The 806,628-nt window shown below is 61.7% G+C and carries 694 protein-coding genes, 12 tRNA genes, 1 other RNA gene, 75 pseudogenes and 3 riboswitches (1 of these 785 running past the window's edge); of the genes and pseudogenes, 346 read left to right on the top strand and 436 right to left on the bottom strand.

All coding sequences use genetic code 11. The features are described 5' to 3' along the window. Positions 1 to 57, top strand: partial view of a hypothetical protein gene (locus tag RBRH_RS08460; RefSeq protein ID WP_041753694.1) — the end only. The gene continues 2,331 nt to the left of window position 1, outside the view; only the last 57 of its 2,388 coding nucleotides appear in the window; its start codon lies off the left edge, out of view; its stop codon occupies positions 55 to 57. A 24-nt stretch (positions 58 to 81) separates the two neighbouring features. Here the strand turns inward: RBRH_RS08460 and RBRH_RS08465 are convergent. Both RBRH_RS08465 and RBRH_RS08470 read right to left on the bottom strand, forming a co-directional pair. Further along, a tRNA-Arg gene (locus RBRH_RS08465) sits at positions 82 to 158 on the bottom strand. Positions 159 to 336: 178 nt separating this feature from the next. Continuing rightward, entirely contained in the window at positions 337 to 1,185 is an 849-nt protein-coding gene (locus tag RBRH_RS08470; RefSeq protein WP_013435760.1) for an undecaprenyl-diphosphate phosphatase, read from the bottom strand. 579 nt (positions 1,186 to 1,764) lie between these two features. On the opposite strand from RBRH_RS08470, the gene RBRH_RS08475 reads away from it, so the two are divergent. Both RBRH_RS08475 and RBRH_RS08480 read left to right on the top strand, forming a co-directional pair. Next, positions 1,765 to 2,673 carry an aldose epimerase family protein gene (locus RBRH_RS08475; protein ID WP_041753695.1) on the top strand — a complete coding sequence of 303 codons (909 nt, stop codon included), beginning with the start codon at positions 1,765 to 1,767 and terminating at the stop codon, positions 2,671 to 2,673. A gap of 111 nt (positions 2,674 to 2,784) precedes the next feature. After that, positions 2,785 to 3,483: a peptidoglycan DD-metalloendopeptidase family protein gene (locus RBRH_RS08480; RefSeq protein WP_049786403.1), complete on the top strand. Its 699-nt coding sequence runs from the start codon at positions 2,785 to 2,787 to the stop codon at positions 3,481 to 3,483. A 58-nt stretch (positions 3,484 to 3,541) separates the two neighbouring features. On the opposite strand, the gene RBRH_RS08485 is transcribed toward RBRH_RS08480, so the two are convergent. Both RBRH_RS08485 and RBRH_RS08490 read right to left on the bottom strand, forming a co-directional pair. After that, the gene (locus RBRH_RS08485; RefSeq protein WP_013435764.1) at positions 3,542 to 4,360 is read right to left on the bottom strand and encodes a GNAT family N-acetyltransferase; all 819 of its coding nucleotides are present in this window, start codon (positions 4,358 to 4,360) and stop codon (positions 3,542 to 3,544) included. 126 nt (positions 4,361 to 4,486) lie between these two features. Further along, entirely contained in the window at positions 4,487 to 4,654 is a 168-nt protein-coding gene (locus RBRH_RS08490; RefSeq protein ID WP_157864407.1) for a hypothetical protein, read from the bottom strand. 231 nt (positions 4,655 to 4,885) lie between these two features. On the opposite strand from RBRH_RS08490, the gene RBRH_RS08495 reads away from it, so the two are divergent. Continuing rightward, positions 4,886 to 4,962: transfer RNA gene (locus RBRH_RS08495), tRNA-Pro, on the top strand. A 213-nt stretch (positions 4,963 to 5,175) separates the two neighbouring features. On the opposite strand, the pseudogene RBRH_RS08500 reads toward RBRH_RS08495, so the two are convergent. The 3 genes and pseudogenes from RBRH_RS08500 to RBRH_RS17305 all read right to left on the bottom strand — a co-directional run. Further along, positions 5,176 to 5,907: pseudogene (locus tag RBRH_RS08500) on the bottom strand (lytic polysaccharide monooxygenase); the annotation flags it as partial. A gap of 538 nt (positions 5,908 to 6,445) precedes the next feature. Continuing rightward, a pseudogene (locus tag RBRH_RS18945) lies at positions 6,446 to 6,754 on the bottom strand (transposase); the annotation flags it as partial. Positions 6,755 to 7,293: 539 nt separating this feature from the next. Further along, positions 7,294 to 7,752, bottom strand: a complete 459-nt coding sequence (locus RBRH_RS17305; RefSeq protein ID WP_013435769.1) for a copper chaperone PCu(A)C — start codon at positions 7,750 to 7,752, stop codon at positions 7,294 to 7,296. Positions 7,753 to 8,920: 1,168 nt separating this feature from the next. Between RBRH_RS17305 and RBRH_RS08510 the strand changes: the two genes are divergently transcribed. From RBRH_RS08510 to RBRH_RS08520, 3 genes are all read left to right on the top strand, one after another. After that, the gene (locus tag RBRH_RS08510) at positions 8,921 to 9,223 is read left to right on the top strand and encodes an ElaB/YgaM/YqjD family protein (protein WP_041754360.1); all 303 of its coding nucleotides are present in this window, start codon (positions 8,921 to 8,923) and stop codon (positions 9,221 to 9,223) included. Positions 9,224 to 9,344: 121 nt separating this feature from the next. Beyond that, complete coding sequence (locus tag RBRH_RS08515; protein WP_013435774.1) at positions 9,345 to 9,737, top strand: phage holin family protein; 393 nt, start codon at positions 9,345 to 9,347, stop codon at positions 9,735 to 9,737. Further along, a complete protein-coding gene (locus tag RBRH_RS08520; RefSeq protein ID WP_013435775.1) occupies positions 9,734 to 10,213 on the top strand; it encodes a DUF3318 domain-containing protein in 480 nt (159 codons plus the stop codon). The genes RBRH_RS08515 and RBRH_RS08520 overlap by 4 nt, the downstream gene beginning before the upstream one ends. Positions 10,214 to 10,295: 82 nt before the next feature. Here the strand turns inward: RBRH_RS08520 and RBRH_RS20250 are convergent, their stop codons facing one another. The 6 genes from RBRH_RS20250 to glyA form a co-directional block, all read right to left on the bottom strand. Next, positions 10,296 to 11,321 carry a prepilin-type N-terminal cleavage/methylation domain-containing protein gene (locus RBRH_RS20250; RefSeq protein WP_232509285.1) on the bottom strand — a complete coding sequence of 342 codons (1,026 nt, stop codon included), beginning with the start codon at positions 11,319 to 11,321 and terminating at the stop codon, positions 10,296 to 10,298. Between the two features lie 11 nt (positions 11,322 to 11,332). Beyond that, positions 11,333 to 12,181 carry a PilW family protein gene (locus tag RBRH_RS16270; RefSeq protein WP_049786405.1) on the bottom strand — a complete coding sequence of 283 codons (849 nt, stop codon included), beginning with the start codon at positions 12,179 to 12,181 and terminating at the stop codon, positions 11,333 to 11,335. Next, the gene (locus tag RBRH_RS16275; RefSeq protein WP_013435778.1) at positions 12,178 to 12,675 is read right to left on the bottom strand and encodes a hypothetical protein; all 498 of its coding nucleotides are present in this window, start codon (positions 12,673 to 12,675) and stop codon (positions 12,178 to 12,180) included. The genes RBRH_RS16270 and RBRH_RS16275 overlap by 4 nt, the downstream gene beginning before the upstream one ends. Beyond that, positions 12,672 to 13,217 (bottom strand): GspH/FimT family pseudopilin, encoded by a 546-nt coding sequence (locus tag RBRH_RS08540; RefSeq protein ID WP_157864409.1) that lies wholly within the window; start codon positions 13,215 to 13,217, stop codon positions 12,672 to 12,674. Before RBRH_RS08540 ends, RBRH_RS16275 begins: the two co-directional genes overlap by 4 nt. 244 nt (positions 13,218 to 13,461) lie before the next feature. Beyond that, complete coding sequence (nrdR, locus tag RBRH_RS08545; protein ID WP_013435780.1) at positions 13,462 to 13,956, bottom strand: transcriptional regulator NrdR; 495 nt, start codon at positions 13,954 to 13,956, stop codon at positions 13,462 to 13,464. An 18-nt stretch (positions 13,957 to 13,974) separates the two neighbouring features. Beyond that, positions 13,975 to 15,222, bottom strand: coding sequence for a serine hydroxymethyltransferase (glyA, locus tag RBRH_RS08550; protein WP_013435781.1), 1,248 nt, complete (start codon positions 15,220 to 15,222; stop codon positions 13,975 to 13,977). 152 nt (positions 15,223 to 15,374) lie between these two features. After that, positions 15,375 to 15,473: riboswitch (ZMP/ZTP riboswitch) on the bottom strand. A gap of 151 nt (positions 15,474 to 15,624) precedes the next feature. On the opposite strand from glyA, the gene ybgC reads away from it, so the two are divergent. The 10 genes from ybgC to RBRH_RS08600 all read left to right on the top strand — a co-directional run bounded on the left by ybgC (position 15,625) and on the right by RBRH_RS08600 (position 22,373). After that, entirely contained in the window at positions 15,625 to 16,098 is a 474-nt protein-coding gene (gene ybgC / locus RBRH_RS08555; RefSeq protein WP_041753696.1) for a tol-pal system-associated acyl-CoA thioesterase, read from the top strand. Positions 16,099 to 16,153: 55 nt separating this feature from the next. Beyond that, entirely contained in the window at positions 16,154 to 16,831 is a 678-nt protein-coding gene (tolQ, locus tag RBRH_RS08560) for a protein TolQ (RefSeq protein WP_013435784.1), read from the top strand. An 11-nt stretch (positions 16,832 to 16,842) separates the two neighbouring features. Then, the gene (tolR, locus tag RBRH_RS08565; RefSeq protein ID WP_013435785.1) at positions 16,843 to 17,295 is read left to right on the top strand and encodes a protein TolR; all 453 of its coding nucleotides are present in this window, start codon (positions 16,843 to 16,845) and stop codon (positions 17,293 to 17,295) included. Further along, positions 17,292 to 18,254 (top strand): cell envelope integrity protein TolA, encoded by a 963-nt coding sequence (gene tolA, locus RBRH_RS08570; RefSeq protein WP_013435786.1) that lies wholly within the window; start codon positions 17,292 to 17,294, stop codon positions 18,252 to 18,254. The genes tolR and tolA overlap by 4 nt, the downstream gene beginning before the upstream one ends. Positions 18,255 to 18,396: 142 nt before the next feature. Then, positions 18,397 to 19,689: a Tol-Pal system beta propeller repeat protein TolB gene (gene tolB, locus RBRH_RS08575; RefSeq protein ID WP_013435787.1), complete on the top strand. Its 1,293-nt coding sequence runs from the start codon at positions 18,397 to 18,399 to the stop codon at positions 19,687 to 19,689. A gap of 18 nt (positions 19,690 to 19,707) precedes the next feature. Then, entirely contained in the window at positions 19,708 to 20,217 is a 510-nt protein-coding gene (pal, locus tag RBRH_RS08580; RefSeq protein WP_013435788.1) for a peptidoglycan-associated lipoprotein Pal, read from the top strand. Positions 20,218 to 20,234: 17 nt separating this feature from the next. Then, positions 20,235 to 20,984: a tol-pal system protein YbgF gene (gene ybgF / locus RBRH_RS08585; RefSeq protein ID WP_013435789.1), complete on the top strand. Its 750-nt coding sequence runs from the start codon at positions 20,235 to 20,237 to the stop codon at positions 20,982 to 20,984. A gap of 79 nt (positions 20,985 to 21,063) precedes the next feature. After that, positions 21,064 to 21,139 (top strand) — tRNA-Lys (locus RBRH_RS08590). Positions 21,140 to 21,720: 581 nt separating this feature from the next. Next, positions 21,721 to 22,017 (top strand): type II toxin-antitoxin system RelE/ParE family toxin, encoded by a 297-nt coding sequence (locus RBRH_RS08595; RefSeq protein WP_041753697.1) that lies wholly within the window; start codon positions 21,721 to 21,723, stop codon positions 22,015 to 22,017. Positions 22,018 to 22,019: 2 nt separating this feature from the next. After that, a complete protein-coding gene (locus RBRH_RS08600; RefSeq protein ID WP_013435791.1) occupies positions 22,020 to 22,373 on the top strand; it encodes an addiction module antidote protein in 354 nt (117 codons plus the stop codon). A 56-nt stretch (positions 22,374 to 22,429) separates the two neighbouring features. Here the strand turns inward: RBRH_RS08600 and RBRH_RS08605 are convergent. From RBRH_RS08605 to RBRH_RS08625, 5 genes and pseudogenes are all read right to left on the bottom strand, one after another. Next, a pseudogene (locus tag RBRH_RS08605) lies at positions 22,430 to 22,896 on the bottom strand (phage portal family protein); the annotation flags it as partial. A gap of 521 nt (positions 22,897 to 23,417) precedes the next feature. After that, the gene (locus RBRH_RS08610) at positions 23,418 to 24,269 is read right to left on the bottom strand and encodes an F-box protein (protein ID WP_013435795.1); all 852 of its coding nucleotides are present in this window, start codon (positions 24,267 to 24,269) and stop codon (positions 23,418 to 23,420) included. Positions 24,270 to 24,689: 420 nt separating this feature from the next. Continuing rightward, a pseudogene (locus tag RBRH_RS08615) lies at positions 24,690 to 25,487 on the bottom strand (GNAT family N-acetyltransferase); the annotation flags it as partial. A gap of 504 nt (positions 25,488 to 25,991) precedes the next feature. Beyond that, complete coding sequence (locus RBRH_RS08620) at positions 25,992 to 26,843, bottom strand: dienelactone hydrolase family protein (protein WP_041754369.1); 852 nt, start codon at positions 26,841 to 26,843, stop codon at positions 25,992 to 25,994. A gap of 17 nt (positions 26,844 to 26,860) precedes the next feature. After that, a complete protein-coding gene (locus tag RBRH_RS08625) occupies positions 26,861 to 27,151 on the bottom strand; it encodes a muconolactone Delta-isomerase family protein (protein ID WP_199180528.1) in 291 nt (96 codons plus the stop codon). Positions 27,152 to 28,389: 1,238 nt separating this feature from the next. Between RBRH_RS08625 and RBRH_RS17310 the strand changes: the two are divergent. The 6 genes and pseudogenes from RBRH_RS17310 to RBRH_RS08655 all read left to right on the top strand — a co-directional run bounded on the left by RBRH_RS17310 (position 28,390) and on the right by RBRH_RS08655 (position 51,609). After that, a pseudogene (locus RBRH_RS17310) lies at positions 28,390 to 28,600 on the top strand (MbtH family protein). A gap of 81 nt (positions 28,601 to 28,681) precedes the next feature. Beyond that, positions 28,682 to 30,373 carry a carbamoyltransferase family protein gene (locus tag RBRH_RS08635; RefSeq protein WP_013435801.1) on the top strand — a complete coding sequence of 564 codons (1,692 nt, stop codon included), beginning with the start codon at positions 28,682 to 28,684 and terminating at the stop codon, positions 30,371 to 30,373. 50 nt (positions 30,374 to 30,423) lie between these two features. Next, positions 30,424 to 31,404, top strand: a complete 981-nt coding sequence (locus RBRH_RS16280; protein WP_013435803.1) for a methyltransferase — start codon at positions 30,424 to 30,426, stop codon at positions 31,402 to 31,404. A 111-nt stretch (positions 31,405 to 31,515) separates the two neighbouring features. Continuing rightward, positions 31,516 to 33,210, top strand: a complete 1,695-nt coding sequence (locus RBRH_RS08645; RefSeq protein ID WP_041753700.1) for a cyclic peptide export ABC transporter — start codon at positions 31,516 to 31,518, stop codon at positions 33,208 to 33,210. Positions 33,211 to 33,302: 92 nt separating this feature from the next. After that, complete coding sequence (locus tag RBRH_RS08650; protein WP_013435805.1) at positions 33,303 to 50,678, top strand: non-ribosomal peptide synthase/polyketide synthase; 17,376 nt, start codon at positions 33,303 to 33,305, stop codon at positions 50,676 to 50,678. A gap of 169 nt (positions 50,679 to 50,847) precedes the next feature. Continuing rightward, positions 50,848 to 51,609, top strand: coding sequence for an aspartate/glutamate racemase family protein (locus tag RBRH_RS08655; protein WP_013435806.1), 762 nt, complete (start codon positions 50,848 to 50,850; stop codon positions 51,607 to 51,609). Positions 51,610 to 51,800: 191 nt separating this feature from the next. Here the strand turns inward: RBRH_RS08655 and RBRH_RS21095 are convergent, their stop codons facing one another. From RBRH_RS21095 to RBRH_RS08700, 9 genes and pseudogenes are all read right to left on the bottom strand, one after another. Continuing rightward, positions 51,801 to 55,157: a non-ribosomal peptide synthetase gene (locus tag RBRH_RS21095; RefSeq protein WP_332415385.1), complete on the bottom strand. Its 3,357-nt coding sequence runs from the start codon at positions 55,155 to 55,157 to the stop codon at positions 51,801 to 51,803. After that, positions 55,039 to 68,400 carry a non-ribosomal peptide synthetase gene (locus RBRH_RS08665; RefSeq protein WP_049786408.1) on the bottom strand — a complete coding sequence of 4,454 codons (13,362 nt, stop codon included), beginning with the start codon at positions 68,398 to 68,400 and terminating at the stop codon, positions 55,039 to 55,041. The genes RBRH_RS21095 and RBRH_RS08665 overlap by 119 nt, the downstream gene beginning before the upstream one ends. Positions 68,401 to 68,865: 465 nt before the next feature. After that, positions 68,866 to 70,081 (bottom strand): annotated as a pseudogene (locus RBRH_RS18950) (IS3 family transposase). A 104-nt stretch (positions 70,082 to 70,185) separates the two neighbouring features. Beyond that, positions 70,186 to 70,329: a hypothetical protein gene (locus RBRH_RS18955; RefSeq protein ID WP_013435812.1), complete on the bottom strand. Its 144-nt coding sequence runs from the start codon at positions 70,327 to 70,329 to the stop codon at positions 70,186 to 70,188. A gap of 3 nt (positions 70,330 to 70,332) precedes the next feature. Beyond that, the gene (gene dmpG, locus RBRH_RS08680; protein WP_041753701.1) at positions 70,333 to 71,343 is read right to left on the bottom strand and encodes a 4-hydroxy-2-oxovalerate aldolase; all 1,011 of its coding nucleotides are present in this window, start codon (positions 71,341 to 71,343) and stop codon (positions 70,333 to 70,335) included. Then, a complete protein-coding gene (locus RBRH_RS08685; protein WP_013435814.1) occupies positions 71,340 to 72,302 on the bottom strand; it encodes an acetaldehyde dehydrogenase (acetylating) in 963 nt (320 codons plus the stop codon). The genes dmpG and RBRH_RS08685 overlap by 4 nt, the downstream gene beginning before the upstream one ends. A gap of 60 nt (positions 72,303 to 72,362) precedes the next feature. Beyond that, a complete protein-coding gene (locus RBRH_RS08690) occupies positions 72,363 to 73,130 on the bottom strand; it encodes a 2-keto-4-pentenoate hydratase (protein WP_013435815.1) in 768 nt (255 codons plus the stop codon). Beyond that, positions 73,127 to 73,933, bottom strand: coding sequence for a 2-keto-4-pentenoate hydratase (locus RBRH_RS08695; protein ID WP_041753702.1), 807 nt, complete (start codon positions 73,931 to 73,933; stop codon positions 73,127 to 73,129). The genes RBRH_RS08690 and RBRH_RS08695 overlap by 4 nt, the downstream gene beginning before the upstream one ends. A gap of 1 nt (position 73,934) precedes the next feature. Beyond that, positions 73,935 to 74,144, bottom strand: a complete 210-nt coding sequence (locus tag RBRH_RS08700; protein ID WP_041753703.1) for a tautomerase family protein — start codon at positions 74,142 to 74,144, stop codon at positions 73,935 to 73,937. Between the two features lie 141 nt (positions 74,145 to 74,285). On the opposite strand from RBRH_RS08700, the gene RBRH_RS08705 reads away from it, so the two are divergent. From RBRH_RS08705 to RBRH_RS08725, 5 genes are all read left to right on the top strand, one after another. Next, positions 74,286 to 75,182 (top strand): LysR family transcriptional regulator, encoded by an 897-nt coding sequence (locus RBRH_RS08705; protein ID WP_013435818.1) that lies wholly within the window; start codon positions 74,286 to 74,288, stop codon positions 75,180 to 75,182. A gap of 70 nt (positions 75,183 to 75,252) precedes the next feature. Then, positions 75,253 to 76,770, top strand: coding sequence for a hypothetical protein (locus tag RBRH_RS08710; RefSeq protein WP_232509286.1), 1,518 nt, complete (start codon positions 75,253 to 75,255; stop codon positions 76,768 to 76,770). 317 nt (positions 76,771 to 77,087) lie between these two features. Next, positions 77,088 to 78,815, top strand: a complete 1,728-nt coding sequence (gene leuA, locus RBRH_RS08715; RefSeq protein WP_041753704.1) for a 2-isopropylmalate synthase — start codon at positions 77,088 to 77,090, stop codon at positions 78,813 to 78,815. 310 nt (positions 78,816 to 79,125) lie between these two features. Next, complete coding sequence (locus tag RBRH_RS08720; RefSeq protein WP_041754378.1) at positions 79,126 to 79,377, top strand: hypothetical protein; 252 nt, start codon at positions 79,126 to 79,128, stop codon at positions 79,375 to 79,377. Positions 79,378 to 79,532: 155 nt separating this feature from the next. Then, positions 79,533 to 79,847, top strand: coding sequence for a hypothetical protein (locus RBRH_RS08725; protein ID WP_157864411.1), 315 nt, complete (start codon positions 79,533 to 79,535; stop codon positions 79,845 to 79,847). Here the strand turns inward: RBRH_RS08725 and RBRH_RS08730 are convergent. The 24 genes and pseudogenes from RBRH_RS08730 to RBRH_RS08840 all read right to left on the bottom strand — a co-directional run bounded on the left by RBRH_RS08730 (position 79,812) and on the right by RBRH_RS08840 (position 104,112). After that, the gene (locus tag RBRH_RS08730) at positions 79,812 to 81,032 is read right to left on the bottom strand and encodes an O-succinylhomoserine sulfhydrylase (RefSeq protein WP_049786409.1); all 1,221 of its coding nucleotides are present in this window, start codon (positions 81,030 to 81,032) and stop codon (positions 79,812 to 79,814) included. The genes RBRH_RS08725 and RBRH_RS08730 overlap by 36 nt on opposite strands. A gap of 28 nt (positions 81,033 to 81,060) precedes the next feature. Then, positions 81,061 to 82,596: an amidophosphoribosyltransferase gene (gene purF, locus RBRH_RS08735; protein WP_013435825.1), complete on the bottom strand. Its 1,536-nt coding sequence runs from the start codon at positions 82,594 to 82,596 to the stop codon at positions 81,061 to 81,063. 36 nt (positions 82,597 to 82,632) lie between these two features. Further along, positions 82,633 to 83,124 (bottom strand): CvpA family protein, encoded by a 492-nt coding sequence (locus RBRH_RS08740; RefSeq protein ID WP_041754381.1) that lies wholly within the window; start codon positions 83,122 to 83,124, stop codon positions 82,633 to 82,635. 30 nt (positions 83,125 to 83,154) lie between these two features. Next, positions 83,155 to 83,871, bottom strand: coding sequence for an SPOR domain-containing protein (locus tag RBRH_RS08745; protein WP_041754382.1), 717 nt, complete (start codon positions 83,869 to 83,871; stop codon positions 83,155 to 83,157). A 56-nt stretch (positions 83,872 to 83,927) separates the two neighbouring features. After that, a complete protein-coding gene (folC, locus tag RBRH_RS08750; protein WP_041753706.1) occupies positions 83,928 to 85,253 on the bottom strand; it encodes a bifunctional tetrahydrofolate synthase/dihydrofolate synthase in 1,326 nt (441 codons plus the stop codon). A gap of 28 nt (positions 85,254 to 85,281) precedes the next feature. Next, entirely contained in the window at positions 85,282 to 86,154 is an 873-nt protein-coding gene (gene accD / locus RBRH_RS08755; RefSeq protein ID WP_013435829.1) for an acetyl-CoA carboxylase, carboxyltransferase subunit beta, read from the bottom strand. Between the two features lie 44 nt (positions 86,155 to 86,198). After that, positions 86,199 to 87,002, bottom strand: a complete 804-nt coding sequence (trpA, locus tag RBRH_RS08760) for a tryptophan synthase subunit alpha (RefSeq protein WP_013435830.1) — start codon at positions 87,000 to 87,002, stop codon at positions 86,199 to 86,201. Further along, a complete protein-coding gene (locus RBRH_RS08765) occupies positions 86,989 to 87,897 on the bottom strand; it encodes a DNA-methyltransferase (RefSeq protein WP_041754383.1) in 909 nt (302 codons plus the stop codon). The genes trpA and RBRH_RS08765 overlap by 14 nt, the downstream gene beginning before the upstream one ends. Before the next feature lie 29 nt (positions 87,898 to 87,926). Next, complete coding sequence (gene trpB / locus RBRH_RS08770) at positions 87,927 to 89,120, bottom strand: tryptophan synthase subunit beta (RefSeq protein ID WP_041754384.1); 1,194 nt, start codon at positions 89,118 to 89,120, stop codon at positions 87,927 to 87,929. 48 nt (positions 89,121 to 89,168) lie between these two features. Beyond that, positions 89,169 to 89,888 carry a phosphoribosylanthranilate isomerase gene (locus RBRH_RS08775; RefSeq protein ID WP_013435833.1) on the bottom strand — a complete coding sequence of 240 codons (720 nt, stop codon included), beginning with the start codon at positions 89,886 to 89,888 and terminating at the stop codon, positions 89,169 to 89,171. Further along, positions 89,881 to 90,681, bottom strand: coding sequence for a tRNA pseudouridine(38-40) synthase TruA (gene truA, locus RBRH_RS08780; RefSeq protein ID WP_041753707.1), 801 nt, complete (start codon positions 90,679 to 90,681; stop codon positions 89,881 to 89,883). The genes RBRH_RS08775 and truA overlap by 8 nt, the downstream gene beginning before the upstream one ends. An 11-nt stretch (positions 90,682 to 90,692) precedes the next feature. Continuing rightward, the gene (locus RBRH_RS08785; RefSeq protein WP_013435835.1) at positions 90,693 to 92,639 is read right to left on the bottom strand and encodes a hypothetical protein; all 1,947 of its coding nucleotides are present in this window, start codon (positions 92,637 to 92,639) and stop codon (positions 90,693 to 90,695) included. A 186-nt stretch (positions 92,640 to 92,825) separates the two neighbouring features. Further along, positions 92,826 to 93,947 (bottom strand): aspartate-semialdehyde dehydrogenase, encoded by a 1,122-nt coding sequence (asd, locus tag RBRH_RS08790; RefSeq protein WP_013435837.1) that lies wholly within the window; start codon positions 93,945 to 93,947, stop codon positions 92,826 to 92,828. 357 nt (positions 93,948 to 94,304) lie between these two features. Then, a complete protein-coding gene (gene leuB / locus RBRH_RS08795) occupies positions 94,305 to 95,378 on the bottom strand; it encodes a 3-isopropylmalate dehydrogenase (protein WP_041753708.1) in 1,074 nt (357 codons plus the stop codon). 58 nt (positions 95,379 to 95,436) lie between these two features. Further along, positions 95,437 to 96,090, bottom strand: coding sequence for a 3-isopropylmalate dehydratase small subunit (leuD, locus tag RBRH_RS08800; protein ID WP_041754385.1), 654 nt, complete (start codon positions 96,088 to 96,090; stop codon positions 95,437 to 95,439). A 94-nt stretch (positions 96,091 to 96,184) separates the two neighbouring features. After that, positions 96,185 to 96,325: an entericidin A/B family lipoprotein gene (locus tag RBRH_RS17320; RefSeq protein ID WP_013435840.1), complete on the bottom strand. Its 141-nt coding sequence runs from the start codon at positions 96,323 to 96,325 to the stop codon at positions 96,185 to 96,187. Positions 96,326 to 96,346: 21 nt separating this feature from the next. Further along, positions 96,347 to 97,756: a 3-isopropylmalate dehydratase large subunit gene (gene leuC, locus RBRH_RS08805; protein WP_041753709.1), complete on the bottom strand. Its 1,410-nt coding sequence runs from the start codon at positions 97,754 to 97,756 to the stop codon at positions 96,347 to 96,349. Between the two features lie 438 nt (positions 97,757 to 98,194). Further along, complete coding sequence (gltA, locus tag RBRH_RS08810; RefSeq protein WP_013435842.1) at positions 98,195 to 99,496, bottom strand: citrate synthase; 1,302 nt, start codon at positions 99,494 to 99,496, stop codon at positions 98,195 to 98,197. Positions 99,497 to 99,547: 51 nt separating this feature from the next. Then, the gene (locus tag RBRH_RS08815) at positions 99,548 to 99,817 is read right to left on the bottom strand and encodes an FAD assembly factor SdhE (RefSeq protein WP_013435843.1); all 270 of its coding nucleotides are present in this window, start codon (positions 99,815 to 99,817) and stop codon (positions 99,548 to 99,550) included. Positions 99,818 to 99,824: 7 nt separating this feature from the next. Next, a pseudogene (locus RBRH_RS08820) lies at positions 99,825 to 100,455 on the bottom strand (succinate dehydrogenase iron-sulfur subunit). A 105-nt stretch (positions 100,456 to 100,560) separates the two neighbouring features. After that, positions 100,561 to 102,336 carry a succinate dehydrogenase flavoprotein subunit gene (sdhA, locus tag RBRH_RS08825; protein WP_013435846.1) on the bottom strand — a complete coding sequence of 592 codons (1,776 nt, stop codon included), beginning with the start codon at positions 102,334 to 102,336 and terminating at the stop codon, positions 100,561 to 100,563. A 4-nt stretch (positions 102,337 to 102,340) separates the two neighbouring features. After that, entirely contained in the window at positions 102,341 to 102,709 is a 369-nt protein-coding gene (gene sdhD / locus RBRH_RS08830; RefSeq protein WP_013435847.1) for a succinate dehydrogenase, hydrophobic membrane anchor protein, read from the bottom strand. Next, entirely contained in the window at positions 102,710 to 103,120 is a 411-nt protein-coding gene (gene sdhC, locus RBRH_RS08835; RefSeq protein WP_041753710.1) for a succinate dehydrogenase, cytochrome b556 subunit, read from the bottom strand. A gap of 203 nt (positions 103,121 to 103,323) precedes the next feature. Beyond that, positions 103,324 to 104,112 carry a GntR family transcriptional regulator gene (locus tag RBRH_RS08840; RefSeq protein WP_013435849.1) on the bottom strand — a complete coding sequence of 263 codons (789 nt, stop codon included), beginning with the start codon at positions 104,110 to 104,112 and terminating at the stop codon, positions 103,324 to 103,326. A 400-nt stretch (positions 104,113 to 104,512) separates the two neighbouring features. Between RBRH_RS08840 and RBRH_RS08845 the strand changes: the two genes are divergently transcribed. From RBRH_RS08845 to RBRH_RS17325, 6 genes and pseudogenes are all read left to right on the top strand, one after another. After that, positions 104,513 to 105,496 (top strand): malate dehydrogenase, encoded by a 984-nt coding sequence (locus RBRH_RS08845; protein ID WP_041753711.1) that lies wholly within the window; start codon positions 104,513 to 104,515, stop codon positions 105,494 to 105,496. A gap of 25 nt (positions 105,497 to 105,521) precedes the next feature. Beyond that, positions 105,522 to 106,598 (top strand): HpcH/HpaI aldolase/citrate lyase family protein, encoded by a 1,077-nt coding sequence (locus tag RBRH_RS08850; protein WP_049786470.1) that lies wholly within the window; start codon positions 105,522 to 105,524, stop codon positions 106,596 to 106,598. 66 nt (positions 106,599 to 106,664) lie between these two features. Beyond that, a complete protein-coding gene (locus tag RBRH_RS08855; protein WP_013435853.1) occupies positions 106,665 to 107,237 on the top strand; it encodes a hypothetical protein in 573 nt (190 codons plus the stop codon). A gap of 32 nt (positions 107,238 to 107,269) precedes the next feature. Continuing rightward, complete coding sequence (locus RBRH_RS18960; RefSeq protein ID WP_013435854.1) at positions 107,270 to 107,440, top strand: 2-methylcitrate dehydratase; 171 nt, start codon at positions 107,270 to 107,272, stop codon at positions 107,438 to 107,440. 39 nt (positions 107,441 to 107,479) lie between these two features. After that, positions 107,480 to 110,194: an aconitate hydratase AcnA gene (gene acnA / locus RBRH_RS08860; protein ID WP_013435855.1), complete on the top strand. Its 2,715-nt coding sequence runs from the start codon at positions 107,480 to 107,482 to the stop codon at positions 110,192 to 110,194. A gap of 85 nt (positions 110,195 to 110,279) precedes the next feature. Next, positions 110,280 to 110,680 (top strand): annotated as a pseudogene (locus RBRH_RS17325) (IS66 family transposase); the annotation flags it as partial. A gap of 103 nt (positions 110,681 to 110,783) precedes the next feature. Here the strand turns inward: RBRH_RS17325 and RBRH_RS18965 are convergent. Both RBRH_RS18965 and RBRH_RS21565 read right to left on the bottom strand, forming a co-directional pair. Then, positions 110,784 to 110,957 carry a hypothetical protein gene (locus tag RBRH_RS18965; protein WP_157864412.1) on the bottom strand — a complete coding sequence of 58 codons (174 nt, stop codon included), beginning with the start codon at positions 110,955 to 110,957 and terminating at the stop codon, positions 110,784 to 110,786. 300 nt (positions 110,958 to 111,257) lie between these two features. Continuing rightward, positions 111,258 to 111,365: pseudogene (locus RBRH_RS21565) on the bottom strand (IS6 family transposase); the annotation flags it as partial. A 38-nt stretch (positions 111,366 to 111,403) separates the two neighbouring features. Here RBRH_RS21565 and RBRH_RS19925 point away from each other — a divergent pair. Continuing rightward, positions 111,404 to 111,540, top strand: a pseudogene (locus RBRH_RS19925) (ATP-binding protein); the annotation flags it as partial. Positions 111,541 to 111,692: 152 nt separating this feature from the next. Beyond that, positions 111,693 to 113,522, top strand: coding sequence for a cholesterol oxidase substrate-binding domain-containing protein (locus RBRH_RS08875; RefSeq protein ID WP_013435859.1), 1,830 nt, complete (start codon positions 111,693 to 111,695; stop codon positions 113,520 to 113,522). Positions 113,523 to 113,686: 164 nt separating this feature from the next. Here RBRH_RS08875 and RBRH_RS08880 read toward each other — a convergent pair whose 3' ends face one another. Then, positions 113,687 to 114,751 (bottom strand): 2,3-butanediol dehydrogenase, encoded by a 1,065-nt coding sequence (locus tag RBRH_RS08880; protein WP_041753713.1) that lies wholly within the window; start codon positions 114,749 to 114,751, stop codon positions 113,687 to 113,689. A gap of 806 nt (positions 114,752 to 115,557) precedes the next feature. Between RBRH_RS08880 and RBRH_RS08885 the strand changes: the two genes are divergently transcribed. The 4 genes from RBRH_RS08885 to RBRH_RS08900 all read left to right on the top strand — a co-directional run bounded on the left by RBRH_RS08885 (position 115,558) and on the right by RBRH_RS08900 (position 119,376). Further along, on the top strand, positions 115,558 to 116,775 hold the full coding sequence (locus RBRH_RS08885) for a DUF2863 family protein (protein ID WP_041753714.1): 1,218 nt from the start codon (positions 115,558 to 115,560) through the stop codon (positions 116,773 to 116,775). 193 nt (positions 116,776 to 116,968) lie between these two features. Next, positions 116,969 to 117,823, top strand: coding sequence for a response regulator transcription factor (locus RBRH_RS08890; protein ID WP_041753715.1), 855 nt, complete (start codon positions 116,969 to 116,971; stop codon positions 117,821 to 117,823). Positions 117,824 to 117,891: 68 nt separating this feature from the next. Next, positions 117,892 to 118,584, top strand: coding sequence for an energy-coupling factor ABC transporter permease (locus RBRH_RS08895; protein ID WP_013435864.1), 693 nt, complete (start codon positions 117,892 to 117,894; stop codon positions 118,582 to 118,584). 219 nt (positions 118,585 to 118,803) lie between these two features. Continuing rightward, positions 118,804 to 119,376 (top strand): BspC domain-containing protein, encoded by a 573-nt coding sequence (locus RBRH_RS08900; protein WP_013435865.1) that lies wholly within the window; start codon positions 118,804 to 118,806, stop codon positions 119,374 to 119,376. Between the two features lie 100 nt (positions 119,377 to 119,476). Here RBRH_RS08900 and RBRH_RS08905 read toward each other — a convergent pair whose 3' ends face one another. Both RBRH_RS08905 and yaaA read right to left on the bottom strand, forming a co-directional pair. Next, the gene (locus RBRH_RS08905; protein WP_041753716.1) at positions 119,477 to 120,619 is read right to left on the bottom strand and encodes a M14 family metallopeptidase; all 1,143 of its coding nucleotides are present in this window, start codon (positions 120,617 to 120,619) and stop codon (positions 119,477 to 119,479) included. A 24-nt stretch (positions 120,620 to 120,643) separates the two neighbouring features. After that, positions 120,644 to 121,426 carry a peroxide stress protein YaaA gene (gene yaaA, locus RBRH_RS08910; protein WP_041753717.1) on the bottom strand — a complete coding sequence of 261 codons (783 nt, stop codon included), beginning with the start codon at positions 121,424 to 121,426 and terminating at the stop codon, positions 120,644 to 120,646. 151 nt (positions 121,427 to 121,577) lie between these two features. On the opposite strand from yaaA, the gene RBRH_RS08915 reads away from it, so the two are divergent. The 5 genes and pseudogenes from RBRH_RS08915 to RBRH_RS08935 all read left to right on the top strand — a co-directional run bounded on the left by RBRH_RS08915 (position 121,578) and on the right by RBRH_RS08935 (position 125,595). Next, positions 121,578 to 122,123, top strand: a complete 546-nt coding sequence (locus tag RBRH_RS08915; RefSeq protein WP_041753718.1) for a PIN domain-containing protein — start codon at positions 121,578 to 121,580, stop codon at positions 122,121 to 122,123. Positions 122,124 to 122,182: 59 nt separating this feature from the next. Then, a complete protein-coding gene (locus RBRH_RS08920; RefSeq protein ID WP_013435869.1) occupies positions 122,183 to 123,367 on the top strand; it encodes a pyridoxal phosphate-dependent aminotransferase in 1,185 nt (394 codons plus the stop codon). A 34-nt stretch (positions 123,368 to 123,401) separates the two neighbouring features. Continuing rightward, a pseudogene (locus tag RBRH_RS20255) lies at positions 123,402 to 123,700 on the top strand (3-hydroxyacyl-CoA dehydrogenase family protein); the annotation flags it as partial. A gap of 17 nt (positions 123,701 to 123,717) precedes the next feature. Beyond that, positions 123,718 to 124,497, top strand: coding sequence for an oxepin-CoA hydrolase, alternative type (locus tag RBRH_RS08930; RefSeq protein WP_013435871.1), 780 nt, complete (start codon positions 123,718 to 123,720; stop codon positions 124,495 to 124,497). Between the two features lie 405 nt (positions 124,498 to 124,902). Continuing rightward, entirely contained in the window at positions 124,903 to 125,595 is a 693-nt protein-coding gene (locus tag RBRH_RS08935; RefSeq protein ID WP_041754390.1) for a glutathione binding-like protein, read from the top strand. A 198-nt stretch (positions 125,596 to 125,793) separates the two neighbouring features. On the opposite strand, the gene RBRH_RS08940 is transcribed toward RBRH_RS08935, so the two are convergent. Next, positions 125,794 to 126,249, bottom strand: coding sequence for a DUF1178 family protein (locus RBRH_RS08940; protein WP_041754391.1), 456 nt, complete (start codon positions 126,247 to 126,249; stop codon positions 125,794 to 125,796). 120 nt (positions 126,250 to 126,369) lie between these two features. Then, positions 126,370 to 126,531 carry a hypothetical protein gene (locus tag RBRH_RS19840; RefSeq protein ID WP_191287742.1) on the bottom strand — a complete coding sequence of 54 codons (162 nt, stop codon included), beginning with the start codon at positions 126,529 to 126,531 and terminating at the stop codon, positions 126,370 to 126,372. Positions 126,532 to 127,095: 564 nt separating this feature from the next. Between RBRH_RS19840 and ribA the strand changes: the two genes are divergently transcribed. Continuing rightward, on the top strand, positions 127,096 to 127,746 hold the full coding sequence (gene ribA / locus RBRH_RS08950; RefSeq protein WP_041753720.1) for a GTP cyclohydrolase II: 651 nt from the start codon (positions 127,096 to 127,098) through the stop codon (positions 127,744 to 127,746). Between the two features lie 102 nt (positions 127,747 to 127,848). On the opposite strand, the gene RBRH_RS08955 is transcribed toward ribA, so the two are convergent. From RBRH_RS08955 to cofC, 4 genes are all read right to left on the bottom strand, one after another. After that, a complete protein-coding gene (locus tag RBRH_RS08955) occupies positions 127,849 to 129,672 on the bottom strand; it encodes an ABCB family ABC transporter ATP-binding protein/permease (RefSeq protein ID WP_013435879.1) in 1,824 nt (607 codons plus the stop codon). Positions 129,673 to 129,798: 126 nt separating this feature from the next. Then, complete coding sequence (cofD, locus tag RBRH_RS08960; protein WP_013435881.1) at positions 129,799 to 130,785, bottom strand: 2-phospho-L-lactate transferase; 987 nt, start codon at positions 130,783 to 130,785, stop codon at positions 129,799 to 129,801. Positions 130,786 to 131,006: 221 nt separating this feature from the next. Next, positions 131,007 to 133,499 (bottom strand): 5-amino-6-(D-ribitylamino)uracil--L-tyrosine 4-hydroxyphenyl transferase CofH, encoded by a 2,493-nt coding sequence (gene cofH / locus RBRH_RS08965; protein ID WP_013435882.1) that lies wholly within the window; start codon positions 133,497 to 133,499, stop codon positions 131,007 to 131,009. Then, positions 133,487 to 134,152, bottom strand: a complete 666-nt coding sequence (gene cofC / locus RBRH_RS08970; protein ID WP_013435883.1) for a 2-phospho-L-lactate guanylyltransferase — start codon at positions 134,150 to 134,152, stop codon at positions 133,487 to 133,489. Before cofC ends, cofH begins: the two co-directional genes overlap by 13 nt. A gap of 267 nt (positions 134,153 to 134,419) precedes the next feature. Between cofC and cofE the strand changes: the two genes are divergently transcribed. Together cofE and RBRH_RS08980 are read left to right on the top strand one after the other, a co-directional pair. Then, entirely contained in the window at positions 134,420 to 135,232 is an 813-nt protein-coding gene (gene cofE, locus RBRH_RS08975) for a coenzyme F420-0:L-glutamate ligase (RefSeq protein ID WP_013435884.1), read from the top strand. Between the two features lie 218 nt (positions 135,233 to 135,450). Next, positions 135,451 to 136,578: a hypothetical protein gene (locus RBRH_RS08980; RefSeq protein ID WP_013435886.1), complete on the top strand. Its 1,128-nt coding sequence runs from the start codon at positions 135,451 to 135,453 to the stop codon at positions 136,576 to 136,578. Between the two features lie 33 nt (positions 136,579 to 136,611). Here the strand turns inward: RBRH_RS08980 and RBRH_RS21355 are convergent, their stop codons facing one another. From RBRH_RS21355 to RBRH_RS08995, 4 genes are all read right to left on the bottom strand, one after another. After that, positions 136,612 to 136,701: an AAA family ATPase gene (locus RBRH_RS21355; protein WP_157864413.1), complete on the bottom strand. Its 90-nt coding sequence runs from the start codon at positions 136,699 to 136,701 to the stop codon at positions 136,612 to 136,614. 7 nt (positions 136,702 to 136,708) lie between these two features. Further along, on the bottom strand, positions 136,709 to 137,065 hold the full coding sequence (locus RBRH_RS08985; protein ID WP_013435887.1) for a hypothetical protein: 357 nt from the start codon (positions 137,063 to 137,065) through the stop codon (positions 136,709 to 136,711). 25 nt (positions 137,066 to 137,090) lie between these two features. Further along, entirely contained in the window at positions 137,091 to 138,050 is a 960-nt protein-coding gene (locus RBRH_RS08990) for an esterase/lipase family protein (protein ID WP_157864414.1), read from the bottom strand. Positions 138,051 to 138,185: 135 nt separating this feature from the next. After that, the gene (locus RBRH_RS08995; protein WP_013435889.1) at positions 138,186 to 138,650 is read right to left on the bottom strand and encodes a contractile injection system tape measure protein; all 465 of its coding nucleotides are present in this window, start codon (positions 138,648 to 138,650) and stop codon (positions 138,186 to 138,188) included. Positions 138,651 to 138,772: 122 nt separating this feature from the next. Here RBRH_RS08995 and RBRH_RS21360 point away from each other — a divergent pair. Next, a pseudogene (locus tag RBRH_RS21360) lies at positions 138,773 to 139,149 on the top strand (IS3 family transposase); the annotation flags it as partial. Positions 139,150 to 139,237: 88 nt separating this feature from the next. Here the strand turns inward: RBRH_RS21360 and RBRH_RS09005 are convergent. The 23 genes from RBRH_RS09005 to RBRH_RS09115 form a co-directional block, all read right to left on the bottom strand. Continuing rightward, positions 139,238 to 139,828: an NUDIX domain-containing protein gene (locus RBRH_RS09005; protein WP_013435893.1), complete on the bottom strand. Its 591-nt coding sequence runs from the start codon at positions 139,826 to 139,828 to the stop codon at positions 139,238 to 139,240. 27 nt (positions 139,829 to 139,855) lie between these two features. Continuing rightward, positions 139,856 to 140,170 (bottom strand): DUF2818 family protein, encoded by a 315-nt coding sequence (locus tag RBRH_RS09010; protein WP_013435894.1) that lies wholly within the window; start codon positions 140,168 to 140,170, stop codon positions 139,856 to 139,858. 14 nt (positions 140,171 to 140,184) lie between these two features. Then, on the bottom strand, positions 140,185 to 141,657 hold the full coding sequence (gene nuoN / locus RBRH_RS09015) for an NADH-quinone oxidoreductase subunit NuoN (RefSeq protein WP_013435895.1): 1,473 nt from the start codon (positions 141,655 to 141,657) through the stop codon (positions 140,185 to 140,187). Positions 141,658 to 141,675: 18 nt separating this feature from the next. Beyond that, a complete protein-coding gene (locus tag RBRH_RS09020; RefSeq protein WP_013435896.1) occupies positions 141,676 to 143,172 on the bottom strand; it encodes an NADH-quinone oxidoreductase subunit M in 1,497 nt (498 codons plus the stop codon). A 13-nt stretch (positions 143,173 to 143,185) separates the two neighbouring features. Further along, positions 143,186 to 145,219 carry an NADH-quinone oxidoreductase subunit L gene (gene nuoL, locus RBRH_RS09025; RefSeq protein WP_013435897.1) on the bottom strand — a complete coding sequence of 678 codons (2,034 nt, stop codon included), beginning with the start codon at positions 145,217 to 145,219 and terminating at the stop codon, positions 143,186 to 143,188. A 20-nt stretch (positions 145,220 to 145,239) separates the two neighbouring features. After that, positions 145,240 to 145,545: an NADH-quinone oxidoreductase subunit NuoK gene (gene nuoK, locus RBRH_RS09030; protein WP_041753724.1), complete on the bottom strand. Its 306-nt coding sequence runs from the start codon at positions 145,543 to 145,545 to the stop codon at positions 145,240 to 145,242. 22 nt (positions 145,546 to 145,567) lie between these two features. Further along, on the bottom strand, positions 145,568 to 146,260 hold the full coding sequence (locus RBRH_RS09035; protein WP_041753725.1) for an NADH-quinone oxidoreductase subunit J: 693 nt from the start codon (positions 146,258 to 146,260) through the stop codon (positions 145,568 to 145,570). Between the two features lie 67 nt (positions 146,261 to 146,327). Next, the gene (nuoI, locus tag RBRH_RS18985) at positions 146,328 to 146,816 is read right to left on the bottom strand and encodes an NADH-quinone oxidoreductase subunit NuoI (RefSeq protein ID WP_013435900.1); all 489 of its coding nucleotides are present in this window, start codon (positions 146,814 to 146,816) and stop codon (positions 146,328 to 146,330) included. A 9-nt stretch (positions 146,817 to 146,825) separates the two neighbouring features. Next, positions 146,826 to 147,890 (bottom strand): NADH-quinone oxidoreductase subunit NuoH, encoded by a 1,065-nt coding sequence (nuoH, locus tag RBRH_RS09045; RefSeq protein ID WP_013435901.1) that lies wholly within the window; start codon positions 147,888 to 147,890, stop codon positions 146,826 to 146,828. Further along, positions 147,891 to 150,221, bottom strand: coding sequence for an NADH-quinone oxidoreductase subunit NuoG (gene nuoG / locus RBRH_RS09050; RefSeq protein WP_013435902.1), 2,331 nt, complete (start codon positions 150,219 to 150,221; stop codon positions 147,891 to 147,893). 71 nt (positions 150,222 to 150,292) lie between these two features. Next, positions 150,293 to 151,618, bottom strand: coding sequence for an NADH-quinone oxidoreductase subunit NuoF (gene nuoF, locus RBRH_RS09055; RefSeq protein ID WP_013435903.1), 1,326 nt, complete (start codon positions 151,616 to 151,618; stop codon positions 150,293 to 150,295). Next, entirely contained in the window at positions 151,615 to 152,091 is a 477-nt protein-coding gene (gene nuoE, locus RBRH_RS09060) for an NADH-quinone oxidoreductase subunit NuoE (protein ID WP_041753726.1), read from the bottom strand. Before nuoE ends, nuoF begins: the two co-directional genes overlap by 4 nt. Positions 152,092 to 152,212: 121 nt before the next feature. After that, entirely contained in the window at positions 152,213 to 153,466 is a 1,254-nt protein-coding gene (locus RBRH_RS09065; protein WP_013435906.1) for an NADH-quinone oxidoreductase subunit D, read from the bottom strand. 83 nt (positions 153,467 to 153,549) lie between these two features. Next, positions 153,550 to 154,152, bottom strand: coding sequence for an NADH-quinone oxidoreductase subunit C (locus tag RBRH_RS09070; protein WP_013435907.1), 603 nt, complete (start codon positions 154,150 to 154,152; stop codon positions 153,550 to 153,552). Positions 154,153 to 154,168: 16 nt separating this feature from the next. Next, positions 154,169 to 154,648 carry a NuoB/complex I 20 kDa subunit family protein gene (locus tag RBRH_RS09075; protein WP_006052903.1) on the bottom strand — a complete coding sequence of 160 codons (480 nt, stop codon included), beginning with the start codon at positions 154,646 to 154,648 and terminating at the stop codon, positions 154,169 to 154,171. A 59-nt stretch (positions 154,649 to 154,707) separates the two neighbouring features. Next, the gene (locus tag RBRH_RS09080) at positions 154,708 to 155,067 is read right to left on the bottom strand and encodes an NADH-quinone oxidoreductase subunit A (protein WP_013435909.1); all 360 of its coding nucleotides are present in this window, start codon (positions 155,065 to 155,067) and stop codon (positions 154,708 to 154,710) included. Positions 155,068 to 155,232: 165 nt separating this feature from the next. Then, positions 155,233 to 155,317, bottom strand: a tRNA-Leu gene (locus RBRH_RS09085). A 164-nt stretch (positions 155,318 to 155,481) separates the two neighbouring features. Further along, the gene (gene secG / locus RBRH_RS09090) at positions 155,482 to 155,874 is read right to left on the bottom strand and encodes a preprotein translocase subunit SecG (protein ID WP_041754396.1); all 393 of its coding nucleotides are present in this window, start codon (positions 155,872 to 155,874) and stop codon (positions 155,482 to 155,484) included. 5 nt (positions 155,875 to 155,879) lie between these two features. Continuing rightward, positions 155,880 to 156,671, bottom strand: a complete 792-nt coding sequence (gene tpiA / locus RBRH_RS09095) for a triose-phosphate isomerase (RefSeq protein ID WP_041753727.1) — start codon at positions 156,669 to 156,671, stop codon at positions 155,880 to 155,882. A gap of 104 nt (positions 156,672 to 156,775) precedes the next feature. Then, positions 156,776 to 157,780: an NAD(P)H-quinone oxidoreductase gene (locus RBRH_RS09100; RefSeq protein ID WP_041753728.1), complete on the bottom strand. Its 1,005-nt coding sequence runs from the start codon at positions 157,778 to 157,780 to the stop codon at positions 156,776 to 156,778. 157 nt (positions 157,781 to 157,937) lie between these two features. Next, entirely contained in the window at positions 157,938 to 160,112 is a 2,175-nt protein-coding gene (gene pnp, locus RBRH_RS09105; RefSeq protein WP_049786472.1) for a polyribonucleotide nucleotidyltransferase, read from the bottom strand. Positions 160,113 to 160,396: 284 nt separating this feature from the next. Continuing rightward, positions 160,397 to 160,666, bottom strand: coding sequence for a 30S ribosomal protein S15 (rpsO, locus tag RBRH_RS09110; RefSeq protein ID WP_013435914.1), 270 nt, complete (start codon positions 160,664 to 160,666; stop codon positions 160,397 to 160,399). 98 nt (positions 160,667 to 160,764) lie between these two features. After that, positions 160,765 to 162,072 (bottom strand): branched-chain amino acid ABC transporter substrate-binding protein, encoded by a 1,308-nt coding sequence (locus RBRH_RS09115; protein ID WP_173362433.1) that lies wholly within the window; start codon positions 162,070 to 162,072, stop codon positions 160,765 to 160,767. Between the two features lie 359 nt (positions 162,073 to 162,431). Here RBRH_RS09115 and RBRH_RS09120 point away from each other — a divergent pair, with 359 nt between their 5' ends. Then, complete coding sequence (locus RBRH_RS09120) at positions 162,432 to 162,899, top strand: hypothetical protein (RefSeq protein ID WP_173362434.1); 468 nt, start codon at positions 162,432 to 162,434, stop codon at positions 162,897 to 162,899. Positions 162,900 to 163,101: 202 nt separating this feature from the next. Here the strand turns inward: RBRH_RS09120 and RBRH_RS09125 are convergent, their stop codons facing one another. The 6 genes and pseudogenes from RBRH_RS09125 to RBRH_RS09150 all read right to left on the bottom strand — a co-directional run bounded on the left by RBRH_RS09125 (position 163,102) and on the right by RBRH_RS09150 (position 170,236). Continuing rightward, positions 163,102 to 164,646 carry a 2-isopropylmalate synthase gene (locus RBRH_RS09125; protein WP_041754403.1) on the bottom strand — a complete coding sequence of 515 codons (1,545 nt, stop codon included), beginning with the start codon at positions 164,644 to 164,646 and terminating at the stop codon, positions 163,102 to 163,104. Between the two features lie 427 nt (positions 164,647 to 165,073). Next, positions 165,074 to 165,925, bottom strand: a pseudogene (gene pssA / locus RBRH_RS09130) (CDP-diacylglycerol--serine O-phosphatidyltransferase); the annotation flags it as partial. A 19-nt stretch (positions 165,926 to 165,944) separates the two neighbouring features. Beyond that, complete coding sequence (locus RBRH_RS09135) at positions 165,945 to 166,583, bottom strand: phosphatidylserine decarboxylase (RefSeq protein WP_041753730.1); 639 nt, start codon at positions 166,581 to 166,583, stop codon at positions 165,945 to 165,947. A 156-nt stretch (positions 166,584 to 166,739) separates the two neighbouring features. Then, positions 166,740 to 167,756 carry a ketol-acid reductoisomerase gene (gene ilvC / locus RBRH_RS09140; protein WP_013435921.1) on the bottom strand — a complete coding sequence of 339 codons (1,017 nt, stop codon included), beginning with the start codon at positions 167,754 to 167,756 and terminating at the stop codon, positions 166,740 to 166,742. Positions 167,757 to 167,845: 89 nt separating this feature from the next. Continuing rightward, positions 167,846 to 168,337, bottom strand: a complete 492-nt coding sequence (ilvN, locus tag RBRH_RS09145; RefSeq protein WP_013435922.1) for an acetolactate synthase small subunit — start codon at positions 168,335 to 168,337, stop codon at positions 167,846 to 167,848. Between the two features lie 129 nt (positions 168,338 to 168,466). Beyond that, positions 168,467 to 170,236, bottom strand: a complete 1,770-nt coding sequence (locus tag RBRH_RS09150; RefSeq protein ID WP_013435923.1) for an acetolactate synthase 3 catalytic subunit — start codon at positions 170,234 to 170,236, stop codon at positions 168,467 to 168,469. 323 nt (positions 170,237 to 170,559) lie between these two features. Here RBRH_RS09150 and RBRH_RS09155 point away from each other — a divergent pair, with 323 nt between their 5' ends. The 6 genes from RBRH_RS09155 (at position 170,560) to RBRH_RS09185 (ending at position 174,569) form a co-directional block, all read left to right on the top strand. After that, on the top strand, positions 170,560 to 171,123 hold the full coding sequence (locus RBRH_RS09155) for an RNA polymerase sigma factor (RefSeq protein WP_041753731.1): 564 nt from the start codon (positions 170,560 to 170,562) through the stop codon (positions 171,121 to 171,123). Beyond that, positions 171,120 to 171,545 carry a DUF3619 family protein gene (locus RBRH_RS09160; RefSeq protein WP_013435925.1) on the top strand — a complete coding sequence of 142 codons (426 nt, stop codon included), beginning with the start codon at positions 171,120 to 171,122 and terminating at the stop codon, positions 171,543 to 171,545. Before RBRH_RS09155 ends, RBRH_RS09160 begins: the two co-directional genes overlap by 4 nt. Positions 171,546 to 171,569: 24 nt before the next feature. Continuing rightward, entirely contained in the window at positions 171,570 to 172,379 is an 810-nt protein-coding gene (locus tag RBRH_RS09165; RefSeq protein ID WP_013435926.1) for a DUF3106 domain-containing protein, read from the top strand. Next, positions 172,376 to 172,879: an RDD family protein gene (locus tag RBRH_RS09170; protein WP_041753732.1), complete on the top strand. Its 504-nt coding sequence runs from the start codon at positions 172,376 to 172,378 to the stop codon at positions 172,877 to 172,879. Before RBRH_RS09165 ends, RBRH_RS09170 begins: the two co-directional genes overlap by 4 nt. Positions 172,880 to 173,229: 350 nt before the next feature. Then, on the top strand, positions 173,230 to 173,985 hold the full coding sequence (locus tag RBRH_RS09180) for a TetR/AcrR family transcriptional regulator (protein WP_041753734.1): 756 nt from the start codon (positions 173,230 to 173,232) through the stop codon (positions 173,983 to 173,985). After that, entirely contained in the window at positions 173,985 to 174,569 is a 585-nt protein-coding gene (locus RBRH_RS09185) for an LOG family protein (RefSeq protein ID WP_041753735.1), read from the top strand. Before RBRH_RS09180 ends, RBRH_RS09185 begins: the two co-directional genes overlap by 1 nt. 8 nt (positions 174,570 to 174,577) lie before the next feature. On the opposite strand, the pseudogene RBRH_RS20260 reads toward RBRH_RS09185, so the two are convergent. From RBRH_RS20260 to RBRH_RS09210, 5 genes and pseudogenes are all read right to left on the bottom strand, one after another. Then, positions 174,578 to 174,876: pseudogene (locus RBRH_RS20260) on the bottom strand (ABC transporter permease); the annotation flags it as partial. Beyond that, a complete protein-coding gene (locus RBRH_RS09195; protein WP_049786474.1) occupies positions 174,849 to 175,484 on the bottom strand; it encodes a DUF4126 domain-containing protein in 636 nt (211 codons plus the stop codon). The pseudogene RBRH_RS20260 and the gene RBRH_RS09195, both read right to left, overlap by 28 nt. A 123-nt stretch (positions 175,485 to 175,607) precedes the next feature. After that, a complete protein-coding gene (locus RBRH_RS09200) occupies positions 175,608 to 175,928 on the bottom strand; it encodes a DMT family transporter (RefSeq protein WP_013435932.1) in 321 nt (106 codons plus the stop codon). A gap of 152 nt (positions 175,929 to 176,080) precedes the next feature. After that, on the bottom strand, positions 176,081 to 176,779 hold the full coding sequence (gene kdpE / locus RBRH_RS09205) for a two-component system response regulator KdpE (protein WP_013435933.1): 699 nt from the start codon (positions 176,777 to 176,779) through the stop codon (positions 176,081 to 176,083). Then, on the bottom strand, positions 176,776 to 179,592 hold the full coding sequence (locus tag RBRH_RS09210; protein ID WP_013435934.1) for a DUF4118 domain-containing protein: 2,817 nt from the start codon (positions 179,590 to 179,592) through the stop codon (positions 176,776 to 176,778). Before RBRH_RS09210 ends, kdpE begins: the two co-directional genes overlap by 4 nt. A gap of 428 nt (positions 179,593 to 180,020) precedes the next feature. On the opposite strand from RBRH_RS09210, the gene RBRH_RS09215 reads away from it, so the two are divergent. Then, entirely contained in the window at positions 180,021 to 181,292 is a 1,272-nt protein-coding gene (locus RBRH_RS09215; RefSeq protein ID WP_370645084.1) for an F-box protein, read from the top strand. On the opposite strand, the pseudogene RBRH_RS20265 reads toward RBRH_RS09215, so the two are convergent. Together RBRH_RS20265 and RBRH_RS09220 are read right to left on the bottom strand one after the other, a co-directional pair. Continuing rightward, a pseudogene (locus tag RBRH_RS20265) lies at positions 181,284 to 181,414 on the bottom strand (methylglyoxal synthase); the annotation flags it as partial. The gene RBRH_RS09215 and the pseudogene RBRH_RS20265 sit on opposite strands and share 9 nt — an antisense overlap. A 51-nt stretch (positions 181,415 to 181,465) precedes the next feature. Beyond that, positions 181,466 to 182,245 carry an SDR family oxidoreductase gene (locus RBRH_RS09220; protein WP_041754407.1) on the bottom strand — a complete coding sequence of 260 codons (780 nt, stop codon included), beginning with the start codon at positions 182,243 to 182,245 and terminating at the stop codon, positions 181,466 to 181,468. Between the two features lie 251 nt (positions 182,246 to 182,496). Here RBRH_RS09220 and upp point away from each other — a divergent pair, with 251 nt between their 5' ends. The 11 genes from upp to RBRH_RS09270 all read left to right on the top strand — a co-directional run bounded on the left by upp (position 182,497) and on the right by RBRH_RS09270 (position 191,056). Then, positions 182,497 to 183,147 (top strand): uracil phosphoribosyltransferase, encoded by a 651-nt coding sequence (gene upp / locus RBRH_RS09225; protein ID WP_013435937.1) that lies wholly within the window; start codon positions 182,497 to 182,499, stop codon positions 183,145 to 183,147. Positions 183,148 to 183,509: 362 nt separating this feature from the next. Further along, positions 183,510 to 184,238 (top strand): YebC/PmpR family DNA-binding transcriptional regulator, encoded by a 729-nt coding sequence (locus RBRH_RS09230; RefSeq protein ID WP_041754408.1) that lies wholly within the window; start codon positions 183,510 to 183,512, stop codon positions 184,236 to 184,238. A gap of 41 nt (positions 184,239 to 184,279) precedes the next feature. Next, entirely contained in the window at positions 184,280 to 185,554 is a 1,275-nt protein-coding gene (gene purD / locus RBRH_RS09235; RefSeq protein ID WP_041753737.1) for a phosphoribosylamine--glycine ligase, read from the top strand. A gap of 6 nt (positions 185,555 to 185,560) precedes the next feature. Then, positions 185,561 to 186,556 (top strand): oxygen-dependent coproporphyrinogen oxidase, encoded by a 996-nt coding sequence (gene hemF / locus RBRH_RS09240; RefSeq protein ID WP_013435941.1) that lies wholly within the window; start codon positions 185,561 to 185,563, stop codon positions 186,554 to 186,556. After that, positions 186,472 to 187,320: a nicotinate-nucleotide adenylyltransferase gene (locus tag RBRH_RS09245; RefSeq protein WP_013435942.1), complete on the top strand. Its 849-nt coding sequence runs from the start codon at positions 186,472 to 186,474 to the stop codon at positions 187,318 to 187,320. The genes hemF and RBRH_RS09245 overlap by 85 nt, the downstream gene beginning before the upstream one ends. 2 nt (positions 187,321 to 187,322) lie before the next feature. Beyond that, positions 187,323 to 187,718, top strand: coding sequence for a ribosome silencing factor (gene rsfS / locus RBRH_RS09250; protein ID WP_013435943.1), 396 nt, complete (start codon positions 187,323 to 187,325; stop codon positions 187,716 to 187,718). A 37-nt stretch (positions 187,719 to 187,755) separates the two neighbouring features. Then, complete coding sequence (gene rlmH / locus RBRH_RS09255) at positions 187,756 to 188,226, top strand: 23S rRNA (pseudouridine(1915)-N(3))-methyltransferase RlmH (RefSeq protein WP_013435944.1); 471 nt, start codon at positions 187,756 to 187,758, stop codon at positions 188,224 to 188,226. Between the two features lie 70 nt (positions 188,227 to 188,296). Continuing rightward, on the top strand, positions 188,297 to 189,010 hold the full coding sequence (locus RBRH_RS09260) for a Maf family protein (RefSeq protein ID WP_083813518.1): 714 nt from the start codon (positions 188,297 to 188,299) through the stop codon (positions 189,008 to 189,010). A 3-nt stretch (positions 189,011 to 189,013) separates the two neighbouring features. Then, a complete protein-coding gene (gene rng / locus RBRH_RS09265) occupies positions 189,014 to 190,483 on the top strand; it encodes a ribonuclease G (protein ID WP_013435946.1) in 1,470 nt (489 codons plus the stop codon). A 99-nt stretch (positions 190,484 to 190,582) separates the two neighbouring features. After that, positions 190,583 to 190,834 (top strand): cysteine-rich CWC family protein, encoded by a 252-nt coding sequence (locus RBRH_RS17350; RefSeq protein WP_013435947.1) that lies wholly within the window; start codon positions 190,583 to 190,585, stop codon positions 190,832 to 190,834. Positions 190,835 to 190,979: 145 nt separating this feature from the next. Then, a tRNA-Met gene (locus RBRH_RS09270) sits at positions 190,980 to 191,056 on the top strand. Positions 191,057 to 191,310: 254 nt separating this feature from the next. On the opposite strand, the gene RBRH_RS18995 is transcribed toward RBRH_RS09270, so the two are convergent. Beyond that, positions 191,311 to 191,718, bottom strand: a complete 408-nt coding sequence (locus tag RBRH_RS18995) for a transposase (protein WP_162145554.1) — start codon at positions 191,716 to 191,718, stop codon at positions 191,311 to 191,313. Positions 191,719 to 191,826: 108 nt separating this feature from the next. On the opposite strand from RBRH_RS18995, the pseudogene RBRH_RS09280 reads away from it, so the two are divergent. Further along, a pseudogene (locus tag RBRH_RS09280) lies at positions 191,827 to 192,056 on the top strand (transposase); the annotation flags it as partial. Between the two features lie 84 nt (positions 192,057 to 192,140). After that, a complete protein-coding gene (locus tag RBRH_RS09285; protein ID WP_013435951.1) occupies positions 192,141 to 193,406 on the top strand; it encodes an IS256 family transposase in 1,266 nt (421 codons plus the stop codon). A 152-nt stretch (positions 193,407 to 193,558) separates the two neighbouring features. Here the strand turns inward: RBRH_RS09285 and RBRH_RS09290 are convergent, their stop codons facing one another. The 3 genes from RBRH_RS09290 to RBRH_RS19000 form a co-directional block, all read right to left on the bottom strand. Next, entirely contained in the window at positions 193,559 to 193,816 is a 258-nt protein-coding gene (locus RBRH_RS09290; RefSeq protein ID WP_013435952.1) for a type II toxin-antitoxin system RelE/ParE family toxin, read from the bottom strand. 26 nt (positions 193,817 to 193,842) lie between these two features. Beyond that, positions 193,843 to 194,130 (bottom strand): CopG family ribbon-helix-helix protein, encoded by a 288-nt coding sequence (locus tag RBRH_RS09295; protein WP_013435953.1) that lies wholly within the window; start codon positions 194,128 to 194,130, stop codon positions 193,843 to 193,845. Between the two features lie 156 nt (positions 194,131 to 194,286). Next, entirely contained in the window at positions 194,287 to 194,442 is a 156-nt protein-coding gene (locus tag RBRH_RS19000) for a hypothetical protein (protein ID WP_157864417.1), read from the bottom strand. A 181-nt stretch (positions 194,443 to 194,623) separates the two neighbouring features. On the opposite strand from RBRH_RS19000, the gene abiEi reads away from it, so the two are divergent. Further along, positions 194,624 to 195,172 (top strand): type IV toxin-antitoxin system AbiEi family antitoxin, encoded by a 549-nt coding sequence (abiEi, locus tag RBRH_RS09300; protein WP_013435956.1) that lies wholly within the window; start codon positions 194,624 to 194,626, stop codon positions 195,170 to 195,172. Next, on the top strand, positions 195,150 to 196,061 hold the full coding sequence (locus tag RBRH_RS09305; protein WP_157864489.1) for a nucleotidyl transferase AbiEii/AbiGii toxin family protein: 912 nt from the start codon (positions 195,150 to 195,152) through the stop codon (positions 196,059 to 196,061). Before abiEi ends, RBRH_RS09305 begins: the two co-directional genes overlap by 23 nt. Before the next feature lie 231 nt (positions 196,062 to 196,292). Here RBRH_RS09305 and msbA read toward each other — a convergent pair whose 3' ends face one another. Then, on the bottom strand, positions 196,293 to 198,167 hold the full coding sequence (msbA, locus tag RBRH_RS09310; RefSeq protein ID WP_013435958.1) for a lipid A export permease/ATP-binding protein MsbA: 1,875 nt from the start codon (positions 198,165 to 198,167) through the stop codon (positions 196,293 to 196,295). Beyond that, the gene (gene dnaE, locus RBRH_RS09315) at positions 198,097 to 201,693 is read right to left on the bottom strand and encodes a DNA polymerase III subunit alpha (RefSeq protein ID WP_013435959.1); all 3,597 of its coding nucleotides are present in this window, start codon (positions 201,691 to 201,693) and stop codon (positions 198,097 to 198,099) included. The genes msbA and dnaE overlap by 71 nt, the downstream gene beginning before the upstream one ends. 319 nt (positions 201,694 to 202,012) lie before the next feature. Here dnaE and RBRH_RS09320 point away from each other — a divergent pair, with 319 nt between their 5' ends. Together RBRH_RS09320 and gluQRS are read left to right on the top strand one after the other, a co-directional pair. Continuing rightward, on the top strand, positions 202,013 to 202,894 hold the full coding sequence (locus tag RBRH_RS09320) for a sulfurtransferase (protein WP_013435961.1): 882 nt from the start codon (positions 202,013 to 202,015) through the stop codon (positions 202,892 to 202,894). A gap of 67 nt (positions 202,895 to 202,961) precedes the next feature. Beyond that, positions 202,962 to 203,876, top strand: a complete 915-nt coding sequence (gluQRS, locus tag RBRH_RS09325; protein ID WP_013435962.1) for a tRNA glutamyl-Q(34) synthetase GluQRS — start codon at positions 202,962 to 202,964, stop codon at positions 203,874 to 203,876. A 5-nt stretch (positions 203,877 to 203,881) separates the two neighbouring features. On the opposite strand, the gene RBRH_RS09330 is transcribed toward gluQRS, so the two are convergent. Together RBRH_RS09330 and purT are read right to left on the bottom strand one after the other, a co-directional pair. Then, entirely contained in the window at positions 203,882 to 205,390 is a 1,509-nt protein-coding gene (locus RBRH_RS09330) for a DEAD/DEAH box helicase (RefSeq protein ID WP_083813519.1), read from the bottom strand. 351 nt (positions 205,391 to 205,741) lie between these two features. Further along, positions 205,742 to 206,974 (bottom strand): formate-dependent phosphoribosylglycinamide formyltransferase, encoded by a 1,233-nt coding sequence (gene purT / locus RBRH_RS09335; protein WP_013435965.1) that lies wholly within the window; start codon positions 206,972 to 206,974, stop codon positions 205,742 to 205,744. 1,982 nt (positions 206,975 to 208,956) lie between these two features. Here purT and RBRH_RS21570 point away from each other — a divergent pair. Then, positions 208,957 to 210,594, top strand: a pseudogene (locus tag RBRH_RS21570) (DNA translocase FtsK); the annotation flags it as partial. A gap of 68 nt (positions 210,595 to 210,662) precedes the next feature. Here the strand turns inward: RBRH_RS21570 and RBRH_RS09345 are convergent. Continuing rightward, a pseudogene (locus RBRH_RS09345) lies at positions 210,663 to 211,225 on the bottom strand (beta-propeller fold lactonase family protein); the annotation flags it as partial. Positions 211,226 to 211,498: 273 nt separating this feature from the next. Between RBRH_RS09345 and RBRH_RS09350 the strand changes: the two are divergent. Continuing rightward, positions 211,499 to 212,761: a polyhydroxyalkanoate depolymerase gene (locus tag RBRH_RS09350; RefSeq protein ID WP_041753740.1), complete on the top strand. Its 1,263-nt coding sequence runs from the start codon at positions 211,499 to 211,501 to the stop codon at positions 212,759 to 212,761. Between the two features lie 232 nt (positions 212,762 to 212,993). Here the strand turns inward: RBRH_RS09350 and RBRH_RS09355 are convergent, their stop codons facing one another. Together RBRH_RS09355 and RBRH_RS09365 are read right to left on the bottom strand one after the other, a co-directional pair. Next, positions 212,994 to 213,476 carry a hypothetical protein gene (locus RBRH_RS09355; protein ID WP_041753741.1) on the bottom strand — a complete coding sequence of 161 codons (483 nt, stop codon included), beginning with the start codon at positions 213,474 to 213,476 and terminating at the stop codon, positions 212,994 to 212,996. A 2,310-nt stretch (positions 213,477 to 215,786) separates the two neighbouring features. After that, entirely contained in the window at positions 215,787 to 216,419 is a 633-nt protein-coding gene (locus RBRH_RS09365; RefSeq protein WP_013435972.1) for a TetR/AcrR family transcriptional regulator, read from the bottom strand. A gap of 223 nt (positions 216,420 to 216,642) precedes the next feature. On the opposite strand from RBRH_RS09365, the gene rsxB reads away from it, so the two are divergent. From rsxB to RBRH_RS09380, 3 genes are all read left to right on the top strand, one after another. Continuing rightward, positions 216,643 to 217,614, top strand: a complete 972-nt coding sequence (gene rsxB, locus RBRH_RS09370) for an electron transport complex subunit RsxB (RefSeq protein WP_049786476.1) — start codon at positions 216,643 to 216,645, stop codon at positions 217,612 to 217,614. Between the two features lie 43 nt (positions 217,615 to 217,657). Continuing rightward, a complete protein-coding gene (gene nth, locus RBRH_RS09375) occupies positions 217,658 to 218,302 on the top strand; it encodes an endonuclease III (RefSeq protein ID WP_041753743.1) in 645 nt (214 codons plus the stop codon). A 180-nt stretch (positions 218,303 to 218,482) separates the two neighbouring features. Next, positions 218,483 to 218,914 (top strand): DUF1841 family protein, encoded by a 432-nt coding sequence (locus RBRH_RS09380; RefSeq protein ID WP_041753744.1) that lies wholly within the window; start codon positions 218,483 to 218,485, stop codon positions 218,912 to 218,914. 142 nt (positions 218,915 to 219,056) lie between these two features. Here the strand turns inward: RBRH_RS09380 and RBRH_RS09385 are convergent, their stop codons facing one another. Then, positions 219,057 to 219,434: a c-type cytochrome gene (locus RBRH_RS09385; RefSeq protein WP_041753745.1), complete on the bottom strand. Its 378-nt coding sequence runs from the start codon at positions 219,432 to 219,434 to the stop codon at positions 219,057 to 219,059. Between the two features lie 40 nt (positions 219,435 to 219,474). Further along, the gene (locus tag RBRH_RS09390) at positions 219,475 to 219,828 is read right to left on the bottom strand and encodes a c-type cytochrome (RefSeq protein WP_041753746.1); all 354 of its coding nucleotides are present in this window, start codon (positions 219,826 to 219,828) and stop codon (positions 219,475 to 219,477) included. Positions 219,829 to 220,209: 381 nt separating this feature from the next. Here RBRH_RS09390 and RBRH_RS09395 point away from each other — a divergent pair. The 6 genes and pseudogenes from RBRH_RS09395 to RBRH_RS09420 form a co-directional block, all read left to right on the top strand. Beyond that, positions 220,210 to 220,362, top strand: a pseudogene (locus RBRH_RS09395) (AAA family ATPase); the annotation flags it as partial. After that, positions 220,343 to 220,972: pseudogene (locus RBRH_RS09400) on the top strand (hypothetical protein); the annotation flags it as partial. The pseudogenes RBRH_RS09395 and RBRH_RS09400, both read left to right, overlap by 20 nt. Before the next feature lie 12 nt (positions 220,973 to 220,984). Continuing rightward, positions 220,985 to 222,202 (top strand): benzoate/H(+) symporter BenE family transporter, encoded by a 1,218-nt coding sequence (locus RBRH_RS09405; protein WP_013435980.1) that lies wholly within the window; start codon positions 220,985 to 220,987, stop codon positions 222,200 to 222,202. Positions 222,203 to 222,359: 157 nt separating this feature from the next. After that, positions 222,360 to 223,313: a transaldolase gene (gene tal / locus RBRH_RS09410; protein ID WP_013435982.1), complete on the top strand. Its 954-nt coding sequence runs from the start codon at positions 222,360 to 222,362 to the stop codon at positions 223,311 to 223,313. Positions 223,314 to 223,357: 44 nt separating this feature from the next. Beyond that, a complete protein-coding gene (locus tag RBRH_RS09415; protein ID WP_013435983.1) occupies positions 223,358 to 223,600 on the top strand; it encodes a VOC family protein in 243 nt (80 codons plus the stop codon). A 79-nt stretch (positions 223,601 to 223,679) separates the two neighbouring features. Continuing rightward, entirely contained in the window at positions 223,680 to 224,285 is a 606-nt protein-coding gene (locus RBRH_RS09420) for a DNA-3-methyladenine glycosylase I (RefSeq protein ID WP_041753747.1), read from the top strand. Between the two features lie 317 nt (positions 224,286 to 224,602). Here RBRH_RS09420 and RBRH_RS21365 read toward each other — a convergent pair. Both RBRH_RS21365 and RBRH_RS09430 read right to left on the bottom strand, forming a co-directional pair. Beyond that, positions 224,603 to 224,827 (bottom strand): annotated as a pseudogene (locus RBRH_RS21365) (transposase); the annotation flags it as partial. 187 nt (positions 224,828 to 225,014) lie between these two features. Then, positions 225,015 to 226,229: an RNA-guided endonuclease InsQ/TnpB family protein gene (locus RBRH_RS09430; protein ID WP_041753748.1), complete on the bottom strand. Its 1,215-nt coding sequence runs from the start codon at positions 226,227 to 226,229 to the stop codon at positions 225,015 to 225,017. Positions 226,230 to 226,715: 486 nt separating this feature from the next. Between RBRH_RS09430 and RBRH_RS09440 the strand changes: the two genes are divergently transcribed. From RBRH_RS09440 to RBRH_RS09465, 7 genes are all read left to right on the top strand, one after another. After that, entirely contained in the window at positions 226,716 to 227,045 is a 330-nt protein-coding gene (locus tag RBRH_RS09440; RefSeq protein ID WP_041753750.1) for a transposase family protein, read from the top strand. A 197-nt stretch (positions 227,046 to 227,242) separates the two neighbouring features. Further along, a complete protein-coding gene (locus RBRH_RS09445; protein WP_041753751.1) occupies positions 227,243 to 227,584 on the top strand; it encodes a nucleotidyltransferase family protein in 342 nt (113 codons plus the stop codon). Further along, a complete protein-coding gene (locus tag RBRH_RS19930; protein WP_013435990.1) occupies positions 227,581 to 227,799 on the top strand; it encodes a HEPN domain-containing protein in 219 nt (72 codons plus the stop codon). Before RBRH_RS09445 ends, RBRH_RS19930 begins: the two co-directional genes overlap by 4 nt. A gap of 11 nt (positions 227,800 to 227,810) precedes the next feature. Beyond that, on the top strand, positions 227,811 to 228,005 hold the full coding sequence (locus RBRH_RS19935; RefSeq protein ID WP_232509288.1) for a hypothetical protein: 195 nt from the start codon (positions 227,811 to 227,813) through the stop codon (positions 228,003 to 228,005). A gap of 546 nt (positions 228,006 to 228,551) precedes the next feature. Continuing rightward, complete coding sequence (locus RBRH_RS09455) at positions 228,552 to 229,928, top strand: hypothetical protein (protein ID WP_013435992.1); 1,377 nt, start codon at positions 228,552 to 228,554, stop codon at positions 229,926 to 229,928. 160 nt (positions 229,929 to 230,088) lie between these two features. After that, the gene (locus RBRH_RS09460) at positions 230,089 to 230,985 is read left to right on the top strand and encodes a hypothetical protein (RefSeq protein WP_013435993.1); all 897 of its coding nucleotides are present in this window, start codon (positions 230,089 to 230,091) and stop codon (positions 230,983 to 230,985) included. Beyond that, complete coding sequence (locus RBRH_RS09465; RefSeq protein WP_157864419.1) at positions 230,958 to 231,203, top strand: hypothetical protein; 246 nt, start codon at positions 230,958 to 230,960, stop codon at positions 231,201 to 231,203. The genes RBRH_RS09460 and RBRH_RS09465 overlap by 28 nt, the downstream gene beginning before the upstream one ends. A gap of 222 nt (positions 231,204 to 231,425) precedes the next feature. Here the strand turns inward: RBRH_RS09465 and RBRH_RS17370 are convergent. Then, a pseudogene (locus RBRH_RS17370) lies at positions 231,426 to 232,679 on the bottom strand (helix-hairpin-helix domain-containing protein); the annotation flags it as partial. A gap of 94 nt (positions 232,680 to 232,773) precedes the next feature. Between RBRH_RS17370 and RBRH_RS09475 the strand changes: the two are divergent. The 3 genes from RBRH_RS09475 (at position 232,774) to RBRH_RS09485 (ending at position 235,157) form a co-directional block, all read left to right on the top strand. Continuing rightward, a complete protein-coding gene (locus RBRH_RS09475; RefSeq protein ID WP_013435998.1) occupies positions 232,774 to 233,076 on the top strand; it encodes a type II toxin-antitoxin system MqsR family toxin in 303 nt (100 codons plus the stop codon). A gap of 2 nt (positions 233,077 to 233,078) precedes the next feature. Next, positions 233,079 to 233,480 (top strand): type II toxin-antitoxin system MqsA family antitoxin, encoded by a 402-nt coding sequence (locus RBRH_RS09480; protein WP_041753754.1) that lies wholly within the window; start codon positions 233,079 to 233,081, stop codon positions 233,478 to 233,480. Between the two features lie 303 nt (positions 233,481 to 233,783). Beyond that, complete coding sequence (locus RBRH_RS09485; RefSeq protein WP_013436000.1) at positions 233,784 to 235,157, top strand: hypothetical protein; 1,374 nt, start codon at positions 233,784 to 233,786, stop codon at positions 235,155 to 235,157. 570 nt (positions 235,158 to 235,727) lie between these two features. Here RBRH_RS09485 and RBRH_RS09495 read toward each other — a convergent pair. Further along, positions 235,728 to 236,672, bottom strand: coding sequence for a class I SAM-dependent methyltransferase (locus tag RBRH_RS09495; protein ID WP_049786412.1), 945 nt, complete (start codon positions 236,670 to 236,672; stop codon positions 235,728 to 235,730). Positions 236,673 to 236,777: 105 nt separating this feature from the next. On the opposite strand from RBRH_RS09495, the pseudogene RBRH_RS21100 reads away from it, so the two are divergent. Further along, positions 236,778 to 236,894 (top strand): annotated as a pseudogene (locus RBRH_RS21100) (YlcI/YnfO family protein); the annotation flags it as partial. A 54-nt stretch (positions 236,895 to 236,948) separates the two neighbouring features. Here the strand turns inward: RBRH_RS21100 and RBRH_RS09500 are convergent. From RBRH_RS09500 to RBRH_RS19010, 4 genes and pseudogenes are all read right to left on the bottom strand, one after another. Next, positions 236,949 to 237,425, bottom strand: a complete 477-nt coding sequence (locus RBRH_RS09500) for a DNA-deoxyinosine glycosylase (protein WP_013436002.1) — start codon at positions 237,423 to 237,425, stop codon at positions 236,949 to 236,951. Between the two features lie 25 nt (positions 237,426 to 237,450). Next, positions 237,451 to 238,014: pseudogene (locus tag RBRH_RS09505) on the bottom strand (chorismate--pyruvate lyase family protein); the annotation flags it as partial. Continuing rightward, positions 238,011 to 239,909, bottom strand: coding sequence for a molecular chaperone HtpG (htpG, locus tag RBRH_RS09510; RefSeq protein WP_013436004.1), 1,899 nt, complete (start codon positions 239,907 to 239,909; stop codon positions 238,011 to 238,013). The gene htpG and the pseudogene RBRH_RS09505, both read right to left, overlap by 4 nt. 87 nt (positions 239,910 to 239,996) lie before the next feature. After that, on the bottom strand, positions 239,997 to 240,164 hold the full coding sequence (locus tag RBRH_RS19010; RefSeq protein ID WP_157864420.1) for a hypothetical protein: 168 nt from the start codon (positions 240,162 to 240,164) through the stop codon (positions 239,997 to 239,999). Positions 240,165 to 240,349: 185 nt separating this feature from the next. On the opposite strand from RBRH_RS19010, the gene RBRH_RS09515 reads away from it, so the two are divergent. The 3 genes from RBRH_RS09515 to RBRH_RS09525 all read left to right on the top strand — a co-directional run bounded on the left by RBRH_RS09515 (position 240,350) and on the right by RBRH_RS09525 (position 244,940). Then, positions 240,350 to 240,808 (top strand): RidA family protein, encoded by a 459-nt coding sequence (locus RBRH_RS09515; protein WP_013436006.1) that lies wholly within the window; start codon positions 240,350 to 240,352, stop codon positions 240,806 to 240,808. A 474-nt stretch (positions 240,809 to 241,282) separates the two neighbouring features. Then, the gene (locus RBRH_RS09520; protein ID WP_013436007.1) at positions 241,283 to 243,631 is read left to right on the top strand and encodes a bifunctional diguanylate cyclase/phosphodiesterase; all 2,349 of its coding nucleotides are present in this window, start codon (positions 241,283 to 241,285) and stop codon (positions 243,629 to 243,631) included. Further along, positions 243,540 to 244,940, top strand: coding sequence for a chromate transporter (locus RBRH_RS09525; protein ID WP_013436008.1), 1,401 nt, complete (start codon positions 243,540 to 243,542; stop codon positions 244,938 to 244,940). The genes RBRH_RS09520 and RBRH_RS09525 overlap by 92 nt, the downstream gene beginning before the upstream one ends. Before the next feature lie 9 nt (positions 244,941 to 244,949). Here RBRH_RS09525 and RBRH_RS09530 read toward each other — a convergent pair whose 3' ends face one another. From RBRH_RS09530 to RBRH_RS09545, 4 genes are all read right to left on the bottom strand, one after another. Then, positions 244,950 to 245,405 (bottom strand): CopD family protein, encoded by a 456-nt coding sequence (locus RBRH_RS09530; protein WP_013436009.1) that lies wholly within the window; start codon positions 245,403 to 245,405, stop codon positions 244,950 to 244,952. 19 nt (positions 245,406 to 245,424) lie between these two features. Beyond that, positions 245,425 to 247,761 (bottom strand): DNA topoisomerase IV subunit A, encoded by a 2,337-nt coding sequence (gene parC / locus RBRH_RS09535; protein ID WP_013436010.1) that lies wholly within the window; start codon positions 247,759 to 247,761, stop codon positions 245,425 to 245,427. An 80-nt stretch (positions 247,762 to 247,841) separates the two neighbouring features. Then, positions 247,842 to 249,830 carry a DNA topoisomerase IV subunit B gene (gene parE / locus RBRH_RS09540; protein ID WP_041753757.1) on the bottom strand — a complete coding sequence of 663 codons (1,989 nt, stop codon included), beginning with the start codon at positions 249,828 to 249,830 and terminating at the stop codon, positions 247,842 to 247,844. A gap of 150 nt (positions 249,831 to 249,980) precedes the next feature. Then, positions 249,981 to 251,954: an ATP-binding cassette domain-containing protein gene (locus tag RBRH_RS09545; RefSeq protein ID WP_041753758.1), complete on the bottom strand. Its 1,974-nt coding sequence runs from the start codon at positions 251,952 to 251,954 to the stop codon at positions 249,981 to 249,983. A gap of 157 nt (positions 251,955 to 252,111) precedes the next feature. Between RBRH_RS09545 and RBRH_RS09550 the strand changes: the two genes are divergently transcribed. The 8 genes and pseudogenes from RBRH_RS09550 (at position 252,112) to RBRH_RS09585 (ending at position 257,225) form a co-directional block, all read left to right on the top strand. After that, on the top strand, positions 252,112 to 252,294 hold the full coding sequence (locus RBRH_RS09550; RefSeq protein ID WP_041754427.1) for a rubredoxin: 183 nt from the start codon (positions 252,112 to 252,114) through the stop codon (positions 252,292 to 252,294). 155 nt (positions 252,295 to 252,449) lie between these two features. Next, positions 252,450 to 252,524 (top strand) — tRNA-Arg (locus RBRH_RS09555). Between the two features lie 141 nt (positions 252,525 to 252,665). Continuing rightward, positions 252,666 to 253,403, top strand: a pseudogene (locus tag RBRH_RS21370) (glycosyltransferase family 2 protein); the annotation flags it as partial. A gap of 189 nt (positions 253,404 to 253,592) precedes the next feature. Continuing rightward, a pseudogene (locus RBRH_RS21375) lies at positions 253,593 to 254,606 on the top strand (glycosyltransferase family 4 protein); the annotation flags it as partial. Positions 254,607 to 254,775: 169 nt separating this feature from the next. After that, positions 254,776 to 255,279 carry a YbhB/YbcL family Raf kinase inhibitor-like protein gene (locus RBRH_RS09570; RefSeq protein ID WP_013436016.1) on the top strand — a complete coding sequence of 168 codons (504 nt, stop codon included), beginning with the start codon at positions 254,776 to 254,778 and terminating at the stop codon, positions 255,277 to 255,279. Between the two features lie 416 nt (positions 255,280 to 255,695). Continuing rightward, positions 255,696 to 255,998 carry a DUF1488 family protein gene (locus RBRH_RS09575; RefSeq protein ID WP_013436017.1) on the top strand — a complete coding sequence of 101 codons (303 nt, stop codon included), beginning with the start codon at positions 255,696 to 255,698 and terminating at the stop codon, positions 255,996 to 255,998. A 43-nt stretch (positions 255,999 to 256,041) separates the two neighbouring features. Beyond that, positions 256,042 to 256,641, top strand: a complete 600-nt coding sequence (locus tag RBRH_RS09580) for a glycine zipper domain-containing protein (RefSeq protein WP_041753759.1) — start codon at positions 256,042 to 256,044, stop codon at positions 256,639 to 256,641. Positions 256,642 to 256,781: 140 nt separating this feature from the next. Further along, positions 256,782 to 257,225 (top strand): PA2169 family four-helix-bundle protein, encoded by a 444-nt coding sequence (locus RBRH_RS09585; RefSeq protein WP_013436019.1) that lies wholly within the window; start codon positions 256,782 to 256,784, stop codon positions 257,223 to 257,225. A 189-nt stretch (positions 257,226 to 257,414) separates the two neighbouring features. Here the strand turns inward: RBRH_RS09585 and RBRH_RS09590 are convergent, their stop codons facing one another. The 6 genes from RBRH_RS09590 to RBRH_RS09615 form a co-directional block, all read right to left on the bottom strand. Continuing rightward, positions 257,415 to 257,762 carry a BON domain-containing protein gene (locus RBRH_RS09590; protein WP_013436021.1) on the bottom strand — a complete coding sequence of 116 codons (348 nt, stop codon included), beginning with the start codon at positions 257,760 to 257,762 and terminating at the stop codon, positions 257,415 to 257,417. A gap of 52 nt (positions 257,763 to 257,814) precedes the next feature. Next, complete coding sequence (locus RBRH_RS09595; protein ID WP_232509289.1) at positions 257,815 to 258,705, bottom strand: YihY/virulence factor BrkB family protein; 891 nt, start codon at positions 258,703 to 258,705, stop codon at positions 257,815 to 257,817. Positions 258,706 to 258,844: 139 nt separating this feature from the next. After that, a complete protein-coding gene (gene otsA / locus RBRH_RS09600) occupies positions 258,845 to 260,311 on the bottom strand; it encodes an alpha,alpha-trehalose-phosphate synthase (UDP-forming) (protein ID WP_041753760.1) in 1,467 nt (488 codons plus the stop codon). A gap of 154 nt (positions 260,312 to 260,465) precedes the next feature. Further along, positions 260,466 to 260,675 (bottom strand): hypothetical protein, encoded by a 210-nt coding sequence (locus tag RBRH_RS09605; protein ID WP_049786413.1) that lies wholly within the window; start codon positions 260,673 to 260,675, stop codon positions 260,466 to 260,468. Between the two features lie 231 nt (positions 260,676 to 260,906). Then, positions 260,907 to 261,128: a hypothetical protein gene (locus RBRH_RS09610; protein ID WP_041753761.1), complete on the bottom strand. Its 222-nt coding sequence runs from the start codon at positions 261,126 to 261,128 to the stop codon at positions 260,907 to 260,909. 139 nt (positions 261,129 to 261,267) lie between these two features. After that, positions 261,268 to 262,689: a sigma-54-dependent transcriptional regulator gene (locus RBRH_RS09615; RefSeq protein WP_013436026.1), complete on the bottom strand. Its 1,422-nt coding sequence runs from the start codon at positions 262,687 to 262,689 to the stop codon at positions 261,268 to 261,270. A gap of 352 nt (positions 262,690 to 263,041) precedes the next feature. On the opposite strand from RBRH_RS09615, the gene RBRH_RS09620 reads away from it, so the two are divergent. Both RBRH_RS09620 and RBRH_RS19015 read left to right on the top strand, forming a co-directional pair. Beyond that, on the top strand, positions 263,042 to 264,097 hold the full coding sequence (locus RBRH_RS09620) for a sigma-54 interaction domain-containing protein (protein ID WP_041753762.1): 1,056 nt from the start codon (positions 263,042 to 263,044) through the stop codon (positions 264,095 to 264,097). Positions 264,098 to 264,197: 100 nt separating this feature from the next. Beyond that, entirely contained in the window at positions 264,198 to 264,356 is a 159-nt protein-coding gene (locus RBRH_RS19015) for a hypothetical protein (RefSeq protein ID WP_157864421.1), read from the top strand. A 360-nt stretch (positions 264,357 to 264,716) separates the two neighbouring features. Here the strand turns inward: RBRH_RS19015 and RBRH_RS09630 are convergent, their stop codons facing one another. Together RBRH_RS09630 and RBRH_RS09635 are read right to left on the bottom strand one after the other, a co-directional pair. After that, positions 264,717 to 266,063, bottom strand: coding sequence for an ABC transporter ATP-binding protein (locus RBRH_RS09630; RefSeq protein WP_041754432.1), 1,347 nt, complete (start codon positions 266,061 to 266,063; stop codon positions 264,717 to 264,719). 17 nt (positions 266,064 to 266,080) lie between these two features. Then, a pseudogene (locus RBRH_RS09635) lies at positions 266,081 to 267,849 on the bottom strand (ABC transporter permease). 292 nt (positions 267,850 to 268,141) lie between these two features. Between RBRH_RS09635 and RBRH_RS09640 the strand changes: the two are divergent. After that, positions 268,142 to 268,408, top strand: coding sequence for a double-stranded DNA-specific endonuclease (locus tag RBRH_RS09640; RefSeq protein WP_041753763.1), 267 nt, complete (start codon positions 268,142 to 268,144; stop codon positions 268,406 to 268,408). A gap of 42 nt (positions 268,409 to 268,450) precedes the next feature. Here the strand turns inward: RBRH_RS09640 and RBRH_RS09645 are convergent, their stop codons facing one another. Both RBRH_RS09645 and RBRH_RS09650 read right to left on the bottom strand, forming a co-directional pair. Further along, positions 268,451 to 269,749: an ATP-binding protein gene (locus RBRH_RS09645; RefSeq protein WP_041753764.1), complete on the bottom strand. Its 1,299-nt coding sequence runs from the start codon at positions 269,747 to 269,749 to the stop codon at positions 268,451 to 268,453. Continuing rightward, positions 269,733 to 270,455 (bottom strand): response regulator, encoded by a 723-nt coding sequence (locus tag RBRH_RS09650; protein ID WP_013436036.1) that lies wholly within the window; start codon positions 270,453 to 270,455, stop codon positions 269,733 to 269,735. Before RBRH_RS09650 ends, RBRH_RS09645 begins: the two co-directional genes overlap by 17 nt. Positions 270,456 to 271,039: 584 nt before the next feature. Here RBRH_RS09650 and RBRH_RS09655 point away from each other — a divergent pair. From RBRH_RS09655 to RBRH_RS09665, 3 genes and pseudogenes are all read left to right on the top strand, one after another. Beyond that, positions 271,040 to 271,729, top strand: a complete 690-nt coding sequence (locus RBRH_RS09655) for an ABC transporter permease (RefSeq protein WP_013436039.1) — start codon at positions 271,040 to 271,042, stop codon at positions 271,727 to 271,729. Between the two features lie 15 nt (positions 271,730 to 271,744). Next, positions 271,745 to 272,459, top strand: a pseudogene (locus tag RBRH_RS09660) (ABC transporter permease). A 28-nt stretch (positions 272,460 to 272,487) separates the two neighbouring features. Beyond that, entirely contained in the window at positions 272,488 to 273,267 is a 780-nt protein-coding gene (locus RBRH_RS09665; protein WP_013436041.1) for an ABC transporter ATP-binding protein, read from the top strand. Positions 273,268 to 273,390: 123 nt separating this feature from the next. Here RBRH_RS09665 and RBRH_RS09670 read toward each other — a convergent pair whose 3' ends face one another. From RBRH_RS09670 to zwf, 3 genes are all read right to left on the bottom strand, one after another. After that, the gene (locus RBRH_RS09670) at positions 273,391 to 275,310 is read right to left on the bottom strand and encodes a bifunctional transcriptional regulator/glucokinase (RefSeq protein ID WP_041753765.1); all 1,920 of its coding nucleotides are present in this window, start codon (positions 275,308 to 275,310) and stop codon (positions 273,391 to 273,393) included. Next, entirely contained in the window at positions 275,291 to 275,977 is a 687-nt protein-coding gene (pgl, locus tag RBRH_RS09675; RefSeq protein ID WP_041754434.1) for a 6-phosphogluconolactonase, read from the bottom strand. Before pgl ends, RBRH_RS09670 begins: the two co-directional genes overlap by 20 nt. Positions 275,978 to 276,059: 82 nt before the next feature. Beyond that, a complete protein-coding gene (gene zwf / locus RBRH_RS09680; RefSeq protein ID WP_041754435.1) occupies positions 276,060 to 277,517 on the bottom strand; it encodes a glucose-6-phosphate dehydrogenase in 1,458 nt (485 codons plus the stop codon). Positions 277,518 to 278,097: 580 nt separating this feature from the next. On the opposite strand from zwf, the gene hpaR reads away from it, so the two are divergent. Further along, on the top strand, positions 278,098 to 278,604 hold the full coding sequence (hpaR, locus tag RBRH_RS09685) for a homoprotocatechuate degradation operon regulator HpaR (protein ID WP_013436044.1): 507 nt from the start codon (positions 278,098 to 278,100) through the stop codon (positions 278,602 to 278,604). An 88-nt stretch (positions 278,605 to 278,692) separates the two neighbouring features. Here hpaR and RBRH_RS09690 read toward each other — a convergent pair whose 3' ends face one another. After that, positions 278,693 to 279,910 (bottom strand): Bcr/CflA family multidrug efflux MFS transporter, encoded by a 1,218-nt coding sequence (locus RBRH_RS09690; protein WP_041753766.1) that lies wholly within the window; start codon positions 279,908 to 279,910, stop codon positions 278,693 to 278,695. A gap of 125 nt (positions 279,911 to 280,035) precedes the next feature. On the opposite strand from RBRH_RS09690, the gene hemL reads away from it, so the two are divergent. From hemL to RBRH_RS09705, 3 genes are read left to right on the top strand one after another with little or no spacing between them, the layout of a single operon-like run. After that, positions 280,036 to 281,319: a glutamate-1-semialdehyde 2,1-aminomutase gene (hemL, locus tag RBRH_RS09695; protein ID WP_041754437.1), complete on the top strand. Its 1,284-nt coding sequence runs from the start codon at positions 280,036 to 280,038 to the stop codon at positions 281,317 to 281,319. Between the two features lie 14 nt (positions 281,320 to 281,333). Further along, a complete protein-coding gene (ribD, locus tag RBRH_RS09700; RefSeq protein ID WP_013436047.1) occupies positions 281,334 to 282,482 on the top strand; it encodes a bifunctional diaminohydroxyphosphoribosylaminopyrimidine deaminase/5-amino-6-(5-phosphoribosylamino)uracil reductase RibD in 1,149 nt (382 codons plus the stop codon). A 12-nt stretch (positions 282,483 to 282,494) separates the two neighbouring features. Then, on the top strand, positions 282,495 to 283,130 hold the full coding sequence (locus tag RBRH_RS09705) for a riboflavin synthase (protein ID WP_013436048.1): 636 nt from the start codon (positions 282,495 to 282,497) through the stop codon (positions 283,128 to 283,130). On the opposite strand, the gene RBRH_RS19020 is transcribed toward RBRH_RS09705, so the two are convergent. Next, positions 283,112 to 283,249 (bottom strand): hypothetical protein, encoded by a 138-nt coding sequence (locus RBRH_RS19020; protein ID WP_013436049.1) that lies wholly within the window; start codon positions 283,247 to 283,249, stop codon positions 283,112 to 283,114. The two genes, RBRH_RS09705 and RBRH_RS19020, sit on opposite strands and share 19 nt — an antisense overlap. Before the next feature lie 192 nt (positions 283,250 to 283,441). Here RBRH_RS19020 and RBRH_RS21380 point away from each other — a divergent pair, with 192 nt between their 5' ends. From RBRH_RS21380 to RBRH_RS09735, 6 genes and pseudogenes are all read left to right on the top strand, one after another. Beyond that, complete coding sequence (locus RBRH_RS21380) at positions 283,442 to 283,630, top strand: flavin reductase family protein (RefSeq protein ID WP_370645085.1); 189 nt, start codon at positions 283,442 to 283,444, stop codon at positions 283,628 to 283,630. Between the two features lie 16 nt (positions 283,631 to 283,646). Further along, complete coding sequence (locus RBRH_RS09715) at positions 283,647 to 284,159, top strand: SLOG cluster 4 domain-containing protein (protein ID WP_041753767.1); 513 nt, start codon at positions 283,647 to 283,649, stop codon at positions 284,157 to 284,159. A gap of 66 nt (positions 284,160 to 284,225) precedes the next feature. After that, a complete protein-coding gene (ribBA, locus tag RBRH_RS09720) occupies positions 284,226 to 285,377 on the top strand; it encodes a bifunctional 3,4-dihydroxy-2-butanone-4-phosphate synthase/GTP cyclohydrolase II (protein ID WP_041753768.1) in 1,152 nt (383 codons plus the stop codon). Between the two features lie 84 nt (positions 285,378 to 285,461). After that, on the top strand, positions 285,462 to 285,980 hold the full coding sequence (gene ribH, locus RBRH_RS09725) for a 6,7-dimethyl-8-ribityllumazine synthase (protein ID WP_041753769.1): 519 nt from the start codon (positions 285,462 to 285,464) through the stop codon (positions 285,978 to 285,980). Then, a pseudogene (gene nusB / locus RBRH_RS09730) lies at positions 285,977 to 286,412 on the top strand (transcription antitermination factor NusB). Before ribH ends, nusB begins: the two are co-directional and overlap by 4 nt. A gap of 32 nt (positions 286,413 to 286,444) precedes the next feature. Next, positions 286,445 to 287,674, top strand: coding sequence for a pyridoxal phosphate-dependent aminotransferase (locus RBRH_RS09735; protein ID WP_013436057.1), 1,230 nt, complete (start codon positions 286,445 to 286,447; stop codon positions 287,672 to 287,674). Positions 287,675 to 287,728: 54 nt separating this feature from the next. Here RBRH_RS09735 and RBRH_RS09740 read toward each other — a convergent pair whose 3' ends face one another. After that, complete coding sequence (locus RBRH_RS09740) at positions 287,729 to 288,895, bottom strand: lytic transglycosylase domain-containing protein (protein ID WP_013436058.1); 1,167 nt, start codon at positions 288,893 to 288,895, stop codon at positions 287,729 to 287,731. Between the two features lie 578 nt (positions 288,896 to 289,473). Between RBRH_RS09740 and RBRH_RS09745 the strand changes: the two genes are divergently transcribed. After that, positions 289,474 to 291,048: a UbiD family decarboxylase gene (locus tag RBRH_RS09745; RefSeq protein ID WP_041753770.1), complete on the top strand. Its 1,575-nt coding sequence runs from the start codon at positions 289,474 to 289,476 to the stop codon at positions 291,046 to 291,048. Between the two features lie 66 nt (positions 291,049 to 291,114). Here RBRH_RS09745 and RBRH_RS09750 read toward each other — a convergent pair whose 3' ends face one another. Beyond that, positions 291,115 to 291,438 carry a hypothetical protein gene (locus RBRH_RS09750; protein WP_041753771.1) on the bottom strand — a complete coding sequence of 108 codons (324 nt, stop codon included), beginning with the start codon at positions 291,436 to 291,438 and terminating at the stop codon, positions 291,115 to 291,117. A gap of 402 nt (positions 291,439 to 291,840) precedes the next feature. Here RBRH_RS09750 and RBRH_RS19665 point away from each other — a divergent pair, with 402 nt between their 5' ends. The 4 genes from RBRH_RS19665 to RBRH_RS09770 all read left to right on the top strand — a co-directional run bounded on the left by RBRH_RS19665 (position 291,841) and on the right by RBRH_RS09770 (position 294,469). Then, positions 291,841 to 292,200, top strand: a complete 360-nt coding sequence (locus RBRH_RS19665; RefSeq protein ID WP_162145539.1) for a hypothetical protein — start codon at positions 291,841 to 291,843, stop codon at positions 292,198 to 292,200. 188 nt (positions 292,201 to 292,388) lie between these two features. Further along, positions 292,389 to 293,348, top strand: a complete 960-nt coding sequence (locus tag RBRH_RS09760; protein ID WP_013436063.1) for a Rossmann-like and DUF2520 domain-containing protein — start codon at positions 292,389 to 292,391, stop codon at positions 293,346 to 293,348. A 56-nt stretch (positions 293,349 to 293,404) separates the two neighbouring features. After that, positions 293,405 to 293,968, top strand: a complete 564-nt coding sequence (locus RBRH_RS09765; RefSeq protein WP_041753773.1) for a YggT family protein — start codon at positions 293,405 to 293,407, stop codon at positions 293,966 to 293,968. A gap of 426 nt (positions 293,969 to 294,394) precedes the next feature. Then, positions 294,395 to 294,469, top strand: a tRNA-Gly gene (locus RBRH_RS09770). Between the two features lie 391 nt (positions 294,470 to 294,860). Here the strand turns inward: RBRH_RS09770 and RBRH_RS09775 are convergent. Further along, entirely contained in the window at positions 294,861 to 295,124 is a 264-nt protein-coding gene (locus tag RBRH_RS09775) for a hypothetical protein (protein ID WP_013436065.1), read from the bottom strand. A 298-nt stretch (positions 295,125 to 295,422) separates the two neighbouring features. On the opposite strand from RBRH_RS09775, the gene trmB reads away from it, so the two are divergent. Next, positions 295,423 to 296,211: a tRNA (guanosine(46)-N7)-methyltransferase TrmB gene (trmB, locus tag RBRH_RS09780; protein WP_041754443.1), complete on the top strand. Its 789-nt coding sequence runs from the start codon at positions 295,423 to 295,425 to the stop codon at positions 296,209 to 296,211. 10 nt (positions 296,212 to 296,221) lie between these two features. Here the strand turns inward: trmB and RBRH_RS09785 are convergent, their stop codons facing one another. The 4 genes and pseudogenes from RBRH_RS09785 to RBRH_RS20295 all read right to left on the bottom strand — a co-directional run bounded on the left by RBRH_RS09785 (position 296,222) and on the right by RBRH_RS20295 (position 298,373). Then, on the bottom strand, positions 296,222 to 297,064 hold the full coding sequence (locus tag RBRH_RS09785; RefSeq protein WP_013436067.1) for an undecaprenyl-diphosphate phosphatase: 843 nt from the start codon (positions 297,062 to 297,064) through the stop codon (positions 296,222 to 296,224). Between the two features lie 53 nt (positions 297,065 to 297,117). Further along, positions 297,118 to 297,720, bottom strand: coding sequence for a DUF1439 domain-containing protein (locus RBRH_RS09790; protein WP_041753774.1), 603 nt, complete (start codon positions 297,718 to 297,720; stop codon positions 297,118 to 297,120). Next, positions 297,717 to 297,989 (bottom strand): annotated as a pseudogene (locus RBRH_RS19030) (DUF6691 family protein); the annotation flags it as partial. The gene RBRH_RS09790 and the pseudogene RBRH_RS19030, both read right to left, overlap by 4 nt. Positions 297,990 to 298,112: 123 nt before the next feature. Then, positions 298,113 to 298,373: a YkgJ family cysteine cluster protein gene (locus RBRH_RS20295; protein ID WP_013436069.1), complete on the bottom strand. Its 261-nt coding sequence runs from the start codon at positions 298,371 to 298,373 to the stop codon at positions 298,113 to 298,115. Positions 298,374 to 298,599: 226 nt separating this feature from the next. Between RBRH_RS20295 and RBRH_RS09805 the strand changes: the two genes are divergently transcribed. Further along, the gene (locus tag RBRH_RS09805) at positions 298,600 to 299,253 is read left to right on the top strand and encodes a protein-L-isoaspartate O-methyltransferase family protein (protein ID WP_013436071.1); all 654 of its coding nucleotides are present in this window, start codon (positions 298,600 to 298,602) and stop codon (positions 299,251 to 299,253) included. A gap of 3 nt (positions 299,254 to 299,256) precedes the next feature. Then, positions 299,257 to 299,580 carry a rhodanese-like domain-containing protein gene (locus RBRH_RS09810; RefSeq protein ID WP_013436072.1) on the top strand — a complete coding sequence of 108 codons (324 nt, stop codon included), beginning with the start codon at positions 299,257 to 299,259 and terminating at the stop codon, positions 299,578 to 299,580. 123 nt (positions 299,581 to 299,703) lie between these two features. Here the strand turns inward: RBRH_RS09810 and RBRH_RS09815 are convergent, their stop codons facing one another. The 5 genes from RBRH_RS09815 to RBRH_RS09835 all read right to left on the bottom strand — a co-directional run bounded on the left by RBRH_RS09815 (position 299,704) and on the right by RBRH_RS09835 (position 306,331). Continuing rightward, entirely contained in the window at positions 299,704 to 300,807 is a 1,104-nt protein-coding gene (locus RBRH_RS09815) for a hypothetical protein (protein ID WP_157864424.1), read from the bottom strand. Positions 300,808 to 301,489: 682 nt separating this feature from the next. Further along, on the bottom strand, positions 301,490 to 302,806 hold the full coding sequence (gene waaA, locus RBRH_RS09820; protein WP_013436078.1) for a lipid IV(A) 3-deoxy-D-manno-octulosonic acid transferase: 1,317 nt from the start codon (positions 302,804 to 302,806) through the stop codon (positions 301,490 to 301,492). An 18-nt stretch (positions 302,807 to 302,824) separates the two neighbouring features. Next, the gene (locus RBRH_RS09825; protein ID WP_041754447.1) at positions 302,825 to 303,709 is read right to left on the bottom strand and encodes a Kdo hydroxylase family protein; all 885 of its coding nucleotides are present in this window, start codon (positions 303,707 to 303,709) and stop codon (positions 302,825 to 302,827) included. 10 nt (positions 303,710 to 303,719) lie between these two features. Further along, a complete protein-coding gene (waaC, locus tag RBRH_RS09830) occupies positions 303,720 to 304,739 on the bottom strand; it encodes a lipopolysaccharide heptosyltransferase I (RefSeq protein ID WP_013436080.1) in 1,020 nt (339 codons plus the stop codon). A 209-nt stretch (positions 304,740 to 304,948) separates the two neighbouring features. After that, positions 304,949 to 306,331 (bottom strand): phosphomannomutase/phosphoglucomutase, encoded by a 1,383-nt coding sequence (locus RBRH_RS09835; RefSeq protein ID WP_013436081.1) that lies wholly within the window; start codon positions 306,329 to 306,331, stop codon positions 304,949 to 304,951. A gap of 236 nt (positions 306,332 to 306,567) precedes the next feature. Here RBRH_RS09835 and RBRH_RS09840 point away from each other — a divergent pair, with 236 nt between their 5' ends. From RBRH_RS09840 to RBRH_RS09865, 6 genes are all read left to right on the top strand, one after another. Then, positions 306,568 to 307,824, top strand: a complete 1,257-nt coding sequence (locus tag RBRH_RS09840) for an oligosaccharide flippase family protein (RefSeq protein WP_013436082.1) — start codon at positions 306,568 to 306,570, stop codon at positions 307,822 to 307,824. After that, entirely contained in the window at positions 307,821 to 308,645 is an 825-nt protein-coding gene (locus RBRH_RS09845; RefSeq protein ID WP_013436083.1) for a glycosyltransferase, read from the top strand. Before RBRH_RS09840 ends, RBRH_RS09845 begins: the two co-directional genes overlap by 4 nt. 8 nt (positions 308,646 to 308,653) lie before the next feature. After that, the gene (gene galE / locus RBRH_RS09850; RefSeq protein ID WP_013436084.1) at positions 308,654 to 309,676 is read left to right on the top strand and encodes a UDP-glucose 4-epimerase GalE; all 1,023 of its coding nucleotides are present in this window, start codon (positions 308,654 to 308,656) and stop codon (positions 309,674 to 309,676) included. 24 nt (positions 309,677 to 309,700) lie between these two features. Beyond that, positions 309,701 to 310,801, top strand: a complete 1,101-nt coding sequence (locus tag RBRH_RS09855; RefSeq protein ID WP_013436085.1) for an MraY family glycosyltransferase — start codon at positions 309,701 to 309,703, stop codon at positions 310,799 to 310,801. Between the two features lie 231 nt (positions 310,802 to 311,032). Beyond that, positions 311,033 to 311,401: a response regulator transcription factor gene (locus tag RBRH_RS16310; protein WP_013436086.1), complete on the top strand. Its 369-nt coding sequence runs from the start codon at positions 311,033 to 311,035 to the stop codon at positions 311,399 to 311,401. A gap of 604 nt (positions 311,402 to 312,005) precedes the next feature. Then, entirely contained in the window at positions 312,006 to 313,058 is a 1,053-nt protein-coding gene (locus RBRH_RS09865; RefSeq protein WP_157864425.1) for an O-antigen ligase family protein, read from the top strand. Positions 313,059 to 313,076: 18 nt separating this feature from the next. Here RBRH_RS09865 and RBRH_RS09870 read toward each other — a convergent pair whose 3' ends face one another. Genes RBRH_RS09870 through RBRH_RS09885 form a run of 4 tightly spaced genes read right to left on the bottom strand, consistent with a single transcriptional unit; the run spans position 313,077 to position 317,785 of the window. Further along, positions 313,077 to 314,966: a polysaccharide biosynthesis protein gene (locus tag RBRH_RS09870; RefSeq protein WP_013436088.1), complete on the bottom strand. Its 1,890-nt coding sequence runs from the start codon at positions 314,964 to 314,966 to the stop codon at positions 313,077 to 313,079. After that, positions 314,953 to 315,996, bottom strand: a complete 1,044-nt coding sequence (locus RBRH_RS09875; protein WP_013436089.1) for an MraY family glycosyltransferase — start codon at positions 315,994 to 315,996, stop codon at positions 314,953 to 314,955. Before RBRH_RS09875 ends, RBRH_RS09870 begins: the two co-directional genes overlap by 14 nt. A 14-nt stretch (positions 315,997 to 316,010) precedes the next feature. Then, positions 316,011 to 316,967 carry a UDP-glucose 4-epimerase family protein gene (locus RBRH_RS09880; RefSeq protein ID WP_013436090.1) on the bottom strand — a complete coding sequence of 319 codons (957 nt, stop codon included), beginning with the start codon at positions 316,965 to 316,967 and terminating at the stop codon, positions 316,011 to 316,013. Further along, positions 316,964 to 317,785, bottom strand: a complete 822-nt coding sequence (locus tag RBRH_RS09885; RefSeq protein WP_013436091.1) for a glycosyltransferase family 2 protein — start codon at positions 317,783 to 317,785, stop codon at positions 316,964 to 316,966. The genes RBRH_RS09880 and RBRH_RS09885 overlap by 4 nt, the downstream gene beginning before the upstream one ends. A gap of 197 nt (positions 317,786 to 317,982) precedes the next feature. On the opposite strand from RBRH_RS09885, the pseudogene RBRH_RS20300 reads away from it, so the two are divergent. From RBRH_RS20300 to RBRH_RS09915, 7 genes and pseudogenes are all read left to right on the top strand, one after another. Next, positions 317,983 to 318,604, top strand: a pseudogene (locus tag RBRH_RS20300) (transposase); the annotation flags it as partial. Continuing rightward, positions 318,593 to 319,583, top strand: a pseudogene (locus RBRH_RS21575) (IS110 family transposase). The pseudogenes RBRH_RS20300 and RBRH_RS21575, both read left to right, overlap by 12 nt. Before the next feature lie 12 nt (positions 319,584 to 319,595). Next, a pseudogene (locus RBRH_RS17390) lies at positions 319,596 to 319,817 on the top strand (IS3 family transposase); the annotation flags it as partial. Between the two features lie 161 nt (positions 319,818 to 319,978). Next, positions 319,979 to 321,130 carry a UDP-galactopyranose mutase gene (gene glf / locus RBRH_RS09900; RefSeq protein ID WP_013436095.1) on the top strand — a complete coding sequence of 384 codons (1,152 nt, stop codon included), beginning with the start codon at positions 319,979 to 319,981 and terminating at the stop codon, positions 321,128 to 321,130. Beyond that, the gene (locus RBRH_RS09905) at positions 321,127 to 321,981 is read left to right on the top strand and encodes a glycosyltransferase (protein WP_013436096.1); all 855 of its coding nucleotides are present in this window, start codon (positions 321,127 to 321,129) and stop codon (positions 321,979 to 321,981) included. The genes glf and RBRH_RS09905 overlap by 4 nt, the downstream gene beginning before the upstream one ends. Before the next feature lie 520 nt (positions 321,982 to 322,501). Then, a complete protein-coding gene (locus RBRH_RS09910) occupies positions 322,502 to 323,218 on the top strand; it encodes an ABC transporter permease (RefSeq protein WP_065757422.1) in 717 nt (238 codons plus the stop codon). Positions 323,219 to 323,232: 14 nt separating this feature from the next. Continuing rightward, complete coding sequence (locus RBRH_RS09915) at positions 323,233 to 323,940, top strand: ABC transporter ATP-binding protein (RefSeq protein WP_013436098.1); 708 nt, start codon at positions 323,233 to 323,235, stop codon at positions 323,938 to 323,940. A 262-nt stretch (positions 323,941 to 324,202) separates the two neighbouring features. On the opposite strand, the gene RBRH_RS20945 is transcribed toward RBRH_RS09915, so the two are convergent. Then, entirely contained in the window at positions 324,203 to 324,331 is a 129-nt protein-coding gene (locus RBRH_RS20945; RefSeq protein WP_013436099.1) for a hypothetical protein, read from the bottom strand. Positions 324,332 to 324,471: 140 nt separating this feature from the next. Between RBRH_RS20945 and RBRH_RS09925 the strand changes: the two genes are divergently transcribed. Next, positions 324,472 to 324,867, top strand: a complete 396-nt coding sequence (locus RBRH_RS09925) for a hypothetical protein (protein ID WP_013436100.1) — start codon at positions 324,472 to 324,474, stop codon at positions 324,865 to 324,867. A gap of 40 nt (positions 324,868 to 324,907) precedes the next feature. Here the strand turns inward: RBRH_RS09925 and RBRH_RS19035 are convergent, their stop codons facing one another. The 7 genes from RBRH_RS19035 to RBRH_RS09955 form a co-directional block, all read right to left on the bottom strand. Further along, a complete protein-coding gene (locus tag RBRH_RS19035) occupies positions 324,908 to 325,378 on the bottom strand; it encodes a hypothetical protein (RefSeq protein ID WP_013436101.1) in 471 nt (156 codons plus the stop codon). A gap of 72 nt (positions 325,379 to 325,450) precedes the next feature. Continuing rightward, complete coding sequence (locus tag RBRH_RS09930; protein WP_013436102.1) at positions 325,451 to 327,280, bottom strand: glycosyltransferase family 2 protein; 1,830 nt, start codon at positions 327,278 to 327,280, stop codon at positions 325,451 to 325,453. A 470-nt stretch (positions 327,281 to 327,750) separates the two neighbouring features. Next, a complete protein-coding gene (gene rfbD / locus RBRH_RS09935) occupies positions 327,751 to 328,689 on the bottom strand; it encodes a dTDP-4-dehydrorhamnose reductase (protein WP_013436103.1) in 939 nt (312 codons plus the stop codon). After that, positions 328,686 to 329,237 (bottom strand): dTDP-4-dehydrorhamnose 3,5-epimerase, encoded by a 552-nt coding sequence (gene rfbC, locus RBRH_RS09940; protein WP_013436104.1) that lies wholly within the window; start codon positions 329,235 to 329,237, stop codon positions 328,686 to 328,688. Before rfbC ends, rfbD begins: the two co-directional genes overlap by 4 nt. Continuing rightward, complete coding sequence (rfbA, locus tag RBRH_RS09945) at positions 329,222 to 330,124, bottom strand: glucose-1-phosphate thymidylyltransferase RfbA (RefSeq protein ID WP_013436105.1); 903 nt, start codon at positions 330,122 to 330,124, stop codon at positions 329,222 to 329,224. Before rfbA ends, rfbC begins: the two co-directional genes overlap by 16 nt. Positions 330,125 to 330,126: 2 nt before the next feature. Beyond that, the gene (gene rfbB, locus RBRH_RS09950) at positions 330,127 to 331,206 is read right to left on the bottom strand and encodes a dTDP-glucose 4,6-dehydratase (protein WP_013436106.1); all 1,080 of its coding nucleotides are present in this window, start codon (positions 331,204 to 331,206) and stop codon (positions 330,127 to 330,129) included. Between the two features lie 239 nt (positions 331,207 to 331,445). After that, positions 331,446 to 331,757, bottom strand: coding sequence for a hypothetical protein (locus tag RBRH_RS09955; protein WP_157864426.1), 312 nt, complete (start codon positions 331,755 to 331,757; stop codon positions 331,446 to 331,448). Positions 331,758 to 332,267: 510 nt separating this feature from the next. Here RBRH_RS09955 and RBRH_RS09965 point away from each other — a divergent pair. Further along, positions 332,268 to 333,134: a symmetrical bis(5'-nucleosyl)-tetraphosphatase gene (locus RBRH_RS09965; RefSeq protein WP_049786479.1), complete on the top strand. Its 867-nt coding sequence runs from the start codon at positions 332,268 to 332,270 to the stop codon at positions 333,132 to 333,134. Between the two features lie 5 nt (positions 333,135 to 333,139). On the opposite strand, the gene RBRH_RS09970 is transcribed toward RBRH_RS09965, so the two are convergent. From RBRH_RS09970 to RBRH_RS10005, 9 genes are all read right to left on the bottom strand, one after another. Next, complete coding sequence (locus tag RBRH_RS09970) at positions 333,140 to 334,021, bottom strand: lysophospholipid acyltransferase family protein (protein WP_013436109.1); 882 nt, start codon at positions 334,019 to 334,021, stop codon at positions 333,140 to 333,142. Continuing rightward, positions 334,018 to 335,307: a dihydroorotase gene (locus tag RBRH_RS09975; RefSeq protein ID WP_041753783.1), complete on the bottom strand. Its 1,290-nt coding sequence runs from the start codon at positions 335,305 to 335,307 to the stop codon at positions 334,018 to 334,020. Before RBRH_RS09975 ends, RBRH_RS09970 begins: the two co-directional genes overlap by 4 nt. Before the next feature lie 46 nt (positions 335,308 to 335,353). Continuing rightward, entirely contained in the window at positions 335,354 to 336,418 is a 1,065-nt protein-coding gene (locus tag RBRH_RS09980; protein WP_013436111.1) for an aspartate carbamoyltransferase catalytic subunit, read from the bottom strand. A 112-nt stretch (positions 336,419 to 336,530) separates the two neighbouring features. Beyond that, a complete protein-coding gene (pyrR, locus tag RBRH_RS09985; protein ID WP_041754449.1) occupies positions 336,531 to 337,043 on the bottom strand; it encodes a bifunctional pyr operon transcriptional regulator/uracil phosphoribosyltransferase PyrR in 513 nt (170 codons plus the stop codon). Further along, positions 337,030 to 337,470, bottom strand: coding sequence for a Holliday junction resolvase RuvX (gene ruvX / locus RBRH_RS09990; protein ID WP_013436114.1), 441 nt, complete (start codon positions 337,468 to 337,470; stop codon positions 337,030 to 337,032). Before ruvX ends, pyrR begins: the two co-directional genes overlap by 14 nt. Then, entirely contained in the window at positions 337,467 to 338,045 is a 579-nt protein-coding gene (locus RBRH_RS09995) for a YqgE/AlgH family protein (RefSeq protein WP_013436115.1), read from the bottom strand. Before RBRH_RS09995 ends, ruvX begins: the two co-directional genes overlap by 4 nt. A 31-nt stretch (positions 338,046 to 338,076) precedes the next feature. Next, a complete protein-coding gene (locus RBRH_RS10000; RefSeq protein WP_157864427.1) occupies positions 338,077 to 338,316 on the bottom strand; it encodes a hypothetical protein in 240 nt (79 codons plus the stop codon). A gap of 134 nt (positions 338,317 to 338,450) precedes the next feature. Further along, positions 338,451 to 338,576, bottom strand: coding sequence for a hypothetical protein (locus RBRH_RS20950; protein WP_269764284.1), 126 nt, complete (start codon positions 338,574 to 338,576; stop codon positions 338,451 to 338,453). A gap of 196 nt (positions 338,577 to 338,772) precedes the next feature. Continuing rightward, positions 338,773 to 338,943, bottom strand: coding sequence for a rubredoxin (locus tag RBRH_RS10005; protein WP_013436118.1), 171 nt, complete (start codon positions 338,941 to 338,943; stop codon positions 338,773 to 338,775). 163 nt (positions 338,944 to 339,106) lie between these two features. Between RBRH_RS10005 and thiD the strand changes: the two genes are divergently transcribed. Beyond that, positions 339,107 to 339,970, top strand: coding sequence for a bifunctional hydroxymethylpyrimidine kinase/phosphomethylpyrimidine kinase (thiD, locus tag RBRH_RS10010; protein WP_013436119.1), 864 nt, complete (start codon positions 339,107 to 339,109; stop codon positions 339,968 to 339,970). Positions 339,971 to 340,151: 181 nt separating this feature from the next. Here thiD and groL read toward each other — a convergent pair whose 3' ends face one another. From groL to RBRH_RS20320, 6 genes are all read right to left on the bottom strand, one after another. Beyond that, positions 340,152 to 341,795, bottom strand: coding sequence for a chaperonin GroEL (gene groL / locus RBRH_RS10015; protein ID WP_013436120.1), 1,644 nt, complete (start codon positions 341,793 to 341,795; stop codon positions 340,152 to 340,154). Between the two features lie 42 nt (positions 341,796 to 341,837). Beyond that, the gene (groES, locus tag RBRH_RS10020; protein WP_013436121.1) at positions 341,838 to 342,128 is read right to left on the bottom strand and encodes a co-chaperone GroES; all 291 of its coding nucleotides are present in this window, start codon (positions 342,126 to 342,128) and stop codon (positions 341,838 to 341,840) included. Positions 342,129 to 342,301: 173 nt separating this feature from the next. Continuing rightward, a complete protein-coding gene (locus tag RBRH_RS10025) occupies positions 342,302 to 344,431 on the bottom strand; it encodes a TonB-dependent receptor (protein WP_013436123.1) in 2,130 nt (709 codons plus the stop codon). A 246-nt stretch (positions 344,432 to 344,677) separates the two neighbouring features. Next, positions 344,678 to 345,031 carry a hypothetical protein gene (locus RBRH_RS10030; RefSeq protein WP_041753784.1) on the bottom strand — a complete coding sequence of 118 codons (354 nt, stop codon included), beginning with the start codon at positions 345,029 to 345,031 and terminating at the stop codon, positions 344,678 to 344,680. Between the two features lie 287 nt (positions 345,032 to 345,318). Further along, positions 345,319 to 346,233, bottom strand: coding sequence for a glutaminase (locus tag RBRH_RS10035; protein WP_041753785.1), 915 nt, complete (start codon positions 346,231 to 346,233; stop codon positions 345,319 to 345,321). Positions 346,234 to 346,596: 363 nt separating this feature from the next. Then, positions 346,597 to 347,070, bottom strand: a complete 474-nt coding sequence (locus RBRH_RS20320) for a hypothetical protein (protein ID WP_041753787.1) — start codon at positions 347,068 to 347,070, stop codon at positions 346,597 to 346,599. A 19-nt stretch (positions 347,071 to 347,089) separates the two neighbouring features. Between RBRH_RS20320 and RBRH_RS10045 the strand changes: the two genes are divergently transcribed. Together RBRH_RS10045 and RBRH_RS20325 are read left to right on the top strand one after the other, a co-directional pair. Then, positions 347,090 to 347,854: a L,D-transpeptidase gene (locus tag RBRH_RS10045; protein WP_232509290.1), complete on the top strand. Its 765-nt coding sequence runs from the start codon at positions 347,090 to 347,092 to the stop codon at positions 347,852 to 347,854. Positions 347,855 to 348,175: 321 nt separating this feature from the next. After that, positions 348,176 to 348,388 (top strand): annotated as a pseudogene (locus tag RBRH_RS20325) (MFS transporter); the annotation flags it as partial. Here the strand turns inward: RBRH_RS20325 and RBRH_RS19040 are convergent. Continuing rightward, positions 348,385 to 348,702: a hypothetical protein gene (locus tag RBRH_RS19040; RefSeq protein WP_157864428.1), complete on the bottom strand. Its 318-nt coding sequence runs from the start codon at positions 348,700 to 348,702 to the stop codon at positions 348,385 to 348,387. The pseudogene RBRH_RS20325 and the gene RBRH_RS19040 overlap by 4 nt on opposite strands. A 405-nt stretch (positions 348,703 to 349,107) precedes the next feature. Between RBRH_RS19040 and RBRH_RS10050 the strand changes: the two genes are divergently transcribed. Continuing rightward, entirely contained in the window at positions 349,108 to 350,229 is a 1,122-nt protein-coding gene (locus tag RBRH_RS10050; protein ID WP_013436129.1) for a LysR family transcriptional regulator, read from the top strand. A 54-nt stretch (positions 350,230 to 350,283) separates the two neighbouring features. Here the strand turns inward: RBRH_RS10050 and RBRH_RS19045 are convergent, their stop codons facing one another. Then, positions 350,284 to 350,481, bottom strand: coding sequence for a hypothetical protein (locus tag RBRH_RS19045; protein WP_013436131.1), 198 nt, complete (start codon positions 350,479 to 350,481; stop codon positions 350,284 to 350,286). Between the two features lie 248 nt (positions 350,482 to 350,729). Here RBRH_RS19045 and RBRH_RS10055 point away from each other — a divergent pair, with 248 nt between their 5' ends. From RBRH_RS10055 to RBRH_RS10065, 3 genes are all read left to right on the top strand, one after another. Further along, positions 350,730 to 351,059: a hypothetical protein gene (locus RBRH_RS10055; protein ID WP_041753788.1), complete on the top strand. Its 330-nt coding sequence runs from the start codon at positions 350,730 to 350,732 to the stop codon at positions 351,057 to 351,059. A gap of 159 nt (positions 351,060 to 351,218) precedes the next feature. After that, complete coding sequence (locus RBRH_RS10060) at positions 351,219 to 352,385, top strand: MFS transporter (RefSeq protein WP_041753790.1); 1,167 nt, start codon at positions 351,219 to 351,221, stop codon at positions 352,383 to 352,385. Between the two features lie 100 nt (positions 352,386 to 352,485). Further along, complete coding sequence (locus tag RBRH_RS10065) at positions 352,486 to 353,646, top strand: MFS transporter (protein ID WP_013436135.1); 1,161 nt, start codon at positions 352,486 to 352,488, stop codon at positions 353,644 to 353,646. 224 nt (positions 353,647 to 353,870) lie between these two features. Here the strand turns inward: RBRH_RS10065 and RBRH_RS20330 are convergent. After that, positions 353,871 to 354,364, bottom strand: a pseudogene (locus RBRH_RS20330) (FAD-dependent monooxygenase); the annotation flags it as partial. A gap of 185 nt (positions 354,365 to 354,549) precedes the next feature. Between RBRH_RS20330 and RBRH_RS10075 the strand changes: the two are divergent. Then, positions 354,550 to 355,371 carry an EAL domain-containing protein gene (locus RBRH_RS10075; RefSeq protein WP_041753793.1) on the top strand — a complete coding sequence of 274 codons (822 nt, stop codon included), beginning with the start codon at positions 354,550 to 354,552 and terminating at the stop codon, positions 355,369 to 355,371. Between the two features lie 19 nt (positions 355,372 to 355,390). Here the strand turns inward: RBRH_RS10075 and RBRH_RS16760 are convergent, their stop codons facing one another. Then, a complete protein-coding gene (locus RBRH_RS16760) occupies positions 355,391 to 355,573 on the bottom strand; it encodes a hypothetical protein (protein WP_013436139.1) in 183 nt (60 codons plus the stop codon). Between the two features lie 246 nt (positions 355,574 to 355,819). Here RBRH_RS16760 and RBRH_RS10085 point away from each other — a divergent pair, with 246 nt between their 5' ends. Together RBRH_RS10085 and RBRH_RS19050 are read left to right on the top strand one after the other, a co-directional pair. After that, the gene (locus tag RBRH_RS10085; RefSeq protein WP_041753796.1) at positions 355,820 to 357,652 is read left to right on the top strand and encodes a glycoside hydrolase family 15 protein; all 1,833 of its coding nucleotides are present in this window, start codon (positions 355,820 to 355,822) and stop codon (positions 357,650 to 357,652) included. Positions 357,653 to 357,706: 54 nt separating this feature from the next. Beyond that, positions 357,707 to 357,862: a hypothetical protein gene (locus RBRH_RS19050; RefSeq protein WP_157864429.1), complete on the top strand. Its 156-nt coding sequence runs from the start codon at positions 357,707 to 357,709 to the stop codon at positions 357,860 to 357,862. Here RBRH_RS19050 and RBRH_RS10090 read toward each other — a convergent pair. Together RBRH_RS10090 and RBRH_RS10095 are read right to left on the bottom strand one after the other, a co-directional pair. After that, the gene (locus RBRH_RS10090; protein ID WP_041753798.1) at positions 357,834 to 358,595 is read right to left on the bottom strand and encodes an ABC transporter permease; all 762 of its coding nucleotides are present in this window, start codon (positions 358,593 to 358,595) and stop codon (positions 357,834 to 357,836) included. The genes RBRH_RS19050 and RBRH_RS10090 overlap by 29 nt on opposite strands. After that, positions 358,595 to 359,545 carry an ABC transporter ATP-binding protein gene (locus RBRH_RS10095; protein ID WP_041753799.1) on the bottom strand — a complete coding sequence of 317 codons (951 nt, stop codon included), beginning with the start codon at positions 359,543 to 359,545 and terminating at the stop codon, positions 358,595 to 358,597. The genes RBRH_RS10090 and RBRH_RS10095 overlap by 1 nt, the downstream gene beginning before the upstream one ends. Positions 359,546 to 359,699: 154 nt before the next feature. On the opposite strand from RBRH_RS10095, the gene RBRH_RS10100 reads away from it, so the two are divergent. The 4 genes from RBRH_RS10100 to RBRH_RS21385 are packed head-to-tail and all read left to right on the top strand — an operon-like array spanning position 359,700 to position 362,540. Continuing rightward, on the top strand, positions 359,700 to 360,716 hold the full coding sequence (locus RBRH_RS10100; protein ID WP_013436144.1) for a metal ABC transporter solute-binding protein: 1,017 nt from the start codon (positions 359,700 to 359,702) through the stop codon (positions 360,714 to 360,716). Beyond that, entirely contained in the window at positions 360,713 to 361,606 is an 894-nt protein-coding gene (locus RBRH_RS10105) for a metal ABC transporter ATP-binding protein (protein ID WP_041753803.1), read from the top strand. The genes RBRH_RS10100 and RBRH_RS10105 overlap by 4 nt, the downstream gene beginning before the upstream one ends. After that, positions 361,599 to 362,393, top strand: coding sequence for a metal ABC transporter permease (locus tag RBRH_RS10110; protein ID WP_013436146.1), 795 nt, complete (start codon positions 361,599 to 361,601; stop codon positions 362,391 to 362,393). The genes RBRH_RS10105 and RBRH_RS10110 overlap by 8 nt, the downstream gene beginning before the upstream one ends. 27 nt (positions 362,394 to 362,420) lie before the next feature. Next, the gene (locus RBRH_RS21385) at positions 362,421 to 362,540 is read left to right on the top strand and encodes a hypothetical protein (RefSeq protein ID WP_157864430.1); all 120 of its coding nucleotides are present in this window, start codon (positions 362,421 to 362,423) and stop codon (positions 362,538 to 362,540) included. Between the two features lie 31 nt (positions 362,541 to 362,571). On the opposite strand, the gene RBRH_RS10115 is transcribed toward RBRH_RS21385, so the two are convergent. From RBRH_RS10115 to RBRH_RS10130, 4 genes are all read right to left on the bottom strand, one after another. After that, positions 362,572 to 364,011: a DHA2 family efflux MFS transporter permease subunit gene (locus tag RBRH_RS10115; RefSeq protein WP_013436148.1), complete on the bottom strand. Its 1,440-nt coding sequence runs from the start codon at positions 364,009 to 364,011 to the stop codon at positions 362,572 to 362,574. A gap of 243 nt (positions 364,012 to 364,254) precedes the next feature. Beyond that, positions 364,255 to 365,775 carry an efflux transporter outer membrane subunit gene (locus tag RBRH_RS10120; RefSeq protein ID WP_370645086.1) on the bottom strand — a complete coding sequence of 507 codons (1,521 nt, stop codon included), beginning with the start codon at positions 365,773 to 365,775 and terminating at the stop codon, positions 364,255 to 364,257. 1 nt (position 365,776) lies between these two features. After that, positions 365,777 to 368,950: an efflux RND transporter permease subunit gene (locus RBRH_RS10125; RefSeq protein WP_013436150.1), complete on the bottom strand. Its 3,174-nt coding sequence runs from the start codon at positions 368,948 to 368,950 to the stop codon at positions 365,777 to 365,779. Positions 368,951 to 368,968: 18 nt separating this feature from the next. Further along, a complete protein-coding gene (locus tag RBRH_RS10130; RefSeq protein WP_041753804.1) occupies positions 368,969 to 370,246 on the bottom strand; it encodes an efflux RND transporter periplasmic adaptor subunit in 1,278 nt (425 codons plus the stop codon). A gap of 409 nt (positions 370,247 to 370,655) precedes the next feature. Here RBRH_RS10130 and RBRH_RS10135 point away from each other — a divergent pair, with 409 nt between their 5' ends. Next, a complete protein-coding gene (locus RBRH_RS10135; protein ID WP_041754455.1) occupies positions 370,656 to 371,300 on the top strand; it encodes a TetR family transcriptional regulator in 645 nt (214 codons plus the stop codon). Positions 371,301 to 371,358: 58 nt separating this feature from the next. Here the strand turns inward: RBRH_RS10135 and RBRH_RS10140 are convergent, their stop codons facing one another. From RBRH_RS10140 to RBRH_RS10155, 4 genes are all read right to left on the bottom strand, one after another. Then, positions 371,359 to 371,721: a DUF427 domain-containing protein gene (locus RBRH_RS10140; protein WP_041753805.1), complete on the bottom strand. Its 363-nt coding sequence runs from the start codon at positions 371,719 to 371,721 to the stop codon at positions 371,359 to 371,361. A gap of 109 nt (positions 371,722 to 371,830) precedes the next feature. Further along, entirely contained in the window at positions 371,831 to 372,262 is a 432-nt protein-coding gene (locus RBRH_RS10145) for a carboxypeptidase-like regulatory domain-containing protein (protein WP_041753806.1), read from the bottom strand. A 146-nt stretch (positions 372,263 to 372,408) separates the two neighbouring features. Further along, positions 372,409 to 373,773: an ATP-binding protein gene (locus RBRH_RS10150; RefSeq protein WP_013436155.1), complete on the bottom strand. Its 1,365-nt coding sequence runs from the start codon at positions 373,771 to 373,773 to the stop codon at positions 372,409 to 372,411. A gap of 9 nt (positions 373,774 to 373,782) precedes the next feature. Then, entirely contained in the window at positions 373,783 to 374,442 is a 660-nt protein-coding gene (locus tag RBRH_RS10155) for a response regulator (protein WP_041753807.1), read from the bottom strand. 403 nt (positions 374,443 to 374,845) lie between these two features. On the opposite strand from RBRH_RS10155, the gene dacB reads away from it, so the two are divergent. Next, positions 374,846 to 376,453, top strand: a complete 1,608-nt coding sequence (gene dacB / locus RBRH_RS10160; RefSeq protein ID WP_157864491.1) for a D-alanyl-D-alanine carboxypeptidase/D-alanyl-D-alanine endopeptidase — start codon at positions 374,846 to 374,848, stop codon at positions 376,451 to 376,453. Between the two features lie 424 nt (positions 376,454 to 376,877). Then, positions 376,878 to 377,969, top strand: a complete 1,092-nt coding sequence (locus RBRH_RS10165; protein ID WP_013436159.1) for an SGNH/GDSL hydrolase family protein — start codon at positions 376,878 to 376,880, stop codon at positions 377,967 to 377,969. Positions 377,970 to 378,043: 74 nt separating this feature from the next. Here RBRH_RS10165 and RBRH_RS10170 read toward each other — a convergent pair whose 3' ends face one another. From RBRH_RS10170 to RBRH_RS10210, 10 genes are all read right to left on the bottom strand, one after another. After that, positions 378,044 to 379,087, bottom strand: a complete 1,044-nt coding sequence (locus RBRH_RS10170; RefSeq protein ID WP_013436160.1) for an L-threonylcarbamoyladenylate synthase — start codon at positions 379,085 to 379,087, stop codon at positions 378,044 to 378,046. 44 nt (positions 379,088 to 379,131) lie between these two features. Then, a complete protein-coding gene (locus RBRH_RS10175) occupies positions 379,132 to 380,286 on the bottom strand; it encodes a 5-(carboxyamino)imidazole ribonucleotide synthase (RefSeq protein ID WP_041754460.1) in 1,155 nt (384 codons plus the stop codon). 191 nt (positions 380,287 to 380,477) lie between these two features. Beyond that, positions 380,478 to 380,966, bottom strand: a complete 489-nt coding sequence (gene purE / locus RBRH_RS10180) for a 5-(carboxyamino)imidazole ribonucleotide mutase (RefSeq protein WP_370645087.1) — start codon at positions 380,964 to 380,966, stop codon at positions 380,478 to 380,480. Between the two features lie 97 nt (positions 380,967 to 381,063). After that, positions 381,064 to 381,960: a phosphoribosylaminoimidazolesuccinocarboxamide synthase gene (locus RBRH_RS10185; RefSeq protein ID WP_041753809.1), complete on the bottom strand. Its 897-nt coding sequence runs from the start codon at positions 381,958 to 381,960 to the stop codon at positions 381,064 to 381,066. Positions 381,961 to 382,086: 126 nt separating this feature from the next. Continuing rightward, entirely contained in the window at positions 382,087 to 383,151 is a 1,065-nt protein-coding gene (gene fba, locus RBRH_RS10190) for a class II fructose-bisphosphate aldolase (protein WP_013436164.1), read from the bottom strand. A gap of 164 nt (positions 383,152 to 383,315) precedes the next feature. Then, the gene (pyk, locus tag RBRH_RS10195; RefSeq protein WP_041753810.1) at positions 383,316 to 384,752 is read right to left on the bottom strand and encodes a pyruvate kinase; all 1,437 of its coding nucleotides are present in this window, start codon (positions 384,750 to 384,752) and stop codon (positions 383,316 to 383,318) included. A gap of 175 nt (positions 384,753 to 384,927) precedes the next feature. Next, entirely contained in the window at positions 384,928 to 386,142 is a 1,215-nt protein-coding gene (locus RBRH_RS10200; protein ID WP_041753811.1) for a phosphoglycerate kinase, read from the bottom strand. A gap of 145 nt (positions 386,143 to 386,287) precedes the next feature. Continuing rightward, positions 386,288 to 386,455, bottom strand: a complete 168-nt coding sequence (locus RBRH_RS19060) for a hypothetical protein (RefSeq protein ID WP_157864432.1) — start codon at positions 386,453 to 386,455, stop codon at positions 386,288 to 386,290. Positions 386,456 to 386,518: 63 nt separating this feature from the next. Then, on the bottom strand, positions 386,519 to 386,845 hold the full coding sequence (locus RBRH_RS10205; RefSeq protein WP_013436167.1) for an AzlD domain-containing protein: 327 nt from the start codon (positions 386,843 to 386,845) through the stop codon (positions 386,519 to 386,521). After that, a complete protein-coding gene (locus RBRH_RS10210; RefSeq protein WP_083813465.1) occupies positions 386,842 to 387,597 on the bottom strand; it encodes an AzlC family ABC transporter permease in 756 nt (251 codons plus the stop codon). Before RBRH_RS10210 ends, RBRH_RS10205 begins: the two co-directional genes overlap by 4 nt. A 310-nt stretch (positions 387,598 to 387,907) precedes the next feature. Here RBRH_RS10210 and RBRH_RS10215 point away from each other — a divergent pair, with 310 nt between their 5' ends. From RBRH_RS10215 to RBRH_RS10240, 6 genes are all read left to right on the top strand, one after another. Further along, positions 387,908 to 388,828, top strand: a complete 921-nt coding sequence (locus tag RBRH_RS10215; RefSeq protein ID WP_041753812.1) for a branched-chain amino acid transaminase — start codon at positions 387,908 to 387,910, stop codon at positions 388,826 to 388,828. 31 nt (positions 388,829 to 388,859) lie between these two features. Further along, a complete protein-coding gene (locus RBRH_RS10220; RefSeq protein WP_013436171.1) occupies positions 388,860 to 389,054 on the top strand; it encodes a zinc-finger domain-containing protein in 195 nt (64 codons plus the stop codon). A gap of 165 nt (positions 389,055 to 389,219) precedes the next feature. Further along, positions 389,220 to 390,245, top strand: coding sequence for a lipopolysaccharide heptosyltransferase II (waaF, locus tag RBRH_RS10225; protein WP_041753813.1), 1,026 nt, complete (start codon positions 389,220 to 389,222; stop codon positions 390,243 to 390,245). A 71-nt stretch (positions 390,246 to 390,316) separates the two neighbouring features. Further along, complete coding sequence (locus tag RBRH_RS10230) at positions 390,317 to 390,763, top strand: nuclear transport factor 2 family protein (RefSeq protein ID WP_013436173.1); 447 nt, start codon at positions 390,317 to 390,319, stop codon at positions 390,761 to 390,763. Further along, positions 390,741 to 391,754, top strand: a complete 1,014-nt coding sequence (locus tag RBRH_RS10235; RefSeq protein WP_041753814.1) for a hydrolase — start codon at positions 390,741 to 390,743, stop codon at positions 391,752 to 391,754. Before RBRH_RS10230 ends, RBRH_RS10235 begins: the two co-directional genes overlap by 23 nt. 6 nt (positions 391,755 to 391,760) lie before the next feature. Beyond that, entirely contained in the window at positions 391,761 to 392,384 is a 624-nt protein-coding gene (locus tag RBRH_RS10240; RefSeq protein ID WP_013436175.1) for a DUF2946 family protein, read from the top strand. A gap of 31 nt (positions 392,385 to 392,415) precedes the next feature. On the opposite strand, the gene RBRH_RS10245 is transcribed toward RBRH_RS10240, so the two are convergent. Next, positions 392,416 to 394,128: a M48 family metalloprotease gene (locus RBRH_RS10245; RefSeq protein WP_232509291.1), complete on the bottom strand. Its 1,713-nt coding sequence runs from the start codon at positions 394,126 to 394,128 to the stop codon at positions 392,416 to 392,418. Between the two features lie 288 nt (positions 394,129 to 394,416). Between RBRH_RS10245 and moaC the strand changes: the two genes are divergently transcribed. Further along, positions 394,417 to 394,896, top strand: coding sequence for a cyclic pyranopterin monophosphate synthase MoaC (moaC, locus tag RBRH_RS10250; RefSeq protein ID WP_041754463.1), 480 nt, complete (start codon positions 394,417 to 394,419; stop codon positions 394,894 to 394,896). 64 nt (positions 394,897 to 394,960) lie between these two features. On the opposite strand, the gene RBRH_RS10255 is transcribed toward moaC, so the two are convergent. Next, the gene (locus tag RBRH_RS10255; protein ID WP_041753815.1) at positions 394,961 to 396,766 is read right to left on the bottom strand and encodes a PglL family O-oligosaccharyltransferase; all 1,806 of its coding nucleotides are present in this window, start codon (positions 396,764 to 396,766) and stop codon (positions 394,961 to 394,963) included. A 160-nt stretch (positions 396,767 to 396,926) separates the two neighbouring features. Here RBRH_RS10255 and RBRH_RS10260 point away from each other — a divergent pair, with 160 nt between their 5' ends. Further along, positions 396,927 to 397,505 carry a pilin gene (locus tag RBRH_RS10260; RefSeq protein ID WP_013436179.1) on the top strand — a complete coding sequence of 193 codons (579 nt, stop codon included), beginning with the start codon at positions 396,927 to 396,929 and terminating at the stop codon, positions 397,503 to 397,505. A gap of 251 nt (positions 397,506 to 397,756) precedes the next feature. Here the strand turns inward: RBRH_RS10260 and RBRH_RS10265 are convergent, their stop codons facing one another. The 6 genes and pseudogenes from RBRH_RS10265 to recA all read right to left on the bottom strand — a co-directional run bounded on the left by RBRH_RS10265 (position 397,757) and on the right by recA (position 402,813). Next, positions 397,757 to 398,251 (bottom strand): YjbE family putative metal transport protein, encoded by a 495-nt coding sequence (locus RBRH_RS10265; RefSeq protein ID WP_083813466.1) that lies wholly within the window; start codon positions 398,249 to 398,251, stop codon positions 397,757 to 397,759. 60 nt (positions 398,252 to 398,311) lie between these two features. Next, a complete protein-coding gene (gene sucD, locus RBRH_RS10270; RefSeq protein WP_041754466.1) occupies positions 398,312 to 399,193 on the bottom strand; it encodes a succinate--CoA ligase subunit alpha in 882 nt (293 codons plus the stop codon). A gap of 87 nt (positions 399,194 to 399,280) precedes the next feature. Then, positions 399,281 to 400,446: pseudogene (gene sucC / locus RBRH_RS10275) on the bottom strand (ADP-forming succinate--CoA ligase subunit beta). After that, a pseudogene (locus RBRH_RS10280) lies at positions 400,443 to 401,107 on the bottom strand (DUF2889 domain-containing protein). The pseudogenes sucC and RBRH_RS10280 overlap by 4 nt, the downstream one beginning before the upstream one ends. Before the next feature lie 158 nt (positions 401,108 to 401,265). Next, positions 401,266 to 401,742: a recombination regulator RecX gene (recX, locus tag RBRH_RS10285; protein ID WP_013436186.1), complete on the bottom strand. Its 477-nt coding sequence runs from the start codon at positions 401,740 to 401,742 to the stop codon at positions 401,266 to 401,268. Between the two features lie 6 nt (positions 401,743 to 401,748). Further along, positions 401,749 to 402,813: a recombinase RecA gene (gene recA / locus RBRH_RS10290; protein WP_041754468.1), complete on the bottom strand. Its 1,065-nt coding sequence runs from the start codon at positions 402,811 to 402,813 to the stop codon at positions 401,749 to 401,751. 321 nt (positions 402,814 to 403,134) lie between these two features. Here recA and RBRH_RS20335 point away from each other — a divergent pair. Next, positions 403,135 to 403,315, top strand: a pseudogene (locus RBRH_RS20335) (response regulator); the annotation flags it as partial. Between the two features lie 1,089 nt (positions 403,316 to 404,404). Next, a tRNA-Met gene (locus RBRH_RS10300) sits at positions 404,405 to 404,481 on the top strand. Between the two features lie 309 nt (positions 404,482 to 404,790). On the opposite strand, the gene RBRH_RS10305 is transcribed toward RBRH_RS10300, so the two are convergent. The 3 genes and pseudogenes from RBRH_RS10305 to RBRH_RS17405 all read right to left on the bottom strand — a co-directional run. Next, positions 404,791 to 405,216: a type II toxin-antitoxin system VapC family toxin gene (locus RBRH_RS10305; protein ID WP_013436190.1), complete on the bottom strand. Its 426-nt coding sequence runs from the start codon at positions 405,214 to 405,216 to the stop codon at positions 404,791 to 404,793. After that, a complete protein-coding gene (locus RBRH_RS10310; RefSeq protein ID WP_041753817.1) occupies positions 405,216 to 405,461 on the bottom strand; it encodes an AbrB/MazE/SpoVT family DNA-binding domain-containing protein in 246 nt (81 codons plus the stop codon). Before RBRH_RS10310 ends, RBRH_RS10305 begins: the two co-directional genes overlap by 1 nt. Before the next feature lie 34 nt (positions 405,462 to 405,495). Then, positions 405,496 to 405,729 (bottom strand): annotated as a pseudogene (locus tag RBRH_RS17405) (preprotein translocase); the annotation flags it as partial. Between the two features lie 133 nt (positions 405,730 to 405,862). On the opposite strand from RBRH_RS17405, the gene RBRH_RS19070 reads away from it, so the two are divergent. Together RBRH_RS19070 and ydiK are read left to right on the top strand one after the other, a co-directional pair. Next, the gene (locus tag RBRH_RS19070; RefSeq protein ID WP_157864433.1) at positions 405,863 to 406,204 is read left to right on the top strand and encodes a hypothetical protein; all 342 of its coding nucleotides are present in this window, start codon (positions 405,863 to 405,865) and stop codon (positions 406,202 to 406,204) included. Between the two features lie 150 nt (positions 406,205 to 406,354). Continuing rightward, entirely contained in the window at positions 406,355 to 407,446 is a 1,092-nt protein-coding gene (gene ydiK, locus RBRH_RS10320) for an AI-2E family transporter YdiK (RefSeq protein WP_013436194.1), read from the top strand. 221 nt (positions 407,447 to 407,667) lie between these two features. On the opposite strand, the gene RBRH_RS10325 is transcribed toward ydiK, so the two are convergent. Together RBRH_RS10325 and RBRH_RS10330 are read right to left on the bottom strand one after the other, a co-directional pair. Next, a complete protein-coding gene (locus tag RBRH_RS10325; protein ID WP_041754470.1) occupies positions 407,668 to 408,945 on the bottom strand; it encodes an Nramp family divalent metal transporter in 1,278 nt (425 codons plus the stop codon). Between the two features lie 62 nt (positions 408,946 to 409,007). Beyond that, on the bottom strand, positions 409,008 to 409,211 hold the full coding sequence (locus RBRH_RS10330; protein WP_232509368.1) for a DUF6723 family protein: 204 nt from the start codon (positions 409,209 to 409,211) through the stop codon (positions 409,008 to 409,010). Positions 409,212 to 409,752: 541 nt separating this feature from the next. Here RBRH_RS10330 and RBRH_RS10335 point away from each other — a divergent pair. Together RBRH_RS10335 and RBRH_RS10340 are read left to right on the top strand one after the other, a co-directional pair. Further along, positions 409,753 to 410,622 carry a manganese catalase family protein gene (locus RBRH_RS10335; protein ID WP_041754472.1) on the top strand — a complete coding sequence of 290 codons (870 nt, stop codon included), beginning with the start codon at positions 409,753 to 409,755 and terminating at the stop codon, positions 410,620 to 410,622. A gap of 170 nt (positions 410,623 to 410,792) precedes the next feature. Further along, a complete protein-coding gene (locus tag RBRH_RS10340; protein WP_013436198.1) occupies positions 410,793 to 411,455 on the top strand; it encodes a phosphoribosyltransferase in 663 nt (220 codons plus the stop codon). 281 nt (positions 411,456 to 411,736) lie between these two features. Here the strand turns inward: RBRH_RS10340 and RBRH_RS16320 are convergent, their stop codons facing one another. After that, on the bottom strand, positions 411,737 to 413,155 hold the full coding sequence (locus tag RBRH_RS16320; protein WP_013436200.1) for an F-box protein: 1,419 nt from the start codon (positions 413,153 to 413,155) through the stop codon (positions 411,737 to 411,739). Positions 413,156 to 413,532: 377 nt separating this feature from the next. Between RBRH_RS16320 and RBRH_RS10360 the strand changes: the two genes are divergently transcribed. From RBRH_RS10360 to RBRH_RS10370, 3 genes are all read left to right on the top strand, one after another. Continuing rightward, complete coding sequence (locus tag RBRH_RS10360) at positions 413,533 to 414,288, top strand: c-type cytochrome (protein WP_041753823.1); 756 nt, start codon at positions 413,533 to 413,535, stop codon at positions 414,286 to 414,288. Continuing rightward, complete coding sequence (locus RBRH_RS10365; RefSeq protein ID WP_041753824.1) at positions 414,285 to 415,583, top strand: c-type cytochrome; 1,299 nt, start codon at positions 414,285 to 414,287, stop codon at positions 415,581 to 415,583. Before RBRH_RS10360 ends, RBRH_RS10365 begins: the two co-directional genes overlap by 4 nt. A 189-nt stretch (positions 415,584 to 415,772) precedes the next feature. Continuing rightward, positions 415,773 to 417,422 (top strand): DEAD/DEAH box helicase, encoded by a 1,650-nt coding sequence (locus tag RBRH_RS10370; RefSeq protein ID WP_041753825.1) that lies wholly within the window; start codon positions 415,773 to 415,775, stop codon positions 417,420 to 417,422. On the opposite strand, the gene RBRH_RS10375 is transcribed toward RBRH_RS10370, so the two are convergent. After that, the gene (locus RBRH_RS10375; RefSeq protein ID WP_041753826.1) at positions 417,419 to 417,916 is read right to left on the bottom strand and encodes a hypothetical protein; all 498 of its coding nucleotides are present in this window, start codon (positions 417,914 to 417,916) and stop codon (positions 417,419 to 417,421) included. The two genes, RBRH_RS10370 and RBRH_RS10375, sit on opposite strands and share 4 nt — an antisense overlap. A gap of 77 nt (positions 417,917 to 417,993) precedes the next feature. Beyond that, positions 417,994 to 418,821 carry a ferritin-like domain-containing protein gene (locus RBRH_RS10380; RefSeq protein ID WP_041754473.1) on the bottom strand — a complete coding sequence of 276 codons (828 nt, stop codon included), beginning with the start codon at positions 418,819 to 418,821 and terminating at the stop codon, positions 417,994 to 417,996. Positions 418,822 to 419,086: 265 nt separating this feature from the next. Here RBRH_RS10380 and RBRH_RS10385 point away from each other — a divergent pair, with 265 nt between their 5' ends. From RBRH_RS10385 to ribB, 5 genes and pseudogenes are all read left to right on the top strand, one after another. Beyond that, entirely contained in the window at positions 419,087 to 419,866 is a 780-nt protein-coding gene (locus RBRH_RS10385) for a DeoR/GlpR family DNA-binding transcription regulator (RefSeq protein ID WP_041753827.1), read from the top strand. A 254-nt stretch (positions 419,867 to 420,120) separates the two neighbouring features. After that, positions 420,121 to 420,591, top strand: a pseudogene (locus RBRH_RS10390) (TonB-dependent receptor plug domain-containing protein); the annotation flags it as partial. Between the two features lie 515 nt (positions 420,592 to 421,106). After that, positions 421,107 to 422,666 carry a glycerol-3-phosphate dehydrogenase gene (glpD, locus tag RBRH_RS10400; RefSeq protein WP_041754475.1) on the top strand — a complete coding sequence of 520 codons (1,560 nt, stop codon included), beginning with the start codon at positions 421,107 to 421,109 and terminating at the stop codon, positions 422,664 to 422,666. Between the two features lie 51 nt (positions 422,667 to 422,717). After that, on the top strand, positions 422,718 to 424,220 hold the full coding sequence (glpK, locus tag RBRH_RS10405) for a glycerol kinase GlpK (protein WP_013436210.1): 1,503 nt from the start codon (positions 422,718 to 422,720) through the stop codon (positions 424,218 to 424,220). A 145-nt stretch (positions 424,221 to 424,365) separates the two neighbouring features. Next, a riboswitch (FMN riboswitch) is annotated at positions 424,366 to 424,540 on the top strand. A 132-nt stretch (positions 424,541 to 424,672) separates the two neighbouring features. Then, positions 424,673 to 425,416: a 3,4-dihydroxy-2-butanone-4-phosphate synthase gene (gene ribB, locus RBRH_RS10410; RefSeq protein WP_083813467.1), complete on the top strand. Its 744-nt coding sequence runs from the start codon at positions 424,673 to 424,675 to the stop codon at positions 425,414 to 425,416. Here the strand turns inward: ribB and RBRH_RS19075 are convergent. Further along, positions 425,413 to 425,746: pseudogene (locus tag RBRH_RS19075) on the bottom strand (MFS transporter); the annotation flags it as partial. The gene ribB and the pseudogene RBRH_RS19075 overlap by 4 nt on opposite strands. Positions 425,747 to 426,045: 299 nt before the next feature. Here RBRH_RS19075 and miaB point away from each other — a divergent pair. From miaB to RBRH_RS10510, 17 genes and pseudogenes are all read left to right on the top strand, one after another. After that, a pseudogene (gene miaB, locus RBRH_RS10420) lies at positions 426,046 to 427,408 on the top strand (tRNA (N6-isopentenyl adenosine(37)-C2)-methylthiotransferase MiaB). Positions 427,409 to 427,430: 22 nt separating this feature from the next. Next, positions 427,431 to 428,579 (top strand): PhoH family protein, encoded by a 1,149-nt coding sequence (locus RBRH_RS10425; RefSeq protein WP_013436216.1) that lies wholly within the window; start codon positions 427,431 to 427,433, stop codon positions 428,577 to 428,579. Then, positions 428,576 to 429,049: an rRNA maturation RNase YbeY gene (gene ybeY / locus RBRH_RS10430; protein ID WP_013436217.1), complete on the top strand. Its 474-nt coding sequence runs from the start codon at positions 428,576 to 428,578 to the stop codon at positions 429,047 to 429,049. Before RBRH_RS10425 ends, ybeY begins: the two co-directional genes overlap by 4 nt. Positions 429,050 to 429,070: 21 nt before the next feature. Continuing rightward, positions 429,071 to 429,865 carry a gamma-glutamylcyclotransferase gene (locus tag RBRH_RS10435; RefSeq protein WP_013436218.1) on the top strand — a complete coding sequence of 265 codons (795 nt, stop codon included), beginning with the start codon at positions 429,071 to 429,073 and terminating at the stop codon, positions 429,863 to 429,865. Positions 429,866 to 429,917: 52 nt separating this feature from the next. Continuing rightward, positions 429,918 to 430,808, top strand: a complete 891-nt coding sequence (locus RBRH_RS10440; RefSeq protein ID WP_041753829.1) for an HlyC/CorC family transporter — start codon at positions 429,918 to 429,920, stop codon at positions 430,806 to 430,808. Positions 430,809 to 430,864: 56 nt separating this feature from the next. Beyond that, the gene (gene lnt / locus RBRH_RS10445) at positions 430,865 to 432,496 is read left to right on the top strand and encodes an apolipoprotein N-acyltransferase (protein WP_370645088.1); all 1,632 of its coding nucleotides are present in this window, start codon (positions 430,865 to 430,867) and stop codon (positions 432,494 to 432,496) included. 232 nt (positions 432,497 to 432,728) lie between these two features. Continuing rightward, entirely contained in the window at positions 432,729 to 433,742 is a 1,014-nt protein-coding gene (gene glyQ, locus RBRH_RS10450) for a glycine--tRNA ligase subunit alpha (protein WP_083813469.1), read from the top strand. 24 nt (positions 433,743 to 433,766) lie between these two features. Then, the gene (glyS, locus tag RBRH_RS10455) at positions 433,767 to 435,869 is read left to right on the top strand and encodes a glycine--tRNA ligase subunit beta (RefSeq protein WP_013436222.1); all 2,103 of its coding nucleotides are present in this window, start codon (positions 433,767 to 433,769) and stop codon (positions 435,867 to 435,869) included. A gap of 42 nt (positions 435,870 to 435,911) precedes the next feature. Continuing rightward, positions 435,912 to 436,465: pseudogene (gmhB, locus tag RBRH_RS10460) on the top strand (D-glycero-beta-D-manno-heptose 1,7-bisphosphate 7-phosphatase). A gap of 43 nt (positions 436,466 to 436,508) precedes the next feature. Continuing rightward, entirely contained in the window at positions 436,509 to 437,288 is a 780-nt protein-coding gene (locus RBRH_RS10465; RefSeq protein WP_041753830.1) for a lysophospholipid acyltransferase family protein, read from the top strand. A gap of 60 nt (positions 437,289 to 437,348) precedes the next feature. Next, entirely contained in the window at positions 437,349 to 438,452 is a 1,104-nt protein-coding gene (locus tag RBRH_RS10470; RefSeq protein WP_013436226.1) for a M48 family metallopeptidase, read from the top strand. 140 nt (positions 438,453 to 438,592) lie between these two features. Beyond that, the gene (gene gloA / locus RBRH_RS10475; RefSeq protein WP_041754482.1) at positions 438,593 to 438,982 is read left to right on the top strand and encodes a lactoylglutathione lyase; all 390 of its coding nucleotides are present in this window, start codon (positions 438,593 to 438,595) and stop codon (positions 438,980 to 438,982) included. A 5-nt stretch (positions 438,983 to 438,987) separates the two neighbouring features. Then, a complete protein-coding gene (locus RBRH_RS10480) occupies positions 438,988 to 439,293 on the top strand; it encodes a hypothetical protein (RefSeq protein ID WP_013436228.1) in 306 nt (101 codons plus the stop codon). A gap of 157 nt (positions 439,294 to 439,450) precedes the next feature. Beyond that, positions 439,451 to 439,702, top strand: a complete 252-nt coding sequence (locus RBRH_RS10485; RefSeq protein ID WP_013436229.1) for a type II toxin-antitoxin system Phd/YefM family antitoxin — start codon at positions 439,451 to 439,453, stop codon at positions 439,700 to 439,702. Beyond that, entirely contained in the window at positions 439,699 to 440,085 is a 387-nt protein-coding gene (locus RBRH_RS10490) for a type II toxin-antitoxin system VapC family toxin (protein WP_013436230.1), read from the top strand. Before RBRH_RS10485 ends, RBRH_RS10490 begins: the two co-directional genes overlap by 4 nt. A 175-nt stretch (positions 440,086 to 440,260) precedes the next feature. Beyond that, positions 440,261 to 441,381 (top strand): IS3 family transposase gene (locus tag RBRH_RS10500; RefSeq protein WP_157864434.1). Its coding sequence is split into 2 segments (ribosomal slippage): positions 440,261 to 440,510 and positions 440,510 to 441,381, totalling 1,122 coding nucleotides; the frame shifts between segments, so codons are not numbered across the junction. A 114-nt stretch (positions 441,382 to 441,495) separates the two neighbouring features. After that, positions 441,496 to 442,694 (top strand): annotated as a pseudogene (locus RBRH_RS10510) (IS3 family transposase). 139 nt (positions 442,695 to 442,833) lie between these two features. Here the strand turns inward: RBRH_RS10510 and RBRH_RS19080 are convergent. The 25 genes and pseudogenes from RBRH_RS19080 to RBRH_RS10625 form a co-directional block, all read right to left on the bottom strand. Beyond that, positions 442,834 to 443,727 (bottom strand): hypothetical protein, encoded by an 894-nt coding sequence (locus tag RBRH_RS19080; protein WP_013436237.1) that lies wholly within the window; start codon positions 443,725 to 443,727, stop codon positions 442,834 to 442,836. A gap of 372 nt (positions 443,728 to 444,099) precedes the next feature. Next, positions 444,100 to 445,011 (bottom strand): Pvc16 family protein, encoded by a 912-nt coding sequence (locus RBRH_RS10515; protein ID WP_232509292.1) that lies wholly within the window; start codon positions 445,009 to 445,011, stop codon positions 444,100 to 444,102. 47 nt (positions 445,012 to 445,058) lie between these two features. Further along, positions 445,059 to 447,239: an ATP-binding protein gene (locus RBRH_RS10520; protein WP_232509293.1), complete on the bottom strand. Its 2,181-nt coding sequence runs from the start codon at positions 447,237 to 447,239 to the stop codon at positions 445,059 to 445,061. Beyond that, complete coding sequence (locus RBRH_RS19675) at positions 447,236 to 448,906, bottom strand: contractile injection system tape measure protein (protein ID WP_041753833.1); 1,671 nt, start codon at positions 448,904 to 448,906, stop codon at positions 447,236 to 447,238. Before RBRH_RS19675 ends, RBRH_RS10520 begins: the two co-directional genes overlap by 4 nt. Before the next feature lie 968 nt (positions 448,907 to 449,874). Then, positions 449,875 to 451,560, bottom strand: coding sequence for a hypothetical protein (locus tag RBRH_RS10530; protein WP_041753834.1), 1,686 nt, complete (start codon positions 451,558 to 451,560; stop codon positions 449,875 to 449,877). Between the two features lie 75 nt (positions 451,561 to 451,635). After that, positions 451,636 to 452,169: a hypothetical protein gene (locus tag RBRH_RS10535; protein WP_013436245.1), complete on the bottom strand. Its 534-nt coding sequence runs from the start codon at positions 452,167 to 452,169 to the stop codon at positions 451,636 to 451,638. Between the two features lie 58 nt (positions 452,170 to 452,227). Continuing rightward, a complete protein-coding gene (locus RBRH_RS10540; protein WP_041753835.1) occupies positions 452,228 to 455,320 on the bottom strand; it encodes a hypothetical protein in 3,093 nt (1,030 codons plus the stop codon). Between the two features lie 8 nt (positions 455,321 to 455,328). After that, positions 455,329 to 459,054, bottom strand: a complete 3,726-nt coding sequence (locus RBRH_RS10545; RefSeq protein ID WP_041753836.1) for a baseplate J/gp47 family protein — start codon at positions 459,052 to 459,054, stop codon at positions 455,329 to 455,331. Positions 459,055 to 459,095: 41 nt separating this feature from the next. After that, entirely contained in the window at positions 459,096 to 459,527 is a 432-nt protein-coding gene (locus tag RBRH_RS10550) for a hypothetical protein (RefSeq protein ID WP_013436248.1), read from the bottom strand. Beyond that, positions 459,527 to 459,970: a GPW/gp25 family protein gene (locus RBRH_RS10555; protein ID WP_041753837.1), complete on the bottom strand. Its 444-nt coding sequence runs from the start codon at positions 459,968 to 459,970 to the stop codon at positions 459,527 to 459,529. The genes RBRH_RS10550 and RBRH_RS10555 overlap by 1 nt, the downstream gene beginning before the upstream one ends. 33 nt (positions 459,971 to 460,003) lie before the next feature. Next, positions 460,004 to 462,280, bottom strand: coding sequence for a contractile injection system protein, VgrG/Pvc8 family (locus RBRH_RS16325; RefSeq protein ID WP_013436250.1), 2,277 nt, complete (start codon positions 462,278 to 462,280; stop codon positions 460,004 to 460,006). Positions 462,281 to 462,352: 72 nt separating this feature from the next. Further along, positions 462,353 to 462,991, bottom strand: a complete 639-nt coding sequence (locus RBRH_RS10565; protein WP_013436251.1) for a CIS tube protein — start codon at positions 462,989 to 462,991, stop codon at positions 462,353 to 462,355. Between the two features lie 30 nt (positions 462,992 to 463,021). Then, entirely contained in the window at positions 463,022 to 463,189 is a 168-nt protein-coding gene (locus RBRH_RS19085) for a DUF5908 family protein (protein ID WP_157864435.1), read from the bottom strand. Further along, positions 463,186 to 463,656 (bottom strand): phage tail protein, encoded by a 471-nt coding sequence (locus RBRH_RS10570; protein ID WP_013436253.1) that lies wholly within the window; start codon positions 463,654 to 463,656, stop codon positions 463,186 to 463,188. The genes RBRH_RS19085 and RBRH_RS10570 overlap by 4 nt, the downstream gene beginning before the upstream one ends. Beyond that, positions 463,653 to 463,994: a tail sheath protein gp18 gene (locus RBRH_RS10575; RefSeq protein WP_013436254.1), complete on the bottom strand. Its 342-nt coding sequence runs from the start codon at positions 463,992 to 463,994 to the stop codon at positions 463,653 to 463,655. Before RBRH_RS10575 ends, RBRH_RS10570 begins: the two co-directional genes overlap by 4 nt. After that, entirely contained in the window at positions 463,991 to 464,971 is a 981-nt protein-coding gene (locus RBRH_RS10580) for a hypothetical protein (protein ID WP_041753839.1), read from the bottom strand. The genes RBRH_RS10575 and RBRH_RS10580 overlap by 4 nt, the downstream gene beginning before the upstream one ends. Positions 464,972 to 465,224: 253 nt before the next feature. Continuing rightward, positions 465,225 to 466,895: a phage tail sheath family protein gene (locus RBRH_RS20340; RefSeq protein WP_013436256.1), complete on the bottom strand. Its 1,671-nt coding sequence runs from the start codon at positions 466,893 to 466,895 to the stop codon at positions 465,225 to 465,227. 71 nt (positions 466,896 to 466,966) lie between these two features. Next, positions 466,967 to 468,220, bottom strand: a complete 1,254-nt coding sequence (locus RBRH_RS10590; RefSeq protein ID WP_013436257.1) for a phage tail sheath family protein — start codon at positions 468,218 to 468,220, stop codon at positions 466,967 to 466,969. Between the two features lie 35 nt (positions 468,221 to 468,255). Further along, complete coding sequence (locus RBRH_RS10595) at positions 468,256 to 468,705, bottom strand: phage tail protein (protein WP_013436258.1); 450 nt, start codon at positions 468,703 to 468,705, stop codon at positions 468,256 to 468,258. A gap of 141 nt (positions 468,706 to 468,846) precedes the next feature. Next, positions 468,847 to 469,056: a hypothetical protein gene (locus RBRH_RS10600; RefSeq protein WP_041753840.1), complete on the bottom strand. Its 210-nt coding sequence runs from the start codon at positions 469,054 to 469,056 to the stop codon at positions 468,847 to 468,849. A 218-nt stretch (positions 469,057 to 469,274) separates the two neighbouring features. Then, on the bottom strand, positions 469,275 to 469,679 hold the full coding sequence (locus RBRH_RS10605) for a transposase (protein WP_157864436.1): 405 nt from the start codon (positions 469,677 to 469,679) through the stop codon (positions 469,275 to 469,277). 545 nt (positions 469,680 to 470,224) lie between these two features. Then, positions 470,225 to 471,085, bottom strand: coding sequence for a 16S rRNA (adenine(1518)-N(6)/adenine(1519)-N(6))-dimethyltransferase RsmA (rsmA, locus tag RBRH_RS10610; protein ID WP_013436261.1), 861 nt, complete (start codon positions 471,083 to 471,085; stop codon positions 470,225 to 470,227). A gap of 96 nt (positions 471,086 to 471,181) precedes the next feature. Further along, positions 471,182 to 472,190: pseudogene (gene pdxA, locus RBRH_RS10615) on the bottom strand (4-hydroxythreonine-4-phosphate dehydrogenase PdxA). A 17-nt stretch (positions 472,191 to 472,207) separates the two neighbouring features. Continuing rightward, a complete protein-coding gene (locus RBRH_RS10620) occupies positions 472,208 to 473,566 on the bottom strand; it encodes a peptidylprolyl isomerase (protein WP_041753842.1) in 1,359 nt (452 codons plus the stop codon). 70 nt (positions 473,567 to 473,636) lie between these two features. Beyond that, positions 473,637 to 476,012: an LPS-assembly protein LptD gene (locus RBRH_RS10625; RefSeq protein WP_041754487.1), complete on the bottom strand. Its 2,376-nt coding sequence runs from the start codon at positions 476,010 to 476,012 to the stop codon at positions 473,637 to 473,639. Positions 476,013 to 476,400: 388 nt separating this feature from the next. Here RBRH_RS10625 and RBRH_RS17410 point away from each other — a divergent pair. The 10 genes and pseudogenes from RBRH_RS17410 to RBRH_RS20345 form a co-directional block, all read left to right on the top strand. Further along, a pseudogene (locus tag RBRH_RS17410) lies at positions 476,401 to 476,610 on the top strand (aminoglycoside phosphotransferase); the annotation flags it as partial. A 69-nt stretch (positions 476,611 to 476,679) separates the two neighbouring features. Next, entirely contained in the window at positions 476,680 to 478,170 is a 1,491-nt protein-coding gene (locus RBRH_RS10635; protein ID WP_232509294.1) for an aminopeptidase P N-terminal domain-containing protein, read from the top strand. 39 nt (positions 478,171 to 478,209) lie between these two features. Then, positions 478,210 to 479,490 carry a UbiH/UbiF/VisC/COQ6 family ubiquinone biosynthesis hydroxylase gene (locus RBRH_RS10640; protein ID WP_013436268.1) on the top strand — a complete coding sequence of 427 codons (1,281 nt, stop codon included), beginning with the start codon at positions 478,210 to 478,212 and terminating at the stop codon, positions 479,488 to 479,490. Between the two features lie 147 nt (positions 479,491 to 479,637). Beyond that, positions 479,638 to 480,702, top strand: a complete 1,065-nt coding sequence (dusB, locus tag RBRH_RS10645) for a tRNA dihydrouridine synthase DusB (RefSeq protein WP_041753844.1) — start codon at positions 479,638 to 479,640, stop codon at positions 480,700 to 480,702. After that, positions 480,699 to 480,932 carry a Fis family transcriptional regulator gene (locus tag RBRH_RS10650; protein WP_013436270.1) on the top strand — a complete coding sequence of 78 codons (234 nt, stop codon included), beginning with the start codon at positions 480,699 to 480,701 and terminating at the stop codon, positions 480,930 to 480,932. The genes dusB and RBRH_RS10650 overlap by 4 nt, the downstream gene beginning before the upstream one ends. Before the next feature lie 69 nt (positions 480,933 to 481,001). Then, positions 481,002 to 482,567 (top strand): bifunctional phosphoribosylaminoimidazolecarboxamide formyltransferase/IMP cyclohydrolase, encoded by a 1,566-nt coding sequence (gene purH, locus RBRH_RS10655; protein WP_013436271.1) that lies wholly within the window; start codon positions 481,002 to 481,004, stop codon positions 482,565 to 482,567. A gap of 102 nt (positions 482,568 to 482,669) precedes the next feature. Then, on the top strand, positions 482,670 to 483,212 hold the full coding sequence (ruvC, locus tag RBRH_RS10660; protein WP_041754489.1) for a crossover junction endodeoxyribonuclease RuvC: 543 nt from the start codon (positions 482,670 to 482,672) through the stop codon (positions 483,210 to 483,212). Between the two features lie 62 nt (positions 483,213 to 483,274). Beyond that, positions 483,275 to 483,856, top strand: coding sequence for a Holliday junction branch migration protein RuvA (ruvA, locus tag RBRH_RS10665; RefSeq protein ID WP_013436273.1), 582 nt, complete (start codon positions 483,275 to 483,277; stop codon positions 483,854 to 483,856). Positions 483,857 to 483,920: 64 nt separating this feature from the next. Beyond that, entirely contained in the window at positions 483,921 to 484,982 is a 1,062-nt protein-coding gene (gene ruvB, locus RBRH_RS10670; RefSeq protein ID WP_041754490.1) for a Holliday junction branch migration DNA helicase RuvB, read from the top strand. Next, positions 484,979 to 485,276, top strand: a pseudogene (locus RBRH_RS20345) (hypothetical protein); the annotation flags it as partial. The gene ruvB and the pseudogene RBRH_RS20345, both read left to right, overlap by 4 nt. Here the strand turns inward: RBRH_RS20345 and dtd are convergent. Both dtd and tyrS read right to left on the bottom strand, forming a co-directional pair. Further along, positions 485,276 to 485,737 (bottom strand): D-aminoacyl-tRNA deacylase, encoded by a 462-nt coding sequence (gene dtd / locus RBRH_RS10675; protein ID WP_013436276.1) that lies wholly within the window; start codon positions 485,735 to 485,737, stop codon positions 485,276 to 485,278. The pseudogene RBRH_RS20345 and the gene dtd overlap by 1 nt on opposite strands. Positions 485,738 to 485,783: 46 nt before the next feature. After that, complete coding sequence (tyrS, locus tag RBRH_RS10680; protein WP_041753845.1) at positions 485,784 to 487,028, bottom strand: tyrosine--tRNA ligase; 1,245 nt, start codon at positions 487,026 to 487,028, stop codon at positions 485,784 to 485,786. 138 nt (positions 487,029 to 487,166) lie between these two features. Here tyrS and RBRH_RS16335 point away from each other — a divergent pair, with 138 nt between their 5' ends. Both RBRH_RS16335 and RBRH_RS10690 read left to right on the top strand, forming a co-directional pair. Then, entirely contained in the window at positions 487,167 to 488,420 is a 1,254-nt protein-coding gene (locus tag RBRH_RS16335) for a M23 family metallopeptidase (protein ID WP_049786418.1), read from the top strand. Between the two features lie 36 nt (positions 488,421 to 488,456). Beyond that, positions 488,457 to 489,184, top strand: a pseudogene (locus RBRH_RS10690) (anhydro-N-acetylmuramic acid kinase); the annotation flags it as partial. A gap of 156 nt (positions 489,185 to 489,340) precedes the next feature. On the opposite strand, the gene erpA reads toward RBRH_RS10690, so the two are convergent. From erpA to rplM, 3 genes are all read right to left on the bottom strand, one after another. Continuing rightward, complete coding sequence (erpA, locus tag RBRH_RS10695) at positions 489,341 to 489,706, bottom strand: iron-sulfur cluster insertion protein ErpA (protein WP_041753846.1); 366 nt, start codon at positions 489,704 to 489,706, stop codon at positions 489,341 to 489,343. A gap of 206 nt (positions 489,707 to 489,912) precedes the next feature. Further along, positions 489,913 to 490,305 (bottom strand): 30S ribosomal protein S9, encoded by a 393-nt coding sequence (gene rpsI, locus RBRH_RS10700; RefSeq protein WP_013436282.1) that lies wholly within the window; start codon positions 490,303 to 490,305, stop codon positions 489,913 to 489,915. A 12-nt stretch (positions 490,306 to 490,317) separates the two neighbouring features. Beyond that, positions 490,318 to 490,746: a 50S ribosomal protein L13 gene (gene rplM, locus RBRH_RS10705; RefSeq protein ID WP_013436283.1), complete on the bottom strand. Its 429-nt coding sequence runs from the start codon at positions 490,744 to 490,746 to the stop codon at positions 490,318 to 490,320. 634 nt (positions 490,747 to 491,380) lie between these two features. Here rplM and RBRH_RS10710 point away from each other — a divergent pair. Beyond that, positions 491,381 to 491,803, top strand: coding sequence for an OsmC family protein (locus tag RBRH_RS10710; protein WP_013436284.1), 423 nt, complete (start codon positions 491,381 to 491,383; stop codon positions 491,801 to 491,803). Positions 491,804 to 491,819: 16 nt separating this feature from the next. On the opposite strand, the gene rnpB is transcribed toward RBRH_RS10710, so the two are convergent. The 3 genes from rnpB to pyrC form a co-directional block, all read right to left on the bottom strand. Beyond that, positions 491,820 to 492,227, bottom strand: an RNA gene (rnpB, locus tag RBRH_RS16350) — RNase P RNA component class A. Between the two features lie 14 nt (positions 492,228 to 492,241). Beyond that, complete coding sequence (locus RBRH_RS10715; protein WP_013436285.1) at positions 492,242 to 493,150, bottom strand: DUF3025 domain-containing protein; 909 nt, start codon at positions 493,148 to 493,150, stop codon at positions 492,242 to 492,244. A 7-nt stretch (positions 493,151 to 493,157) separates the two neighbouring features. Further along, positions 493,158 to 494,264 carry a dihydroorotase gene (gene pyrC / locus RBRH_RS10720; RefSeq protein WP_049786484.1) on the bottom strand — a complete coding sequence of 369 codons (1,107 nt, stop codon included), beginning with the start codon at positions 494,262 to 494,264 and terminating at the stop codon, positions 493,158 to 493,160. A 184-nt stretch (positions 494,265 to 494,448) separates the two neighbouring features. Between pyrC and RBRH_RS20955 the strand changes: the two genes are divergently transcribed. Further along, positions 494,449 to 494,778, top strand: coding sequence for a class II glutamine amidotransferase (locus RBRH_RS20955; protein WP_255743501.1), 330 nt, complete (start codon positions 494,449 to 494,451; stop codon positions 494,776 to 494,778). Positions 494,779 to 495,086: 308 nt separating this feature from the next. Here RBRH_RS20955 and RBRH_RS10730 read toward each other — a convergent pair whose 3' ends face one another. From RBRH_RS10730 to RBRH_RS10755, 6 genes are all read right to left on the bottom strand, one after another. Then, positions 495,087 to 495,812, bottom strand: a complete 726-nt coding sequence (locus RBRH_RS10730; protein WP_041753848.1) for an amino acid ABC transporter ATP-binding protein — start codon at positions 495,810 to 495,812, stop codon at positions 495,087 to 495,089. Beyond that, complete coding sequence (gltK, locus tag RBRH_RS10735; protein ID WP_041754494.1) at positions 495,809 to 496,486, bottom strand: glutamate/aspartate ABC transporter permease GltK; 678 nt, start codon at positions 496,484 to 496,486, stop codon at positions 495,809 to 495,811. Before gltK ends, RBRH_RS10730 begins: the two co-directional genes overlap by 4 nt. After that, the gene (locus tag RBRH_RS10740) at positions 496,486 to 497,226 is read right to left on the bottom strand and encodes an amino acid ABC transporter permease (RefSeq protein ID WP_013436290.1); all 741 of its coding nucleotides are present in this window, start codon (positions 497,224 to 497,226) and stop codon (positions 496,486 to 496,488) included. The genes gltK and RBRH_RS10740 overlap by 1 nt, the downstream gene beginning before the upstream one ends. A gap of 93 nt (positions 497,227 to 497,319) precedes the next feature. After that, positions 497,320 to 498,213 carry a glutamate/aspartate ABC transporter substrate-binding protein gene (locus tag RBRH_RS10745; protein ID WP_013436291.1) on the bottom strand — a complete coding sequence of 298 codons (894 nt, stop codon included), beginning with the start codon at positions 498,211 to 498,213 and terminating at the stop codon, positions 497,320 to 497,322. Positions 498,214 to 498,463: 250 nt separating this feature from the next. Further along, positions 498,464 to 499,783, bottom strand: coding sequence for a Glu/Leu/Phe/Val family dehydrogenase (locus RBRH_RS10750; RefSeq protein WP_049786485.1), 1,320 nt, complete (start codon positions 499,781 to 499,783; stop codon positions 498,464 to 498,466). 170 nt (positions 499,784 to 499,953) lie between these two features. Beyond that, positions 499,954 to 500,904, bottom strand: a complete 951-nt coding sequence (locus RBRH_RS10755) for a LysR family transcriptional regulator (RefSeq protein WP_013436293.1) — start codon at positions 500,902 to 500,904, stop codon at positions 499,954 to 499,956. A 532-nt stretch (positions 500,905 to 501,436) separates the two neighbouring features. Between RBRH_RS10755 and RBRH_RS10765 the strand changes: the two genes are divergently transcribed. Next, positions 501,437 to 501,838, top strand: coding sequence for an acyl-CoA thioesterase (locus RBRH_RS10765; protein ID WP_013436295.1), 402 nt, complete (start codon positions 501,437 to 501,439; stop codon positions 501,836 to 501,838). Here RBRH_RS10765 and RBRH_RS20350 read toward each other — a convergent pair. Beyond that, entirely contained in the window at positions 501,784 to 502,110 is a 327-nt protein-coding gene (locus tag RBRH_RS20350; protein ID WP_041753849.1) for a hypothetical protein, read from the bottom strand. The genes RBRH_RS10765 and RBRH_RS20350 overlap by 55 nt on opposite strands. Positions 502,111 to 502,340: 230 nt before the next feature. Beyond that, entirely contained in the window at positions 502,341 to 502,814 is a 474-nt protein-coding gene (locus RBRH_RS10775; protein WP_041754496.1) for a nitrate reductase associated protein, read from the bottom strand. A gap of 138 nt (positions 502,815 to 502,952) precedes the next feature. Between RBRH_RS10775 and fdhD the strand changes: the two genes are divergently transcribed. Continuing rightward, positions 502,953 to 503,948, top strand: a complete 996-nt coding sequence (gene fdhD / locus RBRH_RS10780; protein ID WP_013436298.1) for a formate dehydrogenase accessory sulfurtransferase FdhD — start codon at positions 502,953 to 502,955, stop codon at positions 503,946 to 503,948. A gap of 67 nt (positions 503,949 to 504,015) precedes the next feature. On the opposite strand, the gene RBRH_RS10785 is transcribed toward fdhD, so the two are convergent. The 19 genes and pseudogenes from RBRH_RS10785 to RBRH_RS10875 form a co-directional block, all read right to left on the bottom strand. Continuing rightward, the gene (locus RBRH_RS10785) at positions 504,016 to 504,780 is read right to left on the bottom strand and encodes an enoyl-CoA hydratase (RefSeq protein WP_041753850.1); all 765 of its coding nucleotides are present in this window, start codon (positions 504,778 to 504,780) and stop codon (positions 504,016 to 504,018) included. Between the two features lie 158 nt (positions 504,781 to 504,938). Continuing rightward, entirely contained in the window at positions 504,939 to 506,138 is a 1,200-nt protein-coding gene (locus RBRH_RS10790) for an acetyl-CoA C-acyltransferase (RefSeq protein WP_013436300.1), read from the bottom strand. Between the two features lie 24 nt (positions 506,139 to 506,162). Next, a pseudogene (locus RBRH_RS10795) lies at positions 506,163 to 508,599 on the bottom strand (3-hydroxyacyl-CoA dehydrogenase/enoyl-CoA hydratase family protein). A gap of 32 nt (positions 508,600 to 508,631) precedes the next feature. Then, entirely contained in the window at positions 508,632 to 510,419 is a 1,788-nt protein-coding gene (locus tag RBRH_RS10800; protein ID WP_013436303.1) for an acyl-CoA dehydrogenase C-terminal domain-containing protein, read from the bottom strand. Between the two features lie 54 nt (positions 510,420 to 510,473). Then, entirely contained in the window at positions 510,474 to 511,076 is a 603-nt protein-coding gene (locus RBRH_RS10805) for a TetR/AcrR family transcriptional regulator (protein WP_041754497.1), read from the bottom strand. A gap of 371 nt (positions 511,077 to 511,447) precedes the next feature. Next, complete coding sequence (locus RBRH_RS10810) at positions 511,448 to 512,788, bottom strand: phospholipase D-like domain-containing protein (protein WP_013436305.1); 1,341 nt, start codon at positions 512,786 to 512,788, stop codon at positions 511,448 to 511,450. A gap of 13 nt (positions 512,789 to 512,801) precedes the next feature. Beyond that, positions 512,802 to 513,272: a dihydroneopterin triphosphate diphosphatase gene (nudB, locus tag RBRH_RS10815; RefSeq protein WP_041753851.1), complete on the bottom strand. Its 471-nt coding sequence runs from the start codon at positions 513,270 to 513,272 to the stop codon at positions 512,802 to 512,804. 24 nt (positions 513,273 to 513,296) lie between these two features. Continuing rightward, positions 513,297 to 515,099 (bottom strand): aspartate--tRNA ligase, encoded by a 1,803-nt coding sequence (aspS, locus tag RBRH_RS10820; protein WP_041754498.1) that lies wholly within the window; start codon positions 515,097 to 515,099, stop codon positions 513,297 to 513,299. An 81-nt stretch (positions 515,100 to 515,180) separates the two neighbouring features. Then, positions 515,181 to 515,849, bottom strand: coding sequence for a DUF502 domain-containing protein (locus RBRH_RS10825; RefSeq protein ID WP_013436308.1), 669 nt, complete (start codon positions 515,847 to 515,849; stop codon positions 515,181 to 515,183). Between the two features lie 10 nt (positions 515,850 to 515,859). Then, a complete protein-coding gene (locus RBRH_RS10830; RefSeq protein WP_041753852.1) occupies positions 515,860 to 516,225 on the bottom strand; it encodes an FmdB family zinc ribbon protein in 366 nt (121 codons plus the stop codon). A gap of 61 nt (positions 516,226 to 516,286) precedes the next feature. Next, positions 516,287 to 516,562 (bottom strand): annotated as a pseudogene (locus tag RBRH_RS10835) (class I SAM-dependent methyltransferase); the annotation flags it as partial. A 59-nt stretch (positions 516,563 to 516,621) separates the two neighbouring features. Further along, positions 516,622 to 518,199: a ubiquinone biosynthesis regulatory protein kinase UbiB gene (ubiB, locus tag RBRH_RS10840; protein ID WP_013436311.1), complete on the bottom strand. Its 1,578-nt coding sequence runs from the start codon at positions 518,197 to 518,199 to the stop codon at positions 516,622 to 516,624. Between the two features lie 11 nt (positions 518,200 to 518,210). After that, complete coding sequence (locus RBRH_RS10845) at positions 518,211 to 518,975, bottom strand: ubiquinone biosynthesis accessory factor UbiJ (RefSeq protein ID WP_013436312.1); 765 nt, start codon at positions 518,973 to 518,975, stop codon at positions 518,211 to 518,213. Between the two features lie 103 nt (positions 518,976 to 519,078). Continuing rightward, positions 519,079 to 520,050: a Tim44 domain-containing protein gene (locus RBRH_RS10850; RefSeq protein WP_041753853.1), complete on the bottom strand. Its 972-nt coding sequence runs from the start codon at positions 520,048 to 520,050 to the stop codon at positions 519,079 to 519,081. A gap of 94 nt (positions 520,051 to 520,144) precedes the next feature. Beyond that, positions 520,145 to 520,876, bottom strand: coding sequence for a bifunctional demethylmenaquinone methyltransferase/2-methoxy-6-polyprenyl-1,4-benzoquinol methylase UbiE (gene ubiE / locus RBRH_RS10855; protein WP_041754501.1), 732 nt, complete (start codon positions 520,874 to 520,876; stop codon positions 520,145 to 520,147). A 59-nt stretch (positions 520,877 to 520,935) separates the two neighbouring features. Beyond that, complete coding sequence (locus RBRH_RS10860) at positions 520,936 to 521,352, bottom strand: gamma-butyrobetaine hydroxylase family protein (RefSeq protein ID WP_013436315.1); 417 nt, start codon at positions 521,350 to 521,352, stop codon at positions 520,936 to 520,938. A gap of 18 nt (positions 521,353 to 521,370) precedes the next feature. Next, entirely contained in the window at positions 521,371 to 521,850 is a 480-nt protein-coding gene (locus RBRH_RS10865; protein ID WP_013436316.1) for an HIT family protein, read from the bottom strand. Further along, the gene (locus RBRH_RS10870) at positions 521,847 to 525,920 is read right to left on the bottom strand and encodes a DUF3683 domain-containing protein (protein ID WP_041753854.1); all 4,074 of its coding nucleotides are present in this window, start codon (positions 525,918 to 525,920) and stop codon (positions 521,847 to 521,849) included. The genes RBRH_RS10865 and RBRH_RS10870 overlap by 4 nt, the downstream gene beginning before the upstream one ends. A gap of 367 nt (positions 525,921 to 526,287) precedes the next feature. Then, positions 526,288 to 527,745 carry a beta-1,3-glucanase family protein gene (locus tag RBRH_RS10875; RefSeq protein ID WP_157864437.1) on the bottom strand — a complete coding sequence of 486 codons (1,458 nt, stop codon included), beginning with the start codon at positions 527,743 to 527,745 and terminating at the stop codon, positions 526,288 to 526,290. A gap of 376 nt (positions 527,746 to 528,121) precedes the next feature. On the opposite strand from RBRH_RS10875, the gene ilvA reads away from it, so the two are divergent. The 3 genes from ilvA to RBRH_RS10890 all read left to right on the top strand — a co-directional run bounded on the left by ilvA (position 528,122) and on the right by RBRH_RS10890 (position 531,123). Then, positions 528,122 to 529,645: a threonine ammonia-lyase, biosynthetic gene (gene ilvA / locus RBRH_RS10880; RefSeq protein WP_041753856.1), complete on the top strand. Its 1,524-nt coding sequence runs from the start codon at positions 528,122 to 528,124 to the stop codon at positions 529,643 to 529,645. Between the two features lie 14 nt (positions 529,646 to 529,659). After that, complete coding sequence (queF, locus tag RBRH_RS10885) at positions 529,660 to 530,484, top strand: NADPH-dependent 7-cyano-7-deazaguanine reductase QueF (RefSeq protein WP_041753857.1); 825 nt, start codon at positions 529,660 to 529,662, stop codon at positions 530,482 to 530,484. 93 nt (positions 530,485 to 530,577) lie between these two features. Further along, on the top strand, positions 530,578 to 531,123 hold the full coding sequence (locus tag RBRH_RS10890) for a YaeQ family protein (protein WP_013436323.1): 546 nt from the start codon (positions 530,578 to 530,580) through the stop codon (positions 531,121 to 531,123). Between the two features lie 100 nt (positions 531,124 to 531,223). Here the strand turns inward: RBRH_RS10890 and RBRH_RS10895 are convergent, their stop codons facing one another. Genes RBRH_RS10895 through RBRH_RS10905 form a run of 3 tightly spaced genes read right to left on the bottom strand, consistent with a single transcriptional unit; the run spans position 531,224 to position 534,024 of the window. Next, positions 531,224 to 531,610 (bottom strand): RidA family protein, encoded by a 387-nt coding sequence (locus RBRH_RS10895; RefSeq protein ID WP_013436325.1) that lies wholly within the window; start codon positions 531,608 to 531,610, stop codon positions 531,224 to 531,226. A 47-nt stretch (positions 531,611 to 531,657) separates the two neighbouring features. Continuing rightward, on the bottom strand, positions 531,658 to 533,136 hold the full coding sequence (locus RBRH_RS10900) for an N-acyl-D-amino-acid deacylase family protein (RefSeq protein WP_013436326.1): 1,479 nt from the start codon (positions 533,134 to 533,136) through the stop codon (positions 531,658 to 531,660). Between the two features lie 3 nt (positions 533,137 to 533,139). After that, positions 533,140 to 534,024, bottom strand: a complete 885-nt coding sequence (locus RBRH_RS10905; RefSeq protein ID WP_013436327.1) for a MurR/RpiR family transcriptional regulator — start codon at positions 534,022 to 534,024, stop codon at positions 533,140 to 533,142. Positions 534,025 to 534,160: 136 nt separating this feature from the next. On the opposite strand from RBRH_RS10905, the gene RBRH_RS10910 reads away from it, so the two are divergent. Then, positions 534,161 to 535,444, top strand: a complete 1,284-nt coding sequence (locus RBRH_RS10910) for an amino acid deaminase (RefSeq protein WP_013436328.1) — start codon at positions 534,161 to 534,163, stop codon at positions 535,442 to 535,444. On the opposite strand, the pseudogene RBRH_RS17420 reads toward RBRH_RS10910, so the two are convergent. Next, a pseudogene (locus tag RBRH_RS17420) lies at positions 535,445 to 535,973 on the bottom strand (MarR family winged helix-turn-helix transcriptional regulator). A 3-nt stretch (positions 535,974 to 535,976) separates the two neighbouring features. Continuing rightward, positions 535,977 to 537,575, bottom strand: a complete 1,599-nt coding sequence (locus tag RBRH_RS10920) for an MDR family MFS transporter (protein ID WP_013436331.1) — start codon at positions 537,573 to 537,575, stop codon at positions 535,977 to 535,979. A 127-nt stretch (positions 537,576 to 537,702) separates the two neighbouring features. Between RBRH_RS10920 and RBRH_RS10925 the strand changes: the two genes are divergently transcribed. Beyond that, a complete protein-coding gene (locus tag RBRH_RS10925) occupies positions 537,703 to 538,620 on the top strand; it encodes an EcsC family protein (RefSeq protein ID WP_041754503.1) in 918 nt (305 codons plus the stop codon). 20 nt (positions 538,621 to 538,640) lie between these two features. Here the strand turns inward: RBRH_RS10925 and RBRH_RS10930 are convergent, their stop codons facing one another. The 5 genes from RBRH_RS10930 to RBRH_RS10950 form a co-directional block, all read right to left on the bottom strand. Continuing rightward, on the bottom strand, positions 538,641 to 539,555 hold the full coding sequence (locus RBRH_RS10930) for an alpha/beta hydrolase (RefSeq protein WP_013436333.1): 915 nt from the start codon (positions 539,553 to 539,555) through the stop codon (positions 538,641 to 538,643). 151 nt (positions 539,556 to 539,706) lie between these two features. Continuing rightward, on the bottom strand, positions 539,707 to 540,069 hold the full coding sequence (locus RBRH_RS10935; protein WP_041753858.1) for a surface-adhesin E family protein: 363 nt from the start codon (positions 540,067 to 540,069) through the stop codon (positions 539,707 to 539,709). A 213-nt stretch (positions 540,070 to 540,282) separates the two neighbouring features. Continuing rightward, complete coding sequence (ltrA, locus tag RBRH_RS10940) at positions 540,283 to 541,677, bottom strand: group II intron reverse transcriptase/maturase (protein ID WP_013436335.1); 1,395 nt, start codon at positions 541,675 to 541,677, stop codon at positions 540,283 to 540,285. A gap of 474 nt (positions 541,678 to 542,151) precedes the next feature. Further along, positions 542,152 to 542,694: a single-stranded DNA-binding protein gene (locus RBRH_RS10945; protein ID WP_013436336.1), complete on the bottom strand. Its 543-nt coding sequence runs from the start codon at positions 542,692 to 542,694 to the stop codon at positions 542,152 to 542,154. 54 nt (positions 542,695 to 542,748) lie between these two features. Further along, positions 542,749 to 543,924, bottom strand: coding sequence for an MFS transporter (locus tag RBRH_RS10950; protein WP_041753859.1), 1,176 nt, complete (start codon positions 543,922 to 543,924; stop codon positions 542,749 to 542,751). Between RBRH_RS10950 and RBRH_RS20355 the strand changes: the two genes are divergently transcribed. From RBRH_RS20355 to RBRH_RS10960, 3 genes are read left to right on the top strand one after another with little or no spacing between them, the layout of a single operon-like run. Continuing rightward, entirely contained in the window at positions 543,851 to 544,045 is a 195-nt protein-coding gene (locus RBRH_RS20355) for a hypothetical protein (RefSeq protein ID WP_232509380.1), read from the top strand. The two genes, RBRH_RS10950 and RBRH_RS20355, sit on opposite strands and share 74 nt — an antisense overlap. Before the next feature lie 45 nt (positions 544,046 to 544,090). After that, positions 544,091 to 546,964 (top strand): excinuclease ABC subunit UvrA, encoded by a 2,874-nt coding sequence (gene uvrA, locus RBRH_RS10955; RefSeq protein ID WP_013436338.1) that lies wholly within the window; start codon positions 544,091 to 544,093, stop codon positions 546,962 to 546,964. 43 nt (positions 546,965 to 547,007) lie between these two features. Next, positions 547,008 to 548,138 carry an AI-2E family transporter gene (locus RBRH_RS10960; protein ID WP_013436339.1) on the top strand — a complete coding sequence of 377 codons (1,131 nt, stop codon included), beginning with the start codon at positions 547,008 to 547,010 and terminating at the stop codon, positions 548,136 to 548,138. A 117-nt stretch (positions 548,139 to 548,255) separates the two neighbouring features. On the opposite strand, the gene purU is transcribed toward RBRH_RS10960, so the two are convergent. The 5 genes and pseudogenes from purU to RBRH_RS10985 form a co-directional block, all read right to left on the bottom strand. After that, positions 548,256 to 549,125 carry a formyltetrahydrofolate deformylase gene (purU, locus tag RBRH_RS10965; protein WP_013436340.1) on the bottom strand — a complete coding sequence of 290 codons (870 nt, stop codon included), beginning with the start codon at positions 549,123 to 549,125 and terminating at the stop codon, positions 548,256 to 548,258. Positions 549,126 to 549,202: 77 nt separating this feature from the next. After that, positions 549,203 to 550,111 carry an NUDIX hydrolase gene (locus RBRH_RS10970; RefSeq protein WP_013436341.1) on the bottom strand — a complete coding sequence of 303 codons (909 nt, stop codon included), beginning with the start codon at positions 550,109 to 550,111 and terminating at the stop codon, positions 549,203 to 549,205. Between the two features lie 64 nt (positions 550,112 to 550,175). Next, positions 550,176 to 550,304 (bottom strand): annotated as a pseudogene (locus RBRH_RS20360) (LysE family translocator); the annotation flags it as partial. A 33-nt stretch (positions 550,305 to 550,337) separates the two neighbouring features. Further along, positions 550,338 to 550,904, bottom strand: coding sequence for an adenine phosphoribosyltransferase (locus RBRH_RS10980; protein WP_013436344.1), 567 nt, complete (start codon positions 550,902 to 550,904; stop codon positions 550,338 to 550,340). A gap of 80 nt (positions 550,905 to 550,984) precedes the next feature. After that, a complete protein-coding gene (locus RBRH_RS10985) occupies positions 550,985 to 552,988 on the bottom strand; it encodes a monovalent cation:proton antiporter family protein (RefSeq protein ID WP_041753861.1) in 2,004 nt (667 codons plus the stop codon). 154 nt (positions 552,989 to 553,142) lie between these two features. Here RBRH_RS10985 and RBRH_RS10990 point away from each other — a divergent pair, with 154 nt between their 5' ends. The 11 genes from RBRH_RS10990 (at position 553,143) to RBRH_RS11040 (ending at position 562,407) form a co-directional block, all read left to right on the top strand. Further along, positions 553,143 to 554,126, top strand: a complete 984-nt coding sequence (locus tag RBRH_RS10990) for a KpsF/GutQ family sugar-phosphate isomerase (RefSeq protein ID WP_041753862.1) — start codon at positions 553,143 to 553,145, stop codon at positions 554,124 to 554,126. 7 nt (positions 554,127 to 554,133) lie between these two features. Continuing rightward, the gene (locus RBRH_RS10995) at positions 554,134 to 554,664 is read left to right on the top strand and encodes a KdsC family phosphatase (protein WP_013436347.1); all 531 of its coding nucleotides are present in this window, start codon (positions 554,134 to 554,136) and stop codon (positions 554,662 to 554,664) included. A 3-nt stretch (positions 554,665 to 554,667) separates the two neighbouring features. Further along, complete coding sequence (gene lptC / locus RBRH_RS11000; protein WP_013436348.1) at positions 554,668 to 555,273, top strand: LPS export ABC transporter periplasmic protein LptC; 606 nt, start codon at positions 554,668 to 554,670, stop codon at positions 555,271 to 555,273. Between the two features lie 27 nt (positions 555,274 to 555,300). Next, positions 555,301 to 555,999, top strand: a complete 699-nt coding sequence (gene lptA / locus RBRH_RS11005) for a lipopolysaccharide transport periplasmic protein LptA (protein ID WP_013436349.1) — start codon at positions 555,301 to 555,303, stop codon at positions 555,997 to 555,999. Further along, positions 555,996 to 556,775: an LPS export ABC transporter ATP-binding protein gene (lptB, locus tag RBRH_RS11010; RefSeq protein WP_013436350.1), complete on the top strand. Its 780-nt coding sequence runs from the start codon at positions 555,996 to 555,998 to the stop codon at positions 556,773 to 556,775. Before lptA ends, lptB begins: the two co-directional genes overlap by 4 nt. Before the next feature lie 170 nt (positions 556,776 to 556,945). Further along, positions 556,946 to 558,460 (top strand): RNA polymerase factor sigma-54, encoded by a 1,515-nt coding sequence (locus tag RBRH_RS11015; RefSeq protein ID WP_013436351.1) that lies wholly within the window; start codon positions 556,946 to 556,948, stop codon positions 558,458 to 558,460. 186 nt (positions 558,461 to 558,646) lie between these two features. Continuing rightward, complete coding sequence (hpf, locus tag RBRH_RS11020; protein ID WP_041753863.1) at positions 558,647 to 558,997, top strand: ribosome hibernation-promoting factor, HPF/YfiA family; 351 nt, start codon at positions 558,647 to 558,649, stop codon at positions 558,995 to 558,997. Positions 558,998 to 559,253: 256 nt separating this feature from the next. After that, on the top strand, positions 559,254 to 559,709 hold the full coding sequence (gene ptsN, locus RBRH_RS11025) for a PTS IIA-like nitrogen regulatory protein PtsN (RefSeq protein WP_013436353.1): 456 nt from the start codon (positions 559,254 to 559,256) through the stop codon (positions 559,707 to 559,709). 97 nt (positions 559,710 to 559,806) lie between these two features. Then, positions 559,807 to 560,775, top strand: a complete 969-nt coding sequence (hprK, locus tag RBRH_RS11030; RefSeq protein WP_041754506.1) for an HPr(Ser) kinase/phosphatase — start codon at positions 559,807 to 559,809, stop codon at positions 560,773 to 560,775. Between the two features lie 54 nt (positions 560,776 to 560,829). After that, positions 560,830 to 561,744: an RNase adapter RapZ gene (gene rapZ, locus RBRH_RS11035; RefSeq protein ID WP_049786488.1), complete on the top strand. Its 915-nt coding sequence runs from the start codon at positions 560,830 to 560,832 to the stop codon at positions 561,742 to 561,744. Between the two features lie 24 nt (positions 561,745 to 561,768). Continuing rightward, the gene (locus RBRH_RS11040) at positions 561,769 to 562,407 is read left to right on the top strand and encodes an LON peptidase substrate-binding domain-containing protein (RefSeq protein WP_013436356.1); all 639 of its coding nucleotides are present in this window, start codon (positions 561,769 to 561,771) and stop codon (positions 562,405 to 562,407) included. Positions 562,408 to 562,413: 6 nt separating this feature from the next. Here the strand turns inward: RBRH_RS11040 and RBRH_RS11045 are convergent, their stop codons facing one another. Both RBRH_RS11045 and mutM read right to left on the bottom strand, forming a co-directional pair. Beyond that, positions 562,414 to 563,490, bottom strand: coding sequence for an A/G-specific adenine glycosylase (locus tag RBRH_RS11045; RefSeq protein WP_013436357.1), 1,077 nt, complete (start codon positions 563,488 to 563,490; stop codon positions 562,414 to 562,416). 85 nt (positions 563,491 to 563,575) lie between these two features. Beyond that, positions 563,576 to 564,406, bottom strand: coding sequence for a bifunctional DNA-formamidopyrimidine glycosylase/DNA-(apurinic or apyrimidinic site) lyase (gene mutM / locus RBRH_RS11050; protein ID WP_041753864.1), 831 nt, complete (start codon positions 564,404 to 564,406; stop codon positions 563,576 to 563,578). A 91-nt stretch (positions 564,407 to 564,497) separates the two neighbouring features. Between mutM and RBRH_RS11055 the strand changes: the two genes are divergently transcribed. The 7 genes and pseudogenes from RBRH_RS11055 (at position 564,498) to pth (ending at position 570,660) form a co-directional block, all read left to right on the top strand. After that, positions 564,498 to 566,279 carry a tetratricopeptide repeat protein gene (locus RBRH_RS11055; RefSeq protein ID WP_013436359.1) on the top strand — a complete coding sequence of 594 codons (1,782 nt, stop codon included), beginning with the start codon at positions 564,498 to 564,500 and terminating at the stop codon, positions 566,277 to 566,279. Positions 566,280 to 566,350: 71 nt separating this feature from the next. Beyond that, positions 566,351 to 566,978, top strand: a pseudogene (lolB, locus tag RBRH_RS11060) (lipoprotein insertase outer membrane protein LolB). Positions 566,979 to 567,014: 36 nt separating this feature from the next. After that, a complete protein-coding gene (ispE, locus tag RBRH_RS11065) occupies positions 567,015 to 567,917 on the top strand; it encodes a 4-(cytidine 5'-diphospho)-2-C-methyl-D-erythritol kinase (RefSeq protein WP_013436361.1) in 903 nt (300 codons plus the stop codon). 52 nt (positions 567,918 to 567,969) lie between these two features. Then, positions 567,970 to 568,046: transfer RNA gene (locus RBRH_RS11070), tRNA-Gln, on the top strand. Positions 568,047 to 568,127: 81 nt separating this feature from the next. Continuing rightward, positions 568,128 to 569,081, top strand: a complete 954-nt coding sequence (locus RBRH_RS11075; RefSeq protein ID WP_041753865.1) for a ribose-phosphate pyrophosphokinase — start codon at positions 568,128 to 568,130, stop codon at positions 569,079 to 569,081. Positions 569,082 to 569,268: 187 nt separating this feature from the next. Continuing rightward, a complete protein-coding gene (locus tag RBRH_RS11080; RefSeq protein WP_013436363.1) occupies positions 569,269 to 569,886 on the top strand; it encodes a 50S ribosomal protein L25/general stress protein Ctc in 618 nt (205 codons plus the stop codon). A 174-nt stretch (positions 569,887 to 570,060) separates the two neighbouring features. Further along, positions 570,061 to 570,660, top strand: a complete 600-nt coding sequence (gene pth / locus RBRH_RS11085; RefSeq protein ID WP_013436364.1) for an aminoacyl-tRNA hydrolase — start codon at positions 570,061 to 570,063, stop codon at positions 570,658 to 570,660. Positions 570,661 to 570,716: 56 nt separating this feature from the next. Here the strand turns inward: pth and RBRH_RS11090 are convergent, their stop codons facing one another. From RBRH_RS11090 to rsmD, 3 genes are all read right to left on the bottom strand, one after another. Continuing rightward, positions 570,717 to 570,989 carry a YfhL family 4Fe-4S dicluster ferredoxin gene (locus RBRH_RS11090; protein WP_013436365.1) on the bottom strand — a complete coding sequence of 91 codons (273 nt, stop codon included), beginning with the start codon at positions 570,987 to 570,989 and terminating at the stop codon, positions 570,717 to 570,719. Positions 570,990 to 571,197: 208 nt separating this feature from the next. Next, entirely contained in the window at positions 571,198 to 571,701 is a 504-nt protein-coding gene (gene coaD / locus RBRH_RS11095) for a pantetheine-phosphate adenylyltransferase (RefSeq protein ID WP_041753866.1), read from the bottom strand. A 150-nt stretch (positions 571,702 to 571,851) separates the two neighbouring features. After that, positions 571,852 to 572,565 (bottom strand): 16S rRNA (guanine(966)-N(2))-methyltransferase RsmD, encoded by a 714-nt coding sequence (gene rsmD, locus RBRH_RS11100; RefSeq protein ID WP_013436367.1) that lies wholly within the window; start codon positions 572,563 to 572,565, stop codon positions 571,852 to 571,854. A 482-nt stretch (positions 572,566 to 573,047) separates the two neighbouring features. Here rsmD and ftsY point away from each other — a divergent pair, with 482 nt between their 5' ends. Beyond that, on the top strand, positions 573,048 to 574,415 hold the full coding sequence (gene ftsY / locus RBRH_RS17430) for a signal recognition particle-docking protein FtsY (protein WP_255743508.1): 1,368 nt from the start codon (positions 573,048 to 573,050) through the stop codon (positions 574,413 to 574,415). Positions 574,416 to 574,444: 29 nt separating this feature from the next. Here the strand turns inward: ftsY and RBRH_RS11110 are convergent, their stop codons facing one another. From RBRH_RS11110 to RBRH_RS11120, 3 genes and pseudogenes are all read right to left on the bottom strand, one after another. Then, a complete protein-coding gene (locus RBRH_RS11110) occupies positions 574,445 to 575,083 on the bottom strand; it encodes a LysE/ArgO family amino acid transporter (protein ID WP_013436369.1) in 639 nt (212 codons plus the stop codon). Then, positions 575,080 to 575,361: pseudogene (locus RBRH_RS11115) on the bottom strand (glutathione S-transferase family protein); the annotation flags it as partial. The gene RBRH_RS11110 and the pseudogene RBRH_RS11115, both read right to left, overlap by 4 nt. A 17-nt stretch (positions 575,362 to 575,378) precedes the next feature. After that, positions 575,379 to 576,074 (bottom strand): fumarylacetoacetate hydrolase family protein, encoded by a 696-nt coding sequence (locus RBRH_RS11120; protein ID WP_041753867.1) that lies wholly within the window; start codon positions 576,072 to 576,074, stop codon positions 575,379 to 575,381. A 382-nt stretch (positions 576,075 to 576,456) separates the two neighbouring features. On the opposite strand from RBRH_RS11120, the pseudogene ybiB reads away from it, so the two are divergent. Continuing rightward, positions 576,457 to 577,468, top strand: a pseudogene (ybiB, locus tag RBRH_RS11125) (DNA-binding protein YbiB). A 205-nt stretch (positions 577,469 to 577,673) separates the two neighbouring features. Here ybiB and RBRH_RS20960 read toward each other — a convergent pair. From RBRH_RS20960 to RBRH_RS11135, 3 genes are all read right to left on the bottom strand, one after another. Further along, complete coding sequence (locus tag RBRH_RS20960; protein ID WP_255743505.1) at positions 577,674 to 577,796, bottom strand: hypothetical protein; 123 nt, start codon at positions 577,794 to 577,796, stop codon at positions 577,674 to 577,676. Positions 577,797 to 578,617: 821 nt separating this feature from the next. Then, complete coding sequence (locus tag RBRH_RS11130) at positions 578,618 to 578,896, bottom strand: DUF4440 domain-containing protein (RefSeq protein ID WP_370645091.1); 279 nt, start codon at positions 578,894 to 578,896, stop codon at positions 578,618 to 578,620. 60 nt (positions 578,897 to 578,956) lie between these two features. Further along, positions 578,957 to 579,535 carry an acyloxyacyl hydrolase gene (locus tag RBRH_RS11135; protein ID WP_041753868.1) on the bottom strand — a complete coding sequence of 193 codons (579 nt, stop codon included), beginning with the start codon at positions 579,533 to 579,535 and terminating at the stop codon, positions 578,957 to 578,959. Between the two features lie 327 nt (positions 579,536 to 579,862). Between RBRH_RS11135 and rpoH the strand changes: the two genes are divergently transcribed. The 5 genes from rpoH to cydX all read left to right on the top strand — a co-directional run bounded on the left by rpoH (position 579,863) and on the right by cydX (position 584,220). After that, positions 579,863 to 580,789 (top strand): RNA polymerase sigma factor RpoH, encoded by a 927-nt coding sequence (gene rpoH / locus RBRH_RS11140; RefSeq protein ID WP_041754512.1) that lies wholly within the window; start codon positions 579,863 to 579,865, stop codon positions 580,787 to 580,789. A 204-nt stretch (positions 580,790 to 580,993) separates the two neighbouring features. Beyond that, positions 580,994 to 581,272: a cytochrome oxidase putative small subunit CydP gene (gene cydP / locus RBRH_RS11145; RefSeq protein WP_041753869.1), complete on the top strand. Its 279-nt coding sequence runs from the start codon at positions 580,994 to 580,996 to the stop codon at positions 581,270 to 581,272. After that, positions 581,262 to 582,878, top strand: a complete 1,617-nt coding sequence (locus RBRH_RS11150) for a cytochrome ubiquinol oxidase subunit I (RefSeq protein ID WP_041753870.1) — start codon at positions 581,262 to 581,264, stop codon at positions 582,876 to 582,878. The genes cydP and RBRH_RS11150 overlap by 11 nt, the downstream gene beginning before the upstream one ends. Before the next feature lie 39 nt (positions 582,879 to 582,917). Next, positions 582,918 to 584,057, top strand: a complete 1,140-nt coding sequence (gene cydB / locus RBRH_RS11155) for a cytochrome d ubiquinol oxidase subunit II (protein ID WP_041753871.1) — start codon at positions 582,918 to 582,920, stop codon at positions 584,055 to 584,057. 40 nt (positions 584,058 to 584,097) lie between these two features. Beyond that, complete coding sequence (gene cydX, locus RBRH_RS17435) at positions 584,098 to 584,220, top strand: cytochrome bd-I oxidase subunit CydX (protein WP_083813475.1); 123 nt, start codon at positions 584,098 to 584,100, stop codon at positions 584,218 to 584,220. Between the two features lie 450 nt (positions 584,221 to 584,670). Here cydX and RBRH_RS11165 read toward each other — a convergent pair. The 7 genes and pseudogenes from RBRH_RS11165 to RBRH_RS11195 all read right to left on the bottom strand — a co-directional run. Continuing rightward, a pseudogene (locus tag RBRH_RS11165) lies at positions 584,671 to 585,158 on the bottom strand (N-acetylglucosamine-6-phosphate deacetylase); the annotation flags it as partial. A 323-nt stretch (positions 585,159 to 585,481) separates the two neighbouring features. Continuing rightward, positions 585,482 to 586,285 carry a MetQ/NlpA family ABC transporter substrate-binding protein gene (locus RBRH_RS11170; RefSeq protein WP_041753873.1) on the bottom strand — a complete coding sequence of 268 codons (804 nt, stop codon included), beginning with the start codon at positions 586,283 to 586,285 and terminating at the stop codon, positions 585,482 to 585,484. 128 nt (positions 586,286 to 586,413) lie between these two features. Next, positions 586,414 to 587,082 (bottom strand): SCO family protein, encoded by a 669-nt coding sequence (locus RBRH_RS11175; protein ID WP_083813522.1) that lies wholly within the window; start codon positions 587,080 to 587,082, stop codon positions 586,414 to 586,416. Then, positions 587,082 to 587,987: a heme o synthase gene (gene cyoE, locus RBRH_RS11180; protein ID WP_041753874.1), complete on the bottom strand. Its 906-nt coding sequence runs from the start codon at positions 587,985 to 587,987 to the stop codon at positions 587,082 to 587,084. Before cyoE ends, RBRH_RS11175 begins: the two co-directional genes overlap by 1 nt. A 7-nt stretch (positions 587,988 to 587,994) precedes the next feature. Further along, on the bottom strand, positions 587,995 to 589,104 hold the full coding sequence (locus RBRH_RS11185) for a COX15/CtaA family protein (protein ID WP_013436390.1): 1,110 nt from the start codon (positions 589,102 to 589,104) through the stop codon (positions 587,995 to 587,997). Positions 589,105 to 589,145: 41 nt separating this feature from the next. After that, positions 589,146 to 589,763 (bottom strand): SCO family protein, encoded by a 618-nt coding sequence (locus RBRH_RS11190; protein WP_041753875.1) that lies wholly within the window; start codon positions 589,761 to 589,763, stop codon positions 589,146 to 589,148. Positions 589,764 to 589,961: 198 nt separating this feature from the next. Next, positions 589,962 to 590,675: an SURF1 family protein gene (locus RBRH_RS11195; RefSeq protein WP_041754514.1), complete on the bottom strand. Its 714-nt coding sequence runs from the start codon at positions 590,673 to 590,675 to the stop codon at positions 589,962 to 589,964. Between the two features lie 72 nt (positions 590,676 to 590,747). Here RBRH_RS11195 and RBRH_RS11200 point away from each other — a divergent pair, with 72 nt between their 5' ends. Next, entirely contained in the window at positions 590,748 to 590,957 is a 210-nt protein-coding gene (locus RBRH_RS11200; RefSeq protein WP_041753876.1) for a twin transmembrane helix small protein, read from the top strand. A 68-nt stretch (positions 590,958 to 591,025) separates the two neighbouring features. Here the strand turns inward: RBRH_RS11200 and RBRH_RS11205 are convergent, their stop codons facing one another. From RBRH_RS11205 to RBRH_RS11230, 6 genes and pseudogenes are all read right to left on the bottom strand, one after another. After that, positions 591,026 to 591,883 carry a cytochrome c oxidase subunit 3 gene (locus RBRH_RS11205; protein ID WP_013436394.1) on the bottom strand — a complete coding sequence of 286 codons (858 nt, stop codon included), beginning with the start codon at positions 591,881 to 591,883 and terminating at the stop codon, positions 591,026 to 591,028. A gap of 87 nt (positions 591,884 to 591,970) precedes the next feature. Next, on the bottom strand, positions 591,971 to 592,192 hold the full coding sequence (locus RBRH_RS11210) for a DUF2970 domain-containing protein (RefSeq protein WP_041753877.1): 222 nt from the start codon (positions 592,190 to 592,192) through the stop codon (positions 591,971 to 591,973). A gap of 224 nt (positions 592,193 to 592,416) precedes the next feature. Then, on the bottom strand, positions 592,417 to 594,027 hold the full coding sequence (gene ctaD, locus RBRH_RS11215) for a cytochrome c oxidase subunit I (RefSeq protein ID WP_013436397.1): 1,611 nt from the start codon (positions 594,025 to 594,027) through the stop codon (positions 592,417 to 592,419). A gap of 60 nt (positions 594,028 to 594,087) precedes the next feature. Continuing rightward, positions 594,088 to 595,296, bottom strand: a pseudogene (coxB, locus tag RBRH_RS11220) (cytochrome c oxidase subunit II); the annotation flags it as partial. Then, positions 595,290 to 595,811, bottom strand: a complete 522-nt coding sequence (locus tag RBRH_RS11225) for a DUF2244 domain-containing protein (RefSeq protein ID WP_049786419.1) — start codon at positions 595,809 to 595,811, stop codon at positions 595,290 to 595,292. The pseudogene coxB and the gene RBRH_RS11225, both read right to left, overlap by 7 nt. Before the next feature lie 231 nt (positions 595,812 to 596,042). Further along, positions 596,043 to 597,101, bottom strand: a complete 1,059-nt coding sequence (locus RBRH_RS11230; RefSeq protein ID WP_370645090.1) for a methyltransferase domain-containing protein — start codon at positions 597,099 to 597,101, stop codon at positions 596,043 to 596,045. A 67-nt stretch (positions 597,102 to 597,168) separates the two neighbouring features. Between RBRH_RS11230 and RBRH_RS11235 the strand changes: the two genes are divergently transcribed. After that, positions 597,169 to 598,047 carry a ComF family protein gene (locus tag RBRH_RS11235; RefSeq protein ID WP_083813477.1) on the top strand — a complete coding sequence of 293 codons (879 nt, stop codon included), beginning with the start codon at positions 597,169 to 597,171 and terminating at the stop codon, positions 598,045 to 598,047. A gap of 76 nt (positions 598,048 to 598,123) precedes the next feature. Then, positions 598,124 to 598,594: a tRNA (uridine(34)/cytosine(34)/5-carboxymethylaminomethyluridine(34)-2'-O)-methyltransferase TrmL gene (gene trmL / locus RBRH_RS11240; protein ID WP_041753878.1), complete on the top strand. Its 471-nt coding sequence runs from the start codon at positions 598,124 to 598,126 to the stop codon at positions 598,592 to 598,594. Positions 598,595 to 598,726: 132 nt separating this feature from the next. Here the strand turns inward: trmL and RBRH_RS11245 are convergent, their stop codons facing one another. The 4 genes from RBRH_RS11245 to RBRH_RS11260 form a co-directional block, all read right to left on the bottom strand. Then, entirely contained in the window at positions 598,727 to 599,731 is a 1,005-nt protein-coding gene (locus tag RBRH_RS11245; RefSeq protein WP_041753879.1) for an NAD(P)H-dependent glycerol-3-phosphate dehydrogenase, read from the bottom strand. Positions 599,732 to 599,822: 91 nt separating this feature from the next. Next, entirely contained in the window at positions 599,823 to 600,308 is a 486-nt protein-coding gene (gene secB, locus RBRH_RS11250; protein ID WP_041754521.1) for a protein-export chaperone SecB, read from the bottom strand. Between the two features lie 149 nt (positions 600,309 to 600,457). Beyond that, on the bottom strand, positions 600,458 to 600,718 hold the full coding sequence (gene grxC / locus RBRH_RS11255; RefSeq protein WP_041754523.1) for a glutaredoxin 3: 261 nt from the start codon (positions 600,716 to 600,718) through the stop codon (positions 600,458 to 600,460). A gap of 11 nt (positions 600,719 to 600,729) precedes the next feature. Beyond that, positions 600,730 to 601,152, bottom strand: a complete 423-nt coding sequence (locus RBRH_RS11260) for a rhodanese-like domain-containing protein (protein ID WP_041753880.1) — start codon at positions 601,150 to 601,152, stop codon at positions 600,730 to 600,732. Between the two features lie 123 nt (positions 601,153 to 601,275). On the opposite strand from RBRH_RS11260, the gene gpmA reads away from it, so the two are divergent. The 3 genes and pseudogenes from gpmA to RBRH_RS11275 all read left to right on the top strand — a co-directional run bounded on the left by gpmA (position 601,276) and on the right by RBRH_RS11275 (position 604,599). After that, positions 601,276 to 602,022: a 2,3-diphosphoglycerate-dependent phosphoglycerate mutase gene (gene gpmA, locus RBRH_RS11265; RefSeq protein ID WP_041754525.1), complete on the top strand. Its 747-nt coding sequence runs from the start codon at positions 601,276 to 601,278 to the stop codon at positions 602,020 to 602,022. A gap of 115 nt (positions 602,023 to 602,137) precedes the next feature. Further along, a pseudogene (locus RBRH_RS11270) lies at positions 602,138 to 603,713 on the top strand (S41 family peptidase). A 112-nt stretch (positions 603,714 to 603,825) separates the two neighbouring features. Continuing rightward, entirely contained in the window at positions 603,826 to 604,599 is a 774-nt protein-coding gene (locus RBRH_RS11275) for a HesA/MoeB/ThiF family protein (RefSeq protein ID WP_041753881.1), read from the top strand. A gap of 12 nt (positions 604,600 to 604,611) precedes the next feature. Here the strand turns inward: RBRH_RS11275 and ptsP are convergent, their stop codons facing one another. The 7 genes from ptsP to glnK all read right to left on the bottom strand — a co-directional run bounded on the left by ptsP (position 604,612) and on the right by glnK (position 612,082). Next, a complete protein-coding gene (ptsP, locus tag RBRH_RS11280; protein ID WP_041753882.1) occupies positions 604,612 to 606,357 on the bottom strand; it encodes a phosphoenolpyruvate--protein phosphotransferase in 1,746 nt (581 codons plus the stop codon). Between the two features lie 246 nt (positions 606,358 to 606,603). Further along, positions 606,604 to 606,873: an HPr family phosphocarrier protein gene (locus RBRH_RS11290; protein ID WP_013436413.1), complete on the bottom strand. Its 270-nt coding sequence runs from the start codon at positions 606,871 to 606,873 to the stop codon at positions 606,604 to 606,606. Between the two features lie 75 nt (positions 606,874 to 606,948). Further along, positions 606,949 to 607,467 (bottom strand): PTS sugar transporter subunit IIA, encoded by a 519-nt coding sequence (locus RBRH_RS11295; RefSeq protein ID WP_041754526.1) that lies wholly within the window; start codon positions 607,465 to 607,467, stop codon positions 606,949 to 606,951. 71 nt (positions 607,468 to 607,538) lie between these two features. Next, complete coding sequence (gene gshB, locus RBRH_RS11300) at positions 607,539 to 608,489, bottom strand: glutathione synthase (protein WP_013436415.1); 951 nt, start codon at positions 608,487 to 608,489, stop codon at positions 607,539 to 607,541. 71 nt (positions 608,490 to 608,560) lie between these two features. Next, positions 608,561 to 609,850: a glutamate--cysteine ligase gene (gshA, locus tag RBRH_RS11305; protein WP_013436416.1), complete on the bottom strand. Its 1,290-nt coding sequence runs from the start codon at positions 609,848 to 609,850 to the stop codon at positions 608,561 to 608,563. Between the two features lie 319 nt (positions 609,851 to 610,169). Next, positions 610,170 to 611,672, bottom strand: a complete 1,503-nt coding sequence (locus tag RBRH_RS11310) for an ammonium transporter (RefSeq protein WP_041753884.1) — start codon at positions 611,670 to 611,672, stop codon at positions 610,170 to 610,172. 71 nt (positions 611,673 to 611,743) lie between these two features. Then, entirely contained in the window at positions 611,744 to 612,082 is a 339-nt protein-coding gene (gene glnK / locus RBRH_RS11315) for a P-II family nitrogen regulator (protein ID WP_013436418.1), read from the bottom strand. A 387-nt stretch (positions 612,083 to 612,469) separates the two neighbouring features. On the opposite strand from glnK, the gene RBRH_RS11325 reads away from it, so the two are divergent. Both RBRH_RS11325 and RBRH_RS11330 read left to right on the top strand, forming a co-directional pair. Next, positions 612,470 to 612,727, top strand: a complete 258-nt coding sequence (locus RBRH_RS11325) for an accessory factor UbiK family protein (RefSeq protein ID WP_041754527.1) — start codon at positions 612,470 to 612,472, stop codon at positions 612,725 to 612,727. 54 nt (positions 612,728 to 612,781) lie between these two features. Beyond that, positions 612,782 to 614,314: a YifB family Mg chelatase-like AAA ATPase gene (locus tag RBRH_RS11330; RefSeq protein WP_041753885.1), complete on the top strand. Its 1,533-nt coding sequence runs from the start codon at positions 612,782 to 612,784 to the stop codon at positions 614,312 to 614,314. Positions 614,315 to 614,746: 432 nt separating this feature from the next. On the opposite strand, the gene RBRH_RS11335 is transcribed toward RBRH_RS11330, so the two are convergent. Continuing rightward, the gene (locus RBRH_RS11335) at positions 614,747 to 615,307 is read right to left on the bottom strand and encodes a hypothetical protein (RefSeq protein WP_232509295.1); all 561 of its coding nucleotides are present in this window, start codon (positions 615,305 to 615,307) and stop codon (positions 614,747 to 614,749) included. A gap of 184 nt (positions 615,308 to 615,491) precedes the next feature. Between RBRH_RS11335 and RBRH_RS11340 the strand changes: the two genes are divergently transcribed. Then, a complete protein-coding gene (locus tag RBRH_RS11340) occupies positions 615,492 to 616,007 on the top strand; it encodes a TlpA disulfide reductase family protein (RefSeq protein ID WP_041754530.1) in 516 nt (171 codons plus the stop codon). A 229-nt stretch (positions 616,008 to 616,236) separates the two neighbouring features. Here the strand turns inward: RBRH_RS11340 and lipA are convergent, their stop codons facing one another. The 3 genes and pseudogenes from lipA to RBRH_RS11355 form a co-directional block, all read right to left on the bottom strand. Next, on the bottom strand, positions 616,237 to 617,253 hold the full coding sequence (gene lipA / locus RBRH_RS11345) for a lipoyl synthase (protein ID WP_041754532.1): 1,017 nt from the start codon (positions 617,251 to 617,253) through the stop codon (positions 616,237 to 616,239). Positions 617,254 to 617,287: 34 nt separating this feature from the next. Next, a pseudogene (lipB, locus tag RBRH_RS11350) lies at positions 617,288 to 617,990 on the bottom strand (lipoyl(octanoyl) transferase LipB). 98 nt (positions 617,991 to 618,088) lie between these two features. Next, a complete protein-coding gene (locus tag RBRH_RS11355; RefSeq protein WP_041753886.1) occupies positions 618,089 to 618,415 on the bottom strand; it encodes a DUF2917 domain-containing protein in 327 nt (108 codons plus the stop codon). Positions 618,416 to 618,571: 156 nt separating this feature from the next. Here RBRH_RS11355 and RBRH_RS11360 point away from each other — a divergent pair, with 156 nt between their 5' ends. Next, entirely contained in the window at positions 618,572 to 619,513 is a 942-nt protein-coding gene (locus RBRH_RS11360) for a transcriptional regulator GcvA (protein ID WP_013436429.1), read from the top strand. A gap of 145 nt (positions 619,514 to 619,658) precedes the next feature. Here the strand turns inward: RBRH_RS11360 and RBRH_RS11365 are convergent, their stop codons facing one another. From RBRH_RS11365 to RBRH_RS11400, 8 genes are all read right to left on the bottom strand, one after another. Next, positions 619,659 to 619,928 carry an HP0495 family protein gene (locus RBRH_RS11365; RefSeq protein ID WP_041753887.1) on the bottom strand — a complete coding sequence of 90 codons (270 nt, stop codon included), beginning with the start codon at positions 619,926 to 619,928 and terminating at the stop codon, positions 619,659 to 619,661. Between the two features lie 105 nt (positions 619,929 to 620,033). Next, positions 620,034 to 621,245, bottom strand: coding sequence for a D-alanyl-D-alanine carboxypeptidase family protein (locus RBRH_RS11370; protein ID WP_013436431.1), 1,212 nt, complete (start codon positions 621,243 to 621,245; stop codon positions 620,034 to 620,036). A 177-nt stretch (positions 621,246 to 621,422) separates the two neighbouring features. After that, positions 621,423 to 622,067 (bottom strand): alpha/beta hydrolase, encoded by a 645-nt coding sequence (locus RBRH_RS11375; RefSeq protein WP_041754533.1) that lies wholly within the window; start codon positions 622,065 to 622,067, stop codon positions 621,423 to 621,425. Positions 622,068 to 622,071: 4 nt separating this feature from the next. Continuing rightward, on the bottom strand, positions 622,072 to 622,407 hold the full coding sequence (locus RBRH_RS11380; protein ID WP_013436434.1) for a (2Fe-2S) ferredoxin domain-containing protein: 336 nt from the start codon (positions 622,405 to 622,407) through the stop codon (positions 622,072 to 622,074). A 33-nt stretch (positions 622,408 to 622,440) separates the two neighbouring features. Next, positions 622,441 to 623,136, bottom strand: coding sequence for an ABC-type transport auxiliary lipoprotein family protein (locus RBRH_RS11385; RefSeq protein ID WP_083813478.1), 696 nt, complete (start codon positions 623,134 to 623,136; stop codon positions 622,441 to 622,443). Between the two features lie 53 nt (positions 623,137 to 623,189). Continuing rightward, positions 623,190 to 624,149, bottom strand: coding sequence for an MlaD family protein (locus RBRH_RS11390; protein WP_041753888.1), 960 nt, complete (start codon positions 624,147 to 624,149; stop codon positions 623,190 to 623,192). A gap of 1 nt (position 624,150) precedes the next feature. Further along, positions 624,151 to 625,107, bottom strand: a complete 957-nt coding sequence (locus tag RBRH_RS11395) for an ABC transporter ATP-binding protein (protein ID WP_013436438.1) — start codon at positions 625,105 to 625,107, stop codon at positions 624,151 to 624,153. Positions 625,108 to 625,114: 7 nt separating this feature from the next. Next, the gene (locus RBRH_RS11400) at positions 625,115 to 626,278 is read right to left on the bottom strand and encodes an MlaE family ABC transporter permease (RefSeq protein WP_041753889.1); all 1,164 of its coding nucleotides are present in this window, start codon (positions 626,276 to 626,278) and stop codon (positions 625,115 to 625,117) included. A 73-nt stretch (positions 626,279 to 626,351) separates the two neighbouring features. Between RBRH_RS11400 and RBRH_RS11405 the strand changes: the two genes are divergently transcribed. After that, positions 626,352 to 627,344, top strand: a complete 993-nt coding sequence (locus RBRH_RS11405) for a biotin--[acetyl-CoA-carboxylase] ligase (protein ID WP_013436440.1) — start codon at positions 626,352 to 626,354, stop codon at positions 627,342 to 627,344. A gap of 6 nt (positions 627,345 to 627,350) precedes the next feature. Next, positions 627,351 to 628,211 carry a type III pantothenate kinase gene (locus tag RBRH_RS11410; RefSeq protein WP_013436441.1) on the top strand — a complete coding sequence of 287 codons (861 nt, stop codon included), beginning with the start codon at positions 627,351 to 627,353 and terminating at the stop codon, positions 628,209 to 628,211. Between the two features lie 140 nt (positions 628,212 to 628,351). Here RBRH_RS11410 and rfaE2 read toward each other — a convergent pair whose 3' ends face one another. From rfaE2 to RBRH_RS11440, 7 genes are all read right to left on the bottom strand, one after another. Then, the gene (rfaE2, locus tag RBRH_RS11415; protein ID WP_013436442.1) at positions 628,352 to 628,831 is read right to left on the bottom strand and encodes a D-glycero-beta-D-manno-heptose 1-phosphate adenylyltransferase; all 480 of its coding nucleotides are present in this window, start codon (positions 628,829 to 628,831) and stop codon (positions 628,352 to 628,354) included. 4 nt (positions 628,832 to 628,835) lie between these two features. Then, positions 628,836 to 629,714, bottom strand: a complete 879-nt coding sequence (locus RBRH_RS11420; RefSeq protein ID WP_013436443.1) for a ferritin family protein — start codon at positions 629,712 to 629,714, stop codon at positions 628,836 to 628,838. Between the two features lie 257 nt (positions 629,715 to 629,971). Next, on the bottom strand, positions 629,972 to 630,961 hold the full coding sequence (locus tag RBRH_RS11425; RefSeq protein ID WP_049786422.1) for a MerR family transcriptional regulator: 990 nt from the start codon (positions 630,959 to 630,961) through the stop codon (positions 629,972 to 629,974). 431 nt (positions 630,962 to 631,392) lie between these two features. Next, the gene (locus tag RBRH_RS19100) at positions 631,393 to 631,542 is read right to left on the bottom strand and encodes a hypothetical protein (protein WP_157864439.1); all 150 of its coding nucleotides are present in this window, start codon (positions 631,540 to 631,542) and stop codon (positions 631,393 to 631,395) included. Positions 631,543 to 631,613: 71 nt separating this feature from the next. Next, positions 631,614 to 633,065, bottom strand: a complete 1,452-nt coding sequence (locus tag RBRH_RS19105) for a PhaM family polyhydroxyalkanoate granule multifunctional regulatory protein (protein WP_013436446.1) — start codon at positions 633,063 to 633,065, stop codon at positions 631,614 to 631,616. A 45-nt stretch (positions 633,066 to 633,110) separates the two neighbouring features. Continuing rightward, on the bottom strand, positions 633,111 to 633,947 hold the full coding sequence (locus RBRH_RS11435) for an enoyl-CoA hydratase/isomerase family protein (RefSeq protein ID WP_013436447.1): 837 nt from the start codon (positions 633,945 to 633,947) through the stop codon (positions 633,111 to 633,113). Between the two features lie 172 nt (positions 633,948 to 634,119). Next, on the bottom strand, positions 634,120 to 635,109 hold the full coding sequence (locus tag RBRH_RS11440) for a fumarylacetoacetate hydrolase family protein (RefSeq protein WP_041753890.1): 990 nt from the start codon (positions 635,107 to 635,109) through the stop codon (positions 634,120 to 634,122). A 55-nt stretch (positions 635,110 to 635,164) separates the two neighbouring features. Between RBRH_RS11440 and RBRH_RS19680 the strand changes: the two are divergent. The 5 genes and pseudogenes from RBRH_RS19680 to metH form a co-directional block, all read left to right on the top strand. Beyond that, positions 635,165 to 635,364: pseudogene (locus RBRH_RS19680) on the top strand (IclR family transcriptional regulator); the annotation flags it as partial. A gap of 59 nt (positions 635,365 to 635,423) precedes the next feature. Next, positions 635,424 to 636,986, top strand: a complete 1,563-nt coding sequence (locus RBRH_RS11445) for a DUF3108 domain-containing protein (RefSeq protein ID WP_049786423.1) — start codon at positions 635,424 to 635,426, stop codon at positions 636,984 to 636,986. A gap of 221 nt (positions 636,987 to 637,207) precedes the next feature. Further along, on the top strand, positions 637,208 to 637,465 hold the full coding sequence (locus RBRH_RS11450; protein WP_041753891.1) for a BTH_I0359 family protein: 258 nt from the start codon (positions 637,208 to 637,210) through the stop codon (positions 637,463 to 637,465). Positions 637,466 to 637,629: 164 nt separating this feature from the next. Beyond that, positions 637,630 to 638,679, top strand: a complete 1,050-nt coding sequence (locus RBRH_RS17450; RefSeq protein ID WP_083813523.1) for a homocysteine S-methyltransferase family protein — start codon at positions 637,630 to 637,632, stop codon at positions 638,677 to 638,679. After that, on the top strand, positions 638,676 to 641,393 hold the full coding sequence (metH, locus tag RBRH_RS11455) for a methionine synthase (RefSeq protein WP_173362424.1): 2,718 nt from the start codon (positions 638,676 to 638,678) through the stop codon (positions 641,391 to 641,393). The genes RBRH_RS17450 and metH overlap by 4 nt, the downstream gene beginning before the upstream one ends. A 98-nt stretch (positions 641,394 to 641,491) precedes the next feature. On the opposite strand, the gene RBRH_RS11460 is transcribed toward metH, so the two are convergent. Continuing rightward, positions 641,492 to 641,818, bottom strand: coding sequence for a DUF1840 domain-containing protein (locus tag RBRH_RS11460; RefSeq protein WP_041753892.1), 327 nt, complete (start codon positions 641,816 to 641,818; stop codon positions 641,492 to 641,494). A gap of 194 nt (positions 641,819 to 642,012) precedes the next feature. Here RBRH_RS11460 and argS point away from each other — a divergent pair, with 194 nt between their 5' ends. From argS to RBRH_RS11495, 7 genes are all read left to right on the top strand, one after another. After that, the gene (gene argS, locus RBRH_RS11465; protein ID WP_041753893.1) at positions 642,013 to 643,821 is read left to right on the top strand and encodes an arginine--tRNA ligase; all 1,809 of its coding nucleotides are present in this window, start codon (positions 642,013 to 642,015) and stop codon (positions 643,819 to 643,821) included. 127 nt (positions 643,822 to 643,948) lie between these two features. Then, a complete protein-coding gene (locus RBRH_RS11470) occupies positions 643,949 to 644,701 on the top strand; it encodes an SPOR domain-containing protein (protein ID WP_013436456.1) in 753 nt (250 codons plus the stop codon). Positions 644,702 to 644,823: 122 nt separating this feature from the next. Then, positions 644,824 to 645,471, top strand: a complete 648-nt coding sequence (locus RBRH_RS11475) for a thiol:disulfide interchange protein DsbA/DsbL (RefSeq protein WP_041753894.1) — start codon at positions 644,824 to 644,826, stop codon at positions 645,469 to 645,471. A 35-nt stretch (positions 645,472 to 645,506) separates the two neighbouring features. Further along, on the top strand, positions 645,507 to 646,295 hold the full coding sequence (locus RBRH_RS11480) for an SDR family oxidoreductase (RefSeq protein WP_041754546.1): 789 nt from the start codon (positions 645,507 to 645,509) through the stop codon (positions 646,293 to 646,295). 190 nt (positions 646,296 to 646,485) lie between these two features. Then, complete coding sequence (locus RBRH_RS11485; protein WP_041754547.1) at positions 646,486 to 648,045, top strand: ABC transporter substrate-binding protein; 1,560 nt, start codon at positions 646,486 to 646,488, stop codon at positions 648,043 to 648,045. 86 nt (positions 648,046 to 648,131) lie between these two features. Further along, on the top strand, positions 648,132 to 648,641 hold the full coding sequence (locus tag RBRH_RS11490; RefSeq protein ID WP_013436460.1) for a glycosyltransferase: 510 nt from the start codon (positions 648,132 to 648,134) through the stop codon (positions 648,639 to 648,641). Position 648,642: 1 nt separating this feature from the next. Next, the gene (locus tag RBRH_RS11495; RefSeq protein WP_041754549.1) at positions 648,643 to 649,038 is read left to right on the top strand and encodes a GtrA family protein; all 396 of its coding nucleotides are present in this window, start codon (positions 648,643 to 648,645) and stop codon (positions 649,036 to 649,038) included. Between the two features lie 162 nt (positions 649,039 to 649,200). On the opposite strand, the gene RBRH_RS11500 is transcribed toward RBRH_RS11495, so the two are convergent. After that, positions 649,201 to 650,283: an MBL fold metallo-hydrolase gene (locus RBRH_RS11500; RefSeq protein WP_041753895.1), complete on the bottom strand. Its 1,083-nt coding sequence runs from the start codon at positions 650,281 to 650,283 to the stop codon at positions 649,201 to 649,203. A 109-nt stretch (positions 650,284 to 650,392) separates the two neighbouring features. On the opposite strand from RBRH_RS11500, the gene RBRH_RS11505 reads away from it, so the two are divergent. The 10 genes and pseudogenes from RBRH_RS11505 (at position 650,393) to bioB (ending at position 658,497) form a co-directional block, all read left to right on the top strand. Next, entirely contained in the window at positions 650,393 to 650,821 is a 429-nt protein-coding gene (locus RBRH_RS11505; RefSeq protein ID WP_049786491.1) for a MerR family transcriptional regulator, read from the top strand. A 160-nt stretch (positions 650,822 to 650,981) separates the two neighbouring features. Further along, a pseudogene (locus tag RBRH_RS11510) lies at positions 650,982 to 651,771 on the top strand (isocitrate dehydrogenase kinase/phosphatase AceK regulatory subunit); the annotation flags it as partial. 53 nt (positions 651,772 to 651,824) lie between these two features. Next, the gene (gene can, locus RBRH_RS11515) at positions 651,825 to 652,622 is read left to right on the top strand and encodes a carbonate dehydratase (RefSeq protein WP_157864440.1); all 798 of its coding nucleotides are present in this window, start codon (positions 651,825 to 651,827) and stop codon (positions 652,620 to 652,622) included. 42 nt (positions 652,623 to 652,664) lie between these two features. After that, a pseudogene (locus RBRH_RS11520) lies at positions 652,665 to 653,197 on the top strand (thiolase family protein). A gap of 41 nt (positions 653,198 to 653,238) precedes the next feature. Continuing rightward, the gene (locus RBRH_RS11525) at positions 653,239 to 653,664 is read left to right on the top strand and encodes a YchJ family metal-binding protein (RefSeq protein ID WP_049786492.1); all 426 of its coding nucleotides are present in this window, start codon (positions 653,239 to 653,241) and stop codon (positions 653,662 to 653,664) included. Between the two features lie 249 nt (positions 653,665 to 653,913). Next, on the top strand, positions 653,914 to 655,392 hold the full coding sequence (locus RBRH_RS11530; RefSeq protein WP_013436470.1) for a dienelactone hydrolase family protein: 1,479 nt from the start codon (positions 653,914 to 653,916) through the stop codon (positions 655,390 to 655,392). Positions 655,393 to 655,424: 32 nt separating this feature from the next. Next, complete coding sequence (bioA, locus tag RBRH_RS11535) at positions 655,425 to 656,813, top strand: adenosylmethionine--8-amino-7-oxononanoate transaminase (RefSeq protein WP_013436471.1); 1,389 nt, start codon at positions 655,425 to 655,427, stop codon at positions 656,811 to 656,813. A gap of 82 nt (positions 656,814 to 656,895) precedes the next feature. Further along, a pseudogene (bioD, locus tag RBRH_RS21110) lies at positions 656,896 to 657,090 on the top strand (ATP-dependent dethiobiotin synthetase BioD); the annotation flags it as partial. Next, positions 657,062 to 657,271, top strand: a complete 210-nt coding sequence (locus RBRH_RS21115; RefSeq protein ID WP_332415419.1) for a hypothetical protein — start codon at positions 657,062 to 657,064, stop codon at positions 657,269 to 657,271. The pseudogene bioD and the gene RBRH_RS21115, both read left to right, overlap by 29 nt. A gap of 296 nt (positions 657,272 to 657,567) precedes the next feature. Further along, positions 657,568 to 658,497, top strand: a complete 930-nt coding sequence (gene bioB / locus RBRH_RS11540; RefSeq protein ID WP_232509373.1) for a biotin synthase BioB — start codon at positions 657,568 to 657,570, stop codon at positions 658,495 to 658,497. Positions 658,498 to 658,587: 90 nt separating this feature from the next. On the opposite strand, the pseudogene RBRH_RS11545 reads toward bioB, so the two are convergent. Next, positions 658,588 to 659,608, bottom strand: a pseudogene (locus RBRH_RS11545) (sulfate ABC transporter substrate-binding protein). 278 nt (positions 659,609 to 659,886) lie between these two features. On the opposite strand from RBRH_RS11545, the gene hemN reads away from it, so the two are divergent. Then, the gene (gene hemN / locus RBRH_RS11550; protein ID WP_041754558.1) at positions 659,887 to 661,278 is read left to right on the top strand and encodes an oxygen-independent coproporphyrinogen III oxidase; all 1,392 of its coding nucleotides are present in this window, start codon (positions 659,887 to 659,889) and stop codon (positions 661,276 to 661,278) included. Between the two features lie 134 nt (positions 661,279 to 661,412). Here the strand turns inward: hemN and RBRH_RS11555 are convergent, their stop codons facing one another. Beyond that, the gene (locus tag RBRH_RS11555) at positions 661,413 to 665,042 is read right to left on the bottom strand and encodes an indolepyruvate ferredoxin oxidoreductase family protein (RefSeq protein ID WP_013436476.1); all 3,630 of its coding nucleotides are present in this window, start codon (positions 665,040 to 665,042) and stop codon (positions 661,413 to 661,415) included. 196 nt (positions 665,043 to 665,238) lie between these two features. Beyond that, the gene (locus RBRH_RS19110; RefSeq protein ID WP_013436477.1) at positions 665,239 to 665,382 is read right to left on the bottom strand and encodes a lipid A-myristate beta-hydroxylase; all 144 of its coding nucleotides are present in this window, start codon (positions 665,380 to 665,382) and stop codon (positions 665,239 to 665,241) included. Between the two features lie 392 nt (positions 665,383 to 665,774). On the opposite strand from RBRH_RS19110, the gene RBRH_RS11565 reads away from it, so the two are divergent. Beyond that, complete coding sequence (locus RBRH_RS11565; RefSeq protein ID WP_013436480.1) at positions 665,775 to 667,529, top strand: peptidoglycan D,D-transpeptidase FtsI family protein; 1,755 nt, start codon at positions 665,775 to 665,777, stop codon at positions 667,527 to 667,529. A gap of 643 nt (positions 667,530 to 668,172) precedes the next feature. Here the strand turns inward: RBRH_RS11565 and RBRH_RS11575 are convergent. Then, positions 668,173 to 669,186, bottom strand: a complete 1,014-nt coding sequence (locus RBRH_RS11575) for a bile acid:sodium symporter family protein (protein WP_049786494.1) — start codon at positions 669,184 to 669,186, stop codon at positions 668,173 to 668,175. Positions 669,187 to 669,451: 265 nt separating this feature from the next. On the opposite strand from RBRH_RS11575, the gene RBRH_RS11580 reads away from it, so the two are divergent. Together RBRH_RS11580 and RBRH_RS11585 are read left to right on the top strand one after the other, a co-directional pair. Further along, a complete protein-coding gene (locus tag RBRH_RS11580) occupies positions 669,452 to 669,859 on the top strand; it encodes a hypothetical protein (RefSeq protein ID WP_157864442.1) in 408 nt (135 codons plus the stop codon). 93 nt (positions 669,860 to 669,952) lie between these two features. Then, positions 669,953 to 670,987, top strand: a complete 1,035-nt coding sequence (locus RBRH_RS11585) for a LysR family transcriptional regulator (RefSeq protein ID WP_041753896.1) — start codon at positions 669,953 to 669,955, stop codon at positions 670,985 to 670,987. Here RBRH_RS11585 and RBRH_RS11590 read toward each other — a convergent pair. Continuing rightward, positions 670,944 to 671,903: an NAD(P)H-dependent flavin oxidoreductase gene (locus RBRH_RS11590; protein WP_041753897.1), complete on the bottom strand. Its 960-nt coding sequence runs from the start codon at positions 671,901 to 671,903 to the stop codon at positions 670,944 to 670,946. The genes RBRH_RS11585 and RBRH_RS11590 overlap by 44 nt on opposite strands. A gap of 281 nt (positions 671,904 to 672,184) precedes the next feature. Between RBRH_RS11590 and RBRH_RS19770 the strand changes: the two are divergent. Next, a pseudogene (locus RBRH_RS19770) lies at positions 672,185 to 672,310 on the top strand (alpha/beta hydrolase); the annotation flags it as partial. A gap of 287 nt (positions 672,311 to 672,597) precedes the next feature. Here RBRH_RS19770 and RBRH_RS19115 read toward each other — a convergent pair. Next, positions 672,598 to 672,774: pseudogene (locus RBRH_RS19115) on the bottom strand (YbaK/EbsC family protein); the annotation flags it as partial. A 344-nt stretch (positions 672,775 to 673,118) separates the two neighbouring features. Here RBRH_RS19115 and RBRH_RS11595 point away from each other — a divergent pair. Further along, positions 673,119 to 673,364 (top strand): hypothetical protein, encoded by a 246-nt coding sequence (locus RBRH_RS11595; protein WP_232509296.1) that lies wholly within the window; start codon positions 673,119 to 673,121, stop codon positions 673,362 to 673,364. A gap of 37 nt (positions 673,365 to 673,401) precedes the next feature. Next, positions 673,402 to 674,160, top strand: coding sequence for a Mut7-C RNAse domain-containing protein (locus RBRH_RS11600; RefSeq protein ID WP_013436492.1), 759 nt, complete (start codon positions 673,402 to 673,404; stop codon positions 674,158 to 674,160). Here RBRH_RS11600 and RBRH_RS11605 read toward each other — a convergent pair. Together RBRH_RS11605 and RBRH_RS11610 are read right to left on the bottom strand one after the other, a co-directional pair. Further along, complete coding sequence (locus tag RBRH_RS11605) at positions 674,135 to 676,033, bottom strand: ATP-binding cassette domain-containing protein (RefSeq protein ID WP_013436493.1); 1,899 nt, start codon at positions 676,031 to 676,033, stop codon at positions 674,135 to 674,137. The genes RBRH_RS11600 and RBRH_RS11605 overlap by 26 nt on opposite strands. Continuing rightward, a complete protein-coding gene (locus RBRH_RS11610; protein ID WP_041754564.1) occupies positions 676,030 to 676,875 on the bottom strand; it encodes an extracellular solute-binding protein in 846 nt (281 codons plus the stop codon). Before RBRH_RS11610 ends, RBRH_RS11605 begins: the two co-directional genes overlap by 4 nt. A gap of 515 nt (positions 676,876 to 677,390) precedes the next feature. On the opposite strand from RBRH_RS11610, the gene RBRH_RS11615 reads away from it, so the two are divergent. Then, entirely contained in the window at positions 677,391 to 678,257 is an 867-nt protein-coding gene (locus RBRH_RS11615; RefSeq protein WP_013436496.1) for an SDR family oxidoreductase, read from the top strand. Positions 678,258 to 678,291: 34 nt separating this feature from the next. Here RBRH_RS11615 and RBRH_RS11620 read toward each other — a convergent pair whose 3' ends face one another. Beyond that, positions 678,292 to 678,696, bottom strand: a complete 405-nt coding sequence (locus RBRH_RS11620) for a DUF72 domain-containing protein (protein ID WP_332414973.1) — start codon at positions 678,694 to 678,696, stop codon at positions 678,292 to 678,294. A gap of 230 nt (positions 678,697 to 678,926) precedes the next feature. Continuing rightward, on the bottom strand, positions 678,927 to 679,436 hold the full coding sequence (locus tag RBRH_RS11625) for a hemerythrin domain-containing protein (protein WP_041753898.1): 510 nt from the start codon (positions 679,434 to 679,436) through the stop codon (positions 678,927 to 678,929). A gap of 366 nt (positions 679,437 to 679,802) precedes the next feature. Between RBRH_RS11625 and RBRH_RS11630 the strand changes: the two genes are divergently transcribed. The 4 genes from RBRH_RS11630 (at position 679,803) to RBRH_RS11640 (ending at position 681,903) form a co-directional block, all read left to right on the top strand. Then, the gene (locus tag RBRH_RS11630) at positions 679,803 to 680,321 is read left to right on the top strand and encodes a DUF6496 domain-containing protein (RefSeq protein WP_041753899.1); all 519 of its coding nucleotides are present in this window, start codon (positions 679,803 to 679,805) and stop codon (positions 680,319 to 680,321) included. Positions 680,322 to 680,722: 401 nt separating this feature from the next. Next, on the top strand, positions 680,723 to 680,908 hold the full coding sequence (locus RBRH_RS21390; protein ID WP_415878030.1) for a plasmid mobilization protein: 186 nt from the start codon (positions 680,723 to 680,725) through the stop codon (positions 680,906 to 680,908). Between the two features lie 216 nt (positions 680,909 to 681,124). Continuing rightward, on the top strand, positions 681,125 to 681,415 hold the full coding sequence (locus tag RBRH_RS11635; RefSeq protein WP_041753900.1) for a type II toxin-antitoxin system TacA family antitoxin: 291 nt from the start codon (positions 681,125 to 681,127) through the stop codon (positions 681,413 to 681,415). Beyond that, complete coding sequence (locus RBRH_RS11640) at positions 681,412 to 681,903, top strand: GNAT family N-acetyltransferase (RefSeq protein WP_041753901.1); 492 nt, start codon at positions 681,412 to 681,414, stop codon at positions 681,901 to 681,903. The genes RBRH_RS11635 and RBRH_RS11640 overlap by 4 nt, the downstream gene beginning before the upstream one ends. A 365-nt stretch (positions 681,904 to 682,268) precedes the next feature. Here the strand turns inward: RBRH_RS11640 and RBRH_RS11645 are convergent. The 5 genes from RBRH_RS11645 to RBRH_RS11665 all read right to left on the bottom strand — a co-directional run bounded on the left by RBRH_RS11645 (position 682,269) and on the right by RBRH_RS11665 (position 684,739). Continuing rightward, a tRNA-Ala gene (locus tag RBRH_RS11645) sits at positions 682,269 to 682,344 on the bottom strand. A 56-nt stretch (positions 682,345 to 682,400) separates the two neighbouring features. Next, positions 682,401 to 682,814: a c-type cytochrome gene (locus tag RBRH_RS11650; RefSeq protein WP_013436502.1), complete on the bottom strand. Its 414-nt coding sequence runs from the start codon at positions 682,812 to 682,814 to the stop codon at positions 682,401 to 682,403. Then, positions 682,811 to 683,596 (bottom strand): BON domain-containing protein, encoded by a 786-nt coding sequence (locus tag RBRH_RS11655; RefSeq protein ID WP_041753902.1) that lies wholly within the window; start codon positions 683,594 to 683,596, stop codon positions 682,811 to 682,813. Before RBRH_RS11655 ends, RBRH_RS11650 begins: the two co-directional genes overlap by 4 nt. Positions 683,597 to 683,618: 22 nt before the next feature. Continuing rightward, the gene (locus RBRH_RS11660) at positions 683,619 to 684,206 is read right to left on the bottom strand and encodes an SIS domain-containing protein (RefSeq protein ID WP_041753903.1); all 588 of its coding nucleotides are present in this window, start codon (positions 684,204 to 684,206) and stop codon (positions 683,619 to 683,621) included. Between the two features lie 32 nt (positions 684,207 to 684,238). Next, positions 684,239 to 684,739: a YraN family protein gene (locus tag RBRH_RS11665; protein WP_013436505.1), complete on the bottom strand. Its 501-nt coding sequence runs from the start codon at positions 684,737 to 684,739 to the stop codon at positions 684,239 to 684,241. Positions 684,740 to 684,762: 23 nt separating this feature from the next. On the opposite strand from RBRH_RS11665, the gene rsmI reads away from it, so the two are divergent. Beyond that, positions 684,763 to 685,647 (top strand): 16S rRNA (cytidine(1402)-2'-O)-methyltransferase, encoded by an 885-nt coding sequence (rsmI, locus tag RBRH_RS11670; protein ID WP_041754569.1) that lies wholly within the window; start codon positions 684,763 to 684,765, stop codon positions 685,645 to 685,647. Positions 685,648 to 685,708: 61 nt separating this feature from the next. Here rsmI and RBRH_RS11675 read toward each other — a convergent pair whose 3' ends face one another. Next, on the bottom strand, positions 685,709 to 686,254 hold the full coding sequence (locus tag RBRH_RS11675) for a septal ring lytic transglycosylase RlpA family protein (protein WP_415878031.1): 546 nt from the start codon (positions 686,252 to 686,254) through the stop codon (positions 685,709 to 685,711). Positions 686,255 to 686,939: 685 nt separating this feature from the next. Between RBRH_RS11675 and RBRH_RS11685 the strand changes: the two genes are divergently transcribed. Beyond that, on the top strand, positions 686,940 to 687,587 hold the full coding sequence (locus RBRH_RS11685) for an MBL fold metallo-hydrolase (protein WP_041753906.1): 648 nt from the start codon (positions 686,940 to 686,942) through the stop codon (positions 687,585 to 687,587). A gap of 11 nt (positions 687,588 to 687,598) precedes the next feature. Next, complete coding sequence (locus RBRH_RS11690) at positions 687,599 to 688,279, top strand: 3'-5' exonuclease family protein (RefSeq protein ID WP_157864443.1); 681 nt, start codon at positions 687,599 to 687,601, stop codon at positions 688,277 to 688,279. A 35-nt stretch (positions 688,280 to 688,314) separates the two neighbouring features. Here RBRH_RS11690 and RBRH_RS11695 read toward each other — a convergent pair whose 3' ends face one another. Continuing rightward, a complete protein-coding gene (locus RBRH_RS11695; RefSeq protein ID WP_013436510.1) occupies positions 688,315 to 689,448 on the bottom strand; it encodes a glycosyltransferase family 4 protein in 1,134 nt (377 codons plus the stop codon). Positions 689,449 to 689,689: 241 nt separating this feature from the next. Between RBRH_RS11695 and RBRH_RS11700 the strand changes: the two genes are divergently transcribed. Next, positions 689,690 to 690,148 carry an Lrp/AsnC family transcriptional regulator gene (locus RBRH_RS11700; RefSeq protein WP_013436512.1) on the top strand — a complete coding sequence of 153 codons (459 nt, stop codon included), beginning with the start codon at positions 689,690 to 689,692 and terminating at the stop codon, positions 690,146 to 690,148. 45 nt (positions 690,149 to 690,193) lie between these two features. Here RBRH_RS11700 and RBRH_RS11705 read toward each other — a convergent pair whose 3' ends face one another. From RBRH_RS11705 to RBRH_RS11715, 3 genes are all read right to left on the bottom strand, one after another. Then, on the bottom strand, positions 690,194 to 691,360 hold the full coding sequence (locus RBRH_RS11705) for a cation diffusion facilitator family transporter (protein ID WP_013436513.1): 1,167 nt from the start codon (positions 691,358 to 691,360) through the stop codon (positions 690,194 to 690,196). A gap of 402 nt (positions 691,361 to 691,762) precedes the next feature. Then, positions 691,763 to 692,062, bottom strand: a complete 300-nt coding sequence (locus tag RBRH_RS11710) for an H-NS histone family protein (protein WP_041753907.1) — start codon at positions 692,060 to 692,062, stop codon at positions 691,763 to 691,765. Between the two features lie 352 nt (positions 692,063 to 692,414). Then, on the bottom strand, positions 692,415 to 693,074 hold the full coding sequence (locus RBRH_RS11715) for a HugZ family pyridoxamine 5'-phosphate oxidase (protein WP_013436516.1): 660 nt from the start codon (positions 693,072 to 693,074) through the stop codon (positions 692,415 to 692,417). Between the two features lie 382 nt (positions 693,075 to 693,456). On the opposite strand from RBRH_RS11715, the gene RBRH_RS11720 reads away from it, so the two are divergent. Next, entirely contained in the window at positions 693,457 to 694,659 is a 1,203-nt protein-coding gene (locus RBRH_RS11720; RefSeq protein ID WP_041753908.1) for an MFS transporter, read from the top strand. 108 nt (positions 694,660 to 694,767) lie between these two features. Here RBRH_RS11720 and RBRH_RS11725 read toward each other — a convergent pair whose 3' ends face one another. Continuing rightward, a complete protein-coding gene (locus RBRH_RS11725) occupies positions 694,768 to 695,913 on the bottom strand; it encodes a branched-chain amino acid ABC transporter substrate-binding protein (protein ID WP_041753909.1) in 1,146 nt (381 codons plus the stop codon). Between the two features lie 440 nt (positions 695,914 to 696,353). On the opposite strand from RBRH_RS11725, the gene RBRH_RS11730 reads away from it, so the two are divergent. After that, positions 696,354 to 697,052 (top strand): dienelactone hydrolase family protein, encoded by a 699-nt coding sequence (locus tag RBRH_RS11730; RefSeq protein ID WP_041754570.1) that lies wholly within the window; start codon positions 696,354 to 696,356, stop codon positions 697,050 to 697,052. A gap of 37 nt (positions 697,053 to 697,089) precedes the next feature. On the opposite strand, the gene RBRH_RS11735 is transcribed toward RBRH_RS11730, so the two are convergent. The 4 genes from RBRH_RS11735 to RBRH_RS11740 are packed head-to-tail and all read right to left on the bottom strand — an operon-like array spanning position 697,090 to position 700,687. After that, the gene (locus RBRH_RS11735) at positions 697,090 to 698,334 is read right to left on the bottom strand and encodes a multifunctional CCA addition/repair protein (protein ID WP_013436521.1); all 1,245 of its coding nucleotides are present in this window, start codon (positions 698,332 to 698,334) and stop codon (positions 697,090 to 697,092) included. Positions 698,335 to 698,341: 7 nt separating this feature from the next. Further along, on the bottom strand, positions 698,342 to 698,491 hold the full coding sequence (locus RBRH_RS19120) for a hypothetical protein (protein ID WP_013436522.1): 150 nt from the start codon (positions 698,489 to 698,491) through the stop codon (positions 698,342 to 698,344). Next, complete coding sequence (locus tag RBRH_RS19125) at positions 698,488 to 698,655, bottom strand: NAD-dependent epimerase/dehydratase family protein (RefSeq protein ID WP_157864444.1); 168 nt, start codon at positions 698,653 to 698,655, stop codon at positions 698,488 to 698,490. The genes RBRH_RS19120 and RBRH_RS19125 overlap by 4 nt, the downstream gene beginning before the upstream one ends. Before the next feature lie 58 nt (positions 698,656 to 698,713). After that, complete coding sequence (locus RBRH_RS11740; RefSeq protein ID WP_049786496.1) at positions 698,714 to 700,687, bottom strand: lytic transglycosylase domain-containing protein; 1,974 nt, start codon at positions 700,685 to 700,687, stop codon at positions 698,714 to 698,716. Between the two features lie 33 nt (positions 700,688 to 700,720). Here RBRH_RS11740 and RBRH_RS11745 point away from each other — a divergent pair, with 33 nt between their 5' ends. Beyond that, positions 700,721 to 701,344 (top strand): 5-formyltetrahydrofolate cyclo-ligase, encoded by a 624-nt coding sequence (locus tag RBRH_RS11745; RefSeq protein ID WP_041753910.1) that lies wholly within the window; start codon positions 700,721 to 700,723, stop codon positions 701,342 to 701,344. Positions 701,345 to 701,360: 16 nt separating this feature from the next. Here RBRH_RS11745 and RBRH_RS11750 read toward each other — a convergent pair whose 3' ends face one another. Beyond that, on the bottom strand, positions 701,361 to 701,873 hold the full coding sequence (locus RBRH_RS11750) for a winged helix DNA-binding protein (protein WP_013436526.1): 513 nt from the start codon (positions 701,871 to 701,873) through the stop codon (positions 701,361 to 701,363). 189 nt (positions 701,874 to 702,062) lie between these two features. On the opposite strand from RBRH_RS11750, the gene pxpB reads away from it, so the two are divergent. From pxpB to RBRH_RS11775, 5 genes are all read left to right on the top strand, one after another. Next, a complete protein-coding gene (gene pxpB / locus RBRH_RS11755; protein ID WP_041754572.1) occupies positions 702,063 to 702,716 on the top strand; it encodes a 5-oxoprolinase subunit PxpB in 654 nt (217 codons plus the stop codon). 67 nt (positions 702,717 to 702,783) lie between these two features. Beyond that, entirely contained in the window at positions 702,784 to 703,812 is a 1,029-nt protein-coding gene (locus RBRH_RS11760; RefSeq protein WP_013436528.1) for a 5-oxoprolinase subunit C family protein, read from the top strand. 16 nt (positions 703,813 to 703,828) lie between these two features. Beyond that, entirely contained in the window at positions 703,829 to 704,605 is a 777-nt protein-coding gene (gene pxpA / locus RBRH_RS11765) for a 5-oxoprolinase subunit PxpA (protein WP_041753911.1), read from the top strand. 74 nt (positions 704,606 to 704,679) lie between these two features. Further along, positions 704,680 to 705,420, top strand: coding sequence for a DUF969 domain-containing protein (locus RBRH_RS11770; protein ID WP_041753912.1), 741 nt, complete (start codon positions 704,680 to 704,682; stop codon positions 705,418 to 705,420). After that, positions 705,420 to 706,376 carry a DUF979 domain-containing protein gene (locus RBRH_RS11775; protein WP_013436531.1) on the top strand — a complete coding sequence of 319 codons (957 nt, stop codon included), beginning with the start codon at positions 705,420 to 705,422 and terminating at the stop codon, positions 706,374 to 706,376. The genes RBRH_RS11770 and RBRH_RS11775 overlap by 1 nt, the downstream gene beginning before the upstream one ends. Here RBRH_RS11775 and RBRH_RS11780 read toward each other — a convergent pair. Beyond that, on the bottom strand, positions 706,297 to 709,113 hold the full coding sequence (locus RBRH_RS11780; RefSeq protein ID WP_041753913.1) for a hypothetical protein: 2,817 nt from the start codon (positions 709,111 to 709,113) through the stop codon (positions 706,297 to 706,299). The genes RBRH_RS11775 and RBRH_RS11780 overlap by 80 nt on opposite strands. Before the next feature lie 209 nt (positions 709,114 to 709,322). Between RBRH_RS11780 and pcp the strand changes: the two genes are divergently transcribed. Beyond that, positions 709,323 to 709,982 carry a pyroglutamyl-peptidase I gene (gene pcp, locus RBRH_RS11785; RefSeq protein WP_041754574.1) on the top strand — a complete coding sequence of 220 codons (660 nt, stop codon included), beginning with the start codon at positions 709,323 to 709,325 and terminating at the stop codon, positions 709,980 to 709,982. Between the two features lie 145 nt (positions 709,983 to 710,127). Here pcp and RBRH_RS11790 read toward each other — a convergent pair whose 3' ends face one another. From RBRH_RS11790 to RBRH_RS11840, 11 genes are all read right to left on the bottom strand, one after another. Next, positions 710,128 to 711,237 carry a TraB/GumN family protein gene (locus RBRH_RS11790; RefSeq protein ID WP_157864445.1) on the bottom strand — a complete coding sequence of 370 codons (1,110 nt, stop codon included), beginning with the start codon at positions 711,235 to 711,237 and terminating at the stop codon, positions 710,128 to 710,130. Beyond that, positions 711,230 to 712,237: a peptide ABC transporter ATP-binding protein gene (locus tag RBRH_RS11795; protein ID WP_013436535.1), complete on the bottom strand. Its 1,008-nt coding sequence runs from the start codon at positions 712,235 to 712,237 to the stop codon at positions 711,230 to 711,232. Before RBRH_RS11795 ends, RBRH_RS11790 begins: the two co-directional genes overlap by 8 nt. Beyond that, a complete protein-coding gene (locus RBRH_RS11800; RefSeq protein WP_013436536.1) occupies positions 712,234 to 713,403 on the bottom strand; it encodes an ABC transporter ATP-binding protein in 1,170 nt (389 codons plus the stop codon). The genes RBRH_RS11795 and RBRH_RS11800 overlap by 4 nt, the downstream gene beginning before the upstream one ends. Beyond that, positions 713,400 to 714,329: an ABC transporter permease subunit gene (locus RBRH_RS11805; protein ID WP_013436537.1), complete on the bottom strand. Its 930-nt coding sequence runs from the start codon at positions 714,327 to 714,329 to the stop codon at positions 713,400 to 713,402. Before RBRH_RS11805 ends, RBRH_RS11800 begins: the two co-directional genes overlap by 4 nt. A gap of 2 nt (positions 714,330 to 714,331) precedes the next feature. After that, complete coding sequence (locus RBRH_RS11810) at positions 714,332 to 715,342, bottom strand: ABC transporter permease subunit (RefSeq protein WP_013436538.1); 1,011 nt, start codon at positions 715,340 to 715,342, stop codon at positions 714,332 to 714,334. Between the two features lie 128 nt (positions 715,343 to 715,470). Continuing rightward, positions 715,471 to 717,114: an ABC transporter substrate-binding protein gene (locus RBRH_RS11815; RefSeq protein ID WP_083813483.1), complete on the bottom strand. Its 1,644-nt coding sequence runs from the start codon at positions 717,112 to 717,114 to the stop codon at positions 715,471 to 715,473. Positions 717,115 to 717,255: 141 nt separating this feature from the next. Continuing rightward, positions 717,256 to 718,086 carry a methylenetetrahydrofolate reductase [NAD(P)H] gene (metF, locus tag RBRH_RS11820; RefSeq protein ID WP_041753914.1) on the bottom strand — a complete coding sequence of 277 codons (831 nt, stop codon included), beginning with the start codon at positions 718,084 to 718,086 and terminating at the stop codon, positions 717,256 to 717,258. Positions 718,087 to 718,127: 41 nt separating this feature from the next. Further along, positions 718,128 to 718,493: a phage holin family protein gene (locus tag RBRH_RS11825; RefSeq protein ID WP_013436541.1), complete on the bottom strand. Its 366-nt coding sequence runs from the start codon at positions 718,491 to 718,493 to the stop codon at positions 718,128 to 718,130. Between the two features lie 76 nt (positions 718,494 to 718,569). Then, complete coding sequence (gene ahcY / locus RBRH_RS11830) at positions 718,570 to 719,991, bottom strand: adenosylhomocysteinase (protein WP_041753915.1); 1,422 nt, start codon at positions 719,989 to 719,991, stop codon at positions 718,570 to 718,572. A gap of 29 nt (positions 719,992 to 720,020) precedes the next feature. Continuing rightward, positions 720,021 to 720,135, bottom strand: a riboswitch (S-adenosyl-L-homocysteine riboswitch). Between the two features lie 32 nt (positions 720,136 to 720,167). After that, complete coding sequence (locus RBRH_RS11835; RefSeq protein WP_013436543.1) at positions 720,168 to 720,890, bottom strand: LrgB family protein; 723 nt, start codon at positions 720,888 to 720,890, stop codon at positions 720,168 to 720,170. An 11-nt stretch (positions 720,891 to 720,901) separates the two neighbouring features. After that, positions 720,902 to 721,360, bottom strand: coding sequence for a CidA/LrgA family protein (locus tag RBRH_RS11840; RefSeq protein WP_370645092.1), 459 nt, complete (start codon positions 721,358 to 721,360; stop codon positions 720,902 to 720,904). Positions 721,361 to 721,501: 141 nt separating this feature from the next. Between RBRH_RS11840 and RBRH_RS11845 the strand changes: the two genes are divergently transcribed. Next, a complete protein-coding gene (locus RBRH_RS11845; protein ID WP_013436546.1) occupies positions 721,502 to 722,419 on the top strand; it encodes a LysR family transcriptional regulator in 918 nt (305 codons plus the stop codon). Between the two features lie 140 nt (positions 722,420 to 722,559). Here the strand turns inward: RBRH_RS11845 and RBRH_RS11850 are convergent, their stop codons facing one another. The 5 genes from RBRH_RS11850 to RBRH_RS11870 form a co-directional block, all read right to left on the bottom strand. Then, positions 722,560 to 723,285: a PepSY-associated TM helix domain-containing protein gene (locus tag RBRH_RS11850; protein ID WP_157864498.1), complete on the bottom strand. Its 726-nt coding sequence runs from the start codon at positions 723,283 to 723,285 to the stop codon at positions 722,560 to 722,562. A 20-nt stretch (positions 723,286 to 723,305) separates the two neighbouring features. Further along, positions 723,306 to 723,992 (bottom strand): Fe2+-dependent dioxygenase, encoded by a 687-nt coding sequence (locus RBRH_RS11855; protein WP_041753917.1) that lies wholly within the window; start codon positions 723,990 to 723,992, stop codon positions 723,306 to 723,308. 28 nt (positions 723,993 to 724,020) lie between these two features. Further along, a complete protein-coding gene (locus RBRH_RS11860) occupies positions 724,021 to 726,216 on the bottom strand; it encodes a TonB-dependent receptor (protein ID WP_041754580.1) in 2,196 nt (731 codons plus the stop codon). Between the two features lie 270 nt (positions 726,217 to 726,486). Continuing rightward, positions 726,487 to 727,527 carry a serine/threonine protein kinase gene (locus RBRH_RS11865; protein ID WP_041753918.1) on the bottom strand — a complete coding sequence of 347 codons (1,041 nt, stop codon included), beginning with the start codon at positions 727,525 to 727,527 and terminating at the stop codon, positions 726,487 to 726,489. Between the two features lie 229 nt (positions 727,528 to 727,756). After that, positions 727,757 to 727,969, bottom strand: a complete 213-nt coding sequence (locus RBRH_RS11870; RefSeq protein WP_041754581.1) for a hypothetical protein — start codon at positions 727,967 to 727,969, stop codon at positions 727,757 to 727,759. 411 nt (positions 727,970 to 728,380) lie between these two features. Between RBRH_RS11870 and RBRH_RS11875 the strand changes: the two are divergent. Next, a pseudogene (locus RBRH_RS11875) lies at positions 728,381 to 729,789 on the top strand (amino acid permease). Between the two features lie 150 nt (positions 729,790 to 729,939). Continuing rightward, positions 729,940 to 730,707 carry a BPSS1780 family membrane protein gene (locus tag RBRH_RS11880; protein ID WP_013436554.1) on the top strand — a complete coding sequence of 256 codons (768 nt, stop codon included), beginning with the start codon at positions 729,940 to 729,942 and terminating at the stop codon, positions 730,705 to 730,707. A 127-nt stretch (positions 730,708 to 730,834) separates the two neighbouring features. Here RBRH_RS11880 and metK read toward each other — a convergent pair whose 3' ends face one another. Next, positions 730,835 to 732,022 (bottom strand): methionine adenosyltransferase, encoded by a 1,188-nt coding sequence (gene metK, locus RBRH_RS11885; protein ID WP_013436555.1) that lies wholly within the window; start codon positions 732,020 to 732,022, stop codon positions 730,835 to 730,837. A 251-nt stretch (positions 732,023 to 732,273) separates the two neighbouring features. On the opposite strand from metK, the gene RBRH_RS11890 reads away from it, so the two are divergent. The 9 genes from RBRH_RS11890 to hslU all read left to right on the top strand — a co-directional run bounded on the left by RBRH_RS11890 (position 732,274) and on the right by hslU (position 741,614). Further along, on the top strand, positions 732,274 to 733,158 hold the full coding sequence (locus RBRH_RS11890; RefSeq protein WP_013436557.1) for a lipid A biosynthesis lauroyl acyltransferase: 885 nt from the start codon (positions 732,274 to 732,276) through the stop codon (positions 733,156 to 733,158). 22 nt (positions 733,159 to 733,180) lie between these two features. Further along, positions 733,181 to 734,059 carry a diaminopimelate epimerase gene (gene dapF, locus RBRH_RS11895; RefSeq protein WP_041753919.1) on the top strand — a complete coding sequence of 293 codons (879 nt, stop codon included), beginning with the start codon at positions 733,181 to 733,183 and terminating at the stop codon, positions 734,057 to 734,059. Between the two features lie 138 nt (positions 734,060 to 734,197). Then, entirely contained in the window at positions 734,198 to 735,001 is an 804-nt protein-coding gene (locus RBRH_RS11900; RefSeq protein WP_041753920.1) for a DUF484 family protein, read from the top strand. A 29-nt stretch (positions 735,002 to 735,030) separates the two neighbouring features. After that, the gene (xerC, locus tag RBRH_RS11905; RefSeq protein WP_013436560.1) at positions 735,031 to 735,969 is read left to right on the top strand and encodes a tyrosine recombinase XerC; all 939 of its coding nucleotides are present in this window, start codon (positions 735,031 to 735,033) and stop codon (positions 735,967 to 735,969) included. A gap of 73 nt (positions 735,970 to 736,042) precedes the next feature. Further along, positions 736,043 to 737,254 (top strand): class I SAM-dependent rRNA methyltransferase, encoded by a 1,212-nt coding sequence (locus RBRH_RS11910; RefSeq protein WP_041753921.1) that lies wholly within the window; start codon positions 736,043 to 736,045, stop codon positions 737,252 to 737,254. 208 nt (positions 737,255 to 737,462) lie between these two features. Further along, positions 737,463 to 738,521: a CobW family GTP-binding protein gene (locus tag RBRH_RS11915; protein WP_013436562.1), complete on the top strand. Its 1,059-nt coding sequence runs from the start codon at positions 737,463 to 737,465 to the stop codon at positions 738,519 to 738,521. Positions 738,522 to 738,946: 425 nt separating this feature from the next. Further along, entirely contained in the window at positions 738,947 to 739,366 is a 420-nt protein-coding gene (gene dksA, locus RBRH_RS11920; RefSeq protein WP_041754583.1) for an RNA polymerase-binding protein DksA, read from the top strand. A gap of 272 nt (positions 739,367 to 739,638) precedes the next feature. After that, entirely contained in the window at positions 739,639 to 740,175 is a 537-nt protein-coding gene (gene hslV / locus RBRH_RS11925; RefSeq protein WP_013436566.1) for an ATP-dependent protease subunit HslV, read from the top strand. Between the two features lie 101 nt (positions 740,176 to 740,276). Then, positions 740,277 to 741,614 carry an ATP-dependent protease ATPase subunit HslU gene (hslU, locus tag RBRH_RS11930; protein WP_041754584.1) on the top strand — a complete coding sequence of 446 codons (1,338 nt, stop codon included), beginning with the start codon at positions 740,277 to 740,279 and terminating at the stop codon, positions 741,612 to 741,614. 42 nt (positions 741,615 to 741,656) lie between these two features. Here the strand turns inward: hslU and RBRH_RS11935 are convergent, their stop codons facing one another. Next, positions 741,657 to 742,199 carry a response regulator transcription factor gene (locus RBRH_RS11935; RefSeq protein WP_013436568.1) on the bottom strand — a complete coding sequence of 181 codons (543 nt, stop codon included), beginning with the start codon at positions 742,197 to 742,199 and terminating at the stop codon, positions 741,657 to 741,659. Beyond that, positions 742,196 to 743,464 (bottom strand): ATP-binding protein, encoded by a 1,269-nt coding sequence (locus RBRH_RS11940; protein WP_013436569.1) that lies wholly within the window; start codon positions 743,462 to 743,464, stop codon positions 742,196 to 742,198. The genes RBRH_RS11935 and RBRH_RS11940 overlap by 4 nt, the downstream gene beginning before the upstream one ends. Before the next feature lie 588 nt (positions 743,465 to 744,052). Here RBRH_RS11940 and mdtD point away from each other — a divergent pair. The 8 genes and pseudogenes from mdtD to RBRH_RS11980 all read left to right on the top strand — a co-directional run bounded on the left by mdtD (position 744,053) and on the right by RBRH_RS11980 (position 753,253). Next, the gene (gene mdtD, locus RBRH_RS11945; protein ID WP_013436571.1) at positions 744,053 to 745,483 is read left to right on the top strand and encodes a multidrug transporter subunit MdtD; all 1,431 of its coding nucleotides are present in this window, start codon (positions 744,053 to 744,055) and stop codon (positions 745,481 to 745,483) included. A 179-nt stretch (positions 745,484 to 745,662) separates the two neighbouring features. Then, the gene (locus tag RBRH_RS11950; protein ID WP_013436573.1) at positions 745,663 to 747,129 is read left to right on the top strand and encodes an F-box protein; all 1,467 of its coding nucleotides are present in this window, start codon (positions 745,663 to 745,665) and stop codon (positions 747,127 to 747,129) included. A 149-nt stretch (positions 747,130 to 747,278) separates the two neighbouring features. After that, positions 747,279 to 748,178 (top strand): acetylglutamate kinase, encoded by a 900-nt coding sequence (gene argB / locus RBRH_RS11955; RefSeq protein WP_041753922.1) that lies wholly within the window; start codon positions 747,279 to 747,281, stop codon positions 748,176 to 748,178. 2 nt (positions 748,179 to 748,180) lie between these two features. Then, the gene (locus RBRH_RS11960; protein ID WP_013436575.1) at positions 748,181 to 748,909 is read left to right on the top strand and encodes a pyrimidine 5'-nucleotidase; all 729 of its coding nucleotides are present in this window, start codon (positions 748,181 to 748,183) and stop codon (positions 748,907 to 748,909) included. A 329-nt stretch (positions 748,910 to 749,238) separates the two neighbouring features. Then, a pseudogene (gene metX / locus RBRH_RS11965) lies at positions 749,239 to 750,385 on the top strand (homoserine O-succinyltransferase MetX). Beyond that, positions 750,382 to 750,990, top strand: coding sequence for a methionine biosynthesis protein MetW (gene metW / locus RBRH_RS11970; protein ID WP_013436579.1), 609 nt, complete (start codon positions 750,382 to 750,384; stop codon positions 750,988 to 750,990). Before metX ends, metW begins: the two are co-directional and overlap by 4 nt. A gap of 26 nt (positions 750,991 to 751,016) precedes the next feature. Then, the gene (locus tag RBRH_RS11975; protein WP_041753923.1) at positions 751,017 to 752,300 is read left to right on the top strand and encodes an AmpG family muropeptide MFS transporter; all 1,284 of its coding nucleotides are present in this window, start codon (positions 751,017 to 751,019) and stop codon (positions 752,298 to 752,300) included. 68 nt (positions 752,301 to 752,368) lie between these two features. After that, positions 752,369 to 753,253 (top strand): M48 family metallopeptidase, encoded by an 885-nt coding sequence (locus RBRH_RS11980; RefSeq protein ID WP_232509299.1) that lies wholly within the window; start codon positions 752,369 to 752,371, stop codon positions 753,251 to 753,253. Between the two features lie 37 nt (positions 753,254 to 753,290). On the opposite strand, the gene RBRH_RS11985 is transcribed toward RBRH_RS11980, so the two are convergent. The 5 genes from RBRH_RS11985 to gatC are packed head-to-tail and all read right to left on the bottom strand — an operon-like array spanning position 753,291 to position 757,692. Then, positions 753,291 to 754,067 (bottom strand): exodeoxyribonuclease III, encoded by a 777-nt coding sequence (locus RBRH_RS11985; RefSeq protein ID WP_232509376.1) that lies wholly within the window; start codon positions 754,065 to 754,067, stop codon positions 753,291 to 753,293. Beyond that, entirely contained in the window at positions 753,952 to 754,392 is a 441-nt protein-coding gene (locus tag RBRH_RS20370) for a polyphosphate kinase 2 family protein (RefSeq protein ID WP_232509300.1), read from the bottom strand. Before RBRH_RS20370 ends, RBRH_RS11985 begins: the two co-directional genes overlap by 116 nt. 12 nt (positions 754,393 to 754,404) lie before the next feature. Beyond that, positions 754,405 to 755,874 (bottom strand): Asp-tRNA(Asn)/Glu-tRNA(Gln) amidotransferase subunit GatB, encoded by a 1,470-nt coding sequence (gatB, locus tag RBRH_RS11990; protein WP_041753924.1) that lies wholly within the window; start codon positions 755,872 to 755,874, stop codon positions 754,405 to 754,407. A gap of 2 nt (positions 755,875 to 755,876) precedes the next feature. Then, positions 755,877 to 757,370, bottom strand: a complete 1,494-nt coding sequence (gatA, locus tag RBRH_RS11995; RefSeq protein ID WP_013436584.1) for an Asp-tRNA(Asn)/Glu-tRNA(Gln) amidotransferase subunit GatA — start codon at positions 757,368 to 757,370, stop codon at positions 755,877 to 755,879. Positions 757,371 to 757,392: 22 nt separating this feature from the next. Next, complete coding sequence (gene gatC, locus RBRH_RS12000; protein ID WP_013436585.1) at positions 757,393 to 757,692, bottom strand: Asp-tRNA(Asn)/Glu-tRNA(Gln) amidotransferase subunit GatC; 300 nt, start codon at positions 757,690 to 757,692, stop codon at positions 757,393 to 757,395. 333 nt (positions 757,693 to 758,025) lie between these two features. On the opposite strand from gatC, the pseudogene RBRH_RS12005 reads away from it, so the two are divergent. The 5 genes and pseudogenes from RBRH_RS12005 (at position 758,026) to rodA (ending at position 763,916) form a co-directional block, all read left to right on the top strand. Then, positions 758,026 to 759,070 (top strand): annotated as a pseudogene (locus RBRH_RS12005) (rod shape-determining protein). Between the two features lie 35 nt (positions 759,071 to 759,105). Continuing rightward, positions 759,106 to 760,101 carry a rod shape-determining protein MreC gene (gene mreC / locus RBRH_RS12010; RefSeq protein ID WP_013436588.1) on the top strand — a complete coding sequence of 332 codons (996 nt, stop codon included), beginning with the start codon at positions 759,106 to 759,108 and terminating at the stop codon, positions 760,099 to 760,101. Then, a complete protein-coding gene (gene mreD, locus RBRH_RS12015) occupies positions 760,098 to 760,610 on the top strand; it encodes a rod shape-determining protein MreD (protein ID WP_013436589.1) in 513 nt (170 codons plus the stop codon). The genes mreC and mreD overlap by 4 nt, the downstream gene beginning before the upstream one ends. A gap of 16 nt (positions 760,611 to 760,626) precedes the next feature. Continuing rightward, positions 760,627 to 762,759, top strand: coding sequence for a penicillin-binding protein 2 (gene mrdA, locus RBRH_RS12020; RefSeq protein ID WP_157864447.1), 2,133 nt, complete (start codon positions 760,627 to 760,629; stop codon positions 762,757 to 762,759). 8 nt (positions 762,760 to 762,767) lie between these two features. Continuing rightward, a complete protein-coding gene (gene rodA, locus RBRH_RS12025; protein ID WP_013436591.1) occupies positions 762,768 to 763,916 on the top strand; it encodes a rod shape-determining protein RodA in 1,149 nt (382 codons plus the stop codon). A 56-nt stretch (positions 763,917 to 763,972) separates the two neighbouring features. Here the strand turns inward: rodA and RBRH_RS20375 are convergent. The 5 genes and pseudogenes from RBRH_RS20375 to RBRH_RS12045 all read right to left on the bottom strand — a co-directional run. Next, positions 763,973 to 764,059: pseudogene (locus RBRH_RS20375) on the bottom strand (tetratricopeptide repeat protein); the annotation flags it as partial. Between the two features lie 165 nt (positions 764,060 to 764,224). Next, entirely contained in the window at positions 764,225 to 764,671 is a 447-nt protein-coding gene (queD, locus tag RBRH_RS12030; protein WP_013436592.1) for a 6-carboxytetrahydropterin synthase QueD, read from the bottom strand. Positions 764,672 to 764,689: 18 nt separating this feature from the next. Next, positions 764,690 to 765,331 (bottom strand): 7-carboxy-7-deazaguanine synthase, encoded by a 642-nt coding sequence (gene queE, locus RBRH_RS12035; protein ID WP_041753925.1) that lies wholly within the window; start codon positions 765,329 to 765,331, stop codon positions 764,690 to 764,692. A 22-nt stretch (positions 765,332 to 765,353) separates the two neighbouring features. Beyond that, positions 765,354 to 766,088 carry a 7-cyano-7-deazaguanine synthase QueC gene (gene queC / locus RBRH_RS12040; RefSeq protein WP_013436594.1) on the bottom strand — a complete coding sequence of 245 codons (735 nt, stop codon included), beginning with the start codon at positions 766,086 to 766,088 and terminating at the stop codon, positions 765,354 to 765,356. A gap of 122 nt (positions 766,089 to 766,210) precedes the next feature. After that, on the bottom strand, positions 766,211 to 767,479 hold the full coding sequence (locus tag RBRH_RS12045; protein ID WP_232509301.1) for a glycosyltransferase: 1,269 nt from the start codon (positions 767,477 to 767,479) through the stop codon (positions 766,211 to 766,213). A 656-nt stretch (positions 767,480 to 768,135) separates the two neighbouring features. Between RBRH_RS12045 and RBRH_RS12050 the strand changes: the two genes are divergently transcribed. Beyond that, positions 768,136 to 769,479 (top strand): hypothetical protein, encoded by a 1,344-nt coding sequence (locus RBRH_RS12050; protein ID WP_157864448.1) that lies wholly within the window; start codon positions 768,136 to 768,138, stop codon positions 769,477 to 769,479. A 136-nt stretch (positions 769,480 to 769,615) separates the two neighbouring features. After that, on the top strand, positions 769,616 to 770,308 hold the full coding sequence (locus RBRH_RS17485) for a hypothetical protein (RefSeq protein ID WP_013436597.1): 693 nt from the start codon (positions 769,616 to 769,618) through the stop codon (positions 770,306 to 770,308). 561 nt (positions 770,309 to 770,869) lie between these two features. Here RBRH_RS17485 and RBRH_RS12060 read toward each other — a convergent pair. The 3 genes and pseudogenes from RBRH_RS12060 to RBRH_RS12070 form a co-directional block, all read right to left on the bottom strand. Then, positions 770,870 to 771,373: pseudogene (locus RBRH_RS12060) on the bottom strand (IS5/IS1182 family transposase); the annotation flags it as partial. Between the two features lie 109 nt (positions 771,374 to 771,482). Continuing rightward, positions 771,483 to 772,955 (bottom strand): group II intron reverse transcriptase/maturase, encoded by a 1,473-nt coding sequence (gene ltrA, locus RBRH_RS12065; protein ID WP_013428635.1) that lies wholly within the window; start codon positions 772,953 to 772,955, stop codon positions 771,483 to 771,485. A 609-nt stretch (positions 772,956 to 773,564) separates the two neighbouring features. Next, positions 773,565 to 774,396: pseudogene (locus RBRH_RS12070) on the bottom strand (IS5 family transposase); the annotation flags it as partial. A gap of 934 nt (positions 774,397 to 775,330) precedes the next feature. On the opposite strand from RBRH_RS12070, the pseudogene RBRH_RS21395 reads away from it, so the two are divergent. Then, positions 775,331 to 775,588 (top strand): annotated as a pseudogene (locus RBRH_RS21395) (tyrosine-type recombinase/integrase); the annotation flags it as partial. 245 nt (positions 775,589 to 775,833) lie between these two features. Here the strand turns inward: RBRH_RS21395 and RBRH_RS12075 are convergent. The 9 genes and pseudogenes from RBRH_RS12075 to def form a co-directional block, all read right to left on the bottom strand. Continuing rightward, positions 775,834 to 775,910: transfer RNA gene (locus tag RBRH_RS12075), tRNA-Phe, on the bottom strand. A gap of 106 nt (positions 775,911 to 776,016) precedes the next feature. Further along, positions 776,017 to 776,703 carry a response regulator transcription factor EsaR gene (esaR, locus tag RBRH_RS12080; protein ID WP_013436601.1) on the bottom strand — a complete coding sequence of 229 codons (687 nt, stop codon included), beginning with the start codon at positions 776,701 to 776,703 and terminating at the stop codon, positions 776,017 to 776,019. Beyond that, positions 776,704 to 779,148 carry a sensor histidine kinase gene (locus tag RBRH_RS12085; protein ID WP_013436602.1) on the bottom strand — a complete coding sequence of 815 codons (2,445 nt, stop codon included), beginning with the start codon at positions 779,146 to 779,148 and terminating at the stop codon, positions 776,704 to 776,706. Next, positions 779,138 to 779,731, bottom strand: a complete 594-nt coding sequence (locus RBRH_RS12090; RefSeq protein WP_013436603.1) for a DUF4390 domain-containing protein — start codon at positions 779,729 to 779,731, stop codon at positions 779,138 to 779,140. Before RBRH_RS12090 ends, RBRH_RS12085 begins: the two co-directional genes overlap by 11 nt. Further along, a complete protein-coding gene (rsmB, locus tag RBRH_RS12095; RefSeq protein WP_013436604.1) occupies positions 779,728 to 781,110 on the bottom strand; it encodes a 16S rRNA (cytosine(967)-C(5))-methyltransferase RsmB in 1,383 nt (460 codons plus the stop codon). The genes RBRH_RS12090 and rsmB overlap by 4 nt, the downstream gene beginning before the upstream one ends. Then, a complete protein-coding gene (gene htpX, locus RBRH_RS12100; RefSeq protein WP_041753928.1) occupies positions 781,111 to 781,968 on the bottom strand; it encodes a zinc metalloprotease HtpX in 858 nt (285 codons plus the stop codon). Between the two features lie 83 nt (positions 781,969 to 782,051). Then, positions 782,052 to 782,183, bottom strand: a pseudogene (locus tag RBRH_RS20380) (LysE family translocator); the annotation flags it as partial. Positions 782,184 to 782,199: 16 nt separating this feature from the next. Beyond that, the gene (fmt, locus tag RBRH_RS12105) at positions 782,200 to 783,213 is read right to left on the bottom strand and encodes a methionyl-tRNA formyltransferase (RefSeq protein WP_041753929.1); all 1,014 of its coding nucleotides are present in this window, start codon (positions 783,211 to 783,213) and stop codon (positions 782,200 to 782,202) included. 34 nt (positions 783,214 to 783,247) lie between these two features. Then, on the bottom strand, positions 783,248 to 783,751 hold the full coding sequence (gene def / locus RBRH_RS12110; protein ID WP_041753930.1) for a peptide deformylase: 504 nt from the start codon (positions 783,749 to 783,751) through the stop codon (positions 783,248 to 783,250). Between the two features lie 250 nt (positions 783,752 to 784,001). Between def and dprA the strand changes: the two genes are divergently transcribed. From dprA to RBRH_RS12130, 3 genes are all read left to right on the top strand, one after another. Then, complete coding sequence (gene dprA / locus RBRH_RS20385) at positions 784,002 to 785,627, top strand: DNA-processing protein DprA (RefSeq protein ID WP_041753931.1); 1,626 nt, start codon at positions 784,002 to 784,004, stop codon at positions 785,625 to 785,627. Between the two features lie 151 nt (positions 785,628 to 785,778). Further along, positions 785,779 to 786,156 carry a thioredoxin family protein gene (locus RBRH_RS12120; protein WP_041753932.1) on the top strand — a complete coding sequence of 126 codons (378 nt, stop codon included), beginning with the start codon at positions 785,779 to 785,781 and terminating at the stop codon, positions 786,154 to 786,156. A 217-nt stretch (positions 786,157 to 786,373) separates the two neighbouring features. Next, entirely contained in the window at positions 786,374 to 789,052 is a 2,679-nt protein-coding gene (locus tag RBRH_RS12130) for a DNA topoisomerase III (protein WP_041753934.1), read from the top strand. Between the two features lie 254 nt (positions 789,053 to 789,306). Here RBRH_RS12130 and RBRH_RS12135 read toward each other — a convergent pair whose 3' ends face one another. After that, complete coding sequence (locus tag RBRH_RS12135) at positions 789,307 to 790,464, bottom strand: LysR family transcriptional regulator (RefSeq protein WP_049786429.1); 1,158 nt, start codon at positions 790,462 to 790,464, stop codon at positions 789,307 to 789,309. Between the two features lie 220 nt (positions 790,465 to 790,684). Next, on the bottom strand, positions 790,685 to 792,547 hold the full coding sequence (locus RBRH_RS12140; RefSeq protein ID WP_041753935.1) for a phosphoenolpyruvate carboxykinase (GTP): 1,863 nt from the start codon (positions 792,545 to 792,547) through the stop codon (positions 790,685 to 790,687). A 351-nt stretch (positions 792,548 to 792,898) separates the two neighbouring features. Between RBRH_RS12140 and RBRH_RS12145 the strand changes: the two genes are divergently transcribed. Beyond that, positions 792,899 to 793,912 carry a D-2-hydroxyacid dehydrogenase family protein gene (locus RBRH_RS12145; RefSeq protein WP_013436615.1) on the top strand — a complete coding sequence of 338 codons (1,014 nt, stop codon included), beginning with the start codon at positions 792,899 to 792,901 and terminating at the stop codon, positions 793,910 to 793,912. Positions 793,913 to 794,049: 137 nt separating this feature from the next. On the opposite strand, the gene RBRH_RS12150 is transcribed toward RBRH_RS12145, so the two are convergent. Continuing rightward, positions 794,050 to 795,039 carry a DMT family transporter gene (locus RBRH_RS12150; RefSeq protein ID WP_162145557.1) on the bottom strand — a complete coding sequence of 330 codons (990 nt, stop codon included), beginning with the start codon at positions 795,037 to 795,039 and terminating at the stop codon, positions 794,050 to 794,052. A 189-nt stretch (positions 795,040 to 795,228) separates the two neighbouring features. On the opposite strand from RBRH_RS12150, the pseudogene RBRH_RS19135 reads away from it, so the two are divergent. Both RBRH_RS19135 and RBRH_RS12155 read left to right on the top strand, forming a co-directional pair. Further along, positions 795,229 to 795,318 (top strand): annotated as a pseudogene (locus RBRH_RS19135) (IS6 family transposase); the annotation flags it as partial. Between the two features lie 452 nt (positions 795,319 to 795,770). Next, positions 795,771 to 795,846 (top strand) — tRNA-Lys (locus RBRH_RS12155). A 454-nt stretch (positions 795,847 to 796,300) separates the two neighbouring features. Here the strand turns inward: RBRH_RS12155 and RBRH_RS12160 are convergent. From RBRH_RS12160 to RBRH_RS12170, 3 genes are read right to left on the bottom strand one after another with little or no spacing between them, the layout of a single operon-like run. Then, complete coding sequence (locus tag RBRH_RS12160) at positions 796,301 to 796,984, bottom strand: DUF799 domain-containing protein (RefSeq protein ID WP_013436619.1); 684 nt, start codon at positions 796,982 to 796,984, stop codon at positions 796,301 to 796,303. Between the two features lie 13 nt (positions 796,985 to 796,997). Further along, on the bottom strand, positions 796,998 to 797,366 hold the full coding sequence (locus tag RBRH_RS12165; RefSeq protein ID WP_013436620.1) for a DUF4810 domain-containing protein: 369 nt from the start codon (positions 797,364 to 797,366) through the stop codon (positions 796,998 to 797,000). A gap of 40 nt (positions 797,367 to 797,406) precedes the next feature. After that, complete coding sequence (locus RBRH_RS12170) at positions 797,407 to 798,087, bottom strand: CsgG/HfaB family protein (RefSeq protein ID WP_013436621.1); 681 nt, start codon at positions 798,085 to 798,087, stop codon at positions 797,407 to 797,409. Between the two features lie 349 nt (positions 798,088 to 798,436). On the opposite strand from RBRH_RS12170, the gene RBRH_RS12175 reads away from it, so the two are divergent. After that, positions 798,437 to 798,634, top strand: coding sequence for a hypothetical protein (locus RBRH_RS12175; RefSeq protein WP_157864449.1), 198 nt, complete (start codon positions 798,437 to 798,439; stop codon positions 798,632 to 798,634). On the opposite strand, the gene sap1 is transcribed toward RBRH_RS12175, so the two are convergent. After that, positions 798,624 to 798,974: a surface attachment protein Sap1 gene (gene sap1, locus RBRH_RS12180; protein WP_041753936.1), complete on the bottom strand. Its 351-nt coding sequence runs from the start codon at positions 798,972 to 798,974 to the stop codon at positions 798,624 to 798,626. The genes RBRH_RS12175 and sap1 overlap by 11 nt on opposite strands. A gap of 658 nt (positions 798,975 to 799,632) precedes the next feature. On the opposite strand from sap1, the gene RBRH_RS16345 reads away from it, so the two are divergent. Continuing rightward, positions 799,633 to 799,881, top strand: coding sequence for a hypothetical protein (locus RBRH_RS16345; protein WP_013436626.1), 249 nt, complete (start codon positions 799,633 to 799,635; stop codon positions 799,879 to 799,881). Here the strand turns inward: RBRH_RS16345 and RBRH_RS19140 are convergent. The 8 genes from RBRH_RS19140 to rpmH form a co-directional block, all read right to left on the bottom strand. Beyond that, positions 799,875 to 800,048 (bottom strand): hypothetical protein, encoded by a 174-nt coding sequence (locus RBRH_RS19140; protein ID WP_013436627.1) that lies wholly within the window; start codon positions 800,046 to 800,048, stop codon positions 799,875 to 799,877. The genes RBRH_RS16345 and RBRH_RS19140 overlap by 7 nt on opposite strands. A 35-nt stretch (positions 800,049 to 800,083) precedes the next feature. Further along, the gene (locus tag RBRH_RS12190) at positions 800,084 to 800,428 is read right to left on the bottom strand and encodes a hypothetical protein (protein ID WP_232509302.1); all 345 of its coding nucleotides are present in this window, start codon (positions 800,426 to 800,428) and stop codon (positions 800,084 to 800,086) included. A gap of 354 nt (positions 800,429 to 800,782) precedes the next feature. Next, the gene (locus tag RBRH_RS12195) at positions 800,783 to 801,118 is read right to left on the bottom strand and encodes a DUF4148 domain-containing protein (RefSeq protein WP_013436630.1); all 336 of its coding nucleotides are present in this window, start codon (positions 801,116 to 801,118) and stop codon (positions 800,783 to 800,785) included. A 501-nt stretch (positions 801,119 to 801,619) separates the two neighbouring features. Next, positions 801,620 to 803,008 carry a tRNA uridine-5-carboxymethylaminomethyl(34) synthesis GTPase MnmE gene (gene mnmE, locus RBRH_RS12205; protein ID WP_041754597.1) on the bottom strand — a complete coding sequence of 463 codons (1,389 nt, stop codon included), beginning with the start codon at positions 803,006 to 803,008 and terminating at the stop codon, positions 801,620 to 801,622. Positions 803,009 to 803,514: 506 nt separating this feature from the next. After that, positions 803,515 to 805,179, bottom strand: a complete 1,665-nt coding sequence (gene yidC / locus RBRH_RS12215; protein ID WP_013436635.1) for a membrane protein insertase YidC — start codon at positions 805,177 to 805,179, stop codon at positions 803,515 to 803,517. 30 nt (positions 805,180 to 805,209) lie between these two features. Then, positions 805,210 to 805,440, bottom strand: a complete 231-nt coding sequence (gene yidD, locus RBRH_RS12220) for a membrane protein insertion efficiency factor YidD (protein WP_041753937.1) — start codon at positions 805,438 to 805,440, stop codon at positions 805,210 to 805,212. Position 805,441: 1 nt separating this feature from the next. Next, positions 805,442 to 806,011: a ribonuclease P protein component gene (rnpA, locus tag RBRH_RS12225; protein WP_083813487.1), complete on the bottom strand. Its 570-nt coding sequence runs from the start codon at positions 806,009 to 806,011 to the stop codon at positions 805,442 to 805,444. A 97-nt stretch (positions 806,012 to 806,108) separates the two neighbouring features. Beyond that, entirely contained in the window at positions 806,109 to 806,243 is a 135-nt protein-coding gene (gene rpmH / locus RBRH_RS12230; RefSeq protein ID WP_006998755.1) for a 50S ribosomal protein L34, read from the bottom strand. Positions 806,244 to 806,628 lie beyond the last annotated feature (385 nt).

Below are 806,628 nucleotides of genomic sequence, written 5' to 3' on the forward strand. Positions count from 1 at the left end.
TTGCGCCAGCCACGACACGCATTTCCAGACTTAAGGCAGCATCACGCGGTTTCCTGATGCCGTTTAATTTTTTGATTTTGTTGGCCCGCCCTGCAGGATTCGAACCTGCGGCCTACGGCTTAGAAGGCCGTTGCTCTATCCAACTGAGCTAAGGGCGGTCAAGGGAGTGATGATTGTACTGCGTATCACCCGTTCGCTGCTCCATCGGGGCTCGCGCGTCGGCTTAGAAGACCGATGCGCTATCCCAACTGAGCGATAGACAAACAGGTGCTCAATTATAGCTGAACAACGCAGCCGGCTCCGATTGCCGGCTCGCTCTACGCGATAACGTAACGTCTACGCCAACGATTGGGGATGGAAAAAGAACCAGCCCAGACAAGCCAAGCCGGCTATCACGCAATAAAGGCCGAATGAAGCCAACCGCCCCCGGCCTTCGTAATAGCGCATCAGAAAACGCACGCTCAGATATGCCGCGATGCCGGTCAGCACGCCTCCTAGCGCCGCGTCAGCCAATTGCGCCGGTGCGTGAAACAGCTTAGGCACCTCGAGCAGGCCCGCCCCAAAAATAATCGGCGTACCGAGCAGGAACGCGAACTCCGCCGACTTTTCCGCGGACATGCCAGCACCCACGCCGGCAATCATTGTCAAGCCGCTGCGCGAGAAACCCGGAATCAGCGCACCGATCTGCGCGATGCCGACCAGCGCGGCCTGCCTGAACGTTAGCGCCTCAGGTACACGCGCCTCGGGTGCACGCGCCGCGCGCGCGCGCTGCAACCGGTCGCCGATCCACAGCAAAATACCGTTGATCACCAGTGCCAATGCCACGATACGCAAGTCATGAAAGACATGCTCGATCCGCTTTTCCAGCAGAACGCCGACGATGCCTGCCGGAATCGTGCCGATCAGCAACGCCCAGGCTAAATGTCCGTCCTCGGTACGGCGGCCGCCCAGCGAGCCGAACAAGCCTTGGATGATCGCGATCCACCGCGTGCGGAAATACCACAGCAGCGCAAAAGCAGTGCCCAAATGCAGCGCTACCAGAAAGGGCAACAGTTGCGGCGCATGTTTGTTGATGTGCATGTCGAACAGTGCCGGCACGAGCAGCGTATGCCCGAGGCTGCTGACCGGGAACAACTCGGTCACACCCTGCAAGACACTCAGGAAGATCAGAAACACAAGGCTCACGAAAGAAAGTCCTCCATGTAAATGACAGCATCAGCGCGGGCTCCTTTTTGGCATGCCGGCATAGGCTTGTCCGTGCGGCAGGTCGCACACGCTGGCCGCCGCTGATGAGTATCGTGGTTGTACATTTATTGCGCGTGGACTCGGACTTCGATAGGCCATGACAATCTTGTCGGTCGCCGATACGACCTCACACAACACGCCTGTGCTGTAGTGGCGCGATGCCGCGGCATGGACCGCGGCAGTGGCAGCACAAAGGCGACAGACCAGTTATTTAACCAGCTTATAGAAAAAGAGGAACGTGCCGCCAGTAAACATGCCAAAAAGCGCACATCCCATCGCCATGGCCAAGTCCATGATCATCTCCTCTCCGATACGGTATGGTCTGAGTGATTATCGACAGCGATCTGCCGGCGAACAACCAGAGAGAACCCGCATAGCCGACATCCGGCGACACACCGATATCATGGAAAACCCGCCCGTCGGCAGGCCGTGCGCCTGACGGCGACACGGCATTCGACAACCCCGGGGCAGGCACCGTCGGCAGCAGGGGCGCCCCACTTTTTCTGCTTCGATTACAAGATGCGTTTCCAGAACCAGGATGTCATTGAACTCAAACGTGAGCGCGCCAGCTTGCTGGTCGCGCCGCAATCAGGAGGCCGTCTATTGCGCTGGCGCGTGGGCGGCCACGACGTCATTGGATGGCCGGACAACGCGAATTGGAACGAGCCCGCCCGGGTGCGCGGCGGCAATCCGCTGCTGTTCCCCTTCCTCGGCCGGCATCGCGTTGATGGCACAATCGGTCGATGGCGCGATCACGCCGGCGTTGTACGGGCGTTGCCGATGCACGGATTCGCCCGCGATCTGCCGTTCGAGCCGACGATCGACGTGGCTAACGCCCGCATCGACATGACGCTGACGGACAGCGACGCGACCCGCACCGGCTATCCATTCGGTTTCCGGTTCGATGCGATCTATCATCTCATCGACGGCTACACCCTTGACGCGACCCTCACGACAACGAACACCGGCGACACGCCGCTGCCGTACTATGCGGGTCATCACTTTTATTTCTCGCTGCCTCACGGGCTGCGGAGCGAATCCCGGCTCTCGTTACCGCCGGCGCGGCTGCTGTACCAGCGCGACGACGGTGCGATCGCCGAAGCGGCTGCCGCGGCACGCGAGTACCGTCTCGACGACGCGCGTATCGTCGACCGTTTTCATGCACTAGACCCGTTGTCAGGCGGGGCGCGGGTCACGCTGCACACACCGTCACTGGGCCGCACGATCACGCTAGCACTCGAGCGCCCCGGCTCGATCCCGTGGTATGCCGTCACGACGTGGACCGAGAAACCTGATTCCGATTTCTATTGCATCGAACCCTGGCTTGGTTTGCCAGATGCCATTCACAACGGACTTGGGTTACGTTGGCTTGCGCCCGGGGCGAGCGAGCGCGCGGTGCTGCGAATCCGCGTAGAGCTTGACGAATGACGTAAAATGAATCGTTTTATGCCCCGCCCGCATGGCCCGGCCAGCGCCTTGCGGGCGTCGCGAGGTTCGATGCAGAGAATAAAAAGTGGTTTTTCCGAGAGGCGCAGCACGATGTTTCAACGCGTGTGCGCCCTCGGTTCGGTGCAGTGCGTGACGGTATGCTGCGGTATCGCGTTGTTGCTGTCCGCGTGCAGTTCCGCCCCGGTCGGTTCTGGCTTCTATCGCGTCGCGCGGGGCGACACGCTTTCGCGGATCGCCCAACGAAACGGCCAAAGCGTCGCTGCGATCGCGCGGTGGAATAATCTGTCCAATCCGGACGTGATCGAAGTTGGCCAGCTGCTGCGCGTCGCGCCCCCGACACGTCCGGCGCCGTCGCGCAGCGCGGCGGCTGCGCCGAACACCACTGCTACGGCCAAGGTCAGGCCTTCGTTGGCGCCCGCCACGACGATCCGCTTGATCTGGCCTGCCCGAGGCGACGTCATACGCCGTTTCAACGGCATGGATTCCAAAGGCGTGGACATCGCGAATGCGCCCGGCACACCCGTGGTCGCCGCCGCAACCGGAACCGTCGTCTATGCCGGCAATGGTTTGCGCGGTTACGGCAACTTGCTGATCATTAAGCACAATGCCAATTTTTTGACCGCCTATGCACACAACCGCGCCCTGCTGGTCAAGGAAGGACAGAACGTCACGCAAGGACAGACCATCGCCGAAATGGGTGATAGCGACAGCAACCGGGTCGCACTGCACTTCGAGCTGCGATACGATGGCAAGTCGATCGACCCGGCCCGCTATTTGCCACCGCAATAACGGCAAGCGCACGCCCCGCGTCGGACGACAATGCTTGTCACCGTTCCCATCCCGCGGATCAACTTAATTTAAGCTCGCCCAGGAAGTGGCGCGCGTAGCGCTTGTTGATATCGGCGAGGCGGAACAGCGTGAGGAAATCTGCGACGTTGAAATCCGGATCCCATGCGGGTGCGCCGCATATCCTCGCGCCTAGGCGTAAATAGCCCTTGATCAGCGGCGGTGGGGATACCGCAGAGCCGGTGGCAAGGTCGTCCGTCGGCAGCGGGGTATGGGGGAAGGCCCGGTACTCTGGCGCAGTCATCGACGCGTCCCGCAGCGACGCGAACAAGTTGGCCGCGTAATGCCCGCCGTCCGCCATCGGGACACTCGCACAGCCAAGCATCGTCTCATAGCCGTTTTGCAGCATGTATTCAGCCAGTCCCGCCCATAGCGATATGATCACCGAGCCGCTACGGTAGTCCGAGTGCACGCACGAGCGCCCGACTTCGACCATCTTGGCGCGCAGATGCGTAAGGCGCGAAATGTCAAATTCACTTTCTGCATACAGCTTGCCGATGCGTGCCGCCTGGTACGGTGGCAGCACACGATAGGTCCCAACGACCTGCAGCGAGTTCAGGTCGCGCACTAGCAGATGATCGCAGTACGCGTCGAATTCGTCGACGTCCTGGCCCTTGGGGCCTTTGAGTTGCGCTCCCATTTCTTCTGCAAAGACACGATAACGCAGCCCTTGTGCTTCGCGAAGCTCTTCTTCCGTCCGTGCCCAGGCCACGCCGAGATGATGTTGTCCAGCAACCGTTTCTTGCGGCCGAGGAAGACTCCTGCGTGAATCGAGGGGAATGGACGCAAGCGGCAAGGTAGGATTCGGCAACTCTCGCATTGGCGTGTCCTGTCAAAATTACAGAAAGGTTGCGTGCAATGTAGAAATCAGCGGTGACGTGTGGTGGCAAACAGGATGATTCGGTGACAACATACGCAATCGACACGAATCACACAAGGTCCGGATTCACGACGGCGCGCAGCACAGCCTGCGCTTGTTCGTCGCGGCGGCGGTTGGATGTCCACCAGATCCCGCCTTTTTGAGGCCCCAGTTCGCTTCGTCACCAAACAGCAGATCGGTTTTACGTTCGGGAAGGTATTCGGCGTCGGCATGACGCCACAGAATTAGATTCATTGTCGTTACGATGCCCGTGCACAGCATTGACTGTTGCACCGAATTCAGTCGCGAGGACAGCTCCGATTGCAGTTCGACAGTGTGCACGGCGGCGATGACGCGCGCATGTCCGGCGCACTGATGCGCCCACTACGGGAGCGGGCACAGTACACGATACATCGATACAGCACAGTGCACTGCACCGAAAAAATTGACGTCGCACCAATCGTTCAACTATAATCAGCAATTCGGCGGAGCGTAGCGCAGCCTGGTAGCGCATCTGATTTGGGATCAGAGGGTCGTAGGTTCGAATCCTATCGCTCCGACCAATATTTTTACAAAGATTCGGCGACCCTGACGGTCGCCGTCTTCAAATTATTCTCCCTATTCTCTTCAAAAATTTTCTGCTTTCGAATGCTTAAGCGGCACTCGATTTCAGAATATGAAGGTATATTCCACTGAGTGGGACATGCCGCAAAGCACAGAGCTGGACGCTCAGAGAGCGCCAGCTCAGCCCACTTCAACGCTGGTGTGCTTGCTTACTCACGCACGATCGTTACGTCACTGCAATTGAAAAAGCCCTCGTTGCCTGCATCTATACGCTGCCAGTAGCTGTAAAGAATCGCATCGCCTACCCGGTTTTCCGGAATAGGAACGTTCAGTTTATAAAATGACTGGACATTCGGCAAATGGCCTGCGCCATTAGCTGGCACCGGGACCGGGGCGGGTGCATCGTAAATCAGGTCAAGGTCAGACCAGCTTAGGGGCCGAGTCGGATCATATGAGGGCTTGGAGATAAACACACGCATGCGTGAAGGATTATGCGCTGTCGTATTTTCCCAGGTCAGCTCTATCGCACCATTTTTGGGGGTAATTTTGGTTTTACGCCAAAGGGTCGTTGGTGCGCGGTCTAGTCCCTGCTTACGCGGATCACCTCCCGCGCACAGTAGCCCGTCGGGCACGGCGCGTTTGACCTCGTCAAAATCCTCGGGATTCCTTGGATTGGCGGAAAGCTCGTTCCACTGCACAAACGGATAAGCACTGTTGTCACCTGCGCGATAGGCAGCCAGGCAATCCGCGTTCGGAATACCGGAGCCGTCAGGTGACGACCAATAGCCTCCGTCCAAATGGCATTGATACTGTCGGGCGATTGGAAAGCCTACCGCGCCATGCGCGCTCACTTCCTGCACCATGCCGCTTAAGCTTGCCATCCCCGCTAACCATAGCCAGGTCGCACGCCAGCCCCGGCTAGAACGCCCCAAATTTCGTCTCATCGCTTTCTCCTTGAGATAAAAATTCAGCTTGCACCACACCAGCTCCCAAATAGTTAGGCGATAACTACAGCGCCCAACACCACTGCAACAGCCAACCGACGTACCTACCGGATACGCCGATTCACTCCTTGCCCGCTTGCCGCCGGCTCCACGCAAGCTGACTTAAACACGCTGAGTGATGCAAGCCACTCGATGCGTGGCTCCAGTCGCACTTCTCCGTGCGGCTCACTTTTTCGTGCTCAATATCAGCCTCGTGGTGCTTTGCGATTTTTCAGCCCTTAACCCGTTTTTCTTCTAGTTGACTACGCACCAAAGCGTCTCCTCAGATCACGTCTCTAAATATCGTAAGTTTCTGACTTGCTTTCGAACTCACTGTAGACCAGGTGTATTGCTTTCGCAAGAAATTTTCATGAGCCAGCAAACACGCACGGGCCGTGCACATACGAGGGCGGGCTTCGCGTGGTGAAGGGCACGCAAAACTCGCCAAACAGTTACGATTAACTTAAGACGAAGCCAACGAGTACTACGGGTCCAATCCTCGCCAGCGCGTCAAACTCGACAAACCGATCGGAGGCTTTGTCTGCAAGTATGTCTGGCCGGTAAACAGTTGCCAATACGGGTTTTCCATCCATTGCCAGACGACTCCTTGTCTGACAGAGCAAAGGCGTGCTGCAAGTACAGTAGCGTGGCCATCCAATGGGGCGAGTTCGCCGGCCGACCCCGCTGCGAGACGAAGCTTACACTCATCCGCCTACTCAACCGATCCCAATCGAACAGATCGGCCGATTGCACCAACAGATGCTTCAAGTTGATCTGCGCGCGCAGCGGCGGGTGCCCCCTCTGGCACCGGCGTCTTCGACCTCCTCCAAACCCCGTCGAAATTTGCAGCAAACTCATACTAATATGCTTGCGTCTTGCCATTCCCCAACACCATTTCATTGCTGCATAAGCCTGGGTAGATTGTTCAGCGCCGAGTATTTAGCTTCACGTCGCGACACAGGGTTATCACTATCAGGCACTGGTCAATGCACCAATCGAAAAAACAAACAGAAACACGCGCATTATGCGCTGCTTTTGCTTTTGCTTTTACGCACAACGCGACTCATACAAGATCCGCAAGGGTAATACGCCCGCCGTCTTTACAAGGTTTCTAGTTTTGTTCGACCCATCTAAAAATTAGGGCCATTATTTCGCAAAGAAGGCATAGCCTTGCCGATGACCGAGCAGAACGCTGCATTCAAGGCGCATCATCGGCGTGCCGTCTTGCTGCGTTCTAGCACTGTGCCAAGCTGGCTTGCGGGAGGCACACACTGATTTTAAGTGTGCGCCTCCCTGAGGACACGTATTGCATCATGACTGACTGTGCAATATCTAGCCACTCATTTTTTAATAAAGTTCTGGCGACGTACGCACTGGCATTTTTACTTTAAAAACCTTGCCATCCGAAAGAAAGAAAATAACTCTAGCATCGTTGCCCGGCGTAATCAAATGAGTTGGTTTTTCAAACATTAAGTGGTATTTACCCGGAACCAGCGCAAATTCTCCTTTTGCCGGGATGGTAAATTTATCCAATTTAACCATTTTACTAGATTCTGCATCGTTTACAGTTTGATAGATCGCAATATTTTGGTAATCTGGACTTTTGATCTTCGTGACATCAACTGGCTGTTCAGAACTGTTTTTCAAGGTGATATAGCCAGCAGCAGGCAGTGCATTAGGTAGCCAGCGTATCCATACTGACTTTTCCACTGATGTGATGTCAGACGACACGGGCAGTTTGGCAGATGCCGAGATAGGGGAAAGCCAAGTCAATACACCAGTTAACAGCAGAGCAAGCAATTTCATGATTTTTCCTATTTAGATGAATGATTAAAAGTGCCGCTTAAATCGAAATTCCACTTGGAGATTGAATTTGAGCCTTAACCTATTTCTCGCACCTCCTTTTTGGGTTCAATATATACAAGTACCTAAATGGCTAAACGTTACATAGCAGCGTAACCATCGAAGTCAAATTGCACAAATAGATAATTTTGATTGTGTGGTACTTAGCCAACACTTCTAGCTTGACCAAGATGCGGCCACCCCACGATCAAGTGCGCTCGTGTTAGATTTACTGGTTTAGGTGGTTTCACTTGAAAGCGATCCGCGTGCTTCTTGCGGTCATCGCACCGCGCCTGAGCATGACTTCCGTTGTGCACAGCCCGCGACGATATCACACCATTTAGCGGCTTCCGAATTTGATCGTTGACTATTGAATTTTCAGTCGTTCTCAACACAGTAAGGTTCAGTGCATGCCGTAATTCGTAATAAATGTAGCGCTTGCCAACCAAATCAACCTGAATAAAGCAATCGGCGTATTTCTAGATGCGATCTGCATATTGACTGGGCTTGAACGCGTCAATCCGCTCAGGGCCGCGATTAGCGGCACGTCCATGCCGCTGTACTTCGAGCGCCATTTGTAAAACGTTGTCATGCTGCTGCCTAGTTCCGGCACAACTGCGGTACCGCCAGCCCCACCGCCGCGCGCTTGAGCGCATCCATGATCTAGTTGTCCTCAAATCTCGGCTTCTTTATTCGGTGAAACGCCATCATCGAGAAATTTTACTTTTGGTCCCGGCGGGTTTTTAGGGGAGATTACCCGGCGCAAGACCGACCAAAGACCACTCGTTGGTTCGTTATCGACGCTAGCGGGTCCGAATTCTGCTTTCTCTTGAAAGCGCAGCCACGCAGGTATTTCGATGGCACGACGGTACGCTTAACATTGTGCTTGCCCTCGCCGCATGCCGTTGATCGTCCAGTGTCCGGCTCGCAACGAAATTTGACTGAATCAGGTAGGCGTGCGCATTATCCGATGCGGCAAAGGATAATCTTCTGTCCGGCGTTGGCATAGCCCAGGCAGCTTTTACATGGCCGGAAGGTCCTTCCCGTCAGGACAGAATTGGCTAGCACGCTCGCCATGGCAGCACAGTTCCGTTACGATATTGATGACGGCAAGTTTGTCGCAGGAGCAGTCATGACGGAAGTTAACAAGGAGAATTTAATGTCGGATATCAAAACCGTCCTGTCGGACGCCGAGGACCTGCTCAAGCAAGCAGCAAGCACGACGGGCGAACGCGCGACCGAATTGCGCGAAAAGGCCCTTGCGCGCCTGAAGCAAGCAAAGGAAAAGGCGGCCGATGTTCAAGTGGTGGTCGTCGAAAAAGGCAAGAAGGCGGCTCGTGCCACGGACGATTACGTCCACGATCATCCATGGACATCCATCGGTGTCGCCGCCGGGGTCGGCATATTGATTGGACTGCTGATCAACCGCAAGTAGGGCTGGGTGCGACGACGCCTGCGCGTCGCGCCTGCCAGTACCTGGTGTTACCGCGTCCCGCCTGCGCGCGACGCGGTGGCTAATTGAACGTCCCGCCTGCCGCGCCCTGCGCAATCTGCTAATGAGCCACGACACTCAATCGTCACCGCCGAATCACGGCCCACTGCGACGCCTGATCGGATCGGTCTTTTCCCTGCTCCAAACGCGCCTGGAGTTGATCGGTATCGAACTCGCGGAAGAAAAGGAGCGGCTGCTCGGTGCATTGTTCGCTGGCCTCGCGGCCATGATGTTTGCAACAATGGCGCTGATCACCCTAACCGTCCTGATCGCCGCGGCGTTCTGGGAAACGTATCGATGGCAGGCGTTGGCTGGACTCACCGCGCTATACGTTATCGCGGCACTCGCCTGCGTGCACAAGGCGCGTTCGAGCGTGCGGCGCGCACCTTTGATTTTCGAGGAAACGCTAGCCGAATTCGACAAGGACCGTGCCATTTTCCGCAAGCCATCGCCATGAACCATCCCTATTCCAACAGCCGTCTTGCCCAACCAGCCTCAGTGCGCGGGTCGGGCGATCCCAAGGTGCGAGCGATCCGTAAGGAGCTCTTGCTGGCGCGCGCCGATCTCGACCGGCTGGACATCGCTCAAGCCGGCCAAGAACTGCGCCAAGGCGTCACAAAGTTCAGTTGGCTTGGCCGGCTGATGCCCGGCATCAGTCGGTTCCGCTCATTGCGCCGGCTTCCGGCCATCGGCGCATTGTTGGGTCAGCATCCGGTGCTCGGCTCGATCGCGTCGGCCGCGTTCTCCGGCCCCGTGCGTCGCATGGTGATGCGCAACGCCAAACCGTTGCTGAAATGGACCGTGGTGGGCACCATCGCGTGGCGCGGCTACAAGCTGTGGAAGGCGGTACGCCCACAACGCAGCATGCCAGCCGCCGCCGCAAGGCACACCGGCCCAACCGCGCACTCGCGTGATGCCCATAGGGACGCTTAGGACGTTCACGCTACGCGCGACTGCCACTCGTTGACGCGCTGGCATGCCGTAGTGACATCCCGCGCCGGCGTGGTTGCGCGCATCATCGAGTCCAGCAATACGCATGCTCGTGCCATCGTGAAAGGATGCCCGCTGGGTTCGACGGGCTGGCAGCGCCGCCGGCGGCCCCGGCAGCGCCGGCATTGCTTCGCTGCCCAGTGGCATCGAGCCGGAATGCACCGCACAGGTGATCGTCGGCCATCGGACCATCTTGCAGCGGCTCAGCTATCACAGAGTACCCGCCATTGGACCGCGTCGCGCCGGTAACCCGCAGCGCATAGGCGGCGCGCGCACCCGGCGGCACGCGCACCAATTCCGCTGGAAGGACAATGGGATCCGTGGCGACGCCAGCCCCGCCGAGCGCCGGCGCACGCTGTATGTGTTGGATCTCGACATGGTGAGCGGCGCGGTAAACGGCGCTGACGGCAGCTACCCGCATGCCGCGACGCATTTGCTCACGATACACCGGCAACGCATACGTTGCGAGAATAGCAACAAGCGCCAATGCCACCGCCAGTTCGACCAGCGTCATGCCCCGGCGTCGCACCGTGCTCAAAACGGCCTGCGGGCCACGAACCGCCATCCAGTACGCACCGTCCGTCTGCGTCTCGCCACCCCACATAATCGCCTGCAACCATATCTCGCTCTCTTCATCGACCGCGAAGCCGCGCGCGGTCAGCAGATAAGCGACCGCGCCAGCCTCCGAAACATTCACCGCCTCGATCAGGCACTGCGGTGCCCGCCCGCCGGCACGCCAACGACGCACCGGTTGTATCGCGCTATCGGCCTCCTCGTCGAATAGCGCGCGCTGATGCCATCCGGGCGCGGCCTGCATCGGGTCGGGTGTGGCACCATGGATCGGTGTGCCGATGTCATACGCATGCGTCACGTAACGTTCGCACCATCGCAGCGCTGAATCCGCCGCATGAAATGCTTCGATATGCGCGATGAATCCACGCTCCATGCGCGCCGTCGAGCGCAACGCGTCTAATGATGATCCGAGCAATGCGGTCAACGCGGCGGCGAATATCAACACGAACGGCAGCGCGCTGCCACGCTGCCTGAACATCACACGCGTCATCACGCGCCGCCCGCAACGACGTTGCGAATCGCCACGCGGCGCATCCAGACGGTACGGACCCGTCGATCGGCCGGCGTCACCCGATTGCCGTCGCAGTCGAGGTAGGCCGTCGGACGCATGGCCACCGGTCCGCGCGACACGACGCAGACATCGATGGCTACGATACGACGCCAGTCCGACTCGGATAACGACGACGCGCGAACCGCGGCGTGAGCGCCGGCAAGCCAATAGGACAACCGTAACTGTTCGATACCCTCGACCAACGGCTGTGCCGCCACGTCGTGGCCATTGCCCCGGCAATAAAGCTCCGGTTGCTCGGGCGTACTCGCCTGCACGTAGAAACGCACCGCAATCGTATCGCCCGTCACGTTCTGGCCCAGGCAATCAGTGGGCCAGTTGTCTTTCGATGGCCAGGTCGCCACGGGGTCAGCCGCATACCGAAAAACCACGCCGTCCGAATCGTGCATGACCGCGCGGCACCGCCCAGCTTGCTCGCGCTCGGGTATGCCGCGCTCACAACCGAAGATCGGCGGGTCTCGGATCGTCTCATCCCCAACGGGTACATCGGATGCTTCGGCGGCCTGCGTCGCCGTTGAAGTCGTTGAGGCACGCCATGTCTGTGGGAAAGCTCGCGGCATTCCGGCAAGCCTTGCATGCGCCACAATGATCTCCAGCGCCTGTAGGCCGGCGGCCGCGGCTCGGCGGGTCTCGTCGACATGACCGAGCACCCCACTGAGCGTACCGTAGGACCCGGCTAGCAAGAGCATGAGCATTAAGCCAATGGTCGATGAAAGGAGCAATTCCACCAGCGTATGCCCCTCATCGCGCCTGCATGACGTGCTGATCATTCGAGAAAGCCCAGCAATAGGCAGCGGCGCACATATCCGTCGGGCGGCACGATCGTCCCGCGGCACGCCGCCGCCCGCTGCGACGCGTCGGTGGCCAGTTCCGACCATTCGAGCATGAGCACGTTGGCACCGTCCGGATCGCGTTCCACCGTCACGGTACCGTCAAGCAGTTGGCGTGACGCATCCCGACTCGCATGCGCGAGCGCCACGGATTGCGGGTGTCCGGCGCGCATCAACTCGAGCGCGGCGTCCGCGATCAACGCCGCTCGCATGCGATTCGACAAAGCTTGATCCGAGCGCACCATCGCCTGCCACGCCGCGCCCACACCAACGATGGTCACCGCAGCCAATGCAGTGGCCATCGCGGCCTCGATCATCGTGGCACCGGTCACGCCCAGCCGCGGTACACGTAGCGCGCGCCATGGCGCCCGAGCCATGGGCGGAATCACGCCGGCCTTGCACAGCCGGCTCGGCAAGCCGCGCACAAAACTCATTTGCGATACGCATCGGCACGGATCAACGCACGGCCACCTGCCGCAAGGCGGACATGCAACGCCGCAATACGCGGTGACGCGCGCGCTGCGCGCACCGCAAAGCCACGAAAGGTGCCAACAGATAAGCCAGCAGGCGGCAGGAACCTCATCTCCGTCGTACTGCCAGTGATCGTTACCTCGCTCACAGCCGGTTGTGCGTGTAGCACGACCGGCCGCGCGCCGACGCCAGGCTGCCGGGCCTGCACCAGCCAGCCGCAGGACCAGTCCAGCGCGCCCGTGGCGCACGGTCGGCCGGGTAAGATGCACCGGCCCGCACCATCCGAGCGACAGACCGTCACCGGCGCCTGCCGCGCTACGGCCTCGCTGCGAGCCAACGACAACGTGCGCGCCAGTGCACGCGCCGCCACCCGAATTTGCTCACGCGAACGCCATTCGTCGAGCGACGGAATGACCCATGCCGCTAACGCCAATGAAATCGCCATGACCGTGCAGATCTCGGTCAGCATGAATCCGCGCCGCCGCGCGGCTCGATATCGTTCCACCGTCACGTCTCCTGGATGCCCGCGACACGCAACGCCCGATGCGTTGCCATTGACGAACACTGTAAGACGGCGTGCGGCGCGCAACAATTGACCGAATGGCCGACGGTGCCGGACCACAGGCTTGTGCCCGCTTCGCGTCGCGGATTCTGAGCCGCAGCACGTCGAACTACACGCCGTGCGGCTCAATGGTGGGGTGGAACAGCGATATATAGAATGAGAAACGCGATGACGCCGTCAGAGGCGCCTACGATTGCCGCTTGCGCGAGGCAGGGCCGGGCGTGCCGGCTGCAGATCGACCAAACTCATCGATCAGATTCTTGAACTCGGACACGTCCTCAAAGCGCTTATACACCGACGCGAAACGCACGTAGGCGATCTTGTCGAGCTTGCGCAACGCGTCCATGACCAACTCGCCGAGCCGTTCGCTGCGCACCTCGCGCTCGCCGGATGCCAGCAACTGGTATTCGACACGCGCAACCGCTTCGTCGATCGCCTCGGCGGCCACGGGCCGCTTGCGTAACGCAAGCTGCATGCTGGACAAAATCTTGCGACGGTCAAATTCGACTCGCGTGCCATCCTTCTTGACGACCGTCGGCAGCGCAAGCTCGACCCGCTCGTATGTCGTGAAACGCTTGTCGCAAGCTGGGCAGCGGCGGCGGCGACGGATCGCTGCGCCGTCCTCCGACACGCGCGAATCCACCACCTGGGTGTCGTCGTGCCGGCAAAACGGGCAGCGCATAACGATTCGTCCCGCGGCTTACTTGTACACCGGAAACCGGCGCGTGAGTTCGGCGACCTGGCCGCGCACCCGCTCAATCGTCGCTGCGTCGTCCGGCTTGTCCAGCACATCGGCAATCAGATTGCCGACCTGCTCGGCCTGGGCGGGACCGAAACCGCGCGTGGTCATGGCCGGCGAGCCGAGCCGGATGCCGCTAGTCACAAATGGCTTTTCCGGATCGTTCGGGATCGCATTCTTGTTCACGGTGATGTGCGCGGCGCCCAACGCGGCTTCCGCAGCCTTGCCCGTGATCTGCTTCGCACGCAGGTCGACCAGCATCACATGGCTTTCGGTGCGGCCGGACACGATCCGCAAGCCGCGCTTGACCAGCGTTTCGGCGAGCACGCGCGCATTGTCCACGACCTGCTGCTGGTAGGTCTTGAACTGCGGCGCGAGCGCTTCCTTGAACGCAACGGCCTTCGCTGCGATCACGTGCATCAACGGACCGCCCTGGATGCCCGGGAAAATCGCTGAATTGACCGCCTTCTCGTACTCGGCCTTCATCAGGATCACACCGCCACGCGGACCGCGCAAGCTCTTGTGCGTAGTCGTCGTCACGAAATCGGCATGCGGCACCGGGTTCGGATAGACGCCGGCGGCAATCAGCCCCGCATAGTGCGCCATGTCCACCATGAAATAGGCGCCGACCGACTTCGCGATCCGTGCCAGGCGCTCGAAGTCGATGCGCAACGAGAACGCCGACGCGCCCGCGACGAGCAGCTTCGGCTTGTGCTGCTGCGCGAGCTGCTCGGCTGCGTCATAGTTGATGTCCTCGTTCTCGTTCAGCCCGTAGCTGACGACATTGAACCACTTGCCGGACAGGTTGACCGGCGAGCCGTGCGTCAGGTGGCCGCCGTGCGCGAGGCTCATGCCCATAATCGTATCGCCCGGCTTGAGCACCGCGAAAAACACCCCCTGATTAGCCTGCGAACCCGAATTGGGTTGTACGTTCGCCGCCTCCGCGCCAAACAGCTGCTTGACCCGTTCGATCGCCAGCTGCTCGACCACATCGACATATTCACAACCGCCGTAGTAGCGCTTGCCAGGATACCCTTCGGCGTACTTGTTGGTCAGTTGAGAGCCCTGGGCCGCCATCACCGCCGGGCTCGTATAGTTTTCCGACGCGATCAATTCGATATGGTCTTCTTGCCGGCGGTTCTCGTTCTGAATCGCCTGCCAGACCTGCGGATCGACGTTCGCAATGGTTTGCTCGGCTTTGTCAAACATGCGTCAATTCCCTTCAATGTTCAAACGGTTGACCGAATCGGTGCACTGTCGCGCCCACGGCAGAGATACGGTCCTGGAACGGCTTAGCGGAAAAAGACTTCCGATGACGCAAGGACAGGACAGCCCGGGTGACGCAACGACTGCGACCGGATCACGGCTGCCCAGGCGAACGGCAAGACTGCACCCCGCGCTTCACGGTGGTCGTTCCACCTTCGACTTGAAAGTCGCTATCGCCAGTTACGCAGGGTTAGGCGCGTTAGTGTATTGGAAGGATACTGAATAGGCAACTAAGCGTGGCATTTAAAAACGAGCATTCATTTTTCCATCATTGCGACGTCGCGACTGCCTGGACGCAGCGCAACACCGTTCACTACCCGAGACTGCCACACGCGTTCCGGTAGAATCCCGCGGATGAACATGATCTCGCCTGAACCAGCAGCCCAGCCCGGCTTTACGTGGCCAGTACGCGTATATTTCGAGGACACCGACGCCGGCGGCATTGTCTTCTACGCCAATTACCTGAAGTTCTTCGAGCGGGCCCGCACCGAGTGGCTGCGCGCATGTGGCATCGACCAGCGACGGCTGGCCGACACCCAGCAGATCATGTTCGTCGTGCGCAGCACCGCGGTCGATTACCGCGCCCCGGCGCGCCTGGACGATGTGCTCATCATCGACAGTCGCATCGAGCGGCTCGGCCCCGCCTCAGTCGATTTTTACCAACAGGCAAGCTGCAACGGCAAGGTGCTGTCCACCAGCACAATCCGCGTGGCCTGCGTCCAGCGCGCGACAATCCGGCCCGTGCCACTGCCTGACGCTGTACGCCAAGCGCTGCTGAGCGGCCCGCGCGACGCGGGGCTGTCAACGCTCGCACGCTGACATGCGTTGACACTGTACAGAACGTGAGCCGATCCGCTCCACCCAACGAATCCTCATGAATAACGCACAAGACCTTTCGATCATTGCGCTTGTATTGAACGCAAGCCTGCTGGCGCAAGCCGTCATGGCACTGCTGCTGTTGCTGTCGCTCATGTCCTGGACTTTCATCTTCCGCAAATGGTTCTCGATCCGTCGCGCCCGCGCGCAGACGGAATTGTTCGAGCGCGATTTCTGGTCAGGTGGAGAGCTGCAGTCGCTTTACCAGAGCGCGGCGAACAATCGTCATACGATTGGCGCCCTCGAGCGGATCTTCGAGTCAGGCATGCGTGAATTCCTAAAAGCCAAGGAAAAACGCGTCGCCGACCCCGGTGCGATACTGGATGGTGCACGTCGCGCGATGCGTGCCGCGTTCCAGCGCGAAATGGATGCGCTCGAAGCCAATCTAGCGTTTCTTGCGTCGGTCGGCTCGGTGAGCCCGTACATCGGCCTGTTCGGCACGGTCTGGGGCATCATGAACGCGTTTCGCGGGCTTGCGAACGTGCAGCAGGCGACGCTGGCCAGCGTCGCGCCCGGCATCGCGGAGGCGTTGGTCGCCACCGCCATTGGCCTGTTCGCGGCCATCCCGGCGGTGGTCGCCTATAATCGCTACGCACACGACATCGACCGCCTGTCGATCCGCTTCGAGACCTTCATCGAAGAATTCTCAAACATCCTGCAACGGCAGACTCACTGACGGAGAACCCGATGGCCGGCACTCCGATCCGCTCCAGTCTGCGCGGCGGCCGTTCGCGCCGCGCGATGTCCGACATTAACGTCGTTCCATACATCGACGTGATGCTCGTGCTGCTCGTCATTTTCATGGTGACCGCTCCGCTTGTCGCGCCGTCAATCATCAACCTGCCCACGGTCGGCCATACTGCGCCACAGGAGCAGACGCCGCCCGTTATCGTCAATCTCAAGCCTGACGGCACCATGAGTGTTAAATACAAGAACGACGCGTCGGGCGCCACGCAGGAATTGCCGATGACGCTGGTCGACCTGAACCACTTTGTCGCCGACCGGGCGCAGACCCACCCCGACCAGCCGGTCGTGATCGGCGCGGACAAGTCGGTCAAATACGAAATCGTGATGAATGTCATGTCAGAGCTGAAAGCAAACGGCGTGAAGCGTGTCGGGCTGCTCGTCAAGCCGAAATGAAGCCGAAAGCAGGATATCCGTTTGAACCGCCACGGGAACGCGGCACGCTGCGCGCACTCGCGCTCGCCGCGTTGATGCACGTGCTGCTCGCGCTCTTTCTGTACCACGGGATGAAATGGCAAAACAGCACGCCTGCCGGCGTTGAAGCAGAAATCTGGACGCAGGTGCCGAGCACGCCGGCCCCGCTCCCCTCTGCTCCCGCGCCGGCGCAACTCGCACCGCCGCCAGCCCAGCGCGAGGAAGCAGACATCGCATTGCAACAGGAAAAGCGGCGCAAGCAACAAGAGGCGCAACGCCAAGCGCAGCTGGCCGAACAGGAGCACGTGCGCAGGCAGGCCGAGCAACAAGCCGACGCGCACCGCCAGCAACTCGCTGCGCAAAAAGCAGCGGCCGAGAAACTCAAGCAGCAGCTCGCGGAGCAGCAACGGCAAGAGGCGCTGAAAAAGCAGCAAGCGTTGAAGGCGCAGCAGTTGAAAGAGCAGCAGGAAAAGCTTGCGCTGGCCCAGGCGAAAAAACAGCAGGAGCAACAAGCGGCCAAGGCCAAGCAGGCGGCCGAGCAGGCCGCGCGCCAAAAGCTCGACCAGGCGCGTCGGGCGCGGCTGGCGCAGTTGCAGGGCTTGGCCGGCGATGCGCCCGGGGGTAACGGACTGGCCAAGAGCGGCACAGGCACGGGAAGTGGCGGAACCGCAACGTCGGCTGGCTATGCGGACAAGGTGCAGCGCCGTGTGCGGCCCAATGTCATCTGGTCCGGGCCCACTGAAGGGCTGGACACGCTGATTGCCGTACGCTGCGCACCCGACGGTGCACTGCTCGACGCACGCATCGCGCGCAGCAGTGGTAACGCGCAGTGGGACGACGCAGCGCTGCGCGCGGTCCAGCGCTCCGATCCGATGCCGCTAGACACTCATGGCAAGGCGCCGGCAGGCTTCAATATCCGGATGCGGCCTGCCAGCGGATGATCGACCGTTGACTAAGGCGCATCCGCATGCACGCTTGTGAAGCTCGCAGCACGATGGCGCCAAGGGAACGATCGCCCCGTTTCACGGTCTGTGCCGTGTTGCGGAATCGTCAATAACGTAGTCAGGGAAACGTAGGAAAAGCATGAGTTTGATCAAAAAACTGGGGCTAAAAACGCTAGTTGCGTCATTACTCGTCACCGCCGGCGTATCGGCGCGCGCCGACCTGACGGTGCTCGTCACGGGTGTCGGTTCAACCCAGTTCCCGATTGCGGTGGCAAGCTTTACAAACGAGGCCAGTTCGCCGCAGCAGATCGCGGCGATCGTGCGGGCCAACCTGGCCCGCAGCGGCAAGTTCAGCAACATCGACGCGGGTAGCGCGCCGGTGTCCGAGTCCGACTCAGTCGATCTCGGCGGCTGGAAGGCCAAGGGGGCAAACGCGTTCGTCGGCGGCAGCGTCACGCGGCTCGCGAACGGCCAGTATGAAGTCCGATTCCGCCTGTACGATACGATCAAGCAGCAAAGCTTGGGCGGGCTCTCACTCGTGAGCCCGGAAAGCGGGCTGCGTATGAGCGCGCATAAGGCCGCCGATTACATCTATCAGAAGCTCCTTGGCTCGCGCGGGATGTTCGCCACGCGGCTGTCGTATGTGACGCGTCACGGCGGACGTTATCAACTCAAGATCTCCGACTCGGACGGCCAGAACGAGCATATCGCGCTGACGAGTCCAGAGCCGATCATCTCTCCAACGTGGTCGCCGGACGGCACGAAGCTCGCCTATGTATCGTTCGAAAGAAAGAAACCGATCGTGTACATCCACGACTTGCCAACCGGCCGGCGCGTGATGGTATCCGACCAAAAGGGCAACAACAGTGCACCGGCGTGGTCGCCGGACGGCACGAAGCTCGCGGTAGCGCTGTCGCTGACCGGCAATACGCAGATCTTTATCGTCAACGCCGATGGCTCCGGCTTGCGCCGCCTCACCCGCGGCCATTCGATCGATACCGAGCCGGCCTTCTCGCCGGACGGCCAGTCGATCTACTTCACCAGCGACCGCGGCGGCCAGCCTCAAATCTACAAGATGCCCGCACAAGGCGAATCGGCGAGCGCCGCGCAGCGCGTGACGTTCAACGGCAGCTACAACACCAGTGCACGCGTCTCGCCAGACGGCAAGGAGCTTGCGTATATTTCGCGCGTCGGGGGTGCATTCAGGCTGTATCTGCAAGACCTGTCGACGGGGTCCGCGACGGCGCTCACCGATACGACGCGCGACGAATCACCGAGTTTCGCTGCGAATGGCCAATACCTACTCTACGCGACCCAGGTCAATGGCCGTCAGGTGCTGGCCGCGGTTTCAACGGACGGCAGCATACGGCAGGTGTTGTCGATCCCGGGCGGCGGCGTGCGCGAGCCGTCCTGGGGCCCTTTCATGCAATAATCACAAGGAGAGCTTCAAATGATGTCCAAACTGCGTATTGTTTTTGCAGCGCTGCTGGTGGGCGCATTGGCGGCGTGTCACTCGGGTGTCAAGCTCGACGAAGGCGCTAACGCCAAGGGGGGCGCCGTGAGCACGCAACCGCAGCCGACCGACGTGCAGCAAGTCAATGTTGACGAGCTCAACCACCCGAACAGCCCGCTCGCCAAACGCAGCATCTACTTCGATTTTGATAGCTACACCGTCAGCAATGAATATCAGCCGCTGCTGCAAGCCCACGCGCAATACCTGAAGGGCCATCCGCAACGCCACGTGCTGATCCAAGGCAACACCGACGAGCGCGGTACCAGCGAATACAATCTGGCATTGGGCCAAAAGCGTGCCGAGTCGGTGCGTCGCACGCTGGCACTGCTCGGGGTAAACGACAGTCAGATGGAAGCGGTAAGCCTGGGCAAGGAAAAACCGGCTGCGACGGGCCACGATGAAGCATCGTGGGCACAGAATCGCCGCGCCGATCTCGTTTATCAATAACCGACGGTGACTGACGCATGAAAGTCTGTTTCAGGGGGCTGCGCGTCGCTGCAGCCGTAGCTGCGACGGGCGCCGCGCTTGCCGCGTCGCCCGCGCACGCTGGTCTGTTCGACGATAACGAGGCACGGCAGGCAGTGCTAGATCTGCGCGCGAAAACCGACTCGTTGTCAAACCAGATGAGCGCGGCACAGCGCACAATACTCGATCAATCGAACCGCCTTGAACAACTGAACCAGCAGGTGGCAACGTTGCGCGGACAGAACGAAGACTTGGCCAATCAAGTCGCCGCGCTGCAAAAGCAACAGCGTGACTACTACGCCGATCTGGACGCCCGACTAAAGAAGTTCGAACCCCAGCAACAGACGATCGATGGCGTCCAGGGCGAGGTACAGCCAGGCGAAACGGACGCGTTCAACGCGGCGCTGCAGCTATTCAAGAACGGTGATTTCAAGGGCGCGACGTCGGGATTCAAAGCGTTCGTGTCGAAGTATCCGAACAGCCCCTATCAACCGACGGCACAATACTGGCTCGGCAATGCATTGTACGCGCAGCGTGACTACAAGGCGTCGACGACGGTATGGCAGGGTGTCGTGACGAAGTACCCCACACACCCGCGCGCGCCCGAGGCGTTGCTCGCCATCGCGAACAACCAGTTGGAGCAAGGACAGAAGGTATCCGCGAAGCGAACACTGGGACAAGTGCTCGCGCAGTACAGCGGATCAAACGCCGCGCATGCGGCACAAAGCCGATTGTCGCAGATCCGATAGGGCTAGTACCGGTCGGCGGCTCGCCGCAAGTCGCTCGCTTGACCAATCGTTCTTTTATCGATATACTTTTCTGCTCTTTGGGTCGCTAGCTCAGCTGGTAGAGCAGCGGACTTTTAATCCGTTGGTCACTGGTTCGAATCCAGTACGGCCTACCAAAGAAATCAAGGGCTTGCACGTGAGTGCGGGCCCTTTTCCATTGGGCGATGCGTTTGTTATTAGATAGCGTCTAATACCGAGCGGTCCCGTGTTCATTGCTGCGTGTAGTTTTCGTTTTCAGACCGCTGGCTTCGGCGCAAGCCGTTCCTGTCAGTCAAGCAAATTTTTTACGCCCATAGGTTTTGCGCTGTCATCGCTACGATGGTCGCTTGCTTATGGTCGGGTGGCACGCAGCTATACAGGACCTGAAAGGGAAAATCTGCGGGCGGCCCTACGACCGTGTTCGAATGCCCGGCCGCCTCTCTGGACAGGGGGCGAAATTGAACGATTCGTAGGGGGCTAACATGGCCGCATGCCCCCCTTCTCTTCAACCCTTTCAATGGGGTGAAATAAGTCTTTCCCAGATTGTCCGCATGGGGCACGCGAGCGTGCCGTGCCGAATATCATGAAAACCGGTGCCACGATCATGCACTGCTGACGGCCGCCGCAGGCGCCGCGGCCCGCGCCCATCAACGCTCGGAACGGGAACGAGCGCGAGCAAGCAGTCGTCATGATGTCCCCCATAGGTTACAATAGCGTCATGTTCAAAATTCTGACCACCCCTCAATTCGATGAGTGGCTCGACGAGGTTCGCGCCCCGGTCGCGAGCGCGGCGATTAACGTTCGCATCGAGCGCGCAAAGCTCGACAATCTTGGGTATTGGCGTGCTGTGGGCGAAGGCGTCTGCGAGATGAAGATCGACGTTGGTCTAGGCTACCGCGCCTACTTCGTGCGGCGGGGCAAAATCATTGTCGTGCTGCTGTGCGGTGGCGACAAATCAACGCAGAAAAAGAACATCAAACTGGCGAAAAAGCTCGCCGGCGAACTGGAGGATTAAGTATGAAAATCAGCGAATTGACTGAATTCGACGGCTCGAAGTACCTAAAGGACGAGGAAACGGTTCGTCACTACCTGGCGCAAGCGTTCGAGGATGGCGATCCGCGCCTGATTCAAGCCGCGCTCGGGAACGTCGCGAAGGCGCGCGGCATGACCGCGCTCGCGCGCGAGTCCGGTGTGAAGCGAGAAGCGCTCTATCGGGCTCTGTCGGAAGGTGGGAACGCGGAGTTCGCAACGGTCATGAAGGTAGTGCGCGCGTTGGGACTGCATCTGACCATCATTGCATCGCCCGTGCATGCGGCGGAACCCGCGCCGGCGCCAACTCGGGCGCGCGCGCGTACCGCCGCGCACGCGTAACGTCATTGGCGGCTAAACGCGATCGGTGTCGCTGGCGCAATGGCGTTTGGACCGAGGCGCGCCTGCCGCGGCTGGATTGCGTGGCGCCCGAATACGCGTGCGGCAGTGTCCGACATGCCAAACCCGCCCGCGTTGCTTGGCACGATGCTGAGCAGTTGCAGTGGCACGCGATGCGCAGCAAGCAAATCGTCGCGTGTCACGTTCTTGATATTGAAGAGCTCGTCTTTGGCGGCCACTTCCGACACCGGAATCAGCTGGATCCCGTCCTTCTTGCCATGGGGCGCGTAGTAAAAAAGGTTACGGAATTGCCCGGCCCCTTCGCGCTTTTGAGCGCCGCGCGCATCTCGTCGATATCGTCCTGATTCTGTGCCGGATCGGTCACGTACAGAATAAAGCCGGCATGGCTGCCGTTCTCGTAGTAGCGACGGCGAAACAGTGTTGACGACTCGTTGAGCCACGCCGCGTGCAGCGCGACGAGGTACTCGGACAAGCCGTACACCTCATTCACGTCCGGCTCGACCAAATGGTGAATTGTGCCGGGCGTGAACTCTTTACCAAAATCGCCGACATCCTGGGGTTTGTTAAAAAGAAGGGACAAAGCGATGAAAACCGATTCGGCGATTTGACCCGCGCAATCGAAACCATTGCCGAGCACGGCCGCAATCAAGCCGAACAAATTGAGGTCTTGCATGCCCGGCTTGAGCAGCTTAACGCCGATGTCACCCGCGAGCACAACGCGCATGCATTAACCACATCTACAACAGGTTTGCTAACAAGCCATAGATGCAAGGCTTCGCGGCGCCCAACCTTGCCAGCACCGATGTGCGCACACAACTAGTGCTTAAACTCGCCGCGGTGACGGCGATACGAGCCTCTGGACGACGTGGGCTTTCTCCTCTTGATGAAGGCCCAACAAGCGTATCACTTTGCCATAGTCTTCCGGCCCAGCTTCAGGGCTCCACGCTCATGCGCGAAGTGGCCCAGATTTCAGTTGCGCTTAACAGCACGGCGTGCAGCACAATGCTATGTGGTCGTTCTCCCAAATTAAGTACCTGCTTGGCGTTGCTTTAACTGGTATCGGGCTTGGCGATGCAGACTTACCACGTCCCAAGGACTTGTAACGCGATGCCGCAATATCACTTCTTCAACCGCCACGCCCTGGATGATGTCCAACATCGCGTTATGATGCGCTGACAAGCCGCTAGCCGACTGGACGTCAAACTCACGGTATCCTGGATCCCTATGTATGGCGCTCACCACGGCGTCCAGCAAAGCAGGACGGGGCGCCGGCACCCGTTCAGCAACGCGTAACCAAGCTTTGCCAGCTTCTAGCCGATGTTTGGGTGAAAGCAAAGTGTGCATTTGCCCACCCAATTCAGCAACGGGCTCGCTTTGACGATGAGCAGGAAGTCGCTCGATGCGTTCGAGCAAGCTGATGAAGCCTTGGAAATTCTTTACGCGCGGGATTGATTCCAATATCCACTGAACTTCCCGCGTTATCTCCAGTTGCGGGGCGGCTTCATAGTGCAAACGCCTAGATGCTTGAGATACAGTCGCAAGCGTTTTGGCGTCCATATGCTGAAAAATTTCTTGCAACGTCTCATTAGGCAGTGTCTCGAGGCGACTTGGAGACGAAGTTGGCACTTGCTTGTGGAAAATAGGGTTGTCCGCTACCTTCTTATTGGCCGTTTTTTCGTACATGCCGGCGGCCGATCGTCGCGCTGGTTTTTTTAACTTAGACAGCACATTGTGCGTTGGCTTCTGGCTCGGCACGCCGTGCTCAGCCGGATTGGCGGCGTTGCTCGTGCTTGGCTGATCGGTATTTTGTCGCCGGCGCCCCATCGAAAGAACATTTAGGCTAGATAAGCATCCGCGCATCCATTTCTCCTTAATCAAAAAAGCTTAGGTGGCTTACACTGCTCTGGCGTGTTAGCCACCTGCGGAAATCGAATTGAGTCTAGCCGACCTGGCGGCGAGGCTGCCGCGTACGAGCGCAATACAGTCGGATTGACATCGTGTGTCGACCGAAAAAACACTCGCTCCTATTCAATAGGGCGATAGGTGACACGGCGTACGATGGCGGCCGACATGCTTGTCCTATTAGGATGGCGCTTGGCGACGCACGTGCCGCAGCGTGCGCGAAGTCAAGTCCGCCCCAGCGAACGGTAGTCTACGATGCATGAGCGGGTCCCGGACGCTTTATCGCGCTGCGCCTATCGCAGCCCCTCTGCGCAGGCCATGCCGTGGCGACGCTATTCGATGTCCTTGCGATATTGAATGAAGCCAGCATACGTCGCGAGGTTGTCATACAGTGCGCGACGCGGCAAGCGGCCGGACGGTCACCGGCGCACCGGCACGCCGAGTTGCCGCCTGCTGTGCGCGGATCGCCGTGAGGCAAAGGCGCTGCGCGCATTGCGCATCGAAGTTCTGTGGCGACAGCCATGCATCAAACGCCGCGGCAAGCGCGCTCCATTCGCTATCGATGATCGAAAACCACGCCGTGTCGCGGGAGCGTTCCTTATAGACGACGGCTTGCCGGAACGTGCCCTCGTAGCGAAAGCCGAGTCGAACAGCCGCCTTGCGTGATGGCGCGTTCAGGTTGTCGCACTTCCACTCGTAGCGACGGTATCCTAGCGTGTCGAACACGTACTTCATTAGCAGGTACTGTGCTTCGGTCGATGCCGGTGTGCGCTGCAGCTCCGGCGAGAATGCTACCGAGCCCACCTCGATGACACCGTTTGTCGGATCGATGCGCATCAAGGCGAGCGTGCCGACCGCCAGGCCGCTTGCCAGATTGATCACCGCAAAATGCAATGGATCTGTGCTCGCAGCGGCACTTTCGGCGTGGCGACGATAACTGATCTCATCGTCAAAAGGTCCGACCGCCAGATACGTCCAGTCCCGGTCGTCGGGCGCTTTTGCGTACGCGCCGTACAGCGCTGATGCATGCCGGTCTGGCTGCAACGGTTCGAGCCGGCAATAGCGTCCGTGCAGCGTCACGCGCTGCGGGTATGCGCGCGCGGACCAATCGGCGAGCGGCCGCCCGATCGGCTGGCCAAATCTGTTCGTCGGAGCGGACAAGGTCGTTCTCTCATCGGTGACGGCCGGCGTCATGCCGGTTGGGTTTGACGCACATCTTAGTCATCCAGCGATACCGTGAGAAGAGCCAAGATCGGTGGTTTTCATCGTGCCAGCCGCAGTGGATGGCGCAACGGGCGCGCCCGGCGTGCGAAAAAATCGACGGCAACGCTGCCCATTAGATCGTCGCGGTCCGTTGCCGCTTCATCGAGATGGTTGCACGAGCCCGCACCTTCACTGTTGACGGGTACGCCGGATCGGCCACTCACAGCTGTTGATCAGGCCTGCATAGGCACGACTGACCAGCAGCACGTCGCCGTGCCCGTGCAGGTGGATGCGCAGCCGAACCAGTAGGTCTTGCTCGATGGCCGTAGGCGGCGATCGCCCCGCGCTGCACCTGTAAGAAGCGTGCAGGATCGAGCCACTAGCGCAACGCGCTGAGCGGGATGCGGATGGCGTGCTGTTCCGGTCATCCGTGCGCCCATGCCAAGCGATCAAAAGAGCCACGTCACAATGGCCTGCACGATGCTACCAAGCACGTCACGCAACACCGTGCAAGCGCAACCACGTCAAGCACTCACCCCATGCCTGCGCAGCGTCGGCTGGCTGGTAGCTCGCCCGATAGTCGGCAAAAAATGCATGTCCGGCGTGCGGATAGACATTAATACGCGATGTTCTGGCAGCGGGACTACCCTGCTCCAATCCGGCGCGCATCGCGCTTAGATGCGCCACCGGCACAATCGGGTCTTGTCCGCCATACAAGCCCAGTACGGGCGCGTACAGTCGGGAGACTACGCTGACCGGATGGGCGGGCGTGCAGTCCGTCACGTCGCCATCGAGCCGACCGTACCATGCCACGCCCGCCTTGACGCCCGCGTTATGCGCCGCATAGAGCCATGTGATACGGCCACCCCAGCAAAAACCTGTGACACCCAGCCGGCCGACGTCCCCGCCCAGCACACCGACATGCGCTGCGACCGCGTCGAGGTCGGCAATCACCTGGGTATCGGCGGTTTGGGACACCACCTCGCGCATCAGTTCAGGCAGTGTCTGGTACGCTGAAGCATCGCCACGGCGCGCAAATAGGTCTGGTGCAAGCGCCAGGTAGCCCAGCTTAGCAAAGCGCCGACATACGTCCGCGATGTGCGCATGCACGCCGAATACTTCCGACACAACCAGCAACACCGGATGCAAGCCGCCGCCCGAACCGGGCTTCGCAAAATAGACCGGAACCTCGAAGCCGACCGACGATACGCTCGTTTCGCCCACCACCAGTCCTTGCGCGTCGGTATGGATCGTGGTGCCTTGCACCGGCGCGGCCGCCGCCGATACGCGCTCGTGCGCGCCCATCGCGGTGCGCGCACTGTTCGACTTGAGCTTCGGGTCGTCCATTCGACTGTCCTTCATGCTCAGCGCGGACCAAATCCGCGATACGGCAGTAGCGGCACCAAGTGCTCGAGTTCGAGCATCCCGGCTTTGACCAGCGGCAACGACTCGATCATCGCGCGGGCCGCCGGCTCGGAATCGGCTTCGAGAATCGAGCAGGCCCCGCGCTTGTCGCCGCGATACCAGATCTGGCGCACCGAACCCTCGATGTACAGCGTGCGGGCACGCTGGGCCTCGTCCTCGAGCAACGGGGCAAAGTCCTCATCCGAATAACGATCCGTGCGCAAACGCGACAGGGCAAGAAATTGCATCATGCGACTCCATGATTCAGCGTGCGTCGAGTGTAGCGGCACGGCGATGTGCCGACAATGCACGCAATGCCCGCATGTCGTTGACTTCAGGGCAACGCTTGCGCGGGTGACCATGCTCCTGCACGCACTGCCGGTGGGGATCGAGGCCACGTTGCGGGAAATGCGCGAAGAATCAGCCGGGCCCGACCATGGGTTCATCCAACGGATTGCGCCTGAGCACATGCCGGAACTGCCCCGTTTGACACGAAACGGTTGTGGGCCAGGGTCAACGCTCGTGGATAGTGAGCAGAGTGCTGGATCGACGGCGACGTCGAAAATCGAATATAGACGATTACCGTATTTAAAAGTCTGCAGCATCTACGTTTTGAGTCATGGCGCCTTCCGTCTTTACATCTATCAAATATAAGCAGACAATGCGTTTTCTAGCGCCGCATGCATGTTATAGCATCGTATGCGCGTTACCACAGGCCGCTGCATGTTGTGTACGCAACAACTAGAAAAATTATTTGCTCACACATTCGCTCCTCGAATGAAGCGCTCTCGCCTGTCATCGCTGTTTGAAGAACAACGATTATTCACAATAATGAACATAAACATAAATCAATGCAGCATTACACCCAACAAATTGCAACTTTGTGCATGTCGATTCGAAATTTGTCGGTTTAAATTAGGTCTGCGCGCTTGGCTTTTTTGAATAGCTTCTCTATAGTTGAACTACTTTATAGTTAGACAAGCATGACAGTTGGTACTGGGTACCGTTAACCTCCGTACATATCCGCTGTTTATGAAGCCATGGGGTGATTCGCTAGCAGGACAGGTGCATCTCAAAAAAGGTTCGGTTTTACGAAAGTAATGTCTGGAGCGAATGGAAATGACGAAGTGCTTCTTGCTGTACCTATCCATCCTGTCTGCGTTCCTCCCCTCTCGACGCTGTATTTAATTTAGATACTGTGAGGCGCTTACGCTGCACGTAGCACATTTACATCACCATTATTTTGGCGTCTTGCATGCAAGCTTGATCCGTACTCGTCAGTTTCGCTACGGTAACTATTTTTGAAGTCATGCTGAGGCAGGCATCCATCGCCCCCCTCAGGGGTAGTTGCACGCTTGTCGTATGCTGTAAAGCTGAGTGTTTTGAACGTCTGAATGTTTTAAGCGTATATGCAGTGCAGTCAGAAATTCATTTTCCTTCTTTTAGGCACTACCACCATATCAACCAGCGGAAGTAAAGGAGTTAATGTATGACCAATCCCTTTGATGACCCAAATGGAAGCTTCTTAGTACTGGTTAACTCCGAGAATCAGCATTCATTGTGGCCAAATTTTGCCGAGGTGCCTGCAGGCTGGCAAGCTGGTGCACGGACCCGATACACGCCAAGCTTGTCTTGATTATGTCAACACGCATTGGACTGACATGCGGCCCAAAAGCCTAATTGAAGCCAAGGATGATTGAGCCAAAGCGCCGGCGCGGCTGATCCGCTTACATGATAAGCGAAGTTACTTTTTTGTCACTTTTTGACTGAACCATATTGATATGAAAATCCTTGGCATCAACTCCGCCTATCATGAATCCTCCGCGTCGATTGTCATCGACGGCAAGATCGTAGCGGCAGTCGAAGAAGAGCGATTCACCCGAATCAAGCATGCGAAAGAAGCTTGTGTAAGTGGCCCGGCTGAGCTACCGAAAAACAGCATACAGTTTTGCCTTTCTCATGCAGGATTAAAAGCCACGGATTTGGATGGGATCGCCTACTCGTTTGATCCCGCCCTCAGAAAGCGTGAATTCAAGCTCGATTCGCTCAGCCTACCGGGTGATTGGGGAAGTGCGGAGGGAGAGGAAATTTTCCTTGCCAAGCTCCAGCAAGTTCCCGGTGCAATCGATGCGCTGTTAGACCACCAGTTTGGCAGCAAATTAGTCTTTGTTCCGCATCATATCGCTCATGCCGCTTCGACTTTCTATCCGTCTGGTTTCGCTCAGGCTGCGATCCTTGTCGTCGACGGGATCGGCGAATCAGGCTGTACTTTGCTGGCGCGTGGGGACGGCAATAAAATAACGACACTGGATCAGGTGCCCTATCCGCACTCGCTTGGGTTCCTGTGGGAAAAGCTGAGCAAATATTTGGGCTTTTCTGAATATGATGCTTGCAAGCTGATGGGGCTGGCCGCTTATGGTGATCCCGCTGTCTTCAGAGAGACATTCAAGCAGCTTCTGAATTCAGAATCAGGCCGATATACGATCGATCCGGACGTGGCCCATTTCCGTCTGCCGGACTTCGAGCGGATTGAGGCATTGTTTGGTCCGGCACGAGCCGATAAAGAACCGATCCTCGATCATCACCGCCATGTTGCCGCCGCCCTTCAAGAAGCCACAGATCACGCGCTGATGGGATTGGTGCGCGAGCTGCGTGAGCGCGCCGCCTCCGATAAATTGTGCTATGCAGGCGGTGTCGCGCTAAATTGCGTCAGCAATTCCGTCATCAAGGAAAGCGGCTTGTTCTCTCAAATGTATGTCCCCACCGCGCCCCATGACGCAGGCACGGCGGTTGGCGCGGCGCTGCATCTTTATTATTCGCTTTCCGGCCAACGTCCATCGCAGGCCGATGACAACCCGTACCTGGGCCCGGCGTTTTCCGATGCGGCGATCGATGCCGCATTCCGTGACGCCGGTCTGTCGCCCCGACACAGCGCCGATCCCGCGCGCGATGCGGCCACGCTGATCGCCGACGGCAAGATCGTAGCCTGGTTTCAAGACCGCATGGAATTTGGTCCCCGCGCGCTGGGTAACCGTTCACTACTGGCCGATCCCCGCAGCGCGTCGATGCGCGAGGTGCTCAATGTGAAGGTCAAGCACCGCGAAGAATTTCGCCCTCTTGCACCCAGCGTACTGGCTGAAGAAGCGGCCAACTGGTTCGAGCTGGGCCAAGCGTCGATGAGCCACCAATCGATGCTGTTCGCCTGCCCGGCCAAACAAGATCGTCAAGCATCGATCCCAGCAGTCCTGCATAAGGATCATTCCGCCCGTGTGCAGATGGTCAGTCGAGAGCGCAACCCTAAATTCCACGCGCTGATCCAGCATTTCTTTGAAATGACCGGTGTACCCGTGGTGCTCAACACCTCATTCAACGATAGCGAACCCATCGTCTGCACGCCATCGGATGCCATCAAGACGTTCCAGGGAACGGCCATTGATGCTTTGTTTATTGGCGATCGGTTTGTCGTCAGATAAACCAGTGTTTGATCGCTAGATCAACAACAGAATGATACGGGAACATCGCGATGCACCACACAAACGAAGAAAAATGTATTTTTTTCATCACGAAAAACCATGGCCAGACGGCAAGCCATCATCAAATAGCTGACTGCTTGCCGATAGCCCAGTGGAATTCAATGCATCATGGCTTGAATGGTCAACATGACGAGAAAAATAATTTATTGTCGTCACCCTATCCCATCAAGGTCGTGACGGATGCCTTTCACTATCCTCATGCTGATCAGGTTCTTCCTATACAGCCGGAACAGTTATTTTTCATGGACTACACGTCCGCAGAAGATTTGAAACAGGCTAGCGTCCTAGACATCGGCGTTGGCTCGGGCGTATTGAGCATTTTTTGCCTACTCAATGGTGCCACTTCTTGTGTTGGATTGGATGTCAACCCAAGAGCGAAAATATTGGCCGGACACAACGCCATCCTCAACCATATCGATAAGAATTTCGATATTCGGGATGGCAGCACTTCGGATATTTTTGCATCTGTCAAGGATAAGCAATTCGATTTTATTTGTTCTAACCCGCCGTTCGAGCCTACGCCACCCGGAATCGATTACTACGTCAATTCCGCAGCCGGCATTTACGGGATGGATTTTGCTGAAAAGATATTGTCCAATATCAACCCGCACTTAACAGATGATGGCATGCTCCAGGTGGTCACGATGGCGCCGGGAGATGCGAAGAAGCCATTCAAACTATATGAAATTCTCGAGAATCATTTGCCAGGCCAAGCGGTGGAGATTATTCTAGACCGGCAGCCCATTTCCTATGATGATTTTGTCGGCAGATTCAACACTATTTTTGGATACGGCGAAGATGTCGTTTCCCAAATGAAAAAGACTGCTCGCGATGACGGCGTCACGCATCTCCATATGCTGATAATGAAATATAAAAAAGGACGACAAGGCAGCATCACGGAAAAGGTGGCCGATAAAATTTACGAAAACTGGACGACCCCCCTTGGGGCGCAGGATTCCTGTTATATGTGACAAGCACACTAACCGTGATCACGGGTAGGTCATCGAAGGCGGACGTAGTCGGAGGTCTATCGCGCAAAATTTGTAACAGTGCAACGCCGCCTGCGAAAAAGGAAGATATTGATGTTGATGGTTCAATACCTGAAGCGGTATTTCCGGCCCTTATTCGCCACAGCGATCCTTTCGTCTGCCGGTGCAATGCTGACGATCGGCCTGCTCGCCTATATCAATCGATTGGCAACGCAAGGATTGCCACAACCCAATTGGGTTTGCCTTGTGACGGCACTGGGATGGTTCGGTGCGCTGTGTCTAGTCAATGGTGTTTCACAAATCATTCTGGCAAAGCTCAGTAGCGGATTGGTGGGCCAATTACGTAAAGATTTATCCAAACAATTCATCGATGTTGATTATTGCAAATTGGTTGGCCATAAATCGACCGTATTTGGCGTTTTGATCGAGGATATCACCCGTATTAGTCCACTGGTCATACTTGCACCCCATCTCGCTTATAACGTTATCTTGGTGCTAGTCTGTTCAATCTATTTAATCACGCTGTCGTTTCAGCTCTTTCTTGTCTTGCTGGTAGGACTGGCTATTCCGCTTGCAATCTCAGCATTCTTGCTCAAATCCACTCGCAAACCACTTGACGCAATGCGGCGCAGCGAAGAGGCATTGTTTGAACATTTTCACGCGATTGCAGATGGCAAAAAGGAAATGTTGTTAAGTCGAGCACGTGCCAACCATTTTTATGACGTGCTATTGCTGCCCGCGATTGAGCAAGCGCAAAGGTTGATGAGACAGGTTCATCTGCGCTGGAACCTCAATGAGGCGTGGTCGTCCGGTTCGGCATACGGTACCGTGTTTGTGGTGGTCTACCTGGGCTATGCCGCATTTGCGCTTCCGTCCGATGTGATTGTGCGCTTTGTCATCGGTGCGCTGTTTATCGTAGGGCCCTTAAATTTTTTAATTCATTCTGGCCAGCCTGTCAGCACCGGTTTGAGCAGCTTGCGTCATCTTGAACGCGTCGGGCTGGATCTGCGCTCGCAGGACGTCACGGCTGATGAGCATACGACGTCGCACACCGATACGAAATGGCAGTCTATCCATGCACAAGATCTTTGCTATCGCTATCCTGAAAGCAAGGTAGGTGAAGGCATTGGACCATTTAATTTAAGTATTCGCCGCGGTGAAATGGTATTTATTGTGGGCGATAACGGCAGCGGCAAATCCACATTGATACACTTGCTGTGTGGCCTGTTGCCGCCCAGCTCGGGGCGACTTTGCTTGGACGAACAACCCGTTCCCTATGGATCGAGCGCATATAGGGAGCGTTTTTCCAGCGTTTTTGGTGATTTCTTTCTGTTCTCTGATGTGCTTGACGCGAAAGGTGATGCGTTGCCTGATGCGCAAATCCGTGCGCTGTTGCGCGATTTGGAATTAGACGAACAACTCTCAGTGGATCAGGGAAAGCTTTCAAAGACCAGTCTCTCAACAGGGCAACGAAAAAGGCTGGCATTGTTGCAATGTTATGCCGAAGATCGGGAAGTGTGCCTTTTTGACGAATGGGCTGCAGATCAGGATCCTCGTTTTCGCCAACATTTTTATTTAACATTGCTGCCACAACTCAAGCAGCAAGGCAAGACGTTGATCGTCATTAGCCACGATGACCGTTTTTTTCATTTGGCGGACCGTCTCATTGTGCTCAAAGGCGGGCGCGTGATGTCCGATTCAGCCACCGACACACTGGCAGATGGCGCCGATACGCGCCTAACTAGCCTCTCCGTTGCCAACAGCATGGCTGCCAATTCGGCAGCATGACTTGCTTTATTTCGATCGGCTACCGAATGCCAAAGAAAGCGGCAGGTTGTCTGTTTACCCCATATTCTTCCCTTTGCACGTAGAGCATCGATATGAACGATCAAACGGCTAAACTCGACTCTCTTATCGAGAACGACGCGAATCATCCATCTCTGCTCGACGATCAAGGTAACACTGGGGGAGCGCCAGACATTCGCAAGGCGCTCGCATCCAGTGAATCGTTCTGGCAGGAGCGACTAGCTCGCCTGCAGCCTTTGCCACTGCCCTTTGAACAAGGTGAGCGTGCGCTTGAGCCCAAATGGGCGATCAGCGCATGGCGCCCGCCATTGCTGGGAAAAAGCGAGCCGAAGCGGTCACTGACGGTGTTGCTGAGCGTGCTGGCGATCTATCTAGCCCGTTTGACCGAGCAAGCGCAGTTTCAGATTGGTTGGCGCGTCAGCGAAACCAACGACAAACCAGAGACGCTTGCCGATCTATCGCCTGTTGTGCCAATGGAAATCGCGGTGGATGTCAATCAGCCTTTTGCTTCGGTTTGTCACGCCATCGAAGCAGAATACGCACGGCTTGAACAGCACCATACATTCGTGCGCGATTTGGTCGTCCGACATCCTGCTTTACGTAGCCTACCCGCGCTGCATGCAGCCCGTCCTTGGCAGGTAGCAGTGTCCGTGCTATCCGATGAAGCACCATCACAGCTTGCCTGCGACACGCAGGCCAGTGGCGCCTTACTGACGCTCCAGGTCAAAGGCGATGGCGCTTTTCGCTGGATCTATGATACCCATCGTATGGATGCACGCCGCGTTCAATGCATCAGCGAACATTTACAAGCATTATGCGACGCAGCATCAAACAACGCCGAGACGCCCGTTTGCAAGTTGAATCTGTTGCCGCCGGCCGAACGCGAAACATTGCTTAACACCTGGAACGCCACAGCGACACCGTATCCGGCACATCAATGTATTCATCAAGTCTTTGAAGAGCAAGTCAAGCGTACACCGGATGCCATTGCGTTAGTTGACGAAGACCAGGCACTCACTTACGCCAAGCTGAATGCGCGAGCCAACCGCCTCGCGCACCGGCTGATTGAACTAAGGGTTCAGCCGGACACGCGCGTAGCCTTGTGCGTGGCACGCTCACCAGCGATGGTCGTGGGGCTGCTCGCGATTTTGAAAGCAGGGGGCGCCTATGTGCCACTCGATCCAGCGTATCCGTCTGAGCGCCTGACGCATATTTTGGCCGATTCGGCACCCAAACTTGTGATCGCCGATGCAGCAGGTCAGGCCGCACTAGGTCAAGCGGCTCTCGCATCACGGACTATACTCGATCCTAATGTGTTGCCAGAACGCGCAGCGACCAATCCGCATGTGCGTGAACTCCTTTCCAGTCATCTGGCTTACGTGATCTATACGTCCGGCTCGACCGGCACCCCCAAGGGCGTGATGGTCGAACATCGGAGTGTCGTCAACCTTGTTCAGGCTCAGATCGATTGTTTTGGCATTGGCCCATTCAGTCGGATCTTGCAGTTTGCTTCGCTCGGTTTCGACGTCAATACGTCTGAGACGTTCATCGCATTGAATAGTGGGGCAAGCCTGTATTTGCCGCCCGATACAGCGCGCCATGATCGCAATGAACTGTGGCGTTATTTAGAAAAGCACGCGATCACGTACGCGGACATTCCGCCCGCACTGCTGCAAGCAGGCGACGATTTACCTTATTTGAGCACCCCTGTGACGCTGATTTTAGGCGGCGAAGCCCCCAGTGCGACACTGCTTCGAAATTTGGTTCGTCAAGGCGCGGTGGTATTCAACGCTTACGGTCCCACCGAAACGACCATCTGCTCAACCGTTTGGTGTGGCTTGCAAGGTTTCAACGGCGAATGGGTCCCGATTGGCCGGCCACTAGCCAACACGCGAATTTATCTACTGGATGCGCACGGTCAACCGGTGCCACTGGGTGCAGTAGGCGAGTTGTATATTGGCGGGGCGGGTGTGGCACGTGGCTATCTGAATCGCCCTGAGTTGACCACCGAGCGTTTCGTCACGGATCCATTCTGCGATGTCGAAAACGCCCGCATGTACAAAACCGGCGACCTAGCTCGCTATTTACCTGATGGCAATCTGGTGTTTCTCGGACGCAATGACCACCAGATCAAGATCCGCGGCTTTCGAATTGAACCAGGCGAAATCGAGACGCGTCTGCGCGAACATCCGCAAGTCCGTGATGCTGCCGTGCTAACGTTGGGCGACGGCGGTGACAAGCGGCTCGTTGCTTATGTCATAGCCGAGTCCGGTGAACAGCTTGCCAACACGCTGCGCGCGCATCTGCTGACCTGCCTACCCGAGTACATGGTCCCCGCCGCGTTCGTACGGCTGGATGCGTTCCCGCTGACCCAGAGCGGCAAGCTCGACCGCCGTGCGTTGCCTGCGCCGCACGCCGATGCCTTTGCTCGTCAAGCGTATGAAGCCCCGCAGGGCGAAGCTGAAACGGTGCTGGCAACGATTTGGGCTGAATTATTAGGCCTATCGCACATCGGTCGGCACGACAGCTTCTTTGCACTCGGCGGAAATTCGCTGCTTGCCGTGCAGATGATCGACCGCTTGCGCCGCGTTGGCCTGACGCTCTCCGTACGCGCACTATTTGAAGCCTCCACCCTAAGTGTATTGGCGCACGCTCTGGGTCAGCACCGGGAAGTGGGCGTGCCACCCAATCGCATCACGCCCGACACCACGACGCTGACACCAGCGCTACTGCCGCTCATCGATCTCACTCAGGCTGACATCGACCGGATCGTCGAACAGGTGCCAGGAGGCGTGGCAAATATCCAGGATATTTATGCATTGTCGCCATTGCAGGATGGCATGCTGTTTCACCATTTGCTTGCGGCTAACAGTGATCCGTATCTGTTGACCACCCAAATGGCTTTTGCCAACCGGCAAGTACTGGATCGCTATCTGGAGGCGGTCCAGCAGGTCGTCAATCGCCACGATATTTTGCGCACCGCTTTCGTCTGGGAAGGACTGTCCGTCCCCGCTCAAGTGGTTTGGCGTCGTGCATCGCTGGCCGTTACCGAACTTGAGTTAAATCCGGACGATGGACCAGTCATCGAGCAACTGTTACAACGCCTCGATTCTAGCCAATATCGGATCGATTTAACCCAAGCCCCACTCCTGCATTTCATCATCGCTCAAGATGGCGATGGCCGCTGGCTGTTGCTCGAGTTGCTGCATCATCTCATCGGTGATCATGCGACGCAGGAGATCATGCAAACCGAAGTCCAGGCTTTTCTCGAAGGACGAGGCGACGCGTTGCCGCCCGCGCGACCCTTTCGTAATCTCGTGGCGCAAGCGCGCCTGGGCATCAGCGAAAGTGAGCACAAGCGCTTCTTTACCGACATGCTTGCCGATGTAGACGAGCCCACGTTGCCGTTCGGGTTAACCGACGTGCATCGCGACGGCACGCATGTGACCGAATCGCACCGGATGCTGCCACAGGACCTGAGTGATCGGCTGCGCACACAAGCCAAGCAGCTGGGCGTGAGTCTGGCCAGCTTATGTCATCTGGCTTGGGCGCAGGTGCTCGCGCGGGCAACGGGCCAGCAGCGAGTGGTATTCGGCACCGTGTTGTTCGGGCGCATGCACGCCGGCGACGGCGCTGACAGCGCAATGGGATTGTTCATCAATACGCTGCCGCTTCGCGTGGATGTGGATGACAGCGTTCAAGACGGTGTACGTCACACACATGCCCGCCTGGCCACACTGCTTGAACATGAACATGCATCACTGGGACTCGCGCAACGCTGTAGTAGCGTGCCCGCCGGTACACCACTATTCAGCGCGCTGCTGAACTATGTGCACGAAGGGGTGTTACCCAGCGAGATTCAGTCCACGCCCGGCATCGAATTCCTGGGCACCCAAGAGCGTGACAACTATCCACTCGGATTGTCAGTGGAAGATCGCGGCCACGCGCTGAGGCTGACTGCCCAGGCCGTGCAGCCACTCGATCCCGATCGGATAGGTGGCTATATGCAACAGGCGTTGGAAAGCCTGGCCTCGGCACTCGAGCACACACCCCATCTGCCCGTCCAGCAGCTGAACGTGCTGCCAGCTGACGAGCGCACACTGTTGCTCGAGACGTGGAACGCGACGCCCTTGTCCCCGGCACACGATGGCGCTATCGGCGATGCGCAAGCTCAAATGCTGCACCAGTTATTTGAGGTACAGGCTGATAAAACGCCGCACGGCGTGGCGATTGTTTTCGAGCAACAGCAGTGTAGCTATCGCGAACTCAACACCCGCGCGAACCAGTTGGCGCACTATCTACGTACACTCGGTGTTGGCCCCGAAGTAGTCGTCGGCGTGTACATTGAGCGCTCTATCGACATGCTGGTCGGCGTGTTGGGCATATTGAAGGCAGGCGGGGCCTATTTGCCACTCGATCCGAATTACCCTGCCGAGCGAATCGCCTATATGCTGGGCAATGCGAGCGTCCCGGTACTCATCACACAATCGCATCTTGAAGCGCAACTACCCGACATGCGGGCGCAGCGAGTGTGCATGGATACCGACTGGGGGCGCATTGCCGCCCACCCACAACATGCGCCGCAAAGCGGCGCCCGCCCGCATCATCTGGCCTACGTGATCTACACCTCCGGCTCCACTGGCCGGCCCAAAGGTGTCATGGTTGATCATCACGCTGTGTCGAGCCGTCTGCATGCGGGACAACAGCTACTGTCATTGCGATCGAGCGATCGCTGTCTGCAGCAAATCTCGCTGAGTTTTGACGCGTCCATAGAAGAAATATTTATCCCGTTGATGACGGGTGCCGCCCTGGTGATGGCCGATCCGACCATACAGATGGACGCAAGCCGTCTTGTCACTTTGATGGCACGGCAACGTATCAGCGTGATCGACATTGCTCCAGCGATGCTCGAACAGCTTTGCGCCACTGAAGGTGTGGCCGACTGCCGACATCTCAGGCTCATCCTATGCGGCGCTGAAGCGCTATCGAGCGCCGTGTTGCACGCATGTCAGACAACCTTCCCGAACGCCACGCTTTATAACTTATATGGCCCGACTGAAGGTGTCATTAATGCGCTGGCTTGGCCCGCGACCCAGCTAGCCGCGTCTGAGACACCGCCGCTGGGCAGACCGATCGCCAATACGTGCGTCTATGTGCTCGATCGCGCATTACAGCCGGTACCCATTGGCGTCACCGGCGAGCTTTATATTGGTGGACCGGCATTGGCACGGGCTTATTTGGGCCGGCCTGATCTGACGGCAGAACGCTTCGTTGCCAATCCATTTGAACAAGGAACTCGACTTTACCGAACAGGTGACCTCGTGCGTTGGCGCGCGGATGGTCAATTAGAATACCTGGGTCGTGCTGATCATCAAATCAAGCTTAGAGGCTTCCGTATTGAGCTTAGCGAGATCGAATCCGTGCTGGCCAAGTATCCGGGTATTGCCCAAGCCACGCTGAGCTTGCGCGAAGACCGTCCGGGGAATAAACAGCTCGTCGCCTATTGGGTCACGGCAGCCGGCCACACGGTCACACCCGTCGAACTGAAATCCCATCTAGGCCAAATACTGCCTAGCTATATGATGCCGGCCGCATTCGTCGAACTCGATGCGCTGCCGCTGACGGCGAACGGCAAAATCGATCGCCAGGCGTTGCCGGCCCCCGACTTCAGCTCAAACAACGCTCAGGCGCCACGCACCGTGGCAGAAACGCTGCTGGCTGACCTGTTCGCTGAGGTATTGGGCTTGGATACCGTCGGCATCGACGACAACTTCTTTGATCTGGGCGGGCATTCGCTACTGGCGATGCGTTTGATCAGCCGCATTCGCGCTGCATTGGACATCGATATCGCCATTCGCACGTTGTTTGAAGCCCCGACGGTCGCCGACTTGGCGCAGCGCCTCACGCCCAACGCGTTCGCCCGGCCGCCTCTGCGTCCACAGCCCCGTCCCGCCACACTACCGTTGTCCTTCGCGCAGCGCCGCTTATGGTTTACTCACCAATTCGAGGGACCCAGCGCCACCTATAACATGCCGTTGCCGTTACGCCTGTTTGGCACAGTGGACACACACGCTTTGCAGGCCGCGTTGAATGACCTGCTAGCCCGGCATGAAAGCTTACGCACGGTCTTCAGGGAGATCGACGGTGCCGCCACGCAACAGATCATCGCTGCCGAAGCCGCCTCGCTCACCTTGGAGACAGTTCAGGTGACAGAAAAAGCGCTGTCACAAAGGCTGGCCCAAGCAGCCGTTCACCCTTTCGACCTGTCACGCGAAATCCCGCTGCGCGCCTGGCTGTTTCAGCTCGATGCGCAAGAGCATGTGCTGTTGCTACTGTTGCACCACATCGCTGGCGATGGCTGGTCAATGGCGCCCCTCGCCCGCGACTTGGGCCGCGCCTATGCAGCCCGGCTCCAAGGCCGGGCGCCAGACTGGACGCCGTTGCCTGTGCAATATGCCGACTATACGCTGTGGCAACAGGCGTTATTCGGTAACGAGCATGATCCGGACAGCATGATTGGCCGCCAATTCGCGTACTGGGAGCGAACATTGGCCGGTCTACCAGAACGATTGGAGCTGCCGTTTGACCGGGCACGACCGCCTGTGGCCAGTTACCACGGCGACTATGTGGCCATGCGCATCGATGCCACGCTGCACAGCAAGTTGCAAGCCCTTGCCCGAGCGCACGAAGCCAGCTTGTTCATGGTATTGCAAGCCGCATTGGCGGCGTTACTGACCCGTCTGGGCGCAGGCAACGACATCCCAATCGGCACCGCCATTGCTGGACGTACCGATGAAGCGCTAGACGAGCTCATCGGCTTTTTCGTCAATACCTTGGTACTGCGCACCAACACGTCAGGTAACCCGAGCTTCAATGCACTGCTGAAGCGCGTGCGCGAAACTTGCCTGGCTGCTTATGCCCATCAGGACGCACCGTTTGAACAGCTGGTTGAACGGCTCAACCCAACCCGCTCGACCGCGCATCACCCCCTCTTTCAAGTTTCATTGGTATTACAAAACACAGCTGTGCAGCCATTTGACCTGCCTGGCCTGCGTTTGGTCCCCGAACCCATTGATACTTTTACCGCTAAATTTGACTTATTTTTCAGCTTTGATGAAGTAACGAGTCCAGATGGCAGCGCGCACGGGCTGGAAGGCTTGATCGAGTATGCGACTGATCTATTCGATCGTGACACGGTGGACAGATTGGCCCGCCGCTTCATCCGCTTGTTGGAAGCCATCGCCGACGCGCCTGCGCAACCGATCGGTCAACTCGATCTTTTGGAGACGGCTGAACGGCAGCAACTTCTCAACGGCTGGAACGACACGGCGCAACCAATCTGCGAAGCCACGCTGCCCGCGCTATTCGAGACGCAAGTGGCCAAAGCGCCTGATGCCATCGCGCTGGTCTTCGAGGATCGACACGTCAGCTACGCTGAACTCAATGCCCAAGCCAACCGCCTTGCGCATTATTTAATTGCCGAGGGCATTGGCCCAGAGGATATTGTCGCCGTCGCGCTACCCCGCTCGCCGCAGATGATCAGCGCGTTGCTGGGTATCTTGAAAGCGGGCGCCGCCTATCTGCCGCTCGACCCGGACTATCCGTGTGAACGACTGGCTTTCATGCTAACGGACGCGCAGCCCAAACGCGTCCTCACCGATGCGTCGAGCGCTAAGCGCTTACCCAACGAGTACACCGCGGTTCTCCATTTGGATGATCCGGCTATCTGCGCCGCGCTGACGCAACGATCCGAGTCCAACCCGAGCGACACCCATCGTCGCCGACCACTCGTTCCCCGCCATCCCGCGTATGTCATCTACACGTCCGGCTCAACCGGGAAACCGAAGGGCGTTGTGGTCACGCATGCTGGCAGCCATAATTTAACGACCACCCAAATCGAGCGCTTCTCGCTGAGCCCGCACAGCCGTGTCCTACAGTTCGCGTCATTGAGCTTTGATGCTGCTTTCTGGGAAATGTGCATGTCGCTGCTGTCAGGCGCCACGTTGGTCCTGGGGCGATCGGAACAGTTGTTGCCAGGAGACGCGCTGGCCAAGCTCGCCTCGGACCAAGCGATCACCCACGCCACTTTGCCGCCCAGCGCGTTGGCCGCCCTGCCCGCCGACAGCTTGTCCACCTGCTCGCACTTGATTGTGGCTGGCGAGGCCTGCCCACCGCACCTTGTCGAACAATGGTCGCAAGCGCGGCACATGACCAATGCGTATGGGCCGACCGAGGCAACGGTGTGCGTGGCGATGCGACGTTTTTCACCTGATGAGGCTGTCACCGAAGTCGCGTCATCAATTGGCCGGCCGATTGGCAACACTCAGTTGTACGTCTTAGACGAGCATCTACAGCCGGTGCCAGTCGGCGTATCGGGCGAACTTTATATTGGTGGCATCGGGCTCGCGCGCGGTTATCTCAATCGTGCCGCATTAACGGCTGAACGCTTCATTGCCGCACCGTTTGGCCCGGCAGGCGCGCGCTTGTACCGCACCGGCGATCTGGCTCGCTGGCGAGCGGACGGTACACTGGATTTCCTCGGCCGTGCCGATCATCAAGTCAAGTTGCGCGGCTTCCGGATCGAGCCTGGCGAAATCGAGGCCGTACTGTGTCGCCACCCAGCCGTCGCCCAGGCCGCAGTGATTGCCCGCGAAGACCGCCCAGGCCACGCGCAACTGGTTGGCTATGTCACGCTCGACAAAACGACTGCCGAGCGTAATGCCGCCACTGAAGAGCGCCAAGTCGGTGAATGGCAAACGATCTACGACACCCACTACGGCAGCCACTCATCCAGTGCTTTTGGCGAAAATTTCGTCGGCTGGGACAGCAGTTATGATGGGCGCCCGATCCCATTGCCCGACATGCAGGCATGGCGAACAGCCACAGTCGCACGGATTCAAGCGCTCAAACCTCGACGGCTATTGGAAATCGGTGTGGGCAGCGGCCTGCTGCTTGCCCATCTGGCACCGCATTGCGAAGCTTATTGGGGCACGGACTTCTCGATGCCCACCATCGAGGCACTCCGAGAGCAACTGACGCACTATCCAGAATTAGCCTCGCGCGTGGAACTACGTACGCAGGCGGCCCATGTCACTGAAGGACTGCCGTCAGGCTATTTCGACACCATCGTGATCAACTCGGTGGTGCAGTACTTTCCCAATGCCAATTATCTGCAAGACGTACTGCACCAAGCGATGACACTGCTTGCACCCGGTGGTGTGCTTTTTGTCGGCGACGTGCGCAACTTCAGCCTACTGAATTGCTTTGTCAGCGCCGTACAGCTGCACCAAGCCAACCCTGCCGTCGACGACGTCTCCACCGTACGCCGACGTATCGAGCAGGCATTACTCGCGGAAAAAGAACTGCTACTCGCACCAGCGTTCTTTAGTTCGCTGCCGCATACGATTGACACCATCGCCGCGGTCGATATTCAACTCAAGCGAGGCCCGTATGAAAATGAACTGAGCCGCTACCGCTACGAAGTGGTGTGCATAAACAGGCGGCAGAGCCTTATTCGAACGCTTTCGCTCGCTCAAGCGCCGCAGTTGTACTGGGGCCAGCAGCTCGCCGATCTCGACACGTTGGAAGATCACCTGAACACGCAACGTCCCGCACGCTTGCGTATCGTAGGCGTGCCCAACGCACGCCTGGAACGAGAGATCGAGGCGATGCACGCGCTCGAGCGCGGCTGCGATATTGCCACTGTCCAGCACCAACTCAAAGCCAGTGGCACGCCGGCAGAGGGGCTAACGCCCGACGACTTCCATGCGTTGGGCCAGACGTGCGGCTATTGGGTTGCCGCGACTTGGTCAAGCGACGCGCAAGCGTGCATGGATATCTTGCTCGTTCAAGCCAGCGAAGCGGCTCACGCCACGCTCACCGACCTGTACTTACCCTCCCCCGCGCTGGCTAACCAGGCGCCTGGCGCCCATGCGAATAACCCCGCTAAGCTCGATCAGCTTGCAGACATTCGTCGCTACGCGGCCTCCGAGTTGCCTGCCTACATGGTGCCAGCCGCCATGGTGCTGCTAGACAACTTGCCGCTCACGCCCAACGGCAAACTCGACCGCAAAGCGCTACCGGCGCCGGATTTTGCCTCTGAGCACTACCGAGCTGCACGCTCGCCGCAAGAACAAACGTTGGCCGAGCTGTTCGCCGAAGTGCTCGGTCTGCCACGCGTGGGCATCGATGACCGATTCTTCGACTTGGGTGGGCATTCGCTGCTGGCGACCCGCCTGATCAGCCGCATCCGCGCCACGTTAGGCGTTGAGATCCCGATACGCACGTTGTTCGAGGCTGCAAGCGTGGCGGAGTTGGCCCCTCGCATCGCGGCGATGCAGCAAAACCATGACGTGTCCATCCCCGCGCTGACGGCTCAGCCTAGGCCCGATGCACTGCCTTTGTCTTTCGCGCAAGAGCGTCTATGGTTCCTGGATCAGCTAGGGCAAGGCAATGCGTATCAAATACCGATGGCGACCCGTTTGACGGGGCCATTGGACGTACAAGCCTTGAGCGCTGCACTCAGCGAAATCGTGCGGCGCCATGAAGCGTTGCGCACGCGGTTTGAAGCGCGCAATGGCGTTGGCGTGCAAATGATCGATGCACCATGGACGGTGACACTGGCACCACGCGATCTGGATGAGCAAGCGCTTGTCCCTTATCTGCAAGCGACTGCTCAACAGCCGTTTGATCTGGCTACCGGCCCACTGGCGCGATTCGAACTACTGCGGCTTGCCCCCCATGTTCATGTGCTGAGCATCATATTGCACCACATCATCTCTGATGGCTGGTCAATCGGCGTGCTCACACGGGAATTAAATGAACTGTACAGCGCGTTTATCCAGGGCCAGCGCTCCCCACTACCACCGTTGCCTATCCAATATGCCGACTATGCGATTTGGCAGCGTGCATGGCTTAAGGACGAGGCGCTGGAGCGGGAGCTGAATTACTGGCGCCAAAAATTGGCGGGCATCCCTGTCGCGCTGGAACTGCCGACCGACCGGCCTCGACCCGCCGTGTTAAGCGGCCAGGGTCACGGCCTTGCAGTGAACGTGCCGGCCGCACTCGCCACGCAACTTAAAGCGCTGGCGCAGCGTGAAGGCGCCACGCTATATATGACCCTGCTCGCCGCGTTCCAAGTCGTGCTCAGTCGCTGGAGCGGACAGGATGACATCGTCGTGGGCTCACCGATCGCAGGACGCACGCAGGTTCAAGCCGAGCAATTGATTGGCTTCTTCATTAATACCCTGCCTTTGCGTGCCGACTTGTCAGGCAATCCTCGCTTCAGCGAATTGCTGGCCCAGATGCGTGAGACAGCGTTAGAAGCTTATGCGTACCAGGCCGTGCCATTTGAAAAGCTGGTGGAAGTCTTGCAACCCGCACGAGACCTGTCACGCGCGCCAATTGTACAAGTCATGGTCAATGGCCTGAATCTGTCGGCATCCAACTTGGCTTTGCCCAGACTCATCGCCGAGCCGGTTCACTTCGACACATTCGGCACGAAATTCGACCTAACACTGTACTTTGGCGAGACATCGGACGGCATTGAAGGCTGGCTGCAATATGCAACTGACCTGTTTGACGCCGAGACGATCCTGCGGTTGGGGCAGCATTGGGTCAATGTGCTCGAGGCGGTGGTTGCCGACCCGACGCAGCGCCTGTCCGAACTGCCGCTGCTCAGCACCACAGAACGCCACCAACTGCTCACAGCGTGGAATGACACGGCCGCTGACTTCGCCTCTGCGACCACCCTGCACCAGCTATTCGAAGCCCAGGTGCAACGCACGCCGAACGCAGTCGCTGCGGTGTTCGAAACGCAGCAGATGACTTACGCCGAGTTGGACAGCCGGGCCAACCAGCTTGCGCATCGTCTTCGTGCCATCGGCGTAGGACCCGAGGCTGTCGTGGCCCTCTGTGCCGAGCGCTCGCTACAGATGCTCGTGGGCTTATTGGGTATCTTAAAAGCAGGGGGCGCCTATTTACCCCTGGATCCAAGTTATCCGACTGAGCGCATCGCTTATATGTTGGAGGATGCACAAGTCGCAGCAGTGGTGCTGCAGCCCCATCTTGGGCCACTGTTGCCCGCCACCCAGGCTCAGACCGTGATGCTGGAGACAAGCTGGGCTCAGATCGCCACGCAGCCCTCAACACGGCCAATCAGCGTCGTGAGACCGCACAATCTGGCCTATATCACCTACACGTCAGGCTCAACGGGTAAGCCTAAAGGTGTGATGTCCCAGCACCGCGGTGCGGTCAATTACTTGAACTTCCTGGTGCGCCACTACCGCCTCACTGAGGCCGATGTCGTGCTCAACGTAGCTAGCCTCGCCTTTGACGCGTCGGTGCGCGATCTACTCGGCCCGCTCGTGGCAGGCGCGCGGACCGTGCTGATCCCGACAGCGCAAGCCAAAGAGCCACATCAATACGTGCGCGCGATCAACGCGCACGGCGTCACGAAGTTGCTCAGCATCACGCCCAGCTTGCTGCGCAGCGTCTGCCAAATGGCTGACGGCCCGCAAACGACCCCGACGCTGCACACGATCTTGACAAGCGGCGAAGCACTTGAGGCGGACTTATGCACGCAAGTGCACCAGACGCTGGGCGAGCAGATCCATGTGGTCAATCAGTATGGTCCGACCGAATGCACGATGACCTCCACGTGGTTTGCAGCCGTGCGTCAGGCAAGCGGTATCGTGCCAATCGGCCGGCCTTTGTCCAACGCGCGCGTGTATCTGCTTGATCGGTATTTGCAGCCGGTGCCCTGTGGTGTAGCCGGCGAGTTGTACATCGCGGGGGCGGGTCTGACACGAGGCTATGTCAACCAACCCGCGCTGAGCGCCGAGCGCTTTATCGCTAACCCCTTTGGCCAAGGCGAGCGGCTATATCGAACCGGGGACTTGGCCAAGTGGCGAGCAGACGGCCAGCTCGAGTATCTCGGCCGCACCGACCATCAAGTCAAAATCCGCGGCTTTCGTGTCGAGTTGGGAGAAATTGAAACGCAGTTGCTTGCCTACCCCGATGTCAAACAAGCCGTTGTGGTGGCACGAGAGGACGAGCCAGGTCAAAAACGGTTGGTTGCCTATCTCGTCAGTGATGACGCAATCGATACTGCCGCGCTACGCGCACACCTCAAAGGCAGCTTGCCCGACTACATGACGCCATCGGCATTTGTGAAGCTAGAAGCCATGCCGATGACGCCTAACGGCAAACTGGATCGAAAGGCTCTACCCGCGCCGAACTTTGTATCTGAGCGCTACCGTGCTGCACGTTCGCCTCAGGAGCAAACGCTGACCGAGTTGTTTGCCGAAGTGCTCGGCTTGCCACGCGTGGGCATCGACGACAATTTCTTCGAACTGGGCGGCCATTCATTGTTGGCGATGCGCGTGGCAGCTCGCGTCAGGCAGGCGTTGGGAGTCGAATTACCGGTGCGTCTTTTGCTCGAAGCGCCCACTATCGCTGAGCTCACGCCTCATCTCGACGCATTGCGGCAAAGCAGTGACCTCAACATCCCAGCACTGACCACGCAAACGCGTCCTGCCACCCTGCCTCTATCGTTTGCGCAAGAGCGCTTGTGGTTTCTAAACCAGCTAGGGCAGGACGCTGCGTATCAGATACCAATCGCGATGCGCTTGACAGGCAAGCTCAATATCGCTGCGCTAGAAGCCGCGCTCAGCGAAATCGTGCGGCGCCATGAAACGTTGCGTACTCGGTTCGAGACCGTTGAGGGGACCGGCGTGCAGGTCGTCCATTCGCCATGGGCGGTGGAGTTGGTACCACAAGAGGTGACTGAACAAGACGTCATGCGTCATCTGCTAGCCATCGCTGGACAGCCGTTTGATCTGACTACGGGGCCGCTGGCGCGCTTTGCCTTGCTGCGGCTTGCGCCCGATAGCTATGTGCTAAGCGCGACACTGCATCACATTATTTCAGATGGTTGGTCAATGGGCGTGCTGATGCAGGAACTCGAAGCGCTGTACACCGCCTTCAGCCAAAAGCAAGATTCGCCCCTATCCGAGCTGCCCGTGCAGTATGCCGACTATGCGCTCTGGCAGCGGTCCTGGTTCAAGGACCAAGCACTCGAGCAGGAATTGGATTACTGGCGCGCGCAACTGTCGGGCGCGCCCGCCGCGCTCGAGCTGCCGACTGACCGGCCGCGGCCTGCCGTGCCAAGTGGACAGGGCCATGGCGTGTTAGTGCATGTGCCGGCCGCGCTCGCCACGCAACTTAAAGCGCTGGCGCAGCGTGAAGGCGCCACGCTATATATGACCCTGCTCGCCGCGTTCCAAGTCGTGCTCAGTCGCTGGAGCGGACAGGATGACATCGTCGTGGGCTCACCGATCGCAGGACGCACGCAGGTTCAAGCCGAGCAATTGATTGGCTTCTTCATTAATACGTTGGCGCTGCGTACCGATCTGTCAGGCGATCCTCGCTTTGACGCGTTGCTGGCACGCGTGCGTGAAACCACGCTGGGCGCCTATGCGCACCAGACGGTGCCTTTTGAGAAGTTGGTGGAGGTGCTGCAGCCGGTACGCGACCTTTCTCGCCAACCGATCTTTCAGGTCATGGTCAATGGATTCAATATACCCGTGTCGAATTTTGCCCTACCGGGACTGACCGTTGAGAAGATCGACCTGGAACGTCTTAGTACCAAATTCGACCTAACACTGTACTTTGGCGAGACATCGGACGGCATTGAAGGCTGGCTGCAATATGCAACTGACCTGTTTGACGCCGAGACGATCCTGCGGCTGGGACAGCATTGGGTCAACGTGCTCGAGGCGGTGGTTGCCGACCCGACGCAGCGCCTGTCCGAACTGCCGCTGCTCAGCACCACAGAACGCCACCAACTGCTCACAGCGTGGAATGACACGGCCGCTGACTTCGCCTCTGCGACCACCCTGCACCAGCTATTCGAAGCCCAGGTGCAACGCACGCCGAACGCAGTCGCTGCGGTGTTCGAAACGCAGCAGATGACTTACGCCGAGTTGGACAGCCGGGCCAACCAGCTTGCGCATCGTCTTCGTGCCATCGGCGTAGGACCCGAGGCTGTCGTGGCCCTCTGTGCCGAGCGCTCGCTACAGATGCTCGTGGGCTTATTGGGTATCTTAAAAGCAGGGGGCGCCTATTTACCCCTGGATCCAAGTTATCCGACTGAGCGCATCGCTTATATGTTGGAGGATGCACAAGTCGCAGCAGTGGTGCTGCAGCCCCATCTTGGGCCACTGTTGCCCGCCACCCAGGCTCAGACCGTGATGCTGGAGACAAGCTGGGCTCAGATCGCCACGCAGCCCTCAACACGGCCAATCAGCGTCGTGAGACCGCACAATCTGGCCTATATCACCTACACGTCAGGCTCAACGGGTAAGCCTAAAGGTGTGATGTCCCAGCACCGCGGTGCGGTCAATTACTTGAACTTCCTGGTGCGCCACTACCGCCTCACTGAGGCCGATGTCGTGCTCAACGTAGCTAGCCTCGCCTTTGACGCGTCGGTGCGCGATCTACTCGGCCCGCTCGTGGCAGGCGCGCGGACCGTGCTGATCCCGACAGCGCAAGCCAAAGAGCCACATCAATACGTGCGCGCGATCAACGCGCACGGCGTCACGAAGTTGCTCAGCATCACGCCCAGCTTGCTGCGCAGCGTCTGCCAAATGGCTGACGGCCCGCAAACGACCCCGACGCTGCACACGATCTTGACAAGCGGCGAAGCACTTGAGGCGGACTTATGCACGCAAGTGCACCAGACGCTGGGCGAGCAGATCCATGTGGTCAATCAGTATGGTCCGACCGAATGCACGATGACCTCCACGTGGTTTGCAGCCGTGCGTCAGGCAAGCGGTATCGTGCCAATCGGCCGGCCTTTGTCCAACGCGCGCGTGTATCTGCTTGATCGGTATTTGCAGCCGGTGCCCTGTGGTGTAGCCGGCGAGTTGTACATCGCGGGGGCGGGTCTGACACGAGGCTATGTCAACCAACCCGCGCTGAGCGCCGAGCGCTTTATCGCTAACCCCTTTGGCCAAGGCGAGCGGCTATATCGAACCGGGGACTTGGCCAAGTGGCGAGCAGACGGCCAGCTCGAGTATCTCGGCCGCACCGACCATCAAGTCAAAATCCGCGGCTTTCGTGTCGAGTTGGAAGAAATTAGCGCGGCGCTGGCTAGTCACCCCAGTGTGGCACAAGCGACGGTCATCGCACGGGAGGACGAGCGATCAGCAGACAAACGCTTGGTCGCCTATTTAGTAGCATCAGCAAACTGTACGATTACGCCCGCTACACTGAGACAGTACCTGAGTCAGAAGCTGCCGGACTATATGATCCCGGCCGTATTCGTCGTGCTTGATGCCTTGCCGCTTACACCAAACGGTAAGGTCGATCGCAAAGCACTGCCAGCGCCGGAAATGACGGTGACGGCAACAGCACGCATGCCGCGCACCCCTGAAGAGCAGGTGCTTTGCGAAATATTTGCCGAGGTGCTGGGCGTCGCACGCGTCGGTATCGATGACAACTTCTTTGAACTAGGAGGCCATTCGTTGCTGGCTGCACGGTTGATCAACCGTGTCCGCACCACGCTCGGCTTGGAGCTGTCCATTCGAAACTTGTTTGAAACGCCCACCGTAGCAGGTCTCAGCCAGCAGCCAGACAAGCCGACCGACCTCGACTCATTATTCCAAGTCGTATTGCCGCTCAGATCTCACGGAGATCGCCCCCCGTTGTTCTGTATCCATCCGGCGGGAGAACTGGGTTGGTGCTATGCCGGACTTTTGCGATATATCGATCGACAGTATCCCCTTTACAGTTTGCAGGCACGCTGTCTTTCGACCTCAGGGCCGCCTCCGGAAACGATTGAAGAAATGGCTTTGGATTACGTTGAGCAAATCCGCCGTATTCAACCTAGCGGTCCTTATCAACTGGTAGGCTGGTCCTTGGGGGGACTGATTGCCTTTGAAATGGCTTGCCTTCTGCAAAAGAAAGGCGAGCACGTCGCCTTACTGACACTTTTGGATAGCTACGTTAGGACAGGAGACAAGCCCATGCGACGGATTGCCAGACAGGACATGATTGCCGATCTGCTTGCCGAGGTCGGATACGATTCAGCCAGTTCAGAAAAAACGCCCCTCGATTTCGACGAGCGTCGGGAGATTCTTCGCCAAGGAGGTAGCCTCTATGCCGCATTAGATGAGCGTCAATTTGATAGCATTTTGGATTTCTTTGAAAAAACACCTCAAATGATCGAGCGTTATGTTCCTCGCTCTTCGTTCGAAGGGGATGTGCTGCATATCAAAGCAGCATTGGAGAAACCAGGCTTTCGGCCAGAGCCGGAAACATGGCAGGCTTACGTAAAAGGCCATGTTGAGATGCATTCCATCGACTGCGAGCATGGCGCGATGATGCAACCGGAACCGTTAGCCCAAATTGGCCCCATCATTGCGCAGAAACTAAGCACAGTGAGTTAAACACTGATCCGTACGCGTACGAGGTGGTACCGGAGCTAAACGCTATAGCTTTTTAAAGTTAGATGCCGGTACGCCGAGCACGAACGCTCATTTTTTTGCAAGAGGTTTGGGGGCGTCAGGATAAAGACTGTCGTCAAGCGTCACGGCGTCGACATTTAAGGATGGGTAGATGAGGACGGATGCTTCGTTTGGAAAAGATCGCCTTGGCATTTTAGGAGGTATGGGCAGCGAGGCGACCGCATACTTTTTGCGGCTACTGGCTCAACGTGCGGGTGCGCAGGTCGATCAAGACCATGTCCCCTTTCTACTGCTTTCCTGTCCAGAAATTCCGGACCGCTCCACTGCAATCGAGAACGGCGACACGATTGTCCCGACAATGATCCATGCGCGTCTTGCGCAATTAGCGCGCGCGGGATGCGGCGCCGTCGCCATTGCGTGCAACACCGCTCACTACTGGTGCGATGAATTCGCAGCGGCTTTGCGGATTCCGTTCATTGATATGATCTCCGCGACCGCGCGGCAAACTGCGCTCTCAGGAGCAGGGAGCGCAATCGTGCTAGGCACGCGCTCCACGATCCGTTATCGATTGTACGATCACGCATTGAATGATGCCGGCGTGCATCTCATCGAACCTGACGATGAGATCGTCGAGCTAACAAGTGCCGCCATCTCCCTGAGCAAAGCAGGCGATCTTCCCGGCGCGTCGGCTCAACTGGCCCGCTCACTTGCGGCATGCGGTGCGTTGCACGCCGACGCTGTGATTCTAGGTTGCACCGAGCTGCCAATGGTGGTGCCTGCGGGAATCCGAGGCATTCATTTGATCGATTCGGTATCCTGCCTAGCTGAAGCTTGCGTGCAGTGGTGGCGGGCTCAATCGATGCCTGATCAGGAGGTAGAGACACGCCTTAGGCTACGATTTAGAATGGGTTGATCTGGCGTACCATCGAGCGGCCAATAAGCCCACCGCCTACCGACAATATGCCTACTCATTTTCTAACTTGTCCGTGGGAGCGCAAGGGAACTGTCCCCTTGCGCCACCCAATCAGGCCCATACTGGCAGTAGCCATGCTCAGCCCAATTCACGCACTGACTCGACCGGCAGGTCCAGAGCGGCAGTGTTAATCATGCCGCCTGTAGCACATTCAGTTTATGTCTTAGAATGCAACCAATCTGTGCAGTAGGCGCGGGCAACTCCATGTCGTAATGTTGGCAGGCAATGTCGTAAACCTCAATATTACCCATTACGTAAGGCTGCCATACCTCCGGTGAAATGGGTTGAGTCAATGCATCTCGTGCCATTGTCGCCCTGAAAAACAACATATCGCCACTGTAAATACGTGGCGAAAAACGTTGAACAAGCTGCATATTATTTTGCAGCACTGCACGGGTTTTCTCCCACAAATAGCGGCCGGCTTCCGACAGACTGCCTGCAGCGTGGCGTACAAACAGATGATAAAAATCGTCTTCGTTGATCTCTGGCTTATTATCCCATTGCACATAATCTGGCGTCGCATCGAGCACCGCTAGCAACGCAACCCGCTCACCCTGTTGTTCAAGCTGCGTTGCCATGCTATGGACCACTTTTCCGCCAAATGACCAACCTAGCAGGTAGTAAGGCCCGCATGGTTGAATACGGCGGATTTGCTGAATATAGTCTATCGCCATCGCTTCGATCGTGACGGCAGGCAACGAGCCACCGTCGAGTCCACGAGCTTGTAGACCATAGATCGGTTGATCTGCCTCCAAATGACTCACCAGGCCTCGATAGTGCCAACTTAGCCCAGTGACAGGATGGACACAGAAAAGCGCAGGTCGGGCGCCATGAGGTTGAATCGGCAGTAGCACAGCAAAGGACTCATCCTGCACGTTCTCTTGTGCCGATACACGCTGCGCTAGCACGGCAAGGGTCGGTGCTTCGAACAGGACAGGCATCGGAATGGAGATACCCAAAGCGGTGCGGCTCCGACTGATCATCTGCACCGCGAGCAGCGAATGTCCCCCCAGTGCGAAGAAATTATCGTGTCGGCTCACTTGCTCCACGCCGAGCAGCTCGGACCAAATCTCGGCCAGCGTGGTCTCGCACTCGCCCTGCGGCGCCTCGTACGCCTGGTGCGCAAACGCCTGCGCGTCCGGTGCCGGCAACGCGCGCCGATCTAGCTTGCCATTGGGCGTGAGCGGCAACGCATCGAGCCGCACAAACGCGCTAGGCACCATGTACTCAGGCAGCGTTGCCGCTACATGCGTACGAAAGGTGCCCGCTAACGCCTCATCGGGCTCGGCCACCACATACGCTACCAAGCGTTTATCTTGGCCCTCGCCCATGGCCAGCACCACCGCCTCGTGCACCTGCGGCTGCTGAACCAGGCGCGCCTCGATCTCGCCCAATTCAATCCGAAAGCCCCGGATCTTCACCTGATGGTCATTGCGGCCCAGAAACTCTAAATTGCCATCGGGTAAATAACGCGCCAAATCGCCCGTCTTGTACATCCGCGCGTTGGGATCTCGAGAGAACGGATCGTGCACAAAGCGCTCGGCGGTCAGTTCCGGGCGGTTCAGGTAGCCACGCGCCACACCCGCACCCCCAATATACAATTCACCCACCGCGCCCAACGGTACCGGCTGACCGTAGCTATCCAATAGATAAATCTGCGTGTTTGCGATCGGACGACCGATGCAGCGCCAGTGATCACTATCACCTACTATTTCATATATCGTAACGATAATCGTTGTTTCAGTCGGACCATAAGTATTCAATAAGCGCGCCTGATGGCCTCCTGCTAACCATGCACTTTGTGCCGATACGCTTAATGTGTCTCCGCCAATGAGAATCGCACGTACGCTGTTTGCAACAGCAACTTTTTCCTGAATTAATTGTGCCCAGAACTGAGTGGGTAGGTCTACCAAGCTTACGCGGTTTGCTTCGCAAAAATCCCAAAATTGCTTGGCGTCTGCCAGCCAAGCATCCGTTCTCAAAACTAACGTTGCGCCATAGCATAAAGTGCAAAAAATTTCTTCGACTGATGCATCGAAAGATAACGAAGAAAATTGCAAAAGGCGATCTCGCGAACTCAGTTCAAGTCGCTGCGCCACCACTATTCCATGGTTGACTACACTACTGTGCTGGACCAAAACACCTTTTGGTATGCCAGTGGAACCGGATGTATAGATCACGTACGCAAGATGACAGGACGTCAGCGCAGGCAACGAGGGGTTCGTGTCCGCCTGCTTCGGCAGCGTGTTTGGGTCCAGCACCGTGCGATGAGCCAAGGCCGCCTCACCCAGCGCCGCCCGGCCCGCCGCATCGGCCAGCACAATGTCCGGTGCCGCATCCGTGAGAATATGCGCGAGCCGCGCACCTGGATACGCCGGATCCAGCGGCACGTACGCTCCGCCCGCTTTCAAAATCGCCAATAGCCCCACCACCATCGCGGGACTGCGCTCCACACAGATCGCCACTCGTGCATCGGGCACAACACCCAGCTCAATCAACTGATGTGCCAAGCGATTCGCTTGCGCATTCAACTGAGCGTAGCTGAGCGTCTGCTCCTCATAGACCAGTGCTGTCGCCTGTGGCGTGCGCTCCACTTGCGCTTCAAATAGCTGGTGAATACATTGGTGTGACGGATAGTCTTGCTGCGTCGCGTTCCACGTCTCGAGCAATAACGTACGCTCAGCCGACGTCAGCAACTGAACACGCGTGACCGGATGCTGGTCGTCAGCGGCCATCGACTGCAACATCGTCTGCAAATACCCGACGTGTCGCTCGATCGTCGCGCGATCGAACAGCGCCGTCGCATAATTCAGCCAGCCGACAACCTCCCCATCTGCTTCATATAGGTGCAGGTCCAGATCGAACTTGGCCACGCCATCAGCCAAGTCCGCTGGCGTGACTTCCAGCTCCGGCAGATCCCACACGGCACGCTCGTTGTTTTGCCACGCGAACATCACCTGAAACAGCGGCGTATGCTCGAGCCGACGCGGCGGCTGCACAATCTCCACCACCTGCTCAAATGGCAAGTCCTGATGCGCTTGCGCCTCCAACGTCGTGCGCCGTACCCGCTCGAGCAACTGCGCCGGGCTCGGCGCACCCGACACATCCACACGCAGCGCCAGCGTGTTCACAAAGAAGCCAATCAGCGGCTCAATCTGAGGATGGTGACGATTGGCGCTCGGCGTGCCAATGACCAGATCGTCTTGCCCCGACAGGCGTGCGAGCACCGCGCTCCACGCCGCCAGCACCGTCATAAATAGCGTCGCGCCCTGGGCTTGGCTTAAACGCTTCAAGGCTCGCGTGATGGGTGCATCAATCCGAATCGGCACCCGTGCCCCCGCAAACGATTGCTGCGCCGGGCGTGGCCGGTCAGTGGGCAGCGCCAGCAGCACCGGTGCATCGGCCAGCGCCGTGTGCCAGTATTCGCTTTGCGCTTGTAGCCGCTCGCCCGAGAGCCACTGTCGCTGCCAGGCCGCATAATCGGGGATATTGGATCGTCAGCGCCGGTAATGGATCGGCCGGCTCACCGCAGGCGGCGCGATACAACGTATTCAATTCGCGCACCATCACGCTGATTGACCAACCATCCGACACGATATGGTGCTGCACGAGCAGCATTACGTATTCGTCGTCAGCCAACTGCATCCCGCACGCACGCATGAGCGGGCCACGGGCCAGGTCGAACGGCGCTTGGGACGCCTCAGCGCTCAGGCGCACCAACTGCGCCTGCGCATCCGGCACGCCGCGCAGATCATGCCAGGCCATCGGCACCCCCACCTCGGCGGGCAACAGTTGCACCTGCGGCTGACCGTCAACGCTGACGAACACCGAGCGCAGCGCTTCGTGACGCACAAACAGCGCATCCAGCGCTTGCTGCCACGCAGTGACATTAAGCGTGCCGTGCAGGCGCAATGCCATCGACATATGATACGAGTCGCTCGCGCCGTCGAGTTGCGCGAGGAACCACAGCCGTTGCTGCGCGAACGACAGTGGCAACGCACCGTCACGCGACACCGGCGTGATCACTGGCAGCACGGCGCTGTCCGTACGTTGCGCATCCAATGCCGCGGCTAACCCGGCCAGCGTCGGCGCAGCAAACAGCGTCGCCAGCGGCAATGCGATGCCCAGCACGGCCATCCGGTTCATCAAGCGCACCGCGAGCAATGAATGCCCCCCGAGCGCGAAGAAATTATCGTGCCGGCCGATCGGATTGACCCCAAGCAATTCGGACCAAATCTGAGCCAACGCAGTTTCGAGCTCGCCCTGTGGCGCCTCATACACTTGCAGCGCAAAAGCCGCGCCATCCGGCGCCGGCAGCGCACGCGGGTTCAGCTTGCCGCTCAATGTCAAAGGCAACGTTTTAAGCTGCACGAACGCGACCGGCACCATGTAATCCGGAAGCGTTTGGCTGAGATAGGCTTTGAGTTCGACCGGTGTCATCGCTCCACCATCAACCGCAACCCAATAGGCCACCAAGCGTCTGTCACCCGGATGATCCTCGCGTGACACCACCGCTGACTGCGCGATGCTCGGATGCTTGACCAATGCCGCTTCGATTTCGCTAAGCTCAATACGAAAGCCCCGAATCTTGATCTGCTGATCTACGCGGCCGATATATTCCAACTGCCCATCCAAGCGCCATCTTGCCACGTCGCCCGTTCGGTATAGCCGTTCGCCGGGTCCAAATGGGCTCGGTATAAAGCGTTCGGCACTCAGTTCAGGTTGGTTGATATAGCCACGCGCCACCCCCACGCCCGCAATATACAACTCGCCCTTCACGCCTAGCGGCATGAGCTCCAAATGCTGCCCCAGCACATAAACTCGCACATTGGGCACAGGTTGACCGATCGGCACCCTTCCTTCCTGCTGGGCGTCGGCCTTGAACCACGTTGACGCCATCGTGCATTCGCTTGGACCGTATTGATTGACCACTGTTACTTGAAGGCCAAACGCCTTATGCACCTGTTCACATACACTCGCCTCTAGCGGCTCACCAGAGGTCAAGATAGTGTTCAACGAGGATGCAATGGGACCCTTCGGTACACTTTCACAAAGACTACGCAAAAGGCTTGGCGTGATACTCAACAGTTTCGTCACGGACCTTTCGCGAATCACCGATATATATTGGCCTGGCTCTTTCGCCTGCTCATTGGGCACGATGATCACGCGCGCGCCTGCTGTCAACGGACCAAACAAGTCGCGCACACAGGGGTCAAAGGCAAGACCCGTAATATTTAAAATAGTATCCGCACACGTGATGGCGTAATGGCGAGTCAGAAAACTTAAATAATTGACAACGCCACGATGCGAATGCATCACCCCTTTAGGCTGCCCTGTCGAACCTGAGGTATAGATAATGTAAGCAAGATGCTCGGCGGTGACTCCACTGTCCAGTCGTGTCTTGGGACACGCGGCAATCTTGGCCCAATCCATATCCAGATCAATACGTCGTGCCTGGATTTCAGGCAGCCTCGCTTCAAGATGGGATTGCGTCACCAAGACCGCGACGCTCGCCTGGCGCAACATAGACGTTAAGCGCTCGGCAGGATGGCTTGGATCCAGCGGCAAATATGCACCGCCCGCTTTCAGAATGCCTAATAGGCCAATGACTGCCTCAAGCGAGCGCTCGGCGCATAGTCCCACCACGACTTCCGGACCCACATCTAAGGTACGGAGGTAATGCGCCAGTTGGTTTGCCCTCTCGTTTAATTGCGCATAGCTAAGCGTCTGATCCTCATAGACCAATGCCGTCACATCCGGCGTGCGCTCCACCTGCGCTTCGAACAACTGGTGAATACATTGGTGCGCCGGATAGTCCCGCTGCGTCGCGTTCCACGTCTGCAGTAACAACGTGCGCTCGGCCGGCGACAGCAATTCGACGCGCGTCACCGGGTGCGATGTGTCAGCGGCCATCGCCTGCAACATCGTTTGCAGATAGCCGACGTGCCGCTCGATCGTCGCGTGATCGAACAACGCCGTCGCATAGTGCAGAACGCCGATCATCTCTCCACCGGCTTCATGCATGTGCAGGTTCAAATCGAACTTGGCCACCTCGTGATCCCGGCCAGCGGACGTGACCTCCAGCCCCGGCAAGGCCCACGTGCCGCGCTCGTTGCTCTGCCACACGAACATCACCTGAAACAGCGGCGTATGATCAAGCCGCCTCGGCGGCTGCACAATCTCCACCACCTGCTCGAACGGCAAGTCCTGATGCGCTTGCGCCTCCAGTGCCGTGCGCCGCACCCGCTCAAGCAGCTGTGTGGCGCTCGGCTCGCCCGACACATCCAGGCGCAACGCCAGCGTGTTCACAAAAAAGCCAATCAATGGCTCAATCTGAGGATGGTGACGATTGGCACTGGCCGTGCCAATGACCAGATCGTCTTGCCCCGACAACCGCGCGAGCACCGCGCTCCACGCGGCCAGCACCGTCATGAATAGCGTCGCGCCTTGCGCTTGGCTCCAACGCTTGAGCTCACGGGTTGTCTGCGCATCGATCCGAATTGGCACATGCGCGCCGGCAAACGATTGCTGCGCCGGGCGCGGTCGGTCGGTCGGCAACGTCAGCAGCACCGGTGCATCGGCCAGCTGCGTGCGCCAGTACTCACTTTGCGCCTTAAGCCGCTCACCCGAGAGCCACTGACGCTGCCACGCCGCATAATCCGGATATTGGATCGTCAGTGCCGGCAGCGGATCCGTCTGTCCGTCACAGGCCGCGCGATACAACGTATTCAATTCGCGCACCAGCACCCCGACCGACCAGCCATCCGACACGATATGGTGCTGCACGAGTAGCATCACGTATTCGTCATCGGCCACTTGAATGCCGCACGCGCGCATCAGCGGGCCACAGGCCAGGTCGAACGGCGCTTGGGCGGCCTCGGCGCTGAGTTGGACAAGCTGAGTAGCCGCGTCAGACACGCCGCGCAGGTCATGCCAGGTCATCGGCATCCCCGTCTCGGCGGGCAACAGCTGCACCTGCGGCTGACCGTCAACGCTGACGAACACCGAGCGCAGCGCTTCGTGACGCGCCCATAGCGCATCCAGTGCTTGTTGCCACGCGATGGGGTTCAATGTACCGCGCAGGCGCAATGCCATCGGCATATGATACGTATCGCTCGCACTATCGAGCTGCGCAAAAAACCACAGCCGTTGCTGCGCGAACGACAGCGGCAGTGCACCGTCACGCGAGACCGGCGTGATCGCGGGTAGCACCGCACCGTCTGACGCGCGTTGCGCCTCGAGTACCGCAGCCAAGCCGGCCAATGTGGGTGCAGCAAACAACGTCGCTAGCGGCAATGCGATGCCCAGCGCAGCTACCCGATTCATTAAGCGCACCGCGAGCAGCGAATGGCCACCGAGCGCGAAGAAATTGTCATGCCGACCGACCGGCTCCACACCGAGCAATTCGGACCAAATCTGAGCCAGCGTGATCTCGAGCTCGCCCTGCGGTGCCTCATACGCCTGGTGCGCAAACGCGTCAGCGCTGGGTGCTGGCAACGCTCGCCGATCCAGCTTGCCGTTCGGTGTCAGCGGCAATGCATCGAGTCGCACGAATGCACTGGGCACCATGTACTCAGGCAACGCGGCCGCCACATGCGTGCGCAACGTGCCCGCTAACGCGTCATCGGGATCGGCCACCACATACGCGACTAGCCGTTTATCTTGGCCTTCGCCTGTTGCCAATACCACCGCGTCGCGCACCAGCGTATGCTGAGCCAAGCATGTCTCGATCTCACCGAGCTCAATGCGAAAGGCCCGGATCTTGACTTGATGATCATTGCGGCCCAGGAATTCCAAGTTACCGTCCGGTAAATACCGCGCCAGGTCCCCTGTCTTGTACATCCGCGCATAGGGTTCAGAGGCGAACGGATCGTGCACAAAACGCTCGGCCGTCAATTCGGGGCGATTTAAATAGCCGCGTGCCACCCCGGCGCCACCAATATACAGCTCCCCCACCGCGCCCAGCGGCACCGGCTGACCGTAGCGGTCGAGCAGGTAAATGCGCGTGTTCGCGATCGGCCGGCCAATAGGAATGCTGACGATGCCTTCCCGAATAGCGTTAATTCTATACGTCGTTGTAAACGTCGTACTTTCGGTTGGGCCATACCCGTTAATCAGTTGCTGAGGTGGCATACCCTTTAACACTTTCGCCACCACGCTGGCATCCAGTGCATCCCCTCCTACAATCAACGCCTTGAGTTGCGGAAAAACCGGCCCTAGTTCTATAAACAACTGATTAAACAGCCCAACGGTGAGCCACAAGATGCTAATGCGCTGTTCCTGCAAGGTTTGAGCAAAAGCAGCGGGATTGAGCACCGTGTCGCGACTGATAACGACAGCCGTGGCACCGTTGAGTAGCGGAGCCCAGATTTCAAAAGTACTCGCGTCAAATGCTGGGTTGGCTGCAAGCGCCACACGATCAGCAGCCCCAACATCGAGATAACCATTGTTGATGACCAGTCGGGCAATGGAGCGATGCTCGACCATCACGCCCTTGGGCATACCCGTGGAACCGGACGTATAGATCACATACGCAAGATGGCGGGACGTCAGTGCCGGTACCGACGGATTAGTCTCCCGCTGCGCCGGGAGCCTGTTCGGATCGAGCACCGTGCGATGAGCCAAGGCCGCCTCACCCAGCGCCGCCTGGCCCGCTGCATCGGCCAACACAATGTCCGGCGCCGCATCGGCGAGAATATGCGCGAGCCGCGCGCCTGGATACGCTGGATCGAGTGGTACATACGCACCACCCGCCTTCAGAATCGCCAGCAGCCCCACCACCATCGCCGGGCTGCGCTGCACGCAGATCACCACCCGGGCATCCGGCACAACACCCAGTTCAATGAGCTGATGTGCCAAGCGATTCGCCCGCGCATTGAGCTCCGTGTAGCTTAATGCTTGGTCTTCGTACACCAATGCTATGGCTTCAGGCATGCGCTCGGCCTGCGCTTCGAACAACTGGTGAATGCATTGGTGCGCCGGATAGTCCCGCTGCGTCGCGTTCCACGTCTGCAGCAGCAACGTACGCTCGGCCGGCGATAGCAATTCAACGCGCGTCACCGGATACGCTGCGTCAGCAGCCATCGCCTGCAGCATCGTCTGCAAATACCCGACGTGTCGCTCAATCGTCGCTCGATCGAACAGCGCCGTCGCATAATTCAGCCCGCCGACAATCTCCCCACCTGCTTCATATAGGTGCAGGTCTAAATCGAATTTGGCTACATCATAAGCCAAGTCCGCTGGCGTGACTTCTAACGCCGGCAGATCCCACACGGCACGCTCGTTGTTCTGCCACGCGAACATCACCTGGAACAGCGGCGTATGCTCGAGCCGCCTCGGTGGCTGCACAATCTCCACCACTTGCTCAAACGGCATATCCTGATGCGCTTGCGCCTCCAGCGTCGTGCGCCGCACCCGCTCGAGCAACTGCGCCGCGCTCGGCTCGCCGGACACATCCAGGCGCAACGCCAGCGTATTCACAAAGAAGCCAATCAATGGCTCAATCTGAGGATGGTGGCGATTGGCGCTGGGCGTGCCAATGACCAGATCCTCTTGTCCCGACAGCCGCGCGAGCACCGCACTCCATGCCGCGAGCACTGTCATGAATAGCGTCGCACCTTGCGCTTGGCTCAAACGCTTGAGCTCATGGGTTGTCTGCGCATCGATCCGAATCGGTACACAGGCCCCCGCAAACGATTGCTGCGCCGGACGCGGCCGGTCAGTCGGTAGCGCCAGCAACACCGGGGCACCGGCCAGCTGCGTGCGCCAGTACGCGCTTTGCGCCTCAAGCCGCTCACCCGTGAGCCACTGCCGCTGCCACACCGCATAATCCTGATATTGGATCGTCAGCGCCGGCAATGGATCGGCCGACTCACCACAGGCGGCGCGATACAACGTATTCAATTCACGCACCAGCACCCCGACCGACCAGCCATCCGACACGATATGGTGCTGCACGAGCAGCATCACGTACTCGTCATCGGCCAACTGCATCCCGCACGCACGCGCGAGCGGGCCACGGGCCAGATCGAACGGCGCTTGGGCCGCCTCGGCGTTCAGTCGCACCAACTGCGCCTGCGCATCAGACACGCCGCGCAGGTCATGCCAGGCCATCGGCACGCCCGTCTCGGCGGGCAACAGCTGCACCTGCGGCTGACCGTCAACGCTAACGAACACCGAGCGCAGCGCTTCGTGACGCGCAAATAGCGCATCCAGTGCCAGCTGCCACGCGGTGACGTTAAGCGTGCCGCGCAGCCGCAGTGCCAGCGAGATATGATACGAGTCGCTCGCACCATCGAGCTGTGCAAGGAACCACAGCCGTTGCTGCGCGAACGACAACGGCAGTGCACCGTCACGCGACACCGGCGTGATCACGGGCAGCACGGCACGGTCCGTGCGGTGCGCATTCAATGCCGCGGCTAACCCGGCCAGCGTCGGCGCAGCAAACAACGTGGCCAGCGGCAATACGATGCCCAGCATGGCCACTCGGTTCATCAAGCGCACTGCCAGCAGCGAATGGCCGCCCAACGCGAAGAAGCTGTCGTGTCGGCTGATTCTCTCCACGCCCAACAGCTCGGACCAGATTGCTGCTAACGTGGTCTCCAATTCATCCTGCGGCGCCTCGTACGCTTGATGCGCGAACGCTTGTGCATCGGGCGCCGGCAATGCCCGCCGATCCAGCTTGCCGTTCGGTGTCAGAGGGAATGCGTCAAGCTGAACGAACGCACTGGGCACCATGTAATCAGGCAACGCTGCCGCCACATGCGTGCGCAAGATACCTGCTAACGCGTCATCGGGATTGGCCACCACATACGCGACCAGCCGTTTATCTTGGCCTTCGCCTGTTGCCAATACCACCGCGTCGCGCACCAGCGTATGCTGAGCCAAGCATGCCTCGATCTCACCGGGCTCAATGCGAAAGCCGCGGATCTTGATTTGATGGTCGTTGCGACCGAGGAATTCCAAGTTTCCATCGGGCAAATACCGCGCCAAATCCCCGGTCTTGTACATCCGTGCATTGGGCTCGTCCGAGAACGGGTCGCGCACAAAGCGCTCGGCCGTCAGCTCGGGACGATTCAGATAGCCACGCGCGACCCCCGCGCCGCCAATATACAGCTCACCCACTGCGCCCAGTGGCACCGGCTGACCGTAGCGGTCGAGCAGGTAAATGCGCGTGTTCGCAATCGGTCGGCCAATTGGGATACTGACGATGTCTTCCCGAATAGCGTTAATTCTATACGTCGTTGCAAACGTCGTACTTTCGGTCGGGCCATACCCGTTAATCAGTTGCCGCGGTGGCGTACCCTTTAGCACTTGCGCCACCACGCTGGCATCCAGTGCATCCCCTCCTACAATCAACGCCTTGAGTTGAGGGAAAATCGGCCCTAGCTCTATAAACGACTGATTAAACAGCCCAACGGTGAGCCACAAGATGCTAATGCGCTGTTCCTGCAAGGTTTGAGCAAAAGCAGCGGGATTGAGCACCGTATCGCGATTGATAACGACAGCCGTGGCACCGTTGAGTAGCGGAGCCCAGATTTCAAAAGTACTCGCGTCAAATGCTGGGTTGGCTGCAAGCGCCACACGATCAGCAGCCCCGACATCGAGATAACCATTGTTGATGACCAGTCGGGCAATGGAGCGATGCTCGACCATCACGCCCTTGGGCATACCCGTGGAACCGGACGTATAGATCACATACGCGAGATGGCGGGACGTCAGTGCCAGCACCGACGGATTGGTGTCCGCCCGCGCCGGCAATACATTCGGATCGAGCACCGTGCGCGACGCGAGCGTCGCCTCACCGAGAGCGGCCCGACCCACCGCATCGGCCAACACAATGTCCGGCGCCGCATCCGTGAGGATATGCGCGAGCCGCTCGCCCGGATAGCTTGGGTCGAGCGGCACATACGCCCCACCCGCCTTCAGAATCGCCAACAGCCCCACCACCATCGCCGGGCTGCGTTCGACACAGATCGCCACGCGCGCATCGGGCTTAACGCCCAACTCGATCAACTGATGCGCCAAGCGATTCGCCTGTGCATTGAGCTGCGCGTAGCTCAGCGTCCGCTCTTCAACCACCAACGCCGGCGCCAGGGGCGTGCGCTCGACCTGCGCTTCGAACAATTGATGAATGCATTGATGCGCCGGATAGTCCTGCTGCGTCGCGTTCCACGTCTCAAACAGTAAGGTGCGCTCCTCTTTAGGTAGCACCTCCAACTGCTCGACCGGCCACTCGGGTGTCGTCTCCAGTGCCTCAGCCAGACTCTCTAGCACCTGCTGCATATACCCGCACACCTGATCCGGGTCTAGCGACGTCACCACCTGCGCCGTCAGTCCCAGCGCTTGACCGAAATCTTCGACCGACAGTGTCAATGGGTAATTGGTGCGCTCCTGCTCGCTCAAGAGTTCAACGCCCGGCAGCCTGCCGCTCTCACCGGTGCTAACCGCATTGTGCCGATAATTGAGCAGCGCACTGAACAGGAGCGTGCCCGCCGGCACCCCGCTACAGCGCTGTGCCAGCGCCAATGACGCATGCTCATGCTCGAGCAGCGCCGCCAGCCGCGCATGCGTCGCACGCACCGCTGCCTCCACACTGCTATCGAGGTCTACCCGCAGCGGCAGCGTATTGATAAACAGGCCCATCGCGCTGTCGGCGCCCTCCCCCGCTTGCATCCGCCCGAATAGCACCGTGCCGAACACCACGCGCTGTTGGCCACTGGCGCGTGCAAGCACCTGCGCCCACGCCAGATGGCACAGGCTGGCCAAACTTACGCTTAACCGCTTGGCGTGCGCGCGCAGCCGATCGTTCAGTGCTTGGGGCAGCATCCAGTACGCTTCGGCAACCTGTACGCCGTCTCGATGCACGTCCGTGAGCCCAAATGGCAGCGTCGGCTCCTCAATATCCGCAAGTTGCTCGGTGAAGAAACGCTCATGCCCAGTTTGACTGACACCCAGGCGCGCCTGCGCCACCAGGTTACGGAACGGTTGTGCTGCTGACAGCGTTTCACCTTCACCTTCGATAAACGCACGCACCTCCGCGTGCATCACCTCCAGCGTCGAGTGATCGCCAATTAAGTGATGCAGCAGCTGGACCGCTAACCACCGGCCATCGGTATCTTGTGCAATCGCAAAACGCAGCAGCGGCGCTTGCGTCAGGTCCAGCTGCGTATGACGCGAATCGAAGCGTCGCGCCAACTGCTCGGCAATCGGCCCCTCCTTCGCCTCCAGCGCAAGTTTGGTCACCGAAAGCGGCGCCTGCCGCCACACCACTTGCGCGGGCGTGGACAGCCCTTCCCACACAAACGCGGTGCGCAGAATGTCGTGCCGGTTGATGACCTGCTGAACGGCAGCCAGATACTGATCAAGCCGCTCGCGCGTGTCAAAAGCCAGCTGCGCAATCGCCAGGTACGGATCCCCGTCAGTGGCCAACAGATGGTGAAACAGGATGCCGTCTTGCAATGGTGACAACGCATAGATATCCTGGATGTTCGCGACACCATCGGGCACCTGTTGAACGATCCGGTCAATCTCGGCCTGCGTCAGCTCGATCAGCGGCAGCAAGTCTGGTGTGAGCGCCGTCGTCTCACGCGTGATGCGATTCGCTGGCACCGCCACGTCGCGATGCTGACCCAACGACTGGGCCAGAACGCTGAGCACCGGTGTATCGAACAACGTGCGCACCGATAACTCAAAATCAACACGCCGCAATCGCTCGATTAACCGTATTGCGAGCAGCGAATGACCACCCAACGCGAAGAAATTATCGTGCCGACCGACTCGTTTGACACCCAGCAACTCGCTCCAGATCGCCGCTAGCGTGGTCTCGAGCTCACCTTGTGGCGCTTCATACACTTGCAGCGCAAAAGCCGCGCCATCCGGCGCCGGCAGCGCACGCTGGTTCAGCTTGCCACTCAGTGTCAAAGGCAACGTTTTAAGCTGCACGAACGCGACCGGCACCATGTAATCCGGCAGCGTTTGGCTAAGATAGGCTTTGAGTTCGACCGGTGTCATCGCACCATCGTCAGCCGCGACCCAATAGGCCACCAAACGTCTGTCACCCGGATGATCCTCGCGCGACACCACCACTGACTGCGCGATGCTCGGATGCTTGACCAATGCCGCTTCGATTTCGCCGGGTTCGATGCGAAAGCCCCGAATCTTGATTTGCTGATCCACGCGGCCCATATATTCCAACTGCCCATCCGAGCGCCATCTTGCCAGGTCACCTGTCCGGTATAGCCGTTCGCCGGAGCTAAATGGGCTCGGTATAAAGCGTTCGGCACTCAGTTCAGGTTGGTTGATATAGCCGCGCGCCACCCCCGCGCCCGCAATATACAACTCGCCCGTCACTCCTGGTGGCATAAGCTCCAAATGCTGCCCCAGCACATAAACTCGCACATTGGGCACCGGCCGACCGATCGGCACCCTTCCTTCCTGCTGGGCGTCGGCCTTGAACCACGTTGACGCCATCGTGCATTCGCTGGGACCGTATTGATTGACCACCGTTACTTGACGGCCAAACGCCTTGTGTACCTGTTCACATACACTTGCCTCTAGCGGCTCACCAGAGGTCAGGATAGTATTCAACGACGATGCAATGGGGCCCTTCGGTACGGTTTCACAAAGACTATGCAAAAAGCTTGGTGTGATACTCAGCAGTTTCGTCACCGACCTTTCGCGAATCGCTGATAGATAACAGCCTGGCTCTTTCGCCTGCTCATTGGGCACGATGATCACGCGCGCGCCTGCTGCCAACGGACCAAACAAGTCGCGCACACAGGGGTCAAAGGCAAGACCCGTAATATTTAAAATAGTATCCGCACACGTGATGGCGTAATGGCGAGTCAGAAAACTTAAATAATTGACAACGCCACGATGCGAATGCATCACCCCTTTAGGCTGCCCTGTCGAACCTGAGGTATAGATAATGTAAGCAAGATGCTCGGCGGTGACTCCACTGTCCAGTCGTGTCTTGGGACACGCGGCAATCTTGGCCCAGTCCATATCCAGATCAATACGTCGTGCCTGGATTTCAGGCAGCCTCGCTTCAAGGTGGGATTGCGTCACCAACACCGCGACGCTCGCCTGGCGCAACATAGATGCTAAGCGCTCGGCCGGATGGCTGGGATCCAGCGGCAAATACGCGCCGCCCGCCTTCAGAATGCCTAATAGGCCAATGATTGCCTCAAGCGAGCGCTCGGCGCATAGTCCCACCACGACTTCCGGACCTACATCTAAGGCACGCAGGTAATGCGCCAGCTGGTTTGTCTTATCGTTTAATTGCGCATAGCTCAGCGTCTGATCCTCATAGACCAATGCCGTTGCATCCGGCGTGCGCTCGACCTGCGCTTCGAACAATTGGTGAATACACCAGTGCGATGGATAATCCTGTTGCGTCGCGTTCCACTCCACCAGCAGCCGATGCCGCTCTTCAGCATCGAGCAGATCGATCCGGCCAATCGGTTGCGTTGCATTCGCAGCCAGCGCGTGCACGAACCGAACGAACCGACGCTGATGCGCGTCGAGCTCTTTCACCGTATAGCATGCGGGATTCGCGTTAAAGTCGATCCGTAATTGACTACTGTCCGGGACCCAATAGACATCGAGCACCAGATCGTCAACTGGACCATTGAGCAGATTATGGTTCGTCGACGGGTAACCATCGAACGACATATCGTAGTCGAACGGCATCACATTAACCGTGGCACCGAATAGCGCTTGTCCTGGAGGCAGCCCCAATCGGCACCGTAGCGCCTCGCTCGGGTAGCTTTGATATCGGAAGCCGCGCTGGATCTGCTGCGCGGCTTGCTGCAGCAATGATGACAAGTTCATTCCCGACTGGATTGTGAACTGCAGCGGGATATCATGCGCCAGCGTGCCGGGGATGTACCGATCCGCGCCCAAGCGAGCCGTCACTGGCAAGCCCAGCACCACGTCCTGCACGCCGGTCATCCGATGCAAATACACGGCCAGCGCAACTGTAAGAATTTGGGCTAACCGACCTGTATCTGACATAAAGTCCCCCAGCGCCTGAGTCGGCAGGTAAGCTGTTTGGCGCAGCCGGTGCTGCGAGAGTGGTGCGGCACGACTCACCAGCATCGTGGGCTCTGCCCAATCGGCGCATTGCTTGAGCCAATACGCTTCGTCTCGTTCTCGCTGAGCGGCCGCCTGCTGCGTATCGCTGTCCAACAGCTGCAGACCCAAGCCAAACGCACACGGCTCAGGCTTCTTGCCTGCGCGCATTGCGCTGTACACCTGCGCGACGCGTTGCGCGATGAGCACAGCGCCATAGCCATCTATGATGATATGGCAGTAACGCTGATACCAAATCCATTGTTCAGAAGCGACTTTCAGTAACGCATAGCAAAAGAGCGGGCCTTGCACGAGATCCACCGGCTGCTCATAATCGGCGCGCATCCAGGCTTGCGCGCTTGTGTGAGGATTAGCCTCTGTATTAAGATCCAACATCGGCATCGACCATCCGGGTAATCCAATTGCCTGCCGCAGCCCCTCGCTACTATCGACAAATTGCAAGCGCAGGTTGTCCACCTCTCCGATGACTTGGCACAATGCGGCTTCAAACACAGCCGGATCAATCGCGCCTTTGATCACTGTGTATTGGGCAATGTTGTCGGCTGGAACGTCTGGATGAAGCTGCTGCGCGAGCCAAATTTCCTTTTGCTCAGAAGAAAGCGAATACGTCGCAAGGGGTGTCGCGCTAACAGCCATCAATTTATCTCCAATTTAGATAAAAGATTTATTTGATTTAAGATACGTGGTTCGCCCCTCCCCCACGTATTGAGGTACCGTCAAGGTTCGGGGCATATTGTACGTCAGCGGCCTGTAATGTAACCTTTACCCGGCTTACCTTGGCGCAAAATTGCTTATCAGGTGCAACTTCGGCCAGGGCTGCATCTTTTAGCTGCTTGGTTCAATTCATTGTGCACCGCAGTTATCGTAATGCAATGGACTCCACCCACCCCAACCACAGCAGCATAATCCGTCTAGCCGGGTAGCGAGCGGCGTTAAACCAATATGAGACAAGGAATCCTTATGGATTGCGTAGCTACCGTGATCGATCTGGATATTTCATAGGATGTATTCGTTGACGCGATAATCAGGGGCGTGAGGCGTTCAGGAAGAAGCTCTCCCGACATCTGAACCGACCCCGCAAAGTTGGACAGTTTCGGAAAGCTAGGGCTGTCTGGGCTGGGTCCTGTATTGCACAGGACCCAGCCCTTTTAGTTTGAGTTTGATGCGATCGTGGTTGTAGTCGTGGATGTAGCGTGCCAGACTGAACTGCAGTTCATCTAGGTTGCGCAAGCGCTCAAGATGGAAGAGCTCGGACTTGAGCGTGCCGCGTCAATCACGCCAGCGCCTTTTTGAGCATCGTGCTCACCATCTCGAACGCCGCACGGCGGCTGGTCTCGTCAGCGACGATCTCGCCGTTGTACAAGTCCAGCACCGGCGAAAGGTCAAGCTTGTGCCCGCCCACATTGAATTCGGTGACGTCGGTCGCCCACTTTTCGTTTGGACGCTGAGCATGGAACTGACGCTGCAAGACATGAGGCGCAACGCGACTAACGCTGCCCTGGTAGGAACGGTATTTCTTGACGCGCACTAGAGATTTTAGCCGCAGTTCATGCATCAGACGCTGAACGGTCTTGTGGTTGATGACTTGCCCAAGGTTGCGCAGCGCGAGCGTGATACGCCGATAGCCATAGCGGCCCTTGTGCTGCTCGAACAGTGTAAGGATCTTGGTCTTCAACTCAGCGTACTTGTCGGCGGTGCTCAGCGCCTTTTGCTGGTAATAAAACGTGCTGCGCACCAAGCCGGCGAGCTTTAGCAAGCCTTCCAGAGGGTACTGCTGCCTTAGCTCGAGCACGATTTGCGCTTTTTGCGTTGCGCTGCTTGTTGCTGCGCTTGAGCCAAAGCTTCGAGCTTTTTTAGATACGCGTTCTCCATGCGCAAGTAATTCAACTCATCGAGTAACTCCTAACGAGTGCGTGTGTCGCCATCGGGCGAAGGGGGCGCTGTGGTCGGCTGTTCGGGCATCTTCTTGGAGCATGCTGGCGGGCGTTGCGACAATGCATCTACGTCCCCCTCATCATACTGACGTTTCCTCAGGCCGATGACGGTACGGTTGCGAATATCGAACCGCGCAGCCGCTTTGCGATCTGATAGGCCTTCGCTACGGATTTGCTGCAGAACAAGCAGCTTGAGCTTTCGGCTATAGCGCTCGTACTTGCGCTTGACGCTGACGGCGCCATGCACCCGGTACCCCGTGTACCCACTTGCGTATCGTCGCTTCATCTACGCCATGCCGACGAGCCATGTCGCGCAGTCCTGCTTGGCCAGATTCATACTCCTCGATGATCGATAACTTGAACTGCTCCGTGTACTTCGCCATGAAGACACCCCAAAGGTTGGATTGGCGTCCAACTTTTGAGGTGCAGTTCACATCAAGTACTGGCTTTTTTCGCAAGAGTGAGGCAGGCTGAGGTGTTAAGCTGTTCAGCGCCGCGGCAACGCAAGCACCTCGTGCAACACATCGGAAATTTGCGCGTCAAACTGAAATCCGAAATGACTGGACATCAATTCCCAGGCTTGGCTCGGCGTGACGTTGTGCAACGTCGGGCCGTCGGTATTCGGGTGCACGGCCTAGCGAAGATCAAGCGCGACGTCGACGATCATGTCTTCCTGGCCGCCCACCATCTTGCGGCGGCCAAGTTCAACCAGAATGTCAACGGTCTTCAGGCCGTACTTCTGAGCGGCCACCTCAGCATGACGCAGAAAACTCGAATACACGCCGGCATAGCCAAGCGCAAGCGTTTCGCGATCGACGCGCACCGGACGGTCTTGCAACGGCCGCACCAGGTCATCGGCTGCGTCCATCAGCTGGTACAGGTCGCAACCGTGGTTCCAGCCCTGCTTGTCAGCAGCCGCAATGAATACCTCGAGCGGCGCATTGCCCGCCCCGGCACCCATTCCGGCTAGGCTCGCATCGATGCGGTCACATCCTTCTTCGAGCGCAACCAGCGAATTGGCCACGCCAAGACTCAGGTTATGGTGCGCGTGGATGCCGGTCTGCGTATCGGCACGCAACACCTCCTTCAGCGCGCGGAACCGGTCACGCACGTCGTTCATGCCGAGCGCGCCACCGGAGTCGACCACATAGATACAGCTCGCGCCATAGCTTTCCATCAGCAGCGCTTGCTCGGCCAGCTTCTGCGGCGTGGTCATGTGGCTCATCATCAGGAAACCGACCGGGTCCATGCCCAGTTCCCGGGCGTACTCCAGGTGTTGTCGCGAGACATCGGCCTCGGTACAGTGCGTCGCCACGCGCACGATACGTGCGCCGGCGTCGTACGCATTGCGCAGGTCGTGGATCGTGCCGATGCCAGGCAACAGCAGCGTGGCGATTTGGGCCCTCGTCACGCTTTGCGCGGCGGCCTCGATCCATTCAACGTCGCTGTGCGCGCCAAATCCATAGTTGAAGCTAGAGCCTTGCAGCCCGTCGCCATGCGCGACCTCAATGCTGTCCACGCCGGCACGGTCCAGCGCGGCCGCGATCGCGCGCACGTTCTCCACGCTGTACTGGTGCCGTATGGCGTGACTGCCGTCGCGCAACGTCACGTCGGAGATATACAGTTTCTTGCCGGTGTGGCTCATTGTGCGGTCTCCCGATGGCCGCGCGCCATGCCCGTGTCGAGGCGGCGGCGCGCGATCAAATCGCCGCATGCAAGCGCGGCCGATGTCATGATGTCTAGATTGCCGGCATACGACGGCAAATAGTGCGCCGCGCCTTCGACCTCCAGGAACACGGACGTCTTCAGACCATGCGCGAGTCCGATGCCGGGCACGTTCAGTGGACGCTGCGGCACAATCTCATCAAATTGGACCTTCTGTTTGAGCCGGTATCCCGGCACGTAGGCTTGTACGCTTTGCACCATTTGCTCGATGCTTTGCTCGACCCGCTGCGTATCGACGTGCTCGGACAGCACAAACACCGTATCGCGCATGATCAGCGGCGGCTCCGCCGGATTGAGGACAATGATTGCCTTGCCGCGCGTGGCACCGCCCAACGACTCGATCGCGCGGCGCGTGGTCTCGGTGAATTCGTCGATGTTCGCGCGCGTGCCGGGTCCCGCGGACTTGCTGGCGATCGACGCAACAATTTCCGCATAGTGAACCTTAGCTACGCGCGAGACCGCCGCCACGATCGGTATTGTCGCCTGGCCGCCGCACGTGACCATATTGATGTTCGACGCGGTCTCGGCCTGCAGGTTAATCGCCGGAATCACGAATGGCCCAATCGCGGCTGGCGTCAGGTCGATCACCTGCACGCCATGGGCCTGCAGGATCTCATTGTGCCGCGCATGCGCGGCGGCAGACGTCGCGTCGAACACGATGTCGACGTCGTCAAACACATCCAGCTCGAGCAATCCATCGATGCCCCGCGCAGTTGTCGCTACGCCGAGCCGCGCAGCCCGCGCCAACCCGTCGGACTGCGGATCGACGCCCACCATCGCACCCATCTGTAGGTGCTTGCCGTTGCGCATCACCTTGATCATCAGGTCGGTGCCGATATTGCCCGAGCCGATAATGGCGACCTTCACCTTTTGCGTCATGCTTGTGCCCCAATCGTACGGTTTCTTGCTAAGTGGCGCGCGCTGCGAAGCATGCGCCGCTTAGTCGGCCACGTGGAATCCGGCGCTGCCCAGCCGCTCGATGTCGATCGACACATACTGACCCGGCGCGATGTACTCGGCCGAAGTCGCGCCACCCGCCATCACGATCCAACCGGCTTGCAGCGGCTCGCCGGCCTGCGCGGACAAGCGCGCGGCCGCCACCAGCGAACGCAACGGGTGGCCGAGCAATGCCGCGCTCGAGCCGACTTGCTTGACCTGTCCGTCAATGTTCAGTGTCAAGCCCAGGTTCGAGAAGTCGATGTGCGGATCACACCACGCGCCAATCACAAAGCCACTGGACGAGGCGTTGTCAGCAATCACCTCGGGCAACGTGAACTTGAAGTTCTTGTAGCGCGAATCGATAACCTCGATCGCCGGCGCGATCGCCTCCACGGCGGCCAACGCCGCAGGGGCCGTCACATCTGCGGCCAGCGGCCGCTTGAGCAGAAATGCGATTTCCGGCTCCACGCGCGGATGCACGAAGCGCCTGAACGACACCGATGCGCCTTCCTCGAGCTGCATGGCGCAGGTCAGCCTGCCCCAGATCACGTCGGACAATCCCATCTGAAGCATCTTCGCGCGACTCGTAAAACCCATCTTCACGCCCACCCTGCGCTCGCCGCGCTCGAGCCGCCGCGCAATTGACGCGGCCTGAATCGCGTAGGCGTCCTCCAACGACAGACGAGCGTCGAGATCGAACTGCTCGACCTCGTGCGCGTCGCGCGCCGCCGTATCGAGCAGTGTGGCGTATTCAGTAATGAAGCTCATCGATGGGCCTCGTTCGAATCACGTTCAAAAACTGCCCGCACGGAACCAACATTATTGATGCGAGCTTGGACAACGTCGCCGGGCACGATCGGGACCATCGGCCCGAGCGCACCGGACAACACTAGGTCGCCGGCCTTGAGCGGCGTGCCCAAGGCCGCCATCGTGCGGGCGAGCCACACGAGTGCGTTGACGGGGCTGCCCAGGCATGCGGCGCCTGCGCCGACCGACACCGGCTCGCCGCGGCGCTCCATCACCATGCCGCACAACCGCATATCGAACGCGGCAACGCTTACCGGCGTATTGCCTAGCACAAAAGCCCCCGACGACGCGTTGTCGGCAATCGTATCGGTGATTCGGATATTCCAATTCGCGATGCGGCTGCCGACGATCTCAATCGCCGGCAACGCATAGTAGATGGCGCGCAGCACGTCCACATGACTGGGACGAACCGCCTCAATATCCTTACCGATGATGAACGCGATTTCGGCCTCGGCCTTCGGTTGCGCGAGCACCGACGTGGGAATCGGCTCGCCGTCGCCAAAAGCCATGTCATCGAACAGCATGCCGAAGTCGGGCTGGTCCACGCCGAGTTGCTGCTGCACCGCGACCGACGTGAGGCCGATCTTGCAGCCGATCACGCGCTGCCCGCGCGCGATACGCCACTCAGTGTTCTCACGTTGGATTGCGTAGGCCGAATCGATCGACAACGACGGCCAGGTGTCACGAAGTGGTGCAATGTACTCGCCGCTGCTGGCCGCCATGCGCAGCGCCGCGGCCGCCTGCTGGATCTGTTGGGGCGTCATGTCAGGCCCTCCGCTCCGGCTGCGCAGCCGCTTCGTCCTTCGTGTGCGCACCGATCGCCCAGTGCACGGCCGGCACTTGGGTTGCATACACACGAATGCTCTGCAGCGGTGCGCCAAGCGTCTCGTGCACCGTGACGGCGACCGCCTTGACGCAAGCCTTGACCGCTGCTTCACTGCGGCCCTCGACCAGCGAGATATGTACGATTGGCATCGAACTTCCCTTGAAATACTGAGCCCACCAGGCGCGGACGCGCCAACACGGTAACGATCTTGCCAACCGCCGGACATACCGTCCAATACTGTTTTTTTACGTTACGATACCAAAACGGTATGACATAACGGGATGCGAACGATGGATCTGAAGCAAATGCGGTACTTCCTCGCAGTCGCACAGGAACGCAATTTCGGACGCGCCGCCCAGCGTCTGCATATTGCGCAGCCACCATTGACGCGACATATCCATGCCCTGGAGGCGCAGCTGGGCGTCACGCTGTTCGTGCGCAGTGCGCGCGGCGCGGAGTTGACTGAGGCGGGACGCACGCTGCTCGCCGAAGTGCCCAACATCCTGGCGCTAGCCCAAAGAGCTACCGAGCAGACGCAACTCGCCGGCCAGGGGCTGATCGGACGACTGGACGTGGGCATCTTCAGCTCCGGCGTCCTGCAGGTGATTCCGCAGTTGCTCGCCACCTTTCATACCGAACGGCCACGGATTAAGATAGGACTGCACAATCTGACCAAGGCCCAGCAGCTCGATGCGCTGCGCGAGCGCCGGATCACGATCGGCTTCAACCGGCTGGTGCCACACGATGACGACATTGCCGTCGAGAAAGTACTCGAGGAGCCGTACCTCGTCGCGCTGTACGATGGTCATCCGCTATGCAGGAAGGAGCGAATACGACTGCGCGACCTGGACGGCGAGCCGATGATCCTATACCCGAACGCGCCCGTGCATGGGCTCGCCCAAGAAATCGCGGCCGCCTTTAAGCAAGCACGTGTGACGTTGCGGGTGGAACAGGAGGTGGAGGATGTGGTGACCTGCATCGCGCTGGTGGCCAGCCGGTTCGGCGTCTGCATCACCACGGCTTCTGCCGCCAACCTGCGCTTGCCGGGCGTCACCTACCGGCCGTTGCAGTCGCGACGCATGCGCCACATCGAACTCAGTTGCCTGTATCGGCGCGACGACGATACGCCGATTCTGCATGCATTCCTGGACGTGATCCGGCGACGCCGCCATGCCGGCAAGCACTAGGGGTCGTTAACACACAATCAATGTGTTTCCATTTTGATTCTCAACGGGAATCAGGATGGTGCGCAGACTGATGAGTGACACGCAATGGGCGAAGATCGACTATCTGTTCGCTTTCGACTATTTTATGGTGCAGCATCGCTTCGCGTTGCATGTATCTGACCTCTTACCGAGCTTGCTAATGGACTTTGATCTAAACGCCGCTTTAAACAACCAGCAAACCTATCTGTGCGCGTTGGCAGCCTGCCCGGCACCCGCCGACTCGACGCCGCCGCCATTGACGCCGTCAAGCGGTGCCCTGGCTGGCAGGTCGGCCACCGGGCCCACCACCTATCAGGACCTACCGCCCGAAGTGATTCAGCGGATCGGTGACTACGTGCCCATTCAAGACATAGGACATTTCTCGGCAATCGATCGCCATACGTATCGTTCAATGTATGACCGGCGGCTTGTCTGGCACTATTGGCAACGTGCTAATCAAGCCACGAGCTTGGCGTCAGTCAACCAGCTGCTCGATGAGATGGAGCGCACGCTCCACCAGCCAACGCAGCAGGTCGGGCCCATTGAGTCGCTGCGCCGGCGTCTGCGCACATTGCCGCAGGCCGAGCGCGTCGACGCGTTTAAGCGAGTGTTCTCGGCCGCGAACCGCCTTCCAGAATACGGCGTGCGGATACAAAAGGTAATGCTGCTCACGTTACGTCATCTTTTCGATAACCGTGCATTGTCTGGGCACGAGTTTCAGGAGTTGTTCGACTTTGTTCACGCAATGGCAGCGCAGCGCGGGCCCGAACAAGAAAATTTCTGGCCAGAACTGGCATACGCATTAGCGACTAGCTGGACTTGCCCATTCGACGCGTTTCTTGGGTATTATCAGGCGCTTTTCTCTCGGTTGCCATCGTTAAGCATACCTGAGCAAGCGGCCTTGATTCCGGTATTGTGCAAAGCATTATTTTATTTTAAACCTAGAGAATGGCGCGTGAACATTCCTGAACTGCATGCGGCTTTACGCGAACGGGCCCGGCAGCTGCCACCGTCTCATCAAGGCACATCAGTCGGCGCGTTGGCGAGTAAAATTTGGAGATTGCCGCCAGCGGAGCAATTCACGATCTACGCAGAGCTGCGCGATTGGGCCTTATCGCTGCCCGACGATCAGTGGGGAGCCGCCCTATCGCTGCCAGACGAGGAGTGGGGATCTCCGCAGTGTTTCCTAAAAGGACTCTATAGGTTGCCGCCCGAACTACGTGCGCAGGAGTTCGCGCTAATTGAGCCCCAGCTGGCGCGCGTACCCGCGGCACAGCGTGAGCAGGTGGCGCTTGGATTGCTTTTCGATATCCATCTCCATAATTTGGATAATGCGCTGGCGCAGCGGGTGTGGCAGCAGGCGTTAAGTCTGCTCAATGGCGTGGATGCGGCAACGTTCTCGCGCTTTCTTTGCAAGCTTCGGGAGAACGCTCCAATAGCTCCGCACTTTCACCAATGGCCATTGGTTAAGGCTGAGATTATCCGCTTTATACAAACCAATCAATTCTCTGAGGCGGCGCGGACACAAATCAGGAACAGTATGCCATGGCTCAAAAGTGAGTTGCCTTAACAGCAGCTTCGGCACGCACAACTTGGCCGGCTGCAACGTCAGGCTGACGCTAGGCCAGCCATCATTGACATTGCCGCAATACTGTGATTCCATTGTCCACATGAACCGCGCACCGATCCGTCTATCGCTACGACTACTAGCCTGCTTGTTCGGGCTAGGTCTGTTGGCGCGCGTTTCATGGCAGCTTCATTAACGAAGCCTCCCTGAATCCCCTGATTTGACTACCTGGCCCCGGTAACCGACCGGCGGTCTTGTTCGTCCATGCCTTCCGGTCGCCATGCCGGCCCGATGTTTTTCGACCCTTGGCGAGACGAACCATGCTGAAAGACCCTTCAATTAAATACCGTCCTTTTACGCCGATCAAGCTGCCGGATCGTGTCTGGCCCACGCGCACGATCACCCGCGCGCCAATCTGGATGAGCACCGATTTGCGCGACGGCAACCAGGCGCTGTTCGATCCGATGGACGCCAAGCGTAAGATGCGTCTGTTCAAGACGCTGGTCGCCATTGGTTTTAAAGAGATCGAAGTCGCATTCCCCTCCGCCTCCGAAACGGATTTCAACTTCGTGCGTGAGCTGATCGAAGGCGGCCACATCCCCGATGATGTGACAATCGAAGTGCTCACACAGGCGCGCGAAGACTTGATCGAGCGTACGTTCGCGTCGCTGTACGGGGTCCCGCGTGCGATCGTCCACCTGTACAACGCCACGGCGCCGGCATTTCGCCGCATCGTATTCGGCACTGACCGCCATGGCGTACGACAACTGACGGAGCGGGCCGCCCGCTTGATCAAGCAACTCGCGGACGCGGCGCCTCAAACGCAGTTCACGCTGCAATACAGTCCGGAGACTTTTACCGCGACCGAGTTGGACTTCGCCAAGGAAGTCTGCGATGCGGTGTTCGACATCTGGCAGCCAAGCCCCGAGCACAAAGCCATCGTCAACCTGCCCGCCACCGTCGAGATTGGGACACCGAATTTCTACGCGGACCAGATCGAATGGATGCATCGTCACCTGGCGCGGCGGGACTCGCTGATCCTGTCCGTGCATCCGCATAACGACCGCGGCACGGCCGTCGCCGCAGCAGAACTCGCGGTCATGGCCGGCGCGGACCGGATTGAAGGATGCCTGTTCGGCAACGGCGAGCGCACGGGTAACGTCGATCTCGTGACACTCGCGCTGAACCTGTATACGCAGGGCGTCGATCCGGGCCTGGACTTTTCGCAGATCAACGAGATCGCGCGCACCGCCGAAGCCTGTACCCAACTGCCTGTGCATCCACGCCACCCATACGCTGGTGACCTGGTGTTCACCGCGTTCTCGGGCTCCCACCAGGATGCAATCAAGAAAGGCTTCGCCGCGCAGCAGGCCAATACCGTCTGGGAAGTCCCTTACCTGCCCGTCGATCCGGGCGACCTGGGCCGCACCTATGACTCGATCATCCGCGTCAACAGTCAATCCGGTAAGGGCGGTATCGCCTACCTGCTCGAACAGGGCTATGGCATCGCGCTGCCACGGCGATTGCAAGTCGATTTCAGTGCCGCGGTACAGCGGCACACCGACGACAGCGGCCAGGAGGTCAGCGCCGCACAAATCTGGACGCTGTTCCAGCAGGAATATGCGCGCAACGATGCGCCGCTGCGCTACATCGGCCATGAATTGTCCAAGCACGAGGGCGGCGAATTCATCGCCGTCACGGTCCAGATTCATGACCTCCAACAGATTCTGACGGGCACGGGCAACGGTCCGCTCGATGCACTGATGCACGCGCTGCGCACGCCGCTGCACATCCAGCATTATGAGGAACGCGCGTTAACGCAGGGCGCTGACGCGCAGGCCATCGCGATCGCCGAACTGGCCGGCCCCGGCGTATGCGGCAGCGCGTTTGGCGTCGGCATCGATGCGAACCTGACGACTGCGTCGATCCGCGCAGTCGTGAATGGCGTGAATCGAGCGTATGCGCGCTGTGACGCCACAGGGCAACGCACGTTCTTCGATGCCGCACAGCGGGCATCGGCCAACGCCGGCATCAGCCGGGCTGCGTAACACCCCGGCTCAACGCATGGACGAGCGCCCAGCAACGCGATACACCGAGTTGCGCTCCGAGTATCGCCTTCGCATTAAGTGCCGCTTTCGCGCTGCGTATTGCGACAGGTGCAGTCTCGTTGCGGCACCCGTCGCGCAGCGCGCGGCACGCATCGTGTCCAACGCGGCGCAATGCCGCAATGAACAGAAACAATCGTCACGGAACGGTAGCCCGATACCCGTGGTCCAACCTCCATCATTTGGCATCGCCGCCCGGCGGCATTCCCTTGCCGGCAGCCAGCATTGCAAAAACCTTGCAGACACCCAGCGCATGAACGCCGATACCGTCAATACGCCGTCACCGCGCAAGCCATTGTTGCGCCGACTGTTGAGCCACCATGAGATAGCCACGCTGTTGCTGTTGCTACACGCGCCAGCCGGCGCGCTCGCTGCCAAGCCGGATGTCGCCACGCTGGCGGAGGCCGGCCTAGTGCGCATCGTCGATTCGTCGGAGAGCGGATCGCACGTCGAGCTCACTGCCGAAGGCAATGCGGTACTGCGCACGTTGACTGCATCGCGCTGACCGCGCCATCAGCGTCCTGGACATCACGGGGACGTCGCAGCGGATCTGGCCACGCGCCGCCGCGATGCCAACCCGCCGCCGCCGAGTTGGCACACGAGCAGCCTGACCAGCCTCAATGCGTAGCCGCCGAGTTTTATCATAAGGGTTCGGATGTCATGCAGGTGGTCGATCAGCAACGCCAGCAACTGATCGATTTCATTGCGCGCGTGCTTGCGCAGCAAACCGACAAGCGCAACGCGACACGCATGGCGCGCCATTGCATGCTGCTGCTCGACGGGGCGATCGTCGCGACGCAGACGAGGGGCGGACCGGCGCCACAATGGAAGCGTGGGACATTGCCCGGCAATGGTTGTCGGCAACCGACGCGTCGCGCAAGCTCGCCTGAGCGGGCGCACAACGTGGGCGCGGCGACGCGGGCCTGTCGGTGGCGACGCTCAGCCGTTCAGGCCACGCTCCAGGTCGCGCTTTAGGTCATCGACTCCTTCAAGACCGACCGACATCCGAATCAAACCTTCGGTGATACCGGCAGCCGCTCGGGCTTGCGGCGTAATCCGCGCATGCGTGGTGGTCGCTGGATGGGTCAGCGTGGTGCGCGTATCGCCAAGGTTACCCGTGATCGAGCAGATCCTCGTGCCGTCGATCACGCGCCATGCATTGGCGCGCAGCTGCTCGGGTGAATCACCCTTAAGCTCAAACGATACGATCGCGCCGCCGGCACGCTGCTGACGCCGTGCAAGCACGTGCTGCGGATGCGACTGGAGCCCCGGATAGAAGACCCGGTTCACCGCGGGATGCGCCTCGAGCCAACGCGCTAGCTCGAGTGCGTTGGCGCACTGCCGCTCGAGTCGCACGTGCAGCGTCTCCATGCCCTTAAGCAGCACCCATGCGTTGAACGCAGATAGCGTCGGGCCGGCACTGCGCACAAACGGGAACACCTTTTCCATCAACAGCTGGCGCGGCCCGACCAGCGCGCCGCCGAGCACACGACCTTGGCCGTCCAGGTACTTGGTGGCCGAGTGCATCACCACATCTGCCCCGAGCTTCAGCGGCTGCTGCAACGCCGGGCTGCAGAAGCAGTTGTCAACGACGAACAACGCCCCTGCCTGCTTCGCGATCCGGCTCACCGCTTCGATGTCCGACACTTCGGTGAGCGGATTAGACGGCGTCTCCACGAAAAACATCCGCGTGGCGGGCGTCACCGCGTCGCGCCAGGCCTGCAGGTCGGACGGGTCGACGAACGTCGTCGTGATGCCCAGCCGCGGCAGCATCTGGGCGAACATACCGAGCGTCGAGCCGAATAGGCTCCGGGAACTGACAATGTGTTCTCCGGCCTGCAGCACCGACAATACGATTGACAGGATAGCGCTCATGCCGGAAGCGGTCGCGATGCAAGCCTCGCCGCCTTCGAGCGCCGCCAGACGGTCCTGAAACATCGATACCGTCGGATTTGTGAAGCGCGAATAAGTGAAGCTGTTTTCGGAGTCGGCAAAGCGCTCGGCGGCCTGCGCCGCGCTGTCGAAACAAAAGCTCGAAGTCAGCAGCAACGCTTCAGAGTGCTCGTTGAACGGCGTGCGCCGCGTACCGGCACGCACCGCCAGCGTATCGCTGGACAATCCTTGCAGATCCCCGTCGTGCGGATGGAGAAAATCGTTCATGGATAACGTTCGCCGATGGGTTGCGTGCTCATTCAACCGCCAAATGCAGGTGCAGTTGTGAGCGGTCGTTGCCTTCGCCGGCCGCATCACGGTCCGACTGTGACGCCAGATTGAGCCGCACCCGTTCGATCTTGCTCAGATATTCGGTCGTCACGTCGCCGGTGATGTAGTGGCCGTCGAAGCACGATGCCTCGAAATTTTGCAGTTGCGGATTCGTGTCACGCACCGCCTGCTTCATGTCCTCGACGTCCTGGTAGACGAGCGCATCGGCGCCGATGATCTGCGCCACTTCCTGGTCGGTCCGACCGTGCGCCACCAATTCAGCCCGGGTCGGCATATCGATGCCATACACATTCGGGAACCGCACTGGCGGTGCCGCCGAAGCAAAGATCACCTTGTTCGCGCCGGCGTCGCGCGCCATTTGCACGATCTCCTGTGACGTGGTGCCGCGCACGATCGAGTCGTCGACGATCAACACGTTACGGCCCTTGAACTCGACCGCCATCGCGTTGAGCTTTTGACGCACCGACTTCTTGCGCACTGCCTGGCCAGGCATGATGAAGGTGCGGCCAACATAGCGGTTCTTGAAGAACCCCTCGCGATATTCGATGTTGAGCTTCTTGGCGACCTGCATCGCCGCCGGCCGCGACGAATCAGGAATCGGCATCACGACATCAATTTGCACGCCGGGCAGCGTGCGCTTGATCTTCTCGGCCAAGTAATCGCCCATGCGCAGCCGCGCGTCGTAGACGGGCACGCCATCGAGCACCGAGTCGGGCCGCGCCAGGTAGACCAGTTCGAAGATACACGGGTTTAGGCTAGGATACTGCGCACATTGCTTGGCGTGCAACGTGCCATCCATACCGATGAACACGGCTTCGCCGGGCGCCACGTCCCGTACAAATTCGAAACCGATGCCCTCGAGCGCGACCGATTCGGACGCGATTATCCATTCGGTGCCCTGCGCGGTGTCGTGCTTGCCGATGGCCAGTGGCCGAATTCCATGCGGATCGCGAAACGCCAGCAATCCGTATCCGGCAATCAACGCGACAATCGCATAAGAGCCCTTTACGCGCCGATGCACCCCGGACACCGCCTTGAAAATCGCGTCGGGCTCCAGCGAGAATCCGGTCGTGGCCAACTGCAACTCGTGTGCGAGCACGTTAAGCAGCACCTCGGAATCGGAACTCGTGTTGATGTGCCGGCGGTCGATGCGGAACATTTCGTCCTTGAGTTGTTCCCAGTTCGTTACGTTGCCGTTGTGCGCGAGGATGACGCCGAACGGTGCATTCACGTAGAACGGCTGGGCCTCCTCCGCACTGCTCGCCGAGCCGGCGGTCGGGTAGCGGACTTGGCCGATCCCGCAGTTGCCGGGCAGCGAGCGCATGTTGCGCGTACGGAACACGTCGCGCACCATGCCGTTTGCCTTATGCATGTGGAACGTGCTGCCGTTGGCCGTCGCAATGCCGGCCGCATCCTGGCCGCGATGCTGCAACAGTAGCAGGCTGTCATAGATTAGCTGATTGACGGGAGACTGGGAAATTACGCCTACGATGCCGCACATGGCATGTCCTTCAAAGAAATTGAATCCGGGTGCCGCTCAGAAATGCACGTACGCTGCGATCGCGGCCGGCAGGAACGGTTTCAGTTCGCGCACACCATGCTCGGCGTAAGGCCTGAACATCGCGTTGCGCCAAAAATCTTGTCGCGGCAGCTCGGTCAATCCGGCGACCGCCACCAATACGAGTACCAGCAGCACGCCTCGTATCAGCCCAAATAGTATGCCCAACGTGCGATCGACGCCGCGCAGCCCGCCGGCGTCGGCAAGCCGGGTAAGCAGCGCACCGATCACGCCAGAGACAACCAGTACAGCCGCCGCCAAGCCGAAGAACACAACCCAGTACTGCGTCAGCACGCCGCCAGGCCAGTTCGCCGGCACATAGCCCGCCAGTGCGGGTGCATAGATCGCGGCGACAATGAACGCGACGATCCACCCAACCAGGCCGAATACCTCCGCCAGCAGCCCCCGCCACATTCCGCGCAGCGCCGACAGGCCAATGAGCGCGACCACGGCGTAGTCGAAAGCGGTCAACGTCGCGTCCGTCACTTCGTCAGCCGCCCTCTACTGCGTACGCTTGCTACCGCCGCCCGCGGTCAGTCCGGCCTCGCGCACCTTCGCCACCGCGGCGGCAGCGGCCGAACGATCGGCGAAGGGCCCGGCGCGCAACAGGATGCGCTCACTGCCGTCGGACTGGCGCCGGCGCTCGACATAGGCCGGCACGCCGAGCGCCTTCAACCGGCCCACCCAATCCCGTGCAGCGGCATCGCTGCCCAGCGTGCCCAGTTGCACCACGTAGCGATTGCCAGCTGGCACATTCGGCGTGCCGCCGGGACTCGACGCGTCCAATGACGCAGCCGCGCTGCTTTGTGCTCGAGCGCGCCTAGATTCCATCGCGGTCTTGCCGCGCGGCGGCGTCGCGGTGGGCGGCGTGTCCGGCGCGGCGGCAGGCATCACATCGTCTTCATACGCATGCGACGATGCCAGCGCCCATTCCGGCCGCGCCGGAATCTGGATGGCGATGTCGTCGGTAAAGGGCTTTGGGTGGGAGTCGAGAATCATCGGCAGCGCAACCACGGCCGCCATGACCAGCGCGATCGCACCAACCAGACGCCGACGCGCGCGTTGTTTCTCAGGCAGCGTCGGATCAAGCAACATCGCATCCGGATCCGTGCGGCGCTCGGCACGCCGCTCACCGCGGCTCGTGCGGCCGGCGCGGCTCCCCGCGGTGGTCCGGGACGGGCCCGCGTCGTCTTTGCTGCCGAAGGAAAACAATCCCATATGTGGCTCGTGGCGGCGCCGGCAGGCCGGTCTGCCCGGCTCGCGCGCCGCGCGGATCAATGATGCTGCATCTTACGATAGGCCATCACGCCGGCTACCGTATAGAAACTGCCGAAAACCACGATTCTATCATTTTCGGACGCCCGGCTGAGGGCATCCTGATAGGCAAGCTGCGGATTCGCGAACTGCCGGATCGACGCGTCCGAGGGCGCGTCGGGGTCGCCGCGCGCCACACCTAGCGTCTCTAATGTCTGTTCGATGTCGAGCGCACGGGCCGCGCGCGTCGTGGGCAATTCAGTCACGCACCAATGATCGACCTCGCCTTTCAAGCGTGCGAGCACGCCGGCGATATCCTTGTCGGCCATCGCGCCGAACACCGCATAGGTGTACGGGAAATAACCCATGTTGCCCAGATTCTGTGCCAACACCGCGGCCGCGTGAGGATTGTGCGCGACATCCAGCACGATCGCCGGTTTGCCGGGCAGCACCTGGAAGCGCCCGGGCAGCTCGACGTTGGCCAGCCCGAGCCGGATATCCTGCGCGCTGACCGGCAGACGCTCGCGCAGCGCCTCGAGTGCAGCGAGCGCCGCCGCGGTATTGAGCAACTGGTTTGCGCCGCGCAGCGCCGGATAGGCCAGCGCCGCGCGTTTTAGCGTGCGGCCGCGGTAGCTCCATTGCTGCCGCTCGCTGCCGGCATGACCCTCGTAATGAAAGTCGCGGTTGAACAGCCACAGGTCGGCGCCGATCGCCTCGGCATGCTCGACCACGCTATGCGGCGGCAGCGGATCGCCGACGATCGCCGGCTTGCCGGGACGAAAGATCCCCGCCTTCTCGCGGCCGATCTGCTCCCGCGTGTCGCCCAGGTAATGCTGGTGGTCCAGATCGACGCTGGTGATAACCGCACAATCGGCATCGATGATATTCACCGCGTCGAGCCGGCCGCCCAGGCCGACCTCCAAAATCACCGCATCAAGCTGGAGGGATACGAACAAGCGCATGATCGCCAGCGTCGTGAACTCGAAGTAGGTCAGCGACACCGGCTCGGGCAACGACAACCGTGCAGCCTCGACCGCTTCGAAATGCGGCAGCAGTTCGTCATCGGGCGCATTGCGGCCGTCCACGCGCGCACGTTCGTTGAACTCGAGCAGGTGTGGCGACGTGTGGCACCCGACGTGATAGCCGGCACGCAGCAGAATCGCTTCCAGAATCGCGCACGTCGATCCCTTGCCGTTGGTGCCGCCCACCGTGATCACCGGGCAGTTGAACTGCAGGCCGAGCGCCGCCTTCACGCGTCCAATGCGCGCCAACCCCATGTCGATGCCAACCGGATGGGCGGTTTCTAGATGCGCGAGCCAATCCTGAAGCGTTGCGAAAACAGTCATGACAGCCCCAGTGCCGAGCACCGCCGCTTCACGCGACCGCGTCCGCCGGCTGGTGCGTCAACAGCGCGATCAGCCGGGCGATTTCCTCGCGCATCTTGCGCCGATCCACGATCATGTCGATCGCACCTTTTTGCAGCAGGAATTCCGAACGCTGAAAGCCCTCCGGCAGTTTTTCGCGCACGGTCTGCTCGATCACGCGCGGACCGGCAAAGCCGATCAGCGCGCGGGGCTCGGCAATCACGACGTCGCCCAAGAACGCGAAGCTGGCCGACACGCCGCCCATCGTCGGGTCAGTCAGCACCGAGATGAACGGCAGCTTGGCCTCGGAAAGCTTTGTGAGCATCGCCGTGGTCTTGGCCATCTGCATCAGCGATAGCACGCTTTCTTGCATCCGCGCGCCGCCCGATGCGGCAAAGCAAATAAACGGGACTTGCTGCTCGAGCGCGTTCTTCGCCCCGCGCACGAAGCGCTCGCCAACGACCGAGCCCATCGAGCCGCCCATGAACGCGAACTCGAAGCAGGCGACCACCACCGGCAACGTGTGAATCGCACCGCCCATCACGACCATCGCGTCGGTCTCGCCGGTATCGTCCATCGCGTCCTTGAGCCGATCCGGGTATTTACGGCTGTCCTTGAACTTCAGCGCGTCGACCGGCACGATCTCCTGGCCGATTTCATAGCGGCCCTCCGGATCGAGCAACACGTCCAAGCGCTCGCGCGCACCAATCCGCATATGGTGATCGCACTTCGGACACACGTGCAGGTTGGCCTGCACATCATTGCGGTAAAGCACCGCCTCGCAGTTCGGGCACTTGACCCACAGTCCTTCCGGAATGCTCTTGCGGCTGCGCGGATCCGTTTGCTTGATCTTCGGCGGCAGCAGTTTATCCAGCCAACTCATGAAAGCTCCTCGATGGGTAGGTTCGTCGCGGCATACCGCCGGGCTCAGACCGCGTGGTCCAGCGCGTGCCGCACCTCGGCAACAAACGCCTTGAGCACGTGCGCGGCGTCCTGCCCGGGCGTCTGCTCGAGCAGTTGGACAATGCGGCTGCCGATCACGACCGCGTCGCTGACCTCGGCGATTGCACGGGCCGTGGCGGCATCGCGAATACCAAAGCCGACTCCAATCGGCAAAGGCACTCGCGCCTTGATGGCTGGCATTTTACCTGCGATGCTGGAAACGTCGAGATTTGCCGCACCGGTCACGCCCCTGAGCGACACATAATAGACATAGCCGCTCGCCACGCGTCCCACCGCGGCAATGCGCTCGTCGGTGGACGTCGGCGCGAGCAGGAAGATCGGATCGATGCCGTAGCCACGCATGGTATCGGCGAATTCAGCCGCTTCCTCGGGCGGGTAGTCAACCACCAGCACACCATCGACACCGGCCTCGCGCGCCGCGGCGCCGAACGCCTCGCGCCCCATCCGCTCGATCGGGTTCGCGTATCCCATCAGCACCACGGGTGTGTCACGGTCGCGCTCGCGAAACACGCGCACGTCGTCGAGCACGCGCCGCAGCGTGATGCCGCGCGCCAGTGCCCGCTCGGACGAGCGCTGAATCACGGGGCCATCGGCCATCGGGTCCGAGAATGGCACACCCAGCTCGATCACGTCGGCGCCGCCAGCGGCCAGCGCGTGCATGAACTCGACGGTGCGCGCCGGATCCGGGTCGCCCGCGGTCATGAATGGAATCAGGCCCTTGCGTCGATCGCGGGTCAGCGCCGCAAACTTCGTTTTAATTCGGGACATGGGGTAAAGTCTCGTCTAAAGTCGCACGGCCTGCCTCGAGCGCAGCCAATCGCCGGCGAGCAAGCGCGCAGTATTCAGGGTTAATCTCGTAGCCGACAAAGCGACGCTGGTGCCGCGCGCAGGCCACCGCGGTGGTGCCGCTGCCCATGAACGGATCGAGCACCAGACCGCCCGGCGGGCAACTGGACAGCACCATTCGCTCGATGATCTCCAGCGGCTTTTGCGTCGGATGCGCAACGCGCTCGGCATGCTGGCGGTGCAAGCGCGACACCGACCAGACGTCCTTCGGGTTGTAGCCGAGCTCGAGCCATTTGCTGCCTTCGAAAATGCGCCGCGAGCGGGCCTTCTTCGTGACAGGATCGTACGGAATACGCACCGGGTCCAGGTCGAAGTAATAGTCCTTCGACACCGCGAAAAAACCAATGTTGTCGTGCACCGACGTGAACCGGCGCGTCGTGCCACCCATGCTCGGCACGCGCCGGTCCCAGATAATCTCGTTGATCATCGTGAGCCGGCGCTTCAAGAAGCAGAAGATCTCCGGCGCGTATTGCCACGTGCAGAATACATACAGCGAGCCGCTCGGCTTGAGCTTCGGAATTGCCAATTCGAGCCAGCGGCAGGTCCACGCGATGAAATCCTGGCCGTTGCGCTTGTCCGAATCGTTGCCATAGTCCTTGCCCAGCCCGTATGGCGGGTCGGCCAGAATCAGGTCGATCGACTGGTCAGCCAGGCTGCCCACGTCGGTGAGGAAATCGCAATTGCGCAACGCTATCCCCGGCGGGATGGCGCGCGGCTGCAGCGCGTCGAGCGCCAGCGCGAAGTCGCACCCGCCGCCGGCCAGCGCGCCGCAATCATCGTCGGGTCCGGCTCGTTCGCTGAGTTCGTCGTCGCGCATCGTGATCGGTGTCGTATCGAGCGGCGCGCTCAAAACGCGATACCGGCGCGCTCGGCCACCGTATGCATATCTTTGTCGCCACGGCCCGACAGGTTCACCAGCAGCAGCTTGTCGCGCGCCAGGCTCGGTGCAAGCTTCGCTGCATACGCAAGCGCGTGGCTGGACTCGAGCGCGGGAATGATGCCCTCGATGCGGCAGCAGTCATGAAACGCCTTCAGCGCCTCATCATCGGTAATCCCGACGTACTGTGCGCGGCCAGTATCGCGCAGCCACGCATGCTCCGGCCCGACCCCTGGATAGTCCAGCCCCGCCGAGACCGAATGCGTATCGATGATCTGCCCGTTCTCGTCTTGCAATAGATAGGTGCGGTTGCCATGCAGTACGCCGGGCGTGCCGCCGATCAGCGATGCCGCGTGCCGGCCGGTGTCCAGTCCATCGCCGGCCGCCTCCACGCCGATTAATTGCACCGCCGTGTCGTCGATGTAGGGATAGAAAATGCCCATCGCATTCGAGCCGCCCCCCACGCACGCAATCACCGCATCCGGCTGGCGGCCGACTAGCTCGGGCATCTGCACCCGACACTCGTCGCCGATCACGCGCTGAAAGTCACGCACCATCAGCGGATATGGATGGGGACCGGCCACGGTGCCGATGATATAGAACGTGTTCTCGACATTCGTGACCCAGTCGCGCATCGCTTCGTTGAGCGCGTCCTTCAGCGTGCGCGAGCCCGAGTCGACCGGCACGACGCTCGCCCCCAGCAGCTTCATCCGATAAACGTTCGCCGCCTGCCGGCGCACATCCTCGGCGCCCATGTACACCACACATTCCATGCCAAGGCGCGCGGCGATTGTCGCCGTGGCCACGCCGTGCTGGCCGGCGCCCGTCTCCGCGATGACGCGCGGCTTGCCCATGCGGCGCGCCAGCAACGCCTGACCGATCACGTTGTTGACCTTGTGCGCGCCAGTGTGATTCAAGTCCTCGCGCTTCAAGTAGATCTGCGCGCCGCCGAGCAGCTCGCTCCAACGCCGTGCGTGGTAGATCGGCGACGGACGGCCGACGAAATGCTTAAGCTCGCGCGCATATTCGGCGACGAACTCGGGATCCTGCCGGTATTGGTCGTACGCGTCGCGCAGCTCGGCGAGCGCATGAACTAGGGTTTCGGCGACGAACACGCCACCATAAGGGCCGAAGTGGCCACGTTCATCAGGCAAATTGTACATTGCGTCACTCTCGTCAGACAGGGCCCGCACGCCACGCGAGCCCACTGGTCACCGGGCGTCCATCGCCGCCGCTGCCGCATCCGCGGCCTGCACGGCATTGACGAACGCCGCCATTCGGGCGTGATCCTTCACGCCCTTTGCACCCGGCACTTCGATGCCGCTGGACACATCCACGGCATACGGGCGCACCCGGTGAATGGCGTCAGTGACGTTTTGCGCGCTCAACCCACCACTCAAAACGGCCTGACGCGCGATGTCTGCTGGAATAAGTGACCAATCGAAAACCTTTCCGCCTCCGCCATAGCCGGCGACCAGCGAATCGAGCAGCAAGCCCGTTGCACAAGCATAGTTGATAGATGATTCTACCAAATCAGCCGGCCGGGTATCCGGTCCGACACGTAGGGCGCGCAGCCAGCGCAGGCCCGCGCGCCCTGCCAATATGGCGCAGCGCTGCGGCGTCTCGTCGCCGTGAAATTGCACCATGCCGAGTGGCACCGCGTCGAGCACCTGTTCGAACAGCGCGTCGTCGGCATTGACGAACAGCCCCACCACGGTCACGAACGGCGGAACACGGCGCGCCAGCGCGGCGGCAAGCTCGATGCTCACACAGCGCGGGCTGGGCGGATAGAAGACCAGTCCAATCGCATCGGCGCCCAGTGCGACCGCGCAATCGACGTCTTGCTCAGTGGACAGGCCACACAGCTTCACGCGCGTTCGCTGCGCGCGGTAGGCCGGCGCGGCGGCCTGGGTGGGTGCGGGCTCAGTCATGATTCCATACCTCGCTGAATGGCAAACTGGCGAGATTGGGCGGCGGCACGCCGAAGCCGTCGGGATAGCCCACCTGCGCCAGATACAGGCCGTCCGGCATGAACGTCGGTGCCGCGTGCTTGCGCTCGCGAGCAGCCAGCACTTCGGCCATCCAACAGGCCGGGTGCCTGTGCCGTCCCACTGACACCAGGCAGCCCATGATGTTGCGCACCATGTGGTGTAGAAACGCATTCGCCCGAAAGCGCAAATGCACGAACGGCCCGTGCTCAACGATATCGATCGCGTACAAGTGCTTGACGGGCGTCTTCGCCTGGCAATCGGACGAGCGAAACGACGAAAAATCGTGCTCGCCGATCAAATACCCGGCGGCCTCGCGCATCGCCTCGACGTCCAGCGGCGTATGAACCCACCCGGCGCGCCTCGCGAGCATCGGCGAGCGCACCGGATGCACATACAGCACATAGAAATACGTGCGCTCGAACGCCGCAAAGCGCGCGTGAAAAGTCGGCGGCACCGGCTTGGCCCACTGCACCGAGACACTGGGCGGCAAGAACGCGTTGACTCCGCGAACCCACGAAAATGCCGCCCGGTCAAGCAATGTATCGAAATGCACGACTTGACCGAGTGCATGTACGCCCGTGTCGGTCCGGCCGGCGACGACAGTGGGCAGCGGCACTTGCGCGAACTGCTCCAGCGCACGCTCAAGCACGTTCTGGACCGTATTGCCGTGCGGCTGCGCCTGCCAACCGCAGAACGCGGCGCCGTCATACTGGAGTCCCAGCGCGATGCGCATCGCCACCCTGCTCAAAGCGGCGCAAGCGCGGCGTGCAGCGCCCGCGCCTTTTCCAGCGTCGTCGGATCGTTCGACGCGATGACTTCGCTGACCAATGCGCGTGCACCCGCCGTATCGCCCAACTTCATGGATTCGACGGCCAGATTGAGCTTGTGTCGGGCGATCGCGGCGAGTTCGTCCGGCGCCAGCGCGACGGACGGTTGCGCGGCCAGCGGCGGCAAATCAAGGTCAAAATCGAGGTTCAATGCGCCGAAATGGGCGGCACCGAAGCGGGGCGGCGGCGCAACGGAGGGTGGCGGGGCCATCGGCGCGTCGCGCTCGACGGCGGCGATCTGCGCATCGGCAATCGCCGCATCGTACACGCTCGACGTCGTGGACGGCAGCGGCGGCAGCGATAGCTCCAGCGATGCCAGCGCGGCAGCGGCGTGTGCCGGAAAGTCGGGCGCCAGCGGCGTGTGCCGCTCGCCGGCGTGCGTTGCGGTGACGGCCGGCGATTCGGCTGCGAAGGCGTCTAAAACAGCATGCGATGACGGCGACGCAGCGTCCGGATCGTGCTCGACCATGTCGCCGCGCGACAATGCGTCGTGCGCTCCGGCGGTCGAAACGGTCCCGGACCGCAGACCGGCTTCGCCAGCCTCAACGGTCGGGCCTTCACGCGCCGTGTCGGCGGCATGCGTCTGTCCGGCGTCCAGACGATCGGATGCCTGTGCCTTGTCGCCCCCACGGTGACTGGCCAGCAGCGATTCGTCGTCGCGCTCCCCCACGTCCTCGTGTGCGACGGGCACGACGTGCGCCCGCTCCTGCGCCCGCTCGCTGTCAATGGCGTCCGACGAGCGGCTAACCACCGGCGGCTCAGCATCCGACGTGGCATCCCCCCCCCGACCGGCATCGCGCGTCACCGCGGCAGCCACCGCCGTCGCCGCGACGCCCATGGCCGCCACGGCGACACCCGTAGCCGCCGTGCCGACGACGGCAGCTTGCAACGCCTCATCGCCGGCATGGGGTACCGTACCGTCAGACGATTTAGACCCGGTTCGCATTGCAGAGGCACGATGCGGCAAGCCGCCATCCGGCGCACGAGCCGCGCCCGCTCGAGTCTCCTCGCGTGGGCCAACGCCCTGTGCACCACCCATATTGCCAGTAGCTGCCGCGCGCTGCCGTCGTCGCACCAGCGCGATCAGCAATCCCACCAGCAGGAACGCTAGTGCAGCGGCACCCGCCGCGATCGTTGGCGACAGACGTGGCGAAGCCCCCGTGCGGGCCGACGCGCGAGCCGTACCCTGGCTCGCCGCCACAGCAGTTGTCGAGACCACCCACGCCGCGGACGCGGACGGCGACGCCAATGCAACCGAGCCTGACTCCGGCACAATGGCTGCCACGCCCGCGGTCGCCGGCGTGCTCGCTTGATGTACCGGCACCCCCTCGGCTTGCGGCGCAGACGGCGTGGACGCGCCAGAGGTGACACCCAAGGTGACGCCAACGGAGGCACCCGAGGACGCGACGCCACCCGACGTGGCAATGCCCGGCGCGGCACTGTCCAGCGCCGCGGCGTGGGACGCGAGCGTCGGCAATGGTGCGCCGCTCATCCCCGTCGCAGTATTCGAAGGTTGCGGCGCGCGCTGGATCGCGCCGTCGGGTACCTGGATCACCGCACCGATCTTCAAGCGGTCCGGATCGCGCCCCATAAACGCGCCGGGATTGGCCTTGAACAGCAGTGCCACCATCCTGTCACGCATCGCCCGGTCGTTGGACTGGATCACCGCACTGGCTATGTCGTTTAGCGATTGGCCGGGCTTGACGACAAAACGATTGGAGCCTGCGCTATCGGCAACCGATGCGCCGGCCGTGCCGGCCGCGCCGGTATTCGTTCCGGCTGCCGCCGCGCCCGGCGACGACACCGTAATCATTGCCGTCACCGCCACGGCGCCCACGCGCGCGCCCCATGCTCGAACCCTCATTAATACTCCTACATCGCCACGATGCGTGCTAACCTGGGCGCCGCCGTTGGCCTGTGCCGCACGCCGGCGCCGATTCTAGTTGGCTTTCGATCACAAAAGCCGCATCTTAAAACGAAAAAGGCGCCACGCAGCGCGCAACGCCCTTGTCTTTCGCGCGCACGGGCGCGCGCGTTGCCCGCTGGCAGATCAATGTTCAAGCAAAATGCGCAACATCCGGCGCAGCGGTTCGGCAGCGCCCCACAGCAACTGGTCGCCGACCGTGAATGCCGATAGGTATTCGCCGCCCATCGCGAGCTTGCGCAACCGGCCGACCGGCACCGACAGCGTGCCGGTCACGTTGGCCGGCGATAGCGCGTGCATCGACGCGTCGCGCGCGTTCGGCACAACCTTCACCCAATCGTTCGCCGTCGCCAGCATCTGATGGATCTCGTCGAGCGGCACGTCCTGCTTCAGCTTGATCGTCAATGCCTGCGAATGGCAACGCATTGCACCGATGCGCACGCACAATCCGTCGACCGGGATCGACCCCGGCTCGCCGACGGCTGGACGGCCGAGGATCTTGTTCGTCTCGGCACCGCCCTTCCATTCTTCCTTCGACATGCCGTTGCCCAGGTCCTTGTCGATCCATGGAATCAGCGAACCGGCCAGCGGCACGCCGAAATGCTGCGTCGGCATCGCGTCACTGTTCATTGCGGACAACACGCGGCGGTCGATGTCTAGGATGGACGACGCGGGATCGGTCAGTTGCGGCTCAACCGCGCCATGTAGCGTCCCCATCTGCGACAAAAGCTCGCGCATGTTTTGTGCGCCGGCCCCGGACGCGGCCTGATACGTCATCGCGGTCAGCCAGTCAACCAGGTCGTGCTGGAACAATCCGCCCAGCGCCATGAGCATCAAGCTCACGGTGCAATTCCCGCCGATGAAATCGCGCCCGCCACGCACCAGCGAATCACGGATCACGTCGAGATTGACCGGATCCAGGATGATCACCGCATCGTCCTTCATCCGCAGCGCGGAGGCCGCGTCGATCCAGTAGCCCTCCCAGCCGGCTGCGCGCAGCTTCGGATAGACGTCGTTCGTATAATCACCACCCTGGCACGTGATGATCGCGTCGCAGCGCTTTAGCTCGTCGATAGCGAACGCGTCCTTGAGCTTCGTGTCCGTGTTCGCGAATGCCGGCGCCGCACCGCCCGCATTGCTGGTACTAAAGAAGACCGGTTCTATCAGGTCGAAATCGCGCTCCTGTTGCATGCGCTGCATCAGGACGCTGCCGACCATGCCGCGCCAACCAACGAGACCTACGTTCATGACTTACCTTTGGGATCGGTTCTTCCCCGCATCTGTCCCCAGTGTGGCCGCGCGGGGAAGATGAGGCGGACACGACTGGACACGATCAAGTTTTGATCGTTTTGCGGGTACGAATCATCGTCGTGCCAATAGGCGGCGTGCGATGCGCCGCGAGAACGCGCACGGCCGTCCATTTCCGCTCGCGCGAACGCGCGCCGCGATCGTCACCGACAATCGCAGCAACCAGGCTCGTGGAACGGGGGGCTTGCATCATGTTGCGCAGTGTACACGAAATCGTAGCGCGATGGCGCCAAACCGACTCAAAAAGCGAACCGATTCAGCCACTTGCACCCCCTCGGACAAATCGCCTGGGCGGCGTCAGCGTGCCAGCGCCGCGATGACCGCATCACCCATTTCGCGCGTGCCGACTTGCTTGCAGCCCGGCGTAACGATGTCCGGCGTGCGATAGCCTTGCGCGAGCACACGCTTGACCGCGTTCTCGATCCGGTCCGCCTGTTCGGCGCGTCCAAGCGAGTAGCGCAACATCATCGCAGCCGATAGAATCGTCGCGAGCGGATTAGCCACGCCCTTACCCGCGATATCCGGCGCCGAGCCGTGCGACGGCTCATACAGGCCCTTGTTGTTCACGTCGAGCGACGCGGAGGGCAGCATCCCGATCGAGCCAGTCAGCATCGCCGCTTCGTCGGATAGGATATCGCCGAACATGTTGCCCGTGACGACCACGTCAAATGCTTTGGGCGCCTTCACCAGTTGCATCGCCGCGTTGTCGACATACATATGCGATAGTTCGACATCCGGATAGTCGCGCGCCACGTCGATTATGACGTCCTTCCACAGTTGCGACGTTTCCAGTACGTTGGCTTTATCGACCGAAGTCAACCGCTTCGCGCGCTTTTGCGCGGCTTGGAAGGCCACGTGCGCGATCCGTCGCACCTCCGGCTCCGCATAGCGCATCGTGTCGAAACCCTCGCGGCTACCGTGGAACGGGCCGTCCGGCGCGTCGCGCAAGCCGCGCGGCTGGCCGAAGTAGATGTCGCCGTTCAGTTCGCGCACGATCAGGATGTCCAGTCCGGACACGATCTCCGGCTTCAGCGATGACGCGCCGGTCAACTCTGGATAGCAGATCGCCGGGCGAAAGTTCGCAAACAACTGCAAGTGCTTACGCAAGCCAAGGATCGCCTGCTCCGGGCGCAACGCGCGCTCGAGCTGGTCGTATTTCCAATCGCCGACCGCGCCGAATAAAATCGCGTCTGCGTGCCTGGCCAGCGCCAGCGTGGCGTCCGGCAACGGATGCCCGCTTGCCTCGTAGCCGGCGCCCCCGACCGGTGCCTGCTCCAGTTCAAAGCGCTCGTCGAGCGCATTCAGGACTTTTACCGCCTCGGTGACGATTTCCGGGCCAATCCCGTCGCCCGGCAACACGGCAATCTTCATACGTTCCATTCCAAAAACATTGAATCGAAAGGCGCGACGCGCGGCAATGCGCGCCGCCTCAACCGACGAGACGATTGTTCAGCCACGGTTGACGGGCCAGCCGCTCGGCCTCGAACTGACGAATCCGCTCGGCATGGCGCAACGTCAGACCGATGTCGTCGAACCCGTTGAGCAGACAGTATTTGCGAAACGGCGCGATGTCGAATTCGAACGCGTGGGCGCCATCCACGGTGCGCACCTGCTGCTGCTCCAGGTCGATCGTCAGCTGGAAGCCGTTGAATGCGGCCGTGTCGTTGAACAGTCGGTGCACATCGGCGCCGCGCAACACGATCGGCAGCAAGCCGTTCTTGAAGCAGTTGTTGAAGAAGATGTCTGCAAAGCTGGGCGCGATGATCGCCCGGAAGCCATACTGCTGCAATGCCCACGGCGCATGCTCGCGTGAGCTACCGCAGCCGAAGTTCTGGCGGGCAAGCAGGATCGAGGCGCCCTGGTAGCGCGGCTGGTTCAGCACGAAATCCGGGTTCAGCGGCCGCGTCGAGCAATCCTGGCCCGGCTCCCCATGGTCCAGGTAGCGCCACTCGTCAAACAGATTGGGTCCGAAGCCCGTACGCTTGATTGACTTCAGGAACTGCTTCGGAATGATGGCATCGGTGTCGACATTCTCGCGATCGAGCGGTGCGACGATACCGGTATGAACGACAAATTTTTCCATGACTTCCTCGAACGTGATCGAGTCCTGATCGGACCCGGTCGGGCCCGCCGTCGCGGGCCGTGTGCGCAACCCGTGACCTGCAGCGAGACCCGCGTTACTGCGCGGCCTTCTTGATCGCCGCACCGGCCTCGCGCATGTCCTGCCCGAAACCCGACACGGTGTTGCATCCGGCGATCGCGGCACAGCCCAGCACCACCGCGGTCACTGCGAGCCACCCGATGAATACGCGCTTCATTCTTATGCTTGCCCCGTCGCGTCAGGCCAAACGACGTACGTCGACAAAATGACCTTCGATGGCCGCCGCAGCCGCCATCGCCGGGCTGACCAGGTGCGTGCGTCCACCGTTGCCCTGTCGCCCCTCGAAATTGCGATTCGACGTCGATGCGCAGCGCTCGCCCGGCTCGAGCCGGTCCGCGTTCATCGCCAGGCACATCGAGCACCCCGGCTCGCGCCATTCGAACCCGGCGTCCTTGAATACCTTGTCGAGCCCCTCGCGTTCGGCCTGCGCCTTCACGAGCCCGGAGCCCGGCACGACCAGTGCCAGCCGGATGTTTGGCGCAATGCGCCGCCCGAGCTGGCGCACCATGTGCGCGGCCGCGCGCAGATCCTCGATCCGCGCATTCGTGCAGGAGCCGATGAAGACCTTGTCGGGCTGGATCGCCTGAATCGGCGTATCGGGCTCCAACGCCATGTACTGGAGCGCACGCTCCATCGCATCGCGCTTGACCGGATCCTTCTCACGCCCCGGGTCCGGCACCCGTGCGTCGATCGAGGTGACCATCTCCGGCGACGTACCCCATGTCACTTGCGGCACGATCTGCGCGGCATCCAGTTCGACGACGCGCTCGAAGTACGCGCCTTCATCGGAGCGGAACGTGCGCCAATACTGCGCGGCCTGCTCGAACTCGGCCCCCTTCGGCGAGAACGGCCGCTCGCGCAGATAGTCGATTGTTGTGTCATCGACCGCCACCATCCCAGCACGCGCGCCGGCCTCGATGGCCATGTTGCACACGGTCATGCGACCTTCCATCGACAGCGCACGGATCGTCGAGCCGCCAAATTCAATCGCGTAACCAGTGCCGCCCGCCGTGCCGATGCGCCCGATGATCGCAAGTACGATGTCTTTGGCCGTGCATCCGCGCGGCAACACGCCATCGACTTGGATCAACATGTTCTTGCTTTTTTTCTGCAACAACGTCTGCGTGGCGAGCACGTGCTCGACCTCGGACGTGCCGATGCCGTGCGCGAGCGCGCCAAACGCGCCGTGCGTCGACGTGTGGGAATCGCCGCACACGATCGTCATGCCGGGCAACGTCGCGCCCTGCTCCGGGCCAATGATGTGAACGATGCCCTGCCGCTGGTCGTTCATCTTAAATTGCGTGATGCCATAGGCGTCACAGTTGGCGTCCAGCGTATCGACCTGCAGCTTGGACACTGGATCGACGATGCCGTGGCTGCGGTCGGTGGTCGGCACGTTGTGGTCCGACACCGCCAGGTTCGCGCTGATGCGCCACACCGGTCGCTGCGCGAGCTTTAGGCCTTCGAATGCCTGTGGCGAAGTCACCTCGTGCAACAGGTGCCGGTCGATATAGAGCAGCGTGGTGCCGTCTTCCTCGGTATGGACGACGTGCGAATCCCACAGTTTGTCATACAGGGTCTGGGGCATGGCGTTCAGTCTCGGGTCAGTGCTGGACCGTGGTATTGAAGGGACACCGTAGGTCGATGTTGCGTTGGTCCACGCACCGATTATGCCAGCAGCACGGGGCGATTCGCTACCCAATTGATAAAAAACTCTATTAAAAACATAGAGTTATGGTGGTATTCGCAATACCTGGATAAATACTGCCAGCATCATTGGCACACCCGAACAGCGTGTCTCGTGCGCTGTCCCGTGCGCCCAGCGCGGGAAAAGCATACGGGCCAGAGACGCCTGCCCGGCATCTCTGGCCCGCTCTGTCCTTGGCCTAATCGACGTTGACGGTCGGTTCACGCAGACCGGTAGTTCCGCAAACTGCCGATTCACACCAGACTGCTGGTTCATACAGACCGCCGGCGGCGCGCCGCGTGCCGCCGACTCTGACGGACGCAACGCACAGATCTGCTCTTACCGTTTGTCGATCGGCTTGGCCTCGCGCGGCGTATGACCGATGAACAATTGACGCGGACGACCGATTTTTTGCTCCGGCTCCGAGATCATCTCGCTCCACTGCGCGATCCAGCCTACCGTGCGGGCCATCGCGAAAACACATGTGAACATCGACGTCGGAATACCGAGCGCGCGCTGCACGATGCCGGAATAGAAGTCCACGTTCGGATACAGCTTGCGCGAGACGAAATACTCGTCCTCGAGTGCGATTTTCTCCAGCTCCATTGCCAACTTAAACAGCGGATCGTCGTGCAAACCAAGCTCGTTGAGCACTTCGTGGCACGTCTCGCGCATTAGCTTCGCGCGCGGATCGTAGTTCTTGTACACGCGATGGCCAAACCCCATCAGCTTGACGCCGGAGTTCTTATCCTTGACTTGCTTGATGAACTCGGGAATCCTATCCGACGAGCCGATTTCCTCGAGCATGTTCAGCGCCGCCTCATTGGCGCCGCCGTGTGCCGGCCCCCACAGACACGCAATACCGGCGGCGATACACGCGAACGGGTTCGCGCCGGACGAGCCGGCCAGCCGCACGGTCGACGTCGATGCGTTTTGCTCATGGTCCGCGTGCAGGATTAGAATGCGGTCGAGCGCGCGCACCAGCACGTCGTTGATCACATATTCCTCGCACGGGTTCGCGAACATCATGCGCATGAAGTTCGCGCTGTACGACAGGTCATTACGCGGATAGACGAACGGCTGACCGATGCTGTACTTGTAGGCCATCGCAACGAGCGTCGGCAGCTTCGCGATCATCCGGATCGCCGATACGTCACGATGACGCGGATCGTTGATGTTCAGCGAATCGTGGTAGAACGCCGACAGCGCACCAACCGCCGCCGTCAGGATAGCCATCGGATGCGCATCACGGCGAAAGCCTCGGAAGAAGAACTGCATCTGCTCGTGGACCATCGTGTGCTTGGCCACGGTGTCGACAAATTCCTTCTTCTGCTGTTTGTTCGGCAAATCGCCCTTGAGCAGCACATAACAAGTCTCGAGGAAGTCTGCATTCTGCGCCAGCTCGTCGATCGGATAGCCGCGGTACAGCAGCTCACCCTTGTCGCCATCGATGTAGGTGATCGAGGAGTTGCACGACGCAGTGGACATGAACCCCGGGTCATACGTGAATTTGCCGGTCTGGCCGTACAGCTTGCGGATGTCGATCGCATCGGGCCCCATCGTGCCCTTGTAGATCGGCAGTTCGACACTCGGCGAATTGTCGCTGAACGATAGCGTGGCTTTAACGTCTGACGGGGTCATGGCACATCCTCAATCGTGGTATAGGAAACAATTTGCGATATGACGCACGAATCACACCGTGCGCAGCCAACCCAGTACGCGCGCCACATCGGGTGTCGCAAGGGGTGCAGCGGGTTCGCTGCGCGAGAGCAATAGGTCCATCAGCTCGTTGTCGGATAGCTCCAGCAGTTGCGTAAGCGCGCCAACGTCCGCATCGCTGAGTTCATGTTCATATCGGCTGAAAAAACGCTCGAAAATCAGATCGTTTTCCAGCAGGCCGCGTCGCGCGCGCCAGCGCAGCCGCGCGCGACGAGTAGGGTCGGACTGATGAGAGGATGACACGTCAGCCTCAAACCGCCCGGCGCACCATCAGTTCCTTGATCTTGCCGATCGCCTTCGTCGGATTGAGCCCCTTCGGGCACACATCGACGCAGTTCATGATCGTGTGGCAACGGAACAGACGATACGGGTCTTCCAGGTTGTCTAGCCGCTCGCCGGTCGCCTGATCACGACTATCGGCGATGAATCGGTACGCTTGCAACAAGCCCGCCGGGCCGACGAACTTGTCCGGGTTCCACCAAAAGCTGGGGCAAGACGTCGAGCAGCTCGCGCACAGGATGCACTCGTACAGGCCGTCAAGCTCGTCACGCTCCTCAGGCGACTGCAACCGCTCCTTCTCCGGCGGCGGCGTGTCGTTGATTCAGGTACGGCTTGATCGAGTGATACTGGTTGAAGAACTGCGTGAAGTCGCAAATCAGGTCGCGCACCACCGGCAGCCCCGGCAACGGACGCAGCACGATCTTATGCGGCAGATCGTTCAGGTTCGTCAGGCACGCCAGCCCGTTCTTGCCGTTGATGTTCATCGCATCCGAACCACACACGCCTTCGCGACACGAGCGGCGGAACGAGATCGTCTCGTCGACGGCCTTGAGCTTGACCAGCGCGTCGAGCAGCATCCGGTCATGCGAGTCGAGCTCGATCTCGTACGTCTGCATGCGCGGCGCGGCGTCCTTATCCGGATCGTAGCGGTAAATTTCAAAAATACGTTTTGCCATGTTCGTTTCCTTTGACTTGCTGCGCGTCGCTCAAAAGGTCCGCGGCTTCGGGGGGACCGGGTCGACCGTCAACGGCTTCATGTGGACCGGCTTGTAGTCCAGACGGTCGCCTTCGCTGAACCACAGCGTATGGCGCAGCCAGTTTTCATCGTCGCGGTGCTCGTAGTCACTCTGCGCGTGCGCGCCGCGGCTTTCCTTGCGCGCCTCAGCCGACACCATCGTCGCACGGGCAACTTCGGTCAGGTTGGCCAACTCAAGCGCTTCGACGCGCGCAGTATTGAACACTTTCGACTTGTCCTTCAGATGCACGTCGCCAGCGCGCGCGCACACTTCACGGATCTTCACGACACCTTCAGCAAGCAGCTTGGACGTGCGGAACACACCCGCATGCGCCTGCATCGTCTTGCGGATGTCCGCCGCCACCGCCTGCGTGTACTCGCCCGACGTGGACGCATCGAGCTTGGCCAGCCGCGACAACGCAAAATCGGCCGCATCGGCCGGCAGCGGCTTATGCTCCTTCACGTCCTTCACGTGCTGGATGATGTGATTGCCCGCTGCGCGGCCGAACACCACGAGGTCCAGCAACGAGTTCGTGCCGAGCCGGTTCGCGCCGTGGACCGATACGCACGAGCATTCGCCGACCGCATAGAAGCCGTTGACCGGCTCCTTGTGGCCCTTCGGCGTGCCAACGACCTGGCCATGGAGATTGGTCGGGATACCGCCCATCTGGTAATGGATCGTCGGCACCACCGGAATCGGCTCCTTGATCGCATCGACGTTCGCGAACTTCAGCGCGATCTCGCGAATCGACGGCAGGCGCTTCATGATCGTTTCCGCGCCGATATGCGACAGGTCCAGCAGCACGTAGTCCTTGTTCGGACCACAGCCGCGTCCTTCCTTGATTTCCTGATCCATCGAGCGCGACACAAAATCGCGGGGCGCCAGGTCCTTCAGCGTCGGCGCGTAGCGCTCCATGAAGCGCTCACCGTTTGCGTTGCGCAGAATGCCGCCCTCGCCGCGCACCCCTTCGGTGATCAGCACGCCGGCGCCCGCAACGCCGGTCGGGTGGAACTGCCAGAATTCCATGTCCTGCAGCGCGATGCCCGCGCGCGCGGCCATCCCAAGACCGTCGCCGGTATTGATGAACGCGTTCGTCGACGCATTGAAGATGCGCCCGGCCCCGCCGGTCGCGAACAGCGTGCACTTGCCCTCGAGAATGTAGACGTCACCGGTTTCCATCTCGAGCGCAGTCACGCCGAGCACGTCGCCTTCGGCATCGCGGATCAGGTCCAGCGCCATCCATTCGACGAAGAAGTGTGTCTTGGCCTTCACATTCTGCTGGTACAACGTATGCAGCAGCGCGTGGCCGGTGCGGTCCGCAGCCGCGCAAGCGCGCTGCACCGGCTTCTCGCCATAGTTCGCGGTATGGCCACCGAATGGGCGCTGATAAATCGTGCCGTCCGGATTGCGGTCGAACGGCATGCCAAAGTGCTCAAGCTCGTAGACCGCGTTCGTCGCCTCGCGGCACATGAACTCGATCGCGTCCTGGTCGCCAAGCCAGTCCGAGCCCTTGATCGTGTCATAGAAGTGGTAGTGCCAGTTGTCCTCGCTCATGTTGCCCAGCGATGCGCCGATGCCGCCTTGCGCGGCCACCGTGTGCGAGCGGGTCGGGAACACTTTGGAGAGCACGGCCACCGACAGGCCAGCCTTCGCCAGTTGCAGCGACGCGCGCATCCCGGAGCCGCCCGCGCCGACGATCACCACGTCGAACTTGCGACGCGGCAGCGAATTCTTGATTGCAACCATGCTTTTAAACTCTCCAGAGAATCTGTGCGGCGTAGCCCGTGCACGCGACGAGCCAGACAATCGTCAGCACCTGCAGCACGAGCCGCACGCCGACCGGCTTCACGTAGTCCATCCAGATGTCGCGCACGCCGACCCAGGCGTGATAAAAGAGCGCGAGCAGCGTGACGAACGTCGCGAGCTTCATCCATTGGATCGAAAAGATCGCCGCCCAGCCGTCATACGAGAAGTTGCCGGCCAAGAAGAACCAAACGAGCAGGATGACCGTGTAGATCGCCATGATCATTGCGGTTGCGCGCTGCGCGATCCAGTCGCGCAGCCCATAGTGAGCGCCGACGACCAAGCGCTTCGAACCAATGCGGTGATTCGCTGCCATTTAAAACACTCCGAACAGTTTGAGCGCGACGGCAATCGTGAGCACCGACGACACCACGAACACGACGATCGACGTTTGCTTGCCGCCCTGCTTCGTGACCGCACGGTGCGTGTCCAGCAGCAGGTGGCGCAGCCCAGCACAGAAGTGGAACAGGTACGCCCACGACAGCACGAGCACAATCAGTTTGACCAGAGGATAGGAAAAGAAGGCTTTCAGGGACGCAAAGCTGAGCTCCGAAGTCAAGCTCTGCTCAAGCAGGTACAGCGAGAAAGGCAGCAGCAGGAACAGCAGCGCACCGCTGACACGATGCAAGATGGATACACGGCCCGCGAGCGGTAGCCGGTATCTCAGTATCTGGCCGATACTGATGTTCCGGTACTCCGGTCTTGGTTTTTTTACGGCTTCAGCCATTGCTAGACCCCAAGTTGAGACACTAACCCATAATTTTAACGCCTTTTCTTTTCGCGATGCATTGCAACAATGTTGCCCCGGTGTTGCCCCGGGCGCCAGCGTTGCAAGATTGCTTTGCCAGATGCGCAACAATAGGCATTGCGCCACGTATGCGGCGGGCGCTAGACCGGGCGGCCGCGCGTCGATGCCATCGTCTTTTTCTGTCAGCTCAAATCGTTTTGGTAATGGTATCCGGCCGTCACGTACCAGCCCCGCCGCACCTCGACCGGTCGATCACCGTACGTGTACGACACGCGATCGACCGACAGCAGCGGATAATCGGGCGCGACCCTCAGCAGCGTGGCCACTGCCGCGTCGGCGGCCACCGCGCGGATCTTTTCGGAAGCGCGGATCATCCGCGTGCCGAACTCCGTCTCGAACATCGCATACAGCGGCCCCTTGTATTCGGACAGCCGCTCCAGCGTGAGCCCGCGAAACATCGCACCGGGCAGCCAGATCTCATCGAGCACCGTCGGCTTGGCCTCGAACTCGAGCACGCGCTTGACCAGCACCACCGAGTCCGCGGGCTTAAGTTCCAGCTGCCGTGCGATCTCCGCCGGTGCGCGCAAGCGACGTACCTCCAACAGGCGGCTTTCGTGCGGCTGCAGCTCGCCCTGGTCGGGCAGCAGCCGCAGGAACCGGAACTGCACGCGGTCCTCGTTATGGGTCGCCACGAACGTGCCCTTACCCTGGCGGCGCACCAGCAGGTTGTCGGCGGCCAGCTCGTCGATCGCCTTGCGCACGGTGCCCTGGCTAACCCTGTAGCGCGCGGCCAGCTCCACCTCACTCGGAATCATCTCGCCTGGCTTCCACTCGCCCGACTCCAGGCTCTGCGTGATCAGCGCCTTGATCTGTTGATAAAGCGGGCTGAACGTGGGCGACGGCACACCCGCGGCCGGGCCGCGCTCGGTGCCGTTCGTCGTGTTGCCCGGGCTCGCGTGGTTCGAATTCATGGCGCTATTTCATCATGAAGGTCGCCGCACCGTCCATCTTTTTTCACCCTATTCATCTGTCTTATATAAGACATAAGATATGGTTGACTTTACCCCCTTCGGCTCCTAAACTGCTTTGCTATGCAATGCTTCGCGGCGTTGCCTTGCTGCGTGGCGTATCGCGTGTCGATCTAGCGTGATATGCCACGCAATGCTGAACGACCGAAATTTACCGGCACGCCCCGTTTAGCCGCGTGCGCGAGTACCGCATCCCCTCAGGTGACTCGCCCATGCGGCCAAACGAGACCGCGCTTCACCGACGCGCGACGAATGTCAGCTCGAGCATGCTGCAAAGAGCCACGCGGCGCGCTTAAAATGGCGTTCTTTGTTGCGTTCAACGTCTCGTCCTGGAGATTTATCAATGGCTAAGCCCGCTCAGCGCGTTGCCGTCACCGGCGCCGCAGGTCAAATTGGTTATTCGCTGCTATTTCGCATCGCCAATGGCGATCTACTTGGCAAGGACCAACCCGTCATCCTGCAACTGCTCGACCTGCCGCAGGCACAAGCCGCCGTCAAGGGCGTGGTGATGGAGCTTGAGGACTGCGCTTTCCCGCTGCTGTCCGGCGTGGTCGTCACTGACGATCCGAAAGTGGCATTCAAGGATGCCGACGTTGCGCTGCTGGTCGGTGCCCGCCCCCGCTCCAAGGGCATGGAGCGCAAGGACCTGCTGTCGGCCAACGCCGAAATCTTCACGGTGCAGGGCCGCGCGCTTAATGAGGTCGCCAGCCGCGACGTGAAGGTGCTGGTGGTCGGCAACCCAGCCAACACTAACGCCTATATCGCGATGAAGTCGGCGCCGGACTTGCCCAAGAAGAACTTCACCTCGATGCTGCGCTTGGATCACAACCGCGCGCTGTCGCAACTGGCCGCCAAGGCCGGCAAGCCGGTCGCCTCGATCGAGAAGCTCGTGGTATGGGGCAACCACTCGCCGACGATGTACCCGGATTTCCGCTTCGCGACGGCTGAGGGCCAGTCACTGACCCAGCTGATCAACGATGACGAATGGAACCGCAACGTGTTCATCCCGACGGTGGGCAAGCGCGGCGCGGCGATTATCGAGGCCCGCGGACTGTCGTCAGCCGCGTCCGCGGCCAATGCGGCAATCGATCACGTGCACGACTGGGTGCTCGGCTCCAACGGCAAGTGGGTCACGATGGGCGTGCCGTCCGACGGCTCGTACGGCATCCCGGAAGACATCATCTATGGCGTGCCGGTGATCACCGAGAACGGCGGGTACAAGCGCGTCGAGGGTCTGGAGATCGATGCTTTCTCGCGCGAGAAGATGGACGCCACGCTCAACGAGTTGCTTGAGGAGCGTGACGGCGTGCAGCACCTGCTCGGCTGAGCCCGGCACGCGCTTCACGCCGACGATGCACGCCTTGACGCCTGCCGATGTCCTGTTCGACGGCGAAACGCCGCCTGCCCTGCTGCCCGCGTGCGATCACTACGCGGGCAGCGAGAAGCTGATGCGCAAGTCGCTCGAGCTGCAGCAACGGCTCGGGCCGGTGTTCGACATCACGCTCGATTGTGAGGACGGCGCGCAGGTCGGGCGCGAGGCCGAACACGCGGCGCTGGTCGCCTCGCTATTGCACGGCGAGGGCAACCGCTTTGGCCGCGTTGGCGTGCGCATCCATGCGTACGATCATCCGCATTGGCGCGACGACGTGCGCATCGTGCTGCATGCGCCACGGTGCCCGCCCGCGTACATCATGTTGCCGAAGGTGCGTGGGCTGCACGAGGCGGCCGAGCAGTGCGCATTCATCGACGCGGTGCGCCGTGAGACCGGTCTGCACGCCCCCATCCCGGTTCATTTGCTCATCGAGACGCATGCCGCGCTCGACTCGGTATTTTCACTGGCCGCGCTGCCCGCCGTGCAATCGCTGTCGTTTGGCCTGATGGATTTCGTCTCCGCACATCACGGCGCGATTGCTGACGCCGCGATGCGCTCGCCGGGGCAATTCGACCATCCGCTGGTGCGCCGCGCCAAACTCGAGATCGCCGCGGCCTGCCATGCGCACGGCAAGGTGCCGTCGCATAACGTGACGACCGACGTGCGCGACGTGCAACGCGTCGCGCACGATGCCGCGCGGGCCCGCGACGAGTTCGGGTACACGCGGATGTGGAGCATCCATCCGGCGCAAATCGAGCCGATCGTCGCCGCCTTCGCCCCGCGCGACGACGAATTGGCGCTGGCCACCGACATCCTGCTTGCCGCACAGCAGGCGCAATGGGGGCCCATTCGCCACCGCGACACGCTGCACGACCGCGCGAGCTACCGCTATTACTGGTGCGTGCTTCGCCGTGCGAAGGCGGTCGGTCGGCCGCTTGCGCGCGACGTCGCCGTCTGGTTCACGCCTGCTGAGAACACTGGGTCGGACGCCACCGCGGCGAATCGCGCCGTAACGACAAACCCGATGTCGGTCCCATTGTTGAATAGGCGAGAATAGCGTCCGCCCCACGGCGCGCGCCGCCCGCGCGCCCGGTCGCCGCTTATTTTCAAGGTATTGATACAGATGAAGACACTCGCTATCGCCGCCGCCATCGGCGTGCTCTGCGCCACGCTATTCGTGACTGCCGACGCGTGCGCCGCCACGGCCGCCGCAACCGGCACCAGCTCCGCATCCGCCCAATCCAGCACAAGATCTGGCGCCCAATCCGGCACACAATCCGGAGCAAAGAAACCCGAGCCGAGCCATCGACTATCTAAGAAGCGCACCGCCAAGAAAGCCGCTGCGAAAACGATAGCCGACTTGGTGCCGGAAGGCGCAACAAAATGGCGCTGCGCAGACAACAACGCGTTTTTCCTGAGTGGCGACATGAAGCGCGACCAGATTGTCACCGTGCATTGGGCCGGCAAGAATTACAAGCTGCCGCGTGAGCAGACGACCACCGGCGCCGATCGCTTCCACGACGCGGCCACGGGACTCGATCTGATCGTCATCCCGACTAAGGCGATGCTGTTCTCCGATAAGAACAGCTCTCGACTGGCCGACGAATGTAAGACGCCCGAAATGGTCGCTGGCGCGCCGGCGCCGATCCAGACCGAGGCGCTCAAGCAGCGTCCGAGCCTGTTGCAAGGTCACTGAACGACGCCAGGCAGCATATCAGGGCCCCCGCCATGTCCCCGCCGATCTCAAACGTGCGACCTGAACCGGATGCTGGGCTGGTCGACATCGTCGACTACGTGCAACACTACCGCATCGACAGTGCGCTCGCGCTGGAGACGGCGCGCTGGATCCGGCCCGCCTCGAGGCGATGCCCGTCAACGAGTATGTCGATTTGTACGTGATTTGACTGAACCCACGCGTATCAACCCAAGGGAAACACCATGGCCCACAATCTCCACAAAACGCTCAAGGAATTCGATAGCGGCTCAGGCAAGGGTAAGTACTACTCGTTGCCGCAGCTCGGCAAGGCCCTCGGCATCAAGATCGACCGCCTGCCCGTGTCGATTCGTATCGTGCTCGAATCCGTGCTGCGCAATTACGATGGCAAGAAGATCAGCGAGGAGCACGTCAAGCAGTTGGCAAAGTGGCAACCCAACGCCGCGCGCACCGACGAGATTCCATTTGTCGTGTCGCGCGTCGTGTTGCAGGACTTCACCGGCGTGCCGCTGCTGGCCGACATCGCGGCAATGCGCGGCGTCGCGCAGCGCGCCGGCAAGAATCCGAAGCGCATCGAGCCGTTGGTGCCAGTCGACCTGGTTGTGGACCACTCAGTGCAAATCGACTACTTCCGGCAAAAGGATGCGCTGGACCTGAACATGAAGCTGGAGTTCGAGCGCAATAAGGAGCGCTACCAATTCATGAAATGGGGCATGCAGGCATTCGACACGTTCAAGGTCGTGCCACCGGGCGTGGGCATCGTGCACCAGGTGAACCTGGAATACCTGGCGCGTGGCGTGCACAAAAAGAGCGTGGACGGCGACACGGTCTATTATCCCGACACGCTGGTGGGCACTGACAGCCATACAACGATGATCAACGGCATCGGCGTGGTCGGCTGGGGCGTGGGCGGCATTGAGGCTGAGGCGGGCATGCTCGGCCAGCCGGTGTACTTCCTGACGCCTGACGTGGTCGGCGTTGAACTCAAAGGCCGGCTGCGCGAAGGCGTGACCGCGACGGACCTGGTGCTGACGATCACCGAGATGCTGCGCAAGGAGAAGGTGGTCGGCAAGTTCGTCGAATTCTTTGGCGAAGGTACCGCGTCGCTGACGCTGCCAGACCGCGCCACGATCGGCAACATGGCGCCGGAATATGGCGCGACGATGGGCTTCTTCCCGGTTGACAACAAGACGATCGACTACTTCAAGGGCACGGGCCGCACGAAGGAAGAAATCGCCGCGTTCGAGAACTACTTCAAGGCGCAGGAGCTGTATGGCATCCCAAGCGCCGGCCAAATCGACTACACGAAGACGCTGACGCTAGACCTGAGCACGGTCGCGCCATCGCTTGCCGGTCCCAAGCGTCCACAGGACCGGATCGAGATCGGCAACGTGAAGAGCACGTTCGCCGACCTGTTCTCGCTGCCGGTCGCGCAAAACGGTTTCGCGAAGAAAGCCGACGACCTGGGCAAGGTATACAAGACCACCGATGGCGTCGAGTTGAAGAACGGCGACGTGCTGATCGCCGCGATCACCTCGTGCACCAACACATCGAACCCGAGCGTGCTAATCGCCGCCGGCCTGCTCGCGAAAAAGGCCGTCGACGCGGGCCTCACGGTAGCCCCGCACATCAAGACGTCGCTCGCGCCGGGATCGCGGATCGTCACGGAGTATTTGAGCGCCACCGGTCTGCTGCCCTACCTAGAAAAGCTCGGCTTCACGGTCGCGGCGTACGGCTGCACGACCTGTATCGGCAACGCCGGTGACCTAACCGCGCCGCTCAACGAGGCAATCGTCAAGCATGATGTGGTCGCCGCCGCGGTGCTCTCGGGCAACCGTAACTTTGAGGCGCGGATCCATCCGAACATCCGCGCGAACTTCCTCGCCTCGCCGCCGCTGGTGGTCGCGTACGCAATCGCCGGCACGATCACACGCGATCTGATGACCGAGCCGGTCGGCAAGGGTAAGGGCGACCGCGACATCTACCTGGGCGACATCTGGCCGTCCAGCGATGAAGTGAACCAACTGCTCAAGTACGCGTTGGACGCGAAGAAGTTCAAGGAGGATTACTCGCAGTTGACCAAGAATGGCGATCTGTGGAGTCAGATCGAGGGCGCCGAGGGCCAAGTCTATAACTGGCCGAAGTCGACCTATATTGCCGAGCCGCCGTTCTTCGGCGAGCACTTCTCGATGCAACCGGCCAAATCGATCACGCCGGTCAAGAACGCCCGGGCACTCGGCATCTTCGGCGACTCGGTCACAACCGACCACATCAGTCCGGCCGGATCGATCAAGGAAGACTCGCCAGCTGGCCGCTGGTTGAAGGAGAACGGCGTGCAGAAGGCCGACTTCAACAGCTACGGCTCGCGGCGCGGCAACCACGATGTGATGATGCGCGGCACGTTCGCCAACGTGCGGATCAAGAACCTGATGATTCCGGCCAAGCCAGACGGCTCGCGGGTGGAAGGCGGCCTGACCATTCACCAGCCGAGCGGCGAACAGACGTCGATCTATGACGCCGCGATAAAGTACATCGCCGAAGGCACGCCGACCATCGTATTTGCCGGCGAAGAGTATGGTACCGGCTCATCGCGCGACTGGGCGGCCAAGGGCACGTACTTGCTCGGCGTGAAGGCGGTCGTGGCGCGCAGCTTCGAGCGCATCCACCGTTCGAACCTGGTGGGCATGGGCGTGCTGCCGCTGCAATTCGAGAATGAGGACAGCGTGCAGTCGCTCGGCATCACCGGCGAAGAGATCTACGACATTGAAGGTCTCACGGACGACTTCAAGCCACAACAGGAAGTCACGCTGGTCATCCGCGGCAAGAACGGCGTGAAGAAGGTGCCGGTGCTGCTGCGTATCGATACGCCGATCGAAGTGGACTACTACAAGCACGGCGGAATCCTGCCGTTCGTGCTGCGCCAGTTGCTCGCCGCCTGATGTGAGCTGCTGCCGGTGCCGCACCGCGCGGCACCGGCCCAACGAGAAATCGAGATGGTGACGCACCTATACTGCCCGAGCATCTCGTGTACTCGAAGCAGCTTGTTGGGCTCATGCAAGACAACAGCGCTACGCGTTCCACATCGCACGGCCGAATGCCTTCAATACCGAGGCACTCGAGCGAATCGGTGCGCTCTATCAAGTCGAAGCAGTCATCCGCGGCAAGCCTGCCGACGAGCGCGGCGCCTATCGCCAGTTGCACGCTAAGTCTTTGCTCGATCAGCTTCATACTTGGCTGAGCCAGATGCTTGCCACGCTCTCGCGTCAATCGGATACAAGCCGCGCCATTCTCTATGCGCTCAACCGCTGGAAGACGCTGACGCGCTACTGCGATGACGAACGACTTGAGATCGATAACCTGCCCGTTGAGCGCGCCCTGCGCGGCGTGGCTACCGGCCGGCGCACTACCTTTTCGCGAGTACCGATGTTTTAAAGTGGCAACCCTGTCTTCGCAGAGCGAATAGGGCGCCCGCCCTGATGACCGTGGAGCAGGCCACAACCCTTTCTCGCGCCAAGCGTTCGTCCAGTTCTAAACGGTCTTCTTGCTCACCTCTAACTGGGCCGCGATCTCGTGCACCCGTTGACCTGCGTCGAGCAGCAACAAGCCCTGCCCTCTGATCCGGAAGTCTTCATACGGATGCCGCAGCGCAAGCTCTCGCAAGGCTCGTTTCTCCACCTCGTTCAGTTCGCTGGTGCACTTCATCGGCAATGTCAGCTCGTTCTTCAGGTCACTGGCATCTGACTCTCATGCGAGTGCCGCAGATCGATCATCGCATCCAAGCGGCTACGAAAAAATCCGGTGTCCTACAAGAACTTGTCTGGCTCGCGCTCATCGGTGATATTTAAAACTCCTAGGAATTGCCCTTTTGGACTATCTTTCCGGCTATTGCACAAACCCTCGTTTGACTTCTGCGCCTGACCGCAACAGCATTTCAAACTCTTTTCAAGCTCGACTATTTAGCAACTGACTCAACATTTTTTCGTTATCGCGACACAATCTAGCGAGCTGCGGTATTTGCGCCTTGGCCGCTGCATAGCTGCCCAACTGGCCAGTGACAAACTTGCGTGGCGTCGGCTAAGCACGCAAGATCCGTCGGTTCTCACGTCTCGCCTCTGATGACAAGCAATTTGCGTGATGGATAGCAAGATCAGAATTGGGGTGCTTACCTCAGCGGCAGCACAAAATGAGTACCACGATCCCGGACCGGCTCATGCATCACTGCTCTCTGCTCGAGTTAGATGGGCATAGTTACCGACTCAAAGGGGCTAACAAAACCCTTGCATAAAAAACCAAAGAGCGTTAAATAACAACCTCATCCCGTTCCACAATGTAGAGGAATTTGCGCGACCGAACGTGGAAGGGTTTTTAACTGGCCGTCCGGACGGCCTCTTTCCTTCATTTATTCATTTTTTACTATTTAACAAATAGGAGTTAAAAATGAAAAAGGATTTTAAAAAGAAGGGTTTTACGAGTTCCCGCCGGAAGTTTATTTCTGATATGGCCATGTTATCTGCTTCGGGCATCGTTACTGGAGGGTGGTCGCCAATTTTTCAAATATCAGCCAACGCAAGTGAAATGTTGGTAAATTTCCCGATTGGGATACCAATTTATCAGCAGGCTTACGAGAACTGGAGCGGGGAAATATTTGTAGATAAAGTATGGACAGCGGCGCCTAAAACACCTAGCGACATCGTTTCCATTGTAAACTGGGCGAGATCAAATGATTATAAGATTCGTCCACGTGGATATATGCATAACTGGTCTCCGTTAATAATGAACTCGGATAGCAAGGCTTCTTCAGTCGTTTTACTTGACATGACGAAGAACCTGAATGCCGTATCAATTGACACGGCATCAAAACCAGCTCGAGTAACCGCGCAAACAGGCGTATCGATGGAGACCTTACTCGAAAAACTGGAAGCAGAAGGCCTAGGAATGACAGCCGTACCTGCTCCCGGCGACATTACGTTGGGAGGTGCACTAGCGATTGGTGCGCATGGCACTGCTGTGCCAGCCAAAGGAGAGAAATTATTATCAGGACATACCTATGGCTCTTTAAGCAACCTTATTCTATCGTTAAGTGCGGTAGTGTATGATGAAGCAAAGAGAGAATATATATTGAGGACGTTTTCCCGTGAAGAGGCAGATATTAGTGCATTCCTCACGCATATCGGACGAGCTTGCATTGTCGAGGTAACGATGCAAGTCGGGAAAAATCAGCGTTTACGCTGTCGGAGCTACGTTAATATTCCTGCCGATGAATTATTTGCAAAACCTATAATATCCAAGAGAACAACTGGATCGTTTCGCGATAAGATTTCTGCCAGGGAATTGTTTACAAAAACCGGAACATCCAAAAGAACAATTGAATCGTTTCTTGATAAATCTGGCAGAATAGAGATAATCTGGTTCCCATTTACAAGCAATCCATGGCTAAAAGTCTGGAGTATAAAACCAAATAAGCCATTATTCTCGCGCACTGTCACGAAGGCGAACAATTATCCATTTTCAGACTGGATTCCCACAGAATTATCTGATTTAATCAAGCGCATTGTCATTGACAACGAGGTAACTATTACTCCACATTTTGGCCAAAAGCAGTTGGCAATTACCACTGCAGGCTTGATTACCACGCATAGCCTGGATATCTGGGGATGGTCAAGAAACGTACTACAATACATTCGACCCAGCACACTGCGCGTTACTGCAAATGGCTATGCAGTCGTTACCAGTCGGGCTAACGTCCAGCGCGTCATTAGCGAGTTCGTCGAGAACTATCAGGAGCGCATTAATGCGTATCAGGAGCAAAGCCAATACCCAATCAATGGCCCGCTCGAAATTCGGGTGTCAGGGCTAGATAACCCGAATGATGTGAGCCCTAATAGTGTCACTGCTGCCCTGTCTATGCTTAAGCCACGCTTGGATAGACCCGATTGGAATATTGCGGTTTGGTTCGACATTTTGACTTTGCCTGGGACACCTCACGCGAATAAATTTTATCGCGAAACCGAACAGTGGATGCTTTCAAATTATGCAGGCTCCTATGCAACAATGCGACCAGAATGGTCTAAGGGTTGGGCATATACAGATTCGTCAGCCTGGGAGGATTACACGACGATTAGCACAACGATCCCGAATATTTATAGGGAGGGCCAAATCGATCAGGAGAAAGATTGGGATAAAGCTATCAGGACACTCAATAAATACGATCCTAACCGTATCTTCTCGTCGGCGTTGCTCGATAAGCTATTGCCTTCAGGAGTATAAATGATAGAGTTTCTGGAAATATAATGGGTGTTTTTGCAATAAGGTCGAAAGCTCGAAGCGAGCCGCAGACGTCGCACAGGACCGGCGAAACCGGTGTGGCTGTACCGGTGCGGCAATGGAAAGGCCCGATGCCACGACGTCGGGCTTTTTTGACTTCGCGCGCCTCAGGCGGCAACTGGCGACACGAGGATCTTGACATTCGTGTCCTTATTGTTGACCAACTCCTCGAACCCTTTGCTGACGATGTCAGACAGCGCGATGCGACCGGTAATCAGCGGCTGCACGTCGATGCACCCATCCGCAACATAGCGGATCACGTCGGCGAATTCGCCGTTGTAGGCTAGCGAGCCGATGACTGCCTTCTCGGTCGAGACGATCTCACAGAAGTTGAACTCGCTCGGCTCCTCAAAGATACCGACCATCACGCATTTGCCGGCCTTGCGGATGACGTCGATCGCCAGCTTGGCCGTGGTGCGATGGCCAATGCATTCGAACGACACGTCCGCGCCATAGCCACCAGTCAACGCGCGCACCTGTTCAATCGCGTCACCCTGACTTGGATCGATCACCGTCGTGGCGCCGACCTCCAGCGCCTTCTTCTTGCGCGCGGTGGACATTTCAAGCGCGATGACACGGCCGGCACCAGCGGTCTTAGCGGACATGATCGTGCACAATCCGATAGTGCCGGCGCCCACCACCACCACGGTCTGCCCGGCAATGCTGCCAGCCTTCTTCACCGCGTGCAGCCCAACGGCGAGCGGCTCGATCAGCGCACCGGCCTCGATCGGAAAATCATCCGGCAGTTTATAGAGCAATTCCGCCGGCACATTCACGTACTCGGCGAACGCCCCGTTGTTCATCAGGCCGGTGAACGCCAGGTTCTCGCAAATGTTGTACAGGCCCTGCTTGCAGTAGTAGCACGTGCCGCAGTGCTGGCACGCATCCGCCGTGACCCGCTCGCCGACGCGCCAACCGCTTACGCCGGCGCCGATCTCAGCGATCTCGCCACTGAATTCATGCCCGAGGATGCATTGGCCCTTCAGCCCGGTCAGCGGGTGAGGACGCTCGACCGGGATGAATACCGGTCCCGCCACATATTCATGCAGGTCGGAGCCGCAGATACCGCACCAGTGCACCCGAATCTTGACCCACCCTGGCGGGGGCGCGTCGGGAACCCGCACCTGCTCGACGCGGATATCCTTGCGGCCGCGCCAAACGGCGGCTTTCATGCTGGGTTGCTGTACGGGAGTTGTGTCGTTCACGATTGTGCCTCCATCCTAGTTGGGCGACGCTAAATCAACGAATGGGCCGGCTGGGCGCCACGCGTGCCGTATGCCGTATGCCGTATGCCGCATGCCGCATGCCGCATGCCGCATGCCGTGTGCCGTGTGCCGTGTGCCGTGTGCCGTGTGCCGTGTGCCGTGTGCCGTGTGCCGTGTGCCGTGTGCCGTGTGCCGTGTGCCGTGTGCCGCATGCCGTGTGCCTGCGTGCTATGTGCGCTACGCCTGCGTGCTGAGGTCTTAGCGCGCCGCGTCCGTTATGCCCGCATGCTTGCGCGACGGCCGTTACTTGTGCGCTAGTACGCCAATGCAGGAAAGGTGCCAGCCGGCGGACCTACGGCAGGCTCTTCCACGAGCGGCATGATGTGGCAGCACAACAGGCCCGCAAAAGGCGGTGTATCAAAGCAATTCGAAATCTGCCATGGCCGCGATGCTGCATCGCGCAATGCCGTCCAGCAGGACGCGGCAGGCCGCCGGCGGCCTGCGCCGAGACGCGGCGTCGCAGCGCACATGAGACCGTCGTCTCTGTCGTTTTTCCGTGCTTGTTTGGCCTTCCTCGCGACCGAAACCCATGGCAACGCGCTCAAGAGACGTGTGTATCAGGCAAGCGGCGCGGCATCGGCACGACGCGGGCCTGCTGCAGCATCGCAGAGGCGCCATGGCGCGAAAGCCCGCCTCCATGGACGACGGAAAATGTGCCGTCAGCCCCGATCGGGACTAAAATACAAGGTTCTCCGCACCTGAATTGGCACACCATGCGCTCGCGTATCGCTAAACGTCTCCCACCCGACGCCGACAAGCTGGTCGGACTGTCGCTCGCGCTTTTTGCGTCCGGCAGCCGCATCGAAGACCACTTCTGGGAAGCAAAGCTCGATGCGCTCATCGAAAAAATCATCCGCAATGGCAACCAGACGACACTAGATGCCGCTCTAGACCATCTGCAGCAAAACCATGCGGACGCCTATGGCGCCCTCGCTGACATGGCCGAGACCCATAGCGAATCGTTCCGCATCGAGCACGACGGTCAACCGTACGACGTGCTGTTGATCGCGGCGCCGGTGCTCACCTGGACGCGTTACATGATCCCGTCCGGCCCGCTGAAAGGCGACATCGTCGATGCGCTGCGTGCACAGTTGCAAGCGCACATCTTCGCGGCACGGGCGCGCATCGCGTTGGCGCCGTACCTGTACAGCATCGACCAATTACCGCGTCATCATGTCGAGACGTTCCGGCTCGCGCAGCAACTTGGCCAAGCGGCGCTGAGCGGCGGCACGATCAAGATGAATCTCGGCGACCTTCCGGAAACGTCGCCGATCCTCGCCGATCCACGCTTTCTGCTATCCGTGGTCGCCGCGCCGGCCGGCGAGCCACTGTTTCGCTGGCAGGAGGAGGAGAACGGCGCACGTGTCGAGCGCGGGCAATGCCTGGAACAATGGCGTGCACAAGGCGGCCCAAACCTATCGGGCGTGCTGCCCGGCTGCGAATTCGACTGCCTGCTGCCGGACGCGTATTACTCAGCTTGCCGCGACGCGGACGAGCAAATCCGCCCGCATACCGTGCGCACCGCAGTCAGGTATTTGGGCGATACGATCGGCGCTAAACCGGATGAATTGCGTGCGGTTGTCGCCGGCTTCGGCGAACGGCGCGTAGACGAATATCGAATCGCCTTCACCCGGCGCGGCAGCAACGACGTGATCTACGGCGTGGTATGGCCACTGTACGGCCGCGAGAACGGCGATCTCGGCCCGGATGACGACGTGCCGCCTGACGAGGATCCGGCCGGCGGCATGCTCGACGATGTCATCGGATTGCTTAAGGAAATCGGTGTCACCGATATCCGCCGTCACGCGGCACGATTTGAACCGGAGTACTGCGACGATTGTGGCGTGCCACTGTATGCCGACCCACTCGGCGAGATCGTGCATGCCGAAATGCCTGAGGATGCCGAACCAGCGCAACCTCACTTCCACTAAGAACTAAGACCCTCGTTTCTCCCGCCCGCCACGTGCGTCGCGTTATCGGCCGAAGCGCCGTCGCGACGCAGCCCGACTGGCCTTTTGGCTAATGCCGGCCGAAGGCTGTTCTTGCCATCATTGATCTCTGACGCCCGCCGCGCTGGCCAACGCGGCGGCGCGGTTGTGTGGACTCAGTCAGGGAGAAGTGGTCATGAAAGTCTGCTTGCTGAATGAGCAAGCCGAGAGGCGCGAAGGGCTGAAAACATTGCTGCGCCAGATCAATCGACATGCATCATTCTACGATGCACGTGACTGGCGGCAAGCGCAGCGCATACTGCAACATGCCTGCCCGGACATGCTCGTCATCGACTGGCAAGACGGGATGAACGTGCAGGATATCTTTGATCTCCGGCGCCATTATCCTAACCTGCCGATCGCGGCGTTAGTCGATGATGACAGCCCAACGCGGGTCAAATCGCTAGTCGACGCTGGCGTGCTCGGCGTCGTGCCGCGGCGCCTCAATCCGCGTCTCATCGTTCGCGCGTTTGAGATCGTGCTGCTGGGCGGGCACTACGTGCCGCCCAGTGGGCTGAATCTGCACACGCCCACCGTCGTGCCGATCAATGCATACGAGGACAGCTCGCTGAACCGAGCGGCCTGCCGGCGCCAAAGTGCGTCGCCCGGCCTACTGTCGCCGCGCCAGGAGCAAATCCTACGGCTCGTGCACATGGGTGCGACCAACAAAAGCATTGCACGCGCGCTGGGCATCAGCGAAGGAACGGTCAAGATCCATCTCGGCGCGATCTTCGAGAAGCTCGGCGCGACCAACCGCGCGGCTGCGGTGGCGATCTACAACGGCTGGCAGACTAGCGCGCTGGAAGTGCTGCGCGATGCGACCCAGCAGGCGCGGCAGCCGGTCTACGGCGAGGCCGGGCCGACGCCGCTGCGCGCGGCCACCCGCGAGCATCGGCGGCGCGACGCAGCCAATGGGCGCGACCACACAGTACTGCAAGCCGCGGAGCCGGACGGCGTGCCCTACAAGGTGATTCCACGCAAGCGTCGCTGAATCGCAACGCCGCGTGCAGATGTGCGATCTGCTTCCACCGGGAGCCGTGCAGCGAGTAATATGTCTATATGGGATTCCTCTATACGTCGTTACCTTTGTGGTTAGCGATAGGCGGCAACCTTGCCGCCGTGGTCCTGCTTGCGCTCGCGGCGCGGAAGAAGTCCTTCGCGCGGTTGCACGACGACACGCTGCAGCATCTGTGGCTTGGCATGACCGTGGCGATCGCGGTCATGTGGGCCACAAACGCATGGCTGAACGATGGCCCGGTAATGCATTTGCTTGGCGCAACACTGATGGTCACGCTGTTTGACTGGTCGCTTGCGCTGGTGTCGATGGCGGCCATATGCGCGCTCGTGGCGGCGATCCTCGGCACACCATGGCATGGCGTGGGTCTGACCTTTGTCATATTCGGGGCGGTGCCGGTCTTCGTCTCGACAATGCTACAGCGGGCCATTGCCGCATGGTTACCGCGAACCTTGTTGGTGTTCATCTTCGGCCACGGCTTCGTGACCGCCGCGCTGGCGCTGGGCGCCGCCTGTGCCGGCGCACTGGGCCTGCAGCTGATGCTAGCCCACGGCGACACGGCCGTGATCCCGCCCAGCTACGGGATAGCCGTCGTCGTGCTCGCCTCCGGCGAAGCGTGGTTCTGCGGCATGTTGACCGCGCTGTTTGCCGTCTATCGCCCGGCGTGGGTCACCACGTACGATGTGCGCCGCTACCGGTTCGATCGCAGCCACGTGGACCGGGGCCCGCGCGCCTGACTCAGCGGCCTGTCGATCCGCTATATCGTGTGCAACAGTTACCGTGCTATGCCGCCGGCCACGGTACGCCCTCTGTTTTGCGTTAAGATGGCACTCCAGCCCAACCGCGGGCATCTGAGCGTATCCAAGTCCGGACCCGACACCGCGTGCGAATCCATTGGCCGCACGCGCGCTCACATCGACCGCGGCTTTTTTATGGCACCTAGCAACCAGAATTAGATGGATCATCACTCTACGTCGCGCCCGATGCAGCGACTGATCGGCGCCATCGCGTCATGCGCGCTCGCAGCCATGGCAATCGCCATTCCCACGATGGCCCGCGCCGACCAAGTCGAACACCACAACGAACTGGTCTACCAATTCATCACCCAAATGAGAGCCAATCCGCTGGTCGCGGACTGCGCGGCGCACGGCGACTTTGTCGTCGGCACGTCGAGCGCGTTCGACCACGTCGAGTTTCCACGCAGCTCGTTCGATCCCGCGCACGCCGGGGTCAAGCCATGGAATGGCTCGTTCGACCGGGGCAAGCAACGGATCAAGGTCGACTCGATCGTCACCGTCGAAGGGGTCGGCGTGCGCAAGGATGGTTCGACGATGCCCAACGCGCTAAAATTCCGCTGCGGCTACGTCGACGCGAAAATGCTCGCGTTCAGTTGGAACGATCCGGTCGCGCCGTTCAAGCGCGCTGCGCCGAGCCGCCAGGCCGGCAAGACCAAAAAGGCGCTGCGCGGCTCGGGCCGCAAGAGTCCAGCGAAGGCGGCGGGCAAAGGCAAGAAAAGCCGGCGGCGCTGAGCCCGCCATGCACGCACCCGGGTGTGACGAACGCTGCGCTCACGATGCCGCGGCGCGTCACATCACGTCGTTGCGTCACGTGATATGACGTCACATCGCGTCATATCGCGTCGAGTTGCCAGCCGATGGCCTGCAGCATCGCCGCGCCCAGCGACGCACTGCGCGCCCCGTTCCAGCCGACGCGCGGATCGGGCAGGTTCGCATCGTCCTTGAATGGCATTTCAAGCGTGAGTGACAGGCACTTGAAGGTGTGGCCGACATACTTGGAGGCGAGCTTGAGCGCATCCTGCTGGTAACGCCCGGGCTTGTATCCGTGCTCATCCTGGAAATGCGCGCTAGCGCGCTTGAAATGGCCGATGAATTCGTCTTGCACGCGGCGTTGCGCGTCAGAGAAATCGGGCAGCATTTCCGAGCCAGCGACGAAGACGTATGGCAGCGCTTCATCGCCATGGATATCGAAGAACATGTCGCAACCGCTCGCATGGATGGCATCGCGTACGGCCAGCACCTCGGGGCTGCGGCGCGGGTCCGGCTGCAACCATTCCCGGTTCAGGTCCGCGCCGGCGGCGTTGGTACGCAAGTTACCCAGTGCGCTGCCATCCGGATTCATGTTCGGTACCACGTGAAAAACCGCGTGTTCGAGCACGATGCGGCCCAGCGGGTCACCCCGCCAATCGCCAAGGCCGCACAAGCGCTTGAGCAGACCCTCAACGAACCACTGCGCCATCGTCTCGCCCGGATGCTGCCTCGCAATGATCCAGATGTTGCGCTTGTGCGGCGCCGGCTCGCCAACGGTCAGCAAATCTAGCGCACGGGCCTGCACGGTGCGGGTCAGTTCGGTCAGGCGCACGCCGGGCTGCTGGACCAGCGTGTCAACCCACTGCGCATGTCGCGCATACGGATACGGCTCGAAATACGCGTAATAGATCCGGTCGCGCGCCGGCCGATGACAGATGCGCAGCACTTGACCGTCATACGTGGTAGGCACCCGGAACCAGTCGATGCCATCATGGCTCGCGACAGCCTGATAACCGTGCCATCCGTTTGGAAATGCACTATGCGATGCGTTCTCGAACGTCATTGTGCAGTCCACGTCCTTCGCACCGCTCAGCGAGAAATAGAACCACTGCGCAAACGCTGCCTGCGTGTCGGCGCGCAACCGCAACCGGATGTCGTCCGCGCGCTCGCACGATACGACATCGATTGCCCCTGAATCGAATTGACTGCTGATGTGAACGCTCATGGGTCGGATCCGCAACGAATGAAGTCAGCCAGCCTGCTTGCGACGAAACACGTAGGTTGAATCGTTCGATGCGTTCGCATCAAACCGGTAGCCGTCGGCGTCGAACGCGACTAGCCTGGCCGGCTCATCGATCCGGTTCACGACTGCGAAGCGGGCGAACCTACCGCGCGCGCGCTTGGCATAAAAACTGATGACTTTGTATTGACCGTTTTTCCAGTCCTCGAACACCGGCGTGATTACAGGTGCGTCGAGCTGGCGCAGCCTGACCGAGCGAAAATACTCGTCCGACGCGCAATTGATCAATACCCGCGCGCCATGCGCGCGCTTGAGCTGCGCGTTCAGCGCCGCGGTGATCTTGTCGCCCCAGAACGCATACAGGTCCTTGCCGCGCGGGTTGGCGAGCCGCGTGCCCATTTCGAGCCGGTACGGCAGCATCAGATCGAGCGGACGCAGCACTCCATACAAGCCGGAAAGCACGCGTATATGACATTGTGCATACTCTAGGTCGGCGACGGACAAGGACCGCGCGTCGAACCCGTCGTAGACATCGCCATCGAACGCAAGCATTGCCTGCTTGGCATGCGGTGGCGTAAACCGCGCGGGGGACCAGTCGCCGTACCGCGTGTAGTTCAACCGCGCGAGCGGATCAGAAAGACGCATCAATGTGCCGATTTGCTGTGGCGAGAACGTACGCAACTGCGCGATTAACTCGGCCGAGTCGTCAAGGAACGCCGGCAGCGTATGCTTGCGCAGATGGGACGGGGTGTCATAGTCCAATGACTTGGCGGGCGACAAAACGATTATCATGGAAGGCCGACTAAAAAAGCATCGCGCGGCGTGACCGGCCGCGAGCGTTGCCATTGTATCGAGAATGACGCCATCCCGTTTCGCTCCGCCGCCGCCGATGGACTCTGTCGCCCCATCGAGCGCCCCTGCGTCTGCCTTCGTCCGTCCACGCGTGGTGCTCGACACGAACGTGTGGATCGACATCCTGGTATTCGACGATCCCGCGACCCGCTCGATTGCAACCGCGTTGCAGAACGGCGGCCTCGACGCCGTGCAGGACGAGCGCTGCCTCAACGAGTTGCAGCGCGTGCTCGACTACCCGCAGTTCGTGCGCTACGCGATTGACAAGTCGGCGGCACTCGCGCGGCTCGCTCGGCTCTGCACGCGCGTCGCGCCGGCGCGACACGCGGAGGGGGGTGCCGCAACGCCCGTGCCGAAAACAGGGACGAATGCGGGCGCCAGTGCGCACGCCGCCCGCGCCACGCCGCGTGCACTGCCGCTGTGCCGCGACCGCGACGACCAGAAATTCCTCGAATTGGCGCATGCCACAGCCGCACAGTGGCTGGTCACCAAGGACAAGGCGTTGTTGAAGATGGCGCGCCGAATGGCGCGCGATTTTGACTTGCGCATTGTGCAGCCGGCCCACTTTGTTGCGGCCACAGGCCTTGCCCAGCCGGCATCGGCAGGCGATGCGATGCGCGAGCCTACCGTACAATAAGCTTACTGGAGCCGACCATCCGGTCGGACGGCCCCCTCTATCCAAACGACGCTTACGCCATGAACGCCTCGCATCGCCCGACCGATACGTCGCCCCGCGTCCCCCCCTTCCCTTCGCGGCTGCCGCAAGTCGGCACCACGATCTTCACGGTGATGAGCACGCTCGCGTCCGAGGCCGGCGCCGTCAACCTGGGTCAGGGGTTTCCAGATTTTGACTGCGACCCGGCGATCATCGATGCGGTCGCACAAGCGATGCGCGACGGCTTCAACCAGTATCCGCCGATGGCCGGTCTTGCGTCGTTGCGCGATGCGATTGCCGCGAAGATTGAGCAGCTGTACGGGCATCGTTACGATGCGGCCAGCGAAATCACGATCACCGCGGGCGCGACGCAGGCGCTGCTCACCGCCGTGCTGTGTTGCGTGCAGCCGGGCGATGAGGTGATCGTAATCGAGCCTTGCTACGACAGCTACTTGCCGGCAATTGAACTGGCCGGTGGCAAACCCGTGTTCGTGACGCTGGACGCACCCGATTATCGGATTGCGTTCGACCAACTCGCCGCGGCGATCACGCCGAAGACACGGCTGATCATCGTGAACACGCCGCACAACCCGACCGGCACGGTCTGGCGCGACAGCGACATGCGGGCATTGCAGGACATCGTGCGAGGTACAGACATCCTGGTACTGTCCGACGAGGTCTATGAGCATATGGTGTTTGACGGCGCCCGCCACGAGAGCGTTGCACGCTATCCGGAGCTTGCGGCGCACAGCTTCGTCGTATCGAGCTTCGGCAAAACCTATCACGTGACCGGCTGGAAGCTCGGCTACGTTGCCGCGCCGCGTGAATTGAGCGCCGAGTTCCGCAAGGTCCACCAGTTCACCGTGTTCACGGTGCATTCGGCCACCCAGGCAGGCGTCGCCGCGTACATGGCTGATCCAGCGCCCTACCTGACGTTGCCGGCGTTCTACCAGGCCAAGCGCGACTTCTTTCGTGCCGGCCTGGAACGCACGCGTTTTAAGCTATTGCCATGTGAAGGCACATATTTCCAGTGCGTCGATTATTCGGCGATCTCAGCATTGCCAGAGGCGGAGTTTGCCAGGTGGTTGACCGTCGAGATCGGTGTTGCGGCAATTCCCATGTCCGCGTTCTATCATCAGGCGCACGACGCCGGCGTCGTGCGCTTTTGCTTCGCCAAACGCGAAGCGACGCTGGCGAGCGCGCTCGAGCGCCTCGCCGCGCTGTAGCAATGCGGCGCGCGCCCTATCCGAGCTGCACCCGCGCGGCTCAACCGGCTTTGTCGCGCAGCGCATCGTCGCCACGATCATCCATATCGCGTGCAACATCGTCCAACAGCAGATCGCCACGCCACAGCACATCGATTTGGCCGTGATGCTGGGCTTCGGCTATCCGACAGGGCCGCTGGCGCTCAGCGATGTGTTGGGTGCGACGCGCATCCTCACGGTTCTGCGCCTTTCTGCGCCACACTGAACGGTCCACGCTACCGGCCGTCGCCTTGGCTGGCACGCCGCACGCAACTGAGCTTGTCGCTGCTGCATGTCAAAAGCGACGCCCCTTAACATGAAGGAGTCCACCGATGACCGCCGAATTGCTCGCCACCCGCCGGGATGCAACGCTCGTGCTCACCCTATCCAATCCAGGCGCACGCAACGCGTTGCACCCGGACATATACGCCGCCGGCATCGAGGCGGTCGATTCGGCCGAGCGCGACCCGGAGATCCGGGCCGTCGTGCTAACCGGCGCCGACGGTTTTTTCTGCGCGGGTGGCAACCTGAACCGGCTGCTGGAGGACCGGGCGAAGGATCCATCAGTGCAGGCCGATAGCATCGACCTACTCGGCGCGTGGATCAGCGCGATCCGCGCCTCGCGCAAGCCGGTGATTGCCGCGGTCGAAGGGGCGGCGGCCGGCGCGGGTTTCTCGCTCGCGCTCGCCTGCGACCTGCTGGTGGCGGCGGACAACGCAAAATTCGTGATGTCGTATGCGCGCGTCGGACTCACGCCCGATGGCGGCGGCTCATGGTTCCTGTCCCAGGCACTGCCGCGCGCACTGGCCACCGAGATCATTCTGGAAGGCAAGCCGGTGCCGGCGCCGCGCCTGGCCGCGCTGGGCGTAGTGAACCGGCTCAGCGCGGCAGGCGCGGCGTTGGAGACCGCGCTCGCATGGGCCGAAGAGCTGGCGCGGCTGTCGCCAAACGCGGTGGCCCGGATCAAGACGCTCGTCGAGGATGCCTCCAGACAACCACTGGCCGAGCATCTGGTCGCCGAACGGGACCATTTCGTCGCGTCGCTGCATCATCGCGATAGTCTCGAAGGGATCAACGCGTTCCTGGAAAAACGCGAAGCCCGCTACAAATGATCTCTGGTGTAATGCGCGGCCCGGCTCGTGCCGCGCATCGGCGCCGCCACCCCAACGGAGCGCGCGCGTGAACCCTCCCGCTTATTGCCCGTCCATCGCAGGATGCACCATGGCGACGTAACGCACTACGATGACTCAGGCCGTGCGACCGATCCGGACGCGCCGAAGCACTGGCCGCAGTCGCGCGTGTCGTATCTGGAAGACGCAGACGGTGCGTCCCACGTGTGAGCCTGAACCGTGACGCTGCAACCTAGCTGGTTCTATGCTTAAATGGCGTGCATCTCGCAGCCGACAGCGCTCGATGCGCTGCCGGCGTCATGCAAACATTCAACTTTCTACAGGACGGGGCGCCGAAAGCGCGCGCGGGCCGGACCCGCGCACGGGGGACGCGCCTCGATAAGCGACATGATCGATGTTTACAGCTGGGCCACGCCGAATGGCCACAAGGTCCACATTATGCTTGAGGAGCTGGCACTGCCCTACACCGTCCACGCAGTCGATATCGGCGCGGGCGACCAGTTCAAGCCCGAATTCCTGGCAATCAGCCCGAACAACAAGGTCCCGGCGATCGTCGATCACGAGGGGCCCGGTGGCAAGCCGATCGCGCTGTTCGAATCGGGCGCGATCCTGATCTATCTCGCGGAGAAGACTGGGAAATTCCTACCTGCCGATCCGGCCCAACGTTATGCGACATTGCAGTGGCTGATGTTCCAGATGGGCGGACTCGGCCCGATGCTCGGACAGGCGCACCACTTCCGGATCTATGCACCGGAGCAGATCGAATATGCGGTCAATCGCTACACGAACGAAGCGCGGCGGCTGTATGGCGTGATGGAGAAACAGCTCGGCAAGCATCCCTATCTGGCCGGTGATGACTACACGATCGCGGATATCGCGGCGTTCCCGTGGACGCGCTCTTGGAAGAACCAGGGAATCGATCTCGACAGCTTCCCGAACGTGAGCGCATGGCAGCAACGCATCCATGCGCGGCCCGCGGTGCAGCGGGGCGTCGAAGTGCTGGTATCCGCGCGCAAGGCGCTGACCGACGACAAGGCGCGCGAAGTCCTGTTCGGCGCCACGCAGTACGCGCAGCGCTGAAAAGGCCAGATTGGCAGGCCGCGGTCCGGCGCGTGCCAGCCGCTCAAAACGGCTAGCCGAACGTGACAGCCAGCCTCGTATGGCCCGCTACCCAACTGTGCCACACCACCACATCGATCGCCTGCCCGTGGGCGCCGCGATGATGGCATGCGCTCGTCTCGCCGCGTGCGGGGGCGCGCCGCCGAAGCGCCACCCGGCTCATTGAAGCGGCTCTTTTAACAACGCTGGCAACGGCAGCGGCGTCACGTCGATGCCTTCGTCCAATAGGGCCCGCGCGTCGTCGGGCGTCGTGACCCCGCGGATGCCGCGGGCCGGCGCCTCGTCATAGTGGATTCGCCGCGCTTCCTGCGCAAACTGCTCACCGACGTCTTCCGTGTGTTCGATCACCTGCCGCATCATCCGCAGCCACCGCGCCTGCAACTCGCTCACATTCAGCGGCTGCCCGCCGGCACCCGGCGCACCATCGCGTGGCACCGGCGCGGTCGCGCCCGACAGGTTCAATCGGGGCGCCGATGGCACGCGATGCACCGTCTTCGACCCGCACATCGGACACTCGACAAGGTGCCGCTCCAGTTGCGACTCGAAGTCCTCAGCCGACTGGAACCAGCCTTCGAACCGGTGCGCGTGCTCGCAGGTTAAATCGAGAACTTTCATGCCCATGACAACGTACGATCCAATGTAGCGCAATCCGCGCAATTTGTGCACGATCGCTCGAAATTAATCGGACCGTGACCGACCATTCTAGCGCGTTTGCGCAAGGTGAGTCTCACCCGTTCACCGCCCGCCACGCCGCGCGTTGCGGCGGATCCACGCGACTGCGCGCGCCGGGCCGGGCCGGTTGCGCAGCGTCAGGTCGACTGCACGGTATTCTCCGGCCACGCCGAACAAGATCTTCTTCAGCCAGAACGCGCCGAGAATCATCTTTGCGTCACTCACCTCACCGCGCCGGATCCACTCATGCAATATGGCCGGTTCGACGGCGATCGGTGACGACCACCGAACGATGACATCATTGGCCGTCCCGTTTACTCCGATGCACCACCCCGGGATCGTCCCCTATAACACCGCTCATTGGGGGACGTTGCAACGACCCGGTTGAATCCGCCCACGCGTTATCGCGCCGAACGAAACAACAGAGCAACAATTACGGCAATCTGCTATCGAATAAATACTTTCTGATTCGTAAAGAAACTCGCGCGCGTATCACTTGCCGCCCGTATAGCACACGCTTCCGCAACCGGCCATATCACATGCAACTTCCTATTGCTATTTTCATACAAGTATGCAATCCTGCTCAGCGACATAGCCTAAAAACAACATTGCGCTCTGCTCTGCTAGAGTATCCGACATGACATAGTGATCATTAAGTAAACAAATCCATTTGGCATGTTGGATTTCACTTATTAAGTGGAGCAATGCTGAATAAAGTTTAGGTTTTGACTGATACAGTTAATTTTGTGTATTGCAGCAGTACCAATTCAGCCTCCCGGGGGTGATCCGATGCTACTACAATGCCATGCTGGAAGCAGCGAGTACGTGACACATGTCGGCAAAGCAGCGATGCCAACTCGTTACGGAAATTTTGTTGCCCATGCATTTCGTTCGACAAGCGATAACAATGAGTATCTCGCGCTGGTGATGGGTGACGTTTGCCAACGTGAATCAGTACTGACGCGACTGCACTCCGAGTGCCTCACCGGTGATGTACTAGGATCACTGCGCTGCGATTGTGGTGAACAATTGGACGCCGCATTACGCCATATCGCATCTGAAGGCGTTGGCGCGCTATTGTATTTGCGAGGCCATGAAGGACGCGGCATTGGCTTGTGTAACAAAATTCTTGCATACGGACTCCAAGAACAAGGACTTGACACCGTCGATGCCAATCGCGACCTGGGTTTGCCGGATGACGCGCGCGAGTATGACTGCGCGGCGAGCATCGTGCGCCAACTCGGCATCCTGTCGGTACGGCTGATGAGCAACAATCCGGATAAGTTTGAAGCGCTGCAGCGCCATGGCATTCCAGTATGTGAGCGCGTTGACCTCGCAATTGCATTACGCGAGGAAAATGAGCGTTATATCTGGACTAAGCGCAATCGTTTCGGGCATTATTTTGACGAGAGTGAGCTTCAGTGCCCGTTGTCATTGTAGTTAGTTCGGCGCTCACTGCAATATACTCATCGTTTTACGTGGTGAGCGCCAATTAAGGACGTGGAATCGCCAATTAAGGCAATCCTTTTTATTTATACGCTTTTATTCAGGCTGCTTGTGTTGCAATGCCCACATTTGCGCATATAGGCCACCTGCATTCAGCAATGTTCTGTGGGTGCCACACTCAACGATACGACCTTGATCCATAACAAGAATCTGTTGCGCATGCGTAATGGTCGACAGACGATGCGCAATGATTAGTGTTGTACGATGACGCGCAAGCTGTTTCAACTCGCGCTGAATCGCACGCTCGGCACGTGAATCGAGTGCTGAAGTCGCTTCATCAAAAATGAGAATAGGCGGCTTTTTTAGCAAGGTACGGGCAATTGCGATGCGCTGTTTTTCACCGCCAGATAATTTCAAACCACGCTCACCCACTATAGTGGAATAGCCAGCGGGCAAGCTTTCAATAAAAGCATGAATATGAGCGGCGCGCGCAGCCGCTATCACTTCTTCTGGCGACGCAGACAACCGTCCGTACGCAATATTGTAATAGATCGTGTCACGGAAAAGCACCGTATCTTGCGGCACAATGCCAACGGCCGCGCGTAGCGAGTCTTGCGTCACAGCCCGAATGTCTTGGCCATCAATCAAAATACGACCAGCGCCATGCTCTACATCATAAAAGCGAAGCAACAGCCGTGCGAGTGTCGACTTACCTGAGCCGCTATGTCCGACAATTGCGGTCGTCGTACCCGCTGCAATCGTAAAGGTGACATCCCGCAAAATTTGCCGTTGCGGTTCATATGAAAAACTGACATGCTCAAAGCGTACTTCAGCGCTTCTTACAGCAAGCGGAGATGAACCTTGAATATCGTCAACTTCACGTCTGAGCCTTAACAAAGAAAACATCTGATCCATATCGGTCAGACTTTGCTTCAAAGTTCGATACATATTCCCCAAAAAACTCAGCGGAATATATATCTGCAACATAAATGTATTGATTAACACAAAGTCGCCCAATGTCAATTGCTTATCCACAACCTGCTGCGTCGCCCTCCATAAAACGGCAATCATGCAGATTGCAATAATCGACTGCTGGCCAAGATTCATGAACGAAAGCGATTTCTGCGATCGAACTGCCGCATCATGATAAAGCATCATGCTTTCATCATAGCGCTGTACTTCGTGTTGCTCGTTACCAAAGTTCTTGACTGTCTCGTAATTAATAAGCGAATCAACCATTAGCGTATTGGAGCGTGAATCAAGCTTATTCATCTCCTGCCTTAAACGCGTACGCCATTCTGTCACCATCACGGTAAACGTGATGTAAGCCGCAAGCACGGATAGCGTGACGACCGTATAATAGATGTCGTAACGAATAGCAAAAAAAATGAGTACCAATATGACTTCAACACATATTGGCAGGATATTATAGAGCGAATATGAAACAAGCGTCTTGACGCCACGCGTGCCTCGCTCAATATCGCGCGATAGGCCACCTGTTTGCCGCTCAAGGTGAAAACACAACGACAACGTGTGCAGATGCCGGAATACTGCGAGTGCCACTTGTCGCGCAGCGTTGTAAGCCACTTTTCCAAAGATAATTTCACGCAGCTCAGCAAAAAGCGAGCTTGATAAACGCACGACCGCATAAGCGACAATAAGAAAACTCACGCCGTGGAACAAGGAAAATGACGATTCCTGCGTTGCCAACCGGTCAATTTCTGATAATTGGTCGACAATCGCTTTCATCACCACCGGAACCCCTAGATTAGCGAGTTTTGCGGCAACCAGACAGGCAAGTGCGAAGGCGACGCGCCCTTTATAAACCATCAAATAGGGAAATAGCGCAGCGATTGTCTGCCAGTCGCCGCGCCAATTCGAAGATGACAAGGGAGAAACAAAAGCCCAAAGGCGGCGCATGCGSTAGTGGATAGTGCATTCTTCGTGAGTGGTTCAGCAAGCGTTTGCCGTACCGCATGCCATTGATCATTTTTTATTTCTGTATAGCCATCAACCTAATTAATAAAAAATTATAGTCAATGTGATTTATGCGGTGCTGTGCTGCACAACGTGAGCTGTCTGTCGATTGTTTCGGTGATGTTCAACGCAAGCCAGCACGTGTCGCGCAAGCGCGATACGCTCATCAGGTGTTGTCATGAGCGTCTTGACTTTATTGACTGCCACACGATCCTTACGCAAAAGATCATGATCGCATTCATCCAACGGATCAATCACCAGCAGATCAAGGAAATCAGCATAAAGCGAAGCAATCTCGCCAACCGAAACACTCATGCCCAGTTCATGCATCATCTTAGTCAACGGGCCTTTGACTGCTTCACCACCGACAAGCGGCGCAACAGCTAAAACAGGCACATTACACGCATGCAGCCTGTCACGCACGCCCGGTAATGCCAGAATCGGTCCAATGCTGACAAAAGGATTCGAAGGGCATAAGATTACGCCAGCCAGGTCAGGCGTACTCAACGCTGCTTCAAATGGCGACGATAAACGTGCTAGCGAAGCCCCTTCAAAGCGGAACCCCGACACGCGTGGCTCACATCGCCGTTTAACGAAATACGTCTGGAAAGGCAAATCGCCTTCGTCTGTCTCAACGATGGTTCTGACCGGATCATCAGACATTGGGACGATTGAATGCTTGACACCTAACGCTTTCGCAATGGTCTCGGTTACATCACACAAGCTGGCACCACCGTCAAGCAAGCTGCGCCGATAAAGATGCAGCGCAAGGTCCTTGTCACCCAGCTGGAACCAAACCGGTCCGCCCAAACGAGCGAGCGCTTCTTGCGAAGACCAGCTCTCGTTCGCCCGCCCCCATCCTTTTTTTGCATCTGCCACATCGGCCAGCGTATAGACAACCGTGTCCAGGTCTGGACAGATGAGCAAGCCAAGATGCTCAAAATCGTCGCCCGTGTTCACAACGATCGTCAACTCGTCGGCAGAAAGCACCTGCGCTAGACCATAGGCCAGCTTAGCGCCGCCCACCCCGCCGCACAACGCAACATACTTTGCCATTATCTTCCTGCGTAAAGATCAAGCATTTCTCTGACCCAAACCGATCACCCTTCCGATCGTGTCAAACCGAATAGCGTCTGTCTAATTTAATAGGGTAATTAAGCACCTTGGTGAATCCATGATGGGAAGCGCTGCGTGAGAGCCATCACAACATCGATTTGAGGCTGCCAACATGCAAGCCACACCATGAATCCACCTATGATCCACCTATGCAGGTCCAATCATTGTTCCGCTTCACTCAAGACCTGATGGCCGTGCCCACGCACCAAGCGTCCGGCCTTAGTGAATCGCACAGGCACCAGCGCAGGAGCAGCATGCGAAGCTTGCTGCCGCTCAGGACTGACGTTACGATAAAGCGGGGTACGCTGCATCGCATTGCGCCCGAGTCTGGCGGCCAGGGCTTCCATGGCGGCAGGCGGCATTTCCTGTCCGTGGGCTGCACCGGCTGCGCGGCTAATCGATTCATTCATTAGGGTACCGCCCAAATCGTTAGCCCCCGCCTGCAAGCAAAGCTGTGCGCCGTGCTCACCCATTTTCACCCAAGACGTTTGAATATTGTCAATCAAGCCATGAAACGCCAGACGCCCGACGGCATGCATCAAAATGGCTTCTCGTAAAGTCGGCCCCTGACGCGCACCTTTCTTTTTAAATAATGGCGCTTCCTCATGGACAAAAGGCAATGGAACAAACTCAGTCAGCCCGCCTGTATCACGTTGCAGCTCGGCAAGCCTGAGGATATGTCGCGCCCAATGCTTATACGATTCGACATGACCGAACATGATCGTGCAAGTGGTCCGCAATCCCAACTCATGTGCCGATCGCACGACGGTCAACCATTCTTGCGTATTCAACTTATCCGGACAGATTTGTCGCCGCACTTCGTCGTCCAGGATCTCGGCTGCGGTCCCAGGCAACGTACTTAATCCAGCGCTTTTCAAATCAGACAAAAAAGCGCTGATTGACGTCCCCAGGGTCGTGGCACCATGCAGCACCTCAAGGGGCGAAAAGGCGTGAATGTGCATGTCTGGACATTCTGTTTTAGCCGCTTCGCAGATGTCAAGATAAGTACGTCCCGTATAGTCGGGATGAATGCCCCCTTGCAAGCAGACCTCCGTCGCCCCTCGATCCCACGCTTCTTTGACGCGGCGACGGATTTCGTTGAGGTCAACGATATAGGGCTTTTCGCGCAAGTCTTCTTGTATCGGTCCTCGTGAAAAAGCACAAAAATTGCAATGGTATTGGCAGACGTTGGTGTAGTTGATGTTCCGATTGACAACGTAAGTGATCGTGTCGCCCTTTGTCTGCCTGCGCAAACGGTCCGCCGTGTGCGTCACATGCGTAAAATCATGGCCGCGTGCGTTAAATAAATGTACAAGCTCGGCTTCTTCGAGGCGCTCACCCGCCACGCATTTCTCGACGATATCGATCGTCTGCGAACCAACACGATCAACCTGGGAAGCCGTGGGAGTGACTGCCAGGCAAGCGATATCCCCTATCGTCGTGGAGCCGGCTTTCCAGATATCGCTTGTTGCCAATCCACTGCAATCTGAATGGCGTAGCACATCAGCATGCAAGCCCGGGTCGATCCAACGATCACGTTCCTCGATATAGGCAGGATAGACGGTTATCCGCTCGGTCAACGTCTTCCCGCCCCTGTCTGTATCCTCACTTAAGCGGTCAAGGTGCGGCCACGGCGCTTCTGGATTAACGTGATCAGGCGTGACCGGCGATACGCCGCCCCAATCATTGATTCCCGCGCGAATCAAATCGGTCAAGTCACCGTCGAAAAGATTAGGCGGCACCTGGATGCTCATTGCGGAACCCAGGACCAACCGGGCGACCGCTGTTGTCCAACACAATTCGTCCATTGACGGCTCAGGCGCGTTAACCATTTTGGTGCCGGGTTTCGCGCGAAAGTTCTGAATAATGACCTCCTGCACATGACCATAGCGATCATGCAAATCCCGCAGCGCAAAGAGCGATTCAAGCCGCTCGCGGCGTGTCTCCCCGATACCAATCAATATGCCTGAGGTGATCGGTATATGCGCTTCGCCGGCAAGGCGAAGCGTTTCAAGCCGCGCTGCCGGGTGCTTATCGGGAGAGCCGTAATGCGGCCCACCACGCTCGGAAAGACGTTCAGAAGCCGTCTCTAGCATCAACCCGAAGGAAGGGGCATGGGGCCGCAGCATCTGGTATTCTGCCGCGCTTAGCACGCCCATATTAAAGTGGGGCAGCAGCCCGGTTTCAGCTCGTACGCGTTGCGCGACCTCAGCGACATAGTCGGCTGTCGTAGCATGACCCAGTTGCTGCAGCGCATCGCGTGCAGCGGCATAACGCGCTTCGGGCCGATCTCCGAGCGTAAACAAAGCCTCACGACAGCCAACTGCAGCACCCGCCCGCGCAATGTCCAGCGCTTGGTCCACGGTAAGAAATGCTTGGCCAATCACCCGTGGCGCTTTGGCAAAGGTGCAGTAGTGGCAAACATCTCGACAAAGATGGGTGAGCGGAATAAAAACCTTGCGCGAATAGGTGATGACGTTGCCCCAACCGATATCGCGCCATGCCGATGCCAGACCCGCCAACTCACGCCAATCTTGCACCGCTTCAAGCTCATACGCCAAAGCCTTGTCATCTAGCCTTGGCTGACTGCCCTTAGCGGAACGTTCGACCTCTTGGATCATTTTGTAAATAGGATTGCTTACTAGATTTGGCATAGCACCCTCCTCTTGGCGTCTTTGATGGAAGACTCGAATTCCTCAAGGTCGGCAGGCAAGTCTACATCCAACGCCCACTCTCTTGAACGGACAATCCAAACATCAATTCCGGCGCACCGAGCGGCGTTTTGATGAGCGGAAAAGCTTGGCCCGCTGAAAAACAACGGAATAGCGCCAGGTCGGCAAATCAGCCCATTCGTGCCATGACCGTCCCGGTTTGGCGCCATGCCAATCGCATCGACCGGTGCACGGCTCAACATGTCGATGGCCGCCCCATCCAACAGGGGCAAATCACCGGGGACAAACATCACACGCTCTCCGCCTGCTGCCGCAATATGAGCCATCGCTCGCGAACAGGCATTCGCCATGCCTTCGTCCGGTGGTCCCCACAAGATCTCAGCACCGGCTGCCCGGGCCATTTCCGCCGTACTTTCCGACGGCGTCACCACCAATAGGGAAGCAATCCGAGGCGATGCGCGTAACGTACCAATGACATGACTGGCCATGGAAAAAAACAACGCTTGGCGCGCAGCATGGCTTAAAACGCCAGACAACCGGGTTTTGGCACACTCAGGCGCTTTCAACGGCACGACCGCCCAGATGCCCGTATTGCGCTGGGCGACAGAAACAGGAGACATACCATTGCATCTCATATTGTTTCACTTCCCGGAGAATCAGGACAACTGTGTCGAATTCAAATCAATCGAAACAATTACCCGGCTTAGGTACCTATTGCACAACGAATTGGTACATCTGCTTCCTTCGTGAGTGCCGCTAGCTTGCGTACAAGCACTGCATTGCCATAGTTCGACGACATGCTGGCATAGTAGCAAGCCAATTGTCTAGTCACTTGTTATTGACTGTGCCCATTTTTTCTGAGAATCTTTTCACCACTAAAGGGAAGGTGAGGAGCTGAGAGGATGAGCCACACTACACAAACAGCAAGAAGCATGACTGTATCCGCCATCGGTGGCATTCCCTTAATACAAACAGGGGATGATCTTGGCCAGATTATTAAGGAGGCGATCCACAAAAACGGTATCGCTCTAGAAAATGGCGACGTGTTAGTGCTTGCGCAAAAGATCGTTTCAAAGTCCGAAGGACGATGGGCTGCACTATCTTCTGTCACGCCCGGCAAACAAGCTATCGATTTGGCGCAGAAAGTGGATAAAGATCCACGGCTCGTTGAACTGATCCTATCGGAGTCGGCAGAAATCGTTGCACACAGGCAAGACGGTGTACTGATCACCGCTCACCGTCTCGGATGCGTGATGGCGAATGCCGGTATCGATCATTCCAATGTTGGTGATGAAGACAGTGTGCTTCTGCTTCCGAAAGACCCGGATCACAGTGCACGCGAATTAAAAAAACAGTTTCATCGCTTGTGCGGCGTCGATGTCCACATCATCATCAACGATAGTTTTGGCAGAGTGTGGCGCCATGGCACGGCAGGATGCGCAATCGGTGTAGCGGGCTTTTCCCCGCTTAAAAATTATATTGGGAAGCCGGATCTGTTTGGGCARCTCTTACGAACAACCCAAGTGGCAGTGGCCGATGAACTCGCCGCAGCAGCGTCTTTCTTAATGGGACAAGCCGATGAAGGATCGCCTGTTGTGCTGATCCGCGGCGCGAATTTGCCCCCCGCTGATGGAACGGTCCAGCAGCTTATTCGCCCCAAAGAGGAAGATTTATTTCGTGAAACCTCCTCCACACTGGCGGTGGAAATGGCCTAAGCGTGAAATGAGAGGTGGCCGCGCGAAGCCAGTTCACGGCGAACGCGTTCACCGAGACCGTGCTGGATCGAGGCATCAGACTGTCGATGGACGGCAAAAGAAGCTGGCGTGATAACGTGTTTGTTTAACGCGTGTGGCGCAGCGTCAAGTATAAAGAGGTCTACCTGAAGGGGGTACGAGTCGGTCAGTAGGCGAGGTCAATACACGCGGGAGGTGGTATGTGGGCAGCCAAATTGGGAAAAGCAGCGGTTAAAGTGGGGGGTGGTCTTGTCGGAGGTGCAATAATTGACCGCATGTCCAAAACTAACGAAACCGCTAACGAAGCGGAGAAGGTCCATGCGCCAGGCCCGTCAAGGGTTCCCAACTCTCTACTAAGAACAGGTAACCAGCGCCTTAATGATATCAGCCAGCGTATCGCTCCCTCGGAAAATGCCAATCCTGTCACTGAGGGTATTGTTAATCAATATAATAAACGCGTGAATTTGCTGGAAAAATGTCGAACTGTGATAACGCAACCGTCTCAGTCAATGCAAAACGTTCAAACAGCCCTCCACKATTTGGCAGATGATGCTAGAACGTTGCAAGGCGCAGCCAATATTGCACGTGGAAACGCCTCGATTACACCGCAAGAAGCAACTAAAATTACTCATGCAGTCGCCACCGATTCAGTCGAAGGAACGTACAAAACAGTTAAGGCAGCAGCGAGTGCCGCCATCGCCAGCGTCACCACCACGCCAGAAGGTGTCCAGCAAGTCGCGGATGCAATGAGTAGCCGTATTTCGCATGATACGACTGCGGCCGCAGCCGGTTTAGGCGCTGCCAATGCTGCTGCGGCGGCAATCGGCATGATTCCCCATCCAGCCGCCAAAGTTGCATCTGCCGTCCTTAAAATTGGCGGAACGGCCGCAACGGGTGCGCAGCTTTCAGAAAAGATGCGTGAAGCATCGGGTAAGACAAGTGACAGCGCGACCGGAAAAGTGCTTGGGGAAGTGCTGCGCGAGAAAGCGACTAACAAGGCGCACAGCAATGCGGCGCCGGTGCCATCGACTTCGCTGAATACCGCGACTCAACCGACGTCAATGGATTCGCATAGAGCAGCACTGTGTCATGCGATACAGGCACAGTCAACGACGCGACCGAAATTACCGGCAAGCGTGACGCAGTCCGTAGAAAAATGGATGACTGAAAATTGGGCACCCGCTGAAACGCAAACTTCTGATAAAAACCAGTCTTTACAGGTCATACTGGAAGATCCGCTTGCAGAAGCTTCGTCAGATGACGAAGAGACGACAGAAACGTTACAGGCGACGCACCAGCACAGTGTCGCGATGGAGCCAGGCATATGACGTTGCGTGCGCTGTAGGCCAAGCGCGGGCCGCTCAGGATGTCCCGAGCGTGCTAGCCAACACTTTGGCAGCCAGCGTCTTGCCGGTGCCCGAGGCGCCGTAAAAGAGCGCACTGATGCCCATGGCAGTGCTAAGCTTGCGTGCAAAGCCGCGCTAGCACCGCCTCCCGATGGCGAATCGCGGCCCCCACTTCGCGTAGCTGGCGCTGCACGTCGTCGCCTACCATCAGATCGTCCCAGTCTCGGCTGGGCGTAATGCGCTGCGCGAGGAAGCCGAACGCGCGTTGCGCGCGCAGCCCAAACGCCCGACTTAAGTCCGATGCTTCAAGCACCGTATCGGCGCCGCGTTGCTGGCGGTAACTATCGGCCTCCTGCAAGGCGGGTGCCACTGCCTCCGGCGCCAGCCGAAAACGCTGCACGAGTGTCTCGAGTTCAAGTGGGATGGCCGCCGGGCTGCACGAAACCAGTTGATCGTGCAACCATGCCACGTCCTGCGCTGTCCATTGGCCAGCCTTACAACCGTGTCGCTTGGGTTATCGCGGTAAGCAGCCCTAAAACGGCTTTCGAATGGAGTTCGCTATGGGTGGCGTCCGCCACATGAAGCTCGGTATCGGCCAACGAATTTTTTATCTTAGCCTTATTTAACCCCATTTTTTGGAAGAAATTGTCTTTAAATGGCGTGACAAAATCTAGGCCGCCTTTGGGGGCAACGGTATCTTTGCCACCTGAAATATGAATATAATGTTCTACCGTTTCCCTGAGCTTCTCTGTCGGCGGTAAATGATCACCTCGGATGGGTGTGCCTAAGGTGACCAGTTGTTCAATATGACCTTGCGTCAGCTTAATCGCTTCAAAAGCGACATTGCCACCATGGCTATGGGCAATGACATTCGTGATGATACCGGCCCGTGTGTTTTCATCGATTTTCCTTGCAAGGGTTTGCGCCGCCTCAATGCGGGCAAGCCGATGATTTTTGCCACTCCATTGTAAAGCACTTACTTTCCCGCCAAATTTTTCCCGGACAATATCGGCGTATTTTCCATTCGGACTGGTCCACCCTACTTCAGCCGCGGTGGCGTTGAACGTGCCATGAACCAAAATGGTTTCAATGCCATTGTTTGATTGCTCGGACGACCCGATAAAATTGGGTGGGCGATTAAGATAGGGCATTTTGCGCAAGAAATTCAATAAGCCATAAGTCATTTGCTCCTGTGTGGCTTCCGAGACGGCTTCTTTTTTGTCCTTGGGAATACTTTTATCGTGGCCTATCTCAAGATTGGTGGTATGAATCTCTTGCGATCCATTGTACAAGCGTTTCGAAATGGCTTCCGCTCCTTTGAATGGCCTCTCTGGATCGATATCCAGCCAGCTGACCAGTCTGGCAGATGAATCCAGCTCATCTTGGCTGGGTTCAACCTGCGCTCGCCTTGCCTTTCTCTGTTGGCCGGACTGGATCTCATAAGCCTTTCTCATCATCCACCTCGTCAATGCAATGATTTTGCGCTAGATTGACGTAGCAACACATCACATAACAGCTGTATATCATCGGTTCGCCTCTGACACAATACCGATTTGTCGTGCACGAGATCGCTTCAAGTCTCTGCGCATCTAGTAGTGGGGCGTCGGGAGCAAGTGCAGCTGCGTGTCCGCTTCATCGACGATCAGTGCGTAGCCGGCAAGCGTCGCGCTTGATGTCCAGTGCTGTAGGATTGCGCGGATGCAAATATTGTCGTCTGCCGTCACCACGCCCGAGAGCGTCACTCGCAAATGCTGCCAGGGCCACTGCATCAGCAGCCAGTCGCTGGCGTCGCGGGCTAGCTCGAGCTGCCAGGTGCTGCGCTCGCACCGCAATACGCCTGTGCGTTGCAAGAACAGCGTGCGCACGTCCGTGATGCTTAAGTGCTGCCAACCAGGCAAACGAGCGGGTAAGGCCGCCAGCCACGTGGCGACTGTCGCCTGTTGCGGTGACGTGAGTCCGGGCGCTGCTACACGAGGGAGTACCCCGGGCGGCAACGCGCACAGCAGCCACAGCAGCCACGAGTCGAGCACCAGGTCGGCGTCTTCCCCAATCAATGTTTACAAGGCTAACACCGCCTGGTAACCGCTTGCCGGCTCGCGCGAGCGCAACTCGATACCCTGTTGTTCCAGCAGGCTGGGCAGCAACGGCCAAAGTAAAACGATCCCGTCATTGGGAATCGGCCACGGCGCGGCCGAGCGAGCCACTGGTAGAGCTGAAGGCGCTGCATGCCAACACCGGCCAGTTGACCCTGGAAATGATTTTTTAAAAGGCGCGCTCACCAAGGCGGGATGGCTGAGTGCAAAGCGATGATCGAGCGTGCGCATGCACTGCCGGTTTCGCAGCAGACCCGGCTCGTCGGCATTGCGAGATCGAGCGCGTCTTACCGGCCGCGGCCGACGCGCAAGGCCGATCAGTTGCTGATGCGACGGATCGACGAACTGCACATGGCGTTTCCGTTTGCCAGAGCACGCCTGCGCGCGCCGCGAGGGACATGAGATCGGCCGTCAGCGCGTGCGCACGCTGATGGGGTGCATGGGCGTCGAGGCGCTGTACTGGGCATTGGCCATGGCGGATCATTCTAGCGCGATTGCACGTACCTTCCATGGCCAACTCGGCGCGGCTTCGACCAGCCACGCCGGCATCAGACTACCTGCGCGGTATTTGCCGACCAAACACCAGACAAGATTTTCTCAAGCCAGAACGCGCCAATAATCGTCTTGACGTCGCTCACCTCCCCGCGCCGAATCCACTCGTGCAAGATGGCCGGTTCGACGACGATCGTCTCCAGAAACTCACCATCGTCCAGCGCACGCTCACCTTCAGTCAGACCACGCGCCAAATACAGGTCGATAAATTCGGTCGAATACGAAATGACCGGGTGGATACGAGTCAGGTAGACAAACTCGTTCGCACGATAGCCAGTTTCCTCGCGCAACTCGCGTTGAGCGCACGCGAGCGCCCCTTCCTGTGGATCGAGCTTGCCGGCCGGGAACTCAACCATCACACGGCCAACCGGGTAACGATACTGGCGCTCCATCAGCACGCGACCGTCATCGAGCAGCGGCAATACCATCACCGCACCGGGATGCTCGACAAACTCGCGCGTGGCCGTCTTGCCGTCTGGCAGTCGTACGGTGTCACGCTTGAGCGTCAGGAAATGGCCGTCATATAGGGTCTGGCCGTCGAGCCGGGTCTCGACCAGATGGGCGTCGTCGCTTGGAATGCGTGTCATGTCGCGCCTTTTTGAGCGGTCGCCGATTCACGCGGCGCGCCGCTTGACGAGATACTGGTAAACGAAGCCGGGAAACGCAAGCACCACAAACAGGCTAAACGTCACCGCGTAAAACTGCCACCCTTGCTCGAAGCGATTGCCGGCCCGTGCCTCGAGCGCAAAACCGAGCAGCCCCGTGGCAAAGTAAAGCGCGATCAACTCGGCGATCCGCCACCAGGCGCTCTTGCGTGCGCCCGGCGCGGCACCGGGTACCGGCAGTATTGCCAGTAACCGCTGGTTGACGAACGGCAGGTTCGCGCCGAGCAGCGCGACCAGGACGATAAACCAGCCAGCGGGCGACATCGTGACAGCCGTCGTTACAGCGACAGCGTCTGGCGCACCGCCTGCAGGCAGCTCGACATCAGCGGTCCGGGAACGATGCCCAGCAGCAGCACCGCGAGACCGTTAAGCGCGAGCAGTGCGCGATTGCCACCATAGGTAGTGATCGGCGTCGCGTCAACTGGCTCGTCGAAGTACATCAGTTTGACGATGCGCAGATAGTAGAACGCCCCGAACAGCGACGTGACGACCGCGAGCACCGCCAGCCACGTCAGGTTCGCATTCACCGCGGCCTCGAGTACCGCGAATTTCGCATAAAAGCCGACCGTCGGCGGGATGCCCGCCAACGAGAACATCATCAACAACATCACGAACGCGAACACTGGACTGCGCTTGTTCAAGCCCTTGAAGTCATCCAGCGTGTCGGCCTCGAAATCGCGGCGCGCAAGCAGCATCACGATACCGAACGAGCCCAGTGTCGTCAGCAGATACGTGATGCTGTAAAACACCGCGGATCCGTATGCGCTCGCCGCACCACTCGCCTTGCCATCGACAACGCCGGACAGCAGGCCGAGCAGCACGAAGCCCATATTCGAGATCGCCGAGTAAGCGAGCATCCGCTTCACGTTGCGTTGCACGATACCGGTGATATTGCCCACGATCAACGACAGCGCGGCCAGAATCACCAGCATCGTCTGCCAATCGACCGCCAGCGGCAACATCCCCATCACCAAGAAGCGCAGCCCCCACGCGAAGGCCGCGACTTTCGGGCCGCCGCCAGTGAGCAACGTCATCGCGGTCGGCGCGCCATGATAAACGTCAGGTACCCACATGTGGAACGGCACGGCCCCCATCTTAAACGCGATGCCGGCAACGATAAAAATCACACCGAACAGCAACACGGCATAGTTGATGCGACCCGACGCGATCGCGGTGAACACGTCATGCAGCTCGAGCGAGCCGGTCGCGCCGTACATCATCGAGATGCCGTATAGCAGGAAGCCAGACGCCAGCGCCCCGAGCACGTAGTACTTCATCGCCGCTTCGTTGGACTGCGGCACGTCACGACGCAGCGCGATGATCGCGTACAACGATAGGGACATCAGTTCCAATCCCAGATACAGCGTCAGAAAATTGTTGCCTGACACCATCACCAGCTGTCCAAGCAGCGAGAACAGCGCCAGCAGATAGAAGTCGCCGCGGAACAGGTCACGTTCCTCGAGGTACTTGCGCGAATAGATCAGCGACACCGCAAAGCCAAGCGAGATGAACGACTTCATCAGGCTCGCGAACGGGTCGACCACATACATGTTCGAGAAGTAGTAGTGCGAATGCGGATCGTTCGCGATCACCGCATACCAAAGCGCGGCGATCAAGCCGGACGCGACCGCGATCACATAGGTCAGGCCACGGCCCTTCTTGCCGGTGATGATGTCGTTTAGCCATGCGACGACAGTGACGATCATCAGGAATGCGTCGGGCAACAGGGCACTGAGAGGAGCGTTTTGCATAGTGTTGTCAATCCTCCCTTACTGCGGCAACGCCGGCAGCTTCGACTGCGCGACATGGGAGAGCAGGTTAATCACCGATTCGTGCATCACGTTCGTGAACGGCTTCGGGTAGATGCCCATATACAGCACGAGCAACGCCAGCACCATCAACATCCAGAACTCGCGGCGACTCACATCGACGAGCTTCGCGACATGGTCGTTCGCGACCGCGCCAAAATAGACGCGCTTGACCATCCACAACGTGTACGCGGCGCCCAGGATCAGCGTAATCGCCGCGAGCAATCCGATCCAGAAATTGAACTTCACGGCCGCCAGGATCACCATGAATTCGCCGACGAACCCGGATGTGCCCGGCAATCCACAATTGGCCATCGAGAACAGTATCGCGAGCGCCGCAAACTTAGGCATCGTGTTGACGACGCCACCGTAGTCAGCGATCTGGCGCGAGTGCATGCGGTCATACAGCACGCCGATGCACAGGAACATCGCACCCGACACGAAACCGTGCGAGATCATCTGTACGATGGCACCTTCGACGCCGAGCTGGCTGAACAGAAAGAAGCCGAGCGTGACAAAACCCATGTGCGTGATCGACGAATACGCGACCAGCTTTTTCATGTCGGCCTGCACCAGGGCGACGAAGCCGATATAGATCACGGCGACGAGCGACAGCGTGATGACGGCCGGCGCCAGCATGTGGCTCGCATCCGGCGCGATCGGCAGCGAGAAGCGCAGGAAGCCGTACGCGCCCAGCTTCAGCATGATCGCCGCCAACACGACCGAGCCGCCAGTCGGCGCCTCGACGTGCGCGTCGGGCAACCATGTGTGCACCGGCCACATCGGCACCTTCACCGCAAACGCGAGGAAGAACGCGACGAACAACAGCACCTGCGGCGTCATGCCGAGCGGCAGCGCGTGCCAAGCTGACAACTCGAACGATTGCGACTGCGTGTACAAGTAAATCAATGCGACCAGCATCAGCAACGAGCCGGCCAGCGTGTACAGGAAGAACTTGAACGCCGCATACACGCGGTTCGGGCCGCCCCAGACACCGATAATCAGGTACATCGGGATCAGCGTCGCCTCAAAGAACACATAGAACAGCATTCCGTCGGCCGCCGAGAACACGCCCACCATCAAGCCCGACAGGATGAGGAACGCGGCCATGTACTGCGCCACGCGGTCCGTAATCACCTCCCATCCGGCAATCACAACGATGACCGTGATGAATGCGGTCAGCACGACGAACCACATCGACAGCCCGTCGACGCCGAGGTGATACGTGATATTGAAACGTTCGATCCACGGCGCGACTTCAACGAACTGCAGCGCCGAGGTGCTTGCGTCGAAGCCGCTGATCAACGGCAGCGTGACGATGAAGCTAATCACCGCGCCGATCAGCGCAGTCCAGCGCGCGACACCGGGTGTCTTGTCTGAGCCGACTGCAAGAACGGCAATACCGAACGCGATCGGCAACCAGATCGCGAAAGTCAAAACGGGGAAATGAGCGTGCATACCTGTCCTCGCGTTATTTGCTCAGCGTAACGAACAGGGTCAGCAACCCCAACATGCCGATAATCATGGCGAACGCGTAGTGGTAAATGTAACCAGTTTGCAGGAAGCGGATCACGCCGGCAAACTTCGCGACCGCGCGCGCGCTGCCGTTGACCAAACCGTCGATCACGACGACATCGCCCTCCTTCCAAAGTCCTTTGCCGAACGTCACCGCGCCCTTAGCGAACACGACCTCGTTGATCTTGTCCATGTAGTACTTATTGTCTAGCAGCGTATAGATGCCCGAGAAGCGCTGGCGGATCGCCGCCGGGAGGTCTGGCCGCTTCAGGTACAGGAACCAGGCGACGATGACACCGACCAACGCGAGCCAGATCGGCAAACTGGATAGCGAGTGCAGCGCCATCGGCATCCAGCCGTGAAACTCCCCGGCCATCTCCCGCAACGCGTCGTGGTGCTCACTGATGTAGACAACCTTATCGAACACGACGCCGTGCGAGAAGAAGTCGCCGAAAATCATCGGGCCCACCGCGATCGCACCGATCACAACGGACGGGATCGCGAGCAGCACCAGCGGCAGCGTGACCACCCACGGCGTCTCGTGCGGCTCGTGCGCGCCATGCCCATGATGGCCGTGCCCATCGTCGTCATGACGCACGTTGCGGAAGCGCTCCGGACCGTGGAACACCATGAAAACCATCCGGAATGCGTACAGCGCAGTCACGAACACGCTGGCGGTCACCGCGAAGTACGCGAATCCCGAGCCCGGCAAATGCGACAACTTGACCGCCTCGATAATCGAGTCCTTCGAATAAAAGCCAGAGAAGAACGGCGTGCCGATCAGCGCAAGCGAGCCGACCAACGACGTTATCCACGTGATCGGCATGTACTTGCGCAGCCCGCCCATGTTGCGCATATCCTGGTCGTGATGCATGCCGATGATCACTGAACCGGCACCCAGGAACAGCAGTGCCTTAAAGAACGCGTGCGTCATCAGGTGGAATACCGCGACCGAGTATGCGGAGGCGCCGAGCGCTACGGTCATGTAACCGAGCTGGGACAGCGTCGAGTACGCGACGACCCGCTTGATATCGTTCTGCACGATACCGAGGAAGCCCATGAACAGTGCAGTGATCGCGCCAATCACCATCACGAACGACAGCGCGGCGTCGGACAACTCGAACAGCGGCGACATCCGCGTGACCATGAAGATGCCCGCGGTCACCATCGTGGCGGCGTGGATCAGCGCGGAGATCGGCGTCGGGCCTTCCATCGAGTCAGGTAGCCAGACGTGCAGCGGGAACTGCGCGGACTTGCCCATCGCGCCGATGAACAGGCAGATGCAAGTCACCGTAATCAGCTGCCAGTGCGTGCCGGGCAGCATGCCTGCGCTGGTCAGCGCGTCGCGATGCGCGAAGACGTCGCCATAGTTCAACGAGCCGACATACGCGAGCACCAGACCGATGCCGAGCAAAAAGCCAAAGTCACCGACGCGGTTCACGAGGAACGCCTTCAGGTTCGCGTAGATCGCAGTCGGACGCGTGTACCAAAAGCCGATCAGCAAGTAGGACACCAGCCCGACCGCTTCCCACCCGAAGAACAGTTGCAGGAAGTTGTTGCTCATCACGAGCATCAGCATCGAGAACGTGAACAGCGAGATGTACGAGAAGAAGCGCTGATAGCCCGGGTCCTCCTGCATGTAGCCGATCGTGTAGATATGCACCATCAGCGACACGAAGGTGACCACGCACATCATCATCGCAGTCAGCGAGTCGACCAGGAAGCCGATTTCGAGCTTCAAGCTGTCCTGTCCCGGCACGATGCTCGGCAGCGTCGCCCATTCGTAGATCGTGCCGTTGAAACTGGCGCCATCGAGCACATCGAGGAACACCAGCGCGGAGATCACGAATGCGATTGCTACGCCGAGGATCGTCACGCGATGCGCGTTGTGGCGGCCGATGGTCTTGCCGAACAGGCCGGCGATCAGCGAGCCGGCCAGGGGCGCCAGCGGGACTGCCAGCAGTAGGTTGGGATTGAGTATCGTTGCCATAACAGTCAGGGCCTTTTTCCTTAACCCTTGAGCCGGTCGAGATCCTCGACGTTGATCGTGTCGAGGCTGCGGAACAATGTGACCAGGATCGCGAGGCCGATCGCCGCTTCGGCCGCGGCCACGGTCAGCACAAAGAACACGAAGATCTGGCCGTGCGCGTCGCCGAGATAGTGCGAGAACGCGACGAAATTGGTGTTCACCGCGAGCAGCATCAACTCGATCGCCATCAAGATGATGATCACGTTGCGGCGGTTCAGGAAGATCCCAACGATCGAGATCGCAAATAGGATTGCGCCGAGCACGAGGTAATGAGCGAGGCTCAACATGGTTCTTTTCTCCTTGTCTCGATCAGCGAGTGTCGCCAACCGCGCCAGCACCGGTGTTGCCCGGCGTCGCCGGTTGCGTCGAGGCGTCCGGTGCCTGCTTCTCGGCGGCCATTCGTACCAGCCGCACGCGATCCTCGCGCCGCACCCGCACCTGCTCGCTGACGCGCTGGCGCTTCACGTCCTTGCCGTCGCGGATCGTCAGCGCGAGCGCCGCGACGATCGCGACCAACAGCACGAGGCCCGCGACCTCGAACGCGAAGATGTAGTCGCTGTAGATGATGCGGCCAATCATACGGGTGTTCGATAGCGCGCCCCCGGCTCCGGCTGCTTGTGTCGCCTGCACGGCATCATGCACCGGCGAAACGGTCGCGCCGTAACCGTGCCACAGAATCAACGCGGTCTCGATCACGATGATCGCGCCGACAATCGTCGCCACCGGCACAAAGCGGCGGAAGTCGCGCCGCAACACATCGAGGTTGATGTCCAGCATCATCACGACGAACAGGAACAGCACCATCACGGCGCCGACGTAGACGAGCACCAACAGGATCGCGAGGAACTCGGCCTCGAGCAGCATCCAGATCGCGGCGGCGTTGAAGAACGCGAGCACTAGAAACAGCGCCGAGCTCACCGGGTTGCGCGCGGTAATCACCTTGAGCCCTGACACGGTCATGAGCAGCGCGAAGATGTAGAAAAGGACGGTCGTGAATTCCATGTTTACCGGATCATCGTTAGGCGTATCGTTATCGTATCGTGCGTCGGGGCGACGAGCCCCGCGACGCTCACCGGTACGGTGCGTCGGCCGCCTTCGCCGCCGCAATCTGGGCTTCGTAGCGATCGCCGACCGCGAGCAGCATGTCCTTCGTGAAATACAGGTCGCCGCGCTTCTCGCCGTGATACTCGAGGATCTGCGTCTCGACGATCGAATCGACCGGGCAGCTCTCTTCGCAAAAGCCACAGAAGATGCACTTGGTTAGGTCGATGTCGTAACGCGTCGTGCGGCGCGTGTTGTCAGCACGGACTTCCGATTCGATCGTGATCGCCAGTGCCGGACAGACCGCCTCGCACAGCTTGCATGCAATGCAGCGCTCCTCGCCATTCTCATAGCGGCGCAGCGCATGCAGTCCGCGAAAGCGCGGCGAAATCGGCGTCTTTTCTTCGGGAAACTGCACAGTAATCTTGCGCTGGAACGCATACCGTCCGGTCAGCGCGAGCCCCTTGAGCAACTCGGTCAGAAAGAATGTCTTGAAAAAATTCTGAATTGCGTTCATGGCAACACCTTATTTCCAGATGTTCAGCGGCGACATGATCCAAAAGCCGACCACGACCAACCACACGACACAAACCGGAATGAAGATCTTCCAGCCCAAGCGCATGATCTGGTCGTAGCGATAACGCGGGAACGTCGCGCGGGCCCAGATGAACACCGACAGCAGGAAGAATACTTTGAGCACCAGCCAGACGATGCCCGGGATGAACGACAGGAACTCGAACGGCGCGCTCCAACCACCGAGGAACAGCGTCGCGGCGAGCGCCGAGATCACGATCATGTTGATGTACTCGGCGAGGAAGAACAGCGCAAACGCCATCCCCGAGTAGTCGATCATGTGCCCGGCGACGATTTCCGACTCGCCTTCGACGACGTCAAATGGGTGCCGGTTAGTTTCGGCAATGCCGGAGATGAAGTAGACGACGAACATCGGCAACAGCGGCAGCCAGTTCCACGACAGGAAGTTCAGGCCGAGCCCGGCGAACAACCCGCGCTGTTGCGAATGCACGATATCAGATAGGTTTAGGCTGCCCGACGTCATCAGCACGACGACCAGCGCGAAGCCCATCGCGATTTCATACGACACCATCTGCGCGGCCGCGCGCATCGCGCCGAGGAACGCGTACTTCGAATTCGACGCCCAGCCAGCGAGGATCACGCCGTACACGCCGAGCGACGAAATCGCCATTGCATACAGCAAGCCGGCGTTGATGTCGCCCAGCACCGCCTCGGCCTGGAACGGAATCACCGCCCAGACGCCAAACGCCGGCACTACGACCATAATCGGCGCGACGAGGTAGATCCACTTGGTGGCTTGCGCCGGCTGGATCACTTCCTTGAGCAGCAGCTTGACCACGTCGGCGATCGGCTGCAACAGCCCCTTCGGCCCGACGCGGTTCGGCCCGAGCCGCACGTGCATCCAACCGATCAGCTTGCGCTCCCACAGAATCAGATAGGCGACGCACAACAGGATCGCGACTGACACGATGAGAATGCGCACCAGCGCCCATACGGTCGGCCACGCAACGCCCAGCAACTGGCTGCCGGTTGCATTGATCGTTTCGAACACGCCCATTTAAGCCTTCTCCACCAGCAGATCACCAAACAGGCTGCCGAGCTGGGCCGCGGCGGACGTCGCCGCCGGCACACGCACGACCGCGTCATGCAGCTTCGCATCGCGCAGCGCCGGCAGCGTCACCGACGCCTCGCCCTGCCGCACGCATACCGCATCCCCTTCCTTGAGTCCGAGCTGGTCAAACAGCGCAGCGGGCAACGACACGTGCAGCGCAGCTTTCGCGGCCGCGGTCAAATGCAGTGACGGTGCACGGCGAACCAGCGGGTCGGCGTCGTAGATCGGCACGTCGGCAATCCGCTCGAATGCGCCGGCCGCGCGCGTCGATGCGCCGCGCGCCAGCGGCGCACGCGTCGCGTTCGACAGACGCGCCTGCACGTCCACGCCTTCCAACGCCGCAGCCGCCACTTCCTCGGCGCTCGTGTATTCAAAGTTCGGCAGTCCAAGCAGGTTGCCCAGCACGCGTAGCACCTTCCAGCCCGGCCGTGTCTCACCGAGCGGGCGCACGACGCCAGTGAACGGCTGCACCGTGCCCTGCGCGTTGATGAACGTGCCAGCAGTCTCGGTGAACGGCGCGATCGGCAGCAGCACGTCCGCGTAGTCGGTGCCGGTCTTGAACGACGACAGCGCAACGACCATGTCGGCCTGCGCCAGCGCCGCACGGGCCTGCCGTGGATTCGCGGCGTCGAACTCCGGTTCGACGTTGAATAGCAGATAGGCGCGCCGCGGCGACGCGAATGCCTGCGCGGCGTCCACGCCACCCTCACCGGGCAASGCGCCGATCATGTGGGCACCAACCGTGTTGGCGGCCTCCGGCAGCAAGCCGAGCGTCGCGCCACTCGTCTGCGCAATCCACTGCGCAATGGCGTGCAGCTTCGCGAATTCAGGGTGGCTCACCGCGCTCGTACCCAGCAAAATCACGCGCTGCTCGCCGTTCGACAGCGAGGCGGCGATGTCCTTCGCCGCCGCGTCCGGCTGCACGCCGCCAAGCTCGACCGGCAACGCCACGCCACGGATCTCGGCCACCGCAGCGGCCACGCCGGCCAGCGCGTCCACCCAAGCCGACGGCGCCGCGACGATCTTGTGCGCGACATTGATCAGCGAATCATCGGCGCTCGCATGCAACAAGCTCACCTTGGCACCGCCGGTGGCGGCCTGGCGCAGCCGTGCCGCCAGCAACGGATGATCGCGGCGCAGGAGCGAGCCAATCACGAACGCGGAATCGACGCTGGACAGCGTCGCGATCGGCATGCCAAGCCACGGCGCGCCCTGCAGCGGCGCGGAAAAATCGCTTTGGCGCAGCCGAAAATCCAGGTTCGCGCTACCCAGCGCACGCGTCAACGTCTTAAGCAGGAACAATTCCTCAAGTGTGCTATGCGGGCTGGCGAGCGTAGCGATGGCGTTCGCGCCATGCTCAGCCTTGATGTGCTTCAAGCCATTCGCGACGTAGGTCAGTGCGGTTTCCCAATCGACCTCGCGCCACTTGCCGTCCTGCTTTAGCATCGGCTGCGTCAGGCGCTCGGCGCTATTCAGCGCCTCGTACGAAAAGCGATCCTTGTCTGAAATCCAGCACTCGTTGATCGCCTCGTTCTCCAGCGGCAGCACACGCATCACGCGGTTGTTCTTCACCTGCACGATCAGGTTCGCGCCGACCGAGTCGTGCGGGCTGACCGAGCGGCGACGCGACAATTCCCACGTCCGCGCGCTGTAGCGAAATGGCTTGCTGGTCAGTGCCCCCACCGGACACAGGTCGATCATGTTGCCCGACAACTCGGAGTCGACCGTGTTGCCGACGAACGTCGTGATCTCCGAGTGCTCGCCGCGACCCAGCATGCCAAGCTCCATGATCCCGGCCACTTCCTGGCCGAAGCGCACACAGCGCGTGCAGTGGATGCAGCGCGTCATCTCCTCCATCGAGATCAGCGGCCCGGCGTTCTTGTGGAACACGACGCGCTTCTCTTCTGAATACCGCGACGCGGACTTGCCGTAGCCCACTGCCAAGTCCTGCAGCTGGCATTCACCGCCCTGGTCGCAGATCGGACAATCCAGCGGGTGGTTGATCAGCAGGAACTCCATCACCGACTGCTGCGCCTTCACCGCCTTGTCCGACGTCGTGCGCACAACCATGCCGGCGGACACCGGCGTCGCGCATGCCGGCACGGCCTTCGGCATCTTTTCGACCTCGACCAGGCACATCCGGCAGTTCGCCGCGATCGACAGCTTCTTGTGATAGCAGAAGTGAGGAATGTACGTATCGACCTTGTGCGCAGCTTGGATCACCATGCTGCCTTCCGGCACCTCGACCTTCTTGCCGTCTATTTCAAGTTCAACCATGATGGTGAAGGGTCCCTAACCTAATTCTGTGCGCCCGCTCACGGCGGGCTGTGGCGACGTGCGGCGCCCGCTCACGCGGTCGCGGCGAGCGCTGTATCGCGTGCCATGCCGCCTTGCGTCGGAACGAGGCAATGCTTGTGCTCGACGTGATACTCGAATTCGTTCCAAAAGTGCTTCAACATGCCGCGCACCGGCATCGCCGCTGCGTCGCCCAGCGCGCAGATCGTGCGGCCCATGATGTTCTGCGCGACCGAGTTCAGCAGGTCCAGGTCTTCTTGGCGCCCCTGGCCATGCTCGATCCGATGCACGACCCGATACAGCCAACCGGTGCCCTCGCGGCACGGCGTGCACTGCCCGCAAGACTCCTCGTAGTAGAAGTACGACAAGCGCAGCAGCGAGCGCACCATGCAACGCGTATCGTTCATCACGATCACCGCGCCAGAGCCGAGCATCGAGCCGGCCTTCGCGATCGAGTCGTAGTCCAGGTCGGTCTGCATCATCTGCTCGCCCGGCACCACCGGCGCCGATGAGCCGCCCGGGATCACCGCCTTGATCTGGCCACGTACGCCGCCGGCCAGCTCCATCAGCTTCGCGAACGGCGTGCCGAGCGGCACTTCGTAATTGCCCGGCAGGTTCACGTCGCCAGACACCGAAAAGATCTTCGTGCCACCGTTGTTCGGCTTGCCCAACTCCAGGTACTGCTGCGGACCGATCGCCAGCAGGAACGGCACCGCCGCGAACGTCTCGGTGTTGTTAATCGTCGTCGGCTTGCCGAACGCGCCATAGCTAGCCGGGAACGGCGGCTTGAAGCGCGGCTGCCCCTTCTTGCCCTCGAGCGACTCGAGCAGCGCGGTTTCCTCGCCGCAAATATAGGCGCCATAGCCGTGATGCGCGTGCAACTCGAACGAGAACCCGCTGCCCAGGATGTTATGACCGAGATAGCCGGCAGCACGCGCCTCGTCCAGCGCCTGCTCGAAGCGCTCATAGACTTCCCAGATCTCGCCGTGGATGTAGTTGTAGCCAACGGTAATCCCCATCGCGTACGCGCCGATCGCCATGCCTTCGATCAATGCGTGCGGATTCCAGCGCAGGATGTCGCGGTCCTTGAACGTGCCGGGCTCGCCTTCGTCGGAGTTGCACACCAGATACTTCTGCCCGGGAAACTGACGTGGCATGAAGCTCCACTTGAGCCCCGTCGGGAACCCCGCGCCGCCACGGCCGCGCAAACCAGACGCCTTCACGTCCGCGATCACCTGCTCCGGCGGAATCTTCTGCTCAAGAATGCGGCGCAGTTGCTGGTAGCCACCGCGGGCGACGTAATCCTGCAAATGCCAGTTCTCGCCGTTCAGGCCCGCGAGAATCAGCGGATTGATATGCCGATCGTGCAAAGACGTCATTTGGACAGCTCCTCGAGCAACTGGTCGATCTTCTCGCGGCTCATGAAGCTGCACATCCGATGGTTGTTCAGCAACACCACCGGCGCATCGCCACAGGCGCCGAAGCACTCGCCTTCTTTCAGCGTGAATTTGCCGTCGGGCGTCGTCTCGCCAAAATCGATTCCCAGCTTCTGCTTCAGATATTCCGCGGTCTGCTGCGCACCGCTCAGTTGGCACGGCAAGTTCGTGCACAGCGTAATCTTGTGCTGACCGACTGGCGCGGTCTCGTACATTGTGTAAAACGTCGCGACTTCCTGCACCGCGATGGCCGGCATCTTCAGATAGTCGGCGACGAATTGCATCAGCTCCGGCGACAGCCAGCCCTGCTCTCGCTGCGCAATCGCAAGCGCCGCCATCACGGCGGACTGCTGGTGACCGGCGGGGTACTTCGCCACCGCGCGATCGATTTCCTTGAGGCCTTCAGCTGAGATCATTTTCAGACACGACTCATTCAATGCTTACCGAACGAAAACCTGCCGGCGAACCGCTACCGGCAGACCTGACGCTCCTTGATACGACAGCATCGCGCCACGCGCGATGCCCCAAGCTGTGATGCTACCGGTCAACCTCGCCGAACACGATGTCCTGTGTCCCGATGATCGTGACCGCGTCGGCGATCATGTGACCGCGCGCCATCTCATCGAGCGCGGATAGATGCGCGTAGCCGGGCGCGCGGATCTTCAGCCGGTACGGCTTGTTCGCGCCGTCCGACACCAAATAGATACCGAACTCGCCCTTCGGGTGCTCGACGGCGACGTACGCTTCGCCCTCGGGGACGTGCATACCTTCTGTGAAGAGCTTGAAATGGTGGATCAGCTCTTCCATGTTCGACTTCATGTTCAGCCGCGACGGCGGCGCGACCTTGTAATTGTCGACCATCACCGGGCCCGGATTCTTACGCAGCCATGCAATACACTGTTTGATGATTCGGTTCGACTGGCGCATCTCCTCGATGCGCACGAGATATCGGTCATAGCAGTCGCCGCCCGCGCCGACCGGAATGTCGAAATCGAGCTGGTCATATACTTCGTACGGCTGCTTTTTGCGCAAGTCCCATTCAACACCCGAACCACGCAGCATCGGTCCGGTCATGCCCAGTTGCAGCGCACGCTCCGGCGTGACGACGCCGATGCCGACCAGCCGCTGCTTCCAGATCCGATTGTCGGTCAGGAGCGTCTCATATTCATCGACGCAGCCAGGGAAGCGATTCGTGAAGTCTTCGATGAAATCGAGCAGCGAACCTTGGCGGTTCTCGTTGAGCCGGGCGAGCGCCTTTTCGTTGCGGATCTTCGAGGCCTTGTATTGCGGCATCACGTCCGGCAAATCGCGGTAGACGCCACCCGGCCGATAGTACGCCGCGTGCATGCGCGCGCCGGACACCGCCTCGTAGACGTCCATCAAGTCCTCGCGCTCGCGGAACGCGTACAGGAACACTGCCATCGCGCCGACGTCCAGCGCGTGGGCGCCAATCCACATCAAGTGATTCAGGATCCGCGTGATCTCGTCGAACATCACGCGGATGTACTGGGCCCGGAGCGGCACGTCGATACCGACGAGCTTCTCGATCGCCATCACGTACGCGTGCTCGTTGGCCATCATCGACACGTAGTCGAGGCGGTCCATATACGGCACCGACTGGAGGAACGTCTTGTGTTCGGCGAGCTTTTCGGTTGCGCGATGCAGCAAACCGATGTGCGGATCGGCACGCTGAATCACCTCGCCGTCCAACTCAAGCACGAGGCGCAGCACGCCGTGCGCTGCCGGATGCTGGGGACCGAAGTTCAGCGTGTAGTTCTTGATGTCAGCCATGTTCGCGGGCTTACTAGAAATTCAATGACTCGGACGGACCGCTTGCGCGAGCGCATGCGGTCCGCAGCCGGCCGGGCAGGCGCTCAGTGCTTGAGGCCGCCATAGCGTTCTTCGCGAATCACGCGCGGTGTGATCTCGCGCGGCTCGATCGTGACAGGTTGGTAGACAACGCGCTTTTCTGCCGCGTCGTAGCGCATCTCGACATAGCCGGACAGCGGAAAATCCTTGCGGAACGGGTGGCCGATGAAACCGTAGTCAGTCAGGATCCGACGCAGATCGGGATGGCCTTCGAACACGATCCCATACAGATCGAACGCCTCGCGCTCGTACCAGTTCACCGAATTCCACACATCGATCAGTGACGGCAGGATCGGCACGTCATCATCCGGCGCGAAAACCCGCACGCGCAGCCGCCAGTTGTTACGGATCGACAGCAGGTGCGACACCGCGGCAAAGCGCGGACCGTCGTATGCGCCATCGCCGTACGTCGAATAATCGACGCCGCACAGGTCGGTCAATTGCTTGAAGCCGAGCGTCGGGTCATCACGCAACCGCGTCGCGACGTCAATCAGATCGCTGGCGGCGACGACAATCGTCAATTGCCCGAGCGACTCCGTGGCGCTTTTCAGCTTGTTGCCGAGCGCCTTGTCGAGGTTCGCCTTCAGGGTCTCGAGTTTGTTTGCCATGTGGGGGGGCTCCGCGTTACTGTCGGGCGATAGTGTTAGTGCGGCGGATCTTCGCCTGCAACTGGATCACGCCGTAGACCAGCGCCTCGGCGGTCGGCGGGCAGCCGGGCACGTACACGTCAACCGGCACGATCCGGTCACATCCGCGCACGACCGAGTACGAGTAGTGATAGTAGCCGCCGCCATTCGCGCACGAGCCCATCGAGATCACCCAGCGCGGCTCGGCCATCTGGTCATAGACCTTGCGCAGCGCAGGCGCCATCTTGTTGCACAGCGTACCGGCCACGATCATCACGTCGGACTGACGCGGACTCGGCCGGAACACGACACCGAAACGGTCCAGGTCATAGCGTGCGGCACCGGCATGCATCATCTCAACCGCGCAGCAGGCGAGCCCGAACGTCATCGGCCATAGCGAACCGGTCCGCGTCCAGTTGATCAGCTTGTCAGCCGTCGTGGTGACAAAGCCTTCCTTCAAGACCCCTTCGATACTCATTGCTTTCGACTCCAGACGGGCAGCAAGCGTTGCGCCCGACATTCAAGCGTGATTTGCGTTCATTCCCAGTTCAGGCCACCCCGTTTCCAGATATAGGCGAAGCCCAGCAGGAACTCGAGCAGGAAAATCATCATCGCGATGAAGCCCGGCCAGCCGATGTCGCGCAGCGCAACGCCCCAAGGGAACAGGAAGGCCGTTTCCAGATCAAAAATGATGAAGAGAATGGCAACCAGGTAGTAGCGCACGTCGAACTTCATGCGCGCGTCTTCGAACGCCTCGAAACCACACTCGTACGGGGAATTCTTGTCGCTGTCCGGCTTGTTCGGACCCAGGAGCTTGCCGATACTGACCAAAGCAATCCCCAAACCGAGGCCCACGAGAAGAAACAGCAGGACGGGGAAATAGGCAGCGAGGTTCAAGACTATCCTCTATCGGTTGGTTCAAGGTGTCGGCCGGTCCGACCGCCCCGACCAGGATACTGCGCGGATGCGCCACTTCGACGTCGCCACACCGCAACGCAAGCAGCGCTCAAAAAATAAATGCCAGCCGAAGCGTAAATGCAAGCGGCTGGCATTGGATAACGTTGGTGCCGACGATGAGACTCGAACTCATACGGCTTGCGCCACTACCCCCTCAAGATAGCGTGTCTACCAATTTCACCACGTCGGCACTGTCTGCAATCCGGGCGGCCACTCGGAGCATGAACCCTTCGTTACCACTGTTACCGCGAATCGCTTCAAGACTGAGATTGTAACTGGGTTAGGTCGTTTGTTCAACGCACAAAATACGTTTTTCTATCCGCCGCGGGAAACATAGTTTTGCCAACTTCCGCGTTATTTCGGCACATCCTGTCCCGGCGTGGACACGCCCGCGGACGGTGCCGCGCTGCTCGGCACCGCGACACCGGAGGCCACTCCCGAACCCGCTGCCGGCGCGCTCGCCGCCAGTGACGCCGCACCGCCTAACAAGCCACCGCCGGCCTTCGGGCGGTAGCTCCCCAGCGCCGTCAGCGCGAGCGTGCTGACGAAGAACACGGTGGCGAGGACCGCCGTGGTGCGCGACAGGAAGTTGGCCGAGCCGCTAGCACCGAACAGACTACCCGATGCCCCGCTACCGAATGCCGCACCCATGTCGGCACCCTTGCCGTGCTGCAGCAAAACGAGCCCAATCACGCCGAGCGCCGACAGCACCTGCACCACGATCATCAACGTCTTCAAAAACAACATTTGCATCACCTAGAATGAGCCGGATCCCCGGCGAGTGCCGCGGCCGCCGCCGCGCCGATCGCAAGGAAATCGGTCGCGGATAACGATGCGCCACCAATCAGGCCGCCGTCGATATCCGCCTGCGAAAACAATTCCTGTGCATTACCCGGCTTCACGCTACCGCCGTACAGCAGCGGCACCTGCGCCCCTGCCTTGGCCGTGAGCTGCGCCCGCAACGCGGCGTGGACCTGCTGTGCTTGCTGCGCCGTCGCACTCTGACCAGTACCGATGGCCCAGACCGGCTCGTATGCCACCACCAGCCGTGCCACGTCGGTCTCGTCCAGCGCGTCGAGCACCGCTGCAAGCTGCGCACGCACGACGCTGTCGGTCTGCCCGGCCTGCCGCTCATCCAGCGTTTCGCCGACGCAGACGATCGGCGTCATACCGGCCTCGAGTGCACGCCGCGCCTTGGCCGCCACCAACTCCGACGATTCCGCATGCAACGCGCGGCGCTCCGAGTGGCCGACGATCGCCAGCGTCGCACCAAACTCGGCAACCATCGGGGCGGCGACCTCACCGGTATACGCGCCCTGCGTATGCGCGGACACATCCTGCGCGCCATATGCGATGGGCGTACCGGCAAGGCGCGCCTGGGCCTGGGCGAGATACGGATGCGGCACACACACGCCGAGCCGCACCTGCGGCCCGAGTGTCGCCACGCGTTGCACGAGCGCGTGCAGCAGCGCATCGTTGTCAGCGACGCGGCCGTGCATCTTCCAGTTTCCGACTACCAGCTTCGATCGTTGTTGCTTCGACATGGGTCTCGTGGATCTGTGCGTGCACGCGTCAATCAATAAGCAAAAGCCGTGCACAAACGCGCAATTCTACTGCGCGGCGCGAGTCGCGGTCAAACCGGCGTGACTCACCAAGTCAGCACGATTTTTCCGATGTGCTCCCCCCTCTCCATCATCGCGTGCGCCGCGGCCGCCTGCTCGGCTGGAAACACCTGGTGGATCACCGGCTTGATCGCGCCCTGCTCGATCAGCGGCCACACCCGCTCGTGCAATTGCGCAGCGATGGCGGCCTTGAACGCCACCGAACGCGGCCGTAGCGTCGAGCCAGTCAATGTCAAGCGCCGGCGCAAGACCTCACCCAAGTTGATCTGCGCGTTGGCGCCGCCGAGCAACGCAATCAGCACGATGCGGCCACCGTCGGCCAGCGTACTCAACTCACGGCCCACATAGGCGCCGCCCACCATGTCCAGGATTACGTCGACACCGCGATCATGGGTCAGCGATTTGACGACGGCGACAAAATCTTCGGTCTTGTAGTTGATCGCGCGCTCGGCGCCCAACGCCTCGCACGCGGCGCACTTCTGTGCGTTGCCGGCCGTGGCGAACACCCGATGACCGAGCGCATGCGCGATTTGGATCGCGCTTACCCCGATACCACTAGAGCCGCCCTGCACCAGCAGCGCCTCCTGGGGGCCGCCCTCGCCCGCGCCCAACCGGCCGCGATCGAACACATTGCTCCAGACGGTGAAGAACGTCTCAGGCAACGACGCGGCCTGCACGTCTGACAAGCCCGCTGGCACGGGCAGGCACTGGGCCAGCGGCGCGCTCGCATACTGCGCGTATCCGCCGCCTTGCACCAGCGCGCACACGCGCTGCCCGCGCGTTAGGCCAAACGGATTATTTGCGCCGTCGAGATCGCCCTCGACGATTTCGCCGGCGATTTCCAAGCCGGGGATGTCCGACGCGCCCGGCGGCACGGGGTAATTGCCCGTGCGCTGGAAAACGTCCGGGCGGTTCACCCCGGCTGCCGCCACCTTGATCAGCACTTCGCCGGGCTTAAGCGCCGGCATGGGACGCTCACCAGGCTTCAACACCTCGGGCGCACCGTATTCGGTAATCTCGATCGCTTTCATGCGGAACTCCGCGTCGCCAGGTTGCCAACGATGATAAGGAGAAACGGCCGGCAGCGCGCGAAGCACTCCGGCCGTGCGAACCGAATGCGGCACGGCGGCGCCACGCGCGCGATCTTGCTAGACCCGCGCGTGGTGACTGACCGCCACCCCGCCCGCGTTACTCCTGCTCCGCCGACGGCGTCGCGGGCCGCGACGCGGGCGGTGTCGCGGGCGGCGTAACCGGCACCTCGTTGAGCAGCGCCTTCACGGACAACCGTACCCGGCCCTTCTCGTCGGTCTGGATCACCTTGACCTTCACCTGCTGGCCTTCCTTCAGGTAGTCGTTGATGTCCTTGATCCGCTCGTTCGCGATCTCGGAAATATGCAGCAGGCCGTCGCGCCCCGGCAGGATGTTCACGATCGCGCCGAAATCCAGTAGCTTCAGGATTGCGCCCTCGTAGATTTGGCCAACCTCCACTTCCGCCGTGATGTTCTCGATACGCTTCTTCGCCTCGGCCATGCCCTCGGGGCTTGTGCTCGCGATGGTCACAACACCGTCGTCGGAAATGTCGATCGTCGTGTTAGTTTCCTCCGTCAGCGCCCGGATCACCGAGCCGCCCTTGCCGATTACGTCGCGAATCTTTTCCGGATTGATCTTCATCGTGATCATCCGCGGCGCAAACTGCGACAGCTGCATGTTCGTTGACGGCACAGCCGAAGTCATCTTATCCAGGATGTGCAAGCGGCCTTCCCTCGCTTGCGCGAGGGCGACCTGCATGATTTCCTTCGTGATGCCCTGGATCTTGATGTCCATCTGCAACGCGGTCACGCCCTGCGCGGTACCTGCCACCTTGAAGTCCATGTCGCCCAGGTGGTCTTCGTCGCCCAGGATGTCGGTCAGCACCGCGAACTTGTTGCCCTCCAGGATCAGCCCCATCGCGATGCCCGCCACGTGCGCCTTCATCGGCACACCCGCGTCCATCAACGCCAGGCAGCCACCACACACGGACGCCATCGACGATGAGCCGTTCGACTCGGTAATCTCCGACACGACACGGATCGTGTAGCCGAACTCGTCATCGCCCGGCAGGCACGGGACGAGCGAGCGCTTGGCAAGCCGGCCGTGACCGATCTCGCGGCGCTTCGGTGAGCCGACACGGCCTGTTTCGCCGGTCGCAAACGGCGGCATGTTGTAGTGCAGCATAAACCGCTCGCGATATTCGCCTTCGATCGCGTCGATGATTTGCTCATCGCCCTTCGTGCCGAGCGTGGCCACCACCAGCGCCTGCGTTTCGCCTCGGGTGAACAGCGCTGAGCCGTGCGCGCGCGGCAGCACGCCGGTGCGGATTTCAATCGGACGCACGGTGCGCGTGTCGCGCCCATCGATACGCGGCTCGCCGTTCAGGATCTGACTGCGCACGATCCTCGCCTCGAGATCGAACAGGATGTTGCCGACCGTCGCGGCATCGACGACGGCCGTGCCGGCTGCCACGGATTGTTCGGCCAGCTTGGCCGTGACCGCCGCATACACTTCTTTCAGCTTGGCCGAGCGCTGCTGTTTCTGCCGGATCTGGTATGCCGCTTGCAACTCGGCGAGCGCCAACTCCGTCACGCGCGCAATCAGCGCTTCGTCCTTCGGCGCCGGCTGCCAATCCCATTCAGGCTTGCCACCTTCCTTGACGAGGTCGTGAATCGCGTCGATCGCCACCTGCATCTGTTCATGACCGAACACGACCGCGCCAAGCATTACCTCCTCCGGCAACTGATCCGCTTCGGACTCGACCATCAGCACCGCACGCTCGGTGCCGGCGACCACCAAGTCCAGCTTCGATGCCTTGGACTGCGAGCGGGTCGGATTGAGCACAAACTGATTGTCAATATAGGCAACACGCGCCGCGCCGATCGGCCCATTGAACGGAATACCGGAGATTGCCAACGCCGCCGATGCACCGATCATCGCCGGGATGTCCGCCGGAATGTCCGGGTTGATCGACAGCACATGGATCACGACCTGCACTTCGTTGTAGAAGCCTTCCGGGAACAGCGGACGCAGTGGGCGGTCGATCAGCCGCGAGATCAGCGTCTCGCCCTCGGAAGGACGGCCTTCGCGGCGGAAGAAGCCACCCGGGATCTTGCCGGCCGCATACGTCTTCTCGATGTAGTCGACGGTCAGCGGGAAAAAGTCCTGGCCCGGCTTGGCCGACTTGGCCGCCACCACCGTCGCGAGCACGACGGTGTCCTCAACATCGACAATCACCGCACCGCTTGCCTGACGGGCGATCTCGCCCGTTTCGAGCCGCACGTTGTGCTGGCCCCATTTGAATTCTTTGACGATCTTATTAAACATTTTCACTCCTTCGAGACGCCGCGCATGCGCGCGGCCGGTCCATCGACCGTTCCCCAACCCTTGCCGGCCGCTCGAAAACAGGGAAGTGTTATGCCATTCCAGCGCGACAGCGGCACTGCTGCCGCGCTGGAATGACACAAAACCCCGCCTCGCTTGCCGGACGGTCGCACGCGCATAGGCGCGTGCGGAACACCCATCACACCGGAAACGCTAAAAACAAAATGCCTGCATCAGCATGCTGACGCAGGCATCTTTTGCAAGTTGCAGGCAAAAGTCTGCAATCGAGCTGCTTACTTACGCAGACCCAACTTCTCGATCAGCGCACGATAGCGGTCGGCATCCTTTGCCTTCAGGTAGTCGAGCAACTTGCGACGGCGGCTCACCATGCGCAGCAGGCCACGACGGCTGTGGTGATCCTTCATATGGGCCTTGAAGTGCACCGTCAACTCGTTGATACGGCTCGTGAGCAGCGCGACCTGCACTTCCGGGGAACCGGTGTCATTTGTGCCGCGCGCGAATTGCGCGACGACTTCCGATTTGTTGATATTCGCTACAGGCATGATTTTCCTTTATCAATCAACAGGCGGTCACGGAAGAAAGGCCGTGCCGTGAGTTTGCAGCAAGACATACATTGTAGCACAGCCGGGGCACGCTAGGATCAGCGCACACGGCGCATCTGGCACGTGTTAGCCGGCACCGTCTGCTCGGGCGTGAGTGTCAGCAGCGTGCGAAAACCATAGCCGGAACCTTCATTATCAAAGCGCACGTGTGCGGTACCCGCCTTCTCCATCTGCATGACGTAAAGGGGCTGGATCAGTTGATGATCGTCAGCACGCATCCACGATGGATGGAAACCACTGTCGTAGCCGGCGCGCGAGCTTTCCAGCGCGGTCGCCACCGCCCGTGCGTCGTCCGAGCCGGCGCGCGTGAGCGCGCGAGCCAGCATGTCAATCATCACGCTGATGCGCAACAACGGATAATCGTCCGACGGCGCAGGATATCGCGCCCGAAATGCCGTGTAGAACGCATCAGACGCCGCCCCGCCCACATTCGGATGCCAGTCTGCCACCGCGATCACGCGGCCCACGCCGGCATCGCCCAGTGCCGCCGGCGCACCGAGGCTGTTACCGTAGAAGGTGTAGAACCGCAGCTTCAGGTTCTGCTCGCGCGCCGCGCGCACCAGCAGCGTCAGATCGTTGCCCCAATTGCCGGTCAGCACCGCGTCGGCGCCGCTCGCCCGGATCTTCGCCAGATACGGCGCAAAGTCCTTGACCCGCCCCACCGGCACGAACTCGTCGCCCACGATCGCCACGTCGGGCCGCTGCGCGGCGAGCGCCGAGCGGGCCAGCGAACTCACCTGGCGGCCGAAGCTGTAGTCCTGGTTAAGTAGATAGACCTTCTTGAGCGACGGGTCGCGGCGCATTACCTCGGTCAACGCGTTGATCCGCATGCCTGCGTGGGCGTCAAAGCGAAAATGCCAGAAGCTGCAGTCGGCTTCGGTCAGCGCCGGATCATCGGCCGAGTAGTTCAGCAACAGCATGCGGCGACTCGGTTCGCGCGCATTGTGTTTGTTGATCGCGGCGACCAGCGCCGCGGCCACCGCGGAGCTGTTGCCCTGCAGCACGAAAGCAATCCGCGCGTCGGCAGCGGCGCGCAGCTGCACCAGCGCCTCGTCCGTGGCCCCCCGGCTGTCCAGCACCACCAACTGCAACGGATGCGCGCCGTCTCGCAGCATCACCCCGCCGCGGGCGTTGACCCGCTCGATCGCAAAGCGCAAGTTACGCTCGACTGCCGCGCCCGCATTCGCAAAGGCGCCGGACATCCCTTCGATTAGCGCGAGCCGCACCGGCGCGCCGGTCGGCCCGCCGGCGGACAGCGCACGCTGCCCCGGAACCGGGTCGGGCGCGGCCGCCACGCCCGCGGCGTTTGCTTGCGCGTGCGCCGCGCAGGCAAGCGTCATCGACATCGGCAACACGACGGCTGCGGCGCGCAAGCGCCGCCACCCGGCACGCACGGACTGCGCGAGGCGCCCATGCGCACGGCGCGCCACGGCCAGAGGCCCGCCCGCCGGCAAGTCACCTACATGTTCGTTCATCCGATCCTGTCCGCACCCCTGGCTGCTCATCCGGTCCTCGCCGTTCACATCAAAGCGCGGATCATAGGCCAGCGCGCCCTCGCACGGCAAGGCCGGTGCGATCTTTTGCGTCAATGCATGTCAAAATTGCTGCAACGGAAAAAGGAGTTCGGACCATGTCATTATTGGATTCGCTCGCGTGGCCGGCCTGGGCCGCGCCCGCTCGAGTACGAATCGCCGCCGGTCTTGCCATGCTGGCGCTGTGCGGTTGCGTACAGCCGTGGCAGCGTTTCAAGCCCGGTGACGATGCGCCGATGCTGATCGCACGGCTCGGCGCCCCCCGCGAAGTGTATGACCTGCCCAATGGAGGTAAGCGGCTGATGTGGCCGACCCAGCCGATGGGCGAGACGACAACGGCGGCCGACGTTGACGGCACGGGCAAGGTCGTCAACGTGCGACAGGTGCTGCAAAACAGCGAATTCTACCAAGCGGAAATCGGCAAGTGGACGAAGAACGATGTACTGATCCGCTTCGGCAAGCCGGAGGAAACCGCCTATTTCCCGCGGATGAAGCGGGAAGTGTGGAGTTATCGCTATATGGATGACGGTGTCTGGTACCAGTTGTACCACTTTTACTTCGACGATGCCGGTGTGTTGCGGCTCACGCAGAAGACGCCTGACCCGCTGCACGATCCAGAGCGCCGGCACGCCCCGTTTTAGCGGCGCCACACTAGCGCGGGCGGCGACCACGCCGATGTTGGCGGCGCACGACGGTGCCTGTCCAGGCGCCCGCGCCCTGACAAGCAGTGCCGCACGACACGGCCAGCGCCACGCGCCGCGTGCCACAGATGGCGACGTGTGACGCATGGTACAGATGACGGCGTGCGACGCGCGGCACGGATGGCGGCGTGCGGCCACACCGCTACGAGTGCTGCGGATTGAGCTTTTCGGCGTTCGGATCAAGCTTGTTCAACGCCGCAATATAGGCCTTTGCCGATGCAGCGACGATGTCTAGGTCGGTGCCAACGCCATTGACGATACGCCCCGCCTTCGACAGCCGCACGGTCACCTCGCCTTGCGCCTGCGTGCCGGTTGTGATCGCGTTGACCGAATACAGTATCAATTCCGCACCACTATTGACCCGTGACTCGATCGCATGCAACGTCGCATCGACCGGACCGTTGCCGTGCGCCTCGCCGGTCGTCTCACTACCGTCAATGCAGAACACCACCATCGCGTGCGGCTGCTCGCCGGTTTCCGAACGCTGCGACAACGACACGAACCGATAGGTCTCGTGACCATGCGCGGCATTGGCCTCCTCGCTAACGATCGACAAGATATCCTCGTCGAAGATCTCCGTCTTGCGATCAGCCAGTTCCTTGAAGCGCGCGAACGCGGCGTTCAGTTCCGCCTCGCTGTCCAGCGCCACGCCCAATTCCTGCAGCCGCTGCTTGAACGCGTTGCGGCCCGACAGTTTGCCGAGCACGATCTTGTTTGCGCTCCAGCCCACGTCTTCCGCGCGCATAATCTCGTACGTGTCTCGTGCCTTGAGCACCCCGTCCTGATGAATCCCCGACGCGTGTGCAAACGCGTTGGCACCCACCACCGCCTTGTTCGGCTGCACCACAAAGCCCGTCGTCTGCGACACCAGCTTCGAGGCCGGCACGATCTGCGTCGTGTCGATGCCCACCTCCAGCCCAAAGTAGTCACGGCGCGTCTTCACCGCCATCACCACTTCCTCCAGCGACGTGTTCCCGGCCCGCTCGCCAAGCCCGTTCACCGTGCACTCAATCTGCCGCGCGCCGCCTAGCTTCACCGCCGCCAGCGAGTTCGCCACCGCCATGCCCAAATCATTGTGGCAGTGCACCGAGAATACCGCCTTGTCTGAGTTTGGTACCCGTTCGCGAATCTGCCGGATCAGTGCCGCATATCCGTCCGGCACCGCATAGCCAACGGTATCCGGAATGTTGATTGTGGTGGCACCCTCCGCGATTACCGCCTCCAGCACCCGGCACAGGAAATCCATGTCCGAGCGGCTGCCGTCCTCCGGCGAAAACTCGATGTCGTCCGTGAATTGCCGGGCAAAACGCACTGCCAGCCGCGCCTGCTTGTACACTTGCTCCGGCGTCATGCGCAGTTTCTTTTCCATATGCAGCGCCGAGGTCGCGATGAATGTATGGATCCTGAACCGCCCCGCCGGCTTGAGCGCGTCGGCCGCACGCGCGATATCCTGGTCGTTGGCGCGCGCCAGCGAGCAGATCACGCTGTCCTTGACTTGCGAGGCGATCGCCTGAATTGCGTCGAAATCCCCGTTTGAACTGGCCGCGAAGCCCGCCTCAATCACATCTACCTTCATGCGCTCGAGCTGTCGCGCAATGCGGATCTTCTCCTCCTTCGTCATCGACGCGCCCGGCGATTGCTCGCCATCACGCAACGTCGTATCGAATATGATCAACTTGTCTGCCATGTCAGTCTCCGGGCTCGAATCAGTGGGGGCAAGCGGCAACATCATCGGCGCCACCGCAGGTGACGCCGGCGCGAACAGGCGAGACAAAGCGGGGGCGGGATCGATTCAGCGCGATAGACGCGCCAACGCCGGCGCGTGGGATAGCGCGCCAGCCGGTAGGGATGGTAGAAGCCATGCAGCCATATACATTCGGCCAACTATAGCGTCAATCAGGCCAACGTGCAATGCGACCTGACCGTGTCATCGCGCCAATAGCCGGCGACTATGGCCGCTTGTCCGCGCGGTGCTCGTTGTCTTTGTTCGCGCAGTGTTCGTTGTCGCTCCCCTTGTCCGCGATGCGCTCGCTCGTGGCGGATCTTTCCGCCGCGCGCGCCCTATCCGGCTCCTTGTCCGTGACGTGCTCGTGGGCAGCCGGCTTGGCAGTACCCGACGCGACCGGATTAGGCTTGCGCGACATCGCACGCCACATCCACAACACATAGCCGGACAAACCGTACACCACGAACAGGCCAAACAGCATCAGCGGCGGATCGGACGACACGAGCACAAATGCGACCACGACCAGCAGGATCGCCGCAAACGGCACCCGATGCCGGACGTCGAGCGCCTTGCCGCTGTAGAACGGCGCATTGGAGACCATCGTGACGCCCGCGTAGATCGTCAGGCCGAATGCAACCCACGGCAGCCAGCCGAGCTTGAGCGGCACCCGGTTATCGGTGGCCAGCCATACGAAGCCGGCCACCAGCGCGGCAGCGGCCGGACTCGGCAGGCCCTGAAAATAGCGCTTGTCGACCACGCCGATGTTCGTATTGAAGCGTGCCAGGCGCAGCGCGGCGCCAGCGCAATAGACGAATGCGGCAAGCCACCCCCAGCGGCCTAGATCTTTTAGCACCCACTCGTACATCACCAGCGCCGGCGCGACACCAAACGACACCATGTCCGACAAGCTATCGAACTGTTCGCCGAACGCACTTTGCGTATGCGTCATGCGCGCCACGCGGCCGTCCATGCCATCCAGCACCATTGCGACGAAGATCGCGATCGCGGCGATCTCGAAGCGCACGTTCATCGCCTGCACCACGGCGAAGAAACCACAGAACAATGCAGCGGTTGTGAACGCATTGGGCAGCAGGTAGACGCTGCGCTTGCGCAGCAATTGTTGGCGCTCGGCCCGCAAGCTGCGCCGCGCGATCTGCTCCTGCACCGTGCGGTTGCGCTGGAACGGCCGCGCCAGACGCGGCCCGCCCGCACGCGGGCGTCGCGGTTTAAAACCAGCCATCAAGCCCTCCTTGCGTCGCTCAAAGCTCGGCCAGGATCGTCGCCGACGCCTGCACCTTCTCGCCGATCGACACCCGCGGCTTGCTGCCCAACGGCAGATAGACGTCCACGCGCGAGCCAAAGCGGATGAAGCCATAGCGCTGGCCGCGGGCAAGCGGCTCGCCAGTGCGCACGTAGCACAGGATGCGCCGAGCGATCAATCCGGCCACCTGCACCGAGGTGACGAGGTGATTGTCCGCGGTCTGCAGCACGATTGCGTTGCGCTCGTTCTCCAGCGACGCCTTGTCGATTGCGGCGTTCAGGTAGGCGCCGGGGAAATACTCGACCTGGGTCACCGCACCGTCAACCGGCGAGCGTTGCGAATGAACGTTGAACACGTTCATGAACACACTGATCTTCAGCGCGTCGCGGTTCACGTACGGATCGTGCGCCGTCTCAACCGCGACGATCCGTCCGTCGGCCGGGCACAACACGGCATTGGGCTGTTGCGGCACCGGCCGCTGCGGATCGCGAAAGAACTGCACGACGAACAGTGTCAGCAGCCAAAAAGGCCACGCCCAGCCGAAGCCCACGAATGCATGGATCAGTAGCGTCACGACGAACGCGACAGCGATGAAGGGCCAGCCTTCGCGGGCAATGATCGGGTGAGGATAAGTCATATAGGCAACGCTAGTTCCAAGAAAATAGAAGGATAACAAACCCCGGCCGCCTGTCGCGGCGCGCGGCCTGCGCGCTAATAAAGAAAAGCCGCCCGGGCATAGCGCCTCGGGCGGCTCAAACGCGCGATGGCACGCGCGTGGTACAAGCGCGCGAGATCAGTTCTTCGACTGGTCGACCAGCTTGTTCTTCGCGATCCACGGCATCATCGCACGCAGCTTCGCGCCCACTGTCTCGATCGGGTGCTCGGCCGTCAGGCGCCGCCGCGATTGCAACGTCGGCGCGCCGGCGCGGTTCTCGAGGATGAAGCTTTTCGCGTACTCGCCGGTCTGGATATCACGCAACATATCCTTCATCACCTTCTTCGTCTCGTCGGTGATCACGCGCGGGCCGGTCACATATTCACCGTACTCGGCGTTGTTCGAGATCGAGTAGTTCATGTTCGCAATGCCGCCTTCATAGATCAGGTCGACGATCAGCTTCAACTCGTGCAGACATTCGAAGTACGCCATCTCGGGCGCGTAGCCTGCCTCGACCAGCGTCTCGAAGCCGGCCTTGATCAGCTCGACCGTGCCGCCGCACAGCACGGCCTGCTCGCCGAACAAGTCGGTCTCGGTTTCCTCACGGAAATTCGTCTCGATGATGCCCGCACGGCCACCACCGTTGGCCACCGCGTACGACAGCGCGATGTCGCGCGCCGCGCCCGACGTGTTCTGCGCGACCGCGACTAGATGCGGCACGCCGCCACCCTGCGTGTAGGTCCCGCGCACCGTATGGCCCGGCGCCTTCGGTGCGATCATGATCACGTCGAGGTCGGCACGCGGTACCACTTGGCCATAGTGCACGTTGAAGCCATGCGCGAACGCGAGCGCCGCGCCTTGCTTGATGTGTTCATGCACGTCGCGCTTGTAGACGTCGGCGATTTGCTCGTCCGGCAGCAGAATCATCACGATGTCGGCACCCTTCACCGCTTCGGCCACTTCCTTCACGGTCAAGCCAGCGGTCTCAGCCTTCGCCCACGACGCGCCGCCGCGACGCAGTCCCACCGTCACATCTACACCGCTGTCGCGCAAGTTCAGCGCGTGCGCGTGGCCTTGCGAGCCGTAGCCGATGATCGTGACTTGCTTGTTCTTGATCAACGAGAGATCGGCGTCCTTATCGTAATAAACTTTCATGTGATTTCCTTCGCGTATTGTCGCTTCAATTCAGAGTCCATTGTCCCCGGTGCCACGCCGCTTGCCGCGGCACCAGACAGGTCAGCAGGTCAGACCTTCAGGATCCGCTCGCCGCGGCCGATGCCCGAACCGCCGGTGCGTACCGTCTCCAGGACCGCCGTGGCATCGATCCCGTCGATGAACGCGTCGAGCTTGTCACTCGCCCCGGTCAACTCGATCGTGTAGGTCTTCTCGGTGACGTCGATGATGCGGCCGCGGAAGATATCCGACATCCGCTTCATCTCCTCCCTTTCCTTGCCGACCGCCCGCACCTTAATCAACATCAACTCGCGCTCGATGTGGGCGCCCTCGGTCAGGTCGACCACCTTCACCACCTCGATCAGGCGGTTCAAATGCTTCGTGATCTGTTCGATCACGTCGTTCGAGCCAATCGTCACGATCGTCATGCGCGACAGCGAGCGGTCCTCGGTCGGCGCAACGGTCAAGGTTTCAATGTTGTAGCCACGCGCCGAGAACAGGCCGACCACGCGCGATAACGCACCGGGTTCATTCTCCAGCAGCACGGAAATAATGTGTCGCATCTCGTTTCTCTTTCCAGTTTCGATGTCCCTGCGCCCGGCACCGCCCGCGGCACGCTGCGCGTCGCTCGTCGCTCGTCGCGTGTGGCAACGCGTGCAGCACCGCCTGCGCGCGCACCGACGCGCGCTTCGTCAGAGGTCCTCTGCGCCAAGCAACATCTCGGTGATGCCCTTGCCGGCCTGAACCATTGGCCAGACGTTCTCGGTCGGGTCGGTCTGGAAATCGAGAAACACGGTACGATCCTTAAGCCGCAATGCCTCTTTCAACGCCGGTTCAACGTCCGCCCTGCGCTCGATGCGCAGGCCGACATGGCCATACGCTTGGGCAAGCTTCACGAAGTCCGGTAGCGCGTCCATGTACGAATGCGAATAGCGCCTGTTGTACTCGAGTTGCTGCCACTGCCGGACCATGCCCAGGTAGCGGTTGTTCAGCGACACGATCTTGATCGGCGTTTCATACTGCTTGCACGTGGACAGCTCTTGAATGCACATTTGGATCGAGCCCTCGCCAGTGATGCACACCACGTCAGCGTCCGGATGCGCCATCTTCACGCCCATCGCGGCCGGCAGACCGAAGCCCATCGTCCCGAGCCCCCCGGAATTGATCCAGCGGCGCGGTTTGTCGAAGCGGTAAAACTGCGCCGCCCACATCTGGTGTTGACCGACGTCCGAGCACACGAACGCGTTACCGCCGGTCAGCTCGTGAAGCTTCTCGACGACGTACTGCGGCTTGATGATCTCGCTGTCGCGGTCGTACTTCAAGCAATCGCGGGCGCGCCACTGCTCGATCTGCTGCCACCACGCGTCCAACGCAGCGCCGTCCGGGCCGTGCGGTGCGGCTTGCAATTGCTCGATCAATTCCTTGAGCACTTCCTTTACGTCGCCCACGATCGGGATGTCAACCTTCACTCGCTTGGAGATCGACGAGGGGTCGATATCGATATGGATGATCTTGCGCGGCGCACTCGCGAAATGCGCAGGGTCGCCGATGACGCGGTCGTCGAAGCGGGCACCGATCGCGATCAGCACGTCACAGTGCTGCATCGCCATGTTGGCCTCGTACGTGCCGTGCATGCCGAGCATACCGAGGAATTTGCGATCCGTCGCGCGATAGCCACCCAGGCCCATCAGCGTGTTGGTGACCGGGTAGCCGAGCAGGTCCGCGAACTGGTTCAACTCGCGCGAGGCCTCGGCCAGGATGATTCCCCCGCCGGTATAGATGTACGGGCGCTTTGCGGACAGCAGCAATGCGACCGCCTTGCGGATCTGGCCCGAATGGCCCTTCGTGACCGGGTTGTACGAGCGCAGCGCGATGTGCTTGATCGGCTCGTAGTGGCACGGCGCCTTCGACACATCCTTCGGAATGTCGATCAGCACCGGCCCGGGACGGCCGCTTTGGGCAATGTAGAACGCCTTTTTGACCGTCGCGGCGAGTTCGTGCACGTCCTTCACAAGAAAGTTGTGCTTCACACACGGCCGCGTGATCCCGACCGTGTCACATTCCTGAAACGCGTCCTGGCCGATTGCCGCCGTCGGCACCTGGCCGCTGATAATCACCAGCGGAATCGAGTCCATGTACGCGGTGGCGATGCCGGTCACCGCGTTCGTTACACCCGGCCCGGAGGTCACTAGGCACACGCCGACGTTGCCGGTAGAGCGCGCGTAGGCGTCCGCGGCGTGCACCGCGGCTTGCTCGTGGCGCACCAGCACGTGCTGAATCTTGTCCTGCTTGTACAGTTCGTCGTAGATGTAGAGTACCGAGCCGCCCGGATATCCCCAGATGAATTCGACATTTTCATCAGCGAGCGCGCGCATTAGCACGGTCGCGCCGATCGAACCGGTTTCGGTTCCAGCAACAGGGGAGATATCCGACGTGGGGCATTCCGCGCTTGGCATATTCATCGTTCACCTTTCGAATTTTCGGCAAAAAATTGATCGGGGGCTCTCTGCCGGGCTTGTGGCACGGGTTCAAGCGGCGCGTCTTAAAGAAAAAGCGAGCTTCGTGAGCATCGCCTCAATGAGACAATCACAGCGTATTGCGAATCTATAACCATATCGGGTCGCATAATAAGGGTCAAGCAAAAGATGCTAGCTTCCCACAGGGCCCTGTTTTTTGCTAGCATCCGCGGGTTTTGACGTTTTTGTTGTGTTGGTGCGCCCCGAGGGCGCGGGCTAGCCAGCAATTCACTTTCCGCGCGTCGCCTGCCGCGCCGAATTCCACACGGATGGCATCAGACAAGGAACTCGCCGATTTCCTGGCGGGCGTCGAAAGGCGCGCATTCAAGCATGTCGCGTATGCGGTGCGCGATGACGATGCCGCGCTGGACGTCGTCCAGGACGCCATGATCAAGCTCGCCGAGAAATACGGCGAGCGGCCTGCGGCCGAACTGCCGCTGCTGTTCCAGCGCATCCTGCAAAACGCGACCAACGATTTCTTTCGCCGCCAGAAGGTGCGCAACACGTGGGTCAGCCTGTTTTCGTCACTGGGCAACGGCGATGACGACGAGTTCGACGTGCTGGAAACCTACGAAGCCTCGGACAATGCGACCGCGGCCGAGAACAGCGCCGAGCGGCTCGAGCGGGAGCAGGTGCTCGCGCTGATTGACGAGGAAATCCAAAAACTGCCCGCGCGTCAACGCGAAGCGTTTCTAATGCGTTATTGGGAAGATATGGATGTCGCCGAAACCGCCGCCGCGATGGGCTGCTCGGAGGGCAGCGTCAAGACCCATTGCTCGCGGGCCACGCACGCGCTGGCTGCCGCGTTGAAGGCGAAAGGAATCACACTATGAGCTTCGCACCGGAAACAAAAGAAATCGAATTCGCACTGAAAGTGCGCCGAGCGCTCGACGAGCGCGCGGCGCGCCTGCCGCGCGCGACAACTGACCGGTTGGCGGCCGCGCGACAGGTAGCGCTGGCGAGAAAGAAACCCGATACCCGCACGCGGCCGGTATACGTGCCGGCGCTAGCCGGCGCCGGCAACATGCCGACGACGCGCGCCGGCGGCGCGCACAAGCGCGCCCGCTGGAGCCGCCTGGCCCTGGTCTGGCCGCTACTGGCGCTGGTGTGCGGGCTCGCCGCGATCCGCTACTGGGAAAACCAGCAGCACCTAGCCGACATCGCCGCCATCGACGCAGCCATGCTCAGCGACGAGTTGCCGCTGTCCGCCTACGTGGACCATGGCTTTCACGCGTATCTGTCGCGTGGGCACTGACACGCCAACCAGGAGCAATGTCGGATGAGCAACAAGCGCGATTGGGCTGTGGTTTATGCGGGTGTGATGGCTGCGCTTGTCGCATTCGTGGCAACCTATCCGCGCTTTCACCCGGCATCGTCGTCCCGCGCGTCGCCGTCTGACGCCGCGCCAGCGCCAGTCGGCAGCGGCGTGGCAGCAGTGACAGGCCACGCCGCTGCCGACATGACAGCCCATGCGATTAACCCACTGTCCTGGGCCCGCCTTACCGCAGCGCAGCGCGACGCGCTAGCGCCGCTGGCCCCCCAATGGGATCATTTCAGCGACGAGCGCMAGCGCAAATGGCTGAAAATCGCAGCCAGATATCCGAAAATGCGCATAGAAGAGCAGCAGCGACTGCATCAACGCATGGCCGAGTGGATCCGCATGACGCCGGAGCAGCGGCGCGTCGCGCGTGAAAACTACCAGTTGTCCAAGGAACTCTCCGTACAAGCACGCGAGAAGGCGTGGAGCGCCTATCAGCAATTGCCCGACGAATTGAAGCGCAAGCTGGCGGCCGCCGAGAAAGCACGGCGCCCGACCGTAGTTAGCGCGCCGCCGAGCGGTAAGCGTGAAATCAAGGACTTGGGCAAGCTTGAGCGCTCGCGCGAACGCGCCGATGCCGCCGCGGCCGCGCCACGTGCCGGCGCGTCGGCAAGTGCGGCAACAGGCGTCCCGGGCACACCACCCGGCGTCAATCCAACACCGTCGGCGTCGGCCGCTGCGTCGACATCGCCCCCAGCCGCTGGCTCACCAACCGAGCCGGAAAAGCCGGCGCAGTCGGTGCCGTGGTTCTTCAACGATCACGCGCAGTGAATCCGCCGCGTGAACACCTGCGTCATAGCCGCGCCCCATCGCTGTGGCACCGCCTGCTGTGCGCGGTCTACGAAGGCGTGATCCTGTTTGGCGTCGTCTTCATTGCCGGCTACCTATTCAGCACGCTGACCCAGCAACGCAATGGATTGACGTATCACAATCTGTTGGCCGGCTGGATCGTTCTCGTCGTCGGCGCGTATTTCATCTGGTTTTGGACCCATGGCGGCCAGACATTGCCAATGAAAACTTGGCGACTACGGCTCGTCGACCATACGCTCGCACCGCTCGGGATGGGGCGCGCGATGCTGCGCTACGTGCTTGCCTGGCTATGGTTCCTACCGCCGCTGGCGCTCCATTCGATGTTCGGTGGGTCGGTGCCGCACACACTGCTCGCGCTGTTCGCGTGGATGGCGCTATGGGCCAGCACGCAATGGCTGGATCCGGATCGGCAATGGTTGCATGACCGGCTGGCTGGCACCCGCATTGTCGCTGCCCCGTAATAAGAACGTCTTGTGATTGTCGCGTCAAACGCGCCGCCTGTTGCCAACGCCGATGACGGCTCCGGCACACATCGATACCGCTTCCTGTTGCACGATATTGAACGCTCCCGGCCTGGCGGGCCGCTGCCGGGCGCCGCTGAAACGGACCGATCATGGCGCGCCGACCCGCCGCTCTCAGCGCTCGCACTTCTGCAGGGTTCCACTGAATCTATTACATAGGTCTGCTAAACCTATCAATCTGTCTGATACAATAAAACCTACGCCTCAGTGCGAGGACGGCAGTTTATAATCCGGCGATCTCGCCCGTGCGAGCCCACCAGCCGGAGTTTCCGGCGCACAGAGCCGACGCCATGGAATCGAAACCGCCCCGTCGCACCCGCGACCGAATCCTCGAACTGTCGTTGCGACTCTTCAATGAGATCGGCGAGCCGAACGTCACGACGACGACGATCGCCGAGGAAATGGAAATCAGCCCGGGAAACCTGTACTACCATTTCCGCAACAAGGACGACATCATCAACAGCATCTTCGCTCAGTTCGAGCAAGAGATCAGCAAGCGACTACGCTTTCCCGATGACCATCGTCCGACCATCGATGAGATGTGGGCCTATCTGGCATACATGGCGGATTTTCTGTGGACGTACCGGTTCCTCTATCGGGACCTGAATGATTTGCTGGCGCGCAACCGCACATTGGAGACGCACTTCAAGCAGATCATCACGCACAAAGTCAATTTCGCGCGCCAGTTGTGCGAGCAATTGATCGCCGATGGCGAGATGGAAGCAACGCCCCAGGAGATCAGCGTAATCTCGACCAACATTGGCGTGATCTCGACCTATTGGCTGTCGTACCAGTTCGTGATGAACCCGCGCAAGTACAACGACCAGGAGGCGATCCAGGCCGAATTGCACCAGGCGAGCCTGCACATCGTATCGCTGATGGCCCCTTATCTGCGCGGACGTTCACGCCAATTGTTCGATGACCTGGTATCCGGCCGGTTGCCGATGCGCGAATTCACCGCCTACCTGCCGCCGCGCGATGGCAGGGGCGAGGCACAGTCCGACGCGGGCAAGGCCGAGACGCAACGCCCGAAGGGGGCGCGATGATGAGTTCGGTGTGCGTATATTGTGGCTCCGCTATCGGCCGTCGGGACGAATACCGGCAGGCGGCGCAGGCGTTCGGTCGCGCGCTCGCGCAAGCGGGCCTCACACTGATCTATGGCGGAGGCCACGTCGGCTTGATGGGCGAGATCGCGGATGCCGTGCTGCAAGCGCAAGGCCATGCGATCGGCGTGATCCCGCAGCTGTTGATCGACAAGGAAGTCGGTCATCGCGGCTTGTCCGAGTTGCACGTTGTCGCGAACATGCACGAGCGCAAGAAAATGATGGCTGACCTGAGCAATGCGTTCGTCGCGCTCCCTGGCGGCGCCGGCACGTTCGAGGAGTTGTTCGAGGTCTACACGTGGTCGCAACTTGGCTATCACCAAAAGCCGATCGGTCTGCTCAACGTCGCCGGCTATTACGATCCACTGCTGGCAATGCTGCGCCACACCGCCAATGAGGGTTTCATGCGGCACGACTACATTGGGCTGCTCCAGGTGGAGTCAGACGCCGACGCGTTGCTCGACAAGCTGCAACGCTACGTCCCGCCGGTCGGCGACAAGTGGTCGGAGAAGCGCGAAGCGGTCTAGCCGCATGGGGCGGGTCGCGGCGGACGCGGCGTGCCCGGCGGGCGGATGATCCGCACCCTGTCACGCAACGGATACCCAGACGACACTGCCTTGAGCGCCGCCAGCCGGGAAACCGGCGCGTCGGTGTCGACGTGGCGTGCTGCGCTGGCAGAAGCAGCCATCGCGCGGCTGACCATACTGAGGAAGATCGTGGTACGGGCCGTGGCGAGGCCGAGCGAGCGGGCGACGCGAATAGCGGCTCAACAGGATAGTCTGCCCGCACGACGAAATCGGCGCCAATCATTTGCCGCGCGTCGCGCGTGCCACCAACGGCGCGAACTGACGGCGCACCGGCACCATGTCCGTCGCCATGCCGCGAAAGCCAAGCTGCACGCCGTGCCACAACGGCGGCAACGCATACGCGGCAAGCGCCAGGAACACCAGCATGCACAGCAGGAACAGCCCCGGCATGAACAACGCGAGCAACAGCCCGGCGACGGCAATCGTGTCCTCCACAAGCGACACGACCCAGGTCGATGGCGGCTGCTGCGCGAGATTAATTAACGCGCGGGCGCCGGCCTTGACCAGATGCGCGGTGCCGGCGATCGCCGCGCCGGCCAACGCCGCCGCCGCCAAGACGCGCGGATCGGCATAGCCGGCCGCGCCATAAGCGAGCATCGCGCCAGCCGGGATGCGAATCAGCGTGTGCAGTGCGTCCCATAGCGAGTCGACCGCAGGCACCTTGTCGGCCAGGAATTCGGCGATCGCAAACAGCACTGCGGCGCCGATGATCCATGGCGAATCCAGTAGCGATAACGCATCGGGAAGACGCACGACGTCGAACGACGCGAGCAGGCCGGTCAACAGAACCGTCAGGTACAAGCGCAGTCCGCTTGCCCACGCAAGCCCGGTTGCCAGAGAAAGGGCGTAGAGCATTCCCGCCTCCTTGCGCGCCCCCGCGCACACCGGCAAGGGCCAGTGCAGCGCGCGCCGCAAGCGTCAGTGTTGAATAAACCTAAAACCATTATAGCGACAGTTGCCGCGCGTGCGCCGGCTGGCTCAATGGCCAGATGTGAGCTTCAAGCCAATCAACCCGGCCAGGATCAGTACTGCACTGCCCGCTCGGGCCGGCGTCAGCGCCTCACCCATCATCACGATGCCGAACACAAACGCGCCCAGCGCGCCGATGCCGGTCCACACCGCATACGCTGTGCCTAGTGGCAACTGTTTCATCGCCAGCGCCAGCAAACCGAAGCTGGCCAGCGCCGTCACCATTGTGAAGATCGACCAGCCAGGCCGAGAAAAGCCATCCGAGCTCTTCAGGCCGGCGGCCCATGCGACTTCGAGCAGGCCCGCAATCACAAGAAAAATCCACGCCATCGGCTACCACCTTGACGAAATGGGGTCGTCCCCGATACGAACCGTAGCGCGCGGGCCGTCCCGCACAACAGGTTGCGTCGATTCTATCAAAGTGCCGTGCGCGCTGCCGAGCGTGGCTGTGCTGCAACACAGCGCCGCATCAGGCGAGGCCGCTACTGTACGCCGGCGAGCCGGTATCCAACACCCGTTTCGGTCACGATATGCTCGGGCTGCGCAGGATCGCGCTCCAGCTTCTGTCGCAGATGCCCCATGTAGATGCGCAAGTAATGATGGCTCTCCACATGTGACGGCCCCCAGACGTCGCGCAGCAGCTGGCGGTGCGTCAGCACGCGGCCGGCATGGCGCACCAGCGTGACCAGCAGCCGGTATTCGATCGGCGTCAAATGCACCACCTCGCCATTCCGGGTCACGCGGCGTGCGCTCAAGTCCACGACGATGCCGCCGAACTGGACTTGCGGCATGTCGTCCTGGCCGCCGCGATTGCGCCGGCGCAACTGCGCGCGGATCCGCGCCAGCAGCTCTGACACGCCGAACGGCTTGGTCAGGTAGTCGTCCGCCCCTGCATCCAACGCGGCCACTTTCTGCTCTTCCTGGCTGCGTGCGGATAACACAATAATCGGCAGATCGGTCCATCCGCGCAATTCGCGGATCACGTCCAGGCCGTCGGTATCGGGCAAGCCTAGGTCCACGATTACCAGGTCCGCCCGGCGCGTGGCGGCCTCGACCAGCCCCTGTCGGCCCGTGTCCGCGTCGAATACTGTCATGCCCTGCGCTTGCAGCGAAGTACCCACGAAACGACGGATTTGCTTTTCGTCCTCGATCAGGACAATCGTCACGTTCGGCTCACTCATGATTTCGGCGTGATTTCGCTAACCACATGCCCACTGCGCGCCGCATCGGCATCCTGTTCCTGCGCCTCATCCAGCACTTCGCCGCTGCCTGGCGGTACCTCATCGGCCGGCAACATGAACCAGAAGCGCGCCCCCAGCACGCGGCCTTGCACATCGACGCGGTTTTCCGCGCCGATTCGACCGCCGTGAGCATCGACGATGGCCCGACAGATCGCCAACCCGAGGCCAATGCCGGGTTTAGCCGATTCCTTTTCGCCGCGCGTAAACTTGTCGAACACGCGCGCTTGCATGCCCGGCGGCAGGCCGGGGCCGCTATCCTCGATCGCCACTTTGACATAGCGGCGCGCGCCGTCCTCGACCACACCCGCATCAATCGACAGTGGCGCGCCGGTCGGCGTGTACTTCGCCGCATTCTCGAACAAGTTGGCGAACAAATGCTCCATCAGCACCGGATCGAGCCGCAGCAGCGGCAGCTCGGCCGGCACGCGCGTGTGCACCGGATGGGCGGCCAGGCTCCGGCGGCATGCGGCGAGTGCGGCGCCCACCATTTCCTCGAGCATCAACCACTGGCGATTGAGCCGGACCGCGCCGGCCTGCAGCCGGGCCATATCCAACAAGTTGGTCACCAAGCGCGTCATGCGCAGCGCTTCCTCGTGGATCGCCTCAATCAGGTCGCGCTCGGCCTGCGGCCGAGGCGGCGCACCACCGCTTTGCTGCTCGGCGAGCATCGACGCAAAGCCGACGATGGCCGTCAGCGGCGTGCGCAAGTCGTGCGAAATGGCCGATAACAGCGAGTTGCGCAGCCGCTCGGACTCCATGCTGACCAACGCGTCCTGCGCGATCTCGACGTAGTGCACGCGCTCCAGCGCGAGTGCGATCTGTGCAGCAAACGTATCGATCATGCGACGCTGCTCGGGCACGGCCAGGTCCTCAAAGCGCGACACCACCAGTGCCAGCACACCGCGCGTGCGCATTGGCGCCTTCAGCGGCAGATAGAGCGCGTCGGCGGCCGGCAACGTATCGGTGCTCTGCCCGGCGGGCTTTTGCTGGTCATAGACCCATTGCGCGATATCGGTATCGAGTGCCGGCGGCTGCAGCATGATTGCCGGATCCGGCTCCTCGACCTTCTGCCTGACTTTGTCGTGGCTGTCCGGCAACAAGATCGCCACGCGCGCCTGGAACACTTCTGCGACATGCCGCATGCCGATCTCGATGATCTGGTCGGTGGCAAGCGCGGCACCCAGCTCACGCGTCATCGCGTACATCGCGCTGGTGCGCCGCTCGCGCAGCGTCGCGATACGCGCCTGCCGGCGCAGGCTCGACGTCAGATGGCTGATCGTCAGCGACGTGAGCAGCATCACGGCGAACGTCAATAGGTATTGCGTGTCGGACACCGACAGCGATATACGCGGCGGCACGAAGAAAAAGTCGAACGACGCGACGCTGAGAAACGATATCAGTACGCCCGGACCACGCCCCAGCCTCGCGGCAGCAAAGATCACACCGAGCAGGTATAGCATGGCCAGGTTCGCCAGATCGATCCGGTGCAGCAACTCGGTCGCCACCACCGTGATGCCGGCACTGATCGCCGCCGCATACGCGTAGTAACGCAGCTTCGAGCGGCGCTCGTCACCCAGCAACGACGCGAAGCTGCGCACGTCGCCGCGTGCGCCACGCCGCTGGTGCGCGCGGCCGGCGCCCACCAGCGTCACGTCGATGTCGGACGCCGATTGCAGCAACCGCTCGCCGACCGACGGGGCAAGCCAGCGTCGCGTGCGCGGCACACCGGCGACGAGCCTAGATACGTTGCGCATCCTCGCATAAGCCAGCAGCGTACGGGCCGCGTCGGGCCCATCTAGCGTCACTGTCTCGGCGCCTAGCTCGGCGGCCAACTTCAACGCATCGAGAGTGCGCTTTCGGACGGTGTCCGGCAGCCGTTGCAGCGTCGGCGTCTCGACATAGACCGCCAGCCAATCCGCCTTCAAGCTCGCCGCGAGCCGCGCGGCTGCGCGCACCAGCGTCGCACTCTCCGAGCCCGGGCCGACGCACGCGATGATCCGCTCGCGCGCGTGCCAGACGCGCTCGATCGACTGATCCGCGCGATACTCGCGCATCTGCGCATCCACCCGATCCGCGGTGCGTCGCAACGCCAGCTCCCGCAACGCGATCAGGTTGCCCTTGCGAAAGAAATGGCGGACCGCGTGCTCTGCCTGCTGTGGCAGATAGACCTTGCCGTCGCGCAAGCGCGCGAGCAGCTCGTCCGCAGGCAGATCCACCAGCGTGACCTCGTCGGCCAGATCGAATATTCGGTCCGGGATCGTTTCCCATACGCGAATGCCAGTGATCTGGCCAATCACATCGTTTAGGCTTTCAAGATGCTGAACGTTGAGCGTCGTGTAGACGTCGATCCCGGCATCCAGCAGTTCCTGCACATCCTGCCAACGCTTCAAGTGGCGTGCGCCGGGCACGTTCGAATGCGCAAGCTCATCGACCAGGATCAACTGCGGCCTGCGTGCTAGCGCCGCGTTCAGATCGAATTCCGGCAGCACCTTGCCGCGATACGGATAACGGGCAGCGGGAATCGACGGCAATCCATCGAGCAGCGCCAAGGTTTCCCTGCGTCCATGGGTTTCCGCCACGCCGACCACGACGTCAACGCCTTCGTCGCGGCATCGCCGTGCCGCCTGCAGCATCGCGAACGTCTTACCCACGCCCGCCGACGCGCCAAAAAAAATTTTCAGCTTGCCGCGCTGTTTTTTTTCCTCCTCGCGTTGCAACTTGTCGAGCAATTCGTCAGGATCGGGGCGTTCCATTCACGTATTGAAAGTCCAAGGCAGGCCGCGCCTGCGTGCGGGCTCCAGTATGCCCGAGCCTGAGCACCGTAAACGATCTTTCGCGCGAAGCCGACCCAGCACAAGCGTGGCTGCATGGCGCGCGCGTGCTCAAAACGCATCCAATGTGAAACAGGCGGCGCCAAATCATGTCAGTGTACGCTCACAATATGGCTAGTATGCTCGCTTCATCCGTCAAGTCCCGTCTGCTTATCGACGGCGACAGACACGCGCGGCGGCCGTTGCGGTTGAATCAAGGCTCACCGTTATAGATGGCCCCCGCGGCCCCCCGCGAGCCCATCGCGACTGGCCAATACTAGGAGAGATAAATGGACACCGATGCAAACGTTCCGGTCGCGGCCCTCGAAGCCGCTTTATCCGTGACACGAGAGGAACGACAGCATCAACCGATGCCCGAGCCCAGGCCAGCGTTGCTGGCTCATCGATACCTGCAGCCCCGCGCCGGTGCGGCAGGCACGCGAGCAGCCGGCTATTGCGACTTGCCCGACGAGTTGATCGTCCAAATCGGCCGCTATCTGGACACCCGCGATCTTTGCCACCTGTCGATGGTCGAGCGACACACCCATGCCGTACTACGCGAGCAGCTTCTCTCCAAGCGCTATGCCCATCACGCCAAAACTGTAGTCGACGCCGCCGGCGTACGTGCGCTACTGGCACAGATCGAGCATGACATCGTCGAGCAGCCTGGGCTGCGCATCTTCCCGATCTTGACCCTGTTGACGCAACTGCTGCGCAACAACTTTCCCGAACGCGATCAAGCAGCAGCCTTCGAATCGGTATTCACCGCTGCTGCGCAATTGCCTGCCGGAGGTTATGCGATCAGTAGGACAGTGATTAACACGTTGAAATACCTGAACCCAAGTGTTCGCGCCAACGCGTACGAATTTTGTTACGCGCAGGTGTGGCAGCGCCATTCGATATCGTCGCGCTATGGAGTCGCCCTCGCATCGCAATTGCACGTGCTGCCGCGCGAACGGTTCATCCAGCGATACGATGAACTCGTCGCATGGATCCCGCAGCTTGACACGACCGAGCGGGCGGCGCTGATCAGTACGCTCGCGATCCAGTTGCCGGCATTCGTGTACGGATTCAATGTACGCGACGCAGCGACGCTGCATCAAGCCACGCAATGGTACCGTACGCTGCGGCACGCGCTGTTGAGCCTTCCACCGTCCGACCAGGGCAAGGCAACGGCGGCACTGTGTGTCGCACTGCCGGCGTTGGGCCGTCAGACAAGTATCGCGGAGTATGGCCAGATTCGACAGATCGCGATGTCGCTGCCGCAACCGGCGATGGCCGAAGCGTGGCTCGGGCTGCTCCGGGCATTGCCGATGTTCCCGGCGGAGCTGCAACCGGCACAGCTGTATTCCCTGTACGCGATGATCGAGCGCTGGCCGTCGCAGTACCCTATTGACGCCGCACAGACGCTGCTGGAAACCGTCCCGGCGTTGCACGTCGACACGCGAGCAGCGGCCTGGCATAAGGCAGTCATGCTGCTACCGCCCAACGCGAGCGGGCCGGCCTCAAATGTCATCCAGCATGCACTCAACCAGATCGCGTTCCTGCGCGCCGATGAACGCAGCGCGGCACGCGCCGCGATCGCACGCATCATCGACGCTGACGACCACGCCGAGATGACGCTAGGGCAGCAAGATCGATGAGCCGGTCGTGCCCGTTGCCACAAGCTCGCAGCGGCTGAGCACGTGCACCTCTATTCGCCACACAACGTGACGATGTCGTCTTTCTTGTGATCGTGCGCGATCAACGCGATACGGGTGGTCATGGGCGCTGTCCTTTTGTGGATGCTTCGAACGGGATCGGCGAGGCGCACGCGTCAGAACGTGCCAGGGTATGCGCCGCCGTCGATTAACAGGTTTTGGCCGGTGATATACGACGCATGCGCGCTGCACAGGAAGGCGCAGGCCGCGCCGAACTCCGCGCTGTCGCCGAAGCGGCCGGCCGGCACCGCCTTCTCCCGCTGGCGCCGAAATGCGACCGGGTCGATGCCCTGCGCGGCGGCCTGCGCATCTAGCGTATGCAGCAGGCGGTCTGTCGCGAACTGGCCCGGCAGCAAATTATTGATCGTCACGTTGTGCTGCGCCACCTTGCGGGCTACGCCGGCCACGAAGCCGGTCAACCCGGCGCGTGCGCCGTTGGACAAGCCCAGCACGTCGATCGGCGCCTTAACCGACGAACTGGTGATATTAACAATGCGCCCAAAGCCGCGCGCGATCATGCCGTCAATCGTCGCCTTGATCAGCTCGATCGGGGTGAGCATGTTGGCTTCCAGCGCACGAATCCAGTCCTCATGCGTAAAATCGCGAAAGTCGCCGGGCGGCGGGCCGCCTGCGTTGTTGACCAGGATGTCCGGCTGCGGGCATGCGGCGAGCGCGGCGGCCCGGCCCGCCTCGGTGGTGATATCGCAGGCGATCGCGCTCACGCTCACGCCCGTGCTCGCGCGAATCGCCTGTGCGGTGGCCTGCAGCGTGTCGGCAGTGCGCGCCACGATCACCAAGTCTACCCCCTCAGCGGCCAGCGCTTGTGCGCAGCCGCGCCCCAGCCCCTTGCTAGCCGCGCAAACCAGCGCGGTGCGTCCGGCGATGCCCAGATCCATCGATAGCTCCTCATCTGATGGCGGCCCGCTGACCGCCCCGCCCCGTGCGGCGATACCGCCGGATGGCGCAGCCACGCGCGGCCGCGCCCCGCGTTTGCCGCCAAGCGCCGATTGTATTGGAATCGGCTGCATCGCGTTCACGCGCACTGCCACATTGACGATCACGTTGGGGCTTGCGCCTATATTTGAGTAAACTGGATTAGTTTGACGCTTCGCCGTCGTCCGCACCACACTACCCTCCCGCCGCCGCCATGAGACAGGACAGCCGATTCCCAAACCTCTTCATCCACGATCACCCGTTGATCCAGCACAAGCTCTCGCACATGCGCGACCGGGATACCTCCACGCGCACCTTCCGCGAGTTGCTGCGAGAAATCACGCTGCTGATGGGCTATGAGATTACCCGCGATCTGCCGCTGACCACGCGCCGCATCGCCACGCCGCTGGTCGAAATCGATGCACCGGTGATTGCCGGACGCAAACTGGCGATCGTGCCGGTGCTGCGCGCCGGCGTGGGCATGTCCGATGGGCTGCTGGAGTTGATTCCGTCGGCACGCGTTGGCCATATCGGCGTGTACCGGGCAGACGACCATCGTCCGGTCGAATACCTGGTGCGGCTGCCCGACCTGGAGGAGCGCACGTTCATCCTGTGCGACCCGATGGTAGCGACCGGCTACTCGGCGGCGCACGCGGTTGATGTGCTGAAGCGCCGCGGCGTGCGGGGCGCCAATATTCTGTTTCTCGCCCTTGTCGCAGCGCCTGAAGGGGTGCAAGTATTCACAAACGCGCACCCGGACGTGAAGTTGTATGTCGCGGCGCTGGACTCGCACTTGGACGAGCACGCGTACATCGTGCCGGGCCTGGGCGACGCGGGCGACCGGCTGTTCGGCACCAAGAACTAGGGACGCCCGCGGCCCGGGCCGACGGGTGGGCAGGAAGCGGAGCAGGCAGGCGGACGGGCGGGAGCGGAGCCGGAGGACGTGTTGGGAGCAGCGCCGGAGGACCGACCGGGGGCGGATCACTTTATGGGGTCGGAAACTTACACCGCGGTCGCGCGGCTTGCGAGCGGAGTTGGCATGCTAAAATTGCGCTTTTCCGTCGAACGCCCCTGCCGTGGCGTTTCTCGCGCGCGAGCGAGACGCACGCACGGCGGACAGCAGCACGCGCGTCGCTCCGATGGCACCGCGCGCCAGGGCCTTCGCCACGACACATCGATATTTGAATGAATGATACGCGCGTTGCGTGCGCGGTCGGAGAAACCATCATGGCTGGTCACTCGAAATGGGCCAACATCAAACATAAGAAAGCCGCGGCGGATGCCAAGCGTGGCAAGGTCTGGACGCGGTTGATCAAGGAAATTACCGTGGCGGCGCGGCTGGGCGGCGGCGATGCCGGATCAAACCCGCGCCTGCGGCTGGCGATCGACAAGGCAACGGACGCCAACATGCCAAAGGACAATGTCAATCGCGCGATCCAGCGCGGCGTGGGCGGCGTCGAAGGCGCGAACTACGAGGAAATCCGCTACGAGGGTTATGGCATCGGCGGTGCGGCGATCATCGTCGACACGATGACCGACAATCGCACGCGTACCGTCGCCGAAGTGCGCCATGCGTTCTCCAAACACGGCGGCAACCTGGGCACCGACGGCTCGGTCGCGTTCCTGTTCGACCATGTCGGCCAGTTCCTGTTCGCACCCGGCACGCCGGAGGACAAACTGATGGAGGCGGCGCTCGAGGCCGGCGCCGATGACGTAACGACCAATGACGACGGCAGCATCGAGGTATTGTGCGCGCCAAACGACTTCGCGCAGGTCAAAGCTGCGCTTGAGGCCGCGGGCTTCAAGGCGGAACTCGCCGAGGTCACGATGAAGCCGCAAACCGAGGTGGAGTTCACCGGCGACGACGCAGTCAAAATGCAAAAGCTGCTCGATGCGCTGGAAAACCTCGACGATGTGCAGGAGGTTTACACGAACGCGGTCATTGCCGATCAGTAACGGCTCGCGCAGAAAATTTGTTGGCTCTTTCGAGGATTTCCATGAAGGTATTGGTCGTCGGCTCCGGCGGTCGCGAACACGCACTCGGGTGGAAGCTCGCGCAATCGCCGCGCGTCACCGCAGTCTACGTGGCGCCGGGCAATGGTGGCACGGCGCTGCAGGAGCGCCTGCACAATGTCGATATCACTGATCTGCACGCACTGGCCGACTTCGCCGAGCGCGAGCAGATCGCATTCACCGTGGTCGGGCCCGAGGCGCCACTCGCGGCGGGCATCGTCAATCTGTTCCGCTCGCGCGGCCTGAAGATCTTCGGGCCGAGCCGCGAAGCAGCGCAGCTTGAAAGCTCGAAGGACTTCGCCAAGGCGTTCATGAAGCGCCACGGCATTCCGAGCGCCGAATACGAGACGTTTTCCGACGCGGCGGCGGCACACGCGTACGTCGACGCACAGGGCGCGCCGATTGTGATCAAGGCAGACGGGCTCGCGGCCGGCAAGGGCGTGGTGGTAGCGCAAACGTTGGATGAAGCGCACCGCGCGATCGAAATGATGCTCGCCGATAACAAGCTCGGCGACGCGGGCGCGCGCGTGGTCATCGAGGAATACCTGCAAGGCGAAGAAGCCAGCTTCATCGTGATGGTCGATGGCAAGCATGTGCTCGCGCTGGCGTCGAGCCAGGATCATAAGCGGTTGCTCGACGGCGACCAAGGTCCGAACACCGGCGGCATGGGGGCCTACTCGCCAGCGCCGATCGTCACGCCACAATTGCATGCGCGTGTGATGCGCGAGATCATCCTGCCGACCGTGCGCGGCATGGAACACGAGGGCCTGCGCTATACTGGCTTCCTGTATGCCGGGTTGATGATCGACGCACAGGGTAACCCGAAGACGCTCGAGTTCAATTGCCGGATGGGCGATCCGGAGACGCAGCCGATCATGGCGCGGCTCAAGGGCGACTTCGCGCGTGTCATCGAGCACGCGCTCGCCGGCACACTGGACACCGTCGAACTCGAATGGGACCGGCGCACGGCGCTGGGCGTCGTGCTCGCAGCGCACCATTATCCGGACGCGCCGCGCAAGGGGGACCGCATCGATAGCATTCCGGCGCAGACCGAAACTGCCGTCACCTTCCACGCGGGTACCGCGCTGGTCGATGGCAAGCTAGTTACCTCGGGCGGACGCGTGCTGTGCGTGGTCGGGTTGGCCGATTCAGTGCGCGAGGCGCAGTCGATCGCCTATGAGACGATCCATCATATCCACTTCGATGGCATGCAGTATCGCCGCGACATCGGTCACCGCGCCCTGAACCGAAAGCACTGATCCGCAATGAGCCGTCCGTTCGACCCTGCCTCCCCGTCCTCCGATCCGGCTTTGGCCCACGCGCCGGCGCGCAGCACCACCGACTGCGGGCTCGGCGATCTGGCACCGGTGCGCGACTATTTGCTCGCGCTGCAGCACCATATCGCCGAGACGCTAGGCCAACTCGACGGCAAGCCATTCGACACGCATACGTGGCGCCGTGAGCCGAGTGACACGCTGCAAGGAGACGGCTGCTCGCGCGTGATCGAGGACGGCGAATGCTTTGAGCGCGGCGTGGTCGGCTTCTCGCACGTGAGCGGCGCCGCATTGCCGCCGTCGGCCAGCGCCACCCGCCCACAACTGGCCGGGCGCGGCTTCGAGGCGATGGGGGTGTCGCTGGTGCTCCATCCGCGCAATCCCTATTGCCCGACCGTGCACATGAATGTGCGGCTATTCGTCGCAACCCATCCGAATGAAGCGCCGGTGTTCTGGTACGGTGGCGGCATGGACCTGACGCCGTACTACGGATTCGAGGAGGACGCGCAGCATTTCCATTTGACCTGCCGCGACGCGCTGGCTCCGTTTGGCGACGACTTGTATCCGCGCTTCAAGCGGTGGTGTGACGAGTACTTTTACTTGAAGCACCGTGGGGAGCCACGCGGCATTGGCGGCATTTTTTACGATGACATAGCGGAGCTGGGCTTCGCGCGCGGCTTTGAGATGACGCGCAACGTCGGGGATAGCCTGCTCACCGCCTATTTGCCGATCATCGAGCGGCGGCGCGCAATACCTTATGGTGAGCGCGAACGAGATTTCCAGGCCTACCGGCGCGGCCGCTACGTCGAGTTCAATCTCGTCTTCGACCGCGGCACGCTGTTCGGCCTGCAAAGTGGCGGGCGCACCGAATCCATTATGATGTCGATGCCCCCGGTGGCGAAATGGCGCTACGATTGGCATCCGGACGTCGGCTCGCCCGAAGCCCGGCTGTACCGCGATTTCCTGGTCGTGCGCGACTGGATCTGAACCGCGACGGCCGCCTCCCGATCGCCTTGCTTAAGGACGCAGACCTGAGTTCGCCGAACCCATCATCGCCGGACACCATCGACGCGTCCACCGCGCCGCTCCTGCCCACGCGGATCGGCATCCTGGGCGGCACGTTCGACCCAATCCACGTCGGCCACCTGGCGCTCGCGCGCCGGTTTGCCCAATGGCTCGGGTTGACCGAACTCGTGCTGTTGCCAGCGGGGCAACCGTGGCAAAAGAGCGGCGTATCGTGCGCGCGTCACCGGCTCGCGATGACCCACCTGGCGGCGGCGTCGCTGGCGCTGCCCGCCACGCGGGTAGCTGTCGCGACCGATGAAATCGATCATCCCGGCCCGACGTACACGACTGAGACGCTGGCCGCATGGCGAGCGCGTCACGGCGCGGCGGCGTCGTTGACACTATTGATCGGGGCCGACCAACTGGTCCGCCTGCATACGTGGAAAAACTGGCGCCGACTATTCGAATTCGCCCATCTCGGTGTCGCAACGCGTCCCGGGTTCGACCTCTCGCAAGCGGATGCCACGGTGCTTGACGAAATTGGGCGCCGCAGCGCATCGGCCGACACGCTGCGTGCGACGACCCACGGCCATGTCCTGATCGATACCACGCTGTCGCTGGACGTCTCGGCCACGGACGTGCGGCGGTTGCTGCGCGAACGCTCGTGTGGCCACCTCGAGAAAGTCGCCAGCGTGCCGGACGCGGTCTGGCAGTACATCCGTCAACATCATTTGTATCAGACATAAACATGGATATCCGCACATTGCAACGCGTTATCATCGACGCACTCGAGGACGTCAAGGCGCAGGACATCCGCGTCTTCAACACCAGTCATCTGACCGAGCTATTCGACCGCGTGGTCGTTGCAAGCGGCACATCGAACCGGCAAACCAAGGCGTTGGCCAACAATGTGCGCGAAAAGGTCAAAGCGAGCGGCGGTGACATCGTCAGCACCGAAGGCGAGGACACCGGCGAATGGGTGCTGGTCGACTGCGGCGACGCGGTCGTGCACATCATGCAACCTGCACTGCGCCAATACTATCGACTCGAGGAAATCTGGGGGGACAAGCCGGTGCACGTGAAGCTCGGCGGCCAGGCCGGCCCGCAAGGCAGTGGCCCAGTCGCGCCGGGCCTGGCGACGTGACGTGTAGGGCGGCGGCAGCCGCGCCCGAGTCATCGGCATGAAGCTCCACATTGTCGCAGTCGGACACCGAATGCCGGACTGGGTTGCGCGCGGCTTTGACGAATACGCGAAGCGCATGCCGCCTGAACTGCGCATCGAACTGCGCGAGATCAAGCCGGAACAGCGGGCATCGGCACGCGCCGCAACGAGCGTGATGGCGGCCGAGCGTACGCGCATCGAGGCGGCATTGCCCAAGGGCGCGCGACTTGTTGCGTTGGATGAGCATGGCCTGGACTGGACCACAATGCAGTTGGCACAACACCTGCCGCGCTGGCAGCAGGACGGCCGCGATGTGGCTTTTGTCATCGGCGGCGCGGATGGGTTGGATCCGGCCATCAAGGCACAGGCCGATCTACTGCTGCGGCTCTCCAGCCTGACGCTGCCCCACGCCATGGTCCGCGTGCTGCTGGCAGAGCAGCTTTACCGCGCGTGGAGCATCACGCAAAATCATCCTTATCATCGGGCGTAACGGTACCGCCCGACGTGCCCGCTTGCCCGCCACGCCGGTGAGCGGCACGGCCCTTCCCGTTCAGGTGATCATGTCCATTCCATCATCGCTCGATCCGGCAGCGTCCAGCCTGTCGACACACGAGGCATCCGGCGCCAACGACGCCTGCCCTGCCACGCCGCGCCATTCGTTTATTTATCTTGCGTCGCAAAGTCCCCGCCGTCGAGCGCTGCTGGAGCAGATCGGCGTGCGCTTCGAGTTGCTGCTCGCGCAAGAGCACGAAGATGCCGAGGCACTGGAAGCCGAACGGCCAGGCGAATCTGCGCAGGACTACGTGGTACGTGTGACGCTGGCCAAGGCAACGGCCGCTGGCGCACGCCGGAACCGACTGCTAGCCCGACAACACGATACAGCGCCGGCGCCGATTCTTGTAGCCGACACCACTGTGGCGCTCGATGACGAAATCCTCGGCAAACCGAGCGACGTCGATCACGCGTTGCAGATGCTCAAGCGCCTAGCCGGCCGCGCACATCGGGTATTGACCGCCGTTGCACTGGTCGGCGCCGATGCCACTGTCACCAGCGCACTGTCCGTGTCGCGGGTGTGGTTTGCCGCGGTGGACGACGCATCGCTGGCGCGCTATGCGCGCAGCGGCGAGCCCTTCGGCAAGGCAGGCGCCTACGGCATCCAAGGCCGCGCAGCCGAGTTTGTCGAGCGAATCGACGGGTCCTATTCAGGTATCATGGGCCTGCCCCTTTTCGAGACTACCGCGCTGCTACGCGCGGCCCGCGTGGCGTTCCAATAAATCATGAACGAAGAAATTCTGATCAACGTCACCCCGCAGGAAACCCGCGTCGCGATCGTCCAGCAAGGCGCAGTACAGGAGCTTCATATCGAGAGAACGCTGTCGCGCGGCCGCGTCGGCAACATCTATCTCGGCAAGGTCGTGCGCGTGCTGCCCGGCATGCAGTCGGCGTTCGTCGACATCGGGCTGGAGCGCGCCGCGTTTCTGCACGTGGCCGATATCTGGCATCCGCGGCTGGCACCCGATGCGGCAGTCAGTGCACCGCAGCAGCCGATCGAGAAGATTGTCTTTGAAGGGCAAACGTTGATGGTCCAAGTGGTCAAGGATCCGATCGGCACCAAGGGCGCACGCCTGTCCACCCAGATCAGCATCGCTGGCCGAACACTCGTCTATCTGCCGCAGGAGCCCCATATCGGCATCTCGCAGAAGATCGAGAGCGAGGTGGAACGCGAAGCGGTCCGCGCCCGACTCACGTCGGTGCTCCCAGTGGACGAAAGAGGCGGCTACATCGTGCGCACGATCGCCGAGGATGCGTCCAGCGAGGCCCTGTCGAACGATGTCGCCTATCTGCGCAAGACGTGGGCCACGATCCAGGCACAGGCAACACGGATGCCGCCGACAACCCTGCTGTACCAGGATCTCAACCTGGCGCAGCGCGTATTGCGCGACTTCGTCAACGACGACACCACGCGGATCCAGGTCGATTCGCGCGAGACATCGCAGATGCTCGTCGAGTTCGCCAATGAGTTCACGCCGGCGGTCGCCTCCAAGCTCCACCACTATACCGGCGAGCGCCCGCTGTTCGACCTGTATAACATTGAAGCTGAGATCCTGCGCGCGCTGTCGCGCCGCGTCGATTTGAAGTCCGGCGGCTACCTGATGATCGACCAGACCGAAGCCATGACCACGATCGACGTCAACACGGGAGGTTACGTCGGCGCGCGCAACTTCGACGACACGATCTTCAAGACCAACCTGGAGGCCGCTCATACGATTGCTCGGCAATTGCGACTGCGCAATCTGGGCGGCATCATCATCATCGACTTCATCGACATGGAGAATGCCGAGCATCGCGACGCGGTGCTTGGCGAGCTAAAAAAGGCGCTCAGCCGAGACCGCACACGCGTCACTGTCAACGGCTTCTCGCAACTGGGTCTGGTGGAGATGACGCGCAAGCGCACCCGGGAATCGCTAGCCCATGTCCTGTGCGAACTGTGCCCAGTATGCCAGGGCAAAGGGCAGGTCAAGACTGCGCGCACGGTGTGCTACGACATCCTGCGGGAGATTCTGCGCGAATCCAGGCAGTTCAACCCCCGCGAGTTCCGCGTCGTGGCAGCGCAGCAGGTCATCGACCTGTTTCTCGAGGAAGAGTCGCAGCATCTGGCGATGCTGTGTGATTTTATCGGCAAGCCCGTGTCGTTGCAGGTCGAGTCGAATTTGAGCCAGGAGCAGTACGACATCGTGTTGATGTAGGGGCACCTGGCTTCACCGGAAATGCAACTGTAGCATGAGCCCGCGAACTGCTTGAACGGGTCCAAGCCAGGTGTCGATGAACTGAATGGGAGAAGGAAAATGGGGCAACGGTGCTCGTGCTGCGGCGAAGCATTCGATTGCGGGGCGGCCGATCCCAGTCGCCCCTGCTGGTGCGCGAACTTTCCACCGTTGCCTGCCCGCGCGCTGGATCCCGAGCAGGGCTGCCTGTGCGCTAGCTGCTTGGTGAGCAAGCTGGCACGCATGCCGGTCGACGCCACCGCGCTGGACGGGGCAAACCGCGTGAACCCGGTCTGTCACAGCAGAGACTACACCGGCTCAGAGGCTTCCTGAGACGGCCACGCGCTCAAACCTAATACGGCCCCGCACCCGTCCTGATACGGCCCGGGTTCAAGCGCCGTCACAGTGGTATGCACATTGGTCACCATAAACGTTTGACCTACACGTTGGTTCCCGCTATAATTCTTTTCTTTCCAGACGCGGGGTGGAGCAGTCTGGCAGCTCGTCGGGCTCATAACCCGAAGGTCGTAGGTTCAAATCCTACCCCCGCAACCAAAATTCTTCGCAAAAAGGCCGGTTCCGCATCGAATCTGCGCCTTCATAACATCTGTTTGTCGAATCCCTTAACTGAAGAAATAATGCGGCTGCATTTTGTTGAGCCGCGAACCCGTTCTTCTCAGATATCGTGGGGCTGACGTAACCACGCGCCGAGTGTAGTGGATGCGCGTTGTTAAAGTGGCGTTAATCGACCACTTCATCCATTGCGACACGCCGCGTCGCGAGGTGCCAACCCTGCACACGTGTAGCCTTCAGCGAGCTGCGAATACTTTCGGTTGGCGCATTATCCCAGCATCGCCTCGTCGGCTCAACGCGCGCTCAATGGCGTCTCCAAGATTCTTCAACAGATGCCACCTGTCGGCCACTTGTATGGCTTGCGGCGCGTCACGAGTAATGCCTTCGGCATAGACGCCAGCGCGATCGCGTGACACCAACTGGACTGCGCAATAGCCGCTTAGCCAACTCGCCACCGTCATTGCATTGCGCTCTGGCAGCAGATCCATTGGCCGGCGTTTCTCCAGATCGACCAGTAGGGTACCGTAGAGATGACCGCGTTTGAATGCCCAGTCGTCGATGCCAACCAGGGTCGGCGGCGATGTCGTGGCGATTTGCTTCTGGCCATGGCTCTTGAGCAAACGAAGAATTGTTTCTCTGCTCATGCAGATGCCAAGGCGCTGCACCAATCGAGTGCCTGCGGCACCGCTGAGCGCGTGACGCGATGGCCACTACACGGCAGGCTCTCAACGCGTCGTCGGTACTCTGCGTGTATCCGGGAACTTGTCACTGAAGGACTGATTGCATTTGCGTTGAAGCAGGCAAAGCTGGGCATGCCGGTGGCAGAAGTGGTGCCGCAAGATTGGCATCAGCGATGCGACGTTTTACAACTGGCAGCCTTGGCCCATCGGAGCTACGTTAGTTGAAGCAATTTGAAGAGGAGAACGCGAAGCTTAAGCGGCTGATGGCAGACCTGTTGCTGAACAAAGCCATGTTGCAGGACGAGCCTGTCAGATTTTTAGTGTGCCTGAGCCTGTCAGAATTTTAGTGTGCCGAGGTCATGAGACGATAACGGAAATAACGTTCTATGACCGATGCAACCGTGACCAAGAGTAAGAATGCGAAGGCGCCGAAGCTGTTTCCCGATGAACTGATTGACCAACTGCTGGCGCAGGTGCAAAGCAAGGATGCCGAGTCGATTCTGGGCGAATCGGGCTTAGCCGGGCAACTGAAGAAGCAACTGGCTGAGCGCATGCTCGCGGCGGAACTGACGCACCATCTGGAAAGCGAAGTCGAGCAAGGTAAGGATGGCAATCATCGCAATGGGAGCAGCCCCAAGACGGTGATCACGCCCAGCGGCGAACTGAAGTTGGCTATCCCCCGTGATCGGCAGGCCAGGTTCGAGCCACAGCTGGTGGGTAAATATCAGCGCCGGCTGCCCGGTTTTGACGATCACGTCATTAGCCTGTATGCGCGCGGCATGAGCGTGCGCGAGATTCAAGGCCATTTGCGGGAACTGTATGGCCTTCAGGTGTCGCCCGATCTGATTTCGAGCGTCACCGACGAAGTACTGGCCGAGGTCGAGCAGTGGCAACAGCGACCACTCGAGGCGATGTATCCGATCGTGTATTTTGACGCGCTTCGATTGAAGATCCGCGACGAAGGCACGGTCAAGAACAAGGCGGTGTACCTGGCGCTGGGCATCGGGGCCGACGGCCGCAAGCAAGTGCTGGGTTTGTGGATCGAGCAAACCGAAGGCGCCAAGTTCTGGCTGAAGGTGTTCAACGAGTTGAAGAACCGCGGCTTGCACGACATCCTGATCGCGGTGGTCGATGGTTTGCGCGGCTTTGCTGAAGCGATCGAGGCGGTGTACCCGGCTGCGCAAATCCAGACCTGCATTGTTCATCTGATCCGCAATTCGCTGAAGCTGGCCAGCTGGAAAGAGCGCAAGCCTCTGGCTGCCGCGATCAAGCCGATCTATCAGGCCGCCACGGCCGAGGCAGCGGCAGCGGCGCTCGACGCTTTTGCGCACAGCGAATGGGGCCGCAAATTCCCTACCGTCGCGGCCATGTGGCAGCGCCAATGGGAACAGGTCATACCCTTTTTCGCCTATCCGCCCCAGGTGCGTCGAATCGTATATACGACAAACGCTATCGAGAGCATGCACATGCAGTTGCGCAAGATCGTCAAGAACCGCGGCCACTTCCCAAGCGACGAAGCGGCCAGCAAACTACTGTATCTGGCCTTGCGCAACATCGAAAAGGACTGGAAGATGCCACCTATCACCTGGCAGCAAGCCGCCAATCAGTTCGCGATCCTGTTCGGCGAACGATTCACTTGCGCCATCAGCTGAGATTTTTTAACCGACCTCAGCACACAAAATTTCTGACACCTCCGTGTGCCTGGGATAACTTAAAACCACATCGATTAACCCGACACTTTAACTCAATAATGGCGCGCACTGTTGGCGATCTGCAGTGACTACGCTTTGCGCACGCTCGGCGCCTATTCCCAAACTGGAGGCCATTGACGAGCAACGTGCACGACGTTCAACACCCGCACCCTGTCGCCGGCCACATCATAAACCACAATGTAATTCCGATGTGCTACTAGCTCACGGGTGCCGACAGCGCGACCAAGCCGGCCCAGACTGGGGTGTTCGATTAAAAGTGCGGCTTTTTCCGAAAACAATTCATCGATGGCCAATGCGGCGACCGGGTTATCCGCTTCAATGTAACCATAGATCGCTTCACGATCCTGCATTGCCTCCGGCGTCTAAAATAACTCCATCACTTAGCCGCTTCGATACGGCGACGTGCCGCGGCGCGCCGAGCCGCGAACTTGGCTTCAACCTCGGCGGCCGGAATCAGATTACCGGCATCCGCTGAAGTCTGGGACTTTTGCACCTTGGCACGCAACCAAGCGTCATACTCCGACGCCTCCTTCTGCTGACGCACGTAATCTCGCATGAAATCGCGTAACAGTTGCGCGCCGGTACGATCTTGGCCTCTGGCCGCCGTCGAAAATTCGTTTTTTAGCGTCTCATCGACTCGAAAAGTAAAGGTTGCCTCGCTCATGCCCCTCTCTCTCCTGTATTACTTTTTAATTACGTTGTAACACAATCTTGTGGTAATGGAAAAGCACCATCCAGCGGCAATGTTCTCCGGCGCATTGACTTAAAAATTTTTTACGTGCATGTTGCCTCACGGGATGATGTCACTGCCGAGTAATTGTCACTCTTCGATGTTTTGCGTTGAAGGCCGGCGCAGCTGCGCGCCGGAATACAGGCCACGTATGCTCGAACGGATTTTCCCGGCTGCGCCAAGTGTGGACAACGCGCGCTTTTTGGTGATGCGTCGGCGCCGGGCCAGATACCGAGGTTGCCTCATCGCAATCTCAGTGCGGCAAGTTTCGTCGCGCCCCTTTCTCGATGTGAATCGGCCAGCCAGCACCGAGTTGCCGACATTAGCGTAACGTGAACATTGTTATCTTGCCGTTCAAGCCGTCTTGCCATGCCTGTGTTACTAAACATATACTGTCCATAAATGTTCAGTTTCTGTAAATCATCAAATGCTTGTTCGAGAACTGATCACGGCCATGGACCGGTGGGACAAGGCAGGGATTTGGGCGTATTCGTTAAACACGCTCCGTCTCCTATTCCCGGAGAACGAACGCGCTATGCTCAAGGCGCTCGCACGCCACGAGCGTGCCGGACTGATTACGCATGTCGCACGCGGCCTCTATGTGAACCCTCGTGCGAGGTCAATGCCACCCGATGCATTGAACGCTCTGGTGCCGTTCCTGCGGCCTTGGGATTTCAACTATCTCAGCCTAGAGTCGGCGCTCTCTGAAGCGGGCTGGATCTCCCAGATTCCCTCTCGACTCACCATGATGACCACTGGCCGCAGCCAAACGTTTGAAACGCCCTATGGAACATTGGAGTTTGTCCACACCGCGCAACGCCCCGACAAGCTGCGCAGTGATCTCATATTCGACGCTCGACGCGAACTTGCCGTCGCGACCCCGGCCCGCGCACTGCGCGACTTGAAACGCGTCGGGCGCAATCTCGATCTAGTCACCCTTCATGGAAACCAGAATGCTCCTACGCACACGCACTGATCTTTTGGCCCTTGCGGGCCAGTATGCCAACGATCGCAAGGTGCCCACCAATACCATCATGAAGGAGATTCTGCACTACGAGATTCTTTACGCTCTCTTGCAAAGCGGCGCAGCAGCGGCGCTCACGTTTCAGGGCGGTACCGCGCTGCGCCTCTGCTACCAGGGCACGCGGTATTCGGAGGATCTAGATTTTGCAGGCGGTGACAATTTCGATCCACGGTTGATGGCTCCCTTCGCCGAGCTCTTGCAAAAGGAAATTGCCGATGCGTACGGGCTACAGATCGAAATTAAGGCTCCGAAAGAAAAGCCGCCGTCAGACGGAGTCAATGTCACTCGGTGGAGCGCCAAAGTACATATCCCGCAAATCGATCCCAGCGTACCGCAAAACCAGATCATCAATATCGAGGTTGCCAGTGTTCCTGCCCACGATGCAGATTTGGTATCCATCGCGGCGAACTACCCTCACCTACCAGCACCGCATCGTCAACTGATCATCACCGCGGAGACTCCGAACGAAATACTGGCCGACAAACTTCTCGCGCTGGGTGCCCGCCCGTTCCTCAAGGCGCGTGATATTTGGGACATCAAATACTTGACAGACCGGCAGGTCGCTCCAGACATGGACTTGATCGGCAGAAAGCTGCTTGACTACGGTTGGGCCGAAGACGATTTCAAAAAAGCGCTCCAACGCAAGCTGAACCAGCTTGACGACCCAGTTGCAGCTTCCGCCTTTCACAAGGAAATGAGCCGATTCGTCGATGCCGGAGTTGCAGCACAGCTACGTAATGCCGCACTTGTCAGTGGCTTCTTCCGACGAGCCAAAGCGCTAGGCTCAGCCGTGCTTGCGGCAGATCTCGCGGATGATAATTCGCCCCAGCCTCGCCCATGATGCAATGACACCCGAGCCCAGTTGAAAAATCGACTGCGCCGGCACGTCCAACGTCGCAGCACCGCCGCATGCGCTGACCGGCTTTGACCAACCGCGCCGCCTCCAGCTTAAATTCGAGCGTGTAGCGCGCCCGCGTCGTCTTGCTCGTCTTCTTGACGCTTCTTGCTTGAGTTTAAATGCTTAACAAGGGATGCGTTTTTCGGGGGCAACCTCACTGCATAGCACGCACCGCTACGCCGCCCCCTGTTGGTACTGAATCCGATGTAGGTTCGCATACAGACCGTCGCGGCGCAACAGCTCCGCGTGCGTCCCCTCCTCGACGATCCGACCGCCATCGAGCACAAGGATACGATCAGCGCGTTCAATCGTCGACAGTCGGTGCGCAATCACCAGCGTGGTCCGTCCACGCATCAGTACTTCGAGCGCCGCTTGCACATGGCGCTCCGACTCCGAATCGAGTGCCGACGTCGCTTCATCGAGGATCAAAATCGGCGCATCCTTGTAGATCGCGCGTGCAATCGCGAGCCGTTGCCGCTGTCCGCCAGACAATCGCATGCCATTGTCGCCAACCAGCGTATCGATCCCCGCCGGCATCAACGCAACCGCGTCCGTGAGACTGGCTGCGCGTAGCGCGGCATCGACGCGATCGCGCTCCACAGGCTGCCCATAGGCGACGTTGGCCGCGATCGTATCGTTGAACAGCACGACATCCTGACTGACGAATGCGATCTGCTTGCGCAGGTCCGGCAATCGATACTCGGGCAGCGGCACGCCGTCGATCAACACGCGCCCGGCAGTCGGATCGAAGAAGCGGGGCAATAGGTTCACCAGCGTGGTCTTGCCGCTGCCGGATGGCCCGGCCAGCGCCACCATCTCACCCGGCGCAATCTTCAACGAAATGTCGTCGAGTGTCGGCCGCTCCGTGGCCCCATAGTCGAAGCTCACATGGTCGAATTCGACACTGCCGGTCGCACGATCAAGTTTCTGTTCGCCGCCGGCGTTCTCCACCGGCTCGTCAATCAGGCCAAAAATCAGCTCGGCGGCCGTCATGCCGCGCGTCAACGGCTGGTTGACGTCGATCAAGTGCTTCAACGGCGAAATCACGAGCAGCATCGACGTGACGAACGCGACGAATCCGCCGACCGTCGTTTGGTCGTTCGCCGATTGGATCACGGCAATTGTAATCACCACGGCCAAAGCGATCGATGCGAGGAACTGCGTCAGCGGCTGAGCCAGGCCGCCGGAAATTGCCACCCGCATTGCATAGCCACGCAAGCGCCGGCTCATATGCGTGAAGCGGCCCATTTCGTACGGTTCGCCGTTGTGCACCTTGACGACCTTGTAGCCGCCGACCGTCTCCTCGACGATGTACGACAGCTGGTTGGTCAGCATTTGCTGCTCACGATTGAGCCGGCGCAAGCGCCGGTTGATCTTGCTGACCAGCCAGCCGATCGCCGGCAGGATCACCGCAACGATTAACGTCAACCGCCAATTCAGGTAGAACAGATAGCCGAGCAGGAACACCACCGTCAACGAATCGCGCACGAGCGTGACTAGCACGTTTGTCAACACGTTGAGCACCTGGTTCACCTCGAACACGATCGCATTGATGATCGTGCTGGCCGTTTCACGTTGGAAAAAAGCGGCCGGTGCGCGCAGCATTGTCTGGAACATCTGCAACCGCAGGTCCAACAAAGCGCGGTTCAGCACGTAGGATAATAGGTAGCCAGACGCGTACTGTGCAAGCCCGCGACCCAGCGCGAGCCCGATGATCGCCACCGGAACATACCAGCGAACCGACGAACCCGGGTCCTTCGTGCCGAAACCCTTGTCGATCAACGGTTTGAGCAACGCCGGAATGCCCGCCTCGGCCGCCGCCACCAGCCCCATCGATACGATCGCGAGCACGACAGCCCACCAGTACGGCCGCACGATCCGGCCGATGCGGGCCAGTACATCGACGTGCGCGACGGGCTTGGCCACGCTACTGGCCACGCTGTTCTCAGGTGTAGTCAAATCAATCCTTTCGGTGGTGTCAGCGCTGCGGATACTGGATCTCGACAGCGCCCGCGCTGAATTCGGCACGTAGCAGGTTGAGAAGGTCATCGCTGGGCCTCACGCGCCACGCGTCGCCCAGCGTCGAGTCGCATTGCGCGCCAACGCCCTGGTAGCGGATTCTGACCCGCAAGCCGCCCGGCTCTGGGCCGCCACGCACGTCGCCGTTGCGACGCCCGTTGCTGCCTTCGCCCGCCGGGCCACGCGGTGGGCCACCGGCATGGCGCGCCCGGCCCGACGTGCCGGCAGCCACCGGCATCTGTTCGGACTGCGGGGTCGCCGCCAGCCGGTGCGGTTCGAGCAAATCACGCAACCGCCTCGGATCCGCATTGCCATTGACCGACAGCAGTAGCGAGTCCGCATAGCGGCGGCGTGCGCGCTCCAGATCCATGACGATGTCCACGGTAAAGCGAATGCCGCCGGTAAAGCTGTCGTTGCGCGCCTGTCCCTGCACGACCAGCAGTTCGTCTTCCTTGAAGATCGGGCGGTTCGCGTCGTAGATCTCGTTGAAGACCGTGACCTCGCACTGGCCAGTGCCATCATCGAGCACCGCGACTAGCATCTTGCCGCGTTGCGTCATCTGCGTGCGCATCGCGGTAATCACGCCGGCGATCACCTTGTCGCGCCCTTCCTTCAACTCCCCGATTTTCTGGCGCACGAAGCGTCGCACTTCGTCCTTGTATGCGTCGAACAAATGCCCGGAAATATAGAAGCCAAGCGCCGCTTTCTCCTCCTGCAGCTTGCGCTTCTCGGTCCACGCCGGCTCGTCGACCAACTCATGCTGATGGCCGCTCGAGCCATCGGGCATGTCGAATAGGCCGCCCTGCAGCGCATTGGCGCTCGCCTGCTCAGCCGCCTCCATTGCCAGCGGCACCGACGCGAGTAGTTGCGCCCGGTTCTCGTGCAGCGAATCGAATGCGCCGGCCCGGATCAGCGCCTCGATCGTGCGGCGATTCACAATGCGGCGATCAACGCGCTCGCAAAAGTCGAACAGGTCGCTGAACGGCTGCGACTCACGAGCCCGTAGGATTTCCTCGATCGCGTTCTGCCCACTACCCTTGATCGCGCCAAGGCCGTAACGGATCGTCTTCGAGCGCTTGCCCGGCGCATCGGCCACCGGCTCAAAGCGGTAGGCCGACTGATTGATGTCCGGCGGCAGCACCGCCAGATGGTTCGCGATGCAGTCCTCAAAAAGGATCTTCACCTTGTCGGTGTCATCCATCGCGAGCGACATATTGGCCGCCATGAATTCGGCCGGATGATGCACCTTGAGCCAAGCGGTGTAATACGCGAGCAGCGCGTACGCCGCCGCGTGCGACTTGTTGAAGCCGTAGCCGGCGAACTTCTCCATCAAGTCGAAGATCTCGTCGGCCTTTTCCGCGCTCAAGCCATTCTTGGCCGCTCCTTCACGGAACAACTCGCGATGCTTGGCCATCTCCTCGGGCTTTTTCTTGCCCATCGCGCGACGCAGCAAGTCCGCGCCGCCGAGTGAATAGCCGCCGATGATCTGCGCCATCTGCATCACCTGCTCCTGATAGACCATGATGCCATAGGTCTCCTTCAGGATAGGTTCGACGCGGGGATCCGGATATTCGACCATTTCCCGCCCATGCTTACGTGCACAAAAGCTCGGAATCAGATCCATCGGGCCCGGCCGGTACAACGCAACCAGCGCGATGATGTCCTCGAAGCGGTCGGGCTGCGCATCCTTGAGCATGCCTTGCATGCCGCGGCTTTCCAACTGGAACACCGCCACCGTATTGGCGTTCTTCAGGATTGTGAACGACGCGGGGTCGTCCAGCGGCACCTGCGCGAGCGACCAGTCCTGCTTGGACGGATCCAGTCGCCGGATATACCGCTCGGCCCAGTCAAGAATCGTGAGCGTGGTCAATCCGAGAAAGTCGAACTTGACGAGCCCGACGGCCTCGACGTCGTCCTTGTCGTACTGACTGACGACGCCACCGTCGTCACCCTGCGTGTACAGCGGACAAAAATCAGTAAGCTTGCCCGGCGCAATCAGCACGCCACCGGCGTGCATGCCGACGTTGCGCGTCAACCCTTCGACGCGTTGCGCGAGTTCGAGCAACTGGCGCACCTCGTCCTCGTTGTCGAATCGCTCCTGCAGCTGCGGCTCCTCCTTCATCGCGTCGGCAATGGTCACATGCTTGCCGGGTTTGAACGGAATCAGCTTCGCGACACCATCGGTGAAGTTGTAGCCCAAGTCCAGCACGCGGCCAATATCGCGCACCGCGGCCTTTGCTGCCATCGTGCCAAACGTGGCGATCTGCGACACCGCATCGGCACCATACTTGCTCTTCACATACTGGATCACGCGATCGCGGCCATCCTGGCAGAAGTCGATGTCGAAGTCCGGCATCGAGACACGCTCGGGATTAAGGAATCGCTCGAACAGCAGGTTGTAGCGCAACGGATCCAGATCCGTGATCCCGAGCGCGAATGCCACCAGCGAACCGGCGCCCGACCCCCGTCCCGGCCCCACCGGCACCCCATTGTTCTTGGCCCAGTTGATGAAGTCCGCGACGATCAGGAAGTACCCCGGAAAACCCATCTTGATGATGGTGTCGCATTCGAACGCCAGCCGCTCTTGATACGTCTGGCGCCGCGCGTTACGTTGCGTCGCGTCCGGAAACAGCTGCTCGAGGCGCTGCTCGAGTCCAGTCTTGGACAATTGAACCAGGTAATCGTCCAGCGACATCCCGTCCGGTGTCGGGAACAACGGCAGCTTGGGCTTGCCCAATTCGAGCGTCAGGTTGCAGCGCTTGGCGATTTCCACTGTGTTGGCCAGCGCCGACGGGATATCGGCAAACAGCTCGCCCATCTGCTGTTGCGTGAAAAAGTACTGGTCCGTCGAAAACCGCTTCGCGCGTCTCGGGTTGGCGAGTATGTCGCCTTCGGAGATACACACACGCGCTTCGTGCGCGGTGAAGTCCTCCGGCGTCATGAACTGCACCGGATGCGTCGCTACTACGGGCAGCTTCAACTGCGCAGCAAGCTCCACCGCCTGCTGCACATAAGCTTCGACACCCGGTTGCCGCATCCGCTGCAGCTCGATGTAAAACGCATTCGGGAAAATCGCTGCCCAACGCTGTGCATGGCGTGTGGCCGCCTGCACATTGCCCGCGGCCAGCGCGATGCCGATGTCACCGTGTTGCGCACCGGACAACGCCAGCAGGCCTTCGGCAAGACCCGTTTCGAGCCACTGGCAATCTACCTCGGCCCGGCCGCGGTACTGGTTCGTCAACCACGCGCGGCTGAGCAACTCGCACAGGTTGAGATAGCCACGCCGGTCCTTGACGAGCAACAGCAGCCGTGCCGGCTTGTCGCGATCGTCGGGATTCGAGACCCAGACGTCGGCACCGACGATCGGCTTGACGCCGTGCGCACGAGCCGCCTTGTAAAAACGCACCAGACCGAACGCGTTGGCGAGATCGGTCAGTGCAAGCGCACCTTGCCCGTCTTCCGCTGCCCGCTCGACCGCGTCGTCAAGACGCACGATGCCGTCGGCAATGGAAAACTCGGAGTGAACGCGCAGATGGACGAAGCGTGGATCAGACATACGGGTATTTTACCTTGCGGGGAGCGACGCCGGCCGTCATGCCGCAGCGCCGGCCCTCACGACAGCATACCGGCCTGCACCAGGCGGCCCAGTCAGCAAGACGGCTTATGTGAGCGAGACGGCCTATGTGAATAAGCGCGAGCGCTCGCTGGCCAACCGGCCGATGCGGTCTGGGCGACGGATCGGCGATAATACAACCCTATGACGTACAACCCTATGACGCCGGTGCCATCCCGGTCGACGCGCGGCCCAAGTACCCTCCTGCCCACGGTCGCCGCACGGCCACATTGATTTCTGTTTTCGCCAAGAGCAGCACACCATGAGTATCGTCAACCTTGCCGCTTACAAATTTATTTCGCTGGACGCGATCGACACGTGGCGTCCGGTGCTGCGACAGCGATGCGACGCGCTGGCGCTGCGCGGCACGATCCTGCTCGCGCCCGAGGGCATCAACCTGTTCATCGCCGGCAGCCGCGAGGCAACCGACACGTTCATCGACTACCTGCGCACCGATCCGATGTTCGGCGGTAAGTTCGCGGATTTGCCGTTCAAGCAAAGCCTGTCGGACAAGCAACCGTTCCGACGCATGCTGGTCAGACTCAAGCGTGAAATCATCACAATGAAGTCGCCAGCGATACGGCCCGAAGCCGGCCGCGCGCCGGCGATCGATGCGCGCACCCTGAAGCAATGGCTCGATCACGGGCGCGACGACGCCGGCCGTCCCGTGGTGATGCTCGACACGCGCAATGCGTTCGAAGTCGACGTGGGCACATTCGACAACGCGATCGACTATCGGCTGACGAAATTCAGCGAGTTTCCGGATGCCGTCGCGTCGCATCGAGACGCGCTGGCAGGCAAGACCGTCGTGTCGTTCTGCACCGGCGGCATCCGCTGCGAGAAAGCCGCAATTCACATGCACAACATCGGCATCGACAGCGTGTACCAGCTCGATGGCGGTATCCTGAAGTACTTCGAGGAAGTAGGCGGCGCTCACTACCATGGCGACTGCTTCGTGTTCGATCATCGAACGGCACTTAACCCGCAACTCGAACCGACTGGCACTGTGCAGTGCTTCGCGTGCCGCGCGGTCGTCACCCCGACCGAACAACAATCGCCGCTTTATATCGCCGGCGAACAGTGCCCGCACTGCGCAAACGATGCGCGCCCGTCATCCGAGACATCGGCACAGATCGCCACATGATGCCCGCCCGGTCGGGTCGCGACGGGCGCGGCTTGCTCACTGGTCGTGACATAAAAAACGCTTTGCGATGCAGATGATAACGGGGGCCGCGTCGCCACGCCGCTATCGCGGCCGTTTTGCGCCGTCCCCGAGCGGCCCGCTGCATCAAGGCTCGCTGGTCAGCGCGCTGGCGAGCTACCTAGACGCGCGTGCGCATGACGGCACGTGGCTGGTCAGGATAGAGGACGTCGATATACCGCGCACGGTGCCCGGCGCAGCAGAACACATCTTGAAGACGCTACACCGGCTCGGCATGCACTGCGACGAAACGCCAGTATGGCAAAGCACTCGCACCGCGCTGTACCAGCAAGCGCTCACTCAGTTGGATACAGCGGGCCTGATTTATCCATGCGGATGCACACGCAAGGAAATCGCCGATTCGCTGCTGCGCGCGCACGTTCGGCACACGACACTCGCCTACCCGGGAACATGCCGAAGCGGATTGCACGGCAAGCCAGCGCGTGCGTGGCGCATCCGGGTGCCGGACGGAGAGAATGCGGTGGTCGTCTTCGACGACCGCTGGCAGCATGCGCAGCGGCAGGATCTCGCCACCGAGGTCGGCGACTTCGTGATGAGGCGCGCGGATGGACTCTGGGCCTACCAGCTCGCGGTGGTCGTCGACGACGCGCAGCAACGGATTACCGACGTCGTGCGCGGCGCAGACCTGCTTGATTCCACCGCGCGGCAAATCTACTTACAGCGCTGCCTCGGCTATCCGACGCCCGCTTATCTGCACGTGCCCGTGGTCGTCAATGCGCAGGGCGAGAAATTGAGCAAGCAAACCGGCGCACCACCGATCGACATCGACCGGCCGCTCAACGCGCTATTGGCTGCGGCGTCGCATCTCGGGCTCGCGTTGGCACCGCAGCGATGCAAGACGCTGGAGGCGTTCTATCGCGAGGCCGTGCCCGCTTGGCGCGCGCGCCTGGCGACGCGCGCGTAACACTGTCACGAATTCCGGCGTGGCATGCCGAAGCCGCCCAGCAGCGCAGCTAGCGGTCGCTTCGGCGTCTTCTTGTCGTCTGATGGGCTCGATTCCGCGCGTTCCGACGTCTGGCGGGCCGAAGGCGACGGCTCGTACGGCTTCGTGAAGAAATCGTCGGCCGGCTGGGCGTCACGCATTGACGCGCGCACCCGGTCAGCGACGTGTGCATGACGATCGCGACGGCTATCGCCGCGATCGTCATGATAACGCGAGCGGCCTTGACGGGCCGGCCGGTCCAGCTCGAGCGGCTCGATGGTCAACGCCCGCTTGATCAGTTTTTCGATGTCCGCTAGTTGCTTACGCTCGTTGCCACTAAACAACGACAGCGCGTCGCCGGATGCTCCGGCACGACCCGTGCGCCCGATCCGGTGCACATAATCTTCCGCATTGAACGGCAAGTCGAAATTGATCACCGCCGGCAACTCCGCGATATCCAGGCCGCGCGCGGCCACGTCGGTCGCCACCAAGGCCTCGATCTCGCCGCGCTTGAACGCATCCAACGCCTGCATCCGCTCGCTTTGCGAACGGTCACCATGGATTGCGGTGGCCACCACGCCATCGCGCTCAAGTTGCTTTGCAAGCCGGCTCGCACCGATCTTGCTGTTGCAAAAAACGATCACCTGCTTCAACTCGCGCTGACGAATCAGCTGCACGACCGCTGCCTGCTTGTCCGGCTCGGCCACCTCGAAGACGATTTGCCGCACGTTCGACGCCGTCGAATTACTACGGGCCACCTCGATCGTGACCGGATCGCGCAAGTAAGTCGACGCAAGCTTCTTGATTTCGGCAGAGAATGTCGCAGAAAACAGCAACGTCTGCCTTTGGCTCGGCAGCAGATTCAGGATCCGCTGCAAATCGGGCAAAAAGCCCATGTCGAGCATCCGGTCGGCCTCGTCGAGCACGAGCATCTGCACCTGTGCCAGTGACGTGCTCTTTTGCTGCACATGATCGAGCAGCCGGCCGGGCGTCGCGATCAGGATCTCGACCCCACGGCGCAATTCAGCCGTTTGCGGATTCATATCGACGCCGCCGAACACGACCGCGCTGCGTAGCGCGGTATGCTTGGCGTACGCATGCACATTGGCCGCCACCTGGTCCGCAAGCTCGCGTGTAGGCGTCAGAATCAACGCCCGCACCGGGTGACGCGCAGGAGACGCACTGGTACTGGCGAGCGGCAACAAACGCTGGATGATCGGTAGCGAGAAGCTGGCCGTCTTGCCGGTGCCGGTCTGCGCCGCACCCATGACGTCGCGTCCGGCCAGCACGATGGGGATCGCCTGCGCCTGAATCGGCGTCGGTTTCGTGTAGCCCTGTTCGCCTATCGCCTGAAGAATCGGCGCGGCAAGGCCGAACCCGTCGAATGACAACGGGGCGGCAGCTGGCGCGGAACTGGAGGCGGCGGCGCTTGCCGTAGCACCGCAAGCCCCCGCGTCAGTCGGGACGGAACGTGAGGTAATGGCTGAATCTGACATGTGTGGGCGTTCGCTCAAGCGGCCGCGTGCGCGGCTGCCCCTAATGAAATACCGGAAATAGCCTTAAATTGTAGCACTTTGCGCGGCCACGGCCGGATTCGGCGCGACAGGGCGCATGCATTACGTATCACCCTCAGGCGCAATTCGGTCATGTCCTCGATCGCGTAGCGGATACGTCCACGCACGCGTCAGCCGGCGCCGCGGCCACGTGGCCGATCAACGGCACAATAACCAGCGGCACGATACTCTGGCCCGCCAGCGCGAGCCCACACAGTATACCAACCGCGATTTGAATAGCCGCTACCAGGGAATGTCACCGTCCTGGAGTGTCACCGTTCGTGCCCGGCTCGATCATACACCGCCACTCACCGGTTTGATACGGCTGGCCGCCGTGCGTGCGCGCTCGCGGGCTTCATCGACGCTCGACGCCACCGCCAACGCCACACCCATGCGGCGCTTGACAAAGCTCTGCGGCTTGCCGAATAGCCGCAGGTCCGCGCCCGGCACCGCCAGCGCATCGGCAACACCGTCAAAGCCAATGCCTTTTTCGTCGCGACCGCCATAGATCACTGCCGACGCCCCGGGCGAGCGCAACGCGGGGTCCACCGGCAAGCCAAGGATCGCGCGTGCATGCAGTTCGAATTCGGAAAAGCGCTGCGTGGCCAGCGTTACGAGCCCGGTATCGTGTGGACGCGGGCTGACCTCGGAAAACCAGATCTGATCGCCACGGACGAATAGCTCGACCCCAAACAGCCCACGCCCACCCAGAGCGGCCGTCATCCGCTGAGCGACCTCACGCGCCCGCTCGAGCGCAAGCGGGCTCATGGGCTGCGGTTGCCATGATTCGACGTAGTCCCCGTCTACTTGCAGGTGGCCCACCGGCTCACAGAAATACGTCGCGATCCCACCGCTTGCCGGATCGGTGGCTCGCACGGTGAGCAGCGTGATCTCATAGTCGAATTGCACGAAGCCCTCGACGATCACCCGGCCGTGATGCACGCGCCCGCCCGACATCGCGCAATGCCAGGCCCGCTCAATGTCTGCAGCGCTCCTGAGCACGGACTGGCCTTTGCCGGAGGACGACATGACGGGCTTGACCACGCACGGGTAGCCAATACCGGCGTCGATCGCGGCTCGCAGCGCGTCGAGCGAGTCCGCAAACGCGTAGGGCGAAGTCGGCAATTGCAGTTGCTCGGCGGCCAGGCGACGAATGCCTTCGCGATTCATTGTCAATTGCGTCGCGCGTGCGGTGGGGATCACCTCAGCCAGTCCCTGGGCTTCGATTGCGGCAAGCTCGTCGGTGGCAATCGCCTCGATTTCGGGCACGATCAGATGCGGGCGCTCCTGTTCGACCAGTGCGCGAAGCGCGCGGCCATCGGCCATGTCCACCACGTACGCACGATGCGCGACCTGGTGGCCGGGGGCATCGGCATAGCGATCAACTGCAATCACCTCGACCCCGAGCCGCTGCAACGCGATGATCACCTCTTTGCCCAACTCACCGGCCCCGAGCAGCATCACACGGGTCGCGCCCGGCGACAATGGCGTGCCGAAACGCCGGTGATGAAACGAACTGACGGACATGGATTCTCCTTTGATGTAGCCAAGACCGGTAGTGCGGCATGGCCGGCGATGTTAACATGCTGCCCCTTCGCGCAATACCCGCCGCACACGCAGGTTGCATCGGCCATCGGTACGCGGTCAGGACCGGTGGTCGCCACGGCATTCACATCGAGCAGTTAAACTTGCTCTTTGGTTCGCGATCGTCGTCCGGCAGTGCGGCACCTACTCTCTCTGACTGATTCTATTCAAGCATGCTCAGCGTGGTTCTCGGCGGATTCGGATTTTCCACAGCCTGGCTCATCGTCTTCACGTGGCGACTCGCGCGTGCGCTGTGGCCGGGTGGCGCCGGCCTGCAAGGGCCCGGGACGATCCGCCTGTGGCTCGGCACCGTCGTCGTCTTGGTCGCCAGCAGCGCGCTGGAGGCGCGGCTCGCCACGCATGCCGCGTACGACACGATCGGCCGTACAAGCGCTGCGAGCCTGGCCGCGCTGCTGGGCACACCCGCGTCGATCGTCGTGTTCACGCTGTTGTGGATTGCCGCGCTGCCGTGGCTGTTTGGCACCCAATGGCCACAATGCTTCGCGTACCTGGACCGTACTTTCGGCCTAGGCATCGGTATCGGCACACGCCGCACGTCGCGCGACGAACGACACGAAAGTCCGACACATCGCCCCACCGGCGGCGACGAAACGCATGGTCCGCGCGAAATTTATTTTCGCGTGCCCAGCAACGGCGGTTTTGGCCCGAACGATACGCGTGGCAAGCGTGCGTGCGCATCCCACTGGCCCGACGCGCGCCGCGTGCCGAAGCACCTAGGCATGACACGCGGTTTCACGGGCCCGTCACCGAACGCCCGGTTTGAGTCGGCGGGCCCATCGGTAAGCCTTCATGACCACGGCCGCGGGCCGACGATTGCGTCGCCCGCCGCCACGTCGCCACCCGCGGTGTCGCCAGTGGCCACCCCGGCGCCGTACGCTGCCCCCGCGCACGGCGCCTCGAAGGTTCTTTCACGCGGCAGGAACGCACCGCTGCAGACAGGGGGAACCCTACGCGCGACGATGCCGGCCTCACCGGTGCGGCTGGCCGTGCCCCCGTACGCGGCCCATTCACGCACCGTCCTGCGCACGGCCGTGCTCGACGGTAACGAAGCGCGCCGCACGACGCCGCGCGGCGGCGCCCCCGCCGCGCCCGCTCCCCGGCAAGCGCCGTCGCGCACACCGCCGCGCCCGTATCGGCCGAGCGACAACTACCTAGACCGCGCCGCGGCACCGCACGGCAGACTCGCGAGCGGACCTGCGCAACTGGACGGCGTGTTCACCCCGCCGCCTGCACCGCCGGCGCCGCCAAGCATCGTGGCAGCACTGCGCGCAATCGAGCAACAAGCAGCCCAATGGAGCGCGCTCGCCGGCGCAAACCTCGACCGACGAGCAGGTCGCAACGGCAACACGGCCACCGCGCTGCCAACAGCGCCCGTGCCTGCTGCGTCACCGCTGGCTCAATCCTCGTCGAAATCTGCGGCAATGCCTCACGATCCGGCTCCGTCGGCATTCGCTCCAACGTCCGCTGTTACGTCTTCGTCCGCGTGCGCGACGCCGCGATTGGATCCGGACCAGCCAAGGCTCGCTGCCCCACCGGATGCAATCCCACCGGACGCAGCCACGCCGGAATCCGCTCCCACACTGCTGACCCAATCATTGTCGAAATCTGCCTCACCACCACTGGCCCCCCTCCCGCCAGCGCGTGCCGAGATGCCTTTGGACACCCTTCGATCGCCTGAGCTGCGCGTAGATGCGCCGGCGGTTAACCCTGTTTCATTCGATACTGAGTCCACACCGCCATGGGTGCAGGCTCCCACGGACCCTCCTCCGTCCGCGTCAGACCTGCCCTCCGCCGCTCTCCCACCGGTCATCCCGCCGACTACCCAGGTTGCGGCAGTTGCCGCTGCCGTCTGCGCATCGGCGCCCTTGCCGGCGTCGGCGCCAATGCCCACACCTGGGCCGATGTCCACGCCCGGGCCGATGCCCACGCCCGAGCCGATGCCCAGTCCCGACGGCGGCGCGCCGGTTTCTGCTACGGTGCCTGCCGCACCCGAGGAAACCCTGCCGGCGGCAAGCCCCGCCCCAAAGCGCAACGCGTTCCCATTCCAGGCGAGCGCCGCCTCGCCTATCGAATTGCCGGCCCTGGCGCTGCTCACAAGCGGCTCGGACATCATCGAACCGGTATCCGAGGCAGCGCTCGCCGCGACCGGCCAGTTAATTGAGCAGCGGCTCAAGGAGTTCAAGGTGCCGGTGTCCGTGATCGGCGCTTCGGCCGGCCCAGTGATCACGCGCTTCGAGATCGAGCCGGCACTGGGGGTGCGCGGCAGCCAGATCGTGGGCTTGATGAAGGACTTGTCACGCGGCCTCGGATTGACGTCAATCCGCGTGGTCGAGACGATCCCGGGCAAGACCTGCATGGGACTCGAACTGCCCAACGCCCGACGGCAAGTAATCCGGTTGGCGGACATCCTCGCGTCGCGCGAATACGCGGACTCGTCATCGCAACTCACGCTCGCGCTGGGCAAGGACATCACGGGCGAGCCGGTCGTGACCGACTTGGCACGCGCGCCGCACATGCTCGTGGCCGGCACCACCGGCTCGGGCAAGTCGGTGGCGATCAACGCGATGATCGTATCCTTGCTGTATAAGGCAACGCCGCGGGACGTCCGGCTGATTATGATCGACCCGAAGATGCTGGAACTGTCGGTCTACGAGGGCATCCCGCATCTGCTTGCGCCGGTCGTGACCGATATGAAGCTCGCGGCAAACGCACTGACGTGGTGCGTCGCGGAAATGGAGAAGCGCTATCGGCTCATGTCCGCGCTCGGTGTGCGCAACCTCGCGGGCTTCAACCAGAAAATCGTCGATGCTGAACAGGCCGGACGCAAGATCGGCAATCCGTTCTCGCTAACGCCGGACGCACCGGAGCCGCTTGCTCCCCTGCCCATGATCGTGGTGGTCATCGACGAGCTAGCCGACCTCATGATGGTGTCCGGTAAGAAAATCGAGGAGTTGATTGCCCGGCTCGCGCAAAAGGCCCGGGCTGCCGGGATCCACTTGATCCTAGCCACACAACGGCCGTCGGTTGACGTGATCACGGGTCTGATCAAAGCGAACATTCCGACACGGGTGGCATTCCAAGTTTCGTCCAAGGTGGACTCGCGCACCATCCTCGATCAGATGGGCGCGGAATCGCTGCTCGGCCAAGGGGACATGCTGTTCCTGCCGCCCGGCACCGGCTACCCGCAACGGGTCCACGGTGCCTTCGTCGCGGACGACGAAGTCCATCGCGTCGTCGAACATCTGAAGCAGTTCGGTGAACCGGAATACGAGGAAGGCATCCTAGCTGGCGTGCCCGGGGACAGTGCGGCCACGGACCTGTTCGGCGAAGCGCCCGATGCAGAGGCCGATCCGCTGTATGACGAGGCCGTGGCATTCGTGTTGCGCAGTCGCCGCGCGTCGATCTCATCGGTGCAACGACAGTTACGCATCGGCTACAACCGCGCTGCCCGTTTGGTCGAGCAAATGGAAGCGGCCGGACTGGTGTCGTCAATGGGCGTCAACGGCAGCCGCGAAGTGCTCGCGCCGGCGCCCACGGATTGAGTCGCCGCGCCTGCGGCGCACGCCCCTCGACGCGCGCTGCCGTTCTCGAGACGGCACCCCGGCCTCGCCTACGCGCCTGGCTCGTCGAGCGGAACGAATTCAAAAAATGCCGGCGAGCCGATCTCCAGCCGCTTGGGATCAGGCTTCAGCAAGCCGGTCTGCGTGTCGCGCGCGAACAGGTACGCTATATCGCTCAGTTAATTGCCCACGATCAGCCACCGCCCGCTCGGGGGTCGATCCGGAATTCACGCGGCGCGCTGCCCAGACTCGACTGACGACCCACGAGGCCCAGGCGGCCGTTGTCGGCACCAACCGAATAGATAACGATTTCATTGGCATCACCGCGGTGGGTCGCATACAGGAAGCGGCCGTCCGGCGACAAGTGGATCGCGCCGCCACCCACCTTACCGCGAAAGCCCGGCGCACTCAACGGCACAACCTGGCACTGCATGAGCCGGCCGGCCGCGTAATCGAATACCGTGACGGTCGCGCTCAGCTCCTGCGTCAGGTACGCATGGGTGCCGCTCTTGTCAAAGATTAGGTGTCGCGGCCCCGTCCCGCCCTTCATGACCGTATAACGCCAGTCGGTCGGACTGAGCAGGCCACGGCTGCCCTCGACCGGACTGAACCTCATGCGGCACGAAGAGCCGATGGCCAAGACCGCCGCCGGCGCGGCCAGCCTCGTTCCGCGCTGGATGCGCCGCAATAAGGGACACGCTCGCCATTCATTTGCTGCATTGCACCAACCTGCGATTGTCCGATATGATCGGATATCAGGATTGGACACGTCGTCCCACGCCCGGCCGCCCGCGTGTCTCGCGCGGGCGGCAAAAAGCGCTCAGCATCGACCGGCGCCGTACCCATGGCAGTGAGAATCGACCCACATGCCGTAACCGGAGCAAGCATGCTCTACCAATTTCACGAATTCCAGCGTGCGCTGCTGAGCCCGCTGACTGCTTGGGCGCAATCCGCGTCGAAATCGTTCGCGAATCCGGCCAGTCCACTCGCCTACGTCCCTGGTGCATCGCACTGGGCCGCCGCCTACGAGTTGCTGTACCGGCTCGGCAAGGACTATGAGCGTCCCGAATTCAACATCAAGCAGATTGAGAAGGACGGTCGCAGCATCCCGATCGTCGAGCAGACGATCCTGGAAAAACCGTTTTGCCGGCTGCTGCGCTTCAAGCGGTATTCCGACGACAGCGACGCCGTATCGCAACTAAAACATGAACCGGTCGTGCTGGTCTGCGCGCCGCTGTCCGGGCATCACTCGACGCTGTTGCGTGACACGGTGCGCATGCTGCTGCAGGACCACAAAGTCTACATCACTGACTGGATCGATGCACGGATGGTGCCTCTCGAGGCCGGCGCGTTTCATCTGGACGACTACGTCGAGTACATCCAGGACTTCATCCGGCACATCGGCGCGAAGAACCTGCACGTAATCTCGGTATGCCAGCCGACGGTGCCGGTGCTCGCGGCGATTTCGCTGATGGCCAGCCGCAGCGAGAACACGCCGCGCACAATGACGATGATGGGTGGGCCGATCGATGCCCGCAAGAGCCCGACGTCGGTGAACTCGCTGGCAACTCAGCACGCGTACGAGTGGTTCGAGAACAATGTGATCTATACGGTGCCGTCGAACTATCCGGGCGCGGGCCGCAAAGTTTATCCGGGTTTTCTGCAGCACGCCGGGTTCGTTGCGATGAACCCAGAGCGGCATTGGCAATCGCATTGGGCATTCTTTGAGAACCTGGTGCGCGGCGACGAAGACGATGCCCAAGCGCATCGCCGCTTCTACGACGAATACAACGCCGTACTGGATATGGCGGCGGAATATTACTTGGAAACGATCCGCATCGTGTTTCAGGAATTCCGGCTTGCGCAAGGCACTTGGGTCGTCAACGGCGAGCCGGTGCGCCCACAGGACATCACCGATACCGCGCTCTTTACGATCGAGGGTGAGCTAGATGACATCTCCGGCTGTGGACAGACGCGCGCCGCCCACACGCTGTGCACCGGCATTGCGTCAGCGTCACGTCGGCATTTCACCGCGGAGCAATGCGGTCACTACGGAATCTTCTCGGGACGGCGCTGGCGCACGATCATCTATCCGCAGATCCGCGAGTTCATCCATGAGCATGATCACGAGACTGCGGTGCAGACGTAGCGCCGGCGCGCTCGGCTCTCCCACACGGACGGCCGCGATTAAAGTCAGCACGTCGCCAAGGATTGGCTTGACCTGGCATCTAAAACAGTTCGTGCAATCCTGCCACGGATCTGAGCGCTGTGCTTGTCGCAGCCCCGTTTAAATTGGGTATCGCATCGGGCGTGCCGCATCTGGGTTGCCGGACATATCAGCGGCGCTGGCGTTCAGGCAAGGGAAAGTTGCAACTGAGCCGTTAATTTTGATGGGGCGATTCAGGCTCCTCCGGTGCGTTATCCGCTATGTTACCCAGAGTGAGCCCAGGCTGATAAAACGCCTGGGGAAGGTACGATGATTTGAGTCGCTTGGTTGCTTCATCGTTCTTCGATGCCGTTGGCGGGCGCTTTATGCTTGCGTGAGTCCGCAATGGCGCTACATCGTCAACCCCAACCGGTACTCGCATAATAGATGGGAAATCCGAAGGCGCGACTTGTGGCCGCTGCCGAGCCGTATCAACGGTACGCAATGGCGCGCCACCCGTAGCCGCACTTCGAGACTCATCCAAAGCCTGCGTCGCATCTGCGCGCGCGACGTCCGAAGCCGCGTGTTGGATCAAGCTTAGCCTGATGCCTTCGGCGAACGCCTCATCGTTGGCTGTTTCTATTGCCTGCTCGGACGGCCTTTCGTTTTCTTCCTTCGCGTTTAACTTTAAAAAAATCTCTTGCTGTTTCTCGCTCAAATATCCTCCAAGATTTGGGGGACTAACGGTATTTCGCCGCKGCGRCGACRGCGGAACGACTCGTCTGAGTGGCCGCCGTATCGGAACRRCCCTAAATATTTGGCCGTGGCGGCACGTCCTCAAGTCTTGCAKGCGTAGCATAGCTTGGGGAGGGAGGCTGAGGCATTGGCATATTGGGGTTGATGCCTGGCTCTTGAAACATCTGCCGCGGCACACCGTGATTGGCGAACGCCGGCATCCTGTACCCGGCGCCGTTTGGTTCATGCCAGCCAGCAGCCATCGGAACGTTGCCGTGACTCAGCCATGGAGACGGCGGCACGCTGCCACTGCCAGGCCCGTATGAACCGTACGACGGCATAATCGCACTACTGGATACCGCTGGCATGGATACACCGCCCAACCACTGCGAAATGGCAGACACAATCGAGTTAGGCGATGACTGCGGCGGCGGCAGAACGACCACCACGTGGCTTAAAGGCTGAAAAGGCCCCGACATAACCGATAGGCTAGTGCTCCCCATCGGGGCAAACCATGATGGCGTCACGCTCCCAGGTGGCGGCCCGAATCGTGGCGCGGTAGAAAAGCCTATTGCATTGCCGTGTCCCCAAACATGCGGTGGGTGGGCACCTTGTATAGCGCCGCCCGTACTTGGGGAGGAACTATTCCACTGCGCTTGTTCGGACGGTAGCGCGGCAGCACGCAGACGCGAGCCACACTTTTTCAACCCGCTTAGCAGTGCCGAGACCCCGGCACGCGCTGGAGTGACGCCCGGCTTGTCCTCAGAAGCCGAACGTAGACCTTGCGACTGTGGCAAAGTCTGTCCAGATACATCCAGTTTTAGCCTTTCAAACATACATGCTCCAATGATCGCGTCCTATTCGAATTGTGCGTTGCTGCCTGGCGCCACAGCGTGATTTCGCAATGGCAATCCATCGGCGGCCGTAATCGACAGTCGCGTAGCATGCCCGCAGGGTACGCATTCCCAGTTGGTTTGGCTTCAAATTAATCCGTCTCTTGGTCTACCGAAAATATATTTGGCGCCAACTGCGGCTGATAAACGTTCCTACGGGTTTCGGTCAGCGGTCGATGCACCGGTACGCTTCTCTCCTGGGGAGGTAATACACGGCTCTTCCCCTGCTCCTTCGAGGCATCATCGGGAAGACTAGCGTGTGACGGACTCGCGTGCTTTGAGCGCTGTCCCGATGGCTTTTTAACAGGGGAGTGTTTCAACGTCGAAGATGGCGGAGCCGATGGCGTTTTCGCGGAGACGACTCCCCCCTGCTGGGGGCGTAACATACTCATCTTCCACTGCTCCTTCGAGGCATCATCGGGGACACGAGCTTGTGGCAAATCCACCTTCTCCGAGCGTTGCTTCGGCGGCGCAAATGAACTGCACAATAGCATCTTCGCGGGATCCGGTTGCCGCAGCGATGGGAACGGCTCGTCTTCGTCTAAAGATGCGGTGTCACCTTTCCACACGGGAACACCGAACGACTGGAATGGGCCATTAGGCCCATCGGCACGACCCTCTTTCGAAAACGGTGCGATGACACCTTGTGCTGGCACGTTCATTTGTGACGTCGTTTGCCCTTCCCAAGCCGAAGCAGCTTTGGGAAGGAAGAAGCCGCGGAACATTCGTGCTACAGCGGCCGCGATTGCCTTGCAACGGGCCAACGGCACAGTCGAGAAAGATGTGCTCGCCCGACGCAGCATTTGCGGGAATGAAGACATCCAGCGAGCGCTGGGGTGCTCCCCGGCGTCCAGCGCGGATTGGCGAACCGTCGGCTGCGGGCCATGTACGCCAGAGGCAGCAGGGAACGTCTGATTGCCTTTGACAAGAGCACCGCGCGAACCGAACGCTGCCGGCCTTCCTCCAGGCGGTTGAATGCGCGTGCTCTTAGGCCTAGCCAACGTTTTCAGGGCCGCCAGCGGCCCGTTGGACGCGCAGGGCATCGAAGGACACGGTGTGCTCGCAAAGGAACGCTCATTGAGCCATTGCGGCAACAGCGCTGCTGAGCCGGGAAGTATCGCGACACGGTGGTTGTACAAGTCTGACTCCTGACGCGGCGGTAAATATGGCACCACGCTCCGTCAGCTTAATCGCGGCACGGCGCAACATCAGGTTGCATCCGAACGGCAACGCCGGCAAGCGAATCGACGAACCCCTGTCTCGACGCACTGGGTAGAACCTCGCAACTGCGACGGGCTTAAGCTTGATGCTGACCCTCATCACGACATGCTTGAGCAGCGCACCGCCTGTCGTGCCGCACAGCACAGTGCAGCACAGTGCAGTACAGTACAGCACGAGCATCACCGATGCAGCAAATAAGCCAGCAACATATCCGTATTGAGCCGAACCATCTCGGCATGCTCATCGCCGTGGCCGAAATCTCGTCCCAGCGTCGCATACAGCGTATGCCGATTGGACACGATGTAATAGCCTAAACCGGAGATCGTCACATACAGGCGTAGCGGATCGATGCCGGCCCGGAACAGCCCAGCGCGATGCCCGCGCTCCAGGATGCCGGAAAGCGTCGCGAGCACCGGTGAAACGGTCTCACGAATCCGCGTCGATTTTTGCAGATACCGCGCCTCATGCAGGTTTTCGTTGTTCAGCAAGCGCAGCAGGTCAGGATGCTGACGATAGAACGCCCATATGAAGTGGGCCAGCCGCGTAATGGCCTCCACGGGCGCCAGTCCGTTCAGGTCCAGCGTGCGCTCCGCTTCGGCAAATCCCGTCAGCGCCTGCTCCAGCACTGCGGTGAACAACTGTTCCTTGCTGCCGAAGTAATAGTACAGCATCCGCTCGTTGGTCTCGGCACGACGGGCGATCTGGTCCACGCGCGCGCCGGATAATCCACCGTTCGCGAATTCCTCGGCAGCAGCAGCGAGGATGCGGCGCCTCGTGCCCTCGGGGTCCCTTTTGGTTCTCGGCTGGTCCATGTTCAGCTCATGATGCAGTCGCCGCGTTGATCGATCGCGTCACCGCCGGATAGGCCCACGGCGGCAGAGGAAACGGTGCGCCACGCTGGGTTACCGTCCTAACACTGACACGGGAAGCAGTTGGATTATGGCATGCGAGTCCGACGCCGCTATCGGAATAGGCGATAATTGCGTATTGATAAAATATGCGTCACGCTTCTCGACGCGGCCAGGTTCCGACACTGTGACTGCTTCTTCGTCGCTCGCGGATCGGATCGACGATCTGCTTCCCCAAACTCAATGCACCAAATGCGGCTATAGCGGCTGCCACCCCTATGCGCAAGCCGTGGCCGACGGCACGGCGAGCTACAACCAGTGTCCGCCCGGAGGACAGCAAGGTATCGTCCGGCTGGCGTCATTGCTCGACAAGCCGATCATCCCGCTCAATCCAGCCAACGGCGTCGAGCGCACCCGGCCGCGTGCGGTAATCGATGAAACCGTTTGCATCGGCTGTACGTTATGCATGCAGGCATGCCCGGTCGATGCCATTGTCGGCGCCCCGAAGCAACTGCATACGGTGCTGGCAGATTGGTGCACCGGCTGCGACCTGTGCGTCGCGCCGTGCCCCGTCGATTGTATCGAGATGGTTCCGGTGACCGGCACTGCCACCGGATGGGACGCATGGTCGCCGCAGCAGGCCGATGCGGCCCGACGCCGGCACGCGCAGCGCAATGCGCGGCTCGATAAAGAGCGTGACGCAGCGCAGCAGCGCGCCGCCGCGCGTCGCGCGGCGATGAGCCCGGGTGCCACACCGGTGCCACCGATGCCGGAATGGGCATCGCTCGGCGCGGTGCGCGAAGGCGCAGGTGCGACGCCCGATCGCTCGCACGGCGCGACGCCCGCCGCTGTTGCCGCGGCCGGCATGCTGGCGTCCGAGTCAACGGCGCCGTCGCAGGACAATGCTGCCGCGCGAAAGCAGGCGATCATCCAGGCGGCGCTTGAGCGGGCCCGGAAGAAGAAAGAGGAACTGGCCACCCAGGGGCTCGGGCCGCGCAACATATCGGACATCAGCCCGGCCGTGCAAGCGCAAATCGACGCGGCCGAAGCACGTCGGCGGCGCCTAGGATTAAACTCGGGCGAACGAGCCACCCATACATCGGCGCCGCCCCCGCCGCCGCCCAATGCGCGTAAAGACGGCTCCGACACCGATGCATGATGCGCCATGTGCGCCCGATTGTCCCCTGAAGCGACGACTCTCCATGAATGCCCAAAAGCGCCGCGCGATCTACGAAACGCTGCAAAGCCTGAATCCCCATCCGACGACGGAGCTAGAGTACACGACACCGTTCGAACTGCTGATCGCAGTGATGCTGTCGGCGCAGGCGACCGACATTTCAGTCAACAAGGCGATGCGCCAAATGTTCCCCGTCGCCAACACGCCAAAAACCATCCTAGCGCTCGGCGAGGACGGTGTGGCGCAGTACATCAAGACGATTGGACTGTACCGGACCAAGGCCAAGAACGTCATCGCGACCTGTAGGATCCTGCTCGACAAACACCACGGCGAAGTGCCGGCTGATCGCGAAGCGCTCGAGGCCCTACCGGGAGTGGGCCGCAAGACGGCGAACGTCGTGCTGAACACTGCATTCGGGCACCCGACGATCGCCGTGGACACCCATATCTTCCGCGTCGCGAACCGCACCGGGCTGGCACCCGGCAAGGACGTGCGGGCGGTGGAGGTGGCGCTGGAAAAGCTCACGCCGGTCGAATTCCGCCATGACGCGCACCACTGGCTGATCCTGCACGGCCGCTATGTATGCCGCGCGCGACTGCCTGAATGCTGGCATTGCGCGATCGAGCCGCTGTGCGAATTTAAGAGCAAGACACTCGCTCCCACTCAATGATGCCATGATTGCCGCCAAAGCACCGCAGATATACTGATCTGAAGCGTGCGTCGTAGCTGGGCCACAGTGCCGTGGCTGGGCAGCGATGAGCATAGCGGTGCGACGATGCGGCACCACGACAACGCTCGGCGTACAATAAAGCATTGCGCGGCTACGCGTGCCAAGTGGTTCCAGTGCCTGATGTTCAATCCGAGTCGCGACGAAGTCCGTCGTTTTTTTACTGAGACGTGGCGCAAGCAACGCGCCGGCGAAATCTTAACCCCGCTGCAGAGCATGGCGGCGGACTGGATCGTCCAGCACCCGGAGTACCAAGCCGTCCTAAGCTGCGCCGACGCAGGCGAGCAGCACTACTCGCCCGAGCGCGGCCAGACAAACCCGTTCCTGCACTTGTCGATGCATTTGGCCATCAGCGAGCAGTTGTCGATCGACCAGCCGCGCGGCATCCGCGCCGCACACGAGCGCCTGGCGACGCGCCTGGGCTCGGACCACGACGCCCACCACGCGATCATGGAATGCCTTGGCCAGGTAATTTGGGAAGCACAACGCAACAACGTCCCGCCGGATACCGACGCGTATCTGGCGCTGATCGAGCAGCGCGCGTCCCGGGATTAACGACACGCCGCGTCGCAAGGGCCCAATGAAAACCCCGTGGGAACTCAATTTCCACGGGGTGACATATCGGTTACGCCATCAGCCCACGCGGCCGGCCGACGCGGCGACGACGCCGTGCGTGTTCGCCGGCGGTGTAAGACCGCTACTTCTTCAGCACGAGATCGCCCTTTAGTGACTCGACATACGCGGCAATGTCTTTCAAATCGCTTTCCGACAAGTTCTGCACCTGCGCAGCCATGATCGCATTGTCGCGACCAAAGGACGGATTGCCACCGCCCATTTGATATTGGCGCAATGTCCAATAGGTGTAGTCGGCATGCTGCCCGGCGAGCTTTGGATAATCCGGACTCACCGGCGTGCTCAGTTCCGCTCCGTGGCATGCAGCGCAGTTGGTGCGCTCGACAAGCGCGCGCCCGTTACCGATGTCCGCGGCTTGCGCGGCCCCGATCGACACCATTGCCGCACACGCAGCGACCATTGCCTTGGCGACGCCCGACGCTTCGATGATGCGCTTTTTCATGAGTTCTCCTGTTGCTCGTCTACCGTTCGCCACGTTCCAGTCACCGCTGCGGATTGGGCTGGCTTTCCGGCGTTTGAGCCGCGTAGTACGCGGCCAGGTCGGCAATGTCCTGGTCCGTCAGCGACTTGGCGATCGCCTCCATCGGCGCGAACTTGCGTGAACCCTTCTTGTATCCCTGCAATGCGTTTTCCAGGTACTTCGCGTTCTGACCGCCGAGCATCGGCACTTTGTAGACCTGTGGAAACGCGGCGCGATAGCCGGGAATGCCGTGGCAGCCAATGCACATGGCGACCTTCCCTTGTGCGGCGCGCGCGTTGCCGACCACGTCCGCCGCCGCAGTGCCGGCTGACCCGGCGAGCACCGCAATGGCAGCCATCACGACGAATCTGTTCATAAGCATCTAACCTGGCTGTAGGGGAATATCGGAGCGCTGAAACCGCGCAGGCCTGCACCGCCCTGCTCCGCATGAATCCGCTGGCGTTGAGCAGCCGGCCAAAAAACGGCGTATTGTAACCCCCGACGCGGGGAGCGTCCACTTGAGGGCCGGCACGTGACTGCACGCCGCGCAGTCAATCGTGCTGCAAGCAGCAAGCCGTCTCTGCCTGCGTCAATTGGCCGCAGCGAAATGCAGTATTGGGGGCACTCGATGGCCCACGCTGTCACCGGTCAACGCGCCGATGGCGTGCACGCGCCCTAGGCGCAGTGAGTCAACTGCACGGCCGGTGGCAATGCGGCTTCTACCTTATACTGGCATTTTCGTGCCCCCGCGCCGATCATGCCACCCGACCGTTTCGAAGGTTCTTCACAGTATGGCGTGACCGATGACCTGAAGCTGGCCGTCAACGCCGCGATCACACTCGCGCGTCCGCTGCTGATCAAGGGCGAGCCCGGCACCGACAAGACGATGCTGGCCGAGCAGGTCGCCGCAGGAAAAAGGCACAGATACACACCGCCGGCTAGTTGAGGCGACGGGCGGACTAGACAAGCTAATGGAGCGTCTCAAGTCATTGCTCGATGAGCAAAAGAAGCGGCACGAAGGCGGCAGCAAGTGGATCGGCACCGGCGGCACATCGCCGTTCGGCAATGGCGGCTACCACCCGGAAGGCATCCGGATCGGCGACGACACGGCCGGCAACCGCACCGCGGTCAAGGTCTGGGAAAGCCGGGCGTACCGCAACTACAACGACCAGCTGGAGTTGGGCACCCGTAACATCAAGGTCGCGCTGCGACGATTGCGGCGCTTCGCGCGTGACGATGCCGCCGAGGAGTTGGACCTACCCGACACGATCCGCAGCACCGCCGCCAATGCCGGCTGGCTCGACATCAAGATGGTGCCCGAGCGCCACAACAGCGTGAAAGTGTTGATGTTGCTCAATGTCGGCGATCAGTTCCCCCCTCCATGCGTGGCTGAACCCGAAGCCGGAAGGCTTAGGGGAATATCGGCATTCGGTTGTGGTGATCCGCCAGTTGCTTGGAACCGCATGTACCCGGTCACGCTCGCCGGCATCAAAAGCGCGATGCGCATCCTCAGCAAGTAACCCCTCCCATCTATGACTGCGCCCTCACCACCCGACCCGGCTGCACCGCCCACGCTACGCGCGCCGCTGCGTCCGATCGGTGACACCTCGCTGTCGGCGCTGGTCGCCGGTTTCGTGGCCGCGATGACGGGCTACACCAGCTCGATCGCATTAATATTCCAAGCCGGCCGCGCCGCGCACCTGAGCGACGCCCAGATCTCATCGTGGATCTGGGCGCTGTCGATCGGCATGGCGGTCACGGCCATCGGGCTGTCGCTGCGTTTTCGCACGCCAATCGTCATCGCCTGGTCCACGCCCGGCGCTGCGCTGCTCATCACCAGCCTGCCCGGGGTGCCATACGCCGAGGCGATCGGCGCTTTCGTCGTGTGCGCGGCGCTGCTGACCCTGGTCGGCATCACTGGCCGCTTCGACTCATGGATGGCGAGGATCCCGTCGGGTATCGCCGCCGCCCTATTGGCCGGCATTTTGTTCGAGATCGGCAGTGCGATCTTTGTCCAGGCGAGCCAGCAACGCGTACTGGTGCTCACGATGTTCGTCGCCTACCTTGTGATCAAACGCGTCTGTCCGCGCTATGCGATCGCCCTTACGCTGGTGGTCGGTACCGTGCTGGCCGGCGCGCTCGGCCTGATCGATTTCAGCCATTTAAGCATCGCGCTCGCGCATCCCGTGTTCACCCGCCCGTCGTTCTCCATCGCCGCGTCGGTCAGCATCGGCGTGCCGCTGTTCATTGTCGCGATGGCTTCGCAGAACGTGCCAGGCCTAGCGGTACTGCGCGCGCACGGCTATGGCACGCCATCGGCGCCGTTGATTGCTACGACTGGGATCGCATCGCTGCTGCTGGCACCGTTCGGCTCGCATGGGATCAACCTCGCGGCCATCACTGCGGCGATCTGCACCGGTCGCGACGCCCACGAGGATCCGGCAAAGCGCTACACCGCCGCCGTATGGTGCGGCGTGTTCTACTTGCTGGCCGGCGTCTTCGGCGCGACGATCGCAGCGCTATTCGCTAGCCTGCCCAAGGCACTGATCGTGTCAGTCGCCGCGCTGGCGCTGTTCGGCTCGATCATGACCGGCCTGAACCACGCGATGCAGGATGCCCGGCAACGCGAAGCGGCATTCATTACCTTCATGGTGACCGCCTCCGGGTTCACGCTGCTGTCGATCGGCTCGGCCTTCTGGGGCCTGGTGGCCGGCATCGTCGCGAACACCATCTTGAACTGGCGCCGCTGAACGCGGCGGCAAGCCGGCATCTGGCATCTGGCGTTCGGCGAAACGATGAACCAGTGGAGCATCGGCCGGTCGGACGACTATCGGACACCGCGCGGCTGCGAGACAATGGCAGCAATCAGCGCGGTAACCCGCGATATGACCCGCAAGGAACCTAGCCATGACGACTGCACTGGACCAGTTGAAGCAGTACACGACCGTCGTCGCCGACACCGGCGATTTCCAACAACTCGCACGTTACAAGCCGCGGGACGCGACGACTAATCCATCGCTGATCCTTAAGGCGGTGCAGAAGGACGACTACCGCCCGCTGCTTGAAAAAACCGTACGCGATCACGCTAGCCGGCCCGTCGGCGACATCATTGATCGATTGTTGGTCGCATTTGGCGTCGAGATCCTGAAGATCGTCCCGGGGCGAGTGTCAACAGAAGTGGACGCACGGCTCTCGTTTGACGTCCGCAGGAGCGTCGAGAAGGCACATCAGCTGATCGCACTCTACGAGGCTGCGGGCATTGGCCGTGAGCGTGTGCTGATCAAGCTTGCGTCGACGTGGGAAGGCGTGCGCGCCGCCGAGGTGTTGCAGCAGGAAGGGATCAATTGCAACATGACGTTGCTGTTCTCGCTCGCCCAGGCGGTCGCCTGCGCGGAAGCTCGGGCTAAGCTGATTTCACCATTCGTTGGCCGCATCTACGACTGGTACAAAAAAAGTGCCGGCGCGAACTGGGACGAGGCCCGCGACGGCGGCGCCAACGATCCCGGCGTGCAGTCGGTCAAGCGTATCTACGCGTACTATAAAAAGTTCGGCTACCCGACTGAGGTGATGGGCGCAAGCTTCCGCACAACGAGCCAGATCGTCGAGCTTGCCGGCTGCGACCTGCTGACGATCAGCCCGGACTTGCTACAGAAGCTGCACGAGAGCAACGAGCCCGTGCAGCGCAAGCTCTGCCCACAGCAGGCGGCCAGTGTGCCGATCGAGCGCGTCGCGCACGATGAGCCGACGTTCCGCTACCTGCTGAATGACGAGGCCATGGCCACCGAGAAGCTGGCTGAAGGCATTCGCCTGTTCGCGGCAGACGCGGTCAAGCTCGAGCAGTTGATTACAGCATTGCGCTAAGTGGGCTCTATACCGACAAGCTTGGCGCACGCATCGACTTTATCATGCGCTTCAAGGCGTCGCTGGATACGGACATGCCGGGCATACCCTGCCCTAACTACCGTGGCCTGGCCCTGTCCATCAACACCGATGACCTGGCTGGCGGGCAGCAGATCTTTGACGCACTAACCGACGAAGGCAACGTGATGATGCCGTTTGGCGCGACGCTCTGGAGTACGGGCTTCGATATGTTGTTGACGAACCGCTTTGGCATTGGCGGGATGGTCAGCGCACCACATCCAGGATAAATCCAAACCATCGATGACACATCCTTCTGTTCCTGCTTCGGCGATACCCGCCAGGCCATCGGGCGCGCCGGCACCGACGATGGGCCCTTTGCGGCGCTGCCATTGGTGCGGCACCGGTGCCGAGTATTGCGCTTACCATGACATGGAGTGGGGTTTTCCGGTCGATGACGACCGCCGGCTGTTCGAGAAGCTGTGCCTCGAGGGGTTCCAGGCCGGACTGAGCTGGCTGACGATCCTGCGCAAGCGGGAAGCCTTTCGCGCCGCATTCGCCAACTTCGACATCGAGAAGATGGCCCGGTTTACCGAGTGCGACGTGCAGCGGTTGCTCGGCGACGCCGGCATCATCCGCCACCGGGGCAAGATCGAGGCTGCGATCCATAACGCACGCCGCGCGCTGGCGCTGCTCGATAGCGAGCGCTCGCTGGCTGCCTACCTGTGGCGCTTCGAGCCAGACCCGCGGAGCCGGCCGCGCAAGCTGACACGCGACGTGCTCAGCACAATGACGACGTCCCCCGAGTCGATTGCGTTGTCGAGAGACCTGAAGCGGCGCGGTTGGAAATTCGTCGGGCCGACGACGATGTACGCGATGATGCAGGCGATGGGCCTGGTCAACGACCATCAGCACGATTGCAGCGTGCGGGCCGATGTCGATCGGGCACGTGCCGCCTTTCAGGTGCCGCGCTGATTGGCCGATCAGCACCAGCTCTTCAAAATTTAGATGGAAAGACCCGTGCAAGAGAAGTGAAATCAAGCACGGCCGGCAACTCCCTGCGAGACGCCGGCTAATCGCCCATCGCAATAATCTGTTCAACTGTTCGCATGCGGACGCGAACACATCATCCGGCACGCGCTTCCACGGATGAGCCTTCGTAGCAAACGAATTGGTGTCGTTGAAATCGGCAGTTGTCATCGCAAGCCTGATGACCATGCCGGTTCGCTCGTTGAACGGTTTTGGTGACAGGACCAGCATCGGATGCAAATCCTTCATTCGCGGCCGACCCGGGCCAAGTAGATCGCCTTGTTGCTCACTACGCCTTCGTCGCGGATCTTGACCCGCAGCGCGTCGAAGAACACCATCGGATACATCGGTTCGAGCGGCCGCTGCTACCATGCGCGCACTTCATCGGTCACCGTGCTAATGAAGTTTGGCGATACCTCGATACCGTACCTCTCCAGCAGAAAACCCTGAATCTCACGCATGCTCATGCCGCACGCGTACATCGCGATGCTTTCAACGCCTGGGCGCCGCCCATTGCTCGCAATCTCCACGATATCGATTAGACTCAAGTCGCGTTGCCGCAGTGTGGGCCCATGCTCGAGCACTGCCTTCAATGCCTGAGCGCCACCGCTATTGCCCGCCATTTTGACGATTTGACATCCTCCCCGCCCTAAAGGACGGAGATTCCTACGGTGCTCAAGCCGCGATGGCCTGAGTCACTTCGGTGGGTTCCTGCTTCGCCGGGCAGCCTGACTGCGCCGTCCCTCCACAGGCAATCACGGCATGTCCTGCCGCTAAAATATTAAGCGCGCCGACGTGATCGGCGTTCGCTTCGTGTGAGCACTTAACGCAGGCGAACCGCGCTTGCGTCTTTCGATTCTGTGCCGATACGTGACCGCAGCATGGACATGTGCGACTCGTATTCTGCGGCGCAACGGCGACGAAATAGCCGCCGCGCCATGCCGTTTTGTACTCCAACTGCCGACGAAACTCTCCCCAGCCCTGATCCAGGATGGCCTTGTTAAGACCGCTCTTCGCACGGACGTGGCGTCCTGGCGCTTGCGCAGTTCCCGATGCGGATTTCGTCATGTTGCGCACTTTCAGGTCTTCGACGGCAATCATTGCGTGTTTTTTGCTGATAGCGTCTGAAGCCTTGTGTAGAAAGTCTGCGCGGGCATCGGCGATACGCACGTGCAGGCGCTGGATGCGCGCCTTCGCCTTCTTCCAGTTCGCCGAACCCTTTACCTTACGCGCCATCCGGCGCTGATACTTCGCGAGCCGTTGCTCGTGCTTGCGGAAGCTAGCGAGCGGCGCGACGAATGAGCCATCGCTCAGTGTGGCAAAGCGGCTCACACCAACGTCGATACCCACGGCCGTGCCCTGCGCAACCGGTGGCTCTACCTCGCGGGCGGTGAGAATGCAGACGTACCACTTACCGGCGCGCCGCGAGACGGTTGCGCTGCGGACCTCACCGAGCACGACACGGCTATTCCGATAGCGCAGCCAGCCCAGCTTTGGGACTTTGATGCGCCCACTCTTTCGATCGACGGCAATCTGTTTTTTGTCGGGATACAGAAAGCCATCGTGCTCACCCTTACGCTTGAAGCGCGGGAAACTGGCGTGGCCTTTGAAAAAGTTTGTGTAGGCGCGCTCCAGATGCTTCAGCGCATGCTGCTGCGCATGGACCGGCGCATCCTTGAGCCACGGCGTTTCCTCGCTGTTGCGCCATTGCGTCAGGCGCTTCGCCATATCGACATAGCCGATAAACTTCTCGCCGGCCGCGTGGTTCTCCTTCTGCAACGCCAGCGCCTTGTTATAGACGAAGCGGCACGCGCCGGCGAACTGGCGCATGGCGCGCTGCTGTTCGCCAGTCGGCATGAGCTCGAATCGGAAGGCTTGGAAGCGTTGCATTCTCGTAGAATACAATTGGTCTATGGAAAATGAAAACGATATTCGACATGAGCGCCATTGCAAAAGATTGAGTACGGCTGGTAAGCTGAGCCCGATCACTTGCCCGCCTATCCATTTCAAGCACTCCGTGCCATTGACAGACACGTACTTCGAATGGCAGGTGAAACGCGTTGCGCTCGACAGCGAACGCTTCACCTACTGAGCGAAGCTGAGTGGGCGCCCTGACCATGAGCGTGATAGCGCTCAACATGGATCGCTCGTAAACAGGATTGTGCTTCAGTGGTCTAGGCAATGCCCTTGTGAGTGTTTAGACGTTGGATGGCGTGTGGGTCGTATTCGACAATTTCGGCGGCAAGCGGTCAATCAGTTCGCCATTCTGTTCGGTGAGCGATTCACCGCCGCCATCAGCTGAAATTTTTAACCGACCTCAGCATACGGAATTTCCGACACCTCCCCATCTCGAAGAAGAGAATACCCGCGAACATTTTGAACCTGCCCGACTACGCCGTTCTGGCGGTCGAGCACGACGATCACGACTACCACCTCTGTGTCGAGGTGAAGCAGCCACCTACACACTGCCCAAACTCCAACTCGCACCGACTTGTCGGCTTCGGACGCTGCGAACCGCTTGTCAAGGACCTGCCGATGCATGGCAAGCGCGTCGGTATGTACGTCAACACACGACGCATGCAGCGCCGAGCTTACGTTAAGACCTTCAGCGAGACGCTTTCCGAGGTAAACGAGAAGTTCCCCATGACCAAGCACCGAGCCGACTGGATTGGCAAAACAAAGGATCATGACCGATGGTTTGCTTAAACCTCACTTTTGCTATATGCCACCGGCGGTGCTCGAACCGATTTTCTCTGTCCCTTTTTGTGAGGTTTGTTCCTAGATACAAGCCGGTTCTATGTACGAGAGATTTTTGTGGGGAAAAGCGACTTGGCATACCCCAGCAGGGGCGTTTAATGTAAATATGCGTTATCCGTTACTCCATTGCGCTGTTGGAGAATCCAATGAATCCTCGTATTGATGTTGAAACTGCCCGGGCAGCGGACGCGTTCCTGCAACGCGTCGCCGGTCGCTATTCGGTGAGTCGAGCGATCTTGTTCGGTAGTCGCGCACGTCACGCGCACGGGCCGGAGAGCGACGCGGATATTGCCGTGGTTCTACTGGGGCMACATGGCAAGCGCATACCGATCGCGTTGGACATGGCCGGTATTGCGTTCGATGTGCTTTTGGAGACGGGCGTGCTGGTCGAAGCGTTGCCGCTTTGGGARGATGAGATGGAGCGTCCTGAACTGTTTAGTAACCCGGCATTGATCAGAAACATCCGTCGCGAGGGCATTGTGCTATGAGCATGACGGCCGAAGACTACATCGCCAAGGCGGGGCGCGCACTCGAAGAGGCGCATGTACTGCTGAATGCGGGCGGGTTTGAAGGGGCATGCAATCGAGCCTACTATGCGATGTTTGATGCTGCACATGCGGCGTTGCTCGTGACGGGCGTGACAGTGCCAGACGCATCACCGAAAAAGCACCGTAGCCTTATCGCTTCTTTCGGCCTAAATTAGTGAAAGCTGGCATGGTCGAGTCGGAACTAGGCAGCGCGCTCAACAAGGTTGAACGGCTGCGACGACTCGCCAACTACACTGGCGAGACCGTCACCGAGGAGGACCCTCGCTGGGCCGTTGAACAGGCGGGTAAATTGGTGAATACGGTGCGCGAGCACATGTTGCCCAACAAGTCCACTTCGCGGCCGTCTGCGCCGCGCCCGTAATAAGGTTGGCCAGAACGTCTGGCGGCAACTATCCCCCCATCGTCTGTCTCGGCCAAAGTTAAAGTAGGCCGGTTTTGGGCGGTCCCTCCAGTGGGGCAAGGCTGAGCATGCCACGCCACGCTATCCACTGGACGATCGCGCTGCGGCTCACCAAGACTGGGCTTGAGCGAAGCGACCGGCAGTTTCCCCGCGATAACGCGCATTTTATCGACGCGCTGCAATCATGCTCGCGGTAACAGGGGCAATGTATCTGCTTGGAAGAGCAAAAGGTGGGCGACGGCAAGGACTAGCGAGGGGAGGAACACTATAGATACAAGACCTGCGGCGAGCCTATGTCGGAAACACAGCGGCCGTGACGATGACGAAGAGAACGGAGAACCGCATGATGCCGATGATGCTGTGAGCATGTCGGCACTGCTGCGGCTTATCCGCCGACTTGTGTTACCCGCCAAAAACCTCGCGCTTGTGACGTATCGCTGCGCGCCTGTGCTCACTTTTCGCTAGCCTGCTGCGTAACCTCGCGACGCGTGGCGTCTTCTTTCCTTCTTGCTGAGCTTGCCGATGGACTTCGATCTGAATGCCGCTTTAAACGACTATCAGGCCTATATCTGCGCGTTAGAGGCTCGCCCGACACCTGCCGCGTCGGCGCCCCCACCGCCGCAGCCGCCCAGCGCCGCGTGGGCCAACTCATCGGCCAAGCGGCCCGCCACCTACCAGGACCTGCCGAGCGAAGTCATCGCGCGCATTGGTGACTACGTGCCCGTCCAAGACGTGATGGCGTTTGCTACCGTCGATCGGCGTACCTATTATGCGATGCAGACCCGGCGCCTCGTTCACAGCTATTGGCAACGGGCGAAACAGGCGGTGAGTCATGAGTCAATCAGCCAGTTGCTCGATGAGATGGACGGCACGCTCGCCAATCCAGCGCAGCACGTTGAACCCATGGAGGCCCTGTGCCAGCGGCTGCGAGCATTACATAGCGCAGACCGCGGCGATGTGTTCAAGCGTTTATTCGCAGCCGCGCAGCGTATCCCGCAAGGCGGCATGCAGATACAAAAAGCGCTGTTGCTCATGCACCGAGCTTTCACCTATGAGCGTGAATGGATGGAACTGTTTGATTTTGCCTACACGCTGGCCGAACAGCGCGAGCCCGGGCAAGACAATGTGTGGCCGGAACTGGCGCTTGGACTGTCGAATTTCTCACCCGATACCCCTGAGACCCCTCACTTTGCTCAGTGGTATAACGCGATTCTGGCGCGGCTGCCGTCATTGAGCGTAGCCGAGCAAGCACAGATCATTCCCACATTGACCCGTTTACTCCATAAGTTTCGCCCGGAAGACCCGCGCATCCCTGAACTCTATACGCTCTTACACAACTACGCGTTACACCTGCCACCTTCTCATCAAGGCGCATCGGCCGGCGCGTTGGCAAGTTGCGTGTGGCGCTTAACGGAAGCGGAGCAACCCGCGCGGTATGCGCAAATGCGCGATTGGGCGCTGTCGCTGCCCGACGACCAGTGGGGGATCGCACTGCGGCGTTTACCTGCAGGGCTGGATGGTTTATCGCCTAAACAACAAGCGCAGGAACTGGCGTTGCTTGAACGCTATTTGGCGCGCGTGCCCGCAGCGCAGCGCCCGCAGGCGGCAGTCGGGATAATCTTCTGTCTTCATTTTATGAACGACTCGCTGTCAAAACGGGTGTGGCAGCAGGGACTGAGTCTACTGAACGGTGTGGATGAAACTACTTTATGGAAAGTACTGAGTGAACTTCGGAACGAATATGTGCTATGTAACCTGAACAATCGCCAATGGAAAGTGGCAAAGAGCGAAATCATGCGCTTTATAAAGGCCAACCAGTTTTCCAAGCCAACCCAGGCGCGAATCCAAGACAGTGAATCCTGGCTCAGAAGTTGGCCAGATTAACAGCTACAGCAGCTTAAGTACATAATCGTTGGGGAATTTCGCCGCATAGAGATGGCGGGTATCGACATCTCGGAGGACGGAAATTCACTCAAGTAATCGGTAAACGCACCAGAAGCGCCCAAGCTTGAGCCAGTTTATCTAATCAAGGGACTATCACAGCATGCACATCAGTTGCGTGCTGTGCGCCGCCATCGCGATGATCGGCGCCTACGGCTTCGCAAGGCCAGCCACGTTGCTGCTCTACGCGCGGCACATCGAACAACGGTCCGCGCCAGTGGCGCAAAATGTTCGTACATTGGAATGTTTTTTCGCAGCGCCAAGTATTGCGCCAAGCTCGAACGCTCTTTTAGGACAAGCAACCCGTCAAGCTCAACATGGACGGCTCTCAGGGCTAAACAAAGTTGGTTCGAAACTCAGGCAAATTGGTCCATCGTTGGGTAAGGTTGGATCAAAGCTGAGCGAGGTCGGCTTAGCGTTGGGTGAAGCCAACGCGGACTGCATGGCGGGTTGCCCGCCGTTCCTAAAAACGAACCGAGCTAACTGGGCGCCACGACAGCATCGCGCGCACTGCAAGAAGACAGTAGCGTATGCGAAAAATGCCGTAGCAAAACGTACACTATGGCCTGAAGCCGAATACAATAAATTGTCTGGCCAAATGTGCTGGGATGCAGTTAAGTACTGTGCGTTTAGAGCGAACATCATTACCGAGGATGAATACGATGCGCTCAACGCCCGGTGGGATTTGGTCACGCCGCATGACTCGCGCATACGCAATAGCGATGATCTTAAAAACGTGCCACCGGGACACGCGCTCGGCTTTTTCAGAATTGAACACTTTGCAGCCAGCAGTGCTTCTAACGTGAGAATGGATCCCTTTCACGTCATGCTTAACACCGGTGGCAATAAGGCCGCTGGGAATAAAAACGACTGCGTTGGTTTGGGCGATATGTTCGGCTGGGAAGAGCGCGATCTAAGCCAATTGAAATGGTATCAAGGCGCAGTCGTCGCGCCGAAGGGGGGGACGTTACGGTGGATCCTGCTCATCAAGACGCGCTAAGGCAGTTTCCGGAAGAGATTGTGGCGCGCGCCAAAACAGTTCCATTTAATAAGCTCAAGGAAACTGATGAGCATTACGAGCAAATCGTTGAGGCGGGCGTTTTGCTGAACAGGTTTGTGTTTCTCGGACTCACCCACCGGCCCATCAGCAAGATCGGCCAAGCGCCCACATTGGCGCAATCGAGCAACCAAGCCTCCACATCATCACAACCGCAATGATTCACGCCGACAGCTCGTGTTCTGCGGCGCAGCCTCACACGTGGTGTGTTTGATGCATGCGTACACATACGGCCACGCAGCAACATGCTGCCCTCCTCCGAGGGACGCGTGATTGGCCAGCAGTTACGGATGAGTGACACCGCTAAATGATTCAACATATGCACCACATAGCGATGTTGCACGTTGGTTCGATCAATTCCTTTAATGCAGTGGGCTTGACCATCAACAAAAATTGCGACTTGTTGTCACCAGTGAGCCCAATAAATACGACAGATCCACCAGGCGCTGAGCGACTAAATGGGTCACCTCGCCTTGCCGTTGCCAAACGCCATAGACGGCAAGCAGCGACGCACCCAGCGCCTCCTTGCGCTGGCGCTCCAGTAGTGACGGCCAAATAATCACGTTCGTGTAGCCGCTCTCATCTTCAAGCGTCACAAACAGCACGCCTTTTGCCGTGCCGGGGCGCTGACGCACCGTCACCAGGCCGCACGCGCGCGCCAGTTGCCCGTCACGATAGCGTTGCAAGGCTGCGGCCGGCAGCAAACGCCGGTGTCGCGTCGTCATCGCTAGTTGCACGCAGCAGATCCTTGTCAGGCACCGCGGCGAGCGCGTGCCACAGCGCCGCGCGGCGATTGCCCGCAAGGCTCGCCAGTGCATTGGCGCTGGCCAACGCCTGCAGATCGCGCCGCGTGAGCTGCGCGCGCCGCGCCAGATCCGTCACATCCGCAAAGGGCCGCACCGCACGGGCCAGTTCGATGCGCGCGGCCGCGTCCTCTGCCAAGCCGCGGATCAGCGACAGGCCCAGTCGCACCGGCGCATCCAGGATGTGTCCTTGCAGCGTGCTGTCCCAGTCGCTCACGGTCACATCCACCGGCAGCACCTCGACGCCATGCCGGCGCGCATCCTGCACCAGTTGTGACGGCGTATAAAAGCCCATCGGTTGGCTGTTCAGCAACGCGCACAGAAACACGGCCGACGCATGGCATTTGAGCCACGCGCTCACGTACACAAGCAGCGCGAAGCTGGCCGCATGACTTTCCGGAAAGCCATACTCGCCAAAACCCCGGATCTGCGCGAAGATCGATTCGGCGAACGCCCGATCGTAGCCGCGTGTGACCATGCCGTGCACAATGCGCTCGTAATACTGCTCAAGGCCGCCTTGACTGCGCCAAGCGGCCATGGCGCGGCGCAGTTGATCCGCTTCTCCCGCAGTAAAGCCGGCGGCCAGCATCGCCACTTGCATCACTTGCTCTTGGAAGATCGGCACCCCGAGTGTGCGCGCTAGCGCCGTTCGCATCGCGTCGCTCGGATCGCAGGCGGGACAACATGCTCATCTGCGCGCGATTCGATCTGGAATACGCCGACAGTGTCGGCACGGCTGATCATCTCGTAGGTGGCCGTATCCTCAGCGGGGATATCGGGCAGCCCGAACGGCTCGCCGCGCTGGTGAGCAACAAGCGCCAACGCGCGCCGAACCTTCCCCTTGTCCCCATCCTCGGCATCATAAGCGTCTTCCAACTCTTGCTATTAACCTATTTCTCAAATCAACCCATTAGGTTAAAATGGCTGCATGGAGAAAGGTACCCCGCACTGTAAACTGCCAGTCGTCAAAGATTTGGTCAGGGTCGGACAAGTCCGGGCCACAGCTAGCGCCTACAGTGGAGCGCGTGAACTTGGCATCAATGATCTGGCCGGGATGTGTGCCGTTGTTTTGGCGCTCACTCCTGCCGACTTCTACAAGAGCATGACGACCCATGCCAATCATCGTATTTGGCAGGACGTGTATCACGCCAGGACAGCAATTGGCGATCAGGTGTACCTGAAGCTGACCGTCATTGATGACGTGCTGATCGTTTCTTTCAAGGAGCTGTGACCATGAAATGCCCATGCTGCGGCGCGGCGGAACTGATCCACGATACCCGCGATGTGCCCTACACTTACAAAGGTGAAACCACCTCCATTCCAGCGGTAACAGGCGACTTTTGCCCTGCCTGCGGTGAAGTCGTCTTGGACCGTGAACACGGCGACCGCTATAGCGAACTGGTGGGCTTGTTCCAGCGTCAAGTCAATGCCGCCTATGTTGATCCCGGCTATATCTCCAAAGTGCGCAAGAGGCTCGGCCTTGACCAGCGGCAGGCTGCCGAACTTTTCGGCGGTGGCGTCAATGCTTTCTCGCGCTACGAGAATGGCAAGACTAAACCGCCGCTGGCCTTGGTCAAGCTGTTCAAGTTGTTGGATCGTCACCCAGACCTGCTTAACGAGGTCAAAACCGTCTGACAGACTGGAAAACGCTAGTCGTAAGATGGCGTCATCAATAATTTTAAAATTGCGCTAGCAAGCCGGCGTGCCGTTTAATGTGCCGGCAAGCAGCGTCGCGGTAGTAGGTCAAAAAACATAGATGCCGAACCGGTGCCCCCTGCCGTTGCCCGCTTGCACCGCCTGCCTGTCATACCGCGGCTTATCCGCCGGCTTGTGTTACCCGCCAAAAACCTCGCGCTTGTGACGTATCGCTGCGCGCCTGTGCTCACTTTTCGCTAGTCTGCTGCGCAACCTCGCGACGCGTGGCGTCTTCTTTCCTTCTTGCTGGGCTTGCCGATGGACTTCGATCTGAATGCCGCTTTAAACGACTATCAGGCCTATATCTGCGCGTTAGAGGCTCGCCCGACACCCGCCGCGTCGGCGCCCCCACCGCCGCAGCCGCCCAGCGCCGCGTGGGTCAACTCATCGGCCAAGCAGCCCACCGCCTACCAGGACCTGCCGAGCGAAGTCATCGCGCGCATTGGTGACTACGTGCCCGTCCAAGACGTGATGGCGTTTGCTACCGTTGATCGGCGTACCTATTATGCAATGCAGACCAGGCGCCTCGTTCACAGCTATTGGCAACGAGCAAAACAAGCGGTGACCTTTCAGTCGATCCACCGCCTGCTCGATGAGATGGACGACACGTTCGCCGATCCAGCGCAGTACGCCGACCCCCTGGACGCGCTGTGCCAACGTTTGAAAACGTTGAAGGCCGGGCGCACCCGCGTATTTAAGCGTTTATTCGCAGCCGCGCAGCGTATCCCGCAAGACGGCGTGCAGATACAAAAAGCGCTGTTGCTCATGCACCGGGATTTCACCTATGAGCGTGAATGGATGGAACTATTTGATTTTGCCTACGCGTTGGCCGAACAGCACGAGCCCGGGCAAGACAATGTGTGGCCGGAACTGGCGCTTGGGCTGTCGAATTTCTCAATCGATACTCCTGAAACCCCTCACTTTGCTCAGTGGTATGACAAGATTCTCGCACGGCTGCCGTCATTGAGCGTAGCCGAGCAAGCGCAGATCATTCCCACATTAACCCTTTTACTAGATAAATTTAGTCAAGCCGACCCGCGCATCCCTGAGCTTTATACGCTCTTACACGACTACGCGTTACGCCTGCCCCCCTCTTATCAAGGCGCATCGGTCGGCGCATTGGCAAGCTACGTGTGGCGCTTTCCGGAAGCGGAGCGATCCGTGTGGTATGCGCAGATGCGCGATTGGGCGCTGTCGCTGCCCGACGACCAGTGGGGAGTCGCGCTGCAGCGTTTGCCTGAAGGACTGGGTAGTTTTTCACCTAAGCGACAAGCGCAGGAGCTGGCGTTGCTGGAGCGCTATTTGGGGCGCGTGCCGACGGTGCAGCGCACGCAAGCAGCAGTCGGGTTAATCAGAAGTATCTATTTCATCAATGACACGCTAGCCAAGCGGGGATGGCAGCAGGGATTGAGTCTACTGAACGGGGCGGGCGAAGCTGCTTTATGGGAGGTACTGAGCGAGCTTCGGGCCAATGGGGTGCTATGGCACCTGAACAATCGCAAATGGAAAGTGGCGATGGGTGAGATCACGCGCTTTATGAAAGCCAACCAGTTTTCCAAACCCGCCCAGGCGCGCATCCAAGACAGTGCGACCTGGCTCAGAAGTGAGCCAGATTAACCGCCACAGCAACTCAAGTACATAATCGTTGGGGAATTTTGCTGCATCGAGGCAGCGGATATCGACCTCTCGGAAGACGGAAATTCACAGTCAAGTAATCGGTAAACGCACTAGAACGTCCAATCCTAAGCCAGTTTATCTAATCACCGGGCTATTACTGCACGCAAGCCATTGCGTATTACAAGCCGTAATCACAATGATCCACGTAGACGGCAAGGCCGGCCCGTACAGCTTTACGGGCGCTTCCCTGCAATATCGCGCATTGCCTGCAAGCCGGCCCGCTTGGCAAAAAAGTTGGCGTAGGCACGTCCCAAGTTCTTGAGCGTCTGTTGCAGCGGATGCGTCAGTGCATCGGCCAGCCACGACGTTTCAGGCCCGTTGCGCCATTCGGTGAGTAGCTTACATAATTGGCGTAGCTCAACTTCTTCTCGCCGTGCTCGCCACAGCAGCCGGCTTCGGTAGGCAGCCGGAGACCAAGCAGCGATCGCGTCGTCCGCCGCGGCAACGCCGAGTCTAGGAGCGCACCTTCGGCGATCAAGACGAGAAAACGAGGGAATGGCGGGAACGCACTCAGATCATGAAATGCCCGCCAACGGCGCTGTCTTGCGCGTCGCGGCGTGGTGCGTCGGACACCTCACGTAGCGCGGCGACCCACTTACGGGCGCTCAACCCGCACGCCTTCTCAATGACCTTCGCGCGGTCGGTCAGTACGTTCCAATCAATCGACAACGCGGGCCCGGAGAAAGCCAGCACGACGCGGTTGCCCTCATGCACCTCGGGCAACGCGATGACCCGCGCATCGAACGCCGCGCGTAAATGGCGCAAGTTGCGCACAAAGCTCGGATGGTCGCCGAACAGGTTAACCGTCACCACTGCGGCGGCGCCGAGGCACGCGCGGCACGCGCGATAAAACGCGACGGAATCGAGCACCGGGCCGCGTGCGGTTGCGTCATACAGGTCGATCTGCATCGCGCCGACCGTACCGTGATTCGCGGGGTCATTGACAAAATCCCATGCATCGATCTGGAGCACGCTCAAGCGGCGGTCGTCGGGCGGCAACTCAAACATGCTGCGCGCGGCAATGATCACCGCCGGGTTCAATTCCACCGCATCGACATGCGAGCGCAAAAAATGCCGATGGCAAAACTTGGTCAAGGCTGCCGCCCCCAAGCCTAGTTGCACGATGCGCTTGGGCGGCGCGAGAAAGAGCAACCACGCCATCATCTGCTGCGCGTATTCGAGCTCGATATCGAACGGCTTTTTCAGCCGCATCGCGCCCTGTATCCATTCCGTGCCGAAATGCAGGTAGCGCACGCCCCCTTCTTCGGAAAACGTCACCGGCGCAAAACGGGCCTTGCGCGGGACTTTGAGCATGGGCGCGGCCCCGTGCTGCGCTGCGCTAACGTATTCGTCGCGTTCCGTGCATCGGGCGGCGCCGCGCGATGGTTGCGCGGCCCGCTCACCGCGCTGGAAGGCGCGCGCTTCCGCCGACGCGCGCTTGATCAAGGATGTCATGTAACGAAGTCTTGCGTGTTGCACAGTTTTTGTTCGCCCGAAGCATAGCATCCGAAGCCGCGCGCCGGGTTACGCAACCCGTAATTGAGTTGGGACGACCGGCGGTTGTCCACAGGTCGCGCGGCCATTCGGGTCAAACCGGAACTGCGTAACGCCGCTAAAAGCGCCCTCGGCAAAGGAGAAACGCTGTCGAGTCTTGCCGAACAATCGATCCGCGAGGGCATCGAGCGCCGTCGCAATCCAAGCGAATGCATTGCCCGCGGCATCGCGGTGTGGTCAGGAAAGAATCTTCCGCCAACACGAGAGCTTCTGTTCAAACGACAGCATCGCATACGCCGGACTCGACGAAGGCAGTACAAGCGTCTCATAGCCGGCGGCACCAATCACATCGGCAAACCGCCCCGCCGTCTTCCCGTTGAAACATACCTTCTTCAACTTCGGCGCATGCTCTCTCAATGACTTGAAGTCGTTCGGCTTCGCATTTCGAATCGCCGAATCCAAACTTCCTTCTCGATGACAGGCAGCAAGCACATCCCAGACCCCGATTCCGTGCATCAGCACGCGTTCAAGCCGCGCCCCGTAATCGAGTTTGTGCAATGCCGGCTCGCCCAGCACGGCTCCCAACAACCGCCAGAACTGATTGCGCGGATGGGCATAGTACTGCCCTGCCCCGAGCGATGCTTCGCCAGGAAAACTGCCCAGCATCAGAATCGTCGTATCGAGCCTGATCACCGGCGGAAAACCTTGCAACATGAGCAGTTTAATCAGTAGTCAGGGTCCACATTGCTGGCAGGAAGCACTCGGTCACCATCAGCGGCAGCCGATGACGGGTAAACACCGAGCGCCGCGCGACGCACGCGTGCGGCCGATCCCGGCCTAGCTGCGCGACGGCGAACCGGTACAGCGGATGGGCGCCATCGACGCGCCGGCTCACAATCGGCGAGCGTGTCACCGTCATGTCCGCATACAACAGCTCGGCCAGCGCTCGCGTACGCAACCGTCGCACGGCCTGCCATACGCCGCGGCTCGCACGCAGCGGCGTGACGCTGTGCGCGGCCACCACGGCCACGCCATCCACCGCGAGCACGACCTCGCGAATCCACACCGGCGCGCGGCGTGCGAGGCGCAACACGCGCGCCTCGTCGCGCCACGCAACACCCACCTTCTCGCAGGCGACCCGCACGGTCACCCGACCGAGCGTGCCCAAATGACGCGTAAGCGAGCCCGCGCGGGTTACCCAGTCCTTCTGCGCGGCACTGAAGGCGGCACGCGGTCGCGCCCGCCAACCGTCGCCGTGCGCCGAAAACCGTCCGCCCGAGCGCCGCTCAAGCGTGCCGTTCAATGCGCGTCCGACAGCAACAATGTGTTGGTGCGCTTGACAAAGCTCGCTGGATCATCGAGCGCGCCCCCCTCGGCGAGCAGCGCCTGGTCGAACAGCAAGTGGCACCAGTCGGCAAAGTCCGCTGCGTCCGGCGACAACTGCTTGATCAACGCGTGATCCGGGTTCACTTCGAGGATCGGATGGAAATCGGGCGCTTTCTGGCCGGCCGCCTTCAACATTCGCTGCAGGTAGCCACTCATCTGTCCCTCGTCGGCCACCAGGCAACTCGGCGAGTCGGTCAGGCGGAATGTGAGGCGCACGTCCTTGGCCTTTTCCTTGAGCACGTCCTTCATCCGCTCGACCAGCGGCTTCAGGTCCTCACTGACCTTTTCCTGAGCCTTTTTCTCCTCGTCGTTCAACGCACCCAGATCCAGATCGCCACGGGCGACGCTGGCCAGCGGCTTGCCGTCGAACTCATGCAAGAACGACAGCATCCATTCGTCGACGCGATCGGTCAACAGCAGCACCTCAACACCCTTCTTGCGGAATACCTCCAGGTGCGGACTGTTGCGCGCGGCTTGCCAACTGTCAGCGGTCACATAGTAGATCTTCGTCTGCTCTGGCTTCATCCGCGCGACGTAGTCGGCCAGCGACACATTCTGCTCGGCGCTGTCGGCCTGCGTCGACGCGAAGCGCAGCAGCTTGGCGATGCGCTCCCGATTCGCGAAGTCCTCACCCAGGCCCTCCTTGAGCACCTGACCGAATTCGCGCCAGAACGTCGCGTACTTCTGCTTGTCGGCGTCGTCGTCGGCACCGGCCAGTTCCTCGAGCATCGACAGCACCCGCTTGGTGACGCCGTCGCGGATCGCCTTCACGTCGCGGCTTTCCTGCAGAATCTCACGCGACACGTTCAACGGCAGGTCGTTTGAATCGACCACGCCCTTGATGAAGCGCAGGTAATTGGGCAACAACTGCTCGGCCTCATCCATGATGAATACGCGCTTCACATACAGTTTCAGCCCGCCGCGATGATCGCGGTTCCACATATCGAACGGAGCGCGACCGGGCACGTACAGCAACTGGGTATATTCGCTGCGTCCCTCGACGCGGTTATGGGTCCAGGCAAGCGGCGCCTCATGATCATGCGACAAATGCTCGTAGAAGTGCTTGTACTGCTCGTCGCTGATCTCGCTCTTGGCACGCGTCCACAGGGCGCTGGCCTGGTTGATGGTCTCGTCCTCGTCCTTGACGACCATCTCGTTCTTTTCTGCGTCCCACTCCTCCTTCTTCATCAGGATCGGCAGGCCGATATGGTCCGAGTACTTTTGGATGATCGACTTGAGCCGGTAGGAGGACAGCAGCTCGTCTTCGCCCTCGCGCAGATGCAATGTGATCGACGTGCCGCGCTGCGCGCGTTGGATCGTCTCAACGCTAAATTCGCCGTCGCCCGCGCTTTCCCAACGCACCGCCTGGTCGGCAGGCAGGCCGGCGCGGCGCGATTCCACGGTGATCCGGTCCGCGACGATGAAGCCAGAATAGAAGCCAACGCCGAACTGGCCGATCAATGCCGCGTCCTTTTGCTGGTCGCCGGACAGCTGGGCAAAGAACTCCTTGGTGCCCGAGCGCGCGATCGTGCCTAGGTGCGAGACCGCGTCGTCACGGCTCATGCCAATCCCGTTGTCGTCGATCGTAATCGTGCGTGCGGCCTTGTCGTATGCGATCCGGATATGCAGGTTCGAGTCGTCTTCATACAGACCGGCATCGGCGATCGCCTCGAAACGCAGCTTGTCCGCCGCGTCGGACGCGTTCGAAATCAGCTCACGCAGGAAAATTTCCTTGTTGCTGTACAGCGAGTGAATCATCAGTTGCAGAAGCTGCTTGACTTCCGCTTGGAAGCTCATGGTTTCTTGCGCCATAGTCTAGGTCCTTTCAGCGAGTTGACGTCAACAGCACGAGGCCAGGTTTACCCGTGTCCGCGCAAATGGGGACGGCCCGCACCAAATTCAAGACTTGCCCAGGTACCGCGACAGAAACGCGCACAGCCCCAGCGCCGCGTGCGCTGGCCAACGCGGCGGCAACTCAAGGGTCTGGCGGTGATGGCGCTGGGCGTGATCGCCACGGTCGCCGTCAAAAAAATGCGCGAGTGGATTGCCACCTATGTATCGCGTCACAGCGCCCTTAAATGTGCGCCTCGCAAGTGCTGCACGGCGCAACACGTTACGATTGTCGTTCGTGACCGTGCCGCCCGCTCAGATCGACGAGGGCATTGCGTGCCTGGCCAGCCTAGTCCAGGCCCAAACCTGATCTGGCTCGGCCGGTCTCGCCCCTTGTATTTTCTTAACCCTTTGGAGTCCCCATGTCGAATGTATACGATCAACTGAAAGCGCTCAGCATCGAGCTACCGACGGCCGGCGCACCGGCGGCCGCTTACGCGATGAGCGCGCAGGCAGGCAAGACGGTGTTCCTGTCCGGCCATATCGCCAAAAGGAACGGACAAGTCTGGGCCGGCAAGCTCGGTGACACGATCAGCACGGAAGAAGGACAACAGGCGGCGCGCAGCATTGCCATCGATCTGATTGCGACGCTGCACGCGCACGTGGGCGACCTGAACCGCGTCAAGCGCATTGTTAAGGTGATGAGCTTGGTCAATTCGACACCGGACTTCACCGAGCAGCACTTGGTGACGAACGGCGCGTCGGAGCTATTCACGGCGGTGTTCGGTGAACGCGGCAAGCATGCCCGCTCGGCGTTCGGCGTCGCGCAGATCCCGCTGGGTGCCTGCGTGGAAATCGAACTGATCGCCGAAGTCGAATAACGGTATCCGCCCCGCGGCGCGCCGTTTCTTTTCCGGTGCTTGGAACAACCCGCGCCAACGCAACAGATTCGAGCAGGTCAACCACGAGACGGGGCAACGCACGATCCTAGGGCGCGATGGCGGGGCGCGCCAACGACAGGAAGCGAGAACTGCGGATCGGCAGCAATGCGATAACGGCCATAGACAGAACTTTCTGGACACGATTTAGACGACTTCGGACAGAATCCTTACACATCCCGAGCGGGCGTCGTAGGCGCGCCGCCATTCTTCGCGCATAATCTGCTAGCGTTACAGGCAGCATTCGGGCGTTGCGCGTCTATCCCAAGGTCGGGTCGTTTTGCGCGCGGCGCTGTTTTGATCACCATCATTTGAGCGCCCGCGCGGCACAGCCTTTGGCGGTTCTGCATCACGCCCCGCCATCGCATTGGACACGCCGCCGCGCGGGGATATTCACCCCTATCACGGCCTGGCTCCATGACTCTTCCGCTGACTCCCTCCGCACGTGAGGCGCGTTTGCGCCGTGACGCGGCGGTGTCCAGGCAGCGCTCTTTGTGGGTCATCCCGTTTTTCGGATTGCTGGTGCTGATCCTGCTGTGGGCGGTGATCTATACGCGGCTACAAGTCGAGCGGGACAACGCCCAGCGCGAAGCCACGGCCTCGGCCGCGCTGCTGTCCGCGGCTTTTGAGCAGCATACGGTCAAGGCTATTCACCAGGTCGACCAGATCACCCGCTTCGTCAAATACGAATTCGAGAAGTCGCCGCAGCGCTTTAACTTGGCCAGCACGATCGAGAAAGGCGTGATCCAGAGCGACACACTGATCCAGGTCTCGCTGGTCGACGAGCATGGCTACCTGATCGCGAATACGGAGGATTCACGGCCCAAGCCGCTGAACCTGTCCGATCGTGAGCATTTTCAGGTCCATAAGCACGAGACGTTCGACCAACTGTATATCAGCAAGCCGGTACTGGGCCGCGTATCGCACCAATGGACGTTGCAACTCACGCGCCGGCTCAACCATCGCGACGGCTCGTTCGCGGGCGTAGTCGTAGTGTCGGAAGATCCGAGCTATTTCACCAACGACTTCTACAACAGCGCGGCAATCGGCCGCAACGGCGTGATATCGGTAATCGCCGACACCGGCGCGGTGCTGGCGCGCCGCACTGGCAACACGCTGAACGCACCCGGCGCATTTTCCGCGACCGGCAGCTACCCGCTGTCCGAGCATGTGTCCGGCACCTACCGCGATCCGATCGACGGTGTGATGCGCATCGTGTCGTACCGCCACATCGACGGCTATCCGCTCGGCGTCATGGTTGGCCTGTCGCAAAAGGAAGAATTTGCCGACTACGAACACACCCGCAATATCTACCTATTGATGGCTGGGTGCATTTCGATCGCGATTCTCGGCTTCTTCGGTGTGGCCACGAGCTTGATCCGCAAGCTGCTCGGCCGCGAGCGCGAGATGACGCACCTAGTCGAGTATGACTTGTTGACCGGCTTGCCAAACCGCTACCAGACGCTGCAGATTTTGCGCACCGAAGTCTCGCAGCCGGCAAACGTCGGCCGGCTCGCATTGTTGTTCATCGACCTGGACAATTTCAAGACGGTCAACGATACGCTCGGCCACAACGCCGGCGACATCGTGCTACAAATGACATCGGCCCGGCTCGCGCAGACGGTCGATGGCAACGGCATCCTCGCGCGCATCGGCGGCGACGAGTTCGTTGTGATCGTCAAGGAGGATCACGTCGAACCGAAGGCGGTTCAGTTGGCCGAGGCGATTGCCGGCAGTTTCATGAGGCCGTTCGACGTGCGCGGCAGCTCATTCGTGCTGCACGCAAGCATCGGCATCGCACTGCTCTCCAGTCCCAACGAAAGCGAAATCGATTTGCTAAAAAAGGCCGACCTGGCGATGTACAGCGCCAAGGATGCCGGCCGCGGGTGCTACCAGTTCTATTCGCCGCAGCTCGCGCACCGCGCCGACCATTTGATGAAATGGGAGCAGCAACTGCGCGTCGCGCTTGCCGAGGGACAGTTGTTCCTCGCCTATCAGCCTAAGATCGACTTGACGCGCCGCTGCATCACCGGCTTCGAGGCACTGCTGCGCTGGAACCACCCGCAGCATGGTGAGATCACCGCAAGCGAGTTCATCACGATCGCCGAGTCCACCGGCCTGGTCGTGCCGATCGGCGAATACGTGATTGACAGCGCGTGCCAGCAGCTCGCGCATTGGACCTCGCTCGGCTACGATACGCTGTCGCTGGCCATCAACATCTCGGCCGTGCAGTTCTGGCGCGGCGACGTGTTCGGGACCGTGGAGCGGGCGCTGCGCCGCCACAATTTGCCCGCACGACGCATTGAACTCGAGATCACGGAAACGGCGATGATGGAGTATCCTGAGATCGTCTCAGAGAAGGTCGCCGCGCTCAAGCGGCTTGGCGTGCGCATTGCGCTGGACGACTTCGGCACCGGTTATTCGTCGCTGTCCTACTTGAATCGTTTTGCCGTCGACACACTGAAGATCGATCGCTCGTTCGTCCAGGCCATCCCCGCGGACCGCAATGTCTGCGTCATGGTGTCGGCAATCGTCAATTTGGCCCGCTCGCTGGGGTTGACCGTGGTCGTCGAAGGCACGGAAACCGAAGAGCAAATCGCATGGCTCTCGGGACTGGGCAACATCGAGGCACAGGGCTTCCTGTTCTCGCACCCAGTACCGCCCGACGAAGTGCATGCGCTGCTCGAGCGCTTCGGGGTGTGTTCACTCTCTGAACCAGGAGGCGTCGCAGCAACGCACGCCGTGCAACCACGTGTGTCCGCTTGAATCTCGTGCCGTGCCGCATAATCGATCTCACCTTCCGTCCGTCACCTCCCCACCGGCCGCGCCGGCGCCCTCGTCTGCCACCGGCGTCGATGGCGGAGCGCTTCAGCCGCAGGCGGCACAGAATGCGCGCTCCCGCCAAGAGCCATTGTGGTCGCTGCTGCTGGTCATCGCCGGTCTGTCATCCGTTTCATGGGGTGGGCTGTCACTGATTGCGCAACTGGAGCGTCACTATGTTGAGCGCAAGCAACTGTTCAACCGGCTCGACTACCTGAATCTGGTCGCGCTGGCCTGGCTGATTCCCGGGCCGGTCGGTTGCAATGTCGCGGTCCAGGTCGGCGCCGCACTGCGAGGCTGGCGGGGCGCGTGGATGGCCGGTCTTGGCAGCGTGCTGCCCTTCGCGATCGTGATGACCGTGATGGCGATGTTCTATCGCACGCCGACCGTGGCATCGCTCGCGTCGCAATCGTTGGTCACGCACTTCAGCGTCGTACTGGCATCGTTGATCGGCATGACCTGGATCAAACAGGTGCGCACCCTGGTACGAGGCCCGATTGACTGGGCCACGGCCATCGTAGCCAGCGTCACGCTGCTGTTCCTACATAGCCCGGCCGTCTATGTCGCGCTGCTTGGCGCCGCGTTCATACTGGGTTGGTTCACGAGTCCGGCGTCCGAGCAGCAGACGAAATCAGCATTCGTGCTGTGCCGCACCGACTCACTGCTGCTGATCTTGCTCGCCGTGCTGCTCGGACTGTACGCCTTGCCCCTGCCGCTGCCATCGAGCAGCGCCATGCTGTGGCTGTGGCCCCGGCTGGTCGGTGCGGGCCTGACGCTGTTCGGCGGCGGATTCTCGGCACTGCCGGTATTCAAAACGTTGTTCGTGCCGCCGGTCTTGGACATCTCCGACAGCGAGTTTACTTTTGTCTTCGCGCTGTCGCCGGTCTCGCCTGGTCCGTTGTTGAACGTGGTGCCGTTTTTCGGGTATCTGGTCGGACACATCCCCGGCGCACTGCTCGCCACTTTTTCGGTATTCGTGCCATCGGCGACGCTGGTGGTCATCGCGCAGCGCAACTTGAAGACGCTCGAATCGCATCCGCGTTTCAAATCCGCGATGCGGGTGTTGCGCGTGGCGACAACGGCATTTCTTGTATCGGCCGTCGCCAAGATCGCGTGGCAAGTACCCATGGAGCCGATTTACGCGGTCACCGCCGCATTCGCGCTGACGTGCTTCTGTCGCACCAAGGTGCCGGTCTATGCAGTGTACGCGACCGTGGCACTCACCTACATGCTGGTCCTCTGGCAAACCGCATAGCGGCCACGGTCAGAAACGCCCGATCACGCCCAGCGCAATGGCCACTATACCGAGCGCGAGGTTGACCGCCACTAGCCGGCGCAGGCCCGTGACGACGCGGGCACCGTCCGGCCAGTTTTGCGCTTGGACCGCGCGCTGCAGCCGCGGGTATAACGCGAAGCGGATGTGGCCAAACAGGAGCATCATGAGTACACCGATCGCGGCCATCGCATGCATCGGCCAGTTCGCCTGCGCGCCGCCCAGCGTCACCAGCATGAATACGCCAGTGGCCAGAATCACAACAATCGCCACCGCGACTAGTAGGAAGAACCGGCCGAACACCGAATCAAGCAACGGCAGGCGCAATTGCGGCGACACGTCGGACAACGCTGGACGCAGGCAAAATTGCACGAACGTCATGCCGCCCACCCATATCACTACCGCGGCGATGTGCAAGAACATCGCCACCTCCAGCACTTTCAACACGTTCGTTTCTCCCTAATCGTCACGCCGGCTGCCCGGGCAATACCGGGCGCATGCCCGATACCTTGAACTTGACCGCCGGTGCCTTACCACGACGCGCACGTTTGCCGACGTAGGGCGCGAGCGCATCGCCAACCAGCCTCTGCTGCTGCGGCTTGCCGCCCCGCCCGGCGCCGCTGAGCAACAACCCGGCCTGGCCGATCGCCAGCGCCTGGAGCAACTGCTCGTTGCCATCCAGGCCAATCAATGTCACGCCACGTCCGCCACTGGACAATGTTTTCATCTCGTCCAGTCCGAATACCAGCAGGCGTGTCTCATCCTTCGCGCCGAGCGCCAAGCATGCGACCTGCGAGGCATCCGGCCACATGGGCATCGGCGCGAGCGGCTGCGCGCCAGCATCGATCGTCATAAAAGACTTGCCGGCCTTCACGCGGCTGATCATGTCGCCGATCCGCGCGATGAAACCGAAGCCGTTGCTCGATGCGAGCAGCAACGGCTGTTCCAGCGGCGCAGCGAAATAGTGCATGAGATGAGTGCCAGCCTCCAACTCGATCAACGACGTGACCGGAACGCCGTCGCCGCGCCCCCCCGGCAGCGCCGCGACCGGCACCGAATACACGCGACCATTGCTGCCCCACGCAATCAGCGTATCGGGCGTACGGCACTGGAACGCGGCATACAAGCTGTCGCCAGCCTTGAACGTGAAGCCTGACGCATCGAGCCCGTGCCCTTTCAGCGTACGGACCCAGCCGCGCTGCGAGACGACGACCGTCACTGGCTCATCGACGACCCGCGCCTCGAACGTCGCGCGCTTGTCCTGCTGAATCAGCGTGCGGCGCGCATCGCCGAACTGCTTCGCATCGGCTTCGATTTCCTTGATGATCAGCCGCTTCATCGCCACGTCGCTGCCCAGCAACTGCTCGAGCCGGGCTTTTTCGTCGCGCAGCTCGCCCAGCTCCTTCTCGATCTTGATCTTTTCCAGACGCGCCAATTGGCGCAAACGGATTTCGAGAATGTCGTCCGCCTGCCGCTGCGATAACCCAAAGGCCGCGATGAGCGCCGCCTTTGGTTCGTCGGACTCGCGAATGATCCGGATCACTTCGTCCAGGTTCAAAAAGACGATCATCCGGCCTTCTAGGATATGGATCCGATCCTGCACCTTGGACAGCCTGAACCGTGTTCGCCGCGTCACGGTCGCGAAGCGGTAGCCGATCCATTCGCGCAGAATCTCGCCCAGCCCCTTTTGCCGCGGCCGGCCATCGGCGCCGATCATCACCAAGTTGATCGGCGCGCTGGATTCCAAACTCGTGTACGCGAGCAACGTATTGACGAACTCGGTCGGGTCGATGCGGCTGGACTTCGGCTCAAGCACGAGCCGCACCGGCGAGTCTTTGCCAGACTCGTCGCGCACCGCGTCGAGCAGCGCGAGCAGGCTTTGCTTGGTCTGCAGTTGCTCCGGCGTCAACGTCTTCTTGCCCAGCTTGACTTTCGGGTTGGTCAACTCCTCGATTTCCTCTAGCACCTTCTGCGACGACGTGCCGGGCGGCAGCTCCGTGATCACCAGTTGCCACTGCCCGCGCGCCAACTCCTCGATCTTCCAGCGCGCGCGCACCTTCAGGCTGCCGCGGCCGCTTTCGTATGCCGCGGCAATCTCCGCCGGACTCGAGATGATCTGGCCTCCGCCCGGGAAGTCCGGGCCCGGTATCCGCTCCATCAGTGCTGCGTGATCCAGGTTCGGATTGCGGATCAGTTCGATGGCCGCCTGTGCGACCTCACGCAGGTTGTGCGGCGGAACCTCAGTGGCCATGCCAACCGCAATGCCGGATGCGCCGTTGAGCAGCACGAACGGCAAGCGCACCGGCAACGACTTGGGCTCCTCGAACGAGCCATCGTAGTTCGGAATGAAGTCAACGGTGCCTTGATCGATCTCGTCGAGCAACAACTGTGCGATCGGCGTGAGCCTCGCTTCGGTATAGCGCATCGCCGCGGCGCCGTCGCCGTCGCGCGAGCCAAAGTTGCCCTGCCCGTCGATCAGCGGGTAGCGCATCGAGAAATCCTGCGCCAGCCGTACCAGCGCCTCGTACGCGGACGAATCGCCATGCGGATGGTATTTGCCGAGCACGTCGCCGACCACGCGCGCCGACTTGACCGGCTTCGCGTCGGCCGCCAGCCCCATTTCGTGCATCGCGTACAGGATGCGACGCTGCACCGGCTTCTGACCGTCGGTCACCTCGGGCAGCGCACGACTCTTGACCACCGACACCGCATAGTCGAGGTAGGCACGCTCAGCGTAGTCGCCCAGCGTCAGGTACTCGCCGTCGGACGGCGGCGAAAAATCCAATTCCAGTTCTTCACTCATTGGGTGACAGCCTCAAATTCAAGTCCAGCGGACATCGCGCGCAGCGGCGCCTAGCGGCGTCGCGCGTCGCACCCCATGCGTCAGATGTCCGCCTGCGCCTCGTTACCCTTTTCCTCGAGCCACGCGCGGCGGGCAGCGGCTTCTCCCTTGCCCATCAGCATCGTCATGCGCCCGATGGTCGCATCGAAATCTAGGCCGCCCAGTTGCACGGGCATCAGCCGCCGCGTATCCGGGTTCATCGTCGTGTCCCACAACTGCTCGGCGTTCATCTCACCCAGTCCCTTGAAGCGCGAAATCGTCCACGCGGACTCGCGCACGCCATCCTTGCGCAACTTGTCCAGTATCGCCTCGAGCTCGCCTTCGTCCAGCGCATAGAGCTTCTGCGCCGGCTTCTTGCCCCGGGCCGGTGCGTCCACACGAAACAGTGGCGGGCGCGCTACATACACGTGGCCGCGTTCGATGAGCTGGGGAAAGTGGCGGAAAAACAGTGTGAGCAGCAGCACCTGGATATGCGAGCCGTCCACGTCTGCATCTGACAGGATGCAGATTTTGCCGTAACGCAGATTCGACAGATCGATCGCATCGTCACTCGCGTGCGGATCGACGCCGATCGCCACCGCGATATCGTGCACTTCATTGTTTGCGAACAGCCGGTCGCGCTCCGTCTCCCACGTGTTGAGGACCTTGCCGCGCAGCGGCAGAATCGCCTGAAACTCCTTGTCGCGCCCCATCTTCGCAGAGCCGCCCGCGGAATCGCCCTCGACCAGGAACAACTCGTTGCGCGCCACGTCAGTCGACTCGCAATCGACCAGCTTGCCGGGCAACACCGCCACGCCGGAACTCTTGCGCTTCTCGACCTTCTGGCCAGCACGGGTGCGCGCCTGCGCCTGCTTGATCACCAATTCGGCCAGCTTGCGTCCATGCTCGACATGCTGGTTAAGCCATAGCTCCAGGCTCGGTCGCACGAATGAAGATACCAGCCGGACCGCGTCCCGGCTGTTGAGCCGCTCCTTAATCTGACCTTGAAATTGCGGATCGAGCACCTTCGCCGACAGCACGAACGAGACCCGTGCAAACACGTCCTCGGCGAGCAGCTTGACGCCCTTGGGCTGCAAATTATGCAGCTCGACAAAGCTCTTGACCGCCTGGAATAAGCCGTCGCGCAGCCCGGACTCGTGGGTGCCGCCCGCCGGCGTCGGGATCAGGTTCACATACGACTCGCGCAACAGCGGGCCCTCCTCGGACCAGGCGACGACCCACGATGCGCCCTCGCCCTCAGCAAACGTATCATCGGTCGTGCGCGACGACCCGGCGTACCGCTCGCCTTCAAACAGCGGGATCAGCGTATCGTAGCCGGCTAGTCCCTCGAGCAGATAGCCGCGCAGCCCATCCTTATATTTCCATGACTGTCGCTCGCCGGTTTTCTCGGTGATCAACACCACCTCGACGCCGGGCAGCAGCACGGCCTTGGAGCGCAACAAACGCTGCAGCTCGGACTGTGGCAGGTTAGCCGAGTCGAAGTATTTTGGGTCAGGCCATGCCGTGACCCGGGTGCCGGATTTCTTGTCCACGCGACCATTGGCCGCGCGCACGGTGAGCGCACGCACCACGTCGCCGTGCGAGAAGCCGATGTCGGCTACCTTGCCGTCCCGCCATACGGTGACATCGAGTCGCTGCGACAAGGCATTGGTCACGGACACGCCCACGCCATGCAAGCCGCCGGAGAACGTATATGCGCCACCGGCAGCCTTGTCGAACTTGCCGCCCGCATGCAACCGGGTAAAGACGATCTCCACCACCGGCACGCCTTCTTCAGGGTGCAGGCCGAACGGAATACCCCGCCCGTCATCCTCGACGCTAACCGAGCCATCGGTATGCAGCGTCACGATGATTTGCGTGCCAAATCCGCCCAGTGCTTCGTCCGACGCGTTGTCGATCACTTCCTGCACGATATGCAGCGGATTCTCCGTGCGCGTGTACATGCCCGGCCGTTGTTTCACCGGCTCGAGCCCCTTGAGCACCTTGATCGACGCTTCACTGTATGCGGGACCGGATTTCTTTGTAGCCATGTTCCGATAAATTCCGCATTTGTCCACAGTTGCTGTGGACAAATGCGTGGACAATTCGTTGAGTTCTTGAAAAAGCCCTGCCGAAACAACTCGCTCGTCACGATGCCCGCGAATCGTGCGCGCTGCCGGCGGCCGGGGCGGGAACGGGCGCTATTTTACCGGCTTGCGCTTGGCCTCCAGCATCTCCCAGCGCTCGAGCGCGGCCAGCAGTTCGTCGTCGATCGCCGCATAGCGCTCGGTGAGCCGCGTGCCTTCGGCCGGATCCGTCACAAAGATCGACCCGTCTTCCAGCTGCGCACTGATGGACTGCTGCTCCGCCTCGAGTTGTGCAATCCGCTGCGGCAACGCATCCAACTCGCGCTGCTCGTTGAACGTCAGCTTGACGCTGCGCTTCTCGTTGCGCCCCGAGGCGGCGCTGGGGGCGTCATGCAATACACCAGCGCCGCTCGGTGCGGCCGGGATGTCCGCGGCGGCTTTCGCCGGCGACGCAGCACCGGCCTGCGCCAACGCATCGGCACGCGCCTTCTGCGTCTGCCAGTCCGAGAAACCGCCGACGTACTCGCGCCACTGACCGTTTCCTTCCGCCGCGATCACCGACGTCACAACGTTGTCTAGGAACGTGCGATCGTGGCTCACGAGCAGCACCGTGCCGTCATAGTCGGTCAACAGCTCCTCGAGCAGCTCGAGCGTCGGAATGTCCAGGTCGTTGGTCGGCTCATCCAATACCAGCACATTCGCGGGCCGCGCGAACAATCGCGCCAGCAACAGCCGGTTGCGCTCGCCGCCGGATAAGGACTTGACTGGCGAGCGGGCGCGTTCCGGCGAAAACAGGAAGTCGCCCAGGTAGCTCATCACATGCTTGCGGGCGCCGTTGATCTCCACCCAGTCACTGCCCGGACTGATCGTGTCCGCGAGGCTGCGTTCAGGGTCTAGTTGCGCACGCATCTGATCGAAGTAGGCAACCTGCAAATTCGTGCCGGTGCGCACCCGGCCTTCGTCCGGTGCAATCTCGCCGAGCATGAGCTTGAGCAGCGTGGTCTTGCCCGCGCCGTTCGGGCCGACGAAGCCAATTTTGTCGCCACGCATCACAGTGGTCGAAAAACCCGCGACGACCATCCGCCCGCCGTAGCGCTTGGTCACGTCGGTAAGCTCGGCGACGATCTTGCCCGACTTGTCGGCCTGGCTCACGTCAAGGCGCACATTGCCCTGCACGTTGCGCCGCTGCGCGCGCTCGTTGCGCATCTGCACGAGGCGTGCAATGCGCCCGACGCTGCGCGTGCGACGCGCCTCGACGCCCTTGCGGATCCAGATTTCCTCCTGGGCGAGCAACTTGTCGAACTTCGCGCTCTCGACCGCCTCCACTTCGAGCTGCTGCGCCTTGCGGGTCTGATAGGCCGAGAAGTTGCCCGGATATGACAACAGGCGCCCGCGATCGAGTTCGACGATGCGGGTCGCGACGCGATCGAGGAACGCGCGATCGTGCGTGATGAACAACACGCTGCCGCGCAGCGACAACAATAACGCCTCGAGCCAGCGTATCGAATCAAAATCGAGATGGTTGGTCGGCTCGTCCAGCAGTAGCACATCGGGCTGCGTCACTAGCGCGCGTGCCAGCGCAACGCGTTTAAGTAGGCCGCCAGAGAGCTGATCCACCTGCGCATCGCCCTTCAGGCCCAATTGGGCAAGCGTAGTCGCTACCCGGGTGCGCCATGCCCATCCGTCATGCATGTCCAGCGCACCCTGTAGCGCATTCATGCGTGCCAGCAACGCGTCATGCGACGGGCCTTCGGATGTATCGGCCAGCTCGTGCGCCACGCGGTCGTACTCGTCGAGCAGCGCACGGGTGTGCTCCAGCCCTGCCGCCACCGCATCGAACACGCGCATGCCGGCGTCGAAGACCGGCTCTTGCGGCACGTAGACAGTCGTGAGCGCCTGCGTGCGGGTAACCAAGCCGTCGTCGGGCTTGGCCAGGCCGGCGACGATCTTCAGCAACGATGACTTGCCTGCACCGTTGCGGCCGATCAGGCCCACCCGCTCGCCCGGTTCGATCGAGAAGTCCGCGTGGTCGAGCAACGCGACATGGCCGAACGCGAGTTGCGCGCCGGTGATGGAAAACAGCGACATCGGTTCAGGGAAAGGACAGAAAACACCCATTGTACCGGCCGGACGCGAGCCACCGCGCGTGGACCCGTATCGGGCGGTTGGCCGATGCAGGCCACACCAGGCCTTACGGTAAAATAGCGGCTTTGCGAGTGGGCCGGAAAGGCCGAAGGTGGCAGTCGTGTCTGACGTGATCGAATACAAGAGTTGGGTTTGCCTGATTTGCGGGTGGATCTACAACGAGGCAGACGGTCTGCCGGACGAAGGCATTGCTCCCGGCACGCGTTTTGCCGACATCCCGGCGCACTGGCGCTGCCCACTGTGCGACGTCAGCAAGGCCGACTTCGCCGTGGTGGAATTCTGAGCGCCGCGCCGATGCGACCCGGCGGTGGCGCTCGTGGTATCCTTACGGACCCCGCGATCCCGACGACGCCTGGCAGCAGGCAGCACGGCCATGCTGCCGATATGCGGCTGCGCACAACAGGCCATCGGATCGCGTGGCGCCGATGATGGCGCCTTCTCGCCGTAGCACAATGGATAGTGCACGCGCCTCCTAAGCGTGAGATTCAGGTTCGATTCCTGACGGCGGGACCATATTGCCTGACGGCGCGCATTGAATTGTCACGAAGCTGTGGTATGGGCAGCCGCGCACTGGGTCAGGCAATGGTCGGCGTACGGGTCGTCGCGGCAAGATCCATTAATATTGCCGGTTTCGCCGTTACCTTCCCCATCGTCATGACCGTGCATCGCGAACCGCTCAGTGTGATCATCATCACGCTCAATGAGGCCCACGACATCGAAGCATGTTTGGCGTCCGTGCACGGCCTGGCCGATGAGATCGTCGTGGTCGACGCCGGCAGCACCGATGCGACGGTGCCGATCTGCGAGCGCTTCGGCGCACGCGTCGTCACAACAGATTGGCCAGGGTTCGGCCCTCAGAAGAATCGGGCACTCGCGCTCGCCACCCGGCCGTGGGTGCTGTCGCTGGATGCCGACGAGCGCGTGACCCCGCAGCTGAGAAAATCGATCGAAGCGGTACTGGCCGGGCGCGGCCCATCCGGCTGTACGGGATATGCGATGTCCCGCCGCTCACAATTCTGCGGCCGCTGGGTCAATCACTCGGGTTGGTCGCCGGATTGGGTGGTCCGGTTGTTCCGCCGCGAAGCAGTCAGATTCTCGGACGATGCCGTGCACGAGCGGCCCATCGTCGAAGGCCCCACCGGGCGCCTCGACGGCCAGTTGCTGCACTACAGCTATCGCTCTGGCGAAGAGGTAGCGGACAAGACACTGGCCTATGCTCGCGCCGGCGCCCGGATGCTGCGTGCGCGCGCGCGCCGCATCAGCGCATTGGCCCCCCTCGCGCACGGCGGCTTTGCTTTCGTGCGCACGTTCATGTTGCGAGCTGGATTTCTCGACGGGCTGACGGGCTTAGGCATCGCGCGGATGAATGCGAGAGCGACGTTCCTGAAGTACCACTATGCGCGGCGCGCAGACCCATCGGCGTTCAGCGACAGCGGCACTAGTAGCACTAGTAGCACTAGTAGCACTAGTAGCACTAGTAGCACTAGTAGCACTAGTAGCACTAGTGACACTGGCGGCACCTGGCAGGGGCTGCGCATCGGATTGTCATGCCAGGCGTTGCGCCACGCCGGCGGCTTCGAGCGCTACGCGCGCGACATCATTGGCGCAATGGTAGCGCGGGACGTCCGCCCCATCGTCTTCGCCCGCAAATTCGATAAAACGCTGCCCGAGTACCGACTCGTCGACGCGCAAACCATCCGAGTCAAGTGGCTGCCGCGTGCGCTGCGCGACGTGGCGTTCTCCTGGCGGCTGCGTGCGCGCCGTACACGCAGCCAAGCGGACATCGTGATTGCATGCAATCGAGTCGACTCAGCCGACATCGTCGTATGCGGCGGCACGCATCCGGGCGCATTGCACCATGGTCGCAACAAGCCAAAGTGGAACGACGGCTGGCAAACCGCGCTGGAGCGCCGCACCTATCACAACGCGGGCGTGGTCGTCGCCCACTCCAGGATGATGGCGCAAGAAATCCAGCAGTATTTCGGCATCGCGCCGGACAAGATCCGTGTCATCTATCCCCCGGTGCGCAGCGACTGCTTCGCGCCGATGGCGCCGGCACAGCGCGATGCGATGCGGGCGCGGCTCGGCATCCCCGACGGATACGCCGCGTTTGTGTTCGTGGCCAACACCGGCAAGGGCTTCGAGCTGCTGCGTGCGTACTTCGAGGCGAGCACCGAGCCGGTCTGCCTGTTGGTTGCGGGCCGCCCGGTCGCCAGCCCATCACCGCGGATCCGCTCGCTCGGCTATCGCAAGGACATGCAATGCGTGTTCGGCGCGGCCGACTTCACGATCGTGCCTGCGCCCTATGAACCGTTCGGACTAATAGGCATCGAATCGATACTGTGCGGCACGCCGGTGCTCACCGCCGGTAACGTGGGCTGCGCCGAAGTCATCCGCGACGACGCGCAATGGCGCTTCTCGCACCTGGACGCGGACAGTTTTGCTATGGCGGTCGAACAGGCGCTCACGCGCTGGCGCGCCGGCACCGCGCGGCTCACCCGGCCTAGCGAGCACCTGCTGTACGACTACGACGTGGCGTCCCACACCGCGCACTTGCTGGCACTGGCCTCAGAACTCGCCGGCCGCCGCGCGTAGCGCTGCATCTCATCGCCCCGCGCGCGGCGCCCGCCCCCTGTGGCGTCACGCGTGATGCTACACTCGCTCGTCTGGCGCGAACGCGGCGACACGCGCGTCGCACGGCAATGCCATGCGGCCGCCGTCACGTCGCGGCACCGCGCGCCGTCAACCTACCGGAGCAACGTCCATGGCTGAATTTCGCATTTGGTCCGATCGGTTCTCGCACAATGGATTCATGCCCAAGCAGCAGGAATACGATAACCGCTCGTTTGGCGTCGACGGCGGCAACGTGTCGCCCGCGCTGCAATGGGCCGACCCGCCCGCCGATACGAAGAGTTTCGCGCTGACCGTGTACGATCCGGACGCGCCGACCGGCAGCGGTTTCTGGCACTGGGTTCTCGTCAATATTCCGGCGCACGTGCGCTCACTGCCGGATGACGCCGGCAAGGCCGACGGCAGCCTACTGCCAGCCGGTGCGCTGCAGCTACGCAACGACTATGGCACGGTGGGCTTTGGCGGTGCGGCGCCGCCACGCGGTGACACGCCGCATCGGTACGTGTTCCGCATCCACGCGCTGAAGGTCGACGCGCTGCCGCTTGGCAAGGACGCGACCAACGCGGTGGCACGCTTCATGATCCACTTAAACGAAATCGACTCGGCCACCTATACAGGTCTGTACGAGCTGAAGTAATTAGACGCGCACGCGAGACCTAACGAGGGCTTACCACTAGCCTCGCGCTGCTGGCCACGCTCAACGCGCACCCGTGCACGACTCACATCGTGTCACGCATGGCGCTGTGCAGCTTCGGCTTCGCCTGTTCCAGTCGCCCAACAACCGCCCCATGCTCGCGCCGTCGCCACGCAAACGCGGCGACGGCGCGAGTGGCATGTTCAGCACGGTCCCACTAACCGGCCAAACTGCCGGCGCAGCCCTCGTTGCGCTGATTTTTCAATGTCACCGGCAACCAGGGGGCCGTCTCCATGGTGACGGTGGCGGCCATCTTTTCAACACTGGCGGCAGCGATAAACCTTGTGCGTTGACGCGGCGTCGTTCCAGTGCATCGCGGCTAATCGGCTATAGGCATGCTGCTTGCTTGAAAGAGGGGCATGAACGAATCACCCAAACCATCACGGCATATCACTTTCGAGGACGCGCCACCCTCCTTCGATGGCGCACGGATGATGCTTGACTTCATCGCGTCTGTCGATGGGCGCCCAGTGCGGTGCTCAGTGAGCGCCGAAGCGCTCGAGGACCACTTCGGCGCCGCGTCCGCGCTCGAGAGCGCATTACTGCAGGCGTTCGAGCGCGGACGCGACCCCATCCATCGAGTCGCCCGGCTCGCACTGGAGGACAACGGCGGTCAACCTGTCGTGCTGCACAGTGGTTTATTCCGGATCTCGGCAAACTAGCGCCGTCAGGCGAACTGACCACTCATCCTGCAAAGGAGGCTTCATGTCACTAATCGTTGCGGGACGCTTCACTTCGTTCCCTCAAGCCGAACGCGCTTCGCAGGCGCTGTTCGAGCACGGTTTTGTCCAAGAGGACGTTACCCTCTTCTTCGTTAACCCACCCGGCCAGCACGCGCGCTTTCCGATCGGCGGCGACGTATCGACCGACCCCGGCGCACGCGAAGCGCCGAAGGGGGCAGCCAAGGGCGTCGCGTTGGGTGCTGTCGTGGGTGCGGTCGTTGGCGTCGCGATCTTTGCGCTGGCGAGCGCGCCAATGCTCGTATCGATCATCGCCGCCGGGGTCGGCGCTTACGTCGGCTCGATGATCGGCGCGATGAGCCATACTCGGCGCGCGCTCGAGCAGCATCAGGGGCGTGAGCGCTTCGTCGACCGCGAGGCGCGTGACGCCGGCGTACTGGTTGCCGTGCATGTGGACGCGGCCACGCAGGAGAACGCCTCGCGTGTGTTGCGCGACGCAGGTGCGCTAGATATCGAGCGCGCATCCGGACGCTGGCGCGACGGACGCTGGGCTGACTTCGACCCGACTCGCGCGCCACACGTGGAGCGTGACAGCCAGTCTGATCTCAACGAGCGGCACACTTAGTCCGCCGCATTGCGGTTGGCCAGGCCACCGGTAGCCGGATAGGCGAGGCTACCGGTAGCCAAACAGGTGGAACGGCCACCCGCACACCGGATCTGCGCGGTGCGCAGTTTCCGCTCAACCACAACCAACGGAGGTACACGATGGCAACTCATATTGTTTCCGTTCTAAACAACCTGATTGAAACGTCCAAAGACGGCGAAGCTGGCTTTCGCAAGGCGGCAGAGGACACATCGAACCCGGAATTGAAGGCGCTGTTTACCAGCCGCGCGCAATCGTGCGCGCAAGCGGTCAGCGAACTGCAAGCCGCCATTCATTCAATCGGTGGCAAGGCCGAAGACCACGGGTCCGCGTCCGGTGCGCTGCACCGTGGCTGGATGGACCTAAAGTCAGCCATCAAGGGCCGCAGCGACCACGAGATCCTGGCGGACTGCGAAAAAGGTGAGGACGTAGCCAAGAAACACTACCGCCAGGCACTCGATGAAGCGTTGCCCGCGGACATCCGGATGCTCGTCGAGCGGCAATACGAAGGCGTACTCAAGACTCACGATCGCGTACGCGAATTGCGTGATGCTACAGCACGATAGTTTGGCTATCCCGGATGCGGCGCCACACGCCGCGTCTGGCACCCGGCACATCTGGCGTCCGTCAGATGTGCCGGGTGCTACGTCTGACGGACGCGGCATCTAAAGGACGCGTGGGACGCATCCATCAGGCCGCTTCGCCGCAGTCGTGGCACATCACCACGCGACGTCTTAGCGTGTGGCGAAATAGCGTTAATTCGCAATGTGCAGCTCGTTATGCACGCGGGTCACGCCGTCAACCGTCCTAGCCGCCGTGGTAGCGGCCTCCTTTGCCTCACGGCTAGGCACTGTCCCGGTCAAGCGCACCGCGCCAGCCGTGGTCTTCACATGGATATTTTGAAAGCCTTTCACGTCCTTTGCGTTCAGCAATGCGGCCTTAACCTTCGTAGTAATGGCACCATCGCTGATTTTCTCGCTAACCGTCTCGGAACCCGACGATTGCGCAGCGCTGTTGCTGCTCACAGTCTGCGCGGCCAGCCCGGCCATATGAGCTGCACAGATCATGCCGATGGTAATGCGGATCCATGGTGTCGTTTGCATTGTTTTCTCCCAGATTGAGATGGCAAGGGTGTTGCAAGGGTCGTACCCGCGGTCAATGCGTGTCGTTGCGTCGGCGCGCGGCGGTCGCGCTCACTTCCGCACCGAGTAGAAACACCGACGACGAGAAATACAGCCACATCAGCAGCACGGCGAGGGAGCCCGCAGCGCCAAACGTATTGGCGGTGCCCACGTGTGCCAAGTAAAACGCAAAGATATTCTTGCCGCCGGAGAAAAGCAATGCCGCCGCCAAGCCACCCGCCAACGCATCACGCCATTGGAGCGACGCATCGGGGACGAACTTGAGCATCGCGGAGAATGCCAGCCATAGCGAGCCGAGCGTGGCCACGTGCTGCACCGCATTCGCTATCAGGTACGAAGCGCTTTGCGGTCCCCAGAACCAGTGCCCGGCCACGCTGATTACCGTATCCAGAATCAACAGCACGACAATCAAGAATGCCACGCCAAGCACCAGGCCAAACGAGATCAAGCGCACCCGTACCACGCTGAGCAGGCTGGCGCGCGTATCGGGTTCCGGCACCGGCCAAATCGCGTTCAACGCGCTGTTCAATGTCGAGAATGTTGCGGATGCGCCAATCACGATACCCAGGATCGACACCATGGTCGTATGCGTTGCCCTATCGGCATGCCACGCGTTCGCCACGATGGCCTGCACGCCTTGCGCGGCTTCGTCGCCGACCACGCCGCGTATTTCGCCGAACAACCGGCCTTGCACCGCATCCTGACCGAAAAAAAAGCCGGCCACTGCGATGACGATGACCAGGGTGGGTGCGAGTGAAAATGCGGTATAGAACGCGATCGACGCCGCCATCGTCGGACAGCGGTCCTTGATCCAATACGTGACCGGATCTGATACCCAAGCCAGCAGGTCCATCGCGCGCGAGCGCATCGATTGAGCGCGGGCCGCGAGGGTCGGTTTGGCCATACTCGTGTTCCCCGTTGTGCAACAATGTGCGGTGGGCGTACGGCGCCGCGGCCCACCGCCATCGTGCGCGGCAACAGCGCTGCCGCACGGCATGCCACCGCGGCGGAGCAGGCCGCCACCCTCCGTATTTTTCAGCCTATCAAGACAACGTGCTGGCGGGCAACCGCACCGGCACACCGGGCCGCGCGAACGCCGACGGCTGCGCCATCACACGCAGCGTCAACGCGTCATCGCGGTCCACCACTTCACGCAGATCACGCATGAATGAATCGCGCCATACAGACAGGTCGTTCTGCCGCAATACTGCCATCATCGCCTGGTGCCGCTGTTGCCGGTCCACCAAAGGCATCGACAACGCGCGGCGCATCGCGTCGGCGACCTGCACCAGGTCGAACGGATTGACAATCAAGGCACCCGGTAATTGGTCCGCTGCACCGGAAAACTGCGACAACACAAGCACGCCAGGATCGGCGGGGTCTTGCGCCGCGACGTATTCCTTCGCCACCAGATTCATGCCGTCACGCAGCGGCGTCACACACCCGACCTGGGCCGCGCGGAACAGCGCCATCAGTAAGTTGCGTTCATAGTTGCGGTTCAGGTACAGGATCGGGGTCCAGTCCAGTTGGGCAAAACGGCCGTTGATCCGGCCCGCCTCCGCCTCCAGGTTCTTGCGAATCGACTGGTAGTTTTGTACGTCGGTACGCGTAGGCGGTGCAATCTGCATCAGTGACACGTGCCCAGCCAGGCTCGGCGAATCCAGCAACAGCCGTTCGAATGCCTGAAGCCGCTCGGCCAACCCCTTCGAGTAGTCGAGCCGATCTACACTGATGATCAGCTTGCGCTCGCGCATATTGTCGCGCAACCCGACCACCTGCTTGCGGCTGGCGTTTTGCTGCGCAGCTTTCGCAACGGCATCCGGGTACACGCCGATCGGATACGCGGCGGCCTTGAATCGGTGGCCGAATGCTTGGACCATCCCATTGCCAAGCAACTGCCCGCCGAATTCGCGCTGCACGATGTCAGTAAAAGACTGCAGATCGCTGTCCGTCTGGAAGCCGACCACGTCGTAACTGCACAGCGCCTTGAGCAGTGTGGCGTACGGCGGGATCGTATGCAGCACCTCGGGTGCCGGAAACGGAATATGCAGGAAAAACCCAATCGGATTGCGCATGCCGAGTTCGCGGCATGCCTTGCCGAACGGGATCAAGTGGTAGTCGTGCACCCAGATGAGGTCGTCCGGCCGAACCAGCTTCTGCAACTGCCGGGCGAGCATCCCGTTGACGCGCATATAGCCTTCGTAATCGGCGCGGTCGAACCGCGTCAGGTCGTTTCGATAATGAAAAGCAGGCCACAGCGTCGCGTTCGAAAAACCGCGATAGTACTGGTCATAGTCGCGCCGACTAAGGCCGACTGTTGCGTAGGTCACGTTGCCTCGGGTCTCGATCGTGGGCTTGCCCGCCTCACTGCCGATCTCGCCATTCCAGCCAAACCATACGCCGCCGGCCTCCTTCAGCGCATCGTAGACGCCGATTGCCAGCCCTCCTGCCGCGGGACGGCCCTCCTGCGCCGGGGCGACCCGATTGGATACCACGATCAATCTGCTCATAGGGATTGCCACCTGCTGTCTGTTTAAATGAAGCGACCGGCACCATCATGCAAGTTTCATGCCGATTGCCGCAGTGCACAAAAAAAGGCCGAGCACAATCCACGCCCCGAAGGGCGCGATAGCGCAAAGCCCCAAGGAAATGGCCAGACTCGCGTTACGCGTCCTGCTCTGTCCCGATTTCTCGCTGATAGTCCAGGTCGGCACGACGAGCGCCGCCCTGGTTGTCGACGCCATCTGCCGGCGTGTCGGGTGCAGGCCGGTTCTGCCCGGCCGATATGCTGTTTTCGTGGTCGCCCGCGTTACCCGTGCCGGTGGTCGGCAACCGGTCCGGCCGTTGGCCGGCTTGTGTGTTTGGTCGGCTCATTGCGCCTCCAACTTGCACTGCGTGGTTCCTGATTGTAGCGTACCCGTCCGGCGGGCTTTCGCACCGTCTTCGCATGTCGCAGTAAGCGTTACGCCCCGGGTTGTAACCCTTACAACGACAGGTGAACTGACGAGCCTTCCCGGGCGCCGCGGCCTGTGTCGTCGCGTGAGTCCCTAGATCAATGTTCGCGCGAGCCATTGAGCGCGCGGCGCGCCCACGCAGGCGACGCCGTCAAGACGCGTGGAACGTCGGTGCTTGCACGTGCGGCATGTCCGGGCCTTGCGGCGGCGGATCGCCAATCGGCGGCATATCAGGCCCGGGTGGATCGCGCGTCGGGTCAGGCGGCGCTTCGTCCGGGGGCATGTCCGGCGGCGGCACCTCGGGCGGATGCGGCGGCGTGGGCGTGGGTGGATCGGGTTGCGGCGCATGGGCGCGCCATTCGAGCGTTGACATAGGTCGCTTCCTCAAAAGAGATAATACGACCTTTAGCAACGCATATGCCGGCTACCCCCTGCTGCTGAAGAACCGGCCGCTCAGTCCCGCTCACGCCCCAACGCCTGTTCATCAATCACCGGCCAAGCCTATCTATCCGTCAGTTATCGGCGTACTTCGTCCCGACGTTCTCTGATGCGTCGTCGCTGTCGCCGGCGTCCTCGCCCGATGCGTTGCGCGCGTCATCGCCATATTCGACTAAGCGGTTGTACAGCGTCTTCAAGCTAATGCCGAGAATCTCCGCAGCCCGCGTCTTCACACCACCGCATTGCTCCAATGTGGCCAGAATCAGTTGGCGGTCCGCTTCGGCTAGTGACGTGCCGAATGGGATGGTCACCGCAGTGCCAGCGGACGGCTTGGACAACGAGATCTGCAGCGGCACCGATGCGGTCGCGGACGAATCAGCCGGCGACATGATGTAGGCGCGCTGCACGTAGTTCTTGAGTTCGCGCACATTGCCGGGCCACGTGTACGACAGCATCGTTTCCTTGACCGAAGGCGGAAAGTGCTTGTCCGTGCCGTAGCGCTGGTTGAGTTCGTCCAGAAAGCTCTGTGCAAGCAACTCGACATCCTTACCGCGCTCGCGCAGCGGCGGCAGGCTAATCGGAAATACGTTCAGCCGATGATAAAGATCCAGCCGCAGCTTGCCCTCGAGCACCGCCTGCTCGGGATCGCGATTGGTCGCCGCGATCAGCCGCACGTCGGTCTCGATCTCCTTGGTAGTACCGACCCGCATGAATACGCCCGTCTCGAGTACGCGCAGCAGCTTAACCTGCAACTCGATCGGCATTTCGGTGATCTCGTCCAGAAATAACGTACCGCCGCTGGCGCGCTCAAAATAGCCCTTGTGCTGTCGGTCCGCGCCAGTGAACGCACCCCGCTCATGACCGAACATTTCCGACTCGATCAGCGTCGGCGACACCGCGCCACAATTGACGGCCAGGAACGCCTGCTTGCGTCGTAAGCTCAACTCGTGCAAGGTCTGCGCGGCCACTTCCTTGCCAGTGCCGGATTCACCGACCAGCAGCACCGAAGCGGAGGTCGGCGCCACCCGGTTGATCTGGTCATAGACCTGCTGCATCGCCGCCGAATTGCCTAGCATCAAGCCAAAACGCCCAAAGCGGCGCAACTCGCCACGCAGCGTGCCAATCTCGGCGCGCAGGTCGCCGGTACGCGGGATCCTGCCGAGGATCGCCTTAACCCGTTGCACATTGATCGGCTTGACGAGGTAATCCGTTGCGCCCATCTTCAGCGCACTGACCGCGGACTCCACGGTGGCGTGCCCGGTAATGACCACGATCTCTACGCCGGAGCGTAAATCCAGATCGTTGAACAAGTCCACGCCGCTGCCATCCGGCAGCTTCAAGTCGGTAAAGACGACGTCTGGCACCTGCCTGACGATCTGGATACGCGCCTCGCGCACGTCGCCGGCCATCGCGATGGTCAGACCATCGCCCGTGACGATCTCCGCCAACGCATTACGGGAATTGGGGTCGTCATCGACTATCAGTATATGCGGCATGAGAAAGGAATCGTGTCCGGAAAAAAGCGGCAAGTCGGCAGCCCCCACGGACGTTGCGCGTCAACGCGCATGCGACGTGCCGCCGTCCTGCCAATTTGAAAAATTTGCTTGCCCCATCCAGGACTATTACGCCAATTGCGTAATAATTGCCATTTAGAAGTCTTATTCGGTGCGTAAACTTGATTATAAAGAATAATCGACACGCTCGGGGCACCCAGTGTAACCGCTTCCGGTCGGCCGCTCAAAACGCAATTCGTTTACGCCAAAACACCTGACGCTTCAAAATAAGCAATTGCGGCTGGGTTGGCGCGGGTGGTTAAATAGGGTTCTTTGCACCAGAAAGCAATACACCATGTCGTCAAGCGAGGCGGACGCGCTAGTAGCGTCCGATGAACAGCAATCACTTAAGTTCCCGCACCCGAGCGTGCCGGGCCTGAAGTCGTTCGGCCTGCTGTATGGCTCGTCCGACGCCATGCTGGATTTGTACGAGCAAATCGAGCGGGTCGCGGCCACCGACGCGACCGCGTTGATCGTCGGCGAGTCCGGAACCGGCAAGGAGTTAATCGCGCGCACGATCCATGACGCCAGCCACCGCGAGCAGGGCCCGTTCGTCGCGGTCAATTGCGGCGCCATCCCGGACAACCTGATCGAGGCCGAGTTGTTCGGCCATGAAAAGGGCAGCTTTACGGGCGCCGTGCAAGGCCGCATCGGCTACTTCGAACATGCGCACGGCGGCACGCTGTTTCTAGACGAGGTCACCGAGATGTCGCCGGTGCGTCAGGTCAAGCTGCTGCGTGCGTTGGAGACCGGCACGTTCTATCGGGTTGGCGGCAACGAGTTGATTAGCGCCAACGTGCGCGTGATCGCCGCGACCAATCGCGACCCAGCTACCGCGGTCAAGGAAAACGGGCTGCGCGAAGACCTGATGTACCGGCTTGCGGTTTTCCCGTTGCGCGCGCCGCCGCTGCGCGAACGTGATGGCGACCGCGAACTGCTCGCGCAGCATTTTTTGGCCGAGTTGAACGCACAGGAAAATACCAATAAGGCATTCAGCAAGCGCGCGCTCGACACGTTGCGTACTTATTCGTGGCCGGGTAACGTGCGCGAATTGAAAAATGCGGTCTATCGTGCTTTCATTCTGGCGGAGAAAACCGTTGAGATTCAGCACCCGCATCTGACGTCGCGGGTCAAGAAGCCGGTGCTGCAAGGTGAGGCAATGAGCATCTGGGTCGGCACGCCGCTTGCCGACGCGCAAAAGCAAATCATCCTGGCAACCCTGAAGCACTGCGGCGGCGACAAGCGGCGCGCGTCCCAAACCCTGGGCATCAGCCTGAAGACGCTATACAACCGTCTGGGCACGTACGAGGCACAGGCGTGCGCGGACTCACCCGAGAGCAACGAAGGCTGAGCCGTTGCGTACGTGCGGCGCAGCGTCTACCAGGACAAGATCGCGCGCGCCGCCGGGTCGCTCCGATGGGCCAAAGGTCCCCTGGGCCAGCCCGCATGTAGTGCAGATCGAGCTCCACGAACGAGGTCGCGTCACGGTCAGCCGTGTGATCAGCACCGGTGCGCTGGACCGTAAGGAAATCGTGTTTTCGGTCGACTCGCCGAAAAAGGCGTCGGGCAACGGCGGGAGCGCGGACGGGTTTTATGTCGCGGCGATTTGACGCGACGGCAATGCATGGCGCTAGGCGTCGGCGAAGCCGGCCATGCCGCGCTGGAGAGCACGGCAATGATCGTTCCGCGCGCGTCCGCGCCGGCGCCTGCACGGCTGGCATCGCGACGCTGACCGCCGTATGCGCGCTGCGCGGCGCTCAGTCGATTGGCGGTTTCGCCGACGCGGCAACGGACGCGACCCGCAGATGCATGCCTGCTGGTAGTTTGCCAGCGCATGCCGACAAGGCGGGCGCTGGAAGTGGGCAGTCGCCGAGCCGACCGTCGAGCACTGAGGTTCGCTGCAATAGCAGCCGCGCTCAAGACCCGACGCCCCTATCAAGACCTGACGTCCCCTCAAGGCTCGACGCCTATCAGGATTCAACGTCCTCCAGGCTGAAGATCTCAGTCTGGTCGTTGTACGAAAAGATCTCACCGTAGCGACCCCAATTGATGACCGCGTCGAGCGTTTCCTCCGCGGCACTATCCGACAAGTAGTCCTCGAGCTCCTGCTCGAAACGCACCCGCGGCGCACGATGGCCGGGCCGTTCATTGAGGACCCGCTTGATCCGCGCTGCCAGCGGCACGTGGCGCAGCAGATGATCGGCGAACATCATCTTGCGCTCCTGCGTACCGCATTCGGCAAATACACGGGCCGGCGGCGTCAGGAAGATATCGCCCTCACGCACGTCGGCAAAGCCCAGCCATTGCAGCACTTCAGCAATCGGAAACAGATCGTCGACCTCCAAGTGCAACGTGCGGGCAATCTCGGGCATGTCGGCTCGGCCGTGGTACGGTGCGGTCGCCAGCGTCTCGATCAAGCCGGCCATCAAGTTGGTCGACACATGTGGCAACCAGCTGTGCAGCTCCAGGCCCTTGCGCGGCGCGCCGGCGCTCGGACGCGCCGTCATCTTCGCGTAGATGTCATCGACCAGGCGGCGGAACGCCGGATCGAGCCGGTTACGCGGATGCTTGAACGGCACCTGGATCTCGGCTAGTACGCGCCCCGGGTTGGACGACAACACCAGGATTCGATCGCACATGAACACCGCCTCTTCGATATTGTGCGTGACGATCAGCACGGCCTTGATCGGCATGCGGCCTTGCGTCCACAAGTCCAGCATGTCGGTGCGCAACGTCTCGGCGGTGAGCACGTCCAGCGCCGAGAACGGTTCGTCCATCAGCAACAGCGTCGGATCCACCACCAGCGCACGGGCAAAGCCCACGCGCTGGCGCATCCCGCCGGACAGCTCGCGCGGGTACGCGTTCTCGAACCCGTCCAGCCCGATCAAGTCGATCGCAGCCAGCGCGCGCTCACGCCGGATGCGCGCGGGTACGCCCTGGGCTTCCAGGCCCGCTTCGACGTTCTGCAGCACGGTAAGCCACGGGAACAGCGCAAAGGTCTGGAAAACCATCGCGACGCCTTCCGCTGGGCCCCGCAGCGGCTGACCGCGATAGGACACCTCGCCCCCCGACGGCGAAATCAGCCCTGCAATGATGCGCAGCAGCGTGGACTTGCCGGAGCCGGAGCGTCCAAGCAAGCCGACGATCTCGCCCTCGCGGATCGACAGGTTGACGTCGTCGAGCACCAGCAGCTCGCCCTGGGTCTTCTCGAACCCACGCCGCACGTGGTCGACGGACAAAAGGACATCGCCGGGCGTGGGCGCGCTCATGGCGGGCGCTACTGTGACCGGCGCAGCGGCATTCGTGGGATTTTGCATGGCAACCACCGTATTGATCAATCCAGGCGCAGCTTGTTCTCGGCGTAGGCGTACATCGGACGCCACAACAAGCGATTGAAGAGTGTGACGAACAACGACATCATCGCGATGCCGAGGATGATCTTGGGATAATCGCCGTTCGTGGTCATCTGCGCGATGTAAGCACCGAGCCCATGCGCGACTACGTGTGTATCTCCCCATTGCACCGCTTCGGACACGATGCTCGCATTCCACGCGCCGCCGGAGGCGGTGATCGCCCCCGTCACATAGTACGGGAAAATACCCGGCAGCATCACCTGACGCCACCATTGCCAGCCGCGAATGCGAAAATTGGTCGCGGCCTCCTTAAAATCGTTCGGATACGCGCTCGCGCCGGCGATCACATTGAACAAGATGTACCACTGCGTGCCCAGCACGATTAGCGGGGAAAGCCAGATGTCTGGATTAAGCCCGAAACGCACAATCACGATTACGAATACCGGGAACAGCAGATTGGCCGGGAACGCCGCCAAAAACTGCGCGAGCGGCTGAAGCTTCTCGGCCAGCGCCGGACGCAAGCCGATCAGCACGCCCAGTGGGACCCATACGACCGAGGCAATCGCGATAGCACGAGCACGCGTGCCAACGTTATGCACCCCATCGCGAGCACGTGCCAAACCTCATCCCACGTCACGCCGGTGCTCACATAGCCGATGACGCGCCACAACAAGTACACTGTGCCAGCCAGCACCAACCCGCCCCAGGCGAGATCGCCAAGCCGTGAGGGCTTGCGGTGCGGCCCCACCGCGGGCCCGACCAGCGGCAGCTTGCGCCAACGCAGCGGCAAGCGCGCCATGCGTGCAAACAGCCATCCGGCCGGCACCAGCAACTGGTGAATCAACCGGGTGCGACGTACCAGGTCGAGCAGCCACGATTGGGGCGCGCTCGCCGATGCGGTGTTCTCCATGCGGAACTTGTCAGCCCACGCGACCAGCGGCCGGAACAGCAACTGATCGTACGCGAGGATCACGAGCGTCATCGTCAAGATTACCCAACCGATCGCCGGCAGATTGCGCTCGGTGATCGCCTGCGCCAGGTACGCACCCACGCCGGGCAGCGTGATCGTGTGGTTGCCAACGGTAATCGCCTCAGACGCGACGACGAAGAACCAGCCGCCGGACATCGACATCATCATGTTCCAAATCAGGCCCGGCATCGAGAACGGCACCTCGAGCTTCCAAAAGCGCTGCCAGCCCGTCAGGTGAAAGCCGCGCGACACTTCGTCCAGGTCGCGCGGCACCGTGCGCAGCGACTGGTAGAAGCTGAACGTCATGTTCCAGGCCTGGCTGGTGAAGATCGCGAAGATCGCCGCACACTCCGCTCCGGCGACCCGCGTCGGGAACAACGCAATGAAGAAGGCGACCGTAAACGAGATATAGCCAAGCACCGGTACCGATTGCAGGATATCCAGCATCGGCACCAGCACTTTCTCCGCTCGCCGGCTTTTTGCGGCAAGCGTGCCGTAAGCGAGCGTGAACACGAACGCGGCGAGCATCGCGGCGAGCATCCGCAACGTGGTGCGCAGCGCATATTCCGGCAAATAAATCGGGTCCAGCGAGATCGCCTGGGTCTTCAGCGTCGAGATCGGCGCCATCGTTTGTTCGAAGCCGATCGCCGCCATCGCGATCAGGCCGATGATCAGCGGAAAGGCCACGAAATCCCACCGATTGGGCAACAAGCGCCAAGCGGACGCCGCGGCGTCGCGCTTCGGATCGAAGCGAAAACCGAATTTAAAACCGAAATCCATCAGACAAACTCCCCGGCGCTCTCGGGCATGCGGATGGACCGCGCCGCCGCGCCGGAGCGCGATGGCAAACGCCGCCCATTTTTAAGACCGCCCCGACACTACACTAAGCACCCTGACCGTTACAACCTTTTAACGTGTTTGAATTGTTCCGCCGTTGCGCAGAGGCGGCACGCGCGTCACGCAGCTCAGGGGACCCAGCCGCATCGATTACCTTGCGCGCCGCACGCGCGGCGCGGCGCGGCCGCTGTTAGCGGTTATCATGATGGGTCACTGAATGAATGCAGGAGGCCACATGAAGGGAAATCTCGTCATCATCTGTCGTGACCAGGACGCCCATGAGTTTGACGCGCTGATGGCCGAATACGGCGCCTTCCAAACGAGATTATCGTCGACCGCGTGGTACCTGAAGTTCGACGCGGCGCCCGACGTGATCCAGGAGGAGATCCTGGCACGACTGGGCAAGTACACCACGCACTATATTTTTGAGGCCAACAGCGTCACGTACAACACGATCGACAGCGAAGCCGCCGCGGCATTAAATGCCCTGTTCGGTAATTGACGCGGCCATGCCGTCCCCGCGCGCGCGGATGCACGCCGCGAGTCAGGCCTGCGCGGTGCCCGACTGAGCCGGAAACGCCAGTTCGACGCGCAGGCCGCCGCACTCGTGGTTGCCAAGTCGGCATTCGCCGCCCAGCCGGTTTGTGAGCCGCTCGACGATGGCCAGCCCGAGCCCGCTATGACCGTTGCCGCCGCGCGCCGGGTCCAGCCGCACGAACGGACGGCTTGCATTGAGCAGGTCCTGAGGCGAAATGCCGCCACCCTGGTCGCTGACCGTCAACGTGAAACCTCGCGCCGTACGGACGGTTTCGATCACCACGGGCGGCGCACCGTAGGCATGTGCGTTGTCCAGCAGGTTAGACAACACGCGCTCCAGTGTCGCGGCCGGCAGCACGAAGTCCGGGCCGGCGCGCAGGTCGGTGCAGACGGCGTGCGCCGACGGCGACACCGCGCGATAGGTCCGCGCTATACGGTCGCACTGCTGGTCCACGCCGACTGGCTCGCTGCGATCGGTGCCATCGTGCGCAAACACCAGGAACTGATCGACGATGTGGGTCATCGAGTCGACGTCGCGCACGACGCCGTCACGCGCCTTTACATCGTCGAGCATCTCCGCGCGCAGCCGCAACCGCGCCAGCGGCGTGCGTAAATCGTGCGCAACGCCGGCAAGCATCACATTGCGGTCCTTGTCGGTCTGCGCGAGATTGCTGACCATCGTGTTGAAGCCGCGCGTGAGCTGACGCAACTCGAGTGGGCCGCGCTCGCGCACGGGGGCGACGGGCAGGCCGCGACCGAACCGAGCGACAGCCTGCGCCAGCGTGCGCAACGGGCGCTGCAATTGCCAGGCGGCGAACAGCGCCGAGAGCACCGCACCAGTGAAAATCAGCCCAAGCCACATCAGCGTGCGGTCCAACGGACGGCGCGGCGAACGCAACGGTTGCAGCGGCACGACGATCCAGCGCTTAAACCCCGGTTCGAGCACCCACAGGCTGGACGGCTTGTTGCCGCCCTTGGCCCGGATCTGCGTGCCGGGCGGCAAGCGATCCTCCAGTTCAGACAGGAAATGCTCAACCGGTGGCGGCACGGGCGGATCCGCCGGGGACGCCACGCCCGGGGTATCGGGCACCACTTTGACTCGCGACGGCAGCGGTTGCTCGGGCGTGCGCTCGACGTGCTGGCGTACTGCCTCGATCAGGAACATCGTTTCCTCGACCGCATAGCGCGCCTGCCACTCGCTGCGCTGCAACCGGATTAGCGCGAACCATGCAAAATGCGCGAGCAGGAGCACGCCAACCACCAGCAATGCCAGCCGTCCGAACAACGAATCAAACGGACGCCGCATGGCCTTCGCCGTCCGGCACGAATACGTAGCCACGGCCGCGCACTGTCTGGATGAAACGCGGCGCGGACGGATCGGTCTCCAACGTGCGCCGCAACCGCCACACCTGCACGTCGATCCCGCGGTCGGTGCCGTCGTACTCGGGCCCGTGCAGCAACTCGAGCAACCGCTCGCGCGTCAGCGTGCGCATCGGATTGTTGGCAAAGATCTTCAGCAATGCGAACTCGCTGCCCGACAAAGCCACAGGCTTGCCGTCCTGCATGAGCGAGCGGGTCTGAAAATCAAGTGTGAAACGGCCGAAGTTAAACGGCTCGCGCTGCTCCGGCGCGGCCGACGGAATGCTGCGACGCCGCCGCAGCACCGCCTGCACGCGGGCCAGCAACTCGCGCGGGTTGAACGGCTTGCCGAGATAGTCGTCCGCGCCCAGCTCCAGCCCGACGATACGGTCGACGTCGTCCGCACGCGCAGTCAGCATGATCACCGGAATGTCGTCGCCCGCGGCGCGCAATTGCCGCAGCGCCGTCAAGCCGTCCACGCCAGGCATCATGAGGTCGAGCACGATCAAGTCGGGCCGTTCCCGCTCGAGCCGCCGCTCCAGTGAAGCCGCATCGTGCAGTACCGACACTTCGATGCCCTGCCGGGTCAGATAATCGCGCAACAGGTCGCGCAACTCCTGATCGTCGTCGATTACGAGGATTTGAGTAGCCATAAGCGGCAGTTTACCGTTACCACGGACCGGATCGCCGCTGCAATGCGTATCCGTCGTTACCGGTTGTTACTGCGTCAGCCAGACGTAATCGCGCGTAACAAACGCTGCACTGAGGGCACGCGACGCAGCAGCGCCTCGCCGCACAGCGCGAAAAATTGCGTGAGCAAACCGTGGCCGCGTAGCTGAACGTCTACAATACGCTAAACGATCAGCAAAAACGACCGGCAGCGGCATACTGAAGACGCACTGGGCACGAATGGAGCAGAGGCAGGCGAAGATGCATGAGTGCTGGAGCGCGCGCGACGCGTATGGCCCGCCCAGGTATCACCGCCGGCGGCCGCTGACGCGCAACCCGAATAAACGCCCCTGCCGGGCCGGCGCTGCGCCAGCCCGGCCCGCCCCACGCGTGGCGGTCCTCGTGTGCCGTTGAGTTAGAATACCGCCCTTCGCGTATCGAGCATCACACAAGCATGCTGCGCACCGGCATCGTGTTGCGCGCATTTTTGGCCAACTGACATAAGCGGTTGTCCCAAAGTGCGCCGGATATTTGACTCATTATTAGACATTAGGCTACTGACTTCACCATGTTCCTGCAAGGGTATGGCCCGGTCATCGCAGCGGGCACGTGGCAAACCATCAAGTTGTCGCTGCTGTCGCTCGCGGTCGCTTTTATGATCGGGCTGCTCGGCGCCGCAGCCAGGCTCTCGCGCAGCCGCATGCCGCGCATGGTCGGCACGGTCTATACCACGTTGATCCGCGGCGTGCCCGATCTGGTGCTGATGCTGCTGGTGTTCTTCAGCATGCAGATCTGGCTGAATCACCTAACCGACCTGATGCAGATCGAGCAGATCGACATCGACCCATTCACCGCCGGTGTACTGACGCTGGGCTTTATCTATGGCGCATACTTCACCGAGACATTCCGCGGCGCGTTCCTGTCGGTGCCGCGCGGCCAGATGGAGGCGGCGGCGGCGTACGGCATGACAAGCTGGCAAGCGTTTTCGCGGGTCATGTTCCCGCAGATGATGCGCTTTGCGTTACCCGGCATCGGCAATAACTGGCAGGTGCTCGTCAAGTCGACCGCGCTGGTATCGATCATTGGTCTTGCCGATGTGGTCAAGGCGTCGCAGGACGCCGGCAAGGGCACGATGCGCTTCTTCTTTTTCACGGTCGTCGCCGGCGCGATCTACTTAGCGATCACGACGCTTTCCAATGTCGTGTTGCTGTACCTGGAGCGCCGCTACTCAACCGGCGTTCGCCGTGCGGATCTCTGATACCCGGGCGCGACGATGATTGAACTGCTGCATACCTACTGGAAAGCCTATCTGTTTACCGATGGCTACAACATCACCGGCGTGGCCATCACATTGTGGCTGCTGGTCGTGTCGATCGGCATCGGTTTCTGCCTGTCGATTCCGCTTGCGGTCGCGCGCGTATCTCGACACAAATGGATCAGCGCCCCGGTCTGGTTGTATACCTACGTATTCCGCGGTACCCCGCTCTACGTGCAGCTGCTGCTGTGCTACACCGGCATCTACAGTCTGGAGTTCGTGCGTTCGCACGACTTTCTCAATGCGTTCTTCCGACAGGGAATGTACTGCACGCTGCTAGCGTTCACGCTGAACACCTGTGCCTACACAACCGAGATTTTCGCCGGCGCGATCCGCGCGACGCCGTACGGCGAGATCGAGGCCGCGCGCGCGTACGGCATGTCCGGCTTCGCGCTCTACCGGCGCGTCATCCTGCCCTCGGCGCTGCGCCGGGCGCTGCCGTACTACAGCAACGAAGTGATCCTGATGCTGCACGCCACCACGGYTCGCCTTCACCGCGACGGTGCCGGACATCTTGAAGGTCGCACGCGACGTCAATTCGGCCACGTATCAATCGTTCGAGGCGTTCGGCATCGCCGCGCTGCTCTATTTGGGCATTTCGTTCACGCTGGTGGGTCTGTTCCGGCGCGCCGAGCAGCGCTGGCTGGCCTATCTGCGGCCGCAAGGTCAATAAGTTCAATCCGCGAAAGGCTCAACACGCGATGAATTCGCCCATGTCCAAGTTGTTCGTCGATGATCTGCATAAGCGCTATGGCAGCCATGAGGTGCTCAAGGGCATCTCGCTCAAAGCCAAGGCCGGCGATGTGATCAGCATCATCGGTTCGTCAGGCTCTGGCAAGAGCACGTTCCTGCGATGCGTGAACTTTCTGGAACAGCCCAATGCGGGCCGGATCTATGTAGACGGCGTCGAGGTCAAGACCGCGCCGGATCGCAACGGCAACCTGAAAGTCATCGACACCCGGCAGTTGCAACGCGTGCGCACCAAGCTGGCAATGGTCTTCCAGCACTTCAACCTGTGGTCGCACATGACGGTGCTAGAAAACCTCACCGAGGCACCCGTGCATGTGCTGGGCTTGTCGCGCGCGCAGGCGCAGGAGCGGGCGCGCCAGTACCTGGACAAGGTTGGGCTCGGCGCATCAGTCGAGAAGAAATACCCATCGCACCTGTCCGGTGGGCAGCAGCAGCGAGTGGCCATCGCCCGCGCGCTGGCGATGCACCCGGATGTGTTGCTATTTGACGAGCCGACCTCGGCGTTGGACCCCGAGTTGGTCGGCGAAGTGCTGAAGGTGATGCAGACGCTGGCCGAAGAAGGCCGCACGATGATTGTCGTGACGCACGAAATGGCGTTTGCGCGCAACGTGTCAAGCCATGTGATGTTCCTGCACCAGGGCCGCGTTGAAGAACAAGGGCCGCCGCACGAGGTATTCGGCCGCACGAAGAGCGAGCGGCTCAAGCAATTCCTATCCGGCAGCCTAAAATAGCCATTGGCTGGCGCGGCAATGACAGAGGGGGCCGCCACCACACCGCCACGCGAACGGCCCCAGTTTTTACACTGCTGCGAGAGGCACGTATCGGTGCGGATCGGCATGGACCGTACCGTTTTTTTATTGCGTATCGCGCCGTTCCAATGCCGCGCCGTGGCTGAGCCAGTCCAGCACCGCGGCGCAGTCTTCGTCGGCATGCCCACGTACCGCCTCGACCACCTGCTGCATGCCCGCGTCGGGTAACGCGCGCCGGATCGCGACGCCGACCGCCAATATGTCGATTACCAACAAGTGCAGCACACGCGAGATCATCGACAGCTGCGCGTCGCGGATCTCGATAGGGTCCGTCTCCAGCGCGACGCTCGCGCGCTTGGCCAGCGGCGTGTTGCTCGACGTGATTGCAATCACTTGCGCACCAGCTTGCATCGCCACCTCCAGCGTGCGCAGCAACTCCGGCGCCTTGCCGGACTTGGAGACGGCGACAATCACATCGCCCTTGCCCAGCAACGCGGCGGACGCGGCCTGCATGTACAGGTCACCGTATGCAATGGTCGGGATCCCGAAGCGGAAGAACTTGTAGTGCGCATCCTGAGCGACGATGTTCGAATTGCCCAGGCCGTAGAATTCGATGCGCCGTGCGCTGTTCAGCATGTCGATCGCGCGCTCGACGTTATCGAAGTTCATCTGCTCGCGCAGCTGCAGGATGGCCGACACGGTGTTGTCGAGCACCTTCGCGCCAAAGTCAGTCGCCGAGTCGCCCAGGTGGACCTGGCTGTGGCTCACCGGGTTCGTGCCAGTCAGGCCGGTGGCCAGCTTCAGCTTGAAGTCGGACAATCCTTGGCAGCCAAGCGAGCGGCAGAAGCGGATTACGGTCGGCTGGCTCACCTCGGCCTTGCGCGCGATGTCGATGATCGGATCGTTGATGATCGAGCGCGGGTGGTTCAACGCCAGATCAGCCACGCGCCGCTCGGCTGGCGTGAGCACGTCGCGCATCTGCCGGATGCGCTCGAACGCGGCTGATCCGCCGCCGGCGTGATGCCCGAGCTGCTCGGCCAGGATCGCGGACACGCCGAGCAAGGCCGGATATTGCGCGGTGATCACGAAGGTTGGGATATTCGCCAAGTACGCCTGGAAACGGCCCTTCGCCTCGAACCGTGCACGAAACGGCGAAGTCGAAAACAACTCGCCCAGATGGGGGATGACGCCGCCGCCGATATAAACGCCGCCCAGCGCGCCGAGTGTGACTGCAATATTGCCAGCAAACGTGCCAAGCACCGCACAGAAGCACTCCACTGCCTCCAACGCGAGCGGCTCGGCCGCCTGCGCGCGCCGCACCACGTCGGCCGGCTCGAGCGGCGTGTCCAGCCGCTTGTTGTCGCGCTCGGCCAGCGCGCGGTAGATCAGTGCCAGTCCCGGTCCTGCGCAAACCCGCTCGAACGACACATGCGGCCACTTCTTGCGCGCATAGTGCAGCACCCGATCCTCGCGCTCGTCCTGCGGCGAGAAGGTGGCATGCCCGCCCTCACTGCCCAGCGCGATCCAGCGCTCGTTTGCGGGAATCAAGCCTGACACGCCCAACCCCGTGCCAGGTCCGAGCAGCCCGATCACACTGTTCTGCCGGCGCACGCCGCCGCCAATCTGCGCGCGTTGCGCATCAGACAGGCTCGGCAGCGCCATGGCCAACGCGGTAAAGTCGTTGACCACCAACAGCGTATCGAAACCTAACGCGCGACGCGTGGCCTCGATTGAAAAACTCCAGTTGTGGTTGGTCATCTGCACCTGATCGCCATCGACGGGATTGGCAATCGCAATGGCCGCGTGGTTCACGCGACCGACCCCGCTGTCCTTCAAGAACTTGCGGATCGCCGCAGCGATGCCCGGATAATCCGCGCAAGAATACACACGGATACCGTCAATCTGTCCCGGTCCGAATTCCAGTGCGAAGCGCGCATTGGTGCCACCTATGTCGGCAAGCAGCCGCGGGCCATCCGAATGTGGACTCTGGCGCGCGAGCACCGCTTTAGGCGCACCAGTAGGCATCGACGTTGACTCCCGTATCGTTGGCCAGCTTGGAGATGGCGTTGTGCTGTGGATGCTCGATCGCAGCGCGCAGCACATCCAGCTTGCGCTGCCCGGAGACCAACAGAAACAACCGGCCGATTTGCCTGAGCGCCGACAGCGACAAGCTGACCCGCAGATGCGGCGCCTGCCGCGGCTCGACCAGCACATAGCGCTCGCGGGTTTGTGTGGCCAGCTCCCACTGCGGCGCGTCGGCGAAGATCGACGCCGTGTGGCCATCTTCTCCCATGCCGAGCACGGCCACGTCGGGCAGCGCGCGCGAAGCATCCGCGTTGAGTGCCGCGACGTGGGCAGCGGGCGCTTGATCGACGTCGACCAGCGACCGGAACACGGCCTGGCGCGCCGCGTGCTGCAGCAACGTGTCGCGCACGAGTCGCGCATTGCTGTCGGCATGCATCGGCGGGACCCAGCGATCGTCGACCAGGGTAACGTCGATGCGCGCCCAGTCGAGCGGGCGTCGCGACAAAGTCTGCAAAAACGGTCGCGGGCTGGTGCCGCCCGACACCGCGAGCGTGGCACGGCCCGCGCCGATATGCGCGGCCAGCGACGACTGCAGCGCGTCGCCGACCGCCTGCGACAGCGCGTCTTGCTGCGCGCGCGGGTCATCAAAAGCGTGAAGCTCGATCACTTCTCCTCCGTACTTCCTGCGACCGCCCACCGACATGGCGGACGGGCCGATTCCTGCTATTCAAGCAAACACAACGCACCGGCTAGTTCTCTTCTTCGAGCCAGCATGTACCATGCTGAGCGAGCATCGCGCTCGCCGCAGCCGGTCCCCACGTCCCCGCTGCGTACGGCTTGGGCGACGTGCCGGGACGAGCCCATTCTTCCAGGATCGGCTCGACCCACTTCCACGCCGCCTCCTGCTCGTCCCGATGCACGAACAATGCCAGCCGGCCATTAATCACATCTAGCAACAGGCGCTGGTATGCTTCCATGCGATCTTCTTTGAAGAACTGGTCGAACGCCAGATCCAGGTGCACGCTTTGCAGGTTCATCCCCTCACCGGGCTGCTTGGCCAGGCAATATAGCCGGATCGATTCGTTGGGCTGCAGCCGGATCACCAGACGATTGGCGCCATTGCACAGCGCCATCGGGCCGAGCGCCGAGTGTGGAACCGCGCGGAAGTTGACGACGATTTCCGCGACGCGATCGGCAAGCCGCTTGCCGGTGCGCAGAAAAAACGGCACGCCGGCCCAGCGCCAGTTTTCGATCTCGACCTTCAACGCGACGAAGGTCTCGGTCGTGCTTGATGCGCTCACGCCGTGCTCGGTCACATAGGCGGGCACCGCGACACCCTTGACCACGCCCGCATGATACTGGCCACGTACCGCGACGCGACTGATGTCACGACGCTCGACGGGCTTGAGCGCGCGCAGCACACGCAGTTTTTCATCGCGCACCGCATCGGCATCCATCGAGTGAGGTGGCTCCATCGCCACGATCGATAGCAGCTGCAATAGATGGTTCTGCACCATGTCGCGCAACGCGCCGGTATGGTCGTAGAAATCGCCCCGTCCCTCGACGCCCAATTCCTCGGCAATCGTGATTTGGATGCTCTCGACCCACTCGCGGCGCCACAGCGGCTCGAACAGTGCGTTGCCGAAACGCAGCGCGAGCAGGTTCTGAACGGGCTCCTTGCCCAGGTAGTGATCGATCCGGTAGATCTGCCCTTCCGCGAAGATCTCGCCGACCGCGTCGTTGATCGCATTGGACGACTCCAGATCGTAGCCAAGCGGCTTTTCCAGCACGATGCGCGCGCCATCGCTCAAGCCCACGGTCGCCAACGCACGACAGATCGACACGAATAGTGACGGCCCAGTAGCCAGGTAGAACACCCGAATGCCGGGCAGCGGTGAAATCGCCTCGCGTAGCAGCGCATAGTCGTCCGGCTGTCCAAGGTCGATCTGCACGAATAAGATGCGCTCAAGGAAGCTGTTCCACGAGGCATCGTCGCCGGTCGGCTTCACGTGCTGGCGCACGTGCGTGTGCATCCATTGCGCGTACGCATCGCGGTCGCCAATGCCACGCGCGACCGCAACGATTCTGCCTGCCGCAGGCAGCATGCCGCCGCGGTGCGCCTGGTACAACGCCGGCAGGATTTTGCGCATCGACAGGTCGCCGGTGCCGCCGAAAAGGACGAACGTAAAGCCTGGATCAACTTGCATTGTGTGTTGACGGTGACGTTGGAAACCTGGCTCGGACAGGCCGTCGCGCAAGGCGCGCAATCGATCGTAGCCCGATAAAAATATTTTGGCACTAAATTGTAGTTTAACTACAATCCCAATCAAGCGATATCAAGCGATCCATCAGGGCAAAGAAAGCTTCGTCTTATCAACCAGTTGCAGTGCAACCTGGCGGTCAGGCAGCGGCCAGCGAATGGTCCCTCAACACCGTTCGTCATGAAACGTGGCAGTCGCCGCGGCCATGACCTCGTGACCGGCAAGGCGGGCCCTAGTTTCATTGGTGTTCTGGAGGCGAGAAACAATAAAATTCCGCGCACCGAAGACCTAGCCACGCATTGCATGACGGCTGGCGCACAACCATTTTTTCGTCCTCCCACGCAAATACGCATCACCTGCCCGCATTGCTGCGCCGCGCATCGCCACGCGACGCCCGGTGATGCGCCAGTTGCATGGCTGTTATACCGATCAGCATGATTGGCGCCAGGATCGGACACCGCGCGAGAGCGCTGCGTTGTGGAACGTATAATAGGCTGCTTCGCCACCCGCCTGATTCCATACAACGATGACCGGTGAATTTAACCATCGCAACCTTGCGATGCTCCTACTCCAGGCGCGCGAAAGCGTCATGGGCATGTTCCGCCCGGTGCTCAAGCAGTTCTCGCTGACCGAGCAGCAGTGGCGAATCATACGCGCGTTGAACGATCATCCGCGTCAGGAAATGGAAGCGGGGCAGATCGCGCGCGTTTGCTGCATTCTCAGTCCGAGCTTGACCGGGGTGCTTGAACGGATGGATCGGGACGGGCTGATCCGCCGCTCGCGCGTCGCGTCCGATCAGCGCAAAGTGATCGTGAGTCTGACGCCGCAAAGCCAAGCGCTCGTCAAGCGGATTAGTCCGCTGATCGACGAACAATACCGGTCATTGGAACATAAGATCGGTGCGAAGACCCTGGCCGAGGCCTACCGCCTGCTCGACACGCTGATCGAGACGCTGCCCGGCGATGCACCCGCTGACAGTGGCGGCGACGCGTCGCATTCGACCAAGCGCGCAATGAGCAATACGGCTGACTGAAACCCGCTTGACCGGAGCGTCGCCGGCCCTTGTGCCCTATGGCCTGCACGCCCGCTGCCGCTGGCCGACACTCGATCGTTAGTCGGCCTCAACCCATGGCCGGCAGCCGGTGCGAGCGGGCCATAAGCCGATATCCCATATAGGTCAACACGCCACAGGCACCGATCACGATCCCCATGGCGCGTGGCGAGCCGTCCTGCAACGCGCCGACCGCCAGGCTCGACAGCGCGCCGAGCGTCAGTTGCATCGCGCCGAACACCGCCGCCGCCGCGCCGGCGTTGCGCGGATAGCGGTGCATCAGATCATTTGTGCAGTTCGCGCCGAGCACACCGACCATGCCAACCACGAAAAATAGTGTCGCGACGATCGAGCATAGGCCACCCCAGCCGGTGGTGCAGGCCACGAACACCCCAAGCGAGGCGAGCAGGCACACCCGCGATGAGACCGAGATCATGCGCAGCGCGCCGAGCGCGCCGACCAGCCGCACATTGAGGATATTCCCCGCCATGATGCCGACGATGTTCAGCGCAAAAAACAACCCATAGGCCTGCGCCGACACATGGAAGTAATCGATGTAGACGAACGGCGTGGCCGTGATATACGCGAACATGCCCGCGAACGCCATACCGCCGCAAAGTATATGGCCCCACGCCACCGGATCGGTCAGCAAGCGCCCGTACACGGCGAATGACGCGGTAAGCGCGTTTTCATGCCGCTTGTGCGGCGGCCACGTTTCCGGCACCTTGCGCACCGCTGTGATGGCGCAGGCCGCGCCAAACAGCGCCAGCGCCCCAAACACCGCACGCCAGCCGCCGAGCAGCAGCAGCTGCCCGCCCACCAGCGGCGCAAGCAATGGCCCAATCGAGGTCACGATGGCCAGCATCGACAGCACGCGGGCCGCATCGGTGGGGCCATGCACATCTCGCGCAATCGCGCGCGCGAGCACCGACGCCGCGCCGGCGCCCAGCGCCTGCAGGAAGCGCACCGCGATCAGCCAGCCGATCGACGGCGCGAGCGCACAGGCCATACTGGCCAGCCCATACAGCACGATGCCGCCGATTAAGACCGGGCGCCGACCATAGACGTCGGACAATGGGCCATACAGCAGCATACCAATCGAAAAGCCGAACATGAAGCTGGTCAGCGTCACCTGTGCGGCCGAGGCGCTGATGTCGAATGCCGCTGCCAGCGACGGCAGGCTCGGCAGATACATGTCAATCGAGATCGGGCCACACGCGGCGAGCGCGCCAAGCAAGAGAATCAAGCGCCAATCGGGCCGGCGGCGAGCAGTCGGGGAATCAGGCATGGAGACGCTGCGGGAAACCGCGCACAAAACATTTCATAAATTAAGTACTTCATTGTACGCGCCGGCGCCGCGCACCGCTCCGGTACAATGCATGGATGTCATTGCTGCAATGCGGGATGGATTCGATGTCCAAGAGCCAACTTCTTTTCGAACGGGCCCAGCTCACGATTCCGGGCGGCGTCAATTCGCCGGTGCGCGCTTTCCGCTCGGTCGGCGGCACGCCGCGCTTCATCACACGCGCGCACGGCCCGTATTTATGGGACGCAGATGGGCAGCGCTACATTGACTACATCGGTTCGTGGGGGCCGATGATCCTCGGACACCTCAATCCAGACGTACTGGCCGCGGTACAGCGCGCGCTCGCGTCGGGCTTCTCATTCGGCGCGCCGACCGAGGCGGAAATCGAAATCGCCGAGGAGATTTGCCGCCTCATGCCATCGATTGAGCAAATCCGCATGGTCTCGAGCGGCACCGAGGCCACGATGAGCGCATTGCGGCTCGCCCGCGGGTTCACCGGGCGCAGCCGCATCGTCAAATTCGAAGGTTGCTATCACGGCCATGCCGACAGCCTGCTTGTGAAGGCCGGGTCCGGACTGCTGACGTTTGGCAACCCCACCTCGGCCGGTGTGCCGCCCGACATCGCGCATCACACCACCGTGCTCGAGTACAACAACGTCGAGCAGTTGAACGAAGCATTCGGCGCATTTGGCAAGGAAATCGCAGCGGTTATCGTCGAGCCGGTCGCGGGCAACATGAATCTCGTGCGGGCGTCGGCCGAATTCCTCGCCGCGTTGCGCAAGCAGTGCACTGAGCACGGCAGCGTGCTGATCTTCGATGAGGTAATGTGCGGTTTTCGCGTCGCGCTTGGCGGTGCGCAGCAGCTATTCAATATCGTGCCGGACCTGACCTGCCTGGGCAAGGTGATCGGCGGCGGAATGCCGATTGCCGCGTTCGGTGGCCGACGCGACATCATGGCACACCTGGCACCATTGGGCGGCGTCTACCAGGCCGGCACCCTGTCAGGCAACCCACTCGCGGTCGCCGCTGGCCTCGAAACGCTGCGCCAGATTCAGGCGCCCGGCTTCTATGACCGCCTGTCCCAGCAGACTGCGCGGCTCGCCGGTGGGCTGCAGGCCGCCGCGCGCGACGCGGGCGTGCCATTCAGCGCGGACTCGCTGGGCGGCATGTTCGGCCTGTATTTCGCCTCGCAGGCGCCGCGCAGCTTTGCCGAGGTGATGCGCTGCGACGTACCCCGCTTCAACGCGTTCTTCCACGCAATGCTCGATGCCGGCGTGCATTTCGCCCCTTCGGCATACGAGGCCGGCTTCGTGTCAATCACGCACGACGACGCGGTCATCGACGAAACGCTGTCGATCGCCCGCACCGTGTTCACTGCGCTGCAACGCTGAGCGCCGACCCTGCCATGTTCTCAGACTTTGATCGCTTGCAGATGCAGCGCGCGCTCGTGCTCGCCGAGCGCGGGTTATATACGACGTCGCCGAACCCGCGCGTGGGGTGCGTGCTTGTCAAGGATGGCGAAGTCATCGGCGAAGGCTTCACGCAGCCGGCCGGACAAGACCATGCGGAAATCTGCGCGCTGAAAGACGCACGCTTGCGCGGGCACACCCCCGCCGGCGCCACCGCCTATGTGACGCTGGAGCCTTGCAGCCACTTCGGTCGCACGCCACCCTGCGCGAATACGCTGATCGAGGCCGGCATCACGCGGGTGATTGCCGCGATGGAAGACCCGAACCCGCAGGTCAGCGGCCGTGGCCTGGCCAGTCTGCGCGATGCGGGCGTGGACGTACGCTGTGGACTGCTTGCGCACGAGGCGCAGGAGTTAAACGTCGGCTTTGTGTCGCGGATGACGCGTGGCGTTCCGTGGGTGCGACTTAAGATCGCCGCGACGCTGGACGGTCGCACCGCGTTGCCGAACGGTCAAAGCCAGTGGATCACGTCGAGTGCCGCGCGCACGGACGGACACGCATGGCGCGCCCGCGCGTGCGCGACCCTTACCGGTATCGGCACAGTGCGCGAGGACGATCCGCAGATGACCGTGCGCGCGGTGTCCACGCCTCGCCAACCGCTGCGCGTGCTGGTGGACAGCTGTCTGGACGTGCCGCTGGATGCAAGGATTCTAACCGGCGCGCCACCATTGGTAATCTGCGCGCGCGACGACGCAGCATTCGCCGCGCGTGCGCATGCGTTACGCGCGGCGGGCGCCGAAGTGATTGCGTTACCGAACCAGTCCGGCAAGGTTGACCTGCCGGCTGCGCTACGGCTGCTTGCTGCGCGTGGCATCAACGAATTGCATGTCGAGGCGGGCTACAAGCTCAACGGCTCATTGTTGCGCGAAGGCTGCGTTGACGAGCTGCTGCTCTACATCGCCCCGGCCCTGCTTGGCAACGCGACCGGCATGTTCAACCTCGAGCCGCCGCCGACGCTCGATCAACGAGTACGGCTGCAATATCATTCGATCGAGCGGATCGGCGAGGATCTACGGGTCCTCGCCAGGCTCGTGGCGGCCGAATCCGACAACGCACTGCAAACGGGCGAGCCGCGCTCACAATGAAGGGATTCTCGTATGTTCACAGGCATCGTCGCGGCGGTCGGCCGCATTGAATCGGTCACCCCGCTGGGCGCGTCTGTCGAGGACGGCGCGCGCCTATCGATCGCCGCCAGCACGCTCAATCTGTCCGATGTCGGGTTGGGCGACAGCATCGCAGTGCAAGGTGCGTGCTTGACGGTCGTCGACAAGACATCGACGCAGTTCGAGGTGGACGTATCGCGGGAAACGCTGAACTGCACCACCGGGCTCGCCCAGCCCGGCGAAGTGAACCTCGAAAAAGCGCTGCGTGCGCATGAACGCCTGGGCGGCCACCTAGTCAGCGGACATGTCGACGGGCTCGGCCAGGTCAGCCGCTTCGAGCCGGTGGGAGAGTCGCACGAATTGCGCATCGTCGCGCCGTCCTCGCTCGCGAAGTACTTCGCGTACAAGGGGTCCATCACGGTCAACGGTGTCAGCCTGACGGTCAATGCCGTACAGGACCAGGACGATGGATGCGAGTTCTCGATCAACGTGATCCCGCACACGATACAGATGACCACGCTACGGCACCTGCGCGTTGGCGACGCAGTCAATCTCGAAGTCGATATGATTGCGCGGTATGTCGAGCGGATGCTCAGCACGTCTCAGAACGGCTACCCATCATTGAAGTAATCGGGTTTTTCAAGGGCTGATCGTCTGCCGGCGTCGCGCCAAAACCAGCCGTGTGTGGGGTGATCGAACCGCTCGATGGCCACGCGACGCACTTCGTCAAACGCGGTATTGACGATCATTGCGACGACAGCAAACGCGCATTCAAAGTCGCCGCTCTACTGCATGCGCCGCAACGCCGGTTTAAAGTCGCTTGCCGTCATGGCCACGGGTGGTGGGAATCACCGGCCTGCGCAATAGTATCGCCAATTTATCCGATCGAATCGCGACTCAACGGCCAAATCACGTTGGTCAGGCACGCGCGCTGGCGCACGATGTACACTGGCGCGCCGGTGCTCGACGACGCATGGGCCACATTCGATTGTCGCATCGCGAACGTTACTCGACATGGCGCGCATAGCGTCATCGTCGCCGATGTATTCAATCTGCGGCTCGGCCCGGCGTCAATTGACGCCTTGGTGTACTTCCCTCGTCATTATCACGTCGTCGCCTCCTCATGCTGACCAGACAATCGGTGTAATGGGCTCGGGCACCGAGCCTTGGACGGAACTGGCCGAGCCGCTCGGCCGATGGATCGCCGAAAACGGCTACAACCTGCTGACCGGCGGCGGCCAGGGCGTGATGCTCAGCGTCGCACGCGGCTTCTGCAGCGTCAGCCCACGCACGGGCCGCTCAATTGCAATCGTGCCCACACGCGCCGATCCGGTAGCCGGCTTCGTACCGCTGGACGGCTATCCGAATCGGTTTGTCGATCTGCCGATCATCACGCCACTGCCCCGTCATGACGCCGGGGTGCCGCCGAATCGCGCCAGTCGCAACCACGTCAACGTGCTGAGCAGCGACGTCATCGTCGCGTTGCCGGGCGGCCACGGCACCGCCGACGAAATCTCGTTGGCGCGACGCTGGCGCAAGCCGCTGGTATGCGTCGGCCCCGCCAGCGCCTTTGCACGGATCGGCTATACCGATGAGTGTGTATCCTGTGTGGACGGCGTCGCCCGCTTCATTGCCTCCGTACTCGCAGAACCAGCATAGAAATCGGCTCTTGACGCAGTGCTGACGTAAAATAGCGGTTTTCCTATCATGCCACCATCGCCCACCATGACACTCGCTTCCACGCAAGAGATCATTGCCGAACTCAAGGCCGGCAGAATGGTCATCCTCGTCGACGAAGAAGATCGCGAGAACGAGGGCGACTTGGTGCTGGCCGCTGATTTCGTCACACCGGAAGCGATCAACTTCATGGCTCGCTATGGCCGCGGGCTGATCTGCCTGACGCTGACGCAGGAGCGCTGCCGCACATTGAACCTGCCGCTGATGACGCATCGCAATGGCACGCAATACGGCACGGCGTTTACGGTCAGCATCGAGGCCGCGCAAGGCGTGACCACCGGCATCTGCGCTGCCGACCGCGCGCGCACGATCCAGGCGGCCGTCGCGCGCGATGCCCGAGCCGAGGATATCGTGCAGCCTGGACACGTGTTTCCGATCATGGCGCAGCCCGGTGGCGTGCTGGTGCGCGCCGGCCATACCGAGGCCGGTTGCGATCTAACGGCGCTGGCCGGGCTCACGCCGGCATCGGTGATCTGCGAGGTGATCAAGGACGATGGCACGATGGCCCGCTTGCCCGACCTCGTCGAGTTCGCCGAGCAGCACGGGTTGAAGGTCGGCACGATCGCGGACCTGATCCAGTACCGCAGTCGCACCGAATCGATCATCGAACGCGTGGCGCAGCGCACGATGCATACCGCGCACGGACCGTTCAATGCGGTGCTGTTCCACGACAAGCCGAGCGGCGCGCCGCATCTGGCACTAGTGCGCGGGCAACCCTCGCCTGAGGTCGAGACCCTGGTGCGGGTACACGAGCCGCTGTCGATCCTCGACTTGATTGAAACGGGTGTCAGTACACACTCCTGGACATTGGATGCGGCGCTGCGCGAGATTGCTCGGCGGAAAACCGGCGTCGTAGTGTTGCTGAACGTGCACGAGTCTGGCGAGCGACTGCTGGATGTATTCGAGGCATTCGAGCGGCAGGATAAGGCAGCCGAACTCAAGCGCCGTCCAGTCGACTTCAAGACGTACGGCGTCGGCGCGCAGATCCTGCATGAGTTGCATGTCGGCAAAATGCGGGTCTTGTCGAATCCGCGCAGGATGGGCAGCATGTCGGGGTACGGCCTCGAGGTCACCGGTTTCGAGCCCATGCCGGCAGCAGCACACGGATTCGCGGGCAGCGGCCCGCGTTCGCACGGATAGGGCGACGCGCGCGGTATCTGCCTATTCTGGATCATGGCCCGGCGGCCGGCGTCCCGCCCCGCCCCACACATCAACGGAACATTCATGGAAATCGGACAATATCAACCGAATCACGAGGGTGACGGACTGCGCATCGGCATCGTCCAATCCCGCTTCAACGAGCCGGTCTGCAACGGGCTGGTCGACGCCTGCGTCGAGGAACTCGAGCGCCTTGGCGTCGCGGGCGAGGACGTGCTGCTCGTCACGGTGCCCGGCGCACTGGAGATTGCGCTCGCACTGCAAAAGCTCGCCGAGAGCGGCCAGTTCGACGCGCTGATCGCGCTCGGCGCGGTGATTCGCGGCGAGACCTATCACTTCGAGCTGGTATCCAACGAAAGCGGCGCGGGCATCAGCCGGATTGCATTGGACTTCGGCGTGCCGATCGCCAACGCGGTGTTGACCACCGAAAACGACGAGCAGGCGATCGCGAGAATGACCGAGAAAGGCCGCGATGCGGCACGCGTTGCGGTGGAAATGGCAAACCTATCGTCCGCTCTCGACCAACTCGGTCAAGATGACGACGAGGACGAGGAAGACGAAGCAGCAGACGAGGATCGAGCATGACAACGAGAAGTGCTCGCCGTCGCTCGCGCGAGTTGGCCACGCAAGGTTTGTATCAGTGGCTGCTGTCGGGCGCGGCGCCGGGCGAGATCGACGCAGCCATGCGCGAGCAGCCCGGCTTCGACAAAGCGGATCGCGACCATTTCGATGCGCTGCTACATGGCGTGATCAAGCAGGCTGCGACGCTGACTGAAGCGCTCATGCCGTTCCTGGAATCGCCCGATCGACCAACTGTCACCGGTCGAACGGGCGGTGCTGCTCATTGCGGCATACGAATTCCAGCATCATTTCGAGATCCCGTACCGGGTTGTGATCAACGAGGCCGTCGAGTTGGCTAAGACATTTGGCGGTGCCGACGGCTACAAGTATGTGAACGGCGTCCTCGACAAGCTCGCGGTGACCATGCGCGCCGACGAAGTCAAGGCTCGCGGTTGAATGCGCGCTGTCGCGTCCGCTAGGAATGCTGCATGACCGACACTGATTCGATGCCGGATCTGCTTGACACCGCCCGGGCCGGTCGGCTCGCTTCACGCATCGAGCGGATCGAGCCATTCCAGGTCATGGAATTCGTCAAGCAAGCCACCCGCCTCGAGCAGGCAGGCCATGACGTGATTCACATGAGCATCGGCGAGCCCGATTTCACGGCTCCACCGGCCGTCGCCGAAGCGGCAGCCTCGGCACTGCGCCGAGGCCTCACGCAGTACACGCCGGCGCTGGGCATCACGCCGTTACGCGAAGCCATTGCAATGCATTACCGGCGTATGTACAACGTCGATGTCGAACCGGCACGCATCGTCGTAACAGCCGGCGCCTCCGCGGCGTTGTTGCTCGCTTGCGCGGCGCTTGTCGATCGCGACGACGAGGTGCTAATGCCGGATCCGACCTATCCGTGCAACCGTCACTTCGTCACCGCCTTCGAGGGCCGGGCGGTTCTAGTGCCGAGCGACGCGGCGCAGCGCTTTCAATTAAGCGCGGCGCACGTGCAGCAGCATTGGGGTGCGAACACACGCGGCGTGCTGCTCGCGTCGCCGTCGAACCCTACCGGCACATCGATCGACGCGAGCGAACTGCAACGCATTGTCGATACGGTCCGCGCCCACGACGGTTTCGCAATTGTCGACGAAATCTATCAGGGACTGACCTATGATGCGCCGCCCGTCTCGGCGCTGTCACTACACGGCGCACATGATCATGTCGTGACCGTAAACAGTTTTTCGAAGTACTTTAGCATGACGGGCTGGCGCCTGGGCTGGCTCGTGGTGCCGCTGCACTGGGTGCCGGCCTTCGAGAAGCTCGCGCAGAATCTATTCATCTGCGCGTCCGCGCTCGCGCAGCACGCGGCGCTCGCATGCTTCGAGCCCGCGTCACTCGAAATCTACGAGCAACGGCGGCTCGAGTTCAAGCGACGGCGCGACTTCCTGGTACCGGCGTTGCGCGAATTGGGTTTCGGCATACCGGTCCTGCCGGATGGCGCGTTTTACGTTTATGCGAACTGCCGCGGCATCGCGCACCCGGCTGCGTCGGACAGCGCGGCGCTCGCGTCCACGATGCTTCAAGAAGCGAAGGTCAGCATGGTGCCGGGCCTGGACTTCGGCGTGCAGGCGCCGCACGACTACCTGCGAATTTCATACGCGACGTCGTACGAGCGGCTACAACAGGCTATCGCACGGCTACACACCCTGTTTGGCGCGTCGTAATTGGGCGCTGCCGCCGCCTCTTCCCCACCGGCTGTGCAGCGCGCCCGCCACCGATCAAGCGCCAATATCGGCCAACTGCTCGGTATGTTTCGACACGGTACTGGCGCCAGCTTCATTCTGCGCATGCGTATCAGCGCCGACAAGCGCCTTTTGCGTGACCGCCGCAGGCTCAGCACCCAGCGTGACCGGCACTCGTTGCGTCGATGCATTGGTCTGCGGCGGCGTCGATGCGAGCATTGGCGCAGGCGATTGCGGGGCGTTAACTGGCACCCTGCGTCCGCGCGCAACATCCCGCAGTCGCGCGCGCTCGGCCAACACCTTCGCGCCATAGCCACCGTCGTTCGGCGATGTCGAGCCGACATAACGCCGCAAGCCGCCCGCTACAGAGCCGCCACGAGCAATACAGTCCTTGAGCACCAAGGCTCCGACCTTGATGTTGGCCAGCGGCTGCAGCGCGGCGCTCTGTCCCCCGAAGTAATCAAACTTGTCGGAATGAACCCTGGACATCACCTGCATCAGGCCCTTGGCGCCGACACCACTTTCCGCATACGGGTTGAATCCTGATTCGATCGCCATCACCGCCAGCAAAAGCAGCGGGTCGAGCCCGACCTCACGGCCGGTGTTAAACGCCGCCTTGACCAACTGGCGGACCGGCTCCTGCGCGACGCGATAGCGCCGTGCAAGGTAAGCGGTAACCAGCGCTTGCTCATGCGCCGACACCAGCACGCGATCGTCCCGCGCATCGGGGGCAACACGCTCGGACGGGATGAGCCGGGCCAACGTACCGACCGACGGCAGTGTGCGCGGATCGAGCCCGTTGAGCGTGGCCGGACCCAGACCAGCCCTGCCGGGTAGGTCGTCATATCCCAGATCGAGCGTCGCCGCGAGGAACCCTTTGCCGCCGGGCGTAGCGGATACGGGCGTCATCCCCAGCGGGGCAGCGTCGCCCTCCGGTCTGGCGTGCGGCGCGAACGGCGGCAACGGTTGGCCAGACAGCAATCGCGCCGGGCCGTTATGCACCGCCTCCACAATCAACGGCATGACCTTCGCGGCCAAGGTGCCGCGCAGCGCCGGCTGCCACCACAATGCCAGGCTCGTGAGCACCGCCAGCGCGCCGACGAGGCTCAACAGCGTGGAAGAAAGCCGCGTGCCGCGGCGTAGCAGTTCGCGTACCGTTTGCACAACATCGCTCTTCGGTCGCCAACCTAACCAAGTATTCATACTTCACAAGCTCCCAGGGTTCATGGCCGGTCGCGCCGTGCTTTGCAGCGACGACGACATCCGTGCGAGCACGCAAGCGCAGTCGCAGCCGATGTGCACGACAGGCCAAGGCGTCGCCTGCGTTGGTTAGCCGCGAGACGATGCCGGGAAGAGATGGCGAGGTGCCATCTGCGGAGACGGGGGCGTCAGGATTCGTGACACACACTGCGCGCGCGTCAATCAAGCCGCGCGGGCCACCCGCACCAAAAAGCCGGCGTATTGGGCCAGCCGAGGTCAGTTTGCGCCGCCCTTAGCGAGTAGAGTCGGCGTGACGCGAAGCGCCAAACAGGATGGCGGACTACAAGGCGGTCCCACCACTGATAAAGTCGGATTCTAGCAGGGTTTTATAGAGCGTCAAAACTAAGGGTTCGAAAAGTCAATACCTTTAGTTATAAAGGAAACAGTCAATACGTGGAGATGAAGCATGCCGCGTGCCCCGGGCGGCAAGTGGTCCAATTTGCAACAAATGTGTCGCGCACGCACACAAGCTAAAATGTACCCCTTGTGCCCGGCATGGCCGGCAACGTTCGTATAGTGTGATGAAATACAAAGACCTGCGTGACTTTGCGAGCCGCCTCGAAGCATTGGGAGAACTGCGAAGGGTTCGCGCCGCTGTCTCGCCAGTGCTTGAAATGACCGAGCTATGCGACCGCGTGCTCAATGCGGGCGGCCCCGCGCTGCTGTTCGAGAATCCGGCCGGGCACACGATGCCTGTGCTTGGCAACCTGTTTGGTACGACACGTCGCGTCGCGCTCAGCATGGGCGTCGATGCCGAGGCTGACGACGCGGCCTTAACGTCGCTGCGCGATATCGGTCACCTATTGTCGTCGCTGAAGGAGCCGGAGCCGCCGAAGGGCCTGAAGGATGCGACACGGCTACTTTCGCTGGCCAAGGCCGTCTGGGACATGGCACCCCGCACGGTCAGCGCACCGCCTTGCCAGGAGATCGTGATTGAAGGTGGCGATGTCGACCTGGCGCGGCTGCCAATCCAAACCTGCTGGCCGCACGACGCAGCGCCGCTGATTACCTGGGGCCTCACCGTCACGCGGGGGCCGAACAAGCCGCGTCAGAATCTGGGCATCTATCGGCAACAAGTGATCGGGCGCAACAAGCTGATCATGCGCTGGCTCGCCCATCGCGGCGGCGCGCTGGATTTTCGCGAATTTGCGCTAGCCCATCCTGGCCAGCCCTATCCAGTCGCCGTCGCGCTCGGCGCCGATCCGGCGACGATTCTCGGTGCCGTCACGCCGGTACCCGACACATTGTCCGAATATCAGTTCGCCGGCTTGCTGCGCAGCGGCAAAACCGAGCTGGCCCACTGCTTGACGCCCGGACTGGCGCATCTGCAAGTGCCAGCCCGCGCGGAAATCATCCTGGAGGGGTTCATCCATCCCGATGCAGGCGCAGCGCAAGACGTTCCGGCACAGCCGGGACCCGTGTCGCCGCGCGCTCGCGTGGCCGGACCGGCCGGCCGCTACGAACATGCACTGGAGGGCCCCTATGGCGACCACACCGGCTATTACAACGAGCAGGAGTGGTTTCCGGTGTTCACCGTCGAGCGCATCACGATGCGGCGCGGCGCGATCTACCATTCGACGTACACGGGCAAGCCGCCGGACGAACCGGCCGTGCTCGGCGTCGCGCTGAACGAGGTATTCGTGCCGCTGCTGCAAAAGCAGTTTCCGGAGATCACCGACTTCTATCTGCCGCCGGAAGGATGCAGTTACCGGATGGCCATCGTGCAGATGAAGAAAAGCTATGCCGGCCACGCCAAACGCGTGATGTTCGGTGTCTGGAGCTTCTTGCGGCAATTCATGTATACGAAGTTCATTGTCGTGGTGGACGACGACGTGAATGTGCGCGACTGGAAAGAGGTGATTTGGGCCCTGACGACGCGTGTGGATCCGAGCCGCGACACGGTGCTGGTCGACAACACACCAATCGACTATCTCGACTTTGCGTCGCCGGTGGCCGGACTCGGCTCCAAAATGGGCATCGATGCGACGAACAAGTGGCCCGGCGAGACTTCCCGCGAATGGGGCCGGCCGATTGTGATGGACGCAGCGGTCAAGCGGCGTGTCGATGCGCTATGGACAGAGATCGGCCTGGGGTAAGGATGGCGCCAACGGGCATGCACGCGGCAACCTGACATCATCACGACGGCGCAGGCCTGCCGCCCGCTACCAGCGCCGATAGTAACCGCCGGGCCAATGAGGATGGGGATACCACGGCCGGTAATAGCCGCCATAGCCGCCCACCACAACCGCGGGCGGCGGCGCATAAGCTACTGGAGGCGGAGGTGCGTAGACGACCGGGGGTGGAGGTGCGTAGACCACCGGAGGCGGGAGCGGCGCATAGACGATCGGCGGCGGCGTATAGATTGGAGTAGCGTACACCGGAGCGGGAATTCCGATCCCCACGCCGATTGACACATGTGCTTGCGCGGCGCCCGCCCCCGCCCACAGCGTAGCGACACTGACTAGGATCGGGATGATCTTTTTCACTACACTCTCCTGAACACAATGCCGTCTATTACGGCACCACCATTGCAATGTACCGAAAATTCGCGCGCACGGTCGGGCTCAATTGTTGCAAAATGCAATAAGGACGCAGGCGAGACAGGCAGTCAGTGGGGGTTACCGGCAGCCTCGCCATCATCGAATTCCGAGCGCGCGGCGGCTGACACGTGGAGCGAGCAGCACCTGGTCAACTCGCCATGCTCGCCACGCCACATTGGCTGACTAGGATGTCGCAAGTCGCTAAAGTTTATTTACAAAGTTACTGGATCACCCGGGCGCCCGTCGCCTACGGGCATTTTTCGTCGAGCTCAACTGGGGACATTACATGCGCGTGACGCCCTAGGCCGTCCGACCAGCACGCGCTGTGACAAATCGTTTCGGGCCATCGTGTTGGGCACGCTGGTTGGCGGCTCGCTGCTCGCTCGACAGCTCAAGGAGCCGCGCTTGACGCGCGCAGTGATCAACGTGAAGGGGCGTGCCCATTACAAGAGCAACCTATCCCAAGCGAACATCCAACCGTTGGCCCGCCAGCCGTTGATCTGCCAGCCGTTGATCCACCAGCCGAGGCTCGCCGCTTACCCGACGCCCGCCCGCTACTGGGTAGCCACACCATCAGCCCACTTTTACATAAGCGAACTCGCGACTTACGTTCGGCGGCACATACAGGCCACCGATCCGCACGCGCGGCGTCAAGCGCATCCTTTGCTCCCACCACAAGCGGCGCTGGGTCGTATTGAGGAATCGTAGGTGTTTCCGATACGAAAAGAGGCTCATGGCGCAAATCTCCTGGTTAGGTATTCAAACGCCTTGCATTGCCATATTCAACGCGCAAGCGGCAACCAAGGGCGCACCCAGTGCGTCGCTATAACGCTTGACGCGAAGCAATACATAACTGGTCTATCATGGACACCATTCTTGTTACATAAGCATGAACCATGCCTTTTCCGCCTCATCCGACTATTGGCTTCATCGGCGCCGGACGGCTCGCCCAAACCCTTGCAGCGGCATGGCATCGACGCGGTTACCGGATTGCCGCGGTCATGAGCCGCTCAAAAGAATCGTCCAAGCAACTTGCCGAGCGAGCAGGACGGTGCCCAATCGTCTCAGATCTGAGACACGTTATCGAGGCCGCTGAGCTGGTCTTCGTGACGGTGCCGGATGATGCGATCGGCGCGGTGGCCACTCAACTGTGCTATTCCCCCGCGCGGGCCAGTTCATGTGCGCTCGTGCACTGCAGCGGCGCATCCAGCGTCGAGTTGCTCGAGCCGGCCCGAGCCCAAGGCGTCTTGACGGGCGGCTTCCATCCGCTGTATCTGTTCACCGGACACGCGGCTGACGTGGACCGGCTGGCGGGCTGCTCCATCACGATCGAAGCTCCGGCGCCGCTGGACGCCACGCTGCGCGCGCTTGCCAGCGCCCTGGACTGCGTGCCGCTGTCGATCCCGTCTGGTACGCGAATGCTCTATCATGGCGCGGCGAGCTACGCGGCAAGCTTCGCGGTGGCGTCGCTGTACGAAAACGTCACACTCTGGAAACATATCGGATTGGATGAAGATGTCGCACTGGCCGCATTGCTGCCCATGCTCGAGCGCACCCTGCAATCGGTGCGTGACAACGGCCTGTCCGGCGCGATCGCTGGACCAGTGTCGCGCGGCGACGTTTCAGTGATCGGCAGCCAGCTCGACACCTTGGCCGCGTTGGGCGAAGATCACATGGCGCTCTATGCGATGCTCACGCGCAGAGTGGCCGCGCTGGCGCGCCGACGCTCGCCGGCGCCGCCCGGGCTTGACGCGATCGAAGCCACCGTCGCGACAGCGCTGCAGCGTGGCACGGACGCACCGGCACCCCACGATGGCACGGCGCAGCGATCCGGCCGCGTGCCGCCGCGCCCTTGACACGTCACGTCCGGTACCTTACAACTCGTCGGCTGCGCCACTCGAAGGAAAACAAGATGTTCGGGGATATTGCCCGCTTTCTGCTCAATACCATTTTCACGTTGTTCGGTGCCGCGCTGCTGCTGCGCGCGTGGTTGCATGTGGTCAGGCTCACGCCGTACAACCCGGTCTCGCAGGGCATTTTCCAGGCAACCAACTGGCTCGTGCTGCCGTTGCGTCGGGTCATTCCGGCCGCGCGTGGCACCGACTGGACGAGCCTGTTCGCCGCCTGGCTCACTGCAATCGTGTTCATTGTCCTAATGGTGACCGTCTCCGGTGGTGACCCGACCTCGCTGTTGCCTGCTGGATTCATCATCGCGCTGTTGACGATGGTCAAGTGGGCATTGAACCTGACGATCTGGCTGACGCTGATCATGGCGCTGCTCTCGTGGGTCAACCCGCGCTCCCCGGCGATGGCGATCCTGCTGCAATTGACCGCGCCGTTGCTGAACCCGCTGCGCCGCGTGGTGCCCACGTTCGGCGGCATCGATCTGTCGCCGTTGGTGCTGCTCGTGATCGTCGAGGTATTATTGATGATCGTCACGCGCGTCACCGTGTCGGTGACGATGTTCGGATTTTAAGCATGATGGGCGATACACGCGCACGCGGGTGGCGCCTCCGTAGAACTAGACGCGTCGTGGCTTCTATTACGCATCGACGCTCACCGTTCGCGCCATGGCCGACGCACCACGGCCGACATAGCGAATGACGCCAGTACTCTTGAAACCGAATCGGGCATTTAGAAAACCTGTATGCGATTGACCGTGCGGTCAGTACGGGCCTGGGCCGATCCGGCCCACCCCGAAGAGCCGGAAATTTCCACTTTAGAACGGTCCTGATTTGAGGTAGCCTCAATTTCCTGCCACCAACGTGCCCGGCCAGTGGTTGGCTCCATACCATGGCCATAAAAGCGACATGCTACAGACCCGGATAACCCATGCGCTCACGACACCGCCACGACACTGCGCTCCCCAAACCGCCAAAACCCCTGTAAAATGATCGGCTTCGCGGGCGTCGTATAATGGCCATTACCCCAGCTTCCCAAGCTGGAGACGTGGGTTCGATTCCCATCGCCCGCTCCACCTCACGATTTCAGCCCTGCAAGTGCAGTAAGTCCACTACAAACGGTCGGCCCGTTCAAAACGCCGCTCCGTCGTAAGCAAAAGTGGCACTATAGGCGCGGCGTACGTTCAGCCACACCGCCCCACAAAGTCGCGCGACTACTGCCGGCGTCTGTATTACTAGAGAACTGACAAGCCAATCAGATCTTACTTGATTGGCCAAAGAGGTTGGAACGCCTCATACCAGCGGCGCTTTATCAAATTTAATTATGCAAATCTATGCCGGGCTCGCTCGGCCAGCGCTGCAGACTGGTGCGCACCCATCCCACGCCATTCCTACTCGATAACGGTTCAACTCACACGAATAAGCCGCCAGGATCGCGATGAATATAGCGGGTTAGTAATCGTCGAGTTACTGCGCGGACGGTTGCTGCTCGTGCGCCGCCGCGTCGGGCAACTGATGGACAGACGCAATGGGAATCGAGATTCGGGACGCCTCATTGTTGCCGACTAGGGTGGCCATCGGTATCGGATTGGAGTCGGCCAGCAAATGAAGGATCAGCGTCGCCTTGTGCTTGACGGACACATGCTCAAGCCCTTTGCGCGACGTGAGCCGCATGGCCTTGTCCGCCGCCCCGCAAACCGATTGCAGCATGGTGAACGCCAGCGGGTTCATTCGTGCGCCATCGGCTTACCTGTATGGATCAAGATTGTCGGCTAGCGTTGCTCGCCCCAGAACGCACGCCAGGCGCGCATCGCACCCGCCGGTTGACGGGATAGCAAAACCGGTCCACAATCCCCGCTCTTCGCGAAGATTTTACTTTCGCCGAAATGACTGGGACCATGCGTTCATGCCGCATCGCCCACACCAAGACACCGAAAGCCGTTCAATATGCGAACGGCTTTTTGCTTATCAGCCGCACACCGGCCCGACGTATTTGCCGCGCCGGACGGTCTGCCGCAAACGCCGCACGATGACTCACGACCCTTCCGATCGCCACGACGACGCAGCCGCGCACAAGCGTGCCGACAATGAAGCCCACAAAGACAGCGGCCACGGCACGACACCCGCCACCGAGGCAACCCCGCCGCTGCGCCGTATCCGCAGCTTCGTGACTCGAGCGGGACGTTTATCCAACGCCCAGCGACGAGCGCTGAACGAACTGGGTCCGCGATTCAAGCTGCCCTATACCGGCGCGCCGCTCGACTGGGATGCGATCTTTGGTCGCGATGCGCCGCGCGTGCTCGAGATCGGCTTTGGCATGGGCACGACAACCGCCGATATCGCCGCACAGCGGCCAGGCGACGACTTTCTCGGCATCGAGGTTCACGAGCCGGGCGTAGGAGCGCTGCTGAAGCTGATCGGGGAAAGGCAACTGAACAATATCCGCGTGATTCAGCACGACGCGGTCGAGGTCATCGCGCATATGCTGGCCGAGGACAGCGTGGATGGCATACACATCTTCTTCCCCGACCCGTGGCATAAGGCGCGTCACCACAAGCGCCGGCTCATCCAGCCGCCGTTCGTCAAGCTGCTCGCGTCGCGGCTGCGCGCCGGCGGCTATTTGCATCTGGCGACGGACTGGCAAAACTACGCGGAGCAGATGCTGGACGTACTACGTGCGGAATCGACGCTCACCAATGCATCGGACGAAGCAAGCGGCTATGCACCGCGCCCCGATTATCGTCCGGTGACAAAATTCGAGCGCCGCGGACTGCGACTTGGCCACGGCGTATGGGATCTGCTGTTCACAAAGCGTTGAGCATCCCGGATCAGTGGCTGAACGTGACACCCGCCAGATAGCTGGCACCCAACACCAGCAGTCCAAAACCGATCCGATACCACGCAAACACCGTGAAGTCATGCGTCGCAATGTAGCGCAACAGCCAGCGCACGCACGCGAATGCGCTGACGAACGCGGTTGCGAAGCCGACCGTGAACGGACCCATGTCCGATACGCTCAGCGCGTCGCGCGCCTTGACCAATTCGTACACAGTGGCGCCAAAGATCAACGGGATGGCGAGGAAGAACGAAAACTCAGTCGCAACACGCCGCTCCAGCCCGGTGAGCAGCCCTCCCACGATCGTCGCCCCCGAACGTGACGTGCCGGGGATCAGTGCGAAGCATTGCGCGAGCCCGACTTTCAATGCATCGACGACGGTCAACTCATCGATCGACTGCACACGAGCAACATACGCGGCGCCATCACGACGGCGATGCGCCGCCTCCACCCACAGCAGGATGATGCCGCCGACGATCAGCGCAACCGCCACCGGCACCGGCGAAAACAGCAGCGCCTTGATGTGCTTCTCGAACAGCAGCCCCATCACGACCGCGGGAAGACAGGCGACGATTACGTTGAGTGCAAAACGCCGGGCTGGCGGCTTGGTAGTCAGGCCCCGCACGACTTGGCCAATACGCTCGCGATATTCCCAGCACACCGCGAGGATGGCGCCGAACTGGATCGCAACGTCAAAGACCTTGCTGCCGTCGCCGGTAAAATCAATTAATTCGCCCACCAGGATCAGATGTCCTGTACTGGATACGGGAAGGAATTCCGTCAAGCCTTCCACCAGGCCAAGCACCAGCGCCTTGAGCAACAGCAGCAGATCCATCCCATCGTCCTTTGAAGAAGCAACCTGAGCTGGGGCGGCGGCGCGCGACGCCGCTACTTCTCGACGATCTGCACGCGTATGCCATCTGAAAGAATTTTAATTGTACCGGGTTCATATTGCTGTCCGGCAAATTGCAATTGTTCAGGCTTGAACGTGTGAACTGGGTAGTCAGCCAGCAACTGGGCTACGGCAATCGATGCGGCAGCATGGATCTGTTGCACGTACGGTGCCGCGTCGTCGCCGACGTCGACTCGCTCAACATTCGGATTGCGCAGCACGACCGAGCGGCTAGGCGCGTCGTACGCCAGTTCACTGGACAAGCTCACGACACTGTCCACCGGACGCCCCAGCAACGGACTGGCCAAGTGTGCGTCGACCGTAACCATGACGCGGTTGGCGTCCGCGCGCAATGCGACGACAGGACTGGCCAGCGTCAGGTCTAGCAATGAACCGACGCTGCGCTGATACGGAAACTTGCGTTCGATCGCACGCTGCACCTGCCGCTGCGAGAACGTGTAATGATCAGGCACGAACGGGAAAATTCCGGCGTGCGCGACACCGGGCGCCACGGCTATCGTCACCACCGCGCCAAGCGGCGCGATCAACGATAGCGTGACCGCTGCCCGCACCAGTGCGCGGACCACCGTTTCAATCATGCAATGTTCCTCTTTCGGCTCGCACGCAGCCCTCCGAATATCGCCGCGAGATGATCGCGAAGACGGACGGCCATGCCGGCCATCATCGCCGCCACGAAACCCGTCGCCTTCGGATAGCCGGCGCCGAGTGTCACGAGCGCAGGCACCAGACAGAAACCCGTCAAGCGACAGCCGATGCCGAACGCGGCACTGCCCGGCACCAGCCGCGACGTCACCACGCTGCTCGCCGGCAACTGCAGGGGCGACCCGAGCAGCGAGCAAGTGCGCCGACCGCCCCTCTTGCGGCAGCCGGCACAACAGTCTATACCGTTGACACGCGTTTCGCACACGCCGCCGAACGCTCACTACGGCTCGGGCACCACGTTCAACGACGTGCCGGCGCAACACACCTGTTACGCCGAAGGGACGGTCAGTCGCTCGAGCCGCGTCAGCCAATGCAGCGCATAGGCGCGGGAGCGCCCGCACATTTCCTCAGACGCCTGCAGGCCACTGCAGCACCGCGGCCTGTCAGGTGCGTCAAAAATCCGGCAACGCATGTCTGCATCCAGCTGGACACACGCCACGCCCGCGGGCTTACCACCCGGCATGCCGGGAATTGGACTGGAGATGGATGGCGCGATGCAACAGGCACCGCAGCTGAAACGGCAGTTCATGTAATCCGGCAATGGACGAGCGGCTACGCAGCCGGCGCATTGGAGCGGTACCGCACGTGCGGCCTACGACACCAAACTTGCCACAGGGACCTACGATCAAGCCTGCGACAGGGATCTACAGCAACGACCTGCGACGAGGGCCTGCGACGAAGGAACCGGCAACGCCATCAAAGGGTCGAGTATAATTCCAACGCCTACCTTCGTCGATTCAAACCGTCAAGACACCATGAACATCGAGCAAGCACGCTTTAACATGATCGAACAGCAAATCCGCCCATGGGAGGTGCTGGACCAGGACGTGTTGAACCTGCTGGCGATCGTCAAGCGCGAGCATTTCGTGCCTGCTGCTTATCGCAACATTGCGTTCGCCGATCTTGAGGTGCCGCTGCCGGCGGGCCAGCACATGCTGTTGCCGAAGATCGAGGCGCGGATACTACAAGAGCTGGCCGTGAAAAAGCACGAGGTGGTGCTGGAGATTGGTGCCGGCTCCGGCTATATGGCGGCGCTGCTCGCGCATCGCGCGCGCTCGGTGCTGACGCTGGACATTGTCCCGGAACTGGCGGAGCTGGCCCGGGACAATCTGGCGGCGAACGACGTGACCAATGCACAAGTGGAAACCGGCGATGGTTCCCGCGGCTGGCCCGCGCAAGGGCCGTATGACGTCATCTGCGTATCGGGCGGGCTGCCGATGCTGCCACAAGAAATGCTGGAGCAATTGAAGATTGGCGGCCGGCTCGCGGCATTCGTCGGCGTGGCACCAGTCATGCGCGCACAGATCGTCACCCGTGTGGACGACAAGCAATACCGGATCGCCGACGTCTTCGAGACGTTCGTCCCACCTCTCACCAACGCGGTCGAGCCGCCTCACTTCAAGTTTTAAGCCATGCAGAACCTCACTGCCTCCGACCTCGCCGCCTGGCTTGCCGACCCATCTCGTGCCACACCCGTGTTGCTCGACGTGCGCGAACCGTGGGAGGTATCGACAGCCCGGCTCGACGGTATCGTGCATATCCCCATGAAGGACATTCCGGCACGCAGCGAAGAGCTTGACGACGACGCGCAGATTGTCTGCATCTGCCATCATGGCGCCCGCAGCGCGAACGTGGGCATGTTCCTTGAGGCACGCGGCTTCAAGCACGTCTATAACCTGCAAGGCGGTATCGATGCGTGGTCGCGGCAAGTTGATCCGTCGGTGCCGACGTACTGAACTAGCGCCGGCACACTCGCATCGACCCTCGTACGCTGTGGTTGGCTGTGCCGGAGAAAAGGCCGACCCAGTTGGGCATCCTGCATTCATCGTCCGGCGCGATGACGAATTGCGGGGGTTGGGCTATTTCGGAACGCCCCAACCGTTCACGGCAAAGAGGTACCGTCGTACGCGCGGGTCGATGTCCACGACGGTATCGACTTCGCGCTGGGGGAACGAGTAACTCGCGTTGGGAGAACGAGTAACGAGGGTCCCGGTCACCTCCGTTGCACGATGACTTTGTCCGGCAATCCTTTCAATTAGTGCTGCTATGTATTGGTTGTACTGGTCCCTGAACGGCGCCCATTTTCCACCATCAGCCGCGTCTTTTTCAAATGCCTCGACGTCTTTCTTCCATCTCTTCCGTCTGTCGGCTAACTTAGGGAGGCCGTTTGTCACACAAACCTTTTTATAGGCCGCACATAGAACGACGAAAAGAGGCAGTGTTGGGTCATTTGTGCTTTCCGCCCATTTCACCGAGCTCACCAGCGCTGGGACGGTTGCCTCTACGGCTTTGGCGTCCTTGAGTTTTTTCAGCGGCGTGCTAAGCAACTGACGGTATTGAAGTTCCATCTGCCTGCGTAGTTCGGCGTGTGAAAGGGGCAGGGGGTCAGATTTGGAGCGAGTTAGCCGGGGCAGTCGCTTTCGCAATGGGACCATTGAGTTCGAACGCTTCAGTTTCTTCCATACGCCCGCAGTCCAGTCCTGCATTTGCGTCGCATTAGCCTTGTCGCCGTTCGACAATGAAGTGCTGTTGTCTTCTACTTCGGTAGACAAACCATTGCTCCCCGCCCGCCCACGCTGTATCAAAGTAGCAGAGCGCGACGTCAATGCTGCCGTTGATCTCGCCTTCCTCTGACTCGATAACAACGTAGACAAGGTGTTACGAGGCGCTGGCATCGCATTAAAGCTCCATGCTACCGGTCTGCTTCGCTTAATCTGTACGCCGTCTTCGCTGTGATCATCATGTTTTGAAAGTACAGGATAGCCGTCCATCCGTAAGGTTTCTGGTCTAGCAAGGCATAATTGCCCTAACGGCGCCAGACCATTCAGCCTACTGTTAGCGGCCGGTGTGCTGGCACTGATACTTGGTTTCTCCGGCTTACAACCTTTACCGCTATTTCTTGCTTTTTTGATAAAGGATAAAAAGGGGGTGAAACAACCGGTCGTCTTTAAATCGGCTGTCATAAAGACCTCCTTGGCGCACCACGCCACCATGTTTTATAACTTCCGTCGAGCGTTGGAAGAAATCCGCATGCAGCGAACTGGCTTGCACTATCACACCATACTCCCACTACGCTGAGTTGGTGAAAATAAGACGAATCCTTAACATAACGAGCGCAGCCAGTAGATAGTGGGACACGCAACTATTTTTATATCCGCCACATACGATAGCGTTTTTGCCAACGCTTCTTCAATCACATGCATTCGCTTGACCGGCATGCTGCGATCAGACTGCATTGCTTATCGCATGACAGCATGGCAACGTGAACAAACACCATTACAACATCGCCAATTAAGCATCATTAAACGTCATTTTGACGAGGCGACAGACTGCCTGCTTTGATGGACATCACGCCGCCCGCAAGTGCGTATCGGACCATCGCCCGTCATTGAAATGTACAACTAACTGACGCTGCGCCAGCACGGGAGTACGCAGAACCAGAGCGACCTGCCGGCCCCTACCATCATGAATGGCGCCTTGCTAATCATCGACAAGACAGATCGCGCGCCGATGACTAGCGCATCGCTCGACGCGATGACATTGGGCACCCGCAACATTCGCGATGACAAACCATTCGCGATAACGAATTTGAACGAGCAAAGCAGACTGAACGAGGTGCCCCCTTCATCGAGAAGAACAGCCTGTTCACGGCTTGACAGGCGGCAGTAACGCCTCTAGCGCATCGATCGTGCGACGGGTTGCGCCACGGTGACGCGCCGCGAACGCGGCCCCGGCGGCGCCCATCGTCACACAGCGCGCACGATCGGTCAGCACCGTACGCACGGCGCGCGCCAACGTGGCCGGATCCTGCACCCGCAGCGCAGCGCCGGCCGCAATTGCGTCAGCGCTCGCCTGGGTAAAATTAAACGTATGTGGGCCAATCACGACCGGCACGCCGACAGCGCATGCCTCAATCAGGTTTTGGCCGCCGAATGGCAGCAAGCTTCCGCCGATGAAGGCCACGTCCGCCGCCGCGTAATAAGCGCGCATCTCGCCCATCGAATCGCCGAGCAACACTTGCACGTCGGCCGGCAGCGGCTCAATTGCGTCCGCTTCGCACGAGCCCGGCGCGACCGATGCGCCGGCCCACTGCGAGCGGCGCGCCAGCTTGAGTCCGGCGCGCTCGACCAGCGCCGCGACCTCATCGAAGCGCTGGGGATGGCGAGGCACCAGCACCAGCAGCGCATCAGCAACGCCAAGTTGGCGGTATGCGTCCAACACGAGCGCCTCTTCGCCCTCGCGCGTGCTGCCCGCCACCCACACCGGCCGCCGGCCGATTGCCGCATGCCAGGCACGGCCGCGCTCGGCCAACTCGGCCGGGGCCTCCATATCGAACTTTAAGTTGCCGAGCACCGCGACGTCACGCGCGCCAAGCGCGCTCAGGCGCTGCGCGTCGGCCGGGCTCTGCGCCAGCACGCGCGTAAAGCCACCGAATACCTGACGCCCCGCCGCGCCAAAACGCGAGGCGCGCCGGTATGAGCGCTCCGACATTCTCGCGTTGGTCAGCACCAGCGGCACGCCCGCATGGCGGCACTCGTCGATCAGCGTCGGCCACACTTCGGTTTCCATCACGATGCCCAATGTAGGACGCCATACGCGAAGGAACCGCCGTACCGGACCGCACATGTCATAGGGCAAATAACAGCGCAACACGCGCGAGCCGAACAGTTGCTCGCCGATCGCCCGTCCGCTCGGCGTCATGTGCGTGAGCAGCACCCGCGCGTCGGGACGCTCGTCGAGCAGCGCCTGCACCAGCGGTTGAGCGGCACGCGTCTCACCGAGCGACACCGCATGGATCCAAACCAGCGGGGCGTCGTCGTGCGCCGCGCGGCCCGCCACATGGCCGAACCGTTCGCCAATGTGCTCGATGTAGCTGCGCTCGCGCCGCGAGCGTGCCACCAGGCGCACGACGGCCAGCGGTGCCACGATGAACCAGAGTGCACGATATAGAATTCTTAGCATCGATCGTCGGCCAACGGTTCAGACGAGCGCGTGGCCCGCGAGACGCTCCAGGATGCCCAGCGGCGCGCGCTGCGGCTGCACCATTGAGCGCACCGGCAGGAAGAAGGTCTGCTCGAGCATGAATTGGCCGGACATCACGGCATGCGACGTCTGGTCCGAAAAGCACACCCAGACGCTGCCCGGCGCAAACGGCACTGTCTGCTGCGGCGCGTTGCGCTGGTAGTCTAGGTCAGCCTTCATCGCGTCATGAAGGTGCAACATCAAATGGTCGTACTCGCTGCGCCGCGTCTTGGTCACATGCAGCAGCTGCAACAGCCATGCGGCTCCGGGCACGAATTTCGGTATATGAGGCAGGAACCGGCGCGCCACGTCCTCGAACGGCTCGCCGACCCGCCACACGCGCGGCTCGCCGTGTGGGTTGACGTTCGTGAACACGCGCAGGATTCGCTCGCCATAGTTCGGCCGTGACGGAAATGCATCCACGTGCAGCCGGCTGTCGTCCTTTCGCCATGACGTCTTGCGTGTTTCGACACGATGCAACCGCAGGCTGGTGGGCGCGACGCGCAACTTGCCCGTATATTCCGGAAACAGCCCGTCGATCAGTTCGCGTGCATTGAGTTGGTAACGCGACACCAGCGCACGCACGGCCGACTGCGTGACCGCATCGCCCGACGCGCCGTGCAACGCGCCGCCATTGGGCGCCAAGCTGATGTTCTTGCGCTTGGGGTCGGCGATCGCCGGATCCAGCAGCGCTTGTTCTCCCCCTTCGATCACAAAACGCAAGTGGGGGAAATACAGCACTTTGCCGGACTCAACCGCGGCCAGCAGCGTCTCGCGGGGCACCAACAAGTGTTGCCCGTGCCAATCGGCGGTCTGGACCTCGATGATTTGTGATTCGCTCATGAACATATCGCTACAGCAATCCGAAGCCAGCCAGTGCACGCTTGACGTCGGCAAGGCCCGGCGAGGCGCCCGCCGTCCCCAGGTTGACGATGGCAGGCGACCAATAGCCGCCGGTGCGCCATGCCGTCGCGAAATTGTACAACTCGATCGTCGGGCGCTTGAGCGCCGCGGCGATATGGACCAGACCGGTGTCCACGCCGACGGTCGCTGCCGCACCATCAATCAGCCCGGTAACCGCCGGCAGCGACAGGCGTGGCGGCACGAGCGCGGCGGCACCGAATGGCTGCGCGAGCCGCTCGCTGGTCGCACGCTCGACGTCGCTGCCCCAGGGCAGCACGATCGACGCGCCGCGGCGAATGAGCGCCTGGCCCAACTCGATCCAGCAGCGTTGCGGCCATTGTTTGTCCTCGCGCGAGGTCGCATGCACGAACACCACGTACGGCACCGGCAAGTTCAGCCCCGTGCGCGCCAGTTCGAGCGCCGCACGGCGCCGGTCAATGCCGAAATCGATGTTTTGTCCATTGGCTCGCGGCTTCTGCCCATCGGCTCGCGGCGGTGGATCACCGAGCGCACGCGCGACCAGTTGCCGGGAGCGCTCGACCACGTGCGTGCGCGCCTCGATCGGCACACACGTGCGGTAGAACCAGCGTGCCGGCCACTCATAGCCGGCACCGTCGGTACGATTGCCCAATCCGACGAGGTTGCCGCGTGCCCAGCTCGCGACCCATGCGCTCTTGACCAATCCCTGGCAATCGATCACCACGTCGTACTGCTCAGCGGACAATGTGCGCCTGAATTGCCGCACTTCACGCCACGTCGCTGCCGACAGCGGCCGCTTGCGCCAGCGACGCAGAGAGAATGGGATGACGCGACGCACGCCTTGGACGAGTTCGACAAGCTCGACGAAATTCTCCTCGACCAGCCAGTCGATGACCGCATCGGGATGGCGCCGCCGGATGTCGGCGACCACCGGCATGTTGTGAACGACGTCGCCCAGCGACGACAGCCGAACGATCAGAATCTTTTGCACGCGGATCAATACGCTACGGGAACCACACCGGCCATGTCGCCGGCGAAAGAGGATTGCCGGCAGGCTCTGGACCGCCGGGCGAAAAGTAGCGAATTGTAGCGCGGATCGACACAGCTATCGCGTCGGACCCGAGCATCGTCGGTAGGCCGGCCCCACGCGGCACCGATAGACGGGTCGCCCGGCCCGACGGCCGCGTTGTGCCGGACCGCCTAGAACGGGAGTTTTGCGTCCGGCTTCTGCGCAATGATCACACGCCTAAAGTCCTCCTGGATCCGCTTGAGCGCGGCATCATTGTCAGCCTCAAAGCGCATCACAACCACAGGCGTGGTATTGGATGAGCGTGCGAGCCCGAAACCATCTGGGTACTCCACGCGCAGGCCATCGATCGTGATCACGTCATCGGCGCCGTCGAACGTCGCATGCTTTTGCAGCTTGCCGATCAGCTCGAAGTTTTCGCCCTCGTTAAGCTTGAGCTGCAATTCGGGCGTCGAGATTGAGTTCGGCAAGCTGTTAAGCAATTGACTCGGATCAGCCACACGCGACAGGATTTCCAGCAGCCGTGCACCGGTATAGAGACCGTCGTCGAAACCGTACCAGCGGTCCTTAAAAAACACGTGCCCGCTCATCTCTCCGGCGAGCGGCGCGCCGGTTTCGCGCAGCTTCGCCTTCACCAGCGAGTGGCCAGTCTTCCACATCACCGGCTCGCCGCCCTGCTCGCGTACCCACTTGGCCAAGTTACGCGTGCACTTCACATCATAGATGATCTGCCCCCCCGGGTTGCGCGACAGCACCTCTTGCGCGAACAACATCAATTGCCGATCCGGATAGATGATCTGGCCGTCCTTGGTCACGACACCGAGCCGATCGCCGTCGCCGTCGAACGCAAAGCCGATCTCCGCGTCGGTCTCCTTCAGCGCACGAATCACGTCCTGCAGGTTTTCGGGATGGGCCGGGTCCGGGTGATGGTTCGGGAAATTGCCATCCACCTCGCAGAACAGCTCAACCAGCTCGCATCCGAGCGCCTTGAACAGCCTTGGCGCAAGCGATCCCGCCACGCCATTGCCTGCATCGACGACGATCTTCAGCGGCCGAGCCGGCTTGATGTCGGACACGATCCGCTCGACGTAGGCATCGCGCACGTCATGTTCGCTGTAGCTGCCGGCGCCCGTGGCGAAATTGCCCTCGACGATGCGCTTATACAACGCTTGAATCTGCTCGCCGTAGATCGCGGCGCCGCGCAACACCATCTTGAAGCCGTTGTAGTCCGGCGGATTATGGCTGCCCGTGACAACGATGCACGAATCCACCTGCCGCCCTGCGAGCGGCACGCTGGCCGCGAAATAGCCGAGCGGCGTCGGCACCAAGCCGATATCGATCACGTCCACGCCCGCCGCGCGCAGGCCATCGACCAGCGCGGCGGACAACTGCGGACCCGACAGGCGCCCGTCGCGACCGATCACCACCGCATCGCCACCTTGCGCACGCACTTCGCTGCCGAATGCGCGGCCGATCTGCCGCGCCACATCGGCATCAAGCGTCTTGCCGATGACGCCACGAATGTCGTAAGCCTTGAAAATCGATTGAGAAATCATGAGTGAGTGCCTGTTGGAAACGAAAATTCGAGGGGCCGCCGAAGCGTCGCACAACGAACCTACGCAGTCTGTTCGCAGTGCCGCTCACGGGCCGCCGGTTCGGGACCGGATCCAATCTATAATTGCAGCTTACTCAGACCCCTTTGTCTGGTCATTTTAACGTGGGTAAAGGTCATGATCGCCGAAATGGCGGTCCACACCACGTCAGGACGCGTACTTATCCGCCCCGCCGGCGCATGCTGAACCGAATCAAGAACAATCCGGATGTCGCCCGCGCGGTCGCCAACCTTTGTTGGCTTGGCCTGGAGCGGCTCACGCAAATTGGGGTCGTGATCCTGATCAGCGGTCTGCTCGCCCGCTACTTCGGTGCGGAGTTGTTCGGCAAATGGCAGTATGCCAACACGCTGCTGCTCGTGCTGGCACCCCTGACTTGGGTGTGCGGCGCGGAAATCCTAGTCCCCATGATCGTGCACGGCGGTGAGCAACGCCTGGGCACGATCCTCGGCAGCGCGTTCGCGCTGCGCTTTGCAGTATCGGCGCTTGCGCTCGCGCTAACGTGGACCAGCATCGCTGCCGGACTGACTGAGCCGACCGTCGGCGCAATACTGGCCGCGCTGGCCGTGACGATGCTGCTGCGCGAGCCACTGGTCGGCGTGATTAATTCGTGGCTGCAAAGTATCACCTATGCCAAGCCACAGTTGATCACGAACATGGTCGCCGCGCTAGCCAAAGCCGGTGGCGTCTGGCTGCTGGTGCACGCCGCCGCGTCGGCGGCCAGCTTCGCATGGCTGTGGGTGGCGGAGGCGGCGATTGTCGCCTCCGTGCTGCTCGTCTATTACCGCGCGCGCCACGGCCGCTTGGACTGGCGTGTGGAGCGCGCGCTACTGCGCACGTTCGGCCGCGCCGGGACGGTTTTCTGGCTCGGACTCGTCTGCATGTACCTGTTCCTGAAGCTGGACCGGCTGGTGCTGGAGCGCTATGTGTCATTTGCCGAACTGGGCCACTATGCCGCCGCACAGCAATTGAATGAGAACTGGATTGCGCTCGCGCTGATGCTTGCGCAAACGCTTGCGCCGGCATTCGTCTATCGCGTCGCCGACCTATCGCAGCTGCGGCGCAATATGGGACGGCTGCTATGGATGACAGCAGCGCTGATGGGCGCCGGCGCGCTGCTGCTGGATCTAACGGCGGACCGGGTCGTGCGGATCGTGTTCGGACCCGGCTTCGACGGCGCCGCGCAAATCCTGCGCGTGGCGGTCTGGCTATCGGTGCCGGCCGGCATCGAGGCGATCGGCAATCTGGTCGTGCTCAAATACCAGGCCAAATTTGTCTTGCTGGTCAAATGGATACTGGCACTGGCCGTCGCGCTCGCGTTGGATTTCGTCCTGATCCCGACATTTGGCGCACGCGGCGCGCTAGGCGGACTGGCCGCCGGTTACATCACGGCGATCGCGGTGAATTTCTACTATATCCGGCTCAAGCTTAAGCCATGAACGATGTTGATCACAACGAGCTCGCGGGCGTGAGCGTGCTGATTCCCGCCTACAATTGCCAAGCCGACCTGGAGCGCACGCTTCGCTCGTTCAAAGAGCCAGCACCAGTGCACGTGCTGATTGTCGACGACGGCAGCACGCCGCCGATCATCGCGCCCGCTATCGATGGCCTGTCGGTCGAAGTCCTGCGCCTGGCGCGCAATGGCGGGATCGAGCGGGCGCTGGCCGCCGGCATCGATGCACTGGCAGCGCGCGCGGTGCGCTACGCGGCCCGTATCGACGCCGGCGATCTTGCCTGTGCGCGCCGGCTGGCGAAGCAAGCCGCCTATCTGGATGCGCATCCGCACGTGGCCGCAGTCGGCATGTGGGCACAGGTCGCCACGCGCACCGGCGCGCCGCTGTTCACGTTGACCCCGCCGAGCAAGCCGGCCGACATACGGCGGCAGCGTTTTGCGCGCACCGCATTGCTCCATCCGACAATCATGCTGCGCGTGGACGCGGTCCAGCAGGCCGGCAACTATCGCGCGGCATATCGCGCGGCCGAGGACCTGGACCTGTTCCTGCGGCTAATGCGCGCGCACGACTGCGCGAACCTGCCCGAAGTCGGGTTGGTTTACGAACTGAACGAAGGCGGCATCAGTGCTACAAAGCGACGCACGCAGATCGTCTCGACACTGCGACTGCAGCTTGCCTACTTCGAGGCGGCCAATCCCTACTGGTGGCTCGGCCTAGGTAAGAACCTGCTGCATTGCGTGACGCCGTACCCGGTGTTGCAATCCATCAAGCGCGCACTATTTCGTGCGCGTGCCCGTCAAACATGAGGACAACGATGACGAATCAAGGCACGATCCTGGTCACCGGCGGTGCGGGCTTCATCGGCTCGCATACCTGCGTGGCGTTGCTCAACGCGGGCTACGATGTCGTGGTAATCGACAATCTGGTCAACAGCAAGGTTGACGCGGTGCGCCGCGTCGAGCGAATCACCGGCAAGACGGTTCAGTTCCACCAAGCCGACTCGCGCGATGACCGCGCGCTTCGGCAAGTGTTCGAACACCGCCCGATCCGCGCCGCGATTCACTTTGCCGCGCTCAAGGCGGTGGGTGAATCGGTGCAAAAACCGCTGGACTACTATGCGAACAACCTGGACAGCTTGCTGGCACTGCTGCGCGTGATGAATGAGCATGATGTCAAACACATCGTGTTCAGCTCGTCAGCCACCGTGTACGGCGTGCCACAAAGCGTGCCGATCGACGAGTCATTCCCATTGTCCGCAACTAATCCTTACGGCCAGACGAAGCTGATGGCCGAACAGATCCTGCGCGACCTGGCGCACGCCGATACCGGCTGGAAGGTCGCCACGCTGCGCTATTTCAATCCGGTCGGCGCGCACGAGAGCGGGCTGATCGGCGAGGACCCGAACGGCATCCCGAACAATCTAATGCCATTCGTCGCGCAGGTGGCAGTCGGCAAGCTGCCGCGTTTGCGGGTCTTCGGTGGGGACTACGATACGCCGGACGGCACCGGCGTGCGCGACTACATTCATGTTGTCGACCTCGCGCGCGGACACCTTGCCGCACTTGATACACTGTTCGCGCAGAGCCGCAGCTTTACCGTGAACTTGGGCACCGGCAAGGGCTACAGCGTGCTGGACGTGGTGCGTGCCTTCGAGCGGGCCTGCGGCCGCGAAGTCCCGTACGAGATCGTCGCGCGCCGTCCCGGCGACGTCGCGGCCTGCTACGCGGATCCGGCGGCGGCCGAGCGGGTCATCGGCTGGCGCGCCGAGCATGGCATCGAAAGGATGTGCGCGGATCATTGGCGCTGGCAGGTGAACAATCCGAACGGCTACGCCTAAGCCTTGCGAGGAGACGCAGTACCCATGCTCAGCTTCGCCATTGCCTTCTTGATTTCGCTGCTGGTCACGCTCGCCATCGTCCGTTACGCGAACACGCACCAGCACCTGTCGACCGATACCGATCTGAGGGGCGTACAAAAATTCCATGTTCGGCCCGTGCCGCGCATCGGTGGCGTCGGCATCCTGCTCGGACTGGCGGGCGGCGCTATGCAGCTGCGCGGCGCGTATCCATCGGTGGCCGACGGCATTCTGCTGCTGGCCGCCTGCGGCTTGCCCGCGTTCGCCTCCGGGCTGATCGAGGACCTGACCAGGCGCGTGAGCCCCTTTACGCGGCTCGTCGCGACCATGGTCGCCGCAGCACTCGCGTATTGGCTGCTCGACGCGGCCATTACCCGTATTAGCGTACCGTGGCTGGATTTTGCACTCGCGTATCCGTGGGTATCCGCGGTCATCTCGGTGCTCGCAGTCGCCGGTCTGGCCAATGCGATCAATATCATCGACGGCTTCAACGGACTCGCGTCGATGGTCGGCTTCATGATGTTCGCTTCACTTGCGTATGTCGCATTCCAAGTCCACGACCCGATCGTGCTGTCCGGCTCGCTGGTCATGATGGGGGCAATCATTGGCTTCTTTTTGTGGAACTTTCCGGCCGGACTGATCTTTCTGGGCGACGGGGGCGCGTATTTCATCGGCTTCATGCTGGCGGAGTTGGCCATCCTGCTCGTGATGCGCAACCGCGACGTTTCCGCGTGGTATCCGCTGCTGCTATTCATGTATCCGATCTTCGAGGTCTGTTTCTCGATCTACCGTAAGCGGTTCGTGCGGGGGATGTCGCCAGGCATTCCGGACGGCGTGCATTTGCACATGCTCGTCTACAAGCGGCTGATGCGCTGGGTGGTGGGCGCGCGCACCGCACGGGAGCTGACCCGGCGCAATTCGCTGACCTCGCCGTACCTATGGTTGCTCTGCCTGATCGCTGTGATCCCGGCAACGTTGTTCTGGCGACACACCGTCCACCTGTTCTGTTTTGTCGTGCTGTTCGTGGCAACCTATGTATGGCTGTACGTGAGCATCGTGCGCTTTAAGGCCCCCCGCTGGCTTGTGTTTCGTAAGCGCCCGCGCTGATTCGTCTCGGTGCGCCGGCCGCTATGCCGGGATGAGAATCAGCGTTCTGGGCGATGACCCAAGCCAGGCGGTATTCATTTGCCAAACGCTGAGCAAAGCTGGGCACATGTGCCATTCATTCTCCAAACGCCAGGCCTTCGTGCACCCGTTGCTCAGGCAAACCCTCGATCTGCTGGTGCTGGACTGGAACGTGCCCGACATGCCAGGCAAAACCTGCCTCCCACCCTGCCCATGCTGTTCATGACCAGCCACAGCTACGAGACGGATATCGTGTCGATGCTCAACGCCGGCACGAACGACTACATCGTGCAGCCGGTGTCCGCGCAAATCCTGCTAGCGTGCGTCGAAACGCTGCTGCGTCACGCGTACCGGCAGTCGGTGTCGGGCTCGCGCGAACAGTTCGGCGACTATACGTTCGACAGCGCGCTGCAGCCGGTGCAGGTGCGTGACACGCCGGCATCGCTGACCAACAAGGCGTTTGAACTGGCGCTACTGCTGTTTCGCAATCTCGCGCGACCACTGTCACGATCGCACATTTTTGAGCGAAACTGGAAACAGGACGTGGATATTCCGTCGCACACGATTGACACGCTTATCTAATTGACACGCATATTTCAATGATTCGCTCAAATTGCAGCTGCGTTCACACGACGCACTGCATGCGAGACCCGGTGCGCCGACAACATCGAGGTCTATCGGACGCAGCCGAAGGACACCCTGTACGGCATTGCTGAGCGCTACCTGATCCGCTTCGGAGACTAGAAGGTGCTGCAGCGGGTGAACCGAGTTGCGCAGCCGCGGAGCACGCGGACCTTTGCGACGTTGCGCCTACCGAGCCAACTGCTTAAGTGCACGCCATTGACCGTCCGCGTGCTAATGGCCGGCGTGGCCAATCGACGCGGAGGCGGCAGTTATAATGAGCGCCCTGTACGCAAGATGCCGGGCATGTCCATCGAGGATGCCATCGCCCGCGCCGCGCTGAAGAACAACCCACAGCCTCGTATTCATGTACCCGAACCGATTTGTCACAGGGGTCGCCACAGCCGCGATCATTCTTTCACCTGCGCTAGTGCTGACAATGCAGGGGGGGACCGGTTACTGCTATTTCACTTTGCTCATGTTGGCGCTAGGTTGGACAGCGCATCCGGCTAACTGGGAACGTTGTCGATCGATATGGCGCGAGTACCGACTTTATCTTATTAGCATGCTGGCGTTGCCGGTGGCCGTCCTATTTCAAGTACTCGTACTGCACACAGCCAAGCTATCGGCATTTGATTCCATACTACGGTTTGGTTTGATTGTACCCAGCTTCCTCCTGCTCGCCTCACTGCCATCCGCCCGACTCCGCTTGGTACAATGGGGCTTCGTTGCCGGAGCCATTGCAACTGGCGCCTGGGCGCTTTATGAGGTGCTGCACACCGGCTCTTGGTCCATGCCCGAACGCCTCGGCAATGCGTTCATGAACCCCATCCCTTTTGGCGGAACGGCCCTGCTGCTTGGCTTTCTTGCCTTTGCATCACTTGAACGTGACCGGAAAATCTGGTTAGGCGAATGGGCTCTTAAAATCATTGCCCTGCTATGTGGATGCTACGCCTCGTACCTGTCCGGCGCACGCGGCGCTTGGATAGCGTTACCCGTGCTCGTGTGGGCCTCGATGGCCGGACGGCATTGGTTGTCCAATCGTTGGACTGCAGCCGGGCTAGTACTGCTACTGATAGCAGCACTAGGCGCGCTTTCGACTACAAATATGGTTCAAGAACGCGTGAGCGCACTTGAATCCGACATACGCAAGCTCTCAGCAGGCAACACCGAATCGTCGACGGGCATACGTCTTGAATTATGGAAAGCATCACTGGAACTGTATGCCGAACAGCCGGTCTTCGGTGTCGGAAAAGGCCGATTAAAGGAAGGCATGATGCATTTTCCGAAGTATAACCATTTGGTGTCCGATTTCCATATGCACCTTGCGCATAATGAAATACTGTCTATGCTTGCCGAGGCGGGTACAGTGGGCCTTGTCTGCCTTCTCTTGCTTTATGGGGGACCACTACGATACTTTTGGAAATACCGACGACATTCAGACCCGACCATTACAAATGCAGCATATATGGGCCTGATTATGGTGCTGGGAACCTTCGTGTTTGGACTGACGAACGATGTTTTCGCGGTTGTGATGAATGCAGCGTTTTACGCCCTGACGACCGCGACATTGCTAGCCACCATCGCTAGTCGAAGAAGGGAACTGGCTGAGCGCTGACGCATTATAGAGGCCGTGCTATCCGGCGGCATGGGAAGCGCGATTTTTGGTAGGCACACTGTGCAGCATCGCGCCCCCAGTTGGCTGATATTCGGGGACCCAGCGTCTCAAATCACGTCGTACTTCGTCATCGGACAGGATCCGCTGTTGCATCAACCATGGCAGCAGATCATCCAGTAAGTTATTCAGTACTTTACGCGCCCGTGCGATACGCAACTTCGGATGTGGCGTGCGAATCGTCGTTTCTTCGTCGGCTAGCAACTCCTCGTACAGCTTCTCGCCAGGCCGCAAGCCGGTAAAGACGATTTTTATCTGGTCCTCGTTAAAACCATACAGCCGGATCAGGTCACGCGCCAAGTCGGCGATACGTACCGGTTGGCCCATGTCAAGCAGGAAGATCTCCCCACCTTGCCCCATGCTCGACGCCTGCAGCACCAACTGCGACGCTTCGGGAATTGTCATGAAAAAGCGGGTAATGCCCGGATGCGTGACGGTCACCGGTCCACCACGCGCGATCTGTTCCTGGAACTTCGGTATCACGCTGCCTGCACTGCCTAGGACGTTGCCGAAGCGCACTGTCTCAAGCTTGGTTACATGCGTGCTCTGCTGCAACACCTGGCAGACCATTTCCGCCATCCGCTTGCTGGCACCCATTACGTTGGTTGGATTAACGGCTTTGTCGGTTGATATCAGCACAAAACGGCACACCTTGTGCCGGATTGCAGCGCTGGCAACACGATACGTGCCGAGCACGTTGTTACGTATTGCCTGCCATGCGTTAAGCTGCTCCATCAGCGGGACATGCTTGTATGCGGCGGCGTGAAAAACGATATGAGGCGCGTACCTGGCCATAACCTGGTCCAGCAGCAAAGAATCCTTGGCATCGCCGATTACCGGTTTGATCGACACGTCTGGGTAATGGTCGTGCAACTCTTCGCTGAGTCGGTATATCGCATATTCGGACAAGTCAAAAGCAATCAGTTGAACGGGACCGAAGCGCAGGATCTGCCGGCACAATTCCGACCCGATTGATCCGCCAGCTCCAGTCACCATCACCACTTGGCCCTTCAATAACGCTTCGACATGTGCGGTATCAATCGACACTGGATCGCGTCCCAGCAGGTCTTCCAGATCGATTTGACGAACTCTGGACAACGGCGACTGACCCTGCGTCAATGCAGTCAGTCTCGGCAGAACAAAGGCTTGGATTCCTGCCCGTACGCACGCGGTCGCGATACGTCGATGTGCGTCGACCGACGCAGACGGAATTGCGATGATAACGTGCCCAACCTTCAGTTCAGCGGCAAATCGCTTCAGTTCGGATATAGGTCCAAGCACTGGGTAGCCATAAAGCTCACGCCCGTGCTTCACAGGATCATCATCCAGCAAGCCAACCAGCCGCCACTCTCCCGACCGTTTTAGCTCACGGACAATACTTGCCGCCGCATTGCCAGCTCCCAATACGAAAACTGGTTTGCCTTGGCCGACCAGCCCACCGTATAGATAAAACTCCTTCGCTGCACGATAGATCGCACGAGCGCCGCCCATTCCCAGAAAAAGCAACATCGGCGAGACAGCCAACACAGATCGGGGAATGATAGGAACCGGTTGGATCATCACGGACGCAACCATCACCAGCACGGCGCCGAAACAGATCGCTTTGGCGATCCGCATCAGGTCCGGCAAGCTTGCGAATACCCACATGCCGCGATATAGGCCAAGCAGTCGAAACATGGCGCCATACAGCGGCAATACCCAAACCAGTGCATGCAACGCGCCGGTGCGGAAATCGTCCGGAACCGCTCCATTAAACCGGATGATGTAGGCGCAGGCCCAGGCCAGCGCAACCGAGCATAAATCAAACGCAAAAGCACTGGTTGATAGCCATGAGGCTTTAAGTTTGATCATCGGCACCAAGACCTTCAACAAGAGTGGAACTGGCTACGTAGCTACGCCAACGCCGGTCAACCCAATAACCCATCGCCACAAGCACCAGCACCCAGCCGAACACTGCCATCCACTGATATAGGGAAACTAACCGCAAAGCGACGATGGCGAGCATTATGCCAGCCACCATCACCCCATACCAAATTAGCGCCGTAGTCGCATGCCCCAACCCCGAACGCACCATCCGTTGATAGTAATGCTCTCTGTGGGCGTGCCAAAATCGCTCGCCGCGCCACAACCGCTTCAGCAACGTCACAGAAGCATCGCCAATGAAGGGGGCGAATGCCAGCGCCGGAAACCACACAGGCCAGACTCCGCCTCTCCATCCCCAATAGCCAAGCGCTCCAGCAAGAAATCCAAGCGGGATCGATCCGGCGTCGCCTAGAAAGACCCGGGCCGGATGGAAATTGAAAAGCAGGAAACCGGCCGCAGCACCGGAGATCGCTGCGCTCGCGGCGGCAAGTTGTACGTCCGGATGGTTGGCGGAAAGTGCCGCGTATGCATAGCCGCCAAATCCAAATAACGCCATGCCCCCCGCTAGGCCATCCGCACCGTCCATGAAGTTGTAAAGGTTAACTAGCCACAACAGCAAGAATGCCATGAGCACCAGCTCCCACCAGGGGACAGGCGTCCGATAGGCAAACACTAACGACACCACCGCAATCAAATGACCAGTAAAACGCATCCGAGCAGGTAAGCCGCGCCGGTCATCAATCTGTGACAGCGCCGCCAGCAAACCTGCCGCTGCGGCCGGCATCCATAGCTTTGGTGCGCTCACCCAGATGAGTACCACCACGACAGGAACGATACCCCATCCCCCGACGCGTGGCGTTGGCCGCACATGTAGCGAGCGGTGGTTCGGCACATCTGTGGCGAGACGCCACGCGAGGCCGGTTTGGAGTAGGTAAGCCAAGATAGCAATAACAGCGACCAGCCCAGCCATGGCGAGCAGCACGCACGTCTCCAAAGGGGAGAGATTTAAACCCTGCATAAGAGACATTCGTTTCAGTGAGTCGCTCGATACCACATAGCGGTTTTCATCAAGCCTTCTTCAATAGAGTATGGGACACGCCACCCTAACACTTCGCTGATATGCGATATATCGAGCCGCAAGTCGTTGACTAGACGCTCAACCGCTTCTGAGCGGCCGGTAAGCCGGCCCCCAATCCGCAGCATCCGCACCGGGACAGGAATAAGCCGCGTGGGCACATTCAACTGCTGTGAAAGCGTCCGCACCAATTCCGCCACCGTCAAATCCGAGCCATCGCTCACATGAAACGTTTCTCCTGCGGCAGATGGGTGAAGCGCGCAATGTATCAATGCATCTACAAGATTATCTAAGAAGACCATGCTGCGGCGCGCATCGACGGAGCCAAGTGGCAATGGAATCCCGCGGTCAATCGCTGTCATCAAGTGCAAGAAATTGGCGCGCACACCCGGCCCATACACTAGCGGTGGGCGCACAATGACAATTTCCATGCCGGTGCTACGCCCGAATAGGGTAAGCGCTCGCTCTGCCTCCAACTTCGACAAGCCATAGGGATCGACCGGCGCAGGCGTGACCGTTTCCTTTAAAGGGCTACCGCCATCCGTTTCGCCCGCCGCCTTGATACTGCTGACGAAGACAAAGCGGCGCGCTCCTGCGGCGCGCGCCGCTTTTGCAACGCGAACTGTGCCGTCAACATTAGTTGCACGATACGCGGCAAGCGAGTGCGCAGCCTCATCGTGCATAATATGAACGCGGCCGGCGAGATGGATTACACAGTCGCTGCGGATGCAACGCGGCCACATCCGTTCCAGCCCATCAAAATCGTTTCCTACACTCAACCAATTATGTACGCCTTCGCAAGCAGGCTGACCATGACGAGCCACCCCGGTGACCCGGCCACCGAGTCCGAGCAACGCTTGGCATAACCGCCGACCAACAAATCCATTCGCTCCGGTTACGACGAAACTGGTCATATCCACTTCCAGCCAAAGCGGCGGTAGAATTTAAACGCTGATTGGGCGAACATACCGATGTGCTTAACGCCTTTACGCGACGCTCCGCCGCCGTGGTGCACGATGCGCACGGACGGCACGTATGCGATCCGCGCAACGGCGTGAGTACGCAGGCTCAAATCGTAGTCCTCGAAGTATAAAAAATAGCGTGGATCAAAACCGCCAAGTTTCTTGAGAATGTCGGTGCGAAATAGCATGAAGCAACCACTTACGATTGGGGGATCCCAAACCACGTCTCGGCTGTTGAGGATTTCTCGCAGCTCGTAGTTGGCAAGACGATAATCAAACCACCTTTTAAGCGCTGGAGGAGCAAATCCACGCAATAGTAAATCGGTGACGGTGGGATAGCGGCGGCAGAGGTACTGCTGGGCACCATCACCACCGACGATCAGCGGCGTTATCAGTCCGACATCGGCATGCTTGTCGAGAAAATTAATTGCATTCCAAAACGCATCTTCATCAATTTCAACGTCTGGATTCAATATCAAGTGAAAACGCGATTTTGCGCCATTGATAGCCAGGTTATGCCCTTGTCCATAACCTATATTACCGTGGCCGGAGAGGACCGAAACTTTAATGTTGAAATCTGCGAGTGCAGATTTATAGTCTAAATTATGTAGGTCTGTACCGTTATCAACCAGTGTCAGCATAGCGTAAGGCTGGGTGGCTAATCCCTTCAGGCCTTCCAAGCGTCTCAATGCGGCGCCAAGACTTGTCAGCGTATTGCGCAAAACTTCCAGCGGCTGACGATAGGTGACAATTGAAACGGAGATCAGCATGGCGCTCTACAATGTATAAGTTAATCGAAGCGCCCCATCGAGGCAGCCGCAACGCAGCCTTCCCACGCCGTGCTGCGCTGCTATTTTACCGCGAGCATTCGCGTCGAACTGTCAACGTTAGTTGAAAATTTACTTTTCCGAGGTGCAGACAAACTTGGACTACTTGGAGGTAGTCCAAGTACTCGTACGAAGAGCGCATTCGAGCGGTTGAGCTGTCCATAAGACTCGGGAAACGCAACGCTGCTACCATCCGTCAGTTGGGCTACCCGACAAAAAATGCTCTCAAAAGCTGGCATCGAGAGTACGAACGATGTCATGATCTGCCGGCGCGCTATGTGCAGTCAAGGCCGAAGTACTCTGTCGAACAGAAGAAGCGGCCGTCGAGCAATATTTAAACTATGGTCACTGCCTTTCTGGAACCTTGAGGGCATTGTGATATCTGGGGCGGGGAACGCTCGCAGCCTGGGTCAACGAGCTGCGCCCTGGAACCAGGAAATGCATTGTCGGCAAAGCTGAAGGCATACCGCATCCCCGAAAGTTGAAGCAGTCGGCAGTCATCGAGCTGTGCACTCGAGAGGAAAGTACGCGCGTGGTTGCTCAAAGGACAGGCGTGAACAGGCCGATATTATATAACTGAAAAAATAAATTACTTGGTCGTGAGGTTCCGGCATCCATGAAACGCCACAACGATTCGCCGCACCCCCTGAACGGGCAGTACTGGAGCGGTCAAATCGCTTCGAGGCGACATCCGGCAATTGCGGCTTGAACACGACATCTTGAAGAAAGCCAATGAACTGTTAAAAAGGCCTGGGCGTCGACACGCATGTCGGAGCAGTAATCAGCGAAACAGGAAAGCTCCTCGGAACGCTGTCGGTGTCTACCGAAACGGCGAAATACCTTAAATTCCTGTCTTGGGCAAATCCTCTCGGCCCTCTGCACCGCGCTGGCGTTGAAGGAACCGGCACGTATGGCTCAGGCCTAGCACGCGTGCTGCACGATCACGATGTCGAGGTGCTGAAGGTTAATCGTTCTGATCGAGCTACGCGCCGATTGCGTGGAAAGTCCGATTCCACCGATGCGGAAAAGGCTGCGCGAGGAGTCCTCGCCGGAAAAGCAACGGCAATTCCCAAAGAGTAGTCTGGAGCGGCCGAAGCGATGCGAGCTGTTTCCGTTGCTCGTTGCAGCGCCGTCAAAGCCAAGCCGCAGGCGATCAATCAGTTGCGGGCGTTGTTGGTGAGTGCTCCACAGGACATCCGCGAACGCCTTCTGAAGACGGTACTGCCGAATGCATTGCAAACTACGCACGGCTGCGCTCGTTAGGCGATACACCTATGTTGCAAACGCTGGCTACCAGGCTGCGCTTGCGGAAGAGATCAAGACGCTTGATACGATGCTCGAGCGGCTAGCCCTCCAGCATGCCAGCCGGCTTCCACAACGATTTGGCGCCGAGCCTCAGACAGCGGCAGTGCTTGTTGCTGTTGCGGGCGTTAATCCCAAACGCCTGAAAAGTGAAGCTGCACTCGCAGCGCTCTAGGACACAAGCCCATTGTAGGCGTCTTCTGGCAAAACGGTCCGACATCGCCTGAACCGGGACGGCGACCGCGCTGCAAACAACGCCTTGTTGATCATTGCCATGATGCGCATGCGCAGCGATTCGAGAACACGGGCTTACGTCGAACGACGGACTAAGGAGGACATGTCTAAGAAGTAAATTCATCGCTGCCTGAAGCGCTATATCGCCAGGGAACTGTACCCGCTCATTCTGGGCAACTTGGCCGATTCGGGGCGCACTACTTGACATAGGAACGTCAATGCGCTGGCTGAAACGATCAACGGCCTGTACAGGCGGGCTGATTCATCAGCGCGCCCCTTGGAAAACGAGGGCATCCATCGAACTGGCAACACTGCAGTGGCTGACCTGGTACAGCCATCATCGGCTGATGGAGCCGCTCGGCTATAACCTGCCCGCTGAGGATGAAGGAAACAACTACAGGCAACCCAAAATGCCGCTGACGTGCCTGCATTCATTTAAACCAACCTGCCTCCACGATTGCCGGTGCGGTTCATTCCACTGGTTCCGTCATAGTCGCCCCCACCGCTACGCAATCAGTTATCATAGGCGGCTACGGGCCGCTTTACGGCGGCGTACATCGAAGTTTGACTCTCCCCGACAGGGGATCGAAAGATTGTTTCATGCGAAAGATTGGTATTGTAGGCGCGGGCTTCTCCGGCGCCGTAATCGCCCACCGCCTCGCCACACACGGTTACCAAGTACAAGTGTTCGACAACCGGGCGCATGTGGCAGGTAACTGTCATTCAGAACGCGATCCAGAGACGGGCGTCATGGTCCATACATACGGCCCGCATATTTTCCACACAAGCAACGAAAAAGTCTGGCGATTCGTCAACGAGTTCGACGAGTTTATGCCATTTGTAAACCGCGTAAAAGCAATTGCAAAAGGTCGAGTTTATACGTTGCCAATCAACCTTCTGACCATTAATCAATTTTTCGGCAAGACATTCTCTCCCGATGAGGCCCAGCGCTTTATCGGGTCGATTGGTGACCAATCGATCTTAGAACCCTGCAATTTTGAAGAGCAAGCTTTACGCTTCGTTGGGCGCGACCTTTATGAAGCCTTTTTTAAAGGCTACACTAAAAAGCAATGGGGTTTGGAACCATCGAAACTCACTGCAAACATCCTTAAACGCTTACCAGTAAGATTCAACTACGATGACAATTACTATAACAGCACGTTTCAAGGAATGCCGAAACACGGCTACACGTTTATCGTAGAAAAGTTGCTGGATCACGCAAACATTCGTTTGCAACTGAATGTCAAATTCGATCGTACACTTGCAGCCGGCTTCGACCACATCTTCTACAGCGGACCGATCGATGGCTGGTTCGATTACGGTGAAGGCCGACTCGGCTACCGTACTCTCGACTTCGAAGCAAGCCGGCACGATGGCGACTATCAAGGCAATGCGGTGATCAATTACTGCGACGTGGACGTGCCATGGACGCGCATTTCCGAACATAAACACTTCGCACCGTGGGAACAGCACGAACGCACTTTGATATTCAAAGAACATAGCCGATTTTGTGGGGAGAACGATGTTCCATACTATCCGATTCGTCTAGCTGACGAAAAATCCTTGCTAGCGCGTTATGTTGAACTCGCCCGTCGCGAGCACAACATCTCGTTCGTTGGCAGGCTTGGCACGTATCGTTACCTCGATATGCACGTCACGATTCAAGAGGCGCTGGAAACAGCGGATAGGTTCTTCGTTGCGCAGCAACGAGGTGAGCCAATGCCAGCGTTTGTTGTGGAGCCGTTGCAGTGAACATTGTAGCCGTCGTCGTAACGCGCGATCGTCCACAATTGCTGGCTCAAGCACTCGACGCGCTAGTCGGGCAGACCCGGCCGCCCTCTGGCATCATCGTCGTCGATAATGCTAGTGGCATGGAAACACAGCAGTTATTGGCAACTCGTAGCGATGTAAAAGTCTGCCGACTTGAACAAAATCTTGGCGGTGCAGGCGGATTCGCGGTCGGCATCGAGACCGCATTAGCAGCGGGCGCCGATTGGATCTGGTTGATGGACGATGATGCGATCGCTCGTCCGAATGCACTTGCACAACTCATCGACGTAGCCCACGACGCGCAACCGAGAACCGGCGCCGTATGTTCAGCTGTGTGGGAATTTGGCAAATTAGCTCCCCAGCATCGGCGCAATTTCGATCCAGCAACGTTGGCAGAGCCATCCGTACCATTTTCGGCTTACCAGACAAAATTTACTGGCATAGACACTGCATCATTTGTTGGCTTTCTGCTGAACGCGCACGCAGCCGTCGAGGTCGGATTGCCTCTGCATGAGTTCTTTCTCGCGTATGACGATACTGAATATTCGTTAAGACTAGGCAAACGAGGCTGGAAAGTGCTGCTAGCGCCCGGTAGTATTGTCGACCATATGCGTTCGCCGCTGGCCCGTTTGCGACATGGTCCATTTGGCATCAAGCACTACTACACCCTGCGCAATCAACTTGCGGTATTTCGTCACTATGGTCGAGCCCGGCCGTGGCGATTATGGCTACCGATGGTCCGCTACGCATACGTAGCCCTACGCGATCACAAGATCTCATCGCTTAGCCTATGGCGACGCTCCATTCGAGATAGCAGGCATCTCACAATTTAGATTGCTGAAGGACACTAGTCTGCCCTTTTGAGCGCCCCACTCCCCCGAAGCAAAATTTCGGGCATTCGGCTTTTCGGGGTACAATACGCTAGTTTCTAAAGCATCCGTCCGCACATGGGCAACCTTGGCAAACTTTAAACAGGATTTGAGTCTATTGTAGGGAACCCACCGGTACAACCTTCAGCACGTACAATCATCGGCTAGCGGGGCTGTAAAGCCATATCTAAAGCACACATCTCCTCATGACACTGTTTGGACACGCTCGACAGCGACGCGTCGAAGGCTTTGGCCGATTAATTTGCTTACGGAATGCGACGTAAAGGAGAAAATCGGAACAGCCGCAGTTGAATATAACGAGCTATTTAGCGATATCTAGCTCACGTGCATAGCGCGACGCTGGATATCCACCGCAATACAATTTCGTTTTCAATTTTTCAGCTACTGAATGTGGATTATTCGAGCGCAATAAAAGACGTCAAGGAAAGACTGCGTAAACGCACACTATGGCTAGCCCTAGGTGATGCAGGACATCCGTCAGCGTKATCGTCGCTCTATGTTGGGACCGTTGTGGTTAACGGTCAGCATGGGCGTGATGATTGCTGCAATGGGACCACTCTATGGAGCACTTTTCAGTTACGATCCAGCAAGCTTCATCCCCCACCTGACACTAGGACTAATGTTCTGGGGATTCATCTCCGGGCAGATTAATGATTTTGGCGAAGCATTTTCCGCCTCTTCTCATTATCTTCGCCAGATGAAGCTACCATTATCCATGTTTGTGTTCCGGGTTATGTATCGGCATACAATTATTCTTGCACACAATATTCTCGTATACGTGTTCATATGGGCAGTCCTTCCAGTGCACTTGAATGTCAGTTTGTTGTGCCTACCATTTGCCGCAGTTCTGGTACTAGCGAACTTGTTTTGGATTGGTTGCTTGGTTAGCATTTTCTGTACACGCTTTCGAGACATGCAACCCGTAATCAGCAACCTAATTCAGGTTATGTTCTTCCTTACCCCGATTATATGGAAGGCAGAACAGCTGCCGGAAGCAAGGCAAAATCTTCTCCATTTAAATCCATTTTTCTACCTATTGGAGCTAATGCGCGAACCATTGCTTGGCGCAATGCCCGCTGCGGCAATCTGGATTCGAGCGTCTGCAATGGCCATCGTTGGGACCGCAATTGCAGCATATATGCTGGCAAGGTATCGACATAGAGTCACATATTGGCTCTGACAAGGTTTAAATAAATGCGTATTTCACTTGAAAACGTAACGGTCCGCTTCCCGATCTATGATGCCCGAGCGCGCTCATTCAAACGCACGGTAATGGCGGCGGCAACCGGTGGTCGGTTCGTTGACAACAATCCGACAAAAAAAACTATAGTAGAAGCACTTCACGATATCAGCCTAAACATTGAAAAAGGAGAACGGGTTGCACTAATCGGTGGAAACGGTGCTGGCAAGACAACGTTACTGCGGGTACTTGCCGGTGTATATGTTCCTGAAGAAGGCACGGTAGTAGTAGAGGGACACGTGACCAGTTTGCTCGATTCTATGCTTGGAATGGACGGTGAATCGACAGGCTATGAAAATATGTATTTGCGTGGACTATTTCTTGGGTTAACGCCCCAAAAAATTGAAGCATTATCTGAAGAAATAGCCGAATTCAGCGAACTTGGTCATTTTCTGGATATGCCTGTCCGCACATATTCATCCGGCATGACACTTCGATTAGCATTTTCAATCTCAACCATCCTCAAGCCAGAGATTTTGTTGATGGACGAGTGGATGAGCGTCGGTGATGAGCACTTTAAGAAAAAGGCTGAAGAGCGGCTTGAAAAGTTCGTTGGTGATGCTGGTATCCTTGTCATTGCAACGCATGATCTCGGGCTCGTTGACAGATTAGCAACCCGTCGTGTAATTCTCGAACACGGTACGATCACTTCTATCACGTAGGAATAAGCGAGCATGTTCAAGCTCACAGCAAGTCGATTAGCAGGTTAACCGAAGAGCTTCGAAATAAGCGAGAACGTACCTACGATGTGGTAAAAAGAAACGCCAACCTTTTTATTCTGGGGCCTCATAGTACTATGGAAATGTACCAGCACCACGGTTCCGCTATACCTTGTTTCAGGCCAGGATATATCAGCACCAAGGCGGCCAAGTGTCTTCACGATGAACGGCCGGCCGTCACGCCGCCAGCCATTGACGTTGTACTTCATAGGCTACCTAGTCGGTCCCAGTCGATCAGATCGGCCAGACGAACCAACGGATGCTTCAAGTTGATCTGCTCGCGCAGCGGTTGGCGAAACAAATCTCCCTCTGGCACCGGCGTCTTCGGACCCATCCGAACCTCGTCGAAATTTGCAGGAATCTCGCCTCAATATGCCTGCCTCTTGCAAATCCCACAAACTGGAGATTGGTTGACCGACGAGGGTGTGCCCCACTCCGGTATCGAGATTCAATCCGGCTGCGGCTGCGTTCCAGATGTTGACCGCTCTGCGCAGAAAATCAGACATCTGCTGGACTGCCGGCCGCGAGGGCTTTAAGAGTCGCAGCACCAAATTGGAGATGCGTGACCGGTACAACGTTTTCCAGAATGTCGACGCAATCACGTTCGCAACTGAAACGTTGATGAAGTGCCGTGTGTCCAATTGCGCACCGTCACATGAGATCGGCGTCGTGATCTGGTCCAGCACGCGTGCACACTTGCCAAAAATACGCTTCCTCGAGCGCACCACCACGAATTCCTACAACCGTCGAAACGTTTGCCGAACTCAAAACGCCATAAAGATTCGCATCGAGTCTGGGAATGCCCATTGCTTCAAGGAAACGCCTGTCGTCGACGGAGTCGTTGCAGCGGGCGAGATAGAAGACGTGTGAATACTGTGCAGAAATATCAATGAGCTGGCTTCGATAGTCTTCAAGCGCGCACGGAGCATCGCAATGGATACTGTCGGTTGGGATGCTGGTCTGTCAGGACGACAGCAGAATTTTCAGGAATCGAATGCTGACCCAGATTTCGGTATCGAAATGAAAGCTCGAGGGATTTTGCGCTAAATTTAAGGTGTGCATCCAAAATCCTGAACGGCAATATGTGCTTAAAGATTCGTGGGCAGTTTGTTCTCATCGCAAGGATGAAGTCGTGCGCGAGAAAGCGGAACGGCGACACGCGAATGTCAACGTAAGTGACCTCGTGTGCAGTCAGCACCGCAGCAAGTCGGGAGGGAATTTCGTGACCAATCACCCATGAGCCTTGTCGAGCACGCTCGATGAGGCGCGTACCCTCGTCGTTGCAGGTAATCGTATCCGAAACGAAGCCTGTTGCACTGACGGTCGAGTCGCGGAAGATCGACAAATAGTCGAGAATCCATACTCGACGTGCGTCGGTCATGTGATCGAGACCGGTTAAAAAACCCCGCCTGACATTTCTTTGTCTCAATGAATTAAACGCGATCCGTGTCAATCATGCGTCAGCCTGTTTTCGAAGACTGAGATAAGTCCTCCAGAAAGATTCTGAGGTGATCTCCTTACCGGCAAAACGCCAGAGTCGGCGGGTTTTCGATGCGTTGATCTTCACGCTTGCGTACAATTTCGCTGCGCGTATCGCCAGTGTAAAGAACTGCTTGCGGTCCATCGAACAGAGCAAGCCCTGGTGAGTAGTTGGCTCGTAATATAGCACGGTCGGCTTGCGAAAGATGGCTTGCAGCCGCATTGAGTGAAGGGGTTCGATTGCCCAACCATCGTCGAACGCATTCGTAGCGCGGCGCATCATGAAAGACGGAAGGAGGTGGCCGTTGAGCGTCGCCATGACGAGCAGCTTGCGCAGTCGGCTATTTGCCATCTTAGGCGCAAACTTCTCGGACACGAATTGCATGGCGGAAACAGGGCGCATAAGCTGCTTTTGCGCCTTCGCCTTTGCCGCATGGAATTCGTCAGGTACGAGCTCTCGGATGAACTGCGGACCCTTTTGCGCATCATGGACACCATCGAGGAGGTTAGCCGCCCGTTCATAACGATACGTCAGCAGTGCGCCGAGGACTTGCCGGAATACATCCGTGACCGCGCGGTCATCGTTAGCGTATATGTAATTGGCGGCAAGACCGTTGCGTGCATGGTAGTACCAGCGCCAATTCGTTTCCTTCTTGTGAAACTCCTCGTGCCATACGGCAATCCCGGTGAGCGTGACCGTCGACATCTCGTTCGACAGGCGCATGCCCATTTCCACATCGTCGAAGCCGACGAAGAACGGGAACGGCATCAGCTTCTCGCGCAGTTGCGCGAGAGGATAGCAGGTGAACCACCAGCCGTAGAAGGTCGCGTACTCGGGTTCATCGTAGCGGATGACGTCTTCCTGGGAGGTCAGGTCTGCGCCACCCTTGACGCTCCAGAACCGAAGGCCACGGACGCGTGCACCGAGCTCGTGCAGCTTGCCCTTATCCTGCATGTTGAGCATACCGCCCGCGACGATCCTGTCGTCGCCGACATAATGCAGCAGATTAAACAGGCGGGCATAGGAGTCCGGTTCGACGGCGATGTCGTCGTCGCAAAACAGCACATGGGTGAAAGGATCCTGCTCCGAAAGCGCTTCGATCACGCCTCGAGCAAAGCCGCCCGCGCCGCCGTAATTCCGGTTCGGCACGATCCGGATGCCAGGCGGAGCCTCACGCTCAAGCGTCTGCCCGTTATCGACCACGATGAGTTCGATCGCGCCGGCAGGGTTAGCGCGGATGATGCGCTCGAGTAGCGCCATGCTTCGCCGGACATAAGCTTCCCGCTTGAACGTCGGCATTACCACTGCCAACCTGACCTTGCGCCGCGGCGGCTGGTCGGTCATGTATCGCACCGATTTTAGCGTGAAGCGGGGCGAGGTTGGCTGAAACTCAGGATACAGCAGCCCGCTCTTTCCTGCCAGGCCGTTCAGGTTAACGTGAACATGGCCGGAATCGATGCGCGGCAGCGCCTCGACGTCCCCAGACCACAGTAACTGACGGGGCTCGCGCCCATTGTCATGCCAAATAGTGAGCAGCGCATCGCCTTCGAATGCGATTTCGAGCGTGATTCCGTTCAATCCGCATTCACGGCACCACGTCGTGAGTGAGAAACCGCCGAAGAACGTGCTGAAATCTAATGTCCCGTCCATCTCGACCGGATCTCCCGACCAGGCTGCGCCGCTTTCGGGTCGGATACGCCAAGCGTTTCGAGGGGTTGCCCGGAAATAAAGCGCATCCGGGGCACCAACCTCGGCCGTGGACCAGACAATGTCCTGGAGGAGTTGATGGGTGTTCGCTTGCATGATGGTATCTCAGAAAACACGTTTCCGTGAGGGATAGGCTGGTAATGGACTAACCGAAGTTTACTGGTGCTCTTAGTGGGAGTGCTGTCACGATCCTGCGAGAAATTGCACTGCAACCAAGCAAATGCATTCACGGTGCTATGGAGACAGAGCTTGAGGGCAACGCGGCGTGCCAGTAATCTGGCTGGGATCCTGCAACGGGAACCGAATGCCGGTGGACAATCACTGCCAAATAGGAATGGTCGCGCTCGCACGAATAAAATCAGCCCTTGCCTGGGGGCTAGCCTCGAGTCACACTGGCGGAAATCGATGAATTGCTTTAGGGTAACCGCGTATCATACACTGTTGATGCTGTCGTTGACATTGATCGAACCCGCGCTCGCTTTGACTGATGGCGCAGTTTTCTTCCAATATAGGCTGTCCGCTCAGGGCAGGCCTTTTTGCTAAGAGAATTCCGCCTTTAAAAAACGTCAGCTGACGGGATGATCGCGGAGCCGAGCGTGGCTTTGAAGACACAACTTCAACGCCTGGTCCCATTGCGGTGACTGCAAGCCAAACACGCGCTCCAACTTACCGTTAGACAAACAAGAATTCGCAGGTCGCTCCGCTTGTGTGGGAAAGTCAGATGATGGTATCGGCATCACAGTCGGCACACGCTCCAACGCTATTGCATCAAAGATGGCTTTGGCAAAACCATGCCATGATGTCGAGCCGGCTGCGGTCAGGTGATAAAGGCCTGAGCGCTCTTGCCACCATTGTCGCGTATCATGGGCGGCTAGCGCCTGGGATACGATATGTGCGGTCAGCGTCGCAATGGTGTTGCTCCATGTTGGCGCGCCAAATTGGTCAGCCACAACCTTGATTTCGTCTCGTTCTGTTCCGAGACGCAGCATCGTCAGCAAAAAGTTTCTGCCACGCATGCCATAGACCCAGCTTGTGCGCAGGATTAGATGGTGCGCGCCGGCGCTTGCAATTGCCCGCTCTCCGGCCAGCTTGCTGAAGCCATAAACATTCTTGGGGTCAGCCTCGTCTTCTTCAACGTACGGTGAATCCTTTTCGCCGTTGAAGACATAGTCCGTCGAATAGTGGATCATCGCAGCCCCCACCCGCCTCGCTTCCTCAGCCAACACACCAGGGGCCTTCGCATTGACCTGCATTGCTAAATCGGGATTGCTTTGCGCAGCATCGACTGCCGTGTAAGCCGCTGGATTCACAATCACGGTGGGTTTGATCGCGCGTATGACGGCACGCATTTGATTTGGTTCGGTCAAGTCAAAAGTGGCCCTATCAACAGCGACCACTTTGCCCAAGCCCTGCATTGTGCGAACCAATTCAGAGCCAATCTGCCCCGTCACACCTGTCACCAGAATCGTCGCTTCGCTGCGACGTTTCCGCTCAACGACCGTCATGCATACAGCTCCGCTTCACTCAACTGCTTACCACCGGCATCTTTTGCAGCAACAACAGGATCGCCTTGTAGCGGCCATTCGATTCCCAGTTCCGGGTCGTTCCATAAAATACTGCGCTCGAACTCGGGAAACCAGTAATCAGTGGTTTTGTACAAAAATTCGGCACTGTCGGACAACGTCAGAAAGCCATGAGCAAATCCGGGCGGCACCCATAGCTGCCGCCGATTCGCAGCGGACAAATACACGCCAACCCATTGACCAAAGTGGGGAGAACTTCGTCGAATATCGACTGCGACATCGAAGACTTCTCCATGCACGACGCGCACAAGCTTACCCTGCGCATGCTCAATCTGGTAGTGCAGTCCGCGCAAGACGCCTTTCGCCGAGCGCGAGTGATTATCCTGGACGAAAACTGCATTGGCATCAACCAGTCGTGCAAAATCGCGTGCATTGAAGCTTTCAAATAAAAAGCCCCTCGCGTCATCAAACACTTGCGGCTCGATGAGCTTAACGTCGGGCAGCGAAGTAGGAATTACCTGGATTGCCATGCGATCTGATCTGTCAATATTGTTTGCAAATATTTGCCATACTGGCTGTTCGCAAGGGGCGCTGCAAGCTTGCGCAACTGGTCTGCACCAATCCATCCAAGGCGGTACGCGACTTCTTCGGGACACGCGACAACAAGTCCCTGACGCTTTTGAAGCGTCGCGATGAACGTCGCCGCGTCAATGAGCGAGTCGTGTGTTCCCGTATCAAGCCACGCAAAGCCACGTCCCATAACTTCAACATTGAGCTTGCCAGCGCTGAGATACGCGCAATTCACATCGGTAATTTCGAGCTCGCCGCGCGCCGAAGGCCTAATCGATGCTGCAATATCACAGACATTGTTATCATAGAAATATAATCCTGTGACAGCATAGTGGGAGCGAGGCTTAGCCGGCTTCTCTTCGATCGACAACGCACGAAAGTTGTTATCAAAGTCCACGACACCATAGCGCTCTGGGTCGTGTACATGATACGCGAATACAGTGGCCCCCTCCTGCTGCGCATTAGCACGATCCAATTGCTTCACCAAATCGTGACCATAGAAGATGTTGTCACCCAGAATAAGCGTCGAAGCATCGTTGCCGATGAAGTGTCGTCCGATAATGAATGCCTGAGCTACACCGTCGGGGGAAGGTTGCACTGCATACTGTATGTTCATCCCCCACTGCCCACCATCTCCCAGCATAACCTCGAAGCGCGGTATGTCATCGGGTGTAGAAATCAGGAGTACGTCTCGAATTCCGGCCATCATCAGCGTCGACAGCGGATAATAAACCATCGGCTTATCGTACACCGGCAGCAATTGCTTGGAAGTCGATAGCGTAATAGGATAAAGCCGCGTACCCGATCCGCCGGCAAGAATGATTCCCTTACGTGTATTTCTCGCCATGCTTAACGACCTCGACCATCACGCGCATTGAAAGTGTAGTGAACTGCGCCCCACTGGCGGTACTCGCCGGACTGCACTTCGTTAACCCAGTCCTGGTTATCGAGATACCACTGAACTGTTTTTTTCAGACCGCTCTCGAATGTCTCTGCGGGTTTCCAGCCGAGTTCGCGCTCAATCTTACGCGCGTCGATTGCATATCTGCGATCGTGGCCTGGACGATCCGCGACGAAGGCAATCAGATCACGATACGAACCACTGGCTTTGGGTTTGAGCGCATCGAGCAGGTCGCACACCGATTGCACGACTTCAATATTTGTCTTTTCGTTCCAACCGCCGACATTGTATGTTTGGCCAGGTTCGCCGTAGAAAAGCACCTTGCGTATTGCCGAGCAGTGATCGCGCACGTACAGCCAGTCACGCACGTTTTGCCCGTCGCCATAAATGGGAAGTGGCTTGCCCGCCAATGCGCTAACGATCGTCAACGGGATCAGTTTTTCCGGAAATTGATAAGGCCCGTAGTTGTTCGAGCAATGTGTCGTGACAGTGGGTAAGCCGTACGTGTGATGATATGCACGAACGAGATGGTCCGACGCGGCCTTAGTCGCCGAATACGGACTGTTCGGTGCATACGGCGCCGTCTCGCAGAATTGCGGATCATCCGGCGACAATGAACCGAAGACCTCGTCGGTTGATACGTGCAGAAAACGGAATGCAGTTTTCGCATCGGCACTCAGGCCGCTCCAATACGCACGGGCTGCCTCAAGCAGGGTAAAGGTACCAACCACATTAGTTTGTACAAACGCTGCTGGACCATGAATAGAGCGGTCTACATGACTTTCCGCAGCAAAATGGACCACCGCGCGCGGCGCGTGTCGCGCAAACAAGGCATCCAATGCAGACCGATCACTAATGTCGACGCGCGCCAACCAATGCAACGGGTTACCTTCAAGTGACTTTAGCGTGCGAAGATTGCCGGCATACGTTAGGTTGTCCACATTGAGCACCGCCTCTTCGCTGCGTTGCAGCCAGTCGAGAACGAAATTACCGCCAATGAAGCCGGCGCCTCCCGTTACAAGAATCATTGAACTACCTTCGGTCTAGATGCCAACGGATGTGCACGAGCCCGCTACCCCTATCGCGGCTTGGGCCGAATCAGTGCACGAAAACAAGTATTTAAAAGTAAATTATAAAGGAGGAGCTGACAGCCCCCATCGGGCCGACTGTACGCCCATGGCCGTGAAGCATGCGTCGGAGCGTCAACGAGAGCAGCAACACCATGCCAAACGATGCCGCGCCAAGGTCCCCACAAGCCGTTCGGCAATCATGCGCCGCTGCTGTGAATCTCTGCTAGCGCAGTCGCGCTCGAGCGGACCACGTCGCCCAGCGTCGCGCACAGTGGGTCACGCATCACACGATACAGCATTTCTGCATCGATCGAAGGGGTACCGGCAATCATCATCGAGTCTCTCATCGCTATTCGTCTAGTCTGCCCGTGCGTCAGCGAAAAGCGCTTGGGCCCGTTGCCGTTCGCGACCGCTTTGAGCACGTCCTTTAACGCGGCCCTCTCCAGCTCACTGGGCACTGACATCGACGACGTATAGTTGCCGTTGCCGCATGGGAAACGCGTCGCCATGCGGGCGCCACTACAGCCGCGAGGCTTGGCACGCCTGTGATGCGGCCCGTCAACGCACGCAGTTGCTGCGCATCGAGTTGCGCGGCAAATTCCTCGGCCAGCGCGTGGAGAAATCCCCGCCATTGGCGCGAACATTGTTGACCTGGGAAACATTGCTAATCTGCGTTGTATTGCAGGGCCCGCTGCGTTTCGTCTGTCATTATCCATCCCCGAGAAAGTGTGAAGCAGCACGCGCGGTTGCTGGCTGACGCGAGGCGTCCAGCCATAAAGCAAGGGCGCCGGCGCCCCGCTTGAGCGACACAGAAAAATGCGAATGCCGATACTATTGCAGCCCGTGATCTTTTATTGACGCTCTAAGGGCACAGGCGAGATGCTAGTGCACGATATTGAGCACTTGAGAATTTTTAACATACTCTAAAAAACGAGCGCCGAATGGATGTTCTGGCGCCTATTCAGCCGACCCTTATGAAGTCATTTACACGCATTTTGAAATCGCTGCCGACCAACTACATGGTCGAACCGGACGCCGTAGCCAGCCCCGGCCACAACGCCGCCGCCCCCCCACCGATCGGCATCGGCGACGTCCAGGGTTGCTGCAACGCGTTGGATCGGCTGCTCGACAAGCTAGGTCCGTCGGCCGATACACAACTGTGGTTCGCCGGCGACCTAGTCAACCGTGGCCCCACGTCGCTTGCAGCACTACGCCGCATCATCGGACTCGGCGATCGTGCCGTGGCCGTGCTCGGCAACCATGACCTTCACTTATTGGCGATCGCGGCTGGCGTGCATCGCCCCAAGCGTGGCGATACGCTCGATGACATCCTCGCCGCGCCGGACGCCGCCGACTTGATCGACTGGCTGCGGCATCGACCGCTCGCGCACTACGACGGGCAGCGGTTGCTCGTGCATGCCGGCGTGCTGCCGCAATGGGATGCCCGCGTCGCGCTCGAGCTGGCGCGCGAGATTGAAACGCAACTGCGGGGCGACGCTTGGAAAGCGTTCCTGCAGTCGCTGTGGGGCAACGAGCCGGACACGTGGCGCGATACGCTGCAAGGCGACGCGCGTTCACGCGTGATCATCAATGCAATGACACGCCTGCGCTTTTGCAACGCGCACGGACGGATGGAATTTGGCGCAAACGGCAGCCCGAATGCCGCACCGGTTGGATTCATGCCATGGTTCGATGTGCCGCAGCGCCGCAGCGCCGACACGCTGGTGGTGTTCGGCCACTGGGCGGCGCTCGGCCTGGTGGTGCGCGACGACGTGATCGCGCTGGACTCGGGCTGTGTCTGGGGAGGAAAGCTGTCCGCCGTACGATTGGACGCCGATCCACGGCGCCGGACCGTGATCCAAATCGACTGCGACAAGCAACGCTGAGGCGTTCAGATCGCGGCGCGGTCCGGCTCTTCGCCCAACGTCGGAGCGGCGGGCGACGCCGAATCGCACGATCGCGCGTCACCCTGCCGTTTCGCATACGTCGGCGCCTGCGCCAGCACCGGCCGCATCAGCGGTGGCTTTACACGCTGCTGCAACTCGCTCAGCGCATCGCTCACCACGCGTTGCGCATCACGCGCCACGACCCGTCGCTGCGTCCCCGCCTCGAGCGCGGCGCCGATGTACAGGTGCACGGTCAACGGCCCGTGGCGCAATAGCGCGCCCAACGATTGCCCAAGCGTGATGTCGCCCACATACGCGGGCGCGGTGGACTGGCACCCATGCGCATCCTCGTACATCAGGCAAATCGGTTGGACCGGCGCACCGGCCGACACCGCAGCTTGGAACAGGTTCGCATGAAAAGGCAGCACCTCAACACCGTCGGACGTCGTGCCCTCCGGAAACACGCAGATCGGCCGCCCGCTTTGAAGTCGCTGCGCCAGTTCGTGCATGATCCGCTTTGCGTCGCTGCGCTTGTCGCGCTGCACAAATGCGGTATCGAGCTTGGCGGCCAGCCAGCCGACCACCGGCCAAGCGCGCACCTCCGCCTTGGAGACGAACGGTGTCGGCCGCCAGGCATTGATTACATAGATGTCGAGCCACGAGACGTGATTGCCGACCACCATTGTGCCTGCGTCAACGCGACGCTCGTCATGGTGTACGACGAGCCGCACGCCGGCAAGCGCGAGAAAGCGCAGGCTCCACTGTCGCGTCAATGCCCGGCGGCCGTCATCGTCGGTGCGCGAAAAGCGCGTCGCGACCGTCCATGCGCCATGTAGCACGTGCGCGACGAGCCGTGCCTTGCGCCATGCGACTGATAACCGGTTCACGCCTGCCGGAGTCCGCTGTCGTACGCGACGCGCCCCGCGACGATCGTAGCGCGCACCCGCGCCGGCAATTCGTAGCCCAGGAACGGCGTATTGTGGCCTTGGCTTTTCAGCGCCCGCGGCTCAACATGCCAATGCGCGGCGGGATCGAACATACACAGGTCCGCAGTGACGCCGGGCTCGAGCCTGCCCGCCGGCAACCCGAGCAACCCAGCCGGCGCACAGGTGACCTTGGTCAGCGCGTATGCCAGCGACCGCTTCTCCTCAGCCGCCCACTTGAGCGTCAACGAGAGCAGCAACTCCAGTCCGGTCGCCCCGGGCGACGCCTCACCGAAGGGCCGCAGCTTTTCATCGTCGTCCACAGGCGTATGATCCGAGCAGATCGCATCGATGGTGCCGTCAGCGAGCGCCGCGCGGATTGCATCACGGTCGCGGTGCGAGCGCAGCGGCGGATCGACGCGGAACTGAGCGTCAAAGTAGCCGATGTCCACGTCGATCAAGTGAACGTGATTGATTGTGACGTCGCACGTGACCGGCAGCCCTTCGCGCTTGGCCGCGCGCACCAACTCGAGGCCTGCCGCCGACGACAAGTGTTGCAGATGAACCCGCGCGCCCGTCGCGCGCATCAGCTCGAAGATCGTATGCAACGCAATCGTCTCGGCGGCCACCGGCACCGCCGACAGCCCGAGCCGCGACGCGACCGGTCCGCTGGCGGCGACACCACCTCGGCCCAGGTACGGGTCCTGCGGCCGCAACCAGACCGTGTAGCCGAACGTGTTCGCGTATTGCAGCGCCCGCAGCAGCACCGTAGTATCGACGATCGGCCGTTCCGCCTGCGTGAAGCCGACGCATCCCGCCTCGGTCAACTCGGCCATCTCGGTGATCACCTCACCCTTCAGGCCCACCGTCAATGCCCCGAGCGGATACACATGGACTTGGTCCAAATTGCGGGCACGGAACTTCAACATCTCGACCAGCCCCGGCTCGTCCAGCGGCGGGTCAGTATCGGGCGGGCACACGAGGCTAGTCACGCCGCCGGCTAGCGCCGCGGCCATCTCGGACTCCAGCGTCGCGCGATACTCGTATCCCGGCTCGCGCAGCCGCGCGCACAAATCGACCAGTCCCGGGGCGATCGCCAGCCCCGTGGCATCGAGGGTTTGCGCATCGTGCAATGGCGCCGTGGCGGCGCCGATCGAGACGATGCGGCCATCGGCGATCCAGATGTCCGCCTGCTGCTCGGTGCCCGCCGCCGGGTCGATAACGCGACCACCCTTAATATGAATCTTCATGCTCGTAGACATGCTCTCGAATGCTTGCCGCTGTGTTTGCTGCGTTTCAGTCGTTGTTACCCGCGACGATGCCCATCACCGCCATGCGCACCGCGATACCGAACGTGACCTGGTTTAAAATCACGGCCTGCGGGCCGTCCGCGACGCTTGATTCAATCTCGACGCCGCGGTTCATCGGTCCCGGATGCATGACGATCGCATCGGGCTTGGCGTACGCGAGCCGCTCCGATGTCAGGCCCCACGTCTTGAAGTACTCCTGCGCCGACGGCAACAATGCGCCACTCATGCGCTCGTTCTGCAGACGCAGCATGATGATCACGTCAACGTCGCGCAAGCCCTGCTGCATGTCGTGGAAAACGCGCACGCCAAGGTGCTCCAGCCCACCGGGTAGCAGCGTGCGGGGTCCGATCGCGCGGATCTCAGGCACACCCAGCGTGGTCAGCGCATGGATATCGGAGCGCGCGACGCGCGAATGAAGGATGTCGCCGACGATGGCCACCCGCAGTTGCGTGAAATCGCGCTTGTAGTGGCGAATCGTGTACATGTCCAACAGCCCCTGCGTCGGGTGCGCGTGGCGACCGTCTCCGGCATTGATCACACGCACGTGCGGTGCGCAGTGCTGCGCGATCAGGTACGGCGCACCGCTTTGCGCATGCCGCACGACGAACATGTCCGCATGCATCGCCGACAGGTTGTTGATCGTGTCCAGCAGCGACTCACCCTTGCTCGTCGATGACGCATTGATGTTCAAATTCAGCACGTCTGCGGACAGCCGCTTCGCGGCGATCTCGAACGTCGTGCGTGTGCGCGTCGAATTCTCGAAGAACAGGTTAAACACCGATTTACCGCGCAATAACGGCACCTTTTTGACATCGCGGTCCGTCACGCTGACGAACTGGGCCGCGGTATCCAAGATATGCGTGACCACCGCGCGGGGCAGGCCCTCGATCGTCAGCAGATGCTTGAGCTCGCCATGCCGATTCAATTGCGGGTGGCCGCGCAGGAAACCCGGGCAGAATGCGCCGGGTGCTGGCGCGGCGGGGCGCTGCCCATCAGCGTGCGGCGCGGCGGTGCGCGTCGGTTCGGCGGGCTCTGGAGTAGCGGTATTCATGGATAGCGCGGTTCGATCATGAACGGGGTGACAGCCGCGTAGCCGTCACCGGATGAAATAAGCAATGCAACACTAGCCAACGCGCGGTACGCCCATAGGCGCGACGCTGTCGTCACCACGCTCGCGCTTCGGTGACGAACGCCAGCGCGCCGTGGCTGTCACGCCGCAACACGAGCGTCTCGGTCGCCGGCACGTCGAGCACCGCGCCAGCGAAGCGCGCGGCAATCGGCAACTCACGGCCGCCGCGGTCGACCAGCACGGCCAACTCAACGCACGCCGGGCGGCCGTAATCGTACAGCTCGTTGATCGCGGCACGGATCGTGCGCCCGGTGAACAACACGTCATCCACCAACACGATGCGCATGCCATCGACGCCGAACGGCAACGACGTGGGCTGCGCCTGGCTGTGCAGGCCTTTTTTCGCATAGTCATCGCGGTGCAGCGCGACATTGACGACGCCAAAAGAGGCCGCGCCCAGGTCTTGGGCAAGCCGTTCGGCAATCCACGCGCCGCCGCTATAGATCCCCGCCAGCGCGGTTGTGCCCGAGCGTATCGCATCGCCCAACGCAGCCTGCAACGGGTCGCGCATCGCGCGATACAACTGTTCCGCGTCAATCGACGCAATGGCGGCACTCATCATCGGCTCTCGGATAGCTCTGTTCGTCAAAATACTGCTGAAGAATGATGCAGGCGGCCTGTGCGTCCACGACGGCACCACGCGCGCCTGCCGCTTCGGCCGCAACCGACGAATAGCGCTCGTCGACCCAGGTCACCGGCAGGTTGAAGCGCCCATTAAGTTGATTGCCGAAACGCCGCGCCTGCCGCGTCATCTCGTGCGGTGCGCCATCGGGATGCACTGGTAGCCCGACGACCAGCCGCAGCGGCTGCCATTGGCCGATCAACTCGCCCACCGCGGCGAAACGGTATTCGCGATTGCGGTTTTCGACGGTCGTGAGTGCCCGAGCGCAGCGAGTCAGCGTGTTGCCAATCGCCACGCCGATGCGCTTGTGTCCGTAGTCGAACGCGAGCAGCGTGGCCGCCGCCGTACTCATGCGTGGCCTGCCTCGCCGGAGAGCATCGTCGATGAGATGCCCAGCAGCGCGAGCGCCGCGTCGAAACGTTGCTCGGCCGGCACGTCAAACACGATCTTCGGATCCGCCTCGACGGTCAGCCAGCCATTCTTCGAAATCTCGTCCTCCAGCTGCCCCGCGCCCCAGCCAGCATGCCCAAGCGTCAGCAAGAAGCGCTTGGGCCCGTTGCCGTTCGCGACCGCTTCGAGCACGTCCTTCGACGTGGTCATTTCCAGCCCGCTGGGCACCGACATCGACGACGTATAGTTGCCGCTGCCAACCGGCTCATGCAGCACAAAGCCGCGCTCGGTCTGCACCGGCCCGCCGAAATAGACGGGTACGTGCAACAGCGGCTCGATCTCTAGCTTCAGATCGATGCGAGAAAACAGCGCCTGCAGATCGATATCGGTCGGTCTGTTGATCACCAGCCCGAACGCGCCGCGCTCGCTGTGATCGCAGAGGTACACCACCGTTCCGGAAAAAGTGGGATCAGCCATGCTTGGCATGGCGATCAGGAACTGGTTGGTCAGGTTGATGCGATCAGTGGTCTTTGACATGTTTCAGATTTTAGCAAAGACCCGGGGGTCCCTAGCGACTTCGATGATGGCACTTTGCCGACTCCACTATAGCCCGGCCACGCGCCGGCCTGCCTTCGATTGCACTGTCCAGGTCGAACAGCACGGCAGCTGGATCGGGCAGCGGAATGCCGACGGCAATCTGGTACAACCGCCGCTTGAGCGTCTCGCCCGTTCCCCGCACAGCCCAGCGCGTACGTTGCCACGCCGCCTCGAGCGTGGCGCGCACCAATCCGGACGGTGCATAGCTCATGCTGCGCGCGTGCTGCGCAAGCAGCAAGTCCAATCGTGCAATCACACGCTTGGCATGGGCCTGCGCAACGTCGCTGCCATCCTGCCGCAGTCGAAACGCGGGCAGCGCAACGCACCGGCGGCCAGCCAGCCGTCTTAAGGGTCTGGAACTTTCAACTCCATGACGCCATCCTGCAGCTCGTTCAGGCAGCCGCCGACCTGCTCGAGCAACGCCGGCGCGTCGTCAGCATGGGCTCGCAGCACCGGCATCAGCACTAGCACCAGCAAACAGCGCGTGGCTCACACCGCACGCGCAGGAGCAACCACGCCTCCAGGCGGCTGATCGGATGCAGAACGGCCGCCGACATCGGTCGTGCAACCAGGACGAGGTTATCGAGCGACAGCGGGGACTCCATGCCCCCAATCGATGCGCGTGCACACCACTCGCTATCGATGCAACGTGTTGGCGCTCGGCGGTTCAGATTTGGACCATTTCGAAATCTTCCTTCCGTGCACCGCACTCGGGGCACGTCCAGTTGATCGGGACATCCTCCCAACGCGTGCCGGGCGGGATCCCCTCTTCCGGAAGACCAGCTTCTTCGTCGTAGATCCAACCGCAAATCAGGCACATCCAGCTCTTGTATTCCATCTTGTTGCCGCGTCGAATGAGTGATCCGTTACAATGAAAGGCACGATGGTACCTTGTCGCCGCGTCGCTGCCTAGCAACGGTTATGCAGCGCGGCCGGCCGATTCGAAAACGCGGGTTCATGCCGCAGCCTTCGCCATCCCCCTGTAACGCTTCACGCCTTCCATGTCCAGCGACACCCCTCCAATTGTTCTTACCTTTGGCCTGTCGGACCCGACCGGCGCATCCGGCCTGCAGGCCGACCTGCTCACGCTGGCCAGCATCGGCTGCCATGGGGTGTCGGTGTTGACCGGCTATGCGGTGCGCGATTCGGCGGCCGCCGGCGACGTGACCGGCCTGGACCCCGAGGCGGTCGCGTCGCAAGCCCGGATGCTGCTCGAGGACATGCCAGTTGCCGCCTTTAAAGTCGGCGCGACAACACGGGCCGAAATTGTCAGCGCAATTGCGGAAGTTGTTGCAGATTATGACGATCTGCCGCTGATCCTGGTTCCGGACTTCACGCTCGATGAGCAGCATGTGTTGGCCGGCGACGAGTTGCGCGAGTCGATCGCGGAACTGCTCGCGCCACAGACGACGTTGCTGATCGCAGACCCGGCGACGCTCATGCAGTTGGCGCAGCCGGATGCCGATGCCGATCCGATCACGCTCGACAGTGCCATCGCCCACCTGCTCGAGCAGGGCTGTGAATACGTGTTGTGTACCGACGCGCGGCCTTCGCAACTGCTCAACACGTTGTTCAGCGAAGAAGGTCAGGTCCGTCAGGATGCATGGGACCGCGGCAGCGAGCGGCTGATTGGGCTTGCCGATACGCTGGGCGCTGCGATTACGGCACTGCTCGCCAATGGTCAAGACCCGGGCGAGGCAGTGCGCGAGGCGCAGGAGTACGTGCACCAGGCCATCAAGCACGCCTATCGACCGGGCATGGGCGGATACATGCTGGACCGCTTCTTCTGGGCCCGCACCACAGACGAAGGTCAAAGTCCGCCGGCTGCGAAGCCGAACACGCCCGCCGGCGCGTTGCGTCATTGACCTGAGCCCCGCTAACATTCACGCGAGACAAGACACCGCTCTGTGTTGGTCACCGTGACCGGTAGCGGGCAGCAGCAGTCGGCGCACTATAAAAAAACCCGCAGCGATGCGGGTTTTTTTATAGTCGGGCGAGCGGCGCCCGCCACGGGGCGCCGCTCGGACTCCATCCGGCGAGCCGAATTTACATGTCCATGCCCATGCCACCCATGCCGCCCGGCATGCCGGCCGGTGCCGGTGCGTCTTCCTTCGGCAGCTCGCACACCGCCGCATCAGTCGTCAGCAGCAGACCAGCAACGGACGCCGCGTTTTGCAGCGCGGTGCGCGTGACCTTCGTCGGATCGACCACGCCGGCCTCGACCAGGTCGCCGTACTCGCCGCTCGCTGCGTTGTAGCCGTAGTTGCCCTTGCCGGCCGCCACAGCCGCGACCACCACGCTGGCCTCTTCACCGCCGTTCGCCACGATCTGGCGCAGCGGCTCTTCCATCGCACGCAGCACGATCTTGATACCGGCCTCTTGGTCGGCGTTCTCGCCCTTGACGCTGGCGATCGCAGTGCGGGCACGGATCAGCGCGACGCCACCGCCCGGCACGATGCCTTCTTCAACGGCGGCACGCGTGGCGTGCAGCGCGTCTTCGACACGCGCCTTCTTTTCCTTCATTTCGACTTCGGTGGCCGCGCCGACCTTGATCACTGCCACGCCGCCCGCGAGCTTCGCGACACGCTCTTGCAGCTTTTCGCGATCGTAGTCCGACGTCGCTTCTTCGATTTGCGTGCGGATCTGCTTCACACGCGCCTCGATGTTCTTCGCTTCGCCCGCGCCGTCGATGATCGTCGTGTTTTCCTTCGCGACTTCGATCCGTTTGGCTTGGCCCAGCTCCTGCAGCGTAGCCTTTTCCAGCGACAGGCCGGTTTCCTCGGCGATGACCTGGCCACCGGTCAGGATCGCGATGTCCTCGAGCATCGCCTTACGACGATCGCCGAAGCCAGGCGCCTTGACCGCGACGGTCTTCAGGATGCCGCGGATGTTGTTCACCACCAGCGTCGCAAGCGCTTCGCCTTCGACGTCTTCCGCGATGATCAGCAGCGGGCGGCTGGCCTTGGCCACTTGTTCGAGCACCGGCAGCAGGTCGCGGATGTTCGAGATCTTCTTGTCATGCAGCAGCACGTACGGGTTCTCGAGGACGGCGACTTGCTTGTCCGGGTTGTTGATGAAGTACGGCGACAGGTAGCCGCGGTCAAATTGCATGCCTTCGACGACTTCGAGTTCGTCGGCGAGCGACTTGCCGTCTTCAACGGTGATCACACCTTCCTTGCCGACTTTGTCCATCGCTTCAGCGATGCGCTCGCCGATCGACGTGTCGCTATTGGCCGAGATCGAGCCGACTTGCGCGATTTCCTTGCTCGTCGTGCACGGCTTGCTGATTTTGCGCAGCTCGTCGACTGCGGCGGCAACCGCCTTGTCGATACCACGCTTCAGGTCCATCGGGTTCATGCCCGAGGCGACATACTTCATACCTTCGCGCAACGATCGATTGCGCGATGCAACGGTCGCCGTCGTCGTACCGTCACCGGCGTTATCGCTGGTCTTGGAAGCCACTTCCTTGACCATTTGCGCGCCCATGTTCTGCAGCTTGTCCTTCAGCTCGATTTCCTTCGCGACGGACACACCGTCCTTGGTCACCGTCGGGCCGCCGAAGCTGCGCTCGAGCACGACATTGCGGCCCTTCGGGCCGAGCGTCACCTTCACTGCGTTGGCGAGAATGTTCACGCCCTCGACCATCTTCGCACGGGCGGAATCGCTAAACACAACGTCTTTAGCTGCCATCTTCTAACTCCTTGAAATCTTTGGAAAGCCGAACTGCGACCGTTACTTTTGGACGACCGCCATGATGTCTTCTTCGCGCATGACGAGCAACTCCTGCCCATCGACTTTGACCGTTTGGCCAGCATACTTGCCAAACAACACACGGTCACCCACCTTGACGTCGAGCGCGATCTGCGCGCCCTTGTCATCACGCTTGCCCGGGCCGATGGCCAGGACTTCGCCCTGATCAGGCTTTTCAGCCGCTGCATCGGGAATCACGATGCCCGACGCCGTCTTGGTTTCCTGGTCCAGACGCTTGACGATGACGCGATCGTGCAAAGGACGAAGGTTCATACATACTCCTTTTGTGTTTCAGGCTGAAGAACGCTTTTTTAACGTTGGCACCCGGCAAGCCAGGCGCCCTGATGGCACGGGTTGTTAGCACTCACGTGCGGCGAGTGCTAATTATATGGACGGGTGAGGACTATTTCAAGAACCCGAATTTTCTTTAGCGCACAGCATTGTGCTTACAGATGCCACTTGACCGTGGCCGTCAGCGTACGGGGTTCGCCAGGCATGTTGAACATGTCGGCATTGCCATGCGCCGAGATGAAATAGCGGCGATCGAACAGATTGTCCAGCGTCAGCGTCACATCCATTTTCTTGCTGCGATAGCCGGCGCCCAAATTGAATACGGTAAACGAAGGCAGCGTGACCTGATCGCTCGCAGATGCGTAGCGCGCTGATTGGAACTGTGCGCCGGCGGCCGCGTAAAAGCCGTAGGGAAGCTCGCGTTTGAGCCACAGGCTCGCGCTATGGCGTGGCATCAGGCCTGGCGTGTTGCTGGCCAGCGTCAGCCCAGCCGCCGTCGATTGCGGCGATCCGTCAACCGTGCCGTTCAAATACGCATAACCGGCGTAGACAGACCACTTTGGTGCAATTTCGCCAGAAAAGCCGACTTCGAAGCCCCGTACGTGCTGAGTGCCGATCGGCAGCGCATACTCGGGGTTGGCCGGATCGCCGATTTGCTGGTTCGTTTGCCGCATGTCGAACAGTGCAACAGTAGCCGTCGCCTTGCCACCGAGGTCGAACTTCGAGCCAATTTCGTATGCGGTGGTCTTTTGCGGCGCCAGCGCTGCACCATTGGCGAACGCACCCGAGCTGATCAGGGTATCGGCAAGCGGCGAGAAAGACTGGCTGAACGAGCCATACAGCGTCAGCCACTCGAGCGGCTCGTAGATCAGTCCGACGCGCGGACTCCATGCGCGGTCGGTACGTGCAAGATTCACGTTGGACGACGTGTAATCGTGGCGAATCTGATCCAAATAGTCAAAGCGCAGGCCAGCGAGCAGCTTCCACTGCGGTGTCAATGTCATCAGATCCTGCGCATACACACCGGCCAAGCCGACGACCGTCGCAGCATTCGTGCGCGCCGGCCTCCCGGGCGGCACGCCGGGTAGATCGATCAACTGTGGATGGTACAGATCGTACGTTGCCACTTTCGATACGCCATAGATCGTGTCGAATTTCTGCTGCTGCGACAGTTCGATCCCATACAGCAGGTCGTGGCGCATGCCGAGCAGCGTCGTTTGCTGCGTCAACTCAAAGACGCCATCCACGCCATGCTCGGTCCGCTGGCGCGTCGACTGGTCGAGCGTGACGGTCGGGCGCACTGCCGCCTTGATCGGCTGGAACGTGACATAGTTTTTCCGCTCCAGTGAGAAATCGTAGGCCCGCAGCGCGCCGTGGAAAGCTAGCGAATGGCTGAAACGGTGATCGAGCGACACCGTTGCGCTTTTCGCCAAAGCGTCATTGTACGAGCTATTCGCCGCATCGGCAGAGCCGTAGTCAGTGTTGATCGGCACATCGACCGGCCGCCCCATATAGGCGGGCAAACCCTGATCAGACGTGCGGCGATCGTGTAGGTAGTCGAGTTCGACGTTCACTACCGTATCCGGACTCAGCTTGAATTGCGCCGAAGGCGCGACTGCTTGGCGGTTCAACGCGAACTGATCGCGAAAACTATGCGAATTCTCAGCGGCGCCGGTGATACGGAAGCGTGCCGCATCATTCACGTTCCAGCCCATGTCGATTTCACCGCGACGCTCGCCACGCGTGCCAAGCATCACGCCGATATCCCGCACTGGCTCGGCTTGTGGCCGCTTAAGCACACGATTGACGATGCCCCCTGCCGAGCCGCGCCCGTACAGTACCGCTGCCGGTCCTTTTAAGACCTCGATCCGCTGCACATTGGATAAATCGCGATAGTACATCGCGTCGTCACGTATGCCGTCGACATACTGGTCCGTGATGCTGTTGAAGCCACGGATCGTGATTTGATCGCGCTGGCCATCGCCGACCGAAAAGCCGACTCCCGGCACGTTGCGCAACGTGTCCTGCATCGATGCCGCATTCTGGTCATCGATCACCGCGCGTGGCACGATGTTGATGGTCTGCGGCACATCCATCAAGGACATGTCCGTCTTAGTCCCGGCGCGCGAACGGCTTGCATCGTATGATCCGTGCTCGGCCGACGCGCTGACCGCAATCGTGGGCAGCACGGGCTGGGCAACCCCGTCCTGGGCAAAACCCGACTTTACGCTGACGAATAAAGTGGCGATCAGCAGGGCGCGATAAGTCTTTTTATTACGCGTCATTGATAAGTATGCCTACGAGTTACGGCGAAAAAGGCGCGCTAGAGCCCTCGTCCGGGCAGCGCGGGCACTTGGAACGGACTATAATACTAATGATAATTATTTGCATTATCAACCACAATAGCATGACAGGCACGGCGCGTCGCTACGCACTCACGATACTCAGCATCGCAACCACACATGTCACAGCGCCGCAACGATGCACATCGCGCCGCCCATGCTGCGCGTCGCGGTACGGCCCTGGCCGATTCATGACTCCAGGCTGATCATGCCGATGGGCACGTCGATGTTGCTAAACAGTGCAATGTCGCCAGCTGCCGCCAAGGCCGCCGAGAAGGAACCGGTTGCGCCGCTGCTCGAACCAGCCGCCACCCCAGCCGACGCCCCGCTCAAGATGAACACACCCGTGGTGTCGACTCCGTCGGCCATGCCCCTGCGGGCCCGCTTGGCCGGCACAAGCGTCGAGGCGGCCGCCGCCGCGGCGACTGAAGCAACACAAACACCTGCGCCAGCATCGGCTTCCACCGCGGCGTCGGGCGCCGTTGCAGTCCCGGCTTCCAACGTGGATACCAACCCCGCTCGAGCGCCAGCCCCTACATTCATGCCAGCGCCAGTATCGACCCAGGCTTTGGTGTCCCCCGCAACGCCTAACGCGGCACCTGCGTCAGCGTCGGCGTTGGCGTCGGCACCCGCATCGGCTTCGGCCTCGACACCTGCATCTCAAGCATCAGCATCCACTTCGACGACGGGCTCCACTCCGGCAACGGCTGGCCCGCCATCCTTATAGAGCATCATAGTATCAACGCCGCCCGAGCCGTATCGGCGATCCAATGCGATGTATTCCCGCTGCCGCGACATGGGCGCCGCCCGCGCCAGGCCTGCGCGACGCGTCAAAATATTGACCGTCCGCTGAGTGTCGTCAGCCACTCGAGCGCCTGCATGCCGGCCAGTGAATTGCCATTCGCGTCCAACGCAGGAGACCACACGCAAATGCCGAGTTCCCCCGGCAATACCGCAACAATGCCGCCACCGACGCCGCTCTTAGCGGGCAATCCGACATGGTAGACGAAGTCCCCGGCGGCATCGTACGTACCGCAAGTGAGCATCAATGCGCTCAACCGTTTCGCCGGGCTTGCGCCGAGCACGCGCTCGCCGCTGTGTGGCACCACGCCGCCGTTGGCCAGGAATAAGACCGCCCTAGCCAGGTCGACGCAGTTCATTTCGATAGCGCACTGCCGGCAATACGCGTCGATCACGGTGTCCACTGACATCTGCAGGTTACCGAAACTCTTCATGAAATGCGCCATCGCGCGATTTCTGTCCGAATGCGCGAGCTCCGATTCCGCGACATTGGCGCTGTAGTCAATATCCGAGCGCCCGGCCAGACGGCGCATGAATTGCACGAGCGCTGTTTCCGCCTGGACGAAACGCCGGCACAGCACGTCGGTGACCACCAGGGCACCTGCATTAATGAAGGGGTTACGCGGCACCCCGTTCTCATGTTCGAGTTGCACCAGTGAATTGAACGCATTGCCCGATGGCTCCCGGCCGACACGTTGCCACAACGCGTCGCCTTGCAACTGGAAGGCCAAGGTGCACGCAAACAATTTCGAGATGCTTTGAATCGAGAACGGAACCCAAGCGTCGCCGACGCAGAAGACCTCATCTCGCAACGTGACGATGGCCATGCCGAAGTGCAACGGGTCAACCTTCGCAAGCTCGGGAATATAGTCCGCGACGCGGCCTTTGCCGAGCCACGGCGTGATGTCGTGCTGTATTTTATGGAGGATCGCCTGATAGTCCATTGCGGCAGGCCGTCGGAGATCGCGGGACCGCGATTCTATCGGGGCCGCGCACTGCTGTCGACCCATTGTCGAATGCGCGATACGCCATACATACGTAGACGTCGTCGACGAAACCCGTGCGGGCTTGCCGGGACGGTCCATGGCCCCTATATCGGCATTCGGGTTGATGTCGGCCGCGTGTGCGCCGCCGCTGCGTTCCGGCACTTTGGGATCGAGCGCCGCCGCGTAACCAGCGGCACGCCGGCAAGTGGCGCGAACTCCGGCGGTGCAGCACGGTCTATCGGCGATGCAAAAAACACACCACCCTTCCCCTGTTCTCCATCAATCAGCGCACAACGCACAGCGCCCGGCTTGCGGCCTCTCTCAGTTCGACTGCACTTCGGCCAGATTACTGCACGGCCGTATGCTCACGCTCGCATGGATTGCGCTGGCGCTCTGGACGCCAATGCCCGCGGTAGGCTCATCACAGCAGTCCGACGCCAGCGCCGGCGCAACAGCGGCCGAGCCTGCGTTGCGGCCGAGATCGAGCGCACAATCGACCCTCGACACGGTCAAATCGGTAATCGAAACGGCATTCACACCTGTTACGTCGTCCGTCCCCAGGTCATCTACGTCCTCGGGCTCGTCGGCTACCCTAGGTTCGTCGGCTGCCCCGGCCTCACCGGCCGCCCCGGGCTCATCCACTGCCCCCAAGCAACCGGCTGCCCCGAGGCAATCATCTGCCGTTGGCTCATCATCGGTGCCGGTTCCAGTGCAAACGCCGGCCTCGTCGCCCGTGCGGCCACCGGCCCAACCCACGGCCTCGGCCACCCACGCACCGCCGTGCGACACCCCCATACTGCCGCGCTATACCAATGTGCTCTCCGCGCTCGACTATCGGAAACTATATGAGCAGACTGTCAACCGCACCTTGTCGATACCCGCCACTGCCCAAGCGCACTATGGGCAACTGCTGCAGAACGCGCTCGTCCAAGCCGGCTTGCCTGACGTGGCAAACGAATTCGTCGCCGTCGTGGACCGCAATCCGTTCGTACAAGCATTTGTGTTGATGTGGCGTCAGGCGTCGTCGGACCCTTGGCAGGTGATCGGCGCATCGCCTGTTTCCACCGGCATGCCGGGTCGCTATGACCATTTCATCACGCCGCTCGGAGTGTTCCGGCATACTCCGGACAATATGGACTTTCGCGCCGAAGGCACGCTCAACGATAATGGCATTCGCGGCTATGGCGCGCACGACCAGCGAATTTACGACCTTGGATGGGCGCAGGCACAGCGCGGCTGGGGTCCTCGCGCAACGAGCCAGATGCGGCTGCAAATGCACTCTACCGATCCCGACCGGCTCGAATCGCTGCTCGGCATGCGGCACTCGAAAGGCTGTATCCGAATCCCAGGCACACTCAACACGTTTCTGGATCACTACGGCATACTAGATGCTGACTATGAGACGCGCATCCGGGAAGGCCACTTCCTGTGGGTGCTTAAGCCGGATCGCGAGGCATCGCGCTGGGCCGGGCGCTATATCGTGATCATCGATGGCGGCGCGACGCAGCGTCCGACGTGGTCGCCGGCGCCGCGCGGCCCCAGGGTCAAGCATGGTGCACAGATTGACACCGCCGACTGATAGGATCCACGTCCGATAGAGGCTTGACACACACACCGGCGGTCGCACGCTATCATCGTTGCGATGCCGGCACGGTGGCCGCCTGATGGCGACGGCATGCCCGCCGCGAACCTGTGACGACCGCCTTCGATGATACCGTCCAACCGCTACGGCGGCGGGCGCCTCGCGCCCCGATGCGCGTCGAGGGTGCGTGCCACTCTCTGCCAGCCAGCGCCCGTCTTGCGCCGGTGCTGTCTAGTTGTCGGGCCAACCGTCATGCGCGGCTTGCTCGCATGCGGCGCAAGTGGCGTGCTGCTGACCGCCACCGCGTAGCTGCATCAAGTCCCACCGGACAGCCGCGGCACAACGTTGTCCGCCTATTCCGTGCTCTTCGATTTGTCGCTGGGCATCACCGGGCCCCTAGCTGGACTGATCGCCGGCGCCTTCAGGTATAAATCGATCGATCTGTTTGCCGCAGTCGCCGCATGCGTCGCCGTTGTGCTGAGTATTGTATGGGCACGCCGACAAAATGGACCGGGCACTTCGCCGGCCTAAGTGAGCAGCTTCGCGAAGCTGCCGTCTCCATTGCGCCAATAGAAAACAAAATCGAAACAATATAGGAAAAATTTTTCTAATTGAAACGAATATCGAAATCGAAAATAAAAAATCCGAACACAACGGGGTAATGCCACCCCAAAATGCACGACGGCGATGCCTTTTAGGCACCAGCAATTCTGCGGCACAAGTTCGCCGATATAATTTGAAACAGCCCGTAATCTTATAGGCGCAAGCTGTTTTCCGGCGGTGGCAACCGTCGGCCGCCTCACGGATAAAGTGGCAAAGCCAAACGAACCGGTGAAGATATTCATCTTTTGCCGCCTGTCAATGGCCACGTATGCAATGGTTACTCATTGAATGCAACAACGGAGCAAAATTGCCTGTGCCTGTTGAAATTTTCGAAATAACTTACACAGAACGCCGGGGCCGCATCCATCCGATGTACAGGAGGTTGGGTGCATGAAAGGGCCACGATACTGGGGCAATAACGCGATATCAGAGCACATTACGCGCCGCGGGTACGTCCATTCGTTGATGCAATCCGCTGACGAATTGTCGATTTTTGTCGCGCCCCGTTTGCTTGGACTCCGCAATCCTCTATAAACTGTCTGAGATCCCGAATGGATTTCCCCAACGGAACACCGAAGGCCGGGCAACTTTAATATGGGAAAAACAATCGGCTGTCAAACATAATCTTTCTCGACCACGAGCTCAGAATGAATCAGATCCAGGCCATGCGCGTGTTTACCCGGGTCGCGGAAACACAGAGTTTTCGGCGCGCGGCACAGCAACTGAATGTCTCCAATGCCTTGGTCACGCGTTCTATCGCGACATTGGAAGCCCACCTGAACACGCGGCTCATCAATCGCACGACACGCAACGTGTCGTTGACGGAGGCAGGATACGTTTACCTACAGGGTTGTCGTCGACTGCTCGAGGAACTTGACTTCATCGAAGCAACCGTGGTCAACGGAGACGACGAGCCTCGCGGCACGTTGCGTGTCGCCGCTTCGACATCGCTTGGCGACGAACTGATCGGACTGGTCGAAGGGTTCCGCCAGCGTCATGGGCGGATCCGCTTACATGTCACGCTGGGTGACCAGGCCGTGGACGCGCTCGGCGACAACTACGACGTTGGGCTGGTGCAAGCCGCGGTGGCACCGGGCAATGGACTCTCCAGCCAGATCCTGAGTTCGTGCGCGTCGGTGATCGTCGCCTCGCCGAATTACCTGCTCGAGCACGTCGCGCCGCAAGCGCCGAATGACCTGCCTGCGCTGTCGTTGCTGGCGCAATCGCACAGTGACCGCAGCCGGCTCTGGCGCCTGCGCGATGCGCACGGCGCAGAGTACCAGTTGGCGATGCCCGAGCCGGTCTACGTGGTGAACAGTGCGCAGATGCTACGCGCCGCGGCTGTCGGCGGCATGGGCATCGCGCTGCTGCCGCAGCGCGTGGTCGAGCGTGACGTGGCCAGCGGCAGGCTGGTCCAGCTATTGCCCGACTGCGAAATCCTGGAAAGCAAGACCACGCTGTCCGTGGTCTACCCGGAGCGGCAATACATGGCGGCCAAGACGCGCGCATTCGTCGAGTTCGTCTGCGCACGCTACGGCCAAGCCGACGACAGGGGCTATGACGCCGAGCAAGGCACCCCTGCATCGCAGCAGCAGTGCAACGCAGGCCGCGGCATGCCAGAACGACAGCATCCGGCCGACGCGATGGTCACACGCGACAATGTAAGCGGCTCGGCCAGTAGCACGAAGAGTCCGCACGCCACGGCGCAACCGGCATCGCGCCCTGCGGCGCCATGGCCTTTTTCGACAGGGGAGTGGCGCGTCAGTTAACCGACCACGCCTCCGGCCTGACGCTGCTCGCACCCGGCGTGCCACGTCACCGCATCAATCCGTGACGCCATGCGATAGGTATTCCTCGGCGTCACCGTGATAGCCGCAGCACTGGGCCAGCGCATCGGCTTCGCGCTCGTGCACCTCGGCGGGAAAATACGACGCAGCGAGAATGTCACGTTGCGGCGTACCGCGGCCGTCGCCCAGCACGGCAGCAATTACATCACGCCCAGGATGAACGCTCGTTGACAATCCGCACTAGTGACTCAAAAAACGTACCGTTCCCGTCCGGCCCGCTCGTCGCCATCCGCGGCCGCCGTTAAAAACGGTATACGCCTTTCTCGCAGAACCTGCCGGCTCCTGCGCCGGCCCATTGAGGCTTTCGCGCAAAACGGCAAAGCATCGGAAGCTCGCTTGATATCGCAGCCTGCGTGAAGCACGGTGAATCGCGACACTATGGGGCCGGCGCGCCCATCATCTCCACCCATCACAGCCCGTCCATGCATGCCAAACGTCGAGGCACGGCCACGACAATCGTGTTGGAGCGGCGTTACGCGCGCAACGCCATCGATTATGCGACGCCGCTGCGGCAGGCATTCGAAGCGCTCGACGCCGGTTCACGAGCGTCAGTGGCCGTGCTACAAGGCGCGGGCGGCACTGTGCGCGACCGCCGGTCGGCTTATGACAACGCGCCACTGCCAGACCTGGCGCTGGCGCTCATGCGTAACGGGGCCAGCGGCTATCGGGCCGCGCTCGACGAAGGGCTCGCGGATGCCCGGCAATTCGCCGTCCGCCGGTACCGGGCGACACGGCGGCACAATATGAGTTGATGGCCGCGCGGCACATGACTTGTGCGCGATCGACGGCGAGTCGCGATCGACGACGTCCAGCAGCAGGGTTTCCCCAGATACAGTAAGATGGCGCTTCACGGCCTCCGTGCACATACCCCGCGCGCCCCGGACCGTGGTTCCCTACCACGAAGCCTGCTCATGCCCTTGCCGCTCATCGCCCTCGCCATTGCCGCCTTCGGCATCGGCACCACCGAGTTCGTGATCATGGGCTTGCTGCCGGACGTAGCGCGCGACCTGCGCGTATCGATTCCGGCCGCCGGCATGCTGGTGTCTGGATACGCGCTGGGCGTCACGATCGGTGCGCCGATCGTAGCGATGCTCACGGCAAACTTGCCCCGCAAGCGTGCGCTGATGAGTCTGGTCGGCGTGTTTATCGTCGGCAACCTGTTATGCGCGGTTGCACCGGACTATGCGGTGTTGATGGGAGCCCGCGTCGTCACTGCGTTCTGCCACGGCGCATTTTTTGGTATCGGGTCGGTCGTCGCCGCGGGACTGGTCGCGCCGAACCGCCGCGCGCAGGCCATTGCGCTGATGTTCACCGGCCTGACACTGGCGAACGTGCTCGGCGTGCCACTGGGCACCGCGCTCGGGCAGATGGCTGGATGGCGCGCGACATTCTGGGCGGTTACGCTGATCGGGGTGTTGGCCGCCGCCGCACTCGGGGCGTGGCTGCCCGCGAAGATCGAGATGCAGCGGGCCAGCTTCGGTCACGAATTCAACGTGATGAAGAACCCGCAGGTGCTGCTGGTGCTGGGCATCAGCGTCTTCGCGTCGGCGAGTCTGTTTTCGGTGTTCACCTATATCACGCCAATCCTCGAGGACGTCACTGGACTTACGCCGCATCACGTGACGTTGGTACTGCTGCTGTTCGGCCTTGGCCTGACGGTCGGCAGCACGCTCGGCGGCCGGCTGGCGGACTGGCGACTGCTGCCCTCGCTTAAGACGCTCCTGCTCAGCATTGCATGTGCGCTGGCGGTTTTCTCGTTCACGATGAAGCTTCCGGCGGCGGCCATGGCCACCGTGTTCGTCTGGGGTATCCTGTCCTTCGCCGTGGTGCCACCGGTCCAGATGCTGATCGTCGAACGGGCAAGCGCCGCCCCCAACCTCGCCTCGACGTTAAACCAGGGGGCATTCAACCTTGGCAATGCCAGCGGCGCATGGCTGGGCGGCGCCGCGATTGGCGCGGGTTGGCCATTGCATTGGCTACCCTACGTGGGCATCGCGATGGCGCTCGGTGCGCTTGTGCTGGCAGCTTGGTCCTACAGTCTGGATCGGCGCGCGCCGGCCTGCGTGACACCCTCCTGAGCGCCTGAACAACCCGCGCCGCCTGCTGCGATCAGCCGCGGGCGCGGCGCCACGATAATGGGCCTGCCACCATTGGTACGCCGGCCTCATAATACGACGAATGAAAGTTATTTTTACACGCGACTTCTTTGCGTTGATTGTCAGCGTTGCCGTCGTCGGACTAGGCATCGGCGCCACGCTGCCGCTGACCGCCCTGGCGTTGATGCAGGCCGGCTATGGTTCCCACGTGGTCGGCATGCTGACCGCCGCACAGGCGGGCGGCGGTATCGCGATCGTGCCATTCGCGGCGCGCATCACGTCACGTATCGGCGCCCGGCGTGCCATCATCGTCACGGTGTGGATAACGTCAATCGCGACGCTTGCGATGCAATTGACGACTAACCTCGTTGCCTGGGCACTCCTGAGGGCGACCGCTGGCGCCGCGTTGATGCTGCTGTTCACGATCACCGAGGCCTGGGTAAACCAGCTCGCCAACGATCGATCGCGTGGGCGCATCGTCGCGCTGTACGCGACCAACTTCACGCTGTTCCAGATGGCTGGCCCGCTGCTGGTCAGCATGATCGCCGACTACCCGGGATGGCGTTTTGCATTGTGCGGCGCGATCTTCCTGCTGGCGCTGCCGGGCCTGTGGGTGATGCGCATCCCCCGCGACATCGGCCCGGCCGACGACGAGCCCCATAGCGCCTGGCAAACGGTGCTACCCCGCATGCCGGCACTGGTGGTCGGTGCAGGCTTCTTTGCGCTGTTCGATACACTCGCCTTGTCGCTACTGCCGTTGTTCGCGGTCCACCATGGTGTCGCAACGGAACTGGCCGTTGTGTTCGGCTCCGCAATCCTGCTCGGCGATACGGCGTGCGCATTTGCCCTTGGATGGCTGGCCGATCACGTCGGCCGGGCGCGCGTGCACTTGGGCGCCGCGCTGGTCGTGGCGCTGCTGCTGCCGACATTGCCGGTGATCGCCGCGCAGCCGTGGCTGCGCTGGCCTGTGCTGATCGTGCTCGGCGCGGCCGCGGGCGGAATCTACACGTTGTCGCTGGCGGCGATCGGCGAACGTTTTCGTGGCCCGGCGCTAGTCACCGCTAGCTCGTTGATCGGCGCATCGTGGAGCGTGGCGAGCTGCTTCGGGCCGATGATTGCCGGCACACTGATGCGCACAAGCAGCCCTGACGCGCTGATCGGCGTGCTGTTTGCCGGCGTCGTCATATTTATCTGCGCGCATCTGTGGGAACAGCGCACTGCGCGGACTGCGACGCAAGGCTAAAAACGAGCCGGTAAACCGCCCGATTCACCAGCCCGAACAGAAAGCCGCTGGTATCAACAACCTTTGGCCCCCAGCGCGCCAGCGTGCAACCGGCGGCATGCCGCCGGGCGCGGCCGCGTCAGTCAAGCTTCAACGCCGACAGCACCGTGCGGCTGCAACGGCCAAAACCGAGCCGGTACTCGTCGCCCTGGCACCACCATCGCCCTGGCACCATCCGGTCAGGACGAGTTCATTGCCGTTCTCACGTAGCGCGCGTTGATCGCATGCGTGCCATCGGGCGTTTGCACCGTCAGCGTCACGTGTGCGCCATCCTGCGCGAGACCGACCACCTTGTTCGACCAGCACAGATCGAGATTAGGCAGGTGTTGCGCCCGCTCGGCCAAATAGTCTTCGACGTAGTACCGCTGCAGATTGATGAACGCGGGCCGCGTGTAGCCTGTTTCCGGCAGCAGATTGAATGTATAGATCAATTCGTCATACAGAAATACCCTGCCGACGTTCCAGCGCATGTCCTTGTCGAGCATGCGCTGGCCGCAGCCCAACCGAGCGAAATCTCCAGGGTACGCTTGGCGAAGCAAATCGCGTGCAATCCGGTCGATAGCGTGTTGTCGTTGTTGAGCACCACCGGCACGCCCTGCTGGGCCAGGTCGATCGCGCAGGCTAAGCCGACGTAACCCGTGCCGACCACGACGCCCGGATACTCAGCGGGCGCGGCCACGGCCTGATCCGGCTAGCGCTGATAGCGAAAAGTCACATTCTGATAGTCGATCGTCGCGTCCAGACCCGCGTTGCGCCGGATTGCGTCAGTCCTCGGCCCAGCCCCGCAGCTGTGCCACATATTACGTGAGTCAAATAGCATTTTTTGTCGATGCGGCAGCCACGGCGACTGCTACTATTTCGATAATGATTCCGCCGACTCTTTCTGAACTCGCCGCCGCCGCGGCACGCCATCCTTACTTCGCCGAGCGCGTGTTGCTGCACGCGGGCACAACGGCGCGCGGCCGGCATCATGGCCTGGAGTTGACCAGCCAGTACCAGCCGATCTTCGACGTGGGCTCGCGGGGCTTTCCGCAATCGTTGGCCGCCGATGCGCACGCGGCAGACCGCTTCGGTGACGACATCGGTTACCAGGCGATAACACAGGCCGCGCCGGCAGGCGCGGAGTCGTCGCCGGTGCGCGATCCGTTTAACTCGACCGTCGACGATCAGGACCTGGTGGCACTGGATCGGCTGTCGCGGCTTGTACACGCGATCAACTTCTTCGGCGTGCAGCGCAGCGGTCTGCTGTTCCTGAACGTGCACGAACGGTTATTGAAGAGCGTCAAGTACGACCACGGGCGCCATTTCTCGACCGTGCTCGTGTCGCTCGGCTTGAATCCGGCGCGTGTGGTCATCGAGCTGCCGGAGGCGGCCGTCGCGCATCGCACGTTTCTTGGCCACTTGACCAAGAGCTACCAAAGCTATGGCTTCAAGGTCGCGGGCAACCTGCCCAATGCCGGCCAAATCCTGTCAGTGTCAGACATGGCGCGGCTGGACTTCATCAAGATAAACTCGGGCTCGGCGTTGCGCGATGCAGTGGTCAAGCCACTGGTGAGCTACGCGAGCCGGCTGAAGATCCCGCTGATCTTCACGCACGTCATGGACGACGCGCAGTTCGAGTTACTGCAGCAATACGATGTGCGCTACGTACAAGGTCCGGTATTTGACTCGGTCGGCTCGCTTTAGCGGACCGTGCGGGCGCCGTCTATTTGATGTCGCGCAGCCGGGGCATCGCCTCCTTCAGTGACAGGCACAACGATTTGTATAGGTCAAACAGCTGAGCATAGTACGCATGCCGCGCGGCGTCCAGCACGGCGCGCTCGCGCAGCCTGGCCCAGCCGCGGATTGAGTCGTCGCGTATCCCCCGGCGCCCAGGCCGGTGAGCCATGCCGCACCAAGCGCGGCCTCGACTTCCAGCTCGATCGTGATGACCGGATAGCCGGTCACGTCTGCGCTGATCTGTCTGCGCGTGTCGATTTCACAACCAACCGTGCTGTCAGCCTTGCGCGACACCGCGGCGCTGGCGCAGACTGCACGCTGCGCGTCGCGCGTGGTGCGTGGTGCGGCCATGGCCGTGCCGCGCGCCGTGGACGCGTCTGCTCCATCCCAACTTAGAACACCAAGGTATTTCGCGATGATCCTGTCCTCCACCGAGTCATCCCTGACGCTCCCCTCCCGTGCCACCCCCCATCGCTCGCTCGATGTCGGCGTCATCGGCAATTGCGCGTTCAGCGCGCTGATCGACAGGATGGGCTGCGTCGTCTGGAGCTGCCTGCCGCGCTTTGATGGCGATCCGGTCTTCAACGCACTGATCGACACCTCGGACCACGCCGGCCTGTGGAGCATCGAGCTCGAGAACTATGTGCGTGGCGAGCAGTCCTACGAGCCAAACACCGCGGTGCTGCGCACGCGTCTGTACAATAAGAACGGACAGGGTATCGAGATCACCGATTTCGCGCCGCGCTTTTACTCGCGCGGACGTTATTTCCGCCCCACGACGATGGTGCGCCGCGTGAAGCCGCTGCAAGGCGCGGTGCGCATCACAGTACGGCTGCGCCCACGTTTTGACTGGGGCCGGCTGCCACCGGCGATCACGCACGGCAGCCACCACATCCGCTATGTCGGCCCCGCGCAAACGCTGCGGCTCACGACCGACGCGCCACTGTCCTACATCGTCGCGGAACAGCAGTTCCTGCTCGATCGCGAGATCAACTTCATCCTCGGACCGGACGAGACGCTTGCCACGGGCATCGAGAACACCGCGCGCGATTTCGAGCAGGACACGATCCAGTACTGGCGCACGTGGACCGGCCGGCTCGCGATACCACTGGAGTGGCAGGACGCGGTGATTCGCGCGGCAATTACGCTGAAGCTGTCGCTGTTCGAGGATACCGGCGCGATCATCGCCGCGATGACCACCAGCATTCCGGAAGCACCGAACAGCAGCCGCAACTGGGACTACCGCTATTGCTGGCTGCGCGATGCATTCTTCGTCGTGCGTGCGCTGAACAGTCTGTCCGAGGTCGGCACGATGGAGGACTACCTGCGCTGGCTGCGCAACATCGTGCTGCGCTCCAAGGGCGGGCATATCAAACCGCTATACGGCATCGGCCTGGAAGCGTCGCTTCCGGAGTCGATCGTCGAGCATCTGGGCGGATACCGCGACCACGCGCCGGTGCGCGTGGGCAACCAGGCGCACGAGCACTTCCAGCACGACGTGTACGGCAACATCATCCTGGGTGCGACGCAGGCTTTCCATGACCGGCGCCTAATACGCCCAGCCGGCCTGTTCGAGTTCGAGCACCTGGAGGCCGTCGGCGAGAATGCCTACCGAATCTATACAAAGCCGGATGCCGGCATGTGGGAGCTGCGCTCGCGCGCGCGCATCCATACGTCGTCGGTGCTGATGAACTGGGCCGCTTGCGACCGGCTCGCAAAGATCGCGCATACGCTCGGGCTGCCCGAGCGCGAGATGCTGTGGCGCGGGCGCGCCGACGCGATCCGCGAATACCTGCTGAATAACGCGTGGAACGAGGCGCGCGGCGCGTTCGCGGAAAGTGTCGGCGGCCAAGATCTGGATGCGAGCGTGCTGCTGATGGCCGAAGTCAACATGATCGACCCGAAGGATCCACGCTTTGTATCCACTGTCGAGGCGCTCGAGCGCTCGCTGTGCGACGGGCCCTACATGCGGCGCTACGAAGCACCGGATGACTTCGGCAAGCCGGAAACCGCGTTCAACATCTGCACGTTCTGGCGCATCGACGCGCTGGCCAGGATCGGCCGTCGTGAAGAAGCGCGCGCGATCTTCGAAGCGATGCTAGCGGCACGCAACCATCTCGGATTGCTATCGGAAGACACGCATCCGGTCACCGGCGAGATGTGGGGCAACTTCCCGCAGACCTACTCGATGGTCGGCATCATCAACTGCGCGATGCGGCTTTCCGCGCCGTGGGATTCAGTCATCTGAGCGACGCGCTGACCGCATGGGACCAGGACGCGAGCGGACTGCGCGCGCAACGCGATGGGTCGGGTAATCTTCGCCGGATTGTCGATCGGCATGCTGTTCACCCTGTTCGTGGTGCCGGCGATGGACACGTTCATCGGCGCCGATCACCATCGCGAAGCACGCAACGCTGGCGCCGGCCTGCTCAGCTCTTCAAGCGGTACCCGGTCTTAAAGATCCACGCGACGATCGCCACGAACAACGCCAAGCATGCGATCGTCACGCCCACGCATACGCCGATGTTCACCTCGGCCTCGCCCTGGAAACTCCAGCGAAATCCGCTGACCAGGTACACGACCGGATTGCACAGCGCCACCGTGCGCCAGAACGGCGGCAGCATGTCGATCGAATAGAAGCAGCCGCCAAGAAACGTCAGCGGCGTGATGATCAGCAGCGGCACGACCTGTAGCTTCTCGAAGTTGTCGGCCCACACGCCGATGATGAAGCCAAACAGCGCAAATGTGAACGCGGTCAGCAGCAGAAACAACAGCATAAAGCCCGGATGGTTGACCTGGACCGGCACAAATAGGTGGGCCGTCGCAAAAATGATCAATCCCAGCATGATCGACTTGGTCGCGGCCGCGCCGACATAGCCGATCACAATCTCGACATACGACACCGGCGCGGACAGCAGCTCGTAGATCGTCCCAGTGAAACGCGGAAAGTAGATGCCGAACGAGGCGTTCGAGATGCTTTGCGTGAGCAGCGACAGCATGATCAGTCCGGGCACGATGAATGCCCCGTAGCTCACGCCGTTGACATGCTGGATGCGCGAGCCGATGGCCGCACCGAACACGATGAAATACAGTGACGTCGAAATCACCGGCGACACGATGCTCTGCATCAACGTGCGCCAGGTACGCGCCATTTCGAAGCGGTAGATCGCACGGATCGCATATACATTCATCACAGCGCCTCCTGTCGTTGTGGTTCACGGCGCGCCTCCATGAGGCTCACGAAGATGTCCTCCAGCGAACTTTGTGTCGTCTGCAAGTCCTTGAACGCGATATTCGCGTCATCCAGTGCGTGCAGCAACTCGATGATGCCCGCGTGCTCGGCGCGCTCGTCATAGGTATAGATCAACTCGTTGCCGCCGCGCGCCAGCTCGAGCCGATAGGTGGCAAGCTGCTGCGGCACGCGTTGCAGCGGCGTGTGAAGCTGCAGCGTGAGCTGCTTCTTGCCGAGCTTGCGCATCAACTCGGCCTTCTGGTCGACAAGAATGATCTCACCGTTGCGAATCACGCCGATGCGATCGGCCATCTCTTCCGCTTCATCGATATAGTGCGTGGTCAGGATGATCGTCACACCGCTGTCGCGCAACGAGCGCACGAGTCGCCACATGTCGCGCCGCAATTCGACGTCCACGCCTGCGGTCGGCTCATCCAGGAACAATATACGCGGCTCGTGCGACAGCGCCTTGGCGATCATCACGCGCCGCTTCATGCCGCCGGACAGCGTGCGGATCTTGTTGTCTTTCTTATCCCAGAGTGACAATGCCTTGAGCACTTTCTCGATATGTGCAGGATCGGCCGGCTTGCCGAACAAGCCGCGGCTGAACGAGACCGTGCCCCAGACCGATTCAAACGTGTCAGTGGTCAACTCCTGTGGCACCAACCCGATAGTGGTGCGCGCGGCGCGATAATCGGTGATGATGTCATGGCCGTCCACCGTCACGCGGCCCGCGCTCGGATTGACGATGCCGCAGATGATGCTGATCAGCGTCGTCTTGCCCGCGCCGTTCGGCCCAAGCAGTGCGAAGATCTCGCCACGCCGGATATCGAGGTTAATGTCGCGCAGCGCCCGGAATCCGGACGCATACGTCTTCGAAAGGTGGGATACGGAAAGGATCGTCTGCATGCTTGGGACGATAGCAGAAGCCATCATTTCGTTCAGCATCAACGTTCCTCAAAACGCGCTGGCCACGGCCCCCGATACGAAGGTGAGCGGCGCCGGTGCGCTGTTATGTCGGCATGTCGGCGCGCTGTTATGTTATACCACCGCATAAAATGTTATGTTATATCATCTATTCTCGTGCGATGACGCCAGCACGCCCGCGCCCGGCCGCCGTCGGAGCGGGCCCTTCGTCGATCCCGGTCCGCCGCGTCGCGGGCCTATCCGGAGCCGTTTGATGAAACGCCTTGTCGCGACCGTTGCCGCATCGATCGCCCTCTGCCTGCCGCTACTGGCCGCCGCACCCGCATGCGCTGCGGCCTCTCCGACGATCCAAGTCGTCGCAGCCGAGAATTTTTATGGCGAACTGGTCCAGGCGCTGGGCGGCCCGCATGTGTCGGTCACTAGCATCCTGAGCAACCCCGACCAAGATCCGCACCTGTTCGAAGCCAGCCCGAAGACCGCGCGCGCGCTCGCCTCGGCACAACTGGTCGTCTACAACGGCGCGAACTACGATCCATGGCTGCCCAAGCTGCTCGCCGGATCGCGCGCCAGCCGCCAGCCGCGCACCGAGATCATCGCCGCCGAGCTGGTCGGCAAGAAGCCAGGTGACAATCCGCACCTGTGGTATCTACCCGCGACCATGCCGGCAGTGGCACGCGCGGTCAGTGCATTCCTCGTGCAAGCGGATCCGGCGCACAAGACCGACTATGCCATCCGGCTGACACAATTTATCGACTCGCTGAAGCCAATCGATGAGAAAATCGCCGCATTGAAACAACGTTATCAAGGCGCGCCGGTGACCGCGACGGAACCTGTGTTCGGCTACATGGCCGAGGCCATCGGCTTGACGATGCGCAACGAACGTTTTCAGCTTGCGGCAATGAACGAGACGGAGCCCAGCGCGGCCGATATCGCCGCCTTTGAGCGCGACCTGAGGACGCGGCAGGTGAAGGTACTGATCTACAACAGCCAGGCCAGCGACACGTCAACCCGACGGCTGCTGAAGATTGCGCAGCAGTCGCATGTGCCGACGGTGCACGTCACCGAAACGCAGCCGCACGGCAAGACGTATCGGCAATGGATGCTGGAGCAACTCGACGCCTTGGAAAAAGCATTGCAAGGACAGTTTCAATGACTGACCCAGCGATCGAGCTCGATCGTGTCACGCTCGAATTGGGCCCGCGCCGCCTGCTCGACGATGTCAGCTTCACGGTGGGCAACGGCGAGTTCATCGGCGTACTGGGTCCCAACGGTGCCGGCAAAACCACGCTAATGCGTGCACTGCTCGGCCTCGTGCCCCCCGCCCGCGGTACGCTACGCGTGCTCGGGCAGCCCGTCACGCGCGGCAATGCCGCGATCGGCTACATGCCGCAGGTGCGCAGCACCCCGGCGGCGCGACGCCTGTCCGGCCGGGACTTCGTGGCATGCGCGGTTGACGGGCACCGCTGGGGGATCGCGCTGGCCCGAGGCCGCACACACCGGGCGGTGGACGACGCGCTGGCGATCGTCGGCGCGTTGGCGCTGGCTGATCGGCCGCTCGCCGAACTGTCCGGCGGCGAGCGCCAACGCCTACTGCTTGCGCAATGCCTGCTCGGCCAGCCTCGATTGCTGTTGCTGGACGAGCCGCTGATCAGCTTGGACCCAAACCACCAAGCCAGCGTCGTTGAGTTGGTGCGGCGGGTACAGCGCCAATTGGGCATCACCGTGCTATTCAGCGCCCATGAGCTTAATCCGCTGCTCAACGCGATCGACCGCGTGCTCTACCTGGGCAACGGTCGCGCCGCGCTCGGCACCGTCGACGAGGTCATCACGCCACCGGTGCTGTCACGATTGTATGGCGCGCCAATCGACGTCATGCGTCTTGCCGGACGGATCTTCGTGATGTCTGGCGGTGTGGAAATTGAGAAGCGCGAACACACACACGAAGATGACGACGGTGCTGCCCACGGCCACGGCCCTGATCACCTGTCAATAGCACGCCAGCCTGATCACGCCCTCGCGCGCCGCGGAACACACGATGTTTGAATACGATTTCATGATCAACGCGTTCGCGGCGTCCGGTATCGTCGCGATCGTCGCCGGCATCGTCGGCTTCTTCCTGGTGATGCGCCAGCAGACCTTTGCAGGACATGCGCTGTCGCATGTCGGCTTCACCGGCGCCACCGGCGCCGCGCTGCTCGGCGTCTCACCACTGTGGGGCATGATCGGCTTCACAGTCGCGGCCGGCATTGCGATGGGCGCGCTCGGCGAACGCCTGTCTGGACGCGACGTCGCCATCGGCATCACACTATCGTTGTCGCTCGGCGCCGGCTTACTGTTCCTGCATTTCTTCACCGCCTATGCGACGCAGGTCACCACGCTGCTGTTCGGCAACGTGCTGGGCGTGAGCCCCAGCGTGCTGGCATCGCTCGCCTGGCTGGCGCTGCTGGCCCTTGCCGCGTTAGCGGCAATCGCCCGGCCGCTGATCTTCTCGAGCCTGCAGCCCGAGTTAGCTGAGGCCAAAGGCGTGTCGCTGCGCGCCGTATCGGTGCTGTTCCTGACGATTGTCGCCATCGCGGTCGCACAATGCACGCAAATTGTCGGCGTGCTGCTCGTGTTCACACTGATGGTCGGGCCGGCCGCTGCCGCGCAGAACCTCACGACGCGGATCGGCACCGGCGTCGCGTGCGCGGCCCTGCTCGCACTTGCGCAAGCATGGAGCGGCATCACGCTGGCGTTCTACACCGACTGGCCGACGAGCTTCTGGATCACCACGCTGTCCGCCATCGCGTACGGCGCCAGCCTGCTGGTACGGTGGCGGCGCCCGCTGTAGCGCCTTGCAATCGACATCCCGCCCTGCTTGCCGCCGGTCGCGTCAATCCGATACCGGCGCGCTTCGGTGATGGGTCTGTTCATACCGCACTTGGGCAGCGTCAATGCAGGCAACCTGCTGTTCATCATCGGCCGCTTCGCATTCTGAGCGCGGCAGCATCATGTCCACCGGGCCGCGATCAATCGGTCAGCGCCGCATGGGCATCGGGCGCGGGCGACTTGACGCGCAGCAGTGTGGAGCCGAGCACGCCGGCCAGCAACGCAAATAGTGCACCGATGCCAAATGCGGCGTGATACCCGGTGTTGAGCGCAGCCTGCGCCACGGTGCCGGACGCGGTCAGCGCGTCGGTGCGTGCCGCCGCGACGCTGGCCAGCACGGCCAGTCCCAGCGCGCCCCCCATTATGAACGCCGTATTGACCACACCGGACGCGAGTCCCGATTCGGATGGATCCACCTCGCTCATCGCGGCCAACAGCAATGGATTGAACGCAATGCCCGCGCCCACGCCCAATAGCGCCATGCCGGGCAGCACGTTCAGCAGGAAGCCGCCGTCCAGCGGCGCGCGCGCAAACAGCGCTAATCCGAGCGCCGCAGCCAGCAAGCCGACGCCGAGCGGACGGCGGATTCCGAAGCGCATGATCAGCCGGGCTGACAACCCCAGCGAAAAAAACGCCATGATCAGATTCCCCGGTAGGAACGCGAGCCCCACCTGGAGCGGGTTGTAGCCGAGCACGCGCTGCATGTACAGCGCGGAGATGAAGAACCAAGCGAACATGGCTGCGGCCCACAACATGGCAACCAAGTTCGCGACTGCAACGTTGCGCAGGCGGAACAACCCGAGTGGCATCAGCGGCGCGCGCACCCGCGCCTCGATGACAATGAAGCCGATGAGCAGCGCAACGGCCAATGCGATCAATCCGAGCGTCGTGGGCGAGAACCAACCGGCCTGGTTGCCGTTCACGATCGCGTAGACGGCCAACATCAGCGACGCGGTCACCGTGATCGCGCCACCGATGTCCATGCGTGCCGGCGGCGCCTCAGCACGGCGCGATGGCAGCCATGCCGCGCACAGCCCATAGACCGCGATGCCGATCGGCAGATTGACCAGGAAAATCCAGTGCCAGTTCAACGCGCTTGTTAGGAGGCCACCAAGCAGCACGCCAATGCTGCCACCGCCGGCGCATACAAAACCGTACACTCCCATCGCGCGGGCGCGCTCGCCCGCTTCGGTGAACAGGTTCATGATCAGCGACAGCGACACCGCGGACACCACCGCCCCGCCCAGACCTTGCACCGCGCGCGAGGCGACCAGCGCGTGCTGCGTCGTCGACAACCCGCACGCGAGCGACGCGACGGTGAAGAATGCGATGCCGGCCAGGAATACGCGACGGTGACCGTACAGGTCGCCGAGCCGTCCGCCTAGCAGCAAGAAACCGCCAAAGGTCAGCATGTAGGCGTTGACGACCCACACCAGGGTGGTTTCCGTGAAACCAAGATCGGCACGGATCGACGGCAGGGCGACGTTGACGATCGTCGTATCGAGCACGATCATCAGCACGCCAAGACAGAGTACCGCCAACGCGAGCCAGCGTTTGCGGTGGTCCAGGCCGGCGCTCATCTATGACATTTCCTTCGAAGCAAATACGCGCCACCGCGCGCGGCCATGACCGCACGCAGTCGCATCGCAAAGGCGCGCACCCGCATCGTGCATCCCGGTACGGTTCGGCATGACCAGGATACAACTGAATAACTGAATGCGACCGGATTACTCCAACGAAGCCGGTACAGTCTAGCGTGATGGTACCTCTCGTTACGACCGGGCGGTCCGGTGCGAATCGCCGCACCGGACCGCGCATCGCACTTAGCCAGCACTCGCCGACGCTGCCACGGGCGCGCTCGCCGCACCCAGCGACGCCGGCGCGTCAGCCGGCCGCGGGGTATCGCCGGTGTGCTGCAGCCAGCCACCGCCGAGGTATTGATACAGGTCAACGAGATTCGTCAGCCGGTTCAACCGCGCCGAGATCAGCGACTGCTGCGCGCTGTAGAGATCGGTTTGTGCAGTCAGCACATTCAGATAGCTGTCAACGCCATTGCGATACCGCAATTCGGACAGCTCGAGCCGCCGTTGCTGCGAGGCTACATAGCGGTCCAATGACTGGATCTGCTGATCATACGTGCCGCGCGCGGCCAGGCCATCGGCCACCTCGCGGAATGCAGTTTGGATCGCCTTTTCGTACTGCGCGATCGCAATTTTCTTGCCGACGTCGGCCAATTGCAGATTCGCGACGTTCAACCCGCCCTCAAAAATCGGCAAGTCGATCTTCGGCGTGAAGCCCCAGGCAGCCGATCCCGGCTTGAACAACCCGTCCAACGTCGGCGATAGCGTACCGAAGTTGCCGGTCAACGAGATATTCGGAAAAAACGCGGCACGCGCAGCACCGATATTCGCGTTGGCCGCTAGCAACCTCTGCTCGGCCTCCATCACATCCGGACGGCGCGTGAGCAGCTCTGACGGCAGGCCGGCCGGAATATCGGCGAGCAGGCTCTGCGCATGCAGCGGCAGGCCGGCCGGCAGGTCTTCCGGCAGCGGCTGGCCAACCAGCAGCACGAGGGCATTCTCGGCCTGCGCGCGTACGCGCTGCTGCGCCTGCAGGTTGGCACGCGCCTGCTCGACAATCCCCTGCGACTGGTGCAAGTCAAGCTCGGAGCCCATACCGGTGTCGAACTGCAGCTTCGCTAGGTGATACGACGCGCTCGCAGTATCGAGCGTGCGCTGCGTGACCGCGAGTTGCTCGTCCGCGGCCAACACCGCCAGGTATTGGTCGGCAACCTGCGACACCAGCAGGATCTCGGCGGCCTTGCGCGCCTGGGCAGTCGCCAGATACTGCGCGAGCGCCTGATCCTTCAGGCTGCGCACGCGGCCCCAGAAGTCGATCTGCCATGACGCCGACAAGCCAACCGAATACTGGTTGCTGATCGTGCGGTCAAGAAACGACAAATTCCTCGGCGTACGCGTCTTGGTCTCGCGGCCCACCGCGTCCAGTGTCGGAAACAGGTCCGCGCGGGTGACGCGATACTGCGCGGCGGCCTGCTGCACCTTCAAGACCGCGACCGCGAGATCCCGGTTGTTGTTCAACGACAACTCGATCAGTCGCTGCAAGCGCGGATCGTTGAAGAACTCGCGCCAGCCGATATCAGCGGCGGCCACGCCGTTGGCGCCCTGCTGGCCGGGCGCCACACGCGGCTGCGTCGCATAGACGCCGCTCTGCGCAAACGTCGATGCAACAGGCGGCGCTGGGCGCTCGTACTTCGGCTGGAATGTGCACGCCGATACCAGCGCGGCAACGGCCACGCAGATCGGAAGCTTGCTCATCGGTTTCATATCAATGCCCTTGCTGGTTCGAGCCGTTACCTTCGATGCGTGACGGCGTCGGCTCACCCGCCGGCTTGTTGTCCGAGCCAAAACGATCGCGGATCACGACATAGAACATGGGGATCATGAAAATCGCCAGGAACGTTGCAGTCAGCATCCCGCCGATCACGCCCGTGCCGATCGCGTGCTGGCTGCCCGAACCTGCGCCGCTGCTCACCGCGAGTGGAAACACGCCGAGGATGAACGCTAGCGAGGTCATCAGGATCGGACGCAACCGCAGACGCGCCGCTTCCATCGCTGCGGCCATCGCGCTCATGCCCTCCTTCTGCTGCAGCTCGCGGGCGAATTCGACAATCAAGATCGCGTTCTTCGCCGACAAGCCCACCGTGGTCAACAGGCCCACCTGAAAGAACACATCGTTTTCCAGCCCGCGCAACGTCACCGCCAACAGGGCGCCGATCACCCCGAGCGGCACGACCAGGATCACGGCGAACGGGATCGACCAGCTTTCATACAGCGCCGCCAGGCACAGGAACACGACGAGGATCGAGATCCCGTACAGGATCGGCGCCTGCGACCCCGACTGGCGCTCCTGGAACGACAAGCCGGTCCATTCGAAGCCGATGCCGGCGGGCAGCTTCGCGGCAATCGCCTCCATCGCCGCCATCGCCTGGCCGGTGGACTTGCCCGGTGCGGCCTGGCCCTGGATCTCGACTGCCGAGATGCCGTTGTAGCGCTCCAACTTCGGCGAGCCGAAGGTCCAGTGACCCGTGGAGATTGACGTGAACGGCACCATCGTGCCCGACGCGCTGCGCACGTACCAGTTTGCCAAGTCCTCCGGATTCATCCGGAACGGCGCGTCCGACTGCAGATACACTTTCTTGATCCGGCCATCGGTATCGAGGAAGTTGTTGACGTACTGCGATGCCCATGCGATCGAGAACGTCTGGTCGATCGCGGACGGCGACACGCCCAGCGCCTGCGCCTTCTCCCGGTCAATGTTGATCTTGAACTGCGGTGTGTCGTTCAGCCCGTTCGGGCGCACCAACGCTAGCATCGGGTCATTCGCGGCCATGCCGAGCAACTGGTTGCGTGCGGCCATCAGCTTGTCGTGACCCAGGCCACCGCGGTCCTGCAACTCGAAGTCAAAACCCGATGCGGTACCGAGTTCCGGAATCGATGGCGGATTAACCGGAATCACCATCGCGTCCTTGTACGTCGCGAAGTGACCGAACATGCGATGCACCAGCGCCTGTGCGCTCTGATCCGACGCGTGGCGCTGCGAGTAGTCCTTCATGCGAACGAAGGCCAGCCCAGCGTTCTGCCCGCGGCCCGCGAAGCTGAAGCCGTTGACGGTGAACACCGACTCGACGATATCCTTCTCGTCCTCCAGCAGGTAGTGCTGCACGTCCTGCAGCACCTTGGCAGTACGCTCCTGCGTGGAGCCGGACGGCGCCTGCACCAGCACGAACATCATGCCCTGGTCCTCATCGGGCAGAAATGAGGTCGGCAGCCGCATGAACAGCAGTCCCACTGCGACGATCACGGCCAAGTAGATGATCAGCCAGCGCCCGGAGCGTCGGATCACATGCTGCACGCCGTCGTGGTACTTGTCGCGGCTGCGGTTGAACGTGCGGTTGAACCAGCCGAAAAAGCCGGTCTTCTGCTCGTGATGGCCGGCCGGAATCGGCTTGAGGATCGTCGCGCACAGCGCCGGCGTCAGGATCAACGCCACCAGCACCGACAGCACCATCGCGGAGACGATGGTCAGCGAGAACTGCCGGTAGATCGCGCCCACCGAGCCACCGGACAGTGCCACCGGAACGAACACGGCCGACAGTACGAGCGCCACGCCAATCAGCGCGCCGGTGATCTGCCCCATTGCCTTGCGCGTCGCCTCGCGTGGCGATAGGCCCTCCTCGGCCATCACCCGCTCGACGTTTTCCACCACCACGATCGCATCGTCCACCAGCAACCCGATCGCCAACACCAGGCCAAACATCGACAGCACATTGATCGAGAAGCCCGCCGCGTTCATGATCGCGAACGTGCCGAGCAGCACCACCGGCACCGCGATCGTCGGGATCACAGTCGCGCGCAGGTTCTGCAGGAACAGGTACATGACCAGGAACACCAGCACGATACCCTCGAACAGCGTCTTGACCACTTCCTCGATCGACAGCTTGACGAATGGAGTCGTGTCGTACGGGTACTCAACGACCAGCCCCTGCGGGAAGTACTTCGACAGCTCGTCGATCTTCTGGCGCACCGCCTTGGCCGTGGCCAGCGCGTTCGCGCCAGTGGCCAGCTGAATGCCAAAGCCCGCCGTGGGCTGACCGTTGTACTTGGTATCGAAATTATAGTTTTCACCCCCAAGCTCCACGCGCGCGACATCCTTCAACCGCACGCGTGAACCGTCGGGGTTCACTTTTAATAAAATGTTGCCGAACTGCTCCGGCGTATTCAGCAGCGTGGCCTCCGTGATGGTTGCCTGCAACATCTGTCCGGGCTTCGCAGGCGTGCCGCCAAGCTGGCCGCCGGCGACCTGCACGTTTTGCGTCAGCAACGCCTGCTGTACGTCGATCGGCGTCAGGCTATAGTTCGTCAACTTGGTCGGATCGAGCCAGATGCGCATTGCATATTGCGAACCGAACAGCGTGACCGTGCCAACACCATCGATCCGACTGATCGGATCCTGCACTTTCGAGGCAACATAGTTTGCGAGGTCGTACTTCGACATGCTGCCGTCTTTCGACACGAACGCCATGACCAGCAAAAAACTGCTGCTCGACTTCGTCACCTTTGTGCCGAGTTGCTGCACCACTTGCGGCAGCAGTAGCGTAGCCAGCTGCAGCTTGTTTTGCACCTGGACCTGTGCAATGTCCGGATCCGTGCCCGGCGCGAACGTAAGCGTGATCGTCGCGCTCCCGGAGTCGTCGCTGGTGGATGACAGATACAGCAAGTGATCCAGCCCGCTCATTTGCTGCTCGATGACCTGCGTGACGGTATTCTCAACCGTTTTCGCGGATGCGCCCGGATAGTTCGCGCTAACCTGAATCGCCGGCGGCGCAATCGTTGGATACTGTGCGACGGGCAACTGGAAGATCGACACGACGCCCGCCAGCATTAGGATGATCGCGATTACCCAGGCAAAGATCGGACGATCAATGAAGAATTTGGCCATGAAGCGATGCTCCTCGGATTATTGCGCGGCGCTTGCATCGGCCGGCGCACTCGCGGCAGCCTGGCTGGCCCCGCGGGGCGCGGCGGGCTGCACGCCAGATGCGGCCGGCGCCCCGCCGGGCGACGGGCTCGCCGTCATTTCGGGCGGCAGTTGCGCGGGCACCGGCTTGACGGTTGCCCCCGGGCGCACTTTCTCGGTGCCCTGCACGATGACGCGTTCACCCGGGTTCAGGCCGCTCTCGACAATCCAGTTCGCGCCATGGGTTCGGCTGGTAACCAACTGGCGCAGCGCGACCTTGTTGTCTGGGCCGACCACCAGCGCGGTCGGCATGCCTTTCTGGTCGCGCGTGATACCGACCTGCGGCACGACAATTGCCCGCTCGTTCACCCCCTCGACGATGCGCGCGCGCACAAACATACCGGGCAGCAGCACGCGATCCGGGTTTGGAAACAATGCCCGCAGGATGACCGAGCCGGTGGACTGATCGACCGTCACGTCAGCAAACTGCAGCTTGCCCTCGATCGGATAAAACGTGCCGTCCTCAAGCATCAGCTGCACTTTCGCGCTGTTCGAGCCCTGGGTGCGCAAGCGCCCCTGCTGGATCTCGCGCCGCAATCGCAAACCATCCGCACTTGATTGAGTCAGATCGACATACATCGGATCGAGTTGCTGCACGGTGCTCATCAGCGTGGCCTGGTTCGCCTGCACGTATGCGCCCGGCGTGACAACGGACAGACCGATGCGGCCATTAATCGGTGATACCACGTCGGTATAGCCCAGATTGATGGCAGCTGTCTGCACTGACGCCTTGCCGGCCGCGACATCCGCCTCGGCCTGCCGCTCGGCGGCCACGGCATTGTCGTAGTCCTGCTTGCTGATCGCGTTCGAGGCGACCAGCACCTCGAAGCGCTCCGCCTGAGCACGGGTCGATGCGAGATTGGCTTGCGCCTTGGCGAGCGACGCCTTCGCGCTGGCGAGCGCGGCCTCGTACGGCGCCGGGTCGATCTTGTACAGCCGCTGGCCGGTCTTGACCTCGCTACCCTCGGTGAATTCGCGGCGCTGCACGATGCCGTCCACGCGCGCGCGCACCTGCGCAACGAGGTACGCGCTGGTGCGCCCGGGCAAATCGGTAATCACCGGCACCGGCTTGGGCTCCACCGTCACCACGCCGACTTCGGGTACTTGCGCCGGTGGAGCGGCTGGCTTCTTGCCGCACCCGGCAAGCACGAAAGCTGCGGCTACCGCGGCCGCCGCGGTAGCGGGGAAAAAACGTACTCGAACCCAATCGACGCGCATGGAACGCACCTCTGTATCTGACTGTGGCTAAGAATTGGAAGGACCCCGCGCCTAGAACTGCCGGGGCGCGTCTGCCGACGCCTGATCACAGGCCGTGCGCAAATACTGCGGCGCCCGGAACCAAAATGCACCGCCTAGGTTGCATATGGCGGGAGCACGCGGTGAGCTTCACTTTATCCGCGCGCGCCGGTCAGCAACCGTACCCGGCGTGTCGTGCAATCGGGGAGGAAAACGCCGGTTGGCCTGACGATCAACGAGTGCTATTGTATATACATTCATTGCTGAATGTATATTACCGTACACTTCTAAAGTCATTCATTGCACACCGCCCCACATTGTGTGCAATTCATCCGGGCCGCTGGTGCCGGCCCTGCAATTTGCGCAACAGCGCTTGCGCAACAACGAGACCATGAGAAGGACCAAGGAAGCAGCGCTTGAGACGCGCAACCACATTCTTGACGCGGCCGAAATAGTATTTTTTGAACGGGGTGTGGCGCGCACGTCACTTGCGCATGTCGCCGTGGCCGCCGGATTGACGCGCGGCGCGATCTACTGGCACTTCAAAAACAAGGCCGACCTGTTCACCGCGATGGTCGATCGGGTCACGCTGCCAATGGAAACACTGGTCGAGGCCACCATCGACTCGCGCGAACAGGATCCGCTTGGCAGGCTACGCGACGTATTCGTGTTCTGCTTGCGCGATGCCGCACAAAATCCCCGCAGCCGGCGGGTTTTCGAGATCCTGTTCACGAAATGCGAATACACCGAGGATATGGGCCCCGTGCTGGAGCGTCACCGTAACGCGACCCGCGATGGCCGCGCGCGGCTGGAGGTCGGGCTGCGCAATGCGATGGCCAAGGGCCAATTGTCCGCCGAGTTGGATCCGCGGCGCGGCGCCCAGTTGCTGCATGCGTTCTTCGGCGGCATCCTGCGCGATTGGTTGCTTGACCATACGTCGATCGCGCTGGCACAAGAAGCGGAGCGTATCGCAGACAGTGGTTTCGCGATGCTGCACAGCCCGGCGACACTCACCGCCCCCCGCTTGAGGCGCTGACCGGCTCATCGGCACCGAGCTGCCACTTGGGCGCGGCAGGCGTCGCGTTCGGTGGCCGTCACGATGTCTGCTCAATCTGATCGACCCGATCCGGGTAAAACGCAATATAGCCAGCGATGGAGACAAGCGCATCGAACGGTTCTTCGTAGCTCCACGCCGCGTTCTCGACGATGCCGTCCTCGGTTCTCAGATGAAAATAGCTTGCGTCGCCCTTGTGCGGGCAATGGGTACGATGCGCCGATCGTGTCAGCCGCGCCATGTTCACGTCCGCGCGCGGCAGGTATTGGACCGGCGCCAGGCCGGTCTCGTGAAGCGTCAGCGCGTGCAGCGTATCCGCATAAGTGACACCTTGCTGGATGACGCGAACGCGGTGCGGATTACTGACGATGGTAATCGGGTGTTCGTCTGACGATGCATACATCCGAACCTCCGTTAAAAAGCCACGGCAACACAGTCGCAGCCGTGGCACCTATTCTCGGCAAAATGACGCTGCCGCACCTCGTGCGTCGCGCCGGCGAAACGCGCCGCGCTTACGGCTGCGACCAGCGGAACGCAAGCGTCGCGTGGCGTTCCAGCTTAATCGACTTAGTCTGTGCCGTGTCCTCGTACTGCGCGCGTACCGTGTAGCGTCCAGGCGCGAGCTTGACCAGCATGTACGGACCCTGCGAGATCGTATCGAGCACGCTCTGGCCGCCCGCCCGCGTGATGGTCACCTGCACGTCGGCCAGGTATTCGTTGCGCGAGCCGGTGAATCGCAACGCGAGCGGCCAATGTGGCATCTCGCGGCGCAACGCCTGCGACTCGTCCAACCCGATGCCGCCCGACGTATAGCTGACCTCGCCCTGCGTGCTGACCGGCGGCACGCCGTTGCTGTCCTGCGCGTGGACCCGCGTGGCAAAGCCGGTGACGCCGAGCAAGCTGGCCGCCAGCACGGCAAGCCCCCTTTGATGGCGGTTTTTCATCGTGTCACTCCTTTCCTTGGCTGGTTTAAGGACGGCGGATCCGCGGCGCGCCGCGCACACGGACCTCCCCTACTGTACCGACCCGATCAACGGCATACGGTTCCAGCGAACCACGCGGCCAGTAAACTTTGTTACACCGGCGTTTTTCATGGGCCGTCACATCGGGGCCGAGAGGCTTCGCGCGTGCCACCCGGGTGCCGCGTAAAGGTAACGCTGACGCGCAATCCGCATCCGCCCGGCCCGTCGTCCAACTGCAATGACGCACCGTGCTGCTGCACGACCCCACGCACGATGGCCAGGCCCAACCCGCTGCCGCAGATCTGTGCGAGCGACTCATCGCGTGCCGGCATCCGATAGAACCGATCGAACACGCGCGCGCGCTCCGCTGCCGGAATGCCGGGCCCGGTGTCAACGATCTGCACGCGCGGCCGGCCAGCGCCGTCGACATCGGTCGACACGTCGACGCGCCCGCCCCTTGGCGTGTACTTGACCGCGTTGTCAACCAAGTTGCCGATCATCATGCGCAACGCGTCGGGGTCGCCGAACACAGTCGCGTCCGCGGCCCCATCCATGCCCAGATCCACGCCGCGTTGCGCGGCAAGCGTCGTATACGCGCGCACGCTGTCCTCGACCACTGCACGCAACGACACGGGTGCCCCTGCGCTGGCGCAGTCCGCGCCGGGCTCGGCACGCGCGAGCGCCAGCAATTGCTCGACCAGCCGCGTCGCGCGCTCGACCCCGTGCTTCAGGTCCGCCGTCGCCTCGCGCCGCGCCGCGTCGTCCCGCGCACGCTCCAGCAATTGCACCTGGATCTGCAACGCGGCCAGCGGCGTGCGTAACTCATGCGCGGCATCGGCGACAAACGCGCGCTGCGTATCCAGCGCATGTGCCAGCCGCTCGAGCAATCCGTTGAGCGCGCGCACCAGTGGCTGCACCTCGTTGGGCAGCCGCTGGTCCGGCAACGGGTCGAGCGCGTCCGGCTGCCGCGTGTCCAACGCAAGCGCCACGCGGCGCAATGGCTTCAGCCCGCGACCGATGACCAGCCAGACGGCCACGCCCAGCAGCGGCAACAGCATCAGCGAAGGCCACAGCGTACGCAGCGCCACTTCCGCCGCCAGCCGGCTGCGCACGCTCATCGGCTGAGCGAGTTGCACGACATTGTCGCCCACCACCGCGCTGTAGACCCGCCAGTCGCCACCGGACGTGTGTTCGGTCGAAAAACCCAGCCTGGCGCGCGGCGCGAGGGGCGCGCGCGGGTGCGAATAGTACAGTTGCACGCCCTCGCGGCTCCAGATCTGGATCACAACACCGCCGCTTTCCGGATCGCCCGCGCCGAACGCGGAACTGAACGGCTCCGATGGCAACGCCGCGGCAGTTTGCTGCAATTGAAAGTCAAACAGCTCATTGGCTTCGGCCCGGGCCTGCCGAAAGGTGAGCCAGCCTGCCAGGCCGAAGCCCGCCAGCAGCACCGCAATCAGCGAGATCAGCAGTTGTCGGCGAATTGAATTCATCGGCCCGCGTCACGCCTTCGGCATCATGTAGCCCAGCCCGCGCACGGTGCGGATCAGTTCCGCGCCAAGCTTCTTGCGCAGCGAATGGATATAGACTTCGACCGTATTGCTGCCAATCTCCTCGCCCCAGCCATAGATCTTTTCCTCAAGCTGACTCTTGGAGAGCACCGCGCCAGGCCGCGCGAGCAGCGCCTCGAGCAACCCATACTCGCGCGCGGACAATGCAACGGGCACACCCTCGAGCGTGACCTCGCGCGCGGCCGGATCCAACGTCAAGCCGCGGTGTCGGATCACTGTCTCGGCCCGACCGGCCTGGCGGCGCACCAGGGCCCGCATGCGGGCGCCAAGCTCGTCCAGATCGAACGGCTTGACCAGGTAGTCGTCCGCGCCCGCGTCGAGCCCCTTGACGCGATCGGCCACCGCATCACGGGCGGTCACGATCAGCACTGGGAACACATGTTTTTTGGCACGCACCGTCTTGAGCACGTCCAGGCCATCGCGCTGAGGCAATCCGAGGTCGAGCAGCATCAGATCGTACGGCTCGCCGTCAGCGGCCAGGATCGCCGCGGCGCCGTCCTGGACCCAATCCACTGCCCAGCCGTCCGCGCGCAGCGCCTTGCGCACACCTTCGGCGATCATCGAGTCGTCTTCGACGAGTAAAACACGCATAGTGCCGACCGTTCGTTCATCTACAAATGAGCCATGCGCACATTCTATCCTTGTCGCCACACCGATCCGGCGTATCGCCTCCCCGTGTCGAATCGCCCCATGTCGAATTTTTGTATCGTGGAGCCGCCGGCCTGTCCTATTGTCACTACAATGAGCGCTTTGCGCGCAACTGGCCACCATATCGGCGTCAGCGCGTTTTGATCGCTCGCGCTTCTCTATGCTTCCGCATCCGCTCGCTTTCTTTGGTCGCTTCACCCGCCCCGGCTTCGGCTGCCCATTCCTGTTCGCTGTCCGATTGCACCGCCATAACGTCGATGTCCGCCAGGGCGCTGCGTGCGTCACGACCCTCCCGCGGCAAACGGACGGTGCGGCACAGCGGTCGCGCCGCCGGTGGCTGGCCGTGATGCTCGCGTGTGCGGCATGGGTTGCACTGCCAAGCGTGCCCACGCCGGCCTTTGCCGACGCGAAGCCCCAGGCCAAGCAATGGCGGGCCAAGAGCAAGGTAAGTCGCAAGGTAAATCGCAACGCGGCAGCCAACGCTTCGTGCGCCAAGACTCGCACGAAACGCTACAAAGGCAAGACTGCGGGCCGCGCGGCCAACGTAGCGTCCGGCCCGCTGCCCGCGCCGGTAATGGCCGGTCTTGCGCGTGCGCGGGTGCCGCTCTCGTCGGTCAGCGTCGTCGTGCAGCGCGTGGGCGACACGCGGCCGTTGCTCGCGTGGAATGCGAGCAAGGCTATGCTGCCCGCATCGACGATGAAACTGGTGACCACCTACGCCGGCCTGTCGATCCTCGGCCCGGATTATCGGTGGCGCACGAGCGCGTACCGGGACGGCAGCATCGACGCCTCCGGCGTACTGCACGGCAACCTGTATATCCAGGGCACAGGCGATCCGAAGCTCGTGCCGGAGGAATTGCTCGACCTGGTGAACAAGATCCGCAAGCAAGGCATCATCGCGCTAAACGGCAACCTGGTCCTGGACAAGCGATGGTTTGACGCATCCACACGCGACCTGCCTGCGTTCGACGAGAACACCACCTCACCGTACAACGTCGGCCCGGATCCGCTGCTGTATGCGTTCAAGTCGTTGTCCTTTACGCTGAATCCGTCGCCAAGCGGCGACGTAGCCATCGACGTAAAGCCTGCGCTCGCGCAACTGAAGATCGTCAACCAGTTGCGCGAGACGCGCGGCGCGTGCACCGGCGTGTTGCAAAGCGTGACCCCGACCATCAAGCCGACGCCGCAAGGCATCGTGCAGGCAGTGTTCAGCGGCGGCTATCCGAGGCGCTGTGGCGAGCGTACCGTCAACATGGCCGCACTGGATCACTCGAGCTTTTTTGCCGGTGGTTTCCTAGCACTGTGGAAGCAGACCGGAGGCACCTTCACCGGCACGGTGCGCGAAGGTGCAACGCCGCCCAACGCCCACCCAGTGGCCACCCATCGCGGGATAGTGCTATCGACGATCGTGAACGACATCAACAAGTTGTCGAACAACACGATGGCGCGCAATCTATTCCTGTCGATCGGCGCAGTCGGAGCGCGCCCGATTGCGTCGCACCTGCCCGTCACGCTCGCCCCGCCGGTGCCGTCCACGCCCGCGCGCAGCGCACAGGTCATCCGCGACTTTCTGGCCAAGAGCGGGCTGGCCATGCCCGAGTTGAAACTGGACAATGGCTCCGGCCTGTCGCGCAACGAGCACGTCAGCGCGGCGTCGATGGCTAAACTGCTGGTGGCGGCCAACGCCAGCCCTGTCGCGCAGGCTTTCGTCGCGTCGTTGCCCATTGCCGGCGTGGACGGCACGATGCGTCACCGGCTCACCGGGGCACCGGTGGGCGGCAATGCACGGATCAAAACGGGCACATTGCGCGGCGTGCGCGCGATTGCCGGCTATGTCGCCGCGGCGAACGGCGAAAGCTACGTGGTTGTGAGCTTGATCAACGATCCACGCGCCGCCGCCGCGCGGCAGGCACACGATGCCCTGCTCGAATGGGTATACCACCGCGCCCGATAACGCTCGTCAGCCGACACCGCGTTTCAAGCATCCGGAAAAACCCTGACGGCACACGAAGTGCGGCGTGTCTTATTGAGTAAAGCCTCTAGCCGATAGACATAAACATCGATCAAAGTCGGTGTACCCTTAACCCGTTCTTGCCGTGGCCCGCTCAGACGGCTTCAGCGAGACGGAACGCCGGTGCACCCACGCCTGGCACAACAATGACAATGCATGAGCGGCACCCTGCCGCTCGAGACGCATATCGGAGGACGCGGATGCGGTTCGACGCCATTTGGCTGCTGCCGGCGCCCGGGCAACGTTTCGTTATCCGTATCGATTCAGTCCACCGCGATGTCAGCTCGGCAAGCGCGCGACGTGTGGCGTGCGGCCGCTCACGACCTATCTGGCCTGATGGCCCGGCCCACCCGTACGAGGAGACACAATGAAGAATCAGCAGAACACGTGGCAGCGCTTCGTGCGCACAACAGTCGCATGTTCCACATTCGCGCTGCTCGCCGCATGCGGCGGTGGCACCAGCGGCGACTCATCGACGCAGATTCCAGCGGGAAACATCCGGCTGCAAGTGGTCACGTTCGGCGACAGCCTATCCGATGCTGGCACCTATGCGGTTACCAGCACGAGCACCACCGGCCCGCTCGCGTTGGGCGGCGGCCGCTTCACGACAAATCCCGGGCAGGTGTGGACGCAGAATGTCGCGCAATACTACGGCGATACGCTCACGCCGGCGTTTAAGGGAGGCTTCGGCGTGCCGCTGAGCGCGGCGGGCGGCTTGGATTACGCGCAAGGCGCGGCCACGGTCAATACCAGTGGCTCGACCACCGGCGTTGGCATGACGGCCGAGCCCGTCACCTGGCAGGTTAGCGCCTACCTGCAGACGCACGGCAGCTTCAACAGCAACCAATTGGTGCTCATCGAGGCCGGGGCCAACGATGTACTGGGCAACGCGCAAGCGTTGGCGGCCGGCCAAATCACGCAAGCCGTGGCGAGACAGAACATCACGACGGCGGCCATCGCGCTCGCCCACGTAGTCGGCCAGATCCTGCAGGCCGGCGCAACCAAGGTGGTCGTCGCGAATCTGCCCAACATCGGCATGACGCCGCTTGGTGTGTCCAGCGCCGATGGCGGCACCGGGCTCACGCAACTGTCGGCCGGCTTCAACACCGCGCTGAAGGCAGCGCTCACGCAAGGCGGCATCGACCAGAAGGTCATCCAACTGGACGTGTTCTCGTGGATCACCAACCTGGCGGCCCACTACCAGGCCAATGGGTTCAAGGTCGGCGCCACCGGTACCGCATGCAATTTGACCAAAATGGTCACGTCGGCACAACAGGCCGGCGTACCCAATCCGGCCTCGTATGGCACGTCGCTACTGTGCGCGCCGGACAGCTACACCGAGCAGAACGCGGACCAGACTTATATGTTCGCCGACCAGATCCACCCAACGACCCGCACGCACCAGTTGTTCGCGCAATTCGTGCAACAGCAGATCGCGGCGCACGGCATCGGCAAGTAATTGCCCGGTAACGCGCGCAAGCCACGCGTGGACAGCGATGGGGCGCCCGACCGGGCCACCCTGGTCCGATCGCGTCAGACGCCGGCTTCGAACGCCGCCGCCGCGCGCCGCAGCCGGTCGTTGACCGCTGCCCACTCGGCGGTAGCTGGCAATGGCTCGATGAAGATACGCAGCACGTTCGCGCCGTCCAACTCGCGCAACATCCGGTAGAGTTCACGCGCATACACGTGCGGATCCTCGGGTGCGGCGACGAACTGTAAGTTGGGCCGTGCACACAACGCCTTGGCCTGTGGCAGGTCGGCGCGCGCAATGACCGCCAGTCGTTCATGCGGCGCATGGGCGGCGACCTCGCACAGGATTGCCTCGAGCGGCAGCAACGCGAGCGGCGTGCGCGGTGCATAGTGCGCCTTCAGCGTGCCGGAGGCGCGCGGCACCGTGGCATCGCTACCGTCGGGCAGCCGCGGCTCCGCGCCGAGCACGTCGGCGATCTGCTGCGGAGTGATTCGCCCAGGGCGCAGCAGCGCCGGAAAGCCACGCGACAGGTCGATGATCGTCGACTCGATGCCGACATCGCATGCGCCACCATCCAATACGTGCACGCTGTCGCCAAACTCATCGCGCACATGCTGCGCGGTCGTCGGGCTCACATGGCCGAACTTATTCGCGGACGGCGCGGCCACACCGCCGTGGCCGTGCTGCAAGTCGGAGAACGCACGCAGCAACGCCTGCGCCACCGGATGCGACGGACATCGCAGCCCGATCGAGTCCTGCCCGCCGCTCACCGCGTCCGGGATTGCGTCGGCCCGTTTCAGGATCAACGTCAATGGCCCAGGCCAAAACGCATCGATTAAGCGGCGCGCCTCCGAACCCAGCGTCCGGACCCAGCCACCGGGATCGTCACCTGGCGCCAAATGGACAATGACGGGATGGGTCGCGGGCCGGCCCTTGGCTGCGTAAATGCGCGCCACGGCCTGTGGATTGCGGGCATCCGCGCCCAACCCGTACACCGTCTCGGTCGGGAACGCAACCAGTTCGCCGGCGTCCAGGCGGCGCGCGGCAGCATCGATTGCGGCCGGCGCCGGCCACCCGAGCATCGGCGCGTCGCTGTTGGCAGACATCGGCGTTGGCGCGCCACGCCCGTCGTTGCGTTGCCGGGTGCCGCTCATTCGAGTGGAATATGCAAAAGGCGCGCGCAATCGCGCGCGGCCGCCCGAGCTTCGTCCAGCGTCGGCGCAGTCAGTGTCAGATGGCCCATCTTGCGCCCGACGCGGGCTTCTTCCTTCGCGTACAGGTGCAGGTGCGCACCCGGCATCGCGGCAACCTCGTGCCATGGCGGCACGCGCGGCGTCTTGTCTGCAAACCACACATCGCCAAGCAAATTCAGCATGACCGCGGGCGAATGCTGACGCGGGCAGCCCAGCGGCATGCCAGTCATCGCGCGCACCTGCTGCTCAAACTGGTTCGACACGCACGCGTCAATCGTATAGTGGCCGGAATTGTGCGGCCGGGGCGCCATTTCGTTGGCCACCAGCGAGCCGTCCTTCAGCACGAAGAACTCCACGCACAGCACGCCGACATAGTCCAGTTGTGCCGCGATCGACAGCGCCGCAGCCTGCGCCCGCTCGATAAGCGCCGCATCCGCAACCGGCGCCGGCGAGATCGTCTGCGACAGAATGCCGTGAAGATGGATATTTTGTGCGACCGGAAACACCGCCGTCGTGCGCTCCGCGCCACGCGCGACGATGACCGAAATCTCGTACGCGAGCGGCAGCCGCTGCTCGAGTACGCACGCGACGCCGCCCAGCGACGCATGCGCGACGCGTACCTCGTCTGGATTGCACACGCTCATTTGCCCCTTGCCATCGTAGCCGAGACGCGCGGTCTTCAGGATCCCCGGCAGCACCGCCGCCAGGGCCTCATCGGACAGGGCCTGCAGCGCGGCCGGGGATTCGATCACCACGTGGGGCGCGACCGGTACGCCGGACTGCTCGATCCAGCGCTTTTCGGCGATACGGTCCTGCGCGATGGCGACGCACTGCGCGGACGGGCTCACGCAGGTAGTGCGCGCCAGCCAGTCCAGGCTAGCGGCTGGCACATTCTCAAACTCGGTCGACACCGCCGCGCACAGCCGCGCCATTTCAGCGAGCGCCTCGCGATCGTCATACGCGGCGCAAAGATGGCGATCCGCAACGCCGGCCGCCGGACAGGTGATCTCCGGATCCAGCACGGCGACACGGTAGCCCATCGCCTGCGCGGCAAAACAGAACATCCGGCCGAGCTGGCCACCGCCGACCATGCCCAGCCACGCGCCCGGCATGATGGGCGCGCGTGGATAGGCCGGCGCGCCGAATGTGGGCGAGCTGGCACGCGCCGTCGAGAATGAACCCGTGCCTACGGGTAAACGAGCATCTGTCATCTTGTCAGCATCATTAGGTCGGCGGCAGAGCCCCTGGACACACAATTCAATGCCGAAGGCCGCCACGCTGGCGCCTCGGCCCACGCGGCGCGTCAATCCACCGGCAACACCATCGCCCGCGCGGCATCGTTCTGACGCACACGGAACGCTGCGAGCCTGGACGCGAAGCCGTCCGCGTCGACCGGCGCGCCGGCACTGCCCGCGCTCGCAAGCAACGCCACGGCGAACAACGCGGCATTAGCCGCACCGGCCTCGCCGATCGCGAACGTCGCGACCGGCACGCCCTTGGGCATCTGCACGATCGAGTGCAACGAATCCACGCCCCGCAAGTACTTGCTGGCCACCGGCACGCCGAGCACCGGCACCGTTGTCTTGGCCGCGAGCATGCCGGGCAGGTGCGCGGCGCCGCCCGCGCCCGCAATGATCGCGCGCAGGCCGCGCGCGCGCGCGGCCTGCGCGTAATCGAACATTTCATCCGGCATCCGGTGCGCGGATACGACGCGTGCCTCGTAGGACACGCCAAACTCGCGCAGGATCGCCACGGCGTGCTGCATCGTGTCCCAGTCCGATGAGGACCCCATGACCACGCCAACCAGCGGGTCCGAGCGACTGTGCGCGCTGCCGGGCTGCACGGGTTGCTGTGCTTGCTGCTTGACTTCGTTCATCGCCGCGCCTCCGTTATTGATGCAGCGGCTGGCCCGTGAGCCGCTCGAGGGCTTCACGATACTTCGCCGCGGTCTTGTCGATCACCTCGCGCGGCAGCTTCGGCGCCGGCGGCGCCTTGTTCCACGGCTGCGCCTCCAGCCAGTCGCGCACGAACTGCTTGTCGAACGACGGCGGATGGGTGCCGACCCGGTATTGATCCGCAGGCCAGAACCGCGACGAGTCGGCGGTCAGCACTTCGTCCATCAGATACAGCTTGCCGTCGTCATCGAGCCCGAACTCGAACTTGGTGTCCGCGATGATGATCCCGCGCGTGGCCGCGTAGTGCGCAGCCGTCTTGTACAGCGAGATGCTGATGTCGCGAATGCGAGCGGCCAGCTCGGCGCCAATACGCTGCTCAACCTCGGCAAACGTAATGTTCTCGTCGTGATGGCCGATGTCCGCTTTCGCCGCCGGCGTGAAGATCGGCTCCGGCAGCCGTTGCGCATTTTGCAGGCCCGACGGCAGCACGACGCCGCACACCGAACCGCTAGCCTGATAGTCCTTCCAGCCACTGCCAGCGAGGTAGCCACGCACCACCGCCTCCACCAGGATCGGCTGCAGGCGCCGCACCACGACCGCGCGGCCGGCGACCTGCGGCACCTCATCGGGCGCGACGACACTTTCCGGCGCCACGCCGGTCAAGTGGTTCGGCACCATGTGCGCAAGCTTGTCGAACCAGAAATTGGCCATTTGGTTCAGCACACGCCCCTTGTCCGGAATCGGCTCGCCCAGGATCACGTCGAACGCCGACAGGCGATCGGTCGTCACAATCAGCAATTTGTCGTCGCCGACCGCATAATTGTCGCGAACCTTGCCGCGGCCCAGCAGCGGCAGCGACTTCAGCGTGGATTCATAGAGCACAGAGGGCATCGTCGGGTCCCAGAAAGTGGAAAAGCCGTTCCACGGCAATGCGGGAACGGCGTGTATTGTAAACCGAGCGCAGCATGGCGCCGCGTCGCGCAACCGGCAACACGCACCGGCCCAGTTGGCGGCGAATCAGCGCACCACTTGCTTGAGCGCGCCCGACTTGTATTGCTCAGCGATCTTGTCCAGCGACAATGGCTTGATCTTGCTGGCCTGCCCTTCGCAGCCGAACTGCCGATAGCGCGCCAGGCACACCTTTTTGGCTGCTTCGCGCGCCGGCTTCAGGTAGTCGCGCGGGTCGAACTTGCTCGGGTTCTCGACGAAATAGCGGCGGATCGCACCGGTGATCGCTAGTCGCAGGTCCGTATCAATATTGATCTTGCGCACACCGTGCTTGATGCCTTCCTGGATTTCCTCGACCGGCACACCATACGTTTCCTTCATGTCGCCACCGAACTCGCGGATTTCCGCCAGCAGCTCCTGCGGCACCGACGACGAGCCGTGCATCACCAAGTGCGTGTTCGGAATCCGCGCATGGATTTCCTTGATCCGGTCGATGGCCAGAATGTCGCCGGTCGGCTTCTTCGTGAACTTGTAAGCGCCATGGGACGTACCGATCGCGATGGCCAGCGCATCGCACTGCGTCGCGCGTACGAAGTCGGCCGCCTGCTCGACGTCGGTGAGCAGTTGCTCGCGCGTCATCGTCCCTTCCGCACCGTGACCGTCCTCCTTGTCGCCCTTCATCGTCTCGAGCGAACCGAGCACGCCAAGCTCGGCCTCGACCGTCACGCCGATCGCATGCGAGAACTCGACCACTTGTCGCGACACCTCGACGTTGTACTCGTAACTAGCGACCGTCTTGCCGTCGGCCTGCAGCGAACCGTCCATCATCACGCTGGTAAAGCCACTGCGAATCGCCGCCATGCAAACCGCCGGCGATTGCCCGTGGTCCTGGTGCATCACGATCGGCAGATGCGGATAAGACTCGACCGCCGCCTCGATCAGATGACGCAGGAACGCTTCACCCGCATATTTGCGCGCACCCGCCGACGCCTGCATGATCACCGGCGCATTCGCCTCGTGCGCGGCCGCCATGATCGCCTGCACCTGCTCGAGATTGTTGACGTTGAACGCCGGCAATCCGTAGCCGTTTTCAGCCGCGTGATCCAACAGTTGACGCATCGATACGAGAGGCATGTTTCACTCCTTCAATGAGAATTCTTCCCGGCATTGGCCGCGCTACCGTGGGCCGCGCGCATCCATATTGTGCCGTGCGCCGCGCGCTGCCTCGATCGGGCGCTGTCGCGTCGGTCATCGGCCATTATTGTACGTTGACTGGGACGCGCCCAGCGGCGAAAACCTCAGACGATGTCGCCCACCTTGACGATCTTCAGCGTATTGGTCCCACCCGCCTGTCCCATCGGCTCGCCCACGGTCAACACAACCATGTCGCCGCGCACCGCGTAGCCGTTCTTTACCAGCACCTCGAGCGCCTGCTGTAGCGCCGTATCGCGGTCCAGGCTCGATTCCAGATGCAGCGGCACCACATTGCGGTACAGCGCCATCATCCGCTCGCTGGCCACGCGCGGCGTCAACGCATAAATCGGCACATGCAGCCAATGCCGACTCATCCATAACGCGGTCGCGCCCGACTCGGTCAGCGCAATAATCGCCTTGGCGCCGAGGTGGAACGCAGTGAACAGCGCTCCCATCGCGATCGACTGGTCGATGCGGGTGAACGTGCGATCCAGGAAATCCTTGTCCAACTCGACGTGCTCGGACTTTTCCGCCTCCACGCAGATAGCCGCCATCGTCTCGATGGTCTCGACCGGATGCCGGCCGGCCGCGGTCTCCGCGGACAACATCACCGCATCGGTGCCGTCCAGCACCGCGTTGGCCACGTCCGAGACTTCCGCCCGCGTCGGCACCGGGTTCTGGATCATCGACTCCATCATCTGCGTGGCGGTGATCACGGTCTTGTTCGCCTCCCGCGCCATCCGGATCATGCGCTTTTGCAGCGCCGGCACCGCCGCATTACCGACCTCCACCGCCAAATCGCCGCGCGCCACCATGATGCCGTCCGATGCATCGAGGATCTCCTGCAATGCCGGGATCGCCTCGGCACGCTCGATTTTAGCGATCATCTTCGGCTTGTGACCGTACGGCGCGCCGGCGATGTTCGCGAGCTGCCGCGCCATCTCCATGTCCGTCGCATTTTTCGGGAACGACACGGCAACCAGATCCGCGCCGAGCGCCATAGCCGTACGGATATCCTCCATGTCCTTCGCCGTCAGTGCGGGGGCGGACAGACCGCCGCCCTGCCGGTTAATCCCTTTATTGTTCGACAATTCGCCGCCGACCTTCACGCTCGTGTGGATCTCCCCGCCGATCACCCGCTGCACGCTCAACACGATCAGGCCATCGTTGAGCAGCAAGATATCACCGGCCTTCAGATCGCGTGGCAGGTCCTTGTAGTCCAGGCCGACGCGCTCGTCGTTGCCCAGTTCGCACGCGGCGTCCAGCACGAACGGCGCGCCCGGCACGAGCGTCACGCGGCCGTTCTCGAACTTGCCGACGCGGATCTTCGGACCTTGCAGGTCCGCCATGATCGCCACTTCACGGCCCGCCTGCCGCGCAGCCTCCCGCACGAACTCAGCACGCTGGCGATGATCGTCGGCGGTGCCGTGCGAGAAATTCAGCCGCACAACATCCAGCCCCGCCGCGATCATCCGCGACAGGATGTCTGGCGAACTGGACGCGGGTCCGATGGTGGCGACAATCTTGGTAGCGCGATGCATGAGTCTCCTTGACTGAGTTAAAGCGCTGCATAAAGCGCTGCCGCAGAGGCGATGGCCCGGAGCGGATGCGACACCGACGCCACGCCGCAGCGCGCGGCTGGCCGGGCCAGGACAGCCGCGCCGCCATGTTGCGGCGTCGGCGGTAAGTGGCACAAGGTCGCGCGCCGCAACCCGTTTATGTGTCGGCGTTGCCGGCTTGCGCACGGCTTTGCAGCACCTGGACCGCGGGCAGCGTCTTGCCCTCGAGGAACTCGAGGAAGGCCCCCCCGCCGGTCGAGATATAACTGACCTTGTCATGAATACCGTACTTCGCAATCGCCGCGAGCGTATCGCCGCCGCCTGCGATGGAGAACGCCTCCGACTGCGCGATGGCCTGCGCGAGCGTCTTCGTGCCGTTGCCGAACTGATCGAACTCGAACACCCCGACAGGCCCGTTCCACACGATCGTGCCGGCCTTTTCCAGTTGCGCGGCCAGCGCGGCCGCGGTCTGCGCACCGATGTCCAGGATCATGTCGTCGTCAGCCACCTCGCTTGCCGCCTTGGTCTGCGCCTGGGCGCCCGGCGCAAACTCTTTCGCGGTCACCACGTCGGTCGGAATCGGCACCGACGCTCCGCGCGCGTTCGTCGCGTCGATGATCGCCTTGCTCTGGCCGACCAGATCCGCTTCGGCCAGCGATTTGCCGATCGGCAACCCGGCGGCTAGCATGAACGTGTTTGCGATGCCGCCGCCCACGATCAGTTGGTCGACCTTCTGGGCAAGCGACTCCAAGATTGTCAGCTTCGTCGACACCTTCGAGCCCGCCACGATCGCCACGAGCGGACGTTTCGGGTGGCCGAGCGCTTTGCCCAACGCATCGAGTTCCGCCGCGAGCAGCGGACCGGCGCACGCGATCTTCGCGTACTTCGCGATCCCGTGCGTGGTCGCCTCCGCGCGGTGCGCGGTGCCGAACGCGTCATTGACGTAGACGTCGCACAGCGCGGCCATCTTTTGCGCAAGCTCGTCCGAATTCTTCTTCTCGCCCGGGTTGACGCGGCAATTCTCGAGCAACACGACATCGCCGGGCGCCACGTTTACACCATGCTCGACCCAGTTGGCCACCAGCGGCACGTCGCGGCCGAGCAACTGGCCCAGGCGCTTAGCCACGGGTGCGAGAGAGTCTTGCGGCTTAAACTGCCCTTCGGTGGGGCGGCCCAGGTGCGAGGTCACCATCACCGCCGCGCCGGCATCAAGCGCCTGGCGGATCGCCGGGACCGACGCGCGGATGCGGGTGTCCTCGGTGATGTTGCCGGCATCGTCTTGTGGCACATTCAGGTCGGCACGGATGAACACGCGCTGGCCGCGGAGCTTTCCGTCCGCGATGAGGTCGGTCAAACGCAGAACTTGAGTCATGAGGTTGGCTTGACAAAGTTGAGGAAAGGGTAAAGCCGCGGCGCGGACGAGGTGACGCGCACGCCGCCGTCGCGTGATGCGCATCCGGTGAACCACCGGGCAAGCGGACGGCCCGGCCCGTGCAGCTCGCCGGGAACATGTCATTCTAGCGCATCGGATGGAGCGATCGAAGTATCAGAAGTTGCGGCAGGGCTGCCAAAAAGTACTGGATCACCGGCACGGAATCGTGGCATGCCGGTTCAGCCCTGGACTGACCCGGAGCGCGCACAGGATAGATGTTCAGCGCGGGATAGGCGTTCAGATAGGCGCTCATTAATCGCCGGCGGTGCCATCAACGGAGTACCACCCGCCCGGCCCGAGTGGGAACGGGGACCGATCAAGACCACCCTAACCGCAGCGCCGTGAACACCAACATCCCGACGACAATCGTCTGGACCATGCTCCGGCGCCACAGAAACCACAGCGTGCCGGCAACCGTGCCATACAATGCATGGTTGTCGAGCGCGAACGCTAGCCCTCGCGGCGTCATGGCGACATCCGGCACGACCACCGCAATCAGCGCCGCTGCAGGTGCATAACGCAATGCGCGCAGCACGCGCTCTGGCAACACGGTGCGCTCGCCGCCCAGCAGGAAAGCGGCGCGGGTCACGCCGGTGACGATCATCATGCCGACAATCGTGAGCCAAATCTCGGTCGAGTTCATTGCGACACCCTGCCGCCCTGTCCAGCGCGCCGCAATGCGCTCGCCGACCTGTTGCGCGCATAGGTGTCACTGGCGAGTCCCGCGAGCAGCGCGGCCAGGATCGCCAGCGGCAGCGACAGGCGGTATGGCATGTCAATGCTAACGAGTGCGACGATCGCCGCGATGACGACGGCCACCAGCGTCGAGCGGCCGACAATCGCCGACACCATGATCGGGATCAACGCGAGCGTACCCGCCAGGCTCAAGCCCCAGTCGTCTGGAAAAAGGCTAGCGAGCAGAATGCCGATGATCGAGGACGCCTGCCACATGATCCAGCTTGACGCCGCCATGCCCCAAAAAAACGCCTCCTTACCAGGCTCATACCCGGACTTGAAGCCGCGCGCCTGGAACAGCAGGTAGATCACGTCGCCGTTGAAATAGCCTAGCCACAGACGGCGCGGCATTGACAGGTACGAAAAATGGGGCGCCAGGCCGGCACTGAACACGATAAACCGCGTATTGATCATCGCCGCGGTCAGCAGCACAGTCCACATCGGCAGCTTCGCCGCGAGCAGCGGCAACACGGCCAGTTGCGAGGAGCCGGCATACACGAGCAGCGACATCCCGAGCGACTGCGGCACGGTCAGCACCGACTTGCTCATCGCGATGCCGGTCACCAGCCCCCAGGAGAACATTGCGGCAAAGGTCGGCGCACAGGTGCGCACGCCCTCGACAAAGGCGCGGCGGTCGACATCGGACAAACGCTGGAACATGGCAGCAACGATGAATTGAGTGGAGCGGGCTGGCGATCGGCGATTGCAGCGGCGACTCCCTCTAGGTAAGCACACGGATTATAAGACTGGCCCGGCCACGCATCCACCACCCATTGACGATCCGCTAACCGCTTTGTTGGACGCCGGCGGGCCACGGCACGCCACGCCACGAGAAACAGTGGCAGGTCACGGCAAGCGGTACGCCGTATGCGCGTCGGGACTCAAATTGGCGCTAAAATAACGTCCTTTGGCTGAGCCGTTGCGCGTTCCGTGCGGACGGCCAACGACAGACACTGCGAGGACAATCCCTATGTCAATGGCCGACCGCGATGGCAAGATTTGGATGGACGGCAAGCTGATCGACTGGCGCGACGCGAAGATCCATGTGCTGACGCACACGCTGCACTATGGAATGGGCGTATTCGAAGGGGTGCGTGCGTATCAGACTAGCGCAGGCCCCGCGATCTTCCGGTTGAAGGAGCATACGAGGCGCCTGTTCAACTCGGCAAAGATCTTCCAGATGGACGTGCCGTTCGACCAGGAAACGATCATCGCCGCGCAGCGCGACGTCGTGCGGGAAAACCAGCTCCAATCGTGCTACCTGCGCCCGATCATCTGGGTCGGCTCCGAGAAGCTCGGCGTGTCGGCGAAAGGCAACACGATCCATGTCGCGATCGCGGCATGGCCATGGGGGGCCTACCTCGGCGACGAAGGGCTGTCCAACGGCATTCGCGTGAAGACCTCGTCGTTCACGCGCCATCACGTCAACGTGTCGATGGTGCGCGCCAAGGCGTCGGGCTGGTACGTGAACTCGATCCTCGCCAACCAGGAGGCAGCCGCCGACGGCTACGACGAGGCGCTGCTGCTGGATGTGGACGGCTACGTGTCCGAGGGCTCCGGCGAGAACTTCTTCCTCGTCAACCACGGCAAGCTGTATACGCCGGACTTGTCGTCGTGCCTGGACGGCATCACGCGCGACACGATCATCACGCTGGCGAAAGACTTCGGCATCGAAGTCATCGAAAAGCGCATCACACGGGACGAGGTGTACACGGCGGACGAGGCGTTCTTCACCGGAACCGCGGCCGAAGTCACACCGATCCGCGAACTGGACAACCGCACGATCGGCGCCGGTCGCCGCGGACCGGTCACCGAAAAGCTCCAGTGCGCGTTCTTCGATATCGTGTCGGGAAAAAACAAACAGTACGCGCACTGGCTGACCCAGGTCTGAGCCTGCCTCTTTCGAACCCAAGATCGACCCTATGAGCGAATTGAAGGAAATGCCGCTGATCGAACTCAGCGCGAAGGACATCCCCGCCTATTGCCCGAACCCAGCGATGCCCCGCTGGAGCGCGCATCCGCGTGTTTTCATCGACGTCACGCACGGCGAGGCGCGCTGCCCTTACTGCGGCACGCGCTATAAACTGCGCGACGGCGAGGTGCTCAAGGGCCATTGAGCCCAGCGCCACGCACCGGCGCAGGCTGGTCGTGAAAGCTGTCGCACCACGGTGCGACGGCCTTCGCGCGCAGTGTCTCCGTGTTGCTTCCCCCGCAATCGACCCGCTTCCGGCGCCCCAGGCAAGCGCCGGCCGAAGCGCTTTTTGACTGGAATTTCTGACTCGATGCGCCGTGCGCTCATAATCGCGCCCAATTGGATTGGCGACGCGTTGATGGCTCAGCCATTGTTCGCGCTGATCAAGCGACTGCACCCGCGGATCGTCCTCGATGCCGTCGCGCCCGCGTGGGTGGCGCCGGTGCTCGCGCGGATGCCAGAGATCCGCGAGATCCATTCGACTGACCTCGGGCACGGCAAGCTGCAGCTATGGCAGCGCTGGCAATTGGCCAGCGACCTGCGTGACGCCGGCTATGACGCAGCCTACGTGTTACCAAACTCGCTGAAATCAGCACTGGTTCCGTGGCTTGCCGGCATCCCGCTGCGCATCGGCTATACCGGCGAGAGCCGCTATATGCTGCTGAACGTGCGGCATCCGAATCCGCCGCGAGGTGAGCGAGCGCCGATGGTGGCGCATTATGCGGCGCTCGCCTACGCACCGGGCGCCAAGCTGCCGGCCGACTTGCCGCCGCCGCGACTGGAGATCGACTTGAACGAGCCGGTGCGCGTGTCGCACCGGTTCAATCTCGACACGCGGGTGCCACTGATCGCGTTCTGCCCCGGTGCCGAATACGGGCCGGCCAAGCGCTGGCCGCCGGAGCACTTCGCGGCGCTGGCCCGGATGATCGGCCAGTCATTTCCGTACACGCAGATCGTCGCACTGGGTTCGCCCAAGGACAGCACGGTCGCTCAAGCCATCGCGGACCGCGCACCCAACGTGCGCAACCTGTGCGGCCAGACGTCGCTCAGCGAAGCCTGTGCCCTAATCACGCGCGCGAGCGCGGTGGTGACCAACGACTCCGGCTTGATGCATGTGGCCTCCGCATTGCGCCGACCGCTCGTCGCGCTCTATGGATCGACCGACCCGCGACATACCCCGCCCCTGTCCGAGCTGGCGAAGGTACAATGGCTGCATCTTGAGTGCAGCCCGTGCTTCGCGCGCGAGTGCCCGCTCGGTCATCTGAATTGCCTGCGCGAGTTGTCCGCCGAACAGGTATTCGGCGACCTGCGCGGGATGCTGATTGCCAACCGCTGAACTGTGCCGGGGCGCGCCGCACTTGCCGCGCAAAACGAGCGCCCCGCCAGGACCGAACCCATCGACGCGCCATGCCACGTTTCGCCCGCCTTTTCGACGCCGCCGCCGACGCGCTCAACGCGTACTACCAAGCTATTGCCGACGCGAACCTGGACCATGCGATGAGCCTGTGGATCGACGAGGAATTCGCCAGTTGCATCTGCGCGGACGGCGCACATATGCATGGCCTTGGCGAAATCCGCGACGGGCTGGCGAAGCAGTTTGAGGCGGCCCGCGTGACGATCGAGCCGGTCGACATCCGCGTCCACGACAGCCTGAGCACCGTGGTCTACGCGATCGCCGAGGCACACCGTCCGGCCGACCAGACCGAGCCCGCGACGATGGTGTTCTCGACCTATGTGCTCGTGCATGAGCGCGGTGAATGGCGAATCGCTCATATCCACGCGAGCCCGATGCCGGACAAGGCTGCCGGCCAGTTCGCCGCGAAGATGCGCCATGGACAGGGTTCGCTACACTGAGCGCTCGTCGGGGGCGGCCCACATCGATTTGATCTACCGGCCGCCCCGCTGGCTACCGAATGCCCATATCCAGACGATCGTGCCGGCGCTGCTCGCGCGCGCGCCACGAGTCGCCTACAGGCGCGAGCGATGGACCACGCCAGATGACGATTTCATCGAGCTAGATTGGCTCGATACCGCCGGACAGGCGCAAAATGCGCCGCTCGTCGTGCTGTTCCATGGCCTAGAGGGCAGTTCCGACAGCCATTACGCGCGCACGTTGATGGCGGCCGTCGCACTGCAAGGCTGGCGCGGCGTGGTCCCGCATTTTCGCAGCTGCAGCGGCCCGATCAATCTGGCGCCGCGTTTCTACCATCTGGGCGACAGCGCCGAAATGGACTGGATTCTGCGCCGCTTGCGCGACGCGCACGCGGGCCCGCTACTCGTTACCGGCGTGTCGCTGGGCGGCAACGTGCTGCTGCGCTGGCTCGGCGAACGGCGTGAGGACGCTGGCAGACGGGTTGATGCCGCGGCTGCCATCAGCGCGCCGCTGGACCCGAGCGTAGGCGGTGTCGCGCTGTCCAGTGGCTTCAACCTACTGTACACACGTAATTTCCTGCGCACGCTCAAGCGCAAGGCTATCATCAAGGCGCAACAATATCCCGGCCTATTCGACATCACCGCCACGCTGCAGGCGCGCAACTTCCGGGCGTTCGACGACATCGTCACCGCGCCGCTGCACGGCTTTCGCGACGTGGACGACTACTGGAAGCGTGCAGCGTCTAAGCCGCTGCTGCGCGAGATCACGGTGCCAACGCTGCTGCTCAACGCACGCAACGACCCATTTCTGCCCGCGCATGCGCTACCAGCAGCACGCGACGTGTCGGCGGCCGTCGAACTGGAGCAACCGGAATACGGCGGCCATGTCGGTTTCATGACGGGGCCATTCCCAGGACGCATCGAGTGGCTGGCACGGCGCGTGCTCGACTATTTCCACCCCTACGCTCGGTGACTCGCGATGGATGAAATCGTCAAGAAAGCACTAGCTAAATGGCCCGATGTCCCGCACTGCACCGGCTGGCTGCTGCTGGACAGGCGCGGCAACTGGCGCATGCGCGATGAAGCGGCGCAGGCGAACGGCGAACCAGGCACGCCGATCCGGCACTCGGCGCTGCTCGGCTTCATCAATCGCAACTACCAGAGCGACAAAGATGGTCAGTGGTACTTCCAGAATGGGCCACAGCGGGTCTACGTCGAACTGGCGTACACGCCTTATGTCGTCAGGATGTCCAAGAACGAGGATTTGTCTAAAGCGTTGCACGGCGACGTGCTGACGCTGCGCGACCATACCGGGGCACCGTTCGTGCCTTGCGCGTGTTACCTCGACGATGCCGGCGGCGTATTGTTCATCGATGATGGCGCACCGGCCCGGGTCGCAGTGCTACACGATCATGACCTGGCGCTCTTCTCCGAGCACATCGATTTCGATGAGGACGGGCAGCCGCATACGTTCGTCTGGCGCCCACATGTGCCGTTGCGAATCCAGCCCATCGACCGCGTCGATGTACCGGCGCGTTTTCATTTCGAGCCCAGCCCCGCCGCCGCGGTCGCAACAACGCGCCCTGCCGACCCCATAGCGTGAGCGTGCGGCAGGACGCCCGCCTGCCGACTCGCTACCCGCGAAGCTTGTCGTCGTCCCGCTCTTCCCGATAGCACTCCTCGAATTGCCGCAGCCGCGCGGTGATCGTCGACATGTCGTAGTATGACGCACCCCGCGTATCGCGCGCCTGCCTGAGTTGGCGGATCGCCGATGGCCACGCGCCGTCGAGCGCCAGCGTCTCTGCTTGCGCGCGGCGCTGCTGGACCGTGTCACCCAGCGCGGCGCTGGCTTGCGCCAAATAGCGCCACCATTCGCTGTACTGCGGCTCCGCGGCCGCCTGCGCCCGTGCCAACGCCTGAGCGTCGGCGTACCGGCGCGCGGCGATCATCGCCTGCAAATACGCGTCGATCGCCGCGTGCGAAGCCGGACTGCGGCGCCGCGCCCGTTCGGCGTCGCGCAGCGCATCGTCCAGCCGTCCAGCGCGGCGGGCGATTTCCGAGTCCAGTACGTCCAGGCTGACCGTGGACGACATGCCATCCGGCTGCGCCGATTGCACTGCGTCGAATGCCGCTCGCGCACGGCGCAACGAAGCCTGCGCGGACGCATAGTGGGCCTGCAGCATTTGCGCCAGCGCGATGCCATACCAGTTCGCCGCCACACTCGGCGCGCTCTGGCCATCGATCTGCGCCCGCAGGCGCTGCTCGATATCCGCAAGCTCGCTTGCCGACTTGTTTTGCAGCACCCGCGCGCGCGCCTGCACAAATACGTACTCCGGCGACTGCCGCGGCTGGCGATACGCTGCATGGCGAGCCCGGTCCGCCATGTCGGCGATCCGCTCCCCGGTCAGCGGGTGCGTTCGCGCGTAGGGCGGCACGCCGACATCTGCGACCGTGCCACGCTCCATGCGCTCGAAGAACGATGGCATTCCATACGGGTCGAAGCCCGCGCCTTCCAGCATCATGAAGCCGACGCGATCCGCCTCGCGCTCGGCGGTGCGCGAAAACCGCAACTGATTGTCAACGGCGAACGCCTGTCCGCCGATCGCCACCGCCGAGCCCAGATCCGCGCTGTGGGCCAGCACGCCAGCAAGCACACCAAACAACATGCCGGCGATCGCCGCATAGCTGTTGCGCTCGCTGATCATGATCATCCGCGCGATATGCCGTTGCAGCACGTGGCCCATCTCGTGGCCGACTACTGACGCCAGCTCCGATTCGGTACGTGTCGCGACGATCAAGCCCGTGTTCATCCCGATGAAGCCACCCGGCATCGAGAACGCATTGATCTGCGTGTCACGCACCGAGAACAGGTCGAAATCCGGCACGTAGCCACCGATGTAGCGCTCGCGGGCCGCGGCCGCGAGCCGTGAAGCGACTGAGTTCAAATAGTCCCGCACCAGCCAGTCGCCCAGGTAGTCGGGGTCATGCCGCACCTTGCGCATCACCCGCTCGCCAAGCTTGCGCTCAGCCTGCGGCGACAACGAACCGCCTGAGCCATCGCCAAGGCTGGGCAGCGAGTGCACGTGCGGCCCATAGGACGTACCTGTGAACCTCGACGTACCTGGGCGCTCGACGCCGCCCGCATTGCCGCGATACACGCCGAAGACGTCGCTTAGCGAATCGCAATAGCGCGAATCATATTGCCCAGCATCACGGTCCGCTGCGCTGACCACTGGATTGGCCGGCGTGCCGGTGGACACCCGCACGCCGGCCCGCACGGTGTCGGGCACGCCAGATGGCTGAGCGCTCGGCAGCCGCGGCCAAACCAGCGCAAAGATGACGGACAACGCAATAAGACGTTTGATCTGCRTGACTTGGTCAGGACGTTCTGGCACACGGCTGCGAAATGGCAGCACCCGTTCGGCCACCGCACCACCATGAATCCACGTAGGCCCGGGCGCCGCGGTGCTCGTGCGCGCGCGTGCCACTGTTATGATACCGGGATGCCTGCGGGCCTCGGTGAATCGCTATTGCACGCCGAGGCGCCGCGAACCGGACCAGCCTTCTGTGGATCGGCGAGCCGCCGCAAGCCGCATACCGCCGCTGTCCAGCAACGATACCGTGCCGTCACTATCATGTCAGAACTTACCCATTTCGATGCATCCGGCCAGGCGCAGATGGTCAACGTCGGCGACAAGGATGCAACCCGCCGTGTCGCGATTGCGCGTGGCGCAATCACGATGCGCGCGGAAACACTGACGCTCATCCGCGAAGGCCGCGCCACCAAGGGCGACGTGCTCGGCGTCGCGCGTATCGCGGCGATTCAAGGCGCCAAGCGCACATCCGACTTGATTCCGCTGTGCCACCCGCTCGCGCTGACCCGCGTGAGCGTCGACTTCACCCTAGACGAAACGCCAGCGGCCGTGCACTGCACCGTCCGCGTCGAGACGATCAGCCGCACCGGCGTCGAAATGGAAGCGCTCACGGCAGCGCAGATCGGCCTGCTGACCGTCTACGACATGTGCAAGGCCGTGGATCGCGGCATGACGATCACCGACGTGAAGCTGCTCGAGAAGCACGGCGGCAAGTCCGGGAGTTGGGTGGCGGGAGAATAGGCACAGCTGGGACGGCGAATCCCATCAAACGGGTCCCGCGCTAAGGCGGGACCGGCCATACCGATCATTCCCCACTGTCTTCGCCGTCCTCCGGCGGCGCCGCCGGCATGATCCCATAGCGGGCGACAAGCGCCTGCTTGAATGGCGCAAGCACACTGCCTGCATCGTCACACGCACGATACACTGCGGCAAGCTGCGCCGGCCAATCCTTCAACATGTCTGCAAACACCTTCAGCCGACGCATGGTCTGCAGCGCGCCATCGGTGTCGCCAGCGATCGCCTGCAGCACCGCATACCGCCGCACCACGGTTTCTCCAGGCAACAGAGCCATTGCCTGACGGTGCATCGCCAGCTTCTTGTCGAGGTCGGTCTTATCCAATGGCAACAATGTCGCGAAACCATATTCGCCCCATGCGGAAAATAGCACCGCCGGATCGGCCCGGTATTGCTCATAGGGATTCGAGCCGTAATACAGCACTTCCGAGCGCGCATAGTCGCGCTGGATCGGGTACAACGCGACGAGACCGGCCAATACCAGCGCGCCCTGCCCTCCCCGGGCGGCGGCGGGCGCCGCCCGCAGCGGCGAGGTTTCCAGCAGTCCAATCACGAACCACGCCGGCAGCAGGAAGAACATGTACTGCTGCGGATACTCGACCAGCGCGTGCATCAACAGGATGCCGATCAGCGCAACGCCGAATACCCGTTCGATCCGCTCACCACCGCGCAGAACGCGCACGAACCACAGCAGCAGCCCCACTACGGCGATCGCCAGTCCGAGTGCACCGGTCTTAGCCAGCAGGTCGATCACGATGTTATGGGAATTGTTCGCGATCTCAACGCTGCCGAGCTTGTCGACGAGTTCGTATTGAATGCGCGGAAATTCGCCCCAGCCAACGCCGAACCACGGGTGCATGTCGAACATCGCGAGCCCGTATTTCCAGAGCGCCAATCGCGGCGCAATCTGGCCAGCATCCTGGAATCGTTCGGCGGCGGACTGACCCAAATTCAGATTGAAAGACGCATTGGCCCAGCGCGTCGCGAGATTGACGGCGATGAAAATGACCAGCAGCAACACCGGCGTCATCCAGTCGCGCAGCGAACGCCAGGTGTCGTGGCGTTCACCATAAGAAGAGACGCGACTGCGACGCGCTTCAAACGCCATCCATGCCCCCGCTAGCACGATGACACCGGTTTGCAACCAGGGGCCGCGCGAAACCGTCAATGCCTGACCGGCTGTATAGACCACCGACAACACGATCCATACCGGGTAGCGTAACCGTCGCTGCTGAACCAGATACAGCGCCGCGGCCAGCGCAAACGCGATGTACGTCGCCAAATGGTTCGCCTGCGCCATGTTGCCGAACGGCCGCCGCCCTATCTGCACGTGGTAGCTGACCACGAAAGGCGCCACGCGGTTTTCCAAATGAAATAGTTGGACGAATTGACAAAACACTGCGAATACGCCACCTGCCAGCAGCGCGTACGCTATCACATTGAACGCGCGTTGCATCGAACCGAGGCAACTGATCCAGTACCCCGTCTGCGTCGCCATCAACGCGGCGAGCAGGAACCCGCCGCCGAGCAGGTTCATCGATGGCTGAACGGTATCGATGATGAACGGCTGCGCGAACAACAACGCGCCGAACAGCAGCGGCACGAGCGCCACCCGCGGCGCATCGATCGCCGCGCGCTCACCGGACGCAAACACCCACGCGAAAATCGATGCCCCGACCAGCAAGTACAACGCGAGCGCCGAGTACTCAGCGTAGAAGGTCGGGATCGGATACGTATGTAACGTGACCGCGTACGGCAGGATCCAGGCCAGGATAAGAAAGCCAAACGTGAGCAATCGCGACAACGATACGGGCATGGCAGGTTGGACTCGAGGAAACCGGCGCACTATACAAAAATTCCGCACCGCTGTGGCGATGCATTGGCTATTTAGCTGACTACAGCTGGCTCATCCTGTTGCGCACAATTTATCGGACCGCGTTCGATTCCCGAAGCGGCCCCTAGTAAGGAGCGCACCGATGACTGCATCGACCCGCCAGAAGCCCGACGATTCTGACCGCCCCGCGGTACGGGGACCAACACCGTCATGCGCGGCATTCACGCTAGTGGAGCTCATGATCGTACTGGCGATCGTTGGCGTCGTCGCGTCATTTGCGCTCCCAGCCTACCGCGACTATCTGACTCGCAGCCGGGTTGGCGAGGGCCTGTCGTTGGCCGCGCCAGCGCGGCTGGCCGTGGCAGAAAATGCCGTGGCGGGCGCGCAACGGCTTGGCAGCGGCTATGCACGACCGCCGGCGACGCGTAACGTGGAATCGATCGACATCGACGACAAAACGGGGGCCATCACGATCCACTATACCTCCCTAGTCGCCCCATCCGGCGAAAACACGCTCGTGCTGATGCCGTCGACATCCGACGATCTGGACGCATCCCATGCCCAAGTATCCATTAGCAGCAACCGCAGCGGCACAGGCACACTGACCTGGGAATGCTTCGCCGCAGGCAAGACCACTTCGTCGCTTCCGATTCCCGGGCCAGTGCCCGACCCAAGCCCGACGCTGCCGGCCCGTTTTGCGCCGCCGGAGTGCCGTGCGTGAGCCGCATCCAGGTTCGCATGTCGCGGCGCATCGGCACGCTGGGCGTGGCGACATCGCAGTGCCGCCATCGGTATGCTGGGCATGGTGGCATCGAAGGGCCGGTACCGGTGCACCGGACCTGCGAGCATCGTCATGCCGTGGACAAGTGTCAGCGTTGCGCGGTTGCCATTGGAGCTACGCCCATGAACGACACCGGCAGCGTCGTGATGGAGTGCCGGGCCGCGTTGGCTGCCGCGTCCCGTGTCCGCGCGTCAGCGAGCACGCACCGCCGTGCCATGCCGGCTACGGCGTTTCAGCCACCCGCCGGTCCCGATCACGGTCAGCGCACCGACGACGCTGGCGACGTAGTGATACGCTTGCATACCGTTGCCAAACAACCTCGCCACAAGGGGATCACCGATGACCAGGCCGCCGGCGATCCAGCCGAGCAACGCGGCACCGAGTGGGACGATCGCCGGGAAACGATCCAACAGCTTGAGCACCAGCGTGCTACCCCATACGATCAACGGCACACTCAACAGCAAGCCAAAGACCACCAGCCCCAGCCGATGCTCCAATGCAGCCGCATCGGCCGCGCCGGCTATCGCGATCACGTTGTCCAAGCTCATCACGAAATCGGCGACGATAATGGTGCGCACGGCCGCCCACAGCTTGTCCGCGGCCTTGACGCTGCCATGCGCATCCGACTGCGGCTGCATCAGCTTGATGCCAACCCACAGCAACAGCAGGCCGCCAAAAAGACACAGCCGGCCACCGCGTCGCGGTGGCCGGCTGTGCCGGTAGTAATGCGTGCGTGTCGGCGGCGCTTACAGCACCGACTTCAACAAGCGACCCATCTCAGATGGGTTCTTCGTTACCTTGATGCCGCACGACTCCATGATCTCAAGCTTCGCTTCGGCGGTATCGGCACCGCCCGAGATCAATGCGCCAGCGTGACCCATCCGCTTGCCAGGGGGCGCCGTCACGCCGGCGATGAAGCCCACGACCGGCTTCTTCATGTTGTCCTTGATCCAGTACGACGCATTCGCCTCGTCCGGGCCGCCGATTTCACCGATCATGATGACCGCATCCGTATCCGGATCGTCGTTGAACATCTTCATCACGTCGATGTGCTTCAGACCGTTAATCGGGTCGCCGCCGATCCCGACAGCCGACGATTGACCCAAGCCAAGGGCGGTCAGCTGGGCGACCGCCTCATACGTCAGCGTACCCGAGCGGGAGACGACACCGATACGACCCTTCTTGTGGATATGACCAGGCATGATGCCGATCTTCAACTCGTCGGGCGTGATCACACCCGGGCAGTTCGGCCCGAGCAGCAACGTCTTGCGGTTCTCGCGGCGCATCCGGTCACGCACCTCGATCATGTCCCGGACCGGAATGCCTTCGGTGATGCAGATCGCCAGGTCCAGGTCGGCTTCGACTGCTTCCCAGATTGCCGCAGCAGCACCAGCCGGCGGCACGTAAATCACCGACACGGTCGCACCGGTCTGTGCCTTGGCTTCCTTGACGCTGCCAAAAATCGGAATGCCCTCAAAGTCCTCACCGGCTTTCTTTGGATTCACACCCGCGACATAGGCAGCGCGACCATTCGCGTACTCGCGACAGGCGCGCGTATGAAACTGGCCGGTCTTGCCGGTAATACCCTGCGTGATGACCTTCGTATCTTTGTTGATCAGAATCGACATGTAATGACCTCTTTCGTTCGGCGCCGCAGCTCGCGCAAAGCGCGGTGGCAACGACACCATGCGTATCCTCGAAGTGAGCGCGGCGGCTTACTTGCCTTCGGCTGCGGCGACGACCTTCTGCGCGGCTTCTTCCATGCTGTCCGCGGAAATAATTGGCAACCCGGAGTCGGCGAGCATCTTCTTGCCGAGGTCCTCGTTGGTACCCTTCATCCGCACGACCAGCGGAACTTGCAGGTGCACCGCCTTCGATGCCGCGATCACGCCCTCGGCGATCACATCGCAACGCATGATCCCACCGAAGATGTTCACAAGGATGGCCTTCAGGTTCGGGTTCTTCAGCATCAGCTTGAACGCTTCGGTCACTTTCTCGGTCGTCGCACCACCGCCGACATCGAGGAAGTTCGCCGGTTCGCCACCGAACAACTTGATCGTATCCATCGTCGCCATCGCCAAGCCGGCACCATTGACCAGACAGCCGATGTTGCCATCAAGGGAGATGTAGGCGAGATCAAACTTCGATGCCTCGATTTCGGCCGGATCCTCTTCGTCGAGGTCGCGGTAGGCAACGATCTCCGAGTGACGGAACAGCGCGTTCGAATCGAAGTTGAACTTTGCGTCCAACGCGATTACCTTGCCGTCGCCGGTCAGGATCAACGGGTTGATTTCGGCCAGCGATGCGTCCGTTTCCCAGAATGCCTTGTACAGTCCATGCAGGTTCGCACGGGCCTGCGCGAGCGATGCCTCCGGCACGCCGATTTTTTTGGCGATCTCGTCTGCTTCAGCGTCCTGCAAGCCCTTAGCCGGATCGACCGCAACCTTATGATCAACTCGGGCGTCTTCGCGGCCACTTCCTCGATGTCCATGCCGCCTTCGCTGGAGGCCATCAGCACAACCTTTTGCGAGATACGGTCGACGACGAGACCGACATACAGTTCCTTCTTGATGTCCGCGCCTTCTTCGATCAGCAGCCGGTTAACCTTTTGCCCTTCGGGGCCGGTCTGGTGCGTCTTGAGCTGCATGCCGAGGATCTGGTTCGAATACTCACGCACCTGATCCAGCGATTTCGCGACCTTGACGCCACCGCCCTTGCCACGGCCACCAGCATGGATCTGAGCCTTCACCACCCAGACCGAGCCGCCAAGCTCCTCGGCCACCTTGACGGCTTCGTCTACCGAAAACGCGGGCTTGCCGCGCGGCACCGTGACCCCGAATTTGCGCAGGATCTCTTTACCCTGGTACTCGTGAATCTTCATGCGTGATTCCCTTCAGTCTGAGAGTTGGAATGAATATCGCTGTGTGCGGCGCTTGGCGCGGCTTCGCGCACGACGCGGCACGGCGCGGCGCGGACTTCACGCGGCGCGTGGCCATACCAGCGCGGATAGAATTGCGTGACCACGGGCCGTCAAGCTTCAACGCGTGGCAGCGATCAAGCTGAAACGGCATCGCATCGCCGGCTGCGTCCGTGTCTGACGCGCCTGTCTGCGACACCTCGCCGACGCAAGCCTGGCTGGCTGCGCTCGGCGATAGCACGCGCAAATCGGTCAGATGCGTACAGCCCGCCGCCTCACCAAGACGCTCAGTGACGGCATGCCAGAGCCCACGACGCAGGTCCAATCCAATCAATGCGCGATCGCTTGGATTGGCGTCTTCGCAATGCCCCGGATAAGAAACCCATTTCACCGCCGGCGACTGCGCATCGACGACATTCATCTGACGATCAATCGTCACCCGCAGCCGAAGTTCTTGGATAGGTAGCCCGGCCGGCCTAACACCGGTGGCGATTTGCGTGTCACGCACGTTGCAATCGGTCAGGCATGCTTCGATGTCCCACAAGCCATCTTCGCGCTCGAACGCTTGCACGTCAATCGCACGGCGATGACGCGCCCGACGAGGAGCAGAGGGAGGGAGCGGCATGGAAAGGGTTACGGCCGGATGGAAAACCCAGCGATTTTAGCATACCGGTCCAACGGCCTGACGACACCCGCGCGCCCACCCCGGAACGCGCTTCACCGCCACGAACGCATAGGCGAAGCGCAACATACCGCGTAACACGACGCGGTCTACGCGGACCGTCATTCATCGCCGGCTTCGTCGTCGATCCCGCTGACGAGTCGCGAAACCACCGCGCGGGAAAAGCCGCGGGCGGCCAAGAAACGCGCCTGCTTGGCACGCTCGGCCGGCGACTGCGCGACGTGGCCCTGAAATTTCTTTTGCCACACCGCTTTCGCCCGTTCCCATTCGGTTTCCCGTAATTGATTGCCGATGTCGTCCAACAGGTCGCCATGCAACGCGTGCCGCTTCAACTCCCCAACGATCCGGGCCGCGCCGAATCGGGACGCGCGGCGATGCACGACACTTTCGGCAAACCGACTGTCAGACAGCCAGCCGTCCCGCTCGAGTGCATCGAGAATCGGCTCGATATTGTCGCCTTCCTGGGCGTCGCGCTTGAGCTTCGCAGTCAGTTCGGCACGACTGTAATCCCGGCGTGACAAATACCTCAACGCGCGCCCCTTCAGGCTTGGCGCGGGGCGCGGGCACTTCGCGCGCACTTCGCGTTACGCTTGTCCGCCCTCGGCGGCTACTGCGCCGGCCGGCATCGCCACGACACCGAGCGACTCGCGGACGCGATTTTCGATCTCGCGCGCAAGATCCGGATTTTCGCGCAGGAACTCCCGCGCATTGTCCTTGCCCTGGCCGATCTTCTCACCGTTGTAGCTATACCAGGCACCCGCCTTCTCGACAATCTTCGCCTGGACGCCAAGATCGATGATTTCACCGTGTCGCGAAATCCCCTCACCATACAAGATGTCGAAAATCGCCTCGCGGAACGGTGGCGACACTTTGTTTTTGACCACCTTAACCCGCGTTTCGTTACCGATGACTTCGTCGTTCTTCTTGATCGAGCCGATCCGACGGATATCGAGCCGAACCGACGCGTAAAACTTCAACGCATTGCCTCCGGTGGTAGTTTCCGGGTTGCCGAACATCACACCGATCTTCATGCGAATCTGGTTAATGAAGATAACCAGGCAATTGGTCCGCTTGATCGTGCCGGTCAGCTTGCGCAGTGCCTGCGACATCAGTCGCGCCTGCAGGCCGGGCAGTGAATCGCCCATTTCACCTTCGATTTCGGCCTTCGGCACGAGCGCGGCCACTGAGTCGATGACGATCATGTCAATCGACCCCGAGCGCACGAGTGCATCGGCGATTTCCAGTGCCTGCTCGCCAGTATCAGGCTGAGAAATCAGCAGTTCCGACGCGTTGACACCCAGCTTAGACGCGTACTGGACATCAAGCGCGTGTTCCGCGTCGATGAACGCGCAGGTGCCGCCGATTTTCTGCATCTCAGCGATCACCTGCAGCGTAAGCGTCGTCTTGCCGGACGATTCCGGCCCGTAGATCTCGACGACACGGCCACGCGGCAGTCCACCGACGCCTAGCGCGATGTCCAAGCCGAGTGAGCCAGTCGATACGACTTGAATGTCTTCGACTGCCTCGCCATGGCCAAGCCGCATGATCGACCCCTTGCCGAACTGCTTCTCGATCTGCGATAGCGCGGCAGCCAGTGCCTTGCTCTTCTCCGCAGTCAGTCCAGTTGAGCCTTTCTTGCTTTCTTCCATGAATCGTCCTTTGCTATGATGAGCGGCAGTCTGTTGCCGAAGCGGCACGCCTCGCATCGTGGCCATTCCGGTCATCCCCGGATGACACCGCTGCCCGCGCCAACGCGCGGCTCCAGATACTGTATAAAAAAACAGTGTTGTTTGCAAGCGCGAAATACACGCATCCGGTACGCAAATGGCATGCCTGTTCCCGCCGCGGGACGTACCCTTGAAGCAGGGCCGGTGCGTATGGCGCCGAACACCGCGTGTCGTTGCAATATGCACGATAAGGAGACGCCGGAAAGGGGGACAGGTTTGCGCCGCCGGCACTAAAACACGCCCCTGCGCATTCTCATTGCCGAATGATGACAGCATACTCGCGGATGGCCTGATCCGATCACTCCGCCATTCGGGCTATGCGGTCAATTACGTCAAGACGGGGATCGAGGCCGACGTTGCCCTGTCGAGGCAATCGTTCGACCTGCTGATCCTCGATCTCGGACTGCCACGCATGAGCGGGCTCAGAGCGCCATTCACGTAGCGAGGCGCCCGCACGCGCCGCTTGCCATAGTGAGCCCGTGCGCTCGGCTGAACTCTGCAATTTGAGCCGCCGCCCGAACATCACGCAGTTGTTGTTGCCCACGACGCGCCCGTAGTGTTTGCACAAAATGGCTGCTAAGCCGTTGCCGATATAGGACACGAAGGCGTTGCCCGGCTCAGCGGCCGGCACGGCGAACTTGGCGTTGTAACGCGGCATGTAGGGCTGCTCCAGGTAGACTTTGGCTTGCTGCATGTCGGTGATGCCTGCCTTCCAACTCGCGGGGTAAGCGCTGCTGGTGTATGCCGAAGGCCCACTCTGAACGCCCATGAGCCTGCGGCCAATAGGCCGCAATGTGCTCCAATGTACTCGATACCCGTAGCGCCAGCGCTCGTCCAACTGCGTCCCTGTGTTCGCATCGACCTTCTCGCCGGCTTGGGACGTATGGAAATAGTGGCTGCCGCGGTCGGTATAAAGCGCGCAAAACAAGCCATAGCGGGCAATCGTTTGCCCCACCCGGTGGAAGCTGGAGGCCGCGCCCTCCTCGTCGCAGAAGAACATCGACAGATGCTCACCGGTCGCATCGTCCATCGTGTCCACTCAGTCCCACTCCTGCCCAGGCACCCATTCACGAGCACTGGCGTGCTGGTGCACCAGCATCCCGCGCAGTGGCGCGCGATCACTTTGCCACGGGCCTTGGCGCGGTTGACCTCGCCCGCTTGCTGCAACGGGTTCTTCGCCTAAGTATAGCTGCGCGTACCGCCATGCTCACGTTGGTACCCGCTGTGAAATTGCCTCACGTTCCAGCCGGTGTAGAGCTGTGCCGCCTCGGCCTGTGTGAGTGCGCGTGTTCTGCCAATGAGCCGCTTATCCTGCCAGTCGCTGTAGACCTCTTCGAATCTCATTTTCCGGGTTTTCTGTCACCAATGTGCCCGACCTACGAGTGGCTCCATACGACACTCAAAACCGGGCACATTACGTGCTAAGGACCCGGACAGTTCACGTGCTCACGACAGGAAAACGCGAAAATCGTTGACAATTCGTCTAGGCATGCCCATAATCCGGGGTTCTTTCGGCGAATTAGCTCAGTCGGTTAGAGCGACGGAATCATAATCCGCAGGTCCGGGGTTCGAGTCCCTGATTCGCCACCAAATAAGTCAAAGGGTTACAGTGCTTCTTGCCTGTAACCCTTTTTCGCTTCTAGTGCGTATCACCATCTGTAACCGGATTTCATCAATCGCAGTTCGCGGCGGGACCCGATGATGCAGCGGAAGATCGGAAAGGTCGCGCCGCCTGCATGATTGGATTGCGCACCTCATCGGAGCGTACCACCGGTTTCCAAAGCCCCGTTCCAAGAAACCACAGTGGAAACCGTGCCCGCCAGCCGTTGTCGGTGGTCAGGCGGAGCAGGTGTGGGCGCAACTGTGCCCGCGGCTTTGCCTGATACCGTCAGGCGGCGGTCAAAACATCACCGGCTTTATCTTCATCCGCTTAGCATTGCGTGCCAGCACGTCGTCAAGCGTTGCCATGCCCTTGGCTTTGGCATCGAGGGCCGCCGCGAGGTGGAGGGCATCGCCAGCGCGCAGGCCGGTTGCCGCGTCCAGCGTCAACACGGCCGCCCGGTGGAACGTGGGCGGGTCTACCAGCAGTAACTGCAAATCACTGGCGCACAGGCGCTCAAATGCCTGCCACGCGGTCGCGCTTTGTTCGCCAGTGATTTGGGCTGTCCGCTGCTTGATGCCCAATGCACTGGCAAATTCGGTCACGCACCAGGCAGCGGAAGCCAATTCCTCGTTACAGCCGGCGTACCACCGCGCGACAGCGGCACTTTTGGGCTCATTCACGCAAAGCGCCACCAGTACGCTCGTATCGACGTACATCATCATCAGTAACGTGCTCCGCGACGCAACTCCTCCATGACGGATTCAGTCATCGGCATGGCGGCGCGGGATTTTTCCAGTTCACGTCCAAAGGCTTGCCGGTCCCACCTGGCGGCACGAAGGTAGAGGCCGCCATCGATGGTAAGGCTCGCCTGCACATGGTCACCTTCCTTGATGCCAATGCGCCGCACGTAGTCGGCGGGAATGCGCAGCGCAAGGCTATTACCCCATTTTGCTACCTGCAGGTTCATATGCGCTCCATTGATATACATCGACGTTTATACATTATAGCGCTATTTGACGTCCTGCAATCCCCGTGGGGCATTGCTTCGGCTTGAGGCCAATGCCGGCCTGTTCCAACATCCACGCTTTAATCTTGTCGTGCCATGCGCGCAGCAGGGCCAGCGGATAGCGGCGGTAATGCTTCTCAGCAATGGCGGACGGCCTATGCTCCATGATTGGGGCCACGATGCCCACCGGCATCTCGCACCACTCGGCGAGTGTACCGAACGAGCGGCACTGTTCGCTCGCTAACCTTCGCGGAACCGATTTCGCCCGGTATCGGAACCGGCGCCGCGATGCCGGCCGGGCGGAAAACACGATTCGACTCGAGCTGGCGATCGTTTCCCGTCTCTTCGACCACTCGCAAAGAATGAGGCATGGAGGCGGATGGGCCGAACAGCGCACTGGCGGGCGAATTTCGCTGGCGTCAACCATTGCAGCGCAGAATGTGCGCCTGAAGTCCAACATCATTCATCTGAGTCGACAACATGGTCGAGATCTGGAAGGTGAGGCGGTATCAGCGCCGCTCGGCCTCGTAATGCGTCATGGAACCTGGTCCGCCGCGTTGCTGCTGGCCAGCGCCACGCACGCGCAGCCGAACTGCACGGACGCGGTCAAACAGATGTGCCTGGACGCGTTAACCGTCGCGCGCATGAAAAGGCTTAATGGCTATCTCCATTGCCAGTTGAAATCACGGCTGTCGCAACCGTGATGCCACACCGGCCATAAGCACACGTTTTTTCGCCATCGCACGGAACATGCACGCGCGAACCGGGCTCGATCCGTTGCAGTCCCTACGCACGCCGCACCGGGCACAACATACCGGGCGCAGCATATCAATCACGCTGGAGGTATCAACGGTATGAACTATTCGCAAGCGCAAACAGACATCGCGCGAGCTTTGTTGATCATTTTTATTTTGTCGCTGCTAATCGGGGGCAGCCTGTACATCATGAGCCCGTTCCTGCCTGCGCTGATCTGGGCCACGATGATCGTCGTGGCAACGTGGCCGCTGATGCGCGGCGCGCAGGAGCGGCTCGGCGGACGACGCGGCCGGGCTACTGCGTTGATGCTGGCCGCCTTGTTGATCGTCATCGCGTTGCCACTGTATGGCGCGGTGGTGGCCATCGCGGCTCACGCTGATACGATTCTGCAATACGCCCGTGCCCTGCCGGACTACCGGCCCGCGCCGCCACCGGCTTGGTTGCACGAGGTGCCGCTGATCGGCGAGCGCATCACCTCGGCATGGCAACGGCTCACCCACGCTGGCGTCGACGGCCTGCTGGAATTCGTTGCCCCTTACGCGGACACCGGCGCGAAATGGATGGTGTCGCACGCAACCGCGGTCGGTGGCGTACTCATACATCTGCTGTTGACGCTCATCCTATGCGGAGTGTTGTACATGCATGGCGAAACAGCCGCAGGGGCTGTGCGGCGCTTTGCCTATCGCCTTGCTGACGAGCGCGGTACAGCCGCGGTGCGTCTGGCCGGCCAGGCCATCCGCGCTGTCGCGCTGGGCATCGTCGTGACCGCGGCCGTGCAATCGGCGCTGGCTGGTCTGGGGCTGTTCGCCGCCGGGATACCCGGCGCGGGCATGGTATGCGCGATCACCCTCATCCTGTGCCTGGCGCAGATCGGTCCGCTACTGCCGTTGATCGGCGCAGCAATCTGGCTGTTCTACCAGGATGCGACTATCGCCGGAGTCGCCATGCTCGTTTGGGCGTTCGTCGTTTCTAGTCTCGACAATGTCATACGTCCGCCGCTGATCCAGCGCGGCGTGGATCTGCCGATGCTGTTAGTGTTGGCCGGCGTGGTCGGTGGACTGATCGCATTTGGCATCGTCGGACTGTTCATCGGGCCGGTCATTCTGGCCGTCACCTACAAGCTGATGCACGCTTGGATCGACGAGCAAGCCAAGGCCGTGTCCCGCCCCGCTCGCCAAGAACGAGCATAGCCGTAACGGCGCGGATGTCCGCGCCGCACGACGAGCAACGGACTCGTGAGCCGCGCTGGCCATCCCCATTAATCAGTTTGCCCCCTGCCCTGCGCGGAACGGCACGGTTTCCGATGTCATGACGTCGCCGCTGTCGCTGGTCACGGCGACGAGACCAACTGAGCCTGCCGCACGTGCGGCGACAAGTCTTCACGTCGCATTGTTGAGACGCAATCGGATGGCTAGCGCAGTGTATCGACGATCAGCGCGACGTTCAGGCCAATCACCAATACTGTGGCCACCGTCGATAATCCGGCAAGCCACGGACCGAGCCGATAGCGACCCATCACGTCGCGATGACGACATAACCAGACCAGCGCGATCATCGGCACCGGCACCGTGAGACTCAATACCACCTGGCTGATGATCAGAGCGCGGGTCGCATCGACACCGGCGGCGACCACTAGGAACGCAGGCAGCATCGTCACCAAGCGACGTACGACGACGGGAATGCGAAAACCGACAAAGCCCTGCATGATCATCTGTCCCGCCATCGTGCCGACCACCGAGCTCGACAAGCCCGACGCAATTAACGACACGATGAACAACGCCGAGGCCGCGGTACCGAATAACGGCGTCAACGTCCGGTACGCCTGCTCAATCTCGGCGACGTGTGCATGGTCGGGGTGGAATGCGCCGGCGGCCATCACCACCATGGCCATGTTGACCAATCCCGCCACGCTCAGCGCGACGAGCACCTCGATCCGGCTGTAGCGCAGTAGCGTGCGACGATCCGCGTCGCTTCGCGCGACGACGCGCTCGCCGGTCAATCCTGAATGCAGGAAGAGTGCATGCGGCATGACTGTCGCGCCGACGATGCCGACCGCGATGGTCAAGGCCGCATGGTCCGGTATCGACGGATGGAGCGCACCGTGCCCGAGCGCGCGCCAATCAATCGGCACGATGAACAGCTGCGCGACGTAGGCCAATGCGATGATACCGACCAAGGCGCCGATCGCCAATTCCAGCGGCCGAAAACCGTGCCGCTGGAACATCAGCATCAGGTACGTGAGCACGCCAACGATCACCATGGCGGCAAGCAGCGGGATGTGAAACAGTAACGCCACGCCGATGGCCCCGCCGATGAACTCGGCCAGATCCGTGGCCATCGCTGCGAGTTCGCTGGCCACCCACATCGACAAGGTCACCGGCTTGCGCAGACGCGCCCGGCACAACTGAGCCAGACTGCATCCGGTCACGATCCCGAGCCGCGCTGACAAGCCTTGGAAGAGCATCGCAACGAGGCTGGCAAACAGCACCACCCATAGCAACTGATAGCCGTATCCGGCGCCGGCCTGGATATTGGTCGCGAAGTTGCCCGGGTCCGTGTAGGCGACCGACACCACCACGGCCGGTCCGGCCAACGGCAGCAGGATGCGCACGCCGCGTCGGCGGCCGTCCAGTACCTGTCTGACTTGTTGCGCAGTCTGCTCGCTGGAAATCGCCATGAATTTGCACATCCCCGTCGGATTGAACGCATCGGCGCCGGCCCGTGCGACGCCCTTGCGGCGACGCTGCGGCGTCACCGCTCTGGGTTGCGGCGGTCGTCGGCCACGACCTTGCGACCGTATTCGAGCGCCGCCGCACGCGCCTGCTCAATCGTGTCGAACGGGCCAATCTCGGGAGCGCCCGGAAATGGGAAGATCACGCGGCGATCGGCCTGTCGCACGACCTTCAGCATACCGATAAAACGGCCGTCCACGCCGGGCTTGGCGGTGACGAGCACCTTGAATCCTTCACTCCAGGGCGCTTCCGCGCCGGGCTGCTGCCTCCCGGCTTGGGGTGTGTTGTACTGCACGGTCCTCTCCTGTCGAGTCGGTTCCCTACGCCAACGCCGTGCAGTGTCCATGCATCGGCTGCCGCCGTGCCCTCGAAACAAGGCACCGGCTTCATCTACCAAGCGCCGCCGTTAGCCGTCAGCAGGGTTCGTTCCCGGCGGTGAACCACGTCAATTTGCAGGCTTGCGCGAGCACAGGTCAGCCGCGCCGACACACGCGATACATTTAGCCGCGATACATTTAGTACACGATATCCGCCGGTACGAGCAGCACCGCTAGTGCGCGAACGCGCCACCGACGACGCTGCACCGACATTCGCATACGCCTTCTACGGAACCCGCGGGCAACGTCGCTAAAGCAATATCCGCGCCATGGATCGGTTTCGCGTTGCGTTGGCAGGAACGCGTGTTGCGCAAGCAAATCGGCGGCCGACGCTACGCGTACGGCCTTGGCGAGCACCGCGACACCTTTCACGTCACAGGAGGCTTCATGTTCGTCCACAACAAACGATTGCAATACACCGTGCGGGTCAATGGCACGGACCCCGGCCTGGCCAACCTGTTGCTGGAGCAGTTCGGTGGCCCACAAGGCGAATTGGCCGCAGCAATGCGTTATTTCACGCAGGCCATCAGCGAGGAAGATCCCGGTCGCAAGGACATGCTGTTCGATATTGCGACGGAAGAACTCAGTCATCTGGAGATCATCGGGTCCATCGTCGCAATGCTCAACCGTGGAGCGAAGGGCGAGTTGGCCGAGGCGGTCGATGAGCAAGCCGAGCTTTATCGCAAACTCAATGGCGCCGGCAATGACAGCCACGTGACACAATTGCTGTACGGCGCCGGCACACCGCTGACAAATTCGGCCGGCGTACCATGGAGCGCTGCATACATCGATACGATCGGCGAGCCGACTGCCGACCTGCGCTCGAATATCGCCGCTGAGGCCAGGGCCAAGATCATCTATGAGCGGCTGATCAATGTCACCGACGACCCCGGCGTGCGAGACACGCTCGGCTTTTTGATGACCCGTGAGGTCTCTCACCAGAAATCCTTCGAAAAAGCGCTTTATTCGATTACGTCGAATTTCCCGCCGGGCAAGTTGCCGCCCGTGCCAGAATATGCGAGCAGTTATTTCAGGATGTCGACCGGCGTAGCACCCGTACGCGGCCCCTGGAATGAGGGCGGCGATCTGAATCTCGTCGAGAATCCGCCGGTACCGGTCGATGGCGGTGACGGCCAGGCGAGCGTGACACTGCAACCGGATGAGGATGCCGCGCTGAACGCGATGAAGCAGCGGCTCAGGTCGGACCCGGTCGCAGACCCGCCCACTGGCGCGGAGCTGGGAATGGGCAAACAGTGACAGTGATGCGCGACGTGCAGCGTGGTTGCCGCAACCGCGCAAACGCCGGGCTTGAGCACGCGCTCCGGTGACCAGCGTTAGCAACCTTATTCGCGGCATGTGCAACCCGTGCCGCGGGCACACGTCGTGCTGCGTGCTGACGACAATGCAAACCCCGGTTTTCCTACACGATGTCCACGCTTTTGCCTTTCCCAAACCGCCGCGCGGCGGGCAGCGCACTGGCCGGCGCGCTGACCCGCTACCGGGATTGCGCGCCGCTGGTCGTCGGCTTGCCGCGCGGCGGCGTACCGGTGGCATTCGAGGTCGCCCGCGCGCTGGGCGGCAGCCTTGACGTGCTGCTGGTACGCAAGCTCGGCGCGCCGCACCAGCCGGAACTCGCGCTAGGCTCGATCGTCGAGGGTGATCCACCACAAGTGGTCTGGAACGAGGACATCGTTGTGGCACTGCGCCCCGGCGATGACTATCTCATCGGCGAGCAGCATCGTCAGCAGCAGGAACTGGTGCGGCGCCGCGCACAGTACCGGCGCGGCGCCCCACCGGTGCCAGCCGCGCACCGCACGATCATTGTCGTCGATGACGGCGTGGCCACGGGAAGCACAATGAAGGTCGCGCTACTCGCGTTGCGCAATGCCGGCGCAGCCAAGCTTGTCGCCGCATCACCCGTGGCGCCGCGTGAAGTCTGGACGCACGTGGCGCAATGGGCGGACGATAACGCGTGTCTTGCTCAACTGGATGCATTCGGCGCGGTGGGGCAGTATTACGCGGATTTTGCGCAGACCAGCGATGACGAAGTCGTCGATCTACTCGCCCGCTCGCGCGGCGACGGCGGATAACGACGCGGCAGGCCTGCAGATCGATGCATTAAATCATGGACGCCTTCATCCAAGAGCAGAGCCTAGGCCTCCACTACCACCCGTGCAACGACTTGCTTGGCTCTATTGGTCGAGCACGCCGTGCTTCTTCGACGACGGCATGACCGCGATTGCGCAAGGACCGGGTTGGGCATCACAGGCGACGAGCGGAAAGTGCGCGAAATGGCGCACGTCGGTCACCGCTGGCTAATCCGGTTTGGCGACATGCGAGCGGCAGTCTCGCCAACGGGTAGCGCGCACGCTCAGCGGTCGGTACCGTGCCGCGCGATAAAGTCCAGCAACATGGTACGGTCCGTCTCGCCAAGCCGGTTACGTTCGCAAAATTGGAGAATTTCGTCGACCGCGTCCGCCCATTGCTGCCCGGAAAGCAGGGGGAGCAACTCCCGCTCGGCTAAGTCGTCGAGCACCGCGAACAGTTGCATGCCGTCACCATTGTCGAGCAGCCGTAGTGCCAATTGCCAACCGCGCTTGGATAGCGCTTCCCCTAGTCCGATGCTGCCTTCGAGCAAGCCCAGCGCGACCGCTTCCCGATGCTGGGCCGGTATGCGGTTCACCATGGATTCGAGCAACGCAAACTCGGCTGTATGATGTTGCGGCGGCAGCATCGCCAGCGCAGCCGGCAGGTGCCGCATCGCGTGACCGAGCTGAAGGTCTGGCAACGCCTGCGTCAAGCGCCGCAGATCGGCATAATGCGCGGACATTTGCGGCTCGGGCAGCAACCAGATGACATGGGCCAGCGCGCCAACCGGCATGCCTTGCAGCGATGGCGGCAGCCGCTGCACCCAGTCATACACGAGTCGATGGTATCCGGCCAGCGTGGCCTGTGAATGCACGCCGTTGTCGCAAAAACCGCGCAGCAGTAACGCCAGTTGCGTTAGTAAGCGGGCTTGCGCGGTCGCGTCCAACGATGGCAGCCTGTTCAAGAATACCGAGTATTCGCGCTCGAAATGCTGCGGATCCACGGGCAGACAGCCGAGCGACCATGCGAGCATGGCCCACAATCGGCCTCGGTCGACGTTACTGCGTTCGACGGCCGCGTAAACGAAGTCGTACAACGGCAGCCGGTGCTCCACCGCCAATCCCGGTAATGTCCCGATCACCCCTTCGAGTATCGGCAGCGCCACATGCGTCGGCAGCCGGTTCGCCATCTCGAAGATCCGCTTATATGCGTGCGGCTGATATTGCTGCGGCAACTCCGGTATGCGAGGCCACAGCGCCTGGAGTGGCGCGGCGCGCAGCACCGGTGCGCCGCCGATGTACTCGATTTCGTCCAGCAGTTGATGTGCACGGCTGGAATCGAGTTGCCGGACATTGTCGGCACGCTCGCAGCACAGCCAACTGCGTCGCGAGTCCCATAATGCATAATAGGTATGCCGCGCTACCGTGGACAGGCTTCCAATATCGTCAAATGGCGTATACGTCGCGATCTGGCGCAGGATCTCGGGCGGCAGATCGTCGAGCCTCGTCGCGCGGGCTGCAACGGCAGCGGCGCCGGTGGGCTGTCGCGCGGCACGGTGCGGCACCGACCATGCAGTGCGCGCATCAGGCGCCGACGCGCCCGGCGCGCTGCCGGGTGGCGCGGCGCCTGCGGCGGCAACCTGCTGTGGTTGCACGAAGGCAGCAATTACCGCGTGGTATGCGAGACCAGCATCAAACTCCATGAATTCACCCGTTCCTTCTTGATCTACGCACGGCCACCGGCAGCCGCCTTAGGGTCAAACGTATCGCCGACCCGAATCTTATCTGAAGTAGCCTCGCCGAACGCAACGACAAGCGGCTGCGCACAGGCCACGGTCCGATTCGGGACGGTCACCACCCCATGCGTAGAAAGTGTGGCAAATCGTCGMARWACTGGCCAGAGGACCGAATCGCGGCGCCCGTCGCGACGTCCAGCCAAATGGCCMATATGACCGTTCGGTGATAGAATGACCTGCTGCATTGCAGCACCTTCGCCGCCGCAAATCGGCGCCGCGATTCGGAAGGCGCGCCAAGCCTTCGCCAAAACCACCTGCGTTACCAAATGCGGTCCCCATTATCGATGGAGTTACGCGTGTCTTCTAGACGCCTCTTGCGCCCGCTGCTGGCTGCACTTCTGGCTGCCAGCGCAGGCATTGCCAGCGCTGCCAAAGGGCAAGCGAACCTGCCGCCTCTGAACTCGATGGAAGCCCGCGTCGCCGCGTGCGCCGCATGCCACGGCGACCGTGGTCAGGGCACCGACAACGACTACTTCCCGCGTCTTGCAGGCAAACCCGCTGAGTATCTCTATAACCAGCTGGTCAATTTCCGCGACGGGCACCGCAAGTACCCGCCGATGAACTACCTGGTCACGTACCTTTCCGACGATTACCTGCGCAAGATCGCCGAATACTACTCGAAACAACGGCCGCCGTACCCGGCGCCGGCGCAACCGCGCGTCTCGGCGTCGACGCTGGCGCGCGGCAAGCAGATCGTGCTAAACGGCGATCCGGCACGCAACGTGCCCGCGTGTGCAGCGTGCCACGGCAAGACGCTGACCGGCATGGAGCCGGCGATCCCGGGCCTAGTGGGCCTGCATGCTGACTACATCAGCGCACAGCTTGGCGCGTGGCGCTCCGGCGTGCGCCGCGCGAAGGCGCCGGACTGCATGCACACGGTCGCAACCCGGCTCAGCGACGACGACATCGCTGCGGTCGCCCACTGGCTCTCCATGCAACCCGCACCGGCCAACCCAGTGCCAGCGCCGGCCCGCTCGTCAAAGATGCCGCTGCAATGCGGCAGCGAGCCGCAGTCAGCGACAGGAGACACATCGAGATGAAACGCAAGACTCTTTTTGCGCTGTCGGCCGTTATCGCGGTAGCGGCCGCGGCACTGGTGCCGGTGCTGTGGTCCGGCAGTGACAATATCCACGGCGGCAGCGCGATGGCCGCGAGCCCGGCCGACCAGGCCGCACTGATCAAGCAAGGCGAATATCTGGCGCGCGCTGGTGATTGCATTGCATGCCACACGGTACGCGGCGGTAAGCCCTTCGCCGGCGGCTTGCCAATGGCCACGCCGTTCGGCACGATGTACACGCCGAACATCACACCGGACGAGCAGTACGGGATCGGCAAATGGAGTTCAGACGACTTCTACCGCGCAATGCACACCGGCCGCGGCAAGAACGGCGAGTTACTGTACCCAGGCTTCCCGTTCACCAGTTACACGAAAGTCACGCGCGCGGACTCGGATGCCATCTACGCGTATCTACGCTCGGTGGCGCCCGTTGCCCAGCCCAGCCGCGAGCATGAGTTGCGCTTTCCGTTCAACCAGCGCAACATGCTGATCGGCTGGCGCACGTTGTTCTTCCGCGAGGGCGAATACAAGCCGGATCCGACCAAGTCGGTCGAGTGGAACCGCGGTGCCTACCTAGTCGAGGGGCTGGGCCACTGCGGCATGTGCCACACGTCAATCAACGCGCTGGGTGGCTCGAATCAGTCAGCGGCGTTTGCTGGGGGCTTAATCCCGCTGCAGAACTGGTACGCGCCGTCGCTGACGTCGAACAAGGAAGCGGGCCTGGGCGACTGGGATTTGAAGGACATCTCGGACCTGCTCAAGGTCGGCGTGTCGCAGCGTGGCGCGGTGTTCGGCCCGATGGCTGAAGTCGTGCACAACAGCCTGCAGCACATGACCGACGACGATATCCGAGCGATCTCGACGTATTTAAAGACGATTCCGCAGAAGAAAGAAGCACCGGAGACGATACAACTGGAAACATCTGTCGCGTTCGGCAAGGAACTGTTCGAGCAAGGCAAGCAGATCTACAACGATCAATGCGCGCAGTGCCATGCGGAAAATGGTCTTGGCTATCCGCCGCACTTCCCGCCGCTTGCGAACAACCAGTCGGTGCAGATGCAGTCGGCAGTGAATCCGATCCGCATGGTGCTCAATGGTGGCTATCCGCCGAGCACGCACGCCAATCCTGAGCCGTACGGCATGCCGCCGTTCGCGCACTCGATGTCGGATCAGGAAGTCGCCGCAGTGGTCACGTATCTGCGCATGGCATGGGGCAACAAGGGCACGCCAGTGTCACCGCAGCAGGTCAACGAACTGCGTTCCGCGCCGCTCGACTGATCCCACGCGAATCTCCGATCTCAGGGCGCGGCCGGAACCACGGGCTGCGCCCTTTGTCTTTGTTATCACGCTGTTGTACTTACGCGGGGCATCGCGACAGTCGGCCTGCCCTCGCATCTTCAGACTTTCACTGCACTGGTTCGCGACTGATGCGCGTTTCGCGCCGAACTGGTGACGACACCATCCAACATGTCATTTAATTCTCTCGGCTTGTCCGAACCTCTGGTTCGCGCAGTCAACGAACTCGGCTACACGACGCCGACACCGATCCAGCGGCAAGCCATTCCGGCCGTGCTCGGCGGCGGCGACTTGCTGGCCGGCGCGCAAACCGGCACCGGCAAGACTGCCGGCTTCACGCTGCCGATCCTGGAAAGACTATCCCATTCGCGCGCGACATCGGGCAAAATACCGGTTCGCGCACTGATCCTGACGCCGACACGCGAATTGGCCGCGCAAGTCGAGCAAAGCGTGCGCGAATACGGCAAGTACCTCAAGCTGCGCTCGACGGTCATGTTCGGCGGCGTCGGCATTAACCCGCAAATCGACGCGCTGCGGCGCGGCGTCGATATCGTCGTGGCCACGCCTGGACGATTACTAGATCACCTTCAGCAGCGCACAATCGACTTGAGCAGCCTGCAGATCCTGGTGCTCGACGAGGCTGACCGGATGCTGGATATGGGCTTCATCCACGACATCAAGCGGGTGCTCAAGTATCTGCCTTCACAGCGCCAAAACCTGCTGTTTTCGGCGACGTTCTCCGACGAGATCAAGGCGCTCGCGGACAACCTGCTCGATTCACCAGCGCTAATCGAGGTGGCCCGTCGCAATACCACCGCCGAGACGGTCACCCAAACGATCTATCCGGTCGATCGCGACCGCAAGCGCGAGCTACTCACGCATTTGATCAAGGCGCACAACTGGTTTCAGGTGCTCGTGTTCACGCGCACCAAGCACGGCGCAAACCGGCTCGCCGAACAGTTGACGAAGGATGGCATCAGCGCCCTGGCTATCCACGGCAACAAAAGCCAGGCGGCCCGGACCCGGGCATTGTCAGAATTCAAGGACGGCACGCTGCAAGTGTTAGTCGCTACCGACATCGCAGCGCGCGGCATCGACATCGACCAATTGCCGCACGTGGTGAATTTCGACCTGCCGAATGTTCCGGAAGATTACGTGCACCGTATCGGCCGAACAGGCCGCGCGGGCGCGACGGGCGAGGCCATATCGCTGGTCTGCATCGACGAGCATCAATTGCTGACGGACATTGAACGCCTGATCAAGCGTACGCTGCCGCGCGAAGTCATTGCCGGCTTCGAACCGGATCCCAATGCGAAGCCGGAGCCAATCCAGCGGCGCAGCCAGCCGGCGCGCGGTGCGGGGCCACGCGAACCCCGTCGCGCCGGCATCAAGCCACAGGCTGGCCAAGCGGCGAAACCATCAGCGGCGCCAGCGGCCAAACCCCGCACAGGGACAGTGACTAAGCGAGGGTTAGCGACCAAGTCAGGGGCAGCCGCCAAGTCACAACCGGCGGCGCCAGCCAGGTCGCCGGCAGGAGCAGCCGCCAACGCGCGGCCCGCACAGGCGGGCAAATCCCCGGCGACACACGCTGCGAAACCGGGCGCCGCACCAGCAGGCAAGCGCTCTGGCGCGGCGCCCCAGACCGCGCCAGAGCGACATCGCGAAGCGACCCCTCCCGCGTCGCACGGTGGCCGTGACAAACGAATGGCGCAAGCACAGGATCGTGACGCACGGCAGCCGCGCGCATCCGAATCATCGCCACGGCGCAACGGCGGCCCGGGTGCGCTACTCGGCGGCGGCACCAAGGGCTCATCGCGCTAGTCGTGTGCGAGCATCGACCGGATTTGCGCGTCCCAACGCGCAAGCACGGCAGCGCGCGCGGGCTCAAGCAGCTCGAACGTGACGCCGGTCACGAGTTGCGCATAGTCGACGCGCTGCCATTGTGCCGCCTCCAGCACGGCGTCGAACACGGTCAGCGTCGTCGCGTCCTGCCGGCGCGGCGTGCTCACACCCAGGCGCACCTGATACCACGCGTGCTCGAAAACGAACTCGAGCAGTGCGTTGCCGCCGGCGGTAAGCGCCCGCGCGGTACGGGACTGCGGCCACAGCGCGAACCGCACACCGTGGGAATCAGGCACGACGATTTCGCCCACGCTGAGCAGCGACGTGCAAGGCCAGCGGAGCGGATCGACGGCGATCAATGAGGCCGCAAACGACGCCTTGTCATGCAAATGCGTGCCATCAAACCAGGCGCGCAGCACATCGGGCCACTCATCGAATGTGCCCCGTATCAGCGCGGTCTGCCGATCCGTCATCGTCTTCTCCAAGTCATGAACGACGGCCCGCGCGCAGCGGGCCGCCCGTGATCGTCAACTAAGCGCCGCCGTACTAGCTAGCGAAAGAACACGTGCTGCGTGATCTTGGCCAGCGGATAATGCACGCCGGGTTGGATCTTCGCAGGCAGGTCGAGCGGCTTGAGCAGCATCTTCACGCACATGTCGGCCGACATGTGCCTGCGTACCAGTGTGTTCACGCGCGCCACCTTTTCCCGCATGTAGGCGCTGTTGCGAACCTGCGCAGGATATCTGACCGCAAACACATGTCGCAACGCGATCTCTGAATCTTCGTTCTTGATTTCCATCACGCGGCGCATCAGCGCGCCGAGCACCGCAAGGCGGCCATTACCCTCGATCTGGTTGTACTTCTTGAAAAACCTGAAAAAGTACTTGTAATGCCGCACCTCGTCACTACGAATGTTGTCAGTGATCTGCTTGAGCACCGGCTCGTCTGAGCACTCGTTGATCGCACGATACAACGTGGCCGTACCGGTCTCCACCACACAGCGTGCGACCATTTCCAGCGCCCGGGTCTTTTCGAACTCTTCCAGCGAGCACGTTTTCGAATACTCATCAAAAAAATGTTCAAATGCCAGATCCCAATCGAACTCTGGCCAAACATAATTGATATAGGCCTTCAGCGCGCGGCCGTGCTGCAACTCCTCGTGTTCCCAATGCTGGTTCAGCCAACCGGACACTTCTGGGTCGCCATCGAAGAACGCGCTGAGGTTACTGGTATACAAATCCGAGCCGCTTTCAATAAACGACGCCGCGCATAACAGCAGCAGCAAATCCTCGTTCACAGCGGCGCGCGAACGATCGATCCGCGACAAATCGATATCCTCGATACGCCACGGCAACACAGTTTGAGTGTCGGTTTGCATTTTTTCCTCCGAAGCCTGCGCCCCGGCATGCCTGCGCCCCTGCTCGCAGTCCTTGATCCGGGTATCGGTTCGCGACTTCTGCATGACCTACGTAGTATCGGTTGCAGTTTAACGTGCCGCGCCCGACTCTGCTGACCTGGAACAGACCGGGCATTCGCCCAGGCAGTTCCGATAGCCCGTGTCAAAAAGAACAATCGCTATATATCGTGTGCGGGCCTTTACAATACGCGGAACCGGACCGCTTCGCGACCATGCTGACAAGAACATGACCCCAGACCTGCGCATCACGTTGAATGCACGCCAGCAGGAATTGCTCGATTGCGTTCAGCACGAAGGCTTCGTCACTGTCGAGAACCTTGCTGCACGCTTTCACGTCACGCCGCAGACGATCCGGCGCGACGTGAACTGGCTCGCCGAAATGAATTTGCTGCGCCGCCACCATGGCGGAGTCACGTTGCCCACCAGTTCGGAAAACGTGTCGTACACCGCGCGCCAACGCATGTTCCACGAGGAGAAGCGGCGCATCGCCGCACTCGCCGCCAGCCATATTCCAGACCAGGCGTCACTGTTCATCAATCTGGGCACAACGACCGAGGAAGTGGCGCGTGCGCTAAATCGCCATCGCGGCCTGCGCGTGATCACCAACAACTTGAACGTCGCGGCGGTCATGAGCGGCTATGCCGAATGCGAGGTGCTCGTCACCGGTGGCATCGTCCGTCCGTGGGACCAGGGCGTGGTCGGCGAGATGGCGATCGATTTCATCCGCCAATTCAAGGTTGACTATGCGTTAATCGGCATCTCGAGCATCGAACTGGACGGCACGCTGCGCGACTTCGATACACGCGAGGTTAGGGTGGCAGAGGCCATTATCGAGCACGCACGCAGCGTGTTCCTGGTGGCGGACCATTCGAAGTTCGGGCGCCCCGCGCTGGTGCGCCTTGGCCATTTGAGCCAGGTCGACGCGCTGTTCACCGACGCGCCGACACCCAGTGAGATGGCAGAGGTCATTCTGGCGGCGAGCACCGACGTTCACGTCGCCGGTTAAACACGGCAACGCGCGCCACAAGCATTTCACGATTGCATGAGCGCCGTCGCCCGGTTTGCTTGTCAATCACTTTCGATGGTGCGCCGCAAGTTGCAACGCTGCAATGCTCGACTAGAATGCAAATTCCCGGGGTTCATGGTGCGCGTGGCCGCCACGCATACCGCGAGCGCCAGGAAGCCTGCCCACCCGGGCCTGTCAGCCGATTCGGCGCCCGTTGCCGAAGGGTTCGCCATGATCGCTGAGCCGGTTCTCTGGAGAACAACGATGCCTATAGTGCGTAGGCCAGCTATTTGTCCGCGCGCGGCCTGCAGATCGATTGGCAAAACGGCTATCGGATCGATGGGATGCCGTTCATCAGCTACGGCATTACACTGCCCTACGAGCAACTGGAGCGCATCGAACTGCAAAAGGGGCTAGCTGGCTTCATGCAGGGCTTCGCCGCCCCCGGCGGGATCGTCAACCACGTCACCAAGAAGCCTACTGACACGCCCGTGCGCAGCGTGGACATCGGCTACGGCTCGGATAACATATGGCGCGAGCATGCCGACTTTGGCAGCCGTTTCGGGCTCGACGAGCGCTTCAGCTACCGCTTCAATGCGACACACGAGGAAGGCAAGACTTATACGGGCGGATCGGTGAACCGCGATACCGTGTCTACGGCACTGGATGCACGGCTAACCCGCGAGATCACATGGAGCTTTGCTGCGCTGTACCAGAAGCGCCGCGCGCGCATGCTTCAGCACGGCACCCGCCTCGCCGCCAGCGCTGCCACGGGCGCGCCCGAGCGTCGAGGACCGTAAACACAGCCACTGGGGCATCATTTCGGTGACGCCCAACTCGCCACGCCAGCGGCTCACATCACCCAGTGGCTGAACACCACCCCAGCGTCGGACACCATCCGGCGGCTGGGCACCATTCCAACGTCGAACATCACCCGGCGGTCAGGCACCCTCCCAGCATCAAACATCACCCGGCGACTGGGCACCCTCCCAGCGTCGAACATCACTCGGCGGCCAAGCACCCTCCCAGCATCAAACATCACGCGGCGGCTAGGCATGTGTGCCGAACATCTCTTCCGTTGCCCGGGCGCCCATCGTTCTGTCACCTATTTTAATTTCTTGATACTTTTAAGTTTATTCGCTAAATTTTCGTTTACGAACATTTAATGTTGTTAAACGCGCATAGGCAAGGACACAGCGCGCGGACCGCGCAGCGGTGCCGTGACATTCGGAGGGATAAGGTGGACAAAACGGATCACTACGATCTACTGGTCGTCGGCGGCGGCATCAATGGCGCGGGCATTGCGCGAGACGCGACAGGGCGTGGACTAAAGGTGCTGCTATGCGAGCAAGACGACCTTGCGGCGCACACGTCCTCGGCCAGCACGAAGCTGATCCATGGCGGGCTGCGCTATCTCGAATACTACGAGTTCGGACTGGTCAGGAAAGCGCTACAAGAGCGCGAAGTTCTGCTACGCGCCGCGCCGCACATCATTCGCCCGTTGCGTTTCGTGATGCCGCACATGCCGCACCTGCGCCCGGCATGGCTAATCCGCGCCGGGCTGTTCTTGTACGACCACCTCGCCCGGCGCGAGATGCTACCCGGCTCAGAAGGCATCGACTTGCGCACCCATCCGTGCGGCACGCCGCTGGTGGACTCGATCACGCGCGGCTTCGTCTATTCGGACGGCTGGGTCGACGATGCGCGCCTGGTCGTGCTCAACGCGCTCGACGCGCAGCTTCGCGGCGCGACAATCTTAACGCGCACGCGGCTGGTGAGCGCACAGCGCAGCGGCTCGTCGTGGGACGCGCAACTGCGTTCACGCGACGGACGGCTGCAACAGGTTCGCGCGCGCGCCATCGCCAATGCCGCGGGTCCGTGGGTCGGCGAGTTGCTGACCGACACGTTGAAGCTGAGCGCGCAGCATCGTGTCCGACTCGTCAAGGGCAGTCACATCGTTACACGCAAGCTGTTCGATCATGATTTCGCGTATATCTTCCAGAACCCCGACAAGCGCATCATCTTCGCGATTCCCTATCAGAAAGACTTTACGCTGATCGGCACGACCGACGTCGAATACCATGACGACGCCTCGCGCGTGCAGATCGACGAGAGCGAAGTCGCGTACCTGTGCGAATCGGTGAACCGCTATTTCAAGCGCTCGATCGCGCGTACCGACGTGGTATGGACGTACGCGGGGGTTCGCCCGCTACTGGAGAACGACGAAAGCGCCGCTGCGTCGGCAGTCACGCGCGACTACCGCTTGGACCTGGACATGCCCCCGGGGCAGGCGCCGATCCTATCGGTGTTCGGTGGCAAGATCACGACGTTCCGCAAGCTCGCCGAAGAAGCGCTGGACCGCCTCAGCGGGCCGCTGGCGATCACGCAACCGGCCTGGACTCACGATGCGCCCCTGCCCGGCGGCGATATCGCCGGCTCGAACTTTGCGGCGTTCGCCGAGCAATTCGCGGCGCGTCATCGGTGGCTGCCCGACTCGCTTGCACTGCGCTACGCGCACGCGTATGGCACGCGCGTCGAGCGGTTGCTGCGCGGCGCGAAAGGGCTGTTCGACCTAGGCGCGGAAATTGCACCCGGGTTGTATGAAGCCGAATTGCGCTACTTGCATGACGAGGAATGGGCGTGCAGCGCGGACGACGTGCTGTGGCGCCGCTCCAAGGTGGGCCTACGACTGGACGCCCAGGCAGTAGGCAACGTGCGGGCTTGGTTCGAGCGATTCGGCGGCGATGCGCATGCCGCTGCCGAACCCAATGCGCGCCTCGCCCGCGCGGTTCACGTGTAACCTGGCCAGCGGCCTGGCGCCGCGGGCAATAGAAAGCTCGAGGAGACGCCAATGACCGACCGCTACCTTCTTGCACTCGACCAGGGCACCACCAGTTCGCGCGCGATTGTGTTCGATCACAGCGGACATGTCGTGTCCGTGTCGCAGAAGGAATTCCGCCAGATCTATCCGCAGCCCAGCTGGGTCGAGCACGATCCGCGCGAAATGTGGTCGACCCAGGCCGGCGTCGCCGCCGAAGCCGTGGTCGGAGCTGGGCTCAGTGCCGCGTCGATCGCCGCGATCGGCATCACAAATCAACGCGAAACCACGATCGTCTGGGACCGCGATACTGGCGAGCCGGTCTACAATGCGATCGTGTGGCAGGATCGCCGCACCGCCGGCTTGTGCAACGAGCTGAAGGCGCGCGGCCTGGAAACGACGGTGCGCGAAAAGACCGGCCTGCCGATCGATGCTTATTTTTCCGCCACCAAGATCCGCTGGATCCTGGACCATGTCGATGGCGCACGCGCCAAGGCGGCGCAGGGCAAGCTCGCCTTCGGCACCGTCGACAGTTGGCTGATGTGGAACCTGAGCGCACGCCAGTTGCACGTGACAGACGCAACCAACGCGTCACGCACGATGCTGTTCAATATCCATACGCTGCAGTGGGACGATGCGCTGCTAGCGCTGTTCGACATCCCGCGCTCGATGCTGCCCGAGGTGTACCAGTCCTCGCAAATCTACGCCGACACACAGACAAGCCTGTTTAACGCAATCATTCCGCTCGCCGGTGTGGCCGGCGATCAGCACGCCGCGCTGTTCGGCCAGATGTGCACGGGTGCCGGCATGGTCAAGAACACCTACGGCACCGGCTGCTTCCTAGTGATGAACACGGGCGAGCAGCCAATCGAATCGCGCAACAACCTTGTGACCACGATCGCATGGCAGATCGGCAACCAGGTAACGTACGCGCTGGAAGGGAGTATTTTCATCGCCGGGGCACTCGTACAATGGCTGCGCGATGAACTGGGCATCATCCGGCACGCACGGGACATCGAAGCGCTGGCGCGCTCGGTCGAGCATACGGACGGCGTGACCATCGTGCCCGCTTTCGCCGGGCTGGGTGCACCGCACTGGAACGCCAACGCGCGGGGCACCGTGTTCGGCATCACGCGCGGCACGCAGGCCGGCCATCTTGCCCGGGCGGCCCTTGAAGCGATCGCGTACCAGTCGATCGACGTGGTCCGCGCGATGGAAGCAGACGCTGGACTGCGCATCGGCGAGCTTCGCGTGGACGGGGGCGCGGTGGAAAACAACCTGCTAATGCAGATCCAAGCCGACCTGCTCGGCGTGGACGTGGTCCGGCCTCAAATCCAGGAAACAACCGCGTTGGGTGCCGCCTATCTGGCCGGACTCGCGGTCGGTTACTGGAACGATATTGCTGAGCTACAGCAGCAATGGCAAATGGACCGGCGTTTCGTGCGCCACGCACGCGCCGAGGACGTCGAACGGGGGCTGGCAGCGTGGCATCGCGCGATTCGTGCCGCGAAGGCGTGGGCCGATGCAGCGTCATGAACCGCACTGTGTTGGCAAATCCCGCTGTCCTTGCATGTCGAGCAAACGCATGGCTGCCGCCTCGCGCGCGGCACAACGCCGCGGGTTGTTGTATGCTCCCGGATGCCGCTCGTGCGTCATCGAACCGATGCGCGGTGGCACGTCAATGCGTCTTCAGGGCGGGGTGAAAGTCCCCACCGGCGGTATGCCGCGCACCGGTCCTTCGGCCGGCGCGCGACGAGCCCGCGAGCGCCGATGCGTCGTGCAAACGCCGCGTCGGGTCAGCAGATCTGGTGCGATGCCAGAGCCGACGGTCATAGTCCGGATGAGAGAAGATGTGAGGGCACGACGCCGACAGCGCGCACACGGCCAGTTCGCCGTGCGGGCAGCTGCCCGTGTCGGTCTTCCTTCGGTTGTCTCTTGCCAGCCGTTGCCCTGAAACGTTTTTCGCCCAACCTTGCGAGGAGCGTTTCATGTCGAAACCCACACCGTTGTTCGAGCCGCCGACAGGCTCGGTTCTGTACCCCCGTTATCACGCCGATCCACACGCGATCCCGTCGCGCATCGCCGCCGCGTTGCAGGCGATGCGCGACGGGCGTCCTGTCGTGCTGCAGGATGACTTCAATCGCGAGAACGAGGCCGACCTGGTCATCGCGGCCGAAAAGCTTACGATCGAGACGATGGCGCTGTTGATCCGCGAATGCAGCGGCATCGTGTGCCTGTGCCTGCCGGATACGAAGATTCGCCAGCTTGCGCTGCCGCAGATGGTGTCGGCCAACCAAAGCCGCCACGGCACCGCATTCACCGTATCGATCGAAGCACGTGACGGCGTGAGCACCGGCGTCTCGGCGGCCGACCGGCTAACCACGATTCGCGCGGCCATCGCGGACCAGGCCAAGCCGACCGACATCGTTCGTCCGGGGCACGTGTTTCCGTTGCGTGCGCAACCCGGCGGCGTGCTCGCACGCCGTGGCCACACCGAAGGAACGGTCGACTTATGCTGGCTGGCCGGGCTGAAACCGGCCGGCGTGCTGTGCGAACTCATGAATCCAGACGGCACGATGATGCGCGGTGACGATGTCGAGCGTTTCGCCACGCAGCATCGGCTGCCGATGCTGACAATCGAGGAATTGGTCGATTTCCGGCGCGCACTGGAGCGGCCGGGCACCGGCGCGTCGATCCCAATGTCCGCAGCGCTTAGCTCGAGCACCTGCTAGCCGGCGCGACCGGGCGCCGCGCCGTCGCACGTGCGCGCGCGGCCAGTACGCGCGGCGTGGTGCTTGACGCCGGCGGCGAGCAGCGTCACCGCGAGCGCCACCAGTGCAACGGCTGCGGCGGTCCACGGCAGCGCGATCAAAACCGCTGCCGTGGATGACCACCCCACCACCAAGCCATGCCACACCCGCATTGCCGAGGCTGCACGCCCCGATATTGAGTGTGGAGGCGAGATTCAGCGCCACGTGCGCCTTCTCGACCACGCGCATTTGCAGCGACAGCACAGTGGCAAAAGCGACGATACTCCACGCGAATACTGTCGTGACCGCTGCCAGAGCAACGGCAGCGTGGCTATGACATCGCGTATAAGTCGATCTGGGACATTGCCAGCGACATGTGCGCGGGCCCCGCCTGCGAATCGTGATGCCTGGCATGGCACGGTTATCTGGCGCCGCTGAACGCGGTCGCCCACCGCACGCAACCGGTACTTACCGCCGCGGCTGCGCTTGCTGCTCGACTTTCTAGTGGATCGTTTTGCCCACACCTTCGCCAACATGAGGGATGTCACCAGCTAGGCGTATAATTCTGGCTTTCCCCCGCCCCCAGATAAACGACTGCGAACGGCGACAATATGCCCAAAAAAGTCTACATAAAGACTTTTGGCTGCCAAATGAACGAGTACGATTCCGACAAGATGGTCGACGTGCTTGGCGCGGCTGAAGGTCTTATCAAAACCGACTCCCCGGAAGACGCGGACGTCATCCTGTTCAACACCTGCTCGATTCGCGAAAAGGCGCAGGAAAAGGTCTTTTCCGACCTGGGCCGGGTGCGCGAACTCAAGCAGGTGCGCCCCGACCTGCTGATCGGCGTCGGCGGCTGCGTCGCCAGCCAGGAAGGCGCGGCGATCGTCGCGCGCGCGCCCTACGTCGATCTCGTGTTCGGCCCGCAGACGCTGCATCGGCTACCCGCGATGATCGATGCGCGGCGCGCAAGCGGCCACGCGCAAGTCGACATCTCGTTCCCGGAGATCGAGAAATTCGACAATCTACCGCCGCCGCGCGTCGAAGGTCCCACCGCGTTCGTCTCGATCATGGAAGGCTGCAGCAAGTACTGTAGCTATTGCGTCGTGCCGTACACGCGCGGTGAAGAAGTATCCCGCCCGCTGGACGACGTGCTAACTGAGGTGGCTGGCCTGGCGGACCAGGGCGTGCGCGAGGTCACGCTGCTCGGGCAGAACGTGAACGCCTATCGGGGCGCGATCAGCGCCGGCGCCGCCGAGATCGCGGATTTCTCGACGCTGATCGAGTACGTCGGCGGAGATTCCAGGGATCGAGCGGATCCGCTACACGACGTCGCACCCGAAGGAATTCTCGCAACGGCTGATCGATACGTACCAAAGCGTGCCCAAGCTGGTGAGCCACCTGCACCTGCCGGTACAGCACGGCTCGGACCGGATCCTGATGGCGATGAAGCGCGGCTATACGGTCCTCGAATATAAGTCGATCGTGCGGCGGCTGCGCGCGATCCGGCCGCAGCTCTCGTTATCGACCGACTTTATCGTCGGTTTCCCCGGTGAGACCGACGACGACCATGCCAAGACGATGAAGCTAATCGACGAAGTGCAATACGACACCAGCTTCTCATTCATTTTCAGTCCGCGCCCCGGCACGCCGGCCGCGACCCTGCATGATGACACGCCGCGCGACGTGAAGCTTGCGCGGCTTCAGCAATTGCAGGCCGCAATCGAAGCGCACGCGGCAAAGATTAGCGAATCGATGGTCGGCACCGTGCAGCGCATCCTGGTCGAGCGCTCGGCCCGCAAGGATCCGAACGAGTTAGCCGGACGCACTGAAAATAACCGCGTGGTGAACTTCCCGGCGCCGCAGGCTTCGCACGCCCGCCTGCTCGGCCAGATGGTCGATGTCGAAATTGTCCACGCCTATCCGCATTCCCTGCGCGGGGAGCTCGCGCTAACGCCGGCAAGCACGCATTGACCGGCGCCCATTCTCACGCATCTTGAAGACACCCCTGCCCACGCTCGAATTCACCGCGCCTCGCGACGACAACACGCGACTGGCGAACCTGTGCGGTCCGCTCGACGAAAACCTGCGCCAGATCGAGCAGGCGCTCGATGTGACACTGTCGCGGCGCGGCCACCGAATCACGGTTCGCGGCCGCGCCGCGAAAGTCGCTCTAACCGCACTGGAGAACTTCTACAATCTCGCGCGCGATCCGCTGTCCGTCGACGATATTCAACTCGCGCTGGTCGAGGCGCGCTACAGTGCCGAGCACCCGGCACGCGCCCCGGGCCACGCCGCCAATCGCGGCAGCGCCCGCGCGGCGGGTGCCGAAGGCGCCGGCCTGCAGCCGGCCGCACGCGCCGACGCGACGCTGGACGAAGCAGCGCCGTTGCGCCTGCGCGGCGATCCCGACCATCCCTTCGACGGATCAGCCGCCGCCGACCTGCCCGACGACGAACGCGGACCAACGCTGTACACGCGGCGCGCCGACCTGCGCGGACGCACGCCGACGCAGCGCGATTACTTGAAGCAGATCCTGCAGCACGATGTGACGTTCGGGGTCGGACCAGCTGGCACCGGCAAGACGTACCTGGCGGTCGCCTGCGCGGTTGACGCGCTGGAACGAGACCAGGTCAAGCGGATCGTGTTGACGCGTCCGGCAGTCGAGGCCGGCGAGCGGCTCGGCTTCCTGCCCGGCGACCTCGCGCAGAAGGTTGACCCGTACCTGCGCCCGTTGTACGACGCGCTATACGATCTGCTCGGCTTTGATAAGACGGCCAAGATGTTTGAGCGTCAGATGATCGAGATCGCGCCGCTCGCGTACATGCGCGGGCGCACGCTGAATCACGCGTTCATCATCTTGGACGAGGCGCAGAACACCACGCCCGAGCAGATGAAGATGTTCCTCACGCGCATCGGCTTCGGGTCCAAGGCGGTGATCACCGGCGACATCACGCAGATCGACCTGCCACGGGGCAACAAGAGCGGACTGGTGGAGGCACAACAGGTACTGCATAACGTGCGCGGCATCGCACTGACGCATTTCACCAGTGCCGACGTGGTGCGGCATCCGCTGGTCGCACGCATCGTCGAGGCCTACGATGCACACGCCAAGCGCCATCCGGACGGCGCGCATTCGGCATGAACGCGCCCCGTGCTCCGAAGCTCACGCTCAGCGTGCAGTTCCCGGCCAGGGCGTTCGCCGCCCACAAGGCGTTGCTGCCACGCGCCAGGATCGCCGGTTGGGTCCGCGCCGCGCTCTTCGCGCCCGCTGAATTGACGATCCGTTTCGTCGACGAGCAAGAAGGCCGCGCGCTGAACCGTAGCTATCGCGGCAAGGACTACCCAACGAACGTGCTCACGTTCGCGTACGGGGAATCGGACAATGAGCCGGTCAGTGGCGACCTAGTGCTCTGTTGTCCGGTGGTCGAAAGCGAGGCGCGCGAGCAACACAAGCCGTTGGATGCACACTACGCGCACCTGATCGTGCATGGCGTGCTGCACGCGCAGGGTTACGATCACGAGGATGACGAGCAGGCGCGGGAGATGGAGTCGATTGAAACCGATATTCTGGCGCGGCTCGGCTATCCGGACCCGTACGCGCAACAGGGCTGAGCAAGCCAAAGCCTACCGAGAATGATGCAAGACGAACGTGGCGACCACGCCGAACCTGACGAACGCGAGCACGATGCGCCGGCGCCGCCGTGCCCGCGCACACCGGTCGCGCGCACCAGTGCCGTGCCGCCTGGGGCGGTACCGGGTTATCCGCCCACAATCGGCGGCGACGCACGACTGTTGACGGACGCGGAACTGGCGGCATCGATCGAGCATACGCTGGTGCATTGGGACCGGGCGAGCGATTTGTGGCTGTTCGGCTATGGATCGTTGATTTGGAATCCCGGTCTGCCGACAGTTGAATCGTGCCGGGCACGCGTGATGGGCTATCACCGGGGCCTGTATCTGTGGTCGCGGGTGAACCGTGGCACGCCCGAACTGCCCGGCCTGGTGCTCGCGCTAGACCGTGGCGGCTGCTGCCCGGGCATTGCGTTCCGGCTCGATGGGCACAGTGCGATGCCGCACCTGCAGGTGCTGTGGCGGCGTGAAATGTCGATGGGCTCGTACCGTCCCGCGTGGCTGCGCTGCATGCTCGATGACGGGCGCGATGTACGCGCGCTGGCATTCGTGATGCGCCGCGAAGCAGCAACCTATGCTGGCCGCGTGTCGGACGACGTCATGCGTATCGTGCTCGCCCGGGCAAGCGGCCGCTACGGCACCACCCACGACTACGTCGCGCGCACCGTCGAGGCGCTGCGGGCGAACGGCATCCCCGATGTCGCGCTCGAGAAAATGCTTGAGCGCTGCTCGAGCGAGGGCGTGCGGCCAGCCACAACCGCCATCGTGCGCGGCGTCACAGATGCGCATTCCGGTTAGTGTATCCTTTGATTACCTCCATCGCGCGTCCGGTCCCGCGGGACGCTTGAACATGAACGACCCGTATCCCAGTCGGAAAAGTCACTCGAAACATCCAGACAAACCGCGCTCGCTGCTGGAGCGCTTGACCGATCTCATCTCGCCCGAGCCGGAATCCCGTGCGGAGTTGCTCGAAATCCTGCAGGACGCGCACGCACGCAACCTGATCGACGCCGATTCGCTGTCGATGATCGAAGGCGTGTTCCAGGTCGCTGACCTGTGCGCCCGCGACATCATGGTGCCCCGGGCGCAGATGGATGCGATCAACATCGCCGACAGCCCCGATCAGTTCATTCCATTTGTGCTGGAGAAGGCGCACTCGCGCTACCCAGTGTACGATGGCAACCGAGACAACGTGATCGGCATCCTGCTCGCGAAGGACCTGCTGCGCTACTACGCGGAAGAGGAATTCGACGTGCGTGGCATGTTGCGCCCCGCCGTGTTCATCCCCGAGTCCAAACGCCTGAACGTGCTGTTGCACGACTTTCGTGCGAACCACAACCATATTGCGATCGTCGTCGACGAATACGGCGGTGTCGCCGGTTTGATCACCATCGAGGACGTACTCGAGCAGATCGTCGGTGACATCGAGGACGAATATGACTTCGACGAAGAGGAAGGCAACATCATCGCGACGCCGGACGGCCGCTACCGGGTACGTGCGCTGACCGAGATCGAGCAGTTCAATGAGACGTTCGGCACGCACTACTGCGATGACGAGGTCGACACGATCGGCGGCTTGGTCACGCACCGCTTCGGCCGCGTGCCGCACCGTGGCGAAAAAGTGCGCATCGACGATTTCGTGTTTGAGATCCTGCGTGGCGACGCGCGACAGGTCCATATGCTGCTTGCCAAGCACGTGCCAGCCGGCGCGCTCGCGGGCCGCGACCGCGATGATCATTGAGCCCAGGGCAGCACCCACGCACGTCTTTCCTATACCGACAGATGGTCGATAAGCCGATCGCCGATCCCGCGCCGCGCGCTGCCTCGTCGGGTTTCCCGCCGTTGCAACATGCGTCGCGCAGCCGTCGTGCGACGGTGCTGCATTTGACGCTGGCAGGCACAATCGGCGCGCTGAATACGCTTGCGTTCGCGCCCACGCCACACGGCGGCTGGCTTGAGTTAGCGATCTTTGCCTGTGCGTTCTGGCTCGTTTCGCGCACCCGCACGCTGCGCGGCGCGTTGCTCACCGGTGGCGCATTCGGTTTCGGTCAATTCGTCAGCGGGGTGTGGTGGTTGTATGTAAGCATGCACTTCTATGGTGACATGCCCGCGCTCATGGCCGGTGCCGCCGTCGTGCTGCTCTCGCTCTATCTGGCCCTTTATCCGGCGTTTTCGGCTGGACTATGGCATTTATGTCGCGCACCGCGCGGGCAATGCGCGATATTTACGCCTAGTTGGCATGCGAGCGTGGCGTTCGCCTGCGCATGGGCATTGGGCGAATGGTTGCGCGGGACCGTCTTCACTGGCTTTCCGTGGCTTGCAAGCGGGTATGCGCAAGTTGACGGTCCGCTAGCCGGCTTCGCGCCGCTCGTCGGCGTCTACGGGGTCGGCTGGGTCCTCGCGCTCGTCGGCGCGTTGATCATACAGGCAGCCATGCGTATGAGTGGGGCGCGCGTGGCCACGTGGCTCGCGCCCGCCGCCGTCGCTGCGGGGCTGCTCGCTTGCGGCATGCTGCTCGCACGCGTGACGTGGACCCAGCCGAGCGGGCCCGCACTGTCAGTGCGCCTGCTTCAAGGCAACGTTGAGCAGAGCATGAAATTCGACCCGGTCGGCATGCATCACGCCATTGCACTGTACCAGCAGCTCATCACGGAAAAGCCGGCCGATCTGGTCGTGACGCCCGAAACCGCAATTCCATTGCCGCTGTATGAAGCGCCGCCCGAGTTCGGCACGGCGGTACGGCGCTTCGTGGACGCCACGCACACGTCGGTCCTGTTCGGTGCTGTCGGCGCAACGATGACCGAAAACGGGCCGAAGGATTTGACCAACGCGCTGTACGGGATCACGCCGGGATCGCCGGTCCTGTACCGGTACGACAAGCATCATTTGGTGCCATTCGGCGAGTTCATCCCGTGGGGCTTCCGATGGTTCGTCGACATGATGAAGATGCCATTGGGCGACTTCTCGCGCGGCGGCTCAATACAGCCGCCGTTCATCGTACACGGGCAGCCGATCGCGCCGAATATCTGCTACGAGGACATTTTCGGCGAAGCACTCGCCCGTACGCTGCGCGGCCAGTCGGAACCTGCCAGTGTGCTGGTCAACTCGACAAACCTCGGTTGGTTCGGCAATACGATCGCACTGGACCAGCACCTGCAGATGGCACGGATGCGCGCGCTCGAGACCGGGCGGCCGATGCTGCGCGCCACCAACACGGGCGCCACCGCGATGATCGATGCGCACGGCTCGGTCAAGGCCCAACTGCGTCGCTTCACAGTGGGCGCCCTTGATGTACGCGTGCAAGGCCGCAGTGGCATGACGCCCTACCTCATAGCCGGCAATATCACTGTATTGGTCATATCGCTGGTCGGGCTGGCGATCGGGTTGGGGATGGGACACCGCTCCAGCGCTGGCCGCGCATGCGAATAAAAGCGAAGATCCTAAACTCGCATTACAAAATCTTGTGCGCTCGGATGTGTTGGGATGCGGTCAAGTACTGTATATGGAAGAGGGGTATCATCAACGGCGACCACGGTACGCGGCAAAGCGATCGGTCTCGCGCCCTTTTCCGCTAAAATCTCACCCTTTAGCACTTTTCCTGCCCCGGGGCGGCGGCGTGTGCCGGTGCGCACGACCAGACGCTTCGCCTGAAAGGCATTTCATGCTCACGTTCCAGCAAATCATCCTGACCCTGCAGTCCTACTGGGACAAACAGGGCTGCGCGCTCCTGCAACCGTACGACATGGAAGTCGGCGCGGGCACGTCGCACACCGCGACGTTTCTGCGCGCAATCGGTCCGGAGCCGTGGCGCGCTGCCTATGTGCAGCCGTCGCGGCGCCCCAAGGACGGCCGCTACGGCGAGAATCCCAACCGGATGCAACACTACTACCAGTACCAGGTGGTCCTCAAGCCGGCGCCGGAGAATATCCTGGATTTGTACTTGGGCTCACTACAAGCGCTCGGACTGGATCTGAAGCAAAACGATGTGCGCTTTGTCGAAGATGACTGGGAGAACCCGACGCTGGGCGCTTGGGGTTTGGGGTGGGAAGTGTGGCTCAACGGCATGGAGGTCACGCAGTTCACGTACTTCCAGCAAGTCGGCGGGCTCGATTGCAAGCCGGTGCTCGGCGAGATCACGTACGGCATCGAGCGTCTGGCCATGTATCTCCAGCAGGTCGAGAACGTGTTCGATCTGGTATGGACTGAATGGGAAGAGGACGGCCCGGACGGCAAGGTGCTGCGCCGGCTGACCTACGGCGACGTATTTCACCAGAACGAGGTCGAGCAATCGACGTACAACTTCGAGCACTCGAACGCCGAGTTGCTATTCACGTTCTTCAACGCGTATGAGAGCGAGGCCCGGCGCATCATCGAGCAACGGCTCGCGCTGCCGGCCTACGAGTTGATCCTGAAGGCCGCGCATACGTTCAACCTGCTCGATGCCCGCGGGGCGATCTCCGTGACGGAGCGCGCCGCGTACATTGGCCGCATTCGCGCGCTATCGCGGCTAGTTGCGCAGGCGTACTACGATTCGCGGGAGGCACTCGGCTTCCCGATGCTGGGCGAGGCGGCCGGCGCGCATGCGCGCGGCACCGTCACCGATGAGCAAGAGGCTGCCCGCCCCAATTGGGTGCCGCCGCTGAAGGTCGAGCGCAAGCTCGAGGACGACGCCTGAGACGACAGAAGAGAAGCCATTCCAATGAGTCAACCATCCACCCTGCTCGTCGAACTGCTGACCGAAGAGTTGCCGCCGAAGGCGCTCGCCCGCTTGTCCAATGCCTTTGCCAACGGCCTGGTTGAGCGGCTCGCCGCGCGTGACCTAATCGACGTCGCCGACGGCGGCTCACCTTCGTTCGAGCCGTTCGGCACGCCGCGTCGGCTGGCGGTCACGATCCGTAACGTGCGCGCGGTGGCACCGCAGCGCCAGGTGCGCGAAAAAGTCCTGCCAGTTTCCGTGGCACTCGACGCCAACGGGCAGCCGAGCGCGCCGTTAGCCAAAAAACTCGCCGCCCTGGGCTTTCCGGACATGCCGCTCACGCAGCTGGAGCGCGCGATGGACGGCAAGACCGAGGCGTTCTTCCTGAATTACGCCGCACCGGGCGTGACGTTGGAAGACGGTCTGCAGGCCGCACTGGACGAAACCCTCGCCAAACTGCCGATCCCGAAGGTCATGACGTACCAGCGGCCGGACGGCACAAACGTGCAGTTCGTGCGCCCAGCGCACCGGCTCGTTGCGCTGCATGCGGACCGTATCGTGCCGGTCTCGGCGCTCGGATTGGATGCGGACGCGGTCACGCTCGGCCACCGGTTCCTGTCCGAGGGCCACGTCGCGATCCTGCATGCGCACGACTATGCGCGCACGCTCGAGCAGCGTGGCAAGGTCATCGCCAGCATGCAGGCACGCAAGGAGGCGATCCGCGCACAATTGCTCGAGCGCGCGGGCGCAGACCATGTACTGATGCCCGAGGCACTGCTCGACGAAGTCAATGCGCTGGTCGAATGGCCGATCGTCTACGAATGCCGTTTCGATGACGCGTTCTTGCAAGTGCCACAGGAATGCCTGATCCTGACGATGCAGACGAACCAGAAGTATTTCGCGCTGACCGACGCCGGCGGCAAGTTGCGCTCACGCTTCCTGGTCGTGTCGAACGTGCAAACCGACACGCCGCAGCAGATCGTGCTGGGTAACGAGCGCGTCGTGCGCCCACGGCTGGCCGACGCGAAGTTCTTCTTCGAGCAAGACCAGAAAAAGACGCTCGAGCAACGTGTGCCGCTGCTGGCCAATGTCGTGTACCACAACAAGCTGGGCTCCCAGTTGCAGCGCGTCGAGCGGCTCGAGGCGCTGGCGGCGGTGATCGCGCCCAGCGTCGGCGTCGACGCGCAGCGGGCAGCGCGCGCCGCGCGGCTGGCCAAGGCGGACCTACTCACCGACATGGTGGGCGAGTTCCCGGAATTGCAGGGCACGATGGGCACCTACTACGCACGCCACGACGGCGAGCCCGACGATATCGCGCTGGCGTGCTCGGAGCACTACCGGCCGCGCTTTGCCGGCGACGCGCTACCCTCTACCGCAATTAGCACCGCGGTCGCGCTCGCCGATAAGCTTGAGACGCTGGTGGGCATCTGGGGCATCGGCCTGCAGCCGACCGGCGAGAAGGACCCATTCGCGCTGCGCCGACACGCGCTCGGCGTGCTACGCATCGTGCTCGAAAAGCAGCTGCCGCTGGACTTGATAGATTTGTTGCGGCATGCGTACGCCCAATTCGCGGCCCAGCCGCAAGTTGCTGATCCCACCAGCGCGTTGCACGGTTTCTTCATCGACCGGCTACGCGGTCTGTTGCGCGAGCGCGGCTACGACGCGAACGAGGTGGACGCGGTACTGAGCCAAAATCCGACCCGCATCGACGACATCACCGGCCGACTCGACGCGGTACGCGAATTTGCCACGTTGCCCGAGGCCGCATCGCTGGCGGCGGCCAACAAGCGGATCACGAACATCCTGAAAAAATCCGACGGCGCGGCCCAGCACGTCGAGACGAAGCTGTTGATGGAACCGGCGGAACGGGCGCTGTTCGAGCAGTTGCACAACGTCACACCGACCGTGCAGGGTCGGCTAAGCTCACGCGACTACACAGGCGCGCTGTCGGCGCTCGCCTCGTTGCGCGACGCAGTCGATACGTTTTTCAACGACGTGATGGTCAATGCCGACGATGCGGCATTGCGGGCGAACCGGTTGGGCTTATTGGCTCGGCTGCACGAGTTGATGCACTGCGTGGCCGATATCTCAAAGCTTGCGGCATGAGTGACGGCCGATTTTTTTCCTGGCGAACGGCGTGAATGAACGATGCAAAAGAAACTCGTGATCCTCGATCGTGACGGCGTCGTCAACCACGACTCCGACGCGTTCATCAAGTCACCCGACGAGTGGATCCCGATCCCGGGCAGCCTCGAGGCAATCGCACGGCTGAACCAGGCGGGCTACCGCGTCGTGATCGCGAGCAACCAGTCGGGCATCGGCCGCGGCCTGTTCGACATGGCCACGCTCAACGAGATACACGAGAAGATGCACCGCAATCTGGCGGCGCTGGGCGGGGGCGGGTCGATGCCATCTTCTTCTGTCCGCATACGCCCACCGACCATTGCGATTGCCGCAAACCGAAACCCGGCCTGCTCGCGCAGATCATCCGGCGCTTCGAGATTGATGCCGCCAGCACGCCGGTGGTCGGCGATTCGCTGCGCGACCTGCAAGCTGGCGCGGCGCTGGGATTCAGCTGTCACCTGGTGCTGACCGGCAAAGGCCAGCAAACGCTGGATGCGGGCCATCTGCCGGCAGGCACGACAGTCTATGCGGACTTGCATGCATTCGCGCTCGACTTCCTTGCCGCCGAGGCCAACTGAGCCGACGCGTCTCGTACCGTCCAAGGCCTTATATCGCACCATCATGCACGTGATTCGCTCGACACTGTTCTTCATTTATTTGATCGTTTACACGATCCCGTATGCATGCGCCTGCTTCATTGCGTTCCCGTTTCTGAACGCAAACCGGCGCTATAAGATGGCCGTCGGCTGGTGCCGCTCGACGCTGTGGATGCTGCGGCACCTGGTCGGCGTGAGCTGGCGCATCGAAGGCCTGGACAATCTGCCCGATGGCCCGGCCGTCCTGCTGCCCAAGCACCAGTCCGCGTGGGAAACGCTGGCCTTTCCGGCGATCATGCCGCGTCCGTTGTGCTATGTTTTCAAGCGTGAGTTGCTATACGTGCCATTTTTTGGCTGGGCCCTCGGGATGCTGAAGATGGTGCACGTCGACCGCAACAAAGGGCACAGAGCGTTCACGTCGCTGATTCGACAGGGCAAGGAACGGATGGCCGAGGGTTCATGGGTGATCATGTTCCCGGAAGGCACACGGGTGCCGGTGGGCCAGCGTGGCAAATACAAGACTGGCGGCACGCGCTTTGCGATCGCTACCGGGGTGCCGGTGGTGCCGATCGCGCACAACGCCGGACACGTGTGGCCGCGCAACGCCTTTCTGAAATTTCCAGGTATAGTCACAGTGTCGATCGGCAAGCCCATCGACACCCGCAACCTAAACGCTGACGAAGTCATGGCGCGCGTCGAGGAATGGATCGAAACCGAGATGCGCCGCATCGATCCGCATGCGTATCCTGCGCAGGACGAAACGCCGGTGTATGCCAAACGCGCGTCGTCGTCCGAGGCGGTCTGAGCACGCTTCGATACGGTAGCCAGCGACCCGTGCAGCGACACCCCTTCGAACCCGATAGCTATGGCTCACGCGCCCTTGCCGCGCCGCGCGGCGCTCGATTCACTCGATTCGCGCCAACTCGACCTGCCGCTGTTCGACAGCGGCAACGCGTTGCCAGGCCTATCCGTCGAAGTCCCGGCCGGGCGGCCCGCCTCCGCGGCGCCCGTCGGCGGCGCCTGCTCGCCCTGGCCCGGCGCCGAATCGATGCCACCACCGTCGGCGCCGTTGCAAGCGCCGGTGGAGCCGATTGCCGCGCCGTTGCCATCGTTGCAAGCGCCAGTGGAGCCGCTTGCCGCGCTGTTGCCGCCGTTGCGTCCATCTTCTAAACCGACGAGCGCGACGCCGGCGCCATCGCTGCCGACGGGCGCCACGCCGCGCAACGAGACTCGGTTGCCAGACGGCAGCGGGCTGCGCTGCGTGTCCCTCGGCTCGCACCGACTCGATTATCGGCTCAAGCGTTCCGCGCGGCGCACCATCGGATTCTCGATCGACGGCAACGGACTGGCTGTTACCGCACCACGCTGGGCCACACTGGCCGATATCGAAGCAGCGCTCGCCGACAAGCAGCGCTGGATCTTCGCCAAGCTGGCCGAATGGCAAACACGCACGGAACAACGCGCGCTGCCTCGGATCGTCTGGACTGATGGCGCGACCTTGCCCTACCTGGGCAAGCCGTTGACCATCGCCATCACGTCGTCAAGCGGCACGCTGCGGCATGACCCCGAACGGGCCGTGCTCGAGCTGGGCTTGCCACCGGATGCGCACGCGCAGCAGATCAAGGATCGCGTACAGGGCTGGCTGCAGCAGGAAGCCCGATGCCTGTTCGGCGAGCGACTCGACATCTATGCGCAACGCCTCGGCGTGCGACATAGCGCGTATGCGCTGTCATCGGCGGCAACCCGTTGGGGGAGCTGCTCGAGCGACGGCAAGATCCGGCTGAACTGGCGCTTAATCCATTTTCCGCTGTCGATCATCGACTATGTCGTCGCGCACGAACTCGCGCATTTGCGTGAAATGAACCACAGTTCGCGTTTCTGGGATACGGTCGCGTCGATCTTCCCGGAATTCCGCGAGGCGCGCAGTTCGCTGAAGAACCATCCGATGGAGTTACTGCCCACGCTGTGAGGCTCACCCGCGCGTTTGCCTACATTGCGCAAAGCCGTGCCGCACGAGTTAAAATCCCCGCCGTATCGCGCCGTGCCAGCCGTAGTATGACGCTGTTATCGCGCCCCCCGCAACGCCATCGACATTTCAAGGATTTCGTCATGCGCCTTCTTCATACGATGCTTCGAGTCGGCAACCTGGAGCGATCGCTGGACTTCTACACGAACGTGCTGGGCATGCAGTTGCTGCGCAAGCATGACTATCCGGAAGGCCGCTTCACGCTTGCGTTCGTCGGCTACGGCAACGAGGACGACCATACGGTAATTGAGTTGACCCATAATTGGGACACCTCGGCCTATGAGCCGGGCACCGGCTTCGGCCATCTCGCGATTGCCGTGGACAACGCACGCGAGGCGTGCGACGCGGTGCGCGCCAAGGGCGGTAAGGTCACGCGCGAGGCAGGCCCGATGAAGCATGGCACCACGGTGATCGCCTTCGTCGAAGATCCTGACGGCTACAAGATCGAGTTTATCGAGAAAAAGCGTTTGTAATTCAGATGGCCATTACCGCCGCGTCGGTGCGCAAGCCGCTCAATGCCTTCACCATCGCGTTGCTGGCGCTGGCGGGTCTGACCGGCACCGCCCAGGTGACCGAGTGGACGCCCATGGCCGTCGTCGGCATCGCGTATCGTTGGCCAACCGCAAAATACGGGTTTCCGCATCAATGTCGCCTCGTGTCTTCAACCAAGAAATACGGCTACCCCTTTTGCAAAGGGTGCGGTGGCTTCCCTTTCACTGTTAGCCAGCGCTTTGTTGAACGCGAAGCGGCACGAGCCGACGAAGCAGCGCACCGACTGGGATAGCGAGCCTGTCCGTAGCCGATAGCGGGTAGGGCGCTGCCTAGATTGCTTGCGCGCATAATGTTCGCACAATGCTCATAAATCCATTACTACAAGTGCTTGACGCAACCTAATCGCCCATTTAAACTAAATTAACTTAGTTTAGTTTAAATGGGCGATTATGCATACATATAACATTCACGACGCCAAGACACACCTGTCGCGACTCATTGATCAAGCGGTGCACGGCGGTGAACCGTTTGTGATCGCCAAAGCCGGCAAGCCTCTGGTCAAAGTCGTGCCACTTGATCTCCCGGCACCTGTTCATCGCAGTCGAATCGGCTTCCTGAAGGGACAGATTAGCGTGCCGGCTGACTTCGACACGATGGGCGCCGCAGACATTGAACAGTTGTTTGACGATAACGCTGAATGAAGGTGCTGTTGGATACCCACCTAATCCTGTGGGCGGCCGCCGACGCACCCGAACTGCCGGCCGCGGCGCGCGCGCTGCTCGATGATCCGGCCTGCACGCCGCTCTTTAGCGTCGCGAGTCTGTGGGAGATTGTGATCAAACGCGGCCTGGCCCGCGCCGATTTTCAGGTCGAGCCGCGCGTGCTGCGTCGCAGTCTGCTTGACGTTGGCTACGAGGAACTGCCGATCGTGACTGCGCACGCGTTGGAGCTCGAACATCTACCGCCCATCCATCGCGATCCGTTCGATCGGATTTTGATCGCGCAGGCCGTTGCCGAAGGCGTACCGCTTGTAACGCACGATGCGATGATTGCAAAGTACCCTAGCCTGATTCGGCTTGTCTGAAGGCAAGCCGTTAGGGTTGCTCCATGCTCAGCCGCCCCATCGGCTCGCTTCGCGCCGCCCGCGCATGATACTTTGTGGAGCAGCCCCGTGAATCACCGGACACGGTCTGACCTGCCCCCGGCAAACAGGGCCGGCCGGAGTTTAGTAAAGTTCGTTTTCGGAGAAGAAGACGAACATGAAGAAGCGCTTTACGGAAGAACAGATCATCGGTTTTCTGAAGGAAGCCGAGGCCGGCAGGCCGGTCAAAGAGTTGTGCAGGCAATACGGGTTCAGTGACGCGTCGTTCTACACGTGGCGCGCGAAGTTTGGCGGCATGGAGGTGTCAGAAGCGCGCCGGCTCAAGGAGCTGGAAACCGAGAACGCGCGGCTGAAGAAGCTGCTGGCCGAGGCGATGCTCGATATGGAAGCGTTAAAGGTTGTCGTCAAGGTAAAGCCTTGAGCCCGCAAGCCAAGCGCGAAGCAGTCGCGGCGATTCGCAAGAAGGTGAATATCTCGGAGCGCCGCGCCTGCCGGCTTGTCGGGCTTTCTCGCAGCGTGTTGCATTACAAAGCGAAGCTGGACCACGAGAATGATGCGCTGAGGGCTCGCCTGGTGGAACTGGCGCACGAGCGTCGGCGCTTCGGTTATCGGCGATTACACGCGATGATGGAGCGCGAGGGTATCCAGGCGAACCATAAGCGCGTGCATCGCCTTTATCGTGAAGCGGGGCTTGCCGTACGGCGCCGTCGACGGCGCCACGGCGCCATGATTGAGCGCGAGCAGTTGGCGTTGCCAAGCGGACCAAACCAGGTGTGGTCAATCGATTTTGTGATGGACGCGCTGTCCAATGGACGGCGTCTGAAGTGCTTGACTGTCGTGGACGATTTCACCAAGGAGGCTGTCGATATCGTTGTGGACCATGGCATCTCGGGCTTGTATGTTGCTCGAGCGTTGGAGCAGGCAGCGCGTTTGCGCGGCTATCCCAAGGCGTTGCGCACCGACCAGGGCCCGGAATTCACGAGCCGGGCGCTGAACCAATGGGCGTATGCGAATGGCGTCACGCTGAAGTTGATTCAACCCGGAAAGCCGACGCAGAATGCTTACATCGAATCGTTCAACGGCAAGTTCCGCGATGAATGCCTTAACGAACACTGGTTCACGAGCCTCGCGCACGCTCGCGCGCTTATCGCCGCGTGGCGCCAGGACTACAACGAGCAACGGCCGCACAGCGCACTGAATTACCTTTCGCCCGCCGAGTTCGCGGCGAAATATCGGGCAACAGCGGATGCTCCTGCCGCTTTCCAGGAGCTGGTTTAAAAGGACTTTGCTAGAAGACGGCTGGCACTAACCAAGGGGGCAGGTCAGGTCAGCCACTTAAACTAGCGGGTAGGCATAAGATCTGTGTTTGTGACTAACACTAGGCAGGAAGTGATGGAAGTGTTGAGGGGCCCGGAGCGGCGACGACGCTGGTCGGCTGAGCAGAAGCTGACAATGGTGCGGGAGGGTTTCGAGCCGGGGAAATCGGTCTCGATGGTCGCGCGCCAACACGGCGTGAATCCGAACCCGCTATTTCACTGGCGCAAACTGTATCATGACGGAAGCCTGTCGGCGGTTAAGGCTGGCGAGGAAATCGTACCGGCGTCGGAACTGGCCGACGCGCTCAAGCAGGTTCGGGAGCTGCAACGACTGCTTGGCAAGAAGAGCCTGGAGAACGAGATTTTGCGCGAGGCAGTTGAATACGGGCGAGCAAAAAAGTGGATTGCGCGCTCACCCTTGCTGCCGCAGGACGATCCGTGAAGCAGGTCTGCGAAGTTCTCGGCGTGACGCGCTCCAATGTGGTGGCGAAACTGTCGCGTCCGGCCCAGTGGCGGGATGCACGCCAGTCGCGATGGATGGACGATGGCGCTTTGGTCGAGGAAATCCGGCTGGTGGCCCAGCTATAGCTACTGGCGCGTCTAGGGCATCCTGCGGCGTGAACGCAGTAGCACCGGCCTGGCACTGATCAACGCCAAGCGCGTGTACCGAGTCAAGCGTATGCACGCGTTGCTGATGCAACGAAGGCCGCAGCCACCTCGAGCGCAACGTCGCCACGATGGCAAGGTCGCAGTCGAACGCAGCAACCAACGCTGGTGTTTGGACGGCTTTGAGTTGCGCTGCGACAATGGCGAGGCGCTGCGCGTGACGTTCGCGCTGGATTGCTGCGACCGCGAAGCGATGAGCTGGGTGGCGACGACGGCTGGCTATAGCGGCGACGTGGTGCGTAATGTGATGCTGGCGGCCGTCGAAAACCGCTTCGACAACGCGCTGCAAGCACCCTCGGAAATCGAGTGGCTGAGCGATAACGGCTGCGGTTATACGGCCGACGAAACGCGCCGCTTCGCAACCGAAATCGGCCTGAAGCCGCTGACGACGCCGGTGTGCAGTGCGCAGAATAACGGCATGGCTGAGAGCTTCGTGAAGACGATGAAGCGCGATTACGTGGCCTTTTGCCAAAATCGGATGCGGCGACGGCCGTGCTCACTTTCACCATTGCGTTCGAGCATTACAACGAGAAGCACCCCCATAGCGCGCTGAAATATCGCTCACCATGCGAGTTTCGACGCACCGTGGATTCATCAACCGTAGTGTGAGGCCGTGTCCGGGACTACGGGGTCAACTCCACTTTGCGGTTTTTCTGCGCAGCTAGATTTGGAACAGCCCCCTGAAAGTCCGGACACAGTCTCCCACTTTTGCCAATATGCTTGCATCTTCCAGAGGACTATTTTTTTCTTACAGTCTTGCTGAGCCTGACGCTTCAGGTCCCTTTGCCGAGCGCTTGGCTTTCCCTCCCAGATTTTTAAAGTTCATGGGTTTATTTTCATGAGTAGAATGGGTTGCTATAAGCTGATACCCCACCTTATTTTCATCGATTAAATTTTTCAAAGCTCTAGCCAGATGATTGTGAACCGATTTGTTAATTTGCTGAGATTTTTTAATGGGTATATTTTTTATAGAAATTTGGGTTCCCTTGGGACCCAAGCCAATTGAAACCGCTCTATTCTCAGCCTTTACATTTAAATCAATATTAATTTTTTCTTTATCTTTTTCAGTGATATCTTTACCTTTCTTTATATTAGATTTAACCTTTTCCCTCAATAAATTTAAAAAACTTGATTTTTCCTCATCACCACCAAAGTCTTTTACATAGAATTCAACCAAATGAGAATTATCTTCTTTGAAGTAATTCTCATACACATACCTTATACCGTTGCTTAATCCATAATAACCTTTTTCATTGCTCCTACTACTTTCCTCAATGTTAGAATTTTTCAATATTTCAAACTCATTTGCCGTCATGGCTCTAAAAAATGAAGTTGCAGATTCAAATGAATTTGCTTCTAAATTTTTATCTATACCTAAAATTTTTTCCTTTAGTTCTGATTCCAACAAATTAGCATAAGAACCTTCTCGCTGAGGAGTCAACTCGCCGATCGCCCCCTCCCCTTCATAAGGCACAGTGCCTTCAGAAAAGCCCGAATTTCGTCGGCTTGATAAAAATTGTTGAACAGCCTGAACACCAGGTACAGCTGGTTCAGCAACTTCATCATCGAGCTGATCAGAGTTATAATCCCGGCGCTTTAGCTTCGCTTTCGCCTGGTTTGATTGAGCTAAATTTTTTGGCATTGCTCACCTTATTTTATAAATGCAAGACATGAAGCGCAATATAACAATAAATGCAGCCGCAATAAAAATTTAATCTATGTTGCCAACACATCGCCGTCAAGGCAGCAACCCATGTTTCGGATTTGACTCGACATACAGGCGCCTAGCCTTTTTCTGTTGACTGGACTTTTGGCTATAAAATTTACCCATAGTTCACCTCGTTGACAGCTTATCTAACCTTTTAGATGACACAAATCGCGTTACCCTAGCCTAGTGATTTTGCTGGCGGAAAATCCGCATAGGTTGTCACAGCCAACCCCAGCTCGTTGTCGGTGCAATCTGTGTATTGGAACGCTCGTTGCGCTGCAGACGCGAAAAGGAAGTATCCACTCGTCAACCAGCATCGTCAACAAAGGCTTTCACCCCAGTCACGTCCTTAACGTCCACTGGCAACTGCACGCCGAGCCTCCTCCACTCATCTTCATTCTCGTTAATCACCTGGGACAGCACCTCGTGCGTTTTCTCATCAAGCAGCCCGCTCACATGAGCCGTCGGCGGTTCGTTAGGATTTGTGTACTCGCAGGTCACCGCCAGACGCGCCAGTTGCACACGCGCCAATTGCACTTGTTCCACACCCAGTAATGCTAGTACTTTGTCCACCAGCACACGCTTGAACAGCAACGACTTGTCGTAGTCCTCCCACGACTGTGCCACCGATGGCATAAGTTGCGTATTCAGCACTGGCTGTTCCTTTTCAGCCTGGCCAAGTCCTAATTTAATTGGAATCGTTACCTGAAAATTCAGGCATAGCCGAGGCCGGTCGTCCAACGCTTGCCAGAAATTGCCCAAGCCTGACAAATGCTCTGATGGCGCAATGACTCTTGAGAATGACGGCAAATTCAGCTTGTTCCTCAGACTCTTGTCCCAATCCGCATTGAGCAGCGCATTGAGTACCGCGTTCATTACCACCATGGGTTGACTAACCGGCCCCATCTTGTTTTCTGGGCGCCGCTCCCAATACGTAATTAGGTAACAACAGCGTACGTTCACTTGTCGAGGATCAAATTTTCCCGTCCCTGCGACGTACTGGCGCGATTGCCCATGCCGCAATTCCAGGTCCTCTTGGATATCGTACAGGAATACACACAGCGTCGGGCAATCCGGCGGATTGTTCTTATCCGGCATGTCAAACCGAATTTCGACTGGCTTCGGTAAATACGTGTTCAGGGTCATCTCGATTTGCGCATTGAGCATTAGTAACGACTTATCGCTGAGCGCGAAATGCGTGGGTTGGTTACTTTCCATGTTCTCCATCCTAGTACCTTATCGCCCGATGACCGCGCGCCACTGCGTCATGCTGACAGTTGCGGCACGATGCGCCCGGTCTTACTCAATTCACGGCGCACCGCGCGCTCAATATCAGCCCGAGTGACCGCTCGCCCCTGCTCGGCTGCGAGCCAACTCGCGAGCAGCGCGACGTTGCGAATGCCCGCGCCGGTCAATTCCGTGACCGACGCAAGCCGCGAACAATCCACTTCCTCGTCCACTGCCACCTGCGCGGGCCAAATCGCGCGCCACAGTTTTTCTCGCAAATGGGCATCTGGTGCTTCAAAGCGCGTCATGAACGTTAGCCGGCGCGTGAACGCGTCGTCTAGATGCCCGCGGTTATTTGTTGTGAGCACCACGAGCCCCGGATAGTGTTCCAACCGCTGCAGCAAGTACGACACCTCGATGTTCGCGTGCCGGTCCTGCGCGTCCTTCACTTCGCTGCGCTTGCCAAACAGTGCATCAGCCTCGTCGAACAGCAAGACACCGGTGTCGGCCCCGGCCAGATCAAAAATCCGCGACAGGTTCTTCTCCGTCTCGCCGATATATTTGTTGACTACCGTCGACAGATCCACGCGGATCAGTTCCACGCCCAATTCGCCGGCAAGCACTTCGGCGGCCATCGACTTGCCGGTGCCCGACTCGCCGTAGAACAGCGCGCTGATGCCCGTCGCGTGGCCGATTTTGTGCGCGAACCCGCGTGCAAGCACCATGTCGCGCTGCCGGATTGCGGCGACGATCTCGTGCAGCTGCTCAGCCACGCTGGTGCTGACAATCAAGTCATCGAACGTGCGCCGTGGTGCCACACGCTGCGCGAGCGAACCAAAATGTTGCTGGCCGCGTACACGCAGCGCTTGATGCAGATCGGCTGGCGTGAGCGGCGCCTGTGCATCACGCAGCGCCCGATAGCCTTGCGCCTCCTGCAGCGTAGGCTCGAGCGCGTCAGGATTGACCCGCGCGTGACGCAGCAACGCCGTCAAGTCCCACGCGTCACCGGTCGAACCCAAACTGGCTCGCAATAACCGCGCATCGTCCTCGCGGGTGCGCGGCGGCAGCGTTACACGCACCTGCGGCAGGGTGGCAAACACGTCGCCCGCGTCCTGCTCGGACCATAGCGCCACCACCGGCTGCCCATGTCGCTCCAGTCGCGACGCCAGCGCGTTAAGCAATCGCCCGTGCCGTGCCACGCCATCGGCGAGCTGTTGCAGCACCAGCACGCTGCCGTGCAAGCGCGCTTCGCGCAGCGTCGCGAGCAGCACTAGCCACGCCTCGTCCGATTCGTCTGGCAATGCCGCCAGATTGACGACCAGCGCCGGGCGGCCCGCGTCGCGCGCCAGCTGCGCGATGAACGCCAGGCAGCCGTCAGTTTGGTGCAATAGTAATAACGGGACACGTTTTGGCTCAGTCTCAAAACAGCACGCTGCGATCTGCTGCGCGCATTCAGCCCACGGGCCGTCACGCAGTACGTCACCGGAGCGAGAGGCGGACCACCACTGCGCCACCTGTGTGAGGGCCATGGGCAGCGATGTCGCATCTGCGCCGCTTAAGTAGCGATAAACGGTCTCATCCACGCGCAAGTACGACGCGTCGTCGCGGGTGCTCGCGCGACCGTTACGCTCCGCCAAGTAGACAAGGCCGTGGTGCACCAAAGCGCCAGCGTCTGTGCCAAGCAGGTGGCGGTGCGCAATACGCTGCACAGGCGTCGCGCTAAAGAGCGTCAACGCAAATTCCACACTGGGCCAACTCGCGCCTTCATCTCCTTGCAAATAGGCAATCAGCACACGATAACGCGGCTCGAATAGCGGCAGCACACACAACACCAGTACCTGCGTCTCGAACAAGGTGAGCCCGAATCGCTCTATCACCTCGGCCAGTCGCCCGTGTGCATCCGGCGCATGTAGCGTTGTCCACGACGCGGCATCGTCGCTGCACCAATACGGCATGCCGCTTGGTTGCGCGCATGTGGCCTCGAGCAGTTCTTTCGGCTGGAGTAACCCGGCGAGGTTGAGCCGGTCGTCCTCGTGTTGCTGCTGCCAGATAAGCAATTGCTGCAGCACTTGGTCGACGTACTCAAGCCACGGCCCAAGCGCCTCGAATGCCGCGCTCACAGGCGCCCGCCCGCCTTGCGCCTCCGCCAGCTCGGCCAAGGAGTGCCACCTAGTGCCCGGCTCGGGCGCATTGAGCGATCGAGAAGTAAGGATCCTCATGCGAGCCACTCCACTTTAATGGGGCTTAATAGCCACGGTAGTGTTATCTGCGTCAGCGGCCATGGCACCTGGGACAACAGCACATCGGTTGCATCCCGTTCCACTGTTAAGGTGAGATGCTTCGTACCTGCCACCAGCATGCCCGTGCGTTGCAGGAAAAACACGCGTACATCGGCTGCGCTTAAGCGCTGCAGGCCCGGCAGCACCGCCAGCGTCATGTTCAGCCAGCGGTCAGCCTCTTCCTGTTGCGATCCGTCCAGCACGGGCCAGTCGATCGGCTGCACGTCGTCGGGCAGCGGTGGCAAGCCGCATAGCAGGCGTGGCACCGGCAAGCGCCAGTCGGCCGGCGGCGTCTGCCCCGACGCCAACCAGTCCAGCAACGCGACGGCGCGCCGTACAGCATCCGGCGTCCAGCCATTGTCGGCATCGACCAGCTCAAAGGTTTGGAACAGGCGCGGCAACACCGGCCATAGCAGCACCAAACCTGCGTTCGCCACGATCAGCGGCTCGATTTCAACGCGCGGGTTCGGGCGGCGTTGCGTGAGAACGCGCGCCTGCTCGTCCCGCATCGCGCGCTCTGCGGTCAGCGCGTCACGTTCCCATGGCGCGTGGCGTGCCGAACTGGACACACGCGACACCGATGCCGTGGCGGGCGACGTCGGGCGCACGTCTGGCAGGTCGAGGGCCACCGCCAGTCGTTCACGTAATTCAGCCGTCAGGTGCGTAAGCCAACGCGCTGAATTCGGCTTGCTGAACTGGGCCGTCAGCAACTCACGCAGCATATGCCGCATCGGCTCGGTCAGTGGATAAGCCAACAGTGCATCGAGGCACGCCTCGAGCAAGGGATCCGGACTCAGCGCAGCCGCCGTCGCGTCGTGCGACAGGTGCTGTGCGCTGACCGGCTTCCGAGCCACAATCGGGTGACGCTGTGCCCCTTCAATTGCCGTCGTTGAGGCGACTTGAGAGCCAGATAATGACAAGGGGCGCGACAAAGGAATGCGCGTGGGGGCAATCAACCAAGCGATTAGCGCGCGCAACGCGGTGCCATCACACCCAGCGATTAGCCGGTGTCGGGCGGATGGTTGCAAGCAGCGCTCGGCCAACAAGAGCCTGGCCTTAGACGTGTCATCACGCGAGTGCGCCTGGCTTATTTGTATTAGACGCATCATGCACGCATGCGGACTGGGTACGGGGCCGCCACTTGGCCCGTCAAACGCGCGGTCGGGCGCCCCCCACACGCCCGTGTCCAGATAACGCAGCAGCGCCGCCCAATCGGATGAAACGGTGTCGGTCTTCGTGGCTACGCGCAGCGTGTCCGAGCGCGTCGCGCGCCATGGCGCCGCTTTATCCTCGGACAATACGGCCCATCGTGTCCCTGCGCTCGCATGCGCCTTCAGGTCGGCCCGCAACGCACGCGCCAACTCGACGAGCGTCCGCTCAAGTAGCGCCGGCTCAAATCTTGCCAGCACAATGTCACCCACGTCGATGACCAGCCGGCCCACCCGATACGGCTCGTCGAGACGGCCATCGTCGCATTGCTCGATCACGCGCGCGATGTGCGGACGCAGCGCATCGTGAAATAGCAGGCTACAACGGCGTTGTAGACGCTCCGCATCATTCAATGACGCACGTAGACGAAAGTGTAACCGGTCAATTTGGTTACGCATCGTCGACACCCTGCTGGCCAAGCCGTGAGCGAACAACGCACACGGTCCTGCTACGCCCGACCGCCCCCGAGGTTATCGCGCATCGTGTCCAATCGACCCGCATACGAGGCCACACGGTGCGAACGCGCTCGCTTTTATCTATCCGCTGCCGGCCGCTCATGCCACCGTGCGCGCATGGCATGGCTTGCCGTTGTGCTTGACCAACATACAACCTGCAGAAAAGGAGGACGATATGGAGCGATCCGATCGGATCGCTCGTTTGGTGCGCCGCACGTGCAAGTGGGCGGATGAAGGCAGCTAATCTCGATCGACTTCTCGCCTTCGAAAATGGTTGAATCCAGTTCATCAAAATCCTCATTCAAGCAAGCATTGCCACGGCAACTCCTGTTCACTCTACAGTTGAGTACATCCTTCTCAACGCTACGAGCCCTGTACAGCCACAGCTCCCAAAAACCACGGAAACATTTGTCATTCAGCTCCTCTCCTATGGATGCTTTCCGTCTGTTTTGACGACCTATTCAAAGCGCACATCACTCGATGGCTGTGCACGCTGCGCCGCCACTCCCCGTTCACGCCGATATTTGACATTTTCTTTCTATTGGCAAACTAAACCCACCTGGATCAATAATGTGCTCGCGTGCGGTTTCCCTTCCTATAAGTCGAACAGCACCCGGACAAAATCTTCATTGGCAAAGCCGAAGTCTTTGACTGGTTGGGCTTTATTTTTACCGCCAATGGCTACGCCGCCGTGGCCCCGCGCGCTTTAGCCAACCATGCAATGAAACTCCGCCGACCTTATGGGCAGGCGCGACGCGGTAACCTCACCAAGGGTCTACGACGTATTGCGAAATATCGAAAACGGTGGGCATTGTGGGTGAAGTCTGCTGGCCATATCGACAGGATGGTTCACTTGACTGCCTTGCAGGGCGGCAGGCGGTGGCGACTCGCCTGAGCCCTTCTTGCTGCCGTTACGACGCTGATTTATGGCTTGTGAATTTGAATCCCCACGCCTGGCCGTCAATACTCAGAATTAACTCGTACACCGCCGCTGAACCAGCATCCATCATAAGCTTCAATGGAGGTTGAAAATACAATACTACGACGAAATCCATATTATCTCCGTTACGGTTGACGCGCAAAGATCTCACCGTAAGCTTGCTCATGGCTTCGCCTACGGGGCCGGTGATGAGGCGCAAAGTCTTGACCTGCACAATCTCCCCGGAGGACTTAAACTTGATGTTATTCACCAGGCTCACTGGTATGCAGAAGCTTAATTTAATGTATTTGCCGCTTTTTGCTTGACCGTCGGGCAGTGGTAACACGAATGGCTCCGCAGGTTGATTTGGCGCTGCCTTCGGGTTGATCGTGTGCTTTACGTTCCCGGTATCGGTGCTTAGCTCCACGTAATCCAATGGCAATATGAGGTATTCTAAAACCGTAACGGCGAATCGGGATAACTCCAGCCGGTAGTGGCCTGCGCCACCGTTTAGCACGGTGTATATCGTGATCGTTGCCGTCCCCGGACTGTTGCCCTGAAGCTCGAGCTTGCCGCCGCTCATGGTTGCGGTCACGACTTCCGAGTTCGTCGTGTCACACAACAGCGACAACCCTTCATCTGTGGCTTCGATTGAGTCCAGTACTTTGCGTGTATTGACCAACAACGTCTGCAACTCGATCCCATGCACGGAAGGGAACAAGGTATTTTGAAGTCTCTCTGCTATCTCGACCACGCAGCCTGAGATGCCCTTTGGAGTCGGTTCGTCGTTTCGCCCCTTCGCATAATTCCGGATGCTTGCCTCCATTACTGCACCGCCGAGCTTATTCGCCAGCGCTGCCGCGACGGCCCACGCGCCTGCGGTGTAAGCGCGAGCAAGCAGCTTCCCTATCGCGTCCGCCAAGCTCCTCTCACTGGTGTTGATGTCGCGCCCGCTCGATCCTTGATCGGTAACGTAGACACGTTTGATCGCGTCGACGATGGGCTGCAACTGAGCAGCAAGCGCCTTTTGGTCCCGGTTATTCTTTGGATACTCGCCGACATCGCCATCGGTGGAAACGAACATTAACCTACATGCTTCTATAACCTCCTTGGCCAATGCTTTTTTCACCCTTTCGATGTGGTCCTCATTCAGCGATAAATTACCCTTTTGCTCTGTAAAATATGTTTCATCATAGTTAATACTAAGTTGTTGATTGCCTGCCACTTTAAGAGTGTTGGTATCGAACTTTACGTTAAGCATCCCTCCATTCGTCGATAAACCCTTGTCCGTGTCCACATGCAACTTAAGCGAGTTGTCCTCAATTGTCACCCCGTTACCCGTTTTCACGCATAGGCCCCCTTCTGTGCTCAGCGCGCTTTCAGCCTTGACCACGATGGTAACCTTGTTCTCGGCAAGCTGAACACCAATCCCGGGTTTGACCGCGAGGCCTTCGGGATTGACCAACAATCCGCTTGAGTCGGGTTTCAGTTTGACGCTTAATTTGCGATCGCTTGAGTTCCAATCCAGCCCATTGCCTGGCTCTGCCGCTCCTTCTCCCTCAGGTAACCCGATCGCTTTGCGACCAATGTCCGCCAACTCGATCAAACCATGATAATGCTTTTCATTGGGCGTCGCGCCCGTCACAAACTCCCGTTTTAGCTTGTTCGCGCTCATCATCTTGGCTCTCCAGATCAAATGTTGTCCCAGCGGCTACGCTATGCCCACACCTCGCATCGATACCATGATGGTGTTTTAAAGCAAAAATTTTTCAATGTTCAGCGTGAGATGGCCCTCCTTAACGATTAATCCACCTTCGGGATCCACCTTCACCTTTAAGAAACCTTGTTCGATGACCAATGTTTGGTTGTCGCAGTCCAGTCCGAGTTGGCCGTTGGCAAAAGACTTTACGCCCGGTCCAGTCGCCACTGACAACGCCCCCTTGCGATCGACGAGCCCTGAGTTGTCCTCGACGTGAAGTTTTAACTCGTCGACATTTGTTCCCTTGTTCCGTTCGCACATGATGCCCGCGCCACACCGGACAGATAACGAGCCATTTTCCGTTGTGAGCCCATCACCGCATTGCACCGCTAATCCCTTATTGTCGGCCACCAAGCTGCCATTAGGCGGGCACTTCACTTTTAGACGTCCACTGGACTCCGCCTCTAGGCCATCGCCCGCCGATAGGGCGACGCTCGCAAAATCGATCAATTTTTCAAATTCCCTCTCGCCAGGTACTTTCCATGCGTTAAAATTCTCTACCAGCTCATCCTTTTTTGATCGTGTCATTTTCAGTACTCCTATTTTATATTTCGATACATTATTCCATTAGCTCAACGTGTGCCGTTTATGAGAGCGGTTTTAGTAGATGTGGATAATTATCTTCCGAATCCCCGACGTAGACCACCTGCTGCTCAAGGCGAGCCTGCCGTAATTCATTTTTTCCTTCCGGACTGGTCTTCTCTTTCAGAATATCTTCTTCGATTTTTATTTTGGTTCCATGATCCGCGATTTGCACGAACCCAATTCCAGCGCGTTCATCCGTGGGCCGATCTCCCACACCAAGCAAATTCAAGAGCCCATATGACTGATCGCCGACCGGTCGCCCCCCTGTTTGCCACTGTTGATATTTATACGCAAAATGCCTAAATTGCAGATCACCTAGCCAGTGCAATTGGATATTCAGGTGACTAGGGGCCTCTTGCCAAACTATTTGCTCGACCCACTGATTTAATTCACTTGGATTACCGTGCAGATCCACCCAGCTTCGATTTAATACTACGCTCAACGTGAATGCGAACGTGTCTTCTTTGTAGGGGACGGACCAACCGTAAAGGGCTGACGTAGCAACATCTGGCCATGCTTGTTCGCTCGAGGAGATGTTGTCTAAATCCACTGGAAGGACTTCGAAGCGACTATTTTTTTCTGTAGTAACGTATTGATTACCTGCGCCTATCCATTGGACAGTTACGGTTCCTTGTATCGGATCGCTATCCGTCACCTGAACAACAATATCTTTATAGCTTTCAACTTCTCTCAGCTCACCGGCCGTCGCCACACTTTGCCATCTCGCTTTAGGTCGCAACGCAAATCGGTCCCCCGTCTTGAGACATATCGGAAACGACGGCTGCACCGTCAGCGTTGCGGTGCCGTCCTTAGGAACATTATTATCGATGTAGCGAAGGTCGTACACCACGCGCTTTAACCAATCCGGACTGATTCGCCATTGCCATGCGTAGTTGGATTCCTGCAATAAGCGCACGCTACGTTGCAAACGCCGGTGCTGTTCCAAATCAATTTCGATCTGCGAAAATTTACCGTCGTCGCCAGTTTTTACCTTGTGAATTACGATGCCAGTGATCGGCTCGAGCGTTATTCCATTATGCTTGGCTTGTAGCTCGATCAACTGCCCAACACGCAGTTGCCCGTTTTTTACATCCCCCACAGAAAGGCTTAAAAGATGCTTGCCATTCTGGTCACGCTTGTCTTCGTTGTTATTGACTTCCTTCCAATCCATGTTGACAAGCTTTGGATCGGGGGCAACCGGCAATAGCTCTTGCTGCTCGATCAAATAAAAGGGCAGCGAGTTAGGAAACGAGGCGTCGGCTTGTTGCAGCGTTTCATCGAACAGCGCCTCGCCGATACCGAGGCGCGCTGCAATCTTGCGCTGCAATGCCGAGATATTACTAATGCTGATCGCCGCGCGCTCGTACGACAGCCGCGTCACTTGCCGCAAAAATCCTTGCTGCACGTGACAAAATTCTTCCGGTTTAGGTCCTAACAACGTGCGTGACGCACGGCACTCCCCAAAATAGCCCAGCAAATAGTCAATGATCGCCAACTCTTTGTCATTGTCTTGCGACTGTTGTTCGCTCTGCTCTTTCAGCGTGGCGCGCTCGAGAAGAGCACACGCAGATTGTTCATGAGTAAGCGCATCTTGGTCGGCATTTGGCCAATCAGCGGCGCCCCAAACCGCGGCCTTGGGATCTCGGTCATCGAAGGCCAACAGACGCGGCAGCTTTTCCAACTGATCGGCGCTGTTCGCGACCTGTTGCTCGAATGGACGGAGAAACCGCAGCAGTTGTTTTGCGTTGAAATTCTGCTCGAAACGCTCGGCCCCTTGCTGCAAGCCATACACCGGTGGCAACCAGGATCCAGCGCTGCGGTAATACGCAGGATGCCGGTATTGGCCGTATGGTACCCGCCTCGTCTCATCGCGTTTAGCTTGTGCCACCTGCGTCAGTCGCGCTTTGAGGTACTTGTTGACTGCTCCGGATTTCACCGTGATAGTTTGCCCACGCTTGCGCACTATGATTGCGCTGCCAAGCGAAGCGTCCCCCAACAGGCCACTTACCGGATCGACCCACAATTGCACTTGCGCATTGTCGGCAATCTCAAGTGCCTCTTTTGATGCTTGCCCGTTTTGTTTGTCCCAACACACCCGCTTGATGCCACGCACGGTCATCATCGCAACTATCAGCGACGAATACGACACTAAACGCTTCGTAAGCTTGCCTTGATCATCCATCCCACGTGACGGCGGCAAGTCGGCAATCCAGCCATGTTTTAGATGCGGCCCGGCATAGACTGCTTCCGCCGCCTCGCCTTGCGCCAGACGCACCGCAGCTGATTGACGTATCGGCCACGGCAGTAATGCATCATTGGCCTCCCAGATCGCTAGCGCAACGACCTGAGCCGTTTGGTCAGCCGATAGGTCGTCTTCTAACTCGATGACGACCTGCGGCTCTTGCTTCGTGGGCGTTAAAAGGTAAATATCGGTGATTTCCCATTCACACAGGTTTCGGTTGCCCTCTAAACAGATTTGCAGGAGATTCTTCGCGTCATCTTCTTTCACACCAGGATTCAGGGTCGCCCATAGCCGGTACTGCCCGGGGACCCGGTAGCTCTGCTTATTCTTTTTTTCTTCCCCTACAAACTGGAACGTATAGCGATCGGTGTCATAGACGTAAGCGTAGCTTTGCTCTGGTGACACAGTCGCAATCTGCACATCCCTGAACAGAAAAGTCGAAGATTCGTTATCGGTGTCGGTCAGATCCAAAAGGAGACGCCGGTAATCATTGAGGGTCACTGGGCCACAAGTCAACGCGGTTTCCGGACCGAACTCCGATGCAAAGATGCTGCTATCGTTGACAGTGCCGTGATTCAGGCACGTTGCGCTTTTTTTGGGCACCGATTCTGGCGTCAATAAATCGGCCAGCGGTAGCGTGTGCCGATAGCTCACATCCGACACCGCGAAAGTGAGCGCCTGCAGCAGCGTCACGCCGGGATCGGCGTCACCGCGCGCGCTCCAGCGTTTTGCCGCATAGACCGTGAGCGCATCCTGCGCGGTCGACCACAACGTATCAAAGTGAATTGGATCCTGCGCAGTATCACCTGCTGTTGAATCGGCCTCAGTGGCCGGCCTCGTGGTATCAGCCATCGTTAACCTCATTGTTTTGTTGCCGTAGCGGCATCGCGCGCCCCCGAAAGTTCACTGCTCGACGAGCCGTTATCAGACAATGTCACAGCGTGCACGTTGAGCGTCACGAACTGTTCAGCCTGCGCCGAGTGCAATGTCACATCCTTTAGCTTCACCACTGCGCCGAGTCGATACACACCGCACGCTCGCTCGCCGGCAACCACATCGAGTTGGCAGGTCGTTGCTTTTGGATTCGACGTCGAACACTTGGGCACCGCATAATGTTGCATATCCAATGTCGATGCAGCCTGCTCAAGTTGCTTGCCTTGCACCCGCAATCCCGTGTCGTTTTGCTGGCTCGGCAGTATCAGCCCCGTATCCAGGTCTACCAGCTCCACCTCAGCCTTTGTGTTGATCGGCTTATCGTGCAGTTCTAATGCCTGCATGGGCACCGTCACCCGGAGCGTCGCCCGTTTCTGTCCGTTACCCACCATCGTCACGTCGCGGTAGTACGGCTGCTGGTCGTTTTGCTTGGGCCCCACCCAGGCGATCGTCAAGCCCTCATATTCGAGCGGTACACACGTGAGCACGGCCACTTGCCCAGGCAAGACGACGAAATTCGTATTATTGTCCCCATTTAGACGCACCGCTTTCACCTCTGCAACCTCAGACACCGAACGCAGCACGTCCCGCACCGCGCCGTGCGTGATCGCGCGGCCCATTACTTGCAAACTGCCATCGTCGCCCTTGCTCGCCCACGGCACAAACGCGGCCTGCAGCGCTGCTTGTACACGCGCGTGGCCGACCGTGCGACTCAGCCCCGGCTGATAGTCGGCCTCCCAGTTCACGCTGACCACCACATAGTCCGGATTCACGCATTTCAGCGTCAACCACGGCGACGTACGCGCCTTTAACCACGCTTGCATCTGACTTAAGTGCGCCGCACTTAGACCCGGGCGCAGCCGGTCCTCGCTGTCGCTCAGTGCCAGTTCCGGCATAATGGCGATTGTCTGCTGCAACGCGCCTTTTTCATCGTGCGTGGGCGGCAGCACCGCCAACTCCCGGATCTGCGGATACTGCTCGTGCAGTAAGGTCTGCAAATCCTGATTATTCAAGCCCCGGTCGCGGTGCCGCAGCCGGCGCGCAATGCGCGCGTCAAACTGCGCCTGCGTCTCCGCTGCTTGCCCGCCCGCTGACGGCCACGGCTGCTGAACCGACTGCAGCCCAGCCGGCGCATCCAGCGCTTGCGTCACACTGCCCGGCTTTAACGCTTGCGTAAAAAGCCCGGTTGCCCGTGTTGCTTGCGCCGCGTTCGTCACCCATCCGCTCAGCCACGGCAGCGCCGGTACCCATAGCTGCTTCCGATCGCGCGCCGGCAGCGTCTGGACGCTTGCCCTCAGCCACATTCGACCCGCCGGCAAGCTCGTTGATGTGCTGCTCGCATCGCTTGGCCAGTCCACCGACCACTGACCGCTCATGCTCAACCCATCGGTGCCGTCGGCCACCGGTAGTCGCTGCCAGCGCTCGCCCGGCGCCAAGTATTGCCACTGCAGCTCGAGCGCGCCTGGGCTGTGTAGTTGCCAGTGCAGCGTCAGCCATTGGCCCGCCTCGATGCCTTTTATCCCCAGATACAGTTGCGCACCTGCGAACAGTGCGCGCTCGTCAGTCGGCGCATACCCAAACGGCGTAATCACTTGCTGCGTCACTTCAGTATCGACGGCGTCATAGTCAACCTGCAGCCCTGACCATTGCGGCACATACGGCGCACGCCATTGGGCCTTGGGCACCATCACTGGCATCGGTGTACGAATGGTTTCGGTGTGGTTTTCCATCGCCGGCATCGGAACCTTACCCGACTCGCCCGGTACGTCAACGGCCACCAGCTTCGGGACTTTCTGTCCTTCGACATCCTGTAAGCAAGGGACCTGCGTCGTGATCGCGTGCTGCGTCTCGAGCACAATCGTTTGCGCCGGTGTCCGCAGGTGCGCGTCATATTCTGCGTGCAGAAACGATTGTTGCAATTCGATCCGCACCCGCCACGGCCAGGCGGCCGGATCGTCGTTGTCGGGGACAAGCGTGTGTGCCGCCACGAGTGGCAAGTTGGCAGCGTCCAGCGCAATCGTCCAAGGCTTGGGTTCTGGTGCCTCGCCTCCGCCAAATAGCGGCAATGCTTCGCCCCGCAACTGCACCTCACCTTGCTGGCATCGTGCAATCGACGCTTGCACAGTAAAGAACGCGTTGCTGGCCGGCTTGTGCGGATAACCTTCGTCCGCCGCAATCTGCTTGACCACCTGGGACCCATTTGTCACGCGCTGCGCGAGACTGCCGCTTGGGTGTGTCGCCAACTGATCCAACGTTTTACCGTTCTTTAAATCGACATGCAGGTTCGCGTCCAACTTAAGCCAGTTTGACGTACTTTGCGTCGAATCCGGCCCATACCAGTCATTCAATGACATTTGCGGCAACCCAACCCATGTCGGCTTGACGGTGATGTGCGTCAATTTCGATCCCAACCGCCACCATTCTGGGGAAATCAAATTGACTGCTCGCCCCTTGTCAGCCCGCTCGCCAAACGGCAAGCCGCCGTTCGAAAGCGCCGTGCCATCGTCCGTCGCACACTGCACGTTGACCGCGCCCTTCACTGACACGGCTAAGCACGTCACCTCTGGCACCGACTTACCTGACTCGCTCGTCAGCCGCAGCAGTGGCGTTGCCGACTGCAAACCGTCTAGATCCGACGCTGGCGTGGGCGCACCCGCCTGAGGCCCTAAACTAAAGGTCTTTTTCTTCTGTTCGTTTTCTGTGCTCTGCTGGCTCACATCGCACTGAAGCTCGACCCACCTCTGCCCAATACTAAGCTCAGCCTTGATCGCCGAGCGCGGCGCCTCTTTGAAGGTCACCGTCCACGAGCGCTGCCCGCCCGCCACCGCCAACACGGGCGAACCCACTATCCGGCCGCTCATTACTGCTTGGTCTGCCTCCAGCTGTGTAGCTTTTTCCGTCTTCACCGGCGCCGCCTCAAACAACCGCACGCCCTCGCTGGGCCACACAATGCCAGCTTCCTCGTCATATACGACGCGCGCCCGACACCCCGTACGCACCAACGGATCGCGCACGACCCACCGCATATCCGTGAGGCGTGCCGCATTCACCGTCATCGGTTGCTCGAGCGCATACTGCACCGCATTGCCCGCGCTATCGTGCCCTGCATCAAGCCGCAACCCCGCCGGCAGCACCAATTCCCGCACCCCATCGGCCAACGTAAAGTGCACGGTTACCCGGTCCGCTTGCGCCGCCCGCGGCTTAAGCGCCAGCATCTGCCGGTAATACAGCGCGCGGTACTGCGCCGGCAGTGCATTGAGCAGCGCCCGCGGCGTCTCCAGCAATCCCATCAACGCGAGCAAAAACGCGCGCTCGGCCGGCAGGCGTTGGTCTGCCTGCTGTGGTGTCTCGTACAGTTCGGTCAGGCGCTGCCGCTCGACTGCCCACGCCTGTTCCGCCTTCTGACGCGCCTGTTCTACCTGACGCCCAAGGGTTTCGTTTTCTTCCCACTTGGGATCCCACGTGCCCGCGTCCACACCCAACAGCACTTGCGCCCATGTGCCAATGATCTTTTCTTGCGCGTCTTTATCTTGCGCTTCTTGGAACGGCAGCCGCTGGCAATACGCGCGGAAAGCATCCAATCGCGCGCCGATTGATCGATCGTCCAGCACGAACGATGTTGCGTCATCGTTGACACGCTGATCTGTCGCCATCGTTGCTGTCCTTGAATGCATCGTCCCATTTCTCCGGTGCGTCAACCCGCCTTCACGTTGACCTGCGTGACTACAAACCGCCCTTTACCGGGTGTGGGCACGCCCACCGTCGGATCCGGCGTGTTCGGTGGTGCCGGCATCATCGCGGGTGCCGTCGGAATAAACATCGCTTGACATTGCCCCCCCTTAATCAGCACCGGTGCGCCACTGAACACCTGTTTACCGATTTGATCGGGCGCGGCGATCACCATCTGAATGAGGCCCACGCCTGGCACCGTAAAGTTGCCCGACACATACGGCACGCCCGGCACGACTACCTTCGCCAAATCGCTGATCACGCACCCAGGCTTGCCCTTCACCATGAACCGCCCAGTGCCGACCAGCACCGCTTGCGCCGGCGCCATTAGCGTCCGGTTACCGAAATTGGGTTCAAACATCACCACGTCACCGGTAGCCACCATCAGCTCACCCATTAAAAGCCTCCACCCGTGCCGTCCTGCAGGTCCAGCGCACCAGAGACGCGCCGCGTCTGCGCCTGCCCCGCCAACCGATACGTCACCTCGATCCCTAACCATCCCGGTTGGTGCACATCCTGTTGCATATCGATTTCCACAACTTCGGCGCGCGGCTCCTCCCGCGCCACACTCTCAAGAATGCGGCGCCGCAAACCCGCCAGCACGCCTTCGGACAGGCTCCCAAACACCGCCGCCTGCAAGTCGCAGCCGTATGTACTACGCATGATCCGTTCGCCCGGTTGGGTTTGAAACAACACTTTTAAACTCTGCTCCACGTTATGCGCACCGGCCGACATCGTCACCCCACCCGACTCCGCATCATCAGGATCTGGCAACGTAAAAGTTGGCGGAAACGCCCAGCCCTGACCGTACACATCCGATTCGGTATCCTCAATGCTCATCAAAGACTCCTATTTGCCGACGTCGCGCCGGCACTAGCCCAGGTTCACCATCGCGCCCTTCACGTTCGTGATCCCGCTGCCGCCCACGTTCGTCGTTGCCTGGCCTTCTACGCTCACCTGTGCGCCCATCACGCTCGTCTGCGCTTGGCCATTGATTGCCACCTTAGCCCCCGCTACGCTCACCTCAGCGTCACCCTTGACGTCAACCTTGATGCCCTTGATCTGAACACCCTCATTGCCACTGAGCTTTGTCGTCATCGTGCCATCAACCGCCACTTCATTGGCCGACACGCTCGCTTTGTCCGGTGTCATCGTCATCCGGCTGCGCTCACTTGACCACGCCACCCCTTGCTTGCCTTGCCCCGATAACTTCATCTGCGCATCCAACTTCACATGCTTTTCGCTTGACACGATCACGCCCGCCTTGCCCTCTAGTGTCACTTGCTCGGTCGCGTTCACCTTAAGGTTTTTCTTTGTCGTGAACGACACATCCCCCACCTCAACTTCCAGCGTCACCTGTCCCTGCTTGGCGGCAAACGCCAGCCCCTTCTCTTCGCTCATCACGAACTGTTGCTCCGGTGTCGTATCTTGCCCCACCATCCACTGCAGCGCGTGCTGCTCCCGATCGAGACTGAACTCCAGCCGCTTGCCTTCGCGCCGTAGCACAATCGCCTTCTTCTCATTTTTCGCGCTCGGCGCGAACGGCGCCACTTGCTTTGGGTTATGCAGCGACGCCACAATCACCGGGTCCTGTCCCACGAACCCTAGGACCACCTCGTCCTCGATTTCTGGGTAAAACGTCACGCCGCTCTGGGTGCTCGCATACGTATGCCCCATGCGCGCCCACAGCACAGTCGGTCCCAACATCGGCACCATCACCGGCACCCGGTTCCATGTCGCCGGTTTCGCATCCGCTTGGTGCTTGGCCACCTTGCCGATCACCAATTCTGCCGGCGCTGGTAGCGACGGCGCCACCGCCGCCGCCTCGTCCAGGCCGATTCCTACGATCGTCTTGCCCACTCGCAGCGTCGAGTCGATCTCGTATTCGAGCTGCGTCACGATCGCGCGCCCGTCCAACGCTGGGCCAAACCCAACTAACTCCAACGTATCGCCCAACTCGATCGCCTGACAGCCCGCCACCGTCCAGTGCCCGCGCACGGCCTGCGCATGCTGTTGCGTGAGCCAACCATCGGTCGCACTTTGTTGAATCGCCGGTTCCCATTGCCCAGTCAGCGACGCCAACCAGCGCGCGTTTTTCAGCGGCTTGAGCCGAGTCGGCGCCAATCCCTCAGCGCCCAGACTGGCCGGTTTCGCCGTCTTCTCCACGACCGCCTGCGCACTCAAGTCCCAGCTCTTCGTGTGCACCTGCTGCGGTTGTGTCAGTCCCGAATACGCCCACTGGGCCTCGAGCAGACTCATTCCTGGGTGCTGCGCGGTGGCCCCGATCCGGTGCATCTTGCCGCCCAACGTGGGCGCGTGAACCTTGACGCCCCCATCGGCCTGCGGCCACAACCACGCGCCGTGTTGGCCCGCCACCGCTCGCACGAATATCCAGTCCGAACAATTCCATTGCATCCGCTGCACGGGCTCGGCGACCGGTATCGTCACCTGCGCTTTGACGCCATGCTCGCTCAGTACCTGCCGTAACACGCTCGCATCCGTGCCCTGCTTCAGAATCCGGCTGTCCTGCCGTGCCTTCAACCCCTGCAACCGGTGCTTGAGCCGCACCTTCAGGCGCCGGCCCGTGCTACCAACCTGGACCTGCACCGTCGCCACCACGCCGGCAAACAGCAGCAGCTTGCCCACCTTCATGCTTAAGCTCTGACCAATTGCACCCTGTTCAAGCAGACGCGTGAGCACCGAGTAGTCATCGTGCGGCGCTTGCGGCATCGTTAACAGCACCGTTGCCGTCGGAATTTCGTTGACCGCGCGACGCACTTCAATGCGCTCTACCCATACGTGCTTCGGATCTAGCGGTTGACCATTTAAGCGAATCTCGAATTCGGCCGGCGCTTCGCCCGCCACTTCTCTGTTGGGCGCGTGCGCGCGGTCCGCGGTACCCCGCAGCACCGAGCCGGCTTCCAATAGCGCCGCGCTCGACTGCGCGGCCTGACTGATCGTGTCCGCCCATGGGCTCACTACGTGGGTCACTGCGGCTTGCGCGTCCGCAGCCACGTCCGCGACCGCTGCGCTCGCTTGATCCACCACACGATCCACGGCCGACACCGCCTGATCGGCCACCTCGCTCACGCTCGCTTCGGCCTGGTGTACCGCCTGTTTGATGCGCGCCTTAAATGATCCGAATCCCATCGTTGTGCTCCCGCAACGGTTTTATCCCGCCCCGCCCGCGCAGTCTGCTTCCACCGCTCGTTGCCACCCGACTCACTTAATCGCGAGCCATCGGCCTGGCTTCAATTCACTCAGATTGGATAGCCCGTTGGTCCGTGCCACTGCTAAATAATCGGCCTTGCCCGCCGCGCCGCCTGACTGCTCGAGCAGATTGGGCAGCGGCGTCTTAGCGTCCGCGCTCACCAGCTGACGTGACACCGGCTGCCCCGCCCGCAGCTTGGCCATGTCGTCGCTGGTCTCGCCTTTGAACGTCAAGGTCGCGCTCGCCCGCAGCGGCGCTGCGTTGCGATCGAACAGCGTGTAGCTCACCGATAGCTGCTGCAGCCGTCCAGCAAAAAAACCATGCCCATGCCAGCTCATCTTGCCCCATGTCACATGCAGAAACGGCGCTTCGCCTTTCGGCCCGACGGTAAAGCACAGTGCGCGCAACTGGCTCAACTGCGCATCCACTGGCTTGCCGCCACTGGGGCCGCGCGCATCCAAAATCAGCTCCAAGCTCAATGTCGGCGGCTCGACCTGCCGATACCAACTCACGTCATGATGCTGATTGATCCCGCTCGACGTCTGGTACGACGCCGCATAGTCCAAGCTAATCGTCTGCGGGTTGTACATCGCCGTGAGCGTGCCGATTTTCTTTTGCCCATTGGCCCCCTGATATGCCTCTAGCGTCAACTTCGTCAGGCCTCGCTCGAGCAGCCCCCATCACAGTTGCTCCCGTTGTTCGTTCAGCAGCTCCAGCGCCCGACGCGCCACTTGCTCCACCCACTCCTGCTCGCTAAGCATCGGCAGCGTCGTCGTCGGGTGGCATGGCGCGGGCGATTCACTGACCACCCGTGCTTCAATCACCAACTCCCGAATCTCAATGGTCATCCCCGTACTCCCGCCCAATGCATTTGCCGGTACGCCAACTCCAGCGTATCAATCAGCACTTCATTTTTTGACGCATCCAATTCTCCAGTCGTCCACGACACCGGCAGAGCATCGGTGAGCGTCCAGCTGCACACCGGCCGGTAATCGCCGTTGAGCAACAAAATCACCACGCTCACGTACGTGCTCGCCGCGTTACTCAATACATGATTGAACAGCATTGTCATCGGCGTGACCGACATCACGCCGCGCTGCAGCACCAATGTGCCGTGCTGTACCTGATCGGGCAGCTGCACCGTGCCCAGGTTGTCCCCACCTTCGCGCAAACCCGTCACCGCCAGCGTACGTCCCAATCCCGAAATCTGCGCAAAATGCATATCCAACGGACTGGGCACCCGTTTGATAAAAAACGTCGCCTTGAACCGGTGCGCCAGGCTGGGCGCAGTCATGCGTGCCGCGATCGTCTTCATGCCAAGGGCCCTCCCACTGTCTCGGTCCCCGCCGCCGTCGTGTCGCCCAACTTCAGCACCAACTTGATTTCAATGCGCTCGGCCGCATGCAGCACCGCCACGGCCACTCTTATCATCAAGCGGCCTGCGTTGATGTCCGCCTGCGTCAGGGTCTCATTCAGGCCTACTTGTACCGAATACGCTGATGTCTCATTTGCACCCGCCAAGCCTCCATCCAGCCATACCTGCCGTAGCCAAGCGCTGCATAGCCCGCGCAATTGAAACCAGGTCACCTCGTGGTTCGGCTCGAACACCGCAAACCGACACCTCTCACGCAAGTTGGCTTCAATCCACGTCACCAGTCGTCTGACCTGTACATACCGAAAGGGCGAATTGACTTCACCAGCCAGCGTGCGGCAGCCCCACACGCGTGTGCCCCGCCCCGAAAACTACGAATTAGGTTGATCGACGCGCGGGACACGTCGAACCATCCGCTCGCTTGCGTCTCTAGATACTGTGGTTGAAGCACATGTGACAGCGCCTCATTGGCCGGCGCCTTCCACACCCCGACCTCGCGGTCCACGCGTGCGATCACGCCCAATACTGCCCCACACGGGGGCACGATCCGGTATCCGTCATACGGTCTGGACGCCGGCTCTTCCAGCTCTGCCTTATTGTCCGGTCGGTAATCGGTCACCAAATGTGGGCCATACAGCGCTGCGTGCTGGCCCAGTTCACCCAGTGGCTGTTTTTTCCGCAGTGCGTCAATGCAGTGCTTTGCGACCTTTGGTTGACTGGGTGCATCCAGTACAAAAAATAGATCTGACCGGCTCGCATGCACTGCCCTGAGCAGCGAGCGCCACGCCTCAATCAGCGCGTCGGCCACTTGATCATTGATGGTTTGATCGTCGTGAAGAAAGGAGGTTAACGCTTCAATGCATGGAACTAGTTGCGGCACCGCGACCAGCGTAATCGACGGCTCACTCAATATCGGCGTCAAGTCACTTTGAAGCCGATCATTCCACCAGGCTTGCAACGTTTGAAAGGAAGCCATGTCGGTCAACTTCGGAACCGCCCAACTCAGCACAAAGGCGCGCTCCCCACCATTATCGAAGTATTGCTTGAGCGTGTCTTGCAGTACGCCGACCGGCACTTTCGATACCGTCGAAGCATCGCATGGTTTCAACACAGCTTGCCCATCTTCTTGCCACCAGCCGATAAACACCGGCACCGCACTGTACTGGACCTCCTCGTCGGCCCCCGCCGATTCGATCGTCGACGTCAACTTCACGCCCGGCTCCGGCCACGCTGTTTCGGTTGTTTCCTTCACATTCATAGTGCCCATTTTTGCTATGCGATCCTGTTATCATCGGGCGCCGCTGGCCGCTCGCTTTCACGACAAATCAACGCCACACTATCTTTTCCAGTCCTGATCTACGCAATCAGCTATTCCATTCAACATCCATCACGCCCCTGAGTGCGGCAGTGCGTGGCTTTCGTTGACCGATCCAGCACGGCGTACGCTCCGTTCAGGATCCGACTTCAGCCAAGGCTCGTGCGCCCCTTTAAAGCTGCTTGCCTATAAGCAATTAGCTCGGCACCATGTCTTGCGTGAGCTGCAGCACGATAAACTCCGCCGGCCGCACCGCCGCCAGCCCCGCCTTGATAATCATGCGACCATTGTCAATATCGTCCTGTGTCATCGTCACTCCCAGTCCGATTTGCACAAAATACGCTTGCGCGGGCGTCTCGCCCTGCAGTGCGCCCTTGCGCCACAGCGCAAATAAGTAATGATCCAACGCGCTGCGCACCGCCTCCCAGGTCGGCGCGTTGTTGGGCTCAAACACCATCGTGCGCAACGTCGCGTGCGCATCGCGTTCAACCGTATTAAATAGGCGTCGCACCGAGATGTAGCGCCACGCCGTCTTGCTCGGCTCCGCCATCGTGCACGCGCCCCACACCATCACCCCTTGACCACGGAACGTGCGAATTGCATTGACCTTTTTATCGACCAATTTCTCATTTATCGCGTCGTCGAGGCGAATGGGCTGAGAAACACCGCCCTTCGGGATGGAGATCAACTCTGTCACGCCCACCAACGCCACGTTCGCCGGCGCCTTCCACACACCGCGTTCGCGATCCACCCGCGCAATAACCCCTGCCATCGCTGCACTTGCGCGCACGATCACAGGCCCAGCTATCTGCTGTTGCGCGGCGGCATGGCACGTGTTGTAAGTGGTTTGCCAATATTTGGCTTTTTCATTAGACTTTTCCGCCGCCTCTTTAAATTTCTTCCCTTCTTTCTGAAAAAAATCAATCTTGTTCTGCAAAGTCGTTAGGGTTAGTTTGTTTAAATCATTGTCTGACAAACCCGCTTCGGTCATCGTGTTTTTCTGAACGTCCGTAAAATCGTCTATCTTTTTTTCAGCAGCTAAATTTTTAGCAGAAAGCTCTTTTTTAATTTTTTTTAAAGTCTCGGCGTTTGTCTTGGCCGCTTGCCCCGCCTTCTCCTCTCGTTTAGCTTCGCTCTCCCACAATGCAATCGCGCGCTTGAGCATCGCTAGGGTCAGGTTTTCCAGTTTATAGTCCGGCATGCTCACCTTGGTCAGATCTTCCTGTTCTTCCGTGATCCCGGTCACCGTCACGCCAACATCCGACACCTCACGAACATAGCCGGTAGCCAGCGCCGGGAAATACGTGGCCACCTGCGTCGGCTGCGTTACCTGCGGCACTATGAAATCTTTATTCTGGACATCCGTTGCCTGCGCATCCACCAGCAAGAACGTACCGCGATTGCCACCCGACGTCGCGCTGGCACCTAACAGCGTACCCAATTTCTGGTACACCTCGACGTCTTTTTCCGTGCGCTCGCACCACACGAGCAACGTGATGTCCGGACATTGCTCTATCGCTTCGGCCATAGTGTTCAGCTGCGTTTCATCTTGCCCTGATAGATGCAGCACGTAACACGGCCCGCCCCCATTTTCGAAATACAGCCGCACACTGTACGAGCCTAGATGAGGCATTTTATTCTTCACTTCGTTATTCGAAACATCTATTGTGAGCGTATCTGACGCACCAAATCGCTTTGTGAATGCCAGCCAGCTCTGTACAGGAACGCATCCTTTCAAGGGCGTTCCATCGATCGAATTAAAGTGGCCAATGAATACGGGCACCGCCGTCTCGCCCGACTGAATACTCAGCGCCCGCGCGTTTCTTTCTTCCACATAGACGCCTGGTACCGCATACGTTACACTCATAAGTTATCCTTACCTCAATAAGGGCATGTAGCATCGCTTGACGGCACTCGACCTGATTCGCTTACCGAGCGTTAGGCCGACACCACGTCCTGCGTCAACTGCAGCACGATAAACTCCGCCGGCCGCACCGCCGCGAGTCCCACCTTGATAATCATCCGACCGTTGTCAATATCGTCTTGCACCATCGTCACCCCCAGCCCAATCTGCACAAAATACGCCTGTGCGGGAGTGCTGCCTTGCAGTGCGCCTTGCTTCCATAGCCCGTGCAGATAGTTGTCCACCGCCCCGCGCACCCGCTCCCACGTCGGCGCGCTGTTCGGCTCAAATAGCGCCGGGCTCATCGCCGTTTTAACATCCTTCTCCACCGCGTTGAACAATCGCCGCACTGGCACGTACCGCCACGTCGTCTGATTCGACTGCAGCGTGCGTGCCCCCCAAATCAGGGGGCCGGTGCCGTGGAACGCACGGATCACATTGATCGATTTGCCGCCCGAGTCCGGTACGTTGGCTTTCGCGTTCACCGCATCCGAGACTTTAAATACCGGCTGTGCGCCGATAATCTCGACGTTCGCCGGCGCCTTCCATACCCCGCGCTCGCGATCCACACGCGCATAGACACCCGCGACCGCTCCGCTCGGCGGAAAACGAGTGGCATTTTCGACGCCGTCCACCGTCAACCACGGGTAGTACACCGCAGCATAAGGCGTGTCCGGATAATGCTCTGCCTGTTTGGCTACATCATCGGGGTCACTGGTACCCTTCGTGTTCAGTTCACTGTTCGGGCCATCAAAAATTGCGAAACACATCTTGCCCACGCCGCATAACGCCGCCACCGCTTCCTTGAAATTGCCCTGATTCGCGCCCGCCTGCACCAGCAGCGTCACGTCGTCCAGCGCCGGCACCAACGCAGTGAGATTACCGACCGGCGCGAGATAGCAATGCCCACCGCCGTTCAAAAAGTACAGTTTTAGCGACTGGTAAAGCGCATTAATCGCAAGAGCATTATCGAACTCCTTACCCGCCGTTTCACCGGCTGCTTTTTCCTCAGTTTCGCTTTTTCTTTCCAACTTGGTAATCGCATCTTTTACCTTCTCTTGCCGCTTTAGGTTCAGCGCCGCAGTGACCGCGAGCCACGAATCGAACTGCGTCACTTTCGCGCCATCGATCGCCCCCTCCCATGCCGCTAACTGGCCCGCGTCAAACGCAAACACCGGCACCGCCGTCTGCCCGGTCTGAATCGACAGCGCCAGCCCGAACGGCTCCTCCACATATACCCCAGGTACCTTGTAATCGGCCATCATTCCCTCTTTGCATTCGTTGCTCATTCATCGGCTCAACCGCTTGACGTCGTGCGGAGGGCTCAATGGAAATTTACCGTCACACGGTCCGCCGCCAGACTCAACTCTTCGAACGCCACCTCATTGCTCGTCGCCTCCAGGCTCGGCGCGGTAAGTTTGGTCGGAAACGCATTACTCACGTTCCATGTGACTAACAGCTCCTTGCCCGACTCATCGGTCAAGCTAATCGAAATGTCTTTTTTATCCACTCGATTCAGTGAAATGGAACTCATCCAGTCATACAACTGGCTGTGCTTGGGCATTACCCCGCGCTTGAGCGTAAGCGTGACCGATTGCGCTTGTCCCGGCATCTGGTACAGGCCACCGAGCCCATCCTTATACTCGATTTTCTCCACCGACTGCTCGAGCCCCGACACGCTACTAAAAGCCATCTGCTCATTGCCCACCGTGACCGTAAAGCGATAGGTCGGGATCGGATAAGTTGCCGCCATTGTCTTCGAATCCAGTGCCATATTTTGCTCTCCTACTTAAAATAGTTTTATCGGTTTGCTTTGTTACACTCCACTTCGGGCACGTTGCCAAGCACAAAGCGCCCTCACCCATTAAGCGGCGCGAGTCAGCACTAGAGCCACCGCGCATTTTACGAGCTTAGTTCAGCGCATCACGCGCCGCGTGATCTGCTCGGTTTGCACAGCGCATTGGCAGCACAGCCGCGCGTACTTGCGCTCAAGCTCGTGCAGCTGCTCATGCAACTGCGCGTTGTCCTGCTCAAGCTTGTGCAGCGTCACCAGCGGATCGTGCGTGGGCCAGCGCGCTGACGTGCACCCGTCCAACCATGCCATTAGCTTGTTCAACGTTTTCATCGGGGGCTTGCTCCGCTTAGGCTCGCTCAATCGTTCCCTCATGCACGCCCCGTCACCGGCGACCGGCCCGCGGCACCGTTTATCCGCTAATCGCCTACGGCCCAAAAGCGTGCATCGCCGTTGGATCAAGCTTAGACGATGCGCCGCTGTTCGTTTAATACAACCTATTTTGAGAAAATCCGCCGCACCCGTGACGGGTGCACGCGGCGCAGGCGCGCTTAACCGGAGCGACGAAAAGGGCTTGCTTGATAGTGGTACAGCGCACGCGACAGCCCCACCAGCCGGCACACTCGCGCCAAGCTCACGTTAAAACGCCGTCTTAGATAAACCACCAGCTCACGCCTCTTATGAGTGGACAATCCCTGTGCGCCCAGTGCTGCCTGCAGTAACTGGCTGTCTGTTTCCAGGTACCTGACGCGCTTGCGCAGCCGTGCATTCTCGCGCATCAGCATTTCAAGGCGCGCGAGCGTGCCTACATCCAACCCTGCATATGCTTTTTGTATCCGATACAGCGTTGCCGCACTGATGGACCACTGACGACACACCTGAGATAGCGTTTCACCGGCCTGCCGTGCTTGCAACGCAGCAATCATCTCGACTGCACTAAGTTTTCGGCTTCTCATGTCATTACTCCTATTGTTGAAATAAACATGAGAAAGCAAACCACCGCGCTCTTTCAACCATTGCCCTCAATGGTTCTGTTTTTGTCGAAAAGCTTAAGCACGGCACGATCAAATTAATCTGTACTAGATTAAATGACAGCGTTGAATTATGAGCGATGGAGTATCCGATCCTCGCTAGTGAATTGGAACGGGTGGAAATGAGCCTTCGGCCCTGCCATTTAACTGACCTGGTGATGAAATAGTGGGATGATGCGCGATGACACCGTGCAGTGCGTTTAACGCCACGTGAGCAACGGTGTGCGTGTGGTGAATAATGGTTTAGTTAGTTAGGTTACTGACGTTTTATATTAATGTTATTCGGTCAATATCACAGCAATTTAAACGATCAAACTGCAATACAGTCACATTTAAAAATTTATAAAAAAATAAGCCGTGCGTCAGGTATCGCGGTGACCGCGTTTGCCTTCTTCACCATCATGGCCGATCAACAGCGGGCATTGCACCCGCCAACGCATCATACCGCACGAAGCAAGCAGGCAAGCGTGTCAACGCGTCGATTGAGGATCCGACACACCGGCCGCGCCCACGCTACCCATCGAGCCTGCACCGGCATCAACCTGCTGTGCCAACGCGACGTACTCAAGCACCGGCACATCCTCGGCACGACGCGCGAGATCAAAGCCGAGCGCGTCGAAATCGACTCGGCCCCGATAGGCCGCCAGCGTGTTACGCAACATCTTGCGACGCTGCGAAAACGCGGCCGTTACGACTTCGCCAAGACGGACGATATCGACCGGCGGCACGTCGCCGGCGGCGCGTGGAATCATCCGCACCACCGCCGAAGTCACCTTCGGCGCCGGCTCGAACGACTCAGGCGGCACCTCGATCAGTTTGTCGATTGCATACCGATACTGCAGCATCACAGTCAGACGGCTGTAGTCCTTGCTACCCGGCTCGGCAACCATCCGCTCGACCACCTCGTCCTGCAGCATGAAATGCTGGTCAATCACCTCATCGGCAAACGACGCGAGGTGGAACAACAGCGGACTCGAAATGTTATACGGCAGGTTCCCGACCACACGGAGCGATGCGCCAATATGCGCCGGATCAGCCAGCGACGCGAAGTCGAACGCCAGCGCGTCGCCTGCATGCAGCACGAGCCGGCTGCCAAAACGCTGCTGCAGCCGCGCGATCAGGTCGCGATCGAGTTCAACCGCGTGCAATGTTTGCACGCGCTCGAGCAGCGGCGCGGTCAATGCGCCCAGACCCGGGCCGATCTCCACGAGTCGGTCTGCGGGTTGCGGGCGGATCGCCTCCACGATTGCGTCGATCACACCCGTGTCGACAAGGAAATTTTGGCCAAAGCGCTTGCGCGCGAAGTGGCCTTGATGCTGACGGTGACTCATGAAGCAACTCGTTTCGAATCAGATGCAGGGCGACGGCCAGCACGTGTGCCCGGCGCGCCGCCGCGTTCAGCAGGCTTGAGCAGACAATGCGCAGCGCTAGCTGCCTGCCGCCGCGTGACGCCGATGGCGGGCCATCGACACAGCGGCATCGATCGCCGCGATCAAACTGCCGCAATCCGCGCGGCCGGTGCCTGCCAGGTCAAGCGCCGTGCCATGATCGACCGAGGTGCGCACGATCGGCAGTCCCAGCGTGACATTAATGCCCTCACCGAACGTGGCGAATTTGAGCACCGGCAAGCCCTGGTCATGGTACATCGCCAACACGCAATCGGCATCGCGCAGATAGCGCGGCTGGAACAGCGTATCGGCCGGATACGGCCCGCGTGCATCGAATGCCGGATGCACGCGCGCGCTGCAATGCCGGTGCGATCACGTCAATTTCCTCGCGGCCCACGTAACCGTTCTCGCCCGCATGCGGATTGAGACCCGTGACGAGGATACGCGGCGACGCGATGCCAAAACACGCGCGTAAGTCGCGATCGACGATTGCCAGCGTGTCAACCAGCCCGTCGATGCTCAACGCGTCGGGCACGGCGCGAAGCGCCAGATGCGTGGTGGCAAGGGCCACACGCAGCGGCCGCTCGCCGGTGCCGGACAGCATCATCACGACACGCGGCGCACCGGTGCGCTCAGCCAGATATTCGGTATGGCCGGTGAACGGCACGCCGGCGTCGTTGATCGTGCTTTTTTGCAGCGGCGCGGTGACGATGGCATCGAACGTGCCGTTCAGTGCGCCGTCAATCGCCGCATCCAACAACGCGAGCACATAGCGGCCGTTTGCCGCGTCCAGCACGCCGGCCACGCTCGGCACGCCAAGCGGCACATCGCGCAGCACAACAGCGGCACCCGCCGCGCTCGACCACACGGCAAGATCCACGCCCGCCTGCTTGGCGCGCTCGACCAGCAGCCGGCGATCGCCGAGCACCGTGAAGTGCACGTCCCCGCGCCAGCGCCCGGCCTCGCGCGCCAGCGCCTGCGCGGTCAACTCCGGACCGACGCCGGCCGGCTCGCCGGTGGTGATCGCAATGCGAACGGGTGTCGTCACGTTCCGCTCCGCGGGGCTCAGGCCGGTCCGTCCAACTTATACTGCACATACGCACTGTCACGCAGCTGCCGCAGCCAGTCTGCATAGGCCTGCTCGGCTTTGCGCTGGCCAATCGCCTGCCGCGCGATCTCCTGTTGCTGCGCAACGGACCCTTGTGCTTCACGGCGGCCCATCACCTGGATCAGGTGATAACCGTACTCGGTCCGGATCGGCTGACTGATTTCGCCATCTTTCAGGTTGTTCATCGCACGCTCGAATTCCGGCACGGTCTCACCCGGGCTGATCCATCCCAGGTCGCCTCCCTGCGATGCGGAACCGTCTTGCGAGTAGGTGTGCGCGAAATTCGCGAAGTCGCCACCCGCCTCGATTTGCTCGCGCAACTCGACCAGTTTCTGCCGTGCTGCCGGCTCCGGCTGCCCTTCGCCGATCCGGATCAGGATGTGTCGCGCATGCGTCTGCACGAGTCTCGGCGCTTCGCTGCCCATGCCGCTGGACACCCGACGATCGACAAGTCGCACGATCTCAAAGCCTTCCGGCGTGCGCAGCACCTCTGGATTGACCTGCCCCGGACGCAACTGCGAGGCCGCCTGCGTCATCGCTTCGGGCAGCGCCGACGTCGAACGGAATCCGAGGTCGCCACCCTTGGACGCATCAGGCGCCTGCGAGTTGTCTTTTGCGAGCCGCGCGAAGTTCTCGCTCGCCAGTGCGCGCTTGAGCAGTTCCGATGCCTTTTGCCGCGCGGCCTCAATCTCGGTCTGTGGCGCGTTCAGCGCGGCCTTGATCAGGATATGCTCAAAGCGCAGGTCCTGCTGCACACGCTGCATCGGCCCGCGCTGGCTGGCGATATAGTTGGCCACTTCCGCATCCGACACGGTGATCCGGCTATCCACTTCCTTCTCGCGCAGCTTCGAGAGCAGCAGCTCATTGCGCGCATCGGCGCTGAACACCGACCAGGGCACGCCCTCGGCCTCTAGCCGTGCGCGGTACATGTCGAGCGACATGTTGTTCGCCTGCGCGAGCCGAGCCAGCGTGTGTTGCAGCGTCGCGTCGTCGACCACGATGCCGTCTTCCTTGGCCCGCTGCAGCTGGATGCGCTCGAGGACCATCTGATTGAGCACCTGCAATTGCAGCTGGTCCGGCGACGGCAACGGCGCGCCCTGCTGCTGCAGGCGGCGCGTAATCAGCCCCATGCGCAAGTCAAGTTCGCGGCGCGTAATCACGTCGTTGTTCACGACCGCGACGATGCGGTCCACCTCCTGTCCGGCCTGATGCGACAGCAACGCTTGCGCGTGCGCACCGTTGAGCGGCGCCAGCGCGCCGAGCGCGGATAGCGCAAGCACGCACTGCAACAGTGCCGAGCGTATCGTCTTCATCATTCCCACAATTACTCCGTTCAAGTAAAAACCGGCGCGGGCCGGACACCGTCCGCCACCGACCGACATTGTCTCATTGATAGTGGGTGAACCGGGCCTGCGGTGCAGGCAGTGGCGGCACCGGCTGGTAACCCGGCACGCTCGTGCGGAATTGCGGCCCCAACCCATTGTCGATCGTCGCAAAGCCCTTGAGTTGCAGTTGCGCGAGCACCCGTGTCCCGGTGGACGGCTGGTTCGAACTGTTGACGCCGTTTGCGTATTTCTGAAACCCGATGCCGAACGACCAGCAGCGCGCATCGTACTCGAAGCCCGCCAACGCGTCGACCAGGCGATGCCGGACAAGGTCGTAATTCACCCGGCCCACGCCGTACAGGCGCCGCGCAAGTGGCCACTGTGCGGAGATCACCCACTGGTTAATCGGCTCGTAGGATAGCGTCGTGTTCGAGCGCGTATACCGGTACGCCGCGTTCAGCACGCGACGCTCGGCCGGGCTCCACGAAAATCCGAGGTTGGTGCGCACCAGCTGATTGTTGTTCTGGTTGTATTGGAACGCCTGCTCGGTTGCAAAACTGTCGCCGAGCTTGAACGATGAACCGATGATCACGTCCGAGTGCGCGGCCTGCGACACCGGTTGCGATGGCGTGAACGTCACGCGCTGGTTGCGGAAATAATACTGCTGTGCGATCACGAAGCGCGCCCGCTCGTCGCCGGACGCCGCGTCGATGAAGCGTGACGTGAGCGCCGCGGTCAGCCGGTTTGCATCGGCAACGCGGTCATTGCCGACGAAACTGCTCGCCGTGAAGATCTCGGCCAGGCCGAAGTCCGCCTCGGCAGTATCAAACAATGGCGCGAACTGCTGGTTCCGGTACGGCGTATACACATAGTACAGGCGTGGTTCCAGCGTCTGGATGTAGTCCTGGCCGAACAGGCGGATGCTGCGGTCAAACACCAGGCCGGAGTCCAGGCTCAGCGTCGGCACGCTGACGTTGAAACGCTTGGGCTGGCCGGCGGGTGCGTCCGCACCGATCGTAGACAGGTCGTACGACGCGACATGCCACTGCACCTTCGGCGTAAAGAAGTAGCCGGGGCGCAGGATCGGATAGGCGACGTACGGGTTGAACACGAAGCGCGCGCCCTCGGTCGCATCGGCCGTGGTAATCGAAAAGCGGGTCGCGTCCACCTCGGCACCAAAGTCCAGGCCGCCAACGTTATAGCGGCTGTATTTCACGTTCAACTGTGGCTCGCGGCCATATGGCGCCGTCGAGGGAGGCAGCGTCTGCCAATGCTGCTCGCGCAGCAGTGCGGCCCACGGGCCGCTGTTGTAAGTCAAGCCGACTTCCTGCTGGTACAGCATCTGCGTGCCCAGCAGGAACGCGTTGCCCGACGCAAGATCCTCCGGATAGGTCTTGTCCGAGACTCGGTTGTAGTAGATATACCCGCCGAAGCCGTTGCCCAAGTTCTGGCTGTGGTTGAAGAACACCGCATAGCGCTTGCTGTGCGTGGTGCGGTCATACGGCAGGTACTCGACGTTGAGGCTGCCCGAGTACGTCGGCGACAGGTAGCGAAAACTGGGTGCAATCAGCACGCCGCGCCGCGACATGATCCGAGGCGTGAGCGTCAGATCGTAGTTCGGCGCGAGATTGAAATAATACGGCAGCGACATCTCAAAGCCGGTGGTCGAGCTCATCGTAACGGTCGGCGGCAGCAAGCCGCTCTGACGCCCGCCGGAGAGTGGAAACGACAGCCACGGGCTAGCGAAGATCGGCACACCTTGGAAGAACACCACGCCATTGCGCGCCACGCCCAGGTTCGCGTCGGTATCCATGTCGAGCCGCGTGGCCCGCACATACCACGCCGGATCGCTGTCGCACGGGCATCCGGTGTACGTGCCGCGGTGCACGACCGAGCGCGCATCGTCGATCATGTCGATCCGCTCGGCGGCACCGGAGCCGCCGGTCAGGTTGAAGTGGTACTTTGGCCGCGTGATGTAGCCCTCGGACGCGCCGACCTTCAAGTGCGCGTCCGGCCCCGCAAACGCATTGCCGTTGTGGACGATATGCACATTGCCGAATGCATCGGCCAGGTCGGTGTCCACGTCGTAGTGGATCGAATCGGCCTTGATTACGGACGTGTAGCGGCGCAACTCAGCACTGCCCTCGAGCGACGCGTCACGATCCGCCGTGCCACTGGCCACCTCGCTCAGCCCGAACACCGCCGGCGGCGCGCCCGATGGCAGCGCATGCTCCTCGAGCTGCGGCGCGACGCGCAGTCCCCACGGCGCATCCAGCCGGGTCGGCTGCGCGGCTGCACCGATCAGTTGCGCGTGCGAAAGCGCCGGCAGGAATCCCGGTACCGCAAGCAAGGCGGCGACGACGTGCGTCAGGCAAGGCACGCGTCGCGAATTGGGCGCGGGTGACAAATTCGTTCGATCGAGCTGTGTTGGCGGCATGAATGCAGTGGACGAAGCGACGCCGCCCGGCATGAGCGGCCGCCCGGGCAACATCGCGGCGGAGCTGCCCGCCCCGGCCTCGGGGCCCGCGCCGCGCGCCAGTGCCGGTCGCATCAAAAAAGTCGTGGGGTATTATATGGCAAGACGTTTTCGTATCCCCGCAACTTTCATGACGCAGACCTGCGCAAGCCCCTCGTTCGCCGTTGCCGATCCCCGGCTGGACTTGCTGCGCAACTGGCTCGGCTCGCTGACCGCGGCACTGGGGCTCGCGCCCGCCACGCTAACGCCTGCCTCCTCGGACGCGGGCTTTCGCCGCTATTTCCGGGTGGCTGCTAGCCCGGCCGGCGAACGCGGCACGTTGATCGCGATGGACGCGCCACCGCTACAAGAATGGATGGGTTTGCAACGGCACATCAAGATCATTGGGCTGTTCGCCCGTCTCCACTATCGGGACGGCAAGCCGCGCTACCTAACTGACGTGCCGCGCTTTATCGGCTATGCGCGCAAGGTGGCCCGGCGCTACCGGGAATTGACGCCGTTCGCCGTACTGCTGGACGAGATCGAAGGGCGCGCGGTGCAAGTCGGTTACACGTTCTGAGCGAAACACTGGACGCGCTGGACCGTGCGCTATGCGCGGCCCGCACGTAGCCGGCGCTACAATCGCGCCATGGATACCCCAGAGACGAGCCCGATCGCGCAGCACGACATGCCGACCCATACGCGCTCCCCTACCCCTGCCGACGGCCCACCTCTTAAGGCGGACGACGCACTGCCCGGGCCGCCCGCCGGCCCGGCGCTGTATCGCGCCCGCCGTGAGCGAGTGATCGGTGCACTGCGCGCCCATGGCGGCGGCGTAGCGATCGTGCGGACCGCACCGATCGCGATCCGCAACCGCGACACCGAGTATCCGTATCGGCATGACAGCGCATTCTTCTACCTGAGCGGGTTCACCGAACCGCACGCCTGGCTGGTCATCCGTGCCGACGCAACGCAGTCGCTCACGACGCTGTTCTGCTTGCCGCGCGATATCGAGCGCGAAACTTGGGACGGGGTGCGGTACGGACCGCAACGCGCGCAGCAGGCATTCGGTGTGGACGCCGCCTACTCGGTCGATGAACTCGACGCCCGAATGCCGGCGCTGCTGGCCAATGCGCACACGCTGCATTACGCACGCGACAATTCGTCGGGGTTGGACGAGGCCGTGCAGCGATGGCTAGAGGCGAGCAAGCGCGGCGGCGACCGCACTTCGCCGGCGCATCAAGTCAATCTGTCGATCCTGCTCGATGAGATGCGTCTGATCAAGGACGCGCACGAGCTGGCCACAATGCGCCGGGCCGCCTCGATCTCGGCGCGCGCGCACCTGCAAGCCATGCGGGCGTGCAAACCGGGCGTGCGCGAATACGAACTTGACGCGCAACTGCTCTACGCTTTCCGCCGCCACGGTGCGCAGGCGCCAGCATACGGCTCGATCGTCGCGGCGGGCGCCAACGCTTGCGTGCTCCACTACCCCGCCGGCAACGCGCTCGTGCGGGACGGCGACCTGGTCCTAATCGACGCGGGCTGTGAGTTGGACGGCTACGCGTCCGATATCACCCGCACCTTTCCAGCCAACGGTCGCTTCACGGCGGCGCAGCGTGATCTGTACGACGTCGTGCTAGCGGCACAACAGGCGGCGATCGACGCGACACGCGCCGGCGTGCCGTTCGACGTGCCGCACGAGGCGGCGGTACGTGTGCTGGCGCAGGGCATGCTCGACTTGAAGCTGCTCGACGCGGCCGTGCATGGCACGCTCGACGATGTGATCGCCAGCCGCGCCTATACGCGCTTCTACATGCACCGCACCGGTCACTGGATCGGCATGGACGTGCACGACTGCGGTGACTATCGCGAGCCGGATCCCGGCCCGGCGCGGGACGCAGCCGAGCGCGACGTGCAACGTCCGTGGCGCCGCTTGCGCGCAAACATGACACTGACCATCGAACCCGGGCTATACGTGCGCGCCGCGCCGGATGTGCCGCGCGCATACTGGAACACCGGAATCCGCATCGAGGATGACGCAATCGTCACAGCCCACGGCTGCGAGCTGATGACCCGCGAGGTGCCGGTACGCGCCGACGATATCGAAGCCTGGATGCGCGATGCGCCGGCGCGCGCGTGACGCGCGGCCGCGCGACAGAATTTCACAGACCTTTGCACTATGACCGAATCGAATCCCGCCAGACCCGCGCACGATGCGGCACCCGATGCGCGCGCCGACGCGGCGCGATACGACTATGACGTAGCCATCGTCGGCGCCGGGCCAGCTGGACTCGCGCTCGCCGGCTGGCTCGCACGCCGCGGCGGCACCCGTGCATTGCGTGTTGCGTTGATCGACGCACGCGAACCAGATGCATCGCTGGACGACCCGCGTGCGCTCGCCTTGTCGCACGGCAGCCGCATGCTGCTCGAGCCGCTTGGCTGGCCGCTCGACGCGACACCGATCGAGCGCATCCATGTGTCGCAGCGCGGTTACCTCGGTCGCGCCGTGATCGAGCGCGACGAGCACGGCGTGCCGGCGCTCGGCTACGTGGTGCGCTATGGCGCGCTGGTGCATGCGCTCGCCACGGCGGTGCGTGACACCGGCTGCGACTGGATCAGCTCGAGCGTGGCTCGCGCGCCGCGGCAGGACGAACACGGCGTCTGGCTGCCGATCGAGCCGGTCGGCGCACCCTCTGTTCCCGACGGCGACGCGAGCGCCGCGGCACCGCAACGCGTCGTGCACGCGCGCCTGGTCGTCAACGCGGAGGGCGGGGTGTACCACGAAGCCGCGTCGCCGCGACTGGCCGCCGGCCAGCACGCCCAGCGCGACTATCGCCAGACGGCGCTGGTGGCCGTGGTCAGCGTGAGTGCGCCACAACCGCGCGTTGCATGGGAGCGCTTCACGCGCGAAGGGCCCCTTGCGCTGCTGCCGCTCGGCGGCCCACGGCAGGCGGACTATGCGCTGGTCTGGTGCTGCGATCCGGCCCAGGCCGCGCGGCGCATGGCGCTGTCCGACGCACAGTGGCTAGACGAGTTGCAATGGGCGTTCGGCGACAGGATGGGCCGCTTCGAGCAGGTTGGCGCGCGCGCAGCCTTCCCACTTGGGCTCCATGCGCTGACCGCGTTAACCGATCGCCGCATTGCATCGATCGGCAATGCGGCGCAAACGTTGCACCCGGTCGCCGGACAAGGGCTGAACCTAGGCCTGCGCGATGCGCACGCGCTGCTCGACGCACTCGCGCACCACGGGCCCGAGCCAGCCGCGCTGCGTGCCTTCACCGCACGCCGGGCCCTGGACCGGCGCGTAACCATCGCCGCGACCGACGTGCTGGCACGCGCCTTCACCGTCGACTTCGCGCCGCTAGCGGCGCTGCGCGGCCTGGCACTCGGCGCGCTGGACCTGATACCCCCGGTCAAGACAGCGCTCGCGCGGCAGATGATGTTCGGGCAACGGCGCTAAGCGAGGCCAAGCCGATGACGGCAGTGGCGCTCATTGAACTTTCATGGCGCTCGGGGCTTGCCGCCGGTTAACGCTAAAATACGACTCTTTCCAACGTCTTTCGGATCGCGCCGCGCCCGGCCGGGTGGCGGCGCGTCGCCCTTTCCGATGCCTGTAATCGGCAAACATGTACTGCGCAACAATCTGTTCGTCGCCCCGATGGCCGGCGTGACGGACCGTCCATTTCGCCAGTTGTGCAAGCGAATGGGGGCCTCTTACGCGGTGTCGGAGATGGTCGCATCCAACGCGCAGCTGTGGAAAAGCGAAAAGACGATGCGCCGTGCCAATCACGACGGCGAGGTCGAGCCGATCGCCGTGCAGATTGCCGGCGCCGACCCGGCGATGCTAGCGCAGGCCGCGCAATACAACGTCGCGCATGGCGCACAGATCATCGACATCAACATGGGCTGCCCGGCCAAGAAGGTCTGCAACGTCGCGGCAGGCTCCGCGCTACTGCAGAACGAGGCACTGGTGGCACGCATTCTCGAGGCAGTCGTGCGTGCGGTCAGCACCGGGCCGGATGCCGTTCCCGTCACACTGAAGATCCGCACCGGCTGGGATCGTGAACACCGCAATGCGCTAACAATCGCGCGGCTCGCCGAGCAGGCCGGCATCTCGATGCTCACCGTGCACGGGCGCACACGCGCGGACTTGTATCATGGTCAGGCCGAGTACGACACGATCGCCGCGGTCAAGGCATCGGTGCACATTCCGGTAGTCGCCAACGGCGATATCACGACGCCGCACAAGGCGCGAGAAGTGCTGTCGATCACCGGCGCGGACGCGATCATGATCGGCCGCGCGGCGCAAGGCCGGCCCTGGCTGTTTCGCGAAATTGGGCACTTCCTGGCCACTGGTGAGGTACTGCCACCGCCACGGATCGACGAAATCCAACAGTGGATGAACGAGCACCTGCAAGATCATTACGCATTTTATGGCGAATTTACTGGTGTGCGCACCGCACGCAAGCACATCGGCTGGTACACTCGCGGCCTTTCCGGCGCCAACGCATTCCGGCATCGAATGAACACGCTGGATTCCACCCGGGAACAACTGGCGGCGGTCAACGCGTTCTTCGACGCCCAAAAGGCGCGATCGGAGCGCCTCGTCTACGTCGACGATGAATCCGGCAAGCACGACACGCCCCCCGACACCGACCGATTAGCAGCATGAGCAAGCACAACATCGAACAATGCGTCCGCGACAGTCTCGGCATGTATTTCCGCGATCTGGACGGATCCCGCCCACACGACGTCTATGAAATGGTGATGTCCTGCGTCGAGAAACCGATGCTGGAAATCGTCCTTGAGCAGGCGCGGGGCAACCAGTCTCTGGCAGCCGAATATCTCGGCATCAACCGCAACACGCTGCGCAAGAAACTGCAGGAGCATGGCCTACTGTAGCGCAGCGCCCGTGCCTGGCGCACATTTGTCATTCGCGCGCAAGCGCAGCTTCGGGTTCTTTTTTTCATCATGATCAAGCAAGCGCTCATTTCCGTTTCCGACAAGGCAGGCATTGTCGATTTCGCCAAAAGCCTGCATGAACTCGGCGTCACCCTGCTGTCCACGGGCGGCACGGCCAAGCTGCTCGCCGACGCGGGCCTGCCGGTCACCGAGGTGGCCGACTACACCGGCTTTGCGGAAATGCTCGACGGCCGCGTAAAGACGCTGCACCCGAAGGTCCATGGCGGCATTCTCGCGCGGCGCGACGTGCCCGCACACATGGCTGCACTCGAGCAGCATGGGATCCCGACGATCGACATGCTCATCGTCAATCTGTATCCGTTTGCGCAAACCGTCGCGAAGGAGAAATGCCCGCTCGACGAGGCCATTGAGAACATTGACATCGGCGGCCCAACGATGTTGCGCTCGGCGGCGAAGAACCACCGCGACGTGACGGTGGTCGTCGATCCGGCCGACTATGCGGCGGTGCTCGACGAAATGCGCGCGAACGGCAACACGGTCAGTCACGCAACCAACTTCCGGCTCGCGACCAAGGTGTTCGCGCACACCGCGCAATACGACGGCGCGATTACGAACTATCTGACCAGCCTCGGCGAGGACTTGCAGCACGCGACACGCAGCGCGTACCCGGCCACGCTGAATCTGGCCTTCACTAAGGTGCAGGACCTGCGCTACGGTGAGAACCCGCACCAGAGCGCAGCGTTCTATCGCGACCTGCAATCTGCCGAAGGCTCGCTGGCCAACTACCGCCAACTGCAGGGCAAGGCGCTGTCGTACAACAACATCGCCGATGCTGACGCGGCATGGGAATGCGTGAAGACATTCGACGCGCCGGCATGCGTGATTATCAAGCATGCGAACCCGTGCGGTGTGGCCGTGGCGGCGACGCCGGCCGACGCGTACGCCAAGGCGTTGCAGACCGATCCGACGTCCGCATTCGGGGGCATCATCGCGTTCAATCGCGAAGTCGACGAAGCGGCTGCGCAAGCGGTCGCCAAGCAGTTCGTCGAAGTGCTACTCGCGCCGTCGTTGACCGACGCGGCGCGACAGGTCTTCGCCGCGAAGCAGAATGTGCGCGTGCTACAGGTGCCGCTGGGCAACGCAGCTAACACGTACGATCTAAAGCGCGTCGGCGGCGGCTTGCTGGTGCAGTCACCGGATACGAAGAACGTGCAGCCGCACGAGTTGCGCGTGGTCACGAAACGGCATCCGACGCCTAAGGAAATGGACGACCTGTTGTTCGCCTGGCGCGTCGCCAAATTCGTCAAGTCCAATGCGATCGTGTTTTGCGCGAACGGCATGACGCTAGGTGTCGGCGCGGGGCAGATGAGCCGCGTCGATTCGGCTCGCATCGCCGGCATCAAGGCGCAAAACGCGAAGCTGTCGTTGACCGGCTCGGCGGTCGCCTCTGACGCGTTCTTCCCGTTCCGCGACGGACTCGACGTGGTCGTCGCGGCCGGTGCGACCTGCGTGATCCAACCCGGCGGCTCGATGCGCGACGACGAGGTGATCGCAGCCGCCGACGAGCACAATGTCGCGATGATCGTCACCGGCACGCGGCATTTCCGTCACTGACGCCGTGAGCGCTTCCATTTCGCCGCCGGTGCGGCCGATCGTCTCGACGCGGACGGTGCAGTGCACGGCCGCGTCGGGACGCCGGTCGGCTATAGTGGCACGATGAGAATACTTGGCATCGACCCGGGCTTGCGTGTCACCGGCTTTGGCGTCATCGACAAGCACGGACACGCGCTCACCTACGTGGCCAGCGGCGTGATCCGTACCGCGAACGCCGATCTGCCGAGCCGCCTGGGCACGATCTTCGACGGCGTGGCGACGCTGATCCGCGAGCATAGTCCGGATCAGGCCGCGATCGAGAAAGTATTCGTCAACGTCAATCCGCAATCGACGCTGCTGCTGGGGCAGGCGCGTGGCGCGGCGATTTGCGCCCTCGTATCGGGCCGCGTATCAGTGGCCGAATACACCGCGCTGCAACTCAAGCAAGCGGTGGTCGGCTACGGGCGCGCGACCAAGGACCAGATGCAGCAGATGGTGGTCCGACTGCTGAACTTGAGCGGCTTGCCCGGCACCGACGCCGCCGACGCGCTCGGCATGGCGATCTGCCACGCGAACAGCGGCACGGCGATCAACACGCTCGGCACGCTCGCGCCGGCATTGGCAAAGAAAGGCTATCGCGTGCGACGTGGCCGGCTGATCGGCTGACCCGGCATAGTATCCACGTCGCGATACGCTACACTCGCGCATCCACCCTACATTGATTCGCCATGATCGGTCGCATTGCGGGCACCCTGCTCGAGAAAAACCCGCCACATCTGCTGGTCGACTGCAACGGCGTCGGCTACGAGGTCGACGTGCCGATGAGCACGTTCTACAACCTTCCAGGCACTGGCGACAAAATCACGTTGCTGACTCAACTGATCGTGCGCGAGGACGCGCACCTGCTATATGGTTTTCTCACGCAGCAGGAGCGGCAAACGTTTCGCGAACTGCTGAAGATCAGCGGCATCGGCGCACGTATGGCGCTCGCGGTGCTCTCCGGGATGAGCGTGAGCGACCTTGCGCAGACAGTGACGCAGCAGGATACCGCCCGCCTGACGCGAGTGCCGGGCATCGGCAAGAAAACCGCCGAGCGACTGTTGCTCGAGTTGAAAGGCAAACTGGGCGCCGACATCGGCGCGGCCGCCTCGGCCGCGTCATCGTCCGACCATGCGCCGGACATCCTGCACGCCCTGCTCTCGCTTGGCTATTCCGAGAAGGAAGCGCTTGCCGCGATTAAAAACGTGCCGGCCGGCACCGGTGTGTCGGACGGCATCAAGCTCGCTTTGAAGGCATTGTCGAAGGCATAAGCTTCATGCGACGCAGCACGGCGTGGCAACTGGCATGTCGGCGGCATCGCGGTACAATCAGCAAATGATCGAAACGGACAAACTTGGCTCGGAGCGCGTCATTGCAGCGACCCCCGCCTCGCCCAACGAGGAGGTGTTCGAGCGGGCGCTACGCCCGCGGCTGCTGGACGAATATGTCGGGCAGGAAAAGGTTCGCGGGCAGCTCGAAATCTTTATTGAAGCGGCAAAGCGCCGCTCGGAAGCGCTCGACCACGTGCTACTGTTTGGCCCCCCGGGGCTGGGCAAGACCACGCTCGCGCACATCGTCGCGCGGGAAATGGGCGTCAACCTGCGCCAGACGTCCGGGCCGGTGCTCGAACGGGCCGGCGACCTGGCTGCACTGCTGACCAATCTCGAAGCGAACGACGTGCTGTTCATCGACGAGATCCACCGGTTGTCGCCAGTCGTCGAGGAAATCCTATATCCGGCGCTCGAAGACTACCAGATCGACATCATGATCGGCGAGGGACCGGCCGCGCGCAGCGTCAAGCTGGATCTGCACCCGTTCACGCTGGTGGGGGCCACGACCCGCGCCGGCATGCTGACCAACCCGTTACGGGACCGCTTTGGCATCGTCGCCCGGCTCGAATTCTATACCGCGGGCGAATTGGCGCGGATCGTCGAGCGTTCGGCCCACCTGCTTGGCGCGCAAATCGAATCCGAAGGCGCGCTGGAGATCGCGCGGCGTTCGCGCGGCACGCCACGGATCGCGAACCGGCTGCTGCGTCGCGTGCGAGACTATGCCGAGGTCAAGTCCGACGGCCGCATCACGGCGACGACGGCCGATGCGGCGCTGGCGATGCTTGATGTTGACCCGGTCGGCTTCGATTTGATGGATCGCAAGCTGCTAGAGGCGATCCTGCACAAGTTCGATGGTGGCCCGGTGGGCCTGGATAACCTGGCCGCCGCGATCGGCGAGGAGCGCGACACAATCGAGGACGTCATCGAGCCTTATCTGATCCAGCAGGGCTATCTACAACGCACGCCGCGCGGACGCGTCGCGACGCTGCTCGCCTATCGCCACTTCGGCCTTGCGGCGCCGGATGCGGGACCGATTCGCGACCTGTGGAACACCAGCGGCGAATAGCCGATCTGCCGGTGCGCCTCTGCGGGCTGGCCGACGACGTACTGAACCGACTGCGCCGGCGCGTGGCGGCCGGCGTCACTTAGCTCACGAGCGACAAAGACCCCGCGCTCGACTATTCGTGGCCGCCGGGCAATCCGGGGCTGTTCGGCATTCGGGCTGTTCGGCCCGCATGCAGTGTGCTGGGCAGTCAGTGCATGCCGACACTTCGCGTCGCTGATGATCGGCAGCATTAGCGCATTGTTGCTACAGCCATGGCATCCGCTGGCGCTCGCCGGCGTGTTCAATTACGCCAGTCATACGGCCGGCACACGCAGCCAGAAAGTCACCGGACCATCGTTGATCAGCGATACCTGCATCGCGGCGCCGAATTCACCGGTCTGGACGATGGGATGCTGCTGCCGCGCACGGGCGACGAAATAGTCGTACAACCGCCTGCCTTCGTCCGGTGGTGCAGCGGGGGTGAAGCTGGGGCGCAAACCGCTATGCGTATCAGCTGCCAGCGTAAACTGCGACACGATCAACAGACCGCCCGCGCCGCCGGCCCCGTCGATGTTGCGCACGGACAGGTTCATCCGGCCCTGTGTATCGCTGAATACGCGATAACCAAGCAGCTTGTTGAGCAGTTTGTCCGCCGTGGCCTCGCAGTCGCCGCGTTCCGCGCAGACCAGCGCGAGCAGCCCGGGGCCGATCGCGCCAATCACCTGCGCATCGACTTGCACGCTGGCGCGCGCGACTCGCTGGATCAATGCGATCAATGCAAGTCCTCGCTATGGTTTGGCTGTCGTCGGGTGGCCCGCTGCACTAAGCGCGCAGTGTCACGCGCGCAAAGCGCCGCTTGCCGACCTGCACGACATACACGCCTGCGTCGAGCTTCAACCCCTTGTCGGTGATCGTCGTGCCGTCGATCTTCACGCCGGACTGTTCGATGTTGCGCCATGCCTCGCTGGTGGACGGCACCAGGCCAGCTTGCTTGAGCAATTGCCCGATCGGCAGCGGCGCGCCACTCAACGCAATCTCCGGAATATCGTCAGGCACCCCACCCCTCGCACGATGATTGAAATCCTCCAGCGCGCGCTGTGCATCGGCCTGCGAATGGAAACGAGCAACGATTTCCTGCGCGAGCAGCACCTTCAACTCGCGCGGGTTGCGGCCAGCCTGCACCTGCCGCTTGAAGTCTGCAATCTCCTCGAGGCTGCGAAACGAGAGCAACTCAAAGTAACGCCACATCAGCGTGTCCGAGATGCTCATCAGCTTGCCGAACATGTCGGACGGCTTCTCGCTGATGCCGACATAGTTGTTCTTGGACTTGGACATCTTATCGACGCCATCCAGCCCTTCGAGCAGCGGCATTGTCAGAATGCACTGCGGCTCCTGGCCATACTGCTTCTGCAACTCACGGCCCACCAACAGATTGAACTTCTGATCGGTGCCACCCAACTCGAGATCCGATTGCAGCGCCACCGAGTCATACCCCTGCATCAGAGGATACAGGAACTCATGGATCGATATTGGCACGCCGCCCTGGAACCGTTTGGTGAAGTCGTCGCGCTCGAGCATCCGCGCCACGGTGTAGCGCGACGCAAGCTTGATCATGCCGTCAGCGCCCAGCGGCATTGACCATTCGCTGTTGTAGCGGATCTCGGTCTTTTCACGATCGAGCACCAGTGCGGCCTGCTCGAAATAAGTCTTTGCATTGGCCTCGATTTGCTCGCGGGTGAGTGGCGGGCGTGTCTGGTTGCGTCCGGACGGATCGCCGATCAACGACGTAAAGTCGCCGATCAGGAAAATAACGGTATGGCCCAGGTCCTGCAACTGGCGCATCTTGTTGAGCACCACGGTGTGTCCAATGTGGATGTCCGGCGCGGTCGGGTCGAGCCCGAGCTTGATGCGCAATGGCTTGCCGGTTTGCGCGCTCCTTGCCAATTTCTGCGCAAACTCGTCCTCGATCAGCAACTCGTCGCAGCCACGACGTGCTATCGCCAGTGCGGCACGGACTTCATCGGTAATGGGCAGGGACGGCACGGCAACACTGGACTCGGTACTCATCAGGCGGGAACTTTTCACGAAACTGTCATCGAATCACGAGCGGCCCGGCAGTGCTCGTCACGCGCCGCACCTCGCAACCCTACCTCGAATAACCCTCAAGGCCGTCGCTTTTCTCGTGCAAGAACTGGATTTTACGTGATGTGGTACTGCTTCCGGCAGGTTTTTGCACTCGCGCGCAGCAGCACCGTATCGCTGCGTCACTTTATCGTGCGGCGCCATCAAGCGATCATTCACCCGATCGCCGCCGCGTCCGTGAACCTGAGCGTGATGATCGCACGCACGATCCCGTACGCTCCCGCCGTGGTATCCGCGCTCGCGATACCGGCACATTCGGCATACACGTCGGCGCGCTCAGCGGCCACGCAAGCCCAGGTCAACAGCAGCATGCTGCGCGCCATCAGTTGGCGCAGCACGGCGCTGGGCCCGTATGGCGATTACGTGGCCGCCGCGCTGACCGCTTCTGCGCCCTCAGCCAGCACCGGTACCGAAACATCCGCCGCGGGACATCCGTTCCAAGCGGCCGGCGCGCTATCAGGTGCCAGCCCACTCCGGCTGGATGAGCCAAACCGTGCTGCCGCCCCATCCGAGCGCGTGTTCTCGGGCGCGCTCGACAGCCGGTTCGCCAGCGCAATGCGGCAGGCAGGCGTATTGGGCAGTTCGATCGACGCAGCGCTCGATGCGCTGCCGGCCATGCGCGCGTTGGTCAGCCCGTTGCGCGGACAGCGCTACCGCGTGCTGCTAGGCGCAGCGCAGGGCGAGTCATCCCGCACTCGACGCATCCTCGTCCTCGAGGTCCATGCCGTCGGCACCGCGCCCGTTCGCGCCATCTGGTACCGTGCGCCGGGCAAGCACGGCGGTGGCTTCTATGCCACCAACGGGCACTCGCTGCAGCGCGGGCTCGATCCGCGTCCCGTTGCCAGCGCCCGACTGTCGTCGCGCTTCGGCGAGCGCGTGCATCCGATTTCCGGACGCCGTGCGTTCCACAACGGCGTGGATTGGGCCGCGCCGCGCGGCACGCCGGTGCGGGCAAGCGGGGCCGGAACTGTCACATTTTCGGGGTGGCGGCACGGGTATGGTAAGACGATCGTAGTGCGCCATGCTCAGCACTATGAGACCGTGTATGCCCACCTGTCGCGAACCGCGCCGAAACTAAGAACCGGTGCGAAAATCGCGCGCGGCGACGTGATCGGCTACGTCGGCAGCACCGGCTGGGCGACCGGCCCGCACCTGCACTACGAGGTGCGGCACCAGGGCCGCCATGTGAATCCGCTTGCGGCATCGGTCAGTCAGCCCGCGCCATTGCGTGGCGCCACGCTACACGCGTTTGAGCAATACTCGGCGAATCTATCGATCGACGGCGACGTCCTGCCGCCGCGCGTCGCATCACAATGACGGCAATGCGGCCACGGCATGCCGCGTCGATCATGCTTCCGCGCGCGCGACGTGGCGGCAGGCGGCCATGGCGCCCCGCTCGCGCCGGCGTTTCATGCGGCGATGTTCGCGCACGAGCACGAGACCCGCGTAGTGTGCAATCTCGGTGGCATCAGCAACATGACGATTCTGGATCCGCACGGACCGGTCCGCGGCTTCGACTGCGGCCCGGCGAACGCGTTGCTTGATTACTGGGCACAACGCCATTTAGGCACACCGTTCGACGAGAATGGCCGATTCGCCGCCCGCGGACAGGTCAACGATGGGCTGTTGCGCGCGTTACTCGACAAGCCATTTTTCAGCGCGCCGCCCCCGAAAAGCACCGGTCGGGACTTGTTCAACGCGTCATGGCTGCAACGCCGGCTCTCGCCGTTTGCCGACGTGACGCCGCACGACGTGCAAGCGACGCTGGTCGCATTGACGGCTCAGAGCGTCGCGCATGACATCGAGCATTATGCAGGCGGCTGCCAGGCCGTCTACGTATGCGGTGGTGGCGCACGCAATGCCGTCCTGCTAGCGGGGCGTTGCAAACCGCGCTGCAGCGCGCTGGCGCGGCGCACGCTCGCGTCGAAACCACGGATGCCCTCGGCATTGCCCCACATCAAGTCGAGGCGCTGGCATTCGCGTGGCTAGCGATGCGCCATGTCGCACGCCTGCCTGGCAACCTGCCCACCGTCACCGGCGCCGCTGGCGGCCGCGTGCTCGGCGCGTTGTATCCGCGCTAAGCCGTGCCGTTCGCGCTCGGCCCGAGGCGGCATGCGTCAGCAGCCATGGTATGCAAACGACAACGGGGGCTGATCCGCCCCCGTAGTGAGCCGACTCGTGATGGGCCGGCCGACTGATTCCGGTAAGGATGCGCTTACCTTTCGGTAAGCGTACGCTTACACTGAAAACGACGAGCCGCAGCCGCAGGTGGTGGTCGCATTCGGGTTCTTGATCACGAATTGCGCGCCGTTCAAATCGTCCTTGTAGTCGATTTCCGCGCCCAGCAGGTACTGATAACTCATCGAGTCGATCAACAGCCGGACGCCGTTCTTGTCCATCACGGTGTCGTCCTCGTTGACTTCTTCGTCGAACGTAAAGCCGTATTGAAATCCCGAACAGCCGCCGCCTTGCACGAACACGCGCAGCTTCAGTTCCGGGTTGCCTTCTTCATCGATCAGCTGTTTGACCTTGTCGGCGGCTGCGTCCGTGAAGACGAGCGGGGCCGGCATCTCGGTCACAGCGGTGTCGGTCAAAGCGTTCATCGAGTTCTCCAAAAATGCCTTCAACGCTATTCTAGGACTGTTCTGAACATCGTGCCGAAGGCCCTGAAACCAGCAGGGACTTGCCCCTGCAAAAGTGCGCCCATGCTGGGCGCACCAAGAAAAAACCGCGGATCAGCCGATCCGCGGTTTTTTGCACGATGCCAGCGCCTGCAGGTGAACCTGCCTGCCGCTCCATCGCGGCGCGCTTAACGCTTGGAGAACTGCTTGCGACGGCGTGCCTTGTGCAAACCTACCTTCTTACGCTCGACTTCACGCGCATCGCGCGTCACAAAGCCAGCGCTCGACAGCGTCGGCTTCAACGTCGCATCGTAGTCGATCAACGCACGGGTGATACCGTGACGCACGGCGCCAGCCTGGCCGGTTTCGCCGCCACCGACCACGTTGACCTTGATGTCAAACGTGTTCGCATGGTTCACCAGATCCAGCGGCTGACGCACGATCATCAGCGATGTCTCGCGCGAAAAGTAGTCGGCGATGGGCTTGCCATTGACGACGATGTCGCCCTTGCCAGCCTTGATAAACACGCGAGCCACTGCACTCTTGCGGCGGCCGGTACCGTAGTTCCAATTTCCGATCATCTGACTGGCTCCTTAGATCTCGAGCGCCTTCGGTTGTTGCGCGGTGTGCGGGTGCGTCGCGTCCGCGTAGACCTTCAGCTTCTTGATCATCGCGTAGCCGAGCGGGCCCTTCGGCAGCATGCCCTTGACGGCCTTCTCAAGTGCACGGCCCGGGAAACGCTCCTGCATCTTGCCAAAAGTCGTTTCATAGATGCCGCCCGGATAGCCCGAGTGACGGTAGTACTTCTTATCGGTCGTCTTGTTGCCGGTGACCTTCAACTTGCCAGCATTGACGACGATGATGAAATCGCCGGTATCGACGTGCGGCGTGAACTCCGGCTTGTGCTTGCCGCGAAGGCGGCGTGCCACTTCGCTGGCGACACGGCCGAGGACCTTGTCCGTCGCGTCAATCACGTACCATTCGCGCTTCACCTCGTGGGCTTTGGCGGAAAACGTCTTCATGATCGATCCAAATGAGATGCTCTGCCCTTCTGTGGTCCTGCTTGTGGATGCGCGTCATGGCGCGGCGCAGGCTCTCCCTGATTCTTCTTCCGCGGGCATTTTCGGAAAAGCTCTGAATTATAAAGGGTTTTCAGACCGGGCGCTACTGCGGCGCTACCCGGGCCCTAACCTAGCCCTAACCTAGCCCTAGTACAGCCCACATCATGGCGAAAAAAACCCGAACCAATGTTCGGGCCCAATCCACCAAAGGAGGAGGGTGGAGGAGACAAGCGGGGGTCGAGCAAGTGTGCGTCGACCAATAGAGAACATTATAAGGATTACGCTGATAAGCCGCAATAAAAACTACATGACGAAACGCACTACCATCATACGAAATGACGCAATAACACCACAAAGAGCCATATCTTCCTTTTCTATCAACCAGTTAATAACCTCTCGCTCACACTGTGCTCGCCCACACTGCGGCCCAACCAGTGAGCGCTTCACCTCACGACGCCGAATAACCATGACGATTTCGCCGCCGTGCGCAGCCGGCCCGATCCGCTACGGCGAGATCCCGTTGTTTTGTGTCGGCCGCTGCGACGCTCATGCGCATTCGTTACAATGTACGCAAACTCAGCTCTAAAAACGCGCAATGGAATGCAAGGTCAGCTGGTTAGGCAAAGACGGAATGGCTTTCATGGCCGAGACAGGCAGTGGCCACATGGTAGCGATGGATGGCGCACCGGAAGGCGGTGGCCGCAACCTAGCCCCGCGACCGATGGAAATGGTGCTGCTGGGCACCGGGGGCTGCACAGCGTACGACGTCGTGATGATTTTGAAGAAAAGTCGCCAGGACATTGTCGACTGCAATGTCACGCTGAAGGCCGAGCGGGCAAGCCAGGACCCGAAGGTATTCACGAAAATCCACTTCCATTTTACGGTAAGCGGCCGGAACTTGAACCCGGCGACCGTGGAGCGCGCGATCAACCTGTCACACGACAAGTATTGCTCCGCCTCGATCATGTTGGCCAAGAGCGCCGAACTTACGCATTCGTTCGAGATCGTTGACGCGTAGCGCGCCTCGCAAAGGGAGACAAAGCAGGCCGGTAAGCCGGATTCTGTGCGTGCGCCAGTTGCCCGGCGCGCGTGACAGCCATTCCTCTAGGCGCGCCATTGCTGACGCGCTCAAGCTTCCTACCCGCAGGTCAGGACGGGGCCCGTCCTTGCGCCTTGCTGCCGACGCGCGCCTGCCTATTTGGAATTGCTCCGGGTGGAGGTTACCGTGCCGGACTGCGTCGCCGCAGCCGCGGTGCGCTCTTACCGCACCGTTTCACCCTTACCTGATCCCGGCTTGCGCCGGGCCATCGGCGGTTTGCTTTCTGTTGCCCTGTTCCGCGTGTCGCCACGGATGGCCGTTAGCCATCACCCTGCCCTATGGAGTCCGGACTTTCCTCGCCCCCCGCGCGATGCGCGGCAGCCGCGGCTGTCTGGCCTACTTTGTGTAGCGCCCATTTTAGCATGGGTGGCGCGGCCCGCGCCGACCTACGCGGAACACCGACGTATCCGCGTAGAACCGCGGATCGGCGTTGGCCGCCCACCAGCCCGGCACGCCAAGCACAGGCAACGGCGAAAACCGCGCGATCGTCAGCGTCTCGCCCTTTTGGGCTCGCTCGCACGGCGCCTGCCGCAGCAGGCCATCGCTGACGTGGCCATCGCCGAGTGCCGTGGCAACACGGGCATCCACGTCGGCCTGGCGCTGCGCCGCGGGCGCATCGAACCAGTCCGGCTCGACTTGGCAGACCCATGCGTGCGCGGTGCATGCGCGATACGGCGTGAGCAGCTTCTCTAGCAGCGCATGGCCGTACACGTACACGGCACAACATGCAGGCCACGCGTGGCGATGGTCGATAAACAGACGGCGCCAGTCAAAAGCGCGCAGCGCTTCGGCTAGCGAACCATCGGAAGTCACAAAGATCGCGCCGTTTTCGTCAAAGTGGGCCAGTGCATCGCGTACCGGCCCCCTGCCGTTGCCCGCCACAGGCGCCCCTGCCTGCCGCCGCGCCTCGGCCATGCCGCAGGCGATCGTGGCAAGCTTGGTCCGCGGGAAGGCAAACCAACTCGCCGCGTTAAAGAAATCGTGCAGATTGTCGCGCGTGGGCACGCAACCTGTCGCGCCAATGTGCGCTTCGTAACGCGTGCCGGGTGGCAACACATGTTGCGCCACGAAGGTCAGCGGTAGGTCAGCGCCGATACACAGCGACGCCGCTTGGGCATCCTGCGTCATCGTGCTGAGCCACGCGCCGACCCCATGAGTCTCGAGCACCCGTTGCCAGCGCATCCCATGGGCCCGGAACGGCTCGAACCACGGTCGCGACCAGTCGATTCGCGCCACGGCCTCGCGCAGCGGTGTCATGGCCGCCATGCGCGTGTCAGCGCAGCTTCCAGCCGAGCGCTTCGCCGGCCTTGAGCGGCACCACGCTGATGCCGCCTGCGTCGATGGCCTCGGGCAACGTCCAACTCGCGCGCTCGAGCGTCACCGTGTCGGTGGCGCGCGGCAATCCATAGAAGTCGGCACCATGAAAGCTCGCAAAGCCTTCTAGTCGGTCCAGGGCACCGGCCTCGTCAAAGGCCTGCGCGTACAGCTCCAGCGCATGCAGCGCCGTGTAGCAACCGGCGCAGCCACACGCGTGCTCCTTTAGGCCCTTCGGGTGCGGCGCACTGTCGGTGCCGAGGAAAAAGCGCGGATGACCCGAGGTAGCCGCCTCAACGAGTGCTACGCGGTGCGCCTCCCGCTTGAGCACCGGCAAGCAGTAATAATGCGGACGGATGCCGCCGACCAGCATCGCGTTGCGGTTCAGCAGCAAGTGGTGAGCGGTGATCGTGGCACCCAGCGTGCCCGGCGCCGCATCCGCGTCGCGCACATACTGCGCCGCGTCGCGCGTCGTGATGTGCTCGAATACCACCTTGAGCGCAGGGAAATCGCGCCGCAACGGCTCGAGCACCCGGTCGATGAACACCTTTTCGCGATCGAACACGTCAATTGACGGATCCGTCACCTCGCCGTGGACCAGCAGCGGCAGACCGGTCTGCTGCAACACCTCCAGCGTAGCCGTGCAGTGGCGCAGATCCGTGACACCGGCGTCCGAATGGGTCGTTGCGCCGGCCGGATACAGCTTCACGCCGTGCACAAAGCCACTTTCGCGGGCCCGCCGGACTTCATCCGGCGGCGTATTGTCGGTCAGGTACAGCGTCATCAGCGGCTCGAACGCGGCACCCGGGCCCTGCACGGGACGTGCGGCAAGAATACGCTGCCGATAAGCGCCGGCCTGAGCGGTCGTGGTGACTGGCGGCTTCAGATTCGGCATGATGATCGCGCGGCCGAACTGCCGGGCGGTGTGCGGCAGCACCGCTTCGAGCATCGCGCCGTCACGCACGTGCAAGTGCCAATCATCGGGGCGGGCGAGCGTCAGCGTGGCGTTGCCTGACGCGCCGGCGCCAACGCCGGCTACGGTGGAATGGGACTGGGACAGGTTCATGTCGATCGGCAGTTGAGCATGCGCGTCGCGCATGCGAAGGCTCGCCTGGGGTCACGCGTGGATGCGAAGCGACGACTCACACGTCGCTGCTTCGGCTTGGGTGACCCCGGACTCGGTGATATTCTTCAAAAACATCATTGTAGCGGGCGCTAAGCACGCTCGCGCAGCATCACGTTTTCGTATCATGTGCCAACTGCTTGGAATGAATTGCGCGGCGCCCACGGACGTGACCTTTTCGTTCACGGGCTTTGCGGCGCGTGGCGGCGTCACCGACCATCATGCCGATGGCTTCGGCATCGCGTTCTTCGAAGACAAGGCCTGCCGGTTGGCACGACGGACAGCGAACTCGCGTTTTACGCGATTATGCAGCGTCAACGTGCCGGTGCCTGCCGACGTGGCGGCCAAGGCGCGAGCGCCACTGTGCAGGGCCACCGTGGCGTCCGTGTTGAACACCGCAGAGGACGGCGAGTTCACCATCGAGTCCGCGGAAGACGTCGCAGCAGTGCAAGCGTAACGTTGCCCGTTCCGCGCCCGCTGCCGGTAGCCCCCTTTGAACCGAATTGACTGATTCGGTATGGCATTACCCGTTTCGCGCTTAGCGATGCCGCGCACCACCTGCAAGATACCCTTCATCGGATAGCAACGGCGCCGGTACTATCGCGCGGACCGAGCCGGCTTTGCGTCTATGCTTTCCATGTCCGCCACGACCAACTGAAGACGCCACGCCCAAGCGGACCCCATACGTGGCGAAACGGTAGCGTGCAACCCGCCGGCGACAGCGGGCCGCTTCCCGGACGAGCGATACCACCGGGGACGCTACGGTCAATGCAGGATCTTAGCCAGGAAATCCTTCGCACGATCCGATTTCGGATTCGCGAAGAAGTCTTCCTTGTGATCATCCTCAACAATCGCTCCCCGGTCCATGAAGATGACCCGATGCGCGACCTTCTTTGCAAAGCCCATTTCGTGCGTCACGCACATCATCGTCATGCCTTCCTGCGCTAGCTCGACCATCACGTCCAGCACTTCATTGATCATCTCCGGATCGAGCGCTGAGGTCGGCTCGTCGAACAACATCGCGATCGGGTCCATTGACAAAGCGCGCGCAATCGCCACGCGCTGCTGCTGACCACCGGACAACTGCCCAGGATACTTATCGGCGTGCGCCTTCAGGCCGACACGATCGAGCAACTTCAGTCCCTTGGCATTCGCCTCGTCCTTTGTGCGCCCGAGCACCTTGATTTGTGCAAGCGTCAGATTCTCGGTGATCGACAGATGCGGGAACAGCTCAAAATGCTGGAACACCATCCCGACTTTCGCACGCAGCTTCGACAAGTTTGTCTTAGGATCACCGACCGATTGCCCATTGATTGTGATCTCGCCTTTCTGAAAAGGCTCCAGCCCGTTGACCGTTTTGATCAGCGTCGACTTACCCGAGCCCGACGGGCCGCACACGACCACCACCTCGCCTTTCTTGACTTCGGTCGAGCAATCCGTCAACACCTGGAAGGACCCGTACCACTTCGAAACATTTTTGATCGAAATCATCTTGCGACCTTTTTCTGAAGACCCTTGACGAGGCTTGACGCCACCACGCAAACCACGAAATATACGGCGCCCGCGAACAGCACCATCTCGACGATCGTACCGTCCCGGTCACCGACGTTCGCCGCAGTCTGGAAGAAATCCGCGACGCTGATCACATAGACCAGCGACGTGTCCTGAAACAGCACGATGGCCTGCGTCAGCAACAGTGGCACCATCGCGCGCAGCGCCTGCGGTAGCACAATCAGCCGCATGCCCTGGCCGTAGGTCATGCCAAGCGCGGAGGCAGCGCTGAGCTGTCCGCGCGGCACGGCCTGGATGCCGGCTCGGATAATCTCCGAGTAATACGCGGCCTCGAACAACGAGAACGCGACCATCGCCGACACGAGCCGGATATCAACATCGGGCGACACGTCCAGCAACCGCTGCAGCAGTTGGGGCACCAACAAGAAGAACCATAACAGCACCATCACCAGCGGAATCGAGCGGAACAGGGTCACATAGCCGCGCGCGAACCATTCGAGTGGCTTGAACCCCGACAGCCGCATGAGCGCGAGCAGCGTGCCCCACACGATGCCCACGACGATCGCCAGCACGGTGATCTGCAAAGTGATCACCGCGCCGGTCCACAGCGTCGGCAACGCATCCGGAATGCCGGACCAGTTGAACTGATGCATCATTTGCCTCCGATGTAGCCCGGCAGCCGGGTCTTTTTCTCGACCCAGCGCATGAAGCCCATCACGACCAGGTTGATCAACACGTACGCGATCGTCACCGCAATAAACGACTCATAGGCCTGCGCAGTGTAGTCGACCAATTGCCGTGCTTGCGCCGACAGATCCAGCAGGCCAATGGTCGATGCCACGGCAGAGTTCTTGAAAATATTGAGAAACTCGGAGGTCAACGGCGGCACGATGATCCGGAACGCAACCGGCAGCATCACATGGCGATAGGTCTGCGGCAACGTGAAGCCCAGCGCCAAGCCCGCGGCACGCTGCCCGCGCGGCAACGCATGGATGCCCGAGCGCACCTGCTCGCAAACGCGGGCCGCCGTGAACAGCCCCAGACACAGGATCGATGCCGAGAAGAATTGCGCATTTGGCGGCAGCTGCTTGAACCACGTGCCGATCGATGGCGGCAAAATCTCCGGCAGCACGAAGTACCAGATAAAGAACTGTACGATCAGCGGGATGTTGCGGAACACCGCGACGTAGACCGTGCCAATGCCGGACAGCCATTTGTTCGGCATAGTGCGCAGCACGCCCATCAGCGCGCCGACGAACAGCGCGATCACCCATGCGCATAACGACACCGCAACCGTATTCCACAGCCCCGAGATCAACCAGCCTAGATAGGTCGTCGGCTCGCCGGTCGAAACCGGGGTCATGAAAATGCCCCAATTCCAGTGATAACCCATGACTCAACTCCAAAAAGAAACGGAAGGCGCGCCTGGAGGCAGCATCCCTTCCGTTTCAGTCACGCTTGTCAGTGAACAATGCGATCGAGCAGATCAGTCCATCGCCTTGTCGTTCGGGTTCTTGAACAGCGTCTTCATGTCGTCGGACAGCGGGAAGTTCAAGTTCAACCCCTTCGGCGGGATCGGGGACTCAAACCACTTCTTGTAGATCTGCGCCGCCTCACCCGATGTCTCAACCTTCGCGATCGCCGCATCGACGACCTTCTTGAACGCCGGATCACCCTTGCGCATCATGCAGCCGTACGCTTCGTGCGATTGCGGGGTGCCGACGATCACGAAGTCGCCCGGATGGCTCGACTTCGCGCGTTCGCCGGCGAGCAGCGCATCATCCATCATGAACGCGGCGGCACGGCCGGTCGACAGCGTCAAGAATGACTCGCCATGGTCCTTCGCGCTAATGATGTTCATGCCCATGTTATGGTCCTGGTTCAGCTTGCGCAGCAACCGTTCGGACGTCGTACCGGCCGTGGTCACGACCGTCTTGCCCTTCAGATCGGCGAAGTCCTTGATGCCCGAATCCTTCTTGGTCATCAGCCGCGTGCCCACCACGAAAATCGTGTTCGAGAACGCTGCCTGCTTCTGCCGGTCCAGGTTGTTGGTGGTCGAGCCGCACTCGATGTCGATCGTACCGTTCTGTACGAGCGGGATGCGGTTTTGCGACGTGATCGGAATCAGCTTGACCTTCAGATCGGGCGTCTTCAATTCATGCTTGACCGCCTCGACGATCTTCAGCGCAAGCTCCTGCGAATAACCCACGACGTTCTGCTTCTCGTCATAGTACGAGAACGGAATCGAAGACTCGCGGTGCCCCAGCGCAATGACGCCCGAATCCTTGATTTTCTTCAGCGTCTCCATCTCCTGCGCCTGCACGGCCCCGGTCAGGGCGGCCAGGGCAGCCAATGTGAATGCGGCTTTTTTGATGTTCATCCACGATCTCCTTCGCGAAAAGTCGTGTCAGTTTAGCAAAGTCATCGTTATGAAAGTAATGAGTTGAAGTACTAATCTACGAGCTTTTGCGTTCGTTGTTCCGCGCATCGCTTCGCGTCGGCTCGCGTATAGGTCGCCACTGCGTCGCCGATGATCGCGCCGCGTCCAGCCCATGCGAAGACAGACCGCGGGCTCGCGCCACGCGGTCTGTCTGGATTGCAGCAACAGGACTCAGAGACTCAGCAATGGATCACGGATACAGGCCGCGCATCTCGCGCGCCATCAGAATGCGCTTGCACGCGATGATATAGGCTGCGGTGCGCACGGACACGTCATTTTCCTGCGCGACCTGCCAAACGCTGGCAAACGCTTCGCGCATCACGCGCTCCAGCCGGTGGTTGATCTCGTCCTCGGTCCAGAAGAAGCTGGAGAAGTCCTGCACCCATTCGAAGTAGGACACCGTGACGCCGCCGGCATTGGCAACCACATCGGGGATCACCAGCACGTTGTTTTCGCGCAGGATATCGTCGGCGAGCGGCGTGGTTGGACCATTCGCTCCCTCGACCACGATCTTCGTGCGGATCCGCGATGCGTTCTTCTCGTTGATCTGGCCTTCGAGCGCAGCAGGGATCAGGATGTCGCTCTCGATACCCCAGAAATCATCGTCGCCGAGCGGCTCTGCGCCGGCGAAGCCGGCTACGCCGCCTTGCGCCGCAACATGCTCGAGCAATGCATGCGCGTCGATGCCGGACGGCTTGTAGATCGTGCCGGTGTGGTCCTGGACCGCAACCACTTTCGCGCCCGCCTCGACGAACAGCTTCGCGGCGATCCCCCCGACGTTGCCGAATCCCTGCACCGCGACGCGCGCCGCTTCGATATCCAATCCGATGCGCCGTGCCGCCTCGCAACCGACGGTAAACACTCCGCGCCCGGTCGCTTCACGCCGGCCCAGCGATCCCCCCAGCGAGATCGGCTTGCCCGTCACCACGCCCGTCGCAGTTTGGCCGACGTTCATCGAGTATGTGTCCATCATCCACGCCATCACCTGCTCATTGGTGTTGACGTCGGGCGCCGGAATGTCGGTGTTCGGCCCGATGATAATGCCGATTTCGCTCGTATACCGGCGCGTGACCCGCTCCAGTTCGCCGCGCGAGAGCTTGCGCGGGTCGACACGGATGCCGCCCTTCGCGCCGCCATACGGCACGTTGACCGCCGCATTCTTGATCGACATCCACGCGGACAGCGCCATCACCTCGGACAGCGTCACGTCCTGGTGATACCGCACGCCGCCCTTGCCGGGCCCGCGCGACGTGTTGTGCTGAACCCGGTAGCCTTCAAAATGCGCGATCGTGCCATCGTCCATCTCGATTGGCACATCGACGACCAAGATGCGCTTGGGGCGCTTGAGCGTCTCAATCCAGCGTGAAAGCGAGCCCAGGTGCGGCGCAACACGATCGATTTGCTGCAAGTAGGAGCCCCACGGACCCAGCGAATCGGCATGTAAATAAGAAGGCAAAGCGTGCTTGGCAGGCGTCGGTGAATCGTTCGAAACAGTTTGCTGCGCGGACATGAATAGGTCCTCTTCGGTCAAGATGGGCGCCATTGTGAGAAAGCGGCAAGACTAAATCCAATGCCGAATTATCATGATCTATGCTTTTCTTGCATAACGTGCGGCGGCGCACGCAGCACACCAGAAAACTCGCCATGGCGTCGCTGTCTTCGGATCGGCCTCGCCGTTGGCTACGCATCGGCAGCCAGCTCGGCCGCCAGGCGCCACACCGTGTCCACCAACTCGCCGCGCGCCTCGTCGCTGTGCGACGCTAGCTTGTCGCGATACAACCGGATCTCCATCGCAAGCGTAAATCGATCAGCAGTCGCACCCCGCATCGGACGGTCGAGCCGCACGAGGCGCTCAGCCGCCACCGCGTCCTCCACCGCGCTATGCGGCAGGAACGCGACGCCGTGGCCAGCCAGCGTCATCGCCTTGAGTCCCTCTGCCATGTCAGTCTCGTACACTTTGTCCAGGTACAGCGGGACTGACGCAGTGCCAATGATTGTCTCTGTCAATCGTCCTAAATACGCATTCGGCGTATACGATAGATAGGGAACCGGTGCTTCCTTCGTGCCTGGCAGCGTGAAACACGCGCGGCCGCTGCGCGTCGTCGCGGCGAACGGGCTGATCGGCTCAATTCCCAGCACGAGCATGTCGTAGCGCGCGGGATCCAGCGCAACGGGATGACTTGGGTGATGATAGCCCATCACCAGGTCGCAGCCACCCTCCACCAGCGACAGCACCGCGTCATGCACGTTCAGCGCGCGCAGCCGCGCATGGACCCGCCCGGTATGCTTCTCGATACTGTCCAGCCAGCGCGGAAAGAAGGTCAACGACAGCGTGTGGGGTACGGCGAACTCGATCGTCGCAGCTGGCGCTCGCCCGTGGCCGCGCAACACGGTGCGGGCTTCGTGAAACTGGGACAGCATCGTCAGCGCCTGCTCGTAGAACACTTGTCCGGCTTGCGTGAGCCGTGTCGGGTACACCGAGCGGTCGATCAGCTCGGTGCCAAGCCAGGCTTCCAGCGCCTGGATGCGCCGCGAAAACGCGGGCTGCGTCACATGCCGCAGTTCGGCTGAGCGGCTGAAGCTTCGCGTCTCGGCCAGCGACACGAAGTCTTCCAGCCATTTCAGTTCCATGCAACGACTCCGTTAGCCATCCTCGCGCCGCGACGCGCCCACGCGTCGGGCCGCGCGGCATCGCGCTGCGCTACACCGGAAGACGGCCACGGCACAGCGCGCAGCCTCCATTGTAGCGTTCAGCGCCCGTCACAACGCCAGCGACCACGCACCAACCGGCGACGGACCGCACGGCGCCGGTGCAGCGGCGCTGCGATAAGGCGCACCGACCGGCACACGCTAGTGGCGCTGGCCGGCCTGGCCCTATTCTTCTGGGCCAAGGGCAGCGGCATCAAGTCAGGCAGCACAGGTCGCGCAGTGAGCAGCTTCGCAATCACACTGGTGGGACTCATCGCGCTGGTGCAACGGTGCATACCCGCATGCTCGGACGGGGGCGGCCGGCGGCGACGGCTCAGCAACGGCATGGCGGGTCGATTGTCGATAAAATAATAGACTTTTATTCTCGCAGAAGGCCACACGATGCGCCGGCCTGGCATCGACACCTCCAACTGACCGACTCGCCGGTCGGCTCACCGATACGCAGGAACCGCTCATGCCCCCTTCACTGACTGAATTGCCCCATGACAAACCAGTGGCGTTGCGCGTCGTGCCGCAGCCTCGCGATGCCAACGTGCATGGCGACGTGTTCGGCGGCTGGATCATGGCTCAGGTTGACATCGCCGGTGCGATCCCGGCCTCGCGGCGCGCGAACGGCCGCGTCGTCACGGTCGCGGTCAATTCGTTTGTCTTCAAGCAGCCGGTGTTCGTCGGCGACCTGCTCAGCTTCTATACAGACATCATCCGCACCGGTCGTACGTCGATCACCGTCGACGTGTCGGTCTATGCGCAACGCATGGGCCTGGTCGGCGAAACCGTTAAGGTTACCGAAGCGACGCTGACCTATGTCGCGACCGATTCGCAGCGCCGTCCGCGTGAACTGCCGCCACTCGGCTGATGCCCACCGCTCGGCTGCTGCCCGACACTCGCGAGTAGCACGGCGACCTCGTTGCCTGGAATCGGGCGCGAAAACAGAAAGCCTTGCATCTTGTCGCACGAGCGGGCTTTCAGGGAATCGACATCGATCGCGTGGTATGACTCGGCACGCTCGCGCCAGGGCGGTTCCGCGTCGCGCTTGCCGATCATCGGCGCCGGGTACGCCAGACCGGCGTCCTGCGCGAATGCCTTGTTGCAGCCAAAGTAGCGCGAGACCCGGTCTTTCCAGAACACGCGCTGCGGATGGAATATTGTCAGGCCTGCTTGAAGGGTCTTGTCAGGCCTACTTAAACGGTCCCATTCAGATCCGCGTTAACTGACATTGCCGGTTTTGCGCCGGCATACTCGATTTGCCCCGACCGGCATTGGCTGGTTTGCGCCGACCCGCGTTGCTTGCGCCTGCGCCAGCCGGCATTGCCCCAGTTTGCGTTAAACGACATTGCCCAGACGTGCGCAATGGCTTCTCAGATTAGGCCGAACGACTTCATCGCAGGAATGAAATCGTGGTTTGCCACCGGCTTTCGCGACAGCTTGGCCAGCACATACCGGTGAAACGGCGGCAGCGTGGCCCAGCGGGCGACACTGACCGGGGCCACCCCGGCCAGTGAGCATTGCTTAAGCAACGCGTCGGGCACCGCATCGGTACGCTGCCATGCGGGCGACATGTCCGGCGCCGGCATGGGTGACTCGCCGCTGAGATGGGTCCGCAGCATCTCGGCAAGCGCCTGGTCGAAGCGGCGCTCGATCTGCGGATCGTCGTCCAGCGGAAAGCGCGCCAATAGCTCACGATCCGCGTGGGGCAACGCCTGCCATTGCGTCAGCGAGATGCGCACGCCAAAGCGATCCAGATTGTAGCGGACCGCCAGCGGGATGTACGTGAGGTTTTCACAAGATGAAACCTCGAAGTCGAGCAATAGCGGAGTATCGAGCAACGGCATGGTCGTGAGCATCCGAAAAAAGCGGTGAGTGGCACGGAATATCGGCAACGACATCGGTAGGTCGCCCGCGGATGCACCGCATGCAGCCGGCATCGCGTGTTTCAGGTATTGTAGGACGATTGAATCTTTATCCCTTCATTGCTCCTTATGCCTCTGCCTACCGAGCCGCGCGCTACCCGCCCGCGCGGCACAGACGCCGGCGCCAATGCCAATACCACCAGCAATACCGCTGCTGGCACTGCCGATATTACCGGCACCAGCACCGCCAGTACCAACACCGATACAGGCTCGAGCCCCCGCACCGGGGTCGACATCGACAACGATACCGGAAAATCCGGCTTGCTGGAGCGACCCATACTGCGCACGATAGCCGGCGGGCGGCGGGTAGAGCACGATGTTGTCGCCGACGAAGTACCGGTGGCGCTGGTATTTAACGGGATCTCGCACGCTGTAATGATGTGCACGCCGCGGGACCTGGACCTGCTCGCGGTCGGCTTTGCGTTGACCGAGGGGATCGTATCGTCAGGCAGCGAAATCCATGACATTGAGGTGCTGATGCACGACGAGGGCTACGCGCAGGTGCAGCTCACGCTGGTGCAGCACGCGTTCGCGTCGCTGAAAGACAGGCGCCGCGCCCTGGCCGGACGGACCGGTTGCGGCGTGTGCGGCATCGAAAGCGTGCAATTGCTTGACCTGGAGCCGGAGCACATTGAGCATACTGGTTTCCTGCAGCGTCTGGCCGCTGATGCGCTCGCGCGCGCGGTGCGGGCGTTGCCGGCGCACCAGCCGCTGATGCAGGCATGCGGCGGCGTGCACGCGGCCGCATGGTGCGATGCCCGCGGCACGATCCGCTATGCGTTCGAGGACGTCGGCAGGCACAATGCGCTGGACAAGCTGATCGGACAACTCGTGCTCGCCCGCGAGGACATGCGCGATGGCTTTGTGTTCCTGTCGAGCCGAGCCAGCTATGAACTGGTGCGCAAATGCGCGCGCGTGAGCGTGCCGATGGTGGCGACGATCTCCGCGCCGACCGCGCTCGCCGTGTCGATCGCGGCCAAAGCCGGCATCCGGCTGGTCAGTTTTTGTCGCGAATCCGGCTACGTCGAGTATAGCGCGCCGGCACTGCCCCGCTAGATGAGCGCGGCCGGCGGCGAGCCGTGGCGGCGCCGTGCGATATTGCAGCCGTCGTCCGGCGTAGCAGTCACTCGAACGGCGTGAAGTCCGGCTTGCGCTTTTGCAGGAACGCGCTCATCGCTTCGCGCGCCTGCGGTGAGCGCAGCATCCGGCCGAATTGCTCCGCCTCCTCGGCAATGCGTTGCGCGACCTGCGCCTGCGTATCCTGCTTGAGCAGCATCTTGGTCACGCGCAGCGACGACGCGGGCAGCGCCACGAGCTTCGCCGCCTGCGCCAGCGCGAATTCGTGCAACTGCGCGAGCGGCAGCACCCGGCTCACGATGCCGATCGCTTGAGCCTCATGCGCATCGAATGGCTCGCCGAGCAGCAGCGTCTGCGCGGCGCGCTGGTAGCCAGCCAGCCGCGGCAGCAACAGGCTCGCGGCCGCCTCGGGACACAACCCGAGTTGTGTGAACGGCAGCGAGAAGCGCGCGTCGTCGGCCGCATAGACCAGGTCGCAATGCAGCAGCAGCGTCGTGCCGATGCCGACCGCCGGGCCCGACACCGCGGCAACGATCGGCTTGGCCGCCGTGCTGATCTGCTGTAGGAACTGGAACACCGGAGCATCCGGCCCGGACGGCGACCGCTGCATGAAGTCCTCTAGGTCATTGCCCGCGCAAAACACCCCGTCATGGCCGCGAATCAGAATCGCGCGCACCAACGCATCGTCGCGAGCCTGCGCGAGCGCGTCGGCCATTGACTGGTACATCGCGGCAGTCATCGCATTTTTCTTATCCGGTCGGTTCAACTGGAGGGTCAGCACGCCGCGCGCACGTTCAATGACGATATCCATCGTCCGATGTCTCCTCGGTTGACCGATCGCACACGGCACGCGGGTAGGGCGACCCGGCACGAACCGTCGCACAAGCGGCGAATAAAAAACGGCTCGCCAAGCACTGCCCGCGAGCCGTCCACGCGTCGCGCCAAGTATGCATCCGACGCATCGGTGTGTTATACCCGTTCGACGATACCGGCGGCACCCATGCCGGTCCCAACGCACATCGTCACCATGCCGTACTTTTGCTTGCGCCGACGCAGCCCGTGCACGAGCGTGGCGGCGCGGATCGCCCCCGTGGCGCCCAGCGGGTGGCCCAACGCGATCGCGCCGCCCAGCGGGTTCACCTTGGTCTGGTCAAGCCCCAGTTCCCCGATCACCGCCAACGCCTGCGCGGCAAATGCCTCGTTCAGTTCGATCCAGTCGATGTCCTGCAGCGCCAGGCCGGCGGCCTTCAGTGCGGCCGGAATGGCTTCCTTCGGGCCGATGCCCATGATCTCCGGCGGCACGCCGCGCACCGCAAAACTCACGAAGCGCGCCAGCGGTGTGAGGTTGAATTGCTTGAGGATCTTCTCCGACACCACGACCAGCGCACCGGCACCATCCGAGGTCTGCGAGCTGTTGCCGGCCGTCACCGTGCCCTTGTTCGCGAACACGGTTTTGAGCTTGCCGAGCCCTTCCAGCGTCGTGTCGGCACGGGGCCCTTCGTCCAGCGCGATCTCACGCGCGTTCACGACGATCTGGCCACTCGCCAGATCCGGCATGCGGTCCGTCACCGTGTACGGCGCGATCTCGTCGGCAAATTCGCCCGCCTGCTGAGCGGCCAACGCCTTTTGGTGCGAGCGCAACGAGAATTCGTCCTGCGCCTCGCGCGACACTTCCCAGCGCTGCGCCACGCGCTCGGCGGTCAACCCCATCCCATAGGCAATGCCGATATGCTCGTCGGCATCGAAGATACGTGGCGGCAACGAAGGCTTGTTGCCCAGCATCGGCACCATGCTCATCGACTCGCAGCCGCCGGCGAGCATCACATCCGCTTCGCCGACACGGATGCGATCAGCCGCCATCGCCAGCGCGGTCAAGCCGGACGCGCAAAAGCGGTTCACCGTAACACCGCCAACGCTGGGCGGCAAGCCGGCCAGCAGCGCGCCGATACGCGCGACGTTCAGGCCCTGCTCCGCCTCCGGGATCGCACAACCGACGATGGCATCCTCGATCAGCTTCGTATCGAGTGCCGGCACCTTCGCGAGGGCCGAGCGGATCGCGTGAGTCAGCAACTCATCAGGGCGCGTATTGCGCAAAGCACCGCGCGGCGCCTTGCCGATCGGCGTGCGGCTGGCCGCGACGATGTAGGCATCTTGCACTTGTTTGCTCATCTCGAGACTCCTTGTCGGGCCGCGTTAGTTGCGCACCGGCTTGCCGGTCTGCAGCATGCCCATAATCCGTTCCTGCGTCTTCTGCGTGCCGAGCAGCGCAACGAACGCACGGCGCTCGAGCGCGAGCAGCCACGCCTCATCAACGGTACTGCCCGCTTCGACGTCCCCACCGCAGATCGTCTCGGCGATGCGGCAGGCGATCAGGAAATCGTGTTCGCTGATAAAGCGCCCGTCGCGCATGTTAACCAGCGACGCCTTGATGGTTGAAATTGCCGAACGTCCCGCCACCGGGATCGCGTTGGCCGGCAGCGGCGGCCGATAGCCGGCCGCTGCCAGCGCGCGTGCTTCGTGCTTTGCGGTGTCGAGCAATTCGTGCACGTTAAAGACAATCGTGTCTGACGGCTTCAGATAACCGAGCATGCGCGCCTCGTGCGCGGACGACGACACTTTCGCCATCGCCGCCGCCTCGAAGGGCTTTTGCAAGAACTGCAGCAGATTGCCCGTCGCCCCTGCGTCGGCCGCGGCCTGAGCCGCGCGCAACGCCGCCTCCTTAAGCCCACCGCCGGCCGGCACCAGTCCCACGCCGACCTCGACCAGCCCAATATAGGTCTCCACGTGGGCGACGCGCTTGGCACTATGCAGCAGTAGTTCACAGCCGCCCCCCAGCGCTATGCCCGACGCGGCCGATACCACCGGCACGTTCGCGTACTTCACGCGCAGCATGCCCTGCTGAAATTTTTGCACGAATGGCTCGATGCCCTGGGCGCCGCCCATCATGAACGCGGGCATCGCTTCTTCGAGATTTGCGCCAGCGGAGAACGGGCCGCCCGGCGTGCCGAGCTTCAGCGACGTTGGCTGCCAGATCACCAGCGCCTTGTATTGCTGTTCAGCAACGTCGATCGCCTGCGTAATTCCGTCGATCACGCTCGGCCCGATCGTATTCATCTTCGACTTAAACGACAGAATCAGCACATCGTCCTCGCCGGCCCGCTCGTCGACCCATGCGCGCACCGCGTCAGTCTCGAACACCGTCTTGCCATACGTGCGCGGATCGTTGCTGGCCTCGCCAACCAGCGGTGCGCGGAACACCTGCTTGCGATAGTACTGGCAGCGTGCTGCGCGGCACGAACGTGCGCCGCGCTGGCGACCACGAGCCCTGTGCGGTATGCACGCCGCCTTGCTCCCCAACTGGGCCCTCCAGCACCCATGCCGGTAGCGCCACGTCGGCCAATGCCTTGCCGGCGCGGATGTCTTCCTGGACCCATTCGGCAACCTGCTTCCAGCCGGCGGCCTGCCACCCTTCGAACGGCCCCTCAGTCCAGCCAAAGCCCCAGCGGATCGCCAGGTCGACGTCACGCGCGTTATCGGCGATCGATTCGAGGTGCACAGCAATGTAGTGGTACACATCACGGAAGATCGACCACAGGAATTGCGCCTGTGGATGCGTGGACTCGCGCAACAGCTTCAACCGCTCGGCGGGCGCACGCTTCAGGAGGCGGGCGACGAGCTCGTCGGCCTTGGCGCCACTGTCCACGTACTCGCCGATCTTCGCGTCCAGCACCTTGATGGCCTTGCCTTCCTTCTTATAGAACCCCGCACCGCTCTTTTGCCCGAGCGCGCCCTTAGCCACCAGCGCGGCGAGCACCGGCGGCGTCTGGTAGATCGGGAAGAACGGATCGTCGGCCAGGTTGTCCTGCATCGTCTTGATGACGTGCGCCATCGTATCCAGGCCAACCACGTCGGCGGTACGGAACGTGGCCGACTTTGCGCGGCCTAGCCGTGAGCCGGTCAGGTCGTCGACCTCGTCAAAACGCAAGCCGAACTTGGCTGCCTCAGCGATCACTGCGAGGATCGAGAAGATGCCGACGCGGTTTGCAATGAAGTTCGGTGTGTCCTTGGCGCGCACCACGCCCTTGCCGACCACGCTGGTGAGCACGGTCTCGAGTTGATCGAGTATCTCCGGGCGCGTATGCTCGGTCGGAATCAGCTCGACCAGATGCATGTAGCGCGGTGGATTGAAAAAGTGCACGCCGCAAAAACGCGCTTTCAGGTCATCGGAGAAGCCTTCCGAGAGCCGAGTAATCGACAGTCCCGACGTATTGGTCGCGAAGATCGCCTTCTCGCCGATATACGGGGACACCTTCTTGTACAGATCGTGCTTCCAGTCCATGCGCTCGGCGATCGCCTCGATTACCAAGTCGCACTCGCGCAGCTTGTCTAAGTCGTCCTCGTAGTTGGCGGCGACGATATGCGCGGCATCGCCCTTCACGCCGAGCGGCGCCGGCGACAGCTTTTTCAGGTGCTCGATCGCGTTGAGCGCGATGCCGCTCTTGGGTCCCTCCTTCGTGGGCAGGTCGAACAGCAGCACCGGCACCTTCGCGTTGATTAGGTGCGCCGCGATCTGCGCGCCCATCACGCCGGCGCCCAGCACCGCCACCTTGCGAATGATCAGATTGCTCACGTGTCTCTCCAGTTAGAGCCAGCTCCCATCCATTAAAACAGCGCTTCGTCGATCTCGGTCAGCGGCTTGGCTCCGGCACGCGCGGCGCGGATCGTGAAGGCCGTCTCGGGTAACAGCTTCGCAAAGTAGAACCGCGCGGTCGCGAGCTTGGACCGGTAGAATGGGTCGCCGCTACCTTGCTTGTCCAGCGCCAGACGGGCCATGCGCGCCCAAAAGTACGAGAACACTAAATGCCCGACCGTGCGCAGGTACGGTACCGCCGCGGCGCCAACTTCGTCCGGGCTCTGCATCGCCTTCATGCCGATTTCCATCGTCAGCTTCTGTACCTTTTCGCCGATGTCCGCCAGCGGATTGACGAACTCCTGCATGTCGGGGTTGATGCCCTCGGCCTGGACAAAATCCTGCACGAGCTTGCCAAACTTCTTCAGCTTCGCGCCCATGTCGCCGAGCACCTTGCGCCCCAGCAGGTCCAGCGACTGAATCGTGTTAGTGCCTTCGTAAATCATGTTGATGCGCGCATCACGCACATATTGCTCGATGCCCCACTCAGCGATATAGCCATGGCCGCCCAACACCTGCATGGCGTTGTTGGTCGCCTCGAACGCGTTGTCGGTCAGGAACGCCTTGATGACCGGTGTGAGCAACGCAACCAGGTCGGCCGCATCCCGGCGCACCGCCTCGTCCTCGTGCGACAGTTCCTTGTCGATCTGCAGAGCCGCCCAGTACGTGAACGCGCGCCCCGCCTCGACGTAGGCCTTCTGCGTCAACAACATGCGTCGCACATCCGGGTGCACGATGATCGGGTCGGCCGCCTTGTCCGGCGCCTTAGGACCGCTAAGCGAGCGCATCTGCAGCCGCTGCCTCGCGTAGGCGAGCGAGTTCTGGTACGCGACTTCGGTCAGCCCCAGGCCTTGCATGCCCACGCCGAGCCGCGCCGCATTCATCATCACGAACATCGCATTCAAGCCCTTGTTCGGCTCGCCGACCAGCCAGCCCCTGGCATCATCCAGATTGATTACGCACGTCGCATTGCCATGGATGCCCATCTTGTGCTCGATCGAGCCACACTTGACGCCGTTGCGCTGCCCAGGCTCGCCGTTGTCGTCCGGGATGAACTTGGGCACGATGAACAATGAAATGCCCTTGGTCCCCGCCGGCGCGTCCGGCAACCGCGCGAGCACCAGGTGGACGATGTTGTCGGCGAGGTCGTGCTCGCCGCTCGAAATAAAGATCTTCGTGCCGGTAATCGAGTACGAGCCGTCGCCGTTGGGCTCGGCCCGCGTGCGCAAGATCCCAAGGTCGGTGCCGCAATGCGGCTCGGTCAAGCACATCGTGCCGGTCCACTGACCGGATACCAGCTTCGGTAGATACCGCTGTTGAAGCTCCGGCGTGCCGTGCGCGTGCAGGCATTCGTACGCGCCGTGCGACAGGCCAGGATACATGGTCCATGCCTGGTTCGCCGAATTGAGCATCTCGTACAGCGCGTTGTTCACGAACGCGGGCAAGCCCTGGCCGCCATAGGCCGGATCGCAGCCCAACGCCGGCCAGCCGGCCTCGATATACTGCTGGTACGCTTGCTTGAAGCCCTCGGGCGTGGTCACCACGCCGTCGCCGACATACGTACAACCCTGCTGGTCGCCAACCTGGTTCAACGGAAACAGGACCTCGGAGCAGAACTTGCCCGCCTCCTGCAGCACCGCATTGATCGTATCGGCATCCAGATCCGCGTGCTTAGGCAGTTGCTTCAGTTCGGCTTCGACGTTCAGCAATTCGTGCAAGACGAATTGCATGTCGCGCAACGGTGCAGCGTACTGTCCCATGACTCTCTCCGTTTTGAGTAAGGCACCGGCGATGCGCGGGATGATCTGCCCGCGTCAGCGACCAGCGTCGCTTTGATACGACACAAAAACTTTGTCGAGCACCCGCCACGCAACCTCGACCGCATCCGGCAAGCGCAGGAAACGCGCATCGTGGTGCAGCCCGAGCGTCACGCTGTACAACTCGAACAGCATCAGCCGCGGGTCGGTATCCGTACGCAGATGCCCTTCATCCTTGGCTTGCAAGATGGCACGGATCAGCGTGCCGCGCCAGGTACTGACGCTGCGCGCGAGCTCCTCGCGCACGGCGCTGGCGGCTCGATCATCGTACTCGACGGCACCACTGATATAGATGCAACCGGTGGTAACCTCCTGAATCCGCTTCTCCATCCATCGGCCAACCAGCGCCTTGAGGCGCGGCAATCCGCGCGGCTCCCGAATCGCCGGGAAGAACACTTCCTGTTCGAAGCGCTGGTGGTATTCTCGGATCACCTCGACTTGCAAATCCTCGCGCGAACCGAAGTGCGCGAACACACCACTTTTGCTCATCTGCATGCGCTCGGCCAGCAGACCGATTGTCAACCCCTCAAGCCCGTCCCGGCTCGCCAGGTCCAACGCAGCATCCAAGATCGCCGCACGGGTTTGTTCGCCTTTTCGCATCGCCATTTTTTTACCGTTCATTCATTGCCCCGCAAAATAGAACGGCCGTACTATTATTGTGGGGGACCGCCCGCGGAAACAAGCTTTTTATTAGAAACGAGTTTCTAACAAGCACGACCGTGCTGTACAGCTGATGACCGGTCATCCACGTGATGATGTGATTCGATGTCCGTGCTCCGGTCCCGCGCGTTTGGGGTGCTGCGTGGCGCACCGTCGAACCCGCATGTGCGCCATTTCAAGTGATTTTGCGAACCGGATCAAGAACAGCCCATCTTGCGGCACAATAACGACAGACCATGCTCGTATCCGGCCATGCCGCCGGCTCAGCCGTTTAGCATTGATCGATGCCGGCTTTTACTTGGATTGCATCATCAATCGTAGCTGCCGATGGTGAGCAGCTTCATTGCGAGCCAATATCCGTTATACGCGATCCAGTTCGCCACCCGCACCAGCCACGGCCGCGATGCGTAACGCTGCGGGTCGATGGCGCGCGATTGCTCCACAGCCTCAAGAATGGCAGCGCGTATGCCGGCCACCTCGGGATGCCGGAACAACACTAGGTTTGCTTCATGGTTGAGCACCAGCGACAGCGCATCGAGGTTGGATGATCCGATCGTGCCCCAAACGCCATCGACCACCGCGACCTTGCCATGCAGCATCGTCCGGTCATATTCGGCAATCCGGATACCCACGCGCAGCAACGACTGATAGAGAAACGGCACCGCGTAGTCCAGCGCGACAAATTCGTTGCGTCCGATCACCAGTGACACCCGCACGCCACGGCGTGCTGCGCGGACCAACTCGCGGCGCATCCGGCGGCTGGGCACGAAGTACGGGTTAGCCACCAGGATCTCGTCACGCGCCTGCCGAATCGCCAGCCGATAGGCACGCTCGATCGCACGCCGATTATTGACGTTATCGCGCGCGACGAACGCGACCTGCGGTACGTCCGCCGGCGTGCCGAGCGCCCCGAGCGCACGGCGGCGTGCCCGGGCGGTACGCGGCGTGGCGTCGCCGGGATGAGCGCGGCCAGCAACGGTTGAGCGGCGGGCCGCCGCGGCATCGGTTGCTGGGGCGCTGCCCGGCCCGTGCGCGTGCGCCGGACGTTCGTCCGGCACCGCCGGCGGCGGTGGAATCCGAGCTTGCTGGATACGTCGCCATTGCAGGTCGAACGCCTCGACCAGATCCACGACGGCGGGACCGATCACCTCGGCCGAATAGTCCCATCGGGCAAACGGCAACGGGTGGCCCGCCTCCAGCCGGTCGTCTACGACGTTGTGTCCGCCGCAAAAACCATAGCGCCGATCGACGGCAGCCAGCTTGCGATGGGTGCGGGACAATCCGAAGCGGACACTGAAGACGCCCGGATTATAGATACGGTGCTCGATGCCGGCATCGTGCCATGCATGTAGCAATTCACTGCGCGGGGTGCCGATGCCGTCGGTAATCACCCGCACGCGCACGCCCCTCGCGGCGGCACGCGCCAGCGCCGCGCTGACGCGCGCGCCGCAGGGATCGTTGCAGAAAATATACGTCTCGAGCGCGACTTCGTGTTCGGCCGCGTCAATCCGCTCGATTAACGCATCGAACAACGCGGTGCCAGATTTAAAGATCCGCACGTCATTGCCGGCGGTAAAGCGCAACCGAAGCTTACGACGGCCACCCAGCATCGTCTGTCGAAGCTGAACCAGACGCCCGATGGTGGCCACCATTGCCGCGCTCCGCTCAACTGGCAGCGAGTCGCCCCGGCAACTGCAGGATCGCGTCGCGATTGGATGCCGAAAAACAACGCGCTGCGGCGTCCCGATAGGGCAGCCACGCATACGCGACGTGTTCGCGCGGTGCCAGCGTGATATCGATGGATTGCGGCACGCAGAGACTAAACCAGTGCTCGATATTGTGCTTTACGCCGGGCGCATAGCGATGGCGCCATTGTGGATAGATTTCGTACTCGATCGCCTGGCGCCAATCGAGCAGCGCGTCGGCCGGCACCTGCGCCGTGCCGACCGTGATGCCGGTCTCCTCGAACACTTCGCGTGCCGCGGTCCGCGCCAGCGGCTCGTCGGGCGTGTCCTTCGAGCCGGTCACCGATTGCCAGAAACCAGGGCGATCGGCGCGTTCGATGACCAGCACGTCCAGCGTGGCGGTATGAATCACCACCAGCACCGACTCCGGGATCTTGAACGGCCGGGACATCGGCAACTTGCGCCGCGCGCCGAACTACGCGTTCGCCGGCTCGGCGTTGCGCAGCCGGATATGCAAGTCGCGCAATTGACGCTCATCCACCTCGCTCGGCGCTTGCGTGAGCAGGCACTGCGCACGCTGGGTCTTCGGGAACGCGATCACGTCGCGAATCGAATCCGCACCGGCCATCATCGTGACGATCCGGTCCAGGCCGAATGCAATGCCACCGTGCGGCGGCGCGCCGTATTGCAATGCGTCGAGCAAGAAGCCAAATTTCGCACGCGCTTCCTCCGGACCGATCTTCAACGCGCGGAACACCTTGCTTTGCACGTCTTCACGATGGATCCGCACCGAACCGCCGCCAATTTCCCAGCCGTTGAGCACCATGTCGTACGCTTTGGCAAGGCAACGACCCGGATCGACTTCCAAATATTCGAGGTGTTCGTCCTTAGGGCTGGTGAACGGGTGATGCGCAGCCACCCAGCGATTGTCCTCGTCATCGTACTCGAACATCGGGAAATCGATGACCCACAGCGGCTTCCAACCCTGCTCGACCAGTCCGGCATCGCGGCCGAACGCCGAGTGGCCGATTTTCAGCCGCAGCGCGCCGAGGCTGTCGTTGACCACCTTGGCGCGGTCCGCGCCGAAGAAAAGGATGTCGCCGTCCTGCGCGCCGGTGCGCTCGAGGATCGCCGCAATGCACGCATCATGCAGGTTCTTCACGATCGGGCTTTGCAAGCCATCGCGCCCCTTGGCCACCTCGTTGACCTTGATCCACGCGAGACCCTTTGCACCATAGATGCGCACGAAGTCCGTATAGCCGTCGATATCGCCACGCGTCAACTCCGCCCCGTTGGGCACGCGCAGTGCGGCCACGCGGCCGTCCTTCGTGTTCGCCGGCGTGCTGAACACCTTGAAATCGACGTCCTTCATCACGTCGGTCAACTCGGTGAATTCTAGCTTCACGCGCAGGTCCGGCTTGTCCGAGCCGAAGCGGCGCATTGCTTCCGCATGCTGCATGACCGGGAATGGATCGGCGAGCTCGACATCGATCGTCGTCTTGAACACATGGCGAATCATCGCCTCGAACAGGTCGCGGATCTCCTGCTCGTTCAGGAACGACGTCTCGCAGTCGATCTGCGTGAACTCCGGCTGCCGGTCCGCGCGCAGGTCCTCGTCGCGGAAGCACTTTGTGATTTGATAATACCGGTCGAAGTTGGCCACCATCAGCAGCTGCTTAAACAGCTGCGGCGACTGCGGCAACGCAAAGAACATCCCTGCGTTCACGCGCGATGGCACCAGGTAGTCGCGTGCGCCTTCCGGCGTGCTCTTCGTGAGCATCGGCGTCTCGATATCGATAAACCCCTGCTCGTCCAAATACTTGCGCGACTCCATCGCGACACGGTAACGTAGACGCAGGTTGTGCTGCATCTGCGGCCGGCGCAGGTCCAGCACGCGATGCGTCAGACGCGTGGTCTCCGACAGGTTTTCGTCGTCCAGTTGGAACGGCGGCGTCACCGATACGTTGAGTACCGTCAGCTCGTGGCACAACACCTCGATCTGTCCACTGGTCAGGTTCGCGTTGAGGGTGCCTTCCGGGCGCGCCCGCACGATGCCGACCACACGCACACAAAACTCATGCCGCACCCCTTCGGCGGTCTTGAACATGTCCGGCCGGTCTGGGTCGCACACCACTTGCACCAATCCCTCGCAGTCGCGCAAGTCGATGAAGATGACACCGCCATGGTCGCGGCGCCGATGCACCCAGCCGCAAAGCGACACCGATTGGCCCAGCAGTTTTTCAGTCACCCGACCACAATATTCAGATCTCATCGACATGATGTTCGTCTTTCGTTCGTAAAGATGGGCGTCGGCGGCGCGACCGGCCTCATGCCGGCGCACGGGCGGCGCCCGCAATAATCAGAGCAGCGGCTCGATGGGGCGGCGCGGCGGCGCGACGTCCGGCACCGGCGAGGCGACCGGGGCCACCACGCCCATTGACACGATGTACTTCAGCGCGGCGTCCACCGTCATGTCCAGCTCCACCACCTCGTTTCTCGGCACCATGAGGAAGAAGCCCGATGTCGGGTTCGGCGTGGTCGGCACATAGACGCTGACATGATCGCCGCTCAAGTGGTTGGCGACGTCGCCGCCTGGGATTCCGGTCAGAAAACCAATCGTGTACGAGCCCTTGCGCGGATATTCGATCAGCAACGCCTTGCGAAACGCATTGCCGCTGGACGACAACAGCGTGTCAGATACCTGCTTGACACTCGTGTACAACGGGCCCACGACGGGAATATGGGCCAGTAGCTTTTCCCACCAGTTGACAAGCGTCTGCCCGATCAAGTTCTGAGTCAAGAGGCCGACCGCGAAAACGAACGCAAGCGTCAACACCGCACCCAGGCCGGGCAGGCGGAAGCCGAACAGGCGCTCCGGCTGCCACGCCTCGGGCAGCAACAGCAGCGTCTGGTCCATCGTGCCGATGATCAGCCCTAGCACCCACAGGGTAATCGCCAGCGGCACAAGCACCAGCAGCCCGGTCAGGAATACGTTCTTCAGCTTCTTCTTGGTCGTCTTGATTTTCATGGATCGATGCTCAGGCAGACGTGCCCGCGTTGGACGACGGCGCCGCGCTGCCTGTCACAGCCGGCGCGGTGGACGCACCGGACGTGGATGCACCAGCGCTGGCCGCGCCGTCCGCGCTGCCCGTCTCCTTCGCGACAGGCGCCGCCTTCGCGTCGCCTTCCCCGCCCCCGGACTTATTATGGCCGCCCGGGTTACCACCACGGAAATCGGTCACGTACCAGCCGGAGCCCTTCAACTGGAACCCCGCCGCGGTGACCTGCTTGCGCAACGTCTCGCGGCCGCACTTGGGACACTGGCTCAGCGGTGCATCGCTGAGTTTTTGCAACACGTCTTTCTCAAAGCCGCAGGACTCGCAACGATATGCATAGATCGGCATCGCCCCATCACCCCTAAAGAATCTCGCAAAGCCTTGAATTATAGCCGGAAATAGTTGTGTCTTACGCACACCGACGCCAACTCATCCAGCGCTCATGCTGGCCGAACACCGGTAGCGAATCGCTGACCGAGCGCTCGTCCACCCATTCAAACGACGGGCTCAGTAGCGCGAGCAGCACGTCGCGTTCGATGCCAAACGGCGGGCCCTTCGGCGTCGCACCGACAAAGAAAAACCCGGCAAGCAACGCACCCGGCGGCATCAGCGCCGTTATCCGGGCAGCATACCTGGGCCAGCATCGCGGCGGCATCGAGCACAGGAACGCGCGTTCGTACACCCATTGCGCCATCGCGGCACGCGCCGCCGCTCGATGAGTTCATTGGGACCTCCGATATACGACTAGATACCGCCTACGGACGCCAGCCAGAAGTGGGCCAGCAACGTGCCGGCGCCGACCGCCACCCCGAATACCAGCAGCCCTTGCAGCAAACGGTTGGTCCGTCGCTGCTCGGCTAGTATCCGCCGCATCAGATCCTCGGTCGCACGCGGCGGCTGATCATGATGTCGGGACAGCAAATGATGGACCAGGCGCGGTATCTGCGGCAGCGTCTTGCTCCACTGCGGCGATTCGATCTTTAGCCGTTCGACCCAACCGCGCCAGCCAATCTGGTCGTTCATCCAGCGCTCGAGATACGGCTTGGCCGTCTTCCACAGATCGAGTTCCGGATCAAGCGCGCGACCCAGGCCCTCGACGTTGAGCATCGTCTTTTGCAGCAGCACCAATTGCGGCTGGATCTCGACGTTGAAGCGCCGCGATGTCGAAAACAGTCGCATCAGCACCTGGCCGAGCGAAATGTCCTTCAGCGCGCGGTCGAAGTACGGCTCGCACACCGCGCGGATCGCGCTCTCCAGCTCCTCGACCCGCGTGTGCGGCGGCACCCATCCGGATTCCAGGTGCAACGTCGCGACCCGGTGGTAGTCGCGTTTGAAAAACGCAAGGAAATTCTGCGCCAGATAGTTCTTGTCGAAATCCGACAACGCGCCGATGATCCCGAAATCCAGCGCGATATAGCGACCGAAATGGTCCGGGTCCAAGCTCACTTGGATGTTGCCGGGGTGCATGTCCGCATGGAAGAACCCGTCGCGAAACACCTGGGTAAAGAAGATCTCCACGCCTTGCCGCGCAAGCTTCGGGATGTCAACGCCGGCCGAGCGCAGCGTGTCCACCTGGCTGATCGGCACGCCGATCATCCGCTCCATCACGATCACCGTCGACGTGCAATACTCCCAGTACATCTCCGGCACCAGCAGCAGGTCCAGTCCGGCAAAGTTGCGGCGCAGCTGGCTCGCGTTCGCCGCCTCGCGCATCAGATCCAACTCGTCGTGCAGGTACTTGTCGAACTCCGCCACCACCTCGCGGGGCCGCAGCCGCTTGCCGTCGGCCCACAGCCGCTCGGTCCAGCGCGCGATGTCGCGCAACAGCGCGAGATCGGAGTCGATCACCGGCAGCATGCCTGGACGCAGCACCTTGATCGCCACGGGCTTGCCGGCGTGCGCGCCGCTCCTCAAGCGCGCGAAGTGCACCTGCGCGATCGAAGCGCTGGCCACCGGCACCCGTTCGAACTCGTCGAACAGCACATCAACCGGCTTGCCCAGCGACTTCTCGATCAACGCGATCGCCACCGCAGAATCGAATGGCGGGACCTGGTCCTGCAGCTTCGCCAGCTCGGTCGCAATATCCACCGGCAACAGGTCGCGCCGGGTGGACAGGACCTGGCCAAACTTCACGAAGATCGGCCCGAGGCTTTCCAGCGCCAGGCGCAACCGCTGCGCGCGCGGAATCCGGTTCGGACGGCCGAACGTCATCACGCGCACCAGCAGCTTCACGCGCCAGTCGGCAATGTGTCCTAGCATCACTTCGTCGAGCCCGAAGCGATAGACCGTAAATAGTATTTTGAAAAAGCGCAGGATTCGCATGGGCGGCCGGATCAGTGCAGGTCGTCGGCCGAACGGGAGCGTGCCCCCGTGGATAACGCGGCGGCGCCCGGGCGCGTCGCGACGCTGCGCTCGGCGCGCTCGATGCGCTTCTCAACCCGGGCCAGCGTGTCGCGCGCGCGCGCAAGCTCATCGCCGAATTGCTCAAACCGTGCGCGGCGCACCAGTTGCGGATCCTCGTCCAGCAGGTATTCGGTCAGCGAACCGACCCAACCCCGCCCAGCGCGGCGCGCGTAGGCCGAGACGGCTCGCGCCACCGACGCCATGCGGTGCGCGGGCACATCACCGACCAGACGCGCGAGGTCCTCCTCGGCATCCCAGCGCAAATGCTCCGCGAGCTTCGCGATCGTCGCCGCAAATTCCGCGTCACCCTCGATCCGCACGTGCTTCAGGATCGCCGCCTGTCCACCTGCAGCGAGCACGGACAACGCCGACGGCGGCACCGTGATCGTCACGTCGACCGGCGGGGGCATGGGCGCGTGCGGTGCCGACGCGTCGTCCCGCGCCGCGTGCAGCACCTCGGCCCGCACGTTGCGCGACCCGCCGGGCGCGGCCGGTGCCGGCGCAGCGGCGCCGGCGGGCGGTCGCTGTAGCACGGCGACCGTGCCATCACCCTGCACGGCCAACTCGAGCACGAGCGGAGACAACATCAGCCTTGCGGTTTTCCCCGCGTACGGGAGCAGGCGCTCGCGCGCCCACGCTTCGCGGATCAATAAATAGTTGACGAGGGCAACGAAGGACTTGGCGGCAATGGTCATCGGGGCAGAAAGAAAGCCCGCGCAAGCGGCGCTCGCGCGGGCTGTTATTGTAACGTCCGTTGCGGCGCTTGCCTGCGCCGCCCGATTCCGCGTAGCCGGATCGTCAGGACAGTTGCTGGATGCCGGCTAGCACCCAGCCTTCGCCGCTGCGCGCGTTGCGGCTCAAGTTCCACATTTCGGCGAACGGCTCGGCCGCAGCACCCTGGGTCTCGCGCAGCAGACCATGGAAGCGCACTGACGCCACGTACTCGTTGCCGCCACGATCCTCGACGCCGACCAGATCGGCATTCAGCTGCACCACATCGGTGCGGTTTTCACCGTGGCGCGAATCGAAATCCAGCTTAATCTCGGCAAACATTTCGGGTGTCGTGAACTCACGGATATCGTCGAGATTGCCGGCGTCCCAGGCTGCCTGCAGCCGCACGAACGCCACCTTTGCCTGGCGAATGAATGCGTCGGCGTCGAAGCCGGCTGGCACTGCGGGGACGTCAAGCACACTGGGATCCGCGGCAACGCGGGACTGGCCATCGGGCGCGACGCCCGCCTGACCCATGCCGCCCGTGGCAGGCAACTGTGACGGTGCAGCCGCTGATGCGTCATATTGCCGCAGTGACGCGCCGGAAGGCGACTCGAAGCCACCGTGCGCATAAGCGGTCGCAGGCCGCGCGTTGCGATTCGCGAACTTGCGGAACAACCACAGACCGACGAGCGCAACCAGAGCAATCAGGATCACGTTGCTCAGTACACTGGCCAACGCGCCGCCGAGCCCAAAATGCGACAACAACGCCGCCAGCCCAAAGCCGGCGGCCAATCCCGCGAGTGGCCCCATCCAATTACGCTTGGGCTGGGCCGCCGCGGACGGCGGAGTTTGCCCACGGGTCGCCTGCGCGCCCTGTGCGCCCTGAGACGGCTTGCCCTGCATCGGCTGCGCGGGTGGTGTCGCCTGCCGCGTGATCTGCGACTGCTTGCCAAACGAGCGGCCTCCGCCCATACGCTTTGCGTCAGCATCAAATGCGCTGAATGAGCCGACGACCAACAGGCCGGCTGCCACAATCGCGCCGAACCGACGGCTCATGCGCGCGCTGCGTCGCGTTGCGCCGGTAGGGGGCAAATGGGGGGAATGACTGGAAAAACGTGACTGGGCCGACATCTGATCTCCTGAACGGTCGCTAGTATTTGGTGGCGGCATGCAGTGCCACGACGCCACCTGACAGATTGTAATATTTGACGGCGTCTAGTCCAGCTTGTTCCATCATTGTTTTCAGCGTGTCCTGATCCGGGTGTAGCCGAATCGACTCGGCCAGGTACCGATAGCTGTCGGGATCGCGCGCCACTTTCTCGCCAAGCCACGGCAGCACCTTGAATGAATACACATCGTAGAGTTTCTTCAGCGGTTGCCACACTTTGGAGAACTCCAGCACCAATAGCCGGCCGCCAGGCTTGAGCACGCGGCGCATCTCGGCGAGCGCGACCTCCTTGTGGGTCATGTTGCGCAGCCCGAACGCGACACTCACCACGTCGAAGTAATGGTCAGGAAACGGAATTTTTTCCGCATCGCACAATAGCGTCGGCGTGATGATGCCCTGATCGAGCAAGCGGTCGCGCCCCACGCGCAGCATCGACTCGTTGATGTCGGTATGCCATACCTGCCCGGACGGTCCGGCCTGCCGGGCAAACGCTTTGGCCAGGTCACCCGTGCCGCCCGCCAAATCCAGCACGCGATAGCCGGGACGCACCCCGGCCTGAGCGATGGTGAAGGCTTTCCACATGCGGTGCAGTCCGCCCGACATCAGGTCATTCATCACGTCGTAGCGGGAGGCCACAGAATGGAATACTCCGGCGACCTTATGCGCCTTCTCGCTCTCATCGACGGTCTGATAACCGAAATGGGTCTTCGTCATGGCGGCGGTTCCTTGCATGAAAGAGCGCGGCATGCGCCGCGGTAATGCGTGTATAGATATCAATGGCGGTGGCCGTCGCGCGCGCGCGACGCCTCGCCCATCGGCGCGTCGCGGTCCACGCCGGCGGCCGCCAGCTTGTCGAGATAGGCTTGCCAGTATTCGGCCTGCCGGGTCGCAAGATCGTACAGCAGATCCCACGAATAGATGCCGGAATTGTGCCCATCGGAGAACGTCGGCTGCAACGCATAGTGGCCGACTGGCTCGATTGACACGATCGTCACGTCGCGCTTGCCGGTCTGCAGCGTTTCCTGGCCCGGGCCGTGCCCGCGCACCTCGGCCGACGGGGACCACACCCGCAGGTACTCGAAAGGCAGCCTGTAGCATGCACCGTCCGCATAGCGCAGTTCTAGCACGCGCGATGCCGAATGCACGACGATGCCGGTTGGCACCGGCGTATCGGGAGATAAACCTGCCATCGACGACTCCGTTTCGGTTCAGCCTAATTCGCGCTGCAACGCGTCACGCACTGCGGCGCCGACGCCAGCCGCCGCCGCAACGCGTGCGGCATGCTGCCGCGCGCACGGCTCGCGGCGCCGGGCAGCCCACACGGGTGCCGGAAAGTGCGGATCGTCGGCAAAGCGCGGGATCACGTGCCAGTGCTGATGAGCGACCATGTTACCCAGGCTCGCAATATTGATCTTGTCCGGATTCAACGTCGCGCGCAATGCGCGCTCGACCGCGGCCAGCGCACGCATCAGGTGCGCGCGCTCACCATCCGACAGCTCGCTGAACTCGGTGACGTGCGCGTTCCACACGAGCCGGCAAAATCCCGGATAGTCCGGCTCGTCGCGCGCCTCGATCACCCGCAGCCACGCGTCGCGCCACCATACGACGCCCTCCTGCTGCGCACAGAATATACACGACGTCACGTCGCGCGCCGTGGCGTCGGCTGACCCAGGCGTGCCGGCGTTCATACGAGCACCCGTTCAATGCCGCCGCTGTTTGCCCGTTGCACGTAGTCGGCCATCCAGTTTTCGCCGAGCATATGGCGGGCCATCTCCACGACGATGTAGTCCGCTTCGATGCCGGCGTCCTCGTTATAGCGCGACAATCCCTGTAGGCACGACGGGCAGCTGGTCAGGATCTTCACGTCGCCGTCGAACGCGGCGCGCGGCGCGTGCGCACCGCCGCCCGTCACGAGCCCGGCGGGCACATCGGCTGGCGCGCCAGCGCCGGGTGGCGCTGCCGCAATCGGAATATCGCGCAATTGGGCCGCCCCCTTGCGGATTTCCTCCTCTTTGCGAAAGCGCACTTGCGTGGACACGTCCGGACGCGTGACCGCGAGCGTGCCCGATTCGCCGCAGCAGCGATCGTTCTTCTCAATCCGGTAGCCCTGCTTCTGGCTGCCGACCAGCTCGTTGACCAGCTTCACCGGGTCCACGGTCTTGATCGGCGTATGGCACGGGTCGTGATACATGTAGCGCACGCCGGACACACCATCCAGCTTGAGGCCCTTCTCCAACAGGAACTCATGGATATCAATGATGCGGCAGCCGGGGAATATCTTGTCGAATTCATAGCCGGCGAGCTGGTCGTAGCAGGTCCCGCACGAGACGACGACCGTCTTGATGTCCAGGTAGTTCAACGTGTTCGCGACCCGGTGGAACAGCACGCGATTGTCCGTGACAATCTTCTCGGCCTTATCGTACTGCCCAGCACCGCGTTGCGGGTAACCGCAGCACAGGTATCCTGGCGGCAGCACGGTCTGCACGCCCGCCTCCCACAGCATCGCCTGCGTGGCCAACCCGACCTGCGAGAACAAACGTTCCGAGCCGCAACCGGGGAAGTAGAACACCGCCTCCGTGTCCACTGTCGTGGTCTTCGGATTGCGGATGATTGGCACCACCTTGTTGTCCTCGATGTCGAGCAACGCGCGCGCCGTCTTCTTCGGCAGATTGCCCGGCATCTTCTTGTTCACGAAGTGGATCACCTGTTCGACCGCCGTGGGGCGACCGGTGGTCGCCGGCGGGCGCTGCGTTTGCTTGCGTCCGAGCGCCTTGAGTACGTCGCTGGCCACGCGCTGCGCCTTGTAGCCGATGTCCATCATCACCAAGCGCGCGGCGCGGATCGTCTGCGGATGGGTCGCGTTCAGGAAGAACATGCCCGCAGCCTGCCCGGGATTGAATTGCTTCTTGCCCATCTTGCGCAGCAGGTTGCGCATGTTCATCGTCACGTCGCCGAAGTCGATCTTGACCGGGCACGGCGTCACACACTTATGACATACGGTGCAGTGGTCCGCCACGTCATTGAACTCGTCCCAATGCTTGATCGACACGCCGCGCCGCGTCTGCTCCTCATACAGGAACGCCTCGACCAGCAGCGAGGTCGCCAAGATCTTGTTGCGCGGGCTATACAGCAGGTTCGCGCGCGGCACGTGCGTCGCACACACCGGCTTGCATTTGCCGCAGCGCAAGCAATCCTTGACCGAATCGGCGATCGCGCCGATATCGGACTGCTGCATGATCAGCGACTCATAGCCCATTAACCCGAAACTCGGCGTATACGCATTGCGCAGATCCGCGCCTTCCAGCAGCTTGCCCTTGTTGAAGCGGCCCTGCGGGTCGATCTTCTGCTTATACGCGCGAAATTCAGCGATCTCCGCGTCGGTCAGAAACTCCAGCTTCGTAATGCCGATGCCGTGCTCGCCAGAGATCACGCCGTCCAGTGATCGGGCCAGCGCCATAATCCGCGCCACTGCCGTGTGCGCGTCCTGCAGCATCTCGTAGTTGTCCGAGTTCACCGGGATATTCGTATGCACGTTGCCATCGCCGGCATGCATGTGCAATGCGACGAACACGCGGCCGCGCAGCACCTGCTTGTGTACTGCCTGCGCCTCGTCCAGGATCGGCTTGAACGCCCCACCGTTGAAGATCTGCCGCAGTTCGGCGCGGATCTCCCGCTTCCACGAGATCCGGATCGTGCGGTCCTGTGCGAGATCGAACACACTCGCGTCGGGCTGCACATCGAGCCGGTGCGCGAATTTCTCGGCCAACGCCTCGCAGCCCAGCTCGAGCAGCCGCTGGCGCGCCTGTGCGAGCGGCGCGTCGAGATTGTCGCGCACATACTGCCAACGGGCGCGGACTTGGCGCAGCAACGCCAGCGCCTGCGCGACACGGTCCTCCAGCCACTCCGCGCTGGGAATCTCGTTCGCGTCATCGCTCTTGCCCAGCGGCAGATTGCCCGCGGCGAAGAACGCCTCGAGCGCATCCACCAGTTGCAGCTTGTTCTTCAGCGATAGCTCGATGTTGATCCGCTCGATGCCGTCGGTGTACTCGCCCATCCGGTCCAGCGGAATCACGACGTCTTCGTTGATTTTGAACGCGTTGGTATGCTTGGCAATCGCCGCCGTGCGCGACCGGTCCAGCCAAAAGCGCTTGCGCGCCTCGGCCGAGACCGCGACAAACCCCTCGCCGCTCTTGCCGTTGGCCATGCGCACGACTTCCGATGCCGCCTCGGCGACCCGGTCCGCATCGTCACCGACGATGTCGCCGATCAACACCATTTTCGGCAATGTATTGCGCTTGGATTTGGTCGCGTAGCCGACGGCGCGCAGATAGCGCTCGTCCAAGTGCTCCAGCCCAGCCAGGATTGCGCCGCCCGCCTTCGCGGTCGCGAACAAGTGCGCCTTGATCTCGACGATGCTCGGGATCGCGTCGCGCGCCTGGCCGAAGAACTCTAGGCAGACGGTGCGCGTATGAGCCGGCATCTTGTGCAGCACCCAACGCGCCGACGTGATCAGTCCATCGCAGCCTTCTTTCTGCACGCCGGGCAGACCCGCGAGGAACTTGTCGGTCACATCCTTGCCCAGCCCCGCCTTGCGAAAGCGCCGGCCCTCGATAGTCAGCGTCTCGCTGCGCAACAATCTTTCGCCGGGCGCCGCGCTGCCGTCATACCAGCGCAGCTCGAAAGTGGCGCTCGGTACGTCGTGGATCTTGCCCAGGTTATGGCCGACGCGCGTGACCTCGAGCCAGTTGCCATCCGGGTCGACCATCCGCCACCACGCGAGATTGTCCAGCGCAGTCCCCCACAGCACGGCCTTCTTGCCGCCGGCGTTCATCGCGATGTTACCGCCGATGCACGATGCGTCGAGTGAAGTCGGATCCACGGCAAACACATACCCGGCCTGCTCGGCGGCCTGCGTGACGCGCCGCGTCACGACGCCGGCCCCAGAGAAGATCGTCGCGACCTTGCCTGACACACCCGGCAGTTCGGTCAGCTCGACCGGGCCAAGTTGCTCGAGCTTCTCGGTATTGATGACGGCGGAAAACGGTGTCAGCGGCACCGCTCCGCCGGTATAACCTGTGCCGCCGCCGCGCGGGATCACCGTCAGACCCAACTCGAAGCAAGCTTTCACCAAGCCAGCGATTTCCGCTTCGGTGTCCGGCGTCAGCACGACGAACGGATACTCGACGCGCCAATCGGTCGCATCGGTCACGTGCGACACGCGCGAGAGCCCGTCGAAGCGGATGTTGTCCTTTTCGGTCCAGCGCCGCAGCTCGCGCTTCGCACGGCGTCGCAGCGCGGCAATCTGCTCGAACTGCGTCGCGAACGCGTCCACCGCGCCGCGCGCGGCCGTGACCAGCGAGCCAACGCGGGCCGCGCGTCCATGGCCCGCGTCGTCGCCGTGCTCACGCAGATCGGCATGCCGGCGCTTGTCGATCTCGTTGAGCCGATGGTTCAGCGCGTCGATGAGCATCGCGCGGCGCTTCGGGTTGTCCAACAGATCGTCCTGCAAGTACGGATTACGGTGCACGACCCAAATGTCGCCGAGTACTTCGTACAGCATCCGTGCCGAACGTCCGGTGCGCCGCTCGGCACGCAACTCGTCCAGCATGGGCCACGCATCGTCGCCAAGCAGGCGGATGACGATCTCACGGTCGGAAAACGACGTGTAGTTGTAGGGAATCTCGCGCAAGCGCGACTCGGTATCCAGCGCGACGGCGGCAGCCGCGCCATGAGGATCGAAGGCTTGAGGTGCGTTCATGTTCTGCAATTCAGTTGGCCGGTGCGTCCAGGCTGTCGCGGCACTGAAGCGCCGACGGCGCGGTGACGCGCTGTTGTCTGCAAGGTCTGGGGGGTGGGAAGCCTGACGAGCGCCTGTTCTGTCGCCACGAGCTCTTGTGGACCAGCATGGATGGCGCGAGGCTTCGCCGGTGTCACCGGCAGCGGCACGATCGCGAGCTACGCGCGAGCTGCTCGATGGCCGACGGCGCAGGCCAGTGGCAGCGCGGCTCAACGGTCGAAAAAGCGGTTCGGGTCTGCCAATGCATCGTTCGATCCTGATTCCAGACCCGGATTGTACTGCAACCGCAGGCGGCGCGTTGTCAGTGCGCGCGGCCGCACCGGATGCCTCACATCTGGCCGAATTGCACGATCAACTCGGGACGACCACCAAAATATACGGCCGGATCGGCCGCGTACACGTCGTCGTAGGAGAACGCGTACGCGCGTGCATCGATGCCGAACGCGTGCAGCAACTTCGCGTACCAGAAGATCGGCATGCGCGGCGTAGCCACGCCATTGCCCGCGCCGTTGTAGAACCGCGCCGGATCGATCCATGACACGCAACCATCATCCAAGTGCATGACGCCGCGACAGATCGACATCGCGATGGCGATTGCCGCTGGATCGCTGGCCCAATGCGCGCCGTCGCCGGTCTGCGCGCCGGCGTTGCCAGCCAGCAGAAATCCCCAGTCGATCGGGCCAACGGACGAATCCGTATTATGAAACAGCGACGGATCGCCACCGGTCGGGGAATAGTCAGGCTGCCCCCAGCGCGCGCTGGGCCGCGGCAGCGTCGGAACGCGGTACGGCACCGTGTACGCCGCATCGATGAACAGTGACAGCGTCATGCCGTCGGGCTCGACGCGGCCGTAGAACACCTGCCTGTCGGCCAGATCCTTGCCGTAGAAAGAAAAGCGACGATTCGGCCGCCAGCACAACTCGTTCACGTAACGATCCCAGAAGTGCGTGAAGCGCTGCGCCGCGGCCAGCCGCGCGGCATCGTCCCCCCCCCAGTCGGCGAACCTGGCCTGCTTGGGCGACAGTATCCGCGTGAGCCGGCCATCGCTCGCGCTCACCCGCAGCGCCTTGAAGATGCTCGGGTTGCCGAACGGCTCCGCCGCGTCGAGCACCGGTATCGAATCGAACGCGGCGATCATATCGGCGCGCCGGTGTGGATAACCCACCACGCGCCGTGTCCCAGTGTTCGCGTCGATGGCCGAGATCGTGAAGGGCACGGACCAAAAATCGTCATTGGTCAGGTGGAAGTTCGGGTGATCGGCGGTATGCAACTCGAACTTGTCGTACAGCACCGGATTGTCCGCGCCATTGGATGGCCCGCCCGCGCCGAATGACGGCATCGCGTCGAATCCGCGTCCGAACGCGAAATACACGCGGCCGCTGGCCAGCGGTGGGATGGTCAGCGTCAGTGGCTGGCCGCCGTCGCGCCGCAATGCCGCCACGCTGAATGTCATCGTCGCGCTGTCGAGCCGGAAATCGGCTGCGTTTCCCGTCGGATGAAACGTGCCGTGCACCGGGTCAACATAACCGAACACGTCTGGCGCCCATGGCGCGCGGCCCAGCACGGCAACGAATATTTCATCGGGCCGAAACGAAAAATGGTCAGGAAACACCAGCAGCACCGTGGTCATCGACGCGGGGCCCGTGGCGTGCGACGCGTCCTTGATCGACACCGGCAAGCGGGCACTGCCGCCGCTGCCCGAGCCACCAAAGCGCGTATTGCCACCGACCAACGCGGTCGTGGCGACACCCACGCCAACTGACGCGGCCAGCGCGCCGAGCCTCATGACAGAACGGCGCTTACGATCGACGCGGCCGGCCGGGCTACCCATCCGAGTGCTGGTTTTCCGACGCTGTCCTCTGAAGGAAAAAAACATTCGACCCCGTGATATTGGTGCATTCCGGGCGGCCGAGCCGCCGGATGCGGCCCACCGCGCCACCTGCATCTTGTAGTGCATTCGGGCCGCGCCACGCTAGCCCATTGCGGCTGTGCGCTCGACATTGTCCGATCGAGTAATGGCGCATTGGCGCGAAGCCACGCAACGGCGCTCTAACCAGCCGTTGCGGCACTCAATGCACACCGACGCACAAAAGCAACGCCGGATAGCGCTATGATTGACTCTTTTCCCGCCAATTTCAATCCACGCCACTTGCAGAACTGCCATGCCCTCGCCCGATTACCTGAAGAAAATCCTGACCGCCCGCGTCTACGACGTGGCACGGGAAACTGAACTCGAACACGCACGCAATCTGTCGGCTCGAATTCAGAATGCGATTTATCTGAAGCGCGAGGACAACCAGCCCGTCTTCTCGTTTAAGTTGCGCGGCGCATACAACAGGATGGCACAATTGCCGCGCGATGCCCTAGCGCGCGGCGTGGTAACCGCGTCGGCCGGCAACCATGCACAAGGGGTCGCCTATTCGGCGGCCCGGCTCGGCTGCAAGGCGGTCATCGCGATGCCGGTCACAGCGCCGCAGGTCAAGATTGATGCGGTGCGCGCACACGGTGGCCCGACGGTGCAGGTCGTGCTGCACGGCGAATCGTATTCCGATACCTACACGCATGCGCTTCAGATCCAGCAGCAGCACGGGCTGACGTTTATCCATCCATTCGACGATCCAGACGTGATCGCCGGCCAGGGCACCGTCGCAATGGAAATCCTGCGCCAGCACCAGGGTCCGATCGACGCGATCTTCGTGCCGATCGGCGGCGGTGGCCTAATCGCCGGCGTCGCGGCATACGTCAAGGCGCTTCGCCCGGAGATCAAAATCATCGGTGTACAAACCGACGATTCATGCGCGATGGCACGCTCGATCGCAAAAGGCGAGCGTGTTACGCTCAGCGAAGTCGGCCTGTTCAGCGACGGCACGGCAGTCAAGCTCGTGGGCGAAGAGACGTTTCGGCTCGTGCAGCAATACGTCGACGATTTCGTGACCGTGGACACTGACGCGCTGTGCGCAGCGATCAAGGACGTTTTCCAGGACACGCGCAGCGTGTTGGAGCCGGCCGGCGCGCTGGCCGTGGCCGGCGCCAAGGCCTATGCTGAACGCGAAAAGCTGGAGGGCCGCACGTTTGTCGCGATCACCTCGGGCGCGAACATGAACTTCGACCGGATGCGTTTCGTTGCGGAACGCGCCGAGGTGGGCGAGGCACGCGAAGCGGTGTTCGCGGCGACAATCCCCGAGGAGCGCGGCAGCTTCAGGCGCTTCTGCGAGTTGATCGGCGCGCGCAACGTCACCGAGTTCAACTATCGGGTCGCCGACGCTGAACAGGCGCACATTTTCGTCGGCGTGCAGATCCAGCGTCGCGACGAGTCGCAGCTGATTGCCCAGACCTTCGAGAAACATGGCTTTGCCATCGTCAACCTGACCAACGACGAGTTGTCCAAGCAGCACGTGCGGTACATGGTCGGCGGCCACTCACCGCTGGCCCGCGATGAGCGCCTATACCGGTTTGCGTTCCCAGAACGCCCGGGCGCGCTGATGAAGTTCCTGTCGTCGATGGCGCCCGACTGGAATATCAGCCTGTTTCATTACCGCAATGGCGGCGCCGACTACAGCTCGATCCTGGTAGGCCTGCAAGTGCCGATGGACGAAGAGGCCCAGTTCCAGCAGTTCCTGGCGGCGCTGGGGTATGCGCATTGGGACGAAACGGCCAACCCGGCGTATCAATTATTCCTCGCTTAAGCCCAAGCCGCAACATGACACCCGACCAATCCCTTTTGGGCAAACCGGTAAGCTATGCCCAGCAGTATGATCCGACGCTGCTGTTTCCGATCGAGCGCCGGCAAGGCCGCGACGCGATCGGCGTGCCGGCGGTGCTGCCGTTCTTTGGCACCGATATCTGGAACGCGTACGAGCTGTCCTGGCTCAACGAGCGCGGCAAGCCGCAGATCGCGCTGGCCACGTTCCACGTGCCGGCAGAATCGCCCAACATTATCGAATCCAAATCGTTCAAATTGTACCTGGGGTCGTTTGCGCAGACGCGTATTGCGTCGATTGACACGTTGCGCGAGACAATCCACCGCGACGTCTGCGCGTGCGCGGGCGCGAACGTGTCGGTACGGCTCACGCCGCCGGCCGAGTTCGCGACGCTGGCGCTGGACGAGCTTGCGGGAACGTCGCTGGACCGGTTGGACTTAGACACGGATAGCTATACGCCCGACCCGTCACTGCTGAGCGCGGACACTCACCAAGCGCCGGTCGATGAAACGGTGTTTTCGAATCTGCTCAAGTCCAATTGCCCGGTGACCGGGCAGCCGGATTGGGGCAGCATCCAGATCCGGTACGTCGGCCCGCCAATCGACCACGCCGGCCTGTTGCGCTACATCGTGTCGTACCGCAACCACACCGGGTTTCACGAGCAGTGCGTGGAGCGCATCTTCATCGACATTCAACGCGTGTGCAAGCCGATCAAGCTGGCGGTCTACGCACGCTATACGCGACGCGGCGGGCTGGACATCAACCCGTTGCGCACCAATTTCAACCTGCCATTGCCGGACAATGCGCGAACCGCGCGCCAATAAGCCGTGCGGCCGTGCCCCCATCATGCATCGCATGCACGCCACGCAGGCCGTGCAGGTCACGGCGCGACGCCGGCAACGAATACTCTTTAACCGATGGCGCTGAAATCAACAATCTACAAGGCCGAACTGCAGATCGCCGACATGGACCGTCATTACTATGCGGACCATTCGCTGACGCTGGCCCGGCATCCGTCCGAGACCGATGAACGGATGATGGTGCGCCTGCTGGCGTTCGCGCTGTATGCACACGAACGGCTCGAGTTCTGCAAGGGGCTGTCCGATACCGACGAGCCGGACCTGTGGCAAAAGGACTTGACTGGCGCAGTGCAGCGATGGATCGAAGTCGGCCAGCCGGACGAGCGGCGCATCGCGAAAGCGAGCGCGCGAGCAGACGACGTGGTCGTGCTGGCATACGCTGGACGCACGTCCCGGATCTGGTGGGACGCGATCCAGGGCAAGGTCGCGCGACTGCGCAATGTCACCGTATTGAGCCTTGCTGAGGGCGTCGCACCGGCACTCGCGACGCTGGCCGAGCGCACAATGCGGCTGCAATGCACGCTCCAGGACGGCGACGTATGGCTGGGCAGCGCTGTCCATCAGCCGGTACAGGCCGAGATGGTGCGCTGGCTGCCCGTCTAAGACACTCAGTCTGCAGCAAGCGGCGCTGAGCCGGGCCGCGTCGCATCGTTGCGCGCGTCGGATACCGGGTCCCGTGGCGAAGCCTTGCCGGCGCCTGGGGTCACCGGTCGGGCGTCTTGTACGCGACGCAGTCGATCTCGACCCGACAGTCGATCACCATGCTCGAGACGACGCATGCGCGCGCTGGCGGATGCTCGCCGAAATACTCGCGAAACACCTTGTTGAACGATGCGAAGTCACGCGGATCGTCCAGCCATACGCCGCAACGCACGACGTGTTCGGTGCCATAGCCGGCCTCCTGCAAAATCGCGAGCAGGTTCTGGATCGCCTTGTGCGATTGCTCGACGATGCCGCCGTTGATGACCTCCCCGTTGTCCATCGGGGTCTGGCCGGACACATAGAGCCAACCGTCCGCCTCGACGGCCCGGGCAAACGGCATGCGCTGGCCGCCGGTTCCCTGGCCGCCTTCAATTCCGTATCGTTTCATTGCAATGGCTCCTCAATGGCTGCGGATTAATGGGATGCGCGCGGCAATCAATACGGCTCGGCGTCGTAGCCAGCGGGCTGGCCGCGCACGACAAAGCCCCCAGCGCGTGCACCGCTCGGCGTGCCGTCGCGATACGCGAGCACGCCATTGACCCACACGGCATCGATGCCTTGCGCCGGCCGACGTGGATCGTCAAAGCTCGCGACATCGCGCACGGTCTCTGGATCGAAGAGCACGAGATCGGCGTGATAGCCAACGCGGATCTCGCCGCGCCGATCCAGCCCGAAGCGCCGCGCAGACAGGCTCGTCATCTTGCGGATCGCTTCCTCGAGCGGCAGCAGTCGCTCGTGCCGGACATAATGGCCAAGCACCCGTGCAAACGCGCCCCACAACCGCGGATGCGGCAGCGGATCATTTGGCAGGCCGTCCGAGCCGACCATCGTCGCGGGATGCGACAGGATTCGCCGCACGTCCTCATCGCTCATGTTGTGGTACACAGCACCGGCCGGTTGCAGGCGCCGCGCCGCCTGCGCATCGGACACGCCCCACTGCGCGGCGATTTGCCTGAGCAGCTTGCCGGCCGCCTCCGGGTGCGGCGCCGACCAGGTGATCGTGATGTCAATGTCGCCACTTGCCTGCTTCACGTCCAGCGTAGATGAGCTACGACTATACGGATAGCAGTCGCAGCCAACCGGCTGGCACGCGCGGGCGCGGCTTAGCGACGCGAGCACCTCGGTACTGCGTCCCCAGTTCGACGGTCCCGCACACTTTAGGTGCGAAATGACGACCGGCACGCGTGCGTGCCGGCCGATCCGGTACGCCTCGTCCATCGCGTCCAGGATCGCGTCGAATTCGGTGCGCATGTGTGTCGTGTACACGGCGCGCGCGGCCGCCAGCGGCTCGGCCAGCGCCATCACCTCGTCGGTCGGTGCGCACACCGCCGAGCCATAGGCCAGCCCCGTGCTTAGGCCAAGCGCGCCTGCCGTGAGCGCCTCGCTCAGTTGTACACGCATCGCGTCGATTTCGTCGCGCGTGGCGGCGCGGTCGACACGATCCATCTGATTGTTGCGCAACGCAGTATGACCAACGAGCGCAGCGACATTGACAGCAGGCCGAGCCGCATTCACCGCGTCCACATAGTCGGCAAAGCGCGGATAGACAAACGCATCGCGCTTGCCCAACAGGTTCATCGGATCGGGTGGCTCCCCGCGCAACACCACCGGCGATGCGCTGATTCCGCAGTTGCCCACGATGACCGTCGTGATGCCCTGCGACAGCTTGGGCAGCATTTGCGGCGCCTCGATCACATGCGTATCGTCATGCGTATGCACATCGATGAAACCCGGCGCGAGCGCATGACCGCCGGCGTCGACCACCTCCTCGGCCCGCCAATGGGTCAGGCTGCCGATCGCGACAATGCGCCCGTCGCGCAACGCGACGTCGCGCGGCAGCGGCGCAGCGCCTGTGCCGTCATATAGCTGTGCGCCGATGATCAACGTATCGGCCGCTTCGGGACGCGAGTGCATGGTTCAGTCTCCCAGAGGTTGCCGCTCGCTACCGCCGCGATACATGTCGAGCGCATACTTAGTACGCCGTAATAGGTCGCGGCTCACGTCGCTTTGCCGCACGGCCAGCTCGGTGACGAGCACGTCCAAAGCCATCATCATCGCGTAGCGCGACGCCGACGGCTTGTAGATGAACTCGGTTTCTTGCGCAATCAGCGGTATCACCGTCTGAGCAATGCTGGCCAGCGGCGATGCGGGCGCGGTGATCGCCACCACGCTGGCGCCATACTCGCGCGCGATCTGGCAGCTGGCGACGATCTCGGGCAATTGCCCCGTCGCCGACAGGGCCACCACCGCCGTATCGGCCGACAGCGTGCTGGCCACCATCCGCTGCAACGCTGCGTCCTGGTAGGTGGCGACAGGCCGCCCTAGCCGCACCAGCCTGAAGCGCAACTCGTCGGCGAGCGCAGTGGAGCCGCCGCCCATACCGAACACATAGATCATCCGCGCCGCCAGCAACACATCGACCGCCTGTGTCACCGGCGCGGCATCCAGCAACTGGACATTGGCCACCAATGTGGCGCAAATCTCGTCAAGAATACGCGCCGCGAGCGAGCCGTGCGCGCCACCGCGCATCTCGCGCAAGAAGCGCTCGCCCACGGCACCGGCCGAAGCCAGCCGCCACTTCAACTCGCGAACGTCGCGGCAACCGACAGCCTTCGCAAAGCGCGTCACCGTCGCGATGCTGACGCCGGCGCGCCGGGCCAGTTCGCCGATGCTGGCCCGCGTCGAGCCGCACAGGTCATCCAGAATCAGGGCCGCGACCTTGCGCTCGGCCTCGCGCAACGCGGGCAGGCGCTGGGCGATCCGCGCAACGACGTCGAACACCGGCGGCTCAGTCTGGCTCATCGCGATGGCTTGTTACTAATTAACATGTCACGCTCATCGTACTTTTTGTACACTACCCAGGTCAACCCCAGTATTTTGGGTTTATCGTTGCCAGCACCCCGATCGTGATAACGCCACCCACGGAGCCCGTATCCCGATGAAAGTTACAAATTATCTGCAAGCGACGATTGACCCGTTGTCCAAGGGATTGGGCGTGCTGCCAAGCGCGAGTGTGCCGCTGCGCGACGCGGCGCGACTGGCGTGGAACCTGTTGGCCGAAGACGTCAGCCTGCCGGCGGCGGTGCTGTACCGTGAACGCGTCCGGCATAACCTCGCTTGGATGCAGCAATTCGTCGATCAATACCAGGTGAAACTCGCGCCGCACGGCAAGACGACGATGGCACCACAGTTGTTCCGCATGCAGTTGGACGGCGGTGCGTGGGGTATCACGCTGGCCACCGCCCATCAGACGCGCGCCGCCTATCATGGCGGCGTCGCCCGGGTACTGATGGCCAACCAGTTGGTGGGCAAGCGCAACATGGCGATCATTGCCGAGTTGCTGACCGATCCGGACTTCGAGTTCTACTGCCTGGTCGACTCGGCCGAGAGCGTCGACCAACTCGGCGCGTTTTTCCAGCATGCGCACCGTCCGCTGAACGTGCTGATAGAGCTTGGCGTGGCGGGCGGACGCACTGGCGTGCGCGACGCCGCACAGCGCGAGGCGGTGCTTGCCGCATTGGCAAGGTGGCCCACAAGCCTGGCGTTGGCGGGCATCGAGCTCTACGAAGGCGTGCTGTCCGATGAATCATCCGTGCGCACGCTGTTGCGCGAAGCAGTCACGCTCGTGCGCGAACTGCTGACGCAGCGTCGCTTCGCGCGCATGCCGGCCTTGCTCTCCGGCGCCGGATCTGCATGGTACGACGTGGTCGCCGACGAGTTCTCCCACGCGGGCGACGCAGCGCACGTCGAAGTGATACTGCGTCCCGGTTGCTATTTGACGCACGACGCAGGCCTTTACAAAAAAGCGCAAGCGCAGATCCTCGCGCGCAACCCGATTGCCCGGCGCATGGGCGAGGGGTTGCTGCCAGCGCTGCAACTATGGGCGTATGTGCAATCGGTGCCCGAGGCGGACCGCGCGATCGTCGCGCTCGGCAAGCGCGACGCGGCGTTCGACGCCGGCCTGCCGGTGCCGGCACGCCACTACCGACCGGCTGACGGCACGCGCCCGCCGCGCGAGGTAAGCGCCGAGGACGGCTGGGAAGTCACCGGGATGATGGACCAGCATGCCTATCTGCGGATTAAGCTCGGGTCGGACATCCGCGTCGGCGACATGATCGGGTTCGATATTTCGCATCCGTGCCTGACATTCGACAAGTGGCGCAACCTGCTGATGGTCGATGACGCGTATAACGTGGTCGAGGTCATCGAGACGTTTTTCTAGTCATTCGATGGCAGGCATGTCGCCGCGCTCGGCCTGGACTGGCGGCTCGCCATGCGTCACGCAACGCTCGATGTCCTTGAGCGCTTCCTCGAGCGCATGCAGCGCATCGTCGGACAACGCCCCGAGCGCACTTGCAAGAAACGCGTTGCGGCGCGGCAGCCCGTGCTCGACGGCCTGACGCCCCGCGTCCGTCAGCACGACATTGGTCAACCGGTTGTCCCGCTCGTCTGTACTGCGAGCGATCCACCCGAGGCTTTTCGAGTTGCTTCAACTGCCGGGTCAACGCGCCCGGGTCGATACTGAGCCGTTCCACGAGCCGCTTTTGCGACAGGTTCGGTCCGCTGTGTGGCGCATCGTCGCGGCACGCCGCCCCCGTGCCCTGCTCGACAAGCCGTGCATGGTCGTAGAGTGCGAGTAGGATCCGCCAGCGGGGCAACGGCAAACCGACACGCGATTCGAATGCGGTCATGAATGCACGGTAGGTCCGGCCAAATTGTTGAAATATCGCGATTCGCTCTTGCAGTTTCACGGCCTACTCCGTCATTGTCGGCTCATGCTTGGCGGAGTGCGCCAGTTGGATGGGCGGCACGCGCCGGGCGTACCACACCGCCCATATCGCAACAAGCGCGGCAAGCGCGATGCCCAGGTGGATCGCCCCCACCAATGCCTCACGCGCGCCCTCCAAGAGCGCGGCACCATCGTGCCCGGCCGCACCGACCTGCTGGATCAGCTGCTGCTGGGCTTGCCGGTTAAGCAGCACTTGTGGATCGCCGAACGCGTCGAGCCAAGCGCCGGCATGGTTGCGCGCCAGCGTATCGCGCACTGCGCTCACATACCAATGGGACACCAATGTTCCGGTCACTGCGGTGCCGAGCATGCCGCCGATCATGCGCAATGACTGCAGCAACGCCGTGGCAATCCCCAGATGCTCGCGACCGACGCTTTGCTGCACGAATACCGTCAGGTTCGGCGTCACGAAGCCCAGCCCGAGTCCGCCGAGCGCCATGAATACCATTAGCAACGCCTGCGGCATCGCCCGCGTGGACACCGCCACGCTCACGCATGACAACGCGAGCAGCGCAAAGCCAACGTGCAGCAGCGCATTGGGATGACGGATCCGCGTCACGATGCGCCCGTTTAGGATGCTGCCCAGCGTGATGCAGACCACCAGCGGCGTGACGACGAGGCCCGCATCGCGGGGCGACAGGCCGAAACCACCCTGGAGCAGCAACGGTACATAGAACAGCAGCGAGAACATCGAGAAGCCCACCAACAGCGACAACGCAAAGAGCACGGACAAGCTTCGATGCCCGAACATGTCGATGGGCAGCATCGGCTGCGCTACGTGCCGCTCCCACTTCCATAGTCCCACCGCGCACAGCGCGCTGACCACGAGCAGCGCGCCAGTGCCGCACGTCAATCCGTGCTTGGGCAACAACTCGACGAATAGTTGCAGGCCGCATAACAAGGCCGCGATCAACACCGCGCCAAACCAATCCAGCCGCATCCGACCCTGGTGCTGCGCCTGCCGTAAATGCGGCAAACAACGCCAGACAAAGCACAGCGACAATAATCCGATTGGCAGATTCACGTAGAACACCGCGCGCCATCCGCAATACTGCGTTAGGAATCCGCCGAGCGACGGGCCGACCGCATTCGCGATGCCGAACGCCGAACTCAACATCACTTGCCAGCGCAGCCGGACGTGCGCATCGGGGAACAAATCCGGAATACAGGCGAACGCCGTGCCAACTAGCATGCCACCGCCCACCCCTTGCAAGGCGCGCGCGAGCACGAGAAACAGCATGTCGTGCGCGAGCCCGCACAGCACCGAGGCCGCCGTGAACAGAATGATGGATGCAATGACGAACGGCTTGCGGCCGTAGTAGTCACCCAGCCGCCCGAAAATCGGCACGGTAATCACCGACGCCAACAAGTACACAGTCGCGACCCACGCGTACAGGTCAAAGCCTTTGAGGTCTGCCACGATGGTGGGCAGCGCGGTGCCCACCACGGTCTGGTCGAACGCGACAAGCATCGTCACAAACGAGAGGCCCAGCATCGCAAGCAGCGATTCGCGAAACGGCAGTACCTGCCCGCTCGAATGTTGAGCGGAAGAGTCAAATGGCATCTTTGCGTATACAATAATTGCCTTATCAATTGATTGAAATTATAGCAAGGAAAGCCGCTCTAACAAATTCGCACGGATGGCCACGGCCGTCGTCGAATCGTCTTTTTGTGTTCCGGAGTTCAATGCAATGTCACATGCGCTCACTGCCCCATCGAATGCGACCATGCAGGATGCCGACCTGAAGGCGTTGCACAGCGCCAGGCAACTGTTAGAGCGCCCCGGCCTAGCGATCAAGCTGACCAGCTTGCTCGGCGCGCCGTTCGAGGCATTGCTGTCGCGCCTGCCGGCCGGCGCCAACGATAAAGTGCTCGATGCGACTCATATCGCACTGCGCCGCTGCCTGCGCGCCGCGCTGCACAGCCTGGGCCACCGCGACAGCGCGTTGCCGTTGTCCACCGACTACACTCCGGCGATGGCTGATGCGCAGGCACGACCCGCCACGCTTGAGGCGATTGCGGCCCCGCGGCCGCGCAACTGGCTGCATAAGGTCGCGGTGGCAACCACGGGTGCGGCCGGCGGCGCATTCGGGCTCGTCGCACTGCCGATCGAGCTACCCGTCACGACGACCTTGATGTTCCGCTCAATCTGCGACATCGCTCGGAGCGAGGGCGAGGATCTGTCCACACTCGACGTGCAACTCGAATGCTTGTCGGTGCTTGCCATGGGCCACACTGCAATTGGGCCAGGCCGCGCGGAGATGGGCTACTTCTTCGTGCGAGGCGCACTCGCGCAAGCGGTATCGAAGGCCTCCTCCGACGTCGCGGCCAAAGGCTTCGCGCATGGCATGGCTGCCCAGGCGTCCACTGCATTGGCCCGGTTGATCAATACCGTCGCCGCGCGCTTTTCGGTTCAAGTCGGCGAGCAAGTCGCCGCCAAATCCGTGCCGGCGCTCGGCGCGGTGCTTGGCGCACTGGTCAACGCGGCATTCATCGAGCATTTCCAGAACATGGCCCACGCGCACTTCACGGTACGCCGGCTGGAGCGACGCTATGGCGAGCCGACGGTGCGGGCCGCGTATGATGCAATTGCGCGGCACGCGCCATGATGGAAACCACGCGCATCGCGTCACGCCACAACGCGCGTTATGAACTGTGCCGCCTCCCGCAGCGCGCGTCGCGCCTCCGGAAGAAACGGCGCATAGATCTGCCATACGTGCGGCATGTCCGACCATATCCGGAACTGCGTCGACACGCCGACCTTACGCGCATTGTGCGCGACGCGCACCGAGTCATCGAGCAGCACCTCGGTGCTACCCACTTGGATGAACAGCGGCGGCAATCCATGCAAATCCGCGTAGACCGGCGAGGCCAGCGGATGGACCGGCGACGCGTCGCCCAGGTATAGCTTCGCCGCGCGACTGATCACCGGCCCGGCAAACATTGGGTCCTGTCCATGATTGGAGGCGATCGACGCGCCAGATGCGGCCAGATCGGTCCACGGCGAGAACAGCACGGCCCCGGCTGGCAGCGGCTCACCCGCATCGCGCAGCGCAACCAGCGTGGCCAATGCGAGGCCGCCCCCCGCTGAATCGCCGGCGATCACGATAGAACTAGGCGCGTGCCACGCAAGCAACGCGCGGTAAGCCGCAAGCGCGTCGTGCAGCGCGGCCGGAAACGGATGTTCGGGGGCAAGCCGGTAGTCCAGCGCGAACAACGCGGCTCGTGCCCGCGCCGCCAACGCGAACGTGATCGTGCGATGCGTGCGCGGCGAACAGAAGTAGTAGCCGCCGCCATGCAGATAGAGCACCATCGGGCGCCCGCGGTCCGGCACCGGCGGCTCAGGCTCGAGCCATTCGCCGGCGAGCGGCGCACACCCACTGCCATAGCGCTCGCGCAGCCGGAATCCGGCCGGCACCCTGGGCGTCCACAGACGCTTGTCGAGCTGCGCGCGCACGCGGCTCACGCTGATATCCGGCAGTTCGGTATACGGCCGGAAATACCGGCGCAGTCCCCACGACACGACGACGCGTTGCCAACTCACCGCAGCCTCCCGTTACATGCGGGCCTCATCATAACGGCGTTGCAGCGCCAGCGCGTGGGCAACCGGCTCTAGCGCGCTCCCGCTCATGCCCGCACTACACGGACACGCAGGCCGCGCGCTCATACTAATGGAAATCGCCCCGTCTGGCTCGTTAGCAAAACCTCGCGTGGATCTTGTCCATCACGGTGCCCGGCCCGATATCGAGCCAGACATTGCTTGTCGGCTTGTAGACACCGGCGGGCGATCCGTCGGCACTCTCGTAGCAGGATTCGACCAGTCGCCATTGCTTAGCTTGGCAGTTCATCTGATAGCGACTGATCGATACCGCCACCGCGGCGATCGCGCCCGGCGGCTGCGCCGCGTCCCGCCACGTGGTCCGTGTCGAATAGGCGAGGTAGCCATCCGGATCCTTGTGTGCGCTGTCGGCGTCCAATTCATATGACAGGTCGCGCGCGCTCGACAGGGTCATCCACTGGACCGCTTGCGCTGGGCTGCCCGCTATCACAATGCCCATTCCAATCCCCGCGCCGCACGCAAGTGCGAACCTCCAGACCCCACGCATTGTTGTTCTCCACAATGACTGCAGCCAGCCGGCCTGGGCCGACACGATATGATCCACCGTATGTAGCGAATCATCAACGGGTGTTATGCTGGATATCGAGTAGGGGACGGAGTTACCCCCGTCGCCCTCTCACACCACCGTACGTGCGGTTCCGCATACGGCGGTTCATGAACAACGCTGGAGGCGCTGCTGAGTATCGAGCAGCGAAACCAGCCCCAAGGCGTCAAACCAGCGCTTCGGGAAGGCCGCATTCATATGACTAGCCCCGGCATTCCACCACGGACCCTGTCCGTTGCGAGCCGAGCGCTGAGCGCGATCCTCCGTGAGCCCTTGTCGACGCAGCAATGCTTGGCGGCGTTGACGGTGCTTCGCTTGCCTCCACAGCAGGCAGCGCAGGCGCCGTCGTAGCCACCCGTCCAGTTCCTCCAACGCTCTCTTTGTCTGCGTGTACCGGAAGTAGTTCATCCATCCGCGAAGCACTGGATTGAGCGCCTCGATCGTATGGCTTAAACTCCTTCCACGTCCTTTACGCATCAGTTCCTTGACCCGCGCCGTCAGTCGTTTGAGGCTCTGCGGTGCGATGCGCAGTCGCGCCTGCCGATGCTTCGTCAGGCTGTAGCCTAGGAACTTGCGTTCCCAAGGGCGCGCACACGCGCTCTTCGCTTCGTTGATGTGCAGCTTTAGCCGTTTCGCAAGAAACGTCGTCATCTGCGTCAACAGCCGCTCGCCCGCCGCCTTGCTGCGAACGTAGATGTTGCAGTCGTCCGCGTAGCGACAGAATGCATGACCTCGCCGCTCCAGTTCGCGGTCCCAATCTGTGAGCAGGATGTTCGACAGCAGCGGCGAGAGCGGCCCGCCTTGTGGCGCCCCCTCCCGGCGCGCTGGTGCTACCCCCTCACGCATCAGGCCCGCTTCCAAATAGCGCCGGATCAGCTTGAGCACCCGTGCGTCCTTCACCTGCCGAGCCACCCGCGCCATCAGAATGTCATGGTTGACCCTGTCGAAGAACTTCGCCAAGTCAATGTCCACCACCCAGCGGCGGCCTTCCTGCACGTACCGCTGTGCCGCCAAAACCGCCTGCTGCGCGCTGCGCCGCGGCCGAAAGCCGTAGCTCGACTCGCAGAATCCAGGCTCAAAGATCGGTTGCAGTACCTGGTGCAGCGCCTGCTGAATCAGCCGGTCCAGCACAGTCGGGATGCCCAGTGTCCTTACCCCGCCCGCAGACTTGGGTATGTCCACTGCTCGCACCGCCGCCGGCATGTACCGTGCGTCTAGCAACGCCGCCTTCACGCTCGGCCAATGCATCTTCAACCAGTCCTTGAACTGCTCCACCGGTAAGCCATCGACTCCCGGTGCGCCGCGGTTCTGGACCACCCTCTGATACGCCAGCCACATGTTGCTGCGTTCAACCACCGCCTCCATCAGCGATGGGCCCTGCGCTTTCGTTTGCCCGGTAGCCGCCGTGCCAACCTCTGCACCATGCGCGCCTTCCCCGAGGTTCCGCCCCGGCTCCTGCGTCATGGCCCCCTTCCCACGGGCTTGTGCTTCTTCGGCTCGCATCGAGTCTCTACCGTCCTAGTCGCGGTCATTCATGTTCGGCCCTTCGGTCGTACCGCACCTATTATGGCCTCTGCTGACTTCTGCACAGCCATCCCAACGCCTCTCGACATCAGTAGCACTTTGGCAGCCGTGCAGATCTCCCCGGGTATTGCGCACCCACCTTCACGCTTATGCCTGTCGGATATACGCCGCATCGTTCCGTGCAAGTTTCGGGCTTTGACCTTTCATGCTGCCTCACCCCAACGCGGCGCCTCGTATCCGCTTCCTGTTCGTCAGGCCAGCGCTTTGCCTCGGGCTTCCTCCAGATTCGCAGTCGCCCGCGACACCCTTGCCTCTGGCTAACACTTCCCCTTGCCGGGCGTGTAGAGGACTTTCACCTCCTAGTGAGTGCGCCCTGCCGGGCGCACAAGAAAAAAGCGAAGTCAAATCAATGACTTCGCTTAAGCTGATTACAAAATCAAAAAGAGATCTATCCTAGAACGGAATATCATCGTCCATCTCGTCGAATCCGCCGCCGGCGGGCGCGCTGGGCCGGCTTGCACCGCCGCCCGCACCCTGGCGTGCGCCACCCGACGCGCGCCCGCCACCGGCGCCGCCGCCTTCGCCCCGCGAATACCCACCCGATGCGCCGCCGCCGAAGTCATCGCCACCGCCGCCACCGCTGCCACCACCACCTGAGCCGCCACGGCCACCCAGCAGCTGCATGCTATCCGCGACGATTTCGGTCGAGTAACGGTCCTGGCCGCTCTGATCCTGCCATTTGCGGGTACGGATACGCCCTTCGACGTACACCGGCGAGCCCTTCTTCAAGTATTCGGCGGCGATCTCCGCCAAGCGGCCGAAGAACACCACGCGGTGCCACTCGGTCAGTTCCTTGAATTCGCCCGATGCCTTGTCCTTGTATCGGTCCGTCGTTGCCAGACGAATGTTGGTCACCGCATCGCCGCTTGGCAGGTAGCGCGTTTCCGGGTCGGCGCCGAGATTGCCGACAAGAATCACTTTGTTGACGGATGCCATATGCCTTTCTCCAGTTTGATTCGATACGCGTTACATGAGGCGTCGGATGCGCGGTCAATGCGCGCCGCGGCTGCCCGCTGGCGACGGCACCCTCATCGGGGCCGCGATTATAAGCCAAGCGAACACCAGCACGGAACAGGCCAGGAATACCGACGCATCACCATGCAGCTTGAGCAGCCAGCCGCCCATCACGCCACCCAGCGCGAGCCCAAGCGCCTGCGTCGTGTTATAGACGCCCATCGCGGCGCCCTTGCGCGTGCCCGGCGCGAGCTTCGATACCATCGACGGCTGCGACGCTTCCAGCACGTTGAACCCGGTAAAGTAAACGAGCAGGAGGGCGGCTACCGCCATCATCGCATGGCCGACCTGGGACAGCGCAAGCTGGCCGATCAGAATAGCAACGATGCCCGAGAGCATCACGGCCTTCATCTGGCCCCGCTTCTCGGCCGCAATAATCGCCGGCACCATCAGCACGAACGCCAGTGCCATGACCGGCAGATAGACCTTCCAGTGCGACGCGACCGGCAGCCCGGCGCCGACCAGGATCCGCGGCACGACGACGAACAGCGCGGTCTGCGTCGCGTGTAGCGCGAACACGCCGAAGTTCATCCGCAGCAGTTCGCGGTGATGCAGCACCTCAGCGAACGGCGCCTTGACGTGCACCGGCGGTGACGCCGGATCGGGCACGATCCACAGCACCACTGCGATTGCTAACACCGATAGTACGCCGATCGCCGCGAATAGCCCACTCATGCCGATCACCGCATACAGCACCGGCGCGCCGACAATGGCCACCGCAAACGAGACGCCAATGCTGCCGCCGACCATCGCCATCGCCTTCGTGCGATGATGCTCGCGGGTCAGGTCGGCGATCAGCGCGAGCACGGCCGACGAAATCGCACCCGCGCCTTGCAGCGCGCGGCCGACGATGATCCAGTGGATCGTGTCCGCGAGCGCGGCCACTGCGGCCCCGAGCGCGAAGATCACTAACCCGGCAACGATCACCGGCTTGCGCCCGATGCGGTCGGATAACCATCCGTAGAAAATATACAACGCTGCCTGCGTCACGCCGTAGACGCCCAGCGCGATACCGACGAGCACCGTGTCGTCGCCGCCCGGAATCGTGTGGGCATAGACGGAGAACACAGGCATGATCATGAACAAACCGAGCATGCGCAACGCGAAAACCGACGCAAGTGAGACGGTCGCGCGCAACTCCGGCGCGCTCATTCGGGAAGAAGAAGCGGACGACGTGGACATCGAGGTGAATTCCCGTCCATGCATGCACCCTGACCGGGTGTCAGACCTGCCCGTTGGGCGCTGGTACGGCGGTGAGGAAAAGTCGTTATAGTAGCAGGTTTGGCAGCAACGCCAGCGAAGCCGGCACCATCGCTCAATGGAAGAGATCCGCATCCGTGGGGCCCGCACCCACAACCTGAAAAACGTCAACCTTGATCTGCCGCGTCACAAGCTGATCGTGGTCACGGGGTTGTCGGGTTCCGGCAAGTCGTCGCTCGCCTTTGACACGCTGTACGCGGAGGGGCAACGACGTTATGTCGAGAGCCTGTCCGCGTATGCGCGACAGTTCCTGCAGTTGATGGAGAAGCCGGATGTCGACCTGATCGAGGGTTTGTCGCCGGCCATCTCGATCGAGCAGAAGGCGACGTCGCACAACCCGCGCTCCACGGTCGGCACCGTCACCGAGATCCACGATTACCTGCGACTATTGTACGCACGGGTGGGCACGCCGTACTGCCCGGATCACGGCATCGCCCTGCAGGCACAAAGCGTATCGCAGATGGTCGACGCCGCGCTGGCCCTGCCCGAGGACACGAAGCTGATGATTCTCGCGCCGGTCGTAGTCAACCGTAAGGGCGAGCACGCTGAGCTATTCGAGCAGATGCAGGCGCAGGGCTTCATCCGCTTCCGAGTGCGCTCCGGTGGCGGCACCGCGCACGAAGGCGCCGCGCAAATCTATGACGTCGACGCGCTGCCCAAGCTGAAAAAGAACGACAAACATACGATCGATGTCGTCGTGGACCGGCTCAAGGTGCGCCCAGACACGAAGCAACGGCTCGCGGAGTCGTTTGAGACCGCGCTGCGGCTCGCCGACGGCCGTGCGATCGCGCTGGAGATGGACAGCCACACCGAGCATCTGTTTAGCTCGAAGTTCGCGTGCCCAGTCTGCTCCTACTCACTGCAGGAACTCGAGCCACGGCTGTTCTCATTCAACAATCCAATGGGCGCATGCCCGGAATGCGACGGCCTGGGGCAGATCACCTTCTTCGACCCGAAGCGAGTGGTCGCACATCCGTCGCTGTCGCTGGCCGCCGGCGCAGTGAAGGGCTGGGACCGGCGCAACCAGTTCTATTTCCAAATGCTGCAAAGCCTGGCGGCATTCTACGAGTTCGACATCGAAACAGCATTCGAGGACCTGCCCGAGGCGGTGCGCCAGTCCGTACTGTACGGTTCCGGCGAACAGCTCATCCCATTCTCGTACATGAATGAGCGCGGTCGCGCGTCGGTACGCGAGCATCCGTTCGAAGGCATCATCCGCAATTTGGAGCGCCGCTATCGGGAAACCGATTCGGCGGCGGTGCGCGAGGAACTGGCCAAGTATCAGAACAACCAGGCGTGCCCCGCATGCGAGGGCACCCGGCTGCGGCGTGAGGCACGCCATGTGAAGATCGGCCCCGACGGCAACGCGCGGGCGATCTTCGAGGTGAGCGGCTGGCCGCTGCGCGACGCGCTAGGTTACTTCCAGACGCTGAAGCTGGACGGTGCCAAGCGCGAAATCGCTGACAAAGTGGTCAAGGAAATCATCGCACGCCTGATGTTCCTGAACAACGTCGGGCTCGATTATCTGTCGCTGGAGCGCAGCGCGGACACGCTGTCCGGCGGCGAGGCGCAGCGCATCCGCCTCGCGTCGCAGATTGGCTCGGGCCTGACCGGCGTGATGTATGTGCTCGACGAACCGTCGATCGGGCTGCATCAGCGCGACAACGACCGGTTGATCGGGACATTGAAGCACCTGCGCGATCTAGGCAACTCCGTCATCGTCGTGGAGCATGACGAGGACATGATCCGGATGGCCGATTATGTGGTGGACATGGGCCCGGGCGCCGGCGAGCACGGCGGCATGGTGGTCGCACGCGGCACGCCGCAGCAAATCGAGAACGACGCCGCCTCGGTTACCGGCCAGTATCTTTGTGGCGCGCGGCGGATCGCGGTACCACAGCAGCGGCGCGCACCGGACGAGCGCCGACTGCGGATTGTGCAGGCCTGCGGCAACAACCTGAAGCATGTGACGCTGGACCTGCCGATAGGCCTGCTCACCTGCGTGACCGGTGTATCGGGCTCGGGCAAGTCCACGCTAATCAATGACACGCTGTACCATGCGGTCGCGCACCATTTGTACGGCTCGGCGGCCGAGCCCGCCCCGCACGAGGCCATCGACGGACTGGAGCATTTTGACAAGGTAATCAACGTCGATCAGTCGCCGATCGGCCGTACGCCGCGCTCGAACCCGGCCACCTACACCGGCCTGTTCACGCCGATCCGGGAGTTGTTCGCCGGCGTGCCGGCGGCCAAGGAGCGCGGCTATGATCCGGGACGATTTTCGTTCAACGTCAAGGGTGGGCGCTGCGAGTCGTGCCAGGGAGACGGCGTGCTGAAAGTGGAGATGCACTTTTTACCCGATGTCTACGTGCCATGCGACGTGTGCCACGGCAAGCGATACAACCGGGAGACGCTCGAAATCCAGTACAAAGGCTGCAGCATCAGCGAAGTGCTCGACATGACAGTCGAACACGCGTATGAGTTCTTCCGCGCGGTGCCGGTGGTGGCGCGCAAGCTCAAAACGCTGCTCGACGTGGGGCTCGGCTACATCCGGCTGGGCCAGTCCGCGACCACATTGTCCGGCGGCGAAGCACAACGAATCAAGCTTTCGCTGGAACTGAGCAAGCGCGACACGGGTCGCACGCTTTATATCCTGGATGAGCCGACGACGGGCTTGCACTTCCACGATATCGCGCTGCTGCTGGAAGTCATTCACCGATTACGCGATCATGGCAATACGGTTGTCATCATCGAGCATAATCTTGATGTGATCAAGACGGCGGATTGGGTCATCGACCTCGGGCCGGAGGGGGGCGCCGGCGGTGGTCAAATCATCGCGCAGGGCACGCCGGAACACGTGGCACAATCAAAGGCAAGCTTTACCGGCAAGTACCTGGCGCCCCTGCTCGGCGCACGCCAGACGCGGGCCTAACGCATGCGCCAACGCCCGTGCGGACAAATAGTAGTAACGAGGATTGGGGATGGCAACAGAATATGAAGCGGCGCGCCCGAGCGATGGCGACGACGGATGCGGCTCGGCGCAGGGGCCACGTCCGGTGCAGCCGCTTCCGGCGCGCAACGTGACTCCGCCGGGCCCTGCGTCGTTGTCCCGGCTCGCGCCGGTGAATATCGCCAGCTACCTATTCATGATCGCCGCGATGGTGCTAGTCATCGAGCTGAAACTGCTCGGCGCGCTGCTGGCGGGGCTACTCGTTTATCAGGTCGTGCACCAAATTTCGCCGCGCCTGGAGCGTCATCTGTCCAGCCAGCGCGCGCGGTGGTTCGCAGTCGTGTTCGTCGCCTGCACGGTGGTCGCCGTCTTCACCGGCATCTCGTTGGGCATCGCACAGCATCTAGAAAAGCACGTCACCAGCATGCAAGCGCTGTTCGAGCAGGTGATGCGGTTCTTTGATCAGGAGCGTGCGCGGCTTCCGGCTTGGGCGTTGACGTATCTGCCGAGCAACGCCGCCGAGATCGAATCGAAGATTACTGTCTTGCTGCACTCGCACGCGACGCAGCTGCAGGAGGGCGGCAAGACGGCGATGCGCGGCATCACGCACGTACTGCTCGGCATGATTCTCGGCGCGATCGTGGCCGTCGGCGCGCAGCATCACGCAACTCGCGCACCGCTGTCCGCGGCGCTGGTTACGCGGGTGTCGCGCTTCGCCGACGCGTTTCGGCGGATCGTGTTCGCGCAGATCAAGATTTCAGCGGTCAATGCGTTCTTCACTGGCCTCTACCTGCTTGTCGCACTGCCGCTGTTCCATTCGCGGCTACCGCTGTCCAAGACGCTGGTGATCTTCACGTTTGTGGTTGGCCTGTTGCCGGTGGTTGGCAACCTAATCTCGAACACCGTGATCGTGCTGATCTCGCTGGCTTCCGGGATCGGCGTCGCGATTTCGTCACTCGCGTTCCTGGTGGTGATCCACAAGCTCGAGTACTTCCTGAACGCGCGTATCGTCGGCGGCGAGATTGAGGCCAAGGCGTGGGAACTATTGATCGCGATGCTGGTGATGGAAGCGGCGTTTGGGTTGCTTGGCGTCATCGCGGCGCCCATCTTCTATGCCTACATCAAGCGTGAGTTGGTGCTCTCCAAGCTGATTTGAGCGCGCGGGCGGCGCACGCCGCTGCACTCAGCCCGCTCGCGGTGCACGACGCATTGGCCAGCGCCCGTGCTCCGCCAGCACCGATGTGCTGAGCGTGTCCGTGGGCGTTGCACTGAGTCAGCGAAATACCACGGTCTTCGTGTCGTTGAGCACGATGCGGTGCTCGACGTGCCACTTCACCGCCCGCGCAAGGGTCACGCATTCGACGTCCCGACCCACGGCCGTCAGTTCGTCGGGCGTCATGCTATGGTCGACGCGTTCGACTTCCTGCTCGATGATTGGACCTTCATCCAAATCCGTGGTCACGTAGTGCGCGGTGGCGCCGATCAGCTTCACACCGCGGTCAAACGCCTGGTAGTACGGTTTCGCCCCCTTAAAGCTGGGCAAAAACGAATGATGGATATTGATGGCCCGGCCGGCCAGCTTCTCGCACAGCTCGCCCGACAAAATTTGCATGTAACGCGCCAACACGACAAGGTCCACGCCGTGGTGCTCGACCAACTCCAGGACGCGGGCTTCCTGTGCCGCCTTGGCCTGCGGCGTGCCGTCGGCCAGCGGTAGATAGTGGAATGGGATGTTGTAGCTCGCCGCGAGTTGGTAGAAGTCCTGGTGGTTCGACACGATCGCCGGGATCTCGATCGCAAGCTGACCGGTGCGGTAACGGAACAACAAGTCGTTCAGACAATGACCGATCTTGGACACCATGATCATCACGCGCGACTTGGCGTTCGCATCGTGCAATTCCCAGCGCATGCCGAATTGCTCGGCCAGCGTCGCAAAACTGGCGCGCAGCGCGTGTAGGCCGGGATCGCCGCCCACCTGCTGGAAGTGCACACGCATGAAGAACTCGCCGGTGCGACTGTCGCCAAACTGTGCGGAATCCAGAATATTGCTGCCTCGCTCGAACAGGAATCCGGACACCGCATGCACGATGCCCGGCCGGTCGGCGCAGGCGAGTTTGAGAATGAAGCTGTGTTCGGTGGCCATGCCATCACCCCTTGTTTAATTCGTCACCGGGTAATACGGTTGGACAGGTCTGCCGGTGTCAGCCGACGCAGCGGCACTCAATCGCCGGGCGCCTGCAGCAGTACGTCGAAAGCGCCGCATTCGGCGGAATCGAGCCAGCCGCGGCGCAACAGGCAATCGAGCGTCGCCAGGCTCGCATCGACGGTCATCCGGCCAGCGCGAACCACGTCGAGCAATTGCGTGCGCGATACCAGCCGGTGCTCGGCGACTTCCCCGTCGGTATTGCGCGGCGCGAAATCATCGGGCAGCAGCAGATCGTAGACGAACAGTTGCTCGGCCTGCGTGCCCTCGTCGATTTCCTGCAAAACGTGAATCGTGCGCCCCGCGCTGGCCGTGCGCACGAGCAACGCATCGACGCCGGATTCTTCGTACGCTTCCTTCACCAGCGTGTCGAACACCGGCAGCCCCCAGCCGATTCCGCCGCCAACCAGGCTGTCGAGCATGCCGGGATCGGTCGGCTTCGTGTCGCTGCGGCGCGCGATCCAGAAATACGGCTCATCGTCCGCGCCGCGCGGCGCAACCGGCGAGGCGGCTCTGCCGAGGCGCAGCGGCGGCACCTCGCGGTCGGGGCCCTCCACCACGCCGTTCAGATGGACGGCGTATGTCGTCGTGCCAAAGAAGCGCGACGCCGCGCGTTCAATGAATGCGAGCGGCGGATCGTCAAATGCATTGCGGATTGCATAGGTCTCGTTGCGCCATGCGCGAATCAGGCCGTGCGCGGCCAGCGCACCAATGACTGAGCCCAGTGCGGCGCTGCGCGCCTGGACGGTATCAAATGCATCGGCCAGCACGACGCAGCGCTCGCTGATGGTGAACACGTCCGGCCAGTGCGTGAGCCAACGCACGTCGCCCGCGCGGATCCAGCCGACCGGCTGCTCGCCGATCACGAATCGCAGATGCTGGTCGCGCCGGAAACGGCGCGCGGCGTCAATGCAGCCCCAAGTCATCGCCGATGCCCTTTGCGCGTAAAACCGACGATTCTACCGCGTCTTCCACTGCGCAACGCGGCAACCCGGGCGCCAGCGCAATGAAGGCGGCGCGCCCCTGCAACACGTTCCGCGCGAGCACTGACAGGTGGTCCAGGCCCGGCGCGACGGTGATTGCCACGGACGTGGCGACGAGCAGCGACAATTCACGCATCGCCTCGCTCCAGCCAATGATGGCCGCAGCGGCTCAAAACGTGCACACGGTATAGAGCGGCGCCCCGGCATTGCGCAGCAGCGTTGAGCCTCCCAGCCCGGGCAGATCGATGATCGCTGCACACTCGACGACGCCTGCGCCGAGCCGCTCCAGCAGCGCGCGCCCGGCCATCATCGTGCCGCCCGTGGCGATCAAGTCGTCGATGAGCACAATGCGCTCACCCGGGCGGCATGCATCCGCGTGGACTTCGACCGTCGCCTCCCCATACTCGAGCGAGTAGGACGCTGACACGGTCGTGAACGGCAGTTTACCTTTCTTGCGGATCGGAATGAAGCCCACGTTCAGCTCGTAAGCGAGGATCGGTCCGATGATGAATCCCCGCGCATCAAGCCCTGCGATGTAGGCTAGCCGCTGGTCGATATAGCGCTGCACGAACAGGTCGACCAGCACTCGCAGGCATTTCGCGTCCTGCAGCAGCGGCGTGATATCGCGAAATTGCACGCCAGGCCGCGGCCAGTCGGGCACAGTACGGATATGCTGGCGGATATAGGCGGCAGGGTCAGTCAGCACCGCCGGTGGCGGCGCAACGCGCTCTTGCATGGTGATCTCCCTTGCGGATCGGGCGCCGGGTGTTAAGCCCGCGCCGGGTTCATTCGGATGTCATTCGGCTGCGTGCCGCGCTAGGCCGGCTGCGTCGCCGCACCACGCCGCGCGCGCAGCAGCCGCTCCTCGGCCAGCGCGAGCGCGTCGGGCAAGCCGCGCAGCACGACGATGTCGCGCGCGCGCAGTTTCGTGGCGCGATCGGGCTCGACACCTCGTATACCATGCCGGCGGATCGCGGTAACCTCGATGCCCATTTCGAACAGCCCAAGCTCGTCCAAGCTCTGGCCAACCGCGTCGGCACTTTCGTCGATCGGCACCGATTGTAGCCTCACCTGCTCGATGCCGTCCTCATCCCGGTCGTCCGCGCCATGGAAATAGCCGCGCAACAGGCTGTAGCGCTTGTCGCGCAATTGCTCGACGCGCCGCAGCACGCGGCGCATCGGCACGCCGACCAGCACCAGCGTATGCGATGCGAGCATCAAACTGCCTTCCACGATCTCTGGGATCACCTCGGTCGCACCCGCGGCCAGCAACCTGTCCAGGTCAGCGTCGTCCACCGTGCGCACGATCACCGGCAGGGTTGGCTCCAGCTCATGTATGTTATGCAATACCTTCAACGCCGAAGGCGTATTTGCATAGGTGATGGCGAGCGCCGCTGCTCGATGGATACCGGCGGCCAGCAGCGATTCCCGGCGCCCCGCGTCGCCGAACACGACCTGCTCGCCGGCCGTCGCCGCGGCGCTCACGCGGTCCGGATCCAAATCCAGCGCGACATACGACAGGCCCTCATGCTCGAGCATCCGCGCCAGGTTCTGCCCGTTGCGCCCGTAGCCGCAAATGATCACGTGCCCTTGCTGCTTGATGCTTTGCGTCACGATGCGCGTCATCTGCAGTGACTGCATTATCCATTCAGTCGAGGACAGGCGCAGCACGATCCGGTCCATCGCATTGATGACGAACGGCGCCCCCAGCATCGACAGCAACATCGCCGCCAGGATCATTTGCATCAGCTCGTCCGAAACCAGGCGTTGCTCGCGGATCAGGTTCAGCAGCACGAAACCGAACTCGCCGGCCTGCGCGAGCGCAAGTCCAGTGCGCATCGCCACGCCGGGCATCGCGCCGAACAGGCGAGCTAGGCCGGTGACCAGCGCCGCCTTAAGCAGCAACGGACCGACCAAGAACAACAGCACCATCAGCGGGTGCTGCCATAGCACCCGCGGGTCGAACAACATGCCGGTAGTGATGAAAAACAAGCCCAGCAGCACGTCGCGAAACGGCTTGATGTCCTCCTCGACCTGATGCCGATAGGGCGTCTCGGAAATCAGCATGCCGGCAATAAACGCGCCGAGCGCCTGTGACAACCCAAACGTCTCAGTGATGAACGCAGCGCCCAGCGTCATCAACAACACATTCAGCATGAAGAGTTCCTGCGAACGTCGCCGGACCACCACGTTGAACCAGCGAGTCATGAACCGCTGGCCGACAAGCAACAAGATCGTCAGCACCACGGCGGTCTTGATCGCAGCCCATCCGAGCGCGATCGCCAATCCCTTCGGATCGGCCCCGAGCGCGCCGATTACGAGTAGCAGCGGCACCACGGCCAGGTCCTGGAACAATAGGATGCCGAAGATGTTGCGCCCGTGCGCAGACTCGAGCTCGAGCCGTTCAGCGAGCAGCTTGCTGACGATCGCAGTCGAGGACATCGCCAGTGTGCCGCCGAACGCGACGCTCGCCTGCCAACTTATGTGCAGCCAGGCGCGCGTGGCCAGGCCGGCGAGCACGGCCAACGCGATTGTGGCCAATACCTGCGACAGGCCCAGCCCGAACACGATCGTGCGCATCGAGCGCAGCTTGGCGATCGAAAACTCCAGCCCGATCGAGAACATCAGGAACACTACGCCGAATTCGGCTAGGTACTGTACCCGCTCCGAATCGCTCACCATGCCCAGCGCATGGGGGCCAACGAGCATGCCCACGCTCAAGTAGCCGAGCATGGGCGGCAGGTTCAGCATGCGAAAGATCACGACCCCGGCCACCGCGGCCAGCAATAGAAAAAGCGTGAGTTGGAGCGGCGATGTCATGCGGGCCCTTGCGTCGGTCCTTTCAGTGGTCGGCATCGACGTAAGCAAAGCCGGGCGGTAGCGACCGGCGCACACACAGCAGCGCCCTCAACGCTTCGGGAGCCACGCCGCCGGGTGCGCCGCGAGCTAAATGCGCGTTTGCTATACTCCGCGCATGATAGCGAAAATCAATGGCGCCCGGGCATTGCAGCTGGCGCAGCATGTGCTCGACATCGAGGCAGAGGCCATCCGGGGCCTAAGTACGCGCCTGAACGGCGAGTTTGTCGTCGCGGTGGAAATGTTGCTGGCCTGCAAGGGGCGCGTGGTGGTCTCCGGCATCGGCAAGTCAGGCCATATTGCGCGCAAGCTGGCGGCCACGCTGGCGAGCACCGGCACACCCGCGTTCTTCGTCCATCCGGCCGAGGCGAGCCACGGCGACCTGGGCATGGTCACTGCCGACGACGTGTTCATCGGTTTGTCCAACTCCGGCGAATCGGAGGAGTTGATTGAGATCCTGCCGCTCATCAAGCGGCTCGGCGCAAAATTGATTGCGGTGACTGGCCGGCCGGAATCGAGCCTGGCCAAGCTGGCCGACGTGCACTTAAATGCGCGCGTGGAGAAGGAGGCATGCCCGCTGAACCTCGCGCCCACGGCCAGCACCACAGCCGCGCTCGCGCTTGGCGACGCACTGGCGGTGGCGGTGCTCGACGCGCGCGGCTTTTCCGCCGACGATTTTGCGCGCTCGCATCCGGGCGGCACATTGGGCCGGCGCCTGCTGACCTATGTGCGCGATGTGATGCGCACCGGCGACGAGGTGCCGCGCGTGACGCTGTGCGCGACGGTGCGGGACGCGTTGTTCGAGATCACCGCAAAACGGCTAGGCATGACTGCGATCGTGGACGGGGATTCGCGCGTGGAAGGCATCTTCACCGATGGTGATTTGCGCCGCGTGCTAGAGCATAAGGGTGACATCCTGGGCCTGCCGATCACCGACGTGATGACACACAAACCGCGCACGATCAGTGCCGGACAGCTAGCGGTCGAGGCCGTGGAACTGATGGAGCGATTCCGCATCAACCAGATGCTGGTCGTGGGCGCCGATGGCATGCTGATCGGCGCGCTGAACACACACGACCTTTTCTCTGCCAAAGTCATTTGATCCGACCATGGCCCTAACCGCAATCGAACGCGCCGCGCGCGTCAAGCTGATGATCTTTGACGTGGATGGCGTGCTAACCGACGGCACGTTGTACTTCACGCCGGACGGCGACGCAATGAAGGGCTTCAACTCGATGGACGGCCATGGGTTGAAGCTGCTCGAGCAGGCCGGCGTCGCGACCGCGATCATCACCGGGCGCCAGTCGAAGATCGTCGAATTGCGCGCGCGCGAGATCCGCGTGTCATATCTGTACCAGGGGATCAGCGACAAGCTCGTCGCGTTCGGCAAGTTGCTAGATGCCGCCGGCGTCACCGCCAACGAATGCGGGTACATGGGCGACGACTGGCCCGATCTGGCGGTCATGCTGCGCGTCGGTTTTGCCGCCGCGCCGGCGGGCGCGCACCCCGAGGTACGCAGTCGCGCGCACTGGATCGCCACCGCCCACGGCGGTCACGGCGCTGCTCGCGAAGTCATCGATACACTGCTGCGCGCGCAGGGCCGGTATGACGGTCTGCTCGCGGCGGCGTGCGCAGGCTGAGCGATGCGCGAGATGCGCGTGTCCGCCTGGTTGCCGCTCGTGATCATGGCGGTGCTCGCCGCCGGTACGTACTGGCTGCTGCAAAATACGCTACCGCGCCCGTCGCAGGGGGTATCGGCGGACAAGGCGCATACGCCGGACTATTTCGCCGACCACTTCTCGATCTCAATGCTGGACGAAAGTGGCGTGACGCAGTACCGGATCGCGGCTGCGTCGATGGTCCACTACGAGGACGATGCGGCGACGCATGCGACGCTGCCGGCAATCCGCGCGTTCGCGCCGGGCCAGCCGGTCGTCACCGCCACCGGCAAGCGCGCTGTCATTAATGCGGACGGCTCGATCGTGGACCTGTACGACGACGCGCGCATCGTGCGCGACGCAGGTCCGACCGATCCGCGGATGCAAGCCGACTCCGAGCACTTCCGCGTGCTGACCCACGACGACATCATCGAAACTGAAAAGCCGGTTAAACTACTGCGCGGCCTGTCCCAGATGACGGCCAATGGCATGATCTACAACAACGTGACCCGGGAAATGCGTCTGCTCGGCCAGGTACGCGGCATGATTGCCGCGTCCGACACGGCGGCGGGCGGACCGTTCGGTCAATGACGGGCACCTCTTTCTCGCACGACGCGCATGAACCCAATGTATGACCGCCCCGTGCCTGCGCGCACGCTGCATCCGAAGCGCTGCGCCGGGGCAAGCGGCGCCCGCACAGCGGGCAGGCGGATCGTGTCGACGCTGGCCGTCGCGCTTGCGCTGTCGCTGCCCGTCGCGCACGCCGAGCGTGCGGATCGCGACAAGCCGCTCAACATCGAAGCGGACAACATGACGTACGATGACCTCAAGCAGCTGACGGTCTTCACCGGCCACGTCGTCGCGACCAAGGGCACGATCCTGATCCGTGCGGACCGCGTAGAGGTCAAGCAAGACCCGCAAGGCTACCAGCACGCCACCGGCACCAGCAACGGCAACACGCCATCGTATTTCCGGCAGAAGCGCGACGGCATGAACGAATACATCGAAGGCAACGCGGTGCGCATCGACTACGACGGCAAGCAGGATCTGACGACGTTGACCACGCGCGCCGTCGTGCGGCGCCTGCAGGGGTTGTCCAAGCTCGTCGATGAAGTGCGCGGCAGTGTGATCACCTACGATGGCCAGAAGGACTTTTACACCGCGCAGTCGGGCAAGGATGTCGCGGGACCGGGCAATCCGAGCGGACGCGTGCGCGCGATGCTCACGCCCAGCACGGGAGGCGGCGCGCTGCCCCAACCGGCCAGCGACGTGACGCTGTCCCCCTCCACGACGCGGCAAGAAACGTCGCAGCCATGAACGCATCGGCTCTCTCCGTGTCCGCCCCGGCTGCGGCCAGCACGCTGTCGGTGCGCAATTTGCGCAAGCGTTACGGCGCGCGCACCGTCGTCAAGGACGTGTCACTCGACGTGAAAAGCGGCGAAGTGGTTGGGCTGCTCGGACCGAACGGTGCCGGCAAGACGACCTCGTTCTACATGATCGTCGGACTGGTGCCGCTCGATGCCGGCGAGATTATGCTCGACGACACGTCGATTAGCCTGCTGCCGATCCACAAGCGCGCCCGGATGGGGTTGTCCTATCTGCCGCAGGAGGCGTCGGTATTCCGCAAGCTGTCCGTCAACGAGAACATCCGCGCGGTGCTGGAGCTGCAACTGGACGAGCGCGGCAAACCGCTGTCCAAGCAAGCGGTATCGGCGCGTGCCGACGCGTTGCTCGAGGAGCTGCAGATCGCGCACTTGCGCGACAATCCGGCGATGTCGCTGTCCGGCGGCGAGCGGCGCCGTGTCGAAATCGCGCGCGCGCTCGCCACCCGCCCCAGCTTTATCCTACTGGACGAGCCGTTTGCCGGCGTGGACCCGATCGCCGTGCTGGAAATCCAGAAGATTGTGCGCTTTTTGAAGGAGCGCGGCATCGGCGTGTTGATCACGGATCATAACGTGCGCGAGACACTCGGCATCTGCGACCACGCGTACATCATTAGCGATGGCAGCGTGCTCGCGGCCGGCGCGCCCAAGGAAATCATCGCGAACGAGAGCGTGCGCCGCGTGTACCTGGGCGAACATTTTCGTATGTAATGCCTTCACTGGGGCGGCTTCCGCCTCAGTCAGCATCGAGCTGGCGACGACGACGCGCCAGCGCTTGGCTCGCGCACGCCGACTCGTTCCCTCATGCACAAAACGGGCCAACGTGTTTCCTCAAGGTTCCGCCGACGTGGCAAACTGTCTACAATGAAAAATAATTTGCCATGAAAGCAAGCCTCCAACTCCGTCTATCACAGCATCTGGCGCTGACTCCGCAATTGCAGCAGTCGATCCGGCTACTGCAGCTGTCGACGCTCGAATTGCAGCAGGAGGTCGCCACGGCGATCGCACAGAATCCCTTGCTGGAGAACGAGAACGACTGGATCGCGAGCCCGTTGCGGGTCGCCGCGGACGGCTCACTGGTGCCGTCGCAAAGCAGCGCGCTGCCCACCGGCATGGCCGAGGCGCCAGCACCGGTGCCCAGCGGCGTGAACGGCGAGCGCGCGCAAAGCGCGGAGCCGGCCGCCGTCGACGAATACGACGGCATGAGCAGCGACAGCGGCACCGACACGGCGTCGTGGAACCTAGACGACTATGTGCGCCCCGGTGGCGCCTCCGACGACGACGACATGCCGCCGCTGCAGCTGCACGAATCCACGGTCAGCCTGCGCGAGCATTTGAGCACGCAGTTGCGCCTGACCCAGGCTAGCCCGCGCGACCGCGCGCTGGTCACGTTTTTGATCGAGTCGCTGGACGACGATGGCTACCTGAGCGCAAGTTGCGACGAAATCCTCGCCGATTTGCCGGCCGAGCTTGAGGTAGACGCCGATGAGCTGAACGCGGCGCTCGCGCTGCTGCACAGCTTCGATCCGGCAGGAGTCGGGGCGCGCTCAGCGTCCGAATGCCTGAAGCTGCAATTGTTGCGGCTGGAGCCGAGCGCCACGCGCACGCTGGCGCTGGAAATCGTGTCGAACTATCTAGAGTTGCTGGCGGCGCGCGACTTCACGCGTCTGCGCAAGCACCTGAAGGCCAGCGACGACGCGCTGCGCGACGCGCACGCACTGATCCGCTCGCTCGAGCCGTTCCCCGGCGCCGCGTACGGCAAGGCCGAGGCCGACTACGTGGTGCCGGACATCATCGTGAAGAAAACCTCGCAGGGATGGCAGGCGGAATTGAATCCCGAAGTCGTGCCGCGGCTGCGGGTCAACCACTTATACGCGAACATCCTGCGCAGCAACCGAGGCGACCCGAGCAGCGGTTCGTTGCGCCAGCAACTGCAGGAAGCGCGCTGGTTGATCAAGAACATCCAGCAACGTTTCGACACGATTTTGCGCGTCGCACAAGCGATCGTCGAGCGTCAGCGCAGTTTTTTTGCGCATGGCGAGATCGCGATGCGCCCCTTGGTTTTACGAGAAATTGCTGATACGCTGGGCTTGCATGAGTCGACCGTATCGCGGGTCACGACTGGGAAGTACATGTTGACGCCCTTTGGGACGCTCGAGTTCAAGTACTTCTTTGGCTCGCATGTATCAACTGACACGGGGGGCGCGGCGTCATCGACCGCGATCCGCGCGCTTATCAAGCAACTGATAGGAGCCGAAGACCCAAAATCACCTCTTTCAGATAGCCGCATCGCTGAACTGCTGGCCGAACAAGGCTTCGTGGTCGCACGTCGAACTGTGGCGAAATATCGCGAAGCGCTGAAGATTCCAGCTGTTAGCATGCGTAAGTCGTTATAGCCTACTGCATGTTGCGGTGGGCGTTTACCGGCCGCGGCGCTTAGATAAGATATGGTCAGGAGCCGGCCGATATCGGCCCGCCACGCCTTTTCGTCAAGACGGGGTGCACGCCACAAGCGGGACGAGACTCGAGCGGCGCCGGATCATGCCTTTGCGCCAGCGGCTATTGAGCACGGAGAGGCAGCTATGAACCTGAAGATCAGTGGACACCACCTGGAAGTCACGCCCGCCCTACGCGAATATGTGGTCGCGAAGCTCGAACGAGTACTCAGGCATTTTGACCAGGTGATCGATGGCACTGTGCTACTGGCCGTGGACAATCACAAGGAAAAGGAAAAACGGCAAAGGGTGGAGGTCAACCTGCACCTGAAGGGCAAGGACATCTTTGTCGAGAGCGCGAATGGCGATCTGTACGCGGCGATCGACATGCTGATCGACAAACTCGACCGTCAGGTACTGCGGTATAAGGACCGGCTGCAAGGTCACCAGCACGAGGCGATCAAGTACGTGCCTGTTCCCGAGCAACCGGCATCCTGAGCGCGGCTCGGATCCGCGTTAGCCAAGCCGCCCGCCGCTGGGCGGCTTTTTCGTTACCCGCACGCGTTGTATTGCGTTGGCCGAACCTGCGTTTGCGCGTTGCACTATGCGCAACTCGCTTGATCTATAATATTTTGGTTACCATAGTTGACCCCTATAAAATCATCAGCCGGAAAGCGTTTGCCGTGAGTCGTCGCGCGGCCCCCGGTGCTGGCCGACAGCCCGTGCGCGATACAATTGCTTTTCGCCTGTCCATATGAATCGTCTAGCTAAAATCCTGCCAATTGAGAATGTCGTGCTGGGTCTGTCCGTTACCAGCAAGAAGCGGGTTTTTGAACAAGCCGGCCTGATCTTCGAAAATCAAAACGGCATTGCCCGCAGCGTCGTCACCGATAACCTGTTTGCGCGCGAACGGCTCGGCTCGACCGGTCTGGGCGAAGGCGTGGCGATCCCGCATGGGCGCATCAAGGGGCTAAAGCAGCCGCTGGCGGCATTCGTGCGGCTTGCCGAACCGATTCCGTTCGAGTCGCCGGACGGGCAGCCGGTCCAATTGCTGATCTTCCTGCTTGTGCCAGAACAGGCAACGCAGCAACATCTCGAAATCCTGTCCGAAATCGCACAACTATTGTCGGACCGGCACGCGCGCGAGAGCCTGTCCACCGAGCCGGACCGTGACGCGCTGCACCAACTGCTGACTCAGTGGCAACCCTGATCCCCGCGACGCGTGCGCTTCCAACACAATGGATTCAGGCGCATGCGCACCGCACTGCAATGAGCCGCGCCGCGCGACGCAACCCGAGAAGGCCACCATGGACACGTCCAGCATCAACGCGCAAAGCATCTTCGACGACAACGCCGCTTCGCTGAAGCTGAGCTGGCTGACGGGCCATGAAGGCTGGGACCGCGGTTTCTCGACGGAAACCGTCGCCAATGCGACCTCCAGCGCCGACCTGGTCGGCCACTTGAACCTGATCCATCCGAACCGGATCCAGGTGCTGGGCGAAGCCGAGGTCAACTACTACCAGCGGCAAAGCGATGAGGATCGCTCGCGCAACATGGCCGAGCTGATCGCCCTTGAACCGCCGTTCCTGGTCGTGGCCGGTGGCGTAGCGGCGCCGCCGGAGTTGGTGCTTCGCTGCACGCGCTCCTCGACACCGCTGTTCACCACGCCAATGTCCGCCGCCGCCGTGATCGACAGCCTGCGGCTGTACATGTCGCGCATCCTTGCGCCGCGCGCAACGCTACACGGCGTGTTCCTTGACATCCTCGGCATGGGGGTGCTGTTGACTGGCGACTCGGGACTCGGCAAGAGCGAGCTGGGGCTGGAATTAATCAGCCGCGGCCATGGGCTGGTCGCGGACGATGCGGTCGACTTCGTGCGGCTCGGCCCAGATTTCGTCGAAGGCCGCTGCCCGCCGCTGCTGCAGAACCTGCTGGAGGTGCGTGGCCTCGGGCTGCTCGACATCAAGACGATTTTCGGCGAAACCGCGGTGCGTCGAAAAATGAAACTCAAGCTGATCGTGCAACTGGTGCGCCGCCCCGACGGCGAATTCCAACGCCTGCCCCTAGAAAGTCAGACGGTTGACGTACTGGGCTTGCCGATCAGCAAAGTTACGATCCAGGTTGCGGCCGGCCGCAACCTCGCCGTGCTGGTCGAAGCTGCCGTGCGCAACACGATTCTGCAATTGCGCGGCATCGATACGTTACGCGATTTTATGGAGCGCCAGCGGCTCGCGATGCAGGATCCGGACGGACAATTTCCAGGCAAGCTGATCTGAAGCGGCCCGAAGCGCTGCGGCGCTGCTATGATGAAACGCATGAACCCTGACTTGATGCGAATCATCCTGATCACCGGCATGTCCGGGTCCGGCAAATCGGTGGCACTCGCGGCGCTCGAGGATGCCGGCTACTACTGCGTCGACAATCTGCCGCCACGGTTTCTGCCGGAACTCGTGGCATTCCTGTCCCGGGAGGGCCAGGTGCGGCTCGGCGTCGCGATCGACGCGCGCTCAGCGCGTTCGCTAGACGAAATGCCGGAAATCATCCGTGAACTCGGCCGCACCCACGACGTTCGCGTGCTGTTCTTGAATGCGAGCACGCAAGCACTGATTCAGCGGTTCTCCGAGACGCGCCGCAAGCACCCACTATCCGCGTCAATGGCGAATGACGCGCTCGATGGCACGCAAACTTCGCTGGCCGATGCGATCGAGCACGAACGAGAGCTGGTGGCCAATCTAGCGGAATTTGGGCACCAGATCGACACCAGCAGCCTGCGCGCGAACACGCTGCGCGCCTGGGTCAAGCAGTTCATCGAACACGACCACAGCGGTCTCGCGCTGATGTTCCAGTCGTTCGGCTTCAAGCGTGGCATTCCGCTAGACGCCGATCTGGTATTTGACGTGCGGACCCTGCCTAACCCCTATTACGACCGGGAACTGCGGCCGCTGACGGGACTCGATCCGCCGGTGATCGACTTTCTTGCCGCCACGCCGCTGGTCGGCGCGATGATCGACGATATCGCCGAGTACCTATCCAAGTGGTTGCCGCATTTCCGCAACGACAATCGCGCGTACTTGACCGTGGCGATCGGCTGCACCGGCGGGCAGCATCGCTCCGTCTACATTGCCGAGGCACTCGCCGCGCGCTTCGCAAGCGACGCAAACGTGCTGGTGCGGCATCGCGAGATCGCCGGCGTGCACGGTGGCAGCGCGCCGTTTGCCAGCACATCGGCCCGAGCGCCCGGCTAGCCGCGCCAACCGAGCACGAAACGTATGCCAACCGTCCCATCCGATACCCTTGCCGAGCTGCCTCTGTTCCCGTTGCGCACGGTGCTGTTTCCTGGTGGCCTGTTGCCGTTGAAGGTGTTCGAAGCCCGCTACCAGGATATGACCCGCGACTGCCTGCGCAATCAGGCGCCGTTTGGCGTATGCTTGCTCAAGAGCGGCAGCGAGGTGATCCAGCCGGATGATCCGCCGGTGCCCGAATCGATCGGCTGCCTGGCCGAAATCGTTGATTGCGACGTGGAGCGTTTTGGCCTAATGCATATCCGCACCCGAGGCACGCGCCGCTTCCGGTTGTTGTCGCATCGGACCGAACCCGACGGCTTGCTGCGCGGCCAGGTGCAGTTGCTGCCCGAGGATCGCCCGCTAAGCGGCGACGAGCGCATCGCGAAGTTCGGCGCGTGCGCAGAGGTGCTTGAGCGGATCGTCGCCACGCTGTCCGAGCGTGACCTGGGCAATTTGCCCTTCATCGAGCCGTACGCGTTCGACGATCCGAGCTGGGTCTCCAACCGGCTCGCCGAGGTCCTGCCGATCTCCGCGCGCGCGCGGCAAAAACTGATGGAAGTCCTCGATGCCGGCGCGCGGATCGACGTCGTGCATCACTACATGCTGCAGCACCAACTGCTGTAGCCCAGGCTACAATAACGTTCCGTCCAGCGCATTGAGCAGCTTGCGCACCGGCGCGGGCAGACCATAGTCGCCGATGGCATCCAGCCGCACCCATGCAGTGTCCGCCTGCGCGTCGCGCACGGCGGCCCGCGGCTCACCCACCAGTTGCGCGAGCCGCGGCTCAATTTCGAGGCGAAAATGCGTGAACGTGTGTGCCAGCGGAGCAAGTGGCGCCAGTACAACCGGCGCACCGCCGAGTTGCGCCGCGCGCGCGGCGAGCCCGTCCACGTCCGGCGCCTCGGGCAAGCTCCAGAGCCCACCCCAAATACCCAACGGCGGGCGTTTCTCGAGCAGCACCTGATCGGCACTGCGCAGCACCAGCATCATCGTGCGGCGCGTCGGCACAGCCTTCCTGGGCCTGGCGGCCGGCAGTTCGCGTTGCCGGCCCGTCAGGTTGGCCACGCATGCGTGTGCGAACGGGCAGCGACCGCAATCAGGCCGGCTGCGTACGCACAGCGTCGCCCCCAAGTCCATCAGTCCTTGCGTATACGCCACAATGGGCTCGACCGGTGCGCCATCGCGCTGACGTACGTCACCTGATGCGTCATTGGATGCCTCACCGGACGCCTCGTCGGATACCTCATCCGCCGGCAACAACGACTCGGCCAGCGCCCACATCGCGGTCTCCACGCGCTTGTCGCCCGGAAAGCCGTCAATCCCGAAAATCCGCGCGAGCACGCGCTTGACATTGCCGTCTAGTATCGGCGAGCGCACGCCGAACGAGAATGCAGCAATGGCCGCCGCCGTCGAGCGGCCAATTCCCGGCAGCGCCGCAAGTTGCTCCACGGTCTGCGGGAACGCGCCGCCATACTGCTGGACGACGACCTGCGCGCACCGGTGCAGATTGCGCGCGCGAGTGTAGTACCCCAGTCCACTCCATAGCGCCATCACGTCGTCAGCCGCGGCAGCCGCCAATGCGTGAACGTGCGGAAAGCGTGCGAGGAACCTCGAATAATACGGAATCACCGTCGAGACCTGCGTCTGCTGCAGCATGATCTCGGACAGCCAGACTCGATACGGGTCCCGGCTGCGCTGCCACGGCAACTCGTGCCGCCCATGCGTGCGCTGCCATGCAATCAGGCGCGGCGCGAAATCAGCGGGGTTCTATGTTGGCCTCCAAGGAATCGATTCAGCGCTGACAGCGCGTACAGTAATAGGTCGAGCGCTGCCCTTGCACGATGTGCCGGATCGGCACACCGCAGGCATGGCAAGGCCGGCCGGCCCGATCATAGACGAAATAGTCGAGTTGAAAATAACCGCTCTCGCCGTGGCTGCCGACGAAGTCGCGCAACGTACTGCCACCCTTGTCGATTGCCGCCGCCAGTGTCGCGCGAATGGCGTCGGCCAGCAGTTCATAGCGCGGCAGCGACACGCGTCCCGCCGGCGTACTCGGCCGAATGCCGGCGCGAAACAGGCTCTCGGACGCATAGATGTTGCCCACGCCGACGACGATGTCGCCAGCCATCAGCGCCTGCTTGATCGACACCGTGCGCCCGCGCGTGCGACGATGCAGCAACGCGCCCGAAAATGCGCTCGAAAAAGGCTCGACGCCAAGACTGGCCAGCAATGGATGCTCGAGCACGTCGCCCGACGCGCGCGGGTGCCACAACACCGCACCGAAGCGGCGCGGGTCGCGAAAGCGCATCACGAACTCATCGAAGACCCAGTCGATATGATCGTGCCGGGCGGCGGGCGGCAACGCGGGCAGGTTGCGCAGCACGCGTAGCGTGCCGGTCATCCCCAGGTGCACGATGAGCCATCCGTCGTCCAGCTCGAACAGCAGGTACTTGCCACGCCGTTCCACTTTGTGGATCACGCGTTGCTCAAGCTCGCGCGCCAGCGTGGCCGGCACCGGCCAACGCAGCGCGAAATTGCGCACCTCGACGCGCTGCACGCGTCGTCCAGCGACATACGGTTCGATTCCGCGTCGCGTCACTTCAACTTCCGGCAGTTCTGGCATGTCTAACAGGCAGGCGGGTGGACACACCGTGGTCCACGCCCGCTATTGTAGCCACCGCGTTACAATCCATCGAAACATTGACTGGATTTCCATGAACCTGCTTCTTGCCAAGCTGCTCCACCGGGGCCCGGCGGCGGCCGCCGCGTTGCTCGCCGTCTCGCTCGTGCTCGCACGGCCCGCCGCCGCGCAGGACAACGACTCGCCGGAGTTGACCGATATCATCAGCACGCCAACGCCCGATGAGCAGAAGGCGCTGCCGCGCCTGCCGCTAACCAGCCAGGTGGTCTACCAGGTGCTGGCCGCCGAGATCGCCCTGCAGCGCAACCAGCCCGCGCCGGCCTACCAAACTTACCTGGCATTGGCCCGCGACACGATGGACCCGCGCTTTGCGCAGCGCGCCACGGAAATCGCGCTGCTTGCGCAAAGCCCAGTTGACGCGCTGAACGCGGCACAGCTGTGGCAACAGTACGCGCCCCAATCGGACCGTGCCGCGCAAATCGATGCCTCGCTGCTGGTGCTGGCTGGCAAGCCCGAGGAAGCCAAGCCGCTGCTGGAGCAGCAATTGGCGAAGGTCGCGCCGGATAATCGTGCCAATGCGCTAATCGGGCTGCAAATGCTGCTGGCGCGCGGCCCGAACCGCACCTCGGGCCTGCATGTGCTGCAGAATTTGTTGCGTCACGACATGGACAAGCCCGAGGCGAACTACGCGATCGCCCGGCAGCAGGCGCTTGCGCAGGACCGCGATGGCGCGCGCCAATCGCTGCAAACCGCGTTGAAGGAAAAGCCCGACTTCCTGCCCGCGATGCTGCTGCTCGCGCAACTCGGCCCGCAGGATCGCGCGCAGGCCACGCAGCGGCTGTCGCAATACGTACGAAAGAATCCACAGGCGCGCGAGGCGCGGATGTCGCTCGCCCAGTTGTATCTGGCCGGCGACCGGCTGGACGACGCGAAGGTCGAGTTCGCGCGATTGGCCAATGACGGCAGCCACGACCTGCTGCCATTAATGGCGCTCGCGCTGATCGAGATCCAGCAGCGGCACTGGCCGAGCGCGAAGCAATATCTGCAACGGTACGTCGCGGCCGCGCAAAGCCAGCCAAACGCCGATCCGGGCCAAGCATACATCTATCTAGCGCAGATCGCGCTTGAGCAAAAGGATGACCAGGCGGCGTCGCAATGGCTGGACAAGATCCCCCCCGGCAGCACGCAACACCTGGCGGGACAAATCACGCGCGCGCAGCTCATCGCCCGCGACGGTAAAGTCGACGACGCGCGCCACCTGCTCGCCGGGCTCAAGGCGGCGACGCCGCGCGAAGCGGCACTGATCGCGCGCACCGACAGCGCGATTCTGTTCGACGCCAAGCGCTATGCTGAGGCCGAGGCGCGGCTCGCGCAAACGACTCAGGCGTTCCCGGACGATCCGGACCTGCTCTACGACTATGCGATGGCCGCCGAGCGCAACGGTCACTACGACGTAATGGAAAAGCAATTGCGCGATCTGATCCGGCTGCAACCGGACAATCCGCAAGCTTATAACGCACTCGGCTATTCGCTCGCGCAGCGCAACGAGCGGCTGGACGAAGCCAACAAGCTGATCGAGAAAGCATCGTCGCTGGCACCAAATGATGCGTTCATCATGGACAGCGTCGGCTGGATCAAGTATCGGCTCGGCGACAAGGCTGATGCGGTGAAGGTGCTGCGTCGCGCGTACGACTTGCAGCCGAACGCGGAGATCGGCGCGCATCTGGGCGAGGTGCTGTGGGAAAACGGCGATCGCGACCAGGCCCGCGCGGCGTGGCGCGACGCACGGAAACTGGAACCGCACAACGACACGCTGGTCAAGACGCTGAAACGTTTCCAGATCGACGACCTGTGATGAACCGAATTCCACTACTGGCCGGCGTGCGCGCCCAGCCTGTTCGTTGTGTTTCGTCTGTTCGCCGCGTGTTGCGCGGCGTCGCTAGCGGCCCGCGGCAGCCGCGCGCCCTGCGCCACTGGTGTGGCGCGCTCGGGCTCGCTGCGCTGCTGGCCGCCTGTGCGACGCCACAGCGGCCCACTGTGCCCGTTGCCGGCACAGCAGGCGGCGCGCAGGCCAGGCAAACCGTGCACACGTACCATGGACGCTTCGCGGTCAGCTACGAGGGACCAGAATGGGCAGCCGCGCAACGCGTACGGCAATTTCGATTGGCAGGAAACCGGCCAGACCGTCAAGCTGCAATTGCTCAGCCCGCTCGGTCAGACGCTGGCCATCATCGCGTCGGCGCCAGGATTGGCCACCCTCGAGTTGCCCAACAAGGCGCCACAGACGGCACCAAGCGTATTTGAGCTGATGCAGGACACGCTGGGCTTCTCACTGCCGGTCGAAGGGCTGCGCTACTGGTTGCAGTCATCCGTGTCGCCAGACTCGCGCGCGTTGACGTCGACCGACAGCGCCGGCCGCCTGAGCCACGTCGAGCAGGACGGCTGGACGATTGAATACTTGGCGTACGCCGACGCGCCGGCAAGCCGCGTCAAGCGCGTGAACCTGACGCGGCAGGCGCCACCACTGGCGGTCAAGCTCGTACTGGACCAATAAGCCGCGCACGGGCATGCACGGCGCGATGAGCCCCCCATGACTGAAACCGAAGACATGCTGCGCGACTGCGCAGCCCCTGCGAAGCTGAACCTTTTCCTACATGTGACCGGCCGCCGCGAGGACGGATACCACGAACTGCAGACGGTGTTCCAGTTGCTGGACTGGAGCGACATGCTGCATTTCCGGCGCCGCGACGATGGCACGGTGCGCCACCTGCGGCCATTGGACGGAGTCCCCGAGCAGGCTGACTTAAGCGTTCGAGCGGCGAAGCTGCTGCAACAGCACAGCGGTTGCCGCTACGGTGTGGAGATCGACATCGACAAGCGCCTGCCAATGGGAGCCGGCATCGGCGGCGGCAGCTCGGATGCGGCAACCACGCTGCTCGCGTTGAACCGGCTGTGGCGGCTGCATCTGCCGCGTGCGACGCTGCAAGCCCTGGCACTAGAACTGGGCGCCGACGTGCCGTTCTTCGTGTTCGGGCGCAATGCATTTGCGCAAGGCGTGGGCGAGCAACTGCAACCGGTTCAGCTGCCGGCACGCACGTTCCTGGTGGTTAAACCCGCAGTGCATGTGCCGACCGCTGAAATTTTCCGATCCGATGCATTGACAAGAGACACCAAACGCATCACAATTACGGACTTTCTTGCACAGCAAAACATCGCTGAGGACAACAAGGCAAGCGAGACGGGTTGGCCGGATCATTTTGGCCGAAACGACATGCAGCCGGTTGTCGCAGGAAAATACGCAGAAGTGGCGCAAGTGTTGGATTGGTTTTCGACAATCGCGCGCGCACGTATGACGGGATCGGGTGCGAGTGTATTCGCAGCATTTCCCAGCAGGGCGGAAGCGGAGTTGGCGCAAGCAAAGCTCCCCGTCAGCTGGCAAAGTGCGATAGCATCAAGCCTGGACCGCCATCCGCTGTACACTTTCGCGTCATAAAAGGTTTCGCCGCGTCGGGTACGCGAGTCCCGACCAGGCAGACGGTTCGTGTAGGGGAGTCGCCAAGTTGGTTAAGGCACCGGATTTTGATTCCGGCATTCGAGGGTTCGAGTCCTTCCTCCCCTGCCAGTTACCCATAGCGCGGGCATGATCTTGCCCTAGCGCCACACGCTCCATCCCATGCCACGCCCCCCGAGTAGCAGGTGCACGATGAACAGTGACGGCCTGATGGTATTTACTGGCAACGCGAATCCCGCGCTTGCGCAGGAAGTCGTCAAAACCCTGGGTATCCCTCTTGGCAAGGCAATGGTCAGCCGCTTCTCGGACGGGGAAATCCAGGTCGAGATCCAGGAGAACGTCCGCGGCAAGGATGTGTTCGTCTTGCAGTCGACCTGTGCGCCGACGAACGATAACCTGATGGAGTTGATGATTATGGTCGACGCGCTCAAGCGCGCATCGGCCGGACGGATCACGGCGGCCATCCCCTACTTCGGCTATGCGCGGCAGGACCGCCGCCCGCGTTCGGCGCGCGTTGCGATCTCTGCGAAGGTCGTCGCCAACATGCTGGAAATCGCCGGTGTCGAGCGGATCATTACGATGGATCTGCACGCCGATCAGATCCAAGGTTTCTTCGACATTCCGGTTGACAACATCTACGCGACGCCGGTGCTGCTCGGCGACCTGCGCAAGCAAGCGTACGACAACCTGCTGGTCGTGTCGCCGGACGTCGGCGGCGTAGTACGCGCGCGCGCGCTGGCAAAGCAGCTGAATACCGATCTGGCGATCATCGACAAACGCCGCCCGAAGGCAAACGTCGCCGAGGTGATGAACATCATCGGCGAAGTCGAGGGTCGCACGTGCGTGATCATGGACGACATGGTCGACACCGCTGGCACGCTATGCAAGGCCGCACAAGTGCTGAAGGAGCGCGGCGCGAAGAAAGTGTTCGCGTATGCAACGCACCCGGTGCTGTCCGGTGGCGCGATTCAGCGCATCGCGGACTCGGCACTCGACGAGCTGGTCGTGACGGACACGATTCCGCTGGGCAAGGATGCACTGGAATGCTCGCGGGTTCGTGCACTGTCATGCGCCGGCCTGCTGGCTGAAACGTTCTCGCGGATTCGCCGCGGCGACTCGGTGATGTCGCTGTTCGCTGAACACTGAGCATGGCTGTATTCCGGCAAGGCCACCCTCGAGTGGCGCTGCTGGGCCCGCGGTGCGCAGTCACGAACGCGCGCCGCGTATTTCGGGGCCGACTGAATCCGTGCCGGATTCGACGGCCCCGTTTTGATGACCCGGGCAGTTTGCCCGGACCCACTGCCTGGTCGCGGGCAGTCATTGGAGAAACAATATGAAAGTAGTCGCTTTCGAACGTAGCCAGCAGGGAACGGGTGCGAGCCGCCGCCTGCGCAATGCCGGCAAGACGCCGGGAATCGTGTACGGCGCTGGCACCGAACCGAAGTTGATCGAGTTGGACCATAATGCGCTGTACCACGCGCTGAACAAGGAAGCGTTCCATTCGTCGATTCTCGATCTCGAGATCGCCGGTGCGACCGAACAAGTGCTGCTGCGCGACGTGCAGTACCACCCGTTCCGTCGGCTGGTGCTGCACGTGGACTTCCAGCGTGTTGACGCAAAGACGAAGATCACGGTGAAGGTTCCGCTGCACTATATGAACCAGGAAGGCTCGCCGGCGGTGAAGCTCGGTGGCGGCGTGATCACGCACGTGCTGAACGAAATTGAAGTATCGTGCCTGCCGGGCAACCTGCCCGAGTTCATCGAAGTCGATCTGGCCAACTTCGAGTTGAACCAGTCGTTGCACGCGAAGGATGTCAAGCTGCCGGCTGGTGTCGAACTGACGCCGCACGTCGAGCAGGAAAACCCGGTGATCGTGTCAGCGACGCTGCCTGCGGGCGCGGTGTCGGACGAAGCAGGTGAATCGTCGGAAGGCGGGACGCCGGCCGCATAACGCGGTACGGACACTGCATACGGGGACGCAGCACTGCGTGCCCGTCACATCATAGAATCGATCCTCTCGATCCGCTGGTACGATGCGACGAAGTCGGATCAGCGGGACGAAGTAACCCGCCGAGGCCATGCCCGGCGGGTTTTTTTAACTGAATTCACGAGCGGCACGACCGTCATGATCAAGTTGATCGTCGGACTCGGCAATCCAGGCGCCGAATATGCAGCCACGCGGCACAACGCAGGATTCTGGTTCATCGACCAGCTCGCACACGAAACAGGCGCCACGCTACGCGACGAACGGCGCTTTCACGGCGCCTATGCGAAAACGCGCCTGCACGGCGCGGAAATTCACTTGCTGCAACCCCAAACGTTCATGAACCGGTCCGGGTTGTCCGTGGTGGCCGTGGCACAGTTCTTCAAGATCCTGCCCCAATCCATCCTTGTCGTTCATGATGAGTTGGATTTGCCGCCGGGCGTCGCGAAGCTCAAGCTGGGCGGCGGCAGTGGCGGACACAACGGCTTGAAGGATATTTCCGCTCATCTGTCGACGCAGCAATATTGGCGTCTACGTATCGGCATCGGCCATCCGCGGGACCTGATTCCAGAGGGCGCGCGCGCAGGCACCAAACCCGACGTGGTCAATTTCGTGCTGAAACCGCCGCGCAAGGAGGAGCAGCAACGCATTGATGCAGCCACCGACAAAAGTCTCGCGGTGATGCCGTTGATCGTCAGCGGGGAGATGGAACGCGCGATGATGCAACTGCACCGCGCTTAAGCACGATAGAGAAGCCGCAACGGCGGCACAGGACGATTAGATTGGCGCGGGGTGGCTCAGCGCTCACCGTCGGCGCGCTCATCGACCGTCATCAGCGCGCGATACTTGTCCATTAGCTGCTCGCGGGTCTCGACCCGCTCGGGGTTCACCGGGATACATTCGACGGGACACACCTGAACACACTGCGGCTCGTCGAAATGACCGATGCACTCGGTGCATTTATCCGGATCGATCAGATAGATTTCCGGCCCCATCGAAATCGCGCCGTTCGGGCACTCGGGCTCGCAAACGTCACAATTGATGCACTCGTCGGTAATCATCAAAGCCATACGGCCACCAACTTTCCGAGAAAAAACAACACATTATAACTTTTCTGGCCTGCTTCTCGGCTGCGCAGCGTTGCGTGTCAGCGTAACGTGAGAATGTCCGGTCCGTGCAAAGTAAGAACGTCCGCTCGGTGGCCTCCGAGCCAGGTGCGATAGACCGCGCCGCTTCGACAATACCGCTGCCGCCGCGTCAGTGAACGCAAGCGGTCCTTCAACCGCCGGCCGCGGCACGAGAGGCCCCGGCGACCTTGTCCTTGAGCCACCTCTCCACTGAAGGAAACACGAATTTGCTGACGTCACCGCCTAACTGCGCGATTTCCCGCACGATCGTGCCCGAAATGAATTGATATTGATCAGACGGCGTCATGAACATCGTTTCGACGTCCGGCAGCAGATAGCGGTTCATTCCCGCCATCTGGAACTCATATTCAAAGTCCGACACCGCACGCAGGCCGCGCACGATTACCCGCGCATTGTTGGCGCGGACAAAGTCCTTGAGCAACCCCGCGAAACTCATCACCTTCACGTTCGGATAGTGACCCAGCACCTCCTGCGCGATGTCCAAGCGCTCCTGCAACGAGAAAAACGGCTTCTTGTTGCGACTGTCGGCGACTCCGACCACCAGCGTGTCGAAAATGCTTGAAGCACGGCGCACAAGATCTTCATGACCGCGAGTGAGCGGATCGAACGTACCGGGATAGACCGCAACTACCATCAATATTCTCCTCTCGCTTAACAAGCCGGCAGCACGATGCGCGGTCGCGCTGGCACTCGCCGCCAATGCCCGGCGGCAAGCGGGACCGGTACAGCGGTGGCCGGCGTGACGTCGCGGTAAAACGCCGCCAGCTCGTTTTTGGAACGCGCATTATTCACCATTTTCGCGCCGCAGCAAATGATAATGCACCGCGCCGGCGCGCGCGTGGCGTACGATGCGCCATTCCTGCAGCGACGGCCAGCCGGGCGTGGCAGCGACGCCCTGCTGCGCTTGAGCGTCCAGCACCGCGGCCAATGGCGCACCAGATTCGACATAGATCGCACCGCCGGGCGCCACCAGCGGCAACACAAGCGTCAGCGCGCGTCCAAGCAGGTCGGCATCGAACGGCGGGTCGAGGAACACGATGTCGAACCCCGCCGGCGCGAGGCCGGCTGCCAGCCGCAACGCATCGGCCTGCACGATGTCGATCGCCTGCGCATCCAATTTTTGCCGGATCGCGCCTAGTTGCGCAGCTGCGCGCGCATCGCGCTCGACCATCACCACACGTTGCGCGCCGCGCGACGCAGCTTCGAAGCCAAGCGCCCCGGTGCCGGCGAATAGGTCCAGGCACACCAGGCCATCCAGTTGCTGGCCCAGCCAGTTGAACAAGGTTTCGCGCACACGGTCTGGCGTCGGTCTAAGCCCCGCCAGATCGAGGACCGGCAGCGGCGTACGTTTCCAGATACCGCCGATGAGGCGGACCTGGTGCGGCGCGTGACGCGTCGCGGCGACGCGACGCGATGCTGCGGCACCGGTGGCACGCGTTTGCGCACCTGCGGAGGCGGCAAACGACGTACGGGCGCGCGTGCGGGACGAATGGCTCATCGATTCATTCCATTAGGCTGTCATGACGCGGGAACGGCCGCCGTCGCCGCGCGCAGCCAGCCAGCCTCCCGCGCCGAGGTTGGGAGAAGGCCACCTTACCATAGCCGGCGCGCAAGCTTAGAAGCGCATGCGGCGCTCTGCTAGAATGTCCAGTCTGCCGCCGGCGCCCTATTGCCGCCGGTGCCCCATTGCCGGCCCCGACGTCGCCCGCCCGCGGCGCGCGTACCGCCACATTGCGAACCATGTTCAGCTTTTTCAAACGATTCAGGAAGGGCGATTCGTCCAGCCAGAAGCAAGACGCGCCCGTAGCGGATTCCGCCTCGCAAACTACCACATCGTCCGGCACGCCGGGCGCGTCTGAAGCGCGTGGAGCGCCGGTCGCGCCGACTGCACCCGCTACGACCGCTGCACCTGCTGCATCTACTGCCCCTGCCGCGCCACCGGCACCGGCGTCGGCCCCTAACGCGGCGCCAAGCGGCACGCTGGCCGCAATCGGCGCGCCAGGGCCCGTGCCCTCCTCCGTCGGGCCAGCGCAGCCAGCAGGATCAGTCCAATCGGCAACCTCTACAGCATCCGAGGTGTCATCCTCACCCGAGGCTTCGCCAGCACCGGTACTTTCGCCGACATCTGCGGCGCCATCATCGCGTGCTGGTGCTGACGCGCCCGCGGCTTCACCAGTGCACGTTACTTCGCCAACAGCGGCCGCTGCACCAGCGTCAGCCCCCCCACCAGCCGTCACGGCCACTGCGGCACCCGTCGTTTCGCCCGACACCACCTCTTCTGCAGCCCCGGCGCTCTTTGCTGGAGTCTCGACCCGTTCCGCGTCCGGCATGGCATCGCAACCCGTGCCCGCCAAGCTAGCCGAAACCGCCACGCAACAACAGCAGCCCGTCGGCGACGCGGGCGAAGAGATTGTCGAGATTGTGCCGCCCCCTGCTCCCGAGCCGGCCGCCAAGCGCTCGTGGCTCAGCCGGTTGAAATCGGGGCTGACCAAAACCAGCTCGAGCCTGACCGGCATTTTCATCGGCGTGAAGGTAGACGAGGCGCTGTTCGAGGAACTCGAGACTGCATTGTTGATGGCTGATGCCGGTGTGGACGCCACCACTTACCTGCTCGATGCACTGCGCCAGAAGGTCCGCAGCGAGCGACTGACTGACGCACAGCAGGTCAAGGCGGCGCTGCGCACGCTGTTGATCGAGTTGCTGAGGCCGCTTGAGCAATCGATGGTGCTCGGCCGCGCCCAACCGCTGGTGATGATGATTGCCGGCGTCAACGGAGCCGGCAAGACTACAAGCATCGGCAAGCTCGCCAAGCACCTGCAGTCGTTTAACCAGTCGGTGATGCTGGCCGCCGGCGACACGTTCCGCGCCGCCGCGCGTGAACAGTTGGTGATCTGGGGCCAGCGCAACAACGTCGCTGTGATCCAGCAGGAAAGCGGTGACCCGGCCGCGGTGATCTTCGACGCGGTCGGCGCCGCGCGCGCGCGCGGCATCGACGTGCTGATGGCGGACACCGCCGGACGCTTACCAACCCAGTTGCATCTGATGGAGGAGCTGCGCAAGGTCAAGCGGGTAATCGGCAAGGCGATGGACGGGGCCCCGCACGAAATACTGCTGGTGCTTGATGCGAATACCGGCCAGAACGCGTTGGCCCAGGTCAAGGCGTTCGACGAGGCGCTGGGGTTGACTGGAATCATCGTCACGAAGCTAGACGGTACCGCCAAGGGCGGCATCCTGGCCGCCATTGCGCGCCAACGCCCAGTGCCGGTGTATTTCATCGGCGTTGGCGAGAAGGTCGAAGACCTGCAACCGTTCGTCGCCGCCGAATTTGCCGACGCGCTGCTCGGGTAAGCACGCGGCGCAACGCGTGCCCGTCCCGGTTAGCCGCCTGACACCAGCATCAGCGCGATCCAACCCATCACGCAGGCGATCAGCACATCGAGCACGCGCCACGCGACGTCTTTCTCGAACACCGGCCGTAACAGCCGCGCGCCGTAGCCGAGCGCGCAGAACCATACGAGTGACGCGCTCATTGCACCGAGCGCGAACCACAGGTTGGCCGGCCATGGATGGCGGCCGCCGACCGCGCCGAGCAGCACGACGGTATCGAGATAGACATGCGGATTAAGCAGCGATAATGCGACGATCGTGCCGGCCATGCCACCCGCCGACTGCGCACCGTCTCGATCCGATGTATCGAGGTGTCCCGGCCCTTTCCACGCGCTGTACAGCGCGCGCAGGCCATACAGGAATACGAACAGCGCGCCGACGTATTTGACCACCACGAGCAACGCCGGCATCCGAGTCATCAACGCGCCCATGCCGGCGACGCCCGCCGCGATGAGCACGATATCGATCGATGCGCAGATCGCGACGACCATCCCAACGTGCACGCGTTTGAGACCCTGTCGCAGCACATACGCATTCTGCGCGCCGATCGCAACGATCAGACTCGCGCACAATCCGAAGCCCGACGCATAGGTCGATCCGAACACCGGCAATGATTCAGCCCAGCTCATTTGGCATCCGGCTGAGCGGCGGGCATAGCATGGCGGAATGCGTCTAATTGCATCGCGTTGTCGAAGAGGCGCTGGATCGCGGCAAAGGGCGCCAGGTCGATGTTGAAGCGCTGCGCGTTGAAAACTTGCAACACGATGCACAGGTCAGCGAGGGTCGGCGTGTCGCCGATCGCAAACTTGCCGATGCGCGAATCGTTCGCCAACTGCGCGTTAAACGCGCTGAAGCCCGTCTCAACCCAGTGGCGGCACCACGCGTCTTTTTGTGCCTCATGAGCTTGCTCCTAGGGCGCGCGTGTCAGACTACACGCAATGTCAGTATGTCGAATCCGTCCAGGCCGCCTTCGAGCACATCGCCCTTCGCCACCGCCCCCACCCCTTCCGGCGTTCCGGTATAGACCAGGTCGCCCGCCGCCAGAGCAATGAACCGCGATAAGTAGGCGATCGTTTCCGGCACTGGCCAGAGCATCGTCGACACGTCCGCGTGCTGTCGCGGCGCGCCATTGACCGTCAGCCACAATTGGCCGGCAGCGACGTGCCCGACCTGCGATACCGGATGGATCGGCCCGATTGGCGCAGACAGGTCAAAGCCCTTGGCCATGTCCCAGGGACGGCCCAGCTTCTTAGCCTGCGCCTGCAAATCGCGGCGCGTCATGTCAAGCCCGAGCGCATAGCCGTACACATGCTCCAGTGCGTGCTCCACCGGGATGTCGCGCCCCCCACGCCCGATCGCCACGACCAGTTCCATCTCGTGATGGACCTCGCCCGACTCAGGCGGATACGGAAATTCGCCTACGGTCCCGGGCGCCACATACAGCACTGCGTCGGCGGGCTTGCTAAAGAAAAAGGGGGGCTCGCGTTGCGGGTCGTGGCCCATCTCGCGCGCGTGCGCTTCGTAGTTTCGGCCAACACAATAGATACGGCGCACCGGAAACACATCGGACGACTGAGCCACCGGCACCGCAGGGTTGGGCACCTCGAATAAATAAGCCATCACATGCCCTCCTGACGCGTGTGAGCACTACATCGGTATCCGCCCGCGGAACAACCGGCGAGGCGCACGCATTAGACGAAACACCCAAGTTTAAACCGGGACCGATCACTGCGGCGGTGACGCGGTCCTCCGAGTACTGCAACCATCGTACGGCTTGCGGCAAGGCAGCATGCAACTGTGTCGGGTTCCGCGAACGTTCAATCACCGAAACGCCCTTGGGGCTACGGGCCGGTGGCGATCTCCAGCCCGGCGCGGCATGCCTTGCGCGCTTGCAAGAAAGCCTCGGATGCGGTACTCAGTGTGGCTCCTGCATTCCCGAAGTGAAGCGGCTGATCGCATCGCACATGCGCTTACATAGCCGGTGCATCGGTCGCCCGATGCCATGACTGAATCGAACCCGTTATCCGACAGCACGCCCGGCGACGCAAGTTTTCGTTGTGCGCCGCTGATCAAAGAGATCGGGCGAGGAGCGCGCGGCGCGCGCGCGCTTTCGCATGACGATGCCTATGCGCTCTATGCCGCGATGCTTGACGGGCGCGTCTCCGATGTCGAGCTGGGCGCAGTGGTGCTCGCTTACAGAGTCAAGGGCGAGACGCCGCAGGAGCTTGCGGCGATGCTTGCTGCAGCGCAAGCGTCGCTCAGACCACTCGCCACGCGCGGCGATCGCTACCGCCCTGTGTCAATACCGAGCTACAACGGCGCGCGCAAGCAGCCAAACCTCACACCGGCTGCTCGCTTTGTTGCTTGCGCGTCGCGGCGTGCCGGTACTCGTGCATGGCGTGACAGTGGACCCGGGACGGGTGACCAGCGCCGAAATCTTTGCCGAATTGGACCTGCCGGCTGCGCGCTCGATCGACGAAATTGACCCGGCACTCGCTCACGCGCGGGTCGCATTTGCGCCGATCGACGTGCTCGCGCCCAAGATGTCACGCTTGCTCGGGCTACGCGCGACACTCGGCGTGCGCAATACGACCCATACGCTGGTCAAGCTGCTGCAACCGTTCGCCGAACCGGGACTGCGGCTGGTCAACTATACCCATCCGGCTTACCGTGACAGCCTGTCAGCGCTGTTCCGCGATTTCCCGCAGGCAGCAGCCGGTGGTGTGTTGCTGGCGCGTGGAACCGAGGGAGAAGCCGCGGCCGATACCCAGCGCCGGGTGCAGGTCGATTGGCTGCATGATCAGGTATGCGAGACACTGGTCGATACTGAACGTGCATCGACGCAAGCACCCGTGGTCGAACTGCCCGACGCGTTGGATGCGGCAACGACCGCGCGATGGATAACGGACGTACTGGATGGCCACGCGAGGGCACCCGAGGCCATCGTGAAGCAAGTTGAACTCATCGAACGCGTTGCCCGATGGAAGGAATCGGGACAGGCACCGTGCGCGTGAGCGCATCGGCCATTGCGGCCGATCAGCAACGCTGTCCACCTGTGTTGCCTGCACACGCTATGTTCCATGCAACGGCTCAACGCGTGGTGACATGTTTGTGATTCGCTCGCTACGTTGTGCTGGCGTATCGCTGCGGCAGCGTCGGATAGCCGCAGCGACACACGTTTTACTGCTTTGCTGCAAATGATCCTATTGCGCCGCAAGACTAGACGCAGGGACGGCCGGCGCCACACGCATAGCTGCTTTGGCTCGTTGCCACAGCAATACCCGTCACGGCCGATACGGTCAACGCAACCGCCATCATTACCTTCATTACTTTGGATTTCATATCAATCTCCATATTGTTTCGGATAGCGTACTTTTTGTACGCGACATCAATATAGCTTCTGGCATCGTGGCCAAATTACCTCATGCGCGAGTCGCTCACGCGCATTCGCACAACGGCACAGTGTTTCGCATTGGGCCGCAAAATCCTTTCTTCGCGCTGACATTCGGACCGACCTACATCCGGCAGAAACCGCATCAAGCCGCCTACCCGCCGCTGAGCAAGCCCTCGCGCAACCCTCGCCGGTCGTTTGACAGCGACCATGCTATCGCCTCATCGGCCGTTCGGCTTTGACCGGACCGCAAGGACGACAACAACGCAGCCCGCGCTCAACGATGAAACCTGAGATGCAGATTTTCCTACGTAAGCTTCGCCGCCCACCCGCTCGACAGCCCCGAATGGCTGCGCTGACCGTCGCGCGTTCCCGGCGCCCTTACCGCCCGGCTGGCATGCCTCGCACGGCAGCCCGCCAACCTTCGTTCGCTCCTTACCCTGACGATGCATCGACGAATCGAACGAGGCTCACCATGCAATCCGCGACCTCTACCCAGTCCACGCCGCAGACGAAAATCCGCCCGCCCCAGGCCGCCGGCTGCGCCGGCGATGCAACGCCGGACATGCGCCTGCGCTCGCGCCGATGGCCCACTCGGTCCATAGCCGACGCGCCGGTGTGAGCACCGATCTGGGTCGCACGCTACTGTTGAAAACCCAGCCCATGGCGGCAAGGAGGATGACGCCCGCCACTGCGGCGACGACCGGCACGCGGCAACCCGCTGCCGCAGTCCGCTTCCCGGCTTGCGGACACGAAGCCCGGTGGCACCGGCTCACTCCACCGCACAGCGCGTCGCATGCCAGACGACCAGACGCCAGTGCCCGTTGTCGTTTGCCTGGACCGCCGTGTAGGCAATCGGGTACACGAGTGCGCCGCTGTTGGCTTCCATCTCGATCAGCACGCGCCCGTTCACCATGCAAATATCGTGGGACAGCGGCACGATCTCCTGGCTCTGCACCTCGATCTGCCGATAGCGCCGCCGGCCGCCGACGATCGAATCGATCACTTGCTGTTGAAAGCGCTTGCGCTCCAGCCCCCGGATCGTCTCAATAACCTTGGCCGCCCTCTGTGCCTCACTTCGAACGCGAAACAGACCGTACGTGGCCCCGCTTCAGAAGTTGTACTGCAGATAAAGCTGGGTGAAATTGATACCAGGATTCGGCCGCTTGATACCGCCATTAGACACGTGTTGGAAACGAAATCCCGCCTGGTACTGCTGGCGCTCGCCGAACTGCGCGCCGACGCCGACCATGTCCGCGAACTGGAACGCCGAGGAGACGGTGAAGCGCTCGGCAATGCGCGGGTGCGTCAACAACCGCACGCCCACGCCAGCCTCGACAAATGGGCGAATCTGGCCGCTTTTCTTAATAAAGCGTACGACCGGCGTCACGCCAAACTCGCCGATATTGGAATGTACGGCGCCTTTGTCCGTGTGCCAATAGGACACATGGGCCTCGCCGACCAGTGCAAAGTGCCAGGATCCCGTATCCCACCACGTCAGGTCCGGATCCCATATTAGCGCCAGATCGCCCTTCTTGATGTGGCGGTCTCCGAGCCCGCCGCCGAGCTGAACGCCAAACCGGTCCGCGTGGGCTGCCGCACTGGCAGCCAGCGCCAGCGCCGCTAACGCGGCGCGCGCCACACGCCGCGCTGGCACTGTCGGACCGCGCTTCGTCGTGAACGGATTCATTGCTCTCCAAATGTTAAGCAAGTACTGACAACGTGGTTGGGCCGCCATTTTAGGCCGCCGCCCGGATCGCTGCTCAATACGCCTCTTTGCCGCCCTTTTCGGCTTTCTTTTCGGTTTTATGCCCGGCCCGCGCACCGGAGGAAACTTCTCTGCGCGCCGGCATGTCAATTAAAATAACTATTAGAATAGACTTATCAATAGTTTAAAGGAACCTGCGGCACCATCGGCCGTCAAACGAGTTAGCACTCGGTGAAGTTGAGTGCTAAGATGTAGCGGAATGCCGTTTGCGCGGCAGTGCATGGAGCTGCCCATAAAGGAGTGACACGAGTGAGCAACGCAATGACCCTACCGACCCCTGCAAGCCTGGCGCCGGCTGGCGCGGGTGCGCTGGCGCTCGCCTCGAAGTCGATGCTGCCGGGTACGTTGGGTAATCTCGACGCTTACATTCAGGCGGTCAACCGCATCCCGCTATTGTCGCAGGCCGACGAAACGCGTCTTGCGATCGAATACCGCGAGCAGAACAAATTGGATGCCGCACGTCAGTTGGTGCTGTCCCACCTGCGGCTGGTGGTGTCGATTGCGCGCAACTACCTGGGTTATGGTCTGCCTCACGCGGACCTGATTCAGGAAGGCAACATCGGCCTGATGAAGGCCGTCAAGCGCTTCGATCCGCGCCAGAACGTACGGCTGGTGTCGTATGCGATCCATTGGATCAAGGCCGAGATCCACGAATACATCCTGCGCAACTGGCGCATGGTGAAAGTCGCGACGACGAAGGCGCAGCGCAAGCTGTTTTTCAACCTGCGCAGCCACAAGCAGGGCATGCAGGCCTTCACACCGGACGAGATCGCAGGGCTTGCGAAGGAACTGAACGTTAAGCGCGAAGAAGTGACCGAGATGGAAACGCGGCTGGCCGGCGGCGATATCGCGCTCGAAGGGCAATTCGAGGACGGTGAGGAATCGTTCGCGCCGATCGCCTATCTGGCCGACTCGCGTACCGAGCCGACCACGGTGCTCGCTTCACGCCAGCGCGACCTGCTGCAGACTGAGGGCCTGGCCGAGGCGCTTGAATCGCTCGATGCGCGCAGCCGCCGCATCATCGAGGCGCGCTGGCTGCAGGTGCAGGACGACGGCTCGGGCGGCGCGACGCTGCACGAGTTGGCCGACGAGTTCGGCGTATCCGCCGAGCGCATCCGCCAAATCGAGGCGAGCGCGATGAAGAAGATGCGCAGTGCGCTGCAACAGTACGCGTGAGTGTTTCGTGCCTGCACGCATCGGACCCGGCTTCGGCCGGGTTTTTGTTTGCACCGCGACAAATCGCCACAATACGCGTGTGCGGGGCCGCGTCGCGGTGAAAATGCGGCGGTTTGACGCGTCGCAATAACTGCCCCTCATTACCCCCCACCTATAAAATGGGTTTCGTTGAAGTCGCGCCTACCGCGCAGCACACGAAACACTATGCTCAGCCATGACGTTCGCCACAGCACCGATACCGGCCATGCCGGCCCTGCGCAGCGCCCCGGTATGCTGGTCGCGATCCTGCGCCGCCCTGGACTAGCTCGCGAGTTGACACTGGTCGTGATGGCCAAGGTCGCGATCCTGCTCGTCTTCAAGTACACATTATTTAGTCATCCCCAGGCACCGCACATGGAACTGCCGCCGGCCCAAGTCGCGCAAGCGCTGTTGTCGGTGCCCGCATCACATCCGCCCGCTTTAGGTGATCATCATGATAAGTAGCGAAGTCGTCGACCTTTCGCGGCTGCAGTTCGCCATTACTGCGCTGTACCACTTTCTTTTCGTCCCACTGACGCTGGGTCTGTCCTGGCTGTTGGTCATCATGGAAGCCGTCTACGTGATGACTCGCAAGCAGGTCTACAAGGACATGACCCAATTCTGGGCCAAGCTGTTTGGCATCAACTTTGCGATGGGCGTGGTGACCGGCATCACGCTGGAGTTCCAATTCGGCACGAACTGGTCGTACTACTCGCACTACGTCGGCGATATTTTCGGCGTACCGCTCGCGGTGGAAGGCCTGATGGCGTTCTTCCTCGAATCGACGTTCGTTGGACTCATGTTCTTCGGCTGGGACCGGCTGTCGCGCGTCGGGCATCTGATCGTCACGTTCCTCGTCGCACTCGGCTCGAACCTGTCGGCGTTGTGGATTCTGATCGCCAACGGCTGGATGAACAATCCGGTCGGCGCTGAGTTCAATTACGAGACGATGCGCATGGAATTGACCAACTTGTTCGACGTGGTATTCAATCCGGTCGCACAGGTCAAGTTCGTCCATACCGTATCGGCAGGGTATGTGACGGCGGCGATGTTTGTGCTCGGCGTATCCTCGTGGTATCTGTTGAAGAAGCGCGACGTCGATTTCGCATTGCGCTCATTTGCCGTCGCGGCCGGCTTTGGGCTGGCCTCGACGCTGTGCGTGATCGTGCTCGGCGACGAGTCAGGTTACACGACCGGCGAAATCCAGCAAGCCAAGCTTGCCGCGATCGAAGCAGAATGGACCACCGAGCCGGCACCCGCTGCGTTCACCGTATTCGGCTTGCCGAACCAGGACGAGCAACGCACCGACTACGCACTGCGCGTACCTTACGCGTTGGGGCTGATCGCCACGCGCTCGATTGACGAGCCCGTAGTCGGGCTGCGCGATCTGATCTCTCAGAACGAGCAGCGCATCCGCAACGGTATCGTCGCGTATGGGGCGCTGCAAAAGATGAAGCAGGGCGACACGTCCGATGCAACGCGCGCGGTGTTTGACGCCCACAAGAACAACCTCGGCTACGGGCTGCTCGTCAAGCGCTATGCACCGGACGTGCTGAATGCGACTGACACGCAAATCGCCGAAGCGGCCAAGCACTCAATCCCCCCCGTGGCACCGGTATTCTGGTCGTTCCGGCTGATGGTCGGTCTGGGCATCCTGTTCCTCGTGACATTCGTGCTCGCCTTCTGGTTCTGCGCCACGCGCAGTCTGGCGCATGAGAGCCGGCGCTGGTTCCTGCGCTGGTGCGTCTGGGCGATCCCATTGCCGTGGCTCGCTGCCGAGTTTGGCTGGATCGTCGCCGAAGTGGGCCGCCAGCCGTGGACGATCGCCGGTGTGCTGCCAACGTTCTCGTCAGCCTCCAGCCTGGCGCCATCGGATCTGTATCTGAGCATCGGCGGGTTCATCTTGTTCTACACGGTGCTATTCATCGTCGAGATCACGCTGATGTTCAAATATGCAAGGCTCGGGCCGTCGTCGCTGCATACCGGCCGCTACCATCACGAGCTACCGCAGCAACATGCCGACGCAACAGCTTACGAAACCCAGCAGCTGTCTCACGCAGGGCCAGCCTGATGCCGTGGATCGAAGCCTTTGTTACTGGACAAAATTACTATGTTTGACTATCCAACTTTAAAGGTCATTTGGTGGGTGCTAATCGGCGTCTTGCTGCTCGGCTTCGCGCTCACTGATGGCTTCGACATGGGAGTCGGTGCACTGCTGCCGTTCATCGGCAAGACCGACACCGAACGTCGCGTCATCATCAACGCGATTGGCCCCACCTGGGAAGGCAACCAGGTATGGCTGATCACGGCCGGCGGCGCAATGTTCGCCGCGTGGCCGCTGGTCTACGCCGCTTCCTTTTCCGGCTTCTATTTCGCGATGCTGCTGGTGTTGTTCGCGCTGTTCATGCGACCGGTCGGCTTCGAGTACCGCGCCAAGCGCGACGATCCGCGGTGGCGCACGAGCTGGGACTGGGCGTTGTTCGCCGGTAGCGCGATTCCCGCGCTGGTGTTCGGCGTCGCGTTTGGTAACCTGCTGCAAGGCGTGCCGTTCCGCTTCGACGACGAGCTGCGCGTGAGCTACCATGGCGGCTTCTTCGCGCTGCTGAACCCGTTCGCAGTGCTGTGCGGCGCGGTCAGCGTCGGCATGCTGGTCGCGCACGGCGCCGCGTTCCTGCGCATCAAGACCGAGGGAGCAATCGCGCGCCGTGCATCGCACGTGTTGCGCATCGCGTCGCTGATCACGGTCGTGCTGTTTATCATGGCCGGCATCTTCGTGGCCACCCGCATTACCGGCTTCGAGATCACCCGCGCGGCACCGCTGGACGCGCTGGCCAATCCGCTGCTCAAGCGCGTAGCCGCTGCGCCCGGCCTGTGGATGGCCAACTACATCGCCTACCCGTGGATGATGCTCGCGCCGGCGCTGGGCATCGTGGCCGGCGTGCTCGCACTGGCGCTTGCTTCGTCGCGCTTCACTATGCTGTGCTTCATCATGACGGGGCTGCTGGTGACCGGCGTGATCCTGACCGCAGGCTTCTCGATGTTCCCATTCATCATGCCATCGTCGCTGGACCCAGCCAGCAGCCTGACGCTGTGGGACTCGACGTCGAGCCATCGCACGCTGGGCATCATGCTAATCGTGGTGATCGTGTTCGTGCCGCTGATCATGCTGTACACCAGCTGGGTCTATCGCGTGATGCGCGGCAAGGTCACCGAGCAAGGTGTGCAAAGCAACACGCACTCGATGTACTAAGCGGGCGCTACTTCAATCGACCGATCTGACGGAGCAGAACATGTGGTATTTCAGCTGGATATTAGGTATTGGCGTCGCACTCGCGTTCGGTGTTATTAACGCGATGTGGCTCGAGTCGCATCGCGACGCACAAAGACTTGCAAAGCCTAGCACGGAGAAGTAACGCGCTGAAATGGCTGGTGCCGGCCGACGGTTTTCACCGATCTCGCGCACCTTGACCTTGCCTAAATCGCCGCCGCATGCAGCGTCGGCGTGCGGGCTGTCGGTAGGCAGCAGCGGGAGAAAGACCGCGCGGCGCCCCATTCCGGGCAGTACATCGCGTAGCGCTCGGCCGCATTGCCGCATATGATGTGGAACGTGCGACGGCAACCCATGCGACGTCCAGGTTCGCGAGCCGTTGTCGGTCACGGCAAAAGGGTCGCGCACGACCACGCGCAGCCGGGTCATCGCGATCGGCTCCAGTATGCCGCGCGCGAACATCCGCCGCATGCGCGCCCACTAGCGTCACATAGCCACCAAATGCGTACAACTTGACTTGCGCGTCGGTGCGGGACGCGTCCCGGGGGCCAGTTGCGCGGCCACGAATTCGGGCGAGGCCAACGCCTCGTTAAGCCTAATCGACAACGGCTTCTTCTTCGACGTACGTGGCAGCGAGTGCCAGTTCGCGATCGATCACCACCAGATCGGCCCATGCGCTCCGCTCGATGCGACCCGGTCAACCAACCCTAGGTAGTCCGCCGCATGACGCGACAGACGTGCCGACACGTCGGCGATCGGCAAACCAATCGAGACGAGATTGCGCAGCGCCTGGTCCATTGTCAAGGTGCTGCCCGCCAGCGTGCCGCCGGCCAGCCGCACGCCGCCTAGACATTTCGTGACACGCTGGCTGCCCAGGTGATACTCGCCGTCCGGCATCCCAGCAGCCGACGTGCTATCGGTCACCACGTACAAGCGCGGGATCGCGCGCAACGCGGCTCGGATGGCACCGGGATGCACATGCAGCAAATCGGGGATGATCTCTGCATACGCAGCATGAGCCAGTGCAGCCCCGACCATGCCCGGATCGCGGTGATGCATCGGCGACATCGCATTGAACAAGTGTTCGTTGACCGCAGCCCGTGTGCTGCACGAATTATCCACGCGCGTCAGGAAATCTCCGGCATCCTGGACAGGCTTTCGCGTCGCGAGCCACGGCAACTTACGACAACACTGCGCACGATCGAATCATTGCTTGGCGCCCGCCCGGGCGCCGCGGCGCAGGTGACATGAAGCGACCCGCAACCCAGCGATCTAGGCTGGATCGTGTACCGGCACGGGACGCTGCAGACGCATAGGCACGATGGTGCAACGGGTCGCCGCGTTGATCGCGCAACGGGCCGCAGACTTCGCGCGCTCGCCGGACACCGCACCGCAAGCGTCGCGCCTTAGAACGCGGGCAGGATCGCGCCCTTGAATTGCGTCTCGAGGAACTTGCGAATGTCGTCGGACTCGTACGCGGCCACCAGCTTCTTTACCCACGGCTTGTCCTTGTCCTGCACGCGCACGGCGATCAGGTTCGCATACGGTCCCTTCAGGTCTTCGACCGCGATCGCATCTCTGATCGGCGAGAGGCCGGCGCTCACTGCGTAGTTGTTATTGATCGATGCAGCAGCCAAGTCATCGAGCGAGCGCGGCATCTGCGCGGCATCTAACTCGACCAGCTTGATCTTCTTTGGATTCTCGATCACATCCAGCGGCGTCGCGTTGACGCCGTCCACACCCGCGCCGGCCTTCAGCTTGATGATCCCGTATTTCTGCAGCAGCAACAGCGCGCGGTTGCCGTTGGACGGATCATTCTGGATACCTACTTTGGCGCCTTCCGGCAGGTCCTTCAACGACTTGAACTTCTTCGAGTAGAAGCCCATCGGCGACACATAGGTCAGGCCCACGTTTACAATCTTGTAGCCGCGCTGCTTGACCTGGCTGTCCAGGAACGGCTGGTGCTGGAAGCCGTTCGCGTCCAGGTCGCCGGCATCGAGCGCGGCATTCAGCTGCACGTAGTCATTGAATTCGATGACCTTGATCTTCAAGTTGTGCTTCGCCGCCACCTTCGCGACCTGCGCCCAAATCTGCGCGTCCGGGCCGTTCATCGTGCCCACGCGCAGCACCGGATCGGCTCGCGCAACGTTCGACAATGCAGCTGCCATCGCGATGATGGACAGCGTTTTCAGTAGTGTTCTGCGTAGCATGGATACTTCCCCTCGATTTTGAGAACGCGATGGTCGCATGGCTACACCGATGAAGTGAACTACCGAATACGCATACGCTTATGCTTTTACGGAAAAATCACCGAAGCACCATCCGATGGGGAGCTAGCCTAGTCGAGCAACAGCTTGATATCGTGCACCCACGGCCCGGGCCCTTGGCCATCTCGCGCGTACAGGCGCAGCTTGCCGGCAGGATCAAACACGTAGCTCGCGGCAGTGTGGTCCACCGTGTAATCGGCACCGTCCTTGCCCGGCACTTTCGCGGAGTACACGCGAAACGACTTGGTCACCTTTAACAACTGCGTCTCGTTGGCAGGACGCAGGCCGATGAACGACGGATGGAACGCCGCGACATACTGTGCGAGCAGCGGCGCACTGTCGCGCTGCGGGTCGAGCGTGACGAACAGCACCTGCACGCGTTTTGCCTGGTCGCCCAATTGCTGCATCGCTTGCGCAAGTTCGGCCATCGTCGTCGGGCACACATCCGGGCAGTGCAGGTAGCCGAAGAACAGCACCACCACCTTACCTTTGAAATCGGCCAGCGTGCGGACGTGGCCGTTGGTATCAGCAAGCGCGAAGTCGGTGCCGAGCTGGCTCGCGCCGGTGATGTCGACGTTCTTGAACGCCGGCTTGTCGCCGCAGCCACCCAAGGCGAGCGCCGTGCCGGCCACGACCGCGGCCACCGCGCGCCGCAACCCACCATGGCTCGCGCGAGCCGCTTCGCGTGGACCGGATACCGCCCGGGCCACCGCCAGATGGAAAAAAGCGCGCGCCGACATCAGAAACCGATCCAACTGCGCACGTAGTGGTCAATCAGCAACGCGACGAACAACAGCGACAAATAGACAATCGAATAACGAAATGTCTTACGCGCGATCTCGTCCGAATAGTCGCGATACATTTTCCACACGTAGCTCAGGAACAATACGCCGAGCACGACCGCGCTGGCGAGGTACAGCACCCCGCTCATATCGGAGACGAACGGCATCAGCGTGACGGCGAACAGCACGAGCGTGTACAACAGGATATGCAGCGCGGTGAAGCGCACGCCATGGGTGACGGGCAGCATCGGCAACTTCGCGCTCTCGTAGTCCTGGCGACGATACAACGCTAGCGCCCAGAAATGCGGCGGCGTCCAGACGAAGATGATCAGCACGAGGATCCATGCGTCACCCGGCACCGCGCCCTGCACCGCCGCCCAACCCAACGCGGGCGGCATCGCGCCCGAGGCGCCACCAATCACGATGTTCTGCGGCGTGGCGGGCTTTAGCAGCATCGTATAGATAACCGCGTAGCCGATGAACGTCGCGAACGTCAGCCACATCGTCAACGCGTTCGTGAACGTATATAGCGTCCACATGCCCAACCCACCCAGCACCGCGGAAAAGGTCAGGATTTGTGCCGGCGTGATCTCGCCGCGTGCCGAGGGGCGCCATGCGGTACGCCGCATCCTCGCGTCGATACGTTGCTCGACCAGGCAATTGATTGCGAACGCCGCGCCAGCGAACAGCCAGATGCCAATCGTGCCGCCGACCAGCTTCTGCCACGGCACCATGCCGGGCGTGGACAAAAACATGCCGATCACCGCGCAGAACACGGCGAGTTGGGTGACACGCGGCTTGGTCAACGCAAAATACTGTGCGATGCGGCTGCCGGACAAGGGACGAAGCGTGGTACTGTCCATTCGTGAATCACGCGGTGACAGCGCTCGATGACGCCGACGAGGCGACAACGGTGCGGCTGGAGGCAATGCGCCAGTTTAACATGACAACGAGCAACAGCAGGATCGCCGCGCCGCCGTTGTGCGCGACGGCAACGGGCAGCGGCCATTGCAGCACAATGGTGGACAAGCCGGTCAAGAACTGCAGCACGACGACCGCCAGCACGCCGTCGGCAAGCCGTGTCAGTCCCTTCAAGCGCCGTATGCGCCACGCCCATCCGAGCAGATAGGCAAGCACGACCATCGCGAATGTGCGATGCGTCCAGTGAATCGCCACGAGTGCGTCCTGCGTAATCACCTCGCCATTGGCATTCAGGCCGAGGGCCCGCCACAAGTGAAATCCCTGTGCGAAGTCCATTGGCGGCACCCATTGTCCGTTACAGGTCGGAAAGTCGGTGCACGCGAGCACGGCGTAATTTGTGCTCACCCAGCCACCGAGCGCAATCTGCACGATCACCAGCACAAGCGCGATAAGCGCGGCCGCAAAACCGCGGCCGGTAGCCGGCTCCCGCTGTGGTGCCGGCGTCATGCGCGCAGCGAACAAGCCGAGCGCCGCCAGCAGCCCAAGGCCAAGCAGCAAGTGCATGGTCACGATTACCGGCTGCAGCTTCAACGTCACGGTCCACGCGCCGAATGCCCCCTGCACCAGCACCAACGCCAGCAATGCGGTCGGCCACCACGGCGAAGCCGGCAAAGGCTGGCCACGCCAGCGCCGAATCCATGCGATCCCGGTCATCAGCACGATCAACAGCCCGATGGCCATCGCAAAATAGCGGTGGATCATCTCAATCCAGGCCTTCATCACGCTAACCGGTCCGCTCGGCATCGCCGCATAGGCGGCAGCGATCGACGCATGTGCGGCAAACGGCGACGAACTTGCATAGCAACCAGGCCAATCCGGACAGCCCAGGCCCGAGTCGGTCAAGCGCGTAAAGGCGCCGAACATCACCAGATCCAGCGTCAAGAACATCGTTAGCCAGGCAAGCTTGCGATAGCGGTCCGAGCGCACCCGCCACAGGATCCAGCCCAGAGGCAACAGCGCGAGCGCCGCGCCGATGAGCGCAAGTTCAACGACAAACATGGCAATTCTGTATGGACTTCATGGAAAGGTGGTCCGCCCGTTTAACCGATTCTCGACCATTTGAGCAGTTTGGTCAGGTCATGCTTGATTCGCGACGGATCCGGATCATGCGGAAAGCGCATCATCAAGTTCCCGTTCGGGTCGACCAAGTAAAGGTGTGAAGCGATCGAATCACTGGCCAAATCCGGATCGGGCGGCAACCACGCGGCGACCTGCGCCGGCGGCACGATGAGCTTGCGCGTGTCTGGATACGCGTTGGCGACACGCTCCGGTATCGCGCCGTCGTCGGTCCGCAGCCATACAGTCAGTACTCGCTCACGTTCAGCGCCCTGCGTCGCGCGCACCTGCCGCATGAAGTACAGCTTCTTCGCACAGGCGTCATCGCAAGCGCTCGGATCGACTGAAATCAACAGCCACTGACCTTTCAGCGAATCGAGCCGCATCGGATGACCGGTTTCGTCGCGCACGACGAGATTGTCCGGAATCGGCCGCTGCGGCTGGATCAATTGGCCGTAGCTAACCGAGCCGCCAGTGGGCTTGAACACGTAGTACATCAAGTACGACGCGATGACGGGCGCGGCACAAACCGCGGCCAGCAGCAGCAGCATCCACCGCGCGCGCTGTCTGACGCGGCGGGATGCGGGCACGCCAGTGGCCATCGGGCCGGCATGGCGCGTACCCGGTACGTCGAGATCGGGTTTCGATCGAGAAGAATCCGTCAACGCTACACTCCTTCACACTTCATTCACGACATCGGTTGGCACGCGACTATGCGTTGCATGTGCCACCACCACAGTCACGCACACACACATACATACGTACATACATACGCATGCACAATACGCGCCAACGTGGGATCAAGCCTGGGCGTCGTTGCCGCCCCGAGCGGCGCGCCGCGCCGCATAGAGCCCGAAGACAAGCGCCGCCAACGCCATACCCCACCACTGCACCATATAGCCGTAGTTGCGCTCGACGCCGGTATTCGGCGCCGGCCAGTCACGCACCAGCCCGTCCGCCGTGTCGTTGGTCTGTTGCAGCACGAATGGCTCCAGCGGCAAACCAGTCTCCGCTGCGTACGATGCCACATCCAGGTTTTGGCGGATCGACTGGTGCGGCGTCGACCCACCTTGTCCAAGCTCAAACGCGCGCGACGCGTCTGCCCGAGCGACGCCTTCGATCGTCACAACGCCGGACGGCGTGCGATAGGGCGCGATCACACTACGCTGCTGCGCGTTGCGAGGCAGCCAACCCCGATTGACCAGCACGTAGCCGCCTGCCTCCAGCTTCAACGGCGTAACGACGTAGAAACCAGGCTGGTCGTTATGCAACCGATTGTCCAGATAGACCGTCGAGTCCGGTACGAACCGGCCGCGCGCCACGACGCGGTGGAACTCGACATCCGCCAGGGCTGTGCGAGCGTTTAGCGGTATCGGGCTCGCATGCTCGAACCGCTCGATACGCGCCTGCAGCGCCTCTTTCTGGTGCGCGCGGTCGCGCTGCCAGAAACCGAGTCGCACCGTGACCGCGACAACGATCAGCACAGCCAACGCGGGCCAAAAGCGAATTTTCAGCATGCGGGCTCAGCTCCGCCGGACACGGAACGTGGTGAGATAATAGTGGAACAGTCTTTTCCGGCCTTCTTCATGCATATCCTCGTTGCCATCGCGTTCGCGCTAATCATCGCCAGCATGGCGTCAGCCCTATACTTTATGATGCACGATCGCGGCAAGACCAAGCGGATGGTATGGTCGCTCGTCACCCGCGTCGGTCTATCCATCGCGTTATTTCTGTTCATCCTTTTCGCGCATTGGATGGGCTGGATACAGGCCACTGGCATTCCATACGGACGCTAAATTTTGTCATGTCCCGCACAAAGCAAAACGCCGCCCTCGCTGAGGGCGGCGTTTTGTCGCAGTAGCCACTACATCCAGTAGACCACCACATACAGTCCGAGCCAAACGACATCAACGAAGTGCCAGTACCACGCGGCGCCTTCAAACGCGAAATGATGATCGGGTTTGAAGTGTCCGCGGATCAGTCGTACCAACACAACGGCCAACATCAACGCGCCCATCGTCACGTGAAAACCGTGAAACCCGGTCAGCAGAAAAAACGTCGAGCCGTAGACGCCAGAGGTCAACTTCAGGTTCAACTCGTTGTACGCGTGAAAATACTCATAGCCTTGCATGAACAAGAAGATCACACCGAGCAGCACCGTCGCGGCCAGCCACACGATTGCCTTGTTCCGATGATCGTCGCGCAACGCATGATGCGCGACCGTCAACGTCGCGCCGGACGTCAGCAGCAACGCAGTATTGATCGTTGGAATGGGCCACGGCTGCATCGACTTAAAGTGCGCCACCAGGTTGGACGGACCATTGTTCGGCCACACCGCCGAAAAATCAGGCCATATCAACTTCGCATCCAGGTTACCGAGGTCTTGCAGCGCGAACTGCCGGGCATAAAACAACGCACCAAAGAATGCGCCAAAGAACATTACTTCGGAAAAGATGAACCAGCTCATGCTCCACCGATACGACGTGTCGACGCGCTTGCCATACATGCCAGTCTCGGACTCGCCGATCGAGTCGCCGAACCAGTGCCACAACACAAATAACAACCAAGCGAGACCGAGTGCAAACGTCAGTGACGCGAACGGCACACCGTTAATCCAGCCGGCGAGCGAGCCGAGCATGGCCAACAAGCCCATCGCCGCAGCTATCGGATGCTGCGACGGATTCGGTATGAAGTAATACGGGCTCTCGTTTTGTCCGCTCATGATTGATTCTCCACTTCAGTCCAGTTCTTTCTTGATGCAGGCCCTGTCTTGTCCGCAATCATCTACAACCGACACCGGCTGGCGCGATTAAATGCTCGGCTGTGTCACGAAGTGAACGACCACCAGCAAGATCCCGATGAACACCGCAGCGCAAACGAAGCCTGCAATAATCACATGCAGCGGGTTCAGGCTCGCGAAATCGCGTTCATGCTCCTTGCCCTTGCGTACACCAAAAAACGACCATAGCACCGCCCGCATCGATCGGATAACACTCGCGACGGCACTCAAATTCTTGGGCCGATCAGGCATGACCGTCCTCCCGTCTTTCATGGGATTAGATGCTTGAGCACGACACTCACAAAGAAGACGGCAACAATTGCGATCAAAATAGCCAGCAACCGAAAGTTGGCCGCACGTTGCTGGGCTGGTGTTCGTCTTTTTTGTAAATCCGTTCGCATCATTTGACGGCCCTGGCGCACGCCAGGGCCTCCTATCACAATAACAGCACGCTAGCCTCGATTACCGTCCGGTGCTCATTTGACCGTCGGCGGCATTTCGAACGTATGGAATGGCGCCGGACTCGGCACTGTCCACTCAAGCCCCGTTGCACCATCCCATGGTTTGTCGTCCGCTTTCACGTGTTCGCCATGACCACGGTACGTAGGCAACGCAACCGCCAACAGGAAGTACACCTGTGCAAGTCCAAAGCCAAACGCACCGATCGTCGCAATTTGGTTGAAATCGGTGAACTGAGCCGGATAGTCAGCGTAGCGGCGCGGCATACCGGCCAGCCCGAGGAAATGCATCGGGAAAAACGTGAGGTTGAAGAAGATCATCGACGCCCAGAAATGGATCTTTCCACGTGTCTCGTTATACATCCAGCCGGTCCACTTTGGCGACCAGTAATACCATCCGGCAAACAGCGCGAACAGTGAGCCGGCAACAAGTACGTAATGGAAGTGCGCGACCACGTAATACGTGCCATGAAGCGGAACATCGAGCGGCGCCATCGACAGGATCAATCCGGTAAAGCCGCCCATCGTGAACACGAAGATGAAGCCGATTGCGAACAGCATCGGCGTCTCAAACGAGAGCGCGCCACGCCACATCGTCGCGACCCAGTTGAACACTTTGACGCCAGTGGGCACCGCAATGAGCATCGTCGCGTACATGAAGAAGAGCTGCCCGGTGACCGGCATGCCGGTCACAAACATGTGGTGCGCCCATACCATGAACGACAGGATCGCAATCGACGCCGTTGCATACACCATCGAGCTATAGCCGAACAGTGGCTTGCGCGAGAAGGCCGGTACCACCTGCGAGATGATCCCGAATGCCGGCAGAATCATGATATAGACTTCCGGATGACCGAAGAACCAGAAGATATGCTGATATAGCACCGGGTCACCGCCGCCGGCCGGATTGAAAAATGCCGTGCCGAAATGCCGATCAAACAACAACATCGTGATCGCGCCGGCCAGTACCGGCATCACTGCGATCAACAAGAATGCGGTGATCAGCCAGGTCCAGCAGAACATCGGCATTTTCATCAGCGTCATGCCAGGCGCGCGCATGTTCAAAATCGTCACGATGATGTTGATCGCGCCCATGATCGACGACGCACCCATGATGTGCACCGCAAAGATGCCCAGGTCCATGCCCGGCCCCATTTGCACTGACAGCGGCGCATACAACGTCCAGCCCGCGGCGGTCGCGCCGCCCGGCGAGAAAAACGAGCCGACCAGCAGTACCGCGGCAACCGGCAGCAGCCAGAAGCTGAAGTTATTCATCCGCGCAAACGCCATGTCAGCCGCGCCGATTTGCAACGGCACCATCCAGTTCGCAAAGCCAACAAATGCCGGCATGATCGCGCCGAACACCATGATCAGCCCGTGCATCGTCGTGAGTTGGTTGAAGAACTCGGGCCGCATAATCTGCAGGCCGGGTTCAAACAACTCCGCACGGATCAGCAGCGCCATCACCCCGCCCGACAAAAACATCACGAACGAGAAAATCAGGTACAGCGTGCCGATGTCCTTGTGGTTGGTTGCGAACAACCAGCGCCGCCAGCCATGCGGATAATCGTGCGCATGGTCGTGTGCGTGATCGTGACCTGCCGCGACGTCGTGTCCGATCGTTGGCATAACACTTCTCCTAAAACAAATTCCGGGGCCGAATCAACGGTTGCATGCGGGACATCAGGCGCCGTTGCCCACTACCGCGACGGCAGGCACCTTGCCGTTGCGCGCGTCTGCGACCTGTCGGGGTTGTAATACCACACCGTTATGGTTGTCCCACGTATTGCTCACAAACGTGATGACTGACGCAATTTCAACATCGCTTAACGTCGGGCCCCATGCCGGCATTTGTCCCTTCCCGTTCAGCACGAGGTCCAAGTGTCCGGCAATCGGGCCTTTGACGACCGCGCTGCCGTCAAGCGCCGGGAACGGCCCCGTGCCCTTGCCGCTCGGTTGATGGCAAACCGCGCAGTTGGCCGCATACACTTTTGCGCCTTGCTCCTTCAGTTCATCCATCGTGTACATTTTGTTCGGCTCATTGGCCGACGCGCTCATTTTCTTTTGCTCATCAGCGACCCATTTCGCATAGTCGTCTGCGCTCTTGACTTCGACGACGACCGGCATATACGCGTGCTCTTTACCACACAGCTCGGTGCAGAAACCCCGGTACGTCCCGACCTTTTCGGCCTTGAACCACGTTTCGCGTGTAAAGCCGGGGATCGCGTCTTGCTTGACACCGAACGCAGGCACGTACCACGAGTGCACGACATCTGCGGCAGTCGTGATGATCCGGATTTTCTGGCCCACCGGCACAACGAGCGGATAATCGACTTCCTGCAGATAGGTATCGGAAATCGGCTCCTTGCCGTTGATCATCGAGCGTGGCGTCGTCAGCGTCGATAAAAAGCTGATGCCCTCACCCGGCCCCTTCACATAGTCATAGCCCCATTTCCATTGGTAGCCGGTGACCTTGACCGTCAAGTCCGCGTTAGAGGTGTCTTTCATCGCGACCACCGCCTTCGTCGCAGGCAGCGCCATCAACACGACGATCAAGAACGGCACGACGGTCCAAATGATTTCGACGGTGGTGCTTTCGTGAAAGTGAGCAGGTTTGAAGCCTTTCGATTTGCGATGCACGATGATCGAATAGCACATCACGCCAAACACGCCGACAAAGATCACCGCACAGATGATCAGCATCATCGTATGCAAGCCGTAAAGCTCCTCGGCGATCTTGGTGACGGGCGGCTGGAAATTCAGTTGATTGACCGCCGGGCCACCCGGCGCATCATTGATCGCCTGGGCCGTGCCTGCGACGAGCCACGTACTCGCGGCAAGCATGCCCGCGAAGGCTCGCTTGATTGTTTTCATAGCTTCCTTACCCAAAATTACCATTCAGACTCGCCTTCCGCCCTGCTGCCCCGGTGCCCGCACGACGTGCACTGCTTGAGCCACGCGCGCAATTCGCGTGCAAACTCGGCGCGATGCTCGAACGCAAGATGCCGCCCAACCGATACCGACACCCGACCCGATGCCACGGTCACGCATTGGCGCGGCTCGCGTCCCGGCTCGATCCGAACCCAGCACGGATTGAACTCGAACTGCGTGACGCTGCCGGCGCTCACCCGTCGGATCAAAAGATGGTCCGGGCACAGACGGATGTATTCGTAATCGACCGCATGGCGCGCGTAAATGATGAACGCGACACCTACCGCGAGGAGTTCGATGCCCGTAAAAGGCAGCACCAGCCACGCGCCGCTGAGCGCGACGGCCAGTCCAATCGAGCAGGATACCAGCACGAGCAACAAGTAGAAGCAAACGAACTGACGCGGAGACGCCGAACAGTTGCGCCGCTGCATCCAGTCCTTCAACACCGGACCGGAATCGGTTGGCCATGTCATTGCCTCCATCGCCGCTCCTCGTGCTACGTGCCCATCGCCCCCATAGTGCGGACCCCCAAGCGACAAACTGACGCATTATAGGCGGGTTCATGGTCATCCACAAGCAACGCCAAACCGGCTCGAACCTTTGCCCGACAAGCCTCTGCGCCATTTTGACGCAGTTTGCGACAGTCATTTTCAGCAGCGATTTCCGGGATAACGAAGTATCGGTCCCGCCGCCCACGCGCGCATGCCGATGCATCAGAAAGACATCCTGCGCGCACCGCGCGACATATGGCCGATCTCGTCGACGCGGACGATGCCATGGCCTTCAGGCGTCACGCGAGCCACGGCCTTCCACGCATGACCGTAGACCACCTCAAAGGTGAGCGGTATCGTGCCGTCGGGCTGCCGTTGCGCTTCCAGCGCGTCGAGCAGGCGACGATACATGCCGCGCGAAATCAGGCCGCGCGACACATCGGCGCGCGCGTCGCCGCGCCGCGCACTCTGCGGTGGCATTGCCCCCCAGCGGTGCACATCGGCCAGCAGCGATTGCGGGGACGCGTACGTGACTGTGAGCGTCTCCATATCCATCACTGGAATCTCGAAGCCGCTGGCAACCAGCATGTCGCCGCAGTCATGCATATCGACAAAGTCGAGCACATGCTGCGCCGCGCCACCATCTGCGACCGCCCACGCCCTACGCAGCTCGCGCAGCGTATCAGGACCGAGCGTGGAGAACATCAGCAGCCCGCCAGTTTTCAGTACCCGCTGCCACTCGGGAAACACCCGGTCCGGACGCGCATGCCACTGCAGCGCCAAATTTGACCATAGCAAGTCAAAACACTCCGGCGCAAACGGCAGCGCGCCGAAGTCGGCCTGCACCCGGTCGCGCGGTCGAGCGCGGCCCGGCGCAAGATGACGCAATGCGGCCGGCAGCAGACGGCGCCAGCCGCCCGCTGGGGCGGGCTGCCCGGACGCCGCGTGGGCACCACCGCACCCCAACGCGTGCGCGGCGCCGAGCATCGCGCGCGATAGGTCCGCGCCATAGACGCTGGCCGGCGTGAAGCGCGCGCGCAGCGCATCGATGTCCTCGCCCGTGCCGCACCCCGCGTCGAGCACCCGCACCGGCTGCAGCTTGATGTACTGCAATCGCTCATGCATGCGCTGCGCGATCTCGCGCGGCAAGAACGCCACGTCACGAAATTGCGCGGCACGACGATCAAAAATCTGCCTGAGCTGGCGCAACCCGGGAGCGCGCTGCGCATCCGTATCGGTGTCTTGGTCCGCCGGACGGTCGTGGTCGGTTGGCATGAGCATAGGCTTGCGGGAAGGGCCGCAGTATACTCGTTCGACCGCCCTAATCCAGTATCCGTTTCCGTTTCTGATGAAGCAGTCTACCCCATTGCCCACGCCGGCCCGCGACCGTACATCCGTCAACGATCACAGCAGTGACCGACGGCGCAGCCACGCGCGGCCCGCCACGGCGGCAGTACGCATCGCCCACTCAAGCCATGCCCCCGGCGGGGCGCGTACCGGCCGCGGGCAGCGCCGCTGGGTAGCCAAGCTGCGCAGCTTATGCCACAGCGCTTGGCGCCATGCATTGCCGACGCAGTGCGCACTCTGTGGCAATTTGTCGCATGATGTACTGTGCGACGCTTGCGATGAAATTTACTGGAATGAAGCACGGCTACGCTGCCCGCGCTGCGCGCTGCCACTGCCGCGCAACGTTGCAACGCATTGCTCGTTTTGCGTCCAGACACGACCGGCGTTCGACGCCACCGTGACGCTTGCCGACTATGCGCCGCCGCTCGACCAGTTGGTGGCCGACTTGAAATTTCGCTCCCGTATCGAGCTTGGACGCGATTTCGCGCGCCGGCTGGCACTCGCGTCGCAAGACCTGCCCGAGTTGCCCGACGCATTGATCGCCGTACCACTTTCAGCGTCGAGGCTCTCGTCGCGCGGCTACAACCAGGCTTGGGAGATCGCACGTGTGCTCGCCCGGCGCCTCAGCGTGCGCGCCGATCCGCGCGCTGTCGTGCGTGTGCGCGACACCGGACAACAAGCGCTGCTCGGCACAACCGCCCGGCACGCGAATCTGGCTGGCGCGTTCGCGCTGCGCAAGACGGTCCGCGGCCAACACGTGGGCATCGTGGACGACGTGATGACATCTGGGACAACGCTCGATACGCTTGCGCGAATGCTCAAGGATGCCGGCGCGCGACGCGTCACCAATTTCGTCGCACTGCGCACGCCGCGCGCGTAATCGGCCCCAAGCGGCCACGATCACGACCGGCGCTCGTGCGTCGATGCCCACGCCAGCCACCTCATTGACCCATTCCATGTTTAACGTCGTTCTAGTCGAACCCGAGATTCCGCCGAACACCGGCAACATCATTCGCCTATGCGCGAATACCGGCGCCACGCTGCACCTGGTCGAGCCGCTGGGCTTTCCACTGGACGACGCGAAGATGCGCCGCGCCGGTCTCGATTATCACGAATACGCGCAGATGCGCGTGCACCAGGACTGGAGCACACTGCTCGCCACGCAGCAGCCCGACCCAGCCCGGATGTTCGCCTTCACGACCCGTGGCTCGTCGATGTTTGGAGACCGCGCGTTCCAACCCGGCGATTGGTTTGTCTTCGGCGCCGAAACGCGGGGCCTGTGCGACACAGTGCTGCAGCACTTTGCCGTCGACCAGCGCGTACGTCTGCCGATGCGGGCAGGCAACCGCAGCCTGAACCTGTCCAATACGGTGGCCGTTGTGGTGTTCGAGGCGTGGCGGCAGCATGGCTTCGAGGGCGGCACCTAAACGGCACGATGGTCCGCACCGTTGTCCCGGCTGCTCGCCTAGAACCTCGTGGTCCATGAATGCAAGCACGCAGCACACGCTGATGGCCCTTAGCATGCTGTGCCGGCAGACGAGCATCGCGGCCGCCGCCGTTTAACGCGTCTCGGCCTTCACCTCCCGCCGCAACAGCGCGTCGACCGCGGCGCGAGGCGCTACGCCGTCGAACAGCACGCCACAGACGGCTTCGGTAATCGGCATCTCGATCCCATGCTGCCGCGCGATGGCCAATACCGCGCGCGCGCATCGCACCCCTTCGGCGACATGCCCCAACGCGGCTAGGATCTCGCCCAGCGCGCGTCCGGCTGCCAGTTGGAAACCCACAGTGCGGTTGCGCGACAGATCCCCAGTCGCGGTCAGGATCAGATCACCCAGCCCGGTCAGACCGGTAAAGGTATCGTACCGTCCACCGAGCGCGACGCCCAATCGCGTCATTTCCGCCAGCCCGCGCGTGATCAGCGCAGCCCGCGCATTCAGACCCAGTCCGAGCCCGTCGGCAATGCCGGTGGCAATTGCTAGCACATTCTTGACCGCACCGCCCACCTCGACGCCGACGACATCGTCTCCCGTATAGACGCGCATCGAGCCATGGTGGAATGCATCGACGGTGCGCCGCTGGCATTCGGCGCTCGCGCTGGCGATGGTCAGCGCGACGGGCAGGCCCTGGGCCACTTCCCGCGCGAAGCTCGGGCCGGACAGCGCGCCGCAACTCGGGGGCGCGCCTAGCACATCGGCAACGAGTTGATGCGGCAGATGCATCGTGTCTACATCGAAGCCCTTACACAACCAAACAAGGTGTGCCGGTACGTGGCCCGTATCGCGCATCGCGGTGCAGGCGGCGGCCAGCCCCGCGACCGGCGTGCCAAGCACGCACAGCGCATCGTGCGCAAGCGCATGCTGCAACGCGATCTCCAGGTCGGACTCGTAGCACAGTGCGGGGTCCAACGCGATGCCTGGCAGGTAGCGGCGATTCTCGCGCGCGGCAGCAAGGTCGGCCACGAGGGCCGGATCGCGGGCCCACAGCAGCGTATCATGGCGCTGCGCAAGGTGACTGGCCAGCGCGGTGCCCCACGCACCGGCGCCGAGTACGGCAACTTTCATTGCCAGCACCTCACATCAGCAACATCGTTGCAATCCGTCCAGATAGTCGGTTCCACGGCGATCGGCTGTGCGTCGCTCATCTGCACCGCGTTCAGTGCGTAGTCGCGGAGCCTTCGTTGGCCGCGCCGTTACCTGGCTGGTCATTGACCTGCGCCAGCCGCTGCTCGTACAGCGCCTGAAAGTTGATTTCGGCCAAGTGGATAGGTGGGAAGCCGGCACGGGTGATCGCATCGGCGATGTTTGAGCGCAGGTACGGAAAAATAATCGTCGGGCATGCGATGCCGATCAGCGGATCGATCTGCTCGTTCGGAATGTTGCGTATATCGAAGATGCCAGCTTGCTTGGCCTCGATCAGGAAAGCCACCTTGGTGGCGACCTTTGCCGTCACGGTGCCCGTCACGATCACCTCGAACACGCCGTCAGCAAGCCGCTCCGCCTTAACGTCGACTTCGACTTCAACACTGGGCATCTCCTGCTCCAGGAAGATTGCCGGCGAATTCGGCTGCTCGAGCGACAAATCCTTCAAATAAATGCGCTGGATGTTGAAGAACGGCTGGTTGTTCTGCTGGTCGGACATGAACTTTCCTTCGGTGAAAGGGGCAAGTGCACACGGCATCGAGCCGCCGCACGTCGCCCGAATGGCGCGGCCCAGCGAACGGGGCGCGCGCGTATAACGGCCTGCCGACGCCGCAAGGCGTCGGCAAAGGTCTCGTGCTCAGACAGACGTCAGACTGCCTCGAGCAGCGACATCAGCCCGCCGGCACGGTCGAGCGCGGACAGGTCATCGTAGCCGCCGACGTGGGTCTGGCCGATGAAGACTTGCGGCACTGTACGCCGGCCAGTGCGCTCCATCATTTCCGCCCGACGCTCAGGATCACGATCGATCAGCACTTTCTCGATGTGCTCGACGCCGCGCGACCTCAACAGACGCTCGGCCATCTGGCAATACGGACAGACCTGCGTGCTGTACATTACCACCTTGCTCATTTCCACCTTGCTCATTTCGCCGCTCCTTGCTTGACGACCGGCATGCCGGACTGCCGCCACGCGTTGACGCCGCCTTGCAACGTGAACACTTGCGCGTAGCCGGCCTCCTTTAGCACATTCTGCGCCCTGGCTGAATGCCCGCCGTTTTGGCAGACTAGCAGCACTGGCGTGCTCTTGTTCTTGGCCACCTGTGCAACTTTACTCTTCAACTCATCAAACGGCAGATGACGCGCTTGCGGCAGGTGGCCCTGCGCGAATTCATCGGCACCACGCAGGTCGATGACGACCGCATTGCGGCGGTTGATCAGTTGCGTGGCGTCCGCGGCGGACAGGCCGCGGTCGCGCCGCGTGATGACCGGCCACAGCAGCAGTCCCCCGGAGATGAGGGCAATGGCGATCAATACAAGGTTGGCTGGCTCGGTGAAAAATTTCACGGATGGAATTCGCACAAAGAAAACAATCCGACATTATAAAATATCCGTCCGATGCACTGACGTGCGCCATTGGATCGGCGTGCGCCGGCGGCTTACCGCTTCCTGACTACCGTTGACATTGACATGTACAAGCTCGTCCTCATCCGCCACGGCGAATCGACGTGGAACAAGGAAAACCGCTTCACTGGCTGGGTCGACGTCGACCTCACCGACAAAGGCGCGGCCGAAGCGCGGCAAGCCGGCGTGCTGCTTAAGCAGGCCGGCTACACGTTCGACATCGCGTATACGTCCATGCTCAAGCGCGCCATCCGCACGCTGTGGCACGTGCAGGATGAAATGGATCTGATGTATATCCCCGTCGTGCACTCGTGGCGCCTGAACGAGCGGCACTACGGCGCGCTGTCCGGGCTGAACAAGGCTGAAACGGCAGCCCAGTACGGTGACGAGCAGGTGCTGATATGGCGGCGCAGCTACGATACGCCACCGCCGGCGCTCGAGCCGTCCGATCCGCGCACCTCGTACGATGACCCGCGCTACACCAAGGTGGCGCGCGAGTTGCTGCCGCTCACGGAGTGCCTGAAGGACACGGTCGCGCGCGTGCTGCCAATCTGGAACGAATCGATCGCGCCGGCCATCAAGTCGGGCCGCAACGTGTTAATCGCCGCGCATGGCAACTCGATCCGCGCGCTGGTCAAATACCTGGACGGCATCTCAGACATCGATATCGTCGGGCTGAACATCCCGAACGGCGTGCCGCTCGTCTACGAGTTGGACGAAGCGCTCAAACCCATCAAGCACTATTATCTAGGTGACGCAGAGGCGATCGCCAACGCGCAGGCCGCGGTCGCGAACCAGGGTAAGGCTGCCTAATTTTCCGAACCGTGCCGCCAGTGGCCTGTCCAAGGGCGGTTATACTTGCTCTCCGATTAGCGCGCCCGCCGGGCGCCGCCGCGCGCCATAACACGCCACTGCAACTGTTCACTTTATGCGCAAGACTCTGAAGAACGCAGGTCTGATTGCCGCCGGCCTCGCGACCGGCATGTTCGCCACGCTCCAATTCTCGGCGTCCGCCGCGACCAGCACGACCGCGCCACTGCCGCTAGATCAGTTGCGGCTGTTCGCCGAGGTATTCGGCCAGATTAAGCACGAGTACGTCGAGTCGGTCGACGACAAGAAGCTGTTGACCGCGGCGATCAAAGGCATGGTGTCGAGCCTGGATCCGCACTCATCGTACCTGGACAAGACTGACTATCAAGAGCTGCAGGAACAGACGAAGGGGCGCTTCGCGGGGCTAGGCATCGAAATCACGCAAGAGGACGGCCTGGTGAAGGTCATCTCGCCGATTGAGGATACGCCGGCATTTCGCGCCGGCATCCGCTTCGGGCGACCTGATTACGCGGGTCAACGACAAGCCGGTACGCGGCATGACGTTGGACCGGGCGGTCAAGCAGATGCGCGGCGAGCCGGGTACCAAGGTCACGTTGACCATCTATCGCAAGAGCGACGAGCGCACGTTCCCGGTCACCGTCACCCGCGCGGTGATTAAAGTGCAGAGCGTGAAGGTAAAGATTGTGCAACCAGGCTATGCATGGGTGCGGATCACGAGCTTCCAAGAGCGCACCGTGCCGGACTTGGCGGCTAAGCTCGCCGATATCGCACGCCAGCAACCGCAACTCAAGGGCTTGATCCTAGACTTGCGCAACAACGGTGGTGGCCTACTGCAAAGCGCGGTCGGCGTGGCCGGCGCGTTCCTGCCGCCGGACTCGGTGGTCGTGTCGACCAATGGCCAGATCGCCGATGCCAAGCAGACCTATCGCGACACGTTCGACAACTATCGGTTGTCAACCTTCGACAGCGACCCGCTCAAGAACCTGCCCGCGATCTACAAGACGGTGCCGATGGTGGTGCTAGTCAATGCGTACTCGGCGTCAGCCTCCGAAATTGTCTCCGGCGCACTGCAGGACCAGCATCGCGCGCTGATCATGGGCAAGACCACGTTCGGCAAGGGGTCGGTGCAGACGGTGCGTCCGATGTCCGCCGACACCGCCCTGCGCTTGACGACCGCGTACTACTACACGCCGAGCGGCCGTTCGATCCAGAATAAGGGTATCCGTCCCGATATTCCGGTCGACCAGTTCGCGGACGGCGATCCGGACGATGCCCTGGTCACGCGCGAGGTCGATTACTCGAATCACCTGGCCAACACGCAGGACCCGAACGAGAAGGCCGAGCAGGAAAAGCGCGAGCAGAACCGGCTCGACCAATTGCGTCAGCTCGAGGAGCAGAATTCGAAGAAGACACAGGAACAGCGCGAGAAGGAACGCAGCCGTCCACCGATCGAATTTGGCAGCAGCGATGACTTCATGCTGCAGCAGGCGATGCACCAGCTCAAGGGCGAACCAGTGCAAGTCTCCAAGTCGCTGACCGAGCGCAAGATGGCCGAGAACAAGCCACCCCGCTCCGCGTCCGCGCCGATCGCGGTGAAGCCCGCGCTACCCGCAGTGCCGGGTACCGACAATGCCCCGGCATGGGCGCCCGCCGGCGCGTCCGCGCCACGTTAGGCACCGGGCGCGCGTTGTCGGCCGACATCGCACGCGCCGGCGGCGTGTCGGCGGTGAAGTATCGGCGGTGATGTCGCCGACACGCCGCGCGTGAACTTTGACGAATGCTGCAATGAACGACGACCAACTGCTGCGCTATTCGCGCCATATCCTGCTCGACGAAATCGGTATTGAGGCACAGCAGCGCTTTCTAGACGCGCACGTGTTGATTATCGGGGCTGGCGGCCTCGGTTCGCCGACCGCGATGTACCTCGGTGCAGCGGGCGTCGGCACGCTGACGCTGGTCGATGCCGACACCGTCGATCTGACCAACCTGCAACGACAAATTTTGCATTCGAGCGACACCATCGGACAGGCCAAGGTCGCGTCGGGACGTGCAACGCTCGCCCGCCTCAATCCCGACGTACGCGTGAACGCGATCCACGCGCGCGCGGACGATGCGCTGCTGCAGCAATGGGTGCGGCACGCCGACGTCGTGCTCGATTGCAGCGACAATTTCGCGACCCGTCATGCGGTGAACCGCGCATGCGTCCAGCATCGCGTACCGCTGGTATCCGGCGCGGCGTTGCGCTTTGACGGGCAGATCAGTACGTTCGATGCGCGCGATCCCGCCTCACCCTGCTATGCGTGCGTGTTCGCGCCAGACCAGCCGTTCGATGAAGTCGCATGCTCGACGATGGGCGTGTTCTCCCCGTTGGTGGGCATCATCGGCGCGATGCAAGCGGCCGAGGCGCTGCGCGTGATCGCCGGGATCGGGCGCACGCTGGTCGGGCGGCTGATGATGCTCGACGCGATGACGATGGACTGGCAGACGATGCGTATCGGCCGCCAAGCCGATTGCCTGGTTTGCGGCACACCGCATCGCGGCGCTGACGCCGTGTCGTAGCGCGCCGCCGCGTTACGCCTGCAGCAACCGGTCAAGCGCTGCCTGGATTTCTGCCGGCTCGTATGACGCCAGGACGTCCTCGACCGGCTTTTCCAGACTCTTCAACTGTGCGCGCAGCACCTCCTGCTTAACCAGCAACAACTGGCTCGGATGCATCGAGAACTCGGTCAGCCCCATCCCGAGCAGCAGCCGCGTGAGCGCCGGATCGCCGGCCATTTCCCCGCACACCGACACCGGCACGCCGGCCCGCCTGGCTTCGCGCAGTGTCATGCCGATCAGTTGCAGTACCGCGGGATGCAGCGGGTCATACAAATGCGCGACCGCGTTGTCCGCGCGATCAATCGCCAACGTGTATTGAATCAGGTCGTTGGTGCCGATCGACAGGAAGTCGAGGCGCTTCAGGAATAGCGGCAGCGCGATCACGGCCGCCGGGATCTCGATCATCGCGCCGACCCGCACATTCGGATCGTATGCCAGGCCCGCATCGTCGAGCTGGTGTTTGGCCTGCGCGATCAGGTCCAGCATCTGGTCGATCTCGCGCGCATGGGCCAGCATCGGCACGAGAATCTTCACGGGCCCGAACGCCGAGGCACGCAGGATGGCCCGCAACTGCGTAAGAAACATCTGCGGCTCAGACAAGCTCCAGCGGATCGCACGCAACCCGAGCGCCGGGTTAGACGCCGTCTCGAACTCGTCGCGCGAATCGAGCGGTTTGTCGGCGCCCACGTCGATCGTGCGGATCGTCACCGGCAAGCCGTTCATCGTCTGCACGACGCGTCGATATGCGTCGAATTGCTGCTCCTCTTCCGGCAACTCGCCACGCGCATTCATGAACAAGAATTCAGTGCGGAACAGCCCGACGCCGACTGCGCCGGCGTCCAGCGCGGTGCGTGCATCGTCCGGTAATTCGATATTGGCCAGCAGATCGATCTTTGTGCCGCACACAGTCTGCGTCGGCGAAAACTTCAGCCGCTGCAGCTTGCGTTGCTCAAGCAGCTTTTCGCTTTGTCGATACGCATACTCCTCCAGCACAATCGGCGCCGGGTCGACGATCACCACGCCACGGTCGCCGTCGACGATGATCATGTCGTCCTGCCGGATCAGCGAGCTAGCCTGCTGCACGCCTACCGCCGCCGGGATGCCCAGGCTGCGCGCGACGATCGCAGTATGCGACGTGCGCCCGCCCAGGTCCGTGACAAACCCGTGAAACGTCTGCGTCTTGAATTGCAGCATGTCAGCCGGCGCGATATCGTGCGCGACCACAATCATTTCATCGGTGCCACGCCGCGCGTCGTTGGCCGCCACGGCGGTGGCCGGTGATCCGGCCAACGCCTTGAGCACGCGCTCGACGACCTGCTCCAGGTCCGCCTTGCGTTCACGCAGGTACTCGTCATCGATATCATCAAAATGCTTGGCCAGGCGCTCCAGTTGCTCGGTGAGCGCCCATTCGGCGTTGTAGCGCCGCACGCGGATCAACTCAATTACCGCCTCGACCAGCATCTCGTCGTGCAAAATCAACGTGTGGACGTTGAGGAACGCGCCCATCTCGCTGGGCGCGTCCGCCGGCAGCTCGGCACGCAACGTATCAAGCTCGTCGTGCACAGCCTGCTGCGCCGCGATGAAGCGGGCCACCTCGGCCTCGACATGGTCGGGCTCGACTAGATAATGGGCAACGTCCAGCGCGGCAGGCGCAATCAAATACGCGCGGCCGATCGCGATGCCTCGAGATACAGGGATTCCATGCAGCGTGAACGACACGCGCCCCTCCTCTAGTTGTGCTTGGGCAATTGGGAAGCATCGGACGCGCGTGGGCAACCTGCGCTGGGCGCCATCACGCCTGCCCGGCAAATGTCTGACGCAGACTCAGACCGGCGCACCCATTATAGGTTCTGCCCTGTTTGGCCGCAGCCCGCGATGCAGCATCGGGCAATGCGTCGCGATGTCGCAGCGCGGGATCGCGACACGCATCGGCACTGCTTGGCCGCCAACGCCGATTGTTTGGCGTTACTGACCTTCGCCGAACTTGTCCGCGATCAGCGTGAGGATCGCATCCATCGCCGCCTGCTCGTCGGGACCCTCGGTCTCGATAGTGATCGTGCTGCCGATACCCGCCGCGAGCATCATGACCCCCATGATGCTCTTTGCGTTGATCCGTCGGCCGTTGCGCGCCATCCAGATCTCGCACCGAAAGCTGCCAGCCAGTTGCGTCAGCTTGGCCGACGCCCGTGCATGGAGCCCTAATTTATTGACAATCGTTGCTTCTCTTTGAATCATGTTTGGGTTGGGATTGAAACGATGGAGAGCCCGCGCGAGCAGGCGCAGGCCCGGTGCAGCACGCGCACCGGCCGCTCAGCCCGTCGGGCCACACGGCACGCTCGTCGCGGGATCCGCGGGCAGATCAGCACTGCACGGCGGCAATGCGGTCCCGTGAGCGGCCGACGCCATTTCGGCGCACGGCAGGCACGCCGCTGTGGCAGGCGTGCCCGGCACAACGCCGTGGATGCCCTTTGCACCGCCTTGCAGCGCCTTGTCCGCCAACGTGTCGATCGGCAGCGTCCGATAGCACACCGCGCGCACCAACATCGGCAGATTGACACCCGCCACCACCCGCACGTGCGGCAATGCCGCCAGTTGGGCCGCAATGTTGGCCGGTGTCGCCCCGAACATGTCAGTCAATACCAATGCACCGTTATGCTCGGTCACCTGCTGCAGCTGCGCGTGCGCGTCGGCTAGCGCGGCGACCGGATCGCAGTCCGGTGTCACGTCCAGCACGCCGATGCGCAGCGGCAGACTGCCGTAGAAATGCGCGACACAATCCCGCAACGCCGATGCCAGTGGCGCGTGGGCAATGATCAAGATGCCAGCCATGTCAGCCTGCGTCAAAATCGCCATGAACTTCAATAGTTTATCAGGCTGGCGCAGATCGTCCCGGCCTCGTGTCAGCCAACCGCGCGCTCCAGCGCGTCAACGAACATCGCCGCGACATTGAACCCCGTTTGCTCGGTGATCTCGCGAAAACATGTCGGGCTCGTCACGTTAACCTCCGTGAGCCAATCGCCGATCGTATCCAAGCCGACCAGCAGCAGGCCGCGCTCGGCCAGCACCGGGCCGAGCGCGGTGGCAATCTCGCGGTCACGCGGCGCCAGCGACTGCGCGCGGCCCACCCCACCAGCGGCCAGGTTGCCGCGGATCTCGGTGCCCTGCGGAATCCGCGCCAGCGAATAAGGCACCGGCTCCCCGCCGATCAGCAAAATGCGCTTGTCACCGTCCTTGATCTGCGGGATATACCGCTGCGCCATCACGGTGCGCGCGCCATTGTCGCTGAGCATCTCGATCGTCGAGCCCAGGTTCATGCCGTCCTCGCGTATCCGGAACACGCCCATGCCACCCATGCCATCCAACGGCTTGAAGATCACGTCGCGGTGCTCGCCGTGGAATGCCCGCAGCCGTGCCGCGTCGCGCGTAACCAGTGTGGGCGCGGTGAACCGCGCGAACTCGCCAATCGCCATCTTCTCGGAGTGGTCGCGGATCGCGCGCGGCTTGTTGAAGATACGCGCGCCGTGCCGCTCGGCGATCTCCAACAGCCAAGTCGATGTCACATACTCCATGTCGAACGGTGGATCCTTGCGCATCAGCACCGCACCGAACGTGCCCAGGCCGCGATTTTCCGCGAGTTCCGCGTCGTACCACTGACCCGGATTCGTGTGATCGCCAACGATCGAGAAACGCCGTACCGTAGCCTCGACGCCGCCGCCCGCATACGCGAGGTGCCGCGGCTCGCACGCATAAAGCACATGGCCGCGGCGCGCGGCCTCGGCCATCATCGCATACGTCGTGTCCTTATAGATTTTGAACTGCGGCAGCGGGTCGGCAATAAAGAGAAGGTCCATGGGTCGTTCCGGCGGAAAGCGGCTATCCAGCGTGCATTATCGCGCAGCGGGTGCTCGCCTGCGCCAACAGGTCACACCAGGATCGCCTCAGGGTCGGTCTTCTCCAATTCGACCGATGCAGCCAGCAGTGCCAGCCGCGCAACAACGCCGTACATGTAGAAGCGGTTCGGCGGCGCGGCGCCAGGCTTGGCATGCACGTCCGGCAGCGCCGTATGCTCGAAGGCCAGCGGCACGAAGTGCATGCCCGGCGCGTTCAGGTTCTGATTCGGCGCACGACTCGCATGGACGCGGTAGAAGCCGCCGACCACATAGCGGTCGATCATGTAGACGACCGGCTCGGCCACCGCCTCGTTCACGTGCTCGAACGTCTGCACGCCTTCCTGGACAATGACGTCGTGCACCTGCAGCCCTTCCTTGACGACCGCCATCCGATTGCGCTCGCGCTTGTTCAGCCCGGCAAGCTCCGATGCGTCGTGCACGGTCAGCACACCCATCCCATAAGTGCCGGCATCGGCCTTGATCACCACGTACGGCCGATCGTCAATCCCGTACTCGCGGTATTTCTTCGCCACCTTTTTCAGCACCGCGTCGACCGCGTCGGCCAGCGCCTCGTCATGCGAGCGCTCGGTGAAATCGATGTCTGACACGCGCGTGAAGTAGGGATTGAGCATCCACGGGTCGACGCCGATGAACTTGGCGAATTTCTTGGCCACCTCGTCGTAGCAGCCGAAGTGGTTCGATTTGCGCCGCACCGCCCATCCGGCATGCAGCGGCGGCAGCAGAAACTGCTCGTGCAGGTTCTCCAGCACGGGCGGGACACCGGCCGACAGATCGTTGTTCAACAAGATCGAGCAGGGATCGAAGTTCTTCAGCCCGAGACGGCGCGCCGAGCGCTCCAACGGCTCGACCACCAGGCCCTGGCCGTCAGGCAGCGGCAGCGTGACAGGCTCGGTGACGGTTTCGTCCAGCGTGCCCAGCCGCACGTTCAGCCCCGCTTGGCGCATGATCGTGGCGAGCCGTGCCAGGTTGTCCAAGTAGAATGCGTTGCGCGTATGGCGCTCCGGGATCAGCAGCAGGTTCTTCGCGTCCGGGCAGATCTTCTCGATGGCCGCCATGGCGGCTTGCACGGCGAGCGGCAGCACTTCAAGGGGCAGATTGTTGAACCCGCCCGGAAACAGGTTTGTGTCGACCGGCGCGAGCTTGAAGCCGGCATTGCGCAGGTCCACCGAGCAATAGAACGGTGGCGTGTGCTCCTGCCATTCGAGGCGGAACCAGCGCTCGATCGCGGGCGTGGCGTCTAGAATCCGCCGCTCCAGGTCGAGCAGCGGACCATTGAGCGCGGTGACAAGGTGCGGAACCATGGGGACTCGAGGCTTACAGGCTCAAAAAAGCAATTGTAGAGGGTTGCTTCGTTCAGGTGCAGATGTTTTGCCGCATCGCAAGGTTCACGCCAGTATCGCCGCGCCCCGCCCATGCCCGCTCTCACGACAGCGTGGAGACGGCTCAATGCGTCGAATACCGCTCGATGCAGCTTAGATACCGCTCGTACGGCCGAAGTCCAATAGAGCGAACCGGAGATAAAAAGACCCACCTCGCGGCGGGCCAAACGCTGTGCCTCTTCTCGTTGTTGCGCGACTGGCCTGCCCTCGTGTGCCCGCTGTCCGCCGGCACGCCGCAGGCTCATTCGACGTGCTCGCCGTGGAGCACCACATCCAGCCCCTCGCGTTCTTCCTCTTCGGTCACGCGCAGGCCGATAACCGCGTCGATGATCTTGAGCAGGATAAACGACACGAGGCCGCTGTAGATCAGCGTGGTGGCCACGCCCTTAAGCTGCAGGATCACGCTGCCGTCGGCGCCGCCGATATCCTTGACCGCGAACACGCCAGTGAGAATCGCGCCGATGATTCCGCCGATGCCGTGTACGCCGAATGCGTCGAGCGAATCGTCATAGCCAAGCTTATTCTTGAGCCACGTCGCCGACAGAAAACACAGCACGCCGGCCACGATGCCGATGCTCAACGCGCCCGATACGCCGACGAAGCCGGATGCAGGTGTCACCGCGACCAGACCTGCCACCGCGCCGGAGGCAATGCCAAGCACGGACGGCTTGCCTTTGCCGATCCATTCCGCGAACATCCACGCGAGCGCCGCGGCCGCCGTGGCGACCTGCGTGGTCACCATCGCGAAACCGGCGCGGCCGTCGGCGGCGAGCGCCGAGCCCGCGTTGAAGCCAAACCAACCCACCCACAACATCGCCGCACCGACCAGCGTCAGCACCAGATTGTGCGGCGCCATCGCCTCGCGGCCGTAGCCGACGCGCTTGCCCAACACCAGCGCGCAGACCAACCCGGCCATCCCCGCGTTGATATGCACGACCGTGCCGCCGGCAAAGTCAAGGATGCCTGCCGCAGACAGCCAGCCGGTCGGCTCCCACACCATATGCGCGATCGGCGAGTACACCATGATCGACCACAGGGCCATGAACACCAGCATCGCCGAAAATTTCATCCGGTCGGCGAACGCACCACAGATCAATGCCGGCGTGATGATCGCGAAAGTCATCTGGTAAGTCATGTAGACCGATTCGGGGATCGTCGTGGCCAGGTGGCTCACCGTCAGCGTGACACCCTTGTCACCCTTGATAAAGCTCATGCCCGACAGCAGCACGCGTGAGAACCCGCCGATGAACGCGTTACCGGGCGTGAAGGCCAAACTGTAGCCGAGCACCACCCAGATGATCGTCACCAAACAGGTGATTGCAAAGCTTTGCATCAGGGTCGCGAGTACGTTCTTCTTGCGCACCATGCCGCCGTAGAACAGCGCGAGCCCTGGGATCGTCATGAATAGCACGAGTGCCGTGGAGCTCAGCATCCATGCGGTATCGCCGGCGTTGATCTTCGATGCGTCAAGAACCACCGGTGCCATCGGCGCGGCGGGCGCGCCGGCTGCCTGTTCGCCACTGGCGCCAATGGCTGGCGCCGCGCCCGACGCTTCGGCAGCGCACGCCACTGGGGCAAAGACCGGCGCCGCGCTGGCAGCATGGACCGTATTCGTCGCGCTGGACACGAGCACGGACGCCGCAACAGCACCCGACGCGCCATCGGCCAACGCCAGCGCCCAGAGCCCGATGCCGGCCGCCAACAGCGACACGCCCATCAGAAATTTCCTCAAAGTCTTACGCATAGTGGTCCCTCTTGTTCCTGGCCCTGAGTTCGCATTCGCTTGCAGGCGCTGCGCGGCCCCGGCATCTTGCGTCAAAGCGCGTCGGCGCCTGTCTCCCCGGTACGGATGCGGATCACCTGCTCGATCGGCATGACAAAAATCTTGCCGTCGCCAATCTTGCCGGTACGCGCTGCACGCTCGATCGCCTCGATCGCCTGCTCGACAACGTTGTCGGCCACGGCGACCTCGATCTTGACTTTAGGCAGAAAGTCAACGACATACTCGGCACCGCGATACAACTCGGTATGCCCCTTTTGGCGGCCAAAGCCCTTGACCTCGGTCACCGTGATGCCCGAGATGCCGATCGCCGACAGTGCCTCCCGGACTTCATCCAGCTTGAACGGCTTGATGATCGAGGTAATGAGCTTCATGGAATCCCCTCAGTGGTTGGCTTCTTGCGCTGGGGCGACGTAGAGCAATTAGCATGCCGTATGCTGCGCCCGCGGGCCGTAAGCGACCTGAGCGTGTCAACGTGGCGCGTCGCGGGCACTGCGCCAAGCGAGACTTGACCGGATGGCCAACGCCACACTCACCTTGGCAGCACGGCGTGGCGGACGTGCTAGAGTCTTTCCATCGGCTGCGTGATTGGCTGGCGCGCCCCCAAACCGCGTGGTGAACTGCACCCAAAACAGGCGCCTGGCCAGTTTCGCACCAAAACCGCGCATTCGTGCGACCATGCGCGCCGTGCATCGCGCCGCGATGGCGGCAGCTAAGTTAATGCACGGGCTTTGTGCAACATTTTAGATTGAGGAATGACGATGAAACAGCCAAACGACATGTTCAACGACTTGCAGGCCCGCTTCAGTGAAATGCTGAAAAACTCGCCGGCGAAGGATGTCGAGCGCAACGTCAAGGCGATGCTGTCGCAAGGCTTCTCCAAGCTGGATCTGGTCACGCGCGAGGAATTCGACACCCAGGCTCAGGTGCTGGCCCGCACCCGGCTCAGGCTCGAGGAACTGGAGCGGCGTGTGGCCGAGCTAGAGCAGAAGTTGGCCACGCGCGCAGACAGCGTGTAGGCGCGCAAGCTCCCAGACATCACGATCGGCGGCGACATGCCGCAAGGAAGCGCCATGTCGCTAGCCGTGGTCCGCAGCCGCGCGCCGTTGCACGCGCTCGCGCCCGAAGTCACTGTTGAAGTCCATTTGGCAAACGGCCTGCCGTCGTTTGCGATCGTCGGGTTGCCTGACCTGGAAGTGCGTGAGAGCCGTGAGCGGGTTCGGGCTGCCTTGGCGCATTGCGGTTTCGACGTGCCCGTGCGGCGAATCACCGTCAACCTGGCCCCGGCAGACTTGCCGAAGGAATCCGGACGCTTCGATTTGCCGATTGCACTGGGCATCCTGGCCGCGAGCGGGCAATTGCCGGGCGATGCACTGACCGGCCGCGAGTTCGCCGGCGAATTGTCGCTCAGCGGCGCGCTGCGGCCGGTCCGGGGCGCGTTCGCGATGGCGTGCGGCACCGCGAGACAGGCTGGCCCCGGCGCAGCGTGCCCGGAACTGTACGTGCCGTTGGACAATGCGGCGGAAGCCGCGCTAGCGCCAGGCGTGGCCGTATTTGGGGCCGCCGACTTGGCCGCGCTCGTCGCGCATCTGAAGGGCGAGCCCGAGGCGCGCATCAAGCGCGCGCAGCCGTGCGGCGTCGCCGTGCCCGCGCAACGCGCACCGGATATGGCCGATATAATCGGCCAACCTGCCGCGCGCCGGGCGCTGGAGATCGCCGCCGCCGGCTCGCATCACATGCTGATGGTGGGACCGCCTGGCGCCGGCAAATCGATGCTGGCGCAACGCCTGCCGGGCATACTGCCACCGATGTCGGACGACGACGCGCTGGCCTGTGCGATGCTGCTATCTGCCAGCGGCCGCGGCTTCACGGCGGCAGACTGGGGGCGCCGTCCATTTCGCGCGCCGCATCACAGCGCGAGCGCCGCCGCGTTGGTCGGCGGCTACAACCCGCCGCGCCCCGGCGAAATTACGCTGGCGCACCTGGGCGTACTGTTCCTCGATGAACTGCCCGAGTTTAGCCGAGCGGTGCTGGAGACCCTTCGCGAGCCGCTCGAAACTGGCAGGATCACGATTTCTCGAGCTGCGACACAAACCGACTTTCCCGCCACATGTCAACTGGTGGCCGCGATGAACCCGTGCCCTTGTGGCTTGCGTGGCGATCCACTAGGGCGGTGCCGGTGCACGCCCGGCCAGATCGCCCGCTATGTCGGCAGGCTGTCCGGGCCACTGCTCGACCGGATCGACATCGTTATCGACGTGCCTTCGCTGTCGGCCGCCGAACTCGCCCGCCGCACCGGCACGCGCGGCGAAGCGAGCTACGCGGTCGCGGCGCGTGTGCGGCACGCGCGCGAACGTCAATTAGCACGCCAGCATAAGGCCAATTGCGCGTTGAATGCCGAGGACCTCCATCGCTGGTGTCCGCTCGATCCACACAGCGAAGCGTTACTGCAGACCTGCGGCGAGCGCCTGGGGTGGTCGGGGCGTGCCTTCGACAAGGTGCGCCGCGTTGCGCGCACCATCGCCGACCTTGATCTAAGCGATGACGTGCTCGCTGTCCACGTCGGCGAGGCGGTGCAATACCGGCGCGCGTCGATCATGGTCTGATCCTGCCTGCGACTCACAGCCGCACGCCGGTCGCATGCGGGCCATAGCCCACCCCGAGCACGCCGGCTTGCGGGAATTCAGCCCAAAAACGAAACGCCGGGCGAAAACAAGCCTTGACTTATACACATCTGTTTTGATAGCGGCAACGCTTGTGGGCCGAATCCGGCAGATCTCCGACGGTTTACCGCAAACCCATGAAAATAAAGGAAATGCATCCGCTGCCTGGAATCATGCCCACCCCGATGCGGCGACGTCGCAGCGTGCTCCCGGTCCGCGACCCGGATACTTTTCAACAAAGTTATCCACAGGGCATGTGGACAGTATGAAAACTCAATAAAAATCGCATGGTTAGTGCCCATAGCTCGTTTGAAACATCAACAGCGGTGCGCAGCACAACCGCGAAGATTCCCGGCTATTGAAAAAAGCAGGACCTCAATCCACCTTCAACGACGCAAAGAACTGTTCCAGTTGCACCGGGTCAGGCTCGCGCGTGGACACGACCGCCGCCTGGTACACGCGCCGATCGCGCGCAACAAATTGCGCGTGGATCGTGCGCTGCTCCTGTGTTTGTCTATGGGCTACCGGACCGGCCACATCCATCGCGATGCGCGATTTATCCCCGGCGTCATGGCTGCCTGGAATCCGAACTACGTGCAATACGGGCTGCGCCCCGACGTTGCGCGCCAGACCGCTTTGCAGGTACGTCAGCACTTGCGCACGAAGCATGGGATCATCGGCGGGAAGCGCTACGACACCCACGGCGAACATCGCGTCGCCGACCTTCGCCGTTTGCATCTGCATCTTCAGCGCGTGCCCGGCAATCGTGAGCACGCGCTCGTTAAGCAACGGCTTAGCCGGCAGCATCACCGTATAGTGGCCCTCGTCGTTACGCACCGTGCGCCAGTCGAATTGCGGCGAACAAGCGGTGGTCAGCAGCGCAATAGCTAAGATTACCCAACAGAAACGTCGGTTTAACATTAAATTAGCCCTCATCGCGCAGCCACGGTCGGAGATCGGCGCGGCATCGCGCAAAAACGACGATTATCGCCGACGCGCCGATCAGGCCGCAGCAGGCACGCCCATGTCACGGATGCTGCGAATCAGCGATAGAATGTCAGCTATTGTTGTCATGCTATCCGGCGACGCCACCGGCGTCGCGTCAGCCGAAAAAACGCCGATGCGCCAGCCCGCCACTTCCCGCCCATCCCGCTTATGGATCGCAGCCGCGCTCGTTGCCGTTGCGCTAGCCGTGGGTGCGTATTTCGCTTTTAACACACACAAGCAGGCACCCGTTGCGAGCTTCACGCTGCTGTCTGGTCAGAAGCTGAGCACCGCGGACCTGAAGGGCAAGGTCTATCTGGTCAATTTCTGGGCGACCAGTTGCGACACGTGCGTGAAGGAAATGCCGCAGATGGTCGACACGTACAACCGGTTCAAGGACAAGGGCCTCGAATTCGTTGCCGTCGCGATGCAATACGATCCGCCGATGTACGTGGCCAATTATGCGCAAACGCGGCAACTGCCGTTCAAGGTGGCGATGGACGATGGTTCCGCCGCCAAACAGTTTGGCAACGTCCAGTTGACACCGACCACGTTCGTGATCAGCCGCGACGGCCAGATCCTGAAACGTTATGTCGGTCCGCCGCAATTCGCAGAACTCAACCAGTTGCTGGAAAAAGCGCTGGCAGCCTGACGACAGCTCGACGTCGGCAGCCTAACGACAGGCCAACTCGGTAGTCTGACAATAGGCTAGTGCTGGCAGCCTGATGATAGGCCAGCGCTGACAACTCGGCGGACTGGCCAACGCTGGCGAGATCAGACGGCAAAGCCGGCGTGGGCAACCAGACGAGACCGACTGGCGCTGCCGAGACGACACACCCCGGCCGAGCCCGCTCCCCCGGTTCACGACGGCGCCCGCTCCCTTAGCCCGCGACGACGCCCGCACCTTGCGCTTGTACGTCTGCGTGATAGCTAGAGCGCACCATCGCGCCGACGGCCGCGTGCGTGAAACCCATCGCATAGGCTTCTCGCTCGTACATCTTGAAGGTGTCCGGATGCACGTAGGCACGCACCGGCAGATGGTGCTCCGAGGGTTGCAGATACTGGCCGATCGTCAGCATATCGACATCGTGCGCCCGCAAGTCACGCATCACCTGCAGGATCTCCTCCTCGGTTTCGCCGAGCCCGACCATCAGCCCGGACTTGGTTGCGACGTCCGGATGTAGCGCCTTGAAGTCCTTCAACAGTTTCAATGAATGTGCGTAGTCGGAGCCTGGACGCGCTTCTTTGTATAGTCGCGGCACGGTTTCGAGATTGTGGTTCATCACGTCCGGCGGCGCGGCGTTAAGAATGGCCAGCGCGCGGTCCAACCGGCCTCGGAAGTCCGGTGTCAGGATCTCGATCTGGGTTTGCGGCGACAGCTCCCGCACCTGCCGGATACACTCGACAAAGTGTCCAGCGCCGCCATCGCGCAAGTCGTCGCGGTCCACACTAGTGATCACGACGTAGCGCAGCTTGAGCGCGCCGATGGTACGCGCCAGGTTCACCGGCTCTTCGGCGTCCAGCGGATCCGGCCGCCCGTGCCCGACGTCGCAGAACGGGCAACGGCGCGTGCACTTGTCGCCCATGATCATGAACGTCGCCGTCCCCTTGCCGAAGCATTCGCCGATATTCGGGCAACTGGCTTCCTCGCAAACCGTGTGCAGGTTGTGCTCGCGCAGAATCTGCTTGATTTCGTAAAAGCGGGAATTGCCGGTCGCGGCCTTCACACGGATCCAATCCGGCTTCTTCAGCTTCTCGATCGGCACGACCTTGATCGGAATCCGCGAGGTCTTGGCCTGGGCCTTCTGCTTCGCGCTCGGATCGTAGGTGGTGGAAGAGCCGTGCGCCGCAGACGCGGCGATGATGGTGGCGGAGGGGTCGGGAACAGCAGTCGTCATGTCGAAATCCAGTGCAGTGGCAGCCGCATCCTGCTCAGCCGGCCACGGAGTTGCCCCTTTCGCGTGCTGCATCGGACGATGCAGCAACTGCGACCGGCGGCAGGTTGCCAGTTAGCCGCTCAGCGAGTGTTCGCGCCACGTCGTGCCAATGCGCCGACACGCCGAGCGAAGCCATGTCGATGGTTTCAAGACCGACATAGCCACATGGGTTGATGTCGCGAAACGGCTTCAGATCCATCCGTACGTTAAGACTCACACCATGGTACGAACAGCCATTGCGGATTTTCAGGCCAAGCGCTGCGATCTTCGCGCCGGCATGGCGATGCACGGCGGATCCGGCGGCGACATAGATGCCCGGCGCACCGGCCCGACGCTCACCGACTAGATTATACGCTGCCAGCGTGTCGATCACCGCCTGCTCGATGTGCGTCACCAGGTCGCGCACCCCATAGCCGGCGGCGCCGCAAGTCGATCAACAGGTATGCGACGACCTGGCCCGGCCCGTGGTAGGTAATCTGTCCGCCGCGATCGACCTGGACCAGTGCGATACCGCTATGCGCGGCCAGCAGATGGGCCGGATCGCCGGCTTGGCCCAGCGTGTAAACCGGCGGGTGCTCGACTAGCCAGATTTCATCCGTAGTGAGTAGCGTGCGTGCGGCAGTGAACGCGCGCATCGCGTCGAAGCTCGCTTCGTAGGGCTCGAGGCCACGCCAGCGCACGGCGACGTCGTTGGACATCGCCGCGAACGCGACAGATTCAGCGCTGGATTCAAATAACGGCACGGGCATCATCCCGTCAGTTTACCGAAAAGCGGGCCCGCCCGTGCCTGCGACGATCAAACTGACAGCCATCCGGTATGCCAGCCGAGCCGGCTAGCGGACAGCCGTCGCGACCACCATGACGCAATACGTTGGGTATAGTGAGGGCGCAGGGCCACGGTCACCCGCGCCGTGCGCGTGCCTTCGGTGCCGAGCCACATCAACTCGCCGGGCCGCAGCGACAGCGATTCACCCGGGGCCACCCAATAGTCGTGCTCGTCCGCGCTGCGGGTGATCCAAACGCGCTCGCCTTCGATGGTGAGCGCCACGCCCCGGCTCACGCGCAACGGCACGGTCTGCCCGGGTTGAACTTCGAACGTGATGGTTGAATAAAGGGGTTTCATCGTACGCTCCTGCCCACGCCCGGAATGCGCCAGAATAACTAGAATCGTAGCGATGGCCGGCCATGGCGCAAAACGATGTTTTTTCGCCGTCTTGTGAGCATAATTAACAAGCGCCGCGGCACTGCGACGCACGCCACGCACCGGGGGGAAAGCGCCATGAACCTGCGTCACTTGCCCAACCTAGGCACGTTGAAGGCTTTCGAAGCCGCGGCCCGGCTAGAGAGCTTTTCGCGCGCCGCCCAGGAGCTGTTCGTGACGCACGGCGCGATCAGTCACCAGATCCGCGCGCTGGAGGCCGAACTCGGCATGCCGCTGTTCAAGCGTGATGGCAAGCGGATCGCGTTGACCGGCTGCGGGCGCCGCTATGCGGCCCAGGTGCGCGCCGCACTGTTCGACATTGCCGCAGCCACCGATGCGGTTCGCGCCGGTGACCGGGAACGCCGGCTTGTGATCAGCGTGCTGCCGCCGTTTGCCGCCCGCTGGATGACGCCGCGGATCGGACGCTTCATCGAGCGGCACCCGGAAATCGACGTCGAGCTGTTGTCCACTAACGCGATCACGCACTTCAATCGAGACGATGTCGACGTTGCGCTGCGCTTTGGCGGCGGCAACTATCCGGGGTTGTTCGTTGAGCCGCTGCTCGATGAGGTATTTTTCCCGGTATGCACGCCCAGCTTCAACGGCGGCCAACTGCCGAAAACGCCGGCCGACCTGGCCGGCCTGACGCTGCTGCGCAACGACGACGAGATGTGGGGTCCATGGTTCCAGGCGGCGGGTCTGAGTGGCTGGAGCGAGCCGCGGCGTGGGGTACTATACCAGGACTCGTCGATGCTGCTGCAAGCCGCGCTGGAGGGCCAGGGCATTGCGCTAGTGCGCCGCTCGCTGGCGATGCAAGAGGTGATCAACGGCCGGCTCGTGCGGCTATTCGACATAGACGGCCCCAGTCCGGGGACGTATTGGTTCGTCTGTCCACCCCCGCTGCTGGAAACGCGCCGGGTCACGGTATTGCTCGAATGGCTGCGTGAGGAGGCCGGGCGCTTTCGCGCTCTGTACGCGCAATGCCCAAGCGGCGTACCCATTTCCCCGGCCACAGCGTAAGCGCTACAGCCGTGCCACGAGCGCTACAGCCGTGCCATGCGACGCGCCACGGGTGCAGCCGCGCGACGGCTGCATGGGGCGCCGTGCTGCATTACGACGGCGTACCACGCGCGGCGATTGTCCACGCACGACGCTCGCCCAGTCGTCATAGCACGACCTTCACCATCGGGTGCCCGGTCAACGCACGATAGAGGTCGTCGATTTGCGCACGGCTGGTCGCACGCACCGTCACTGTGAGGCCGACGTAGTTACCACCGCTGGACGGACGGCTCTGGACCCGGCTGTCATCGAACTCAACATCGAATTGCCGGACCACCTCAACAATGGCCTGCTGAAACTGCGGATGCGCCTTGCCCATCACCTTGATCGGGAAGTCACACGGAAACTGCAACAGCGATTCGTTGGATGAGTTCATGACAGCCTTCCTTCGATTATGACAGCGTTTTTTCACTCCCCGGTTTTATGCGGCGCCCCCGCGCGGGGTGCGCCGACCTCGGCGGCCAATCGCCTGACCCTCAGCTTACTTCTTGTTGGCCAGCATCAGCAGCGACGAGTCCCACAAACGTCCGAAGATGCCGGCCTGCGGCACGGCCTGCAGCGCCACAGCCGGGAACTGTGTCAGTACCTTGCCGTCGGCGACGACCTTCACCGTGCCCACCACCTGCCCGTCGGCGATCGGGCCAACCAGCGGACCATGGCGCTCGAGCACCGGCTTGATCTTGTCGCCCACCCCCTTCGGAACCGTGATGTACTGGTCGCTCTTGACGCCGACCGGCACCGCGTTCTGCAAGCCCTTGTACACGCGCGGTGAATCGATGACCTGGTTGGCCTTGTACAGGCGCACCGTGTCATACGCCGTGTAGCCGTAGTTCAGCATCTTCAGGCTGTCCTGCGTGCGATCGTGCTCCTTGGGCTCGCCCATCATCACGCTCACCAGCCGGCGCGACGCGTCCGGCACCCCCGGCAGCGGCCGTTTCGCGCTGGCGATCAGGCAGTAGCCGGCCGCCTTCGTATGGCCAGTCTTGAGCCCGTCCACGGTCGGGTCAATCCACAGCAGCCGGTTGCGATTCAGCTGCTTGATCTTGTTGTACGTGAAATCCTTGACCGCGAAAATCGAATAATACTCAGGATAGTCACGAATCAAGTGCGCCGACAGCACGGCCAGGTCGGCCGCGCTCGTGTAGTGCTGGGGATTGGGCATGCCATTCACGTCGGCGTAATGCGTGTTCTTCATGCCCAGCTTCTGCGCCGCCTCGTTCATCATTTGCACGAAGTGCGCTTCGCTGCCGCCAACAAGCTCGGCCAGCGCGATCGCCGCGTCGTTGCCCGACTGTACGATCATCCCGTACACCAGATCGTGCACGGTCACCGGCTTATTCGCCTCGATGAACATGCGCGACTCGTCCGTGCCCACACGACGCACCGCCTCGCCCGGCATCACGGTCTGGTCCATCGAGATCTTCTTGGTCTTCAACGCATCGAACACCAGGTATGAGGTCATCAACTTGGTCAGTGAAGCGGGCTCGACCCGCTCGTCGGCGTTGGCCGACGCAAGCGTCTGCGCGCTGCTGGCATCGACGAGCACCCACGAGCGTGCATTGACGGCCGGAGGCGGCACTTGTGCGAGCGCGTCGGCGGGAACGATGAGAGCGGAAGCAGCGAGTGCGGCAGGCAGCACGCACGCGAGCGTTGCCGCGCGGGCGGCAACGCTTGGGACAAAGGTCAAACGCATAGCAATCGAATCGACGTTAAACGGGGGAGTTCGGGAAGCGGCCCGCTACGGCGGCCCGCGGCGCAAGCCGATTGGACTGACGAGCGAGCCAAGCGTTCGTGTCCACGCGGCGAACCAGCATGGCTCGGCACGGGTAATGCGCGAACCGCCTGTGCGGCGGCAGCGGCGCGGCACCCATTATACGCGCCAGCGCTCGGCGATCACCCGCTTTAGGATATGCAGCTTGCGATGGAAAAAATGCTCGGCCCCCGGGATCACCACGACCGGCAGTTCCTGCGGCCGCGCCCAGTCGTAGACCGACGCAAGCGGCACCGTATCGTCGAGTTCACCGTGAATCACGATGGTGTCGAGCGGCACGTCGGCGACCTGCCAACGGCTTGCCGCGGTGCCGACGAATACCATGCGCTCGATCGCGTCACCGCGTTCGCGCAGTCGCCGCGCCACGTGTGACAGCACAAATGTACCGAACGAGAAACCCGCCAGCACCAGCGGCACCCCGGCCAGCCCCGGCAGCGTGCGCGCGTGGTCGATTACCGCAATCAGGTCATCCTGCTCGCCGCGCCCATCATCATGCTCGCCTTCGGTGGCACCGACGCCGCGGAAGTTCGATCGCACCGCCACGTAGCCAAGTTGCACCAACGTGCGCGCCAGCGTCTGCGCGACCTTATTGTCCAACGAGCCGCCGAACAGCGGATGTGGGTGCGCGACCAACGCTAGCCCGCGTGGCTCGCCCCCCGCGCCGCCACGATCCGGACGATCGATCGCAATCTCGATCTTGCCAACCGGACCGTCGATCCGATACTTCTGCGTTTGCGCGTTCATCCGGTCACGCCCCGCCGCGCGGCGCATCGACCAGCAGGCGCTCGACGATCCGGCCGCCAACCAAATGCGAATCGATGATCTCGTCGATATCTGCTTCGTCGACATAGGTGTACCACGTCGCATCGGGGTACACGACCAGCACAGGACCGAGCTCGCAGCGGTCCAGGCACCCGGCCTTGTTGATGCGCACCTTGCCCTCGCCGGCAAGGCCCAGCGCCTTGATACGCCGTTTCGCGTATTCCTGCATCGCTTGCGCACCGCAGTTTGCGCAACTCGGGCGCTCGCCGGGATCGCGCTGGTTCAAGCAGAAGAAAACGTGGTGCTGATAAAAAGAAGTCATTGGAAAGCGGTCCCGCCATCGGCATTAAGTCGATTATAACGACGGGGCAACCGGCACGCCGTGCGCCCCGTCGCTCAGCGCAAGCGCCGGCTGACTGGCCAGCCAGTCAGCCAGTTGCGACAGCGCAACGTCACTGGCCTGCGCGAGCGCGCGCACGCCGCCGCTCGCATCGGCGGACGACGCCGGCGCATCGGCGCCGAACGTCGCCTGCGTGAACTGTCTGCCCCGCCGCAGCAACGTCGCACGCAACGCGACGACGCCGCGGCTCGCGCCGGGCTTGTCGAAGATCTGCTCGAACTCTAGTAACTCGACCCTCAACACCGGTGCCGACACCGGGTCGCCGGGCGAGACCACCGCGCCGCGTGCGCCGAGCAGCACGCGCAAACGTTGCGTCAGCAACTGTGCCGGCGTCGCGACCCAGCGGCTGGACGCGTAAGTGCGCGGCTGCTGCGCGTGCGCATAGGCGAGTCGGTAGACGATGCCGTCCGAATCCAGGCTCGCCGGTGCGCCCATGTCGACCAGCTTAAACGGACCGAACGCCGGCGCCGCAGCGCCGGCGCGAGGTGCCACCCCGTTCGGGCTCATAGGACCGGAGTGCACCGCAATGGCCGGCGCGCCGAGATCGTAGCGATGGGCCGCCGGCGACGCGCGGTGTCCGGCCGTGCCGCATCCGCCGAACGTGAACACGCCCAGCAACACCACAAGCGAACCCATAATACGTGATGACATCGATAATCCTCGTCGAATAGACGTTTGCCGTGCAGGGCGGCAACGTGCGCGCGTCAGCGCGGGGAGCCGGATGACCACGAGAAGCCCGGCTCGCCGGGCCCCGGCTCGGGCGACGGTGCACCGAACAGCAGTGCACGCGGATTCGCGTTGATCGCGCCTGCCGCGCTGTGGACCGACCGCATGGCCTGCCTGACGTCGTCGGCCAGCGAATTCACGCGGGGCAACGTCTCGTAGCCGACTCGCGCGGTCAGCTCCTGCATCGACGTATCAAGCTGCGCCAATGCCACACCCGCCTGCTCGGCCGCCTGACCGACCCGGTTCAGATTGGCTGCAACTGGTCCATTGGGATTGGACAGGCTGGTCGCCAGCACGTTGACTGAGCCCATCGTCCGATTCAGCTCGTCGATCGTGTCCGGCAACTTGCGTGTCACTGGCTCCAGGTGCTGCGTAAGCGCAGCCACGCCGCTGGCCGCATCCTGAATGCTGCGCGCGGTGGCCAAGTATTGCCGGCGGTTCGGCTCGTCGGTCATCTGCTGCAGATTGACCGCAATTTTCTCCATCTGATTGAGCAACGCCACGCCACGCCGCTGCAAATCATCGAACAAGCCAGGCCGCATCGGGATCTGTGCGACGTTCTCGTCGGACGAGATCAGGGGGTGCAGATCGTCGCCGGTATCATCCAGCTGGATAAAGCCCAGCCCGGTCACGCCTTGCAAGCCGAGCGACGCGAAGCTCGAGTGGGTCAGCGGCACGCGCTTGTCCACAAGGATCCGGATTACGATCCGGCCAGGGCGGTGCGTGTCGAAGTGAATGTTCTGCACGTTGCCGACCGCCAGTCCGCGATAGCGCACCGCCGCGTCGGCGCGCAGACCGGTTACATTCGTCGTGGCAACCAGGTCATACGGGACGCGCTCGGTGCGATCCATGCTGAACCACGCGATTGTCAGCGCGATCGCCACCAACAGCACGATCGTAAACAGCCCAGCCCAGAATGCATGTGACTTATTTTCCATCTCAGCTTCCCTCAACGCCGACGCCCGGTCGGCGATGCTCGCTGCGATGCCCGCGCCGGACTGCGTGCTCGACTTCAAGCAATGCGTCGTCGGGTATCGGCTCGAGCGCGGCCGCCGGCAGCTTGGCACGGCGCGACGCTGGCAGCGCCTGCAGTGCGCGGCGGCCGCGCATGCCCAAAAAATACTCGCGGATGAACGGGTGGTCGACGCCGGCGACCTGCTCGAGTGGCGCCGCGACGATCACCTTGCGATCGGCCAGCACCGCCACGCGCGTGGACAATGACACTATCGTGTCCAGGTCGTGCGTAACCATCACCACCGTCAGGCCGAGTGCACGATGCAGCGTCGCAATCAGCTTGACGAACTCCTCTGACGCCTGAGGATCCAAACCGGCAGTCGGCTCGTCCAGAAACAGCAGCTCCGGCTCCAAAGCCAACGCGCGCGCGATACCCACGCGCTTAACCATCCCACCGGACAGCGCGGCCGGCACCTTGGTCGCGTGCCGGCCCGACAGCCCGACCATTTCGAGCTTCAGCATGACGATATCCGACAATAGCGCCGGCGGGATCTTGCCCAGTTCGCGCAATGGCTGCGCGATGTTATCGAATACCGTCATCGCGGAAAACAGCGCGCCATGCTGGAATAACATGCCCGAACGGTTACGCAGCAATTGGGCCGTGCGCGCGCTCATCGTCGCGGTATCCTCGCCGAAGATGCGGATCGTGCCCGAGCTCGGCACCTCGAGGCCGAGAATCTGCCGGATCAACGTCGTCTTGCCGGAGCCGGAACCACCGACCAGCGACACGATCTCGCCGCGCCGCACGTCCAGGTCCAGATGCTCGTGGATCACCGTGCGACCATAGCGCTTGGTCAGATCGGCTACCTCGATGACAGGCTCGGCCACCGGCGGCGCACCGTGGGCGAGGGCCACCGAGGTCAGCGCGTGCGGTTGGGTCATCGGCGCCTCACAACAATCCGATCCGTTGGAACATGATCGCGAACACCGCGTCGGCCAGCATCACGACCGTGATGGAGGACACAACCGACGTGGTCGTTCCTTCGCCCAAGCTTTGCGAATTGGGCTTGATGCGCAAGCCGAAGTGGCAGCCGACCAGCGCGATTAGCATGCCGAACGCCACACCCTTGCCCAGGCCGAGGTACAGGTTCGCCACCGGCACCACGCTTGGCAACGACCGGATAAAGAAGCTCATATCAATATTGAGCACCAGTTGCGCGGCCAGCATCCCACCGGCCAGCGCGATGGCGTCGGTCCAGATCACGAGCAACGGCATCGCGACACCCAGCGCGATCACCCGCGGCAAAATCAACCGCAGCCCATGCGAGATCCCCATGACGCGCATCGCGTCCAATTCCTCGGTCACGCGCATCACGCCCAATTGCGCGGTGATCGCCGAGCCGGAGCGGCCGGCCACGAGAATCGCCGCAAGCACCGGGCCAAGCTCCCGAATGATCGACAGCCCGAGAATGTTGACGATGTATGCGTTCGCGCCGAACAACCTCAGTTGCTGCGCGGATAGATACGACAGTACGATGCCGATCAGGAAGGCGACCAGCGCGGTGATCGGCAGCGCCTGCGCGCCGGCCGCGTAGACGTTTGCGGAAATCTCGCTCCACGGGATCCGACGTGGGTCGCGCAGCAACCTGCCGCAGTCAATCACCAGACCACCGAGCAGTGTGATGCCGTCGCGCAAGTGCCCGGCGAAACCGAACACCGCAAGACCCAGCCGCGTGATGGGATCGATTGCCGCCGCCGGCTCGGCAGGCTCGCGCGTTGCATCAAGCAGCGCGATCCGCTCAAAGATCTCGCGCTGCGTATCGGTCAGGCTGAGGCCGCACGGCAAGTGCCGTCCCCAGATCTGCCACAGCGCCTGTGCGCCAACATGGTCTAGCCGCTGGATTGGCGACAGGTCCCACAGCGTGTCGGCCCGGGCCGCCGCGTCGCGCAGCGTGCGCAGCTTGGCCGCGATGCCGCCGCGCCGCTGGTCCAGTGCCAGCGAGAGCGCGGTCCATTGGCCGCCCAGACGAATCGCCATACCCGACGGCACGGACCGGTCCTGGCTCGTTTTCACGGCATCGACAGTGAGCAACGGCGGCGTCTCGAAATCCAAAGCGGGCACGGCATAGGGTCAACGTAGCGTCATTGTATCGAAAGGCGCGGCACGGCCTCGCTACAATAGCAAGATGTTCGATCATTCTTTCCCCCTTGATCCGCCCGACATCCCGGGCAAGGCCGCCGCCGGCGGCGATCCGCGGCCGGCGGCGGCCCGCCGCATCGAACGCGAGCGGCTCCTCGAGTTGCTCGATCCACGGCCTTCGCGCTGGGCGCTTGAGGTGGTCTACGAGACCGGCTCGACCAACGCGGATCTCGCCGCGCGGCTGAAGCAAGTACGCGGCGTGCCGTTCGAGCCGAGCGTGCGCGTTGCTTATTCACAAACGGCGGGACGAGGACGGCGCGGCCGGCCGTGGTTGGCCACCCCGGGCAATGCGCTGCTGTTCTCGCTCAGCTACTTGATGCCGCGCGCGCCGAACCAGCTCGCCGGGCTGAGCCTGGCGCTCGGCGCGACGATCGTGGACGGGCTGCGCACCCTGCCGCTGGATGACAACGGACGGCTCTCGCTCAAGTGGCCAAACGACATCCTGTTAGACGGCGCGAAGCTGGCCGGCGTGCTCGTGGAAACCGTATGGAGCACGCGCGACGCCACCGCGCTGGTAATCGGCGTGGGACTGAATGTCAGTAGCACCGATGAGTTGGAGCAGCAAATCGCGTCGTTGCATGAAACGCTGCACGCCACGCTGCCGACTGTGCCTGGCGCACTATCCCACGCGTGGCCGCACGCTGCGCTCACCCCCGTGCTCGGTGCGGTGCTCAATGCACTGGCAGTCGGGCTGGAGCGCTTCGGCCGGCATGGCTTCGAGCCGTTCCGAGACACCTGGGTCGCCCAGCATGCGTATGCGGGCCAGGAAGTGGTGGTCCTGGAGCAAGGTGACGAGATGGCACGCGGCATCGCGTACGGCGTTGACGAACAAGGACAACTGCTGATACGCACACCACAAGCAATCCGGGCGATCGCCACGGGCGACGTGTCGCTGCGGCTTGCCGCAAGCGTTGATGCGCCGGCGCGGCCGGCCGCCAACGGACGCGTGCATGAACAGCCGCACAACGACGACGCATAAGCCGCCATGATCGATCCTGACCTTACCGGCACGGCCGGCCGCCACCGCCTAGTGATCGACGCGGGCAACAGCCGCACTAAATGGGCGCTGGTGCACGCCGATGGCGGTCTGCGGCAACTCGGCGCGTTCTCGCATGAAAACCCGCTGGACGACGCGCAGGGCGACGTGGTCGCACGCACGGCGGAACTGCAGTGGGACGACTTGCCGACGCCAGCCGATATCTGGATCTCCAACGTTGCGGGCCAGCACGTCGCCGCGCGCCTGTCGGCGATGCTGGATGCGCGCTGGCCCGGTATCGCACGCACGACCATCGTATCGCGCCACTCGCAGTGCGGGGTGACAAACGGATATGGCGAGCCGGCACAACTCGGCACCGATCGCTGGGCCGGCATGATCGGTGCACATGCGGCCTACCCACGTGAGCATCTGCTGATCGTCACGCTCGGTACTGCGACGACGATCGAAGCACTGCGCGCCGACGGCATCTTTGTCGGTGGCTTGATTGCACCGGGATGGTCGTTGATGATGCGCTCGCTCGGCGAGCATACCGCGCAGTTGCCAACACTGACGCCGGCCAGCGCACGCTCCGCGCTGGCCGGCAAGCCGGGCCTGACGTTCGGCACCGACACGCCCGCGTCACTGTGCGCCGGATGTGCGCTCGCGCAAACTGGCCTGATTGAGCATGCTTATCTAACATGGCGTGCCGAGCTCGGCGGCGCGCCGGTACGCATGGTGCTTGGCGGCGGCGCCGCCGACGCGTTGGCGCCGGCGCTGACCGTGCCGCACACGCGGCACGATCATTTGATCCTGTCTGGGCTCGCGCTGATTGCGCAGGACGAGGTGGCAACGCTCAGGCACAGCGCCTGACGTCGCGACCTTCTATGCAAGCACAGAGAATCGCCGATGCTGCGCACGTTGATTGCAGGATGCCACAGCCCCCGTCACAGCTAATGATCGGCGGGCCAATCCGACATTCGAAGCTGGCCGTCTGCGCGCTCGGCCCGTGATCAGCGGGCGCGTACGCGCTGTAGCAGCTTCGTCGTCGAGCGGTCGTGCTCGAACGGAATCGCCAGTGCGCGGCCACCCCAACTGCGCACCAGTGCCGATTCTGGCAGCTTGTCCATGTCGTAGTCGCCCCCCTTGACCAGGATGTCCGGGTGCAACGCGCGAATCAACTCGATCGGCGTCGCCTCGTCGAACATCACGACGTAATCGACGCTTTCCAGCGCGGCAAGCAACGCCATGCGGTCCGCTTGCGCATTGATCGGGCGATCGTCGCCCTTGCCAAGTTGCCGCACCGACGCGTCGCTGTTGACGCCGACCACCAGGCACGCGCCTAACGCGCGGGCGTCGTCCAGATACGTCACATGCCCGCGATGCAGGATATCGAACACACCATTGGTGAACACGACCGGCGCGCCGAGCGAGGCGCGGCGCGCGAGCAAGGTCTGCCACTCGACAATCTTGCGCTCGAACGAAGCCAGCATCGGTCTACGCCGGCTGTTCTGCGCCGCCCACGTCGGTATCGCGCTGCAGTCGCGCCGTTAACTCCTTGCGGTAACGGTTCAACTCCTGCGCCGTCGTGAACGTGCGCTCGAACAGTAGCGACAGGTTGTGCAGGATCCGCTCAATCACCTTCTTTTCCCACGTGTCGTCGAATCGGATCTGTTCGTCCAGCCAGCGCTCGAGCCATTCCGGGTCGGGCAGTCGCGATTGCACAGTGTCCCGCGGGAACAACTGCCGGTTCACGTGCAGGTTCGTTGGGTGCAGCGGCTTCTCGGTGCGCCGGGCCGACGCCATCAGCACGCCGATCTTCGCAAATGCGGCGCGCGCGGAGTCGCCGGCCGTAGCCAGCGCCTTCTTCATATACCGAAGGTAGGCGCCGCCGTGCCGCGCCTCGTCGCGTGAAATCGTCTCGTAGATATGCTTGATCACCGGCTCCGTATGCCACTCGGCCGCACGGCGGTACCAGTGGTTCAACCGGATCTCGCCGCAGAAATGCAGCATCAGCGTTTCCAGCGGCGGCGCCGGGTCGAACGGGAAGCGCACCGCGTGCAACTCCTGCTCGGTCGGCACGAACTCCGGGCGAAAGCGCCGCAGATATTCCATCAATACCAGCGCATGCTTTTGTTCCTCAAAGAACCAAACGCTCATAAACGCGCAGAAGTCACTATCGCTATGGTTATCGCGCAGAAACATCTCCGTCGCCGGCAACGCGGACCATTCGGTAATCGCGTTCATCTTAATCGTGTTCGCCTGCTCGTCAGTCAGCAGCGACCCATCGAACTTGTCCCACGGGATGTCCTTTTCCATATCCCAGCGAACCGATTCGAGCGAGCGGTAGAGTTCCGGATAAAGCATGGTGTTCATGGTGCTACCTTATCAACCTGAAAAGCGTAGACTGCGTGCGCGCCCGTCATCGATATCGTGCGCCGCATGGTTCGACCGGCTGACGGGCAAACGTAAGATTTTACGTTGAGCGCGGCCCGCCCGGGTGTGAAAAAATGCCGCAGTGAGCGGCGCCTCCGAGAGGCTCCGCGTTGCCGCGATACGGCCGCGCAGCATCTGTTATTCCATCGTGTTTGGCAGTTGCACGGCGCCAATGTGCGGCGTTCCAGCCAGGCCAATTATGATAGCACGCGATGTCGACGCCACTGTGCGACTGCACTATCGATGTGCGTCATTGACACCAAGTGTTGGATTCCCTGTTGCGCGAGGCGACGCGGGACGTTGCCGCCGCTGGTCCATAATTGCACCTGCGGCGGCAGCCGCGTCTGCAGCTCGTTGGCCGCACGCGCCGCAGACGCGGCGTCGGGTGCGGCCGCCATCGACAACACAACCATGTCGATATCGCTGGCGCGCGCCGCGTCGGCAATCTCATCGATCGATACGCCAGCACTCATCACCGCGCAGCGGCAGCGGGCGAGCACAAACAAGACTTCCATCATCGCCAGTTGCACATCATGCGCCGCGCCCGGGACCGCCGCCAGCAACGCGCAGGGTCGGCCCCGCGCGCCGTGCGCGCCATCCGTGAGCAGCCGCACCGCACGTCGAACAACGTCCTGTAGCACCTGTCCGAGCGCCGGCGCATGCGTGGCGCTCGGCGATCCGCCCATCGACGTCTGGCCCACCCGTGCGCCAAGCGGGATCGCGATTTCGTCGATAAAGCGCTCGATGCCCACGCGCACCAGGCGCCACATCAGTTCATTGCGCAGCACCGTCCAACGCTCAGTGTCGATTAGTTCGAGCAGCGGTGCTAAGTCCACGTGGGGTGACACCGGGGCACTCTGGCGCACCATCGCACGCAGAACCGGCTCGGGGTGCAACAGCACGTTGCCCGGGCGATGTCCGGCGTCCAGCAACTGCTTCACGAGCCGCAGCTTGCGGACCTGCTCAGCCGGATACAGGCGCTCGCCTCCCGCGTTGCGCAGCGGCCGCGGAAAACCGTATCGGCGCTCCCAGACGCGCAACGTATCCCTCGTCAAGCCGATTTCATGGGCGAGGGCACCAATGCCGACTGGCGATAGCGACGGCTCGGGCACGCCGGTAACTTTCTCGTGCATCCGGCCATCCGCGCCGTCGACCTGTGCCGGCCCAAAGTCTGCTGCGTCTGCCATTTGCCCATCGGCGGAAATGTGCTTGGCCATAGGTGTCGTGAAGCTTCGCCGGTGCGGCGCGCCCCTTACTGTTCAAATGTGGCCACCAATCCTAACCCTAATTCACGCTTTTGGGGACAGAAGAAAGCCGTTTGTAATCGATAAATTCGCCGCCATACGCGGACAAATCCCGGACAATAGGCCAAGATGGGTCTATTCGGTCGGTTGGTTGGTCGGTCGGTCGGTTGGTCGGTTGGTTGGTTGGTCGTTGGTCGTCGGTTTTAGGTTTTAGGTTTTAGGTTTTAGGTCGTCGATTTTCGGTCTTCGGCAGGCAGGCAGGCAGGCAGGCACCGGCCACGTTACGGGACAAGACAGTGGTGGTCTACAGGAACGACGGAAAAAATGCGGCAGTGCATCGTGCCGTTGCAGCACGTCGCGATAGCCGCGCATGATCAGAGCTCGCTGGGAGCGCGCGTCATCACCTCTACGCGTCGCCAGTCGTTACGCGTGGTCACCGCAATCGGCGGGTGCATGACCAGTTGGCTCACGTGCTCTACCGGCTCGATGTCTGTGCCGAGCGCGTCGAGAAACACGCTGACCATGACCCGCCGGCCGATCTACGCAAGGCTCGGGTAGCCGGTGGCGCGGGAGCATCCGGCCTTGATGACCGGTGCTATTCGACGATCCGGCCGCGGCGCTTGCGCACGCCAGCCGCCGGCATCGTCCCCTTGGTGCGCTTGCGGGCCGCCGACGGCCTGTTGTCTGCGTCGGCGCTACTGCCAATCGCGGCCTTATTGCCTGTCGTGGCGCTACCACGGGTGGCGGCATTGCGGGCCGTCGAAGCCTTGTGATCCGTCGCCGTTGACAGCTTGCTGCGTGTCGCAGCTTTGTCCTTCGCAGCGGGCCGGCCGTGCTTCGCCGGGTCGCTATGCCTCGCCAAGTCGCTATGCCTCGCCAAGTCGCTGTGCCTCGCCAAGTCGCTGTGCCTCGCCAAGTCGCTGTGCCTCGCCAAGTCGCTGTGCCTCGCCAAGTCGCTGTGCCTCGCCGACTTGCCAGCCGCCGTTGACGTGCCGCTCTCTGCCGACGTGCCGCTTGAAGCCACCCCGCTTTCTGCCATGGCCTCGCCCTTGGTCGCCGATCCGCCTGCTGCTGCACGCTTGGACGGCGCACGAGCCGCCGTCGAGGATCGGGCCTTTGCAGCAGATCGGCCCGCCCCCGCCGAAGCGCCCGGCGACGAACGCCCCAGCCCCTCGTCGCTCCGCTGTCGCATCGCTTCCTCAATATCGTCGGCGGGCACCGATGCACCGGGCATCGTATGCGGCGCAACCGCGAACCGGGCAATCTGCTCGAACTGCGTCTGCAGCCAGCTCCACCAGGCTGACGCGTCGAGCGGCTCGCCGGCCCTAGACGCGGCCGCGCGCTCGCCGGCATCGGCCGCCGCGGCAGCGTCGGCGGCTTCGCCCCGCGACGTATCCGGCGCACGGCGATCCGCTGGCGCGCCGTCCTGCGCATCGGGCCCCTGCTGCTTGGCAACCGATTCGCCTGCCTGCGCCGCCTGGGTTCCGTGCGCCGCCGACGCGTCCCATTGCGGCAAGGCCTCGCCAGCGGCAAACTGGGCTGCGTCGGCAGCTCCGGTGGCACCGGCCGCGCCTTCCCCTCCGTCTGCTTCATCCGCTTGGCCCGCTGCGGCCGGCGGCGGCCATGGTGCGCCGCGCGCATCGCCACTTATGCCGCACTCGCCCGACGGAGGGCTTGTGCCGGACGCGCCGCCCGGCGTGGGCGTCATCGACGCCTGCGCAAATGCGCCGAACGCGCGCAGCGTCGCAAGCGTCGAGCGTTGCATCTGCAGCGCCTGGATCGTGGACTGCAACATCGACAAGTTGAGCTTGAGCCACTGTTCGACCGCCCGAAGATCGGTGATGCGCTTATCGAGCTCCTCGACGCTCATCAGCGGCGCGCCGATATCTGGCCCGAGTCCGAGCGGTGGCGACGCCAGCCCGCCGTCACCGGCCAAACCGCCCGGCATGCGCATCAGCTTGAGCAGGCTGTCGAACATCTCATCGCCGGCATTCGGCGAAAACCGCGGGAATGACGAAAACGGGGTATTGCCGCCTGAATCGCTCATTGATCCTGTCTCTCTGTGCTACCCGGCATGATGGGCATCGCCCGGTCAGAACGGCGCACCGTCCGGAAACCGTGGCGCGCGACGCTCGCGCAGCGAACGAATGCCTTCGTGCACGTCCTGCCCGCCGAAGCCGAGGAATTCCAGCGCCAGCGATGTATCGAACGTCGGGCCGGCGCTGCGCAGCCAGTTGTTCAACGCGTACTTGGTCCAACGGATGGCGCTTTGCGAGCCGTTCGCCAATCGCTGCGCCAGCTCAAAAGCCTTCGGCACCAGGTCAACATCGTCGACCGCCAGCGATACCAGGCCGATACGCTCGGCTTCGTCGCCGGACACCGGTTCGCACAGCAGCAGGTGATACTTGGCCTTAGCCATCCCACACAGCAACGGCCAGACGATCGCCGCGTGATCGCCGGCGGCCACGCCCAGCCGCGTATGGCCGTCGATGATGCGCGCGCTTTTCGCGGCGATTGAAATATCAGCGAGCAAGCCAGCCACTAGGCCGGCCCCCACCGCCGGACCGTGCATCGCCGAGACCACCGGCTTGCTGCAATTGACCAGGTTATAGACGAGGTCACGCGCTTCACGCCATACCCGCGCGCGCAACTGGAAGTCGTTGGCTATCTGCTCGACTAGCGTCATATCGCCACCGCCGGAGAATCCCTTGCCCTCGCCACGGATGATTGCCACCCGTGTGTGCGGATCGGTGTCGATGTCGCGCCAGATGTCCGCCAGCTCGCGATGCATCCCTTCATCAGCGGTAGCCAACGCGCTCTTGTTGGCCCCTTCGCCACTCATGATCACTTCGAGCATCCCGTGCTCGTGTCGGCGCAGCTTCAACGCTTTGTAGCGGGCGTAGTGCAGGTCGTTCGCAAAACCGTTCATCGCCCTATCCAGAAGCGGGCGGCACGCCCGATAGTTTGAACACTAGCAGACGCCCGCCGCAATGGGAGAGGAAGTTGAGATAATCGTACCGTTTTTCTTGCCTAGGGTTGTCGCCGGCGCTTGGGCGGCACGCCTCATCGCACGCACTGCCGGGCGCGCTCCGCGAACGGGGTTAGCCGTTGGCCACGGGCGCCACGGCCTGGTCGATCGCGCCGAAGATCGATTTCCCCTCCTCGTCGAACATCTCGATCCTGACGCGGTCGCCATACTTCATGAACGCCGTGCGTGGCGCGCCGTACTCGATCGTCTCGAGACAGCGCTTCTCGGCAATGCAGCAATAGCCGCGCTGGGCATCCTTATTCGAGATCGTGCCCGAGCCGATGATCGAGCCGGCTCGCACGTTGCGTGTCTTCGCAATATGGGCGATCAATTGCCCAAAGTTAAATACCATGTCAGACCCGGCATCGGGTTGCCCGACCTTGCGCCCGTTCCAATGGACAATCATCGGCCGATGCACGCGCGCGTCGCACCACGCCTGGCCCAGTTCGTCCGGCGTGATGGCCACTGGCGCGAATGCGCTCGCAGGCTTGCTCTGGAAGAAGCCCAAGCCCTTGGCAAGTTCGGCGGGGACCAGGTTGCGCAGCGACACGTCATTGACCAGCGTCAGCAGCCGGATGCCGCGCTGCGCGACCTGCGACGTCGCCCCCATCGGCACGTCCCCAGTGATCACGGCCACCTCGGCCTCGAAATCGATCCCATAGTCCTCGCTCGGACATACGATGTCGTCGGTCGGGCCGATAAAATCGTCGCTGCCGCCCTGGTACATCAACGGATCGGTCCACAATTCCGGCGGCATTGGCGCCCCGCGCGCGCGCCACACGAGTTCGACGTGGTTCACATAGGCGGAGCCATCCGCCCATTGGAACGCTCGGGGCAACGGCGCCATGCACTGGGCCGGCTCAAACGCAAACGCATGCCGCGCGCGGCCCTGGTTCAATGCATCGTACAGCTGCGCCAGTTGCGGCGCATGAAACGTCCAGTCGTCCAGCACACGCTGTAACGTTGGCGCGATCGCATCGGCGCTCGTGGCCATCCGTAAGTCGCGCGATACGACAAGAAGTTGGCCGTCGCGTGAACCGTCCTTGAGCGTGGCAAGTTTCATAGGGCTTGTAATGACGTATAGGGAAATGTATTTTGCGATGGTTAATTCTAACGGCGAGATTCGCGAACACAGTGCCGCACGGGCGTAGGGCATGCTGCTGCCGACGATCCATGCGCGCTGCATGCCAGTGTTCGATGCGACTGGAGCGCTGGCGCTCGCGCTGATCGCGCTCGGACAGAAGGCACTTTCGATATCCGCTGGGGCGGCCAAATCGACATGGCACTGCGCGACTGCGCGCAACAGCTGTCCTATGAACCTATGAACTGGGGTACGACCGCGCACGCAACGCGTAGTGCCCGCCTGCTTGGAAGTCCATGGCGGATTTGTCTTCGCGCGCCGCACCGCGGCGGCCCCGCACGATCGTTGCCGGCCACCCGTGCCGTCGGCATGCGCGCGGGCCAGCCACGCGCTGGGTCATCGCCCTGGCACTGGTATTGCTTGTCCACGCGCTAGTTGGTGTGTGGCTGGAGCGCGTGCCTGGCTTGAACCCCGCGCCGACGCCGAGCGAGATCCCCGTCCAGGTTGCCGTGCTAACACCGCGGCCGATCGACTCGGCCACGCACGAGCGCGCCGCGACGGCGGCCGGTGATGCGCCACGCGCGGCCTCGCCCCACTCGCCGTCCAGCGCGGCGGCCACGCCGCCCAGCGATGCCTTGCAAGCGGTGGTGCCACAGCCGAACGCGTCCCGCGCCGCGCGCACCGGCAACGCTGGCCCGCCGCCCGCACGCACGCTGCGTGCGATCGACGACACCCGCCCGCGTGCGCCAGCACATCCTATACCGGCTGACACGGCCGCACAGGCCTTTGCCGGCACACGCGGCCCGCTCGCCGGCAAATACGGCGCCGGTCGGCAACCGCAGCCGGCCACGCGCGACGCGGTGGCGGGCGGCACGTCGCCGCTGGCCACCGCGTCGGACGCATCCAATGCTTCACCTACACCTACTTCGCCTGCCTTGGCTACTTCAGCTGCTTCTGGTACCCCGAACGCTTCGCGCACGTTGGCCGCCTCAGCCCCGTCGCCGGCCTCCGCGCCGGTCGCTTCCGGCGGCGAAAAATTCACGCTGCCCCCGAGCGCGGACATCCGGTACGACACTTTCTACAACGGCGTGCAAAATCAAGCTGGCACACTGCGTTGGACCACCGACGGCTCGCATTACCAGATGGTCGTCTCGATGACGCTGCCGTTTGTGGGCACGTACAGTTTCACCAGCGAGGGCCGCGTCGACGCATTCGGGCTTGCGCCGCAACGCTACGTGGAACAGCGTGGGCGTCGCGGCACCGATACGACGCGCTTTGAGCGCGACACGCAGCCGAGGCGCATCGCGTTCTCGCGCTCATCCCAAACCGTGCCACTGTCCGACGGCGCGCAGGACCGCTTCAGCATGGTGATGCAGTTGGCCAGCCTCGTACGCGGCGACCCGTCGGCCTATACGCCGGGCGTCACACGCCAGTTTTTTGTCGCCGACAGCGACAGTGGCGAAACCTGGCCGATCGAGATGATCGGCACCGAATCGGTGCAGACTTGGCAAGGATTCGTCGATGCCTTGCATTTCATGCGCCTGCCGCGCCGCGACGGCGATCGGCGGCGCATCGACGTATGGCTGTGCCCCATGCTCGATTACCTGCCGGTCAGGCTGGTACAAACCGAGCCAAACGGCACGCAAGTCGAATTGCTGTGGCACGGCAAGCTGCCGGCAAACAGCGGGACGGGCCAGTTCACCCCATCCGGAGCGGCCGGCATGCCCGAAGAAGGAACCGCCACTCCGGCCGAGCCCGCTCAGAAGCCTCCGAAGCCCGCGCCCGCCGATGCACCCGCATCCGTGCCGGGCATAGGTCATGCTGAATCCTTGCCATGGCAGGCGCCGGCGAAACCGTAGTGCGGATGCTTCGCTTCGCCGTTCAGCGCGTCGGCCTGGCGCTGGAATCCTTTTCCGCACCGGCGGTCGAATCGGTAGATTCGGAACGGCAGTCAGCTCGACAACGTAACATAATGTAATCCTAGGGAATATCCGTTCCGGATCGGCCCCTTGAATTTCTGACCAACCTCTCCATCTACGGTGCAAACCGTGGCAGAGCAACAGAATTGAGGAGTGTCGCCATGCAAATGATCTACAACAGCCCGAACTACTGCGTTGTCGAATTCGCCCCCCAAGCCGAGCACGGCACCATGCTATCCGGCGGATTCGAGATCGTCGACAAAAATGCGCAGCGCGAGATATTCATCGACGGCTCAATGGCAGCGCGCTTTCGCGAGCACGTGCAGCGCCTGATCCAAGAACAACCGTCGCTGGAGGAAGTCGACGAATTCCTCGGGCAATTCGACAGCCTGATGAACCAGCCCGTCGTGCTACACTGATCGTCGATTGCTGGCGAACTCCATCCAGAACAGAAAGACCCCCGCCGGATGTCCGGCGGGGGTCTTCTTTTAGAATGTCAGATTACGGCGCACTGCGGCACGCGCCGCCGCCGACCGTCACGACGTGCCGCGACGCGGTCAGCCGCGATTCGTGCATACATCCCATGCAAAAAGCACACAGCCTTCGCTACACTCGGGGCAGCGCCCTGCCCGCGCTGCTCGCGCGCCGTATCCTGATACTGGACGGCGCAATGGGCACGATGATTCAGCGCTACAAGCTGTCCGAAGCCCATTACCGGGGCGAGCGGTTCGCCGCGCTGGACCATGATGTCAAGGGCAACAACGAGTTGCTATCGATCACACAGCCGCAGATCATCGGCCAGATTCACGAGCAGTACTTGGCTGCCGGCGCGGATATCGTCGAAACGAACACGTTCGGTGCGACTCGGATCGCCCAGGCCGATTACCGAATGGAGACGCTCGCCATCGAAATGAATATCGCTTCGGCACGGTTGGCGCGCGCCGCATGCGACCGGTATTCGACGCCGGACAAGCCGCGTTTCGTCGCCGGGGCGATTGGGCCCACGCCGAAAACCGCAAGTATCTCGCCAGACGTCAACGACCCGGGCGCGCGCAACGTCACCTTCGACGAATTGCGCGACAGCTACTACGAGCAAGCGCAAGCGCTGCTCGATGGCGGCGCGGACCTGTTTCTGGTGGAGACGATCTTCGACACGCTCAATGCGAAAGCCGCGTTGTTTGCGCTCGATCAATTGTTCGAGGATACCGGCGAGGTGCTGCCGATCATGATTTCCGGCACGGTGACCGACGCGTCCGGACGAATCCTGTCCGGACAGACCGTCGAGGCATTCTGGAACGCGCTGCGCCATGCGCGGCCGCTGACCTTTGGGCTGAACTGCGCGCTCGGGGCGGCGCTAATGCGGCCGTATATCGCCGAGTTGGCGAAGCTGTGCGACACTTACGTGTCGTGCTATCCGAACGCCGGGTTGCCGAACCCGATGAGCGAGACCGGCTTTGACGAAACACCAGAGGTCACCTCCGGACTGCTCAAGGAATTCGCCGACTCGGGCCTCGTCAATCTGGCTGGCGGCTGCTGCGGCACAACACCCGAACACATTGCAGCGATCGCCGCGCGCCTGGCGGACGTCAAGCCGCGCGCATGGGCGCATTATCAAGAAAAAAGCGAGTCATGACCGACCATACGATGCGCCTTTGCGGGCTCGAAGCGTTCAACGTCACGGACGCGACACTGTTCATCAACGTCGGCGAACGCACCAATGTGACCGGCTCCAAAGCCTTCGCGCGCATGATCCTGAACAGCCAGTTCGACGACGCGCTCGCCGTCGCGCGCCAGCAGGTCGAAAACGGCGCGCAGGTGATCGACGTGAACATGGACGAGGCGATGCTCGATTCACGCGCCGCGATGGTCCGCTTCCTGAACCTGATCGCGTCGGAGCCGGACATCGCACGGGTGCCGATCATGATCGATTCGTCCAAATGGGACGTGATCGAAGCGGGACTGAAATGCGTACAAGGCAAGGCGATCGTGAACTCGATCTCGCTAAAGGAAGGCGAGCAAGCGTTTCGCCTCCATGCGAAGCTGATCCGCCGCTACGGCGCAGCCGCCGTGGTGATGGCATTCGATGAAAACGGCCAGGCCGACACCTTCGAGCGCAAGTGCCAAATTTGCCAGCGCAGCTACGACATCCTCGTGAACGAAGTGGGCTTCCCGCCCGAGGACATCGTCTTCGATCCGAACATCTTTGCGATCGCCACCGGCATCGACGAGCACAACAACTACGCGGTCGACTTCATTAACGCGACACGCTGGATCAAGCAAAACCTGCCGCATGCCAAGGTGAGCGGCGGTGTATCGAACGTGTCGTTCTCGTTTCGCGGCAACGACTCAGTGCGCGAGGCGATCCATACGGTATTCCTGTATCACGCGATCCAGGCCGGCATGGATATGGGCATTGTCAACGCCGGCCAGCTCGGCGTGTACCAGGAGTTGGACCCCGTGCTGCGCGAGCGCGTCGAAGACGTCGTGCTCAATCGTCGGCCCGACGCGACGGACCGGCTGCTGGAGATCGCGGACAAGTACAAGAGCGGTGCGACCAAGAAAGAGGACAACCTCCAATGGCGAGAGCAGCCGGTCGAGCAGCGGCTGGCCCACGCGCTCGTGCACGGCATCACGACCTTCATCGTCGAGGACACCGAGCAGGCGCGCGTGAAAATCGCGCAAGCCGGCGGGCGGCCGATCAACGTGATCGAAGGGCCGTTGATGGACGGCATGAACATCGTCGGCGATCTGTTCGGACAAGGCAAGATGTTCTTGCCGCAGGTGGTGAAGTCAGCGCGCGTGATGAAGCAGGCGGTCGCGCACCTGATTCCGTTCATCGAGGAGGAAAAGCGCCAATTGGCCGCCGCCGGCTCGGACGTGAAGCCCAAGGGCAAGATCGTGATCGCCACGGTCAAGGGCGACGTGCACGACATCGGCAAGAACATCGTGTCCGTGGTGCTCCAGTGCAATAACTTCGAGGTGGTCAACATGGGCGTGATGGTGCCGTGCACGGACATCCTCGCGACCGCCAAAGCCGAGGGCGCCGACATCGTCGGGCTGTCCGGGCTGATTACCCCGAGCCTGGAGGAAATGGCCTACGTCGCCGCCGAGATGCAGCGCGACGAGTATTTCCGTGGCAAGAACACCCCACTGCTGATCGGCGGCGCGACCACCTCGCGCGTGCACACCGCGGTGAAGATCGCGCCGCACTACGATGGTCCGGTCGTCTACGTGCCCGACGCGTCGCGCTCGGTCTCGGTCGCCTCCAGCCTGCTGTCCGACGAGGGTGCGGCGCGTTACATCGACGAGTTGCGCGCCGACTACGACCGGATCCGCGAGCAGCACGCGAACAAGAAGGCCCAGCCGCTGGTCACACTGGCGCAAGCACGCGCGAATAAGACCCGCATCGACTGGGATGGCTATGTGCCCCCCAAGCCCAAGTTCATCGGCCGGCGCACGTTTAAGAACCAGGATTTGGCCGAGCTTGCGCGCTACATCGACTGGGGCCCGTTCTTCCAAACCTGGGACCTGGCCGGACGCTTCCCGGCGATCTTGGACGACGAGGTGGTCGGCGAATCGGCCCGGCGCGTGTTCGACGATGGCAAGGCGATGCTCGCGCGGCTGATCCAGGGACGCTGGCTGAGCGCGAACGGCGTGATCGCGCTGCTGCCCGCCAACACGGTGAACGACGATGACATCGAGATCTATACCGACGAGAGCCGCACGCAGGTTGCGCTGACGTGGCGCAACCTGCGCCAGCAAAGCGTGCGGCCCGTCGTGGACGGCGTGACACGGCCCAACCGCTGCCTGGCCGATTTCATTGCGCCGCGCGCCAGCGGCATCGCCGACTACATCGGCTTGTTCGCGGTCACGGCGGGATTAGGCGTGGACACGCGCGAGAAGCAGTTCGAGCAGCACCACGACGACTACAGCGCGATCATGCTGAAGGCGCTTGCGGACCGGCTTGCCGAAGCGTTCGCCGAACAACTGCATCAGCGCGTGCGACGCGACTTGTGGGGCTACGCGGCCGACGAGGCGCTGAACAACGATCAGTTGATTGCCGAACAGTACGCCGGCATTCGGCCCGCGCCCGGCTATCCGGCGTGTCCGGACCATCTGGTCAAGCGTGACCTGTTTGCGACGCTGCAAGCGGACGAGATCGGCATGAGCCTGACCGAATCGCTGGCGATGTGGCCAGCGGCCAGCGTGTCGGGCTTCTATCTGTCCCATCCGGACAGCCGGTATTTCACCGTCGGCAAGATCGGCGACGATCAGCTCGAGGACTACGCGCGCCGCATGGACCTGTCACTGGAGCACGCGCGACGCGCGCTGGCGCCGCAGCTGTAAGCCCGTCCTTGGCACGCAGCCAGTCGTTCACCGGCCGTGCCCGGCGGCGGCGCGGGCGCGCGATGGTGCGCCCGCATTGCCTCGCACGATTGACGCGCTCAAACGCCCCAGATCACGTCCGAGTTCGCCTTGTGCGCCTGCCGCAGCATGTCAAGGAACGGATAGGCGCGCTGCGCCAGGCCGATCGGCACTTCGTGCGCCTCGTGGTCCCCGTCATCGTCATCGACATGGCCGTCGTGTTCGGCAAGGCGTTGCTTGTCCTGCGCAATGGCCGCCTCAAGCTTGGCGATCGCCGGCTGCAACTCGTCATGCGCGATGACGCCACGCTGCCCAAGGCGCTTGCCGATGATCGCCAGCAGGAATTGCGCGAGGTTTTCGAGCATCGTCACCTCCACGGTGGCCCGAGACTTGAACGTGATTAGCATGGCGGCTCCTTGTTCGCTTCGTCGGCCCGGTCGCGCCAGCGTCGCTGGCGCCGCATGCACACCACACCGGCCTGAACTGTATTCGACAGTTTAGCACCTGCTAAAATCCATCATTCCCGCTTTGTGCGTGTTCGCGGGGCAGGCGGCCAATGGGTCGCCGCGCCCGCGCCTGTTTCGATAACTGCCGTCATTCCATGCTGCCCGCACAGAAACACCTCATCGAATCGATCCTAGCAGATGCCGTCGCCGGAGTCGTCCAGGCGTCGCCGGCAGCCAGCGATGCAGCATTCGTGCAACCGACCATCGCGCTGGACCGGCCCAAGATCGCCGCACATGGCGATGTCGCGTCGAACCTGGCGATGCAGCTGGCCAAGCCGCTACGCGCCAACCCGCGCGTGCTGGCGCAGCAACTGGCCGAAGCTACCCTCGCTCACCCGCGCGCGGCCGGGCTGATCGCCAGCGCGGAAGTCGCCGGCCCGGGTTTTTTGAACCTGCGACTGACCGACGCCGCGAAACAGCAGACCGTGCACGCGATACTGGCACAGCGCGAGCGCTTCGGCTTCGCGCCGCCGGGGCGCGGCGGCCATGGCAAACAAGTGCTGATCGAATTCGTGTCGGCCAATCCAACCGGGCCGCTGCACGTGGGCCACGGCCGGCAGGCGGCGCTGGGCGACGCCCTCGGCGCGCTGATGCAGACCCAGGGCTGGGCCGTGCACCGCGAGTTCTACTACAACGACGCCGGCGTGCAGATCAACACGCTTGCGTTATCGGTGCAGGCGCGAGCACGCGGCTTCAAGCCGGGCGATGCGCAGTGGCCGGAAGCGGCCTACAACGGCGACTACATCGCGGACATCGCGCGCGACTATCTGGCCGGCGAAACAGTGTCAGCCAGCGATGGCGTGCCCGTGACGGGAGCCGGTGACGTCGACAATCTCGATGCGATCCGACGCTTCGCCGTCACTTACCTGCGCCGCGAGCAGGACATCGACTTGAAGGCATTCGGCGTCAAGTTCGACCAGTACTACCTAGAGTCGTCACTATACGACGAAGGCCGCGTCGAGCGCGCGGTCCAGGCGCTGGTGGCTGCCGGCAAGACGTACGAGGACGATGGCGCGCTGTGGCTGCGCACCACCGACTACGGCGACGACAAGGACCGGGTGATGCGCAAGCAGGACGGCACCTATACCTACTTCGTGCCAGACATCGCCTATCACGTCACCAAGTGGGAGCGCGGCTTCACGAAAGTGATCAACGTGCAGGGCTCGGATCACCATGGCACGATCGCGCGCGTGCGCGCCGGCCTGCAAGCGTTGGACATCGGCATTCCGAGCGGCTATCCGGACTACGTGTTGCATAAGATGGTCACCGTGATGCGCGACGGCCGCGAGATCAAGATCTCCAAGCGGGCAGGCAGCTACGTGACGGTGCGAGACCTGATCGTATGGTCCGGCGGCGGCAATTCGGACGAGTCCGCCGCCTCGCTGAGCCCTCAGCAACTGGACAGCGACATGCTGCGCAAGGGCCGCGACGCGGTGCGCTTCTTCCTGATCTCGCGCAAGGCCGACACCGAATTCACATTCGACATCGACCTCGCGCTGAAGCAAAACGATGAAAATCCGGTCTACTATGTGCAATATGCGCATGCGCGGATCTGCTCGGTACTGTCGGAGTTACGCGCACGTTATACAGACGGTCTCGAGGACTGGTCGCAGGTCGACTTGACGCCGCTTGCCACCGAGCGATCCAAGGCGCTGCTGCAAAAATTGGCCGAATATCCGCAAATGCTGGAGCACGCAGCAAACGAACTGGCCCCTCATGCGGTCGCATTCTATTTGCGCGACCTGGCGGGCGAGTTCCATTCGTTCTACAACGACCGCGCCGAGCGGGTGCTCGTGGACGATGCGCGCGAGCGCCTGGCCCGCGCGGCGCTGCTGGCCGCGACACGCCAGGTGCTGGCCAACGGGCTCGCGACGATCGGGGTGTCGGCACCCGAGAAGATGTAGGGAACGGAAGGCGGCGCGGGGACCGTATAATCGGTGCTCCCAGTCACGGATGACGCGGGCGCGACGGCGGCATGGCGGCCGCGATTTCATCCGGGCGGTTTCATAGAGAAATAGGTAAGCAAACACGATGGCAAAAGCACGACGATCTTCCTCGCCGAATTCGAAGCAACGTGGAGGGACGTTCCTCGGTATCGTATTGGGATTGATCGTCGGGCTGGCGATCGCAATCGTGGTGGCGCTGTACATTAGGGGAGCGCCAACGCCATTCGTGTCCAAGGGCAACGCACCCGCGACAACGTCCGACACGGCAGGCAACGGCACGACGTTTGATCCGAACCGAGCGCTGGCCGGCAAGTCGCCCGGTCAGCCGGTGCCACCGTCGGCCACCCAGCCGCCGCCGAACACGGCGCCAGGCCAAAGCTCGCAGCAATCGCAATCGACGGGCGTGCTGGAAGAGCCGCAGATCATCGAGATCCCATCCACGGCCAGCGCCGCGCCCGCGACGCCCTGGAGCCCGTCCACGACGCCGGCGCCCCGTCCCGCGCCGTCCGGCGGCAGCGCCAGCGTGCCTACCCCTGCATTGGCCAAGCCAGGCGCCGACACGCTGGCCGCCCCGCAAAGGCCGGGCGCGAGCGAGGCCAACACCGGCTATTTCCTGCAGGTCGGCGCGTATCGCACGCAACAGGATGCGGAGCAGCAGCGCGCGCGGCTAGCGCTGCAGGGATTTGAGTCCAAGGTCACACAGCGCGACGCCGGCGGGGTCGTGTACTACCGCGTGCGCATCGGCCCGTTCTCGCGCTTCGAGGACATGAATAGCGTCCGACAGCGGCTATCCGATGCCGGCGTCGACACTGCCGTGATCCGCTTCACGAAGCAATAGCCTCGTGTCCCGCGCCACGCGCGCACCGCGCGTGGCGCACGCCCTTGAACCGGCGGCATCCGTACCCGTCTGAACAGGTTTCGTGCCGCTTTTTCCTTGCCACGCTTTTGCCACGGTCCACTATGAAGAAAACCCTCAGCGCTGCCCTGCTCGCCGTCGCTGTCGCCCTCGGCACAGCCCCATTCGCCCAAGCGTCACCGTCCGCGCCGGTCGCCGGCAAGGACTATACGGTGCTCACGCCAGCCCAGCCGGTGAAGGCCCCGGCCGGCAAGGTCGAAGTGACCGAATTCATGTGGTACGGCTGCCCGCATTGCAGCGAGTTCGATCCGTATCTTGAAAAATGGAAGGCCAAGCAAGGGACACACATCGTGTTCCGGCGCGTGCCAGTCGCGTTTCGCGACCAGTTCGTTCCACATTCGAAGATGCTGCTCGCGCTGGACGTGCTCGGCCTGAGCGAGAAACTCGCACCGGTGATCTTTGACGAGATCCACGTCAAGCGGAACTATCTGCTGACGCCGGATGCGCAAGCGAACTTCCTTGCCAAGCAAGGCGTGGACAAGAAAAAGTACCTCGATGCGTACAACTCGTTCACCGTCGCAAGCGAACTGAAGCGCGTGTCGCAGATGGCACAGGACTACAAGATCGACGGCGTGCCGACCGTCATCGTGCAAGGCAAATACGAGACCGGCCCGGCGGCGACCAACAGCCTGGAAGGTACCGTCCAAGTGCTCGACTACCTGGTCGGGCAAGTGGCCGCGAAGAAGATGTAGCGGATATGCGGGATCCCGCGCCATGCCATGACGCGATGAGCGAAGCCGCGCCATTGAAGGTCTTCATCACCGGTGCGTCGAGCGGCATCGGTCTCGCGTTTGCACGCTACTACGCGCGAGCGGGGGCAAGCCTGGGGCTGGTCGCACGCCGTGGCGAGGTCTTGACCGACTTTGCCGAGTCGTGCCGCAGCCGCTTCCCGCAGGCGAGCGTGTCGATCCATGTGGCAGACGTGCGCGATGCTGCCGCGCTGGCGCTCGCGGCACAGCAGTTCATCGACCACTACGGCCTGCCGGATATTGTGATCGCGAACGCCGGCATCAGCGCCGGCGCAGTCACCGGCCACGGCGACCTGCCGGCGTTCCGCGCGATCATGGACACCAACTACTTCGGCATGGTCGCGACCTTCGAACCCTTCGCCGCCGCGATGGTCTGCGCCCGGCACGGTACGCTGGTGGGCATTGCCAGCGTGGCGGGCGTGCGCGGCCTGCCAGGCGCAGGCGCCTACAGCGCGTCCAAGGCAGCCGCGCTGAAATACCTGGAGGCGCTGCGGGTCGAGATGCGCCCCGCCGGCGTGGCAGTCGTCACGATCGCACCCGGCTACATCCGCACGCCGATGACCGACGGTAATCCCTACTCGATGCCGTTTTTGATGGATCCCGACCGGTTCGCCGCTAACGCGGCGGCGGCCATCGCCGCCAAGAAGCGCTTCGCCATCTTCCCGCGACCGATGCGCGTGGCTGCCGCGCTGCTACACGTGCTGCCGCGCTGGCTTTACGATTTTGCGTTCGAGCGGGCGCCGCGCAAGCCCCGCGCCACGCGATAAAGCGACGCGACAGACAGCACGGTGGCGAAAAACGTATCAGAATAGCCGGATTCGGCCCCGCCACCGGGCAGTTGAGGCCACCCTCAGAAACCATGAAGAACAAGCTTTGGGAGATCGTATGCGTGTGAAACACCCCGTTAGCGTGCCCCGTGGACCACGCGGCGCAGCCGCGTGGCTCGGCGCGGCAACCATGCTGCTAAGCGCGCCCGCCTGGCTGCAGGCTAAGCCGTTGACCGTGTGCACTGAGGCCAGTCCGGACGGCTTCGACGTCGTGCAGTACAACTCGCTGACCACCTCCAACGCATCTGGCGACGTTGTCTTCAATCAATTGGTGCGCTACGACGAGGCGGCCGACAAGCTCGCGCCGTCGCTCGCCGAACGATGGGAGGTCAGCCCGGACGGGCTCGCCGTCACGTTCCACCTGCGCCCCAACGTATCGTTTCAGACTACGGAAGAATTCAAGCCGTCCCGCGCACTGAACGCCGACGACGTGTTGTTCACGTTCAACCGGATGCTCGATCCGAGTCATCCGTGGCACAAGATCGCAGGCAACGGCGGCTTTCCGCATGCGCAGTCGATGAACCTGCCGAAGCTGATCAAATCGGTCACTAAAGTGGACGACTTGACGGTGAAGTTCGAACTGTCCGAGCCCAACGCGGCGTTTGTGTCGATCTTGACGATGCCGTTCGCGTCAATCTACTCGGCAGAGTACGCGAGCCAGTTGGAAAAGGCGGGCAGACAAGCCGACATCAATGCGAAGCCGGTTGGCACCGGTCCGTTCGTGCTGAAAAGTTACACAAAGGATGCGGTGATCCGCTACGACGTCAATCCAACCTATTGGGGCCGTAAACCGAAAATCGACCGGCTGATTTACGCAATCACGCCCGATGCAGCAGTACGTGCGCAAAAGATCAAGTCAGGCGAATGCCAGATTGCGCTGTCGCCCAAGCCGCAGGATGTACTGGCAGCCAAGAGCGACAAGTCGCTGAAGGTCGTGCAAACACCGGCGTTCATGACCGCGTTTGTCGCATTGAACACGCAGCATAAGCCGCTGGACAATGACAAGGTCCGGCAAGCATTAAACATCGCGTTCGACCGACAGACGTACATTAAGACGGTGTTCGGCAACACTGCAGTGGCAGCTGTCAATCCGTACCCGCCGAATACATGGAGCTATAACAAGGCGGTCAAACCGTACCCGTACAACATCGAACAGGCAAAAAAGCTGCTGGCCGACGCCGGTTATCCAAACGGCTTCGAGACGTCGATTTGGGTACGGCCAAGCGGCAGCGTGTTGAATCCTAATCCGAAGGCTGGCGCGGAACTGTTGCAAGCGGACCTCGCCCGGATCGGCGTGAAGGCGCAGGTCAAGGTCATCGAATGGGGACAACTGATCAAGGATGCTAAGCAAGGACAGCATGACCTGCTTTTCATGGGCTGGTCCGGCGACAACGGTGATCCAGACAACTTCCTGACGCCGCAGTTCTCATGCGCTTCGGTGAAATCAGGCATCAACTTCGCGCGCTACTGCGACCCACAGCTCGATAAGTTGCTCGCCGACGGTAGGACCACGGCTGACCAAACTACCCGAGCAAAAGCGTACACGGCCGCGCAAAAGATCATTCATGACAAAGCCCTGTGGATTCCGCTTGTCTATCCGAGCGCGGCCGCAATCACGCGCAGTAATATCCGGGGTTACCACGTCAGCCCATTCGGCCGGCAAGAATACTCAGGTGTGACGGTCGACTAGGCAAAAGTTGGCAGCCTCGGATAAAACACGCTGGCACGGCCAACTTTGTAAGTCTTATAATTGCCTTTCGAAAAAGTTGGCAGAATATGCATCATTTTCCCCGCGCGCAGTCGGCAGACATACAAAAAGCCATCTCGCCAGCTGACGCATCGTTCGCGAACCGGCGCGGCGCGGTGCTGGTGCCCTGTTATAACGAAGCAGCCACAATCGACACAGTCGTGCGAGACTTTAGACGCGCGTTGCCGCATGCTGAGATCTACGTATTCGACAACGATTCGAACGACGATACTCTGCCGCACGCACAAGCAGCCGGCGCACAGGTACGCACGGTGCCTTACCGGGGCAAGGGGAATGTGATCCGGCGCATGCCCGTCGCTGAGATTCCGACCGCATATGGCGTGCGACCGCAAGGATTGCATACCGGATTTGTACCTCGGTTGCCAACCGCTGTGCTGTGCACGGCATTGATGCTGCTTGGCGCGATCCTGCTAGCCTGCGGCATCATACTGGACACCGTGACGCGCGGGCGCATCGAGGCAAAGCGGTTTGCATACTTGTCGGTGGATGCACCACGGCCTGCGGCAAAACAAGGCTAACGTGCGTTCGCAATTCTTTCGTTTCGCGATCGCCGGTATAGCGGGGTTCATTGTCGACGCCGGCCTGCTATGGCTCATGCTGTGGATCGGGCTTGGCTACTTCGCTGGACGCGCGGTGTCGTTTCTCGTGGCCGTCTGGGTCACCTGGCAATTGAACCGGCAATTCACGTTCTCGGGCAAGCAATACGAATCCGTGTGGCGCGAATGGTGGCGGTACCTCACCGCGATGCTCGCCGGCGGGTGCGTAAACTACGCCGCGTACAGCGCGGTGGTTCTTAATCTGCCGCCGCGCGTCTTTGTACCTTACATTGGGGTAGCGGCTGGCTCGCTCGCTGGCCTTGCGGTAAATTTTGCTTCCGCCCGCTGGTGGGTTTTTTATCGCAAGAGTGAACAATGAAGAGAGGCAACAGCGGAGCAGGTTTTTGTTGCAAAGCACTGCTAGCACGACCGGGAACAATCGATTTGAACGCAATGCCTATGATCCGCATGGTCGCCCCGCTAGCATCGTCGTGTATCCAACTGATCTGATGAGCACACAGCCCGGCTTGTCGACGGCACACTAATCAGCGTATGACGAAAAGCGAATCACGCCGTCGTGCTCGACGCGCTCAAGCTCGCCGGAATGCCACAACAAATGCAAATGGGCCAGCGCCTCACCCATCGCGAACGTCATCTGATGCAGGTCCAGCGGCCGCTTGAACATCAGCGGCACAATGTCGGCTGCACTGTGCGGCTGCCGCGCGCACGCTTCACGCACTTCATCCAGCCGCGCCGCGTGATGCTCGCGCAACTGCGCAATGCGCGTGTGCAAGCCACGAAATGGCTTGCCGTGCGACGGCAACACGAGCGTATCATCGGGCAATGCGTGGTAGCGACCAAGCGAACCCAAGTACTGCGCCAGCGGGTTGCCGCCCGGCTCGATCTCAAACACCGATACATTCGTCGAAATCCGCGGCAACACCATATCCCCGGAAATCAACAGGCGATCCGCGTCGCAATATAGCGCGCAATGCTCGGTCGAATGACCAAACCCGGTGATGACGCGCCAGCGCCGCGAGCCGATCGTCACCGTATCCCCCTCCTGCATCCGCACGTACGACGCGGGCACCTGCGGGACCAGCGCATGGTAATACCCCTTGCGTACACGGATCTTTTCGACCGACGGCGGATCGTTCAGGCCATGGCTCGCGAAAAACCGCGCCGCCGCCTCGCCGCCGGCGTTTGAATCCCCATCCTTGGCCGACGACAATAGACGGCCCATTAGGTATTCGCCCAGCGTCATCCACAGCGGGGCACGCCAGCGGCCGCACTCGCCACCGCCGCACAGCCAGTGCGCCAAGCCCAAATGGTCCGGGTGAAAGTGGGTGACCAGCACGCGCAGCACCGGCAAGCCGCCCAGCACATCGTCGAAGATCCGCTCCCAATGGGCCTTGATCGTGTCGCTCGCAATCCCGGAATCGATGATCGTCCAGCCGGGCTGCACGCCGGATTGGTCGCGCAGCAGCCACAGGTTGATGTGGTCGAGTTTAAAAGGCAGCGGCATGCGGACCCACAGCACGCCGGGCGCGACTTCGTGCACAGTGCCGTCGGCCGGTAGGGTATCGGCGAAAACGTAGTCCAGCTGATGTTCGAGCGTGTTCATGGGAGTCGAGCTTGCAGTCGTTGCGTTCCAGCCATCGGGTTTGCAGTCGTTGCGTTTCGGCAAGGTTGACGATAACGTAAACGTGCATTGTATCCATGTTGCCGCCGACATGCCGACGCACTACACCATTACTGAATTAGCCCGTGAATTCGACGTGACGCCGCGGGCGATCCGTTTCTACGAGGACCAGGGCCTGCTGTCGCCGAGCCGCGAGGGCGCGAGCGGCCTGCGCCGCGTATTCTCGGCGCGGGACCGCACGCGGTTGAAGCTGACGTTGCGTGGCAAGCGGCTCGGCTTCACGCTGTCCGAGATCCGCGCCCTGCTCGACCTGTACGAAGCGCCGATCGACACGGTCGCGCAACTTCAGGCCTTTCTCACCACGCTGACCGAGCACCGGCAAGTGCTGGAGCGTCAATTTGAAGATCTGAACGCGACACTTGAAGATCTGGCTCAGTACGAGGCGCAAGCGCGAGCGCTGCTTGAGTCGTCGCAGCGACATGATATGGCAACCGAACCGCAGCAAAAGACGCTAAATTGATGAAATATTTGCCGAAACTGCTGTTGTCGCAGATCGGTTTTGACCTCGCGCAGACGATCCTGAAGGGCTTCAACCGTGTCATTACCGGTTCTTTCGCGAAGCCCCGATCAACGCGAAACGCCAGTTCGAGCGCAGCAATTGGCACGGGTTACAGAAGCGCGCGCGAGCGCAGCGCATCGTCACGAATGTCCAGTTCGATGTGCTGCTCGAGGATCTGCCACGCGACGTGGACTGCGTGATGCGCTCGATCCGCGGCACGTTTGGCGAGTTCGACGCGACGTTCAACTTCCCGATCCACGTGCTGTCGTCGCTGTTCTTCCGCAATCAGGCAGCCTACATCGTCGGCGAGAGGGCCGACACGCTCAAGTATTCGGAAGTCGCGTTGCCGCTGTCGCGGCTGGACGATGCGCTAATCAACGAACTGGAGACGTACGCGCCGTCGATGAACGAGTACGAGGGTGACACCGTGGTGATCCGCCATCTGGACATCGGGCGCCGGATGACACCGCTGAACCTGTATCTGCAGAACAGCACGGACGAGCAAATCGATCACGGCATCAAGGAATATGGCGATACGATCAAGGAATTGATCAAGGCTGACATTTTCCCTGGCGACATGCTATATAAGAACTTCAGCGTGACACGTCACGGTCGCGTCGTCTTTTACAATTACGACGAGATCGAGTACCTGACGGACTGCAATGTGCGCCGCGTGCCGCCACCGCGTCATGATGAGGACGGGACGTCGGCGAGCCCTGGTACGCGATCGGCCCGCACGATATCTTCCCGCAGACCTGCAGCACGTTCCTGCTCGGTGCTCGCGCGTGCGCGCCGCGTTTCCCTATGAACGCAATGAGCGATTTGGCGTGCGTTACCCCAAATGCTTTGCGGCGGCCCACACGCGCCGCGAAGCCATTGGTCAACACACGCCGCGCGCCGCCGTTGCATGAGACCTGATCAACGAGCAATGCACGAAGCACGATCAACAAACGAAACGATGACCATGGAACAAAAACCGTCCTCCCCCGCATCCGAACCGCTTGCCCATCTGTTCGAGAACAACCGACTGTGGGTCGAGCGCAAGCTCGGTGAAGACCCCCAGTATTTCGCGAGACTGGCCGAGCAACAGAATCCGGAGTACCTGTGGATCGGCTGCTCCGACTCGCGCGTGCCCGCCAACCAAATCATCGGCTTGCCGCCCGGTGAAGTGTTCGTGCATCGGAACATCGCCAACGTGGTCGTGCACTCGGACCTGAACTGTCTGTCGGTGATCCAGTTCGCCGTCGAGTTGCTCAAGGTCAAGCACATCATGGTGGTTGGCCACTATGGCTGCTCTGGCGTGCGCGCCGCGTTGTTCGGCACGCGCGTCGGATTGGCCGACAACTGGCTGCACCACATTCAGGACGTGCACGGCAAGCATGCGGCGCTGCTTGCCGAATGGCCGCTGGGTCAGGCGCGGCACCACCGGCTCGTCGAACTCAACACGATCGAGCAGGTGGTCAACGTGTGCCGCACGACGATCGTGAGCGATGCGTGGAAACGAGGCCAGCCGCTCACCGTGCATGGCTGGGTGTACGGCGTGCACGACGGCAAGATGCGCAACCTCGGCATGACGATCTGCGAGCCGGGCGCGCTGGACGCAACCTATGCGCGGTGCGTGGATGCACTGAAACGCAACCGTCCAGCCGATGCGGCGGCGCCGTCTCATCCAAACGATGTGCTCGCCGACGATGCGGCGCGCCTGGCGGCAGCCGTCGGCCACGTCCACCAAGGCGAACCAGCTGCCGGCGTCACGCGCTGAATCGAACCAGGAAACACTCGATTTGAGCCAAAAGACATCCTGATGACCGACTTCATCGAACGCGATCCGATCGTGATTGCCTGCGTCGCCCGTACGCCGATGGCCGGCTTCCAGGGCGATGTCGTGTCGCTGACCTGCCCGCAGTTTGGCGCGGCGGCGATCAACGCCGTGCTGCAACGCGGGCGCACCTGGAGCCCGCACAAGTGGACGAGGTGGTGATGGGGTGCGTGCTACCCGCCGGACTTGGCCAGGCGCCGGCGCGCCAGGCGGCTTTAGGCGCAGGGCAGCCGCTGCCCACCGGCTGCACGACGGTCAACAAGATGTGCGGTTCCGGCATGCGCGCCGCGATGTTCGCGGTCGTCACCATGGCCGCGATGAAGGAACACCGCTTACCCTACGAAAAGGTCAACGTGCATGGCGGCGCCTGCGTGCTGGGCCATCCGATTGGTGCTTCGGGTGCGCGCATCATCGTGACGCTGATCGGCGCGTTGCGCCAGCGCGGCCTGAAGCACGGTGTCGCAAGCCTGTGCATCGGCGGCGGCGAAGCCACCGCGATGGAGATCGAGCTATTTTGAACGGCGCACCGCACACGCCCCGCGCGCAGCACACGGCACGTCTGCACTTGCCGCCCGAGGCGCCCTGCCCCTGCGGCGCAGTGCAGCAAGGCCGCCCGGCACGTTATGGCCGCTGCTGCGCGCGCTTCATCGAAGGCGGCGAAGCGGCGCCCTCGGCGCTCGAGTTGATGCGCTCGCGCTATACCGCTTATACGCTGCACGCGTTCGACTACTTGCGCCAGACGTGGGATCCGTCCACATGTCCGCCGGATCTCGGCTGCGACGCCGGTACGCCGACCCACTGGCTCGGCTTGACGGTCAAGCAACACGTTATCGATGACGATGCGCACAGCCGGGTCGAGTTTATCGCACGCTACCGGAGCGCCGGCGCAGGCGGCGGGCGCGCACAGCGGCTGCACGAGCTGAGTCGGTTTTGCCGCGGTGACGACGGACGGTGGCGCTACGTCGACGGCGACATGCTCGATTGATCACCACCGGCGTTTTTTGATTGCTTAAGCTTGAAGCTTTGCCGATGCAACCGATCCTGCCCTCATATCGCGTCACTGGTCCCGTGCCACCTACCGCGATTGTGTGACGCCGGCGCGCGGCGATACTGGCCTCGGGCGTGCGCCTGCACCGGCGTGCGGCGTCCGTGCGGAGCACCTGCGATGTTCAGAGGTTGACCTATCGTAGGCGAATCAGCATCCGATCCGTCGCGGGAACTTGAGAGGCGCGCAATGACGCGTATGCAGCAGAACCGGACCAGCAGCGAAAGGTGGTCAGTGAACTGGGGACTCTTTAAGCATTCGGCAACGCGCGCACGGCGCGTGGTGACGTCTGTTGTCAAGCTGGCATGGTGGCCGGCATTCTCGTTGGCACGGTGTTCGGCACGGTATGGCGCCATCCGATACTGGGTGATGTCGTGCGCATCAGTGCTGATATTGTCAAGCACGTGCGTGCACGTCGCGCTCGCGCAGACCAGCGGTGGCATCGCGCCCGGCGTGCAGCAGGCCAGCCTGCCTCCCAGCCGCGCGATCGAGCCGATCGATACGCTCGCCAACGTGGCCACGCTGCAGCGTGCGGCTGCCGCCCCGGGCATCCGCGACGGCATGACAGGGCCGCCGTGCACGCAGTCGTGCGCGGCCATGGCCGATACCGGCTTGCCAGCGCTGCCCGCCGACCTAAACGAGCAGGTCGTGTCGATCCCGATCCCAGGCAGCGACAGGCAGGCACTCGAAACCACGATTTTCAAGCCCGACGGCAACGGACCATTTCCGATGGTCGTGTTCAATCATGGCAAGGAACGCGGTGACCCGCGTGCTCAGCCGCGCAGCCGGCCGCTGCCATTCGCCCGCGAGTTCGTGCGGCGCGGCTACGTGGTCGTGGCGCCGAACCGGCAGGGTTTCGCGCAATCGGGCGGCACCTATGTCGAGCACGGTTGCGATGTCGCCGACAACGGCTTGGCCCAGGCGCAAGATGTAGCGGTCACGATCGCCTACATGTCGACGCAGCCGTATATCGACACGCGGCATATCGTCGTGGCCGGTGCTTCGCACGGTGGGCTGACGACGATCGCGTATGGACAGCAACCACAACGCGGCGTACGCGGCCTGCTGAACTTTGCCGGCGGGCTGCGCCAGGACGCATGCAGCGGCTGGCAGCACAATCTGACGCACGCGTTCGCCACGTATGGCGGCAAAGTGCGGCTTCCGTCGCTGTGGTTCTACGGCGAAAACGACGCATTCTGGTCACCACAGCTGGTGGCGCAGATGTACAGCGCTTACGTGGCCGGTGACGCGCAGGCAGAGCTTGTGAATTTCGGCGTGTACAAGGACAATGTACACCGGATCGTCGGAGATCGCGACGGGGTTGCGCTCTGGTGGCCGCAAACCCAGCACTTCCTTACGCAGATCGGCATGCCCACCGCCGTGCGCTATCGCGTCGAGGACGCGCCTGCTGCGCAGCCGACCGGCTATGCCTCGATCGACGCGATCGATGCAGTTCCATACCTAAACGGCAGTGGCCGCGAGGGCTATGCGACCTTTCTAAAACAATACCCGAGCCGCGCGTTTGCGGTGTCCGACAGCGGTGCGTGGTCATGGGCCGAAGGGGGCGACGATCCCGTCTCGGTCGCGCTGGACAATTGCCAGAAACACAGCCGCGATCCATGCCAGCTGTACGCGGTTGACAACGTCGTCGTCTGGTCGGGCCATTGACTGGCGCCGGGTAATTCGTATCACTGTAAGCTTTGAAGAACAATTCGTCTGATCTGATTTCCCGCAGCCTGCGCGCGGTCTGGCATCCCTGCACGCAGATGAAGCACCATGAGCAATTGCCATTGATCGCCGTGGCGCGCGGCGCCGGGGCATGGCTCTACGATCGCGACGGCAAGCGCTACCTCGATGCCATCAGTTCGTGGTGGGTCAACCTGTTCGGTCACGCCAACCCGCATATCAACGGCGCATTGAAGACGCAACTGGACACGCTCGAGCATGCGATGCTCGCCGGCTGCACGCATGAGCCGGCGGTCGAGTTGGCCGAGCGCCTGTCGAGCCTGACCGGCCACGTGCTCGGCCATGCGTTCTTCGCGTCCGATGGGGCATCGGCCGTGGAGATTGCGCTGAAAATGAGCTTCCACTTCTGGCGCAACAGCGGCCGCAGTCGCAAACGCGAGTTCGTCTGCGTCGCCAACAGCTATCACGGCGAGACAATCGGCGCACTGAGTATGACCGACGTGGCGCTGTTTAAGGACGCGTACGATCCCTTGATCCGCACCGCGCACGTGGTCGCGTCGCCGGACGCGCGCCAAGCCCGTGCCGGCGAGCAGGCGGTGGACGTGGCAGCGCGCGCGTTGGCCGATGTCAAACGGCTGTTCGTCGAGCGCGGCGAACAGATCGCGGCGTTGATCGTCGAGCCGCTGGTGCAGTGCGCCACCGGCTTCGCGATGCACGATCCGTCGTACCTGGCCGGACTGCGCGCGCTGTGCGACGAATATCACGTACATTGGATTGCCGACGAGATTGCGGTGGGCTGCGCACGCACCGGGACCTTCTTCGCCTGCGAGCAGGCGCGCGTATGGCCGGATTTCCTGTGCCTGTCCAAGGGCATCAGTGGCGGCTACCTGCCGTTGTCCATTGTGCTCACGCGCGATCCGATATACGCGGCGTTCTACGACGACGACACCACGCGCGGCTTCCTGCACTCGCACTCGTACACCGGCAACCCGCTCGCCTGCCGTGCGGGTCTGGCCACGCTCGAATTGTTCGACGCACACGACGTACTGGCGCGCAACCGTGTGAGGTCAGACGCGTTGGGCGCGTTGCTCGAGCCACTGCGTGAGCATCCGTACGTACAACACTTGCGCCGGTGCGGCACGCTGTTCGCGTTCGACGTATCGTTGCCGGCCGGGCCCGCCCGCCGCTTCTCGCGGCGTTTCTTCGAATGCGCGCTCGCCAACGAGTTGCTGCTGCGCCCGATCGGCACCACCGTCTACCTGATGCCGCCTTATATACTGAACGATGACGAACAGATGCTGCTCGCCACGCGGCTACGCGCGACACTGGAGACGGTGCTCGCCGAGCTGGGCGGGCACGAGTACGATCCCCGCCCGGCCGCTACCGGCGGCGTGATACTGTGAGCCCGGCCGTCGTGCCCACGCGCGGCTCGTCCGACGTTGACCAAGACCCGTGCCACGGCACGGGATTTTAGGAGCCATTGCGATGAAAGCGCTTTCGCTATTCGTCACCGGCACTGACACGGAAATCGGCAAGACGTTCGTGTCGTGTGCATTATTGCGCGGCTTTTGCGCGCGGGACCTGCGCGCGGTGGCCCTCAAGCCGATCGCCGCTGGCGCGCAACTGCGCAGCGGGATCTGGCATAACGAAGATGCAGACCTGCTGCGCGATGCATCCAATTCCGGACATGGCATTCGCCGCCGAAAACGTCGAGGCGGTCCGACAGCGCCTGAATCGGCAGTACAGCGCGCCGCTGCTCGGTACAATCCCGCGCCTAGACGGCAAGCGCGCCGACGAAGCGGCAGCGTACATCGATATCGACGCATTGCTTGAGCGGCTTCGGCACTTACGCGCGCGCTAGTCCAGGCCTTGGCGGAGAACTATACCCCGTTGGTAAATCTGCTTACGGAATCCGACAACCGGCGCTGCCTGATACGTACCCCGTGGGAAACTGGCCCATGTGCATCAATCCGCGCACATTCGAGCGGATTCGACAAAAACGGGGATAGACCGATGACTGTGATCCCAAGCGCGGCCCACACCGGCCTGCCAGCGTCCATTGCCCGAGGCGGTTCGGATACACGCGCGCTGGCCGACATCAGTACAGCGGAGGTCGAACACAGCATTACCACCGATATCACGCGTGACCAGCACCCCATGCGCTGGAGCACCTACGACATCGCTGCCTTGTATGAATTGCCGCTGGGCGACCTGCTGTTGCGCGCGCAGCAAACACATCGCGACCACTTCGACCCGAACGCCATCGAGCTGTCAACGCTGCTGTCGATCAGAAGCACCGGGTGCGAGGAAGACTGCGTCCGCTGTCCCTCATCCGCTCACCATGGCACGGAACTAAAGGCGGCACCGCTCGTGTCGCTGCACGAGGTGCTCAGCGCGGCCCGCGCTGCCAAGGAAAGCGGCGCGAGCCGATTCTACATAAGCGCCGCATGGCGCAATCTAAAGCCGCGGCACCTGGACAAGATCTTGGAGATGATCCGCGGCGTCAAGGCGCTCGGGCTCGAGACCTGCGCCACGCTGGGCATGCTCGACGACGAGCAGGCCAAGGCACTGCGCGATGCGGGCCTGGACTACTACAACCACAATCTCGACACCTCGCCCGAGTTCTACGGGCAGATTATCTCGACCCGCACCTATCAGGACCGTCTGGACACGCTCGAGCGGGTGCGCAATGCGGGCATCGCGGTGTGTTGCGGCGGCATCATCGGGCTGGGTGAGTCGCGCCGCGATAGGGCCGGCTTGATCGCACAACTGGCAAACATGGCGCCCTACCCAGAGTCGGTGCCGATCAACGGTTTGATGCGCGTGGAGGGCACATCGCAGGTCGATGCCACGGCACTCGACCCGTTTGAATTCGTCCGCACGATTGCCATCGCGCGCATGACGATGCCCACGGCCGTCATCCGCCTGTCGGCCGGACGCGAGCACATGAACGACGCGCTGCAAGCGCTATGCTTTTTCGCCGGCGCCAACGCCGTACTCTACGCAGACCCCTTTATGGAGCCAGGCCACCCGCTGCGGGTCAAGGACCGCGCGCTGTTCGCCCGGCTGGGGCTGCACATCGCGTAACGCTTGCACTGGCTACAGCCGCATGAGGCGGCCGCAGCCTGCTTGAACGACGCGCGGCAATTCATGCTGCGCGCCGTGTTGCTCCGGCCACTATCGACGCTTTTTCGGGACTATTTCGTCAAGCGTTCCGCCGTCAATAAAATGCGTTTGCTCCGCTTTAGCCCAGCCACCAAATACCTGTTCGACAGTAAACGTCTCAATTTCCGGGAAACTTCGCTGAATGCATAGCCAATATCGTCGCGTCGCGTGGTCGCAAATTGTGATTTGCAATGATTTGCTGCGCCTCAGGCGACCATAGGTAGTCGAGGTACGCCTGGGCTTGCTTACGCGTGTTGCGCTCATCGACGACTTTGTCCACTAGGGCAACCGGCGGCTCCACAAGCAAGCTTATCGACGGATATACCGCTTCATAGTTCTCTCCCCCCTCACCACCTATGATAGAAGCCACTTCATTCTCGAATGTCACGAGCACGTCGCCGATACCATGCTGCGTGAACGTCATCGTTGCGCCTCGACCTCCGGTATCAAACGTCGGCGTATCGGCCACAATCGCTTTCACAAATTTCTTCGCCTGAGCGTCATCACCTCCCCGTTGTAGTTTGTAGCCCCACGCAGCCAAATAGGTATAGCGGCCGTTACCCGAGGTCTTGGGATTAACAATAATGACCTGAATACCCGGCCGTGCGAGGTCGTCCCAGTCCCTAATTCTTTTCGGATTACCCTTGCGCACAACGAACACCACCGTGGTCGAATAAGGGCTGCTCAAATTTGGCAGCCGGGTACGCCAGTTTTCAGGCAAAAGCTTCCCACGCTGAGCGAGCAGATCGATATCCGTTGGGTGGTTCATCATAACGATATCGGCCTGCCGCCCGTATAGCACGGATAGCGCCTGGGAAGTCGACGCACCGTACGACTGCCGGATCGATAGGGATTTGCCGGTGCTCTTCGCATAGCTGGCGACGAAGCTTGCGTTGATATCTTCATAGAGTTCGCGCGTAACGTCATATGAGACATTCAACAGCGACTCATCGGCGCGCGCGCGCCCCATCACTGCCAGCGCTGACACCAAGCACACCGCCAACACGAGCCATTTCGCAGGGTGAATCTCCATCCCCTTCCCCGGTCTAAAATCGCATTGTAACCAGTCCCCAAGCGTAGGGCAGCCGAAGACACCATAGCGCTTACTGCGCCCCCTGTATAGCAATGCTTGTTCCAGTAGGGCAGGCCGTCGACACAGAATAAAGGCTTGCCATGCCGAGATTAGCCTAATTTGATTTCCGTCAATGGGCCGAACCGCTGGCACTGGCATACTCGTATATGGATTGGAGTTTGCTGCCTCTGCCCGGCTCCGGAGCCAGCCACAGCGCACCGCACAAGGACATCACCTGCATGACGACCACCCGCGACCTGTTCGATGCCGAGTTGATTGGCCGCTACGCGCTCGACGGCCCCCGCTACACGTCCTATCCGAGCGCAGCGTTGTTCAATTCATCGCTGGGCGTCGATGCATACCAGGGCGCCATCCAACGGTCCAATGCGCACGGCGGGGACTTATCGCTGTACGTGCATATTCCATTTTGCGACACCGTTTGCTTTTATTGCGGCTGCAACAAGGTCATCACAAAAAACCGCAGCCGCGCCGACAGCTACGTCGAAGCGCTGGGCCAGGAGCTTGCGCTGCAATCGACGCTGTTCGGCCAAGGCCGGCGGATACGCCAATTGCATTGGGGGGGCGGCACCCCAACGTTTCTGTGCCAGCTTCAGATCATGCAGTTGATGAACTCGATCGGCGAGCATTTCATGCTCACACCGGATTGGGATGACGTCGAGTATTCCATCGAAATCGACCCTCGCGCGATCGACGATTCGACGATCGCGGCACTGCGCGAACGGGGCTTCAATCGTCTGAGCCTAGGCGTACAGGATGTCGATCCGCTCGTGCAGCAGGCAGTCAACCGGGTCCAACCACGCGAGATGACAGCCAACGCGATCCGCCAGGCACGCGAGAGTGGCTACAAGTCGATCAGCGTCGATCTGATCTATGGGTTACCACACCAGACGGTAGCGAGCTATGCACGCACGCTCGACACCATCATCGACCTCGCGCCGGACCGGCTGTCGGTGTTCGCCTATTCCCACCTGCCACATCTGTTCAAGATGCAGCGCCAGATCGATTCGAACGCGCTGCCATCGCCCGCGCAGCGGCTGGCAATCCTGCAATTGGTGATCGAACGGCTCAGCGACGCTGGCTACGTCTATATCGGGATGGATCATTTTGCCCGGCCGGACGACGAACTGGCGATCGCGCAACGCAACGGCACGCTGCACCGCAATTTTCAAGGCTACAGCACCCACGCTGACTGCGACGTATTGGGTATCGGCGCATCATCGATTGGCCGCATCAACGATGTCTACGCGCAAAACGAAAAGGATGTTGAACGCTACGAGGCCCGGGTGCGACGCGGCGAGCTACCGCTTTCTCGCGGCTGGCGGCTAAGCACCGATGACCAGCTGCGACAGGACGTGATAGGGCAATTGATGTGTGCATTCTCCGTGCGCTTCGCGCAGGTCGAGGCGACGTACGGCATACGCTTTTCGTCGTATTTCGAGCAAGAACTGGAGCGCTTGCGTGCACTGCAAGCCGACGGGCTGGTGTCGGTGGACGACGAGGGCATCGTCGTGCCGATGCGCGGCCGGCTGCTAATTCGCAACATCTGCATGACGTTCGACCGCTACGTGGAGACCTCCAGCATCGCGATGCAGTACTCAAAGACGGTTTGAATGCCGCCGGGCGCCGGCGTGGACGCGATACTGGATGCTGGCGGCCCCGGGCCCACCCGCGACCGACACCGACCAGACACCGACCAACAGGGCGACGCGCCACTAGGCCAGCAGCCACGCCCGTGGCTGGCAGATCAGCGCGCCACCACCGGTATGCCGCGCAACGCGCCGGTCGCGGGTGCCTGCTCGAGCGCGGCCCGCACCGCAACGCCGGTCGCCGGCTCAATGCCAAGCCGCCGCGCGAGCGCGCGCTCGCGGGCCTTGGCTGCCACCACGCTGGCGAGCTTGACCGGTCCATAGCCGCGCACTTGCTGCATGACTTCAACCAGCTGTATCGCGTCGGACAACGTATCGGGCGAAAGCACGTCAAGCAGCGCATCAATGCTGCACGCATAGTCCAACGCGAGTTGCCGCTCCATGCGCCTTTCCAGCGTCCTGCCGAACGGATCCAGCGGCGTGCCACGCAACCCCTTGAGCCGAGCCAGTACACCGAGCACAGGCCACATCCATTGACCAAGGCGCACCTTCTTCGGCCGCCGCCCGGGGGCCGCGTGCGCGAGTACCGGAGGCGCCATGTTGAACTCGATACGGAAATCGCGCCCCGCCACACCGTCGAATTGCGCCTGTAGCGCCTGCCGGAATGTGCCGTCGCTATAGAGGCGCGCGACCTCGTATTCGTCTTTGACGGCCAGCAGCTTGAAGAAGGTCGTCGCCACCGCACGCGTCAACGGTTCGCTGCGGCGCCCGCCTGCCGCGCCGCCGGGCATCAGGCGCCGCTCCGCATCGCGCACCTTGTCGAGCAGCGCGTCAAAGCGCGCGACGTACCGCATCCCGCCATAGGCGAGCAGCCGAGCCCGGCGATCGGCGATCACCGCGTCCACGTCGGTGGCCATATCGGGCGTCACCGAGAACGGTAGCGCCGGAGCCTCGGCACGCGGCGCATGAAGCCCATCGAGCGCCGCCGCATCCTCGGCGGCCACCCGACCGAGCGAGAATGCCAACTTGTTCGCGCTGACCGCGACGTTGTTCAACTCGATCGCACGCAGCAGCGCATTGAGTGACACCGGCACGAGGCCACGCTGCCACGCATAACCAAGCATCAGGATGTTGGAGCCGATCGTGTCGCCAAGAAACCGTTGCGCGAGCGCCTGCGCATCGCAGGTCTCGAGTCGCCCGTCACCTGCTGCGTGGTGCATCTTATCAAGCAACGCTGGCGCGTGAAGGTCCGCATCGGGATTGCCGACAAATGAAGCGGTTGGGATAGGATGGGTGTTGACGAGGATGCGGGTACGGCCGTGCCGGACCGTTTGCAGTGCGTCGGCGCCCGCGCCGACGACCATGTCGCAAGCCAGCAGCAAGTCGGCCTGCTGCGTATCGATACGCGCTTGGTTCAACAGCGCATCGGTCGCGGCAAGCCGCACGAACGACAACACCGCGCCACCTTTTTGCGCAAACCCCATGAAATTGAGCATTGATGCACTTTTGCGCTCCAGGTGCGCAGCCATCGAGATCAGCGCCCCCACGGTCACCACGCCCGTGCCGCCCACGCCGGTCACCAGGATGTCATACGGTGCATCGCCCAATGGCGTCGCCGGCAGCGGCAGCCGCGCCATCACCGCGGATAGTGCATCGACGTCAAAGGCGACGCCGGCCGACTGCTTCAGCTTTGCGCCACGCACGGTCACAAAGCTCGGGCAGAAGCCGTTGACACACGAGTAGTCCTTGTTGCACGATGATTGCTCGATGCGGCGCTTGCGTCCCAACGATGTCTCCAGCGGCTCGACGGACAGGCAGTTGGACTGCACGCCGCAATCACCGCATCCCTCGCACACCGCCTCGTTGATGAACAGGCGCTGATCCGGATCAGGAAACTGGCCCTTCTTACGACGCCGCCGCTTCTCGGCGGCACAGGTCTGGTCGTAGATCAACACGGTGACACCGGGCGTGTCGCGCAGGCGACGCTGCACCTCATCGAGCTGCGCGCGAGGATGAAACGTGGTGCCGCTCGGAAATAGCCCCTCATGTCCCTGGTATTTCTGCGGCTCATCGCTGACCACGACGAGCGCCGCAATGCCCTCGGCCTCGAGCTGCCGCGCGATCTGCGGCACGGAGATACTGCCGTCCACGGGTTGCCCGCCGGTCATCGCGACCGCATCGTTGTACAGAATCTTGTACGTGATATTCGTGCGCGCCGCCACCGCCTGGCGAATCGCCAGCAAGCCGGAATGGAAATACGTGCCATCGCCTAGATTCTGAAATACGTGCGGCGTCTTCGTGAACATCGAGTGCGAGACCCAATCCACCCCCTCACCGCCCATCTGGATCAGCCCAATCGTATCCCGCTGCATCCACGAGGCCATGAAGTGGCAGCCGATGCCCGCCTGCGCGATCGACCCCTCCGGCACACGAGTCGACGTATTATGTGGACAGCCGGAACAAAAATACGGCAGCCGGCGCACCGCATCGGCCTCGTTTGACAGGGTCTGCGGCGCGACCAGTTCGGCCACCCGCTCGCGGCGGTCCAGCGCCGGCTTGTGGCGTGCCAGCCAATCGGCCAATACCGGCAGCACACGCGACGGACGCAACTCGCCGAGCGCCGACAGCAATGGCCGCCCCTGCGCATCGTGCTTGCCGATCACCACGGGCCGCGCATCGGCGCGACTGTTGAACAAGTATTCCTTGATCTGCTGCTCGACGACCGGTCCCTTTTCCTCGATCACGAGTACTTCGGACAGCCCATTGACGAGGGCGTCGATGCGGGTCATCTCGAGCGGGAACGACAAGCCGACTTTGTAAATGCGAACACCCGCGGCGTCCAGATCCTGCACCGTAAGCTCGAGCCGCCGCAAGGCTTCCATCAGATCCAAGTGTGCTTTGCCGCACGTGACGATGCCCACGTTCGCATGCGTACTGCGCGCCACCCACTTGTCGATGCTATTGACACGCGCAAAATGTCTGACCGCGTCAAGCTTGGCCGCCATGCGCGCCTCGATGGCCAGGCTCGGCAGATCCGGCCAGCGGTTGTGTAGCCCGTGCGGCGGGCCGACATAATCGGCCGGCGCAGGCCATTCGGCTCGCAACGCGTCCAGGTTGACGGTCGAGCCCGATTCGACCGTCTCGGAAATCGCCTTGAAGCCGACCCAGTTTCCCGAAAACCGCGACAGTGCCCAGCCGTACAAGCCGAACTCGAGCATGTCAGCGACATTCGCCGGATTGACGATCGGCATCTGCCACGCGATCATCGTAAACTCACTCTGGTGCGGCATGGACGAGGACACGCAGCCGTGATCGTCGCCGGCCACCACCAGCACACCGCCGCGCGGCGATGAGCCATACGCATTGCCGTGCTTGAGCGCATCGCCGGCGCGATCCACGCCCGGGCCCTTGCCGTACCACATCGCGAACACGCCGTCGACGGTGCGCTGCGGGTCGGCCTCCACGCGCTGCGTGCCCAGTACCGCGGTGCCGCCGAGTTCTTCGTTGACGGCCGGCAGGAAGCGGATGCCACCCGCATCGAGATAGGGCTTCGCCTTCCACAATTGCTGGTCCACCATGCCCAACGGCGAGCCACGATAGCCGCTGATGAAACCTGCCGTATTGAGCCCCCGCGCCTTATCCAGCGCGCTTTGCATCAACGCAAGCCGCACTAGCGCCTGCGTCCCGGTGAGAAAGACGCGGCCGCTGGTGGCACGCAGATTGGCCGACAACTGGTAGGTGGACAGGAGCGGAGCCTGCTCTGCGGACGGAAGACGATCGACGCCCATATTTGTCTCCTATGTCATTTTGGGTACTAGGAAGGCCTCGCGGCTGATACTGGGCAACACGCCACCCGAGGGGGACGCGAGGCACCTGGCGATACACCATTTTTCCGCAGGAACGCAAAAAGATTTTTGCGAAGATCGGTGCCCGCACAGCGCTTGTGCGGTGGATTTGCCACGAAACACCCAGGTACGAGCGAATTCACCTGCTCTGCGCAAAAAAATTGAGCAGCAGCACGATGCGCCCCTCATCGCTGTCATTCCATACCTCGTACAGGAACGTATCGCCCCTGAGCAGAAACTTGCTGTCGTGCAGCCAGTACGCGCACGGATTCGCGTTGAACACGGCCGCTGGCGTGCCGTTTCAAAACCGCGGCATCGAGCGCACCAGGTCACCGTGCACCATGACTCCCAAGCGGTCCATGGTGCACTGCAATAAGCGTGCTCGGCGCAAATCACGGGAACGATGCGGACAATCCGTGCGGCGACGCGCGCACAATGCCGGGCAGTGTCAAACAGGGCCCTAGGTTGTGGCCGATGAGTACATCATAGGCCATCGCCGCGTTCATGGAGGGCAGCCGTCAGCCGTATGCGGGTTCGCGGGCAAATTTTTACGTATCCGATCGTCGTTTAGAGATATCGGACGACACGCAAATTCTGGACGATGCACGCTTGCCAGCGAAAGGAGATTGAAAGCAAAATACACGTCAACCGCCGCTTTGGAACGCCGTACCCGCCATGTCGCTTTGGAATAAAAGGTTGTCGCGTGATCCTTATGCACCGCTAAAAAGCCCCCTGCTCGCGGTCCGCATGCCACGCTGGCGCTCCAGGTTGGTCTTGGCGTTGATGATCTTTGGCTTCGGTGCGTTGGCCTTACGCGCGCTGTGGGTACAGGTCATCGACCGGGATTTCTATACTGCCCAAGGCCAGAAGCGCTATCAGCTCACGTTGCCGCTGGATGCGACACGCGGGCGCATCGTCGACCGGCATGGTGCATTGCTCGCCGTCAGCGTGGCGACCTACGAGATCTGGGCCACCCCCGGGCTGGTCAAGCCGCAGACGGTGGCACCACTGGCCAAGCTGCTGGACATGCCGGTGGCCGAACTCGAGCGCCGGCTCGCGCCGCATCGTGGCTTCGTGCTGCTCAAGCGCCAGATCGACGAGGAAACCGCAACCCGCATCGAGACGCTCGGCGGCGCGGGCATCACGCGCGTGGCCAGCGAGAAGCGCGTCTATCCGGAAGGCGAATCGGTCGCGCAGATCGTGGGCTTCACCGACCTGGAGAACAACGGGTTGGAAGGCGTCGAGCTCGCGTTGAACGACGCGCTCAAGGGCAATGCTGGCCAACGTGAGGTGGTCCGCGACCGGCTTGGGCGGTTCCTGTACGATGCGCGCCCCATCATGCCGGCCCGGCATGGCGACACGATCCGGCTAACGATCGACCGCCGTATCCAGCAGCTGGCGTATACGCAGCTCGAAGCCGCAATCAAGCAACACCAAGCCAAGGCGGGCAGCGTCGTGGTGCTCGATGCGCGCGGCGGCGAGATCCTGGCGATGGCAAACTGGCCGACCTTCGATCCAAACGATCGGGCGGCCCGGGTATCGGGCCAGGTCCGCAACCGCGCCTTGACCGATACGTTCGAGCCGGGCTCGACGATCAAGCCGATGATCGTTGCGCTGGCCCTAGACGCGGGCAAGGTGCGCCCCGATACACTGATCGATACGTCCCCCGGCACCTATCGGATCGGGCGCAACGTCATCCACGACACGTCGAACCACGGCATGATCACCGTCGCGCAGGCAGTTCAGAAGTCCAGTAACGTCGCCATGGCGAAATTGGCGCTGTCGCTGCCGGCCGAGGCGATCTGGTCCAAGTATCAGGAATACGGCTTCGGCCATCCGCCTGCCATCACGTTTCCCGGCGCCGCTCCGGGCAAACTGCGTCCGTACAAGCACTGGGTCCCGATCGACCAAGCCACGCATGCGTACGGGTATGGACTGTCGATGTCGCTGATGCAGGTTGCCCAGGCCTACACCGCGTTTGCCGGCGACGGCGTGATGAAGCCGGCTAAACTGGTGATTAGGGACGAATCGGACACGGCCGTCGCCGGCCATCGCGCCGTGACGACACCGGACACGGCGGCATCGATCCGCGCAATGCTGGAGATGGCGGTCGGCCCCGGCGGCACCGCGCGCGCCGCGATGATTGATAGCTACCGCGCCGGCGGCAAAACGGGCACCGTGCGCAAGCTCGCCGGCACCAGCTATGCGAAGGACAAGTACCGTGCACTGTTCGTCGGCATGGCGCCGATGAGCGATCCGCGTGTCATCGTCGCGGTGATGATCGACGAACCGGCAGGCCGTTCGTTCTATGGCGGCTCGGTCGCCGGACCGGTGTTCGCCGCGGTGACCGGCGAGTCGCTGCAAATGCTCGGCGTGCCGCCGGACGCCACACCGCTGCTGTCGGGCACGTCAAACGACGCCAGCGCTTAGCCGCGCCGCAACGGGTATGCGCACTTTTCGTGACGGTGCGCACGGCTTCACCGGTGGCCAATCCGAAGTCGCAGCCGTTTTCCACGATCACAAAGCGATCGGCCAGATAACGCGGGATGCCGCTTGTCAGGATCCGCGCCATCTGCTCGAGCGTCGCGCCCTTGCCGAACGATTAATGGCGCGGCATTGGCGACTTGCCGCTACACCCTTTGCCCTCGACGCTGTGCCAGCCTGACGCATGCCGTTGCGCGCCGGATCAACCCGCTCACCTCACAGGTCGGCCAATTGCGAGCCAGCCCCCATCGTTGTTTCAACGTCAGTTAAGTTTTTGAATCGATGTCTTGCGCAGCCAGTTCAATCGGCCGGTGATTGACGGTTACCGCGAATCAAAAACGTTTAAAGCTATTATTCCATTCCGGCCGCACGGCGGTCACGCAAACGCGCGATTAGCCCACCGCACTGCTGCCCGGCAATAGGCCGATATGCCGGGAAACCCGTCCAGCTTGATTCTCCGGCAAGCGTTAATGGACTAATATGCGCGAATGACTAAAGGAGATTACCCGTTCGCAGTGGCAGGAAAATGTCCGCCAATGTGCCGGACCAAGCGGACAAGGGGCGACGCGAGGTGACGGCGCCCCTTTGACTAACGCTCTTCGCGCGGTTTCAACGACGCACAAACGGTTGATTCGTGCCGGCGGGCGCGCGCCCCCCAACGTTGCGCTAGCACCGCGCAGGTCATCAGTTGGATCTGATGGAATAACATCAACGGCAACACGATCGCGCCCAGCGCGTGACCGGCGAAAATGACCTTGGCCATTGGAATACCGGCCGCGAGGCTTTTTTTCGAGCCGCAAAAAATAATGGTAATCCGGTCCCCCTCATCAAAGCCGAGCCGTCGGGCGGCAAAGCCGGTGATCAACAACGCGAGCGCGAGCAACAGCATGCACGAGAACAACAGTGCGAGCAACGCCGATAGCGGAATCTGGTGCCACAACCCCTGATTGACCGCCTCGCTGAACGCGGTATAGACAACGAGCAGGATCGATCCCTGATCGACCAGCTTCAGCACCACGGCATGACGGGCAATCCAGCGGCCGATCCATGGCCGCAGCAATTGGCCTGCGACGAACGGCACCAGCAATTGCAGCACGATATTGAACACGGTGTGCCACGACTCACCGCCCGCGGTTTGCTTGGACAAAATCATCCCGACAATCAACGGCGTGACGAAGATACCGAGCAGGCTGGAAGCCGACGCGCTGCACACCGCGGCCGGCACGTTGCCCTTGGCGATCGACGTGAAGGCGATCGAGGACTGAACGGTCGAAGGCAACGTACACAGGAACAACATGCCGACATACAGTTCCGGCGTCAACAGCGGTGCGATCAGCGGTCTAAGTGCAAGCCCAAGCAACGGAAATATGGCGAACGTGCACAGCATCACGACCAGATGCAGCCGCCAATGGGTCGCGCCAGCGACGACCGCCTCGCGTGACAGCTTCGCGCCGTGCAGGAAGAACAGCAACCCGACGGCACCATTCGTGAGCCAGTTGAACGCCAGCGCTGCGCCGCCGCGACACGGCAAGAAAGTCGCGATCGCCACCGTCGTGACCAGTGCGAGCGTGAAGTTGTCGGGTAACAGTTTGGATCGGGCCATGGTCATCTCGGCGCCATGCGGCGTCATCGTTACGGGCGACGCCTGTGACCCTTTCGGGCCACGAGCACACCCACGTGGAGAAAACGCCTATTGTCAGCGCACGATCATCTAATAGACAAATTCATTTTTAACTTATTTCCATGCATTCCTTTCATCAATACCGACGCTCCTTCTGGCCGTTACATGCGGTTACAACACGGCAGCTCACCTAACATTTTTCGGCTCGACACGCGCATGCTCCGTGAATAGATTAGCTCGATAACCGTTGCAATCATCGACTTTCATGCTGCTGCGTGGCGACCGTACGATTTCGTTGCTGAGCGTGTCCGCCGTCGCCATCGGGACGGTGATCGCGCTCGGGCTAGTGCAAGATGTCAACATCGAGTTCGGCAAGCCAGCACAACCGTTCATCGCACCCGGCGCCGCCCAGCGCGAAATGACTGTGCAGATCAGTGCGCCGACACCGCAGTTGCACCCACTGAGCCCAATCGTGCCGATTTCGGTCGAGATGCGTGTGACTTCCCGGCCCAATATAGAGCGCAGCGCGGTGCGCGCCGGCTCGCTTCGGGCAGACATCACCCGGTACAATGCGGAGCATCGCCATGTGCCGCCGACACGGCGCGCGCTGCCGTATGTTCCGCCCCCTCACAACGCCTGGCCCTATGTGCACTGACGCCATTGCCGCGTCGGTAAAATATAAAATAGCGTACATTATTTCCTGACACGAACGAATAAAGCGCCGGCCACGGCGTAAGTGCACGAAATCATGGATACGCTGGTCAGCATGAAGGTGTTTCGCCACGTCGTCGAAGCCAGCAGCTTTGCAGCAGCGGCTGAGCGCATGCACCTGTCACCCGCGATGGCCAGCAAGCACGTGATGCACCTTGAGGCGCACTTGGGCGCACGGTTGCTGAACCGCACCACGCGCCGTATCAGCCTCACCGAAGCCGGGCGCGACTATTACGAGCGATGCGTGCAGGCGCTCACCGAGCTGGAGGAGGCCGAGCAAGCCGTCAGTGAAGCGAGCGTGGTGCCCAAGGGCACGCTGCGGATCAACGCGCTATCGACGTTTGGCAATCGGTACCTGATGCCAGCCATTGCCGAGTACACGCGCCTGCATCCCGGCGTGCAGGTGAACATCACGATGAGCGAGCGCGTCGTCGACCTGGTCGAGGAAGGCTACGATCTAGCCATCCGCGGCTCGCACTCGGCCAAGCTGCGGACCTCATCGTTGATCGCACGCCAGATCGCCCGCGCGTATTTCGTCATCTGCGCGTCGCCTGACTACCTGCGCCGGCACGGCGTGCCACAGGTGCCGGAGGATCTGCGCGCGCACAACTGCCTGCGTTTGGCCGCCCATGGCGCACACACGCGCGAGTGGCCGCTGGGCAACGCCGAAAACGGCGGCGGCGTGACCACCCGCGGCAATATCGTGGCCAACGACATCGAGGCACTGCGCGCCGCAGCCATAGCCGGCGCCGGCATCGCCTATCTCGGCACCGATTGCGTGTACGATGACCTGGAAAACGGCACGCTGGTGCCGCTGCTGCTCGAGCACGTGGGGCCGCGCGAGTTGCCGATCTTCGCGGTCTATCCCAGCCGACGCCACTTGTCGGCAAAGGTTCGCTCGTTCGTTGACTTCATCGCCGAGCGCTTCGCTAGCGACGCGTACTGGCCGACCCGCGAACACGTGACGAGGCTGGCCGCACGCGATGCCGCCGCCTACCAGCAGGCCGGCGGGGACACGACGAGCCGCGCTACAACGCCAGCCGCGCGCGGGCGGCTTGGTACTCGTTCTTGAGCCGCGCGACAAGTTCGGCCACGCTTGGAATATCGCTCATCAGGCCAACCCCTTGGCCAGCGCCCCAAATGTCCTTCCATGCTTTAGCCTTGCTGCTGCCATCGCCAAAGTTCATCTGACTCTTATCCGACACCGGCAAGTTGTCTGGGTCTAGACCGGCCGCCGCGATGCTCTGCCGCATGTAGTTGCCATGCACGCCGGTGAACAAGTTCGTGTAGATGATATCTGCCGCGCTGGCCTGTACGATGGCCTGCTTGTACGCATCCGCTGCATGCGCTTCGCGCGTGGCAATGAAGCGTGTGCCGATGTACGCCAGATCCGCGCCCATTGCCTGGGCGGCGAGAATGGACGCGCCATTGGCGATCGATCCGGACAGGACCAGCGGCCCATCGAACAGCTTGCGCACTTCACCGACCAGCGCGAACGGCGACAGCGTACCCGCGTGCCCGCCGGCGCCGGCCGCAACCAGGATCAAGCCGTCGACGCCCGCCTCCAGCGCTTTTTGCGCATGACGCAGATTGACCACGTCGTGCAGCACGATGCCGCCGTATGAATGGACCGCGTCAATCATCTCCTTGATCGGCGCGCGCAGACTGGTAATGAAGATCGGCACCCGATGATCGACGCACACGCGCACGTCGCGCTCCAGACGAGCGTTGGACTGATGCACGATTTGATTGACCGCGATCGGGCCGATCACCGCGTCCGGATGCTCGGCACGGTGCTGGACCAGCGCCTGCTGGATTTGCGTGAGCCATGCGTCGAGCAATTCCGGCGGCCGCGCATTGAGCGCGGGAAAGGATCCGACGATGCCCGCCTTGCACTGCGCGAGCACCAGTTCCGGGTAGCTCACGATGAACATCGGCGACGATACAACCGGCAGCGACAAACGCTGCAGTAACAGGGGCAAGGCCATGCTGGATGTCTCCTGAAGCCGGGTTTATCGAACGGCCGTTTTATTATACGTGGCGATTAACAGAAATTTGCTCTAAAGCAATGTCCGTTCGTTCTTGCTTCACTGATCGCCCCCGAGGGGACCATGACGCGTGCGACTGAATCGATCGCTGGTTTTCGCCATGTAAGTGGGCACGTTGCCGATACGGCGATGGGGCGCTGCGACATCGAAATTTTGCCGCACTGGGTGGTGACGGGCCGCCGCTGCTGTTGCTGCATGGTCATCCCCAGACGCACCTGATCTGGCATCGCGTCGCCCGCGACGTCAGCGGCCGAGCGCTGCCATGCGGCCACTATATTCCGGAGGAAGCGCCGCAAGCGCTATTGGAGGAAATCGATGCCTTTTTCGATTACCGGCAACCAGCGTGAAATTGGCAATAGAGCGACTGATTTTCCCTCGAATAAACCATTGCATTACACGCCATTCAATTCACGAATTGATATCCTAAAAAACGAAATTCGCGTACCCGTGGCACTCCAATAACGCGGTTATCCAGAATTCATGCCGACATGATTTGTAGGGAAAATACCAATTTTACGAGGTGGATACATCGGATAACATCCTTGCGACGCTGATCACGTCGTACAATATTCCGCCGTTCGCCGCCCGTGAACGGCTTTTTTCTTTTTTGGCATACCACTGCACGGCGTACCTATCATGGCGCGTCGCGCAGTGCGACGTCAGCCATCGGCGCACCAGTCAGCTTAACGAGCTGCGGCGGCGACGAATTGAATACCGCGCGCGGGTGGCCCACACGCGCGGCCACCTTGCGCTCGTCGACCCGGTTGATGCCGCTTGCGACCACCAGCACCGGCGCGTCGTCATCGACGCGACACGCCGGGCGGTGTCGGGCAACGCGTCATCGGACGCATTGGCCAATGGCATGCAGGTCGGGATACCACGCATTGCTCGGCACGTCTGTGGGTTGAAATCCGTATCGATCCGTTATTCTAAGACAGTGCCACGGCATGTCGGATGTTACAGTCAAGCCACGGCACGCCATGATCGCCGCCCGTTGCAGCCACGACGCGTCGCCCACGACTGGTCGATGCCCATGTTTGCCGGAGAACACCATGCTCAATCTCGCGATTTTTGCCAAGGCAGCCGGTATCGGCTTGGCCATCGCTGCACCGGTTAGCCCGATGGGTCTGCTGCGCATTCGTGATGTTCGCTGTGATGTTCGCTGTGATGTTCGCTGCGTTGTTCGCCGCGCTGACGCCGCCTGGCGGCTCGGCCGCCGATGTTGCACTGGCCACCGTGGCCGGCGTGTTCAACGGCTCAATGCTATGGTGGTGTGTGCTCGTGACCGTCGCCAGCGTCGCACGCCATGGGCTGGGCGCGCAGCTGCGCCGGCTCATCGACTGGATTGTGGGGCTGGCGCTGGGCCTATTCGGCGCGACCGAGATCCGGCGCGCGCTGTAGCGCGTCGCGTCGCGAGCCACCGCCCGGAGCGACCGCGATGACCATGGCGACCTTCCGTTTCCACGCTGAACTGAACACATTTCTGCCGGCGAGGCTGCGTCAGCGGACATTCGCCGCATCGTACGCGCGCCATGCGTCGGTCAAGCATACGATCGAGGCACTGGGCGTGCCGCATACCGAAGTGGGACGGATTGTCATCAATGGCGAGGCGGCCGGCTTTGAGCGACCGCTCGCCGACGGGGACAGCGTGGTCGTGTATCCGCCCAGCGAGCGCGCCTCGGTGCCACTGCGCGGCGCGCTGCCCGAGCCATTGTGGTTCCTCGCCGACGCCCACCTAGGCCGACTCGCGCGCCTACTGCGCATGGCAGGCTTTGACACGCTGTACGACAACCGCATCGACGATCGCGACGTCGAGCGCATCGCCGCGCAGGAACAACGCATTGTACTCACGCGCGACCGCGAACTGCTCAAGCGGCGCGGCATCGAGCATGGATGCTATGTGCGCGCGCTCGACCCACTCGAACAGCTGCGTGAAGTCGCCGCGCGGCTGTCGCTGCACGCACGGGCGCGGCCCTGGCGCCTATGCCTGCACTGCAATGCGCCATTGCGCCGAATCGATAAAGCTGACGTGCTCGCGCGGGTTCCGCCCAGCGTGCGCGAGCGATGCGACCGGTTTGCGACCTGCGACGTATGCGGCAGGATCTACTGGGAAGGCTCGCATTGGCAGCGGATGAGCGAGCTGATGAACGAGGTGCTGGGCGTACGAGCCGCTACGGCGTCACGGGCCACACCGTAGTCGTGCCTGCCGCGATATCGACACGGCAACAGCGGCCTTCGCGATCGTGCAACCCGAACGCTGTATGCGCGTCGGCGTCCGATGGCGCACGGCAATGGAGCAGCGCGGTGCCCAGTCGCACCGCCACGCGCGTCTCGCCGTGCGATTCATACACCCGCTCCACCACTGCGGTGTGCCGGCCCTGCTCGGTCATCGAGACGCCGCGCGCATCGACACGCCACATCAGCCGCGTACCGACCGGCAGGCCGCCGTCGCGCACGTCGAGCAGCACGCCGCCGATATCCACCTTGCCACCGGCCACCAGCGTGCCCTCGCCAACGTTGTCGATACCTAACAACTGCGCCACCTTCACGCTGGCCGGCCGCTCGAATAGCGCGCGCGTCGGCCCTTGCTGCAACACGCGTCCGCGGTCCAGCACGAGAATCTCGTCGGCCAGCAACGCCGCATCATCCGGATCATGCGTAACAAGCACCGTGATCGCATCAATCTCACGCTGCAACGTGCGCAACGTCTCGCGCAACGTACGCCGGCGTGGGGTGTCCAGCGCGGAGAACGGCTCGTCCAGCAAGATCACGCGTGCGTTGCGCGCCAATGCGCGCGCCAGCGCCACGCGCTGCCGCTGGCCAAGCGAAAGCTGTAATGGCAGGCGCTGCGCCAGTGGCGCGATCCCCAAATGCAGGCTCCAGTAGCGCGCGGCATCCGGGTCGGCGTCGGCGGCGAACGTGAGCTGTCGCGCAACGCTCATATGGGGAAAAAGACCATAGTCCTGCGGCACGTAGGCCATGTGCCGCGACTGTGGCGCGCTGGCCGTCAGCACTTCACCATCAACGATGACTGATTGCGTTGCGCCTTGCTGCAAACCGGCGATCATGCGCAGCGTGAGGGACTTGCCGGACCCGGACGCGCCGATGATCGCCAACCGCCGGCTGCGCGTGCGCCATTGGACATCAAGCCCAAAATCGCCTAGCGTGCACGTGAAGTGAAACGCAAGCGTGCTGCCTAAGCAATGACGTGGCGCTGGCACGACTTCACGGGCGAGCGGGCGCAATGGGTCAAGCTCGTCACCCGGGGTGACAATGGCAACCGGGCGCGATGGCCGCAGACGGACGGTGGCCGCCAGCGACAATGCCAGCGCAATGCCCAACGTCGGCGCGAGCAGCGGCAGCATCGCGGGCAGCCCCACCGAGCCAAACACCACATACGTATACACCGGCAGCGAGTACGGATGGTAGGCCACCATCACCGTGGCGCCGAACTCACCGAATGCGCGCAGCCACGCGAGCACCATACCGGCGCGGATGGAGGGCCAGGCGATCGGCAGCCAGACGCGTAGCAAGCGCGTGCGAGCATCATGCCCCAGCGTAGCCGCGACGTCGTCCAGGACCGGATCGACGGAATCGAATGCCGAACGGGCAGCTACGATCAGGAACGGCGCGGCCACGAAAGTTTGCGCGAGCACAACGCCCACGAACGAATCAGTCAACCCGCCGCCAGCCAACGTGCCAAGCGGGCTGTACGGACCGAGCAGGAACAGCAGGAGCACGCCACTGGACAGCGGTGGTAACGCCAGGGGCAATTGCATGACAAAGCCGAGCACGCTCGCCCATCTGGAGCGTGAACGCGACAACAGATAACCGAGCGGGATCCCGGTGAACGCGATCAGCAGCGTAGCCAGCGTCGCGCTGCCCACCGACACGGCGGTTGCCTCGGCAAGCGCCCCGGGCTCGATCGCGCGCCAGTTGGCGTGCGTGAGCTGCGGCAGCACGGCGATGAATGGCGCGCACAGATAAAGCGCCAGCAAGGCTCCAAGCCACCCCAGGGGCGTGGCACGCCGCCGCACCGCAGCGCCGCCACCGCCACGTTGCAGCGTCATCGCTCCGCGTCGAGTATGGCTTGCACGCGTGCGGGGACCTGTGTGCGCTCGCCGCCGACACGCGGCACGATCACGTCGATGCCGGCGTCACGCAGCAATGCGCGCGCCTTCGGTCCGAGCAGAAACGTCACGAAGCGCATTGCGCCTTCCTTGTTAGGCGCGTCGTTCAAGATCGTGATCGTATAGCTGGCCTTAACCGCGAGCTCGGTCGGTAATTTCACCGTCGGGACGTGCAACTGCGCTGTCTCGGTTGAATAAAAAAAGCCCACGTCGAGCTGCCCCGACTGCAGGCGGCCCATCAGCGTTTCTTCCGGCAACACCTGTTTCGGATTGTCCGGTGTACCGAGCATGCGCTGCACCAGGTCAGGCTGCCGATACAGCGACGCGGCGCGGGTCACCGCCTCGAGCGTAAAGGCCCCCTTCGGATCGAGTTTCGGATCCGTGCGCCCAATCCGGATGCCCGGCTGCAGCAACGCCTTGTCCCAGCGTTCAGTCTTCAGCGATGCCGCAAAGCGGCTGTTTGCGTTGTAACCGAGCAGCAGCGGCGACTCACCAAAATTCACATACCAGCTAACCAAGTTGCCGTTCGCAGCACCGTCCAGGCTCGCATTGACCTTCGGCGTGGCGCTGATGAACACGTCACCACGCCGCAGCTTACCCTTCAACTCGTTGGCCAACTTGTTTGAGCCGGCGCCATAGCCGGAGAACGCCAGCCCCGATGCCCTCTCGAACGCCGGCCCGATGGAGCGCTCCATCACATGCACCAGTGACCCAGCGTACAACACCCGGACCGTGCCGGCGTCGCCGGCCCGCGCGACACCGGGCGCCGCCGCCGCGGCCATCACCGCCAGCACGAGCGCCGCATGCACGCGCCATGACAGCGATAGGCACAGCGCACGGACGTTTGCTGCGAAACGTTCATGCAACATTGCGCTCCCCATCTTCGTTGTATTGGGCAATATATTACGCTATCGGCCGCGTTGCCTTTTGCGCGCCGCTGTCCCATGCCGCGGCAGCATTGTCATTTCACACGCACTCCCGTCAGCCAGAATGCACGAGGGTTCGCACCCAAACTTTTAAGGTATACGAATGAGTTGTGCGCTTGCACTAATCGACGCGGCAAACTGCCGCCTGTTGCTAACAATCCGGCCTGCAGCTACCGCGCTGACGGCAAACGGATCGTGCCGCGCACCTCGTCGACGCGGCACGCCGCCCTCATTACGTAGTAGGCCGCCGCGTTACGTCGTACGGCCCCACCGTGCGCTGGGCGGAGCGTGCGCGCGGCGGGCCTGTTGGTTGCTTCACCAACATGCGCGCGCGCCGGTGTCGCGCGACAATCAACCCATAGGAGCGTGTCATGACTGAAAACCAACGTCCAGAACCACCATTGCCACACCAACAGCAAGCCACAGTGCCCGGCCACACTGGCGACATGCAACCGCAACCCGACCATGGCGAGCGTTCATACCAAGGTTCGGGCCGTCTTGCCGGCAAAGCGGCGATCATTACCGGGGGCGACAGCGGAATCGGACGCGCAGTAGCCATCGCCTTTGCTAGAGAAGGCGCTGACGTGTTAATCGCCTATCTTGACGAGGACGACGATGCGCGCGAGACAGCGCGCTGGGTCGAGCAGGCGGGACGACGCGCCGTGCTCGTGCGCGGCGATGTGGCACAGCGCGAGCACTGCGCGCGCATTGTCCAGCAAGCCGTTGACGCATTCGGCAAAATCGATGTTGTGGTCAATAACGCCGCGTTCCAAATGACGCACGAGTCGCTGGACGAGATTTCAGACGATGAGTGGGACAACACGTTCGATACGAATATTGGCGCGATGTTCAGGATCACCCGGTCCGCGCTGCATCATATGAAGGCGGGTGGCTCCATCATCAACACCACATCAATCAATGCCGATCGTCCGAACCCGACGTTGCTGGCGTATGCCGCCACCAAGGGGGCGATCCAAAATTTCACGGCGGGATTGGCACAATTGCTTGCGCAAAAAGGCATTCGGGCGAACTGTGTGGCGCCGGGGCCGATCTGGACCCCTTTGATCCCCGCGACAATGCCTGCGGAGAAGGTCAAGCAATTCGGCACGCAGGTGCCGATGAAACGGCCCGGACAGCCGGCCGAAGTGGCCCCCGCGTATGTGATGCTCGCGTCCGACGAATCGAGCTATGTTTCAGGCGCGACGATCGCGGTAACGGGCGGCGCACCGATGCTATAAGCATACGTCAGGTAGGCGACTTGCGCCTAGCACGCTATGCGGCGCGGCTCAGTGCTGCAGCGCTGGGCCGCTTGTACGCGCCGGCGTACTTGCTTCCGGTGCTGTGCAGGTGCAGATAAATGAGATTGGCCGCGATATCCTCGATGCAGGGCCAATGTCCAGTGCAATCCGGCACGACCACAGCGGCATAGCGGCGCAGCAGGTAAATGAACGGCAGATCGACAAAGCTCCCATGGCGCACTTCGATCGTATGCCTAAGCTTAGGGTGATGCCCGATTGCCCAATAGGCTACGTGATCCGATTGATCATGCCCGCTGACAAACTCCCTTGCCGCCAGCATGTCCCAGGGCCGCATCGCGAGGAATGCCTCGAAGCCGCGCTGCATCGAATTTGAACAAGGAAACGGCCACAGGATCGGCTCCAGTTTGTCGTCAAACACATTCTTGGCACGGGATCCCTTTCGGCACCTGTGGGCGAACCTAAGCCAGCTCGAGCTAACTTGGGCTAATCTGCGCTGAATTGTGCTGCTCTGAGTCAATCTAGGCCGACCTGTGGCAGACCTGCGCGCGCCACCGGCTCCGACGCCAGTCCAACGGCGGCACGCCCCCCGACGATGTCAGCCTGCCCTACCAGGCAGGCTGACACAGCGCACCACGAATCGTGCGCGCATTAAGTGCGGTCGCCGACATCCTTTGACACTTTTGCCTGCAACTGCGCCTTGCGCTGCGCGATACGAGCGCCGAGTTCATCCAGGTCAACGCCCGCCTTGCGCAGCGCAGGGAATAGCACCGATTCTTCCTCGCTGACATGATGCTGAACGTTTTCCGCCAATACGTTGAAAGCCGCATCAAAACCATCGGCGCCTGCCCGAGAGGCCCGGAGTTTCTCCATCAACGTCTTGACAAGAAAATGCTCGACATAGGCCTCGTCCACTTCCTTTTGCGGCTGACCTGACAGCGCACGCTGCGCGGCCGGATACAGGATCTCTTCCTCAATGATCGTATGCATGGCCAACTCGTCGCATGCGCGCGTGACCAGCGTTGCCTTGGCGTCAAGGTCGTCATCGGGCGTTTTTTTGAACGTATCGAATAGCCGCTGAACTGCGCGATGGTCCGCCTCCAGCAGCGCAATTGCGTCCTGTTCGGCTGCATGCGCCGTGTCGACGCCATGAGGTGGCATCGTCGAGGACCGCGTGGATTTTGGGTGTGTCGCAGTAGTAGTCATGTTCGCTCCTGTGGAAAGGTCTACTGCGTTTAGCAATCGACGCGCCCAGCCTTTGTGTTGTCGGGCCGCCGCACGGCACGGCGTGAGCATCGTGCCGTGCGGCATGATGGCATGCAGCCGCCATAGCGAGGCACAGCGCTGCTGCACTGCCGGACTGTGGCGCCGCAGTTAGCGATAGGCTGATAGCGATGAACTGAGGGTGAACGACGCCACGTTCCCGCCTCCAACTTGAAGGCAGCCCCGCACGCGAGCGGCGGGTCAGGTGCTGGCACGGACATTGCGACCGCTTGGCATACAGCGTTTCTTTCAAGGAGGGTTGTCATGCCAGAGAGAAAGACTATGGCCCGAGCGCAGGCCGACAAGCGCGCGGGGAAATCGGCAAGCACGCAAGCCGGCGAATTCGTCAAGGAAGAGGTCGAACATGTTCGAGCCGGCAAGCATGGCGTGCGCTCGGCCAAACAAGCCGTGGCAATCGGGCTGTCAAAAGCGCGGCGGGCCGGCATCGACTTGAAGCCGCCTAAGAAGGGCGCCACCAGCGAGGCAACCCGCAAAAAAGCGGCCAAGGACAGCGAGGCGGGCCAGCATAAAACGAAGGGTTCCGCGAGCAAGGAGACCCAGGCCAAGCGCTCGCGCACAACGACCTCCGTATTGCGACGCGAGCGCTCGGACGGCGCCGCACGCAAGTCGATGTCAAAGCAAGCCGAGTCTGCCGCGGCGAAACGGCCGGCCGCCAGCCGCTCCGCTGCGGCCAAGCGTGCAGCCAAGACGAAGGGCGCGGCTGGCCGCTCCGCCGCCGCCAAAAAGGCTGCTCACACGCGCGCCGCACGCGCACATCACTGAGAGGTGGGTGCAGGGCGGCCAGAGGGCGCGCCCTGTCGCCCTGCGTAGCCGCCTCGTACCCACGCGGCTGCTCCGATAATTGACTACGATATCTGCCTGAGCGGTGATGGGCAGACTACCTGCGCTGCCGCGGCGTTATCCCGAAGTATTTCTTTATAGCCGTCGTGTCCAGTCCTATTGTTTCGCACGTCAGGCTGAACCCTCTAGTTTTCGCGCAACGCGCAATTCCGGCTCGTACTTCTCTGCCCATTGCCATACACTGCAAAAGGCGGCACACAAGCTCGACCTCAGCCCGGTAAATTCGCCGAGTCTTGCCTGAAGCAATTTCATAAGGGAAACCAAATAAAAAGCGCTTGCCCACATTCCGCTTTTCCAACTATCTCCTTGTGAAGAGGGTTGGGATGAGTACAAGAAGCGGGATAAGAGGACGGAAGAAAACGAAGGTGATCATGGTGCGTGCGGCTTCCGACGAATCCGACGCGCTACGAGAGCGAGCACAGAATACCGCTACAACGATCCCTGAATATCTGCGAGTTTGCGGCATGGGACGACACACACGCAGCCTAATCGACTCTCACGCCATATAAATAAGCTACGCCGCGACTCGGCGGCTCGCAAAGTACTTATTCGATCAAGGGGGAGGTGTGCTGACAAAGGAATATGCAGCGAATATGCAGCCGTCTTGGCCGAACTAAAGCAGACGATCATGCGAGTCGCTCGACGCGATACCTAGCGCACGCAGTGTAATGACAATGTCATTGCGACTGTGCTAGAATGGGTTGCATCGTCGCAGGAGTCTCGTCATGACCGCCGCAAACGCACAACCCACGAAGCGCGACACGCTCAATATCCGGATCAAGCCTGAAGAGCGGAATCTGATCGACCGCGCCGCAAAGGTCCGCGGGAAGAATCGAACGGATTTCGTGCTCGAGGCTGCTCGAACGGCAGCGGAAGAGGCCTTGCTTGACCAAGCCATCATCACGGCTTCACCGAAGGCTTACGCGGCCTTTGTAGTGCGTTTGGATCTGCCGCCGCAACCCAACGAGGCTCTGCGCAAAACGCTACAGGCGCCAGCGCCGTGGGACAAGGCATGACGATTGAAGCCCCCGAACCGCTTGCATCCCATCATGAGCTGGATGCATTCACGTCGGGCGTCGAAAGTCTGGACCAGTGGCTAAAGCGTCGTGCGCTGAAAAATCAGACCACGGGTGCTTCGCGCACCTTCGTCGCTTGTGCCGAGCGTCGGGTGCGGGCGTACTACGCGTTGGCATCGAGCGCCGTCACGGTAGATGCGGCCCCTGGCCGCTTTCGACGCAATATGCCAGATCCGATACCGGTTGTGGTTCTGGGGCGGTTGGCCGTAGACCAGTCGTGGCATGGTAGAGGGCTCGGGCGCGCTTTGGTCAAGGATGCTTGCCTGCGCGTGATCCAGGCGGCCGACACGATCGGTATTCGGGGCATGTTGGTGCATGCACTCTCTGACGAAACTCGGGCCTTTTATGAGCGGATCGGTTTCGAAGGATCGCAGCTTGATCCGATGATGCTTATGGTAACGCTTGCCGACTTAAAAGCTAGCGTGTGAAGAGGAGCCGACTTGATGGAAATCATGGTACGAGTAAAGCGCCGGGCAACCATGACGAATGGTTTCGTGAACAAGCCAAACAAGGATTGAAGAAAGCTGACGCCCCGAACGTGCGCTGGATATCCCACAACGAAGTTGTCGAGCCCACGCTTCCGCTCGCGTGTTGAATGTCTTGATCTGTACTGGGTAGCCTTTACGTCGAACGCGGACCTGCCATTGAAGATCACCTCGACGGATGATAGATGCTGTTCACTGCGCCTCAAGTGCTGCACCCAGGCTTTGACAACCTAAGTGGCACAAAATTGGCGCAACCAGAATCTACCAAAGAAAAAGGGCCTAGCCATCGGCTAAGCCCTTGATTCTGTTGGTGGAGCGGAGGAGGATCGAACTCCCGACCTTCGCATTGCGAACGCGACGCTCTCCCAGCTGAGCTACCGCCCCACGTGAAGCGATAAGTATAGCAGAAATGCGGGCCCCGAAAGCAAGACGCTTACCCCCTACTTCCGCGGCGCCCCCGCCAGCACCCAATCCACCAACACCTTCGCCTCAGCCTCACTCAACCGAGGTTGCGACGGCATCGGAATCGGTCCCCATACCCCTGCTCCACCCTGCACGACCTTCTTAACCAGCCGCGCGGGCGCCGTCGCATCTGCCTTATACCGTTGAGCAATCTGAGCAAAGCTGGGCCCGACGAGTTTGCGCTCGATGGCATGGCAACCAAAGCACGCATTCTGCTTCGCCAGGGTCTGCGCGCGCTCGGCATCATACGCCTGCACGCCGGTGGCCGTCCCCGCCAGCACAACGGCTGTACCCCAACGCAACAGCCCCCCTCGAGCAACCTGAATCCACCCTGCAACCCAGCCCCGTGCCAACGCATCTGGCAGCCCCTGCTTGTCCATTCGGCTCATCAATTTGGTGCCTTCGGGTTACCCGGCTTGATCGCCGAGTTGGACACGGGTGCGGGCGGCTGTTGATCAAGCGGTTGCTCAGTTACCCCTGCCGGCGGCACTTCGCCCACCGTTGCCCCCGTCGGCTGCTCCGCCGCAGGCGCGGACGCCGCGCTGGCGTCGGATGCCGGCGCCGCCACCAGTGACTTCACATCCTCGGGCTTCACGTACTGAAACAGCTTGACGACCTGCTTCACGCCAGTCACGCGACTGACGACGTCCGCCCCTCGATTGCCTTCGTCAACCGTCACCAGGCCCATCAAGTAAACAATGCCGCGCTCCGTGGTCCATTTGTAATAGTTCGACGAAATCTCCTTGCTGCCGACCAATGCGGCTTGCACCTTGCTACTGATATACGTATCGCTGGTGCGCGAAGAAAACGAGCTTGCGGGCTGCACTGCCAACTCATTGGCAATACTGCTCACGTTGATGATGTCACGCACGATCGACTCGGCCTTTTGCTTCGCGACCTCATCCGGCACTTCACCGGTCAATAGCACGCGACGGTTATAGACCGTTAGGTTGACGTGGGCGGTGTCCGGCAATGCATCGCCGATCCGTTTCAATGCCTTGATTTGGATCTCCCGGTCCTCCGTCTGGGCCCCAAGCGTGCGCCGGTCAACGGCTATCAGCGTGCCGCCGGCCGCGCCGCCCAGCAACAGTAAGCCGCAGCCCTGGAGCGATGACGCAAGGCCCACGGCCAGCACGGCATGCATAAGCGTTTTACGGACGCGAGTGGCAGTCATCGACAAACTCTCCCTGATTTAGTCAGTCTTCTTCCCCGAGCAACATTGCATCGATCCCATCGCACAAGCAGTGGATCGTCAGCAGCTGCAACTCATGAACCCGCACTTGACGCTGCGCGGGCACGCAAATATGGATGTCGGTATCGAGCAGCGCTTGGGACAGCGGCCCGCCGCCGGCCCCGGTCAACGCGACGACGATCATCTCCCGCTCATGCGCAGCATCGACGGCTGCAACCAACGCCGGTACATCATCGTGCCCGGCGATCGCCAGCAGTATGTCGTCGCCGTGCCCTAGCGACCGCACCTGACGTGCGAAAACCTCGTCATACGCCTGCGTGCCGCCGCACACTCTCATCAAATCATCATTGGCCAGGGCAAGCGCCGGCAGCCCCGGACGATCGCGCTCGAAACGAGCGACGAGCGCTGCTGCGAAACGCTGCGCGTCCAACATGCACGCGCCATCCCCGCACGCCAGGATTTTGCCGCCGTTCGCCAGTGTCGCGAACATGGCATCGATCGCCGCGGCAATCGGCACTCCCAGCGCGTCCAATGCAGTCAATTGCAACTCCGCGCTCTCGCGGAACTGCCGCTGAATTCTCTCGATCGACATCAATTGCTCACGCTCGTTTCTCGCCCGCGAGTTTACCGCAGTCGCGGATCTTCGCTGAAGGCATCGACAACCCACGTCAGTTGGCCACCCTCGAACGCGACGATGTCAAACCGGCAAGGCGGCACCGCCCGCAGGCGCCCACCTACCAGGCGCGTAGCCAGGAAAGCCCGGGCGGCGGCCATCAGGCGGTATTGCTTGCGCACATCGACACTGGCGAGTGCTCCACCATAATCGGAGCGATTGCGAGCACGGACCTCGACAAATACGATCATCCCATCGGTGGTCCGCATAACAAGGTCAATCTCTCCGCGCCGATAACGTACGTTGCGCGCTACCAGCGCCAACCCGTGGCGGCTCAAATGGCGCAGCGCATGCGACTCGAAAACACGGCCGATCCGCTTCGACACCGGCCGGCGCGAAAAGTTGTCCAGCGGTCCCCCGGTCCGCTTCGGTTGCGCCGGTTGTGTCACCGGCCGGGCGGTACCAGTCGCTATGCCACGTCGTGGCACAATGGCGGGCGCTTCGTTGCTCATCGCTTCTCCTGAGGTATTCCTTGATCGATCCCCTCGTGCTTGCCGAGTACCAACACTATCCGGCACCAGCGCTTTATGTGATGGCGACGCCGATTGGCAATATCGCCGACATCACGCTCCGCGCGTTGCATGTGCTTGCGCTGGTGGACCGCATTGCGGCGGAAGACACGCGCAACACGGCACAACTGCTCGCGCGTTACCAAATTACGCGCCCCTTGCTGGCGGTTCACGAACACAACGAACGCGAAGCCGCACAGCGCGTCGTTGATTTCCTGCGCGCGGGCGAGCGTATTGCATACGTGTCGGACGCAGGCACGCCTGGCATCTCGGATCCGGGCGCACGGCTGGTCGACGCAGTACGCGACGCAGGATTGGACGTGGTGCCGATACCGGGCGCCAGCGCGGTGACCGCTGCGCTGAGTGTGACCGGCGATTGGGCGAGCACGTTTACCTTCGCCGGCTTCTTGCCGACCAAGCCGAAGCAACGGGCCACCCGGCTCCAGGCACTGGCGTCGCGTGAAGAAGCGCTTGTTTTCTATGAGGCGCCGCACCGCGCGCTCGAGACCGTACGCGCGTTGGCCGAAACGCTTGGCCCATCGCGTCGAATGTTGATCGCGCGAGAAATCACCAAGCTACACGAGAGCCTGCATCAGTGCAGGCTGGCCGAAGGGCCAGCATGGCTTGCCGCGGATCCGAACCGGCTGCGTGGCGAGTTCGTCCTTGTGGTCGAAGGTGCTGGCGCACCCACGCAAAGTGACGCGCACCAGCACGACGCAATACTGACGACATTGCTGGACGAAGTGCCGGTCAGCACCGCGGTCAAACTGGCAGTCGCGCTAACGGGCGCATCACGTGGCGTGCTCTATGCACGTGCGCTGGAATTGAAAAAGGACGGATTGGGAAGATAAAAAAGCCGCGGTTAAACCGCGGCCCGGGACAGAGCATACTTGCCCAAACTCGCAGTTTCGCTCATCTGGCCGACGCGAGTTGCTCGGCCATCGCTACGCGAGCCTCGTCGCGCGACAAGCCTTGCAGCCGGACTCTTGCGGTCCCGGAATGCTGCAGCCCAAGCGCACTCGCCGCCGCCTGCGACAGGTCAATGATCCGTCCGCTGTGATACGGCCCACGATCGTTAATCCGCACCACCACCGATCGCTTGTTCGCGACGTTGGTCACGCGCACGAATGACGACAGCGGCAAGCGCCGATGCGCAGCGGTCAACGCATTCTTGTCAAAACGCTCGCCGTTCGCGGTATGACGGCCATGGAAACGAGGGCCATACCAAGATGCGCGTCCCTCCTGCTTGAAGCCCGACACGTCAGGCGCATCCGCGACCAGCGGCTCGGCATCGGCATCGGCATCGGCAAGCAACGAGACATTACGTGTGGCCGCGTTGGCCGACGCATCGCCCGGCTTCCCGCGCGCAAGTGCATCCAGGACTGACTTTGCACGGCTCGACACCGACTGGACGATCGTCGTACCGCTTGCCCCCGCGCGTGCCATCGTCGGGCTCATCGTCGTTGGCTCTTTGCGACCGCCATCCGTCGCGCAACCGGCCAGCAGAAGGAGGGCACAAACGGTCCCATAACGTCGAGGCCATCGAGCTTTCATAGGTGCGTCTTCACTATCATGAGCCGCCACCAAGGGCCACGGCTCTGAGCGAACGAACGGATGCGCCACGGCACCGCGCAGACAAGCTGCGCACGGTGGGCGACGATCGCGAAACGGCAAGCGCCGTGGTCCGCCAGGTTTAAGGCACGTCTGGCCGCCTCTGTAAGGGGCGTCATCCAGACCCGAATCACCGCTGACGACGGCTACAACGATTGACATGGCGCTTGCTAAATAAGCGTCATGCCGATCAGCGGTGAAGGCTCCGTACCGGTGCCGGGCTACGCCGGGAAACAGGCGCCCCGCGCCCAACCGGATGGAACGTGTCGCATCGACTTACGATGCTAGATGCCGCCGCGTTTCGTACGCGGCGTTATGACGGCGCCCCTTTCTACTCCGCCGTGCGGTGCGGGGGCGTCCGACTTGATTGCACGATTAAGGTGCATGCCGGCCATTATATCCGATGGTGCAGATCGTCATTTTTACGCAATACGCCGCTGCGATCATGTAAACGCACGGATGCGCGTATCGGGACATGGCGACTACAATGTTGCCTTCACTCAGCCAGCCGCTCAGGGCGCTTTCAAATCCAATGCAAGTCAAGCTGATTCCCGTCACTGCCTTCATGCAGAACTGCTCGCTGCTCGTGTGCGAGCAGACCCAACGCGCCGCCATTGTCGATCCGGGAGGAGATCTGGAGTTGATCCAAGCGCAGGTACAAAAGCGCGGCGCGAGCGTGGAAAAGGTGTTGTTGACGCACGGACACGTCGACCACTGCGCAGGTGCCCGTGCATTGGCCAACCACTACGGCGTGCCGATCGAGGGACCGCATCCGGACGAGCAATTCTGGCTGGCATTGCTGCCGCAGCAGAGCACGCGTTTCGGCCTGCCGGCAGCGCAAGCATTTGAGCCGGACCGCTGGCTACACGATGGCGATACCGTTCGGTTTGGCAATGAGATACTGGAGGTCCTTCACTGCCCAGGACACACGCCGGGACACGTGGTTTTTTTCAGCCGCGAACATCGACTTGCGCTAGTCGGCGACGTACTATTCGCGGGTTCGATCGGACGGACGGATTTCCCGCGCGGCAATCATGCGGACCTCATCTCGTCGATCCGTAAGAAGCTGTGGCCGCTCGGTGACGACGTACGCTTCGTCCCCGGACACGGTCCGATGTCGACCTTCGGCGAAGAGCGGCGCACAAATCCATACGTAGCGGACCACGTTACTGCCAGTTGACCCAACATTCAATGGACGAAATTTACGTTAGCACCGATATCGAGGCGGACGGCCCGATTCCCGGCCCGCATTCAATGCTGAGCTTCGCATCCGCGGCCTATACCGGGGACAAACAGCTGATTGCAACGTTTTCCGCCAACTTGGACACGCTGCCCGGCGCGTCCCCGCATCCGGTTCAGCACGCGTGGTGGAAAACGCAACCCGACGCTTGGGCAGCATGCCGTACGGATACGCGCGCGCCCGAAGAAGCACTGCCCGCCTATGTCGACTGGGTTGAGGCTTTACCCGGCAAACCTGTCTTCGTGGCTTATCCGGCCGGCTTCGACTTCACGTTTATGTTCTGGTACATGATGCGCTTTGCTGGCCGCTGCCCGTTCTCCTGGTCGGCGCTGGACATCAAGACGCTAGCGTTTGCGATGACCGGGCTGCCTTACCGGAAGACGATCAAGCCGAAGCTACCGAAGCACTGGTTCGACGCCCATCCGCACACACATGTCGCGCTCGACGATGCGATCGAACAGGGAGCGTTGTTTTGCAACATGCTTTCGGAGTTGCGCGTGCGCCAGGCGGCACATGTGCAATGGCTGGCGAGGGCAACGAACGACGGACCCGCAGAAACGACGCCTCTCGACCCGACAGCAGGCCCCGCGAAGTCCGAAACGGAACCCGGACAACAGGGCGGCGGCCGTTGAACCGTTGGCCGTTGCGTCACTAAACCGCCCAGCCGTCACGCTGCTGGCATGTCGGTGATCCTCAATCCAACCCGTCGCATCGCCGCTAGATAGCGCTCAATAACGATCCGTTCGTCGTAGCGCTGCTCGACCATTCGTCGCCCGCGTGCGCCCATGGTCGCGCGCGCGTCGGGCCCCATTTCAATGATGTGCTGGAGCTTGCGCGCCAGGTCGGCGGCATCCTTGGGCGCGCACAACAGTCCGTTTTCGCCGTCGACCACCACTTCCCGGCACCCGATCGCTCTCGTCGCCACTAGCGGCTTGGCCATCGCCGCGCCCTCCAGCAGTGTACGAGGCACGCCTTCGCGATAGGACGGCAGCACGACGCAGTCAGCGCGCGCGATGATATCGCGCACGTCTTGCGTCGTGCCGAGGTACTCGATCACGCCTTCGGCGACCCACGTGCGCATCTGCTCGGCACTGATCGCACTTGGATTGGCAACGTCGGTCGCGCCGAGCAATTGGAACACCGCCTGCGGATACACCGCACGGACAAGGCGGGCGGCCTCAACGTATTCGCCAACTCCCTTATCCCACAGCATGCGGGCAATCAGCAGAAAGCGCACGTGGCCGTCGGACACGCCCGCTGCACGCGGCGCGAAATGGGCGAGGTCGATGCCCTCGCCGGGCAACACCTGCGTCTTGGCCGGATCAACCAGTCGCTGCGCGACGAAGTCCTGCCAGTCGTCGCCGTTGAGGAACCACACCTCGCGCGGGAAACGAAAAGCGAAGCGGTACAGTGCCTTGGCCACGCGCGCGACGAGATTGGTATTGACGAACGCGTAGCCCAGTCCGGTAGTCACAGCGATACACGGCACACCAGCCAACTTGGCCGCGATCGAGCCATAGATGTTCGGCTTGATGGTGTAGTGGAACACCAGGTCAGGTTTCAGCGCACGGTAGCGCGTCACGAGCGTGCGCACCAACGCGAGATCGCGCATCGGGTTGGTGCCTTTCGCAGACAGCTCCAGCGGGATGACCCGCACGTTTAACTCGAGTGCGCGCGGCAACGTATCGTCAACGGGCGCCATCACGACGACATCAACCCCCATTCTGACCAGCGTGCGCAGCAGTCCTGGACGAAAGATGACAATGGACCACAGCGTATTAGCCACCAGCACGACGCGCATGATGAAAGAGTTTTTGGTTGAAGGCGCGCGCAGTCTAATGGAGCAGCCCGGCTCGCACAATTGCCAATCGCAAAAACGCCAGCCCGCGCGCCGACGCAGCGGATATGAACGTTATGAGTGAAAGTACCGCGCAAGCCTGCCGGACAGAGACCAAGTCACTCATCATAACCGATACGAATTGCGTTTTATTCGCGATTTATCTACCATCCAAGGAATAGAAACGCGCTAAAGGGAGGCACTCTTGGCACTCGATGCGTTTTCTCAAAAGATATTGCGCCTGCTGCAGCTCGATGCGCGCCGCTCGGTACAAGAGATTTCCGATCAAGTCGGTTTATCCAGTACGCCGTGCTGGCGAAGGATCAAGGAAATGGAGCAGTCGGGGGTGATCCAGCGCTACACTGCGTTGCTCGACCGGGAAAAGCTTGGATTACATGTGTGCGCGCTCGCCCATATCCATTTGACGCGCCATACTGAGGGCGGCGTGGAGCAATTCGAGCGGGAAATCGCGACCTGCCCGGAAATCACCGAATGCTATAGCACCACGGGCGAGGCCGATTACATCTTAAAAATCGTTGCAGCCGATATCAAAGCTTACGATGCGTTCTTGCACGAGCGCATTTTGACGATTCCAGCCGTCGCGCAAGTCCACACCAGCGTCGTACTGCGGGAAATCAAGTTCGACACGCAATTGCCGCTTTGATACAGTGTGCGCTGCGTAGTGACGGTGTACGCTGCATAGTGCGCGTCAGACCGTCGCATGCACCGCTGCCGAACCGACCATCTGCCGCAGCCGGATTTGGCACACACCAAGACGCCGGGCGACGGCATCGAGATCGAGCGCCTGAGTTAAGTCACGATCGCCGCCGGCTTGCGCGCCGCTGCCCGGTGCGAGCAGCAAGTCGAGTTCGACGCCGTGCCGCAGATAATGGATGTCGAACGACACGATCTGCACGCCGCGAGGGGAGAGTTCATGCTCCAGATTCTTGCGCAGCCGATCGCGCGGCGGCAACGCTTCCCACACGGTGCGCTCGTCGTCGTTCTCCGGATCGACGTGGATCAACGCATCAAGCACGTGCGGCTCCTTCAGTACACGCAGACGGGCTGTCTCCGCGATATAGTGCCCCTCAGAAACGGTGATTCGAGGTTCCACGAGAATATGGGCATCGACTAATGCCGCATCACCCATCTTGCGCGTTCTCAGTTCATGCACCCCTTGTACGCCAGGCGTCGATAGCAGCATTTCGCGGATCCGACGTGTCGTCTGCTCGTCCAAAGCCCGGTCCGATAAGTCCTGGAGCGCATCCCAGCCAAAAATCCAGCCCATCCGGACAATCATGAAGCCGACGACGGCGACCGCGATCGGGTCCAGCCACCGCCAGCCCGCCAGACTGCCGACGATACCGACCGCAACCACGAGCGAGGACGCGGCATCGGATCGGGCATGCCATGCATTGGCCACCAGCATCGCCGAACGCACCCGCTGCGCCTCGCGCAACATGTAGCGGAACAGTAATTCCTTGGAAAACAACACCGCCACGGCGACGACGAGCGCAGACACATGCACGGGCGGGATTCCATCGAGATCGGTGATGCGCTGCGCGCCGCGCCACATCATGCCGACGCCCACGACGATCAGCAGGCTGCCCAAAAAAAGCGAAGCAACGGTTTCGTAGCGGCTATGACCGTAGTTGTGATCGGCGTCCGGGTGGGCCCCGCTGTGCCGATTGGCAATCAGCACGACGAAGTCGGACACGAGGTCGGCCAGCGAATGCACCCCATCGGCAATCAACGCTTGCGAATGGGCCAGCACGCCGACCACGATCTGCGTCACCATCAGTACCGTATTGAGTACGACGCTCACAACTGTGGATTTCTGCGCGACGACTTGGCGCTCGGGCAACAGGGCGGTCATGAAAAACAGATAAGGGCAATGAAGACCATCGACTGGATGGCTATTTTATCAGCCCAACCCAGCTTGCGCCGCTTTTACGGTTTTTTTCACAATAAAATCATCGCCTTACGATGATGTGACGCATTCTCATTCCACGTTTGCAGCACGCTACAGAGTTATCGCGTGCAATCCGCAGTAACCATTAGGGTACACAGCCGGCATGGTGTTAGGTCCGGCATAGTTTGAAGCCCAGTATAGTTTGCGGCCCCGCATGATTTGGGGCCAGTATGGTTTGCACCCGGCTTGGTTTGGAGTGCAGCAATAAAAAAAGGCCAGTGGCCCCTGTCGGGCACACGGCCTTCTCTTTTTGGGCAATCCGTGGTTCGGCATGCCCCGCTACAACCGCTTGTGGGACTTCCTGACTTATTGCTGAATCAAATACTGATCCCGATTCTTTCCAGCAATCCACTTCGGCGGTTTGCCACGACCCGACCACGTGCTGCCACTGGCAGGATCGCGATATTTCGGCGCGACACCTGCACGAGGCCGTCCCGCCTTCGCCAGCTTGCCCCGGCCAAAACCGAGATCAGCCAGAGTAATACCATAATCGGCCATCTTTTGTTTGATGTCGTTAACAACTTCAGCAAACTCTTTGGCCTTTGCCTCTTCGATTTGCTTTTCCAGCTTTTCACGCTGTGCAAGAAGCTCTTTGTACGATGACATAGGGGTCCTTGGATAGTAGACACGACTCGGTTCTACGCCCGTTAAGTCGCTCCAATAGAGATCACCTCGGATAGTACTAGGTGAATTTAACACAAAATGCGACTGGGACAAATAGCTGATATACAGATTCAGCGCCCAAGTTCAATTTTATTCGACAAACCGCTAAGGCGCGAGCCCTTGCGTATTGATTAGTCCAGTTTTTCCCGACTACTGGGAAGCGAGGCACTATTCTAACTGTCGACGAACGGTCAGATTAATTAATACGCTGGAATTTAACCCATTCAGCAGAAGAATACGCATGCGTTCGTGTTGCGAATCATTTCTCGTAGCGAACGCGCCACCGTCCGGGAAGTCAGCCGAGACGACGCAACTCGGCGGCGAGCGCCGCGTGCAACGTCTCCAGATCGTTTTGCGGCTCGTTCAGCGCCACGCGTGCGCGGCGGCCGTGCTGCACCCAATCCGCGCCGAAGCGATCGACTCCAAGCAGGCGGAAACCGCGTGCCGCCGCGTCGCCCGGCGTCAACGCGTCAATCAACGCCTGCTCTTCGTGCTCCGCAAGCGCAGGAAAGCCATCCCATTGCGCGGCGTCCAGCCATCCCATTGCGCCAAATCCGCCGATGTAGCGGATGCGCTGCGGCCTGAGCAGGTAAAACACAAAGTCGCCCAGCGCTAGATATCGCTCAGCCTCCGGGTGATAGCGCAAATACCGACGCGCTAGCGTCCCCCCTGCCTCATCGGTCGGCTCAAACCGTCCGACTATCGTAACCCGTTCGGTATTCGACACGTCGAGCGCGGGATCGTAGACGAGAAAACCCGCGCGCGAATCCGCGACAAGATTGCGCGTATGCTCGGCCAGACGACTGACTAGGACAACCGGACAATGGTGTGCATCCGGCGCGTAGGGCAAGACCGTCGGAAAGGGAAAACCTGCTGGTTGGCGGGCATGCGTCGCCAACATTCCCACCGATTGGGCGTGCAGCAGCTGAATCGGAGCGGTTACAGGGATGTTCAAGAATCACCTCGATTAGTCACACTGCCGTCGCTCACGGGCGACGGGTCCTATTCTTTTCCCGCGCGGTTACCTGTGACGGGCGTTCTACTGTGCCGCGGCCCCGGCATTGTGCTGCACGACATGGGACACGACACGACACGACACGACACAGCACAGCACAGCACAGCACAGCACAGCACAGCACAGCACAGCACAGCACAGCACAGCACAGCACAGCACGCAATGATCTTAACGGCTCACTGGCGACGCGGGTATCAAGCGTTCGCTAAAATAAGTAATCTTGCCGCATGTTGGACGCGGCCCCGTTCACTTCAGCTTGGCGCAGCTCCATTTGGCGGGCTCGCCACGGGGTTTATTTGTGCCCAATCAATACTCTTCGAATATGCCTGACTCGGCCGCCACGTCACCCTCCTCCTTCACCGCGCGGCGACTGCCGCGCTCGGCGCTATGGCGCGCGCGCATCGCGACGATGGCGGTCTTCTTCGTGAGCGGCATGCTGTACGCGTCGTGGGGCGTGAACATACCGACGGTACGCGACAAATTTGCACTAGACGCCGCACAATTGTCTGTTGCGCTATTTGCAGTGGCCGGCGGTTCGATTGCGGCGATGCTGCGCGTCGGGTCATGGCTTGCCAAGGTAGGTACGCGCCGCGCGTATCTGATTGCCGGCCCCGCGATGGGGATCAGTGCGTCGCTCGTGCTCACCATGCCTTCCTATATTGCACTGCTGGCCATGCTCGCGCTGTTCGGGGTCACGATGGCCACCGTCGATGTCGCGATGAATGCCGAAGCCAGCGCGATCGAAAACGCCGCCGCCAAGCCGATCATGTCGTCGTTGCACGGCATGTGGAGCGTCGGCGGCATGGGCGGGGCTGCTGCCGGTGCGGCGTTGCTTGGCCTAGGTATCGCCCCTGAGCTGCACATGGCTGTGGTGTCATTGATAGCCACCGCAGTCCTACTCGCGACGCGCGGCCTCGCGTTGCCGCATGTCGCCGAGAAACGGCATCCGCCGCAGCCGGGCAAGCCACGCAGCGGCTCGCGCGATTTGGTGCTGCTCGGCAGTGTCGCGCTGATCGCGCTGATCGCCGAGGGTGCCATGTACGACTGGACGAGTGTTTATATGCACGACATCGTGCTGACCAGCCCCGCTTTTGCAGGTATTGCGTACGCGTCGTTTTCAGCCGGCATGGCCATCGCACGATTCGCGGGCGACTGGGTTCGCGCCCGTCTCGGCGCACCCCAACTCGTCGGCATGAGCGCATTGCTCGCCTGTGCCGGCATAGTGATCGCGTTGCTGCTGCCTTTCCCCTATATCGTGCTGACCGGCTTCACGTTGATGGGACTCGGAATGGCGAACATGATGCCGGTACTGTTTGCCGCGGCGGCCAACGTCAAAGGCGTGCGCGCCGCGCAGGGCTTGGCGCGCGTTGCGGGAACGGCCTATGTGGGGCTGCTGGTTGGCCCTGTGCTGATCGGTGGCGTGGCCCAAGCCACGACGCTACCGATTGGACTATCGGTTGTCGCGCTGTGCGCAGCGCTGGTCGCCGTCGTCGGGCCGCGGATCCTAAAACGCGTCGGACTGTGAGCCGGTCCTACCCCTATCGCTTGGAATTTCCGACGCGCTCTGATTCGCGTTAAAAATTAAATAAACCTCATTGCCCAGCGTCCGATGCTCGGCAACCCATCGGCCAGGTTACATCTTCACCACATCCAGCACCGACTTCTTGCCGGCTTTGTAGTGATACAGCGAGATCACGCCGTGTTTGAGGTCGCCCTTCGCATCGAACGTGGTCTCGCCGATCACGCCCTTGTAATCGGTATTCGGCATCGCGGCCAAAATCTTCGCCGGATCGATCGAGTTGGCGCGCTTCATCGCGTCGGCAATGATATACACCGCATCGTAGGTGAACGGCGCATAGAGCTGAATCGACTGGCCAAAGCGCTTTTCATACTTGGCCTGGAACGCCTTACCACCGTCCATCCGCTCGAGCGCCATGCCTGCTTCCGAGCACACAACGTTGCCGGTGGCGTCGCCCGCCAGGTCCGGCAGCTTGTCGGTACACACGCCGTCGCCCGCGAGAATCTTGGCGCGCAAGCCGAGTTGCTTGGCCTGCTTGGCGAACGGACCACCGGTGGCGTCCATGCCGCCGTACATGATCGCATCCGGGTTCTCGCCTTTGATCTTGGTCAGGATCGCGCGGAAGTCCACGGCCTTGTCATTGGTCGCCTCATGCGACATCACCTTCAGGCCGAGCGACTTGGCTGCCTTCTCGAATGCGTTGGCCAAGCCCTGCCCGTACGCCGTCGAGTCATCGACGATCGCCACGGACTTGATCTTTAGGTTCTTGGCCGCGTAATTGGCCAACGCCGGGCCTTGCTGCGCATCGGTCGCCACCACACGATACGTCGTCTTGAAACCCTGTTGGGTGTACGCGGGATGGGTCGCCGCCGGGGAAATCTGCACGATGCCCGCATCGCGGTAGATCTTAGAGGCCGGGATCGACGTACCCGAGTTGAGGTGACCAACCACGCCCACGACCTTGTCGTCGACCAGCTTTTGCGCGACCTGCGTGGCGGTGCGAGGGTCGGCTGCATCATCCTGTGCATCTAACTCGAGCTTGACCTTCTGGCCATGAATGATGAGCCCCTTGACGTTGATTTCCTCGACAGCCAGCCGGGCACCGTTTTCGTTGTCCTTGCCTAGGTGAGCGATACCACCGGTCAACGGCGCGACGTGACCGATCTTGACGATCGTATCCGCCGACGCACTGGTGGCAAAGGCGGCGCACAGCATGGCCGCAGCCCTAACCGGCAGCAACTTGTGAAGCGTGATGGTCATGTCAATCTCCCGTTTCGGTCCCAGAATGTCGGCGCGCCTGCCCCGCGCCAGGTCAGATGTCGAAACACTGACGCGAGCAGCCGCGCCTGATGCATCGTCATGCACTTGACAAGCCTGAACAACACGCGTTCTGAACAAGCAACGTCACCCACTGCGCACCAGTGTAGGCTATCCAATTAATTTAGGGGAATACGTTGAGATCGTGAAAGCCCCACTAACGGCAGACTATTGCTGAATATCAACAAATACACGTCACGGGAAAATCCGTTATTTTTACAACACGTCAACCAGTCATTTGTGCATACCTCGCCGCCGATCGCGTATTCAATTCCAGGCACAGCCGCAACGCGACGCACCGGCGATGCGCGCGCAAAAAATGAAATGGTGGCACACTGATCAACCCTTTCCATTCGGTTCTTTTTAGCGACTTGGAGATCAATGTGACTACGCATTCGACATGGCATGACATTGCCACCGACGACGGAACGTTCCAGGCGTATCTCGCGCTCCCGCATACTGGCAAGGGTCCCGGGATCGTACTGATCCAGGAGATCTTCGGCGTCAATCAGCACATCCGCGAAGTGGCCGACCAGTATGCGGCGGACGGCTACGTGGTATTGGCGCCAGACATTTTCTGGCGCAGCGAGCCGCGAGTCGAACTCGGGTACGAAGACACGGACCGCAGCCGGGGCATCGCGCTGATGCAGCAGGTCGACTTCGGCAAGACGCTGAAGGATCTTGCAGCGACCGCGCAAGCGCTGCATGCGCTACCAGAACAAGATGGCAAGATCGCCGCGATCGGCTACTGCTTCGGCGGGCTGCTCGCCTACAACATGGCCGCGCACGGCTCGGTAGACGCCGCGGTCGCCTATTATGGCGGCGGCATCCAAAACCAGTTGGACCGTGCGGCACAGGTGCATATGCCGATACTGTTTCACTATGCCGAGCAGGACACGAATATCCCGCTATCCGCGGTGGGCCAAGTCAAGGAGCGCTTCACGGGCCGGGACAATGCCCAGTTCCATCTGTACTCGGGCGCACACCACGGCTTCAACTGCCCACATCGCGCGACTTACCAGCAACGCGCAGCCGCGTTGGCTCATGGGCGCACACTGACTTTCCTGGCCGAACACCTGTAGCCGACCGGGCCATAGGATGGGGTGGTAGGCACGCACGCTACCGTGCGCTCTCACGTATCGCGCACTCGACGGCCTGCACGCGCGCCGCATGCACGGCCTCCTTGATGCGGGCCGGCTCGCCGACCATGCGTTGCGCGATGGCGCCGGCGTCGACGCCGCGAGCGGCCATCAGCGCGACGCGCAGTCGTTCGGCCTGCGGATAAGGATGGGACGCAAAATTCAGGCGCCCGCGCAAGTCCGCCTCGCAGGCCTGTAGCGCCTGCGCAAACCGAGCAGGCTTACGTAGTGCGTCGCTGCGCTCGAGCATGCGTACCAGCGCAGCCGCCCCCATCTCCATCACGCGATGGACGTTGCCGTGTTCGCGCGCCACCAACACCGCCAAGTCGCGACAATCGTTGGGAACCCTGAGACGTTCGCACAGCGCAAGGATGTGCTCAACACTACGCGCCTCATGTCCAATGTGGCGCGGCAGCACATGGGGTGGCGTGTCGGCCTTGCCCAGATCGTGCGTGAGCGCGGCAAAGCGTACCGGCAGCGCATAGTGCCGCGCCGCCGCGTAGTCGATCACCATCATCACATGCACGCCAGTATCGACCTCCGGATGATAGTCGGCACGCTGTGGCACGCCGAATAGCCTCGCCACTTCGGGCAGCACGCGCTCCAACGCGCCGCATTGGCGCAGCACCTCGAACATCCGCGACGGCTCGGGTTCCATCAAGCCGCGCGCGAGTTCCTGCCATACACGCTCGGGCACCAGCGCATCGACTTCACCCGCTTCGACCATCTGCCGCATCAACGCCAGCGTCTGCGGCGCAACGGTGAAATCGGTGAAGCGCGCGGCAAAGCGCGCCACGCGCAGAATGCGCACCGGGTCCTCGGCGAACGCGTCACTGACATGGCGAAACACACGTGCCTGGAGATCCGCCTGGCCGTTGAACGGATCGATCACGGGCCCGTGCAGCGTGCCATCGGGCAACACCGCCCGTGCCATCGCATTAATGGTCAGATCGCGCCGGGCCAGGTCCTGCTCCAGCGTCACGTCCGGCGCATAGAAAAACTGGAAACCGTGATAGCCGGCTGCCGTCTTGCGCTCCGTGCGCGCCAACGCATATTCCTCCTGCGTGCGCGGGTGCAGGAATACCGGAAAGTCTTTGCCGACGGGGCGAAAGCCCTGCGCCATCATCTGCTCGGGCGTCGCCCCCACCACCACGTAGTCACGATCCTGCACCGGCTTGCCCAGCAACTCGTCGCGGATGGCACCACCCACTGCGTATACATTCATCAGCCGTTCACCTTTTCCCGGTCATGCGCTTCATGCTGTAGCGCGCCTCGCGCGTCGCACCGGCCAGATACAGCAGCGCCACGCTCTGCACGCTTGCAGGCTCGGGTATGCCCAGTTCCGGCGCAATGCCCGCATGCGCGACGCTATCGATACTCATCGTATCCAGGTTGTCACGTCAACCGGCAGCCGTGTCAGATGCGCGGCATGTTGACGCCGGCGCGTCGCGACGATGACCCGCTTGCCCGCATGAACCAGCGCGTTCACGATATAGCGGCCGATGAACCCGGACGCGCCAAGCACTACAACGCTCATGTGTCGCATGATTCGCCTCCCGAAGTGAGCACGACGCGCAATGCCCGCGCTCGCGCACCATAATTCGTCACGGCGCGGGCAGGATCACACCCAGGCGCGCCTTCAGCGACTGCGGCTGGCCCTCGAACAGCGCGCCATAGTAGGTCGTGTTCGACAGCACGTTCTTCACATAATCCCGCGTCTCTGAAAACGGGATAGTTTCCGCAAAGATCGCGCCTTCCACTGGCCGGTTAAAACTCTTTTGCCACTGGCGCGGCCGGCCGGGGCCGGCGTTGTAGCCAGCCGTCGCGAGCACGGCCGAGCCGTCGAACTGATTGTAGATCATCGACAGATAGTTCGTGCCGAGCAGGATGTTCGTGTTGATGTCGTTCATCTGCGCACGCGACAGCCTGCCCAGGCCGATTTTTTTGGCGACCATCTGCGCGGTAGCCGGCATCAGCTGCATCAAGCCGCTCGCGCCGACGCCAGAGCGTGCGTTGATGATGAAGCGCGACTCCTGTCGCATCAACCCATATGCCCATTCGATGTCCAGCCCATTCTGCTGCGCATCGCGCTCGACCGTCTGGCGGAACGGCGACAAGTAGCGCAGCGTGAAGTCGTGCTGCAATTGCGTGCGCTCCGCGATGTTCACCGCGCGGTCGTACAGTTGGATGCGACGCGCATACTCGGCGGCGGCGAGCAATTGCCGATCGCTCATCGGCCGCAGCGGCCAATTCCATTCGCGATTGCCTTCCAGACGCAGGTTCAGCGCGTAAAAGCGCTGCGCAAGCGCGAAGCCGGGCACCTTGCTCATCTCATCTACTTGCGCATCGGTGACCTCGGTGCGCGGTGGAACCGTCGTCTTGCGGCCGAGTTCCTCCGCGGCCAATTGGCTGTAGAAGTGGAACTGCGATGCGATCGATTCGTATTCCTGCGCTGCAGCCTCCTTGTCGCCGGCTTGCGCCAGCGCACGGGCATGCCAGTAGACCCACGCGGGCTGCGCGCGCAACGTCGGCGGCATCTGCTCAATGCTCCAGCGCACCATGGCCCAGTCGCCGACCATCAAGGCACTGCGCACCCGCCATTCGTAAGACGGCGGGCTTAATAGCGCGCCGGTCGTCAGGCGGTACCAGTGCGCGGCCGCCGGCAGCCGCTTGATGGCGCCCTGGTATGCGATCGTTCCCCAGCCAAGCGCACGCTCCTGGGGCGTGAGCGCTTCGCTGACCGACGCGAAGGTCGTCGCGGCCAGCGCTGGGTCATTGCGCGCCATCGCCGTGATCGCGACCAACGCCAATTGGTGTGCCGGTGTATTCGGCGCAATCCCGCGCGCCAAATACAGCGGCGCAGAGGACGTCGCCTGCTCGTACAGTACCGAATCGGGCCGGTCGCTGCCGAGCGCGTCGACAAGCTTGGACGCCAGGCTCGAGTAGCCTTGCTCGAGCGCCAGCCGGATCTGCGCCCATACGTCATCGGCGCTGAACTGGCCGCGCTGCGCCAAATCGGTGATCAGGTCGATGCAGCCATCGCCATACCATTTGGGCTCAACGAGCAGCGCACGCGCCGCGTCGGCGACATCCTGGCGCCGCGCCGCCTTGGAGGCGAGCGCGTAGCATTTGACCTGCGTATCGTCACCGAGCACGAACCGCGCATATTGCGCATCGAAATTGCGCCAATCATGGCGCGCGCCGAGCACTGTAAGGTAATCGTTGCGCATCCGGTCCGCAATCGCCTGACCCTCGTAGCGTGACAGGAAATCGAGCACCGGTGCGTCATTCGCATCGACACGCGCGTGGCCCTGGTCATCGAACAGCGTGGGCTTGATCTGGAAGTACGCCAGATATGACGCAACGGGATAATCGGGAATCAATGCCGCCAGCCGCGCGGCGCCGGCCGCGTCGTTCCTGCGTGCCGCCTCACGAAGCTGCACGAATATCTGGTCCGGATCGGACAGCACGGCGCCGGGCAGCGGCCGTACCGCACCAGCGCTGCCGCACACGACAAAAAGCGCCGCTGTCAACGCGCCTGCGACCGCGCGATATACTCGGTGAACACGCACGGGTATCTTCTTTTTCACGTTCAAACAAGGACTCCGCCAGTGGTCAAAAGCATAGCACGCGAGCCGGGGCTGCCGAGTGCAGAAAACGCAACGCGATCGTCGCTGAAGACGGCATTGCGCGCCAGGCTGCTAGCCGAACGTGAGCGCTTCGCCGACACGCCGCAGCGCACGCAGGCCGATGTCAAATTGGCGGCGCGCCTGGCTGATGTGTTGCGGCAGTATTCGCCGCGTTGCGTGGGCCTATTCTGGCCGGTTGCCGCAGAGTTCGACGCGCGACGCGTGGTCGCGCACTGGCTGAGCGGCGACGCCGCGCGGCGCGCGGCATTACCGGTTATCGTCGCGCCGCACGCGCCGATGGCCTACCACACGTGGACACCCGGCTCGCCGATGAAGGAAGGGCGTTATCGGATTGCCGTGCCGGCGCACGAAGACAGCATCGTGCCAGACTTGCTGCTCGCGCCATGTGTCGGCTTCGACGCATCACGGTACCGGCTCGGCTACGGCGGCGGCTATTTCGACCGGACGCTGGCCGCCTGGCCAGCACACGCGGGCTCGCCGGTTACGGTGGGGGTTGCATATGAATGCTCGCGGGCGGACTCGCTGCCGCACGAAGCGCACGACTTGCCGCTGGACATCGTCGTCACAGACGCGACCTGCTATTGATCGCCGCCCGGCGCGCTCAGAGCGACGTCGCAGCGCGCGCGGCTGTGTCGTAGAGGCCTGACGCGGTGCGCAGCAACTGCGCGGCGTCGCCGATCTGCCCGTTGTCCAAGCCGGCCTCGGCCAGCGTCGCCATCAAGCAACCCTCGCGCACCTCGCGATACTTCAGACAAAGCTTGCGGCCGGCCTCGGTCGCCGAAAAAAACACCTCCTTGCCGGATTTCTCGCTGGCCACGTAACCCCGCGCGACCAGCTTTTTCAGCGCGTACGTCGCCACGTGCGTATCCTCGATGTTCAGCACGAAGCAGATATCCGCCAGTTTCTTCTTGCGCTCGCGATGTGTCACATGATGCAGCAACGACACCTCGATTGCCGTCATGTCCTTGGCGCCCGCCGCGGACATGCAGCGCACCATCCAACGATCAAACGCGTGGCCCGCCAAGATTAATCCATACTCGAACTCAGACAGCTCTGCACTGGTTTCAGACATGAGGTGTTCTGACGAGACAATCTTCGTTGGCGTGCGGATCATGCCAGATGACCGTAGTTCGTTGCAGGGCCTTCAGTATAACGGCGGACAAGCGCTCAGCGATGTCTCGTGAAAACACTTATTGATAAATTCTCTATATTTTATTGACAATACGATATAAAAGTATGCCTGAGGCACGCGCGGATCCGCGTTCCCTTCACCAGAATGCATGGCTATGGAGGCGAATCAATGATGACTGCACCAAGAATTTTTCCGCTGGGCGATCAGGCACTCGTGTGCGAACTGCCGCCGCCAGCCACGCTCGCGTACCAGAAACGCGTGTGGCATGTGGCCCGGATGGCACGCGACTGGCCGCATGTGCTGGATGTGGTGCCTGGCATGAACAACGTCACCCTGGTGTTTGACCCGATACATGCCGATCCAGACGGGTTGGCGATACAGCTGCGCGGCGCTTGGGCGCGGGCCCCGGCCGAGGAGACAGCATGCCGCGTCGTCGAGATCCCGGTGCGCTACGGCGGCGAGGCCGGACCGGACCTGGAAAGCGTGGCGCGGCACACCGGCTACTCGCCCCGCGAAGTGGTCGAGCGGCACGCCGCCGGTGAATACGTTGTGTTTTTTCTCGGTTTTCAGCCCGGGTTCGCCTACATGGGTGGACTCGACGCAAGCCTGGCCACGCCGCGGCGGCACGAGCCGCGATTCGCGGTGCCGGCCGGATCAGTGGGCATTGGCGGCGAGCAGACCGGCATCTACCCGGCCACGTCGCCGGGCGGCTGGCAATTGATTGGGCGCTCGGACATGGTGCTATTCGATCCAGCCAGGACCCCGAGCACGGCACTGCTGCCAGGCGATAAAGTCCGCTTCATCATCGCGGAGGTGCTGGCATGAAAGACGCATGGGCATGGGTTTGCGCTGCGGCGCTACAGGCGCACCATGACTGGGCAGGGAGGCACGCATGATCGAGGTCATCCGCGCGGGGACGCTGACGACCGTCCAAGACCTGGGCCGCACCGGCCATCGCCAGTATGGCGTGTGCACCGCCGGCGCGCTCGACACCGTGGCGCTGCAGGTGGCCAACCGGCTAGTGGGCAACGTCCCGGGGGCGGCAGGGCTTGAATTGACCCTAGGGCCGGTGGTGCTGCGGTTCCCGCGTGCCGCACGCATCGCGCTGACCGGCGCCGACTTTCACGCCATGCTGGATGACCAGCCTGTCTACGCATGGCGCAGTCTGCCGGTGCAAGCAGGACAAACCTTGACGCTGCGCGCGCCGTCGATCGGCATGCGCGGCTACTTGGCGATTGCTGGCGGCATCGATGTGATGCCGATGCTCGGCTCGCGCTCGACGGATCTGGGCTCGCATTTCGGTGGTCTCGCGGGGCGGGCATTAAAGGACGGCGATCGCTTGCCGGTCGCGCCCCTGCCCGCGAGCGCGCGCAACCCCGCATTTAGCCCGGAAGCGCCGGCGTTTGGCGTCAAGCCACCATCGTGGTGCGCACTGGAGCATCTTGCAGAAGGTACCGGTCAACGGCTCGGCGCCATCGCGACGCGCGTGCGGGTCATACCCGGCCCCGAATATGCCAGCTTTTCGACACAGGCCCACGCCGCGTTCTGGAACGAAGACTGGTCGATCACGCCGAACAGCAATCGGATGGGCTTCCGGCTGGCCGGCCCAATGCTGGAACGGCAAAGCCCGATCGATCTGCTGTCGCACGGCGTGCTGCCGGGCACCATCCAGGTGCCACCGAATGGGCAGCCGATCGTGCTGATGAGCGACGCCCAGACCACCGGCGGCTACCCGCGGTTCGGCAGCGTGATTGCCGCGGACCTGTGGCTGCTCGCGCAGGCCCGGTTGAACCAACGGGTTCATTTCATCCAATGTTCTTTGGAGCAGGCACGCAACGCACTGGTAGAACTCAACAAATATCTGCGCCATATCGAGCTGGCCATTGCACTACAGCAGGAGCGCTGTAAGGCTGCGGCATGAATTGAAGGCAGGGGACATGGAAGTCGATCTGAACGCCGATCTCGGCGAGGGCTGTGGCAACGATGAAGCGCTGCTCGAACTAGTCAGTTCGGCGAACATCGCCTGCGGCTGGCATGCGGGCGGCCCCAGCATCATGCGGCAGAGTGTTCGCTGGGCCATCGAGAAAGGCGTGGCGATCGGCGCGCACCCCAGCTTCAACGATCCGGAGCATTTCGGACGTGCCGAGATAGACCTACCGCCCTCCGATGTCTATTCCGGCATGTTGTACCAACTCGGCGCCCTTGCCGCGATCGTGCATGCCGAAGGTGGCAAAGTAGCTCACGTCAAGCCTCATGGCGCCCTGTACAACATGGCCGCGCGCGATATCACGCTGGCCAATGCGATCGTTGCCGCGGTGCGCAACTTTGACCCGTCGTTGGCCGTGTTCGGTCTGGCGAACAGCCGCCTGATCGAAGCAGCCCGGCGCGCTGGGCTGCTCGCGATCGAAGAAGTGTTCGCTGATCGTGGCTACCTGTCTGATGGCTCGCTGGTGCCACGCAAGCTGCCCGGCGCGCTGCTCGAAGACGAGGACACGGTGTTGGAGCGCACGCTAGCGATGATCCGGGACAAGCGCGTGAGGTCCGTGGACGGGCAGTGGGTGATGCTGAACACTCAGACGATCTGCTTGCACGGCGACGGGCCGCACGCGCTCGAATTTGCCCGCCGCATCCGCGCGCGGCTGGCAAATGAAGGCATCCGGGTTCACGCAGCCCGCCACGTCGCGATGGTGGCGGGCTGCGCACCCGATGCTTGACAACACAGCCCGGTCCATGAAGCCGGGTTTTTTATGCTTGTTCACCACCGCTGGACTTGCCAATTGGAGATCTTATGCAAACCACCCTCAATCTTTGGCCACTGCTCGGAGTGGCCGTCATCATTGCCGGCTTCGTGCTGCGCTTCAATCCGATGCTCGTGGTCACAGCCGCCGCAATCGTGACAGCCACCGCCGCTCACTATCCGCCGGCCAAGATCCTCGCGGAAATCGGTATCGGCTTTGTTAAAACGCGTAACCTTCCACTGATCATCCTGCTGCCACTCGCCGTCATCGGCTTGCTGGAGCGTCACGGGCTGCGCGAGCGCGCTCACCAGTGGATCGCCGGCATCAAGTCCGCCACCGCGGGACGCCTGCTGATCGTCTATCTGTTCGTGCGGGAAGTGACCGCTGCGGTGGGACTGACCGGCCTAGGGGGTCATCCGCAGATGGTTCGTCCGTTGATCGCGCCGATGGCCGAAGGCGCCGCGCAAACGCGCTATGGCGCGCTTGCCGATGCGGTGCGATACAAGCTGCGGGCATTCTCCGCGGCCACCGACAACGTCGGATTGTTCTTCGGTGAGGACGTGTTCGTGGCATTCGGCGCGATCGTATTGATGACCACGTTCCTGCATGAGGCCGGCATCGACGTCATGCCGTTGCACGTCGCGCTGTGGGGTATCCCGACCGCGATCTGCGCCTTTCTGATCCATGGCACGCGGCTGTACCTGCTCGACCGGTCGCTGGATCGAGAACTGCTGACCCAGCCGAGCGACACCGGCGCCCACCCCAACCAACCAAGCGGAGAACAAGCGTAATGCTGTCGATCAACTACCTTTACTGGCTGGTGGGCATCCTGCTGGCAATCGTCTCGGGCATGATCGTCACCGACGCCACGCATCCCAAGCGCTGGCTGGCCGGTACATTCTGGGCCTTGGCGGCAATCATCTTCTTAATCGGCGAGCGCCTGCCGGCTGAACTGGTCGGCGCCTTCGTCATCGCGATGGCGCTAATCGCCGGATTCGGCGGCGTAGCCGGCGGCAAGGCGAAAATGCTATCGGCGGAGTTGCGCACGGCGAGCGCGAAACGACTCGGCAACAAGCTGTTCCTTCCGGCGCTGACAATCCCGGCCATCACCGTCGTGTTCACGCTGGCCGCGCCGCACCTGAATGTCGGCGGCACGCCGTTGCTGGACCCGAAGAACGTCACGCTCGTGGCATTCGGCATCGGCTGCCTCGTCGCCGTGGCGTTCGCGTGCCTGCTCACGCGCGACACGCTTGCGCAGTCCACCCGGGAAACACGGCGCCTGGTCGATGCGCTGTCGTGGGCAGTACTGCTGCCGCAGATGTTGGGCATGCTGGGGCTGGTGTTTTCGGACGCTGGCGTGGGCAAGGCGGTTGCCCACTTGACCACGGCCTACATCAACATGGACCTGCGAATGATCGCGGTCGCGGTGTACTGCATCGGCATGGCGCTCTTTACGGTCATCATGGGCAACGGCTTTGCCGCGTTCCCGGTCATGACCGGCGGCGTCGGCGTGCCAGTGCTGGTCGGCGTGTTCCATGCCGATCCGGCGGTGATGGCCGCCATCGGCATGTTCTCCGGCTATTGCGGCACGCTGCTTACGCCGATGGCTGCGAACTTCAACATCGTGCCAGCGGCGCTGCTGGAATTGCCCGACAAGAACGCGGTAATCAAGGCGCAAGTGCCGACCGCGCTGGCCATCCTCGTGGCCAATATCGTGCTGATGAACGTGCTGGCGTTTCGCGCGTAGCACGGGGCTTGGTGGCGCCGGCCTGCGTCGCGAGGCTGGCGCGCGTGTCAGCACTGGCGCTGACAGCGGCGGTCGTGTCGCTGTCAGCTTTGCTCAGTGCCGCGCGTTGCATAGCGGCGCGCTTTGCTGGATACAACGCGCCCTGGCTGGCCGTGCGTTGTTCCCATACGTGCCCAATGCGTGTGGATTGAAGCTCTGTCTCGACCAACTTGCCGCGCAGGTCCTTGTAGCGCACCGGCGCTTCCTTCATTAAATACGTCGCGAGCCGCTCGTGGCTGACGTCCAGGTCCGGCAGCGGCCTCTCAGCGTCCGGCAACGTGCCCTGTTGCGTGCTGATGAACTGTTCAATTGCACAAGCCAGCAATTGCCGGCTGCCCGGTGTTGGCGCGTGCCGGCTCGCCAGCGCGCTCAGTGCATCGCGCACGAGCACAGCCTGGCGGTATAGACATTCGTCATTTTCGATGTCGCGGCTCAACCCCAGCACAAGCCGTTGTATATCGGATGCGGCTACGTCTGGCGTTGACGCAGCGGCAGGGGCTTGTTCGCCCGCCACATCGCGACAATGCGCTGGCATCGCGCGGCTATTTGCATTGAGCCCGCGCTCGATATGGCGATACGCGCGGTGCTTGGTTTCAAGTTTGCGTTCCAAATAAATCAGTTGCGTCTCAATCATTTGCTTGAGCACACGCGCCTGTTCGGCATGATTCGCTGGATCGGCAAGCCACGCTTGCAGGCTCGTCCGTGTCAAATGGCGCCGCGACGCATTCCATGCATTGCGCGCCGCACCGGAGGCATTGCGCCACGCGCTACGCGCGGCCTGCGAGGCGCGTATTTGCGCATCCGGGCGGACCGTACGAGCAAACGCCGATGCAGCTTTGGCCCGGCCCACTACCGCCTCCCCGGTACGCCGCGCAAGCTGTGTCAGTTGCTGCTTACCGTTAGGTTTGGGACCCCGTCGGCGAATCACCTCGTCGTCGTCGGCTGTATAGGTATATTGATCGTCAAACCGCTTCGCACATTGTACGGCCACATCGGCAAGGAAGGTTTGGCGCTGGTCTTCGCGTGCCGCCACTTGGTAATAGAAGAGCTTACGCAGATCAAAACCCGCTCCCGGTTGATCATCCGCGCATAACAGATCGACACTCGCCAAAAAATGCCGATCGAGCTCGGGGTCATCATCGTGATAATAGCGCTGGTAACGCTGAAGCTTGCCGTGACCCTTCAGATACTGCATTGAGAAAAAGATCATCGCGGCACTGGCTAGACCTGTCCCGGCCATCAGCACGACCGGCGCGGCTGGCGTCGCGAGCGCGGTGCCGCCCGCCGCGACAATGCCAGCCAGCGCAAGCTTGGAGACCGTGCAAGCAGTATAGAGGCCGCTGCCAGCGACAAACCCTTTATTCCAGTCGGTATAGCGCGTGAAGAACGCATCATGCTGCTGGGTCTTTTCGCGAAGAAAGCGTGCATAGCGCTCGCTGAGGGTGTGCTCGTCATATGGCGGATCCATTGACGCCCCGCTCCGGCGGTCCACTTCAGCTCGTTTCAGCCAGGAAGCTATTCTTGAATCCGTGCTTTGCTTTTCTGCACGGAACGCGTCGCGCTTTTTACGTGACTTGTGCAGCATGTAACCGCCAAGCGCCAGCGAACCGGCCGCAGCCATCGGACCCAGTGCGGCCGAGCCGACCATGCCAGCAGCGCCGGCGGCGGTTGTTGCAGCAACGCTACCCTGCTGTCCGATGTAGACGCCCTTTAACGTGGTATCGACGATGCATTTGGTCGCAATGGCGCTACCGGAGACGAATGAACTGGCACCAATCACCTTGTCCGCATCGTTCTGCTTGCGCAGAAAGCGCAACGCGGCACGCCGCTCCTGCTTGATGGTCGTGAGCTTGGGCAACGGCTGATTGCTTGCAGGCGTCGCATGAGCGCCCATACCATCATTGCACTGTTGTGCCGTGCCATCCGCGTTGTGACGTCGCACATCAAGCAAAGCAGAGAGCGCCTGCAGCGCGACTATTTCTTCGTCCACTTGATCGAGCGCCTGTGCCAACGCCTTGTCAGTCTTGCGCGCACGGCGCCATTCAGCCAGACCCTCCTTGATCGCCAGCCCCGCCAGCGCCAGCAGCGGTCCAGTCATGCCGGCGGTTACCGCCATATCCGCGATACCATGCGGAATGCCCGCATCCTTGAGCCATCCCGCCGGGTCATGCGCGAGCAATTCCGATGCTTGCCTGAACGCGGCTTCAACGCCAGCGCCGTCCCCCTTTGACACTTGAATCAGCGTAACGACCATCACGTACAGGCAATGCACGAACTCGTCCGCATCGATCGCCAGCGCGCCACAGCGGTCTGCGCTCTCGCCGAGCCGCTGCTCCACCAGTCGCTTTACTTGAGCATAAAGCTCGCTAGGGCACTCCAGCTCCAACATCGTGGCCGGGGCCGCACCGCGACGCCATGCTTTCAATTCGTCGATGGTTGCAGCATGCTTGTTGATGAGGGAGCAGGACGCTGTACCCCATCGATGACTTTTCAGCGACGCCTTTGGGCAAGCAGGCGCGCCATCATTGATGGCGTTTAATTCCTTTAGCAGACCAGAACAGTCGGCAACGGATGCGATCTCCACCTCGATCTTCGGCGGACCGGAATGGACATCGGCCTTGTCTTGGTGAACGTACTTTTTCGCCCGCGAGGCGCCTGGCAGGGGTAAGCCGATTGAAAATGTAGGAAAGCTTAGCATGGGTTGCGATCAAACAATGAACGCAACCCATATTAACGATAACAATTATCATTTACGCTTTTAATCCGAAGTGAAACGCTTCCGCGCGCACGACGCCGTTATGCGAATTGAATGGCTTTTACCCATGCCGCCGGGCATCATATCGTTTTGGCTGTGCGCCGCCTTCCTACGTCACCATCGAGAATCACTTCATCCAGGAAAACCGTACGATGCACACCGTACTGCTAACCGGTTTTGAGCCATTTGAGAATGAACTCATCAATCCATCGTGGGAGGCCGTGAGCGCACTCGACGGCGCACGGATTGCGACCCCGATTGGCGACACCATCGTACACGCGCGGATGATGCCAGTGCGCTTTCACACGCTCGACCAGGCGCTGCTAGACGCGCTCAATGCAACGCGTCCGTCGCTGGCAATCTGTGTTGGCCAAGCCGGCGGGCGTCCGGACTTGTCCGTCGAGCGCGTCGCCATTAACGTGGACGATGCACGCATTCCGGACAACGACGGTTACCAGCCAATCGACGCTCCGATCGTCGCCGACGGGCCGGCGGCTTACTTCTCCACGCTGCCGATCAAGGCGCTCGTCCATGCGCTGCGCGAGGCCGGCATCCCTGCGTCGGTGTCGCAAACGGCTGGCACCTTCACGTGCAACCACCTCTTCTATATCCTGTCGCACTACATCGCGACACGCGCACCGCAATTGCGCGGTGGCTTCGTACATATACCCTATACACCGCGACAGGCCGCGCGCCACCCAGGCCAGCCCAGCCTGTCGACCGCGTCCGTCATTGAAGGGTTGAAGGTCATCGTGCAGACTGCCTTGTCAGTCCACATGGATTTGCCGGAAACGGGTGGCGCGTTGCACTAAGCTGCCTACGCTGGCCTGCCACCTCGGCACAACCCGGCCGCATTCGTATTAGCCTGCCGCCCTGGCACAGCTCGACTACATCCGCACGATCCTGCCGCTTCGCGGCCAGCGCCATGATGGCGACGCGAGCAGCCCGGCATACGTGTCAGCGCGGCACGACGTCAAAGCCGCGATCTCGCAATAGCGCGAGCACGCCCTTCGGCCCGCCAAGATGCAGTGCGCCGATCGCGACGAAAATCGGCCTGTCGGGCTCGGCAAGCAGCAGCATACGCGCAACGAAGCGCTCGCTGCGCTGGTACACGATCCGATCGTCAATGCGCCGCGACAACGTCGGCGAGCGCGCCAGTTTCGCCGATTGCCGCGCCTGCCAGTTTGCCATCGCATCGGCATCACCAGCACACCATAGCGCATGCAGGATGCGCACGTCGGACACGTTGTCGGCCGGCGTCTGCCGCAAGTCCTGCGCGAGCATCTCGCGCTGCTCGGCGAGCGTCAGTCCGGTAAAGGCGGCGATTTGCTCATCGCGCGTCTCGAGACCGACGATACGTCCCACGTACAGGTTTTCGAGCTGTGGCTCGGAGCCGTATTCGGCTTGCAACCCGGCCGACAACGAGTCGTAGGTCTCAATCAGCATCGCCGCCAACCATGGGCGTGTCTTGCGGATTGCCGCAAGCCCGGCTGGATTGCCGCGCATGCGACGCACGATCTTCGCCCACATATCGGCCGGTAGCAACCGTGGCAGACACGCATACGAGCACATGCCATAGCGCGTCACATCGTCCTGCGACACCACCAGATCGTCGGGCGAAAGCTCGAACGCCACGCGCGACGCCGTGCGCAACGCGTCAATGATCGGTTGCCGGAACGGCTGCTCGGCGGGATAGTCAGCCGGGTCGCCAACGTGCAGCGTGCCGAACAGGTACAGTGTCAGGGCGCCTTTGGTCGCGACATAGAACGGCATGTGCGCAGGCCGCGGCACCCTCGCCTGGGCGGTGCTGGGCTCGCTAGGTGCCGATCCGTCGTCGGCTTGCGGCACCGGCTGACCGTGCTGGCGCGGCGGCGTGGCTGCGTCGGTCTGGCCGGCAGGTATCGACACGGTTGGCGGCCCCAGCGGGGCCTGCATCATGGACGCGCCGGAAAACGCGTGCGCGGATGATGCGATACCGGCCAATAATCCGAAGGCGAGCTGCCACGCGAGCCGCTTGGCCAGACCGGTATTGCGTCGCGCGCGGTGGCCACGCCGCCACTCAAGCATCCATTTCCTCCGCACGATGGCAGGCCACTTGGCGGCCATCGACGTCGCGCAACCTCGGCTCCTCGGCCACGCACCGCTCGATCCGATACGGACAGCGCTGATGGAACGTGCAGCCGCGAGGGGGATTTAACGGCGACGGCAGCTCCCCCTCCAGCTTGATCTTGATGCGACGTTCGGATTCGGAAATAGCCGGTGTGGCTGACATCAACGCGCGCGTGTACGGATGCCGCGGCCGCGCGAAGATTGTTGCTTTGTTCCCCCGTTCCGCGATGCCGCCGAAGTACATCACCATCACGTCGTCGGCGACGTGCTCGACCACCGCGAGGTTGTGCGATATGAACACGTAGCTGGTGCCGAACTTATCCTGCAGATCCATGAACAAATTCAAGATCTGCGCCTGGATCGACACGTCCAGCGCCGACACCGGCTCGTCGGCCACGACGATGCGCGGCGTCAGGATCATCGCGCGCGCAATCGCCACGCGCTGCCGCTGCCCGCCGGAGAACATGTGCGGATACCGCTTCGCGTGCTCGGGCCGCAGGCCGACCGTGCGCATCATCTCGGCGATGCGCGATGCTCGCTCACCGGCGCTCATCTCGGTATTAATCGCAAGCGGCTCGCCCAGCGTCTGCTCGACCGTCTTGCGCGGGTTCAACGACGCAAACGGGTTCTGGAACACCATCTGGATGCGTTTGCGCAACGCGGCTAGCTGTTCACGCGTGGCGGTGGCCACATCGGCACCATCGATCAACAGGCGGCCGGACGTCGGGCTCTCGACCATCGTCAATTGCCGCGCAAGCGTTGACTTACCGCATCCCGACTCGCCGACGACCGCCAGCGTGCGGCCACGGGCGAGCGCAAACGACACACCGTTGAGCGCCTTCACGGTGGCCGTGCCGAACATGCCGCGGCGCACCTCGTAGTGCTTGGTCAGTCGGTCCGCAACTAGCACGGCATCCTCGGCCATCGCCGTGTCGCGGGCATGCGCCACCGCGCTCATCGGTCACCTCCGTTCTCGTGCACGCCGCGCCCGTGCGGATCATGCCGATTGGCCACGTCGCAGGCGGACGGCACGGCCGACGCCACGACGCCCTCGTCGGCGTCGTCTCCCGGCGTCGCACCGGCCAGCGCGATGCGCCCCGCATCGAATATCGGCGCCGCGACCTTTTCCACATTCAGCACACGGATGCATCGGGCGCGCATCGCGTCATCCTGCGCATCGAGTTGCACAAGCGCGGGCCGCCCCTTCCCACAATCGTCGACCACATACTTGCAGCGCGGCGCGAACAGGCAGCCACTGGGACGATCGCCGCGGCCCGGTACCATGCCGGAGAGCGCCGCGAGCCGCCGCGCGCCGCGGTTGTGCTCCGGGATGGCCGCCAGCAGCGCCTCCGTGTACGGATGGTGCGGCGCCGAGAAAATATCCGGCACGCGGTTCATTTCGATGATCTCACCCGCATACATCACTGCGACCCGCTGCGCGACCTCGGATACTACGGCCAGGTCGTGAGAGATCAGCACGAGCGCCATACCCCGCTCCTTCTGCAGCCGCACCAGCAGATCCATGATCTGCGCCTGGATCGTCACATCCAGCGCAGTGGTCGGCTCGTCGGCGATCAGCAGCTTCGGGTTGCACGCCACAGCCATGGCAATCATCACGCGCTGGTTCATCCCGCCCGACATCTGGTGGGGAAACGCGTTGATGCGGTTCTTTGCGTCCGGGATGCCAACCTGCTCGAGCAAGTCCAGCGCGCGGCGCTCCAGGGCCGCGCCGCGCAACCCTTCGTGCAAGCGCAGCACTTCCTTGATCTGGTAGCCGACCGTATAGCTTGGATTTAAACTCGTGAGCGCATCCTGAAACACCATCGCGATGTCCTTGCCGATGATGCGCCGGCGCTTAGCCGGCGACGCGCGCAACAGATCAACGCCGTCAAAGCGCAGCTCGTCGGCGCGGACACGCCCCGGCGGGTCGATCAGCCCCATCAAGGCCATCGACGTGACGCTCTTGCCCGAACCGGATTCGCCGACAATGCCAAGCACCTCGCCGGCGGCCACCGACAGATTCACGCGATCGACCGCGGCCAATCCGTCGAAGTCGACATGCAGATTGCGGATCGTCAGCAACGGCGTGCCTGCATCGCACGATGCATTCGAATTCGAACTCATGACAGTCTCTTCAATTTTGGATCGAGTGCATCGCGCAACCCGTCGCCGAGCAGATTGATGACCAGCACGGTGACCAGAATCGACAAGCCCGGCATCGTGACGATCCACCACGCGTTGTCGATGTAGTCGCGCGCGGAGGCCAGCATCGCGCCCCATTCAGCTGACGGCGGCTGCACGCCCAGGCCGAGAAAGCCGAGCGCGGCGGCATCGAGGATCGCGGTCGAGAAGCCCAGCGTAGCCTGCACAATCAACGGCGCGGTACAGTTGGGCAACACTTGCGAGAACATCAGGCGCAGCGTGCCAGCGCCCGCCACGCGCGAGGCGGTCACATACTCCCTTTGCAGCTCACCGAGCGCGCACGCGCGCGTGAGCCGCACATAGGCGGGCAGCGAGACGATCGCAATGGCCAGCATCGTGTTGGTCAGTCCGGGACCGATCACAGCCACGACCGCCACCGCAAGCAACAACGACGGCAGCGCGAGCAGCACATCCATCAGCCGCATGATCGGCGCGTCGCCCCAACGCGGGAAGAATGCGGCGGCCAGACCCAGTACGATGCCCGGTACCAGCGCCAAGACGACCGACACCAGGCCGATGAAGAATGACAGCCGCGCGCCGTACATCAGCCGTGACAGGATGTCGCGCCCAGCTTCGTCAGTGCCCAGCACGAACTGCCAGTTGCCGCCAGCGAGCCACGCCGGCGGCAACTTGACGCACTCCCGGTACTGCTCGATCGGGCTATGCGGCGCCAGCAGCGGCGCGAACAGCGCGACCACGACCAATATCGCGACCACCACGAGCGCGCCGACGGCGCCACGGTTGCGCGAGAACTGGGCCCAGAATTCGCGCGCCGCCAGCACGCGCCCGGACGGCGGCGGCGTCACCGCCTGCTGCGAGGACAGGGGTTGGGTTGGCAAGTCTGCCATCGTTACCTCGTGTGGCGAATGCGCGGATTAAGCACGCCGTACAGCACATCGACGAGCAGGTTGACCAGGATGACCAGCGTCGCGATCAGCAGGATGCCGCCTTGCACGATCGGGTAGTCGCGGCGCGAGATTGCGTCGATTAGCCACTTGCCGATTCCAGGCCAAGAAAACAGGGTCTCGGTCAACACGGCGCCTGCAAGCAACGTACCGACCTGCAGCCCGATCACCGTGACAACGGGAATCAATGCGTTGCGCAGCGCATGCACGAGGACGACCCGCGCCGGCGACAAGCCCTTGGCGCGCGCAGTACGGATATAGTCCTCGCGCAGCACCTCGAGCATTGACGAGCGCGTCATCCGCGCGACCACCGCCAGCGGAATCGTGCCCAACACCACCGCTGGCAGGATCAGGTGCGACACGGCGGACTGGAACGCGCCCTCATCGGTGGACAGCAGCGAATCAATCAGCATGAAGCCGGTCGTATACGGAATGTCATATTCCACCGCGATGCGCCCGGACACCGGCGTCCAGCCGAGCGTGACCGAGAACAGCATGATCAGCAGCAACCCCCACCAGAAGATCGGCATCGAATAGCCGGTCAGCGCGGTCCCCATCACCGTGTGATCGAGCCACGAGCCGCGCCTGAGCGCCGCGGCAACGCCCGCCGGCAGGCCGAGCAGCAGCGCAAACGCCATCGCGCAGACCGACAGCTCCAGCGTCGCTGGAAAGCGCGCGAGAAACTCGTCCATCACGCTAGTATTGGTGATCAACGATGTGCCAAGGTCGCCCTGCAGTGCGCGGCCCACATAGTGCAGATACTGCCACGGCAGCGGCTCATCGAGCCCCAGACGATGCAGCGCCTCGGCATGCATCTGCGGATCGACGCCGCGCTCACCCATCATTACTTCGATGGGATCGCCGGGTATCAAATGAATCAGCGCGAACGCGAGAATGGTGATGCCGATGAACGTCGGTATGACCATCCCCAGGCGGCGCAAGACAAAACGGATCATGAAAACTCCCGTTTGTGGGTGCCAGTGCGTGAGCGGCGGCGCGGGCTCGCGCCCGGGCCGCCGCGGTCCGTGCTCAACGCTTAAGCAGCGTGTGGCCGCCAGCGTAACGCAGGACGATGTCGAAACGCTTACTTCAAGCTCACGCCGTCAAAGCGGGTGTAACCCAGCGGGTCGATCTTGAAGTCGACGACGCTTTTCGCAATCGGCTGGTACGTCGTCGAATGCGCGAGCGGCGAGAACGGCAGCTCTTTGGCGAAGATCTTCTGCGCCTCGATGTACAGCTTCGTGCGCTGCGCCTGATCGGTGGTTTCGCGGCCCTTGACGACCCGATCGTCGAAGGGCTTGTAGCACCATCTGTCAAAGTTGTTGCCATTGACCGCGTCACAGCCGAGCAGCGTGCCGAGCCAGTTGTCGGGATCGCCATTATCGCCGGTCCAGCCAATCAGCATCGCGTCGTGCTCGCCCGCATGAGCGCGCTTGATGTACTCGCCCCATTCATACGTGACGATCTTCGCCTTCACGCCAACCTTGGCCCAGTCGGCCTGGATCATCTCGGCCATCAGCTTGCCATTCGGGTTGTACGAGCGTTGCACCGGCATAGCCCACAACGTCACCTCAGTGCCTTCCTTGACGCCCGCCTTGCGCAACAACGCCTTGGCTTGCTGCGGATCATACGGCAACGCCTTGATCGATGCGTCGTACGACCATTGCGTCGGCGGCATCGGGTTGGTCGCGAGCTGGCCCGCGCCCTGGTACACCGATTCGATGATGGCCTTCTTGTTGATCGCCATGTCCAGCGCACGGCGCACTTGCGCGTTGTCAAACGGCTTGTGCTCGACGTTGTACGCCAGATAGCCGAGATTGAATCCCGGCTTGGACGGCAATTGCACATTCGGGTCACGATTGAGCGACTCGATGTCGGCCGGCCGCGGATAGACTGTAATCTGGCATTCGCCGCGCTTGAGCTTCTGGATCCGCACCCCCGGATCGACGGTGATTGAAAAGATCAGCTTGCCGACCTTAACCGCGCCCGGCTTCCAGTAATCGGGATTGCCGTCGAAACGGATCGTCGCATCCTTTGTGTAGCGTTTGAAAATAAACGGTCCGGTGCCGATCGGCTTTTGGTTCAAGTCCGGCGCGCGATTGGCCTTGAGCAGCGCGTCCGCGTATTCGGCCGACTGGATCGATGCGAACTCCATCGCCAGATTCTGCAGGAACGGCGCGTTGACCTCCTTCAGCGTGAAGCGCACGGTATACGGATCGATCTTTTCAACCTTTGCGATCAGCTTGTCCAGCCCCAAGTCAGTGAAGTACGGGAACTGGACCCTGTACGCCTTGTTGAACGGCAGAGTCGGGTCGAGCATCCGATGAAACGTGAACAGCACGTCGTCGGCATTGAAATCACGCGTCGGCTTGAAGATGTCATTTGAGTGAAACTTCACACCATGACGCAAATGGAAGGTGTAATGCAGACCATCCGGCGACACATCCCACTTTTCAGCCAGGCCAGGCTCGATTTTTGTGCCACCACGCTCGAACTCGACCAGACGATTGAAGACGGTAAACGTATTGGCGGTGAAGTCGGTGCCGGTGGTGTACTGCGCTGGATCGAAGCCCGCGGGGCTGCCCTCGGAGCAATAAATCAGCGTCTTGTTGGGCAGCGACGCGGCTTGCGCGAGTCCGGCTCCGCCCAGCGCCAGCGTGGTCACCACGGCGAGCACGGCATGGTAGGTCGCGCGATAGGTTTCGGATAACGGACGGTTATGTGGCATGCTTGCTCCGAATTGTCGTCCCGGGATCTCCGGTGTAGGCGCGAGTGTACTGGATTTCGCCAAACCGGCAAGACGGAAAAAAACATACGTTCGACAAATTCACAACGGCCGACGTGCGCCACGCCGTCATTGCGATGGCGCTCAGACGCGCAGACGCTCGCAAATCGCCTTGCTGGCCGCCGCGCCGTTCAGCGTGTAGAAATGCAATCCCGGCGCGCCGTTCACGACCAGCCGCTCGCACATCGCGGTCACGACATCCAGCCCAAATGCCCGAATGGCATCACGGTCGTCACCAAAGTTCTCCAGTCGCCACGCAATCCACTTCGGGACCTCTGCGCCGCACATTTCGGAAAAGCGCATCAGTTGCGCATAGTTCGTGATCGGCATGATGCCGGGCACGATCGGCACGTCGACACCGAGCTTGCGCACGTCGTCGACGAAGCGGAAATAGGCGTCCGCATTATAGAAATACTGTGTAATCGCCGAGTTTGCGCCCGCCTTCACCTTGCGTGCGAAATTCTCCAGATCCGCGCGCGGCGACCTCGCCTGCGGGTGGTATTCGGGATACGCGGCCACTTCGATATGAAACCAGTCGCCGTGCTCGGCGCGCACGAACGCAACCAGGTCGCACGCATAGCGCAGTTCGCCGACCTCTCCCATGCCGGAGGGCAGGTCACCACGCAGCGCGACGATGTGCCGGATGCCGTGCGCGCGGTACAGTGCCAGAATGCCGCGCAAGCTCTCCTTCGACGCGCCGATGCACGACAGGTGCGGCGCGGCCTCGAAGCCCTCACCCGCCATTTCGAGCACGGTATCGAGCGTGCCCTGCTGCGTCGAGCCGCCGGCGCCAAACGTCACCGACATGAACTTAGGCTTGAGTGGCGCCAGCTGCGCACGCGTTGCGCGCAATTTGTCGATCCCTTCCGCCGTCTTCGGCGGAAAGAACTCAAACGAGATTTCGGGCAGGGACATAGGGTGTATTGGAAAGAGAGGCGTGCCGCCGCCAGCGTGCGTCAGTACCAGCGCTCGACGGTAAAGCGCTGACCAAGGATCAGCGCGCTCAGCAGATACGACACGATGCTGTACAGGATCGAGCCAAAGAATGCCGACCAAAAGCCGGAGACCTCGAACCCCTTGAGCAGCGTTGCACCCAACCAGAAGCACAACGCATTAATCACCAGGATGAACACCCCCAGCGTAAGCACCGTCAGCGGCAGCGTGAATAAGATCAGAAGCGGCCGGATAATCGCGTTGATTAACCCGAGCACGAGCGCGACGATCAACGCGGTACCGAAGCTCTTGATTTGAATCGACGGCACAATATACGTGATGATCAACAGCGCAAGCGCATTAATCAACCAGGTCAGCAATACAGTCATCGCGGGCTCCCTGTGATGCGGCCGATGTGCGCTGGGGCACGTTGTCGATCGTGCCCCAGCGCGCGTGCAGCCGCGGTTAGTAACGGTAATGGTCCGGCTTGAACGGACCGTGCTTGTCCACGCCAATATACCGTGCCTGCGCGTCGCTAAGCTCGGTCAGTGTCGCGCCGATGCGCGCCAGATGCAGTCGCGCGACCTTTTCATCCAAGTGCTTAGGCAGCACGTAGACCTTGTTTTGATACTGGTCGCCGCGCGTGAACAACTCGATCTGCGCGAGCGTCTGATTCGTGAACGAATTGGACATCACGAACGATGGGTGGCCGGTCGCGCACCCCAGGTTCACGAGCCGCCCCTCGGCCAGCAAAATCACCCGCTTACCATCCGGGAAGATGATGTGGTCCACTTGCGGCTTGATATTTTCCCACTGGTACTGGCGCGTGGACGCTACCTCGATTTCGGAATCGAAGTGGCCGATATTGCACACGATCGCGTTGTGGCGCATCGCCTTCATGTGGTCGTGGTTGATCACATGATAGTTGCCGGTAGCCGTCACGAAGATGTCGGCCTTGTCCGCCGCGTACTCCATCGTGACGACGCGATAGCCTTCCATCGCCGCCTGCAACGCGCAGATTGGATCGATCTCAGTCACCCACACGGTCGCGCCGAGCCCGCGCAGCGATTGTGCGCAACCCTTGCCGACGTCACCGTAGCCAGCCACCACGGCAATCTTGCCGGCGATCATCACGTCCGTGGCACGCTTGATGCCGTCCACCAGCGACTCGCGGCAACCGTACAGGTTGTCAAACTTGGACTTGGTCACCGAATCGTTCACGTTGATGGCCGGGAACGGCAGCCGGCCCTCGCGCTCCATCTGGTACAACCGATGCACGCCGGTCGTAGTTTCCTCGGTCACCCCGCGAATGTGCGCGAGGCGCGTCGAGTACCAGCGCGGGTCCACGTCAAGACGACGAGCAATCGCGTTGTACAACGCGACCTCTTCCTCGTTGAGCGGCTTGGAGATCACCGAGCGGTCCTGCTCGGCCTTCGCGCCAAGGATCAGCAGCAGTGTGGCGTCGCCGCCGTCATCGAGGATCATGTTGGCGAACTGGCCATTCGGCCATTCGAAGATCCGGTGCGTGAACGCCCAGTATTCGTCGAGCGATTCGCCCTTGTACGCAAACACCGGCGTGCCGGTTTCGGCGATCGCCGCCGCTGCGTGATCCTGCGTCGAGAAGACGTTGCACGAGGCCCAACGCACGTCGGCGCCCAGCGCTTTCAACGTCTCAATCAGCACGCCGGTCTGAATCGTCATGTGCAGCGAGCCGGCGATGCGAGCGCCCTTCAGCGGCTGCTCGGCCCGGTACTCGTCGCGCATCTGCACCAAGCCCGGCATTTCGGTCTCGGCAATGTTCAGTTCCTTGCGGCCCCACGCGGCGAGCGACGGGTCGGCGACGACATAATCCTGGGATGGGCTTTTTTCGTAAACTGCGGCGTTCATCACGCCTCCTTTTCTGTCAAAAGAAATAAAAGACGTGAGCGCCGTTGTGACGACGACCGCAAGCGTTGAACGCGCAAAACGGCACCGCCGATCGAAGCGTTTCGAGCCTGGCGGCCGTCAGCCGTCGCAACGCTCCTCGAAACGAACCGTGATTGTAGCAAAACAACGGATATCGCTCAATTGAGCCAGACGGCCAGCAGCGGGGCCAACAACACCATCACCACACCACAGATCATCATCGTCAGGCTGGCAACGACGCCCTCCTGACTGCCCAGCTCGCGCGCTTTGGCGGTTCCAGCCCCGTGCGCCGCGGCGCCGAGCAGTGCGCCGCGCGCCAACCGGCTTCTGAGCGGCAGGATCGCCAGCACCAGTTCGCCGACCAGCATGCCGACCACGCCTGTCGCGATCACGAACAACGCAGTCAGATCGCGCGGCGCATGCAGCCGGTCGGACACCGCCAACGCGAACGGCGTGGACACCGAACGCGTGAGCAGGCTGTGCTGCAGGTCGGCGGACAAATGCAACCACCGCGCCAACGCGAGCGAACCGGCGGCGCCGGACAGCACACCCACGGCAACACCGACCGACAACGACAGCCAATGGCGCCGGATCAACTGTCGATACTCATAGATCGGCACCGCGAACGCAACCGTGGCCGGGCCTAGCAGCCACATCAGCCAGCGAGTATCGCGGAAATAAACAGGGTACGGGATGCGCGCGAGCAACACGATCGCACCGAGCGCAACCGGCACGACAAGTAACGGCGTCAGCCAAGGCCAGCGAAAACGGGCATAAAGCGCCTTCGAACCGATGTACAGCACGATGGTCAGCGCGAAGCACGCCGCCGCGATCCACGACGCGGCACGCTCCGATGCAATCAGCGCGGGCAACGATGGCATGATGTTCCCGACTACACGGCATGCGCGCGTGCGCGCCGCAGCGCGAGACGCCGCTCGAACTTCGCAGTCTGCTCGACCGCGACCGCAACCGCCACCATCGCCAGCAGCGTGCCGCCCACGACCACCAGCGCGAGACGCCAACCTTGCGCCTTGAGCACGTCACCGTACTGGACGGCGGCAACCGCGGCCGGAATGAAGAACAACAGCATCTCGGACAGCAGCCAGTCCGCGCCGGCCTTGACCCAGCGTGGCGCTATGCGGCCGGAGAACAGCAGGACGAGCAGCAGGCCAAGCCCCAGCACGCCGCCGTTCATCGGCAAGCGCATCCCCTGTGCTAGCGCATCGGCGGCGATCCAGAGCAGCGCCAGCAGCGTGCTTTGTGCCGCTACGATCGCACCTCTTTCGAGCGCACGCGCCACCCGGCCCGCCGACGACATAACAGGATTGGCGTACGAGGAATTGGCGTTCATCATGCACTCCGTGGATGCGATGGGCCGCCCGTCGCGCGACGGCAGCGGCCCCTATTCATGCAAAAAGAGTATAAGTTGCACCGCATCATAAATATAATGAATTACCATAATAATTTCGATTCCAAAATGGAATAACAACCCATGGAACTGCGCGCGCTGAAGTACTTCGTTGAGGTCGTCCGACAACAGAGCTTCACGGCGGCGGCCGAGCGGATGTTCGTCACGCAGCCCACGATCAGCAAAATGGTCAAGGCGCTCGAGGACGAGATCGGTTCACCGCTGCTGCTACGCGACGGCCGTCAAATGGTGCTCACCGACGCCGGCCGAATCGTGTACCAGCGCGGCCAGGATGTGCTGAGTGCGCACGCGCAATTACAAGCCGAACTGGACGATTTGGGCACGCTGGGCCGTGGCCAACTCACGCTGGGCATCCCGCCAATGGGCGGCGCGTTGTTTACCCGCGTGATCGCCGTGTTCCGGCAGCGCTACCCGGGCATCGACCTAAAGTTGTTCGAACAGGGCTCGCGCGCGATCGAGACCGCGCTGCTGGCCGGGGAACTGGAATTGGGTGCATTGCTGCAGCCGGTGAACACCGATGTGTTCGACGTGCTGCCGGTCAGCCGCCACCCGCTATGGTTGATCGCCCCACAATCGTCGCGCTGGCGCGACGCCGCGCGGGTCGAACTAACCGAGCTGTCCCATGAGCCCTTCGTGCTCTACGGTGAAAGCCTGGCGCTGAACAATATCGTGCTGGAGGCATGCCGCAGGGCCGGGTTTTCGCCCACTATCGCCGGGCGTAGCGGGCACTGGGACTTCATCACCGCACTGGTGGCCGCTGGCGTGGGCGTTGCGCTGCTGCCCCGCCCATACTGTGAGCGGCTGGATCCGGTGCGCTTCGCGCGGGTGCCCGTCGAACCGGAGATCCCTTGGGACATGGCGCTGAGTTGGCGTCGCAAGGGCTACCTATCGCATGCGGCGCGCGCGTGGCTCGGTGTTGCGCGAGAGCTGCTGCCCAACCAGGACGGCGCCGATTTCACCGGGCCACCGGCCGACATCTGACGGTTTGCCGCATAAGCCAGCACCAAAATGGCCAACCTGACACGGCTCGATTGCGTGATCGCAGCACAACGCTGATGCGCGCTTCGCACCTGAAGGCGACATGTCAACGTCTCGCGCGCCAACGTCACCTGCCGCCGCGGTCACACGATGCCGCACACAACCATCGCGACCAGTGACACGGCGAAGATCGCGGCGCCGATCGTCTTGCGCCGGTTTAGCTCAGTCCACAGCAATACGCCGGTCAACGACAGCAGCACCAGGCTGCCGGCGATCGTATCGACGAACAAGATCCAACCGATACCCATGCCACCACCACGGTGCAAGTTGTTCAACATGGCGAGCAACGTTCCCTCGGTGCGTTTGAGCGACACCGTCGAATTGCCTGCCCAGTATTCGATCATGATCGACGTCCTCGGGCCGGTCAGCATCGCACTCCAGTGCTCCGGCTGCATCACGCTGCGATCGCCCCACGCGACCTTGTGTGCCGGCTCGCGCTGCGTGCGTCCGATACGGCCATCAAAGCGCAGTTCACGGCCGACCCACTCGGCGAGTGCTTGCGGCGAATCCGGAGCGGGAGCGGGCAGCAGCAGCCGCATTTGCGACACTTGCGGCTCACCCGGCGAGATTTTCATCGGCCCGCCGCGGTGATTCAGTAGGAAGCCGGTCACGCCGAACATCAATCCTAGCACCGCGCCCCACAGGCCGATCCAGCCATGCACGTTGCGCAGCCATTTGAGGAACGTCGAGCGGCGCGAGCGAGACTTGGCTGACGCCGCGCGCGACGCGGATGCGCCGATCGCCGTCGCCGGCAAGACCGCGCGCGCACGCACCGCCGGCTGCGTAGCGGCGTCGGCAGACTCGACCACGTCGTTCAGCGGGCAATGCGTCACGTCTCACCCCACATGCGCAGAAGATTGTGATAGCACCCGATCAGCTGCCGCCGCGCGAGGTCATCGGCATGATCGTGGTTCAGGCGCTGGATCGCCGTATCGAGGTCAAACAACAGCGCGCGCCTGGCATCATCGCGCACCAGGCTCTCGATCCAAAAAAAGCTGGCAAGCCGCACGCCGCGAGTGACCGGCGCGACCCGGTGGACGCTGGTCGCCGGATAAACAACCATGTCGCCGGCGGCCAGCTTGACCTCGTGCGCGCCATAGGTGTCCTCGATCACCAGCTCGCCGCCATCATATTCGTCGGGCCCGGCCAGGAACAGCGTCGCCGATACGTCGGTGCGCAGCTTCGCGCCATGCCCGGGCACAATCCGGATCGAACCGTCGACGTGGTCACCGAACGCCATCCCGGCGCCATAGCGATTGAACAGCGGCGGATACACGCGGTTGGGCAAAACCGCGCTGATGAACAGCGGGTGTCGCTCCAGCTCAGCCAGGATGATGTCACCCAACTCGCGCGCGATCGGCGCGCGCTCGTCGATTTGTTGGTTGTGCTTGACCGGTGCGCCCTGGTAGCCAGCGGTGGCGCGGCCATCGACCCACGCATGGCCGGCCACGTCCAGTGCGGCGCGCATCGCCTGCAACTGCTGCGGTGACAATACGTTCGGTATGGACACGATCATCTCGCGGCGCCTGCTGTCGGTTGCATGGTCAAATCCGGTAATTGAAGGTCGCCAGCAACGTGCGGCCCAACCCCGGCACCGCACGCCCGCCATCGGATGGAATCAGCGCATCATAGTAGCGCTTGTCCGTCACGTTCAGCAGGTTCAACTGTACGTCGTACTGCTTGGCGTGATACGCGAGCATGGCGTCCCAACGCGTATAGCCGCCAACAGACACCCGGTTGTTGTTCGCCGCATAGCGCGCGCTCACATAATTCAGGCCACCGCCCGCCTGCCAGTGCGGCATGAATTCATATGTCGTCCACAGCGTAAACATGTTGCGGGGCGTATTCGCCGGCGTGTTGCCCTGCGTGCCGTCCTTCGCGGCCGTGATGCGGCTGTTCAAGTACGTATAGCCGCCGTATAGCTGCCACTTGTCCGTGATCCGGCCCGACGCACCCAATTGGTAACCCCGTACCCGCACGTCACCGTCGAGCGAATACGCGCCGGTCGCATCCTGCGTGCGCGCGTTGGACTTGTCGATGTTGAATAGCGATTGTGAGATCGACAACGTGCCGCCCAGCAAATCCCATTTGCTACCCACTTCATATGAGCGGTTCGTTTCGGGCTTCAGATGCTGCGTGCCGTTAGTCAACGTCAGCGCCTCCAGCGACGGATTGAACGACGTGCCATATGATATGTAGTACGATTGGATATCGTCCGGCTGGTAGATCACGCCGCCACGCACGCTCGTGTAGCGGTTCGTCTGCGCGGCATAGGACGGCGCATTCATCGAGTTCGCGATATGGGCCTGATAGCGGTCCCAGCGCACGCCGCCGTCCACCTTCCACTGCCGCGTCAGCGACACCGTGTCATTCACATACACGCCGATTGAGTTCGCGCTAGACTTAGCCAGGTTGCCGGTGCCGTGCACCACATCGGCTGGCCGCGGCACGTAAGCGGCACCGGTCAGCGGCACCACGCCGATCACGTTGCTCGGCATGCCAGCGCCGGTTGCGGTATAGGACTGGTTGTTATATGTCTCATGCCCAAGCTCGAGACCGGCGATCAAGTCATGCTTCAGTGCCCCGGTCGCGACCTTCCATTCGACGTCCGTCGCGTTATAGAGCGAGTGATCGTTAATCACTCGGTCCTTGCCCATCAGCTTCACGTACAAGTTCGATAGCGGCAGCGACGTGTCGCTGCCGCTGGACAGCGCACGCGAGCCGGCGAGCGGCCCAGTCAGCACACTGGCAGCATTGGTTGCGCGCGCATCGGTCGCGTAGTGGCTAAACTGCGTCTGGTTGCGCAGCTTCAGTTCATCACTGAACCGGTGCTCAATGCGCGCCGACAGCGTCTGCACGTCCTGCACCGTGCGATCGCTGGTGTAGCCGTAAAAGCGCTCGAGGCCCACCGGCGCGGGATGTCCATTGACCGCCGGCACGCCATAGTCCGGCATGTCGCGGTTGTGCTGGATCAGCGCCGACAGGGTGATCTCGGTTGGCGCTCCGATACCTAGGCGCACCTGCGGCGCAATACCGAAATCCTTGTTGCGCATCGCGTCGCGCGTGGTACCCACGCTCTGGCCAAATGCGTTGACCCGCACCGCCGCGGTATCGGAGATCGGCTGATTCACGTCGACCGTGGTCCGGTAGTTGTCGCCCGTGCCGACGGTACCGCTTACCTCGGCCGAACGCGTCAAATTCGCTTTCTTGCTAACCTGGTTGATCACCCCGCCGGTGGAGCCACGTCCGAACAACATCGACGACGGCCCGTACAGCACGTCAATCGATTCGAGGTTGAAGGTGTCGCGATAGTACTGCCCGCGGTCTCGGAAGCCATCCAGATAGATATCGGTACGGGCCGTGAAGCCGCGCAGATTGATGTTATTGCCGATCTGCCCGCCCTCGGCCCCGCCGATCGTGATGCCCGGGACATTGCGCAGCGCGTCGGCAAACGATGCAACGCCCTGCGATTGCATCAAGGCCTTGTTGACCACCACCACCTCCTGCGGGATGTCCCGCAGCGTGGTGGGGCGCTTTGCGCCGACGAAGGCGCGCGTTGCCTGAAAATCGGCCCGATCCGCATCGCCGGTGACCCGTACGGCGGGCAGCGCGGCACTGGCCGCGGCGCCGTGCCGCGTGTCCTGTGAACTGGAGTCGGCCTGCGCGGACTGGGCAAGCACCGGCATCGGCACGGTAAAAGCGGCCACCAGCGCCGTGGCAAGCGGCGTCATCTTCGTCATTGTCGGTATGTCCTGCGAAAAGGCGACGCTCGCGCCATCGCGCTCGCATGGCGTCGCCCGCACGGCAAAGCGCCCTGCGGCATGTCTTGATTGTCGGCTGGCTCACGCCCCCATTACCGCATTACCGTTGTCGCGGCACGGGCGAGCGCGGTTGGCTGGCGGCTCGAGTTCGCGTATCCAGCATACCCGGAAATGCGAATCGTTATCATTACATGTGTCGCGTCTTTTTTCAACTTGAAAATGGCGGACAATCGATATCGGCCGCCCACCTCACACAGGCCACAGCGGCGGCTCCTGCAGCGCACCGACCTGCTCGCGCAACTCTAGGATACGATCCTCCCAGTACCGGTGCGTGTTAAACCACGGAAATGCGGCAGGAAACGCCGGATCGTCCCACCGACGCGCAAGCCATGCCGCATAGTGGATCAAGCGCAACGTGCGGAATGCTTCGATCAAGTGAAGCTCGCGTGAATCGAACTCGCAAAAGTCCTCGTAGCCCGCCAACACGTGACCCAGCGCACGGCTCGCCTGCGCGCGCTCGCCCGGCAGCAGCAGCCATAGGTCCTGGATCGCCGGTGCCATCCGGCTGTCATCGAAGTCAACGAAATGCGGGCCGGCATCGGTCCACAGCACGTTGCCCTGATGGCAGTCGCCGTGCACACGCAACGCTCGTACATCGCCGGCGCGTTCGAACGAGGCTTGCACCGCGTCCAGCGCCAGTTGGCTGATCGTCTCGTAGGCCTGCCGCAGCTCGACCGGCACGAAGCCGCTGGAGAGCAGATACGCACGCGGCTCATGGCCGAACGTGTCGATGTCCAGCGCCCCGCGGGCGACGTAGTCGCGCTGCCGGCCAATTGCGTGGATGCGGCCGATGAAGCGCCCCAGCCACTGCAACGTGGCGCTGTCGTCCAGCTCCGGTGCCCGGCCACCACGCCGCTCGAACAAGGCGAAGCGGAAACCGTCGATCTCATGCAGCGCATGGCCATTGAGCGTGATCGCCGGCACGGCCGGGATCTCGTGCTCGGCCAGCTGCGCAACGAACGCGTGCTCCTCCAGGATCGCCTCATCGCTCCAACGCCCGGGCCGGTAGAACTTCGCCACCAGCGGCGCAGCGTCTTCGATGCCGACCTGATAAACGCGGTTTTCGTAACTGTTCAGTGCAAGCAACCGTCCGTCGGTACGGCGGCCGCCGCGCGCCAGCACGGCATCGAGCGCGTCGAGCACGCGCTCAGGCGTCAGGCCCGCGTAGGGAGCCGGGGCGCCGGCATCGGCGCGCGGCGGATTATTGAAGCTGCGATCATTGGGTTCCATCCCGCCATTGTGCCTGAGCGGCGCGCGGCCCGAGCATCGCTGCACGCGGACGAGACGCAGTTCTGCCCGTGGCAGTGTTCGCAGCAACCCCACCCGCCAGCATACGAAGTAGCCCCCGCCAGTACCTGCGCCAGCGCGCCAAGCAGCCCCACCAGCACCCGTGCTAGCGCGCGAAGCAGCCCACCGCCAGCACCCGCAGCAGACCCTCACCTACCGCATCAGGGCTACATCAGTGCAGTGGCGCGTCCGCCGGGCGCACCACCTCGCCGGTCTCGATTAAATCTGCCAAGAAGAACGGCTCGGTGTTGAGCTGCTTGGATTGCCCCGGCTCACCCTCGAACCACGTCACCATCGCCATGTCGCCCAAAATGCGCAATACGATGCCGCGCGCGTCGCACGGCACCGCAATGTGGCTAGAACGCACGATCGAACCCACTTTCATGATTTCCCCCATTTTGATGTTCGCCCGTCCGACAGGCATTGTGTCGGCGATGCGCATCCTGCAAAAGCCCGAAATGAAGGCATAGCACAGTCCAATTGCGACTGAGCCGTCACATCTATGCGACAACATTCGTCGCGGCGCCCGGCCGTCGCCCCCGGTCCCACTGGTGCCTGGTGCCTGGTGCCTGGTGCCTGGTGCCTGGTGCCTGGTGCCTGGTGCCTGGTGCCTGGTGCCTGGTGCTGAATTTGACGCGCCGGTGCGCCGCTCGTCAACGCGGCCGGCTGCCTCGTCGCGCCACGCAACGTGCGACCAATCAGCGCAGTCCCGGCCGGGCCGGTTGCACTAGTCAGCTAGAATAGCCGGTTTTACCAAAGTCGGTTGCGCCGCTCCCCGGCTGCCGAGTACTGCCTTATGTCATTATTTCGAAAGAAAGATATTGGTCATATGCTGGCCCGCCGCAATGCCGACGACAGCTTGCGCAGGGCACTGGGCCCACTGGATCTCACGCTTCTGGGCATCGGAGCGATCATCGGTACGGGCATCTTCGTGCTGACAGGAACCGGCGCGGTGATCGCCGGCCCCGCCCTGACGCTGTCTTTCGTCATTGCGGCGATCGCGTGCTGCTTCGCGGCGCTCGCCTACGCCGAATTCTCATCGACGATTCCGGTCGCCGGCTCGATCTACACTTATTCGTATGCGACGCTCGGCGAGCTTGCCGCTTGGATCATCGGCTGGGATCTGATGCTTGAATACGGGCTCGCGACGTCGGCAGTGTCGGTTGGGTGGTCCGGCTACCTGCAATCGTTACTGTCCGGCTTCGGCATCACGCTGCCACAAGTACTGACTGCGGCGCCCGGCACCGTGCCCGGCCACACGACGTGGTTCAACCTGCCAGCGTTCCTCGTGATGATGGCCATCACATTCCTGTTATCGATCGGCGTGCGCGAATCCACTCGGATCAACAATGTAATGGTCGCGATTAAGGTAGCCGTCGTGCTGCTGGTGATTGCAGTCGGCGCGTTCCATGTCCGGCCCGCGAACTGGCACCCGTTCATGCCGATGGGCTGGTCCGGCATATTTGGGGCCGCTGCGGTGATGTTTTTCGCCTTCATCGGGTTCGACTCGGTGTCATCCGCGGCAGAAGAGGTCAAGAACCCGAAACGCGACTTGCCGATCGGCATCATTGCGTCGCTCGCCGTCTGCGCGGCGCTCTATGTGACGGTCGCCGCCGTGGTCACCGGCATCGTGCCGTACGGTGAGTTCGCGAACGTGTCGCATCCGGTATCCTACGTGCTGCAGAGGATCGGCGCGGACTGGGTCGCCGGCTTCGTCGATCTGGGCGCGGTGCTCGGCATGCTGACGGTGATTCTAGTAATGATGTACGGCCAGACACGCATCATCTTTGCGATGTCCCGGGACGGCTTGCTGCCCGCCGCGCTCTCGCGCATTCGCATCCGCGCTTCCAGACGCCGCTGATCACCACCTGGCTGGTCGGCATCTTTTTCGCGTTGATCGGCGCGTTGGTGCCACTGGACGTATTGGCGGAGTTAATCAATATTGGCACGCTCGCCGCGTTTTCGATGGTCTCGGTCGCCGTGCTGATTCTACGCCGCACGCACCCGACGCTGCCGCGCGCATTCCGGTGCCCAGGCGTGCCGCTCGTGCCAATGCTCGCGGTCGCATCCTGCGTGTTCCTGATGGCCCATTTGCAGGGGATGACGTGGGTCGCATTCGTGGCATGGCTGGCGCTGGGACTGGCCGTGTACTTCGGTTATTCACGGCGGTATGCGAAGCTCGCTTTGAACCCCGAGCACGGATAGCGCTCGCGGCGGACCGGATTGTGCCTGCATACGCGCTGTTTCGTGCGCGCCAGCCGGGTGCCCAGTTATGATGTCGGCCGCATCCGGCGATACGGCGGCGCGTAGGCCGCCTGCGACGGATGCCTTACAGAATTTCGCGAAGAGGGCCCCATGAACGACGACACGCTGAACCATCCGCTCGCCCCAGGCGGCTCGGCGCCATCCGTCGAAACGTTGAATCTAGACGGACGCACGGTCACCGCGGCAGAAGGCTTGCGTTGGATTACAGACGCATGGACGCTGTTCAAGCGCCGCCCGCTGCAGTGGATCGGCCTGGCCCTGTTGTACATGGTGATCGAGTGCGCGCTGTCATTCGCGCCGGTGTTCAACCTGCTGTCGATGTGGGTCACGCCGATACTGCTGGGCGGGTTGATGTTCACGTGCGAGCAGTTCCGCGCCAACGGCAACGTGCGCATCGGCAGCCTGTTTGCCGGGTTCACGTGCAAGCTGGGTCCGCTGGTGTGGGTCGGCACGCTCACGTTCGCGATCGTGATGATGGGTATCGGGGTACTTGCGTCAATCATCGGCTTCGACACCTTTGCCCAACTGGTCTCGCACCAGCCAGGCAACCCGCCCGAATTGGGGGCATCGAGCCTCGTCGGGCTGCTTATCTATCTCGCGATCGCCGCGGTGGCTGTAGCTGCTGCATGGTTCGCGCCCGCGCTGGTGATACTGCATGACGTGGCGCCCATTCGCGCGATGCAGGCAAGCTTCAAGGGCGTCATGCGAAACTGGCTAGCTGGCATTGTCTATGCGCTGTTGCTGCTCGTGATGCTGGTGGTCGGTGCGCTCCCGTTCCTGCTCGGCTGGCTGGTCGTCATACCTTTGTTATTCCTGTCAGTCTACGTCGGCTATCGGGACGTGTTTATCACGCGCTGAGCGCTGCCTGCGCCCCGCATCAAGCGGGGATGCGCAAGCTCCCAGCCATAAAAAACCCCCGGCTAGACCGGGGGTTTTTTATGGTGTGCTGGCGGCTCCGACACGTCAGCACAGCCATGCCCGTGCGTCAGGCGACGGCGGCGATCGGCTCGACGCCGGCCGCCTCGGCCAGCACCATCGCCTTGTCGGTGGCTTCCCACGAGAATTCCGGCTCCTCGCGACCAAAGTGGCCATATGCGGCGGTCTTTTCGTAGATCGGCCGCAGGAGGTCCAACATCTGAATGATGCCCTTCGGGCGCAGGTCGAAGTGCTGCTGGACAAGCTCGGTAATCACCGAATCCGGCACCCGGCCAGTCCCGAAGGTATTGACCATCACCGACGTCGGACGCGCGACACCAATCGCATAGGAGACCTGGACCAGACAGCGCGACGCAAGGCCCGCGGCAACGATGTTTTTCGCGACGTAGCGGCCGGCATACGCGGCGGAACGGTCCACCTTGGATGGATCCTTGCCCGAGAACGCACCGCCGCCGTGCGGTGCGGCCCCGCCGTACGTATCGACGATGATTTTGCGACCGGTAAGTCCACAATCGCCTTGAGGACCGCCGATCACGAACCGCCCGGTCGGATTGACGAGGAACTTCAAGTTGTCCTTAATCAGCTCGTTCGGCAGCACCGGCTTGATGACGTCCTCAATCACCGCCTCGCGCAACGTGGACAGATCGATATCCGGCGCATGCTGCGTGGAAAGCACGACCGTGTCGATCGAATCCGGACGCCCGTCAACATAGCGCACCGTCACTTGCGACTTCGCGTCCGGACGCAGCCACGGAAGACGACCGTCGCGCCGCAGATCGGCTTGCCGCTCGACGAGCCGGTGCGACAAATAAATCGGCAACGGCATCAATTCGGGCGTTTCGTCACACGCATAGCCGAACATCAGACCCTGGTCACCCGCGCCCTGATCCAGATTGTCGTCGTGCGCATTGTCCACGCCCTGCGCAATATCCGGCGACTGCTTGTCGTAAGCGACCAGCACCGCACAGCCCCGGTAGTCGATGCCAAAATCGGTGTTGTCGTAGCCGATGCGCCGGATCGTGTCGCGCGCGATCTGGATATAGTCGACGTTGGCATGCGTCGTGATTTCGCCGGCCAGCACCACCAGACCGGTGTTGCATAGCGTCTCGGCCGCCACGCGCGAATACCGGTCCTGCGTCAGGATGGCATCGAGAATCGCGTCGGAGATTTGGTCAGCCACCTTATCCGGATGGCCTTCAGATACCGATTCAGACGTAAAGAGATAGTTGTTCGCCACTTCGTTAGCTCCAGTGAGTGAAGTCGGTCGCGTTTCACGTTGCCGGCTTCGGATCGAAGCGGCGACGCTTTAGCGGATTACATGGTTCGGGCGCCGCTTCGCTGGATGCCGCGCCCAATATCGCCCCGCAAGTTGTCCCATTAACTCGGCGATGCCCGTATTATATCGATTTTTCTCATATTTCATAGAGTAGAGGCCAAATTGCCGTTTGCTTCACCCTGCCAGCCGCTGAGGACATCGCGAGATCCACGATGCTAGGCCGCGCCGGAACCCATCTCGCCATCCTGCTGCTAAAGTTGTTTGCGCTATTACCCTATGGTTGGATCGCCCGCTTCGGCGATGCGATGGGCTGGTTGCTGTATCGGATTCCGAATAGTCGCCGCCGCGTGGTCCACACCAACCTGAGGCTCTGCTTTCCGCAGTGGAGCGAGACGCGGCGCGAGCAGGTCGCCGAGCAGCACTTCCGCCATGCCATTCGCAGCTACGTCGAGCGCAGCGTGCAGTGGTTCGGTTCGGCACGCAAGTTGGAGAAACTCATTCAGCTCGACAGCGCAATCGATCTGCGCGATCCGAACCTGCCGCCGACGCTGTTCCTCGGCGCACATTTTGTCGGCATTGAAGCCGGCTCGATTTTCCTGAATTACCAGTTGCGCCGGCAATGCGGCGCGCTGTACCAGCCGATATCAAACCCGTTGCTGGACAAGGTCGCGGTCGCCGCGCGCGCGCGCTTCGGCGCAGACATGGCCAGTCGCGCCGACAGTGCGCGTATCGTGTTGCGCTGGCTGCGCGAGCGCAAGCCGGTGATGCTCGGCGCAGACATGGACTACGGCATGCGCAACTCAGCGTTCGTGCCATTCTTCGGCGTGCCGGCGTGCACGCTGACCGCGGTGGGCCGGCTCGCGAAGGCCGGACGTGCCCAGTTGGCGCCGTTCATCTGCGAGGTGCTACCCAATTACAAGGGTTATCGACTCAAGATTTTTGCGCCGTGGCAGGACTATCCGAGCGGCGACGACATAGCGGACGCACGCCGCATGAATGCATGGCTGGAGCAGGAAATTGCGCACATCCCGGAGCAATACTACTGGGTGCACAAGCGCTTCAAAACGCGCCCACCGGGCGAAGCAGGCTTTTACTGACGCTCGACTACAATACGGTGCCATGAAGCTCAAATTCACCAAGATGCATGGCGCCGGCAATGACTTCGTGGTCCTTGACGGCGTGCGCAATATGATCTCGCCCACGCCCGCGCTGGTGCGCTACCTCGCCGACCGCAACTTCGGCGTCGGCGCGGACCAGTTGCTGCTGGTCGAGCGACCCACGCTCGATGGCGTCGATTTCAAGTACCGGATCTTCAACTGCGACGGCAAAGAAGTCGAGCACTGCGGCAATGGCGCGCGCTGCTTCGTGAAATTTGTGCGCGACACCGGCCTGAGCCAGGCGCGCACGATTCGCGTGCAGGTGCAGCACGGCGTCATCACGTTGAGCGTGCAGGACAACGGCGAAGTGCTCGTTGACATGGGTGCGCCGGTGCTGGCCGCGCCACACGTGCCGTTCGACACGTCGGGACTGACACCAGCGCGCGATGGTGACGACCAGCTGTGGCCGCTGGACGTGCATGGCTCGACGCAATGGATCTCGGTGGTCTCGATGGGCAATCCCCATGCGGTGCAGATCGTCGATGACGCCGATGCCGCACCGGTGAACAGGGACGGGCCGGTTATCGAGTCGCACGCGCGCTTCCCCAATCGCGTGAACGCGGGATTCATGCAAATCGTCTCGCGCCGCGAAATCAAGCTGCGTGTCTATGAGCGCGGCGCGGGCGAAACGCTGGCATGCGGCTCCGGCGCTTGCGCGGCGGTCGTGACCGGCATCCGCCGGGGGGTACTGGACTCGCCGGTGCGCGTGCGCACGCGCGGCGGCACGCTGACCATCTCGTGGGACGGCCAGCGCAACAGCGATGCCTCGGTCATGATGGCCGGCCCGGCAACCACTGTGTTCGAAGGCAAAATCGACGTGCCCGACGAGTTGCCCACATGAGCGCGATCGCCGCCCTAGGCCATCCGGTCGATTGACCCCGATGCGGCGCAGCCTTTACTGTGTGATATTCGCGGTGCCGTCCTCCTGGCCGGCGTGCCCGACGCGCGCCGCCCTCTTAAGCTGAAGCCGAAAACAATCATGAATGATCGCGAAGTCGCCGATTACCTACTGGCCAACCCGCAGTTCTTCGACCGCCACGCCGAGCTACTTGCTACAGTCCGGCTGTCCAATCCGCACGGCAAAGCGGCGGTATCACTGCAGGAGCGACAAATAGGGTTACTGCGTGACAAGTACAAGCAACTCGAGCGCAGGCTGGCGGAACTGCTGCGCCATGGTCACGAGAACGACAGCCTGAGCGCGAAGTGCCAGCGCTGGACACTACGCGTGATCGCCGAACACGATCCGCATGCGCTACCCGCCACGATCACCTCGGGCCTGCGCGAGATCTTCGACGTACCGCAGGCGGCGCTGCGCGTCTGGGATGTCGCGACTGCCTATGCGCAAGCGCAGTTTGCCCGCAGCGTTGGCGAGGAAATCCGCATTTTTGCCAGCAGTCTCGTCACGCCTTACTGCGGCGCGAACGCCGGATTCGAAGCCGCGCAGTGGCTCAGCGACGCCCCCGCCCCGCAAGGGGGAGCAGAGGCGGGCCTGTCGCTCGCCGTCACGACGCCGGACAGGGCGAGCGGTGCCGCGCACGCGCCGTGTGCCGATGCGCAGCCGGGCAGCGCGGCGGGGAACGACACCGGAGCATCACAGCAGACCGCGTCGATCGCGCTGATCCCGCTGCGCGACGCGCAGCAGGCCGATGCGGAAAACGTATTCGGCTTGCTGGTGCTTGGCTCTCCAGACCCGCGCCGCTTCCACGACGGCATGGCCACCGACTTCCTATCGCAGATCGGCGCGCTCGCCAGCGCCGCGCTGAGCCGGTTGCGCGCGCACTAGCGCGACATGTTGTCACCGCAACCTGTCCGATGTCGCCCTCCCCCGATCCGATCGCGCGCTACCTAGACAGCCTCGCCCACGAGCGCCGACTCTCGGCGCACACGCTGCGCGGCTACGCGCACGAGTTGGACATGCTGCGTCAGTTGGCCGGCACCCGCGAGCTGACGCAACTGACGCCCGTCGACGTGCGAGGTGCAGTGTCACGGGCTCATTCGGGCGGACTCTCACCTCGCTCGATCGCGCATCGTCTGTCGGTGTGGCGCAGTTTCTATCGCTGGCTCGCGCTGCATCAACCTCTGACCATGAATCCGGTCGCGGGCGTGCGCGCGCCGAAGCGGGCGAAAACGCTGCCCAAGGCGCTGTCGGTTGACGACGCTGTCACGCTGATGGAAGCGTCTTGCATCGAGACACCTGACGCGTTGCGCGACCGGGCGATGCTCGAGCTGTTTTACTCGTGCGGGCTGCGCTTGGCCGAGTTGATCGGCTTGGACATCGCCTTTGTCAACACCGCGCAATATCGCTCGGTGGGCTGGATCGACCTGGGCACGGCGGACGTCACCGTGCTCGGCAAAGGGGGTAAGCGGCGCACGGTGCCGATCGGCAGCAAGGCGCTCGACGCGCTGCATCGCTGGCTTGCCGTGCGTGATCAACTGCTCAAGCACGATCCGCATCCGCTGTTCTTGTCAGCGCGCGGCATGCGCATGTCCGCCGGCGTCGTGCGCGAGCGGGTCAGGCGGGCCGCGCTCGCAGCGGGCGTTCCATCCCACGTGCATCCGCACGTGCTGCGGCATTCGTTCGCAACGCACCTGCTGCAATCGAGCGGCGACTTGCGCGCGGTCCAGGAATTGCTCGGCCACGCGAGCGTCGCTGCCACGCAGGTCTATACCTCGCTGGACTTCCAGCATCTTGCGCGCATCTACGACCAGGCCCATCCGCGCGCGAAAAAGCGCGATCCAGGACGGCAATAGCCGTCCGGCACGCCGGCATCAGCGAATCGCCGTGCTGCGCGGACGCGACCGCCCCCCTATACTGACCATTGCAATGAACACTGTCACGCTGAAACCAGGCAAGGAAAAACTGCTGCTACGCCGCCACCCGTGGATCTATGCGAACGCGATCGAGCGCGTTGACGGTCGGCCCGCATCCGGCGCGACGGTCGTGGTACGTGCGGCCGACGGGCGGTTTCTCGCGCGTGCCGCCTACAGCCCGCACTCGGCGATTCGCCTGCGGATGTGGAGCTTTGACGAAACCGAGCCGATCGACCACGCGTTCTTCAAGCGGCGCATCCAGAACGCGCTCGCGTATCGTCGCGCATTCGTGTCCGGTACCGGCGCGGTACGGCTCGTATTCGGCGAGGCCGACGGCCTGCCCGGACTGATCGTCGATCATTACAGCGGATGGACCGGCGACGGCAGCACCCCGCACGAGCAACTCGTCTGTCAGTTCATGGCGGCCGGCGTCGACGCATGGAAGCCGGCGATCGTGCAAGCCCTGCTCGGCGTGACCGGCTGCGCCAATGTCTACGAACGCTCGGATGTGTCGATCCGCGAGAAAGAGGGGCTTGAGCAAACCACGGGCGTGCTCGCCGGCCAAGCACCGCCGCAGGCCCTGATGGTCGAGGAAAATGGCGTACGGTATCGGGTCGACGTGCAGCACGGCCACAAGACCGGCTTCTACATCGACCAGCGGGACAATCGGTGGCTTGTGCAACAACACGCGGCTGGGCGCGACGTACTGAATTGCTTCTGCTATACCGGCGGCTTTTCGCTGGCCGCGCTGCGGGGCGGCGCCTCGCGGGTCGTGTCGATTGATTCATCTGGCGAAGCGCTGCAGGTCGCGCGCGCGAACTTGGCCGTCAACGACTTCGATCCGGCGCGGGCCCAGTGGCACGACGCCGACGCATTCAAGACGCTGCGGCAGTTGTACGATGCGGGCGAGCGCTTCGACCTGATCGTGCTCGATCCGCCGAAATTCGCCCCGTCGCGCGAGCATGTCGCCCGGGCAGCACGCGCGTACAAGGATATCAACCTCAGCGGTTTCAAGCTGCTGCGCCCGGGCGGGCTGCTCGCGACCTACTCGTGCTCGGGCGCGATCGACATGGACCTGTTTCAAAAGATTGTCGCGGGCGCCGCGGCCGACGCCGGCGTCGATGCGCGGATCCTGCGCCGCCTGTCGGCCGGCGTCGATCATCCGATGCTGACCAGCTTCCCGGAAGGTGAATATTTGAAGGGACTGTGGTTGCAAAAAACCTAGTGCGCCCCACGTCGGGCGGGTCAATGCCGCGTCCAGGCAGGTCAATGTCGCGGCCAGATACCGCGTCCGTTGGCGCGCCGCATCGTCGGCGTCCGGATAACGGTCACAACCCTGCCGCTGCATTTGTGCTTCAATAGAGCATTTCGTGCTGCGCCCGCGCGGACCGTCTCGCAACTTCCACGAAATTTCACGTAAGTAAAGGCAGGCGATGAACATGATTCCCGTCACCATCCTGACCGGCTTTCTCGGCAGCGGTAAGACCACGCTGCTCAAGCGTATCCTGAACGAGCCGCATGGCATGAAAATCGCCGTGATCGAAAACGAATTCGGCGAAGAGAACATCGACAACGACATCCTCGTGCAGGAGTCGGCGGAACAAATCGTGCAAATGAGCAACGGCTGCATCTGCTGCACGATCCGCGGCGACCTGTCCCGCGCGTTGTCGGACCTATCCGAGCAAAAGCGCGAAGGTAAGCTCAAGTTCGACCGGGTCGTGATTGAGACCACGGGCTTGGCCAATCCGGGGCCGGTCGCGCAGACGTTCTTCATCGATGAGTCGATCGCCGACGAATTCCTGCTCGACGCGGTGATCACGCTGGTGGACGCGAAGCACGCCAACCAGCAGCTTGACGAGCACGAGGTCGTGCAACGGCAAGTGGGCTTTGCCGACCGCTTGTTCATCACGAAGGCCGATCTGGTGGACGAGGCCACGCTCGCCGATCTGCGCCATCGACTGCTGCAGATGAATCCGAAGGCGCCGATTCAGGTGGTCAATTTCGGCAACGCCGATATCAAAGAGATTTTTGACCTGCGTGGATTCAACCTAAACGCGAAGCTTGAAATTGATCCGGGCTTTCTCGCCGAGGACGGGCACGACCACGCGCACCACCACGAGCACGGGCATGATCACGCACATTGTGACCATGATCATGACCATTGCACGCACGGTCACCACCATGCGCATCACGACGACAAGATCAAATCGTTCGTGTACCGCAGCGAACGAGCGTTCGATCCCCAAAAATTGGAGGATTTTCTCGGCGGGATCCTGCAAATCTACGGTGAGCGCTTACTCCGCTATAAAGGCGTGCTGTTCATGAAGGGAATCGACCGCAAGGTGGTATTCCAAGGCGTGCACCAGATGATGGGCAGCGACTTGGCCGCGCGCTGGCTACCAGCTGAGAAGAAGATCAGCAAGATGGTGTTTATTGGCGTGGACCTGCCCCGGGACCTGATTACCGACGGCCTGGACGCGTGCCTGGCGTGACGACGTCGTGCGCCAGGTTGCTGGGTCGCGTCGGCGCACGAGATAGCGCGCCGACGTTTCTCCCCCAGTATGGCGGCGGTATCTCGCATAAGAAATAAGAGGCAGCCTGGTCGAGTTTTCATTTCCTTTGGCGTATATTGAGGCATTCGCAATGACGCCGGAAGTGCTCTGTCGGTCCGCGAAATACTGTTTCGGACAGGGTTTTCCGCCGCTATTGGCACCGATTGTGGTTCAGTTACAATACGTGCCCACTGGAGAATGATAACGACGCGGCGCTTGAAGGAGTTCGGCCCCGCAACGGCCGCCGCACATGCCACGATGAATCCGGCGTGGCCGCCGCAAGGCACTCGGCCGCCGCAATTGCGGGCAATGGTAAGTGCGGGCAATGCTCGATGCATCGCCTCACAATGAAGACAGCAAGCCAGATGACGATGACACGACTTTTGACCGAAGCCGAAATCCTGAAGATGAGCGACAAGGATTACATGAACGAGGATCAGCTCGCTTTCTTCAAGCACAGGCTCGAACAGTTGCAGGCGGAAATCCTGCGCAATGCCGGGCAGACGACGGAAAATCTCCGAGAAACCGTGATCGTGCCCGATCCGGCCGATCGCGCGACGATCGAAGAAGAGCACGCGCTTGAACTTCGCACGCGCGACCGCGAACGCAAGTTGTTGAAGAAGGTGCAACAATCGCTCGCGCGGATCGAAACCGGTGAATATGGCTGGTGCGAGGAAACGGGCGAGCCGATCGGCATTCCGCGCCTGCTCGCGCGACCGACCGCGACGCTGTCGCTCGAGGCGCAGGAGCGCCGCGAACTGCGCCAGAAGCTGTTCGGCGACTGAAGCGTAGTGCGCCGCTGCATGGCGCGATACGGTCCGGCCGGCTCCCGTCGGAAGGCACGCGATAGGCGTGCCTTTTTTATTGATGGGCGCGTTTATTGCACGAGCCTTGCGCGGCGCATTGCGGCCTGACGCGCGCGCCTTGCGTCATATCCGCACCGTCCCGCATGCGCACGCCTTGATATTGCGCCAGCCGCCCTAAAATAGGCCGGGACGCGCGACTTCAGTCCTGTTCCGCGCCGCTGGCACGCGACCCCGCTTTAAAGGAATTCCACATGGAGCAATATCACGGCACAACCATCGTCTCGGTACGGCGAGGCAACAGCGTTGCCCTAGGCGGCGACGGTCAAGTGACGCTGGGCAACATCGTCATGAAGGGCGGCGCCAAGAAAGTGCGGCGCATCTACGGTGGCAAGGTGCTGGTGGGTTTCGCCGGCGGCACCGCGGACGCATTCTCGCTGCTGGACCGCTTCGAAGGCAAGCTGGAAAAGCACCAGGGCAACCTGACCCGCGCCGCCGTCGAACTGGCCAAGGATTGGCGCACCGACCGCATGCTGCGCCGCCTGGAAGCGATGCTGATCGCCGCGGACGCGGAAACAACGCTGGTGATTACCGGCAACGGCGACGTGCTGGATCCGGAGGGCGGCCTTTGCGCCATCGGCTCAGGCGGCGCATACGCACAGGCCGCGGCCCGCGCACTCGCGGATAACACTGAGCTGAGCGCGCGCGACATCGTCGAAAAGGCGCTCGCGATTGCCGGCGACATGTGTATCTACACGAATCACAGCCGCGTCATCGAAACCATCGAATAAATGAAGCCCGGGTGCCGGGCGACCCCATGCGCGGCCATTGTGCCCGCGCATCGGGGCTTGCGGGCCGATCCAGGCCCGGTGCCACCTGAAGGATGCCGAACATGACTACCATGACTCCCGCTGAAATCGTCTCCGAACTGGACAAGCACATCATCGGCCAGGGCCGCGCCAAACGCGCCGTCGCGGTCGCGCTGCGCAACCGCTGGCGCCGTCAGCAGGTGCTAGACCCATTACGCCAGGAAATCACCCCGAAGAACATTCTGATGATCGGACCGACTGGCGTGGGCAAGACCGAAATCGCGCGGCGCCTGGCCAAGCTCGCCGACGCGCCGTTTATCAAAATCGAGGCCACGAAGTTCACGGAAGTCGGCTACGTCGGACGCGATGTCGACAGCATCGTCCGTGATCTGATCGATATCTCAGTCAAGCAAACGCGCGAATCCGAAATGCGCAAGGTCCGCACGAAGGCGCAGGATCTAGCGGAGGACCGCATCCTGGACATCCTGCTGCCGCAGGCGCGTCCCGTCGGCTTCAGCCCAACCAGCGAGGAGAGCGAACGCGAGAGCGCGACACGCCAGACATTGCGCAAGCGGCTGCGCGAAGGTCAACTCGACGACAAGGAAATCGAGCTCGACATCGAGGCGCCACAGGTCGGCATGGACATCATGGGCCCGCCCGGCATGGAGGAAATGACGGAGCAGATCCGTTCGATGTTCGCCAATCTTGGCGGTGGCAAGAAGCAGCACCGCAAGGTCAAGATCAAGGAGGCCCTGAAGCTGTTGACCGATGAGGAAGCCGGCAAGATGGTCAACGAAGAGGACATCAAGACCCGCGCGGTACAGAACGCCGAACAAAATGGCATCGTCTTCCTCGACGAGATCGACAAGATTGCGTCGCGCCAGGAAGCCGGCGGCGGCGAAGTGTCACGCCAGGGCGTGCAGCGCGACCTGCTGCCGCTCGTGGAAGGCACGACGATCAACACCAAGTACGGCATGGTGAAGACCGACCACATCCTGTTCATTGCCAGCGGTGCGTTTCACCTGGCCAAGCCGAGCGATCTGATTCCCGAACTGCAAGGGCGGTTCCCCATTCGTGTCGAGCTTGATTCGCTGTCGGTTGGTGATTTCGAATCGATCCTGGTACGCACCGACGCGAGCCTGGTCAAGCAATATCAGGCACTGCTCGCGACCGAAGATGTGCACCTGGAGTTCGCTGACGACGGCATCAAGCGCCTGGCGGAAATCGCCTTTTCGGTTAACGAAAAAACTGAGAACATCGGCGCGCGGCGGCTGTACACGGTGATCGAAAAGCTGCTCGAAGAAATTTCGTTCTCGGCCGGCAACCATTCGGGCCAATCGGTCAAGATCGACGCCGCGTACGTGGACAGTGCACTGAATGACGTATCGCAAAACGAAGACCTGTCACGCTACGTGCTGTAACGCCACGTGCTGTCACGCAACTCGCCGCCGTGCCTGCACCGCTCATTGCTTCACTGGTCGTTTCGCCAGCTTGCGTTGCAGCGTGCGGCGGTGCATATTCAGCGCACGCGCGGTTGCCGAAATATTGCCGCCGTTGTCGGACAGCACGCGCTGGATGTGCTCCCATTCGAGCCGTGCCACCGACAGCGGTATCGGATTCTCAAGCGCCTCCTCTGCCTGCGACTCGCTTGCGTCCACGCGCAACGCCGCCAGGATCGTCTCCACGTTGGCCGGCTTGGCCAGATAATTGTCCGCGCCATCCTTGACGGCCTGCACCGCCGTCGCAATGCTCGCATAGCCGGTCAGCACGAGGATCCGCGCTTCGGGCTGTAGCTTGCGCAGTGGCGCGATCAAATGCAGCCCCGAATCATTGCCCAAGTTCAGGTCGACCGTGATCTGGCCGAACGGCAGCGCATCGGCGAGCTTCAGCGCGCTGTCGCGGTCGTGCGCCTGGTGAACGGTATAGCCGCGCCGGGTCAGGCCGCGCGCGAGGATGCCAGCAAATACCTCGTCATCGTCGATCACCAGAAAGTTCATTTCGCTCATTGTGCTTCTCCACTTAAATGCGCTTGGATCGCGGGCAGGCGCAGCATCGCGCGGGTGCCCGTGGTGGCCGGCTGCGGCAACGCGCTCAGCTCGATCGAGCCACCTAGCCGCGCCGCCGTCGTAAACGCGAGATATAAACCCACACCGTGGCCCCCTTGCGTGCTTTCGACCGGTGCCTGCCCGAGTTTGGCGCGCCGTTCAGGCGCAATGCCGGGACCGCGGTCGCGAATGTCAAAGACCAGCATGTCGTCGTCGCACGCCGCCTCCAGCGTCACCGATTCGCGGCTGGCCCGAGCCGCATTGTCCAGCAAGATGGTCAGGATTTGCCCGACCGCCACGGTATCGGCGACCAACACGTCGGCGGGCGCCGTGCCGATCCGCGAGAAATTCACATGCGGGTGACGCAGCCGCCACTGCTCGATGAATGCGTCGAGCCAACTGCCCACCGGTTGCTGACCAGTGGGCAGCGCCGCCCGCGTACGCAGCCGGGCGAGCGCCGAGCGGCACAACGCCAGTTGTTGCTCGAGCAGGTCGAAATCGGCCTGGTAGGGCACAAGCGCCTGGTCGGTGTGGGACTGCTCGCGCAACTCCTCGACCACCATCGCGATGGTCGACAGTGGCGTGCCGATCTCGTGCGCGACGCTGGCGGCTTGCGCGCCCAACGCCACCACCCGCTCGTCGCGCAACAGCCGCTCCTGCGCTTCGCCCAACGCCGCATCCCCCTTGCGCAGCGCGGACGACATGCGCGAGACAAACCACGCGATCAGTCCGACACTGACCATAAAGTTCACCCACATGCCGGCCCGGTAGTAATCGAACAGGTTGGCTGGGTTATCCATGTTCAACGGCACTGAGTCGAAGCCGAGCAGCCAATAGCAGGCGACCGCGAACGCCGCGAGCCAGGCGGCCAGACGCCACGGCAACACCGCCGCCGCAATCGCCAGCGAGGGCAGGTACAGCGACACGAACGGGTTGGTGGTGCCACCCGATAGGAACAGCAGCGCGGACAGCGCACCGAGGTCAACCCACAGTTGCCCCATCAACTCGATGTGCGTTTCCGGCTTGGCCTGAGCCACGCGGATCCACGTCAAGATGTTGAAGACCACTTCCAACGCGATGACGATGAGCATCGCGGTGAGCGGCAAATGCACGCCATAGGCGATCTGCACGACGGCGATCGTTACCAGTTGGCCAATGATGGCCAGGCAACGGAGCCAGAACATATGGCCGAGATTGACCCGGCCGGGATTTGCATACAGTGTCATGCGACAAGTTTACCGGTTCGACGCGGCACGACCCCGCAGTCAACTCAAGCTTAATCACGCTCGCGACACTATGACGCAAGCGCCAGCATGCCGCAGTTGGGCACCGCGGCAGCGATGCGTACGCGCCGTTTCCATGCCGCTCCAGTTGATAGCGGCACTCGCCGACGCACAGCAGTCGCGGCCCGCGCCCCGCACGCTCAAGACGGCACAGAAGGATACGCCACTTATCGGCCACTTGAAGACGAGCCGGCCCCTCAACCCGGATGCGCTAGCTCGGCTGTACAAAAGGGGCTCTTTAAGCGCGCCGCGCAGCAGCTCGGGTGTATCCAGGAGCGGCGGCCGCTCTGCGGCGGGCGAGCAGTCACTGGCTGCGCCACACACGCGCGAACCACGCGCTGGACGAGGCGGCGTTTGCTGCGCAAACTGCGGCAGCTTAAATCCGTTATCTCGACGGCAGTGGATCGCTGGGTCAACAAGCGCCGGCGGCCCTTCGACACGCCAAGGTGTGTGTCACAGTTTCGAATCGAATATAATTGCTTTTTGCACGGTGCTAATCGGCGGCTTCTTCTGACTTAATAAAATAAATACATGAAAAATCAAAAAGCTTTATCTGGATTACTATGGATCGTGGGACTTGGCTTTTTTATGCAAACCCTTGACGCCACGATCCTGAATACCGCTTTGCCAGCGATGGCCAGCCACCTCAATAAAAATCCGTTGCACATGCAGTCGATCGTGCTCGCTTACTCGTTGACCGTGGTTATGTTGATTCCCGCCTCTGGCTGGTTAGCCGATCGTTTTGGGACACGATCCGTATTTTTGACGGCCATTGCTTTATTTACTATCGGCTCAATGGGTTGCGCGGCATCGCGATCGTTGGACGAGTTGGTGATCGCGCGCATAGTGCAAGGACTGGGCGGCGGCGTATTGCTGCCGGCGGGGCGGTTAGCCATTATGCGAACGTTCCCCTCCAGCCAGTATGTCCAAGCATTGGGCTTCGTGGCGATACCTGGACTGGTTGGAGCGATCTTGGGACCGACGCTCGGGGGCTGGATCGTATCGATTGCCTCCTGGCGCTGGATTTTTGTAATGAATGTACCGATCGGCATAGTGATTCTGATAGCAAGTCGGATTGTTATGAGCAATATAAAGCTGTCGGTGCACCGCTTCGATTTGAAGGGTTATTTATTGTTCGCTGTATGCGTATTGGCATTTTCGTTGTCGCTCAATGGGCTAGCCGATGACAACCTGCCCAACACCATCGTGGTAACGTTATTAGGTGTCAGCTTAGCAGCATTCGCCGCCTATGGATGGCATGCGATGCGCACCAACCATCCGATTTTTTCGCTGATTTTATTAGATATACGTACATATCGTGTGGGTCTAGTGGGCAGCTTGGTCGCGCGTCTCGGTGGCGATGCGCTGCCTTACCTCATCCCGTTGCTATTGCAGCTCGGCCTCGGTTATCCACCGCATGAAGCAGGAATGATGATGCTACCTGTGGCAGTGGCAGCCATGGGCGCAAAACGATTCATCGCCCCTCTCATTACTTGCTACGGCTATCGCCGCGTTCTAGTGGGCAACAGCCTGTTGGTGGGCGCATTAATCGCCAGCTTTGCTCTGGTTTCAACAGAGCAACCAGCTGAATTAAGGATGATCCAGCTGCTTGCCTTCGGTGCTTTTTATTCAATACAGACGACTGCAATGAACGCACTGACGTTAAAAGACCTGGTCGGACATGGCGCGAGCAGCGGCAATGCGCTGTTTTCGACTGTCCAAATGCTGGCCATGAGCTTGAGTGTGACTGTCGCAAGTGTTTTATTAATTTTTTTCCAGTCACTGTTTCCGATTGATACGGGCACGGATTCGCTGCCTATCTTTCGTGCCACCTTTATTTGCATCGGATTGGTTACCGCAGGCTCGGGGTGGATATTTTGGCAGCTTGCCTCTAAAGCAAGCGGCAGAGATCACGAATGTAGTGCAACAGGCGAAAGTATTAAAGAAACCTCAACAGTGTGACACTGGACACATGTTCAATTGACATTAGCCTTTGGTCACCTTGCAATGGATGGGCCAGTGCTCCGGCTGTCGAAACCATATCAATACGATGTGCGATGGCGATGACGCTGCGCGGGTGCGCCGATGACACCGGCAGTGACTTCCACGCCTATTAGAAACACAACTTAACAATTTCGCCGATGGACTTTGATTCGAACCCCGCCGCCCACGGCGCTCAAATGGCACTCTACGCCATGCAGAACCAGCAAGCCGGTCGCTCTGCGGCAGCTGCCCCGCCTAATCTGACAAGTTTGGCAGCGTCTAGCAGCATGCACGCGCGGCAACGCTTGATGACATGCTCGCACAATGACTCAACGGGGCGCCCGACGACGTACGATGATCTGCCGCCCGAGATCCTTCAGCAAGTGGCCGACCACATGCCGTTCGACGACATCGGCAACCTATCCACTGTGAACAGCCAGACTTATCACGCGCTGCAAGAAAGGCGATTGAGCTGGCTTTGCCGCAAACGCATTTCCCATGCCGGTGCGCTGGATCGCACGTCAGTACAACAGTTGTTGACCGAAATTGAGCGGATTGGCGCCGACTCCCTGCGCGCTGAATTGCTTCAGGCGCTGTGGCAACGGGCAAGAAGGCAGTACAAAGTGAAGCCCGAGTTATTCATAGCAATCTTCCAAGCCGCGGGCCGTGTGCCAAAGCAAGGCTTGCAGGTACAAAAATACATGATCGGGACCCTACAAGGGATGCCGATCCAGTACCAACGCAATCTGTATAGGTTCGTGTATGCAGACGCCGAGCGGCGCGCTCCTGAGCAAGGCAGCACCTGGGGCGCCATCGCATCGATGCTACCCATCTACGGCTATACACCGCCGTCAAATTTGTGGCTTGATGCACCGCAGATTGAAAACGAATATCGAGCTCTTCTAAGCCGGCTTCCTGCATTGGACGCGTCTGGGCAGGCCGAATTGATAACGGCATTAGCCGACGTGCTAGGCGCCCTCTCATTATCTTTTCCCTCCCCCCAATATCATGCTTATCGTTATGATCTTGCGAGCGCGACGATCATTGAATGGTACGAAACACTGTTCCAATGGATGCAACGCCTGCCAGCCTCGTATCGGGGCGCGCCGATCGGTGCACTAGCCGATCGAGTATCGATGCTGCCAGAGGCACACAGGCCCGTGCACCTCGCGCATCTGCGGCATTTGACATTGTCACTTCCGGACCATCAACTAGGCAGCGCATTACGCTACCTGCCGGGCGCTTTAGTGCGGGTGATACCGCCAGAGCAACATGCGCATGAGATTTCACTGCTCGAACCCGCCCTTGAGCGCGTGCCGCCTGCGCAGCGCGCATTAGCGGCGCTCGGACTGCTTGAAGCAACATCGCAGTTGGACGACGCACTGCTAAAACAGGTCTGGCAGCGCGCGATGCGCCTGCTCGACGGCATCAATGGCCCCGGCATAGCGGAAGCGTTCTACGATATCCACTTACGGATTGGACTTACACTAAATAATCAGCAATGGGAGAGCGCAGAAACTGAAATGAAGGCCTTCTTTGAGCGAAACCGATTCGATCAGGCAACCCGCGATGAGATGCTGAACTCACGGAACTATTGTTGGTCCCGCAATTATCAGACACCGTAATTGGCTTGCGGCCGCTATGCTGCCGATGACCGAGTTGCACACCACTTGGCCCGATACCGTGTAGTTAAAAAAGCCTGCCGGGCGGCATCGTGCCGACACTTCAGTCCTGTACAATTCGCGGTTGTTTGCCTGCTCAGTCTGCTCGCACCATGTCCGACACCAACAATTTGCCAGCCATCTCACCCGCGCTGAAGGCCGAAATCCTCGCGGAAGCGCTGCCTTACATCCGCCAGTACCACGGCAAGACGGTCGTGATCAAGTACGGTGGCAACGCGATGACGGAGGAGCGCCTGAAGCAAGGCTTTGCACGCGACGTCGTACTGCTGAAGCTGGTGGGCATCAATCCGGTCATCGTCCATGGTGGCGGCCCGCAGATCGACCAGGCGCTGAAGAAAATCGGCAAGCAGGGCACGTTCATACAAGGCATGCGCGTGACAGACGAGGAAACGATGGAGGTCGTCGAGTGGGTGCTCGGCGGCGAGGTGCAACAGGACATCGTCACGCTGATCAACCATTTTGGTGGCCACGCAGTCGGCTTGACGGGCAAGGATGGCGGACTGATCCACGCACGCAAGCTGCTGATGCCGGACCGAGAAAAGCCAGGTGAATTTCTCGACATCGGCCAGGTCGGCGAGGTCGACTCAATCAATCCCGCGGTTGTGCGGGCACTGCAGGACGATGCGTTCATTCCCGTCATCTCGCCGATCGGCTTCGGCGAGGACGGGCTCGCGTACAACATTAACGCGGACCTGGTTGCGGGCAAGCTGGCGGTCGTGCTAAACGCGGAAAAGCTGGTGATGATGACCAACATTCCAGGCGTGATGGACAAGAGCGGCACACTGCTCACGGACCTGTCGGCGCGCGAGATCGATGCGCTGTTTGCCGACGGCACGATTTCCGGTGGCATGCTGCCGAAGATCTCGTCGGCCCTGGATGCCGCCAGGAGCGGCGTGCGCTCCGTGCACATCATCGACGGACGCATCGAGCACTCGGTGCTGCTCGAAATCCTGACCGAGCAGCCGTTCGGCACGATGATCCGGTCACACTGATCATGGCCGCGCGCGCCCGCCGGCGGCGCATTGCCCATCCGCGCGGCCCAGTCTGGCTGTTCGACCTGGACAATACGCTGCACCACGCGTCGCATGCGGTGTTTCCGCAGATCAATCAGGCGATGACTGACTACATCGAGCGTGCGCTGCAGGTCAGCCGGGACGAAGCGGACCGGCTGCGTGTGCACTACACGCAGCGCTACGGTGCGGCACTGCTGGGACTCGCGCGGCACCATCCACTTGATCCCGACGATTTTCTCGCGCAGGTCCACCGATTCCACGACCTGCATTCGATGCTGCGCGCCGAGCGCGGACTCGCCCGGCTGTTGCGTGCGCTGCCCGGGCGCCGGATCCTGCTAACCAACGGCCCACGCCGCTACGCACAGGCCGTGCTCGACGCCCTGGGCATCACCGAGCTGTTCGAGCAGGTAATCGCCATCGAGCAGATGCGGTACCGCGGCCGCTGGCACGCCAAACCCGATGCCGGCATGCTGCGACGCACGTTACGCCACGCGCGGGTGCGCCCGCACGACGCAACGCTGGTCGAGGACACCCGCTCGCACTTGAAACGCTACAAGCGCCTGGGAATACGCACCGTATGGATGGTTGGGCACTTACCACCCGTGCCCAGGGCTTCGGGCGGCACGCCGGCGCTGGCGGGCACTGGACGTGCGCACTATATCGACTGCCGCGTACGCTCGATAAAATCGTTACGACTCACGCGCCGCTAAGCGCACCGCGGAGGGCACCATGTGGCAGCCGCTCAAACGCCCCTGCACGACGCTCGAGCATGCCGATGAATAGTTGCGGCTGTGGCTGCAATAGCGGCCATACCTACGTCAGTAAAACGATTTCGTTTATACTTGTCAGTCACTAGCTTTCCTCTGCGCGCCGATTTGCTGACTCGATTGCGGGCGCGCGAACCCATGCGGTTCAGTACAAATCCGGCTAAAGCGGTTGTCAGCGGTTCATGCGTGCGCCCATACACGCAGCGCCTTTGACCCTTCGCCGACTTACTGCCCGCACGCCCGCGCAAGCGGACAACCACACAGGCAAGGGTATGAGTTCGATCGGCATCGTCGTTCCACAAACGCTCCACTTCGCCACACCGCTGCCCCTGCAAAGCGGCCTGTCACTCGCCGGCTACGATCTGGCGATTGAAACCTATGGCACGCTCAACGCCGCGCGCTCCAACGCGGTGCTCGTCTGTCACGCGCTAAACGCGTCACACCATGTGGCCGGTGTGTATGAACACGAGCCCAAAAACCTCGGCTGGTGGGACAACATGGTGGGCCCGGGCAAGCCACTCGACACAGACCGCTTCTTCGTGATCGGCGTGAACAATCTCGGCTCGTGCTTCGGCTCCACCGGTCCGATGAGCATCGATCCGGCCACCGGACTGCCCTATGGCGCGCGCTTTCCGGTAATCACCGTAGAAGACTGGGTCAATGCGCAGGCGCGCGTCGCCGATCATTTGGGCATCGAGCGTTTCGCCGCGGTGATGGGCGGCTCGCTCGGCGGCATGCAGGCACTCGCCTGGAGCATCATGTATCCGCAGCGCGTCGCGCATTGCGTGGTCATCGCCTCGACGCCCAGGCTCTCGGCACAAAACATCGCGTTCAACGAGGTCGCTCGCTCGGCGATCCTGTCGGATCCGGATTTCCATGGCGGTGACTATTATGCGCACGGCGTCAAGCCGCGCCGCGGCCTCAGAGTCGCGCGCATGATCGGACACATCACGTATCTGTCCGACGACGACATGGCCACGAAGTTCGGCCGTGCGCTGCGTCGCGCGGACGGGGCGCTGGATGCATACAACTTTAATTTCGACGTCGAATTTGAAGTCGAGTCGTACCTWGCGGTACCAGGGCGATAAGTTCGCCGACTATTTTGATGCCAATACCTACCTGCTCATCACGCGCGCATTGGACTACTTCGATCCCGCCAAGGCGTACGACGGCGACCTGACCGCGGCGCTCGCACAGACGCAGGCCAACTACCTCGTGATCAGCTTTTCGACAGACTGGCGTTTCGCGCCGGCGCGCTCGCGCGAGATCGTCAAGGCGCTGCTCGACCACAAGCGCAACGTGTCCTATGGCGAAATCGACGCGCCGCACGGCCACGACGCATTCCTACTCGACGACACGCGCTATCACAACCTGGTGCGCGCCTATTACGAACGCATCGCCACGGAGATCGGCGCATGAATCAGCAAGCCTTCGATACCCTGTCCACCCGCGCCGATTTCCGCATGATCGCGCGCTGGGTCGAGCCGCGCGCGAGCGTACTCGATGCCGGCTGCGCGGATGGCTCGCTGCTGGCCATCCTCGCCGAGGAATTGGGCGTGCAGGGCTACGGAATCGAAATTAACGATGCGGGCGTGCTCGGCTGCGCACAAAAGGGCGTGAACGTGATCCAGCAGAATCTGGAGGACGGCCTGCGGCTGTTTGAAGACCAAAGCTTCGATTTCGTGATCTTGTCTCAGACGCTGCAGACCCTCCACCAGATCGCGGCGATCCTGCGCGAGACCGTGCGGGTCGGCAAGGAGTGCATCGTGTCGTTTCCGAATTTCGGCTACTGGCGGCATCGGCTCGCGGTGCTCAACGGCCGCATGCCAGTCTCCAAGTCGCTGCCATACCAGTGGCACAACACGCCGAACGTGCGCGTGCTGACGATCCACGACTTTGAAGCCCTCGCCCCGGAGGTCGGCATCCGGATCCTGGACCGGGCCATACTGCACGGCGGCCGCGCGATCCGATGGGGGACGAACTGGCGTGGTAGTCTTGCAGTCTATCGCGTCAAGAAAAGTTGACCGCCCCGTTCGGTCACCGCAGATCCATGTCCACTCCGCCTCAGGAAACCCGCACACTGACCGCACACGCCCCCCAATCGGGCTGGCGAGCCTACTTCAACACACGCATGTTGATCTGCGTGCTCCTTGGATTCACGGCGGGCCTGCCGCTGTTTACGCTGATGAGTCTGGTGCAGGCGTGGCTGTGCAGCAGCGGCGTCGATATCAAGACCATCGGCCTGTTCGCGTTGCTGCAATTTCCCTATACGTGGAAATTCGTGTGGGCGCCGTTAATGGACCGCTTCGTGCCCGGGTTGGGCCGCTGGCGCCCTGGGCGCCGGCGCGGCTGGATGTTGCTGACTCAGCTCAGCGTGCTGACGCTGGTCGCCACCATGGGATTCGTGTCGCCGAGCAACTCGATCCGTACGGTGGCCGTGCTCGCAGCCGCCCTTGCATTCGCCAGCGCAAGCCTGGACATCGTGCTCGACGCGTACCGACGCGAGCTACTGAAAGACGCCGAGCAAGGCCTCGGCACGGCGATCCACGTCAACGCATACAAGCTGGCCGCCCTCGTGCCCGGTTCGCTGTCGCTGATCCTCGCGGACCACTTCGCGTGGTCAACGGTCTTTGCGGTCACCGCGGTATTCATGCTGCCTGGCGTGGTGACGGCGTTCGTGGTACGCGAGCCCCAGGTGCAAGGCACACTGCCACGCACGCTAGAGGAAGCCGTGGTGATGCCGTTTCGCGAATTCATCGCGCGCGACGGTGCCAAGCAGGCGTTGATCGTGCTGACGTTCGTCTTTCTATACAAGCTCGGCGACAGCATGGCGACGTCGCTGGCGACGTCGTTCTACCTGGACATCGGCTTTACGAAGACTGAGATCGGACTGGTGTCTAAGACCAGCAGCTTCTGGGGAAGTATTGCCGGCGGCATCCTCGGCGGCGTGTGGCTAATGCGCATCGGCACGGCGCGCGGCTTATGGATTTTCGGCGTCGCGCAGATGGTCGCGGTGCTCGGCTTCGCGGCGCTCGCCCGCATGGGCTATACGCTGCCTGGGCTAGCCGTGGTCATCAGCCTTGAGGCGTTCGCCACAGGCCTGGGTACGGCCGCATTCACCGCGTACATCGCCAGCACGACTGACCCGCGCTATACCGCAACGCAGTTTGCGTTGTTCACCAGTCTCGCATCGATACCTCGCACGTTCGCCAATGCTGGCGCCGGCTATCTCGTCGCGCAGATCGGCTGGTTTGAGTTCTTTTTGCTGTGCGCTGCGCTGGCGATCCCGGGCCTGCTGCTGCTACCGCGGATCGCACCATGGAGAGCGCGCTGATGCGGCGCCCGTATGTCGGTTGGCGCTCTGGGCGCGCTCGGTGCCCGCGGCCGCCCCGGGCGGGCGTCTTGGCGCTCGCCAGACCACTGGCCGGCGTGGTGCTGCTGATCGGCGGTGCCGTCGCGCCACTGTCCGGCGCGCAGCCGAGCACCGGCAACGCCGGGTCATATGATCCAGCTCAAGCGGTGCGCTTCGGCAACTCGGCGGCATTCCGCAACCTGATTTCGCCGTCGATGCTTGAGCAACAGGCCAGCGGCGAATACCAGCAATGGGTGCACAGTGCCCAGCAGCGAGGACAATTGTTGCCCGACGGCGACCCGCAGGTCAAACGGGTACGCGCGATGCTGCAAAGACTTATCCCGTATGCGCTGAAATGGAACGAGCGCGCGAAACAGTGGCACTGGGAAGCCTATATGGTGCGCTCGCAGCACGTGATGATCCGCTGCCTGCCCGGCGGCAAACTGCTGATCGACAGCGCGCTGCTCACGCGTCTGCGCCCGAACGACGACGAACTGGCGATGCTGATGGGCCACATGGTGGCTCACGCGTTGCGCGAACACGCGCGCGAGCGCTTGGGTCGGCAACAAGCCATGCAATTGGGCGCCGGCGCGATCCCGCAGTTGTTCGGGCCAGCCGATCTCGGGTCCGCGCCGTTGGGCGTCAGCACGCAGCTCGCACACTTACGCTACGATGCGGCCGACGAAACCGAGGCTGACGTGATCGGCGATGAGATCGCATCGCGCGCCGGTTTCGACCCAAGGGCCGCGCTGGCGGTATGGAGACGGGCCGCCGCCCTGCCGGGTGCCAGCCAAACGAGCTTCATTGCGACCCATCCGATGACGCCGCAGCGCGCCACCGACCTGCGCAAACGATTGCCCGACATGCTGCCTCTGTACGCAAAGGCACTCGGCACGACCCCCGACGCATTGCCGCGCTACCGACGCCACCGTTGAGCCATGTGGCGCCGCAGCGGACGCGACGCGTACCGTATCACGCTGCGTGGCGACGCAGCGTGTAGTCGTAGTCGATCGTCAGCGGCGCATGGTCACTGAACTTGATGTCGCGGAAGATCGACGTGCGCCTAGCCGTCGAGGCGATGCCCGCTGTCGCGATCTGGTAGTCGATCCGCCATCCGACGTTTTTCGCATAAGCCTGGCCGCGATTGCTCCACCATGTGTATTGCTCGGGCCGCGGATCCAGCGCGCGGAAGACGTCCACATAGCCAAGCTTGTCGAATACCTTGCTTAACCATGCGCGCTCTTCGGGCAGGCACCCCGAGTTCTTCTGGTTGCTCTTCCAATTCTTGATGTCGATTTCTTTGTGCACGATGTTGATGTCGCCGCAGAAAATCACTTCGCGCTCGCGCCGAAGCGCATCCAGATGCGCATAGAAATCGTCCATGAAGCGGTACTTGACCGCCTGCCGCTCCTCGCCGCTCGAGCCCGACGGCACATAGACCGACACCAACGACAGGTCGCCGTAGCGCAGCTCGACATAGCGTCCCTCGTGGTCGAACGCCTTGCTGCCGAAGCCGGCGATGAACTCGTCTGGTTCATGCCTCGTATAGATCCCGGCGCCGCTGTAACCCTTCTTCTGTGCATGCTGGAAATAGCCGGTGAAGCCGTGCGGCGCGAGGAATTCGGGTGTCATGTCATCCTGCGAGCACTTGATTTCTTGCACGCAGACGATGTCGGCGTTCTGTTCGCCGAACCAGTCGAAGAAGCCTTTCTTCGTGGCGGAACGTATACCGTTCAGGTTGGCGGTAATGACTCGCAGCATGGTTTGTTGTTTCCTTGTTGACGAATGACCGCGGAAGCCGGCGGCGCGCGACGGCCTGCACGGATGACTCGACGTCGATGACGTTGCGCGATGCCTTCTTGGTCAGGAAATAGCGCAGTTCCAACCCCGACAGCAGCCGCCGTAACAGCTCGGCGACTATCAGGTTGCGATGCGTCTTCGAGTCTGCTGGCACGCTGTACCAGCGCGCAGGGTCAACCGACGTCACGGCGAGCCGTTCCTCGTAGGCGCGCTGATAGTCATCCCACTGCTTGCGGACCTGGATATCAGTGATGCCCGCGGCATGACCACGCACTGCCGCGCATAATTAGGACAGCTTTTTCTTCAGCAGTTCGTTGACCTGCTGCGGATTTGCCCGCCCCTTCGTGGCCTTCATCGCCTGGCCGACCAGCGCGTTGAACGCCTTGTCCTTACCCGCGCGGTATTCATCGACGGACTTCGGATTGGCGGCAAGCACCTCGTCCAGGATGGCCTCGAGCGCGCCGCTGTCGGAGATCTGCCTGAGCCCCTTGGCGTCGATGATGCGGTCGGCCGCTGTGTCGTCGGTGGCCTTCTCGTCCCAGATCGCTCCAAAAATCGCCTTGCCGATCTTGTTCGAGATCGTGCCGTCGGCGATTCGCACGAGAACCAGCGCCAATTGCGCGGCCGATACCGGCGACTGCGCGATGTCCAGCCCATCGCGGTTCAACTGCGACGCAAGCTCGCCCATCACCCAGTTCGCTGCCATCTTCGCATTTGCCACGCCCGCCTTGGACACCACTTGCTCGTAGTACGCGGCAAGCGCCTGTGATGTCGTGAGCATGCCCGCGTCATAGCCAGGCAAACCGTACTGCTCGGTAAAGCGGCGCTTCATCGCGTCCGGCAATTCCGGCAGTGCGCGGCCGACCTCGGCAATCCACTCACTGTCAATCACAAGCGGCATCAGGTCCGGGTCGGGGAAGTAACGGTAGTCATGCGCGTCTTCCTTGCTGCGCATCGAGCGCGTCTCGCCGCGGTCCGGGTCGTACAACCGAGTTTCCTGCACGACGGTGCCGCCGTCCTCGATCAGCTCGATCTGGCGGCGCACCTCGTATTGGATCGCCTCCTCCAGAAAGCGGAACGAGTTCAGGTTCTTGATCTCGGCGCGGGTGCCCAATGCCTGCTCGCCGAGCCGGCGCACCGACACGTTTGCGTCGCAGCGAAACGAGCCTTCCTGCATGTTCCCGTCGCAAATACCCAGCCAGACGACCAGCGAATGCAATGCCTTTGCATAAGCCACCGCCTCGGCGGCGCTGCGCATGTCCGGCTCGGTCACAATCTCTAGCAGCGGTGTGCCAGCACGGTTCAGGTCGATGCCGGTCATGCCGGCGAAATCCTCGTGCAACGACTTGCCGGCGTCCTCCTCCAGGTGCGCGCGGGTCAACCGGATAGTCTTCTCGTACGCGTCGCGGCCGGCCTTTTCGTTCGCCTCCACCTGGATCGTGATCGAGCCGCCTTGCACGACCGGCAACTCGTACTGACTGATCTGGTAGCCCTTGGGCAAATCCGGATAAAAGTAATTTTTGCGCGCAAATACGCTGCGCGGCGCAATCGCCGCACCGATCGCCAGCCCGAAGCGTATCGCGCGCTCCACGGCGCCGCGGTTGACCACCGGCAGCGTGCCTGGCAGCGCCAGGTCGAGCGCGCACGCCTGCGTGTTCGGTTCTGCGCCGAAGCGCGTCGCTGCGCCAGAGAAAATCTTCGACTGGGTCGACAACTGCACATGCGTCTCCAGCCCTATCACCACTTCCCACTGCATAGTCAGACTCCCGCCGGCGCTCGCTTGTGCCAGTCGGTGACGCGCTGGAACGCATCGGCGACTTGCAGCATCCGCGCTTCGTTGAAATAGTTGCCGATGATCTGCAGCCCGACCGGCCGCGTTGCGTTCGCACCCGTGCCAAAGCCGCACGGCACGCTCATGCCCGGCAGGCCAGCCAGACTCGTAGACAACGTGTAGATGTCCGCCAGATACATCTGTATCGGGTCGTCGCTCTTCTCGCCCAGGTTCCATGCGACGCTCGGCGATACCGGCCCCATGATGACGTCGCACTGCGCAAACGCGTTTTGAAAGTCCTGCGCAATGATTCGGCGAATCTTCTGCGCTTGCAGGTAGTACGCGTCGTAGTAACCGTGCGATAACACGTACGTGCCGACCAGGATCCGGCGCTTGACCTCCGCACCCAAGCCTTCCGAGCGGCTCTTCTTGTACATGTCGAGCAGGTCGCGGTACTCGCTCGCGCGATGGCCATAGCGCACGCCGTCAAAGCGCGACAGGTTCGACGACGCCTCAGCTGGCGCAATCACATAGTAGACCGGGATCGACAGCGCCGTCTTAGGCAGCGATACGTCCACCCGCGTCGCGCCAAGTTCTTCGTATTGCCGCAGTGCCACATCGATCGCCGCCTGCACGTCGCCCGACAGCCCCGCGCCGAAGTACTCGCGCGGCAACCCGATGCGCAGCCCGGCGAGCGGACGGCCGGCGAGTGCACCGGTATCCTGCCACGGCTTGCCGAGCCAGCGCGTGTAGTCTTCCGCGTCGCGTTGCAGGCTCGTTGAATCGCGCGGGTCAAAACCGCTCATCGCGCCTAGCACGAGCGCGCAATCGGCTGCCGAGCGCGCCATCGGCCCGCCCTGGTCGAGCGACGACGCGAACGCAATCATCCCGTAGCGGGAGACGCGGCCGTAGGTCGGCTTGATGCCGGTGATCCCAGTTAGCGACGCCGGCTGGCGAATCGAGCCGCCGGTGTCGGTGCCGGTGGCCACGGGCGCCAGTCCAGCGGCCACCGCCGCGGCCGAGCCGCCCGAGGAGCCGCCCGGCACCGCGTTACGGTCCCACGGGTTGCGTACCGGGCCAAAGAATGAATTCTCGTTGGATGAGCCCATCGCGAACTCGTCCATGTTGGTCTTGCCCAGCGTGACCATGCCCGCCGCCGCCAGCCGCTCGACAACCGTCGCGTCGAACGCACTGACGTAGTCGGCCAGCATCCGGGAGCCGGCGCTGGACTTCCAGCCGCGGGTCACGAACACGTCCTTGTGCGCAACCGGCAGGCCGAGCAGCGGCCCGCGTTCGCCGCGCGCGAGCCGTTGGTCAGCCGCGCGCGCCGCGTCCAGCGTCAGTTGCGGATTCACGTCGATGAACGCGTTCAGCTCGCGCGCGGCCTCGATACGTTGCAGGAAGTGCTGCGCAAGCTCGAGCGCCGATACCTGTTTCGTATCGAGCGCGGCGCGCAATTCAGTAAGGCTTTTCTGATGCATCGTGCGGTTTTCCTGCGTCGCGTTATTCGATCACTTGCGGGACCAGATAGAGGCCGTCTTGCACCGCCGGCGCGCAGCACTGGTTGTCCTCGCGCCGTACGTGCTCGGTCACGGCGTCCTCGCGCAGCCTCAGCGCGACGTCCTCGATCTGCTCGGTCGGATGGGCGAGTGGCGCGATGCCAGTCGTGTCCACGGCCTGCATCTGCTCGACCAGGCCGAAAAACTGGTTCAGTTGCTCGAGCGTGTGCTCAGCCTCGCGTTGCCCAAGCTCGATGCGCGCCAAGTGTGCGATGCGGTTTACGTCAGTGAGGGTCAAGGCCATGCGGTCACCAAGGATGGAGGGGAAAGCGGGCGAAGACGCCCTTGCTTTTCTTCGAATGAGCCAAAATTATAAGGTATCATTACGCGTTCGCCCTAAACCCGGCCGGCCTTACCGTCATCTTTTAGCAATGTCCTGCGCGCGCACGTACTCCCGTCGCTGCGGCATTCGCGTTGCCCGGATGCGCGCACCGCCTGCGCCGGTAAAATTTTTGTTCCCGCAGCTTCGTGACTGCGCGGCGGCCGCCTTCCGGACCTCTGCCGAAGCTGTTGTTTGACCCGCCGCCGGCGCATACGCACATTTCCCGCGACCGGCACCCGCGAGACAGGATTTTTAATGTTCGGTTTTCTCCGCAGCTATTTCTCGAACGATCTGGCGATCGATCTGGGCACCGCCAACACACTGATCTACATGCGCGGCAAGGGTATCGTGCTCGACGAGCCGTCGGTTGTATCGATCCGCCAGGAAGGCGGGCCCAACGGAAAAAAAACGATCCAGGCCGTGGGCAGGGAAGCCAAGCAGATGCTCGGTAAGGTGCCGGGCAACATCGAGGCGATTCGCCCGATGAAGGATGGCGTGATCGCCGACTTCCGCGTCACCGAGCAGATGATCAAGCAGTTCATCAAGACCGCGCATGAGTCAAGGATGTTCTCGCCATCACCGCGGATCATCATCTGCGTGCCGTGCGGCTCGACACAGGTCGAGCGCCGGGCGATCCGCGAAGCCGCGCTCGGCGCCGGCGCATCACAGGTCTACCTGATCGAGGAGCCGATGGCCGCAGCGATTGGCGCCGGCTTGCCCGTGTCGGAGGCGACCGGCTCGATGGTCGTGGACATCGGCGGCGGCACGACCGAAGTGGGCGTGATTTCGCTCGGCGGCATCGTATATAAGGGCTCGGTACGGGTTGAGCGGCGACAAATTCGATGAGGCGATCGTCAACTACATCCGCCGCAACTACGGCATGTTGATCGGCGAGCAGACTGCCGAGGCGATCAAAAAGGAAATTGGCTCGGCGTTCCCCGGCTCCGAAGTGAAGGAAATGGAGGTCAAGGGCCGCAACCTGTCCGAGGGGATCCCGCGCAGCTTCACGATCTCGAGCAATGAGATCCTGGAAGCACTGACGGACCCGTTGAACCAGATCGTCTCGTCGGTCAAGATCGCACTGGAGCAAACGCCGCCGGAACTAGGCGCCGATATCGCCGAGCGCGGCATGATGCTGACTGGCGGCGGCGCCCTGCTGCGCGACCTGGACCGGCTGCTTGCGGAGGAAACGGGGCTGCCGGTGCTGGTAGCCGAGGATCCGCTCACGTGCGTGGTGCGCGGATCCGGCATGGCGCTCGAGCGGATGGACAAGCTCGGCAGCATCTTCTCGTACGAGTGATCAGACTGAAGTAAGCGCGGTTTCGGGCGTCGACCATGGAATACAGTCCGCCGCCCCTGTTCAAGCAAGGTCCTTCGGCGCTCGCGCGTCTGTTCACGTTTGTCGGTCTCGCGCTTGTGCTGCTGATGACCGACGCGCGTTTCCAGACGCTCGAAGTCGTGCGCGAAGTGATCGGCACGGGGCTTTATCCTTTGCAACGCGCGGCGTTGGTGCCGCGCGATCTAATCGTCGGCGGCGCCGACCTGTTCATCACGATCCATTCGTTGCGCAGCGAGAACCAGACGCTGCGCGACAAAAACCTGCAATTGTCGATACGTGCGTCGCAAGCGGTCCAACTGCTGGCCGAGAACGAACATCTGCGCCGGCTGCTGCAGTTGCAGCAACATTCAACGATACAGACCACGCCCACTGAGATTCAGTACGACACGCGCGACCCGTTCACGCAGAAAGTCATCATCGCCGGCGGCAGTCGGCAGGATGTGCAGGCCGGCGCACCGGTGGTGAACGAAAATGGCGTCATCGGGCAAGTCACGCGCGTCTTCCCGCTGCAGTCTGAAGTCACGCTGCTAACCGACAAGGACCAGGCGGTGCCGGTGCAGGTGGTACGCACCGGCATTCGCAGCGTGGTTTACGGCACCCCCAAGGGGGACCTACTGGATTTGAGGTTCGTGCCGACCAGCGCCGATGTGAAGACCGGCGACGAACTGGTGACAAACGGGCTGGACGGCGTCTACCCGCCGGGACTGCCGGTGGCCAAGGTCATTCACGTTGACCGCCAAACGGACACCACGTTCGCCCGGGTGGTCTGCGAGCCGCTCGCGCCGGTGCGAGGCGCCCGCCAGCTGTTGGTACTGCGCTACGATGCGCGTACGCCGCCGCGTCCCACCGACACGGGCACCGGCGCAGCCAAGGATGCCGGCAAGGCAAAGGCCAGAAAGGGCGCGAAGGCGGCCGCCGGCAACAGCACCGCAAAACCGGCCGCCACACCCGGCCGAGCCGCGTCGGCCACGGTAATCGGGGCACGGCAATGAACCGACCCCATCACATCCTGCTGCCGGTCAATCCGTACTTCATTGCATTCAGCCTGGCCGCCGCGTTTTTTTTGAATCTGCTGCCATGGGGCAAGTGGATCGGCGTACCCGATTTCGTCGCGATCGTGCTGCTGTTTTGGAACGTGCATCAGCCACGCAAGGTCGGCATGGGCATCGCGTTCCTGCTTGGACTGTTGATCGACGTGCACGATGCGGGCCTATTCGGCGAGCACGCGCTCGCCTACACGCTGCTGTCGTACGGAGCCATCATGGTACACCGGCGCGTGCTGTGGCTAGCGCTGGGCGCGCAGGTCTTCGTCGTGATGCCGCTGCTGGTGGTCGCGCAGGTCGTGCCGTTCGTGATTCGGCTGATTGCCGGCGGCGCATTCCCGGGCTGGGGCTACTTGCTGGATGGCTTCGTCGGCGCGCTGCTATGGCCGATTGCAAGCGTGCTGCTGCTGTTGCCGCAGAAACGCGCGGCCGACCCCGACGACACGCGACCGATTTGACCGGGCCCGCGCGCAGATGACAGAGTTTAACAATCCCCGGCAGGCGCTGGCGCGCTTCAAGTTTCGCGTGGCCGCCGCGAGCGTGTTCATGTTCGCGTGCTTCGCGCTGATCGGCTGTCGCTTTCTGTACCTGCAGGTCTGGAACTACAACAAATATTCGCTGCAGGCTGACGAGAACCGCATCTCGGTCGCGCCGATCGTGCCGAATCGCGGCATCATCATCGACCGCAACGGCGTGGTGCTCGCAAAGAACTACTCGGCCTACACGCTAGAGATCACGCCATCGAAGCTTGACGGCACGCTGGATGAGGTTATCGAGCGGCTGTCGGGCGTGGTCAATATCGATGCACGCGACCGCCGCCGCTTCAAGAAGCTGCAGGAGGACGCGAAAAACTTTGAGAGCTTACCGATCCGCACGCGGCTGAGCGACGACGAAGTGGCCCGCTTCACCGCGCAGCGCTACCGGTTTCCGGGCGTGGAAGTGCGCGCGCGGCTGTTTCGGCAATACCCGCTCGGTACGACTGCAGCGCACGTGATCGGCTACATCGGCCGTATTTCGCAACGCGACCAGGAGCGCATCGACGCGACCAGCGAAAAAAACGACAATGATCCGGAGCACTACGATCCGCGGCTCGATGCGAACAACTACAACGGCACCGACTATATCGGCAAGATCGGCGTCGAGCAGAGCTACGAGACCGAGTTACACGGCGTGACGGGCTTCGAAGAAGTCGAGGTAACCGCGGGCGGGCGTCCGGTGCGCACGCTGTCGCGTACCCAGGCCAAGCCCGGCAACAATCTGCGGCTGTCACTCGATATCGGCCTGCAGCAAAGCGCGGAACAGGCATTTGCAGGCAAGCGCGGCGCGCTGGTCGCAATCGAGCCATCGACGGGCGACGTGCTTGCGTTTGTGTCGTCGCCCAGCTTCGACCCGAATCTGTTCGTCGAGGGCATTGATCAGCCAACCTGGGACGAGCTGAACACGTCACCCGAGCGGCCGCTGCTGAACCGGCCGCTGCGCGGCACCTATCCGCCTGGCTCGACATACAAGCCGTTTATGGCACTGGCCGCACTCGCCGCGCACAAGCGTACGCCGCACTGGGGCTTCCAGGATCCGGGCTCGTACACGTTCGGCGGCCACACGTTCCGCAACGACGTGCCCCAGGGGCAGGGCTGGGTCGACATGTACCGTTCGATCGTCGTATCCAACGACACGTATTACTACATGCTCGCGCACGACCTAGGCGTCAACACGATTGCGAATTTTATGAAGCAGTGGGGGTTTGGCCAGCAGACCGGCATCGACGTCGAGGGCGAGGCGCGCGGCGTGCTGCCGTCCACCGACTGGAAAAAGCGCGCCTATCGCAAGCCCGAGCAGCAGCGCTGGTACGACGGCGAGACGATCAGCCTGGGCATCGGCCAGGGCTACAATTCGTATACGATCCTGCAACTCGCGCACGCTGTCGCGACGCTGGCGAACAATGGCGTGATCATGAAACCTCACTTGGTCAAGGATGTCGAGAACCCGGTCACGCGCGAATTCCGGCTGACAGTGCCCAAGCCCAGCGGCCGCATCCAAGGCATCACGCAGGCGGACATCGACGTCGTCAAGCACGCGATGGAAGGCGTGATGGGCAGCCCCGCAGGCACCGCGTACAAGATCTTTGGTAACGCGCCCTATACGTCGGCCGGCAAGACCGGTACGGCGCAGGTATTTTCGCTGCAGGGTCAGAAATACCGTGCGCATGCGCTGGCCGAGCACCTGCGTGACCACGCGCTGTTCATCGCGTTCGCGCCGGTCGAGCGCCCGCAGATCGCGCTCGCATTGATCGTCGAGAATGGCGGCTGGGGAGCCCGGACGGCCGGCCCGATTGCCCGCAAAGTGCTTGACTATTATTTGATCGACCGCGTCAAGCCCGGTGCCGAAGCCGCCGCCGTCGCAATGGCGGCGTCGGCGACCGACCTGGGCAGCACGCCGATGATCGGCGGCGACATGCCCCCCGCCCCACAACCGATACCCGATCCGTACGAGCCCCCATCGGATCAGGGGCCGCGTGCGTCGGCCGACACGCCGACCGGCGCCCCACAACGCGCGCCGACCACGTTGCATCCATCCGGGCACGCGCACGGCGCCGCCCCGGCCCACTAGGAGTCGCCATGCCCATCGAGCCCCGCGTGCTAATTGGACGCGCAAAACGGATGTTCGCCGGCTTCGACAAGCCACTTGCGCTGATCGTCTTCTTGTTGCTATGTGTGGGCCTGTTCACGCTGGTCAGCGCCAGCATGGACGTGCCCGGACGCGTCGAGGACCAAATCCGCAATATCCTGCTCACATTCATGCTGATGTGGGCGATCGCGAACGTGCCGCCGCAGACGCTGATGCGTTTTGCCGTGCCCGCCTACTCGTTCGGCGTGGCACTGCTGATCGCCGTAGCGCTGTTCGGCTTGACTAAGAAAGGCGCCAAACGCTGGATCAATGTCGGCGTCGTGATCCAGCCGTCTGAAATCCTGAAAATTGCCATGCCGCTAATGCTCGCGTGGTACTACCAGCGACGCGAGGGCGTGATACGGTGGTACGACCACCTGATCGGCCTGATCATCCTGGCAATACCGGTCGGGCTGATCGCCAAACAGCCCGACTTAGGCACTGCACTGCTGGTGCTGTCCACGGGGCTGTTCGTAATCTACTTCGCGGGCTTGAGCTTCAAGCTAATCGTGCCGCTGTTGCTGGCGCTGGTGATTGGTGTCGGCTCGTTGATCGCAGCCGAGGACCGGATTTGTCAGCCGGACGTGCAATGGGTTCTACTGCACGACTATCAGAAGCACCGCGTCTGCACGCTGCTCGATCCAAGTTCAGACCCGCTTGGCAAGGGATTTCACACGATCCAAGCGGTCATCGCGATCGGCTCCGGCGGGACCTTCGGCAAAGGCTGGCTCAAGGGAACGCAGGCACACCTGGAGTTCATCCCAGAAAAACATACGGACTTTATTTTCGCCGTGTTCTCCGAAGAGTTCGGCCTGGCCGGTGGGCTCGTGCTGCTGTTCCTGTACCTGCTGCTCGTCGCACGTGGTCTGTACATCGCGGCCAACGGCGCCACGCTATTCGGCCGGCTGCTGGCCGGGGCGCTGTCGCTGTCCTTCTTCATATACGCATTCGTCAATATCGGCATGGTCAGCGGCATTCTGCCCGTGGTCGGCGTACCACTACCGTTCATGAGCTACGGCGGCACCGCGCTGATCACGCTGGGCATCGCGATCGGGATGATCATGAGCGTGGCACGACAAAAGCGCCTAATGCAAAGCTGACGACCGGCAACGTACTGCGCAGTCATATCACCGGGCTCGGCGGCCTTCTTGCATCAATAGGACGCCTGCCCATTGTCACGCGCCGTGCCGAGCCCGTCCTGGAACTGGTTTGCGAGCGCAAGCTGCACCTGCGTATGGCTCTGTCACGCCGCGAGCACAGGCCAGCAGGTACCTCGGCCGGGGTGCGCCCGCATAGGGTTCATCGCCGCACCGCTTGAACGGTTCGGCCGCGCGAAGACAGGGTTTCAGCAAATGGTCAGCTCGCTGATCGTGCCACTCCAGTGCAGCGGGCACGATCATACGCCCGCTCAGTCGCGGGTGATATCGGCCCAGCAATTGGGCGTCTCGTACAAGCGCACCTTAGCCAGCCGCAGGTTGATGCCGTAATGCGCATCATAGACGTGGGCCAGGATCTCGAACGCCTTGGCCGCCAGATTCTCGACGGTCGGGATTCGGTCCAGCACGACCGTCTTGTGGCCAGGCAGCGTATCGAGGAACGAACGGACCGTCACGTCCTGCTCATAGACGATGAACGCATGATCCCACACGTTCACCAAGTGCTCCATCGCCAGCCGTTTTACGTCGGCAAAATCCATCACCATGCCACGATCCGACGCGCCCTCCGTGTCGACGAGCTCGCCCTGTAGCGTGATTTCCAGCACATACCGGTGGCCGTGCAGGTTCCTGCACTGGCTGCGGTGATCCGGGATACGGTGGCCTGCGTCGAATTCGAGTTTGCGCGTAATGGTCAGCACGGTGGTCCAGCGCCTGGTTCAGGGAATGTTCAAATACTTATGCGTCTGCATCGACAGGCGCCATTGCGGATGCCGCTTGCACCAATCCACGGCCAGCTTCGTGTTCAGTTCGCGCGACGGACCGTCCATCGGTTGCACGAGAAAGTGCTCAAAATCCAGCCGCGCGTATTCCGATAACGGCTGGTTGTCCTGCGGGATCACGACCTTCAGTTCATTGCCGCGCGTCACTACGATGGACGAGCCGGCCTTCGGGCTCACGCAGACCCAATCGATGCCGGGTAGCACCGGCAAGGTGCCGTTGGTCTCAACCGCGATGACGAATCGCTCGCGGTGCAGCGCGTCGATCAACGCCGCATCGAGCTGCAACATCGGCTCGCCGCCAGTACAAACGACAAAACGGTATTGTGCCGCAGCCTCGCCGGGCGGCCACAGCGACGCGATCTTCGCCACCAGCGCATCGGCATCGCGATATTTGCCGCCGTTCTCGCCGTCGGTACCGACAAAATCGGTGTCGCAAAAGCGGCACACCGCATCCGCGCGGTCCTGTTCGCGGCCCGACCACAGGTTGCAGCCCGCAAAGCGGCAAAACACCGCCGGCCGACCGGCATTGGCGCCCTCTCCCTGCAACGTGTAAAAAATTTCCTTGACCGCGTACGTCATCTCACTGCCTGTCCCTGAAACGTCAAAGCGACGCGGGATCGACGCGTCTGCCATGCCGAAACGCGTGGTAGCCGCGTGCGCGCAATCTGCATGCCGGACACGCGCCGCAACCGAAGCCCCAATCGTGCAATTCAGCCCGCTCGCCGACATAGCATGTATGCGTCTCAACGCGGATCAGCTCGACCAGCGCTTCACCGCCGATCGATGCCGCAAGCCGCCATGTGTCGGCCTTGTCCAGCCACATTAGCGGGGTTTCGAGTACGAAACGCTGATCCATGCCCAGATTGAGCGCCACTTGCAGCGCTTTCATCGTGTCATCACGACAATCTGGATATCCAGAAAAATCCGTTTCGCACATGCCGCCTACCAGCACACCGAGCCCACGCCGGTACGCAACCGCTGCCGCGATCGTCATAAACATCAAGTTGCGGCCTGGCACGAATGTGTTTGGCAACCCGTTGGCCTGGGTCTCGATCTGAATCTCGCGCGTCATTGCCGTGTCGCTGATCGCACCCAGCACCGACAAGTCAACGCGATGGTCGTCGCCGAGCGTCTGTTTCCATTGAGGAAACGCGCGGATCAACGCATCGCGAAACCCATCGCGGCATTCCAGTTCGACGCGATGCCGCTGCCCATAGTCGAAGCCGAGAGTTTCGACGCGCTCATAGCGCGAAAGCGCCCATGCCACGCAAGTGGCCGAGTCCTGCCCACCGGAAAACAATACGAGCGCGCCGCGTTGGGCGTCTGTCCGAGTCACCGTGGTACTCCTTCGATGAGATGCAGGCGGTATAGGCCGGCGCCGCGCAGGCCATTGCGCGCGAGTGTGTACCGGTCATCGGCTTACCGGAGCTGCCGGAGGGCGGCGCAAAACAGTGGATTTTACCACGCGGATCCGCTGGGCGCAGACACGTCGGTCAATTCAGCACCGCGCTTGCACAAGCGCGAGGCCAGTTCCACAAAGCGGCGATTCGCCGCCTGGGGGCCGTATTCTTGTGCACGTGCATGCCCGCGTGATACCAAATCCCTGCGTAACGCATCATCCGTCAGTACGCGCTGCAACCCCTCTGCCATCGCGGCCGCGTCACCGACCGGCACCAGCAGTCCCGCTTCGCCGTCAGCAAGCACTTCCCGAGGACCGTTCGGGCAATCGCTTGACACAACCGGCGTACCAAGGGCCATTGCTTCGAGCAACACCATCCCAAACCCTTCGAAGCGGCTACTTAGGACCAGCACGCGCGCATGTCGCATGAGCGGAAACGGATTCGCACGAAAGCCGGCAAACACGACGCTATTGGTCAGCCCAAGGCGGCTGACTCGCTGTTCCAATACCGGTCGGTGAGGACCCTCACCGACCAGCACGAGCATCGCGTCATCATGACCGCGCTCGCGCATCCGTGCGTACGCGTCCAATAACGTTTCATAATCTTTTTGATTGCCATCGAGCCGCGCAACCGAGACGATGTACGAGCAGGCCGGCACGTCGGAAGGAGCCTGCGAGAGCGCACGAATCACCGCCGCATCCACAACGTTCGGCAATTCGACGACGTCCCGCAACTGTGCGCCGAACATCTGTCGCGCCTCGGCCGCCATGGCAGCGTTGAGGGTGGCCAAGCATGCGTAACGTGCGTACTGGCGCGCAAGGCGTCTGACCTTCGCTGGCCGGTCACTAAGCCGCGCTGCCAGACTAAAGTGGCTAACACCAATCCAAGGCTTGCCTCCCGCTCCGGCATGCTGCCGCAACGACAAATCGAAGTCGCAGATCAAATCATAGTGGACGGCAAGCGCGCCGATCTTGCGTGCAAACATTAAGCGCAAGCATGGACGCAGCAATAGTTGCTGCACGAGCCGGCCCGCTCGACTAAGCCGGCCATGCAGCCGCAGCACCTCCAAATGGTATTGCCATCGCCGATCGGCGAGAAAGTGTACGCGCACATCGCCCGGCAAGCGGACCCGAAAATGCTGTTCAAATGCATCCGTAGGAAATCCGACGATCAAATCGATCGCAAACATGCTGCGGTCCAATGCGTGCAGCCATCCGATCAGTGCGGTCTCGGTACCGCCATATCCGAAATGGTCGATATAAAACGCGATACGAAACGGCTTCAGATCCGGCGCGCACGCCGCGTACATGTTGTGTTGCATGGCCATCCGGGTCCTGCTTTTCTGTTGCTTAAAGCGCCGAACGTATTGTGGCGCGACCGGCACACTGCATGGATCATGCGTTGGACAAACGAAAAACCTAAAAACCTTTCAGCTCTTGTTTTTTTGTCAACCAATCTGTGGTGGCCTGGAGCGGAATCGAACCACTGACACGCGGATTTTCAAAACGTACCGCAAGAACCACACCCTTGTCTGACAAGGCTCCGCGGCCTCCCAAGAAGCGAAAAGCGGCCTGAAATACTATATAACTCGGCACAATCCTGGCACAGCTCGGTTCATTTTTGGCACACGCTGTCTTCGCCGACTAGCCCCGCCTGCCATCGGCATTGTAACAAAAGCCCTGATAGCTGACATGCGTGGCACAGCGTAGCTGATCACGCGCTTATATCAAGCGAACGCTGCCTCCGAAGTTTTACCCGTGCCTTACATCAGTGCGTGCATTCCACAACTCGATGCGCGTTCGCGACATACTCTGCCGCCTTTATTCAATTTGAGCAATTGTGTGGTGCTACGGTAAGCAATCCATTATCCGCCAAAACTATAGCCAACTATTACTCATGGCTGTATTCACGCGCACGCCTTCGGTTACCCTGCCGCGCAGCATCGCGTGGTACGACATCTTTCCTCTTCTTTTGAGCTGGTTCATGGACTTTGATTTGAATGCGCTCTTGAATCCCTTCCAAAGCCATACATACGTGGTGGATACTCGCCCCAAACCCGCCGCATCGGCACCGCCGCCACCATCAAGCGGTGTGTTGACGAACCTGCCGACCAGACAACTCACGACGTATCGCGACCTACCACCCGAGTTGATCGCGCGCATTGGTGAGCATCTGCCTGTTCAAGACGTAATGTCGTTCTCCACAGTCGATTGGCGCACGTATCGTGCGATGGAGACTAAGCGGGAAATCTACCGCTATTGGCAACAGGCCAGGCAGACCGTGAGTCTCGAGTCGATGAATCAACTGCTGGACGAGATGGACGGCGCGCTTAAACATCCAGCACAGCATGCCGAACCCCTCGACGCGCTGCGCCAGCGGCTGCAAGCATTACCGGAAAACGAGCAGGTCGATGCTTTCAAGCGTGTGTTCGCCACCGCCCAACACATCCCACAGGATGGCGTACGTATACAAAAGGCGATGTTGCCCACGTTGCGAGATTTTCCATGGCACCGACGTGCTGAGCTGTTCGACTTCGTGTACGCAATGGCGGAACAGCGCTCGCCCGGGCAGGATAACATTTGGACGAGTCTGACGTCCGGCTTGTGGGCCTTACCGTTCGGCACCCCTCCGTTCGTCGAGCGTTATCAAGTGCTTTTGGCTCGGCTGCCGTTATTGAGCGTGGCAGAGCAAGCGGAGTTGACCCCGGAATTGTCCGATTTACTGTGGCATTTTGATCCTACTGACCTGCGCATTTCAGGGCTGTATGCGGTCTTACGTGAACACGCCTTGCGGCTGCCCCTGTCTCATCAGGGCGCTTCAGTCGGTACGTTGGCGGGCAATGCGCTGGTTTTGCCGGAAGCGGAGCGGCACGCGCAATACATGCAGATGCGCGACCAGGCATTGGCATTGCCCGACGAGCAGTGGGCCATTGCGCTACGGTATTTGCCTAAAGGACTCGATGAACTGCCACCCGAACAACAAGCGCGGGAACTCTCGTTGCTAAAGGGGCATTTAGCGCGCGTACCTGAAGCACAGCGTACACACGTGGCGGTTGGATTACTCCAATGCATCACCTTTATGGACAAAGCACTGTCCAAACGGGTTTGGCGGCAAGCGCTGAGTTTACTGAATGGCGCAGACGAAAACACATTATGGGATGTACTGAGCGAGCTTCGCAAGAAGTGGGTGCTAGTTACGCTGGAGCCTGACCACTGGCACATAGCAATTGGAGAAATCAATCGATTCATGAGAATCAATGGATTTTCGGAATCCTTCCGTAAAAAAATCCAGGACAGTTCTGCATGGCTGAAAAGCCGTCCCTCTTAACGACCTTCGCCAAGGGCGTGCCAACCGCCGCCGCAGAGTTGTCTGACGCGCTTGTTTAGCACCACGGCTTGGGCCGCCTGCGACGCCCAGTATATCGACCACGTCACCCAGCATTTCGCAACATTCGAATACTGCCTTGTTACAGGCAAATCCGCCTTCCACATCTTCGCCGCTTGCGGGATTGCGTCGCCGCGATAGCCGCGCCAGCGTCCAAAGCAACGAATCCGATTCAGCGGAAATATCCTGTGCCTCGATACTCTCGCCGTTGCAAAGTTGCCTGCCATGTTTTAAACCCAAGCTGACGCCAGAGCAGCTTTGTGACAAGGTGGTCAACTACGCAACGGAATCCGCAGAACTTGGCCCGGACAATAAAGCGCTGAATAAAAAGGAACACAGTGCTTTGTCTGGAAAAATGTGCTGGGATGCAGTCAAGTACTGTGCACTCAAAGCGGGAATCATTACGGAGAATCAGTATGAGTCGATGAGCGGCAAAACCGATTTAGTCACATCATCCGACACACGGATACACAATACTGACGAGCTGAGAAACGTGCCGCCTGGGTGCACCCTCGGCTTTTTTGACGGCAACACAACCTGGCACGTGATGCTCACTACCACTGAAGGTAAAGCTGCCGGAAACAAAAATGACTGCGTTGGCATTGGCAATCCGGTCGGCTGGGAAGAGCTGGACTTGAACAAACTAAAATGGAATGGTGACGGCCACGTGCTCGCTCCGGTGGGCCGTAATCTGCAGAGCGGTGAGCCCGAGTATAAGCCGCTCGTACTCACCTATCGGCCAATTAGCGACATCGGTCGAGCGCCCAATTAGGAGCAGACATAAGTTAATCGAATTCAACGCAAGCGAACCGACGCTGCGTCAAGGCTTCACGGTTGCCCAGGAACTCGGTCACTCCATGCGCGAGGAGAAGCTGCCCGCGAATATCAAAGTTGACGCTCTTCCGAATCGATGGCAAGCTACTACGAGGTGCTGAACACACCATCACAGGCGGAAAACCGCTCCCGTCAGTTAAGTGGCTTTTTTGCGTCCATAGGTTTCGTGTTGTCCTAGTTGCGTAGGCAACACTTGCTTATGGCCGGGTGGCACGCAGCTATACAAGACCCGTAAGGGGAAATCTGCGGGCGGCCCTGTGACCGTGTTCATGTGCCCGGCCGCCTCTCTGAACAGGAGGCGAATTGAATAAATTCACAGGAAGTCCCTATGTCCGCCCTCTCTCTCCAGCCCTTTCAATGAGGCAGTATTAGCCTTTTCCAAATTGTCCACCTCAACGGCATTCCCCACGCGACAACAAGTCGGCTAGCCGTCTGGCCGACGCCGAATTTGACGCTACTTGGTTGGGCCTGAACAATTCGTTTTAGCTCGCAAATGAAGTCATGCAGCCGAGGGCGCAGCGGTTTTGAAGCTGAGCAAAGCGAGGAGAATCAGGGCGTAAAAAAGCCGCAGCTTGCGCAGGATCATGCGCAGGTTGTGGCCGGCGCCGCACAGCACCGCGTGGATGGCATCGCCTAGCGCCCCTTTAAGCCAGTTGCGATCGAGCTTGCCGTCTGACTTCATGTGTCCGATGGCCGGCTCGATTGCGCTGCGACGTCGGATCATTGTGCACAAGCCTCGCGTGATACCGCGTCGCAAGCCTGGGTGATAGATTTTCACGCCATCAATGGCCACACCCTTGTAACCACGGTCCACGACGGCGATCTGCGGTTGCACCTCGCTCAGGATCGCCGCTTGTTCCAACGCTTCAACCAACGTGTGCCCGTCGTACGGATTGCCCGGCATCGAACGAGCGCCGACTACCAGACCTTCCTTGTGCGTAGTCGTAATCGACACCTTCACGCCAAATTCGTACGGCTTGCGTGGTTTTCCGTCGGGTAAGCACGCGCCGTTGCCGGCGCGCGCTCCCCTAAGAACCGTGCATGCGAGTTTCCCAGCACACGGCTCAAGCCGTCCTGCAGCCCGTGATCGGACCGGGCGATTCACAACGTTGTCAGCAGCCATTTGCGCGGCGTTGGAAGTAAGGCATCCATGCTGGGTCGAACGGGTTGGCATCGCTGCGAACCTTTGTGTGGCGTGTAATGGTGACTCCGGTCAACCGAAATAGCGTTGGCCGGAAGGCCAGATCCAGTGGCTGCACATGACATGCAAAGATCCAGTCCCTTAGGCCGCGACGTTCGAAGTAACGCCTTTTGATCCAAAGAGCGTTCTTGCGTGGATGTCGGCGTTTGGCCCACCTCCACAGCTTCGTCCACACGAGATGATCGATCCGGGCAAAGGTCGCCGCCGCCACGACATGCCTGTGATACATCGCCCAACCCCGAAGAATCGGGTTCAGTTGCATGATCACCTGCGACTGGGTGGCAGCCTTATTCTTTCCCAGCACTTCGCTAACCTTGTTCAACAGCGCTTGCACGCTTTTGCGTGCAGGCTTGATCAGCAGCTTGTCCCCGTATTTGCGCACGTTTTGCCCGAGCAAGTCGAACCCTCGTGCAATATGCGTGACCAGCGTTTTCTCAGAAGCGAGTTGCAAGCCCCGAGCCGAGAGAAATGCTTCGATGGCAGGCTTGACCTGCTTTTCGAGCAACTCCCGGCTCGCGCCGGTCGCGATGAAGTCGTCCGCATAGCGCACGACGTGTGCCTTGGCTGGTTGACGAGCGGTCTTGCTCGGCCCAAGGACTGAGCGCACCGCCTCTTCCAGCCCGTCCAGTGCCATGTTAGCCAGCACCGGCGACGCGATTGCGCCTTGCGGCGTTCCTGCATCAGTGGGGAACAGCACACCTTTGTCCACGAATCCTGCTTGCAGCCACTTGCGCAGAACAGCCTTATTCATCGGGATATTCGCCAGCAGCCAGTCGTGACTGAAGTTGTCGAAACATCCACGGATGTCGCCCTCCAGCACCCACTGGGCAGAGTTGCGCTTGGCGAGTGCTTTAAAACATTGCTCCACGGCGTCAGCCGTCGAGCGTTTCGGCCGGAAGCCGTAGGAGTTTGGATCAGCTGTCGTTTCTGCGATGGGCAGCAATGCCGTGAGCCACAGTGCCTGCATCGCCCGATCGCGCATGGTCGGAATGCCGAGTGCGCGTTCCTTTCCATTACTCTTCGGGATATACACGCGCCGTAGCGGTAACGCTTGGTAGCCCCTGTGCGTCAGTGACTGTGCCGCTTTCAACTTGGACATCGGCGTCGCCCAGATCCTGCCGTCGACACCTGCCGTTCTCTTGCCTGCGTTCTGCGTCACTCGTTTCACGGCGAGAAGCTTGCCGTGAAACGAGTGGGTCAGCAGATGTTGCAAGGCCTGAACCTTGTTCCATCTACCGTCCCGTGTTGCCTTGGCAATACGCACTTGCAGCCGCGTGACCTTGGCGGTTACGTTGTCCCAGTTAATCTGGTTCCACGCTTGCCCATAGGCTGGAGGCGCACCAGTGCCCGCCACGGCTTTCACCGTCTGCGCTGGCTCCGTCATCTGCCTTCCTCCTTATCGCGGATTCTCAAGTTCTCTTGCCATGGACGACCTTGCGGAAGTGGGCTCGCTTTCACGCCGGGTGATATTGCAACCCGTATCCACTCGGTTACCGAGCGGCCTTCGCTTTTTCCGCGTTCCTCTACCCGCTGTGCCATCAGCCTTCCTTGCGGTTGGCCTGCCTTCGCCGGCGGCACGTCGGGCTTACCGTGTTCCACAAACATCACAACGAGTGGAGTAGGTCCTGCCTGTACACCGGTGGTCTTCCTGTCCGTGTGCTCCGTAGCAAAAGGAGGAGCAGCCGACCACTTACCGTTTTGGTTCAAGCCTGTCAGCATCTTTGGCTTGTCGTGCCTAACGATGCCTGCGGCAGTTCACATCTGTTGACCATGCCACTCAGCCTGGGATCCCATCCGCATTGATGCTCGCAGATGACGTCTCTTCCTCGCGGAAGGCGACGCGGCCAGAAGGCCCGACACGTTGTCCCCGTGGCTTCACACGTCGCTGTTGCCGGCAACGCATGCACAGGTAGGCTACGGCCGACGGAACGGCCGGTCTCGTCACCAACCTTGTGGGCGGGCGAGACAATGATGTTTGCGACTTCACGTCGCACTTTCGCCAAGCACTCGACTTGCGGCGCATGCAGCGCATACAGCTTGTTTTTGTCCTTCTGCTTCTGCGTGAGAATCCGCTTCGTGCGGCTGATCAGCTCTTCCAACGCCGCGCGAGTTTGCCCAGCGACACCATTGAGTTGCCGCTCCAGATCGCGCATCACGCGCCCCACTCGAGAACGCAAAGTGCGCAGCGCTTTGTTCATCCGCTTGTACTGCTTCGCATGCGCATAGCGGCCTACCTGACTTGCCAGGCGCGGGGCCTCGCGATTGTAGTTCTGCCGCAGCTTCAGCCCGTGCCGGGCCGCAGCTTTCACCAGATGTTCTCGGCAACGCTCGAGCAGGCGCGAATCGGTGGGATGGGCAATCGCCTTTTCCATCACTGTCGTATCGACAATGACCCGCTTCAGGCTCGAGGTCTTGATGACGTTGGCTCGCTTAGCCGCCTCGATCGTTTCGGCCAGCAGTTCTTCAACGCCGGCTTCGCCCAATCGCTTGCGCCAGCGCGTCAGGCTCGACGCATCGATCGGCGGCCGGGTCTGCAAGTATGTCTCGCCGGTGAACACCTGCCAATACGGGTTTTCGAGCCATTGCCAAACAACATCCTCATCCGACAAGTCGAAGGCGTGCTGCAAGTACAACAGCCCCGCGATCAAACGCGGCGACGTTGCCGGTCGGCCGCGGCGCGACACGAAACTCGCGCTCATTGCCGTGCTCAATCGGTCCCAGTCAATCAGATCGGCCAGACGAACCAACGGATGCTTCAAGTTGATCTGCTCGCGCAGCGGTTGGCGAAACAAATCTCCCTCTGGCACCGGCGTCTTCGGACCCATCCGAACCTCGTCGAAATTTGCAGGAATCTCGCCTCAATATGCCTGCCTCTTGCAAATCCCACAACACCATTCTGGCCTCAGAGCCTTACTGCACCAGCGTCTGCGGTTTATTCAGGACCGGCTAACTATGAAAAACTGTCTCATCCATCATTCCATGAGTTGCGCCGCCTGCCCCCCCTTCCGCACGGCCTGAAAACGAGGCAATCATGATGCGCACAATGAGCTTGGAAGACGCAGCAGCGTGGCTGTTCACCACACCCGAGACGGTGTCCGAATGCATCAGGCACCACGGTCTACCGGCCGCAAAGATTGGCCGAGCGTGGGTACTCGTGGACGTCGACGTGGTAGATTGGCTCAGACGGCAATACGAAAAAGCAGACAGGAAATGCGGTTCTACAAACGACAAAAAAATGGGCCTTGGTGGTTTGACCTCAGCCTCGACGGCTCGCGAATTAGACGATCTTCTAGCACCTCGGACCGCCGGGAGGCGGAAGAATTTGCCGCCAAGGTTGCGAGCGATTACTGGCGGCAAAAAAAGCTCGGTGAGCGACCGGCCGTGACATGGGAAGCGGCTGTCGTGCACTGGCTCAAGCAGAACCAGCACCAGCGCTCGCTCGAGACTACAAAGCAGCGCCTGCGCTGGCTGACCGGTCAGTTGAAAGGGGAGTGCGTGCGCGATATCAATCGGGAACGCATCCAGGCGCTGATTGAGACGAAGGCAGCGGAAAATTACCGGTGTAGCCCGGTAGCGTGCGCGACGGTGAATCGGCATATAGCCGCGCTCTCGGTCATCCTGCATCACTGCCACGCGCAGGGGTGGATTGACGCGGTTCCCCCGATTCGCAAGCTGCCAGAGCGTAGCGCGCGCCTGACGTGGCTTACGCGTGCACAGGCACAGCGGCTACTAACCGAACTGCCGGCGCACCTACGCCAGATGGCGCGGTTCGCGTTGGCAACGGGGCTACGTGAATCGAACGTGCGACTGTTGGAATGGACGCAGGTTGATCGAGCGCAGGCGTTGGCTTGGATTCACGCCGACCAGGCCAAAGCTGGTAAGGTGATTTCCGTGCCGCTGAACGACGATGCCTTGGCTGTATTGAGCGAGCAACAAGGGCAGCACAAACGCTACGTGTTCGTGTATAGGGGGGCGCCCATCGGCCGTATCTACAATCACGCATGGCAAAAGGCATGTGCTCGTGCGGAAGTGGCGGGGCTACGGTTTCACGACTTACGGCATACGTGGGCAAGCTGGCACGCCGCTGCCTATCCTTCAGCAGCTTGGAGGATGGGCCAGCTATCAGATGGTGCTGCGCTACGCGCACCTGGGGCGGGACCATGTTGCAGCGTATGCGGCGAACATTGGCACATTAAGGCACAAATCTGGCACACCGCCAGAAATGGAAAAGGGTCCCGATTGCTCGGAACCCTTGTCAAACTTGGTGGCCTGGGGCGGAATCGAACCACCGACACGCGGATTTTCAATCCGCTGCTTCTACCAACTGAGCTACCGGGCCACGCGAAGCAGAGAATATATCAAGGTCGGCTGCAGGTCTCAAGTTTTTTGTCGGCGTGGCACACGTGGCACGGGCGACGCAGCGAGGCGGGCGACGCGCGGCGCCGTCATTCCGCCTTGTTCTTGCCCAGTTCGACGCCAAGCTGCTTGAGCTTGCGGTACAGATGGGTACGCTCCAGCCCGGTCTTTTCCGCGACGCGCGTCATGCTGCCGTTCTCACGCGAGAGGTGATATTCGAAGTACGCGCGCTCGAACGCGTCGCGCGCATCGCGTAGCGGAATGTCAAACGAGATGGCCGTAGTCGGCACGCCTGCCACGCCATTGGACGCGGTACCCAATGCGTCCGTGACCGGCAACGCCGCCGCCCCAGCGACCGTTTGCGTCGCCGGCATGGGCGGGTTGCTGGCCGCCGTCGCCAACGGTGCGGCCTCCCCGTGGGCCAGCCCTTGTTCGACCGCGCTCAACAGCTTCTGCAGCGCAATCGGTTTTTCGAGGAAATTCAGCGCACCAATCTTCGTCGCCTCGACTGCAGTGTCGATCGTCGCGTGCCCTGACATCATGATGACCGGCATCGTCAGTTGGCCCTGCGCCGCCCATTCCTTGAGCAGCGTCACGCCGTCGGTATCCGGCATCCAGATGTCGAGCAGCACGAGATCCGGCGTCGATTGCTGCCGATACTCCCGCGCCTGTTGTGCGTTTTCGGCGACATCGACAGCATGTCCTTCGTCGCTCAGGATCTCCGAGAGCAATTCCCGGATACCCATTTCGTCGTCTACCACCAGGATGGTTGCCATTTACGCTACCTTTGTCTGCGCTGTTGCCGCTATTGCTTTTGTATGCGCTGTGTTCTTCGCCGCTGCCGCGGACCGTGGCGTGCGCGCGCCGCTTGAAGGGTCCGGTGCATCGACGCCGTCGGCCAATTGCAGGAACAAGATCGATATCTGCGCGCCGGCCACGCCTCCCTCTGCCGGCTTCGTGCGATTGCGGATGTCGATACGCGCACCATGCTCGTCGATGATCTTCTTCACCGTAGCAAGCCCGAGACCTGTCCCCTTGGCCTTGGTCGTGACATAGGGCTCAAACGCGCGTGTCAGGATACGCGCAGGAAAGCCCGGACCATTGTCCGATACTGCAAGCCGGACCGCGACACGCGATTGCCCTTGCGCATCGGATTCGCCGTATTCTACTGTCCTGGTCTCGAGCAAGATATACGGGCTCGAAACATCTGCGACCGCATCCAGCGCGTTCTGCAACAGGTTGTGCACGACCTGCCGAAGTTGCGTCGGATCGCCCTTGATCTCCGGCAATGCCGACAGCTCCACCTTTAACGGACCCTTGCCGTCCTCGATCCCATACAGCGTCAACACTTCGGTGACTAGCTCGTTCAATTGTAAGTTCACGAGTACCGCCGGCGGTGTGCGCGCGTATTCGCGGAAATCGTCAACCATGCGCTTCATGGCGGCGACCTGATTGACGATCGTCGTCGCGCCGCGCTTCAAAAAGCCCGCGTCTTCCGGCGCGAGCTTGTCGCTCAGCTTCATCTGCAGCCGTTCGGCCGACAACTGGATCGGCGTGAGCGGATTCTTGATCTCGTGCGCAAGCCGCCGAGCAACTTCGCCCCACGCAATCGAGCGCTGCGCCGAGATCAAGTCGGAGATATCGTCGAACACCACCACATAGCCCGCGGGACCCATCTGCGGCGCATGCGTCAGGCCGGGCTGCGCGAGGCGGCTGCCGCGCACGAGCAACGTCAGCGGGTCGCTCTCACCGGGTACCTCGATCGCGAACTGCTGTTGCCAATGCCCCGGGTCAGGCGGCAGGCCTTGTTCAGGGGAACGCGCCGCATCGCGTTCAGCAAACGCCTTGCGGATCATCGCGCCGAACGCGGCCAACACGCAGATCTGCTCCAGGGGCACACCAAGCAGGGCATCAAAAGGTTGCCGGAAAATCCGCTCCGCGCCGCGATTCGCCGTGGTCAAGCGGAACTGGTGATCGAATACGAACACCCCTGCCGTCAGGTTCGCAAGGATACTTTCCAGATACGCCTTCGAATGCTCAAGCGCGATCTGGTTGCGCTCGACCGCGGCGCGTGCATCGGAGAGCTGGCGCGTCATTGCGTTGAACGACTGAGTCAGGAAGCCCAGTTCGTCGTTCGTCTTGATCTCGCGCTTGGGCGTGTAATCCCCGCGCGCCACCTCCTTGGTGCCCTGGGCCAGCAGGAACAGCGGACGCGCCAACTGGTTGCCCAACGCCAGCGCCAGCATCATCGCGGTAAATGTCGCGAGAAACAACGCAAGCGTTAGCGTACCGATATACATCTTGCGCAGGCCGGTCCTGCCCAGTGCCTTCTCCTGATATTCGCGGTACGCGCGCTGCACTGCGTCGGCATTGTGCGCCAGCGACGACGGCACCGGCTGCGCGAGTTGCAGAAAGCGCTCGCTCGGTTGCAACGCACTCGTGTCCGTGCTCGGGATACGGACCACCACGCGCAGCCGCAATACGTCCTTGGCAGTGGCATGCGCACCCGCGCCGCTATTGTCGACCTCGCCCTCCACGGCCGCATAGCCACGCTCGCGCGCCTGGCCGAGCATCAGCGGCGTGGGTAGGTCATCCGGCACAAGCGCCGCAAAATTGGACGACGCTTGCGCGATGACGCGCATCTCGCCGGTCGCGCCAGATACGCTGCGCGCCGGCTCGACAATCGTCGCATCATGCACACCGAACTGGTCGCGCAGCCGCAGCAACGTCAGCGTGATGTTGGACGGATCGGTATTGGCAAGCTGGTCTGCCATCAGCCGACCTTTATTCTGCAGGTCTGACAATGACGCATCGAGCATGCCGCGCCCTAGATTCAGACCGGAGGTCAGCGCTGTCTCGATGTTGATGTCAAACCACGATTCGATGCTGCGCGACACGAACTGCAGCGACACCAGGTAGATGATACCGCCCGGCAGCACACCGACCAGCGCAAAGAACACCGCCAGCTTGGCGAGCAGCCGCGTGCCGAAACGCCCCTGCCTGAGCCGGCTGACGATGATCCACACTAATCCCCCAACGATCAGCATGAAGATCAACGCGACGACGAAGTTCGCCGTGTATAGCCACGAATAATAGCGGTCGAAGAACTCGGTGTTCGCGCTGGCGAGCGCCAGCAACCCCAACAGCAGCAGCGCGGTCAGCACGAACGTGCCGATCAGCAGCCTAACCAACAGGCTCTTCAATCTCACGCTATTTGCCATGCTCGCTCGCCGTGAACGTGAACCGCTTCCAGTCCGAGGCCAGGTTCCAGTCGCGATTGTTGACCGCGTCGATCTGGAACGGCTTGGGCATCAGCGCGGTATCGAGCTGCATGCGTACCGATGCCGTATAGGTTTCGTCGGGCTTGACCTGCGAGCGGTCAATCACATGCCACGATGTGACATGTCGAATCACCGCCAACGCGTCCTCTAATGTCGGAAAACCCAGTTGCAACCCGCCAGTGGACACGCGATACTCGCGCGTGAGCGGCTGGAACGACAACCTTATACTTTGCGACACGCTAACCGGCTGCTCGTCGAACCAATACCAGCGCGCACGACTCAACTGGAACTCCGTCGTGAAGTACAGTGGGATGCCCCGGTTGACGGCGTCTTCAAGACTGCTGTTGAGTTGGAAGTCGAACCGCGCATCCAGGCTCCAGCCGCTGCCGTCGGCCTGTAACGACGCCCGCTGCACCGAGAACGTATCCGCGCGCGAGCCCGATGCGAATGTCGCGAACCAGACCGCCAGCACCAGACCGAAAACGGCGACGAGCCGTGACGAGAAAAAGCGTGATTGAGTCACCGTTTCTGAAAGCGCGCGTAGAAGAATCCGTCTTGGTCGAGGTCCAATCGAGCGTCACGGTGAGCATCGCAATGATCACCCGAGCGCGCCGCCGTGGGCAGGATCTGGCCCGGCGCGTCCAATCGTACCGCATCTTCGAGCGCGTGTTCAAACCATGCGGCTTGTTGCTCGCCTTCTTCCGGGAAGATCGAGCATGTCACATACAGCAATTGCCCGCCGCGCTCCAGCAGCGGCCAGAGCGCCTGCACAATGCGGCGCTGCTCGGCGACCAACGCGATGATGTCGGTGGAACGTCGCAGCCAGCGAATATCCGGGTGGCGCCGCACGATGCCCGACGCGGAGCATGGCACATCGGCCAGGATACGGTCGAATCGCCGGCCGTCGTGCCACTGGCTCGGCTCGCCCGCATCGCCGATCTGAACGCTGGCGCGCAGCTTCAACCGCGCGAGGTTCTCCTTGATGCGCGCGGCCCGCGCCGCATCACTGTCGAGCGCCACCAGTTCGATGTCGGCGCACTCAAGAAGATGGCCGGTCTTGCCGCCGGGCGCCGCGCACGCGTCCAGCACACGCATCCGGTCGCGCACATCGAGCAGCGCGGCGGCACGCTGCGCGCCCGCATCCTGCACTGAAACCGTGCCTTGCGCAAAACCGGGCAATCGCTCGACTGGCATCGGTTCGCGCAGCGTGAGCGCGGTATCCGGGCAAGCCGAGTTGCGCAACGCGTCGATGCCGCTTGTCCGTAGCCTCTCGAGATAGGTCGCCACATCCGTCTGACGACGGTTCACCCGCAGCGTCATCGGCGCATGCGCATTACCCACTTCAAGCAAACGCTGCGCGTCGTCGGGCCACGTGCGCTGCAGCGCGTCGATCCACCATCGGGGATAGTTCCAGCGCGTAACCGGATCAAGCATCGCTTCGGCAAGCAAGGCGGGCCGTGAACGGACCATATTGCGCAGCACGGCGTTGACCAGTCCCTTCGTATGCGCGACGTCCGCGCGGGCCGCGATTGCATCGACCGCCTGGTTGACCACCGTGAAGTCAGGATACGCGCGTGTCGCATCGGGCTCGGCAAGCAACGCGAATGCACAGCGCAGCACATTCGCCACGTGCTCAGCAGGCGCCCTGCGAACCAGCGTGGCCAGCCACGCGTCAGCCCGTGCCAGTTGCCGCGTCGCGCGATAGGCAAGGTCTTGAATCGCGCCGCGGGCCTGCGCCGACGCGATGCCCGCATGGACGGTGGCCAGCGCGTCCGGCAGCGCAGTCCCGGCCCGCAGCCGCGCGAGGGCGCGCGCCGCGCCGTCCAACGCAAACGCGAGCGAATCCGGCCGCAGCGTGGCGGCGGCGCCAGAGACAGGCTGTTTCCGGGGCACGTAGCTCACTCAGCTGTAGCGCCCCGTGCGCGCCATCGCCATCAACCGTGCGATCCGCTCCTCGGTCGCTGGGTGGGTCGAGAACAGGTTCTGGATCGCGCCACCGGCCAGCGGGTTCATGATCATCATCTGCGCGGTCGCCGGGTGCGCCTGCGCAGCAGCGAACGGAATGCCCGCCGCATACCGATGGATTTTGTCGAGCGCTGCCGCCAACGCTTGCGGATCACCGCTGATTTGCGCGCCGCCGCGGTCTGCCTCGAACTCCCGCGAACGCGAGATTGCCATCTGGATCAGACCGGCGGCCAACGGCGCCAACAGCGCGACCGCGATACCCGCAATCGGGTTGGTCGGTCGCCCCTGCTCGTCCCGGCCGCCAAAGAACATCGCGAAGTTAGCCAGTGCGGAGATGGCTCCCGCCATCGTCGCCGAAATCGTCGAGATCAGGATGTCGCGGTGCTTAACGTGCGCAAGCTCGTGCGCCATCACGCCGCGCATCTCGCGCTCGGACAACACGCGCAGGATACCAGTGGTCGCCGCAACCGCCGCGTGCTCCGGGTTGCGGCCGGTCGCAAATGCATTCGGCTGGTCCTCGTCGATTAGGTACACGCGCGGCATCGGCAGCCCAGCGCGCGTGGCCAGTTCGCGAACCATCCGATAGAACTGTGGCGCGCTGGTTTCGTCGACCTCCTGCGCGTTGTACATCTTCAGCACCATCTGGTCCGAAAACCAGTATGAGAAGAAATTCATGGCCAGCGCGAACACCAGCGCGATCGTCATGCCGCGCGTGCCGCCGATCATGCCACCAATGACGATGAACAGCGCGGTGATCGCGGCCATTAGTAGCGCGGTCTTGAACCAGTTAAACATGTTAGCTACTCCGAACCCAACGACCCGTTGTAAGGAATGTGTTAGATAGGGGGTGTGCATCGAAAATTCAATGCCCGCACCCGTCAGCGTGTCGTCATCGCCTGCTTGATGCCGAGCCCGATGAAAGCGCTGCCCACACCGCGCTCCAGCCACTGCCTGACCCGCGCGCGCCCCGACAGCCGCTGCGTCGCGGTGCCGGCGATCCAGGCAACAACAGGACCAGGCCAGGCTCTATTGCGACGGTAGCGCAGCCCGTGACCGATCGTTCGGCCCTATCTCGAAGCGCTGGCCCACGCGCAGCGGAAATCCCGCCACGAATTCCCGAGCGGCAAGCCGTTTGCCCCCTGGCTTTTGCAGTTGGGTAGCGAGCAATGCGTGCTCGCCACAAGCGATCGTCACGCCGGCGCTGTCCACGGCCAGAATAGTGCCCGGCGTCAGGCCAGTTCCACCAGCGCGTACCGGCTCGGCGGCCCAGATCTTCAGTGGCGTGCCCTCCAGTATCCCATGCGCGGCCGGAAACGGATCAAAAGCGCGCACCTTGCATGCGAGCACATCGGCTGGCAAGCGCCAATCCAGCGCCGCCTCCTGCTTCGATAGCTTGTGCGCGTACGTAATACCTTCGCTTGGCTGCGGCGTCACCGGCAATGAGCCGGTACGTTCCAGCTCGCGCAGCCCGGCGACGATAAGCCGCGCGCCGGTGACAGCCAGCTTGTCATGCAGCGTGCCCGTCGTGTCCGTCGGCTCGATCGCCACGGCTTCGCGCATGAGCATCGGGCCCGTGTCCAGACCCGCGTCCATCTGCATCAACGTGACGCCCGTGACCCGGTCGCCGGCCTCAATTGCGCGGTGGATCGGCGCCGCGCCGCGCCAGCGCGGCAACAACGACGCATGGATATTGATACAACCATGCGGTGCGATATCGAGCACCGCTTGCGGCAATAGCAGCCCGTATGCCGCCACCACCATCACGTCGTGCGGCGTGGCGTGCAACAGCGCCAACGCATCGGCCGCCTCAGTAGGATACTTGCCGTCGCATCGCAACGAGGGCGGCTGCGCGAGCGCCAACTCCCGCGCCAGCGCGAGTTGTTTCACTGGACTCGACGAGGATTTCATTCCGCGCCCCGCCGCCCGATCGGGTTGCGTCAACACGAGCGGCACCGCGAAGCCCGCGTCGTGGATCGCCTGCAGCGCGGTCGCCGCGAACGGTGGCGTACCGGCAAAGATTACGCGAAGGGTAGACGTCATCGCGGCCGTCACATCGCGGACGTCATCGCGGCCGTCACCTCGCGCGCTCGAACTTCTTCATCGTCGTCTTGATCCGCATTTGCTTGAGCGGCGACAGGTATTCAACGAATACCTTGCCGAGCAAATGATCCATCTCGTGCTGGATGCAAATGGCCAACAATCCTTCACACTCCAGCTCGAACGACTCGCCGTTCTCGTTCAATGCGCGCACGCGGACCCGCTCAGCGCGTTCGACACTGTCACAGATACGTGGCACCGACAGGCACCCCTCTTCATTGATGTCGCGCTCATCGCTCGACCAGACGATCTCTGGGTTGATGAACACGCGCAACGCGTCGCGGGTATCCGATACATCGATGACCACGACGCGCTCGTGGACATCCACCTGCGTAGCCGCTAGCCCGACGCCGGACGCCGCATACATCGTCTCGGCCATGTCGGCCACCAGCTTGCGGATGCGCTCGTCGACACGTTCGACGGGCTTGGCGACCTTGTGTAGGCGCTTATCGGGGTAATGCAGGATATTGAGCAAAGCCATGATCAATCAGTCCTCTCGAGCAAACTCGTATTCGCGCGCAAGCGTCGGCCAATCGGCCGAATCGCCCACCTCTTCATCTTCGGTAATAGTCAAGTCAGGGCGCAGCGCTCTCGAATCAAGCCGCGGGCAGCATCGTGGGCGCGCAAAGGTCACTTGGCGCTTGCACTGGCGGACGCGGCGCGCGGGTCCTACGACGCGGACAGGGAACGCCGGAAACCAACCTACTGGACTGACAAAATTTTATCACGCGATGAATACCACGATCCAGCCGCCGATGCTTGCGGCAGACGAACTCGCCGCCTGGTTGACGCTCGCGCACACGCCTCGCGTGTCGGCGTCGGCGGCGCTCGCGCTGCTCGCGGCATTCGGCTCGCCGCGACCTATCATGACTGAGACGGCCGCGGGCCTGGAGCGTGTGGTCGGCGCCGTCGCCGCGCAGGCGTTGCTGCAAAGCCGCGACGCGGTGACACCGCGCGTGGAGGCAGCGCTTGCATGGGCTGCCGGGGACGCACGGCGGATCGTGCCGTTCGGCCATCCGGCGTATCCACCCGCGCTGCTGACACTGTACGATCCGCCGCCACTGCTTTACGTGCACGGCGCGATCGGCGCGCTGCACCGACCAGCGCTGGCGATCGTCGGCAGCCGCAATCCGACACCGCAAGGCAATGACAATGCGCGCTTGTTCGCGCAGGCGCTTGCGGCACAGGGTGTGTGCATCGTATCGGGACTGGCGCTGGGCATCGACGGTGCCGCGCATCGCGGCGCGCTGGATAGCGGTGGTGTGACGGTGGCAATCACCGGCTCTGGCGCGGATGTTATCTACCCGCAACGTCACACCGGCCTGGCCGCTGAAATCGTCGAGCGTGGCGGTGCGATCCTGACTGAATGGCCGTTAGGCGCCGCGCCGCTACGCCAGCACTTCCCGCAACGCAATCGACTCATCGCCGCGATGGTACGGGGCGTGCTCGTCGTGGAAGCCGCCCCCTATTCCGGTTCATTGATCACCGCGCGACTGGCCAACGACATCGGCCGCGATGTGTTCGCCATTCCCGGCTCCATCCATTCGCCGATGTCCCGTGGCTGTCACCGGCTGATCAAAGACGGCGCCAAGCTGGTCGAGACACCGCACGACGTGCTAACCGAGCTTCGATTGCCGGAGCCCGGCGTCGAGACTGCCGCCGGCGCCGCCCCAGCCAGCCCGCAAGCAGCCCCATCGGCCGTCTGTGCGCCCAATGCGCCGGCAGCCCACGCGCCTGAGCCGGCGGCAATCCATCGGCCCGGGGCGGCAATCCCTGCTTCGGATACTTCGGCAACCCACACGCCGGATGTTTTGACGGCCCATACACCCGATGCATCGGCGGCCCATACATCCGATGCTTCGACAACCGATACGGCCGGGGCTTCGACAACCCGCCCGGCCGAGCGCGCCGCCACCCGGCCAGTGCACGCTGGAACGGCCCAATCGGCTGCCGTCGCGTCAGCCGATTGGGCCGACGCCAAGACCGCCGTACCGGCCGATCCGTTGGTGACGAGCCACCGCGCACGGCCGCGGCAGCACCACTGCGTCACACCCGGTGACGCGCGGCGCGGCACCGCTGCGGCGCGCGCCCCAACCCGACGTCACACGATCGGGCCCTGGTCGAGTGCCCGCCGCCGCCCAGCGTACCTCGCCGCTGCACGGAGCACCCAAGCCAACCACGCCGCAGACGCAGCACGGCGCGCGACACTGGAAGCGATCGGACACGATCCCGTTACGCTTGAAACCCTGGTACAGCGTACCCATTTGGACTGCGCGACACTGCAAGCGGTATTGCTAGAACTGGAACTGGCCGGTACGATCGTTGCGCTACCAGGCGGGCGCTTTCAGCGCGCGTGAGCGGATTGCCGTGCCGGTCGCACGGCGACCATGCTAAAGTCCAAAATTAGATTACATCAGCAGCGGCGTGGCGCCACGGCCACACCCGCCGGGCGAGCCATGCCGGCACGCCCACGCCGCCACGATGCGTTGCCAGGATCTCTTTTCATTCATGCCTGCCCTCGACCTTGACCACGACGCCGACGTCATCACCACGCGTTTGTCATCCGCTGACACGCTGTTTGTCGCCTGCCTGTGCGCCGAATGGTGCGGCTCGTGCCGCGAATACCGGGCCGGTTTCGACGCGCTCGCAGACGCGCATCCGGAGGCATGTTTTGTTTGGATCGACATCGAGACGCATGCCGACCGGCTCGATGACTTCGATGTGGAGAATTTTCCGACCATCCTGATCGAGGATGCTCATGCCACGCGCTTTTTCGGCACCGTACTGCCCCATCCGCAGATCGTTGCGCGGATGCTAGTGGACTTGTCCTCGCTGCCCGGCGTGGAGCGCGCGCCAAAACTACGTCCGGCGCTCGTTGACGCGTGAGCGACGCGGCACGCAAATTGCCTATTCTCCGGCTATTGCCGCCTCGCGCCGCGCTTGCACGCAATTGTGCTGAACGCTTGCGGCCGACCTTGGCACGCGCTTATCATGCGCGGCTGAGCTGTTGCCGCAAGCCGCTTGCCGCGCTCGCGCCGCGATGCGTTTGCGGCCGATATGCTATAAAGCGTTCGATTCCGCGCATCCGTACTTTCCAATAGTCATGTCAAAAGCCCTGATCATCGCCGAAAAGCCGTCTGTCGCGAACGATATCGCGCGCGCGCTGGGCGGCTTCACAAAGCATGACGAATACTACGAGAGCGATGACTATGTGTTGTCGTCGGCGGTTGGCCACTTAGTGGAAATTGCGGCGCCGCAGGAGTATGAAGTCAAGCGCGGCAAATGGAGTTTCGCGCATCTGCCCGTTATTCCGCCCCATTTCGACCTCCAACCGATTGCCAAGAGCGAGTCTCGGCTGAAGCTGCTGACCCGACTGATCAAGCGCAAGGACGTCGACCGGCTGGTCAACGCATGTGACGCGGGCCGCGAAGGCGAGTTGATCTTCCGGCTGATCGTGCAGCACGCCAAAGCCAAGCAACCGGTGCAGCGTTTGTGGCTCCAGTCGATGACGCCGGCGGCGATCCGAGACGGCTTCGCGCAATTGCGCAGCGACCAGGAGATGCAACCGCTGGCCGACGCGGCGCGCTGTCGCTCCGAGGCCGATTGGCTCGTGGGCATCAACGGCACGCGGGCGATGACGGCGTTCAACAGCAAGGGCGGTGGCTTTTTCCTGACCACGGTCGGACGCGTGCAAACGCCGACGCTGTCGATCGTCGTGGAGCGCGAGGAAAAGATTCGTCGCTTCGTGCCGCGCGACTACTGGGAAGTTAAAGCTGAATTCGTTTGCGCGACGGGATCTTACGAAGGGCGCTGGTTCGACCCGAAATTCAAGAAAAACGAATTCGATCCCGAGCAACGCGACTCCCGACTTTGGAGCGCGGCTGCGGCCGAAACGATCGTCGCGGCATGCCGTGGGCAGATAGGCACGGTCAGCGAGGAATCGAAACCGTCGACGCAGCTCTCGCCATTGCTGTTTGACCTGACCAGCTTGCAACGCGAGGCGAACGGACGCTTCGGTTTCTCGGCCAAGAACACACTCGCGCTGGCCCAGGCGCTGTACGAGCGGCACAAGGTGCTGACCTATCCGCGTACCGATGCGCGCGCGCTGCCCGAGGACTACATGGCCGCGGTCCGCGATACGCTGGAGGTGCTCAAGGAAAGCAACAACTACCTGCCGTTCGCCAAGCAGGTGTTGGACAAGGGCTGGGTCAGGCCAAACAAGCGGATCTTCGATAACACTAAGATCAGCGATCACTTTGCAATCATTCCGACGCTGCAAGCGCCCAAGAACCTGTCCGAGCCGGAGCAGAAGCTGTACGACTTGGTGGTCAAGCGTTTCCTGGCTGTGTTTTTCCCAGCCGCCGAGTACAAAGTGACGACCCGGATCACGGAAGTGGTGGGCCATCATTTCAAGACCGAAGGTAAGGTATTGGTCGCGCCAGGCTGGTTGCAGGTGTACGGCCGTGAGACATCGGGCGAGGATGCGAACCTCGCGCCGGTCGCCAAGGACGAGAAGGTCCAGACGGACAAGATTGCAGCCCAGCAATTGACCACCAAGCCGCCCGCCCGCTACAACGAAGCGACGCTGCTCTCGGCGATGGAAGGGGCGGGCAAGCTGGTCGAGGACGACGAATTGCGCGAGGCAATGGCGGCCAAGGGCCTGGGCACGCCCGCCACGCGCGCGGCGATCATCGAGGGGTTGCTTGGTGAAAAATACTTGCTCCGCGAGGGCCGAGAGTTAATCCCGACGGCCAAGGCATTCCAGCTGATGACGCTGCTGCGCGGCCTAGGCGTCGAAGAGCTCACCGCCCCCGAACTGACTGGAGAGTGGGAACATAAGCTGTCGCAGATGGAGCGGGGTCGTCTGGAGCGCGAAGCGTTCATGCGCGAGATCGCGCGCATGACCCAAACGATCGTTAAACGTGCGAAGGAATATGATTCGGACACGATCCCGGGCGATTACGCGACGTTGAAGACAACCTGTCCGAACTGCAACGGCGAAGTCAAGGAAAACTACCGCCGCTTCGCGTGCACGAAATGCGACTTCTCGATCTCGAAAATACCGGGCGGTCGACAGTTCGAGATCGACGAGGTCGAGCAGTTGCTATCGGAAAAATCGATCGGCCCGCTGTCGGGCTTCCGCTCGAAGATGGGCCGCCCCTTCTCCGCCATCCTAAAGCTCGCGCGCGACGAAGAGGCAAACAACTACAAGCTGGAGTTTGACTTCGGTCAGGATACAATGGGAGAAGAGGGTGAGGCGCCCGACTTCTCCTCACAGGAACCCGTCGGCCAATGCCCGAAGTGCCATGCCCGTGTGTTCGAGCATGGCATGAGCTATGTTTGCGAAAATCAGGCGGCCCATCCGAAGACCTGCGACTTTCGCTCCGGAAAGGTGATCCTGCAGCAGGAAATCACGCGGGAGCAAATGGCAAAGCTGCTCGACCAGGGACGCACCGACCTGCTGACGAATTTCAAGTCGTCCCGCACCGGGCGCAACTTCAAGGCATTCCTCGTCAAGCAGAAAGATGGCTCGATTGGCTTCGAGTTCGAGAAGAAGGAGCCAGCGGCAAAGACCGCAGCGAAGTCTTCAACGCGTGGCGCGAAGGCAAACAGCGGAGCCGGGGACGCCGGGCCCGATACGACGCAACGCGGCGACAGCCATCGCGCGACGTCGCTCAAGCCCGCAGCCAAACGGGCCACCCGGACCGCCACGGCAACGGCGGGTCCTGCCGCGAAAACCACCGCACGCAAGACGCCGGCACGCAAGCGCGCCGCAGGCTGATCGCCTCGGCGAGCGCGGGCCGAGCATTGGGCGAGTAAGTAGGACAACACCGGGCGATCGACACATCGCGCGATATGCCGCCTCACGCATCGGTCATGCGGCGTTACAGATAGCCGCGCGTGCACTGCCGTGGCCGCAAGGTGGCGCATGGCACCGGAGGCCCGTCGTGCTGACGACAAAGGCCCAACGTGCCGACGCCGGCGGCCCAGTGTGCCGGCAGCGGCAAATCGCGCCGCCCTGACATATCCCGCTGCCTATGCCGGTTCGTACGTGCGACGTTCAGCGTTGCCCGGATATCGCCGTGGCGCCACCGGCGCACGGTTCTTTCCTTTGCGTTCGATACCGTTGGCGCGCAATTGTTCATCAAGCTGGTCCAGCTCACCCTCGCCGCGCCCTTGTTCTGGGTGCTGGGGCGCCAGGGCCGCGTGTGCTGCCGCGTCGGCCGGCCCCGTCGAGCCGTCAGCTGCCTTTGTGCGCGCGCCATCGACGCCAGACCATTGTTCACCGAGCATGCTGTTCGGCGTCTGGCTAAAGTGCTCGACGAGATGATCGATGAACGTGCGCACCTTGGCCGGCAGATAGTGCCGGCTGGGATAAGCAATGTTGATATCGACCCGCGGCAGGTGATATTGCGGCAGCAAGCGCAGCAAGCGCCCCTCGGCCATGTCGCGGCCGATCAGGTAGCTTGGCAACAACGCAATGCCATTGCCGAGCAACGCAAGTTGACGCAGCATCTCGGTATTGTTCGCGATCATCACATTGGTGGGCCGCACTCGGACCTCTTGGCCATCCGGACCGGTGAATACGCGCTCGTCGCCCCAATAGTCTGCGGGCAATGACAGGCAGTGATGCTCGAGCAAGTCTTCGGGTCGCTGCGGCACACCATGCTTGGCGATGTACTCAGGCGTTGCGCAGACGGTGATACAGCCAGTCGTCAGCCGACGCATCACGACACTGGCACTGCGCACGTTGCGCGCAATCACGACGCCGACGTCGAAACCCTCCTCCACCATATCGACCTCCCGGTCCACCAGCGTGACGTTCGGGATGACCTGCGGAAACCGCTGCGCGTACGAGTGCAGCACGGGCGCCAAATTGTGCAGCCCGAACACCACTGGTGCGACGATGCGCAACGTGCCGACCGGCTCGTGATTGCGCGCCACCACCATCTGCTCGACATCTTCCAACTCGTCCAAGATCTGGCGGGCACGCTCAAGATAGACTTGGCCGGACTCGGTCAACGAAAGCGAACGCGTGGTTCGATTCAGCAGACGGGTTCCCAACCGGCTTTCCAAGTCGGCGACGTGCCGGGTGACGACAGCATTCGACATGTCCATCATGGAGGCAGCCTTGGCAAAACTGCCCAGGTCTGCCACCTTGACGAAAACGCGCATCGACTGCAAATGATCCATAAGGAAACTCCTACTGCGTGCAACCGAAATGGCATTGTTGCACAATTGCAATGCGGGATTTTCCTATGACTTGCGAAAGTCTGCAGAAGTTGCGGCATTGCGGCACGTCATTTTCTGAAAAAACGCCGAAACCCCGTAGGGGATCGGCGTAATGTTGGGGTAACGGGCCATACAGCACAAAGCACAAAATGCTCGAACGCACCAAAATGATGCAAAAGGACTATGCCGCGAGTTGCCGCTCGATCCGGTCCTTGATCCGGTTCAACGCCTCGGGCAGCCGGCATTCCAGCTTGGCAAACCATTCCCCGTGCAGCGCCAACTCCTCGCGCCACGCGCTGGTGTCGACTGACATGACCTGCTCGAACTGCTGACGTGAAAACGCCAGGCCGGTCCAATCGATATCCTCATAGCGCGGTGAAACGCCAAACACATGCTCGACACCGCGCGCCTGCCCGTCAATGCGCCCAAGCATCCACTGCAGCACGCGCATGTTGTCGCCGAAACCCGGCCAAACAAACTTGCCGTCGGCACCCTTGCGGAACCAGTTCACGCAATAGATTCTGGGCAACGTCGCGCCTTGCGCTTGCAGCCGGGCGCCGATGTCGAGCCAATGCGCAAAGTAGTCACTCATGTTGTAGCCGCAGAACGGCAGCATCGCGAATGGGTCGCGACGCACGACGCCTTGTTGGCCCGCCGCGGCGGCCGTCGTCTCGGAACCCATCGTCGCGGCCATATAGACGCCTTCCACCCAGTTACGCGCTTCGGTTACCAGGGGCACGGTACTAGAGCGGCGGCCGCCGAAGATGAAGGCGTCGATCGCCACACCCTGCGGGTTTTCCCACTCAGGATCGATCGACGGGCACTGCGATGCAGGCGCGGTAAAGCGCGCGTTCGGATGCGCGGCCTTGCGACCGGTTTCCCGCGCAATCTGCGGCGTCCAGTCCTGACCTTGCCAATCGATCAGGTGCGCGGGCGGCGTGTCCGTCATGCCCTCCCACCAGACATCGCCGTCATCGGTCAGCGCGACATTCGTGAAGATCACGTTTTCGCGCAACGTGGCCATCGCGTTGAAATTAGTCTTTTTGCTGGTACCCGGGGCAACGCCGAAATAGCCGGCCTCCGGATTGATTGCGTACAGCCTGCCGTCCTGGCCCGGCTTGATCCATGCGATGTCGTCGCCAATCGTCGACACACGCCAGCCGTTCATCTCCTGCGGAGGGATCAGCATCGCGAAATTCGTCTTGCCGCAGGCCGATGGGAACGCGGCAGCGACATGGTACTTGCGCCCCTGCGGCGAAGTCACGCCCAGGATCAGCATGTGTTCGGCGAGCCACCCTTCGTTACGGCCCATCGTCGACGCGATACGCAGCGCGAAGCACTTTTTGCCAAGCAATGCATTGCCGCCATAGCCCGAGCCGTAGCTCCATATCTCGCGGGTCTCCGGGAAGTGCACGACGTATTTCGTATCGCTGCACGGCCAGCGCACATCGGACTGGCCCGGGGCGAGCGGCGCGCCGACCGAGTGCACGCACGGCACGAACTGGCCGTGCTCGCCGAGTATGTCGTAGACTGGCCGCCCCATCCGGGTCATGATCCGCATGTTTACGACTACATACGGGCTGTCGGTCAGCTCGACGCCGATGTGTGCAATCGGCGAGCCGAGCGGCCCCATTGAGAACGGCACGACGTACATCGTGCGCCCGGCCATCGAGCCATCGAAAAGCTGTTTAAGCGTCGTGCGCATTTGGCCAGGATCGACCCAGTTGTTCGTCGGACCCGCGTCCTCCTTGCGCTGCGAACAGATAAACGTGCGATCCTCAACCCGCGCGACGTCGGACGGATCCGAGCAGGCGAGGTAACTGTTCGGGCGCTTCGCGTCGTTGAGTTTCTTAAGCGTTCCGTGCCGAACCATCTGGTCGCACAGCCGGTCATATTCTTGTTGGGAGCCGTCGCACCAGACGACGCGGTGAGGCCGCGTCAACGCTGCGACTTGCTCAACCCACTCGATTAGCTTGCGGTGCCTAACGTATATCGGCATGTCGAGATCAACGGTGAGGCCGCCTCCTTGGGCAGGTTGATTCATGAAGCTGTCTCCGTTTTGGCAAGAAAGAAACGGTATGAGTCCGACGATGCTGGCTACGAGAGGTGCGCACCAACGGGCGCACGTGCAAAGCAGACATCGCGGACATTGCAGCTTGCCAGCTTGTACCATCTTGTAACGTGGCTTGCATCGGCGCTCGACAAGCTGTTAAAAGTTGAAAAGGCTGCTTGATTTTCGGCACGGCATAGGTGCGCTGACACGCACGAAAGCAGTTCCCCGGCCTCGGCGCATCGGCGCCGCTGATCACTGCATTGCCGGTTGAAGCGTCAAGCATAGCACCCCGTCCGCGGTGCAAGTGGTGCACCGCAAAAGACCGCACTGTTCCAAGTCCCCATGAAGATTGCCATCCTCGATGACTACCAAGACGCCGTCCGCAAGCTCGACTGTTTTCAACTGCTCGCCGGGCATGACGTCAAGGTGTTCAACAACACGGTGCGCGGGCTCGGGCAACTCGTCAGCCGACTCGCGGAAGTCGAAGCGCTCGTATTGATCCGCGAGCGCACGCGCATCACACCGCAATTGCTAGACAAACTACCGCGACTGAACGTCATCAGCCAGACAGGCCGCGTATCCAGTCACTTGGACCTGCAGGCGTGCACCGAGCGCGGCATTCCGGTGCTAGAAGGCACGGGCTCGCCCGTTGCGCCCGCCGAGTTGACATGGGCGCTGATCATGGCGGCGCAGCGTCGCATCCCTCAATACGTCGCGAACCTTAAGCAAGGTGCCTGGCAGCAATCAGGCTTGCGCACCACCGCGCTGCCACCCAACTTTGGGCTCGGTCAGGTGCTGCGCGGGCAGACGCTGGGCATCTGGGGCTACGGGAGAATCGGCAAGATCGTCGCCCACTACGGGCGCGCGTTTGGCATGACCGTGTTGGTCCACGGACGCGAACATTCGTTACACGCGGCGAAAGACGATGGTTTCGAAGTGGCGCAGACGCGCGAGCAACTTTTTTCCGAAAGCGACGTACTGAGCCTGCATCTACGGCTGCACGACGAGACCCGCGGCATCGTGACTGTCAATGACCTCGTGCAGATGAAGCCAACGGCACTGTTCGTCAACACGAGCCGCGCCGAACTGCTCGAGGAGAACGCGCTCGTATCAGCCCTTCATCAAGGGCGACCGGGCATGGTCGCGGTGGACGTATTCGAAAGCGAGCCGATCCTGCAGGGTTATCCGTTACTGCGCATGGAAAATGCGATTTGCACGCCGCACATCGGCTACGTGGAACGCGAGAGCTATGAACTGTATTTCGGCGCGGCGTTCAACAACATCCTTGCGTATCTGGACGGCGATACGCAAAACGTCGTGAACCCGGAATCACTCACGGCGCGGGTGCGGCGTTGATGCGCACGCGCGTCGCGGCCGCACTTTTTGATTTTTTGCCAGCTTTATTACTGGCTCAGCCTCCGGCCAGCCCACTTATCAGGCTGTCCGATTTTGCGCGCCCACCTCTGCATACACAAAGTGCAATCAGCTAGACGTCAAACTGACTTTTTTGCAAGCTGATGAGCGGACCTCGCGGTGGACGTGCGCGCGTAAGAATCGATACGTCTGCCCGACAAACTTACACAAAGCGCACTTCCAACAATTAACACTGCGCCTAGTGCTGCTTGTAGTCCGATAAGCTCACCCCAGATCACGTACTCAAAAAGAATTGACCATACAACGCCAAAATAACTTAACGGCGCCAGCAACGACGCGGGAGCATTTTTGAACGCCGTCGTCAGCAGTAGCTGTCCCGTACCAGCGGTTAAACCAAGCAACGCCATCAGCGCTAGATCTTCCATGCTTGGAGTCGTCCACGAAACCCATAGTGATAATCCGCTTACGATTGTCCCGATCAACGTAAAATACAAAACAATTACTGTTGGCTCTTCAGTACGGGAAAGCCTTTTAATTTGAATTACAGCCCCCGCGCCGAAGACAGCGCTGAGCACACCCAGTCCCGTTCCCAGCACCGATGCATATCCGCCAGTCAACGGGGAAATTAATGTCACGCCACCCAACCCTACTATGAGCCCTCCTAGCACACCCATTCGTAACCGTTCACCTAAGCACACTACCGCGAACACGGCAACGAAAATAGTTTCCAAGTAATGCAAAGTCACAGCGGTAGACAAGGGTAGGTAGAGCAAGCTTGAAAGAAAAGTGCCCATCGAGCCTAGCGCCATCGCCGCCCTGAGAAAATGCCCTCCAAACCGGCTCAGTGTAAACTCCTTTTTATTAAATTCAAGACGGCGAAAGACGAGCATGGCGGGTATCAGCCCGAACAGCATGCGAAAAAATGCGATTTCGTTAGGCGGATACTGTGCCGCAATAAATTTTGCAATAACACCGACCAAAGAAAAAAAGAAGACTGCACAAAGCATTAGTGCAATCCCACGCATAATCCGACTATCAATTAATTTAGATATTTGTTTATTAAATAAAGGCTGCATATTTTTCAATTTTTTGGCCTTACTTTCCGCCAAAAAGACTCCATCTTTAGAATATAACATGTATCAATTTTACATACTTTTGGCAAAAAACATCATGTCAAAGCCAGATTCGAATATCGGCTGCGTATTTGGGGAGCAAACAAAGCAAGCGCCTGTAGGGTTCTGTCGCATTAAGGCGGTAGGTCAAGGTTTGTTGCTTATCGCCTATCGACGGACACCCGGTTGAAGACGCAGAAAACGCTGCCTGCTGGCATTGCCACAGTACTGAAGCGCCTGCCTTATCCGGTGGATAAGGCCCTGATGTGCGTGCGCTAGTACGTGGCATATTCGTTGAATCTGGGGCGATTCTCTTTTCGTTATCGCGATACAACCCTTAGCAGCGTCACTCAGAACGCGCAGCTTAATTATGAGAAAGGGACCCGTTGTCCGGATTCGACTTACCTTCAAGCAGTGGCCACGATGACCTGGAGGCTCTTGCAGCGCTCAAGTAGTTTTCGGAACCGGCGAGATAGCCGAAGCTGCGCGCAACGGCTAGGCTAAAGGCTGCTAAGTTTGGACAGCCTGGTCTGCTCGCACATTGGGCCATGGAAACCACGGTTGGACGATAAGCGCCCGATAAATCGAGAGGTTCACGCCTGGATCTGTGAGGGCGAGCGGATGTGGACCTAGTGTGCTGCTCGACACCGAACCTACCCGATCCCCCAAGCCCCGTCCCTCAAAAGATTTGCATACCGCGGAAAGTCTGCTACAATTTCCCTTCTGTTGGGGCGTTAGCTCAGTTGGTAGAGCAGCGGACTCTTAATCCGTAGGTCGAGTGTTCGAGTCACTCACGCCCCACCAAGAAATCAAGGGCTTAGCAGCGATGCTAGGCCCTTTTTTCTGTCAGTTACTCATCCTTATTAGACAGTGCCTAATATTCCTCAATAAAAAGCCTCGCCATCCCCCGTCTCTCGATCATAGTCGCATGTTGGTGCGTCAAAACGCACGATTCCCATACACCGGAAAACGCTTGGAAACCCACGCCACAAGGGCTGGCAAGCCGGGCGGCATGGTGCACTAAGGCCACCCAATTTAAGGAAGTGGATAGACGAGGAAAGCACTGCGATTTTTGCGCAACGACCGAGTTTGGCGCGCAGTAGTCTGCCCTTGCATCAAAGAATGCAATATGGCCACCGCACGAGCGAGGTCAAGCAACGGCGCACCGCAAAAATGGCGGTGCACCCGTAAATGGCCCGCTGCGCCTACACAACCGCGATACCGTGTCCCGGTTGCAGTCAACGCAGCGATGCAGCCGTCAATCGGTCCCGTACTTTGGTGAGCGCGGTCCGTAAAGCAAGCCACTCGGCGGCCCCGCCGACAACAGGCGCCGGCTCGCCAGATTCGCGACGTCAACGCTGTCGTCGGACAGCGTATGCGCAATCTGCTTGATCGCGGCCTGTGCCAATATGCCGATCAATCCGAACGCACCGACGTTGACGTTGGTGCCCACCTCGTCGCCGGTAGCACGCCCCTCGCCCTGCCACAGCACATCGCCGGTTTTTAGATCGACAAGCTTGGCCGATGCTGCCACGACCGTCTTACTGTCGAGCACAGCGTAGACGGAGCCATATTGCTTGACCTTCGTATAGAGCGCTGCGTCAGCGCCGAAGATATCGCGAAGCTTCGCGGGCGTGACACCTTGAATATCCGTCGGTGTGGTCAGCCCGTTGTACTTAAACGTCTCCTCCATGGGGGCCACGGGTACCACGTAGTATCCAGCCTCGGCCAACGGAAGCGTCATCTGCGAAAGCAAACCGTAGGTGGCCTTCACGTCTGACGTTTCGTTCACCGGCGGCAGCACGAGAATCGAACGGGGCTGGCTTCTCTTGAATGCCGTGTAGTCAGGACGTTGGTTGGGACCCGCACACGCGGCCAGCAATGCGAGCATCGCACCGGCGCATAGCGATTTCAGTAAAGAGACCTTGATGATCTTGAACATGGTGGCGCTCAGCTCAGGGTTGCCTGGACTTCTTCATCAGGAAGTCCATGTACGGCGATGATTCGGGAAACGACTGCTTTTCGGCCTCGAATGCTTGTACGGCTTGCGAGTCATTGCCAACGCTCGCATACAGCATTCCGAGATGCGCATGAAACCCCGGCGGTGGACGATTTCCTGCCGCGCGAATTTGTTGCAGCGCTTTTTCCAGAGCGTCGATCTGCTGCTGTGGCGCCGTTTGTCCCTTGAAATACTCGTAGACCTGCGGCTGATAAGCGTCCCATTGATACAGCGGCACGGTGGAATGGCTAGCGCAGCCAGTCAACCAGGCCGCAGTCGCAACCAGCGACAACCCGGTTTTTTTGAGGAAGATAGGGAAATTCATCTTGCTTTTTTAGTGATTGGCATAGCGTGGGGCGAGCGCTTCATTTCGCCGAGCCGAGTGCGCCGGCATCGACCTGTTCGACCAAGTGGTTGACCGCTTCTTGAATAGCCAGATCCAGCACCTTGCCGTTCAACGTGGAGTCGTAGCCAGCCGTCCCGCCAAAGCCGATGACCTCCCGATTGGAGACGCTGTATTCGCCCGCGCCCTGGCTCGACAGCACGACTTCGGACGTCGCAGTATTGACGATATTGAGATTGACCTTCGCGTACGCGACCTGCGCTTTTCCACGCCCGAGAATACCGAATAATTGATGGTCGCCGACCTCCTTGCGACCGAACTCGGTGACGTCGCCCGTCACGACGAAATTGGCCCCCTTGATCGCCTGAGCCTTTTTCATGAAGCCGGCTTCCTGCTTAATCTCGTCTAGGTTGTCCCGGTCGAGCACGTTGAAGCGGCGGCTCTGTTGCAGGCGCGTGACTAGGATCGTCTTGGCCTGTCCGCCGAGGCGGTCGATCCCGTCGGAAAAGATACCGCGCATATAGCTAGACCGGTTATCGAACTTGCCGACGGCGATCTCCATCGGCTTGCCGGCAAACGGTGTTTGGGCGCTACTGACCACGGGTACCGGCAGCGATCGCGATGATTCCGTCGCGCACGCGCTCAATCCCAGGGCGAGTGCCGCCGTAATCCAGATAACGCCACAATTTTTATGTTTTTTCACGCAACATCCTTATCAACTTAAAAGAACACACTGCCTAAATGAGTACGGCCCGTGGCAAACGCCCGAAAGCAGCCATGCCGTTGCCAAAACGGTGGCAACGTCAGCCAGTGCCCAACTTGTCGAATCGGTGAAATAAAAAAGACGCACTTAGCTTGGCGCTCGCCATGCTAAGGTTTCTTGATAAAACGGTGTGTGTAAAACAACAGCCGCTATTGCTGCGCCAGCCTTATCTATTTCGACAAAATCGATAGCCCATTCGCCGCTTTTTTGTTAAAAATCCTGCTGCCTCTGCATTTTTCAGCCATCGTTTCGCTTCAGTGATGGGCAACGGGAAGGCGTTCACGACGTGGTGCTAAACAACGAGATTTTCACGTTTGAATCGCGCGATGTCAACGACACATTGAAATTGCGCGACCACCGCAAGGAAGACGAGATCCGGCCCATTTATAGGCTGAATCCCGGCTACCGCAGTGCCGTGAATCAGCGCGGCGTCCGTGTCAGGACGCGGCAACTCATCGCCATGCAGGTGTTCTTAACTATTGCTTGATAAAGCGGTCCGAAGTCCATAGGCCGTTCGGATCGCGATTGCCCGCGTTCTGAAATTCAATCGCATGCCCGACTACTCGGATGATTCTGAATTCGTCATTTTCCGGCGTCGACAGGCATTGGTACCCATTAAACAGCTCTTGCATTTTTCCTTGTTCGCCGGCCAACGCATGCTGGTCAGCTGCTTCCAGCTTATCGCGCGACAAACATCCATAGGCATTTGCCTTGAAGCGGAACGTCTGGTCCGGCGCCAGCTTGACGACTTTGTCCTGGGCTTGCGCCGCGGACAATGCGGCGGTGAGCGTGACGAAAGCAATAACCATCCCGGTACGTTTCATCATGAATCTCTCTCCTATGGGCTGCGCACACCTTGGTATGACATTCGCTGAAGATAACCACAGCAGCTCCATCGTAGACCAATGCCAGCAAAGCACAAGCAGAACTTGTGTGCAGCCGCAATAGGCCAAAATGCCGCACCTTTTGGCCACATGCCTGTCACACGCATTGCGGCTTTTTGACGCACTGCACATATCGCGCCACAGCACGCAGCCGAAATGACGCGTGATTTGTTGCATTAATGAATGCATAAAATACCCAGCCCGCTCAGCGGGTAAGCCATTGGTGCCCTCTCGCCAAAAATTGATGAGGCGCTGAAACGCTTACTGAATAAAAAACCGCCGGAGGAGGGACGCAACCCCTGCCCGGAGCCGGGATACGCAAAGCGCGGCAATCCGAATCACACCGCACAATGGATCGCGCGGATCGGCCCGGGTAGATATGCGCCCCATTGGCAGCCTCCACGCTAGTCACGCTCCCGCTCGCCGGCCAGAATGCCAGTCCTGGCGGGCCAACTGGATGCCAAGGTGGGGCGCAAGATGGCAGTTGGTGCTGGCCGGCTAGCTGGAATGCTAGGGGGCCAGTTGGAATGCTGGTGGGAAATGCACAGCGACCTAGAATGAAGACCTAGAATGAAATTAGGATTAATGTAGGGACCCGATCATGGTCGAGCAGATTATCCTAGACGCATTTCTCTTACTGCCATTGATGATCGTTGCGTTTCTTTTCATTGACGAACTATGGCAGGAGCACCGGTTGCGCAGTCATGACCACGCCGAACGCGCGCGGCCTTATCCATCGACAGATAGGGGACGCGATTCGCCACAATCACCCGCCGGCTTCGGGGTGTTGCTGGTGAATGACGCCGCGCCTACGCACCGGCGCACCGCACGCGCGGCGTCGCATCAATGACGGCGGCGCAGCCATCCCGCCAGGTGGTGAGTCTCCATCCAATGAAGCACGCGACTGCGCTCCGGACGCTCGCGCCAGCGTGATAAGAGTTCGAATCCCCACAGTGACAACAGAATCAGAATGCCTAATCCACCACCGATCAGCCCTACAACCGTCTCGCCTTCCATGATTGCCCTCCATCGGGAACACTCATCCCTTTATTTTAGGCAATCGGATAGCGACGGAAAGGGGCAACGGCACGCGCCTGCGCGCGGCCAGTTGACTCAGTCGCCATTGAGCGCACGCAGGTACGCGCAAAACATGTCAGCCATCGCGTCGGCATAGAGTGGATCTGAGCAGGTGTACGGGGACTTGCCGATAATTGTTTTCCTGCTGCACGGATCGTGTCGGTAATCAATCTGCATGCCAGGGTCAGGGTCGCGGTCGACGCCGCGGGCAGCCCACGTTGCATGAACGTCTGCATAATGTGGTCACCCGCCTGCTTCACTTGTTTCGCCTCCGGCGCATCGTGATAGAGCAGCATGGCGTCGTTGAGTGCCACGCGCATCTCAATCTCCTCGCACTCCGGCCGGATAAAGGCATGGACGAACCTGCGCAACTACCCAGAATGGGTCGATGGGACGAGTTCAGCAATGCCGACAACGACCGGGATAAAAAAGAGTCGCCAGCCTCTGCCGGCGACTCCTACCCCACGTGGGCCGCTGTCAACCTAAATAAATACCAGGGCCGCGATGCGTAACACTCGGTGCGGCGCGCCACGGCTTTATCCGCCCTTCACTGATCCGCCCTTCACCGTCGCCGCCGGCCGACGCAACACTCGCGATGCTATCCTCGCAACCCTTGCACATCGGGTGCGCCCGCGAATACCGTTGGCGCCAACAGGCTCCTCTCGGTGGCGGACTCAGTGGCCCATATAGACGGATTGAGACACACGAGCAATGGCCTGGCCGCCCGCCTGCATCGACCCGCTGGCCACGCCGCCCACCGCTTGCGCGGCGACGCGTTGCTCGGCGGCATGCTTGGCTGCCACGCGGGCCTCAGCCGCCTGGATGTTGTTCGGATAGTCGTAGTCGTTGGCCATGGCGGGGTTATAGCCAACTTGTTCCAGCTCGATCAACTCGGCCCGCACTTGGGCATGCGTGAGCGGTGCGTTCGTTTGTGCGAACGAGGCCAGCGGCGCCGCAGCAGCAGCGGCGGCAACAGTGGTGATGGCAACAGCTTTGATCAGCGCATTCATGACACAACCTCCGATTGTTCGTTTCTCATTGAAGCTACCAACGTCAAGGTCCGTAGCCGATAAATGCAGTGTAGGAGCCGGATAGATAAGGGTAAATACTTAAATTCCGAATTCACTGTTATCAAAAAAAGAACAATTGGGACGGTGCAGCGTCTCATCACACCCCGGCCATCGCGTCCTGTCGCAAGCCGACTCAGGCACCCGTTACGACGCCCGATGATCCGCTGACATGGGATCCCGGCATGCGCGCAACACCGCAGCAAAAAGGGTCGCGCCGGCTGAATCGAGCGACGCTGCGGTGACCCGCAATGCCCGCGCACGCGCGTTGTTCGCGAACGCGTCCCCGGATCGCTCCAGCCATCCGTGACAGGCCAGGACCAGCACCACGGCGGCGGGATCCACCTGCAGCAGCGCCCATACGTTGAGCCCCGCGCAGAACTCGCTTGCTGTAGTTGGCTTTGAACCACATCAGGGGGCGAACAGATGTCTATGGATTCTGCATTACTTTCCAATACAGAACCGGCTAAAGATCACCCCCAGCAAATCATCCGACGTGAACTCACCGGTGATCGAGTTCAATTGTTCCTGCGCCAGTCGCAACTCCTCGGCAAATAGATCGAGCGCCTGCGCATTGCGAGCCGCGTGCTCCGCAGCCGTCGCCAAATGCTCGCCCGCTGCACGCAACGCGCGCAAATGACGCTCGCGCGCCAAATAGACACTTTCCGCGCCTGCTTGCCATCCGGCAATGCGCAGCAGTTCAGCCCGCAGCAGGTCGATACCGAGCGCCGCCTTTGCGGATAACCTGACCTCGCGCGCCGCACTATCCCCGGCATCGCGCACGTCCGGCTCGACGCCTGCCAGGTCGATCTTGTTGAAGATCCGCACCACCGGCACACCGGCGGGGAACCGCGCGGCGATCGCGTGATCCTCCACGCTCATCCCATCACGCGCATCCAGCAGGTGCAGTACGACATCCGCTCGCTCGATCTCGTTCCATGACCGCGCAATACCGAGCCGCTCCACTTCGTCTTGCGTATCGCGCAGGCCAGCAGTATCGATCACGTGCAGCGGTATGCCTTCGATCTGGATGGTCTGCGCCACCTTGTCCCGCGTCGTGCCGGCAATCGGGGTCACGATCGCCAGCTCGGCACCCACCAGCGCATTAAGCAGCGAGGACTTGCCGACGTTCGGCTGCCCGGCCAGTACGACGGACAGCCCCTCGCGCAGCAATGCGCCTTGTTTCGCATCGCGCTGCACAGCCGCCAATGCATCGCGGATACGCGCCAGCTTGCCGCGCGCGTCGGCAGCCTCCAGAAAATCGATTTCCTCCTCCGGGAAATCAAGGGTGGCCTCGACCAGCATCCGCAGGCCGACGACCTCGTCAACCAGCCGATGGATGTCGCGCGAAAATGCTCCTTCCAACGAACGGCCGGCCGAGCGCGCGGCCGCCTCGGTACTGGCTTCGATTAGGTCCGCCACGGCTTCGGCCTGCGCGAGATCAAGCTTGTCGTTCAGGAACGCGCGTCGCGTGAATTCGCCGGGCTGCGCGAGCCGCAGCCCGATGTCGCAGCCGGCGTCGAGACATCGCTGCAGCACGAGTTGCAATACGACCGGCCCACCATGCCCCTGAAGCTCGACGACGTGCTCGCCGGTGTACGAATGGGGCGCCGGGAAATACAGGCCAATGCCGCGATCCAGTGGCACGCCAGCCGCATCGAAAAACGGCACATAGACGGCACGGCGGGGTGCAAGCCGATCGCGAAACAATGCGTCCATCAGCCGCACAGCCGCGTCGGCCCCGGCCGCGCCGAACGAGACACGCACCACCCCTATGCCACCACGTCCCGGCGCGGTGGCAATCGCGACGATCGGATCAGAATCGGTTTGCATTAACTCGAATAAATAGGTGCGGCAATACGGGTGGCCGCCGATAACGACTGGCGTCCATTGTATCGCGCGATATGCGTTCGCGAAGATGCGCAAGCGTGTGACCCGGCGGCCCGCCTAAGGCTGCCGGGTCACGGGATGCCAGGCATTGTCACGGCGTCAGTGGTCTAGCAACACCAAGCGGTCGGGCGGCGTCCAGCAGTCAAGCAACGCCAGGCGGTAGAACAACGTCAGGTGGCCAAGCAACGCTAAGCGGTGATGCGACGTCAAGCGGCCAGGCAGCGCCAGGCGGTAGAGCCGACGTCAAGCAGCCAGGCAACGCCAGGCGGTGAAGCCGACGTCGGGCGACCAGACAGCGCCAGGCGATGAAGCGACATCAGGCCGCCAGGCAACGCCAAGCGATGGAGCGACGTCAAGCGGCTAAGCAACGCCAGGCGATTCACGCCGACTACCGAGACGACCCATGCCAGCGGCGGGCGCCTCAAGCTGCCCGCCCCACCATCACGGGCTCAGGCCTTCTTGTCCTTGCCCATCATTCGCGTGATGTAGTACTGCTGGGCGATCGACAGCACATTGTTCACGACGTAGTACAGCACCAGTCCGGCCGGGAAGAAGAAGAACATCACCGAAAACGCGATCGGCATGAACATCATCATTTTCGCTTGCACTGGATCGGGCGGAGTCGGGTTCAGCTTGGTCTGCACAAACATCGAAACCGCCATCAGCACCGGCAAGATGAAGTAGGGATCCTGCTGCGACAGATCATGGATCCACAGCACCCATGGCGCGCCGCGCATCTCGACTGACGAGAGCAGCACCCAGTACAGCGAGATGAACACCGGAATCTGGATCACGATCGGCAGGCAGCCACCAAACGGATTCACCTTCTCGGATTTGTACAACTCCATCAGCGCCGCGTTCATCTTCTGCGGATCGCTCTTGAAGCGCTCGCGGATCTGCTGCATGCGCGGCGTGATCTCCTTCATCCGCGCCATCGACTTGTAACTGGCAGCCGACAGCGGAAAGAACACCGCCTTGATCAGCAGCGTCAGCAACACGATTGCCCAACCCCAATTGCCGACAAAGCCGTGGATCTTCTCGAGCAGCCAGAACAACGGCTTCGCAATGATCGTCACCCAGCCGTAGTCCTTGACCAATTCCAGGCCCGGCGCGATCTTTTCCAGCTTGCGCTCCTCCTGCGGGCCGGCGAACAGGCGCGCGGCCACGTTCACGCTCTGACCCGGAGCGATGCTCTGCACCGGCTCCTTCATGCCGACGCGGTACAGCGCCTGGCTGAACTTGTCCGCATAGAACTGGCGCTGTGCGCCTTCCTTCGGGATCCACGCAGAGGCGAAGTAGTGCTGCACCATCGCGACCCAGCCGTTGTCAGCCGACGGCGCATAGTCCTGCTTGCCCTTGTCCAGATCCGAGAAGCTCATCTTCTGGAACTTGTGCTGCTCGGTGTAGACAGCCGGACCGATGAACGTATGCGAGAACCGCGGTGTCTCGACCGGCGTGTCGTCGCGCACCAGCTCCATGTATACCGTCGGCTTCACCGGCGCGGCGCCAACGTTCTCAATCTTCGTATCAACGCCGATCACATAGCTGCCGCGCGTGAACGTATAGGTCTTTACCACCTTCACGCCAGCCTTGACCGGCGATTCGAGGCTGATCGACACCGTGTTCGCGCCGTCCGTCAGCGACGTCGGTCCCGGCACGACGGTGAACACATCGTTGTGGTTTGGGAAATCACCGCCAATCAGGCCAGTGCGCGCCAGGTACGTATGGTTGGCCGTCTGGTCAAACAGCGTGATGTACAGGTTGGGTTGCTTGCCGTCCCCCTCCTTGACCAGCGACAGCCGCGACAACGTGCCGCCTACCGTGCTGATATCGCCGTCATACACGTCCGTCTTGAAGTGGATCTGCTGGCCCTTCACCACGGGCTGCATGGCGGGCGCCGTGCCAGGCGCGCTGCTCGACTCCGTGGTCTGCGGCAGGTCCGCCAACTGCGTGCCCGGCGTGGTCGTGCCCGGCGTCGCCGAAGCGGCCGTCTGGGTCGGTGTCGTGTTCGGGAAGAACAGCGACAAACGTCCATGGTCCCGCTGCCAGTTGTCGTAGAGCATGACGACTGACATGAAGAAGATGACCCATAGGACGGTACGTTTGATGTCCATGCGTTGTCTCGTGGTAAATGAGCTGAGCGACTAGCGCCTGTCGGCACGAACCGGCGGCACCGGGTCGACGCCGCCCGCCGAAAACGGATGGCAGCGACACAATCGCTTCACTGCCAGATAGGTCCCGTGCGCGGCGCCATGATACTGGACCGCCTCGCGCGCGTAGTCCGAACATGAAGGGTAAAAACGGCACCGATCGCCGAGATAAGGGCTCACGGCGAGCTTGTAAAAGCGCAGAAGCGCGATTAGCACCGTTTGCATGTCATCGCTGCGTGTCAGTGGACGCCCGGTCCGGCGGGCCATCGTCCGGCACCGTGCCCGACGAGGCCGAGGCCGCTGGTCCGCGCTGCCCGTGGTGCGGCGCAAGCACCGACGCCTGGGCCTGCACAGGCCGTTCGCCGCCCGTGCGATGTGCGGCCTCGCGCACCGCACGCCCGACCAGTCCCTCGATCTGCGCTTGCAGCATCTGCGTGAGCGCCGCAGACCCGGCACTCGGAAACCGCGCACGATCGATTTTGCCCGACAGCCGGATCAGCACATCCCAGCCAGTCAACTCCAGGCGCCGCACGCGAAATGCCTCGCGAACCAGCCGCTTGACCAGGTTGCGCGTGACCGCGCGCGGCGCCTGCTTCTTGCCGACAACCACGCCGAGCCGCGCAGCCTGCCCGGTGGGGCGGCCGTACAACACGAAGTGAGCGGAGCGCGCCCATGGGCGCAAACGAAAAACGGATGAGAATTCATCCGTTTTCAGCAGCCTTGCGGCCTTCGGGAAACCAGCAGGTGTCGTGCGCACGCGGTCAGGCCTCTCGTCTAGTGGGCCGGTCCGTCGCACCGCTCGGCATGCCGCCCATGGCGGGCATCGCCGGCATCGACGTGCGCGAACCGCGCTGCTCGGCCGCCGACCGTCGCTACCCAGCGTCACGCCGGCCTTAGACGGCCAGGCGCTTACGGCCCTTCGCGCGGCGAGCGTTGATGACTTTGCGGCCACCCGCGGTCTTCATGCGAACACGGAAGCCATGGGTGCGCTTGCGGCGCGTCACGGACGGTTGATAGGTACGTTTCATGTTGCTCTCACTCGTTGGAGGATGGGCCGCGGCGTGCTTTGCAAGGAACTGACGCGCCAGCACAACGGCAGTGCGACGCCGAGCCGAAAAATTCGGTTTTCGCGGAACCCGCTATTTAAACTGCTTTTCTTTGCGGCGTCAATATCTTACGTTCACTGGCGCAGGCCGTCGCTCCGAGCGTGCACGACAACGGCGCCGAACCGACCCTGTGGATAACTCGCCCCGCCTGACGCGTTTGGCGGTAGAATCCCGGCTATCCCAAGAATCCAGTACGCCGCTTCGGCCGCCGCAATGCGTTGTCGCATCTGCGGCTGAGTGCGTCCCACAGCTTCGAGTGCAACCCTATGAAGAATCCTGAGGAAAACCGCGCCGTTCGCGTCGAGCG

The sequence above is a fragment of the Mycetohabitans rhizoxinica HKI 454 genome (assembly GCF_000198775.1).
GTDB classification, from domain to species: Bacteria; Pseudomonadota; Gammaproteobacteria; order Burkholderiales; family Burkholderiaceae; genus Mycetohabitans; species Mycetohabitans rhizoxinica.

Excerpts from the sequence above, each read along its gene's own strand:
- RBRH_RS10115 (WP_013436148.1), bottom strand. The coding sequence starts at position 364,011 with ATGAGCGCCGGCCTGGACCACCGCAAACGCTGGCTCGCGTTGGCGGTA.
- RBRH_RS11690 (WP_157864443.1), top strand. The coding sequence starts at position 687,599 with ATGGACGAAATTTACGTTAGCACCGATATCGAGGCGGACGGCCCGATT.
- nth (WP_041753743.1), top strand. The coding sequence starts at position 217,658 with ATGAATGCCCAAAAGCGCCGCGCGATCTACGAAACGCTGCAAAGCCTG.
- pxpB (WP_041754572.1), top strand. The coding sequence starts at position 702,063 with ATGACTGCACCAAGAATTTTTCCGCTGGGCGATCAGGCACTCGTGTGC.
- ruvC (WP_041754489.1), top strand. The coding sequence starts at position 482,670 with ATGAGAATACTTGGCATCGACCCGGGCTTGCGTGTCACCGGCTTTGGC.
- RBRH_RS20250 (WP_232509285.1), bottom strand. The coding sequence starts at position 11,321 with ATGTTCAGGCAGCGTGGCAGCGCGCTGCCGTTCGTGTTGATATTCGCC.
- glnK (WP_013436418.1), bottom strand. The coding sequence starts at position 612,082 with ATGAAGCTCATTACCTCGATCATCAAGCCGTTCAAGCTGGATGAAGTC.
- RBRH_RS08725 (WP_157864411.1), top strand. The coding sequence starts at position 79,533 with ATGCAGGTGGTCGATCAGCAACGCCAGCAACTGATCGATTTCATTGCG.
- RBRH_RS09245 (WP_013435942.1), top strand. The coding sequence starts at position 186,472 with ATGGCGCTACGATTGGCATCCGGACGTCGGCTCGCCCGAAGCCCGGCT.
- rodA (WP_013436591.1), top strand. The coding sequence starts at position 762,768 with ATGCCCATCGAGCCCCGCGTGCTAATTGGACGCGCAAAACGGATGTTC.
- ispE (WP_013436361.1), top strand. The coding sequence starts at position 567,015 with ATGACTGAAACCGAAGACATGCTGCGCGACTGCGCAGCCCCTGCGAAG.
- nudB (WP_041753851.1), bottom strand. The coding sequence starts at position 513,272 with ATGTCCCGGCCGTTCAAGATCCCGGAGTCGGTGCTGGTGGTGATTCAT.
- ilvN (WP_013435922.1), bottom strand. The coding sequence starts at position 168,337 with ATGCGACACATTATTTCCGTGCTGCTGGAGAATGAACCCGGTGCGTTA.
- tyrS (WP_041753845.1), bottom strand. The coding sequence starts at position 487,028 with ATGAGTACCGAGTCCAGTGTTGCCGTGCCGTCCCTGCCCATTACCGAT.
- RBRH_RS11435 (WP_013436447.1), bottom strand. The coding sequence starts at position 633,947 with ATGAACGGTTTTGCGAACGACCTGCACTACGCCCGCTACAAAGCGTTG.
- RBRH_RS12140 (WP_041753935.1), bottom strand. The coding sequence starts at position 792,547 with ATGAATCAACCTGCCCAAGGAGGCGGCCTCACCGTTGATCTCGACATG.
- rng (WP_013435946.1), top strand. The coding sequence starts at position 189,014 with ATGAACGAAGAAATTCTGATCAACGTCACCCCGCAGGAAACCCGCGTC.
- sucD (WP_041754466.1), bottom strand. The coding sequence starts at position 399,193 with ATGTCGATTCTGATCAACAAAGATACGAAGGTCATCACGCAGGGTATT.
- RBRH_RS11480 (WP_041754546.1), top strand. The coding sequence starts at position 645,507 with ATGAGCGAAGCCGCGCCATTGAAGGTCTTCATCACCGGTGCGTCGAGC.
- RBRH_RS10790 (WP_013436300.1), bottom strand. The coding sequence starts at position 506,138 with ATGAGCAAACAAGTGCAAGATGCCTACATCGTCGCGGCCAGCCGCACG.
- RBRH_RS10310 (WP_041753817.1), bottom strand. The coding sequence starts at position 405,461 with ATGAACCTGCAGGTAGCAAAATGGGGTAATAGCCTTGCGCTGCGCATT.
- gshA (WP_013436416.1), bottom strand. The coding sequence starts at position 609,850 with ATGGTTCCGCACCTTGTCACCGCGCTCAATGGTCCGCTGCTCGACCTG.
- RBRH_RS11760 (WP_013436528.1), top strand. The coding sequence starts at position 702,784 with ATGATCGAGGTCATCCGCGCGGGGACGCTGACGACCGTCCAAGACCTG.
- RBRH_RS09460 (WP_013435993.1), top strand. The coding sequence starts at position 230,089 with ATGCACATCAGTTGCGTGCTGTGCGCCGCCATCGCGATGATCGGCGCC.
- RBRH_RS10945 (WP_013436336.1), bottom strand. The coding sequence starts at position 542,694 with ATGGCATCCGTCAACAAAGTGATTCTTGTCGGCAATCTCGGCGCCGAC.
- RBRH_RS08745 (WP_041754382.1), bottom strand. The coding sequence starts at position 83,871 with ATGGGATTGTTTTCCTTCGGCAGCAAAGACGACGCGGGCCCGTCCCGG.
- RBRH_RS11385 (WP_083813478.1), bottom strand. The coding sequence starts at position 623,136 with ATGTCATCACGTATTATGGGTTCGCTTGTGGTGTTGCTGGGCGTGTTC.
- RBRH_RS10125 (WP_013436150.1), bottom strand. The coding sequence starts at position 368,950 with ATGGCCAAATTCTTCATTGATCGTCCGATCTTTGCCTGGGTAATCGCG.
- bioB (WP_232509373.1), top strand. The coding sequence starts at position 657,568 with ATGCGCTGGAGCACCTACGACATCGCTGCCTTGTATGAATTGCCGCTG.
- RBRH_RS09330 (WP_083813519.1), bottom strand. The coding sequence starts at position 205,390 with ATGTCAGATTCAGCCATTACCTCACGTTCCGTCCCGACTGACGCGGGG.
- zwf (WP_041754435.1), bottom strand. The coding sequence starts at position 277,517 with ATGCAAGTTGATCCAGGCTTTACGTTCGTCCTTTTCGGCGGCACCGGC.
- RBRH_RS08490 (WP_157864407.1), bottom strand. The coding sequence starts at position 4,654 with ATGAATCTAATTCTGTGGCGTCATGCCGACGCCGAATACCTTCCCGAA.
- RBRH_RS12050 (WP_157864448.1), top strand. The coding sequence starts at position 768,136 with ATGGACTTTGATTTGAATGCGCTCTTGAATCCCTTCCAAAGCCATACA.
- RBRH_RS10385 (WP_041753827.1), top strand. The coding sequence starts at position 419,087 with ATGACCCCAGACCTGCGCATCACGTTGAATGCACGCCAGCAGGAATTG.
- RBRH_RS11355 (WP_041753886.1), bottom strand. The coding sequence starts at position 618,415 with ATGAAACCCCTTTATTCAACCATCACGTTCGAAGTTCAACCCGGGCAG.
- RBRH_RS09210 (WP_013435934.1), bottom strand. The coding sequence starts at position 179,592 with ATGGAACGCCCCGATCCTGACGAATTGCTCGACAAGTTGCAACGCGAG.
- RBRH_RS11485 (WP_041754547.1), top strand. The coding sequence starts at position 646,486 with ATGCTGCTAAGCGCGCCCGCCTGGCTGCAGGCTAAGCCGTTGACCGTG.
- RBRH_RS11630 (WP_041753899.1), top strand. The coding sequence starts at position 679,803 with ATGCCAGAGAGAAAGACTATGGCCCGAGCGCAGGCCGACAAGCGCGCG.
- RBRH_RS16325 (WP_013436250.1), bottom strand. The coding sequence starts at position 462,280 with ATGGGATTCGGATCATTTAAGGCGCGCATCAAACAGGCGGTACACCAG.
- RBRH_RS16270 (WP_049786405.1), bottom strand. The coding sequence starts at position 12,181 with ATGATCAGCACGTCATGCAGGCGCGATGAGGGGCATACGCTGGTGGAA.
- RBRH_RS11075 (WP_041753865.1), top strand. The coding sequence starts at position 568,128 with ATGAACAGTGACGGCCTGATGGTATTTACTGGCAACGCGAATCCCGCG.
- thiD (WP_013436119.1), top strand. The coding sequence starts at position 339,107 with ATGTCCAGCGACACCCCTCCAATTGTTCTTACCTTTGGCCTGTCGGAC.
- truA (WP_041753707.1), bottom strand. The coding sequence starts at position 90,681 with ATGCGCATCGCGCTGGGACTCCAGTATGACGGCGCCGCGTTCTGCGGT.
- RBRH_RS10895 (WP_013436325.1), bottom strand. The coding sequence starts at position 531,610 with ATGAAACGATACGGAATTGAAGGCGGCCAGGGAACCGGCGGCCAGCGC.
- RBRH_RS11795 (WP_013436535.1), bottom strand. The coding sequence starts at position 712,237 with ATGAGCGCGGTGGCGCATGCCCGCGACACGGCGATGGCCGAGGATGCC.
- RBRH_RS11040 (WP_013436356.1), top strand. The coding sequence starts at position 561,769 with ATGCCAACCGTCCCATCCGATACCCTTGCCGAGCTGCCTCTGTTCCCG.
- RBRH_RS10100 (WP_013436144.1), top strand. The coding sequence starts at position 359,700 with ATGTTATATCATCTATTCTCGTGCGATGACGCCAGCACGCCCGCGCCC.
- RBRH_RS09385 (WP_041753745.1), bottom strand. The coding sequence starts at position 219,434 with ATGAAAAAGCGCATCATCGAAGCGTCGGGCGTCGCCAAGGCAATGGTC.
- RBRH_RS19070 (WP_157864433.1), top strand. The coding sequence starts at position 405,863 with ATGAGGCATGGAGGCGGATGGGCCGAACAGCGCACTGGCGGGCGAATT.
- ilvC (WP_013435921.1), bottom strand. The coding sequence starts at position 167,756 with ATGAAAGTTTATTACGATAAGGACGCCGATCTCTCGTTGATCAAGAAC.
- RBRH_RS16275 (WP_013435778.1), bottom strand. The coding sequence starts at position 12,675 with ATGAGTTTTGTGCGCGGCTTGCCGAGCCGGCTGTGCAAGGCCGGCGTG.
- hprK (WP_041754506.1), top strand. The coding sequence starts at position 559,807 with ATGGACACGTCCAGCATCAACGCGCAAAGCATCTTCGACGACAACGCC.
- RBRH_RS10050 (WP_013436129.1), top strand. The coding sequence starts at position 349,108 with ATGAATCAGATCCAGGCCATGCGCGTGTTTACCCGGGTCGCGGAAACA.
- RBRH_RS11440 (WP_041753890.1), bottom strand. The coding sequence starts at position 635,109 with ATGAAACTTGCCACGCTCAAGGACGGTTCACGCGACGGCCAACTTCTT.
- RBRH_RS10920 (WP_013436331.1), bottom strand. The coding sequence starts at position 537,575 with ATGCCATTTGACTCTTCCGCTCAACATTCGAGCGGGCAGGTACTGCCG.
- RBRH_RS11845 (WP_013436546.1), top strand. The coding sequence starts at position 721,502 with ATGGAACTGCGCGCGCTGAAGTACTTCGTTGAGGTCGTCCGACAACAG.
- mdtD (WP_013436571.1), top strand. The coding sequence starts at position 744,053 with ATGAAAAATCAAAAAGCTTTATCTGGATTACTATGGATCGTGGGACTT.
- RBRH_RS11245 (WP_041753879.1), bottom strand. The coding sequence starts at position 599,731 with ATGAAAGTTGCCGTACTCGGCGCCGGTGCGTGGGGCACCGCGCTGGCC.
- RBRH_RS10155 (WP_041753807.1), bottom strand. The coding sequence starts at position 374,442 with ATGCGTGTTTTACTCGTCGAAGACGACTCGATGATCGCCGAAGGTGTG.
- RBRH_RS09305 (WP_157864489.1), top strand. The coding sequence starts at position 195,150 with ATGCTCCTACGCACACGCACTGATCTTTTGGCCCTTGCGGGCCAGTAT.
- RBRH_RS10830 (WP_041753852.1), bottom strand. The coding sequence starts at position 516,225 with ATGCCGATCTATGCATATCGTTGCGAGTCCTGCGGCTTTGAGAAAGAC.
- RBRH_RS08940 (WP_041754391.1), bottom strand. The coding sequence starts at position 126,249 with ATGAAAGTTCTCGATTTAACCTGCGAGCACGCGCACCGGTTCGAAGGC.
- RBRH_RS09715 (WP_041753767.1), top strand. The coding sequence starts at position 283,647 with ATGGGCTCGGGCACCGAGCCTTGGACGGAACTGGCCGAGCCGCTCGGC.
- RBRH_RS09885 (WP_013436091.1), bottom strand. The coding sequence starts at position 317,785 with ATGCTGATCTCCGTTTCAATTGTCACCTATCGTCAGCCGCTGGAAGTT.
- RBRH_RS11975 (WP_041753923.1), top strand. The coding sequence starts at position 751,017 with ATGTCCACTCCGCCTCAGGAAACCCGCACACTGACCGCACACGCCCCC.
- RBRH_RS11825 (WP_013436541.1), bottom strand. The coding sequence starts at position 718,493 with ATGACTGTATTGCTGACCTGGTTGATTAATGCGCTTGCGCTGTTGATC.
- folC (WP_041753706.1), bottom strand. The coding sequence starts at position 85,253 with ATGACTGTTTTCGCAACGCTTCAGGATTGGCTCGCGCATCTAGAAACC.
- dusB (WP_041753844.1), top strand. The coding sequence starts at position 479,638 with ATGCCTGTAATCGGCAAACATGTACTGCGCAACAATCTGTTCGTCGCC.
- rsmD (WP_013436367.1), bottom strand. The coding sequence starts at position 572,565 with ATGAGCCATTCGTCCCGCACGCGCGCCCGTACGTCGTTTGCCGCCTCC.
- RBRH_RS09035 (WP_041753725.1), bottom strand. The coding sequence starts at position 146,260 with ATGGAATTCACGACCGTCCTTTTCTACATCTTCGCGCTGCTCATGACC.
- RBRH_RS19040 (WP_157864428.1), bottom strand. The coding sequence starts at position 348,702 with ATGAATATCTTCACCGGTTCGTTTGGCTTTGCCACTTTATCCGTGAGG.
- RBRH_RS11080 (WP_013436363.1), top strand. The coding sequence starts at position 569,269 with ATGAAAGTAGTCGCTTTCGAACGTAGCCAGCAGGGAACGGGTGCGAGC.
- RBRH_RS11935 (WP_013436568.1), bottom strand. The coding sequence starts at position 742,199 with ATGAGCGAAATGAACTTTCTGGTGATCGACGATGACGAGGTATTTGCT.
- RBRH_RS09590 (WP_013436021.1), bottom strand. The coding sequence starts at position 257,762 with ATGCAAACGACACCATGGATCCGCATTACCATCGGCATGATCTGTGCA.
- RBRH_RS09500 (WP_013436002.1), bottom strand. The coding sequence starts at position 237,425 with ATGTTGCAAGGTTTTCCGCCGGTGATCAGGCTCGATACGACGATTCTG.
- hslV (WP_013436566.1), top strand. The coding sequence starts at position 739,639 with ATGGAGCAATATCACGGCACAACCATCGTCTCGGTACGGCGAGGCAAC.
- gloA (WP_041754482.1), top strand. The coding sequence starts at position 438,593 with ATGCGCCTTCTTCATACGATGCTTCGAGTCGGCAACCTGGAGCGATCG.
- RBRH_RS08730 (WP_049786409.1), bottom strand. The coding sequence starts at position 81,032 with ATGAACGATTTTCTCCATCCGCACGACGGGGATCTGCAAGGATTGTCC.
- RBRH_RS11585 (WP_041753896.1), top strand. The coding sequence starts at position 669,953 with ATGGATACGCTGGTCAGCATGAAGGTGTTTCGCCACGTCGTCGAAGCC.
- mreC (WP_013436588.1), top strand. The coding sequence starts at position 759,106 with ATGGAATACAGTCCGCCGCCCCTGTTCAAGCAAGGTCCTTCGGCGCTC.
- RBRH_RS09995 (WP_013436115.1), bottom strand. The coding sequence starts at position 338,045 with ATGTCAAAGACCACTGATCGCATCAACCTGACCAACCAGTTCCTGATC.
- RBRH_RS10325 (WP_041754470.1), bottom strand. The coding sequence starts at position 408,945 with ATGTGCAAATTCATGGCGATTTCCAGCGAGCAGACTGCGCAACAAGTC.
- groES (WP_013436121.1), bottom strand. The coding sequence starts at position 342,128 with ATGAACCTTCGTCCTTTGCACGATCGCGTCATCGTCAAGCGTCTGGAC.
- RBRH_RS09005 (WP_013435893.1), bottom strand. The coding sequence starts at position 139,828 with ATGACACGCATTCCAAGCGACGACGCCCATCTGGTCGAGACCCGGCTC.
- RBRH_RS10625 (WP_041754487.1), bottom strand. The coding sequence starts at position 476,012 with ATGCCGCCAACACAGCTCGATCGAACGAATTTGTCACCCGCGCCCAAT.
- leuA (WP_041753704.1), top strand. The coding sequence starts at position 77,088 with ATGCTGAAAGACCCTTCAATTAAATACCGTCCTTTTACGCCGATCAAG.
- RBRH_RS10230 (WP_013436173.1), top strand. The coding sequence starts at position 390,317 with ATGCCACGTTTCGCCCGCCTTTTCGACGCCGCCGCCGACGCGCTCAAC.
- RBRH_RS20960 (WP_255743505.1), bottom strand. The coding sequence starts at position 577,796 with ATGAAATCCAAAGTAATGAAGGTAATGATGGCGGTTGCGTTGACCGTA.
- RBRH_RS10635 (WP_232509294.1), top strand. The coding sequence starts at position 476,680 with ATGGATACCCCAGAGACGAGCCCGATCGCGCAGCACGACATGCCGACC.
- upp (WP_013435937.1), top strand. The coding sequence starts at position 182,497 with ATGAGACAGGACAGCCGATTCCCAAACCTCTTCATCCACGATCACCCG.
- tal (WP_013435982.1), top strand. The coding sequence starts at position 222,360 with ATGACGACTGCACTGGACCAGTTGAAGCAGTACACGACCGTCGTCGCC.
- RBRH_RS10650 (WP_013436270.1), top strand. The coding sequence starts at position 480,699 with ATGAGCAAGCACAACATCGAACAATGCGTCCGCGACAGTCTCGGCATG.
- RBRH_RS10870 (WP_041753854.1), bottom strand. The coding sequence starts at position 525,920 with ATGAACGCACCTCAAGCCTTCGATCCTCATGGCGCGGCTGCCGCCGTC.
- RBRH_RS11635 (WP_041753900.1), top strand. The coding sequence starts at position 681,125 with ATGACCGCCGCAAACGCACAACCCACGAAGCGCGACACGCTCAATATC.
- RBRH_RS11780 (WP_041753913.1), bottom strand. The coding sequence starts at position 709,113 with ATGCTAAGCTTTCCTACATTTTCAATCGGCTTACCCCTGCCAGGCGCC.
- RBRH_RS09160 (WP_013435925.1), top strand. The coding sequence starts at position 171,120 with ATGAGCTTCGCACCGGAAACAAAAGAAATCGAATTCGCACTGAAAGTG.
- RBRH_RS10085 (WP_041753796.1), top strand. The coding sequence starts at position 355,820 with ATGATCCTGTCCTCCACCGAGTCATCCCTGACGCTCCCCTCCCGTGCC.
- tpiA (WP_041753727.1), bottom strand. The coding sequence starts at position 156,671 with ATGTCGAAGCAACAACGATCGAAGCTGGTAGTCGGAAACTGGAAGATG.
- RBRH_RS11705 (WP_013436513.1), bottom strand. The coding sequence starts at position 691,360 with ATGACCGCCCTGTTGCCCGAGCGCCAAGTCGTCGCGCAGAAATCCACA.
- RBRH_RS11275 (WP_041753881.1), top strand. The coding sequence starts at position 603,826 with ATGAACGACGACCAACTGCTGCGCTATTCGCGCCATATCCTGCTCGAC.
- RBRH_RS10865 (WP_013436316.1), bottom strand. The coding sequence starts at position 521,850 with ATGAACGCCGGCACGCCTGGGTCAGCCGACGCCACGGCGCGCGACGTG.
- purF (WP_013435825.1), bottom strand. The coding sequence starts at position 82,596 with ATGTGCGGCATCGTAGGCGTAATTTCCCAGTCTCCCGTCAATCAGCTA.
- RBRH_RS09665 (WP_013436041.1), top strand. The coding sequence starts at position 272,488 with ATGAATTCGCCCATGTCCAAGTTGTTCGTCGATGATCTGCATAAGCGC.
- RBRH_RS10600 (WP_041753840.1), bottom strand. The coding sequence starts at position 469,056 with ATGAAAACGTTGAACAAGCTAATGGCATGGTTGGACGGGTGCACGTCA.
- RBRH_RS11505 (WP_049786491.1), top strand. The coding sequence starts at position 650,393 with ATGCCGACGCACTACACCATTACTGAATTAGCCCGTGAATTCGACGTG.
- RBRH_RS11735 (WP_013436521.1), bottom strand. The coding sequence starts at position 698,334 with ATGAATGTATACGCAGTGGGTGGTGCCATCCGCGACGAGTTGCTGGGC.
- tolQ (WP_013435784.1), top strand. The coding sequence starts at position 16,154 with ATGAATAACGCACAAGACCTTTCGATCATTGCGCTTGTATTGAACGCA.
- RBRH_RS09575 (WP_013436017.1), top strand. The coding sequence starts at position 255,696 with ATGAACGAATCACCCAAACCATCACGGCATATCACTTTCGAGGACGCG.
- dapF (WP_041753919.1), top strand. The coding sequence starts at position 733,181 with ATGAAGCTCAAATTCACCAAGATGCATGGCGCCGGCAATGACTTCGTG.
- RBRH_RS10995 (WP_013436347.1), top strand. The coding sequence starts at position 554,134 with ATGGCCCTAACCGCAATCGAACGCGCCGCGCGCGTCAAGCTGATGATC.
- RBRH_RS09180 (WP_041753734.1), top strand. The coding sequence starts at position 173,230 with ATGGAATCGAAACCGCCCCGTCGCACCCGCGACCGAATCCTCGAACTG.
- RBRH_RS21115 (WP_332415419.1), top strand. The coding sequence starts at position 657,062 with ATGCAGACCTGCTGCGCGATGCATCCAATTCCGGACATGGCATTCGCC.
- RBRH_RS10825 (WP_013436308.1), bottom strand. The coding sequence starts at position 515,849 with ATGAAAATCAAGACGACCAAGAAGAAGCTGAAGAACGTATTCCTGACC.
- RBRH_RS09615 (WP_013436026.1), bottom strand. The coding sequence starts at position 262,689 with ATGCCGCATATACTGATAGTCGATGACGACCCCAATTCCCGTAATGCG.
- RBRH_RS19085 (WP_157864435.1), bottom strand. The coding sequence starts at position 463,189 with ATGACCATTGAGATTCGGGAGTTGGTGATTGAAGCACGGGTGGTCAGT.
- RBRH_RS08900 (WP_013435865.1), top strand. The coding sequence starts at position 118,804 with ATGGATCATCACTCTACGTCGCGCCCGATGCAGCGACTGATCGGCGCC.
- rplM (WP_013436283.1), bottom strand. The coding sequence starts at position 490,746 with ATGAAGACGTTTTCCGCCAAAGCCCACGAGGTGAAGCGCGAATGGTAC.
- gatC (WP_013436585.1), bottom strand. The coding sequence starts at position 757,692 with ATGGCCTTGACCCTCACTGACGTAAACCGCATCGCACACTTGGCGCGC.
- RBRH_RS20355 (WP_232509380.1), top strand. The coding sequence starts at position 543,851 with ATGAACAAACCGAGCATGCGCAACGCGAAAACCGACGCAAGTGAGACG.
- RBRH_RS09065 (WP_013435906.1), bottom strand. The coding sequence starts at position 153,466 with ATGGCTGACATCAAGAACTACACGCTGAACTTCGGTCCCCAGCATCCG.
- RBRH_RS11395 (WP_013436438.1), bottom strand. The coding sequence starts at position 625,107 with ATGACCCAACCGCACGCGCTGACCTCGGTGGCCCTCGCCCACGGTGCG.
- RBRH_RS09865 (WP_157864425.1), top strand. The coding sequence starts at position 312,006 with ATGCTGGCGTTGCCGGTGGCCGTCCTATTTCAAGTACTCGTACTGCAC.
- RBRH_RS10970 (WP_013436341.1), bottom strand. The coding sequence starts at position 550,111 with ATGACTTGGGGCTGCATTGACGCCGCGCGCCGTTTCCGGCGCGACCAG.
- RBRH_RS09805 (WP_013436071.1), top strand. The coding sequence starts at position 298,600 with ATGAACATCGAGCAAGCACGCTTTAACATGATCGAACAGCAAATCCGC.
- RBRH_RS10805 (WP_041754497.1), bottom strand. The coding sequence starts at position 511,076 with ATGCGAAAAGGCGAACAAACCCGTGCGGCGATCTTGGATGCTGCGTTG.
- RBRH_RS16320 (WP_013436200.1), bottom strand. The coding sequence starts at position 413,155 with ATGGAGTTTGATGCTGGTCTCGCATACCACGCGGTAATTGCTGCCTTC.
- RBRH_RS10380 (WP_041754473.1), bottom strand. The coding sequence starts at position 418,821 with ATGCAAACCGACACTCAAACTGTGTTGCCGTGGCGTATCGAGGATATC.
- hpf (WP_041753863.1), top strand. The coding sequence starts at position 558,647 with ATGAACCTGAAGATCAGTGGACACCACCTGGAAGTCACGCCCGCCCTA.
- purT (WP_013435965.1), bottom strand. The coding sequence starts at position 206,974 with ATGTCCGTCAGTTCGTTTCATCACCGGCGTTTCGGCACGCCATTGTCG.
- cydX (WP_083813475.1), top strand. The coding sequence starts at position 584,098 with ATGTGGTATTTCAGCTGGATATTAGGTATTGGCGTCGCACTCGCGTTC.
- rfbC (WP_013436104.1), bottom strand. The coding sequence starts at position 329,237 with ATGGCAATCCAGGTAATTCCTACTTCGCTGCCCGACGTTAAGCTCATC.
- RBRH_RS12045 (WP_232509301.1), bottom strand. The coding sequence starts at position 767,479 with ATGGCCATGCAACACAACATGTACGCGGCGTGCGCGCCGGATCTGAAG.
- RBRH_RS09855 (WP_013436085.1), top strand. The coding sequence starts at position 309,701 with ATGCTCAGCTTCGCCATTGCCTTCTTGATTTCGCTGCTGGTCACGCTC.
- RBRH_RS08620 (WP_041754369.1), bottom strand. The coding sequence starts at position 26,843 with ATGGACGACCCGAAGCTCAAGTCGAACAGTGCGCGCACCGCGATGGGC.
- mreD (WP_013436589.1), top strand. The coding sequence starts at position 760,098 with ATGAACCGACCCCATCACATCCTGCTGCCGGTCAATCCGTACTTCATT.
- pal (WP_013435788.1), top strand. The coding sequence starts at position 19,708 with ATGATGTCCAAACTGCGTATTGTTTTTGCAGCGCTGCTGGTGGGCGCA.
- RBRH_RS11390 (WP_041753888.1), bottom strand. The coding sequence starts at position 624,149 with ATGGAAAATAAGTCACATGCATTCTGGGCTGGGCTGTTTACGATCGTG.
- RBRH_RS09670 (WP_041753765.1), bottom strand. The coding sequence starts at position 275,310 with ATGCCTACTGGTGCGCCTAAAGCGGTGCTCGCGCGCCAGAGTCCACAT.
- RBRH_RS10060 (WP_041753790.1), top strand. The coding sequence starts at position 351,219 with ATGCCCTTGCCGCTCATCGCCCTCGCCATTGCCGCCTTCGGCATCGGC.
- RBRH_RS11425 (WP_049786422.1), bottom strand. The coding sequence starts at position 630,961 with ATGGCAGACGCAGCAGACTTTGGGCCGGCACAGGTCGACGGCGCGGAT.
- RBRH_RS10580 (WP_041753839.1), bottom strand. The coding sequence starts at position 464,971 with ATGAATGTGAAGGAAACAACCGAAACAGCGTGGCCGGAGCCGGGCGTG.
- RBRH_RS11375 (WP_041754533.1), bottom strand. The coding sequence starts at position 622,067 with ATGAACGCGCAAACGCAGAAGTATCGGATCGACGGTCCGGTTGGCAAG.
- RBRH_RS11135 (WP_041753868.1), bottom strand. The coding sequence starts at position 579,535 with ATGAATCCGTTCACGACGAAGCGCGGTCCGACAGTGCCAGCGCGGCGT.
- RBRH_RS10520 (WP_232509293.1), bottom strand. The coding sequence starts at position 447,239 with ATGAGGATCCTTACTTCTCGATCGCTCAATGCGCCCGAGCCGGGCACT.
- RBRH_RS10620 (WP_041753842.1), bottom strand. The coding sequence starts at position 473,566 with ATGATGAAGACGATACGCTCGGCACTGTTGCAGTGCGTGCTTGCGCTA.
- RBRH_RS10175 (WP_041754460.1), bottom strand. The coding sequence starts at position 380,286 with ATGCCGGGCGCGTGGCTGGGCATGGTCGGCGGTGGCCAGCTCGGCCGG.
- sap1 (WP_041753936.1), bottom strand. The coding sequence starts at position 798,974 with ATGATGAAACGTACCGGGATGGTTATTGCTTTCGTCACGCTCACCGCC.
- yidD (WP_041753937.1), bottom strand. The coding sequence starts at position 805,440 with ATGCAAACGGTGCTAATCGCGCTTCTGCGCTTTTACAAGCTCGCCGTG.
- RBRH_RS20945 (WP_013436099.1), bottom strand. The coding sequence starts at position 324,331 with ATGGGTCCGAAGACGCCGGTGCCAGAGGGAGATTTGTTTCGCCAACCG.
- kdpE (WP_013435933.1), bottom strand. The coding sequence starts at position 176,779 with ATGAGTGAGCCGAACGTGACGATTGTCCTGATCGAGGACGAAAAGCAA.
- fmt (WP_041753929.1), bottom strand. The coding sequence starts at position 783,213 with ATGACGTCTACCCTTCGCGTAATCTTTGCCGGTACGCCACCGTTCGCG.
- glpK (WP_013436210.1), top strand. The coding sequence starts at position 422,718 with ATGACCGACCGCTACCTTCTTGCACTCGACCAGGGCACCACCAGTTCG.
- RBRH_RS20320 (WP_041753787.1), bottom strand. The coding sequence starts at position 347,070 with ATGGGGGTGTCGCACGGCGGTGCGTGGGTGGCCGAGGCCGTGGGTTGG.
- RBRH_RS11770 (WP_041753912.1), top strand. The coding sequence starts at position 704,680 with ATGCAAACCACCCTCAATCTTTGGCCACTGCTCGGAGTGGCCGTCATC.
- RBRH_RS10730 (WP_041753848.1), bottom strand. The coding sequence starts at position 495,812 with ATGATTTCGATCAAAAATGTTTCGAAGTGGTACGGGTCCTTCCAGGTG.
- dacB (WP_157864491.1), top strand. The coding sequence starts at position 374,846 with ATGCTCGCGTGTGCGGCATGGGTTGCACTGCCAAGCGTGCCCACGCCG.
- secB (WP_041754521.1), bottom strand. The coding sequence starts at position 600,308 with ATGTCCGACCAGCAGAACAACCAGCCGTTCTTCAACATCCAGCGCATT.
- RBRH_RS10140 (WP_041753805.1), bottom strand. The coding sequence starts at position 371,721 with ATGTATGCATCGTCAGACGAACACCCGATTACCATCGTCAGTAATCCG.
- RBRH_RS08875 (WP_013435859.1), top strand. The coding sequence starts at position 111,693 with ATGAAAAAGGATTTTAAAAAGAAGGGTTTTACGAGTTCCCGCCGGAAG.
- ydiK (WP_013436194.1), top strand. The coding sequence starts at position 406,355 with ATGAACTATTCGCAAGCGCAAACAGACATCGCGCGAGCTTTGTTGATC.
- argB (WP_041753922.1), top strand. The coding sequence starts at position 747,279 with ATGTCCGACACCAACAATTTGCCAGCCATCTCACCCGCGCTGAAGGCC.
- RBRH_RS11420 (WP_013436443.1), bottom strand. The coding sequence starts at position 629,714 with ATGAACACCATGCTTTATCCGGAACTCTACCGCTCGCTCGAATCGGTT.
- ubiE (WP_041754501.1), bottom strand. The coding sequence starts at position 520,876 with ATGACGAAGACCCATTTCGGTTATCAGACCGTCGATGAGAGCGAGAAG.
- RBRH_RS10755 (WP_013436293.1), bottom strand. The coding sequence starts at position 500,904 with ATGGAACTGAAATGGCTGGAAGACTTCGTGTCGCTGGCCGAGACGCGA.
- nuoH (WP_013435901.1), bottom strand. The coding sequence starts at position 147,890 with ATGGGCGTGTTCGAAACGATCAATGCAACCGGCAGCCAGTTGCTGGGC.
- RBRH_RS11190 (WP_041753875.1), bottom strand. The coding sequence starts at position 589,763 with ATGGCCACTGGCGTGCCCGCATCCCGCCGCGTCAGACAGCGCGCGCGG.
- sdhC (WP_041753710.1), bottom strand. The coding sequence starts at position 103,120 with ATGGCTGAAGCCGTAAAAAAACCAAGACCGGAGTACCGGAACATCAGT.
- RBRH_RS08595 (WP_041753697.1), top strand. The coding sequence starts at position 21,721 with ATGTTCAAAATTCTGACCACCCCTCAATTCGATGAGTGGCTCGACGAG.
- RBRH_RS19675 (WP_041753833.1), bottom strand. The coding sequence starts at position 448,906 with ATGCGTAACCAAATTGACCGGTTACACTTTCGTCTACGTGCGTCATTG.
- RBRH_RS10875 (WP_157864437.1), bottom strand. The coding sequence starts at position 527,745 with ATGAGGCTCGGCGCGCTGGCCGCGTCAGTTGGCGTGGGTGTCGCCACG.
- RBRH_RS09975 (WP_041753783.1), bottom strand. The coding sequence starts at position 335,307 with ATGAAGATTCATATTAAGGGTGGTCGCGTTATCGACCCGGCGGCGGGC.
- RBRH_RS12190 (WP_232509302.1), bottom strand. The coding sequence starts at position 800,428 with ATGCGCGTGGCACTCAACGACGCCATGCTGCTCTATCACGATGCGCCG.
- RBRH_RS09955 (WP_157864426.1), bottom strand. The coding sequence starts at position 331,757 with ATGGCGACGCGTTTCCCATGCGGCAACGGCAACTATACGTCGTCGATG.
- RBRH_RS11530 (WP_013436470.1), top strand. The coding sequence starts at position 653,914 with ATGACGCGTATGCAGCAGAACCGGACCAGCAGCGAAAGGTGGTCAGTG.
- RBRH_RS08890 (WP_041753715.1), top strand. The coding sequence starts at position 116,969 with ATGAAAGTCTGCTTGCTGAATGAGCAAGCCGAGAGGCGCGAAGGGCTG.
- RBRH_RS10750 (WP_049786485.1), bottom strand. The coding sequence starts at position 499,783 with ATGTCCGCGCAGCAAACTGTTTCGAACGATTCACCGACGCCTGCCAAG.
- RBRH_RS09380 (WP_041753744.1), top strand. The coding sequence starts at position 218,483 with ATGTTCAATCCGAGTCGCGACGAAGTCCGTCGTTTTTTTACTGAGACG.
- RBRH_RS10215 (WP_041753812.1), top strand. The coding sequence starts at position 387,908 with ATGTCAATGGCCGACCGCGATGGCAAGATTTGGATGGACGGCAAGCTG.
- RBRH_RS21390 (WP_415878030.1), top strand. The coding sequence starts at position 680,723 with ATGAGTACAAGAAGCGGGATAAGAGGACGGAAGAAAACGAAGGTGATC.
- msbA (WP_013435958.1), bottom strand. The coding sequence starts at position 198,167 with ATGACCTTCTCAACCTGCTACGTGCCGAATTCAGCGCGGGCGCTGTCG.
- metF (WP_041753914.1), bottom strand. The coding sequence starts at position 718,086 with ATGTCCCTGCCCGAAATCTCGTTTGAGTTCTTTCCGCCGAAGACGGCG.
- cofC (WP_013435883.1), bottom strand. The coding sequence starts at position 134,152 with ATGAGATGCAATGGTATGTCTCCTGTTTCTGTCGCCCAGCGCAATACG.
- RBRH_RS12195 (WP_013436630.1), bottom strand. The coding sequence starts at position 801,118 with ATGAATGCGCTGATCAAAGCTGTTGCCATCACCACTGTTGCCGCCGCT.
- ctaD (WP_013436397.1), bottom strand. The coding sequence starts at position 594,027 with ATGCCAACGATCGGACACGACGTCGCGGCAGGTCACGATCACGCACAC.
- RBRH_RS16345 (WP_013436626.1), top strand. The coding sequence starts at position 799,633 with ATGGTCGAGCAGATTATCCTAGACGCATTTCTCTTACTGCCATTGATG.
- RBRH_RS16310 (WP_013436086.1), top strand. The coding sequence starts at position 311,033 with ATGCTGTTCATGACCAGCCACAGCTACGAGACGGATATCGTGTCGATG.
- RBRH_RS16335 (WP_049786418.1), top strand. The coding sequence starts at position 487,167 with ATGTGGTACTGCTTCCGGCAGGTTTTTGCACTCGCGCGCAGCAGCACC.
- RBRH_RS10185 (WP_041753809.1), bottom strand. The coding sequence starts at position 381,960 with ATGCCCTCTGTGCTCTATGAATCCACGCTGAAGTCGCTGCCGCTGCTG.
- RBRH_RS11325 (WP_041754527.1), top strand. The coding sequence starts at position 612,470 with ATGAAACAGCCAAACGACATGTTCAACGACTTGCAGGCCCGCTTCAGT.
- RBRH_RS11605 (WP_013436493.1), bottom strand. The coding sequence starts at position 676,033 with ATGACGCTGCAACGTGGCGGTGGCGGCGCTGCGGTGCGGCGGCGTGCC.
- RBRH_RS10165 (WP_013436159.1), top strand. The coding sequence starts at position 376,878 with ATGAAGAATCAGCAGAACACGTGGCAGCGCTTCGTGCGCACAACAGTC.
- RBRH_RS19000 (WP_157864417.1), bottom strand. The coding sequence starts at position 194,442 with ATGAGGCAACCTCGGTATCTGGCCCGGCGCCGACGCATCACCAAAAAG.
- RBRH_RS11335 (WP_232509295.1), bottom strand. The coding sequence starts at position 615,307 with ATGAGGGCTAATTTAATGTTAAACCGACGTTTCTGTTGGGTAATCTTA.
- yidC (WP_013436635.1), bottom strand. The coding sequence starts at position 805,179 with ATGGACATCAAACGTACCGTCCTATGGGTCATCTTCTTCATGTCAGTC.
- RBRH_RS09840 (WP_013436082.1), top strand. The coding sequence starts at position 306,568 with ATGCTGAACCGAATCAAGAACAATCCGGATGTCGCCCGCGCGGTCGCC.
- RBRH_RS10130 (WP_041753804.1), bottom strand. The coding sequence starts at position 370,246 with ATGCGCGTCGATTGGGTTCGAGTACGTTTTTTCCCCGCTACCGCGGCG.
- lptA (WP_013436349.1), top strand. The coding sequence starts at position 555,301 with ATGAACCCAATGTATGACCGCCCCGTGCCTGCGCGCACGCTGCATCCG.
- RBRH_RS09980 (WP_013436111.1), bottom strand. The coding sequence starts at position 336,418 with ATGAATACCGCTACTCCAGAGCCCGCCGAACCGACGCGCACCGCCGCG.
- RBRH_RS11910 (WP_041753921.1), top strand. The coding sequence starts at position 736,043 with ATGAACACTGTCACGCTGAAACCAGGCAAGGAAAAACTGCTGCTACGC.
- RBRH_RS09100 (WP_041753728.1), bottom strand. The coding sequence starts at position 157,780 with ATGAAAGCGATCGAGATTACCGAATACGGTGCGCCCGAGGTGTTGAAG.
- RBRH_RS10550 (WP_013436248.1), bottom strand. The coding sequence starts at position 459,527 with ATGGGTGAGCTGATGGTGGCTACCGGTGACGTGGTGATGTTTGAACCC.
- hemF (WP_013435941.1), top strand. The coding sequence starts at position 185,561 with ATGAGCCGTCCGTTCGACCCTGCCTCCCCGTCCTCCGATCCGGCTTTG.
- RBRH_RS11225 (WP_049786419.1), bottom strand. The coding sequence starts at position 595,811 with ATGGAGGCAATGACATGGCCAACCGATTCCGGTCCGGTGTTGAAGGAC.
- RBRH_RS10860 (WP_013436315.1), bottom strand. The coding sequence starts at position 521,352 with ATGGCAGGTTTATCTCCCGATACGCCGGTGCCAACCGGCATCGTCGTG.
- RBRH_RS09640 (WP_041753763.1), top strand. The coding sequence starts at position 268,142 with ATGAAGGGAAATCTCGTCATCATCTGTCGTGACCAGGACGCCCATGAG.
- RBRH_RS19020 (WP_013436049.1), bottom strand. The coding sequence starts at position 283,249 with ATGATCGTCAATACCGCGTTTGACGAAGTGCGTCGCGTGGCCATCGAG.
- RBRH_RS11055 (WP_013436359.1), top strand. The coding sequence starts at position 564,498 with ATGAACCTGCTTCTTGCCAAGCTGCTCCACCGGGGCCCGGCGGCGGCC.
- RBRH_RS10540 (WP_041753835.1), bottom strand. The coding sequence starts at position 455,320 with ATGGCTGATACCACGAGGCCGGCCACTGAGGCCGATTCAACAGCAGGT.
- glyS (WP_013436222.1), top strand. The coding sequence starts at position 433,767 with ATGAGTCAACCATCCACCCTGCTCGTCGAACTGCTGACCGAAGAGTTG.
- RBRH_RS09690 (WP_041753766.1), bottom strand. The coding sequence starts at position 279,910 with ATGCCTGATTCCCCGACTGCTCGCCGCCGGCCCGATTGGCGCTTGATT.
- recA (WP_041754468.1), bottom strand. The coding sequence starts at position 402,813 with ATGGAAGAAAGCAAGAAAGGCTCAACTGGACTGACTGCGGAGAAGAGC.
- RBRH_RS09200 (WP_013435932.1), bottom strand. The coding sequence starts at position 175,928 with ATGGCGTGGATTTTTCTTGTGATTGCGGGCCTGCTCGAAGTCGCATGG.
- RBRH_RS10340 (WP_013436198.1), top strand. The coding sequence starts at position 410,793 with ATGTCCACGCTTTTGCCTTTCCCAAACCGCCGCGCGGCGGGCAGCGCA.
- nuoN (WP_013435895.1), bottom strand. The coding sequence starts at position 141,657 with ATGCAAAACGCTCCTCTCAGTGCCCTGTTGCCCGACGCATTCCTGATG.
- RBRH_RS10220 (WP_013436171.1), top strand. The coding sequence starts at position 388,860 with ATGAGCGAATTGAAGGAAATGCCGCTGATCGAACTCAGCGCGAAGGAC.
- nuoI (WP_013435900.1), bottom strand. The coding sequence starts at position 146,816 with ATGAACGCAATTCAGAATTTTTTCAAGACATTCTTTCTGACCGAGTTG.
- RBRH_RS10530 (WP_041753834.1), bottom strand. The coding sequence starts at position 451,560 with ATGATGAGCGCGAACAAGCTAAAACGGGAGTTTGTGACGGGCGCGACG.
- RBRH_RS09405 (WP_013435980.1), top strand. The coding sequence starts at position 220,985 with ATGACTGCGCCCTCACCACCCGACCCGGCTGCACCGCCCACGCTACGC.
- lipA (WP_041754532.1), bottom strand. The coding sequence starts at position 617,253 with ATGACGACTGCTGTTCCCGACCCCTCCGCCACCATCATCGCCGCGTCT.
- RBRH_RS09740 (WP_013436058.1), bottom strand. The coding sequence starts at position 288,895 with ATGAATACTTGGTTAGGTTGGCGACCGAAGAGCGATGTTGTGCAAACG.
- ptsN (WP_013436353.1), top strand. The coding sequence starts at position 559,254 with ATGAATCGTCTAGCTAAAATCCTGCCAATTGAGAATGTCGTGCTGGGT.
- gatB (WP_041753924.1), bottom strand. The coding sequence starts at position 755,874 with ATGCAGTGGGAAGTGGTGATAGGGCTGGAGACGCATGTGCAGTTGTCG.
- RBRH_RS08850 (WP_049786470.1), top strand. The coding sequence starts at position 105,522 with ATGCACGCCTTGACGCCTGCCGATGTCCTGTTCGACGGCGAAACGCCG.
- RBRH_RS08690 (WP_013435815.1), bottom strand. The coding sequence starts at position 73,130 with ATGAGCTTCATTACTGAATACGCCACACTGCTCGATACGGCGGCGCGC.
- RBRH_RS08515 (WP_013435774.1), top strand. The coding sequence starts at position 9,345 with ATGAGCCACGACACTCAATCGTCACCGCCGAATCACGGCCCACTGCGA.
- abiEi (WP_013435956.1), top strand. The coding sequence starts at position 194,624 with ATGCTTGTTCGAGAACTGATCACGGCCATGGACCGGTGGGACAAGGCA.
- RBRH_RS17450 (WP_083813523.1), top strand. The coding sequence starts at position 637,630 with ATGCAAAAAGCACACAGCCTTCGCTACACTCGGGGCAGCGCCCTGCCC.
- RBRH_RS08600 (WP_013435791.1), top strand. The coding sequence starts at position 22,020 with ATGAAAATCAGCGAATTGACTGAATTCGACGGCTCGAAGTACCTAAAG.
- htpX (WP_041753928.1), bottom strand. The coding sequence starts at position 781,968 with ATGTTTAACTGGTTCAAGACCGCGCTACTAATGGCCGCGATCACCGCG.
- RBRH_RS10370 (WP_041753825.1), top strand. The coding sequence starts at position 415,773 with ATGTCATTTAATTCTCTCGGCTTGTCCGAACCTCTGGTTCGCGCAGTC.
- RBRH_RS10980 (WP_013436344.1), bottom strand. The coding sequence starts at position 550,904 with ATGCAAGAGCGCGTTGCGCCGCCACCGGCGGTGCTGACTGACCCTGCC.
- RBRH_RS11295 (WP_041754526.1), bottom strand. The coding sequence starts at position 607,467 with ATGGCTGGCATCTTGATCATTGCCCACGCGCCACTGGCATCGGCGTTG.
- RBRH_RS10090 (WP_041753798.1), bottom strand. The coding sequence starts at position 358,595 with ATGAATGTATATGCGATCCGTGCGATCTACCGCTTCGAAATGGCGCGT.
- nuoF (WP_013435903.1), bottom strand. The coding sequence starts at position 151,618 with ATGACGTCTTTGCACGATCGGCATATCAATCCGCTGATTCTCGCGGGC.
- tolB (WP_013435787.1), top strand. The coding sequence starts at position 18,397 with ATGAGTTTGATCAAAAAACTGGGGCTAAAAACGCTAGTTGCGTCATTA.
- RBRH_RS08645 (WP_041753700.1), top strand. The coding sequence starts at position 31,516 with ATGTTGATGGTTCAATACCTGAAGCGGTATTTCCGGCCCTTATTCGCC.
- RBRH_RS11750 (WP_013436526.1), bottom strand. The coding sequence starts at position 701,873 with ATGATCCGCACGCCAACGAAGATTGTCTCGTCAGAACACCTCATGTCT.
- yaaA (WP_041753717.1), bottom strand. The coding sequence starts at position 121,426 with ATGATAATCGTTTTGTCGCCCGCCAAGTCATTGGACTATGACACCCCG.
- RBRH_RS21355 (WP_157864413.1), bottom strand. The coding sequence starts at position 136,701 with ATGGGCATCAGTGCGCTCTTTTACGGCGCCTCGGGCACCGGCAAGACG.
- RBRH_RS08655 (WP_013435806.1), top strand. The coding sequence starts at position 50,848 with ATGAGGACGGATGCTTCGTTTGGAAAAGATCGCCTTGGCATTTTAGGA.
- RBRH_RS19105 (WP_013436446.1), bottom strand. The coding sequence starts at position 633,065 with ATGAGCGATTCAGGCGGCAATACCCCGTTTTCGTCATTCCCGCGGTTT.
- RBRH_RS11565 (WP_013436480.1), top strand. The coding sequence starts at position 665,775 with ATGTCGCTTTGGAATAAAAGGTTGTCGCGTGATCCTTATGCACCGCTA.
- RBRH_RS10905 (WP_013436327.1), bottom strand. The coding sequence starts at position 534,024 with ATGAGCCAGACTGAGCCGCCGGTGTTCGACGTCGTTGCGCGGATCGCC.
- asd (WP_013435837.1), bottom strand. The coding sequence starts at position 93,947 with ATGAACGTAGGTCTCGTTGGTTGGCGCGGCATGGTCGGCAGCGTCCTG.
- ruvX (WP_013436114.1), bottom strand. The coding sequence starts at position 337,470 with ATGAGTACGGCGGCGGCCACGCTGCTCGCGTTCGACTACGGACACAAG.
- RBRH_RS20295 (WP_013436069.1), bottom strand. The coding sequence starts at position 298,373 with ATGAACTGCCGTTTCAGCTGCGGTGCCTGTTGCATCGCGCCATCCATC.
- RBRH_RS11170 (WP_041753873.1), bottom strand. The coding sequence starts at position 586,285 with ATGCTACGCAGAACACTACTGAAAACGCTGTCCATCATCGCGATGGCA.
- RBRH_RS08475 (WP_041753695.1), top strand. The coding sequence starts at position 1,765 with ATGCGTTTCCAGAACCAGGATGTCATTGAACTCAAACGTGAGCGCGCC.
- RBRH_RS09125 (WP_041754403.1), bottom strand. The coding sequence starts at position 164,646 with ATGGCAGACAAGTTGATCATATTCGATACGACGTTGCGTGATGGCGAG.
- RBRH_RS11310 (WP_041753884.1), bottom strand. The coding sequence starts at position 611,672 with ATGCGTAAGACTTTGAGGAAATTTCTGATGGGCGTGTCGCTGTTGGCG.
- coaD (WP_041753866.1), bottom strand. The coding sequence starts at position 571,701 with ATGGTAGTTGCGGTCTATCCCGGTACGTTCGATCCGCTCACTCGCGGT.
- RBRH_RS10480 (WP_013436228.1), top strand. The coding sequence starts at position 438,988 with ATGGCCATTACCGCCGCGTCGGTGCGCAAGCCGCTCAATGCCTTCACC.
- erpA (WP_041753846.1), bottom strand. The coding sequence starts at position 489,706 with ATGAACGCTTTGACCGACACCGCTGTGACCGAGATGCCGGCCCCGCTC.
- RBRH_RS10030 (WP_041753784.1), bottom strand. The coding sequence starts at position 345,031 with ATGAATGTAGGGGCTGGCGCTCGAGCGGGGTTGGTATCCACGTTGGAA.
- RBRH_RS08785 (WP_013435835.1), bottom strand. The coding sequence starts at position 92,639 with ATGAGGGTTCGAGCATGGGGCGCGCGCGTGGGCGCCGTGGCGGTGACG.
- gpmA (WP_041754525.1), top strand. The coding sequence starts at position 601,276 with ATGTACAAGCTCGTCCTCATCCGCCACGGCGAATCGACGTGGAACAAG.
- parE (WP_041753757.1), bottom strand. The coding sequence starts at position 249,830 with ATGGCTACAAAGAAATCCGGTCCCGCATACAGTGAAGCGTCGATCAAG.
- RBRH_RS10785 (WP_041753850.1), bottom strand. The coding sequence starts at position 504,780 with ATGGATATCGTCATTGAACGTGCGCGCGGCGTGCTGACCCTCCAGTTG.
- RBRH_RS09545 (WP_041753758.1), bottom strand. The coding sequence starts at position 251,954 with ATGTCGCTGTTTTCCATCACCGGCGCGCAACTCGCGTTCGGCCATGTC.
- RBRH_RS08700 (WP_041753703.1), bottom strand. The coding sequence starts at position 74,144 with ATGCCAATCGTACATATCTCGCTGGTCGAGGGCCGCAGTGAAGCAGCG.
- RBRH_RS10985 (WP_041753861.1), bottom strand. The coding sequence starts at position 552,988 with ATGACATCGCCGCTCCAACTCACGCTTTTTCTATTGCTGGCCGCGGTG.
- RBRH_RS08510 (WP_041754360.1), top strand. The coding sequence starts at position 8,921 with ATGACGGAAGTTAACAAGGAGAATTTAATGTCGGATATCAAAACCGTC.
- RBRH_RS09870 (WP_013436088.1), bottom strand. The coding sequence starts at position 314,966 with ATGATCAAACTTAAAGCCTCATGGCTATCAACCAGTGCTTTTGCGTTT.
- RBRH_RS10845 (WP_013436312.1), bottom strand. The coding sequence starts at position 518,975 with ATGACCATTGCCGCCAAGTCCTTCGTTGCCCTCGTCAACTATTTATTG.
- nuoE (WP_041753726.1), bottom strand. The coding sequence starts at position 152,091 with ATGATCTCAGCTGAAGGCCTCAAGGAAATCGATCGCGCGGTGGCGAAG.
- RBRH_RS10570 (WP_013436253.1), bottom strand. The coding sequence starts at position 463,656 with ATGAAGACGATCGCGGCACGCATGACTGCGCCCAGCCTGGCGCACCGG.
- tolR (WP_013435785.1), top strand. The coding sequence starts at position 16,843 with ATGGCCGGCACTCCGATCCGCTCCAGTCTGCGCGGCGGCCGTTCGCGC.
- RBRH_RS11015 (WP_013436351.1), top strand. The coding sequence starts at position 556,946 with ATGAAAGCAAGCCTCCAACTCCGTCTATCACAGCATCTGGCGCTGACT.
- ribD (WP_013436047.1), top strand. The coding sequence starts at position 281,334 with ATGTTCTCAGACTTTGATCGCTTGCAGATGCAGCGCGCGCTCGTGCTC.
- RBRH_RS19060 (WP_157864432.1), bottom strand. The coding sequence starts at position 386,455 with ATGAGCGCCTATCTGAACGCCTATCCCGCGCTGAACATCTATCCTGTG.
- RBRH_RS11960 (WP_013436575.1), top strand. The coding sequence starts at position 748,181 with ATGGCCGCGCGCGCCCGCCGGCGGCGCATTGCCCATCCGCGCGGCCCA.
- RBRH_RS11775 (WP_013436531.1), top strand. The coding sequence starts at position 705,420 with ATGCTGTCGATCAACTACCTTTACTGGCTGGTGGGCATCCTGCTGGCA.
- RBRH_RS12085 (WP_013436602.1), bottom strand. The coding sequence starts at position 779,148 with ATGGCAAATAGCGTGAGATTGAAGAGCCTGTTGGTTAGGCTGCTGATC.
- rlmH (WP_013435944.1), top strand. The coding sequence starts at position 187,756 with ATGAAGCTCCACATTGTCGCAGTCGGACACCGAATGCCGGACTGGGTT.
- accD (WP_013435829.1), bottom strand. The coding sequence starts at position 86,154 with ATGAGTTGGCTGGATAAACTGCTGCCGCCGAAGATCAAGCAAACGGAT.
- ybgF (WP_013435789.1), top strand. The coding sequence starts at position 20,235 with ATGAAAGTCTGTTTCAGGGGGCTGCGCGTCGCTGCAGCCGTAGCTGCG.
- RBRH_RS10800 (WP_013436303.1), bottom strand. The coding sequence starts at position 510,419 with ATGGGACAGTACGCTGCACCGTTGCGCGACATGCAATTCGTCTTGCAC.
- RBRH_RS09810 (WP_013436072.1), top strand. The coding sequence starts at position 299,257 with ATGCAGAACCTCACTGCCTCCGACCTCGCCGCCTGGCTTGCCGACCCA.
- RBRH_RS09320 (WP_013435961.1), top strand. The coding sequence starts at position 202,013 with ATGAGTATCGTCAACCTTGCCGCTTACAAATTTATTTCGCTGGACGCG.
- leuC (WP_041753709.1), bottom strand. The coding sequence starts at position 97,756 with ATGCCCCAGACCCTGTATGACAAACTGTGGGATTCGCACGTCGTCCAT.
- RBRH_RS09965 (WP_049786479.1), top strand. The coding sequence starts at position 332,268 with ATGGTCGAACCGGACGCCGTAGCCAGCCCCGGCCACAACGCCGCCGCC.
- RBRH_RS09480 (WP_041753754.1), top strand. The coding sequence starts at position 233,079 with ATGAAATGCCCATGCTGCGGCGCGGCGGAACTGATCCACGATACCCGC.
- RBRH_RS09020 (WP_013435896.1), bottom strand. The coding sequence starts at position 143,172 with ATGCACGCTCATTTCCCCGTTTTGACTTTCGCGATCTGGTTGCCGATC.
- RBRH_RS09880 (WP_013436090.1), bottom strand. The coding sequence starts at position 316,967 with ATGACCAGTTTCGTCGTAACCGGAGCGAATGGATTTGTTGGTCGGCGG.
- hpaR (WP_013436044.1), top strand. The coding sequence starts at position 278,098 with ATGACCGGTGAATTTAACCATCGCAACCTTGCGATGCTCCTACTCCAG.
- acnA (WP_013435855.1), top strand. The coding sequence starts at position 107,480 with ATGGCCCACAATCTCCACAAAACGCTCAAGGAATTCGATAGCGGCTCA.
- RBRH_RS19035 (WP_013436101.1), bottom strand. The coding sequence starts at position 325,378 with ATGACCGACGCACGTCGAGTATGGATTCTCGACTATTTGTCGATCTTC.
- RBRH_RS09420 (WP_041753747.1), top strand. The coding sequence starts at position 223,680 with ATGGGCCCTTTGCGGCGCTGCCATTGGTGCGGCACCGGTGCCGAGTAT.
- RBRH_RS08665 (WP_049786408.1), bottom strand. The coding sequence starts at position 68,400 with ATGGCTGTTAGCGCGACACCCCTTGCGACGTATTCGCTTTCTTCTGAG.
- RBRH_RS11475 (WP_041753894.1), top strand. The coding sequence starts at position 644,824 with ATGAAGAAAACCCTCAGCGCTGCCCTGCTCGCCGTCGCTGTCGCCCTC.
- RBRH_RS11855 (WP_041753917.1), bottom strand. The coding sequence starts at position 723,992 with ATGATCGTGTCCATACCGAACGTATTGTCACCGCAGCAGTTGCAGGCG.
- RBRH_RS09835 (WP_013436081.1), bottom strand. The coding sequence starts at position 306,331 with ATGATTTCTCAATCGATTTTCAAGGCTTACGACATTCGTGGCGTCATC.
- RBRH_RS10850 (WP_041753853.1), bottom strand. The coding sequence starts at position 520,050 with ATGAGCCGTCGGTTCGGCGCGATTGTGGCAGCCGGCCTGTTGGTCGTC.
- RBRH_RS10145 (WP_041753806.1), bottom strand. The coding sequence starts at position 372,262 with ATGAAAAACCGCCATCAAAGGGGGCTTGCCGTGCTGGCGGCCAGCTTG.
- RBRH_RS11870 (WP_041754581.1), bottom strand. The coding sequence starts at position 727,969 with ATGAAAGTGGGTTCGATCGTGCGTTCTAGCCACATTGCGGTGCCGTGC.
- RBRH_RS08485 (WP_013435764.1), bottom strand. The coding sequence starts at position 4,360 with ATGCGAGAGTTGCCGAATCCTACCTTGCCGCTTGCGTCCATTCCCCTC.
- RBRH_RS09070 (WP_013435907.1), bottom strand. The coding sequence starts at position 154,152 with ATGGCAAACAAACTCGAGACCCTGAAGGCGAACCTCGACAAGGCGCTC.
- RBRH_RS10105 (WP_041753803.1), top strand. The coding sequence starts at position 360,713 with ATGACTGACCCAGCGATCGAGCTCGATCGTGTCACGCTCGAATTGGGC.
- RBRH_RS08955 (WP_013435879.1), bottom strand. The coding sequence starts at position 129,672 with ATGCGCCGCCTTTGGGCTTTTGTTTCTCCCTTGTCATCTTCGAATTGG.
- RBRH_RS11330 (WP_041753885.1), top strand. The coding sequence starts at position 612,782 with ATGTCGCTAGCCGTGGTCCGCAGCCGCGCGCCGTTGCACGCGCTCGCG.
- RBRH_RS11900 (WP_041753920.1), top strand. The coding sequence starts at position 734,198 with ATGAATGATCGCGAAGTCGCCGATTACCTACTGGCCAACCCGCAGTTC.
- trpB (WP_041754384.1), bottom strand. The coding sequence starts at position 89,120 with ATGTACAATTTGCCTGATGAACGTGGCCACTTCGGCCCTTATGGTGGC.
- RBRH_RS09475 (WP_013435998.1), top strand. The coding sequence starts at position 232,774 with ATGGAGAAAGGTACCCCGCACTGTAAACTGCCAGTCGTCAAAGATTTG.
- RBRH_RS09155 (WP_041753731.1), top strand. The coding sequence starts at position 170,560 with ATGGCATCAGACAAGGAACTCGCCGATTTCCTGGCGGGCGTCGAAAGG.
- RBRH_RS09845 (WP_013436083.1), top strand. The coding sequence starts at position 307,821 with ATGAACGATGTTGATCACAACGAGCTCGCGGGCGTGAGCGTGCTGATT.
- RBRH_RS11805 (WP_013436537.1), bottom strand. The coding sequence starts at position 714,329 with ATGGCAGACTTGCCAACCCAACCCCTGTCCTCGCAGCAGGCGGTGACG.
- RBRH_RS11595 (WP_232509296.1), top strand. The coding sequence starts at position 673,119 with ATGTTCGCTGTGATGTTCGCTGCGTTGTTCGCCGCGCTGACGCCGCCT.
- RBRH_RS11110 (WP_013436369.1), bottom strand. The coding sequence starts at position 575,083 with ATGAGCTGGGCTGAATCATTGCCGGTGTTCGGATCGACCTATGCGTCG.
- RBRH_RS11950 (WP_013436573.1), top strand. The coding sequence starts at position 745,663 with ATGGACTTTGATTCGAACCCCGCCGCCCACGGCGCTCAAATGGCACTC.
- RBRH_RS11940 (WP_013436569.1), bottom strand. The coding sequence starts at position 743,464 with ATGACACTGTATGCAAATCCCGGCCGGGTCAATCTCGGCCATATGTTC.
- RBRH_RS10605 (WP_157864436.1), bottom strand. The coding sequence starts at position 469,679 with ATGAGAAGCCGAAAACTTAGTGCAGTCGAGATGATTGCTGCGTTGCAA.
- RBRH_RS09775 (WP_013436065.1), bottom strand. The coding sequence starts at position 295,124 with ATGAACCCGCTGGCGTTCACCATGCTGCAATCGGTTTGCGGGGCGGCG.
- secG (WP_041754396.1), bottom strand. The coding sequence starts at position 155,874 with ATGTTGTTTTTGAAGACGTTGATGATCGTGGTGCAGGTGCTGTCGGCG.
- RBRH_RS11625 (WP_041753898.1), bottom strand. The coding sequence starts at position 679,436 with ATGCCACCTCATGGCGTCGACACGGCGCATGCAGCCGAACAGGACGCA.
- RBRH_RS19935 (WP_232509288.1), top strand. The coding sequence starts at position 227,811 with ATGGTCGAGTCGGAACTAGGCAGCGCGCTCAACAAGGTTGAACGGCTG.
- RBRH_RS08695 (WP_041753702.1), bottom strand. The coding sequence starts at position 73,933 with ATGACGCCCCAACAGATCCAGCAGGCGGCCGCGGCGCTGCGCATGGCG.
- RBRH_RS10055 (WP_041753788.1), top strand. The coding sequence starts at position 350,730 with ATGCATGCCAAACGTCGAGGCACGGCCACGACAATCGTGTTGGAGCGG.
- RBRH_RS09765 (WP_041753773.1), top strand. The coding sequence starts at position 293,405 with ATGTTCGGGGATATTGCCCGCTTTCTGCTCAATACCATTTTCACGTTG.
- RBRH_RS09260 (WP_083813518.1), top strand. The coding sequence starts at position 188,297 with ATGTCCATTCCATCATCGCTCGATCCGGCAGCGTCCAGCCTGTCGACA.
- RBRH_RS09585 (WP_013436019.1), top strand. The coding sequence starts at position 256,782 with ATGGCAACTCATATTGTTTCCGTTCTAAACAACCTGATTGAAACGTCC.
- RBRH_RS10595 (WP_013436258.1), bottom strand. The coding sequence starts at position 468,705 with ATGGCACTGGATTCGAAGACAATGGCGGCAACTTATCCGATCCCGACC.
- rpsO (WP_013435914.1), bottom strand. The coding sequence starts at position 160,666 with ATGCCTGTAGCGAATATCAACAAATCGGAAGTCGTCGCGCAATTCGCG.
- RBRH_RS11450 (WP_041753891.1), top strand. The coding sequence starts at position 637,208 with ATGCAAATGATCTACAACAGCCCGAACTACTGCGTTGTCGAATTCGCC.
- RBRH_RS10935 (WP_041753858.1), bottom strand. The coding sequence starts at position 540,069 with ATGGGCATTGTGATAGCGGGCAGCCCAGCGCAAGCGGTCCAGTGGATG.
- RBRH_RS10925 (WP_041754503.1), top strand. The coding sequence starts at position 537,703 with ATGTCACATGCGCTCACTGCCCCATCGAATGCGACCATGCAGGATGCC.
- RBRH_RS09415 (WP_013435983.1), top strand. The coding sequence starts at position 223,358 with ATGCGCTTCAAGGCGTCGCTGGATACGGACATGCCGGGCATACCCTGC.
- glf (WP_013436095.1), top strand. The coding sequence starts at position 319,979 with ATGCGAAAGATTGGTATTGTAGGCGCGGGCTTCTCCGGCGCCGTAATC.
- ribB (WP_083813467.1), top strand. The coding sequence starts at position 424,673 with ATGTCGAAACCCACACCGTTGTTCGAGCCGCCGACAGGCTCGGTTCTG.
- RBRH_RS09150 (WP_013435923.1), bottom strand. The coding sequence starts at position 170,236 with ATGAATATGCCAAGCGCGGAATGCCCCACGTCGGATATCTCCCCTGTT.
- RBRH_RS11410 (WP_013436441.1), top strand. The coding sequence starts at position 627,351 with ATGATCGATCCTGACCTTACCGGCACGGCCGGCCGCCACCGCCTAGTG.
- fba (WP_013436164.1), bottom strand. The coding sequence starts at position 383,151 with ATGCCTCTCGTATCGATGCGTCAACTGTTGGATCACGCGGCTGAAAAC.
- RBRH_RS09705 (WP_013436048.1), top strand. The coding sequence starts at position 282,495 with ATGTTCACAGGCATCGTCGCGGCGGTCGGCCGCATTGAATCGGTCACC.
- RBRH_RS09570 (WP_013436016.1), top strand. The coding sequence starts at position 254,776 with ATGGCTGAATTTCGCATTTGGTCCGATCGGTTCTCGCACAATGGATTC.
- nuoL (WP_013435897.1), bottom strand. The coding sequence starts at position 145,219 with ATGGCAACGATACTCAATCCCAACCTACTGCTGGCAGTCCCGCTGGCG.
- RBRH_RS09745 (WP_041753770.1), top strand. The coding sequence starts at position 289,474 with ATGAAATACAAAGACCTGCGTGACTTTGCGAGCCGCCTCGAAGCATTG.
- RBRH_RS19125 (WP_157864444.1), bottom strand. The coding sequence starts at position 698,655 with ATGCGACACATGAGCGTTGTAGTGCTTGGCGCGTCCGGGTTCATCGGC.
- RBRH_RS09580 (WP_041753759.1), top strand. The coding sequence starts at position 256,042 with ATGTCACTAATCGTTGCGGGACGCTTCACTTCGTTCCCTCAAGCCGAA.
- RBRH_RS12120 (WP_041753932.1), top strand. The coding sequence starts at position 785,779 with ATGCCTGCCCTCGACCTTGACCACGACGCCGACGTCATCACCACGCGT.
- RBRH_RS11810 (WP_013436538.1), bottom strand. The coding sequence starts at position 715,342 with ATGATCCGTTTTGTCTTGCGCCGCCTGGGGATGGTCATACCGACGTTC.
- RBRH_RS09785 (WP_013436067.1), bottom strand. The coding sequence starts at position 297,064 with ATGGATCTGCTGCTGTTGCTCAAGGCGCTGGTGCTTGGCCTGGTGGAA.
- RBRH_RS09390 (WP_041753746.1), bottom strand. The coding sequence starts at position 219,828 with ATGAACAGATTCGTCGTGATGGCTGCCATTGCGGTGCTCGCCGGGTCA.
- RBRH_RS17305 (WP_013435769.1), bottom strand. The coding sequence starts at position 7,752 with ATGAAATTGCTTGCTCTGCTGTTAACTGGTGTATTGACTTGGCTTTCC.
- gatA (WP_013436584.1), bottom strand. The coding sequence starts at position 757,370 with ATGCATCAGAAAAGCCTTACTGAATTGCGCGCCGCGCTCGATACGAAA.
- RBRH_RS21380 (WP_370645085.1), top strand. The coding sequence starts at position 283,442 with ATGTACACTGGCGCGCCGGTGCTCGACGACGCATGGGCCACATTCGAT.
- sdhA (WP_013435846.1), bottom strand. The coding sequence starts at position 102,336 with ATGGTTGCAATCAAGAATTCGCTGCCGCGTCGCAAGTTCGACGTGGTG.
- RBRH_RS11090 (WP_013436365.1), bottom strand. The coding sequence starts at position 570,989 with ATGGCTTTGATGATTACCGACGAGTGCATCAATTGTGACGTTTGCGAG.
- RBRH_RS10775 (WP_041754496.1), bottom strand. The coding sequence starts at position 502,814 with ATGCCGTTGCTCGATACTCCGCTATTGCTCGACTTCGAGGTTTCATCT.
- RBRH_RS09115 (WP_173362433.1), bottom strand. The coding sequence starts at position 162,072 with ATGTCGATGACGCTTGCCTGCGCGGCGCACGCGCAAGCAAACGCCGCG.
- RBRH_RS10465 (WP_041753830.1), top strand. The coding sequence starts at position 436,509 with ATGCACGTGATTCGCTCGACACTGTTCTTCATTTATTTGATCGTTTAC.
- purU (WP_013436340.1), bottom strand. The coding sequence starts at position 549,125 with ATGGCCACCGAACACAGCTTCATTCTCAAACTCGCCTGCGCCGACCGG.
- RBRH_RS09915 (WP_013436098.1), top strand. The coding sequence starts at position 323,233 with ATGCGTATTTCACTTGAAAACGTAACGGTCCGCTTCCCGATCTATGAT.
- htpG (WP_013436004.1), bottom strand. The coding sequence starts at position 239,909 with ATGGCGCAAGAAACCATGAGCTTCCAAGCGGAAGTCAAGCAGCTTCTG.
- RBRH_RS09195 (WP_049786474.1), bottom strand. The coding sequence starts at position 175,484 with ATGCTCTACGCCCTTTCTCTGGCAACCGGGCTTGCGTGGGCAAGCGGA.
- RBRH_RS17350 (WP_013435947.1), top strand. The coding sequence starts at position 190,583 with ATGGGGCAACGGTGCTCGTGCTGCGGCGAAGCATTCGATTGCGGGGCG.
- pxpA (WP_041753911.1), top strand. The coding sequence starts at position 703,829 with ATGGAAGTCGATCTGAACGCCGATCTCGGCGAGGGCTGTGGCAACGAT.
- RBRH_RS09075 (WP_006052903.1), bottom strand. The coding sequence starts at position 154,648 with ATGAGTATCGAAGGGGTCTTGAAGGAAGGCTTTGTCACCACGACGGCT.
- RBRH_RS11490 (WP_013436460.1), top strand. The coding sequence starts at position 648,132 with ATGCATCATTTTCCCCGCGCGCAGTCGGCAGACATACAAAAAGCCATC.
- RBRH_RS19140 (WP_013436627.1), bottom strand. The coding sequence starts at position 800,048 with ATGGAAGGCGAGACGGTTGTAGGGCTGATCGGTGGTGGATTAGGCATT.
- RBRH_RS11835 (WP_013436543.1), bottom strand. The coding sequence starts at position 720,890 with ATGCCATCGTTGCCCGCGCTGATTGCATCGGAGCGTGCCGCGTCGTGG.
- metH (WP_173362424.1), top strand. The coding sequence starts at position 638,676 with ATGACCGACCATACGATGCGCCTTTGCGGGCTCGAAGCGTTCAACGTC.
- RBRH_RS19120 (WP_013436522.1), bottom strand. The coding sequence starts at position 698,491 with ATGAGTATCGATAGCGTCGCGCATGCGGGCATTGCGCCGGAACTGGGC.
- ltrA (WP_013428635.1), bottom strand. The coding sequence starts at position 772,955 with ATGACGGAGCCAGCGCAGACGGTGAAAGCCGTGGCGGGCACTGGTGCG.
- RBRH_RS10235 (WP_041753814.1), top strand. The coding sequence starts at position 390,741 with ATGGACAGGGTTCGCTACACTGAGCGCTCGTCGGGGGCGGCCCACATC.
- RBRH_RS11790 (WP_157864445.1), bottom strand. The coding sequence starts at position 711,237 with ATGCTTGAGTGGCGGCGTGGCCACCGCGCGCGACGCAATACCGGTCTG.
- RBRH_RS11655 (WP_041753902.1), bottom strand. The coding sequence starts at position 683,596 with ATGACTGCCACTCGCGTCCGTAAAACGCTTATGCATGCCGTGCTGGCC.
- RBRH_RS09595 (WP_232509289.1), bottom strand. The coding sequence starts at position 258,705 with ATGGCCAAACCGACCCTCGCGGCCCGCGCTCAATCGATGCGCTCGCGC.
- queE (WP_041753925.1), bottom strand. The coding sequence starts at position 765,331 with ATGACGTACGCGGTCAAGGAAATTTTTTACACGTTGCAGGGAGAGGGC.
- RBRH_RS11380 (WP_013436434.1), bottom strand. The coding sequence starts at position 622,407 with ATGACTTCTTTTTATCAGCACCACGTTTTCTTCTGCTTGAACCAGCGC.
- RBRH_RS09010 (WP_013435894.1), bottom strand. The coding sequence starts at position 140,170 with ATGTCGCCCGCTGGCTGGTTTATCGTCCTGGTCGCGCTGCTCGGCGCG.
- RBRH_RS10910 (WP_013436328.1), top strand. The coding sequence starts at position 534,161 with ATGAAAGTTACAAATTATCTGCAAGCGACGATTGACCCGTTGTCCAAG.
- RBRH_RS10545 (WP_041753836.1), bottom strand. The coding sequence starts at position 459,054 with ATGGCGACAGATCAGCGTGTCAACGATGACGCAACATCGTTCGTGCTG.
- RBRH_RS10810 (WP_013436305.1), bottom strand. The coding sequence starts at position 512,788 with ATGGTGGCCACCATCGGGCGTCTGGTTCAGCTTCGACAGACGATGCTG.
- ruvA (WP_013436273.1), top strand. The coding sequence starts at position 483,275 with ATGATCGGTCGCATTGCGGGCACCCTGCTCGAGAAAAACCCGCCACAT.
- purH (WP_013436271.1), top strand. The coding sequence starts at position 481,002 with ATGATCAAGCAAGCGCTCATTTCCGTTTCCGACAAGGCAGGCATTGTC.
- trmL (WP_041753878.1), top strand. The coding sequence starts at position 598,124 with ATGTTTAACGTCGTTCTAGTCGAACCCGAGATTCCGCCGAACACCGGC.
- RBRH_RS10535 (WP_013436245.1), bottom strand. The coding sequence starts at position 452,169 with ATGACACGATCAAAAAAGGATGAGCTGGTAGAGAATTTTAACGCATGG.
- RBRH_RS09620 (WP_041753762.1), top strand. The coding sequence starts at position 263,042 with ATGTCGTCAAGCGAGGCGGACGCGCTAGTAGCGTCCGATGAACAGCAA.
- RBRH_RS09295 (WP_013435953.1), bottom strand. The coding sequence starts at position 194,130 with ATGAGCGAGGCAACCTTTACTTTTCGAGTCGATGAGACGCTAAAAAAC.
- gluQRS (WP_013435962.1), top strand. The coding sequence starts at position 202,962 with ATGCAGATGATAACGGGGGCCGCGTCGCCACGCCGCTATCGCGGCCGT.
- ybeY (WP_013436217.1), top strand. The coding sequence starts at position 428,576 with ATGAACGCGCCCCGTGCTCCGAAGCTCACGCTCAGCGTGCAGTTCCCG.
- dprA (WP_041753931.1), top strand. The coding sequence starts at position 784,002 with ATGAATACCACGATCCAGCCGCCGATGCTTGCGGCAGACGAACTCGCC.
- leuD (WP_041754385.1), bottom strand. The coding sequence starts at position 96,090 with ATGGAAAAATTTGTCGTTCATACCGGTATCGTCGCACCGCTCGATCGC.
- RBRH_RS11665 (WP_013436505.1), bottom strand. The coding sequence starts at position 684,739 with ATGAGCAACGAAGCGCCCGCCATTGTGCCACGACGTGGCATAGCGACT.
- mutM (WP_041753864.1), bottom strand. The coding sequence starts at position 564,406 with ATGCCAGAACTGCCGGAAGTTGAAGTGACGCGACGCGGAATCGAACCG.
- RBRH_RS09655 (WP_013436039.1), top strand. The coding sequence starts at position 271,040 with ATGTTCCTGCAAGGGTATGGCCCGGTCATCGCAGCGGGCACGTGGCAA.
- RBRH_RS08920 (WP_013435869.1), top strand. The coding sequence starts at position 122,183 with ATGAACGCCTCGCATCGCCCGACCGATACGTCGCCCCGCGTCCCCCCC.
- RBRH_RS12145 (WP_013436615.1), top strand. The coding sequence starts at position 792,899 with ATGAAGATTGCCATCCTCGATGACTACCAAGACGCCGTCCGCAAGCTC.
- RBRH_RS11200 (WP_041753876.1), top strand. The coding sequence starts at position 590,748 with ATGCATATCCTCGTTGCCATCGCGTTCGCGCTAATCATCGCCAGCATG.
- pth (WP_013436364.1), top strand. The coding sequence starts at position 570,061 with ATGATCAAGTTGATCGTCGGACTCGGCAATCCAGGCGCCGAATATGCA.
- RBRH_RS11860 (WP_041754580.1), bottom strand. The coding sequence starts at position 726,216 with ATGACGAAGATGACGCCGCTTGCCACGGCGCTGGTGGCCGCTTTTACC.
- RBRH_RS11370 (WP_013436431.1), bottom strand. The coding sequence starts at position 621,245 with ATGCGTTTGACCTTTGTCCCAAGCGTTGCCGCCCGCGCGGCAACGCTC.
- RBRH_RS11865 (WP_041753918.1), bottom strand. The coding sequence starts at position 727,527 with ATGGAACCCAATGATCGCAGCTTCAATAATCCGCCGCGCGCCGATGCC.
- RBRH_RS09350 (WP_041753740.1), top strand. The coding sequence starts at position 211,499 with ATGCTCTACCAATTTCACGAATTCCAGCGTGCGCTGCTGAGCCCGCTG.
- RBRH_RS09925 (WP_013436100.1), top strand. The coding sequence starts at position 324,472 with ATGTTGACCGCTCTGCGCAGAAAATCAGACATCTGCTGGACTGCCGGC.
- dksA (WP_041754583.1), top strand. The coding sequence starts at position 738,947 with ATGACGATGACACGACTTTTGACCGAAGCCGAAATCCTGAAGATGAGC.
- RBRH_RS11640 (WP_041753901.1), top strand. The coding sequence starts at position 681,412 with ATGACGATTGAAGCCCCCGAACCGCTTGCATCCCATCATGAGCTGGAT.
- RBRH_RS11405 (WP_013436440.1), top strand. The coding sequence starts at position 626,352 with ATGTTCGATCATTCTTTCCCCCTTGATCCGCCCGACATCCCGGGCAAG.
- RBRH_RS11615 (WP_013436496.1), top strand. The coding sequence starts at position 677,391 with ATGACTGAAAACCAACGTCCAGAACCACCATTGCCACACCAACAGCAA.
- RBRH_RS11725 (WP_041753909.1), bottom strand. The coding sequence starts at position 695,913 with ATGACCATCACGCTTCACAAGTTGCTGCCGGTTAGGGCTGCGGCCATG.
- RBRH_RS09430 (WP_041753748.1), bottom strand. The coding sequence starts at position 226,229 with ATGCAACGCTTCCAAGCCTTCCGATTCGAGCTCATGCCGACTGGCGAA.
- RBRH_RS08775 (WP_013435833.1), bottom strand. The coding sequence starts at position 89,888 with ATGACTGAGCCCGCACCCACCCAGGCCGCCGCGCCGGCCTACCGCGCG.
- RBRH_RS08685 (WP_013435814.1), bottom strand. The coding sequence starts at position 72,302 with ATGACGCAAAAGGTGAAGGTCGCCATTATCGGCTCGGGCAATATCGGC.
- RBRH_RS10555 (WP_041753837.1), bottom strand. The coding sequence starts at position 459,970 with ATGAGCATTGAGGATACCGAATCGGATGTGTACGGTCAGGGCTGGGCG.
- RBRH_RS19100 (WP_157864439.1), bottom strand. The coding sequence starts at position 631,542 with ATGGTCAGCGTGTTTCTCGACGCGCTCGGCACAGACATCGAGCCGGTA.
- RBRH_RS11365 (WP_041753887.1), bottom strand. The coding sequence starts at position 619,928 with ATGAACTCATCCAACGAATCGCTGTTGCAGTTTCCGTGTGACTTCCCG.
- RBRH_RS11815 (WP_083813483.1), bottom strand. The coding sequence starts at position 717,114 with ATGCCACATAACCGTCCGTTATCCGAAACCTATCGCGCGACCTACCAT.
- RBRH_RS10150 (WP_013436155.1), bottom strand. The coding sequence starts at position 373,773 with ATGAATTCAATTCGCCGACAACTGCTGATCTCGCTGATTGCGGTGCTG.
- RBRH_RS09650 (WP_013436036.1), bottom strand. The coding sequence starts at position 270,455 with ATGGCTACTCAAATCCTCGTAATCGACGACGATCAGGAGTTGCGCGAC.
- RBRH_RS11120 (WP_041753867.1), bottom strand. The coding sequence starts at position 576,074 with ATGGCTTATTTATTCGAGGTGCCCAACCCTGCGGTGCCGGTGGCTCAG.
- RBRH_RS08895 (WP_013435864.1), top strand. The coding sequence starts at position 117,892 with ATGGGATTCCTCTATACGTCGTTACCTTTGTGGTTAGCGATAGGCGGC.
- hslU (WP_041754584.1), top strand. The coding sequence starts at position 740,277 with ATGACTACCATGACTCCCGCTGAAATCGTCTCCGAACTGGACAAGCAC.
- RBRH_RS08705 (WP_013435818.1), top strand. The coding sequence starts at position 74,286 with ATGGATCTGAAGCAAATGCGGTACTTCCTCGCAGTCGCACAGGAACGC.
- purE (WP_370645087.1), bottom strand. The coding sequence starts at position 380,966 with ATGGGGTCCTCATCGGACTGGGACACGATGCAGCACGCCGTGGCGATC.
- RBRH_RS10205 (WP_013436167.1), bottom strand. The coding sequence starts at position 386,845 with ATGAACTCGACCGAGATTTGGCTCACGATTGTCGGCATGATGATCGTC.
- RBRH_RS09610 (WP_041753761.1), bottom strand. The coding sequence starts at position 261,128 with ATGTCAACGCTCGAATGGCGCGCCCATGCGCCGCAACCCGATCCACCC.
- RBRH_RS10490 (WP_013436230.1), top strand. The coding sequence starts at position 439,699 with ATGAAGGTGCTGTTGGATACCCACCTAATCCTGTGGGCGGCCGCCGAC.
- galE (WP_013436084.1), top strand. The coding sequence starts at position 308,654 with ATGACGAATCAAGGCACGATCCTGGTCACCGGCGGTGCGGGCTTCATC.
- RBRH_RS09825 (WP_041754447.1), bottom strand. The coding sequence starts at position 303,709 with ATGAGCGAATCACAAATCATCGAGGTCCAGACCGCCGATTGGCACGGG.
- RBRH_RS17320 (WP_013435840.1), bottom strand. The coding sequence starts at position 96,325 with ATGAAGCGCGTATTCATCGGGTGGCTCGCAGTGACCGCGGTGGTGCTG.
- lptB (WP_013436350.1), top strand. The coding sequence starts at position 555,996 with ATGAACGCATCGGCTCTCTCCGTGTCCGCCCCGGCTGCGGCCAGCACG.
- RBRH_RS11890 (WP_013436557.1), top strand. The coding sequence starts at position 732,274 with ATGCTAGGCCGCGCCGGAACCCATCTCGCCATCCTGCTGCTAAAGTTG.
- queF (WP_041753857.1), top strand. The coding sequence starts at position 529,660 with ATGACACCCGACCAATCCCTTTTGGGCAAACCGGTAAGCTATGCCCAG.
- dnaE (WP_013435959.1), bottom strand. The coding sequence starts at position 201,693 with ATGTCTGATCCACGCTTCGTCCATCTGCGCGTTCACTCCGAGTTTTCC.
- RBRH_RS19930 (WP_013435990.1), top strand. The coding sequence starts at position 227,581 with ATGAGCATGACGGCCGAAGACTACATCGCCAAGGCGGGGCGCGCACTC.
- ribA (WP_041753720.1), top strand. The coding sequence starts at position 127,096 with ATGCTACTACAATGCCATGCTGGAAGCAGCGAGTACGTGACACATGTC.
- RBRH_RS08930 (WP_013435871.1), top strand. The coding sequence starts at position 123,718 with ATGACCGCCGAATTGCTCGCCACCCGCCGGGATGCAACGCTCGTGCTC.
- RBRH_RS11185 (WP_013436390.1), bottom strand. The coding sequence starts at position 589,104 with ATGTTTGTCGTTGAACTTGCGCTCATCGGCGCGGCGCTCGCGCTGTTG.
- RBRH_RS11840 (WP_370645092.1), bottom strand. The coding sequence starts at position 721,360 with ATGAACGCCAATTCCTCGTACGCCAATCCTGTTATGTCGTCGGCGGGC.
- RBRH_RS11675 (WP_415878031.1), bottom strand. The coding sequence starts at position 686,254 with ATGAGCCCGACGATGGCACGCGCGGGGGCAAGCGGTACGACGATCGTC.
- cyoE (WP_041753874.1), bottom strand. The coding sequence starts at position 587,987 with ATGGACAGTACCACGCTTCGTCCCTTGTCCGGCAGCCGCATCGCACAG.
- glyQ (WP_083813469.1), top strand. The coding sequence starts at position 432,729 with ATGCTCACGTTCCAGCAAATCATCCTGACCCTGCAGTCCTACTGGGAC.
- grxC (WP_041754523.1), bottom strand. The coding sequence starts at position 600,718 with ATGAGCAAGGTGGTAATGTACAGCACGCAGGTCTGTCCGTATTGCCAG.
- rapZ (WP_049786488.1), top strand. The coding sequence starts at position 560,830 with ATGCGAATCATCCTGATCACCGGCATGTCCGGGTCCGGCAAATCGGTG.
- RBRH_RS10990 (WP_041753862.1), top strand. The coding sequence starts at position 553,143 with ATGATAGCGAAAATCAATGGCGCCCGGGCATTGCAGCTGGCGCAGCAT.
- RBRH_RS10110 (WP_013436146.1), top strand. The coding sequence starts at position 361,599 with ATGTTTGAATACGATTTCATGATCAACGCGTTCGCGGCGTCCGGTATC.
- RBRH_RS09185 (WP_041753735.1), top strand. The coding sequence starts at position 173,985 with ATGAGTTCGGTGTGCGTATATTGTGGCTCCGCTATCGGCCGTCGGGAC.
- RBRH_RS16760 (WP_013436139.1), bottom strand. The coding sequence starts at position 355,573 with ATGGCTCACCGGCCTGGGCGCCGGGGGATACGCGACGACTCAATCCGC.
- RBRH_RS08880 (WP_041753713.1), bottom strand. The coding sequence starts at position 114,751 with ATGAAAGCCGCCGTTTGGCGCGGCCGCAAGGATATCCGCGTCGAGCAG.
- RBRH_RS08650 (WP_013435805.1), top strand. The coding sequence starts at position 33,303 with ATGAACGATCAAACGGCTAAACTCGACTCTCTTATCGAGAACGACGCG.
- RBRH_RS11445 (WP_049786423.1), top strand. The coding sequence starts at position 635,424 with ATGGCGGATTTGTCTTCGCGCGCCGCACCGCGGCGGCCCCGCACGATC.
- RBRH_RS10470 (WP_013436226.1), top strand. The coding sequence starts at position 437,349 with ATGGCTCACGCGCCCTTGCCGCGCCGCGCGGCGCTCGATTCACTCGAT.
- RBRH_RS19050 (WP_157864429.1), top strand. The coding sequence starts at position 357,707 with ATGGGTCGGGTAATCTTCGCCGGATTGTCGATCGGCATGCTGTTCACC.
- RBRH_RS11205 (WP_013436394.1), bottom strand. The coding sequence starts at position 591,883 with ATGAGCGGACAAAACGAGAGCCCGTATTACTTCATACCGAATCCGTCG.
- rfbB (WP_013436106.1), bottom strand. The coding sequence starts at position 331,206 with ATGATTCTTGTAACGGGAGGCGCCGGCTTCATTGGCGGTAATTTCGTT.
- RBRH_RS09605 (WP_049786413.1), bottom strand. The coding sequence starts at position 260,675 with ATGAGCCGACCAAACACACAAGCCGGCCAACGGCCGGACCGGTTGCCG.
- RBRH_RS11685 (WP_041753906.1), top strand. The coding sequence starts at position 686,940 with ATGCAAGTCAAGCTGATTCCCGTCACTGCCTTCATGCAGAACTGCTCG.
- RBRH_RS09495 (WP_049786412.1), bottom strand. The coding sequence starts at position 236,672 with ATGACATCCTTGATCAAGCGCGCGTCGGCGGAAGCGCGCGCCTTCCAG.
- RBRH_RS09735 (WP_013436057.1), top strand. The coding sequence starts at position 286,445 with ATGACCGACACTGATTCGATGCCGGATCTGCTTGACACCGCCCGGGCC.
- RBRH_RS09815 (WP_157864424.1), bottom strand. The coding sequence starts at position 300,807 with ATGACAGCCGATTTAAAGACGACCGGTTGTTTCACCCCCTTTTTATCC.
- ahcY (WP_041753915.1), bottom strand. The coding sequence starts at position 719,991 with ATGAACGCCGCAGTTTACGAAAAAAGCCCATCCCAGGATTATGTCGTC.
- RBRH_RS20955 (WP_255743501.1), top strand. The coding sequence starts at position 494,449 with ATGTGCCAACTGCTTGGAATGAATTGCGCGGCGCCCACGGACGTGACC.
- RBRH_RS10240 (WP_013436175.1), top strand. The coding sequence starts at position 391,761 with ATGGATGAAATCGTCAAGAAAGCACTAGCTAAATGGCCCGATGTCCCG.
- RBRH_RS09230 (WP_041754408.1), top strand. The coding sequence starts at position 183,510 with ATGGCTGGTCACTCGAAATGGGCCAACATCAAACATAAGAAAGCCGCG.
- RBRH_RS10590 (WP_013436257.1), bottom strand. The coding sequence starts at position 468,220 with ATGAGCAACGAATGCAAAGAGGGAATGATGGCCGATTACAAGGTACCT.
- RBRH_RS10950 (WP_041753859.1), bottom strand. The coding sequence starts at position 543,924 with ATGAGCGCGCCGGAGTTGCGCGCGACCGTCTCACTTGCGTCGGTTTTC.
- RBRH_RS10485 (WP_013436229.1), top strand. The coding sequence starts at position 439,451 with ATGCATACATATAACATTCACGACGCCAAGACACACCTGTCGCGACTC.
- RBRH_RS11600 (WP_013436492.1), top strand. The coding sequence starts at position 673,402 with ATGACCATGGCGACCTTCCGTTTCCACGCTGAACTGAACACATTTCTG.
- RBRH_RS10005 (WP_013436118.1), bottom strand. The coding sequence starts at position 338,943 with ATGGAATACAAGAGCTGGATGTGCCTGATTTGCGGTTGGATCTACGAC.
- RBRH_RS08625 (WP_199180528.1), bottom strand. The coding sequence starts at position 27,151 with ATGATGCAATTTCTTGCCCTGTCGCGTTTGCGCACGGATCGTTATTCG.
- tolA (WP_013435786.1), top strand. The coding sequence starts at position 17,292 with ATGAAGCCGAAAGCAGGATATCCGTTTGAACCGCCACGGGAACGCGGC.
- RBRH_RS10640 (WP_013436268.1), top strand. The coding sequence starts at position 478,210 with ATGACCGAATCGAATCCCGCCAGACCCGCGCACGATGCGGCACCCGAT.
- aspS (WP_041754498.1), bottom strand. The coding sequence starts at position 515,099 with ATGTCGATGAGATCTGAATATTGTGGTCGGGTGACTGAAAAACTGCTG.
- RBRH_RS08480 (WP_049786403.1), top strand. The coding sequence starts at position 2,785 with ATGTTTCAACGCGTGTGCGCCCTCGGTTCGGTGCAGTGCGTGACGGTA.
- RBRH_RS09645 (WP_041753764.1), bottom strand. The coding sequence starts at position 269,749 with ATGCGGCGTCCGTTTGATTCGTTGTTCGGACGGCTGGCATTGCTGGTG.
- rfbD (WP_013436103.1), bottom strand. The coding sequence starts at position 328,689 with ATGACGGTCGTTGAGCGGAAACGTCGCAGCGAAGCGACGATTCTGGTG.
- rsmA (WP_013436261.1), bottom strand. The coding sequence starts at position 471,085 with ATGAGTCACCGTCAGCATCAAGGCCACTTCGCGCGCAAGCGCTTTGGC.
- RBRH_RS08720 (WP_041754378.1), top strand. The coding sequence starts at position 79,126 with ATGAACGCCGATACCGTCAATACGCCGTCACCGCGCAAGCCATTGTTG.
- pcp (WP_041754574.1), top strand. The coding sequence starts at position 709,323 with ATGCACACCGTACTGCTAACCGGTTTTGAGCCATTTGAGAATGAACTC.
- otsA (WP_041753760.1), bottom strand. The coding sequence starts at position 260,311 with ATGAGCAGATTGATCGTGGTATCCAATCGGGTCGCCCCGGCGCAGGAG.
- gshB (WP_013436415.1), bottom strand. The coding sequence starts at position 608,489 with ATGGACCTTCTCTTTATTGCCGACCCGCTGCCGCAGTTCAAAATCTAT.
- RBRH_RS09220 (WP_041754407.1), bottom strand. The coding sequence starts at position 182,245 with ATGGATCTGGGCATCGCCGGACGCACCGCGCTGGTTTGCGCGGCTAGC.
- ltrA (WP_013436335.1), bottom strand. The coding sequence starts at position 541,677 with ATGCGAGCCGAAGAAGCACAAGCCCGTGGGAAGGGGGCCATGACGCAG.
- RBRH_RS11210 (WP_041753877.1), bottom strand. The coding sequence starts at position 592,192 with ATGCCTGATCGGCCCAAGAATTTGAGTGCCGTCGCGAGTGTTATCCGA.
- pyrC (WP_049786484.1), bottom strand. The coding sequence starts at position 494,264 with ATGAACCTGTCCCAGTCCCATTCCACCGTAGCCGGCGTTGGCGCCGGC.
- leuB (WP_041753708.1), bottom strand. The coding sequence starts at position 95,378 with ATGAAGATTGCCGTGTTGCCGGGCGACGGGATTGGCCCGGAAATCGTC.
- RBRH_RS08990 (WP_157864414.1), bottom strand. The coding sequence starts at position 138,050 with ATGAGAAAGGCTTATGAGATCCAGTCCGGCCAACAGAGAAAGGCAAGG.
- RBRH_RS10900 (WP_013436326.1), bottom strand. The coding sequence starts at position 533,136 with ATGCACTCGCGTCCCGAAGCGGCCGATACGTTGATCATCGGCGCACAG.
- ilvA (WP_041753856.1), top strand. The coding sequence starts at position 528,122 with ATGCCCTCGCCCGATTACCTGAAGAAAATCCTGACCGCCCGCGTCTAC.
- RBRH_RS10335 (WP_041754472.1), top strand. The coding sequence starts at position 409,753 with ATGTTCGTCCACAACAAACGATTGCAATACACCGTGCGGGTCAATGGC.
- cydP (WP_041753869.1), top strand. The coding sequence starts at position 580,994 with ATGCTCAGCCATGACGTTCGCCACAGCACCGATACCGGCCATGCCGGC.
- RBRH_RS19080 (WP_013436237.1), bottom strand. The coding sequence starts at position 443,727 with ATGCCAAAAAATTTAGCTCAATCAAACCAGGCGAAAGCGAAGCTAAAG.
- RBRH_RS11695 (WP_013436510.1), bottom strand. The coding sequence starts at position 689,448 with ATGCGCGTCGTGCTGGTGGCTAATACGCTGTGGTCCATTGTCATCTTT.
- RBRH_RS10375 (WP_041753826.1), bottom strand. The coding sequence starts at position 417,916 with ATGACGGATCGGCAGACCGCGCTGATACGGGGCACATTCGATGAGTGG.
- ruvB (WP_041754490.1), top strand. The coding sequence starts at position 483,921 with ATGATCGAAACGGACAAACTTGGCTCGGAGCGCGTCATTGCAGCGACC.
- parC (WP_013436010.1), bottom strand. The coding sequence starts at position 247,761 with ATGAGTGAAGAACTGGAATTGGATTTTTCGCCGCCGTCCGACGGCGAG.
- RBRH_RS10255 (WP_041753815.1), bottom strand. The coding sequence starts at position 396,766 with ATGCCCGTATCGTTGTCGCGATTGCTCACGTTTGGCTTTCTTATCCTG.
- RBRH_RS10035 (WP_041753785.1), bottom strand. The coding sequence starts at position 346,233 with ATGGACTATCAGGCGATCCTCCATAAAATACAGCACGACATCACGCCG.
- RBRH_RS11235 (WP_083813477.1), top strand. The coding sequence starts at position 597,169 with ATGAAGCAGTCTACCCCATTGCCCACGCCGGCCCGCGACCGTACATCC.
- rpmH (WP_006998755.1), bottom strand. The coding sequence starts at position 806,243 with ATGAAACGTACCTATCAACCGTCCGTGACGCGCCGCAAGCGCACCCAT.
- RBRH_RS10065 (WP_013436135.1), top strand. The coding sequence starts at position 352,486 with ATGAAAGTTATTTTTACACGCGACTTCTTTGCGTTGATTGTCAGCGTT.
- RBRH_RS12135 (WP_049786429.1), bottom strand. The coding sequence starts at position 790,464 with ATGGATCATTTGCAGTCGATGCGCGTTTTCGTCAAGGTGGCAGACCTG.
- xerC (WP_013436560.1), top strand. The coding sequence starts at position 735,031 with ATGTCGCCCTCCCCCGATCCGATCGCGCGCTACCTAGACAGCCTCGCC.
- RBRH_RS09290 (WP_013435952.1), bottom strand. The coding sequence starts at position 193,816 with ATGCAGGATCGTGAAGCGATCTATGGTTACATTGAAGCGGATAACCCG.
- RBRH_RS08885 (WP_041753714.1), top strand. The coding sequence starts at position 115,558 with ATGCGCTCGCGTATCGCTAAACGTCTCCCACCCGACGCCGACAAGCTG.
- RBRH_RS10120 (WP_370645086.1), bottom strand. The coding sequence starts at position 365,775 with ATGAAACCGATGAGCAAGCTTCCGATCTGCGTGGCCGTTGCCGCGCTG.
- RBRH_RS09875 (WP_013436089.1), bottom strand. The coding sequence starts at position 315,996 with ATGCAGGGTTTAAATCTCTCCCCTTTGGAGACGTGCGTGCTGCTCGCC.
- RBRH_RS09285 (WP_013435951.1), top strand. The coding sequence starts at position 192,141 with ATGACCGATGCAACCGTGACCAAGAGTAAGAATGCGAAGGCGCCGAAG.
- sdhD (WP_013435847.1), bottom strand. The coding sequence starts at position 102,709 with ATGGCAGCGAATCACCGCATTGGTTCGAAGCGCTTGGTCGTCGGCGCT.
- RBRH_RS09520 (WP_013436007.1), top strand. The coding sequence starts at position 241,283 with ATGACTCTTCCGCTGACTCCCTCCGCACGTGAGGCGCGTTTGCGCCGT.
- cydB (WP_041753871.1), top strand. The coding sequence starts at position 582,918 with ATGTTTGACTATCCAACTTTAAAGGTCATTTGGTGGGTGCTAATCGGC.
- RBRH_RS09525 (WP_013436008.1), top strand. The coding sequence starts at position 243,540 with ATGCGCTGCTCGAGCGCTTCGGGGTGTGTTCACTCTCTGAACCAGGAG.
- RBRH_RS08520 (WP_013435775.1), top strand. The coding sequence starts at position 9,734 with ATGAACCATCCCTATTCCAACAGCCGTCTTGCCCAACCAGCCTCAGTG.
- RBRH_RS11660 (WP_041753903.1), bottom strand. The coding sequence starts at position 684,206 with ATGTCGATCGAGAGAATTCAGCGGCAGTTCCGCGAGAGCGCGGAGTTG.
- RBRH_RS11575 (WP_049786494.1), bottom strand. The coding sequence starts at position 669,186 with ATGGCCCGATCCAAACTGTTACCCGACAACTTCACGCTCGCACTGGTC.
- pyk (WP_041753810.1), bottom strand. The coding sequence starts at position 384,752 with ATGCATCGCGCTACCAAGATTGTCGCCACCATCGGACCCGCGTCCAGT.
- RBRH_RS10360 (WP_041753823.1), top strand. The coding sequence starts at position 413,533 with ATGGAGTTACGCGTGTCTTCTAGACGCCTCTTGCGCCCGCTGCTGGCT.
- hemL (WP_041754437.1), top strand. The coding sequence starts at position 280,036 with ATGTCCAAGAGCCAACTTCTTTTCGAACGGGCCCAGCTCACGATTCCG.
- RBRH_RS11360 (WP_013436429.1), top strand. The coding sequence starts at position 618,572 with ATGAACCTGCGTCACTTGCCCAACCTAGGCACGTTGAAGGCTTTCGAA.
- RBRH_RS18965 (WP_157864412.1), bottom strand. The coding sequence starts at position 110,957 with ATGAAGTGCACCAGCGAACTGAACGAGGTGGAGAAACGAGCCTTGCGA.
- RBRH_RS11915 (WP_013436562.1), top strand. The coding sequence starts at position 737,463 with ATGAACATGATTCCCGTCACCATCCTGACCGGCTTTCTCGGCAGCGGT.
- cofD (WP_013435881.1), bottom strand. The coding sequence starts at position 130,785 with ATGGCAAAGTATGTTGCGTTGTGCGGCGGGGTGGGCGGCGCTAAGCTG.
- RBRH_RS10890 (WP_013436323.1), top strand. The coding sequence starts at position 530,578 with ATGGCGCTGAAATCAACAATCTACAAGGCCGAACTGCAGATCGCCGAC.
- RBRH_RS12130 (WP_041753934.1), top strand. The coding sequence starts at position 786,374 with ATGTCAAAAGCCCTGATCATCGCCGAAAAGCCGTCTGTCGCGAACGAT.
- RBRH_RS08765 (WP_041754383.1), bottom strand. The coding sequence starts at position 87,897 with ATGCGCGACGACGAACTCAGCGAACGAGCCGGACCCGACGATGATTGC.
- RBRH_RS10260 (WP_013436179.1), top strand. The coding sequence starts at position 396,927 with ATGACTGCATCGACCCGCCAGAAGCCCGACGATTCTGACCGCCCCGCG.
- RBRH_RS11555 (WP_013436476.1), bottom strand. The coding sequence starts at position 665,042 with ATGGGCGTCGATCGTCTTCCGTCCGCAGAGCAGGCTCCGCTCCTGTCC.
- RBRH_RS11175 (WP_083813522.1), bottom strand. The coding sequence starts at position 587,082 with ATGTCGGCGCGCGCTTTTTTCCATCTGGCGGTGGCCCGGGCGGTATCC.
- RBRH_RS16280 (WP_013435803.1), top strand. The coding sequence starts at position 30,424 with ATGCACCACACAAACGAAGAAAAATGTATTTTTTTCATCACGAAAAAC.
- RBRH_RS08855 (WP_013435853.1), top strand. The coding sequence starts at position 106,665 with ATGAAGACACTCGCTATCGCCGCCGCCATCGGCGTGCTCTGCGCCACG.
- RBRH_RS18960 (WP_013435854.1), top strand. The coding sequence starts at position 107,270 with ATGTCCCCGCCGATCTCAAACGTGCGACCTGAACCGGATGCTGGGCTG.
- nrdR (WP_013435780.1), bottom strand. The coding sequence starts at position 13,956 with ATGCGCTGCCCGTTTTGCCGGCACGACGACACCCAGGTGGTGGATTCG.
- RBRH_RS10440 (WP_041753829.1), top strand. The coding sequence starts at position 429,918 with ATGAACGACCCGTATCCCAGTCGGAAAAGTCACTCGAAACATCCAGAC.
- RBRH_RS09120 (WP_173362434.1), top strand. The coding sequence starts at position 162,432 with ATGCTGGCGCTGTGCGGTTGCGTACAGCCGTGGCAGCGTTTCAAGCCC.
- RBRH_RS10135 (WP_041754455.1), top strand. The coding sequence starts at position 370,656 with ATGAGAAGGACCAAGGAAGCAGCGCTTGAGACGCGCAACCACATTCTT.
- can (WP_157864440.1), top strand. The coding sequence starts at position 651,825 with ATGGAACAAAAACCGTCCTCCCCCGCATCCGAACCGCTTGCCCATCTG.
- RBRH_RS11150 (WP_041753870.1), top strand. The coding sequence starts at position 581,262 with ATGATAAGTAGCGAAGTCGTCGACCTTTCGCGGCTGCAGTTCGCCATT.
- ubiB (WP_013436311.1), bottom strand. The coding sequence starts at position 518,199 with ATGCGAATCCTGCGCTTTTTCAAAATACTATTTACGGTCTATCGCTTC.
- metW (WP_013436579.1), top strand. The coding sequence starts at position 750,382 with ATGAATCAGCAAGCCTTCGATACCCTGTCCACCCGCGCCGATTTCCGC.
- RBRH_RS10745 (WP_013436291.1), bottom strand. The coding sequence starts at position 498,213 with ATGAACATCAAAAAAGCCGCATTCACATTGGCTGCCCTGGCCGCCCTG.
- glyA (WP_013435781.1), bottom strand. The coding sequence starts at position 15,222 with ATGTTTGACAAAGCCGAGCAAACCATTGCGAACGTCGATCCGCAGGTC.
- RBRH_RS11590 (WP_041753897.1), bottom strand. The coding sequence starts at position 671,903 with ATGGCCTTGCCCCTGTTACTGCAGCGTTTGTCGCTGCCGGTTGTATCG.
- RBRH_RS11470 (WP_013436456.1), top strand. The coding sequence starts at position 643,949 with ATGGCAAAAGCACGACGATCTTCCTCGCCGAATTCGAAGCAACGTGGA.
- rfaE2 (WP_013436442.1), bottom strand. The coding sequence starts at position 628,831 with ATGCTGGCTTCGTTCGAGCGCAAGATTGTCGAGTGGCAGACCTTGCTC.
- purD (WP_041753737.1), top strand. The coding sequence starts at position 184,280 with ATGAAGGTATTGGTCGTCGGCTCCGGCGGTCGCGAACACGCACTCGGG.
- RBRH_RS10170 (WP_013436160.1), bottom strand. The coding sequence starts at position 379,087 with ATGTCTGCCAACAGCGACGCGCCGATGCTCGGGTGGCCGGCGCCGGCC.
- cofH (WP_013435882.1), bottom strand. The coding sequence starts at position 133,499 with ATGCCAAATCTAGTAAGCAATCCTATTTACAAAATGATCCAAGAGGTC.
- waaF (WP_041753813.1), top strand. The coding sequence starts at position 389,220 with ATGCGCCGTGCGCTCATAATCGCGCCCAATTGGATTGGCGACGCGTTG.
- RBRH_RS10765 (WP_013436295.1), top strand. The coding sequence starts at position 501,437 with ATGCCCCCTTCACTGACTGAATTGCCCCATGACAAACCAGTGGCGTTG.
- moaC (WP_041754463.1), top strand. The coding sequence starts at position 394,417 with ATGTCAGAACTTACCCATTTCGATGCATCCGGCCAGGCGCAGATGGTC.
- RBRH_RS11720 (WP_041753908.1), top strand. The coding sequence starts at position 693,457 with ATGCCTGACTCGGCCGCCACGTCACCCTCCTCCTTCACCGCGCGGCGA.
- RBRH_RS10365 (WP_041753824.1), top strand. The coding sequence starts at position 414,285 with ATGAAACGCAAGACTCTTTTTGCGCTGTCGGCCGTTATCGCGGTAGCG.
- rsfS (WP_013435943.1), top strand. The coding sequence starts at position 187,323 with ATGGATATCCGCACATTGCAACGCGTTATCATCGACGCACTCGAGGAC.
- gltA (WP_013435842.1), bottom strand. The coding sequence starts at position 99,496 with ATGACCCCGTCAGACGTTAAAGCCACGCTATCGTTCAGCGACAATTCG.
- RBRH_RS11800 (WP_013436536.1), bottom strand. The coding sequence starts at position 713,403 with ATGAGTTCGAATTCGAATGCATCGTGCGATGCAGGCACGCCGTTGCTG.
- def (WP_041753930.1), bottom strand. The coding sequence starts at position 783,751 with ATGGCTTTGCTCAATATCCTGCATTACCCCGATAAGCGCCTACACAAG.
- RBRH_RS10710 (WP_013436284.1), top strand. The coding sequence starts at position 491,381 with ATGGAATGCAAGGTCAGCTGGTTAGGCAAAGACGGAATGGCTTTCATG.
- trmB (WP_041754443.1), top strand. The coding sequence starts at position 295,423 with ATGACTCACGACCCTTCCGATCGCCACGACGACGCAGCCGCGCACAAG.
- RBRH_RS11230 (WP_370645090.1), bottom strand. The coding sequence starts at position 597,101 with ATGCTCATGCCAACCGACCACGACCGTCCGGCGGACCAAGACACCGAT.
- RBRH_RS09760 (WP_013436063.1), top strand. The coding sequence starts at position 292,389 with ATGCCTTTTCCGCCTCATCCGACTATTGGCTTCATCGGCGCCGGACGG.
- RBRH_RS10210 (WP_083813465.1), bottom strand. The coding sequence starts at position 387,597 with ATGTTCCAGCGTTTGTCCGATGTCGACCGCCGCGCCTTTGTCGAGGGC.
- esaR (WP_013436601.1), bottom strand. The coding sequence starts at position 776,703 with ATGGCAACCATCCTGGTGGTAGACGACGAAATGGGTATCCGGGAATTG.
- rfbA (WP_013436105.1), bottom strand. The coding sequence starts at position 330,124 with ATGGCGAGAAATACACGTAAGGGAATCATTCTTGCCGGCGGATCGGGT.
- RBRH_RS08905 (WP_041753716.1), bottom strand. The coding sequence starts at position 120,619 with ATGAGCGTTCACATCAGCAGTCAATTCGATTCAGGGGCAATCGATGTC.
- RBRH_RS10740 (WP_013436290.1), bottom strand. The coding sequence starts at position 497,226 with ATGGGTTATCACTGGAATTGGGGCATTTTCATGACCCCGGTTTCGACC.
- RBRH_RS09515 (WP_013436006.1), top strand. The coding sequence starts at position 240,350 with ATGTCGAATGTATACGATCAACTGAAAGCGCTCAGCATCGAGCTACCG.
- RBRH_RS12165 (WP_013436620.1), bottom strand. The coding sequence starts at position 797,366 with ATGAATTTCCCTATCTTCCTCAAAAAAACCGGGTTGTCGCTGGTTGCG.
- RBRH_RS08635 (WP_013435801.1), top strand. The coding sequence starts at position 28,682 with ATGAAAATCCTTGGCATCAACTCCGCCTATCATGAATCCTCCGCGTCG.
- RBRH_RS09790 (WP_041753774.1), bottom strand. The coding sequence starts at position 297,720 with ATGATTGAAACGGTGGTCCGCGCACTGGTGCGGGCAGCGGTCACGCTA.
- lptC (WP_013436348.1), top strand. The coding sequence starts at position 554,668 with ATGCGCGAGATGCGCGTGTCCGCCTGGTTGCCGCTCGTGATCATGGCG.
- RBRH_RS09930 (WP_013436102.1), bottom strand. The coding sequence starts at position 327,280 with ATGCAAGCGAACACCCATCAACTCCTCCAGGACATTGTCTGGTCCACG.
- RBRH_RS18995 (WP_162145554.1), bottom strand. The coding sequence starts at position 191,718 with ATGAGCAGAGAAACAATTCTTCGTTTGCTCAAGAGCCATGGCCAGAAG.
- RBRH_RS11290 (WP_013436413.1), bottom strand. The coding sequence starts at position 606,873 with ATGATTCAAAGAGAAGCAACGATTGTCAATAAATTAGGGCTCCATGCA.
- RBRH_RS08845 (WP_041753711.1), top strand. The coding sequence starts at position 104,513 with ATGGCTAAGCCCGCTCAGCGCGTTGCCGTCACCGGCGCCGCAGGTCAA.
- RBRH_RS10000 (WP_157864427.1), bottom strand. The coding sequence starts at position 338,316 with ATGAGCTATGCACCGTCCGGATTGGTGCGCGCCACGCTCGAGGCGGCG.
- nuoK (WP_041753724.1), bottom strand. The coding sequence starts at position 145,545 with ATGTTGAGCCTCGCTCATTACCTCGTGCTCGGCGCAATCCTATTTGCG.
- RBRH_RS09630 (WP_041754432.1), bottom strand. The coding sequence starts at position 266,063 with ATGCAAAATCCCACGAATGCCGCTGCGCCGGTCACAGTAGCGCCCGCC.
- RBRH_RS11610 (WP_041754564.1), bottom strand. The coding sequence starts at position 676,875 with ATGGCCGCGGCGGCGGCGCCCGGTGTCGCGCGGGCCGGCGACGCCGGC.
- rpsI (WP_013436282.1), bottom strand. The coding sequence starts at position 490,305 with ATGATCGGAAATTGGAACTACGGTACCGGCCGCCGCAAGAGTGCAGTG.
- uvrA (WP_013436338.1), top strand. The coding sequence starts at position 544,091 with ATGGAAGAGATCCGCATCCGTGGGGCCCGCACCCACAACCTGAAAAAC.
- RBRH_RS10515 (WP_232509292.1), bottom strand. The coding sequence starts at position 445,011 with ATGGAAAGTAACCAACCCACGCATTTCGCGCTCAGCGATAAGTCGTTA.
- groL (WP_013436120.1), bottom strand. The coding sequence starts at position 341,795 with ATGGCAGCTAAAGACGTTGTGTTTAGCGATTCCGCCCGTGCGAAGATG.
- argS (WP_041753893.1), top strand. The coding sequence starts at position 642,013 with ATGCTGCCCGCACAGAAACACCTCATCGAATCGATCCTAGCAGATGCC.
- RBRH_RS11460 (WP_041753892.1), bottom strand. The coding sequence starts at position 641,818 with ATGCTAATCACGTTCAAGTCTCGGGCCACCGTGGAGGTGACGATGCTC.
- RBRH_RS09135 (WP_041753730.1), bottom strand. The coding sequence starts at position 166,583 with ATGACTTATCCTCACCCGATCATTGCCCGCGAAGGCTGGCCCTTCATC.
- RBRH_RS09365 (WP_013435972.1), bottom strand. The coding sequence starts at position 216,419 with ATGGACCAGCCGAGAACCAAAAGGGACCCCGAGGGCACGAGGCGCCGC.
- RBRH_RS10305 (WP_013436190.1), bottom strand. The coding sequence starts at position 405,216 with ATGATGATGTACGTCGATACGAGCGTACTGGTGGCGCTTTGCGTGAAT.
- gltK (WP_041754494.1), bottom strand. The coding sequence starts at position 496,486 with ATGCATCAGTTCAACTGGTCCGGCATTCCGGATGCGTTGCCGACGCTG.
- RBRH_RS08840 (WP_013435849.1), bottom strand. The coding sequence starts at position 104,112 with ATGAATTCGAACCACGCGAGCCCGGGCAACACGACGAACGGCACCGAG.
- trpA (WP_013435830.1), bottom strand. The coding sequence starts at position 87,002 with ATGTCCCGAATTAAAACGAAGTTTGCGGCGCTGACCCGCGATCGACGC.
- RBRH_RS09215 (WP_370645084.1), top strand. The coding sequence starts at position 180,021 with ATGCCCGAGCCCAGGCCAGCGTTGCTGGCTCATCGATACCTGCAGCCC.
- RBRH_RS11880 (WP_013436554.1), top strand. The coding sequence starts at position 729,940 with ATGAACGACGACACGCTGAACCATCCGCTCGCCCCAGGCGGCTCGGCG.
- RBRH_RS11710 (WP_041753907.1), bottom strand. The coding sequence starts at position 692,062 with ATGTCATCGTACAAAGAGCTTCTTGCACAGCGTGAAAAGCTGGAAAAG.
- RBRH_RS11340 (WP_041754530.1), top strand. The coding sequence starts at position 615,492 with ATGCGCCAGCCCGCCACTTCCCGCCCATCCCGCTTATGGATCGCAGCC.
- hemN (WP_041754558.1), top strand. The coding sequence starts at position 659,887 with ATGACGACCACCCGCGACCTGTTCGATGCCGAGTTGATTGGCCGCTAC.
- RBRH_RS10200 (WP_041753811.1), bottom strand. The coding sequence starts at position 386,142 with ATGACTCAAGTTCTGCGTTTGACCGACCTCATCGCGGACGGAAAGCTC.
- RBRH_RS20340 (WP_013436256.1), bottom strand. The coding sequence starts at position 466,895 with ATGAGTGTAACGTATGCGGTACCAGGCGTCTATGTGGAAGAAAGAAAC.
- ribH (WP_041753769.1), top strand. The coding sequence starts at position 285,462 with ATGGAAATCGGACAATATCAACCGAATCACGAGGGTGACGGACTGCGC.
- RBRH_RS10715 (WP_013436285.1), bottom strand. The coding sequence starts at position 493,150 with ATGGCGGCCATGACACCGCTGCGCGAGGCCGTGGCGCGAATCGACTGG.
- waaA (WP_013436078.1), bottom strand. The coding sequence starts at position 302,806 with ATGCTAAGAATTCTATATCGTGCACTCTGGTTCATCGTGGCACCGCTG.
- ribBA (WP_041753768.1), top strand. The coding sequence starts at position 284,226 with ATGACACTCGCTTCCACGCAAGAGATCATTGCCGAACTCAAGGCCGGC.
- mrdA (WP_157864447.1), top strand. The coding sequence starts at position 760,627 with ATGACAGAGTTTAACAATCCCCGGCAGGCGCTGGCGCGCTTCAAGTTT.
- RBRH_RS10435 (WP_013436218.1), top strand. The coding sequence starts at position 429,071 with ATGATGCAAGACGAACGTGGCGACCACGCCGAACCTGACGAACGCGAG.
- RBRH_RS10075 (WP_041753793.1), top strand. The coding sequence starts at position 354,550 with ATGATTCCGCCGACTCTTTCTGAACTCGCCGCCGCCGCGGCACGCCAT.
- RBRH_RS10025 (WP_013436123.1), bottom strand. The coding sequence starts at position 344,431 with ATGACGCGTAATAAAAAGACTTATCGCGCCCTGCTGATCGCCACTTTA.
- RBRH_RS12160 (WP_013436619.1), bottom strand. The coding sequence starts at position 796,984 with ATGTTCAAGATCATCAAGGTCTCTTTACTGAAATCGCTATGCGCCGGT.
- mnmE (WP_041754597.1), bottom strand. The coding sequence starts at position 803,008 with ATGCAAACCGATTCTGATCCGATCGTCGCGATTGCCACCGCGCCGGGA.
- RBRH_RS11500 (WP_041753895.1), bottom strand. The coding sequence starts at position 650,283 with ATGAACACGCTCGAACATCAGCTGGACTACGTTTTCGCCGATACCCTA.
- RBRH_RS10095 (WP_041753799.1), bottom strand. The coding sequence starts at position 359,545 with ATGCAGACGATCCTTTCCGTATCCCACCTTTCGAAGACGTATGCGTCC.
- RBRH_RS08935 (WP_041754390.1), top strand. The coding sequence starts at position 124,903 with ATGATCGATGTTTACAGCTGGGCCACGCCGAATGGCCACAAGGTCCAC.
- RBRH_RS08710 (WP_232509286.1), top strand. The coding sequence starts at position 75,253 with ATGAGTGACACGCAATGGGCGAAGATCGACTATCTGTTCGCTTTCGAC.
- dmpG (WP_041753701.1), bottom strand. The coding sequence starts at position 71,343 with ATGAGCCACACCGGCAAGAAACTGTATATCTCCGACGTGACGTTGCGC.